The sequence below is a fragment of the Salinibacterium sp. NK8237 genome (genome assembly GCF_015864955.1).
Taxonomy (GTDB): Bacteria; Actinomycetota; Actinomycetes; order Actinomycetales; family Microbacteriaceae; genus Rhodoglobus.
The window spans coordinates 1-675,934 of the sequence record NZ_JADYWE010000002.1 but is presented as its reverse complement, the minus strand read 5'-3'; the positions used below and the strand labels follow the sequence as shown (position 1 = coordinate 675,934).

Genomic DNA, 675,934 nt, shown 5'->3' with positions numbered 1-675,934 from the left:
TCAGCGGCGCCGCCTACGACTTCACCACGCCAGTTACCGGGCCACTGACGCTAACCGCGACGTGGACAGAAGTTCCCGCGACCGGAGGTGCCCCCACCGCTGACGTCACGCTCGCCGCTACAGGTTTTGCGTTAACGCCCCAGCTCTCAGTGGGGGCAACATTGCTCGTGGCCGGCTTCGCCCTCCTCGTGCTTCGCCGACGCGTCACCGCCCGGCAGCGATAGCGCAATACGAGTCCCCCGCGAACCTGCCCTGCGCTCCCGCATAACGCAACTTGTGGAAAACCTGAGACATGATTCAGGTTTCACTGTACGGTGATTCCGACGGTGCGTCGCTCGACGGCGGCTGCCGTCAGCGTCGCGCTTGTGTCGCGGCGCGCAATGCGGCCGGGACATCCGCGCAATGACGCTCGGAGCGATGGCCGGATTGCGACGTGCGGAGGTATTCCGAATGTCCACTGTTAAACGCCGGCTCACTATTCCGGCAGTACTCGCCTCTCTCGCCCTCGTCAGCGCCACGCTGGCGGGAGCCCCACTCGCGGCCCAAGCGATCACGTGTCCACCCGGTTTCGAGATGCTGCCGGGGTGCAGCAATACGACGGATCCAGGCGGCTCCGACGCAGTTCCGGGAATGTGGTCCACGGAAACGGTTGCCGGGATGAGCACTCGTATCTACACGCCATCCACCGCAGCCGAACTGCCGGCCGGACGCGCCCTCATGATCAGCCTCCACGGCTGCGCGCAGAAAGCGAGCGACTTCCAAGCGAACGCCAATTGGGTGGCCGCCGCCGAAGACTACGGAATGATCGTCGCCCTCCCCGATGCACCCAACGGCGGCGTCGTGTTCGGCTGCTGGGATTACTACGACTCCAACCACTCCCGCAGCAACCCCGCACGGCACGACGACAATCTGTTAAACCTCGCCACAACGTTGACCGCGCGTGCTTCTCTCAGCATCGATGCCGACCAAGTCTATATTTCTGGTCTGTCATCCGGTGGTGGAGAAACCATGGTGATGGGATGCCTCGCCCCCGACGTTTTTGCGGGAATGGGCATCAATGCCGGCCCCACGGTGGGCACCACGTCGGGCCAGATCTCGAGTGTGGCAGTGTCGAAGGCGCAGGGCACGAACACGTGCACCACCTTCGGCAGCGGCAATACTGCGGCTTTCTCCACACAACTCACCTCGGTGATTTACGGCAGCAATGACAGCACCGTGTCGACCGGCTACAACACCTTGAACGGCCAGATCATGGCCGGCATTTATGGGGCATCCAGCACGTCAACGTTTAGTTTGAGCGGCTTGGCTGGCAATAACACTGCTGGCTCGGGCACGCTTTATTCGGATGCCGCGGGGCCACGGGTTTCGGTGATTCAGAACTCGAACGTCGGCCACAACTGGCCATCGGGCGCAGGCACGGGAGGAACCTACATCAACGCGAACAGCCTTGACTACCCGGCGTATGTGACCGAGTTCTTCTTCGACAACAACCGCCGCGTCGACCGGACTGGTACGCCAGGGCCGACGCCGACACCCACGCCGACTCCGACCTCTACGTCGACTCCGACCCCAACGCCCACGCCCACGCCCACGCCGGATCCTGCAACGTGCTTCACCGCCACCAACGCCCAGCATGCTGCGGCCGGGCGCGCGTTCTCCTACGGGTTCAATCCGTACAACCCGTATTACGCGAAGGGATCGCTGAGCTACCTCGGCCAGGGTGACTCGACAATCACGAGCCTCTCGCAGGTCTCGGCGAATAGCTGGACGAAAATGACTAGCTGCGGCTAGCGCTGAACCGCGCTGACGCTCAGGGAGAGTGTCTCCAGAACGACTTTCGTTCTGGAGACACTCGACCGCGGAACCTGTCTGTGCAGCAAAAGTTAGCAAACTAGCCCCGCACCCGGCATGCTTAAGCGGTGACCGACAAAAGTGCGCCCGCGATCCTCTCGCTTGAGCGCCTGCGGGCCTCCCTTGCCGATGCGGGCTTGACGCTGCCGCTTGAGGGCATTGTGGCGCAGCGTGAGCTGGCCGCCGCATCCGTGCGTCAAATTGACGACTACATTCGGCCGCGGCTAGCTGATTTGGATGCTCCGCTTGTGGCTGTCGTGGGCGGCTCGACGGGTTCGGGCAAGTCCACAATCGTAAACGCCCTGCTCGGTGTTGCCACAACTCGTGCCGGAGTCATCCGCCCCACGACGCGTCAGCCCATTCTTGTTCACGCGCCCGTTGATGCTGGCTGGTTCGCGAGCGACCGCATTTTGCCGGGGCTCGCGCGAGTGCGCGGGCGGGTTAGCGCGCCGGGTACGCCCGCATCGAATGCCGGAGATGTGCCCGAAGAGTCACGCATTGGCGAGCTCATGCTGCTCGAACACGAGAGCGTTCCGCGTTCGCTCGCGATTATTGACGCGCCCGACATCGACTCGGTTGCCGACGAGAATCGTGCTCTGGCATCCCAATTGCTCGCTGCCGCCGACCTGTGGCTGTTTGTCACGACCGCCAACCGCTACGCCGATGCCGTGCCCTGGCGACTCCTCGAAAGCGCTGCAGCGCGATCGATCACCGTGGGGATCGTGCTCAACCGCGTGCCCCCCGGCGCCGTTGACGAAGTGCTGCCCGACCTGCGCGAGATGCTCACCGCGCGCGGTCTGTCTGACGCTCCCGTGTTCACTATCGACGAGCAGCAACTCGACGAGCTCGGAATGCTCCCGGCCAGCGCCGTCGATGGCCCGCGCGCCTGGCTCGAAGGAATCGCCAGCGATCGCGAAGCCCGCACGCGCATCGCCGCCCGCACCCTGAGCGGTGCGATCAACGACCTTGACAGGCACGTGAGCCTCATTGCGGATGCTCGGCAGCAGCAACTCGACTGGCTCGACTCTGCGCACGCGGCCACCGCTGCGCACTACGAGACCGCGATCAAAGCCGTGGACGAAGCCACCCAGAACGGAGCACTGATGCGCGGTGAGGTGCTGGCACGGTGGCAAGACTTCGTGGGAACATCCGACTTCTTTCGCAAAGTGGATTCGTGGTTCTCGCGCACCCGCGACAAAGCGACCGCGTGGATAACAGGCAAACCGAGCCCCGTTGTTGACGTCGAAACCCAGATCGAGACCGGTTTGCAGGCTGTCATCGTTGACCAGGCTGGGCGGGCCGCTGCGGCTGTGTGGGCCGACCTCGAGCGCAGCGCTCCCGGACGCTCGATCGCGGAGCAGCATCCGACGTTGTCAGCGGAGAGCCCGGAGCTGCGTCAGGCCACGACTGCGATGATTCGTGAATGGCAGGGTGCGCTGATGCAGCTCATCCATGACAATGCGGGCAACAAGCGCATCCGGGCACGAGTGCTTTCGCTCGGATTGAATGTCGTGACGGTGGCGCTCATGATTGTCGTCTTTGCGTCAACCGGCGGCCTGACGGGCGGCGAAATTGCGATCGCCGGTGGCTCTGCTGTGCTCGGCCAAAAACTGTTGGAGACCGTCTTTGGCGAGGATGCCGTGCGCCACCTTGCGAGCCAAGCACGCCTCGATCTGCAGGAGCGCGTGCGCGCTCTCTTCGATACCGAGATCGCACGGGTGGATGCGGCGATGGAGTCGCTGCGTTTCGGTGCTGACCCTGAATCCTTGCGACGCGAATCGCAGGTGCTCATCGACGATGTGGCGCGCGCGGCGAGGAACGACTCGTGAGCGCGGCCAAGCCGAGCCTCGATGAGCGCATTGCAGCTCTGCGCACCGTGACCGAGGCGGGGGTCGGGCGCATCCCCTCCGAGCTTATGGATGACGCCCGCGCGCTCTTGCAGCAGGCGGAGGCACGTCGCTCGCGCTCCTCCGAACACACCGTGGTTGGCGTTTTCGGGGCGACCGGTTCAGGCAAATCAAGTCTCGTGAATGCGCTCGTTGGCGCTGAGGTGGCGGTCGCTCATGTGCGCCGCCCGACCACTTCGCAACCCCTTGCTGTGCTCTGGGATGCCGCCGGTTCTGCCGCCCTGCTCGACTGGCTAGAGATTCGCGAGCGTGTCGAGCGCCCCACTCCGATTGACCCGCGCGCCAGCAAGCTCGTGCTCGTCGATCTGCCCGACGTCGATTCTGTGGAGGCCAGCAATCGCGCTGTCGCCGAACGACTAGCCAGCCAAGTGGATGCCCTGATCTGGGTTGTTGACCCGCAGAAGTATGCCGACGACGTGTTGCACGCGCAGTTCATCGCGCCGCACGCTCGCCATGCTGCCGTGACCCTGGTCGTGCTCAACCAGATTGATCTTCTGAGCGCGGATGATCGCGCCGCCGTCGTGAACTCACTGCAAGCGATCGTCGAACGGGATGGCCTCCCCCGTGCCCGAGTCTTGCCGGTGAGCGCCCGCACGGGTGAAGGCGTGGATGCTTTACGCACGGCAATCGGTGATCTTGCTGCTTCGAAAGCGGTGAGGGATGCGCGGCTCAGCGCTGACGTGCAAACTCTTGCCGCCCGCATCGAGGACCCCGGTACTCCGCAGAAGGTCACCGCGAAGAGCACAGCCCGATTGCGTGACGAGGTCGGCACCGCTGCAGGGGTCGATATCGTGGCATCCGCTGTTGCACGTTCATACCGCAAGCGTTCCGGGCAGGCGACGGGCTGGCCGCTCGTGTCATGGATTGGTCGCTTGCGCGCTGACCCCCTCACTCGTCTAGGTCTTGGCCCGAAGCGTCGCGGCGATGACCCGGATGTTCACCGCACAAGCATGCCGCTACTGAGTGCCGGCGCCCAGGCTCGGATGTCGATGGCCGTGCGCACCTTCACTGACGAAACGGTTGCCAGCGTTTCGCCCCCGTGGCGGGCTGCCGCCCGCGCCACCGCGGAGCAGACTCTCGACACCCTGCCCTCGACTCTCGATCTCACGATCGCCCGCACGCCCTTGCCCGCGAAAGGTTCGTGGTGGTGGGTGCTGGTCGGCATCGTGCAGTGGATCGCCACGATCGCCGGATTGGGCGGAGCCCTCTGGTTGGTGGGCACCGCGCTTCTGCCGACATTCGGATTGCCCGCGTTCCCGCTCCCCGCTGTGGAGGAAGGTCCGCTCACCGGGTGGGCGATACCAACGCTGCTGCTCATTGCGGCGGTACTCGTCGGCATCGTGCTTGGCCTGTTGTCGGCAGCGCTCAGCGCGCTGACCGCGGTCGGTCGCCGCCGCCGTGCTCGCCGCCGTCTACTCGCTGCCGTCGACGAAGTCGTGCAGCGGGATGTCGTGGCTCCCGTGGTTGCGGCACTCGACCAGGCGCGCGCCGTGTCGGCCGCGCTGCAGATCGCTCGTCGCTAAAGCGCGAACGTCGGAGCGCTAGAACAGAACCCCAGCTGCAGCACGACAAGCGCGAACGACATCGCCTACGTCAGCAGCAACCTAGACGCTTAACTCGAGGGCCCACCAGGAAGCGTTTCGCAGGGGCGGCCGTCGTTGTCGTAGTCCAGTCGAGCTACGTCGCCGTACTGGGGGTAGTACTTGAGGTACCACGTTCGAGCTTGTGCGTACGTCGCAAAGTCGCTGCAGTTCTTAGTGTCCCCGGGATTCGAGGTAGTAGCCGTTGGCTTAGGTGTGCTTGAGCCGCATACTGTCAGCTTCCCAACTCCGCTAGTCAAGACGGCGCTGCCTCCTAGCAGGACGTGCTGGCTCAAACCAAGCGCGGTTATATCGTTCTTGACCGCTGACGAAACACAGGTTCGTTCGACGACATAGAGCGGCGAACCATTTCGACCCGCCAGCGCAGCACCCGCCAGCGCGTCAGCGAATCCGGTTCCCACTGTGAAGTAGGCCTCGCTTGACGAGGAAAACGCGTACTTGTTGATCGCTGCCGACGTGGCGTATCGATTCGAACCTGACAACCGCTTCACCGTTGTCGTTTTCTTCAGCGCAGACTCAATGCCCGACGAGACGACACCCGTACCCCCTGCGATATTTGTTTGCGTCACGCCGAGACTCTTAATCAACGCCGACGTTGACTTGTCGATGCTGCTTTTATTTCCGTCGACAAGAATGACGGGGGCTCCGATGCTGCCTGCCGCCGCAGAAGCGGAAAGTGCGTCTGGAAAGTTTCGGCCGGTCGCAAGGTATGCAGTCGGGGCAGAGTCGAAGGCGTAATCAATGATGAGACGGCTGGTTTCATAGCGATCGCTACCGCCCAAACGCTTCACCGAAGGAGCGAGTTTCTTGAGCGCAGAAAGCACACTTCCAGACACCACACTGGATCCGCCAGCGACCACGATCTTGGAGGGATTGAGTCGCTTGATCTCAGCAACCACCACCTTGGGAAGCTCATTCGCTGCCGTCAGAAGCAGCGGACCTCCCTGCACAGCCGCGGCAGGAGCCGCAGAAAGAGCATCGGCATACCCCGCACCGTTGGCGATGTACAGAACAGAGACTCCGGGATCAAACTGTTGTGAAATGGCGACTGCGGTCTCATACCTGTCAGAACCGGACAGTCGGGAGACCGACGGCGCCGCTGATTGGAATTTCACTGCCGAGCTAACGGCAACGCCTCGTGAATCTTGATAGTGCGAGGATGTCGCGGCTTCCGCAGGCACACTATTCGTTAAACAAAGCAGAAGCGTTGCTAGGGCGGCAGTTGCGGCAAGCGCTTTCATTGCATCCTCACAGTAAAAATACAGGCAAGGAAGAACCTATCCGCAATTGAGCCAGCTTCAGGATCCCCAGAACGGGGCGAACGCTTCGAGCGGCTCACGCGACCAGTGCGCGCTAGCAGCGCCAACAGATGGGCGACGCGACCACGATGGCGTCGAGGACTAAGCAGGGAGCCCGGGAAGGCCGTCGATGCTGCGAGTGTTTTTCTCGGCACGGTAGTCGGCCATGCCTTCGACGCCCTTTTTCTCAGCCTGCAATCTGAGAAGATCGCGTTCGTCGGTGACTTCCATGACAGGAACTCCCCAACCGCAGGAGTCACTGATCCTCGTCACCTCTACGGTGATCACGGCTCTGGTACTCGGATGCTCGGGGTGCAGTGCCACGACCTCATCAAACGCCGCCTCTCCAGGAAGGGAAACCGAACCGTGACCATAGAGACGCACGATTCGCGGACGGCTATCGAATGACACGAACATCAGGCAGATTCGCCCGTTCTCCCTCAAATGGGCAATTGTCTCGACACCACTACCGGTGTAGTCAACCCAGCCGACACGGCGATCGCCCAGCACTGAAAATGTGTCGTGACCACGGGGAGACATGTTGACGTGACCGTCACCGCTCAGCGGTGCGGTCGCGACGAACCAGAGCGGTTGAGCTTCGATCCAGGCCTTCATGGTGTCGTCGATTGAGTCAAAGAGTTTGCCCATGCTGACAGAGTAAATCATGGCTCTCGCTATTGGTGTTGTTCGCTAAAACCCCACCTGCAGCACGAAGATACCGGGGAAGATCGCGAACGCGATGGTGATGGGCAGGATGAGGAACACGAGCGGAAATAGCATCGCGACCTCTTTCTTGCCTGCAAGCTCGAGCAGTTCGCGCTTGGACTCTTCACGAGCATCCTGAGCTTGAGCTTGCAGCACCTCAGACAGCGGACTGCCGCGATCGAGGGCTCCCAAGATTTGGTCGACACAGCGCGAGAACGGGGCGAGTTCCAGTTCGCGGGCGAGCACTCCCAGAGTCTCGCCAAAAGGAAGGCCCGTGTTGACCGAGGAGACCACGCGAGAGAGTTCTCGCGACAGCTCACCGCCGCCTACGTGCGAAACGCGACGGACGGCATCCAAGATTCCCTCACCAGCCGACAGGCTGAGGGCCAGGAACTCGAGCACGACCGGTAGCTCTGCAGTGAGACGACGGATGCGGTTCTTGGCTGCGCGTTGCAGCAGATAATCACGCAGTGTTATGCCTGCAACCCCACCAACGACCACGAGTACCACTTGGGCAGCAAGCGGTACTTGCTGCCGATTCGCAACGGCAATGTCGAAGACGACGCCAGCGATCGCACCGCCGAGAACGGCCACGAGTTGCTGCGACCGGTAGGCCTCGAGGGTCAGTTCGGAGCCAGACTGGCGAAGCCGTCGCAGGATCTGATCGCTGCCACCCACCACCGACGCGAGAGTCTCACGCAACCAGCGCGCAACAGGAACGAGCAGTACGCCCAACACCGGCAGTGGCCCGACCGAGCGCGGGGCTAAGTGTTCCCGTGCGCCGGCGGAGACGTCAATGACGTAGGGCGCCACTCTTGTCGCCAAGGTGGGTCGGCTTAGCCGCGGGATGAGACTCAGAATCGACCACAGGCCGAGCCCGCCGGCAATTCCGGCGACAAGCGCCCAGGCCAGTGCGTCACTCATGCGAACCACCGCGGCTGATCGGGAAGGCGACCGATGCCCGCCATAATTCGATACGCAACAACAGACAGCACCAAACCGGCAACGATCAGGGCAGCACCGCCCGCTGAGTTGTATGCGAGTGCGGCTTCAGGCCGTGTGGTGAGCAAGAACAACACCACCCACGGTGCGGCCAGACCGAGCCGCGCCGCATTCATCACCCATGATTGGCGCGCTTCGATCTCCGAACGAATGGCTGCCTCCTGGCGCAAGTAGACGCTGAGGCTGCGAAGAACGTTCGTGAGTTCGCTTCCGCCCACTTCGCGCGACATCCGCAAGGTTTCAAGGATGCGGTCGGCAACCGGGTCGGCGAGCGCCACCTTGAGTTCGTCGACGGCTACCGAGAAGTTTCCTGTCGCCCGATAGCGGGCGGCGAAGGCTGCGAAGGCGCCGCGCGTTACTGCTGGCCCGGTCTGGGCGAGTGTCATGAGGCTGTCGGGAAGAGCAAGCCCTGACCGTACTGCCGATACCAACTGGTCAACAACATCGGGCCAGACCACGCGAGTGGCTCGGCGGCGCACGCGAGCACGCCAACTGATTGCGAGCGTCGGCAACACGAGGGCGGCAACGGCAGCACACAGCACGACGGCGATCACCGATGTCAGCACAAACGCGATGGCGGCTACAGCGAAGCTCAACGCGAGCGACACAATCACCACAACCACCGGACTAGTGGTCGGGAGTCCCGCCTGCACGAGTCGCTCGCTCAGCCGGAGCGAGAACGCCGAACGGCCACGCACCCGACGTTGCTCTGTGGCAGGCCACAGGAATGTTGCTGCGATCAGCACCACACCGACCGCGAGAACGATGCCCAGCATCAGGCTCATGCGACAGCCCTCAACAAGTGCGACACCGCGTCGATGCCGGCGGCCTGAAATTTGGAGAGCCGCGCGGGCACGGTACCCGTGTGGGCGAGTGTGCCGTCCACGATGCGGAAGAGCAAGCGGCTGTCGATAACCCCGTCGCTGACCTCACCGGTGAGCGACGAAATTTCGACCACGCGTCTTGTGCCGTCGGCGGTCAGTTCACAATGCACCACGACATCCACTGAACTGGCTACCGTCGGCACGACAAAGCTGGAGTCAATATTCCGGCCGGCGAGCAGCGGAAGCGTGCACAGCTTGACGAGAGCTTCGCGCGCACTATTAGCGTGGATGCTCGACATGCCAGGCAGGCCGCTATTGAGCGCAATAAGGAGGTCGAGCGATTCGGCATCGCGCACTTCGCCCACGACCAACCGTTCGGGGCGCATGCGCAACGCTTCTTTGATGAGGCGACGCAGGCTGATCTCGCCGGTGCCCTCGAGGCTGGGTTGGCGGCACTGCATGCCGACGTGGTCGTGGCTGGCAACGCTCAGCTCGAAAGTTTCCTCGACCGTGACGACTCGTTCGTTGGGTCGGGCCGCCGCTAGCAAGGCGTTGAGCATGGTGGTCTTGCCGCTCTGCGTTGCGCCCGAAACCACAATGTTTTGCCCCGAAAGCACGCACAGCCGTAAATAGTCGGCCGCGTGCTGCGTAAGGCTGCCGAGTTCGACAAGGCGATCAAGATCGCGGATGCTCCGGCTGAACTTGCGCACATTCACGGCCCAGTGGCGCCGGGTGACATCGGGAATCACGACGTGCAATCGCGAACCATCGGGCAGTGAAGCGTCAACGAACGGAGAACTCAAGTCGACGCGGCGGCCCGACGTTTGCAGCATCCGCTCCACCAGATCACGAACCTGACCATCACTGAGGCGGATGCCGGTGAACTCAGGGACCCCGTTGCGGGCCACGAATATCTGCTCGGGCCCGTTAATCCACAGCTCCTCAACGGTGTCATCGTCGAAGAATGGTTGGAGCGGACCGTACCCGGTGAGTGCTGCAACCACCTCGCGGGCGGCCTGGGCTTCATCCGCCAGCAACGGTACCGAGCCACCCAGCGCACGCTCGCTGTAGCGGCGGACCTCATCGCGCACATACCGCGACGCCAACTCGCTGTCGCGCGACAGATCAACCCCGTCACGGCGAACCCTCTGGCGCACCTGATCGGCGATGGTCGTCAGAGCGTTAGACATGCTCATATTGTGTCGAGCAGGTGCGCAAACGCCTTCCTGTTGTCCACAGGCGAACTCCTGATCCTGCCGGGGGCGCATTCCGACTAGGCCCGAATCGGCGCACCCAGATCCCTGATATGATGATTACATCAATTCAGCAAGTGGGAGATTGCTTGCTGTCACAGCCACAGCGCATCCGCATCGCACGCACCGATCAGGAGCACATGAATGGCCGTTCTCGATGAGCGCAGGCCGCTCTACGAAATCAAGGCGAACCTCTTCAAGGGGCTCGCGCATCCGTACCGCATTCGGGTGCTCGAAATCTTGTCAGCGGCCGAGGAAGCCTCTGTCGCCGAAATGCTGACCGCTACCGGGCTCGAAGCTTCCCACCTCTCGCAACACCTTGCCGTGCTGCGGCGCTACGGCCTCGTCGTCTCTGAGCGCCGCGCCAGCGTCGTCTACTACCGCCTCGCTCACCCCCAAATTTCTGAACTCCTCCGTGTCGCGCGCGTGCTGCTCGGCGAAATCCTTGCCGACACCGACGGCCAACGCGATCTCGTTGCCGGACTACCCACGATTCCGGATGCCCGATGAAACGTTCATGGAAAGAGCTCCTGCCGAGCGCGAAAGATTACCGCCTACTGCGCACCAGCTGGCGTGGCGATCTGATCGCGGGAATCACCGTCGGAATCGTCGCCCTCCCCCTCGCCCTCGCCTTTGGTGTGAGCTCAGGAGTTGGCGCTGAAGCCGGGCTCATCACCGCCATCGTCGCCGGCATCGTCGCGGCCGTCTTCGGCGGCTCCAACGTGCAGGTCTCTGGCCCCACCGGCGCCATGGTCGTGGTGCTTGCCCCCATCGTGGTTAGTTCTGGCGTTGAAGCGGTAGCGATCGTCACCCTGCTGGCGGGCATCATCGTCGTCATTGCCGGAGTGCTGCGCCTCGGCCGCACCGTCAGCTACATCCCGTGGCCCGTGATCGAAGGCTTCACGGTCGGCATCGGCATCATCATCTTCCTGCAGCAAGTGCCCTCCGCGCTCGGCACCGAAGGCACCGAACACCCCACCAACGCAGTGCTTGCCGCTATCGCCTTCATCACTGCCGCCCAGTGGCCCGCTGCCCTGCTGCCCCTCGCCGTCGTTGCCGCCGTGATCGCCATCATGTTGTTGCTCTCGCGCATCAGCGGGCGCCTTCCGGCCTCCTTCATCGCCATCGCGGTCGTCACCATCGTTGCTCAAGCACTGGATCTTCCACTGGCCACCATCGGCGAGCTTCCCGCATCTTTGCCGTCACCGACCGTGCCGTCATTCGACTTCGATCTGACCACGCTCATCGGTCCGGCCTTCGCCGTTGCCGCCCTCGCCGCCATCGAATCCCTGCTCTCCGCCCGCGTTGCCGCCGGCATGGCTGACACTGGCCCTTACAACGCCGACCGCGAACTTGTGGGCCAGGGGTTGGCATCCGTCGCCTCCAGCTTCTTTGGCGGGATGCCGGCCACCGGCGCCATCGCCCGTACCGCCGTGAACGTGCGGTCTGGCGGTCGCACTCGCCTCTCGGCGGTCGTGCATGCCCTCGCGCTACTGACCGTCGTGTATCTGGCTGCTCAGGTTGTCGCCGTCATCCCGCTGGCAGCGCTCTCGGGCGTCCTCATGGCCACCGCGGCCCGCATGATGTCGCCGACCCTGATCAAGACAATGCTGCGCACCGGAAAATCTGAAGCTGCCGTGTTCGTGATCACCGGCATCATCACCGTGAGCTTCGACCTCATCATTGCGGTCGGCATCGGCATCGCCGTCGCCGCCTTCTTCGCCCTCCGCACGATGAGTAAAGCCAGCGGCGTTCACCGCGAAGAGCTTCCGGGCTCCCCCGAACCCGGCGACGAACGCATCGCGCTGTTCCGCATCGACGGCTCCCTGTTCTTTGGAGCAGCGGAACGCCTCATCGACCGCATCAACGAACACGAAGGCCTCGAAGTCGTGATCGTGCGGCTGTCGCAATTGCACCTCGTTGATGCCACGGGCGCCCACACCCTCACCGAACTCATCACTGCCCTTGAAAAGCGCGGCGTGACGGTGATCATCAAGGGCATCCGCCCCGAACATCTGGATGTGCTGAAACGACTCGGAGTGATCAGCTCGCTGCGACACCCCAACCATTTGTTCGCCGACCTCGAGCCCGCGATTGAGCACGCACGTTCGCACATTCGTCGCGCACTGCGAGAACACGAAAGCGAAGACGCCGCACGCTAGCGCCCTGGCCCAGCTCGAAGGGCACGGGCCGCTGTTCAACCGTGGCACCGGTTGACGTTGACGCACGCGCACCGTATGTTGTTTGAACAAACTTATTGTCGATGACGCCAACAATTCTCGGGAGCCCCCACATGACCACACTCGTAGCGGGCGTTGATTCCTCGACCCAATCCAGCAAGGTTGTCATCGTGGATGCCGCCACCGGCGCCCTCGTGCGCACCGGGCGCGCTTCCCACCCGACCGGCACCGAGGTCGACCCCGAAGCTTGGTGGGTGGCCCTTACCGAAGCGATCGCCGACGCTGGCGGACTCGACGACGTCTCCGCCATCTCGGTCGGAGGCCAACAACACGGCATGGTGGTGTTGGATGCCGCCGGCCACGTCATCCGCCCCGCGCTGCTGTGGAATGACACACGCTCTGCGGCCGCAGCCGGCGCCCTCCTGCACGAATTTCCCGACCTCGCCGAGCGCACGGGCTCGGCCCCCGTTGCATCCTTCACCTCAACAAAACTGCGCTGGTTGCGCGATGCCGAGCCCGAAAATGCGGCCCGCGTCGCCGCGGTGTGCCTGCCGCACGACTGGTTGACCTGGCGTTTGCGCGGCTTCGGCCCCACCAACCCCGATCTCACTCAGCTCACGACCGACCGCTCTGACGCGAGCGGCACCGGCTACTTCAACTCCGTCACCAACACCTACGACGACGAGGTTTTCACGGCAGCACTCGGGCGCAGTTCCGTGACCGATGGTGTGGTGTTGCCCCGCATCGTCGCGCCAGGTGAATCCGCAGGCACTGTCGCGGGAACCGCCATCGAGATTGGCTGCGGCGCCGGCGACAACGCCGGAGCAGCACTCGGCTTGGGCGCACGAGCAGGCGATGTCGTCGTCTCGATCGGCACCAGCGGAACCGTCTTCGCCGTTACCGAAACCCAGATCCCCGACAGCACCGGCACCGTGGCGGGCTTCGCCGACGCAAGCGGCATTTTCCTGCCCCTCGTCGCCACCATGAACGCTGCCCGCGTGCTCGACAGCACCGCCGCGCTGCTGGGCGTCACCCACGATGAGCTCGGCATTCTCGCGCTCGAAGCGGCCCCCGGCGCTAGCGGACTCGTGCTGCAGCCCTACTTCGAAGGCGAACGAACCCCCAACCTTCCGGATGCCACAGCAACCCTCTTCGGAATGACACTGGCCTCCACGACCCGCCCGTCGCTCGCGCGCGCCGCCATCGAGGGACTGCTGTGCGGACTCGCGGATGGCCTCGACGCTCTCGGCCGCCAAGGAGTTTCCGCCGAGCGCATCCTCCTCATTGGCGGCGCCGCCCAAAACCCCGCAGTGTCGACCATCGCGTCCCAGGTGTTTGCAGTGCCGGTCGTGGTTCCCGAGCCCGCAGAGTATGTCGCGCTGGGTGCCGCAGCCCAAGCGGCGTGGGTGCTCGACGGCACACGCCCCGACTGGGCTATCACTACTGTGGCGGAGCCGGCATCCGACTTCCACCCGGTTATTCGGGAGCAGTACGCGCGCTACGCCGTGTAAGCGAGACTGCCTTCACGGCAGCGATACCGTTTCTATTCGCCGCTGATTTCGTGTGCGGTCAACAATCCGCGCAATCGTCGGCGGCATCGTCGCATACACACTCTGGTTTCGGGGAGTTCGAATCGTGCCGATTTCATCGCTCGCCGTGCTCGGTTTGCTCTCACCCCTCACCGCCGCAGCACTCGGCGCGCTCGTCCTCGGCGAGCATTTCAGCGCACTCCAATTACTCGGGTTTGGGCTCGCTCTTGCGGCAATCGTCGGGGCACAAATCCGCTCTCGCAAACCTGCCCAAATCCCCTCTCGATGACCCCCTGTGCGGTCGAGACCACTGCAGAATTGGTCTAGAAAATCGCCAGACTCCCCAGAAAACACGCCACGTCTTGAGGGGACAGACAGAACGTTCTGGTCAGCATTTATGGGGGCATTTGTTAACGACACCCAAACGGGGGTCTACTACCCTGCTTCGGGGGCTTGCATGCTTCAGTAAGAAAGAACCGTAGAACGAACTCCTGGGGGAGGGATCAGATGGCAGAGCACGTAATCCTGTTTGCCGGGCCAATGGGCGCCGGCAAGACCTCCGCTATCCGCGCCCTCAGCGAGATCGAAGTCGTTAGCACTGAGGCCGCAAATAGCGACCGCAGCGTTGCTGACAAGCCCACCACCACGGTGGCTCTCGACTACGGCGAAATCGGCATCAACGAGGCCGAGAAAGTTCGCCTGTATGGTGTTCCCGGCCAACGTCGATTCGACTTCATGTGGACGATTCTCGCCGAACGTGCCGAGGGCGTACTGCTGCTGGTGAATGCGGATGCCGACAACCCTGTCGAGACCGCCATCGAATACGTCAAAGAATTCTTCGCTCTCTACGAGCGCGGCGGAATCGTCATCGGCCTCACCCGGGCCGACCTCGTGCCCCGCGCGCTGATCGAGGAATACGCCAACGCTCTTGCCGATGAAATGCCTGACGTGATGATCCCGGTGCTTACCGTGGATGCTCGTTCCCAGGAAGAGATGATGACGCTCCTCATGACGCTCATCGCCAACATCGAGCTCAAACAAGCAGTCGCCGACAGCATCGGCGCCGGTTCCGGTGGACGGAGAACACGATGACTATCGCTCCCCACCTTGACTCTAAATACATCGTCCGAGGCGAACTCGCCTTGGGCGGACTTCGCGACCTAGCACCGTCGCTCCGCTACGCATCCCTTCTGACAGAGGATGGATTCAGCGTTGTGTCAGTAGCTGGCAAAGAATTTGACAGCGATCGATTCGCGAGCATGGCCAGTTCGACTCAGGCCCTCGCTGATGCTGTCGCTCGAGAATTGCAACTCGGAGACAACGAGTTTGTGATCGTCGCGGCTGAACAAGGCCACGTCGTGCAAGTGCGAGTCCAAGGCCACCCGCTGGTGCTCGCAGCCCTTTTCACCGATAAAGCAACCATTGGCAGGTCATTGACCGCCGCGCGCCGAACCGCGCGAAGGCTCACGACCCTCCTCATGGCCAAGTAACACCACCCGACAACCCGCACTAATTGAGCAAGCACCACCCGAATACCCGCACCATCTGAGCAAGCAGTTCCTGGGCAAGCACCACCTGAGCAAGCACCACCCGAAAACCCGCAGTAGGACCAGGAACTACGAACAGAATGTGATCACCCGCCCAACCCGCAGATCACATTCTGACTCGAGGATCTTTACCCGAAGCACAACCGCGATGCACCCTCGGCACCGCACACCAATTCACGCAGGAGGCGTGAAGATGACTACATACGCAACCAACATCCCCGCCGGCTGGTACCCCGACCCGCTTGGCCTCCCCCAGCTGCGCTGGTGGGATAACCACACCTGGACCGACCAAATCTCTGGCGCACGCGCACCGCTCGTGCACCAGCTTGTCGATGTCGACTTCGCCGATCCCGCCGACGACGAGCTCGACAACTTTATTGAGCCCGCCACCGCGACGACGCCCACTTCCCGCGAAACGACGCCCGAGCCGACTTTGGCCAGCACTCTTCGCGAACTGGAGGCGCCGTTGCCAGAGCACGCAGTTGCCTCGGCCGTCGCCGGAGACCCCACCGTGGGATTCGCAGGCGAATCGTCCACCGATGACTTCGACCAGTCGATTCTCGTTTCCGAATGGGCACAAGTTGCCGAAGCCATCAAGATCGCCTCGAGCAGTGCGCAGCCAACCGTGCTGGCAATCACCTCATCCAGTTTTCCGATGCTTGTGATCGATGTGAACGAGCGCGCCTACTGGTGGAAGGCTGAGATCACCGACTTCCCGACGCATCCAGTGAGCATCAATGTGCGTAGCCACGTTCGCGAAGAAGTCATTATGCCCACGGGAGCTGGCTTCGACCTCAATCCGTTGCTGTGGATGATCGGCACTACCGGTTACGCTCACACGCCCGCACCCTGGCTCACCGACAGCGCGCGCTACCGCCTGCGTCGCTGGCCGAATATCACCAACCTTCCGCACGATGCTGACCAGCTGCGCATGACCTCGATCCTGAGCCACGCACCGCTCTCGGCGAAGGAACTTTCGGCGATTGCCGAGACGTTGCCCACTGCAGCACACGCGCTCCTCGCAGCGCTGAGCCTCATGAACATCCTGCGCATCCTTCCCGGTGCCAGCGAAGACGAAACTGACACTCCGGCACCAGCGCCGGCGCCTCAGGGCCTCTTCGCACGACTCCGCGGACGCCACAAGCGCTAACGATCTCAGCCGAGAGGGTGGGCATATTGCCCGGCTCACCCCTCGGCTGAATAATCCTTGATTTCGGATGCCGCTGGCTTAGAGTGTCGGCATGACTCCGTTTTCGTCGCCCGCGTCCCATTTCGCGCGGTGGGCTACCGCCGCCTATCTCAGCGCTGGACTTCTGGGCGCTAATCAGCTTCTCTGGGGCTTTTATGGCCTCGGAGCTCCCGCCGTGCTCGATTTCCCGGTCGCGGTTACCGTGATCGGTGCAGCGGTCGGCGTATTCGCGATCGCGCTGCTCATCTTCGGGATCGTCATGACGTGGTTTTCTATTCGTGCGCGCACCGCCACTGCCCAGCCCGCTGAGCCACCACACGAAACGGGAGCTCACGTCGACGAGACAACCACTCATGACGTGCCCGAAAATACAACGCTGGAACGACGAACCCGACTATTGATCGGCGTAGCCACAGTTGTGGCGATGATTACCATCGTTGTGATCGGCATCATAAATATTTACGTGTGGAACCCGCTCGCGAAAGTTCCGGAACTTTCGCTCGATGAAATTTATGCAGCGATGGATGCCGCGGGGGAACTCCAAGCCGAAGTCTTTTCGTGGATTTGGGCCATCTTCTGGCCCCTCGCGGCAGTGGTGTTCGCCGCCATCACGACGTCACAAATATTTGCCAACATTATTTCTCTGCGCGGGATGCTCGTTGCGAGCCTCGCGCTCCTGAGCACCGCGATCTTCTTCCAGTGGTTCGCTGGCTTCTCCATGGGCATGGGGCTGGCCGACACCTTTGCGATCGGAGGTGGGGATGCGTCAAGCCCCGGCATGCTTCTGGGCATCTTCGGCCAGCTCTGCATCGTCGCCGCGCTCTTCCTCGCCATCACCCCGAAACGCACAAACGCGGGCCGCCTGCCGGAGCAGACGACCCGCGTCGTAACGAACTAGCTAGCTTTCGCTGAACGTCTTAGCTGTGGACCGCAGCGAGGGTGCGGCGGTCTTCGAGCAGCTGTGGCCAGAGCTTGCGACGGTCGCGCACGACGAAGCCACGCGCAATGAAGCGGTCTTTGCCATCGAAGCGCGGGGCATACATCGAACGACCGTGCATAGCGCGCAGGTTGTCGAGCATCAGCAGGTCGCCCGGCTGCAGCACGTGGGCGTCGCGGTGCTCAATGTAGGTCTCGACGACCTTGCCGAGCAGACGCTGAGCTTCAGCGGTGATGCCGTGCATGAGGTCCTGGTCAACGAGGATGTACGGGTCGTCCTCTGGACCGGTGATGATCGGGAACGGGCCACGAACGGCATCCGGGTGAGGAATGTACGGCTGGAACGACTCGTCGATCGTGGTTGCCCACAGCGGCTGGCGCAGCTTGGCAACCTCTTCTGGAGTCATCTGGGCAACCAGCTTGCGACCAGAGAAAGCGTAGGTCTTGGCGTTTTCATCGCCGCGAAGGGCACCGAGGATCACGTAGTCAGGCTTGAAGTCAGAGAAGCACTGCTCGGTGTGAGCTTCGAGCTCCACCTTCGAACCCTGCGACTGCTGGGTTACCGCGAGCTTCGGGTTGGGGACCATGTCTTGGATGAGGTGGCCGTTGCCCTCAGCCTCGTAGGCAACCATGCTGCCGAGGAGGTGAGCAAGCATGCCCATTTCTTTCGCGAAGATAGTGCCGGCGCCCAGGCCGCTCTTGTTGTCCAGAGGGGTGTCTGTGAGGTCTTCGTCGACATACAGACCGCGCACAACCATGATGCCGGCGTCAGAACCGACTTCAGCAAAATTCAAAACAGCCGCACGGACCTCTTCAGGCAAACTGAACGCTGCAGCGAGAGCCTGGCGACCGAAGTCATCCGGGTTCTCATTAGGGTGCGCAGTAATGCGCTCGGCAGCGGTACGGATCGCTTCGGCAGTGGCCGAGTCGAGGGTGAACAGGCTCGATTGGAGCTCGTGAACGGTAATGTCGCTCTCCTTGCTTCGTGCGATGCGCTAGCTGTGGCTCACAGGGCTCTTGGAAGGCGCAATCGCGGACGTCGTCTCCATAGGGAAGACACTTCATAAATTACACCCTCCACCTCCATTAACACGAGGATGGCGGGGCCGACGGGGCCGTGCACAGCAAAAACGAAGCTACGTCATAGGGGATTCGCGGCAGCCGAATCTCGGGATAAGATTGACCGGCCAGCGGGAGTGGTGAAATTGGTATACACGCAGGATTTAGGTTCCTGTGCTTTCGAGCGTGCGGGTTCAAGTCCCGCCTTCCGCACCAAATAGAGCACACTGCATAGTGCTCGCTCAGACAGCGACTACCGTCTTGCCGATGGCACCACCCCTTTCCACGAGCGCGTGAGCGGCCCGCAGTTGCTCGGCGTCGAGCGGGCTGAACGTGTGCGTGAGGGTGGTGCGGATGCGTCCGGCATCCACCAGGTCGGCCACTTCGCCCAGCAGTTCGTGCTGCAGCACCATGTCGGCGGTGTGTTGCGCCGAACGGGTGAACATGAGTTCCCAGTGCCAGCTGAGCGCCTTTGTCTTGAGCGACAGCAGGTCGAGCCCGGCCTCGTCGTCGATGGCCACGATCTCGCCGAAGGGCTTGAGTAGTTCCACAATCGCGGGCAGGTTCGTTCCTGTTTGCGACGTGAAGACCCAGTCCACGCCCTCTGGTGCAACGTCGGCGACGTTGGCCGCGAGGTCGCCACGGTGGTTGACCACAGCATCCGCCCCCATTTCGGTGACCCAGGCTCGGGTTTCGTCGCGCGACGCCGTGGCGATCACGCGCACGCCGGTCAGTTCCTTGGCGAGCTGGATGAGGATCGACCCCACTCCCCCAGCGGCTCCCAGAACGAGCAGAGTGCCCGTGCTGGCGCTCGTGAGCTTGAGCTTGTGAAAGAGCGCCTCGTAGGCGGTGATGGTCGTCAACGGCATTGCTGCCGCTTCAGCGTGGCTCAGGCTCGACGGCTTGCGGCCGACGATGCGCTCATCGACCAGGTGCATCCGCGAATAGGTTCCGGGGCGAGTGATGTCGCCGGCGTACCAAACCTCATCGCCCGGCTGGAACAGTGTCACGTCGGGGCCGACAGCGGCAACAACACCGGAGGCATCCCAGCCGAGAACACGATCGGCTACTTCTCCGCCAGCCCGCACTTTCACATCAACGGGGTTGACCGAAACTGCAGCAACTTCCACGAGGATGTCGCGGCCGGTCGGTGCGTCAACGGGCAGTTCTGCGTCGACCAGGCTTCCCTCGCTCTCAATCGATCCGCCAGTGCGAGTGACGACGGCGGGGGCTACTGAGCCGATGCTGAAGGGGGAGGGAGCTGACGTGTTCATGGGGTCCTTTGCGTGATCGCTGGCGTGTGCCACCACGCTGAACCGCTCATAGTGGTGACCCGCAAGGGACGCAAGTTACCCCGGGGTAAGTGTCTAGACGCGTGCGCGCGCCGCTTCGGTGCGCTGGGCGTGCGCGAGTTGTGACTCTGCCCAGACCCGCAATGACTCGAGAGGAACACCCGCTTCGTGGCCGAGTGGGGTCAGGGTGTATTCCACGCGAAGAGGAACCTCGGCGAAAACTTCGCGATCGACGATTCCGTAATCTTCGAGCTTGCGCAGCGTGCTCGTGAGCACCTTCGGCGAAATTCCATCGAGGTGACGCTGAAGCTCGCCAAAGCGCATCCGTCCGCCCTGGAGGGCACCGATCGCGAGGGCTGACCACTTGCTGGCGACGACATCCAGCAAATCGCGGCACGGACACGTGGCCGAGAAAACATTGCCCACGTGGAGATGATCGTGATCGGTGCTGTGTTCGAGACTCATGGCGACCCTCCGATAGTTGCTTTCCTAAAGATAGCAATAGCTCGCGCTTTTCCACTGAAGCGGGGGTATCCCCCACAGCGAAGCCCCTCCAGCACGCGTTACTCTGTGACGTACATCGCTAACGTCGCCGACTACGCGCACTAGCCGACGATTCTGGAGAAAACCCCTTGGTAGGCACCGCCATCATCCCTTGGCTCGATCCCCAAAACCTGATTACCGGGTTTGGGGCATTCGCGCTGCTGGGCGTGGCATTCATTGTCTTTGCCGAGACCGGGCTGCTCGTTGGATTCTTTCTTCCTGGCGACACGCTGCTTCTCATCACCGGTGTTCTCACCTTTGCTGGCGTCATCGAATACGACATCTGGTGGGTCTGTTTGGCGGTGAGCCTTGCCGCCTTCCTCGGCGGTGAGGTCGGTTATCTCATTGGGCACAAAGTGGGCCCCAAGATCTTTGAACGAAAAGAGACAGGTCTCTTTAGCGTCGAAAACGTCAAACGCACCAACGCTTTCTTCACCCGCTTCGGCGGCCTCGCCGTCATCATGGCTCGATTTGTTCCGATCGTGCGCACCTTCGCACCGGTCGCGGCGGGCGTCGGCCACATGGACTACCGCAAGTACTCGCTCTACAACGCGATCGGCGCTCTCATTTGGGGCTCCGGGCTCACCTTCGGCGGCTACTTGCTCGGCTACATTCCGTGGCTCAGCGATTTCATTGTCGAGTACATCGACCTGATCCTGCTCGCCGCTGTAACCCTCACGGTGCTACCGACGGCGTACCACTACTTCCGCTCGTCCTACAAGGCCAAAAAGGCGCGCGAAACTGGCCGCGCCGAGGCTCTCGACGACGCTGAAGCGGAAAAGCTAGCCCTGCACCCCAAAGACTTCAACCAAGACTTCGACGACTAGGCCAGAAGCCGCTATTGCTGAGGCGAACGCTTACGGATGGCGGTCACGGCCTGCTGAGCAGCGCGGCGAACCTCAATGTCTTCGTCTTTCACAAGCTCAGAGATCGCCTCAACGACATCGAGCGACCCGACCGTTCCGAGGGCGCGAGCTGCCGACGCGCGAACGCGAGCAGTGTCGTCCGTCAGGAGCGCCAGAAGCTGCTCGCGAGCGTCGAGTCGACGAGTGGCAACAACACGCGTTGCCATCTCGCGCACACGCCACGCTTGATTACTGAGAGCGGCGAGTACGGCATCCGCAGCGCTGTCATTCCAGGCGTGCAGTAGCGCGCGCGTTCCCCACAACTCGGGCCAGTAGAGCACCGGAGCTCCGTCGAGGATGCCCTGAGCATGCTCCCCGCCAACAATCAGCAGAAACTCTTTGCCCTCGTTGTTGCCCTCGATGAGAGAGACGGCACGTTCGACAATGACGGCTTCGCCATGGCGTTCGCTCGCGGCCGCAATGCGGGCTGCGATGGGGAGTTCAAGATCTACTGCGTGGGGATCATCATGTTCAGACACGCCTCAACCCTACGTTGTTGCGCCCGGCGCCGAGACCGCAGCGCAAATACTCGCCGCCGTTCGGCAGTCTGCGACTAGTCGCCCAGCAGTTGAGTGCGCACGATCGGCATGATCGCGGCGAATGCTTGGGCACGGTGGCTGAGCGCATCCTTCTGGTCAGAAGTGAGGTCAGCGGATGTTCCCGGCTGCCCATCCGGACAGAAAATCGGGTCGTAGCCGAAGCCCTCAGTTCCGCTCCGCTCGGTTGCCACGGTGCCCGGCCAGAGTGCGAGCTCCACGAACTCGTGAGCTTCGGCTTCGGCGGCACCAGCAGCACCAGCTGTGCCGTCTGTGCCAGCGACACCGGCGGGCACCACGAACGCTGCCGCACACGCGAACTGAGCAGCGCGGTCATCCCTGCCGACCATGTTTGCCAACAGCAGTTCCAGGTTGTCGACGTCGTTGCGCGTGCCCGCATACCGAGCCGAGTGGATGCCGGGGGCACCGCCAAGCGCGTCAACACAGATTCCGGAATCGTCGGCCAGCGCCGGCAGCCCGGTGTGGGCAGCGGCGGCCCGCGCTTTGATCAGCGCGTTGGCTTGGAAGGTCTCGCCGTCTTCAACCGGCTCAGGACCGTCGTAGGCGACGAGCTCGAGGCCGTCGAGTGCTGGGCCGAGGATGCGGCGCAACTCAGCGACTTTGTGGGCGTTGTGGGTGGCGAGAACGATGCGCATTGCTACGCGCCAGTGTGGGTAGTGGCGGTGGTGTGGCCGAGGGTTGCGGCTTGGATCGCCGTGAGCTGCGTGCCACCCGCGAGAGCAAGGTCGAGCAGCGAGTCGAGTTCGCGGCGGTCGAAGGGTGCGCCTTCGGCTGTGCCCTGAACCTCAACGAATAGACCACGGCCGGTGACGACGACGTTCATGTCGGTCTCGGCACGGACGTCTTCGACGTAGGCGAGGTCGAGCATTGGCTCACCGTCGATGATTCCGACGCTCACTGCGGCGAGCGAATCGAAGAGTGCCTTCGAGTTCTTGCCGATGAACTTCTTCTCACGGCCCCACTCGATGGCGTCAGCGAGCGCGATGTAGGCACCAGTGATCGCTGCCGTGCGGGTTCCGCCATCGGCCTGAAGAACGTCGCAGTCGATCACGATCGTGTTTTCGCCGAGCGCCTTCATGTCGACAACAGCGCGCAGGCTGCGACCGATGAGGCGCGAGATTTCGTGGGTGCGGCCGCCGACCTTGCCCTTGACGGCTTCGCGGTCCATGCGGCTGTTCGTGCTGCGCGGAAGCATCGAGTACTCGGCCGTAACCCAGCCCTTGCCCTTGCCGGCCATCCAGCGCGGAACACCATTAGTGAAGGATGCCGTGCACAGCACCTTCGTCTTGCCGAACGAGATTAGCGCTGAGCCCTCAGCCTGGTCGCTCCATCCGCGCTCGATTGTTACTTCGCGCAGTTCGTTGTTTTCGCGGCCATCGTGACGGGTCATGTCTCTACTCTCTATCGGTCTATCGGTGAAATCTGGTGTTCGTGAAGGGGGCTCGCTACGGGAGCGGCGGCAAGCTAATCGCGCCGGTTTCGAAGGTCTCGACGCGCACGATGTTCGGCCCCATGAAGCGGGAAGCCAGACTGGTGAAACCCTGCTTATCTGGGCCGGTCGCCTCGAAGGCGTGGCGAGCGGGTTCCGTGGAATCGCGCAGCAGATTGTGCGCAACCAGTGTGTTGTAGACGTCGTAGGCGGTTTCTTCCGCACTCGAGACGAGCGTGACATCCCGCCCCATCACATACTGAATCGCGGCAGAAATGTGCGGATAGTGGGTGCAGCCGAGCACGAGAGTGTCGACCTCGGCAGCCTTCAGCGGCGCCAAATACTCTTCGGCGACAGCAAGAACTTCTGGCCCGGTTGTGATGCCGGCTTCCACGAACTCCACAAAACGGGGGCAGGCCTGCGTGAACAATTCGATGCCGGATGCCGCAGCAAACGCATCTTCGTAAGCCCGCGACTTGATCGTGCCCTCGGTGCCAATCACTCCGACTCGACCATTGCGGGTCTGACGCACTGCCGCCCTCGTAGCGGGCTGGATCACTTCGACCACTTCAATGCCGCGCGCCTCGGTGTACCGCTCGCGGGCATCCCTCAGCATCGCAGCCGAGGCGGTGTTGCAGGCGATCACAAGTAACTTCACGCCGTCGTCGACGAGACGATCCATGATCTCAAGGGAGTAGCGACGCACATCGGCAATCGGCTTCGGGCCATAGGGCGAGTGCAGAGTGTCGCCCACATACAGAATCGATTCGTGCGGCAACTGGTCAATAATCGCTCGGGCTACGGTGAGGCCACCGACTCCGGAGTCGAAAACGCCAATAGGTGCATCAGTCACGTCTTCAATCGTAGTGGTGGATGCCCGAACACTCCCCGACAGCATTGAGGGACTGTCGCGTACTCTGGTCGGGTGAGTACCGCTCTACTAACTGACCAATACGAGCTCACCATGCTCGACGCCGCTATCGGCAGTGGCCGCCACGAACGCCAGTGCGTGTTCGAAGTGTTTGCCCGCCGCCTTCCCGACAGCCGTCGCTACGGCGTTGTTGCGGGAACCGGACGCCTTCTCGAACTCATCGAACAGTTCCGCTTTGGCGATGACGAACTCGCCTTCCTTTCGCGCAATGCCATTGTGAGCCCCACGACCGTCGATTGGCTCGCCAACTACCGGTTCACCGGCGATATCAGTGGGTACCGCGAGGGTGACGCGTACTTTCCCGGGTCCCCCGTGCTCACCGTTGAGGGCTCCTTCGCCGAAGCTGTGCTGCTGGAGACACTTGCGCTGAGCGTGCTGAATTACGACTCCGCTGTCGCGTCCGCTGCCGCGCGCATGGTGTCTGCCGCCGACGGGCGCCCCCTGGCGGAGATGGGGTCACGCCGCACCGGCGAACGCTCCGCCGTGGCATCCGCTCGCGCCGCCTATATTGCGGGATTCAGCGCCACGAGCAATCTGGAAGCAGGACGAAGCTGGGGCGTGCCCACGATGGGAACCGCAGCGCACTCGTTCACACTGCTGCACGACTCTGAAGAAGAAGCTTTTCAGGCACAGGTTGACGCGCTAGGCCCCTCGACCACGCTGCTTGTTGACACCTACGATGTCGAGAAGGCGGTCGAGCTGGCGGTGAAGGTCGCCGGGACCGAGTTGGGCGCTGTGCGCATCGACTCTGGTGACCTTGCCGTTCAAGTTGCGGCCGTTCGAGCCCAGTTGGATTCACTCGGGGCAACAAAAACACGCATCACTGTGACGAACGACCTCGACGAGCACGCGATTGCTGCACTGCGTGCCGCCCCCGTGGATTCATTCGGAGTCGGCACTTCCGTGGTGACCGGGTCCGGCTTCCCGGCCGCAGGCATGGTCTACAAGCTGGTGGCCCATCACAACGATGCGGGCGAGTGGGTCTCCGTTGCCAAGAAGTCGACCGCGAAGGCGACCATTGGCGGCCACAAGGCGGCAGTGCGCGCTCTCGACAATGGCGTCGCATCCATGGAATTGATCTATCAAGAGTCTGAAGGACGCCCGGATGTCGAGGGCCGAGATCTCAACGTTGCACTCATGACGGGCGGAACAGCCGATCAGCAATGGATCGGCGATAGCGGCACGCTTGCCGCGCGCGATCACTGCGAAACTGCCATGGCAGAACTGCCTCAGACTGCGTTCCGGTTGTCACGCGGAGAACCAGTGTTGCCCACGATCTACCGCTGAACGCAGCCGCCGACACACAGTTACCGCTTAGCGCAGCCGCTCAATCGCGCTGAAAAGCGGAAGCGCTAGCCCTTCATCTTTTCGTAGACTTCTTTGCACGTTGGGCAGACGGGGAACTTTTCGGGGTCACGGCCCGGAGTCCACAGCTTTCCGCACAGGGCACGAATCGGCTTGCCCGAGAGCGCCGATTCCATGATCTTGTTTTTGGGCGCGTAGTGCGAGAAGCGCTCGTGGTCGCCCTCTTCAACCTGCTCTTGGTTGAGCAGTTCTTCGAGTTCGCGGTCGAGCGTGTCGGTTCCGCCGCCAGTGATATCGGTGTCAGCCATAAATCGATTCTACTTCCGTCGCCACAAGCCGTGGTGGTTGCTTCCGCAAAGATGGCTTGAGATGTGCTGGGTCAGTTCTGTGAGGAGAGTGCGAGCAGTTCAGGGCCGCGGCGCACCATGATTCGTCCGCCCCAGTAGACACCGATGATGAGCACGACCAGACCGATGGCCAAGCCAACGATGAATGCAGCCCACTGTGGTTGCAGAGCGGTGAAGGGGTTGAAGAAGACGACTCCCAATACGGGCAGTCCGAATAGCACCGTGAATGCGAACGTGAACGATTGCACCGTGGCGGCGTTCGAGACGAGCGCTTGAGGTTGGATGAACGCCCCGTGCCCTGGCAGAGGTGCCGCATACGGGAATGCGGCCGAGCTGATGCTGGAAACGCCGAGACCCGCAAAGAGGAGGCAGAGGCTAAGCCCGATGAGGCCGGGTAGCGTTCCACCATTACCCACGATAAGAACCGTGAGGATGCTGCCGACGACAGCGAGCGGGATACCCACGAGCAGGTTGGGAACGATGCGCCCCCACCGGTCGTCGGAGCCACGAGTGTGGGCCGAGACGTGGGTCCAGAGTGCGGTGTTGTCGTGAGCTACGTCGTTGTGGGCACTCCAGCCGAGGAAGAGGCACATGACGGGCACGGGAATCCACGCGATTACGTCGGCTCCGATTCCGCCCACAAACAGAGCCGCAACCATTCCGATCGGGATGATCGGGATGGCAGCGAGCGCGACGAAGTAGCGTGCATCCCGAGCCCAGTAGCTGAGGCTTCGAGCAGCAATTGCACCCAATGGGGTTGACGGCATCAAGCGGAACCAGCCGAGGCCCGAACGATAGGTTTCGACGGCACTGCGCTCGGGACGAGAAAGAACATAGCCGACAAGGAAGTACCAGCAGACGGCAAGGAAAACGAGGAACGCAACCGCGATCGCAAGCTTGCCGACGACGTCGCTACTATCTCCCGCTGCTGCGGAGGCTGGCGCGCTGAAGGCAGCGCCGAGAGGCGTCCATTCCATTACGGCAGCAACCCGGCGAATTACCGGAAGCACTTGGGATTGGTAGTCGGCAAGGGCGAGCATTACGGCGATGGGCAGCGAGGCAATGACGAGGGTGATTGCGACAATGCCGAACCCTTCCCGCAAGCGTCGAGTGCTCAAGTATCGGGCGGCGATGAGGCTCGCCAACCGAGTCCCGACGACTGCTGTCACGAACACCACGATTCCCGAAACCACGGCGATGAGAGCCGATGCGGGATTTGCCGACCACGCAACGACTTGAGCGACAGCGAGCCCGGCGAGCATCACCGTGGGGATGCTGACGGCGCCAGCGAGCAGCAGGAGCAATGCGAGGCGGATGCGGCTGAGCGGCAGGTAAGAAAACCTGCGCGGGTCGATTGCGTCATCCGCGTTCCACCCGAGAGGCATCACGAGAAAGCCGAAGAGCACCGCGGAACCGAAAACCACGAGCGAAGCGCCCGCGACTTCCGGCGTGGTGTTGCGCAGGTCGGCAACAGCCGAAATCGCCATCACGAAGAGAACCGCGCTGTAGATCAGCACCAAACCCATTGCAGATGCTACGAGCGGGCCTCGACGAAAGGCATTCGCCAGGATGGTAAGTCTCAGTCGGAGAAACTGCTCAACCACTCGAGCCCTCCCCCGCTGGCGTTCTTGCCTGTCAGCTGCACGAAGCGGTCTTCGAGTGACATTCCGTTGCGGACTTCATCGATGGTTCCGTCGGCGAGCAGTCTGCCTTCGACGATGACGGCGACGTGGCTGCACACACGTTGTACGAGCTCCATGCGGTGGCTAGAAAGCAGCACAGTGCCTCCAGCATCGACGTACTGCTTAAGGATGCGGGTAACGGTTGCTGCAGAGACGGGGTCGACAGATTCGAATGGTTCGTCGAGCACGAGCAGGCGCGGTGAATGAATCATGGCGGCGGCAAGTGCCACCTTTTTGAGCATTCCTGAGGAGTAGTCGCTCACAAGTCGGCCCATGACATCGTCAAGCCCGAACGCTGTTGCGAGGTCTGCGGAACGCTTGCGTACTTCGGAGGCGTCGAGTCCGCGAAGCACGCCGGAGTAGTAGAGCAGTTGTGACCCAGTGAGGCGGTCAAAAATGCGTAGGCGGTCGGGCAGCACACCGATGGAGCGTTTTGCGATCTCCGGCGATTCCCAAATGTCGACCCCGTTGACGGTTGCGCTTCCGGAATCGGGGCGCAGTAGTCCGGTGATCATCGACAGCGTTGTGGTTTTGCCGGCGCCGTTGGGGCCCACAATTCCGTAGAAAACTCCGGCGCGCACGCTCAACCGAATGTCGTCTACGGCCACGGTGTCACCGAAGTCTTTTGACAATCCGCTGACTTCAAGAACAACGTCGCTGGATGTCGCGACAAGTCCGTGACCGAGGGTGGAGTCGACCGCAACCAGGGCGTCGCTCGCTGCCGCGGGTTCGGGTTCTGACTCCGTTGCGCTTTCGTCGGTGGGTTCCGCCTCGGCTGTTGCCACACGTTCTGGCGCGGGGGCCGTCGTTGCCGCCACCGCGGTGTCGAGCTCAGGTTCTGTGTCGTCGCTGGTGTTGCTCGTGGTCGCCGTAGCGGCAGCATCAGCATCAGCATCAGCATCAGCAGGCTCTGCCGCTGACTCTTCAGCGTTATCAGCCTCCGCTTTTTCAGTAGCGATCGGCTCAGGTTCATCACGCTCAGCCTCAGCTTTATCGGCTTCAGCGCGGTCCTTTGCAGCCTGCTCGGCTTCAGCGCGCTCCGCTTCAACAAGCACGGCTTCAGCACGTTCTGTCTCAGCACGCTCCGCTTCGGCAAATTCCGCTTCAGCACGTTCCGCTTCACGCTTGTCGTCTTCGGCTTTATCAGCGACAGCTTTCTCAGCCGCCGCTTTTTCAGCGGCTGCTTTCTCGGCTATCGCTTTTTTCTCGGCGGCCTCTGCCGCAGGCGCAGCGAACTGTGAGGCAAGCGCACGAAGGCGTGCGAGACCGGCGAGCACAGCATCCGGCTTCTCTTCAGCCACAACAGCTTCAGCAGGCTCAGCTTCAGCAGGCCCAGCAGGCTCAGCAGGCTCAGCAGGCTCAGCAGGCTCAGCTTCAGCATCGTCCACTGCCTCGTCGGCATCCTCTGCGATATCAGTGGAATCCGAAGCATCAACTACGTCAACGATGACGTCAGCAGTCACGGCATCCGTGGTGTCATCGGTGGTGTCATCGGTGCCAGCTGCGACGGCGGGAGCATCCATGGGAGCGTCCGCGTCGTGCGACTCAACGGCATTCGAGTCGAGCGCTGCAGGCTTCGTCAGCGTGGACGACGGCTCAACCGACGCAATCGACTCACCATTCTCACCATGCTCTGAACTCGTGGGCTCGGCGACAGCGGCCTTCGGCGCGACAGGCTTGGGCGCCGTCGGTTTCGGCGGTGTCGGCTTGGGAGATGTCGACTTGCGAGCGGCGGTGGTCCTCGCCGCAGAAGCATTAGCGGCACCGGACTTCGCAGTACCGGCTTTAGCGGCAGTCGGCTTCGCAGCACCAGCCTTGGCCGCACTGGGCTTAGCGTCGCTCGGCTTCGCAGCGGCGGCGCGTTTCGCCGCAGCCGGAGTTGGCTTAGCGCTGTCAGTCTTAGCTGCGGCACTCTTTACTGTCGCCGGCGACGGCTTCGGCGCAGTCGACGCCTCTGCACTAGGCGAATCACCGCTTGCGGCGGCAGTTTTCGTGCGGGCGGGGGTCGTGCGCGCGGCCGGTTTCTTGGCGGCGGGCTTACGAGTAGCAGAAGTTGCTGGCTTAGCGGTAGGCGATTTTGCTTGAGAACCACGGGCCGTAGCCGGCTTCCGGGTGCTGCTCGCGGGCTTCGTTACCGGCGTTTCAACAGACTTCGTGCCCTCGTCGGGTGTTTGGGCGTTTTCCACTGTCCAAACCTACCAATCAGATGCTCAGAGAATGAGCCTGCATCACAAATAGACAACAACCCTCCAAAATCGATGGAGTTCTCGGGCGACACAGCTAGCCTGACTATCGCACAAGGGTGTGTCGTTTTTTCCATTCTCGGGTTAACAGTAGGTAAATCATGAACCTTGAACCCGAGCCCCAGAACTACTGAGGAGACCACCATGACTACACAGGTCGTAATTTTAGCTGCCGGAATGGGCAGCCGTTTGGGCCGCTCGCTTCCGAAGCCCCTTACTGAGCTGAGCGATGGCCGCACCATCATGCAGCAGCAGTTTGACAACATCCGTCACGCTTTCGGCAACAACGCCAAGGTCACGATCGTTGTTGGCTACAAGCTCGAGCACATCATCGAAGCATTCCCTGAGGCATCGTTCGTCTACAACGAGCAGTACGACCAGACCAACACCTCGAAGAGCCTCATGCGTGCGCTGCAGGCATCCGCTCCTGGTGGAGTCCTCTGGATGAACGGAGACGTAGTCTTCGACCCCACCGCTCTTGAGCGTGCCGCGGCCATGGTTGCTCGCGACCAGTCGTTTGTCAGTGTCAACACCGCGAAGGTCTCTGACGAAGAAGTCAAGTACACGACCGACGCTGAGGGCTACATCAAGGAACTCTCGAAGACCGTCAAGGGCGGACTGGGCGAGGCCGTTGGAATCAACTACATTTCGCGCGACGCCAAGTCAACGCTCGTGCGCCACCTCAAGAGGGTTGGCGACCAGGACTACTTCGAGCGCGGCATCGAGCTCGCGATCGAAGAAGATCGTTTGCTTATCGAGCCCGTCGATATTTCTGACCTGTACGCCATCGAGGTGGACTTCGCTGAAGACCTCGAGCGCGCCAACCTCTTCGTCTAGCTAGCCGATTGGCTCGACTGAGCCTCATAGCCATCGCCCGCTTCGCACTCTGTGCGGAGCGGGCATTGCTGTGAAAAGAGAAGATTTTCTCACAGCGCAGCATGCGTGTGCCGCCGATTGGCAATTCGCCCGTTTACTATAGGGGCGTGGCGAACACAGCATTGGAGCGACCTACTTGGTCCCCCCTTACCCGATACCGCCGCACACTCTGGTTGCTCACCATGCGCGACCTTCGCGTGCGGTATTCCACCTCAGCTCTTGGCTACGTGTGGTCCGTTCTTGACCCCTTAGTCATGGCGGGCATCTATTGGTTCGTTTTCACCCAAGTCTTCGACAAAGCCGTAGGCGAACAGCCTTACATTGTGTTCCTCCTCGCTGCTCTGCTGCCGTGGATGTGGTTCAACGGCGCAGTGTCCGATGCCACGCGTGCCTATCTGCGCGAGGCCAAGCTCATCCGATCGACCAAAATTCCTCGCACCATCTGGGTTGCACGACTCGTGCTTTCCAAGGGAATCGAGTTCATCGCGAGCCTCCCCGTGCTCGCTTTCTTTGCCGTCGCTAGCGGTGCTGTTGTTCACTGGGAAGCCATCTATTTCATCCTCGGCATTCTGCTTCAGGCGATCCTCACGATGGGCGTCGGCCTGATTGTTGCGCCCCTCGTCGTGTTTTTCCGGGATCTTGAGCGCGCAACGAAGCTTGCTCTGCGCTTTCTGTTCTACGCCTCCCCCATCATTTATGGCATCCCTGATTTGGAAAAGCTTGGCATCGACGGCCTCGCCGCCTTCAATCCGCTCGCCGGCATTTTCTCGCTTTATCGTGCGGCGTTCTTCCCCGATCAACTTGACTGGTACGCGGTCGGCATTGGGGCGCTCATGAGCCTCATCCTGCTCGGCGTCGGGATCCTCGTCTTCACTCGTACCGAGCGTGCAGTGTTGAAGGAGATCTAATGAGCGACAATTACGTCATTCGGGTCGAAGACGCCGGCATCCGCTTTCGTCTCAACCGGCGCTCGCGCCGCAACTTCAAAGATCTCTTTGCCGGCCGTAAGCGCCGTGCCCGCGCCGACGAATTCTGGGCGCTGCGCAATGTCAGTTTCGATGTCACCGCCGGTGAGGCGATCGGTGTCGTTGGTCGAAACGGTCAAGGAAAATCCACACTGTTGAAGCTCGTGGCCGAAGTGATGCTTGCCGACGAAGGTGCTGTTCATGTAGGCGAGGGTGTTGCCCCGCTCATCGAAATCACGGGTGGATTCGTCGACGACTTGAGCGTGCGCGACAATGTGTACCTCACGGCGGGCCTGCACGGGATGACTAAGAGCGAGATCAACGAACGCTTCGATGAGATCATCGAGTTCGCCGAGATCAAACGCTTCATTGATACGCCCTATAAGCATCTTTCGAGCGGGATGCGCGTGCGCATCGCCTTTGCCGTAATCTCGCGCCTCGAAGAACCCATCATTTTGGTGGATGAGGTGCTCGCCGTTGGCGACAAGGCCTTCCGCGAAAAATGCTACCGCCGCATCGAAGAACTTTTGAAGGGCGGCCGCACGCTCTTCTTCGTCTCCCACAACGAGCGAGACCTGCGCCGCTTCTGCACTCGAGGCCTCTACCTCGACAAAGGCGAGCTCGTGCTCGACGGCCCCATCAACGATGTGCTCGCGCGCTACAACGAGGACTACGGCTCTTAACCGACCGACGATGCGCCAACGTCACGGTTGCTCAACAGCTGCCTAACTCCCGGGGTGCCGTCAGAGTCCTCCGGTACGCTTAAAACCATGGCTAAGAGCGAAGTGAGCACCTCCCATCCCATGGTCGTGCGCGGAATTGACCGGGTGCTCACCGTGCAGCGTCCTGTCGTGTTGGCTCACATCCGTAGCATCCGTCGCAGCAAGCCGCACGCGACTCCGGATGAGCTCATTGCCATTCTTGAGCGCCGCTACCTGGCCGCCGTCACCACCGGCGGCGCCCTCGTGGGGGCGAGTGCAGCCATCCCCGCCGTCGGCACAGGAACCTCGCTCGCGCTCTCGAGCGTTGAGACCGCCGGGTTCCTTGAGGCCAGCGCGCTCTTTGCTCAATCGATCACCGAAGTCCACGGCATTGTTGTGGACGACCCCGACCGTGCACGCGCCCTCGTCATGACGATGGTGCTCGGCACTGCTGGCAGCGATCTCGTGAAACAACTCGCCGCTCAAGCCAGCGGCGCGGGCGTCGCTCGCTCGGCGTACTGGGGCGAAACCCTCGCCAAAGGTTTGCCGACCACGCTCATGGGGCCGATTGCTGATCGCATCAAGCACACCTTCCTCAAGCGGTACGCCGCCGCTCAGGGCACGAACATCGTCGGGCGCCTCATGCCATTCGGCATTGGCGCCGTGATCGGTGGTGGCGGAAACAACATTTTGGGCCGGCAAATAATTCGCACAGCGCGCCACGGCTTCGGGCCAGCACCTGCAACCCTTCCATCGTGGCTTGAGCCGGTGATCGCGCTACCGAAAGCCCCCAAGACACCCAAAGTACGGGGTGAGCGCAAAAAAATTCCTGCGCTGCCCTCACTCCCCCACCTGCGCAAACGTCAAGGCTGGGTTGAGCTCGAGGACAACGATCAGCCCTAGGTCAGCTATTCGGGTGAGGGCGACTCGTCATCGTCATCTTCAAATGGATCCGCTTCGCTCGAACGCCGATCGCCAATGTGAATCTGGGCGTGACGGTGCCACAACGCGACCAACGACTCAACTGCCTCATGAAAACGTGCAGTCGCGGCGCCGGGACTCGTGTCACCGAAGTGACGCTCAGCCCAATAGCCGAGGCGCTCCTTCGCCTCAGTGTCGAACTGCACGCGCTCAGCGATCGAGAGGATGTCGCCAGCTTGATCGGCGCGCAACCACTCGCATGCTCCGAGGTAGCCGCCCTCATCGACGTCAGCGTGTTCCGAGAGGGGACGCGTGACGATGAGCGGCTTTCCGGTGGCGAGCCGGTCGTAGATCATTGCCGAAACGTCAGTGATCGCGACATCCGCCGCTACTAACTGCCAGCCCATTTCTTTGCCGTCGTCGTAGATATGCTGCAACGACGGGTCTGTTTCGTTTGCTTCCGCAATCGCGGCAATGATCGCAATGTTGGCACGTTTGTATTCGGGATCCACGACGCCGCTGCGCGGATGGGGGCGATAGATCAGTCTGTGCTTGTCGCTCGCCAGAATTGCTGTCGTTAGAGCAACGCCGTGACTGGCAATAGAGCCATAGGCAGCAGCCTCTCGGTCACCCTCCCACGTCGGGGCGTACAGCACGACGGTGCGGTTATCTGGAACGTACGGCAGTTCTCCAGCGAAGTGATCGGCTTGGGGACGGCCTATCGGAATTGCCTTCTTCTTGACGTCGAAATCCCACAGCTTGTAGCTCAGCCGATCCAGCGCAGCATCCCCGGCTACCAGGCTGAAATCGTAGGCCTTGAACTGGTTCGTGGTCATGTACATTTTGTCGCTCTCACCGTGGTTGATGAAAACGTGCCACATGTGGCCGTAGCGGAACATTTGAAAGTTTTTGGCGTTCTGGTTGACATAGAAGATGATCTTCAACGGCTGCTCGGCGACAAACTGCTCAAGCTCAGACACTCGACGCAAGTACACGGTCGGAACCGGCGCTTCATCCCACAGCGCCAGCACCGTACTCGGCGACCGCGCAATGATCGCTACCGGAAAGCTCTTCGAGAGCTCGGCCAGCGGGGCGTACCACTGCCGCATTTGGTAAAGATTGACCTTGGTATCAGCGAAGTAGACCGCGATGCTCACTGAACCAGGAACGGGCAACGGATGCGCGTCCACCAGACTCGCCACGCGACGCCGATTGCGGCGTGCGCGCAACATAGAGCGCACCACCTTGCGTGCGGTTGTGAAGTCTTTTAGTAGCGCCATGGTCACAATCAAATCATCGGAGGGTCGATTCAACGCCTCACCTGCTGCACCGTTATAGAGCCGATGCGGATCACACCGCAGGTGGTTGGACCGCGCTTTCGATAGTACCTGCCGTCTCATTGAAGGCTCCTACCCGGCGAGACCGCTGAGAACCGCATAGTTTTGGGGGTTATAGAGGTACGATTGATAGAATGACCGATTCTGATTCAACCGCACCGTCTGAAACCACCGAGACCGCGATTACTTTCTCCGACCTCGCTCTCAGCGATGCGGTATTGAAAGCGGTTCGCGACATTGGCTACGAGACGCCTTCGGCTATCCAAGCAGCCACTATTCCTACTCTTCTGGAAGGGCGCGACGTAGTCGGCCTGGCCCAGACCGGCACGGGAAAGACCGCAGCCTTCGCGCTGCCAATTCTCTCGCGCCTCGATGTTTCCCAGAGCAAGCCTCAAGCGCTCGTGCTCTCGCCCACCCGCGAACTCGCGTTGCAGGTGTGTGAGGCATTCGAGAAGTACGCCACCCACATGCGTGGCGTGCACGTGCTCCCCGTTTACGGTGGGCAGGCCTACGGCGTTCAGCTGTCGGCATTGCGCCGCGGCGTTCACGTTGTTGTCGGTACCCCCGGCCGCATCATGGACCACCTCGCCAAGGGCACGCTCGATCTTTCGGAGCTCAAGTACCTCGTTCTCGATGAGGCCGACGAAATGCTCAAAATGGGCTTCGCCGAAGACGTTGAGACGATCCTCGCCGACACCCCTGATGACAAACAGGTTGCCCTCTTCTCGGCCACGATGCCGGCACAGATCCGCCGCATCTCCAAGAAGTACCTGAACAACGCCGAAGAAATCACGGTCAAGTCGCAGACCACCACCTCGGCAAATACGACGCAGCGTTACCTCGTTGTCTCGTACCCCCAGAAGGTCGATGCGCTCACCCGCATCCTTGAGGTCGAAAACTTCGAGGGAATGATCGTCTTCGTTCGCACCAAGAGCGAGACCGAAAACTTGGCTGAGAAGCTGCGTGCGCGTGGCTACTCTGCCGCCGCCATCAGCGGTGACGTGGCTCAGGCTCAGCGCGAGCGCACCGTCAACCAGCTCAAGTCGGGCAAGCTCGACATCCTCGTAGCAACAGATGTTGCTGCTCGTGGACTCGACGTTGACCGCATCAGCCACGTCGTCAACTTCGACATTCCCGTTGACACCGAGTCGTACGTGCACCGCATTGGTCGCACGGGTCGCGCCGGTCGCAGTGGTTCGGCCATCAGCTTTGTCACTCCTCGCGAGCGTCGCCTGCTGACCGCCATCGAGAAGGCCACTCGCCAGCCGCTCACTCAGATGCAGCTTCCTTCGGTCGAAGACGTCAACTCCACGCGCCTCACTCGCTTCGATGACGCCATCACCGAGGCGCTCAACCAGCAGCCTCGCATTTCGGCATTCCGAGACATCATCGCGCACTACGTTGAGCACCACGACATTCCTGAGGCGGATGTTGCAGCCGCGCTTGCCGTTGTAGCCCAGGGCGAGACTCCCCTCTTGCTGTCGGCAGAAGAGGAACGCGCGCAGCGCTTCATCGAGCGCGATGACCGCAAGGCACGCAACGATCGTCCGGAACGTGGCGGAGAACGCGGTGGAGACCGTGGCGGAGACCGCCCCGAGCGTCGTCCCCGTTCCACCAAGCCGATGGCTGCCTACCGCATCGAGGTCGGCAAGCGTCACCGTGTTGAACCCCGTCAGATCGTTGGCGCTCTCGCCAACGAGGGTGGACTCAGCCGCGACGACTTCGGTCACATCCAGATTCGTCCCGACTTCTCGCTCGTCGAGCTGCCCGCCGACATGTCGAAAGACGTGTTGGAGCGCCTGCGCGACACTCGCATCAGCGGCAAGCTGATCGAGATCGCTCCCGACCGCAAGGCAAACGGCGGCGGAGCACGTGGCGGAGACGGCAAGTACCCCAGCCGTGATCGCTCATTCGAAGGTGGCGCTCGCGCTAACCGCGAACGTGAAGAATCGCGCGGCTACAACAACCGCGATTCTGCGCCGCGTGAGGATTCCGGTCGCGACAACTCATCACGCGAGAGTGGCAACCGTTACGAAGATCGTCCGACGCGCAAGCCTCGCACCAAGTACTAAATTCACACCAATGAACGGCGTTCTGCGAAAGCAGGGCGCCGTTCGTTCGTTAAGGTGAGCGAGGCGGACTAGATCACAGGCGGGCGACCGGCACGTGCCATCCGCACCACGGTTGCCCAACCGATGCTTCGGCGTCCACCGGGGTTCTCGCGCCAGCCAGCGAACCAGCCACTCCACCAGGCTCGCATGCCCACAGGGTTCTTTGCTGCGCGCAATACTTGAATTGCGGTCCAACTGGCCACATAGATGGGCACGAGCAGCACGGGCAGGTTTCGTTTGGCCAGCCACACCCGGTTTCGGGCGTTGAGCCTGTAGTAATAGCTGTGGCGAGCCGGATCGATTGCCGGATGATTCGCCACCAGATTTCCCGCGTACCACGCACGTTTTCCTGCGCCCCACACTCGCCACGCGAGCTCTATACCTTCGTGGGCATAGAAGTAGGGATCACCCCACCCACCGATCTCATCGAAGAGCGGACGCGGCATGAGAACCGCGCCTTCCCACGCTGAGAACACATCACTCGAATGCTGCGGATCACCCTTGCGAATACGCGGAATCCACCGGCGCGGATTCTCCTTGCCCTCAGCATCTTCGACCCGCGGCTGCAGCAACCCAATGCTCGGGTCGGCCTTCATGATCGCGATAGCGTCACTCAAGAAGGTCGGAGAGGGGATGCTGGCGTCGTCGTCGAGGAAGAAAATCCAGTCACCCTGCACGTGCTCGACGCCGCGATTGCGGCCAGCGGGGATGCCCAGGTTGGCGGGCAGATAAAGGCCGCGTACGGCATCCGGAAGCCCAGCAGGATTCCAGCCATTGCCCACGACGATGATGTCGAGTTCGACGCCCTGTTGCGCCTGCAGCGAGGCGAGTCCGCGCGCGAGGTCATCGGGGCGCTTTCCTTGACTGAGGGAAACAACGCCGATGCGGTGAATCATGAGCGAACGCGTTTAGACGCCATGATCGCTACGAAATGTCCGCCGAGGGCGAGTAGCGCCAGCGGCAACAGAATGAGCAGCACGGCGCGCTCTGCGGCCAACGCAGGCACGAAGAGCGCGATGATCGCGGTCACGAAGGCAACCATCGTAAGTTCTACCGAGTGGTACAGACGGTGGAATGGCACGAAACGAGCTAGGCGACGCAGTTTCGCGATAGCGCTATGGCTCGGCACCGCTTCCCCCTTGCGATCGCTGAGCTTCTCGAGCCCCGCATTAGCCCGGGCGACGTGCACCATGTCATTGAGCGCCTTGTTGAGCACAATGATGAGCGCAAGCGCAAAACCGGCAGTAGTCCAAGCAAAGTCAGCAGGGAAATCGAGCGGCCAGCCGGCGGCACGAATACCCAGGGCAATCGGGATGAGCGCCTCTGTGCTGTAGTGGCCGACCTTGTCGAGGAACACCCCGGCTGGAGAGCGTGTATTGCGCCAGCGAGCGACTTCGCCATCGCTGCAGTCGACGAGCATCTGCAGTTGACCCAGGATGAGGGCGAGAGCAGCACCGGTCATTCCGGGGATCAGCAGCGCGGCGGCGGTGAGCCAACCGGTAAGGATCATGAGTCCAGTGACACCGTTAGCGCTGATGGTCGTCTTGAGGAGCATCCAAGTCAGGTAGGGGGAAAGATCGCGCAGATACAGCGACGCCGTCCAATGTTCGGCATTTGCTCGCAATCGCACCTCGGGAGGTTGCGTAACTTCGCGCAACTGGGCAATGCTCTCAGGGCGCGCTGCGTGCTGCGGTGGTGTGTGAAGAGACACGATATTATCTTCCCGTTTGCGCAGTGATGTTTTTAGTGAGTTTCAGGAACCCGAGAATGAATCCACTGCCCCAGCCGAAATGAATACAGGGAAGCACAATCAGATACCAAAGACCTGATCTTAACCCGTCTTTGGCCCCGGCAACAGCGGCGGCGGCGATGACGAAGAGTGCGTAGACCGCTGGAGCAGCGTAAGAGACAGCCAACCAGCCTGTGCCGGTGATGCTCGCGATAATTCCGAGGATGAGACCGATGGCTGTTCCCAGCACAGCCAGCGGAGGCACAAAGTAGCGAGGCGAGTTCGCAGTGCCGAATCGACGAGCGAGTTCCCCGCGCCAAATACCGGTGGCGACGAACTGACGGACAAGGGTGCGCAGATTGGATCGTGGCCGGTAGAGGACTTCTAGCTGCGGCGTGAACCACACCGTGCCGCCGGTCGCGCGCAAACGACGGTTTAGCTCCCAGTCTTGACCACGCTTAATGTCTTCGTCGAAGAGGCCGACTTCGACAAGGCGTTCGCGCTGGAAGACGCCAAGGTAGGCGGTATCGGCAGGACCTTCTTTGCCGCCCGTGTGGTGCTGGGTGCCGCCGAGACCTTCCGGCGAGCCGTAGGCGTGGGCAACCGCCCGCTCGAATGGGGTGCGCCCCTGGGCTTTCATGATGCCGCCGACGTTATCGGCACCGGTGCGTTCGAGAGTGTCAACAGCAACGCGGGTGTAGTCCGTTGGCAGCACGGAGTGGGCATCTACCCGCACGACAATGGGGTAGGTCGACGCGCGGATGGCGGCGTTGAGGCCACCCGGAGTGGAACCAAGTTCATTGGGGATGTGACGTATGCGCGGATCGATCCGAGCCATTTCGTCAATGACGGCGTTTGTGCCATCGATACTCGGGCCCAACGCGAGCACAATCTCGAAGGGTCCCTCATAGTCCTGCGCGGTGAGACTGTCGACGGCCGCCTCGATATGTTCAACTTCGTTGAGCACAGGCATCACATACGACACACCAGTGAGGGCTTGAGCCTTCTTTGCCATGGGTTCCAATACGTCGGGCCGGTTTTGTCGGTCGAGCTTATCGCGTCCTGTGCACACTTCGGTGGTTACACACGTGTGCGGCGCCCCAGGCCGTTAGCCTGTGACGCCGCACACGGTAGTTGGCTCGTTTACTCGAGCGAACCAAGGGTTACATCAACGGAGTATCCCTTTCCGTCTCGCACATACGTCAGCGGCACTGTTTCGCCGGCGGCGTAGGCACGCACCTGAGCGGTGAGGTCCGTCTTGTTAGTGATGGGCAGACCATCGAAGCCGGTGACGATGTCACCAACCTCGAGTCCGGCTTCCTCGGCTGCACCGCCAGCGGAGACGTCAACGATGCTGGCACCAACAACTTCGGCGTCACTCTGGGCAGGGTCGTCGGTGACGTCGGCGACGGATGCTCCGAGGAGACCATGAGTTGCGGTTCCCGTTTCGAGAATCTCGTTCGCGACGCGGCTAGCGACATTCGACGGAATGGCGAAGCCGACACCGATGCTGCCTTCAGTGCCACCCGACGATGCGATCGCGACGTTGATTCCGATGAGTTCACCGTCAGAGTTCAGCAGTGCGCCACCGGAGTTTCCGGGGTTGATAGCGGCATCCGTCTGAATCACGGCAAGAGCTACCGAGGCCTGAGATGACGAGCTTTGCCCGCTACCCTGGCCGTCTTCACCGAAGAGGTCGAAGTTCCAGAGGTCTTGGTCGCCGCTGTCGTCAGGGGCTTCGGTGCTTGCCTCAGGATCTTCCGGCAGCGCCGAAGAAGCGATCGTGATGCTGCGGTTGAGGGCACTGACGATTCCGCTGGTGACCGTTCCTGAGAGGCCAAGAGGGGCGCCGATTGCGACGGTGCTGTCTCCCACGTTGAGTTCGCTGGAATCGGCGATCGTGATGTATGGCATGTCACTGACATCGTCGATGTGGATAACCGCGATGTCTGAGATCGCGTCGAAGCCGATGACAGTCGCAGAAAGGAGGCGTCCATCGTCAGTGGTCACGGTGACTGTTGGGTCAGAGACTTCGCCATCGAGAGTGACAACGTGGGCATTGGTGATGACGTTGCCGTCTTCGCTAATGATCACGCCGGATCCGCTTCCGCCAGCGTTTTCGCCGGTGACGTTGATCGTGACGATCGCGGGAGCTGCAGTAGCGACCACTGAGGTAACGAGTGTTGCGTTACCGGGATCGTTGACGGTGATGGAAGCCGGGCTTGCCGTGCCGCTCACGGCGGAGGTTGCTTGGTTTCCCAGAGCCCAGAGTGTGACGCCTGCTCCGGATGCACCGCCGAGGAGCGCGACGATGGCGAATCCGGCGACGAGGCCGAGTGTCATGCGAGGCCTCTTTTTGGAAGAGGTGGGCTCGGCAGCTGCCGCCGCCGGTACTGCTGCGGGACCGAAGCTTGCGCCGGGGTTCGACCCAAGAGCGGCTGGAGCTGCGTGTGCCTGCACCGTGGGCGCTGTTGTTGCCTGTGCCGTGGGCCCTGCGGTGGTTTCTGATGCTGCAGCGTTCGCGGCGATCGCTGTGCCTGCAACAGGCGGGGTTTCCACCGGAGCGACACCGGGTGCGGCTTCGGTGGAAGAAGTCTGGGTGGGCGTGCTGTCGACGCCAGCGGACATATCCGCGGTGTTCGCTGCTACTGCCGTTTCTGCAGCGTCGGCTGCGACGGGAGTCGCCTCAGCCTGAGCTGCTGTCTCGGGGGTGCTGGCTAGGGTGCTGCTCTCTTGGGGTGCTACATCTTCGGGTGTTGCACCTTCGGGTGTTACATCGGGGGTGGGTTCTTCGGGGACCTGAGTCATGGTGTGCTCCTTTCAGCGATGCAAGCTTCCATCGCTAACCTGTGCATTCTATTTAGGTCTGCTGTGGGTGGGCTGCGCGGTTGACACGAGTTGGGTTCGCTGCGGCCCAGATGCTCTCTTTTTGTGCGGGTTTTGTATTTATTCAGTTTCATGGGATCGCTTCCATGAAAACTCTTGACAGCGAATCCGAGCATATCTAGTCTTATGAAACGTTCATGGGAGCGCTTCCATGAAATTGGTTATGAAGCGCTCCCACCCCCTGATACACGTCCACAAAGGAGTGCCGTGAGTTCACGACGCGCAATAACAGCCACGATCGCAGGTGCCGCAATCTTCACGATGGCCGTTTCCGGATGCACCGCATCCGGTGGCGGTTCTGACGATGGAAAGATCACCCTCTCGATCACCACGTTCGGCACCATGGGTGTCGATGCGAATTACGACAAGTACATGGAAGAACACCCGAATATCGTTATCGAGGCGACGAACCTCGAGGGTGGCGGCGCCGCCCGCGACGACGCCTACGCCAAGATTGCCGCCGGCACCGGCCTCAGCGACGTCGTCGCGATCGAAGAAGGCTGGCTCAGCACGATTCAGGAAGTCAGCGGATCCTTTGTCGACCTGCGCGACTACGGCATCGAAGATGTCAAGAGCGATTGGCTCGACTGGAAATACGAGCAGGGAACGGATGCCGATGGCCGCGTCATCGGCGCCGGTCTCGACATCGGCCCGCAGGGCATCTGCTACCGCGGCGACCTCTTTGAGGCAGCAGGCCTGCCGAGCGAACGGAGCGAAGTTGCCGAGTACTTCGGTGGCGAAGACGCCAGCTGGGATCGCTTCTTCGAAGTCGGCAATGAATACGTTGAAGCCAGTGAAAAAGCGTTTTACCACAGCCCCCGATTCTTCTGGAATTCATTCGTGAACCAGCAGGCTGAGGGCTACTACAAGGCCGACGGCGAAACGTTGAACATCGAGGGCAACACCGCCCTGAAGAACCAACTCGCCAAGATCGTCGACGCAGAAAACGCCGGTCTCGGTGCTGGCCTGCCCGGCTGGGATGTTGGACCGCAGGCCAAGGCTGGCGACTTCGCTACCTATATGTGCCCGAGTTGGATGCTAGGAATTGTGCAGGGCTACTACGACGAAGGAACTACCGACAGTGGTTGGGACTTTGCCGACGTACTCCCCGGCGGTGCAGCTAACTGGGGCGGTGCCTTCCTGGGTGTCTCCGAATCATCCGAGCACAAAGAGGAGGCAGCAGCTCTCGCGCTCTGGCTCGCTGCACCCGAACAGCAGGCCGCAGCCTTTGAAGTTGCCGGACCGTTCCCGAGCACGATCGAGGGTCAAGCCCTCGTAGCCGACTCGACTAACGCGTTCTTCAACGACGCCCCCGTCGGTGAGATCTTCAGTGCTCGCTCCGAAGGTGTCATCGCTCAGGTAAAGGGACCGGAGGACTCCAACATCCAAGACAACGTCTTCGGTCCAGTCTTTGACCGCATCGGCCAGGGCGAAATCACCGACGGTGACGCCGCCTGGGATGAAGCGATGGTGTTGCTCAATCAGTTGGTCGGCTAGCACGCGCTCAACCTGAATTGTTGGTGGGTGGCCGAGGACTGCAAATTCCTCGACCGCCCACTATCCCCCACGCCCCTCGACGCGGATTGGCCGATCGATGTCCAGCACCAGCACGACCAGCAGAACGGTCACCCAGCGCATGAGCCCGAAGTCTCGCTCTGTGCTTACGTTTCGGCAGAAGTTGTCGAATTTCGACTACAAGGTGTCGCCGTTTCTCTACATCGCGCCTTTCTTCATCCTGTTTGCCCTCATCGGCATTTTTCCCATCGTTTACACGCTCAACGTGTCGCTCTACGACTGGCACCTCCTCAAAGGGCAGGGCGACTTCGTCGGGCTAGCGAACTACCAATCGGTGCTGTCTGACCCGTTCTTCTGGAACGCCTTCGGCAACACCGTCAGTATCTTCCTGTTGTCAGCGCTCCCCCAGCTGGTGTTCGCCACCGTCATCGCGGCGCTGCTCGACCAGACGCTGCGCGGCAAGACCTTCTGGCGCATGAGTATACTGCTGCCCTACATCGTGGCTCCCGTCGCCGTCGCCGTAATCTTCGCGCAAATCTTTAACCAGTACACGGGCCCCGTTGCTGGCCTCCTCGATCTCTTCGGACTCGACCCGATTCGCTGGGCATTTGATGTGCTTCCTTCGCACATTGCGATCGCGAGTATGGTCAACTGGCGCTGGACCGGCTACAACGCACTCATCCTGCTCGCCGCCATGCAAGCGATTCCGCGGGATGTCTATGAGTCGGCTGCCCTCGACGGCGCTAACAAGATCCGGCGCTTTTGGTCGATCACCATTCCGATGATTCGGCCAACGCTCATTTTCGTCGTGATCACCGCGACCATCGGTGGCCTCCAGATTTTCACCGAACCCAAATTGTTTGACGGACGTACCAACGGTGGCGGAAGCCGCCAGTTTCAAACGATCGTGCTCTACCTCTATGAGCTTGCGTTCCCTCGTCGTGACTTCGGGCGGGCCGCAGCGACCGCATGGATTCTGTTCATCATCATCATTCTCGCGGGGCTCATCAACTACGCGATTACCCGCGCTATTCGCACCAACGACGTCAGGCCGGTGAAAGTCGCCAAACCACGACCTCACGTCGCGACGACATACAACGGAGGCCGCAAATGAGCGCCCTGAGTGAAAGACTGCGCCCGGCAACTCCCGAACGGTTTGCCGAACGCCGCGCACGTCGCCGCTCCACCTACGAACGGCCCGGAGTGCTCACCTACGCACTACTCGCCGCATTCTTCGCAGGCTCGGCCTTCCCCCTCTGGTGGTCGTTCGTGATCGGCAGCCGCCAGTCGTCCGACACCAACCTCGTGCCCCCGGCCGTTGTTCCCGGCGGCAACTTTCTCGCGAACGCCTCCGAAGTGTTTGCGACCGTGCCGTTCTTCCAAGCGCTCATCAATAGCGTCATCATCTCCACCGCGATCGCGGCATCCGTCGTCTTCTTCTCGACGCTTGCCGGCTATTCATTCGCCAAACTTCGCTTCCGCGGGCGCAATGGACTACTGGTCGGAGTGATCGCGACGATGGCGATTCCGACCCAACTCGGCATCATCCCGCTCTTCATGCTGATGGCGCACTGGCACTGGATCGGCACCTTGCAGGCCGTTATCGTGCCCGGAATGGTCACCGCCTTTGGGGTGTTTTTCATGCGCCAATATCTCGTTGACGTGATTCCTGACGAGCTCATCGAAGCGGCCCGGATGGATGGGGCAAATATGTGGGGCACGTTCTGGAACGTGGCTATCCCGGCCGCAAAACCGGCGATGGCCGTGCTCGGGCTCTTCAGCTTCATGGCCGCCTGGACCGACTTCTTGTGGCCCTTGCTGGTGCTTGGCCCGACAAACCCCAGCGTGCAAACTGCTCTCGCGGCGCTCAGCGCGAGCGGCGGCCAAACGCCAGACAACTCGCTGGTTCTCACCGGCGCCGTTCTTTCGGTTGTGCCGCTGCTGATCTTGTTCGTCATCGCGGGCCGCCAGCTCATCGCCGGCATCATGCAGGGCGCCGTTAAGGGCTAACCCGGGCACCCACATCCCGCACTCACCCCGCTCGTTTATATTTCTTCCAACCACGTAACCAAAGGATCTCCTTGAACATCGGCACGTCCACTTACCGCGATTCCGGCCTCGAATTTGCGCCCAACTTTCTCATCGGGTCAGCGACCGCCTCCTATCAAATCGAAGGTGCCACCGAGGCCGACGGTCGCGGGGCATCAATTTGGGACACTTTCAGCGCCATCCCCGGGGCAATCGTGAACGGCGACACCGGCGCAATCGCGGATGACCACTACAACCGGCTCGAGAGCGATCTCGACCTTATGGCATCGCTCGGACTCGAGGCGTACCGTTTCTCGATCGCGTGGCCGCGCATCCAACCGCTGGGCTCCGGCGAGCCTGTGCAGGCCGGGCTCGAGTTCTATGGACGTTTGGTTGACGGCCTCATTGCCCGCGGCATCCGCCCCATTGCCACTCTTTACCACTGGGACCTGCCGCAAGCGCTGGAAGATGTCGGAGGGTGGACCTCGCGAGAGACTGCCTACCGTTTCGCCGAATACGCCGCAATTGTGGGCGCCTACCTCGGCGATCGAGTGGACTGCTGGACCACGCTCAACGAGCCGTGGTGCAGCGCCTACCTCGGCTATGGTTCAGGAGCACATGCTCCCGGCCGCATGGAACCGCTCGCCGCTTTGCAATCGGTTCACCACCTGCAGTTGGCCCACGGCTTGGCGTTGCAGTCGTTACGCAAAACGGTGACCACCGATGCTCAGTACTCGGTCACGCTGAACTTCCATGTTCTGCGGGGCGACGACGCGACCTCCCCCGAAGCTCAGCGCCGCATCGATGCTCTCGCCAACCGAGCATTCACCGGTCCCATGTTGCGGGGCGAATACCCGGCAGACTTACTCGAGGACACTGCGGAGATCACCGACTGGAGCTTCGTGCTGCCGGGAGATCTGGAGATCATCCACCAAGACATCGACTTTCTGGGCGTCAACTATTACTCCACGGCTACGGTGCGGATGTGGGATGGCGCGTCGCCGAAAGAGAACGCGGACGGCCACAAAGATGTTGGCGGTTCGCCTTGGCCGGGCAGCGGTCACGTTGAGTTTCTGAAACAAGCAGGCCCGTATACGTCGATGGGGTGGAATATTGCGCCGGATGGTCTGGAGGAGTTGCTGGTTTCCCTCAGCGAACAGTTCCCCGAAATGCCGCTGATCATCACTGAGAACGGAGCCGCATTTGAGGACACTGTGGTGGATGGGGCGGTGCACGACGCTGAGCGCGTCGATTATTTGCGTCGCCATTTCACCGCCGCTCATCGGGCTATCGAGCGTGGTGTGGACTTGCGTGGGTATCTGGTGTGGTCGTTGCTCGATAACTTTGAGTGGGGCTACGGGTACAGCAAACGGTTCGGCATTGTGTATGTCGACTACGACTCTCAAGAGCGCGTCGTGAAGGACAGCGGTCTGTGGGTGAAAACTCTGATTACTGAGCACCGTATTCCTGAGTAGTTAGCAGGGTGCGCCGCCACTGGGCTGCACGACTCTCGACGCTACGATTAACGTCACCGCCGCCCACGAAAGGCAATGATGACGAACGACACGGATGTTCCCGCCGTGGCACCGCCAACGTTGCTGGCGGTCGCGCAGCGCGCAAAGGTTTCGCGTTCGACTGCGTCGCGGGTGATCAATGGTTCTTCGCAGGTAACCGAGGAGGCAATCGCTGCTGTCACTAATGCGATTAGCGAGCTGAACTATGTGCCGAATCGCACAGCGCGCAATCTTGCCAAGCGCACGACTCAATCCATTGCGATGGTCATCCCCCAGCAGACATCAAAGTTCTTTGCTGACCCCTATTTTGCGGCGGTGATTCAGGGGGCGGCGCTGCACATGGCGACGACGGATTACACGCTGACGTTGCTGATTGAATCGGATGATGATCCGGCGAAGACGCGTCGGTTTCTTGAGGGCGGCAATGTTGATGGCGCCCTGATTTTGTCGCATTACACCCGTGATGCGGATTACGTGTCACTTTCCCGCGCTCTGCCAGTGGTATTCGGTGTTCGACCTTTGAGCTCCGATGACGGACCATTTTCTGTTGTCGATGTCGACAATGTGGATTCTGCAGTTCTTGCGACCCAGCACTTGGTGGATTGCGGGCGCGCTCGGATTGGGATGATCGGTGCACCGTTGGGCATGTCGGCTGGTCTTGATCGCACGGAGGGGTGGCGTTCGACACTTGCGCTCGCCGGGCTTGCCGAGGGCCCATTCGAGGAGGGCGATTTGACGCCCGCTGGCGGCGCTGCGGCTATGGTGCGAATTCTCGATCGGGGGGATTCGATCGATGGGTTGGTGGCGGCTACCGCACAAATGGCGCATGGTGCGGTGGGGGTTTTGAAAGAGCGTGGTGTCGCGATTCCTGGGGATATCGCGGTGGCGACGATCGACAACAATTTCTTTTCGACTAGCGCGCAGCCGCCGTTGACATCGGTCGACTTGAATACGGATGCCAAGGGTGCGGTGATGGCGGAGACGCTATTGCGGATGATCGCTGGCGAGACTGTAGAACGGTTTGTGCCAATTCCGATCGAGCTCATTGTGCGCGAATCGACGGTCGCAGGGGTCTGAGTTTGCTCGCAGCTGCGTGTACTGGCGCCTGCGGTTAGCTGAGACTGGCTGCTCTAGCAGCCGATGCCGGAGGGGTTGGCGATGCAGTCTTGGTCGACGAGCACGGTTGTTGCATGTCCGGCTGTTGCGGTGAGGGGCGGGGCGACGATGGTGAGGGTGCCGACGACGTTCTGCCAGCTGCTGCCGGCGACGCGGTATTCGGCCGCGTAGGTAACGGCGAGTGTGATCGTGTAGTTGCCGGGTTCTTCAAACACGTGGCTGGTGGGGGTTGGGTCGAATTCGGCGATCTTGTTCTTCGCCCAGGTCTTGCCGGGAGTGCCGAGGCTGGCGGTGGTGCCGTCGCCGTAGTCCCAGTTGTAAACGACCGGGGTGAATCGCACTTGGGCGGTGCCACCGAATAGGGTGCCGTCGACGACATGGGCGGAGGCGTTGGCGTAGAAGTTGGTGTCGAGACCGACGATCATCCACTGGTTGGGTTGCATGCCCGCAGTGGTCGTCTGTGGGCGGAAAGTGGCGATGTCGGAGATAGTGATCGGGCCGGTCTCACCATCGGCGTCCTCGGCCGGCGGGGTCCAGGGTAAGCATTCGAGGCGTTGGATATCGCACCAGGCTTCCTCGACACTGTCGAAAGCAGGATCCTCAACCGGGATGTAGGCGGCACCTTCGGTGTCGTATCCGGTGTCGGTTCCTGCGCCATATTCGTAGCCGCCGGAGGATCCCCCGGTTTCTCTGGTGCCTTCGATATCGACACCCCCGGCTCCAACTGAGGCAACAGCCTGACAATCTGGGCTGCCGTTGAGCTCGGCACCTGCTTGACAGGTACGCGACGCGGATAGGGCTATCTCGGTGGGCAAAGCCGGAATGGCCATCAGGACTGCGGCGGCCGCAAAGGAGAATATTTTCAACACTCGGCGTCGTCCCACACCTGCCGGTCAGACAGCAACAGACTTCCGGAATCAGGCGAAAAATCGAAAGTGAGTTGCATCGTTCGAGGGGGAATGTCATCTTCCCTCACACGCTCACCACCTTCATCCACAAGGAATGCATCCGAGAGGTCTTCGCATACGTAGATCGTTATTACCTCGCTCGGAGAAGCATCACGCGAGTAACGCTGCAGTACCGCCTGATCAAAGGTTATGTCTGCGGTCGAGCGCTTTCCCTCGGCCGCAATTTGTGAATAGACGTCGATAGCGTCAGACAACTCCGCCCCGGTCGCGACAGCCTCGAATGCGGGTGTATCGACATCACCCGTCCTCAGTGCTTTGTTGACCGCGGACACGTACTCCGCATACGCCGCCTCGGCCGCCGCGAGCGCTTCTTCGTCAGTCGCGTAGGGCGCGACGAAAGTGGCTGTGGGCTCGGGTAAGGGCGTCGTCGTATCGGCGGGCACGCATCCGCTCAGTAGCGCTAAGAGGAGCACGCCGCCCGATACACGTACGAGGTTCGGTAGCCGCATATACCGACGCTAGGCATCGCCGACGTTCTGGGCGCTCATCTTTCCACAGCCAAAAACAGAAACAGCCCCGGCAAGTGGTTAGGCTTGCGGAACAATGACAGTCACTGGATCTTGGGAACGCGCCGCCAATGGCGCCATGCTGCTCGGCGCCGACGGGCAACTGAGCCAAACAATTTTTGCCGAGATGTCGGCCCTCGCCGTTACCAGCGGCGCCATCAACCTAGGTCAGGGCTTTCCTGACGAAGACGGCCCCGCCGAAGTGTTGGATGCCGCCCGCAAAGCAATCAGCGACGGTGCTAACCAATACCCACCAGGCAACGGTTTTCCGGTGCTGCGCAATGCGATCGCCGAACACCAGGAACGCTTCTACGGAATCGAACTCGACCCTGACACTGAAGTTCTTGCGACAGCCGGCGCCACCGAAGCGCTAGCGGCAACTATCCTCGCGCTGACCAACGAGGGCGATGAGGTCATCACCCTCGAACCGTTCTACGACGCCTACGGCGCCATGATCAACTACGCGCGCGCCACCCATGTGACGGTGCCACTGCGCTCCCCCGACTTTCAGCCCAACCACGACGACATCCGCGCCGCCTTCAGCGGGCGCACTCGTCTCATCATCCTGAACAGCCCGCATAATCCGACCGGTGCTGTGCTTGATCGCGAAACACTCGAACTGATCGTCGAGCTCGCTCACAAATACGACGCACTCATCGTGACCGACGAAGTGTACGAACACATCACCTTCGGCTTCGAGCACATCCCCGTCGCAAGCCTGCCGGGTGCGTTCAACCGCACCATCAGCATTTCCAGCGGCGGCAAGACGTTCAACACCACCGGCTGGAAGATCGGCTGGATCACCGCGCCCCAGCCCATCCTGCAGGCCATCATGGCGGTGAAGCAATACCTCACCTACGTCAACGGTGCTCCACTGCAACACGGCATCGCCGCAGGCCTTGGGCTCCCCGACAGCTACTTCGACGAGCTCGCCAACGGCCTTGCCCGCAAGCGCGACACCCTCGGCGCCGGGCTGCGTAATGCCGGCTTCGACGTGAGCACGCCCCAAGCTGGCTACTTCATCATTGCGGATGCCGCACCCCTCGGAGTCACGGATGCCGCCGAATTCTGCCGCCAACTGCCCGAACTCACCGGAGTCGTCGGAATCCCCGTCACCGCGTTCGTGCACCCCGCCAACCACGGCGACTACAACACACTCATCCGCTTCGCCTATTGCAAACAGACCGATGTGCTCGACCGGGCTGCAGCTCAGCTCTCAGGGATGAAGCTGCGTCACTAGCGAACGACGGTCAAGATTTCTGCACCATCGTCGGTGATGGCGATCGTATGCTCGCTGTGAGCCGTGCGGCAACCGGTCGCACTGCGTAAGGTCCAGCCATCGGCATCCGTCACCAGCTCAGCAGTATCGGCCATCACCCACGGTTCCAACGCCAAGAGCATCCCAGCGCGAAGCGGATACCCTCGCCCTGGCCGTCCGTCGTTGGCAACGTGCGGATCTTGGTGCATTGTCGAACCGATGCCGTGACCGCCGAATTCCATGTTGATGGGATACCCGGCCTTGCTGAGCACGGTACCGATCGCATGTGAAATGTCGCCAATCCGGTTGCCGGGTCGCGCCGCCGCAATGCCCTCAGCGAGCGCCCACTGCGTGACGTCGATCAGCGCGAGGCTCTCTGCCGGCTGCGACTCCCCCACGACAAAACTGATCGCCGAGTCTGCCGCGACGCCATCGAGAATCACCGCGAGGTCGAGAGTAAGAAGGTCGCCCTCGGCGAGCGAGTAGTCGTGCGGCAGTCCATGAAGCACCGCGTCATTCACCGCTGTGCAGATGTAGTGCCCGAACGGACCACGCCCGAACGACGGTGCATAGTCGACGTAGCACGAGGTCGCGCCCGCCTCCAGGATCATCGACTGAGCCCAATGGTCGATCTCGAGCAGGTTAGTGCCGACCCGTGCTCTACCCTTCAAGGTCTGCAGAATGTGGGCGACCAGAGCCCCCGTCTCCCGCGCGCGAAGCAACTCTCCGGGGCTAAGAATTTCGATCATTGACGCCTCCACACCAGAACACTTCGAATAACTATACCGGCCATATTATCCCGGTATAGAATCGACGCATGGTCCGATTGCCGCTCTCCCCCTCTGAAGTCGAACGCGGAAAACGCCTCGGCATGGCGCTCCGGCGTGGGCGAGGTGCGCGGTCGATCCTCGACACCGCCCTCGCAGCTGGCATCTCCCCCGAGACTCTTCGCAAGATCGAAACAGGTCGCATCGCGACCCCAGCATTCCCCACCATCGCGGCCGTCGCCGATGCTATTGGGCTATCTCTCGATGACGTCTGGGCCGAAGTTCGCGAGCCTGAACAGCGGCGCTCGGCCTAACGCTCCTCGAGCGGGTGCACGCCGTAGCGGCGCAGCGACAGTGCCGGGTTCGTGGCCCGCACCTCGTCTAGGCGAGCGAGTTCGATGTGGGCGACAGCAACATCCGTGCGCTCCCCAATCGTGACAAGCTCGACGCCCATCGGGTCGACGACCATGCTGTGACCGACACCGATTGGCGGGGCATGATCGGCTGCCGCAAGAAAAACAGTGTTCTCAATCGCGCGGGCGGTAAGCAGCGTGCGCCAGTGGTATTCCTTGAGCGGGCCGCGCACCCACTCGGCAGGCACCACAATGAGGTTGGCTCCGGCATCCACCAAACGGCGTGACACCTCCGGAAAACGGATGTCGTAGCAGGTCTGCAAACCGACAGTGAAGCCCTCCCACGAGAACGTTGTCGGCTCGCTGATCGACCCGGGGATGACCCAGTCTGATTCACGCTGCCCGAACGCATCGTAGAGGTGTTGCTTGCTGTAGGTCGCGACGATTGCACCGGTGGGAGCAATAGCGACCAACGTGTTCCAGAAGCGGTTATCTTCATCGCTCGACTGCAACATGCCCGCAGCGAGATGAATGCGCAACCGTTGCGCCAGCGAGGTCAGCGCCTGCACGAAAGGGCCATCGAGCGGCTCGGCGGCGGTGACCCAGTCTTCGCCCATAGTGGCCGTGAAGTACGACGAGTACTCCGGGAAAACCACAAAGCTCGCGCCGCGCTCGACGGCGCGCTCAGCAAGCTCGGTGATCTGCGCGATGTTTTCATCACGGTCAGAGCCGGGCACGAACTGGGCAACAGCAACGGTCGAAGCGGGAGTCATGACACCAGCCTACGACCCCGCCGCAACAGCCAGCCGGGAACCGTCGGAGAAACGGCTACGCGCCGCCCTCCGCAATCTGCTTGCGATACGGCAGCAGCGCGGCCTTCATGCCAATTCCGAGCACGCCTACGAGACGGCCGTCGCGATAGTAACCGACGGCAGCCTGGTCGCTGAGGTCTCCCTCAAGGACGCGGATGTCGTCATCCGACACCAGCCCCAACAGACCGTAGGCCTGCAGCTTGATCTCGAACTGGTTAGACCAGAACGACGGCACCGGAGCGAACGGTTTCGCCACTACATCAGCGAATGATCCGTCGTCGGCAAGGTGTGCTGCCAGCACGGCACCAGCACGCTTGCCGGTGTCGGTCGGGATGTTCCAGTGCTCGACGCGACGCGGAACGTCATCGAACATGGGGTTCGGGAAGCGAGCAATATCGCCCACAACATAGACGTCATCGAGAGCGATTCCATCGGTCGTGACCGCGCGCATCGCGTTATCGGCGAGCACCCCATCCGAGACATCGAGGTTCGTTCCCTCAAGCCACTCGATGTTGCAGTGCGAACCAACAGACTCGATCACGACATCAGCCTCAAGAACGCGGCCATCGCTCAGCTCAACAGACTCGACCGAAGCCTCGCCGTTGATCGCCGCAACAGTCACGCCGGAGAAAATCTCTACGCCCTCTTCGGTAAGACGACGACGCATCTCCTTCGCGACGAGGTCACCCAACGGACGCATCATGGGCTCAGCACTCGGCGTGACAATCGTGACCGAGCAGCCCAGCTTGCGAGCGGTGGCGCTCAGTTCACAGCCTAAGAAGCCTGAGCCGACGACAACAACGCGCGCGCCCTCGGTGAGTTCGGCGCGCAGAGCCATCGCGTCATCCAGCGAACGGACAACGTGACGCCCAGCGATCGGGGCAAAATCCAACCGGCGAGCGCGCAAGCCCGTCGCGATAACCAGGGCACGCCACTCCTGCACAGAGCCATCGTCTGTGGTGAGAGTGTGCGCATCGAGATCGACCGCAGTTGCCCGCACCCCGAGCATCCACTCAACATCACCCATTTCGGCACGCGACGGGAACGCCACAGCCTCGTGAGTCACGTCCGTGGCCAGCACCTCTTTCGACAGAGGCGGACGGTTGTAGGGGGCGTGAAGTTCTTCACCAACCACGCGGATCGCACCGGTGTAGCCCGAACGACGAAGAGACTCCGCCGCGCGCAGCCCACCCATCGCCGCACCGACGATAACAACCGGTGCGGCGGGGTTAGCCTCAGCCACTATTCGACGATTCGAATGGCCTGCATCGGGCACACATCAACTGCGGCTTCAATGTTGTCGCGCTCCGAGTCGGGCGCTTCGGCCACATACTCAAGCTTGTCGTCGTCGTTGAGCTTGAAGTTGTCAGGTGCCTCAAACACGCACTGGCCGTAGTGCTGGCACTGGTTCATGTCGACTTCGATTTTGATCATCGTTTTTCCTCAACTTTCGACGGGTAGAGATCTTTCGACGGAGTTCGAATGCCTCGGAACTCCCAGTCGCCACCCATTGCTGTCGACATTACCTCTTCGCTCTCGGTGGGTTGTGCCCCCACGTCGGTTCGGATGGCAGTCGGGCCCGTAACGATACGGTTCGTGAGCTTGCCGAGGCCTTCAACTTCGACCTCAACAACGTCGCCAGGCTGAACCGGACGCGAGAACGCGGGAGTTCCCGAGAACAGCATGTCACCGGGGCTCAACGTGATGGTGCGTGCAATATCGGCCACGAGGTAGTTCATGTCCCACTCCATATTGTCGGTGTTGTCGTCTTGCTTGACCTCACCGTTCACGATGGTGCGCAACTGCTTGCCGCGGAAATCCCAATCCGTAACGAGACCGGGGCCAACCGGGGCGAGCGTGTCGCTGCCCTTGACGCGCAGCATGGAACCGGCATCCGTGTCCCGGAAATCGTGCAGACCGTAGTCATTGCCGATCGAATAGCCGGCGATGTAGTCGCTGGCCTGCTCGGGCGAAACGTTGCGGCACGTGCGGCCGATAACGATGACGATTTCACCCTCGAAGTTCAACCACTTGCAGCCTTCGGGCCGCACAACATCACCCTTGTGGGTGTTGAGAGCAGTGACCGGCTTCTGAAAGTAGGTCGGTGCCGCCGGCAGCTTGGTCATGAACTCTTCGGTGCGACTCGCGTAGTTCAAGTGCACGGCGATGATCTTGCTCGGCTCGGTCGGCGGCAAATGAATGGCGTCGTCGACGCCGACCTCGCGGCCGTCGCCCGCAACAAGAACGTCACCGTGGCGCGTTACCTGGGTCGGGTATCCATCAAGAAGTATTCTGCGGAGTTCAGTCACGAGAGAGAACCACATCCTTTGCTGCTGGGAAGCCACCTTCTGGCTTCGGGAACCACACGTGAACCTGACCGGTACCGATGGAGTTTTCGTAGTCGCTGTACATCACGCCGGGGGCGGTGCAGGCTTCTTCGCCGATGGCACCCGCCGTCATGAGCCAGTGACCAAACATGGCCTCGGGGCGAACCTTCTGGAACGCGGGCATCGTTTCCAACACCTGGGCGTGGTCTCCAGCCTTGAACCAATCGAGACGTTCGTAGTCTGCCTCGCGGGCAGCATCCGAGAAAATGTGGGCCGGGTCGGCCATCTCGTGCTTGCGTAGATCACGCAGCTTATAGAACGTGTGCGAAAGCGCACCGGAGGCGAGCAGGATGACGCGGCGGTCGCTCTTGGCAATCGCTTCGCCAATCGCGCGCCCCGCACGCAAGAAGTCTTCATCGGTGGCGGTCTGACAAATGGAGACGCTCACCCACTTCTTGTCGGGCAAGCCCTTGCCGAGGTACTCCCACAGGTTGATCGTGGCGTACATGATCGGCAAGTACTCGTCGTCGATCGGGGTGATCCAAGTGCCGTTCTTTTCGGCCTGTTCCCCCATGAGCTTCGCGAGCTCCGGGTCGCCGATGAAGTCGTACGGCACACCGCTCATCCCGCGAGGAAGTTCTTCTGACGTGAACTTGCCGTGGCGACGCTCGTGCGCCGTAACGACGAATTCAACCGTGGTCGCCCAGTGGCTATCGAGCACGACAACAGTGTCGTAATCGTCATTCTCGAAGTAGTCCTTGCGGAGTCGTTCGAGGCCTTCAACGAGCGTTGAGTCCTTGCCCTCATTGAGTTCCATGCGGATCTCTTTGGGCAACATGATCGTAGGTACGTGGGCGATCAGCCCAGCGCCAACTACTTCTCCCATGACTATTCCTTCCATCCGTTAGGTGCGAACACCGTGTTCTTAACATCTGCGTAGAAATCAAACGACCAAGTGCCGCCCTCACGGCCAACACCCGACTTCTTGGAGCCACCGAACGGTGCGCGCAAGTCGCGCACGAAGAAGCAGTTGACCCAAATTGTGCCGGCGACAAGCTGCTTGGTGATCACGTCGGCGTGCTCGCGGTTGCCTGCGACGAGGATGGCGGCGAGGCCGAATTCGGTTCCGTTGGCCATCGCGACGAGTTCTTCGTCGGTCGTGAAGGTTTGCATTGTCAGCACCGGCCCGAAGACCTCCTGAGTAACAATCTCGCTTCCAAGCGCAGGGTTCTTGACGAGCGTGGGCGTGAAGTAGAGGCCGCCGAGCTCAGCGTTCGGTCCACCGCCGAAGAGGATGTCTGCTCCGCCCTCCTTGGCACGATCGACGAATCCCTTGATCCGCTCGAAGTGCACACGGTGAACCTGCGGCCCGATGTCGGTCTCGAGGTCGCGAGGGTCACCCTGACGCAGGGTCTCGACCTTCGCTTGGAATGCTGCGGCAAAGGCATCCGCAATATTTTCGTGAACGAGGATGCGTGTGCCCGAGAGACAGACCTGACCGGCGTTGTCGTACTGCTCAACGGCGAGGGTTGCGGCGAGTTCGAGGTCGGCGTCTTCCATAACAATGCACGGGCTCTTGCCACCGAGCTCAAAGCTGCACGGGGTGAGGTTGTCGGCTGCGGCGCGAGCGATCGACTTTGCGGTCGGCACTGAACCGGTGAACGAGATGCGGCTGAGGTCGGGGTGCTCCACGAGCGAGGCACCCGCTTCTTTTCCGTAGCCCTGCACCACGTTGAAAACTCCAGCGGGAAGGCCAGCTTCAACGGTGATATCCGCGAGAAGGGATGCAGTGAGCGGCGTCCATTCGGCCGGCTTCAGTACGACTGTGTCGCCTGCCGCGAGCGCCGGAGCAATCTTCCAGGTGGCGAGCATGAGGGGTGCGTTCCACGGCGTGATAAGCGCAGCAACTCCCGAGGGATCCCACGAGACGTGGTTGTTGTGGCCACGAGTTTCGAAGTCGGGATGCCCGAGGTCGTTCACAAGGTAGTCAGCGAAGAACCTAAAGTTGTGGGCCACTCGCGGCATGACGCCGCGCAGGTGGCTGCGCAGGAGCGCACCGTTGTCCATCGTTTCGACGTTGGCGAGGTCGCTGACGCGCTCTTCGACGAGGTCGGCGATCTTATGAAGGATTGCTGCACGGTCTTTCGGGCTGGTGGCAGCCCATCCGGGGAATGCTGCACGGGCTGCGGCGACAGCCATGTCGACTTCGCGCTGGCCTCCGCGGGAGATTTCTCCGAGGGAGCTGGCATCGATGGGTGACACGTTGGTGAAGGTGTCGGCGGAGGCGACGCGCTCTCCGTTGATGAAGTGCCGCGTATCGACGGTCACTCCTGCTACTTGAACGTTGGTCATAGTGTTCCCGTCTCGAATCGCTCGCCGTTAAGTCATTCGGATGCTAATGACTTACCTTAGCGAGTGATTCGACCCCAAACAAGCGTTAGGGGGAACCGACCACCAAAAAATCTGGGTTGGCTAGTTTTTGGGCTCCACGCCCGCGGTGATCACGCGCAGCATCTCGGCCAGCTCTTCGCGCTTGCTGGGATCGACAGGGCCAGTGACGGCCTGCTCTTGGAGGTTGAAGGCAGGAAAGAGCTCAACCATGAGCTCGCGACCACGGTCGGTGAGGTTCACCACCACGAGGCGGCCGTCGGTGGCGCTCCGCTCCCGAACAAGCCAACCGCGACCCTCCAACGTGGTGAGCACTCCCGTGAGAGTGGCCTTGGAGAAGCCGCCCTCGAGTGCGATCTGGCGCGTCTCGATGGGCTCCCAAATCCAGGTGACCCACAGCACCACGAAGGCCGTCCACGACAGGTTGTGCTCAGAAAGCACGGTGCGCTCAAAGTGATTGCGCACGGCATTAGCGGCGCGAAAGAGGTTCGAGGCAACCGCCATAGCGGAGTAGTCGAGCGGCAAGCCGCCGACCTTCGCCTGCACTTGGCGTTCAGTCTCAGTCAGTGTGTGTGGTCCGGCCACGGAGGGTCCCCTCGCTCGCGTTTAGCTGCGGTTACTCTATCTAACCCCCGGCGTTCAGAAAGTTTTTATGCGCATCGTTCGCAGAATCGTGCCGGTGTGGCATATTGTTTGTATCCAAACAACCCACGGAGGATTGAGTTGACTTCAATGGCGAACGTCACCCTGGCAGACCTAGATCTGTTCGAGAACGGCACACCCTGGACCGTGTTCGACAAGCTTCGAGCAGAGGCACCCGTGCACTGGTCAGAAGAACCGGCACCCAACCACGGCTTCTGGTCACTCACGCGCTACCACGACATCGTTTCCGTGCTGCGAGACACCGAAACATTCTCCAGCGAACGCGGAACCGTCAACCTCGAAGAACTCGATGCCGACCAAATTGAGGCTCGCAAGTCGATGCTCGAGACCGATGGTGTTCGTCATCGCGCGCTTCGCCGTCTCATGCAGGGCGAATTCACGCCTCGGGCTGTCGCCGGCTACGAGACCTTCCTCCGCGGTCTCACCGCCAGCACTCTTGATGCGGCATTCGCGAACAAAGAATTCGAATTTGTCGACCAGGTCGCCGCTGACTTCCCCATCCGCGTGCTCGCCAAAATGCTTGACGTGCCCGATACAGACATCTACAAGCTCATCGACTGGGGCAACCGGATGATCGGCAACGACGATCCGGAGCACGCTGATGTGTTGGCCACCTCCGCCGAGAGCGAGCAGTACCGGCTCTTGCCGTTCCGCTCCCCTGCGGCACTCGAAGTCTTCGAATATGGCAACGCCCTAGCCAACGAGCGCCGCGGCAAAGATGGCACCGACCTCGTGTCGCGCCTCGTCAACCAGACGCCAATGGATGGCAAAGCACTCAGCGAGCGCGACTTCAACAGCTACTTCTTGCTGCTCGTGGTTGCCGGCAACGAGACAACCCGCCACACCATCACGCACTCCATGAACTACCTCATGGATAACCCCGACCAGCTGGAGCTATTGCAAGAAAAGCCCGAGCTAATCCCGTGGGCCGTCGAAGAGTTCCTGCGCATGGCTAGCCCCGTGTATCACTTCCGTCGCACCGCGACGAAGGACACCGAGATCAACGGTCAAGCCATCAAAGAGGGCCAGAAGGTCGTCACGTGGTTCGCTGCTGGCAACCGCGACCCCGAAGTGTTCGAGAACCCCTACACGATGGATGTCACCCGCAACCCCAACGAACACATGGCCTTCGGTCGCGGTGGCCCGCACATGTGCCTCGGAAACTCTCTGGCACGCCTAGAGATCCGTATTATGTTCGAGGACCTGCTGCCCCGAATCTCCGGAATGACGAAACTCGGCGAACCTGATCGACTGCGCAGCAATTTCATCAACGGAATCAAACGACTCCCGGTAAGCGTCGAACTAGCAAAGTAGGCACATGAGCGAGGTAGTTGCATGAGCGAAGTTCGGCCACAAGGCAGACCGCACGCAGTATGGGGCGACGAGACTGAAGTAGTACAACTCGCCCTCGACTGGACCGCCAAGAGAATGGTCCGCAAAACTGACCCCCTGTCCACCGCTCGGCCCGCGGCCGAGTTGGCGGCAGAGGTTGGCGAAGCGATCCGTCCCGAAGGCATTGGCGGCGCAGAAGCACTGCGTATTTTTGACGAGATTCTTGAGCCGGCAACTCGTGCTCAAGATGACCCGTTGAACCTCGCTTACATCGCGGCCGCGCCCACTCGCGCAGCAGTCGCGTTTGACCTCGTCACCAGTTCTGCCAATATTTTTGGCGGCCTCTGGGAATCGGGTGCTGGCGCGATCTTCGCCGAGAACCAGGCCCTGCAGTGGATCATCGGGCTGCTCGGCTGGCCGGAGACCGCTGGCGGCACGTTTGTTTCCGGCGGCACCTCAGGCAACCTCTCAGCGCTCATGACGGCGCGGGAAACCGCCAAGATGCGTCGCGGTGGTCGCCCCGCCGGCGGCTGGCAGCTGGCTTATACCTCCAACGCCCACTCGTCGATCAACTCAGCTGCGAAAGCACTCGACGTTGACAGGGTCGACGTACCCATCGATAACCGCGGCCACATGACCGGGGCAGCACTGCGGGCTGTTCTTGAACAGTCACCGAACGTGTTTGCTGTGGTGGCATCCGCTGGCACCACCAACGAAGGCCTCGTTGACGACCTCTCCGACATCGCTGACGTCTGCGAAGAGTTCGGGGTATGGATGCACGTCGATGGCGCCTATGGCGGTGCGGGGCTAGCCGCCCCGAGCATCCGCCACATCTTCGACGGTGTTGAACGGGCTGACAGCTTTATCGTCGACCCGCATAAGTGGCTCTTTGCCCCCTATGACTGCTGTGCACTTGTGTATCGCGAGCCCGAGTTGGCTCGCGCCGTGCACTCCCAGCACGCCAGCTATTTGGATGCCATCGACCGCAGCGAATGGAACCCCAGCGAGCTCGCCCTGCACCTTTCGCGACGCGTGCGCGGACTTCCACTGTGGTTCAGTCTCGCCACCCACGGCACCGACAAGTATCGGGACGCGATCGAAGCCTCCGTGACAACCGCCCGTGAAGTCGCTCGGGCGATTGAGGCGACCGACTATCTCGAACTCGTGCGCGAGCCCGAGCTTTCGGTACTGCTGTTCGTGCGCACCGGGTGGACCGCCGAACAGTATTCGGCGTGGTCAAAGCAAGCGGCGCACGACGGCGTCATCCTGTGCGTTCCGACCTCGTGGCGTGGCCAAAGCGTGCTGCGGCTCGCGTTTGTGAACCCCGACACGGAGACCAGCAAGGTGATGGCAGCGCTAGAAACGCTGCGATAACAGACGCCTGAGGTAGTTTTAGGCCACGGCGATGAAGCCGACCGGTGCACGAAAGGGGTGACGAGATGAACACAGCTGTTTCTTTGACCGAATTGGCGGCAACAGAATTAGCGAGTGCTGTCGCGTCGAATAACGGGCGAAGCGCGCTGACGATCTGCGGTGGCCGGGACGCGAAACTGCGACAGACGTTGATGGCACTGCGCGCCGGCGAGGGCCTCTCCGAGCATTCCAGCCCCGGTGAGGCGACCCTGCAGGTGATCGTCGGCCATATCGCTTTACGATCGTCCGACGAGTCATGGGAGGGCAAGCCAGGCGACCTGCTCCCCATCCCCACCGAGATTCATGCCGTGGATGCGCTCGAAGACTCCGTGATTTTGCTCACGGTCGTGAAAGCGCAGTAGGCCCGCTCGCTAGCCATGTTCGGCAAGCGAGTGCAGCCGGCGAGCGCTGGCTAGCCGAGCTTCGCTATGCGGTCGAGGAAAGCATCCACGAGTGCGGCCGTGCGCTGACCGGCGACGGCCTCTTCGGCGCGAGTTTGTTCGAGCATCACCGCGGCGTTTTGACCATCGGCGGTCACTTCATCGATGCCGCCCTGATCGAGCCACCCCTCAAGAATCGCGGCGTTGAGTTCTGGATGGAACTGCACGGCCAGACTGCGCCCATAGGTAAACGCTTGGGGCGCTACCGGATTGCGGGCGATCTCAACGGCGCCCTCGGGCATCGTCCACTGGTCGTAGTGAAACTGGAACCAGGGGCCATTCGACACCAGCGAGGTGTCGTCGCTGTAGATCGCTGTCCACCCGATTTCGGCTTTCTGACCGCGCGCTACCGTGCCACCGAGAGCGCGAGCAATCAGCTGGCCTCCGAAACAAATACCGAGCACCGGGATGTCCGCCTCGATGATAGTGCGGACCCACTCGAGCTCTGGGGCCAACCACCGGCCGATGCACGCGTCATCCCACGCACCCCACGGCGCTCCCATCGGAATCACGAGGTCGTACTGCGACGCATCCGGAAATTCAAATTCAACGTTCGGGTTATCGAAATTCTGCTCGGTGACGACCATGATCTCGTCGATCGCAAAGCCGCGTTCCCGCAGTCGATCACCGACTGGGCCGCTCGCGGTGACGTGATCGTGTTGCACCAGGAGAGCTCTCATCTGTGTACCTTTCGGGTTAATTTCTGGCGATGAGTAGACAGCCACACCGCTGTGTGCCTTAGTATCGCACTAATCGTTCAGTGCCGAACGATTTATTTTTCGGAGGAAGAATGACTCTCGACATAGCAGCACTTCAAGCGGACTTGCAGGCAAAAGGGATCGATGTTCTGCGACTGATTTTCCCGGATGTGCTGGGAATCACCCGCTCAAAAGATCTTCTCGTCAGCCAATTGCATCGCACGAAGTCTCCGCTATTTTGCCAAGGCGTGTGGGTAACAACCACGGGCGGCGGCGTGCTCGACGGAAACGACATCATGTCATCCGGCCTTCCCGACCTCCTCACCCAGATCGACCCCGACACGCTCACGATGATGCCGTGGGAGCCCGGCGTTGCCCTCGTTATTGGCGATGCGTTCAACCCCGACCACAGCACCAGCGACGTCGCACCGCGTTCGGTACTGCAGAACGTGATCGCAGAATATGCCGCCCTCGGTCTCACCCCGACCGTCGGCCCCGAGCTTGAGTTCTACATCGCCAACCACGACGACGAGAACGGGTGGAGCCGCAGCCTCAGCCGCACCGGCCGCGTCTACACGACCGGCGAGCACGTCGACCCCGGTGGGCAATTCCTGAACCTCATGCGCATGCTCGACGGCATGGACATCGGCGTCTTCGCCGGCAACCACGAATTCAGCCCCTCGCAGTACGAAATCAATCTCTGGCACAGCGAGGCACTGGATGCCGCCGACCGCACCTTCCTCTTCAAGACTGCCGTGCGCGACATCGTCGCCCGCACCGGCAAGCACGCCCTCTTCGTCGGCAAGCCCTGGGACGACGAAGGCGGCAGCGGCTTCCACCTGCACTTCTCCGTCGTCGACAGTGACGGCAACAACATCATGTCGGATGGCGGCGCTGGGCTCTCAGAGACCGCCAACCACATGATCGGTGGAATCCTCGCCCACGCCGGATCACTCGCAGCACTCTCGAACCCCACCGTCAACGCCTACAAGCGCCTCGGCCCGGACACTCTGGCCCCCTACCGCGCCAACTGGGGCCACGACAACCGCAGCGCAATGCTGCGGGTACCGCCCGAGCGCGGCGCGGGCACGCGACTAGAAGTCCGCCTCGGCGACCCGGCCGCGAACCCGTATCTGCTGATCGCATCCACTCTGGCTGCTGGCCTTGATGGCATCAAGCGCAAGCTCACGGCACCCGCAGCAGTCGCAGGTTGGGCCTACGAGGACGAGTCTGCACCGATCTTGCCGATGACCCTCAGCGCCGCCCTAGACGCTCTCGACGCCGACACGGTGATGCGCGAGACCCTGGGCAGCACTGTGATTGATGTCTTCAGCGTGCTGAAGCGCGATGAAGTGATGCGCTACGAAGACTCTGTCGCCGACAAGACGACGCGTGATATTAGCCAGTGGGAGATCGACGAGTACTTCGCCGACTACTAAGCCCCGCTCGAGTGGAGCCTCTGGCGCGGACTCGGTTGGTGGGTCGGCTCCGGCCTAACACCGGTCGCTCACTCTGCAGGTGCGATGTCACGCCCTCGAATGATGCGCTCAACAGCCTCGACGACTTCCACTAGCGGAGCCGACGCGTCAATCACGTGAGTTGCTCCAATGCGCAGCAGGGGTTCGACGTCACGAATTTCCTGCTCGACTTTCGAACGCTCGGCAGGAGATTTTCCATAGTCATTCGATGTTCGGGTTCGGAGCCGCTCGAGGATTACGGCCTGCGGTGCGGTGAGCAGAACAACGGCATCGAAGCGGTGATAGAGCTGGCCCTGATTTGCCACGGTGCCCTGCACAGCCAGGGGGCGATCGCGTGGCCGGTCGAGCAGCGCTGTCATCCGTGGGATGCTCCACAAGGGCTCACCGTCGACATCCTCGATCCAGTTTCCCTCGTCGGTATCGACAGTGTCGATCCCGCGCTGACGGAGCGCGGCCAACACGGTCGACTTACCCACGCCGGACATCCCCGTCACCAACATTGCCCGCAGGCGCTCAGCTGTCATGCGAACAGTTTCTCAGACGACGAAAGGCCTCGCTGGAATAATCCGCTCGGCGATGGGGTCGCGAAGCCGTCGGGGCGCAGAAGAGCCCCGCCGAAGTTCTCGGCGGGGCTCTTCTGTGCGGTGAAGGAACTTAGATCGCGTTCGAGCGGTCCTCTACGAGTTCGCCACCGTTGAAGGTGACACCGATCTCACGGTAGTAGCCGCCGAGGATTTCTTGCACGGGCAGGATCGAGTGAAGTTCATCCCACTGCGAGTCGCCCAGGTGCAGCTCAGCGTCACCCTTCCAGGTCTCGCCAATTTCAACGTCGGTGCCACCCATGGTGATGAGCTGGTCAAGCGACATGCCGGCATCCTTGCTGATGGAGGGCATGAAGCGGCTGTGCAGCATCTTGTGGCCGTTGACGAAGCCGTTGCTCTCGGCGGGTTCGCGAAGAGTGACGACGGCCGACGCGAGCCGGTGATCGTACGCCGCGATGGAGGCGCCGAATTGGCCACCGTTCTCGAGCTTGGGGGTTGCTTTGCCCGTGTTGAAGACTCGAGTAACGGCAATGTTGCCGAGCTTCTTGGGGTAGCCCTGGAACCAACCGCGGCCGATGGCGAAGTCTTTGTTGACCCAGATGGCGACGCAACGGCTGTACACGATGCCCTTGTGCGAGCAACGCACCACCATGAAGGCTTCGAGGTATTGAGCGCGAACAGGGTCGAGCAGTTCGAGGCCGCCTGTGCTGCAGGACTGCCAGTCTGCCCACACGATGGCAACAGCGCCAGGCTGCTCGGGGGCGAGGTCAATATCGTCGGGGAGGATCGCACGTACGTTGGCTGGATCGGTCAGATACTCGACAGTGAGCAGCGTTCCCGAGTAGTACCAGGGCATCTTCGGCACGAGCGAACTTGACCCTTGAGGGGTGAGTGGAGGAAGAAATCCGTTGAGTTCGGTCATGCGCCAGAGTGTAGCCCAAAACAGTTCGTATCCGAATGAATTTCCGGAAACCCTTGACTAAGTCACCCTGTCTTCGCCATTGTTGTACCCAACTCGTTCGGATACGGACGACATTGATTGAGAACTCAACGAGGAGTTTCACTATGGCGCTTGACCAAAAATCCCAGGAAAGCCCCGATCGGACCCTGCGCAAAGGGCGACTCGGCGTAATCGGAATCGTCTTCTTTGTTGTGGCAGCAGCCGCACCACTCGTCGGCATGACCGGCGCAGTACCCGTCGCTATCGTTCTCGGCAACGGCGCCGCCGCCCCCGGCGCGTACCTCTTCGCCGGCATCGTGCTTCTCCTGTTCAGCGTCGGCTACGCCGCGATGAGCCAACGCGTCACCAACACCGGTGCATTCTTTGCGTACGTCGGCCGCGGACTCGGGCGCAACGCCGGAATCGCATCCTCGTTCGTTTCCGTACTCGCGTACCTCACCATCCAGCTCGCCATTTACGGCTTCTTTGGTGGAGTCATGGCCGGACAGGTCGGACTCCTCCCCTGGTGGGCGTGGACATTACTCGCCTGGGTTGTCGTCACCGGGCTGTCGCTCGCTCGCGTTGACGTCGGCGCCAAGGTGCTCGGCGTATTGATGCTCGCCGAGCTCATTGTGCTCGTGATCGCCGCCGTTGCGATCCTCGCCGATGGCGGCCCCGAGGGCCTCAACTGGGCTGCATCGTTCTCGCCCGACCTCATCATGGCTGGCGGCCTCGCCGGCTCGGCCGGAATCGCCTTCGCTTTCGCGTTCGCTTCCTTCATCGGCTTCGAAGCCACCGCCATCTACGGCGAAGAAAGCAAAGACCCGAAGCGCGCAGTACCCCGTGCGACCTACCTCGCGGTCGGCCTCATCACCGTGCTCTTCGCCTTCACCGCTTTCGCCCTAGTCACCGGCATGGGTGCCTCGAACGTAATCGACCAGACGCTCGAACGTTCAGCCGGCCTCGAAGACCCCGCCGCCGTGCTCTTCACTCTCGCCAGCGAATACGTCGGACCGTGGCTTGCAACGCTCATGAGCATCCTCGTGCTCTCGAGTCTGTTCGCCGGACTGCTCGCCTTCCAGAACGCCGCAAGCCGCTACCTCTTCGCCCTCGGTCGCGGTGGCGTGATCTCGAGTTCGGTGGGAACCGTGAACGGTCGCGGAGCTCCTGGCCGCGCATCCATCATCGTGTCGATCATTAGCGGCGTCGTGATCGTGCTGTTCGCCGCCTTCCAGCTCGACCCCGTTGGCAACATGTTCTTCTGGTTCAGTGGCCTTGCCGTCGTGGCGATCGTGCTGATCGAAGCGCTCGTCTGCGTCGCGATCATCCGCTTCTTCCTGCAGAACAAGGGCACCGAAAACATCTTCGTCACCATGATTGCGCCGATCCTGGCGTTCATTGGTCTCGTTCTCGCCGAGTACCTGCTGATGTCACGCTTCGGCCTCCTCGCCGGTGACCTCACGCTCGCTGCTGGCGTCGACCCGACTGTCACCGCGTTCGGACTCAACGCCTTCGGCTGGTTCCTCGTGCTATCACCGTTTATCGCCTTCGTGATCGGCTACATCGTGTCGCTGGTTCGCAAGGACCTCAACGAAGAACTGCTGCAGGATGTGATTTCGTAACACCCCTGATCGAAGGGCCCCAATACCGTGGTGGTGTTGGGGCCCTTCGTATTTAAGAGGAGCGAAGCGAGATGCTCCGAGCGGATGCCCCAGCTACGGCGTCGCGCCGGTGGTGACCGGACGCTCAGGTTGATTAGCCCACGCCGACCATGAGCCGGGAAAGAGTGCCGGTCGGAAGCCTGCGACAGTCAGCGCGAGAGCGTCGTGAGCCGCTGTGACACCAGAGCCGCAATACACGCCTACTGCACGATCAACATCGACACCGAGCGCCACGTACCGCTCCCGCAACGTGTCGGAATCGAGGAAGTGGCCGGCATCATCCAGATTGCCGGAGGTCGGTGCGCTGATCGCCCCGGGGATGTGACCGGCGCGCGGATCGATCGGCTCAGTCTCGCCGCGATAGCGCTCCCCCGCGCGCGCATCGAGAAGCACGCCACTCTCGGGAAGCGAGGCGGCATCATCGGCGTTGAGTACAGGTTCGTGCCCGGCGCTGAGGCTAATCGAACCCGGGGTGGCATTCGTCATGTCGTCGGTTCCTTCAGTGAGCGGATGCCCGGCCGCAGTCCACGCCGGGAGCGCACCGTCGAGCACCCGCACATCTGCAGCCCCCATGTAACGCAGCAGCCACCACGCGCGGCAGGCGGCAAGACTGTTCCAGTTGTCGTAGATAACGACGGTGTCGCCAGCATTGAGGCCCCAGCGGCGGGCAGCAGCCTGAAAGTCCGCGGCAGTAGGCAACGGATGACGCCCCTCCTCAGGTTCACCGTGGCCGGCAAGCTCGGTATCGAGGTCGACATACACCGCGCCCGGAATATGACCCTTGCTATAGAGAGGTAGCCCGGCGGGGCCGCCGAGGCTCCACCGCACATCCAAAACTCTCACCGGCGTGCCACCCGTGGCCGCATTGTCGAGTAGCGCGGCAAGTTCGCTCGCGGTAACGAGGGGGTGTGGCATCCGAGGCTCCGATCATTGGGGTGGTTCCATGATCGCATTCACCGCCGTCGGCGCACACGCACTAGCTGAGCTTCCCGCCGACCGGATGTTTGCGGGCGACGGGAAGCTCAGAGCTAATCTGTTGCGGAACTCGTCCTAGCTGCGGGGCTCGTCCCGACCGTCAGTAGCGAGAAGCTCTTCCTCGACGGCACCGCCATACCCCTCTTTCTGCGGATCCCCGTGGAGCCCACCGGAGATTGCATATTCCTCTTCAGGCGAGAGCACGAGGCGCTTGCGACCGTAGAGCCCGAAAATCGCAAGCATCACGATGTAGACCACAGCGATGGCGCCGATCGCCGGACGAGCGGGCTCGTTGATGAAGAAGCCGAAGAAGATCGCCAACGAAAGAACGCCGCCGATAATAGCTCCGGGAACACCCCAGGGGCTGCGGTAGGGGCGATTTGCGTTCGGGTATTTCTTGCGCAGAATCAGGAACGACACCATCTGAAGTACGTAAGCGATAACAGCGCCCCACACCGCGATGTTCAAGACGATTGCACCCGCGACGCCATCGGCGCCGCCGAGGCTGTCAACGAGAACCAAGGCGACGTAGCCGATAATCGCACCCACCAGAAGTGCAACAGCGGGAGTCTGGCGCTTACCAGTGAGCGACAAGAATTTCGGGTAATAGCCTGCGCGAGACAGCGAGTACATGTTGCGTCCGTAAGCAAACATGATCCCCTGCAACGACGCGAATAGCCCGATGAGTGCAAACAGTGCGAGGGCCGCCGCTGCTTGGTCTCCGACGATCGCACGGAATCCATCGAGTAGGGGCTCTCCCGACGTAGAAATCTCGGAGGCACCAACGATTCCCGTGTTGAGGAAGAGCACCAAAAGACCCGTAATGATCAGCGTAGTGCGGGCGATCAAACCGGCCTTGGGGATGTCGCGGACAGGGTCGTGAGCCTCTTCTGCGGCAAGTGGCAGCTCTTCGATTCCCAAGAAGAACCACATCGCATAGGGAAGGGCAAAGAGGATCGGCACGATGCCATGAGGCAAGAAGGATGATTGCCCAGGGTCTGCCTCGATATTGAACAAGTTGTCCCAGCTGAAGAGACCAGAAAATGCTGCCATGACCGAGAAGACGAGCAGGATGGTGATCGAAACAATCGCCACGATGATCGCAAATTTAAAGGAAATCGCGGCGCCGGCCGAGTTGAGCCCGATGAAAACGATGTACAGAATCAGCCACCACACTGGCGCCGGCAGCGAGAAGCCCAAGAGCTCACTCGTAATGAAGTCGGCATAGCCAGCCGAGAAATATACGATGACGGCCGTAGTAGCCACATATTCAATCGTCTCAGCGAGCCCCGTGACGAAACCGCCCCACGGGCCCATCGCAGCGCGAGCAAAGGAATAGGCTCCACCGGTGTGGGGCATGGCGGATGCCATTTCTCCGATGCTAAAGATCATGCCGTAATACATGAAGATCAGCAGGGCGAAGGCAATCAGCATCCCGCCGAAGCCCGCGAAGCCGATTCCAAAGTTCCAGCCAGAGAAGTCACCGGAGATGACCGCGGCGACCGCGAGACCCCACAGTCCCCAGATTCCCGCCGTGCGTTTGAGTGTGCGTTTCTCGAAATACCCGGCCGCAGCCGTCGTGTATTTCACCCCGGAGACGTTCAGTGTGTCTTTGGACATCCTGTTTCCTTTGCAGTCTGGTTGCGTGCACCGACGGGTCGATCACACAATGCTGGGAGAATCCTTGCGATGACTATACGGTTATCAATGGTTGTTGACTAGACATAATCCACAGAAATTTCCCGCGGTAATGGGGAAGATTTTCGAGCAACACCGGCGTGGGTGTGTTCTAATGGTCGGAAAGCGCACCATTTGACTTGCTTAATGAGGAGAAGTTAATGTCCCCCAGCTCAGGCAACCTCACGCTCGACGAATTGACCGACGACGTCGCAAGCGGCGCAATCGACACGGTTCTCGTGGCTTTCACCGACATGCAGGGGCGCCTGGTGGGCAAGCGTCTCTCGGCGAGACTCTTCCTTGAGGATGCCGCGGCGCACGGCGCTGAGTGTTGCAACTATTTGCTCGCCGTTGATGTCGACATGAACACCGTCGAGGGCTACGCAATGTCGAGCTGGTCGCGCGGCTACGGCGACATGGTCATGGTGCCCGATTTGGGAACCCTGCGCCGCGCCCCGTGGCTCGTGGCCACTGCGCTCGTCACCGCTGACCTGAAGTGGCACGACGAAACCCCAGTCGCGCCATCCCCTCGCCAGATCCTGAAAGCTCAACTCGAGCGTCTCGCCGAGCGCGGGCTCGACACTTTTGTTGCCACTGAACTCGAATTCATCGTCTTTGACGACAGTTACCGCGAGGCCTGGAAGAAGGGCTACCGCGAACTTTCAGCAGCCACCGACTACAACATCGACTACAACGTGCTGGCGTCGACGCGCATGGAACCACTGCTTCGCGACATCCGTAACGGCATGGATGGCGCCGGCATGTACTGCGAAGGGGTGAAGGGCGAATGCAACCCTGGCCAGCAAGAGATCGGCTTCCGCTACGCCTCAGCCCTTGATACGTGCGACAACCACTCGATCTACAAGAATGGCGCGAAGGAAATCGCCGATGCGCACGGCAAGAGCCTCACCTTCATGGCAAAGTACAACGAGAAGGAAGGCAATAGCTGCCACATCCATATCAGCCTGCGAGGAACAGACGGAACCGCCGTCTTTGCCGATAAGGATGCCGAACACGGCATGTCAAAAATGTTCCGTCATTTTATTGCCGGCCAGCTCGCGGTCATGCGCGAACTCACGCTGTTCTCCGCTCCCAATATCAACTCCTACAAGCGCTACGTTCCGGGAAGCTTTGCCCCCACGGCTCTGGCATGGGGCCTCGACAACCGCACGTGTGCACTGCGAGTCGTTGGCCAAGGACACGGAATGCGGGTCGAGAACCGCGTTCCTGGCGGCGACGTGAACCAGTATTTGGCCGTTAGCGCCCTCATCGCCGCTGGGCTCTATGGAATCGACAACGAGCTTGAGCTCGACGATGCCTTCGAAGGCAACGCGTACACGAGCGATGTTCCTCGGGTGCCTGCATCACTGCGGGAAGCTACGGAACTCTTCGCAGCATCCACTTTCGCCCGCGAAGCTTTCGGCGATGAAGTAGTCGACCACTACCTCAACTACGCCGCTATCGAATTGGCTGCCTTTGACTCGGCAGTGACTGACTGGGAAAAGGTGCGCGGCTTTGAGCGACTCTGATCGGCCCCTTATCGGCCTGACCACCTACCTCGAACAAGCGCAAACGGGCGTGTGGGATGTTCCGGCAGCGTTTTTGCCGAAGGCCTACTTCGAGGCTGTCACTCGCGCTGGCGGTATCGCGGTGCTTCTTCCGCCGCAGCCGGTAAGCCCAGAAATCGCCCGCCGGGTGCTTCAGGGGCTCGACGGCCTCATCATCACCGGGGGCAAAGACTTCGACCCAGCGCGCTATGGCCAAGAACCCCACCCGACAACCGACGAACCTCGACTCGATCGTGATGCGTGGGAAGACGAGCTCATGCGCCAAGCACTCGACGCCGACCTGCCATTCCTCGGCATTTGTCGGGGTGCTCAAGTGCTCAATGTTGCTCTCGGTGGCACCCTTCACCAGCACCTTCCTGAAGTCGTCGGCCACGGAAACTATCAACTAGGTGGCGGCAACTTCAGCCACCTTCCCGTCGCCATCGAAGCCGATTCGCAGATCGATCAGGTGCTCGGCGGGCAAACCGACCCCCTCGTCGTGCCCCTCTACCACCACCAAGCAATCGATCGCCTCGCCGACGGACTCGTCGTCACGGCGCGCACGAGCGACGACGTTATTGAAGCTGTCGAACTGCCGTCGGCGACCTTCGTGGTTGCCGTGCAATGGCATCCCGAGGCAGCGCCAGAAGACATCCGACTGTTCGAGGGTCTCGTCGAAGCGGCCCGCCACTACCGAAAGGCTCTCGCGTGAGCACTTACACCGTCATCAACCCCGCAACTGAGGCCGAGATAGGTTCGGTCGAACTCCTCGATATCGAAGCGACGGATGCGGCAATCGCTAGCGCCGCCGTCGCCCAGAAGGCGTGGGCGCGCGTCTCCCCCGCCGACAAGGCCCTCATGCTGCGTCGCTTCGCCGCGACCGTCGACGGCGACCTCGAGAATCTTGCCGCGATGGAGGTCAGCAACTCCGGGCATCCGATCTCGCAGGCTCGGTGGGAAGCCGGCCACGTGCGCGACGTTCTCAACTATTACGCTGCGGCCCCCGAGCGGATGTTCGGCCAGCAGATTCCCGTAGCTGGCGGTATCAACCTCACCTTTCACGAGCCGCTCGGCGTTGTTGGCGTGATTACGCCATGGAACTTTCCGATGACGATCGCGGCGTGGGGATTCGCTCCGGCCCTCGCGGCCGGCAATGCCGTGGTGCTTAAGCCTGCCGAGTGGACGCCACTCACGAGCATCCGCCTCGGTGAACTCGCTCTTGAAGCTGGCCTGCCCGAAGGACTGTTCCAGGTACTCCCCGGCAAGGGTTCCGTCGTCGGCGAGCGCTTCGTGACCAACCCCACGGTGCGCAAAGTTGTCTTCACCGGGTCGACCGCCGTTGGCAAGCAGATCATGGCCGGCTGCGCTGACCAAGTGAAGCGCGTCACGCTCGAGCTCGGCGGCAAGAGTGCCAACATCGTGTTCGCGGATGCCGACCTAGAAAAGGCGGCCGCTGCGGCACCCTACGGAGTCTTCGAAAACGCGGGCCAGGATTGCTGCGCCCGCAGCCGCATCCTCGTCGAACGCAGCGCCTACGACCGCTTCATGGAACTTCTCGAGCCTGCCGTTGCTGGTGTGCGCGTTGGTGACCCCCATGACGAAGCGACCGAAATGGGCCCGCTGGTCTCCGCCAAGCACTTGGCTTCGGTGCAGTCTTACGTTCCAGCGGATGCGCCAGTCGCGTTCCGCGGCAGCGCGCCAGACGGCCCAGGCTTCTGGTTCGCGCCTACCGTGCTGACTCCAGAGTCACGCAGCGACCGTTGCGTGACCGACGAGATTTTCGGGCCGGTAGTAACGGTGCTTCCGTTCGATGACGAGTCCGATGCGATGCAGTTGGCCAACGATTCTGAGTACGGGCTCTCTGGCTCCATCTGGACGCGCGATGTCAGCCGCGCCATCCGCGTTTCTCGCGGCGTGGAAGCCGGCAACCTGTCAGTCAACTCGCACTCCTCCGTGCGGTACTCGACCCCTTTCGGCGGATTCAAGCAGTCCGGTCTCGGTCGCGAGCTCGGCCCCGATGCGCCACTGAACTTCACCGAAACCAAAAATGTTTTCATCGCCGTCGACTGACAAATTCACCCCTTCCTATTCAAGGAGCACCGAATGAGCATCACCCCTATTGACCTCACACAGCGCCTCGCTGGCAAGGTCGCCGTCATCACCGGCGGAGCGAGCGGTATCGGTCTTGCTACCGCACGTCGTTTCGCCGCCGAAGGTGCGACTGTCATCATCGGTGACATGGATGAGACAACGGGGCTCGCTGCCGCTGAGCTCGTGGGCGGCCATTTCATCAAGGTCAATGTGACGAATGAAGCCCAAGTCAATGAGCTCTTCGACACCACCGCGAGCACCTACGGGTCAGTCGACATCGCCTTCAACAACGCTGGAATCTCACCGCCCGAGGACGACTCGATCGTCACCACCGAATTGCCCGCGTGGGAGAAAGTGCAAGACGTCAACCTCAAGTCGGTTTACCTCTGCTGCCGCGCCGCGCTTCGCCACATGGTCGCCCAGGGCAAGGGCTCGATCATTAACACGGCATCCTTCGTCGCTATCATGGGATCGGCGACCAGCCAGATTTCATACACGGCATCTAAGGGTGGCGTGCTGGCGATGAGCCGTGAGTTGGGCGTGCAGTTCGCCCGGGAGGGAATTAGAGTCAATGCACTCTGCCCCGGCCCCACGAGCACTCCCCTCCTCCAAGAGCTATTTGCGAAGGATCCTGAACGTGCCGCTCGCCGCCTCGTCCACATCCCCATGGGACGCTTCGCTGAAGCTGACGAACTCGCTGCCGCCGTTGCATTCCTCGCCAGCGATGACTCGTCATTCATCACCGCGTCGACATTCATCGTCGATGGCGGAATCAGCTCCGCCTACACAACACCGCTGTAATGGATGAGCCGACCGGTCTCCACGGAGAGTTGCTGCTGCGCCCGGTGCGCGGCGGCAACTCCTTCGAGGAGACCGTTCAGCGCCTCCTCCAGACAGTGCGCCTCGGCTTAGTCGCTCCCGGAGAGCGATTGCCTGCCGAACGAGAGCTCGCCACGATGCTCTCCGTCAGTCGCGATACGGTTCGGGATGCTATCGCTTCGCTGAGTGACGCTGGCTATTTGGTGTCTCGTCGCGGTCGCTATGGTGGCACCTTCGTCAGCGAAACTCTCCCCACGCACACTCCTGGAACCGCCTCGGGCGACCCGGTTGCGGCTGCCCGCCAGCTCACTCCCGAAGTCATCGAAGACACTCTCACGCTGCGGGAGATCCTCGAGGTCGGTGGTGCGCGCGCTGCTGCAGGCCGCGCCCTTACTCCCTCCGAGCGAGAACTTCTCTGGGAGAGTCTCAGCAACGCCAACGCCGCGAGCGATGAAGAATACCGACGCCTAGATTCGCGCTTTCACCTCATGGTAGGCGAACTCGCGGGTTCGGCATCTCTCACTCCGCTCATCGCCGATGTGCGGATGCGCGTGAACGAGTTGCTCGACAGCATCCCCTCGCTCGGGCCCAACATCGCGCACTCGAATACTCAACACGAGCAGATTGCGATCGCCATCCTCACTGGGCGTCCGGATGCCGCGGCGCAGGCCATGAGCGAGCACCTGGCCGGAACGGCTCTGCTGCTGCGCGGGTTCCTCGAGTAGCAGTTTTCCGACCGGTTTCACTTCGCTGGCATGCCCGCTTCGCAGAAATCGGGCATACGCTGAAGGCATGTTCACCCCACCTGAAGCCGCAAAGGTTCCTACCGAACGCATCCAGCATGGCGACCACTACGTCGACAATTACGAGTGGATGCGCGACAAAGAGAGCCCCGACACCCTCGCGCATCTCCATGCCGAGAATGCTTTCACCGCGGCGCGCACGAGTCACCTCAGCGTGTTGCAAGAGCAGATCTTTGAAGAGATCAAGGCCCGCACGCAGGAGACCGATCTGAGTGTTCCGGTTCGTCGCGGCCAGTGGTGGTATTTCAGTCGCACCGAGGAGGGCAAGCAGTACGCGATCCACTGCCGCGCACCGATCGCAAGCGATGACGACTGGACTCCGCCGACGATTGGCGAGCCTGCGGCCGGTGACGCCGCCGCTCCCACCACGCTCCCCGGCGAGCAGATCCTTCTCGACGACAACGTCGAAGCTGAGGGTCACGAATTCTTCAGCCTGGGCTCGTTCTCGCTCAGCGACGACGGAACCCTGTTGCTTTATGGAGTCGACATCGAGGGCGACGAGCGGTACACGTTGCGCGTGCGCCAGCTCGGTGACGCCGCTGCGGAGGGCACCGACACGAGCGGTCCCGCCGACGCGACCGCCGTCATCCGCTTCAGCTCCGCCGATGACCTTCCTGACGAGATTCCGGGCACCGCGGGCGGCGCGCTTCTGGACGCCACAGGCAAGTACGTCTTCTACACGACGGTTGATGATGCGTGGCGCCCCGATACGGTCTGGCGCTACGAACTGGGCACTGCCGCGGCATCCGCGGTGCAGGTGTTTCATGAGCCCGACGAGAGTTTCTGGGTCGGCGTAGGTCGCTCACGCAGTGGCAAGTTTTTGGCGATCGAAGCGGGTTCGCGCCTGACGAGTGAGACGCGACTGCTCGACACGAGCGACCCGACCGGTGAGTTCGAGGTTGTCTGGCCGCGCGAAGTGGGTGTCGAATACGACGTTGAGCATGTGGTGGTTGGCACGCAGGATCGTCTACTGATTGTGCACAACAAGGATGCGATCAACTTCGAGCTCGTGAGCGTTGCGGCGGCGGATCCCCTCGGCGAGCGCCGCGTGATCCTCCCCCACAATGAAGCCGTGCGCCTCGAGGGCGTGGATGCCTTCAAGGATTTCGTGGCCATCGAGTACCGCCGCGAGGGTCTCACGCGCGTGGCGATTGCGATCGTTCCGAAGCATGGCGGGCGCTACGAAGATATTCCGCATGAACTGAAGTTCGACGACGAACTCTTCACCGTGGGCCTCAGCTCCAACCCCGAATGGAATCAGCCGAGCATCCGTCTCAGCTATGGCAGTTTCGTGACCCCGACGATCGTCTACGACTACCTCGTGGATGACAATGAGCTGGTCGTGCGCAAACAGCAGCCGGTGCTCGGCCGCTTTGATCCAGCGCTCTACACCCAGCGTCGCGAGTGGGCCACTGCCTCCGACGGAACGCGCGTGCCGATCTCGCTCGTGTACCGCAACGACCTCGTGGTGCCCGGAACCCCGGCACCGACCGTGCTCTACGGCTACGGCTCGTACGAGATCAGCATTGACCCGAGCTTCACCGCTGCCCGCCTGAGCCTGCTCGACCGCGGCATGGTGTTCGCTGTCGCCCACGTGCGCGGCGGTGGCGAACTGGGCCGCACTTGGTACGAGGGCGGCAAGAAGCTGCACAAGCGCAACACGTTCACCGACTTTGTCGCGTGCGCCCATCACCTCATCGACACCGATGTCACCTCAAGCGATCGCCTCGTTGCGGAGGGCGGAAGCGCCGGCGGCCTGCTCATGGGAGCCGTCGCGAACCTTGCCCCGCAACTGTTCTCGGGCATCCTCGCGGTCGTCCCGTTCGTTGACCCGCTCACGTCGATCCTTGACCCCTCGCTGCCGCTGACGGTCATCGAGTGGGATGAATGGGGCGACCCCCTGCACAACGAGGAGGTCTACTACTACATGAAGTCGTACTCCCCCATCGAGAACGTGCACGACACCCACTACCCGCGCATCCTCGCGGTGACCTCCCTCAACGACACCCGCGTGCTTTACGTCGAGCCCGCCAAATGGGTTGCCCGACTGCGTGAAGTGGGAGCGGATGCTCTACTCAAGACCGAGATGGCCGCGGGCCACGGCGGCGTCTCCGGTCGCTACGACGCCTGGCGCGAAAGAGCCTTCAACTACGCCTGGATGGTGGATGTGACGCGCCCGTCAGCGCGCTGATCGGGAAGTCTCCTCGTCAGCGAGCAGCAGCGATGTTTCGACTCGCCAGCCAGAGCACGATTGTGCTGGCAATCGGAAGCATTGCGAAGAGCAGCGGTGCGCTGAGCCAACTTGAGGCCAACACGATGCTCGCGACGCTGACGAGCAGCACCGCGTCAGCCTGCCAGAGCACGATCAGCACGCCAGAAAGGTCTCCTGCCGCGGTAGGGATAGGTGCGAGGAGTTCGATCGGCATCTGTCCCTTCGTGGCATGCATCATTCGAACGGTGATGACAAATAGCGCGAATACGACCGCCAGAGCAACGCTCAGGAGCGACGCACCGGTAGCGCTAGCGGCCAGAGCTCCCGAACCCACGAAAACGATGACCCCCACCGCCGGCAGCACCGCGTGCAGTGCGAACTCGTTCGCTACGCCGAACCCGTAAACCGGCACTGCGACAGCGGTATCGGAGGCGTGGCGAAAGCCATCGCTCCACACGCCGAGCGCGAGAAACGCAATGATTCCGCCGAGTAGGGCCGGTACCCACGCAACCGTTGCGGGCACGGCGCTTGTGCTCGCAAGCAAGACCCCTGCGGCGAGCAACGACAGTGCGGCCACGATCGCGCGTTCGGGTGAACGCAACGAGCCAACGAGGTCGCGGACGAACATCACGACCGGCACCGGTGCATTTCTCACTGCTCTCCAACGACGACCCACGGTCGGAAGACTCCGAAACTCTGCGAATGCTCCCGCAAGATCGGCTGTCGCACTGAACGTGGCGGCGCTGCTCCAGCGCTGCGCCTGAGCTCTCAATTCAGCACCGCGGATGCTGTCCAAGAGTCGCGGGATAGCGAACGCAGCGACGATCACCATCACCACCAACGCCACGAACGCTGGCCAGGCCGGAAGCGCGGAACTCGGATAGAGCAGTGCAAACCACCCCCACGGCGTTGCGGCCAGTCCACCCGGAATCGTTGCCATACCCAATGACGCCACTGCGAGCGCCGCCGCAACCCGTTGTGAGGTGCGCGTCGACAGACTCTGACCCAGCAGCCACGCAATTGAGGCGAGAATGCCGAGCAGCACTGTCGCCGCCACAAATACGATCACGGAGAGCGCTGTCGCTGCGCCCGCCATCGTCAACGCAGAAGCGAGAATCAGCGCGACAGCCGTGAGCGCCACCACGAGTTGTGAGGCAGAGATAAGAAACGGACGCCGCAGTGTGTGACGGCGAGGCAGATGATTGCTCGCGACGACGTTGCTGCGGAACGGATCCATGAGCGCTGGCCCGCGAGTGCGTCCGACCACGACAAGCCCGGCAAAGAGCAACCCGGTGATCGCGGAGAGCACCACCGGCGCAGTTGGGCTCGCCACTAGGGCCATCACGTCGGGAGAGGCAAGGCCAAGCACCGCCATCCGAATAATGGGTACGCCAACGATGAGCAGAAGCAACACGCTCACATAGATCACGTACGTGAGTTCGCTCTCACTCTGTGCCTGCCGGTCGCGGCGCAGTTGCTGCAGACGCCGCAGCGTCGGATCGGATGCCATTACGAGCGTGTCAACGCAACAGTGCTGTCGCTCACAGCGTCGATCAGTTTCGCGTTGTGCGAGGCAAAGAGCAATGTCGTGCCCTCAGCGACGAGACCTCTCAGGACGCGGGCGACCTGGCTTCGGCGTTCCTTGTCGAGTCGCTGCTCTGGCTCGTCGAGCAGCAGCACGTCGAAGGGCCGTGCGATCGCGAGCGCCAGCGAGAACATTTGTGTTTGACCCGATGAAAGCTCGTGGGCAAAACGCGTTCGCAGTCGGGTCAGGCCGAAGTCATCGAGCAGCACTGCGGCTCGCTCGCGAGCGGCAGGAACCTCCGCGCCCCACGAGACGCCGACCATGGTCAGTTGCTCGTCGAGGGTGAGATCGCGGGCGAACGAGGTGTGGCCGATATGACCCGCCACCATTCGCCGAAAAGCCGGGCTCCGCTCATCCGCTGGCAGCTCACCAACGTGCGCGCTTCCCGTTGTTGGCGCAATCAGGCCAGCGAGCACTCGCAGCAACGTGGTTTTCCCGGCCCCGTTGGCACCGGTGATAGCCGCTGCAGTGCCTGGCGGGATGTCGAACGAAACCGATTCTAAGAGCGGCACGTCATCGATGTGGACGGCAAGGGAGTCGACTCGGACGCCGAAGCTCGCGTCAGCCCCAGCGACCGTCACCGTGTCGTGAGATTTCCCCATGAAATCCAGTGTAGCTAGAGCGTGCGGAAAACGCTCCGGCTATTCAGTCCACCACTCGTCGTACATCGACACCGGCACCGCACGCTTGTGGCGAGTGTCGAGGAACTTCTGCTCGATATCGGCAGCCGCCTCGGCCGGCACCTCGAGGCCCTCGAGGTAGTCGTCAATGTGCTCGTAGGTGACACCGAGATTGGCTTCGTCGGCTTGCCCTGGTGTGTGGTCGAGCAGGTCTGCGGTCGGCACCTTTTCGTACAGACGCTCGGGAGCGTTGAGGTGCTTGAGCAGTTGCTTGCCCTGGCGCTTGGTGAGCCCCGTGAGGGGCAGCACGTCGGCACCACCGTCTCCGAACTTGGTGAAGAATCCTGTGACGGCTTCGGCCGCATGGTCGGTTCCGACCACGAGGTAGCCAAGCTGCCCGGCGATTGCATACTGCGCCACCATGCGCTCGCGTGCTTTCACGTTGCCCTTGTTGAAGTCAGTGATGGGCTCGCCCATCGCATCCGCGAACTCTGCGGCGATACCGTCAACGGCCCGCTGGATGTTGAAGGTGACTTCGCGGTCGGCTTCAATAAAGTCGAGCGCCAATTGCGCATCGTCTTCGTCGTGCTGCACCCCGTGCGGCAGCCGGACGGCCACAAACTGCGCCTCGGCGCCCTCCGCGCGCAGTTCCGTGACGGCAAGCTGACAGATTCGCCCGGCGAGCGACGAATCTTGCCCGCCGCTGATGCCCAACACGAGTCCCTTGGCGTGGGAGGCCGTCAGATATTCCTTAAGAAACTCGATACGCCTGCGGATCTGACCAGCAGGGTCGATCGAAGCTTGGGTGTTCAGTTCGGAGATGATGCGCGCCTGCAACGGAGTCATGCATTAAACCTAACCCCGCCCCACGTCATTAGGATTGTTCACTTCTGCTGCGCCGCAGACTCTCGGCGGGTTAGCCTGAAACTGTTACGCCCACGAAACACAGGAGCCACGGATGATCGATCAACTACTTCGCCCCAAGATTGCGTTCTGGACCGGGCTCGGCCTACTCATCGTGGGATTCGTTCTGGGCAACTTCGTGATCCCCAATCTTTATTGGGCAGCGCAGTCGATCGGTTTTCCGCTCGCCTCACAGTTCGCGAGCGGCCTTGCCAGTGGGGTCGAATTTCTCACTCAGATCGCCCGCCTCGTCGGCCCTGTGCTGATCGTCGGTGCACTCGTCATGCTGAAGATCGAGCGCACTTCTGGAGGAACGCGCGAGGGCTAACCCAGCTCCTGAGCGACCTCCCACGGCAACCCAGACGGGTCGAGAAACACTGCAGTGCGGCGACCCCAGGGCCGATCAATCGGACCATTGACGAGCTCGACGCCGTGTTTCTTCAGGGTGGCGCAGACAGCATCCACATCGGTCACATTCACCGTCAGCATTACGGATGCCGCTGCTCCCGCTTCTGCGATCGGCTCGGGCGCTATCAACGCTGGGGCTTCGCTTCGCGCTAAGACGTTGATCACGATCGCACCGATTCGCAGTGCGACCGACACCTCGTCTTCAAACAGGATGGGCGCTGCAAACACTTTCGTGTAAAACTCTCGGGATGCCGGAACATCATCCGAGAACACGGTGATGGCTTCAACATTGTCTAAGGAACTGGTCATCGGTCTTTCCTTCCATTTTTTCACCAACGAAGCGTCCTGAACGGCACACGATTGTTTTGATACCGGTGGGTTCTAAATATCCACGAATAGACGTAGAGTGGATGAATGAGCACCACATTAACACCCACCGCTGGCCGTCCCCGAGCCTTCGACGAAGAAGCTGTGCTCAACCAGCTCACCGCGCTGTTTTGGCAGCAGGGTTACGGCAATACCTCCATGACAGACATTGTTGAAGCCAGCGGGGTGCACAAACCCAGCCTGTACCGCACCTTCGGCAGCAAAGAGGAACTCTTCGCGACCGTGCTGCGGCGTTACCTCAGCGAGCGCATGGCGATGCTCACGCAGCTTCGCGCTGAATCCGGGACCGGCATTGCCGGCATCCACACTTTCTTCGACAAATTCGAAGAATTCGCGGGCACCGACGAGGGCAGTAGGGGCTGCCTCATGGTGATGAGCGCGAACGAATTGCGGGGCAGCATGCCAGGCTACGAAGACTTCTCCGTTGAGAACAACCAAGCTCTTCGCCTGCAGATGACCGCTCTTGCAGCCCTCGCACTCCCCGAGGCGACCGAGAACGATGCCCTAACCGCTCAACGAGCCGAAATGCTCTCGCTTCTGTTCTTCGGGCTTCAAGTCACCATCCGCTCGCAGGCTGGCGCCGAGCACATCCACTCAGCGTTTGCCGCTATCCATGGGCTAGTCGACACTTGGCGTTACGCCGCCCACTAAAGCTGCCAGATTCCAACGCCACCCCAACTGGGTAATGAACCGCGCGACCCTTTTCCCATAGGCTGGTGGTGTGTTGGTCGCACCCGAAGCGGCTTCACGCTAAAGGATTCACTGTGAAGTACCCGATTAAGACTGCTTTCGTTGCGGCCCTCGCGACCTCTCTCGTCGCGCTCGTGGCGACTCCGGCATCCGCTGCCACGTATTCGCACGTGTCGGCAGAAGCATCGGGAAACAACATCGCCGGTCGTGCCGCCACCACCACCCTTCGCGACGCGTGGGGCATCGCCGTTACCGCGCGTGGCGGCACAGTTCCCGCGCCTCTCGTCATCAACGGCACCCAGAACGATCCACTCTCGGGCGTGATTGCAACTACACCGGGCGGCACCACCGTGTCCGTTGAACGCACCATGTACACCCCCGGCGCCACGACCACCCTTGTCGGTGTGAGCCCTAACCCCGGAATCGCCCAGTGCACCGGCAGCGGCAACACCCTTCAAAGCAGCTCACCTCGGCCCTCGCTCCTCGATGGCAACAGTGGCTGCACCAACGGCGCCGGCTTCAGCTACGGAGCATCCGGCGGCAACTCCCAAGAAGCCAACACCCGCGACGCGTTTGAGTTCACCTTTTCCACTGACGTGCTTGCTTTCGGCGGGTGGTTCGGCGATCTCGAAACACGCAGCGATGGGTCAGGCGTCCCCGCGCTCGTGCGCCTCTACGACACCGGCGATCTGCTGATCTCTGAAGAAGAAGTCGTGCCGAGCGGCGACCAAAGTTTGTGCGGTACAGACCCCGATGGCTGCGGCAACCGCAGCACGCGCTGGATCGGCTTCACCGCCGATCTCGCCACCCCCGTCTCACGCATGGTGGTCATCGTGGGCGACGAACACGACACAGGAACTGCCGTCGCGGAGGGAATGAGCTTCATCGGCCCGTCCGTTGTCGACGGCACGGCAAACCTCACGATCGCGAAGACCGCGACAGCATTGCCCGCCACGGCGAGTCAGGTCGGCGACCTCATCGACTACAGCTTTCTCCTCACCAACACCGGCACACTCGCACTCAGCAACGTCACCGTGAACGACGCAGGCGCGCTGAACCTCGCGTGCCCCTCGAACACCCTCGCCGCAGGCGCCACCATGACCTGCACCGCCGAACATGCCGTGACGCAAGACGATATCGACGCTGGTAGCTACACCAACTCCGCCACCGCCTCCGGAGAGACGTGGGGCGAAACCGTCACCTCTGCCGCCGACACCGCGACTACCGCAACTAATCAGGCCCTTGCACTCGACGTCGCCCAGAGCGCCGACACGACCACGTACACCGCCGTGGGCGACACCGCGACCTTCACCGTTTCTGCGTACAACGCTGGAAACACCACTCTCGACAACGTTGTCGTCACCAGTACCCTGCCGACGTTGGCGTTCGACTGCTCGGCAATGCCCGCAGACCTCGCCCCCGGTGCTACCGGAACCTGCACAGCGACCCTCATCGTCACGGATGCCGGAGCCGACTTCTCGAGCATCGCCACGGTCGCGTCCGACCAACTCACGCTCGCCTCCGATTCCACCACCGTTCGTTTCGCCGGCGCATTGCTGCCCGCAACCGGCTCGGATGCGACAAACGCGGCTCTGGCTGCCACCTTCCTGCTCCTTGCCGGATCGGCTTTGCTCGCGGCCCGTCGCGGCTCAGCGCTGCGACCTCAACAACGCCAGCGCGCACCGCAGCCCCGTCACTAAGCTGCCTTTCTCGCTCACGCGAGCATGAGACCAGGCGATAAGCGCAACCACATTCGCTGTTGCCGACGATTCCGCGTACGTTGCATACACACCGGTTTGTCTACAACGGAGGACACTGGAGCATGAAAATCGCGCGGCGCCGACTGAGTCTTCGAGTGCTCGTCGTCGCTGCCTGCTCTGCCGCAGCACTCGCGTTATCCGCACCGGCGGCGGCCACACCCGCATTCCCCGTGTCCGCGTCCACGTCCACGTCCACGTTCACGTCCACAACAGCTGTCTCGCCGGCCCTCTCGATAAACGCCACACCGAGCGGCACCGCTGTGGCCGCTGTCGACGACCCCGACGCGCTTGACCCCGGCGTGCCAGAGACTCCCCCCGCGACGATCACCCCGAGCCCGACTTCTACGCTCGATCCAATCCCAACACCGACTTCCCTTTCCACTTCGATTCCCACCCCCACTCCGGTTCCCTCCGAGACCGCTACTCCGACGCCGAGCGCCACGCCCACGCCGGCCGAGACTCCGGTCGATGAGGTCGAGATTGTTCCGCTGCCGGCAACACCGCCAAGCGTTGCGACATCCACCGTTTCGCTCACGTCACTACTGATCGCGATCGCCGTGCTGGCCGCGAGCCTCTTTGTGCTCTGGCTTGCGCTACGCCGGCATTCCCACCCAGAGCACACCGCCGCCCCCGCAGCACCGTTGCGCGACAGAAACACGTCCGCTGGTGTGGTGCTCGATTCAATGGCGGATGTCGGCGAAGCGATGATCGACAGCGGCTACCCCGTCAGCATGGTGCGCTCTGCGGTGCAGGATGTGGCCACCGCAAACGGGTATCCCTCCGCTGAGGTCATCGTGTTTCCGACAGCGATATTGGTGTCGTTGGATGCGGATGGTTCTGCCCAGACGCGTGCAGTGTCTGCCGGGCGCCGGTCATATCTGCTTTACGCCATTGATGTGATTGACCGCGTCGTCAAAGTGGGGCGGGTGCGGGCCGGCTCTAGCGCGTGGGTAACCCGCCAGCTCACCAAGGTGCGAGAGCTTTCTGCACCGTTTTCTCCCGTTCAACGAGTCTTCGCGTATGCCCTCACGTCGGCGGCAATCTCTGTACTTTTGGGATCGTCGTGGCTGGGAGTGCTGTTGGCTGCGGTCCTCGGCCTCGGTGTCGGCACGCTGCTCTTGCTTGGCGAACGACTCCCCTCCGCCTACACGGCTCTCGTCATTGTGGGGGCAGCGCTTGGCTCGTCACTGATCGTGTTGCTCGTCACCCGAGTGTCCACTGACTCCGGAGTGCTGCCGTCGCTCGTGGCCCCTCTCGTCATCCTGTTGCCTGGTGGGCTGCTCACAACGGCCGTGATCGAGCTTGCGACCGGCCACATCATGTCGGGTTCTGCCCGCGCTGCCGCTGGTGCGATGCGACTGCTGTTGCTCGCCGTCGGCATTGTGTCCGCCGGCGCCCTTGTGGGGGTTCCCACCATCAACCTTGACGTATCAAACGACCCACTCGGCCCCATCGCGCCGTGGATCGCGGTCGCGGTATTCGGAATCGGAATATCCGTCTATCAGTGCGCACGGCCGGCATCCATTCCGTGGATCATGCTCGTGCTCTACGTTGCCTATGGCGCCCAAGTGATCGGTGATGTGTTGTTCGGCGGCGTACTGTCGGCTCTCGTCGGTGCCATCGCGATGACTCCCGTCGCGGTGCTCGTCGCGCGACACCGCAGCGGCCCTCCCGCGATCGTCAGCTTCCTCCCTGCGTTCTGGCTGCTCGTACCGGGAGCGTTGGGGCTCGTAGGCGTCACCGAGGTCTTAGGGGGCAACACAGGAGCGTTTAGCAGCCTCATCACCACGGTCGGCACAATGATCGCGATCGCCCTGGGAGTTCTCATCGGGCTCGCCGCCTCAAGTTCGCTGCGCGACCAACGGATTCCCCAACTCTTCGACTTCCTTGACCCGGCCCCTGCGACCGAGCCAATAGCAGTGCCTGCCTCTGGCGCTCAGCAGGAAACCGAAGCCTCCGCCGAAAAGTAGCGGGCAACTCGGAACGCTACTACTCGGCTGTCAGTCTCTCCAACACGTTCCAGAGGGCGCGCTGCCCGGCTGGGTTGGTGAAATGGCCCTGGGTCGAGGCGGTGAGCGGTCCCGTCATTTTCTTCGGCGGTGACGCGAAGAAGGTGCCGGTCACGTCATCCGACATTTCGATCGCACTGAGATACCGAGCAGCGGCCACCGGAATGCCGTGCGAGACGCCAGGAATCAACTTCATGAGCGGCATTAGAACCTTGCGCATGATCGCGGGCATGGCCCGTGATGCTTGCGTATCCGGAGTGTTGCCGGGCGACACCGCATTCACCGTCATGCCGGCGGGAAGTTGGGTGGCGAGCTCTTTCGCCCACCACACCGCAAAGGTCTTCGCCGTCGCATACTGACTGTTGTTGCTGTATTTCACGGGCGGCTCCGCGCGAAGAAGCGCCTCAATGGCACGCTCCAGATCACCGTCGAAGGATGCCGCAGCCAACTCAGCCACGTCAACAACAGTGAACGAGGGAACATCTCCGCGCGCGGCTTCCGACCCGGCGATGATGATGTGAGCGTGGGCGCTCAACAGCCCACCCCGGAGCAGGTGCTGGGTAAACGCGTGGTGCCCTGTCAGCGTCGCCGCCATGATCTGTTCAATGCCAGCCGAGGTGCGGCGCAACTGGGTGGTGGACGCAACCCCCGCGTTGAGGATGAGGGCGTCGATAGCAGTGCCGTCGGTGATGAGGGTGTCAGCAGCCCGGGAGATGGATCCGAAGTCGTCGAGGTCGAGAGTCACCGGCACGAACTGCGCGCCAGGAACTCGTGCGCTGAGCGAAGCCCCAGCCTCTGCGACTTTCTCAGCAGTGCGCGCCGTGATGATGATGCGGCCGTAGCCTGCCTCGGCAAGCTGCGCTGCGGCTTCCCAGCCCACCCCTGAGCTTGCGCCCGTGATGAGGGCGGTCCTGGTGGCGTGAGAATTCATAGGGGGTCTCTCTCTGCAAGAACACCGTTCAGGAGCTTCGCGGGTTCAACTACCCGGGCACGGTGCAGCTAAGAATCTCACACCCGGGGGCGGATCGCGCATCCGAAGGCACCGCACAAGCCCGTTGAGGCAGCCCCGTTAACGCAAGAATCCCGGTCTCAATGAGACCGGGATTCTTCACGTGGTTGCGGGGACAGGATTTGAACCTGCGACCTCTGGGTTATGAGCCCAGCGAGCTACCGAACTGCTCCACCCCGCGGCGTATATAAAGCGTAACACAGGGTGAACGGCACGAAAACCGAACTCAGCGGGCTCACAGTGTGCTGCGGCCCGCTGAGTCAGAATTTGTTATTCGGTGGCGGCGATTGCCCGCTCAATTGCGTCGACCATCGCCTGGTCAGCTTCAGCAGCAGCGACGAGGTCGTTGTCTGCATAGGCCGCGTTACGGTCGGCAAGTGCCGACTTGTAATCCGCAAGTGCGCTGTCAAGCTCCGCGTTGTCGCTCGGCACGTCGACTTCAGCATCGGGGTCAACCGGCGCGTCCGGGTCAACAGGAACATCCGGCGTTACCGGAACTTCCCCGTCGCCAGCCTCGGCACCAGAGTCTCCACCGAACAGCGTGTCGAGAGCTTCGTCGAGAGTGTCTTCGAAGGCAATCTCGTCACCGAATGACACCAGCACCTTGCGCAGCAGTGGGTACTGAGTTCCGCTGGTCGACTGCACGTAGACCGGCTGAACATAGAGCAGTCCACCACCGACAGGCAACGTCAGCAGGTTACCGAGATTCACTTCAGTGTCACCCTGCTGCAGAAGCGCGAGCTGGTTGGCCACTATGGGGTCGGTATTGAAGCTGTTCTGCACCTGTCCAGGACCCGGAATCGTGTCCTGTTTCGGCAACGTCAGCAGCGTGAGCTTTCCGTAGTCTGGTCCCGCATCAGAGTTCGCCGTCAAATAACCGGTAAGGACACTTCGACTCGCGTCAGCCGTTCCTCGCGGAATGAAGGTCGAGTAGAGCGTGAACGCGGGGTCGTCCGTTCCCGGAACCTGCATTGTCAGGTAGTAGGGCGGCTGGAGCGATCCAGTGTCCGAAACCGGGTCTTCGGGGCTGATCCACTGGTCATCGCTCGAGTAGAACGAGCCAGCATCGGTGACGTGGTACGAGCCAAGAATCTCGCGTTGCACCTTGAACAGGTCAGCGGGGTACCGCACGTGATCCAACAGATCGACGGTCATGTCGCTTTGCGGCAATAGAGTGTTCGGGAAGATCTTGTTCCACGTTTGCAGAACCGGGTCTTCGTCATCCCACGCGTACAGGTTCACCGAGCCGTCATAGGCATCAACAGTCGCCTTCACCGAGTTGCGGATGTAGTTGATGTCGTCGAGGGCGAACTGCGGCGCCGGCGTGTAGGTGTCGGCAATCGCGCTAGAAAGCTGCTCTACCTGCGAGTACGGGTAGTTAGCACCCGTCGTGTAGCCGTCGACGATCCACACGATTCGCTCGTCCACAATCGCCGGGTACACATCACTGTCAAGGGTGAGGTACGGCGCCACCTTAGCAACGCGGTCCAGAGGTTCGCGGTCGTAGAGAATCTGAGACTCGTCCGTCACATCGGATGCGAGGAAAATTTGCTCAGACTGGAACTTCACCGCGTAGACAAGCTTCTTGAAGATGTTGTCGAGTACAGGCCCGCCGTCACCGTCAAACGTCGTCGTCGCGTTCTGGTCGCTGTCTTCGCCACCCGATGGGTAGTCGAGTTCGATGTCATCGGAGCCTTCAGGGGCACCAACAATCGAATACTCCGGAGAGTCTTCGCCGAAGTAAACGCGAGGTTCGTATTCGCCAAGGTCTCCGGTGCTCGGAATCCCTGACTCGAGGAACACGGGCTGTCCGTCTGCGGCACGCTGGTTACCAAAAGCGGCAACGACGCCATAACCGTGGGTGTAGACGACCGCGTTGTTGTACCACGACTGTGACTCGCCAAGACCGGACTGGTTGAGCTCACGAACCGCAATCACGGTGTCTTGAGTCTCACCATCGATGTCATAGCGATCAACGTCGAGGTGGCTACCGAACTGGTAGTACTGCTTGAACTGCTCGAGCTGCGCAAACGCCGCTGGGGCGATCGCGGGGTCGAGAATTCGGATGTTGGCCGTCGTGGTCGCGTCGGCACGAAGCGCTCCGGGCTCGGCATCCGTTGTCGCACTGTAGGGAACTTCGTCAACATCAGAGACACCGTAGGCATCCCTGGTCGCCTGAATGCTGCGATCAATATATTCAGATTCGTAGCTACGGGCGTTGGGGTCCACCTGGAACCGCTGAACGATCCACGGGTAAAGGTTTCCGACGACAAGTCCGCTGATGAGCAGCAGCGCGGTGCCGATCATCGGCAAACGCCAGCGACCGATAATGGCCGTGACGATGAAGAGGATGGCCACGATCGCCGCGATGCCGGCGAGAATCGCACGACCCGGGATGGTGGCGTTTGCCTCGGTATAGCTTGCACCGGTCTGCAGGAAGCCCTGGCTAGCGGAGTACAACGTCGTGTACTGGTCAAGCCAAATGCTGAGGGCCTGCAGAGCGAAGAAGACACCGGCGGTGATCGCAAGCTGAACGCGAGCGGAACGCGAAATGCGCACTTCGCGGCCCTGAACGCTGAGAGCGCCGTAGAGGTAGCTCGTTGCGAGTGCTCCGATGAAGGAGATGATCAACACGGCGGAGGCAAAGCCAACGATGGAGTGATACATCGGAAGCTCGTAGAAGTAGAAGGAGATATCCAACCCGAACTGCGGATCGGTCTCGCCGAATGAGCTGCGGTTCAGCCACTGCAGGGCAACGGGCCAAGCGCTCGCTGAGGAGACACCGCCGAAGATGCCAAGGAGAACGGGGATGCCGACCATGGCGAGCTTGCGCAGGGGTTCGACTACCTGCTGGTAGCCCTCAAGCTGCGCATTGAGCTTGGCGTAGATCGGGCGTGCACGGAAAGCGATCAGCAGGCTGACACCGACCGGAACCGCCATCGCGACGAATCCGATCATGAACATCACGGCTGTAGCAATCCACTGGGTAGTAAGAACCTCCAAATACCCGGTCTGGCTATACCAGAGCACATCGGCGTAGAGGTTCGAGAACAAGAAGAACGCGATGACAATGACGGCGAGAATTATCGCCGTAATCGTAAACGCAGACCTCGTCTTGCTCGTCGGGGCTGATTGGGTTTGGCTCGACACAGTACTTTGCTCCTGAAATTGGGGGCCTAGAGCTATCTTAAAGGGCTTTCGCGGGCGCGGGGCTGGTTATCGCTCTCAGCGTTACACAAGCTCCCGGCAATGTTCTCCACAGGGACGTGCGCTTGGAAGGCACACACAAGGTTCATCGCAGAAATTGAGGGGTGACGCGGCACCCAATGGGCGCCTAGTTGGCGCTCAAGTGGGCACTCATTTAGCTAGCGCTGCACGTGGGCAGTCCGGCGCCGCTCAGGCCGCCACGGATGCTGGCGAGCGCCACGAGAGCGTCATTGAGGTCGTCGATCGCGTAGACGGTGAGGCCCTTCGGCGTGTTCTCTGCGACCTCGTCACAGTTCTCGACCGGGGCGAGGAAGAAGTCTGCGCCGGCGGCCTGGGCTCCGTACATCTTCTGTTGGATGCCGCCGATCGCCCCGACATCGCCGGTTGCAGTTATCGTTCCGGTGCCAGCAACCTCGTTGCCGCCGTTGATCGCGCCCGGCGTGAGCTTGTCGATGATTCCGAGAGCAAACATCATTCCCGCGCTCGGTCCGCCGACGTTTTCCAGTTGAATATTCACGTCGACCGGGAAGTTGTACGCGCTCCCCACCACAACACCGATAATCGCGATGGCATCGTCGCCTTCGCTCATGGTCGGAGTGATCTCAACGGTCAATTCTTCGTCTTCACGCTCGAAGACAACTTCAGCGGGGGTTGTGGTTCCATTTGCCGCAATTTCGTCGCGCAATCCGGCAACGTCAGCAAAAGTCTCGCCGTTGACGCTGCGGATGATGTCGCCAGCTTCGAGCACTCCTTCTGACGGTCCACCGGCGGAGGTTTCAGCAACAGTCAATGTGGCATCGAATTCGTAGCCAAGATCCGAGAGCGCTGCGGCAATCGCTTCCTGCTGCGACGTTTCCATCTGGATTGCACCCGCCTCGGTGGACTCCTCGACAGTCACCCCGACGGGATAAACAGATTCGACCGGCACGATTGCCTTGCTGCGATCGAAGTACGCTGCGCCGATCTCAAACCAGCTAAGCGGTGAGTCAGGGTTGCCAAGAACGTTGACGGTGAGCATGTCGAGCGCACCCTCAGTCGGGTACGTCGTCTCGACCGGAATCTGAATGAGAGGCACGAGCGCGCCTTCGATCTCAACGTCGCCCAACGTGTCATAAACCGGGCCAGGTTGCTCGATGATGTAGGGCGAGGGAACCAGAGTTGCCAGCAGAGTTCCTACGAGCGCGACGCTCAGAACCACCCATCCGAGCCAGCCAGTTCGGGCGCGGCGCGATGAAGGTTCGGGTCGATTATCAGTAAACAGGGCCACCTAGGTCCTTACGGGGTGGAAGCGGTGTTCGCCACAGGCGCACGGTAAGAGTCACTAGCCTAGGTCAAAACTCAGCCGCGCACGGCATCGAGCGGCTAGCGTTAAACCATGGCTGATGATGCTGAGAACAATTCCGAAGATGAATTCCGCGACATGATGCGCGATTTTCTTTCGGGCGACGGTGAAATCGATCCTGCGAAGTTGGCTGGTGCGGCGGGGCTACCGAATGACCCTGCGATGATTCAGCAGCTGCTAAACCAGCTCCAGAATGCGCTCGGCAAGAGCGGTGATGGCATCAACTGGGACATTGCTCTCGAGCAGGCCAAGAACCTCGCCTCGCAAAGCACCGTGGTGTCGTTGCCAGCCGAGCGTACGAAGCTTGAACAAGCACTGCACGTTGCGGCGCTGTGGCTCGATGAGGTCACCGACATCTCGGAGCTCACTGTGGAACCCAAGCTGCTCAGCCGCAGCGAATGGGTCACAATCACCATGCCCATCTGGACCCAACTTGCCGAGCCAGTTGCCAACTCGATCGCCAATTCCCTCACGGATGTTCTCAAGCAGAACGCTCCAGAAGAGATGGGTGAAATGCTCAGCGGCGCTAGCAAGGTCATGCGCAATATCGGAGGCACCCTCTTCGCGATGCAACTTGGCCAGGTCGTCGGCCAGCTATCGAGCGAAGTGGTGTCTGGTGGCGACATCGGAATCCCCCTCTTTGACGAACAGCAAGCAGTACTCGTTCCACAGAGCGTTTTCGCATTCGGCAACGGTCTCGACCTACCCGACAGCGAGATTCACCTTTACTTGGCGGTGCGCGAGCTCGCACACGCCCGACTCTTCCGCCACGCCAAGTGGCTGCGTCTGCAGTTCATGACGTCTGTTACTGCCTACGCCCACGACATCCACATTGATTCGGATGCCATTGCCGAGTTGGCGAGCGACTTTGACCCTAATAACCCTGAAGAGCTTCGCGACGCGATGACGAACGGTTCGCTCATTCCGCCGAAGAGCGAAGAGCAGCGTGAGGCCCTTGAGCGCCTCGAGACCGTGCTGGCGCTTGTAGAAGGCTGGGTGGATGTCGTTACGGCCGCCGCCACTTCGCGGCTTCCGGCGCGCGAGGCGATTGCCGAGACAGTGCGACGCCGTCGTGCCTCTGGTGGCCCCGCCGAGTCTGCTTTTGCCACGCTCGTGGGCCTCGAGTTGCGGCCGCGTCGTCTGCGCGAAGCAGCGGCAATGTGGCAGCACGTCACCGACGAGCTTGGTGCAGACCAGCGTGATGCGCTGTGGTCGCACCCTGATCTCATGCCGACCGCCGCCGATATCGACGACCCTGCCGCTCTCGTGGCGCGCCTGCGCGACGGTGGCAGCACATTGGATGACGTTGATCAGGCCATCAACGACCTCCTCAATGATGAATCGGGAGATCGCCCTCACGAAGGCGAGGGCGCTTAGCCTCTAGCTGTAAATGCTGCTGCTAGGAAACGGGCGCGGGTAGCAAGTTTCTGTTGCACACAGTTCATCTTCAGGCTGTGGAATCTTCACACTGACCAATCGGACAGGCGTGCACAATGGGCACATGATGCTGCGTGTAGACCCCCGACTACCGCTCGTGTGGCGATCCCCTACGAGTGCTCAGTTCGGCATTGACCCACCCGTCGTTGTGCTGCCCCGTGTTACTGAGACTCAGGAGAAGGTCCTCTCTGCGCTCGTGGCCGGCATCAGCCGTAGCGGTATCGGCATGCTCGCAAAATCACACCCCGACGAATGTAACGATCTCCTCGACGCGCTCTCCCGCGTGTTAGTCGCGACTCCCCCACAGCCGCCGAGCGCCCGAGTTGCGGTTCTCGGTTCTGGCGTTTTAGTTGAATCCATTGCGCGTATTCTTGCCGCCAGCGGAGTGAGCGTCGATGTCGCCACCACTCCAGACGAGCTCACCAATCCTGACCCCGATCTCGCTGTCATCGTTGGCCATTTCGTGATTCCGCCATCGGTGCACTCGCACTGGCTCCGTCGCGACATCCCCCACCTGCCCGTCGTGATCACTGACTCTGCCGCCGAGATTGGGCCGGTCGTGACCCCCGGAATCACCGGATGCTTGCTCTGCATTGACCTTCACCGCCGCGATGCTGACCCGTCGTGGCCAGCCATCGCGACTCAGCTCATGGGGCGCACTTCGCTTGCTCAGACTCCCACCCTCGTTGCCGAAGCCGCGGGGGAAGCCAGTCGCATGGCTCTGCACCGCCTGGGGCGCATCGGTTACACCGTATTTGACCAGACGCCGGCCGACGCCACATCATCGGTGCGCATCGATTATGCCACCGGTCGCCGCGATGAAAGCTTGCGTTTTCGGCATCCCGAGTGCGGGTGCCAACAAGTGGCGAACGCTACAAGCGTTGAGTCCGGTCGCGAACATCGTCAAGGAAACGGCTGGGGGCGCGACGCGCACCCCGGCCTGTTTGTGCGCTAGCCGACCACGACATCCCGAGTGAGCGACGCGCACGCGTAATGCCGACGTACAGCAGGCGGCGTTCTTCATCGATTGCTTCGGGAGTACGCGCGTAGCTGATGGGCAGCAGGCCTTCGTTGAGGCCGATGAGGTGCACGCATTCCCACTCCAGGCCCTTGGCCGAGTGCAGGGTCGCAAGGTTTACGGCAGAACGCAAAGGTTCGTTGTTGCTGCTCTGGCGGTCGACGAGGTCGGCCACAAATTCTCGCAGCGTCATCTCCGGCGCAGCATCTTCGGCAAGGCGCATGATGACGTTGAGCGATTCCCACCGCTCACGAACAGCACCGGCGGTCTCAGGCGGTTCTTGCGACCAACCGATGGAACGCAGGATGTCGCTGACTGACTTGAACAGCGGCTCAGTAGCGGTCGTGATGGACGCGCCACGCAGCAACATGATCGCCTCCTTGACTTCGCGCTGGTCGAAGAAACGGGTTGCTCCGCGCACCAAGAAAGGCACCCCTGCCGCCGTGAGCGCGGCCTCGATGGGCTGCGATTGGGCGTTGATGCGGTAGAGCACCGCGATATCTTCTGGGCTGGTTCCCGCGGCGATTTGCGCGGCAACTGTCGCTGCGATGGCCACGGCTTCAGCGTTGTCATCGTCATAGCCTGTGACTTGCGGCGTTGGAGAATGTTCAGTCGTGGCCGCCTGCAAAGTGAGCGCACCCTTCTGATTCGCCATCAACTTGTTCGCGGCGTGCACGATCTCGGGAGTGGACCGGTAGTTGCGCTCAAGCCGAAGTACGGCTGCGTTGGCGTGCTGCGACGCGAAGCGCAGCAAGAAATCGGGGCTCGCACCCGCGAAGGAGTAAATGGTCTGGCTGACATCTCCGACAACACAGAGATCGTCACGGTCGCCTACCCACAGCCGCAACAGTTCGTGTTGCAACGGAGAAACGTCCTGATACTCGTCAACGACAAAGAAGCGGTATTGCTCGCGAACCTGCTGCGCTATGCGGGGCTCGGCCTCGATCATGCCGGCGGCGGCCAGAAGCACGTCTTCAAAGTCAATCTGTCGCCGGGCATCCTTGATCGACTCGTAGGCGGACTGAAGCCCGACCATCTTGTCGATAGTGAGTGCCGCTGGCACCGTGCGGCCAGCGTTTCCGTACTGCTCGACCGACATCCGCGACGTCTTCCGCCACTCGATTTCGGCCGCGACATCCCGCAACGTTGCGGTATCGAGCTTGAGTTTGATGGAGTCGGCGGCGTGCGCAATCATGCGCGCCTTGCCCTCCAGTAGGCGTGGCATGGTGCCACCGATGGTCTGGGGCCAAAAGGCGTTCAGCTGCGAGAGAGCCGAGGCGTGGAAGGTGCGCGCGGCGACGCCCTCTGCTCCAAGACCGCGGAGGCGTCCGCGCAGTTCACCCGCGGCACGATTCGTGAAGGTAAGGGCCATCACTCGGCCGGGAGGGTAGACACCGGTTGCAACCCCATACGCAATTCGATGGGTGATGGCCCGAGTCTTTCCTGTACCGGCACCCGCAAGAAGGCATACCGGTCCGAGGAGAGTTTCGGCGGCCTGACGCTGGCCCTCGTCTAGCGCGTCGAGTAATTCGTTTGCGTCAAGCGTCACGGTTGTTCGTCAATCGGTTGGCCGTACCAGTGCTCGATGATGGCGCGAGCGATCGATGCATGGCCCGGCAGGCGGATGTCGTTGAGAGAGTTCGCGAGTTCGTCGCGGCTAAACCAGCGCAGGTCAAGAATCTCGGTGCCATCTGGGGTGCCCGGGCCGCTGAAACCGGGAGCGACGGATGCCATGAAACCGAGCATGAGCGACGCCGGAAATGGCCAGGGTTGGCTGCCCAAATAGACGGGGTCGACTACCGGAACACCCGACTCTTCGAAGATCTCGCGTTGCACGGCAGACTCTAGCGACTCCCCCGGCTCCACAAAGCCGGCAAGCAACGAGTACCGGTTTGACTCCCAGAGTGCGTTCGACCCGAGCAGCAAACGGTCGTCGTTGTCAGTGACGCCCACGATGATCGCCGGATCAGTGCGGGGGAAAACTTCAAGCTTCGACGCGACATCGCGACGCACCCATCCAGCCTTCTCCACAACAGTCGGCTCGCCCGTGCGGGGCGAGAACAAGTGTGAGGAGTGCCAGTTCAAGATCGCGAGAGCTTCGGTGAAAAGCCCCGCATCACGGTCGCTCAGCTGTGGAGCAATGCTGCGCAAGTTGCCCCACTCAGCCTCGGCAAAATGACCGGCATCCTCAAGCTCGACCGTCACGATCGGCGTGCCAACCGGTTCAGGACTCGTCGTCGACATCGAGCGCCCCAAATAGACGCTCGTGTGACCGCGCTCGATCGCATCCGGGTGCAAGAGTGCCAAAGAACCATCGGCAGCCAGCAGCGCCGAGCCATCAAAAATGGGCAGCACACGAGTGCCCGATTCGCGCCACAAGCGGTCGAGAAGACGCGGATCTTCCCGAGCTAAGTGGTCACGATCGATCTCATAACGCGACAATGGCAGTCGCGAAAGAAAAGCCTGTGACATGTATCGACCCCGTCCCAAGTGCGTGGCGTGCGGCAAATGCACGTCAGAGCAACCTACCCTGAGTGTTATGGCCAGATCACATCTCACTCTAGCCGCGCTGGCGACCTCTGCTGTCGAGGGACTCGAAGTTGCCGCAGCCGCCCCGTTCGGCACCGGCAACGGAAACGACTTCGATGCGGCACTCATCACCGACCGTGCCGGCAAACACTGGATTATTCGTGTGCCGCGAAACGCTGCGGCCGAGAACGTGCAGTCCGCCGACCTCGTCGCCCTGCGCGCTTTGAGCGCCGGTGTGCGCACGCGTCTCCCCTTCAATGTCACGAGCTATGCGGGCCAAGTTCCCGTCGGACAAACACGCGGCATCGTCTACGAATTTGTGTACGGCAGCAAAGTTCCGATGCGCTCGTACACGACCGGTCCTGGCTCTCTTGCGGCATCCATCGGCTCAGCCATCGCTGCCATTCACGCTCTCCCGACAAGCTTCGTTGCGGATGCCGGCCTCCCCGTGCAGACCGCTGGCGAGTGCCTGCGCTCCTGCATTTCAATCATCGATCGTGCCGCTGCCACCAAGTTGGTGCCCGCCGCTCTGCTCGAGCGCTGGCGCAAAGCGGCCGAAGACTCCAAGCTGTGGCAATTCCAGCCGAGCGTCGTCAACGGTTCCCTCGTCTCCGATTCCTTCTTGAGCGCCGACAACGCCGTGACCGGCGTGCTCGGGTGGCAAGACATCAAGGTCGGCGACCCTGCAACCGACCTGCAGTGGCTGCTCGGCCCCCGCGATAACGCGATTATCGACACCGCCTTCGGGGCGTATGCCGATGCTCGCGGAGCCGGCGACCGCCAGCTCAAACAACGCGCCACCTTCTACGCCGAGCTATCTGTCGCGAAGTGGTTGCTCCACGGCACCGAAGTGCGCAGTACTGAAATTGTGGATGACGCGAGCGAGATGCTTACGACGCTGCTCGATGACATCCGCGACGACGTGATGAACCCCATCAGCGCCAACACGATGCCAACAATGGCCGTGGACGAAGTTGAGGCAATGCTGCGCAAGGACAACCGGGCGGTCTAACTGCTCGCTCTCGCCGCGGCTCGCCCGTTTCGCCCTCAGACCGCGGCTCGCTATTTGCGTTCGCGGCGTCTCTTCGCTGAGGAGCGCAGCAGCGAAGAGCGGAGCTTTCGCAGTTTTATCTTGCGCGGTTCAGGCTGCATCGCTTCGGCATCCACGATGGTGATGGGCTCGGTAATCGCGCGCGACTGATGCTTCGGCACGATCGCGACCCAACGGCCGGTGCGGCGAGGTGCAACTGTCACGGTGAGCCGCCCGGAGCGGCTGAGCACAATGGCGATACCGATCGCGACCGCGGCCGGAACACCGCCCGCGATCACGAAGGCGAGCTTGGCGCCCCAGAGCTCGGCGATGGTTCCCATCAGCGGGCCGCCAATAGCTTGGCCGCCGAGAATCACCATGACCCAGAAGGCCATAACGCGGCCGCGGATGACGAGGTTCGACGACAGTTGCACCATCGTTTCGGCGGCGGTCATCAACAGCAGTCTGCTGAGCCCGACACCGATCAGAACGCCCAGGAACAAACCGTAGACGGGCACGATGCCGGCGAGCATCATCATGGCGCCGTAGAGCACTGCACCGAAGATGATTGTGCGCAGGCGGAGACTCGCTCGACGAGCAGAGGCGAGAGCACCAAGCAATGCACCGATCGCGGCGAGCGAGTTGTAGAGACCGTAGCCGCTGGCGCCGGTGTCGTAAACCGTGTTGGCCATGGCGGCAAGGAGCGTGGGCATGGGCATCCCAAACACCGCGACAACGAACACCATGATCATGGTCCAGAAGAGCGTCGGCTTCGCGCGGATGTAGCGCATTGCTTCGCGAATCTGGCCCTTCGATTCAGGAGCGCGAGGCGCGATGAGCAGTTCGTTCTTGCGCATCGACGCCAGAATGATCACGCCGATGACAACAGCAACAGCGTTGATGCCGATTGCCCAACCGGAGCCGGCCGCGACGATAAGCGCGCCGCTGATCGCTGGCCCCAGGAAAGCACCCGAGTGGAAAATCGAGGCGTTCAGGCTGATGGCGTTGCGCAAGTGACGCGGGCCAACGAGTTCGTTGACGAACACCGCACGAGCAGGGTTATCGAAGACCTGAATGATGCCCATGAGGAGCACGAGCAAGTAGACGAGCCACAGCTGGGCCACTCCCATAATGGTGATGATGGCCAGTGACAGGCTGAGGAGACCGATGATCGACTGCGCGAGCATGAGCGTCGCGCGTTTGTCGAAGCGATCCGCGATCACCCCGGCGTACGCACCGAGGATGATCGTGGGGGTGAACTGGATCGCAATCGTCAGGCCAACGAGCGCGACGTTGCCGGTGAGCTCGAGAACGAGCCAGTCGACGGCGATGCGCTGCACCCACGCCGCCGTGTAGGCGATGAACTGCGCGATGACATAGAGGCGGTAGTTGTGCAGTCGCAGTGAACTGAAAGTATCCCGCCACAGCGGCCGCTGCATGACCGCTGAAATCGGCACGGTCGCCGGCGACGCCTCAGATGGAATACTCACACGCTCAAGCGTATTGTCTTGTCACTCATTTCACGGCATAATCAACGCTATAAATTCGATTACGTTTCGTAATGGGGCATTGTGTTTGATCCTGTCTTGCTGAAATCTTTCGTCGCTGTCGCAGACACGCGCAGTTTCACGGATGCCGCCCGCACCCTTGAACTCAGCCAGCCCACGATCAGCCAACACATCCGCAAGCTCGAAACTGCTGCAGGCCGGATACTCGTGCTGCGCGACACTCGAACCGTCTCCCTCACCGACAACGGTGAAGCCATGCTCGGCTTCGCGCGCGCGATCCTTGCGGCCGAAGACCAGGCGGTGAAGTACTTCACCGGTTCCGCGATGCGCGGTCGGCTGCGGTTCGGATCAGCGGACGACCTCGCGCTCACCCAGTTGCCGCGCATCTTGCGAGATTTTCGCCAGCTCTACCCCCACATTAATCTCGAACTCACCGTGAGCCAGAGCGGCAATCTCGTGCGCCGTCTTCAGGCGGGCCAACTTGATCTGGTTTTCGTCAAACAAGACGCCGGTGCCGAAGGCGGACGCTTGGTGCGCCGAGACCGGATGGTGTGGCTGGGTCACAAAAGCATGACCGTGGAATCGGGCGCCCCGGTTCCACTCATCGCCTACCAAGCTCCGAGTCTGGGCCGCGCATACGCGATGCGTGCGCTTGAGGCTGTCGGACGAACGTGGCGCATCACGTGCAACGTGAAGGAAGTGAATGGCGCTCTTGCCGCGGTGCGGGCGGGGATCGGTATCGCGGTGTTTCCGCAGTCGCTCATCCCGCCCGATCTGGCCCAGGTGCCCGCATCATTCGATCTGCCGGAGCTCGGCGATGTCGACTTTGTGTTGCTCGACAACCCGATGGCAGCCCGCGAGCCAATCGAGGCACTCAGCACGGCGATCCTGAGCCAGCCGGTGCAGCGGCGGGCTTAGCCAGCGGCACGCTTAGCCGCCGGAAGACTGCGCCGCCGGGTGGCTCAGCCGGCCGCTGGCCTAGCCGCCGAAGCTCGCGGCGGCACCGACAGACTTGGCCCAGGCTTCACGCAGTTCGGCCTCGTCGAAGATGTGTTCAGGACGAATCACGGTGTCGTCGGCGACGAAGTAGAACGCCGCATCGATATTCTCGGGCGGCACGCCCTTCCACTGCGCATAGGCGAGTCGATACAGGGCGAGCTGCAGTTGCTTCGCTTCGAGGTCGGCCGCGTCCCGCGGGGCCCGACCGGTCTTCCAGTCGACAATCTCGAAGCGATCGCCATCGGCATATACGGCATCGATCTTGCAGATGACGACGCGGTCGCCGAACGGGACGTGAATCTCGATCTCCACGTCGACGGGTTTGCGCGTGGCCCACGCCGAGCGCTCGAAGGTTGCTTGCAGCTCGGCAAGTTTTTCGACATCCGCAGCACTATCGCCTTCGAAACCCTCGAAATCGTCGCCATCGATTTCGAGGGCAAAAGCGTCAAGCGTTTCGGTGGATGCCGAAGAGCCGAAGCGTGATTCGACCCACTCATGAAACTGGGTTCCGAGACGCGTCGCACGGTACGGCTTTTCGGGCATGGGGCGCCGGAGCGAGAGCGCGACGGCTTCAGGATCGGCAATGTAGTCCTTGAAGCGAGAGGCCGGGATGCGCTGAGGCAGCGAGGTGCGGCGAGCGTCGCTGGCGGCACGGCTGCGCTCGGCGAGCAGTAGGTCGATCTCGTGCGACCAGAGCCCGTCGGCCCCCGGGTCTGCGGTGGCAACAAGCTGGGCTGCGGTTTCAACGCTCGTGCGGCGGTTGCCGAGGGGATCGAAAGGCCACAGCGGGTCGACGACATCGTTGAGAGTGGGGTTCTCGTCGTTGACCGGGTCGGCGGGAAGCTCTTCGATCAGCCCGCGTTCTTCTAGCTCTTGCAAGAAAATACTCGGCGCTTGGGGCTTGCTTCGACTCGACCAGAATGAACCAGTCAGCAGGAGATTGTCGCGAGCGCGAGTGATGGCAACGTAGCCGAGGCGTCGCTCCTCGGCCTGATGCCGATCAGCGAGGGCTGTCTTGAATTCTTTGAGGGAGCCATCGAACTCGGATTGGTAGTGCGCGTTCTCCCACTCAAGTTCGGGGAGCTCTCCCGCATCTCCGCGGAACGCAAAGGGCAGCTTCGCAAAACTAACCCACCCTTTGCCCTCGCGTGAGGTCGCCGGCACTTCGCCATCCACCAGCCGGGGCACAGCTACCAGATCCCATTCCAAGCCCTTAGACGCGTGAATCGTGAGCAATTGCACCGTGCCAGCTTCAGCATCGTCACTACGCGGGCCCATCATGTCTTGCTGCGTGGCTCGTCGCAGCCACGACAAGAAACTGCCAAGGTTCGCTTGGTCATCACTGGCCAAGAACCCAGCAAGCTCATCGTGGAAGGCATAGAGGTTCGCCATACCGTGGGCTTGCGGACGACTTGCTACGACCTCGATATCGAGGAGCAACTCTTGCTCGAGCAGACGCACGAGGTCGCCGAGCTCAAGCCCGGCGCGCGAGCGGAAGAACGCCAACTGCTTCGCGGCATCCTTGAGCCGAGACAAGCCCTCTGCGCTGAACTCCTTCAGCTGCGAGTGGCTCGCGGGAGCCTCGCCCACAAAGTCGAGAGCATCCACAATGGATGCCGAATCATCGACGGCGACGGAGTCTCGCATCCGCTGGCGCACTTCGGCGCTCAGCTCCTGCTGCGTGACCGAGCGGCTGAGCAACCAGCGCGAGAGTGATGCGAGCTCTTGCAGATCGCGCGGGCCGATGGACCAGCGTGCCCCCGCAAGCAAGCGAATGAGTTCAGAACCGGCGCTGGGGTCGTGGATCACGGTGAGCGCGCTCACGAGGTCGACGATTTCGGGGGTCGAGAGCAAGCCACCGATTCCGAGCACGTGGTATGGCACTTCTTCGGCGCCGAGAGCGGTGGCGAAGCGATCCATGTCACTGCGGCGGCGGAACAAAATTGCTGCCGTTGGCGGAGTTGCTGCTTCAGCATCGGGGTCGGGGTTGTAGTGGTTCCAGGCTTGCGGTGCGAGAGCGCTGGCGAACCATTTCGCAACGCCGCGAGCTTCTTCATCAATGTGTTCGAAATAAGACGTGTCGACCGATCCAACAGGGGCGGCGGGCCGCGCCTCAAGTGATTCGACCCGCACGGGTGAGCGTGCGCTGAGCGGTTCGACGATCACGTTAGCGGCGTCGAGCACGGTCGTCGCATTGCGCCAGCTCGTGGAGAGCGCAAAGTACTGCGCATCAGCGTTGTCGGTGAAGTCGCGGCTGAAGCGCGCGAGGTTGGCGGCACTGGCTCCGCGCCAGCCATAAATTGACTGGTGCGGGTCACCGACGGCCATGACCGAATGGTTGCCAAAGAGGCGTGCGAGCAGTCGGGTTTGCACGACGCTGGTGTCTTGGTACTCGTCGAGCAGAACGACCCGGTAGCGGTCTTGATAGTGCTCGACGACATCGCTCGAACGCTCGGCCACTTCGAGGGCGAGGGCAACTTGGTCGCTGAATTCGAGGAGCCCCTGCGCCCGCTTCTGCTGGGCATACTGAACGGCCAGAGTGAGCAACGGCGCGAGCGAGCCCACTTCTTTCACGGCATCGATAACCGAGGCGTAGGGGGTTTTCTTGCGGGCAGTCTCGGCGTAGGGAAGCTCGGAAATCTGAGTGAAGCGTTCCGCGTAGACAGCAACATCTTCGGCGCTAGCCACGTTGTCACTGAGCGCATGGCTGAGGTCGAGAACGGCTTCGGTGAGCGCGCTGATCGACTTTTCGAGGCCGATGAGCCGTTCATCCGTGCTCGACACCACAAGTTTGCGCGCGAGTTGCCAGGAGGACGGATCGTTGAGGAGAGTCGATTCGGGTTCGCGACCGATCAGGAGCGCATTTTCGGTGAAGAGTGCGCTGGCAAAGGAGTTGTAGGTCGAGATGGTGGGCTGATCGAACTCGATCGATGCCGTCTCGGGGGTCGCCACAAATCGTTCGGGATGCGTGCGTTGCACCTCGCGCAGGATCGCGATGCGTTCGCTCACCCGTTTGCTCAGCGAACCCGCGGCTTTTCGGGTGAAGGTGAGGCCGAGAATTTGGTCGGGGCTCACGAGGTTGTTGGCGACAAGCCACACAACGCGACTGGCCATGGTGTCGGTCTTTCCGCTGCCCGCGCCAGCGACGACGAGGGCGGGGCTCAGCGGCGCCTCAATCACGACACGTTGCTGTTCGGTGGGAGCGTGGATGCCCAGAAGACCGGCGAGGTCGACAGAAGAGATCATCGGGCACTCACCGCCGGCACAACGTGGATGCGGCAGTTACCGAAGCTCCACGGATCGGTGCAGTGGCTGCTCACCCTGGCTACGAATACGCTGCCGGCCATTCCGCGGGCATCCTCGATCACGCGCTGTCGGAACAGTTCGAGCTCCTCATCGTTCATCGGTTGCTGCTTGGGGGCGTCATAGTCGCGAGTCTTGGCCGACGGCGAGAGCACCACGAGCTTCGCTCCCCCATTGACGAGACCTTCGGGCACGCCCTCAATGGCTCCGGAGGCGAAGGCAAGTTGGTAGGCGGCGAGCTGCGGATGATCGGCAACAGCCTTGTCGCTGGATGGCTCGTTCTTGCCGGTCTTGAGGTCAACGATCACGGCGGTGGTGCCGCCATACATTTCGACGCGGTCAATTTTTCCGCTCAGTCGGGCCTGCTCGAGGGGAAGCACGAAGCCCATCTCGTTGCTGATGAGTTCTCCCCCATCAGCGGCGAAGTCGCGCAAGTAGGCGGCTAAGTGTTGAGTTAGTTTGCGGGCGCGCAGCTTCTCAGCCTCCGATTGCCACGAGGCCTCGAAGGTCATCTCGCCCCAGCGTTCTTCCACCGCCTTGTAGAGAGCATCGGCGCTGAAATCAGTGGCCGTTTCAGCAACACCGTGGATGAGGGAGCCCAGGTTGGAGGCCACATTGGTCGTGGAGCCACCCAACTGATCGATCGCCCAGTGCAGGGGGCAGGTCTCGAACGATTCCATGCGAGAGGGAGACACCCGCACTTCGGCATCCGGTTCGGTCAGGTCGACAAGCGGAGCGGTGGTGCTCGGAGCGCGCAGCCCGTACCAGGAACGCGGATCGGCTCCGGGAATGTCCTGCGCCGCAAGCCGCGCCAACGACGCCGCGGCGGCCTCGGGCTGAGCGCCCGTGGTCAACTCGCGGCGCAGCACGCCCACGAGCCCGCGAAGGCTGAGCGGCGGGCGCGAACGCACGGGCTCATCCGGTTCGGGAATGAGCGTCAAGAATGGGGACGGCATGTTGTCGTCACCGGCCACGGCAGTGACGATCACCTCGCTCGTGGCCCGCGACACGGCCTGGACGAACATCCGTAACTCGTCGTGGAGCACTTCGCGACGGCGATCGGCGACCGCTAGTTTCTCCCCCGCCAGCACACGCGGCAGATCGTGGGCACCGAGCAACGATCCTCGCACGCGCAGGTTGGGCCACACGTTCTCTTGCATACCGGCAACCACGACAACATCGAACTCTTGGCCGATGACGGATGCCGGCGTTCCGACCGTGACCGAGTCAACAATGGAGCGGGCGGCGAGGGTGTCTTCCGCGACGTCGGCCGAGAGCCATTCGTTGAGAAAAACGTTGGCGGGAGCATCCGGTCGACGCTCCACAAAACGCTTGGCAGACGAAAACAGGGCAACAACCGCATCGAGGTGGCGGTTGGCTTCTTCGGCGACAACGCCGGCGCCGAGCGCTTGCTCGAACCAGCGATCAGCGAGCCCGCTGCGCTGCCATGCGCCCCACAGCAGTTCTTCGATGGTGTCGCCTGCGGCCCCTGCAGCGGCGGTTTCGCGAAGGTTCTTGGCGACCGCTGCAGCCTGCCGGGCGACGCGATTGTCGATCGTGACGAAACCAGCCGGAGCCGCAAGCGCCTGCGCTATCAGTTCGTCGGCCGAGTCGTAAATCTCGGCTCCGAGAGCTTCATGACGCAGCGCAGCCTTGAGGCGCCGCAGCGAGACAGTGTCGAAACCGCCAACGGAACTAGACAACAATTCGACGGCCGCCGCCGCATCCAGCGGACGACGTTTCAACGCCAGCTCTAGCAACACGATCAGGCCGTTGACACTAAATTCGTCGCGCACCGCACTGCGCGCGCTCGACACGCTGGTCACCACTTCGAGGGTGCGCAACTGGCGCGCCAGCGATGGAATCAGCGAACCGGTGCGCACGATCACGGCCATGCGTGACCACGGCACCGACTCGAGCACATGCTTCTCGCGCAAGTGGCGCGCAATGAACGCAACCTCTTCGGCCGGTGTCGACAGCTGGAAACTGTGGATGCTCGACGGCGCTGTGGCGACCGCCGGCGACTTGCGCTGCTCAATGAGCCCCGCAACACCGATGCGCTGGGTGAGGTTGGTCACCGTTTGACGCAGCTCAGCACTGTGCCGATGCACCGACGACAAAAACAACGATTCGCAGTTCTCCAGCCCGAGCCGCGTCGCCCACTGCGACAGCACGGCAGGCTGCGCGCCCCGGAACGACCCCGTGGTGAGGTCAGGGTCCCCAAAACCGATGATCGTAATGCCGCGACTGGCGAGTGCCCGCACGAGAGAGATGGTGGCCTCGGTGAGCTCGTGGGCGTCGTCGACTACGACCAGCCGCAACCGATCGATCGCCGCATAGTGCCCGCCCTCAATAAGCGCCGCGGCTTCAGCCAGCAACTCGCTCGCGTCGAAATGCCGATCGCGATAGCTGGCCTTCACCTGGTCGTACACCGAAATGAACGCGGATGCCGCCACCCATTCCGGCCGATCGGTGCGTTCGCCGAGCGCCGCTAACTGTTCGGGAGTGACCCCAAATTCGACACAGCGCATCATGAGGTCTCGCAACTCGGTGCGGAACCCCCGCAGGCGGCGAACCTCCGCATCAAGGTGGGCCGGCCACGGCGCTCCCGTGCCGTCAGCGATTTCACCCGCCAGCAGGTCAGAAATAATTTGGTCTTGCTCGGCGCCCGTCAACAGCGTTGGCGGGCCTTCCCCGGCAACAGCAGCGGCCTCGCGGATCACTTCGAACGCGAGAGAGTTCGCAGTTCGCGCCATCGGCCCCAGCGTGGGCGCATCAATGCGTGCCGCCAAACGATCACGCAGCGCCGTCGCACTCTGCCGCGTAGCCGAGAGCACCACAATCTGCTCGGGCGACCAGCCGCGGGCGTGCACACGCTCGGCCACCAGCTCAACAAGAGTCTCGGTTTTACCCGTGCCCGGCGCTCCAACGACAACCGCGCTCATACCGTCGGCGAGGTCGACAACAGCGCGCTGAGAATCGTCGAGGGTATGCGGTGCGTTAGCCGCGGCATCCGCACGCTCAGAGGGCAAGGTGACCATGCGTCAACGCTATCGGGATGCGCTGACAGTGAACGTGATATTCATCGCGCCCCGTTGTGTCGTAATCTTGGGTCGTGGACATTAGCATCGGTATCAACAACAGCCCCCGTGAGATCAACTTCGAGTCGGCACAGTCGTCGAGCGAGGTCGAGACCATCATCGCCGAGGCATTGAACTCGGATGCCAAGTACGTGAGCTTGCGTGACGCCAAGGGCAAGCTTTACATCGTTCCAACCGCGTCAGTCTCTTACGTCGAACTTGGCGAAGAAGAGTCGCGCCGCATCGGATTCGTGGCCTAACAGTGGAACTGCTCTTCGTCACCGTCATCGGAGCGTCGCTCGCGACCATCATCCGCTACCTGCTGCCGTCGCGCGGCATGTACGGTGCGGCGCTGCTGCCCGCGGTCGGTGCTGCGGTTACCGCAACCGTGTGGGTTGCACTCGTGTGGGTCGGTCTCACCTTTGACGGCACTTGGATCTGGGTGGCTAGCCTGCTTGCGGGCATTGCCGTGGCTCTGGTTGTCGCCATCCGTCTGCCGCGCCACCGCGAAGCGGCCGACGTGCGTGCCTTCGAAACGCTCTCGCGCAGCTAACTGAACGCAGTTCGCTACGCGGTCAGGCCGAGCGCATCCATGCGCCGCGTGTGCGCCGCAATCAGCTCGGTGAATACCGGCTCAACCTGCGCCTCGGTGGTGCGCGTGTGGTCAGGGAAGACGAGCGCCGATCGCGCCAACAGCATCATGTCGCCCATGAGACGACGGCCCCACATGGCGAGCCGTGAATCGAGGCGAGGGTTCTGGTCGATCGCTGCCTGCAAGTACTCCGCGAGAACTTTCTCGCCGGATTCTCCGCGGAAAATTGTGACCAAACGCGAGCGGGATTCTGACGGAAGTCCTGCAGCAAGCAGCGCATAGAAGTCGTCAAAGAATCCGGCGCTCAGGTAGGCCGTGATGAGCGCTTCATACCAGTCTGCGCCACGAGCAATGCGCTCGAAGCTGTCGACTGACTCCGTAAAGGGATCCATCACTTCCGCTGGCGAGCCACCGGCCTTGGTGATCTCGTCTACCAGCTGACGGTGCTTCGAGAGCGACAGCTCTGCAGCCTTGCCGATTGCAGTCTTGGCCGCAGTCGTCGGGGCGTTGGCGATGACGCGCGAGAGGTTCTCAAAGATCTTGAGTTGCACATATGCTGCGCGCCCCAAGAAGTCGAGAATGTCGGGAGTGAACTCCGCGAGGGCTACTTTTTCGGTCGCTGCAGTGTCAGATCGTGACCGAAGGCGAGGCACTTCGATGCGACCTGGCTTGCGCGAAAACCACTTAACCACGCAGCTAGCTTAGAGCGTGTGAGAGCCCTGCGCAGTTGCAACAACCCGCCTCGCCGCCTCAATTCACGGCCTCGACCCAGCGGAACCCGCTAAACTGCGGGCATCCCCCCGACTCAGGAGGGGGTCCCGCGCCCCAGGTCAAAAAGGGCGCATCGCACCTAGACGGGCTTCATACGTGACTTTTTCAGAACTCAATATCGATCAGGACATGGTCGATGCTCTTGCCACCAAGGGCATCATCGAACCGTTCCCGATCCAAACTCAAACCATTCCTATGGGCCTCGCAGGCCAGGACATCATCGGTCAAGCTAAGACCGGTACCGGCAAGACTCTCGGCTTCGGGCTTCCCGTGCTGCAGTCGCTCGGCAAGGACCCCGAGCCCGGAGTAAAGGCACTCATCGTGGTGCCGACTCGCGAACTGTGTGTTCAGGTAGCTGAAGACCTCGTGCTCGCAGCATCCAACCGCTCAACCAAGGTCGCCGCCATTTACGGTGGCAAGGCGTACGAAGGTCAGGTCGAACAGATCAAGGCCGGCGCCCAAGTGATCGTCGGCACGCCTGGTCGTTTGCTCGACCTCGCCAGCCAGCGCATGCTGTCACTCAAAGACATCAAGGTGATGGTCTTGGATGAGGCAGACAAGATGCTCGACCTCGGATTCCTCGCCGACATCGAGAAGCTGTTCGCTCAGACGCCTCCCACTCGTCACACGATGCTGTTCTCGGCAACGATGCCCGGCCCGATCGTGGCTCTCGCTCGTCGCTTCATGAACAAGCCCATCCACATCCGCGCCACCGACCCCGACGAGGGCTTGACGCAGAAGAACATCAAGCACGTCGTTTACCGCGCGCACAACCTCGACAAAGACGAGGTCATTGCGCGCATCCTGCAGGCTGAGGGTCGCGGCAAGACGGTTGTCTTCACGCGAACCAAGCGTGCCGCTGCCAAGCTTGTTGAAGAGCTGAACGACCGCGGCTTCAACGCTGCTGCCGTGCACGGTGACCTCAACCAAGAGCAGCGTGAGCGCGCCATGGCTGCGTTCAAGGCTGGCAAGAAAGACATTCTTATCGCGACGGATGTTGCGGCACGAGGCATCGACGTCAACGACGTTACCCACGTGATCAACCACACCATCCCCGACGACCACGACACGTACCTGCACCGCGCAGGTCGTACGGGCCGCGCCGGCAAGACCGGTGTTGCTGTCACGTTCGTAGACTGGGCTGACATGCTCAAGTGGACGCACATCAACAAGGCGCTCGAAATGGGCATCCCCGAGCCGACCGAGACTTACTCGTCGAGCCCCCACCTCTTCACCGACCTCGACATTCCTGAGGGAACCAAGGGCCGCCTTCCTGGCTCGCACGCTCCGTCGCTGCGCACCAGTGGCGCTGCTTCGGGCTCCGGATCAGGCGCAGGCGGTGGCCGTGGATCACAGCGTTCAACTGACTCTTCGCGCCCTCCTCGCAACCGCACGCGTTCAGGCTCAGGATCGAGTTCTGACTCCAACACCCGTTCGCGATCGACCGAGGGTAGCTCGGTAGCCAGCGCCCGTGCGACTGACGACAGCAACCGCCCCGAAGGCGGCGGCACGCACGATGGCGGAGCACCCGCTCGTCGCAAGCGCACGCGTCGTCGTCGTGGCGGAAACGAAGGCGCACCGACTGCGCCTCCGACCGCGTAGCGCACACCGCTCGTCCGATTCATTAGAAAGCCCCACCTCGCGTGGGGCTTTCTTCGTTGTGCGCGGCGCCGCCTGCCGCTGCCCATAAACGCTCTCAATGCGGTGCGCACCAGCTCTGGTTTTATCGCCAGAACAGGCGCACAATAGAAAAAATGTTCCTCAGCGCGCGGTAGCCAAGGAGGAGATCAATGCCGGTGCAACAGAAGAACTCATCACCAGATTTCATGCCCGTTCTCGCGGCTGGGCGCCATCGCACTCCCCGTCGGGGCGGCTGCTTCATGGAGTTCGCCTCCTACCTCGCGGGCGAAAAGTGGAGCGACCATCCCTCGTGCACTCATCCGGCACTCGCCCTCTTGGCCCGGCTCGTCAACGACTGCACTCCTGATCAGCATCGCTCAGAGCTGGTCGAGCTCATTCCGTCGGTGATCGGCGTGACAAGCGACGACCCGCAGCTCGAGTTGCGCATCGCGCTGCGGGCGGCGACGACAGCGCTGCCGATTGCCAGCGAGGGACGTCAGCGAGCGCTCGCGGTTGGCATCCTTGCAGCACAGTCGCAGTTGCTTAAGCTCGCACCCTTGCCCTCGACCCTGCCCGACGACGATCTACCTGATGCGGTTGCTTCGGCATTCGCCCAGGCACCAGCGGCTGAATCGTGGGCGCGCAAGTTCAGTGCAGACTGCCCCTGCAACGGTCAAGGTCGTCGACCTCGGGATGTGACGCGAATGACCCAGTCGATCATCCGAACCGCAGTGATCGGTATCGCCTGCGCGTGCTCGCCCGGCGCCGACCAACGACTGAAAGCGCTGCTTGAGAGCGCTATCGACGATTGCCGGATGCTCATCGAACGCGACACCACCGACATCCGCTCCATTTCGGCAGAAGTCGCGACGGTGGTTGCGCCAGCAAAGCCGAAGTCGCTTCTGGCAACGCTCCTACGCTCGTAGCGACTCCGCAACTCCACGGAGGGTGTTCGCCGACTCGGTGAGCAGGCGCAGCTCCGTCTCGCTAAAGGTAGTTTCTTTGATCGGCACTGCGCCGGACGCACTCACGATGCAGGGCACCGAAAGCGCAACACCGTCGAGGCCGTGGAAGTCCGTGAGCACGGGAGCAACCGGCATTACGGAATGCCTGTCACCGAGGATCGCCTCCACGATGTGAGCGGTCGACAAACCGATCGCGTAGTTCGTGGCGCCCTTGCCTTCGATCACCTTGTAGGCGGCGTTGCGGACGCCGTCAGCGATGTCGTCGAGCTCGGCTTCTGTCATGCGGGGGTGGCCGTCGCGTTGCCATTCAAGAATTGGCACGCCACCGATGGTGGCGCGTGACCACAGTGGAAACTCTGAGTCGCCGTGCTCGCCAATGATCGACGCGTGAACGCTAGAAGGTGAGACGCCAGCGCGCTCGGCAAGCTTCCAGCGCAGTCGCGAGGTATCGAGCACGGTGCCAGACGCAAAAATACGCTCCGGCGGCAGGCCCGACTGCTCTTGCGCGAGCACCGTGAGCACGTCACAGGGGTTGGTCACGATGACATAAATCGCGTCAGGCGCGACCTCCATCAACTGCGGCATCATCGAACCGATAATGCGCGCGTTGACATCAGCAAGTTCGATGCGAGATTGGCCGGGATTCTGCTTCGCGCCAGCGGTGATCACCACAACGTGCGAGCCCTTCACGACCGAGATGTCGCTCCCGCCCATGATCTGACTCGACCCCGTGAACTGGGTGCCGTGGGCAAGGTCAAGCACTTCGGCATCCACCTTTTTAGTGGCAATGTCGTACAGCGCAATCTGGCGGGCAGACCCTCTGATCAGCGCAGCGTAGGCGGCACTGGCCCCCACGCTTCCGGCTCCAACAATGGTCAGCTTTGAGTTCTCGACAAGGCTCATGCGATTAGTGTCCCACGACTGCCCTGCGCCGGTCGCGGCCTTGGCCGTGGCGCCAGCTAGGCGCGCGCGGCCGACGCGTACGCGAGGGCAGATTCGCTGCGGCATCCGACGATCGCAGGCGCTTGGCCGATGAGGGCGTCGTTGGTGATTGCCTCCACCATGAAAAGCGCAAAGTCGGTGCGGCGGGTGAGGTTGCTCTCCAACAACGGCGAACCGACCGCCGGGCTCCACGCGGGCAGCCCTTCGCTCTCACCCTCTTCGAGGTCGCTCCCTCGCACGAGCGTCCAACGAGTGTCGCTCGCGAAGATCTGTTCTGCGGCGCGGGTCTGGTCAGCGATGTCGACGGCGCGCACGGCCTTGGCTAGCCAGGATGCGATGGCTACCGTCGCGAGGAAGCGTCGCGAATAAACGTCGGCTGCACTCGCTCGCACATGCCAGCCGCACGAGAAGATTAGGCGCGCCCCGGCCGGAGCGAAATCCATGACGGCTTGAGCGGTGCGCGACGAATAATCTCGCACGCCCCACGGGGCAAGAACCGTCAATACGGCGGTGCAGCCCGCGACCGCTCGCTCAATGACGCTGCGGTCAGAGGTCTCCCCCGGTATTACCGTGATGCGATCGCCGAAGTGGTCGAGTTTCGCAACGCTCTGAGGGCGACACACGCCCACAACTTCGTAACCGCGCTCGAGCGCATGAGCTGTCAGATACTGGCCAAGCTTGCCGGAGATACCGACAATGCAGACGCGCTGGCGTGCTGCCTCGGTGGCAGGACGAGTGTTTTCGGGGCTGGTCATGGTTTCCTCTCAACTGAACCTTACGCCGTAAGATTACCTTACGAAGTAAGATAGTCAACACCCCGTCCGATAAGGAGCAGCCGAGTGGCAGACAAGAGCCGAACGCGCACCGCCAAGAAGCGCCCACCGATCACGCGCGAATCCGTGCTCGCTGCCGCCCTCGAGCTCGCCGATGCAGAGGGCTCCGCTGCTCTCACGATGCGCAAACTTGCCGATCGCATAGGCGTACAAGCGATGTCGATTTACTACCACGTGCCCAACAAGGATGCGATCCTCACGGGACTTGTCGATCTGGTCTTCGGAGAAATCGAACTCCCCACCACCGAACACGGATGGCGGCGGGCCATGCACGACCGCGCCGTCTCCACCCGCAACGTGCTCGTGCGCCATCGCTGGGCCATCGGGCTCATGGATTCACGCCGAGACCCCGGTCTTGCGACGCTTCGCCACCACGATGCCGTCATCGGCGCCCTGCGATCCGGCGGTTTTTCTATCGCCGGCGCTGCGCATGCCTTCTCCGCGCTCGACAGCTACATCTACGGTTTCGTGCTGCAAGAGCTCAGCCTGCCCTTCGAAACGGCTGAGGAGCTCGCCGAAGTCGCCGACGGAATCGTCACCGAGATGCCGGCCGGCGAGTTTCCGCATCTCACCGAAATGGCCGTTGGCCACGCGATGCTGCCCGGCTACAGCTATGCCAACGAATTTGAGGTCGGACTCGAGCTCATCCTCGATTCACTCGAACAGCGCCTACCTCTCCCGGGTTGGGGCGAGGCGGCCGCAAGCGACTAGGCCGTCATCGCCGCAGCGAGCTGCGCGATGATTCGCTCCAGAATGGGGCGCGACGTTGCGAGGTTCACCCGGATGTGACCGGCGCCCACCGCACCGTAGCCGACACCACCATTGACCCGGATGCCCGCCTTCTCCGCCAACATCTCGGAGAGCTCTGGCTCGCCCGAGTAGGCCCGCAAGTCGAGCCAGGCCAGATAGGTGCCTTGCATCGGAGCCATGCGTGCCTCCGGCAGCAGTTCTGCGAGCGCTGCCCGCGCATACTCGATGTTGCCTTCTATGTACTCGCGCACTTCGCCGAGCCACGGCTCGCCGCCGAGGTACGCGGCAGTGTTGAGGCGCATTCCGGGGGTGCTGGCACCGTGGGACGCCATCCAGCCGATCGTTTCCCACAGCGTGCGGTCGGCGTCGTTGCTCAGGATGATTTGCGCACACTTGAGCCCGGGCAGATTGAAGGCCTTGGACGTGCTGGTTGCGGTGATCGCCACGCGTGCTCCGGCATCCGAGACACTGGCCAACGGCACGTGCTTCGTGCCGAACAGCGTGAGCGGCGAGTGGATCTCGTCGCTGAAGACACGAGCCCCATGAGCATCGGCGACATCCGCGAGCGCCGACAACTCATCAGCCGTGAAAACCTTGCCGGTGGGATTGCCCGGGTTTGCGAGCACAAACACGTTGGCACCAGCAGCAAAGTGACGAGCAATGTCGTCGAGGTCGAGCGAGAAGCTGCCGTCGTCGCCGCGCAGCATGGGCGACTCAATGACCTCACGACCGAAGGTCTTCGGCAGCAGGAGGAACGGCATGTAGGCGGGGGTCGGCACGATCACCGGGGCGCCAGGCTTGCTGAACTCGAGGATGGCGAGCTCGAGCCCCTTAAGAACGTCAGGGAGCGGGTGAACGTCGGCGGCATCCACGTTCCAGCCGTACTGCTCTCGGTGCCATTTCGCGGTTGCCTCGTTCATCTCGAGAGCGACGGATTCTGCGGGGTACCCGAACTCGAGGCGCTCAGCGATCGACGCCCATTCGTCGAGCACGGCGGGGGCGGTGCCGTAGTCCATTTCGGCAACGCCAGCGCACAGCAGTTCACCTTCGGGTGCCGTCCATTTGTTGCTGCCGCGGCTGCGCAAGAGTTCGGGGGTGAGGGCGTTCCACTGTTCGGCGTTGCTGGTCATGCTGTCTCCTACTCGGCGGGGTGATGCGTGTGCGCTGGCCTGGTCGGGCCACGCAGTCGTTAGGGAGTGGTGCCCGCGATGAACGGCTTCGAACCGGTCGCACGGGCAATAAGTTTGTCGAGCACTTCGGGGTCAGTCGTGTTTTCGGCCAGCCGATTGGGCTTGCCTTCTCCGTGATAGTCACTCGAGCCGGTGATCTCCAGCCCAAATTTCTTGACGACAGTCAGCAGCCACTCTTTGCCTTCGTCGGTGTTGTCGCGATGGTAAACCTCAAGCCCGAAGAGACCGTTGTCGACGAGTTCACGGATCACCGCGTCATCCATTGACCGATATTTTCCGTGGGCGGCCGGATGCGCGAGCACGGGCACTCCCCCGGCAGCGACGATCATCTTCACACCCTCGAGCGGAGTCGGCGCGTAGTACTTCTCGTAGTAACCGCCTTGCCAATGCAGGATGCTCTCGAACGCAGCGCTGCGATTGGCGACGTGGCCTTTGCGCACGAGCGCGTCGGCGATGTGCGGGCGCCCGAGCGTCGTGCCGTCTGACGATTCGGCGAGCACGTCATTCCAACTCAGGTCGTAGTCCTGAGAGATCTTCTCGACGATACGTTCGGCGCGACGAAGTCGACCATCACGAATGCGTGCCGTTTCTGACACGATCGTGCGATCGAGCGGATCAAAGAGGTAGGCGAGCACGTGCACGCTGGCCGGCCCAAAATTGGTGCTCAACTCCATGCCGGGAATCACATTGATTCCCGATACGGATGCCGCAGAAATGGCCTCGTGCCAGCCGGCGGTGGAGTCGTGGTCGGTGAGCGCTACCGTACCGAGCCCAGCACGTGCGGCGGAGCGCACTAACTGGGTCGGGGTTTCGGTACCGTCTGACACGGCACTGTGAGTGTGCAGGTCGATCGGTGTGTTGAGCATTATGCAAGCCTATTGCTCTAGGCTCAGGTCGCTATGATTCAACGCTTTCTTGCGGCGATCTTTATACTCGCCACCGCAGCCGCCCTTATTGTCGCGGCGTGGCCTCAGTTGTTCTCTCTTGAGCAGACGGCCGTTATTGCCCAAGTAGTTTCGCTGCGGGGTCTGAGTGCTACTGCCGCGTTTGTGGCCGTGTTGGCGTTGACGCTGATCGCTCTGTTGTCGGTGCGGATGCACCGCTTCGCGGCATCCTTAGCGGTCATAGCTCTCGCCTTTAGTGCGCTCAGTCTGGTGGTGCTGGCGACGCGTGGTTTTGGCAGCCCCAGCTTTGAGACAAAAGCCGAGGGCGACATTACGGTGCTGTCCTGGAACACGCTCGGCGATGCGCCTGGAGCTCAAGCAATTGCTGACCTTGCGCTCGACAATGATGCCGACGTTGTGACGCTGCCGGAAACCACTCGAGAGTTGGGCTTCGAGATCGCACAGTTGATGGCCGAAGCAGACCGCCCGATGTGGGTGCACACACTTGCCTACGATCAAATTTCGAAGTCTCGTTCAACCACCGTGCTCATCAGCGTTGATCTCGGTGAGTACGACGTAGATCTGCAGACACGCACGACGTCGACGCTGCCGAGTGTCATCGCGATTCCTCACGACCCCGCGAACCCGACGATTATTGCCGTGCACGCTGTAGCCCCCGTGCAAGGCGAGATGGCGAACTGGCGCACCGACCTCGACTGGTTGGCCGAACAGTGCCGCGGCAGCAATGTCATCCTCGCCGGAGATTTCAATTCGACTCTCGACCACTATGCGTCTCTCACCGATGGTGCAGATTTCGCCATCGGCAGTTGCACGGATGCCGCTTCCGTCACCGATAACGCCGCAATCGGTACCTGGCCAACCCAGTTGCCCTCGCTGCTAGGCGCCCCCATCGACCATGTGATGTCGACGAGCGAGTGGACGACGACGGGAATGCGCGTAATCGAGTCGCACGATGGTTTCGGCAGCGACCACCGCCCGGTGCTGGCAACTCTCACTCCCACTCAGTAAGCACCCAGCCGCACCACCGCCGACCCCGTGGTCAGGCGGACTGCGAGCGATCCTCTGGATAGTGCGTTTTTCCACGCGAAGAGAGACACTAGAGGTATGGCAGATACTTCGGCTCCCAGCCCCCGCGCGACCTCTAACCGTTCTACGACCCCCCAGTCTTCTGGCTTCGCTGAGTACATCTCTACGGGATGGGCTGAGCGCGTTGACGCCGAGGTCACTCCCCGCGAGCAGGCAGCTTTTGCCGCCGCACGCCGCGAGCGCCTCTCACAACTTCACGTCGGCCAGCGCCTCATCATTCCGGCGGGTGCCGCCAAGGTGCGCTCCAATGACACCGACTACCCGTTCCGCGCCCACTCCACCTTTGCGCACGTCACCGGGTGGGGTTCGGATGTGGTTCCCGGCAGTGTTCTCGTGATGGAGCCAACCGCTATTGGCCACTCGGCCACTCTCTACTTCCGTCCGGCTGCAGGCCGCGACACGAATGAGTTCTATGCCAACCCGGATGTCGGAGAATTCTGGACCGGACCGCGCCCCTCGCTCGACAACGTCGCCACCGATCTCGGCCTCGAGACTCTCCCATTGGTGGAGTTTGCGGCAGTGCTCGACAGCATCGATGCGTCAACTCTGATCGTGCGCGATGCTGACCGTGATGTCACTGACCAGGTTGATGGCCGCCGCTTGCTCGCTGCCGATTCTGAAGCGCTCGAGCACGATGGTGACGACGAACTGAGCCGCGATCTCAGCGAACTGCGTCTCGTCAAAGACTCTTACGAGATCGTCGAGATGCGCGCCGCCGTTGACGCCACACAGATGGGCTTCAACGACGTCATCGCTGACCTGCCCAACATCGTGGAGCACACCCGCGGTGAGCGCCTCGTGGAGGGCACCTTCAACCGCCGCGCCCGCGCCGAGGGCAACACGGTCGGTTACGACACCATTGCTGCCTCTGGCCCGCACGCGTGCGTTTTGCACTGGACTCGCAACGATGGCCCCGTCAAGCCGGGCGACCTCATCCTGATCGACGCCGGCATCGAACTCGATAGCTACTACACGGCCGACATCACGCGCACCCTTCCCATCAGTGGCACCTTCACCGATGTTCAACGTCGCGTGTACAACGCGGTGCTCGAAGCCGCGGATGCCGCGTTTGCGATCGTGCGCCCCGGAATCAAGTTCCGCGACATCCACGCCGAAGCAATGCGTGTCATCGCTGAGAAGACCGCTGAGTGGGGTTTCCTGCCCGTCTCTGCCGAAGAGTCGTTGGAGGCTGACAAGCAGTTCCACCGTCGCTACATGGTGCACGGCACGAGCCACCACCTCGGCATTGACGTTCACGACTGCGCTGCAGCCCGTCGCGACATGTACCTTGATGGCGTGTTGGAGCCCGGCATGGTCTTCACGATCGAGCCCGGCCTCTACTTCCAGCCAGACGACCTCACCGTTCCCGAGGAATACCGCGGCATCGGCGTGCGCATCGAAGACGACATCGTCGTCACCGAAGACGGCGCCGAGAACCTGTCGGTGAACATCCCGAGAACAGCGGATGCCGTAGAAGCGTGGATCGCCCGCTCCTAGTTGTGCAGGCGCGCGTCAGCCCAGCGCGGCGCGCGCCACACCAGCACCGCGACTACGCGGCGCCCGTTGGTTACGGAGCCCGTTGCTTACTTCGCGGACTCGTCTGAGCGAGCGGTGTCGGAGCTGTCAGAATCCGCCTCAGCATCGTCACTGCTCTCGACGATGTCTGTGGGTGCCGGCGCTTCGGGTGCGGGCACGTGCGGTGCTGCGTGAACGCCCTGCATGCCGCCGGCAGTGCCGAGAATGGTGTGAGCCTTGGCGGTGAGGCCGGGCGCGATGATGATGTCGTAGTGATCAGCGAGCAGTTGTGAGGTTGCCGCGTAGTCGCGGCGTTTGCGCATGATCGAGTAGTTCACAACGCCAAAGATCATTCCGATGCCAGCACCGGCCACGATGGCGGCAAAGAAGATAGCAATCTGCTGCGTGGTGATGGGCGAAATGATGGTGGAGATCAGCCCGAAGAAGAGTCCGAGCCAGGCTCCGCTCGTGGCACCGGAGAGAGCTGCGCGGCCATAGCTGAGGCGAGCCGTGACCACCTCGACCGTCGTGAGCTCGCGACCGACGATCGCGACGCCCTTGACATCGAATTCCGCCTTGGCCAGTTTGTTCACTACGGCTTGGGCGTCGGTGTAGCTGGCATACCTGCCGAGTACGTCTCCGCGGGGCACACTCGATTGGAGGGGTGCGCGGCGGGAAAATCCACTGAAGTTACTCATCGGTTCATTCTCCCATGCGGGGGTAGGGTTTTAGTTGTGAGCACCTCAAGAGTATTCGTCGCCCGATTGGTGGGCTGCTCGATTTTCGACCCCAACGGCGACCGCGTAGGCAAGGTTCGCGACGTCCTGGTTGTTGAGCGCGGCGATGCGAGCCCTCGCGTGGTCGGAATGATCGCTGAAGTTCCCGGTAAACGCCATGTTTTCTTGTCGATTGGTCGTGTCACGAGCATTGGCTCGGGGCAGATCATCACCACGGGCCTTTTGAACTTGCGCCGCTTCGAACAGCGCGGTGGCGAGATTCGTGTCATGGCTGAGCTCTTGGGTCGGCGCGTGTCGATGCGCGATGGCTCTGGCGAAGCCCAAATCGAAGACGTGTCGATCGAAGAGGTCGACATTGGCGAGTGGGAAATCAGCCAGCTCTTCTTGCGTCGCCCGAAAGCTAGCGGTTCGCCGCTCTTCGCGAAGGGCCCCACCGACTTTGCCGAGTGGGATGAACTGAAGCACAACACGCACGAGGGCGAGGCCCAATCGGCGACTCAGCTCGTTGCGAGCTTCTCCGATCTTTTGCCAGCCGACCTCGCCAACGCGATGCTCGAACTCCCCATGCAGCGCATGATGGAAGTGGCTGAAGAGCTTTCCGACGATCGCCTCGCTGATGTGCTCGAGGAGATGCCCGAAAACGAGCAGGTCGCTCTGCTCAATAAGCTCGACGATGATCGTGCCGCCGACGTGCTCGACGAGATGCAGCCGGATGACGCTGCCGACCTCATCGCCCACCTCAGCGATGAGCGCGGCGAGATACTGCTCGACCTCATGGAGCCCGAAGAAGCCGAAGATGTGCGCTTCTTGCTCAGCTACGCTCCCGACACGGCAGGTGGACTCATGACCACCGAGCCCATCATTGTGTCTGCCGACGCCACTGTTGCGGAAGGTCTCGCCCTCATCCGTCGTCACGACCTTGCCCCGGCACTCGGTGCCGCCATTTGCGTCACGCTGCCGCCGTATGAGCCGCCGACCGGCCGCCTACTCGGTATGGTGCACTTCCAGCGGATGCTGCGCTACCCGCCCAATGAACGCTTGGGCGCCCTGATCGACCAATCGCTTGAACCGGTACGCTCGTCCACGACGGCCGCAGAGGTGTCGCGTATTCTCGCGAGTTATGACCTCGTGTCAGTGCCCGTGGTCGATGACAACCATCGCTTGCTCGGGGTGGTGACCATTGATGACGTGCTTGACCATCTACTGCCCGACGACTGGCGAAGTACCACTGACGAGTCGGCGAGCTTCGACGACACCTCTACGAGACCTCTAACCATCGTTCAGCAGAAAGAAATTCGCGCAGGGAGGGCAGCCCGTGGCACTAGCTAAGCGGTCACTTCGATCACAGCGCAATGAAGTGCGCCTCGACACCCCCAAGGGTTTGCGCAGCGGTTTCGGCATGTTCCAGAGTCGCGATCGCATGGGCCGCTACTCTGAGGCTTTTGCTCGCGGCATGGGAACCCCGTGGTTCCTCGTCGGTCTCTCCGCGTTCGTCGGCGTCTGGTTGATTTACAACACGAGCGCACCTTTGGATGCGCAGTTTGACCCGCGCTCCACCAACTTCACCCTGCTTACGCTCATCCTGTCGCTGCAGGCCTCCTACGCTGCGCCCATGATTCTGCTCGCCCAGAACCGTCAAGATGACCGCGACCGCGTGCAGATTGAACAAGACCGTCAGCGTGCAGAACGCAACCTCAACGACACCGAATACTTGGCACGCGAAGTTGTTGCGCTGCGCCTCGCCATGACCGACCTTGCCAGCAAGGACTTCATTCGCGCTGAACTTCGTGGCCTGCTCGAAGAACTCGAGAAAGACGACGACGCCGAAGCCGACACGGAGAACCGTGAACGCTGAGCTCGAAGCCGCGGTACTTGTCTCCCTCGCCTCGGTGATCGACCCCGAGATTCGGCGACCCGTGACAGAGCTCGACATGATCTCTGGGGTTTCTGTCGACGACGCTGGTGCGGCATCCGTGGGCCTGACTTTGACGATTGTCGGATGCCCGGCCGCAACCTCGATCGAACGTGACGTGCGCGAGGCTACCGAGCGTGTGCGCGGCATCACGGCGGTCACGGTTGACGTGTCGATCATGTCGCCGACGCAGCGCACTGCTCTCACCGAAAAGCTGCGCAAGGGCAAGCCCAAGACGATGCAGTTCGGGCCCGATTCACTCACCCAGATTGTGGCGGTGACAAGCGGCAAGGGTGGGGTCGGAAAGTCCACTCTCACTGCGAACCTTGCTGTCTCAATGGCCCAGAGCGGCCTGCGCGTTGGAGTGATCGACGCCGACGTGTTCGGCTTCTCGATCCCTGGGCTGCTCGGTCTGCACGGCGCCAAGCCCACTCAGGTCGGCGAGATGATTCTGCCGCCTGTTGCCTACGACGTGAAGGTGATCTCAATTGGCATGTTCGTCGAAGACAACACGGCCGTCTCGTGGCGTGGGCCGATGCTGCACCGCACGATTCAGCAGTTCTTGACCGACGTGTTCTTCGGCGATCTCGATGTGCTGCTGCTCGATCTGCCACCGGGCACGGGCGATGTCGCGATCTCGCTTGGGCAGTTGCTGCCGCACTCCGATGTCGTTGTCGTGACGACCCCGCAGTCTGCGGCGGCCGACGTCGCTGAGCGCAGCGGCCTCGTTGCTCGCCAAACCGGCCAGCGCGTGATCGGCGTCATCGAAAACATGGCCGGCCTCCCCCAGCCTGACGGCAGCGTGCTCGAACTCTTTGGTTCCGGTGGTGGGGCGGATGCCGCAGCCAAGCTCTCCACGCCAGACGAGCCCGTCACGGTGCTCGCCTCAATTCCGCTCAGTATCGCGCTGCGCGAGGGTGGTGATTCCGGGGTTCCCGTGGTGATCGCGGCTCCCGAGGATCCGGCGGCTCAGGCCATCGCTGCTCTTGCCACGACTCTCCGTTCGCTCAAGCGCAGCGTTGCCGGCCGCAAGCTCGGGCTCAGCCCGCGCTAACGCTGCTGTTCTGCACTGCTGCATCCGGACGCATCATCCGGACGCATTCGCAGCACGGCATCCCGAAAGCAGGCTATTGACTTTCGATAGATATACATCGATTATCGATGCATGGAACTTTCTCTACCCCGTCCGTCTCTTGGCGCAGCAATAGCGACGTGGATTGCACTCGGCCTGCTCGCGATCGCAGTATTAGCGAGTTGCATCGCCCTAGTGCCGCTATCGCAGCTGGCCGCAACCGAGTATCCAGAGTTTGACGACCTGCGGGTTCCGCTACTCACGTTGGCCCTCGCTTTTGGGCTCTGCGTTGAAGTGATTCTCGCGTCCACAGCCGTTCTGGTCGGCTTTATCCGGCAAGACGAGATCTTCAATCCTGATGCAGCACGACTAGTGAACCTGCTCGCCATCAGCGTTGTGGTTGCCACCGTTTTAGCAGGAGCAACGCTCGCTTTCATCCCAGGCCCACCGCTGCTGGGTTTCGCGGTTATCGCGAGCGTTCTGGTCGGCGTGACACTCTTCCTCGTTCTCCTTGTGCTGAGATCTCTGCTGCAGCGAGCTGTGCTGATGAGAACCGAACTTGATGAGGTTGTGTAATGGCAATACGCATCCTCATCGACCGCCTCCTCCTTGAGCGCGGCATGTCAGTGGGAGAGTTCGCCGAGGCCGTGGGAATAACCCCCGCCAACGTCGCCGTACTCAAGAACGGGCGAGCTCGGGCCGTGCGATTTTCAACTCTGGATTCGATCTGTCGCGTTCTGGATTGCCAGCCCGGCGACATCCTCGTGTGGGATGACGAACAGCAATAGTCGCCGCCAGTTCGTTCGCCCCGTTAACGCAAAAACACCACAGCAGTAATTGCTGTGGTGTTGCGTAAACCGACTGGCGGTTGGCTACGGCATGGTGTTGTAGCGACGGGTGGGCACGCGACGGTATCCGTCGGTTGCAACGGCACGCAGGGTTGCGGCGATACCGGTTGCGGCGAGTGCCACGATGATGATTAGTTCGAAGTTCATGTCTATAGTCTGGCCGTGGCCAACCTTTTAGAACAAGATGATCTTCCTTATCTAACCTTGTAGAGTAACTACATGGATATTCGGCGCTTGGAGTTGCTTCGCGAGCTAGCCGACCGCGGCAGTATTACGGCGGTCGCCAAGGCAACGATGCGCACGCCATCGGCCGTCTCTCAGCAGCTCAAAATTCTGGAACGCGAGGCCGGAATCCCTCTCACTGAGCGCGTAGGCCGGGGCATCGTCTTGACGTCGGCCGGCCGGGCGCTCGCCCACACCGCGGCCGATGTGGCTACCGCAATCGAGAAAGCCGAAGCACTGTGGAACGACTTTCGAGAGTCCCCGCGCGGAGACGTCACCATGACCATCTTTCCCACCGGTGGCGAGATGTTGCTGCCGGGGCTGTTTCACGCTGTCAATCGCCAGCAGGGGCTCACCCTGAGCTGCCACGACCAAGACTCTGTGCTCGAAGATGTCGCCAACCTCACCGCCGACTACGACGTCGTCGTCTCCGACTCACCGCACGTTCTCCCCGCCTGGACCGAGCGGGGGCTCGCCGTCGTTCCTCTCATGCGTGAGTCTCTGGATGTCGCACTCCCCGAAGATCATCCCCTCGGCCGCAAGGCGGCGCTCACCCCCGCTGACCTTCTCGACGAAACGTGGATCGGGGTACCCTCCGGTCTACCGTTCGACCGCATTCTCCGGCGAATCGAAGCGGCAAACGGTGCTCCAGCGAAGGTCGCCCAACGCCTGACCGACAACAGCATTGTGGAAGCCGTCGTGGCAGCCGGCCACGGCATCGCCATCCTGCCGCGCTTCACGACCCGAGACCGCGAGAACGGCCTCATCACCCGCCCCCTCAAAGGTGTGCCGTCGTCTCGCCTCATCTCGGCACTGCTGCGCCCCGACCGCGCCGAACGTCCCTCCGTGCGCGCGATCGTCAAGGCCCTCGTGGATGAGGCGACGCGCTTCGAACGGGAGCACACGGTCTAGCGCTGCCGCGCATCCGCCCGCTTAGAATCACGGAGTGGAATACTCGCTACGCCCCAGCACCGCGCACGATCTCGACTGGTTGCTTGACCTTCGCACAGTTGAACTTCGGGCCGACCTCGAACGCCACGGCATCTTCGACCCCGTGCGGGTGCGCACCTGGATGAGCGACGCCTTCGCGCCCGAGAACACTCAGATCATTCGGGTCGCCGGCGAGGATGTCGGCTCGATTAGCGTGCGCCACGAACCGGATGCACGCTGGATCGAACACTTCTATCTGCCCTCGCGCCTGCAGGGGCACGGCATCGGCAGCCAGGTTCTCGCCGAAGTGCTCTCCCGGCCAGACCACCGCCCCTTTCGCCTCATGGTGCTTCAGGGCAGCGCTGCGCTGCGGCTCTACGCACGACACGGTTTCACGCCCTACGACGAAGACGACCACGACGTGTGGATGACGCGACCCGCCTCCGTCTCGTAACGCTCGAAGCGACAGCGCCCTACTCGGTCGGCTCGATCAGTCGCGCGAGCAGTTCGATAAGCAGGCGTTCGGTGAGCGGTGCTGGCATCGCGGCGATGAGGGCCAACAGTGGCGCCATCCGGTCGGGAAGCCCGTGGTCGCCAGCACCGATGCCGAGCGCGCCGAGGAGGCCCGCTGCGGTCGCCGAATCGAGAGGTGCGGCATCCGGGTTCCCCAACGCTGCGAGCGCCTCAGCGGGTAATGTCGCCAGTACAGCTTCTGCGGAGACGGGCGGCACGCCGCGCACTTCGCCAGCTGCCGCTCGCAGCGCCGCGCTCAAATCGTCGAGCACGTTCGCGGTCACGGGAGTCACCGTGAGGTGGGTCGTGGCGGGCAGCATCGTTCCGTCACTCTGCACGAGTGACGGCTGCAGTTGCAGCAAGAAGCCATGCTCGCGCGTTTGGTCTGCCCAGTGGTGCGGGTCAACGCGGCGGTCAACAGCAACCGAGTCATCGGATGCGATAGCTAACAGCGGTCCGACCGGGTTGCCCACAACGCGGAGGCCCTCAATCTCGCCGATGACGTCGCGCAGGGCCTGAGTGGACCGCGCACACGATTCAGAGAGCTCGGCGAGCCCACTCGTGCCGAGTGCCTGAATAATCGCCCACGCAGCCGCGAGCGGCCCCGCAGATTTCGAGCCCAAAATGGTGGGGTTCACGATCGGGTAGCCCGGCCACTGCGTCGTCGCAAAGTACTGCGTGCGTTGGCGGTCACGACCGCGCTGCAGGATCACCGAGGCGCCCTTGGGCGAGTAGCCAAACTTGTGCAGGTCGGCGCTGATGCTCGTGACGCCCGGCACTTCAAAGTTCCAGGGGGCGACGCCCTCCCAGAACGGAAGCACCCAGCCCCCGATGCAGGCATCAACGTGACAGGCGATTCCGCGCTCGGCTGCTGCGGCCGCGACCTCCACAACGGGGTCCATCGCGGCGTGCGCATAGCTCGGAGCCGACACCACCACGAGAGCAACATCGTCGCCCATGCGTGCAATGAGATCACTAGCGGCAACGTCGCCGCCCGGCCCAACCGGCACGAGATCCAGTTCTAGCCCAAAGTAGTGGGCTGCTTTCTGGAACGCCGCATGCACGGTCACTGGGGCCAACAACCGGGGCATTCCAGTGCGCGCCGAAGCGCCCGTTCCCCGCCAGACGTCGCGCGCCGTCTTGACAGCCAGCAGGCAACTTTCGGTGCCGCCGGTCGTGACGGTGCCGACGACATCCTCATCGCCACCGAGCATGTCGCGGGCAAAGCCAAGCACTTCGCGTTCCATGACGGCAACCGAGGTGAAGGTCGTCGGGTCGAGGCCATTGACGGGCTGCACGGCACGAATGGCTTGAGCTGCCAGTTCGTCGAGCTCCGCGAGGCCGGAGTCGTAGACATACGACAGCACATGGCCACCGTGGGTGGGAGCATCCGCTTCGCGTAGCGCGTTGAGGCGCTCAAGAATATCGGCGGGCTGGTGGTCGAACTTCATCGGGTCTCCTGATCGTTCGAAGTGGTGGTTGGGCCACTTGTCGGGTGGGGGTCAGCATCGGCATGGTCAATGTCGCTGCGGCGCAACGGGTAGCGCCTAAAGGTCAGCAGCGAGAGGCCGATGATCACGGCGGGCACGATGCTGAAGCTGATGATGATTCCGGCGATGGCCGAATCGGGCTGGGCGACCGTCTGATTGGCGACCGATTCGAGATAACCGGATGCCGCGAGCACGGTCGTGAGCACCGTGGCCCCGAGTGCCATGCCGGTGGTTTCCCCCGCGGTCCAGACTCCTCCGAAGGTGCCGGCCGAGGCGATGCGGTGCCGGCGGGAGTCGTGGGAGATCACGTCGGGCAGCATCGACATCGGCAGTGCCTGCATTCCGGCGTAGCCGGCTCCGGCGAGCGCGACGGGCGCATAGATCCACGCGCCGGGGGCCCACAGTTGCGGCACGATCAGCAGGGCGCCGAGGCCATAGCAGGCGGAGGCCCACACGAAGGCGCGCTCTTTGCCGATGCGGCGGGAGATGGCAGCCCAGACCGGAGCGAAGAGCAGTGCTGGCCCGATGAGCGACACGAAGAGGATCGCCACTCCGGTGCCGAGCACCCAGGTCGCCACATACTGCGCGCCCGCGAGCATCACGCCCGTGGCAAGCGCTTGCAGCAGGAAGGTCAGCAGCAGGGCCCGGAATGGCTGGCTGCGCTTGAGCGCGGCGATTCCCGACTTATAGGTGTCGACGATCGACACCGTCGGCGTCAGCGAGACGGTGCCGGTGCGAGCCGAGAACGACGAAATGACGAGCGAGACGCCCATGAGCGCGGCGGCCGAAACGGCCATCACGAGATAGCCGAGTCGTTCATCCGCAAAGGCATCACGGATTTCGGGTGCACCAGCGCCGAACAGCAGAATCGCCACCGTGAGCACGACGACGCGCACCGCGAGCAACCGAGTGCGTTCGTCATAGCTGCGGGTGAGTTCGGCGGGCAAGGCGATATACGGCACTTGGAACATACTGAACGCGGTTGCCGTGGCGACGAAGGCGATGAACACCCAGATGCCCGACGCAAGCGGGCCGATACCGGCCGGCACCGCAAACGTGATGACAAACAAGATCGGCAACAGGATGGCACCAAGCAGCATCGCTGGCCGCCGAGTGCCATGGTGCGCCAGGCTGCGGTCGCTGCGCGCACCAATCACGGGATCGATGATTACGTCCCACACTTTCGCTGCGGTCACGAGGATGCCGGCGGCAAGCGCCGCAATCCCCAGCGTGTCGGTCAGGTAGTACACGAGCACGAGCCCGGGCAGGGCACCAAAACCACCGGTGCCGAGCGAACCGATGGCATAGGTGGCGATGGAGCTTCGGGAAAGAGCTCGCGGCGCTGCGGTCGTCATCTTCGTGAGCCTAGCGCTTTGCTCAGCCGAAATTGTGGCGCACGGTCGTAGTGTTGGGTTATGTCGCCTCACACAGTCACTTCGCTCATCGGGTCACGTCGCCGCGACACTCTCGTCGCCCAGCTGCGGTGCACCACCTCCGACACGGCCACCGTGATTGCCCCCTTCACGGGCAAGGCCCTGCATGAGTTGCCGCAGAGTTCGACCCGGGATGTTCGGGATGCCGCGACATCCGCCCGCCGAGCGCAGCGCGCCTGGCAGTCCGCTGGCTTTGCCTACCGTCGCCGCGTGCTGCTGCGCGCGCACGACCTGCTGCTCGAGCGCAAGGATGAGCTACTCGACCTGCTGCAGACGGAGTCAGGCAAGACGCGTGGTCAAGCGTTCGAAGAGATCTTTCAGGCCGCGACGATCACTCGTTACTACGCCGTTTCTGCCGAGCGTGTGTTGGCCACCAAGCGTCGCCGAGCGGGTATTCCGCTGCTGATGTCGACGCGCGTCAGCTACTCCCCCAAACAACTCATCGGCGTAGTCACTCCGTGGAACTATCCGATCGCACTCGGGGCAATGGATATCGTTCCCGCCCTCGCTGCCGGCAGTGCCGTCATCCAGAAGATCGACAATCAGGGCGCGCTGTCGATGCTCGCAACCCGCGAGGCCTACATTGATGCGGGCGTGCCTGCTGCCGTCTGGCCAATTCTGGCGGGCCCCGGCGACCAGGTCGGCAATGCCGTTGTCGATAACAGCGACTACATCTGTTTCACCGGCTCGACACCGACGGGCACCAAGGTCGGCAAGCGCGCCGCCGGGCGTCTGATCGGCGCCTCCCTTGAGTTGGGCGGCAAGAATCCGCTGCTCGTGCTCGGTGACGCCGACCCAGTGCAGGCCGCTGAGGATGCCGTCTACGCCTGCTTCGCCTCGATGGGCCAGCTGTGCGTCTCGATCGAACGTATCTACGTGCACAAGTCGATCGCTGCGGAGTTCTCTCGCGCCTTCGCCGAACGCGTGAACGCTCTCTCCCAGACCTCCGCCCTCGATTACTCGGGCGACGTGGGATCGCTCACGTCGAAGGCCCAACTCGAACGCGTGCAAGCGCATGTCGAGGATGCCGTGACCAAGGGTGCCACTGTTCTCGCTGGCGGAATCCCCCGCCCCGATCTCGGCCCCTACTTCTACGCTCCGACCGTGCTGACGGATGTCACCGCCGAGATGGAGTGCTTTGCCAACGAAACGTTTGGCCCGGTTGTCGCGATCACGAGTGTCGAGAGCGACACCGACGCGATCAACCGCGCTAACGACACCGAGTTCGGCCTCAATGCCTCCATCTTCAGCGGTTCGATCGCTCACGCGCGCCGCCTTGCCGATCGATTGGATGCGGGCAGCGTCAACATCAACGAGGGCTACCGCGGTAGCTTCTCGAGCGTCGATGCGCCGATGGGCGGCATGAAGCACTCAGGCCTAGGACGTCGAAACGGGCCAGAAGGCATCCTGCGTTTCGTGCAATCGCGCACCGTCTCGCAGTCGAATGGCATTCTGCAGTTGCCACGCTCGGGCGCCGAATTTGCGGCAATGGCTGGCCTCATGGTGACGCTGCTCGGCGTGCTGAAACTGCTGCGCCGCCGCTAAAGCTCAGCCGCGCCGTGGCGGCGTGCGGGGTTGCTGCGTTGCGGGGTTACTGCGTTACCGCGTTGCTACGTTGCTTCGTTATCGAAGGGCGCGATTTCGCCGGCCTTCAGTTCAGCTTTGAGTTGCGATTGGCGTTCAGCGAGCGCTGCTTGCCGTTCGGCGTAGGCGGCTGAGCGTGGAGGCCGCACCTTGACGGGCGGCGTCTCGTCTTCAAGAAGGGCATCGCGGATGATGCGACGGGGGTCGTACTGGCGCGGGTCGAGCTGCTTCCAGTCGATGTCGTCGAAGTCGGGGCCCATCTCTTCGCGCATGCGATCCTTGGCGCCGTTGGCCATGTCCCGCAGTGAGCGGACGAGGCGCGCGAGTTGCGACGCGTAATAGGGCAAACGGTCTGGGCCAAGCAAAAAGACAGCGATGATCCCGATGATCAGGAGTTTGTCGAATGTGAGACCGAAGGACACCCGCTTAGCTTACCGCTGCCTTTGCCCCCTGCGTCTACAGTTGACCACAGCGATAGGAGCAATGTGTCAGACAAGCAGTTGAGTTGGAAATACGCCGAGGAGTTCGTCGTTGAACCCCCAGAGATCGCTGCGGCGCGCGTACATTCCAGCGAGCTAGGAGTCGAAGCGGTGAGCCCCGCTGTCGGTGCTCAGTTGGCTCTACTCGCCGCCGCTACCAGCGCTAAGAGCATCATCGAAGTCGGCACCGGCGTCGGCATCAGCGGGCTCTGGATGCTCACCGGCAGCCCGAGCGCGCTGCTCACGACGATCGACTCCGAGATCGACCACCAGCAGGTTGCCCGTTCTGTCTTTACCGAGGCCGGCATCCAGGCCAACCGCGTGCGTCAGATCGGCGGCAAAGCAGCCGAAGTTCTACCTCGCATGAATGAGTCGAGCTACGACCTCGTTTTTATCGACGCGGACCCACAGTCGGTTATTGAGTATGTCGAACACGGCCTGCGCTTGGTGCGCCCCGGCGGAGTTGTGGCCGTCGCGCATGCTCTCTGGCGCGATCGTGTGCCGGATCCCGCCCAGCGCGATGCCACGGTGGCCAACTTCCGTTCACTGCTCAAAGAGATTTCCCAGTCGACCGCCGTGATTAGCTCGTTGATTCCCGTCGGCGATGGGCTTTTGCAACTCACCAAGCTCAGCGACTAACGCGCTCAGCGAACGCTCATCCGTCGTTCAGGCTCGCGTCCGTAGTGTGGAGTGAACCGCGACACCTCGACGAACACGACTGAGCGCGCGCTGCTGAGGAACTGGGGTCTCCGCACGCCGTGAGAACGGAGCATCCATGAACAGCATTGATCGTGACGGCTGGGTGCGCGTTCGAGGGGCCCGCGAAAACAATCTCGCCAATATCGACCTCGATGTGCCGCGGGATTGCATGGTCGCCTTTACCGGCATCTCCGGCTCGGGAAAGTCCTCTCTCGCGTTCGGCACCCTCTACGCCGAGGCACAGCGTCGTTACTTCGAATCGGTCGCCCCCTACGCTCGGCGTCTGCTCAACCAGGTGGGCGCGCCCGACGTGACAGACATCACCGGTCTCCCGCCCGCCGTCGCCCTCCAACAGCGTCGCGGAGCGCCAAGCTCGCGCTCGAGCGTCGGCACGATCACAACCCTCTCGAACCTGTTGCGCATGCTGTATTCCCGCGCCGGAACATACCCCGCTGGCGTCAGCCATTTGTCGGCCGAAGCCTTCTCGCCGAACACCGCGACCGGAGCGTGCCCACGCTGCCACGGCCTCGGCGTCGTGCACGACGTGACCGAAGACCTTCTCGTTCCCGACCCCACACTCTCGATTCGCGATGGCGCTATCGCCGCGTGGCCGGGAGCGTGGCAGGGCGCGAACCTCAAGAGCATCGTCAACGGTCTCGGCATCGACACCCGTGCGCCCTGGCACACCCTCAGTCGAAAAGATCGCGATTGGCTGCTGTATACCGAAGAGCAGCCCTCCGTCTTCATCCGGCCAGAAGAGGGCCGCGTCGACCACGGCTACAACGGCAAGTTCTGGAGTGCCCGCAAGCACATCATGAACGTGCTCTCTCAATCCCAGAGCGAGCGGATGCGCGAGCGCGCGCTCCGCTTCGTGCAGAGCATGACGTGCCCCGAGTGCGGCGGAAGCGGCCTGCAGGCAAACGCGCTGTCCGTCACGTTCGCGGGGCTCAGTATCGCCGAGATGAATGCCGTGCCGCTATCTGACCTCGCAGACCGTCTTCGCGAAGGCATGGGCGCTCGTGATAGCGACGCTCTGAACGACGCGACTGAGGGATACGAGGTCGCACGCCGCATCGGTGACGACGTCATTGCCCGCGTTGACGTGCTGCTTGACCTCGGGCTCGGTTATCTCAGCCTCGGCCGCAACTCCACCACGCTCTCCCCCGGTGAAGCGCAGCGCCTGCGCATCGCCACCCAGCTCCGCTCCGGCCTCTTCGGGGTCGTCTATGTGCTCGATGAGCCCTCGGCGGGATTGCACCCGGCAGATGCCGCACCGCTCCTAAAAGTGCTCGATCGTTTGACGGAATCCGGCAACTCCCTGTTCGTTGTAGAGCACGACCTTGACGTCATTCGGCGTGCCGACTGGATCGTCGACATCGGGCCCGGCGCTGGCGAAGGCGGCGGGCAGCTCGTGTACTCCGGCCCCGTCGACGGCCTCAAGGATGTGCCCGAATCTGTCACCGGCCGGTATCTCTTTCCGCAGCATGCTCGCCCGGCGCGCGAGGTGCGCACCCCAGAGTCGTGGGTGCGGCTCGACAGGGCATCGCTGCACAACATCCGGGATCTCACCGTCGACTTCCCGCTTGGCGTGATGACCGCGGTCACCGGCGTCTCGGGCTCAGGCAAGTCAACGCTCGTGACCCACGTTCTCGCGCAGGCCGTGCGCACTCATCTCGGCACCGCCCCGGATGACGCTGCTGAGTCGGATGACCAACTCCACGACCTCACACTCCACGACACCACCGGCCTCGACTCCTTCGACCGCCTGGTGCTCGTCGATCAGCGCCCGATCGGCCGCACCCCGCGCTCGAACCTTGCAACCTACACGGGCATGTTCGATGTCGTGCGCAAGCTCTTCGCGGCCACCGACGAAGCCCACAAACGCGGCTACACGGCCAGCCGGTTTTCATTCAATGTCGCCGGCGGACGCTGCGAAACCTGTCAGGGCGAGGGCTTTGTCTCGGTCGAGCTGCTGTTCCTGCCCGGAACCTACGCACCGTGCCACACGTGCCACGGGGCGCGCTACAACGACGAAACGCTCGAAGTCACCTACCTCGGCAAGAACATCGCCGAGGTGCTGGGCATGACCGTCAACACCGCCGCAGAATTCTTCGCCGAATCCACCTCGGCGCTGCGCAGCCTCGACACCCTGCGCGATGTTGGCCTCGGCTACCTGCGACTCGGTCAGCCGGCCACAGAACTCAGCGGCGGTGAAGCGCAGCGGATCAAGCTCGCCACCGAGCTGCAGCGTGCTCGGCGCGGTCACGCGCTCTACCTGCTCGACGAACCGACCGCAGGGCTTCATCCGGCAGACACCGAACTCTTGCTCGCACAGTTGCAACGACTCGTGGATGCCGGCAACACTGTCGTGCTTGTCGAGCACGACCTCGCCACCATTGCTGCCAGCGACTGGGTAATCGATTTGGGGCCCGGCGGCGGAGACAAGGGCGGCACGATCGTGGCAACAGGAACTCCGCACGACGTTGCGGCTGGTCCTGGTGCGACAGCGAAATACCTGAGCGAGTGGATCGGCAACGAACGTGTGCGCTAGCGTCCCTCGCGGAAAAAACGAAAAAGCACCGAGCACGAAATAATCGTGTTCGGTGCTTAGCGTCGACTACCACCGCACATAAGCGAAGCAGCCGAATAAGGCTATGAAGTGCTAGGCGGGTGTTACAACGCCCGCGAGTGCATCGTGTAGTTCTTTTGCTTCATCATCGTTAACAGAAACAACGAGACGACCGCCGCCTTCGAGAGGTACACGCACGACAATAAGTCGGCCCTCTTTGACAGCCTCCATCGGCCCGTCACCGGTCCTCGGCTTCATGGCTGCCATAGATAGTCCCCTTTCATCGGTACTAGTTTTCTATTATCCCGCAAAAACCGCCGATACTGAAACTCTGTCGAGTCATTCACCCGCGGGACACCTTTAGGGCGGGGTCCAGTCATAGCCATCCACCCACCACGCCACGTGGATCCACGCCCACTGTCCGGCAATACACGCCGCGAGGAGCAGCCCGCGATACACGCGGGACTGCGGCAAGGCGAGAGCTCCCGCCAGCGGAAACAATGGCATGAGGAGCCGGAACGTGCTCGATTGTGGAAAAAATACGGCCAGCAGATAGAGCGCGTAACTGGCAACCCACAGCCGTAGATCCACGCCAAGCCGTCGCGCAGGCTTGGTGAGGAGAAAAACGAAGAAAGCAAGAATGCCAGCGACCACCATCACCACCAGCAGCCACTGCGGCATCCGCCACCACTGCGCCCAAAATTCGGCCCCTTGGAACCACGCCGCAAACGGCACCAACTCGCCATAGCCGACATAGGATGCCCGCCACGCGAGCTCGGTATCGGTATACGCCGAGAGAGACCCTGTAACGGCAGCGGCAATCAGCAACCACGCAAACCCCATGATCAGACTGAACACCGTCGCCGAGACAGCAGCAACCCGCTCCCGCGGCGGAAACTCCTCGCTGCGACGAATCCACCAGCGATAAACAACGTGGAGCCCGAGCGCGAGCGCGAACGCCAAGCCGCTCGGGCGCGTCAGAGACATGATCGCGATCACGGGGAACAGCATCCAATACTGGCGCTTCATCAACCAATACAGCGCAAGGGTCAGCAAGAAGAGATACATCGACTCGGCGTAGGCGACCTGCAGGATGGCCGACAGTGGTGCGAAACAGAAGATCGCGACCGAAAAGAGGGCGGTCCGCGCAGGCAAGACGAGGTGCATCACGCGGTAGAAAAGCAGTGCCGCTCCGAGAGAGAACGCGACCGAAACCATGACTCCTGCCACAGCAAAATCAAGCGTCGTCAGCGTCATCACGAATCGCACTAGGAAGGGATACGCAGGCATGAACGCCCACGCATTCTCACCAACATGACCGTCATCGGTCAGCGGCAGCTCCGTCGGATACCCGGCCAACGCAATGATGTAGTACCAGTGGCCGTCCCAAATCTTCGCGAACGAGAAGTAGTCGGGAGCGGGGCCCGTCCACGGGTTCTGGCCTTGAATCGAGGCGAACCACAACAGCAGCGACGTCGTCACGACCCGCGAGGCAGCAAAGATCGCGATTACGGCGACCCACCAACGCTCGGGAGCAAGGATCGCGGTTGTTGCGCGGCGCACCGCGGAGGCGAGGGAGCCGGTTGACGCTAGCGAGCCGTCAGCCACGCCCGCAGTCCCTGCTCGCACGCCACGATCTCGCTGGTAGCGACGCGCTCATCGTCGGCGTGGGCGCGCAGCGGGTTGCCGGGGCCATAGTTCACGGCGGGAACGCCGAGTTCAGCGAAGCGTGCCACATCGGTCCAGCCATATTTGGGGGCTGCCGTGCCACCGACCGCGGCGAGGAAATCACGGGCGAGCGGAGCATCCAGTCCGGGGCGTGCGCCGCCAGCAAGGTCAGTGACTTCGAACTCGAAGCCAGCGAAGACCTCACGCAAGTGTTGGATCGCTTGCTCGGTACTGCGGTCGGGGGCGAACCTAAAGTTCACGGTCACTGTCGCGGCATCCGGAATCACATTGCCGGCAACACCACCGGTGATGCCCACGGCGTTGAGTCCCTCGCGGTAGACGAGGCCATCGACCTCGTGCTGCTCAGGCTCATAAGCGGCCAGGATGTCGAGCACCGGAGCCGCAGCGTGAATGGCGTTCTCGCCCATCCACGCACGCGCAGAGTGCGCGCGCAACCCGGTGAGATGGATGTCGATGCGGGCGGTGCCATTGCAGCCGCCCTCGACCGTGGCGTTCGACGGTTCACCAATGATTGCGAAGTCACCCGCCATCAGATCGGGACGGTTGCGTGCGATACGGCCGAGCCCGTTGAGGTCTGCTGCAACTTCTTCGTGGTCGTAGAAAATCCAGGTCACATCAACGGCGGGGTCAGTGAGTTCTGCGGCGAGCTTGAGCGCGATCGCCACGCCGCCCTTCATATCGACGGTGCCGCGGCCCACGAGGTGCTCTTCGCCGTCGATCATCTCCAGCGTCGTCGGCAGGTTCTCGTTCACCGGAACAGTGTCGAGATGCCCGGCAATCACCACGCGCTGCGCCTTTCCGCCGTTCGTGCGGGCGACAACGGCATCCGCATCCCGAATCACCTCAAGGTGGCTGAACGCCTTGAGGGCCACCTCTACGGCATCCGCAATGCGCTGCTCGTTGCCGGAGACCGACTCGATATCGCAGATCTGGCGGGTCAGGTCGGGGCTTGAGGCACCCAAATCGAGCACGGGAACAGTGAGATCGGTCGCAGGCATGCACCCAGTGTAAGTAACCTTGATGCATGACTTCGCGCACAGCATGGGGATACGGACTCGCAACAATCGCCAGCGATGGAACAACACTTGATGTGTGGTTCCCCGCTCCGCACCTGGGAGCTATCCCTGAGGGCACTGACCCGCACTACACTCCCGCCGACCTCGAAGAGCACTTGGGCGCCGACGAGCGTCGTCGCGTGCGCACCGAATTCGTGACTGTTGAGATCGATTTGGATGCCGCACCGCAGAACGTTGCCGATGCCTACTTGCGTCTGCACCTGCTCAGCCACTTGCTCGTGAAGCCCAACAGCATCAACCTCGACGGCCTCTTTGGCGCACTGCCGATCGTCGTCTGGACCAACGCCGGAGCGGTGCACCCCGACGACTTCCGCGAACTGCGCGTCTCGCTCAAGCGTCACGGCATCGTCGTGACCGGCATCGACAAGTTCCCGCGGATGCTCGACTACGTTCTGCCCGAACGCGTGCGTATCGCCGATGCTTCGCGCGTTCGCCTCGGCGCCTACCTCTCCCCCGGAACCACCGTCATGCACGAGGGCTTCGTCAACTTCAACGCCGGCACGCTCGGTAGCTCGATGGTCGAGGGCCGCATCTCGCAGGGTGTCGTCGTGGGTGACGGTGCCGATATCGGTGGTGGAGCATCCATCATGGGAACCCTCAGCGGTGGCGGCACCGAACGCGTCTCGATCGGCGAGCGCGCTCTACTCGGCGCCAACTCGGGAATCGGAATCGCCATTGGTGACGACACCGTCGTCGAAGCCGGGCTCTACGTCACGGCCGGCACGAAGGTCACCATCATTGATGGTTCGGCGACGCCGCGCCGAGTCAAGGCCGTCGAGCTCAGCGGAGTCAACGGACTGCTGTTCCGCCGCAACTCTGTCACGGGGGCCGTCGAGGTATTGCCTCGCAGCGGTAGCGGGGTCGAGCTGAACACCGCGCTGCACGCCTAACGCACCCATCCACCGGGGGAAACAAAGGAGTTCGGCATCACAACTTTCACTGCGTCCCGCCCCCGTACGACACTGCGGCTGCGCGGTTATCGCGCAGCCGCGATCGTCGCCGCAGCCACTATTGCGCTCACCGCGTGCACCAGTGCCGAGAACGCGCTTGCCCCTGAGCTCACCCCCGCCCCCGTTGCGGCGAGCAACAGCGACGCACTCACGTGGGGAATGGATGCCACGGCCCCCGACGAAACGTGGCAGAAGCCAGCCCTCGGCAGCGTCGAAACTGATCCCGTCTACGGCACTACAGTTCAGCGCGTGACTTCGGCCGAGGGCACCCGCTTCGATCGCAACAGCTACAGTCGTCGGCAGGCCGAGAACGCCGACGGCTCGCTATTCTTCACGTACCACGGTGACGCCGAATACCACGTGTACTCCACCGCTGACGCCTCTCTTCTAAGCGCCCTCCCCATCCACCCGGATGCCGAACCCCAGTGGCACCCCAGCGATCCGCACCTGATCCGCTATCTGGAGGGCCCCAACTCCTCCGAGGGCGACCTCACGCTTCATGAGCTCGACGTCACCACCGGAGAATCCGCCATCATCGCCGACCTCACCGAAGCCATCACGAACGTGTTCCCCGGCGCGGACTATATGAAGGATCGGAGTGAAGGATCTCCAAGCAGCGACGGCGCCATCTATGCCTGGATCGTCTACAACGCTGATGAACAGCCGCTCGGGATGGTCAGCTACGACCTTGCCTCCGATACAGTTCTTGGCACAAGCCAACTGCCCGCTGGCACGGACTGGGTCAGCGCCTCCCCTACTGGTAAATACGTGGTGGCCTCCGCTGAGTCTGGAACCTACGTCTACGACGCTGACCTCAGTAACCAACGCCTACTGACCGAGGCGAGCGAGCACAGTGACATCGCCCTCTCCGCCGACGGCCGGGATGCGTACGTCTATATCGATTTTGACTCCGCGAGCGAAACCGCGGGCTTTTTGACCTCGGTCGACATGGACTCGCTAGAGCGCACCACACTCTTCGATGCCTACGACGATGCCAATACCTCGATGCACATCTCTGGAAAAGGGTATGACAAGCCAGGGTGGGTCGTGGTGTCCACCTACAACTGCAACGCCGAGGGTGCCTGGACCTGCGAAAAGGTGATGGCGATTGAACTCGACGGCGGCCGCATCCTCAATCTCGCCCACACCTACAACTGCGGTGAGGACTACTGGACCGAGACCCACGCCGTGGTCAACCGATCATTCACCCACGTCTATTTCAATTCCGATGGCGGCTCCTGCGGCATGGATGCCGAGGTCTATCGCCTCGACGTTCCCGCTTTCGACTAGCCAGCGCTCGCACAGAACGCGAAACGGCCGACACCCCGAAGGGAGCCGGCCGTTTGACGTTAGGCTGCTGCAGTTCTAGCGCTGCGGCCAGTCGCGGGCTCCAGGGCCCGTGTAGAGCTGCTGCGGGCGACCAATTTTGGTCTTGGGGTCTTGGTTCATTTCACGCCAGTTGGCGATCCAGCCCGGCAGGCGGCCGATAGCGAAGAGCACCGTGAACATGCGCGGCGGGAAACCCATTGCCTTGTAAATAACACCGGTGTAGAAGTCGACGTTGGGATACAGTTTGCGCTCGATGAAGTAGTCATCGCCAAGGGCGACCTCTTCGAGTTCGCGAGCAATGTCGAGCAGCGGGTCACTGACGCCTAGATTGGCAAGTACCTCATCGGCACTCTCCTTGACCAGACGCGCTCGCGGGTCGAAGCTCTTGTACACGCGGTGGCCGAAGCCCATCAGGCGCACGCCATCTTCTTTGCGCTTCACGCGGTCGACGAACTTCTGAACGCCTTCGCCCGACTCTTGAATCTCGCCAAGCATCTTGAGAACAGCCTCGTTGGCGCCACCGTGAAGCGGACCGTAGAGAGCGTTGATACCGGCGGAAATCGAAGCGAAGATGTTGGCTTCGGTCGAGCCGACCAGGCGCACCGTTGAGGTGGACGCGTTCTGCTCGTGGTCTTCATGCAAAATCAGCAGGCGGTCGAGCGCCTTGCTCAGCACGGGGTTAACCTCGTACTTCTCGGCCATGTTGCCGAAGTTGAGCTGCAAGAAGTTGTCGACAAAGCTCATTGAGTTGTCGGGGTAGAGCAGTGCTTGACCGAGTGACTTTTTGTGAGCGTAGGCCGCAATGACGGGCAGCTTTGCCAGCAAACGGATGGTCGAGATCTCGACCTGCTCGGGGTCACGCACGTCGTGAGAGTCTTCGTAATATGTTGAGAGCGCCGAAACCGCACTGGAGAGCACGGACATCGGATGCGCGCTCGGCGGGAGAGCGTCAAAGAAGCGGCGAAGATCTTCGTGCAGCAGCGTGTGCCGACGGATTTTCTCGTCAAATTCTTCGAGCTGCGACTTCGACGGCAGTTCGCCGTAGATCAGCAGCCACGCTACTTCGAGGTAGGTGGAGTTGGCCGCGACATCTTCGATCGCATACCCGCGGTAACGCAGGATTCCACGGTCTCCATCGATGTACGTGATCTCACTGCGAGTTGACGCCGTGTTCACGAAACCTTGATCAAGCGCCGTGTAACCGGTCTGCTTCATAAAGGTGGAGATATCGATGCTGTTGTGACCATCGACCCCACGGATAATGGGAAATTCTGCAGCACCGCCCGGAAAATGGAGGGTGGCCTTCTCTGGGTCTTGAGGGGCTTCATTCACCGCTACAGCCTACAAGGGTTGAATGGCCACTGTCACACCAACCAACCAACCCCGACCAGTTTTAGAGGTCAACGACAAGGCCTTGGCCAGTTAGTGCACTTAAGCGAGCAAATCGAGCCGAGCGACCGCGTCGGCAATGGTCTCGTCGCTCGCTGTGAGGGCGATTCGAACGTGACGCGCAGGGCTTTCGCCGTAGAAAGCACCGGGAACCACGAGGATGCCGGACTGCGCCAAATCGCCAACCGTCTGCCACGAGTCTTCGTTCTTTGTTGCCCACACGTAGAGGCCAGCCACGCTGTCATCCACGAAGAATCCCGCACGCTTCAAAGCGGGCAGCAGCTTGGCGCGACGTGCACGATAAAGCTCACGCTGCACCGCAACGTGAGCGTCATCCTGCAGAGCAGTGACCATCGCAGCTTGCACAGGTCCGGGCACGAGGAGTCCGACGTGTTTGCGCACGGTGAGTAGCTCTGAGATGAGTCCCGAGCATCCGGCCACAAAAGCGGCACGGTACCCTGCCAAATTCGACTGCTTGCTGAGCGAATACACCGCAAGCACTGACGACCGATCGCTGCCAATAACCTCGGGATCAAGAATGGATGGTGTCGGGTCAGGGCCATTCCAGTTGAGTTCGGCGTAGCACTCGTCTGAGGCGATCACCGCGCCCAACTCGCGAGCGCGAGCAACCGCAGCCCGCAACTCGTCAACGTCAGCAACGCGACCGTCGGGGTTGCCCGGGCTATTCAGCCACACGAGAGCAGTGTTTTCGGGCCAGGACGCAGGATCGTCGGATGCCACAGCAGTAGCACCAACCATGGCTGCCCCAATGGCATAGGTCGGGTACGCGACCGAGGGGTGCACGACGACATCGTCTTTGCCGAGCCCCAACAGCAGCGGCAGAAGCGCCACCAACTCTTTAGACCCGACGGTCGGAAGAACATTGTTGACGGTGAGCCCTGGCACACCACGGCGCCGCTCGAACCACTCCACGATGGCCTCGCGAAGTTGAACCGTGCCCATGGCCGTGGGGTAAGCGTGAGCATCCGTGGCTGTCGCCAAACTTTCGCGGATAACCGCGGGGGTTGGGTCAACGGGCGACCCTACCGACAGGTCAACAAACCCGTCGGGGTGCGTGCGCGCAATAGTGCCGTACGGCACAAGAGAATCCCACGGAAAATCGGGGAGAGCCAACGGCGTACGCGTCATTAGTCTGAGGACCCGCCGCCCTCAGGCAGGGCTGCGATGAGGGCGTGATCCTTGGGGATCACACCAACCTTTGCTGCTCCACCGGGCGAGCTCACCTCGAGAAGATCAAAGAACTCAACGTTGGCCTTGTAGTAGTCGGCCCACTTATCGGGCAGGTCATCTTCGTAATAGATGGCCTCAACCGGACACACCGGCTCGCACGCACCACAGTCAACGCACTCATCCGGGTGGATGTAGAGCATGCGGTCGCCTTCATAAATGCAGTCGACTGGGCATTCATCTACACACGCGCGATCCTTCAGATCGACACAGGGCTGAGCGATGACGTAGGTCAAGAGATATCCGCACCTTTCACGGGAGAGTTCAACTCAATGTTAGCGCGGCTCGCCGACGAAACCTGACGGTTCACCCGAGGCCACCCCACCACAATGAGCACCACAAGCACCGGCGCAAAAGTCCACACGTACCCGGCGATGTTTGCCGGAATCAAAATGTTTCCGCCTGGCATCACTGCTGCGAGCAAAGCCGACATGACAAGGACTCCGAGCGACGCGAAACCCGCTGCAACCCGAGTGTCGTAGATCAACCGCAGCCCCAGAATGAGCGCTGTCACGAGGGTGACTGACACCACAATTCCCCACGGAATACGGACACTACCGATCGTAAACGCTGACTGGTGCACCGCCGTCAAGACGAGACCGACCAATCCACCGAGAGCGAGGGAGACCAGCGCCAAGACGATGCGCTCTAGACGACTGCGTTCACCAATCACCAGTTCGCGACGACGCAATCGACGCAAATACTCCGGCGGCGTCGAGATGCTCTCCCCCACTGGAACGTCGTTGCGATAAATCTCTGTCGCCCGACGCTTGAATGCGAGAGCCGTCGCCGACGACACGACAACCCCGCGATCAACAGGAACAGCGGATGCCGTATAGAAAGGCACCCCCGCAAGCTCTGTCGCTAGCGCCGTGGCCTCGTGCACGAGCAGGGCCTCAGCGCCGCGCGCCGTACCACTGGCTTCTTTGGCGTAGCTGACGACGACATCCGGCTTCAGCGAGGTGATTGCTGCGGCCAAGTCGGAGGCAAGGGCGCGGGCATCGAGGGTAACGAACTGGCGGCCGTTGTCTTCACGCAAGAAGTGGTGAGAAGTGATGCCAAGGATCTCGCGGACGACCTCGTCGACAGAAACTACTGGCCGTTCGCCGGTGTCAGCGTCTACGTGCGCAGCGCTCAACGGCGCAGTACTGCCGGTCGAAGCGCTTGCGGTTCCCACATTCGGCACTGCGGCGCCGTGCGAGACCGTCTCTGGCACGCTCCCTGTTGAGGGCGATGCTGAGATCGCGGCAGTCGCGTTGTTGCTGCAGCTGAGCACGATGAGCTCGGTGCCCCGCTGAACGAGGGTCGCAATGGTGGCGCCGAAAACGTACGCCTCATCTTCTGGGCGCGCGGCAACAACCAACACCCGCTGTGCGCGATCTTTCACGGCCGTTCCTCCCCCATTTATTCTGCAGTAAACAGAATAAGCACAGGTAGCCGAATTACGGTTGCTTAGGTTAGGCTTACCAACCTGTCCAGAACTCAATAGACAAGAGAGTCTCGTGCTCGCAAATTTCTTGATCGGCCTGCGAGAAGGCCTCGAAGCTGCGCTCGTTGTTGGCATTTTGATCGCCTATGTTCGCAAGATCGATCGTACCGATGTCCTCCCCCGCATTTGGCTCGGAGTGGCCATCGCCGTCGTGCTATCGCTCGGCCTCGGTGCGAGTCTCACCTTCGGCGCCTACGGCCTGTCGTTCCAAGCTCAAGAACTCATCGGCGGCATCCTCTCTATCGTTGCCACCGCCTTTGTCACCTGGATGATTTTCTGGATGCTGCGCGCAGCACGCGGCCTCGGTCGCGAACTCCGCAGCGAGGTTGACTCGCACCTCACGGGTGCCGGCTGGGGCCTCGTTCTCGTTGCGTTCCTCGCGGTTGGTCGCGAAGGTATCGAAACGGCCCTCTTCATTTGGGCAGCAGTACAGGCGAGTGGTTCGACTGCTCTCCCTCTGACGGGCGCAGCGCTCGGCATCGCTGCCTCGATTGTGCTCGGCTATCTCATTTATCGCGGTGTCGTCAGCATCAACCTCACTCGCTTCTTTACTTGGACGGGCGCAATCCTCATCATCGTGGCCGCCGGCGTGCTCTCGTATGGCGTGCATGACCTGCAGGAGGCCGGCGTACTGCCGGGCCTGCACGCTCTCGCCTTCGATGTGAGTGCGGTCATCCCGCCCGACAGCTGGTACGGCACGTTGCTCAAAGGCACTCTCAACTTCTCTCCAGCCACGACCTGGCTCGAAGCCGCTGTGTGGCTCGCCTACGTCGGCAGCATCATGACAATCTTCATCCGCACTGTTCGCGGCAACAAGCGTGCTGATAAGCCACTGCTGCCCGAAGCACAACTCAGCACTCAAGGAGCCTGATGACCACCCGCCCCACCCGCTACGGATTCGCTGCCGTGGCAACTGTCGCTGCTCTCACCCTCACTGGCTGCGTTCCTAACAACACTGACGCCACAGCCGGCGGCACCATCACCGTCGACAGCAGCGCCACGGACTGCGTAGTGAGCGCGACTGAAGCGCCAAGCGGCAACCTCGTATTCTCTGTCACGAACTCCGGCGACCAGGTCACCGAGTTCTACTTGCTGGCCGATGACGGCCTGCGCATCGTCGGCGAGGTCGAGAACATTGGGCCAGGCATCAGTCGCGATCTCGTCGTGCTCGCCCAACCCGGTGACTACTTCACGGTCTGCAAGCCGGGCATGATCGGCGAGGGAGTTGGCACGGCCGCGTTCACTGTGACCGATTCTGGCGCAGACCTGTCGTTCAGCGGTGACACCGCCGAACAGGTGGCCGCGGCGAACGCCAACTACAAGAGTTACGTCAAGGACCAGATCGAGAACCTCGTCGTGGGCACGGAAGACTTCGCTGCCGCGTATATCGCTGGCGACGACGACGCGGCCCGCGCTCTCTACGCCCCCACCCGCGTGTTCTGGGAGCGTGTCGAAACAGTCGCTGAGTCGTTCGGTGACCTCGACCCCCGCATGGATCTGCGCGAAGCCGACCTTGAAGACGGTCAAGAGTGGACCGGCTGGCACGCCATGGAGAAAGACCTCTGGCCTGCGGATGCCGAAGCTGGCTTCGAAGCCTACGATCAGGCGAAGCGTGAAGCCCTTGCCTCGCAACTCGTGGAAGACACCAACACTTTGTACAGCAACGTGCAGGATCTCGAATTTACTCTCGATCAGCAAACCAACGGCGCGATTGGCCTCCTCGATGAGGTGGCCAGCGGCAAGGTAACCGGAGAAGAAGAGTTCTGGTCGCACACTGATCTGTGGGATTTCCAAGCCAACATCGATGGCGCTCGCGTGCTCTACGACGGCGTTCGCGACATTCTCGTAGAGAAGGATGCCGATCTTGCGGCCACCCTCGACGACGAATTCGACGAGCTGCAGACGTTACTCGATGCTCAAAAGGAGGGCGATGGATTCCGTCTTTACACTGAACTCTCCACGAGCGAGATTCGCGCGTTCTCCGATCAGGTCAATGCACTCGCTGAGCCCCTCTCCCGCCTCACCGCGGTGCTGGTGCTCTAACTCCACTCCACACATCCTGGGCCGCTGCTGAGAGCAACCGCCGCCCACCGCCCCACAACGAAAGAACAGCAATGCCGACAGATGACACCAAGGGTCTCTCCCGGCGCGGCCTCCTCGGCCTCGCCGGAGCTGGCGTTGTCGGCGCCGGGCTTGGCGTCGGTGGCGCTTTCGCGTTCGGCGGTGGTGACGGCTCATCAACGACCGGCAACGATGTCGCCGCCACGTATCCCTTCTTCGGCGATCACCAATCTGGCATCATCACCCCGGCGCAAGATCGGTTGCACTTCGCCGCGTTTGATGTCAACGACATCTCTCGCGATGAACTCATCGAATTGCTCCAAGACTGGAGCTACGCCTCTGCGCGCATGACGACGGGCGAAGCTGCGGGCGACTACGGTCCCGCGAGTGGACCCTACGATGCACCGCCGGATGACACGGGCGAAGCTCTCGACCTACCGCCGGGTGGGCTCACGATTACGTTCGGCTTCGGCGCCACGCTATTCGACGATCGGTTCGGCCTCGCCAGCAAGCGACCATCGGCCCTGATCGACCTTCCTAAGTTCCCCAGCGACGCCCTCCTGCCCGAACTCGTCGGAGGCGACCTCTGCATCCAAGCGTGCAGTGACGACCCACAGGTCGCCGTGCACGCCATCCGCAACCTCTCTCGTATCGCGTTCGGCCGCGCCACACTGCGGTGGTCTCAGCTCGGCTTCGGCCGAACCTCCTCCACAACGCAAGCGCAGAAGACGCCCCGCAACCTGTTCGGCTTCAAAGATGGCACCGCGAATCTTCGCGCAGAAGAAACAGAAGGCGTCAACGACTATGTGTGGGCAGCATCCAGCGATGGAAGTTCATGGATGACCGGCGGCTCCTATCTCGTGAGCCGCAAGATTCGCATGACCATCGAAACCTGGGACCGCACCTCACTGCGTGAACAAGAGACGATCTTCGGGCGCACCAAGGGTGAAGGCGCACCGCTCAGCGGCGGCTCCGAATTCACCGACCCCGACTTCGATCAGGCTGGCCGAGACGATGCGCCGCTGATTGACGACAATTCACACATGAAGCTCGCCCACCCCGACACGCACGGTGGCGCGCAGCTTCTGCGACGCGGCTACAACTTCGTGGATGGCAACGACGAGCTCGGGCGGCTCAATGCCGGCCTGTTCTTCATCAGCTTCCAGCGTGATCCAGAAACCCAGTTCGTTCCCATTCAGCTCGCGCTCTCACGCAACGACCTCATGAATGAATACGTGCGCTACGTCGGCTCAGCGATCTTTGCTGTGCCGCCGGGAGCACAATCCGGGAGTTTCGTCGGTGCCGGGATGTTCGACCTCGCCTAGCAGGGCTGGCCTACTCCCCCATTGACGCGGGAGCGACGGTGTAGTTCGCGGTGAACCCGTCGTCTGTCGTGGCGACGAGCACAACGACGTTCCAAGAGTCGTTCGAAAAGAGAACCGAACCGACACCGTCCGCACCGCTCGCTTGCACTTGTGACTCGTAGCCGGCATCCGCAAATTGAGCCTCGATTGCCTCGAGGGGCGAATCTGCGCCCGTCAACATGGTGACGTTGTAGCCGCGGCTGTCTCCATCGCCAGCGGCGATACCAAACTGCACTTCGCCATCAGCCAGCGGCACAGCGCTGGGGAACCCTTCGGGAATCTCATCGCCGCCGAGACTCACTTTTCCGCCCGTAGCTTGTTCTACGATGCCGCCGATGGGGTTGTCACCGAAACATCCCGAGAGCGCAGGCGTAATGGCCAGCGCCAGAACGAGGGCGAAAGATGCGCTAACACTGCGGCGGGCGCTCAACATGACTACTCCAGAAGTGACGCGGCGGGGCGACTGAATTGGTGGTTAACCAACGATGCAGCCACGATCAGGATGACCGTAGCTGCATCGTACTCCGCGCAGATCGCGGACTCATGTGAGCCCGCTGCGAGAAGAAAGGTTAGGCGTTTTGCTTCTTCATGCGCGAGGTGCTGCGTGCGCGAGCGTTGGCGTCGAGCTCTACCTTGCGGATTCGCACGAACTCAGGTGTTACCTCAACACACTCATCTTCACGAGCAAACTCAAGGCACTCTTCCAACGTGAGTTTGCGCGACGGAGTCATACGCTCGAACGAGTCCGAGGTCGACTGGCGCATGTTGGTGAGCTGCTTTTCCTTGGTGATGTTGACGTCCATGTCGTCGGCACGTGAGTTCTCGCCGACAACCATTCCTTCGTAGACCTCCTGCGTGGGCTCCACGAAGAACGACATGCGCTCCTGCAGAGCAACCATCGCGAACGGAGTAGCTACACCGGCGCGGTCGGCAACGATCGAGCCATTGACGCGGGTGAGGATCTCGCCAGCCCAGGGCTCGTAACCGTGCGAGACAGCGTTGGCGATACCAGCACCACGGGTGATGGTCATGAATTCGGTGCGGAAACCGATGAGTCCACGCGACGGAACGATGAATTCCATGCGAACCCAGCCGGTGCCGTGGTTACTCATGCCTTCCATGCGGCCCTTGCGAGCAGCAAGGAGCTGAGTGATCGCACCGAGGTATTCCTCAGGAGCATCGATCGTGAGGTGTTCGAAAGGCTCGTGAACCTTGCCGTCTACCTTCTTGATAACAACCTGGGGCTTACCAACGGTGAGCTCAAAGCCTTCGCGACGCATCTGCTCAACGAGGATGGCGAGAGCAAGCTCTCCACGACCCTGAACTTCCCACGCGTCCGGACGACCGATGTCGACGAGCTTGAGAGAGACGTTACCGACGAGTTCGCGGTCAAGACGGTCCTTGACCATGCGAGCGGTGAGCTTGTGGCCCTTGACCTTGCCGATGACCGGCGAGGTGTTGGTTCCGATGGTCATCGAGATCGCGGGGTCGTCAACCGTGATGGTCGGCAACGGACGAACATCGTTGGGGTCACAGAGGGTTTCACCAATGAAGATGTCCTCGAAACCGGCGACAGCGACGATGTCGCCGGGGCCAGCGCTTTCGGCCGGGTAACGGTCGAGAGCCTTCGTGATCATGAGCTCGGTGACGCGCACGTTTGCGACGCTTCCATCGTGCTTGACCCAGGCAACAGTCTGGCCCTTCTTGATCGTGCCGTTGAAGACACGCAGAAGAGCAAGACGGCCGAGGAACGGCGAGGAGTCGAGGTTGGTGACCCACGCCTGCAGGGGGTGCTCGTCGTCGTAGGACGGAGCAGGAACGTGCTTGAGGATCGCGTCGAACAGCGGCTCGAGGTCTTCGTTATCTGGCAGCGTGCCATTCTCGGGCTTGTTCCAGCTTGCAGCGCCGGCGCGGCCCGAAGCGTAAACGATCGGGACGTCAAGAATGGCGTCCAAGTCGAGGTCGGGAACGTCATCTGCCATGTCGCTAGCAAGACCAAGCAGGAGGTCTTGGCTCTCGGCAACAACCTCGTCGATGCGCGCATCGGGGCGGTCAGTCTTGTTGACCAAGAGGATGACAGGAAGCTTGGCCTCGAGTGCCTTACGGAGCACGAAGCGGGTCTGCGGAAGCGGGCCCTCACTTGCGTCAACGAGCAGTACAACGCCGTCGACCATGCTGAGTCCACGCTCAACCTCGCCACCGAAGTCGGCGTGGCCTGGGGTGTCGATCACGTTGATCGTGATGGGACCTTCAGTGGCGTACTTGCCGTTGTAGGAGATCGCGGTGTTCTTCGCGAGAATCGTGATGCCCTTTTCGCGCTCGAGCTCGTTCGAGTCCATCGCGCGCTCTTCGAGGTGCGCGTGCGCCTCGAAAGAGTTCGTCTGGCGAAGCATCGCGTCAACGAGGGTTGTCTTTCCGTGGTCAACGTGGGCAACGATCGCTACGTTGCGCAAATCGCTGCGAGTGGCCATAGCCATAGCAATATTCCTTAATTCATTGGAGGCTGTGCGGTCTTTCACCGCAGACGCTGCGCAGAAATTCTCGGCAGCAGATCGGCGGCCTGATGCCACCGGGTAAAGATCTTGGGAGGGCGCAGAAGATCATTCAGAGTATCCTGCTCCACCAGTTTACCCTGTTTGACAAGATTTATCGCAGCCGCCCGCTGAGGAGGCCCAAAAAACTAGGGCTTCCACTCCCACACGTTCCACCATACGCCTGGATTCAGTGAGGATAGCGAGACGTTAGCGACCCTGTCTTGGTCGTACGCGATGGTTGCGGGGTACTGAAATAAGGGCAATCCATACGAGGCACTCCACAGCGCAGCATCCGCCTCGGTCAAAGCATCGCGTCGTTCTTCAGCATCGAGCACTGTATTGCTCGCATCGCCAATCAGCGAATCGACGCCGGGATCCGAGAAGTAGTTGAGGTTGGCATAACCGTCGGTGCCGTAGATGGCCGCAGAAAGACCGACGCCAGGGCGAGGATTCTGCCAGCTAAACAACGCCGCATCGTAAGCACCGGGAGTTCCGAGCTCTTCGCGCCATTCCTCGCTCGAGCAATCTGACATCACAAACCCCGCTGAGCCTGCCGAATCGGCAATTACCTCGTACTCAGCGGCACGCATGTCGTCGTCGGCGTCGTAGAGGACGCAGACTTCAGGCTTCTTGACGCCAGCTTCGGCAAGCAATTCTTTAGCACCTGAAATGTCAGGCTCTGTGAATTCAGAAGAGCCATTGGCAGCACGCGCACCGCGATAACCCTGATCGCCTGGGGCAAAGAGGAACGAATCACGGGGAGTCGCTCGGGGGTAGACCTCCCCCACCGCCGCCTGAACAACCGCGGTGCGGGGCACTGTTTTCACAAAGGCTTGACGAACGAGCGGATCGTCAAAGACGCCGCTCTTCGACTCCGCAAACTGCAAGTCAAGATGTTCAAAACTGTCAGTAGTGCCATCGACAATGGTGGCATTCATGGTGGCGAGAGCGTTCCGAACATCCTGATTCATCGTCGGTACCGCCACTTGTACAGCGCCCACGAGCAGAGCTTGTGCTTGCGCGAGCGGATCGCTCATAAACCGAACGCGGATCTCCTGAAAAGTCGGCTCCCGCATGCCGCTGTAATTCTCGTTGGCACGCAACGTCAAATATTGGTTCGCCACAAACTCGGTAATCACATAGGGACCACTCGACACGACGAGGCTCTCGTTGACGGGCATCCCGTCGAAATTGAACACCGTATTCCAGGTGCGCGCGACCGCGGCCAAGTCTTTGCCGCTGCCCTCGGTAATGGCCGAAAAGACGCGCTCTTTCGCGGCAATGGAGTCATCACTCGCAAACGCCATCGTGCCCACGACATGCGCAGGCTTCGCCGAAGATTCGGCGCCGAAGAACACAGATTGCCAGTTGGCGATCGGCTCATCGAATACCAGCGTGAGCGACATCCGATCCTCGCTCATCTGCGGCATCTCAGTGACGTGACTGATTCCGGAGTCTCCGGCAGCGCTCGCATCAAACAGCACGCGATTATCGGCCCGATCTACGGGGGCGCCCGTTTCCGGATCGACGCTCTCGGCGGCATCCGCATCAGGAGTGTTGAGCGCACCGGATGTCGCGGCCCACTCAAGGAGCAGATCGACGGCATCCACCGCTGACCCGTCCGACCAGCGCACTCCGTTCGCCACGGTATAGGTCACTGCGAGGGGGTCATCCGACACCTTCTCGAAGTGGCCGAAGGACTCGTCACGCACAAGCTGCGAATCATCGTCAAAGTAGGTGAAACCCGAGCCAGTCGCATACGCGATTGTCGCGTTAGTGTCGCTCGTCCCAAAGGACGTGGCTGGATTGCCAGAGGTGTACGGCTCGGTGACCGCGACGGTCAACGCGGAGCCCTCGATCGTGGGCGATTGCTGGGGCACGCACCCAGCGAGCACGAGAATTGCAGTGGCGGCAACAGCAAGGGTCGCCGTAATTCTTGTGGCGCTCACGAAACCTCCTGCACACAAACACCAGCGCGCGGTGGCACGCTAGAAACGAGTCTAAGTCAGAAGAGCCGCTCCCCGAGGGGAACGGCTCTTCTGCACGGAGAATCTACGCGCCGAGTGTGATGTTGGCGCCCGGAATAGCTTCCAGCAATTCCCGCGTGTAGGGGTTGCTGGAGTTCTCAAACACTTCGTCGGTTGACGCGGCTTCAACAATTTGGCCACCCTGCATGACGCACACGTTGTCTGCGACGAGGCGGACAACAGCAAGGTCGTGAGTGATGAACAAGTACGTCAGGTCTAGCTCGGTCTGCAATTCAGTCAGCAGGTTGAGCACTTGGCCCTGAACGAGCACGTCAAGCGCCGACACCGCTTCATCAAGCACAAGCACCTCGGGCTTCAGAGCCAAAGCCCGCGCGATTGCGACGCGCTGGCGCTGGCCGCCCGAAAGCTCACCGGGATAACGGTGGCGCACGGACTGAGGAAGAGAAACCTGATCGAGCAGCTCGCTCACACGCTTGAAGCGCTCTTTCACCGTGCCGAGCTTGTGGGCGAGTAGCGGCTCCGCAATGGTGTTGCCCACACTGTATTGCGGGTCAAGGGAACCATAGGGGTCTTGGAACACCGGCTGAACACGACGACGGAACTCGAGGAGTTCCTGCCCCTTGATGCCCGCGAGGTTTTTGCCGTCAAACTCGATGGTTCCACTCGTGAGCGACTCGAGCTGGAGAATCAGCTTGGCCACCGTCGACTTGCCAGAACCAGACTCTCCGACCAGTGCGGTCGTTGTGCCCTTCTTGACCCCAAATGAGATGTCGTTGACGGCAAGGAGCTTGTCTTTACGGAACCCCTGCTTGCGGATCTCGTAAACCTTCGTGATGTTACTCACCTTGATGAGGTCTTCATCCGCTGCCGCTTCTCGACTCGCAGCGCGAGCGATGAGGGCCTGATCAAGCGAACCTTCGCTGAAGATCTTCGCGCTTCCACCATCGGCGCTCGAGGTCTTAATCGACTGGATGCGACGCGACGCCAAGCTCGGCGCCGCAGAAACGAGGCGCTGAGTGTATGGATGTTGCGGATTCTCGAGGATCGCCCGCGACGGCCCCGACTCCACAACCTTGCCCTTGTACATCACCACGAGTTGCTCAGCACGCTCCGCAGCAAGCCCAAGGTCGTGAGTGATGAAGAGCACCGAAGTGCCGTAGTCACGCGTGAGTGTTTGCAGGTGATCAAGGATCTGGCGTTGAACCGTGACGTCGAGAGCCGAAGTCGGCTCGTCGGCAATCAGCAGCTTCGGCCGAGCCGAAAGGCCGATTCCGATGAGCACACGCTGGCGCATTCCGCCAGAGAATTGGTGCGGATACTGCTTGAGACGCTCGCCCGCATCGCTAAGACCCGCTTCCTGCAGCACCTCAATGGTTCGCGCGCGAGCTTCCTTGCCTTGGGCGACTCCGTTCGCCTTGATGGCCTCTTCGACTTGAAAGCCGATACTCCACACAGGGTTCAGGTTCGACATCGGGTCTTGAGGAACGTAACCGATCTGGCTACCGCGCACGTCAGCGAACTGAGCGTCGGTGAACGTTGAGAGGTCATTTCCTTCGAATTCAATCGACCCACCGACGACCTTTCCGGCGCCAGGCAGCAGGCCGATGATGGCCTGTGCCGTCGTAGATTTACCAGAGCCGGACTCTCCGACAATCGCCAGAGATTGTCCTTGGTAGAGCGTGAGATCCACGCCGCGCACGGCGGAGACGATTCCGCGCTGCGTTTCGAAGCCAACTTCAAGGCCACGGATTTTCAGCAGCGGAGTTTCTTCGGTGGAAGAGTCGGTAGTCACTGGAACTGTTTCTGGGTTGGTCATCGGCGTGCTCTCGCTTCCGGGTCAAGGGCATCGCGAACTACGTCGCCGAACATGAGGAAGGCGAGAACGGTGATCGACAGCGCAGCAGACGGCAGGAGCAAGGTCTGCGGATGCGTGCGAACCGTAACCTGCGCCTGATTAATCTCGTTTCCCCACGACATGACTGTCGGAGGCAAACCGATTCCGAGGAAACCCAACGTCGCTTCAGCGACGATGAAGATGCCCAAGGACACCGTGGCCACCACGATCACAGGAGCGATCGCATTGGGTACCACGTGGCGCACGAGGGTCTGGAATCGCGAGACGCCGAGCGCCGCCGAGGCCGTCACGTAGTCAGAGTTGCGAGCGGACAAAACCGCACCGCGCATGATTCTCGCGATTTGAGGCCAAGCGAAAAGCGAAAGCACGAGTGACACCGTCAATGCGTCACGAACCGGAATAACCGAGAACAAAACGATTGCTCCGAGAACCGTGGGAACGGCGAAGAAGACGTCGCCGATGCGCGATACGACTGAGTCAAGGAATCCGCCATAGAAGCCGGCAAGAGCTCCGATAACGCCGCCGAACACCGTCACGATAACGGTCGTCAATAGACCGATCGTCACCGAAGCCTGAGTACCGAAAATAATTCGTGAGTAGACGTCGCAGCCTTGACGGTTGAACCCAAGCGGGTGACCGGCCTGAGGATCGCCATTACTGAACTTCAAGTAGCAGTCGCGAGGATCCACGCTGGCGAACAATCCAGGGAACATGGCGACGACAAGGATGACGAAGATAAGACTTGCGGAAACCCAAAACATCGGGCGACGCCGCATGGACTCCCACGCATCCGTCCACGTGCTGCGGGCTTTGCCACTTTCATCAACCTGGTCGACTTCGGCTACCGGTGTTTCGGCTAGCGACGCGATGAAGTGTTCTTGGCCGGGCCGCTGACGGCCGGTGTTGTTACTTTGCATAACGAATCCTTGGGTCGAGCGCGGCGTAGAGCAAGTCAACGAGCAAGTTGGCGAGAACAAAGATGATAACCATCACTGCCACGAACGAGACGACCGTCGGGCCCTCTCCCAACGTAATTGCTCGGTAGACGGTTCCACCGACACCGTTGATATTGAAGATTCCTTCGGTCACGATCGCGCCAACCATGAGCGAGCCGACGTCGACTCCCAAATAGGTGACCACGGGAACGAGTGAGTTGCGTAGGACGTGCACGGTGACTACGCGGCGGCGGGAAAGCCCCTTTGCTGTTGCCGTGCGCACGAAGTCGGCGCCGAGGTTGTCGGCGACGCTCGCGCGAGTGAGCCGCACGATGTATGCGAATGACACGGAAGCCAAAACAATGGCAGGCAAGATCAGCTCGCTCCACGGCGCTGCGCCGCTGACGGTGGTTCTCGCCCATCCGAGTTGAATACCGAAAACGAATTGCAATATGAAACCGACAACGAAAGTCGGAACGGAGATGAGCAAAAGGCTGATGACGAGCGCAGAAGCGTCGAATATCTTTCCCTTGCGAAGTCCGGCAACAAGGCCAACGATGATTCCGAAGAAGGCCTCAATAGCGAGAGCAAGGATCGCTAGGCGTGCAGTGATCGGAAAAGCCTGAGCCATGACATCGACCACTGGGCGGCCGGAGAACGTGGTTCCGAGGTCACCCTGGAACAGTCCGCCGATGTAGAGGAGGTACTGAATGATGAACGGCTTGTCGAGGTTGTACTCGGCCCGGACCGCTTCAATAACGCCGGGAGCCGGTGGGTGGTCGCCGTAGAGCGCAGCAATCGGATCGCCGGGAACGGCAAAGACCATGAAATAGATCAGAAAAGTCGCGCCGAAAAATACGGGGATCATCTGGAGGAAACGCTTGCCTGCGTACCAAAGCATTAGATGGTTTCCTCAAAGGAACGGATAAGCATAAGAGTCACAATCACTGAATGAGGGTACTCAGTGTGATGCCCGGGGCCAAAAGCAGCCCCGGGCATCACACCTTGAGAGTGGAAACTGGGTAAACCGATGAACTACTTAGTTCTTGGTTACCTCGTTGTACAGCGGGACAGAGTCCCAACCAAATACAACGTTGTCAACGGTGTCAGAGTAGACACCGGTGACGTTTGAGTACCACAGCGGGATCGAAGGCAGGTCAACCAGGAGGACTTCCTGAGCTTCCTGGTACTTCGCCGTTGCCTCTTCTACCGAAGTTGCGCTAGCACCCTCAGCGAGGATGGCTTCGAACTCGGGGCTCGAGTAGCCTTCCTTGTTCGAGCCAGCGCCATCAACGTAGAGCGGGCCGAGGAAGTTGTACAGCGACGGGTAGTCAGCTTGCCATCCAGCGCGAGTTCCACCGGTGAGAGCGTTAGCGTCACGGTCGTTGAGCGCGTCAGCGAACGTGGGGTATGCCTTGCCCTGAGCTTCGATTCCGAGCGTGTTGCTGATGCTGTTTGCAACAGCGTCAACCCATGCCTGGTGTCCACCATCGGCGTTGTAGGCGAGGTCGAAGACAGTGTCACCGTACGGCGCAATGGCGTCAGCTTCTGCCCACAGCTTCTTGGCCTCATCCGGGTTGAAGTCAAGAACTTCAGCGCCAGCAAGGTTGTCGGAGTGACCAGCGATTACCGGCGAAGTGAAGTCGGTAGCGGGGGTGCGGGTGCCCTGGAAGATGACATCCGTGATCTCAGCGCGGTCGATCGACATCGAGATAGCTGCACGACGCAACTTGCCCTCATCGCCCGACCAGTGCTCGAGGTAGTAAGGCATGTTGAATGCCTGGAAGATCGCAGCAGGCTGGTTTACCGAGCGACCAGGGAAGTCCGACTCGTAGGTAGCAAATGCGGAGTCCGGAACAGCATCGAGAATGTCGAGGTTGCCACCGAGAGCGTCAGCGTATGCAGCATCCTGGCTCGTGTAGAAGACGATCGAAACGCCGCCGTTTGCGGGCGTGCGAACGCCGTCGTAGTCGGGGTTCGTGACGAGGTCGATCTGCACGTTGTGCTGCCAAGCGCCTTCTTCAGCGAGCATGTACGGACCGTTACCAATGGGGTTCTCGCCGAATGCGTCGAGGTCTTCCCATGCAGCTTCGGGCAGCGGCATGAATGCCGAGTAGCCGAGACGCAGCGGGAAGTCTGCTTCGGGGTTGATCAGTGCGACGGTGAACTCGGTGTCGCTTACAGCGTCGAGACCGGTGAGTTCAGATTCTTCGTCGTAACTGAAGCCCTCGATGTTGTCGAAGAAGTACGAAGAGCTCTGAGCGTTGCTGAGCAGTGCGCCGTACTGCCATGCCTTGATGAAGGACTCAGACGTAACGGGCTCGCCGTTCGTGAAGGTCCAGCCATCGTTGAGCGTGACGGTCCAGTTCTGGCCATCCTCAGACTCGATCGACTGGGCAACTTCGTTTTCTACATCGCCATCAGCGGTGTACGAAACGAGGCCAGCGAAGATCGAGGTAACAATCTTTCCACCGCCAGTTTCAGTGGTGTTTGTCGGAATGAGCGACTGCTGTGGCTCGCTACCGTTTGTGGTGATGATCGCGGCGCTGTCGCCATCGGCTGGCGCCTCGCTCGCCGAGCAGCCCGCAAGAGCGAGCGCTGAGGCTGACAGCAGTGCGACTGCACTGATGCCTATGCGTGATCTCTTCAATGTTTCCTCCTGTGCAGATTTGTGCAAACGGCACGGAATTTTTGACGCCGCACCGCGCTTGATAGTTCACACCCTAAAACGGGGGGATGCCCCAAGCAAAACTGTAAAGCCAAACGTTACACAGCGGTAACGCTCGTGAAGATTATGTGCATACTTTGCAGAATTCCCGCGCACAATGTGTGACATTCGCCACAAAGCTGCGCAAAGCTCTCCAGACCAGCGTTCAGCATCGTGAGTTAAGATCTCACCATGTCGCAATCGAGCCCGACTTCCCGCACACCACAGACCATATTGATCTTCGACGGTGACTGCGCATTTTGCACGTTATGGGTCAATCGTTTGAAAGCCATTCTCCCTGTGTTTCCCTCGAGCACTCCGTGGCAATGGATCGATCTTGACGACTACGCGCTCACTCAAGATGACGTCGATAAAGCGGCGTGGTTCGTGACTCCTACTCGACAGTTCGCTGGCCACATTGCCTTTTCAGCACTCTTGAGAATGCAGCCGACCTTCGGATGGCGCTTTCTCGGTCACCTCATCGCCACCGAACCCTTCAGCTTCGTTGCCTCGCTCGGCTATCGTTTCGTCTCGCGCTACCGACACCGCCTGCCCGGCGGAACGCCGGCCTGCGCCATGCGCCCATCCGCGTGAGCTCAGCACCGACGATTCCTCCCCGGCGGGGCCGGCTCTGGGCAGAAATATCGATTGTTCTAGCACTATCCCTTGGCGCATCCGCCATCTACTCGATCGTCTCGATCACCAACCGGCTGACGCGCACCGAGTCATTGTCACAGCAGACTGCGACCCTGAATTCGTCGCTCAGCTCGCGCCCCACTTTCGACTTGATCTATCAAATCCTCGGAATCACTTTTGATCTCGCTCCGGTCGCGCTCGTTGCTTTTCTGCTGTGGAACGCATCCAAACCTCGGCTGTCACGGCTCGGAATAGACTTCACCCGTCCAGCACGAGACGGCCTCTGGGGAATCGTGCTCGCCCTGGCGATCGGCATCCCCGGGATCGCTGTGTACCTCGGCGGTCGCGCTCTGGGCGTCACCGTCAACGTGGTTCCGGCAGCGCTCGACCAATACTGGTGGACGGTGCCCGTGCTGCTGCTCTCAGCCCTGCGTGCTGGCATCACGGAAGAAGTCATCGTCATTGGCTACTTGTATGCCCGACTCGGTGATCTCGGCTGGGGACGCTGGCAAATCATCATCTCGACAGCAGTTTTGCGCGGCACCTACCACCTCTATCAGGGCATCGGTGCGTTTATCGGCAACGTCGCCATGGGTCTGCTCTTCGGCTGGCTCTACACGCGCTATCGTCGCGTGCTGCCCCTCGTGATCGCTCACACTCTCATCGACGCCGCCATTTTCGTAGGCTACGGCTGGGCCCTTGGCGCCTTTCCGGCGCTCTTCGGTGCTACTGAATAGTTCTGCACAACCGGTACCGCTCATCGCGCGCGAGGCGTAGAGTTTTGCCCATGTCGCCGGAAATCGCTATTGAAACAGTGCCAAGCCAGATCGTTGCGGGCATCGAATTCTCGACAACGATGGAAAATCTCCCCGCCGATATGAGCGGTGCGATCAAGACTCTGCTCTCTGAATCTGCCGATCCCGCGATCACCGTGCTCGGGCCTGTGATGGCCGTGTACACCGAAGAGATGCGACACGATGGGCCCTGGAGCTGCGAAGTGTGCGTTCCTGTGGCCGACGGCCTGATCGATCATCCGGTCCTCACAACACATGAACTCGCCGGTGGCCGTGTCGCGACACTCACCCATGCGGGCTCGTACAGCGGCCTGAAGGCCGCTTACGAGGTCATTTTCGACTGGTTCACCGAACACGGTCACACTTATGCCGGAGCCCCGCGAGAGATCTATCTCAACTCGCCTCGAGACGTAAGCGAGGCCGAATTGCTCACACGCATCGAATTCCCCGTAGTACCTGCGACGAGCTAGCACAGGCTAGCGCCAGAGAGGACAGACAGATGAAAACCAACCCGTATCTCAGCTTCAGAGACAACGCTCGCGAAGCTCTTGCCTTCTACCAGTCCGTCTTTGGCGGCACCACAGAAATCCACACTTTCGCCGACTTTCACGCAAGCGAAGACCCTGAAGAACAAGACTGGATCATGCACGGGCAGCTAGAGTCGCCAGCCGGAATCACCCTGATGTTGGCCGACACCCCTAAAACGCAGGAGCACACCCCCGGCGGATCCATGTCAATTTCGATCGCAGGCTACCTCAGCGAGAAAGCCGCAATCGAAGCGTATTGGGAGAAACTCTGCGACGGCGGTCGAGTCGATATGCCACTCGAACCTGCCGAATGGGGCGGAATCTTTGGGATGGTGCTCGATCGCTACTCCGTGAACTGGATCGTCAGCATTAGCGACGACAACGAAACTCGTTAGCGGGCGGCTCTCCCCACTCATCCGCAACCAGCCGCCAAACGCGAGCCTGAACGAACTCCGGTTGCTAGGTGCAGTTCGGACGACACGACCGCTGAGTCAGGGCATCAACCAGAACGTTACCGAGATCCTCTGGCACGGCAGCGGAATAGGCTGCGCCCCCGGTTGATTGAGCAATCTCTGTCATCGCGTCAAGGTCGGTATCGGGACCGAAACCAATCAAGATAACAGGAACAGGCTCATTGGGATCGTCGAGCGCCTTGAGGTTTTTGAGGAGCGTCGACAAACTAATGCCGTCGTCATCTTCGTTGTAGCCGTCAGTGATGAGCAGAACCGAGTTGACCTTGGTCGGGTCGTAATCTTCCTTGACCTCTTTCACCGCGGCCAAGATCGTGTCGTAAAGCCCGGTGTACCCATAAATGCGGTCAGGCAACGACGCGACAACACCGTTGATCTGTGCCACGTGATCAGGGTCGGAGAGCGGCGCGATGGGAGACAGCGGCTCCCAGTCTTGAGTGCCGATGCGGTTTTGTGAGAACGCCCACACCCCAAGCTCTGCTTCTCCCGAGAATTTGGACAATGCCTCGCTTGCCGCAAGTTGGAACACATCGATTCGGCGCAAGCCATTACTGGCAGGATCGAGCATGGATCCGGAAACATCGATCACCACGAGAAGTCGCGATCGAAGAGTGAGAACACTCCATGCACGCAGAATCTCAATCTGTACTGCAGCATCCGCCGTCGGCTTCGCCTCGGTAGCGGTCTCAGGAACTCCCGTGACCCTGAGGTCACCGCCACCCTCTGCGTCCCGGAAACCTTGACTAGCAAGGACCTCGGCCGAAGTGCGAGTGGCCGCGGCAAGCGCCGTGAGGAGTCGCTCGGGGGCATCCGCAGCCGTGATTTGGGTCGCGACTGCTGCGGCAGCATCCGTGTCGTCTGTTTCGGCGCTTTCGGCGTCATCCTCGCCACTCACTACCTCCACGAACGGGTAGGTCAACTCGACCGTGCCATCGGTGGGATACAGGGCGATCATGGGAGACGCTGACGTGCTGTTGTACGTCGCGACTTCGCGCTCGGTGGTCATAACCACGGTAGGGAGAGTCGCATCCGTCGCGAGCTGGAAAGCATCTTCGGAGGACTGCGGAATTGTCTTTCCCATGGCAATCATGGCCCCGGCAAATTGACGGGGATCTTCAGCAGACGCAACCGACTGCAGCTGTGCAAGGCCGGCAAGACTCGCCGCGTTCGCCTCCGGGTCGGGCACCAAGGTAGTCACTGTGCCGCCGAGGAGAGCTTCCCAAGAAAGAGGGGTATCCCCCAGATTCGCAACTTGCGACGCAGACGTAGCAAGCACTACCGGTGTGCTGGCAACGTAGTCAGTGACCTGGAGCTCGGGAGCAGTGCGCCCGAGCGAACCCGCCATTGACGTAACGCGATCGAGCCAGGCAGCCGAGTCAGGAACCCACGCGTCGAGATCGCCGGAAACTCCAGAGGCGAAGAGAGCAGCGGTGTCTGCCGAAACAAGCGAACGGACTTCGGTTTCGGTGCAATTGCCGTCGGCCTCATCGAACTCCGCCGCGACAATTGTGAGGGCGGGAGCAATCGACGGGTCAGCGGCAATCACGACAGGGCGAGTCTCGGTGCAGCCGCCAGCCAACGGCGCTACAGCATTCGAAATCCATCCAATTGCGCCCAATTGGATTCCTGCGAGAGAGAGAGCCGCAATGGCAACCAGCGCAATAGGCGCCAGCCACCAACGCTTCTTCCACCGTTGCCAAAAAGTCTTACGGTGTCGATGCCGTCGGGTGGTCACGAAGCTCTCCAGTCGGTGAGAAAGCGATACGAGGTCGTCGGGTCGACCAATCGCTGTACACCAAACGCACATTACAACACCTGAAGAGAGAAAATCCAGCTAAAGTGAAGAATTTTCCCCGTGACAGATGCCGATGCCAGACGAATGCTGGTGTCCCACATTCGGGGGACACAATTATGGCGCGTGCAGAACCGAACTGGATCGACTCCGCACGCGCCATTTTCCGTCACCCAAGCGACTGGAATCAGTGCATTTCGCTACTGCGCAAACGCCTCAATCGGCGGGCACGAGCAGACCAAATTGCGGTCGCCATAGGCGTTGTCTACACGGCGTACCGGCGGCCAGTATTTGCCAGACACGAGGGAGCTCAACGGGTACACAGCCTTCTCACGCGAGTAGGAGTGCTGCCAGTCGCCTGCGATCACCGAATGCGCCGTGTGCGGAGCATTGATGAGGGGGTTATCGTCTGCTGGCCACGTTCCGGCCGCGACGGCATCCGCTTCTTCCTTGATGGCAATCATCGCGTCGATGAAGCGATCGAGCTCGGCGAGGTCTTCGCTCTCGGTCGGCTCGACCATGAGTGTGCCCGAGACCGGGAACGACATCGTGGGCGCGTGGAAACCGTAGTCAATGAGGCGCTTGGCGACATCGTTGTTGTCGATGCCGGTCGCCTCCTTGAGCGGACGCAGATCGAGGATGCACTCGTGCGCAACGAGGCCGTTGTCTCCCGCGTAGAGCACCGGGAAGTGCTCGCGTAGGCGCACCGCAATGTAGTTGGCTGAGAGCACAGCGGCACCGGTCGCGGCTTTGAGGCCAGCCGATCCCATCATGCGCACGTAGGCCCACGTGATCGGCAGGATGCTCGGGCTTCCGTAGGGAGCAGCGCTCACCGCTCCCCCAGCGTGAACATACGGACCCGCAGCACCGGTCTGCATGTCGAAAGCCGGATGATGCTGGCTCTGCGCCATGGGGTGGCCAGGCAAGAACTTAGCCAGATGCGCTTTTGCAACAACCGGACCAACACCGGGGCCGCCACCGCCGTGCGGGATGCAGAACGTCTTGTGCAGGTTGAGGTGGCTGACGTCTCCGCCAAAGTCACCGAACCGCGCGTAGCCGAGCAGGGCGTTGAGGTTGGCACCGTCAACGTACACCTGTCCGCCAGCGTCGTGCACGGCCTGCGTGATTTCACGCACTTCGTGCTCGTAGACACCGTGGGTCGAGGGGTAGGTGATCATGAGCGCAGCGATTTCACTCGCGTGCTCGGCGATCTTGGCGCGCAGGTCGTCGAGGTCGACGTTGCCGAGATCATCGCAGGCCACCACGACGACACGCATTCCGGCGAGCATGGCGCTGGCGGCGTTCGTGCCGTGAGCACTCGATGGAATGAGGCAGATCGTGCGTTCCGGATTGCCGTTCGCTCGGTGGTAGCCACGAATCGCGAGGAGCCCCGCGAGTTCGCCCTGGCTTCCGGCGTTCGGCTGCAACGACGCGGTGTCGTAACCGGTGACCTCAGTGAGCCACGACTCGAGGTGCGAAATCATGACGAGATAGCCCGACACATCTTCGGCAGGAGCGAAGGGGTGGATGCCTGCGAACTCCGGCCAGCTCACCGCTTCCATCTCGGTCGCTGCGTTGAGCTTCATCGTGCACGAGCCCAGCGGGATCATGCCGCGGTCGAGCGCGTAATCCTTGTCGGCGAGGTACTTGAGGTAGCGCATCATGCTCGTCTCCGAGCGGTGCGTGTTGAAGACCGGGTGCGTGAGGTACTCGCTCGTGCGGTTGAGCGCCCCCGGGATGGTGGTGTCGTCGGGCGAGTAGCTAAAGAATCCGCCCTCAAGCCCAAATGCATCCGCAAGGTCGTTCTCTTGCGCGGCGAGCATTCCGCCGTAAGGCTGCGTCGATACTTCGTCGAAGCTCAAACGAACAGTGTCAGCATCCACGACATAGAGCAGGATGTCGCTCTCGAGTGCCTTGGCGGCGATAGCTTGCGCCTGGCCCTTTTTCGTCACCGAGAGGGTGTCGAAGAAGGTCTCGTTCTCGACCGTGTAGCCGGCAGCGGTCAAGCGTGCTGCGAACTTGGCGGTGTCGTGGTGGATGCGCTGAGCGATCCGCTTGAGGCCCTGCGGTCCGTGATAAACGGCATACATGGATGCCATGACAGCCAACAAGACCTGAGCGGTACAGATATTCGAGGTCGCCTTCTCGCGGCGGATGTGCTGCTCGCGCGCCTGCAACGAAAGACGGTAGGCGGGGTCGCCAGCGGCATCCTGAGATACGCCGACGAGGCGGCCGGGCAACTGGCGTTCGAGGCCCTTGCGCACCGACATGTAGCCGGCGTGCGGTCCGCCGAAGCCCATCGGCACGCCGAAGCGTTGCGTGGTGCCGACGGCAACATCTGCGCCGAGTTCACCTGGCGACGTGAGAATCGTCAACGCAAGCAGATCAGCGGCAACAACGGCGAGTCCGCCGTGAGCTTTCACTGCAGCGATAACCTCGCTGGAATCCCACACGCGACCAGTTGCGCCCGGGTATTGGATGAGCGCGCCGAAGCACTCCGGCAGCTCAGGGTTCGCACCGAGCGTTGCCAGGTCGATCTCAACAAGCTCAATTCCGAGAGCCTCCGCGCGGTTCGCCAGCAGAGCCTTGGTCTGCGGAAAAGTATCGGCATCCACGATAAACACGGGCGACTCCACGCGAGCCGCACGGCGCGCAAGGAGCATCCCCTCAACAGCGGCGGTGCCCTCATCGAGCATCGACGCGTTCGTCGTGGTCATTCCAGCAAGGTCAGCAACCATCGTCTGGAAGTTGAGGAGAGCCTCAAGGCGACCCTGCGAAATCTCCGGCTGGTACGGCGTGTAGGCCGTGTACCAGCTCGGGTTTTCAAGCACGTTGCGCTTGATCACGGCGGGCGTGATTGTGTCGTAGTAACCGAGACCGATCATGCTGCGACGAATCTTGTTTGCGCCGGCGAGCGCACGCAGTTCGGCGAGCGCCTCACGCTCGGAAGCAGGAGCCGGGATCGTGGAGTTCACGATCGGAGTCTGGTGAATGGCGGGCGGAACCGCGGCATCCACAAGCGATTCGAGGCTGTCGTAGCCGACAGCGGCCAACATGCTGGCCTGGGCTGCGTCATCCGTGCCGATGTGGCGGTCAGCAAACGTGCCGCTGATGAAAGGGTTGGGCATTATTCGCCTGTCAATGCGGTGTATTCGTCGAGGCTGAGCATCGACGGGAGTTCAGTAAATTCGATCTTCACGAGCCAGCCTTCGCCGAAGGGGTCGCTGTTGACGAGTTCTGGGCTGTCGGTGACAGCATCGTTGGATTCGACTACGGTTCCCGCAACGGGAGCGAAGAGTTCGCCCACCGACTTGGTCGACTCGATCTCGCCAACGATCTTGCCCTCAGCGACAGTGGCGCCGACCTTGGGCAGATCAACGAAGACGATGTCGCCCAGCTTGCCTGCCGCGAAGTCGGTGATTCCGACCGTCGCGATGGTGCCGTCGACCAGCACCCATTCGTGCTCGGCGGTGTACTGCAATTCGCTCTTCTCAGCCATGATCAGGCCTCTCTTTTGTAGAAGGGTAGGGAAACAACGGATGCAGCAATGCGACTGCCCCGCACATCAATGTGAAGCTCGGTGCCGACCTCACTCACGTCGGGGTCGACATAAGCCATCGCGATGGGGTGGCCCAGAGTCGGCGACAGAGCGCCGGAGGTGATGACGCCGACCTCGGTGTCGCCGTCGAAGAGCAGGTAGTCAGCGCGACCGGCACGGCGACCCTCGGCAGCGAGACCGACGAGGACGCGAGCACCGGCATCCGGGCCCGCTTCGATCGCGCTGCGACCGACGAAGTCACCTTCTTTGCTGAGAGCAACAACGCGGCCGAGGCCAGCCTGCACGGGGAAGGTGCCGAGGTTGAGTTCGTGTCCATACAGCGGCATGCCCGCTTCGAGGCGGAGAGTGTCTCGGCACGCGAGACCGGCGGGCACGAGGCCGAGCGGTTCGCCGGCAACCGTGAGTGCAGCCCAGAGGGCGGCCGCGGCATCCACGTGAATGTACAGTTCGAAGCCGTCTTCGCCCGTGTAGCCGGTGCGACCGATGATGAGGTCGGTGCCGTTGAAGGTTGCTGCGGTTTCGCGGTAGTACTTGAGTTCGTCGAGGGGCGTTGCGAAGTCGCCGAGACCGGCGGTCGCTTCGAGGATGGCGCGCGAAACGGGGCCCTGAACGGCGATGAGCGCGTAGTCGTCGCTCTCGTCGGTGACCGTGACATCGAAGTCTGCGGCACGCTCGGTGAGAGCAGTTGCGGCAGCGAAACGGTTGCCAGCGTTGGCCACGACGAGGAAATGGTCGTCGGCGAGGCGATAGGTGACGAGGTCATCGATGATGCCACCCGCCTCATTGAGCAACAGGCTGTACTTGGCTTGAGCCAAGGCAATACCCGAGAGCTTGCCCGCGAGCGCGTAGTCGAGGTACGCGCCAGCGTCAGCGCCGCGCACGTGAATCTCGGCCATGTGCGAGATGTCGAAAATGCCGGCAGCGGTGCGCACGGCATGGTGCTCGGCGAGGTCGGAGCTGTACCGCACCGGCATCATCCAGCCAGCGAAATCGGTGAACGCAGCACCGAGTTGCTCATGGATGCTGTGCAGCGGCGAATACCTCACCGCGGTGGGCGAAGATTTAGCGTATGAAGCTTCAGAACTTGATACATCGGTCACGGAGTTCTCCTGGCGCATGGGCTAGTGAATAGAACTCCCCCTCTGTGATGAGCCTGAGAGCTTCACACGCTAAACGCTAGCGAGCTTTCACCGTCGGCGGAACCTCAGGGTGATGCGAGGTTCTCTTTCCAGAGTGGCCAGTGCGGTGCGGTACGTGAACCTGAGAGATTGGCGGGGAGGCTTGCTCCTTCGGTGCCGGCCTGGCGCTTGCCAATTTCAGTTGACTAGCGCTGGGTGCCCGGCTCTCCCGCATCGTGTTGCGGCCCGATGTTCAGTTGTGAGTTCAGCATAGCAATGCGGGGCGGATGCTCGCGCCGATGAGCACGCCGCGAGCGGGTGATTCGTGCCCTTTCAGCCGACTGGCGCTCCAGTGGTCTACAGCGGCGGCGCGGCTGGCCGTCGAAAGCAGGGTTACAGGAGCGCTGAGCTGAGCAACAAACTGGTCTCGCTGTTCACGACACCCTCCACATTGCGCATGCGGGCCAGCACCCGGTCAAAGTTGCTCAGGCTGTCCGTGCGAATGTCGGCCACGAGATCCCAGGCGCCGTTGGTGGTGTGAAGTTCGCGGATCTCGGGCAGGCCGCGGAGCTGGCTGATCACGGCATCCGTCGATCGCCCTTCTACCTCGATGAAGGCAACTGCCCGAATAAACGAGGGATCGCGATCTTCTCGAATACGGATAGAAAAACCGAGCACGGTGCCGTTGCTTACGAGGCGATCAATACGGCTCGTGACAGTCGCACGCGTGACGTTAAGGCGACGCGAGAGGCTCGCTACCGACTCTCGCGCATCGGCCCTCAGCGCGGCTAAAAGGCGGCGATCGAGATCATCTAAGTCAGACATGTACAAACTGTACATTTCGGCCCCGCATTATGCATAGTTATTGGCCGAAAATAGGGTTGACTGAGAGTTGTAGGTACATAGTGCATATTCGTAACGTAGGAAGCACTAATACCGCAACGAAAGGAGTGACCATGGTTCACTACGTAGACGTCAACAACATGCGCCGCTGGATTGCCGACACCGGCATCGAGCCAATCATTATGGGCATCGTGGGTTACCTCGAGCAGGATTATGCCAAGTGGCCTCAGTTCGACAAGTCACCTCGCGTTGCCGCTCATTCCCCTGAAGGCGTCATCGAATTGATGCCAACAAGTGATGGCGAAACGTATGGCTTCAAGTACGTCAACGGACACCCTTCGAACCCCGCACTGGGCTTTCAGACCGTCACCGCGCTCGGCATGCTTGCCCGCGTCGACAACGGCTACCCCACGTTCTTCTCGGAGATGACCCTCCTCACGGCACTGCGCACCTCTGCGACGTCTGTCATGGCAGCGCGTGCTCTGGCCCGCCCCGACTCCAGCGTTCTTGCCCTCATCGGCACCGGCACCCAGTCTGAGTTCCAGGCACTCGGCTTCCGCGCCGGTCTCGGCATCACGAGCCTGCGTGTGTGGGACACCGACCCTGCAGCGATGGACAAGTTCATTCGCAATGTGGAGCCGCTCGGTTTCGACATCGTGCGCGCAACCTCAGCAGCAGACGCTGTTGCTGGCGCCGACATCGTCACCACCTGCACCGCAGACAAGAAGAACGCGACGATCCTCACCGCCGACATGATCGAGCCCGGCATGCACCTCAACGCCATCGGCGGAGACTGCCCGGGCAAGACAGAACTCGAAGAGGCCATCGTGCGCAACTCGACCGTGTTCGTCGAGTTCCCCGAGCAAACCCGCATCGAGGGCGAAATTCAGCAGGTCGAAGCGGACTCCCCCATCACCGAGCTGTGGGAAGTTCTCGCCGGAACCGCCACTGGACGCAGCTCCGCTGAGGAAGTGACGCTCTTCGACTCCGTCGGCTTCGCGATCGAAGACTTCTCCGCGCTGCGTTACGTCTTCGACGCTGTTCGTGACACCGACTATGCGACAAACCTTGACCTGATTGCCGACCCGGCTGACCCCAAGGATTTGTTCTCGCTCGTGTCGCGCGTTCCTGCACTGACCGCGTAGACCGCCAATGAGCGTTCAGGCCCCAACGGCCGCTGTCCTCATCCGCCCGCACCGTTTCACACCGAACAGCCAAACGGCGGGCGATAACGCATTCCAATCGACTGACCCCAGCCGCACTCCGGATGAGATCGCTCGCGCCGCGTACGACGAATCCACCCAGGTGGCCGAGACGTTGCGCGACGCGGGCGTCAACATCCACGTGTTTGAGGATGAGGAGAGCACGCGCCCCGATAGCGTGTTCCCGAACAACTGGTTCTCGACGCACAGTGGTGGCCGGGTTGCGGTGTATCCGATGTTCGCTCCGAACCGGCGCACCGAGCGACGCACCGATGTCATTGAGATGCTGAAGCATGATTTTCGGGTGCAGGATGTCGTCGACTATTCCGGGCTAGAGCACGACGGAATCTACCTTGAGGGCACCGGAGCTATGGTCATCGACCACACCAACCGAGTGGCGTATGCGGCAGAATCGCACCGCGCCAACCCGCTTGCGTTGGAGCGGTTCTGCGCATCCTTCGGTTACGAGCCGATGATGTTCGAAGCTCGCGATAGCCACGGTGTGCCGATTTATCACACCAACGTCATGATGTGCATCGCTACCGATTTCGCGATGATCGGGCTCGACCTGATTGCGTCGGGAGATCGCCGCATGGAAATGGCCGAGCGCCTGACCGCCCCCGGTCGCACCCTGATCGACCTCACGGCTGAGCAGATTGCGAACTTTGCGGGAAACGCTCTCGAGCTGAGGACTCCGAACGGCCGCATCCTGGCGCTCTCAAGCCGCGCACTCGCGAGTCTCACCCGCGCTCAGCGCTCGGTGATCGAAGCCAGCTGCGAGATCGTGCCGCTCGACATTCCCACTATTGAGCTGGCCGGTGGTTCGGTGCGCTGCATGGTGGCCGGCATCCACTTGGATCGTCGTTCACGCATGGCTGCGGATGTTGCCGCAGGCGTTCCTGCTGCCGGGGCTGCCGAAGCAGCACCGACAGCAGGCGCCTAGCCAATCTGTGGTGGAAGCGGGTCCCTCCGCTTTCGCCGCAGACCGCAGCGACCCGCGACATCAGTGGCGCGGGTTGCTGGGCGTTCGCTAACTGCAGTTCGGGCGGCAGTCGCGCTGTGACAACGCCTCGAGCATCACGTTACTGAGCTCGGTGGGGTTGTTTGCTTGATAGGCCGTTCCACCGGTGACCTGAGCGATCTTTCTCATCGCTTCGACGTCGGTATCTGGGCCAATTCCGACGAGAACCACAGGAACAGGCTCGTCTGTGTTTTTGTCGATCATCGCATTCAGCTCGTCAACCAGCGTCTCCAAGGAAATGCCATTGTCGTCTTCGTTGCGACCATCGGTGATCAGAACCACTGAGTTAACTTTGTCGGGATCAAAGTCGTCTCGCACATGGGTGACCGCAGCAAGAACGGTGTCGTTGAGGCCGGTGTAACCGTTGATGCGCGACGGCAGAGTGTCGATGATTTCTTGCAGACTCTCAACATGATCCGGGTCATTCATCGATCGGATGCCCGCGACGTCTTCCCAATCTTCCTCGCCAACACGCTCCTTCGAGAAAAGCCACATACCCAGCTCGTCGTCCTCGGAAAGCGTGCTGAAGGCATCCTCAGCCGAGTTCTGGAACATCTCGATACGGCGCTGGCCATCCCACGCTCGTTCCAGCATGGAGCCAGACACATCAACAACCGTGAGAATGCGTGAGCGCAGGTTGAGAGAGTTCCAGTTGCGCAAAATGCTGACGAGTTCGTCGGTGTCGCCGACAGATTTGGTGGCGACGGGCGCGGAAATTACCCCGGAAGCGAGGATCTCACCTTCACCAGCGGTATCGCGGAAGCCCTCGGCGTTCAAGACCTGTGAAGAGCCGCGAACAAGATCAGCGAACTCCTCAAGCAGCTTTGTGCGCGCCGTTTCGATCTCAGCGAGCTCCGTTTGTTCTTCTTCGGTCAGGCGCGAGGCTTCAACTTCACTCACAGTGGAGTTTTCCACGACGACGAACGGATAGGTCAGCGCAACAGTTCCTTCGGACGGGTACAAAGCAACAAGCGGCTCGTCAGGGCTCGATGCGTTGTGCTCCACGATCTCGCGTTCCGTCGCGAGAGCAACCGTGCGTGAGTCAGAGATCTGAAGCTCAGTGAACGCTGCCTTTGTGGAATCGGGAATCGAGCGCCCCAGATTCATCAGCACTCGATCGAAGTCTTCAGCATCGCCATCCGCCGCAAGATCATTGAGAGTCGCGAGCGCGATCATGCTGGACGACGACGACTCGGGGTCGGGCAGAAGCGTGCGGTAACGACCGTCGAGGATCGCGCCCCAGCCCACCTCCGACGCTTCAAACTCCGCAACTTTTACCGCGGGAGTCGCCAGCACAAGCGGACTCGATGCGACCGAAGCCCACTCCTGAGTCTTGGGGATTTCGCGACCGAGTGCAGTCGCAGTGCTCTCAACTCGGTTGAGCCAGATCGGCGAATCAGGGATCCACGCGTCAGCTCCCGTGGAAGTGCCGGATGCCAGCAATGCAGCAGTGTCGGCAGAACGCTGCGTCGTGATGGTCGCGGAGAGGCACTGCCCAACGTGTTCGGCGTTGAAGGCATTCGCGACCGTTTGGACGGTTGACGAGATGGTGGGATCGGCGACGACGACAAGCTCAGTTGCATTGGGGCATCCGAATGTTTGAGCGACGAAATCGTCAAGCTTGTTTTGGGCGGCGAGCGCTACGAGAGCGCCACCACCGGCAAGGGACAGGGTGAGCAGGGTTGCGAGGGCGGGTGTACTAGCGCGGAGGAACCAGGATTTTATTGTTCTGGAACGGTGGCGAGGTCGGGACACAGGGGGACTCCATCGATCACGGGTGCACCTGATTTCGGGGGAACCAAGTGTTGACCCCCTTTCGGGGGCCTACACAATAGTGACACAATTTCGCGTCACAAAAACGACCTTGCACAGGTACTTCTCAGCATCGCTGGCAGAAAATCGCAAAAACCCCGACGAGGTGCGATGTTCTCGCTTCCTACGCACGATTGTTGCATGGGGATAACGTGCTGCCCGCAGCCGCTAGCGTCGCTCGTTGCCGTTAGCGTCAGACCGCAGGGTCCGGACGCAACTCCACGGCGACAGACTGATCCGCTGTTCCTCGAAGCTTCTGGGCGAGACGGATTGCCGAGTATTTGGCACCGTACTTTTTCTTCAAAGCGACATGCATGGCATCCAGAGTCTCAGCGTCGCTACGGACGCTCGCTGTAGCGGCCACCGTCTCGGCACCCTCGGTAATCGAGCCGCGCATGTCACACGGGGTCAGTTCGACACGCCCCGTGTGAGCAATGCGCTTCACCTTGCCCGAATGAGGGGCCGTCGTAACAAGCAACCGGTCGCCATCCCCTACGACCCACACCGGCGTCGCCACAGCATCTCCCGACTTGCGGAAAGTGATGAGCGAGATATAGGTCTCGGCGGCCAGCGCAGCAAAATCAGGGGAAGTCATCCCCCTATTATCGCCGCCGCGGTTATGCCTTGAAGTTGACGAGCTTGTGTGTGCCATCGCACAACGGCTTAATGTCCGAAACCCCGCAACGGCAAAGCGCGACAGTACGCCGCGATTGAGGGATGAGCTCACCGTCTGACGATCGCAAATCGATTGCGCCCCGGACCAAAAGCGGTCCGTTAGCGCAGGCGACCACTTCGACGTCGCTCGAGCTGCGCGAGTGAGGGGAATTTTCAGACTGCGTGTTCATCGTGCTGCCACCTCTCCGATGGGATTGGAATCATTGGCTGAATCGCCAGTCGCGAGCGCAGGGAGAGGCTTGCGAAGTGACGAACGCCCAGCTTCGAACGACTCCAGCATGTGCTGCGCCACCCACTCGTCGAGGAGGAGGCACGCACTGGCCCCGAAGAATATTTCGCTCAACAGCGCTGGCTCACTCTCGGCCAAGCCCCCAGCTAGGTCGCGGGCCGCAATCTGTTCATGGACTGCATCGGCTTCCACATGCTCATTGAAGTACTCCGTGACATCGTCTCCGTAACCGAGGCGGCGAAAGCCGCGCGCATACAGCTTGTTGGGGATCGATGACGTCATTTCGAATGCTGCCAAGTGGCCGACGATCGCCCCGCGAAGACGGCGGTGGAGCCCAAACATCGACATCATGTTGAACGACGCCAACGTGATCGCTGGCGCGTAATTGAGGTAGGCGCCGTACCGCGAATCGAGGCCTACGCCGCGCATGGTGCGCGCATAAATTTCGGAATGCATCCGATCTCTGCGTCCACCGCCATATTCATCGGATTGAATCTCGACCAGCGCCGCCTTAGCGCGCCCACGAAGACGCGGAATAGCCCACGAGTGCGGGTCAGCTTCTTTCAAGGTGTAGATCGAGCGCTGCACCAGGTACTCATTCGCCTGATCCGCCGTGAGTTTCTTGGCAACGTAGCGAGAGAGACTCGGGCCAGAATCGGCGCTCGTGAGCTCAAAAAGGGCGGCAGCGACATCCTCATCCGCAGCATTTGGCAGCTCGGGAATTGAGACCGCGGCCCGGAGTTGCGCCTCATAGGCCCGCTCAAGCTCGAGGCGCGCTGCAAGCGTGCCCAGATCCCACTCCCAGCGATCGCCATTTTCGACGACAGCGCCGTAGAAGAGGCCATAGAGCAAGAAGAGTGACAATTGCACATCTTCATCGCGGATGAGATCCCGTTCGCTGTCAACAGCGGAGGCGACGGCCTCAGGCAATCCCACAATCTCCCGCGGTTTGCTCTGCTGTGAAAACGCGTCAAGAAGCAGCTCACTAATCGGGCCGCGGGCCTCGATCTCTTCATCGCACCATTTGTCGTACTCTGCCGAATTTCCGGGAAGAGAGTTCTCGCTTGTGGCCATAATGACCTCTCCTTTTCATCTGAAAGTGGGGGTTGAATCGTTGTACGATCTCCGCCGATCGTTCAGCTTTACTCATGGAATCTTTGACGGTCTGGCTGGAAGCTTGCTGCGCGATTCTTGGGACTTTGCCGGTCTTTTTGAGCGCAGCGGAGTGTTAGGTTGGTGGCGTCCACACGGGAGCCCTAATGCAGGGGCTGAGAGGGAGCTGACGCAGCTTCGACCGTCGAACCTACCGGGTAATGCCGGCGAAGGAAGTACGGCTCATGCGCCCCACACATTCGATCCCCGCTGTCTCGTCTGCCTCCTCTGCCTCCGCTGCGGCTCCGTTGGCCACACGTCGCGCTGTGCGCGGCGGAATCTTCGGGAACTATGTCGACCAGTTCGACATCTTCTTGCCGGTCATTGCGCTCGCGCCGGCATCCGCCCAGCTATTCGGTTCGGATAATCTGGTTGGGAACGCAGGCCTGATCTTTGTCGCGACGCTGCTTGGCCGGCCGATCGGGGCGGCGATCTTCGGATCGATCTCTGACCGGATTGGGCGAACGGCGACCACGAAGGTCGCTCTGCTCGGTGTCGCGCTCACGACGCTGCTGATCGCGTTCGTGCCCGACCACACCGTGCTCGGCGGTGGAACTCTTGCTGCAATTCTGCTGCTGCGCTTTGTCGGCGGCATCTTCCTCGGCGGCGAATACACCTCCGCCATTCCGCTCGCGATGGAATGGTCGCGGCCCGAACGGCGCGGCCTCGTCAGCGGCCTCATCATGTGGATGTCGCCCTGGGCCAACGCCTCGATCGCGGGCATGGTGTTTGTGCTGCAGAGCGTGCTCGACGCCGCCGCCTATAACCAGTGGGGCTGGCGTGCGCTATTCGTTTTGGGCTCGCTGCTCGCCTTCACGATGCTGTTCTACTACCGTGCGCGGGTCGAAGAGTCGCCGCAGTGGCAACGTCCATTGCAGCGCACTAACCCGTTGAAAGAAATTCTCGTCGGCCGCCACCGCCGCGCGCTCTGGCAAGTGTTCATCATGATGAGCGGGCTCTGGCTACTCACCAACATGGCGATTCCGGTGCTGGCCGGTCAACTCGGTTCCGGCGCGGGGGCGCTGGGCGCGACAGGGACATTGGATGGTCGAACCCTGTCGTTCGCGATGATGATCGGCACCGCGGCATCCGCTCTCACCATGGCAGCCTGCGGTCATCTCTCGACCTTCACCGGACGGCGGCGCTTCTTTATAGGTTTTGGGGTGCTGACGGCGATGGGCGGGCCGCTGGCGTTTTTTGCAGCGTTCGCAGCGCCGACGCTCGGGCAGCTTGTGCTCGGAGTAGTCGCGCTTCAGGTCGTGACGGTTTCGGCGTACGGGCCGGTCGGGGCGTACCTCGTGGAGCGGTTCCCCACGTCGGTGCGCGCGAGCGGGTACGGGGTCGGCTACAGCCTGTCGATCGTGATTCCCGCGCTCTACCCGTACTACCTGCCGGCGCTGCAAGGCGTTTTGGGGCAGCAGGGTGCGGTGGCTGCGTTGCTCGCGCTCGGCGGGGTGCTGATTGCGGTGGGGGCATTCCTGGGGCCGGAGACGGCGCGCATCGACCTTGACGCTGGCGAGCGCGCTTAGGACATTTAGCTAGTCGGCTGGCCAGACAACTGCTCAGTCAGTCGCTAGCGAGAGGGCGACACCATCGAGGATGTCGTGCTCGCTGGTCGTCACCCACTCGAGAGGATGACCGGCTGCAGCCGCGGCATCCGCTACTCGATGCAGCACCGTGGCCCAGATGATGGCACCGGCGGCGATCGCGTCAACACGGCCGGGGTGCATATACGGCAGAGCGGCGCGTTCAGGGCGGGGCATGCGGGTGAGATCTTCGCAGGCGCGAAGCACGTCCGCGAGCGGGAGACGGCTGCCGCTAATCGCTACCGGGTCGTAGCTCGTGAGACCGAGGGCGTGCGCGGTGATCGTGGTGACGGTGCCCGCGACTCCGATGACCTCGGTGGCCTGCGAGAGATCGACGGTGACGGTCGCGGCGTCGAGCACTGCACTGACGTCGCTGCGAACGGCGGCGAGTTCCGCATCGGAGGGTGGGTCGTTGACGATGTTGCGTTCCGTCATGCGCACGCAACCGACATCCATTGAAAACGAAGCTTCGGGGGCATTTGCACCGAGCGCAAGTTCGGTGGAACCGCCACCAAGATCAACCACAAGGTACTGAGGCGTGAGGTTCGCAGGCTCCGAGGCGTCGGGCACGGCGAGTGCCGTGAGTGCGCCGCGAAACGACAGCGCGGCTTCTTCGGTTCCGGGAATCACTTCGACCGGCACACCCAGAATCGCGAAAACTGCGTCGGTGAACTCGGCACGGTTGGCGGCATCCCGGGTGGCAGAGGTAGCCACGAAACGGATGCGCTCGGCGCCGTGCTCGCGGCACAGATCGGCATAGCGGCGCACAGCCGCGAGGGTGCGAACGAGGGCGCCCTGGCTGAACTGGCCAGTGCGGTCGACGCCCTCCCCCAGGCGTACGACTTCGAGAGTACGCACGACGTCGGTAAGGCCACCGTGGCCGTCGAGGTCGGCGATGAGCAGGCGGATCGAGTTGGTTCCGCAATCGATGGCGGCGACGCGGGTCATGGCTTCTCCTGAAGTGCGGTGGGTGGTGCTAGCGGGTGGGGCTAGCGAACAACGACAAGGGCTTCGTTGCGTTTGAGGAAACCGGGCTTCCACGGAGGGTCATAGCGGGCGAAATAGACGGAGCCGAGTGGCGCACAACCATCGCGGGTGAGGGCGGCAAGCAGAGCATCCGCATTCTGTTGATATCGGCCTTCATTCGAGCCGCCGCTGAAACGCCGCGCAGCTACCCGCTGCTCGGGCACGTCAACGGTGCGCACGGTGGCATCACGAGGCGCCGGAACGCTCGTTGCTCCAGCGGGCATCACGAAACTAACCGTGTATCTCTTCGATTCGCCCGGTGATTGAATGACCGGCGCCGTCATAGAAATGTTGGAGGCACTGATGTAGCGGATGAGGGGACGAAACCCCTGATTACCCGCCTCAAAGAACGAGCCGTCGGCATCCACCTGCGCAAGAATGTGTGCCGGATAGAGCCGCACTTCGTATCCATCATGCTCAGAAATCACCCTGTAGGGCTGCTTTTCGGTCATGCCGTCACCCTACGCCTGCGGGCAGTGAGCGAACCTGATGATTCTCGAAGCTATCGCGGCGAAAACGTGGCCGCCCTAAACCTTCTTGACGACGCTTGACTTGAGTTGCATCTGGCCGAAACCGTCGACCTTGCAGTCGATGTCGTGGTCGCCAACGCCATCAACGAGGCGGATGTTGCGCACCTTCGTTCCGACCTTGATCGACGTGGGGCTGCCCTTAACTTTGAGGTCCTTGACGATACTCACCGTGTCGCCATCGGCGAGGGGCGTGCCGAACGCATCCTTGATGACGGAAGCGTTTTGCTCTGCTTCGGCAGCGGCATCCGCTTCACTCGGCGACCACTCGTGACCACACATCGGGCACACCAACAGCGCACCCATTTCGTAGGCGAGGTCGCTTGAACAGTTCGGGCAGAGGGGTAGAGCGTCAGACATAAGGCACTTTCGGCTGGGCGCCGATCGGGCTGGCGCAGCGCTGAACTAGTCGCTAATGATCAATTTTACCTGATCGATGTACGGCAGTGTGGTTCGCGGATGCGGAATACGTTCGGCGACGCCCCTGTTGCACCCATCAACATCGCAGATCGACTCTGTTCAGCTTCTGAAAGGCCCTCTTTATGACCATGCTTCACGACCGTCTCGCCGCGACCGACTCCCCCATCCTTGATGTGCTTGCCGAACGGTGGAGCCCCCGCCACTTCGATGCCACCGCACCTCTTGATGAGGCTGCGCTGCAGAATGCTCTCGAAGCCGCTCGCTGGGCACCCTCGGCCTACAACAGCCAGCCTTGGCGAGTCGTCGTCGCTCGTCGCGGAACCCCGCAGCACGACGCCATCGTTTCTTCGCTTATCGCGTTCAACCAAACGTGGGCCGGATCCGCGTCGGCACTACTCGTCTTCCTGACGGAACACCACAACCCCGAGGGCAAGCCGCAGCCGACCGCCCTCTACGACACCGGCCAGGCCGTTGCCTACTTCACGATCCAGGCTCAGAGCCATGGACTGTTCAGCCACCAGATGTCAGGGTTCGATCCGGATGCCGCAGCAGCGGCCCTCGACATCGACACCCATTTCACCCCCACCACGGTCATGGCTGTTGGCGCACTGGGCGATCCCGCTGAAATGACCGACGTTATCCGCGAGCGCGAAACTGCACCCCGCGCACGACGTGCAGCTGCAGAATCGGTGCTCGTCGACGCTTAAGGCTTGATGTCGCCCGCGATCAGTTCGCGCAGCGCGGTCACGATGCCATTCTTCACGTCGGCCGACAGATGCGAGACAAGCACGTGCGCGACGCCCGGCTCGGTAATGATGGCGGTCGCTTTGTCATCCAGCTTGATGGATGCCGGGTCGATTGCACTGCGGAGCGATACAACCGGTTCTTCCATTAGGTCACACGAGCGAACCGCGGTATCGGTTACGACAATGCCGTACACGCCGGCGAAGGTTTTATCGAGCGATGCGAACGCTATGGTCTCGCCACCGCCCAAGCCGATCTTGGGGCCAAATTTCTTGAGCATCTTGGCGAGGCGCGGGTCATCGGCCAGCAATACATCGCTACGGATGCCGAGCTCTGCCAGCCGCGGAACCAGCTCAGCAGCAGTCGAGTTCTCAGTCTCTTCCTCGCCCGGTTCGCCCGCGACGGCGAGCCCGAGCGCCTGCGAGAGCTGCACGACGCTCGTCACAGCGTCCTCAAGAAGCTGAGTGAGCCGGAACTCTGGAGAGTGGCCCTCAGCCGAGTCGGCTCCGATGAGCTTCACCATATCTGACCAGTCGAACGCACTGCCAACGGAACTGATCAGGGCATGACTGGAGGCGACCGGATCTACCGAGGTGACCGGCAGCATCCGATAATTGGGAAGCTCACGCCCAAACACTCCCGCGAACTTGTCTTGAATCACGATGCGCTGATCGGTCACGAGAAAACCCAGAGTCTGGCGCTTTCGTGTGAAGCGATTCATGGCGTGGTAGCCGACAAACAGCAGCGGCACCTCGTTCGGTCGCGGAGCATCCGCAAGCAACAGCTGCTCGACAGCGTCGTCGAAGACTCGAGCAGCGTCGTCAAAGACCGGGTGATCGTTCTGGCCGGGAAGGAACACCACCGGCTGCAGTTCAGACGCAAGGTCCTTGGCCCACAGCGAGAGCCGGGCAGCGATGGTGTTTGTCGCCGAGCGGTGGACCGCGGGAATGTCACGAAGGTACTCTTCCGCTGTGGTCATGAACTGATTCCTTTCGAAGGCCGGCAGGTTGTGCGACTAGTCGCGGAAGAGCGCACTATTCGCGGCCATCTTCGAGCGGGATGAGCATCGTGCGAAACTCGCCCTCTGAAGCGTGGATGTCCCAGATGCGAGAAGCGACGTCATCAATGCCGTTGGGCAGCTGAAGCTTGGGAATGCCACCCGGGATGACGAGCTGACGGATGCGGATCCCCTCCCCTTCGAGCGTCTCGTGCAACATCTCGCCGTAGGCACTCTCGGCGGGGAACGCGAGGGACGTTCCAGCGAAACCGGCACGGGCCTTCACCGAGGTGCCACCGTTGATCAGGATGATGCTGCCGTGGCCAGCCTCGCGCATCGCAGGCAGTACCGCACGCACCGTGTGGATGAGCCCAAGGGCAGAAAACTGGAGCGCTTCGAGCGCGAGTTCGGGAGTCAGATCGAGCACCGGCTTCAGGTAATCGCGCGACGGAAGCGGGCTGTACTGGACTGACGTGATCGGCCCCAGCTCGGCAGCGGCTCGAGCGAGCGCGCCTTCAAGCTGCGCCGGCTCGCGCACGTCTGCAGAAAAACCCCGTGCGGTCACGCCATCCGTTTCAAGCTCAGCAGCGAGTGTGTCGAGCTTCGACTGGTTGCGTGAAATCAGGGCGACAGCGAAGCCTTCGCGCCCGAACCTGCGGGCGACTGCAGCGCCGAGTCCCGGGGCCTGCTCCGATGATGGCGATAACGGGCATGAGATTCCTTCGCTGGACGTGTTCGGCGGGCCGTGCTGCTCGAAAAGCCTAGCGGCGTTTTATGCGAGCGATCCGAACCAGTCGAGGGTTTCGTTGAGAATCGGAGGCTGGACAAACTGTATCTAGCAGGAATGCCTCAGCGCTTAGCGTTGGTAGCTGCACCACTGCTCGTCGACCGTAAACCCCAGGGAACGAACTAAACCTAAACTCGCGTCGTTCGCACCAGCTCCGCCGGCTGTGAAAGTTCGTACTCCGTCATTCGCGAACGCGATGATTGAGGCAGCCGCTATCGCTGCCCCGACCCCGCTGCCGCGATAGTCCGCGAGCACCGACGCGAAGTCGTTGTCCCCGACTCCGTCATTGACTTTTCCAACGACGGCTCCGACCAACCGCCCATTATCAACGGCGCCGAACACCCGCTTGCCGTGCAACCACAGTCCTTCGACTTCGCTCATCACCGGTAGCGGCTGGTGCGTCGCTGGCGTGAACGGGTAGTCAGCATTGTTGGCTAGTTCCAACTCGAATAGAGCATTCGCAAAGCTGACGTCCAGTTCTTGAATCGCGATCCCGGTCGCTCGCACCTTGGTCACTACTTGCTCGAGTCTTGTCAGATCGGGCGACTCCGCGAAGTGCAGATGTGCGCCCCATGATCGACCCACGATGCGGTAGCCGTCCGCCTCAAGCGCGGAGCACCTCGGGTCGTCCTCCCGAACGATAACGACATCATCCATAAACGGAGTCTATGCGCGAGGACATTCGGACAGGAGGAGTCACGAGGTGAAGCGGCACCTCACCGCATTCCGGTACGTGCTGAATCCACGGCAAAAACCGGCGTGCCTAGAAGTGCCGCGTCAGGTCCATCCGCTGGTGGAGAATGCGGATCACATTCACGCTGTCGGATCCTTGGGTATAGAAAATCAGGTGACTACCGATGCTGTAGCGACGGTAGCCCTCGCGAATGTCAGAGCATGTACGTCCGCGCTGAGGGTCAGCGGCGATTCGTTCGATCACCGCCCTCATCTCGAAAATATAGATCTCCGCCTGAGTCGCATCCCAGCGCTCCTGCGTGTAGTCCCAGATCGCAGACAGATCTTGCTGGGCGGCCGGGGAGAGGCGATAGCCCGTCACTGCTTCTTCGACGCGACGAATGCGTCGAAGTCGAATTCTTGCGGCGCACCACTGTCTTCACCCACGATCAGCGCGGATCGCAGCGCTGCCATCTGGGTCTCTTGGTCTTCCAGCAACCGAAGAGCAGCACGAACGACTTCGCTGGCGGATCGGTACCGTCCGGTTTCGACCTCGCGAGAAAGAAAGTCCGCGAAGTGGTCATCCAAGCTGATCGAGGTGTTTTGAGCCATGCGCTCAGAGTACCAAGGATTGGTATTTTTGCGGGCAGCGAATCAAAAAGCTAGTTGTTGAAGCGGGACTCCACCACATTCCGTTGCCGATTAACCTCGGTGTGCAGTTCAGATGGCCAGCGATGTCTCACATGGCTGGCCGCCCGCTCACTCAGGCGATAGCGGCGCAACCTCCACCGGCACGGAATCGCCACCGCGACCAGCTCCGGCTCCGTGCACCGACGGTAAGATGACAGGAACCCAACGAAGGAGACTTATGTGCCGCGTGCTCGCTTACCTCGGTCCTGAGACACCACTGGAGAACCTCCTGCTCAAGCCAGAGAACAGCCTGATCAACCAGGCACTCGACCCCGAACGGCACCCGGAGCTCCAGTTGGCCGGATGGGGATTCGGGATCTGGGGCGAGCACCTGCTGAAGCCCGAAGAACCCTTCATCTACCGCCGCCCCATGGCGGCCTTTTACGACGACAACGCCAGCCGGATGATCCCCAGCCTCCAAGCCAGCACGATGTTGGCGCATGTGCGAGCCGCGGCGTACGACTCGAAGGTCGTGATGGTCGACGAGAACTGCCACCCGTTCTCCTTCGAGGAGACCCCGTGGATCGTCGCCCAAAATGGCTACCTGCCCAACTGGCAGCTCCTGCAGCGCGAGCTGCTGCAGCACTGCGAGGATCGGTATCTCAAGCAAATGCGCGGGAACACGGACACCGAGTTCATCTACGTGCTACTCCTCTCGCTGCTCGAGGGTGACAGCAACGAGGACGTCCAACGAGCGATCGAGAAGCTCATCGAGCTGATCGCCCAGGCGATGAAGGACCTCGACCTCGGCGCTCTGACCAAGCTGAAAATGGCCCTCGTGTCAGCCGACCGCATCATCGGTGTCAACGTCGGCCTCGGTCACCACGGTGAGACCAACCCCGCTGGTGACTGGAAGGAGCTACGGAAGTCAGCCCCCGACAGCGACGACTTCGCGCTCTCGATGCTCCTCGAACCGATGTACATACTGATGGGGCGCAACTTCGACGACGACGCCACGACCTACGACTTTGAGGAGAGCAGCGAGGATGACGCGACCGGTGTCATCTTCGCCTCCGAGCCCTTGACCGAGGGTGACGACTGGTCGCTTCTCGAGTTCGGCCAGATCGTCTTTCTCGAGAACGACGGTGAGCGCATCACCAAAACTACCAACACGCTGAAGGTCTCAGCGCGCTAGGTGTTCTTCTCACGGAGGTTGTGAGCAGCTTGGCGTGACGGAAGACGACAACCCCTAGTTGTTGAAGCGGAACTCCACGACGTTCCGATGCCTACCAACCTTGAGCACGCTCTCTTGGTGTTCCGGCTGGGCTGATACTAATGGGCTGATACTGCTGAGAAGGATCTCGCCCGATGTTCTCCGCCGATAGGATCGCGGGATGAGCACCACCTACCGCGTCGACACGTCACTCGACCGCAACGCAATCATCGATCTGTACGCCGCAGTACAGTGGACGGCCTATACCCGGGATCCCGAGCGGCTCGTGGCCGCCATCGCCGCGTCGCTGAGAGTCGTGACCGCTTGGGATGGCGTCCGGTTAGTCGGGCTCGCACGCATCGTCGGCGACGGGCTGACGATCGTCTATCTGCAAGACATCCTGGTTGCACCCGAGTATCACCGCGCCGGAATCGGTCGTGAACTATTTCTTCGCGCCTTCCAGCCGTACGAAGACGTGCGGCAGAAAGTTCTTCTCACCGATGACGAGCCGGGACAGATCTCTTTCTATCGCACGATGGGATTCACCGAGGTTCGAGACCTTGAGCAACGAACCTCGGTTTTCACGAAGTTTGCTTGACCCTACCGCGACCGAGAGATCACGACATCGAAGGCCGGGCCGCCCCTAGTTGTTGAAGCGGAACTCCACGACGTCGCCGTCGCTCATGACGTATTCCTTGCCCTCAACGCGAGCCTTGCCCTTGGCGCGAGCTTCCGCGATGGAGCCTGTCTCAACGAGGTCGTCGAAGCCGATGACCTCAGCCTTGATGAAGCCCTTTTCGAAGTCAGTGTGGATGACGCCGGCAGCCTGAGGCGCCTTGGCACCCTTCGGGATCGTCCAAGCGCGAGTCTCTTTCGGACCAGCCGTGAGATACGTCTGCAGGCCAAGAGTGTCGAAGCCGATACGGGCGAGCTGGTCGAGACCACTCTCTTCTTGACCGGTGCTCGCGAGAAGCTCTGCGGCATCCTCTTCGTCGAGGTCGATGAGTTCGGCCTCCAACTTAGCGTCGAGGAAGATGGCCTTCGCGGGGGCGACTAGGGCTGCCAATTCGGCGAGCTTCTCGGTGCTGCCCAGCACCGCTTCATCCACGTTGAAAACGTAAATGAATGGCTTGGAGGTGAGCAGACCGAGTTCGCTGATCAGCTCAAGTTCAATCTTGGTCGCCGCCGACAAGGGCTTGCCCTCATTGAGGAACGCCTGCGCAGCAAGCGCAGCCTCGAGAACGGCGGGCTCAACACGCTTGGTCTTGAGTTCCTTCTCGTACCGCGCAACAGCCTTTTCGAGCGTCTGTAGGTCAGCGAGAATCAGCTCGGTGTTGATGGTTTCCATGTCGGATGCCGCATCAACTTTGCCGTCGACGTGAATAACATCCGGGTCGCTAAAGCCGCGCACGACCTGAGCGATGGCGTCAGCCTCGCGGATGTTCGCCAAGAACTTGTTGCCCAGACCTTCGCCCTCGCTGGCGCCCTGCACAATGCCGGCGATGTCAACGAAGGAAACAGGAGCGGGCAGGATGCGCTCGCTCCCAAAGATTTCCGCCAGCACTTTGAGGCGCGGGTCGGGCAGGTTCACGATGCCCACGTTAGGTTCGATGGTCGCGAACGGATAGTTCGCGGCGAGCACCGAATTCTTGGTCAGGGCGTTAAAGAGGGTGGACTTGCCGACATTCGGGAGTCCAACGATTGCAATAGTGAGAGCCACAGAAGACAATCCTACCGGCGATAGCGGCCCCGAGGTACGGGACCGCTATCGCGACGGTAAAGCGGACTATGTGTTAGGCGTCGCTCTGCGGGAAGCCCAGGTTGATTCCACCGTGGCTGGGGTCGAGCCAGCGGCTGGTTACAGCCTTCTGACGGGTGAAGAAACGGATGGCGTCGGGGCCATAAGCCTTCGTGTCGCCGAACATCGAATCCTTCCAGCCGCCGAAGGAGAAGAAGGCAACCGGAACGGGGATCGGAACGTTGATGCCGACCATGCCGACCTCAACTTCGCGCTGGAAGCGACGAGCCGCTCCGCCATCGTTTGTGAAGATCGCGGTGCCGTTTCCGTACTGCGAGGAGTTGATCAGGGCGAGCCCTTCTTCGTAGCTCTGAACGCGAATCACGCCGAGAACCGGTCCGAAGATTTCGTGCTTGTAGACATCGGAATCAGTGGAGACGTTGTCGATAAGCGTCGGGCCGAGCCAGAAGCCGTTAGCGTCGCCATCGATCTCGATGCCGCGTCCATCAACGACAACAGTGGAACCGTCAGCCTCAGCAAGCTCGATGTAGCCAGCAACCTTGTCGCGGTGCTGCTGCGTGATGAGCGGACCCATGTCGCAGGAGCGAGTTCCATCGCCGACCTTGAGGGTCGACATCCGCTCGCTGACCTTGGCAATGAGCTCGTCAGCAACAGGCTCGACAGCAACGACGACCGAGATCGCCATGCAACGCTCGCCAGCGGAACCGAACCCAGCGTTGACAGCAGAGTCAGCAACGAGGTCAAGGTCAGCGTCCGGAAGAACCAGCATGTGGTTCTTGGCGCCGCCGAGGGCCTGAACGCGCTTGCCGTGATGAGCAGCGGTTTCGTAGATGTACTTGGCGATCGGGGTGGAACCAACGAAGGAGACGCTGGCAACATCGGGGTGCTCAAGAAGAGTGTCAACGGCGAGCTTGTCACCGTGAACGACGTTGAAGACGCCATCCGGAAGGCCAGCCTCGGAGAAGAGCTCTGCCATCCAGACCGACGACGACGGGTCCTTCTCGCTGGGCTTCAACACAACAGTGTTACCGGCGGCAACGGCCATCGGGAAGAACCACATCGGCACCATGGCCGGGAAGTTGAAGGGGCTAATGATCGAGACAACGCCGAGCGGCTGCTGCAACGAGTACACGTCAACACCGGTCGAAACGTTTTCGCTGTATTCGCCCTTGCTGAGCTGGGCGATGCCACAGGCGTAGTCGAGAACTTCGAGGCCACGAGCGATCTCGCCAGCAGCATCCGAAAGCACCTTGCCGTGCTCGGCGGTGATGATGGCAGCAAGCTCATCCTTGCGAGCGTTGAACAGCTCACGGAAAGCGAACATCACGGCGGTGCGCTTAGCGAGCGACGTGTTGCCCCAGGCGGGGAAGGCAGCCTTAGCCGCGGCAACACCAGCGTTGACGTCAGCGACGGATGCGAGAGGAACGGTGCGAGCGACAGCGCCCGTTGCGGGGTTGAAGACGTCGCCACGGTTGGGCGAATCGCCCTCGGTAGCGGAGCCGTTGATCCAGTGCGGAATCGTGGAGTACATGGGCCTACTTTCGTTCGGAGGTGTGCCCAGTCTGCAACCCATCCGATCTGCAATCAAGGCCTATTAGTGCACGGGCAATCTGCAGAAACGCACACGGTGGTGTGAGGCGCTAGTTGAAGGGCAATAGCTCTGAGCCGCGCCGCGCGACCTCGCGATGCAACGCCGCTCGCACCAGCTGAACGGCCTCGACATCCGCGGCCTCTTTGCGCACCGAAAGAGCGAACTCCAAGCGGAAACTGACCTCATCGGGCAGCACCGCAACGAGGCCAGGTTCGGGCTCAGCCATGAAGGCGTGCAGCAGCCCAATGCCCGCTCCCTGACGCGTGGCCTCGAGCTGCGCGAACACGCTTGTGGAACCGAATCCGACGCGCATGCCGCCGAGTACCGGGGCGAGGTCGAGCTCGCGAACCGTAAGCAGGGCATCCACATAGAAGACCAACGGATGGCTGTCGAGGTCAGCAACAGAACGAATCGGTGGGTGCGTCGCGACATAACCGGGCGAGGCATACAGGCGCAGAGCGTAGGCGGCGAGCGGCTCGGAGGCGAGGCGTGAAGTCGCCGTCGTGCCGATCGTGATCGCCAGGTCGAAGCCAGCACCACGCAAACTCAGCGGGCGGGTAGAGGTGACCAGCTCGACCGTGATGGCCGGATGCTCCGCCTGCACCGCCGCGAGCGCTGCCGTCACAAAGGTGGCCCCGAATCCATCGGGCGCGACGATTCGCACGGTGCCGCGCACTTCGTCGGCTCCCCCGCTGGTAGCCCCGACGACGTTTTCGACGATGTTCTCGAGCCCGGCGGCGCGGGTAGCGACTTCGCGGCCGATGGCGGTGAGCTCCCAGCCGTCAGCGCCACGGTCAAGGAGGCGCACCCCGAGGGCGGCTTCGAGCCGGTCAATGCGGCGACGGACGGTGGTGTGGTCGACGCCGAGCAGGGTTGCCGCAGACACCATTCGGCCGGCGCGGGCGACAGCAATGAGGTAGCGCAGATCGTCGGTGCTCACATCGAGCGGATGCACGGAGTCGCTGGCCATGCCTCAACCCTAGGGGCGCTTCGGGACAACTGCCGCAGGGCATCCCGCAATGTCGTCGCCGGCTGGCACACTGGCGGAATGGATCCCCTCGTCGCCCTCATCGTTGGCCTACTCGTGGGCGCCGTCCTCGGCGTCGTGATTGGCCTACTCGTTGCCCGTGTTCGCGCGACCGCGCCGACGGGCCGCGTTGATCCCGAAGTACTGGAGGCTCGCCATCAGGCGGCGATCGCGAATGTGACTGCCGCCGAGCGCGAACAGCAGGCTCGGCTGGCAGCAGAGCTGGCATCCATCACGGCACGGTCTGAAGCGCTGAGCGAGCAAGTGGCGTCACTGCAAGTGCAGTACCGCGAAACCCTCGATCGTCAGCGTGACGAGGCCGCGGCTCTCGTTGAGCGCGAACGTCGTGAATCTAAGGTGCTGCAGGCGCTCACCCCGGTGCAAGAGACACTGCGCACGATGCACAACAAAGTCACCGAGTTGGAATCGCAGCGCAGCTTGCAGCACGGCGAACTGAGCCAGCAGCTCAAGTCGGCCACCGAATCCGAAGAACGTTTGCGCAGCACAGCCGAATCGTTGGCATCGGCCCTGCGCAACAACTCCACGCGTGGCGTCTGGGGCGAGACCCAGCTGCGCAACGTCGTACAAGCCGCTGGCCTCATCGAACGGGTCGACTTCGACCTGCAATCGAGCATCAATTCGGATGCCGGTGCCGGCCGCCCCGACATGGTCGTGCACCTTCCCGGCGGCAAGAACATCGCGGTCGACGCCAAAGTTCCCTTCACCGCCTTCTTGGAGGCGAGCCAGATCTCAGTCACCGCGACGGGAGAAGAAGGTGCCCGCCGCGAGGCCCTCATCAAGCAGCACGTCAAGGTGATGCGCGGCCACATCGACACCCTCGCCAGCAAGGCCTACTGGGCCGGGCTCGAGGCCTCCCCCGAACTCGTGATTGCGTTCATCCCGAGTGAATCGCTCGTCTCGTCCGCGATGGAAGCTGACCCGTCAATCATGGATTACGCCTTCAGCAAGCGCGTCGCTCTTGCCTCCCCCGTGACCCTGTGGTCAGTGTTGAAGACGGTGGCGTTCTCCTGGCAGCAAGACGTGCTCACCGACCAGGCGAAGACCCTGTTTGATCTCAGCAAGGAGCTCTACCAACGGCTTGCGACTCTCGCCGAGCACGCCGACAAGCTGCGTCGCTCGATCGACACCACCGTGAACAGTTACAACCAGTTCGCGAACTCCCTCGAGAGCCGCGTGCTCGTGACCGCCCGCAAGCTCAATGCTCTCGACGAGTCGAAAGTCATCGGCGACACGCAGCTGGTCGAGGGCACGCCGAAACACATCACGGCGGCCGAATTAGAGCTCGAACTGCCCACCGACAGCGACGGCCGTTAACGAGAACTGGCGCGCTCTCCGCTAGGGAGAACGCGCCAGTTGAAGGCTGTCTTTAGTGGTCGAGCCACTTCTCCGCGAGGTGGTCAGCCGAAATGCGGCGGATCGTTCCCGAATGTGACCGCAACACAATCGACTCCGTGCGGATGATGGGGCCGTAGCGGCGCACACCCTTCACGAGTCCACCATCGGTGACACCCGTCGCAACGAAGAACGTGTTGTCGCTGGCGACCATTTCGTCAGCCGTATAGACGTGATCGAACTTGAGCCCGGCATCCATCCCGCGTTGACGTTCGTCATCAGACTGCGGATACAGGATCGTCTGGATCTCGCCGCCGAGTGCCTTGATGGCACACGCCGTAGCAACGCCCTCAGGGCTGCCGCCGATGCCGACACACATGTCGATGCGAGTGCCATACAGCGCGGCGTTGATGCCACCGGCAACGTCACCGTCAAGCATGAGACGCGTACCCGCACCAGCTTCGCGGATGTCGTCAATGAGTTGGGCGTGACGGGGACGGTCAAGCACAGCAACCACGATATCTTCGGGACGCTTGCCCTTGGCCTTCGCAAGGGCACGAATGTTGTCGCCAATGGGGCGGTGAATATCGATCACGCCGATGCCTTCAGCACCCGTCACGATCTTGTCCATGTAGAAAACGGTGGATGCGTCGAGCATCGTGCCGCGGTCAGAGACAGCAATCATCGAGATCGCGTTCTGTCGCCCGGCTGCCGTCAGCGACGTGCCGTCAATCGGGTCAACCGCGATGTCGCAGGCTGGCCCACGACCGGTGCCGACGTGCTCACCGTTGAAGAGCATGGGGGCGTTGTCTTTTTCGCCCTCACCTATGACGACGAGGCCGTCGAAGTCGACGGTGCCCAAGAACTTGCGCATGGCATCAACCGCGGCGCCATCAGCACCAAGCTTGTCGCCCTTACCAATAAAGGGAACGGCGCGAATCGCGGCCGCTTCGGTTGCCCGCACAAGCTCAAGAGCGAGGTTGCGATCGGGATGGAGGAATAGCGTGCCGGTTTCTGTACTCACCTAGAGGCATCCTTCGTTGAAAGTGGTCGACTGGGGACGCGCCGGTGGTGGACAGCGCGTACCCAGTCTAACGGAGCCGAGGGAGCTAGACCCCGATCGCGCTCACGATGAACCACAACAGACTCACCATCAGGAAGCCCGCGACACCCAGAACAGTAGTGAGCACGGTCCAACTGCGAAGCCCATCCGCAACGCTCAATCCGAGGTAACGCGTGACAACCCAGAAGCCTGAGTCATTGACGTGCGAAAGCCCGAGCGCACCGAAAGCGATCGCGAGAGTGATGAGCGCGATCTGAACCGGTGAGTAGTCAGTCGCAGCGACGGTAGCCGCGAGGAGTCCACCAGTGGTGAGGATGGCGACGGTTGCCGAACCCTGCGATGCGCGCAGCGTCAGCGAGATAAGGAATCCCAACAACAAAATGGGTAGTCCGGTTGCGGTCATTGTTTCCGCGAGCGCCGTGCCAACACCACTTTCAGTGAGAACTCGAGCAAAAGCACCACCGGCACCCGTGACCAGAATGACGATAGCTGCAGGAGGAAGGGCTGCTTCCATGACTTCACCGGTGTGGGCGAGAGACCAGCCACGGCGAACGGTGAGAAGGAAGAACGCAAGGATCAACGCGACAAGCAACGCGAACACCGGCGAGCCGATGAAGGCGAAGAAGGGGCGCATCGCGTCTTCGGCAGGAAGCACGGTTGCCGCGATCGTTCCCGACATGATGAGGGCGAGCGGCACAATAATGAGAAGCATGATCGTGCCCGCTGTTGGCGGAGCCTCGGTCTTGCTCAGCGTTTCTGTGCCACCGGTGCCACCAGCGCCACCTTCAGAATCCTCTTCGCCGTGCTTCCCGAACAGCGCGAACTGGCGCGCGGTCGCGGGCAGCATCGTGAATTCACGACGGTTGATGAGCTTCGCTACGAAATGGGCGAGCACGCCAAGCGGGAGTGCGACAGCGAGGCCCAAAATGGTGACCCAACCCAGGTCCGCCCCGAGCAGAGCTGAACCGCCGACGATACCGGGGTGCGGAGGAACGGCCACGTGCACGGCGAGCATGATGCCGGCAACAGGCAGGCCGAACTTCACCGGGTTAACCCCAGCAGCCTTGCAGAAGCCATAAATGATCGGAACGAGGATGATGAACCCGACATCAAAGAAAACCGGGATCGCCAATACGAGGGCGGCTGCGGTGAGCGCCGCCGATACTCGCTTAGGGCCGAGGAGACTCGTGAACCGGCCGGCGAGACTGGAGGCTCCGCCGGATACCTCAATGAGTCGTCCCAACATGGCGCCAAGCGCGACAAGAATTGCCACTGAACCGAGGGTGCCACCGAGCCCCGCCGTGATGGCCTGGATGATGCCGAGCTTCTCGGGCGCATCATCCGTCGCCGGAATCGTAGTGAGCGGAATACCCGCCGCAAGCCCAACAAGGATGCTGACCAGCAGTAGCGCGACGAACGCTTGAACCTTGAATTTGATAATCAGCACGAGCAGCAGGGCTATGCCCGCCGCCGCGATCGCTAGCAGTACCGGGGTTTCCATGAAGTGTCTCCTTTGACGTTAATGATGGGATGGTTGTGAGGAACTAGCTCGTGTGGGGCGCAAGAACAGTGATGATGGCGGAATCGTCGGATGCCGCTTTACCCTGGGCTGCACCCGTGAGGTAGAGCTGCTCGGCGGCTGCTGCGATTGGTGTGGGAAGACCGGTGCTGCGAGCCGCATCCGTAACGATTCCCATGTCTTTGACGAAGATGTCGAGCCGGCTGAGCACTTCGGCACCTTCCTCGGTGTAAGCCTCGAGCATCCGGGGTCCGCGGTTTGCGAGCATGAACGAACCTGCCGCACCCGCTGACAGAGTGGCAAGAGTGGTTTCGACATCGAGTCCGAGCTTGTCGGCTAGCGCGAGCGCTTCGGCTGCTGCCGCAATGTGGATGCCACACAGCAACTGATTGACCGTCTTGAAGGCTTGGCCGTCGCCGGCACTGTCGCCGATGACAGTGAGGGTGGATGCGAGCAAGCCGAGCACCGGTTGTGCGGTTTCGCGGGCGGCCGGTGATGCGCCAACCACGATGAGCAGGTCCCCCTCTCCGGCACGCACGGGCCCACCGCTGAGCGGTGCGTCCACGAGTTCAATGTTGTGAGGGGCAAGCTGCGCGGCCACATCTTTAACGTCGTTGATGCCGACCGTGCTGGTCATGATGACAACCGAACCCGCTGACAGCGCGCCAACGATCCCCTTCTCGCCGAACAGCACGTCGCGAAGTTGCTGACCGTTGCGCACCGCAAGCAATACGGCGTCGACTCCTTCTACTGCACCGGCAGCAGAATCGAAGGGGGTGATTCCAGCATCGGCGGCGAGCGCGAGTCGCTCATCCGCGATATCAAAACCGTGAACGGTGAGTTCGCTCGCGAGGCGAGTCGCCATGGGGAGGCCCATTGCGCCAAGTCCGAGTACGGCGACGGTGTAGTTGGTCTTCGTTGACATGAGATTCCTTAGTGCTGCTTGGTGAGTACGTTCGATGGCTGGTTAGGCGGCGATGCTGGAGAGCGTTGTCACGACCTGGGTGAGAGAGTCGTCGTCGCCGACATTGCCCGCAAAAACGATGTACGGGATGCCTTGGGCTGGCCCATCAACGGGTTCCCAGAGCGAGACGAGCCCCGGAAGCATCGGCCCACGCACGATGGCGTGACGGATGCCGAGGCCGTGAGAGGCGACATCGCTTGAGGTGATTCCCCCTTTCGCAATGACGAAGCGCGGCGGACGAGCAGCGAGAATCCGCTGCACAAGTTCAACGACAGCGGCGGAAACTCGACGGGAGATGTCGAGGCTTTCATCGGCGTCGTCGGTGCGGCGAAGCATCCGACTGGTATGCACGACCACGTCACCCTCTCCCAACCCGGCAACAGCCGAGTCGACGAGTTCTGACAAATGAGTCGCGGCGGTCTCGACGTTGAGGACCTGCTCGATGTCAATCTCGAGCACGCGCGCGAGGGGCCGACCGGCGGTGAGTGAACCGAGTTGACGCGTCGTGAGACCGACGTGCGAGCCAACGACGATGAGTCCGCCAACGGCGGACGAGCCTTCGGCCCCGAACACTTCGAGGGCGTCGAGCGGCGAGCGCTGAGCCTGTCCGATGCGAGCACGCACAAATGGTGGACCGACGCGGTAGAGCAGGCTCTTGCCCGCATCCTCGGCTGCAGCGAGGCCAAGCGCAAGCGCTCGGAGATCGTTTTCAGTAACGATGTCGACGACAACAGGAGTTGAAGCGGAGAGCCCGGCGAGGGCTTCGACGATTCCCGCTGTTCCTCCGCGAACGATATCGAGAGTGAGGGCAACAACGGCTTCAGCGCCCCACCGCCCGCCGGACTTTTCGGAGACGTAGTCGCGCAAGTTGGAGCTGGTGAAGCCGAAGGTGGCATCGCGGGCAAACTCTGTTTCTGCAACCGGAGTGAGCCCGTCGGCCGTGCGCATGTAGTGCACCGAATCGATCGTGACGCGACCGGCATCAGGGAACGCCGGGACAATGATGACGGCGTCTACGGCGCTGCCGGTGGTCTCAAGCACAGTGTCGGCGATGATGTCAGTTTCGAGCGGGAAGTGGCCCCGCAGCGTCGAGTCGCCCCTGCTGGCAAACGACACAGTGACCCCGCTGGAAACGGATGCTGCGAGCGCCGCCATCACAATCTCGCGATTGCGCTCAGCCGCGGTTTCGGGATCGAGGCTGCGGGTGTTGGTGAGCACATAAACCGCTGGAGAGTCTTGCGTGAAGGCCCACGCGAAGTCGGATGCTTCCCACGCGGTGAGCACGGGAAGGTCTGCTACGGACTGAGTGCCGGTGGGATCATCGTCAAGAACCACGAGAACCGTGGCGGGGCGAACCGCTTCCTGAGCGACGCGTCGAGGATCGATGGAAACTTCCGCCGGGAACTTGGCCAGTAGGGCGCTTTCGTCGATCATCGTTCACTCCTTTGTTGACAGATGTCTGACATCTTACATCGGAGCGAGACGAAGTCAAACAGCGGCCGCCAGGGGCTGCCTTGAGCACGGGCGAGTTTTAGCGCAAGGGTCTCAGCGCACGTGATTCAGCACGAAATGGCGCAGGTCGTCAGCGGTTTGCGTCATATGCGAGTCCATCGCCAACCGCGACTGCTCAGCATCGCCGCTGCGGATGGCAGCAAGAATTGACTCGTGCTCCACGATTGCATGCAGCTGGATTTCAGGCACCGCTGAGGTTTGCTGGCGCTTCTCGCGCATCACCCGCGCAAGCGGATCAAACAACACGCCCACAAAAACGTTGCCGGTCGCCCGCAAAATCACGTCATGAAACGCGATGTCCGCAGCAACAAACAAGTCCAGATCCCCGTCGACGTTCCCGCGCCGCATTTCGTTAAGATGCATCTCAAGCAGCGCAAGATCGGCATCGCTCCGCCGCGTCGCCGCCAGAGCTGCGGCACCGGTTTCGATCATTCGTCGCACTTCGACGAGTTGCAAGGATGCCTCACCCTGAGCAACGCCGTGCGAGGCCATACGCAACACCGGGGCAAGATCGGTCCAGTGCGAAATCGGAGTCACATACGTGCCACGACCAGCAACGACTCGCACCACGTTCTGAGCTTGCAAGGTCTTCAGCGCTTCACGCACCGTCATGCGGCTGACGTCATAGGTCTGCCCGATCTCTGCCTCAGTGGGGAGGGCGGCATCGACCGCGATCTCACCGCTGACGATCTGATCAAGAAGAGCATCCGCTACAACGCTCACAAGAGACTTACGTGCCATCGCTTGTGTCCTTTCTTTGACGGATGATCGTGGCCACTCTACCGGCGAGCGCCAGCATGGCCGTGGGTGACGCAACAGTTCGCGCCGCCCAGAAGGGGTGGCTAGAATCGAGGCGAGCCGGACCAGAGCGGTAATCGGTACCGTACGAGGAGAGACAACAATGCCAGTCGCAACCCCAGATCAGTACGCAGAAATGCTCGACAAGGCGAAGAAGAACTCCTTCGCCTACCCCGCCATCAATGCGTCATCGTCATCGACGATCAACGGAATCCTTCAAGGACTCAGCGATGCCGGTTCTGACGGCATCATCCAGGTCACCACCGGTGGCGCAGACTACTTCGCTGGCCAGTCGGTTAAGGCACGCGCCTCCGGAGCTCTTGCTTTCGCCGCGTTCGTCACCGAGGTTGCCAAGAACTACCCGGTGACCGTTGCACTGCACACGGACCACTGCCCCAAGAATGCTCTTGACGACTTCGTTCTCCCGCTCATCGCGGCATCCGAGACTGAGGTCAAGGCAGGCCGCAACCCGATCTTCCAGTCGCACATGTGGGATGGCTCGGCTGTTCCTCTTGCCGAGAACCTCGAGATCGCCAAAGACATCCTCCCACGCATGAAGGCCATCAACTCGATTCTCGAAGTTGAAATCGGTGTTGTTGGTGGAGAAGAAGACGGCGTAAGCCACGACATCAACGACAGCCTCTACACGACGCTGGATGACGTCATCGCTACCGTCGACGCGCTCGGCCTCGGCGAGCAGGGTCGTTACATCGCAGCCCTCACCTTCGGCAACGTGCACGGTGTCTACAAGCCAGGCAACGTGAAGCTTCGCCCGGAACTGCTCGGCGAAATTCAGGCTGGTATTGCCGCGAAGTACGGCACGGGCGCTAACCCCCTCGACCTCGTCTTCCACGGTGGATCAGGCTCGACGGATGAAGAAATCGCGACCGCTGTTGCCAACGGTGTCATCAAGATGAACATCGACACCGACACCCAGTACGCCTATAGCCGCTCGGTCGCTGACAGCGTGCTGCGCAACTACGACGGCTTCCTCAAGGTTGACGGCGAAGTCGGAAACAAGAAGGTTTACGACCCCCGCGCCTGGGGCAAGGCGGCAGAATCCGCTCTCGCGCTGCGCGTTGTTGAAGCAACGAAGCAGCTCGGTTCGGCTGGATTCTCTGGCAAGTAACGCTCTTCACGAATAGGGGTTGGCCTTCGGGTCAGCCCCTATTCGTCATTAACGGCAGCTGACGCGATTACTGCAGGCTCTCGACGTAAGCGATGAAACCGGGATCACTGAGCACGGCAACGAAGATCGCAACCATGAGTGCTATCCCTGCGATACTCGCACCGATGATCGGAATCCAGAAGGCGATTCGTTTGCGCTGAATTTGCAGCAACGCGAAGATGATCGTGAGCACGAGGGCGGCAACGCGAACGATGTTGGCAACGCCTCCGGCTTCGCTCGCGAGGGCGTCTGACGTGAAGTCGTCCATGCCCTGAGCGGCGAGGCCCTCCCGCAAGACCGGGCCAAGGTTAGCCACCGTGCCGAACGTGTTGATGATATCCACGACACCAAAGAGCAACAGCGTTGCGGTGAGAAAGACGTCCCAGAGGCGATGTTTGCGCGGGGGCGCCACAGGAGTCTCGCCTTGCGCAGTGAGGCCGGCTGCTGCATCTCGCTGGTACTGCGCATTTAGCGACGAATCAGGGATGATCGGCATGGCCGGCGGTGCCATCCCAGCGGGAGAAGCAGGAGTAGCGGGGTCAGCTGGTGACTTCTCTACCCCCGCCTCGCTCGTGCCTTCGGGGGCAGCAGGAGGCAAGGGTGCATACTCGCCAAATTTCGGGCGTGGGCGCGGGTCAGTCATGAACTCTATTGCCAATCAAGTTTGCGATTGCGGCCACCGAGGCCGCGCTCATCGGGGTTGCCTGCAGCGTCGGTGCGCAGTTCTTTGGGCAGCGAAAACATGAGGTCTTCTTCGGCGGTAACAACGGTGGAGACGTCGCCGTAGCCTGCTTCTGCGAGGTCGGCCAGCACTTCTTGAACCAAAACTTCGGGAACGGATGCTCCGCTCGTGACGCCAACCGTGGCGACACCGTCAAGCCACTCTTGTTTGATTTCGCTCGCGTAATCGACCCGGTACGCAGCTTTGGCGCCGTACTCAAGAGCGACATCCACAAGGCGGACCGTGTTGGAGCTGTTGGCGCTGCCGACCACAATCACGAGTTCAGCGTCTTCGGCCACCTTCTTGATAGCCACCTGACGGTTCTGAGTGGCGTAACAAATGTCGTCGCTCGGCGGATCTTGCAGAGTGGGGAAACGTTCGCGCAGCAGGCGAACCGTCTCCATCGTTTCATCGACACTCAATGTGGTCTGCGAAAGCCAGACGAGGTTGTCGGTGTTTTCCACCACGATGTTAGGTACATCGGCGGGGCTGTTGACGAGGATGGTGCGCTCGGGAGCGTGCCCCATCGTGCCTTCGACCTCTTCATGGCCATCGTGGCCGATGAGCAAGATTTGGTAGTTGTCGCGGGCGAAGCGAGTCGCTTCGCGGTGAACCTTGGTAACGAGAGGGCAAGTGGCGTCGATCGCATGCAGCTCGCGGTCGGAGGCTCCCTTGACGACAGCCGGCGAGACACCGTGGGCCGAAAAGACGACCGTTGATCCCTCGGGGATTTCGTCGACCTCATCCACAAAGATCGCGCCCTGTGCTTCGAGCGTTGTCACGACATGAATGTTGTGCACGATTTGCTTGCGCACATAGACAGGGGCGCCGTAGTTGGCGAGCGCTTTTTCGACAGCGATAACAGCGCGGTCAACTCCCGCACAGTAGCCACGCGGAGCCGCTAAGACGACGCGTTTTGCGCCTGCGACCGGCAAATTTTGCAATTGCTCTCGGCGTGCGGGCATCGGGGGCATCGCTAGCGCTTGGGCGCTTCCGTTAGAAATGGTGCTCACTCGGATGATTCTACCGAACACTGCTGCACGGAAGCCGAACGGAAGGCAGTATCAGCGGCATCCTCTACCCTGTATTTACAAGCTTGAGGAGGCTAGGTGACGATCACAGAGGGCCCGCCCACCGTCGATACTCCGTGGCCAGTGTCGGTGTTGTCCCAGAAGATCCGTGGCTGGATCGAGCGCTTGGGCACAGCGTGGGTCGAAGGTGAGATCACCCAGTGGGGCGGATCGGGCGGCAACATTTACGGCAAGCTCAAAGACCTTGAAGTGGATGCCACCATCTCTTTCACTATTTGGTCGTCGGTGCGCACGAAATTGCCGAAAGATCTCAAGCAGGGCGACCGCGTTGTTGCCCTCGTCAAACCCAACTATTGGGTCAAGGGTGGCACCCTCACCATGCAGGTGCTCGAGATGCGTCACGTCGGGCTCGGCGACTTACTCGAGAAACTTGAACTGCTGCGCCAGAAATTGCGCGCCGAGGGTCTCTTCGAGCACAAAAAGCCCCTCCCCTTCTTGCCGAACTGCATCGGGCTTGTCACGGCGAAAGATAGCGACGCTGAGAAGGACGTCATTCGCAACGCCCAGTTGCGCTGGCCCGCCGTAAAGTTCCGCACCGCTCACGCGGCAGTGCAGGGCGAGCGTGCGGTCTCTGAGGTTTCGCAGGGCATCCGAGAGTTGGATGCCGATCCCAAGGTCGATGTCATCATCGTCGCCCGCGGTGGCGGCGACTTTCAGAACCTGCTCGTGTTCAGCGATGAATCCTTAGTGCGAACCGCAGCGGCCTGCGTGACACCGCTGGTATCGGCGATTGGGCATGAGAACGATCGACCGCTGCTCGACGAGGTTGCTGATTTGCGGGCATCCACCCCCACTGATGCCGCGAAACGTGTCGTGCCGGACGTCGCTGAAGAGTTGAGCCGAGTGCAGCAGGCACGCTCCGGCATGCGGCTGCGCATCACTCAGCGTCTCAGTTATGAGGGTGATCGTCTGGAGTCGCTGCGCACCCGACCGGTGTTGGCGAATCCGGTTTCGCTTATCGATTCGCACGCCGACGAGCTTTCGCGGTATGTCTCGCGCAGCAACGAGCTGGTGGAGCGCGCAATCGAAAAAGCCCACGCCGGTGTCACCGAGCTGACAGGCCAATTGCGAGCCCTCTCCCCTCAACGCACCCTGCAGCGCGGCTATGCCATCGCGCAGCTGCCTGATGGCACCGCCGTGCGTTCCACTTCTGATGCCCCAGACGGCACTGAGCTGCTGCTCACCGTTGCCGACGGCAAGATTTCCACCACTGTCACCGGCCAGCCGGCTGACAACTAGAGAACAGTAGAATTACATCGTGGCTACCCCCAACGAAACTCCCGTCAGCGAGCTCAGTTATGAAGAAGCTCGGGATGAGCTCATTTCTGTTGTCAACGAGCTTGAGCAGGGTTCGGCAACGCTCGAACAATCGCTTGCCTTCTGGGAACGCGGTGAGGCTCTCGCTCAGCGCTGCGAAGAGTGGCTTATTGGTGCTCGCGCTCGCCTTGACGCTGCCCGCAGCACAAGCACGGCGGATAGCGCTGCTGACGCGAGCACCGACCAGTAATGGCTAAGAGCACCGAACCGCGCATCGTCGCTGGGCTGGGCCGCCCCGAAACTCCCGAAGAAACTTTTGCGCGCAAGGCCGAGAACTCGCGTAAGCACCGCGCCAACCAGACTCTTCTCAATTTGGTCGGCGCAACTGTGGCGTCTCTCGTAATCGTGCTGTTCTTGGTTCTTGTGGTTGTTCGCCCCAGCGAAGAAACGCCCGTCGTTGCCGACTACCAGACCGTCGCTGCCGATGCTCAAACTGATGCGAGCGAACCGCTCCTCGCTCCCTCACTTCCGGAGTCCTGGTACGCGAACTCTGCGCGACTGGGTACTACCTCCTCGGTGCAGACCTGGTACATCGGGTTCGTTACGCCATCCACCGAATCGTCGGGTGCACAGTTCATTGCGCTTGAACAGGGAATCGACGCGAACCCCACGTGGGTAGGAATCGTGACAGATGGCGCACTCGCCACCGGCACGATCGCGATCGACGGCATCGATTGGACTATCTACGATCGCCGCTCAGATTCCGACACCGGAAACTATGCCTACGCGCTCGCGGCGGAGCTCGCAGGCAGCACAGTTGTATTGCATGGAACCGCCGCCGATTCTGAGTTCGAACTACTTGCGGCATCCATCGCCGCCGATGTGGAGACACCATGACGAACCCCACCAAAACACCCGCCCAGGTATGGAACGAGATGTCGCGTGGCAACGAGCGATTCGTTTCCGGTGCGCCGGCGCATCCCCGTCAAGACGTTGAACGCCGCACTGAACTAGCCAACGAGCAAGCACCCCACGCCGCGCTCTTCGGCTGCAGCGACTCCCGCCTTGCAGCCGAAATCATTTTCGACAAAGGCCTCGGAGATCTCTTCGTCGTGCGTAACGCCGGTCAGGTCATCTCCAGCTCCGTCGTGGGCTCCCTCGAATATGCGGTGAGCGTGCTCAACGTTCCGCTGATTCTCGTTCTCGGCCACGACGAGTGCGGTGCTGTTGCTGCTGCCATCGAATCCCAGACAGCGGATGCTCCCGCGCTCCCCCCGCACATCCAATCGTTGATCTCAAAAATTGTGCCCGCCGTTCGTCGCGTTGCGGGCAGCGAATCAGGCGCGGTAACGATTGATGAGATCAACGCCTACGACGTCGGACGCATTCATTTGCGCGCCACCATTCTTGAGCTCATGAATGCGTCAGAACTCATCAGTGATGCGGTAGCCGCAGGTACTCTTGCAGTGGTAGGCGCGAACTACCGTTTGCTTGAGGGTCGGGCTGTCCCCGACCTCGTTATCGGCACGGTTTAGCGCCCTCCACCACGTCTCACCCAGTTCGCTCGCAAACAAAGGATTACAACGCTGTGACGAGTTCCACCGAATACCGCATCGAACACGACACCATGGGCGAGGTACGCGTGCCCAAGGATGCCCTCTATGGCGCTCAGACGCAGCGCGCAGTAGAGAACTTTCCTATCTCGGGCACGGGCCTTGAGCCGGCGCAGATCGTGGCTCTCGCGCGCGTCAAGCGTGCGGCCGCCATCGCCAACAGCGAACTCGGCAAGCTCGACCCGGCCATCGCCGATGCCATCGTGGGCGCCGCAGACCAGATCATCGACGGTCAGTTCCACAACCAGTTCCCGGTCGACACCTACCAGACCGGCAGTGGAACCTCCTCGAACATGAACATGAACGAAGTTCTTGCTCGCCTCGCGACAGACTCGCTTGGCAGCGCCGTTCACCCCAACGACCACGTCAATGCGTCACAGTCGTCCAACGACGTGTTCCCCACCTCGGTGCACCTCGCTGTCACTGGTGCTCTCATCGGTGACCTCATCCCCTCGCTCGAGCACCTCGCTGCAGCCCTCGACGTGAAAGCTGAACTGTGGAAGGGCGCTGTCAAGGCTGGCCGCACCCACCTCATGGACGCCACTCCCGTCACCCTCGGCCAAGAATTTGCCGGCTACGCGCGCCAGATTCGTCTCGGCATCGCCCGCATCCAGTCGGCGATCCCCCGCGTTGCAGAAGTTCCCCTCGGCGGCACCGCTGTCGGCACCGGAATCAACACCCCGCTCGGCTTCCCGCAGCGCGTGATTGAAATCCTCGCCGAAAACTCCGGTCTGCCGATCACTGAGGCCGAAGATCACTTCGAAGCTCAAGGTGCTCGCGACTCGCTCGTTGAAGCATCCGGCGCACTCCGCGTGATCGCGGTCTCCGTCACCAAGATCTGCAACGACCTCCGCTGGATGGGCTCAGGCCCCAACACCGGTCTTGGCGAGCTTCAGATCCCCGACCTTCAGCCCGGTTCCTCGATCATGCCCGGAAAGGTCAACCCGGTAATCCCCGAAGCTGTACTCATGGTGTGCGCTCGCGTTATCGGCAACGACGCGACCATCGCGTGGGGCGGAGCATCCGGAGCATTCGAACTCAACGTCGCGATCCCCGTCATGGGAACGTCGCTGCTCGAATCGAGCCGCCTGCTCTCGAACTCGTTGCGCGCCCTCGCCGACAAGACCGTTGATGGTCTCGAAGCGAACCTCGAGCGTGCCCTCGCTCTTGCAGAATCATCGCCGTCGATCGTGACGCCGCTGAACAAGATCATCGGGTACGAAGCAGCGTCCAAGATCGCTAAGCACGCTGTTGCCCAGTCAATCACCGTGCGTGAAGCCGTGATTGACCTCGGCTTTGTCGAGCGCGGCGAAGTCACGCTCGAACAGTTGGATGCCGCCCTCGACGTTCTGTCGATGACGACGCCTGGCTAACTAGTTGTATCAAGCAGTGTGAGCGGCGTTCCGTCGAGGCCCTCGACGGAACGCTCTCCAATTACATCGTTCAACGTGACGGGGATGAGCACCGAGGCAGTAAGGTCTTCGCCGATCAGGCACGCTTCTTCGTTATCAGATTTCGAAGGATCGCTCGATGTGGGCAAACCATACTGAACAGCGATTTGCACGCTTTGGGCGTCTTCGACAACCACAACCCGGCGCGGGATGCACAGCAACGGCCCCCGGACGTGAAGCAGCACATCAGCTCGACCAATAGTCGAATCCGTGTCATCTGGCTCGCTGCCGATATAGCCCGGAATATTGGTGGTGCCCAAACGAGAGAACCGTTCGAGGTCGAGCAAATACAGTGGCGCCGCCGCATTGTCATTCACGGGGAGGTAACTCTCGATCGGCACGTCGACGAGATCTGAATCGGGGGCTGCGGCAGGTTTGAACGCGCGATACGCCAACAACGGCGCCGGCGAGCCCCACATCAGCTCAATATCGGGAATGCGCGACGCCTCCTGGGGAGCACGTGACGCAGTAGCCGCCATGGCGAGCACCACCATGAGAAGAGAGAGCCCGAGCGCGATACCGGCGATGATTTGCCGATACGCATAGGCTGCACCACCCGGTTCTGACGAGTGTGCGTTGGCTACTGACCAGGAGAACAGGCTGCGCCACTGGTTTCGGGGTGCAAGAATCGCCCACACCGCGGCAACCCCAAGGGGAATTGCCAAAAACCACCACACCGAGCCCACGAGAAAACCTTACGTTGTCTGAGCACGCCCCGCTGACACTCACGCGGCGTGCTCAGACTTTGTCAGCCAATCGTTAGACGAGCTAGACCGTCAGACGACCGTGTTCGTTAGGCGATTTCGTTGCCTTCCAGCAGCTCAGTAACGAGAGCGGCGATCGCAGAACGTTCCGAACGCGTCAGGGTGATGTGGCCGAAGAGTGAATGCCCCTTGAGCGTTTCGATAACCGACGCGACGCCGTCATGGCGACCGACGCGGAGGTTATCGCGCTGCGCCACATCGTGGGTCAGCACGACGCGAGAGTTCTGACCGATACGACTGAGCACTGTCAACAGAACATTGCGTTCCAGCGACTGCGCCTCATCCACAATCACAAACGCATCATGAAGCGAACGGCCTCGGATGTGAGTAAGTGGAAGCACTTCGAGGAGCCCCCGCTCGAGCACTTCTTCAAGCACGTTCTCGGACACGACCGAACCGAGCGTGTCGAACACTGCCTGAGCCCAAGGATTCATCTTTTCGGCTGCATCACCGGGCAAGTAACCCAACTCTTGACCGCCCACCGCGTAGAGCGGACGGAAGACCATGATCTTGCGATGCTGCTGCTTCTCCAGAACCGCTTCGAGACCGGCGCAGAGCGCGAGGGCCGACTTTCCCGTTCCGGCACTTCCGCCAAGCGAGACAATGCCCAGCTCGGGGTCGAGAAGCATATCGATAGCCAGCCGCTGCTCGGCACTACGCCCGTGCAAGCCGAAAAGCTCCCGATCGCCACGAATGAGCGACATCGTGCCGCGGGCTGTCACTCGCGCCAAGGCCGAGCCACGTTCAGAGGTAACCACGAGCCCGGTATTAATGGGCAGGTCTCCCACCGCTCGCGACTGCAAACGTTCTTTGTCATAGAGCTCAGCGACTTGGTCGCCGCTCAGCTCGATCTCTGCTTGGCCGGTCCACCCGGAGTCCACAGCGAGCTCTGCGCGGTACTCCTCGGCCGCGAGACCGATGGATGCCGCCTTCACCCGCAGGGGAAGATCTTTTGAGACGACCGTGACATCCAGCCCCTCGTTGGCGAGGTTGAGCGCAACAGCAAGAATTCGCGAATCGTTATCGCCCAACTGCAGCCCGGAGGGAAGCACAGACATATTGGAGTGGTTGAGCTCGACACGCAGCGTGCCGCCGTCGTCGCCCACCGAGATGGGAAAGTCGAGGCGCTCATGCTTGACGCGCATCTCGTCGAGACTGCGCAGCGCTTGCCTGGCGAAGTACCCAATCTCGGGGTCGTTGCGCTTGGCTTCGAGTTCGGTGATCACTACAACGGGCAGAACAACATTGTGTTCGGCAAACCGCTTGATCGAGCTCGGGTCGGAGAGCAAAACAGACGTATCCAGAACGTATGTACGCTCGGCTTGTCGTTGGGCCCGCCCTCCCGCCTTCGACGTGGTGATCGTGGTCTTGGGGGTTGCTAGGTCGGCCAACGTGCACTCCATCCCCGAGTGCGAGCACTCGGATCCAGTCTGCGAAGACGGCCAGTACTTTACGAAAACGAACTTACGTGGCCGTCTCGATCAGGCGCCATACCTGATGGATTGAACGCTAAACCCGTCAGGCAATCTGGGCGTAACGACACGCCCTAAGACACCATCGCGTCATATTCGGTTTGCGGTTAGGCACCGAAGCGGCGGTTACGTCGCGAGAAATCACGAAGGGCGCGCAAGAAATCGACCTCGCGCAGGTCGGGCCCGAGCGCTTCCATGAAGTACAGCTCACTGTGGGCGGATTGCCACAGCATGAAGTCGCTAATGCGCTGCTCCCCCGAGGTGCGGATGACGAGGTCGGGGTCGGGCTGCCCCTTCGTGTAGAGGTGCTCGCCTATGAGTTCCGGAGTGAGCAGTTCAGCGAGGGCGTCAAGGCTGTGACCCTCATCACTGTGGTTGCGCACGATACGGCGCATGGCTTCAGCGATTTCGTGGCGTCCGCCGTAGCCGATGGCGAGGTTGACGTGCAGACCGGTGTTGTCTGCGGTGCGCTCGTGAGCGCCCTTGAGCTGGGCCTTGAGCTGCTCGGGGAGGCCAGCATCCGATCCCACATGTTGAACGCGCCAGTCGCGAAAGTGCGACAAATCTTCGGCAAGATCACCAATGATCGTGAACAGCTCTTTCAACTCTTCGGGTGATCGGCTGGTGAGATTGTCGGTCGAGAGCAGGTAGAGCGTCGCCACTGAAATGTCGAGGTCGTCGCACCAGACCAGAAACTCTCGATACTTGGCCGCGCCGGCACGATGACCGTGGGCTGCCGTCTCGAGATCTTTCAATTTGGCCCAACGCCGGTTGCCATCAATGATCATGGCTACGTGGCGCGGCAATTGCTGGCCCTCTAGCTGGCGACGCAGTTTTTTCTGGTAAAGACCGTAAAGAAAACCGCGACCGAATGGAGACTGTCGCTTACTCACGGAACTACGTTAGACCACTCCGGCGCTCAACAAGTGAAACTACGTCAGGCGTAAACTGTGAGCATGAACCAAGATGCCGCCGATATCGCTGCTGCAGCGGCCGTTGAGAAGGAAGACGCATCGCGCCTTCCCGAGCTTCCGTTCGTCGATGACGTGATGACGAGCGACCCGGCCGACGCAAAACCAACGTGGCGCGGTTGGATCCACGCCGGCACGTTTCCTCTGGCAATCGTGCTCGGCATCATCCTGCTGGTCATGGCCGATGGCACCGCGGCGAAGGTCAGTTCAGCAGTCTTCTTTGCCTCATCACTGATGCTGTTTGGCATCTCAGCGCTTTACCACCGCTTCAACTGGAGCGAGAAGACGCGGATGATGCTGAAGCGCTTCGATCACTCCAATATTTTCTTGCTCATTGCCGGTTCCTATACCCCGATCACTGTTCTGGCGCTTTCGCCCGAGAAGGCGACCATTTTGCTCTGGATCGTCTGGAGCGGCGCTGCTCTCGGCATCGGCTTCCGCATCTTCTGGGTGGGGGCCCCGCGCTGGCTCTACGTTCCGCTGTATGTGCTGCTCGGCTGGGGCGCGATGATGTTCATCGTCGACTTCTTCCAAGCCAACTGGATCATGATGACGCTCATCCTGGCCGGTGGACTCTTCTACACCGTTGGCGCTGTCATCTACGGTCTTAAGCGACCGAATCCCGTGCCCGGAGTGTTCGGGTTCCACGAGATCTTTCACACGCTGACGCTACTGGCGTTCCTCTGCCACTGGGTCGGTATCTTTCTCGTGGCGACTAATCCGCCCGTTGTGTAGGCGCAGCATCATCAGCATCGCCACCATCAGCGGCGCCCGCGGTGCGACCATCGGTCTCGCCGGCGGCAGCAGCCTGCTCGGCACGGATCGTTTCCTGAGCGAGCTCACGGTAACGAACGCGGCGCACGCGACGGTTCATGTCCATGACAATAAACAACGTGGCTACCGCGACGAACAAGATGCCGATGAAGCCAACTACGCCGGGAGTGACCAAGTTGGGGTCACCCTCATAGGCCGGATACAGGCTCGGCTCGGGGCTGGGAGTAGCCGTCCAGAGAATCGCACTGGTTGCGAGCGAAGTGAAAGAAATCAACTGTTGTCCTCTGGGATGTCCACTCCATGATTTCATCATGCGAGTTTGCGAATAACCTTGCAGTAACCAGAATACCGTCGCAAGAAGGAGCCCCGCGTGCCTGAAGCATCCAGTAGCCCCACTGGCACCGCCGACAGCACCGCGCCCGGCACGACAGCACCCACTAATTTGGATGCGCGCTATGGTCGCAGCCCGAAAGCCAAGCGCAACAATCGCGTGATTGTGATCGCTATGGCTGCAGCCTTCGTTGCGGTCTTCACGGCGTGGCTCGTGTGGGGTGGCCTGCTGGAATCACCCGCCCAGTTCGAGGCAAAAGATACCGGGTACGAAATTATCGACGACACCGCTGTCGAAGTACGCTGGCAATTCAACGTGGCCGAAAGCACGGATGCTCGCTGCGTTGTGCAAGCCCTGAACTCCACTTTTGCGATTATCGGGTGGAAAGTGGTCGACGTTCCGGCCAGCGACCAGCGCAATCGCGAGTTGACCACGACAGTTCGCACCACAGAACAAGCAGTGTCAGGCTTGATCTACCGGTGTTGGCTAACCTAGGCTGAAGCGAATCATCTCGAAACCGGTCGTACTCGGCCGGTTTCTCTTTTGTATAGGGAGAAGCACAGTGGCTGCACAAAACGACGTCACGTGGTTGACCCAGGAGGCGTTCGATCGTCGCACCGCCGAACTGGAACAACTTACGGGCGAAGCACGGTACGAAATTGCCAAGAAAATTGAGGCTGCCCGCGAAGAAGGCGACCTCAAAGAGAACGGTGGCTACCACGCCGCCAAGGAAGAGCAGGGCAAAATTGAAGCCCGCATCCGTGTTCTCACGCAACTTCTTCGCCATGCCGTAGTCGGCGATGTTCAAGATGATGACGGCGTCGTAGAACCCGGAATTCTTGTCACGGCCAAAATCATGGGCGACGAGAGCGTATTTCTACTCGGCAGCCGCGAAATTGTCGCCGACGACAGCGATCTCGATGTGTACAGCGAGAAGAGCCCACTCGGCATGGCAATCAACGGCCTCAAGGTCGGAGAGTCAACCACTTACACGGCACCCAACGGCAAGTCGATCACCGTTGAGGTCCTCAAGATCGCTACGTATTCTGGCTAAAAGTCGACCTGAGGGTCAAAGCCTTCGTCCCTGAGCCGCGTGAGAACTGCCTCCGCGTGCTCGGGGCCACGGGTTTCAATGTGCAGTTCGAGCTGAACCTGACTGAACTGCACTTTGCTGTTGTGCCTACTGTGCAGCACCTCAACAACGTTGGCGCTCGCCTCGGCCACAAGGGCAGAAATGCGCGCTAACTGGCCCGGGCGGTCGGGCAGCGGGATGCGCAGTCGCAAATAGCGTTCGGATGCCGAGAGGCCGTGGCTGATGATGCGTTCCATCATCATGGGGTCGATATTGCCACCGCTCAGCAGCACCACGGTGTTGCCGCTTGGTGAGATCTTGCCTGCCAGAATCGCGGCCACTCCGACGGCGCCGGCCGGCTCGACGACTTGCTTGGCTCGCTCGAGAAGAACAAGCACCGCATAGGCGATCTGGTCATCAGAAACGGTGATGACTTCATCCACCAAATCGCGGACCATGGTGAAGTTGAGCACGCCGGGGCGGCTGACGGCGATACCGTCGGCGATCGTAGGCGTCGTGCGCACTTCGACGATTTCGCCTTTTTCGAGCGACGGCGTGTAAGCGGAAGCGTTGGAGGCCTGCACACCAATAACGCGCACGTTGCGGCCTTCGAGGCGGGCCCTCTGCTTGATGGCCCCCGCAACACCGGAGATGAGTCCACCGCCACCGATCGGCACGATGATTGTGTCGACCTGAGGAACCTGATCGAACACTTCAAGAGCAAGTGTTCCTTGGCCCGCGACGACGTCTTCGTGATCGAAGGGGTGGATGAGCACAGCGCCGGTCTCTTCTGAGAAACGGGCGGCCGCACGCAGCGGCTCGTCAACGGTGTGACCGCGTAGTACAACCTCGGCGCCGTAATCGCGAGTGGCCTGCAGTTTCGGCAGAGGCACACCTACGGGCATGAAAATAGTCGACTTGATACCGAGCTCGCGAGCGGCAAAAGCGACGCCCTGAGCATGGTTTCCGGCCGACGCAGCAACAACTCCGCGCGCCTTCTCCTCCTCGGAGAGGCCCGCGAGACGGTTATAGGCACCGCGCAGCTTAAAGGAGCCCGTGCGCTGAAGGTTTTCACACTTGAGGAACACCGGCGATCCCAAGATCTCCGCGAGAAAACGCGAGGTCTGCATGGGGGTAACATCGGCAACTTCTGCGACCCGGACGCGTGCTGCTTCGTACTCAGCGAGCGTGGGGCCGGGCATCCGGTTATTTACCATTACCGAGCACGTCCGTGATCGTGGGTCGACCATTGAGACGCCAATCGCCGCTGGCTATGTATTTGGTCATGACATTGACGACCGCGACCAGCGGCACGGCAAACAGTGCGCCGGGGATACCGGCCACGAATGAGCCAGCGGCTACGGCAAACACGACCGCAAGCGGGTGGACCTTTACAGCGGTGCCCATGACGAGCGGCTGCAGGATATGACCTTCAAGCTGTTGAACAAGCAAAACAATTCCCAACATGATTACGGCGGGGATGGGGCCCAAGAAGACGAGGGCAATGAATACTGCAAGTGCCCCCGTGACGAGAGCACCGACGACAGGGATGAATGAACCGAGGAACACCGCGACGGCAATCGGGATCACTAGCGGGAATCCGCCGTAGAACAAACCGAGGATCCACGCACCGACGCCGATACCGATGGCATCGACCGCAGCCACGAAGATCTGCACCTTGACGAAAGTGGTGAGGGTGAGCCATCCGGCCACTCCCGCACCGTCAACCGCGTTGCGGGCTTTGCGCGGAAAGAGTCGAACAGTCCAGGCCCAGATGCCCTTGCCATCGATGAGCACGAAGATCGTGGCGAACAGGCTCAGCAGCGCACCGGTGAGGACGTGACCGGCGGTGGACCCTACCGAGAGGATTCCCGAAACGAGCGCTTGAGAGTCGCGCTGAATCACGTCAATAATTTCGGTGAGGTAGCCGTCGAGGTCTTGGTCGCTGAGCTGCAGCGGTGAGCTGCGCAAGAACTCGCGCAAGTTCTCGTAGGCAGTCGTTGACTGCGCTTGGAGAGCGGGAAGCCCAGAACGGACTTGGCCGACGACAACCACAACGAGGCCACTGACCACGGCGAAGAAGCCGATAAGAACCACGGTGACGGCAAGCCAGCGCGGCCATTTCACGCGCACGAGGAATCCGATGACGGGCACCAGCAGCGCCCCGATAAGAATCGCGATCAGGAACGGAATCACAATGTACTTGAGCGTGATCACTAAGTAAATAAGAACTGCAACTACGGCGAGCACGACGAGCATGCGCCACGAATAGGCAGCAGCTATCGAAAGCCCGGCGGGAACCTCAGCGGCGTCTGTTGTGCTGGCGCGTGACTGGACCCGACTGTCTGGTTTATTGCGTCGTCCGAATACCACGTGCCTATCTTAGTTGTGCTGGAGAGCGCGCTTGCTGCGCCCCAATATGGTCGCTCGTGGCCGCTACTTCTTCACCTTGGGAGGCAGCGCGCTCACTGGAGCGCCCTTGAGTCGCACCGTGACAGCTTCGCCGGGCAGCGGATGCCGCTCGACCTCATGCTGGATGGCAACGACCGTGTCGTCGAAGAGTCGCACCCGCGTGCGGCGCAGGGAGCCCAAGAAGCTCGACGAGATGACGGTGCCGGCGATTCCGGCGGTGGAGAGGGCGATGTCCTCCGGGCGAACGAGCGCGATGACAGGGCCATCGGGCATCGGGTCGCCGAGGAGGGCGAGGCTGCTGCCGTGGAGGGTGACCTGACCGTCGATGAGTTCGGCGGGCATCCGGTTGCTGAGGCCAACGAAGTCGGCGACGAAGGCGTTGGCTGGCGTCGCGTAGAGCTCCTCTGGCGTGCCAATTTGTTCGATGCGACCGTCACGCATGACGGCAACGCGGTCGGCGACGGCGAGCGCCTCTTCTTGGTCGTGGGTAACGAACACGGTCGTGATGCCGAGCTCGGTTTGCAGGCGACGGATCTCTTCACGCAGTTGCACGCGTACTTTTGCGTCGAGCGCACTCAGCGGTTCGTCGAGCAGGAGCACGCGGGGGCGCGTGACGAGGGCGCGGGCGAGCGCAACACGTTGCTGCTGGCCACCCGAGAGCTGATGGGCGAAGCGGTCGCGGTGCTTCGTGAGACCCACCATGTCCAAGGTTTCGAGAGCGCGTTCGCGGCGACGAGCAGCGGCGACCCTGCGCATCTTGAGGCCGAACTCCACGTTCTCGAGCACCGTCATGTGCGGGAACAGCGAGTAGGCCTGAAAGACCATCCCGATGTCTCGCTTATTCGTGGGAGTATCCGCGACATCCACACCGTCGATGAGGATGCGACCGCTGTCGATGCTCTCGAGCCCCGAAATGCTGCGCAATGCTGTGGTCTTCCCGCAGCCCGAAGGACCGAGCAGGGCAACGAGTTCGCCGGGGGCAACTTCGAGGTCGATGCTGTTGAGCGCAGTGTGGCCCGAGAAAGCCTTCACGACGGCGCTGAGCTGAACTGTTGCTCCCGCGGTCGGAGTGTGGGTGGCGGTGGGGCCCGTCATCGTAAACGTGGCGGTCATGATTTTCTCCTAGAGGGCGTTGCTGATCCGAGGCGGCCGATGATCAGCAGCAAGACGAAAGCGAGGGCAAGGGCTGCGAGCGCAAAGATCACAGCAACCCAGGGGTCAGATTGCGAGACCTGAAGCAGTGCGGTTTGCAGGTTGCGGCGGTTGAGCAGGCTCGCGATGGTGAACTCGCCAAGCACGACCGCAATCGAGATGAAGGATGCCGCGAGCACTCCCCGGCGCAGGTTCGGCAGCAGGATCGTCCACAGCACGGTCATCCAGCCGGCACCGAGCGTGCTGGCCGCTTCGCTGAGGGTCTTCACGGGGATCGCATCGAGGTTGCCCTGAATGGCGCGATAGGCATACGGCAACACCGTGATGCCGTAGGCGAAGGCGAGCGTCCAAGTCGAACCGCCGAGCACCTGCACGACGACCGAGTAGACCGGCGCGAGCCCGACAACCAGCACAATGGCGGGCACCGTGATGGGGATGATGCAGATGAATTCGAGGGTGCGCTTGAGGCGCGGGAACTGCATGTGCACGAGCACCATCGTCGGCAGTAGCAGCACCAGCACGATGCCGACGGTCACTGCGGCGAGTACGAGCGAGTTTCCGATTGCCTGATAGAGGCTGCGGTAGGTGCGGGCAGCGTCTTCGGTGAAGAGACCCGTCCAGTGGCTTGTCGTGTAGTCCCCCGCTAGGCCGTTGCGGAAGGAGAATTCGATCATCGCGATTATGGGGAGCAGGAAGACGGCGCCAATGATGCCGAGGATGAGGCGGCGAGCAAGCGCACTCGGTTCGGCCCCGATGCGCACGGCCTGGTTCGCGGTCTTCCGGCGCATCCCTGCGGGCGTTGACGCGGGTGCGGGCTCCACCGGGCTCAGCGGTGCGGCGATGTCGGCGCTCACTTTTGCCACCGTGAGGTGCGGGCCTGCAGCACGGAGTACGCCCACATGACAACGACCATGACCACGATCATCCCGAGCGCAAGAGCGCCCGCCATGTTTTCGCGGCCCAGCACGGTTTCGCTGACGAGCGCCGCACGGATCTGGAGGGGCACGATCTGCGAGCCCTGGCTGATGAGTGCGGCGGCCGTGGCGAACGACGAGAAGGCGTTAGCGAAGAGCAACAGCAGCGAGCCGAGAAAAGCCGGAGCGAGCACGGGGGCTGCGATGTAGCGCCAGTAGGCAAAGCGGGTGCCGCCGAGCGTTGCGCTGGCTTCTGCCCATTGTGGGCGCAGCGCGGTGAGGGCGGGCAGGAAGGTGATCACCATGAGGGGAACCTGAAAGTAGACGTAGGGAAGAATGAGCCCGGGCACCTGATAGAGCCAGACACCATCCGCAAAAATATCGATACCGAAAGTGTCACGCAGGATAACCGTGATCAGCCCCTGCACGCCGATCGTCGCGATGAACGCGAAGGCGAGCATCACGCCACCGAACTGGGCGAGCACGCTGGCTGCTGATTCGATGATCGTGCGCAGCAGACCACCGACTTTGGTGCCGAGCATCGCGTAGCAAATGAGGGCGCCAACAACGGCACCGATCACGGCAGTGACACCCGAGAGCCAAAACGAGCTCCCAAAGGTGGCGAGGATGGTCGGAGTAAACAGCCCAGTGATGTTGTCGAACGTCAGCGAACCGTCGTCCGAGAAGAAGCCCGTGACCACCGCAAGGATGGTGGGAAGGGCAAGGAAAATAAGAACGTAGGCCGCAAATGGCGTTAGCCCCGCATAAGCGAGGCGACGGCGCCGATTCGACGGCTTGACCAGGGCCACCCGAGGATGGTGCCGAGCGGTGAGCTCGACACCATCCTGTTCGGGCGCTGGCGCGGTGGCTAGCGACACGATGTATTAGCTAAAGGTGCGTGAGGGAATCAGCCTTAGCTGATTGCCGCAGCCCACTTCTCAGCAAGGATCGTTGCGTTTTCTTCAGCCTGCTCGGGGGTCGGGGTGACAAGTTCACCCTCGAGGGCTCCGAGAGCGTCGAGTGCTGCGGCGTCAACGGTTCCGGCATCCTGCAGAGCCTGAATCGTGACGGGGTACGCGCCACCGACGATGAAGAGGTTTTGGGCTTCGGGGCTGTAGAGGAATTCTTGCCAGAGGCGAGCGGCGGCCGGGTGTGGAGCATCCACGTTGATGGCCTGGTTGTAGAAGCTCGTGTAGACAGCGCCAGGAAGAGTCGTAACCTTCCAGCCGTCAACCGTTGCTGCTGCAGCGAGGTTGTTGTAGCTCCAGTCGAACGCAACCTTGGTCTCGCCGGCAGCAATGGTTGCCCCCGTGACGTTGACCGGGATGAAGTTGCCTGCGTCGTTGAGTTCTTCGAAGAACTCAATGCCGGGGGTGAAGTCATCGAGCGTTCCACCGCTGTGAACGGTGGCGAGTCCGACAGCAGCAAAGGCCGCTCCGGCCTGCGTGGGGTCACCGTTCAGCGCAACAGCGCCGCGGTAGTCAGCGCTAAGCAGGTCGTCGAGGCTCGTGGGCTCGGGGACCGAGTTGGAGTCATAACCGATCGACATGCTGCCGGTGTAGTCGTTGTACCAGAGGCCGGTAGCTTCCTTGTTGCCGTCAGGGATCTCATCCCAGTTGGCGACCATGTACGGAGCGAAGTAGTCGAGGCTGTCGAGAGCAACAGCAGTACCGAGGTCGAAGACGTCGGGGGCGGTGTCTTGGCCCTTGAGGTTGTCAGCAGCGGCGATTTCTTCGGCGCTCGAAACGTCGGGGTCAGCCGAGTTGACGATGATGTCGTACTTCTCTTCAAAGAGAGCCTTGATCTCGCCATAGTTTGCCCAGTTGTCTGGCAACGCGATGACGTTGAGTTCGCCCTCAGCCTGCGCGGCTGCAATAAGAGCGTCCATGCCGCCAAAGTCTTCGGCGGTGGTTGCGGTCGATGCGTCAACATCGCCAGCAGCTGCCTCGGTGGTGCTGCAACCACTGAGTGAAATCGCCGAAGCTGCAACGAGTGCAACTGCGGCGAGGGTGCGCTTAGTGAACAAGACTTCCTCCAACGACCGCCACGGCCGCCCGCGCTGTAAACGGGCAGAGGGTACCGAAACGATCTGGAGTTGACGGTACGGAGCCGGATGCGCCGCTCCCTGTCATCGGGGTAAACGAACGATGAACGATACAAACACAACTGTTCTACGGGGCCGTTCTCCGCACGAACGAGTGGATGTCGCCGCTGCTCGGTAGAGTCAGTTCCGTGGTCGATTCCCTCTTTGCAGCGCAAGCGCGCCGAGCGCTGCTCGCTGCCCAAGGCTTTGGGCGCGGCACCGCGACTGCGGCTAATCCTGCGGGAACGCGCCAGCTCAATCTGCTGTTTGATCGCATCCGGCTACTGCAGCTCGACTCGGTCAACGTGTTCGAGCGCAGCCACTATCAGCCGGTGTTTGCCCGCCTCGGCCACTACGACAAGGCCGCGCTCGATGCGCTGACGTTCCGCAAACCAACCGCGCGCACGCCCGGCCGGTACGTCGAATACTGGGCGCACGAAGCCGCCCTGATTCCGCTCGAGTCGTGGCCGCTATGGCGCTGGAAGATGGAGTCGCTGCGCGAACGCGACGCCGAGCGCTACGAATGGGTGCGCGAGAACCAGCCCATGCTGCAGTGGTTGCGCGAAGAACTCGCCACCACCGGCCCCGTCACCGCTCGCGAGATCGAGCACGACGCCAACCGCCGCACCGGGCCCTGGTGGGGCTGGTCTGACGTGAAGCAAGGCCTCGAAATGCTGTTCCGCTGGGGCGACGTCGTCACCGCCGGCCGCACCCGCTTCGAACGCACCTACGCGCTCACCGAGCACGTGGTTCCGACCGAGCTGCGCGAGCGTGAGGTGAGCCGCGCCGACGCGCATCGCGCCCTGGTTGCTGAATCGGCACGAGCGCTGGGCGTGGGCACGGCATCCGACCTCGCCGACTACTTTCGACTCAAAAATGCCGACGTTCGCCCGGCAATCGCTGAGCTAGCGGATGCCGGCGAGCTCGTTCCCGTAACCGTGCGCGGCTGGGATCAGCCCGCCTGGCTGCACCGGGAGGCGCGCATCCCCCGCCGCATCGAACACGTCGCCCTGCTCTCGCCCTTCGACCCTGTGGTGTGGGATCGCAAACGTGCCGAGCGCATGTTCGGGTTCCACTATCGCATCGAGATTTACACGCCCGAGCCACAGCGCCAGTTCGGCTACTACTCGCTGCCGGTGCTCGTGGATGACGCGCTCGTCGGCCGCATCGACCTCAAGACCGATCGCCAAGCGGGTGTACTGCGCGTGCAATCCGCCTGGCACGAAGACGGTCTCGACGCCGCACCCGGCGGCACTGGAGCCCTCGCCGAACGCATCGTGCCCACCCTGCGCGAAATTGCGCACTGGCAAGGTATGGGCGAGATCACCGTCACCGGGCGCGGCACCCTCTCCCCCGCTATCGAGGCAGAGCTGCAGCGCTAGCGGTCCCTCAGCGCACGCAACGTACGCAACCGATCAGCACCTCTAGAAGGTCGAACCGATTTCGCCAAGGCGCTTCACGCGATCCGCAATCGGCGGGTGCGTGCTGAACATGCGATCCATGATGCCCGGCTTCGTCGGATCTGAAATCCACATGTGGGCCATCGTCGAATTCTGCTTCACCATCGGCCGACTGTAGTCGCCCAATTTCTGCAATGCGCTCGCCAGAGCATCCGGATGACGCGTCGTGAGCGCACCCGTCGCATCGGCCAAGTATTCACGTTGACGGGAAATGGACGCCTGCACGGCGGCCGCCACAAGCGGCGAAATCACGAGCGCCGCAAGACCAACAATGATCATGATCGGGTTGCTGTTCTGGTTATTGCCGCGACCACCAAAGAGGGTGAAACGCAGTGCAATGTCCGAGATGAAACCGACCGCAACCACAAGGCCAAACACGATCATCGAAACGCGGATGTCGTAGTTGCGCACGTGACCGAGCTCGTGCGCCATGACGCCCTCAAGCTCAGCATCCGTCATCAGGTCAAGCAAACCGGTTGTCGCAGCCACAATCGCGTGCTCGGGGTCGCGCCCGGTAGCAAACGCGTTGGGTGCTGGATCGTTGACAATGTAGACCTTCGGCATCGGCGTGCCGGTAGTGATCGCAAGGTTTTCGACAATGCGGTAGAGGCGAGGGTTGTCGGCCTTCTGAATCTGCACCGCACCGCTCATTGCCACGGCTTGGCTGCTGGCAGCAAAGTACTGAATCAGCGTGAACGCACCGGCACCAATGATCGTGCCGATTGTGATCGTCATCGGGTCGCCCCCCATCAGGAAGCTCAGCGCGTAGCCGAGAAACCCAATGAGGACGACGAACAAGATGATGATCAGAACGGTGTTGCGCTTGTTTTTCGCTATGGCGCGATACATCTAGAACATCCTGGTCACGCGGTTAGAAAGACGAAGAATTAGAACTGCACGCGCGGCGGCTCAGCGATGGATGCGGCATCCGCAACCTCGAAGAACTCACGCTCGTGGAAACCAAGATTGCGCGCGAACAACGTGTTCGGGAAGATCTTGATCTTGGTGTTGAGCTCGCGCACACCACCGTTATAGAACCGACGGCTGGCCTGGATCTTGTCTTCAGTGTCAACAAGTTCACCCTGGAGCTGAAGGTAGTTCTGGCTGGCCTGCAGCTGCGGGTAGGCCTCAGCGACGGCGAAGATGCTCTTGAGGGCAGACTGCATGTGGTTCTCGGCAGCAGCCGCATCGACGGGACCCTGAGCGTTCAACGACTCGGCGCGGGCCTTAGTAACAGCCTCGAAGACGCCCTTCTCGTGCGCGGCATAACCCTTAACCGTCTCGATGAGGTTCGGCAGCAGGTCCGCACGACGCTTGAGCTGCACCGTGATGTCGCTCCACGCCTCGTCAACGCGCACGTTGAGCGTGACCAGCGAGTTATACGTCGACCACAGGTAGATGCCAACGATGACTGCGAGCAGGACGATTACGCCGATTACGATCAGGAATTCCATGCTTCAACTATAGAACGCGCTCCTGTGCCTCCACCGAGAAACTGGGCCACTGGCGACCCCCAATAAAGGGCCGACAAGCCGCTCTACTCCGGCTATTTATGCGCTTTTGTCCCGGTGACCGCCGAGGTCACGAACTTGCCGATCACCGGCGCTGTGAGCAGGGCGAGGCCTGCGCGGCGCTTCCAGAGCTGGAACGTGGTGTGCGGCAGAAAACCGTTCGCCGCCCGACGGCCAGCGGCCTGCTTATCGGCGACCACCGGCATCCACTCTTCTTCGTATTCGGCGAAGGCTGCACTGAGCTCGAGAGTGCTCGACACCTTCTCGGCCAAGAGCAATCCACCAGCGATCGCCAACGACGCCCCCTGCCCAGCAAGCAGCGAAACCGCTTGGCACGCATCGCCGGCGAAGACGACGCGGCCACGACTCCACACGGGCAGTTCGATTTGGGCAACCTGGTCGTAGTAAATCTTGTCCGGCTCCGGGCACTTCTCGAGCGCCTCAGCAACGTCATCGCCCATGCCCGCGTAGGCAGAACGAATGGCCTCGCGCGTATCGGCAGGAAGCACCGTGTCATTCACTCGGTGGGCAGCGAACAGCGCAACCTTGCCATCGCGCAAGCCGTAGAGGCCAACCATGCGATCTAGCTCATCGGTCGACACGAGTGCGTCGCCGAGCTTGGCGTGAAGCCGGGGAGAGTCGAAAGTGTAGGCGCACGTGTGCATGCCCAGCTGGCGATCGAACGCCGCCGAGTCACCAAAAAGATCATGGCGAACAGCCGAATGGATGCCATCCGCTGCCACCACAATATCTCCCGAAATACGCGACCCATCGGCGAGCACGGCGGTGACGTAATCGGTGCGGTCTTCGACCGACACCACGGCGCTGCCGAGCCGCAGCTCTACACTCTCGGGGAGAACGTCAAAAAGGGTCTGTTCGAGGTCTTGGCGCATCAGGCTCATCAATTTGCCGCCCTCGTTGGCCGCCACAAGCTCATAATCGATAGCTTGGCTGCGACCGTTGGGGCGCACAAAGCGGGCCTCGCTGATCGGGTACCGCAGTTCGCGCAAACGATCCAGAATGCCCATCTTCTCGGCGGCGTCATAGCCGGGCCCAAAGAAGTCGATCATGTAGCCCTGCGTGCGGCGCTCGGGAGCAGCCTCCAGAAGCACAACCTCCCACCCGCGTTCAGCCAGCTGACCGGCGACCGTGAGTCCAGCGATTCCTGCTCCACACACAATGGCTTTGATAATCGCGCCCTTTCTCGTACTACTCGACTCGTGCATTAAAACTCGAGCCGCTATCGCCCCAACACTTGGCGCAGATAGTCGTTCGCAAACACGCGACCAGGATCAAGCCGGTCGCGAATGCTCAAGAACTCATTGAAACCCGGATACGCCGCCGCGAGTGATTCGGCTTGCCGGTTATGCAATTTTCCCCAGTGAGGTCGCCCGTCGTGAGCCATCATGATCGCCTCCACCTCCCGAAAATACTCGGCCGGGTCTTCGCGCCAATACCGGTGCACCGCGACATAGCCGGTTGCCCGCCCCGACGCGGTCGACAGCAGCAATGAGTCCGCCGCCGCCGAACGCACCTCGATCGGGAAGGAGACTTGCCACCGGCGATCAGTGATCAGCTTCTGGATGGCGCGAACGGCATCCGGCACCGCCTCGATGGGCAGGGCATATTCCATTTCGCGAAAACGAACTGTGCGATCGGTGACGAAGACGCTGCTCGAGACGTCGGTGAACTCGCGATTGCCCGAGAGCTTCACGGCGAGACGGTTGATCGACGGGATGATCGCTGGCGCGGCTGTGCCCGCGGCGCAGATTGCGCGAAAGACCCCATTGGCCATGAACTCGTCATCGAACCAGCGCGAAAGCCGGGTGAGCGGATGCCGCGGCGCATCACCCGGTAAGCGCGTGTTGCTCTTGGTGAGCGCTGTGGTGGTGTGCGGCCAGACGTAGAACTCAAAGTGGTCAGTTTCGGCGCTGCGCTGCAGCCACTCATGTAGGACGGTGGCAGCGGGTTCTGGGCGCTCCACTGCGTGCAGCAAAAAGGTCGGCACGCACTCGATCGTGACATCGACGAGGATGCCGAGGGCGCCAAGGCCGAGGGCCGCGGCCGGGAGCAGTTCTGGGTTTTCGGTCGCGTTGATGCGCAGCACTTCGCCCGCCGCGGTCACGAGCGTGACGCCGCGCACCTGGGTGGCGATGCCGCCGAAGCGCGCTCCGGTGCCGTGGGTGCCGGTGGAGATCGCCCCGGCAATCGTCTGGCGATCGATGTCTCCCATGTTGGCGAGAGCGAGCCCGAGCGGTTCGAGCAGGGCCGGGAGCTCGTAGAGGTGTGTGCCGGCACCGAGCGTGACGTGCGTGCCGTCGACCGCGATGATGCCAGCGAGCACACCGACGTCGAGGTGCACCCCATCGGTTGCCGCAATCGACGTGAAGCTGTGGCCGGCACCCCAGGCCTTGACGGTCAGCCCGTTCTCGCGGGCGAAATTCACTGCCGCAGCGACCTCATCGATGCTCTCCGGGCGAGCCGCGAACTCAGGACGCGAACGCTCAGAACGGCCCCAATTGCGCCACACGGAACCGGGACTCAGGGATGCCGGGGTCGGGCTCGGCGCGCGGCGCTCGGCCGGCGGCATCCACTCGGGAGTCGTCACAGGAAGGCTTTGCCTTCGCCGCGGTAGGTCGGAACGATATCGACGATGCGGCCATCAGCGACGACGGCGAACTCGTTGAGGTGCTCAGATAGCTCGCCCGCTTTCGTGTGGCGGAACCAGACGCGGTCTCCGATCTGGAGGTGCTCCGCTGCGGGGCCCGTGAGCGGTGACTGTACTTCGCCGGCACCCTCACGCGGCACATACTTGAGACCTTCGGGCCAGGTGGGCTGGGGCATCCGGTCGACGCCCGCTTCACCCGAGGCGATCCAGCCACCGCCGTGCACCGTCGCGATATCGAGCGAGTACCTGCGGTCAACCGCGAGCGCAAATGCTGCGGCCGGCGCCGGAGTGAAGTGGCTGTAGTGGTCGAAAAGGTGTGGGCCAAAGAGTCCGCTGCCGGCTGCGATCTCGGTGACCGCCGTGTCTTCGGCTGTCGACTCAAGCGAGCCTGTGCCGCCACCGTTCACGAATTCGAGTTCGGCAATCTCGCTGATCGAGGCGACGATCTCGCCCCGACGTTCGCGCAATTCCTTGGCGGATGCCGACTGCATGACGTCGAGGAGGCGACCGAACGCGGCCTTGTTCGGCGGGCGGTTGCCCACCCCCGCGATCTGCGCTTCGTACGCCATGATCCCGACGAGAGTGAACCCCGCTCGATCGACAACCGCGCTGGCCAGGGTGCGCGCCTGCGCCGCCGAGCGAACAGGCGAGCGATGCGCTCCCACGTGACCGAGCAGCGGCGACTGGAACGACGCATCCACATCGACGCAGACGCGGATGGTCTCGCGGTGCTGCGGCGAGAGCACCGAGTCAACGAAATCGAGGTGTTCGACCGAGTCGATCATGAGCGTGACGCGTTCGGCGAGCGCCGGACTCGTGCCGAGGGCCGCAATCGCCGCACGATCCACCGAGGGGTAGCCGACGACGACATCGTCGATGGTCTCGGCCAGCCAGAGCGCCTCGGTGAGCGTATAGGCGAGAACGCCCCGAAACTCGTCGAGCTCGAGCACGGCATCCATCACCTCGCGAACCCGGATCGACTTGCTCGCTACCCGAATCGGCACCCCGGATGCCCGGCGAACCATATCGGCCGCATTGTGCGACAGCGCCTCGAGCGACAGCACCCCATACGGAGCGTCGAGAGAGTGTGTGGCATCCGCGAGGCTCTGCCAATAGCTCTCGGGGCTGTTCCAGAGAGGTGCGGGGGTGCTGAGCAGCTTCACGGGTTCCTTCGGGCAGGGCGTGGGCGGTCCTGCGCTGATGCAACCTGCTGCGGCACCAGCGCCTTAGTTGCTCAACTTTCCCAGAACCATGCGCGCAGCACAATTGCCACGAACCACTGCGGCGAGCATCCGGTGCGAAGTTACGCCCCCAATTGGCCCACGGCATGGGCGATCACGAGGGCGAGCATGATGAATGCGCCCAACGACTGCACCAGCAACAACAGCTTCACTCGCGGCGAGAGCGGCATCGCGGAACCGGGGCTGAACGCCATCGAACCGATCGCCGATTCGTAGAGGTAGTCGGTGAAGGAGGGTGTCCAACCGATGGCGGCGGATGATCGACCTTTGACTTCGTCGATCGCATCATGGTCTTCGTCCTGAGCGAACCGAAAGTCGGCAAGCGGAAGCTCAGAACGATCACTCGTGTGGCGCGTAACCGGACCGCCGCGATCGAGCTCCCAGTAGACCAGCGCGAAGGCAATCATGTTGGTGAGCCAGACCTGTGTGGCAGCCAAGAGCATCGAGGGGCCATCTTTCGCTCCGGTCGTGATGAGCACAATCACGACAAAGACAAGGGCGGCCACATTGGCGATGGCCAACAGCAACGCAAGCCCCACCGAGAGGGTGCGCGACCATGAGGTCTGTTTCACCAGCCGCACCGGGTTGAGGGCGATCACGGGAATCAGCATCACCAGGCCGAGCGCCACGACCACAATGCGCACGGGGACCGGCATGATCACGGTTGGTAAGAATGCATAACTGGCCAACACCACCAGCACACCGGCAGCGGCCGGCCACCGATGCTCACCGCGCGCATGGCGTTTGATGAGTTTGTCTTGCTGGGCATCGACGTCAGTTTCGTCGCGAGACTTCTTGGGCACAGCTCATTATTACTCCACCCTTGACGAATTGGCTGAGGTGATTTTAGGTAAGAGCATGACTTTCGCAAACGTAGGAACCATCGGAGTGCAAGCCGGCCGCCGCGACGAAGTTGTGGCCATCCTCACGCGCCGCAGCACCGACCTCGATAGTGCCGGATGCCTCAGCTACGAGGTGGGCGTGAGCGACGAGCATCCCGACACCGTATTCGTCTCGGAGCTGTGGGAGTCGGCCGAAGCCCACCAGCTTTCACTGCAGCTCGCCAGTGTTCAGGCCGCGATCAAGGAAGCGCTGCCGCTGCTCAGCGGCGAGATGGGCGGTCACCGTTTCAACGTGGCTGGGTCCCCGCTGCGTTCCTAAGCGATACGGCGTTCCGGGAACACCCAGCGCACGAGCCCGAAGCCGATCGCCGCACCGATGAGTTGAGCCGCGATGAAGCCGGGGGCCGAGCCAGGGGCGATTCCTGCGAACGTGTCGCTGAACATCCGGCCGATCGTGATCGCTGGATTGGCAAAGCTCGTGGAGCTCGTGAAGAAATAGGCACCGCCGATATAGACACCAACGGCGATAGGCGCCAGATTAGCGCGGCCCGTGCGCACGAGGGCGAAGATCACCATGATGAGTCCGGCAGTTGCCACGACCTCGCTGAGAAAGTGGCTCGGCGTGAGACGCACCGTCGTGCTGATCGTCACGGCAGCCTGCCCGAACATGAGATTCGCGAGGATCGCGCCGACGATGCATCCAACAATTTGGGTGGGAATGTAGAGAGCGGTGTCGCGCCACGAGCGCAGCCCGCTGAGCGAATCGACGATCGAGACGACGGGGTTGAAGTGAGCCCCGCTGACGGTCATGAACACGAGAATGAGCACGCCAAGCCCGAAGGCGGTCGCGAGAGCGTTCTCGAGAAGCTGCAGGCCGACGTCGCCCGGCGAAAGTTGTTGGGCGGCGATTCCGGAGCCAATAACGACGGCGGCGAGGCCAGCGCTTCCGAGAAATTCGGCGGTGAGGCGTCGGGCCACGGCAAAGGAATGGGTCGCAGTCATCCCGCGATCATACCCACACATTGACAACGATCTATGAACCGAATGTCGTCGCTTAGACTTCTACCCATGTCAGCGACCGAGTCACCCGCCTCCGCTCGCGAGAGTGAGCGCGCTATCGCCGAGCGCATCGCCCACAGCATGCGGGCCATCGCGGATCCCACCCGGGTGCAAATCTTGCGCTTGCTCATGGATGCCCCCGACGGCCGCCGCGGAGTCACCGATCTTGCCGCGCGCCTCGGCCTCACCCAGCCCACCGTGAGCCATCACGTGCGCATCATGGCCACCGACGGCATTCTGCGAAGCGTTCAAGAAGGGCGCCAAGTTTGGTATTCGCTCGTACAATCGCGCCTCGCCGACGTCTTCGACTTTGTGCAGCGCTCCCCCGCTGACGCCTCCGCCGTTGCCGTCGACCCTGCGATTCTGGCGCGCATCACCGACGACCTCGCCCTGCGCTTCGCAGGGGTCTTCTCTCGCGAAACCGTCGCCGAGTACGTGTCGAGCAGCTATGAACTGCTGCGCCAGGGCGCGCCGCGCGATCGCCATTTGTCGTCGCACACCTCACGCTTCGCCGCCGATCGCCTGGGATCGCTTGCGCTTGCTGACTCCGACGAGGTGACGGATGCCGCGGCATCCGGTGCGCCAACCGACGTGCTGTTTGTGTGCGTGCAGAATGCGGGTCGCTCGCAAATGGCATCCGCCATTTTGAGGTCACTTGCTGGCGATCGTGTGCGCGTGCTCACCGCCGGATCGCAACCCACCGAAACCATCAACCCGAAAATCGTGGCAGCGCTCGATGAGATCGGTGTCTCGATCGCGGGCGAATACCCCAAGCCGCTCACCGACGAGGTTGTGCGGGCCGCGGACGTTGTCATCACGATGGGCTGCGGCGATGCCTGCCCCATTTACCCCGGCCGTCGCTACCTCGACTGGGAACTGCCCGACCCCGCAGAGCTCGGCATGGATGGCGTGCGAGCCGTACGTGACGACATCGATGCGCGCGTGAGGGAGTTGCTTCAGTCGCTCCCTTCGGTGAACGCTGGGTGAACTAATTCACCAGCACCCCGCCAGAATTCGTTGAAGATATAGACATTCATCTATTCTTTGTGCATGACTACTGAGACCACCACCGCCAAGCCCGTTGTTCTTTTCGTGTGCATCCACAACGCTGGCCGCTCGCAAATGGCTGCCGGCTACATGAAAGAACTTTCCGGCGGCGCCGTCGAAGTTCGCTCGGGCGGCTCAGAGCCCGGCAACGAGATCAACCCCATCGCGATTCAGGCGATGGCCGAAGAGGGCATCGACATCTCGAAGGCAGTCCCCCAGCTCATGACCACCGACCAGGTGCAGGCCTCGGATGTAGTCATCACGATGGGCTGCGGCGACGTCTGCCCGATCTTCCCCGGCAAGCGCTACGAAGACTGGGAGCTCGTCGACCCTCGCGGCAAGGGCCTCGACGAGGTTCGCCCGATCCGCGACGACATCAAGGCGCGCATCCAGAAGCTGCTCGCGGAGATCCTCCCCGCCTAGACAACTGCTTAAACCATTGAAGGCGGCCGCTCTGCGACCGCCTTCAACTCGTTAATCATGCAGTGCCCCGACAGGGACTCGAACCCTGACTGTGATGATTTTAAGTCATCTGCCTCTGCCAATTGGGCTATCGGGGCACGCCCCACGCTTTCGCGTGGAGCATGCAGTCACGCTACTTGGGGCGTGAAGCGAATTCTTCGAATGCGCGGCGCGGTTCTACGCGAGCTTCGATCGAAACCGTGTCGCGACCCCAGAAGAAGTTCGTGATCCAGTTACTGAAGACGCGAGCCTTGCGCTCGAACATCGGCATCGCCATGCCGTGGTAACCACGGTGCATGAACCAGGCCGGGAAGCCCTTGATCGCGATCTTGCCGGACTGGAAGACACCGTGGTAAAGGCCGAGACCGGCAACAGCACCCTGGTTCTTGTGGAAGTAATCCTTGGTCTCTTCACCGCGAAGCGAGGCCACAATGTTCTTGGCCATGAGCTTGGCTTGGCGAACAGCGTGCTGAGCGTTTGGAACGCAGAAGCCGCCAACGCCACCACCAGTGAGGTCAGGAACGGCACACACATCGCCGGCGCCCCAAGCATCCGCGACAACACCGTCATCGTTGATGACACGAAGGTCTGCCTGCACGCGGACGCGTCCACGCTCTTCGATAGGAAGGTCGGTGGCGCGAACAACAGGGTTCGCCATAACGCCAGCAGTCCACACGATGGTGTCTGATTCGAAGCTTTCGCCGGTCGACAACTCAACCACGCCATCCACAGCCGACTTCAGCTGGGTGTCGAGGTGGATCTGTGCGCCACGGTCAGCGAGGTTCTTGATAACCCACTTGCTGGTCTCAAGCGAAACCTCGGGCATGATGCGGCCCATTGCTTCGATGAGGTGGAAGTGAGTGTCTTCGAAGTTGAGGCTCGGATAGAGCGGCAGTAGTGATGAAGCCAGGCTGCGCATTTCGCCGAAGGCTTCGATGCCGGCAAAGCCGCCACCGACAACAACGAACGTCAGCAGGCGGTCGCGCTCGGGACCAGCAGGCAGGTTCGCAGCCTTGTCGAAGTTGGTGAGGAGACGGTCGCGAACAGCAACAGCCTCTTCGATCGTCTTCATACCGATCGCTTCGTCAGCAACGCCCGGGATCGGGAAGGTGCGCGATACGGCACCAGCGGTGACGACGACGAGGTCGTAGTCAATCTCCCACGAGTCGCCCACCTCGGGCTGAATCGTTGCGGTCTTAGCCGCGTGGTTGATTCCGGTGACCTTCGCCGTGATGACCTTGGTGGTCTTCAGGTGGCGACGGTGCGGAACAACCGCGTGGCGAGGCTCGATAGAGCCTGCCGCGACCTCTGGCAAGAAAGGCTGATACGTCATGTAGGGAAGCGGGTCAACCATGGTGACCTCAGCTTCGCCGTGACGCAGCCACTTTTCGAGCTTACGAGCAGTGTAAAAACCGGCGTAACCGCCGCCGACAATCAAGATTTTTGGCACGAGTTAGAGTCTCCTAAAAGGGAAGTTCGCCACCAAACTTACTCTGTCTCGCGCAGACTCCTAAACCGGCGCCAAGCTATGACGCCGGAACCAGCCAAAATCATCAAGAAAATCGCGTAAATAGCAAGTGGTACGCCCACATTCCGAAGCATGCTCACTGTAGGGAGCACTGTTCCGAGCGGACTGACGGGGCCCGCTACCTCCGGAAGCACCTCAGGAATCGGCGTGGGCGTCGCGCTGTACGTCGGCACCGGAATCGGGGTCGACTCCGCGCGACGATAGATTGTGATCCACTCCGCAAGACTCCCCATGGGGTTTGCCTCGACGAGCGGGACATTTGCCGTCACCGCAGCCTCGGCGTCAACGAGACCGAATCCGTAAACCGCGTCAGCACCAGAAGCACCGGTGTCAACTGCCGTTGAGACGATGCGGTTTATCACGTTGTTCGCGTCCAGCTCAGGATGCGCGGCACGCACGAGCGCGACAATTCCCGCCACAATCGGGGTTGCCCCACTGGTGCCATTCCACAGCACGTGCGAACCGCCCGGGGCTACGCCGACGAGATCTTCACTCGGAGCGGCGACACCGATCGTGATGCCCTGAGTCGAGGCATTGAAACTTGCGACACCATTGACGTCGACACCCGCAACGGTCAGCACACCCGGCATTGTCGCGGGCGCCCCCACCGATGTCGTGCCGCTGCCGCGGTTACCCGCAGCCGCCACAACAACAACGTCGTTTTCCATCGCGTAAAGAAATGCGCTGTCCCAGCTGACTGGCCAATCCAAAGTCTCGCGGGTCAGCGAGAGATTGATGACATCGGCCCCCTGATCAACCGCGTAGCGAACCGCGAGAGCAATTTGGTCATCCGAACTGATCGCACCACCGGTGAAACCAATGGAGATCGCCAAAATGTTGGCCTCGGGAGCTGCTCCAATGACGCCATCTTCTGCGTCGGTGCCGCGACCTGCGGCTAGGGACGCGACAAGGGTGCCGTGGGCCGGGTTGTCATCGCCGACTGGCGTCTGCCCGTCTGTCGAGCCTTGACCTGAGAAATCTGTTCCGCCCGTGACCGCCCCGACAAGTTCTTCGACCGAGCCGTCAACACCGGTGTCGATCACGGCAATCGTGACGCCCGCACCCTTGGTGGTCTCCCACGCAGCCTCGATGCCGTATTCCTCAAGCCAATATTCTTGCTCTCGCACCGCATCCGCCTGAGCAGGGGTCGCCACCAACAGCGAAGCGAGGCTCGCCATCAAAATCGCGCCAGCTGCCCAGCGTTTCACTGCTGTGTCTCCGGTGTCACGCTCACTGGGGCAGCATTGGCTGCTGAAACAGAATCGTTCGCCGAAGCGCCGTCGCCAGTCGCTTCTGAGTAATCGGGGCACTGGCACACGGCCGGGCTCCACGAGGCGCGCTCGAGAGCGATGTCGCCGATCGGGTTCACCCCGGGGCCTGCCGCAAGGGAGTGTCCGACAAGAGCGTGCAGGCACTTCACACGCGTAGGCATGCCACCGGCAGAGACGCCGGCAAGCTCGGGAACGATCTCGAAGGTGTCGCGATCAGCAATATAAGCGTCGTGCGCAGCCTGATACTGCGCAGCAATATCACCCTCGAGCATCGCCGCGAGCTCGGGCATGTGGCCCTCAGCTTCAAGCGTCGACACGGATGCCGTAGCCGCCGGGTGGCATAGGTAATAGATAGTGGGAAACGGCGTTCCATCGCTCAGGCGAGGTTTGGTCGACACCACGGTCGGAGCACCACACACGCAGCGCGCCGCAATGCCGATCACATCGCGAGCGGGACGACCGAGTTGCAGCGTCACAATGCGCACATCTTCATCGCTGACGACGTCAAACGGTGGGGTGGTCATTGCGTAGGTCCTTCAATCACGGGGGAGGTCAACTGGTCTGGCGCGTCTTCAGTGAGACCAGCAGTGTAAATGGACGACACGAGAGTTTGCACCCAATCAATCTGGGTGGTTTGGATGGTGGCACTCACCGGCACGCCATCGCTCGTGGTGACACCAGTCGCGTCACCGGTGACCAAATAGCTCACCTCGCCCGGGTAGACGTAATACAGCCGGTCGCGAGCCTGAGACTCGATATACGCGCGGTCATCCCAACGCGCAACATTGTCGGTGAGGCTATCGACGGACTCTTGAGCTTCTTCAAGATCTGACTGCAGTTGCGCGATCGTTTGCTGCTGCTCGATCAATATGCGCAAGTTAGGCGCAAGAACGATGACGGCGAGTATGAGCAAACCAAGCATCAGCACGGTGAAGCCCGAGAAGCGGATCGTGCGCAACCAATGTTCGGGCGCGCTCTCCTCGGGCAGCGACACCGCTACCTTTTTTGCTCGTACTCGCCTAGCCATGCGTTCGATGCTAGACGACGCTGATGGGCGCTAGCCGTTGAACCGCGGGAAGGCGGTACGACCAGCGTAAACAGCGGCGTCGCCGAGCTCTTCTTCGATGCGCAGCAGCTGGTTGTACTTAGCTACGCGCTCGGAGCGAGCCGGTGCACCGGTCTTGATCTGGCCCGTGTTGAGCGCAACCGCGAGGTCAGCGATCGTGGTGTCTTCGGTCTCACCTGAACGGTGCGAGATGACGGCGGTGTAACCGGCGCGCTGAGCCATTGCCACAGCGTCAAGAGTCTCGGTGAGCGAACCAATTTGGTTGACCTTGACGAGAATCGAGTTAGCCGTTGCCAGGGTGATTCCCTTAGCCAGACGCTCCGGGTTGGTGACGAACAGGTCGTCTCCGACGATCTGGGTCTTCGACCCGATTTCGGCGGTGAGCTGAGCCCAGCCCTCCCAGTCGTCTTCGTCGAGCGGGTCTTCGATCGACACGAGGGGGTATGCGGCAACGAGCTCGGCGTAGTACGCGCTCATCTCGCCAGCCGACTTCGAAGTGCCCTCGAACGTGTAAACGCCGTCCTTGTAGAACTCAGTGGCGGCAACGTCAAGACCAACAGCGATGTCGGTGCCGGGCGTGAAGCCAGCCTTCTCGATCGCTTCCATGAGGAGGTCGAGCGCTGCACGGTTGCTGGAGAGGTCGGGGGCAAAGCCACCCTCGTCGCCGAGGCCAGTGCTGAGGCCCTTGCTCTTGAGCAGTCCCTTGAGCACGTGGTAGGTCTCAACGCCCCAACGGAGGCCTTCGCTGAAGGTCTCCGCGCCGTGCGGGAGGATCATGAACTCTTGGATGTCGACGTTGCTGTCGGCGTGCGATCCACCGTTGATGACGTTCATCATCGGCACGGGGAGCACGTGAGCGTTCGGTCCGCCGAGGTAGCGGAAGAGGGGCAGGTCTGCCGAGTCAGCCGCAGCCTTAGCCACAGCAAGCGACACACCGAGGATGGAGTTCGCACCGAGGTTCTTCTTGTTCTCGGAACCATCAACGGCGATGAGCTCAGCGTCGACGAGACGCTGGTCGGAGGCGTCGAGGCCTTCGATTGCGGGGCCGAGATCGTCGATGACCGCGTCAACGGCCTTTCGAACGCCCTTGCCGAGGTAACGGTCCTCGTCGCCATCGCGAAGCTCGTAAGCCTCGAATGCTCCGGTGGATGCTCCCGAAGGAACTGCGGCGCGAGAAACTACGCCGTCGTCGAGCAAGACCTCAACTTCAACCGTGGGGTTGCCACGGGAATCAAGAATTTCGCGGGCGCTGACTGCTTCGATCAAAGCCACAGTGTGTCTCCTTAAAGAAAGTTTGTTTGGACTGACAGTGGTGGATGTCCGTGTGAAAGCCTACTCCGAGCTAACGGCCGGTGCTGACTCGTTACGGCTAACAGTCAGTGACGGGGTTGGTGCACGAAACTGGCCGGTGGTCAGCAGCACGATCACCAGAACGAGCGGTACGAGCCATCCGGTCCAACCAAGAATGCTTGCCTGCAGCGGGTCAAAAGATTCGCCAGCCATGATGAAAATGATCGAGAAACCAGCCGCAGCGTTGAACGAACCGTGAGCTAGGGCGGCCGGCCAGACCGATGCCGAACGGATGCGCAGCCACGCGAACACGCCGCCGACGACGATCGTCATGCCGACCATGGCGGTGAGCCCGAGCCATCCGGGAGCACCAGGGTAGTTGTAGCCGAGAAGGATGAGCGGCGCATGCCACAGCCCCCAGACCACCCCCGAGATAAGGATCGCCGGCACGATACCGAGAGGCAGCAGTTTGGGCAGCAGCCAGCCGCGCCAGCCGAGTTCTTCTCCCAGAGCCGGAATCGTGTTGATGACCGCGCCGATGGCCACGTTCAGAAACTGGGCAGCAATAAGGAGCCCAATCGGGATGGGAAGCGGATCTTGCCCGAGCGCATCCATCTGGCTGTCGAGGATCTGCTGAAAACCCGAAAAATTGACGAAGTCAGCGGGATACACACCGACGAGCGCACCAACACCAAGCGCCGCCACGATCAGCGCCGGCGGAATCACCAGAGCAAGCGCCAGATAGCGCAGGAACCGACCGACGGGGCGCACCGAACCGAGCCCAAGAGCCTGACGTCGCGAGCGAGCATCCGGATGCTTCTCGACAAAGAAGACAACCACGAGCGCCGCGATTGCCGGCGTGAACATCATGGCGAGCGCAAAGACGATGAAGAACGGATTCTCGAGACCGCCCGAGAACCAGAGAGGAAGGGCAAAGAGCCACGCGAGCCCAAAACTTACGCCCACAAAAACAAGAATGGGTGTTGTTCTGACGTTCACGACTTCTCCCTCGAAGGCTATGTTCCGCTAGCCACCCAGCGGCTTGAACTCAAGGCTATCAAAACTCACGTTTTCGGCGCGGACCGTGGCGAAACTGGTGAAACCGGCAGCCTTCAACTGGTCGAGAAGCTGCGGCAACTTCTTCGGTCGAGCTTCGAGTCGCACGCGCTTGCCGTCACGAATCAACGCGGCTTGCAACCGCACGAGCGTCGCCGCATCGACATCGGCATCGTAGATCAACGCAAGCTGGTCGTCATTGTCTGCGTCGCCGAGTTCGACTAGATCAACAAGACGTTCGAAGCCGAGCGAGAATCCCACCGCGGGTACATCGCTGCCCAAGAAGCGACCGATCATTCCGTCGTAGCGGCCACCGCCACCGAGCGAATACCCGAGCGACGGATGCGCGACCTCGAAAATTGCGCCCGTGTAGTAGCCCATCCCGCGCACCAACCACGGGTCAAACTCAATGAGAGAGCCGGAGTCACCGCGGCCCGTTTCAACTGCCTGGCCGATCGCCGCGAGTTCGAGAATGACCTCCTCGGTGACGCCTTCCGGCAGAGCGGCACGGATGGCATCCGCGCTGAACTCAGCAGCAGTTTCGGGGGCCGCACGCGTCAGGAACTCGGCGAGCGCCGCCACTGGACCATCGGGGAAGGCACGTTCGCGCAATTCAGCGATAACGCCGTCGGCACCGAGTTTGTCGAGCTTGTCGACCGTGATGAGCACCGCTTCGTGCTCCTTGGCCGGGAACCCGAGAATGCTGAGAGAACTCATGAGCAAGCGACGATCGTTCACGCGAATGGTGCAGCCTTCAATGCCGAGAGCATCGAGCGTGGCAGCCGTGGCGGTGATCAGTTCAATCTCGGCGCTGGGCCCGGCCTCGCCCATGATGTCAATGTCGCACTGCACGAATTGGCGGTAACGCCCCTTCTGCGGGCGCTCGGCACGCCAGACGGGCGCCATCTGAATCGCGCGGAAGACCTTCGGCAGCTCAGCACGGTGGGTCGCATAGAAACGAGCGAGCGGCACCGTGAGGTCGAATCGCATGCCCAGGTCGGCAAGCTCTAGGGCATCGGATGCCGCCTGCAGCTTCTCACTCGTAAGCCCCCGCTTCATGACCGCAAACGCAAGCTTCTCGTTGTCGCCGCCCAAACCGGCATGCAAGCGTGAACTGTCTTCCATCACCGGAGTCTCGATCTCGTCGAAACCATGTGCACGGTAGCTTGCACGGATAACGCTGAGCACACGTTCGCGCTGAGCCTTTTCTGCGGGAAGGAAATCCCGCATGCCGCGGGGAGGGTTAACAGTGGACGCCATGATTCCTATTCTCTCGCACGCACGAGGCGTGTGCTGTTACTGAACTACTTCAGTGATGAGTTGTTCGACCCGCGAGCGATGGTGCGCAATAGCGGCTTCAAAGACGGCGGTAGACGCCTCGAGATTCTGGTTGAGCACGAGGTCAAACTGCACGCCGTGGAACATATTCACCAGTAGTCGTGCTTCTACTGCGGCGTCGTCGCGATCGACCCCTAAGCCCACCAACGCTGCGGTGCCCATCGCGATCCACCGCGCAAAGTAGTCACGCGTGATGGAGAGTTCGTCGCGTTCAACGGCTTCGAGCAGGCCAGCCTCAAGTTCGAGGCGTTGGCGGTGCAAGTTTTCCGGCAGCTGCGTCCACCGCCACGACTGGGAGAGACTCGAAAAGTAGTCCTCAAGAGTATCAAATGGAAGCATCGCAGTTTCTTCGGGGCTTGCTCCGCGCGCGTTCATCCGCACAATTTCACGGACGAGTTCTGCGCGCGTTCCGAAATGGTAAACGAGCGTGAAGGTGCTGACATCGAGCGCTTTCGCGAGCGAACGAAATGTGAGACTAGACAGCGGTTTATCAGCAAGATGGGCAATAATTTGCTGAAGAAGAGCTGGCTTGCGTGTCGGGTCAGGTCTACGGGCCATAAAATAAACATAACGGTTGTTTGCTTATGGGATCGACAATGGTTATGATTTCTCCTTGTGCCGGAAACCTGTTAACGGCACCACAACTACTTGAATCCCCCTCACCTGGGGCTTCTCCAACGCTGGATCGGTAGGCCGGGTAATCCCACCGATCCTTCAGCGCGCGATGCCATTCGGTAGACGATCGACGTGCGATCACATGTCTCGTTTGCTGGCGTTGCGCCGGTGCCCTCCTTATTCGGGTTAAGGGGGGCACCACCCATTTCAGCCTTGGCTCGCTGGATCGTCGGCGGCGGCCGCCGCGCCAGTACTCACAGGGGCATCGCCCGCAGCTTCATCGCCCGCTGCGTCAGCCTGCACGAGCGAGACTTCGTAATCCTTAATCTCTTGAGTCAGCTGGCGCAATGCCGTGCGCAGCGCCCGCTCCGAGTCCAAACCGTTGGCTTTCGCGGATGCCACAATTGCGAGAAGTAGCGGGCCAAGTTCGTCTTCTTCCGTGACATTGATCGCGCCCGGCGTAGTGGCATCCAATAGTCCGACCTTGTGGGCTCGCCCCAGCAGCTTGTCGGCGAGCGCCAGTGCCGGCATTTTTTGTGGGATTCCGTCGGTGACGCTGGTGCGTTCTGGCTTCTCGGTTTTCTTCAGCTCATCCCACGCCGCCACCACGTCATCCGCGGTCTCCGCTGTCGCATCGGCGAATACGTGAGGGTGACGGCTGACCATTTTGGCGTTCATGTTGGCGGCGACGTCTTCGAGAGTGAAACGTCCGGCTTCTGCGGCGATGTCAGCATGGAAGATCACTTGGTAGAGAACATCCCCAAGCTCTTCGAGCATGTCCGCGGTGCCACCGCCTTCGATTGCATCAACCAGTTCGTAGGTCTCCTCTACGAGGTGCTTCACGAGCGACTCATGAGTTTGATCGCGATCCCAGGCGCACCCTCCCGGCGCACGCAACCGTTCAAGGGTTGCGATGAGATTGTCGAGTTCCGGATGAGGCGCAGCAGGCTCAGTCATGCCCCCATTCTCCCACTTCTCAAATTAAGCTAAAATCACGTTTCTCGTTGCGGTATGTCCTCCGTCTCGACCGACGAACTCTCGACCACTATGTGTCGTGTGGACCCGAAGAACACGCCTCCTAAGCGCGCCACCGGTGTGCCTCCGGAAGGTCGACTCGCAAAGCGTGCGAGTGGCCGACTGATCCGATTGTTTCGCCCACTTCTCAAGGTGAGCTGGCTTGCCTACCGGGCCGAGATCGCGGGCTCACTTTTCCCTAGCGACGCGCCAGAGGGAGCAGTAGATGGCCCAAACGCCTACCGCATGCTGTTTATCGGCGATACTGCGGCTTCCGGATTGGGTGTGCTCAATCACGGGCTCGCCGTCGTCTCACAGACTGCACGCTTCGTCGCCCGCGAGCACAGTGCCGGATGCTCATGGACGACAATGACCAACACGGAACTCACGATGGCTCGTGCAGCGCGACAGCTTGCCGAGACACCAGTCGAGGTGGATGCAGTAATCGTCGTTCTAGGTATACCCGACGTGCTCCAAGGGACATCCGCCACCACCTGGCGCAACGAACTCGTTGCCCTCACGACGGCTGCACGCCGCAACATCCGCCCCGACTGCCTCATCGTGGTGGGCGCCGTTCCACCAATGCACCACTTTCGTCCACTACCTCGGACGGTAAAGCGCATACTTTGCCTGCAGATTTCTCGACTGAACGACGCATCATTGAGCGTCGTCGAGTCAATCCCGGGCATGGTCTATTCACCTTTTCCGCGCGTGGCCCCCGGTTCACCTTTCATCCGCGAAAGTCGGAACTGGAAAAGCGCCCATTCACTCTGGGGCAAGACTCTCGGCGCAAGCACTGCTCTCGCGCTCAGGGCGCAACGACACCCCGAGAGCTCTGGACCGAGCGACCACAACTAGGTAACATCCGCGAGCGGGAGCCGCTCGTTTGGTTGAGTGCGCGCCGCAGCATGCAAGAATCTTCCCGTGGCAGCCTCCCCTCAACGTCCCCGCACCCTTGGCACTCTTATCGTTGTCGTGCTCGTCGCGGTGATCGCCATTGCCACCTACTTCGGCAACGGCACGCTCGGCTTCACCCCCGACGATTCTGAGATCGCGGGCAGCTCGAATGACGCTCCCGAAAGCGCGCCCGAGACCGCAGACACTGACGCCAACAACGCCGACGCAGCGAGCGCCACCATCGGCATCCCGACTAACGCTTTTGCAGCGACCGTCAACTATGTGCATGACGGCGACACTCTTTATCTCGATGACGGCGGCACCGAATTGAAAGTGCGCCTCATCGGACTCGACACCCCCGAGCTTGCCAGCCAACAGAATCCGGATGCCGAAGAATGCTACGGAGTCGAAGCCCGTGAACTGCTGCGCGACTTTCTCCCTGAAGGCACCTCGGTGTGGGCATCCGAAGATCGCGAACCCGAGGACCGCTATGGCCGTTCACTGCTCTACGTGTATCTGCAGGACGGCACGTTTGTGAACTTGGCCATGGTCGAACTCGGCGCCGCGGAAGCGCTGAAAGTTGGGCTCAACGATCGCTACTGGACTGAGCTGCGCGAAGCCGAAGATGACGCCTACGCTGCCAACCTCGGCATGTGGGGATCCTGCTAGCTCGCGTCACGCACTGATCACGTCGTTCATATTCAGCCGACCCATGACACGATTGATGCATGCTCGACCCCGCTAACCCCGTCATGCTCGCACTGCTGTGGCTCACCCTCGGTGGGGTTCTCACCGTGCTTGCGGTGCGCACGTTCCGTCGGGATCAACGCGAATACCGCCGCTTCAAATGTTTTCGCACCACCAAGCGTCGCCAAAAGATGTTGCGCCGCTGGTTGCTGATCTCCTTCACGCTATTTGGAGGCATGGCTCTTGTCACGCTCGTAGCCAGCGGAGCATTCGCCGCTCCCCTGCTCACCGACGTTCAAACGTGGCCGTGGGTAGCGTGGCTGCTTACGCTGTTCGAAGACCACCCCTCGGTGACCGTTGGTGTACTCATCGGTGCTGCTGTCGGCATAGTGGCGCTCACCGTCGTGGGAGTGATCGCGGTGCGGGACCAGGATGACGAAGTCATGAGCCTCGGCGACGTGCAGGCAATTCTGCCGCGCAACCGCCAAGAACTCGTGATCGGCGGACTGCTCTCGATCAACGCTGGCGTAGTCGAAGAATTACTTTTTCGCCTTGCCCTTCCCGCCCTGCTGTATGCGACCACCGGCAACGCCATTATTGCTGTCGTCGTGAGCCTGCTGATTTTCGGGCTCATGCACTCCTACCAAGGGATAACCGGAATCGTAGTGACCACGATCATTGGCGCGATCTTCATGGCCGTCTACGTGCTCACGGGCAGCATCCTGATCGCCATCATCGCCCACGCCGTGCTCGACCTGCGCTCCCTCATGATCATCCCGATGGCCGTCAACAGGGTGCACCTCATCGACGGACGCATCAACCCGCTCGCGTTCACGCCCAAGCCGAAGCCTGCGGCCGCTCCTGCGCTCGAGCCCGCGGAGTCGGACTCCGCTGAGACCGACACGGTCGCCGCCACCGAAACAACGGCACCCGCGACCGAACCCGCGCCTTAGGCGCTAGCTCGCACCGGACGTGCCTGCGGCATCCTTCGCGTTCTTTATTTCCTTGGCTTCCTTCGCTTTGGCCGCAGCCTTATCGGCAGCAAGCTTCTCTGCAGCTTCGGCAGCGAGCGCAACCTCCGCGAGCTCAGCCGCGGTGTCTTGAGCGCCGAACACTGACACGAGCAGCTCTTTGGCCCAGTCGATGAGGTCGCCATCGCTTGCGCCCGTGGGCAGCGGAATGATCGCGGCGGAGGCGGCCGAGTGATACTTCGAGCCCGGATACATCCGCTGCAACCGGATCTGCTTCGAGTCGAGCAGATCGGCGGGCGCGATGCGTAGCTTGTCACCCATGACGACAACCTCGCTGAGCCCGAGTCGCTGCGACATCCGCCGCAAGCGAGACACCGCAATCAGGTGCTTCACTTCCTCGGGCGGTTCGCCGTAACGGTCGGTGAGTTCGTCGAGAACGCGATCGATGCTGTCGGCGGATGCCGATGGTGCGCTGGCCGTGGAAAGCTTTTGGTAGGCCTCAAGACGCAGGCGCTCGCTCTCGACGTAGTCCTCAGGGATGCTGGCATCCACGGGCAACTCAAGCCGCAGCTCGGTCTGGCCCTCGGCAACATCACCACGGAATGTGGAGACGGCTTCGCCGATCATCCGCAAATAAAGGTCAAAGCCGACACCGGCAATGTGGCCAGATTGTTCGCCACCGAGCAGGTTTCCGGCACCACGAATTTCGAGGTCCTTCATGGCGATCTGCATACCGGCACCCAGCTCGTTGTTGGCAGCGATGGTGTCGAGGCGCTCGTGTGCAGTTTCGCTCAGCGGCTTCTCTTCGTCGTACAGGAAGTACGCGTAGGCCCGTTCGCGACCACGACCGACTCGACCGCGCAGCTGGTGCAGCTGACTGAGGCCGTACTTGTCGGCCCGGTCGATGATGAGCGTGTTGGCGTTGGGGATATCGAGGCCTGTTTCCACAATCGTCGTCGAGACGAGCACATCAAACTTGCGATCCCAGAAGTCGACCATCACTTGCTCAAGTGCTGCCTCGGGCATCTGGCCGTGGGCGATCGCGATGCGAGCATCCGGAACCAGTTCGGCAATCTTGGCCGCCACCCGGTTGATGGAACTCACGCGATTGTGCACGTAGAACACTTGGCCCTCGCGCAGCAGTTCGCGACGAATAGCGGCGCCGACCTGACGTTCGGAGTACGGGCCAACGAAGCTGAGGATCGGATGCCGGTCTTCGGGCGGTGTCGCGAGGGTCGACATTTCGCGGATGCCCGTGACCGCCATCTCGAGCGTGCGGGGAATCGGGGTCGCGGTCATCGCGAGAATGTCGACGTTGGTCTTGAGCTTCTTGAGCGCGTCTTTGTGTTCGACACCGAAGCGCTGCTCTTCATCGATGATGACGAGGCCGAGGTCTTTGAAGGCGATGCTTTTGGAGAGCAAACGGTGGGTTCCGATGACGACATCCACAGTTCCGTCGGCAAGGCCGGCCATCGTTTCGCGAGACTCTTTCTCCGTCTGGAAACGACTGAGTGCCCGCAAGTGCACCGGGAACCCTGCGAAACGATCGGCGAACGTCTCCATGTGCTGACGCACGAGCAGCGTGGTCGGCACGATCATTGCGACCTGCTTGCCATCTTGCACAGCCTTGAACGCGGCGCGCACCGCAACCTCGGTCTTGCCGTAGCCGACGTCACCGCTCAGCAGGCGATCCATCGGCACGGGGCTCTGCATGTCGGCCTTCACCTCATCGATCGTGGTGAGCTGGTCGGGAGTCTCGGCAAAGGCAAAAGCCTCCTCGAGCTCACGCTGCCACGGGGTGTCCGGCCCGAAGGCATACCCCTTACTGGCCATGCGAGCGCTGTAGAGCTTGACCAGCTCGACAGCGATATCGCGAACGGCACGACGTGCTTTGGTCTTAGCGGCCGACCAGTCGCTGCCACCCATTTTGTTGAGGGCCGGCGATTCGCCACCAACATAGCGCGATAGCAAGTCGAGCTGATCGGTGGGCACATACAGCTTGTCGCCAGGGTAACCACGCTTATTCGGCGCATACTCGAGCACCAAGAACTCGCGCTGAGTCTTGACCGCATTGCGGCCGCCCGTGCTGACCTCGCGCGACACCAACTCGATGAACTTGCCGATGCCGTGCGTCTGGTGAACAACGTGGTCGCCGCTCGAGAGCTGCAGCGGGTCGACAACGTTCTTGCGTCTGGCCGCGAGCTTGCGTGCCGGGCGCGAAGCGTAGCCGACAGACCGACCAAAGAACTCGCCCTCGCTCAGCACCGCGAGCTTCGCCTCGGGCATCGCAAAACCATGATCGACCGAAGCGCGCAGCAGATACGCGACTCCCGGCTCGGTCTCGGCCGGGAAGGAATCAACGGCACGCCCCGCCAATTCGCGTTCGGCCAGCAGGCCCGCCGTGCGCTCCACGAGCCCGGCTCCCTCGGCAACGATCGCTACCGTCCAGCCCTCCGCGAGCAAGTGGCCGACGTGATCGAGAGCACCATCGAGAGTTCCCGCAAACGAGGGGGTTGCCGTGGCCGCGATTCGAACATATTCGGATGCCTCTTCCGCACCATCCAGCAGGCTAGCGGCATCCGCTTCCCCCGAGTCGAAGGTGCTGAGGGTCCACCAGGGGCGATCCCCCGCGGAGGCACGAAGCGCGTTGAGCGTGACAAAGTCACCGGCATCCAAGTCAATGGGTGCTTCGGCGCCGGCCGTCGCCGCGTTCCACGCCGCACTCAAAAACTCTTGGTTCGTCTCCGCGAGGTTGATCGCGCGCGACGACACCTTCTCCGGTGAGAGCACCGCGATGGCGGCATCCGCCGGAAGGTAGTGAGTAATCGGCACGAGCCTGTCGACCAGCGCGGGCGCCAACGACTCCATGCCATCGACCGGAATACCCTCGGCAATTTTTGCGAGCATCGTAGAGAGACTCGGGAACTCGTGTTGCATCTCGCGGGCACGCTGACGCACCGCATCGCTCAACAACAGTTCGCGACTCGGTACCAGCTCGACCGACTCAACATCGCCCTCGATAGAGCGCTGATCGGCGACCGAGAACTCACGCAACTGCTCAAGCTCGTCACCAAAGAATTCGAGACGAAGCGGATGCTCGTGGTTGGGAGCAAACACGTCAAGGATTCCACCGCGCACCGCAAACTCACCGCGCCTCGTCACCATGTCGACGCGGGAATATGCCAGTGCAACCAGTCGCTCAGACAGCGCCGAGAGGTCGTAGTTGCGGCCGCCCTTGGTGAGCTCGACCGGTTCGATCGTCGTGAGGTTGTCAGCGATGGGCTGCAGCGCTGCCCGAACGGATGCCACCAGCACAAACTGGCCAACCGGGTTCGCTTGCCACTTGGACAGGTCGCGCAGGGCCTGCATCCGCTTGCCGACCGTTTCTGCGCTCGGGCTCAGCCGTTCGTGCGGGAGGGTTTCCCACGCCGGAAATTCGACAATCTGAGCATCGGGCAGATAGCTCGTGAGCGCACGGCGCAATGATTCGGACTCGCGACCGGTCGCGGTGACAGCCAGCAGTGACCGCGGGGCGTTCGACTTTGTGAGTAACCCGCCAAGTAGCGGTGCACGCATGCCATCAACGAGCGAGAAGTCTGCGCTACGTTCAGAGAAACGAAGGGCGCTCTCTACGGTTTGGGCGCGCGAAAGTGCTGAGATAATTCCGTCGAGAGTCACCGGATTACTCTACTCGCGGCCACTGACGCTCCGGTGCGAGTTCACCCACAGCGCAGCAACGCTAAGGCAGGCAATGCAGCGCTGAGGCAGGCAGTGCAGCGCTGAGTCAACGGCGCTAACGGCGTCGCCGCGACTGCCGCACTCGCAAGAACTAGCGCGGGCTGTGGAAACGCTGCTGGGCAGCTTCGAGGCCTTCGCGCGCCACCATAGTGACGGCATCCGCGGCATCGCTCAAAAGATTGGGCAGAGCTTTGCGTTCTTCGCCCGAGAAGTCGCGCAACACAAAGTCGGCGGCAGGCTGGCGACCAGGCGGACGCCCGATACCCACGCGCACGCGGGTGAAATCGGGAGAGCCAACGGCGGCAGCAATATCGCGGATGCCGTTGTGGCCTCCGTGACCGCCGCCGGTCTTGAGCTTCACCGTGTCGAAATCGATATCCAGCTCATCGTGCACGACGATGAGGCGCTCGACAGGGATCTTGTAGAACCGCATCAGTGCTGCGGTTGGCCCGCCCGACAGATTCATAAAAGAATTGGGCTTCGCCAGAATCAGCTTGGGGCCATCCCCAAAGCTGCGCCCTTCAGCCACAGCAGCGTTGGCTTTGTGGCTCTTGAAAGTGGCCGACAGTTCGTCAGCCAAGTGGGCCAACACCATGTGGCCCACGTTGTGGCGATTACCGGCGTAGCCGGGCCCGGGGTTACCGAGCCCGACTACTAACCATTGGTCATCCACGATTTCTCGCTTACGAAAGAATCTGATTATTCAGCAGCCGCGGTGCTAGCAGCCTCGGCAGCAACTGCTGCAGCTTCTTCTTCAGCAGCTTCAGCTTCAACCGACGAACGCGGGGTGCTGACACCGATGACGAGAAGCTCGGGGTCGGAAAGAAGGTCCGAACCTTCGCTGAGCGTGATGTCCTTGGCGTAGATGTGAGCGCCTTCTTCGCGGCCCTCGATGTCAACGGTGAAGTACTCAGGAATGTGAGTTGCTTCAGCCTCAACCGAGATGGTCGGTGCGTCGAGGTTGGCGATGGTACCAGGTGCCGACTCGCCGGTGACGTGGATCGGCACGTCAACGATGACCTTTTCACCCTTGCGGATGATAACGAGGTCGATGTGCTCGATGATCTGGCGAACGGGGTCCTTCTGCACGTCCTTCACGAGGGCGAGCTGGCTCTTGCCGTTGATGTCGAGGTCCAAGATCTGGTTCGACTTGCGGAGAATGAGGCCGATCTCGTGACCCGGGAGGGCAACGTGGATGGGGTCGGTGCCGTGACCGTAGATGACGGCGGGGATCTTGCCGAGGGCACGGAGCTTGCGAGCAGCACCCTTGCCGAAGGATTCACGGGCATCCGTGACTACGTGGTTAACGCCTGGCTTAGCCATTGTTATCTCCTAATAAGACCGAAGTCTGTTGTGAGCGCAGTGCCTGCGCAAACGCGAAGTTTGCAGCGGGCTCAGTGCCCAGATCATTGTCTGTAGTTCAACTCGAACGCCGGCAGACCAAAGATCTGCCACGTGAGGAAAAGCCCTGTGACTTGCCCGCCGCGTCGATAACGGAACCAGATGGTTCCCTCGCCGAAGTTCAACCGCTAATGCTACACGTTCGCCGCCTGCAGCGTTACCCCAACGGCGAACCCCGTCACCAGTCGTGAACGGTACCGTCCGCCAGCCGATTGTAGGGCAAGTAAGCCTGCGCATAGGGGTAGCGGCCAGCCTCGTCGACATTGAGCGTGACACCGAGGCCGGGCTTGTTTCCCGGATGCAGCATGCCGTTCTCCCACGTAAACGACTGCTCGAATACCGAATCTGTCTTAGCGCCGTGTTTCATGTACTCCTGTATCCCGAAATTGTGGATCGCAAGCCCCAGATGCATTGCCGCCGCCATCCCGACAGGAGAGATATCGGTGGGGCCGTGCATCCCCGACTTGATCTGGTACTGACTGGCGTATTCCAGAATTTTTTTGAGGTGACTAATGCCACCGGTGTGCGTTACGGCACTACGCACATAATCGATGAGTTGTTCACGGATAATCTGCTGATAGTCCCAGACCGTATTGAAGATCTCGCCGATCGCAAGCGGAGTCGTCGTATGCTGGCGCACGAGTCGCAGCGCCTCCGGGTTTTCTGCTGGCGTGCAGTCCTCAAGCCAAAACAGGTCATAAGGCTCAAGTGATTTGCCCAATTGCGCTGCCTGAATCGGCGTCATTCTGTGGTGGCCGTCGTGCAAGAGGGGAAGCTCGGGCCCAAACTCATTGCGCACGGCTTCGAAGACGGAGGGTACGTGCCTCAGGTAACTGCGCGTGTCCCAATCTTCTTCAGCAGGAAACGCGCCCCGCTGGGCGGGTTCATGATCGTAGCGAACGCCACTGTTCGCATCAAAGGTTGCATTGGAAGCGATGCCATAAATCGAATTCAGACCGGGGACCCCCGTCTGAATTCGAATCGCTCGATACCCGGCTTCTTGATGTTCACGCACGCTGTCGAACAACTCTTCATTCGTTTTACCCGATGCGTGCCCGTATGCAAGCAGTCCCGTGCGCGAAGCGCCGCCCAGCAGTTGATAGAGAGGCATTCCTGCCGCCTGCGCTTTGATATCCCACAGTGCGACATCCACCGCCGCGATCGCAGCCATAGTCACCGGGCCACGCCGCCAATAGGCGCTCCGGTAGAGAAACTGCCAAGTGTCTTCAATCGTGTGAGCATCTCGCCCGATAAGTAGCGGTACGACGTGATCACGCAGATAAGACACCACCGCAAGCTCCCTACCGTTGAGGGTTGCATCGCCCAGTCCGATCAGACCGTCATCGGTCGTTAATCGGAGGGTGACAAAATTGCGATCCGGGCTAGTGACGATTACCTCGGCTGCGTCAATGATCATGAGGGGTCCTTTCGATGTGGCGCTAATTCGGCTAAGGCTTCAGAGACTGCCGTGCTGAGTCCGTGGCTCTTGTCGGGAGCGATGAGATCCAAAATCAACTCGACCTGGGCCCCGCCGTCACTATGGATCAGCTGGTCGTGAAGCCCACTCGCTCGGACATCAGAAACCCATTCCGGGTGATCACGAAGGTGTGTAAGCCACGCGGCGATGGCCAGAGCGCCGGCCGCACCAATAGGCAAGCCCGCTGCGAGCCGACGGCGCTGCACCTCGACTATGCGCGAGGGCAACTTTTGGGATCCATCTGCCGCAATCTGAAGAAGCAGGTGCCGGATGCTCGAATTGGCGAATCGTGCGCGCAGCGCCTCGACGGCAGCGTCGAGCTCTGACTCATTGAGCTCGATGACGTCCCGAGCTTCAGCCCACAGCTGTTCCACCCGTTCACGACACCACTCGTCGTTCATTGCTTCATCGACAGTGTCGTGCCCCCGCAACGTTCCGACATAGGCAAGTAAGGAGTGAGCTCCATTGAGCAACCACAGTTTTCGGTTTTCGAACGCTTCGATATTGTCGACGAATCGTGCGCCACCGCTCTCCCAGTGGGGACGGCCTGCAGGAAACTCTCCGCTAAGGATCCATTCAGAAAATGGTTCGGTGACGACAGGGATGGCATCGCTGTGACCTGCAAGGGCGAGCGCCGTCGACGAGTCATCCGGTGTCGCCCCCGGCGTGATTCTGTCCACCACACTCGACACAAAAGACACGTTTCGTTCGATCCACTCGGCGAGGCCCCGATCGACCTGTGCCGCGAGGCTGACCACGACGTCGTGGGTAACCACGCCGTTGCGGGGCAGGTTGTCGCAGCTGACGATGGCGAATGGTCCCGCGTGGGCTCGCGAACGCGCACGGAGCCCATCAACAATGCGGCCAGGCGCCGTCACCATTGCCGCACCATCGTCTGCAACGAGCGCGTTCTTGTCACATTCGACAGCGACGTCGAGCGCGTAACCAGCCTCGGTGATCGTCATAGTGAGTAACGCCACCGCGGGGTCGGCGATCACGTCTCGCCAGCGCGCGCCGTCGTCTCCATACGCAGCGGCCACGATGCTGTCGATCCGCGTTGCCGACTCGCCGTCTGAGTCGCGAACGATCAGTGTGTAACGAAAGTCCTGCTCGCGAAGGGCGTCAACGAGCTCTGTGCGACGTCCACTAAAAGCTTCGATCCCCCACTGCTCATCGGATGCTCCGTTGGCGACGTGGGTGTACCACGCCTGATGCGCTCGATGAAACGCCCCCAAACCCAGATGCGCAATTCGCACCGGAGCGCGAGTGGTAGTCGCAGTGTGATCGTTAGTCATCGCGGACCGCGCGTGCCGCGGCATCCTTTACGAAGTCGAGGTTTTCACGCGTGCGCTGTTCGAGCGGCAGTTCGGTGGAGAAGTCTTCGAGCGTGACCCACCCGTCGTACCCGACCGCCGCAAGCGCCCGGAAATACGCCCGCACATCGGCCTGCCCCGTGGCGAGAGGCGCCCAGTGTTCTTTCCAAGTCGTCACGCCGTCAACGGGCTCCTCGGGATACCACGCCACATTTTTGACGTGGATGTGTGCAAGATATTCGCCGAGCATCTGAAAAGCCGAAACATGATCCTCTTGCCCCTCAATCAGCAGATTGCCGAGGTCATGAATCACGCCGACATGGGACGGGTCGAGACCATCGACCATGCGAAGCGCGGCAGAAGCTGAGGCCGTAAGCGTCTGGTGGTGCAGTTCTACAAGAGCTTTGACGCCGTGGGCGGCCGCACGAGTGGCGATCCACTCAAAGTCAGCTCGCGTCGCGTCGAACACCTCCCGGTAATTGCCATCACCGCGCGGCGGCACTGTGACCCGAACTTGGCGAGCACCGAGCGCAGCCGTCGCCGCCAGCATCCGCTCAACGTCTTCGTGATTATTGCTGCGGGCGTAGCCGCCGATGCCTGAAAATTCGAGCCCTGCGGCTTTCGTTACTTCAGCAATGCGCGGAAGGGACTCTTCCAGCCCCGTCAGGGGCCAGGTGGCGCGGTTGCCCGCCCAAAAGCCAGGTTCGTCGGAGGCCGACTGATCAGTGACTCGCCACTCAATGCCGTCCCACCCTTGATTCGCCAGCATCTGAGCCGCTTCGGCTGGTTCCCACTCTGGGGTCGATGCTGTAAAAACTGAGAACTTCATGCTGTTCCTCCCGTGACGCGTTCTGTGTCGTCGTATTTGCCTGCCACCACATCGGCAAATGCGACAGGTTTCCCCTGCGAGGCGGAAATGTAAATGGCTTGTACGAGCACGAGGGAAAGTAACGCGTCGTCGACGGTCACTCCCGGCGCCGTGCCATTGTCGATCGCCTGAACGATGTCCTGATATTGGCGCAGGTGTCCGATCGCGAATGCCTCGGCGTCTTTCTCCGCCCCATAGAGTTCTTCCGGCGCAATGGCGGCCGCCGCTTGGTTGACCGCTTCTGGTTCACTCGGTTCGTCGGCCGCATAGAAGTACGCAAGCTGATCATCTTGGATGATCGCCGACCCCTGAGAGCCATGAACTTGCAGGCTCACCGTCATACCCGGAAAAGCAGCAGTGGTCGCGTGGACGACGGCGAGCGCCCCCGACTCGAAACGAATCGTCGCGACTGCTGTGTCTTCAACTTCTATACGGTCGTGAGCGAGCCTGGCAGTTTCTGCGCTCACCGATACCGGTGTCCCCAGCAACCACCGCAATAGGTCAACGGTATGAACTCCCTGATTCATCACGGCGCCCCCGCCATCGAGCTCCCACGTTCCACGCCAATTACCCGAGTCGTAGTACTCCTGAGATCGCCACCATGGAACCGAGGCCACCGCCGAGGTGATGCGCCCGAATCGTCCGCGCTCAATGGCGTCGAAGACGACGACACTTGCTGGATCGAAACGGTGCTGGCTAATCACTGAGACGACGAGGCCCTGAGCCTCTGCCTGGCGCGCGATAGCGGCAATTCTCCGGGCGCGCGGCAAATTGCTGTCGAGCGGCTTTTCGATCACAACGTTGCTGCCCGCCGCAATCGCTTCTTCAGCCAGCGACACGTGCAGGCCACTTGGTGTACAAATCACCACGATGTCCGCGGGAGCTGCACCGCTGAGAGATGTCGCCGTGACGGGACGAGGCCGCTTGAGGTCGTTCTCAACGAAGTCGGCGAGCGCGCTGCTTGCCTCTGGCACGGCATCGATCAGAGCCACGATCTCAAGCTCGCCGTGGGCCACGATGGCCTTCGCGTGGTTGTATCCGATGATGCCGTTGCCGACAATTGCGACGCTGAAGGTCATTGTGTCTTTACTCCAATAGTTGAGGTGAGCTGGGCAAATGCGCGCGCTGCACGTCCGAAGGCTTCCGGGCCGGAGAACCCGCCGAGCGCGTGATTCATACTCAAGTGGGGCTCCAACGATGTGAAGCCGGAGAAGCCGGAATCCCGCAGTGCGGTCACCGTTTCGAGAAGTTCGCCGTCGCCCTCGCCTGCCGGCACCACTTCACCGGTGGAAGCGATCGCGTCCTTAACTTGCAGATACTCCAAGTGAGGCCGCAACAGAGCGAAACCATCGGTAAAGGGCTTGACCCCGACCTGCACGAAATTGGCGTTATCCCAAGCGACTTTCAGCGCGTGTGAGCCAACGGACTCAATGATGTCGAGCACGCGTCCCGGCGTATCGCCATAAATGTCTTTCTCGTTTTCATGAAGCAATACGATGCTTTCGCGCTCGGCCAAGTCAGCCAACGCTTTCATCCGAAGGAGGACCTCGTCGCGAATGCTCTCGACCTCAATGTCGGCGTCTCGAAAGAAAGAAAAGATTCGAATGTAGGGGCTATCGAGCCGGTGCGCAGCAGTGATCGCGCGCGTCAACCTCTCAAGTTCGTGATCGACGGGAAGGGACACGTCGACTTTGCCAACCGGGCTGGCGATTGCCGACACTCCCATCTCACGCTCGGAGAAGACCGCGGCAAGCTGATCGAGCTGCGCCTCATCAAGATCGATGATGTTGGTGCCCCACGCGCTCCGCACTTCGATGAACTTCGCATCGAGAGCTTGAAGAACAGCCACCTGAACGTGAGGATCATCGCCGATCTCATCGCCGAATCCAGATAGCGTCCATGTGACGTCGGTCATTTGACTCCTCCTGCTGTGAGGCCACCTACGAGGTAGCGCTGGAATACGAGATACAGAACAACAACGGGAACCGCACAGACGAGCGATGCAGCCATCATCTGTCCATAGATCGGCACGGCCCCGCCCTCTGCTGTCGCCCCGAAGACTTGAAGCGCGACAGCCACCGTGCGCGTCTCGGGATTGGTGATGACGGATGCGAAAAGCACGTCGTTCCAACCGAGCAAGAAGGCGAAAATGCCCGAAACCACAATTCCCGGCCAGCTGAGCGGAACGATGATCCGGGTGAGGATCGTCCACGACGAGGCTCCGTCGATCCGCGCTGCTTCCTCCAGTTCGCGAGGTAGCCCTCTCAAATAGGTGACCATGACCCACGTCGAGAACGGGAGGGCGAACGTGAGGTAGGTCACGAAGAGCGCTCCGCGAGTACCAATGATTTGAATTCCGATGATCGTAGAGAGGCTCGAGAAGATCACGAAAACCGGCAGCAGGATGAGTGTTCCGGGAATTGACTGCAGCGCGAGTAGCCCTCGCAGAATCGTCAGTCGGCCGAAGAACTGGTAGCGCACGAGCACATAAGCCATTGCGACCGCGATAAACGCGCTGATTACCGCAACTGAACCCGCTACGACAACGCTATTGAAGAGGCCTTTGCCCAATTCAACAGTGCTCCAAATATCGACGTAATTCGTGAACGTGATGTCCCGTGGCCAGAAGTCCCCGCGGACGATGCTGACATCCGAATTGATCGAAGCGAGGAATATGTAGAGAACGGGCACGAGAACGACGAGGAGCAAGATAACCACGATCGAGACCAAGAGCGGTCGCGGCAAAAGCCGCATCACGAGATCCTCTCGACGTTGGCCGGTGCGCCGTGGAGTGGCCCGAATATCGACAGTCATTTTTTGTGTCCTTCGTCTCCGGTATCGAGCTTCACTGCACGGAGATAGATCGCCAGCGGAACAGCAATAAGCACGAGAGAGAACACTGCCATCGCTGCGCTGAGCCCAAAGCGGAAGCTCTGGAAGCTGGAAAGGTAGGTAAGAAGCGGCAAGACTTCAACGTCATAGGGAGTGGGGACCCCAAACAGCACGAACGGCAAAGTGAAGCTATTGATGTTGTGAAGAAAGGAAATGATGAGGGCTAGCGCGATAGGCCCGCGGAGGTACGGAAAAATGACATACCGCAGCTTGGTCCACCACTTGGCACCATCGAGCGCTGCTGCCTCGTGAACTTCCACATCGACCGCTTGCAATCCTGACAAGACCAGCAGGTAAAAGAACGGCCACGACGACCAGGCCTGAACAAGCACTAGTGCCCAGTAGCTCTGCGGCCCGTTGAGCCAGAGACCTCCATCGATTCCGACTCCGTCGAGCATGTTGTTGACGACTCCGGACGGCTGCAACATAGTGCGCCACACGGTGCCGACCACGAACGCGGGGAGCACATAAGGAATGAGAAAGACCGAGCGGACGAACCCGCGTCCGCGAAAGCTATTCTGTGCAGCGAGTGCCGCTGCAACCCCGACCGGCAGCGTGATCACAGCGACGATCAACGAGTACGAGACGCTGAGCCAAACGGCGTGAAACATCGAGGAGGATGCAGCAGCCTCGACATAGTTGTTGAAACCGATAAACGGGGCTTGTATCCATTCGCGCAGCGAGTACTGATCGAGATCGAGCAGTGAGATGAAGACCGCGACCAAAACCGGCACCACGATCACCAGCAGCATGAGGATACCGCCGGGGGCGAGCATCCAGAGTGGGCGATTGCGCTTCTCTACACTGCGCGAACGTGTGGGTCGTGGTTGCGGGCGGCTGCCCGCCACACCGTCCTTGTCGGGGTCGATGTGGCGGTCAGTCGTGGGCTTAGTCACGGTCATCGGTGAAGATCCCTATTACTGTGCGCGGTCGAGAGCCGACTGCGCAGCGGTTTGCGCGGCGTCGAGCTGCGCTTGAAGTGCGCTGTCAGATACCCCGCCGGATTGCATATCCGGGATGAGCTGCACCGCCACGTTTCCGAGGGCGAGTTGGACATCGCCCCACGCTCCGCTGAATGGTGTTCCGACTGCCAGAGAACCCGCTTCAAGCAGCGGCGCAAGCAGTTCATTTTCGCTCTCGATCGTCGCGGCTGCTTCAGCATTGGTCGGCATCTCACCGAAAGTGTTGAAGTAGATCTCTTGCTGTGCTGGATCGGTGAGCAACTTGATGAAGGCAAACGCCAAGTCTTGGTTCGGCGAATAGTTGGCCACAACGATGTTGTCGCCGGAGATGATGGTCGCTGCCGCAATCGAATCGCTGGGTGCCGAAGTTTCCCCTGGCGGAATGAGCGGCAAGGTGGCGAACGCGTACTTTCCGGCAACGTCAGAGGCGTCAAATGTCACCGACGACGTCGCGGTAGTCATCGGCAGGAAGGCTGCCTTGCCGTCAGCGAAGGCCGCAACGGCTTGCGCGTTTTGCCATCCCACTGACGCGGGGTCGACAACTTTGTCGACGGTCATCCACTCAAAATACGACGTGTACGCGTCGAAGGTGGCCTCGTCGTCGAGAGTTGCGGTGTCGCCGTCGATCAATGGGTTACCGGCCTGAAGCGACATGCTCCAAATGAACTTCCACGGGTTGTAGCTGTCGGCGTACGCGATTGCCATGCCGTACTGATCGTCGTGAGTCATTGCCTTGGCCTGCTCGACGAGGCCATCCCAGCTGTCGGCGGGAGCGTCGAAGCCTGCTGCTTCGAGGAGTTCAGTGTTGTACGCGAGGCCGAACGGACGGCTCGCGAGAGGCACGCCGATTTCGTTCTCCTCGTCGGGTCCGGAAATTCCAAGCGATGCTTCAACGAACTTGTCGCGGCCGCCGACTTGCTCCCATTGCTCATCGCCGAGCGTCACGAACGCCCCCGTGGAATAAGCGGTCGGCGTGAACGTCGTACCGAGCGAGTACACGTCAGGGCCTTGGCCGGAGAGCACTGAAGTTTGGATTTTCGTGAGTTCGTCGTTGGCCGAAGCGAATGTTTCGAACTCAACGGTGGCACCGGTTTCGGCTTCGAAGGTGGCCGAAACATCATCGAACCAGGCTTGCTGTTCTGTCGGGTACAGCGTGTTTGCGGCAATCAGCACGTTGAGTGTCTGGCCTGAGCCATCGACTGCTCCAGCCTCACCGGCTGAGTCAGTCGAGCATGCCTGAACGCTCAGTACCGCAACGGCGAGACCCGCCAGTGCTCCCAACATTTTCTTCTTGATCATCGGAACTCCTCTTTGAGTGGTGCGACGGAAAGCCAGAACAACTGGCCTCTCGACGAGGACGGTTCCGGCGTGTGCCTCGAACTCTAGGCAACGTGGCAAATTTTGCGCAATATCTTGCCAAATATTGCCAAAATTACTGTGGTCTGCTTACCTCGGGATATGCAAAACAGCCCCTCAGCGACTCCGGAACGCCCGGCGACCCTCAAGGATGTCGCTGACTTGAGCGGCGTAGCCACGTCGACAGTGTCGCGTGCATTGTCCACGCCAAGTCGCGTGAATGCTGCGACCCGAGAGCGGATCGAACGCGCTGCAGAAAAACTCGGCTATATCGGCACGTCTCAAGCGCGCAAGCTCAGCATGGGCGCGATCGCGAACGTGCAGGGAAAGTCGATAGCAGTCCTCGTCGCCGACGTGTCCAATCCGTTCTACTTCGACATCATCCGGGGAACCCAGCAACAGGCGAGAGCAGCCGGCTACTCACAATTACTGATCGACACGGAAGAGTCATCAGAGCTTGAGCAGTCGATGCTTCGCGGGCTGCGGGGCTCCTTCGACGGCGCGGTTATCGCAGCCTCCCGGCTCACGGATCGCGAACTCACTGAAATCTCCGCCGCGATCCCGATTGTTGCCATCAACCGACAGACCGCCGGTGTTCCCAGCGTGTTCATCGACTCGCCATTCGGAATCGATCAAGCCGTCGAACACCTCATCTCGCTCGGGCACCGAGAAGTCGTCTACGCGGCGGGCCCCGAAACCTCGTGGTCAAACGAAGGGCGTTGGAGATCCTTTGTGCGCGCCATGAAGCGCCACGGGCTCACCGCTCGTAGGTTGGGGCCCTTCTCACCGAAACTCGTCGGCGGTGCCGCAGCCGCAGATGCTGTCATCAATAGCGGAGCAACAGCGTGCGTAGCCTTCAACGATTTGCTCGCTATCGGAATGCTCTCCCGGCTTCGTGACCGAGGCGTCCGCGTTCCCGATGACGTCAGCATTGTCGGCTGCGATGACATCTTCGGAGCCGATTTCTGCAACCCTCCGCTCACTACGTTGACGGCACCCATCGAGCAGGCCGGCAGAGTTGCCGTCTCAATGTTGCTCGCAAATCTTTCCCAGGAGCCCCAACAGACTCCCCGCCACGCTGTAGTACTTCCGACCCATCTCACCGTGCGAGACTCCACCGGTCCCGCCCCCTCTCGCAAGAAGGCGCAATGACACAACTGTCCCTCCACCCCGATCGCCTTTTCTCCAGCAACCCCACAGAGCGAGACATAGCGCGCCGACTTTACAACGAAGTAAGTGCCGCACCGATCTACTCGCCACACGGCCATGTTGAAGCATCCATGCTGCTCGACAATGTTCCGTTTCCCGACCCCGCTGCCCTGCTCATCACGCCGGATCACTATGTGACTCGACTGCTGCACGCCAACGGCGTTGAACTCCATGAACTCGGTCTTGCGCGCAACGGCGTTCCCTCGCCAGCGAGCGGACGAGATATCTGGCGCCGCTTCAGCGAAAACTGGAACGTTTTTCTTGGCACTCCCGTCATGGAATGGTTCGAGATGGAGCTGAGCCACGTCTTCGGTGTCACTGATGTACCTTCGGCAGCGAATGCTGACAGCATCTATGACCAGCTTGCGGCCGCTATCGAGACCGACGCCATGCGACCACGTGCGCTCTTCGACAGCTTTGGGATCCGTGTGCTGGCGACGACAGATGATCCCGCCGACGATCTCGCCGCTCATGCCGCGCTTGCCGCAGACCCCACCTTTACCGGCCATGTGTTGCCCACTCTGCGGGCCGATGTCTACATGAATCCGCTTGCCGTCGGGTGGAAGTCGAAACTGGATGCACTTTCTGAGGCTTCAGGAATCGACTGCGGCACCTATCACGGGCTCCTCACGGCCCTGCGAGCACGGCGTGAGTACTTCATCGCCCATGGCGCAACAGCGACCGACACTGGAGTGCTCGATGCCGGGTCCGACCCCCTCACGCCGCACGACGCTGAGCGGCTTCACAGCGCTGGACTTGCTGGCACACTCACTGCCGACGAGGCAACTGCGTACCGCCGAAACATGCTCTACCGCTTTGCAGAAATGTCGGTCGACGACGGTCTTGTCATGCAGCTACATGCCGGAGTCATCCGCAACCATCACCAACCGACCTTCGACGCCTACGGCCCGGACACTGGTCACGACCTTCCTGATCGGGTTTCCTTCACCCGCCCGCTTGAGCCTATTTTGCGAGACTTCGGCACCGACAAAACGTTCCACTTGGTGTTGTTCACCGTGGATGAGTCCGCTTTCTCACGAGAGATCGCCCCGTTGGCCGGATTTTATCCCGCGGTGTACGCCGGGGCACCGTGGTGGTTTCTGGATAGCCCCGCCGCGATGCTCCGGTTCCGCGAATCGGTTACCGAAACCGCGGGTTTCGCGAAGACGTCAGGATTCATTGACGACACTCGTGCGTTTTGCTCGATCCCAGCACGGCACGACATGTCGCGACGCGTCGACGCGTCATACCTCGCCTCGTTAGTGGCAAAGCATCAACTCACAGAAGACTCGGCACGAGACATCGCTATAAGCCTGGTATCGACGCGCCCCATCACTACCTTCCGCTTGCCAGAGTGAGCGCGGTGCATTCTCGACAACGCCAACTGAGCGATCGATCGTCAACGAACGAAGCGAACATAACCGCGCGCCGCAAATCGCCCCGGACACGACCAACCGACGCACTAAAATAACGGCATGTCCGAAAGCCTTCACGCACGCGTGCTTAATGATCTCGGGCTCAGTATCGTTTCGGGTGAGATCTCCCCCGACTCCACGATTCTTGCCGAACAGCTGGAAGAGCGTTACGGCGTCTCGCGCTCGGTTGTTCGCGAAGCGGTCCGCGTGCTGCAGTCCCTGGGGATGGTTGCTTCCGTGAAGCGGGTCGGGATGCGCGTCAAGCCGATGTCGGAGTGGAGTCTGTATGACCCGCTCGTCATTCGGTGGCGACTCGAACAGACCGAGAACGGGCGCCAGTTGCGCTCGCTCACCGAATTGCGCAGCGCTATCGAACCTCAGGCCGCGCAGCTTGCCGCGCTGCACGCCTCCAACGAGGCTGCCGGCGAACTGCTCGCTCTGGCCGCGCGCATGCGGGCCGTTGGCCGCTCAGGCGACCTCGAGCTGTTTCTGGAGCTCGACATCCGCTTTCACTCGCTCGTTCTTGCCGCGAGCGGCAACGAAATGTTTGCCCGCCTCGACCGAGTGATCGCCGAAGTACTGACCGGCCGCACGAATCGTGGCCTCATGCCGTCAACACCCCACGAAGAAGCGCTGCAGTTGCACGTAGACGTTGCCGATGCCATTCAAGGCAAGCGCCCCGACGACGCCTTCGCCTCGATGGAGCGCATCATGAGCCGCACGATCGAAGAAGTCGAACCCATCTGGGCTGGCGAGCCCCGCATCTTCCTCGATTAGCGGCGAGCTGCGCGAGAAACGCGCCAGCGCTTAGAAGCGCAGCAGCACCTTGCCGCTGTGCTCAGAGTCCTTCGCCACCGCGAATGCTTCTTGGGCATCGGATGCCGCGAACTCGTGCGTGACAATGGGCTCGACGAAGAGAGAGCCGTCGGCGAGCGCCGCAATTACTTCGTCGATCTCGTCGTTGAAACGGAACGACCCGACGAGCTCCAGCTCGCGCGTGATGGCAAGCGAGATGAGTGCGGGCTGCTCCCCCGAGGGCAGCAGGCCAACCATGACAACGCGACCGCCACGGGTTGCTCCGCGCACCGCCGAGGCGAGACCGCGATAGCTGCCCGAGGACTCGAAGACGATGTCGGCATCAACGGCGGCAACGGCATCCACATCGGTGGCATGAAGAATGGATGTCGCACCAACCGCTTGCGCTGTGGCCAGCGGCCCGGCAAACATGTCGACGGCCACAATCTCGCTGGCACCGGCACGCTTGAGCACGGCGACGATGAGGGCTCCGATGGGTCCTGCGCCGATCACGAGAGCACGCTTTCCGCGCACATCTCCGGCACGCGAGACGGCGTGCCAAGCCACACTCGCCGGCTCAACAAGAGCGGCCTCGCGTAGCTCTAGCGAGCTGGGCAGTGCCCGCAGCATCCGACTCGGCAGAGTGACGAACTCGGCGAAAGCACCCTCGGTGTGAGGGAACCGCGCAGCACTACCGAGGTAGGTGCAGCCGGGAGAAAGATTAGGGCGGTCTTCGGGCCAGCGTGGCTCGGTGCCACCGGGAGTTGCCGGATGCACAGCCACGGCCGCCCCGACCGCTGGGCCCGTTCCATCCGCGGCCTGCTGCACGACGGTGCCCACGACTTCGTGACCCAAAATCATTGGGGCCTTGAGGATCGACTCCCCTGCGGCGCCGTGACTCCAGTAGTGCAGGTCAGACCCACACACGCCACCGAACGCAACCTGCACGACAGCCTCATCCGCTGCGGGCTGCGCAAGCGGAATCGTGTCGACCCGCAAATCGTCTTGCGCGTGAACGACAACGGCGAGGGTGTCAGCGGGGAGTTCGGGTGTCATGAGCTTCGTTTCTATTCGGGTGTTAACAAGAAAGCGGGAGCGTCGCACAGGTGCACGGCGCTCCCGCGTTTCGAAAGGTGGTTAGACGACGACCGTCATGCCGCCATCAATGAAGATGACTTGGCCGTTGACATAGTCGGAGCCACTCGAGGCCAGCCACACGGCCGGGCCACCGAGGTCGGCGGGAGTGCCCCAACGACCAGCGGGCGTGCGACCCAGAATCCAGTTGTTGAAGGTGTCGTCATCGACGAGCGCCTGCGTCATCTCGGTGTGAATGTAACCGGGAGCGATTGCATTTATCTGCAATCCGCCACTGGCCCACTCGGCCGTCATGGCACGAGTGAGGTTGCGGATGCCACCCTTCGACACCGTGTACGGCCCGATAGTGGGGCGCGCAAGGTCGGTCTGCACCGATGCAATGTTGATGATCTTGCCCTCGCCACGCTCCAGCATGTGGCGGGCAACTTCACGACCGACGAGGAAGGCGCTCGTGAGGTTGGTGGCGATGACGCGGTTCCAGTCCTCCACGTCGAGGTCGAGCATCGGTTCGCGATGCTGGATGCCCGCGTTGTTCACGAGCACCCCAATCGCACCGATGGATGCCTCGATCTCGGCAATTGCGGTGGCGACAGCTGCGGCATCCGCTACGTCAAACGCGCGAGCGTAAACGCGGTCGGCCCCAAACTCGGAGCTGAAGTCGGCGTGAGTGGCGGCGAGCCGCTCTTCGTCGCGACCGTTCAGCACGATCGTTGCTCCGGCCACGGCGAGGGCTTGAGCGATAACTCGCCCGATTCCTCGACTAGATCCGGTAACGAGCGCAATGCGCCCCGTGAGGTCAAACATGGTGGATGCCACAGCTATCTCCTAGAACATTCCGGCGATGATGAAGATGACGAACGCAATCGCGAAGCCCATGACACCAATCAGTGCTTGACCGACCGTCCAGGTGCGAAGCGTGGTCTGGGTGTCCATGCCAAAGAAGCGGCTGACCAACCAGAAGCCAGAGTCGTTCACGTGACCAGCAAACACCGAACCGGCGGCGAGCGCGAGCACGATGGCAGCAAGTTCGACCGGGTTGAGGCCAGCGTCAGCGAGTACGACGGGCTGAATGAGCGCGGCCGAAGTGGTGAGCGCGACCGTTGCTGAACCCTGGGCGACGCGGATGATCGCGGCGATCACGAAGCCGGCAACGATGAGCGGCATACCGATCGATTCGAGCGACGTTGCAATGCTGGCGCCGATTCCGCTGGCACGCAGTACGCCACCGAACATTCCACCGGCACCGGTGATGAGGATGATCGAGCTAACCGGGCCGAGCGCGCTGTCAACGATGGTCTCGATGAGCGTGCGCTCTTTGTTGCGCTTCCAACCGAGCAACCACATCGCGAAGACCACGGTGATTAGCAGAGCGATGGGAGTTTCACCAAGAAGGCGCAGCACCTGCACGAGCGGGTTCTCAAGGTCAACGACGCCAGCGGTTGCGAGCGCGTTGAGGCCGGTGTTCATGAAGATGAGCACGAGAGGGAGGAGAAGGAGGAAGAGAATCGTGCCGAGCTTGGGGTTTGACTTGAACTGTGATGCCTTTTCGTCATCCGCGCTTCCGAACAGGATGTCGGGGATCGCGATGTCGAAGCGCTTACCTGTCCAGGTACCGAACTTGTAACCGACGACATACCAAGTGGGGATGGCGACGATGAGGCCGAAGATCAGAACGAGTCCGACGTCAGCTCCGAGCAGACCGGTCGCGGCAACGGGGCCGGGGTGCGGCGGCACGAAGATGTGCATCACCGAGAAGGCAACGGCGGCGGGGAACGCGTAGAACAGGAGTGATCCGCCGAGGCGACGTGCAACGGTGAAGATGATCGGCAGCATCACGACAAGACCGGCGTCGAAGAAGATGGGGAAACCCATCATGAGCGACGCTACTGCGAGAGCAAGAGGCGCACGCTTTTCACCGAAGCGGCGAATGAGCGAATCGGCGAGCACTTGTGCTCCACCACTCATCTCAAGCATTCGGCCGAGCATCGCTCCCAAACCGACCAGCAGAGCAACGCTGGCGAGGGTGCCACCGAAGCCAGAGGTGAGGGTGGGGATTATCTGGTTCGTCGGGATACCCGCGGCAATCGCGGTCACCAGGCTGACGATGATCAGCGAGAGGAACGCATGAACGCGGCCCACGATGATCAGTACAAGCAGGAGCGCAATGGCACCCGCAGCGAGGAGCATCAAGCCCCATGTGGGCAGCTCCCACAGCAATTGGAGGTCGGTCATCATTGTCCTAACTTCTACAGTGCAGCTCAGCCGACGTAATTGTCGGTGAGGTCTTTTTTGATGGACCGGACGATGTCATCCGGAGTGTGAGTGAGGTCGACGAGCACAGCGCGCTCATCGTCCTGGAGCGGTTCGAGCGTGGCGAACTGCGAGTCGAGGAGGCTGTTGGGCATGTACTCGTGGTTGCGGTGCGACTGGCGCTCAGCGATGACTTCGCGGGCTCCCTGCAGGTGCACGAAGACCGTCGAGGGAGCATACGCGGTGAGGATGCGCCGATAGGAGCGCTTGAGCGAGGAGCACGCGACGATGATGGGGTTTCCGTCAGCGAGTTCTGCGCCGATGCGGTCGGCAATGATCTCGAGCCACGGAGCGCGGTCTTCGTCGTTCAGAGCGTGGCCAGCAGCCATCTTCTCTTTATTAGCACGGGGGTGAAGATCGTCACCGTCGATGAACTGCATGCCAAGCGCTTCGCCTAGGGCAGCGCCAACGGTGGATTTACCCGATCCTGAGACACCCATCACGATGAGGGGTGGAAATTGTGAAGTCACAGTGTTCCTAACAATTGACGCGTCGTTACGTCAGATATCAATTTGACCAGTGTGCCTTAAAGCAGACTTAATGCAAAGTTGTTGAGAATATATCTCCGAAGCTCGGTGAAGGGATGCTTTCAGCACCGCCCGCTAGCCGCGCGTTTCTCAGCTACTCAGGCTGGTAACTCGCGGGCCCGAGTGGGAGAATTGGGCCACGGAAGGATGACTCCATGAGCGAGAATCTGAATGACCCAGTTGAAGAACTAGCGCTGGAAACCTGTTGGGAATTGCTGCGCACTGCCGATCTAGGCAGGATCGCCGTCAGCTTTCAGGGGGAACCTGAGATCACCCCCGTCAATTTCATTGCGGTCGGCGAACGACTACTTTTACGTACGTCGCAGGGAACCAAACTGCTCAAGCTCACAATCAACGATCGTGTCGCCTTTGAGACAGACTTCGTGGGCCCGCACACAGCATGGAGTGTCGTCGCCAAAGGCACCGCGCGCGTCATCGAATCTCAGGATGAGATTTACGAAGCAGACCAGCTGCCGCTTCGGCCCCTCATCCCAACCCTTAAATACATTTGGGTCGAGATCACCCCCACAGAGATAAGCGGGCGACGTTTTCTCTTGGGCGCAGAGCCCGAGCGCTACTAGAGCGCGGCGCTACTGCGCCTGCACGCACAAACGCGTCGATCGGTTGCGCCAAGAAGACGCAGCCGATCGACGCGGAGAAGTGAGAAGAACGCTGCTGTTTAGAGCGCGCCCTTGCCCGTGGTCCCGATAGGGATGGGTGCCATTCGCGTCACGGCAACCTCAGCCGTGAGGTACTGACCGATCTCGCCAACAAGAGCGGCGACAGCCGCGCTTTGACCGTGAGCGTCGAGGAGCGCTTCCGACTCCCACTTCTCGATCATGACGAGCATGCCATCCGCAGCCTCGTGAATGGCGTAAAGCTCGCAACCGGGCTCCTCATGTACCAAAGGAAGTGCCGTGCGAAGTGCCTCGACAACCGCATCGCGGCTATCGGGTCGGATGTGAAAAATGGCGGTAACGATTACTGGCTGACTCATAGTCCCCACGCTACTCCTCCGCTCCCGACGTTGTCTGGGGTGACTGTTGCATCAGGCTCCCCCGCGGCCGCGAAGCCTGAACGGATGCCGCATGTCGGCTGCGCCGTGTGCCCTAGGCTTGATGATTGGGCTAACCAGTCACGACCGGCCAACTAGTTATAGCCACGGAGCCCGCCACTTTGTCCCAGAGTCAAGGAGTGAACGATATGACCGCTGCTGAGCAAGCATCCGCAAACATTGGCGTAGTAGGGCTCGCAGTTATGGGCTCCAACCTTGCCCGCAACCTCGCGAGCCGTGAGGGCAACACCGTTGCCATCTACAACCGCTCCTACTCGAAGACCGAGACCCTGCTCACCGAGCACCCCGAAGCTGGCTTCGTTCCGGCATCCACGTATGAAGAATTTGCGGCGTCGCTGTCGAAGCCACGCACCGCGATCATCATGGTGCAGGCAGGCAAGGGCACGGATGCCGTGATCGACGCTCTGACGGAAGCGTTCGAGCCAGGCGACATCATCGTCGACGGCGGCAACGCGCTCTTCACCGACACCATCCGTCGCGAGAAGGCAGTGCGCGAGACCGGCATCAACTTCGTCGGCGCTGGCATCTCTGGTGGCGAAGAGGGCGCACTGCTCGGCCCATCGATCATGCCCGGCGGTTCCGCTGAAGCCTGGGATACCCTCGGCCCGATCCTCAAGTCGATTGCCGCTGTTGCCGAAGGCGAGCCGTGCGTTACTCACGTCGGCACCGACGGCGCTGGTCACTTCGTCAAGATGATTCACAACGGCATCGAATACGCCGACATGCAGCTCATCGCTGAGGCTTACGACCTCATCCGCCAGGGCACCGGCGCAACCCCCGCCGAAATCGCTGACATCTTTGCCGAGTGGAACAAGGGCGAACTCGAGAGCTACCTCATCGAGATCACCGCCGAAGTTCTGCGTCAGGTTGATGCCAAGACCGACAAGCCGCTCGTGGACATCATCCTCGACCAGGCTGGTTCCAAGGGAACCGGCGTCTGGACAGTGCAAACCGCGCTCGACCTCGGAGTGCCCGTCTCCGGCATCGCCGAAGCAGTCTTCGCCCGCGCCGTCTCGTCGAAGCCCGCTCAGCGCGCGGCCGCCAGCGCCCTGCCCGGCCCGAGCTCGATTCCTGAGGTCGCAGACAAGGCCGCCTTCATCGAAGATGTTCGCCAAGCCCTTTACGCGTCGAAGATCATCGCGTACAGCCAAGGTTTCGACGCCATTGTCGCCGGCGCTGAAGAGTACAACTGGGACATCAAGAAGGGCGAGATCGCCAAGATCTGGCGCGGTGGTTGCATCATCCGTGCACGCTTCCTGAACCGCATCACCGAGGCCTACGCCGAGAACCCGGGCCTCGTGGCCCTCGTTACCGCGCCGTACTTCACCGAGGCGATGGCAGGCACGCAGGATTCCTGGCGTCGTGTTGTGGGTGGCGCTGCCGCTGCCGGCATCCCCACCCCGGCATTCTCCTCGTCGCTCGCCTACTACGACAGCCTTCGCGCACCGCGCCTTCCTGCCGCCCTTGTTCAGGGCCAGCGCGACTTCTTTGGTGCTCACACCTACAAGCGCGTTGACATGGATGGCACCTTCCACACCCTGTGGTCGGGCGATCGTACCGAGATTGAAGCGACCGACTCGCACTAATCGAGATGGCGGCGAACCTTGAGTTCGCCGCCATTCGTGTCTTAACTCGGCGACAGTAGCGTCGCCACCAGCTGCAAGTGACAGAATGGCCAACGATGAGCACCTCTGAAGAGCACCCCGAGCTCGATGGCTATGAGCCGCACAACGAACGGCCATTGCGCTCGCGCACGTTCGTGTGGGTGATGCGCGTTGTTGTCGTCTTAGGACTTATCGGGCTCGTGGTTCCCGGGATCGTGTCTGCTGCCGCCACTGCCGACAACACAGCCAATCGCACCTGCGCGACCTACGTGCAATATCTGGCACCCCAAGCAGTGTCGTACTCCGTGCGCTTCGAGCTCACAGGCGATGGCGATCCCGGCTGGAAATGCTACGCAATCGCGTTCAACGGCGGCGAAACCTTGCTTCGTTCGCTCGGCCTCATCCCCGGGCCTGCCGTTATTCCGACAAGCCCGGCCGATAACACCTAGCGGTCGGCGAGGAGCTCGTCGCGAACCTCGCGACGCAAGACCTTGCCAATGAGCGACCGCGGCAGATCGTCGACGCTCACAATGGTTTTGGGAACCTTGTAGGCCGAGAGATGCTCGCGCAGGAAGCTGCGCACGACCTCTTGGTCAAGGTTCGCGCCCTGAGCGAGAACGACGGCCGCAGCAACATCTTCGCCGCTGTGATCGCTGGGAAGTCCGACGACGGCCGCATCCGCGATTGACGGATGACGGCGCAGTGCTTCCTCAACCTCACTCGGAGCAACGTTGAATCCACCCGTGATGATGAGTTCCTTGATGCGGTCAACGATGGTGACGAAACCATCGGCATCCACCGTGACGATATCGCCGGTGCGGAACCATTCTTTGCCGTCGTCGATCGCAGGCGCGAAGACTTCAGCGGTCTCGTCAGGCTTGCCCCAGTAACCAGAGAACACCTGAGGGCCGCGAACGATTAGCTCGCCCTCCTCCCCCAGCGCGCGATCAACGGTGGGGTTGTCCGGATCGACGACACGGATTTCGGTGTTGGGCAAAGGCAATCCGACGGTGCCAGCGCGGCGCGTGGGACCGACGGGGTTGGCGATAAGGATCGGGCTGGTCTCCGAAAGACCGTAGCCCTCAACCAGCGTGCCGCCGGTGCGTTCTTCCCACGGCTCGACGACGGTGGCCGACAGCGGCATCGCACCAGAAATGGCGACCTCAATACCTTTGAGCGAGACACCAGCAGCGTCTGCTGCGGCAGTGAGTCGCGCGTAAATCGGCGGGACGGCGGGGAAGAACGTCGCGGGACGCTTTTTCACGACCGCAAGCACAAGGTCAGGATCAAATTTAGGGAACAGAACGAGCCGCGCGCCGATGCTCGTCGTAAACGTCAAGCAGAGCGTAAGTCCGTAGGCATGGAACATCGGCAACACCGCATAAACGACGGAGGTTCCCCGCGGCACCGCCGGCACCCAGGCACGGGCCTGCGCAGCGTTGGTGAGCAGGTTGAGGTGGGTGAGCATGGCGCCTTTAGGGAAGCCGGTCGTGCCGCTCGTGTACTGAATGAGGGCGAGGTCGTCGGACACGGGGCGCACGATGTGTGCGTCGATCGGGTCGGACTTGAGCAGATCGTGCCACGTGATCGTTCCACGCACGTTCGTGGTGAGCGCAGCGCGTGATTCTCGCGCTTTCGCGATCGGCAGCCGCAGCAGCGCGCGAGTCGTGAGGCGCATCGCACGGGGAACATCGACCGAAATGATGGTCTCGAGTGCGAGGTCATCCGGAAAATCTTGCAGAGTTTCTACCGCATTGTTCCAAGCGATAACGACGCGGGCACCGTGATCTTCGAACTGGTGACGAAGCTCACGCGCGGTGTAGAGCGGGTTGTGCTCGACGACGATCGCGCCGAGACGCAACACCGCATAGAAAGCGGCAACGTGTTGGGGGCAGTTGGGCAGCACGAGAGCAACCCGATCACCCTTCTGCACGCCGAGGAGGCGAAGCCCTTCCGCAGCACGGTCGATTTGTTGGCCGAGCTCGGCGTAGGTGGTCTCTTTGCCAAAAAATTCCAGCGCGACGCTGCGTGGGTACTCAGCGATAGATGCCTCGACCAGATCGTAAAGTGATCCGTCGGGGAGCGGAATTTCTTGGGGTACACCGTCGGCATAGCTCGCAAGCCACGGGCGGTCGGACAACGCAGTCATACGTTAACTGTATGCCTGTGAGACGCACTCAAAAAACATGTGCACAGGCCAAATGCCGTGATTGCTTAGGCAGCACCGTCGAACATCGAGGTAACCGATCCGTCATCGAAGACTTCGTGGATGGCGCGGGCCAGCAACGGAGCGATCGGCAGAATCGTGAGCGTGGGGAACCGCTTGTGTTCCGGCACCGGCAACGTGTCGGTGACAACCACGGAGTCGATGAACTCGCTCTGCAGAATGGTGGGAGCGGGGTCGGAGAAGATGGCATGAGTTGCGGCAACAACAACCTTGAGGGCACCAGCACGCTTGAGCGCTTCGGCTGCCTTCACGATGGTTCCACCGGTGTCGATCATGTCGTCAACGAGCAGGCACACGCGACCATCAACATCACCGACGATGTCGTGAACGGTGACCTTGTTGGGCACGAGAGGATCGCGGCGCTTGTGGATGATCGCCAGCGGTGCACCGAGCTTGTCGCTCCAGATATCGGCAACACGCACGCGGCCCATGTCGGGGCTCACCACGGTGAGGGTTGAAGGGTCGAGCAGTTTCTGAAAGTGCTCAAGCAGCACAGGCATAGCGAAAAGGTGGTCGACAGGGCCGTCGAAGAAGCCCTGAATTTGGGCGGCGTGAAGGTCAACGCTCATGATGCGGTCGGCACCGGCAGCCTTGTAGAGGTCCGCAATCAGTCGAGCGCTGATCGGCTCGCGACCGCGGCCCTTCTTGTCTTGACGGGCGTAGGGATAGAAGGGCGAGACGACTGTGATGCGCTTCGCAGAGGCGCGCTTGAGGGCATCCACCATGATCAGCTGTTCCATGAGCCACTCGTTGATGGGCTCAGTGTGCGACTGGATGACGAAGGCGTCACAGCCTCGAACGCTCTCGTCGTAGCGGGCGTAGATTTCACCGTTCGCAAAAGTGCGGGCATCAGTGGGGATGAGGTCGCTGCCGAGCTCTTCAGCAATATCGAGGGCAAGCTGGGGATGCGCTCGTCCGGAGACGAGTACGAGTCGCTTCTGACCGGAGATTTTGATGCTGGCCACGTGGGGACTCGCTCTCTGCCGCGGTTACGGCGTACTTCGGTCAGGCGTCGTTATCGTCGTTTGCTGCTGCAGCTGCCTGAGCCGCTGCAGTACCCGCCCGATTGGTTTCAACCCAGCCACTGATATTGCGCTGCGGAGCGACATTGATTGCCAGAGACCCCGCCGGTACATCTTTTCGGATGACCGAGCCGGCTCCGGTATACGCTCCGTTAGCAATTCTAACCGGAGCGACGAAGACGTTGTGCGACCCAGTTCGCACGTGGGAGCCAACTACTGTTCGACTCTTGTTCACTCCGTCGTAATTTGCGGTGATCGTTCCGGCACCGACATTGGACTCCACGCCCACTTCGGTGTCACCGATATAACTGAGGTGCGGCACCTTGCTTCCCTCGCCGATGGTCGAATTCTTGGTCTCTACGAACGTTCCGATCTTGCCGCCAACACCGAGTTTGGTGTTGGGGCGAAGGTAGGCAAACGGACCAACGGAGGCGTTTGCTCCGATCACGCTGAGGGTGGCATCCGTGCGCTTCACGACAGCATTCTCGCCAACCTCACAGTCAACGAGGGTCGTGTCCGGGCCAATGATGGCGCCAGACTGCACAAGCGTTGCGCCCTTGAGCTGGGTGCCAGGCAGAATTTCGACATCGGGATTGAGCGTGACATCCGCATCGATCCAGGTCGTGGCGGGGTCTTCGATCGTGACTCCGGCGCGCTGCCACTTCTGCACAATGAGTTCATTCATGCGACGAGCGGCCTCGGCGAGCTGTACGCGATCGTTGACGCCGGCGACCATCCATCCCGCGGTTACGGGCATCGCGGCAACCGTGGCTCCAACGCCACGAAGGAGTCCAACCACGTCGGTGATGTATTTCTCGGCCTGAGCGTTGTCTGTCGTCAATCGCACGAGTTGTTCGCGCAGCGGGCCAACCCGGAACACGTAGGTGCCCGAGTTGATTTCGGTGATCGCGATTTCGTCGGCGTTGGCATCTTTCTGCTCAACAATGCGGTCGAGACCGCCAGCAGCGTCGCGCACTACACGGCCGTAGCCGGTGGCGTCGTCGAGAATCGCGGAAAGTACGGTGGCGGCAGCGGACTGCGCCCGGTGCTGCTCGAGCAGCAAAGCCAGGGTGGCCGAATCCAGAAGCGGCACGTCGCCACTGACGACAACGACATCTCCGTCGAAGTCAGCCGGCAAAGAGTCGACAGCGACCTCTACCGCGCGGCCGGTGCCGGGGGTGTCATCTTGGTCGACGATGAGGATGTCGGGCATGAGCTCCGTCAAACTCGCCACAACTTCGTCGCGCTGGTGGCGCACAACAGCAATCACATGGTCAGGGTTCAGCTCACGGGCGACAGCCACGACGTGCCCGATAAGTTCGCGACCGGCAAGGCGGTGCAACACTTTGGGCTTCGCGGACTTCATGCGGGTGCCTTGGCCTGCAGCGAGAACAATGACGGCGAGTTTGTGTTCGGTCATAGAGCTATTCTGCCCTGAATGAGCGGCGCTCAAAACGCCGCGGCCGAAGTCGCGAAGATTGAATAAAAGCTCCGCCTCTAGGATTCGAACCTAGACTGGACAGCTCCAAAGGCTGCCGTGCTGCCATTACACCAAAGCGGAACGCACCCGAAGGCGCTAACCAATTCTGCCAGATCATTGGCACTCTGTCGTGCACCTAGCCCGATTCGGAGCGTTCGCACACCCTCACGGCGCCTATCCGCCCGGTTTAGCTGCACACATCCGTGTTCTGAAACTGAGATAATAACCGGATGCCCCAACGCGACGAAGTCGACCGAATTGTCGAAGCGTGGTCGCGCGAGCGCCCCGATCTCGACTTTGCGCCGTTGCATGTCCTGAGCCGCGTCGGCCGTCTCGCTAAGCATTTGGAGCGCGCACGAAGGTCAGCTTTTGCCGTTGCGGGCGTTGAGCCGTGGGAGTTCGACGTGTTGTCGGCGCTGCGCAAAGCCGGCGCCCCGTACCAGTTGAGCCCGACCGCTCTCGTGCAGCAGACGATGGTGTCGAGCGGAACCATGACAAATCGCATCGATCGTATGGTCTCGCGCGGTCTCGTTCAACGTCGCACCGACCCCAATGATGGGCGTGGTGTGATCGTGAGAATGACGGCGAGTGGTCGCGAAAGTGTCGATGGAGCCATTACTTCGTTGGTTCATGACGAAACAGCCTTGCTGGCACGCATGTCTCCAGCAGAACAAGAACGATTGAGCGGACTGCTCAGAAAGTTGAGCCTCGACGGTGAATAATGCCCCCGCGCAGACCACATTCCGACGCAACATTCCCGGACTGGGGTTGGCACTAGGGGCATTCGGGCTCGCACTACTGATCAGTTTTCTGGTGCCAGCGATTCCCACGCTTACTGCGTGCGTCGTGCTCGGCATCCTGTTCACCGCACTACCGTGGCGCGACTCCGTGCGCGCGCAGGTGAAACCCGGCCTCACCATTGCGGCCCGTCGCCTGCTTCGAATCGGTGTGGTGCTGTTGGGGTTCAAGCTGAGCCTCGTGAGCATTGCTGAGCTCGGCTGGTTGGTGCTCGGCATGATTGTGGCAATCGTTGTCATCACCTTCTTCTTCACGTGGGGTTTGGGACGGATGCTGCGCCTCCCCGGCCAGCAGCCTCTGATGATTGCGGCTGGATTCTCCATCTGTGGCGCGTCAGCCGTTGGCGCAATGGCCGGTATGACTCGCGCCAAAGAATCTGACACCGCTACTCCTGTAGCCCTTGTCACCCTGTGTGGAACCCTCGCCATCGCCCTGCTGCCTGCGCTACGCCCGCTGATTGGTCTGGATACCGCCGAGTTCGGGATGTGGGTGGGTGCGAGTGTGCACGACGTGGGCCAGGTTGTCGCCACAGCCCAAATCGCAGGAGCAACAGCCCTTGCCGTTGCTGTCGTCGTGAAGCTCACTCGCGTCGCGATGCTGGCGCCGATGGTTGCGCTTGCCGGGATTGTTGTTGCTCGCGGCGATCGCAAGGCTGCGGCCGCCGCCGATGCTGCCGGAACGCTGGAAGCAGACTCAGTCGACGTGAAGCCAGCGAAGCGCCCCGCGATCCTGCCCCTCTTCGTCGTCGGGTTCCTCGCTGCTGTGCTGGTGCGCACCTTCGTGCCGCTCTCAGACGGCTTCCTTGAGATTGCGTCCTACGGCCAAGAGCTCATGCTCGGCATGGCTCTCTTCGGGCTCGGTGCCGCTATCAGTATTGGCAACCTCATCCGCACCGGTGGCCGCTCGCTCGTTGTCGCCCTCGTCTCGTGGGCGTTCATCGCACTCATCTCCCTCGGCGCTGTCGAGATCGCCCGTGCCGCAGGAGTCGCGGCCCTCGGCTAGAGCCAGCGTCTTACGGGCGCTGCGAACAAGCGAGATTCTGGCTTCGTGCGCAGTACGAGCTTCTCGACAATGGTGGTGACCGAGATTCGCGATGCACTGACCACGAACGCCGCAACAACGACCGAGAGCGCCAGCATGATCGGGTACTCCTCGATCAGCTGATCGGCAGACCAGTACGACAAGAGCGTCACCGCACTCATAAGGACGGCGGGGAAGGTCAGCACGCCCAAGATCAGCGCGATTCCCAGCCCGACTTCGAGAGCGGGGATAGCCCACCCGAAAAAGCCGGGGGCGCCACCGAGGAAAGTAGCGGTAAAGGCCTCAAAGCCATCTGCCACCCGATTGTTGGATGCCGTGCTTTGAACGACCAAGCCGATATCGCCGCCGTCGAATCCTGCCTTGATCTTGAAGAGACCTTCGTTGAGCCACAGGATGCCGAGGCCCACCCTCGCCGCTCCCGTGATGACGGAAGCGACGAGGGAAAGCGCACGGTTCATCATGCGAGGGGCGCTGATCCGAAGATTGCCTTGACCTTGTCGCAGTAGATGACGACGGTGTCGTAGCCGGAGATATCCATGGCGTCGAAGGTGAAGGTCTGGCTGGCTTCATCGAACACGACGGAGTCGATCTGCATGCCTGCTGCTACGGCATCCTCGTCGTTGCCGTTCGTGAGATAGATGTTGAGGTCGGGACCCTCATCGGAGGAATAGCCCGAGAGCACGATTTCAGTGTCGCTCACGGTGACGGTGCCTTCGACGGCGTGTTCGCTCGTGCCCTCGAAAGTTCCGGTGAGTTCTTCGTGCATCATCTCCGTGTCGGTCTCAGTCTCCGATGATTCCGGGGCTGTGGATTCGCTGCTCGACGTGTCAGTGGCTGCACCGCTGCAGGCGCTGAGCATGAGGGAGAGAGCGAGAATTGCTGCGGCTGAAGTAGCTGTTTTTCTCATGAGGGAGTTCCTAAGTTCGTGGGTGTGAGGATTCATCTCCGAGCTGATGACTCGGTGACGGTTACGAACCTAAGTCGCGGCATCCACGAAAGTGACGAATGTTTCAAGAGCGTAAGAATTGACACCGGCGATTGCTCGGGTGCCCGCTCTAGGCTGAGGTTATGGAAAAACTGCCGAGCGTCACGATCGTCGAAGACGACGCCACAGTGCTCTCGGTCGTTACCGAATATTTGCGCGGTCGCGGATATGCCGTCACTGGCATGAGCGATGGAATCCAAGCGCGCGACGCCCTGCGCGGCCCACTCCCCGACGTGCTCATTCTCGATCGGATGCTGCCCGGCGTCGGCGGCGACGAACTGTGCCGCCAGGCGCGTGCGGCATCCCCGCAACTGCCGATCATCATGTTGACCGCTCTGGATGCCGTTGAAGAACGCATCGATGGTCTCGAACACGGTGCTGACGACTACATCGCGAAACCCTTCTCGCTGCGCGAATTACAACTGCGCGTGGATGCGATGGTGCGTCGCACTCGCAGCTCGCACGTGTCATCCGAACCCTTTGCTCTTGGCCAGTTTCGGGTTGATCCGGCGCATCGCAAGATCTTGCTCGACGGCCACGAAATGACGTTGACCACCCGCGAATACGAACTCTTTCTTTTTCTGCTGCAGAACCCTGAGCGCGTGTTGAGTCGCGATGATATTTTGCGCGAAGTGTGGGGCTGGAGCTTTGGCGAGGCATCCACTGTCACCGTGCATGTGCGACGCTTGCGCGAAAAGATTGAACCCGAACCGCGCTTTCCCCGCTACTTGCTCACCGAGTGGGGCAAGGGCTACCGCTTCACCGTGAAGGATGCCGCATGATCCTCAACCCGAGCGAGCTGCTGTACATTCTCGCCATCGCTGCCGCGTGCACGGCCGTTGTGATGCTGATGGCAATGCTCGTACTGCGCCTAGGCCGCCGTCGATCGATTGCGTTCCAGTTCACCATTGTGGTGAGCGCCGCGATCGTTTCGATCGCGCTCACGACCGTGGTGGTGACCGCCCAAATGTATCTCTCGGCTCACGACCTCCAAGTCGTGCTGTGGGTCGTCGGAATCTCCACCCTCATGAGTCTTGTCGCGGCGCTCGTGAGTGGGCGGGCCGTTCGCCGGGAGTTCACGAAACTGCGTCGCAGCATCGCTCAGGTCGGCGCCGGCGCTGTCGTCACCGCCAATGCCAATACGTGGAAAGAAGTTGCCGAAGTCTCGGTGCAGCTTTCGGATGCCTCCCAACGGCTCGCTGCTGCCCGTGACGAAATTGCCAGACTGGACGCCTCGCGCCGCCAGTTCTTCGCCTGGATCTCGCACGACCTCCGCACTCCCCTGACTGGCATCAGCGCCCTCGCCGAAGCCTTGGATGCGGGCGCGGTCGATGACCCGAGCGACTACCTGCGCCAAATTCGCGCCCAGGTCGGCACCATGAACCGCCTCGTCGACGACCTCTTCGAGCTCTCACTCATCCAGAGCGGCACCCTCACGCTGCGGCCTGAAAACGTTGAGCTGCTCGATATTGTGTCGGATGCTGTTGCCGACGTCAGCCAGCTGGCGGCGGCCCGCGGCATCCAAATCAGCCACGCTGGGGTCGAGGGACGGATGCTCTGGGCTGACCCCCACGAGCTCACTCGCGTTGTGGTGAATCTGCTCACCAACAGCATCCGCTATGCGCCCGCTGATTCCCAGATTCTGGTGAGTGCCGACGAGCGCGACGACACGAGCTTGGTGCTTTCCGTGCTCGATCAGGGCAGCGGCGTCGCGAGCGAAGACCTCAGCCATATGTTCGAGATCGGCTGGCGCGCCACCGAAGCACGCACTCCCGAACACGAAGCGAACGGTTCCGGCGGCGCAGGTCTCGGCCTTGCCATTGTTCGCGGCATCGTCGAAGCGCACGGTGGTGGCGTCAACGCCGAGAATGCCCCTGAAGGGTTCCGTCTCAGCGTCGCGTTGCCGACCAGCGCAGCGTAACCGCGCTGTCGCCCCGCCCACGCTGCAGCTGGGTAGCTACAGCGGCGGCAAGGTGGCGCGCTAAGCGAGCAGTTCGTCGAGTTCGAGCCAGCGTGTCTCAACGGTGTCGAGCGCCTCTTGCAGCGCCTGCTGCTCGCCGACGAGGGCACCCAACCCAGCAAAGTCTGACTGGTCGTGAGCGGCCATGCGCTGGTGAAGCTCAGCGATCTGCCCCTGCAGCTTGGCGATCTTGCGACCGGCAGCAGCGTGCTCCTTTTGCGAGGTGCGCAGTTCGGCACCACCCAGCTTGGGCTTCGCCTTGGCGGCCGTGGCATCCGGAGCACCGGCGGCAGCGCCGCTAGCACCAGTGGAGCCCTTGAGCTGCTGCGTGCGCAATTCGAGGTACTGGTCAACACCGCGCGGAAGGTGGCGGAAGCTGCCCTCCATGACGGCATACTGCTGGTCGGTGACGCGCTCGAGCAAGTACCGGTCGTGGCTCACGACGAGCAGCGTGCCGGGGTAGGTGTCGAGAAGGTCTTCGATCGCCGCAAGCATGTCGGTGTCGAGGTCGTTAGTGGGCTCATCGAGAATCAGCACGTTCGGCTCGGAGAGCAAAATGAGCAGCAACTGGAGGCGACGCTTCTGCCCACCAGACAAGTCTTTTACCGGGGTGGAGAGCTGCGTGCTTGTGAAACCAACGCGCTCCAGCATCTGGGTCGGCGTCATCTCCTTGCCGCCCGTGACATAGGTGCTCTTGTGGCGACCGATGACGGTACTGACGCGCTCGTTCCAAATGTCTTCTAGCTCAGCAAGCTGCTGCGTGAGCGTGGCGACCTTGATGGTCTTACCGCGCTTGACGCGACCCTTGGTGGGCAACAGGGTTCCCGAGACGAGCGACAGCAGCGTCGACTTTCCGGCGCCGTTGACGCCGAGGATGCCGGTGCGCTCACCAGGAGCGATGCGCCACGTGACGTCTTTCAGTACAGTCTTCTCGCCCGCGGCTCCGGAGGCGGGATCCGTGACCTGATAGGTGACGGTGACGTCTTCGAGGTCAACCACATCCTTGCCGAGACGCTGCATCGCCATCGACGACAGCGAAACGCTATCGCGGGCGGGCGGCTCGTTCTCGATGAGTTCGTTGGCTGCATCGATGCGGAACTTGGGCTTCGTTGAACGCGCGGGAGCACCGCGGCGCAACCACGCCAGCTCTTTGCGCATGAGGTTTTGACGCTTCGACTCGGATGCGGCCGCCATGCGGTCACGCTCAACACGCTGCAAAATGTAGGCCGCATAACCGCCCTCGAAAGGCTCGATCAGGCGATCGTGCACCTCCCACGTTGCGGTACAAATCTCATCGAGGAACCACCGGTCGTGAGTAACGACCAGCAGCCCACCGGCATTAGTGCCCCAGCGGCGCTTGAGATGGTTCGCAAGCCACGAAATACCTTCGACGTCGAGGTGGTTAGTGGGCTCATCCAAGAAGATGACATCCCAGTCACCAATCAGGAGAGCAGCAAGAGCAACCCGGCGACGCTGACCACCGGAAAGGTCGCCAACTTTGGCTTCCCACGGGATGTCGGCCGCGAGGCCCGCGATGACGTCGCGAACCTTGGGGTCGCCCGCCCACACGTGCTCATCAATGTCGCCAATAACGGTCTCGTGCACCGTCTTGGTGCCATCAAGCTCATCGGCCTGATCGAGCATGCCGAGAGTGACGCCGTTGCGTCTGGTTACTCGCCCCTCGTCGGGGTCGAGCTTGCCCGAGAGCATCCGCATAAGGGTGGTTTTGCCGTCACCGTTGCGACCGACGATGCCGATACGGTCGCCCTCGTCGAGGCCGATGGTGACATTGTCGAAGATTACGCGGGTCGGAAATTCAAGATGAAGGGACTCAGCGCCAAGAAGGTGTGCCATTCGGGCAAGCCTACTGCGGTTAGGCGTTAATGATTCGCGCCCCGTGAACTGGACCGGTTGCTCGCACCACATTCATTTGCGCTGCGCTGAGGGCAATCTGCAGTTCGAGAGCCGAATCAAGGTCAGCCGCGAGGAACGCCACCGTGGGCCCCGAACCTGAAACGACGCCCGCAAGGGCACCGTTCTTTTCGCCAAGTTCAATCACGCCAGCGAGCGACGGTTGCAACTTGAGCGCGGGAGCTTGGAGATCGTTGTGGAGGCACTCAGCGAGCATGTGCGGATCTCCGGCCCGCAAAGCCTGCAACACGTCAGCGTCGACCCACGGCGCAGCCTCGGCCGGAAAAATATCTTGAGAGTGACGCTGGCGGTGCAGATCGAGTTCGGTATAGACCTCCGGGGTGGAGAGCCCGAAGTCGGCGAGCGCCAACACCCACTGGAACTGGCCCTTGGCGAGAGCCGGGCTGAGCTGGTCGCCACGACCTGTTCCAATCGCTGTTCCGCCGGTGAGCGCAAACGGCACGTCGGCGCCGAGCTCTGCAGCCAGCCCCAACATTGCCTCGCGAGTGACTCCTGTGCCCCACAGCGCGTCACACGCCAAAAGTGTCGCTGCGGCATCCGCTGATCCGCCGCCCATGCCACCGGTGACCGGCACGTGCTTATCGATCTCGAGTCGCACCCCGCCGCGGTAACCCGTGCGACGAGCCAATAGTCGTGCCGCCTTAATCGCAATGTTCGATCCGTCAGTGGGAACACCGGAAAGATTGACTGTTCCGGTAATCGAAACGGAGAAGTCGTCGGCGTGGAATGCCCGCACATCTTCACAGAGAGACAGTGCCTGATAGGCAATCGCAACATCGTGATAGCCATCGTCGAGCAGTGAGCCCACTTTGAGAAACACGTTGACTTTGCCTGGGGCACGAGCGTGAACCATTGTGGAGGCTGCCGGAGCGGTAGTCATGAACCAAACTTACCTTGTGCGGCGGACAGGTCTGTGCGCCGGGTGGGGATAACCGACGACCGCGCACAATTGTGAGGGTCTCGTTACCGTGGCGAAATCACCGGGAAATAGTCAGCCCACGAATCGCCGCATAGCGTGCGGTGACCGACTCTGCCCACTCGGTGCTCACGTGAGCGGCATTAGCTTCGAACCAGCTCAGGAATTCGGCGTGCTGCCACTTCGTTGCGCCCGCCATGTCGAGAAAGGCAAACCATTCATCGGGATGCCGTCCCGTTCCTTCCAGAACGTCACGGTCACTGGGGGTGCTGTTCGTTGCTTCCGACATGAGGCAAACCTACCGTCGTTCGGCACCAAACGGAATGGCTAACGTGAGGATCGGGCGCGCTCACGCACCCGCAACAGCCACCACACCCCCAGCAGTTGACCTACCGCCCGAAGGCCTCGGCGACCAACTCCCCCGCCAGCTCCGCAGGATCGCACTCGACACCGTGCCGAAGAAACCACGAACACACGTTGTGGCAGTCGCGCTCGAGCAACTCGATGCCCTGCGGATTGCTGACAATGTCGACAATCTGCGGCACGTCAATCACCATCACTCGCCCCGCGTGAACCAGCAGGTTGTACGGAGACAGATCTCCATGCGCGAAGCCAGCGCGCGCGAACACCCGCATGAGTTCGACTACCTGTGCCCAGAGGTCTGTAATTGTCCTCGGATCCGCACGAACGGCAGCCAAGCGCGGAGCCGCAACGTGCCCATCGCCGATGAACTCCATGAGCACTTCGGTGTTGTCCACTTGCACCGGATACGGCACCGGAGCGCCCAGCTGGTAGAGCGTACTCAGCGCCGAAAACTCGGCACCAGCCCACAGCCCCGCCGAGAGCGCTCGACCATAGGTCGACTTCTTCTGCAGAGCACGCGCGTCTCGCGAACGACGAGTGCGTCGCCCCTCGGTGTATTGAGATGACCGCCGAAAGTCGCTCGTCTCTGAGCCGCGATAGCGCTTCGCTGCCAAAAGCACAGAACGACCACCAGGCTCAGCGCGCTCAATCAAAAAGACATCAGCCTCCTTGCCCGACTTGAGCACGCCCAACTCGGTATCAATTGCGCCCGCCGACGTGACAACCCACTGCGGCCACGGTTGCGGGCCGCGCAACGACGGGATAATCGACGGCCAGGTTGACCAGCGCTGGTCGTCGCCAGGCTCGATCGCTGAAAAAACTAAATCGGGTACAACAAAAAAATCGTCACCGTGTGACATAGATGAATCTCCAGAACGGAGGTCACCCCACAGAGTTAGGAGGCAACCTCAATGAGTGAGGGATGGATCGAAGACGCAACGAAGACAGTCATCAGTTCTCCCCCCTCTCTCGGGCCCAAGACCCGTTCTGGGCCTGTGGCCCACTCTGGAAATACCGCAGAGCGCGGTGAGAGGATTTTAGCTACGCAGCGCGGGCAATAGCAAGGAAATCGTGCACCGTGAGCTCCTCGCCGCGGGCTGTGGGCGCGACACCCGCCGCAATGAGACGGTCGGAGGCGGCAGTTGAGCTGCCCAACAGACTCGAGAGTGACTGACGCAACATTTTGCGACGCTGCTGGAAGGCGGCATCCACGAGCGCGAAGGTAGCTTTGCGTTCGTCGATCGTGCCGGGCTGTTCGCGGCGTTCGAAGCGCACGAGCACCGAGTCGACATTGGGCACGGGCCAGAACACTTGACGGCTCACGAGGCCAGCGGTGGAAAACTCGCCGTACCAGGCTGCCTTGATGCTCGGCGAACCATAAACCTTGCTGCCGGGGCCAGCGGCGACACGGTTGCCAACCTCCGCCTGCACCATTACGAGGCCACGGTCGAGCGAATCGAAGTGCTCCAAGAAGTGCAGCAACACCGGCACCGACACGTTGTAGGGCAGGTTCGCGACGAATACACGGGGGTCGTCGGGCAGCTCGGTGACGCGCAGTGCGTCTTCGGTGATGACCGTGAGCTGAGCATCCGGCTGCATCTGGCTGACTGTGATCGGCAACTGGGCGGCGAGGCGCTTATCGATTTCGACGGCGACGACGGATGCCCCGGTCTCGAGTAATCCGAGCGTGAGTGATCCCAGCCCGGGTCCGACCTCGACAACCGTTTCGCCAGAAACAACGTGCGCGGCCTTCACGATGCGGCGCACCGTGTTGGGATCGATGACAAAGTTTTGGCCCAGCTTCTTGGTGGGCTGGATGCCGAGCAGATCAGCAAGATCGCGGATCTCGGCGGGACCGAGCAAAGTGTTCATCGCGTGCCTGCGTTCTGTGTGGTCGAGACGGATGCAGCGGTCGTCTCACCGCGGGCGGGAGCCGCCTCGGTGCCGGCGGGGAGGTCAGCGTCCCACGAGCCATACACGGCCTCCGTGGTGGCGGACAGCTGAGCCGAAAGCTCGAGTTCGGTGATCTCGAGGTGAGCGGCCATCGCGCGCACCGTGTACGGCATCAGGTAGGGAGCGTTCGGCCGCCCGCGCAGCGGATGCGGCGTCAGGTAGGGAGCATCGGTCTCGACCATGATGCGGTCGAGATCGATCACCGAGAGCGCTTCGCGCAGGTTCGCCGCATTCTTGAACGTGACTGTGCCGGCGAACGACAAAAACCAGCCATTGTCGGCCGCAATGCGCGCCATCGCCGCATCGCCCGAGAAGCAGTGGAAGACCGTGCGCTCGGGAGCGCCCACCCGCAACAGCGTCTCAATGACCTCGTCGTGGGCGTCGCGATCGTGAATCTGCAGGGCAAGTCCGTGCCGCTTGGCAATCGCAATGTGCTCTTCGAAGGAACGGAACTGCGCGGGGCGACCCTCGTCATCCGTGCGGAAAAAGTCGAGACCCGTTTCGCCGACCGCGCGCACTCGTGGAAGCGCGGCGAGTTCGTCGATGGCGGCGAGCGCAGCATCCAACTCCCCCGCCGCAGCGAGTTCGGGAGCATCGTTCGGGTGAATAGCTACCGCCGCGAGAACGCGCGGGTTGGTGGCGGCGAGCTCAGCCGACCAACGACTCGTCGCGACATCCGTACCGACCTGCACGACACCGCGCACACCCACCGAGGCTGCGCGCGCGAGGTGCTCGCGAAAGTCGAGCGCTCCGTCGGGCCCGCCGTCAGCGATCTCGAGGTGCGTGTGATTGTCGTAGACCACGCCCTCAAGAGGTTCGGGCAGCGGCGGATACTGCAGCTTCTCGGAGGCTTTCTCGTCGGCGCTGCGGTGACGCTGCCTCATGAACGGTTCGGTCACGCCGTGCCGCTCTCGGCATCCACTTCAATGCGCGGGAACAGCGACGATTCGAGCGCGGTCACGCGACCGGTGTTCGACCAGTTGGTGGCATCGTCGATGCGCTGCTCGCGCAGTTCACCAACACCACCGATGGCCTGCCAAAGCTTTTCGGTTGCCTTCGGCAGCACGGGCGACAACAGAATCGCGAGAGTGCCCAGACCGTTGACGGTGGTGGCCAGCACGGTGCCGAGACGCTCGCGGTTGGCGGGGTCTTTCGACAGCGCCCACGGCTCTTGCTCGGTGATGTACCCGTTGAGTTCATCCACGAGTTCCCAGACCGAGGCCAGCGCTTCGTTGATCGCGAACGTGTCGATGAAGGCGTTCGACTGCTCGGTCGCACGCTTCTGCGTGGCAATAATCGCTTCGTCGGATGCCGTGAGCTCACCGAGCGTCGGAATTTCACCATCGAAGTACTTATTCACCATCGCAATAACGCGCGAGGCGAGGTTGCCGAAACCATTGGCCAGCTCTGACTGGTAGCGCGCGCTCAGGTCTTCCCAGCTGAAGGAACCGTCTTGGCCGAACGTGATGGCGCTCATGAAGTAGTAGCGGAACGCATCCGAACCGAACGTGTCGGTGATTTGGCTCGGAGCAATACCGGTGAGCTTCGACTTGGACATCTTTTCGCCACCGACGAGCAGCCAGCCGTGGCCGAAGACCGCGCGGGGCACGGGCAGGCCGGCAGCCATGAGCATGGCGGGCCAGATGACGGCGTGGAAGCGAGCAATATCTTTTCCGACGAGTTGCACGGCGGGCCAGCGCTTCGCGAACTGCTCGTCGTCGACGCCGTAACCGATGGCGCTCACGTAGTTGAGCAGTGCGTCGAACCAGACATACACAACGTGGGTTTCATCCCACGGAACCTTGACACCCCAGTCGAAGCTGGAACGCGAAATGGAGAGGTCGTCGAGACCCTGCTTGACGAACTGCACGATTTCGTTGCGCACGCTCGCGGGCTGCACGAAGTCGGGCTGGCTTTCGTAGAGGTCGAGCAGCTTCTGACCGAAGTCGCTCATGCGGAAGAAGTAGTTCTTCTCTTTGAGAATTTCAACGGGGCGCGAGTGGATCGCACACACGAGTTGGCCTTTGTATTCGCCATCGGCGGCGGTGACGAGGTCGTCGAGTTGCTTGTACTCTTCGCAGCCAACGCAGTAGTAGCCCTCATATTCGCCAGCATAAATGTGGCCGTCGTCATAGAGGCGCTGCAGGAAGGTCGAGACCGCCTTCTCATGGCGCTCGTCAGTCGTGCGGATGAAGTCATCGTTGGCGATGTCGATCGTCTCAAGCAGCGGCTGCCAGGAGTCGGCGACAAGACGGTCGGCCCACTCCTGCGGAGTCGTGTTGTTGGCCACGGCGGTGCGCAGAATCTTCTGGCCGTGCTCATCGGTGCCCGTGAGCAACCAGGCTTCTTCACCCCGCTGACGGTGCCAGCGCGCGAGAACATCGGCGGCCACCTCCGTGTACGCGTGCCCAATGTGGGGAACGTCGTTCACATAGAAAATGGGCGTCGCAATGTAGAAGGAATCGCCGGCAGACATGCCCCCATTCTATTCGCCTGCGTCAGTCCATTACGCCGACCCTGCCCGGCGTACCATGGAGCGCAGACGGGAGACTCAATGAAGATCACCGATAGCGTGCACATTGACGCGCCAACGGACCGGGTGTTCGAGGTATTTTGCGACCTCGACAAGACTCCAACTCGAGTCAGCGGCATCCTCTCGCTCGACGTGCTTGAGGGCTCCGCGCAACTTGCTCTCGGCACAAAGTGGCGCGAAACACGGGTCTTTGGCGGAAAAGAAGCCACCGAAGTGATGTGGGTAACCGCCTATGAGCAGGATGTGTCGTACACCGTGGATGCGCAGTCGCACGGCATGCACTACCAAAGCGTCTACCTGTTCATGCCGAGTCACGGCGGAACTCGGCTGGAATACCGGTTCACCATGACACCGCTCACCATCGGCGCGCGCCTGATGAGCGTCGTCGGGCTGCTGTTCCTCGGCACAACAAAGAAAGCCCTCACGAAAGACCACCACGAGTTGAAGGTTGCGTGCGAGGCACAGGACTAACTGGCCTAGGTTCAGGGGCTACTTTTTCTTAGCCTGCAGCGCCGCTTCGTACAGTTCGCGCTTGCTCAGCCCGGTCTGCTCGGCCACTTCGGTTGCCGCCTCTTTCAGGCGAGCGCCATCGGCAACAAGCGAGAGCACATAGGTGACCGCTGTGGGCAGGTCGGAGGTCGCGGGCGGCGCACCCTCGACAACGAGACAGATTTCGCCCCGAGCTCCGTCTTTGAACTTGGCCGCGAGTTCAGCAGCGGTGCCCCGAGCAACCTCTTCATACATTTTGGTGAGCTCGCGGCAGACTACGGCGCGACGATCATCGCCGAGAGCAGTGGCGAGGTCGGCGAGCGCCGCGGGCAGACGGTTGGGGCTCTCGAAGAACACCATCGTGCGCTCTTCGCGAGCGAGACCACGGAAGTAGGCGACGCGGCCCTTGCGCGGCAGGAAGCCTTCGAAGCTGAAGCGGTCAGTCGGCAGGCCCGAGACAGCGAGGGCGGTGAGGACTGCGCTCGGTCCGGGCAGGGCAGTGACGGTGACCCCAGCGGCTGCTGCTGCCGAAACGAGAGGGAATCCGGGATCGCTAATGGCGGGCATCCCCGCATCGCTGAGAACGAGAACATCGGCATCGCGAGCCAACTCGACGATCTCGGCGGCCTTCTCTGACTCGTTGTGTTCGTGCAGCGGGATGAGCCGCGGCCGGTTGTCGATGCCGAGAGCGCGCATGAGATGGATGGTCGTGCGGGTGTCTTCGCTCGCGATCACCTCAGCGTTCGTGAGGGCCTCGATGAGGCGCTGAGACGCGTCGCCAAGGTTGCCGATGGGAGTCGCCGCAAGAATGATCACTCAGCCATTCTCCCACCCGCACTGCGAGCGCCGAATTCGGCTATCTTTCGCGCACAGATCACCCCTTCTGAGGTCGTAGGGTTGCACTATGTCGACTCGTCCGCCCTTGAGGGGAACACCGCTGGGTGCTGTCATGCTCGTGGTGTTGGGCCTGATCTTTCAGGATGTCGGCGCTTCGGTAGCGGTGCTGCTGTTCCCCGAAGTCGGCCCCGCCGGAATGGTGTCGCTACGGCTCGTTTTCTCGGCCGCGATTCTGCTGGCAATTGCCCGCCCCAACCTGCGCGCTATCTCGAAGCGGGCCTGGCTGATGGCCCTCATCTTCGGTATTTCGCTCGGCGGCATGAACCTGCTGTTCTACGAAGCACTCTCGCGCGTTGACCTCGGGGCAACCGTCACGATCGAGGTCCTCGGCCCGCTCGTGCTCTCCGTCATCGTTGCCCGCCGGGCCAGCGCGTGGCTGTGGGCTGTACTCGCCTTCGCCGGGGTCGCCCTGCTCAGCCTCGGCAGCGTTGGCGCCCTCGACCCCGTCGGCGTTGCCTTCGCGCTCGCCGCCGCCGTGTCATGGGCGGGCTACATTTTGGCGTCACGCAAAACCGGCCAAGTCTTTGCGGGCTTGGATGGCCTCGCCATCGCCATGGCAATCGGCGCGATCATCAGCCTCCCCTTCGGCATCTCGCAAGCGGGTAGCACTCTGCTCGAGCCGTCAATTCTGGTGCGCGGCCTCGCGGTCGCCATCTGTTCGTCAGCGATCCCTTACGCCCTCGAACTGATCGCGTTGCGTCGCATCTCTGCCGCCGCGTTCTCGGTGCTCATGGCACTGGCTCCCGCTATCGCAACCGGCGCTGGCTTCTTCGTGCTTGGCCAAAGCATCACGCTCGTGCAGGGAGTGGGAATCGCCCTCGTGATCGCGGCCTCCATCGGGGCAGTGCGGGCGGCATCCCGTGTGCCGGGAGAACCCGGGGCTGGACCGAACGCACTACTGCCCGAAGAGACCCCGCTGTAGCGGAAGCCTCCCCGGGCAGCGGGAGCGATCGTGAGTTCTTAGCGCTCCGATGATTCGGGCGCTGCGGCAGCAGGCGCCGCACCGCCGCTGGCGTCATGCGGATCAGCAGCGTGCATCGGGTGGCTGCGCTCGAGGGCTGAGCCCTCGACGTCCACACTGGGCAGGATGCGGTCAAGCCAGCGAGGCAACCACCACACCGACTTGCCGAACAGGTGCATCAGGGCCGGAACCAACATCATCCGCACGACAAAAGCGTCAAAGAGCACCCCGACGGCGAGACCGAAGCCAAGCGGGCGAACGATCGCGAGGTGCGAGAAGACGAAGCCTCCGAAGACGGCAATCATGATGATCGCCGCGGCGGTGACGACGGCACGACCACTGCGGAGACCACTCATGACGGCAGCCTTCGCCGGCACACCGTGGATGTACGCTTCGCGCATTCCCGAGACAAGGAACAGTTGGTAGTCCATGGCGAGGCCGAACAACACACCCATGATGATGATCGGGGCAAAGTTCAGCAGCGGGCCAGGGTCGGTCACGCCGAAGAGCGCCCCCAGCCAACCCCACTGGTACACGGCGACCATTGCACCGAACGCCGCCAACAACGACAGCACGTAACCCGCGGTCGCGATCACAGGCACGAGCAGCGAACGGAACACCAGAATCAGGATGATCAGCGACAGCCCAATAACAACCGCGAGGTACAGCGGCAGCACATCAGCCAGCTTCTCGGAGATATCAATGTTTCCGCTGGCCGAGCCAGCCACACCGAGCTCGATGTTTCCCGCGAGTGGCGAGCTATCGCGCAGTTCGTGAACGAGTTCCCCCGTCGAGACGCTCGACGGACCGTCGACCGGGATGATCTGGAACGCGAAGTAGTCCGAGTCATCCGAGACGCCGATCGGGGCGACAGCCACAACACCGTCAACCGCCAACAACTGGTCGGCAAGATCCGCTTGAGTCTCAAGTTCGTCGTCTTCCGCTACAGCGGTGGGAAGGGTGGCGGTCACCAGGAGGGTACCGTTTTGGCCCGCTCCAAATTCTTCGGCGATCGTCGTGTAGGTGCGGTACTGCGTCGAATCGGCGGGCTCTGACGAACCATCCGGGAGCCCGAGGCGCATCGAAAGCGCCGGGATGGCCACGATCAACAGACCGAGCGTCGCCACGATCAGCATGACCACAGCGCGACTCGTGCGCATGGCGCGGGCGGGCGGGAGCGTATGCGACTCGTGACCAATATTGGCTCGGGCCTTGCGAGAAAGAACTCGCTTGCCTAGCAATGCCAGCAGGGCTGGCGTGAGGCTCACGGCAATCAGCACAGAGATGAAAACGCAGACCGCGCCCACGGTGCCCATAACGCCGAGGAATGGGATACCGCTCACATTGAGCGCGAGCAGAGCGACAAGAACTGTCGACCCGGCAAACAACACCGCGTTGCCGGAGGTGCCGTTGGCGAGACCGATCGACTCGTGCAGATCCATTCCTGCCGCCAGTTGACGACGGTGACGCTGCACAATGAACAGGGTGTAGTCGATGCCGACCGCAAGGCCAAGCATGACGCCCAGGATCGGCGTAACCGAGGTCATATCGACGACTCCCGAGAACGCAAGCGAACCCGCGACACCCACTCCGACACCGATTATCGAGGAGACGATCGGCAGCGTTGCGGGCAAGAACGAACGGAACAACACGAGCAAGACAATGCCGGCCAACAGAACACCGATAAGCTCACCGACACCCAACAGACCATCGGTCGACGTAGTGATGGACGACGAGTAATCGACCGTCACTCCGTCAATGTCGATCGCGTCGAGCTCATCCGCAATCGCGGTCTTCGTCTCTCCGGGAATGTCGAGGAGTTCGCTGTCGAAGGTGATGAGGCCGAGAGCCGTCGCACCGTCAGTGGAGACGAGGCTGATCTCGGATGCGGCATCCATGAGACGCTCGCCGAAGCCGAGTTGCTCCTCTTGTTCGGCCAGCAGCGCAGTGTTCTCGTCAATCGTGGCCTGCTGAGTCTCTAGCTCAGCCAGCCCGGCATCGATCTGTGCTTGCTGGGCATCGAATTGAGCAGCGGATGCCTCGTAGAAGCCCGCGGCTTGAGCCTGCTCAATCGCAGCATCGAGTTGAGTTTGTCCGGCTTCGAGTTCTGTGGCGGCGGCATCCAACTGAGCCTGACCGTCCACTAGCTGCTGCTTGCCGGCGTCGATCTGCTCGCGACCGTCCACGATTTCTTGCGCTTGATCGTCGCGCTGGGCATCGGTCTCGAAGGGGTCGATGACGTCGCTGACGTTGTTCTGCGAAGTGAGCTCGGCGAGGGCATCCGTGATGTCGCCCTGTTGTTCGGCGGAGAAGGCGCTGCCATCTTCTGAACCAAAGACGACCGTGGCGGAAATGCCACCAACGTCACCGAGTTGCTCAGTGAGTTCGTCGGCAACACGTTCAGTTTCCGTGCCGGGAATAGTCATGGTCGACGACAGAGTGCCGCCGAAAACCGCGAAGGCAGCGCCAGCGAGACCGAGAACGGCGAGCCAGCTGATGATGAAGAGCCAAGCGCGGCGAGCCGATAGGCGGCCAAGGCGGTACAGGAGTTCAGCCATGCTGAAGAAAACCTCTCGTCGGGAACACAAAAACGAGCACGTCTTCGGGCCAGACACCAGCCTAAGTCTCCTCGCCTGAGTTTTCCAACACTTGTCGGAAAACTCACCCCTTTGCGGGGTATCTCTGCAATGATCGATGGATGGATGCTCGCGTAGAACGAACCCGGCAAAGCCTGCAACACGCCCTATTTGCCCTCACTCAAGAGCACCCCTTTGACGAAGTTACCGTCAACCAGATCGTGGAACGTGCGGGCGTAAACCGCAGCAGCTTCTACCAGCACTACTCCGATAAAGAGACACTGCTCGCCTTCGCGATCGAAGCTGCCGCCGATGACGCCGGAGTTCAGCTGGCCGACCTCGACCCCCTCAGCCCCACTCCGCCGCCCGCACTGCTCAGCTACCTCTCTCACGTCGACGCCAACGCCGCCGTGTACACAAGCGCCCTCGGTCCCCGCGGTTCGGCCCTCGTCGCCTCGCGCTTGCGCGCCCGCCTCAACCTCTTTGTGCGCCAAGGAATCATCGACCACGACCCCGCAGCCCCGGAAGGACTCGGCCTCGACATCGCGAGCGCCAGCGTCACCGGCGCCACCTTCGGAATCATCGAGGTGTGGCTCGCCATGACTCCGCGCCCCTCCGCCAGCACCGCCGCCGACTGGATCTGGCAAACCTTCACTGCACCCCACGATCGCTCCGCGCTGAGTACGATTGCCGAGTGAGCCAGACGAACCCGCGCGACTTCGACGACATCCTGTCGAACGAGTCGTCGGCGAGCGCGCTGGAAAATACCGATGCTGCATCAGTTTCGGAGGCGTCGGGCCGTGGCTTTGCCGCCGACGAGGGCTCTGGGCTCGATCACTGGTGGGCGGCGAGACGTCCGCTAACCCGCCGCTGGCTCGGCTGGGCTGGGCCGGCGATTGTGGTGCTGATCGCGGCGTTCACCCGACTGGTGGGCCTCGGGCATCCGTCGTCGCTCGTGTTTGACGAGACCTTTTATGTGAAAGATTCGTGGACGCTCGTGAACCTCGGCTACGAGGCACAGTGGCCAGCCGAAGCGGATGCTCTGTTCAACAGCGGCAAGGTCAATATCTTTCTGAATGATCCGTCGTTTGTCGTGCATCCGCCGCTGGGCAAGTGGCTGATCGGTTTGGGCATGCTGCCGGGCGGAGGCGAAGACCCGTTCGGTTGGCGCATCGCAACCGCCATTGTCGGCATTCTCGCGGTCGTGGTGCTCATGCTGATCGCCAAGAAATTGTTTGGCTCCACCCTGTTGGCGACGCTCGCCGGGCTTTTGATGGCGATCGATGGCAACGCGATTGTCATGAGTCGGGTCGCGCTGCTCGACAACTTTGTGATGATTTTTGCCCTGCTCGGGGTTGGTGCGATGCTGCTCGATCGCGAGCATTCGGCCACCCGTCTGGCGCTGTGGATCAGTCGCCGGGGGCTCCGCGGTGCGAGCACCGAATGGGGTCCTGCGTTGTGGTGGCGCCCGTGGCTCATCCTCGCCGCCGTAGCCTTCGGGCTTGCCGCCGCAGTCAAATGGAACGGCCTCTACTTCTTGGCGGCCTTCGCCGTCTACAGCCTGGTGGTGGATGCCCTCGCTCGCCGCCAAGCCGGCATCACCTTCTGGGGCTCCGGCACCCTCTTCAAACAAGCCCCCGTCAGCTTCCTCCTGACCGTGCCGATTGCGCTGCTCGTGTACCTCAGCACGTGGACAGGCTGGTTCCTCAGCGACAACGGCTACGACCGCAACTGGGCCGAAAGCGACAGCAACGCCTGGACCGGCGCTCTCAGCTGGGTGCCTCTCGACCTGCAAAGCCTGTGGCATTTTCAATCGAGCGTCTACAGCTATCACGTGGGCGAAAGCCGACCACATCCGTATCAGGCAAATCCGCTGACCTGGCTGCTGCTGATCCGCCCCACGAGCATGTTCTACGAGAACATCGCCACGGGTGACGACGGCTGTCTCGCAGATACCTGCGGCGCCTCCATCTCCGGAATCGCCAACCCCATCATCTGGTGGGCTGCGACCGCGGCCATGCTGTACCTCGTGTACCGCCTGGTGCGCTACCGCCAGTGGCAGACCGGCTTCATTCTGATGGGCGTCGCCGCCGGCTACCTGCCCTGGTTGCTCTACCTCAACCGCACCGTGTTCCAGTTCTACACAATCGTGTTCGAGCCGTACCTGATTTTGGCGCTCGTGGCGGCGCTCGGGGTGATCATCGGCAGCCGCGACGACGATCGCTATCGACGCACGAGCGGGCTCGGCGTCGTGGCCGTCTTCGTCGTCGTTGCCATCGCGGTCAGCGTGTTCTTCTGGCCACTCTGGACCGGCCAAACCATCGACTACGACCTATTGCGGCTGCGCTGGTGGTTGCCGACGTGGGTGTAAGGCGACCACTTTCGTGGCGTTCTGTTACGTCGAAAGACCGCGGGTGGCATCCGTTTCTGTAGCCTGAAGCCATGGCTGATCGCGACTACGGTTTCCGCACGCGTGCAATTCACGCGGGCAACATCCCTGATGCGGCGACGGGCGCTCGCGCTCTGCCGATCTATCAGACCAGCGCCTACGTGTTTGATGACACCGCGGATGCCGCCGCCCGCTTCGCACTGCAGAAGTACGGCAACATCTATTCCCGGCTTGCCAACCCCACCGTCGCGAGCTTTGAGGAACGTGTCGCTTCGCTCGAGGGTGGCCTCGGCGCTGTCGCCACCGGCAGCGGGCTGAGCGCGCAATTCATCACCTTTGCGGCGCTCGCGGGTGCAGGCGATCACATTGTCTCGAGTGCCAACCTCTATGGCGGCTCGATTACGCAGTTGGATGTCACGCTGCGCCGTTTCGGGGTCGAGACCACGTTTGTGCGCTCCTCCGACCCTGCCGACTATGCGGCGGCGATCACGCCGAAGACGAAGCTGATCTTTGCGGAGACCATCGCGAACCCCTCCGGCGAGATCGCGGATATTGAGGGACTCGCTGAGGTCGCGCACGCCCACAACATTCCGCTCATCATCGACTCGACGGTCGCGACCCCGTATTTGAGCCGCCCGATCGAGTGGGGCGCCGATATTGTCACGCACTCGGCCACCAAGTTTCTTGGCGGAGCGGGCACCACTCTCGGCGGTGTCGTCGTAGAGAGCGGCCGCTTCGACTGGGCCAACGAGCACTTTCCCCTCTTCGATGAGCCTGTTCCCAGCTATGGCGGCCTCAACTGGAGCGGCAATTTTGGCGAATACGCCTTCCTCACCCGACTGCGCGCTGAGCAGTTGCGCGACATCGGGCCCGCCCTTGCTCCGCACTCGGCCTGGTTGCTCGCGACCGGTGTCGAGACCCTTCCTTTCCGGATGCAAGCCCACGTCGACAACGCGCGCATCGTCGCCGAGTGGCTCGAGGCCGACCCGCGCATCGAAACCGTGTACTGGGCAGGCCTGCCGGGGCATCCGCACTTCGAGCGCGCACAGAAGTATTTGCCCAAGGGCGCCGGTTCGGTGTTCTCCTTCGAGGTTCGCGGCACGGGAACGCAGAACAGTCGAGCCGTCGGCCAGAAGTTCATCGAGAGCGTCGAGCTGGCCAGCCACCTGGCCAACATTGGTGACGCAAAAACACTCGTGATTCATCCCGCGTCAACGACGCACGCGCAGCTCACCGAGCAGCAACTCATCGACGGCGGCGTATTGCCCGGCGTTGTGCGCATCAGCGTCGGAATCGAAGACCCAGAAGACATCATCGCCGATCTCGATCAGGCATTGACCACCGCAGTGAAGGGCTAAGGATGTCGACAGAAGAAGTGCAGACCACCCAGCTCAGCAATGGGCTCACGTGCGATCTGCCCGCCAGCTCGCCGCTCGCCAAGCTGCTGAAATCGCAGCGCACGTGGGTGGGGCCGGATGCCAAAAAACGTGCCGCGATCCTGCGCGGTGCGAAGTCAATCGCGATTGTGGGGGCCTCCCCCAATCCCTCACGGTCGAGCTACTTCGTGGGCACGTACCTGCTGCAGTCCACCGACTACCGGGTGTATTTCGTGAACCCCAACGCTGACACGATTCTGGGCCAGAAGGCTTACCCCGACCTTGCGTCACTGCCCGAAGTGCCCGACATCGTCGACGTGTTTCGCAAAGCCAGCGACATCCCCGCCGTCATCGAGGACGTACTCGCGATCGGCGCAACGACTGTGTGGGTGCAGCTCGGAATCTGGAATGAAGAAGCCGCCGTCTACGCCGAATCGCAGGGGCTCACCATCGTCATGGACCGCTGCCTCAAGGTGGAGCACGCCCGCTTCAACGGCGGACTCAACCTCATGGGTTTCGATACCGGGGTCATCTCGTCACGACGCGCGGGGCGCTAGGCCCACGGGGAATTACTCGCTCGGCACTCCCAGAAGGGCGAGGCCGTTGCGATCGCCGTGCTCGATCATTTCGCCGTAGTACTCGATGACGAAGGTGCGGGCGAGTTGCCCAGCCCGAGCGCCATCCTGGGCTTCGATCGCGTTGAAGATTTCGTAGTCGTGAGCGAGCGAGAGCTTCATTTGTGCTCCGGAGTCTGGCGCACTGTCGATACGGTCATTGACGAGATCAACGAGCGCGCCGCGAGCCGCATCACCGCAAATCTGCATGAGTTGGTTGTGGCTGGCCTCCCACACGGTCGCATGGAAATCGACATCCGCTTGGCTGAAGACCGCTGATCCGCCGGCAATGCTCGACGCCATTGCTTCAACGGCGGTGCGCATTTCTTCTAGCTGTTCCGGGGTTCGATGTTCGGCAGCAAGCGTGCAGGACGCCCCTTCGAGCATGACGCGAAACTCGACCAGTTCAGTGAGCTTGATAGTGCCACTGCGCACCAGACGGTTCATCGCTTTGTGCAGCGTCGCCGGAGATGCTTGGAGGATTTCGGGCCCGCGAGGATCACCGGGGCGTGAGCGCACCAGTCCACCACTTTCGAGCACGCGGAGTGCTTCGCGCACCGTGGCGCGGCTCACCGCAAAGGTGCCCATGAGGTCGCGTTCACTCGGCAAGCGATCTCCGGGATTGAGCTGACGCGTGGCGATTGCCTGCTCGATTTGTTCCACGATCGCTTCATACGCGCGCACAGGCTTGACGGCGACGAACCCAGTTTTGTCAGTCATCTGCTTTCCTTTTGCACATCATTGTTGCCGGTTTTCGATCATTTCGCGCCTCGTGTTGACGACCTTCGACGACCGTGCCACACTATCGGACACGCCCCAAGTGTACTGGTCAGACCAGTTGTTTCGGGCCGTTATCCATCACATTTCACCCCCGTTTCGCACCGCTCCATTCCCGCAATAATTCGGAAACAAACCAAGGAGATTGTCTAGACATGAGGTCCTTTACCCGGCGGAAATCCCTCGCCATCACCGCAACCGCAATGGTTGCTTCCCTCGCTCTCGTCGGATGTTCAGCCGCCGACGATTCCAGCGATGCTGCCGCAAGCACCGAGCTTGTTGTCGGCCTGCTCGCTTCCCCGGCAAGCCTCGACTACTCGACTACCGGTGGTGCCGCGATCCCGCAGGCGCTGCTTTACAACGTCTACGAAGGCCTCGTCAAAATCGACAACGCCGGCGACATCCAGCCACTGCTCGCTGAGTCTTACTCGGTCAGTGACGATGGACTCGTCTACACGTTCCTGCTCCACGAAGGCGTGACCTTCTCCAACGGTTCGCCCTTCACCGCCGAGAGCGTCAAGTTCAGCCTCGAACGCGTCGCCGACAACTGGACCGCTAACGGCCCTGGCTACCTCGACCCCATCGCATCCGTCGATGTTGTCTCCGACACCGAGGTCACGATCACGCTCAGCACTCCGAGCAACAGCTGGCTCTTCAACATGGCCGGCCCAGTCGGAACCATGTTCAGCCCCGACGGTATCGATGACCTCGCCACTGACCCGGTCGGCACCGGCCCCTACGACGTGAGCGAATTCACCTCGGGTACCAGCCTCGAGCTGACCGAACGTGACGACTACTGGGGCGACGCGCCCTTCATGACCGACGTCACGTTCAACTACTACGCCGACGCCACCGCACAGACCAACGCCCTGTTGGGTGGAGACATCGACCTCATCTCCGCGCTCACCGCGTACCAGCTCATCGGCCAGTTCGAATCGGATGACGACTTCGCCGTCTACGAAGGAACATCAACCGGCGAGACCACGATGACGCTGAACAACCAGAGCGACGCCTTCAGCGACGTTCGCGTTCGTCAAGCTGTCATGTATGCCGTCGACCGCCAGGCCGTTCTCGACACCGTGAACAGCGGCTACGGTTCGCTCATCGGCTCGATGGTTCCGCCGACTGACCCCTGGTTCGATGACTCGCTCGTTGACCTCTACCCCTACGACCCTGCCAAGGCTGAAGAACTTTTGGCTGAAGCAGGCGTCAGCGACCTCACCGTTTCGATGAAGCTCCCTAACCTGCCCTACGCAGTGGATGCCGGACAGGTCGTCAAGGATCAGCTCGCTCAGGTCGGCATCACCGCCGACGTCACCACACTGGAGTTCCCCGCAGTCTGGCTCGACGAGGTCTTCACCAACCACGATTACGACATCTCGATCATCGCCCACACTGAACCGCGCGACATCAGCGCGTTTGCGGCGCCGACCTACTACGCGGGTTACGACAACCCCGAAGTAATGGCCCTGTTCGCTGAAGCAGATGCAAGCGATGAAGCAACCTTCGTCGAGTTGATGAAGGAAGCTAGCGCGACCATGGCTGAAGAAGCCGCGGCCGACTGGCTCTTCCTCAACCCGAACGTGACGGCGGCAGACGCTGACCTCACCGGAGTTCCGCTGAACGCGCCGACGTTGTCATTCGACCTGACAACAATCGCACGCTAGAACTAGCCTCACCAGCACCACTCCCCTGACGGGTGGGGCCGGTACGTCACCATCCCTGACACTCCGGCTCCGCCCGCCAGGCCCCAGATCCATCACTGCGAAAAGGCCCTAACATGCTGTTGACCATCGCCCGCCGAATCGGCATCTTTGCTGCGACTCTGGTGGCGGCATCCATCATCACGTTCTTGATGCTGTCGATCCTCCCCGGCAATGCGGCGCGCGTCGCCCTCGGCATCGACGCCACCGAAGCTCAAGTCGCCGCTCAAGAGCAGCTGATGGGCCTCGACCGCCCCCTCTACGTTCAGTTCTTCGACTGGTTCGGACACCTCCTCATCGGCGACTTCGGCACCTCAACGGTGTCGGGTCAAGAGATCGGGCCCCAGATCGGCGACGCTCTTGCCATCACCGGAGTGCTCGTGATCTCCAGCGTGATCCTCGCTCTGCTCTTCGCAATCCCCATGGGCATCCTCTCGGCCGTTCGCCAGAACAAAGCCGACGGCGTGATCATTTCCGGCATCAGCCAGATCGGAATCTCGATCCCCGGCTTCCTCTTCGGAATCCTTCTTGTGGCGCTCTTCGCCGTGAAGCTCAAATGGCTGCCGGCTGGAGGCTGGGATGACCCGGGAGACGACTTCGTCGGGTTCCTTGAGCACCTCATCCTTCCGGCCATCGCGCTCGGCTCGGTGCAGGGCGCAGTGCTCAGCCGCTACGTCCGATCATCGGTACTCGAAGTCATGCGCGAAGACTTTCTCCGCACCGCCCGCGCCAAGGGCCTCACCCCCAACCGTGCGCTCATGCGACACGGCCTTCGTAACGCCGCCATCCCCGTGATGACCGTGCTCGGCCTTCAGATTGCATCGCTGCTGATTGGCGCCGTCGTCATCGAACGCGTCTTCGCGATCCCCGGCCTCGGCAGCCTCCTGCTCGACAAGGTAGCCCTGCGCGACCTGCCCAGCATCCAAGGAATCGTGATGGTTCTCGTGGCCCTGGTACTGCTGCTCAACCTTCTCATCGACATCGCCTACACCATCGTTGACCCCCGACTCCGGAGCGCATCATGACGACCCCCACTCCCGCTCCCGCAGCTCCGCGCCTGCGCAAAAACGCTATTCCTTCGGGAAAGCGCCGCAACGGCAACCTCGTCGTCGGCATCATCCTGATCGGTCTCATCGTCTTCGCCGCAGTGCTCTCCGCGTTCTGGACTCCGTTCGACCCCGAAGGTGTCTTTCCCGGAGAACTTCTGCTCCCGCCCGGCGCCGAGCACCTCCTCGGCACCGACAACTTCGGGCGTGACGTGCTCAGCTCGATCCTTCGTGGGGCTCAGATTTCGTTGATCGTCGGAATCGTCGCCGTCGGTATCGCGGCCGTGCTCGGAGTTCCCTTCGGAATCGTCGCCGGCATGAACCCCGGCCGACTCGACCAATTCATGATGCGCGGCAACGACATCCTGCTCGCCTTCCCCGCTCTGCTGCTCGCCATCATCTTCGGCGCCGTCTTCGGAGCAAACACCACCACCGCGATGGTCGCGCTCGGCATCGGTTCAGCGCCATCCTTCGCGTCAATCGCCCGCAGTGGCACCCAACAGGTGATGAGTCGCGAGTACGTGCAGGCGTCCAAAGCCTCCGGAAAAAACGGGTGGTTCGTGGGCATCAAGCACGTGCTGCCCAACATCTCCGGAATTCTTATCGTGCAAGCATCCGTCTCCTTTGGCATCGCCGTACTTGCCGAAGCAGCCCTCTCGTACCTCGGCCTCGGAACCACCCCGCCGACCCCCTCGTGGGGCCGCATGCTGCAAGACGCCCAGGGCTACCTCTACGTTCAACCGCTCTTGGTCGTTTGGCCCGGAATCGCGATCGCGATTGCGGTGCTCGGCTTCAACCTCCTCGGCGACGGATTACGCGACCGGCTCGACCCCAGAATGCAGGTAAAACGATGACCACGACAGACTCCCCCATCGAACCGACGCTCAGCGTTCGTAACCTCACCGTCAACTCCGCCTTCGCCGAGCTGCTGCACGGAATCAGCTTCGACATCGCTCCCGGCGAGCGCGTCGGGCTCATCGGAGAATCGGGTTCTGGCAAGTCGTTGACGGCAACATCCGTCATGGGCTTGCTGCCCGAGACGCTCGCAGCCAATGGCGAGATTCACCTTGCCGGCGGCCACGGAGATCTCGTACACGCCTCCGAATCGAAGCTGAGCCAGTTGCGCGGCAACACCATGGCCATGGTCTTTCAGGAGCCCATGACCGCACTGAACCCGCTCATGAAGGTTGGCGCGCAGGTTGCCGAGATCATGACCCAGCACCGCACGGTTCCTTCCGGCCAGACTGCCGCCGCCCGCGCCGTAGAACTGTTGGCGCAAGTGAAGCTGCCGAACCCCGCCGAAGCCGCGCTCGCGTTCCCCCACCAGCTCTCGGGTGGTCAACGCCAGCGCGTCATGCTCGCAATGGCGATGGCGAACGACCCCCAGCTGCTGCTGTGCGACGAACCAACCACCGCTCTGGATGTCACGGTGCAGGCAGAAGTGCTGCGCCTGATCGAGGGGCTCGTCACCGAACGCGGCACCTCGCTGCTCTTCATCACCCACGATATCGGCGTTGTCGCTGAGGTCTGCGAGCGGGTGCTCGTGATGTACAAGGGCGACATCGTGGAAGACGGCACGGTCGAGCAGGTCATCACCAACCCGCAGCATCCCTATACCAAGGCGCTCATCGCCGCGTCGAACCTTTCTGTCGTGGATGAGCGGGGTCGTCTGCACACGATTGCGACCAGTGCGATCACGCTTCCCACCGCTGCCGAGCTCGCCGCTGCGCTGGAGGAGCCTGCGGTTGGCTCGCCTGCTGCTGCTGGCGCCGGTGGTGAGGTTGCTGACGTTGCTTCTGCGGATGCCGCAGCGGCTGAGCCTGCCGTGGCGGCTCCCGCGATCGCCAGCACGCCAGGTTTCGTGATTCCGCACCAGCGCCGCACCGACCCGGATGAGCGGATCATCTTCAACGAGATTCCGGGCGAACCGCTGATTCGGGTTCGCGAGCTCACGCGCCAGTACAAGCGCCGCGGTGGTGGCAAACTCTTCGGCAAGCCGCCCGTCGTGCATGGTTTGCGTGGGCTCGATTTCGATGTCGCCAAGGGCCAACGCTTCGGTATTGTCGGCGAATCAGGGTCAGGAAAGTCGACGCTGATGCGTCTGATGTGTGCTCTCGATGAGCCCACCGGCGGCAGCATTACGGTCTCCGGGCAAGAGCTTGCGGGCGCGAAGGAACGCGAGTTGCGCGACTTCCGCAGCCAAGTGCAGATCGTGTTCCAAGACCCGATGGGGTCACTCGATCCGCGCATGAAGGTTGAGCAGATCGTGGCGGAGCCACTACGAGGTGTCAGCCGCGAGGAGTCCCGCGAGCGAGTGATTGCCCAGTTGGAATCCGTCGGTCTTGATGCGGATGTCATGCACCGTCATCCGCACCAGTTCTCGGGTGGTCAGCGCCAGCGCATTTCTATCGCGCGGGCCCTCATCACGCGCCCACGCGTGTTGGTGGCGGATGAGGCGGTGAGCGCTCTGGATGTTTCGGTGCGCGCGCAGGTGCTCAATCTGCTCTCGGACCTAGTCGATGAGTACGCACTCACGCTGCTGTTCGTCTCGCACGATCTCGGCGTCATCCGGCACGCGTGCGACACCGTTGCGGTGTTATCGGATGGTCGCATCGTCGAATGCGGACCGACCGATGACGTCTATGACAATCCTCTTCACCCGTACACCCAGAAGCTCGTGAGTGCGACGCCGTCGATCTCCGAGCTCGCCGGACGGGCCCGCTCGTGAGCGGCGCAGCAGCGACCGGTCGTCGCGACGTTGGGTCGATCACCGATGTCGACGGCATCCGTGTTGGACAGGTCAACAAGCAGGGCGATGGTTGGCTCAGCGGCGTGACCGTGGTGTTGCCCGACGCCAACACGATTGGGGGCGTAGATGTGCGCGGCGGTGGCCCCGGCACTCACGAAACTGATGCGCTGGATCCACGCACGCTGGTGCCCACGGTCGATGCAGTTGTACTCACGGGCGGGAGTGCTTTTGGGCTCGCGACAGCCCAGGGCGCTCAGCGCTGGTGCGCCGAGGATGAGCGCGGAATTCTAGTCGGCACTCTCCCCCACGAGGTGGTGCCGATTGTTCCCGCTGCCGCAATTTTTGATCTCGGGCGCGGTGGCGAATTCGGCAATCGCCCCACCGAGCAGATGGGCTACGACGCCACTGCTGCTGCGGCAGCAAGCCCTCCGTTTAGCCCCGTCGAGCGTGGCAACGTCGGTGCAGGTACCGGCGGTGCGCTAGGCGGTATCTATAAGGGTGGCGTGGGCACAGCCTCCGTCACGCTCACGGGAGACAACGCCGAAATCGTGGTCGGCGCCATCGTGGTCGTGAATGCGGTCGGGATGCCGTGGCTGCCTCAGACGGCTGCGTCCACTACCGCAGGCGGTAAGGCTGCAGCCGCGGCGGCTGGCCTCGAGCCGGTGCGTTCGGCATCGCCGCCGCAGGGACTCAACACGACCATCGCTGTAGTCGCGACGAATGCGATTCTCGATCCGGCCGAGGCCTCTCGCACCGCGACGACGGCTCACGACGGGTTCGCTCGGGTGCTTAACCCGGTGCATACCCTCACCGATGGCGACACCATTTTTGTGCTCGCTACGTCCAAAAAGGAACTGGCAGGCGATGACCGCAGCGGCCGCGTTGCCTCGCTCTTCGCTCTGCAGACGGCCTCAGCCGAGGCGATGCGTCTGGCCATTCTGGATGCCATCGATTCTGCTCGCACCGTGACGACCCCGGTTGTGACTCTGGAACGTTTCCCTCTCCCCACTGACCTCGACTGGAGCGTCCTCGCATGACCGCCACCCCCACCGGCAGCACCGCATCCTTGGCAACGCTGACTGCGACCGAACTCGGATCTCTCTTCGCGAGCCGAGCGATCTCCCCCGTCGAGGTCACCCGCGCTGTGCTCGAGCGAGCGGAAGCCAAGCAGGCTGAATTGAATTGTTTCTACGCCATCGACGCCGCGGGGGCTACCGCTGCGGCTGAGGCGAGCGAGAAGCGCTGGGCTGCTGGCGAACCGTTGGGCGCCATCGACGGCGTTCCGGCCACAATCAAAGAGAACGTCGCGCTGGCCGGTTTCAGCCAGCCTTCGGGCACGGCAGCCAAGTTCGACGCACCTCCGGCCACCGCTGACGGCCCGCTCGCGGCCCGCCTCAAAGAATCGGGTGGCGTCATTTTCGGCATCACTGTGATGCCCGACTACGGGATGCTCTCCTCGGGTGTCTCGTCGCTGCACGGCATCACCCGCAGCCCCTGGAACCCCGCGTGGACTGTCGGCGGATCCAGTGGCGGAGCCGGTGCTGCGGCGGCGGCTGGCGTTGGCCCGCTGCATTCCGGTTCTGACATCGGCGGATCACTGCGCCTTCCGGCAACGTGGCTCGGGCTCTTTACGCTCAAGCCCAGCTCGGGGCGTGTCGCCGTTGATCCGCCCTACATGGGCCGAGTCGCTGGACCTCTCACTCGCACCGTCGACGATGCCGCGCTCATGATGAGCGTCATCACGCGCCCCGATATTCGTGACTACACGAGCCTCGGCCAGCAAGATCTCGACTGGAGCAACATCCACTACCCCGACCTTGACACCGCCATGCGCGGCAAGAAGGTCGCCTTCCACTTGGAGGGTGGCGCTGGTTTGCCGACCGACCCCGAGGTTGCCGCTGCAATTCAGGATGCCGTCAGCCACTTTGCTGCCGCCGGCGCCGAGATCACCGAGATAGCTCCGCCCATGACCGAGGAGTATCTCGATGACCTCGACATGTTCTTGCGGGTGCGTTCGCTCGGAGACTTCGAGGCGCTGAGCCCGGAGCGTCAAGCAATGGTGCTGCCGTTCATCCAAGACTGGGTGCTCGCCGGTCAGGGCATCACCGGCGTTGAATCACTGCGTCATTACCAAACCATTCAGTCGATGCGTGACAGCACGGTGCGCTCCACCGCGCCCTACGATCTCGTGCTGTCGGCGGCATCGCCCGTCGCAGCGTTCCCTGCCGAGTGGCCGATGCCCAGCAATGATGCCGCAACCTCGCTGCACCACATTGCCTACACGGCGCCCTACAATTTCTCGGAACAGCCAGCATCGACTCTGAACTGTGGTTTCACAGCCGACGGTCGCCCGATCGGACTCCAGATTGCCGGACGTCGCTACGACGACCTCGAAGTCATGCGCGCCAGCCACTGGTACGAGCAGACCCGACCGTCCACCGCCGCACCGGCTTGGCCACTGTGAATCGACGCTGGGGCGGCCCCCTCGCCCTGGCCGGCATCCTGCTCGTCGCCCTGAACCTTCGCCCCGCAGTTGCCTCGCTGTCGCCGATCATTGTCGCGGTTCAGCGGGACATTTCGCTCGACAGCGTTGCTCTCGGCATCCTCGGTATGCTCGCGCCGGCATGTTTCGCTGTCGCCGGCCTCACGATGCATCTGATCAGTCGTCGCCTGCACGCCGAGTGGATTCTGCTTGGCGCTCTCGTAGCGATTGTGGGCGGTCAGCTTGTGCGCGCCACGAGCTTCTCATTCGCGGGTCTGCTCGTCGGCGGCATCTTTGCCTTCCTCGGCATGGGCATCGCGAACGTTCTCTTGCCGCCGCTGGTCAAGAAGTACTTTCCGCGACGCATCGGGCTCGTCACGTCGCTGTATGTGACGCTTATCTCCGTTGGTGCGCTCGTGCCACCGTTGCTGGCAGTGCCTCTCGCGCAGGCGACGGGGTGGCGTGAGTCGCTCGGCTCGTGGGCACTCATTGGCATGCTGGCGATCATCCCGTGGATCGCACTCGTTATCGGGCGCCGCAGTCGAGACACTGCCAATGCCGCCTCCACCATTCCGACGCCCCGCATCGGTGGCCTCTGGAAATCACGAATCGCGTGGGGCGTATCGCTCATCTTCGCCATCTCCAGCTTCAACGGCTACGCCATGTTCGCGTGGCTGCCACCCCTGCTGGTAGCGACCGCGGGAAGTACCGAAACCGAAGCGGGGCAACTTCTCTCGCTATTCGCGACCATCGGCATCCCCGCCGCCATCTTTGTGCCCATTATTGCGAATCGGATGCGCGAACCCCTGCACCTCGTCTACCCGGGCGTTGCCGCCTTCGTTGTCGGTTACCTCGGCCTCATTCTGGCGCCATCGGTCATGACCTGGCTCTGGGTATCCATCCTCGGAATCGGCACGCTGATTTTTCCGCTCAGCCTGCTGCTGGTCAACCTACGCACCCTCACCTTCGAAGGCTCGATCGCGCTCAGCGGTTTCGTGCAGGGAGTCGGCTACGTGCTCGGAGCCCTCGGACCGCTGTCGCTCGGTGTCGTTCACGCCATCTCGGGCAACTGGACGGCTCCCCTCATTGTGCTGCTCGTCGCCTCTGCCGTGGTTGGGGGCGTCGCACTGTTGCTGATGACGCCGGGAACCCTAGAGAACCCGGGTGGGGGTTCGCGGCGGTCGCAGGCCACTACCGCTGCTGCGACTACCGCGACTCGCTCATGAGCTCACGCAGAAAGTGCGCGTCGCGGTCGTACTCAACGGCTTCATCACGCAAGTGGGGTTTCGCGAGTTCCGCAGCCTTGTCGAGAGACATCTGCGCGAGGTCGTAGAGCCGAATAGCTGCCACGCGAAGGATGTCGCTCCACGTCGCATCCGAACCGTAAGCGGCCAAGAGAAGCTCTACTCGGCGACGGGCATCGTCCATACCCGGTGCGTTGTCGGGGGTCATCGAAGTCAGAGGGACGGCACGCGTCGCGAAGTAGGCGAGGTCCCACAGGCGTGGGCCCGGCGAACACATGTCGAAGTCGATCGCTCCCATGATCTCTCCGTTGACGAAAGCCAGATTGTGGGGTGAAAAGTCGTTGTGGCAAATGACTTCTGCCGGGACTTTCGCTGGCGACTGCCAGACAGCACCGTCTAGGCCAAACCCGATGCTGGCGTCGTGAAGTTGCCGAAGGCGGCGAGCGCCTTGCTCAAGCACGGCATCCGTCCACACCCAGTCGGGCAGCGGATACAGCGGCACTTCGCCCTCGATGAACGACAGTCGCTCCCGGCCGTTCTCGATGCCGAGCGGACGCGGCGCCCAGTCAATCCCCGCCACCGCAAGGTAGTCGAGGTAGCGGTGCACGGTCGGTGTCCACGGGCCAGCGTTGCGAAGCACAGTGTCGCCGCTGCGCTCAACCGCGTTCATGTTTCCACCGGGAAGAAGACCATCCATGGTTTCAGCCTAGGCGGTGGCCCGCGGTGCACTAACTTAGCCCTATGGCTGTGGCTCAAACTCGACGCGCGCGTGCTGCCCGACGCCGTAAACGTCGGGTCGATGCTGCCGACAATAACCTCACCGCTGAGCAGTGGGAAGAACTCAAGCGCGAGTGGGGCGGCTGCGCGTATTGCACCGCCACCGACTCTGCGCTGCAAAAGGATTGCGTGCAGCCGATCTCCCGGGGCGGCAGCTACACCGTCAGCAACGTCGTTCCCGCCTGCGGCTCCTGCAACGCCAGCAAAAGCAACAGCGAAGTGACGTCGTGGATGCGCCGCAAACGCCTCGACGAACGTGCCTTCCTCACGCAGTATGTACACGTGCGGCAGGCGCTCGGGATTCTGTAGCTCGTCTCCGCGGGCGCCCTCGCGACTGCGCAGAACACTGTTATGTACATTTCAGCATCGCAAACGTACAATTGACTCATGTCGACCACCAGCATCGCGGATGCCCGCAAAAACTTCTCCGAGGTCATCGCCACCTCAGAGCGCGAAGCTGTGTTCATCGAGCGTCGCGGACAGCGCGCTGCCGTTGTCGTGAGCCCAGAGCAGTATGAGCGCATGATGGATGCGCTAGAAGATGCTGAAGACGTTGCCGCCTTTGACGAGGCGATGGCCGACGAGGGGCCGAACATTCCCTGGGATCAGGTCAAGGCAGATCTGGGCTGGTAGTGGCTTATCGCATTGAGGTCACGCCCGCCGCGGCGCGCGCTCTCAAACGAGTAGATCACCAGCATCGCCACAGAATTCGTGGCGCCATCGCGCTGCTCGGCCAAGACCCGCGGCCTCCTGGTGCCAAGGCACTTCAGGGGCGACCCGGTTTTCGCGTGCGCATCGGCGACTACCGAATCGTCTACACAATTCAGGATGACGTGCTGCTCGTCGTTGTCGTCACGCTGGGGCATCGGCGCGACGTTTACGAACGCTAGTTCGCGCCCAGCAATGCTCGCAGCGCAGGCGCATCCGTGAGCGGCAAGCGGCACACAAACTCTTCACACAGGTACGCCGTCGGTGCGCCGCCGGTAGCAGTGCGCGCTGCAAACAGTTCGAAACCGGATGCCGCAAAAGCGTCCGCCTGAGCCTGCGAGACCGCAACACCAATGCCTCCAGCGCGGTGCAGCTTTCGCGCCAGACTCGTGAGCTCGTCGCCCGTCCCATCCGCCGTCACAACGACGAGTTGGCGCAAGGGTGCACCGAGCTCCGACATGAGAGTGAGGGCGGTTCCGAATGAGATTGGTTGCTGGGCTGCGAGTTGGCCGACCAGCTTCATGGAAGCTTCAGCGGCATCCCGATATTGGGCATCGCCGGTGAGAGCGAAAAGGGTGTGCGCGGCGGCGGCCATGGCGCTGAGGCCGCTGGGGTGGGCTCCGTCGCTGATGTCGGCTTCGGTCGAGAGACCTTGCGCGGCGAGCACGGAGTCGCTGCCGCCGGGGAGGCCGAAGGGTGAGCTTCCCGAACCTGCCGCGCCCGCGGCGAGCGCCCCGTCGATGAGGTCGCGGGCGGCGAGCGCGTAGCGAACCTCGCCGGTGGCAATGGAGAGTTCGAGCAGACCTTGGGCGAGCATTCCGCTGTCTTCGAGGGTTGCGGCCGCGTCGGAGAGGATGCCGTCGATCGAGGTGCGCACGAGCCGCTGCCTGGCAACCCCGGCATCCGCAGTCGTGCCAACCCTGTTGTCCGAGTCAGCACCTGCGTCGGGACCAGAGCCCGCACCAGCACCCGAGCCGTCGTCGGCAACAGCACCCGACCCCGCGCCGTCGCCAGCACCCGACCCCGGCACCCGCACATGCTCAGCGAGCAAGAAGTCGGCGGCACCGCGAGCCAGCGCAATCCACTCGGGGTTGCTGTGACGGGCGCCGGCCAAGGCAAGTGCTTCGATGGCGAGACCGTTCCAGCCGGTGAGGATCTTGTCGTCGCGGGGCGGAGCTTCGACGCGGGCGCGGCTCGCGGCATCCAGCGAATAGTAGAAGCCTTCGACGCGTTTGCCGTCGACGGTGCTCTCGGAGTCGAGGCCCGAGGCGAACGCTCCCGAGGCCAACAACAACCGGTCGCGCAAGAACTCGGCGACGCCCGTGGCTATCTCTGCCGAGTCAGCGAGCGCGTAGGCGGCAAGCAGTTGGGCGTTGTCGTAGAGCATGCGTTCGTAGTGCGGATCGGTCCAGTCGGCCTGGGTGGAGTAGCGGAAGAAGCCGCCATCAACCGGGTCGCGCAGAGCGGATGCTGCCATCGCCGTCAGGGTGCGGTCGGCGAGGCCGGCTGCCTCGGGCGAGTGTTCCGCCGAGCGGGCGCCGCGATCGAGAAGGAACCGCAGCACCGGCGTGACCGGAAATTTGGGGGCGTCGCCGAATCCGCCGTGCTCAAGATCTTCGGCGGCGGCGAGAGCGTCGATCACGTCAGCAAAGTCGGTGACGAGTTCGCTCTCTACACCGCGGCTTTGGGCGAGCGCCTGGGCAATCGCAGCACCGCTCGTCTCCACTTGCTCACGCCGCGCAGTCCACGCATCCGTCACCGATTCAAGCACTTGCCGGAAGGCCGGATGCTGCCCCACAGCGGTCGGCGGCCAGTAGGTGCCGGCAAAGAATGCTCGCCCCGCGGGCGTAACGAACACGTTGAGCGGCCAGCCCAAATTGGGAGTGAAGGCGGATGCCGCCGCCAGATAGGTGGAGTCCACTTCGGCGTGCTCTTCGCGGTCGACTTTGATCGCCACAAAGTTTTCGTTGAGGTAGGCGGCCAGCACGGGGTCGCTGAAGGATTCGCGCGCCATCACGTGACACCAGTGGCAGGTGGAGTAGCCGATGGAGACGAGCACGGGCACATCTCGGCGCTTGGCTTCGGCGAAAGCTTCGGCAGACCACTCCCACCAGTCCACCGGATTGGTGGCGTGTGATCTCAGGTACGGGCTCGCAGCAGATTCCAGACGATTAGGCATAGTCTCAGGGTATGTCGAAGTTGACCGTGACCTACATTGGCGGCCCCACCGCATTGCTCGAATATGCGGGATTGCGCATCGTGACTGATCCCACATTCGATGCCCCGCAGCTTTACCCCGACGAGGGCGGCGTGCCGCTCACCAAGACGGCGGGTCCAGCGCTGAGCCGAGCGGATGTTGGCGCTGTCGATCTCGTGTTGCTGTCACATCACGAACACCAAGACAATCTCGACTACGAGGGACTCGAACTTCTCGCCACGGGCGTGCTGACGATCAGCACCATGAAGGCGGGCTCTGACCTCTTCGGCGGCGGTGTTGTCGGCCTCGACTCGTGGGAATCCCGCGAAGTCGGCGCCGTAACCGTCACCGCAGTGCCTGCACTGCATGGCCCTCCCGGTTCAGAGGCCCGGCTCGGCCCCGTCACCGGCTTCGTGCTGCAGGCCGAGGGCGAGGGCGAGCCCACCATCTATGTCAGCGGCGACAACGCGTCCCTGCCGCTCGTGCAGCAGATCGCCGACCGCTTTCCTGACATCAGCATCGCCGTGCTGTTCGCGGGTGCTGCCCGCATTTCTGCGATCAACGGTCCTCTCACCTTGACGTCAGCGGATGCCGCTGAAGCCGCCCGCATTGTGGGCGCCAGCCACGTGGTCGGGCTCCACACCGAAGGGTGGGAACACTTCACCGAAACCCGTGCCGACCTCGAGGCTGCGTTCGCCGAGACAGGATTGCTCGTGGAGACTCCGCCTGGAGTTGCGGTGGAGGTTAGCCGCTAAGGACTAGAAATCTCGCGAGATTCGCGCAGCACCACGTCGCCGTTAGGCTCCGAAACTTCAAGCAGCACACGCCAATCGGCCCCGTAGCGGTCTACGACGGCGGGCCGCCCCTGGGACATGTCGACGACATCGTCAGCGGTGAGCGTGACGCCGTACTCTTCTATCGCCCACTCCTGCACGGCAATCGTGTAGTCCGCGAAAGCGGCGGTGTCGCGCTCCTCGAAGCTGGCTGCGGTCGCGATCAAGCCAAGCGCACTTGCTGTTCCGGCGGCAATCGCAAGAACGGTGAGAGCAACAGCCCTGAGCCGGAACTTTCGGCCCGGGCCGGCAAGCCAATAGAGGATTGCGATTACAGCAATTCCGAAAGTGGCGACGCCACCCAAGAACGGGATGAACGCCCAGCCTTCGGTAGGGCTCTGATAGAGACCGGGGTTTGTCATGACTCTGGTCCTCGCCGCTCAATTCGTTGTGTTGCGCGCTGAAAACCAGCCCGAGCAACACTCTGTGAAGGTCAAGCGTACCAGCGACCCCCACGACAGAGAGGCCGACATCCAGTCACCGAAATGAGTGTGGATGCCGGCCTCTGTGCGAAGCGCGAAGCTCCCTCTAGAAAGTGGCTTCGTCGGGGTTTGCGCCCACGCGCTGATCGCGATCGATGGCGTTAATCGATGCCATCTCATCCGCTGTCAGCTCGAAACCAAAGACATCGAAGTTCTCTGCCATGCGCGCACGCGAGTTCGACTTGGGGAACAGGATGATGCCGCTCTGCAGGTGCCAACGGATCACGACCTGAGCTGGGGTTACGCCGTGTGCTGCGGCAGCGTCCTTCAACGCAGCCTCGCTAAACAAGTCGTACTTGCCCTGGCCGAGCGGACCCCACGCCTCGATGCGCATCCCAAGTTCTGCACCGTAGGCGCGCAGATCGCGCTGGGCGAATGCAGGGTGCAACTCGATCTGGTTGACGGCAGGCACAGTGTTGCTTCCCGCAAGAATCTTCTCGAGGTGGGGGCGGTGGAAGTTGCTGACACCGATCGAACGCGCCTTGCCTGCCGCCTTGATCTCCTCAAGCACAAGCCAGCTTTCAAGATAGCGGTCGAGGTCAGGACGAGGCCAGTGGATGAGGTAGAGATCGACATAGTCGAGGCCCAACTTTTCGAGGCTGAGATCCATCGCATCGCGAGCAGAGTCGGTGCCCTGATCACTGTTCCACAGCTTTGTGGTGACGAAAAGCTCGTCGCGAGGAATGCCGGAGGCCTTGAGAGCCTTTCCCACTTGGGCTTCGTTGCCGTAGATCATGGCCGCGTCAAAGTGGCGGTAGCCAACTTCGAGCGCATCTGTAACGATTCGCTCAGTCTCTTCTTGCGCAACCTGGAACACACCAAACCCGAGCTGGGGAATGAAATTGCCGTCGTTAAGTTCAATTTTCGGAACAGTCATTCCCCCATCCTGTCACTACTTGTTATTAATACAATCCCTAACGGCAAAACTTCTAGCTGATGTGGCGCTCGTCAACACCCGAGTACGCCGCGAGGGGACGGATGAGGGCGTTCGAAGCAGCCTGCTCCATGATGTGAGCGGTCCAGCCGGTGATTCGCGCAGCGACGAACAGCGGTGTGAACATGTCGGTGTCGAAGCCGATGAGGTTATACGCGGGGCCGCTCGGGTAGTCGAGGTTCGGCTTGATGCTCTTGCGGCTCGTCATGGCCGTTTCGAGTGCCTCGTAGAGTTCCATCATGTCGGGGCGGTCGAATTCGGCGATCAAGGTTTCGAGCGCAGCCTTCATCGTGGGAACCCGCGAGTCACCGTTCTTGTAGACACGGTGGCCGAAGCCCATAATCTTGCGCTTCTCGGCGAGCGCGGTCTCGAGCCACGCTTCGGCGTTCGCTGCGGTCTCGATCTCGTCGAAGACGTGCATGACGGCTTCGTTTGCTCCGCCGTGCAACTGGCCCTTGAGAGCGCCAACCGCGGCCGTGACGGCGCTGTAGAGGTCGCTGAGCGTGCTCGTCACCACACGAGCGGTGAAGGTCGAGGCGTTGAAGGAGTGCTCGGCGTACAAAATCATCGACACATCAAACGCGTTCACGACAACGAGGTCAGGAACCTCGCCGAAGGTCATGTGCAAGAAGTTGGCCGAATAGCTGAGGTCATCGCGCGGCTCAACAAGTTCCTGGTCACGGCGACGACGCTGGTCGTACGCAATGATCGCGGGCAGCTTCGCAAAGAGAGTCAGCGAGCGCTGAAGGTTGAGGTCTGCGTCGATCATGCTGGCGGGGTCGGTGAGGGTGTCATCCATCGCGCCGATCACGCTAACGGCGGTGCGAACGACATCCATTGGATGCGCGGTGAGCGGCAACTCGTCAATCACACGCTTGGTGTGAGCGTCGAGGTGACGCTGCGCCCGCTCGACGCGCTGGAACTCTTCGAGCTGTTCGCCGATCGGCAGTTCGCCGTGCCACAGCAGATAAGCCACCTCTTCAAAGGTGCACTTCTCGGCAAGTTCTTGCACGGGGTAACCGCGATAGAGAAGGGAGTTGGTTTCCGGGTTCACTTTGGAGATCGCGGTGGTGTCGGCGACGACGCCGGCCAACCCCTTGCGAATCTCAGTGGCGGGGGTACCTGTTAGGTCAGTCATGGTGCTCCTCGGTGGTGTCGTTCGAGTTCAAGTGAGTAAGTGCGTCGTTTAGTGATGGTTGTCGAGCGTGAAGTTGAACACCGATGAATCGAAGGTGTTGTAGCTTTCGTAGTCGAGCAATTCATACAGGCGAGCCCTCGTCTGCATCTCTCCGACAACAGACTGCTGGGTGCCGTCGGCGTTGATTGCATCGAGAGTGCGCTCCGCAGCACCCATGGCACTACGCAACAGGGTTACGGGATAAATAACAATGTTTACGCCGATATTGCCCAATTGGGTTGTCGTGAAAAGTTCGCTCTTACCAAACTCTGTCATGTTTGCGAGGATCGGAACATCCACGGCCTTACGCATCGCCTCGAACTCGCTGAGATCTTTCATCGCCTCGGGGAAGATCGCGTCAGCTCCGGCATCAACAAGCTGCTTCGCGCGGTCCATCGCTACCTCTAGGCCATCAACGGCGCGGATGTCGGTGCGAGCCATAATGAGCAGGTTCGGGTCGCGACGGGCATCGACTGCGGCGCGGATGCGCTTGAGGGCGGTGTCAGTGTCGACGACAGCTTTGCCGTCGAGGTGTCCGCAGCGCTTCGGGTTGACCTGATCTTCGATGTGGAGCCCGGAGACTCCCGCATCTTCGAGAGTCTGCACGGTGCGAGCGACGTTCATAGGTTCGCCGAAACCGGTGTCGGCGTCAACGAGTGACGGCAGGTCGGTCATCCGCGATATCTGTTGCGAACGACCGGCGACCTCGGTGAGGGTCGTCAGGCCGATGTCGGGCAAACCCAGATCGGCGCTGATGACAGCACCCGAAATGTAGACGCCGTCGAAGCCCTTGTCTTGAATGAGGCGAGCGCTCAGCGGGTTGAAGGCGCCGGGCACGCGCAGCAGTTCCCCGCTGGCAAGACGCTCGCGGAACTGGGCACGCTTGGTGGCTGGATCTGTGGAGGCGTACAGCATTAGAAGATTCCTTTGGCGGTGATGGCGGGGAAGTTGCCGCGTACGGTCAGCCCACTTAGTTCGGATGGCGAGAGCTCGGGCAGGCGCTGAGCAACGTCCAAGAAGCGTTCGATTTCGTCGCTCGCGAGCACGCCATCCGCGAGGGTGCGGAACTTGGTGATGTACTGCTCGCGGGCGAAGGGTCGAGCACCGAGCGGGTGAGCATCCGCAACGGCGATCTCTTCAACGATGCGGCTGCCGTCGGCCATTTCGATCTCGACGCGACCGCCGAATGCCTTCTCGGCGGGGTCGATCGAGTGGTAGCGACGCGTCCATTCGGCATCTTCTTCGGTGGTCACGCGCTTCCACAATGCAATCGTGTCCGCGCGATTGGCACGCTCAGGCGCGTAGCTGTTGACGTGGTGCCATTCCTTGTCTTGCAAGGCAACCGTGAAGATGTACGGGATGGAGTGGTCGAGAGTTTCGCGGCTCGCGTTGGGGTCATACTTCTGCGGGTCGTTAGCGCCGGAGCCGATCACGTAGTGCGTGTGGTGGCTAGTGTGCAGCACAATGCGGTTGATGTTCTCTTCCACCAGCTCTGGATGCTCGCGCCCCAGTTTGCGAGCGAGGTCGATCCACGCCTGCGCCTGGTACTCGGCCGAGTGTTCCTTCGTGTACGAGTCGAGGATCGCGGTGCGCGCCTCCCCTAGCTCGGGCAGCGGAACCTCGTAGTGTGCGTCTGGACCGTCGAGCATCCACGCAATCACGCCGTCTTCACCTTCATAAATCGGGGTGGGGCTGGTCTGGCCGCGCATGGCACGGTCGACAGCTTCGACGGCCATCTTGCCGGCAAACGCGGGAGCGTATGCCTTCCACGTGGAGATCTCGCCCTTACGCGACTGGCGCGTAGCGGTCGTCGTGTGCAGTGCTTGACCGACGGCCTGGAAGATGGTTTCGGTGTCGAGGCCGAGAAGGGTTCCGATGCCGGCGGCCGCGCTCGGGCCGAGGTGGGCAACATGGTCAATCTTGTGCTTGTGCAAGCAGATCGCCTTCACGAGGTCGATCTGAATCTCGTAGCCCGTGACGATTCCGCGCAACAGGTCAGCGCCGGTGCGCCCCGTGTGCTGAGCAACGGCCAAGATCGGCGGGATGTTGTCGCCGGGGTGCGAGTAGTCGGCGGCCAAGAACGTGTCGTGGTAGTCGAGCTCGCGCACGGCAACACCATTAGCCCAGGCTGCCCACTCCGGACTGACGCGCTCGTCGGAGCCGAAGACCGTCGAGCCTGGCTCTGCGGGGTGACGTTCCGCTTGAGCCCGAGCCGAGACGACGGGCGCGCGGGTGAGGGATGCAGTGGCAACAGCGGCGTTGTCAATCACACGGTTGATGACCATGTCGGTCACGGCATCCGTTGGTTCAAGCTGCTCGGCAGCGATTTCGGCAATCTTGTGGGCGAGCTGGTCTTCGCGAGCGAGGTTTTCATCGCTGCGGTAGACGCGGAGGGCATGGTTTTTCACAGTGGAGCCTTTCAATTGACGGCGCGCAGCGGAGATTCTGCGGCCATGGCTAGTGCGCTCGTGAGCGCGTGATGGAGATGAACATGGGTGGCGTGGGCGGCTAATTCCGGGTCGCCAGCGACGATGGCCTGCACGATAAGCAGGTGCTCTTTGGCCGCCGCAGCCAAGCGCTCGGGGTTGTCTTTGGCGAGACGGCGCACCCGCACCAGATGCGTGCGCAACGAGTTGAGCGCACCCGTGAGGTAGTCATTCTCGACAGCATCATCGACGGCCGCGTCGAAACGGCGCACAAGATCGAAGTAGGCGCTGCGGTCACTGTCGTCACGTGCAAGCAATTCGGGCACGGTTTCGAACTCCCGCTCGAGGTCAGCGAAGGTACTTCCCGTGTGGTGTTGTGCTGCCAAACGCACCGCTTTCACTTCGAGCGCTTTGCGCACATCAAAGAGTTCGCGGATGTTGTCGACCGATACATCGGTAACGACAAGCCCGCGACCAGACTGGCTCGACACCAGCCCATCCGTCATCAGTCGAGACAGCGCTTCTCGCAGCGGGGTGCGGGACACCCCGAGCCGCGCAGCCTGCTCGACCTCGCCCAGAATCGTTCCGGGGGCCAGACGCCACTCGATGATGTCATCGCGCAGGGCTTGATAGGCGCGGTCACTGGCACGGATGGGTGTTGCCATGCGCACCTCCTGAGACCGTCAAACTGACGTAGGGACAAAAGTCCGCAAACGCAGTTTTGTATACAAGAACTCCAGTCTAAGCATGTTTGAAGAGAAATCAAGCCAAATTTAGGATGAACTGTATACAGACTCGAGGCGCGCGCTCTGCGGGCACGGAACAGCCGCCTGCAGCCTGCTACCGCAGCGACCGTGCCTCGACATAAGCGGCAAACGCCTCGCGGCTCGACTTGCGCGGCGTAAACCCGAACGTCGACTTGAGGGCGCCGTTGTCGAGCACCGGGCGGTACAACAAGAACTTCACCTGAGCTCGTTTATGCGGCGTGAGTTTCAGCGCATGCCCGACCGTCAGGACCACGCTGAAGAGCCACGGCGGGATGATTATCAATCTTTTGCCGAGCGCTGCTGCGATCTCGCGAACAGTCATCTTGCCATCGCCAGCCACGTTGAAGATGCCTGCCGGCCCGCCGCTTGCAGCGCGCACCATGACCTCTACAACGTCATCCACCCACACAAAGACGAACGGGCTTTCTGCGCCGGCGAGTTTCAGCACCCGCGGAGTCTCCCACAGCGCGGTGATCTGGTTCTCAACCGACGGGCCCAAAATGGTGCCGATCCGAAAAATGGTCTGGGTGAGTTGCGGAGTTGTCTCGCGCAGCTCGGCGAGCATCTCTTCGACCATGCGCTTGTGGCGGCTATAAGGAAAGTCGTCATTGCCACGAAGAGGAGCGGTCTCGTTGATCCACTCCGGATTGTCGGCGTGATAGCCATAGGTGGCACCGCTCGATGACACGACGATGCGCGATACTCCCGCTTCGACGCAAGCATCAAAGACAGCGCGGGAGCCCTCCACATCGACCGCAAATTCTTGGCTCACCGTCGTGCTCTTGCCAGGGTTCACGATAGAAGCGAGATGCACCACCGTGTCGATGTGGTGGCGACGAAGCAGAGCAGGAAGGCCCGCGGCATCCGTCACATCGAGACGTTCGTACAGCACCCCCGGCAGCCGCACCCCGGGACTAGGAGTGCGAATATCGGCGCTCACCACACACTCGATGGCGTCGGATGCAGCCAACCCGGCCACTACCGAGGTGCCCAAGAACCCCGTGCCACCCGTCACAAGAACTCGACTCATGCGTGTGCCTCCGTATTGTTTACCGTTCCGCCCGAAATCGGCCCCGAACCGCCATTGGCGCCTCGAGCCTTTCGTCGGCCCCACCATGTTGCCAGCGCGAGCCCAGCGATGATGTCCCAGATACCCCACCATCCCGCAACAACGGCCATTCCGCCTAGTCCCCCAAAGAAGGTGAACACCAGTCCCAACCCCAGCCCGGCGTTGCGTATTCCGACCTCAAACGTGACCGCTTTGGCTTCGTAGAGGGCGAGCCCGCCCAGTCGGGCACTGGCATAGCCGAGGCCGAGCGCCACCGCATCATGCAGAAAGACGGCGAGCAGCACAACGCCGACATAGGCGATAAAGAACTGAAAATTGCCGGCGAGCGCCGCGACGATGAAGCCCAGCAGCGCGAGCAGGCTGATCCATTTCACGGTGGGCTGTACTTTTTTAGCAAAGGCGGGCCAGCGGTTTTTGATGGCGAACCCCACCGCGAATGGCAACCCGATGATGAGCACGATTTCGAGCAGCATCTGCCCAGCGTTGAGGCTGACGCTCTCAAGAATGGTGGATGCGGTGGGGTGCCACCCGCCCCACAGAGACAGGTTCACGGGCAGCATGACGATGTAGATCACGTTCGTGACCGCTGTCATCGAGACGGAGAGCGCGACATTGCCGCGCGCACGATAGGTGAGCACTTGCGAAATGTTTCCCGGCGGACAACACGCGACCAGAATCAGCCCGAGGGCGATCGACGGGCCTACTTGCAACAGCAGGGTGAGTCCGAAGGTCACAGCGGGGAGCAGCACGAGTTGGGCAACGAGAGAGATGGCGAACGCGCGGGGTGCTTTCACAACTGCCTGAAAGTCTTCGAGGCGCGTATCGAGGGCGATTCCAAACATAATGAGGCCGAGCACGATGCTGAGCGCGATGAGCGAGCCGGGGCTGAAGTTGAGCTGCGCATCATCGATCGTCATGAGTTCGCCTTTCGGGTGAGCGTCTCTAGCAAGCGTCGAATCGTGCGTCGGTACGCATCCTTGTTGACGTAGTACGACATGCGTTCAAGTGCCAAGTATTTGTAGCCACCCGTGACGTCGGGCCACGGTTCTTCAGCGGTTGCACGAAAGTGTGCGGCGGCACGGGGTGCGGTGTCTTGAGCTGCCAAGTAGGCCGCAAGAAGTTCGGCTTGCTCGTATCGCCCCTGCCAGCCGATGCCGCTCGCCTCGATCATGCCCATCACGTAGAGCCCATTGAAGCTAGGCGGGAAAATGTTCAAATACAGCTCAGGCGCGTCGGAAGACCAATTCAGGTGCTCCGCCCCCACAAAGGGGTACGCGAGCGTGTAACCGGTGGCCAACACAATGAGGTCGTAGTCGGCCTCGCTGCCGTCGGTGAAATGCACGGTATTACCGTCGAAGCGCTCGGGTGCGGGCACGACGCGAAGGTCGCCCTGGCCGAGATGGCCGAGCACGAGAGTGTTCACGATGGGGTGAGATTCGTAGATGCGGTAGTCGGGCTTGGGGAAGCCGAACTTCACCGGGTCCCCCGTGAACGCGCGCAACACTCGCTTGTCGATGAATTGCTTGAGGTGGGCCGGCAGCGGGCGGCCCTGGTTGAGGGTGTCTGCCGGTTTGCCAAACAAGTAACGCGGAACAAAGTAGTAGCCCCGGCGCACACTCAGATCGATGCTGTCGGCATGGTGCACGGCATCCACGGCGATGTCACACCCGCTATTGCCGGCGCCCACCACGAGCACGCGTTTTCCGGCAAACATCGTTGCTCTCTTGTACTGACTCGAATGAATGATCTCACCAGAAAATGTGCCTTCGAACTGCGGGATGCTGGGGCGAGCAAGTGTGCCATTAGCTAATACAACACCGTCGAAGCGTTCCGTTCGCGGCTCGTGCCCCACGGTGATGCTCGTGACGTCCCAGCCGCCATCATCGGTCGGTTCGACGCTTTCGACGGTGGTGTTAAACAGGAACTTCTCGCCCAGATCGAAGCGATCGCTGTAGGCCCGAAAGTACTTCCTGAGTTCGCGATGGCTCGGATAATCGGCCGTGGACTGCATGGGCAGTTCTCGAAACTCCGTCGTAGTACGCGAAGAGATGAGGTGCGCGGATTCGTACATCGTGCTGCGCGGATTGTCGATATTCCAGAGGCCACCGACGTCGTTCGCAGACTCGAAACCGACGTAGTGAATGCCCGCCTTATCGAGAGCCCGGGCAGCGGCGAGTCCCGAAGGACCAGCGCCGATGATGGCGATGGTGCGAGGCATTCGTTCCTCCCGGGATGAACAACGATATTCAAGGCGTTTCCGCAGCTTACTAGACCGCTTTTGGCGGGTATACCAATTCGTCGACACGTAGCCTTTTGTTGCAACAACTAAACCCAGTACGAATACTGGGCGTGCAGGATACCCGCCGGCGTCTACCCGAAAGATGCCGATCTTGCACACAAGGGACCTAACCACTATGCCCAAAAATCCTACGGTTGCGCCTTCCCGGCGTCGCCAGTGGGGCGCTGAGTCGCGCCTCGAACCGCTACCCACTGTTCATCCCGCGCCGAGCGACCGCAAAATTGCGCTTGCTCGCCTCGCTATTGTCGCCACCATTGTGTTTTGGCTGACCTATGTCATCTACACAATCGCTCGTCAGTTCATCAATAACGGCACCGAGAGTTTCCGTTTCACCACAGAAGCCATCTCGTACGTCATTGTGGTGACCTTCCTCACCTTCTCGGCGCTCATGTACTTGATCGCCCGCCACGGTGCGTTCCAACGCTTTCGGGCTCATGCCCGGGTTCCCCGCGCTGAACTCGACCGCCACTTTGCCGACAACCAGGGCTCCATCACCGTGTTGGTGCCCAGCTACAGCGAAGAGCCCGACGTTGTTCGTGCGACCCTCTGGTCGGCATGCCTCCAGGAATACCCGAGCCTTAGCGTCGTACTCCTGCTTGATGACCCGCCCTTTCCCGATGACCCGGATGCCGCAGCCCAGCTGTCGAAGTCGCGCCAACTCACCGAAGAGATTCAGCGTGAGCTCGCCGCTCCCCGCGCACGTTTCGCTGATGCTCTGTCGGTCTTCGAATCACGACTGCGCCAACAACGGCCGATGGGCATCACCGAACTCGCGGATCTTGCCGGTCAGTACCAGTGGGCATCCGCGTGGCTCGAGAACAAGGCAGACAACGAACAGCGCATTGACCACGTTGACGAGTTTTTCGTCGCTCAGGTTCTTCAGGGCTTAGCTGGCGAACTTCAGCTGACAGCCGATGCGTTGGGCGCCGCTCTCGACGAGAACATGGTTCCGCCAGCAACACGCTTGCATGAGCTCTACCGTCGCCTCGCGCGCACCTTCGATGCCGAGCTGTCCACCTTCGAGCGCAAGCTCTACGCGTCTGTTTCTCACGAAGCAAACAAGGCGATGAACCTCAACGCCTACATCGGCCTGATGGGTGGCAACTACCGCCCCGAAGAAACTCCCGACGGCACGGTGCTGCGGCCCGTGAGCCACGCCGGAGCCGGCGACCTCTCTATTCCCGATTCGGAATACCTCCTCACCCTCGATGCCGACTCGCTCCTGCTGCGCGACTACTGCCTGCGCCTCGTCTACCTTCTTGAGCAAAAAGACAACGCTCGCGTTGCCGTGACGCAGACTCCGTACTCTTCGTTCCGCGGTGCTAGCACGCGCATCGAACGCCTCGCCGGGGCGACGACCGACCTGCAGCACATCCTGCACCAGGGCAAGTCGTACTACGGCGCCACCTTCTGGGTGGGCGCCAACGCCGTCATCCGCAAGGCTGCTCTGGATGACATTGTCGAGACCGAAACCGAGGGCGGCTTCACCGTCAAAAGGTATGTTCAAGACCGCACGGTTATCGAAGACACCGAATCGAGCATCGACCTCGGCACCCATGGGTGGACGCTCGTCAACTACCCCGAGCGCCTGAGCTACAGCGCCACCCCGCCCGACTTCGGATCACTGGTTGTTCAGCGTCGACGCTGGGCCAACGGTGGTCTCTTGATCATGCCGAAGCTCATGCGCCAGATGCGTGAACGTCGGGCCCGTGGCGAAACGGTGCCGTGGACCGAGTTCTTCCTGCGCGTGAACTACATGACGTCGATTACGTGGGCCAGCTTCGGCCTCGTATTCCTCCTCGCTTACCCGTACGACAGCCGACTGCTGAGCCCGGTGGTTCTGCTGGCGGCGGTTCCGTACTTCTTGGCAATGGGAAGCGACCTGCGCTACAGCGGCTACAAGTTCAGCGACATTTTCCGTATCTACGGCTTCAACCTGATCCTTCTTCCGGTGAACCTAGCCGGGGTGCTGAAGTCGCTCGAGCAAGCCATCACGAGCAAGAAGATTCCGTTCGCTCGCACCCCTAAGGTGCGCAACCGCACGGCAACCCCGTTGCTGTATGTGATTGCACCGCTGATCATTATTGGGTTCTCTGCCTTCACCTTCTGGCGCGACCTCAATGCCGGCAACTGGGGCAACGCCGCTTTTGCAGCGTTCAACACGATCCTCGCTGGGCTCGCACTCGTCTCCTACATCGGCATCTGGAATGCGATCGTCGACATCTGGATTGGTGTCACTAGTCCTCTGTTCGTCGAACGCAAACCTAGGAAGCAGAAGGCGGAACCCGAGCCGGACTCGACCACGCTCGACTGGCGTTCGATCCTCTACTACGGGGATGACAGCGGATCGCACCGCAAGGTGCGCGACTCGATTGTCTTCGCCGAGATGCTCCCCCCTATTGATGAAACCAGAGAGGTTCGATCATGAGTTCTGCAACCCATCGCCTTTCCTTCTGGCGACTCGTTATTGCAGTGGTTGTCGCTGTCGCCGTTGCTTCTGGTGGCCTGTTCGCCTACCAGGCGTGGGCATCTACTCAGGCCGCACCAGCCCCAGACCCGTGGTTCGCCGCCTATGTGGATGTCACGGCAACCCCTAGCTATGAGTTTGAGTCCGCCACATCAGACAGCGGCAACGAGGTAATGCTCTCGTTCATCGTCGCCGCAACCGATGACGCCTGCACTCCTACCTGGGGCACCGCCTACACAATGGATGAGGCAGCAGTATCGCTCGACCTCGACCGCCGCATCGCACGCTTGCAGCAGCAGGGTGGGGATGTCGGGGTATCGTTCGGCGGACTGCTGAACGACGAGCTCGCAACATCCTGCACCGATCACGACAGTCTCGTTGAGGCCTACAGCTCGGTGATTGACCGCTACGCCTCCACCACGATCGACCTCGACATTGAGGGCGAGAACCTCAGCGATACCGCTGCCGGTGAACGTCGCGCCGCCGCTATTGCTGACCTGCAGCAGTCGCGCCGCGCTGCTGGCGACGACCTCGCTGTGTGGCTCACGCTGCCCGCTGCCACCTTCGGCCTCACCGAGGACGGCACCACAGCAGTCACACAAATGTTGGATGCCGGAGTAGACGTCTCTGGCGTCAACATCATGACGATGAACTTTGGTCAGAGCATGACCGACGACGAAACCAGCGGGGATGCCTCCATTCGCGCTCTCGAGGAGACGCACCGCCAACTCGGCATTCTCTATGACCAAGCTGGAATCGAACTGACGGATGCCACCCTCTGGACGAAGCTCGGCGCGACCCCGATGATCGGCCAGAACGACAACGAAGACGAAGTCTTCACGATGGACGACGCCGCAACGCTGAACGAGTTTGCCGTCGAGCAGGGACTTGGGCGCATGTCGATGTGGTCGCTCAACCGCGACACGACCTGTGGCCCCAACTATGCCGATGTCACTCGCGTCTCCGATGCCTGCAGCGGTGTGGATCAGGGCGATCTGCTCTTCGCCGATGTGCTGGCCGAAGATTTCGACGGTCAGCTCGCCAGTTCGGCCAAGACCATCACGACTGAAGAGCCGTCTGACCCTGCCGACCTCATCGATGACCCGGCGACCAGCCCATATGAGATCTGGGACGAAGACTCCAGCTACCTCGCCGGCACCAAGGTCGTGTTGCACCGCAACGTGTATCAAGCCAAATGGTGGACTCGAGGAGATCTTCCCGATAACCCAGTGCTCAACTCGTGGGAGACACCATGGACGCTCGTCGGCCCGGTGCTTGAGGGCGAGACGCCAGTCGAGGTTCCGACCGTGGCCGACGGCACCTACCCCGACTGGGATGGCACGTCAGTGTACGAAGAAGAGGATCGCGTTCTCTTCGACGGTGTTCCTTACGAAGCCAAATGGTGGACTCAGGGCGACAGCCCCGCAGCGTTCTCGTCTGATCCGGATGGGTCACCGTGGATTCCGCTTACCTCTGAAGAAGTCACAGCAATCGCCGACAACACCACAATTGACGAGTCGACGACACTAGCTCCAGCCAGCACAGAACGCTAGATTTCCCGTTCTATGCCCGGTTGGTCACGGGAGGCAGGCGGCGGGAATCGGGTTCCCGCCGTCTGCTGAATACCCGCTGAGCTAAGAGACGAGCCCCTCGCGCTCGGCGCGACGACGACGCTGCTCCTCGGGATCGGGCAACGGCACCGCCGCAATGAGACGCTGCGTGTACGGGTCTTTCGGGCTGCGCAGCACTTGATCGCGCGTGCCCTGTTCCACGATCTTGCCGCGATGCATGACGGCGATGCGGTCAGCGAGGATATCGATCACGGCCAGGTCGTGAGTCACAAAGAGGCAGGCGAAGCCGAGTTCCTTTTGCAGCTCTTGAAACAGCTCAAGAACTTTTGCCTGCACCGACACGTCGAGGGCCGACGTCGGCTCATCGGCCACGAGCAGCTTGGGGCTCAGCGCTAGAGCACGAGCGATGCCAACGCGCTGGCGTTGTCCACCCGACAGTTCGTGCGGGTAGCGGTTACGCATGTGAGACGAGAGTTGCACCCGGTCGAGAAGCAGACTCACGCGAGCTTCTTCGTCTTTGCGGCTGAAACCGCCACCGAGGCGCAGCGGCTCCCCAATGCTTTCGCCGATCGGCATCCGCGGGTTCAGCGACGAACCGGGGTCTTGAAACACAATGCCGATATCGCGGCGAACTGCCCGCAGGTCGTTCTTGTTGATGCCGACCATGTTCGTGCCGACAATGTCGAGGGTGCCTTCGACCGCGGGGAGCAAACCGACAACGGCGCGACCAATCGTGGTCTTGCCCGAACCGGATTCTCCTACGAGACCGAGAACTTCGCCCTGACGAATGGTGAGGTTGATGTCGTCGGCGGCACGGAAGGCAGGCACTCGCCCACGCTTCGGATACTCAATCGCGACGCCCGTCATCGTGAGCACAACGTCGCGGTCGTCTTTCGAAGCAGACGCCTCCCCCGCTTCGCCGAGGTGAGGAACCGCGGCGAGCAACGCTTGGGTGTACGGATGCGTCGCCTTCTCGAACAGCGCTTCTGCTGTTCCCGTCTCCACGACTTCGCCATCTTTCATCACCATCACGCGGTCGGCGAGGTCTGCGACAACCCCCATGTCGTGAGTGATGAGGATGATCGCGCTGTCGAGCTTGGAGCGCAAGTGGTGCAGCAGTTCCAGAATTTCGGCCTGCACGGTCACATCGAGCGCCGTGGTTGGCTCGTCGGCTATGAGCACCCGCGGGTCGCACGAGATGGACTGGGCGATCATCGCTCGCTGGCGTTGGCCGCCAGACAACTGGTGTGGGTAGGAGTCGAACGCCTTTTGCGGGTCGGGCAGTTCAACCATCGCGAGAAGTTCGAGCGCGCGCTTCTTAGCATCCACCCGCAGCATGCCGGCGTTGTGCACTTGAAGCGCCTCAACGATCTGGAACCCGATCGTGTACACCGGGTTGAGCGCTGTCATGGGCTCTTGGAAAATCACCGCGATGCCGGCACCGCGCAACTGGCGCAGGCGGTGCAGCGATGCGCCGACCAACTCTTCTCCAGCCAACTTCACACTGCCCGAAATACGCCCGTTCTCGGGCAGCAGCCCGAGCAGCCCCATGGCGCTCGTGCTCTTGCCCGATCCGGATTCGCCCACGATGGCAAGAACTTCGCCACCCTGCAGCGAGTAACTCACGTTCTTGGCAGCGGTAACCCACTCGCCTTCAACCCAGAAGTCGACACCGAGGTTCGTGACCTCAATTGCGGGAGTCTTCGTTGTTGTCTCAGTCATAGCCGTCTCAGTCATCAGGAGTTTCGCCTTTCGCCCTGGATGCGGTGTGCTCGTGGGAACATAGTTCCGTGTCGCCAAACTTCACCCTGCACTCGCGATTCGGGCGCGTACTTTCGATCATCGTCATTGCTGCCTTCGCGGCGGGCCTTGTCATCACGGCTATTCAAGGTCGCTGGCTGGATGCCCTGCAAGTGGCGCCCATCTTTGGGCTCCTCTCGCTGCTCACGTGGGCGATGTTCTGGCGCCCCAACGTTTATGTGACTGCCGCCGGCGTCAGCGTGCGCAACGTTTTGCGCACTATCGAGGTCGCGTGGCCAGAAATCCGTCGCATCGACACCAAATATGCGCTCACTCTCGAGACTCCGCACGGCACCGTTACAGCGTGGGCTGCGCCCGCACCCGGTCGCCATTCGGTCTTCTCGGCCGTGCGTCAAGACGGTGCGAACCTGCCCGAGTCGAGCTACCTGGCCGGCACGGTGCGACCCGGCGACCTGATCACGTCTGACTCTGGCCAAGCGGCCCATGTCATCCGCACCCACTGGGAGCAACTGCGCGACGATGGGCATCTGGATGTCGCCACGAGCGAATTCACGAAGCTGCGAGTCACGTGGCACTGGCGCACCATCGCGGCTCTCGTTGCGCTCACGGCCTTGGTCTTCGTCTCGACGCTCGGCTAGCTCACTCGTTCTCACTTGTTTACGGTTCCGTCGCCGGGACGTGTGCCGGGAATGTAGGCCTTGAAGAAGTTGCCGACCTCGGAACCAAACCCGCGTTTACGGGGCACGCGCTTCTGGCGAGGGTCGAACGCATCGCGCAGACCGTCGCCGATGAAGTTGATGCACAGCGCAATCACCACGATGAAGAGACCTGGCCACCAGAACAGCCACGGTCGCGTCTTGAATGCTTCGTTGTATTGGCTAATGATCTGACCGAGCGAAATATCAGGATCAGTGATGCCGAACCCGAGGAAGCTCAGTGAGGTCTCGAGCAAAATCACGGCGCTCATGAGCAGCGTTGCGCTGACGACGATCACGCCGACGGTGTTGGGCAGGATGTGACGGAAAATGATGCGGAAGTCGCTGGCACCGGCAACCCGGGCTGCATCCACGAACTCGCGTTCGCGCAAGCTCAGGAACTCCGCACGCACGAGTCGCGCCATACCGGTCCAGGCGATGAGCCCGATCATGACAGCCAACAAGAACGCGTCACCACCGATCGTCTGGCCGAGAACGGCACCGAGGATGAGCAGCGGAACGATGATAATGACGTCGGTCAGTCGCATGATGAGCTGGTCAACCCAACCGCGGTAGTACCCAGCGAGAGCACCGAGAACGACGCCGATAACGGTCGAGATGATGCCGACGATGAAGACGACGTTGAGCGATTGCTGCATTCCGCGCATGACACGCGCGAACACATCCTTACCCGTGTTGTCTTGGCCAAAGGGATGCTCGCCAAAGCTAAACGGCCACCACGTGAAAGTAGGAGCGCCGCCGGGGAGCACGATGTCGTAGCGTTCCCACCACGTGGCACCCCACCAACCGGGGATGCGGAACCCATCGACAATGAGGCGTGTGCCGGTGGGATCCGGGGTGAGTTTTCCAGTGCCACCAAGAACGGTACCCACCGAAGTAAACGCGAGGAGCACGAGGAAGAGCAACACGAACACCGAGATCACGGCGCCGCGGTGCTGCAGGAAACGGCGGCGCACGATCGCGCCCTGGCTGAGCCCTACTGTTGCGCGCTGTTCAATGCTGAGTTCTTGGCCTACCGACTGTTCGTCGGCGACGGGCTTCTTATCGGTCATGATCAGCTCACCCGAATTCTGGGGTCAAGGGCCGAGTACAAGAGGTCGGCAATAACGTTGAAGATAACGGCGAGGATGCCCGTGACGAGGAAGAACCCCATCACCAGATTCACGTCGACGCGGTGGAGCCCCTCATTGAAGAGGGAGCCCATCGCCTGCCAGGCGAAGACTCTTTCGGTAATCACGGCACCACCGATCACCGCCCCGAAGTCGAGCGCGATGATGGTAGCGATCGGGATCATGGCGTTGCGGAACGCGTGACGCATGACGACGGTTCGTTCCCCGAGACCCTTGGCGCGAGCGGTGCGCACGTAGTCCTGATTCATGACATCCAACAGGCTGGCGCGAGCGTAGCGCGTGTAGGCCGCCAGCGAGATGATCATGAGCGCGATGGTGGGCAGGAGCATATGGGTGAGGGAGTCGAGCATGTTCAGCCACGTGTCATCCACCCGCCGAATCGCGGGGGTTGAGGCACCGATCGTGGCGATCACACCGTTGCTGAGCGGGATGCGCGCCACGTACTCATCCCAGCGGATAAACATCTGGTCGAGCACGAGCGGCAGCACACCGAGGCCACCGACGATGGCTGCGGTTCTGGCTACGACAGTTTTGCCATCGCCTCCCACGAAGAAGCCGACGAGCAGGCCGAGGCCCACCAGAATGGCGAGAACGAGCAGCACGGTCCACGGGCTGTTGACGTAGTAGAAGAGGAACTGGAACGGCCAGCTCAAGATGACAGTGAGAACAACGATGATTCCCACGGCGACCAAAGCACGACGGTTGTGGAAGCCGGTGGAAGTAAAGAGCACGACCGCGCCCGTCGCCACAGACATCAGCGCTATACCGACGAAGCCGATCGAGGGGCTTTCGAACCAGCGAGTGACATCGAGAAGGATAAGCAACGCGGCAATACCGCCGCCAACGCTGACGAAAGAAATGACCCGCGTTCGCAACTCTCCACCAACAATCGAAGAGCCGATGAAGCCCATCACCAGACCGATGATGAGAATCGACCACCACGGGATAACGGGGTCGCCGAGAAACGAGTTGAACTGAATAGCGCCGAACTCTTTGAGGAGCACCGCAACCCAGAAGATGGGGAGTGAGTAGAAGACGAAGGTGAGGAAAGTGACGACGTAGTCGTAACCGCTGTACTGACGAAGTGCGGTTGTCATTCCTATCGCGACGCCGATGACGATCGCGAGGATGGTTGCGGCAAGAACCAGTTGGAGAGTGGAACCGAGTGCTCCCCCGATGGCTTCGATCACGGGCTGTTCGCCTCGCGCGACCGAAATCCCAAGGTCACACTGGCCGATGAAACAGGCCCCCACTCCTCCTAGCCAGGTGAAGTAGCGAAGTACGGGTGGCTGGTCGAGATTGAGAAGGCCGCTCAAGTACGCAATTTGATCTTGAGCGCTGGGATCTCGGCTGCCCCGAAGTTCTTGAAGCGGATCACCGGAATTGGCGGTAAGTACATAGACGATAAATGAAGCCACTAGGAGAACTAAAAGAGTGGCTACAAGGCGCCTGGCGACAAAGGTCAGCACCGGAGATCCTCATTTCGGGGGCATGCATAACGGAACAAAAACAGCGCCGCTGAGCGGCATAACGACGTTCGCGCAAGTGGGCCGGGCACTAGGCCCGGCCCACTCGTGAGCGCTACCGAGAAGTTACTCGGAGTCTGTCGGTGCCCACTCCCAGAAGTTCCAGAAGTAGGTCGGCGACAGCGGACTCGGGTCCACGTTCGTTACTGAGTTGTTCCAGACGGTGATTCCGGGGAACTGGAAGATGGTGACGCCGTAAGCGTCATCCCACACCAGCTTCTCGACCTCAACCTGGATCTCGGTCTGAGCCGCAGGGTCCAGCTCGGTCTCGAGGTCTGAGAGAAGACCGTCTACCTCGGTGTTGGAGTATCCACCGAAGTTGCTGGGCTGGCCACTACCGAGGTACTGGTCAGAACCGGTGAGCGCGAGGCTCGTCGACTGCCATGCGAAGATAACCGCGTCGTGCGGGTTGATCGGCAGTGCTTCCTTGTCGGTGAATGCCCACGTGGGCTCTGAGTCGTCAACAACCGTGAAGCCGGCGAGAGCAGCCGACTGCTGGATGAATTCGAACTCGGATGCACGACGAACGTTGCCCTCGGGGTACCAGAACTTGACCTCAACAGGAGTAGTTACTCCGGCGTCAGCAAGCAGCGCCTTGGCGCCTTCGATGTCGACCTCGGCGTAGTCAGCCGAACCGTTACTCGAAGCGATTTCGTCGTAGCCGGGTGCTCCAGGAATCTGGAGAACCGAGTCACGCAGAGTGGCGTTTTCGTTCAGCGGGAGAATCAGCTTGTCGAGGATCTCCTGACGAGGAATGACCTTCAGGAATGCCTGACGAACAGCCTTCGCGGTGTCTTCGTCTCCGCCGTAGGTGGCGGGGTCGAAAGGACCACCGTTGTTGAACGTGAGGTCAACGTGCTCGTAGGTAGCCTCATCCGCGGTTACGTAGTCAGCGTTGTCGAGTCCCTTGACGAGCTCAAGCACGTCAGGAGTCGGCTGGCCGGCTGCGATCTGCACGTCACCATTCTCGATGGCCTGAACCTGTGCGGTCGAGTCCTCGATCTGGCGAACGATAATGCGCTCGTACTTGGGCGAAGGGCCCCACGTGTAGAGCGGGTTTGCTACGAGAGCGACGTACTCGTTTTCGACAAGTTCGTCGAGAACGTAGGCACCACTTGAGAGAGCAACGAGGTCGCTGTCGGGAGTGCTCGGCGCCTGGTAGGCGTCGTTCCATGCCTTAGCTACCGGGGTGAGCCAGTCAACGTCGTCGTTCTGAACTGCCTCGACGAACATTTCCTTTGCTTCCTCGGGATCGGTGATCTCGGGGTAAGCAAGCTCAACGACACCGTGAGCGGCAACACCGAGGTCGAACTGGATTTCCCAGTCGACGTAGGCCTTGTCGTACACAATCGTGATGCTCTTGTCGTCGATCTCGGGCAGCGCCGAAGCGAGGTCGCCACGCGGGTTGGCGTGGGTGAAGAGCGGAGCGTCGTCAGCATCCGTGACGCCGGCGAAGATCGTGGTCCACGCGAGCAACAGGTCAGCGGAGTCGATGGGGGTTCCATCGGACCAGGTGACGTTGTCATTGAGCGTGTACTTCACGGTCAGCGGGTCGTCACTGGTCTTCTCGAACGTACCGAAGTCGGTGTTACGCACGAGAGCCGGTTCGCTGTTGTAGTACAAGAACGACGAGTTCATCATGTACAACACAACGGCGTTAGCGGTGTTGTTGCCCGCTGCGCTGCTTCCGTTGAAGTTGTCAATCAGGTCATTCCACGCCACCGTGATCTCGGTATCGGCAATTACTTCTGACTCATACGGCGGAGTACACCCTGTTAGGGCGAGGGCTCCGGCCGCGAGCACAGCTATGGCAGCTGAGACGCGCTTCTTCTTCATCTTTCCTCCAGTAGAAAGGTGGTCGAAGGGACGGTGTAGACCAATCCCATGGCCGCCATTACACCGTATTGCTGAACGTCAGGGCAATAGAAACTGACGATTCGCACAATTCGCAACAAGAACGACACAATCCTGCGCGGATTCCTGTGTCTACCCCACAGTGGGGGTGATGCGCGGATGAGCGGAGGGTGAGAGGGCACAGCATTTGTGGCATCCGCGGGGTGCGGCTGAAAGCCCGCCAAACGCAGAAGCTCGAGAATTGGCCTACCGCGCGAGTAAACGCCGTGACACAAGAAATTTACATACCCGCACAGCACGAGCACACGGCATCCAACCTAGACTTGAACCCAGCTAAGCCCGCACCGGCTGTCACTGTTGCCGCTGGACAACAGAAAGGAGTGCGCTGATGCCTGTAGAAAACGCCCCGATCACCATCTCGATCGAACGCACCGTTGACCCCGCCCGCATCGCCCAAGCGACTGCCTGGATGCAAACCGGCATCAACCTCGCGACCACTTATCCCGGCTTTCTCGGCTCGGGCTGGGTGCGCGCCGGCACCGAGAGCACCACGTGGCACATGCTCTACCGATTCGCGGATGACGCAGCACTCTTGCACTGGGAGCAATCCCCCGAACGCGCGTGGTGGCTCCAGAGCGGCAGCGCGTTTATGAGCCAGCACCGCAGCGAGCGCCGCACCGGAATCGAGGGCTGGTTCGACGAGCCAACCGAGGTCACCGTCGAGCATGCGGGAGCGTCCTCTGCGGTTTCCGCCGCTCCACCGCGCTGGAAACAGGCCATCACGATTTGGCTCGGCTTCTTTCCGCTCAACCTCGCGTTCACCTATATTGTGACGCTGCTTGTTCCCGGCTGGGACACGCTGCCGATCATTACGCGCGTGCTGCTGACCACGCTCTGCCTCACCCCGGTCATGACCTACGTCTTGCTGCCCGGCGTGACCCGGATGCTGCGCCGCTGGCTCGTGCCGACGCGCGGATAGCGCGCTCTAGCCCAACAGTTTTTTGAGGCTAGCTGTGTAGGTCTCGAAAGCTCCGCGCCCTCGCGCAGTCAGGCTGAGATAGGTGACCGGGCTTCGCCCCTGATGGGCTTTGGTGACCTCGACATAGCCTGCATCCTCCAGTTTCCTGAGGTGAGTGGAGAGGTTGCCCGGCGTCATTTCGAGCAATTCCTGCAACCGCGGAAAGGCGAGGCGGTCACCGTCGGGAAGCGTCGCGAGAGCGGCCGTGATGCGCAGCCGGGCCGAGGCATGGATAACAGGATCGAGTTCATCCATTGTTCTAGGCCATCCGGTGCAGGCGAACAGCGAAGACGATCGCAGCAATGAGCATGCTGCCACCACCCAGCACTGCCATCACGATGTTGTTGGTTGGTGCCCCGAAAAACGGCGACGCTGAGCCCGCTAGCAACAAGATGCTCCCCAGCACCAACTGACTCTTCTCCTGCCAGAGGGCGGCACCGAGAAAGTACAGGATTCCAGCCATCAGCGCGAATGCGGAAGGAAAGTAGAGAGTGGCGAGCTCCTGAGACATACCGTTCTGGATGAGCGCAACACCGACGGTGGCGAACCCGCTGCTCGCTACCGACCACGAGATCCCGTACACCGCCCCGGAGAACGTCGAGTTGCCCTGAACCCCTCGGCTGATGCGAATTCCCAGCACCGTCGAGATCACGATGGCGCTGCCGATGAGCACGGCGAAGGCGATGCGGGCGGGAACCACAGGAACGGAAAACCACGGGTTACCACCCTCGGCCGACGACCAGAGCAATAAGAATCCCAGCGCCCAAGCGAACCCCCACACTCCCAGCATCCACGGAATGGGTGAGAGTTGCTGGCGCATCATCGTGTTCTGCTGATCATCCACCAGCCTCAACATGTGCTCTGGGCTCAGCACAGATTCGTCATCAAGCTCATCGGCGGTGCTCGTGTAGCGATCGTCGTTTGCCATGCTGGCTCCTTCATTGCGGCTGTCGCGCACCGACACCGTGTCGGTTTCGCTATCTACTTTGTAACACAAAGTACTTTGCAAGACAATGATCAATGCTCCGATTCTCACGGCATGGTCGACGGCCTTAAGCTGGACTGTTATGTCTGCCTCCGAAGTTCACTCCGCCAGCACCGCATCTGCCGCGAGCGCTGACATTGTGGTGACCTTCCCACCCGAGCTGCCCGTCAGCCAGCGCAAAGACGACATCGCGAAGGCCATTCGCGAGAACCAAGTCGTGATCATTGCGGGAGCCACCGGAAGTGGAAAAACCACCCAGCTGCCTAAGATTCTGTTGGAACTGGGCAAGACATCCATTGGGCACACGCAGCCACGAAGGATTGCCGCGCGCACCGTTGCGGAGCGCATTGCCGAAGAACTCGGTAGCGAACTCGGCGACCTCGTGGGTTACCAAGTGCGGTTCACCGATCGTGTGGGCAAGAACACGCGGGTGAAGCTCATGACTGACGGCATCCTGCTGAACGAGATTCACCGCGACCGCGATCTCAAGAAGTACGACGCGATCATCATCGACGAGGCCCACGAACGTAGCCTCACCGTCGACTTCTTGCTCGGCTATCTCAAGCAGCTGCGGGCCCGCCGCCCCGATCTCAGCATCATCATCACGAGTGCGACCATCGACCCCGAGAGCTTCTCGAAGCACTTCGATGGTGCCCCCATCATTGAGGTTTCTGGCCGCACTTTCCCCGTCGAGATTCGGTACCGTCCCCTCGTCGCCGAAGAAAGCACTGGCGACGATCTCGAAGCGGAGGATGCCGAAGAAGCTGCCGCGAACCGCACCGACCGCGACTATCTCGAAGGCATCAACGACGCCCTCGACGAGCTCTCTCGCGAGAGCGACGGCGACGTGCTCGTCTTCCTCTCCGGCGAAACCGAGATTCGGGATGCCGAAGAATCCATCCGCGGACGCATCAGCGCCGGCAAACTCTCCGAGGGCACCGAAGTGCTCCCCCTCTACGGCCGGCTGAGCTCCGCCGAACAGCACCGCGTGTTCGAGTCGCGCCGCACGCCAGGCACGCGACGCCGCATTGTGCTCGCCACCAACGTTGCCGAAACCAGCCTGACGGTGCCCGGCATCCGCTACGTCATCGATGCCGGAACCGCCCGCATCAGCCGCTACAGCACGCGCGCGAAGATTCAGCGTCTGCCGATCGAGGCCATCAGCCAGGCCAGCGCCAACCAGCGCTCGGGCCGTTCCGGACGAACGAGTGACGGAATCGCGATTCGCCTCTACTCCGAAGAAGACTTCAACTCGCGCCCCGAGTTCATGGAACCCGAGATTCTGCGCACCAACCTCGCGGCAGTCATTCTGCAGATGATCTCGCTTGGGCTCGGAAATATCGCCGAGTTCCCGTTTTTGCAGCCGCCAGATTCTCGCGGCATCAAAGACGGCCTTGAACTGCTGACCGAGCTCGGTGCTGTCGAAAATGCGATGGTCGGGCAGACAAAAGCCGGGCACAAGGCCACCGGCCCGAAAGATGCCGCCCCGCGAATCACTCGCATCGGCAAGCAGCTCAGCCAACTGCCGATTGACCCCCGGCTCGCGCGCATGGTGCTCGAATCGAAGCAGCACAGCACCACGCGCGAAGTCATGGCGATTGTTGCCGGCCTCAGCATTCAGGATCCCCGAGAGCGTCCGCTCGATAAGCGCCCGCAAGCCGACCAGCAGCACGCGCGCTTCATCGACCCCACGAGCGACTTTCTCACGATGCTCAACCTCTGGAACTACCTCGAAGAGAAACAGAAAGAGCTCTCGGGCAACCAGTTTCGACGTATGTGCAAAAACGAATATCTCAACTATTTGCGCGTGCGCGAATGGCACGATGTCTACCGCCAGCTGAGCCGGATGGCCAAACCGCTCGGTCTCGTGATCGGCGACGCGCACTCGAACCCCGACGGCATCCATCGCTCACTGCTGGCCGGCTTACTCAGCCACATTGGTCTCAAGGATGTCGCCAAGCGTGACTACATTGGCGCCCGTCAGACTCGGTTTGTCATCTTCCCCGGCTCAGCACTGGCTAAGAAACAGCCCAATGCGATCATGAGCGCTGAGCTCGTGGAAACGAGCAGGCTTTTCGCGCGGATGAATGCGTCGATCGACCCTGTCTGGGCCGAGAAACTTGCCGGCGATCTCGTGAAGCGCAGCTATTCGGAACCGCACTGGGAAAAGAAGCAGGGCGCCGCCGTCGCGTTCGAGCGCGTCACGCTCTATGGCGTCACGCTGGCCGCTCGCCGCCGCATCCAATTCTCGCGGGTTGATTTGCCAGCCGCCCGCGAACTCTTCATTCGCCATGCCCTTGTCGAGGGCGAAGACGACCTGACGAAACGGGACAAGCGCGTGTGGGGATTCGACGCGTCGAACCGAGCGCTCCGCCGCGACCTTGAGCAGCTCGAAGAGCGCAGCCGTCGCCGCGATATCTTGCACGACGACGAGACCATTTTCGAGTTCTACGACAAGCGATTGCCCGCCACCGTGGCCTCCGTGCGCGACTTCGAAGGCTGGTGGAAGAAAGCTCGTCACGACTCCCCTGACCTGCTCACCCTCTCCACCGACGATCTCCTTGAGAACGCGGATGATGCCGAAGTCGACAACACCGCGTTCCCCACCACGTGGGTGCGCGGCGATCAAACGCTGAGCCTGAGCTATCGCTTCGAGCCCGGCACCGACGATGACGGAGTGACCGTCGCCGTGCCACTGCCCTTGCTCGCGGGACTTCGGCCAGAAGGCTTCGATTGGCAAGTGCCCGGCCTGCGCGAAGAACTCGTGACAGCGTTGATCAAGGCTTTACCGAAGCCGATCCGCCGCAACGTGGTGCCCGCAGCCGACTGGGCTCGCCGCTTGCTCGAAAACGCTCCCGATGATCCGGCGACGGCCGCCCTCGACGAGGGCCCGGGCGTGACCGAATACCTGGCCAAAGAAATCGCGAGACTGACCTATGTGAAGGTCGCGGCATCCGACTTCGAACTCGACCGCGTGCCCGCCCACTTGAAGGTCACCTTCGCGGTGATCAACGAGCGCGGCGAAAAAGTCGGCGCTAACAAGTCACTCCGCAGCCTGCAAGCGAGCCTCAAGCCGGTCGCCCGGGAGAGTGTTGCCCGGGCTGTGGAAGGCGCCGCTCAGCGGTCCCCGGAACGCCCAGCAGACACCCTCGAACGCTCCGGAATCACAACGTGGGACTTCGGAGAGCTCGATCGATCGCGCGACACCAAGCACGGCGGCAACACCATCCGCGCTTACCCTGCACTCGTAGATGACGGCGACTCGGTGTCCATTCGCCTCATGTCGACTCCGTACGACCAGGCCATCGCGCACCACGGCGGTGTGCGTCGCCTGCTGCTGTTCGCGATTCCCTCGCCTCTCGGCTACATCAACGAACATCTCACCGGCACCGAAAAATTAGTGCTCGCCCAGAGCCCCTACCGCTCCACGAATGCTCTCTTCGACGATTGTTTGCGCGCCTGCGTTGACTCCGTGATGGGCGAGCGCGATGTCTTCTCGCAGAGCGAATTCGAGTCGCTGCGAAACGAGATTTCGGCAGGGCTGGTCGACTCGCTGTTTACGACCGTCTCGCTCGTGGCATCCATAGTGTCGGGGGTTCGACTGGCCGATAAAGCGATACGTGCCGCAACAAGCATGCATCTGATAGCACCGCTCGGGGATGCGCGCGAGCAGCTCGATGCGCTCGTCTTCCCCGGCTTCGTTTCGGCGACAGGGCTCACTCAATTGCGACGCCTCCCCGTCTACCTCAAGGGCATCGAGCATCGGGTGGCGAAACTCACCGAGAACCCCGGCCGCGACAGGGGCTGGATGTCCGAAGTGGAGTTGGCGACGCGTCGCTACAAGGATGCGGGCGGCACTCTGCCGCTAGAAAAGCATCCCGAACCGCAGATCGTGCGCGCCCGCTGGATGCTCGAAGAACTGCGCTTGAGCCTCTTCGCGCAGCACTTGGGAACCGCAGGATCGGTGAGCCTTCAGCGCATCGCCAAAGTGCTCGCTTCCTAAACGCGCTTTTTCAGCCGCCCGCCACCCCCGCAAGTTACGCTGGAGGCTGCGAGTGGCACGATAACCGGCCTCTCTTCTGAAAGAAAGCAGTTCACGCGTGTCCGAAAGCACCACCGATAACTCGACCACCCACGATGTTTCCGCCGAGATCGCGCGTTCGTGGCTTCTGGTGGCAGCAACTCGCCCCGACGATTTTGATGCCGCTGAGCATTCACGGGCCGACCAGATCATCCTCGACGTGGAGGATGCCGTTGACCCTCGCCTCAAGTCCATCGCTCGCGATTCCGTTGTCGAATGGTTGAGCAATGGTGGCAGCGGTTGGGTGCGCATCAACGACCGCACTTCTGATTTCTGGTCAGACGATGTGGATGCTCTCGCCGGCCTCCCCGGACTGCGCGGCGTCATGCTCGCCAAGGCCGAAGCAGCAGCTCATGTCTCTGAAACGTTTGACCGCCTCAAGGGAATCACGCCCGTGATTGCCCTCGTGGAGTCCGCTCTCGGCATCGAAGAAGCCGTGTCGATTGCCCGTGCCCGCGGCGCTTACCGTCTCGCGTTCGGCAGTGGCGATTATCGCCGGGACACCGGCACCAGCGCCGACGACCTCGCAATGGCCTACCCTCGCTCGCGCCTGGTTATCGCCAGCCGCGTCGGCAACCTTCCCGGCCCCATCGACGGCCCGACCGTCGGCACGAGCCACCCCGTTTTGCGCGAACAGGGCAGCATGGCCGTCTCCCTCGGCATGACAGGCAAGCTGTGTCTCGACATCGAGCAGTTGCCGATCATCAACGAAGTCATCAGCCCTACTCGTTCGGATGTCGCGTGGGCTCGCGAATTCTTGGAAGACTTCGAGGCTCGCGGCCGCGTCATCCGCGACGGCAGTGACCTGCCCCGCCTTGGCCGCGCACAGAAGATCGACAAGCTCGCTCGCGCGTTTGGTGTCGAACCGGCCTAGCCGTAGTACTTAAGCGGACTCGCCATTAGTCTTGAACCATGACAACGGCAGTCATTGTTGACGCAATTCGTACGCCTTCGGGCCGGGGAAAACCGGGCGGAGCGCTCTCTGGCGAGCATCCGGTCGATCTCCTCGCTGTTGTGTTGCGCAGCCTCGTCGACCGCCATGATCTAGACCCCACCACTATCGATGATGTGATGGCGGGCTGCGTCACGCAATCCGGCATGCAGGCGGTCAACATCGCCCGCAATGCAGTGCTCGCAGCGGGGCTTCCCGAGACGGTACCGGGCACGACAATTGATCGTCAGTGTGGTTCGAGCCAGCAGGCTGCTCACTTCGCTGCGCAGTCGATTATGGCGGGCGTAAATGACGTCGTGATCGCGTGCGGAATCGAACTAATGAGTTCCCACCCCATTGGCCAAGCAACGCTCGGCTACGACACCACGAGCTCGTTGCTCAACGACCGCTACCCCGCAGGTCTCGTGAACCAGGGCATCTCCGCCGAACTCATCGCGGCACGCTGGGGGCTCGACCGCGACGACCTCGATGTCTTCGCCGCGCTCTCCCACGCGCGTGCGTCCGCCGCCGATTTCAGCAACGAAATTTTGCCCATTGGCGAGTTTGACCACGATGAAACGATCCGCCCCGGCACGACGGCGGAAGGTCTTTCCGGCCTGGGTCCGGCCTTCTACGATGCCGAGATTGCCGCCCGTTTTCCCGAGATTCAGTGGAAGGTCACTGCGGGCAACTCTTCGCCCCTCACCGACGGCGCGTCGGCGGTGCTCATCATGAGCGAGGAGCGCGCTGCCGTTCTGGGGCTCCGGCCACTCGCACGGTTCCATTCCTTTGCGGTCGTCGGCTCCGACCCGATTGAAATGCTGACCGGGATTATCCCCGCAACGCACCGCGTGTTGGAGCGCAGCGGCATCCGTCTCGATCAGCTCGACAGCATCGAAGTTAACGAAGCGTTCGCCTCGGTCGCTCTCGCCTGGCTGCAAGAGTTCCCCGTCGACCCCACGATCGTGAACCCACGCGGCGGTGCCATTGCCCTCGGTCACGCGCTCGGCTCCTCGGGTACGCGCCTGCTCACCACCCTCGTCAACCAGCTCGACAGCACCGGCGGTCGCTATGGCCTGCAAGTCATGTGCGAAGGCGGCGGCATGGCCAACGCAACCCTCATCGAAAGGCTCTAATTGAAAATTCAGGATGCCGCAGCGCTCATCACCGGTGGAGCAAGCGGACTCGGTCTCGCCACCGCTCGCGCTCTCGCCGCGCAGGGTGCGAAGGTCACCATCGCCGACCTGCGCAGCTCCCGTGGAATCGAGATCGCCGCCGAATATGGGTTCCAGTTCGCGCCAACCGATGTGCGCTCAGAGGTGGATGTTCAGGCTGCCGTTGCCCTCGCCTCCTCAACCGGACCACTGCGCATCGTCGTGAACTGCGCCGGCGTCGCGACCCCGGGCAAGACGCTCGGACGCAAGGGAGTGCTGCCGCTCGAAACCTTTGAAACCGTGATCGGCATCAACCTCACGGGAACGTTCAACGTCATACGCCTCGCTGCGGCCGCGATGGTCGAAACTGAACCCATCGACGGCGAGCGCGGCGTGATCGTGAATACGGCATCCGTCGCCGCCTTTGATGGGCAGATTGGTCAGCCCGCCTACGCGGCGTCGAAGGCTGGCGTTGCCGGGATGACGCTGCCGCTAGCCCGCGAGTTCGCTTCGGCCCTGGTGCGTGTCATGACGATCGCTCCTGGCGTCTTCGAGACGCCGATGATGGCAGGCCTGCCGCAGGAGGCGCAGGACTCTCTCGGCGCTCAAGTGCCGCATCCGTCACGACTCGGACGGCCCGACGAGTATGCCGCGCTCGTGCAGCACATCGTGGAGAACCCCATGCTCAATGGGGAGGTCATTCGCCTTGACGGCGCAATCCGGATGCAGCCGCGCTAGCAGCAGCACCCGGATCGACCGAAGCCCGCAAGCGAGCCAAAGGAACCGAGCGAGTCGCGCTTAGAGCACCTTCGAGAGGAAGGCCCTCGTTCGTTCGTGCTGCGGGTTGCCGAGTACCTCATCGGGATCGCCCGACTCGACGACAACGCCGCCATCCATGAACACGAGCTGGTCGGCGACTTCGCGCGCGAACCCCATCTCGTGCGTGACCACAATCATGGTCATGCCGGATTCGGCGAGACCCTTCATGACGTCGAGCACTTCACCCACAAGTTCTGGGTCGAGCGCCGACGTCGGTTCGTCGAAGAGCATGAGCTTGGGCTCCATGGCGAGAGCGCGCGCAATGGCCACTCGCTGCTGCTGACCACCGGAAAGGTGAGCGGGATAGGCGTCCTCTTTCTCGGCCAGTCCAACCTGAGCGAGCAGTTCGCGGCCCTTCGCCATCGCGGCGTCTTTCTTCACCCTGTTGACGCGGATGGGCGCCTCAATAATGTTTTCCAGCGCTGTCATGTGCGGGAAGAGATTGAAGCGCTGGAACACCATGCCGATATCGCGACGCTGGCGGGCGGCTTCGCGTGGCTTGAGCTCATAAAGCTTGTCGCCGCGTTCTTCGTAACCGACCAGAACACCGTCGACACTGAGTCGACCGGCATCCACATTTTCTAGATGATTGATGCAGCGCAGGAACGTCGACTTGCCGGAGCCGCTTGGGCCAACTAGGCACATCACTTCGCCCTGGGGCACCGAGAGCGAAATGCTCTTCAACACCTCATTGGAACCGAAACTCTTCGAGACGCGATCGGCATGCACCATCGGTGCGCCGCTTGTCGTTGCGTTCGTCATCGGTGCTCCTTTCCTGACGGATCCGTACTGGAATCGGATGCCTCACCCGGAGTGTCAATAACACCGGTCTTCACCGAGATCGCTCCCGTCTCCGTGCCCGCCTTTTCGGGGCGTGCTTGACCGACACCGCGCGAGAAGCGCTTCTCGAGGAAGTACTGGCCGACCATCAGGATCGAGGTGAACAGCAGGTACCAGGCCGAGGCTACGAGCAGCAGCGGAATGGGGTCGAAGATCACGACAGAGATGTCGCGCGAGCGACCGTAGAGCTCCAAGCTGAACGGAATGGCGGTGACCAGCGAGGTGGTCTTGAGCATCGAAATGACTTCATTGCCGGTGGGCGGAATGATGATGCGCATGGCCTGCGGGATGACGACCCGCGTCATGGTTTGCATCCACGACATTCCGAGGGCGGTTGCTGCCTCGTCTTGCCCCTTGTCAACCGAGAGGATTCCGGCGCGCACAATCTCGGCCATGTAGGCAGATTCGTTAAGAGCCAAGCCGATCACGGCAAGCCAGAACACGCTGATGAGGTCGCTGGTCTCGAACGACAGCCACGGCTCAGTGAACGGGATGCCGACATCGATCGTGGAATAGATCGTGGCGAACAGTCCCCAGAACACGAGTTGCACATACACCGGAGTGCCGCGGAAAACCCAGAGGTACAGCCAGGCAATGCCCTTGACCACGGGGTTATCCGAGAGGCGCATGACGGCGAGGGTGACCCCGAGGATGATCGCAATGACCATCGAATACACCGTCAGCAGCAGCGTGTAGCCGGCGGCCTGCGAGATGCGCTGGTCGAAGATGTATTTGCCGAAGTTCGCCCAGCCATAAGCCTCACGCTGAGACGCGTCGACGAGAAAGAGCACGAGCATCGCCACGAGAATGACCGCGATGACATTGCGCCAGGGGTGGCGGAGACGAATCGCTTTGATCGCCTCTGCTTGATCAACGCCGTTCGGCGGCACCTGTGCAGGTGTCGCCGAACGGTCAGAGCGTGATGCAGCCATCTACTTAGCTGGAAGTTGCCGCGTTGATGGTGATGGACGAGACGGCGCCGCTGAAGACGCCCCAGTCCTCGAGGATTGACTTGTAGGTTCCGTCATCGACCATCGACTGCAGCGCCGCCTGGAGGGCATCCGACAGAGCTGAATCCTTTTCTACAGCGATGCCGTACGGTGCGGTGTCGAACGAGTCGCCTGCGAGTTCAATCTTGTCGCCGACCTGGCTCACCGCGTACTGGGTGATGGGCGAGTCAGCGCTCATGGCGTCGGCGCGGCCCAGAGCGAGAGCGTTGGTCGCCTCGTCTTGAGTGTCGAACTTGAGGATGTTGATGGGCTCGTTGCCCGCATCGGTGCACTCCTGCGACTTCGCCGGAAGCTCATCCGTCTCTTCGTAGGTCGCGGTCTGCACAGCAACCGTCAGGCCACACGCGTCAGCGGGATCAACGTCGACACCAATGAGCTGAGCCCACTGGATGCCCGCCTCGTAGTAATTGACGAAGTCGACGACCTTCTCGCGCTCTTCGTTGTCGGTGAAGGAGGAAAGCCCGATGTCGTAGCTACCGCCGGTGACGCTGGGGATGATCTTGTCGAAGCTGGAGGGCTGGTACTGGGTGTCGAGACCGAGCTTGGCTGCCATAGCGTTGCCAAGGTCAACTTCCCACCCGATGGGGTTACCCGCGTCATCCTTGTATTCGTTAGGGGCGTAGGTCGGGTCGATACCGATTACGAGAACGCCGGCTTCTTTGATGTCGTCGGGCAAGAGAGCAACTGCTGCTTCGTCAATGCCGACGTCGACAGTGCTTCCGCCGGTAGTACCGGTGTCGGTGTCGGCGCTGTTATCAACACATCCCGACAGTGCGAGAACGGTGACGACGGCCAATGCTGGCAGTGCGGAGGAGATTTTCATGGTGCAACCTTTTTCTTTATCCCGATTGATGCTGTCGTCGGCAACGCGGGCCCGCCCGAATGAGTGCACCTCGCTGCAATGTCGACGAAGGCAGCCTACCCCCGGCTGACGCAAAAGTGACATGGACGGGCGCTCTTTTCGCGCACGTTGTCTACCCCGCACTGATTCGGCGTTCGAGCCGACCGCGCTCCGAGCTCGGCGCAACACACGCCGAGATTAGTACTCGCCGTGCGCCGCCGCTTCGAGCTCGGCCAAGTTGATGGTGCGCAGTTCACGCAGTCGCGTGTCACGGTTCTTGAGGTACTGCGGATCAGCGGTCGGAATATACGAATCCCGCAGCTTCGCGATGATGGCGGTGCCAATCTCGCTCCACGCCAATTCACGTGCTTCGTCGATGATGGCCGAAATGAGTTCGCCATCCATCGATGCTTGGCGCAGACCCTCGGCGAGCCCCGCCTGCACGGCGCGGTTGCGATCAGAGTGCGAGCCGCGAAGGAGGCGCTCGGCTTGTTCGGCGAGGTGGTCGAATTCGACGTGCACGAGACCAGCCAGCGCGCCGTCGTCGTAGTCGAGGTGGTCGCGGGCGGCATCCACAATAATCCGGTTTTTCACGGCCATGCGCACGGCATTACGCGCGATGAGAACGCCCTCTTCAACGACTCGTTCGATGGGGGCCGCTTCGACAGGCTCGGGCGCCTGAAACTTGCCCAGGTTAAGGCGCGGGCGCCGCCGAAAAATACTCACAGTGCAATTGTTCCGGGTTAGGTCGATGAGGGGTATCCCCCATCCGGTGCAGCTTAGATGGCGAAGCTGAACGAACTACAAAGACTTCTCATAACAGACGCTGAAAGGGATCGCCGCGTAGGCACCGAAAACATCGATACGTTCGTAGCCAAGGCTCTCGTAGAGCGCCATTGCGGGCGTTTGCAGGTTTCCAGTCTGCAATATCAGGGAGTGGGCCTTCGCTTCGCGAGCAACAACTTCTAGCTCGAGCATTAGCCGACGCGCTGCGCCTTTGCCACGGTGACGAGAGTCGACGAATACCTTTTTCACTTCAAGCGATTGCTCGAAGGGGCGAAGAGCCGCATGCCCGATCACCGTGTCGCCGTCGAGCACCAACAGCGTGTGGCTGATGTCGTCGGGCGAGACTGTCAATGCAGCTCTCACTGCAGTGCGCCCGGCATCGTCAAGATCAGCCTGACGACCGGCATAAATCGCGCCAGTCTCTTCGTCCATCGCCGCTCGCTGCTCGACCGCTCGCGGGTCTAACCAACCGACCCGCGCAACGGTCAGGCTCACTCGACTTTAGCTTTGGTGGTTGCTGACGCGTTGGCCTCGTACGAGGTATTGGTTGACTCAAAGAAGTTGACGAGCTCGAGAGTGTCGTTGGCTGTCGCCATCCACTTGGCCGGGTTCGAGACCTTGTAGTGCGCCTCGAAGCCGAGTTCTTCCAAACGACGGTCAGCCAGATACTTGACGTACTGGTTGATGTAGTTGGCGTTGAGGCCGAGAATGCCGCCGGGGAGCAGGTCGTGGTTGTAGGCCTCTTCCATTTCCACCGCATCCAGAATCATCTGGCGAATTTCGTCAGCGAACTCTTCGGTCTGAATCTCGGGGTTCTCTTCGAGCACCGTGAGAATCAGGTTGATACCGAACTTGAGGTGCAGGCTCTCGTCGCGAACGACCCAGTCCATGAGCGAACCGAAATTGCGCAGCAGGTTGCGTTGGCGGAACGACAGGGCAACCATGAAGCCCGAGTAGAACCAGATGCCTTCGAGCACCACGTTGTAGGCCACGAGGTTGCGGATGAAGTCTTGCTTGCCCTCGATGGTGTTGATGTCGAGAGTTTGCTCCGTCATGCGACGGATGTACTTCATTTCGAACTCTTCCTTGCGCGCCATCGACGGCACATCAACGTGAGAGTTGTAAGCCGCTTCACGGTCGATGGGGAAGGTTTCGAGAACGTACTCGAAGCTCATGCAGTGGTTGGCTTCTTCCCACATCTGCTTGGCAAGATACAGCGAGCACTCTGCGGCGGAAACGTAGGGGTACACGCCGAAGGCAAGTGCCTTGTTGACGAGCAACTCGTTCGGGTTGAAGTAGCTCATGAGGAAGGTCACTGCGTGACGCTCTTCATCAGTCATCTTCTTGAAGTCGGCGATGTCTTCGCCCAACTGGATCTCGTTAGGGAACCACGTGTTGGCGACGGCCTGATCGTACAGGTCCATTGCCCACTGGTACTTGATCGGCTTCAGTAGTAGGCCGTCTTGCAGGCCTGTTCCTAGGATTCCCATTACTGGCAGCTATCGCACTGCAGGTCGTCCATGGGATCGACGGGAACGAAGTAGTCGTCTGGGGTGTTTTCGCGGTTCATTATGCTTCTGCCTTCTTTGCGAACCCGCCGAAGCCTCGGCGTGCGGGTGTTGATGATGCTGCGGTTGCGCCGGCCTCAGCGGAAGCAGCCTTAGTCGACGAGATCTCCTCGGACTTGTTGACCTTGACGGTCGACTGCTCTGCCTGGTGGCGCGGCTTCATGTGCAGGTAGTAGGTGGTCTTGACTCCGCGAGACCAGGCGTCAAAGTAGATGTCCATCATGTCGCCGAGGTCACGCGTCTCGAGGTACATGTTGCGGCTGATGGCCTGGTCGATCCACTTCTGGGCGCGAGCGGCAACCTCAAGGAACGCATACGGCGAGAGCTGGAAGCTCGTCTTGAATACAGCCTTGATGTCATCGGGGATGCCGGCAACGTTCTGGATGTCACCCTGGCTGCGCAGGATGGCTTCGCGGTTCTTTTCCCACAGTCCGTGCTCCTGAAGAGTCGCAACGAGGTTGCGGTTCACTTCGAGGAACTTGCCGTTCGAGGTTGAGCGGCTGAAGATTTGCGAGAACTGCGGGTCGAGACCGGGCGTGGTGCCGGCAACGAGGCCAATGGATGCGGTTGGCGCGATCGCCATGAGCGTTGCGTTACGCATACCGCCCTTGACCTTCTCGCGCATAGCGTCCCAGTCGAGGCGAGTCTTGCGGTTGACCTTGATCTCCATGCCACGGTCTTCTTCGGTGAGCGCGATGGAGTCGAGCGGCACGAGGCCCTTCGACCATCCGCTGCCTTCGAAGTTCGTGTACGCACCACGCTCTTTCGCGAGCTCGGTGCTGGCATCGATCGCAGCGTACGAGACGTGCTCCATGATTTCGTCGATGAGGTCGTAGGCCTCTTCGCTCTCGTAGCTGTAGCCGAGCTTCTCGATGATGTCGGTGAAGCCCATTACGCCGAGACCGACTGCGCGGTTCTGCTCGTTGGAGAAGTCTGCTTCTTTCACGCTCGAGCGTGTGATGTCGATGAGGTTGTCGAGCTGGCGTACGGCCAGTCGAGCGCTCTCAGCGATCTTCGCGAAGTCGACTCCGCCCTCGGGCAGAAGGTGACGCGACAGGTTGATCGACGCAAGGTTGCAGACGGAGACGTTGTCTTCATCCTGCGGGAGCGTGATCTCGGTGCAGAGGTTCGAGAGGTGGATTGTGCCCGTGTTGTTGTTGAGCGCACGGTTGTTGATCGTGTCTTTCCAAGTCAGCCACGGGTGGCTGGAGGTCTGCAACGAGATGAGGATCGACTTGAACTGCTCGCGAGCACCGATCTTCTTGAACATGTGCATTTCGCCGGCATCCGCCATCGCAACATATTCGTTGTAGCGCTTCGAGAATGCCTTGCCGTACAGCTCATTGAGGTCGGTGACTTCGAGCGGGTCAAAGAGGTACCACGAGTCGTCGTTCTGAACGCGCTTCATGAACTCGTCGCTGATCCACACGGCCGTGTTGGCGGTGCGGGTGCGGCGGTAGGGGTCACCAGAGTTGCTGCGGAGTTCGAGGAACTCCGGGAAGTCCATGTGCCAGTTCTCCATGTAGAAGCAGAGGGCGCCGAACTTCTTGCCACCGCGGCTGACCGCACGCAGGATCGAGTCGATCGTGTGCATGAACGGGATGGGACCGGTGGAGGTCGTGTTGTTCGAGCGGATGGGCGAACCCTGGGCGCGAAGTTTGGTGACCGAGAGGCCGATTCCGCCGGTGCCCTTGGTGAGCCACATGACATCGCGCGTCGTCTTGGCGATGTGCTCCATGTCATCTTGCATTTCCATGACGAAGCAGTTCGCGAGCTGCGGGTAGATCGTTCCCGCGTTCACGAGCGTGGAGCCGGCAGCCAAGTATTCGAGGCTGGACATTTTTTCGTAGAACTTGAGGGCAGCCTCGTTGGGGTTCGCTTCGTTGAGCGAGAGACCCATCGCGATGCGCATCCAGAAATACTGCGGAACCTCAAGGGCGTCGCCGTTGCGACCCTTGATGCCATAGCGGTTGTTGAGCGTAACAACACCGATGTACTTGAGCAGCTCATCGTGAGCGGGCTCAAGGTGCTCAGCGAGAGCATCCAGATCGAACATGGTCGTGAGGCGCGGGTCGAGGAGACCCTCTTCTACGCCGCGGATGACGTTGGGGCCAAAGTGCTCTTTGTGCAGGCGCTTAAGATCAGCGGCGTCGGAGTAGTCACCGAGAACGCGCTTGTAAATGGTCTTGAGAAGAAGACGGGCAGCGACGGTGTCGAAGGCCGGGTCGTCTTTCACGTTTTGGAGGGCGACCTGAATGACCGCTTCGTCGAGCTGCTGCGTGGTGATGCCGTCGAAGAGCGTCAGTTCGAGCTCGGATGCGATCTGGGTTACCCACGTGATGTTGTCGTCGAGGCCAGTGGCGGCATCTTCGATTGCGAGGTTGATCTTGTTGGCGTCATACGGCTCTCGCGTACCGTTGCGCTTGACGACTGTGATTGCCACAAATACTCCCTAAAATCCCCATAAAACCTCGAAAACCGCGACCCCCGGTCAAGCGGTTCCACCACTATATATCGTGGGTGCCGCCAGCCGCCAACCCTAGATGTAGTGGGCGTGTCCTCCACAGGTGTGGATAACTTCGCGGGGTTTTCCACAGCCTAGGGATAACCACTGACACCCTGAAATTCCTTATAAAACCAGCAATCGGCGGCACAGATTAGGCCCAATTCGACGGCTAAGCTGGAGTTCTTGTGAACGCATACATCGACCTGTTGAAAACTCCGGGCATCGCCAGAATCATCGCAGCGCAGCTCACCGCGCGACTGCCGGGCGGAATGCTTTCGTTGGCGATCCTTCTTCACGTCGAACAGATCCACAATTCTTACGGCGCTGCCGGCCTCGTGCTTGCCGCAACGAGCATTGGGCAGGGCATTGCCGGCCCGCTCACGAGCCGCTGGATGGGCATCTGGGGAATGCGCAAAGTGCTCATCCTCACCCTCATCGTTTCGGCCGCCGCCATCTTCACCATCGCGCTCGTTCCTCTCAGCGTCGGCATGTTCATGGTCGTTGGCCTCATTGCGGGCCTCAGCAACCCGCCAGTGCAACCCGCCGTACGCACGATCTACCCCAAGATGGTGAACTCCAAACAGCTCACTCCCCTGTTCTCACTCGATGCTTCAGCGCAAGAGATTATTTGGGTTGCCGGGCCGGTAGTTGCGACCTTCCTCGCTATTCAGATTTCGACAACCACAGCGATCGTTGTGGCTGGCGCATTCCTGCTCGGCGGAGGCGCTTGGTTCATCGCGAGTCCCGAAGTGGGTCAGGTGCGCATCCCGCGCAGCAAGCGCTCCTTCGGAACCGTGCTGCGACGTCCACCCGTCATGTTGGCAACCATTACCGGCTTCCTGCTCGTCGGAGCCGCAGCAGCAGTCGAAGCATCCGTAGTGTCAGTGTTTGGTCACGACGGGCCGCAAGCAGGTTTCGTGCTGGGCATCTGGGCGATTGGCTCACTCTTCGGAGGCCTCTTCCTCGGGCACTTACCCATCGGCCCTTGGGCACTCGCCCGCCGCATGTTCATTGTGTTCGTCGGCATGGCGCTTGCCATGTTCAGCCTCAACTTCTGGTGGCTCTCCATCACCCTGCTCATCGCGGGCATCGGCATCGCCCCCGCCTTCGCCGTCATCTTTGCGATCGTGTCTGCCAGCGTGAAATTCAGCGATACCGCTGAAGCGTACGGCTGGGTCGGCACCGGCCAATTGATCGGAGCAGCCCTCGGTTCCGCCGTCGCCGGCTTCCTCATCGACGCCTATGGCCCCATCGGTGGATTCTGGGCCGCCACCGTCATTGCCGCTCTCGGAGTGCTTGTTCCCACCGTCTTGCGCGGCTGGCACCCCGACCTGCGCGGCAAAGACGCGAGCCCTATCCCCGACACTGAGCCCATCAGCACTCTGCGCCAGTAGAAAACCGAGGCTGCGAGCGCTGCTAACCGCTAATCGACACGTCAGTACTCGCTGATGTCTTAGCGGTAACCGTTAGGGTCCACCATTGATTTCCGGCACCCAGAGGGCTATACAAGTATGAGGAATACCCGCAAACACCCGCATTTATGCGCACCAAACTGAACGCAGCACCCATCGACTCAGACAGGGAGTGTTCGTATGTTCCGTCTACCCAACGTGAACCGTACGGCAAACGGTACTACTTTCGAGAGCGGTCTTTCTGGACACGATCAATCCAGAGAGCATGCGTTCAACGAGCACGCTAACTAGCTGGTGTCGCCGTGGATATTATCGGCCGCAGAGCCGAACTCGATCGAATAGGCCGTTTGGCTTCCTCCCCTCATGAAGGCGCGTTGCTCGTCGTCGGCGGCGTCGGGCTCGGCAAGACCAAACTGTTAGAAGCAGCGCTCGAAGAGTCACATATCAAGGCCGTGATGGTGCGAATTAATCCAGCAGATGCTGCATGGCCCCTTTCCGGTTTCTTCACATTTCTTGCATCATTGAGCAGCCCCCACGCGATGGATATCGGTGCTGGCATGGCTCTGACTTCTACGGAACCGGCGCAGATGTTCGCGGCAGCACGCGACATCCTGTCGCTCGTGCAGGGGCTCGGTTTGCCCCCAATCTTGCTGCTGCTCGATGATGTGCATCTCATGGATCAAACAAGCCAGATTCTTGTGGGGTTTATGGCTGGGCGACTGAGAGGGACCGGCATCCGATTGGTCGCCACGTCTACCGGTGCGGACCCAGGCGGCCGCTTTGGCGGATTGCCACAATTGCATCTCGACCCGCTGAGTAGACCACTCGCGCTCGACTTTGCTCGGGCCGCACGCCCCGATAGTCGCCAGTCGGGCAGCCTGACGATAATCGTGGATCAGGCTGAGCGTAACCCCCGAGCCATCCTTGAGGCTCTGGGGCGAGTAACGGCCGAACAGCTCGACGGTCTTCAGCCGCTTTCCCTTCCCCTCGTCCCTGGCCCTACAGCGCACGCCCACGCGCGAACAATCGAAGCAACACTCACCCCTGCACAGCATCGCCTCCTCACCCGGCTTTCTGCAGCGCCAATGGTCGATACCGCTGCGGCCACTCGCGGGACTATTGACGATGAAGATGCACTGCAAGATCTCGTCTTTCTCGGAATCGCCGAAATTTTCGGACGTGAGGTGTTCATCAAGAAACCACTGCTGCGTTCTCACGTGTACTGGTCTCTGACGTCTCAGGCGAGACGTGAACTTCACCAGACGGAGGCTGACAACAGTTCTGGAAGAGATGCTCTCTGGCATCGCAGTTTTGGGACGGCTGAACAGAGCAACCCCGACGACCTACTTCGCGCTGCCGTGTCGCTCGCGCACGGAGGAGCAAGCCGAGTGGCGGTCGAATTTGCCGACCGCGCACTAGCCCTCACGAATGACCAACCCTCATCGTTGCGGAGAGTCGCACAACTCGCCCGAGTGCTATTTGAAAGCGGCGAACTAGACCTCGCCAGTCGGTACGTAATGTGTGGCCTTCATCTCACTACCAGCGCCAGTATCAGCCTAGAACTCACGGTGCTGCGGCTCATCATCGATTTCATGAGCGACCAGCGAGTTCCCGACATCGAACTCGAAGCGTGGGACGCCCTGTACGCCACCGACTTCCCAGAAGAAACCGCTGAGATGCTCGCACTCGCCGCCATCTGTCGCGGACTGAGGTGGGAGCTAGAGCCAGCGCGCTGTCTCCTGGCTCGCGCGGAAGCGATGATGCCGCCCGACGGCGGAACACGCAGAATCTTCAATCTCGCCACCAGGTTGCTCAGTGCCACCACCGGACAAGTGGGCAGCGCGATCGAACTCGACGATTCTGGGGAGTTCTCTGACTCTGAGGATGCCGCCAGCAGACCGATCGTTGATCTGCTCATTGATGCGCGCTCCTGCACCCTGCGAGAGGACTACGCCGAAGCGAGTCGTCTCTGTTCGATCATCTTGAACCGTCGACCTCAGGCTGAACCGGTGTGGGCAGACACCGCCCGATATCTGCTCGCCGATAACGACCTGCGTTCAGGCGAGCTCACGACCGCACGATTGAGTATCAGCGAGTGGAAATCTCGCTGGCTTCCTGGCTTGAGACCGGCTTTCCACTCCCATCTTGAAGCGTGGCTTGCCTACACAGAAGACAGACTCAACGATGCGGATGCGATTGTCTCGGCGGAACTCGCCCGCAATCGGTACGGCAGAAGCCCAGCACTCTCGGCACGACTCCACGCGCTTCGCGGCGAGATCGCCTTGATCGAAGGTGACGTCGAAAAGTCGACCCGGATGCTCCTGATGGCCGACCTTATCGATCACGACACCAGCAACCCATCCTTGGTGCGGCATATTCCTGATCTCGTTGAGGCACATGGCTTGGCCAACCGGTGGGCAGAGGCGCGAGCCGTTTTCGAAAGCTTCACTCGGCGGGTCCGTGACAACCCTTCGCGCTGGGCGCGCATAGCGCTTCTGCAGGCGAAACCCTCCGCCATCGAAGATGATGCCGGTGCGATCACATCCTGCGATGAGGCGCTCGATTCCATTCCCGCTGGCAGCTCGATGCTTCAGGTTGCCCGCATCCATGCCTCTAAAGCGACGCGGCTGCTGAGGCTCGATCGTGCGCTCGACGCGACCGAGTCTTTTCGCGCTGCCCTCGATGCGTTCGACATCGCCGGAGCTCGGTCGTGGGCTCGAAAGATGGAGGAGGCACTCAGTGCACTCGCCTCATTGCCAACACTCGTGAAGCTAAAACCGGCGCTCGTCGAGTTGGGCGTAGATGAACGGGCGGTGGCCGAGCTCGTACTCAAGGGCTACCGCAACAAGGAGATCGCTGCCGAACTGTTCGTCTCCGTGCGCACTGTCGAGGCCCGGCTTACGCACATTTACCGCAGTGTCGGCGCAAGTTCCCGGTCACAACTTGTCTCGCTTATGTCCTGACCGCGGCGACCTCGGTAGTCACCGCCCGGCGACTTGGACTCGCCCACGAGCCTGAGGTGGCATGACCCCACGCCCTTCTCAGCGCTCGAAGGCATAAGAAAGCATCAACGATCCGTAGGGCGATGAAAGCGAAACCCAGCACAAGCATCCACGGTTTTCGAGAGACGACGGCGGCGAAAATCGTCATGAGGTAGTCCGGAATGAGCACTCCGCACAGGAGCGCGAGCGGAGGAATGAGCAGGACAACCGCTGACGCAAAAGTGGGTTGCTCGCCATCCAGTGCATCGATAACGGTGAGGGCGAGCAGCGACACCGCCAAGGGCACGAGCAACAACATCATGACGCTCGACAGCACGAGTTCCGTGACAAAAAAGTAGAGAGCTGCCCAGAAATTTCCGCGATGGATGCCGTGCCGGCGAACTGTTTGCCAGAGACCAAGATTCCACCGGCTCACCTGTTTTGTGTAGTCGTTCATTGTCGCGGGGTCTTGAGTGAGCGCTATCGCTGCGGTCGGGTGAAACGCGATTCGCCCCAACTTTTTGGCGTGCACTTCGAAGGTCATGTTGTAGTCCTCGATCGTCAAGCCGGGGGCGTCGATATCAATCTCAGACAGGATGCGGCTGCGATACATACTGGCGAACCCCGGCACGATCGAGACCACGTTCGCGCCTCGCGCCGCCTGACCGAATTTGTGTAAGTACTGCATGGTCACATAGACCCTTTCGCGGTAGGCGACCAAGATTCGACCTATCAACGAGGTATCGGCAACCTCCGGCAGGCTCGTCGCCATTCCCGCCACCGCAACAACATTGTCGTCGCTGAACAAGGGCAAACCAGTGTCGAAATAATCTGGCGCAAGCTGGGTATCGGCGTCCAGCACCATGACGACCTCGAACTGCGATGCCAGATCAAATTCCCGAATGAGCATCGACAGGGCGCCGGCTTTTCCACGATTGGGTCGAAGGTCGAGCACAGTCGCTCCCGCATCCATCGCAATGTCACAGGTCGAGTCTGTCGAACCGTCAGAGACAACAAAAATGTGCGACGCGGGAATCAGGGATGCCGCCGAACTGATCGTGGTGCCAATCACAAGTTCTTCGTTATGGGCCGCAATGATGACGGCGACATCGTCGCGGGTGGGGAGGGAACCTCGCGGCCGCGGCCGCCAACGGTGCAACCATGACGTCGCAACGCGCGCGAGACCAGCCGTGGTCCAGACGAGGGTGTTCACGCCAACAATCAGCAGAACAGCGACGATAAAGGTGATCATCTCAAGTTGCTCCTCCGCTCCCACGTTAACGCCGAATCGTGCCGCAACGTGGAGGATTCCCGCAGGCGAACCACATCGAACATGCGGAAAACCGCAAGCTCCGCAGACAGCCACATGTCCAACCGCAGTTGAGCGCGTGACACCTTGACCGGCCACGATGCTCGGCAACACAGTGGAGTTCTCGATCCCCCGAACGGTCCGGCAGAGCGCACACAGTTGCCGCCCCTCATCCCCCTCAGGAGCTATTCGTGACGACTACCGAAGTGACACGCGCGCCGCGAGTCACCACCCCACTACACCCCGCCTTCAGCTCCGCACTTCCGAGCGCCGCAATCGGCACCCCTCCCCTGTCGATCGACACTGAGTTCGATTACGACGTTGCAATCGTCGGGCTCGGATATGTCGGGCTCCCCACGGCGCTCGCGTTCCACCACTCCGGCAACAGGGTGCTCGCGCTCGACAACTCACCCCAGAGGATTGCAACGATCGCTGAGCGCTCAGCCGACGTGTTGGATGACGACCAGCAGCGGCTCATTCGCGCTCTCGATGACCCCGGCTTCGTTCTCACCTCCGACCAATCGTTGCTGGCGCGAGCTGCCGCCGTGATCGTGTGCGTTCCGACTCCAGTCGATGAACATCTCGTACCGGATCTCGCCATTCTGCGCTCGGCGTGCGCCACGGTAGTTGACCACGCCACCACCGGACAACTCATCGTTCTCACCTCGACGACCTATGTCGGATGCACGCAAGACCTCATCATCGCTCCGCTGCTCGCCCGCGGTTTCGAGGCGGGCCGAGACCTCTACGTCGCGTTCAGCCCTGAGCGCATCGACCCTGGCAACGCATCCGTCAACCATGACGACGTTCCTCGTGTTGTTGGAGCATCCACCCCAGAATGCGAGCGCCGGGCTGAAGCTCTGCTGCGGCGCTACGCCAGCAGCGTGCACGTCGTTCACTCGCTAGCCGCAGCCGAAATGACCAAACTGCTTGAGAACACTTTTCGTGCCGTGAACATCGCACTCGCAAACGAGTTTGCTGACATCTGCCGTGCTCTTGATCTTCCGATCATCGAAGTTATTGATGCGGCATCCACGAAACCGTACGGATTCATGAGGTTCATGCCCGGGCCCGGAGTGGGCGGTCATTGCATTCCGTGCGATCCGCACTACCTGCTATGGCAGCTAAAAACCAAGCATGTGGAAGCGCCCATGATCCGTCAGGCGATGACGGAGATAGCCGCGAGGCCAAGCCGAGTCGTTGACCGCGCTCGGGACGTTCTCTCTGACGCCGGTCGCGGCATGGTCGGCGCCCGAGTGCTCGTTGTCGGTGTGGCATACAAGCCGAACGTGGCCGATCTTCGCGAGTCACCCGCAATCGAAATCTTGGCTGGCCTCAGAGATCGGGGTGCAACTGTCAGCTACGTCGACGACCTTATCCCCGCCATTCGGATGCCAGGCGGCGATTGGCTCAACGCACACAACGACCCCGGGTCGTTCGACGCAGAACTCGTCATCATCCACACCAAGCACGATTGGGTCGACCTCTCTTGGATCGGCGACAACGCGGCCGTGCTCGACACTACCTATCGCGAATCCACCATCACTAGAAGGGCAGTTCTCTAATGAGCAGTACACGCAGCCTTACCCGCACCCGCACCCGCACGACAGTGACCGGCGGTGCTGGTTTCATCGGCAGTCACCTGATCGAGCACCTCTTAGCTGAGGGTGATGACGTAATCGCGTTCGACGATATGTCGACGGGTAGTCGCGCCAACCTCGACGATGCCCTGCTCCTGAGCGAATCAGACTCGACAGGGTCCCTCACCATCGTCGAAGGCTCAATCCTCGACAAGCCGGCTCTCGATGCGGTAATCGCGGGAGCAGACCGCGTATTTCACCTCGCTGCAGCGGTAGGTGTTCGGCTCATTGTCGATGAACCCCTCGCGGGGCTGCGCACAAACATCCATGGCACAGAGAACGTACTCGACGCGTGCCTGGCGCATGACGTGGCGTTGCTGGTGACATCGACGAGTGAGGTCTACGGCAAGAACACGTCAGACAGCCTGAGCGAAGACGCCGACCGCATTCTTGGTTCATCCAGTATGTCGCGATGGACCTATGCTGCCGCGAAGAGCATCGATGAAGCTTTTGCTAATGGCTATGTGACCGAGTTTGGGTTGAGAGTAGCCATCGTGCGGCTATTCAATACCGTCGGCCCGCGTCAAACCGGCCGATACGGGATGGTGGTGCCTCAACTCGTTGGCCAAGCGCTGCGTGGCGAGCCCCTCACGGTGTTCGGTAGCGGCACGCAGACACGGTGCTTCTCCTCGGTGCGGGATATTGCACCGGCGATCGCGAGGATTCAAGAGCACCCGGGAACCGTCGGGCTTGCGGTGAACCTCGGCGGCGGCCACGAGATTTCTATACTGGATCTCGCACACCGCATCATCGAGCTCACCGGGAGCACAAGCGAAGTGCAGCTCGTTCCGTATTGCGAAGCGTATCCCGCTGGCTTCGAGGACATGGAACGACGCGTGCCGAACAACTCCCTCGCGGGATCGTTGATCGGATTCGAACCGCTGACCAGCATCGACGAAATCATCCTCAGTGTGATGGACCACCTTGGCGCTCGCGCCCCTGTCCCCAGCCTCTAATGTGTGGCATTATCGCGTGCCTCACCGAGGCTCCCGCCGCGCCATTCCTCGTGCGAGGCTTGCGGCTGCTTGAGTACCGCGGCTATGACTCCATCGGCGTCGCGGTGCTCACTGACATCGGGGCGACGGCCGTCATCAGATCGGTGAATAGAGTCGACGATCTCGAAACGATGGTCGAAGAGTGGGCAGGACAGCCTCTTGGTTCCATGGGGCTCGGCCACACACGCTGGGCAACCCATGGTGCCGTGACACCGTCGAACGCGCACCCTCATCAAGATTGCACCGGACGAATCTCGATTGTCCACAACGGCATTATCGATAACGCGGATGCGCTGAGACACGAGCTTTCCGCTGCCGGGCACGAATTCGCTTCCGCCGTCGATTCGGAGGTGATCTCTCACCTACTCGAAGACGCGATGGATGCCGGCCACGACCTGCTGTCGGCAATGAGGGCAATCCTTCCGCGGCTGTCAGGCTCGTGGGCCATCGTCGCGATGGATGCCGGCGAAGGACGCACTGTTGGCACAGCCCACGGCTCGCCCCTGCTGGTGGGCACGTCATCGCACGGCGCATTTCTGGCAAGCGATGTGTCGGCAATCAACGAATGGGTCGACCAGTTCCAGCCCCTGGAGGACGGGGACATTGTGGAACTTGCTACCGAGCCGGTATGGATGAGGGGCGGCCACGCGGTCGCTCCACCACGGCTGTGGAGTGCAGAGCGTTCCCTCCAGCATGAACAACTCGACGACCATCCCGACTTCATGCATCGAGAAATCGACGAGCAGCCAGAAGTTGCCGCACGCATTCTTGACGAACTTGTGGCGGGGATTCCCACTGGATCGTTGTGGCGAAATCTCGGACTTGGTTGGGTCGACAGGGTCGCGGTCGTCGGATGTGGAACTTCGCTGAATGCTGCATCCGTTGTGGCACGGACCTTTGGACGTCTCGGCGAGATGCCCCACCAAGCTCTGGTGGCTAGCGAAGCCGTCAGCGCGGTCATTGAACAGGGAACTCTCGTTATGGTGTTCAGCCAATCGGGCGAGACGGCCGACATCATGCGGGCCGTCGACCACATTCAAGGCTTCGATGCCTCGATGCTCGCCGTCACCAACAACCCACATTCGTCGCTTGCCCGACGATCCGATTCTGTCGTGACCTGCCGTGCCGGCACGGAAATCGGGGTTGCGGCCACCAAGACATTCACCGCGCAGGTAGTAACCGGAGTGTGCGTAGCGTTGTCAGGTCTCGTTGCGCAGCACAGGCTTGAACGATCTCGGGCGCGCGAATACGCCGACGACCTTCGTCATCTGCCCGACATGCTCGCGCAGGCGCTTGCCATCTCAAAAGATGTTATTCCGCCGATTGCACACGAACTTATCGATCCAAGTGGGTTCCTTTTTCTTGGTCGCGGACCCGGCGTCGCCTACGCAGAAGAGGGCGCACTGAAGCTCAAAGAACTCACCTACCGCTGGGCTGAGGCCTACCCCGCTGGCGAACTCAAACATGGGCCGCTCGCGCTCGTCGAGAGCGGCACTCCCGTCATCGTCGTCGATAACGACGACCGCCGCCTCCGCGGAAATATTGCCGAAGTTGAGGCTCGCGGCGGTCGAGTCATTCGAATCGGAACGTCGGGAAGCACTATTCCTGCTCTTGGCCGGAGCATGGATCGCCCACTGGCCGGCGGAATGGACCAGTGGGGGCCGCTGGAGTCAGTGATTCCGATGCAAGTGCTCGCCCGAGAACTCGCGCTTGCCCTGGGTCGAGACGTAGACAAACCCCGCAACCTCGCCAAATCAGTAACAGTCGACTAGAGAGAATCCCGAAATCATGAAACGTCACATTCTGCCCGTCGGAGTAATGGTGGCCGCGCTGGCCATCGTTGTCGCGACAACTCAAGGCAACCCCTTCACCGCGATTACCGCCGACGGATCCCTCACGGACACCACCGTCTCAGAGTCGACGCTGCCCATCGTTGAAAAACCAGCCGAAACCTCTGACGCGGCCACAACGAACCAGCCGCCCGCGAGTGAACCCCAGACACCCGCAGCCAATCAGAGCCCTGATGTGCCCACAACAACGGTGACTGCGCGCAAGCCGAAACCGACACCAGTGTCGACGCCGATTCCTGCACCGGTGGTCCCTGCACCGGCACCGGTTCCCGCACCGGCGCTGGATCCGGCTCCCGACCCGACACCGGTACCCGACCCAACACCAGACCCCGTTCCGGATCCGACCCCAGGCCCGACGCCGGCCCCCGTCCCGGACCCAACACCCGACCCGACGCCAGATCCAGACCCGACACCGGATCCGGATCCGACACCCGACCCAACACCGCGCCCGTACACCATCGTGAGCCTCACTTTCGATGACGCAAATTCCGACCAAATGGCAGCGGTAAACATTATGAACAGCCTTGGAATCCGCGGCACGTTCTACGTTCCGTCTGGCTATGTCGGCGCAAATGGACACTTCACGCAGGCTGATCTTTCCGCGCTAGCCTCGGCCGGCCAGGAGATCGGTGGTCACTCGGTGACACATGCTGACTTGACGGCGCTGCCCAACGACGAGGTGAAACGGCAGGTCTGCAACGACCGTGTCACTCTCTCGAACTGGGGCTTCGACATCCGCAGCTTTGCGTATCCTTTCGCCGAGACCAACGCTTCTGTCGAAACGGTAGTGGAAGAATGCGGGTACACCACCGCCCGCATGCTCGGTGATATCAAGTCGCGCTTCGGATGCTCGAGCTGCGATTATGCGGAATCACCGCAGCCGAGCAATCCCTATTACACACGCGCACTCGATCAGGTCGACAACACGTGGACCCTGCAGGACTTCAAGGATGCGGTGACCAACGCAGAAAGCACCGGCGGCTGGCTCCAATTTACCTTCCACAATGTGTGCACAACGTCGTGCGGTGAGCTCGCCGTTTCAGAATCACTATTCTCTGAATTTGCGACGTGGCTAGCAGCACGCTCCACCACCATGAACACTGTGACCATGCCAGTGGGCGATGCCGTTGGGGGTCCGGTGCGACCTCTCGTTGACGGCCCGGTCGGTTCCAGCGGCGGCGGCGTGACGAACCCGGGGCTTGAGAATCCGGGTTCACATGGTTCCCCCGAGTGCTGGTTCCAGGCACCCTACGGAACGAATACTGCCGTGTTCTCTACCGTGAGCCCTGGCCACTCCGGGGCAGTGGCGAGCAAGATCACCATGACCGGATATGTCTCCGGAGATGCAAAACTCTTGCCCACCTTCGATCTGGGGTCGTGTGCTCCGGGAGCGACCGAGGGACACACCTATTCACTCGAAAGCTGGTACACCTCAACCGTGGTGACTCAGTTTGCGGTCTATCTCAGAACCGCCTCGGGATCGTGGCAGTACTGGACATCGAGCCCGTGGTTCGCGGGAGAGTCGAGTTGGACGCTGGCAGAGTGGACGACCCCAGCGATTCCCGCCGGCTACACCGGAATCAGTTTTGGGTTGAACATTTTCTCGAATGGCGAGCTGGTTACCGATGACTACGCGATCTCGGATAACACTGCGGCTGCCCCGGCTGAAGAACCAGCGGCCGCGGCAGCTCTCACAGAGCCGGAATCTGCAATCGAGGCCGAGACCGTGGGCACCGAAGAGGCACCAGCGGAATCCGCAGAGGAACCGCCAGCCGAGCCGGCGAAAGAGACTCCACCTCCGGCGGTTGAGCCGACGACGACTGCTCCAGAAGTCGAGCCGATCGCGGAACCTGACCCGGCTCCGGCAGCGGATGTCACCCCCGAGCCCGCTGTAGCTGAACCTGTGGTCGAAGAACCCGCAGCCCTGCCGGTGGCAGAGGAGGGTGACGCAGCTACGCCGTGACAACCCAACCGCACATCCGAGGGGCAGCGCGCACCGGTCAACTGGTGAGCGTTGCCCTGGGGGTGTGCATTTTCGCGTCATTTACGGGGTGCGTTGACGGCCGGCAATCGAGCAGCCCAGCCTCATCGCAGTCGCCGTCGGCACCACGCACGCCGTCGTCAACAGCCGCGCCGTCGCCGACAAAAACAGCAACTCCAGCGCCGACTGAGTCGAAGCCCTCTGAGCCGGATGCGCCAGCCCCTCCTGCCGCATCGGAGTATCCGTGGCACACAAACATCGTCTCAACCACGTTTTGGGTTGGCGAAATTTTCGATGCTTCTGCGGCCGACGGCAGCCAAGAGATTTCAACCTATGACTCCGATTGGCTTGGCAGCTACGGCGGATGCGACGGTCTCGTGGTCGGCGCCGAGTGCAGAACCGAGGCCCGAGTGTCGAGCAACGGCTACTTTCCTTCGTCGATGAAGCCGCGCGAGAACCCTTTCTATCTCGACCTGCCGTACGACGACATCAACGACCGCACTGGTTTTGCGAATCGCGACGCCGTCATCCCGTGGGCGTCAGAATCTGCCTATGCTTCCCACCGCGGCGACCCATCCTTCAGCTATATGAAGAACCGATGGGTCGAGATAACCCGGGCTGGGGCTATCTGTTTCGGTCAAATTCAGGATGCGGGCCCCGGCGAGTACCACGATGCAGCCTATGTTTTCGGCACAGACGACGCTCGGCCAGCGAACTCCCGCTATGGCGGTGCCGGGCTTGATGTGTCGCCGGCGCTCACGAGCTGTTTGGGCTACCCGGAGATCAACGGCCAATCTGCTGTCGTCAATTGGAGGTTCGTCGACACTTCTGACGTGCCCCGCGGGCCTTGGCTGACCATCGTGACGACCAGCCAAGTGCGCTAACTATTACCAGCGCGGATGCACGGCCGCACGAAAGTGGCGGTCGTAGATGTCGCGCACGCCGGCCATGAAGCCCTCGCTCAGCTGAGGCACTTCGCCAGCACCAGCATTGGACTGGGCCTGCGCCACGTTGCGAGCGCCCGGAATAACCGAGCTAACGCCAGGCTGCTGAGCAACCCAGGCGAGGGCAATCTGCGGAGTGGAGAAATCGCTGACAGCGGGCTCAGCAGCAATCAGTGCCGCGAATTCCTGAGCCGCCGCAACACCGGTCTCGAAGTCGATACCCGAGAAGGTCTCGCCCACATCGAAGGCTTCGCCGTTGCGGTTGTACGTGCGGTGGTCATTCTCCGCAAACGTCGTGTCGACGCGGTACTTGCCACTGAGCAAGCCGGAGGCCAGCGGCACGCGAGCGATGATTCCGACGCCAGCGTCGAGCGCGGCTGGCAGGACCGCATCGAGCGGCTTGAGGCGGAAGGCGTTGAGGATGATCTGCACGGTCGCAACGTTCGGGCGGGCGATAGCGGCGAGCGCCTCATCCGCGGTCTCGACGCTCACACCGTAGGCCGCGATGGCGCCCTCGGCGACGAGAGTGTCGAGGTCGTCGAAGACGGCATCCATGCTGAAGACCGCGGTGGGTGGGCAGTGCAGTTGCACCAAGTCAAGAGTGTCGGTGCCGAGATTGCGGCGCGAGCGGTCGGTCCATTCGCGAAACTTGGCGAGTGTGAAGTTGCTCGGGTCTTGGGCTTCACGACGCCCCATCTTGGTGGCGACCGTGATGTCGAGCGCGGGACGATCGGCTAGATAGCCACCGATGAGGGTTTCGCTTCGGCCATCGCCATAGACATCGGCGGTGTCAAAGAAGGTGACTCCCCCGTTAACAGCGGCATCGAGCACGCCGCGGGCATCTGCCTCACTGACGTCTCCCCAGTCGGCGCCGAGCTGCCACGTGCCGAGACCGATTGCGGAAACAGAGCGGCCCGTGCGGCCGAGAGTGCGAATATCCATACGATAACGCTACGCCCTCCGCTGGAACGGCGGGTGCCTCGCGACCGTGTGCTTAGCCCTCGGTTCGACCCCCAGCATCAGTGCCGGACCGGTCGCTTCGGTCCGATCGAGAAACAGTGCCGGCAGGGTCGTCCCCTCCGATCGCGGTCGAGTCGAGAGTGGCCGCTGAATAATCGCCCGCATGTGCGAACCCCCCAAGGATCGTGTCCTCGAGCTCGCCGCCGGTGAAGGCGTTATAGCTGGCACCAGCCACAATCTCGTCAGAGCTGAAGACGATCGACTGCGTCGTCTTCAGGGTGGTAAAACCGGCGACCGCATTGCCGGCACTATCGACGAGAGTGACCACAGTGTCCGCGGGAATGTCAGTCTCAAAGAGAAAGGAGACAGTCGTCTGTTCGGATTCGGCATCCGGAGCTTCTGCCATCAACGAACTGCCGACTGCGAGCAGAGTTCCTCCTGAAATGAGGAAGGTGCTGTCGGTATCGAGCGCACCATTGCGACTGTCGGTCGTGCCGGTCACAACGATCGTTCCGCCCGAAATGCTGGCCACACCGTTGACATCAATGCCATCGCTATTGGAATCGATCACGATCTCGCCGCCGGTGATCAGTAAAGTGTTTGTGCTGTCGGAAGCGAGTTCAGTGTCTGCCTCCGCCGCACTTGCTCCCTCCTCGACCGGGCCATTCGCCGAAGACACGTTAATGCCATCGTCGCTGGCCGTGACATCGATCGAACCGCCAGAGATGGTGACGGCCTGGCCTTCGATACCCTCAACACTGTGCGTGATGAGGAGCGTTCCGTCGCTGATGTAGGCCGTGCCTTCCGCATGGAAGCCGTCGTCTCCGGTGGCGAGCGTGACCATTCCCGAACCCAGGTGGATGGCACCGTCGGAGTGCACGGCATCATCCGAAGAATCGACCGTGACGGTTGCCCCTTCGAGCACCGTGAAATCACCCGATTTGAGTCCCTTCGACGACACATCGTCATCGGCGAGAATCGCCGCCCCGCCACCCGAGATCACCGCAAGCGAGCCGCCTGAGACCACCAGATCGGTCTCGGCCTGCAGACCGTCACCGGCGGCATCCACCGCCACGATTCCTGCGGTGATCGCGATGAACCCCCGAGCCTCGTCGCTGTCGTTATCCGACTTGAGCCCGTCGCCGCCGGCAGCAATGTTGACATCGCCGCCCTGGATCACGAGGTAATCCTTGCCACGGATGCCGTCGTCAACGGCGTCGACCGTGATGCTTCCGGAGTCGATCGTGACCCCAGCGGAGCTCGCGATCGCATCGTTCGCATTGCCGTGGACCGTGAGCGATCCATCGCCCCACACCAGGAGGTCGGTGCTGCTATCGAGTGCAGCCCCCGCTTCAGAATCGTCAGCGTAGGCGCTGGTATCGCTGAGCGAGTTAACGCTGCCGTCCGCTAGAACGATTTGCGCTTCATCCGCCGCCGCAAAATAGATCGCGGCTGTGGTCGAACTGGAAATATTTGCGCCATCAAGCACGAGGCGCACAATGCCCTCGTCAGCGGTATCCACGACAATCTGGCCGTCAGAAAGTGTGCCACCGAGCACGTACGTTCCCGCTGTGGTGATGGTGATGGTACTGCCGTCAATGACAGCACCGGCACCACTGGCACTCGCTGTCGTGCTCTGCAAGGCGATAGACACTGCCTGCGTCACGCTGTAGTCGAAGTCAGCGGATGTCGTTGGCGAGGTGTCGTTGTCGGCCAAGATCTGTTCGGCATTCTGCGTCGCATCGATGCCGAGTGCACCGACCGCTGCTGCCTCAGCAGTCGCATCGCTGAGGGCTGCGGTCGAGCATCCGGCCACGATTGCGGTGAGGACAATCGTGGAGAAACCGGCGGCGAAAAGCGTCTTTTTTCCCACGATGTGTCCCTAGCAGAAATTGGTTAGGCGGCGAGAACCGAAGGCAGGTCTTGCGCCTCAAGTGCCGGAGCAAAGTGCTGGCGCAATACTCGTGCCCACCGGTTGTTCGGCAGTTCTGGCCGCAGCGCAGCAAGCCCTGTTGCGAACTTGGAGATGCGGTCGGGGCGGTGCCCCATTCGCCATAGGATGCGGTCAACCTCGCTGGCCTGACCTGCCGACTTTGTCTCCACGATCACGGTGTCGGCGAAAGACAATTCTGCGGTGCCAAATTCAGCTTCAGCGAACTCAGCGGTGTCGTCCGCGTTGGCGCCGTGCTGGTCGACAGCGTGCTCGTCGGCGACGGTGCGCTGCCAGGCGAGAGAACTGTCGATCGTGCACCGGCTACCGCTGGCGGGCAAGAACAGTGTCGTGCGGGTGTAACGAGTCGTGAGTACTGGCTCCATTACCTCCGTGTCGATTCCTTCGACCGAAGCATCATGGAGCAGCTCGTCGATATAGTCACGCCCAGCCTCGGTGAGGTGATCGCGCTCGTCGAAGCTATACGGCAGTCGCTGCTTCGCGGTGGTTCCGCGTGACCCCTTGGTCTTGACCTCGAGGTAGCAGTCTCCGGTGTCCATGTAGCTGCGAGTGCGAGCCTTGAAGCGGCGACGACGCGGGTGGGCTGCCAGCAGGTAGCTGGCGGCATCCGGAGTATCAAAGTAGACGGACTCGTAGTCAAAGTGCTGCTGATCGTTGATCTCCAGCACACGAGCCTGGTCTTCGAGCTCCGCGAGCAGGGCAACCAAATCGGATGCCGGAACCAGGTACTTGCGGTCAACGCGGGTCAGGAGAGAGGCACGTTCGGCCAGCTCTTCGAGCGAGATCGTGGCGAAGCGCTCGGTGTCGGGGGTAGTCATCGGTTCGCTCCTTCCAGAAGCTCTGACGCGGTGGTGGGTGTAGTGCTGCCGGTGACGTGGGCGCCGCCGGTGATCCGGTAGCGAACATCCACCACAGTGGTGTCGTTGACAAGGTCAAGCTTGTTGATCGTGACCGAGTGCACTCGAGCACCGAGAAGGTTTTCGAGACGAGCCCGCAGGATGGACTCGTCGGCGATTGCGGAGTCCAAAGTCACTGTCTGCTGGCGGTACGCACGGAAGAGTCCTGGGTGATCACCGAAGGTCATAACCAGCAGGAGCATGGCCATGAGTGCGGGTGCGACGAAACTCGCGAGCGTTGTTGTCGAGGCCGTGTCGGCCGAGAGATCGGCGGCGCCCAGGCCCGCGATGAGGCCGAGAGCGAGGGCTGCGAAGTAGTAAGCAACCTCGTGCTGCGCGATTTCAGACGAACGCAGACGGATGATGGAGAGCACTCCAAAGAGACCAAGACCGAGACCAACGCCCACCGCACTATCGGCGAGCATGACCGTGACGGCCATAACGCCAACGTTCACGATGAGGTACGCCACGAGCAAGTCGCGGCGGCGGTGACGCGGGAAGTACAGAGCGAAGGTGAGAAGGCCGATAGCGACAAGGTCGAGGGCGATCATGGTGAGTTGGCTCATTGTGGGACTCCAGGTTGGTGCGAGATGTAGTCGCGCTTTCACGCTGGTACCCATTGAGCCCGAGAACCCTATGGGGTTTCTATGAACAGACTTCGCGCGGCGTGGGAGTCTGAAGATGGCGTGCAATGCCCAGTGCAGGTGAGAGAATTCGACAATGGATGCCCTCCTCGACTCCCTCGCCCGCACAACGCCCGTCGACATTTCGCCGACCCTGCTGATTGTGATCGTGGCCGCCGCAGCCGTACTGAGCATCCCGCAGCCCATCTGGAAGTGGTTCGGACTCTTCACGACCCTTGTGCACGAACTCGGGCATGCCGTTGGCGCCATACTGACCGGTCGCTTCGTTCACGGAATGAAGATTCGCATGAACCATTCGGGCGAAGCCGTCAGCAGCGGTCGCGGCAAACTCGGCTCCGTGATCAGCGGATCGCTCGGTTATCCGGCACCCGCAATCGTCGGAGCCGTGCAACTCTGGTGCGTCACCCAGGGCTACACCGCGATGGCCCTGTTCGTGGGCGGCATCATTTTGGTGCTCACCCTGCTGGTTATCCGCAATCTCTTCGGCTTTCTTGTCGTGGCGGTATCCGCTGCCGCGAGCGCCGCCCTCTGGGTATGGGCAACTCCAGAACAGCAGAGCTACGTATTGCTGATCATCGCCATTGCGCTGCTCGTCGGAAGCGTGCGCGGCCTCGCCACCGTGATTGGCGTACACACCCGTCGCCGCGATCAACTGAGCACCTCAGACGCGTACCTGCTCTTCAAGCGCACCGGAGTGCCATCCGTTTTCTGGTTGCTCGTGTTTGCTGCTCTGATCGGTGCCAGCGTGGTCTGGGCCGTCACCATGGTGCTCGAAACGTACTAGCGCGGTTGGGCTCCCGCTGGCAAAGAACGGCCGGCGGTGCGGTTGTGCTGCACTGATCGCCGCTAGGCGCGCGGCCGCAGAATGCCGCGCGCGATACGTTCCGGGCGAAACCCATAGCCCACGATCCTCGCCAAGATGGGGCGAAGGCGCGGCAGAACCACTGCGATCACGAAGCGTTCGCGCAGTTGCGGTGGGTTGTGCAGAACAACTCCACGTGTCGCGCGATTGATGAGCCGGTGCGCAACCCGTTGCATGCGCTGCATGAGCGCGGTCGGAAGCGCCCGGCGACGCTGCAGCGCAGCACATGCCTCGTCGATCGCTGCGGCATCCGTTCCCTTGGTACGCAGTGCGGGAACCAGGATGTTCGCGAGAGCAACAGCATCCTGAATCGCGTAGTTGATACCCACGCCGAACGCGGGCGACATGGCGTGGGCGGCATCCCCGATGCACAGCGCGCCAGGAACCCACCATTTGTGCAGGCGGTTGATCTGCACCGACAACAGCTTCACATCGTCGAAGCTGCCGATCTCGGCCGTGACTTCGGTAAGACGCGGGGCGATGCTCGCGATCGTGTGGCGGAAGGCCTCGATGCCTGCCTTTTGAAATTCAGGAAAAGTGCCCTTGCGAATAAGGAGCCCGCACTGAAAATAGCCGGGCCGCGGAATCGTCACGAGAGCCGAACCACCACGAATGTTCGCCAACGTGTCCGGCATTGGTTTTGTCGGCCGTGGCACCCGAAACCACAGCACATCTATGGGAACACCGTAGTCATGAGGCACTAAACCGAGAGAGTCGCGCACTGCAGAATCGCGCCCATCAGCGGCTACCGTGAGCGCCGCCGTAACGCGTATCGGGCCATCGGACGTGCTCGCCTTAACACCCACGACTCGGCCGTTTTCCTGAATTTCCGACTGCGCGGTCGCCTCAAGCACCAACCGGAACGACGACTGCGCACGCGCTTCCTCAGCGAGCAACGTCAGCAGATCCCACTGTGGCATCAGCGTGACATAGGGGTGTGGGGCGGGCAGGGTGGTGAAATCAACCGCCTTCAGCCGGATGCCGTCAATGACCGCATCGAGGCTAGAAAGTTCACTGTGCTCAATTGCTTTCGCCTGAGCGCCCACGCCTAACTGATCGAGCAAATTCAGCGTGGATGGGTGAACGGTGTCACCACGAAAGTCCCGCAAAAAGTCGGCGTGCTTCTCCAGCACCACAACGTCGACCCCGGCTCGGGCGAGAATCAGGCCGGCCACAATTCCCGCTGGCCCACCGCCCGCAATGCACACGGTGGTTTCGAGTTGCTGGGTCATGAGACTTCCCTCCGTTGCCCTCCAACGGTACTCCCCCACTGCCCAGTGACTCGCGACTTCGCTGCTGTACTGAAGTGCTGCTGTCCTGAAGTGCTGCTGCGCTGGCTCGCTGCCGATCTAGCGCAGGCTAACGCTGCTTCTCTGCAAGCTCATGTCCCGCGTCAAGCACGGCGACCAACCGCTTGGCGAGACGTTTGCGCACGAGGTGATCATTCGCCTCGACCCGGTGCATGGTGACGTGCCTCATCTGTTCGATGATGCGCATGGTGCCCGGCGCTATGAATTGGTCGAGTGAACCGTAGACAACGTCGATGGGCACGCGCACTGCGGCGATGTCACTCACGGTGGTTTGTGTCTCGATACAGTTCTGAAGGCTCAGCCCGAATGCCCGCCAATTGTGCTCTGAGACATCGAGAATGTCATCGAGTTGAAAGAGTCGACGAAGAGTGTCGACAGTGTTCATGGTGAACTCTTTGTTTGTCCGCAAGAATTCGTACGCCCGCATGTAGGCGCCGACTCGGGCACGTATAAGAGGGTCGCCGATCTGATTCGGCGGAACGTAGATGGGTGGGCTCACCAGCACGAGCCTGCTCACTTTGCTCGGGTGGGCTGCGGCATAGCGGGCCGCGAGAAGACTTCCGAGAGAGTGCCCTACCAAGATGAAGGGGGCATCCAGTTTAAGAGAGTGGATCGTGGCACGGATTGAATCGACGTGATCTTCGATCGTGTAGTTCGAGTCAGCGGGGCTTGGTGATTCCCCAAAGCCCAACAGATCGAACGAGATGCAGCGGTAGTGGTCCGACAGCTGCGGGATGACGTGCGCGAACGTCGCCGCCGATGAGGCGATTCCGTGAAGGAAGATAATCACGGGACCATCGCCCTCATCCGCGGCGATGTTCAGGAGGGGTGCTCGCGACGGCAGGATTCTGCGTCGAAGTGCGCCCCATAAGTTCATGGCCCTAGTATCACAGCCCTAGAGGGGCGGATGCGGGACCAGAGCACACATTAGCGAAGGTCTTCTTTATATTCGTTTTTCGCTTTCGTGGCTTCGCTCTCGGCTTTCGCACGTTCAAGGTCTGCTTGTGCCTTCGAAACTTCAGCATCCGCCTGCGCCTGATCGGCGGCGTCGCTGACGCGTTCCTTGGTGTCATCGACGAATTCGCCTACCTTCTTGGCAGTGGCTTCGCCGGCATCTTTTGCGTTATCGATGAGACCCATGATTGCTCCTTGTGTTGGTAATCCGTGTCTTTCTGTTGCCCCTTGTCGAGGCACTATTTCACGATACCCACGCTGCGAGAGCGGATTCCCTTTTTCCATGGAACACCAAGATTGCTCCCAGATGACGTCAAGGTCACGATCAAGCGTTACTCACTCGCCGCACGATAACAATCCGGGTGTGACGCCCGAATCGTGACAAACGTTGGGTAGTTTTTCGCCATGGTTCAGCCCACCATGGAAACCATGAGGCGCACACTATTCATCACCACAGCATTGGCACTTTCCGCTCTGACCCTGTCGGGATGTTCGGCAGGGATGAGCGACACATCTACGAGTGAGTCGCAAGAGTTTCTTGTGGATCAAGTGGATGCCGGAAGCTCCGGCGACTCGACCGCGCAGGAGCAGGGCGCACCCGCCGCCGACGGCGCACTAGTAAGCGAATCGGACATCAGCCGCGAGGTCATCACGACGGGCTACATGTCTGTTGTCGTGGAGACTCCGGAGGACGCAACCGCGGAGGCAATCCGCATCACTGAAGCCGTCGGCGGGCGCGTCGATGGTCGTAACGAATACGCAGCGTCAGAGCACAACGGCGCAAGTTCGACGCTGACGTTGCGCATTCCGACATCCGATCTCACTGTCACTCTCGAGAAGTTCAAGGATCTCGGCGAATTGCAGGAGGTATCGACCAACGCGGTCGACGTCACGATGGAATCGCGCGACCTTGAGGCTCGCATCACCGCACTTGAGGCGTCCGTCGACCGCCTGCTCGCCCTGCTCACTACGGCAGAGAACACCGACACGCTCATTCAGTTGGAAACTGCAATCTCGAGTCGCCAGGGCGAGTTGGAGAGCCTGAAGTCGCAAAAACGATACCTCGACGATCAAGTCGCGATGTCCACGCTGACACTCAGTCTGGTTTCTGAACCCGAAGCGCCGAGTGTCGAGCCCGGCAACTTCTTTGACGGACTCAGTGCGGGTTGGACAGCGCTCGTCGCGTTCTTCTCCGGACTGCTGATGCTCGTGGGCGTCCTGCTCCCGTGGATCGTCTTCCTCGCCATCATCGCCGCGATCGTCGTGATGATCGTGCGATTCGCCCTCCGCACCCGTCGGGTCAGCCCGGAGGCTGCCACAACGCTCCCGGCCGCCCCGGATCCTGTCGAGGCGCCTGCTGAGGAGCCGAAGGTGGACTAGGCCTTCTCCGCCAGCAGTTCCCGCACCCGGGGAATGACCTCGGTGGCATACAACTCAATACTGCGCATCATGCGTTCGTGAGGCAGGGTTCCCGCGCTGTACTTCATGTCGAATCGCTGGATGCCGAGGGCAGAGATAGTGTTCGCTATCTTCTGCGCTACGGTTTCCGGCGATCCGGCGTACATGGAGCCGTGCCGCACTTCGCCGATGAATTCATCGACGCTCGACTCGGGCCAGCCGCGATCGCGACCGATGCGGTCGCGCATCGTCTTGTAGTGCGGCCACATCTCCTCAACGACCTTGTCGTCGGAGTCAGTGATGTAGCCGGGCGAGTGCACAGCGATCGGCAGGTCGGGTTGCCCCAACTCGGCCAGCGCGTTGTGGAAGAGCTGCGCGTAGGGCGCAAACCTTTCGGGCTGGCCGCCGATGATGGCCAGCACCAACGGCATCCCGTAGCGGGCTGCCCGCACGACGGACTCGGGGCTTCCGCCGACACCGATCCAAGTCTTGAGAGAGCCGGATTCGGTGCGCGGAAAGACTTCTTGGTTCTTCAGGCCAGCACGCAGGGTGCCTGACCACGTGACCGGCTCCTCCTTGATGAGCTCGGAGAAGAGATCAAGCTTTTCGGAGAACAGGGTTTCGTAGTCAGCGAGGTTGTAGCCGAAGAGCGGGAACGATTCGGTGAAAGAGCCGCGACCGAGGATGATTTCCGCGCGGCCATTCGACAGGGCATCCACGGTGGCAAAACGTTCATAGACGCGCACGGGGTCATCAGAGCTCAAGACTGTGACGGCCGAGCCCAGCTGGATGTTCGTGGTTGCGGCAGCAAGCGCGCCGAGCACGGTCTCGGGAGCGGTGATTGCGAAATCGTCGCGGTGATGCTCGCCAACGCCGAAATAATCAATGCCGAGCTTGTCAGCCAGCACTCCCTCAGCGACAACGTTGCGGATGACTTGCGCCTGGCTGAGCGGCGCGCCATTTTCATCTACTGTGACGTCGCCAAATGTGCCGAGTCCAAACTGAACCTGCTTATTCACGAGCTCCCTTTCGCTGAGACGCCGATCGCGTCCCTAGCCGAAACCGTAGTCGCGCATCCGCTATTCCGGCATCGCGACAGGTGAACCCGCCAGATGGCGGTTTAGGTCTCCACGTCCTCATCAACCCAGCCCATGGTCTTGGTTACCGCTTTTTTCCAGTTGCGATACAGCTGATCTCTTTCGAGACGAGCCATCTGCGGCTTCCATCGCTTGTCTTCGTTCCAGGTCGACAGCACATCCTGCTCACTGTCCCAAAAACCGACAGCGATCCCGGCGGCGAATGCAGCGCCGAGGGCGGTCGTTTCGGTGATGCGGGGGCGGATGACGTCCACGCCCAACTGATCAGCCTGAAACTGCATGAGAAGTTCGTTGGCCACCATGCCGCCGTCGACGCGGAGCTCGGCGAGGTCGACTCCGGCATCCGCGTTCATGGCGTCCATGACCTCACGCGTTTGGTACGCAGTGGCTTCGAGCGCGGCGCGAGCGATGTGATTCTTGGTGACATAGCGAGTGAGTCCGAGAAGTGCTCCCCGAGCATCCGGTCGCCAGTAGGGGGCGAAGAGTCCGGAGAAGGCCGGCACGAAGTAGGCGCCACCGTTGTCTTCGACTTCGAGAGCGAGACGTTCGATATCGGGGGCGTCGGAGAACATGCCGAGGTTGTCCCGCAACCACTGCACGAGCGATCCGGTGACGGCGATGGATCCTTCAAGCGCATAGACCGGTGCGGCGTCACCGATTTTGTAGCAGACGGTCGTGATGAGGCCGTTGTTGCTGTGCACGCGCTTGGTGCCGGTGTTGAGCAGCAAAAAACTTCCGGTGCCGTAGGTGTTCTTGGCCATTCCTTCGCTGAAGCAGGCCTGCCCAAAAGTCGCAGCTTGCTGGTCACCTAGGATGCCCGCGATGGGAACACCGGGAAGAGAACCGTGGTGGCGGCAGGGGCCGAAATTCTCGCTCGAGGAACGAATCTCGGGCAGCATTGACAGCGGGATGCCCATGTCAGCGGCGATATCCTCGCGCCACTGCAGGGTGTCGAGATCCATCAGCATGGTGCGGGAGGCATTGGTCACGTCCGTAGCGTGCACTCCCCCATCGATACCGCCGGTGAGGTTCCAGAGCAGCCACGTGTCGATGGTTCCGAAGAGCAATTCGCCACGGTCGGCCGCTTCCTGTGCGCCGTCAATGTAACGCAAAATCCACGTGACCTTCGGGCCAGCAAAGTACGTCGCGAGTGGGAGCCCGGTGATGGCTTTGTACTTCTCGAGACCCTCGGCGCCAGCGAGTTCGTTCACGATGTGCTGAGTTCGCGTGTCTTGCCACACAATGGCGTTCGTGACGGGCTTGCCCGTGAGCTTGTTCCACACAACAGTGGTTTCGCGCTGGTTAGTAATGCCGACCGCGGCAATATCTTGGTACGTGAGATTGGCGCGAGCCAGCGAGAGACCTACCGTCTCGCGAACATTGTTCCAGATCTCAATCGGGTCATGCTCGACCCAGCCAGCGCGCGGAAAAATCTGCTCGTGCTCAAGCTGCCCGCTCGAAACGATACGCGCGTCATGATCAAAGATAATCGAGCGCGAGCTCGTCGTTCCCTGGTCAATTGACAAAATGTACTGGGTCATTTTTGGCGTATCTCCATTGATCGTCGGTGCTTCGATGAGGCAGTTTCGTGCCCGATATGAGTAGTGCGGCTACTTCGATTCGAGTGCTGCAGGCGGGGTAACGAGCGGCACGATTTGCGGGGCTGCTTCGCGCACCATTGATGCACTCTCGTCGTTGCGAGTGAGCGCAGCGGCCGCAACGGCATCCGCCATCTGGTGGTAGACCGCTACCTCGTGGGCGGTGGTCTGTTCGTCCCAGCCAAGAAGTGCTGCGGCAATGCCTGCCACTTCAGGAACCGCGTCCATTGCCTCGTTGAGGTACTCGTAGTTCATGCGAGTGCGTCGCGTCATGAGGTCCTCGAGGTGCAGCGCTCCCTCGTGGGTGATCGCATAGGCGATCTCGGCACGAAGGTAGGCGGAGGCGTGCTCGAGTGGCTTGCCCATTGCCGGGTCGGCGTCTGCCATCGCCGCAATTTCGGAGATGTTTGCGCCGTAGCGGTGTAGCAGGTGGTCGATCATCTGATCGCTCCAGCCGAAGCGCTCACTGAGTTCGTGAGTGTTGGCGCGCGCCGCGTCGAGGCCGTCGGCACCGAGCAATGCCACAGTGGCGGTGCTCGAGGGGTTTGCCTTGGCTGCTTCCTTGCCGAGCGCGAAGTCAACAGCGTCTTTGGCCATCACGCGGTAGGTGGTGAACTTTCCGCCGGCGATCACGGTGAGACCAGGGATGGGCGACGCAACAGTGTGCTCGCGCGACACCTTGGCCGAGTTAGTGCCTTCCATCGTGCCAGGCTGCAGCAGAGGGCGAAGGCCCGCCCACGTGCCGATCACGTCGGTGCGGTCGATGGGGTTAGCGAGCACTGCATTGGCTTCTGCAATGACGTAGTCAATGTCGTCGGCGGTGGCCGTCGGGTTCAGCAGGTTCTCTTTCCACGGGGTGTCTGTGGTGCCAATCACCCAGTAGCGTGACCACGGGATCACGAAGAGCACGCTCTTGGACGTCTGCAAGATCAGTCCAGCTTCGCCCTTGATACGTTCACGGGGAACAACAATATGGATGCCCTTGGAGGCCAGCACAGTGAGGCCGCCTGTTTCGTGGGCGAGCTCTTGAGTCTCGCCGGTCCACACGCCCGTGGAGTTGATGACGGCTTTGGCGCGCACCGGGAAGGTCTTTCCGGTTTCGAGGTCGATCATGACGGCACCGTCGACGACGCCCTGATCATTCTGAGTGATTTCGATTACCTGGACGCGGCTGGCCGCTGCTGCGCCGTGGGCAGAGGCAGTGCGAATAACGCTCACAACATAGCGAGCGTCATCGACGTTGGCGTCCCAGTACTCAATCGCGCCAACCGCGGCGTCGTGGGCGAGACCGGGAAAACGCGCTGCGAGTTGCTTGCGCGAGAGGTGGCGGTGCCAGGGAACGCTTCGCTTACCCGTGGTGCTCTTGACAGTGACAGAAGCGAGCACGTCATAGAGGGCAATACCGGCACCGACGAAGGCGCGCTCCCACACGTGGTGACGCAGTGGGTAGAGGAAGGGCAGTGGGCGCACGAGGTGCGGTGCCACGTTGGTCAGCAGCAGATCGCGTTCGGTTAGCGCTTCGTGCACAAGCTTGAAGTCGAGCATCTGCAGGTAACGCAGTCCGCCGTGGATAAGTTTGCTGGCGCGGCTGGAGGATCCAGCGGCCCAGTCTTGAGCTTCGACAACGACGGTGTCGAGTCCGCGGGTTGCGGCATCCAAGGCGATTCCGGCGCCGGTGATTCCACCACCGATGACGAGCACATCGAGCTCGTGACCAGGCTGCACACTATCAACGAGCCGCTGGATAGCACTGTCGCGGGTTTCGCGGGTCAGGGACTGATCAACCATGAACAAAACTCTTTTCACGTGTGGTGGTGGTTCCGCCAGCGGCGGCTGCGAATCGTCGTTCACGAGTCACTTTCAGCAGCGTATTACTTTTCTCATAGCGAATGACAAACTGAGCATCACATCTGCACGAACGTGCAAGGATGGACAGCATGGAACGCGAAGAGGCAATGCTGTCGGCATCATCGATGTATTACTTGCAAGACATCAAGATGGACGCCATCGCCAACCACCTGCATATGTCACGCTCAAGCGTGTCTCGGCTGCTCCGCGATGCCCGCGACAGTGGTCTCGTCGAGATCACGCTGCGCCCCACTCCCACGCGCGGTCCAGGCCTCGCAAAAAAGATCGAGGGCTACTTCGACGTCGAGACCCACGTTGTGCCTGTTGCTGACCTCGCGGATGAGGCGGAACGGCTCGATCAGGTCGCCCGCTCCACCGCCAGAATAGTCACCAGTTGGTTCGACTCCGACATGATTATGGGGGTCGCCTGGGGCACAACTTTGGCCGCAATCTCCAAGTACCTGGGCAAGAAGCCCACTCGCGGAAGCGCGGTAGTGCAGCTCAACGGTGCCGCCAATGTTCGCACCTCAGGGGTCGAATATGCGGGCAACCTCATTGCCAGCTTCGGCGACGCTTTCGACGCCCAAGTGCACCTTTTCCCCGTGCCCGCCTTCTTCGATTATGCAGAAACTCGCAACGCCATGTGGTCGGAGAGGTCGATCGTGCGCGTGCTCGACTACCAGCGGCGTGCCGACATCGCGCTCTTCTCGATCGGTGCCATCGCCGGCGAGGTGCCCAGTCATGTCTACTCCGCGGGCTACCTCGAGCCCCAAGACATCGCCACGCTCGATCGTGAAGGCATCGTGGGCGACGTCTGCACCATCTTCTTGCGAGAAGACGGCACCTACCAAGACCTCTCGATGAACGCACGTGCAACCGGCCCAACCCCGGCGGAGCTGCGCTCTATCCCCCGTCGCATCTGCGGTGTCGCGGGCGATAACAAGGTCGTGCCGCTGCTTGCAGCGCTCCGGGCGGGCGTCATCACCGACCTCGTGCTCGACGAACAAACCGCGACGAAACTCGTCGAACACGTTCTTGAACTCAAAGAAGACGCAGCATCCGACAAAGAAATCGGCGTTTAGGGCGTCTTGTTACTGGTCGACGACGTGCATCGCGCGAGCGGCATCCGTAATGCTGCCCGTCAGTGACGGGTACACGGAGAACGCGCGAGCCATTTGGTCGACGGTGAGACGGTGCTCTACCGCGAGCGCGATCGAGACGATGAGCTCGGAAGCGTTGGGGGCAACGATCACGCCACCGATCACCGTGCCCGAGCCGGTGCGAGCAAAGAGCTTCACGAAGCCGTCTTTGATGCCCATCATTTTGGCGCGCGGGTTTGAGGCGAGCGGCAATTTGTAGATCGTGCCCTGAACGAGCCCATCTTCGATCTGTTTTTGCGACCAGCCGACGGTAGCGATCTCAGGCTGAGTGAAAATGTTGGATGCCACGTTGCGCAGTTCGATCGGAGTCACGCCGTCGCCCATCGCGTGGAATACAGCGGTGCGGCCCTGCATGGAAGCGACCGAGGCGAGCGGGAAGAAGTCTGAACAGTCACCGGCCGCATAAATCGACGGCATTGAGGTGCGGGCAACCCGGTTGACGCGGATGTGACCAGACTCGGTCAGTTGCACACCAGCTTCTTCGAGTCCAAGACCTTCAGTATTCGGCAGCGAACCAACGGCCATGAGGCAGTGACTGCCTTCGACCGTTCGTCCGTCGCTGAGCGTCGCAATCACGCCATCTTTGGTGGTGGTGACCGATTCGGCCCGCGACTTGGAGAGCACGGTCATACCGTTGCGCTTGAACACGTCTTCGATAACGCGGGCGGCATCTTCGTCTTCCCCGGGCAGCACGCGGTCTCGCGAGGAAATCAGGGTGACTTTGGCGCCGAGCGCGGTGTAGGCCGAGGCAAACTCGGCACCGGTGACACCAGAACCGACCACGATGAGGTGTTTGGGGGTTTCGGTAAGAGTGTAAAGCTGCGTCCAGGTGAGGATGCGCTTGCCATCGGGCATTGCGGAATCGAGCACGCGCGGGCGGGCACCGACCGAGACAATAACAGTGTCGGCATCCACTTCATCGAAGTCTGTTCCCGCTTTGCCCTTGCCGGTCGAGACGACAAGTCGCTGGGGGCCATCGAGGCGGCCTTCACCGTGGATGATGCGCACGCCGGCCTTGATGAGTTGCGACTTCATGTCGTCTGACTGTTGCTGGGCAAGGCGCATGAGACGCGCGTTGACGGCGGCAAGGTTCACGGTGATTTCGGGGCGAACGGCACGACCGGAATCGGAGCGAGAGTAGAACTGCACGCCCAGCTCTGCGGCATCCCGAATCGCGTTGGTTGCCTCAGCAGTGGCGATCAGCGTCTTCGACGGCACCACATCGGTGAGCACGGCAGAGCCGCCAACACCTTCGCGTTCAACGAGGGTCACCTCCGCGCCCAGTTGCGCTCCCGCAAGGGCTGCTTCGTAGCCGCCAGGGCCACCGCCGAGTATTGCAATTCGTTGGGTGCGCTCGAACTCATAGGCCATGCAGCAATTCTCTCGCGGTTCTGCCTCAGCGACAAACCACACCCTCCCACGTGGGAGTTAGTGCGCGGCGCGGACCGAATCGCCCGCGTCACGCGCAGTGCCCTGCTCACATTCGCGCTCGATGCACCGGTGAGTCGCAGTCCCCAGCGTTTAGAGTTGAACGCATGTCACAGTCGCCCCTCACAAACCCCCTCGACGACCCCACCGCAGACCCGTTCGCGGTCGCGAAAGACGCCGCTGCAGCAATCGCAGCCGCGACCGGAGTCGAGAAGCACGACATTGCCCTCACGCTCGGAAGCGGGTGGGGCAAAGCGGCCGACCTGATCGGCGAAACTACCGCCACGATTCCGGCCTCGGACATCCCCGGTTTCTCCAAGCCTGCCCTTGAAGGCCACGTCGGCACCCTGCGATCAATCCTGTTGCCAAGCGGCAAGCGCGCCCTCGTGATCGGTGCTCGCACCCACTACTACGAGAACCACGGCGTACGCCGCGTTGTTCACTCCGTGCGCACCGCTGCCGCCACTGGCGCGACAACCATGATCCTCACCAACGGTGCCGGTGGCATCAAAGAAACCTGGAAGCCCGGCACCCCGGTGCTCATCAGCGACCACCTCAACCTCACCGCCGACTCCCCCCTTGAGGGTGCGACGTTCATCGACCTCACCGATCTCTACAGCAAGCGCCTGCGCGAGATCGCGAAATCGATCGACCCGAGCCTCGACGAGGGTGTGTACACGCAGTTCCGCGGCCCGCACTATGAGACCCCGGCCGAAGTGCAGATGGCCAAGACCATCGGCGGTGACATCGTCGGAATGTCCACGGCTCTCGAAGCGATTGCCGCGCGCCAGGCTGGCATGGAAATCTTAGGAATGTCCCTCATCACCAACCTTGCTGCCGGCATCCAGTCCACTCCCCTCAGCCACGAAGAAGTGATTCAGGCGGGCAAGGATGCTGAAGTACAAATCAGCAGCCTTCTCGCCCAGATTGTGACCGCACTATGAGCACCGAAATTCTCAGCACCGACGAACTGATTGCCGCTGCCAACGCGTGGCTCGAGCAAGATCCCGACGCTGTCACCCACACCGAACTCGAAGCTCTGATTACGGATGCCGCCAACGGCGACGAGGCCGCTATCGCTGGCCTGCATGACCGCTTCGATTCGCGGCTCGCGTTCGGCACTGCTGGGTTACGCGGCGAGCTGGGTGCCGGCCCGAACCGCATGAACCGAGTGTTGGTCACTCAGGCGGCTGCGGGACTTGCCGCCTATTTGCTCACCCATGAGCTCAGCCCGAGCATTGTGATCGGCTATGACGGTCGCATCAATTCTGAAGTGTTCGCTCGCGACACTGCAACGATCATGGCGGGCGCCGGTGTGCGCGCGATCCTGTTGCCGCGACTGCTGCCCACGCCCGTGCTCGCCTTTGCGGTGCGTCACCTCAATGTGAGTGCTGGCGTGATGGTGACAGCCAGCCACAACCCGGCCATCGACAACGGCTACAAGGTGTATCTGGGCGGCGACAACCACGGTTCACAGATCGTGACGCCAGCCGACGCTGATATTGCCCACGCGATTGACCTCGTAGCCAAGGGCTCGATTGTTGACCTTCCCCGCTCTACCGATTTCGTCACCACCGACGATGGTGTTGTTGACGAATACATTGCCCGCACGGCAGCCCTCGCCGGCCCCGTCAAAGACGTCGTCTACACGTATACCGCCATGCACGGCGTTGGTTGGGAAACCAGCGAGGCCGTCTATGAGAAGGCCGGATTCACCGCCCCCGCCCTTGTCGAAGAACAAGCGCACCCCGACGCCGCGTTCCCCACCGTCGCCTTCCCCAACCCCGAAGAGCCAGGCGCCATGGATCTCAGCTTCGCGAAAGCACGCGAAGTCAGCGCCGATCTCGCTATCGCCCACGATCCTGACGCCGACCGCCTTGCGGTGGCTGTGCCCGGTCGCGATGGCGAATGGCGTCGGTTGAGCGGAAACGACGTGGGAATTCTGCTGGGATGGCGCGCGGCAGAACGCGCCAACGGCACTGGCGTTCTCGCGGCATCCATCGTCTCGTCTCCCGCACTGCGCGCGATCGCTGCGGGCTACGACCTGGATTACACAGATACCCTTACCGGCTTCAAGTGGATCTCCCGCGTTGACGGCCTGGTGTTTGGTTACGAAGAAGCACTCGGCTACCTGGTTGATCCCGACAAGGTGCGCGACAAAGACGGCATTTCGGCGTCGGTCGACTTTCTCTCAATGGCTGCTGAGCTCAAGGCCGAAGGCAAAACGGTGCTCGATCGTCTCGACGAGTTCGCGGCGCGGTTCGGCGCCTTCGCCTCCCGTCAGGTTTCGCTGCGCTTCGCCAAGATTTCAGAAATCGGCGAGACGATGACGCGCTTGCGTACCAATGCCCCCTCCACCGTCGGCGGCATCACGGTTACTTCCTTTGATGACTTCGAGAATGGTGTCGACGGCTTCGCGCCAAGCAACATCGTTCGCATGCAGTTCGAGGGCGGAGCACGAGTCATCGTGCGCCCCAGCGGCACCGAACCCAAACTCAAGTTCTATGTGGATGCCTCGAGTACGTCGGGCGAGGGAGCCGAGCGTCAGGCTGCGGCCGAAGCGGTCGCAAGCCAGCTTGAAGCGAGCATGCACGAGATTCTCGGCTAGAACCGCTGCGCGGTGCGCTGCGCAGCTGCCGAAGGGAAGTGCGCGGAGAAACGTGAAGAGGGCGTTCTCGGCTCAGCCGAGGGCGTCCTCTAGTTTTTGAGTGAGCTCCGATGTGTCAAAGAGATTCACAATCACAATGACATCGGCGTTGGTCTTGCCAATCGCTTCTACGAATTCTTGCGTCGTGAGAATGATCTGAGCATCCGCGGCAACCGTGCGAACGGTGCTCACTTCAGCAGCCACTACGGTGGCTTCGAGATCAAGCGCGCGCAACGCTCGTTCTGCGTTGACCTTGAGCACACCAGAACTGCCGATACCAGCACCACAGATGGTCACGATTTTCACGACGGGTTCACTCCCATGATGCGTTGCACCTCGGCGGCACTCGTTGCGGCCGCAAGCTCGTTTATCGCCGAGGAGTCATTGAAGATGTTAGCGACTGCGGCGACCGCTGCCAAGTGTGCGCCCGCTTCAGAAATAGCGAGACCGAGCACCACTCGAACGGGATCATTATGAGCGTGACCAAACCGCACGGGCTCTCTCAGGGTGACAACCGAGAGTCCGTTCGCGATCACTTGCGGGCCAGGGCGAGCATGAGCCAGCGCAAGGCCGGGCGCGATCACCACGTAGGGGCCGTGGTTGTCGATCATACGAATCATCTCGTCGGCATAGCCCGGCTTGGCCGCGCCAGAGCGCACGAGGGCTTCGCCAGACAGCCGAACGGCGGCACGCCAGTCGGCTGCGAAGGCGTCAATTTCTATCGCTGATTCGGGCAGCGGAGGAAGGGACATAACTACGCTCTCTCGAAACCGACGCTGATGGCCTCGGAAAGCTCTTCGCGTTCTTCAATGGGCAAGAATGCCGCAGCAGCAGCATTGAGTTGGAAGACCTCAAGGTCCGTGAGGTCATACCCGAACGCTTCAGTGAGCAACGAGAGTTCGCGACTGAGAGTCGTGGCGCTCATGAGGCGGTTGTCGGTGTTGACCGTGACGCGGAATCCGAGCTGATAAAGCAAGTCGAAGGGGTGATCGATAATTTCGTCGCCCCACTGCTCGATGGCACCGGTCTGGAGGTTGGATGACGGGCTCAGTTCGAGCGCAATCTCGCGATCCTTCACCCACTGTGCCAAGTCGCCGAGCGTCACATAGGTGTTCTCGTCGTCTTCGTTGGCGATCGTGATGTCTTCGGCCAGGCGAACGCCGTGCCCCAGACGAAGCGCGCGACCGTCAAAGAGGGCACTGCGGATGCTGTCGAGGCCATCCGCCTCCCCCGCGTGAACGGTGGCAGGAATGAAGTTGTGCGCGAGCAAGTCGAACGCACCACGGAGGCGACTCGGCGGGAACCCTGCTTCAGGGCCGGCGATGTCGAAACCGATAACTCCGCGGTCGCGGTGACGGATTGCCAGCTCGGCGATGTCGGTACCGCGATCGGTCTGGCGCATGGCAGATAGCAACTGCCCCACCCGGATGCTGCGGCCGCTCGAGCGCACGGCATCCACGCCCTGCTCCAAGCCTTCTTGCACGGCGGTGACAACCTGATCGAGGTCGAGCCCCTTCTGCAAGTGCTGTTCCGGTGCCCAACGGATTTCGCCATAAATGACACCATCATCGGCAAGGTCTTCCACGAACTCGCGGGCGACCCGCTGGAGGCCTTCCGTCGTCTGCATGACGGCGATAGTGGCGTCGAAAGTCGCAAGGTAGTTCACGAGCGAGCCGGAATCGGCCTGAGTCGCAAACCATGATTTCAGCGCCTCCGAGTCATTCTCGGGGAGCGCATAGCCGACCTCGTCGGCAAGTTCAACGATGGTCTGAGGCCGCAACCCTCCATCGAGGTGATCGTGGAGGGAAACCTTGGGAAGCGCGGTAATGCTCGCGCCACCTCCGGGCATCAAAAAGTGTTCAACAGCGGCGTTCATGCCTCTAAATCTACCGTGCATCACGCTGAAAGCGCGCTGTGCCTACGCTGGATGGCGTTACGATCCCGTGAAAGCTTCCCCACTGAGCAGCCCCGAGATTTCTTTTGCGGCGGCGGAGGCTAATTCTTGTACCCGATCCGCATCCACTTCGCTGAAAGCAATCGCCACATACGGCACGGTGAGGGCAGCCACCACAGTGCCCCTCGCGCCCAGGATTGGCGCCACAACATCCGTGATTCCCGGATGCATCGTGTCAGCCCGCACAACGGCGTCAGCGGCCTGTGGCGACGTTGCCGAAAGCACCGCACCCGTCGCCGTCGTTGCCAGATCGAATGCCGCCCCGACGCGCACTCGAAAGCCGAAGTCGGCTGGCGACTCCACTTGAGCGACTACGCGTACTTCGCTGCCATCCAACACCGCAAGGTTGCACGATTGTCGAGCCTGCTCCGCCAACACCTGCATGATGGGTTGCGCGATGCTGACCAGCCCCCGGAGCGGCGGATGCCGGTGCGCAAGCTCGAGCAGCTTCATAGCCAGCGTGTAGAGCCCCGATTGCTTGTCGCGGAACACGTAGCCGCGACGCTCGAGCGTCGACAGCACTCGAAAGATCTGACCGATACTGCGACCGGTGGCTTCGGCGATCTCCGACTGGCTGAGGGCGCCCGAGGTCTCAGCGAGCAGTTCGAGAATGTCGAGCCCCTTGTCAAGGGCGGGAGCGGTGTACTCGGGGGCGCTCGCCATTAGAGGTCCGCTTTCATTGCGGCGAGCATCCGGCGGGCCGCTTCGCGGTTAATGCTGTCGGGCACAGGTTGCGCACCCGGCTCGAGCGTGCCTGCCGCTGTCGCAATACGTTCAAGCGACAGCGCTTGAAGCAGAAATCCGAGATCCATCGATTCGATCGAGTTGCCCCGAGGCGCGCGCCCCGCCAGATTGATCATGCGGCCGTCTGCGAGCAGGGTGACGTGGCGGTTTCTCGGGAGGTCAATTCGCTCGATTACATCGTCGATCACTGTCGTGCTCGTCGCCATATCGCGCAGAGCCAGCACGTCGATTTCCCAGTCGAAGTGACCGCAGTTCACGAGCATCGCTCCGTCTGCGACAACCTCGAAGAAGTCGGTAGTCAGAACCTGCGGATGGCCGGTAGCCGTGATAAAAACCTCGCCCCAGCCTGCGAGGTCGAACACACTTGCCACTCGATAGCCATCAAGTGCTGCCTCAAGGGCCTTAATCTCATCAACTTCCACGACAGCGACCTTGCCGCCCAACGCACGAAGGTAATGCGCCACACCGCGACCGCACCACCCGTAGCCAACCACCACAAAGCGGCGTCCAGAGACCATGACGTTCGTGACGCGCATGAAGCTCTCAACGACTGACTGACCTGCCGCATGCTTGTTCTCGTTGATCACAGTCAGCGGGTTGTCGTCGATAACGATGATGGGAATATTGATGTGCTCAGCGAGTTCCTCGCGCAGCCGGTAACTTCCTGAGGTGGTTTCCTCTGTGCCGCCGACGATGCTCTCGGTCTCCCCGAGTTCAACGAGACGAGCAACCAGGCCGGCGCCGTTGTCGAGGATGATGTCTGGTTTCGACTCCACCACGTTCCGAATGTGCGCTTCGTATTCGCACTCAGAGTCATCGCGGGCACCAAAAATCGTCATTCCGTGCGACCGCAAATAGGCAACAACATCGTCCTGCGTCGACCCAAGATTGCCGGTCGCTACGATCTCCGCTCCCCCGGCCTTCAGGGTCTCAAGCAGCACTGCGGTCTTCGGCTCAAGGTGCATTGCCATGCCGATGCGGTGCCCAGCGAACGGTTTCGTTTGCTCGAACCACTCTCGTACTTCGGCGAGCAACGGCATGCGAGATCTCACCCAGAGCAACCGGGCAGCAGCACCCTCAATAAGATCATTTGTCATATCTTCACTCTACATATATGAACGGTGTTTTCATATATGCTTTTCGTTATGGCTGAAAAAATTATTCTCGACTGCGACCCCGGGCACGACGACGCGATCGCCCTCCTGCTCGCGCACGGCAACCCCGACATCGAACTCCTCGGTGTCACCACCGTCATGGGCAATCAGACCATCGAAAAAGTCACCCGCAACGCACTCGCCATCGCGCGAGTCGCCGGCATCACCGATGTGCCGTTCGCTCGCGGAGCGCACCGTCCCCTCGTGCGCCAGATCGAGGTTGCTGAATCGATCCACGGGGAGTCGGGCCTTGACGGCCCCGTTCTTCCCGATCCCACTATCGAGTTGGATGCCCGGCACGCTGTCGACTTCATCATTGACACCGTTATGGCCCACGAACCCGGCACCGTCACTCTCGTGCCTACCGGCGCCCTCACCAATATCGCTCTTGCCGTGCGCAAGGAGCCGCGCATCGCCGAGCGCGTCAAGCAGGTCGTCCTCATGGGTGGCGGCGTCAACGTCGGCAACTGGAGCGCAACCAGCGAATTCAACATCGTCATTGACCCCGAAGCCGCCCACATCGTCTTCAACGAGTGCTGGCCCCTCACGATGGTTGGTCTCGACCTCACTCACGAGGCTCTCGCTACCGATGAAGTTGCGGCCTCCATCGCGGCCGTGGGCACCGGCCCGGCTCGCTTCGTCGGCGAGCTGCTCGAATTCTTCGGCGAGACTTACCGCGACGCGCAAGGTTTCGACCACCCGCCCGTGCATGACCCCTGCGCCGTCGCCTTCGTCATCGACCCGACCGTGATGGAGGTCGTGAAGGTTCCGCTGGATGTCGAGCTCGCCGGCACGCTCACGCTCGGCATGACGGTGGCTGATTTCCGCGCTCCGGCTCCCGCTGACTGCACCACTCAGGTCGCGCGCAACCTCGATCACGCCAAGTTCTGGGGTCTTGTTGTCGACGCGCTTGAGCGCATCGGTGACCCGCAGCTCTAGCGAGCACGCGGCACCACGCAGAGCCCAGGTCTAAGCGCTTGCGAGCGCGCGGGCGCGACGTTTGCGCGCACCAAGATCAACAACGCCGATAAGCATCGCGATCGAGAAGAACAGCGTCGTGGCGAGCATCCCGGTGCCGTAAGCGTGGTGGTACAGCTCGACAGTGCTCTCGCCGCTGTTGCGCTCGTTATAGAGCGTGGAGTAGAACAACGAGAGCGCTACGGCGGTGCCGATTGCCGTGCCGATGCGTTGGCCAAGTTGACCCACGGATCCCGCCAGGCCGCCCTCCACAGGCGAGATGTCGTGCAGCGTGAGCGTCTGGTTCGGTGAAACAACGAGCCCACCGCCGGTGCCACCGACGATCAGTGCTGCCGCCATTACGTAAGGCGTTAGCTCGGGCGGAGTCAGAATCGCGGCCGCCATGAGAAGCCCGAGCCCGACGAGCAAGATAGCAAGCCCCACGACCACGAGCGAGCGGCCATAACGTTCGACAAGGATGCCGCCGCGCCACGACGACACCGCGCTCGTGAGCGCGAAACCGATCGTCACCATGCCGGCGAACACGGGCTCGAGGCCGAGCCCCAACTGCAAGTAGAGCGTCGTCATGAGGAACATCGCCGGCATTGCCGCGAAGTAGACGGTAGCGAGCATCGTCCCGTTGCGGAACGAGCTGACGCGGAACAGCTGAAGCGGCACCAGCGGCGCCCGTCCCGCTGCGGCGTAGCGCCGCTCCCAGGCAACGAACGCTGCGGCAGAAAGCACAAAGAGCACCAGCAACCACCAACGGTTCGGGTCATCCGTCGGAGCGCCCGTCGTGAAGAGGAACGGCCACATTAGCGCCAGCACCGTTACCCCGAAGATCGCGATACCGACCGGGTCGAGGCTGAGGCGTTCGTAGCCGGCTTTAGAGGTCGCCGGGAGAATGCGCCACGCCAGAACGAGAGCAATGATGCCGAGGGGCACGTTCATCCAGAAGATGTAACGCCAGCCGTCATCAGCACCGCCAATCGCGATCATCAACCCGCCGAGCGTCGGACCGAACGCTGTAGCGACACCGATCATCGCGCCGAAGAGACCGAAAGCACGGCCGCGCTCGGGCCCGCGAAACAACTGCTGAATAAGGCCAATGACCTGAGGCATCTGAATTCCAGCCGCCACTCCCTGCAGCAGGCGGAACACCAGCAGCAGGGTTGCATTCGGGGCAAGCGCACACGCGATGCTAGCGAGGGTGAAGAGTGTCAGCCCTACGAGAAACAACTTTTTGCGCGAACGCTGATCGCCGAGCCTGCCCGCAGGCACCAGCACAAGGCCAAAGGTCAGAACATAGCCCGACACGATGAGCTGCAGTTGAGTGGATGTTGCGCCGAGAGCATCCTCGATCGACGGAAGGGCCACGTTGACCTTCGAGAGATCAAGGATCGTGATTGCGGCGACCACAACACACACCCAGAAGGCACGCCACTTAGCCGAGTGTGCGGCTTCGGCTTCGGTACTTTGTGCGCCACTCAGTGCCGGATCAGCACTGGCGGCGGTCTCATCCGCGGTCGTCATTGAGACAACATTACGTCAGCGGATGAGACCCACCGTTCAGCTTACAAAGCCAGAATGCAGGGGCGTGCGCTAATCGATGCGCCCAGCAATAAGCGGGCCACCATCGTGGATGGTGTCCCCGGCATCGCCGATGCGGTACGCACCCTCGAGCGACTCAAGTGCACGCTCGAAGCGAGCAGGCTCATCCGCGTGCATCGTGAACAACGGCTCACCCTTACGCACAGCGTCGCCCGGCTTGGCATGCAAGTCGATGCCGGCGGCGTGCTGCACCGGATCCTGCTTGCGAGCACGACCGGCACCCAGACGCCACGCAGCAACACCGAACGGCAGAGCTTCTTGTTCCACGAGAACACCATCGCGATCCGCGACAACAACGTGGCTTTCCTTCGGCTGCGGCAAGGCAGCGTCGGGGTCTCCGCCCTGGGCAGAGATCATGCCGCGCCAGGCATCCATCGCCTGGCCGTTGTCGAGAGCAGCTTCAACATCCGCGTCTTCGTGACCGACCTGAGCCAGCATTTCGCGGGCAAGTGCCACCGTCAGCGCACGCACGTCGGAGGGGCCGCCGCCGGCAAGAACCTCAACAGATTCGCGCACCTCGTTGGCGTTACCAATGGTGAGACCGAGGGGAACATTCATGTTGGTGAGCAGCGCGACAGTCTTGACGCCCGCGTCTTTACCCAAGCGAACCATCGTTTCAGCGAGTTCGCGACTGCGGTCGGCATCCTTCATAAAAGCACCAGAGCCGAACTTCACATCGAGCACGAGGGCCGACGTTCCTTCAGCGATCTTCTTGCTCATGATCGAGGATGCGATCAGCGGAATAGCTTCGACAGTTCCGGTGATGTCGCGAAGGGCATACAACTTCTTGTCGGCTGGAGCAAGACCTGAACCGGCAGCACAGATAACTCCACCGACGCCGCGCAGCTGGGCGTAAAACTCTTCGTTGCTGAGGTCGGCACGCCACCCGGGGATGCTCTCAAGCTTGTCAAGGGTGCCACCCGTGTGGCCAAGACCGCGGCCCGAAAGCTGCGGAACGGCAACACCGAACGACGCCACGAGAGGGGCGAGCGGCAAGGTGATCTTGTCGCCAACACCACCGGTCGAGTGCTTGTCGGTCGTTGGCTTGCCCAGTCCCTCGAAGCTCAGCGTCTCGCCGCTAGCGATCATGGCCAGAGTGAGGTCGCGGATCTCTTCGCGCTCCATACCGTTGATGAAGATGGCCATGGTCATGGCAGCCATCTGCTCGTCGCCGACGTAACCGCGAGTGTAGGCATCCACGAGCCAGTTGATCTGGTCGGTACTGAGCACACCTTTGTCACGCTTGGTGTGGATGAGGTCTACTGCGTCGAAACGTTCGACCTGCTTGGCTTCTGCACTGTTATTCACCGCGGTACTCCTCAAGGGTGCGTGGCCCGAACGCGTCGGGAATTACTTCGTCAATCGTTTTGATACCAGACACTGTTTCGAGCAGCATGCCTTCGGCAGAGTGCTCGAACAGCAGTTGGCGGCAACGTCCGCACGGCATAAGGGCATTGCCTTTGCCGTCGACGCACGTGAAAGCAACAAGCTTGCCGCCCCCAGTCATGTGCAACGCAGAAACCATGGAACATTCGGCGCACAGCGTCAGACCATAGGAGGCGTTCTCAACATTCGCACCCGAAATTACCCGGCCGTCGTCGACAATTGCGGCGACGCCGACCGGGAACTTCGAATAGGGAACGTAGGCGTGGGTGAGTGCATCTTTGGCGACGAGCCTCAGCGCATCCCAGTCAATAGATTGCGGCTCGATCGTCATAGCGTTACCCCTTTATGTATGGTGTTCCGGATGCTGCTGGCGGCCTGGACTTTCCGACCAGACCGGCGACAGCGATGATTGTCACCACGTAGGGCAGCATGAGCATGAACTCGCTCGGTACCGGCGAACCAACAACGCTCAGGGCGTTCTGCAGGTTGCTGGCGAAGCCGAAGAGCAGCGCGGCGAGCGTTGCCTTGATCGGGTCCCAGCGGCCAAAGATCACGGCGGCGAGAGCGATAAAGCCGGCGCCCGCTGTGACGTCTTTGCCGAACTGGCCCGTCTGGCTCAGCGTGATAAACGCTCCACCGAGACCGGCGATCGCGCCAGCAAGGGCTACGTTCCAGAAGCGGGTACGCGTCACGTTGATACCGACGGTGTCAGCAGCCTTGGGGTGCTCGCCGACAGCACGCAGCCGCAGTCCCCAGCGAGTGCGGTACAGCGCGAACGCAACCACAGCCACGATGACGTACAACATGTAGACGATCAGTGTCTGCTTGAAGAGCACCGGTCCGATGATCGGGATGCCGCTCAGCAGCGGAATCGACAGGGTCGAGAATCCGGCGGGATTGTTCAGTTGCTCGGGGTTCTCTGTGAGCCACGTCGAGTACAGGAATCCGGTGAGTCCAGAAACCAGAACGTTGATGACGACACCGACAATGATCTGGTTCACGAGGTACTTGATCGCGAAGACCGAGAGCAAGAACGACACGAGCATTCCAGCGATAGCGGCAGCGAAAAGTCCCGCGAAAGCGGAGCCCGTGAGGGTTCCGACGACGGCGGAGACAAACGCACCTGCCAACAGTTGGGCTTCGATCGCGATGTTGACAACACCGACGCGCTCAGAGATGACGCCACCGAGAGCACCGAACACGAGCGGAACGGCGAGCACGAGAGAACCAGCCAGGAGTTCAGGAACGCGCAGCGTTTCATCCGCAGCAGCCCACGTGAGGAAGCCGGTGAGAGCGAGAATCGCACCCACGATCGGAATCCACTTCGGCACAGAACGATCCTGCGAAATCATGAACGCGGAGCCGACCGCAATGAGCGCGGTCAGGATCGTGACAACGACACCGGTCGCGAGAGCGGGCAAGTGCACGACTGGCAGCTGGAACAGGTCAGTACCCGTGGAGAGGTTGAACCCGGTGGGCGCATCCTCAGCGAATCCGATGAAGAGTACGCCGGAGATAAGCGACACAATCGCGAAGGCGATGGGAAGCTTCCAGCTGCGACGATCGATCTTCGATCCCGCGTGGCTTTTACCCTCAGAAGTTGTAGTGAAAGTCATTAGCTGAGCACCTTCTTTGCGCGAGCGCCGGGTTGCGGCAGTCGGAATACAGCTCGTACGAGTGGCGGAGCTGCGATAAACAGAACGATGAGCGACTGAACGACGAGAACGATGTCAATCGGGATGCCCTGCGAAGCCTGCATGGTGAATCCGCCGGCTTTGAAGGCGCCGAAGAGGAGGCCGGCAGCGAAGGTTCCCCAGGGGGTTGAACGCCCGAGGAGAGCAACGGTGATGGCGTCGAAGCCAATTCCCGCATCGACCCCAGAGGTGAACCCGCTCGTGGTCGTTCCGAGTACCTCGGTGCTCGCAGCGAGACCGGCGTAGCCACCTGCAATCAGCATGACGTAGATGTAGATGCGCTCAACCTTGACGCCGGCGACGCGAGCCGCGTGAGGGTTGAGCCCCACAGCGCGGAACTTGAAACCGAGGCTAGAGCGGTCGATGAGCCACCAGGCCACAACGGTCGCGGCAACCACGAGCACGAAGCCCCAGTGCAGCTTGAACCCGTCGCCGAAGATGGGCTGCAGAATCGCATTTTCTGCTGCCGGTGGTGTCTTCGGGTTGTTGGAACCAGGGTTCTTGAGCAGGTCGGTACGCAGCAAGAAGCTGATTAGGTAGTAGGCAACGTAGTTGAGCATGATCGTGACGATCACCTCGTGAGCGCCGGTGCGAGCTTTCAAGAGGCCAGCAATCGCACCCCAGAGGGCACCACCGATGATTCCCATGATCACAGCAACAGTGACGTGGATGACGATGGGAAGATCCCACGCGAAGCTCGCGTAACCCGCAAATGCGGCACCGACGATGATCTGACCGCGGCCACCAATGTTGAACAGACCGACACGGAATGCGATGGCGACACCGAGGCCGGCGGCGATCAGTGGCGTTGCGAAGACCAAGGTTTGTGTCAGCGGCTTGATGGCCGAGAGAAAGTCGTCACGACGGAAGTCGTAGATCGATCCTTGGAAGAGAGCTAGGTAGGCGCCACCGACGGCGGAACCAATGGCAGCGAAGAGGTCTCCCGGGCGAGCGAAGAAGTAACCGGCCGCCTCTTGAACGTCTGAGTCGGTGAACGCAATGAGCACTCCGCCGATCAGGATCGCCAAGACAACCGCGAGCAGCGACAGAAGTGCGTTACCCGAGGCGATTTCGCGGAACGCATTCGTCCAGCGGACAGTGTCTTGATTCGTCTCCGAGGTCGTAGCAGTCTCTGCTACGACTGCGTCGTCAGCGTTCTGATCTTCAGGTTTCTGGGGTGTTGGCTCGCTCATGCTGCCTCCTCCGTAATGCGTTCGCCAGCCATCATGAGGCCGAGTTTTTCGCGCGGGGTGTCCGCAGGCACAATTCCAACAATTTGCCCCTTGTACATGACCGCAATGCGGTCAGCGAGGGAAACAACTTCGTCAAGCTCAGTCGATACAACGATTACGGGAACGCCTCTGTCGCGCACTCGAACAATCTGCTCGTGAACAAACTCGATAGAACCAACGTCGAGGCCTCGTGTCGGTTGCGAAACAACCAACAGCGACAGTTCGCGGCTCAGCTCTCGAGCGAGAACAACCTTCTGCTGGTTTCCGCCCGAAAGCTTGGAGACGAGCTCGCCGATACTCTGCGCGCGGATGTCGTATTCCTCGAGCTTCTCGGTCGCGAACTCATTGAGCACGTCCGTTTGCAATGTGGCGTACTTGACGAACGGTTCCCCGTCGCTACGGTCAAGCATCAGGTTCTCGGCAACCGAGAAGGCTCCGACTAGGCCGTCGAGAGTGCGGTCTTCTGGCACGTAACCGACGCCAGCATCAAGAATCTGGCGCGCGTTGAGGCCGAGAAGTTCGGTGCCATTCAACGAGATCGAACCGGATGCCCGTTCTTGCATTCCGAGCAATGCTTCGGCCAGTTCAGTTTGACCATTGCCTTGCACACCCGCGATGCACAGGATCTCGCCGCCCTGAATCGTGACGCTGAGTTCTTTGACAGCACGGTGGCCGGTTTCATCGGCGATCGACAATTTGTCGATAACGAGGGAGTTTTCGGTGAGCTGAGCAGGAGCCTTGTCGATTGTGAGATCAACCGCGCGCCCGACCATGAGCGATGCGAGCTCTTCTTTGCCAGCGCTGGGATCGGCTTCGCCAACTACTTTGCCGAGACGGATAACGGTGATGCGGTCGGCAACTTCGCGAACCTCACGCAGCTTGTGCGTGATGAAGACGATCGAGGTACCTTCGGACTTGAGCTGGCGCATAATGGCCATGAACTCGTCGGTCTCTTGAGGTGTCAGTACTGCGGTCGGTTCATCGAAGACGAGAATCTTCGCTTCGCGAGAGAGAGCCTTGACGATCTCCACACGTTGCTGCACGCCAACGGGCAAGTCTTCGACGAGGGCATCGGGGTCGATGTCGAATCCGAAGCGAGCTGAAATATCGCGCACGAGTGTTCGTGCGGCTTCAAGGTTCAACAGCCCAGGACCGTAGACCTCTTCGTGTCCGAGGGCCACATTCTCTGCGACCGTGAACACGGGGATCAGCATGAAGTGTTGGTGCACCATGCCGATGCCGGAGCGCATGGCGTCTCCTGGCCCTGCGAAGTGACGCACCTCGTCATCGATGAGGATCTCGCCCTCCTCAGCCTGATACAGGCCGTAGAGCACGTTCATCAACGTTGACTTACCCGCGCCATTCTCGCCGAGAAGGCAATGGATTTCGCCCTCTTCGACCGTGAGATCAATATGGTCATTCGCGATTAGGTCACCGAAGCGCTTGGTTATACCTCGCAGCTCAAGCTTCACAATCTCTCCTCAGTACTGTGACGGGCGTCATCGCCGTCGTCGGGTTTCACAAGAATAGCCTCAGAGGACTAGTCCAAAACGAAGGGGGCTGACCCTCAGGCCAGCCCCCTCAGTTCTATCTAATTAGTTCAGGTACGACGTTACGGCGATGTCACCGGAAATGATGCCGTCCTTGACGGTGACGAGCTCAGCTTCGAGCCCTGCGTCAACCTTGGACTCGAACTCGTGGAACGGCGCGATACCAACTCCACCGTTTTCGAGGGTTCCGATGTAGGCAGTGGTGTCGAGCGTTCCCGTGGATGCCTCGGTCACAACTTCTTCAACGGCAACGCCGATCTGCTTGAGGATCGAGGTGAGGAACAAGTCCGCAGCCGCAGTCTCAGTCTCGGTCAGGTCAGCGTCTACACCGATCAAGGCGATGTCATCGCCCGAGTCGCGGATTGCCTCAACCGCGCTCTGGAAGATGGGTCCACCAACGGGAAGCAGAACGTCTGCACCCTGGTCGATCAGGTTCTGTGCTGCTGCACGAGAGTCGGTACCGGGCGCGAAGCTACCGATGAACGTTCCGTCCTGATCGTCAATGTCCCAACCGCGAACAGTGACGTCAGTGCCCTTTTCGGAGTTGTAGTACTCAACGCCCTGAGCTGCACCATCCATGAAGATCGAAACGGTGGGGAAGTTCATTCCACCGTACGTTCCGACAACACCGGTCGTGGAGTAGCTTGCTGCTGCGTAACCGGCGAGGAATGCTGCACCAGCGGTGTCGAAGAGAATCGGCTTGATGTTCGGTGCGTCGACCGTGCCATCGAAGTCGTTGTCTGCGGCGTCATCAACAATTGCGAAGTTGATGTCGGGGTTTGCGAGAGCAAACTCAACGGTGGCTGCGGAAAGGTTGAATCCAACCGTCACGATCAGGTCGCAACCTTCAGCAACGAGGCTCTCAATGTTGGGTGCGTAGTCTGCATCGCTGGTCGACTCAACAGCGTTGAATTCGACACCGAGCTCGTCTGCTGCCTTCTCGATACCTTCGTAACCGAGCTGGTTGAACGACTTGTCGTCGAATCCGCCCGAGTCGGAAACCATGCAAGGAAGGAAGTCGAGCGCTTCGCCCGAACCTGCCTCGGTCTCTTCCGGTGCTGATGCGCAACCGGCGAGTACGAGTGCGCTCGTCGCAATGAGCGCCATGCCGCTGAGTGCGCGGCCGTGAGTGCTGATTCTCAAGGTGTCCTCCAAGATGCTGTTCGACAGAAATTGTCGAAACATAGTGAACCTACGCTACCGAAGAATCAAGGAATCCATTGTGCGAATATGAGCGCCGAAGCCGAATGGTTACAAACGCGAAATGCCGCTGTCACAAGACATCATTGCGCCCGGAGATTTTTAGAGCATCCACTACAGATTTCACGCGCTGAGCGTTCGCAGTTGTAGTAACCAGCAAAGCGTCGGGAGTGTCGACTACGACAATGTCGTTTACCCCAATTAGGGAAATAAGCCGGTCAGTCTGGCTAATTACCACTCCGGTCGATTTGTCGGCCAAAACTCGAGCGTTTTCGCCGAGAATCGCGAGGTCTGATTTGCGGCCTCCCGAATGCAGCTTGGCAATAGAGGCAAAGTCTCCGACGTCATCCCAATCGAAGTCACCGGGGATAACGACGAGGCGACCTTCTTCTGCAGCCGGTTCGGCCACCGTGTAATCGATCGCGATCTTGGCGAGGTGCGGCCAGACGGCATCGACAACGGCGCCACGCTCAGGGGTATCCCACACCTCAGCGAGTTCGGTGAGGCCAGCCAACAATTCGGGCTGAGCTTTGCCGAGTTGTTCGAGCAACACATCGGCGCGCGAGATGAACATTCCACCGTTCCACAGATAGTTGCCGCTGGCCACGTAGGCCTGCGCCGTGTCAAAGTCGGGCTTCTCCACGAACGACTTCGCCATGACAGCGCTCGGTGCGCCGTCTATCTCAAGAGGCTCGCCACAGTAGATGTAGCCAAATCCGATGGCCGGCTCAGTGGGGGTGATACCGATCGCGGCGATGTAGCCAGCGTTGGCAACGGCGATCGATTCGCGAACACTGCGCCTAAAGCCTCGGATGTCGCGAATCACATGGTCAGCAGCAAACGATCCGATAATGACATTGGGGTCGCGCTTGAGCAGGATCGCGGCGGCAAGCCCGATCGCTGCGGAAGAATCTTTCGGCTCACTCTCCAGCACAACGTTGGGGTCGCTGAGTTCGGGAAGCTGCTTTTCGACAGCGGCGCGGTGCGCGCGCCCTGTGACGACCATGATGCGGTCTGCACCGGAGATCGGTGCGAGGCGATCCCAGGTGTCCCGCAGCAAGGTCTGGCCTGATCCGGTGAGGTCGTGCAAGAACTTGGGGGCGTCGGCCCGCGACAGCGGCCACAACCGTGACCCGATACCGCCGGCGGGGATCACACTGTAGAAGTTGTCGAACGGTGCCTGAATAGGGCTCATTCCTCCACCTTAGACTTCAGCGCCCGTTAACTCGCCGGTTATCCGCGCCTTCTACAGTCTGAGTCACGTCAACCGATTGAGGTGCTGATTGTGCGAGTCGCCATTGTGAGCGAAAGCTTCCTCCCCACTGTCAATGGCGTCACCAACAGCGTGCTCAAGGTGCTCGATTATTTGAGCGCCGAAGGCCATGAGGCCATTGTGATTTGCCCATCGGCTGGTGCGCCGAAGACCTATGCGGGATTCAAGGTTCATGCCGTACCCGCGTTGGCTTATCGCCAATTCCCTGTCGGCCTGCCGAACCCTCAGGTTCACAAACTGATCGCTGACTTTCGCCCCGACGTGGTGCATGCTGCCGCCCCGTTTCTCTTAGGCGCTCAGGCGATCTCGTCCGCCAATCGTCTTGGCATTCCTGCTGTTGCAATTTTCCAGACGGATGTCGCTGGCTACGCTCGTCGACACCGCCTCGGTCAGGCAACCAAACTTGCCTGGCGCATTGTGCGCTGGATTCACGATGGTGCTGAGCTCACTCTTGCCCCGTCGAGCACCGCTATGACAGATTTGCGCGCCATCGGCCTCACCAAACTTGAACGCTGGGGTCGCGGTGTTGACCTCACGATGTATCACCCCGCTAAGAAGCTGTCGCCAGCGACGGCCAAGCTGCGCAAGCGCCTCTCCCCCAACGGTGAAGTCGTCGTGGGGTATGTGGGACGCATCGCTCCCGAGAAACAGGTGGAACGGCTGCGATCGCTTCGGGGCCTCCCGGGGGTGCGCCTCGCGATCGTCGGAGATGGCTCCTCTGTGCCTCTTGTCAAGAAAGAGCTTGCCGGCATCCCCGTGACGTGGTTGGGCAAGCTGGGCGGCGAAGATTTGGCCACGGCCTACGCTGCCTTCGATATTTTTGCGCACACGGGGACCGAAGAGACGTTCGGCCAGACGTTGCAAGAAGCGCACTCGGCTGGTTTGCCCGTGGTGGCACCTCGCGCTGGGGGCCCTATCGATTTGATCGACCACGGCACCAACGGGTTCCTCTTCGAGGCAGATAACGAGGATCAGTTGCGCGCCTATATAGAGGCACTCGCCATCGATCCGGCACTGCGCGCTCGCATGGGTGAAGCAGGGCGGCGCACGGTGCTCGGCAAATCATGGAGCGGAATCTGCGCCGAGCTCGTACAGCACTACGAAGCAACAATTGCGGCAACACCTGCGCCGGTACCTCGCTAGGTCGTTGCACATCAGGCCCACAATGGCTTGACTTAGAGTGCGCTCTAGGACGAAACATAGGTGGCACGATGACAACGGCTAACGAACGAGTACTCACCATTGGCGAAGTTGCAGAAGCGACCGGAGTCACCGATCACACGCTGCGCTACTACGAAAAGGCGGGCCTGCTGGTCGTACCCCGCTTAGCTAATGGCCAGCGACGCTACCGCGAGATGGATGTCAAGGCCGTCGAGTTCATCGGCCATCTTCGCCGGACAGGAATGCCCGTCCGCACCATCCGGGAGTATGCCGACCTGGTGCGAAGCGGCAAAGACACCTCAGCGGAACGGATGCGCTTGCTCGAGCAGCACCGCGAAAACGTCGTGCGCGACCTAGCGGAACAGCAGAAGCACCTCGACGGGATCACTCTGAAAATCGAGTGGTATCGAGCAGCGATCGATCAGCGACAGGAATCTGGCGCTCAGTTTGCTGAGTCCTTGTCGTCAGCTGCGCTTCCGCAGTAGATTCAGCCCTGCATCACCAGTAGGGCTCGTTAAGTTTCACAATATTCTCGAAAACATTCCGGATATCTCGCTATTTAGGGTCGACTGGGAAGCGAGGGCCTCCGCGCGGGAATAGAATGAGAGAGTTCGCCTGTGCGGACACTCATCGGTCGCGGTGGACGCGACCCCACACCGCAAGGAGGGTCCTCGTGCCAGAGAAGTCGGCGAGTAACCTAGTGGCGGAGCCGCAGTCGCCGCCCAAGATTCGCTCACCCAAGAGACCTGCTGGCACCCTGTACCGGGGCAAAGAGGGCATGTGGTCGTGGGTGTTGCACCGTATTACCGGTGTTGCTATCTACTTCTTCCTCCTCGTGCATATTCTCGACACCGCGCTCGTTCGCGTGAGTCCTGAGGCCTACAACGCGGTGATCGAGACCTACAAGAGCCCCTTGATGGCAATCGGCGAATTAGCACTTGTTGCCGCAATCGCCTTCCACGCCTTCAACGGCCTGCGGATTATCCTGATCGACTTCTGGGCATTCGGTGCCAAGCACCAGCGCGTGATGTTCTGGGTTGTCATCGGACTCTGGCTGGTTCTCCTCGCCGGATTCATCCCCCGTCATCTAATGCACGCCTTCGGAGGTTGAGCATGAGTCTCATCGAAGCCCCCCGCACCCCAACCCGTGGCCACCGCACCGGTGGAATCAACTGGGAAAAATGGGGATGGATCTATATGCGCGCTTCCGGCGTTGTGTTGATCGTTCTCATCTTTGGCCACCTTTTCGTCAACCTTGTTGCCGGTGAGGGTGTCAAAGCCATCGACTTCGCATTCGTCGGCGGAAAGCTCTCCGACCCGTTCTGGCAAGTCTGGGACGGCCTCATGTTGTGGCTCGCCCTCATCCACGGCGGCAACGGAATGCGCACCCTCGTGAACGACTACGCGACCAACCCCAAGGTGCGCAAGGTTCTGTTGTTAGGTATTGCCGCTTCCACGGTAATTCTGATTCTGCTTGGAACCTTGGTCATCACCACCTTCGACCCCTGCCCAGCCGGAGCTGACCCAGCTCTACTCGCCAGCATCTGTGAGGCATCTTAATTGGCAACGATCAACACCGGCGACATCGCCGACGGAACCGTTATTGACGGAATCCATTACCACCAGTTCGACATCGTCATCGTCGGCGCCGGCGGCGCTGGAATGCGAGCCGCTATTGAAGCTGGCCCGCACGCCAAGACTGCCGTCATCTCCAAGCTCTACCCCACGCGCTCGCACACCGGTGCGGCGCAGGGCGGCATGGCTGCGGCGCTCGCCAACGTTGAAGAAGACAACTGGGAGTGGCACACCTACGACACCGTCAAGGGTGGCGACTACCTCGTCGACCAAGACGCGGCAGAGATTCTCGCCAAAGAGGCAATCGACGCCGTCGTAGACCTTGAGAACATGGGTCTACCGTTCAACCGCACCGAAGACGGCAAGATCGACCAGCGTCGCTTCGGTGGCCACACTCGCGAGCACGGCAAGGCTCCGGTTCGCCGCGCCTGCTACGCCGCTGACCGCACCGGCCACATGATTCTTCAGACGTTGTACCAAAACTGCGTCAAGCTCGGCATCAACTTCTTCAACGAGTTCTACGTTCTCGACCTGATCATGACCGAAGTTGATGGCGTCGACGAGCCGTCGGGTGTTGTTGCCTACGAGCTCGCCACCGGCGAGCTCCACGTATTCCAGTCGAAGGCGATCATCTTCGCTACCGGTGGATTCGGCAAGATCTTCAAGACGACATCCAACGCTCACACCCTCACCGGTGACGGCGTCGGAATCATCTGGCGCAAGGGCCTGCCATTGGAGGACATGGAGTTCTTCCAGTTCCACCCCACCGGGTTGGCTGGCCTCGGCATCCTGCTCTCGGAAGCTGCTCGTGGAGAGGGCGCTATTCTGCGCAACTCCGAGGGCGAACGCTTCATGGAGCGCTACACACCGACGCTCAAAGACCTCGCGCCGCGTGACATCGTTGCGCGTTCGATGGCTACCGAGATTCGTGAAGGCCGTGGAGCTGGTCCCGACAAGGACTACCTGTTCCTCGACATCACTCACCTCGAGCCCGCCGTCATCGACGAGAAGCTGCCAGACATCACCGAGTTCGCTCGCACCTACTTGGGTGTCGAGCCGTACACCGAGCCGGTTCCCGTGCTGCCGACCGCGCACTATGCAATGGGCGGCATCCCCACCAACGTTCAGGCCGAAGTGCTGCGCAACAACACGGATGTCGTCAAGGGCCTCTACGCCGCTGGCGAGTGCGCGTGTGTTTCCGTTCACGGTTCCAACCGTTTGGGAACTAACTCGCTGCTCGACATTAACGTCTTCGGAAAGCGTGCCGGAAAGGCAGCGGTCGAGTACGTCAAGACTGCTGAATTCGTTCCGCTGCCCGAGAACCCTGCCGGGGGTGTCAAGCACATCCTCGACATGGTTCGCGCGGGCGATGGCACCGAGCGTATTGCCGTCATCCGCAAAGAGCTGCAGGTCTCGATGGACCGTAACGCGCAGATCTTCCGCACCGATGAGAGCCTCGAAGAGGTAACCAATCTCATCCAGACGTTGCGCGCTCGCTACAAGAACATTCGCCTCGACGACAAGGGCAAGCGGTTCAACACCGACCTGCTCGAAGCCGTAGAGCTTGGCTTCCTGCTCGACCTCGCTGAAGTACTCGTGTTCTCGGCTCGGTCTCGCAAAGAGAGCCGTGGCGGCCACATGCGTGAGGACTACCCCAACCGTGACGACGAGAACTTCCTCGTGCACACCATGGCGTACCTCACGGGCGACCCAGAATCAGAAGAGGCGGGTGACCACATCCGTCTCGACTGGAAGCCGGTAGTGATCACTAACTACCCTCCAATGGAAAGAAAGTACTAATGAGCACTGCCGTCGCTGATAACAAGCCTGCCGCAGCAGAGGTCGTTCCGACCTTCACTGCGACGCTCATGATTCGTCGTTTCGATCCAGAGGTGGATGAAGAACCGCGCTGGGAAGACTTCGACGTTGAGCTGTACGAGACCGACCGTATTCTCGATGCTCTTCACAAGATCAAGTGGGAGATGGATGGGTCGCTGACCTTCCGTCGCTCCTGCGCGCACGGTGTTTGTGGTTCGGATGCGATGCGCATCAACGGCCGCAACCGCCTGGCCTGCAAGACCCTGATCAAGGACCTCGACATTTCGAAGCCGATCTACGTCGAAGCCATCAAGGGTCTCCCCTTGGAGAAGGACTTGATCGTCGACATGGAGCCGTTCTTCGACTCCTTCAAAGAGGTCAACCCGTTCCTCATGGCTGGCCCCGTCAAGGGCGGCAAAGAGCGCAAGCAAAGCCCTGTGGAGCGCGCCCGCTTCGACGACACCACCAAGTGCATCCTGTGCGCTGCGTGCACGTCGAGCTGCCCTGTGTTCTGGACCGACGGACAGTACTTTGGTCCTGCGGCCATCGTGAACGCGCACCGCTTCATCTTTGACTCGCGCGATGAGGGCGCCGGCGTTCGCCTCGACATCCTCAACGACAAAGAGGGCGTGTGGCGCTGCCGCACTACCTTCAACTGCACCGATGCATGCCCCCGTGGCATCCAGGTCACTCAGGCTATCGCTGAAGTGAAGCAGGCCATCATCAAGGGCAAGCCGTAACCGCACGCTCGCTTAAACAAGATCGCCCCTGGCGCTACCAAGGTAGTGCCAGGGGCGATTTGTTTGTGTGCGTCCGTCACCCACGGCGGACGCCCACAGTAGGCATTCGGGTTGCCTGCTAAAAGAGACTGGTCTTGGGGTGCGTTATGACGCCGAAAGGCTGCAAACACCCCCGAACTGGGGTTTAGTCGATGAGACGAACGTTGATGCCCTGATTGCTGCCCGACGAGAGCTGGAGGGGCTTAATGAGGTTGTTGATGAGACTGTCAACGGTACCGAAAAGTCCGCCGAGCAATCCTCCACCCCCCACTAGGCCACCCAAGTAGTCGCGATCGACCGTCTGCACGAGATCGAGGGATGAGAGCCCCCCGGGGATGCCTGTGACGTTCAGCGCGAAGGTTCCGTTGCTCGACACCGTCGTTGTCGCGTACACGAGCCCAGCGGCCTGAAGAGACAGGTGTGCGCCCGGGGTCGCCGTGCCGACGAGGTTGAGGTTAACATCAGCACCCACGACACCGCCTGGGGCCGTGTGGCCCTCCGGAGCGGTTCCGCCGGTGACCGTGCCGACTACAGAATCAACGAGGCCACCAACGACATCACCGACCGAGTCAACGAGACCGCCCGAATTGGCTCCCCCTGCATTGCCCGTTCCGGTGCCAACGCCGGTCCCGGCGCCAGCCGAAGTATCAACAACTCCGACATCCGCGGAAGGGACACTAGGGATCGTGGTGCTTCCCGGGTCAGTGCGAAATTCTGCAGTGCTCTCGCTTACGCCGGAGTTCGAGACACTGAAGCTTTCAAGAGCTGACGAGGACTCGCTAGTTGTTGTGGCATCCGCACTCGTGGCTTCTGGTGGTGTGGGAGCCAAGAACACGAGAGAACCGGTGAGCACCAGTGCAGCGGCAAGCGAGCCTGCGACCGCAACGGGCAATGCTCCGACGGTTGCTCCGCCAACGACAGCAGCACCTCCGGCACCCACGAGGTGAGTGCTCGCCAATACTGCTGCTGGCATGGCCGGCGCTGCTGCTGCAGTGAGCGACGCCGCGCCGCCCTGCCCGAAGGCAGTCAGGAAACCGCCACCAGCAACGCCGCCCAGCAGCATCGGGATCATCACGAGTGCTAGGCGTGAACCAACTTCATCTACTTCTTCACACACGATCGAACACCGAGCGCACCCGGCGAGATGGGCTTCGATGCGTGTGGTGTCGCGACCGCTGAGGCTCTTGCGAGCGTGCTCCCCAAACTTTGACATCGCCCACTGGCATTCGCCGGATGCCGTGGCGTCGTTGATGTGGGCCTGCAACCAGGCCTTACGAAGACCTTCACGCGCGCGATACGACAGCGCAGCGACGCTGTTAGCGCTCATACCCAGCAGCGGAGCCACTTCGTGAGGGTCCATGCCCTCCACTTCGGTGTACCAGAGCACTGATTGCCAGCGTTCCGGAAGTTCGCGGAATGCTTTGGCGGTCAGCGAGTGGTCGAGCGCGATTGCGAGGGGGTCTTCGAGAGTTGTGGGGTCTTCGAAGTCGGCGATCTCATCCACTTGCACTTCGCGGGAGGCAGCACCCCACGTTGAGGCGAGGTTGCGGATGGTCGTGTAAAGGTAAGGACGAAAAGCGCCTTGCGGGCCGCCACCCGCCAGCACACGCTGGTAAATACGCGCGAACGCCTCAGACACGAGATCGTCCGCGTCTATCGACGTGTACTGACGGGCAACACATACACCCGAGCGGTAGTGGCGACTCCAGAGCTCGGCAAAGGCGTTTTGTACCCCCGTACGCGCCTGTGCCAGCAGCTGCTCGTCCGAAGTGGTTAGCTCCGACGCCACGATTCCGCTCATTCCCCTGATCCATTTCCCGGGCCTCTCGTTGTCCCTTTGGGGTGAAAGCTGTTGAAAACAGCCTTCTTATCCAAAGAGACCACGCGCCCCGTTCCTTATGACGCAGAATACAGAATTTTCTCGAAAACTTGTGCCCCCACTAGGGGGGAACAGGTCGTTCTGACCCGAATGTACTGCGTTCTAGCAGATTTCAGAGTAGTGCCGGCGAGGCCTGCGGCGCCTGCGCAGGTAGACCACCTGGGCTCGATGAGAACGCTCTCACGCCTGCGAGTCAATCTGGCACAATTTCACTCCACGCACGACCACGTTGCAGCTCAGGGCCACCAATTATGTTCGTCTCCCCAACAAATGGCTCACCATTATGCCGCCACCAGCGCGCTTCTTTTGTACCCCGACCGCCGCTCGCGGCATACACGAGACATTTTTGCGTTCGAGTGTGCACGCTCCCATAAAACTCGAACCTCGCTCCACCGCTGGACCACTTTCGATCCCGTGCGAGCACGACGTCTTCTCGCTACCCCTCCATCGCCACTGGGCAGAAACGGGCGGCTGCTCAAAAAAACGTTAATGATCGACGCAGTGCGGCTGGCAACAGCACGTTAACGACGTAGCACCACGGTCCCCGGAAGGAACGTGGCGCTACGAGAGGGTGAGGTGTGAGCCGCTAGGCAGCGTTCGCGGCAGCCTCACGAGCGGTCGGTCCGGTGGTCGCGTTGATGGCGGCCGCGGCGCGAGCCTTGGCCTGCTCCAGCGTGACCGTCAAAAGCTCGGCGCGCACGTCGGCGAGCGCCGCGGGCGTCATCGAAAGGCTCGTGACCCCCAGACCGACAAGGACGATGGCGAGTTGCGGATCGGCGGCAGCTTCACCACAGACTCCGACGGGCTTGCCCGCTGCGGCTCCGGCGTCTCCGAGCATCTTCACCATGCGGAGCACGGCAGGGTGCCACGGGTCTTGGAACTTGGCGAGAGTGCCGAGCATCCGGTCCGCAGCCAGCGTGTACTGGGTGAGGTCGTTGGAGCCGATCGAGACGAAGTCGCTGCGTTCGGCAACCTGGTCAGCGAGAACGGCGAGCGAGGGAACCTCGGCCATGACGCCGACGGTGTTGAGGCCAAGCTCGCGACCAAGGGAGACGAAGTAGTCGGTCTCTTCGGCATCCGACACCATCGGGGCCATCACCCAGAGGTCGGCGTCGGTAGCGTTCTGAGCGTTGACGAGAGCGGTGAGCTGGTCGCGCAGGATGTTCTCGTTGACGCGCAGCGAGCGAAGACCCCGCTGGCCGAGGGCGGGGTTTACTTCCTCGCCCATGTCCATGAAGCTCAGCGGCTTGTCTGCACCGGCGTCGAGGGCACGAACGACAACCTTCTTGCCCGGGAAATGCTGCAGCATCTCGGTGTATTCCTTGGTCTGCTCCTCAACCGTGGGGGCCGACGTGGCATCGAGGAACATGAGCTCGGTGCGGAAGAGGCCGACACCTTCAGCGCCAAGTTCGACAGCCTGCGCGGCCTCAGAGGGAGTGCCGAGGTTGGCGAGGAGGGGAACGAGAGTTCCGTCAGCGAGAGCTCCATCAGTGATTGGGGCATTTGCTGCGGCAGCGAGCTCGGCAATGCGAGCCTCTGCTGCGGAGACTTGCTCAGCGGTGGGCTCTGTTGTGATGGTGCCGGCACCGGCATCCACAATCACGAGAGTCTCATCGGCGAGGTCAAGAGCTTCGGCGACGCCCATGATGGCGGGGATCGCCTTCGAGCGAGCGAGGATCGCGGTGTGGCTCGTCGGCCCACCCTGGCGGGTGACGAGAGCGAGAACCTTGTCGAGCTCAAGCAGCGCTGTGTCGGCCGGAGCGAGGTCATCGGCAACGAGCACGAACGGCTCATCGCGCTGCGGAACACCCGGGGCTTCAACGCCACGCAAGCGAGCGACCACACGCTGGCTCACGTCACTGAGGTCGGTGGCACGCTCGGCCATCATTCCGCCGAGCGAAATCAGCATCTCGCGGAACGAAGCAAAGGCCTCGAACACTGCGCGCTCGGCAGCTTTGCCGCCGTCGATCAGTTCGTTGACGCTGTCGAGAATCGAGGGGTCTTCAGCCATGAGGGCTGTAGCAGTGAGAACCTCATTGGCTTCGGCATCCGCTTTTTCTGCGCGGGCACGAAGGTCAGCAGCCACAAAAGTGAGTGCGGATGCTGCCGCTTCTTTCTCTGCTGCAGCATCGCCGGAATGGCGAGCATCTTTCGGTTCCGGAAGGGGGTCGGGCATCCGCACGACTTTTCCGACAGCAACCGATCGTCCGACTCCAACACCCTGAAGTTCCATGTGATCTGACCTCTCCTCTGAGTTACGCACAGACAGCCTAGCTATTCTTATTGGATGCAGCTTGCGCAACGACTGAAACCAGCCATTGAGTGGGTCCTCCAGCTACGCCCGGTGCGTGTCTTTATGCACTACGCCGACAAGTTGGGGCCGCTTCTTTCTTCTGGCCTGTCCTATCAGGCCATCTTCGCCGTCTTCGCCTCGATCTGGGTCGGCTTTGCGGTTGCCGGGTTCATCGTTCAAGGCGATCCTGTGCTGCTCGATGCCGTCTATGACTTCATCTCTACGAACATCCCAGGGCTGATTGGTGACGGCAGCGGCAATGGTGCGATCAGCCGCGACACCCTCGCCGACACGAGCATTCTGGGTATCACCGGTGCCATCGCTGCCTTCGGTTTGGCCTTTACTGCTCTGGGATGGATAGCCTCCGGTCGCGACGCCGTTCGTTCCATGTTTGGCCTTGAGAGTTCAGAAACGAACTTTCTCATTCTCAAGCTCAAGGATGCCGGGCTTGCGATCGGCTTCGGTCTTGCCGTTCTGTTATCGGCTGCAATGTCTGTCGCGAGTTCCGCCGCTCTGAACTGGATTCTCGGCCTCGTGTCGATCGATGAAGACTCTGATGTCGCGATCATTGCCACTCGAGGGGTGGCTCTGCTCATCGTGTTGCTTCTCGACACGGCCACTCTCGCCGTGTTCTATCGCGTAGTTTCCGGCATCAAGATCCCCTTCCGTGTGCTCGCTCAGGGAACGATCATTGCTGCCGTCGCTCTTGGCGCCCTGAAATTTGGGGGAACTTTCTTGCTGGAAGGTGCCACCCGCAACCCGCTGTTGGCATCCTTCGCCGTGATTATTGGTTTGCTGATCTGGTTCAACTTGATCTGCCAAATCATTCTCATCGGTTCGGCGTGGATTGCAGTCTCCGCCGATGACGCAGACCTCGACATCAGCGGCGAGAAGCGTGACGCCGAGGCGCCGCGGGCAGTGGCGGCGACCAAGGCCGCCGATGAGGCGAAAGCCAACAAGGCCGTCAAAGCCGATCGCAAAGCTCAACGTCAGGCCAGCCGCACACCGCAGGCAACACCCGAAGAGCAGAGCGAACTCGACAAGGCCAACGAAGTGAAGTTCAAGCGCACCTTCAAACGGATGATGAAGCGCAACAGCAAGAGGTAGCTGACGGTCACCACAGGGTCAGTGGCGCTCGGTAGTCTTGAGACATGGCAACACGTCTTCGCATCGCATCCGTCAACGTCAATGGTGTTCGCGCCGCTTACCGCAAGGGCATGGGCGACTGGCTAGATGCTCGTGACATCGACATTCTGGCGCTGCAAGAGGTTCGCGCCGCCGATGCCGACATCGAAGGTCTGCTCGGCGATGGCTGGAATATCCTGCACGATGCCGCGACGGCCAAGGGTCGCGCAGGAGTCGCGCTGGCCTCACGCAAGGGTTCTGCGGCATCCGCCCCTCTTGCTCATCGCGTAGCTCTCGGCGCCGACGACTTCGACAGCGCCGGGCGCTGGCTTGAAGCAGACTTCGACGTTGCCGGTAAGACCGTCACTGTCGTGAGCACCTACGTTCACTCGGGCGTTGTTGATACTCCGAAGCAAGTAGAGAAGTACAAGTTCCTCGAGGCCATGCTTGTGCGCCTGCCCGAGCTTGCCGCCCACAGCGACCACGCCCTCATCGTCGGCGACCTCAACGTTGGCCACCGCGAACTCGACATTAAGAACTGGCGCGGCAACCGCAAGAAGGCCGGCTTCTTGCTCGAAGAGCGCGCCTACTTCGACCGCTTCTTCGGTGCCGCCGGCGAGACCATCGAGTGCGTTGACGGCACGACCGGCCCCGGCCTGGGCTGGGTGGATGTCGGTCGCCAGTTCGCTGGTGAAGTCGACGGCCCCTACACCTGGTGGTCGCAGCGCGGCCAAGCTTTCGACACCGACACTGGTTGGCGTATCGACTACCACGTCGCCACCCCCGCGCTCGCGGCTACCGTTGCGGATTACCGCATCGACAAGGCCGGCGCCTGGGATGAGCGCTGGAGCGATCACGCTCCCGTCGTTGTTGACTATTCAATCTGAAAGAATTAGCCCATGAGCACCACACCTCGCCTGTTTTCAGGCATGCAGCCCTCTGCCGATTCGCTCCACGTAGGCAACTACATTGGGGCGCTCCTGCAGTGGCGCGAGATGCAAGAGAACTACGACGCAGTCTTCTGCGTAGTAGACATGCACGCCATCACCGTTCCGCAGGAGCCCGCGTTGCTGCGCGCCCAAACTCGTCGCACCGCCGCGCAATACATTGCCGGCGGCATCGACCCTGAACACTCTGTGTTATTTGTGCAGTCGCAGGTCCCGGCGCACGCCGAGCTCGCCTGGGTGCTCAACAGCATCACCGGATTCGGTGAAGCTTCGCGAATGACCCAGTTCAAAGACAAGTCAGCCAAGCAGGGATCGGATGCCGCCTCCGTTGGCCTCTTCACGTACCCGGTGCTGATGGCCGCCGACATCCTGCTCTACGACACCGCCATTGTGCCGGTGGGCGAAGATCAGCGTCAGCACATTGAGCTCACGCGCGACCTGGCCACCCGCTTCAATTCGCGATTCGGCGACACCTTTGTGATGCCGGAACCGCAGATTCAGAAGGCCACCGCCAAAATTTACGACCTGCAGAACCCTGAGTCGAAGATGAGCAAATCGGCGGCGACCGATTCCGGAGTGCTGTGGTTGCTCGACGAGCCCTCCAAGACGGCAAAGAAGATCAAATCTGCCGTCACGGATGCTGACCGCGAGATTCGTTTCGACCGCGGGGCAAAGCCCGGCGTCTCGAATCTGCTCACGCTGCACTCCACGTTTAGTGGGACATCCATTGCCGACCTTGAAGCGCAATTCGAGGGCAAAGGCTACGGCGATCTCAAGAAAGAAGTTGCCGAGGTTGTTACCGAAGAGTTTGCTCCCGTGCGCGCCCGCACGCTCGAACTGTTGGATGACCCTGCCGAACTCGACCGCATGCTCAGCAAGAACGCCGAGCGCGCCAACGAGATGGCTCAGAAGACGATCGACCGCGTCTATGACCGAATCGGTTTCTTGCCGCGGGTGCGCTAATGCAGGTCTTTAATCTCGCCAGCGAACGCCTCACCCTCGACGCCCTCACCGGTGACGATGTCGAGCTCATGACTGCGTACTGCCAAGACCCGATCTTCGAGCACACGCTCACGATCCCGTGGCCCTACGTTGCATCGGATGCCGAATTTTTCATCAACAACCTCGTAGCGCAGTGGTGGGAAGATGACGATGAATACACCTGGGCGATCCGCGAAACCGGCAAGCCCGAGCTGCTCGGCGTCATCAGCTTCCGCCTCTACAACGACACCATCGGCTACTGGATGGGCGAACCCCACCGCGGCAAAGGCCTCATGAAAGAAGCCGTCGCGGAGGTATGCCGCTGGGTCTTCTCCACTGGTCGCCCCGAAGTGCGCTGGGAGGCCCTCGTGGGCAACAAAGCCTCGGCCGCCATCGCGAAGAGCCTCGGCTTCATCTACACCGGCATCGAGCCCGCCTCGAGCGAATACCGTGGTGGCACGCATCCGCCATCGTGGTGGGCAACGCTCACCGCTCCCGATGAGAACCCCACGTACGAGGTCGAGTCCGGCCAGCCGTGGCCGGTCTAGCGAGCAACGCATGCAGCCCGTTGCCCTGACGACCGAACGGCTTACTCTCGACGCGCTCATTAACGCGGATGTCGATGTGATGACCTCGTACTGTCAGGACACCGTGCTCAAAGAGGCGGTTCCTATCCCGTGGCCCTACGAGCGGGAGCATGCGGACGGGTTCATTAATGAACTCGCACCCCAGTGGTGGGCAGAGAGCTCCGAATTCACGTGGGCTATTCACCGATCCGGCGATCCGCTGCTGCTTGGTGTCGTTGGATTCAACGTGAAGAGTTCTGCGCTCGGCTATTGGTTGGGGGCTCCCCACCGCGGCAACGGCTTCATGCCCGAAGCTGTGGCTGCTGTTGTGAGCTGGCTCCACTCAGTGGGGCACACCGACATCCGCTGGGAAGCGATTGTGGGCAACGTCGCTTCGGCGCGCGTTGCCGAGAAAGTCGGCTTCGAATACACCGGCACGGCGCCTGCGTTGGGTCAATTTCGTGACGAGACCCACCCGCTGTGTTGGCACGCTCGCCTCACTGCCGACAACGCTGAGACCGCTGAACCAGCCCACGCGGCGCTGCCGTGGCCGACATGACCCGAAATGGACGTGCATGACATTCACCGTCGCCCTCTTTGACCTTGACGACACCCTGTTTGCCCACCGGGCATCCGTCGACCTTGGCATTCGCAACCACCGGCGATCGCTCGGCGCTGCGTTCGCTGCGGGGCCGACCAGCGACGGCAGCACCGTGTGGCCCGACGACGCGGCGGAGAGTGTGCGCTGGACCGCGCTAGAAGAGCACCACTACCACCGCTACCTCGGCGGCGAACTGACCTTCGAAGGGCAACGGCAAGCTCGCGCCCGCGGCTTCGTCGAGCCCTACGGCGTGACCCTCACCGACGCCGAATCCAGCCTGTGGTTCGATACCTACTTCGAGGCCTACCGCGACGCCTGGCACCTGCATGACGACGCCCTGGCTTGTCTCGACGCGCTCGAGGCCCGCTCCCCCGCCACCCGCCTCGGCATCATCACCAACGGCGAACTCGACTTTCAGACGCGCAAGGTCGAGACAGTCGGCCTCACCCACCGAATCGAGCACCTCGTCGCGAGCGGCGAATTCGGACACACCAAACCCGACCCGCGCATCTTTCACCACACCTGCGAGCTCTTCGGCGTCGACCCCGCCACCGCGGTCTACATCGGCGACCGTTTAGCGACGGATGCGCTGGGAGCTGCGAATGCCGGGCTCACCGGGGTGTGGCTCGACCGCGAGCGCAGCGCAACCACCGACCAGCTTGACGAAGCTCGGGCGGCCGGCGTCAGCGTCATCCACTCGCTTGATGAATTGGCGCCGCTGCTCGACTGACGCAGTCTCATAGCTCCGTAACAAACTGTGAGGTTCGGGCGGGAATAGTTTGCGGCGAGACGCGTTGAGTAGACTAAGCAAAGCAAAACGTGCTCCGGGGCTCGGTGAGAATCCGAACCGGCGGTTATAGTCCGCGACCCGCGCCGAAGTGAAAACTTCGAAACGGTTGACCTGGTGAAACTCCGGGACCGACGGTAATGAAGTCGCAAGACTTCTCAGTCCGGATAAGAGGAAGCACGAGCTGAACCATCTGTGGTGTCCGAATTATGGGCGCCCACAATGGAGCGGCGGGTTTTTCGAACCCATTTTCCCGGAGCGCGTCCCACGAGACGAGAGCCGGATGATCACACCAGAACAGCAGGCACAGCTGGAGAAGCTGATGCGCCATGCGCTGTCGCTGGCGGGCCACGGCCCCATCACCGGCGGCAACCCTCAAGTGGGTTGCGTGCTCGTGGATGCCACCGGCCAGATTGTGGCCGAAGGCTGGCACCACGGCGCTGGCACTCCACACGCCGAAGTGGATGCCCTCGCCAAACTCGGTGCCGGCGACGTTGATGCCAGTGAACTTGGTGGCAGCGCTACGGGCACCGGCGTGCGCCACGTCGCTGCGGGCCTCACCGCCGTCGTCACCCTTGAGCCCTGCAACCACCACGGCCGCACCGGCCCGTGCGCTCAAGCCCTGCTCGATGCTGGCGTGAGCCGCGTTGTGTACGCGGTGCCTGATCCTGGGCCCGACTCCGGCGGCGGCGCTGAACGCCTCCGCGATGGTGGCGTCGAAGTGATCGCTGGCATCGCTCGGGCCGAGGCCGAAGAGTTTTTGCACTCGTGGCTCACGGCCACGCGACTGCAGCGTCCGCACGTCACCGTGAAGTGGGCATCCACCCTCGATGGTCGCGCTGCCGCCGCCGATGGCACGAGCCAGTGGATCACCGGCACCGCCGCCCGCCAGCACGTGCACGAGCAACGAGCGCGCGCCGATGCGATCGTCGTGGGCACGGGCACAGTGCTCGCCGATGACCCGAGCCTGACCGCGCGGGGCGACGCCGGTGAACTGCTCGAGTGGCAGCCGCAGCCGGTGGTGCTCGGTCGGCGCGAGATTCCGGCGGACGCGCAACTGCGCCAGCACCCCGAGAAACTGCGTCAGATTGACGGCAGCGACCTCGACGCGGCACTGAGCGAACTGTTTGAGGCGGGCATCCGTCGCGTCTTCGTTGAAGGTGGCCCGACTATCGCGAGCGCCTTCATCGCTGCGGGGCTTGCGGATGAACTACTCATCTACCTCGCCCCGAAACTGTTGGGCGGCCCCCAAGTGGCGCTCGGCGAGCTCGGGGTATCGACCATGGCTGAGGCGAAAGACCTCAGCATCACTGAACTTCGCCCGCTGGGCAACGACGTGCTGATTGTTGCCCGCCCGGCGACAGAAACGAGAGCGTAACCATGTTTACCGGAATCATTGAAGAGCTCGGCGACGTCGTCGAGTTTGCGGCGACCGACGATGGCGCGCGACTGACCGTTCGCGCCCCGAATGCGGTGTCGGATGCCGGCCACGGCGACTCGATCAGCGTCAGCGGCGTGTGTCTCACCGTTGTCGATCAGGGCCCGGACTGGTTCACGGCCGACGTCATGGGCGTCACTCTCGACATGAGCACGCTCGGTTCGCTTGCCGCTGGCGCCCGCGTGAATATCGAACGCGCCATGCAGGTCGGCGATCGCCTCGGCGGCCACATCGTGCAGGGCCACATCGATGGCACGAGCACCGTGCTGAGCGTCACCGATGAGGGCAGCTGGAACATCCTGCGCTTCAGCCTCACCGAAGAACTCGCCCCGCTCGTCGCCCGCAAGGGTTCGATTGCGGTGCACGGCGTCTCGCTCACGGTGAGTGCTGTGGGCCGCGACTGGTTTGAGGTCTCGCTGATTCCCGAAACCCTCACCGCTACAACGTTGGGAGCGCTCGCTGTGGGCGACTCCGTCAACATCGAAACCGACATTCTGGCGCGCCACGTGGCCCGGATGGCCGAGTTCACCGACGCACCCTCGCGTCACGAAAGGAGCGAGTCATGAGTCTCGCCAGTATCCCCGATGCCGTTGAGGCACTCCGCGCCGGTCGCCCCGTCATCGTTGCCGATGATGAGGGTCGCGAGAACGAGGGCGATGTCATCATCTCCGCCGAGCTCGCCAGCCAAGAATGGATCGCCTGGATGGTGCGCCACTCCTCCGGCTTCATCTGCGCTCCCATGACGAACGAGATCGCTGACGCCCTCGCTCTGCCGCCAATGGTCGCTCACAACGAAGACCCCCGCGGCACGGCGTACACCGTCTCAGTGGATGCCGCCAACCGTCTCAGCACCGGCATCAGCGCTTCCGACCGCGCTCACACTCTGCGCGTGCTGGCCGACCCGCTCTCGATGCCGGCGAGCCTGCACCGCCCCGGCCACATCCTGCCGCTACGCGCCGTCGATGGTGGAGTGCGTGAGCGTGACGGTCACACCGAGGCATCCGTCGACCTGATGAAGCTTGCGGGCCTGCGACCGGTCGCGGCGATCTCGGAGATCGTGCTCGACTCCGGCGAGATGATGCGACTGCCGGAGCTGATCGAGTTCGGTGCGCGCGAAGACGTGCTCGTCATCACGATTCTGGACCTCATGCACTGGCTCGAAGAGAACCGCTGCGACACCATCCCGGCTCCGATCGAACCGATCCCGGAGATGAGTCGGGTGACGTTCGAGGTCGAAACCACGATCCCGACCGTGCACGGCTCGTTCACGGTGCGGGCGTACCGCGACAACTCGACCGGTGCCGACCACGTCGCGTTCATCGCGCCGGGAACCCTGGATCGAATCGGCGATGAGCCCACTCTGGTGCGCGTTCACTCCGAGTGCCTCACCGGCGAAGCATTTGGGTCCCTCAAGTGCGAATGCGGCCCCCAGTTGGATGCCTCACTTGACACCGTGCAGCGTGAGGGCGGTGCCGTAATCTACCTTCGCGGTCACGAAGGACGCGGCATCGGACTCATCAACAAGCTGCGGGCGTACCGCCTGCAAGAAGACGGGCTCGACACCCTCGACGCGAATCTGGCTCTGGGTCTACCTGCCGACTCCCGCGACTATGGGGCCGCTGTCGGCATCCTCAAAGACCTCGGCATCTCGTCGGTGCGGTTGCTCAGCAACAACCCCGAGAAGAAGCGCCAGCTCGAAGAGCGTGGCGTCGAAGTGACCGAGCTGATGCCGCTCGTTGTTGGCGTTGGCGCCAGCAACGAGGGTTACCTCGAAACGAAGCGTGACCGCATGGGTCACCAACTCCCCACCACCGCCGTGCTCGACGAAGCACGACTTACCGCGAAAGGCCTCTGATGAGTGGCGCAGGATCCCCCGAAATCGTTACCGACGCAACCGGCCTCAAGGTCACGATCATCGCTGGTCAGTGGCATGAAGTCATCACCAATGGGCTTCTCGCCGGCGCCCACCGCGCCCTCGCCGCGGCGAATGCCGAGGTGACTGAGGTGCGGGTTCCCGGCAGCTTCGAGTTGCCCGTCGCGAGCAAGGCAGCGCTGGATGCTGGGGCGGATGCCGTTGTTGCTCTCGGCGTCATCATCCGTGGGGGTACACCCCACTTTGAATACGTGTCGGATGCCGCCACCAGCGGCCTCACGCAGGTATCGATCCTGACCGGCAAACCGGTGGGCTTTGGCGTGCTCACGCTCGACGACGAACAGCAGGGCCTCGACCGTGCTGGGCTTGAGGGCTCGAAAGAGGACAAGGGCGAAGAAGCTGCCAACGCTGCCATCGCGACCGCGGTGTTGTTGCGTCAGATTCGCGGCGAGTAGCTGGCGCAGAGTCGCCACGCTTAGCTCCCGCGATATGAGGGCTCGACCCTCAGCTTGAAATTGCAGAAGCTAGGAGTGTGGCGATCGTCTTTGGCTCGCTAATGAACGGCGAGTGGCTCGTGGCAAGCTCGACGGCATAGTCGCAGCGACGAGACATCTCCCGTTGGAGTTCCGGGTCAAGGGCGCGGTCTCGGGTGCAGACGACATAGGTCGAGCGAGTGGAATGCCAGCCAATGTGACCGGGCACTCCGCGACCGTGCCCCGGAGCCTGAGAACGCAGCAACGACGTCGCCCACAGACTGAGTTCTTCGGAGCAATCTTCATAGAGATACTCGCGTGCCTGCTCTGGATCGATTCTGGTCGAGCCATTGGTATCAGTGATGAGAGCGGGGGCGATCAGCGGCTCGGGGCCACCGAGCGAAGCGCTGCTCTCTCCCGCGTCTGGCACGAACGCCGCCACGAAGACGAGGTGATGAACGCCCCGCAACCCGGTGATCACCGACCCGCCGTAGGAGTGCCCAACGACCACGGGGGCACTCGCACAGGCATCGACGGCTTCTTGGACGGCAGCAGTGTCGGCAGCCAGCGAGCCTCGGTGCAACAGGGGTGAAGTGACCCGGATGCCGCGTTCCCGAAGTTCGTAGGTGAGGAGCGACAAGTGCGCCGGCTGGTGCCACAGGCCGTGCACAAGAATGACATCCCGAAGGTGTTCCATCCCGCGAGCGTAGAGGTTAGCGGGCAAAAATACGTAGTTTGTGGGCGCCTATGCCGGATAGTTTTCGGTCGAGTGACCTGATGAAACTTTTTCAGAAAACCTAGCCAGCCTGCGGAAGCCCACTCTAGGCTGGCGGCATGCGAAACTCACAACGAATGACGCACTCTGCTCGAACCCTCGGGGTTCTGGTGATTCTCGGCCTTGCGATTGCGGTCTCCGGATGCACGCCCGGAAGCCCCACCGAGGCGGATTCCACCGCGACGCCGACGTTCATCCCCGATGAGGCGAGCGCGTCAGCTTCGGCGGCTCCCACGAGCGATCCGATCGAAAGCACGGCTCCCGGCAGCGAAGTTGCCTTTCAGATGCACGACAAGTACACGCTGTATGCGGACGGTCCTGGGGTCGTCATTATCGTAGGTCAAGCGATGACGGGAGTATTCCGGCCCGGTGATGGACTAGAGCTAGTGGGCGGTGGACCCGACTCCGGCACCGTGATCCTTGAGATCCGGCAGGGCGCATCCGGCGACGTCGTTGATTCGCTCCCCGCCGGTGAATATGGCGAGTTTCTCGTAAATGGAACTCTCGGTGACTTTGACTTCCGTGAAGACTTCGTGAGGCCGACCGAATAGATCGAGCCGCCCCCTTTCGCGCGTCCCGCTAGGATCGGGGGCATGAAGGATCGCTCGTGACCGAACCAGTACAGCCGCCTCCTCGCCGCTTTCCGCGCCGTGTCTACGGCGTCGGCACTGAGCCGGATGCCCGTTTCAGTCTGGCGAACGAGCGCACGTTCTTGGCGTGGATCCGCACCGCCCTCGCGCTGATCGCCGCGGGTGTCGCGCTGGAGGCATTCGTGTTGCCGATCGCTCCCGGATTCCGACTGGGAGCATCCGTACTGCTGATTCTGCTGGGCGTGCTCGCCCCGATGCAGGCGTGGTTCGGCTGGATGAAGGCCGAGCAGTCGCTGCGTCTCGGTCGCCCGCTGCCCTCCCCTAACCTTGCAGGCCCCATCGGTGGCGGCGTTGTCGTCGCCGGGCTGCTGCTCGCGATCGGTATCCTGCTCCAGTGACGCGCGCCTTCGACCGCCCCTTCGATGCCGGCCTGCAAGCGGAACGCACCGCTCTCGCCTGGCAGCGCACCGTGCTGTCGTTTGCCATTGCCGCGCTGGTCTCTGCCCGGCTCCTGCTTAACACCGTCAGCATCGGCAGCTACGCCGTTGCCGCACTCGGACTCATCATGACCGCCGTGCTGTTCTGGGTCGGGCACCGCAGATACCGCGCCGTGCATACAACGTTGGTTCAAGCATCCACCGACCGCGTCCGCCTAACCAGCGCAGCCCCACTGTTCTTGTGGGCGCTTGCCGTATTTGTGCTCGCCGTCGTCGGTGCGGTGTTCGCTGCGCTCGGGATCGTCGCGACACTGCAGTCGTAACCGGCGAACCGCGCATTGCGCACCGCCCGCGCATCACGCCCCGCCCCGCACCCGCGCACAACGAACTCACCCTACGACGCGTGCCCTCACCACCCACCGGCGTAGCAACATCCGCACAGATACACCGGATGTTGTACGCAGCGCCCAGACAGAAGGCTTAGTGTTTTAGAGGCTGATTGCTGATGCCGATGTCGCTGAACACTCGCGGCACCTCCGCCCTACATTTTGGGACAACGAGAAACTTCATGAGCTCGACTTCACACACCTCTGCACCTCGTCGCGGACGTTCTGGATCCCGCGACAACCCCGACGACGGCCCTCGCGCCAAGTTCAGCGAGCTGCTCCCTTACCTCTTCGAGCACCGCAAGGTCATGATCTTCGTGATCATCCTGAGCATCCTCGGCGCTGGCGCTTCTCTCGCCCAGCCGCTGCTCGTCAGCCAAGTCATTACGATCGTTGAGGCCGACGAATCGCTCGGCACTCTCGTGTGGCTGCTCATCGGCCTCGTCGTCATCTCAGGACTCATCAGCGGCTACCAGCACTACCTTCTGCAGCGCACCGGTGAAGGCGTCGTGCTCTCCAGCCGTCGTCGCTTGGTGAGCCGGATGCTCAACCTCCCCATCTCGGAGTTCGATCGTCGCCGCACCGGCGACCTCGTCTCCCGCGTCGGCAGCGACACGACCTTGCTGCGCGCTGTGCTCACGCAGGGACTCGTCGAAGCCATCGGTGGCTCGATCACCTTCATCGGTGCACTCATCGCGATGCTCATCATCGACCCCGTGCTGCTCGGCCTCACCGTGCTCGTGATCGCCATCGCCGTCGTCACGGTTACCACGCTCTCGAAGCGCATCCGGGTGGCCAGCCAGCGCGCTCAGCGCAAGGTCGGCGACTTGGCCGCAGCCGTGGAGCGCGCGATCTCCGCCGTGCGTACCCTGCGAGCATCCAACGCCACGGAGCGTGAAATCGAGGCCGTGAACGAAGATGCTCTCGGCGCCTGGAAGATGGGCATCAGCGTCGCCAAGATCTCAGCACTCGTCGTTCCGATTGCCGGAATCGCGCTGCAGGTATCGTTCCTCGTCGTGCTCGGTGTGGGTGGTTACCGCGTCGCCAGTGGCGCCATCGAGATCGCCGACCTTGTCGCGTTCATCCTCTTCCTGTTCCTCATGATCATGCCGCTCGGGCAAGCCTTCGGCGCCGTCACCGCGGTCAACCAGGCACTCGGTGCGCTCGGCCGCATCCAAGAAATCATCAAACTGCCCAGCGAGCTCGAATCTGACGCTGACGTGGTTGCTGTCGCCAGCATCGAATCGGATGCCGCCATCACGTTCGACAACGTCGAATTCTCGTACCCCCGCGACTCCGTTCTCGTAAAGGTCGAAACTGAACTGGCCGAGCTCAAGCACGGCGGTGCAGAGGCTGCCGCCGACGAAATCGACCTCACCGTGCTGCGCGGCGTCAGCTTCACGGTGAAGCGCGGCGAACGCACCGCCATCGTGGGCCCCTCGGGCGCTGGTAAGAGCACCATCCTTGCCCTCATCGAACGCTTCTATGACCCGACGGCGGGCGTGCTGCGCTTGGGCGGCGATGACCTTCGCGCTCTCAATCGTGAAGCGCTCCGCGCCCAGATCGGTTACGTCGAGCAAGACGCTCCCGTGCTCGCCGGCACGCTGCGCCAGAACCTTCTCATCGGCGCCCCCAACGCAACCGACGAGGAATGCATCGCGGTGCTCGCGTCGGTAAACCTCACGGGTGTGCTCGACCGAAACCCTGCTGGTTTGGATGCCGCTGTCGGCGAAGACGGCGTGATGCTTTCCGGTGGAGAGCGTCAGCGTCTCGCAATCGCCCGCACGCTGCTCGCGGCTCCCCCGATTCTGCTGCTCGACGAATCGACCTCCAGCTTGGACGGCCTCAACGAGCAAATGCTCCGCGAAGCCATCGATGCTGTGGCCGAGAACCGCACGCTAATCGTGATCGCGCACCGTCTCTCGACCGTCGTCGACTCCGACCAGATCGTCGTGCTCGACAAGGGCAAGGTCGTGGGCGTCGGAACCCACTCTGAGCTCGTGAAGTCGACCCCGCTCTACAAGGACCTCGCCAAGCACCAGCTGCTCGTCTAGCGGCTCGCGGGTGCGCTGCCTCGGCAGCGCGCCCGTGCGCGCGCGGCCTGCTGAGCTGTGGAGGCACGCGACTGCTGCGGCTCCGTGCGGCCGGTGTTTCCCTTCTGCTGCGGCTCCGTGCGGCCGGTGTTTCCCTTCTGCTGCCGCTGCCGCTACTCGACCGCGAGCGCGAACATCGCGACCGCCGCGGTCGCCGCAACGTTGAGCGAGTCGATGCCGTGACGCATCGGAATCTGCACGATCGAATCGGCAGCGTCGATTGCCTCGCGGGTGAGACCGTGGCCCTCAGTGCCGAGCACGAGCGCAACCTTCTCGGGAGCATCCGCCGCATAATCGCGCAGCGACACCGCACCATCCTCGAGGGCTAGCGCCGCGATCTGAAAGCCGGATGCCGTGAGCAGTTCACGAGTGTCTGTCCAGTTGCCGATGCGAGTCCACGGCACTTGCAGCACGGTTCCCATCGATACTCGGATCGCGCGGCGGTAGAACGGGTCGGAGCACTGCTCGGTGACGAGCACGGCGTCCGCCCCGATGCCGGCGACCGAGCGGAAGATGGCGCCGACGTTGGTGGGGTCAACGACGTTTTCGAGGATGACGATACGACGGGCATCCGCCAACAGGGCTTCGGGCGTCGGCAGTGGCGGGCGGTGCATCGACGCGATGACGCCGCGGTGCAGCACGTAGCCGGTGAGGTCCGCGAGCAGAGACCCGTCGCCGGTGAAGATGGGAACGTCGTCGCCCACAAGCTCGACGATTTCGTCAACCGAGGTTCCAAGCGCGAGCACCGAGCGCACGCGATGACCCGAGCGCAGCGCCCGCTGCAACACGAGCGTCGATTCGGCGAGATAGAGGCCGTGTTCAGTGCCTTGAGCTTTGCGCAGCGCCACATCGGTCTGGTGAGAATAGTCTGCGAGGCGCGGATCGCTGAGCTCGGAGACAGGGATGACCGGCACGCTAGATAGCCCGGCTCACGCGAATGAGAATCACGGTTCGCCCATCGGCACGCTGCCCACTCGCTGCTTCAAAGCCAGATCCAGTGGTCGATTCACTGCCCTCATACAGCTGTACGTTGTCGAGCCCAAGTGCATCCACTTCGGATGCCCAGGCCAGTGTCGGGGCAGCGCGGTAGTTTCCGGTGCGCAGCGGATCCGCCGCACCCTCCGGCAGCACGACAGTGGCGTACAGCAGCCCGAACGCATCCTCGACCGTCGCGAACTGAACGCTCTCGACCTCGACCCCGTCGGGAAGATCGATGAGCGAGAACTCTGCGATCTGCTCTGCGGAAACATCGCTACAGGTGCCTGCCGAGGAATCGCACAGCGATTCGCTTGTTGGCCAGAGCGACGTAAACACGGCAGTGCCGCCCACGAAAGCGATGCCAAGCAGCAGTCCCAACCCCACCAACAGTGCCAGCAGTCGCCAGCCCAAACCTTTGCTCGGCGGCAACACTTCTGATTCCGCGATGAAGCCCGGGAGGTTCAGCTCTGGCTCATTCATGTCGGAAGCCACGCGTCAGCCTTCGCGAGAGACGAGAGAAATGCCCGACTCCGCCATTGTGGCGAGAGCCGCAGCGCTCGACTCGGGCGCGACACCGGCAACCAGCCCTGTCAGCACCGAGACGTCACGGCCACTGCCCGCAGCATCCAACGCTGAAGCAAGCACGCAGTAATCGGTCGCGATGCCGACCACATCGATCGTGTCGACGCTGAGACGTTCCAGCAAGGCTGGCACCGTTTCGTCGTCGTCGGTCGTGCCCTCAAAAATTGAGTACGCCGGAACACCCTGCCCCTTACGCACGTGAATCCCCACGAGAGACGTGTCGAGAGCGGGGTGGTACTCCGCGCCGGGAGTGCCAGCAACACAGTGAACCGGCCAAGTGTCCACAAAGTTTGGTTCGGCATCCGAAGCAAAGTGGCCACCGTTGTCGTTGTCAGCATCGTGCCAGTCACGGGAAGCGATCACGACGTCATAGCGGTCAGGATTCGCCCGCAGATAGTCGGTGATTCCGGCCGCAACCGCGGCACCGCCATCGACGCCTAAAGCGCCACCTTCGGTGAAATCGTTCTGGACATCGATGATGAAGAGTGCAGCAACCACGATGCCAGTCTAAGTCGCCACGGCATCACGCGACCCTCAGCCGCAGGCTTTAGTAGTCAGAAAGATTGCTTCCGCAGGCGTAGACGCCAGCGACAAGGTTATCGAGCGCCGTGCGCGCATCAGTGGAGATACCGTCGCCGATCGCATAGAACGCAAACGCCAACTCGGTGCCGTCCTTGGCATTCACAATTCCTGCTAGCGAGTGCTCTTGGTTTGTCCAGCCCGACTTGGCTACAACATGACCGGATGCCGCAGCGGCATCCCCCTCAAACCGGTTATAAAGGTCGCCGCTTTCGCCCCCGACCGGAAGCATCGAGAACGCTGTACCGATCGCGCCGTCACCCGCGGCGCCCAGCGCCATGAATTGCGCAACAGTTAGCGGTGAGATTTGGTTGACGGGGCTCAAGCCTGAACCATCGGTGATGGTGATGCCGCCAGTATCGGCAAGCCCGGCATCCGCCAACACGCTTTGAAAGGCCTGGTTCAGAGTGCTCGCAGCGCCGCTGAGCCCCTGCTCCTTGGAGACGAGCCGAGCCAGTGATTCCGCCAAGGAGTCATCGCCGCTGATCAGCATCTGTTCCACGAGCACGCTCACCGGTTGCGATTTCACTTCAGCAAGCACCGTGTCGCCAACGGCTGCACCGGCGGAGAACGTGACGCCGGGCAATCCAGCAGCCTGCGCAAAGGCTTCTCCGGCCGACTGCACCGGGGTAGTACCGCGAGGACTGATGGCGATAGTTGGATCAGCTCGGTCACCATTGATCATGAGCGCAGGGACATACGAATGGTAGCCACCCGTGCGCTCCCGCTCAGGCCAATTCGAATCCCACGCATCGCTCGTGTTCCACAGTGTGGAGTCGAGCACGATCTCAGTGATGGGCACACCGGGATGAAGTTCTTCATAGCGCGCCATCGCTTCTGAGGCCAGATCTGAGATCTGGGGCGCATCACGGTAGAACGACGCATTCGTCGTAGCGAGCGTCGGATCACCGCCGCCCACCAGCACAATCACACCAGGTGACGAACCGTCGACGACGGTCGTACTAATGCGGGTGTCTGCGCCAAGAGCCTGCAGGGCCGCCGCGCCGGTCAACGCTGTGACGATGTGCGCGGGGCTAGCGGCAGTATCTGCATCGCGATCCCAGAGAACCTCACCGCTGGACGCATCCGTCACCACACCAACGAGCGAGGGGAACGCCGAAACAGTGGCAAGCGAATCTACCGAACACGTGCGCACGGCAACCGCTTCGGGTGTAGCATCCGGTTGGCTCCGCTGCTCAACAGTGACTTCGTCTGGGGTGACATCAACTGCCGAGTTAGCGGAGCCAACCGAAATTCCGGCGAATACGGCTACTACTGCGAGTAGTACGAATACAACCACTGCAACCGTCACCGTGGATGCGGTGGGGTGCTCAGTTATAAACGCGCGTATTCCTCCCGGCGCTTTCGGCTCACTACTGGCTGAATCAGTCACTCGGTTATCGTACCCGGATGTCGTGACTCAGCGCTTCGAGTGGGCCTAGCAGTACGTCCATCGTGCTGCTGCGCGGGTAAAACTGTAAGGCTCATCGACTCCACCGTGAGTCATCGCGAAAGCGATGCAGACGCCGCTGGTGCTGGTGCCTGGGCGGTAGAGCGATGCTTGGTGTGCGGCCGAATACCACCACTTGGATGCCACGGTTGCGCCAGAGTTGCCGGTGCCTCCGGCGAGGTTTCCGTCGCAACCACGAGCGGCGACACCGTCAGAGCGAGTGGTGCCGTTGTGGCCCCACCCATCGAGCGGGTTCGAGCTCGGTGATTCTGCCATCCAGAACAGGCGCTCTTCCATGCAGGAGTCGTAGTAGAAGTTCGACAGTGCGATGGGCTGCAAGCAGTTAGCAACACGCATCGCGTTGTAGGCGTAGGCGAAGGATGAGAGATCGCCCGATGTGGTGCCCGCTACGCCCTGTGAAGAGGTGCGGCTTGGTGCACCAGAAACGCTACCGCCGACCGCGGTAGGGCATGCTTGGCCCGCCGAGGCAGAGGTTGAGCCGTTTTGGGCAAAGTACGTGCTGCCGCTGCTTGTGTACCCTGTGGCGTTCGTGCTCTGCGTTACGACCACAACTGGCTCCGGCACGACCTTCTGAGCAAGATGCTCAGAGTCTGTGGTCAACGACTTGGCTTCAGCCGTGATCGCTGCAGCCAACGAGTCTTCAGTAACGCGCTCGAGGCTGGCAATGGCAACAACGTCGACCGACTCTTCGATCGGAGCCGTAGCCGTCGATGCGAACAGCGGCGAACGAGCAGCAGCATTAGCTGTTGCGCTCTCGGTGAGCCCTGGTCCGCCTCCCCCGACGAACGGTACTACTCCAACAATCACAATTGTGACAAAGGCCGTTAAAAACGGAACTCTCCCCATGAAAATCGTCCCCCAGACGAATAAAAAGGATGCAGACCCCTCTGCTTCCTGTTCACTAAAACTAGGGGCGAAATCACTCTGAAACAAGGCAAAAACCCCGGAAACATGCGGAACTACCCGTTAAAGGGGGGTCTGGGTGACGGGTCTATCCTCTGTTTGGGGGACACCCCCGTGGCCCGAAACTGAGACACGCGAGCTCAGCAAAATGGCCTGAGTGTGCAGTGCTCGACAGCGTTGCACACACAATTCGCCTCAATTCCCCTGTCGGCCCAGCTGTGCGGTTACGCATATGTCAATGTGCCATCCCTGCCACATAGCATTAGCTTATGAAGCGAATATTTGAGGTCGTCGCACCTTATCTCCTCCTGTTTCTAGTCCTCGGCGCGCTAGTATTTGTGACAATTTGCGCGCTCACGACTTGGCCAAACAGAATTCTGGAGTTTAGCGATGTAGATTCTGATTCGCTCAGCGCGGTGGAGAGAGCGGATGCGCTTCAAACCGCTAGGACGTCAGTCCTGACTGCGTTGGGAGGAATCTCCGCCACTGCACTTGTATTTTCAGCGCTTTGGCAAGTTGTGGAGTTTCGTTCCTCACGCATCCTAGATCGGTCAGTGGCGTGGTCCGACACCTATGCGGCTGCTGCCGGCCAGCTAGGTTCTGAGAGCGCGACCCTACGTCTAGCTGGTGTGGTAACGCTGTCATCCATAGTCGATGCTGGGCCAGCGGGTGCCGATTCGACCATCCGCGCCACGTTGGCTTCCTTCATTCGGACCCGCTCAGCGAGCGATCAAAACGAGTTCGCGCTCAAGCTTGCCCTTGAACATGTATGCAATTCAACCGATAAAAGCGCGCAATCATTTCAAAGTGCGAATCTCGCCGACGTGGACTTATCAACGTTGGACTTCGATGGCATCGTGCTCGATGGAGTTTCATTTCGGTCCGCGACGCTTCACAGCAGACAGCGCGCATTCATCGATTCAGCGAAGAACGTGGATTTGGCTGGTGTTTCCTGGGTTGATGGCTAGGCTCGAATTGCTGCCAGCAACTGCGCGGCGACCTCCCGGACCTCACCGCTGGCCTGCTCCACTACGAAACTGCTATCCTCATCCCGCACCGCAGTGACAAGATAGATTGTGTCTCGCTCGGCAACACTAGCTTTAGAAGCGATCACGGCCTCTAGCCGTGTCTCTGATTTTTGAAACTCTCCCAACATCACATGGGCCACTGCAGCGTCAAAATCTGCCAACGGGCGCAGATACTCAGCTTCACGTTCTACTGGGTATTTCATACTCAAGTCCGACATTTCCACTGCTTCCGCCCAACGACCCAGCAGGAGAAGCTGAAATGCAGCCGCGATTGCCCTACCCGCCGACGCTCGCAAGGCTATCGCTTTTTTGAATTGGATTAGTGATTCTTCGAATTCACCTTCGCGGTAGGCGCTGAAGCCCTGTCGCTCGTGAAAGTAACCAGCGGAACGCGCAATATTCTCGTTGACGGGCAAGAGGGTTTCCAATGACCCAACGCCATCAAGCGAAATTCTTAGGTCGACAACCCTGAGCTCTCCACCGAAGTTCGATACTCGCGATTTGAATTGTTCCACCGAGTCGCTTACAACGTCTTCCTCGAGGCCGGCTTTCATGAGAGGGAAGTAGGCCGCAAGCGTCACGCCTTGGAGCTCTGCGATGTAGCTAGAAACTATGAAGTGATCCCGGCCTTCCCGCTGAGCCTGATATATCGCGGGATACAAGGAGATCCAATCCTGATAACCATGGTGTCCGGCACCATCCCCAGTCTCCTGCGACAGCATCCCCACAATACGTTTCTGCAGAGCGGTTACCGAGAGCTGCGACCACGAGTTGTGGGGCACATGGTCTTTGTCAAATCCGAGGACATCCCGCAATTCGCTTCCGAACACGACCTCCAACGGGACGGGGAAAGCCGAGATAAAGACGTTTCGGGATGCAGCCGAGTAGCGCAGGTAGACCTCGTCAAATTGGTCGCCGAGAAGCCGCAAATTCGAGTCTGACTCCTCGATCACACCAAGTCCCAGCAAGTGGTCTACTTCTGCGCAAAATTCAGCTTTACTTAGCTCCGCCGCCCCATTTGATACTTCGAGGACTGATCCGGTAAATGCAGAATCACGCGTAGCGTCGCGGACCCGCTGAATCATCTGAATCGCAACCAAACTTGAGGGCTTTAGACCAGCATAAAGATGCGACATCCTGCCGAGGTTATGAGCCTGGCTGTGCTCTAGGTCTAAACGAACTTGTTCGAGCGCTTCTAAGTTCACGATCAGGTATGGCTCGGAGCCCTCCTGGACCCGCCGGAACATTGTGTGACAGAGCAGCTGTATCTCATAAGGACGACCACCTGTCAGATCGTGGATCTCATTCACCAACGCCTGCCGATTCGCAATCAGGTCGTTAGGCTCAATTCCAATGATCTCAAGAGGTTGAAGTATGCAGGCTTCTGTTTCAGCCTCGTCTTCAAATGCAGAAATAGAAACTTTCTTGAACTGCCGCACTATGGGGGAAAACACATCGTCGATCACTGGGAACAGACGCGGTGTGCCCGCGATAACGAACATAAAACGGTCCAGAACCGTGAACAAATTTCGTAGAATTTGCAGAGTTTCGGGGCTTGAAGACAGGACATCGCATTCATCTAAAATTACGACAATTTTCTTTGTCGACTCTGCCTGAATGGCTAGTAGATCATCAGTGAGCACCGCAATCGAGAGAGGTCGGGTGCCGTCCATCACCGCGCAAACGTGCGAGGGGAACCGCAGCGGCAAATCACCAACATGGACTCCCGAGTCGACAAGATCCCGATAGCTGCACCACGTACGCCCCTCAATACCCCCGAAATGCCCCTCTTTCACAATTGCCAAAAGAATAGCGTCGTACAATCTCTGGAAGAACGGAGTCGGGGTCGCATCACCGATGTTTAGGTCAAATCTGACCACGCTGAAGTCGAGCATTTTTGCTTGCTGCGCAACCATGTTCAGCATGCTCGTTTTGCCAGCTGACCGCTCGCCCGTGAGAGCCAGATGCATCGGGCGTGTCCAACGAGCTTGATTTAGGTAATATTTGACGTCGTCGCGTTGGGCTTTACGACCGGCGAAGACGTCGCCGTCTTGTACTGGGTTAGCAAAGTCATATGGGTTGAAGTCAAGTGGCATATTCGCTCTTTCCAACGCGGTCGAAGCCTTCGGACGGCTCGACTCTATCTGCTGTCGCGAACGGCAATGCGATTAGAAGACGTTCCTGCGTGTCCCTGCACGGAAATATCGAATTCGGGCGCACGACCACAAGCAGCACTCGCGATCACGCAGAGACTCGTGATGATCAAATTGTTCACGCTCAACCGAATAGGGTCAGCCCGGTGAACGTTCCTCTACACCGAGTTGCAACCAGTTGAGATCTCAACGAGTATCTCGCTAGCCAGCGGCTGAACTGAGCAAGTGCGAACACCTCAATTCCATCGTCCTGTTCTCAAGACCTCAACCCGCTCCGCCCAGCTAAGGCGACGTGACTGTCGATTAACACATTCTTCTGTAGCAGATCGAAGCGTAGTAGTGGCGCCCGTCAACGCGGAAGCCAGCGTTTCGAAGTCTTCGAGTTCAACTCTCGCGCTCGAAGCATTTTCCAACGAATCCAGACGATGGGCGATCCTCGTCAGGAGAGTCTGAGCTTCCTGAGCTTCCTGAGCTTGATACGAAACGAATGCTACAGACATCAAAAATAAAGAAACGGCAAGAAGGATTGAGCCGAAACCATTCATGGGCCACAGCCCCCACGCTAGAACGCCGACGATGGAACAGAGTAGACCGAAGCCAGCCCCGATATAAGCGACTGGGTGATTTTTTTTGTCCTCTCTGATTTCCGCCCACGATCTCCGAATCACGTACCTCGCTTTGGCTCCGCTGTTCCCAATAGTTGTAGCGGAATCCGCTTCATTTTTAAGGAAATTCATAGTCCGAGGGTAGCTGCAGCTAAGCGCCCAGAGCCCATATGCGACGAACGCAACGCAAGAAAGTGCAACGGGGTTTTTCCTAAGGGCCGCCAGCGACGTTTGTCTATGCCGGAGTCTAGAAAAAGGGTTCACCGAGGCCAGAAACCAGATCTGCGTGTACCGAACTCCCTATTTCTGTTTGCGCGCCGCTTGTGCCCGGCGCGCATCCCGCTCAGCGTCAGCTATGGCTGCCAGTTCTGGCGTCGGCGCAGTTCCGCCTAAGTGGCGCGGCTGCCACCATTGACCTGTGCCGTCGAGCGGATATGCCTGCTGCGCTGTTTCGAGCAGACCCTCCATGGTCTTCTTGAGTCGCGCCGTTGCCGTGGTCGCATCGTCCGTCGCCGCAACCGCCATCGGATCCCCGACAGCCATCACGATCGGTATGCCTAAGCGCTCGCGCAGGGTGATCTTGTGGTTCTTCGTCATGAGCCGCTGGCCGCCCCACAGTGCGATGGGAATTACGGGCACCCCAGCTTCTGCCGCCAAACGCACGGCCCCCGTTTTGAAATCGCGAATCGTGAAAGATGCGCTCACTCCAGCTTCGGGAAAGACTCCGATGAGCTCGCCTGCCCGCAACGCTTTAACGGCAGACGCGTAGGCGCTGGCACCAGCCTTCATATCGACAGGGATGTGCTTCATGTTGCGCATGAACGAGCCAACAATGGGCTTCTCGAACACGCTCTTCTTTGCCATGAAACGGATGCGACGGTGATTGTGCAGCCAGAGCGCCCACTCGACAAGTGCGAATTCCAGATAACCGAAGTGGGTCATCGCGATCACAGCGCCTCCATCAGCGGGCAGGTTCTGCGATCCGATGACGGTGCGACGCACACGCAGAGCGCCGAACATGGCACGACCGGCACCGATGGCTGCTGTATAGATGGGTTCGTTGCGGTACTTCATACCTTCAGCTTAAGACTCCGAAATGGGAGTTCGCCGCCACCACAACGCACAACGAGGACCAGATTTCTCTGACCCTCGTGAGTGAACGGAGCCGCCTGTCAGAATCGAACTGACGACCTTCTCATTACGAGTGAGATGCTCTACCAACTGAGCTAAGGCGGCCGGCCACATTTTCATGAGGCACAGCAAGATAGCTTAGCCGAAGTTTTGGAGCCCGAAAGCCCACTCCGCCAAGTTGTCGTTAGGCAGCGCAATCTGGGTCGTCATTCGGGACGACACCGTTGATGAAATAGGCGTCTACCGCACCATCGATGCACCCAACACCACCGTTGTAGGCGGTGTGGCCTTCGCCGTTGTAGGTGATGAGCTGGGCACTCTCTAGCTGCTCACTGAGTGCTACGCCCCATTCGTAGGGTGTCGCCGGGTCACCGGTCGTGGAGATGATCAGCACGGGCGGTGCGCCCTCACCGGTCAGCTCGGTGATCTCGGGCCCGATGTACTGGTACGGCCAATTCAGGCATGTGAGGTCACCAGTTGGCGGAAAATCGCGGTAGGTCGTCGGCGAAGCCTCACGCATGAGCTCCTGCTGTTCAACCAGCACTGCAGGATCGGTCTCTACGGGGTAGTCGACGCAATAGATCGCGATGAAGGCCTCGAGCGAGTTATCGGTGTAGGTACCGTCAAGATCGCGGCTGTAATAGAAATCGGCCAGGAAGAAGGCGGTGTCTGTTTCGCCCCGAGCTGCCTCCGAATAAAGGTCGTTGAGGAACGGCCACGAGTCTTCGGAGTAGAGGGCAGTGCTCATCGCAATATCGAGCACTCCGGCATCCATCATGCGGCCGTCGGGGGCAGCAACAGGGTTCGCGTCATAGCGGTCGTACAGTTCGCGGATAGTCGCGAGCGCGGCATCCACCCCGCCAGTGAATGGGCAATCATCGAATGATGTGGGGCAAGCCGCCAGATAGTTTTCGAGTGCGCGCTGGAAACCAATCGTCTGAACGCGACCGACCTCGAATACTGAAATCGACGAGTCGGTGGCGCCGTCGAGCACGATGCGGCCGACGTTCTGCGGGAAGTTTTCGATGTAGTACGAGCCGATATCGCTGCCGTAGGAGTAACCCAGGTACTGCAGCTTCTCGTCGCCCACAATGGCGCGCAACATATCGAGGTCGTGCACCGTGCTTTGAGTATCAATGAACTGCAGGATCGGGCCCGTGTTCTCGAGGCACGCTTGACCGAAGTCGATGGCTGCCTGCTCGCTCTCGGCAAGCCACTCATCGCTGCCAACGTCTGAGTCTGGAATGCCGAAGATAAAGTCGTCGAGCCCCGCGTCGTCGAAGCACGTGACCGGGGTCGAGCGGCCAACTCCGCGAGGATCCCAGCCGATCACGTCATAGTTCTCGCGCAGGTTCGCACTCACCGCAAAATCGACATCGTCATGGATGAGGTCAAACCCTGATGCGCCCGGGCCGCCCGGGTTCACAAACAGCGAGCCCATGCTCTCACCGGTTGCTTGATGGCGGGCCATCACGATTTCGATGTCGGTTTCAGGGGAAGGGTTCGCCCAGTCCATGGGAGCGATCGCCGTCGCGCACTGAGCGTCGTTATCGCAATCAACCCACGTGAGAACTTGCTCGTAATACGGCGCAAGCTCCTCAGCTACCGCTTCGCCGGTTGGCTCCGAAGTTTCGCCAAAGAGTCCAGCGAAAATGTTCGAGCAACCGCTCAGAACCAAAGTGAGTGCGAGAGCGGGCACCACAAGGGCGAGCCTGCGAGCGCGAGATGCGGGGGCAGTGTCGATGAAGTTCACGGCCTGAGCCTAGCCGCTAGCAGTTCGGGTCGGAGGCCGGAACCTCTCCCCTGAGGAGAAAGTCTTCCACCGCTGAGTTCACGCACTCATTGGATTTGTTGTATGCCGTGTGGCCTTCGCCGTTGTACGTGATCAGGTGGCCTGAATCGAGATTATCGGCGACGGTTTCGGCCCAGTGGTACGGCGTCGCCGGGTCATTCGTGGTGCCAATCACGAGCATGTCGGCCGCACCGGGAGCAGCGATAGCTACACGCTCACGCTTCGCCTCCACTGGCCAATTTGCACAACCCGGGTCGCCATACGACATCTGTGGGCCAAAGACCGGAGCCGCGGCAGCAAGCTCGGCAGCCTGCGCGCGCATGCTTTCGTTATCGGCGGGCTCGCGGGCATCCAAACAGTTAATCGCGATAAAAGCTTCTGTCTGATTCTCGGCGTACGTGCCGTCAGCGCTGCGACCGTTGTAGTTGTCGGCCAAGTCGAATGCGATGCTGGGATCGCCCTTCAACACGGAAGTAAAGAGTTGACGCAGGTACGCCCAGTTGTCTTGGCTGTACAGCGGCAAGATTATTGCCGTAAACATCGTCGAGCTGCCCAGCTTGCGGCCATCAGCGTTAGTGAGCGGGCTCTGGTCGAGACGATCAAGTAACGTGCGGATGGTCGTACGTGACTCTTCGACCGACCCGGTAAACGGGCAATCGCTTGCGCCAGCACAGTCGGCCAAGAACGCATCCAGTGCGCCCTCGAACCCTTCCGCTTGAGCCTTGGTGGCTTCGAATTCGGATGCTGCGGGGTCGACCGCACCGTCGAGCACAAGCCGTCCGGTCTTCTCCGGGAACAACTCGGCATAGACCTGGCCGAGCAACGTTCCGTAGGAGTAGCCCAAATAGTTCAGCGTCTCATCGCCGAGAGCGGCACGCAGCATGTCGAGATCGCGGGCAGCGCTCGGGGTGTCAACGAAGCCCAACAGCTCACCCGTCTCTTCGCTACAGCGCTGGGCAAACTGGGCGGAGGCATCAGTGGCGGCAGCAATCCATTCGTCGCTGCCCTTCTCCCCCGGCGTGATCCCGTAGATATATTCATCCATCTCGGCAGGGTCGGAGTAACACGACACCGCCGTCGAACGGTTCACCCCACGAGGGTCAAAACCGACCACGTCAAACTGCGACTGAAGGGCCTCGCTGGTGGCGTAGTCCACACTGTCGGCGATGAAATCGAAACCAGAACCGCCAGGGCCACCCGGGTTGACGAGCAAAGATCCGATGCGGTCATTGCCTTGAGCAACTTGACGCACAAGGGCCAACTCGATCGTGTCACCCTCAGGGTTCTCCCAGTCCACCGGCGCAATCGCCATAGCGCACTGCAGATCGTCTCCACAGCTCGCCCACTCCAGCACCTGCTGATAAAACTTTGTCAGATTCGGCGCAACGGCTTCTTCAGTCGGTGTCGACGTTGTACTGGATTCCGACGGCACGAACCACGAAACGCAACCGCTCAGCGCAAGCGAGACAGCCAGCGCGACCGACGTGAGGCCAACGGCGCGCATTGAGCGGTGCCTCATGCCCCGCGCCCCGACACAGCGACCTTCACGAGCATCGCCTCAAGGGCGAGTGCCGGAGCAACGTTGCTTTCGATGCGACGGCGCGCTTCAGCGATACCGTCCATGATGGCGAGCGTCGCTGGCGCTGTTGTGCGGTTCGCCACCGCCGTGAGGTTATTGACAATGCTGAGATTAATGAGTTCTCCCGGGGCACCAATTTGGGTCAACAAAATGTCGCGGTAGAGCGACAACAGGTCAACCATGATGCGGTCAATACCGTCACGCAAACTTCGAGTCGCGCGACGCTTCTGATCTTCTTCGAGGTTCTTGAGCTGCACTCGCAGCGCCGGCGGAATAGTGCCGCCGGGGGCAACACCGAGCGAGCGAAGCGCGGACTCGCGTTCGTGAGCGTCCTTCTCCTCGGTGAGGGCTGTGGCATCCGCTTTCGACAACTCGAGCAAAAGAGTGGCGGCGATCACAGCGTCCGACACCGTGCGGATGTTGAGCACCGTGGTCAGCGCCCGTTCGCGTCGTTCGCGGGCCTCCGCATTGGTCGCAAGACGGTGTGCCATGCCGATGTGGCTTTGTGCTTCTCGTGCCGCACGCAACGCAATATCGGGTGCGACGCCATCGCGGTCTTGCAGCAGCTGGGCGACGTCTTCGATCGCGGGGGTGCGGAGACGAACGCTGCGCACGCGGGAACGGATCGTGGGAATAAGGTCGGCTTCGCTGGGCGCGCACAGAATCCAGACCGTGCGTGGCGGCGGCTCTTCAAGGGCTTTGAGCAGAACGTTTGAGGTGCGCTCGACCATACGGTCGGCATCCTCAATAATCATGACGCGGTAGTGGCCGACCGACGGCGAGAACTGCGACGAGGCCACCAGCTTGCGCACCTCGTCGATGGAGATGATGACGCGTTCCGTGCTGAGCACGCCAAGGTCGGGATGGGTGCGGGCAACAACCTGCTTATAGACCGACTCTTCGGTTTCGTCGCCGCGGGTACCGAGCAGGGCGGCAGCGAAAGCGTAGGCGATATTGGAGCGGCCAGATCCGGGCGGGCCCGTGATTAGCCACGAGTGCGTCATCGACGACTGTTCTGAGCTGCCCAACGCCGACGACGAGGCCGCAGCCTCAAGAACAGCGATCGCTTCAGCTTGGCCCGTCAGGCCCTCCCACAACGACATGCGCTCAGTCTAGGCGGGTTGCGGGAGGTGGTTCTGAATGCGCTCACGGATCGTGCCGGCGATCTCGTCAATGCTGCGCGCGGCATCCACCACAAGGATGCGCTCGGGTTCTTTCGCCGCACGTTCCAGAAAGGCGTCGCGAACCCGGGTGTGGAATTCTTGCTTCTCAGCTTCGAGCCTGTCGTAGCGAGTGCGGGCGTTGTCGAGGCGTTTGCGGCTATCGCCAGAATCGAGATCGAGCAGCACCGTCACATCGGGAAGCAGGTTCTGCGTCGCCCACAGCGAGAGCTCGCGCACTTCGTCGGAACCGAGCACTCGACCGGCGCCCTGATAGGCCTCGGAGGAGTCGATGTAGCGATCCTGAACAACAATCTCACCGCGCTCAAGCGCTGGGCGCACGAGTGTGGCGATGTGGTGGGCACGGTCAGCGGCATAGATAAGTGCTTCGGCACGAGGATCCATTTCGCCCCGGCGGTGCAGCACGATTTCACGCAGCTCTAAGCCCAAATCGGTACCACCGGGTTCGCGGGTCACCACAACCGTGTGACCGGCGTCTTCAAGCCACTTCACCAGAAGCTGCGACTGCGTGGTTTTACCGACGCCGTCGCCGCCCTCAAGGGTGATAAACAAACCGGGCACGCTACTCTGCTTCGGTAGCGGCGGTGGTGGTGGTGGTGGCCTTGGCTGCAGCTTTGGGCGCAGCAGGCTTTTTCGCCGCTGGCTTCTTAGCTGCCGTGGCTTTTGCGGCCGTGGTCTTAGCTGCTGTTGTTTTAGCCGCCGTCGTCTTAGCTGCAGGCTTCTTAGCTGCTGGTTTCTTCGCTGTCGGCTTTTTGGCGGCTGGCTTCTTGGCCGCTGGTTTCTTCGCAGCTGGCTTCTTCGCAGCGGGCTTCTTCGCGGCCGTCTTGCGCTTGACCGGCCCCTTCGCTCGCTTGTCGGCCAGCAGTTGCACGGCACGCTCGAAGTCGACGTCTTCGACGGTTTCGCCGCGCGGGATAGTGGCGTTAGTGGTGCCGTCGGTTACATACGCACCGAAGCGGCCATCCTTGATCTTGATCGGCTTTTCGCTCACCGGGTCAGCATCGAACTCTTTGAGAGCACTGGATGCTGCGCGGTTGCCGTACTTGGGCTGCGCGTAGAGCTCTACGGCACCGGCGACGTCGATGTCGAAGATGAGGTCTTCGCTCGTGAGCGAACGCGTTTCGACACCCTTCTTGAGGTAGGGGCCGTAGCGTCCGTTTTGCGCGGTGATCTCGACGCCGGTTTCGGGGTCGAGGCCGACGACGCGAGGCAGGCTGAGCAGCTTGAGCGCGGTGTCGAGGTCGATCGCGTCGAGCTCCATGGTCTTGAAGATGGATGCCGTGCGCGGCTTCACAACAGCAGCCTTTTTAGGCTTCTTGGCCTTCTTCACTTCGCCGGTCTTGGGATCGATCTCTTCGACGGGCTCAGGAACAGGCTCAGGTTCTGGCTCGAGCTCGGTGACGTAGGGGCCGAACCGGCCATCTTTCGCCACGATCTCTTTGCCATTCTCCGGGTTGACGCCGATAACACGGTCACCGACGACGGGAGCTTCGATCAGTTCGATCGCCTTGGCAAGGGTGAGCTCGTCGGGCGCGAGCGCTTCGGGGATGTTGACCCGGCGCGGCTTCTCGGGGTCGTCACTGGGGGTCTCCAGGTAGGGGCCGTACTTTCCGATGCGCAGCGTCACGTCATCCGAGAGCTTCATCGAGTTGATTTCCTTGGCATCGATTTCGCCAAGGTTGTCGATGACAGTGCGAAGGCCACGGTACTTCTCGTCACCGAAGTAGAACGACTGCAACCATTCAACGCGGTTCTGAGTTCCGCCAGCGATGCGGTCGAGGTCGTCTTCCATGCCCGCGGTGAAGTCGTACTGCACGAGGTCGCCGAAGTACTCTTCGAGCAAACGGATCACGGAGAACGCAATCCAGTTGGGCACGAGTGCCTGGCCGCGCGGCGTAATGTAGCCGCGGTCGATGATCGTGGAGATGATCGACGCGTAGGTCGACGGGCGACCGATGCCGAGTTCTTCAAGCTTCTTGACGAGGCTTGCTTCGGTGTAACGCGGGGGCGGGCTGGTCTCGTGACCCTTCGCTTCGATGTCGAGAAGCGTGAGGGTTTGGCCTTCCTTGAGCGGAGGCAGTTTCGCTTCCTTGGGCTCAGCGGTGGCGTTACGCTCTTCGTCTTGGCCTTCTTCGTAGGCCTGCATGAAGCCGCGGAAGGTGATGATGGTTCCGCTGGCCGAGAATTCGGCAACGGGAGCTTCGCCGGCAGCGATCGTGATGGATGCCGTGGAACCCTTGGCGTCAGCCATCTGCGAGGCGACGGTGCGCTTCCAGATCAGTTCGTAGAGCTTGAAGTCGTTTCCGCGCAGCGTCGACTGAAGTTCGCTTGGCGTGCGGAAGGTGTCTCCCGAGGGGCGAATAGCTTCGTGGGCCTCTTGAGCGTTCTTGCTCTTGCTGGCGTAGACGCGGGGCTTGTCGGGCACAGCGTCTGCACCGTAGAGCGCAACGGCTTGGGTGCGGGCTGCGGTGATGGCCTGCTGCGAGAGCGACGAGGAGTCGGTTCGCATATAGGTGATGTAACCGTTTTCGTACAGCGACTGGGCGACGCTCATGGTCTGGCGAGCGGAGTAGCGCAGCTTGCGGCCGGCCTCCTGCTGCAGCGTTGAGGTGGTGAAGGGCGCTGCGGGGCGGCGCGTGTATGGCTTAGTCTCGACCGTTTTTACGGTGATGGTGGTGCTCGGCATCCGCAGTGCGTCTGCGAGAGTTTGCGCAGCCTTCTCGTCGAGCGCTACTGCTTCGCCCTTGAGGTTTCCGCGGTCATCGAAGTCGCGGCCGGCAGCAACGCGCTTGCCGTCGAGGCGCACGAGCTTGGATTCGAAGCCGTTGGTTTCGCTGTCGGGCGAGAGCTGGGCGATGAGATCCCAGTAGTTGGCGGTGATGAAGGCGAGGCGTTCGCGTTCACGCTCGACAACAAGGCGGGTCGCGGCGGACTGCACGCGGCCAGCGGAAAGGCCGGGGCCGACTTTGCGCCAGAGCACAGGCGAGATTTCGTAGCCGTAGAGGCGGTCGAGGATGCGGCGGGTTTCTTGAGCGTCAACGAGGGCGGTGTCGACGTCGCGGGTGTTGTTGATGGCCGCTTCGATGGCGTCTTCGGTGATTTCGTGGAACACCATGCGCTTCACAGGAACTTTGGGCTTCAGCACCTGCAGGAGGTGCCACGCGATGGCCTCACCCTCGCGGTCCTCATCAGTTGCGAGGAAGAGTTCGTTCGCTCCGCTGAGCGCCTTCTTGAGTTCGGCGACGGTTTTCTTCTTGGCGTCGGAGACCACGTAGTAGGGCTCGAAGCCGTTGTCGACGTCGACAGAGAACTTGCCGAGGGAGCCCTTTTTGAGTTCGGGTGGCAGGTTGCGGGGTTCGACAAGGTCACGAATGTGACCGACGGACGAGAGCACGTCATAGTCGTCACCGAGATACTTGGCTATCGTCTTGGCCTTGGTGGGCGACTCGACAATGACAAGCTTTTTGGTGCCAGACACGGGACTCCTTGGGTGATGACGCACTTGACCGGTGGCAGCGCCACTATCAGCGACACAATACACACACCGACCGCTCAGTTGCCTAATCCGCCCTGGTTGGGGGTGGCCCTGCTGTGGCGCTCGTTGTGACCAGTATGCCGAGGATGCGGCGACTAGCGGTAACTGTCACGATACGCCCATCAACCACACAGTCCTCTATAAGGGAGTCATTAGCACTCGCGAGCCGCGTCGCATTGTCGCAGGGGTAGCCAGCGATGAGCCCGCTCGCGGTGTCGGCTGCGGCGAGCGCGGCAGCGTCGGTCGCCCCGGCAAGCGCGTGCCTCACACTGAGCGCCCAATAGAGAGGGATGACGAGGGCAGTGACGGCGATAACGGTGGCGATGAGACCGACCATGAGGATGGTGCCCGAACCGTGTTCGTCGTTCAGCCGGAGACGCGCAGCGCACACCGTCGCCCCAGCGCCTGCCTGCAATGTGGCCATCATTGGCCTCCCGCGAGAGCGCAGCTGGTGGCACTGAGCGTGATCGGAAGCAGCCCGAGCAGTGCGTTGCGCGCGGGGGCGCTCACCGTGGCGCACACGAGGCCGTCGCGCTGATGGGAACCGAGCCGTGCTGACGTGACCAGAGCGGATGCGGTAGCCGCGACAGTGCCGGAGCTTTCGTCGCGAGCGAGGCTGCGTGCTGACCCAGCTGCCGCATCCTGCAACCGGATTTGCAGCCCGGCGAGTTGCACCCCGCTGAGACAGCACACGAGGACGAGGGCGACAGCGGGCAACGCCAACGCAAACTCTGCGGTGACGCTGCCACGCTCGTTCATCGCTGCTCGTGCTCGATCACGCCGGGATCGAGAGCGCATTGCGCACAAGGTCAGTGAGCATGCCGCGCACCTCTCCGGAACGGAGAATCACGACGAGCAGTCCGGCGAAACCGACGGCGGCCAGAGTGGTGATGGCGTACTCGGCGGTGGCGGCACCGCGCTCAGAGCGCAGGCGGGTGCGCACGCGGGCACGGAATTGGCGCGCACGTAGCGACATCCCCGCGACGCCGAACCGGAGGCGGCGGGCACGGCCCGGTTCGAGAGTGGGCAAGGGAACAAGGTGCGGATCATTCATGAGGTACTCCTTCGTGCGCTGTCGCGCAGTCTGCGGCCGAGTGATTCCAGCCTGCCGAGCGTGGGAGTCTCGCGACCCAGCGCGGCCCGATATGTGGAACATCGCTAGAACCCGGCAACGGTGGATGAGATGACAGCAACCATGAGCGGCAGCACTCCGAGCACCATGAAGGCCGGGAGCACGCACAGCCCGAGCGGGAGCATGAGCCGCACCGAGAGCGCTGCGGCAACGGCACGAGCAGCCGCGTCGGCCGTCAGCCGCACCTCGTCGGCTTCGGCCCGCAAGAGTTCAGCAGCGGGCACTCCTGCCTCCTGAGAGAGTTGCAGCACCTCGTCGAGGTGGGTGCCGTCCCCGGGCAGGCCGAAGCGTTCCAGGGCCTGCGTAACAACAACTCGCGCCTGCACGAGTGAGCCACCACCTGAGACCGCAACGGCCATCAGTTCGCACTCGAGACCGGGCGCTGCGTGCGTGGGCGTCGCCGACCGCACAAGCCGGTTGTTCCAGTGCACAGCGATCACGATGAGCCCGCCGCCGACCACGAGACACCCCCACCCGATCGGCGTTGTGAAGAGCACTCCTAGGGTGTCAAAACCCAGCAGTGCCCCAAAGATGAGTCCGACGGCGGGCAACGCCAAGACCATGCGCGCTGTGGCGACGGGGGCAGCGAGGGCGGTGGCCACTTCGCGCTGGATGTGCACGAGCATCCGCAACGCTCGTGCATGAGTGCGGAGCGCACCGGCCAGCGGCGCACCAACCTGCCCAGCAACAAACCAGGCGGCGGCAAGCGAGTTCCATGCTTGCCGATCCAATGCTGGCAGGCTGGCGGATGCCCGTGAAATGCGTTCCGGTGCCCCTCCTGGTTCGCCGCCTGCCACCGCTACCGCCGCCGCAACACTTGACTCGGCTCGGCCGCGCGCGACGTGCTGCCAGGCCGAAGTGGGAGTCAGCCCGGCGTGCAGCAGTACGGCCAGCCGTTGGGTGATGCTGGCGACGTCGGGCAGTTGCGATGGCGGGCGTTTCATTCGATTTCGGCGATCGCGAGGCGGTCGTTGTCGTCGAGCACGAGCCGGCCAAGGTGGGTAAGGCGTCGGCGGCCGTCGACTCGATCGACGTGCAGCACGGCACCAATGGCGCTGACGGCTTGGCGGGCGATGGCGGTCGCGTCTAATCCAGCGAGCGCCCCGAGCGCTTCGAGCCTGCTTGGTACGTCTTTGAGGGAGTTGGCGTGCAGGGTTCCTGCGCCTCCATCGTGGCCGGTGTTGAGCGCGCTCAAAAGTTCACGGATCTCTGCACCTCGACACTCGCCGACGACGAGCCGGTCGGGCCGCATCCGCAGCGCTTCTCGCACGAGTGCGGGCAGCCCGTAGCCGCCGGCACCTTCGAGGTTCGCTTGCCGTGCCTCGAGCGATACAAAGTGCGGGTGTTCGACGCGCAGCTCCGCAACATCCTCAATGGCGACGATGCGTTCGGTGTCGGATGCCGCCGCCAGCAGTGCGCCGAGAAACGTGGTTTTTCCGGCTCCCGATGCACCCGAGATGAGCACGTTTTCCCGCCCGTCGATGAGGGCTTTCACTCGCTGCAGCGGCACCTCGTTGAAGAAGCCTGCGAAGTCGAGCTCTGCCAGCCCGAATGGTTCTCGGCTGGGCACGCGGATCGAGAGCAGTGTGCCGGTGGCGGAGATGGGAGGGAGAACAGCGTGCACTCGCACCCCACCGGCGAGCCGAACATCCACGCAGGGTGTCGCTTCGTCGACGTGGCGTCCGCCGAGGTTGATGAGGCGAATGGCTAGGGCGCGCAGGTCAGCTTCGGTCATGCCAACATCGCCGACGAGTTCAAGCCCTCCGCCGCGGTCGATCCAGACATTGTGGGCACCGTTGACGAACACGTCGGTGGTGTTCGGGCGCCCAACGTATGGCGCTAATGGGCCGAACTCGTGGAGTGCCCGGCTCAGCGCATCCCCGTTCGCCGTCCCAGAGTCGAGGCCAGCGCCGCCACCGGCTACGGGCACGCCCCGAGCATGCGCGTTGGTTGTGAGGGTGGGCTCAGCTGTGAACCGTCGACGAGCGACGAAAGGAACAATGTCGGGGTGCGAAGGAGTCGTAGTCACAGAGCAACGCTAAGGAGACTCCAGCCGTACTTTTGGCGGCACTATCGCACTCGTGCCGAACGGCGACTCTTTGACTTTGTTGGGGAGAAGTGCGCAAGAAATCTGGTCAGCGATAGGCCGAAACGAGCTCAGCCCGGTTCGAAACTCCGGCCTTGCGCAGCAGGTTCGCCACATGAAACTTCACCGTGTTCTCGCTGATCGATAACGACAGGGCTATGGCCTTATTGCGGGCACCGGAGGCGAGCAACTCCAACACGTCAGTCTCTCGCTCCGTCACCTGCCACTGGGCACTCGGGGAACGGTCAAGCCCTTCAGCGCTCAGAGGCAAGACAACCGAAATTTCGGAACCCCACCCCGTAGTACCGTTCACGCTCAACCGACCACGAAGGGCAGCTGCCCTCTCAACAAGTTGCCGCACCGCGGGGTCTTCCACCGCTAGCTCGCCGGGGCCGTCATCGCGAATCCCAATCAGCAGATTCTCACCGTCACAATCCCACTCCACCCGCAATCGAGCGACTCCCGGTTGGTCAACGAGTGCAAGCACAGCACCACGAACGATCGCTCGACCCGCGTGAGCGACTTCGCCGGGCAGTGCGCGACCGTTAGCGGGTGGTTCTACAAATTGCACGTCGAGGCCACCGAACCGAGCCAAAGGGCGCAAGTCCGCTTTGAGACGTTCGAAAGCGCGAGCTACTGGTTCCTCGGCCAGACTGCGATCCCGATCAGACACCGCCCGCAGATTGACCATCGCCGTGGCGGCCAGCTCGATGGCTTCTTGGCGCGCAGTCTCATCCGACGCACTACGAGAGCGCAACGTCGCAAGAATTTGTTCCAGCGTCGTGGAGTGCGCATCGGTGAGATCAGCAATGACCTGGGCACGATCCTGCGACGCCATCCGCGAATCTCGAAGATAATCGGGGCTCGCAACGGCCACCTGCTGCTGGATGCTCACCGCCACCAATCGCCACAGCGACGCGATCGTCGCCAACGCCTCTTCCTGCGATTGCCCACCAGTCACGATCACCGGATCGGTGAGGACGAGCAGCGAACCGGTCGGCGCAATCCACACCGCTGCGGGACGCTCGTGGCGGGCAACTACCGCAGTGATTCCCCACACCGGATGCCCGATGCTTGACACTGTCTCGCGCACGGCGTCGAGTTCGGCGATGCTCACGTGATTGGTGATCGAAGGATCGCCCGCTTTCTTCTGCGGGCGCCCGGTGCAGTCTTCCGTGAATATCAACAGTGAGGTGTGCGCCACCATGGGCGCGAGCACGGCAGAAAATGCGCTCGCAATCTGAAGCAGAGAACGTGACACCACCGTATGCGCAGCATCGAGGAGGTCAAGGGAACTGGCGTTGCTGAGATCAGTCACTCCCCCATTTTAGGCATGACCTACCCGTTCGAATAGGTAAAACCGGCCAAAAGACGGGCTGTCTGCTGCCTAAACGGGTGGCACAGTGAAGTAATGGCCAGCAACGACACCACTACGGTTTCTTCCGCAATCGAACTTGTTCTCGCGGAAAATACCCGCATCAGCACCGCAATCGCTCGCGACGACTCCGAGGCAATGCGAACAGCAATAGACCTCCTCAGCGCCGCACCCCGAGTATTCGTGCTCGGCTCTGGCCGGTCAGGACTAGCACTTCGGATGCTCGCGATGCGCCTCATGCACTTAGGACTCACGGTGCACGTGGTTGGCGAGGTAACCACTCCCGCGATTGCTGCTGGGGACGTTCTTTTGGCAGCAAGCGGCTCGGGAACGACCGCCGGCATCATTCGCTCAGCAACGACTGCTGTTGGTGCCGGTGCCAGCGTGATCGCCGTCACCACGGCAGCGGACTCGCCTCTGGCGCAGCTCGCACAGGTCACCGTGATCATCCCCGCCGCACAGAAACAAGACCACGGGCACACTCGTTCGGCGCAATACTCCGGCGGGTTGTTCGAACAATCCTTGCTGCTGCTTGGCGACGCACTTTTCCACGTGATGTGGCAAGAGTCCGGCGCGACCGCCGAAGAGCTGTGGCCGCGGCACGCCAACCTCGAGTAGTAGCAGCAGCAGCAGCAGCAGCAGCAGGCTGCACCTTCTCCCCGGCTACACCTTCTCCCCGACTCCCCTGTCGGCACATTCCCCTCGTCCAACTCCCCCATCAAGAAAGAGAACTCAATGAAACTTCAAGTAGCAATGGATGTACTCACCACCGAAGCCGCCCTCACGCTGGCTGGTCAGGTTGCCGAGTATGTTGACATCATCGAATTGGGCACACCGCTCATCAAGCACGAAGGCCTCAGTGCCGTGCGCGCCATCAAGGATGCTCACCCCGACAAGATGGTCTTCGCCGATCTGAAGACGATGGATGCCGGAGAGCTCGAAGCCGACATCGCATTTTCTGCCGGCGCCGACTACGTCACCGTCTTGGGCACCGCCGGAGACAGCACCATCATCGGTGCCGTGAAGGCGGCGAAAGCCCACAAGAAGGGCATAGTCGTTGACCTCATCGGTGTTGCCGACAAGGTCACTCGCGCGAAGGAGGTCACCGCTCTCGGTGCCGTTTTCGTCGAGATGCATGCAGGACTCGATGAGCAGGCGGAACCCGGATTCACCTTCGAGACGCTGCTCAATGACGGTGAAACCGCGAAGGTTCCGTTCTCGGTCGCTGGAGGCATCAACGCCTCCACGATCGCAGCAGTGCAGCGTGCGGGCGCGACCGTTGCCGTTGCCGGGAGCTCGATCTATAGCGCAGCTGACCCAGCATCAGCCGCAGCAGCTTTGAAGGCCGCAATCCTCTAATGAGCAAAGCTGCCTAAAGAGCAGAAACGAGGGGGCGCCTACCGGCACCCCCTCGTTTTTTAAGCACACGAACGCGTCACGACGCGCCCGCTGGCGATTAGTCCTGCGTGACAGTGATGGTGACGTCGATGTTGCCGCGAGTGGCGTTGGAGTAGGGGCAGATCTGGTGGGCGGCATCCGCCAGAGCCTGAGCCTGGTCGTGGTCGAGATCCGGGATGACGACCTCAAGGTCAACAGCGAGTTTGAATCCTCCGCCGTCGATCGGGAGAAGGTGCACAGCACTGCCCACAGAGGAGTGGTCGATGGCGACCTTCTGGTTGCGAGCGACAAGCTGCAGCGCGGAGTGGAAGCACGCCGCGTAACCGGCGGCGAACAGCTCTTCGGGGTTGCCGCCGTTGCCCGATCCACCCATCGACTGCGGCACAGCCAAGTCGAGGTCAACGGTGCCGGATGTCGTAGCTACGTGGCCGTTGCGGCCAGCGCCCGTCGAGAGAGCCTGTGCGGTGTAGAGAGCTTCCATTAGTTCTGCCTTTCAATGACATGAGCTCCGGCAGCGGGTGCTGTGGAGAGGTTGGTGGTGATGTTGTGAAGCGTTGTCAGCGTCGAGGTGAATTCGGGGAGAGTAATTCCAGTGGCTTCGGCGATGCAGCCGGGAATGTGGGCTAGTTCTTCGCGGAGCGCGAGCCCGGTGACCGTGAGCGACACCATTACGCGCCGTTCGTCAGAAGCCGATCGTTCGCGCGTGACAAAGCCGTGGCCTTCTAACCGCCGCACTAGTGGAGAGGTGGTTCCGAGGTCGAGCATCATGCTTTCCGCGAGCCCGCTCACGGTCGATTCCCGGCGCTCCCACAGCAGGATGAGCACCAAATATTGTGGGTAGGTCAGCCCCCATGGCTCCAGGAGCGTCGTGTACCGACGGTTCATCGCCCTCGCCGCAGCGTAAAGACCGAAGCACAGCATGCTGTCGAGGGCGGATACGGCTGCCTCGATTTCGCTTTGTTCGTCATCCATACAGAAAGCTTTGCACACAAATAACTTGTGCGCAAAGCAATGCAACGAACGGGGCCGTTAAAGAGAGAGGGGCGGCGTCCATTGGGGGGAAAGGACGCCGCCACAGCGACCGACGATTGGGGGGAATCGTATTGGTCACTTGCTGAGCTCGCGCCCAGCGACTTTCAGTGTAACGCAACGGTATGGGGGTGCAACGGAGGTTCTAGAATCGGTGGAATACTTTCAGAAAGCACGTGGTCAATAAATGCAATCACACGATCGAAGAGGATCAAATGCCTAGTAATTCCATTGACAGTCTTTTGCACGAATCACGCCGTTTTGCCCCGTCAGAGGCCTTTTCTGCGGCTTCTGAGGCAAGCGCCGACCTCTATACCTCAGCCAAAGAAGACCGGGTTGAGTTCTGGGCCGACAAGGCACGCGAATACGTGCACTGGCACAAGCCATTCACAGAAACACTCGATTGGTCTACCCCGCCGTTCGCGAAATGGTTTGCCGACGGTAAACTCAACGTGGCCTACAACTGCCTCGACCGCCACGTGCTCGCCGGAAACGGTGACCGCATCGCGATCCATTGGGAGGGTGAGCCCGGCGACAGCCGCAGCATCACGTACGCCGAGCTGACTGACGAGGTCAAGCGCGCAGCCAACGCGATGGCAGCGCTCGGCGTCGGCCAAGGCGACATCGTTGCCATCTATATGCCTCTCGTTCCCGAAGCAGTGATCGCGATGCTCGCGACTGTGCGCCTCGGCGCCGCCCACTCCGTCGTGTTCGGTGGCTTCAGCGCCGAAAGCCTTCGCAGCCGCATCGACGACGCGAGCGCGAAGCTTGTCGTCACCGCCGACGGTGGCTGGCGCAAGGGCAAGGTCTTCCCGCTCAAGGCTGCAGTGGATGCCGCACTCGCCAACGGGGAATCCAGCGTCACCAATGTGTTGGTCGTCAAGCGCGGCGACAACGATGTCGAGTGGACCGAGGGTCGCGACCTGTGGTGGCACGAGCAGATTGAGGCAGCGGAGCCCGAGCACGAGGCGCAGGGCTTCCCTGCCGAGAACCCGCTCTTTGTGCTTTACACCTCGGGAACAACGGGCAAGCCGAAGGGAATCCTTCACACCAGTGGTGGCTACCTCACGCAGGCTGCATTCACCCATAAGAACGTGTTCGATCTGAAGCCAGAGACCGATGTCTACTGGTGCACGGCCGACGTGGGCTGGATCACTGGTCACACGTATGTGACCTATGGTCCGCTCGCGAACGGTGCGACCCAGGTGCTCTACGAGGGCACGCCCGATAGCCCGAACCCGGGCCGCTGGTGGGAGATCATCGAGAAGTTCAAGGTCAGCATCTTCTACACGGCGCCCACCGCCATCCGTTCCTGCATGAAAGCGGGCCGCCAGATTCCTGAGAAGTACGATCTCAGCTCAATTCGCGTGCTCGGTTCGGTGGGTGAGCCCATCAACCCTGAGGCCTGGATTTGGTACCGCGATGTGATCGGTGCGGGCACGGCGCCCATCGTTGACACTTGGTGGCAGACCGAAACCGGCGCGATCATGATCTCGGCACTGCCGGGGCTCACCACGTTGAAGCCGGGCTCGGCACAGGTTCCCATCCCGGGCATCAAGATCGACATCCTCGGCGAAGACGGCACCCGCGTTGATCCGCCGAACGGTGGACTGTTGGTTGTTTCGGAGCCATGGCCGGCGATGCTTCGTGGCATTTGGGGCGACCCCGAGCGCTTCAAGGAAACTTACTGGTCGAAGTTCCCGCAGCTCGAAGGCGAACAGTACTTCGCCGGTGATGGTGCCCACGTTGACGAAGATGGCGACATTTGGCTGCTCGGCCGCGTGGATGACGTCATGAACGTCTCCGGCCACCGCCTGTCGACCACCGAAATCGAGTCCGCTCTCGTCTCCAACCCGATCGTGGCGGAAGCCGCTGTGGTCGGAGCCGCTGACGAGGCGACCGGTCAGGCTGTTGTCGCGTTCGTGATTCTCAAGTCGAATCAAGAGCACGCCCAGACCGCAGCCGAAGCAAGCGCCCTCTTGCGTCAGCACGTCGCAAAAGAAATCGGGGCGATTGCGCGTCCCCGCGAAATCTTCATCGTCGCCGAGCTACCCAAAACGCGGTCGGGCAAGATCATGCGACGGCTGCTTCAGGATGTTGCGGAGGGTCGCGAAATCGGTGATACCACCACCCTCGCCGACACCACCGTGATGCAGATCATCTCCGACAAGCTCAACTAGCTTTCGCAGCAACGACTAAGGCCGGGCCCCAACGGGACCCGGCCTTCAGTGCGTGACAGCGGCAGTGTGCTACTGCTGCGGCACGCAAGACGTTGCTACTTTGCGCGCTCCTTGAGCAGGCGAATAGCGGTGTCGATGTCGCTGAACGGCACGCGCTCGTTGCCGATGATTTGGTACGGTTCGTGACCCTTGCCCTGCAAGAGCACCACGTCATCCGGATTCGCGGCATCAATCGCGTAGGCGATGGCTGTCGCACGGTCACGAATCTCCACCACCCGCTCCGGGTGCTCGAAGCCGGCACGAATGTGGTCCACAATCTGGTCGCCATCTTCGTTGTGCACATCGTCGTCGGTAACCACGATTACGTCCGAGGCGTCTTCAACGATGCGAGCCATCACCGGGCGCTTGCCCGGATCACGGTCGCCCGTTGCACCAAAGACGGTCACGATGCGGGTGTGGCCCGAATCACGCAGAGCCGTGACTGCCTGACGCACTGCATCAGGAGTGTGGCCAGCATCCACCACCACCAACGGAAGTTGGTCGTTTTCGCGGATGCGGGTCATGCGCCCCAGCACCGGCTCGAGCGGTGCCATTACCTCGGCGATCGCCCGCGGCTCGATGCCCTGGGCCCACAGCACTGTCGCGCACGTGAGCAAGTTGTCCACGTTAAAGCGCCCGATGAGGCCGCTAGAGACGTGATGGCTTTCGCCCTCGATCACGAGATCGAACTCGAGACCCTCGGTCGTCAGCTGCACGTTTTCGGCGCGAACGCTCGCTTCGGCGTGGCCGTGGGAGGTCATGCCGATCGCACGCACTCCGGCCGGAACCGTGTGGTGGAAGTGATTCTCAGCGGCGGCGTCATCCAGATTCAGCAGAGCCGTCTGAATGCCGGGCAGTGTGAAGATCTTTGCCTTCTGCACCGCGTACTCCTCCATCGACCCGTGATAGTCGAGGTGATCGCGAGTGAAGTTCGTGAACGCCACAATGTCGAAGGTCACGCCATCAACCCGGCGCTGCTCGAGCGCGTGAGAGCTGACCTCCATAGCTACGTTCGTCACTCCGGCACGGTAGAAGTCATCCAGGAAATGGTGCACCGACGTCACTTGCGGAGTCGTCATGCCCATGTTGATGCGGGGCTCGCCTGTAATTCCCGCGCCCAGCGTGCCAATCGTTGCCGAGGTCATCCCCAGGCGCTGCCACGCTTGCGTCAATAGGTGGGCCGTTGACGTTTTACCGTTCGTGCCCGTAATGCCGATCATTGCCATTGAGGCAGACGGATGCTCGACGAACGCATCCGCTCGGGTGCCGATCACGTCGCGAAGGTTTGCAATCGCGAACACCCGCTCGTCACCGTGGGCGCTCTCGGCTGCATTCGCGTCTACGAGCACAGCGACAGCTCCCTGTGCGAGAGCTGCATCGATATAGGGCAATGCCGATGATGCATTCGTGCCAATAGCGACAAACACGTCATCCGCGCCAGCCTCTCGACTGTCTTGCACGAGCCGACGCGCTTGAAGCGTCACCCCCGCAAGCGTCGAATCCCACGCCCCCAGATCTAGGGAACGAAGTGGCGCATTCTCTCCGGCTTGGCCGGACTGCCAGACTTCGATCACGCGAACTCGAACACGAACTCGACCTCTATAGGAGAATCGAGCGGCAAAACGGCAACACCGACAGCACTACGAGCGTGCTTGCCGATCTCACCAAAAATCTCGACCAAGAGCTCGGACGCTCCGTTGATCACACCGGGCTGGCCGGTAAAGCTGGGGTCGGATGCCACAAAACCGACAACCTTCACCACCCGCGTAATGCGGTCGAGCGACCCGATCGCGCCCCTCGCAGCAGCGAGGCCATTGAGAACACACGTTTTGGCGTACTCCTGCGCTGCAGCAGCATCCACTTCGGCACCGACTTTGCCGGTTGCCGGAAGTGCGCCATCAACCATCGGCAACTGGCCGGAGGTGTACACAAGGTTTCCCGACACCATTGCTGGCAAGTAGGAGGCAAGTGGCTTTGAACTTTCTGGGACTGTCAGGCCCAGTTCTGCGAGCCGCTGATCAAGCTGTGACATTACTTATTCTCTTCCTTGATGCGTTTGAAATAAGCGACCGGGCCCCCTTCAGGGCCGGTACCGACCTGCACAAGCTCCCACCCCTCGGATCCCCAATTATTGAGAATCGCGGTGGAATTGTGCACCATCAGTGGTGTTGTCAAGTACTCCCATTTAGGCATATTTGCGGCTCCCGTTCAGCATGGCGTTATCAATGATCCCCTACTCTTGATCATATGTCTGCCCAAAAAACTCCGCGTCGCGGCATCGTCTCGGCTATTGCCGGATTGATCGGCTTCAGCGTCCTCTCTGGCGTGCTCGTCACCGCCATGGTTGCCCCCGCGCTCGCGGTGACCGGCATCACAGCCACAAGCACCATCGGTATCTTCGATGGCCTCCCCGATTACCTCGAAATCGATCAACAGCCTGAACGCAATGCGATCTACGCCCAGTACACGGGTGGCGGCAACGTCGACGGTTATCTCCAAATCGCCACCATCTACGATCAGAACCGTCAAGAGGTCGCGTACGACGAAATTTCCCCGTACGTCGTAGACGCAGTCGTCGCCGGTGAAGACCGCCGATTCTTCGACCACGGCGGTGTTGACCTCACCTCGCTCATGCGTGCCGCAGTCGGCAACTTCGTTTCGTCGGGAATCGAAAGTGGTGCATCCACTCTGACGATGCAACTCGTCAAGAACACCTATATTTCAGAAGCAGAGTCTCTAGAATCCGAAGATGAGCGCTCGGCGGCGTATCTCGCCGCGACCAGCCAATCGTTCGACCGCAAGCTCAAAGAAATGAAGCTCGCGATTGGCCTTGAGAAGCGATATACGAAAAAAGAGATCCTCACCGCATATCTCAATATCGCGAACTTCGGCAATGCGACTTACGGCATCCAAGCCGCAGCTCAGCGCTATTACAGCGTGGACGCGAAAGACCTGAACCTTGAGCAATCAGCGAGCCTCATCGCGATTGTGCAGGAGCCCAGCGTTCGAAACCTCGCGGACGCGGAGAACTACGCAGCGAACCAAGAACGCCGCGACGTGATTCTTTTCGCGATGCTCGACGTAGGTTCGATTGATCGCGAACAGTATGACGAAGCTCTTGCGATTCAAGTTGACGACGAGTCTGTAGACCGCTCGGCCCCCAACAACGGTTGCACCTCGGCCTACCAGTACGCCAAATGGTTCTGCGACTACGTCGTCAAGAGTGTTCCTGACTTCGAATTCCTCGGCGACACGGTCGAAGAACGCAATGAGAACTGGAAGAAGGGTGGCTACAGCCTCTATACGACGCTAGACCTCGACGCTCAAATCCCCGCACAGCAGGCCACCTGGAAGTACGCGCCGAACGATGAGACCGCATTCCAGCTCGGAAGCGCAACCTCCACCGTGGAGAGCGGCACTGGCCGGGTGCTGGTGATGGCCGAAAACAAGCTCTTCAACGACACGGCCGATGGTGGTGGAGCTGAAAGCACCGCTGTGAACTACAACACGAGTTACGACTACGGCGGCTCTAGCGGGTTCCAACCCGGATCGACGTACAAGGTGTTCACGCTCATCGAGTGGCTTATCCAAGGCAATGGCATCTACGACCGCCTTGAAGGTACAGCCCGCACCATGCAGGGATCGCAGTTCTACAACTCCTGTTACGGGTCATCGTCTGAACCAGTCAACTTCAAGAACAACGCTGGGGAATCAGGTATCTATACGGTTGCCGAAGGCACCGCAGAGTCCATCAACGGAATCTTCTTCTCGATGGCAAGCCAACTTGATCAGTGCAACATCATGAACGTTGCGACTGACCTCGGCGTTGAGCGCGCCGACGGTGAAGAGTTGGAAAGCTACCCCTCATCAATCATCGGTACCAACGATGTAACGCCGCTCAGCATGGCATCTGCCTACGCCGCAATCGGCGCTGAGGGCCTGTGGTGCGAACCCATCATCATCGACAAGGCCGTAGACGCCAGCAATAAAGACCTCGGCGGCCAAGAATCAAACTGCCGTCAAGCCATCTCAGCTTCGGTCGCAGCGACAACAGCATTCGTTCTTACTGAAGTCCTGAACCGCGGTAACGCTGCCTATTCAGACCCGAACGACGGAATTCCGATCTTCGGTAAGACGGGAACGACTGACGGCGCGGTTCACACGTGGATGGCCAGCGGAACAACGCGCTACGGAACAGCAACCTGGGTGGGCAACATCTCCGGGTTCCAAAACATCAGCCAGCTCTACTACGAAGGTGTCGATGGGTACAAATTGCGCCATTACATCACCAAAGCAACAGACACTGCGCTGAATATCCGATACCCCGGTAGCGCGCTTCCTGAGCCAGATTCGAGCCTACTTACCGGTTCTGGCACAGAGGTGCCAGACCTCTCCCTGCAGACTCTTGAGCAGGCGAAATCAGTGCTCGAAAGCCTCGGTTTCGAGTTCAACGATGGCGGGGAGGTTGACTCCGAATTGCCCGAGGGTCAGGTCGTCAAAACCAACCCCGTTGCCGGAACCCAGTCTGCAGCGGGTGCGACCGTCACGGTCTACACCAGCAAGGGCAACAAGGTGGAGATCCCGGATGCGGTAGGAGACGGCAAGTCAAACGACTTCGGGACCGCCCAAGGCATCCTCAGCAGCTCAGGATTCTCGAATGTGAATCAGTCGTGTGAGGAAGTCGATCCGGGCGACCCGAGTGTCGGAATGGTTACGGCCTCTAGTCCGTCTGCTGGATCGCTCGAGAAGACAAGCACTACTGTGACGCTCACTGTGGCGCAAGACAGCCCTTGCCCATGAGTAAGCGACATTCCACCGCAGCTGCCGCACTCGGTGCGGTAGCTGCGGCAGGGGTCGCCGCATTCGCTTGGGGCTCGTTGGTGGAACGCAATGCGTTCACCGTTCGACACGAAACCCTTCCCATCCTCGATCCGAGTGCTCGTGATATCACCGTGTTGCACATTTCGGATCTGCACATGGCTCCGTGGCAGACCCGCAAGCAAGACTGGGTTCGCGAGCTAGCCCTCTATGAGCCCGACCTTGTCATCAACACCGGCGACAATCTGGGGCACCGCGACGGCATCACGGGAATCAAACGTGCCTTCGAACCATTCGAAGGCGTCCCCGGTGTCTTTGTGCATGGCTCGAACGACTACTACGGTCCCCAGTTCAAGAATCCGTTGACCTATTTCACCGGCCCGTCATCAGGTCATCGCCCGGTTGAACACCTCGATACGGATGCGCTGAATGCGTATTTCGAGGATCGGCTCGGCTGGCTCTCACTGAACAATCACGCGCGCGCTCTCGAGCTGCGCGGATCGCGCCTAGAACTTTTTGGCACCGCAGATGCGCACCGGGGCTGGGAACGTCTCGATCGGCTGCCAGCCAATGTCGAAGAGATGCGCGAAAATGTGGGGTGGGCGGATGACCCGCACGGGCCTGAAACGGTGGCGCTCGGTGTCACTCACGCGCCCTACCGTCGCGTGCTTGATGCCCTCGTCACTAACGGTGCCGACGCGATCTTTGCTGGGCATACCCACGGAGGTCAGGTTCGGGTTCCTGGCGTGCCTGCACTCGTCACTAACTGCGACATCCCTCGTGAACAAGCGAGCGGTCTCAGCATCTGGCATCACTTGCGTCGAGCGGCCTTCTTGAACGTCAGCGCAGGCCTTGGAACATCGATTTATGCGCCCGTGCGCTTCGCGTGCAAGCCAGAAGCGGTCGTAGTGACTCTCACTGCCGGAGATATCGGCTATTCTTGATCTGTTGGTCATGCAAGTGACCGATGATCGGGGTGTGGCGCAGCTTGGTAGCGCGCTTCGTTCGGGACGAAGAGGTCGTGGGTTCAAATCCCGCTACCCCGACAAACCACTGGCTCTGAGCCGCAGAAATGCGAGTCTCAGACGGTTCACTAATCGCTCTCCTTCGGGAGGGCGATTTGTGTTTGGTCACTGTGCACGGCCGGGTGGCGCCGCAGCGCTCCGGCAGCGTTCGATTGACCCCCGAGCGGTGCCCTACTCTTGACAAGTGGCCGACGTAACACTTATAGCCGAACGAATCATTCGCCGCTTCGCCCGCGACACCAACCTTTTGGTCGCCGGCCGCAGCGTGCGCATCAGCGCAGCTCAGCCCGAAACTGCTCAGCTCATCGCCACGTCTCGCGAACTGGCGCGAATGCTCCGCGCGCTTGGTGCTCACGTTGTCACCGCTAGTCGCCGCGATGCCACCGCCACCGCTCATCTCCTCGACATCCAGTTGGGTGCCGCTGGCCCCGATTCAGAGATCACCGCCACGTTCCTTCTGGGTGGCGCTCCCCTGCCGTCGCGCGGAGACGCCGACGGACGCATCGACTTCGCGGGCGAACACATGCCCGTTTCGCGCATGGTGGCGAAGGGCCTCGGCGAGCGCGGTTCGGTGAAGGGCTTGCGCATTGGCATTGCGATGGTACTTGAGCCTAAGACTGCCCAGTTAGCGCTGCTGCTGGCGGCCGCGGGTGCCGACGTCGCGGTGTACGCGCACCCGGATGAAATCGATGCTTCCGTTGCGGAAGCACTACGGGCGCGCGGTATCGCTGTGGACGGCTCCGAGATGCTGAGCGGCCAGGCCGAGCGCGCCGCTGCGCTGGCGTTCCTCGAACGCGGTTTCGACATCCTTCTCGACGATGGTTCGCACCTCATCCGCCTCGCTCATGAAGATGCTCCGCATCTCGTGAAGCAGTGGATCGGCGCCAACGAGGAGACGACGAGTGGCTTGACGCCGCTTCGTCAGATGAGCGCTCAGGGCATCCTCGACACGGCGGTGTTCGCGGTCAATGACGCTCAGATGAAAACGCGTTTCGATAACCGCTATGGCACAGGCCAATCGTGTGTCTTTGCCATCGCGGATGCTCTCGACCGGGTTGGCGTGTCGGTGCGTGATCAGCCAGCTCTCGTAATCGGTTACGGTCCCGTTGGCGAGGGAGTGGCAGCACATCTAGCGGCACTCGGCGCCGAGGTTCGCGTGGCCGAGGTCGACCCCGTGTTAGCTCTTCGCGCGGCTCATGATGGCTACGAGATTGGTGAGGCTTCAGCCCTCGGCGCTGGTGCACTCCTCGTATCGAGCACGGGCGTTGCTCACACGATTGGCGCAGAACTCGCACGCACCGCACGGGCGGTTGCTGTCGCCGGTGGTGTCCCCGGAGAACTCGATCTCGACGGCTTGCTCTCGGGCCCTCCTGCCGAACAGCTCACTGCTCTGGCTGACCATGTAGATCGTGCCGACCCGGCCGGCACTCTCGTGCTCGACCGCGGTGGCTGCATCAACATCACCGCGGCAGAAGGCAACCCGATCGAGATCATGGATCTCTCGTTCGCCGTTCAGCTCGCCGCCGTCGAAGAACTTGTCGTCACACGACCGGGTATCGGTGTGCACGTGCTGCCTGCCAGCATTGACGACACCGTCGCCCGCGCTGCACTCGCCGCCCGCGGCGAACACATCGATACTCCCGCCGATGCGCAAGTGGCCGCCGCTCACGACTGGCGCTCCCGCCGCTACCTCACCTCTTCACCGAATCAGGAAACCCGATGAGTAACCTCCATCCCGCGGCATCCACCCGAACCACCGCGGATGCCGGCCACGAAGTGGTGCTGTACACCGCCGACCTCGTGATCCCGATCACCGCTCCCCCGCTGCTCAACGGCGCCATTGCAGTGCGCGATGGTCGCATTCTGCACGTCGGCGAGCGCGAATGGGTTCGCCGTTCTCTGGCTGATCGCGGCATTGGTGCTCGCGAAATTCACTGGCCCGGCGTTCTCATGCCCGGACTTGTCAACGCCCATTCGCACCTGCAATACACCGGCATGGCCGAAGTGGGTCGTGGGCAGTACGCGGGCTTCGACGACTGGTCCACCGCGTTCAATCCCGTGTATGACCAGCCCCATGACTGGGCTGCGGATGCCGCGGCGGGCGCACAGCTCATGATCGAAGCGGGCACCACCGCCGTCGCAGACATTGTGACGGATGGTGAGGCATCCGCTGCGCTGCATGATGCTGGGCTACACGGCATCACGTATTGGGAAGTAATGAGCTGGACCAATGACGACTGGGCTCGCACGGGCCGTCAGCAGGTCGAAGCGGCACTGGATGCTCTGCCCTCGCCTCCTGGGACCGGGCTCTCCCCGCACGCGCCGTATTCGCTCGAGGTCGTGCCGCTGCTCGAAATCCCCGACATCGTTCGCGAGCGCGGAAGCCGACTGCACCTTCACCTCGGTGAAGCGGCCTTCGAACGTGAGTTTCATCACGAGCAGGGCGACCCGTGGCACGGTCGCGAGTTAGGTAGTTTTCGCGAGCTGCGGGCCGCGGGCTTCGGCACCGGTGCCACAGAGTACGTTGACCAACTTGGCGTGCTCGGGCCGGACTGCCACATTGCGCACGGCATCTACATGACTGCGCGTGACCGTGCCCTGCTGCGGGCTCGCGGCACGAGTGTTGCACTGTGCCCGCGCTCGAATGCCGTAATTGGCCTAGACGAGCCTCCCGTGGCCGCATACCTGGCCGAGGGCAATGCGCTCGCTATCGGCACTGACTCTCTCTCGTCGAGCCCCTCGCTAGACCTGATGGCGGATGTCGCCGAGCTTTCGCGCATCGCCCACTCTCAAGGGCACACGATGCGTGATCTGCCTGAGCGCCTGCTGCGGGCAGCCACCCTCGGCGGCGCTCACGCCATGGGCATCGACGTCGGCCCCGACCGCACCGGCCATCTCGCTGTCGGGGCGCTCGCCGACCTCGCCTTCTTCGAGTTCCCGGTCACGGGAATCGAAGACACCATCGCCGCCTTCGTAGAGTCGGGTACCGGCCGTGCCGCTGCCACGCTCGTCTCGGGGCGCGTGCGTTTTGCTAGCACTACCTTCACGACCCAGACCGGAGTGACCGCTCATGACTGATTCCACCGATCCCGCTGTTGGCGACGGCACCGACACTCGGCCAGTAACCGCTCAGCTACTTGACCTCGAATCGCATCCCGAGGGCGGCTGGTTCCGCCGCACGTGGGCCGGCACCAGTCCCGTGGAGACCCCCAACGGCGCACGGCCCTCGGCCACGTGCATCCACTACTTGCTGATTCCCGGCGAACATAGTGATTGGCACGTTGTGGCCAACGATGAAATTTGGATGTGGCATGGCCCCGGAACGCTCGAGCTCTCGCTTGGCGGCAGTGGTGACCTTCCCGACGAAGAGAACGCTCAGTGCTTCGTCTTGGGCCCGGATCTCGCCAACGGACACGTCGCTCAAGTCGTTGTTCCGGCGGGAGTGTGGCAAGCCGGTCGCCTCACCGCTGACACCGAAGTTCTTGTGAGTTGCTTTGTGTCGCCCGGTTTCGACTTCGCAGACTGGCGACTTGTAAACTAGCAAGTCTGCAACCCGTTTCTCCGCCCGAGTTCAGCACCTCTCGGGTGACGTTTGTTCAACCACCTCACGCACAGCAACTGGAGATTTCCATGACCTCATCACGGCATTTTCGCCGGGCCCTCATCGCCACCGCAGCAGCAGCTGTTTTGGCTTTGACCGCCTGCACCGCAGACACCACCGCTGACACCAGCGCCACCGTCGACGACGGTTCGCTGCCCACCATCACGGCAGGCAAGCTCACCATCGCGACGGGTGAGCCAGCCTACGAGCCTTGGATGGTCGACAACGACCCCTCCAACGGTGAGGGCTTCGAAGCTGCCGTGGCCTACGCTCTGGCCGACGAACTCGGCTACACGGCCGACGACGTAGTGTGGGTTCGCTCAAGCTTCGACAGCGCCATCGCGCCTGGCCCCAAGGACTGGGACCTCAACCTGCAGCAGTTCTCGGTGACCGAAGACCGCAAGCAGGCTGTGGACTTCTCCAGCCCGTACTACACGACCACTCAGGCGATCATCGCCACCGAGAGCTCGGCTGCAGCAGACGCCACGTCGCTCGCTGACCTCAAGGACGTCATCGTCGGTGTCGCCAGCGGCAGCACCAGCTACACGATCGCCGCTGAAGCGCTCGGGGACGACCTCTCGGTCTTCAACTCCAACGAAGACGGCGTTCTCGCGCTGACCAGCGGTCAGATCGACGCCTTCGTGATCGACCTCCCGAGCGCGTTCTACCTCGCCAACGTTGAAATCGATGGCGGCGTCATCCTCGGCCAGTTCGAGTCCTCCGCCGGCGGCGACGAGTTCGCCTTCGTTCTTCCCAAGGATTCCGAACTGACCTCTCCCGTGAGCGAGGCGCTCGACGCGCTCGCTGCTGACGGCACCCTTCAGGCCATCCAAGACGAGTGGCTCAGCGCCGCTGTCGACGTTCCAGTCTTGAAGTAAGCACACGTCGATGGGTACTGAAACGAGCTCGCCGTCGTGGCAGCTCAGTGATCTTGAGTTGTCCCGTCGGAGCGCGCGTCGGCGCGCAACGGGTCGTTCGGTACTCATCGGCGTTGTGAGCACCATTGCTTTCGCGGTGATCGTTGGTTTGCTCATAGTGAACACCCCCGGCTGGGAGAGCGTCAAAACGTCGTTCTTCAATGTCGAGGTGGGCATCGAAAGCGTGCCCTCGATCCTCGTGGGGCTCTGGCTCAACATCCAGGTTCTGTTTATCTCAGCAATCGGCGTCGCTATTTTCGGCACGCTGCTTGCTGTGACGCGGTCGTTGCGCGGACCTGTCTTCTTCCCGCTCCGCGCAGCGGCAACGATCTATACCGACCTCTTTCGCGGGATGCCGCTACTCATCGTTCTCTATCTGGTCGGTTTCGGACTCCCGGCGCTCGACATTTTCCCGCGCATGCCCGCCATGTTTTGGGGAACAATCGCCCTCATCCTCACCTATTCGGCGTACGTCGCCGAGGTGCTGCGCGCTGGCATGGAAGCCGTGCATCCGTCGCAGCGCATGGCGGCGCGTTCGCTCGGACTCACCCATGCCAAAACTTTGCGGATCGTGGTGATCCCTCAAGGTGTGCGCAAGGTTGTTCCCGCTCTCATGAATGACTTCGTCTCGATGCAAAAAGACGTGGGACTCATCTCGATTTTGGGTGCCGTAGATGCCGTTCGTGCCGCCCAAATTCAAGTCGCCCAGAGCTACAACTTCACGCCCTACGTGATTGCAGCCCTGCTCTTCGTTGTCATGAGTTGGCCGATGATCAGGCTCACCGATTGGCTCACCGCACGACTCGCTAAGCGCGAGCAGATCGGAGGCGTCGTATGAGTGTTCTCGACGTGCGCGGAGTGCGCAAACAGTTTGACGACCACGAGGTTCTGCGCGGCGTCGATCTCTCGATCAACAAGCACGAAGTCGTCGTGCTCATCGGAGCCTCGGGATCAGGTAAGTCAACGCTGCTGAGAACCATCAACCTCATCGAGCGTGTGGATGACGGCCAAATTGTGCTCAATGGTGACGACATCACCGACCCCGGCATGAACGCTGACTCGGCCCGCAGCCGAATTGGCGTGGTCTTTCAACACTTCAACCTCTTTCCGCACTTGCGCGTGATCGACAACATCACATTGGCCGCGCGCGAAGTGCACGGAATGTCGAAGGCGGATGCCACTGCTCGCGCAATGGACTTGCTTGTCTCACTGGGCCTCGGCGACAAAGCGCGGGACTACCCGGATCGTCTCTCTGGCGGTCAGCAACAGCGTGTGGCCATCATCCGTGCGGTGTTGACTGATCCAGAATTGCTGCTTCTCGACGAGATCACGAGTGCGCTAGACCCGCAGCTCGTTGGCGAAGTGCTCGACCTGGTTCGACGCTTGAAGACCGACGGTTCAACCATTCTCATGGCAACCCACGAAATGTCGTTCGCGCGCGAAGTAGCCGACCGCATCGTCTTCATGCAGGGCGGGCGCATCGTTGAACAAGGCACGCCAGCACAGATCTTCGACTCACCGCAGGAGCCCGAAACCGTGCAGTTCCTCTCCCGCGTTCGCCACTAGAGCGCGATCAGCGGCACCAACGCGGACACGCGCGGTGGCGGTGGCGGTGCCGCCGACACCAACGAACAGCGTCTAGGAGAAGTCGGCGTCTGGCGCGCTTCCGTAGCTGAACTCGATCTTGGGGCGCCATCCGCTATTGAGAACGCCACCGCTTTCTTCGAGGTAGCACGCTCCGCACAGCGACTGGTAGCCGACATCCACACCATCAATGGCAACCTGGTCACCGTCGAAAATGAAGTCGTCGCCGACTGTGCGCGCATTGAAGACAGCCTTGCGACCGCAGCGACAGATGGTCTTGAGCTCTTCCAAGGAATGGGCGATCTCAAGTAGCCGCCGACTGCCAGGAAATGCGACCGTCTGAAAGTCGGTGCGGATGCCGTAGGCCAGCACCGGAACCTTCTCGACGATCGCGATACGAAGCAAGTCATCGACTTGAGCTTCGGTAAAGAACTGGGCCTCGTCGACGAGTAAGCAGCTCACCGGCAGCCCGGTCTTCTCGAACACACGGGCGCGTTCACGAGCGAACACCTCGTACACATCGTCGGTGGGCGAAATAGTGAAGTCGACCTGGCGAGTCACACCCAAACGCGAAATGATCGCGTTGTCACCCTTGGTATCGATGTGAGGCTTAGCCAGCAATACCTGCTGGTCACGCTCTTCGTAGTTGAAAGCGGCCTGCAACAACGCGGTGCTCTTGCCACTGTTCATGGCTCCGTAGCGGAAATACAGTTTGCTCATCAGCGTAGAAATCCATCCTCAGCGGCCCGACGAATCAGGTCAGCCTTTTTGCTAGCCGGCCGGTTGGCCTTTGCGTACTTTTCACGCACTCGCCGCAGGTATGTCTTCGCGGTCTCATACTGAACATTCATGCGCTCAGCGACCTGCGGTGTGCTTAGTCCAGAAGCGTACAGGGTGAGGGCGTCAGCCTCACCTGCGCTCAACTTCGGCTTCGACTGATCTGCCGACCCTGAAGGCAACGGGCGCCAGTCGTGCTGCTGCGCACCTTCGGCGTCGACACCCATGATCTGACGGGCCGAATCCATCACTTCATGCATCGGTAGCGACTTCGAAAGAAACGTTGCCGCACCGGCTGCCAGGGCCCGGTCACGGGCCTCCCTGCTATCGAGGCTAGACAACACGATCACTTTGGCTCCCGCTGCCCGACACGTGCGAACACGAGCCTCGATTGAGACAGGCTCTTTCAATTGAAAATCAAGAAAGACCAACTCGGTGGGAAAACGGTCACTGTGCACGAGCTCAAGCCAGGTGCTGGCGGTAAGCACCACATCGAAGTCCGGCGCGTTGTTGGTGATCCAACTGTTGAGGCTGTCAAGCAGCACCTCGTGGTCGTCGAGGATCGCCAACCTAATCGGCGGTCGGTCACCGAGATGGGCGCTGAGGCGGGTCTCAGGAGATGTCATAAGTGAACCTAACGGTGAGAGTGGGTGATCGATATGAAATACGAAGTCCGGTAAAAACAACGCGCAGAACTGCCAGATATGGCGACAGCGTCGAGCGCCAGGGCGACTCGGCTGACCGGATAGCTCCGGTAACGGTAATTTCCGCTCCGACGTCGGTCTTCTCAATGACGAGTCGCACGCTTCTGCGATCAATCTCACCGCCGGTTGCGACAGCCAGCACGGCTGCGCGTAACGCTGTGCGCTGATGGGCAGTCATCGCTCCAGCAAGGCGATTGGGGTCAGACACACGCTTGCCGTCGTCAAACGAACCGAAAGAGTTCGCAACGACCGATTCGAGCCAACTGCGGTTGACCTCAGTGACCATGAGTTCACGAATGGATTCCGCATACTCAGCCGCGCGCATCCGATCCTCAGGCGAAATAATTCCGCGCTGAGCAAGTTCAGCAAACAACGGCACGATATCGCGGTTGAGGATAGTGACACGGTCCTGTTGCACTGAGCGTGCGACCCCAGCATGCTGGCGTCTCAACTGACGCGACGTAGCTCTCTGCGCACGTGACGCCCACTCTTCGTGGGTGTGAATGAGGGACCGCGCGAACGCAGCACCGCCGATCGACATCGTGAGCACGGGCGTAATGGCGAAGAGCGCGACGATTATCGCCGGAGCGTGAAACGCTGAAACCGACGACTGTACGAGGGCGATAAACCCCGTGAAAATCGAGGCAACCACTCCCATCGTGACCAGCTCTGCAATGGGCCGATATGGTGCGAGTGCCATGCATGCGGTGCCGATGAGCAGCGGCCCCCAAAAATCAGTGAGGAGTGCAGAATTGGCTCCCAGCGACGCCGAGCTGAGCGCAAATGCGATGATCAGAAAGCCGACGACAGAAGCATGCATTCCACCGCTAAAGGGGGCTCGCAGCGGGCTGGTGCCTACTACCAGTGTCACCGCAGACAGCGCAATAAAGATCAAAGCAATACCGGCGAGCACTGGATGCGCAATATCCGGCACACTAATCCATGTCATTACAGCGCCGAAAACTAAGAGGCCACCTCCCGCAGCAACGCTGACGGGCCGCCCATCAAGGGTGCCTAGGGGGTCAAGCTGCTGAATTGACTCTGTCTCGGCAAGTACGGTCATTGGACCGCGCTCCGCACCAAAGCCGGCGCATTCGATGCCGTGGGCACTCGAATCATCACTGACGTGCCGAGGCCCGGACTCGACCAGACCTGAACGGTGCCCGAAACAGTCTCGATACGCCGGCGAACAGACTGCCGCAGACCGAGCCGATCAGCACCCGTCTCTGCTTCGTTAAAGCCCTTGCCTGCATCCACGACGAGCACGCTCACTTCGCTCTCAGAACCGAAGATAGCGACCTCAGCCCGCATCGTGCCCGAGTGATTGATGACGTTCACGAGGCACTGTTTGACCGCGGGGGCGAGCGCGGCATCACCTCGAGCATCCAGTCGAGACAGTGCCGTCAAATCACCGGTCACCTCGACGGTGAGCTCAAGCGCTCGTACGTCAGTAATCACCGCCAGGAGTGCGCTGTTTTGCCAATCGTGCCGCGTGTTATCAGAAGTATCGAGTGCTGCTTCGGAAAGCCACTCCTCGCCGACGAGCACCTCGAGGTCACGGCTAATGTCGCGCTGCAGGTTCGTGTTCATGGCGCCAAAGGGAGCATTCGCGATAGCGGCAAGATGCCCGAGAACGGTGTCGTGCATCACCGCAGCGGAGGTGGCTTCGATGCCGTAGCGAAGGTTCGCGAATTCATCGTCACGCGCCGCCCGGTGAAGATGTGACTGCACGCTGCGCACGCCACGCTGGCTAAAACGCAAAACGAGGAGCACGGCAACAACAACGAAATAAATCACGAGGGAGACTGGGTGGGGGTGAACGAAACCCTGAATCTGAAGTGACGCCAAGGCCACTGAGGCTTGCGAGACGCTGAGGCCAATAGTGCACCACAGGATGCTCCATGCCACACTGCGACCAGCGCCTCCCACGAGCATTAACGCGATCATGGCAAGGTCGAGCAGGTAGTGTCCGACCACTCCCACCGGCTGCATTTGCGAAATGATTGTGAGCGCGAGCCAGAAGAGAGCCGGTGCCCCGATGAGAAGGTGCGCAACTGTAAAGAACACTGTGCGGTAGCGATCAACAAGCCGCACGGTCACGATCATGGGGATGAGAGCGATCGCAGCAGGCATCAAGTTTCGGCTGGTGTCGCTGGCGTACAAGCTCACAACCCCGATGAAGGCGAGCGACAAGCAGACGAACGCGACAGCGTTAATAGCTCGCGCAAAAGCCCGCGTCACACTCTCTTTGCGCAGGTGGGCAGGCAAGCCAATTGACATGCATGCTCCCGTTCCTCGTGCCGCAGATACCCCGGCTCCAAGTATGGCAGCATTCGGGGTACGAGCTGTACCCCGCGTGCGGGGTACATTTCAGCCGGAAGCCCCTGAAATGGGGTACAACTGGCTCGTTGTGCGCCGCTTACGGGTTGATATGAAGCGCCTTTGCCGTGCGGGCAAGCGTCTCGTGCGCAAGTTCAGGCGAGTCAGCAAGCTGCTGGCCGAACGTCGGAATCATTTTCTCGATCTTGGGACGCCACTCATCCATGCGCTCGGGGAAGCACTTCTCCACCAGACCGAGCATGATCGGAACAGCCGTGGAGGCTCCCGGCGATGCGCCGAGAAGGCCAGCAATGCTGCCATCCGCGGAGGACACGACCTCGGTGCCAAACTGCAAGACACCGATCTTCTTCGGGTCTTTCTTCATCACCTGCACGCGCTGACCAGCCGTGATGCTGTACCAATCTTCTGGCTTGGCATTGGGCACGAACGCCTTGAGCTCTTCGAACTTGGTCTCAGGGCTCGCCATGAGCTGACCAACCAAATACTTGACAAGCGACAGGTTGCTGAGCCCGGCAGCGACCATCGGCAACACGTTGTGCCAGCGGATGGAAGCAAAGAGGTCGAGAACTGAACCGGTCTTCAAGAACTTGGGGCTGAATCCGGCATACGGGCCGAACATGAGGCTGCCCTCCCCCTCAACGACACGAAGGTCGAGGTGAGGAACCGACATGGGAGGCGAACCAACAGCCGCCTTGCCGTAGACCTTGGCGCTGTGGGCAGCCACGATCTCAGGGTTGTCGGTGCGCAGGAACTCGCCGCTGACGGGGAACCCGCCGAACCCACGAATCTCTTTGATGCCCGACTTCTGTAGAAGGTTGAGGGCGTAACCGCCAGCACCCACGAAGACGAAACGTGCGGTCACGGGCTCGACAGGAGTGCCGCCGATGTCGTGACGCAGCTTGAGCTTCCACAGACCGTCGCGCTGTTTCGTGAGGTTCGTGACCAGGATGCCCGTGCTGAGCTCAGTGCCCGACTCCACGAGGTTATTGACGAGGTAGTGCGAGAGCGCGCCAAAGTCGACGTCTGTGCCTGAAGCGATATGGGTTGCGGCAACGGGCTCTGACTTGAGGCGACCTGGCATCATGAGCGGCGCCCAGCCGTGAATGACGGCAGGGTCTTCGCTGTATTCCATCCCCGCGAATAGCGGGTGATCCTTGAGCGCTTCGAAACGCTTGCGCAAGTATTCGACGTTTGTTTCGCCCCACACGAAGCTCATGTGCGGGGTCGCGTTGATGAACGACTCCGGCTCAGGCAGTGCACCCTCGTCGACGAGGTACGACCAGAACTGGCGTGACACCTGGAACTGCTCGTTAACCTTCACCGCACTCGAAATCTCGATAGAGCCATCGCTCTTTTGCGGGGTGTAATTAAGCTCGCACAGCGCGGAATGTCCGGTGCCAGCGTTGTTCCACGGATTCGAACTCTCCAGGGCCAAGTCGCCCAAGCGTTCGAAAATCTGGATCTCCCAGTCCGGCTGCAATTGCTTCAGCAGCGTTCCGAGGGTGGCACTCATGATTCCGCCGCCGATAAGCGCGACGTCGACGGTTTTCTTCACAACACCACTTTAGCCTTCTGTTAGAGGCCCAAAGTGCGAAGAGCCTGATCCATCTCGATAGCCATCGCCGCGTAACCGTCATCGTTGGGATGCAAGCCGTCGCTGGCCATCAACTCGGGGTGCCCCTCGATCCAGTGCGAGGCACCCGGAATGTAGTCAGCACCGATGTCGGATGCCGCAGCCTCAACCCACGCGATGATGGTCTCAACTGACTCTGGCCGCTCATCCGTGTACCAGAATGGCTCGACAACAATGAAGCGGGCATCTGGAAGCGCGGTGGTCAGCCGGTCGAAATCTGCTGAGATTTGAGCGCGGATGTCGTCGGCTCGGGCATCGAAGCTGAAGTTGTCGTTGAGGCCCATCGTCACGATCACAATGTCGGGGTCATCCGCGATGATCATGCTCGGAAGGTCGCCGTCGCCGAACGTGCTGCGGTTATTGACAAAGCCAAGCCCGTTCACGCTCGGATTGAACTCGCTCCACCCCCGCTGCTCGCTGATCACCGTCGACCACCGGTTCTCGGAAGCCGACGCTCCGGTGCCGAGAGTGTAGGAATCGCCGTAGAAAGCGACGCGCACATCGTTGGGGTCGCGTTCAACGACTGGCTCCCCTGCGCTGCATGACGCCAGGCCAAGGGCTGCCGCGACCGCCACAGTTGCAGCGATGATGCGAGCTACTGAATCGAACTTCATGAAGGGAGTTCGGCGCGGGTGGCCCGAACGGTTGCTTTCGCCTGCAGCCCCAGAGACGGTCACGGAGCTCCGCGAGCTAGAGCCCGAGGTCGCGAAGTGCGAGATCCATCTGACTCGCGATGGCGGCGTGACCCGCATCGTTGGGATGCAGGTTGTCTTCGGACATCCACTCCGGATGCCCCGTAAGCCAATAGGACGCACCAGAAATGTAATCGGCTCCGACCGCTGCAGCCGCGTCACTCACCCACGAGATAATCACGTCAACCGAATCAGGGCGTTGCGTCTTGTACCAGAACGGCTCGACAACAATCAGCTGGGCATCCGGAAGCTCTGTGGCCAGTCGCTCGAAATCGCTCAGTATCTGGCCAGGGAGCTCATCAGCGTATTCGTCAAAAGTGAAGTTGTCGTTGAGCCCCATCGTGACGATTACGACGTCGGGGTCGTCGGCAATGATCAGACTGGGAAGATCGTCATCGCCGAGCTCCGCGCGGTTGCGCATGAATCCCAGGCCACTCACGCTCGGGTTGAACTCACTCCAGCCATGCTGGCTACTGAGAAGCGTCGACCAGCGCAATTGCTCCGCTGATGCTCCTGTTCCTCGCGTGTAGGAGTCGCCATAGAAAGCGACCCGGAGAGCATCGGAATCAGCTGCCGCGACGACGAGAGGCTCCGTCGAGGCAGCACTCGTCGCGCACCCCGCAAGACCCACCGTGACGGAGACCGCAATCATTGCAATGATCGTGCGGGCTGCGGAACCGAAGGTCATACGGGAAGTTCGGAGCGGCGGGCAGTGAAGCGTGCCCGCTAAGCCGAAACCTTTGCGAGAATCTTTGCTGCAACAAGCTCCGCGATTTGCACCGCGTTGAGAGCGGCACCCTTGCGCAGGTTGTCGTTGCTAATGAACAACGCGAGGCCGCGACCGTTCGGTACGCCCTCATCCGTGCGGATGCGACCCACAAAGCTGGGGTCGGCGCCGGCAGCATCAAGCGGCGTCGGGATGTCGCTGAGGCTCACTCCCGGAGCATCCGCCAGCAATTCCTTCGCCCGCTCGGGGCTCAAGGGCTTGGCGAATTCGGCGTTGATCGACAACGAATGACCGGTGAAGACTGGAACGCGCACGCACGTGCCACTGACCAACAGGCCGGGCAGTTCGAGAATCTTGCGGCTTTCGTTGCGCAGCTTCTTCTCTTCGTCGGTCTCGTTGAGGCCGTCATCGACCAGGTTGCCGGCAAACGGCACGACGTTGAACGCAATGTTCTTGGGGAACTTGTTCGGGGCCGGCATGGTGACAGCCGCGCCATCCTCCACGAGTCCCATCGTGTTTTGGGCGACCGCAGCAGCAGCCTGCTCGAGTAACTCTTCGCCACCGGCAAGGCCTGCGCCAGACACAGCCTGGTAGGTGCTCACGATCAAGCGCTCAAGACCGGCTTCGGCATCCAGAACCTTCAGCACGGGCATCGCTGCCATCGTCGTGCAGTTCGGGTTCGCAATGATGCCCTTAACGGCCTGATCAATCGCGTGAGGGTTGACCTCGCTGACGACCAGCGGAACCTCAGGGTCCATGCGCCAGCCCGACGAGTTATCAATCACCGTGACACCGGCCGCCGCAAAGCGCGGAGCCTGCGCCAACGACGTCGTGGCACCGGCCGAGAAAATGGCAACGTCGAGGCCCGTGGGATCAGCAACAGACGCATCTTCAACGGTGATCTGCTCGCCCTTGAAAGGCAACGTCGTGCCCGCACTGCGAGCAGACGCGAAGTAACGAATCTCTGCTACCGGGAAATCGCGCTCTTCCAACAGACGACGCACAACAGCGCCAACCTGACCCGTTGCACCAACAACACCAATACGGATGCCTGCGTTACCCATGAGTACCTCTACCTACCTTTTGTATTCGCCACACTAGCGCCGAATAATAAGAAAATTTGGCCGCGAAGCGCGGTTAGCGGCCCGTTCCCGCATGAACGACAGCCTCTTCGTCACCATCGAGACCGAAGGCCGTGTGCACAACGCGAACCGCCTCAGCTACCGTGTCCGCACGCGTGACGACAGAAATACGGATCTCACTCGTGGAGATCATTTCCATATTGATGCCAGCCTCGAACAGAGCCGTGAACAGTCGAGCCGACACTCCAGCGTTGGTGCGCATGCCGCCACCGACCACGGAGAGCTTTCCGATCTGGTCATCGTGCTGCAGCGACTCGAAGCCAACCTCTTCTTGATTGAAGGTCAACGCGCGAAGCACATCTTCGGCATCCGACTTCTTCAGAGTGAAGGAGATGTCGGTGCGACCGGTGGCCGCCTCAGAAACGTTCTGAACGATCATGTCGATGTTGGCATTAGCGGTGGCCACGATCGTAAAGATCTGAGCAGCCTTTCCTGGAACGTCAGGAACTCCTACCACCGTGATCTTCGCTTCGCTCAGATCGGAGGCAACACCTGTGATGATTGCTTCTTCCACGCTCTCTCCATCCTTCGGATTGACTACCAACGTGCCTGTCTTGTTATTGAACGACGACCGCACGTGAATCGTTACCCCGTGCCGGCGCGCATATTCCACCGCGCGCACATCGAGCACCTTGGCGCCTGCCGCAGCAAGCTCCAACATTTCTTCGCTCGTGACGACTTCGACCTTGCCCGCTGACTTCACGATGCGGGGATCGGCCGTAAAAATGCCATCGACGTCGGTATAGATTTCGCACGTCTCGGCGCCGAGCGCGGCGGCGAGGGCTACCGCGGTGGTGTCAGAGCCACCGCGACCGAGAGTCGTGATGTCTCCGGTTCCGCGGTTGAAGCCTTGGAATCCCGCAACGATCGCAATCGCGCCATCATCGAGGGCTTCTCTGACGCGGCGAGGAGACACCTCCACGATGCGCGCGGCACCGTGCTGAGCATCCGTGACCATTCCGGCCTGGCTACCGGTGTAGCTTCGGGCGTCGACGCCTAAACCCTTGATCGCCATGGCGAGCAAGGCCATCGAAATTCGTTCGCCAGAGGTGAGCAGCATGTCGAGCTCACGACCGGTCGGTACGGGCACGACTTGCGCGGCGAGGTCAAACAGTTCGTCGGTGGTGTCTCCCATGGCTGAAACGACAACAACAACGTCGTTTCCGGCCTTTCGGGTTTCTACGATGCGCTTAGCGACGCGCTTAATACTCTCAGCGTCGGCAACGGACGAGCCACCGAACTTCTGAACGATGAGGCTCATTGTTCTCCTGAAGCGTGGTTGAACGGGCAGCTGGTGCCCAAAATGCGAGTCTAACGGTGCAGGCAGCACCCGACGTATTTCGTTACGGGGGCTAGTGGCCGATCGTTCGACGACCCTCGAATGCACGACCGAGGGTTACCTCGTCGGCATATTCCAAATCTCCGCCGACCGGGAGCCCGGACGCGAGACGAGAAATGCGAAGGTTAGGTTGAACGAGAAGTCGCGTGAGGTAGGTCGCGGTTGCTTCACCTTCGAGATTGGGGTCGGTCGCGATGATGACTTCTGTGACGACGCCGTCAGCTAACCGGCCCAACAATTGCTTGATACGCAACTGGTCGGGTCCAATTCCATCGATGGGGCTGATGGCTCCACCGAGTACATGATACAGCCCGTGGAATTCGCGAGTGCGCTCGATAGCGACGACGTCTTTCGCCTCCTCGACCACACAAATCGTTGCGGGTGAACGGCGAGCGTCACGACAAATCGAACACGTATCGTGCTCGGTTACGTTGCCGCAAATGGCGCAAAAATGCACTTTGTCGCGGATGTCGTTGAGCAGTTCTGCAAGCCGACGAACATCGAAACTTTCGGTCTGCAAAATGTGGAAAGCGATGCGCTGAGCAGACTTGGGCCCGATGCCGGGAAGCCGACCGAGTTCGTCGATCAGTTCTTGAACAATTCCGTCGTACACGGGTTACTCGTCTCTCGGCTGCGGCACCACACGGGGCGCCACTTGCTCTTCTTCGATAAAGGTTGCGTTCAGCAGTTCGCGCACCACAGATTCGCCATAACGCGAACGATCCATTTGCGCGGCCGTTGCGGTCATTGCTGCTTTTGCCATTGATTCTGGCGGGGCAGGGGGCGCAGCTGCGGCCGCGGCTGCCAAGCGATCGGCTGTCGGCTTCTTCGCAGCTTGCTGGGCCTGCTGCGCCTGTGCTGTGACAGTGCGTTGTGCTGCAGCGCCACCACGGGCCGCCGCAGGATCACCCTCGGGCTCTGGATCAGACTCGGGAATGGCCGCTACAGCCCATCCCCCGGGTTCACGATCTTCGGCCGGCGCAGGTTCCTCAGGCTCGGGGCCGTCGTCCACTGCGGACGCTGTGCGCTGCGGCGAGCGCGGCTGAGCTGTGGGTTCCGGTGAAACCTCAGGGGCGGGCATCCGCGATTCTTGCTGAGGCGCCGCGGGCGCTGTGGCTGTGGGACGGCCAGCGGGCGGCGCTGACGGCGCACCCTCAACCTTCGCGATGAATGCGGGCTCGAAACCGAGCACGTGCACGACGGCCTTCTTGAGATAGTCGCCGACTCCTTCGCCTGGCGCACTGCGCTGCTTGAGAGCATCAACGTCGCGTTGGCTGGGGAAGGAGAGCACCAAAATCTTGTCGTCGCGAAGCTCGAGAGGCTTCGCCGTGAACACGACCATCCATGCGGTGCGCTTGAGATTCTCGACGACGTCAAGAATTTCGGGCCAGGCATCTCTGACTTGCTGAAACGACACCGGCGTCGTGCGTGGCGAAGCGGGGGCAGAGAGCCCAGTATCGGATGCCGCTGGCGTCTGTGGGGCGGCAGCGGGCGCAGTTGAGGCAGCCGCTGGTGCCGCCGCCTGTGGCGCCGGTGGTGTTGCTGCTGCCGAGACGCTCGGAGCGGGCTCAGCGGGACGCTCAGCCGGTGCCGCTGATGGCGCAGCTGACGGTGCCAGAGTGCGCGCCGGTGCCGCGGTGGCAGCCGGAGCTGCCGCGAGCGGTGCGTCACCCTCGATGCCGATACGGCGTTCGAGGCGCTCGACCCGGGCGAGTGCACCACGTTGGGTGTTATCGCTTGCTGGCACCAGAATGCGAGCCAGCATGAGTTCGAGATGCAGGCGCGGCGATGTCGCACCGGTCATCTCGGAGAGCGCTGCGTTAATGACATCCGCGGCGCGCGAAAGCTCAGCAGCGCCGAGCGTGTGGGCCTGCTGCGCCATGCGCTCAAGCTGATCTTGCGGGATGCCGCGCAGCACGGAGGCTGCATTGTCTGCGGTGGCTGCGACAACGATGAGGTCGCGCATCCGCTCAAGAAGATCTTCGACGAAACGACGCGGATCTTGACCGGTCTGGATGACGCGGTCGACCGACGAGAACGCAGCGGCAGCGTCGCCGGTGCCGAGGGCGTCAATTACTTCGTCGAGCAGCTCGGCGTGCGTGTAACCCAGCAGCGCAACGGCGCGCTCGTAACCGACCGTTGCAGTGTCGGAGCCAGCGATGAGTTGGTCGAGCAGCGAGAGAGTGTCGCGCACCGAACCGCCGCCGGCACGAACAACGAGGGGAAGCACTCCTGGCTCAACCTCGACGTTCTCGCTTTCGCACAGCTGCTGAACGTAGTCGAGCATCTGAGCAGGCGGCACCAAACGGAACGGGTAGTGATGGGTGCGCGAACGAATCGTGCCAATCACCTTGTCTGGCTCCGTAGTCGCGAAGATGAACTTCACGTGCTCCGGCGGCTCTTCAACAATCTTGAGCATCGCGTTGAATCCCTGAGGCGTCACCATGTGCGCCTCGTCGAGAATGAAGATCTTGAAACGGTCGCGGGCCGGAGCAAACACGGCACGCTCACGCAGATCACGCGCATCCTCAACACCGTTGTGGCTTGCCGCGTCGATCTCGACAACATCGAGCGAACCGCCACCATCACGCGACAGCTCAACACACGACGCACACACGCCGCAGGGGGTGTCGGTCGGGCCCTCGGCACAGTTCAAGCAGCGAGCCAAAATACGGGCGGATGTCGTCTTGCCACAGCCACGCGGACCGCTAAAGAGATAGGCGTGATTGACCCGATCGGTGCGCAACGCTGTGCGCAGCGGATCGGTCACTTGAGATTGGCCGATGAGTTCAGCAAAAGTCTCGGGCCGGTATCGGCGATATAGGGCAGCAACCACGCCCCTAGCGTAGTCGTGCCCGCTGACGATCCCAACGCGCTGAGGGCGAACAAGCGCAGGCGCCGGTGAGTCCCCAACTTTTTTTCACCGTTGACCAAACCGCTCTGCGGTGCGCTCCGAATCTTTCCTTGGTCGGCTGGTTACCGACCACCGCCACACCTGATCCGTGGCATGCATTACCCGAATAGACGTGCAGGGCTCCCCGGGGGGATGGAAAGCCCTGCACGCACTTAGCTCTCGAGGCGAGTGATGGGGTGGCAGCGCTCCAGTGCGCGGCCACCCCAATTTCACGCGCGGTGGCGCCCGGTGGGGCGTCGAGAAATCAGAAGCGCCGCGCCCATGCCGAGAAGCATGAGGGCGAGGAGCGCTCCGTTAGTGGGAGAGGATCCGGTGAAGGCCAGACCATCGTCTTCGCCCAACGCAAGAGTCGTGAGCTCGAACGTGAATCCAGGCGTGCTGACCTCCAAAGCACCAGAGGCGACCATCGCAGGAACCCACATGGCCTCGTGCTCCGGGGTGACCACGGTTGCCACCGTGTCGCTGATGACAGTGAAATCAGTTCCCCAGAGAGCACCGAAGCGTGCACCAGTCGCACCAAAGAAGCCGCTGCCACGCAACGTCACAAGCGTTCCGCCTGTGTCTGGTCCACTGAGTGGGAACATCGAATTGACGATCGCAATGCCGGCCGCAGCGTACGTGAAGTCACCGGCATCGGTGTCCTTGATCGGATGCTGGATCACGATTGCCGCAGTCCCTGCAGCATGCGGTGGGCTCGTCACGGTGATCTCGGTGTCACTCACTACGGTGAACGACGTTCCATCCTCGCCATCGAATGTCACTCCCGTTGCTCCGGTGAAGCCGGTGCCCGTGATGGTGACCTCGGTGCCGCCTTCGAGCGGACCCGCGTTGGGCGACACGAGGGTCACCGTGGGGTCAGCAAGATACGTAAACGGCTCCGGCGTTGAATCACCCGCAGCGTGGGTCACGATCACGTCGACGGCTCCTGCAGCGTGCGCGGGGCTCGTCACTGTGATCTCGGCGTCACTCACGACGTCGAACGATGCTCCGACATCCCCGTCGAATGTCACGCCCGTTGCATTAGTGAAACCGGTGCCTGTGATGGTGACGACAGTGCCGCCGGCTACCGGTCCGACAGGAGGAACCATTGACGCAATCGCCGGGCCTGCGGTGTAGGTGAAGTCGCCAGCATCCGCGTTGACAATCGGATGCTGAACTACAACGGCTGCGTAGCCAGCGGCGTGAGCCGGGCTCGTCACTGTGATCTCGGTGTCACTCACGACCTCGAACAGCGTTCCGGCATCTCCGTCGAAGGTCACGCCCGTTGCACCGGTGAAGCCGGTGCCCGTGATGGTGACGACAGTGCCGCCAGCCAGGGGACCAGAACTCGGGGTCAGGCCACTAACGCTCGGGCTTGCCAAGTACGTGAAGTCTCCCGCAGCAACGTCTCCGCCAGTGTGCTCCACGACGACGGCAACAGGGCCGGCCGAGTGAGCGGGAGTTTCTACTTCGATCGTAGTCTCGCTCAGGATGTCGAACGAGGTGGCGGGGATTCCGCCGAACGTGACGCCCGTTGTGCCGGTGAAACCAGTGCCCGTAATCGTGACGGTGGTGCCGCCAGCGATCGGCCCTAGAACAGGAACCATTGCCGAGACGGTCGGAGCGGCAACGTAGGTGAAGTCTCCCGCATCCGCATTGCCGGCGGGATGGAGGACCACAACCGCAGCTGCGCCCTCTACTCCTGCAGGTGTCGTGACGATGATTTCAGTGTCACTCACGACCTCGAAAGACGTTCCATCTTCGCCTTCAAAGCTCACGCCCGTCGCGTTGGTGAAGCCGGTTCCCGTGATGGTAACTTCAGTTCCCCCCACGAGCGGTCCCTCATCCGGAGCGATCGACGTCACGGTGGGAGCTTCCTGATACGTGAAGGTCCCCGGCGCCGAATCGGCTGGCGTACTCAACACCACGACATCAACGGTCGCTGCATCATGAGGCGGGGAAGAGAGGGTGATGGTGTTGTCGTCGACAATGGCGAACGGAGTGACCGGATCCCCATCAAATGTGACCCCCGTTGCGGCATCGAAACCCGAGCCCGTGATGGTCACGTCGGTGCCACCCTCGACCGGACCGATGTTCGGCGACAGCGAGGAGATGATCGGCGCAGCGGTGTAGGTGAAGTCACCCGCATCCACGTTGCCGATCGGATGCTGCACCACCACTGCGATGGTGTCGGCGTCATGCGCCGGACTCTCGACAGTGATTTCGGTGTCGCTCACGATCGTGAACGAAGTTCCGAGGTCACCATCAAAGGTAACTCCCGTGGAACCGGTGAAGCCGGTGCCCGTAATCGTCACTTCGGTTCCACCGGCAAGCGGTCCGAGCACAGGGCTGAGGTCTGAGACGGTTGGAGCTCCCCGGTAGGTGAAGTCGGTCGGAACCGAGTTGCCCGTTGTTCGCTCGATGACGAGGTCGACGACGCCAAGATCGTGGGCGGGGCTCGTCACCGTAATCTGCGTCTCACTGTCGACGGTAAATTCTGTGCCGTCAGTTCCATCAAACGTGACGCCCGTGGCATCGGTGAAGTCAGTTCCTTCAATTGTGACTACCGTGCCGCCCGCGATCGGGCCGAAGTCTGGGGTGAGGGACGAGATGACAGGCACCGGAGTGAAAGTGAACTCGCCAGCATCCGAAGCACCGGCGGGATGTTGGATGATGACCTCAACGCCACCGGCGGCGTGAGCCGGGCTCGTGACCGTAATTTCCGTGTCGCTCACGACAGTGAAATCTGTGCCTGCGGAGCCGTCGAAGGTGACGCCGGTGGAACCGCCGAAGTCAGTGCCCGTCAGAGTCACCGGGGTGCCACCCGATGCGGGACCACTTGTGGGGTCGACATCGGTGATTACGGGGCGCACTCCCGCATTGTTGGGTCCGACGACTGAGCGTGCGACGTCCAGCTCTAGAAGACTCTCGACCAACCCCACTCTTAGCGCTGTTTCGACGAACTGCTGATTCGGGGACTCCCCCAGAAGTTCTTGGTTATTGACCGTGAGGCCCACAATCGCGTCGAGAGTGAGCAGCAGCGGGTTCAACACGTTTGCGACCGGCGTGATGACGCCTGTCTGGATCCCGTCAATGAATGCTTTGAGAGCGCCCACCTCCGGATCGATCAGCGGAGCGACGATCGGGCTAACGACCAATCCCAGAGGCGCGACCAGCGCCGAAGCGAGTCCGTCAACGACGGACTTCACTCCGATCACGTTGACCAAGCCGTCTGCCGTGATCGCACCGGTGCCATCAGCAAGTTCTGCGAGCGTGCCTGACACCGAGATCTGAGCGAGGGGAATGGTAACGCTCGTCAGCGGCAGCTTGACTCGAAGGTTGACGTCAATCTGAACAAAAGCTTCTTCAAGCGCTGCAGTAACGACTTCTTCCAGTTCATCGGCGAAATCGCCCAGGATTGCAGTCACGGCGAGTGAGATTGCGCTGAGCTCGTCGGCGGTGAGCACAGGCGTATTTGCCGGGAGGTCATCGAGGGTGCCGCCGTGCAGTGCCGCAAGATCGATCACAACCTCACCCGTGCCGAGGTTTACCGTGACCGGTCCCGGGTCCGCAGCCGGACCAGTTCGAATCTCGGTCAGTAATGGCGCTATGACACCAGGGAGGTCCAGGGACACGCTCGCAGAGGTATCTCCGATGCTGACCACACCGACAGTGTCGAATGCCGCGGATGCCGTCGAAGTCACCGTCCCTAACAGGGTCCCGCCGGGACCGACGACTGCGTCGACTGCACCCGTCAACGTGCCGGCGAGCGAGTCCACGGTCGCCGAAATACCGGCGATGGTGTCACTCGTGAGCAAGAGTTGCGAGCCGACAATCTCGTAGTCCCCCGTTGCGGGAGCCGCTTCGACGGACTCAGCGCGTGAGCTGACTGCCCCGACGTCAAGTTTCAATTGTGTGAGTTCCGTCGCAAATCCGTCGACGAGAATTTCGGTCAAGTCGAGGGACAGCGCTGACGGAACGCCGGAGGGATCAACAACAGCAACCCCGACGTCACCGCTCGCGTTCACTAGACCGGAGGCCGCGACGGAACTGCCATCGTTAGCCGCTTTGGCATAAGTCCCGAGAAGACCGACATCCGCGAGAACAATCGGAACCTCGACAGGACCGACGCCGGCCGCAGCACCGACAAGCGCGTCAATACTTGACGTATCGGTCTGGAGTGACTGAGTGCCGTCGTTGCTTGCGCTCGAGTAACCAAGGTTGAGGCCTACCGGTAGGAGATTCTCAAGCAGCGTTCCGGAGAGAAAAGTCGACTCTGCAATGGAGTCGTCGCCGGCTAAGGCCTGCGCCGGAGCGCCAGCAGAGAAAACGGACAAGGCCACAAGGCCAGCCGTTGCCAACGTCGTTATGCCGACTCGAAGTGCGGGAGCGAGTCCCTGCGACTGCTTGTGCGTACTAAAAATTTGTTCCCCGAAGACCACAATTTCCCCCTGATCACGAGGCCGACGCGCACGTTGCACACGTCGTTAACTCGAGTAGTGGTTGGCTACTCGCGGGGTGGTGAGCCCCTAGTTAAGTCCGCCCGAATTCGGCCTCACGCACATAATACGAGGAAACGACAATCAGTCACAATAGACCAAAAAGGGGGACAAATAATTGGTCTATCGGGTTACAGCCTCGAGAGACTCTCGTGCTATCTGCAGTTCCTCGTTCGTAGGGATAACGAGCACCGTGACGGGCGAATCGGACGTTGAGATGACGCGCTCGCCATGATTGGCTGCGGCGTTGGCGGCAACATCCATTTCGATGCCGAACGATTCGAGACCTTCGACGGTCGCCAAGCGCGTGTTCGCGTTGTTCTCCCCCACGCCCGCGGTGAACACGATGGCGTCCGCGCCGCTCAGGGCCACGAGGTACGCACCAAGGTAGTGACGGAGCCGGTGGTAGTAAACACCGAGCGCCGCCTGCGCCTGCTCATCGCCAGCATCCGCCTTCGATTGCACATCGCGCATGTCTCCGGTGCCGGTCATACCAAGCAAGCCGCTCTCACGGTTGAGCAAGTGGTCTAATCCGGGGAGGTCCATTCCTGCTCTGCCGAGATGGAAGAGTGCCCCAGGATCGATGTTGCCGGAGCGGGTGCCCATCACGAGCCCCTCGAGCGGTGTCATCCCCATCGAGGTGTCGACGCTGCGACCGCCGTCGATCGCGCACACGGATGCCCCATTGCCGAGGTGAAACACGATCAGTTTGAGGTCGGCAAGATCTTTGCCCAGGACTGCGGCCGTGCGCCCCGCGACGTAGCGGTACGAGGTGCCGTGAAAACCGTAGCGACGGATGCCGTGCACTCGGGCCAGTTCCGTATTGATCGCGTACGTGTAGGCGTGGGGCGGCAGCGTTCCGTGGAATGCGGTATCGAAAATTGCGACGTGTGGCACGGTCGAGAATGTCGCCCTCGCCGCCCGGATCCCCTTGAGGTTGGCGGGGTTGTGCAACGGCGCCAGCACCGAAATCTCTTCGAGCCGATCTTCAACCGCATCCGTAATCACGGTGGCTTGAGTGAACTCCGCCCCGCCGTGCACCACACGATGGCCGACGACTGCCGGATGCTCGTCCCCGAGCTCGGCCAAGATCTGCCGCATTCCGTCGTCGTGGTCCGCGGCTCCTCCGCCGTGTTCTCCGATGCGTTCTACGATGCCGCCACAATAGACAGAACCGGACTCGGCATCGAGCAGTTCCCACTTAATCGACGAGGAACCGGAGTTCACTACGAAGACGGTTGTCATTCTTACTCCTTGGCAGAGGCATCGTCGGCGATGCCACGTTGTGCGGTGGCCTCAGCGGCGACCGATTGAGCCTGAATTGCGGTGATCGCCACAGTGTTCACGATGTCTTGCACGAGGGCGCCACGCGAAAGGTCGTTGATGGGTTTGCGCAGGCCCTGAAGCACGGGCCCAATGGCTACCGCTCCAGCACTTCGTTGCACGGCCTTATAGGTGTTGTTGCCGGTATTCAGATCGGGGAATATGAATACGGTGGCACGGCCGGCGACCTCTGAGTCTGGCATTTTTGATTTGCCCACGGCGGCATCCACGGCAGCGTCATATTGGATGGGGCCATCGACGGCAAGATCAGGGCGGCGTTCGACGACTAGCGTGGTAGCGGCCCGCACCTTGTCAACGTCGGCGCCGGTGCCCGATGCGCCGGTGGAATACGACAGCATGGCGATGCGCTGTTCGATGCCGAACTGGGCTGCAGTCGCGGCAGACGAGATCGCGATGTCCGCCAGCTGAGCGGCATCCGGGTCGGGGTTGACGGCACAGTCGCCGTAGACGAGCACGCGATCTTCGAGACACATCAAGAAGACGCTGGACACGATCGATACGTCTGGCTTGGTCTTGATGATTTCGAAACTGGGGCGGATGGTGTGAGCCGTAGTGTGCGCTGCACCCGAGACCATTCCGTCAGCCAGGCCCAAGTGCACCATCATGGTGCCGAAGTACGAGACGTCGGTCACGGTGTCTCGCGCAACCTCCATGGTCATTCCCTTGTGGGCACGCAGCTTCACATATTCCGTCGCGAATCGGGTGCGCAGTTCTTCATCAAACGGGCTCAGGATGCTCGCGCCCGAGATATCGAGACCGAGTTCAGCCGCACGACCACGCACCTCGCCCTCGTCACCCAGGATCGTGAGCTTGGCAACGCCCCGACGCAACAGCGTGCTCGATGCGCGCAAAATGCGGTCATCACTGCCCTCCGGCAACACAATGTGCTGCGGGATGCTGCGAGCGCGATCAAGCAGACCGTACTCGAACATGAGCGGCGTGACGACGGTGGGCGGATGCAGGTCGAGTCGACGCAGCAGCTCTGCGGCATCCACATGCTGTTCAAACAGGGCAAGCGCCGTGTCGAACTTTCGGGGAGACTCGGCAGCCAAGCGACCGCGCGTCTTGGTAATAATGCGCGCCGTGTCATAGGTGCCGAACGACGTGCGAATCACCGGCAACGACACATCGAGACCATCCATGAGGCGCTCGATCTGCGGCAACAGATCAAAGCCACCGTTCAGGATGATGCCCGCGAGCGAAGGGAACGTCTCCGACGCGTGCGCCATCAGCGTCGCCAACAACACATCCGATCGGTCCCCAGCAACCACCACGACCGAGCCCTCGATGAGACGCAGCAGCACGTTCTCCATCGTCATACCGGCCACAACTACGCCGAGCGCTTCGCGCTGCAGCAGATCATCGTCGCCGCGCAGCAATTCACCATCAACGGCAGTGAGTAGGGAGGCAAGGCTGGGCGCAATAAGGAAGGGGTCTTCGGGGATAGCCCACACCGGAGTATCGTCGCCGACCGCTGAGCTCACTCCGGCGATGATGTCGGTCATGAAGTCGGGGTCAGACCGATTGACGATCACGCCGACCAGACGCGCGTGAGCGGCATCCAATTCTTGATGCGCAATCGAATACACCTGAGCCATGTCGGCGGGGCTACGGCTCTCGCCGTCCTCAGACTGACCACCCAATACCAGGAGCACCGGAGCACCGAGGTTCGCGGCGACGCGTGCGTTGTAAGAAAGCTCGGTGGGGCTGCCGACATCCGTGTAGTCAGAACCCACAATCACGACAACGTCGCACTGGGCCTCGACAGCCTTGAAGCGTTCGATGATGCGGCTGAGCGCCAGCTCGGGGTCAGCGTGCACGTCGTCGTACCCCACGCCGACAGCTTCGTCGTAGCTGAGATTGACAGCCTCGTGACCGAGCAACATCTCTAAGACATAATCTCGCTCATCGCTGGTGCGCGCGACCGGCCGAAACACCCCCAGACTCTTAGCTTCACGACTGAGCGTGTCGAGCAGACCGAGGGCGATGGTGGACTTGCCAGCGTGGCCTTCGATGGAGGTGATGTAGATATTCCGCGTCACCTCTCCAGCCTACGCCGGAAGATGCACCCCAGAAGGTGATGCCGGGCGCTTAACAGAAAAGACCCCTCGCGCACCCGCCAGAGCCCGGTTACCCTTGCTACGTTTCCGTCCTGGGGGAATTGGCCTGGATGGCGCCACGCGAGGAGCCGCCCCCAGTCTACCCAAAATTCTTGGCCCTCGCGCGCCCAAGCCACGGCCCCAACTCACCGTGTTTACGACGCCGATTACCACTGGGCCGCCCACCCCGTTATGATCACTTGAGGCTGTTTGCGCTAACCCGCTTTCAACCTGTCAGGAGAATTCGCCTAGTGGCCTATGGCGCACGCTTGGAAAGCGTGTTGGGTGCAAGCCCTCGGGGGTTCGAATCCCCCATTCTCCGCACTTACCCCATTGTGATCGCCCACGCGAAAAAACGAAGGGAACGCCGTTGTCGCAGAACAGCAATCCTTATGATTTGTCGCCACGCGATCCGCGTCACCGGGTCCGTCCGCCCCGCAGCTTGTATCACCGCGGCGTCATCGCTGGCCTAGCTTTTCTTGGCCCGGTTTTCGGCGTTCTCTACCTCATCGTGCTTCCCGATGGCCCCTGGCTTGCCGTAGTCATCACGCAGATTGTTGCCATTCTGGTCGCGGTGGGCGCCATCATCGCCTACTTCCGTATCGGGATCTGGTTCTCTGCTGACGCCCCCGTCGTGAGCGAACGCGGCTTTTTCGGTCGCAACGTCCACTTCGATAAAGCCGATGCCCAATACATTCTTCTTGCCAAGGTCTATACGAGCGATGGCTTAGAGACGCGCACGCAGCTCGCTGTGATGGGCGCCAACAAACGCCGTCTGCTTCGGATGCGTGGCCAGTATTGGGCCCCCGAACACTTTGACCAGATCGTGGCCGCGTTCTCTGTTCCCGTTACTGAGCTTCACGGCCCAGTATCGACCGCCGAAATTCGCGAAGACTATCCCGAAGCTCTCTACTTTTTTGAACGGCATCCGACCGCCTTCATTGCGGTTGCGATTGGTGCCACCGCGGCCACTGCGGCGATCCTGATGGTGGCGCTGGCGTACTTGCGCACGCTCGGCGCCTAACGCGCTCAGCGCGCACCCCTCAGCGCCGGCCTACCGCCGCCCTACGCCTGCGCTCATGACAAAAGCCGCGCCATCCACCCCGCCGAAGCGGAACAGGATGACGCGGCTCACTGCCGTACGGGGTACTTAGCTCTTGACCGAGCCACTCATCAGACCGCCGATGAAGTACTTGCCGAGCACGATGTACACGACCAGTGTGGGCAGCGATGCAAGCAGCGCTCCCGCCATCGCGGCACCATAATTCGCCAGTTGAGCTCCCTGTGCCAGGTTGTTGAGCGCGAGCGATACAGGCCCCTCATTCTGGTTCGACAGGAATAGCGCGAACAGAAAGTCGTTCCACGCTGAGGTGAACTGCCAGATGATCGTGACAACGAAGCCGGGGAGCGACAGCGGCAAGACGATGCTGCGGAACGTGCGCAGCATCCCCGAACCATCCATGCGGGCAGCTTCCATGAGCTCGTGAGGGATGCCGGCGTAGTAGTTGCGGAAGATCAACGTACAGATCGGCAAACCGTAAATCACGTGCACCACGAGCAGGGTGGAGACATCGCTCGGCAATCCGAGGCTGGTCTTCATCTGCACGAGCGGCGTCATGATCGCCTGGTACGGAATGAACATTCCGAACAGGATGAACGTGAAGACGACGTCGGCGTACGGGAAGCGCCAGCGGGCGAGAACGAAGCCGTTCATTGCTCCGAGGAACGACGCGATCAGTGCGGCAGGGATCGCCAGCAAGAACGTGCGACCGATGGATGCCGACAGCGCGTTCCAGGCGAGAGCCCAGTTGTCGAAGCCGGTTGGTCCGCCCTCGAACGCGGGTTCCCACGGCCAGCGAACGGGCAAGCCCCAGGAGGTGGCGGGGTTGACGTCCTGCGGCGGCTTGAGGCTCGTGACGATCAGCACGTACACGGGCATCAGCACAATGACCAGGAAGAACACCAGCAGCACGTACTTCGCGGTGCGGCTCAGACCAGCCCGCGCACGGATCGCCGAACTCTGCGGCATGTGCGACTCAGTGGTGGGTTCGCTTGGCTTCTTGTCGAGTCCAGTTGCGACACTCATCCTTGCCTCTTCTCTGCGCGAGCGGTGTAGATCAGGTACGGGACGATTACGACGGCAACGAAGAGCAACAGGATCGTCGCGATAGTGGCCGACTTGGCGTAGTCGTTAGAGGTCAAAGCAACCCACAGGTAGGTTGCGGGAACCTCGGTCTGGTAGATCGACTTGGTGATCGCCATGATGAGGTCGAAGACCTTCAGCGACATGTGGCCGACGATGATGAGAGCCGACAGCGCGACGGGGCTGAGCTGGGGGAAGATCACGTAGCGGTAGAGCTTCCACTCGGTCGCGCCATCCATGCGGGCTGCTTCGCGCAGCTCTTCAGGGATGCCACGAAAGCCCGAAAGGAAGAGCGCCATGACGTAGCCGGCGAGCTGCCAGATGGCGGGCAACGCAATGGCCGCCATGCCCCAGGTTGGATCGTTCCACCACGAGTTCTGGAGAAAGTCGAGCCCGAGGTTCTCGAAGACCCGGTTGAGTCCGGATGCACGGTCACCCTCAGCGCTGTTGAGCAACCAGCGCCAGACGACACCGGATGCCACGAACGAGATCGCCATGGGGAACAGGAACACCGAGCGGAAAACGCCCTCTGCGGTGACGCCCTTGTCGAGCATCCACGCCCACAAGAATCCGAAGATCATGGTGCCACCGATGAAGAAGAGGGTGAAGATACCAAGGTTCTGAAGCGAGTGGATGAAGCGCTCTTCGCCAAACAGAGCGATGTAGTTATCGAGTCCAACGAACTCAGTAGCGGGAACAAGACTGTTCCGGTTGCTGAGCGACACCGAGATGTTGGCGCCGATCAAGCCATAAACAAATATCCCGAGGACGATAATCGTCGGGGATATCAAGAGGAGCGGTGGGCCCCAGTTTTTGTATCCTTTTTTCACGCGCGAGCTCCTCGGTTTGCACGGTAGTGGGTGGGAGCATTACTGCCCCCACCCACTATTTCTCGTGGTGCTAGTTAGCCCTGAGCCTTGTCAGCAGCGGCAACGAGTCCGGAAAGCAGCGATGCTGCGTCGCGGTCGGCGCCGAACTTACCGATGGCCGAAGAGATGTCTCCTGACCAGGCGATGCTTGCTGCTGCACCGTGGGCGAGCGAGCTAACAACGGTGTCTTCGCCGAACGACTTGATAGCCGTCTGCTGGTACGCGGGGTAGTCAGCAGCGACCGTGTCGGTACGTGCCGGGATCGAACCCTTAGCAAGGTTGAATGCCTTCTGGCCCTCAGCCGAGCTGATGGTCGTCAGCCAGTCAATGGCAGCTGCTTCGTGAGGAGCACCTACCGAGAGGGTGAACGAGTCAGCGAGGAAGTCGAAGACTCCATCGGTGCCGGGGGTTGCCCAGGTGGTGTACTCGTCGTCGTAGGTCCAACCAGCCTGCTGGAATGCAGACTCGGCCCAGTCACCCATGACGTTGTAGGCGGCGTTGCCATCGAGAACGATCTGCGTTGCAGCATCCCAGTCGAGGCCAGCGAAGTCGCTGTTGGTGTACTCGAGCAGGTCGCCGTAGTGACCGATTGCGGTTTCTACTCCAGCGTCATCCCAGGCGGTGTCGCCGGTCCAGAGTCCCGAGTAGCCCTCAGCGCCAAGGTCAGCGATGAGCACGTTTTCGAAGAGCTGCATCTGAGTCCACTCGGTTCCGAGAGCGAGAGGAGTCTCGACTCCGGCGTCCTTGAGCTTCTTCAGGTCAACAAGCCACGCGTCGATGTCGGCAGGAGCGGCCATCGGGTCGATGCCGGCATCCTCGAGCACTTGGGTGTTGGCCCAGACGACGTTGGCACGGTGGATGTTGCTAGGTACCGAGTAGATGGCGCCGTCAACGGTGATGCGCTCGATCAGGCTCTCGGGGAAGACATCGGTGAGTCCGTTCTCTTGGTAGAACGAGCTGAGGTCCTGAAGCTGACCGGCGTTGATGTAGTCCGTGAGCTCTGCTCCGGCGTGAGCCTGGAACGTGTCCGGCGGGTCATTCGACTCAAGACGTGACGCAAGAGCTGCCTTGGCGTTGGAGCCGGCGCCGCCAGCTACAGACGCATTGATGAACTCAATGTCAGGGTTCTGCTCGGCGAATACCGTGACGAGAGCGTCAAGGCCGACCTTTTCTGATCCTGAGGCCCACCAGGTGAATACCTCAACCTGGTCAGCGTTTTCGGGGTCTGAGCTAGGGGTGCTCGAGCAGCCCGCAAGAACGAGGCCTAAGGCCACCGCCCCGGCGATAATGGAAAGTGGCTTACGCATTCTGTGTTCCTCCATTGGAATATGAGTGCTGTTCCGTTCAAGAAGTGAATCGGACGTTCACCAGTAAACTGTCTAACCGTTGGGTTTGACAAGTGAACGCAGCAACTTTTTCCACATTGGTATGGTCACAATTTGGCAACAGCGAGCTTGTTTCGGTTCGTCGCCACCACTAATCGGAGTCGACTTCGTGCTCAAGTTCCACTAAAACGCTGGGTTATGGGCACGGAAGACCGCCCAGGCGTCCGCCACGGCGCGCTCCGGATGTCGGCCAAAATTAGCGACGTTTAAGTGTCGAAAAAATCCCGCGAAGCACCTCGCGCACGACCGTCTGTCCAGTTCGTGAACCCAAGGCGTCACCCAAAACGTTGGGTTGCTTGCGCGTTGTCGTGCGCGTTGTGGTGCGCGACGTCGTCTTTTTATTCATATCCTTGAGCGCTCGTTCGTAGTCGGCTTGCACCTTCGCCTGCTCTTTGGCCTGCGCCTTCGCGAGCTTCTCCGCGTCTTTGGCGGCAACTTTCGCGGCCGCTTCAGCCGCTTCTGCTGCCTCCGCCTTGGCATCCGCTTCCGCCGCTGCATTCATCTTCACAGCCAAGATTTCCCGCGCAGATTCACGATCGATCGCGGTGCCGTAGGTCACCATCAACGGGGATGCCGCGACCGCAGCCTCCATCGTGGCGGCATCCGTTGGCGACATTGAGCCTTGTGGGGCACGCAACCGAGTCCACGCCACCGGGGTCGGAGCTCCCTTTTCGTTCATGACAGTGATGATCGCCTCACCGGTGGCGAGGGAGGTCAACACCTCGCCCAAGTCATAACCCGACGTCGGGTAAGTCGACACTGTCGCTTTGAGCGCTTTTGCCGAGTCAGGCGTGTGGGCGCGCAGCTGGTGCTGGAAGCGGGATCCAATCTGCGCGAGCACATCGCTCGGCACATCCTTGGGCGTCTGCGTCACAAACACCACGCCGACCCCCTTGGAACGGATCAGCCGAACCGTTTGCGTGATCGATTCGATGAAGTCCTTCGACGCATCGTTGAACAACAAATGAGCTTCATCGAAGAAGAAGACCAGTTTTGGCTTATCGATGTCACCCACTTCAGGCAGGTCGTTGAAGAGATCGGCAAGAAGCCACATCAAGAACGTCGAGAAGAGCGCCGGTTTGTTGCTCACGCCCGGCAGCTCGAGCAGGCTTACGATGCCCTTGCCCTCGGCGTTGGTGCGCAGAAAGATCGAGGTATCGATCTCGGGCTCGCCAAAGAACTCATCGGCACCCTCGTTCGCAAAGCCAATGAGTTCACGCAGGATGACGCCGGCCGTCGCAGAGGACAACCCGCCCAGGTTCTTCAACTCAGCCTTGCCATCATCGCTCAACAGGTATTGCACAACAGCGCGCAGATCGCTGAGATCGACCAGAGGCAGACCCGTCTGGTCGGCATAGTGGAAAATCAGGCCCAGGCTCGATTCTTGGGTGTCGTTGAGGCCGAGCACCTTCGAGAGCAACAGTGGCCCAAAGCTCGAAACTGTCGCACGAATGGGAACGCCGATGCCCTTACCGCCGAGCGTGAAATACTCCGTCGGGGATGCCGCGGGCTGCCAGTCTTGCCCGATCGACTCGGTGCGCTCCAGCAACTTCTCGCTCGAACTGCCTGCCGTAGCGATCCCCGAAAGGTCACCCTTGATATCGGCGGCAAAAACCGGAACCCCGGCGGCCGACAACTGCTCGGCAAGCACCTGCAGAGTCTTCGTTTTACCGGTTCCCGTAGCACCAGCCACCAAGCCGTGACGGTTAAGCATCGCAATCGGAATGCGCACGGGAACATCAGCGAGCGCATCCCCATTGACGAGAGCGCCCATCTCAAGCACCTCACCCTCGAAGGCATAGCCCTCGCGGATTTCGGTAACCTCGGCCACGGCGAGAGGCCCGTCACCAGAGTCGGTGCTCTTGGAAGGTTGTGCTGCGGCCGGGTTTGCGCTGGCCGGTTTTGCGGTGGCCGGCTGCTCCGGAGCAGCTTCGGCGGGAGTCGCTTCGGCGGGGGTCGCTTCGGCAGCGGCTTCGGCGGTTGCCGCCTCCGACGGTTCGGCAGCCGCTTGCTCGGCGGCAAGCGCGGCCTCCGCCGATGCCAGTTCGGCAGCCGCGAGCGCAGCCTGTGCCTCCGCTAGGGCTTTCTTGGCTGCTTCTACTTGGGCTGCGGCATCCGTCATTCTTCTAGCCTACGGAGTGGGGTCGCCTAGCGCGCTTTTTGATGCCGAATTGTGTGCCTTCAGTCGCCAAGGCCTGCGCGAAGGGCGCCCACACAATGACTGCGACACCGATGCCAACGAGTGCGCCACCAATGGTGTCGCTGAGCCAGTGAGCTCCCAAATACGTTCGACTCAGAATCATCAAGATTGTGTACACGATGCCGGCCACCAGAACCCACCGCCGCTGCAACAGGATGATCAACACGACCGCGAGCGTTGCCGCGTTCGCCACATGCCCCGAGGGGAATGAACCGACGTCGGCGGTCACCAAAATCTCGTCGGGCCGCGCACGGCCATAGAGTGACTTGAGCAATTGAACGACGCCAGCGCTGAGCGCGGAGGCTAGTAGAAAGTAGAGAGCAGCCCAGCGACGTTTCACCAGAAAGAAAGCAAGAGCTCCTCCGAGCGGTACGACGAACACCCCAAACCAGCCGCCACCCAAGAAATTCATGGCCAAGGCCGGCACAGTGAAAACATCGGCACGGATATTCAACAGATCGTCGAGCACCAACTGGTCGAGGCTCAGCACGCCGTCTCGTGTCGCGATCAGTGCGCCGAGCAGCACTGCAAGCACCACCGCGCTCACGCCGCTAATAAGGGGCCACCGCCGGGTGATCTGACGGGCTTCTGCGGGCGAGATTTCAGAGTTCACTGGTTTACGCTATCGGATGAATCTTCGTGACTACCGAGACATTCCGCGGCTGTCAGCCTTTCGTGAGCCTCAGTAGTTTTCGCGATTCTTAGCGCGATAGCGCGGGCACGGTGCGCGGACGGATGACCGTCCACATGACGATGATCGACACGATTGCCGTGCTCCCCATCACAATGCCCATCGGGATGGCGTTGGTGATTCCGAAGGCACCGACGATGGGTGAGGTGAGTCCGGCAAGGCCAAAGTTCACGGCGCCCAACACTGACGCCGCCGTCGCTGCTTCTCCCCCGTGGTTGGCGAGCGCCAACACTTGAGTGCAGGGGAACGAGAAGCCACAGGACATCACGAAGAAGAACAGGGGAATCAGCACCGTGATGAGATCGCCGTTCACAATGTCGAGGAACACAATTGTGGATGCCGAGAGCAGCAGCATGACTCCGGAGCCTGCAAGAATCCACTGCGGCCCGATGAATCGCATCAGGAATGCTGCGGACTGGACTCCGATCACGACCCCCACCGAGTTCACGGCGAAGACAAGACCGAACGCTTGAGGATCAAGACCGTAGACGTTCTGTAAGAGGAACGGCGATGAGGCGAGGTAGGCGAAGAGCCCTGAGAAGGTCATTCCCGCGATGATCGCCGTGCCCACGAATACCCGGTCAGTGAAGAGTGCCTTGTAGCGTTGCCCTGCCGTCGCATGGCCGAGATCTCGGCGCCGGGCTGGCGGCAAGGTTTCGATAATAAGAAACCACGCCGCTATCAGTACCAAACCGGCGTAGATCGCCAGGAAGACAAACATTCCACGCCACGGGGTGATCAGCAAAAGCTGAGACCCGATGAGCGGAGCCAAGATGGGCGCAAGTCCCTGCACGAGGGCAAGGCGTGACAGCATCCGCACCAGAGGAAGCCCGCCGAAGAGGTCGCGCACGATTGCCATAGTGACGACAGCACCCGCCGCCGCTCCCATTCCTTGGATAAGGCGAAAGACAAAGAGCAGTTCGATGTTGGCCGCGAGGGCAACTCCGATACTCGCCATGAGGTGCACGCTCGTGGCAACGAGTAGCGGAAGGCGTCGACCGATTCGGTCGCTCAGCGGGCCAACGATCAGTTGACCAAGCGCAAAGCCAAGGGTCGTCGCTGTCAACGTGAGCTGCACTATGGCGGCGGTCGTGTCGAGGTCCGCTTCAATGAGCGGGAACGCCGGCAAGTACAGGTCGACGGTAAACGGCCCGAGCGCAGTGAGCGCACCAAGCACGAGAACATACACAAGCCGTTGACGTGCAGAGAGTGAGTCACCGGGATGAACGACGGTAGTCAAGCGATTCCTAGCTAAGAGAAGGCCCAATTGTGGGCGCGGCAAAATTGTGATGCCCGCAACCCCGAGGGCTCCCCCAGCCTACGCCCAGCGCACACCACACCGGCACCCGCGCCGGCAGTGGTCTCCGAGAGGATGTGTGCGACCCGTCAGTCGGTACGGTTCTGCTCCGCATACAACCGCGAGTACTCGCCGCCGCGCGTGATCAACTCGGCGTGCGTTCCCCGCTCCACAATCGCGCCAGCGACGACAACGAAGATCACGTCAGCTGAACGTACTGTCGACAGCCGGTGCGCTACCGCGATGGTGGTTCGACCCCGCGAAGCAGTGTCGAGAGCGGCTTGCACGATGCGCTCGGAGATCGAGTCCAACGCACTCGTTGCTTCGTCGAGAATCAGCACCCCAGGATCTTTGAGCAGCACACGCGCAATAGCGATGCGCTGCTTCTCGCCGCCCGAAAGCCGGTACCCGCGCTCCCCCACCGTGGTGGCGTAACCGTCGGGGAACGACATGATCGTCTCGTGGATGTTAGCGGCACGGGCCGCAGCTTCAATCTGCTCGGTAGTGGCATCCGGTCGCGCGTAGGAAAGGTTCTCGGCGATGCTCGCGTGAAAGAGATAAGTCTCTTGGCTCACTATGCCGATGTTGCGAATGAGGGAATCTTGAGTGAGATTCTTGACGTCATCCCCGGCAAAGAGCACGCGCCCGTCGCTCGCTTCGTGCAGGCGCGGGATCAAATACGACACCGTGGTTTTGCCGGCACCGGACGGGCCGACAAACGCCGCGTACTGTCCGGGCTCGATCGAGAAGCTCACCGAGTCGAGCGTCGGTTTCGTGGATGCGTCAGCATCCGGATAGCGGAATGTCACGTTGTCGAAAGCGATCGCTCCGAGCTTGTCTGTGTTTACCAGATGAGCATCAGCCTCGTCGGTAATCGCGGGCTTGAGGTCGAGGTATTCGAAAATGCGCGCGAAGAGTGCTGACGAGGTTTGAAGGTCGAGTGCCACACGCATGAGACCAAGAAGAGGGAACATGAGGCGTGCCTGCACGGTGGTGAAGGCGACGATTGTTCCGGCGGTCACGTCAACGCCACCAGTAATAAGGTAGGCGGCGACCATATAGACGATCGCCGGTATGACCGAGAGGAAGATGTTGACGGTGGCAAAGAACCACTGCCCACTCATCTGCTGACGCACCTGCAGATCGACCTGCTGTTCGTTCTCGTCGGAGTACCGCTGGGTCTCGACGTCTTGCTGATTGAAGGTCTTGGAGAGCAGGATGCCCGAAACGCTCAGTGACTCTTGAGTGATCGCCGTCATGTTACTGAGCGACTCTTGAGTCTTCGTAGCAATGCGCGCACGTATTTGTCCGACACGTCGTTGAGCAATCACAATGCCCGGAAGCACGATGATTGCGACCACGGTGAGCTGCCAGCTCAGCACAAGCATGCTGATGAACGCGGCAATCACCGTGACGGTGTTACCGATCACGCTCGACACGGTGTTGTTGAGCACACCGGCGACTCCACCGACATCGTTTTGGAGTCGGGATTGGATGACGCCCGTCTTTGTGCGGGTGAAGAATGCGAGCTCCATACGCTGCAGCTGGTCGAAGAGGCGCACTCGGAGAGCACCCATGACCTTATTGCCGACTGTCGCGGTGAGGTAGGTCTGCCAGACGCCCAGCGCGGCAGAGGCGACCCAGAGCACGATCATGATGCTGACGAGTTGTGTCAGTACAGGAATGTCTGGTGTTCCCGTTGTGGGGAAAAGGCCCTCGTCAAAGGCTTGCTTGGTCAGTAGTGGCGGCAGCACGCTGATGGCTGCGCCGATCAGCACCAGCGTGATGGTGAGAGTGAGAGCCGGCTTGTGGGGATCGAAAAGTCGAGCGATGCGGTGGAGGAGATTCGGAATTTTGGGAGCTGCCGCGTTCTCCGCTTTCTGGGCGGAATAATCTCCACCGCTGACCCTGCCACCACGCCGGGGGCCACCTACTGTGCTCATTATTTGAGCCTAGTTTGCTGTTGCCGTTTTTAACGGCCAATCGCACAGCGCGTGAGTGCGCTGTGCGAGAAACCTTAGGAGGGAGTTCGGCGGGCAACTAGGGTTGCCCGCCGAACAGTCAGGATCAGCTGCCGCGAACTACCGAACGTCGTCGCGCAACACTGAACCCTACGAGCACCAATCCGAGCTGCAGGAACCCGAGTCCAGCGAGTGTCGGAGCGATTGTGCTCGAGCCTGTGTATGCCAGGGTCGGCAACTCAACTGAAGAAGGAGTCGTTGTGGTCGGCTCCTCGGGAGGAAGCGGGAGCGTCGGAAGGTCGCACACTTCGAGCGTCAGCTCGCTCGTGCTCACGAGTTCCATGCTGTCGCTTTCGACGGTGACGGTGTAAGTCTCGGCGGTAGGCAAGTTCTCGATGGTTACAGTGCGGGTCGGCATGTCAGCGACGAACACTACTGGTTCGACACCGGGGACCGATTCACCAGTCGACTTGACGACGACGGTGACCGTGTAGGTTTCACCAGCGAAGAGGTTTCCTGCTACAACTTCGATGCCCGATTCACCATCAACGCTGCACTCAACCTGTGAGCCGAGAACTGCCGGGGCTTCTGGGCACGCAGCCAAGAACATGTCAGCAGCTGCCGTAACCGTGGGGTTCGATGCAGTGTCCGTCACGATTACGCGGTAGGTGTGTCCAGCTTCGAGTCCATCAAACGTGAACTGCTGCGCGGTTCCGGTGCTGGAGTCAAGTGCACGAGGCTCACCGACAACTACGTTGTCGAGCATTACTGCAACGGTGTAGTCGCGGCCGACAGCGTAGTCAGAGACCGTTGCGGTGAGCGAGGTGTCGCCACCAGGAATGGTGCACTCATCGGCGGTCAACGCGACAGTGGTGTCATTCGTCGCACAGGGCAGCAGCGTCACGACTGCGCTGTTGGTGTACTCCGAAACAGCCGCATCCGTAACCGACGCCGTGTACTCGCCTGCAGGGAGGTCGGTCAGCGTGATCTCGAAGCGGTCGCTCGTGGCGACGTAGTCGTTCTCAGAAAGAACCGGGGTGCCTGACGGGCTCGACACAACGATGTTGTAGGTGCGGCCGGGTACCAACGATTCGACTGCGACGGCGATTTCGCCTTCGCCCTCTGACGAGACAACATCACACTGAGTTGCGGTCAGAACTGGCTTCGCGATCTCCTCAGGGCAAGGAAGGAAGGTGTGCGTGCTGCTCTTCAACGGAGTGGCGTTCGCTTGCTTCATGTCGACGATCGTCGCGTAGTAGGAACCGGAGGTCATCACTTCAGTCGCGTTGTATGAACCGACAGAAGCGCTCGCTTGGAATTCGTGGCTCTCGGCGATCTTGCCTGACGTGGCGTTGACGATTTCAATGAGGTACGTGCGACCAGCAACAAGATTGCTTACGTTGACCTTGAGCGATGCTTCTTCGCCTGTCACCGTGCACTCCGTCGGGACAATGGCGATGCCAGCTACCGCGGGACACTCGAGCGTCTTGACGCTCTTGCATGCGCTCAACTTGTGGTTAGTCGTATCAGTGAGCGTTACCTTGTATGAGGCTCCAGGGTCTACACCGGTCCAGGTGTAGCTTCCCGTGGTTTGGGTCGGTACATACTCAACGGTGCGCGGACCGTCTGTGCCGCCTTCTAGCGTGAGCTCGTACTTACGATCTGCGACCAATCCCTTGAACGTTGCGGAAATGTCGGTGGATCCTCCCGGAACTTCACAGCTGGTCGCTTTCAAACTTGCGATAACCGGAGTCGCACAAGGAGTGGATTCGCCTGCGAGTTCTTTTTTGTAACCGTCCCACCCTTGGATGGTCGCTTTGAACGTGTGCGAAACCGTCGGGTCGGAGAACGTGAAGAGCTTCGCGTACATGGCGTTACTCGAGTCAAAGCTCTTCTCGAAGGTGATCTTCTCGGTCTTACCACCGTCGATCTGGATGGTGACGTAGTTCTCGCCCTTGGTGTTGTACGAGCTGCCCGTAACGTGAACCGCCTCGCAAGAAACCGTGATGTCGCGGTAGTGCGCCTCAGCAGCAGACGACACAGAGACGACAGCTAGTCCTGATCCGACGACAAGAGCAAGAGCTACTGCGGCGGCGATGCCGCGAGTGTCTTTCAACGACCACAGTTTTCGCTTCTGGCCAGTGGACTTATCGAATCGGGGGCTTCGATTTGTTGCGCGCAAACGCGCCAAAATGTTTTTCACTTCGGGTTTCGCTCTCGGGTAACGAGCGGCCTGGAACAATTCGAACTAATACGCTGGGGGCGCGTTAGACCGGCGGGGAATTCCGGGTAGCTCTTTCGGGATTTGTCACACGTTCGGGGGTCAAGAATGCGACGTGCCCATTATGGGGGGTTGCTGGGAAAGAATGCAAGCGAGACGCGCAGAAGAGGTAGTCTTTAACCGCTCGCGTCACCCACCCGACTAGGCGAGATCTTCGAACTCATCGAGACAATTGTTTCGAAGGGGGGAACACACCAATGGCGACAGCCGACGTTAGCGCGCTCCAACGCGCTTTCGATGCTGCCCGCTCCACTGGAGATTTCACCTCCGCCCTCAATGAGCTGCGAGAGTCTTGGCCTCAGATGGTGAGCACAGCGGGTGCGTCACTTCGCGGGATGCTCGATTGCACCCCAGACGAGTTGTGGCATAACGACCCCTGGTTGGTCACGGGCTATGCGACAAGTTTCCGCTCTGTTGATTCGACCAGCCGCACTACAGCTCTCCCCTACTTCGAGGCAGCATTCGCGCTACTCACGCCCGAAACTCCCGCATTCGTGCGTGCCACGTTATTTGTGCGGTACGCGGCGGCCCTGCGCTCGCTTGGTCGCTTGAACGATGCGCTTGCCGCAATTGCCAGTGCGAGCGCCATCGCAGATAGCCGCGACGTCATCCCGCTTGCACGGCGCGTTCCCCTCACCGCGGAGATCGCCCTTCATCGCGGTGCAATTGCCTTCCACGGAGGCGATTTCGATCGGGCGAAGGCAGACTTCCGCCTAGCCGGCTCGCTTGCCGAGACAAATCTCAGTCTGGCCAACCAGCTTGAAGTCTTTGGATGTCTCGCTCTCATCCAGCTATTGATGGGTGACTTCGAGCACGCCCTCAGCTATATCGCCAGAGCAGAGTCGGCTGGGGCCAGCCCTTCGCTGCGAAACAGCAAATTCAACGCCCCCGCTCTGATCAGTGAATTGTTGATCGGGGTCATGCAAAACGGCACAGATTCGAGCGGCCCGCTCGTCGCGCGGGTTCACGAGGCCACTCAGGAGAGTGATTGGGAACCGCTCGGGCTCTACGCGGAAGCCTTCACTGAGCTCTTCGTGGGGAACGCACACGAAGGTCTTGAAAAGTTGCGGCAAGCGCTTCTTTCGCTCGACGAATGGCAACCTGCTGGCTTCGCCGACTCTGCGATCCGGGGGCTGCGGGCAGCAGCGTTACTGCAGCTCGGCGACAGCGGCTCAGCTTGGGAATTGCTCGCGAATCTGGCTCCCACCCAGCACCACGTCGTATGCCCTAACCGCCTTATTGCTCACCTACGCTTCGTTACGGGCGATGCTCGAGGTGCGTTGGATGCGCTGCGCGAATGCGAGTCATTGGGAGACAACCACTCGAGCCGCACTCTCACGGACGTCTTCCTCGTTAAAGCCGCAGCACACCTCACCCTCGGCGGTGAAGAGCAATCGAGCGTTGCATTCGACCGCGCACTGCGCCTGGCAGCGCGCAACCGCATGCATAGCCCCTTCAGGCTCATTCCGAGCGAAGTAGTTCAGGAGATGCTTACTCGCGCGGCAACGCGAAGCCAGCCTCTCGAAGTGGGAGCGCTCATCAAGCGGCTTGACGGCCTCACCGTCATATTGGCTCCACGGGATTCACTCGCGCTGAGCGATCGCGAACGATCGATCGCCCGCGAACTCGTGCGCGGGAGCAGCTCCTCAGAAATCGCGGAGACACTGTTCATTTCAGTCAACACCGTGAAGTCCCACCTCAAGAGCATCTACCGCAAACTAGGAGTGACATCGCGGGTGGAAGCGATCCACAAATCTCGCGAATTAGGTCTCCAGGTGGATATCACCCGTGACTAACCCTCTAATCACCCTCGCTGTAGTTGCTGGGTTCGACTCACCTCGATAGGTTAGTGACACCACTTCCGCTAGCCCCGTATTCTTTACGCGCCTAGCGGTTCCGTGTCGAAATATCCGCCTCCGGAACCTGATCCCTGGTGTCAACGGATTCGGCACGTTGGTGGGGCGCTCGGCTGGTTACCAGGCGCCCCACCCCCTCTCTCACCGGCTCCTCCCCCGAGGAACTTCTTCCGGCGCTGTTCTGGGCTGCCCGCGCGCGGCTTAACGCAGAAAGGCGCCACCCCGAAGGGTGACGCCTTTCTGACGAAGTAAGTCTCTAACGAGACTCGAACCTAGTTAAAGGATTCGACTACTTAAGGGTTACGGTTGCGCCGGCTTCTTCAAGAGCAGCCTTTGCCTTCTCAGCGGTCTCCTTGTTTGCACCCTCGAGTACAGCCTTGGGAGCGCCGTCAACGACTGCCTTCGCCTCTCCGAGACCGAGGCTCGTGAGTGCGCGCACCTCCTTGATAACCTGGATCTTCTTCTCGCCAGCAGCTTCGAGGATGACGTCGAAGGAATCCTTCTCTTCAACCTCTTCAGCAGCAGCAGCAGGTGCGGCAGCAGCAGCAACCGGAGCAGCAGCGGTAACTTCGAAGACCTCTTCGAACTTCTTAACGAAGTCGCTGAGCTCGATGAGGGTCAGTTCCTTGAAGGCCTCGATGAGGTCGTCGCTTGACATTTTCGCCATGATTTTCTCCTATATTTCTTAAGCTAATTAACCCGCGCGTTACTGCGCGGAATCCTGCTTCTCGCGCAGCGCGTCGACCGTGCGAACGGCCTGAGCGAGCGGTGCGTTGAACAGATAAGCGGCGCCGAACAGTGAAGCCTTGGCTGCTCCAGCAAACTTCGCAAGGAGCACCTCCCGACTTTCCAGTGCGGCCAGCTTGGTGACCTCTTCAGCGGTGAGCGCGTTACCGTCAAAGTAACCACCCTTCACCACGAGAAGAGGGTTTGCCTTGGCAAAGTCACGCATAGCCTTCGCAACGGCGACAGGGTCTCCGTGTACGAATGCGATTGCAGACGGACCAACGAGCTCTTCGTCGAACGACGAAATGCCTGCTGCGTTAGCTGCAATCTTTGTCAGCGTGTTCTTCACCACGGCGTATGTTGCGTGCTCACTGATTGACTTGCGCAGCTCCTTGAGCTGGGCAACAGTGAGTCCGCGATACTCGGTTAGCAGAACGGCGGTCGAGTTGCGGAAAAGATCCGTAAGCTCGGCGACCGATGCTTCCTTGTTCGCCATGGTGCTCCCTACTGGTTGATGTGTGTCTGCCTCAGAGCCGCACGGAAGTGTAAAGAGTGGCTGGAGAAAAGAAAAAGCTCCGGCACTACTGCGCTAACGCAGAGGCACGGAGCTGAGTTGCGGCCAGAACTGGCCGGAAAACTACTTCACACACCTGCGCTGGCCTTCGTTTTCACGAACTTCGATCACACACACTTTCGTGCGCGCAAACGACCGGCGGTCTTTGGCTTCGATAAGAATACGTGATGGGGAGCACCTGCGCAAGCCGGAGTTAGAGAACGACACCCGCAGGCAGCTCAATACGGAACACGGTATTGCCCGGCTCGCTAGTTACGGAGCTCGCGCCTCCGTGCGCATCAACGACGGCAGCAACAATGGCGAGACCCAAACCAGTGCTTCCCGCAGCACGCGATCGGGAGCTGTCACCGCGCACGAAACGTTCAAAGACAGTTGCTTGCAGGTCATCCCGGATACCCGGCCCCGTGTCGCTGATCTCAATGACGGCACGGTCTCCCTCGCGAGATAAGCGGGCGGTGACAGTGGTGCCTGCGGGAGTATGCACGCGCGCATTCGTGAGCAAGTTGGCGACGACCTGATGAAGTCGAGCGTTATCGCCGCTGATCACGACCGAGTCATCCGGAAGCTCAAGCTCCCAAACGTGATCGGAGCCCGCCACGTGGGCGTCGCCCACGGCATCGATAAGCAGCCGCGAAAGATCGACGGACGAATGCTCAACCGGCGCGGCCTCATCGAGACGAGCCAACAGCAGCAGGCTCTCAACGAGACCCGTCATGCGCACAGACTCTGATTCGATTCGGCCAATCGCATGAGCGACGTCATCGGGAATGTCGTGGCCACCACGGCGAGTGAGTTCGGCATAACCGCGGATCGACGCCAGCGGCGTACGCAACTCGTGGCTAGCATCCGCCACAAACGATCGCACTTTCTTCTCGCTCGCTTCACGAGCAGACAGAGCGGATGCCACGTGCTCCAGCAATCGGTTGAGCGCGGATCCCACTTGCCCGACTTCAGTGCGCGGGTCGGCGTCAGTGGCCGAAACACGTTCTGCGAGCGCGACATCTCCGCGATCAAGTTGGAGCTCAGACACACGGGTCGCCGTTTCCGCGACGCGCTCGAGCGGGCGGAGTGCAAAGCGCACAGCAATTGCCCCGGCGATGGCCGCGATGATGATGGCGAGAAGGCCAATTCCAACAACAAGGGTGGTGAGTTGAAGAACCGTCGCGTTCACGTCAGAGAGCGGCAGCGCGACGATCAGGGACTCACCTCGAGCCTGATTCTGGGACACGATAACGCGATAGTACCCCAGATCACCACCAAGCGAGATAGTGGTTGGCTCGCCGATTTTTTCAACCGCGGCGAGAGACTCAAGCTGCTCTTCCGTGAGCGGCGCCGAGGATCCTTCATTGCCGAGAACGCCAGCAGTGATCTGACCGTTGGAGCTCACTAGTCCCGCGATAGTTCCCTCGCTCTGCCCGGGCAGTGCGAGAAAGTCACCCGCAGGCGGCACTCGACCGGGCTCCTCGCTCTGACGCCCCTCGAGGGCTCCCTGAGAACGATTCGACGCAGCCTCGAGCTGAGCATCGAGGCGATTGACCAGAAAACCCTGAAGCGCTAGGACACTCACCACACCGATGAGAATTGCCGCTAGCGCTATGAGAGCGGCACTTCCCAGCACCAAACGATTGCGGAGGCTCAGCGGTGGACGACGAGTGCCTGGGGCTCGAACTTCTCGAGGCCTGGTCATTCTGGAGCCCGCAACATGTAACCAACACCGCGTACGGTTTGGATCATGGGCGGGCCAAGAACATCGACCTTCTTGCGAAGGTAAGAAATATAGATTTCAACCACGCTTGCTTTGCCCCCAAAGTCGTAACTCCACACCCGGTCGAGGATTTGTGCTCGGCTCAAAACACGGCGTGGGTTACGCATAAGGTAGCGCAAGAGTTCGAATTCGGTCGCAGTGAGCTCGATCGGGGTGCCCGCGCGGCTCACTTCGTAGGTGCTTTCATCGAGGCTCAAGTCGCCGACTTCGATGATGGGGTTGGCCTCCCCCGAGATCGTGAGCGCTGAACGACGCAGCAACGCCCGCAATCGCGCAACAAGCTCTTCGAGGCTGAACGGCTTCGTGACGTAGTCGTCGCCGCCCACTGTGAGACCGGCGATGCGATCGTCTACTGAGTCTTTGGCGGTGAGAAAAAGAATCGGGGTCTGGATGCCGTCCGCCCGCAAGCGAGAAAGCACCGAGAGTCCGTCGAGGCCAGGCAGCATGATGTCGAGAACGACGACGTCAGGTTTGAACTCGCGGATGGTCGACAGCGCTTGCGGGCCATCTGACGCGAGCCGCACATCCCACCCCTCATAGCGCAATGCCATGGAGAGAAGGTCGGTGAGCGAATCTTCGTCGTCGACCACCACCGCACGAATGGCGGTTCCATCGGCGCGGCTAAGTCGCGGTTGAGCCTGGACGGCGGGGAGGTGGTGTGACTGGGTCATGTCCTCTAGTTATTCGGAGTTTCCTATGAAATTTCTGTGCGGCGCTTATCAATCTGGTGAGCGTGCCGCACGTTAGTGACTTTCTCGGTGCACTCTCAGCCTTGCCATAGACCCCTGATAGACGTCGTTCCTAGGTTTGGCTCCACTACCGCACCGTTCGCATCACCCGAGGAGACCCATGTTCGGAACGTACCTGTATCGAGAGCTCAGCAATCGACGCAAACAAACAGCCATCATCGCGGCCGGAATGGCACTCGCCATCGCGCTCGTCATGATCGTCAACGGCGTCGCAGCCGGTGTTAAGGATGCCCAAGCCACTGTGTTGGCCTCCGTCTACGGTGTCGGAACTGACATCACGATCACGCAAGACCCCGAAACCCCTGTCGAAGGCGAAGAGGGAACCGCTCAGCAACAACAGCCCCGGTTCGAGTTCGGCGCCGATGACGGCGAAACCGCCGACGGCACCACAGCAATCAGCCAGTCAACTCTCACCAGCGGCATCGCCAGCACCACCTTCGATGCCGAGGCTCTCACCACTGCCCTCGGCCTAGACACCGTCGCCGCAGCCACCGCCACCCTCGCCCTCACCAATGTGAGCTTCAGCGGCGAAGTAGCAGCACCCGACGTCACCACCGACCAAGGTACCGAGCAAGGCGCAGCACCCGGCGAGGGCGAAGCGCAGGGCGGCCGTGGCGGCCCAGACGGAGCAGGCGGAAGCGCCTTCGAAGTAGACACCTTCACGGTTACCGGAATCGACGTAGCCGGCGAAAGCGTCGGCCCACTCACTTCCGTTGAACTCGTCGACGGCCGCGCGTTCGAGACGACCGACAGTGACTCCAACGTCGTAATCCTCGACACGAGCTACGCCACCACGAGCTCACTCGCCGTCGACGACACCCTTGAGATTGGTGGCGAAGAATTCACCATCATCGGAACCGTCACCTCAACGTCGTCTGACGCTACTACGGCATCCAACACCTACATTCCGCTCGATACCGCTCAGCGTGTAGCTGACCTTGAGGGTCAAATCTCTACCGTGTACGTGCAAGCGGCAAGCTCAAACGACATAGCAGCCGTTCAGTCAGCACTGCAGACGGCGCTCCCGGATGCTTCGGTTAAGACTCAAGAAGACCTCGCATCGAGCGTTTCCGGTTCGCTTTCTACCGCCTCCGACCTCGTCGGAAAGCTCGGAACGTGGCTCTCGATCATCGTGCTCGCCGCTGCCTTCCTCATCTCCGTGCTGCTCACGACGTCGGGCGTCGCTCGTCGCACCCGTGAGTTCGGAACCCTGAAGGCAATTGGTTGGAGCAACGGCGCCGTAGTGCGTCAGGTTGCCGGCGAATCGCTCGTGCAGGGTGCCATCGGTGGCGTGATCGGAGTCGTAATCGGCTTGCTCGGAATTCTCTCGATCAACCTCATTGCTCCCGTGCTCAGCGCAAGCGCGGTTGCCACAACCACGGTTGCCGGCCAGGGCGCTGCCCAGGGTGGCGGCGGCAACCGATTCGGTGATGCCGCAACCACGGCAGCGGCAGCCACAACCGATGTTGCTCTCCAGATCCCCATCACGTTCGGAATCATCGGCATCGCCGTTGCCCTCGCAATCGTCGGAGGCCTCCTCGCTGGAGCATTCGGTGGATGGCGTGCAGCGCGGCTTCGCCCCGCCGAAGCTCTCCGCAGCGTCGCCTGATCCCCCGCACCTGTAGACCTCAAGGAGACTTTCAATGTATGAACTCAAAGAACTAACCAAAACGTACGAATCCAAACGCGGCACTGTCACAGCCCTCAACAAGGTGAGCCTGACCATCCCTACCGGGCAGATGGTGGCCATTCAAGGCCCCACCGGCGGCGGAAAATCTACTCTCCTACAGATGCTGGGAGCGCTCGAACGGCCGACGAGTGGCAGCGTCACTCTCGGCGACGACGAGCTTTCGAAGATGCCGGATTCGCGGCTCGCTGAAATTCGCGCCCACACAATTGGGTTCGTGTTCCAGGGCTTCAACCTCATCCCCACTCTCACCGCTCAGGAAAATGTGGAGACGGCATTGGCCCCTCTCGGGCTCCCCAGCGCGGATCGCAAGAGCCGCGCTACGGCCGCACTGCAGAAGGTGGGGTTGGGCGAGCGCCTCACCCATCACCCCTCTGAGCTATCGGGCGGCCAGCAACAGCGTGTTGCGATCGCTCGAGCCCTCGTCAAGGAACCCACCGTGCTGCTAGCCGACGAGCCGACCGGAAACCTTGATGAGCAAACGCGTGACGAAATCATGGAACTACTCGAGGGACTCTGGCGCGATCAGGGGCTCACGCTCATCATCGTTACTCACGATTCTGCCGTGGCGAAGCGTGCCGAGCGTCGGCTGATGCTCAAGCACGGTGCGGTCACCGAGAAGAAGTAAGGCAATATCTAGCATCTGTCGGGCGGCGCGCTCTGATCAGCGCGTCGCCCCAGGGATAAGCCAACGATCGCCCTTGGCCCGAATGCCGAGAGTGACAGCACGGGCACCAATGTAGCCGAGACCGAAAGCGAACCACAGGGCCACGATGGCAGCCACCGAGCTAAGACCCGCGGTGTCGACCCACCACAGCAACGGCACATACACGGCGAGGTTGATAAGCCCGCTCAACGCCAAGTAACGGGCATCCCCCGCCCCGATCAGCACGCCGTCAAGCACAAATACGAAACCAGCAACCGGGATGCCGAGAGCAAGCACTGGCAGCAGTGCAGCCAGCCCAGTGCGCACCTCTGGGTCGGAACTGAACGCGAACCCAACCCAGGGCGACGACACCAGCACGATGATGCCAAGAATGATTCCACTGCCGATGCCCAGCTCGATGAGCCTGCGGGTGATCGCGCGAGCGCGGGGAAGGTCACTAGCCCCCAATTCTTTACCGATCATCGCTTGGCCAGCGATAGCCAGAGCATCAAGTACAAAGGCAAGCGTCGCGAAGATCGTAAGCGCGATCTGGACAGTTGCAAGCTCAGGCACCCCGAAGCTCGTGGCCACCGCGATCGTGGCAAGCATCGCAGCGCGCAACGATGCAGTGCGAAGCAAAAGCCACGCTCCAGCATGACCGGCCAACAACATCCCGGTCGCGTGCGGTCTCAGCCGGGCACCCTCGCGGCGAGCGAGCGTCACCACCATCACAAGATAAGCGACAGCCATGCCCCAGCTCGCCACGACGGTGCCGATCGCAGAGCCAGCGACGCCCCACCCAAAGCCGTAAATGAATAACGTGTTGAGCAGAGCGTTAGAAACGAAACCGGCAACAGCAACGACCAGCGGCGTGCGAGTGTCTTGCAATCCCCGCAGCAGCCCTGAAGCGGCAAAAGTGATGAGCATTGCGGGCAACCCGATGATAGAAATCGACAGGTACTCGGTGGCGTAGCCCACAACGCTGGCATCCGGATTGAAGAGGCTAATCAGCCACGGACTGCTCGGGATGCCGACCGCTACAAGGATGACGCCGAGAGCGATGGCGAGCCACACCCCGTCAACGCCCGCTGTGACCGCGCGCGCCCGATTGCCCACACCAAGCCAACGCGCAACCGCCGGAGTCGTGGAGTATGCAAGAAATATGAGCAGACCAACCGCCGTCTGCAGCACGGCGCTGGCGACACTCAGTCCGCCCAACTGGGCACTGCCGAGATGGCCGACAAGGGCGGTGTCGGTGAGCAGAAAAATCGGTTCAGCGACGAGCGCACCCAACGCCGGAACAGCGAGGCGTCGGATGTCGCGGTCGAGCGGTGAGCGCAGCAATCCCACAGTTATCTAGTCTGCCGAGCTATCAGTCACGTCTGTTGTTGTGGACTGCGCGCGTTTCTTTGACGTTGTCGAGGGCGTCGCCTTCTTGGCAACCGGTTGTAAGGCTGTTGGCGACGTGGCTGGCGTTTTCTTGGCTGGAGCCTTCTTGGCTGGAGCCTTCTTCGCTGGCGTGGTCTTGGCTGGCGCAGTCTTGGCTGGAGCCTTCTTGGCCGGCGTGGTCTTGGCCGGCACCTTTTTTGCAGCAGTCGACGATGCCGAGGCAGCAGTTGATTGTGCCGTGCGCTTGACGGTGGTCTTCGCTGTGGATTCTTGCGGTGCCTTGATTGTTGTTTTCGTCGTGGTCTTCGGCGTTGCCTTCGTTGCCGGTTTCTTCGCAGCCGGCTTTCTCGCAACGGGAGCCTTTGCAGCCGGAGCCTTCTTCACGGCAGCTTTCGTCGCGACGGGTTTCTTCGTCGCGGGTTTCTTCGCCGCAGGTTTCTTCGCCGCAGGAGTCTTCGCCGCAGGAGTCTTCGCTTCCGCGACCTTCGCAGGTGCGAAGCCAGACTGGGCTCCCACGGTTGCCGCCTCTTTAGTAACAGGCAGGCCAGCATCATCCGAGCCGAGAGGTACGCTGTCAGCCACCATGTCAACGTCCGAGTCAGCCGCGGCGGCTTCTTCGGTCGCCTCTTTTTCGGCCTGCTCTTCCTCGGTCGATCCTTCTTCGGCAGCGCGACGCTCTCGGCGCTCGCGCACCTGTCCGAGGATGGTCGGGATGAGCAGGGCGAGTAGCACGACAATCACCGTCGTCACAATGAGCACCACGGACTGCACAGCTCCCTGATCAGGCTGCGGCGACTCCTCCACAACCTCGACAGGGCGAGTCGACACGATGGGTTGATACGCCTCAAGGGTCACCTCTCCGGCCACCTCGCTTGTGCCACGCACGAGCGGGGTAATGGTTTCGTCGATGAGGCTAAACCATGCGCCAGTTTCTGGCTCTTGCACGAGCGTGGCGTCATCATCGACGTCGTCAAGCGCCAGCGCAACGCCGGGGCTGCGAATAAAGTCGATCATTTCGGGGTCTACAGTGGCGGGGTCGATCCCGATCAATGCGACACCAACGGGCTCTTCCCCGATCGTGACCGGAACCATCCACCGGTTCACATACTGCACCGCTGTCTCTGTCACCTGACCCGAGTGGTAGTCGTTCGACCATAGGAAGACACGATCAACTTCACCGATCTCGATGCCGTCAGAAAAATCGAGGCCGGTGCCACGCTGATCCACACCAAAAAACTCTTCGAGCTCGACGAGCAATCCGTCATCGTCAGTGGCAAAGGACGTAACATCAGGCGGAGTTGATCCCACGGATGCCACAGCAGCTGTCGCTGGCACCAGAGTCATCATCGCCATGACCGCCAGCGCCGCCGCACCAACCAGACGACGTCGAAAACTCACAGTTGACGCAATGTAGGGGTGCACGGCTCGCATGGGCCTAGTCTGCCAGTTCCTGTCGGCAATGAACGCGCGAACCCGGCACTCCCGGCCACTGTGGGGCCGGGAAGTGCCCCTTTCTCCGCGATGGGCGCACCCAGCGCTTCGGGAAGAGAGACAATGGGGTGTGACTATGCAACCGGAACTCGATCTTTGGGAGCCGGTTGCGCCCAATCATCGCGACCGCATCGTCGCCCATTCTGAGGATCGCGTCGCGTGGCTTCGTGCCCGCAGCCGCGGCGTAACAGCAACGGATGCCGCCCGCCTAGCCACAGAACAATCGTTGCGTGCCCTTGTGGAGAGCAAGCTACTCGGCTCGGGGTTCAGCGGTAACGCGTTTACCGATCATGGTCGCGCTCGGGAACCTGAAATTGCGCGCTGGGTGCTCGGTGAGCACGGCATCCAATCCAGTTCAGCTTTGTATCACGCCCACGATCAGCCTCTCCATTTGGCGACGCCAGACGGAGTTTCCGTACTTGACGGTTCTCTCGTGCTTTCGGAGATCAAGACGACGGCGAAACCGTGGCGCACGATCCCCCGCTCTTACCTTCGGCAGGTGTGGTGGCAACAGTATGTGCTTGGTGCCGACCGCACGCTCGTGGTGTGGGAGCAGCACACTGACTTCGTGCCGGTGCATGCCGAGCCGAAGTGCCAGTGGGTTGAGCGCGACGAAGACCAGATCCACACACTCGTAGGTTTGGCAGATCGGCTTCTCGATCTCATGCGGGCGTCCTAACCGCTCACCCGCACGTGGTGTCTACTCGCGAGTGCGGCATGACAGTGCCCTGGCGGCAATGACGGTGCCGAGAACCATGAGCCACGCAATCGCAATCGTCGTGGCGACGAATTCGAGCCGGCTACCGAGCACAACCTGAAAACGGAAAAGCGAAAAGAGCCCACCCGTTCCAGCGATGACGGCGACCGCAACAGCAGTGATCAGTGACAGCCGGGCGAGCACACGATGTTCCCGAGCAAACGACGTTTGGATCATGGCCCAACACGCTGCCGCAAAGGCGATTACCGCGGCAAGGGTGTGAGCGAAGTCCTGCCACGTGAAGCTCGGACCGTAGGGCAGCGGGCATCCCGAAGTACACGTCACCTGCGAGGCGATCAGGAAGAACCCACAACCGACCCACAGAGACAATGCCGGTGAGCCAATTGACAAGAGGGGCGGCCAGGCACGAACGCGTCGAGCACTCCAGGCGACGGCAGTTCCGCCACCGACGATCAGCAACAGCGCAATCTCAAAAGCGGCCGCAGTGGGTTCGCCCTCGGCCCCCAACTCGCTGACATACAACTCGCGAGGCACCATCAGTCGCGAAGCCCAGATCACAACGAGCGCGATGCCGACAGCGACGCTGCCGACAACAGCGGTTACTCCCTCAACAGCGGCAGCAGAAACGCGCTGTGGCGCAATAGTCGTCATCGCGTTAGCGAGCGGAAAGTGATTCGCTGAGCGAAAGTTGACGCACAAAGTCGTCTTCCCAGCGCTCCCCGACGAGGAACTTCTTGGTGCCCATAAGTTCGAAGCCCATCTTTTCGTAGAAACGATTGGCACGGGCGTTCTCCTGATTGACTCCCAACCACATCCCGACAAAGCCTTGACCGCGAGCCCACGCGATTCCCGAACCAATCAAAGCGGGTGCGACGCCGGCGCCATGAAAGAGGCCGAGAACATAGCATTTGCTGAGTTCGACTGTGGGGTGAAGAGTGAGCGCCTGTGCAACATCCGGATCACCGGGCTCGAGAGCAGAAAACATCGCGTAGCCGGCAGGCTGGCCATCTACCTCAGCGAGAAGAACCTCGCGGGCAGGGTCAGTGAGGTAATGGCGGAACGCCGACACCGAAAGGTTCTGTTCGATGTAGGACGCGATCGCGTCGAGGGTTGTGGTGGCAGGACAGGCTAAAGGAAAGGTCTGGCGAGCGATCTCGTGGAGCAACTCGGCGTCACTCTCGATAGCGCGGCGAACAGTGGTGGTCACAACAAGGCTCCCTACGGCAGATACTGACCAGCATATTCCTCCCAGCACCGGGCCCGGGGAATGCAAAAAACGGGGGCCGGCAATTGCCGACCCCCGTTCATTTAAGCAGTATTAGATCGAGTTGATGTCGACCGGAATGCCAGGACCGAAGGTGGTCGAAACCGTTGCCTTCGTGATGTAGCGACCCTTGGAAGAGCTGGGCTTTGCGCGCAGAACCTCGTCGAGTGCTGCCTTGATGTTCTCGTCAAGCTGCTCAGCGGTGAAGCCGGCCTTGCCCACGATGAAGTGAACGTTGGAGTGCTTGTCGACGCGGAACTCAATCTTTCCGCCCTTGATCTCCGAGACAGCCTTTGCGGTGTCAGGAGTAACCGTTCCGGTCTTGGGGTTTGGCATGAGGCCACGCGGACCAAGAACCTTACCCAAACGACCAACCTGGCCCATGAGCTCGGGGGTCGAAACTGCTGCGTCGAAAGCGGTGTAGCCAGCGGCTACCTTCTCGATGAGCTCCGAGCCACCAACCTCGTCAGCGCCAGCAGCGATTGCTGCTTCTGCTGCGGGACCGGTTGCGAAAACGATAACGCGAGCAGTCTTACCCGTACCGTGAGGCAGGATAACGGTGCCACGAACCATCTGGTCAGCCTTGCGAGGGTCTACACCCAAGCGAAGAGCAACCTCAACGGTGGAGTCGAACTTCTTCGAGCTCATTTCGCGAGCAACTGAGACAGCCTCGGTTGGCGTGTAGAACTTGCCCTCTTCGAGCTTCTCAGCGGCGGACTTGTATGCCTTGGAATTCTTGGACATTATGCCTCCACCGTGATTCCCATCGAGCGAGCGGTGCCCGCGATGATCTTCATTGCACCGTCGATGTCGTTGGCGTTGAGGTCAGCCATCTTCTGCTCGGCGATCGTACGTACCTGGTCTTTGGTGAGCTTCGCAACCTTGACGGTGTGCGGCGTGCCCGAACCCTTAGCAACTCCAGCAGCCTTCTTGATGAGCTCTGCTGCCGGCGGGGTCTTGAGGATGAACGTAAACGAACGGTCCTCGTACACGGTGATCTCTACCGGGATAACGTTTCCACGCTGAGCCTCGGTAGCGGCGTTGTACGCCTTGCAGAACTCCATGATGTTAACGCCGTGCTGTCCCAGCGCAGGCCCGATGGGCGGTGCGGGGTTAGCGGCGCCGGCTTGGATCTGAAGCTTAATCAGACCTGTAACCTTCTTTTTCGGTGCCATTGTGTTTCCTTTTCAGTACGAACTGACCCGTGTGGCCAGCTCTCCCGCACCCGAAGGGCGCGGTGGTTTTTTAGGGGCGAAAGCCCTTAAAGCTTGGTGACCTGATCGAAGCTGAGCTCGACCGGGGTCTCGCGCTCGAAGAGGGAAACCAGAACGATGAGCTTTCCGCTCTCCGCCTTGATCTCGCTGATCGAACCGGGAAGGCCCGCGAAGGAACCCTCCTTGATGGTGATGGTCTCGCCGATTTCAAAGTCGATCTCTGCGGGGATGGCGCGTGCAGCGGTCTTGCTCTTCTGCGATGCACCCTTAGCAACAGGAGCTTCAACGATCTCAACAAGGCTCTTCAGCATGTTGAACGCTTCTTCGAAACGCAGCGGTACGGGGTTGTGAGCGTTGCCCACGAAGCCAGTAACACCGGGAGTGTGACGAACAACCGACCAGCTGTCTTCGTTGAGGTCCATGCGAACCAAAACGTAGCCGGGGATGCGAACACGGTTAACGAGCTTGCGCTGACCGTTCTTGATCTCGACAACATCTTCCATCGGAACCTCGACTTGGAAGACGAAATCTTCCATCGCCATGGAAACCTTGCGGTTCTCGATGTTGTGCTTGACGCGCTTTTCGAAGCCGGCATAGGAGTGGATGACGTACCACTTGCCTGGCTGCAGGCGGAGGTCCATGCGGAACTCGGCGTACGGGTCGACCTCTACCTCTTCGCCCTCGGCTACCTCAGCAGCGTCGGTGCCTTCGGCTTCAGCTTCGTCCGCTGCTTCGTCATCGGTTGCGGCAACAGAAGCGTCGGCTTCAGCAGCGTTGTCGATGTCGAGCGCGTCGTTTACTTCAGCATCTGCTGCAGGGTCGACTGCGGCATCCAGAGCCTCAAGGAGACCAGCAAGATCGGCGTCGACATCAGCCGAATCGCCTTCAACGTGCATTGCCTGGTGCTCGGCGGAGTCTTCTGAACGCTCTGCCGCAGCCAAGGTGTTACCCGTCTGCGCCTCATCCTCCTCGGAGGACTGCTCTGCTGCCGTAGCGAGCTCGGAGTCTTCGCGGTGGTTCTCGGACACTAAATCTCTTTTCGTTACTCTGCAGTTCGGCCGTAACCGCTGCGGTTTATGAAGGGCTTAGACGACCAGGTCTGGGTCGCCGAACAAGAAGTTCACCAACGCGCTAAACCCAAAGTCGAGGGCCGAAACGATACCCATCATGATGATGACGAATACAAGAACAACGAGAGTAAAGCTGACCAGCTCGCGCCGAGTCGGAGTTACTACCTTCTTGAGTTCGTTAATAACTTGGCGGATGAAGAGTGTCATGCGGCCGAAGGGTCCACGACGTTGCGCGCTCTCCTTCTTCGCCTTGGCGACGACGTCCTCGCTGGGCTCGTCTACGTCTTTCTTGGCCACTCTTACTACCTTCCGATACTTCGGCTTACTCGACCCACTCCGTGTCTCACAGAGAGGGACTTGCAGGGCGGACAGGACTCGAACCTGCAACCTGCGGTTTTGGAGACCGCTGCTCTACCAATTGAGCCACCACCCTTTGCAAGAGAGGTAAATCTCTTACCCACACTTTCGCACAAACACGACGACACATCCACATTGAGAAGTGAGGAGCAGGCGCGCGAAAGTATGGCAGTTATCAACAACCTGAACAAGTGTACGTCATCCTGAGCCGTCTCGCAGTGCCCGCTCCCCCACTAGAGAGATCAATAGAGAGAAGCGGCAGAAATGGTCGCGATTTCACCCGCAATTTCGGCCTGCCAAAAAAGTTTTCAAAAAAGTTTGAAAACCCGCGTCATAACCGAGGGGGGTCTCAGTCTCTCTATGCAAGCGGGGCAAACCACCCTTCTTATTCGGGCAGTACCAGCAACACCATTCGGGCAACACAATTCGGGCAACACCACACGAGACCTAACCATCTCGTTGCACAACTCCATAACAGCACCACCACATGGGCAAGCGAAGCTGAGATCAGGCAGTAGTTCGTGGGACAACCCTCAAGTTGGCCTCATCGTCGAATCAGCTTCCTTATCCACACAGGATCAGGAAGGTACCAGTCGTGTTTACACAACACATCCCGCGCACTGGGAAATCAGTCGGGAAAACCAATCACACCCCAGCAGTCCGCTTCGGAGCGGCTCTCGGGGCCATCGCCCTCGTATCGGGTTTCACTCTCATCGCCCCCGCTGCAGCAAGCGCAGAAGAGACCACCGGCGCCTCCTACGCTTACGCCGAGGTCCTCTCAGGGGACGTACTCGGTACTGACCTAAACAACGTCGCCGGTCTCGGCCAAGTTGTTGCCTCCAACGACGGAACGCAGTCACTTCAAGTCAGCCGCGATCCCCTCACCGTTAGTGCCCTCGGCGCATCCGTGATCAACCTGCCTGGTGGTCTTCAGCTGCCTCTCCTCGACGCGGTCGATGTCGGTGTCATCAACCAGCACGCCGAAGCCGACAAGAATGGCGAGTCATTCGCGGCAACCGGCGCCATTCAGGATGACGGTGGCATCGGCATCGGTAATGTCGAAGCTGGCCCTGCAGGCGACCTCACCATTGACCTTGACAGCCTGCTCGACACGGAGTTTGCCTCCGTGCTTACAGACCTCAAGGTCGACTTGGACGCTGTTTCTGCTCGTGCAGATGGCAGCATGACTTCCGCATCCGGCGACTACACACTCGCTGATGCAACATTGACGTTCTCCAGCCCGGCGATCAGCAAGCTGACTAGCAAGGTCACCTCCGCACTCAGCGGTGTTGACAGCACGCTGCTGAGCTTGGGCGGCGACAACGGTGCTCTCGGCAACTCCATCGATGGCGTCCTAGACCCCGTACTTGGCGTGATCGGCTCCTCCGCCGACGTCAAGGTTGTTGTTGATGTTGACCTCGACGCAGCAGTCAGCTCGCTCCTCAAGGGCAGCTACGGCAGCGGCGGAATTAGCTTCAACCTCGAAACCGGTGCGGTTTCTGTTGACCTCGAGACTCTCCTCGGAAGCGACCTCAACGATCTCCCGCCAAACACGGAGTTGCTGACGGATGCTGTCGTCAACAAGATCCTCAACGGCATCACCGAAACCGTCGCTACTCTCGCTGACGATATCGTCGATCGTGTCGAGCTTGCCCTGCGCGACGCTCACGTAGAAGTTTCTGCATCGCTCAACCTCCTCACCGCACAGGACTCAATACAGAAGTCCGTATGCAGCGACGTTCAGGTACCGATCATCGGCGACATCCTCCCCGACAACTCGGGTGGCGGCCTCGGCGGCCTGCTCGGTGGCCTCACTGGCGGCCTGACAGACGGCATCACCCAGGGCATTATCGGCTACACAACGGAAACCGTGTGCAACCTCGTCGAAACCGCTCTTCCTGACCTGCGCAGCACAGTAGATGTCAGCATCATCGGAAACGTTGACGATCTCATCAACGGCACCGCCGTCTCCGCCAAAGCGAACATCTCGCTGCTCGGCGGAACAGTGAATGCCAACCTCAACGTGAACACGCTGATTGCTAGCCTCGGAAAGAGCCTCAACACCTCGCTCTTCTCCAACGGCGGAGTTGTAACCTCGCTCGTCAACAGCCTCAACGCCGGACTCGTCAACCCCGCCGTTACCGGACTACTCGGTGACAGCGGCGTGGGAACGGTGCTTCACGACGTGATCTCGATCAAGGTCAACGTGCAAGAACAGTTGACCTCATCCGGTTCCGTCAAGGGAGACATGTTCAGCGAGACCGCAGTGCGGGTCTCGGTTGGCAACGGCAGCGTTGCGACTCTCAATGTGGCTCGCGCCATAGTCGGACCGAACGTGCAGTCCGTAGTTGACCCTGACTGCACCGAAAACTGTGGATCGGTCGATCCCGAGACTGACCCTGACTGCACCGAAAACTGTGGATCGGTCGATCCCGAGACTGACCCCAACTGCACCGAAAACTGTGGAACTTCCACGGAAGCCTGTGTCGGAATCTGCGCCCTTGAGCTTCCGACCTATGCCCTCGATGGGCAGCTCGCCTACACCGGTTCTGGTGTTGCGACTCTCATCGCCCTAATCGTCGCGTTGTTGGCAGCGGGTGCCTTCTTCGCGCGTCAAGGATATCTACGTACACACCCCACGTCCGAGCTCTAGGACGGCGTAGATAACCTATAGCGGCCGGAGCTTATCGTCCCCCCAGGATCACAGCTCCGGCCGCTTCTCTTTGCCCTCACCGCGTTCGGCGGTGAGGGCAAAGTTCTGTCTGCCGTGGGCCGCATCCTCTGGCCGCGCGGCAGCGTGAAGCCGTAGACTTGAAGGGTGACCTCACCTCGCCTCTCTGCCAGAATTTCCGCCATCGCCGAGTCAGCCACCCTCAAGGTGGATGCCAAAGCCAAGTCGCTTCTCGCGGCTGGCCGCCCCATCATCAGCTATGCGGCTGGCGAGCCCGACTTCGCGACTCCTGCGAACATTGTGGCTGCGGCATCCGCAGCAGTGCTCGACCCGAAGAACCACCGCTACACGCCAGCAGCTGGCCTTCCCGAACTGCGTGAAGCTATCGCCGCCAAGACGTTGCGCGACAGCGGCCTCGAGGTCGGCATCAACCAAGTGGTTGTCACCAATGGCGGCAAGCAGGCCGTGTACCAAGCATTCGCGACCCTCGTTGATCAGGGCGATGAAGTCATCGTTCCTACCCCGTACTGGACCACCTACCCCGAAGCGATCAAACTCGCCGGTGGCACCATGGTCGAAGTTTTCGCTGGCGCAGACCAGGGCTACCTTGTGACCGTTGAGCAGCTCGAAGCAGCACGCACCGAGAACACCAAGGTGCTGCTATTCGTTTCGCCATCGAACCCCACCGGTGCGGTCTACTCGCCCGAGCAAACTAAGGCCATCGGCGAATGGGCGCTCGAACACGGCATCTGGGTGATCAGCGATGACATCTACCAAAACTTGGTCTACGACGGAGTGCGTGCTGTTTCTATCGTTGAGGTCGTTCCGGCCCTTGCCGACACCACCATCCTCGTGAACGGTGTAGCCAAGAGCTACTCGATGACCGGCTGGCGCCTCGGCTGGATGGTCGGCCCCGTCGACGCCATGAAGGGCGCAGCAAACCTGCAATCGCACCTCACCAGCAACGTCTCCAACATCTCGCAGCGCGCCGCCATCGAAGCCCTCACCGGCCCGCAGGATGCCGTGGAAGAGATGCGGGTGGCCTTCGACCGCCGCCGCAAGCTCATGGTCTCCGAGCTCAACAAGATCGACGGCATCAACTGTCCGACACCTCAGGGCGCGTTCTACGTGTACCCGGATGTCTCCGGCCTGCTGAACCGCGAATGGGACGGCGTCACTCCGACCACAAGCCTCGAACTCGCCGACCTCATCCTCGAAAAAGCAGAAGTCGCAGTGATCCCAGGAGAAGCGTTTGGACCAAGCGGTTACCTGCGCCTCTCCTACGCCCTCGGCGACGACGCACTCCTCGAAGGTGTTCAGCGCCTGCAGAAACTTTTTAGCTAACCCAACCGCCTCGACGCGGTGGAGGAATTATGGATGCGACACCACCGCCCGATGCCGCTGCGGAAGATGCTGCAAGCGCGGCTAGGGGTGCTGTCGACCGCTTGAGCGCGGCCCTCACCGCCGCGCTGCCCTCCCAACGGCTTCAGGCTGCCCTCTCCGCCGGAACGCATCCGCGCGACGAGTTCGTGCGCGTGCTGCTCGAGCGGTGCGCGATCGAACCCGACCTCAACGTTCGCGAGACGCTCACGTGGGCGCTGATGCGGCATCCGTCATCGATTACGGTGCCGTTGCTGGTTGCCGAAACACGATCGGCGACCGCCCAATCGCGCAGCCAAGCGCTGCACACTCTCTCGAAGATCGGCGACCCCGCCGGGTGGGAAGCGATCACGCCCGACATTCTTGACGATGCGGACGAGACAGTAGCCCGCACGGCCTGGCGCGTTGCGACCGTGCTGGTCCCCGAAGGCGGCGAAGGCGAGCTCGCTTCGCAGCTGGTTGCCCATCTTGGCCGCGGCGAGCGCGACGCCCACATGAGCCTCAGCCGATCACTCGTCGCGCTCGGCGAACACGCGTCGCCGCTGCTCGACGAAATTGCCGAGAACGAGGATGGGGCTGTGCGGCTGCACGCTCTGACCACGCTGCTAATGCGGGAATCCCCCGACGACGGTTACGAAGCAGCGCTCTTTGATGCTGAGTTGCGAATGTTGCTCGCGGATGCCGGTACAGCAGATGAGCCCGAGAGCGGAAGCGAAAGCGACGACGACGACGACGACCGCGAATAGTCTGCGGTCGTGATCAGCGAGCCCTGAGGTGCTTGCGTCTAGCGACCCGGCAGTTCGACCGTGACAGTGGTTCCGCCGTAGCCGTTTGCTTGGTCGCGGCCCTCGATGGTGACCTCGGCGATGCCTTCAGCGATTTCAACGCCCGATTGGGTGCGGGTGAATGGCTGCTCGGCGGCGTGATCGTGCGTGAGTGTGTGCTCACCGAGCACCGTGCCATCGGGGGCGAGCACGCGCCATCCGTCGGCATACTGCTCAGGAGTGTCATATGGCGAGCTCACGGTGACGGCGAAATCGAACAGATTCGTTCCCGTCGGCGAGACGCTTACGTCCTCGATATCGGGGAAGAACATGGCCGCATCAGGGCTTGAGCTGGCTGGCGGTGTTGTGCTGAGTTCGGAGGTACTGCTCGAGGTGCTTGTGGCCGAGCATCCCGTGACCGCAAAGCTGACAGCGAGCGTGAGCGCGGCGATAACAGCAGTTCGAGAACGAGTCGTCGTGATCATGGTTCGACGGTAGCGCGGCTGGCTGAAGATCCGCGCCACACCGGCGTCACACCTGCGTCACGTCAACGCCACATCAAGCATCAACCGATCGGTTGATAGACCTCTAACCGACTGCACCTGTCGCGCGGGCCCCAGACAAGCGACGATAGAAGCATGAACACCACCGCTCCCGTCGTGCAGGTCGAAAATCTGCGCAAAACCTATGGCTCCTTTGCCGCTGTTGACTCGGTCAGTTTTGAGATTCAACGCGGCGAAACCTTCGCGCTGCTCGGCCCGAACGGTGCAGGCAAGTCGACCACGATCGAGATTCTGGAAGGCTACCGGGATCGCACCGGTGGCTCCGTGAGTGTGCTCGGCGTCGACCCCGGCAAGGGTGGCCTCGACTGGAAGGCGCGCCTCGGCATCGTGTTGCAGTCCAGCGGCGAGAGCGGCAACGTCTCGGTGCGCGAACAGCTCACCCACTTTGCTGGTTACTATCCACACCCGCGCGACGTCGAAGAAGTTATCGCGTCGGTCGGGCTTGAGGAGAAGGCCGGAACACTGATCCGCAAGCTTTCTGGCGGGCAACGCCGGCGAGTGGATGTCGCGCTCGGCATCATCGGCAGCCCCGAGCTGCTCTTTCTCGACGAACCCACCACAGGCTTTGACCCCGAGGCTCGTCAGCAGTTCTGGCAACTGATTCGCTCGCTCAAGGCGGACGGAACGACCATCCTCCTCACTACCCACTACCTCGACGAAGCGGCCCAGCTGGGCGACCGTGCCGGGGTAATCGCGGGCGGAAAGATGATCGACATTGGCGCGATCGACGAGATCGGTGGGCAAGAAGCCCGCACCCCACGCGTGCGGTGGCGCGATGCCAACGGCAAGCATGAAGAACGCACCCACACTCCTGGCGCTGTCGTGGCATCCCTCATGGCCGCCGGCGCAGAACCGACCGGGCTCGAGATTGTTCGCCCCAGTTTGGAAGACATCTACCTGCAGTTGGTCTCCGACCACGCACACGCACGCGAAGTGGAGAACGCACGATGAGCACCCCAACCACGACCAGCTCGGCGGCGACTGCGGCCAGCACGCCAAGCTTTGGCCTCGGAATCGGCCGCAGCCTCAAGCTCGGATTCAGCCGCATCACGCTCGAAGTGCGGAGCTACTTTCGCCAGGGCGATTCGGTGTTCTTCACCTTCTTGTTCCCCGTCGTCATGCTCACGATCTTTGCGGTCGCCTTCAGCGAACAGAACTTCGGGACCGAAGAAGAACCACTCACGGCAGCCGCTTTCTACCTGCCAGGGATGATCGCCGCCGGCCTACTCCTCAGCGGACTGCAGAACATGGCGATCGACATCGCTATGGAACGAAGCGACGGCACCCTCAAACGCCTCGCCGGCACACCCCTGCCGGTGATGAGCTACTTCATCGGCAAGATCGGGCAAGTCTTCGTGACCGGCGTGCTGCAAGCTGCCCTCGTGATTCTGGTCGCGAGTGTCGCGTTCGACGTCGAACTGCCGAGCGAACCAAGCAAATGGGTGACCTTCGCCTGGGTCTTTGTGCTCGGAGTGACGACATCCGCCGTGCTCGGTATTGCCCTGAGCGGGCTCCCTCGCAGCGGTAAGAGTGCGACCGCCGTCGTGATCCCGGTGGCTCTCGTGCTGCAGTTCATCTCCGGCGTGTACCTCGGATTCTCGATGTTGCCCGAGTGGTTGCAGAACTTCGCCAGCATCTTCCCCCTGAAGTGGATGGCGCAGGGAATGCGCGAAGTGTTCCTGCCCGCAAGCTTCGAAGTGATGGAGCAATCCGAAAGTTGGAACCTTCCCGGCGTTGCCATTGCAACCGGTCTCTGGCTCGTGATCGGCCTCATCGTGACGCGCATCACCTTCCGTTGGATCCGCAAGGATAGCTAAATGGGTTTCGTTCGCTGGATGAGCATTGCTGTGATCGCCACTACGGCGGTCATGGCAGTGCTCATCGTCGGCTCGGGCGGCTACGGCTCCGGTAGTCGGCTCGGTGCCGGGGCTGCTCTAGCCGCCTTTACGCTCGCCTGGTTCACCCTCGGCATCCGTGCCAGAGACAATTCCACTATCGCCGCCGTGTATGTCGGAGTGCTCGTCGTCACCGTCGGAGCCGCCGTCGCGTTCATGCCTGTCATGGCCACCCTGCAATCGCTTGCCTACCCGCTCGTCTGGGTTCTCGCCGAACGCACCCGCAACGCCATCATCGGCAACGTCGCCCTCGCCCTCTCTGTCGGCGTCGGGTTTCTCATCACCATGGGTCTCAGCGCGGATGCACTGCTCTACACCACCACGATCGTCACCCTCTCCCTCCTTTTCAGCCTCGCCCTCGGACTCTGGATCACTCAGATCTCCACGCTCAGCGACCAACGCCACGACCTCGTGCTCGAACTGCAATCGACCCGAGACGAGCTCGCCGCCATCAGCAGGGATGCCGGAGTCTCCAGCGAACGAGAGCGGCTTGCCCGCGAAATCCACGACACCATCGCGCAAGACCTCACCGGGCTAGTGCTCGTAGCCCAAAGGGCACGGCGCGAACTCGACAACCACCACCCTGCTGCCGCGGCCGAACAACTCGAGCTGATCGAAGACAGTGCCCGCGCAGCGCTCGCGGAAGCGCGGGCACTGGTGACGGCATCCGCCCCGGTTGGCCTCACGGGTGACGGGATTTCGAGCGCGCTGCACCGACTGGCCGAACGGTACACACGGGAAACCCAACTGACCGTGACCGTGGATGCCGAACACCTGCCCGCGATCGAACGCGAGACCGAGGTGGTGGTGTTGCGCTGCGCCCAAGAGGCTCTGGCGAATGTGCGCAAGCACGCGTCGGCCACGCGCGCGACGATCTCGGTGTCTGTCGATGATTCTGGGCTCACCGTCTCGGTCACCGATGACGGAGTCGGCTTCGACCCCGCAACCAGCCGCACCGGGTTTGGGCTTGAGGGCATGAGCGAACGCTTGGCGCTCGTCAATGGCCGCCTCGACGTCGACAGTTCGGGCGCCGGCACCACCGTGCGCGCCACCATCCCGAAGGAAGTTCTTGCATGATCCGTGTCGTTGTTGCCGACGATCATCCGATCGTCCGCAGTGGAATTGTCGGTCTGCTGGGCTCGGCGGATGACATCGAAGTCGTCGGCGAAGCCAGCGACGGTGTCGAGGCGGTCGCGCTAGCCACGCAGCTCTTCCCCGACGTTGTGCTCATGGATTTGCGCATGCCCGGCCTCGGAGGCGCAGAAGCAACGGCACAACTCGTGGCCGCTCGCCCCGACGTTCGCGTGCTCATTCTCACCACGTATGAATCCGACGAAAACATTCTGACCGCCATCGAGGCGGGCGCGAGCGGCTACCTGTTGAAGGCGGCACCGCAAGAGGAGATTCTGGCCGGCCTTCGTTCGGTGGCGCGCGGCGAAGTCGCTCTGGCTCCGTCGATTGCGGCGCTGCTCGTGAACCGCATGCGCGAGCCCGCGAAGGTGACGCTGAGCGATCGTGAGACTCAAGTATTGGCGCTCGTGGCAGAGGGCAACAGCAACCGAAAGATTGCGGCCGCCCTGTTCGTGAGCGAGGCAACGGTGAAGACGCACCTCATCCACATCTTCGGAAAGCTTGACGTGAAGGACCGTACGCGGGCCGTCACGAAAGCGATGGAGTTGGGGTTGCTGCCCCGCTCTCGCTAGCGCCGCCTGAGCTAGGCGAGGCTCGCGGATGAGCGCGCGTTGTTAGACGGGTTAGGCGAACTAGGCGAGTTCGACGCCAACGGCGACGGGTTCTGGCTGCAGGTGGATGCCGTATCGGCTGAGCACACATGCACCGATGTAGCGTGAAAGTTCTGCAATCTCGGTGGCGTCCGCGCCAGTGCGGTTGACGATCGCCAGGCTGTGCTTGGTCGACACTGCGGCTCGCGAGCCCGGCAGCCTGAAGCCCTTGTTCACGCCCGAATGTTCGATGAGCCAGGCGGCGCTGAGCTTCACCAGGCGCGGCTTGGGCGCGGGTGGCGGGGCAGGTTCTTCGCCGAGCGGAACCGCAACGTCGGTGACGGGATCGTCGTCGATAACCCAGCGTGGGGCATCCGCGGGAAGGCCTCTCGCGATGTGTTCTGGCACGATCGGGTTCGTAAAGAATGACCCGCAGCTGGCAGAGTCTGGTTCGTTGGGGTCGAGCACCATCGCCTTGGAGGCGCGCAGGGCGAGCACCGTGTCGCGCACTTGCTGCAGGGGCACAGCGTCGCCGACGTTAACCCCGAGGGCGGTAGCGAGTTGTGGATACTGCACTGTGCTGGCGGGTGAGGCGGTGACGGTGAGGTACACGGCAACGACGACTCCGGCAAGGCCACTTTTGATGACGGAGCTGCGGTAGCCGAGTTCGAGTTCGGCTGTTGTGAGGTGCACGAGTTCGCCGCTGTCGTAGTCGAGAAAGTCAATGCCGGTGAGGGCGCTGGCGACTTCTTGGCCGTAGGCTCCAATGTTTTGAATGGGGGCTGCGCCGACGGATCCGGGGATGCCGCTGAGGGCTTCGATGCCGCCCCAGCCGCGGGCGACAAGGCGCGCAACGAGGGCGTCCCATGATTCGCCCGCTTGCACGCGGAGGCTGAGGGTCGTGTCCGTTTGATTGGTGACTTGGATGCCGTGAGTGGCGATGTGGATGACCGTGCCGTCATATCCTTCGTCACTGATCACCATGTTGGAGCCGCCGCCGATGAGCAGCCAGTCGTCGCCGCGTTCCCAGACGGCACGCACACTCTCGAGGAGCTCAACTTCAGTGGTGGGGCTCACTAGCGTGCGTGCGGGCCCGCCGACTCGAATGGTGGTGAGGTCGGCGAGCACGGTGGGCTCAGCAGGTGCTGTGCTGTCGGGGGAAACGGTGTCGGTCATTGGTGAAGCTTGACCCTCACTTGTGCTTTGCCGAGCACGGTTTGGTTGTTGGCGCTGACGGTGAGGTCGATGCGCGTTACGTCGTCTTCGATCGCGCCAACCTTGGCGGTGACGGTCACCACAACGCCGCCATTGCCGTCGACGACGACAGGGCGAGTGAAGCGCACACCGTATTCGACGAGTTCGCCGCGGTCGCCCATCCAGTCGATGACGGGTTGCACGGCGAGGCCCATGGTGAGCATGCCGTGGGCGAGCACACCGGGGAGGCCTACGGAGGCGGCAACATCATCCCGGTAATGGATGGGGTTGAAGTCTCCGGATGCTCCCGCGTAGCGCACGAGCGAGAAGCGGGTGAGGGTGACTTTGCCGGTGATGAGTTCCTGGCCGACGACGAGGTCGCTCATTCTGTGCCTCTCATGACGAGTACGGAGGTTGCGGTGACGACGTGGTCGCCTGCGGCATCACTGATGGCGGTTTCGGCGGTGATCATGTCGTTGCCGCCGAGGGATTTGATGCTCGTGACGGTGAGGATGGCGGTGAGTTCGTCGCCAGCGACGATGGGTCGCGTGGAGGTGAACTTTTGTTCGCCGTGCACGATGCGAGAAAAATCGATGCCAGTGTCGGGGGCGGCCAAGAGAAGGGCGAGGCCTGCTTCTTGGATGACCACGGCGAAAGTGGGCGGTGCTACGACATCGGCGAAGCCTGCTGCTCTGGCGGCTTCCGGGTCGTGGTTGAGCGGACTTTGAGCGAAGACCGCTCGCGCAAATTCGCGTACTTTTTCTCGCCCGACGAGGTAGGGGGTCGTTGGCGGGAAAACCCGGCCTTCTAGTTCTTTATTCACTGGCACGGTGTCCAGCTTAGGCAATCTTGGCGATGCGTGCGTGGGTGAGATTGGGGTTGTGTTTGTCGGCCAGTTGATTACGGCCGGATTGTGTTGCGGCCCTTAAATGGGTGAAGCCCCGGTGACCGTGAGGTCTGCCGGGGCTTCAGAAATTCTGAGAGGCGTTAGCTCAGTAAGTTTTTACTGGCAGCTGTCGCACTGCAGAAGATCCATTGGGTCGACGGGAATTGCATATCCGCCAACGGTGTCGTTTTCGTTATCCATTCGATCCTCCTTAAAAGTCTTCTAGAAGTTTTCCGGCGGTTTGTCGGAGATTTCACTATATATGGGTAATGACACCCATGTCATTACCCCAGATGTAGTGTCTCGGCGTGTCGGCCAACTTTCTTTAAATCTACCCTCGGCCACTGACATTTCACCCACAACCGGGCCTCACACAGCGCCCCCACCGCGTAGGTTTGTCCAGCCCCCGTTGAGGTTACGGCGGGCCCAATTTCGCACCGATGTCGCTGGTACTACCAGATTCGTGCATAATGGTTCGCAGCGCACCGGAAACCATCGAACTGGTGAATAGCGGGCGCCCCACCACGGGCCCTCCTCAAAAACGAGGTTGGCCAGGTTGGCTTCAACACTCAAGGAGGAGAAATGAAGTTTGTCAAAATCGCCGCTTCGACACTGGGGCTAGCCCTGGTTCTTACCGGCTGCAGCACCGGGTCTTCTGACTCAGGCAGCGACTCAGGTTTGCCGTCGTACGACTGGGACTTCACCATCACGGTCAGCGACAAGTCCAGCTGGAACGCCGGGGCAGAGCGTTTCGCTGAAGTCCTCGACGAGGAGAGCGACGGACGCATCAAGGTCAACATCTTCACGAACGAACAGCTTTCGGGTGGAGATTCTGCGGCCGGCGTCGAACAGCTCATGAACGGCGACAAGGCTTTCTCCTATAACTCGACGATCATCTACTCGGGAATCGACCCCCGCTTCGGCACGATCAACGCTCCCTTCTTGTACGACAGCTACGAGACCGCGGATGCCGCAATCGAAGGCGGCGCACTCGACGCGTACAAGGAACTCTCCGCAGAGTTCGACGTGCAGCTGCTCGGCTTTGGAGAGTCCGGCTTCCGCCAGATCACCAACAGCAAGCATGAGATCCTCGAACCCGCCGACCTCGACGGTCTGAAGTTCCGCGTTCCAGGATCAAGCCTCTTCCTCAGCATCTTCAAGGAACTCGGCGCTGACCCCGTCTCGATGAACTTCAGCGAAGTATTCACCTCGCTGCAGACCGGAACGATCGACGGTCAAGAAAACCCGTACGACGTCATCTACTCCAACGGCCTCACCGAGGTTCAGGACTACATGTCGGTCTGGAACTACATCTACGACCCGCTCATCTTGGGCATGAACAAGGACATGTACGACGCTCTGAGCGACGACGACAAGGCACTGGTCGAGATGGCTGCTGCTGAGGCAAACGAAGTTCAGAAGAGCGAAAACCGTGCCCGTGAAGCCGAGCAGCTCGCAGAAATGTCAGAAATCATGACAGTTTCGGAACTCTCCGCCTCGCAGCTTGCCGTCTTCAGCGAAGCAATGGCTCCGGTCTACGACGAGTTCACCGACGCGTGGACCCCCGAACTGCTAGCTGCGGTCCGCCCGGAATAGTCCACTCTTCCCATGTTCGACAAGATTCTTACGGGGGCTGAGAACACGATCATTGCGGTCGCGTTCTCAGCCATCACCCTCCTCGCGTTTTTCAATGTAGTCAGCCGCTATTTGCTGCACGCATCGATCGCGTACACAGCAGAGCTGGTCGTTAACCTGGCCGTTCTGCTCACCCTGGTGGGGGCCGCCGCAGCAGTGCGTCTCGGCACCCACCCGGGTTTTACACTCCTCAAGGACTCGACCCACGGCATCCCGCGCAAGGTAGTCATTGTGATCATCGCGCTCGCAATGCTGGCGTTCTATCTGCTGTTGCTCTGGTTGGGCTTTGACATGGCGATGAAGCAGCTGGAGTCCGGTCGACTCACCTTCGCGCTCGGAGTCCCCCAGTGGATCTTCTCCATGTCGCTTCCATTCGGCGCTGCCCTCGGCGCGCTGCGGACCGTTCAGGTCGTCGTGCGCGAGCTGCTCAACAAGCAGACCGAAGCGCCACTAGAACTCAAGGGAGTCTGATCCCATGGTTGAACTCGTACTCTTCGGCTCATTTTTGGGCCTGTTGCTCGTCGGTGTTCCTGTTGCATTCGCGATGGGAGTCTCAGCTTTTCTCACGATCGTCGTCGCAGACGGAGTCAATGCCTTGTTCCCGACTGCGGGAATCATGTATGCCTCGCTGTCGTCAGAAACGCTTCTCGCGATCCCCTTCTTTATCCTCGCCGGCGTGATCATGGAAATCACCGGCATCTCGGGCAGGCTTATCGAACTTGCCGATGCCATGGTGGGGCACCAGAAGGGTGGGCTCGCGCTCACCACGATCCTCGCCGCGCTTCTGTTCTCAGCGATCTCCGGATCGGGACCCGCCACGGTCGCAGCTCTCGGCGCGATCCTGATTCCTGCCCTCGCAAAACACGGTTACAAGAAGCGTCACGCCGCAGCCCTGGTTGCCAGCGCTGGCGAAATGGGAATCGTTATTCCTCCCAGCATCGCCTTCATCGTGTTCGCTGTTGTGGCGAGCGACTATGAGCGCATCTCGATCGGTCGTCTCTTCTTGGCCGGTATCGTTCCCGGACTCCTCATGGCCATTGCGTTCTACATCGTGGCTCGCCTTCTGCCGGTCGAAACAGAGATGGCAAAAACGAACGCGAAGAACCACATCGACAAGGCTCTCGGACGCAGAAACAAGAAACTGCTGCTGACGGCGACCGGCGACACGACCTACACCACGGCCAATCCGACGGTTCTTATGACCGCCGACGTTGACCCAGATGACGTGCAGGTCGGACAACGCCGAACTCGAGCATCGGGGCCGGTCATCGCCCGCGCGTTTGTGCGAGCCATTCCTGGCCTGCTCGTTCCCGTGATCATTCTCGGCGGAATCTACGGCGGAATCTTCACCCCGACCGAGTCCGCCGCCGTTGCTTCCGTCTACGCGCTGCTCGTCGGCGTGTTTGTAACTCGCAAGCTCAACTTCTCTGGGCTGTTCCGAGTATTCACCACCGCCGGCATCCAAGCGGGCCGCATCATGTTGATCATCTCGGCAGCCACGATCTTCGCCTACGTCATTACTCGAAACCAGATCGCCAGCCAGGTGACAGATGCCTTGCTCGCACTGACGGACAACGTGGTGGTCATCATCCTGTTGATCAACATCATGTTGCTCATCGCAGGAATGTTCCTCGATGCTGTTTCGGCGTTCTACCTCTTTATCCCGCTCTTTGTTCCGGTCATGCTGGAACTGGGAATGGACATCACCACAATCGGTGTCGTTATGACGATCAACTTGGCGATCGGGCTCGTAACTCCCCCGGTCGGTATCGACCTCTTCGTGGCGGCCGGAATAGCGCAAGTTCCCTTCGGCGAAGCAGTGAAGGGCATTTGGCCCTTCCTCGTAGCCAGCCTCACGGTCTTGATGTTGCTGACCTTCATACCGGTGCTCAGCACGGGACTACCAGACCTTATGGGAATGTAGGGGAGGCTGAATTGTGATGGACAAGGATCTAGAAGGTCGAGTCAGCCTGGTCACTGGCGCCGCACGCGGCATCGGCCGCGCTATCGCGCGGACTCTGGCAGAACGCGGCTCGCACGTGATGCTGGTCGACGTGACTGATGGTGCTGAAGCGGTCGAGGAGATCTCGGCCGCCACCAACGGCGACGTTCGCGTCGCCAGCGCGATCGTGGATGTGAGAGATCGCGCACAGGTTCGCGCTTGCGTTGACTCTGTTGTGGAGCAGTTCGGATCACTCGACATCCTGGTCAACAATGCCGGAACGTGCGGACGTGTCGATCTCGAAACGATGGATGACGAAACCTGGGAACGCGATATTGAAACGAACCTTCGCGGCACGTTTCTTTTCACGCAGGCAGCGATCTACCCGTACATGAAGGAACAGGCGTTCGGTCGGATCATCAACATCAGCTCCATCTCGGGAATCATGGGTGGCCCGTTTGCGAGCGGGGATGGCTCCAACCGGTCGGGCCCCGCGTATGCAGCTTCCAAGGGCGGCATCATCGCGTTCACCAAGTGGGTAGCTAAAGAGGTCGGGGTCTTGGGCATCACAAGCAACACCGTGGCGCCTGGCCCGATTTCGACTCCCATGACCGAGAGCACCAACTATTCGCTCGACACTCATGCGATCAAACGCATGGGTACACCGGAGGACATCGCGACAGCGGTGGCCTACCTTGCATCACCCAGTTCTGGCTTCGTCACAGGGGACACCCTGAAGGTCGATGGCGGAACAGCTATCGGCTGATAGAACAACTAAATATCTAGGAAATCAGCACAACAACTGCTGGTATTACCAAAGGTCGTCTCCCCTCCTTACCAAGGAAAGGAGACACCGAAGCCACAAGCTGACAAGGCGGCACCAATGGAAGTATTGAAGCACCACGGCGAGACCCTCAGTCCCCGCATCATCTCCGTACCCACGCGCTCGCGCGGACGGCTCACCACTCTCACCCCCGGTCGAAACGTTCTCGAAGAACTCACCGAGCTGCTGCGTGAAATGGGCACCGATAGCGGCTACGTAGAACTGTTCTCCGGAAGCTACACCCCCGTGAGCTACTGCGTTCCTGCTGGCGCCGACAGTGAGCGAGCAGTCAGCTTCTCGGAGGCGCGAAGCGTAGAGCACGCCGAACTCGTTTATGGCGCCGTGACCGTCGGGCTGCGCGACAACGAGCCGTTCATCCACAGCCACTGCATGTGGATCGATGAAAACCAGCAGCAACTCGGGGGCCACCTGTGGCCAGAGACCGCATCCGGAAGCCCCGCTCCCCACGCTGCCATCTATGGAATCTACGGCGCACGGTGGACAAGCGCCGACGATCCCGAAACGCGAATGCCCGTGTTCACCCCATCCATCGACGAGAGGAACCCCATGCCCAACCAACTCGCTGAAACCGGCTATCTCGAGACGGTGGTAGCTCGGGTGCGCCCGAACGAAGACCTCACGACAGCGATCGTCTTCCTCTGCGAGGAGAACGGATTCACCTCAGCTGTCGTCCGCGGCGGTCTTGGCAGCCTCGTCGGCGCCACCTTCTTCGACCGGAGCACCGGCGGAGTCACCCACGTCGACGGTCCAGGCACCGAAGTCATCTCAATCATGGGAGACGTCGCGCTCGTTAACGGCGTCTACGAAACGACGATCAGCTGCACCCTCGTCGACCTCCACGGCGTTGTTCACGCCGGAGAACTCGTGCCGGGCGAGAACGCTGTCGCTGTGACCTTCGAACTCGTCATCCAAAAAATCTCGTAACCAATAACCGCAACACTCACCTGTTTAACCACACACACAAGGAGCACTCATGGACGTAACACTCGGAAAAGACTTTCTCGGCGACGAAGACGAAGCCGACCTCGTGGAATGGCTAGTCGCTGACGGCGCCACCATCGCGAAGGGCGACGCCATCGCTCAGGTCGAGACCTCGAAGCTCGTCAATGACTTCGTAGCGCCCGGCGCAGGCGTCATCACTTTCAAGGTTGCCGTTGGCGACGTTGTCTCTGTTGACGACGTCATCGCCACTATCGAATAGGAGCGGCTCATGCCTGACTTTGATAACGAAAAACAAGGAATCACCGGATTGCGCCTGATGGCAAAGATCCGCGAGTTCGAACGTCGGATGCCGCTACTCTCTGAAGAGGGACTCATCCGCGGTTCGACGCACCCCTCGGTGGGAATGGAAGCCGTCGCCGTCGGAGTCTCACTGGCTCTCGAAACCGGAGACGCTGTCGCCAGCAACCACCGCGGTCACGCCCACACCCTCGCCAAAGGTGCCGACTTCGGTCGCACCATGGCAGAGATCCTCGGTCGCTCAGACGGATACTGCGGCGGCAAAGGCGGCTCGATGCACATTGGCGTCAAGGAGATTGGCGTGCTCGGCACCAACGGCATCGTTGGCGCCGGAATCGGCATCGCGACCGGTTCGGCATTGGCCGCGAAGGTCAGCGGCGACGGAAGCGTGGCTGTGGCCTACTTCGGCGATGGCGCCTCGAACCAGGGTGTGCTTGCCGAGGCGTTCAACCTCGCCGCCATCTGGAACCTTCCGGTCATTTTCGTACTGGAGAACAACCACTACGCCCAGTCGGCATCCATTGAAGAAATGGTCGCTCAGCCCGACTTCACCCAGCGCGGCATTGCGTATGGCGTGAAATCGGTCGCGGTCAACGGAATGGACATGCGCGACGTCTACCTTGCGGCCCGCGAGGCTGTCGACAAGGCACGAGCAGGAGACGGCCCCACGTTGATCGTCGCGGACACCTACCGCTACCTCGGCCACATGGCCGGCGATACCGAGATCTATCGGAATGCCGACGAGGTCAAGCAGTGGCACGACAAGGATCCGATTGCCTTCTTGGCATCCGTCCTGATCGATGCTGGCGTGCTCGATAACGAACGCTGGACCAGCATGCAGGCCGAGCTCGCCACCGAGGTGCAGGCCGCGGAGGACTTCGCTCGAAACTCCCCGTTCCCCGATGTATCAACAGCATTCACCGATGTATACGACAAGGAAGAAGAGGTCTCGCGATGAGTAAAGCACCCAAGAGCATGAGCACGTGGCGTGCCCTCAACGCCGCGCTGCACGACATTCTCGAAGACACTCCCGAGGCATTCGTTCTCGGTGAAGACATCACCACGTGGGGCACCGGTGGCGGCATCTACGGCGTTACTCGCAAGCTCGCGGATGTCTATGGCAAGAACCGTGTCATGGATACCCCGATCAGTGAAGAAGTACTGATCTCCGCGGCAACGGCAGCGGCATCGCGTGGAACTCGACCGATCCTGGAAATCATGTATTCCGACTTCGCCTTCTTGGGCTTTGACGGCATCATCAACCAGGCTGCAAAGTCGCGCTACATGTTCGGCGGACAGTTCGACGTTCCGCTGGTGATTCGCACCAACGGTGGTTCCGGAATCGGTAAGGCTGCTCAGCATTCGCAGTCACTCGAGACCCTCTTTGCGCACATCCCCGGCCTTGAGGTCGCTGTGCCCGGAACACCCGGAGATGCTTACGGGCTGCTCCGCCATGCGGTCACGACCAACAACCCGACGATCTTCCTCGAACACAAGAACCTCTACTACGACAAGGGTCTTGTCGACTTTGAGCCGCTCCCCTTCGGGCAGGCTCGCATTGCCCGAGTCGGCACTGATGTCACGATCGTCGCTACGCAGCAGATCTTGGCGCGGTCGCTGGTGGCGGCGGAGATTCTTGAAGCCGATGGGATCAGCGCCGAGGTCATTGACCCCCGCACACTGTTCCCGTTCGACATGGACACCGTCTACGCGTCCGTAGCGAAAACTGGACACCTCGTCGTTGGTCACGAAGCAGTTCGGGACTACGGCTGGGGCGCAGAGTTCGTGGCAGAAGTCGTTGAGAACTCGTGGGACAAGCTCGATGCCGCACCGGTTCGCCTCGGCGCTGCACGAACGCCTATCCCCTACAGCGAAGAACTCGAAGCGGCGGTCATCCCCACCGTCGACAAGATCGTTGCCGCCGTGCGACGCACCCTCGCGTAAAGCATCAACGAATTGGGTGGGGGCATTCACACGGATGCCCCCACCTGCACAAGCAAGAAAGTATGAATGACATGCAACGACTCAGCAACAAAGTAGCCCTCGTTTTCGGTGGAGGATCAGCTGGAGGCGAGATCAACAATGGCCTCGCGACGAGCATTGTGTACGCGCAAGCGGGGGCTCACGTGGTGATCGTCGATGTGAACGAAGAAGCCGTGAAGAGTGGTGTTGCTCGCCTCACGGCCGAGTGCGACACTCTCGGAATCCCGTTCGAGGGAACCGGCCTCGTGGGTGATGTCACCTCAGAAGAGTCAGTGTCTGGCGTCGTCGACCAGGTGATCGCCCGCTACGGTCGCATCGACATCCTGCACAACAACGTCGGAATCGCCCGCATGGGAGGTCCCATCGAGATGAGTCTCGATGAGTGGGAATTCGTGATGCGGATCAACCTCACCAGCGCCTTCCTCACCTGCAAGTTCGTGCTCCCCCACATGCTGGAGCAGGGCTCCGGATCGATCGTGAACGTCTCCTCCATTGGTGGCATGCGCTACATCGGGTACAACTACCCGAGCTACTCCGCCACGAAGGGCGGAATGATCCAGTTCACGACCAACATCGCGCTGCAGTACGCGCGCCAGGGCATCCGCGCGAATTGCGTTGCCCCCGGCTACATTGAGTCGCCATTGATGTATCGCCAGATCAGCGGAAACTACGATTCCGTCGAAGAGATGGTTGCTGCTCGAAACGAGCTCTCCCCCACGGGAAAAATGGGGGACTGCTTCGACGTCGCCTATGCGTCACTCTTCCTCGCCTCCGATGAGGCAAAGTACGTGAACGGCGTGTGCCTGCCCGTGGATGGTGGCCTCACCCAGCAGTCGGCCGCCGCCGTCTAATCCCGCGAATCGATCGCTTTCGGCAACCAGCTGTCGGAGGGGCCACTGGTGTCGTTAGCCCTCAGGGTTTCTAGCCAGGCGAAGTGCTCATCAACTGCGGCGCCGGCGGCGTCACGGTCTTGTCGGAGCACGGCATCCAGCACGTCTCCGTGAACTTTGCGGAGCGTCTCACGGTCGTGTTCAAGAGCGATGTAGCGCACGGTACCGCGCAAGACTGAGTGCAACATCTGGGAGAAGAAGATCAGCCCCGACTGACCAGAGGCACGGAAGAGCGCGTGGTGAAAAGCGTTGTCTGCCTCGAAAAGCTCGCGCCCGTCGTCGGAGTCGCGCATGCGCTGCACGGCTTTTGCCAGATCGTCGAGCGCTTGCTCATCGCGGGTATCGCACGCCGCCATGGCAGCGTGACGTTCCAACGCGTAGCGCACGGAGATCAGAGAGTCGATCGTGAGCTGAGACGACATCAGGCTAAGAATCAGGGTGTCGCTGATGCTGTCGGGCTGGATGCCGGTGAGAAAGGTACCTTCGCGTTCGCGGCGCTGAAGGATGCCGAGCGACACTAGGCGGCTGATGCGGTCACGCAACGCCGTTCGACTGATGCTCAGAGTTTCTGCGAGTTCGCGTTCACTCGGGATCTGCTGGCCAGGCTCTTTAGCGAGAAGCAGCGTAACGAGTTCGCCGAGCGCTTTATCTTCGAGAAGATTGGTCAAGAACCGGTGTTGTGAGAAATCTGACGGCTCGATGTCGGCAGACTGACCACTCATACGGTTCTTCCTCCCTGCCCAACACTGGACCGCTACTAGGCCAGAAAAGACTAGCCTCCTGCGATCATACGCCGATACTCCGCATCGCGGAGGGGTTCTCATGTCCCGATCGCTCAGTCATTCCTCGTCGAAGAATCCGCGCACGGTCGCCGATTCTTGGAATCGTTTCCCTTCGTCCCGACGCTCTGGCGAGGTGAGCATCGTCGGCTTCGTGAGGGCGAAGTGAGTCGACTGTTCGAAGGCGAATGCAACCTGCAGAAGATCGAAATCTTTACCGTGCGGCATAGAGAGTTGCAGCCCAACCGGAAGACCAGCCTCACTGAAGCCTGCCGGAACAGAAATGGCAGGAACGTCGGCAGCGGAGATCATCGTGACAGACCTGAGCCACCCCAGATAGTTGTCGAAACGAACATCATTGATCGAAGTGGGGAACCGCTGCGTCGCATCGAACGGCAGGAGCTGCGCCACAGGTGAAGCGAAGACATCGAACCGCTCATGAAACGTCGCCATCGCGCGTTCCAGACGGGTGCGGGCCAAGGCGGCCGAGGTGAGATCGGCAGCGGTGAGCGCCTCACCCAGTTCGACATTCTGCTGCAGTTCGGGCTTCACAAAGTCTCGGTGTTGCGTCACGAAGTCGCTCAGCAGCATCGAGAAATCGAACGCCCGTGTTGTGCTGAAAACCTCATCCGCATCGCTCAGATCGGGCGCAGCCTCTTCGACAATCGCGCCGAGTTCTTCGAATACGGCCATGGCCCGTTCCAGTACGGCGATAACCTCAGGGGCGACAGGAATACCGAGCCCGAAGTCTTTCGACCAGCCGATTCGCAACCCGCGAATGTCCCGCTCCAAAGGCTGAGTGAACTGCTCGCCTCCCTCCGAAATCGAGAGCGGAGAACGGGAGTCGGGACCGGCGAGCACCGACATCGCCAACGCAATATCGGAGACCTCACGCGCCATCGGCCCGGTGCGACCAAGCCAGGCCCACGAGTTGCGGCCAACCATCGGAATACGCCCGCGTGACGGACGAAGCCCCACCACGTTGCAGAACGACGCCGGGATGCGCAACGAACCCCCGATGTCTGAACCGTCTCCGAGATTCTGGATGCGGGCCGCGAGCGCCGCAGCGACTCCCCCGCTACTGCCGCCCGCACTCAGCGACGGATCGAACGGGTTCGTGGTGATGCCAAAAAGGTCATTGAACGTGTGCGCGCCCGCCGCAAACTCGGGAACGTTCGACTTTCCGGTGCTGATAACCCCGGCCTCCCTGAACCGCGCGATAACGACATCATCCTCGTCAGGAACAAAGTCTTTCAACACCACCGAGCCCTGAGTAGTGCGCATGCCCTTCGTGTTGTTCGTGTCCTTGTGAGTCATGGGCACACCATGCAGCGGGGGCAACTCTCCGCCCGATGCAGTCATCTCGTCTGCACGCGCAGCGGCCTCGAAAGCACCCTCGCGGTCCTGCATAATGATTGCGTTGATCGCAGGGTTAATCAGGTCGATCTGATCGAAGTGCGACTGCACTGCTTCGCGGGCCGAAAGCTCGCCCGTGCGAATGAGTCTCGCCATCTCCGCCGCCGAGAGGTCAGGGATCGTCGAAGGCGAGCGTTCAGTCATGAATGAATCTTTCCACAGGCACGCCTAAAGTTGCCTCATGTTGTCGTGCGAAGATGCCCTGCCTCAGCGCCCACGCCGTGTTCTCGTGGCCGGTGTCTCTGGCGCAGGAAAGACGACTCTCGCTTTGAGGATTAGCGACATCATCGCGATTCCGCACACCGAAATTGATGCCCTGTTCCACGGCCCGCAGTGGACCCCGCGCCCAGAATTTCTCGACGACGTACGAGCTCTCGTCGCGACCGACGCGTGGGTCACCGAATGGCAATACGATTCCGCTCGGCCGCTACTGGCCGAACACGCCGACCTGCTGGTCTGGCTCGACCTACCGTTTTTGCGCGTCACACTCCCACGAGTGATCCGCCGCACCCTGCGTCGCGCGATACGCCGGGAGCAATTGTGGAACGGCAACATCGAAGCGCCATTGCGAACCTTCTTCACCGACCGCGAGCACGTCGTGAAATGGGCAATCTCAACCCGCAAAAAGTATCACACCGAGATTCCCGCTCTCGTGCAGAAGCATCCCGAGCTAGTGATCGTGCGGCTGCGTTCCACCCGTCAAGTCGAACGCTGGCTTAAGGGCGCCCTGAGCAACAGCATCCGTTTAGTGCAGAATGGGTCAACCGATAGCGAGAGGAACTCCATGAATTCAGAATCGAACCTTCCCCCCATCGAGCGCTGGTGGCCTGAATTGAGCATCTCAGCGAAGCATGCGCTTCAAGAGGATCTTCACGGCGAGATCAGCGCGACAGTACTCGAAGAGATTGGCACGCTTGCGGGAAGCACTGTCCCGGCGGCACCGCAGCACCTCAACGACGACGAGCGTGCTTATATAGCCACTCAAACCGAGATCGTCGACTAAGCCCGGGCACCAAAGCGGCGATTATTGGAGGGATGACTTCGAATTTGCCACTGATGCATTAGCAGCGAATGATCGTCGCCTAGCTCTACGACAAGTGCGCTGTGCCCGAGATATGGGCAACGGGAGGCGACATCGGATGCGGGGAGAAACCGAACCGGTCGACGGCATCGACTTCGAAACCGGCGGTCTCAATCGCGGCAAGGGTGTCGCGGTTGGGGCGGCATCCGCCTGCTATTGCAGCCCAGGCAGGAGTAAGGGCATCCTCAATCACCGCGACGAAAGGATTGCTCGAACGCACGTGCTCGTAAAACGCGAGGTGCCCGCCCGGTTTGAGCACGCGCGTGAATTCTGCGAGCGCGGCCCGCTGATCGGGGACCGTGCACAGCACAAGGCTGCACACGACCCAATCGCAGCTGTTGGAAGCGAGGGGTAACTCTTCTGCGGTGCCGTCGCTGACGGTGATGGGGACACCAGCCTTCAGTGCCGCAGCCTCGGCGATTGACCGCAGTTCGGCATCCGGCTCGACGGCGTGAACAGAATCCACCGCCGAACCGTAGTGCTGAAAAGTGGTGCCGGTTCCCGCACCGACCTCGACCACCGTGCCGGAGACGGCGCGAAACAGTTCAGCACGGTGGGTGTCGCCACCCCGGGCATCCATCGTTGGAGACAGCTTGATGAATCCCTGACGAAAGAACCGTTCGCGCCAGCCGCCCTCACCCACGGGGGCGACCCGCGAGTGAGGGCGTGTGGACAGTCAGCACGGTGTTAGATGAACAGCGTCGTCGTAGATTCAGCGGCCTCGCCCAAGAACGTAGCGACCCCGCCGAGCTCAACATCCTCGATGAGGTCAGATTCGGCGATGCCGAGCAGATCCATCGTCATGGTGCAACCGATGATGCGAGCGCCGCCCGCCATTGCCGATTCCATGAGTTCGGGTAGCGAGTGCACGCCGTTCTTCTTCATGGTCTTCTTGATCATCGCGGTGCCCGCGCCCATCATGTGCATCTGCGAGAGCGTGAGCTTGTCGGCACCAGCGGGCATCATGCCGGCGAAGAGTTTGTCCATCGCCTTACGCTGACGCTTCGGTGGCTTTTGCTGGCGAAGCGCGTTGAGGCCCCAGAAGGTGAAGAACATCGACACCTCTTCGCCCATCGAGACAGCACCGTTGGCGATGATGAACGCGGCGATCACCTTGTCGAGGTCGCCCGAGAACACCACAAATGACACCTTGGGTTTCGCAGGGGCGGCAACTACTCCTCCCCCACCGGCGAGCAAGAGCGCCTCGGGACCAGCCTTGCGGATGGTGGCCACGTAGCCGGGCCCCTCCGGTTCGATGGCCAACAGTTCGTGACCGTTGCGGCGCACCCACGCGGGGGCATCGCTCGCGAAGCCGGGGTCAGACACATGAACGACGATCTCGTCGCCGAGGTTGAGCCCCTTCATTTCGGTCGCAAGCTTCATGATCGGCCCTGGGCACGCGAGGCCCGTACAGTCCAGGTTCACCGAAACCCCTGTGCCGTTGGCGACGTGCGCCGCGACACGAGCCGAGTTGAGCGCTTCGGCTGCTTCAGCGTACGAGGTTTCTGGCTCGATCGGTCCGTAGGTGTCGGGCTCGACCTCATGCCACGCTCGGAACGTTTCGGATCCGCCCGACAGCGTGGCGACATCCGTAAATCCCAGCTGCACAAGGATGCGGTAAGCAAGGTAACTGCGGAAACCGACGGAACAGTAGAGGCGCAGGCCTACTGACCGATCCCAGTCGCCGGTGTCGGTGCGGAGGGTCGCGAGCGGCACGTTCTCGGCGCCGGGCAGGTGGAAGATGGAGAACTCTTCTGGCGTGCGCACGTCAATAATGCGCGCACCGTCAGTGGCGTGCGGGTAGTCCTGCGCGTACCAGAGGTTCAGATCGCCGAGCAGTACGTTGCTGGCGACGAAGCCGGCCATGTTCACCGGGTCCTTAGCCGAACCAAACGGCGGGGCGTAGGCGAGCTCGAGTTCTTCAATATCCCAGACAGTGAGGCCGGCACGAAGCGCAGTGGCGAAAACATCGAGGCGCTTATCGACGCCATCAAAACCGGTGACCTGAGCGCCGAGCACCTTTCCAGAGTCCGGCGTGAAGAGCAGCTTGATGTGCATCATCGCGGTGCCCGGGTAGTAACCAGCGTGGCCGGATGGATGCACGTGCACGGCCCGATAGGTGACCCCCGCTGCCAGCAACTGGCGTTCCGTCGCGCCGGTTCCGCCCGCGACCATCTCGAAGATCTTCACAATCGAGGTGCCCTGAGTGGACTTGTACTCGGTGTCACGCCCGCAGATGTTTTCGGCAGCAACGCGCGCTTCGCGGTTAGCGGGCCCGGCAAGCGGTGCAAGCCAGGAACCCGGCAGCACCGTGTTCGGGGTTTCGACCGAGTCGCCGGCAGCCCAGATGTTTGGGTCAGAGGTGCGCATGTGGGTGTCGACGGCGAGACCGCCGTGCTCACCCAGGTCGAGACCGGCATCCTTTGCAAGGCCAACACTCGGGCGGACTCCGACCGAGAGAATGACGACATCCGCTTCGAGAGTCGTCGAGTTGGTGAGCTCCACCGTCACCCCTCCGCCGGTGCGCGGCGCGAAGGCGGCAGCCCCCGTCGAGAGGTGAAGAGTGATTCCCCGGCTGCGGAGGTGGTGTTCAACCGGAACCGACATCTCGTGGTCGAGAGGCGGAAGAATCTGGTCGCTCAGTTCCACGACATCCACGAGCGCACCACGGTGCGTCAGGTTTTCGGCCATCTCAAGGCCGATGTAGCCCGCACCGATCACGACGCAACGCACGGGCCCGCGAGCGCCACTGGCCGCCTTCTCCAAGTCAGCATCGAGTTCGGCTTTGATGGCATCCATGTCACCGATGCGACGCAGGACATGCACCTCGGGAAGGTCGATACCCGGCAGCGGTGGGCGGATGGCTTCCGCCCCCGTGCATAGGGCGAGGTTGTCGTAGCTTTCGACATACTCACGCCCGGTGTCGACCTCGCGCACCGAGACTGTCTTGGCCTGGCGGTCAATCGCAGTGACCTCGTGCGCGATACGCACTTCGATGTTGAGAGACTCGCGCAGGCTCTCGGGCGTCTGCAGAAGCAGTCTGTCTCTCTCGGTGATGACTTCACCAATGTGGTACGGCAATCCACAGTTCGCGAATGACACGTGATGGCCGCGCTCCAGCACGACAATTTCTGCACTTTCGTCTAGCCTGCGCGCGCGGGCTGCAACCGACGCGCCTCCAGCAACTCCTCCAACAACGACCAACTTCATGGGATGCCATGCCTTCTGCGGCGACCTCTGGGCTATGCCTTTCACAGTCCATCAATGCACCGCTATATATCTCACGCTACTCCTGTGCAGCGCGTCGTGTGGGAGTACTTGGGGCTTGTCGCGATGCACCATTGGGGCGTATCTCCTGACTTGTTTTCCACAGCTCGGCGGCAGCATCCATAGGCCTGTTTGCTAGTCTGCGAACCTGCCACTGTGCCAGCGCTCCGGAGCCCTGCAGCACCGCCGCGGCATCCGAGAGGGTTCGAATGTATTCACCGATCGTCTTTGACTACTGGTTGCCAACGTACGAACGCGAGCCCGCCTTCGACGCGCTGTATGTAGTGCGGGTCGCCGAATCGCTGCCCACGAACACCGGCGTCACGCTGCTGGATGTCGCCGCCGGACCCAGCATCGTCAGCCTCGTGACGTCGTTCGCCGAGCGTCTTGATTTCACCGATGGACAACGTATTAGCGCCGAGCAATTGCGCTCCGAACTCGATGCCGCCGGGGTTGCCCTCAACGGTGCCGATCAACTCTTCTAACTCCCGCGGCACGCTCAAGACACCCTTCGCGCCGAAGCGATTCCTGAGACAACGCGCCAACTAACTGAAGCGGATGCTGCCGAGTTCGAGAAGTTCACCGCAGCCATTCCCGAACGAGAACTCGACGAAGCATTCGTGGAACTCGATCACTGGCTCGTCTACGGAACCTTTGCCGATGATCAACTCGTTGCGGCGTCCAGCATGTACCCGTGGCGCGGCTCGCAGCTTGCCGATCTCGGCATCATCACCCTGCCGAATTACCGAGGTCGCGGGCTCGCCACCCGCACCGTTCGCGCCATCAGTGCACGCGCTCTTGCCGACGGCTACGAACCGCAGTACCGCTGCCAGCCCGACAACGCTGGCTCTGTCGCTGTTGCCCTCGCCGCAGGTTTCACCCTCTTTGGGCAGTGGGATGTCGTGCCCCTGAACGACTGACCTGCAGTGGTCGTCTCTCAGTCGGAGATGGCGGCAAGGATTGTGTCGCAGAGTGCCATCGTGCGCACGTTATCCGCTGCCGACGGGCTGAGTTCTTCGGTGCCCTGCAGCACTCCGACGAAGTGTTTCATCTCGCCGACGTAGCCGCGCAGATAGAGATCTTTGAGGCTCCCGGAGCCGGGAGAGTTCGACACGTCGAAGGTGACGGACCGCTCGGCAAGGGTTTCGCCTGGCCCGGCGGTGGTACCGGCAACTTCGCCCGTGAGCACCTGGATGCGGCTCAGGTCGGAGACCCGCACGACGCCGTTAGTGCACGTCACGCTGAATTCTTCTGTTTCGCGCGACCACGCTTTCGCTGACACGAAGTTCAACGATCCGACTACTCCGCTTTCGTGGCGGACGAGAACAATGATCGACAGCGCGTCGCCCGACGCGTTCTGCACCGCGGAAACGTCCACAACGTCGCCGAAGACATCGCGCACAAGATCGATGAGATGAATGGCAGCTTGAGTGATGAATTCGACCGGGGTGAAATCGGGTTTCCACGCCGCGAAGCCAAACTCGCACGCATAGGAAACGACGGGGCCCTGCTCTGTCCCCTCGCCGATGAGGGACTTGAGCTGGGTATAGACCGGGGCAAATCGCTTCATGAATCCGAGCATCACGGGCACACCGGCATCCGCTGCGATTTCGGCAATCTCGTCAGCTTCGGCCGCGGTCGACCCGAGCGGCTTCTCGACAAACACGGCGACTCCCGCGCGAACACAGTCGGCAACGACGTCAGCCTGCAGGTGAGGCGCAAGCGACACCACAATGCCATCGAGGTTCGAGGCTTCGATGAGTGCGAGGTGGTTCGGGAAGATGGGGTGGATGCCACGGGCTTCAGCCTCAGCAACGCGAGCAGGATTGCGCTCCGCAACGCCAACCAGCGGAACACCCGTCGCGGCAAACGCGGGATACAAGTTGAGCGAGGAGTGGAGGCCTGCGCCGACAAATCCGATTCGGGGCTGCGCAACGGTCGGCATAGTTCCTCACATCCTCTGTGCCCGAGCAGCACTGTCCCATTGTCTCCCACTCTCGCAGTGGCGCGGCCGCGTTAGGAGCTGTGGTGTGCGGGTTTGCGCTGGCTGGGCGTGCATCTGGAATTGTCCGGCTCAATGTCAGGAGCAAGTGTTTCACTACCTCCATGGATGCCACATCGCTCAGTTCTGACGGGTACGACGCTGATTTCTTAGGTGTTGCCGTGCCGTTTCCTTCCCCTGCCGCGCGGACACCAATCCGTGAGTTGCCGTATACGCATTTCTCGGTAAATCTGGATCCGGTGAGGGGTCTCGCGAGCGCGACCGGTGTGAATATCGATGGCGATCAACTCGTTGATGTGGGTCGCGGCAACGACTGGCATCTGGATTCGCGCATCCCGGAGCAGGAGCAAACCGGCGAAGCCGTGTACGCCCGCAATGACCTCGACCGGGGGCATCTTGTGCGCAGGCGCGACCCGGTCTGGGGCGACGGGGCGACCGCAAGCCAAGCCAACTACGACACCTTTGCGTTCACGAATGCCGCACCTCAAGCTGCGGGATTCAACCAATCGAAAGAGTTGTGGCTCGGGCTCGAAGATCATGTGTTGGAGTACGCGCGCACGAACCGAAACCGCATCAGTGTGTTTACGGCGCCCGTGCTCGGCGACGACGATCCGGTGTACCGGGGTGTGGGCATCCCGCAACTGTTCTGGAAGATCGCCGCGTGGGCAACAACGGTCGATGGTGCCGTCGAACTTCGCGCCGCCGGGTTCGTACTTGACCAGCGCCCACAACTCGACGATGTTGATCTCGAAGAGGCTCGTGCCCGCGCCAACGCCGATGGTGCGCCCCCGCCGCTGGGGCCGTTTCGCACCTTCCAAGTGCCCATAGTGGATATTGCTGATCTCACGAGACTCGATCTCCGTGTGCTTTCCGACGCGGATGCTCTTGCTCCTGCCGACACAGCGGCTCCGGACGCAGGGCTGCACGAACGATGGGTCGAATTGCTCAATACAGTCGCGGTTCGCCTTTAGTCTGCTAGTCCGCCCCATTCGCTCGAGGCGCGATGGTCGGCTGGCGACATTCCCGGCGATCGCACCCTCATTCTTTATACCTCGCGACCCAGGCAAGAGCATCCTGTGAACCCGCGATCACCGAAATATGGCCAGCTCCCGGGTCCAACCTCAGTTCGACGTTCGGGATGACCTCCGCCAGTCGTTGGGAGTGCGCAGCTGGCACGACCCTGTCGACACGGCCATGAAGGAGCAGCGTGGGAGTCTGGATCGAAGCGGGGTCGAAACCCCAGTCCCGAACGTAGGCGAGGTCGTCGTCGATCGCAGGGGCGGGGCCTGAGGCAGCCCCCGCCTGAACGACATCGATGAACCAAGACCATTCACCATCGAACATCGCAATGTCTCCGGGGGAAAACTCGGGGTCGTAGTCAGCTCCGTATTCGTTTTCGTAGGCCTCTTTGACATTGCGGCCCATGACAGCCGCGCTAAGAGCCGCGACTCCCGAGGCGGCCATCTCGCTCATATACGCTTCGGGCTCGAGCCCAGCGGGGCCGAATGGTGCCAAGCTCGCAACAGCGACTGCCGCGACAACTCGATCGGGTAGCAACGCGGCCGCAGCCAACGCGTGTGGCCCACCACCGGAATGCCCCATCACCGCAAAATGGTCGATTTCGAGTTCGTCCGTAATAGCCTCGGCGTACACCGCGGCACAAGAAACGCGTCGATCAGGTGCAGGCGTTGAGCCGCCATAGCCCGGCCGGTCATAGCCGATCCAACGCAGACCAAGCGTCTCAGCTGCAGCGAGCAGCGGGATCGGCGGATGACCGGTGTTGGGCGTACCGTGATGCCAGAGCAGGGGCAGCGCAGTGCTGTCGCGACCTCCAGCGTCGTAGACATGCAGCGTGCCACCGTCGCGGAGGGAAAGGTCGAACTCGCGGATCCGACTGTGTGGCGAAACGCTGTGTACCGTCATCGGTTCGCCTCTAGCTCACGCGCGCGGCGCGACAGCGCACGCCGTTCGTGATCGGTCTTCGCCAGGCTGGCAGCTTCTCTCAATGCCACAACGGCCTCGTTAACCAGTCCAGCGCGCGCAAGTAAATCGCCGCGTACCGCCGGGATTAAGTGTTGGCCGACCAGCCGAGGGTGACTCGCGATGTCCTCTAACGCTGCGAGACCCGCCGTCGGTCCATTGCAGAGGCCCACGGCGACTGCCCGATTGAGCTGCACTATTGGCGACGCGCTAATCCCCAACAGCTCGTCGTAGAGCGCAACGATAGTCGACCAGTCGGTCGCGTCCGCAGTCGAAGCGGTGGCATGTGCTGCAGCGAGTTCTGCCTGGAGCCGGTATGGACCGCGAGCGTGCTCTGGCCGTTGTAAAAGGAGCTTGCACGCCTCCGTCACCATGTCAGCATCCCATCGCGATCGATCTTGCAGTTCGAGCGTCACTGGTTCTCCGTTGACAAGACGCGAGAAGCGTCGCGAATGCTGAAGGAGGAGCAATGCCACAAGGCAACGGACCTCGTCTGATCTCGGCATCAGTTCTGCGAGCAACCTCGCCAAACGCAGCGCCTCCTCCGCGAGCATTGACGCGTGAGAGCCATAGCCATCGGTGAAGATCAGGTACACGACGCTCAACACCGCGTCGAGACGATCGGCTAAATTCTCGGGGCCGGGTTCTCGATACGGGATGCCAGCGTTGGCGATCTTTTGCTTGGCGCGAAGAAGGCGCTGAGACATCGTGGGCTCACTTACGAGAAACGCGCGGGCGATAGCCTCGGTCGGCAGACCTGCAACAACTTTGAGGGTAAGAGCGACTCTTGATTCCAAGGCGAGCGCGGGGTGGCAGCAAACGAAGATCAAGCGCAATCTGTCGTCGTCCAGCGAATCCGCGTCGCTCGCCGAGTTATCGGCGTGAACTTCGGCAATTTTGCGGCGCTCTAACGAGCTTCGACGAAGCAGGTCGACCGCGCGCCGGGTAGCGACCGTGGTCAACCAAGCGCCCGGATTGGCCGGGACTCCATCGTCTGGCCACTTGTGCAATGCTCGCTCCGCAGCGTCCGCGAGGGTATCCTCCGCTAGGTCGAAGTCACGAGTGGTGCGCATCAAGGACGCAATAATCCGTAATCGCTCGTTCGCTATCACTTCGGCTAGCGCAACGGCTGGGCCGTTCACTCGCCTAGAGGCCAAAATGGTCGAAGCTCAATTCGTCCGTGGCGGGCCATTTCGTGATCGGCCGCAACCGCAATCGCCTCATCAAGATCAGCACATTCGAGAACATCGAAACCCGCGATCCACTCATGAGTTTCCGCGAAGGGCCCGTCGGTCACCAAGACTTTGCCTCCACGCTTGCGAACGACGGTTGCGTCCTGAGGCGGCCGAAGGCGGTCTCCCGTCAGCCGAACACCGGCAGCATCATTCTTCGCGGCCCATTCGTCGATAGGTGTTTCGCCATCTCCCGTGGCGGTATCTGGCTCGGAATCCGTGCAGACAAACATCATGAACTTCATCACAACTCCCTAATCAGTAGACAACCGTTTAATAGATCAACGAATGGCCACCATCAGAATCCGACAATTCACCCCAATGTAGAAGAGGAACGCCGTATTCCGATGAAGAAAGTGTCGGCTTCGTTCTATGAGGCCGCGGAGCCGCTACAAGTTATCCGTCGCACCCCAGCCCCTCACCGACGAACAACGCGCAACCTACCGAGCGGTGATCTTGCCAATGGCAGCCTCGAGGTCAGGATGCTCGAACGTGAAGCCCGCCTCGGTGAGCGTGCCGGGGATGACCCAGCGGCTTTTGAGGATGAGTTCGGGTTCGGTTCTGAGCACCCCCATGGCGGGTTCGAGCATCCATCGCCAAGAAGGTAGTCCGAATGGCATTCCGGCCGCGCGACGCAGGATGCTCATGAGCGTGCGGTTATCCGAGGGGTTCGGGCTCGCGAGATTAACGGGCCCCGAGATGGTGTCGGTGTCGCGCAGAAAGCGGATCGCCTCCACCACATCGTCGAGGTGAATCCAGCTGAACTTCTGGCGCCCGCCGGTCTTGTGGCCTTCGGCGCGACCGCTGCCGGTTGGTGTCGGGCCGATGCGTGCAAGCCGCAGCAGCAGGTTGGTGGCCGGGCCATCACCCAGCACGATCGCCATACGGAGGGCAACGCGGCGCGTGTGCGGCAGGTCGCCCTCGAAGAGTTCGTTCTCCCAGTTGCGGGCAACATCCACCGAGAAACCCTTGCCGAGTTCGCCGTTGTCGTCGCTATTGGGGCGGTCGGTTGAGTGGCGGTAAATCGTGGCGGTTGAGGCGTTGATCCAGATGGCGGGCGGGGTGGATGCCGCAGCGATCACCTCGCGCAATACCCGAGTTGTTTCCACTCGCGAGCGCAGAATCTCGTTGCGGTTCGCGTCCGTGTAGCGGCAGTTCACGGATTTGCCGGCGAGGTTCACGACGATCGCCGAGCCGTCGATGAGCCGGGCGATAGCGGCGGGGTCGTCCCACGTGACGGCGGCGCTGCGGCCGATAAACCGCACGTCGTAGCCGTCTTCGCGAAAGGCCTTGGCGATTGCTGGCCCGACGAAACCGCTGGCCCCGGCGATTACCGCGATGGACTGTACTGCCGGTGGGGGTGCTGCTGATTGTGCCGCTACCGGTTCCGCTGCCATGACGCCCCCATCACACTGAAGTTTTCTCAGACGAGTCTATCGAGATGGTGCGGCGCAACCGTCGCGACTCTTGACCGACATTCCCACAGTGGGTATATTGCCAATATGACTGAAACTTCGTTTTGGATTCTCACCGCCCTCTCCGCTGGAGCACGCCACGGCTACGCCATCCTGAACGAAGTGGCCGAGCTCAGCAACGGCGCGATGAAGCTGCGAGTGACGACCCTCTATGCCTCGCTTGAACGACTCGAACGCCAGTCTCACGTTCGAGTTACCGGCGACGAGATCGTCGAGGGCCGCGCCCGCCGCTACTACGAAATCACGGACGATGGTCGAGCCCAGCTGGAGGCTGAAGCCAAGCGCCTCGCTCAACGCGCGGCCGTTGCCCAAGCGCGGATCTCAGCACAAGCCACCCCCGCGCGCCCCACAGCAGCGCGCCCCGCCTCCACACCAGGGGCGGCGTTCTCGCCGATCGCGAGTACGGCGGTTCCGGCGTGAGTTCGCGTCGCCGCAGCCGCTACGAACGACTACTGCGGTGGTACCCCACAGCGTGGCAGCGCGCCAATGGCCAACTGATGCTCGACACTCTCGAGCAGGCGGCGGATGCCCACGAACGCGCCTTGCCATCGATCAGCGAAGCGTGGTCGATCCGCGCTCACGGTCTCGTTGAACGCGCGACTCCCGCCACCATCGCAGTGATCGCCGGACTCGCCCTCGCCCTCAGCGCGGTCCCCATGGTGGCATTGTGGGCCGGCGGTTTCAATTCATCACCTTGGTTGCTCGCGCTCACGTTAGGCGCCCAGTACAGTGGCGCTCTTGTCGCCTCACTCGCCGCCGGCGCCCTGCTGCTGCGTACCAGCCTCATCCCGGCCGAGCATGCTCTGTGTGCGGCAACCGCCGCCGTTCCCGCCTGGACCTTCGGCGCGCTCATGGCCGCATCCTGGAGCGTGGGTTTCGACGAAGCGGATGCCGGCACAGGCATGTCATGGTTCGGCAGCGCCACCTTACTGTTCGCATGCCTCGCGTGGCTCTTCGGAATCCTCGCGCTCCTGCCCCTCACGTTGGCAGCCTTCCGTCACTTGTCACTGCATTCCGTTCGGTGGGCGCTGGGCGTAGCGCTCGGAGCCATCGGCGCTCTCGCTGTGGGCATCATGTGCTTGCTACCCGCGGGCTCAATTCTGATTTCCGCCGCGGCGCTCCTCGTAGCAGGCCGTCTCATCCCGTCGACTCCTCGCGCCCCGCGAAGGCACCCGAGCCGCCCGGAGATGCGCAGACCTCTCTCGCCACGCAACCGCCGGCAGCTTTCGGTCGCGGCTGCGGCATCCGCGATCATCGGGCTCGGCTGCGTCGCCTTCGCGCTCACCGGCAGCCTGTGGGGCATCGCCACCCTCGACGCGACAGACACCATGCGCATCGGGATCCTCGCTGGCTCGCTGGCAGCAACAATCACGGTTGCCGCGAGCGCGGTCGCGCTCTTCGCTCGCGTCGGCCCACCGGTTGCCGCGGCAGCAGCCGCCTTGACCGCCGCGCTCGTGATGGTTGCGCTCAGCTATTCGCTCCGCGATGGTGACCCCAACGGTTGGATGCTGTTAGTACTCGCCGGAATTGCGACAGGGCTTGCCGGTGGGCTTCTTGTCACACCCCTGCTGCCAGCGCGATGGTGGTTGCGAGCGCTACTCGTTGCAGGAATCGCTGCGGCAATCGCCGCGACAGTCGGCATCCTGGGAATCATCATGGCGACGTTCATTTCACCAGTCGTGGCCATCGTGCTTGCCGTGACGATGGCTCGCCGTCCACGTTCAGCCCGCGCGACGCCAAAACTCGCGCCAGCCAACGCTGGCTAGGGCAGGTCGACGCCGACTAGGACTCAGTCGATGTCGCTGCGTCCCGCACGAGCGTGCGTGCCAACTCGAGGCTCACCGAGAGGGTGTCGAGCGGAAGTTGCTGGGTGACGAGGGCGCCCTCGTGCAGCACCAAGAGTTGGGTGGCAAGCGCGGCGGGAGCCGTGCATCCAGCGGCCGTCGCTAGCTCGGTAAACACGTCGAGCAGCCACTGCTTCTGCTGCGTGGCGATGAGGTGCGCGGGATGCGCGGGGTCGGGCAGTTCGGCGAGAGCGTTGATGAAGGCGCAGCCGCGAGGGTTGCTCTGGTTCCAGGTGCGCAGGGCTTCGAGTGGGGCGAGCACTGCCTCGACCGGTGCGGTCGCAGCGGCGATAGTTTCGCGAACCAGCAACTGCCAGCGCTGTTCGCGCTCCTCGAGGTACGCGACAACGAGCTGGTCTTTTGAGCCGAACTGGTTGTAGAGGGTGCGCTTGGTCACGCCCGAGTGTTCGGCGATGAGATCGACACCGACCGCAGTGATGCCGCGACTATAAAACAGGTCTTCGGCGGCGTCCAAGATGCGGTGCCCGGCGGCCGTCATCGGTTTTGTCTGCGACATTCGACACTCCTTTACCGATCGGTGTACTGTGGTACAAATTCACCGATCAGTATACCTACGAGGAGACTTCCATGGACGTTCCCACCACCATGCGCGCCGTACAGCTTACTCAGCACGGCGGCCCCGAGGTTCTGAAGCTGACCGAGGTAGCGACACCGACGCCCGGAGCCGGCGAAGTTCTCGTGAAGGTGAGCGCCGCCGCTCTGAACAACACCGACCTGTGGACTCGCGAAGGCGAATACGGCAAGCCCGGCCCTCGCGCCGGATGGCGTGGGCCGCTCGACTTTCCGCTCATCCAGGGCGCTGACGTTGCTGGCTATGTTGCGTCAGTCGGCGACGGCGTCGACGAGAGCGTCATCGGCTCGCGCGTCGTGATCGACCCCGCCGTCTACGATGCCGACGAGCCGGATGCCAACATCACGGGGCTCATGGGCAGCGAACGTGATGGCGGGTACGCCGAGTACGTGATCGCGCCAGCCAACCGCATCCACGACGTGACGGAGTCGAAGCTCAGCGACGATCAGCTCGCCGCCCTCCCCATTTCTTACGGCACTGCCCTCGGCATGATCGAACGCGGCCGACTGCAGTCGGGCGAAACCGCGCTGGTCTCCGGAGCATCCGGCGGCGTCGGCGTCGCTCTCGTGCAGCTTGCGCGGGCTCGCGGTGCTCGCGTGATCGCGATCAGTAGTGGCTCCAAGATTCAAGCGGTTCTGGATGCCGGTGCTCACGTTGTTGTTGACCGCGCGAACAACATCATCGAACAGGTGCGCGCAGCCGCCCCCAACGGGATTGATGTTGCCCTCGATGTTGTCGCCGGAGATCTCGTTCACGACGGACTACCCCTGTTGCGCAAGGCCGGCCGCTGGGTCGTTGCTGGAGCACTCGGAGGCCACACGGTCAGCTTCGACGTGCGCGACCTCTACCTGCACAACCGACAACTCATCGGCTCCACGATGCACACGCCCGAGCACTTCGAACTGCTCATGGGAATGGCTCGGCGCTCAGACATCGTGCCTGTCGTTGCCGCGACCTTCCCGCTCGAGCAAGCAGCTCAGGCGCAAGAGGTACTCGCTCGCCGGGCGCACGTGGGCAAGATCGTGCTGCACCCGTAGCTGACTCTAAGTCTTGCGACCGCTGAGCAGCGCACTAACGACAAGCAGTAGCAGCGCACCCAGCGCTATCCCGCCCATCGCGGCTGGTACACCGCTCGCCTGAATGAGCACTCCTGCGAGCGCACTGCCGGCGGCACCGCCAACGTTGTGACTGGTGTTCACCCACGTCATGGCTGAGTTCTGCTGGTGCTCGCCGCCCGAAGCGTGCGCGGCAACATAGGTGACGATCATCACAGGAGAGAAGAACAGTCCGGCTACGACGAGCACCAGGCTGACCGCTACCGCACCAGTGGCGACGGCAACGAGCGAGGTGGTGGCGAGGAGCACGACAGAAAGAACAACGAGCTGCCTGGCCGGCGAGCCAGGCACCGTGAGCGCACCATAGAGGAGCCCGCCGAGCGCGCTACCTCCGGCGAAGAGACCGAGCGCGATGCCCGCGGCTGCCGATCCACCATAGGTTGCTAGAGCAACTGGCACGGCAACGCTGAGTGATCCCGCGACGCTTCCCGCGATGAGAGCCGGCAAGAGAAGACCCACGAAGCGAGCATCCAGAATCAACGGTCTGAGCTGTGGCTGCTCGCGGCCGCCGGCCACCAAGTGCGCATCGCGCGACCTCATCGCCCCGACTGCAGGAGTAGCAACAAAGAGCAGGCCACCTGCGAGCACCAACACCGCGGGAATGATGAGCGCCACCCCTGGAGCGATGAACGCTAATGCCACTCCGGCAATGGCTGGGCCTACGAGGTAGAGCAGCTCTTCCACGACGGCGTCGAAACTCAAGCCCTTCTTGAGCAACTCGGGGTTCGGGGTCAACGATCCCCACGCCACCCGCATCGTCGGCCCAATCGGTGGGGCAACAACCCCCGCGACCGCCGCGAGAATCACGAGCTGCAGTCCCGGCCCGCCAAGCAGTGACGTGGCGGCGAGCACACCGAGCGTGGCGCTGAAAAGCACCACCAAAATGGTAAGCACTCGACGAGCACCGAAGCGATCGATTAGTGACGCACGAACGGGCGCGAGCACGCTTGCCGTCGCTCCGTACAGCGCAAGGGCAGTGCCGGCGAGCGCAACAGAACCAGTCGCCTCCACCACCGCATAAAACAGTGGAAGCAAAACCAACGCGTACGCAGAACGACCGATCAGGGCGGCACCAAAAGTGAGCAGCACCTGAGGCAGGGAAAGCGCGTCGCGGTAGCGAGTAGTCACAGGCTGGGGCATCCGTTTAATCGCATGACGCCCTAAGAAGCGTCGTGCCACTCGTCAGTAAACTCTTCGACCGTCTTCTGCTCAAGATCGCGGCGCACCACTCGAAGCAACTGGTCTGCCTCGTCAACGGAATCGACAGCTGTGCGAATGACCTCTGCGCCCGTGTCGCGGCGCACCACTACGAGATCGGCACCTGGCCCTCTCGGACTGGTATCTCCCATCAGCAGACTTCCGACGAGGTCGGCCGCGAACCGGACAGCATGACGCACGGGATGGTCGCGGCGCTTCTCGATGCGAACCTCGAGGTATTCAGCCGCGCGATCCTGCTCCGACATGCTGCGCTCCTTGGGTGCTCAGTGAAACTGAATAACTGAGCCTAGATCATTTCACGCACAGCACAGCACAGTCCCAAATGGGCAAGCGAGGCGAAGAACGCGGCTGCGCACTGCCATCGTGACTCTATGTTTTAGGAAACGTAGCCGGTCGGCCTACCGTCAAGTAGATTCCGGGTAAATCGCGAAATGTCATCGTGGAGTCCCTCGTAGGCATTCGCAACAGGGTTCTCTGCGCGAACAAAATCCTCGACACTTTCGAGCGTTGCCGTGACGATCGCGCGCGCTGAACGCACTTTCCACGTCTCAGCTTCCGCGACGAGGTCGTCGATAGTGATCGCACTGTGCGCGTACTTTCGATTCACCGCCAACGCCATCTTGCCGTCGCTGTCGAGGTGGGTTTGCGGCACCACATCGTAGGCCGGAGTGATTCTCGTGGTTCCGTCGTGCAGGTGGAGCATGCTGATGTTCTTGCCGTGCATGTCGAGGTTTCCCACTGCTTGTGAGACCGTGAGGAGTCTCAGCAGTTGTTCGACAGACTCCCGATCGCCGTCGCGACCTAGAACTTCCGCTATTCGTTTGAGTGTTACTTTGCCGCCGAATTCTTGGTACTTCTCGTTCTTCGATGCGCCGAGCGCCTGGTTCATATCTTCTTGGTGGATGCGCCCCTGCGGTGCGTTCGGCGAGCGATCGTAGCGCTCGATCACGAGCCCCTGGATGCCATCGAAGTCCTCGATCTGCGCCTCAAGCGACGTCAGGCCCGCGGCCTTCGCTGCTCGATAGCCATACTCCTCGTCGAATGTGATGGTGGGATAACGGGATGACGGTGGCTTGATGATGTGGGTAGATGGATACCCCTCCAACGCCTGAAACCATTGTCCCTCGCTACGTGCGAGAACAATCTTGTCTTGAACGCCAGCCAACGAAGTTCGGCCCGATTGGGGGCGATTTCCGAGCGGAGCCGCTTGGGTGTTGGTGAGCATCCGGCCAATTTCGGCCGAGCTAACCGCCGCACGGGCGGGCGTGCGGGGCTCCCCCGGAGCCTCCGGGTCGTAGATCTGCACCGCGCCGGCTACGTCTCTTCCGAATCTGGCGAGCAGCGGAATAACGTCATCGGCAGAGACCCTGATTTCCGCGGCCAAGTTTTCGAGAGCCCGGCCCTCAGGAAGGATCTCCGCAAAGAAATTGCGGCGGCGTGCTGCACGGCTGCGGTTCGCTACCAGGTCGAGCGGCACCGACTCTGAGAGGATCGTGCTCCCCAGCCCCCACGTGGCGATGGCCTCTGGGGTCGCGATGAAGTCGAAAGTGCGACGGTCACTACCGACGAGGTATCCGACTAGTTCACCGTAGAGCTCAACGCGCAGGTCAGCCATTGCTGGCACCCCCAGTGTTTTCCGCTGATCCTGCGTGCGGCTCCTCGACTTCCAGGTACATCCGGATGCCCGTCTCTCTCATGATCTCGAAAATGCGTTCGAGCACGATCTGCTTCTTTCCCGATTCCAAGGCCCAAATGTACTTCTGATCGGCGTCAAGTCGCTCGGCGAGTTCGCGCTGAGAGAGACCGCTGACCAATCGGCCCTGTTGCAGCATCCGGCCGAGCGCCTCCGCACTCTTCACTTCTCCTCGCGCTGCCATGACTAGCCTCCTTTGACGGTCTTATTACCTTCAGCGTATCCGACGGTCTTATTGCCGTCAACACGCTTGACGGCAATAAGACCGTCAAGGGGTGCGACGGCAATATTGCCGTCGGTGATTCCGTCGGCGGCTCGTAGCATCCGGCGCTGCAGCCCAAACAACTCCTCCTCGCTTAGGCTGATCTCAGCGGTCTCAGCGACCGAACGCTGGCAAGAGGATTCCGCGCATGACCACCACCCCTGAGTACGTTCCCACCATCGTGTTGTCGAAAGCTTCGGCAGGTGGTGCTCACGAGAAGCCCGAGCTGACTGCGCTGATTCATGGGCTCGAAGCATCCATGAAATCAGCGATCGAGGCCACCGGTGCGCGCGTAATTAGCGTCGACGGCTTTACTGAAGCAGACGTGGATGCTGCGCTCAGCCAGGCAGACGGCGTCGTGCTGCTCGGCGGTGGCGATGTTGACCCCGACGAGTACGGGGCGACCGAGCGTCATCCGAAGCTCTACAACATCGACCGCACCACCGATCGCGTCGACATTGAGCTCGTGAACCAGGCCACCGAACGTCGCCTGCCGCTGCTCGCCATCTGCCGCGGGATGCACATCGTGAACGTCGCGCGCGGGGGCACGCTGATTCAGCACCTCGAGCCGAGCGCCGTTGTTCACAGCGGCGGCGGAGTCGACGCGATGGTCGACCACGACGTGACGATCGACCCCGCTTCGCAACTTTCTGAACTGTATGGCGATGGCACGATGACGATTCGTTCCGGTCATCACCAAGCGGTGGATGTCGTGGGCGCCGGGCTCACCGCCACCGGCCGCGCGGCGGACGGCGTGGTCGAAGCGGTGGAAAGCACCGACCCGACCTCTCCCTTGATCGCCGTGCAGTGGCATCCCGAAGACAGCGTGGCGCGCGAACGCGACCGCGAACTGCTCTTCGGTTGGCTCACCACGCAGGCCCGCGAGTTTCATGCACGTCAAAGCGAAGTAGCCGCTTAGCTCAAGCCCAGCAACAGACGTCGCCGACAAAACTGAAGCATCCTTGCGAATGGATGCTCGAGTTGAGACGCTAGACAAATGCCCAAACTAGCCCTCACCGCTCTGACAGCGTGTGCCGCACTCGTTCTCACCGGGTGCGTTGCCGCGCCCGATGTCACCCCCACGCCCACCAACGAGTTGCTGGCTGAACTACCGGACTGGGCGGGTGGCTCTTTCGAGAAAGGCTTCACCGACTACGTGCTCGTCAGCGCGGGCGTCACAGAGCTGGGTGAGAAGCTCGTCTATTCGGCACAAACCGATGAGGGAGAGCAGTGCATCATCGCGCTCGCTCCTCCGCCGCGCGATGACGCCGATAGCGACGCGTTCTCGCTTGCAGTCTGCAGCCCCGCTGAGCAATTTGCTGAAGATGGCATTGTCGGCGGTTTCGGCAGCATCAACAGCGCCAGCGTGCACTTGATGCCGCCGGATTACACAAAACCGCTCAAACCCGGCTGGACGCGCGTGAACGCAGAACTTGCAATTAAGTTCTAGCCAAACGGAACTAGCCAACCGGAGCTAGCGAACAGCGACTAGCGAACCGCCATTGCGGCGCGAACGCCCTCGTTGACGATTTCGCCATTGGCGACGTTGAGTCCGCGAGCAAGCGCCGGCGATGCGGCAGCGGCAGCATCCCAACCGTGGTTCGCGATGGCGACAACGAACGGCAGCGTGGCATTGCTCAGTGCGCGGGTCGAGGTGCGCGGAACGGCGCCGGGCATGTTGGCAACACAGTAGTAGAGCGAGTTGTGAACCGTGAAGGTTGGATCGTCGTAGGTCGTCGCGTGGGAGCCTTCGAAGCATCCGCCCTGGTCGATCGCAATGTCAACGAGCACAGAACCGGGCTTCATGGAGGCAACCATTTCGTCGGTGACGAGCTTGGGGGCTGCTGCACCGGGAATCAGCACCGAACCGATGACGAGGTCGGCTTCGAGAAGTTGCTCGGCGATTTCGTATCGCGTCGAAACGCGGGTCTGAATCTGGCCGTTGAAGCGCTCTTCGAGAACCCGAAGGCGCGGAAGCGAGATGTCGATGATCGTAACAGCTGCACCCAAACCGAGCGCGTTAGCCGCAGCGTGCTCGCCAGCAACACCGCCACCAATCACGACAACCTTGGCCTTGGGGGTTCCGGCGACTCCACCAAGAAGCTGACCACTGCCGCCCTCAGCCTTGAGCAGAGCGTGCGCGCCAGCAACGATAGAGAGTCGACCGGCGACCTCACTCATCGGGGCCAGAAGTGGGAGCGAACGGTCATCGCCCTGAACGGTCTCATAGGCGACCGCAGTCGTCCCCGAGGTCACGAGGGCTTCGGTCAGCGCGCGGTCCGCCGCGAGGTGCAAGTAGGTGAAGAGAACGAGGTCTTCACGAAAGTAGCCGTACTCCGAAGCGATCGGCTCTTTGACCTTCACAACGAGATCGGCGGATGCCCACACCTCGGCTGCATCGGCAACAATCTGTGCGCCCGCTGCCGCGTAGAGCTCATCGGTGAAGCCACTACCGAGGCCAGCGCCGGCTTGAATGATGACGGTGTGCCCGCCAGCCGCCAAGGTATCAACGCCCGCAGGCGTGATGGCGACACGATTCTCGTTGTTCTTGATTTCAGCAGGCACGGAAATGCGCATCGACTTACCTTTCGCAGCGGGGTGGAGTTGCTCAACCCTGTCAGAAATTCTGCCTTTCGTGGAAAAGTCAGAATTTTGATCGGCGTTTTTTCGAAAGTCATGTGGATTCGTGCGAAAATGGCACCTCAGCGACATTTCAACCGAAGGATCTTCGCATGGCCGACGAGCTTGATCCGATCGATACGAAGATCCTCGCGCTTCTCTCGCGGGATGCCCGGATCAGCAACGCGGCTGTCGCCAGCACCGTGGGTATCGCAGCATCCACTGCCCACACTCGCATCAAGTCGCTCTTCGACCGCGGCCTCATCACGGGATTCCACGCTGCGCTGAACCACGAGAAGCTCGGCCGGGGCCTTCAAGCCATCATCGGAGTCTCCCTGCGCCCGGGCGCGCGCCAAGAGAGCATCCAAGCCTTTACCGAAGAAATCCGTCGACTGCCCGAAGTGATTCAGCTGTTCTTCGTGGGCGGCGGCGATGACTTTCTCGTGCACATCGCGGTCGAGAACTCGTCAAAGGTACGGCTCTTTGTCGTTGATCACTTGTCGGCCCGCCACAGCGTTGCCTCCACGAACACGAGCATGATCTTTGAGTACCACCGCAACGCGGTTGCAACGGATTTCTCCTAGCCCTAGCCAGCAATCTCTTGAATTCGACGCCTCGTGCTGGCAGTCTGATCGAAGGCGGAAAACACATCCTTCCCCACCCCCTTGGAGCAGCACCGTGACCACGATTCCTGACGCGAACAATCACACGAGTGCGGTTCGGTCCGCGAACAACACCGCCGGTCGCACCTCGCTGATCAGCGGCATTGTCGCCATCATCCTCGGCACTGTGTTCTTCGTGGCGCAAACGAATCTCACTTTCACCGCCGGCTACGAACTAATGAACGCATGGGGACTAGCCAGCAACGTCGTTCTCGTTATCGTCAGCCTCACCGGCCTCGGTTTCGGAATCGCCGGCGCCGTGCAGCGCAGCAAACCACAGCTGGCCGCCGGGATTGGCATCGGCATCGCAGCCGTCATGCTCACCGATGTACTTGTGTCAACTGTGGTGTTTGCCGTCGTCGCGGCAATCTTTTAGCGCGGAACGGCGCGCGCGAAGCGCTGTGGGCGCACCACAATCTGCATCTGCGGCTTTCCCCTAAAACTGGTCGAAGCGTGGGTTCGTGAGCGGCCAATCGCGTTCGATCCATGCCGGCACGAACGTATCGAGTGCGGCTTCGAGCTCGGTGCCGACGTACTCGTCCCGCACCCACCAGGAAACGTCGGCATCCGCTGTCTCGTCGTCGCTGGGGTCGATATAAACACAGCCGATGAGTTCCGTCTCGTTCTCGTCAAAGAGCGCGAAGTTAAACGACTCGTGGGTCTGCATCTCGTCGGCATGCCGCTGCAGATCGGCGCGATCCTGCTCGGCCGTCATCGTCGCCGGCGGCCAGCCCCAGGCCTCGCCATAGATCGACCACAGCCGTTCCCGCGACCCCATCACGGCATCCATATCGAGTTCGGTATCGGAGGCACGGATCGGGCGGAGGTGGTGGCCAGTCGGCAGGGAGACGTGGGTCGGATGCTGCCAGCCCGCGGGCAACCACGGCTCGGACGTCGTGACCGATTCAGGACCACTGCCCCACGCGGCGAGCGCCGTCACGACGCTTCCCACGAGAGCGCTGAAGCTGCGTTCGCGGTCGACGGGCAACTCAAAGGCTCCGCCCGTTTCGAGCGACACGAAGCCGTGGAGTGCTGAGCGGAGAAAACGAGTGGCATCCACTGCGTCATCGTCGCGCAGGCTGTAACCCGCAAGCACCGCGAAGATCACCGCAACGCTCGCGGCTGACACCGCTTCGTCATCCGCGTCATCGGGCATTGGTGCACGCACCGTCAGCGGATACTGCCCCGGATGCCGCAGCGCCCACTCGCGGTACGCCACCGCAATACCGCGAATGGCATCGTCGCGCGAGCGCCCCACCGCGGCCTGCTCCATCGCCGCCGTGAGCTCTGCCTTGGCGGCGAGCATGATGCCACGCCGCAGCCCTTGCACGCCATCGACGTGCTTATAGAGGGAGGGAATTTTCACGCCAAAGCTGGTCGCCACGGCTGCCAGATTGAGGCTTTCGGAGCCGTGCTCGTCGAGGAGCTGTGCGGCTCGTTCGATGACGGCGGCGGTGCTGAGCCCGGCTCTAGGCACGGTGTCCTTCTGCGCCGCGTCCCGAACCGCGGTGTCCCGAAGCGCTGAGGAAGTCGAGAATCGCGGTAGCCGTCTGTTCAGGCTGTTGCGACTGCGGGTAGTGCCCGGCATCCTCGATCATCACGGTTGCGCCGCCGAGGGTTGCGCTGATCCAGCCAGCCTCCGCCTTGGGATCAGGAAAATCGGGATCGTTATCGCCCATAACCACCAGCGTAGGGGTCGTGATGGCAGCCAGACTCTCCTCCGCTTTTACGTGATCGGTGCGCGTCGTGAGACTGAAGGCACGCGCGTAACCGGGGCGTTTCATCGCCGCGATCACGGCATCCTGATACTCCGCGAAGTCGCTGGGCTTGGCACCCGCGTAAAGCTTCGGGAGGTACGCCTCCCAAACCCCGGCAGCCCAGGGGCGCGCCATCAGGATGCGCATGACGAGCTTCATGAGCGGATTCGCGGATGCTGGCTCCCGCACGAAGGGGCCAACCAGCACAAGACCGGCGACGAGTTCGGGCATTTCTGCCGCGGCGATAACCGCAGCGCCAGCACCCATGGAGTTGCCGACAACGACAGCCGGGGCATCCAACTGCCGTAGCAGCGCAGCGATGTCGGATGCCGTTGCCTCATCACCATAGGAAGGGAAGCTCGCGTCACTGTCGCCATGGCCGCGGAGTTCGGTCGAGACGACGCGGTAGCCTGCGGCCGCGAGCGCGGGAGCGAGAAAGCGGTACGTCGAGCGGAGGTCGCCCATTCCGGGCACTAGAAGGATAAGGGGGCCGCTGCCGCGCTCATCGAAGGCGACGTTGCCACCGGGCACCGCGAGGTGCTGAGTGACTGCGCCGGCTGAATCTCGATTTGTCATGTGGCTAACTTAGTTAGCTATGTGGCTAGAGTCAATAGCTTGCTACGACTATGCGCGCACGAAAGCAGCGCCCCTCTCCCTTCGGCCTATCCGGCCGTGAGAATCGTCCAGGTATGTCCACCGTCGAACGACTCGACAAGACCGCGCTCATCGATCAGAGCGATGCGGTCGCCCTCGGCCCCGACGGTGAGCGCGAACGCGGTCCCCTGCACCGAGCCTCGGGCAGACCATCCCTCGTCCTCAGACGAACGCACCCAGACGGCGCCCTCAACATCCACTCCCACGAGCATTCCGGGTGCATTTGCTGCGGCCGCAAGCAAATACAGCAGCGGTGCATCCGCAGTCAGAGCGAACGACTGCCCGGAATTCTCGCTCACCGCCAGACCGTCGGGCGTAGTGGCATATAGTCTCTCAGCGCTGCTCGGGTCGGCGACGAGTGAATAGGCTTCGATGCTCGCACCGGCGCTCCAGGTCACCCCGCCATCTGTGCTCGCCGACAGCGGCGCGCCGTCGGATGACAATCCGTACAGCTGGGTGGGGTCATTCTGGTTGACAGTGAGCGAGTGGAAATCTGTGGCCCCGGCTAGCGAGACGCTCGCCCATGACTCCCCCGCATCCGCACTCGAGAGCAGCCCTAGGTTCGGCCCCTCAAAGGTGCTGGAGCTAGAACTCGGATGCCCTGAAACGAAATACTGATCGCCCGCCGCCGCAAAGCCCATCGCATCAAACGGCTCTCCGCCAAGAGGGCCGCTCAACTCGCCGGCAGCATCCACGCGGTAAATACCCGAATGGCTCGCGACAAGTACGTTGTCGTTCGAGTCGATTCCTAAGCCATGCACGTGCTCGAAAACGTTTAGCGCTGACGGCGCAGTGTCGGCACCGGCGATCGGCGCTGGAGAAGCGCACCCGGCCAAGGCAATCGCGACAATGGATGCGCTGGCCGCGAGGGGGATGGCATTCTTCTTGATTCTGTTCTTCACTGTGTTCCTTCTCATTCGTACTCAAATCGGCGGCACCCCGAAAGGAGCCGTAAAGATCTCGGCTAAGCCGACATCCCGCCGATTAGGTGCGATTGATAGAAAGCGCGTGAAGCGAAGGTGCGGGAGCGCCCAGGATGGCGCCGGTGTTCAGCGGGTGAGAGGCCGGATGCGGACCCGCAAGTGCACACTGCGAGCGCAATGACGCCGGGGCGACGACGCCCGTCAAAGCCGCAATCGGCGTGCACTCCGCCATCGACATCGACGAATCGGAGTCGCTGGGGCAGGGGCAATGCTCGACGCTCGAGGGTTCCGAGTCGTGCGATGCTGCGGCGGATTGGGCGATAGTGTGGCCGGTCATGGCCGGAGCCGCATCCGCTGCGACCGAGTGCATGGCGACAAGCGCCACTATCGCCAGCAGCGCCGCGATCACCAGAAGGGCAGCACGAAGCGATTGAACAACGTTCGTCGCCTGCTGCGTCACGGTCACCCTCCCTGCCTTACGTCCCACTGATCGTAATCGACGGCGCACTCTCGCTAGCTGGGCGATAGCCGATAACGAAGACGGGCTGCGCTTCTCAGCGCCGAGCTTCTGAACCGAGATGATAGGTCAGCGCCTGCCGCACGCACTCACGCAACTCATCGACCGGGATTCTGTCGCCAACATTGAAGAGCACCGCGCGGTCGCCCTCATACGCGAAGGTATCGCCGAACTGGGCCCGAAAGTCGCTGACCAGGTTGGTGCTGCAGATAAAGAACATCGCATAGTCGTGTGCCGATTTCGCGTTCGTCGGCGCGATGCGAATCGTGCTGCCGCTGCGCGTCTCCTTTGTGAGGTACGCCGGCTCGCCCCACTTCAGGGTTTCGGTGATCGCGCCAACACCGTCAGCCTCGGATGCCGTGGCCAGGATCAGCTCACGAAGCATGAGCAGTTCGGCGCGAATCGGTTCCGGATAGTCGTCGAAAGTTGCCGTTACCTCCGCCGGCATGGCCGTGCTGCTGGCGGCCCTGCTGCTGGCGGCCGCGCTGCCGTGGGCCGCCCCAGCACCGGCACTCGCATCCGTACTCGTGTTCGTCTTCGCCGACTCACTCATGCTTCGACGCTACCGCTTCTCTTGGCGGCGCACCATCTCCGCAATCCACAACGGCGCATAGGGAGAAGTGCACCCTCGCGGGGTGGGATAGTCCTTCAGCACCTCGAGCCGTTCGCCAATCTCGAGCGCTCGCTCGCGCAGGTCGGCATGCTCGATTCCGATGTAGGCGAGGGTGTTGTTCATCTCCCACTGCAGTCGATCCGGCGCATCCTTCATCTCGGCATCAACAACGTCGAGCAGGCTGGGGAGATCGAGCCCGTCAGCCTTCTTGCGCACTCGCTCGGCGGTGAGCGCCCAGCCAGCGCTGCGCACTCCGGCATCCGGGTCATCCGTCCACGCCACCCGCAACTCTTCGAAGTGGGGGCTCTTCTTGACGACATAGTTGATCAACCAGTCGCGCACCTTCGATGCCCTCGCCTGGCGCACCATGGCATCCAGTTCGTCGCGGGTGAATTCTTTGGGCTTGCAGATCAGCAGCGCCACCAGTTGCGCGGGGGTGTCATCCGTTTCCCATAATTCAACGGCGAGCGGATGCTGCGTCTTGAGCCGTTTGGCGATCGCCCGCAGCTTGCTCAGGTTCACTCCGTGGTCGTCGCCGTGACGTTCGTTGATGGCGCGAGCTTGGGGATCCTCGAGCGCCGCCAATTCAGCCATGACCTCAGCGGCTGCAATGGTTTTCATGCCCCGACGCTACTCCCCCTGCGCCTGCCGTGCGCGAGCACAGAGCACGGTCAGATCGAGGCCAGAAAACTCCATCAAAGATTTAGTTGCTTAAGGTAAGCAATATGATTAGTCTCGCTAAGTGCTTAAGGAGATGAGACATGATTGACGAGACGGATGCCGCACGGCTACTTACCGGCATGGTCACGATCAGCCGCACCTTCCGCAAGGCCGGCCAACGCAGTCGCGAACGCAGTCTCGCCGGCACGAAGTACGGATTCTTGCGGTGCCTGATCGACTCTGATGCTCGACTCGGTGAACTCGCCACCCAGCTCGTTGTCTCAGCCCCCGTCGCTTCCCGCGCTGTCGAGGCGCTCGAAGCAGAAGAGCTCGTCGAACGCCGCCCTGACCCGAGCGATGCACGCGCGATCCTCATCTCCATCACCGAGCAGGGGCGCACGGCGGTGGCCGAAGGCAACAGCCACATCATCCGTAATTTTGCTACTGCTCTCGACGACTGGACTCCCCAAGAAGCCGAGCGGGCCATCAGCCTGCTCAGCGCGCTCAACGAGCGTTTGGCTGACGTGCTTGAGCCCTCCGAAACTCCGGCTGACGCTGAAACCAGCGCCATGCCCGACTCCGCTAGACCGACCGACACACTCACCACTCACGACGAAGACGAGAACAACGAATGACAGCACCCGCACGCGCCGCAGCGCCATCCCCCGATCAGCCGGGCGCTCCCGTGACCTACACCCACCGCGAAATCCTGCAGGTGATGACCGGCCTCCTCGCCGCTCTCTTCACTGCCATGATCTCCACCACGATCGTCTCTACTGCACTGCCGACCATCATCGCCGAGCTCGACGGAACCCAGCGTCAGTACACCTGGGTCATCACCTCCAGCCTGCTAGCCATGACGATCACCACCCCGATCTGGGGAAAGCTGTCTGACCTTTACAACAAGAAGATGCTGACCCAGCTCTCCATCGTCTTCTTCCTCGTCGGATCGATTGCCGCCGGATTCGCTGGCTCTATCGGCGTGCTGATGATCGCTCGCGCACTCCAAGGCATCGCGATGGGTGGCCTCACCGCGCTCGTGCAGTCGATCATGGGCTCGATCATCGCGCCACGCGAGCGCGGCCGCTACGCCGGCTACATGGGTGCCGTCATGGCCGTCGCCACTGTCTCCGGACCACTCCTGGGCGGCATCATTACCGACTCGCTCGGATGGCGCTGGTGCTTCTTCGTCAGCCTGCCGCTGGCCATTATCGCCCTCATTGTGCTGCAGATGAAGCTTCACCTGCCCACCAACCCGCACGCCAAGACCCGGCTTGACTACCTCGGAGCCGTTCTGGTCTCCATCACCGCAGCTCTCCCGATGCTCTGGGTCACCTTCGCGGGCAACGACTACGACTGGATCTCGTGGCAGTCGGGCGTCTTCCTCGCCGCCTTCCTCGTCGTCGGCTTCTTCGCCGTTGTCGTTGAACTGCGCGCGCCCACCCCGATGATTCCGTTGCGCCTACTCGGCAACTCGACCACCATCTGGATGATCGTCGCCAGCGTCGGCATCGGTGTCGGAATGTTCGGCTCGGGCATCTTCTTGACTCAGTACTTCCAGCTCGGCACGGGAGCCACTCCCACGCAGGCCGGCCTGATGACGATCCCAATGATCATTTCGCAACTGCTCTCAGCAACCATCGGTGGGCTCATCGTCAGCCGCATCGGTCGCTGGAAGCCCGTCATGCTGGTGGGCAGCATCCTGCTCTTCGCCGGCCTCACAGGCCTCGGCACGATCACCCACGACACCGCCTACTGGACAGTCGTGATCTACATGGTGCTCATGGGCGTCGGTATCGGCGCACTCGTGCAGAACGTCGTGCTTGCGGTTCAGAACACCGTCGACGTGAAGGATGTCGGATCTGCCTCGGCTGCAATCGCGTTCTTCCGCTCGCTCGGCGGCGCCGTTGGCGTCACCGTGTTGGGTGCGGTGCTCACCAACCACGTGAGCACCAACATCGTGGACGACCTCGCCGAAATCGGGGTCGACCCCAGCGCACTTTCGAACAGCTCGGGAGAAACCAGCCTCAACATCACCGACCTCCCCGAGGTCATTCAGACAGCATTCCACCACGCCTACGCGGACGCGTTTGGTTCCATCTTCATGATCGCCGCCCTCGTCAGCGCTACCGCCGTGATCGCGATTGCCGTGGCCCGCGGCTCGGTGCTTCGCACCACGATCGGCATGGCTCCGCCCGCCGGAGTGACGGTTACTGAGGCCAGCGCCGAGACCCCCGCTGCCGACGCAGCGACGGACAGCGACCCAGCCGGTGATGCATCCGGTGAGACAGCCGCAGGTTCGCCTGAACAAACGGATCGCCCCAGCACGGACTAATTGGCGCTGGCTCGCCTATGAAACTGGCCCGACGAACACTTCGCCATCACGGCGCGTGTGCGTCGGGCCAGTTCCGTTTAAGACGTTAGCGCTAGGCGTGCGCGCTACGGATGCGCGCTAGGCGTGCGCGCTACGGATGCGCGCTAGGCGTGCGCGCTACGCGAGCTCGCGGATGGCAGCGACGAACTCGTCGATGTCGGCGGCTTGGTGCGCGAACGACACCACGATGCGCACGACACCGGGCTCCCAACGGTTGGCGTAGAAACCGAAGCCGCGATCGTGGAGGGCTTCAGTAAGTTCGTCAGAGAAGACAGCGAAGAGGATGTTGCTGCCGGGCTCGCTCGTGACAGTGACGCCCGCGACATCCGCGATTCCCGCGCGAAGGCGCGCGGCCATCGCATTGGCTTGGCGCGCGTTGTCGAGCCAGAGGTCATCGGTCAAATACGCGTCGAGCTGGGCGGCCTGGAACCGCATCTTGGAGGTGAGCTGGCCGCCGCGCTTGTGACGGAACGACAGTTCAGTCGCCAGAGTCGGGTCAAAGCAGACAATGGCATCCGCCGTCAGCGCGCCATTCTTGGTCGCCCCGAACGAGAGCATGTCGACGCCAAGCTTCCACGTCATCTCGGCGGGGCTCACATCGAGGGCGACGAGAGCGTTTGCAAAGCGAGCGCCATCCATGTGGATGCGCAGTCCAGCCTCGCGCGCAATGTCTGTCAGTACGCGCAATTCGTCGATCGTGTACACGCTGCCCGTCTCGGTGACCTGCGTGATGCTGAGCACGGAGGCCTGAACGCTGTGCACGTCGCCGCGACCAGCTTTCACAGCGACCCGCAACTCGTCGGGGTCTATCTTGGAGTGCTCGCCTCCGAGCAACACAATCTTTGAGCCATCGGTAAAGAACTCGGGAGCACCGGCCTCGTCGTTCTGGATGTGGCTGTCGGCGTGCGCGAGAATGCTGCCCCACGGCCGCGTGAGCGAAGCAAGGCCGATTCCGTTAGCCGCTGATCCGGTGCCGACCGCAAATACCTCAAGGTCGCACTCGAACGCTGCCGCCATCTTGGCGCGCATCTGAGCCGTGAGCGCATCGTTTCCATAAGGCGCAGCAGGGCCCGCGGATGCCGCGACAACGGCATCCAGAATCTGCGGCGAAGCGCCGGCAGCATTGTCGCTCAGGTAGCCACGCAGGATGGAATCGGTCGGAGTCATGGCGGCTTTCTGAAACGAGAAATAAGGAATGCCAATCGGATGCGACTCGGGCCTTGAGCCTCAAGCGCTACTAGACCGAGCCGCCACCGCAGAAAGCGAATCAGTCGAGTGTTCGGCAACGATCAGCACTGCTCCGAGCCACTCTTAGTCGATGATATCTCCCGGCGGGTAGTGCCGGATAGCCGCCTCGTCTCGCGGTCGACTTCGTGCAGCTTTATTGCGCCGAACGCAATGACACGACGCCCCTTTGAGGGCTATGGTGCGCCGCTCACGCACGGTACCCTTAAAACATGAGCATTTTTGCAGCAGTGAGCAATGGTGGACCCGACGGATCGGCAGCAGTCGCGATCATCTTCATGATGATCTTCTGGTTCGCCTACATCGGATTTTTCGTCGTGCTGGGCCTCACCTCAGCTATCGTCTCCGTGCTCGCGCTCGTGTCGATCTATCGCAATCGCGCCACCCTGCGGGGTATCGAGCTCGCCGCGTGGGTAGCAATATCGCTTGTCATTACGATCGCGGGCCCGCTCTGCTGGTTCCTCATCGGACGCCGCAAGATGCTGGATGATGTACGCGCAGAAGAGCAACCGACGCCCGCTTGAGCCGCAAATGTTACGAACAAAGAAATTGCTCGAATGAAGGCTCGACAGACGCGCTTGCGAGGAGTTGAATCTTAGTTAGCAAAACCCGAACAGCAACGGGATGCACCACTGAAGTGTCTGAGGTCTTCAATAGTGTGAACTCGAAGGAGTAAAAAACTATGACGATTGCCGCGCCCCGGCCGACCGAAAGTTCGACAGACCGAGCACGCCCCACCGTCGTGTGGACGACCATCCAGACGGGTCTCTGGGTTGGCAATGCCGCCGGAGAATTTGCTGGAATGATCGAGCGAAGTGCTTCCGGTGAATTCTTCATCACCGATCACCTCGCTAGGCCATTAGGCACCTGCGCCACGCTCGATGAGGCTCAAGCCCGCCACGCCCGGCAGTTCCGGCCCGCAAGCACAGAAGCGCGCGGGTAGAACCAGCCCGCTGCCTTCACCGCACCCTCGGCCGCATAGTCGCTGCGTGGCAGCCGTGAACTGTGCGGAGCTATTGATATTCGAACCTGCGCATGTGATTATATTCGTGTGAGCGCAGATATTTCTGACTGGTCAGACCCCAGCGACGACTATGTTTCAGTCGCTGTCGAAATCTTCTCCCTGCTCGCCGATGCCACCCGCTTTCGTATCGTTCTCTCCCTTCGCGAAGGCGAACTAGCCGTCGGCGAGATCGCGGAACGTGTCTCCAAGCCGCAGGCCACGGTGTCTCAACACCTCGCGAAACTGCGCATGAGCCGAGTCGTCACCACGCGCCACGAAGGCGCCCGTGTCTATTACCGACTCAGCAACGAGCACGCGCTCGAACTCATCCGCGTTGCCGTGTTCCAAGCGGAGCATGCTGTCGATGGCACCGTGCGTCACAGCCATCACGCGCCCGACGTTGCTGCCACCAACGCCCAACCCAGCAGAGCACACTGATGGGTGCCGGGCACGACCACGGCGCGGGCACCAGCAACCGCACTCGGCTACTGATCGCGTTCATCATCACCGTTGGCGTTGTCATCGCCCAGGCCATCGGGGCGATCGTCACCGGCAGCCTTGCGCTGCTCGTCGACACCGCCCACATGCTCACCGACTCTGCCGGCCTGCTCATGGCTCTGCTCGCTGCTGGTCTCATGCAGCGCCCCGCTACCAGCAAACACTCGTGGGGTCTCAAGCGCACCGAAGTATTGAGTGCCATGGCGCAATCGAGCCTGCTCTTCGCCGTCGGAATCTACGCCCTCGTTGAAGGCGTGCGCCGCCTCTTCGACCCACCAGAGATTCAGCCAACCGGCTTGCTGATCTTCGGAATCATCGGTCTCCTCGCCAACCTCGCCGCCATGGTCGTGCTGACCGGCGGCCGCAACTCCAACCTCAACATGAAAGCCGCGTTCCTCGAAGTCGTCAACGACGCGCTCGGTTCCGTCGGCGTCATCATCAGCGCAATCGTGATCGCCCTCTTCGGCTGGTATCAGGCGGATGCCGTGGTCGGCATCCTGATCGCCCTGCTGATCGTGCCCCGCACCATCATCCTGCTGAAAGCCAGCCTCGGAGTGCTGCTGGAATCCACCCCGAAGGGTATCGACCCCGAAGCGGTGCGCGCCCACATCATGGCCATGGAACACGTCACTGCCGTGCACGACCTGCACATCACGCGCATCTCGTCTGACCTGCCCGTGCTCACCGCACACGTCATTGTTGGCGACGCGTGCTTCCGCGACGGTCACGCCGCCGAGATGCTGCCCGCGCTGCAAAAATGCGTCGCCGAACACTTTGAACTGAGCATCGAACACTCAACGTTCCAGATCGAGCCCGAAAGTAACATCGACGAAGAGCACGTGCACCACCACTAGCCAGCCTGGGTGAAGTCGAATGTGGCTAGGCGGCCCCGTCAGTCACAATCTTCGCGATGAGATCTGCCTGCGCAAGAGAGCGCCGGCGAACCGTGGGCAAGTGCCTCTGCAGCGATGCAGCCACCTCGGTGCGCGCTTCTGAGAGTTCTTCGAAACGCTTCACGAGCGCCCCCAGCTCGGCTTCGCTGTGCGGCATCGCCCATTCCTCGGCGTCAAACATCTCGAGTACTTCTTGATACTTATGGCTCCACCCAATGACGAGGGTGGGCACCGCCATGGCCAGAGCCGACACCATGGCGTGAAAGCGACTGGCGACGAAGAGATCGCATTCACCGATAATGAATCGCAGCTGCTGTGACGGCAGCTCCTTGTCGATGAAGAGCAGGTTCTTATGCGCACCTACGCGTTCAGAGATTTCGCGGCAGAGAGGCAAGTCGTTGTTGTGGGTCTTTGTGGAGCCATCCCGAGCACTGTGCGGAAGAAGCACGACCTTGCGACCCGACTGGAGAAGGTGCGTGACGAAGTCAGCCGTCTGACCGATGTAGTCACCATCCCGAGCATCGACCTTCTTCTGCAAGACGACACTCGGCGACAAGCCAACAACCGTGCCGGCCTCGAAGAACGACAGATCGAATTGCTTCGCCACCTCGTCATGCTCGGTGCCATCGAGTTCCAACGAGAAGGCATAGTCGGCACCCGCGACGAGGTTCTTCAGCCCTAGGCCCTCAGCGAACTCGTGCGTCTTAGCACCACGGGTCACGATGGTGTGCACCTTGGGCAAGAAGAAGCGTGCGGCTCGGCGGTTCACCGGATTCGTGAAAGGCCCAATTGCTTGAGCGCACTTAAAGACAGGAGTTTTCACGAACATCGCCGGAAGAATGGATGCCACGTTGTAGAGAAGAAACTTCTCCCGGCCATCGGTGAACGTAATGCCGCCCTGGTCGAGAAGAACCTGCGATTTGGCCAAGGCCCCGATCGCCTTCGAGCGTTGGCGCAGCAGTGGGCGAAGCGGCGGGAGGATGCGGTAGAGCAATGCCAGCGAGTTGATAGTGACGCCGAGCTGGCGAGGCTGAGCCGCCACAATCTCGAGGTTGTCGTAAGAGTTCTGCGCGCGATCTTCCTCGGGGTACATGCTGAGAAGCGTGAAGCTAACGCCAGGAACGCGCGGGCTCAACGTTTGAATCGCGCTTTCCAGCATCGCTGAAGCGCCCTTATTGCCCGCTAACGCGGAACCAATGATGGTGATGTGGGGAGCGGTCATTCGTGCGACTGGCCCTTCAGTTTCGTTGCGGTGTAGCCCGGACCAAACTCAATTCGTTTGGTTCGCTCCATCGAGTCTTCGAGCAGGATGCGGTTGATCCGCATAAGGTCAGCGAGCAGTCCGAGCGCGAAGCTCAGCAGCCCGCCGACGAGAAGTGCCGCGCCCAAAATAAGCGACTGAATGTGATCGCCTGCCGTGCCCGACAGCCACAGGATCAAGTAGCGAACGAACGGAACGAGTGACGCGATTGTCAGCCCCGTGCCGAGCGGCAAGAAGAACGCCAGCGGGCGGAACATGAGATAGCTGCGGATGATCGCCCGAGCGGACTCCCCCACGTGCTGCCACATCGACGAGAACAAGCGCGACTCGCGAGTCTTGGCATTCGTCTCGATCGGAACGCTGGCCAGACGCATGCGCTTGTGACCGGCCTGAATGATCGTTTCCATGCAATAGCTGAACTCAGTCACAACGTTGAGGCGCAACAGCGACTCACGCGAGTAGGCGCGAAAACCGCTCGCGGCATCCGGAACATCTGTGCCTGCAGCCATGTTTACCACGCGGCTACCGAATCGCTGGAGCAAGCGCTTGAACGGCGAGAAGTGCGCGATGGTCGCCGTTTGACGGTCACCGATGGCAATGTCTGCAGAGCCATTCATCAACGGGGCGATGAGGTCGGGGATGCGGTTCTGAGGGTACTGATTGTCGCCATCGGTGTTGACGACAATGTCAGCACCCTGCGCGAGGGCATAGCTCACGCCGTCAGAGAAGGAACGGGCGAGCCCACGGTTACCCGGATGGCGCACGAAGTGAGTGACGCCGTGCGCTTTCGCGACCTCGATGGTGCGGTCGGTCGAGCCGTCGTCGATAACAAGAATGTGCAGTTCGTCGACGCCCGCAATTTCGCGCGGAATCGACTCCAACACCGAAGGAAGAGTCGTCTCCTCATTCAGGCACGGGATCTGAACAAAAACCTTCACGAAAAAATCAGCTCCAGAAGTAAAAAGGGTGTGGTGCGAACTTTAGACCGCTGAGGTAAACGAACGCAGTCTCCTGGCGTCCGTCATCCACTCGGAGTGAGCTGAGGGGGGCGACGCTTGAGCCACAGAGTCAGCATTCCATAAAACAACGCAACCACGGCATCCGCAACGGTGCTGAGCAGTCGAGCCAGGAGCGAGAGGATGACAGCTTGCGCTGGCGTCATGTACTGCAGAGCGAAAACAAAAATGACTGCTTCGCGCACGCCAAGTCCGCTCGGCACGAATACCGCCAAGATGCCGATCGCGCCCGCGAGCACATAGGTAGCTGCTAGCGGAAGCCATGCTGATGGCTCGAGGTCAAGAAACGACGACGCGACGAAGACGAAGCCGACACCGTTGATGACGCGCGGCACTACAAACCCGAGGAGGTACCTACCGACCGCTGCCGGGGGCAAGAAGTATTCGCGCGGGAGCTCTTGCTTGAGGATGCGCTTGGCGCCGAAATTGAGCACGGGGTGAAAAAGCCGACGATCGAGAACCATCAGCAGCGGTATGAGCGCCAGAATCGGCAGCAATACCGTGACAGGGTTGTCTTGGAAGATGACGAGGCCAACGCTCACCAGCAGAATTGCTGCGCTCGGCACGATTGACGACACCTGTAGGAACACGTTCTCGTAGATAAACGAGATAACCATGATGCTGCGGCTGATGCCGCGCTTCTTGCCCCAGATCACTTTGTTGAGCAACGAGCCGACCTGGCCAGGGACGTACTTGAGAAGCCACGATGCCGAATGAACCGCCATCGCCTCGCGCGGAGTCACCGTGGTCGTCGGGCTCAGCCTGTTGACGATCGCGCCCCACAACAATCCTGAGACCGGAACCGCCACCGCGAAGAGCACCACTGCCACGACCATGAGCCAATTGAACTGCAGGTGTTGCGCCTGAACCTCGACCCAGTTGTCGGCGAGAGCTCGCCAGAACAACACTGCGACTAGCGAAAGAACAACGACGGTGAGGCCCCAGCGCAGCAGTCGCTTGCGCGCTCCCGAGGATGATGGCGTCGTCATCGCAACTGGTTGTACGAGCGGAATGTGTCGAGTTCCTTCTTCTGCGAGTACGGCACGAGGCCGTCGGGGTTGGCGTATCCGACGGCAATCAGCATGATCACGCGATCGGTCACGTCAAGACCCAGAGTCTTCTGCATCTTCGCTTCGAGGGGCTCAAAGTCTGGCCAGTTGATCACGCTTGAACTCAGGCCCAGAGTCTCGAGGCCGTACATGAACGACATCGCTGCCAGCGACGAGTCGATGTAGATCGCGTGACGATCGCGCGGGCTGAAGTAGCTCTCGAGCTTGCCGACAACCACGATGATGGTCGGGATGTTCTGCGCATACCCGGCCGCACCGAACGGCAATCCGGCGACAGTCTTGACCATTTCCGGATCATCAAAAACACGGAATTCATAAGGAAGCCGGTTGCACGCTGTTGGCGCTTGGCGGCCGATGATCAGAGCCTTGTCGACCAACTCTCGCGGCACAGGCTTCTGTTCGAACCAGCGCACCGAGCGGCGTTGCATCGCGAGCTCGTGCAGCTGTTCGTAGCTGATGTCGGAGAGGTTCTTCTTGGCGTACGGAACTTTGCTGGTGTCAGCGGGGCTGTAGCTGAGTTCGGAGAAACGTGTGCGCGCAGCATCCACGACAGGGTCCGAGCCGGTGCTGACTCGGAAGTACTCGGTGAGCACGTTATGAGCCCACTCGACCTCGCTCGTCTCGAGTGAGTTGGGGTCGGTGGAGCACTGGCGCGCAGCCAGTTCGTAGAACTCCACCGTCTCGGTGATGTAATCGCGCGCAAAGACATCGCGCCGCGGCATCATGATGATGCCCTTCTCGAGGCGGTGGATATTGCGGCGAAGCTCTACCCGCGAAGTGCGGTCTTGGTTCTTGTTGCGGTAGTAATTGCGGCGGCCGCGCAGCACTGCCGCCTGCTCGCGGTTGAACGCCAAGAACGAGAACATGTAGAAAAAGTGCGCCAGAATTCGACTCGAGCCGAACGTCTCGAGAAATACGCGATTGACAAGTTCGTAGGTTTTTCGAATCCACGTGATCGCCAACAGATGTGTCGCGATAGCTTTCAGTTTCTTCAGCAAGTTCTCTCCGCACTCCAGAACGCAAAAAGGCGCCGCACCCGCTCAACTAAATCCGGGCACAAGCACGCCACAGCAACTATATCGACTGCGTGTCTGAGGTCACCGACGCGGGAGCCTGCCCCGCAGCGGTAGATCGACGGCGCCACTCACCGATGCCCAAGGCAATCAGCACGTAGAACAGTGCAACCGGGATGAGTTGGATCCACATGCGATTGAGCGAGTCACCGTCACCAACGCGATACGCCGCGTCTCGCAAGTACGCCAGCAGGAACCCTAATGGGATGAAGCTCGTCAGCGGAAAACGCAAGTGGACGCTGTGGGGAACGGCAATAAAGGATGCCAGAACGAGGAGCGCCCCGATAAAGAGGAGCGACAGCCCCCACGAGCCCGCGCCTTCGACAACGTTCGCAAAAGTGGCCGTGAGGCTGTCTTTGAGAATCTGGGGAGTGCGAACCGCGAGCACGACGAGGGCCAGCCACAGCATGCCTTCGGCGAGCAGCAAGAAAATGCGACTGCGCTTCATAAGCGCGCTCCATCCGAGCAGGGGAATGACGGCAAGAATTGCGACACCCAAGCCCAAGATGCCCCAGATCTCGAAGCCCACTGACTGTTGCTGCGCGAGGTAGATCGCCACCATGAACGACTGCCATCCGATCGTCGCGACCCCTAAAACAGCCAACAGAATCGTTTTGTGCAGCCTGCTCACCGAGTCATCGAAGATGATCGGCAAGAGCATCAGGATGACAAGGATTGATGACTCTGCTCGAATGAAAATGAGAGCACCGACGGCGAGACTCATCGCGGTGATGAGCGCAGTTTTGCTCACGGAGTCGCAGGAGACGAGCATCCAACCGCCACCGACAACGACGAGCATGAACAGAGCGAACAGCAGGTGCCCGTTGAGATAGAAAGCATGGAATACGAAACGGTTCATCGACACGAGAAACAGCAGTCCGGCACCGATCAGCAGCACGAGCGCGCGCTTGCTCAGTCGCGTCGAGAGCGACTGCCACACCATCCACCCGAGCACAGCAAGCACGAGCGCCGAAATCAGCGGCGTAATCGACTGCACGTAAAGCTCACCGCCGAGGTTTGCCACAGCGTGAAGTCCAGGCACTCCGATGAGCCGCTTGGGCAACAGCGCCGTCGAAGCAACCGTGATGTTGTTGCTCGCGATCAGAGAACCGTTGAGCAGGTAGTTGAGGCTGTCGTTCGACCACGCCACCTGAGGTATCGCACGGAAGAACGCAACAGCACCAACCACACCGGCCACGATGATACCTGCCCAGAGCGGACGAAGCGGAAGGTTGGCACCGTGGAAGCGGCGCCAGCCCCACAGCGCGATCGGGAGAGCAACCGTAAGAATCAGCGTGAGAAGCGGCGAGCTCGTGATGGGCGTCAGAACTTGGAAAGCCGTGATGCAGAGGTAGAGCGCGAGGCCGGTAGCCGCTCCGAGGATAGGAACGCCGAGTCCGCGGGCACCGGCAACCTGGACAAGAGCGGCACCACCGAGAATCAGCGCCAGCACAAAGACGACTTCAAGAATCATTCGCTGAGCCCGCCGTTCGGTAGCAGGCAGTTGTCGACAACGACGAGCGCCAAACCGGAGTCGCTTTGCGTATCTGCAGCAGTCTCAGCGTCGAGGGGCACATGGCCGACGGCGAGCACGGGTGCGAAATCGTCGGAGCAGTCGCCGCGAATGTAGAACGAATCTTCGAGACGGTGGCCGTGGCCGTCACTCACGATTCGTTCCACCGAGACGTTGTGGGGGTTGGCCCGAAGCTCCTCGAGCGACGTCACGTCGTGCACAGAATCAGAGGCAAGTGTTACGGAGCGGGCTTCGCCAAACCCCAAGATGAAGGCTCTCAAGCTCACTAGCGCGCTCTCGTCATCGGCAGAGACAAGAACGGTGGCGCCGGGCTGTGCAGCGGCGATTGCCCACGACAGACCGTAAGCGCGGTTGACGGGAGCGCTCCGGGACGAGATATCGACAATGTCCGAGCTCGGCTTTCGATTAATCGCCTCGTAGTTTTCGGGTGCGACCTCGTCGATCCCCGCAAATTGAACGACGTTGGCGACAATGGCGATCGCGAGCACGCCGATCATCGTTAGTCGTGCGGTACCCATCACGGGTTCAGTATATAGAGCGCAGATTTCGGGATTAGACCGCGCGCTGCTCTGCCACTCTCCCCGCAGTGCTCGACGGGTACCCTCAGAGATTTCGGTCACAAATGGGTGGTTCAACTTATGATTTGAATGACGCAAGCAGAAGAGTCCCCGTTGTACCCACATTGCGGTGCTCTGATACACAGCAGCGGACACGTCGATGATGGGCGCCACAAGCGCACGCCATCCGTCATGTTGCGCCGCCTGAGAGGAATCGACGATGAAAGCCCTCTATAAGGACAAGGCCGGACCCGGCCTCATATTGGCCGAACGCCCCGAGCCAACCCCTGGTCGCGGGGAGGTAAAAATCAGGGTCGCTCGCACCGGCATTTGCGGCACTGACCTGCATATTGAGTCGTGGGATGCCTGGGCCGCGGGCGCCATCAATGCTCCCCTTATTCCCGGCCACGAATTTTCTGGCCACGTTGTAGAGCTCGGCGAGGGAGTCACTTCGGTCGAGATCGGCGCGCTCGTCTCGGGCGAAGGCCACGTCGTTTGCGGCCACTGTCGCAACTGTCGAGCAGGCCGTCGACACCTCTGCAAATTCACTTCAAGCATTGGTGTAAACCGCGACGGTGCTTTTGCCGAATTCGTCGTTATTCCCGAACAGAACGTCTGGGCGCATCCCACCGATATCGACCCCGAGCTTGCTGCCATCTTTGACCCCCTGGGCAACGCCGTGCACACCGCCCTGTCGTTCCCGATGGTTGGCGAAGACGTACTCATCACCGGCGCTGGCCCCATCGGACTCATGGCCGCCAAGGTGGCGCGCCACATCGGCGCCCGCAACATTGTGATGACCGACGTGAACGAACAACGATTGCAACTCGCGCGCGAGATGGGCGTCAGCCTCGCGATCAACGTATCGACAACGCGCATCGCTGAAGCCCAAGAGCTGCTCGGCATGAAAGAGGGCTTCGATATCGGGCTCGAAATGAGCGGACACCCCACCGCACTGCCCGAAATGATCAGCAACATGAACCAGGGCGGCCGCATCGCCATGCTCGGCCTCCCCGCCGAACCGATCGGCATCGACTGGGCCACCGTAGTGACCCACATGATCACCATCAAGGGCATCTACGGTCGTGAAATGTTCGAGACCTGGTACGCCATGAACGCCATGGTGCACACCGGTTTGGATGTCTCCGCCGTCGTCACCGACCGCTTCCCCGCCGAACAGTGGGAAGAAGCATTCGCCACCGCCCGGCGCGGCAACAGCGGCAAGGTCATCATCGACTGGTCGTAGCGCCTGTCTCTTTCGCCAGCGATCTCGACCCCAGCGACCCCGCCAACTCACAATTTTTAGGAGAACACCATGTACGGAACAGTTCGCGAACAACTCACCACGACCCTGAGCGACATCCGCTCTGCTGGTCTCTACAAGACGGAACGCCAGCTCGACACTGCGCAAGCCGCCCATGTTGAGTCGGGCGGCAAGCCGGTGCTCAACTTCTGCGCCAACAACTATCTCGGTCTCGCCAACCACCCGCGTCTCGTTGCGGCCGCCAAGAACGCCCTCGACGACTGGGGCTTCGGGATGGCGAGTGTGCGCTTCATCTGCGGCACCCAGACCCAGCACGTTGAGCTCGAGAACCGACTCTCGGCGCTGTTGAGCATGGAGGCGACCATCCTGTTCCCCTCGTGCTTCGACGCGAACGGCGGCATCTTTGAGGTGCTGCTCGGTGCCGAGGATGCCGTGATTTCTGATGAGCTCAACCACGCGTCGATCATTGACGGCATCCGTCTCTCGAAGGCCGCCCGCTACCGTTACAAGAACCGCGACATGGCCGACCTCGAAGCGCAATTGATTGCCGCGAAGGATGCCCGCCGCCGCCTCATCGTCACCGACGGTGTCTTCTCGATGGACGGCTACCTTGCCCCGCTCGAAGCGATCTGCGACCTCGCCGAGCAGTACGACGCCATGGTCATGGTGGATGATTCGCACGCTGTCGGCTTCGTCGGGGAGACCGGAGCGGGAACGCCCGAGCACTGCGGCGTCTCCGACCGCGTCAACATCATCTCGGGCACGCTCGGCAAGGCGCTGGGCGGAGCATCCGGTGGCTACATCAGCGCTCACGCCGAAATCGTGGAACTGCTGCGCCAGCGCGCTCGCCCGTATCTCTTCTCGAACGCTGTCGCGCCCTCGGTGGTTGCCGGCTCAATCGAAGCGCTCAACCTCGTGGCCGAAGGGGCCGAGAGCCGCGCCAAGCTCAAGGCGAACGCCGAGCAGTTTCGCGCCGGAATGGCCGAGGCCGGGTTCACTCTGCTGCCGGGCGAGCATCCGATCATTCCGGTCATGTTTGCCGACGAGCACGAAGCGGTAGCGATGGCGGATGCTCTGCTCACGCTCGGCGTCTACGTGATCGCGTTCTCGTTCCCCGTCGTGCCGCTCGGTAAGGCCCGTATTCGCGTACAGGTGTCTGCCGCGCACTCCGCCGAGGACATCTCGCGCTGCGTTGCCGCGTTTGTCGCCGCGCGCGAGTCGATCGCGGCTTAGTGAAAAAAGGCGTGAGCGTGGTGAAGGAAATATCGTCAGCAGTGATCGCGTTGTTCCGAGCATGAAAGCGATCATGTACACCGAGACCGGCGACCCCTCCGTACTTCAGCTCGTCGAGCGGCCAGTGCTCGAACCCGGGCCCGACGAAGTGCGCGTGCGGATCGTCGTCAGCGGCGTGAACCCGACCGATTGGAAGTCGCGCCGCGGGGCGGCATCCGGTCAGGCCTTGCCGTTTGACGAGGTTGTTCCCGGCCAAGATGGTGCCGGCATCGTTGAAGCGGTCGGCGCTGACGTGCAGCATGTCAGCGTCGGCGACCGGGTGTGGCTTGCCATCGCCGCGTTCCAACGCTCGAACAGCGGCTCCAGCCAAGAGCTGGCCGTGCTGCCCGCCGAACGTGTTTTCGCGCTGCCCGCGAGCGCGAGCTTCGATCAGGGCGCCAGCCTTGGCGTTCCCGCGGTCACCGCCTACCGCGCACTGACCGTTGCCGAAGATGGCCCAGACACACTGCACCCGGATGCTCTCACCGGCAAGATCGTGCTCGTTGCCGGTGGAGCCGGCGCTGTCGGTCATGCCGCGATTCAGCTTGCCCGCTGGGCCGGAGCCACCGTCATCACGACCGTGAGCGGACCGTCGAAGGCAGCCCTCGCCACCGCCGCGGGTGCTCACCACGTGCTCACCTACACCGACTCCGATATTGTCGACCAGATTCGCGCGATTGCTCCGGAGGGGGTCGACCAAATTGTTGAAGTCGCGCCCGCTCAGAATGCAGAGCTTGATCTCGCGGTCATCCGCAATCGTGGTTCGATTTCGGTCTACGCCAACAACGGCGGTGACGAAGTGACACTCGACGTGCGCCGTCATTTCGCCCTCAACGTGCGCTACCAATTCGTGTTGCTCTACACCGTGGGCATTGATGCGATTCGCGCTGCAGCTGACGCCATCAACAGCGCCATCGACGACGGTGCGCTCGGCATCGGCGAAGAAACCGGGCTACCGCTGCACCGCTTCGATCTTGCTCACACGGCGGATGCTCACGCTCTCGTCGAGAGTGGAGCCGTCGGCAAGGTGCTGATCGACGTTACGGTCGCGTAATGCTCGCCGGGCTGTAATCGAGAATCTGAAAACGGCCGCAGTCGATCGTGGTCGAGCGCAGGTTTTCGGCTGCGGCGGGAAACGTGAATGGTGCGCTCTGCTCGTCAACGATCAGAAATGAGATCTCTCGCTCGGCAAAATCCGCCCGATCGATGAGCCACGCGTAGTCGGCCAGAGCAAAATCGGTTTGGATGAGCTGAGCCGGGTCATCCACATGAGTCTTGACGGCGCGAACACTCCAGAACTGACCAGCACCTACCGCGCCTGATGCGTTCACCCAGTCCACCGCACAGTCGAGCGAGGTGTCGTGCTCGGTTGCTCGTTGGGCAGCCGCCGGTAGCACCGCGATAAACGTGACACCACCGAGCAACGCGGGGATGGCAGCGAACGCGACGAGCCGCCGCCACGGAGTCTCGGCGGGTGTCGCGCGCCGCGCATCCGCAATCAGGACGACAAGGGCGAGTACCGGGGCGAACGCCCACAACTGCAGGTAACGCGAGGCTTCGGTGCCCAGCAGGATGAAGCCAACCGTGGTCGCCACTGGCGCAAACCACGAATAGGCCGCGACCACTGCGGAGCCGATTGCTCCGTGCCGCAGAGAGCGCAGCGTGAGCCACACGCCGAGCAGCGTGAGCGCGACTACGATAGCGACCGCGAGAATGCCGCCGGGGCTCGACAGCCTTTCGAGGAGCAGGTCCCAGTAGTAACCGAGGGATGCCCGGGAGCGGTTTGGCTGAACGTAGTTGTCTGGGTTCGCAACGATCCACGGCGCAAGCGGAATCCGCAACAGATACCCGAGCGCGGAGCCGCCCACGAGCGCGACAATTGCCCACAGCGCTGAACGCCCCCACGCCGAGCCAGCGCAGACAACGATCACGATGATGACAAGGGGCGCGGTGGCCCAGGCAAGGTAGAGCGGGTTGGTGAATACCGATAGTGCCGCGATCACGAAGAGGGCGATCACGAGGATGCGTCGAGGCGTCGGGCTAGCAACGATGCGGCGCATGATTCCCACGGCGAGCAGCGCACCGAGAACCGTTGCGGCGTAGTAGGTGGTCATCGCCAGGAGAGAGGCGAGTTCTGGGCTGTCTCCATTACCGCTACCTTCGGTGACAGCGAGAATGCAGACGGCTGCGAAACCTGCGGTCGCTGCGAGCGCCGCCCGGTTGCCCTTCGCTACGGTGACGGCGGCAACTCGAAACACGAGATAGAGCCCAGCGAAATTAGCGACGGCCGAAAGAAATTGTGCTTCCTGGATGCCCCCGCCGAGTACTGAAAGCACGAGGAACGCAGCGATCTCCGGCACGAACAGCACGGCCGACATCGCCCAGTTGCTCGCGGTGCCTTCGAGGATTGACCGCGAGAACAGTGGGACGATCATCGAGTCGCCGTCGAGGAACATCAACTCGCCGCGACCTGATGTTCCGGCCAGATAGGTGACGACAAGCAGCGCGAGGCCGAGCGCGCCGAGCAGCCACAGAAGCTCAATCGCCAGCGGGCGCAGAGCGCGCAGGCGAGAACGAGCTGCAGTCGCGACGATGCGCATTCGACCCCCTCTCTGCAACGGTCTCATCGGCGCGCGGGTGCACGACGGGACGGCACACAGTGCCACGCAGAATCTAACACCGGTGCGGCTCTGAACCCTGTAACCAACGGTTGGCCGAGTTCGTGCATCTGCCGGCGGCGAACACTGTAGAAATACTCGCGCCAGTGCTGTTGCATAGGCCCATGCGACGAGTATTGATCCTTGGCGGAACCGGATGGCTGGGTCGAGCAATTGCGCAGGCCGCGATGCAGGGCGGGGCCGACGTCACGTGCCTGGCGCGCGGAGAATCTGGCTCTGCAGTTGAGGGTGCTCACCTCATCCGCGCCGATCGCACCCAACCCGGCGCTTACGACGAGCTGACGGGCGACTGGGATGCCGTCATCGAGGTCTCGCGGGATCCCGGGCAGGTCGAGTCAGCGTTACAGGCGCTGAGCTCGCGCGCTGAGCATTGGACCTTTGTATCGACGGTATCCGTCTACGAACGCAACGATGTGCCGGGTGCTGACGAGAGCACAGAGACTGTGGACCCGGTCGACATGGACGACTACGCGCAGGCGAAGGTGTCCGCCGAGAGAGCGAGCGCCCGCCATCGCGGCGAAGGACTCCTCGTCGCACGGCCCGGGCTGATCGTGGGTCCCGGTGATCCCACCGACCGCTTCGGCTATTGGCCGGCACGGCTCCACCGCGGAGGCCGCGTTCTCGCCCCCACCTTCGCCGACCGCTCCGTGCAAGTGATCGACGTTGACGACCTTGCCGCGTGGATCGTGCAGGCTGGGCTCGCAAGAACTGCAGGAGTAATCAACGCCGTTGGTAACGCGCTGCCGTTCGAAGAATTCCTCGAGCTCACTGCCGACGTTGCCGCATTTGCCGGAAGTTTCGAACAACGCGACGATGCGTGGCTCGCCGAGCACGACATCCGGTACTGGGCCGGGCCCCGATCACTTCCGCTCTGGATCCCCGCGATCGATGCAGGCTTCGCCCAACGAAACAACGCACGCTACCGAGCATCTGGCGGAAAGCTTCGCCCCCTTCGCGAAACCATCACGCGAACCCTCGACGATGAGCTTTCACGCGGCAGAGACCGACCTCGCGCATCCGGGCTTGGTGCTGACGAAGAGGCGCGCGCCCTAGCATCTGGCGCGTAAATTCCGCCGGGAGTGCTTATCGTGCTGCCGAAGTGGCGGGCTGCTCGACGCCGGGCAGAGTCCAGATCGCGCAGGTGCGGGCGGCCGCCGAGAGTGTGAGCCCAGCGGCGGCGGATGTCAGAGTCGCGTTTCCGGTGAGGAACGCGGGTGCTGCGACATCCGCCTCGCTTTCAGTAGACCCGGAGGCACCCGCAGCTGTAGCGCCAGTCGCCTCCAGCTCGACACCGAACGCATTCGTCGGCAGCGTCACGGTCAGCGGCGAGCGCGCGACGACCACCAACACCGTGGCGGCGGCATCCTCGCGCACGAAGACGAGCGCGTCATCAGCAACGTGCAGCCAGCGCAGACCGCCGTGTGAGAGTGTGGGCAGCTCGCGCCGCAGGGCGATCAGCTGGCGATAGACGACGAGGGTCGGCGCCACGGGCGGGTCGGTTTCGGTTCCCCACGGGATGGGCGTGCGTGACATTTCGCCGTCGTCACCGCTGAGGCCGAACTCGTCGCCAGCGAAGACGACGGGCACTCCGGGCAGCGTCACCGAGAGGGCGAGCGCGAGCGGCACGTTCTCGGCAGGCGCATGCGTGCGGAATCGCGCGGTGTCGTGAGTGTCGAGGGCGTTCATGTTGCCGAGCCGGATGCGCCACGGAATGCTGGCCGTGAATCGCACCGTCATCTCCGAGAAGTCCCGCGCGCTGTAGTTCGGGATGCCGCCGATGGGCTGCCCGAAGAACCACGCCTCGGGGTCGATCGAGCCATCCGCGGTGACGTGGGAGGTATCACCGGGCTCGGTGAGCCAGCCCCACACCGGCCGTGTGAACGAGGGATAGGTCATCGCGCCGTGCCACGCATCGCCCTGCAGATCGCTCGCGGCGTCGTTCGTCGACTCCGCCAACAGCACCGTGTCAGGGTTCACGTCTTCCATGGTGCGACGGATGATCTGCCGCACCTCCTCGTTGAGATCCTCGGCCCCCATCCGCCCGGTCATGTTCGCGACATCCACGCGCCAGCCGTCGAAGTTGTAGGGCTCCTTCAGCCAGTGCGCGACCACCGAATCGTCGCCCTCGATAAACCGGCGACGCAGCTCGGTCGAGTTCCAGTTGAACTTCGGCAGGCTCGGGGTGCCCAACCAGCCGACGTACTCGGTGTGCTCGTCGTTCGTGAAGTAGTAGAAGTCGCCCTCGGGCGCATCGGGTTTTCCGAGCGCCGCCTGGAACCACTCGTGCGCGTCACCGGAGTGGTTCGTCGTGAGGTCGCCGATGACCTTGAGTCCGCGAGCGTGGGCCTCGCCCACCAAACGGATCAGCGCTTCGCGCCCGCCCAACAGCTCATCGACATCCACGAAACTCGACGCGTCGTAGCGATGATTCGAACGGGCCGGAAAAATCGGCGTCAAGTACAGCATCGTCACACCGAGCGCGGTCAGGTGATCGAGGTGCTCGGTGATGCCATCGAGGTCTCCCCCATAGAACTGCTTCGAGCGGCCGGGCAGCACCGGGTCAACCGGTTCGTCCCAGCGCGCAGCAATAGCCCACTCGGGCGTGGCGTGAGAATCGGCGCCGGATGAGCGGGCAAAGCGATCGGGGAACACCTGGTACATCACCGTCTCCGCCAACCACTCGGGGGCAGCGGGAGTCGCGAGAAGCGCGAAGTCTTCGGAGTCCAGCGTTTCGATCGGGTGAAGCCCGCTCTGGTTGAGCCACTCGGTGCGACCGGCATTGCCGCGTCCTGCGTTAGCCCGACCAGAGGTGGCGTGACGAGGTTTCATCTCGACCGTATAGGCTGGAGCCGCAGCATCGTGCACAAGCAACCATCGGTAGCCATGCCGCGGATTCTCGACCACGATGTCGGCCTGCCACCAGTCCCAACCGGCAGCAGTTCCGGTGAGGCGAGCATCCGTCCAGCGTGGTTCATGGTCGGGATTCTCGCGCACCCGCACTGCCTTCAGCGGGCCGTAGCCCACCGGCACCCGAAGGCGCAGAGTGACGGTATCGCCGAGCGCGGGGGTCTGGGTGGAGACGTGTAGCGCCGAGCCATCGTGGTGCGGGAGCAGGGCATCCATTACTTCACGCTTCCTGCCGTGAGGCCGCCGACGATGTATTTCTGCAGGAACAAGAACAGGGTCATCACGGGGATGGCGGCGAGCACGGCGCCGGCGGCGAAGATGCTCCAGTTGCGCGAGAACTCCTGAGAGACGAACTGGTAGAGGCCAACCGCGAGAGTCTGCTTGTCTGGATCAATCAGCACGATGCTCGCGATCACGAACTCGCTCGTGGTGCCCACAAACGAGAGCAAACCCACGACCGCCAAGATGGGAGCAACAAGACGCAGGATGATCGTGAAGAAGATGCGCGCGTGACCGGCGCCATCGATCTTCGCTGCCTCGTCGATGGATGACGGCACCGTGTTGAAGAACCCGTACATCAGGTAGGTGTTCACTCCGAGCGCGCCGCCGAGGTAGACCATGATGAGCCCGATCTGACTGTTGAGCCCGATTGCCGGGAAGATTTCGGAGATTCCGGAGAGCAACAAGAAGATCGCGACGACCGCGAGCAACTGCGGAAACATCTGCACGAGCAGCAGTGTGAGCAGCCCCACCCGTCGACCGATGAACCGCATGCGCGAAAAGGCATATGCCGCGAGGGCTCCAAGGAAGACGGTGCCGAGCGACGAGATGCCGCCGATCAACAGGGTATTGCCGAACCACGCTGCGTACGGCTGCTGGGGTCGGTTGAAGAGATCGACGTAGCTTTCGAAGCTGAAGTTCGAGAAGAGCGAGTTGGCGGTCACGAGGGTGCCGCCGGGGTTCAGTGACGCACTAAACACGTAGAGCAGCGGGAACGCCGCGAAGATCGACATGGCGATCCCGACGAGGTGACGCCAGCCGGTCTCACGGAAATAGCGCTTGAAGGGCCGCTTCGGGTGACCGACGACAACGTCCGAGCGCACTGCGGCATCCGGGTTCTGCTTCTGAGTTGTTGCAGTCATCTCAGTTCAACTCCTCAAGCGACTTCGTGCGACGGAAACTGATGATGGCGATGCCCGCCACCAAGATGAAAATGATGATCGCGAACGCGCTCGCGAGGCCGTAATCGCGGTTGGCTCCCACGAAGGCGACCTTGTAGACCATCGAAATCAGGATGTCCGTGGCACCAACATTCACCCCAGCGGAGACATCGCGCGGCCCACCATTGGTGAGCATGTAGATGAGGTTGAAATTGTTGAAGTTGAAGGCAAACGACGAGATCAACAGCGGCGCAACCGAGACCAACAACAGGGGCAGTTTGACGAACCTAAAGATGGCCCACGGCTTCGCGCCATCCACTGTCGCAGCTTCGGTGAGCTCTTCAGGGATGGCTTGCAGCGCCCCCGTCGTCACCAAGAACATGTACGGAAAACCGAGCCAGAGGTTCACGAACAGTATCGAGCCTTTGGCCAGCCACTCGTTCGTGAGCCACGGCACTTCGGCTCCGCCGAGCAGCACCACATTGATGAAGCCGAACTCCTGGTTCATCATTCCGGCCCACACCAGCGCCGACAAGAAGCCAGGGAACGCGTACGGCAGGATCATGATGATCCGGTAATACTTGCGACTCTTCATCCGCTTGTCATTGAACACGATCGCCAAGAAGAGCCCGAGCGCGAAGGTCGTGAACACCGAAAGGAACGCGAACGCGAAGGTCCACACGGTCACGCTAATCAGCGGACCACGGATGGAGTCCTCACTGAATGCGCGAACGAAGTTGTCGAGCCCGACCTCAATTTTCCATCCCGGCAGCAGCTCTTGGCCGGCATCCGACGTGAAGGCACCGGTGCCGATATCGGAGTACACGGTGCCGGAGTTCGTGTCGCGCATGGTGCCGGCGGCTTCGTCGTACTCGAGCGACGACGTGTAGAGGAAGGCGCTCGACCCGTCGGGGGTGCGCAGCATGCCGTCGTTGGGATCGTCGGTCAGAGGGACGCTGATGGCGGCGATCTCGGTCTGCTTGCCGAGGATGTCTTGGAAGCCAAGACTCGTATACCCGTCGAGGCCAACCGCGACGCCTCCCTCAAGCTGGGCGTTCTGAACTTCTTTGAGTGGCCGTTCGTTGCCGCCGATGCTCACGCTGCCATCGGGCTCGGTGACGAGGAAGGAGAGTTCGCCCAATTGCTCGAGCACCGTCAGACGGTAGTTTGGCGAATCGGCGACGCGGTTCTGCGATGACAGCAGTAGCGAATTGACGGCATCCGCTTTTGTGGAATTGTGGCCGGTTCCGTAGTTGGTGAACGCGATGTAGCCCGAGTAGAGCAGCACAAAGATTTGGAAGATGGCGAGAAAGATCAGGCCCGGCGCGAGGTACTTGGCGGGCAGCTTGCCGCGGGAGAAGTAGATCCAGTTGACGAGCAGCGTGACCGCAACGACGAGTCCAGCCACGAGCCACGATTCGCTGCGCACGAGCACAAACAGCGCGTAGATCGCGATCGCATCAACGACGCCGAGACCCAAGATCTTGGCGGCCACGACTTTCCAGCCACCGGAGGCGGCATCCGCAATTCTGGTCGCACGTCTCGCGCGGGCCGACTGCCGGATGGGGCCGGAATCAGTCTCGGGGGGTGTCGTCACGGGGATTCTCCATTGAAGGCGTGCAGGTCAGTCGAGTGGTGCGAACCGGGGCTGCGTTGTGAGAACGCAGAGCCCGGCTCGGTGGTGCAGCGGAAGTGGCCGCCCGCGTGCAGACGGGCGGCCACCGTGAACTATCCGGCGATAGCGGTTTCGATGTCGCCTGACATCTTCTGCCAGAGCGACGTTGCGTCGCCACCGTTGATGATGGCGGCTTCGGTCACACCCCAGAACTCCCACACGGCTCCCATGGCGGGAATCGAGGGCATGGGTACTGCGTTCTCACCGACGGTGCCGAAGCCGGCAACGATCGGGTCGGCGCTTGCTGCTTCGAAGGATGCCGTGAGCGCTGGTGCGCGTCCGCCAACTTCGAACAGTGCGGTCTGCACTTCTTCGCTGCCCATGTAGTTCACGATGAACTCGTTTGCGGCGAGCGCATTCTCGCTCTTAGAACTGACGAAGAAGCCCTGCACGCCGACGAACGGTTGTGCGGTTTCGCCACCGGCGGAGGGGATCGGGTCGATCGCCACGTCGATGCCTGCTTCGACGGCGGCGGGCACGTTCCACGGTCCGGTCAGGTAGAAGGGCGATTCTCCGGCGATGAACTTTTCCTTGGCGAGGTCACCGGTGATGTTGGTGTTGAGTACGCCTGCAGCGCCCTGTTCACCGAGCCAGGCCGCGAACTTGTCGCCACCGTCGTTGCCGATTTCGAGTGCGTCGGCGTCGTAGCTTCCGTCAGCGGCGGTGCCGAAGACGGGTGCACCGAACGAGGTCTGGAAGGGGTACAGGTGGTACGGGTCGGCCGCTTCAGGGTCGAGACCTACCAAGAACGGGTATTCGGTTCCGGCAGCTTCGCCCATCGTGACCATCTCGTCGAAGGTCGCTGGGGTGCTCGGCGCGAGGGCCGTGTTGCGCACGAGAGCGATGTTTTCGATCGAGTAGGGAACGCCGTAGACCTGGCCTTCGTAGCTCATCGCGGTGATTCCGACGTCTTGGAAGGCATCCGCTTTGTCGCCGAGTTCGACGGGAGCAACGACACCGTTGGTCACGAAGGTTCCAAGCCAGTCGTGGGCGCCGATGACAACGTCGGGGCCTTTTCCGGTGGGTACTTGGGCGATGAACTGGTCGCGAATGTCACCGAATTCTTTTTGTACAAGCTTGACCTCGACACCAGTCTCGGCAGTGAAGTCAGCCGCGGCGTCTTTGAGCACTGCTGCGCGGTCGGCGTCGACCCACACGGTGAGTGCTTCGCCAGTTCCGGCGCTGTTATCTGCTGTGTCGGATGCTGCTGTGCATCCGGTCAGTACTAGCGATGCAGTAACTGTGAGTGCGCCTACGGCCCACAGTCCTTTGTTGTTCACCCTCATTGGTGCTGCCTTTCGTCAGTGAAAGCATTGCAAACTGCAAGCGCTTCCATGTATACCTCCTATAGGCGGGGTTCGGCAACAGCCTGTTCCACAATTCCCAGCATTTACAGCATTAGAAACGAGAACAACAATGTGGAAGCGCTTAGCTTTTGGGCCCAATGGCGATAGTGTGGCGGCTATGACTTCCGTGCTTCAGGACACCGAATGGTGGCGCTCCGCCGTTATTTACCAGATCTATCCGCGGTCATTTGCCGACGCAAACGGCGATGGAATGGGCGATCTGCTCGGCATCCGCGACCGACTTCCCGAATTAGCTGAGCTCGGCGTCGACGCCGTGTGGCTTTCGCCGTTTTACACCTCACCGCAGCGCGATGCCGGCTACGACGTTGCTGACTACTGCGACGTGGATCCCCTGTTCGGCACGCTCGACGACTTCGACTCCATGACGAGTCGCGCTCACGAGCTGGGACTGCGGGTCATCGTCGACCTCGTGCCCAATCACTCCTCAAGCGACCACCGCTGGTTCCAGGCCGCGCTTGCCGCGGAGCCCGGCAGCCCCGAGCGCGATCGCTACATGTTCCGCGACGGTCTCGGCGAGAACGGTGAGATGCCGCCCAACAACTGGCAGTCGGTGTTCGGCGGCGACGCGTGGACGCGTACAACGAGCCCCGATGGCACGCCCGGTCAGTGGTACCTGCACCTCTTCGACACCACCCAGCCCGATTTCAACTGGGAGAACCGCTGGGTTCGCGACCAATTTGCCGACATCCTTCGGTTCTGGCTCGACCGCGACGTTGACGGCTTCCGCGTGGATGTCGCCCACGGCATGATCAAAGCCGACGGCCTGCCCGACTGGACTCCCCCGGACGCTGGCGGAAGCATGGGCGGGGCTGGCACGACCGACGCCGAGCTTGCTGCATCCCGCGCACCGTTTTGGGCTCAAGATGGCGTGCACGAGATTTACCGCGAGTGGCGCGAGATTCTGAACAGCTACGACGGCGAGCGCATTTTGGCTGCCGAAGCGTGGGTCGATCCGCTCACCGACATGGCCAAGTGGGTGCGTCCGGATGAAATGCACCAGGCCTTCAACTTCCCTTATCTCGAGACACCGTGGGCTGCTGGCCCGCTGCGCTCCGTGATCGACGCCTCGATCAGCGCGTTTTCTGCTGTAGAAGCACCCAGCACGTGGGTGCTCTCGAACCACGATGTTGTGCGTCACGCGTCGCGCCTCGCGCTGACCGCCGAGAACCCGCAGGGTCACGGCATCGGACCGAAGTCAGCCGGCCTCCCGATTCCCGAGCTGGGTCTTCGTCGCGCCCGCGCCGCGACCGCCCTCATGCTCGCCCTGCCGGGCAGTGCCTACATCTATCAGGGCGAAGAACTCGGCCTGCCCGAAGTAATCGACCTTCCCGATGAGGCTCGCCAAGACCCGACCTGGTTCCGCACCAATGGTGAACGCTACGGTCGCGACGGCTGCCGCGTTCCGATCCCCTGGGAGGCGAACTCGCCCTCCTACGGTTTCGGCCCCACGGATGCCTCGTGGTTGCCGCAACCCGCAGAATGGGCAACTCTCGCCCGCGACGCCCAACGCGACGACAGCACCTCGACACTCTCGCTGTACCGAAACGCTCTCGCCCTGCGTCGCGCTCACGAGTTGGCAACCAACGAACTCGAATGGCTCGATACCGGCGCCGAAACGGTGCTCGGTTTCCGCACCGGCGACGTACGTGTCTTTGCCAACACCGGGGACGCCGCCGTGGCTCTCCCGGCCGGCGAAGTGCTGCTGTCGAGCGGCCCTCTCGGCGACGATCAACTGCCGGCAGACACGACAGTGTGGCTGAGGGCATAGACCAACGCGGCTCCGAATTCTCGCGAATGGATGCCGGTCGATAGAATCAGCAGCGGCGCGACCGCTGTAGGGCGGCATCCATTCTCGTCAGAATCCAACGGAGGGCAACTGATGGCTAGCATCGAAGATGTTGCTCAGCGCGCTGGTGTGTCCACTGCGACCGTGTCTCGGGCGCTCAGCGGCAATGGCCCCGTCTCGGAGGCGGCGCGTCTCAAAGTGGCAGAGGCTGCGGCAGCTCTCGACTATGTCGTCTCGTCGAGCGCGTCGAGTTTGGCATCGGGCCGCACCAAAAACGTCGGCCTGATGGTGCCCTATTTGACCCGCTGGTTCTTTACGTCCGTGGTGGAAGGCGCCCAGCAAGCGTTGATGCGCCACGGCTATGACGTCACTCTGTACAACCTTTCGGGCAGCGTCGCTGAACGCGAGAAGGTCTTCGACGTCTTCTTGCAACGCAAGCGCATCGACGGCATCATCACCGTTTCCCTCAAGCTCTCCCCCACTGAAGTGGAGCGGCTTCACGCCCTCGATCGCCCAGCGGTCGGAGTCGGTGGGCCGATCGACGGAGTGCGCACTCTGACCTTGGATGACGACGCCGTGTCGAGCCTCGCCACCGGCCACCTGTTGGCGCTGGGCCACACCAAGATTGCTCACATCGGTGGCTCTGAAGACTACGATCTCGAGTTTCACATCCCCACCAATCGGCGCCACGGCTACGAAGCTGCACTGCGCGAGGCGGGAATTGAGCCACGACCCGAGTTCTTTGCGACCGCCGACTTCACCATTCAGGGCGGCTATCACGCAGCCAAGCAGCTGCTCGGCAACCCGCTGCTACGCCCGACAGCAATCTTTGCCTCGTCGGATGAGATGGCCATCGGCTGCATATTGGCGGCCAGAGACCTCGGCCTCGTAGTGCCGCGCGATATTTCCATCATGGGAATCGACGGCCACGAACTCTCCGAGTTCTTCGGGCTCACCACGGTGTCGCAGTCCCCGCAGGCGCAGGGTGAGCACGCCGTCGAGATTCTGATGAACCTGCTCGTGCCCGGCAAACATCCCGAGATCCCCGAAAACTCACCGATCGATTACGAGCTCATCGTGCGGTCGAGCACAAGCCGTCCACCCGAGTAGCCCCACCCAGTTCGGGTTACCTCGGGCTGTTCTCTCGTTTCGCTGTGGCACAATCGGAATCGATTGGGCCTATTGCAGGCGTCGAGAGTCTGGGGGCAGACGTGAGCACTGGGAGAGATCACTCGTCTATGCCTGCCGACTCTCTCGATCAGATAGCGGATGACCTGCAACGACTGCGGATCGCCGCCGGAGAAGTGTCGTACTCCGAGCTTGCATCGCGCATCGCTCATCGCCGTGAGGAGAATGGCGTTAGTCCTGCTGCTGCGCGGGTTGCTCGTTCGACGGTCTTCGACATCTTCCGCACCGGACGAAGCCGCATCAATGCCGAGCTTGTGGCCGAAATTGTCGTCGCTCTGGGCCGCGACGACCTCGAAGCGGAAGCCTGGCGAGCTCGCTGTCTCGCGGTTCGAGCAACGGCGAAAGCGCAGCCGCCGCACGCCCCACTGAACCCCACCTCGAACTCCGATTCGCGGCTCGCCTTTGTCGTCGTTTTGATGGTCGCGGCTGTCGGCCTCAATCTTTTCGGCGGCAGCGTTGTCTCAAAGTTTGAGTTGCCCATCTTTCTCGACATGATCGGAACCGCGGTCGTCGCGATCGTGCTTGGGCCTTGGCAGGGAGCCCTCGTCGGGCTCTCGACCAATGTCGTCGGCGTTTTTTCTACGGTGCCCGCGACCCTCGCCTACGCGATCGTCAATGTCGTGGGGGCGCTCGTCTGGGGTTACGGGGTGAGACTCTGGCACCTCGATAAGACCCGGTTACGTTTTTTGCTGCTCAACGTCTTAGTGGCGCTCGCCTGCACGATCACCGCTGTCCCCATTACCGTGCTGGTGTTTGGCGGCGTTGCCGGTCACGCCGGTGACGACTTTATTGCGACGCTGCGGGCGATCGGCGACGGTCTGTGGGCGTCGGTCTTTACCGTCAACATCTCGATCTCACTCGCCGACAAGCTCATCACCGGTTACACGGCTCTCGCCATCATTCACCTGCTCGGCAGGCTTGGCCTTTCCGAAATCGGCCGCCGCAACGGCCCGCCGCTCAACACGCGACGCTGAGCCCCGGAGAAGTCGTCGACCGTTCGTCGTGCGATTGCTCGCTCCCGAACTGCCGCGCGAATCGACGATCGGCCCAGCGCTGTGCATCCTGATGGCGCGTCGCGAGTTCTGACGCTCGCTGCGCTGGTTCGAGCGACTCGAGATAGAGAGCGTCGGCACGCGCGCAGAGGCCCGTCGCGCTCGACCACATCGTCTGTCGTGCCTGCGCGGGGGTCGTGCCTAGCTTCTCCCGCAGCTCTGCCTCGGGACCTTCGAAGGCGTGGGATAGCGTTTCGGCGCGTTCCCCGAGGCGAGCGATCCACACCGATCGCATGACGAACATTCCGACAAGAACGACGAGCGAGAAGACAATCGCGAACGGAACGACGAAGAATCCGCCCACCGCAAGGGCCACAAGCAGGCTCTGGGCGAGCATCCGTCCACGATCGTGGTTCTTCAGGTGTCGCGCTTTCTCAGCTACTTCGAGCGCGATCGTCTGGTGGTCCGCGTTATAGGCGGTGAGCGCTCGGCGCAGCTCAGAGGTGACGGCAGCGAACTCTAGTTTGCCGATTCCCTTGAGGCGAGTGACATCAGTGCGTTGGATGATAGCGACTAGGTCGGGCGCAACGCATGATGCGGTAACGAGCCGGCTATCCGCCTGCATCATCGCCTCGCCAAGGATGGCGGAAATAGCTCGTTTATCGTCGCTGGTGTGTACTGTCATGCCGCCCCTGTCGGTACTCACGGGTCTAATCGTCAGCGTCCAGTACACCCCCTGCGAGCAGGACACCCGTGCGATTTCGACTTTCCCGAACGAACCCGGACACCCCATGGATGCCGTCGCCGGGCTGCTAAGAGCGGGGAGCTACTAGCCGGCGGGCGGCTTCGCGCACGGAGTCGCAGCGGGCTTTCTCGCTGCCCGCGAACTCGGGGCAGCCGATCGAGCGCAGCTCTGCTGGTGCGCGCTCCCAGTTGCTGGCAACGGCCAGCAGTAGAGCTAGCAGCTCTTCGGGCTTCCATGAGGAGTCAACAATGCCGCGTTCTTGTGCGTCAGCAATCACTTCGAGCTTGTGCTTGTAGCCCTCGACGCGCCCTTCAGAGAATGATCCGAGCGTTTCGGCATCGTGCAGCCAGGCCCACATGGTGACGCGTTGCGCACTCTGGTCGTTGACGAAGTAGTTGTGCAGTCGCACGGTATATTCCACGAGGTCAGCATCGATCGGCACGGCATGAGCGAGACGGTCGAGCCCGGTCTGCATGACGTGATCGAAGAGAGCGTCTTTGTCGCCAAACCAGGCGTAAATACGTTCTTTGCTTGCTTTTGCTGTTTCTGCGATGCGATTGATGCGGGCGCCAGCGACGCCATACTCCGCAAATTCGGCTGCTGCAGCCTCAATTACGCGCTGTTTTGTTTCGCGGCCGCGGAGTTGATCACGCGGCATTTCTGTCGAAACCACCAAACACCTCCAAATCGAACCGGTTGGTTTGACTTAGCCTACACGCCGACGTACTGTCGAACCAATTGGTTTGATAAGAAATCAACCTGCTCGGTAACGAGCAACACAGTTGTGTAAGGAGTCAGCATGACAAACGTATTGATGGTCCTCTCGGCAGCGTCCTACTTGACGCTCGCAGACGAAACACAGCACCCCACTGGCGTCTGGGCAGAAGAGTTCCTTGAGCCGTACCGCATCTTCACCGAAGCCGGCTGGAAGGTTCAGATAGCCAGCCCCGCAGGAGTTGCCCCCACTTTTGATGCGATCAGCCTCAGCGAAGGTGGCGTCGGTTCCGCCGAGCGCCTCGCTGACTTTGAGGCTCGCATCGTCGACCTCCAGTCTGTGCTGCAGCATCCGCTCCGCTTGGATGCCGTCAACGCCAGTGACTTTGACGTGATCTTCTACCCCGGAGGCCACGGCCCCATGGAAGACCTCGCCGTCGACGATAACTCCGGCCAGCTCATTGTTGAAGCCGTGAAATCGAACACGACACTCGGCGTGCTCTGCCACGCTCCGGCAGCACTGCTCGCCGCGAACGACAAGGTAACCGGCGAATGGGTTCTCAAGGGTCGCAAGATGACCGGCTTCGCGAATACCGAAGAAGAGCTTGGCGGCCTCGCCGACAAGGTCAAGTGGCTGGTCGAAACCCGCCTCGTTGAACTAGGTGCCGACTACTCGAAGGCAGCAGAGCCTTTCGCCCCGTACGTCGTCGTTGATGGCGCGCTGTACACCGGTCAGAACCCCGCATCTTCCGTCGCCGTTGCTGAGCGCATCGTCGCCGAAAAGTCATAACCACACACACTTCACACTTTTCACACTTCATCAATTTCAAGGAGAATTTCATGACAACTGTTACAAGCACCCAATGGCAGCTCGCCTCACGCCCCACCGGCGTTCCGACCACCGACAACGTGGTGAAGGTTCAGATCGAGCTCCCCGAGCTCGCTGATGGCGACGTTCGTGTACGCAACACCTTCCTCTCGGTTGACCCCTACATGCGTGGTCGCATGAATGAGGGCCGCTCGTACGTTGCTCCTTTCAACCTCGGCGAGACCATGGGCGGCGCAGCCGTTGGTGAAGTCATCGAGTCGAACGACGCATCACTGCCTGTTGGCACTCTTGTTCAGCACCAGCTCGGATGGCGCGACATCGCGCAGGCTCCTGCTGGCCAGTTCAAGGCGCTCCCCAACGTTCCCGGCATCTCGCCTTCGCTGTTCCTCAGCGTTCTCGGCATCACCGGAATCACCGCCTGGACCGGACTCACCCAGATCGCGCACATCAAGGAAGGCGACACCGTCTTCGTATCTGGTGCAGCGGGTGGAGTCGGCACCATGGTTGGCCAGATCGCCCGCCTCCTCGGCGCAGCACGCGTCGTCGGTTCCGCTGGCACCGACGAGAAGGTTGCACTGCTCACGAGCAAGTACGGCTACGACGCCGCCTTCAACTACAAGAATGGCGACATTGCTGGCCAGCTGGATGCTGCAGCACCCGACGGCATCGACGTCTACTTCGACAACGTGGGTGGCGAGCACCTCTCGGCAGCACTCGGCGCGTTCAAGGACGGCGGCCGCGTGGCAGTCTGCGGTGTCATGTCCTTGATCAACGGCAAGGATGAGGGCATCAAGAACAGTGCAAACATCGTGACCCGCGGTTTGACCATCAAGGGCTTCACCATGGGCAGCTACTTCCACCTCGCCCCCGAGTTTGGTGCAGCAATGCAGGGATGGCTCGCCGAAGGCAAGATCGCCTACGACGAAACCATCACCGATGGCATCGACAACGCGCTCGACGCCTTCAACGGCATGATGAACGGTGCAAACACCGGCAAGGCGATCGTTCGCCTCTAGACCCCGCAACTGCCGACCCGAACGGCACACACCGGCCGCACCCAGTGCGGAAAAGAAATGCCCCGCAGCATCAGCTGCGGGGCATTTCCGTTGCCGCAGTTGCGCCCATCATTGTGTCAGCGCCGATTTCCTTCGGCCGGTGTGAGCTGCCAGCCACAACGTTGCAGAGGCGCACTCGGTCGCCTTCGCCCCCCTCACGGCAGCGCGGCGAGGGGCCCATTTCTGCCGACGAACACCGTGCGATCCGCAGTGCCCGGCAGAGGGTGAAGGTGCAGTTTGTGAGCGAGCGCGACCGAAGCGGCGTTGTCCGGATGCACGACAGCCACGAGCAGTAACGCCTCAATAGTGGTTCTCATATAGGCGAGCAGGGGACGCATCGCTTCGTACGCGATCCCTTGGCCCTGATACGCGGGATGAACAATCCAACTCACCTCAAGACACCGCGCAGCGGCCGTGAGCGACCGCAGTTGCAAGGTGATCTCACCCACCAGCTCGCCGTCGTGTTCAATGGCCAACGCCAGCACGTCATCCACGCGGCGCATCTGCGTTTGCCGTGTTCTCAATTTCAGCTGCCGCAAGGACGATCGCGCGGTGCGCTGCGGCCACGTTGTGTACTGGCGCACGTGCGGGCTCGACTGGATTTCGTGCCACCGTTCGGCGTCTGCCAACCGATGCGGCCGCAGCAGCAAGCGATCGGTATGGATGATCGGCACGCGCAGAGGCGATCCGAGCGTGGGCCGAGCATCACTTCTGGGCATGAACCTACCGAACCGATGTATCCGTCGAGCGTGCCAATCATGGTGTTCGCAGAAGTCTGACACAACGACTGACACTATTCAGTCGCTCGGATTCCGGTCCTGTAAACAGGAGGTAAATTACGCCGGATGCCCCTCAGCGTTGGGCACAGAGCGTTCGCCCGCTGGCCGCATCGTCGCCGCCGGGTCCGCAATGAGATGCGAGAAGACGAGTTCCGCGGCACCGAGCGTGAGAATCTCATCACCGAAGGTCGCCTGAGCGAAGCGAACAGCGAGCCCCGGTTCCTCGAGCGCTGACCGTCGCATCTGCCGCGTCAAAGATTCTTCGGCCACCGCAAGCAACGACGCTAAAAACCCGCCGAGCACGATGATCTCGGGATTGAAAATATTCACGACATTGGCGAGTGCCCGGGCGAGGAAACTGATTTGGTAGTCGACAACAGCGACAACCGCTGCGTCTCCCGCTGCATACCGTTCCTTCAGCAGAGCATCCAGCTGGTCCGGCTGCGAGAGGTCGAGGCCGACCGCTTCAAGAAGCGGCTCTTGGCGCACCTCGGTTTCGAGGCATCCGATGGCCCCACAGTGACAATCGAGACCGTTGGTGTTCACGAGAGTGTGGCCGATTTCGCCGGCGTATCCGGTGGTGCCGGTCATGAGCGCGCCGCCCGTGATGACGCCTCCACCGATACCGCTCGCGCCACCGTTGAGGTAGATCAGTTCTTGACCATCAACGCCGGCACCGCGCACCGATTCGGCAACTGCACCGAGGCTGGCGTCGTTGGCGACATACACGGGGTAGCCGGTGGCTTCGCGCATCATCTCGGTGATGGGCTCGTCGATCCAGCCCAAGTGCGGCGCAAGCGCAAGCACGCCATCGCTCTCGCGCACAAGGGCGGGGGCCGCAATACCGATACCAATCGTGCGGTAGTTGGAATCGAGATCGCCCTTCATTCCTGCGATGACGGCGGCAGAGATGTTCACCGCTTCACGCGCGCTGAGCAGTCGACCGGTGTCGTAGCGGACTTGGCGGATGACGCGACCGCCGAGCCCCACGAGGCCGATGGTTACCGCATCCACCTCCGGGTTCACGGTGATGGCGACGATGTTTTCGCTCGGAACGACCACAGAGCTGGGGCGCCCGACCAGGCTGGTTTGGTCGGGACCGGCCTCAACGACGAGCCCCAGTTGCACAAGTTCGGCAACGAGGTCGGCGATCGTTGAGCGGTTGAGCCCTGTCTCGTGGGTCATCTTGGCGCGGGATATTCCTCCGAGCGCATGCACACGGCCGAGAAGGATAGAGAGGTTGCGGCGACGAACAACATCAAAGTTGTTCCCTCGGAGCTCAGCTCGTACGTCCGCGTTCACTCACGTTCCTTTCGACAGTTCAGCATAGTTACTTCGAGCTGAAGGCTGCGTCAAACGCCGCTGCTGGCGGGTCGAAGGCGAGACGGCGCACGAACTCGAGCGCTTCGGGTGCGCCGATGAGGCGGTCCATTCCGGCGTCTTCCCACTCCACCGAGATAGGGCCTTCGTAACCAATCTGGTTGAGCATACGGAAGCTGCTCTCCCACGGCACGTCTCCGTGTCCGGTGGAGATGAAGTCCCAACCGCGACGGCCATCAGCCCACGCCAAAAGCGAGCCGAGTCGACCATTCTTGCCGTTGTTCATCCGCTTCTTCGTGTCTTTGCAGTCCACGTGGTAGATGCGGTCTTTGAAGTCCCAGAGAAAGCTCACGGGGTCGAGGTCTTGCCACACGAAGTGGCTGGGGTCCCAGTTGAGACCGAACGCTTCGCGGTGGCCAATGGCTTCGAGGGTGCGCACGGTTGTCCAGTAATCGAACGCGATTTCGGAGGGGTGCACTTCGTGAGCGAATCGCACACCGACCTCATCGAAGACGTCGAGGATGGGGTTCCAGCGGTCGGCAAAGTCTTGGTAGCCGGCATCGATCGCTTCTTGGCTCACGGGAGGGAACATCGCGACGTACTTCCAGATGCTCGAGCCGGTGAAGCCAATCACGGTCTTCACGCCGAGTTTCGCAGCGAGGCGTGCCGTGTTCTTCATGGCTTCGGCAGCACGCTGGCGCACACCTTCGGCATCCCCGTCGCCCCAGATGGCTGGCGGCAGGATGTCTTCGTGGCGCTGGTCGATGGGGTCGTCGCAGACGGCCTGTCCCTGCAGGTGGTTGGAGATTGCCCAGACCTTGAGGCCGTGCTTTTCGAGCAGGTCGAGCTTGCCCTGAACGTACGCCGCATCATCCCAGCGGCTCGGGTCAAGGTGGTCACCCCAGCAGGCGATTTCTAGTCCGTCGTAGCCCCACCCTGCGGCAAGCTCAACAACTTCTTCGAAAGGGAGGTCAGCCCACTGGCCGGTAAAGAGGGTAATTGGTCGAGTCATGGTTTTCTCCAGTTCTGCTAGATGGTTGTCCACGCGCTGCGGGCGTTGGAGCTTTCTTCAACGGCGGCGAGCACGCGTTGAACGTGCACTCCGTCATCGAAGGAGGGGGATGCGGGGGTGCCACTGGTCACGGCGTCAACGAAGTCTTTGGCTTGGTGGCTGAACCCGTGTTCGTAGCCGAGCATGTGGCCCGCTGGCCACCAGGCTGCGATGTACGGATGCTCGGGCTCGGTCACCAGAATGGTCGTGAAGCCTTGCGTCTCTGCGGGCGCTGTCGCGTCGAAGAACTGCAATTCGTTGAGCCGTTCGAGGTCGAAGCTGATGGCGCCGAGCGAGCCGGAGATCTCGATGCGCAGGCCGTTCTTTCGACCGGTGGCGAAGCGGGTGGCTTCGAAGGAGCCGAGCACTCCGCTGTCGTAGCGGCCGGTGAAGAGCGCGACGTCGTCGACGGTGACGTCGCCCATTTCGGCTCCGCCGGTGCCGCCGAGCCCGGCCGTGCTTTCCAGCACCGGGCGCTGCTTGATGATCGTTTCCATCGTTCCGGAGACCTCAACAAGGTGGCTTCCGGTGATGTATTCCGAGAGGTCGATGATGTGAGCGCCGATATCACCGAGCGCTCCTGATCCGGCGAGGTCCTTCTGCAGGCGCCAGACGAGCGGAGTTTCAGGATCGGTTAGCCAGTCCTGCAGATAGCAAGCGCGCACCTGATGAATCTCGCCGATCTTGCCCGCGGCCACGAGATCCCGGGCCAGCGTTGTTGCCGGAAGGCGACGGTAGGTGTGCCCCAGCATGGAGATCACACCATTCTTGGCCGCGGCGTTCGCAGCCACCGCCATCAACTCGGCTTCTTCTACCGAGTTAGCGAGCGGCTTTTCGCACAGCACGTGCTTGCCCGCGTTGAGGGCGGCAATCGCGATCTCGGCGTGCGATCCGCCCGGGGTCACGATGTCTACGATGTCGATGTCGTCGCGAGCGATGACCTCGCGCCAGTCGGTGGCCGTCTCTGCCCAGCCCCACTTGGTTGCGGCATCCGCCACTGCTTCGGCATTGCGGCCGACCAGCACCTGCATGTCTGGTTGAGCATCCAGCTCAAAGAATCGGGGGGCAACCCTCCAGCCTTGCGAATGAGCGGCTCCCATGAAGCCGTAACCGATCATCGCGACCTTCAGGTGGCGCTTTTCTGACATCGTGCGTGACCCTTTCACTTCGTTGTGTGGTTCTGTGGTGAGCAATCGCGAGCGAAATACCGACCAGAGTGCCCGCCCAGAGTATCCGGGCGGGCACCCCATTCATGCGGTTTAGGACTCGAACGCGGTCGGAAGGTATTCCTCCACGTTCTCGCTCGTGACTACCGGTGCGTTGAGAACGATGCGCTTGGGCACCTCAACCTCAACGATGTCGCTCAGCGACTTGCCCTGTGCAATCAGGCGAGCCAGACGGATGCCGTCAGCTGCCTGAGTAGACGGGTAAATTACGGTCGCCTGCAGCACGCCTTCGCCCGACTGGATCTCGCGCATCGCGTTGGCTGATCCTGCGCCACCGACCATGAAGAACTCGTCGCGGTCTGCGGCAGCAATTGCAGCGAGGACGCCGATTCCCTGGTCGTCATCGTGGTTCCAGATCGCGTCGATCTGAGGAGCTGCGGAGAGCAACTGCGAGGTCACTGCTTCGCCACCTTGAATGGTGAAGTCGGCAGCAACGCGGTTGGAGACCTCGAGGCCACAGGTCTCAAGTGCGGTCGCGAAACCTTCACTGCGGGCCTGCGTGAGCGGAAGCGAGTCGATGCCGGCGATTTCTGCCACTACGGCGTCGGGGTTGTCTCCGAGCTGCTCACAAATGTAGGTTCCGGCGCTGACGCCCATGCCGTAGTTGTCACCGAGGATGGTGACGCGAGCGGCGAAGGTGCTGGAGAATTCGCGGTCAACGTTGATCACGGGGATTCCGGCTTCCATCGCCTTGATGGCTACCTCGGTCAGTGCTGCACCATCGGTGGGCAGCAGAACGATTGCATCAACACCGTCGTTGATGAAGGTCTCGACCTGGCTGATCTGCAGGTTGGCGTCGTTGGTGCCTTCAGCGACAACGAGGTTGATGTCTTCGTACTTTTCCGCTTCTGAGATAGCGGCTGAGTTGATGGCTCCGAGCCAGCCGTGGTCGGCGGCAGGGCCAGAGAAGCCGATGGTGATGGTGTCACCGGTTGCTTCGTTTTCTTCGCTGCTGGTTCCACCGGTTGTGGTGTTGTTTTCTGCGGTGCCAGCCGTGCAGCCTGCGAGTAGGCCAGCGACGGCGAGCGATGCCCCCGCGGTGATGAGCAGCTTGCGGCTCATGCGAGTTGCCAACATGTACGTCCTCCTAGGTAAGTGAAATGCAGTGGTGTTCGCCAACGGGAGGTGCGTTAGCTAAACCGGATCTCACGGGGAGGAGGTTTGGCTGTGTCCACATTGACGTTTCGAACAACATAACAGAGATACAGGCCGCGTCAACAGGTATTTTCAGCAAGTGGGCCCCCGGAACACGAAGCAGTTCGGTGCAGAAATGCCGCCCAAAGATCACATGTATTAACAGTGTCTTCCTGCGGTTTGGGGGATTCAGTCTATGAAATACCCATTCCCTGCGACGCTAACGTCTGATATGTTGCCACCATGATCAAAGTCGACCATGGGCCCGCATTGCTCGAAGTGCGCGGCGCCACCAAACGGTTCGGGGCGGTGCGCGCCCTCAAAGGTGTAGACATTTCCATTGCACCGGGCGAAGTCCACGTCATCCTGGGCCAAAACGGCGCGGGCAAGTCCACGCTCATCAAAATGCTCGCCGGCGTGCACACTCCCGACGAAGGCACTCTGCGCTGGCACGGTGAGCTCGTTACCATCAGCAACCCGGTCGCTGCCCTCGAACTCGGCATCGCCACGATGTACCAAGAGTTGGATGTCGTCGACGGCCTCACCATCGCCGAGAACATCTACCTCGGCCACGAGATGGCCACCGGAGGGTTCTCCCAGCGCTCCCGCGCCAACAAGAGCGCCACCGAGCTCCTCAACCGGCTCGGTCACGGAAACCTCTCCCCCAGCCGCGAAGTGGGTTCACTCTCCCCCGCGAACAAACAGATCGTGAGCATGGCCCGCGCTCTGTCGCGCAACGCCCAACTCATCGTCATGGATGAGCCATCGGCGGTGCTCGACTCTGAGGAAGTCAAGAACCTGTTCCGGGTAGTGAATGAGCTCACGGCAGCCGGTGTTGCCGTGGTCTACATCTCCCACCGTCTCGAAGAGATCCGCGAGATTGGTGACCGCATCACCGTCATCAAGGATGGCCGCAGCACCGCCAACGGCCTCCCCGTCGCCGATACGTCGACGAGCGAACTCATCCGCCTTATGACCGGTCGCGACATCGACAACGTTTTCCCGCCGCGAGTACCCGTGCCTGCTGACTCCCCTGAAGTACTCACGGTCGAGAACCTCACGCTGAAAGGCGTCTTCGATCGCGTCGACCTGAGCGTGCGCGCGGGAGAAATTCTCGGCATTGCTGGCCTGGTTGGATCGGGTCGCTCTGAGATCCTCGAAACCATCTATGGTGCCCGCAAAGCCAGCACCGGCACCGTGCATGTCAGCGGTTCACAGCTCTCCCCCGGCTCCGTTACCGATGCCGTCGAGCATGGCGTTGGGCTGTCGCCCGAAGAACGCAAGAGCCAAGGCCTACTCCTCGACCAGCCCATCTTCACTAACGTGACTCTCTCCTCGTTTGCCCGCTTTGCCCGCTTCGGGTTCCTCAAGGAGAACGCCGAACGCGCTGCTGCTGTCGAACAAATGGAGGCACTCGAACTGCGCCCCGCCGACCCCGACAATCCCGCAGGCAGTCTCTCTGGCGGCAACCAGCAAAAGATTCTGCTGGCCCGCTGGCTCGTTCACGGAACCTCCGTACTGCTCCTCGACGAACCAACCCGAGGAGTGGATGCCGGAGCCCGCGCCGAAATCTACGCCCTCATTCGTCGCCTGGCCGCCGCCGGCACCGCCATCATCGTCGTCTCGAGCGAGATCGAAGAAGTTCTCGGCCTCGCCGACCGCGTGCTCGTCATTGCCGACGGTCGCGTACTCACCACAACAGAAGCCACCCAGATCGACGAGCACGGAGTGCTCGATCTCGTGATGAAAGGAAGTGCCGCGTGAGCGAGCAGCCCACCGTTCCCTCAGCCGAGCACCCCAACCCGGCCACGGAATCCACCGACATCGTGACCCCGAGCAGCCGCAGTTGGTTCTCGCGTGTCATGTCCAGCAGCGCCGGCCGCAACCTCGGGCTCGTCATCGCCCTTCTCGTGCTGTTCGCGATTGGAGCCCTCACCGCCGGCGAACGGTTCACCAACTTTGAGAACATTCTCACCATCATCCGGTTCGCGTCGATTATCGGCGTGCTCAGCATCGGCATGACGTTCGTGATCATCGGTGGCGGCATCGACCTTTCGGTTGGTTCCGTCATGGGTCTCGCGAGCGTGATTTCGACGCTCTCAGTGATCCAGACCTTCGCCGAGCAGACGTCGTGGATTGTAATGGTGGTCGTCGCCATTCTGGTCGGCACCCTCGCCGGCATCGTCAACGGAATCGTGATCTCCTATGGCAACGTTGTCGCGTTCATGGCCACTCTGGCGATGCTCGTAGCGGCCCGTGGATTCGCAGAGATCTTCTCCAACCGGTCAACTCAAATCGTGAAATCGCAGGAATTCATTGAAGTCTTCCGCGCTGATTTTCTGGGCATCCCCATCCTGATTTGGATCTTCATCGTGGTTGCGGCACTCGGCTGGATCCTGCTCAACCGCACCACGTTCGGTCGCCGCACGATCGCGATTGGCGGCAACCGTGAGGCTGCGCGTCTCGCTGGCCTCAAGGTCAAGCGCCACACCGTCTACCTCTACGCGATTGCCGGCATGACAGCGGGCATCGCTGCCGTCATGATCCTCGGACGCACCACCGCCGGCACCTCAACGCACGGCACGCTGTATGAACTCGACGCTATTGCCGCCGTCGTGGTTGGAGGCACCCTGCTGATTGGTGGCCGCGGCACGATCGTCGGCACCGTCTTCGGCGTGCTGATCTTCGCAACGCTCACGAACGTCTTCACCCAGAACAACCTCAACACCTCGGTGCAAGCCGTCGCCAAGGGCGTCATCATCGTGCTCGCCGTGCTACTGCAGCAACGCTTCGCCGCGCGAAACAAACGCTAGCCGCATCCCCGTTCTTCCCACTCGTCACCACTATTCAAGGAGTAATCATGTCCGTACCTACCCCCACTCGCGACGACAAGTTCTCGTTCGGTCTGTGGACCTTCGGATGGACCGCAGCTGACCCATTCGGTGGGCCGACTCGCGCCCCGGTCGACACCGTCTTCGCCGTCAACAAGCTCTCGGAGCTCGGCGCCTGGGGCATGACGTTCCACGACGACGACCTCTTCCCCTTCGAGGCGACGGATGCCGAACGCCAGCACGAAATCGACCGCCTTCAGAAGGCGATGGCCGACACCGGCATCGTGATTCCCATGGTGACGACTAACCTCTTTAGCCACCCCGTCTTCAAGGATGGCGGCTTCACCTCTAACGACCGTGGCGTTCGCCGCTTCGCGCTGCGCAAGGTCATGCGCAACCTTGACCTCGCCGCCGAGCTTGGAGCAAAAACTTTCGTCATGTGGGGTGGCCGCGAAGGCAGCGAGTACGACTCCGCTAAAGACATCGGTGCCGCTCTCGACCGCTACCGCGAGGCCGTGAACCTGCTCGGCGACTATGTCACCGACAAGGGATACGACATCAAGTTCGCGATCGAGCCCAAGCCGAACGAGCCTCGCGGCGACATCCTGTTGCCGACTCTTGGTCACGCGATGGCCTTCATCGCCACCCTCGAGCGCCCCGAGCTGGTCGGCGTGAACCCCGAGACGGGGCACGAGCAGATGGCTGGCCTCAACTTCACCCACGGTATCGCTCAGGCTCTGCACGCCAACAAGCTGTTCCACATCGACCTCAACGGGCAGCGTGGCATCAAGTACGACCAAGACCTCGTCTTCGGTCACGGTGACCTGCAGAATGCGTTCTCGCTCGTCGACCTTCTCGAAAATGGTGGCCCCGGCGGCATCCCGTCGTACAACGGTCCGCGCCACTTCGACTTCAAGCCGTCGCGCACCGAAGACAGCACCGGCGTCTGGGAATCGGTTCAGGCCAACATGAGCATGTACCTGATGCTCAAAGAGCGCGCTGCGGCTTTCCGCGCCGATCCCGAGGTGCAGCAAGCTCTCGCTGCCGCCAAGGTTGCAGAGCTCAGTGTTCCCACACTCGGCGAAGGTGAGTCGTACGACGAGTTCCTCGCCGACCGCGCCTCGTTCGAAGACTTCAAGCCTGAGCGCTTCTTCGACGGCGAAGGCTTCGGCTTCGTGCGTCTCCAGCAGCTCGCCATGGAACACCTCATGGGTGCCCGCGGCTAGCGTGCTTGGCGTCTGCGGCCAGGGGTCGACTTACCTTTAGCTGCCGGCGCTCGACCTCTGCCCTTGGATGCCTTCGCCTTGCCACCCGGTTTTGCGACGGACTGCGCAGCGGATTTCGCGGACTTCTCTAACTGCCTCTCGGCGTCAAGAAGATACGCTTCGCCTTTCGGCGTGAGTTGGGTCGTGCTCGCGGTGTTATCAAACAACTCATAGCCGAGCTGTGCTTCCAGAGATCTGACGGCCGCAATGAGGCTCGAGCGTGGCACACCACACTCTCGGGCCGCGTGGGCAAAGTGAAGGAGTCGCCCAGCGGCGACGAACTGTCTGAGCAGGGAAGGATCCATTACCTTCAGAGTAGGCGATCACGCTGGCCGCAGCCTCATCGCCTCCGCGCGCTATTGTGCGGGCAGCCCTGTGGAGACGAAGATAATTTCGCCATCGCTGCCATCGAATGGCGTAAAGCCGAGCTTCTGTGCCAGAGCCACTGATGCAGTGTTCGTGGGGTGCACGAGCGCGAAAATGACTCGGGCTTCGAGGCGCGTAAATGCCAGCTCCAGCATCGCGTGGGCAGCCTCAAACGCGTAGCCGTGCCCTTGAGCGTCTGGGTGCAGAATCCAACTAATCTCAGCAGAGCGAGTGACTGTTTCGACAGACCTGAGGTGCAGCGAGACATCACCGATCAGGATGCCATCGTGTTCGACCGCAAGCGCCAGAAAGTCGTCTGCCTGCTTCAGCAACACATGGTGGGTGCGGTTCTTCAGGTGGCGGCGAGATTCTTCACGATTCCGCTCCGGCCACGAGGTGAATGCCCGCACTTGAGGGTCAGATTGGATCTCAAACCAGCGGTCGCTGTCGGCCATCGAAAAGGGCCGCAGCGTGAGACGTTCTGTGTGGATGATCGGGGCTTCCACAGGAGCAGGAAGAGAAGCCCCACGCATCAATCGTGGGCGTGTGATGCCGAACATAGTCATCGACCTCGGTTGGCGTTTCGCGGTCGCGAGACCACGCGTCCGAATGAATTGTGCATTGACGTTTAACCTAACAGGAGCGGTTTCCACGGCATCCAATAAAACGCCGTTGAGATGCCCCGTTTGTGATTAAGTGGAGCAATGACAAACATGAAGAAGACTAGACATTTGCTTGTCGCGTCCAGCATCGCCACATTGCTTCTGGCGTCAAACACGGGCTGCACCGCCGGCGACGTCTCAGATCTGGCCTCGTCTTCTCCAACAGCGCCTTCCCCTGCCACGTCTTCTCCGACACCGTCTTCATCATCCACGTCCGAGGCGATGTCTGCGGTGGAGCCCGGGCAGCCCCATGACGCGGTCGATATGGACAACTGGGTGGCCGACATCACCGCAAGCCTGGGTTCCGAGCCCATCCTCTCGGGAGTGGTCACTCACCTCGGCCCCGACTCAAGTAGCAGCCTTACAACTACTGATTCCCGACTGGATCCCGGATCCTATTCGTATTACTTCGCCTGCCGCGGTGATGGCGATGTGACTTTCACTATCGAGAACGCGGGCGTGGAGCAAGTCATGCTTGAGGGCCCCTGTGCCGATCAGCTCATGGGTGGAGATTTCTCCACCACCGAATTAGGCACAGACTTCGCCATCACGTCACTAGACGCACCTGTGGATGTTGTCGTGCGAGTGTCAGACCAGCTTCCGCGCTAGATCCCAAAAGCACCGCCGCTTCGGGCTCTGCGCAGAGGCCCAGGGTCTGCCCCTTAACTGCAAAACCCCCGGAATTCCGGGGGCCTCGGTGGTAGCTGAGGCGGGATTCGAACCCGCGACCTCACGATTATGAGTCGTGCGCTCTCACCAACTGAGCTACTCAGCCGCATCATCCAATTATTGGATAAGCGAGCCCCCTGTGGGAATCGGACCCACTACCTCTTCCTTACCAAGGAAGTGCTCTACCAATGAGCTAAGGGGGCACACAAAAGCGCGTTTCGCGCGATTGGCACCGTAAGAGACTAGCACCCGTTTAAGGCCTCTAAGTACGTTTTTGGCCCAAAAACGGCCGGAGAATACATTTAGTCAAGAGCATTTGCGGTGAGCCAGGCGTACGGGTCTACGGGAACGCCATCGAGGTGCACTTCGAAGTGCAAATGTGCCCCGTAGGCAATTCCAGTTTCACCAACGAGGCCAATGAAGTCACCGGCTTTAATCTCTTGGCCGACGACCAAAGCGCTGGAGTCGGTGATCATGTGGGCATACAAGCTTTGCACTTGTTGCCCGTTGATGACGTGGCTGATGACGGCGTGATAGCCATACCCCGACCAGTCAGACTGAATGAGGTCTACCGTGCCGTCGGCGATCGCGTAGATGGGGGTTCCGGAGGCAGCTGCGAAGTCTGTTCCCTTGTGGAATCCACTCGCGCGGTATCCGAATCCGTCTGTGATCGGAACCTCGTACGGGAACGGCCACCGCACTGAACCAGTGGTCGCAATGTATTCGTAGTCGGCGCCGGCATACTTCAATGCGAGTACTTCAGCCGACGATACGACTTTGAGGTCATCGTGCGCAGTGACCCCGCTGCTCACATCGTCAGAGACGGCAAGAGACTGGGCGGTGCGGGCAGAACCGACGGCGGCAAGATCTCCCTCAGGAGCGATCGCCGCAATGGCCACCGAATTCTCATTGACGAATGCGTTTGAGGGCACTGAGACGCCCACGAGAATCGCACCGGCAAAGAGCATGGCGACGAGCGACAGGGCTTTGGATGCCGCAGCCTTCGTGCGGCGGCGGGGTGAACCATTGGGCGCAAACGCCGCCGATGAAACCCACACGCGCTTCGACTTCACGGCGGAGCCACGTGGCGCACGTGAGGCAGGAGCGGTTGCAGCCTTCGTCGACTTGGGTGCGCGAGCACTCGTGGCGGCGCTGCCTGACTTCGCACGCTTCCTCTTCGGCTGGCCTTCCGCGAGATGTACGACAGCGCCAGCTGAGGCGGATGGTGCAGCCGTTGCTGTTTCAGGGGTGAGCCCGAAGAAGCCGAGTGGTTCGTCGTCTGCCGTGTGCTGAGTCGCAACATCCGAAGCCAACGAAGCGGTGGATGCGGGCACGGTCGCGATCGGCGCAGTGAAGAGCCGCTCAGAAACCGTCGGCGCTCCGGCTGCTGGCGTGATAGCTCCGACCAGTGATGTCGATACGGTAGTGGGCGCTAGCGGGATCGCCGGCACCGTGTCTGTCTTCGCTTGCTGTGCACGCATTGAGCGCCGACTCGGAAGTGCCTCGTTGACCGCTGGCACTGCGGCAGCGGCAACGGAAGCGGTGGGGGCGACAGCCACGACAGCGGCGGCTTCGACGACGACAGCGGCCACTTCTACAGTTGGCGCTTGCACGACGGCGGGAGCTTGCGCGACTGCTGGTGCCTGTACGACTACTGGCGCTTGCGCGACAACTGGCGACTCTACGACAGCCGGCGCCTGCACGACAGCGGGAGCTTGTGTGGCTGGTGTTTTTGTCGCCGAGGGTGGAGTAAACAAGTCCGCGAGTACGGAATCAGTCGGCGCCTCCACCGGCTGATTCGAAGCGGACTGCTTCACGCTGCGCTGTTTCGCTGCCTTTCTAGGCTTGGAGTTGCTCTTCTGCTTCGACTCGAGCTGAGTGGTGCGTTCGAGTTCGCGTAATTGCTTGCGCGTGAGAGGAGCGTTGCCCGTGGTTCCCGGTTGCTGTGGGATCAGGTGATCGCGGCTCATAGAGCGAGACCGGCGTGACGGGAGGAGAAAGTCGCTGCGGCGCTGGCGCACTTCAGTGACATATTTCTCCTCCACGTTATTCACCTGCTAGGTGTGAATGCGTAATTCGGGTTTTCCCCACGTGCGTACGGGTTGCACGCGGGTAACAGATCGGTAAAGTTTAGCGCGCAAGTGGTCTAGTCGCCACACCTTTTAAAAGTGGTCTAATTCACGCGTCTAGCTGCGTTAATACTGCCTCAAGTTTCTGGGCAACGGCTGGTGCCGCCGCCAAGATGAAGTCCTTTCCTTCAGCCTGAGTCCCCCGGCCTTTCACCGTGGCGCCGGCCTCACGAGCAATGAGCGCACCGGCCGCGTGGTCCCACGGGTTCAGGCTTTCTTCGTAGTACGCGTTCACGCGCCCCGCCGCCACCATGCACAGGTCGAGGGATGCGGTGCCCATTCTGCGAATGTCGCGAACCTGTGGCAGCAGCCCGGCAACTACTCGCCCCTGCTTGACGCGCAATTCCTGCAAATAGGAGAACCCGGTCGCTACCAGCGCCTGCGAGAGGTCTACCGATTCGGCCACTTGGAGTCGTTGCCCGTTGAGGAATGACCCTCCGCCGGCGGTGGCGGCATACGTCTCGCGCGCGCCAAGATTCACAACAGCTCCGGCGAGCGCCCGCCACGTTGAAGGATCGGGGTCACCTTCGACGACGGCAACGCTGATGGCGTAGTGCGGGATGCCGTAGAGGTAGTTCACGGTCCCGTCGATGGGATCGACGACCCAGGTCAGTCCACTCGTGCCGGTGTTTGCTTCGCCCTCTTCGCCCAAGAATCCGTCATGGGGGCGTGCAGCGGCAATCAGGCTGCGGATGAGTTCTTCGCTTTCCCGGTCGGCGTAGGTGACGACATCCACTGACGAAGTTTTGCGATCTGCGACGGTTACGCCTTCGATGCGGCGGCGAGCGGCGAGCTCGGCCGCCTGCGTCGCAACAGAACGAGCAAGGTCTAGGAGTTCGCCGTGAGCCATGCGTTAAGCCTAGGGTGCGGCAGGCGAGGACCTTTCCGATGCCGGTTGGCCGCAGTCCGGCGAGCTCTCCGACACCATCAGGCAGCCGCAGGAGTACCGCCTCGATTACATCAGGGCGTACGAGCTCTCAGCCTGACGCTTTCACAGTGTGCTCGGTCACACCGCGGCGTTGACGGCCGAGTTCACGACCGGCGCTGACGTCGCATGTTCATCGAACCGTGCTCGAAGAGAGCGCGAAAGCGCCAGAGCCTTGTTGGCCTGGGCGTCCCGTTCGGCGGAAGTAGAGCCAAGCGACGGGCCCCTCACCAGTGCGAGATCAGTGGCGAACAGCATCCGCGCCCAATCGGCGGGCGAATGCTCGTGATTAGCGGCGAGTGCGAGCTGAAGCCGCTGAATATCCTCGTGCAACGCGTCGGGGGTCTCGACGCCCCACATCCGCAACAATTCTGGCTGCGCCACCGAGGGCACCAGCATCCGATTGAGGCCGTTCGACACCAGCGTGTGTTCCTCTTCGCTCAGTTGCAGCTGCACCGCGGGAGCGAGACGTTCTTGTTCGGCATGATCTGCCTCTTCGCGCTCAACACGCAGCGATGACATCGTGTCGACGATGACGGCAATAAACAAGTTCAGGGTGATGAACGCGGCGATCAGGATGAACGGCACGAAGAACAGCCACGCCAACGGCATCACTTCCATGATCGGGCGCACGATCCCCATCGACCAGCTTTCGAGGGTCATGATCTGAAAGAGCGAATACGTCGACTTTCCGATACTGCCGAACCACTCCGGGAACTGATCGCCGAACAGTTCCGTCGACATCACCGAAGCTACAAAGAAGACGAGAGACATCAGCAGGGCGATTGCGCCGATGCCCGGAAATGAACGGATGAGGGCTTCAACGACCATCCGCACCTGCGGCATGAACTTGATCACTCGCAAAATACGGAGCACTCGGAGCGCACGAAGAACCGAAAGTGGTCCAGCACTGGGCACAAGGGCAATGCCCACAACAATGAAATCGAAGACAGACCAGCCGTCGGTGAAGAAACGCTTCGGTCCGTAGGCAACAAGCTTGAGAACCAACTCAATGACAAAGACTACGAGAGCAATCGAGTCGAGAGCGTGCAAGACGTCGAAGGCCGCTGTTCCCTGTTCTGCTGCGGTCATCAACGCGATAATGACGGCGTTGATCACGATGACCGCGAGCACGAAATTTTGAACGAGGGCTGAGTCAACAAACTGAGCGAGCCGGCGACGAAACGATGGACTCTCGGGCGGAGTAGATAGATTCACGCGCCCATTATTCACGAAAGGCCCCACACTGTGCGCGCGGGGCCTTTCGGTATCTCGGTGGCGAGTGGGGGATTCGAACCCTCGAATGCGATGCAGTCTGATTTACAGTCAGATCCCTTTGGCCACTTGGGTAACTCGCCGAGACGCCTCCGGCCACATGTATTCATCTGACCGAACGCGCTGAACCAGAATACAAGGAATCTGGGGTTCACGTGACCACTTCCCCAAAACTGGTCGGTGGGAGTTCTCGGCCGACCGCGGGTAGCATGGGCGCATGGCTGATTCTTCGTTTGACATTGTGAGCAAAGTTGACCAAATGGAGGCGGAAAACGCCGTCAACCAGGCGCAAAAAGAGCTTGCTCAGCGCTACGACTTCAAGGGCGTAGGCGCTTCAGTGGAGTGGACCGGCGAAAGCCTCCTCCTCAAGGCGAGCGCTGAAGAGCGCGTGAAGGCGGTTCTCGAGGTGCTCGAGGCTAAGTTCATCAAGCGCGGCATTTCACTGCGCAGCCTCGACGCTGGCGAGCCGTTCCCCAGCGGCAAGGAGTACCGCATCGAGATCAGCCTGAAGAACGGCATCTCGTCTGAGGACGCCAAGAAGATTTCGAAGATCATCCGCGACGAGGCTCCTAAGAGCGTGAAGTCGCAGATTCAGGGCGAGGAACTGCGCGTGCAGTCGAAGAGCCGCGACGACCTTCAGGCCACGATGGCACTGCTGAAGGGCAAAGACATCGAAGTCGCTCTCCAGTTTGTGAACTTCCGCTAAGACTCCCCCAGCATGGATGTCTTCCTGCTGATTTTTGCTGCGACCCTGCTGGTTGCTGTGCTGTTCTCTGCGCTCGCAGGGCGAACGGTGTTGTCGGCGGCTGTGCTGTTTTTGGCTGTCGGCTTTGCGATCGGCTCGGAGACGACGGGCATCCTCGATCTCGATTCGTCGTCGACCGAGGTCTCAACGATTGCCGAGATCGCCCTCTTTGTGGTGCTCTTCACGGATGGCATGAAGATGGGCTGGGCAGACCTGCGCAAGGCGTGGCGCCTTCCCGGTCGCGCTCTCGGGTGGGGTTTGCCCCTCACGCTCGCCATCACTGCGGTGTTGGCGCATTTCATGCTCGGGCTGGATTGGCCTGAAGCGTTACTGATCGGCGCCATCCTGGCTCCCACTGACCCGGTATTCGCGGCCGCCCTTGTCGGAAACAAACAGGTGCCGGAACGGTTGCGTCAGCTGCTGAATGTGGAGTCGGGCGTCAACGACGGTTTGGCGTTGCCTTTCGTAGTGGTGTTCTTAGCTGTCAGTTCTGGTTCAGATGACTTGCACTTAGGCGAGCTGGGCTTGGAGCTTCTCGCGGGCACCGCCATCGGCGTCGCTGTGCCGTGGATCGTTATCAAGGCGCTCCACACCCGCCTCTTTGCCGCTGCCGGCGTCTTTGAGCCGATCGTGCCAATCGCTATTGGGTTGCTCGTGTTCGCGTTGGCGAGCTACACCAACGCCAACCTTTTCTTGGCGGCGTTTGCTGCTGGCGTGATGGTGGCAACCATCGGTCAGAAGGAACGCGAAGCCTTCGAGGAGTTCGGCGAGATCATTTCCGAGTTGCTCAAGCTACTCGCGCTCATGGTGTTCGGCGCCCTGTTGTCGTTCAAATTCTTGGGCGAAATCGCGTGGACGGGTTGGCTCTTCGCCGTGCTCGCGCTCATCGCTGCTCGCCCGATCGCGCTGTACTTCTCGTTCCTCGGCTCCGGCTTGTCGATGCGCGAACAGGTTGCGGCGATGTGGTTCGGGCCCAAGGGATTCGCATCGGTCGTGTACGTGCTTGTCGTGGTCTCGGCCGACATCCCTGCTGGCGACCTAATTTTCCACATCGTGGCGCTCACGATTGCGATGTCGATCGTCGCCCATTCGTCGACGGATGTCGTTGTGGCTCGATCGTTCGTCAAGCCCGATGAGACCCCCGCTTGGCAGGGCCCTCCCCCGCGTTGGTAGCCGCCGTGTCACCGCGACCAGGCAGTCGGCTACTGGCGAGAACTCGGTAGACTTCGCCCATGGACTTGAGCAGTATCGACTTCAGCTTTACAGCGATGCTTGCTGCGTTATTGGTGCTGCTCGACTTCGTGATTCGCGTGCTGTCTCTGATCTATGTTCCGCGCAATCGGCGCCCGCAAACCGCCATGGCCTGGCTGCTGGCGATCTTCTTCATTCCGTATGTCGGGATCCTGTTGTTCTTGATTTTTGGCAGCCGCAAGCTCCCGAAGCGGCGGCGCGATAAGCAGTCCGAGATCAATCAGTTCATCCTCGAATCCACGGAGGGCATGGATCAGGTCAAACAGGATCAACCGTGGCCGCCATGGCTTGCTCCCGTGGTGGAGCTCAATCGCACTCTTGGCGCGATGCCTCTCGTGGGTGGCAACTCCGCAACGCTCTATTCTGATTATCAAGAATCGCTCGATGCGATGACGGCAGCGGTCAACGAGGCCGAGAACTACGTACACGTTGAGTTCTACATTCTGAGTCTGGACCCCACCTCTGCCCCGTTCTTTGACGCGCTGGAAGCTGCCCACAAACGCGGTGTTCGGGTGCGCGTTCTGCTCGATCATCTGGCGTCGCTTCGTGCTCCCGGATACCTCACCACCATCCGTCGCCTCAAAAGAATCGGTTTGCAGTGGGAGGTCATGCTCCCTCTCCAGCCGCTTAAGTGGAAGTTTCAGCGCCCTGATCTGCGCAATCACCGCAAGCTGCTCGTCATCGACAACAAGCTCGCGTTCACGGGTTCGCAGAACATGGTCGATTCCACTTACAACAAGCGCATAAACAGAAAGCGCGGGTTGCATTGGAAGGACCTCATGGTGCGTTTTGAGGGACCGATCGTTGCCGGAATCCACGCACTCTTCATCACCGATTGGTACAGCGAAACGAACGAACTCTTAGTGCGTGAGGCATCGCTGGCACCTCCCATCGCAACAACAGCGAGCCTCGACGCTCAGGTTGTGCCGAGCGGCCCTGGCTTCGAGGGAGAGAACAACCTGCGGCTGTTCAACTCGTTGCTCTATGCCGCTCAAGAGCGTGTAATTATCACGAGCCCGTACTTTGTGCCCGACGATTCGATGCTCTATGCCATCACTACCGCCGCGCAGAGCGGGCTCGATGTGCAGCTCTTCGTCTCGGAGGTGGGCGACCAGGCTTTGGTCTATCACGCGCAGCGCAGCTACTACGAGACCCTGCTTCGTGCCGGGGTAAGAATCTGGCTATACCCGACTCCGACGGTGCTGCACGCCAAGCACTTCACCATCGACGATCAAGTCGCGGTGATTGGCTCGAGCAACATGGACATGCGCTCGTTCAGCCTCAACCTTGAAATCTCGGTGATGGTTCGCGGGCCGGAGTTCATCGCTGAGATGCGCGAGCTCGAGTCCGAGTACCGCGGTGTCAGCCGCGAACTCACTCTTGAGGAGTGGATGGAGCGTCCTCGACGGTCAAAGGTGCTCGACAACCTTGCGCGGCTCACCGCGGCTGTTCAGTAACCAGCCGTCCGCGGAGCACAGCACGCAACCCCCGAGCACAGCACGCAGCTCGAGGCTCGCTGCTAGCTAGCGTCTGTGTTCTTGGATGCCGCAATCATTTCGTCGCGATCGACCAGCTTGATGCGCGCGCGGCCTTCAGGCTCGCCAAGAGCAATCTCGTGGGCGTCGAGTGACTGCCAGCCGGCCAGATTCGTGTAGTCAACGTTGCGGCTCTTCAGCAGGTCGATGACGGACTGCTCGTCGGGATGCTCGGGAGCCCACCAGTTGGCTTGGTCATTCATGACGTGGCTGATGGTTTCCATCGCGTCTGACTTGGTGTGGCCGATGAGACCAACGGGTCCGCGCTTGATCCAGCCGGTCGCGTACACGCCATTGACCTGTTCGTCGTTGTCGTCAATGACTTGACCCTCGCGGTTGGGGATCACGCCTCGGCGGTCATCGAACGGGATGCCGTCAAGCGGCGACCCGAAGTAGCCAACTGCGCGATACAGACTTTGCACCGCAACCTCGCGGAACTCGCCGGTGCCGACCACTCCACCTTCGCCGTCGGGCTTGGTGCGCTCGTACCGGAACCCTTCAACGCGGTCAGTGCCGAGCACTTCAACCGGGCCAGCGTAGAAGTGCAAGTGCAGTCGACGGGATGCCGTGCCCTTTTCTTCGCCGCGCCACTTCGTGAAGATGCGGTCGAGCACCATGATCTGTTTGTTGGATTCGATGGCCGCTTTCGAGGCAGCGTCATAGTCGAAATCTTCGTCATAGACGATGAGGTCGACGTCGTTGAGTTCGCCGAGTTCCCGCAGTTCGAGCGGGGTGAACTTCACCTGCATCGGTCCACGGCGACCGAAGACGTGCACGTCGGTCACGGGGCTCGATTTAAGGCCCTCGTAGACGTTGGCAGGGATCTCGGTCGGCAGCAGGTCATCCGCGTGCTTAGCGAGCATTCTGGCGACGTCGAGAGCGACGTTTCCGTTGCCGATGACGGCGGTCTCTTTCGCGTCGAGGGTCCACTCGCGCGGCACGTCGGGGTGGCCGTCGTACCAGCTGACGAAGTCCGCGGCACCGTGGCTGCCTGGCAGGTCGATTCCGGGGATCGGCAGCGGGGCATCCCGTACAGCACCGGTCGAGAAGATCACGGCGTTGTAGTGCTTCTTGAGGTCGTCGAGCGTGATGTCGCGACCATACGTGACGTTACCGAAGAGACGGATGTTGCCCGTGTCGAGCACATCGCGCAGTGCATTCACGATGCCCTTGATGCGCGGATGATCGGGCGCAACGCCGTAGCGAACAAGACCGTACGGTGCCGGCAGTTGCTCAAAGAGGTCAATCGACACTTCGAACTGTCGCTCTGCCTTCAGCAGGATGTCGGCGGCATAGATTCCGGCGGGGCCTGCACCAACAATGGCGAGTCGCAGTTTGCTCATCAGTTGTCGTTTCCGTTCATCTCGGGGCGCCCGGGGCGCGGGCGAGTATGGAGTAGTTAGTTCGAGCGTTCGACGACGTTGTCGGCGAAACGCGTGAGTGCCTTCTTGACAGGACCATCGGGAAGAGGGGCAAGGGCATCGACAGCTTCGCGGCCCCAACGGCGGGCTTCGTCGAGCGTCTTCTTGGTAACTGGATGCTCGCGGAGCTCGGTAATGGCGGCATCGAGAGCGTCGTCGTCGCCTTCGCCATAGAAGCTGGCGTTGACGTCGCGTTCGATGCGAGTCAGCAGCTCGGCTGCATCACTGTTCGTCACGGCAAGCTCGCGCAAGAACAACAGCGGTAGCGTCGCAACGCCACTGCGCAAATCGGTTCCTGCCTGCTTGCCTGTCTTGCCGGTCTCGGCCGACAGGTCGATCACATCGTCGATGAGCTGGAAAGCGACGCCGACCTTCTCACCAAATTCGCGCACCGGCTTCGTGTATTCCGCGGGGGCATTCGAGAACATGACGCCAACCTCGGCAGCGGTCGCGATGAGCGAGCCCGTCTTGTCGGCCAACACCTGCAAGTAGTGCTCAACAGGGTTTTCGCCCGGCTTCGGGCCGAGAGTCTCGTGAAGTTGGCCGAGGCACAAACGTTCAAAAGTGTTGGCCTGCAACATCAGCGCCTCTTCGCCGAGGCCCGCGACAAGCTTGCTTGCCCGCGCGAACAAGAGATCGCCCGTGAGGATAGCAACCGAGTTGCCCCACACGTTTTGGGCACTCGGAACACCGCGGCGCAACTGCGCTTCATCCATGACGTCGTCGTGGTACAGCGATGCGAGGTGAGTGATCTCTACAGCCTGAGCCGCCGTGACGACGTCAGCGTTATTGCCGTCACCCAACTGAGCCGTGAGCAGCGCCAGCACCGGGCGCACGCGCTTGCCGCCAGCTTCGAGCAAGTAGCGACTCGTGGCATCCGCAATTTCGTCGGCAAAAGCCATGTGGGCCAACAGGCCAGCCTCAACCTGATCAAGACCTTCCTCAATCGCGGCAGCAAAACGACGCTCATCACTCGAGGCAAAGAGCTTCTCGCCCAAGCCCAGTGAGGAGCTCAGGGTGTTGCTGCGGCGAGCAGACGGAACACTCGGGTTCACTATCAACCGGTTTCTTTTGCGAAGCGCTACGGCTTCGGTGTGCTGTCAGAAGAGGTCTTGGGCGGCTTAGGCGACTTGGGCGTCGTGATCGTTCTGATCGGACGAGTGGCATTGCCCTTGCGCTTAGCAACCGAGGCCAGCACTGTTTCATCAACAGGCTTATGGCCACGGTGCATCGCAACGATGCCTGCGGTGAGATTGCGGTACGCGACGCGAGTGAACCCGGCAGCCCGAATCCACTGGCTGAGTTCGCCCTGGTCGGGCCACTCGCGAATCGACTCGGCGAGGTAGGTGTATGCCTCAGGGTTCGAACTTGAACGATCAGCAATGATCGGCATGACGCGGTTCAGGTACGTGAAATAGCCCGCACGAACAATCGCGACGGGAGGCTTCGAGAATTCGGTGATCACGAGTCGGCCACCCGGCTTGAGCACGCGGTACATTTCTGACAGTGCGGCACGGGGATCGTTGATGTTGCGAAGCCCGAAGCTGATCGTGACCGCATCGAACTCGTTGTCACCGAAGGGGAGCTTCTCAGCGTCGCCCTGAATGAACTCGATCTTCTTGTGACGCTTGCGAGCCTGCTCGACCATGCCGGTCGAGAAATCGAGACCAATAACGCGAGCACCATTGCGGTGCAGAGCCGCCGAGCTTGTGCCCGTTCCGGCCGCAATATCGAGGATGCGTTCGCCGGCTTCTGGGGCCACGGCACGCACCGTGGCAGCGCGCCAGAGCACCGCATTTCCGGCAGAAAGGACGTTATTGGTGCGGTCGTAGTGTTTTGCGACACCATCGAACATTCCGGCTACGTCTTCCGGTCGCTTGTTCATGTCAGCCTTACCCACATCACTAGTCTAGGGCGCTCAGAGCGGATGCTCACTTTCCTGCCCGCAACTGACAGGTACTCTGATACTTGGGAGACATTGTTGGGGCAAAAGCCGTCCGGTCACGGGCAGAATCGGAGAAGGTGCCATGGCTAGCACCCATGCCGTCCTGAGCAGTGTTACGCGCCCAACCGCAGCCGTCGATCGGCTACTCGACTGGATCACCCCGCAGCATCCTCTCGGCTTCGTTCGCGACGGCGACGGCCTCGTCGGCATAGGCGAGTTGCTGCGACTCGAGTTCCGTGGCGCTAACCGGTTCGCTGAGGCAGCGGCCGCCTGGAGCGAGCTCTCGCGCACCGCGATCATCCACGACAGCGTGAAGCGAGCCGGCACCGGATTGATCGCCCTCGGCAGCTTTGCGTTCGCCGATTCTTCGAATGCCGTGAGTGTGCTGATCGTTCCCCGCATTGTTGTTGGGAGCCGCGATGGAATCCAGTGGGTCACCACCATCACCGCCGGAGAAACCAGCGGCCTGCCCGTAACCTCCGATGGTCTGCCCTCAGACCCCCACCAGCCCGCCGGCGATCCCGTGCACATTTCCTTCGCCCCCGGCGAGATGAGCACGAAAGCATTCACCAAGACCGTCAAAGCAGCACTGCGCGAAATCTCCCACGGCGCCGCAGCCAAGATCGTCATCGCGCGCGACCAACACGCTGACCTGCCGCAGCACGCCGACCTGCGCATCCCGCTCAGCGCCCTCGCCGCCCGCTACCCCGACACCTTCACCTTCGCCGTCGATGGCCTCATCGGCTCCAGCCCCGAAACTCTCGTGCGAGTGCAGAACGGCGCCGTGAGCGCCCGGGTACTCGCGGGCAGTGCCGCGCGCGGCGCCGACCGCATCTCCGATGGGCGAGCCGCCGGAACCCTCATGAACTCCCCCAAAGATCAGAAAGAACATGCGCTCGCGCTCGCCAGCGTCATGGATGCCCTCACACCGCTCAGCAGCGAACTGCACGCGGCATCCGCACCATTCACTCTGCAGCTGCCCAACCTGTGGCATCTCGCGACCGACATCGAAGGCCAACTCCGCGAGCAATCGAGCGCACTCGATCTCATCGACATCCTGCATCCGACCGCGGCCGTCGCGGGAACCCCGACACCCGACGCCATTCGGATCATCGACGAACTCGAAGGTTTCGATCGCGGTCGCTACGCCGGCCCCGTTGGCTGGGTGGATGCCCACGGCAATGGCGAATGGGCCGTCGCGTTGCGGTGCGCCCAAGTCAGCGGCTCCGGAATCACGGCCTATGCCGGAGCAGGGATCGTTGCGGGCTCCGACGCCAAGAAGGAGCTTGCGGAGACCGAGCTCAAGTTCCGGCCCATTGTCGAGGCCTTCGGCTAACAGACACCCGGCCGGAACTCACAGCCGATGGCTCGCCACCTCGGTGCCGCTGCGCCCTGATGAGCGCTGCAGCTGAGCGGTGGTGCTGGTGCTACGGCGCGATCTCGCGCAGCAACCCTTCAACGCGCTCTCGGATCTCATCGCGCACTCGGCGAACTCCGTCGATATCGAGGTCGGCGGGGTCGGTGAGCTGCCAGTCAAGGTAGCGCTTGCCGGGGTAGATCGGGCAGGCATCGCCGCAGCCCATCGTGATCACAGCATCCGCGGCACGCACGACGTCGTCAGTGAGCGGCTTGGGAAAGTCGTCGGTGAGGGCGATGCCTTCTTCTGCCATCACGTCGACAACGAGAGACAGGATGCTGGCGCCGGGCTCAGACCCGGCGGAGCGCACGTGAACCCGGCCTTTGCCGAGCTCGCGCAGCCACGCGGCCGCCATCTGCGAGCGCCCCGAGTTTTGCACGCACACGAACAGCACTTCGGGCACTGTCTTGGCAATAACGCCCTTCGCCTGAGCAAGCGCAGCGAGGCGTTCATGCGCGAAGCGTGAGGCGAGGCTCGAGAGGTGAGTCGACACTTTTGCGGTGCGCGCCAGGGCGGCATATGACTCGAAAAGAACGCGCTCGATCGTCTCCTCGCTGACGAGGCCGTCGTATTGCAGCGCAAGTCGTTCGGCGCTGCGACGAAGAACGTTATTGGGATCGTTAAGGGGCAGTTGGCCAGCTGAGTGGGTGCGCATGATTCCTCGTTTCGCTCGGACACTCAAAGCATAGATGAATATCTATGTATTTTCGAGCGCGCGCACAAAGATTCATTTCGGGCCGACGAACAGCCCATCGAAGCAGTGCCGGGTGGCAGTGCCCCTAGCTGTTCGCGAGTCGCACTTTCTCTGCCTCAACGTCGTAGTCGGCGCTCGGCCACTGCAGGTCAAGATTCTCTAATGCCTCCAGCAAAAGCTGCTGAACGGCCCACCGTGCGTACCACTTGTGGTTCGCCGGAACCACATACCACGGTGCGTTCTCTGTCGTCGTGCGACGCAACGCAATCTCGTACGCCTCCTGGTAGTCACCCCACAGCAGTCGCTCGTCCACATCGCCTGGGTTGTACTTCCAGTGCTTTTCGGGGCGGTCAAGACGCTCTTGCAGGCGATCTTTCTGCTCGTCGGCGCCGATGTGCAGCATGACTTTGATAATCGTCGTGCCCTGAGCGACGAGCTCGTTTTCGAATGCCTGAATGATGCCGTATCGCTCTTCCACCGTCTCGGGCGTTGAGAAGCCACGCACGCGGTGAATGAGCACGTCTTCGTAGTGCGAACGGTCAAAGACGCCGATAAAGCCGGCCTCGGGAAGCTCCTTGCGAATGCGCCACAAGAAGTCGTGCGACTTCTCTTCATCGGTGGGCGCTTTGAACGCGTGGATCTGCACTCCCTGCGGGTCGACCCCGCCAATAACGTGGCGCAGGATGCCGCCCTTGCCCGCGGTGTCCATCGCCTGCAGCACGAGCAGAATGCGCCGCTTGCCACCGAACTTGCTCTCAGCGAAGAGCCGCTCTTGCAGGGCAGCAAGCTTCTCCCCGTTTTTCTCGAGAGCCTTCTCGGCATCCTTCTTGCTGCCATCAAACTCAGGAGTGGATGACGGATCGATGCTGGCAAGCTCGAAATCGGCGGTGACGGGAGTGAGTGTGCTCATGTCCCAAGGCTACTCCGGGCGCTTCTGCGGTCACCTATCCACGCGAGCGAAACCGTGGCCGACGAGAGGCAGCGCAACAGAGCATCGGGCATTAGCGCCCGAGCGGAACCTCAATTATGGTCGGCTCAGGGTGGGCCGAAAGAGCCTGGTCGAGGTCTCCCCGCGTTGCCGCAAAAATATAGCGCCAGCCGTACGCGACAGCGAGTGCCTCGATGGAGGCACTCTGCTGCGTCAGCAACACCCGGTCAAAACTGTCGCCAGCCTGACTCGCGACCTCAAGGCCGTCGAAGATGGTGCCGCCGTTGTCGTTGCCGACAATGACTTGGATACGCGGTCGAGATTCGCCAACACCAAACATGAGCGCTCCCACATCGTGGAAGATCGCAAGATCACCGAGGAGCACACGGGTGACACCCTCGTTACCTGCTTCCGCTTGGCTCGCGAGCGCGATTCCGAGAGCAGTCGAGATCGTGCCGTCAATGCCGGCGAGGCCCCGATTGGCGTGCACCGAAATCTTCTTGCCCGGCACCACGCGATCGACTTCGCGAATCAAGCGTGACGCGCCCAAGACGAGGCGGTCGTGCGGCCACGTGGAACGCCACACGGCTTCGGCGAGCATCCGGCGGTCGACCGGGGTGCGCACAATGGCGAGTTCTGACTTGGCGTGGGTTCCGGCATCCGCCTCGATATCGGGAGCGATGCTCTCCGTTTCGAGAAGCTGGCGGCTCGACATCACCCAGCGCCCCAACCACGCACGGTCAATGACTTCACCCGAGACCGAGACGTCATCGACAAAGAGCCGAACGCAGCGGCCAGGGTTGTAGTCATCAGCGGAGGGATGCCGCACCACGATGGTTTGCACCCCGCGACGCTGAATGAGCGCCGGAATCTCTCGACTCAACGTCGGATGCCCAAACACGATCACGCGCGCCACCCGGTCACCAAAGTTGGCGGCGTTCAACAGCTCGCGGTAAGCGACAACCAGGTTGGGCCCAAAGTGGGCTCCACTCGCGACCTCCGCGAGCAGCGGTGCACCGAGTTCGCGGGCGACCTGCTCGGCGCGCGGGCCTGCACCGGTTCCGGCGATCACGACCGTGGCTGGGGAGGGCGACAGAGCGAGAGTCGTGGGAGCACCCGGCGACTGGTGGGTGGTGTTCTCCACTACCGGATCGAGGTCACTGAACAGATCAGGGAACACGGGTTCGCGAGTGCCAGCCGGTTCAGGAGCGACATCTGCGGCGGTGGGCTCCCACACAAACGGCGCAGACAGCGGATCGTCAAAAGAGAGGTTGAGGTGAACGGGGCCGTCGACCGCGGCAACGGCGTCGCGAGCGAGTTGCGCTGCGGCATCCATCTCTCCATCAGCACCGGTTGGCGCCTCGACATCCCACGTTCGGTGCACGGCGGTGCCGAAGATACCCGGCTGCTGCGTTGTCTGATTGGAGCCAATGCCACGCAATGAGTCGGGACGATCGGCGCTAATAATGATCAGCGGAACAGCTGAGTGGTGCGCTTCAAGAACCGCAGGGTGCAGGTTCGCAACGGCAGTGCCCGAGGTGGTGACCACAAGCACGGGCAACCCGGTTTCGACCGCAAGGCCAAGCGCAAGGAAGGCGCCAACGCGCTCATCGATGCGCACCCGCAACCGCAACAGCCCCTGCTTCTCGAATTCAGCAGCCGCCAGCGCGAGAGCCTGTGAGCGCGAGCCCGGGCTCAGCACAACATCCCGAACGCCGAGACGAACAAACTCTTCGAGAAGGGCTACCGAGAAGTTGGTGGCTGGAGAGTTAGTTGGTCTTATCGTCATCGTCGAGATCTGCAAGTTCCTGTTCGAGGCGGCGAATGCGCTCATCTTGTTCTTCCTGACGGCGCATCTTGCGCAAGAAGTCAGGGTCGTCATCGGGGGCAACGGTGCGTGTGCCGCCAGAACGGGCACTACGTGCCTTGCCGAGCATGAACCAGAGCACCACTCCGATAACCGGCAAAAGCAGGATCACTATGATCCACAATGCCTTAGGCATCGCGCGAACTCGACTGCGTTCGGTAAGGATCACATCCACAATGGAGAACACGTCTACCGCGACGAGCGCGAAAGCGAGAACAACCAGTAGGCGAGGCATGCCCCCAGTCTACGCTCGCAGACTGCACGCGGGTTGCGAGCCTAGACTGATGCCGTGAAACCTTGGATCGCCTACTCTCTTCTCCGCGTCGGAGTCTTCGCCGCAGCCTTCACCGTGCTGATGGTTGCCAACGTCGAGACGTGGATCGCCGCCGTAATCGCAGCGATCTTGGGATTCGCCGTGTCCTACGTGTTTTTCGGAAAGCTGCGGGATGCCGTAGCTCTTGACCTTGCTTCCCGTCGCGGTCGTCCAAGCCACGATCCTGATCGTGACGCCGAGGATGCCGCCGTCGAGCACGACGCTGAGACCGCGACCACTACCGAGGGTGCCGCGGAGTCTTCAGCAGAGGCGCCCACAGACGCGACATCCGCTGAGCAGAGCACTCAGCACGACGCCCGCTAGCTAGTCGCATAACCGCCGTGAAGAGACGCTCGCTGCGACCTCCGACGTTAGAACGCGATCGCTGCCGCGAGCCCTAGGCCGAACAGCAGCGCGGTGATCCCGGTGAGACGCAGCGCCAAGATCAGCTCGGCTGGCGTTTTGGCGGTGAGCACAATCACGCACGCGGGCAGCGCTACCAGCAACACAAAGTTCACAAGATACGCGTTGAAGTAAAGCAGCGAAAACACGCCCAAGATGCCGAACGGCACGAGCATCGCGACGACGTAGAAGATGCGCGAGGGCAGGTTGCCCATCCGCACGGCCAGAGTTCGCTTTCCGGCGATCTTGTCTTGAGCAATGTCGCGGATGTTGTTGACCATGAGGGTTGCTACGGCGAACAATCCGACAGCAACGGCTGCCAGCCACGACTCGAGATTCACGGTGCCGGCGAGCACGAACGTCGTGCCGGCGGTGGCGACGAGACCGAAGAAGATGAAGACGAATATTTCGCCGAGGCCAAGGTAGCCGTAGGGGCGCTTGCCTCCCGTGTAGAAATAGGCGGCGATGATGGCCGCGGCACCGACGGCAAGCATCCACCAGTGTTCGGTTCGCACGACGATGATGAGTCCGGCGATAGCCGCAATACCGAACCAGGCGAAGGCGACAGTGATGACGGTGCGCGGGCGAGCGGCACCCGAAGCGGTGAGACGACGAGGACCGACGCGGTGGTCATCCGTTCCCCGCACTCCGTCGGAGTAGTCGTTGGCGAAGTTCACACCAATTTGCAGCGAGACCGCAACGACGAGGCAGAGCAGCGCGCGGACCCAGTGCCAGCCGGCCCCATCAACGTCATGCGGAAGCACGTAGGCCGCCGCTGTGCCGAGCGCAACGGGAGCAAAAGCTAACGGCAAAGTTTGGATGCGGGCGCCACTGATCCAGTCACGCGCGGTGGCTTTCGCGATCTTCGGCGCCTTGGGCGGTCGCCCACCCGGGCGTCCGCTCTTTTTCTTCGCCGCAGCGGTCGAGACGGTTGCGGGGTCGATGCGTTGTTTTTTAGGAGAGGCCACGGAGGGATTCTACTTAAGCACGACTGTGGCTAAGGCGAGTCGATCGGGTTTTCCTGTCGAAAGCAGAGGAATCTCATCGATCAGCATGACCCGTGCCGGGGCTGCGGCGGCCGAAGACAACTGGGTTGCCACCGATTGACGCACCACGTCCAAATCGATCGCGTGCGTCGTGATCACCACGGGGGCTTCGCCCCACTCGGGGTGGGGAGCGGCGACGACGACAGCATCAGCTTGGCCGGGCAGAGAGCGCACAGCGGTCTCCACTTCAGCAATCGAGACCTTCACTCCTCCGGAGATGATCATGTCGTCGGCTCGGCCACGCACCCGCAGCACGCCATCGACCAACTCGCCGACATCGTCGGTGCGATACCAGCGCACTCCGTCTTGCAGACGGAACGAGAATGCGCTGCGTCGCGGGTCGTCGAGGTAGCCCTCTGCCAGCATGGGGCCAGCGATTTCGATGCGGTCATCTACGAGGCGCACCTGCGCGGTGGGCAGCGGCGTACCGTCCCAGACAGCGCCGCCGCTCGTTTCGCTCGACCCATACGTGGTCGATACGGCGAGACCGCGAGCGCGGGCTGCCGCCAACAACACTGCCGGGATCGATTGGCCGCCGACGAGAATCCGCTGGAAGGTGGAGAGCGCCGCAACGGCCTCCTCCGACTCGAGCAGCCGCGCCAGTTGCACGGGAACGAGCGACACGAAGCGCCGCTCCCCCGTGAGCTGCGCAGCCGCCTCCACAAAAGTGGCCGCGGTGAAGTCACGCGTCGACATCATGACCGGCTCGGTGCCCGCAAAATACGAGCGAGCCAGCACATTGATTCCGGCAATGTAGTGCGCAGGCACGGCGAGAAGCCACTGCCCCGGGCCGCCCAGAAGCTCATCGGATGCCGCAGCACTCGCCTTCAGGGCTTCAGCACTCAGCATCACGCGCTTGGGTCGGCCGGTCGATCCGCTCGTTTCTACGATCACCGCAACGTTCGCGGGCACGGTTTCTGGCAGGCCAGAGGGGGAGGCCGGGTGCGGCAAAATCGCGGCTCCCGTTCCGTCGAGTGCCGGCTTCAGCGCCGCCCAGACTTTGCGAGGATCGCGCGCGTCAATAGACCAGAGTTCTCGGGTAGAAGTGGTGTCAGCGGTCACGGGTAAACCTCTCTGGGTTTGAACTGCGGGAGCGTTACAGCTGTCTGAATGTTAGGGCTGTCCGAGCGTTAGGGCTGTCCGGGCGTTAGAGCCGTCCGGGCGTTAGTACTGCCAGGGGAAGGGCGACCAGTCGGGTTCGCGCTTCTGCAGGAACGAATCGCGGCCTTCGACGGCTTCGTCGGTGCCGTAGGCGAGGCGGGTCGCTTCTCCCGCAAAAACTTGCTGGCCGACAAGACCGTCGTCGACAGCGTTGAGGGCGAACTTGACCATGCGAATAGCGGTCGGTGATTTCGTCATGATGGTTTGCGCCCAGTCGTAGGCGGTGGCTTCGAGCTCAGCATGCGGCACGGCGGCGTTGATCGCTCCCGCGTCGAGGGCGCGTTGCGCGTCGTACTCGCGGGCCAGGAAGAACACTTCACGGGCAAACTTTTGGCCAACTTGGCGAGCGAAGTAGGCGCTGCCGTAGCCGGCGTCGAAGGAGCCGACGTCGACATCCGTCTGCTTGAAGCGGGCGTGCTCGGCACTGGCAATCGTGAGGTCGCACACGACGTGCAAAGAGTGCCCTCCCCCGGCAGCCCAGCCAGGCACAACAGCGATAACGACCTTGGGCATAAACCGGATGAGGCGCTGCACTTCAAGAATGTGCAGGCGTCCGGCTGCGGCACGACGCTTTCCCGCAGCGGCAGCAGCGTCGGCCTCGGCCTCAGCCGCGGAGAGCCCGGCGGCAGCAGTCGGATTAGTCGCGCCCTCTTGACCTTCGTACTCGTAGCCAGCACGACCGCGGATGCGCTGGTCGCCGCCAGAGCAGAACGCCCAGCCGCCATCTTTCTCGCTCGGGCCGTTGCCCGTGAGAAGCACAACGCCGATGCGAGGATTCTGGCGCACGTCATCCAGTGTTTGATACAACTCGTCGACGGTGTGTGGCCGGAAGGCGTTGCGCACTTCGGGGCGATCGAACGCGATGCGCGCAATCGTTCCGCTCACATCGTGGTGGTACGTGATGTCGGTGAGGTCATCAAACCCGGCGACCGATCGCCACAACTTCTCGTCAAATATTTCAGAAACAGGCGCCATGGCTCCACCCTAACCATCGGGCTGCGCCGCGGGCTGATGCCGAACCGTGGATGCTCGGCTTTCGTGCGTCGCGAGCGACTCGTTAGCCGCCGAAGAGCCGGAACACGTACAGGACAAGCAGCGGATTCGCGAGGATGCCGAGCGCAAGCCCAAAGGCCGCCCAACGGCGTTGCAGCCCGAAAATGAGACACAGCGCGGCAGTGATGACGGCTGAGATCGACACCACGATCGTCGCATAGGCCAAGTCTGTACCGGTCGGGTAGTCCCCGCCAGCAGACACGATCATGGCAATGATGAAGAGCACGAGGGTGGCGACACCGAGCGCTGCGGCGACGAACCCTAGCCAGCGTGGGCGCGGGCGGCGAACGACCGGAGCAGCCTCGGGCTCAGGGGAAACTCCGTGCTCATCGTCGGCGGGCAGCTCAGTTTCTTCGTCATCGACGACGCCGACAACGTAATACGGCACGACTTTGGTAGCAATGCGCTCGATATCCCCCGGATTAGTCACGCAATTACCCTAACTGACAGTGGAACTTGTCAGACTGGGAACATGTTCCCTTCAGTGAACGACATTCTCGACACCGCGCACGTGGTGTCCCTGCCCATGACCTCCCGCTTTCGCGGCATCGATCAACGCGAAGCACTCCTGTTTCGCGGCCCGCAGGGGTGGAGCGAGTTCTCGCCATTCGTGGAGTACGACGATGTCGAAGCAACCCCGTGGCTCTTGGCCGCGATCGATTACGCCTACAACGAGATGCCGCCCCTCGTCCGCGATCGCATTTGGGTCAACGCCACCGTGCCTGCTGTTCCCGCCGACCTGGTCGAAGCGGTTCTCGAACGCTTCCATGGCTGCCGTACAGCCAAGGTGAAGGTAGCCGAGCCCGATCAGACCCTCGAGGATGACATTGCCCGCGTCGCCGAAGTGCGTCGCGTCATGGGGCCGACTGGCCGCATCCGCGTTGATGCGAATGGCGCGTGGACGGTCGATGAAGCCGAACGTGCCGTGCATGCTCTGGCTGGATTCGACCTTGAGTATGTCGAGCAACCGTGCGCGACAGTAGAAGAGCTGGGCGAACTGCGCACGCGCATTGCCTACATGGGCATCCCCATCGCGGCTGACGAAAGTGTGCGCAAAGCTGCCGACCCGCTCGCGGTCGCCCGTGCAGGTGCCGCTGATCTCCTCGTCATCAAGGCACAGCCCCTGGGCGGCGTCTCTCGCGCCCTTGAGATCGTGAAAGATGCCGGGCTGCCCGTTGTGGTCTCCAGCGCCCTCGAGACCTCGGTGGGTCTCGCGATGGGCGCGCATTTGGCTGCCGCCATCGATGATCTCGACTATGACTGTGGACTCGCCACGGCATCCCTGCTCGCCGCCGACGTCACCGCCGCTCCCCTGCGCGCTCGCGACGGTCACCTTGACGTGCGTCGCATCGAGGCCGACGAAGCGTTGCTCACTCGCTGGGCCGCTAATCCTGAACGCACCCAGTGGTGGCGAGACCGCCTCGTCCGTTGTCATGAACTAGGTAAAAACTACTCACCGCAGTAACGCGTCCGCTCACTAAGGTGGAACAACTGGTCGTTGCCGTTGGCCAGCACTTTCGAGGAGTAACAATGAGTATTGAGTCGCGCCGTCTCGGTGCCGTCGCCGCCGTGAGCCTGCTCAGCCTCGCCGCGCTTACCGGCTGCACCCCGCCCGCCGACGAACCGAGTGCTCCTGCTGTGGAGACGGATGCCGCAGCCCCCGTGGAAGTCGAAGAAGAGGCCGCCACCGGCCCCGAGTGCCTGATCGGTGATTGGTATATCGCCGAGGATCAGATGCAGGGCTTCTACTCCGCTGTCAGTGGCTCTAACGACGGACTCGACATCTCAGTCGAGGGTGGAACCGGGCTCGCTTTCACCGACGCGACCTACACCTACACTCCCGACTTCGAGATCCTCTTGCAGGTTGCCGGCACTGAGGGCACTGGAGCTATCACCGGCGGTATCAGCGGTGAGTACACCGCCACTGACACCGTGATTACGACGTCACAAGAGGTGAGCGACATCGCCGTCAGCGTGACGGTCTCGGGGATCACCATGGATGGCGCCGACCTCACAAACAGCTTCTTGGCCGATGCCCCGATCAACTCGGCACCGTATGAGTGCGCGGATGATGGCCCCGTCATCCACTTCTCTACGGGAGAGGGAAACCCCACTGTGGCGATGCAACTCACGCCCGCCAGCTAGGCACTAACACCTTGAGCCCGAAGGGGCTCTCCCCAATCAAACGCTGGGGTTCAGCTCGGTGCGGCCCCAGCGTTTTTCTTCCTCGCCGGCGTTCGTCGCGAGCCAGCCAGCCAGCGAGCCAGCTTTTACAGGCCGGAGTAAGAGTGAAGCCCCTTGAAGAAGAGGTTCACGATGGTGAAGTTAAAGATGATGGCGGCAAAGCCAACGATGGCGAGCCACGCTGAACGAGAGCCGCGCCAGCCGCGAGTTGCGCGAGCGTGAATGTAACCGGCATAGATGGTCCAGATGATGAAGGTCCAGACTTCCTTGGTGTCCCAGCCCCAGTAACGACCCCAGGCACGCTCGGCCCAGACAGCACCGGCAATAAGGGTGAAGGTCCACATCACGAAACCAACGACCGTCAGACGGTAAGCGAGAGTCTCGAGACGGTCTGCTGGAGGCAGAGTGTCAAGAAAGCGCAACTTGAGTGCTTTGCCGGCTTCGCGGCGCGACTGCATGAGCTGCACAACCGAGAGCCCGGCGGCGAGGGCAAAGAACCCGGTGCTGAGGCTCGCGACGAAGACGTGGATGACCAACCATGCCGACTGCAGCGCTGGAGGAAGGGGCACGACATCCACATAGAAGCTTGAGGTGCCGATGCCGAGGGCGATAAGCGCGAAGCCAGTGATGAACGAACCGAGGAAGCGCAGGTCTTGCCAGAACTGCACGATCAGGAAGACGCCGACGATGAGCGCCGTGGCGGTGAGGGTGAACTCGAACATGTTGGCCCAGGGCACGCGGCCCGCGGCAACGCCACGGAACACCACAGCGCTCACGTGCAGCACCCACGCGATAACGGTGAGGGCCATGGCCAGTCGTAGCGACTGAGGTGCCCGTGCCGGAGCGGCATCACCGTTCACTGCGGTGCTGGCCGTCAGCGTGGCTGTGCCACCTGAGCCGGCTGCCGCTTGCATCACGGTGGCGCGCTGAGCGGATGCCGTAGCCAAGCCGGTTGCACTCGCTGCAGAAGCATCGCTCGACTCCGCCGAACGGCGTGCCAAATCGACGGCGAACATTACGAACGCAAAGGTATAGATTGCCATCGCTGAATAGACCGCAATCAGCGAATACGACACGAAGGTCTCAGTCACGAATCCACTCTAACTCTCAGTTGCTGGGAATGTTTTTCGGCAAACTCCGAGACTGCGGCTTCGAGCGTGGGGTCATCTCCGCGCGCTAGCGCCGCGTACTCGATCGTCGTCGTGCCCGATGCATCCGTTTTCGCTGCTACCCACATGCGACGACGCGGAATGAACAAGCTCGTCACGAGGCCTCCGACCACCAAGATGGCGAATATGAGCACGGGAAGCTGCGAGGGGTCGTGGTGCACATCGAACGACACAAAGCGCGGGATGCTCGTGAGTTCGACACTGCCGAGACCGTTCGGCAGCTCGAGCTTGTCGCCCGGAGTCAGCTCCAAGGTGTCAGCGTCTGACGTGCGGCCAGCGATCTGCTGAAGCGAATCAGTGTTGAGCGCATAAGCATTTGTGCCCAAGCCGTTGTCGAGGCCGAGATCTCCCTCGTACACCTCCAAGGTCAACACCGGGGAAATGAGGTCGGGATACACCGAAGCGAGAGCACCGGAACTGAGCGCTCCAGCGGTGGGGTAGAGGAAACCGAGCATGCCGATCTGCTGATCGAGCCCATCCGGAATTTTGATGATGCACGTGCTGCCCAAGTTGGCGTCAAAAGGCAAGCACGCGGTCGGCTGTGACCACACCACGTTCTCGTCGGCGTCGCGCACGGTGAGCACGGGGGCATACCCGTTTCCGAGAAGGTACACGTTGGTGCCACCCAAGGCGAGCGGCTCGTTCACCTTCACCTGCGACGACTGGGATTCTTCGCCACGCATGGTCGTAGTGACGTTGGCGGTGTAGTCAATTGCTTGACCGATGGCGTCACGGTTGGACTGTTCGTAGACCGCGTCGAAGGAGTCGAGCGCGATCGTGTAGGCCTCAAGCGCATCATCTGTGAAGAAGCGCCCCGGATTGAACGAGTCGTAGCTGGCGAGAGAGTTGCTGAACGCGTAGCCCTCAACGACAACGCGCTGGCCGGTGTAGCCAAAGCCACCGCCGAGGCCGACGGTAACCAGAACACCCACGAGTGCGGCGTGAAAGACGAGGTTTCCCGTTTCGCGCATGTAGCCGCGCTCGGCGCTGACCGAATTTCCATACAGCTCGGTGCGGTACCGCTGCGAGCGCAGCAGGCCACGGGCCGAATCGATTGTTGTCTCGACATCTGCCTCGGTGGTTCGGGTCGTGAAACCCTGCAACCGCGAGAGTCGCGCTGGAGTCTTGGGCGGGCGTGCACGAAGCGCATCGAAATGATGTTTCGTGCGTGGAAGCACACAACCGATGAGCGAAATGAAGAGCAGGAGATAGATCGACGAGAACCACACCGAGGAGTAGGTGTTGAACACTTGGAAGAAGTCGAGCACCGCTGCAGTGTCTGGGTAGTTGGCGCGATAGGCGATGACACCGTTGGGGTCAGACGTGATTTGCGGCACGAGCGAGCCCGGAATGGCCGCGACCGCAAGAAGAAGAAGCAGGAACAGCGCGGTGCGCATGCTCGTGAGTTGGCGCCAGAAGAAGCGTGCGTAGCCGACAAAGCCGAGCGTCGGCTGCGTGATCTTGCTTTCCGGCGCAGGCGCAGGCGCGTCCATGTGGTCGCTGGGACGCGTGGCATCCCCGCCGGTTACCGAGTCGCCAGTTACCGAGTCGCCAGCTTCTGAATCAGAGGAGTGTGTCGAAACCACCGATCACCGCCCCCAAACTTGTCACGATTGCACGCCACACACCGGTGACCATGAGTAGACCGATCAGCACCAGCAGTGCTCCGCCGATCAGGTTGATAAGACGGATGTGGCGGCGCATCCACGCCACCGAACCGGTTGCCCAGTTCAATCCGAGAGCCACCAGCAGGAACGGGATGCCGAGACCGAGACTGTAGGCGATGCCGACGATAGCGGCACGGCCGGGGTCTCCGCCATCCAGCACCATGCTGCCAACAGCGATGAGGGTTGGGCCAACGCACGGGGTCCAGCCGAGGGCGAAGACGACGCCCAGCAGCGGTGCGCCAGCGAGGCCGGTTGCGACCTTGAACTTCGGTTTGATCGTGCGCTGGGCGAAGGTGACTTGCCCAATGAAGACGACACCCATCACAATCACGAGCGCCCCAGCAATGCGGGTGATCAGATCGAGCCACGGACGCAGCAGCAGCCCTGCGGTGCCGAAGAGCACCGTGAAGGCCACGAAGACCACGGTGAAGCCCAAGATAAACAGACTCACGCCCAGCACAAGGCGCTTCGTGCTGCCCTTCTCCTCAGCGCTCGTGAAACCGCCGATATAGCCAAGGTAGCCAGGCACGAGAGGCAGCACACAGGGCGAGGCAAACGAGACGAGGCCCGCAAGGAGCGCAATCGGAATCGCGAGAAGGAGGTTGCCGCCGAGAATAAGCTCCCCGACCGGACTCGACACTACTGTTCCTCAGCGATGACGGAGTCCATCATCGCTGCGAGGATGCTGGGGTCGCGCACCAGACCGCTGATGCGTGCAGCAACGCGCCCTTCGCGGTCGACCACGAGAGTCGTGGGCACCGCGTTGGGAGGCACGGAACCGGCGAACGCCAGCTGCACGCCCGCGGTCGTGGCATCCACGACGGAGGCGTAGGGAATCCCGAACTCGGCAGCAAACGTGAGCGACGTCTCCGCGGTGTCAGAGACGTTGACGCCCAAGAACGGAACCTCGGTGTACTCCTCGCTCAAATCGGCAAGATCGGGCGCTTCGAGACGGCACGGTGGGCAGCTTGAGTACCAAAAGTTCACGACGTAAACGGAGCCGGCAAAGTCGTCGCTCGACACGGTTTCGCCGGTGTCGAGGGTTGCTTCGTAGCTGACGGCGTCATCGCGGCTGTCAGCCGGAATCTCGACCGTAGACCCGTCGCCGGAAATATAGCCCTCTTCTGATCCGTTCTCGTACTGCTGCGCGAGACTTTCGGTGGTGCCGGAGCACGACACAGTAAACAGGGCGAGGCTCGCCACAACAGCGGCGATGAGACGGCGATTCACACGGCTCCTAAATCGATGGATGCTGCCAGCAAGTCTCCCGCAGGTTCCTGATAGTCAACCTCCACGAAATGGTCTCCCTCGCGGGCGAGAGTCGTGATGCTCGACAGGGTGCAGCGGCGGTGGCGAGGGTCATGGGCGAGCCGCATTTTCTTCACGGAGCGAGCTACAACAACGATCGGCAGTTGATGACTGACCATGACAATTTCGCCGCCATCGGCCGCGGACCACGCCTCGTCAATGGCAGCGAGCATCCGGGCTTCGATACTCACGTAGGCCTCGCCCCAACTGGGCTTGAACGGATTGATCAGGTGCGGCCACGCGCGCGGCTGGCCGAGAACCTGCGGAAACCGCAGGCGACCGCCCTCGAACCAATTGGATGGTTCGATGATGCGCTCTTCGGTCGTGATGGGCAGCCCGTAGCGTTCCGACCAGGGCTGCGCTGACTCTTGAGCGCGCTGCAGAGGGCTCGCGTAGAGCGCCGTAAGGGGCCGCTCCGCGAAGCTTGCGGCGGCGACATCCGCCATTTTGTGACCGAGTTCACTGAGGTGATACCCGGGGAGACGGCCATAGAGAATGCGGTCGGGATTGTGCACTTCACCATGGCGAACGAGATGGATGAGGTCTGCTGGCACGGTATTCAGTCTACGTCTGCTGCCCTGCCGCACTTTCTCTTGCGTGATCCCTTGTAAACTCGGCGCTGTGACTACACGCACCCTCACTAAGAACCTGGCCGCCGCAAGCGATGGAGCAACCTCCGTTTCGGGTTGGGTCGACACTGTTCGAGATCAAAAGAAGGTGCAGTTCGTCGTACTGCGCGACGAGTCGGGTGCGGTGCAGCTTGTTCACCCCCGCTCGTTCAACGACGACGGCACTCCGGCAGAGGATCCCCTCGCCGAGATCATCTCGGGCCTCGCTCAGGGCACCTTCCTCACCGCAACCGGTGAGTTGAAGCACGACGAGCGCGTGAAGCTCGGCGGCGTTGAGATCAAGCTCGACGGCATCGAGCTTGCTGGCGAGGCAATCGCTGAAACCCCGATCGCTGAAGACACCAGCGTCGACAAGCGCATGGACTGGCGCTTCCTCGACCTTCGCGTGCCGCGCAACAACCTGATCTTCCGCATCCAGACCACGCTCGAGCACGCTTGGCGCACCTACTGGGTCGAGAACGACTTCATCGAGGTTCACACCCCCAAGCTCATGGCCAGCGCCAGCGAGTCGAAGGCCGAACTGTTCGAGGTCGACTACTTCGATACCAAGGCCTACCTCGCGCAGAGCCCCCAGTTCTTCAAGCAGATGGCGCAGTCCGCTGGCTTCGGCAAGATCTTCGAGATCGCCCCGAGCTTCCGTGCCGACCCCAGCTTCACCTCGCGTCACGCCACCGAGTTCACGATGGTCGACAGTGAGATCAGCTGGATCTCCAGCCACGAAGACGTCATGAACCTGCACGAAGAGCTCATGGTTGCCGGCTTCCAGGCTGTCAAAGACAAGCACGGCGAAGAGATCGAGAAGCTGTTCGGCATCGAAATGACGGTGCCGACTCGCCCCTTCCCCCGCATCCCGCTTGCCGAGGCTAAGCAGATCGTCAGCGACCGCGGCTACACGGTGCCGCGCGCCGACGCCGACATGGACCCTGAGGGCGAGCGCCAGATCGCCGCCTACGTGAAAGAAACGTACGACCACGATTTCGTGTTCTTGACCGACTACGCCGCCAGCATCCGCCCGTTTTATCACATGCGTCACGCGGATGACGCGGGCCTCACGAACAGCTATGACCTCGTGTTCAACGGCGTCGAGATCTCCACTGGCGCTCAGCGCGAGCACCGCGTTGACGTGTTGGAGGCGCAGATTCGCGACAAGGGCATGGACCCGGCCGAGCTCGACTTCTACCTCGACTTCTTCCGCTACGGCGTACCGCCGCACGGAGGCTTCGGCATGGGCCTCGGTCGCGTGCTGATGCTGTTGCTCGGCCTTCCGAACTTGCGGGAAGCCACCTATCTCTTCCGCGGACCAACCCGCCTCACTCCGTAGCCGCCCTGTGGGGCTCGCGAGGGCCTCTCAGTTCGACACACCGAACCCATAGCCAGCGCATAGCCAATTAAGACAGGATGACCCCATGTCAAAGAAAATTGATTCGGCACTCAAAGATTTGAAGAAAGCACTCAACAAGCATGCTGAGGTCGTGGGCAGCAGCGCTGTGTCACTGAAGAAGGCCCAGCGTGCGAGCGCCAAAGTAGCGGCAGCAGCAACGGCTTACGCCGAAGTAGTGCACGCTAAGAGTGGGATGGGCAACCCCTTCGACGACATGCTGCAACCAGGACTCGACAGCGGAACGCTGGCGTCACTGGCAGCCGAACGTGACTCGATCAAGAACCACATGACTGGCCCGATCGAAGTCAGCAAGTAACGAGCCAGAGCGTCGTGCTCGCGAGGATCCCCCGCGAGCACCTACACACTGTCTTACGTACGGTCTTCGATGCTGGCCCCGATGCGCCAAAAGAATGGCTGCGATTCACTTTTCGGAACCACGCCTCGGCGTGGCTAGTGCCCCACAGCCTCACGGCGGCAGATTTCTAAAACTCGAAGTCGACGCACACCCGATCGCGGGTATGAGCGCCGACGATGGCAGCAGGCCCATCGTGGAGCGGGTGGGTTCCATAAGCCACAAGCGCTTCAGGCGAGGTGTGCTCCGAGATAAGAACGACGTCCCAGTTGTTCTCAACATTCCCGGCATCCGAACGCACAATCAGGCTCTCTAGACCTTCAATGTGGCCAGCGAGCGGCTCCAGCGCAGTGGCCATGGCCTCCACGGCAGCCTTCTGGCCTTCAGTATCTTCGGCGATGAGCTTCCACATGACAACGTGACGGATCATTCTGTTTCCTCCAATAGTGCGGCGCGCAGGCGCTGCGGTTCGACCCGCCACATGGTGTGGACTCGGTCATTGATGAGCACGACAGGAATCTCATCCCAGTGTGTGGCGTGCAGCTGCTCGTCATCGAGAATCGACTGCTCAGCGAGCTCAACAGTGACATCAGCGGGCAGTGCGGCGAGCACCTGGTTGATCGTTTCGCGGGCATCATCACAAAGATGACATCCCGGTTTTCCGATTAAAGTGAGACGTTGCGTGGACACGACCCTAGAATAATGCGAATGCACGAGGTAACGTCGCCCCCACCCAGCCAGAACGCCGTTGTGGCGTTCTTCGACGTGGACAACACCCTCATGCGCGGGGCCAGCGCGTTCTACCTCAGCAAAGAAGCCTGGCGTCGCGGAATTGTGGGCTGGCGAGACATTGCGCGCTTTGGGTGGCACCAGTTTCGGTTCGTCGCTGTGGGAGAAAACCACAAACACATGACCTCCGCTCGAGAGCGTGCTCTCGAAATCGTTGGCGGGCATTCTGTAGAAACACTCATCGATTTGGCCGAGACCATTTACGAACGGGATATTCTCCCCAACCTCTGGCCCGAAACCGTCGACCTCGCCAAAGAGCACCTCGCGAAAGGGCACGAAGTCTGGCTCATCACCGCGACGCCACAGTTTGTGGCGCAAGTGATCGCTGAGCGACTCGGCCTCACCGGCGCACTCGGAACCCGCGTGCGCGCCCAAGACGGCGTTCTCACAGGAGAACTCGACGGCCACGTGCTTCACGGCCCCGAAAAGGCTGCCGTCGCCACAGAGCTTGCGGGGCGGCTCGGGGCCGACCTGGCAGACTGCTGGGCGTACTCCGATTCCAGCAACGACATCCCGTTGCTGAGCGCCGTGGGCAATCGTGTTGCTGTGAACGCGGATGTGAAACTTGCGCACTATGCCCAAAAAATGGGCTGGCCAGTATTGCCGCTGAGCCGCGCCGGCCTCAAAGAAGCCCGGCGCCGCGTGAAGCGGCAAGCCAAGACCGTTCGCAAAAACGCTCGTTAACCTCGAACACCCGATCGTTCAGATGAACGTTCGGGTGTTCGTGTTATGACCGACTCGAAAGACGGCCACTAGTCATTGGGACTAGTTACTTCTTGTTGCGACGCTGGTGGCGTGTCTTACGAAGCAGCTTGCGGTGCTTCTTCTTTGCCATACGCTTGCGACGCTTTTTGATGACTGAACCCATAGGAACCTCACTGATTTCTGAACGAACCGACCCGGTCCGATTCAGAACCGCGGAAAGACATACCCGAAGAGTTTACCGCACGGGGCGGGTTAAAAAGTCTCGATGAACTGGGAATGAACCCGAAGCAACGATTCGCTGCTATCCAACCCCAGAGATTGGGGGCGCAACAGCACTCGCCACAGCCGATTCCGGAATGCGGAATGAACGACCAAAGCGAACAGCCGGCAGTTCACCGGAGTGCACGAGACGATACACGGTCATGTTTGAGACGCGCATCATGTCCGCCACCTCGGCGACGGTAAGAAAGCGCATCTCAGATAGATCCCGTGACATCGGACCAGCCCCTTTTAGTTTCACCAACTGCAGAACGCACAAAGCGACTGCACAAAGCACCCAGCATGTGACTGAAGTGCTAATCGGTAACAATAGGGGCTGGTGTGACTCGCTGTCCACCCCTAAACACGCTCGTCCGGCGCGCCTCGCGCTTATTCCTTGCGGAAAATGCGAGAGCGCACGGTGCCAGGGAAGTGCTTCGCGGCCTCAGCAACATCGTGGAGCGCGGTGCGAGCCTGATAAGCGCGATCCGCAACCTGGCGGCCCAAGTTGTCTCCGACATCCGCCCCAGACCACGCCGAGAAAGCGCCGGTCGATTCCAGCAGTTCCTCGTCAAAATCTTCTTGGAAGTCTGCGCTCAAGAACGGAATCAGCCAGTCTTCGACCTCTTCAAGAGGAGAAGAATCAAGGCGGTAATAACGGTGCTGTCCATCTTCACGCACCGAAACCAGCCCATGATCACGCAACACCTTGAGGTGTTTAGAGACTGTCGGCTGACTCAAATCGAGCTTCTCGACAATCTCACTTACGCTCAGCTCGCCACTCGGAGAATCGGAGGCGATGTACTGCTCAAGCAGCACGGTCAAAAGGCTACGCCGGGTCGAATCGGCTACTACGTCAAAGATGTCGGCCATTGCAATAGGGTACCGGGGGTTGCTGAGTAGTACCATGGCCTCCTGTGCGTGGGGAGATAATTTTATGAGTTCTTGGGCACCCATGCGTGCACACCCTCGTGAACGCAGCATCCTCGCCCGCGTTCGCGACGTGATTGATCGTTTTGCCGCGGCAACACCTGCCCGGTTCGCCATCGCGATCTTCTCGGCGCTCGTTGTCGTACTCACGACACTTCTCGTCTTGCCCATCTCGGCCAGGGACGGCCAAGCCACTCCCCTCGTCGACGCACTCTTCACCGCCGTCTCCGCGATCTGCGTTACCGGCCTCACCACCGTCGATATGTCGACGCACTGGTCAGCCTTCGGCAACACGGCCATTCTTGTTGGCCTCCAAGTCGGCGGAATTGGCGTGCTCACTCTCGCGAGCATGCTCGGGCTCGTCGTATCGCGCCGCCTCGGGCTGCGCCAACGACTCATCGCTGCCAGCGACACCAACCCCTCGCGCATCCACGTCGGCCCTGTCTCCGAATCACAGGCCATTCGGCTTGGCGAGATCGGTGGTCTTCTCGCGACAGTCGCGATCAGCGCGCTGGCCATTGAAATCGTGCTTTCGCTTGTGATCATCCCGCGATTGCTCGTGGAGGGTTACGACGTGTGGCCCGCCATTTGGCAAGGCTTCTACTTCGCGGCATCCGCCTTCACTAACACTGGTTTCGTGCCTGCAGTGAGCGGCATGGAAGCCTTCGCTCAAGACCCATGGATGCTCGGAGCGATCGGCGTCGGTGTGTTCCTCGGAAGCCTCGGCTTCCCGGTGATCTTTGCGGTAGTGCGCAACCTCAAAGACGGCGCCCGCCTCTCGGTTCACGCACGCCTCACCCTCTTTACAACGGTTCTGCTGATCTTCCTCGGTGCTCTAGCGGTGCTCATTTTGGAGTGGAACAACACCAACACCATCGGTGGGCAGAGCCTGATTTCGAGACCCCTGACATCCACTTTCTTATCGACCATGACGCGCTCGGGTGGGTTCTCCACCATCGATATCAATGAGCTCAATGGATCGACGCTGCTCGTCTTCGACATGCTGATGTTTGTGGGCGGCGGCTCTGCCTCCACCGCGGGCGGAATCAAAGTCACCACTCTGGCCGTGCTGTTCTTGGCAGCCCTCGCCGAAGCTCGCGGTGACAACGACATGCACGCCTTCGAGCGTCGCATCCCCACCGACGTCCTTCGCCTCGCCGTTAGCGTCACGCTATGGGGCGCAACGATCGTCGCCATCTCGACCATCGCTATCTTGCAGATAACCAAGGAGCCCCTCGACAGGGTGCTCTTTGACGTGATTTCGGCCTTTGCCACGTGTGGGCTCTCGACCGGACTCACCGAAACGCTGCCCGATGGCGGCAAGTACATCCTCGCCGCCACAATGTGGGCTGGACGAGTGGGAACGGTTACGCTGGCGGCAGCCCTTGCGGCCAGTCAGCGCCGTCAATTGTTCACGAGAGCAGAAGAGAGGCCCATCGTTGGTTGACAAGATCGCACACAATGCCCCGGTGCTAGTAATCGGGCTCGGTCGCTTCGGTGCGGCCACTGCCGGTCAACTTCAGCGCCTCGACCGCGAAGTTCTAGCGATCGATGCTGACCTCAGCCTCGTACAAAAATGGTCGGAGCGCGTCACTCACGCCGTGCAGACGGATGCTCGCAGCCTCGACGCTCTGCAGCAGATCGGCGCGCAAGACTTCTCGATCGCCGTCGTGGCTGTCGGCTCATCGATCGAAGCCAGCGTGCTCATTACGGCCAACCTCGTTGACCTCAAGATTCCGCAAATCTGGGCGAAAGCGATCAGCCGCTCCCACGGCAAGATCCTCAACCGCATCGGCGCCAACCACGTGATCTACCCTGAGGCAGAAGCCGGCGAGCGCGTCGCTCACCTGGTTTCGGGCCGGATGATCGACTTCATCGAGTTCGATGACGACTTCGCCATCGTGAAGATGTACCCGCCGAAGCCCATCCGCGGTTTGCCGCTGAGCGAGTCGCAAGTGCGCCGCAAGTATGGAATCACGGTGGTCGGAGTGAAGTCGCCCGGTAAGGAATTTACCTACGCAACGCCCGAGACGGTGATCTCGAATCACGACCTCGTGATCGTCAGCGGCAACTCTGTCGACATCGAAAAGTTCGCGACACTCGCAACGTAGCCCCGTTCGTGGACTGATCTGCGCGCACCCGCTACCTGTATCTTGATTCCGTGAGCAAAAAACGGGCGACCCCGGGGTCGCAAACTTCGCTCCGCGAAGCTAACCGCGCTCGCATAGTCGACGCGGTGAAGCACCATGGTGGCCTCACGCAGATCGAGTTGGCCGGGGTAACGGGGCTTTCGCCCGCCACGGTCTCCAACATTGTCAAAGAGCTCGTCACCGCCGGAGTGCTCGCGACCACGATGAGCACGCGCAGTGGCCGTCGCGCTCATCAGATCACTCTTGCTCGCGCCCTTGGCCTCGTCGCCGGCGTGCACTTCTCCGAACGCCACATGCGCGTTGCACTTTCCGATGTCGCGCACACTGTCGTCGCTGAGCACCACATGCCGCTCGCGAAAGACCATCGCGCCGACAACGAACTCAATCGCGCTGCCCAACTCATCACAGACATGCTCGAGTCAGTCGATGCCACTCACGACGAGATCCTTGCGGTTGGCCTCGCGATGCCCGCGCCCATGGATCAGTCAACCGGCATCATTTCGCGCACGGGGATCATGCGCGGCTGGGACGGTGTTCCCGTTGCAGAGTCTCTCGGCATCCGGCTCAATAGCCCGGTGTACGTCGACAACAACGCCAACATGGGCGCGCTGGCCGAGTACCGCACAGGCGCATTACGCGGCAAGCCCAACTCTCTCTATGTCAGCATCGACGACGGTATTGGTGCTGGCCTCATCCTGAACGGGGCGGTGTTCCGCGGCCACCACGGCACAGCCGGTGAATTCGGTCACATGGTTCTCGACGAAGATGGCGCGCTCTGCCGCTGCGGAAACCGTGGATGCCTCGAAACTCTCGCCGGTGGTCAGGCCATCGTTGAGTCGGTGCGCACTGGCCGTCGCGGTCTCAAGCTTCACGATGTGGTTGTTCGCGCAATCGCTGGGGATAACGCGTGCATCCGGGCTATTGCCGACGCTGGACGCCATCTCGGCATCGCAGCGGGCAACCTCAGCAACGTGTTTGACCCGGAGCGCATTGCGGTGGGCGGCGAGCTCTCGCAGGCTGGCGAGCTATTATTGGGCCCGATGCGGCACGCGATGGAGCGTTCGGTCATCGTGGGTTCGGGGCAAGCTGCCGATCTGGTGCAGAGCCAACTGGGGCCGCGCAGCGAACTCTTGGGGTCGATCGCTTTTGCGATTGATCAACTCACGATTGGTGCTGATGCCACGTTGAGTGCTGAACCTGCCGAGGCGGAGGCTTCGTGACATCCGTCCGTGCACGAATGATGCGACTGATCGCTCTTGCGCTTGTGGCGGTGCTCGCTCTGGGTGGCTGCGCCTTGATGACGTCCGGCGCTTCGAGCGATGGTTCGCGCACGATTGCGCTGCTGCTGCCGGAGTCGAAGACGGCGCGGTACGAGGCTTACGATCGCCCGTTCTTCGAGGCCAAAGTTGCTGAGCTGTGCCCCGAGTGCGACGTGATTTATGCGAATGCCGATCAGGACCCGGCGAAGCAGCAACAGCAGGCGGAGTCGGCTTTTGCTCAGGGCATTAGCGTGCTCGTGCTCGACCCCGTTGATTCTTCGGCGGCGGTGACAATCGTGGCGACGGCCCAGTCCTACAAGGTTCCCGTGATTTCGTACGACCGCCTGATTGGCAGCCCCGAGTTGGCTTTCTGGGTGTCGTTCGATAACGAAGAGGTCGGAGCGCTGCAGGGCAAAGCTCTCGTCGAGCGCCTCGCCGAGGAGGGTTACTCCGAGGGCAACATTGTGATGATCAACGGCTCCCCCACCGACAACAATTCGCGCCTGTTCAAGAAGGGCGCGCACAGCGTGATCGACGGCAGCGCCTATACCGTCGTCGCCGAATTCGACACTCCCGACTGGAGCCCAGACAAGGCCCAGGAGTGGATGGCGAGCCAAGTCACCCAGTTCGGCGACAGCCTCATCGGTGTCTATGCCGCCAACGACGCAACGGCTGGCGGAGCGATCGCTGCGCTCAAGGCTGGCGGGGTGGCCCCGCTGCCACCCGTCACCGGTCAGGATGCCGAACTCACCGCCATTCAACGCATTGTGAGCGGCGACCAGTACATGACCGTCTACAAGGATCTGAAGCGCGAGGCTGAGATCGCGGCGACGCACGCGGTGGCGCTGCTCGACGGCAAGCAACTTGTGGGGCAAAGCGAAGAAACCAACGGCGTTCCGACAACGCTGCTGACTCCCGTGATCGTGACGATCGACAACATCATGGAGACCGTCGTCGCGGATGGTTTTTATAGCGTTGAGCAGATTTGCACGGCCGAATACGCCCAAGCCTGTGCGGCGGCGGGGATTCAGTAATGCCCCACGACACCAGCACGGTCAACGAACTCAAGGAAGAGAGCCACAATGACTGATGTCACTCCGGCCACCTCAGACGATGAGCCGATCCTTTCACTGCGTGGAATCAGCAAGCAGTTCGGTGCGATCGAGGCGCTGAGCGATGTGTCGCTCGACATTTATCCCGGCGAGGTCGTGGCGATCGTCGGCGACAACGGTGCGGGAAAGTCGACGCTCGTGAAGGTGCTCGCGGGCGTGCATCCGGCCACTTCGGGCACTATTTCGTATCGCGGCGACGAAGTGTCGTTGGCGAACCCGACGGATGCCCGCGACCTCGGTATCGCAACGGTCTTTCAAGATTTGGCGCTGTGCGACAACCTCGATGTGGTGTCGAACCTGTTCTTGGGCCGCGAGCTGGGCTCCGGGGCGCTCGACGAGGTCGAGATGGAGCAGCAGACCTGGGCGCTCTTGCGGCAGCTGTCGGCCAAGATCCCTTCCGTGCGCACTCCCGTAGCTGGACTTTCGGGCGGGCAACGCCAGACCGTTGCCATTGCGCGTTCGCTCATCGGCAATCCGTCGATTGTGGTGTTGGATGAGCCCACCGCCGCCCTCGGCGTCGCTCAAACTGCCGAGGTGTTGAATCTTATTGAGCACCTCCGCGAGCGCGGCCACGGCATTGTCTTAGTTAGCCACAACATGGCCGATGTGCAGGCTGTCGCGGATCGCGTTGTCGTGCTGCGTCTTGGACGCAATAACGGTGACTTCGCGGTGGCCGACGTGACGTACGAAGACATTATCGCGGCGATTACGGGCGCAACGGATAACGCGGTGAGCCGGCGCGCTGGCCTGACCGGCGCGACCTTCACCCGCAGCAAGGAAGGACTCAGCTCATGAGCGCCTCCGACACGCAACCGCCCACGAACAACACCCCCGCGGTCGAACTTCCGCCAGCCTCAGGAATCGCAGAATCTTGGGCCGCGTTCCGGTCACGCGTGCGAGGAGGCGACCTCGGTGCGATTCCCGTTGTCGTGGGTCTTGCCCTCATCTGGACCATCTTCCAGATCCTGAACCCCACCTTCTTGTCGAGCGCCAACCTCGTGAACTTGGCGATGCAATCCGCCGCGCTCGGCACGATCGCGCTCGGTGTAGTGCTCGTGTTGCTGCTCGCCCAAATCGACCTCTCGGTCGGTTCGCTCTCCGGACTCGCGGCCGCGATTCTGGCGGTCACGTTCACCCAGCTGAACTGGCCGCTGCCATTCGCGATTCTTGGCGCGCTCGCCGCTGGTGCACTCTTCGGATGGTTCTACGGGTTCTTGCTGACCCGCTTCGGGGTTCCCAGCTTCGTCATCACCCTCGCGGGCCTGCTCGGCGTGCTCGGGCTGCAACTGTGGGTGCTCGGCAAGCTCGGCTCGATCAATATCCCCTTCGATTCGTGGATCGTGCAGTTCGCGCAACTGATGTTCCTGCCTGCGTGGCTCTCCTACGTGCTCGTCGGGCTGGCAACCCTCGCCTATGTTGGTGGCCATCTGTCGTTGGCCAACCGCCGCATCCGCGCTGGCCTGCTGCCCGAATCGCGCACCGCGATCCTGCTTCGCGGCGGGCTCATGCTCGTCGCGCTCCTGTTGGGAACCTGGTATCTCAACACCGACCGCGGCATCGGCCTCATGTTCCTGCTCTTTGTCGTGCTCGTGACGGCCGTCAACTTTGCGCTCAAGCGCACGCGCTGGGGGCGCTCAATTTATGCCATCGGCGGCAACGTTGAAGCAGCCCGGCGTGCCGGCATCCGCGTTGATCGCGTCTACATTTCGGTGTTTATGGTGAGCGCAATGCTCGCCACTCTTGGTGGTGTCTTGGCCGCATCACGGCTTGCCGCCGCCAACCAGAGCAGCGGCGGGGGCGATACCAACCTCACTGCCATTGCAGCAGCCGTGATCGGCGGGGCAAGCCTCTTCGGCGGTCGCGGAAGCGCCTGGTCTGCACTGCTCGGCATTGTCGTCATTCAGTCGATCTCAAGCGGCCTCACGCTGCTGAGTCTCGACTCCTCGGTTCGCTACATGGTTACGGGAGCGGTGTTGCTGCTCGCCGTGATCATTGACTCGATGTCTCGTCGTTCGCGCGCGCTGCACGGCCGCTTCTAAAAGCGGTCGCGCAGCCGCATGCGCAAGGCGGCACGAATGGGGCCGCGCGAATGGGCCGGCGCGAACAGGTAAGAGCGATTAGCCGGCAGCGAGCTCCGTGGCCCGGGCGAGCGCCGCAGCGGTCGCCTTGTCGAAAATCGTCTTCAGATCGGCAGCTTGCAGCTGTTCAACCGCACGCTCGGTCGTGCCCTTGGGACTCGTAACCTGCTTACGCAGTTGCGCCGGAGAACTGTCGGATGACGCCAGCAACGCCAGCGATCCTTCAAACGTTCCGGCTACCAAGGTAAGTGCCTGCTCGGGGGTGAAGCCCATGTCGACAGCGGTGCGAGCAAACTCTTCGAGAATCAAGAACACGTAGGCCGGGCCGGAACCCGAGATGGTGCTGAGCGCATCAATCTGCGATTCGGGCGTCTCGACGACGGTGCCGACGGTTTCGAACACGGCGCGGCCGAGAGCGAGGTCATCCGCGGTGGCGCGCGACCCAGCGCTGAGTCCGGTCACGGCCTTGCCGACGATAGCGGGAGTGTTGGGCATGGCACGCAACACGACGTTGTCGACGATGCCTTCCATCCGAGCTGTTGTGACACCGGCAGCAACGCTGATGATGATCGCATCGGGTTCCAAGAATGGGGCGAGGGCGGTAAGGGTGTCGGGGATCATGGCGGGCTTTACCCCCAGCATCACGACCTTTGCCCCCTTCACAGCGCGCGCATTGCCATCAGGAGTATTCTCCAGCGCAAAGGACTCCACGCCCTCAGAACGCACCACAGCAGCCTTAGCTTCGGTGCGATTTGTTACGCGGATGCCCCCGCTTACAGTCACCGAGGGGTCAAGCAAACCCTGCAGGATGGCACCCCCCATTGATCCGGCGCCGACAATTGCAATGCTAGGAAGAGAAGTAGTCACGTGAACATCCTAGGATTGATGCCATGAGCGCGTCAGGCGGAAATAAAGCAATCGTTGCGGCACTGTTGGCAAACGCAGGAATTGCGGTTACCAAATTCGTTGCCTTCCTCGTTTCGGGATCCAGTTCGATGCTTGCCGAGAGCGTTCACTCACTCGCCGATTCCGGCAACCAGGGTCTTCTGCTGCTGGGCGGCAAGCAAGCCAAGAAGCACGCGGATGCCGAGCATCCGTTCGGCTACGGTCGCGAGCGCTACGTCTATGCCTTTGTTGTTTCGATCATTCTGTTCTCGGTCGGTGGCGTGTTCTCGCTCTACGAGGGCATCAACAAAGTGCAAGACCCGCACCAGCTTGAGCAAGCGTGGTTGCCGATCACGGTGCTGTTGATTGCCATCGGGCTGGAAGGCTTCTCGCTGCGCACCGCCGTGAAGGAGTCGAACCTCGTTCGAGGCAAGCAAAGCTGGATTTCGTTTATCCGTCACGCGAAGGCCCCCGAGCTGCCCGTCGTGCTGCTCGAAGACGTTGCCGCCCTTCTCGGTCTCGTTCTCGCCCTCTTCGGCGTTGGCCTCACGATTGTCACCGGCGATTCCCTCTGGGATGCCATCGGCACGATCGCCATCGGCATCTTGCTGATTCTCGTTGCGATCGTCCTCGGCATCGAAACGAAGAGCCTGCTCGTCGGCGAAGGTGCAACCACGAAGCAGCGCAACCTCATCCGCGACACCATCAACGCCCACCCCGACGTGCGCTCGCTCATCCACATGAAGACGCTCTACCTCGGGCCAGAAGAACTCATGGTTGCGGCCAAGATCGACTTCGGAGCGCAGACGCGGGTGAGCGACGTGGCTGCCAGCATCGATAGTGTCGAACGAGACATTCGTGAGGCCGAGCCCATGGCGCGCGTCATCTACATCGAGCCCGACGTCTACCGTCGTCCGCCCGAAGCCGCACCACCCACAGACGCAATCGTCATCGTGGGAAATGATTAGCAGAAAGAACCCGACACCATGAACTTCGAACCAATCATTCACACCGTGCTCGCGCTGCACATTCTGGGGCTCGCTCTGATCATTGGATCATTCGCACTTCAGCTGCGCCGCAAAGAAGGTTTTGAACTGGGCACGATGCTGATTGGTGCCATCACGCAGCTCGTCACCGGACTCATCCTTGTTGGCCTCGTGCAAATGAACGACGAAGACGTCAACAACGCCAAGATCGCCGTGAAGCTGATCTTCGCGATCGTTGTGCTCGTCGCCGTCATGATTGCGCGCTCACGCCAGGCCAAGGCCCTCAGCGCGGGCACCAGCGAAAAGAAAGCCACCCTGCCTTTCCTGCACCTTGCGGGCATGGGCGCGCTCATCAACGTGTTCGTTGCGGTGCTCTGGCACTAAGCCGGGCCTAGCGGGCTAGCGGGCTAGCGGGCTAGCGGGCTAGCGGCGAGCTTCGAAAAAATCCGTCAGCAGTGCGGCGCATTCAGCCTCTTGGATGCCCGCAATAACCTCGACCTTGTGCGGAAGCCGGCGGTCACGCAGCAAATCATTAACGCTGCCTGATGCGCCGGCTTTTTCGTCCCACGCCCCAAACACCACACGCGGGATGCGGGCCTGCAGAATCGCGCCAGCACACATCGTGCACGGCTCAAGGGTGACAACGAGAGTCATCTCGTCGAGGCGCCACGAACCGGTGGCCGCGGCCGCTGCTCGGATTGCCACAACCTCGGCGTGCGCCGTGGGGTCGCCCGTGAGCTCCCGCTCATTGCGCCCAACGGAGACGAGATTGTCGTTCTGATCAAAGACAAGAGCGGCGACAGGAACGTCGGCAGAATCGGCTGTGAGCTTCGCCTCAGCGATGGCCCGCGTCATCCATTGATCGAACTTTGTCACGATCGGTTCTCCAACTGGTCTGCACCTCAAGTAGATTTAGCCTATGCGAGTTCACGTTGCCGACCACCCGCTCATCACGCACAAGCTCACCGTGCTGCGCGACAAGAACACCGCGGCCCCCACTTTTCGGGCGCTGACGGAAGAACTTGTGACCCTTCTGGCCTATGAGGCCACCCGCTCGGTGCGGGTCGAAGCGGTCGACATCGAAACCCCGGTCACGAAGACCACGGGTGTCGCGATCAGCTCGCCCAAGCCTCTTGTTGTGCCCATCTTGCGTGCCGGGCTCGGAATGCTCGAGGGCATGGTCAAGCTCGTTCCCACCGCTGAGGTCGGATTCTTGGGCATGGTGCGCAACGAAGAAACCCTGCAACCAGACACCTACGCGGAGCGCCTGCCCGACGATCTGTCGAACCGCCAGTGCTTCGTGCTCGATCCCATGCTTGCCACCGGCGGTTCGCTCATCGCTGCGATTCAGTACCTTCTCGACCGTGGAGCTACGGATGTCACGGCCGTCTGCATCCTCGGAGCCCCCGAAGGCCTCGCTGCCCTCGAGAAGGCCATGGAAGGCCAAGACGTCACGATCGTGCTCGGTGCGCTTGACGAACGCCTCAACGAGAACGGCTACATCGTGCCCGGCCTCGGCGATGCTGGCGACCGACTATACGGTCTCGTCTAGCAGCACAATTTTCGCGCGCAACTTGACAGAGGCGCGCTGCATGAAACATCATTGCAACCATGACTGTACAAACTCGCGACCTGACCGCCCTCGTGGCTTCCAGGACCGCTAGCGCGATGCTTACGAGCACCGCGGTGGCTAGCGACGTTTCGTGTTGTCGAATGTGTGCCTAGTCGGCCAACCTTGCGCCGGACATTCTCACCAGAATGAATGTCCCCAGATCTTCGTCCTCATAACGGCGTCTATCTAGCTCGTCACACTTGTTTTATTCCGAAGGATCACACCCTCATCATCAGAGGCCCTTCACCCCTTCTCCAAGGATTTCTGGACCCATGTCACTTGCAACAATCGAACGCACCACTCGCACCTCTTTCGCTTCCGCGGCTCCCGCGTTGGCACCGACCTACACTCCGCCGGCCCGCGACCTGTCGATTGCCGTGCAGCCCGCTCGCACCGTGCGCCCGGCAACACCGGCACCGGCACAGGCCGCCCCTACCGCTGACGCACCGCACTTGCGGGCTGTTCCGCAGGGAACCGAAGCTCGTGGCTTCGTGCTCTACGTCGGCATCGACGAGCTCAAGGCTGCCGCCGCTGGCACCGACCTCAGCGCAATCGTCGAACAGCTCAAGCTCCTCACGCAGCAGCTCGTACCGAACGCCGAAACTCACGCCGCCGTCGCCTTGGCACCCGTTGGTGCTGGTGGACGCGACGTTGATGTTGTGCGCCTCGCCCTGCAAGACCCTTCCGCTCTCGCCAAGCACCGCCAGGTGGAAGAGCCCGAAGAGAAGCCCGCGAGCGGTGTGGTCGTTGACCTCTCCCGCAAGCGCGTGCTCATCGACGACGCGCCCGCAGCCCTCACCTACAAAGAGTTCGAGTTGCTGCAGTTCCTCATCCTGCGCGAATCACAGACCATCGACCGCGCCCAGCTCATCTCTACGCTGTGGTCAGCGGAAGACGACGAAGCTCCCAACGAGCGCACCATCGACGTGCACATTCGTCGCCTGCGCTCCAAGCTCGGCGCGTACGAAGATGTTGTTCGTACGGTTCGTGGCATCGGCTACCGCTACGACCGTCATCCGGATGTCTCGGTGCGCTTCGCGTCGACGCCCAGCCCCGACTTCATCTAGGGCAGCTCGCGCGGCCCTCGCGTGCGCGGAGAACCACTCTCGCTCGACGTGGAGGTTCAGTGCTGGCGCGTGTCACACTGACCGGATGACAACGACTGATGCCACCCGGATGCCCGAGAAGATGTCGCGCGATCGAGAAGCCCTCGACGCCCTCCTCCACTCGGAGATCGTCGGGAACGTCGCCTACGTTCATGACGACGGAACCCCCGGAGTGCTGCCGACCGCGGTCGCCCGCCTCGGCGATGAGCTGATCGTGCACGGCTCCAGTGGCTCTCGCTGGATGCGGCTCGTTTCGGGAGCCCCCGTCGCGATCTCGGTCACGGCAGTCGGCGGCATCGTGGTGGCACGCTCCGCCTTCGAGTCGTCGTTGGTCTACAGCAGCGCAGTATTGTTCGGATCGTTCCGCGTGCTGGAGGGCGAGGAGAAGGCTGCCGCCGTCAACGCCATCACCGAGAAGATGATCCCCGGCCGCCTGGCCGAAGTGCGCCCCAACAGCAAGAAAGAACTCGCAGCCACCCTCGTGCTTGCGTTGCCGATCGCGGAATGGTCGTTGCGCACCTCCGACGACTGGCCCGATGACACCGATGCCGATATCGCGGGCGACGCGTGGGGCGGGCAGGTGCGGTTCGGGGCTCGAGCCGTGGAGGTTGTTGCCACGCCTGACCTGCGCTCCGGCATCCGCGTGCCTGAGTCTGTTCGGGCGTTCGAATAGCGGATGTCCGCTAGCGGCAAACACCGCCGCTCTGCCAATTCACCCCCGCTTTGATACTCTAAACGGGTAGCCGCAACGACGGCTCCCGACGACGGATCAGTACCGGGTACGCGAAAAGACTGGCCAAGGAGACTCTTGTGTATTGGCTTGTTTTGATTCTTTCTGGCGTGCTCGAAGCCGTCTGGGCTACCGCTCTGGGCAAATCGGAGGGCTTCACAAAGCTCTGGCCAACCGTGATTTTCGGCGTCGCGATTCTCGCGAGCATGGTCGGCCTCGGCTACGCGATGCGCGAGATTCCGATCGGCACCGCCTACGCCATCTGGGTAGGCATCGGCGCTGCGCTCACCGTGACCTACGCGATGATCTTCGGCGGGGAACCCGTCTCGTGGGTCAAGGTGCTGCTCCTCATGGGCCTCGTCGGCTGCATCGTCGGGCTCAAGCTCGTCGATACGGCGCACTAGCTTTTCGACGGCCGCGGCTCTGGCACAGGGCAAAGGGCTATCGCGAGGCGTGCACGACCGCGGCGATTAACCCCAGCATCGCAGCCAAGTCGAGCGCTCCCCACGAGAAGATTCGCCGCTGTTGCCCTACGCGTACCCTCCACCACAAGAGACCCACTACCGCGATAAGCAAGCCTGGCCACCACGTTACCGAAGCGACAAACTTCACTTCGTCAGCACGATCCGCAAGATTTGACGCGACAACGCCATAATCAGCGGTTGCTGCCGCATAGCCTGCGACGATGGAGAGCACGATGAACGCGCCGCCCGCCAGCACAAAGAGAGTGCCTCCATAGAGTCGGTCCCAGCCAGGCTGAAAGTGTCCGGGAGCGAGGGCATCGGGTTCGATGAGCCGTCTGGCCCTCCATTGGCGGGTGCTAACGACATTGACGAATGCGACGCCAAGTGAAACGACAGCGGCGAGACCAATAACCGCCCATTCCGGAACCCCTGTCACAAAAAGTGCGATCGAGCTGGCCACGATAAAGATGGCGAGTCCGAGCGGCCCCAAGCAGACGACAACGAGAAGAACGAGCATCCAACCGTGAAGGATCCCGGTGATGCCGAGGGATGAAGCAACCACCGCGATGACAACCACGCCGACGATATAGCCGATCTGCGCGGGCCGACGACCAACGACATCCAGTAGAGCCATATTTGAGAATAAGCCAAATATTTCTGCGGTGCTACTTCTCACCGAAAGAGGCGTCCGCGCCATTCACAATCCGGATCACAAGTCCGGAGACCGCAGCGAAAAACGCGAGATCTTCGCGCTCAATACCGCACTCGGAGGGGAGGCTGGTCGGCGGTGAAAGCACGCCTCAAGGCGGTCACACTGCCCTTTACAACTTGACGCGCAAGGCTATGTGGCTACAGTAGACAATAGAGTTCCCCCCATTCGGGCCGAACCTTACTTGCACCCAACCGCATCGTGCAACGCAACGTAGCTAACGTTTATTTGGGGTGTTTATGGGCGATTTTATTGCTGATTCCTTTCCGAGGATCCTATTCTCGAGCTGGCAGCATTTCTCGTTAGTCGTGCAATGTTTGATCATCGCGACCATCCTTGCGGTGCTCCTTGCCGTGCTGGTTTACCGCACCGATTGGTTGCGAGGCATCGCCGACGGCGTGACCGCAATCGGGCTTACGATTCCGTCATTTGCGCTGATCGGCATCCTGATCGTGCCCTTCGGTTTTGGGGTCACCCCGGCCGTGATCGTGATTACGTTCTTCGCCACTCTCCCGATCCTGCGCAATGCTGTCGTCGGGTTGGCGAGCGTCGATGCATCGCTGATCGAGTCCGCTAAAGGCCTCGGCATGAGTCGGCTCGGGATCCTTACCAAGGTAGAACTACCGCTTGCCTGGCCGGTGATCCTCACTGGTGTGCGCATCTCGGCGCAAATGGTGATGGGCATCGCCGCCATTACCGCCTACGCGCTCGGCCCGGGCCTCGGAGGATTCATCTTCTCCGGACTCTCCCGCCTCGGCGGCGCTAACTCTCTCAACTCTGTCGTCACGGGCGTAGTCGCCGTGGTGATCTTGGCCATAATTTTGGACCAACTGCTCAGCGGCCTCGGCCGCCTCACCATTTCGCGAGGTATCCGTGTCTAACATCCTGCAAACATCCAACGAATCCTCCGCCACTGGCGGCTCCTACGGGGTTCGGCTTCTCCTCGACGCTGTCGGCAAGACCTACCGCGGTCAAGCAGCCCCGGCCGTCAACGGGCTCACCCTTGAGATTCCCGCCGGCAAAATGGTTGCCCTCGTCGGGCCATCCGGTTGTGGAAAAACGACCACCCTCAAGATGATCAACCGCCTGATCGAACCGACATCCGGTCGCATCATGATCGGTGATGAAGACGTCACCGACATCGATGGCGACCAGCTGCGACGACGTATCGGCTATGTCATCCAAGCCGGTGGCCTCTTTCCCCACATGACCGTTGAAGCGAACATTGCGATGGTTCCCAAAATGCTCGGCTGGGACAAAGCGCGCATCTCTCAGCGAGTAGAGGAACTGCTCGAACTGGTGTCGCTTGACCCCGCGCTCTACCGTGGTCGCTACCCGAAGCAACTTTCGGGCGGCCAGCAACAGCGCGTCGGTGTCGCTCGCGCTCTCGCCGCGGACCCACCCGTGTTGCTGATGGATGAGCCTTTTGGTGCAGTCGACCCGATCACTCGCCAGCGGCTGCAAGACGAACTGCTGCACATTCAAGAAGATGTGCAAAAAACCATTGTGTTCGTCACCCACGATTTCGATGAAGCCGTGAAATTGGGCGACTACATCGCGATCTTCTCTGAGGGCGCGCACCTGGTGCAATACGACACCCCTGAGCGCATCCTGGCTGACCCCGCTAACGAATTCGTTGAAGACTTCATTGGCGCTGGTGCCGGCCTCAAACAGCTCACGCTCACCAGGGTTGGCGAAGTCACGCTGGGCGAAGTCACGACTGGCCACCCCGGTGAACGATCTGCGGATGTTCTGGCCCGCCTCGAAGGCGCCGGCCACGACAACGTCGTCATCGTTGACGAGCGGGAGCGGCCACTGCAATGGCTTAGCCGCCGCCAGCTGAAACGCATCGACGTCATCGGCACGCAGAAGAACGAAAACCTGCCCACGGTTGGGTTGAAGGCAACGCTGCATGACGCGCTCGACTCGATGCTGGAATCGGATGTCGGCGCCGCCATTGTGGTCGGAAGCCGGCAAAACCTGATCGGCATCGTCGACGTATCCGTCGTTACCGACGCGATCAGCGCCGCACGCAACGCCGCAACTCAAGCCCCCGCAGAGGACGCTCCCCTCGGCACCAACACCGACACTTTCGACATCGTGCAGGCGGCCACCGAAGACAGCGATGCCGAACCGATCGGCGATGGCGGGCGCTGATGACTGCCGAGATTCTCGCCCCGAGCGTCGCCGATGTGGTGGCGACTCCCCTCGCCAAGGACCCCCGCTGGCGTGCCTGGCGACAAATAATTTTTCAGCTGGTGGGCATCACAGTGGTGACCGCTGGGCTCATCATCTGGCTTGCGACCGCCGATCTCTCTGAGACCGAGCGCACCACGCTTGCCCCCGAACGCCTCTTCGGTTACATCGGTGAACACCTTCTGTTGACCTTCGTGTCTGCAGTGATCGTGCTGGCCATCGGTCTTCCTCTCGGAATCCTGCTGACGAGAAAGCCGTTGCGTTTTCTCACGAGGCCCGTGCTGGTCGTCGCCAATATCGGACAATCGGCCCCCTCCATCGGACTGGTCGTGCTTCTCGCGTTCTGGCTCGGATTCGGATTCACGGCCGCCGTCGTCGCGCTCGTGCTCTATGCAATGCTCCCGGTACTGCGCAACACCATGATCGGAATCGACCAGGTTGACGAACGGCTCATCGAAGCCGGACGCGGCATGGGAATGAGCTCCACGGCGGTGCTCTTCAAAGTAGAGCTGCCGCTTGCTGTGCCGATCATGCTCTCCGGCATCCGCACCGCCCTAGTGCTGCTCGTCGGCACCGCTGCTCTGGCAACGTTCATCGATGGTGGAGGGCTCGGGCTTCTCATTACGACCGGAGTGAACCTCGACCTCAGCAGTGTGCTCATCACCGGTTCGCTGATCGTCGCGCTTCTCGCTCTTCTCATTGACCTGCTTGGCCGGGTCGTCGAGCAGCTCGCGCAACCGAAAGGCCTCGCATGATTTCGACAACTCAGCGTCGCGGGCAGCGTCGGCGCACACGCCTCGCCGTCACTGCTGCTCTATTCGCAACAGTCGCCGTAGCGCTAACCGGGTGCGGGCTGAAACCAGCAACCGCCTTTGTTCCCGCCGCGGGGCCGGGTTCGATCCAAGAGATCCCGGATGCCGTCGGGCAACCGATCACCGTCATCGGCAAGAACTACACCGAAGCACTCGTGCTGGAGAAGATCGCCGTCTTGGCGATGCAGGCCGCCGGGTTCGACGTCACTGACCTCGCGAATGTGCCCGGCAGCCAACCTGTGCGCAACCTCATGCTCTCCGGCGAAGCAGACCTCTCCTGGGACTACACCGGAACCGCCTGGTTGGTCTACATGGCTCAAGAGGAGAGCCTCGACGACCCTCAAGAGCAGTGGCAGGCTGTTTACGACGCTGACCTCGCGAACGGCATTACGTGGCTGCAGCGGGCAGAGATGAATAACACCTACGCAATCGCGGTGCGCAGCGAAGCAGTCCCCGAGCTGGAGAACATTTCCACACTCTCTGAACTTGCCAACCTTGACGCCGACGACCGCACGTTCTGCGTCGAACCAGAGTTCAACTCCCGCCAAGATGGCTTGGATGGGATGCTCTCCGCCTACGGAGTCGAACGCGGTGCCGCTGACGGCGTGGCCGACGACAACATTGGCATCTACGACACGGGAGCCGTCTATGCGGCAACCGATCGCGGCGCCTGCAACTTCGGTGAAGTCTTTGCAACAGACGGACGCATCGAAGCCCTCGACTTGACCGTGCTCGAAGACGACAAGAACTACTTCCCGTCCTACAGCGCAGCCGTCAACGTACGTACCGAAATCGTCGAGCAGTACCCCGAAATTGCGGATGTGTTCGCCCCGATCACTGCCGCCATCAGCGATGACGTGATGCGCCGCCTCAACGGCCTCGTCGATGTTGACGGGGAACAGCCAGCGGATGTTGCCTTCGAGTGGATGGTCGAAGAAGGCTTCATTTCGCGCCCGTAGCGGCTCTTTTCAAGTTCCAGAGAACGTAGCTGACAGTACCCCGCAAGATCGTCGTTGATGACCCACCAACGAGTGCCGATCATGCGGTCTTGCGCTTGCAAAAAAGCTTTTAGTCGCTCTCAGGAACAGCTGTGAGCGACCAGATGATCGATGTCACGAGAGATCGTGCTGCTTCTTCGTCGATTGGGTCATAGAGAAGCTGCGAGGCTAGCCCCGACGCGAACGCAAGCACCGCTCGGGCGAGTTGATCGCCGTCAATGCGTCGATCGAGCTCGCCTTCCGCGTGGGCACGGCCAGCAAGCATGCCCAGCTTGTGTCGCAGCTCCTGATCCCACGCTCGGATCGATTCGGCAATATCGCTATCGAACGGCGCCCGATCAGAGAAAGCGACGCCAATAAGACACGCGCTGCGGCGATCGTCGTCGAGGGGCAGCGTTGCGATGACAAGATTCACCAACCAGTCACGCAAACTCGGACGGCCCGGCTCAACGCTGACAGCATCTGAAACTCTGGACTGGGCGTAAGTCAGCGTCGCACCGATCAACTCACTCTTGGATCGGAAGGTCTTCTGGACGGCCCCGAGAGACCAACCCGACTCCGAAGCAACCGCGCGGAACGTTACCGCCGCAAGCCCATCACGAGTGACGATCCGCAATGCCGCAGCAGCGAGTTCATCCGTGCGCTTCATGAAACTCCTTCGTCAATAACTATCCACCAAAGGAATACAGGCGTATTCTCTGTGAATACACTCGTATTCTAAATCCGGAAGCTGGATCATGGCCGAATCACCACGCCCCATCACAGTGCGTCATCCCCTCGCGTTCATTGTCGGGACCACTATCACCCTTATCGTTCTGCTGGGAATAGCCGGCACTGCGATCTATCTCACCGGGATTCCGCTGTCGTCACCAGTTCCCGTTATCTTTCTTCCCATCGCCATCGGGATAGCGAGTTGGGCAACCCTGACGAAGCGATGGCAGCTGCTGGGCTTCCGGGGTATCAACACCCCCGGGCCCACGTCGATAATCGCACTCATGCCACTCATCATTGTCGCCGCATTGACGGCAGCGACGACTGGCGGACCAGCGGCCCTCACGCCTGTCGCGTGGCTCGGCATCACCGGCCTGGTCTTGCTGGTCGCGTTCGTCGAAGAAACAGTGTTTCGATCCATCTTCATCGCAATATTGCGTTCACGCGGAACAAGCAAGGCGATCGTTGTGTCCACCATCGCGTTCAGCCTCGCCCATTCTGTAAATGTGCTCACCGGACAGGACTTGGATTCCACGATCCGCCAAATTGTCTTCGCCCTCGCCTTCGGTCTCGCTGCGTCGTGTGTTTACCTTCACACTGGAAGCATCTGGCCGACGCTCATTTTTCATGTCATCTTCAACTTCATCCAGCTCACGAGCGTGAACCAGACCCCAGCCATCGTGGATTGGATCATGACAGCGATCATGTTTCTGGGAGCGGGCTGGCTCTGGTCGGGGATCACAAGGGCAGAAAAGCATCCGCGCGGACGGCGGCCCGTGGCACAATCCCACAGTCGGTGAAGAAACATTGAATGGTCGAAGAGGGCTTCATTTCGCGCCCTCAATGCTCCCAGAACGCGGGGTAGACGAAGTTTTCTAGGAAATTACTGAAAATAACAGAATGATAACTAGACAGCGTTATGTTTCCGTTATACATTCATAGAGCAGAAGTTGTTTGCTGTGGCAGCTACTGCGGAATGTGATTGCAGGACACTCTTGGTGCAAAGGGAGAGGGTCGGTTTCATGCCTCTGAAACCGGCCCTCGAACTATTTAACGGGTACCCCAGCAAACGCCCATATTAGGCAATAGGCAGTCGGCCGAGAATCTGGCGGCGCCTGCGGTTAGTGCCCGTCCTCGTTGCGGGGCTCCCGCGGATCAATCATGATCTTCTGGATGGGGAACGGCATCTCAATCTCGGCCGCTGTTAGTGCCCGCTTGATCGCCTCGAGAACCTGATCTTGTGCCTCAACCGCTTCGCGACGGTCCGGTGGGCTAATCCAAAAGCGAACCTCAAGAATCACGCTGAAGTCGCCGAGCAGATTCACGAGAACCTCCGGCGTCGGGTCTGTGACGATGCCCGGCAAGGTCGCAATCGCCTCAAGGATGGCGGCACGAGCATCCGCAATGCTTTCGTCATAGCCAATCCCCACCTCCACACTGAGCCGGCGGTTCTCATACGCCGTGTTCACGACAACCCGCTTCGTATAGAGCTCGCTGTTGGGAATCACCACCACCCGGTTGTCATAGGTGCGCAGCAGCGTTGCCCGCACCAAAATGTCCACAACTTCGCCCTCATGATTCTCCGACACGATCTGGTCACCGATGCGAAATGGTCGAGTAAACAGAATCAGGATGCCGGCAAGCAGATTCTGAAAAATGTCGCGGAAGGCGAAGCCAATTACGACACCGCCAACGCCCAGAGCTCCGAACAATGACGCCGGGGTGATGGTCGGAAAGATCACGGTGAGCGCGACAAGCAGCCCAAACGTGAGAATGCTCCAAGCAGTAAGGCGGCTCAGCACCATCTGGAGCCCGCGCGGCCGGCCGGCCCGCCGCATAGCCAGCCCCACGAGCTTGGCTACGACCCACGACAGGGCCCAAAAAATGAGGAAGACCACAATGCCGATGATCACATTGGGGAGGGAAAGAAATAGGGAGGAGAAAATGTTCTCCACACGCTCAATCACATCGCCGAAATCGACCGACTCCTGCCGAAAACCAGATCCTGTCATCGCACGGTAACCCCTCAGTCGAAACGCCGCCATCGACACCGACGACTGTTTTGCGCGAGTCTACGCCCCCAGCAACACCACCCCGCAGGCGTCAACCACCTAACTTAACGGGCACCGCTACAGGGCAAAAAGCCACACCACCACGATAAGAACGGCCATCAGGGCACAGTCAACAATCGCCCACGGCAACAGTGTCCTTTTTGCCTTGGCTCGGATAATCCAGATCGCCAGCCCCGCCAGAGCGGCCGCCAACCCCATCCACCACGCGGCACCAGCAACAGCCAACGCCTGACCGTTCCAGGCCACAGGGACCACAGCGGGCAACCCACTCGCCATGATGGTCGCAGTGCCCGCCAGAGCGCTCAGCACCACAAATCCACACCCCGCGAAGACGAATAGCAGAATGCCCAGCACCTCATGTCGTTCATTCAGCGGGCCTGCCGTGCGTGCGGTCATTCCCTGAGTATTACCCAAAAAGCGTTGCTCCACCAGCCCACACGTGCGGCGATCGCGCGCGCTTCGGCCTAGGCTGACACGACCGCCGAATCGAACGGATGACCGTGACCACTGCCCCGCTGCATCCGGATGTAGCCCGCGCCATCCATGCTCTCGGTGGCGTACTGCCCCAACACGCTCAACTCGTGGTCGAGCCCGACAACGCCGAGTACGAGGCCGTCACCACCCTCCCCGCTGCAACCCGGTTTCGGGTCGCAAAACTCACCCCCACTAAGCCGGGTTTTTTCGTCACCGTTTGGCGGCGAGACATTGACGGCACCACGCAACCATTCCCCAGCGACGATGGCACCCAGCACCTCGTCGTCGTCACCCGCGACAGCAACGGCTTTGGTGCGTTCGTCTTTCCGCTCAGCGTCCTGATCGTCCGCGGCATCGTTTCGGATGGCGGCCGCGGCGGCAAGCGCGGTTTTCGCGTGTACCCGCCCTGGGCCGACACCCGCAATCGCCAAGCCCAGAACACCCAGCAGTGGCAATGTGAGCACTTTCACCTGCTCAGCTAAATAGTCAGCCGCCGACCCTAGAGTTGAGGGGTGAGCGGAAACCAGAATCAGCCCTCCATCGTGTGGCTGCGCAACGACCTGCGACTAGCCGACAACCCTGCGCTAACGGCGGCCGCGAGCGAAGGCCGACCGCTTGTTGTCGTCTATATTCATGATGAAACCGGCGACGGCATCCGCCCGCTGGGTGCGGCAAGCACGTGGTGGCTGCATCACAGCCTCACGGCTCTGGATGTCGCCCTGCAGAATCTAGGCGGCCAGCTGACCCTGCGTCGCGGCCCTGCCGCGCAGGTGCTGCCGGCGCTCGTGGACGAGCTCGGCGCCGCCTCGGTGCACTGGAACCGCCGCTACACGGCCGCCCGCGATATCGACGCGAGCCTCAAAACGAGTCTGCGTGAGCAGGGGCTCACGGTCGAAAGCCACCAGGGCAATCTGCTGAACGAGCCGTGGCATATCCGCAATGGGCAGGGCGAGCCGTACAAGGTTTTCACCCCGTATTGGCGTGCGGCGCAAGATCGTCCGGTGCGGGATGCACTGCCCGCACTCACGACGAACGAGCTGAGTTGGCCCGCCGACTCCCCCGCGAGCGACGACCTCGCCGAGTGGGATCTGCTGCCCACCCGCCCCGACTGGGCCGAGGGACTGCGCGAGACCTGGACTCCTGGCGAAGATGGCGCCCACGATCGCCTCGAGAGTTTCGTCACCGAACGTCTCGCCGACTATCACCGCCGCGATGAACCTGCCGTGGATGCCACGAGCGGCCTCAGCCCGCACCTGCGGTTCGGCGAGATCAGCCCCACCCAGATCTGGCAGCGGCTGCGTGGCGACGGTAGCGGTACCGGCAACGACAGCGACTCCGGGAACGGCAAGGGCTCCGCCGACGTGCCGACAGCCGCTCGCAAGAACGTCGCCAAGTTCTTGAGTGAAATCGGCTGGCGCGAATTCTCGACCGCCCTACTCTTCGACAACCCGCGCCTCGCGACCGACAGCTACCGCCCCGCCTACAACGCGTTCCCCTGGGGCTACACCGTCGACCAGCTCGGCGCCGTGGACGAACCCGCGGGAGTCAGCGAAGTCGACGCGTGGCGCCGCGGCCGCACCGGCATCCCCCTCGTCGATGCCGGCATGCGCGAGCTCTGGCACACCGGCACGATGCACAACCGCGTACGCATGGTCGTCGCGAGCTTCCTCATCAAGAACTTGCTCATCGACTGGCGGGCCGGAGAACAGTGGTTTTGGGACACCCTCGTTGACGCCGACGAAGCCAGCAACCCCGCCAACTGGCAGTGGGTTGCCGGATCCGGTGCGGATGCCGCCCCCTACTTCCGTGTGTTCAACCCGGTGTTGCAGCAGAAAAAGTTTGACCCCGCGGGCCACTACGTCTCGTACTGGATTCCCGAACTCGGCACCGACGCGTATCCCGAACCCATCGTGGATCTTGCCGAAACCCGCCGCGAAGCCCTCGAAGCGTACACGGCAGTGAAAGCCGCAGCGGCAGAATAAGGACTCCCCAGGGGTCGGCGTAGCAGGCTCACCGCAGCCACGCGGCGGCCGTTCTTGGCGCGCCCGGCGAACCCGAATCGACCGTTGGATGCAGCACTGGGCACTTCACCAGACTCCACTCAGTTGACTGCCAGCTTGCGCCAGTAACCCCAGAAACATGCGGATCCGAGGCCCCCGACAGCCCTCATCCGCACCCCCGATTGCTCGAATTTCAACTTTTTTGACATGACCCCCAAACCGGTTACGGCCGCACTCCGGAGTACTCATTGCGCCTCGGGAAAGCCTCGAGACGCAGAGCCTCTACGGAGGCCGACCACGTAAGAAGGAGTTCAGTCATGAACGCATTTACGAAGAAGACAACGCTCGGCGCAACCGCTACCGCAGTAGCCCTCATCGCAGTCGGAGCAGCAGCTCCCGCCATGGCAGCAACCGGTGACAGCTACACCTCGACGAAGTCATACTCCTACTCCTCCCCCAAGCAGACCGACATCCCCGTTGTTGTAGCACCCGAGGTCGGCGACGTTGACCTTCTCGGCGGCGACGTTCTCGGCGGCGGCATCCTCAACGGTGACCTCCTGAACGGCAACGCTGTTGCTTCCGGCAACGAGGTCAACGCTCCCGTGGCTTCGGGCAACGACACCGCAGTCGGCAACGTGAGCGACTCCGCGAACGTTTCTGACGTAGCGAACGACGCTAACGTCTCTGACGTCGTCGACAACGCAACTCAGGTAACCGACGTTGTAGACAACGCGACTGACGTAGTGACCGACGTCACTGACATTGTTGATGTCGACGACATCCTCGACGATGTTGTTGACGCAGACGACATCGTCGGTGACATCACCGGTGACCTCGGCCTGAACGGAATCTTCAACTAACTTTCTTCACCCGCTTGCCCCCGCCTGATGTTCTCCGGGCGGGGGCAAGTTTCGTTAACTACGTCTGCCCGTACTTCAATCTTCGGCTTTAGACTGGGCGCATGTCGGTCACAGAGCTCTCGGTCAGCACCCAGAACTACCTGAAGACCGTGTGGAGCCTTTCCGAATGGTCCGATGCCCCCGTCACCGCCACCGTGATCGCCGAACGCACCGGCTACACGCTGTCGAGCGTCTCGGATGCCGTGCGTCGCCTCACCGATCAGGGCTTCCTCGATCATGCCCGCTACGGTTCCATCGCTCTCACCGCGGTCGGTAGTGCTCACGCCGTCGCGATGGTTCGCCGCCACCGCCTCATCGAATCGTTTCTCGTGAGCGTGCTCGGTTACACCTGGGACCAGGTGCACGACGAAGCAGAAAACCTCGAGCACGCCGTCTCTGACTTCATGGTCGAACGCATCGATGAGTTTCTCGAACACCCCACCCGTGACCCGCACGGCGACCCCATCCCCAGCGCCGACGGCGCGATTACGATTCCGGATGCCGTGCAACTCAGCCGCGTCGCCCCCGGCAGCACCGTGGTCGTCGAACGCATCTCCGACGACGACCCCGAGCTGCTCAAGTTCTTCGAAGAGCGCGGCATCGTGTTCGAAGCGACCCTCAGCGTGAATGCCGGGGCACCGTATTCGGATGCGCTCGAGGTGGTGGTGGCGGGCCAATCCGCTGTGCCGATTAGCCTTGGCCGGAGCGCGACCGACGCACTCTACGTTTCGGGCGGCACCCTCAGCGCCTAAGGAACGAACGGGGCACCTGAGGCGCACCGCGCGGGTTCGGTGCGCAGGCTGTGTCTTCCGAACTACTGGGCGGCGAGCATCCGCTGCCGCTTCATCGAACCGAGGCGCTTGCCGATCACGCCCTGCGTGGGGCTGAACAGGTAGACGAGCGCAAAGATGCAGCCTTCGACAAGCACGATCATGCCGCCGGATGCCGTGTCGAGGTAGTAGCTGAGGTACAGCCCGGTGACGGCCGCGAGCGCCGACATCACCGGGGCGATCACGAGCATGCGTGAGAAGCGATCGGTGAGCAGGTACGCGGTGGCGCCGGGGATGATGAGCAGTGCCACGACGAGAACGACGCCGACGGCTTGAAGCGCGACGACGGCGGTGAGGGCGAGGAGCCCGAGAAGCGTAGCGCCGAGCACCTTGGGGTTGAGGCCGATCGCGTGGGCGTGGGTGGCGTCGAAGGCGTAGAGGGTGAAGTCGCGGCGCTTCACGAGCAGGATCGTGAGCGTGATTGCGCCGAGGATGAGCACTTGGGTGAGGTCGGCCCAGGAGACTCCGAGGAGGTTGCCGAAGATGATGTGGTTGAGGTCGGTCTGCGAGGGCGTGACGGAGATGAGCACGATTCCGAGCGCGAACAGGCTCGTGAAGACGATGCCGATGGCGGCATCCTCTTTGATGCGGCTCGTGTTTCTCACGATGCCGATGAGGGCGACGGCAAGAAAGCCGAAGATGACCGCGCCGAGAGCGAAGGGCGCGCCGACGACGTAGGCGAGCACGACTCCGGGGAGCACGGCGTGCGAGACAGCGTCGCCCATGAGCGACCAGCCGATGAGGACGAGCCAGCACGAGAGCACCGCGCACACGATCGCAGCGGTGACGCTCGTGGCGAGGGCGCGCACCATGAAGTCGTAGCTCAGGGGTTCGAGAAGGAAGTCGAGAGGGTTCACGCGGCGTCTCCCGCCGTGACATCGAGGCCAAAGGCCCGTGCGAGGTTTTCGGGCTTCAGCACCTCGGCGGGAGTGGATTGCAGCAGCACCGTGCGCATCAGCAAGATTGCCTCGTCGGCGAGTTTCGGCAGCGCATTGAGGTCGTGGGTCGAGACGAGCACCGTGGCACCCTCGGCGGCGAGCTCGCGCAAGAGTTTCGTGATCGTTCCCTCGGAGCGCTTGTCGACGCCGGCAAAGGGCTCGTCGAGAAGCAGGATCGTCGCGCCCTGAGCGATGCCACGCGCCACAAACGCCCGCTTCTTTTGGCCGCCCGAGAGCTGGCCAATCTGGCGGTCAGCGAGGTCAGTGAGTTCTACGCGGGCGAGGGCCTCGGCGACGGCAGCCTTATCGGCAGGCTTGGGGCGGCGGGAGAAACCCATGTGCCCGTAGCGGCCCATCATCACCACATCGCGCACGGAGAGCGGGAACGCCCAGTCGACGTCTTCGCTCTGCGGAACATAGCCGACCGCTCCGGCCTTGCGCGCGAGTGTAGGCTGCTGACCGGCCAACGTGACTGTTCCGTGGTCGGGGCGCAGCATCCCGGTAATCGTCTTGAAGAGGGTCGACTTGCCCGAGCCATTCATGCCGATGAGGCCATAGATGCGGCCGGGCGCGAGGCTGAGGCTCACGTTGTCGAGCGCGAGCACATCGCCGTAATGAACGGTGACGTTGCGCACGTCGATGGCGGGCGTGCTCATTGGGATGCCCCGGTCAGCCCGGCGATGATGATGTCGGCGTCGTGGCGCAGCAACTCGAGGTAGGTCGGCACCGGGCCACCGTCCTCCGACAGCGAGTCGACGTAGAGGGTTCCGCCGAAGGTCGTGTCAGTGGCCTCGACCACTTGCTGCATCGCGCGATCGGAGACGGTGGATTCGCAGAACACTGCGGGCACGTCGTTGTCCCGCACGAACTCGATCACCGACGCGATCTGGCGGGGCGTCGACTGCTGCTCAGCGTTGACCGCCCACAGGTAATGCTCGCTCAGCCCAGCGTCGCGTGCCATGTACGAGAACGCTCCTTCACACGAGACGAGAGCGCGCTGTGACGCCGGCAACTCGGCGAGTTCGGCCGTGAGCTCGTCGTTCACAAGCTGCAACTCCGCCTTGTACGCCTCAGCATTGGCGGCGTAGTCGGCAGCGTTTTCGGGGTCGAGTTCAGCGAACGCGGCCTCCATATTGTCGACGTAAATCTGTGCGTTGAGGGGGCTCATCCACGCGTGCGGGTTGGGCAGCCCTTCATAGGCATCTTCGGCAATGTTGATGGTGTCGACGCCGTCAGAGACCACCACGTGCGGCACGTCGAGACCGTCGACGAACTGCGCGAACCAGGCTTCAAGGTTGAGCCCGTTGTCGAGAATCAGGTCGGCTTCGGCCGCCTTGGCAATGTCGCCGGGCGTGGGCTCGTAGCCGTGGATCTCGGCCCCCACCTTGGTGATGGATTCCACCCGCAGGTTGTCGCCGGCCACGTTCTCGGCGATATCGGCGAGCACCGTAAAGGTCGTGAGCACGACAGGGCGGTCGTCGTTCGGGTCAGTCGTGGCGCCCGCATCCGACACCGCAGTGCAGCCAGCGAGACCGAGCAGAAGGGCGGATGCCGCAGCAGAAATCATCGTCATGCGTGCGGTGTGCTGGCGGCCCGTTACTGCTCTCATTCCCATGTTCTGATCCTATGTTGGGAGAGCCTCTTTAGGAAACTACGTCTAGACGTAGTTTGCCTGAAACCTTAACGATCGGTAAAAGTCGCGGATCTTTCTCCTGCGCATGATTGGCGCAGGAGAACGCCACAAAACCCTCTACAGCGCAGGCTGCTCAACCACTAATGCGAGCGATCGCTGAGCTTCCTGGACTATCACCGGATTGGTACTTCCCGCGACGAGTCGTTCGAGGAGGAGCTTGGCATTGGGATGATTGAAACTCTCGAGCGCACGCACAATCTTCCACTGCATGAGCTCGTCATCAGGGTTGCCCCGAAGCTTCTCGGTGAGCGCGTTGAGCGCTGCCAGCCGATCCGTCGTTGTCACCGCTGAGTAGAAACATAGGAAGCCGACGGCATCGATCGCCTCGACTGCCCGCGTCCGTGGTCCGTCGACAACGGCCGCGATCAACGGCGGCAACACCACAGAATCCATACGCGCAAGAATCCTCGCCACGATGTCTCGCGGAAGCGGGTAGCTAGTCTTCTTGAACGCTTCAGTGGATGGCTGTTCGTGCTGATTCCGCCCGATAGCACCGAGCAGCGGAATGAGCAGCTGGGCGGTTTCTTGGCCGCCCGCTTGGAGCGCTTCGCACAGTTCGAGCTTGGTATAGAGCTTGGTCTCTCGTGTGAGTCGCTCCACGAAAAGCTGATCCAACGAAGCATCCGGTCCCGCAGCACGCGAGAGCAACCGGACTGCGGCTGATCGCTCGACAGCGTCAGTGGAGTCCAACTGTCGCGTCAGTTCGGCCGCCGACAGATGACGGGACGCATCGAGGTCTTCGTCGCGCAAGAATCCACGACCGCGCAACTGACTCACTGAGCTCTTCATGTGATCGCCACTTTATCGCGAGCGGGTCAGCCGAATGCGGGGGCGCATTACTACTGTGACCTCACACCTGGCATCGGCATCGTCATCGGCATCGAGAGGGCGACTCGCCTGTGGCTACTGGTAAAAGCTCAAAGGTGCGCCGACTGCATCGCATTCGACAGCGAGCGCCGTCGTCGCTTCTCCCAACGCTGACGCGTCCCCTACGGCCGGTTCGGCACCGTCGGCGCCTAGCTCCGTGATTGCCGAACGTAGGTCGTCGACTTGGCTGCTCAAAAGCGCGTCCTTGTGCAAGATTCCAAGGATCGGGAAGCCGTCGGCAATAGTGGCAATCATGTAATCGAACGATTCCCTATTCAACTCGCCGGCCTCATACCCCGAGACCACGCCGTTCACCGTCATGAGTTCGATCGAGAGCGAATGGCACAGCCCAACGTTGCCCTCCTCCAACGAAGTCGCGGCTGCGCTTGACGAAGGTTCGGTGGGCGGTGGCGGCTCGACTTGGGTGCATGCAGAAACAGAGATCAGCATTCCGGCGCATACGGCCGCGGTTAGCAAACGTCTCATTAGGCTCCTTAGCAGGTTGCGGTTCCAGCGAACCGCGCAAGTGGGGCTGTGTGCGACGCGTCTTCGCACACACCAATTTTCCGGTCTCAACTATGTGAAATCAATAATGTCTCACATTTGCCGACCTGTCTACCTGCTCGACATTTCGACCGTGAAGCGCAGCAGAGCGAGCGTCTGGCGGCCGCACAGCAGGCCTTCGCGAACGCGGCTGCGCTATTGCCCAGGGAGTAATACAAGCGATAGCATCGCCCTAAATCGAAAAATGTTCGTATTTCGACAGTGAGGGTCATACTTGCTTTGCTCTGCTGACGGTGCGCCCCAAAAACTCATTGCGGGCGTTGCGGCTGTTGGATCGTTCGCTGAGCTCAGCGGTGCGATCACCAACGATGAGGTAATTCATCTCGAAAAGCTAGGCCAGGAGTGGCTTAGCGTTATCAGCAATCCCCGAAGCGGGGCTTATATCTGGACTCCCGCTGCATCCATCCCGGCCTTCGCAGTAGACACGAACTTGCATTTTGACGCCCTGGAGGCAGAACTTGCGCCCCTCTAGGCCTGTGAAATCAGTAATCGTCTTGTTAGCCAGCACAAGTCTGCTTGGAAGCTGCGTAGGGGTCCCTGCCAATGAGATCGGTGCCGACCTCGAAGTAAAGGCGCTAGAGCGCACCGCCTTCCTATTCGCTGACGCCTCGGCCTGCATTCAGATCCAAGCCGAGGAGGAAGCACCTATCGAGGACGTTGAGCTATTCGAATCGAAACTCGACCAATGTGGATTCAGCTTGCAGATACTTGACCTCACCGATGAAGAGATCTTGTCGGAGTTTCGCCCTGCAGGGGACGGTACTTGGCTCGTCTCTGGCCACACGGCTGAACAGCGTCTGACGCTTACTGCATATACAACCGGGCTAGCACGATTCGATTCAGGGCTAGTAGCTGCACGACACATTAGGAGCTTGTGCTGGTCGTTATCACTCGACATCCAGACTGGCAGCGATGTAAACATCACTGACGAGACATGCAGCCCAGCAATCTTTCTCGTGGACTCGGAGTACATCCTGACCAATATCGCCGAGCTCGAAGCAGCGACTTAACCAACTGGCTGCCTAATTGGGGTTCATCCCAAACCAACGCTAGCGTCTGCCACATGACGATCTCACGCCGAAACATGGTGCGCGGATTCGGCACTCCGCCAGTGGCGCCGTTCGAACTCCGGGATGCGGAGGCGAGCATTGCAGTCGAACTGCGATGCTGAATATAGTTGTTCTAACCGAGAAGGGACCAACGATGTTCACACGGTTTCTCAGTTTGATGGGTCGGGCCGCTAAGCGCCTGGCATTCGTGTTTACCCAGTTAGGCGGGGCGGCCAACGGTGGCCGAAGCGCAGATCCCAGCGCTCGCTCACTCTACGAAGACCGCGAAGACTACCGCCCGTAATAGGTTCCCGTTACGGACGTTCGCGGTCGCGAGCCGTCCACGTGGGGTTCGCCCTAAACCGACGTCAAGGTCAGCCGAACCCAGCACCACGTTGCTACTGTGACCTCATGACCGACATCGCTAGCGCGCCTACCGCAGACCCGGCCGCGACAGCCTTCGACACGATCGTCGTCGGCGCCGGAGTCTCCGGGCTCACCGCGGCACGCTTTCTCGCCCAGTCCGGCCAACGAGTGCTCGTGCTCGAAGCCCGCGACCGCACGGGTGGCCGCACGCACACCGAACGCTCCGGCGACGTTGCCACCGACCGCGGAGCATCCTGGATCCACGGCGTCGACGACAACCCCCTCACCGATATCGTCAACGCCTTCGGCATGCGCACGGTCGAGTTCACGGTTGGCAGCTACCAGCCCACCGGCCGCCCCATCGCCTATTACAGCCCCACCGGCGAGCGCCTCAGCGACGACGCTGTCGCCCAGTTCGCGGATGACGTCCGCACCTTCGACGCGCATCTTGCGACGGCGGTGCAGGCTTCCACTCTCGGCACAAGCTATGAGCAGACGATGGGCGTCGCGCTTTCCACGCTCGGCTGGAACCCCGATCGGGCGGAGCGCGTGCGCGAGTTCGTGCTGCACCGCTCCGAGGAGCAGTACGGCGTGCACGCCGGGCTGCTCGATGCGCACGGTCTCGACGATGACACGGTCGAGGGCGACGAGGTGGTGTTCCCCGACGGCTATGACGAGCTGGCAACGAATCTCGCACAGGGACTCGACGTTCGCCTCGAGCATGTGGTCACCGGCATCCGTTGGTCAAAGCAGGGCGCAACGGTCGCCACCGCGCAGGGCGATTTCACCGCGGATCGCGTGGTCGTAACGGTGCCGATTGGGGTGCTCAAGAGCGGCGATCTCGCGTTCGAGCCGGCGCTGCCCGAATGGCTCACCCACGCCATTGACGGCTTCGAGATGAACAACTTCGAGAAGGTCTTTCTGCGCTTCCCCACTCGCTTCTGGGATGAGAGCGTCTACGCGATTCGCCAGCAGGGCGAGGCGGGCAAGTGGTGGCATTCCTGGTACGACCTCACCGATCTGCACGGCGTTCCCACCCTGCTCACGTTCGCTGCCGGCCCCAGCGCCATCGAGGCGCGCGACTGGAGCGACGAACAGATCAGCTCGTCCGTTCTCGATGCTCTGCGCGGGCTCTACGGCGAGCGCGTCGAGCACCCCGACGAAGTGCTCGTGACGCGCTGGCAAGACGATCCATACTCGTACGGGTCGTACGCGTACATGCGCCCGGGATCCACGCCCGACGACCACGACCTGCTGGCCACCCCGGTCGAGAACGTGCTGCACTTTGCGGGCGAAGCAACGTGGACGGATGATCCAGCCACCGTCACCGCGGCACTACGCTCCGGTCATCGCGCCGCCGAGAACATTCTCGGGGTCGCACTGTCATTCAGCGCATTGAGCGAGTCGACGCGCGATCTCTGATCCGGTACTCGACCTCCGGAGGAACCGGATCGCCAGCGCCGTCGCCGTCAGGGTCGGCATCCGGATCGGCATCGGGCACGCCATCGAGCAATTCGACCAAGAACGTGACCGCAGCTTTCGCCGTTGCCTCGGGTGCCAAATCGATCGAAGTTATGGGCGGAGCGCTGTTTCTGGTCTGCTCCGAGTCAGACCCTGAGGCGATCATGATGTCGTCGGGAATCAGATAGCCGGCCGCTTGCAGCCCAGCTTGCATGCCCGCAGCGTGCCGCCCGGTCAGGCAATAGATGGCATCCGGAAGCGGCTCGCCTGAGGCCAGCATCTGTTCGGCCAGTGCGCGACCACCCGCCTCGCCCAAGCCCTCATCTTGGTGGTACACGAGCGGGGATTGCCCGCGTTCCGCAGCCCAGGCCCGGTACGTCAATTCGCTATCGGCGTTCCACGAGTTGTTGTCTTCTCCGGTGACAATCGCGATGCGCGTGGCGCCGCGTTCGAGAAAGTGCTGGATAACTGCATCCGTGTTGGTGTGAGTGCCGGCGCCAAGCCAGGCGGTGAATTCCGGTCGCTCGATATCGCGCCCCACTGCCACGACAGCGATGCCGTTTCGCGTGAGCAATTCGATGACCGGATCGCTGGCCACCGGGTCAGAAATGATGAAGCCATCGGCGGCCAGAGCGATGCCGGGGGCATTGCCGACGGTGGGGTCCCGCATTAACGCAAGCCCGTAACCGCGATCCAACGCTTCGACTGCGGCGGCTCCCGCAAACCGTAAAAAGTAGTCAACACCCTCCGGTTGGTAGGAGCCGAGAGTGTCGAGGGGGCGGATGACGAGTCCCAGGATTCCGAGGCGACGGCTGCGGAGTCCGCGAGCGATCGCATCTGGGCTATATCCCAGATCAGCGGCGGTTTCGACGACTCGCTTCCTGGTGGCATCCGCAATGACTCCCTTGCCATTGAGGGCGTGAGAAACGGTGGTGATCGAGACCCCGGCCCGCTTGGCGACGTCGTGAATTGTCGCTCGTCTACGTGGCTGGTTAGTGGTCACTCTGGCAGGCTACCCGAGTTTCCGGCATGTAAAACGTTTTGGGTATTTTTCCCCCAAAACGTTTTGGTCAACTAGGTTTTCACACACATCAAGCGTCTTAGCGTTCAGGTTCGATCTACCTAGGAGCAATTCAATGAAGAAAAAAGCAATAGCGATCGGCAGCATTCTTGCCCTCGCACTGACCGGGTGCGCAGCAGGCACCAGCAGCGACACCTCATCCAGCGTTGACAACAACGACCTCCTCACCCTCACTCCTGCCGCCACCGGCGAGCTCGATTTGGTGACGTGGAACCTTCCCTTCGGCGAGCCAGCATCGCTCGACCCGATCAAGTCGTTCAACTACGCCGAGAACACCGTTGTGGCCAACCTGTGTGAAGGACTCATGCAGTTGCAGCCCGACTTCACGATCGAACCCGGGTTGGCCGAAAAGGTCGAAACCCCCGACGATCTCACCTACATCTACACAATTCGCGAGGGCGTCGAATTCTGGGATGGCCAGGAAATGACCGCCGATGACGTCGTGTACAGCCTCGGCCGTCATCAGGATGCCGACGAAGGAAGCTACTGGGCCGGCGGGCTCGTCGGCAACATCGCTTCCATTGAGAAGACCGCGGACTGGGAAGTCACCGTTACCCTCACGAAGCCGGATGCCGCCTTCAACTCCTACATGGTGACCCCCGTCGGCACGATCGTGGAGCAAGACTTCCGCGAAGCAGCTGGCGACACCTTCGGCAACCCGACCGGCAAGGTCATGTGCACCGGCCCCTTCTCCGTTGGGGACTGGGATCAGGGCCAGTCGATCTCACTGATCAAGAACGACAACTACTGGAACAGTGACAAGCAGGCTCAGACGGCTCAGGTCGACATCAACTTCATCGTTGACGCAGCCGCTATCGCCACCGCACTCGACACGGGCGCGATCGATGGTTCGTACGACGTGCCGCTCGGTGCGCTCAAGTCGCTGCAAAGCTCGACCGAGGGATCCCTTTACCTCGGCAACTCGTTGCAGATCGTCGGCATCATCGGCACCGGAAACGGCATCTTCGCCGACCCCGCCGTTCGCCAGGCGCTCATGATGGCGACCGACCGGGATGCCATTGCCGCGACGGTCTTTGAAGGCACGGCGAGCGCGTCACAGTCTCTCGTTCCCGACAACGGCTGGTCATACGGCGACGCTGAATTCACGGCAGGTCGCGACGAACTCGCCTCGGCAGAAATCGACATCGAAGGTGCCAAGGAAGTTCTGAAGGACGCCGAGGTCGACCTCACCGAGCCGATCAAGATCGTGTACCCGTCGGAGCGCACCTACTACGCCGACATCATCTCGGAGATCTCTAACGGCGCCCGCGCCATTGGCCTGACTGTTGAGCCGGAAGGTGTGCCCAGCGCCCAGTTCGGTGCATTCTTCTCTGACCCCGCAGCGCGCGAAGGCCACGACGCGTTCGTGACCTACAACTACATGGACGTTCCTGACCCGCTCGCGTTCCTCCGCGCAATCGCCGGAACCGGTGGATCGCAGAACTACAACGACTACAGCAACTCCTCCATCGACGCGTTGCTGGACGAGGCCGCTGCAACCGCCGATGACAGTGCGCGCGCTGAACTCGTAAACGAAGCGCAAGTGCTCGTGATGGAGGATCTGACCTGGATCCCGATCGTCGACCCTGCCGTTCGACTGTTCATGAATGACCGCGTCACGGGTGCTCCCGCATCCTTCGTTTACCTGTACTACCCCTGGGCTGCCGACCTCGGCGCTTCGGGCGAATAGTTCACACGCCCGGGGGTCGCGTGGCTAACGCGCGCGGCCCCCGGGGTTCGGCTCCAATGAAAAGGCTCGTTCCGTGACCTTCATACTTCGACGACTGGCGGCGCTCATCGGCGTCCTCATCGCATCCAGCTTCCTCGTGTTCGCCGCCATGTATGCGGCACCGGGAAGCCCAGAAAACTTTCTCGTTCAAGGACGAACGGTAAGCCCAGAGGTGCTCGAAGCTATTCGAGCGCAGTACTCCCTCGATGACCCGTTCCTGGTGCGATTCTGGAACTGGCTCACCAACGTGCTGCACGGCGACTTCGGTCGATCGCTCGCCAACCAGCAGGATGTCGGTGACCTGTTGGCCGCTCGCCTCCCCACCACACTGTTGCTGGTCACGATGGCCGCCCTCATCATCATCGTGCTCGGCGTCGGCTTCGGCATTCTGGCGGGAACCCGCGGTGGCGTCGTCGACAAGATCATCCTCCTCGGCTCCAACTTGGGCTTCGCCGTTCCGACCTTCTTCGCCGCTCTCATCCTCATGAGCATCTTCAGCGTCGGCCTCGGCTGGTTCCCAGTCTTCGGGTCGGGCGACGGCTTCATCGACCGCGTCTGGCATCTCACTTTGCCCGCGCTCGCACTCGCACTCCCCTCGTCTGCCGTCGTGGCGCGCATCACTCGCACGTCCATTCGTGAAGAGCGTGACTCCGAGCACTCGGTGATGGCGCGGGCCCGCGGAGTAGCCGAACGTCTCGTCATGAGACGCCACGTCATCCGCAACTCGATGCTTCCCGTGAGCACCATCGTCGGTGTTCACATCGCCGGGTTGATTGCCGGGTCATTCGTTGTCGAGTACGCCTTCACCCTCGACGGAATCGGCACGCTGCTGGTTCACGCCGTGCAGCGAAAAGACTTCGCCGTCGTGCAGGCCATCGCGATCGTGCTGGTCGCTGCGTTCGGCATCATCAACCTTCTCGTTGACCTCTTCTATGCCTCCATCGACCCGCGAGTGAAAGTGGAGACAAACCGATGAAACAATTCGCTGAACGGATGGGCACGCTAGGCCTTATTGCGTGTGGAATCATCGCCGTTGTCGTTCTCGGCGCGCTCTTTGCTCCGCTGATCGCTCCTTACGACCCGACCATCGGATCTGTCACCCAGCGCTACCAGGGAATGTCTTTCGAGCACCTGTTCGGAACAGACCAGGCCGGCCGCGACATCTTCTCGCGCCTGCTCTGGGGAGCACGATCAAGCCTCACCGGGCCGCTCATCGTCGTAGCGATTACGGCCGTGTTCGGAACCCTGATTGCTCTCACCGCCGTCTGGTGGGGTGGCATCGTCGACTCGTTCCTCAGCCGCGTTCTCGACCTTCTCTTCGCTTTCCCCAACCTGTTGCTCGCCATGCTCGCCATCGCGGTCTTCGGTCCCAGCCTCACCACCGCGGCACTGGCTCTCTCGGTGGCGTACATTCCGTATTCCGCTCGTGTGGTTCGCAGCATGGCGATGCGGGAACGCAACCTGCCCTACATCCGCTCTCCTGAATTGCAGGGCATCCCCGGAATTGTGATCACGGCACGGCACCTGCTGCCGAACGTCGCCCCGCTCATCGTGACCGGTGCCACCATCAACTTCGGGTTCGCGATGATCGAGCTCGCGGCACTCTCGTTCCTTGGCCTCGGCGTGCAACCGCCGGCAGCCGACTGGGGACTCATGGTGTCGAGCGGGCAGCAGTCACTCTTGAACGGCTACCCCGCAGAAAGTGTTCTTGCGGGACTCAGCATCGTCATCACCGTGGCCGCCTTCGGTTACGTCGGAGAACGACTCGGTGGCCGTGCCGCCGCAGGGAGGAAAGCCTGATGCTCACCATTGACAACCTCTCGCTCACAATTGGCCCCGATCTGCAGATTCTGCGCGAAGTGTCGCTCGCTGTCGCTGCGGGCGAAGCAGTCGGCCTTGTTGGCGAATCAGGCAGTGGCAAGTCCATGACCCTGCGATCAATCCTGCACATTGAACCGGAAGGATCGCAGGTCACCGGCACGATCACTTTCGATGGTGTCGACGTTCGCGGTCTCACCGGAGAAGCTCTCCGCCAGATGCGGGCCAACGATGTCTCGATGATCGCCCAGAACCCGCACGCCGTGCTCAACCCCGTGCTTCCTGTCGAGCGCTACCTCATTGAGGGAATGCATGACGCTCAAGGGCAACCCACGAAAACCGCCAAGCTTCGCGCTGGCGAACTGCTCGAACAGGTCGGTATCGATGCCGTTGACCGCGTGCTGCGTTCCTACCCGCACCAACTCTCCGGCGGAATGCTTCAACGCGTTGTCATCGCCGGCGCAATCGCGGGCAAGCCGCGCTTGATGCTCGCCGATGAACCAACCACCGCTTTGGATGTCACCACCCAAGCAGAAGTGATGGCCATCCTCGATGAGTGCCGCCACGAACTCGGCATGGCGATGCTGTTCGTTACGCACGACCTCGACCTTGCCGCAGCAGTCTGCGACAGGATCGCCGTGATGAAAGAGGGAGAAATCGTGGAAATCGGCCTTCCCGAACAGCTTCGCGACAACCCGAAGCATCCGTACACCCGAGCCCTCATGGAATCGCGCCCCGCCGGACTCACCTGGACCCCGGAAGGCGGACCGACCTCATGACTACCCCAGCTATCACCGTCGAAGCACTGAACAAGACCTTCCACACCGGAGCGAAACAGAAAGTAAAGGCGCTCGACGAGGTCACACTCAGCGTCGATAAAGGTTCGTGCCTAGCCGTCGTCGGAGAATCCGGCTCGGGAAAGACGACTCTCGCGCGCATTATCGTCGGCCTCGAAACGCCAGACTCGGGCAGCGTTACTGTCAGCGGCAAGCCCGTCGCCGCGCACGCCAACCGACGCGAACTGCGTCGTCGGGCGCGTGACATCCAAATGGTATTTCAAGACCCGCAAAGCTCTCTCAACCGTCGGCTCCCCGTTCGGGTTGCGGTCGACGAAGTGTTGAGAGCCCATTCGCGTCTCAGCCGTGCCGAACGAGAGGCGCGCTGCAGCGAGCTCTTCACGCTCGTCGGCTTAGAAACGCGTTACCTTGACGCTCTGCCGAGCGAGCTTTCGGGCGGCCAGAAACAGCGGGTTGCGATCGCCCGCGCCTTGGCAGCGGACCCTGCCGTCATCGTGCTCGACGAATCTGTCGCGGCACTCGACGTCACTGTCCAAGCCCAGATTCTCGAGCTTCTTGCGAGTCTCCGCGCCACATACGGCCTCACCTACCTCTTCATCACGCACGACCTCTCTGTTGTGCAGATGATCGCCGACCAGGTTGTGGTGATGCGCCAGGGCCGCATCGTGGAGCGGGGAACGACCGCCGAAGTACTCACCAACCCGCAGCATCCGTACACTCAACTTCTCCTCGCCTGCGCGCCCCGCCCCGGCTGGAAGCCCGAGCGAGGAATGATCCGCAAGCTTCGGGAAGAGATCGCATCATGAGCACCACCCCTCCCTTTATTCAGATCAATTCAGCGGATGCCTTCCACCGCGGTCTGAGCCGCGGCGTCGCGATTGCTGAGACTCTGAAACGCGGCGTTGCCATCTATCTCGACCTCTTCGAGACATCCGGAATCAGCCTCGGCGATGTACAGAAGTATGCCGACAACGCCGTGCTCGTCACCGAACGCTGGAGCGCCGACCTCGCCGCCGAAATGCGCGGGGTAGCCGAAGGAAGCGACCTGCCGCTCTGGAAGATCGCCGCCGTGAACGCTCGCACCGAGATTCTCTCTCAAGCGATCGGCACCAAACCGGGCGAATGCTCCACCATCGTCAACGCCCGCGAGAGCCCGGTCGGAGCCCAAACGTGGGACTGGCACGACGACCTCGCCGACTGCTGGCACCTGCACGAAGTCAGCGGCACTCCCCGCACCTTTGTCGGCCTGACGGAGCACGGCATCCTCGGCAAAATCGGAATCAATGACGCCGGAGTGGGCATCATGCTCAACATCCTCGGCCACCAAGCAGACCGGCCAGACGGCGTGCCCGTGCACCTTGTTGCCGCCCGCGTTCTCGCCGAAGCGTCGACCCTGGCCGAAGCGGTCGAAATTCTGCGCACTGCACCCGTGAGCACGTCCAGCGCCATCACCGTCGTGAGCCCCGAAGGTTCCGTCACAGTCGAGCTGAACCCCGACGGCGCCGCCGTGCTTGAGCCAACCGATGGCGTGCTCATCCACACCAACCACTTTGTTGACCCCGAACTGAGCAAGGGCGAAAAACTGGGGCTCTACGATCCAGACACCCAAGCACGCTACGACGTTCTTACCGAACGAGCCGCCGCCGCACCGCTGCCCACCGCGGCGAGCGCCCTCATCCCCTACCTCTTCTCCGAACCGGGTGACGCCGCCCAACTCTGCTGCGTTCCCGCAATCGGCGCAGTGTTCGGCGACCGCTGGGCAACATTAGCCACCATTACGTTGGATGCCGCGGCACGAGCAATCACTGTCTCCCCCGGTTCGCCCAAAGACGCCACTGCCGAAACAACCATCCGATTGGTCGCTACACGCTGATCGCCGCACGCTGACCGCTGACCGCTGACCGCTTCGCACCGTCACATGTCGCAACGCAGCACCCCCGAGTGTTAACGTGAGAACACCCCTTCGGGGGTAGCGGGCCGCAATTTCGGGGTGGCCCCAGCGACGGCCATTCGGGTGGCCATTACGCAGAGGAGCAACTGTGTCGGTGCAGCAACAATCGGGCGAACACGGATCCGTCGCCTCGCGACCACGTGAGCAGTGGTCGGGCCAGTGGGGTTTCATCCTGTCGGCCATCGGCTCCGCCGTGGGTCTCGGCAACATTTGGCGCTTCCCCGGTGTCGCCTACGAGAATGGTGGCGGGGCATTCCTGATTCCGTACCTGATCGCATTGGTCACGGCCGGCATCCCCATCCTCTTTCTTGACTATGCGATCGGGCACCGCTTTCGTGGATCATCGCCGACCGCATTCCGTCGTCTCGGCGGCAAGGCCGGCAAGTGGCTCGAGTCGCTTGGCTGGTTCCAGGTCTGGATTTGCATCATCATCGCCGTCTACTACGCCGCCGTTGTTGCGTGGGCAGCCAGCTACTTCACGTTTAGCTTCGACCTTCGCTGGGGTGACGACACTGCCGGGTTCTTCCAGAACGAGTTCCTCCAGACCTCGGCCCCCGGCTTTAGTGCGCAGTTTGTCCCCGCGGTTCTTATCCCACTGGTGCTCGTGTGGATTGCGGTTCTTGCCGTGCTCGGCTCGGGTATTGCCAAGGGCGTGCAACGCGCGAACGTGATCTTCTTGCCGCTTCTCGTTGTCGCTTTTCTGATCTTGGTCGTTCGCGCCCTCTTCCTCGACGGCGCAATGACCGGGTTGGATGCTCTCTTCACCCCCGATTTCTCAGCCCTGAGCGACCCGAGCGTGTGGATTGCGGCGTACAGCCAAATTTTCTTCTCGCTGTCGATCGCGTTCGGCATCATGATCACGTATTCGTCGTACCGCAACCGCAAAGCCAACGTCACGGCGCCGGCACTGGTCGTAGCTTTCGCCAACTCCTCCTTCGAGATCATTGCCGGCATCGGAGTCTTCGCCACCCTCGGATTCTTCGCGTTCCAGCAGGGCGTCGCTATCGACGAACTCGAAGGCATCACCGGAGTTGGGCTCTCGTTTGTTACCTTCCCGGCGATCGTGTCGCAAATGCCCGGTGGTCCCCTCTTCGGCGCACTGTTCTTCGGTTCGCTCGTCATGGCCGGATTCACCTCGCTGTTGTCAGTGCTTCAGGTCGTGTCATCCGCATTCCAAGACAAGTTCGGGATCACCGCCCGCCAAGCATCAGTGCGCGTCGGGGCCGCCCTGGCCGTTGTTTCGGTGCTGCTCTTCTCAACGACCACCGGGCTCATCACGCTCGACACCGTTGACCAGTGGGCGAACAACATCGGTATCGTCGTCGCCGCGATCGCCTCGACGATCCTCGTGATCTGGGTGTTCCGTAAGGGCCCCGAGCTCGCAGCACACCTCAACGCCGTCTCGACCTTCAAGGTGGGGCGCCTGTGGCAACTGCTAGTCGGGGTTCTCGCGCCGGCCGTTCTGCTCTACATGCTCATCCAGCGCATCATCGTGCTCGTCACGGAAGGATACGAGGGCTACCCGCTCTGGTACCTAGCGGTTGCGGGTTGGGGCACCATCGCGGTGATCCTGATCGGCGCCATCACCATGACCTCCCTGCGCTGGAAGCACGATCCGGATGACTTCACCCCGTGGCCCAGCGCCCAAGCATTGAAGGAGCTCAGCAAATGAGCGGCATCGCCATCACGTTCTTCATCGTCGCCGCCGTGCTCGTGTGGGGCGGCCTTATCGCGAGCATCATCTTCCTCGCGCGCAAACCCCAGCTCGACGTGTATCCCGAAGGCTCAGAACTCGTGAGCGACGACGACTAGCTTTCGCTGCGTTACATGCGAAAGGGCGGGCATCCGATGATCTGGATGCCCGCCCTTCGCCGTTATGCAATTATTCCGAGCTGTCGTTGCCCTCGGTAGCGCCGGCGGAAGTCTCGCTGAGTGCTACTTCGGCAAGCTTTGCTGCGAGCGAGTCATCAACCGAGTTGATGCTTGAGCTGCTCTTAGCGCTGCCACGAGCACCCTCACCAACAGCCTGACCAACGGCGCGGCCCTGGATGATCGAGGCGAGGTCGAGACCCGTTGCAGCCTTGATCGATTCGAAGGAGCTACGCAAAGCGATTGAGCTTTCGTTGCCGATGGTGTCTGCTGCGCTCGATCCGCTGCCACCGATAACGGTGACGGAACCGATCTGGCCATAACCCTTTGCCCACTGCTCCATGACGAGTGGCAGTGATTCGAGGGCACGCTGGGCGAGGAGTGCATCTTGGTGCTTGGCGAGAGCCGCAGCTTCTGCCTCGATGCTTGCTGCGCGTGCTTCACCGGAAAGGCGAACGGCATCCGCGTCGGCGGCGGCGCGAACGCGCACTGCTTCTGCTTCAACTGCTGCAATCTGGGCCTGAGCTTCGGCGCCCTTGACCAGACGGTAGGCGTCGGAGTCGGCATCCTTCTGAGCCTTGTACAGGTTGGCGTCAGCGACGCGCTTCACGTCGGCGTCGAGCTCGGCCTGACGGTTCTCGGCACGCTGCTGCAGAACGCCCTGCTCGGCCGTGGCGCGAGCGAGCGCTTCAGCCTGCTCGGCCTCAGCATTGGCCTTACCGACCTCAGCCTTGGAGTCTGCGGTGTTCTTGTCGAGCGCGGTCTGCTCGATCAGGTTCGCCTCGGCAACAGTGATGTTGCGCTTCGAGATCTCGCGGTTCGCGTCGGCCGTGGCGAGTTCAGCTTCGCGACGCTTCGACTCAATCTGCGGCGTTCCGAGCGACTGGATGTAACCAACCTTGTCGCCGATGCCCTTGATCTGGAAGGAGTCGAGAATCAGTCCCTGCTCCGACAGTTCGGTGGAGACATCCGTCGCGATCTGGTCAGAGAACTTCTTGCGCTCACGCATGAGCTCAACAACCGAGAGGGTTGCGACAACACCACGAAGGGCACCCTCAAGCTGCTCAGTCGTGAACTGCTCGATGGCGGCATCCTGCGAAGCGAAACGCTCGGCAGCACGACGGACCAGGGCAGGGTCAGAACCGATCTTCACGATCGCAACCGCTTCGACCTGAAGCGTCACGTTGTCAGCTGACTGCGCCTCTGCAGTCATTGACACCTGGCGCGAACGAAGCGAAATCGTCTCGTGGCGTTGCGTGATCGGGTTGACCAGCGCCTTGCCATTAACGATGACCGTGACGGCAGAATCATTGCCCGCGCCGTCCTTTTGCGAACGTCCCGAAACGACGAGAGCCTCGTCGGCGCGAGCGACCTTGAACCAGGCGCGAGCGATCAGCAACATGACCAGGAAAAGTACAACAAGAACGACCACCCCGATTCCGATGAGGAGGACGAGTCCGCCAGTGGCGAAGAATTCCATGTATGCACCTTTCAAAAAATGAGCGATCTGCACCCATTGTCCTTGGTTACAGCGCGCGCATCCACCCTTCGATGCCATCCGCTGTAATTGGCAGCGCATCGGAGAGAACTTCGTGGCCGGTTGGGGTGACCATCACGTTGTCTTCGATGCGCACGCCGAGTCCGCGCAGCTCGGGTGGCACGGTGTTATCCCACTCGTGAAAGTACAGTCCAGGCTCGACCGCCATGACCATTCCGGGCACGAGTTCGCCGCTCTGGTAGGCGGAGTAACTCGACTGAGCGCAGTCGTGCACGTCAAGCCCGAGATGATGACCGATGCCGCACACAATGTACCGACGGTGGTGCTGGCCTTGCGGGCTCAGTGCCTCATCGACCGAGACAGGAAGCATTCCCCAGTCGTGCAGACCGGTCGCAATCACTTCGAGCGCAGCGAGATGAAAGTCGCTAAAGATCTTGCCGGGACCAACCGCCGCAAGTCCCGCACGGTGTGCCTTCTCTACGAGGTCGTGCGCTTGACGCTGAGCCGCCGAGAACGTTCCGGATGCCGGAAGCGTGCGCGTGACATCCGCCGTATATAAGGAGCGGGCTTCCACTCCCATGTCGAGCAGCACGGCGGCGTCGGGATTCACAGGGCCGTCGCAGCGCACCCAGTGCAGCACGGGTGCGTTCTTTCCGCTGCCGACGATCGTGGTGTAGCCGGTGCCATTGCCGACGGTGCGCGCGTAGCGGTCGAAGGTGCCCTGCAACCAGCGTTCGCCGCCGAACTCGATGGCGTGCGGAATCTCACGGGCGACCGCTTTGAAACCTTCGATCGTGTGATTCACGGCTCCGCGCAGTTCGGCGATTTCCCACTCGTCTTTGATCATGCGGATCTCCGAGAGCACTCGACCAAGGTCTTGCGAGACCGGGATGTCGCGCAACAGCCGGTGGGCTCCCTGCAACGACCCGGTCAGCGCGATATCGCTCGCACGCGCCAAAGCTGCATCGAGCTCCGAGAGTGGACGCGTCTCGATCTGCAGCGCGGCGGTCCACTCGGGCATGCCTGGTGCGGAACCGACCCAGAGTTCACCCTGGGCAGCATTCGCAAAGAAGTCCGCTTCTCCGGGATATGCCGGTGCCGGAATAAACAGTGTTGCATCGTGGCTACCCGCGGCGGGGCTCATCACGAGCACGGCGTCTTCGGCCGAGCATCCGCTCAACCAGAAGAAATTGCTGTCTGGACGAAACCCGTAGTAGTTGTCGTTCACGCGCACCGGGGCAACACCGCCGGCGACGACGATCGTGCGCCCCGCGAACGCCGGGCTCAGTCGGGCTCGGTGCGCAGCCGTTGCCGCTGCGATGCCGGGCACGGTGTCTGGGGTGCGGTCGGGGGTCGCCCAGCCGGTTTTCATGTAGTCGACGAAGCCGGTGGCGTTGCGCAGGTGCGGCAGTCGCGGGTCGCCGCGGTCGGGATGCGGCACTGACGTTGCGGGAGCGGCGTGCTGGTGGGCGTCGGGAGTGGGAATGGATTCCACAGTCATGGTTTCCCTTTCGCTAAGTGGGGGGGGGCACCAGACGGGGGAGAACTGGCGGCAACGCCACGGTATCAGCGCTCAAGAACCTCACATTGCCACTCGGCTGAACCGTGCATCGCCCTTCACGGCGATCGACACAACCCCTCGATGCTCAAAATTGACGGGGACTTTGGTAGGGTCGGTGAGCTCGAGGTCGTTGTTCCTCGGCACTCCCCTTTCACGCTTGAGGTTCCTCGGAGGAACGTCGCGGATTGAAGCTGAGCGCCGAGCTGGCTGACCTACGGCGGAGGCGTAAGGCCTCAGCAGCGCCTGAGAAACACCCGGCATTCGGCTAATACTCACGGACCTACGGAAATTCCTCACGGTTGGCGCGCCAAGAAACTCGGGACGATCCCTGCTGTCGAGGCCGTCCCGACCATTGAGAGGAACTAGATGGAATTGCAACAGTTGGGGGCGCCACTAGTAGTCGTGCTCCTCGTCGTCTTCTTCGGCGGCACCATGATCATGTCGATCATGATTGGCAAGAAGAAAGAAAACGCAGACGGCTACATGAACGCCGGCCACAAGATCGGGTTCGGAATCTCCGCGGCATCCATGACAGCCACCTGGATCTGGGCATCATCGATGTACGCCTCCGCGACCTCCGGCTACACCTACGGCATTTCCGGGCCTATTCACTACGGGCTCTGGGGCGCCCTCATGATCCTCTTCATTTACCCCTTCGGTAAACGTATTCGCGCAGTAGCCCCTCGAGCTCACACCCTCGCCGAAGTAATGCGGGCGCGGCATGGGCGTTCAAGCCAGCTCATGCTTGCCGGCTCGAACGTGCTCGGCAGCGTCATCAGCCTCACCTCGAACTTCATTGCCGGTGGCGCGCTCATCTCGATGCTGTCGCCATTCAGCTTCAATCAGGGCATCCTGTTCGTCGCTGCCGGAGTGCTGCTGTACACACTCTGGTCAGGATTTCGGGCATCCGTTCTCACTGACTTTGCGCAGGTCGTCGCGATGCTCGGCGCGGTCATCATTATCGTGCCCGCTGTGTTCTACGGCGCTGGCGGCACCGACATGCTTGTCGCTGGGGCATCAAACCTCACGCCGCAGCAGTCAAACTTCTTCTCGTCGGATGCCTTCCTCAACCAGGGTGCGCCGTACATTGCCGCCGTGCTCGCCTATGCGATCGGCAACCAGACAATCGCGCAGCGACTCTTCGCTGTGCGAGAAGACCTGATCAAGCCAACTTTCATCACCGCAACCATCGGTTATGGCGCGACCATCATCGGTATCGGCATGCTCGGCGTGATGGCCCTCTACCTCGGCATCGAACCAATCGATGGAGACACCAACAACCTCATCCCGCAGCTGGCGAGCACCTTCCTCGGACCGGTACTTCTCGGTGTGCTGTTCATCATGATCATCGGATCACTGGCCTCAACGGCTGACTCCGACCTTTCGGCTCTGTCGTCAATCATGATGGCTGACGTGTACGGCCAGAACATCGCCAAGAGGGGTAAGGCTAAGCCCAAGACGATGCTGCTCGTTGGCCGCATCTCGATGGTGCTGGCGACCGGAGCAGGGTTGTACTTTGCGAGCGGGGCGCTGAATATCCTCGACCTCTTGGTCTTTGTGGGTGCGCTCTGGGGCGCACTCGTTTTCCCTGTCATCGCCAGCTTCTACTGGAAAAAAGTCACCAACGCAGCATTCTCGGTGTCGGTTCTCGTTGCGCTCATCGTGTTCATCGTGGTGCGCTTCGAATGGATCGAACTCAGCGGTGCCTACGGCATCGTCATCGACGTGCTCTCCGTTATCGGCATCGGCGTAGTGCTCGGCATCATGGCGTTCGGATTCTTCGGCAAGAAGGTGGGGATGATCGTCGGAACGATCGCTGTGATCGCCTCCGCCCCCTTCGCCATCGGATTCCTGCACGACTATGCGGTGCTCAGTGGATCGCTCGTCGCCTACTCCGTGAGCACGATCATCTGCTACTTCATGTCGTTCCGCAGTTCACAGGACTTCGATTTCGACGTCATCAAGGATCGCACCGGCGACTTCGACCCCGAAGCAACACCGGAGCCCACCGCAACTATCGACACTGACTCGGCACCGGCCGCGCGCTAGGAGACCACAATGGAAATCATCATCACCATCTACATTCTCATCTGGCCCGTTATCGTCGCCGGAGTACTCTTCGTTCTCGTTCGCGGCTTCCTCAAGGACTGGCGCGAAGCTCGGGCGGAAGGCCGCAGCATCATTTAGATCAGATTCCGCTGCCTCCAATCGCAGCGACAGCGGGTCGTAACGGCAGTGAGAGTGCGCTTGTCCACAGGCGCGCGCTCTCTGCCGTTGCCCGCGAGCCAGCTCGCGTAGTCTGACCGCCATGACCAAGATCCTTGTTGTGGAGGACGACGCCGCCATGGGCGCCCTCGTTCAGCATGGCTTGGAGAATGACGGCCACGAGGTCACGCTCGTCACCAACGGTATCGATGCCCTGATCGCCACCGCCCACGACACCTACTCGGCCGCCGCGATCGACGTCATGTTGCCCGAAATGACCGGATTTGAAATCTGCCGTCACCTGCGCGAGCAAGGCAACTTGCTTCCCGTGCTCCTACTGACCGCCAGGGATGCTGTCGAAGACCGCGTGGTCGGCCTCGATTCGGGGGCGGATGATTACCTCACGAAACCGTTCGCTTTCGTCGAATTCTCGGCCCGCATCCGCGCTCTCGTTCGTCGAGATCTGGCGATCAGCAGAGCGACCCTCATCATCGGCAACCTCACGCTCGATGCCGCTACCGTGCGTGCGACCGTGAGCGGCACTCCCCTGCCCATGAGTTCAAAAGAGTTTGCGTTGCTCTGGATGCTCGCCTCGCACGAAGGCGAAGCGCTCACCCGTTCGGTGATCTTGGAAGAAGTGTGGGGCACTACCGCGCACATTGATGCCAACGTGGTGGATCAGTACGTGAGCTATCTGCGCCGCAAGCTGCAGCCCACTCAATCGGCGCTCGCCATCCGTACCGTGCGCGGTGTTGGCTACGCGCTGTCAGTAAAGGCGTGATGTTTTCGGCCCTCTCTATCCGTGCCCGCATCACGTTGGGCAGCGTTGCCGCGGTGGCGGTCCTGTTGACGATCGCCCTGCTGGTTGTCCGTGCCTCAGTCGATCAGATGCTGATTGAGGCCGATTACAGCCTTGCCTCGAGCGACCTAGTCCCGCTTATCGCCGCCATCACTGAAAACCCCGACGGCACGATTGAGAGTCCCGGCACCGGCGTTCTCGTGTACGTGTGTGATCCCTCCGGGGCGGTGCAGGTCAACTCGGTGCCGTTCACGGTGAGAGAAGTCATCGATAGCCACGAACAGGTCACCGGAACCTTCGATTTTCGTGACGATGAGAAACACGCCTTCGTCATCTCCGGTGCTGTTGTTCCGACCACCTCCGGGGACTGGGTGGTCTGGGCAGCACGCTCCACTGCCGCCAGTGAACTAGCCCTGCGACGCCTCAGCGAAATTCTCGTGATCGCCGCCATCGTTCTGCTAGTCGGCTTCGCTCTCGCCTCGTGGATCCTTGCGACTGTCGCCCTTCAGCCGGTGAACGCGATGCGTCGCAAGGCCGAAGAACTCAGCGCCGACTCCGAAGCTACCCTTCCGGTTGGCCCTGCTCGAGACGAGCTCTCGGCCCTCGCTGAAACCCTCAATACCTTCCTTGCCGGCAGCCGCGCCTCTACCGAACGCGAAAAACAGATGGTGTCGGATGCGGCCCATGAGTTGCGCACCCCTCTGGCGGCACTCAAAACACAGCTCGAGCTCGCACACTCTGACCTGGGGGATGCGGCTGCCCTCGCCGCCCACGTGTCATTGGCCAAGGCATCCGTCAATCGCCTGACCTCGTTGGCGTCGAATCTGTTGGAACTCAATCGACTAGATACAGACTCCGGCACGATGCAGACCGCAGCCAACGGCCTCCTCGATGAGTTCATGGGCAGCATCGACCGGGCGCGGCTCGTGGGCATGGCCAAGTCGGCGCGGGTGGAGTTCACGGTCGATGTGGCTGATGAGAGCGCACGCTATGCCGTGGGCGTTCACACTTTTGGTCGACTCGTCGACAATCTGTTGTCGAATGCGGTGGCCGCGATCGCCGCGAAGGGTGAGGTCGTTGCCACGCTGCATCAGGATGCGACCCTACTGCGGTTGGAGGTGCACGACACCGGCCCCGGCATGTCTGAGGAGTTCATCCCGATCGCCTTCAATCGCTTCTCTCGTCCCGACAATTCCCGCACTGCGACAACGGGAGGGAGCGGTCTCGGACTCGCTCTGGTGCACGCGATCGCTGTGGCTGCCAGCGGCACGGCGACGTTGGAGAATACGGACACGGGATTACGCGTGATCGTCACTCTGCCAAACATGTGAGTTCACTCATGTTAGAGCGGCCCATTTCTTAGCGTTCCCTTAGTTTGCAGGAACAGAGTGGGAGGATGCCCGCTACCCAGGCCAATACCCAGGCCACTTCCCGTCGCGCTGCCTCAAAACCGCGCAATTCCGCCGCCAAATACCGACGCAAGTATGCCCGCCGCAACCGTCGTTCCGACATCCTTGTTATCGCATTCTGGGCCTCCGGGCCTGCCGCTGCCGCCCTCTACCTAGCCTCGCAAACCGCAAGCCAATTCACTGTCGGCGAAACCATCACGAGCATGGGTATCGTTGCGGGCCTGATTGGCACTGACTTCATTCTCGTGATGTTGGTGCTCGCCTCCCGCATCCCCTTCATCGACGCGACCATCGGCCACGACCGCGCTATCGCCACGCACCGTTCACTCGGCAAACCTGCGCTCTATCTGCTGCTCGGCCATGCCGTCCTCTTGATCATCGGTTATGGCATGTGCACAGGAGTTAACCCGATTGCCGAGATCGGCCCGATGCTTGCCCTCCCCGATATGCCGCTCGCCTTCATTGCCCTCGGGCTCATGATTGCTGTCGTGGTGTCGTCGCTCGTCGCCGTGCGGCGCCGTTTCAGCTATGAGGGCTGGCATCTCATTCACTTGCTCAGTTACGCGTCTGTGGTGTTTGCGCTTCCACACCAGCTCAGCGTTGGAGGGGTGCTCGCTGAAGGAACGTTTCAGCGTATCTACTGGATCGCCCTCTACGTTGCGGCAATCGGGGGCATCGTGATGTTTCGTTTTGTCGAGCCGATCGTGTCGAGCGTTCGTCACCGCCTTCGCATTTCGGCGGTCAACGTGATCGCTCCCGGGGTAACCGCAATTCAGTTCAGCGGTCATGCACTGCGCGAACTTGACGCATCCGGTGGCCAGTTCTTCATTTGGCGTTTCTGGACGAGACGCACGTGGTGGCACTCGCACCCTTTTTCACTCTCCGCGATGCCGACGAACAGGTCAGCGCGCATTACCGTTCGAGCCCTCGGCGAAGGCAGCACTCAACTAGGAACTTTGCCGGTCGGCACCCGCGTGAGCTTCGAAGGTCCCTACGGGCTGTTCTCGAATGTCGCACGCACCAGCCCGAAAGTGGCGATCATTGCCGCCGGGATCGGTGTGACACCGGTGCGTGCCCTTCTCGAGCAAGCCAGCTTTGACCCCGGCGATGCGACTGTACTCTTGCGCGCCAGCACCCCAGACGAGGCCTACCACTGGGATGAGGTTCGGGCGATCGCCGCCGCAAAAGGTGCCGCTTTTTACACCATGATCGGAAATCGGTCTCGCACCACCTCGAGCTGGATCTCTGCCGCCGATGTCGATCGTGGCGTTACCCTCGCCACCATCTTCCCTGACCTGGCCGACTCCGATGTGTACCTCTGCGGGCCGACCCCGTGGCTCGATCTCGTTGAAGCAGAAGTGCGAGCCGCCGGACTGCGCTCTCATCAGATTCACTCGGAAAGGTTCGACTGGTGAGAACCCGAACAATGCTGGCGGGCATCCTGGCGGCAGGAAGCGTGCTGATCGTCAGTCACCAAGCAGGCATGAGAGTTGTCACGAGCGACGGCACGTCGTTGACGGCTCCAATCGATCCAACACCAGCTATCACTCCGAGCGTGGTGATCACGCCAGAAGAGGCCGTGTTAGATCTCGTTGACGGGACATATACCGGATCACGCATCAACACTCGTTTCGGCGACGTTCAAGTCGCCGTGACAGTCTCAGCCGGCATCATCACCGAGGTTGCGGCTCTCACCCTGGCCGACAAATACAGTCGCTCTGACCAGACCAGCAACAAAACGGCACCGATTCTGCGTGCAGAAGTTATCGAGTCGCAGTCTGCTCAGGTCTCCCACGTGAGCGGTGCGACCTACACGAGTCAGGCCTACCTTGAGTCGGTGCAATCGGCACTCGACCAAGCTGCTTCCTGAGGCGGCTCGCGACGATCGTACTCAGCGGCCGAAATTCCCCCACCCGATAGCCGGATATTTCATAGCATCCCCATAGCATCAACCAGCACAGTAGGCAGATGACCACCCACGCCGCGACCCGACGCGTCGTCGCCCGATCCCCCATCGCCGACGGCGACTACCGGCGTGCGTTCGCGCGTCGCGGCCGTCGTTCCGATGCGCTCGTGATCGCGCTGTGGGCTTCCGGAGCCGCTGCCGCTGCGCTCTTCTTGGCATCCGGAGGGCTCAGCCAGTTCTCTTCGATCACCGAGATCCTCACCAGCATCGGAATCGTCGCGGGGCTGATCGGCACCGACTTCATTCTGGTGATGCTGGTGCTCGCCGCCCGTATCCCCCTCATCGATGCGACGATCGGCCACGATCGCGCCATCGCCCTCCACCGTTCGCTGGGCAAGCCAGCGCTCTACCTGCTGCTCGCGCACGCGGCACTGCTGCTCACCGGCTACGGGCTTTCGTCGGGCATCAATCCGATTGCCGAAATCGGTTCGATGCTGACCTTGCCCGATATGCCCCTCGCATTCATCGCCCTAGGGTTGCTCATCGCTGTCGTCGTGACCTCACTGATCGCGGTGCGCAAGCACTTCAGCTACGAGGCCTGGCACCTCATCCACCTCCTCAGCTACGCCTCTGTGCTCTTTGCGCTTCCGCACCAACTCAGTGTCGGTGGCGTGCTCGCCGAAGGCAGCTTTCAACGGGCTTACTGGATCTCGCTCTACGTTGTCGCACTCGGCAGCATCGTGACTTTTCGATTCGCCCAGCCGATTGTCTCGAGCCTGCGCCACCGCCTCCGCGTGTCATCCGTTACGCAGATCGCCCCGGGCGTGACAACCATCGAGTTTTCTGGACGCAGGCTTCGAGCCCTGGGCGCCTCCGGCGGACAGTTCTTTATCTGGCGCTTCTGGACGGGGCGAACATGGTGGCACTCCCACCCGATTTCACTTTCCTCAATGCCCAACAACCTTTCCGCGCGCATCACCGTTCGCGCCCTCGGCGAGGGCAGCGCTCAACTCGCCACCCTGCCAGTGGGCACGCGAGTAAGCATCGAGGGGCCCTATGGGTTGTTCTCCACCGTGGCACGCACGTCACCGAAACTGACCATTATTGCCGCGGGAATCGGTGTGACCCCCGTGCGCGCTTTGCTGGAAAGTGCTGCGCTTGCCCCCGGAGAAGCGACCGTTCTGCTGCGAGCTAGTACGCCAGAAGAGACCTATCACTGGGACGAGATCCGAGCGATTGCCGCCGCGCAGGGCGCAATCTGCTACTCGATGATCGGCCACCGACCGCAACACACGCCCAGTTGGATGGCTGCAGCGGATGCCGAGCGCGGCGTCACCCTCGCGACCACCTTCCCCGACCTGACCGACTCCGACGTGTACCTGTGCGGGCCCACGCCGTGGCTCGACCTCGTCGAAGCGGATGTTCGCGCCACCGGAATCCACCCCCATCAGATTCACGCAGAAAGGTTTGACTGGTGAGAACCCGAGCAGTTTTAGGCAGCATTCTGGCGTCACTGAGTGTTCTTGTTCTTGGCTACCAGGCAGGCGCCACCGTTATTGCCGGTGATGCGACCTCACTCGTTCTGTCTACGGACACCGGCGCCGAAACCGACGCGTCCGAGTCGGACGCCGCTGACGACACCGTCCCCAACGTGACAGATGACGATGCTGCGGCCGACGAGACGGCAACCGACGAGGTGCCGTCCGAAGACGCAGAACCGACCGGTCCGGCCGATGGCACCTACTCCGGCGCGACGGTTACGACCCGCTACGGCGACGTGCAGGTCGCTGTGACCATTAGTGCGGGAACCATCGCCGACGTTGCGACCTTGCAGCTAACCGCGACGGGCCGGTCGGCTCAGATCAGCAACGAGGCGATCCCCATTCTGCGCGCCGCAGTGATCGAATCGCAGACTGCCGACGTGGCGAATGTAAGCGGCGCGACGTACACGGCTGACGCGTACTTGGCGTCGCTGCAGTCTGCTCTAGATGCGGCGGGTGCCTGATGCGCCACACGTTTCAGACGATGGGCACGGTCGCGTCCATCGAGCTACCGCAGGACTGGGCGTCAGAAGTTGCAGCGCTCGAACGCATCTTTTCCCTGATCGACGAGCGTTTCAGCCTGTACCGCCCCGAGTCAGAACTCAGCAAGCTCGCGACCGGTCAACTGGTCTTGCCCAGCGCCAGCGCTGAGCTTCTCGCCAGTTACGCTCGAGCGCTCACCTGGCGCAACGAGACGGCGGGGCTGTTTAGTCCACACCGTCCCGACGGCACAATTGACCTCAACGGGATCGTCAAGGCCGAAGCGATTGAGCAGGCTGGCGAATACCTCACGTCGGTCGGATGCCCGCAATGGAGCATCAACGTGGGTGGCGACATCCTCGTCTCTCCCACCGGCGCAGCCACCGCGGTCACCTCTTCGGCCGGGCAACTCGCGCCCGCGCTTCTGCGTGCCGGGATCGCCGACCCTGCCGCCCCAACGCAGCTCTTGTGTTCGCTGGAGTTGCGGCATCCGCGGCGCGCGATCGCGACCTCGGGCAGCGCTCAACGCGGCGATCACATTTGGCGCGGCGGTAGTTCTGAGCCTGCCGAGTTCGTGCAGGTCAGTGTCGTCGCGAATGACATTGTGACCGCCGATGTTCTGGCGACAACGATCGTGGCGGGTGGCCAGGCTGCTCTCGACGATGTTACTGATCGTTGGGATGTCGACGTCATCACGGTAGATCGTGCGGGAGACTTGCGGGCGACACCAGGGCTCGTGAGTGCCTTAGCTTCAGCCTCTTAGAACGGCCACACCCGCGTGACGGTCCAATAGAGTCCGATGAGCCCGATCGCAATGCTCGCGCTGACCCGAATGATTTCGAAGCGTTTGGGCACCAGTCGAGTCAGCACTGCCGCAACGGCGAGCACGAGCAGCACGACGATGGTCTGTGCAATGTCGATTCCGAGGTTGAAGCAGATGAGCGCAATGACGTGGTCAGAGGTGACGAGCCCGAGTTCGGAGAGGCTGGATGCAAAGCCGAGACCGTGCACCAAACCGACGACGCCTGCGATCCACCAGCGGTATTCGCCGGCTTTTCGTCGGAGTGCGAGAACCGCGGCGGCAACGATGGAGAGGGCGATGAGCGGTTCAACGATGCCCGCAGGAATCGACACAATGCTGAAGTAGGCAAGGCAGAGGCTGATCGCGTGCCCGACGGTGAACGCGGTCACGAGTTTGATGGCGGGCCACCACACGGCGCGACCCTTCTTGACGCCGACTACGCCCAGCGCGAGCACGATAAGAAAGAGGAGGTGGTCAGGGCCGAACTGAATGTGCTCGAAGCCCTGCAGCAGAAAGGAGCTGGCGGTCGCCCAGGCGCCGAGGGTGAAGGTCACTGCGCCGTCGTCGCTGAGGTGTCCGAGAACGGCGCCGTCGGCATCGGAGAGCAGGATGGCGTTGCTGGGTGACGGGAACGTCCACGTCACGGCCAGTTCATCCAGCTCGCCCTCGAACTCTGCCGTGGCGAAAGCTACGCCCACATATTCGGATGCTTCGAGCTCGGCATCAGCGGTTGCTCCTTGGAACGAGAGCCCCGCTCCGATAATCTCGAGCGCTTCGCCGTTGATCGTCAGAGTGATGTTGTCGCGAACGGTACCGACGAGCGTTCCTGCAACGGTCGCTTCTTGCTCACTCAGTTCGGTGGCATCGATCAGGCCGTCGCCGCTGGTGTCTTCGAGTCCCAGTTCGGCGAATTCGACGAGTCCGGTCCCGACAACTCGCCCCTGATCGACGGTAAGAATGAGGGCTTCACTCGTACCGTCGTGAGCGTATGCCGCAGTCGGCATGACGAAGGCTAGCGTTGCAACGATAAGCCCGGCCAGCACGGTGAGCCTCGCCAGAGGCGAGAACCCACCGCGCCGTGCGGATCGTGCTGTGGTGCTGTGGTGCACTACCTAGTTTCCTTGGTCAGGAGCTTCGCCGTCGGGCGGGCCACCGTCACCGGGTGCGCCGCCTCCGCCACCAGCGGTGCCGTTCGGCAACGCGACGTTGTCGCCGTCGGGACTAGAGAGTGTTACCTCTGCCGTTGCCCCCACTCGGCACAGCGGCAGGTTGGATGCGTCGGTGCTGAGGTGGTAGTGGTACACCTCACCGAACTCTTCGGTGTCAGAAACGTGGCCGCCGCACTCATCGAGGTCGGTAGGTACTGCGCCATCCTCTTCTGAGCCGTAGATCACGTAGCCGTCGTAGGCGAGCGCGACGGGAGCTTCGTTATCTTGCTCGATCGCACAGGTTACGTTCGCACCCGCGGCATCCAAGATCGACTGAATCGACTCGGCACCAAAATGCCAGTGGTAGTAACCCGAGGGGTCGATGTGTCCACCACAGGCATCAAGCGCCGGGAGTCCGCCAGTGTCGAGCACCGAGGGAGCGTCGCCGAAGATAGTTACACCGTCAAAGGCGAGACCGATCTGCGAGATCACCGAGAGGTCCGTTACTTCGTCAAGAAGCTCGGGCGTCGTGGGGATCAGCACTTGCAGGTGATAGCTATCATCCGGCGTGGCCTGCAGGCAGGAATTCTCTGTCGTCGATGACGACGGAGTTCCGCCAGCAGGGTCCACGATCGTGATGTCGCCATCCGCGTCAGCGAACTCGAAGCCTTGCGACTCCATGAGGGCCCAGAAGTCTTCATCGAGCGCGTAGAGACCAGGTTCGTCCCCATCCCAGACCCAAATTCCACCCTCATCTGTGGTGGTTTCGGGGCAGAACGGACCCTCAGTATCGACCGCTGATGAGAGACTCGCGACCTCGAATTGGTAGCACGTTGACTCGCTGCCGTTGGAGAGCGTGCAGTCAACGGTGATCGCGTCTGACGTCAACGCTTCGTCGGCGAACAGGCCGGCCATCTCTGTGGCTGCCGTTGACGACGTTGAGTCAGTGCTGCTCTCGGTCGTGTCGTCGACTGCCGCGCACGCGCTCAGCAGTAGCGCGAGACAGGCCAACGGCACCACCACTCGGGGGATGGATGTTTTCATAGCGATTCTCCAGAGGGCTTCTTTAGAAACAATTCAGTTGCTGGCGCGGCTCGGGTTATCCGTTGGCGCCGTCAGGAGCATCCTCGGGCGGAGCACCACCGTCTGGAGCGCCCCCGGCGGGCGGACCGCCAGCGCCTTCTTCGTCACCGGCAACGGTCTGGCCCATGAAGCACTCGATTACCATATTGTCTGCCGCAGAATTGGCGTGGTAGTGGTAACCGAGTTCGTCGGTGGTGTGTCCGTTGCACTCGTCGAGTTCGACATCGGCGAGTTCGTCGTCGGTGTAGGCGCTGTGCACGGCAAAGCCGTCCATCGCGTAACCGAAGATGGCGGTTTCACCGTCTGCGGCGTCACCAACCTCGGAGCAGCCAGTCGCACCGTGCATGTGGTAGCCCTCGAAGGGGTTGAAGTGTGCACCACAGTCATCGAAAGCTGCGATCGTGTACGCACCAAGAATGGCGTCGACCGGAGCGGATGCCGCAATGATGACGCCGTCGAGAGTGACACCCAGGTTGCCCTGAGTTGTGTACGACTCGTCAGCGAGTACTGGCGTGGTCGGAATCAAGACTGTTGTTTGAATAGCCTCACCGTTTTCGAGGAAGTCGAAGCTGCCCTCGATGCAGTAATTCTGGTAGGCCGGGTCGACGTCGGGGCGAGCGGCAGCCTCGAAGGCTTCGATCGTGTCGGTGACGTAGACGTTGCCGTCTTCGTCATACATGTGCCAGCCGTCATCCCCGTAGGTTTCGGCGAGGTTGGCGATGAACTCACCGTCGAGGTCGTATACCTCGTCGCCGTCGAACCAAATGCCCGCGTCATCCGCTGATGTCGATGTCGTGTCGGGGCAGAAGGGCCCAATGTCGTGGTCGGTGGGGTCGCCCGAGATTGTGATCTCGTAGCAGGTGGTTTCGGTGCCACCGGTGAGGGTGCAGTCCACGGTGGTGGCTTCGTCGACGATCGCACCATCGACGAATAGGTCAAGATCGAGGCCCGCCGTAACGGCAGTGGTCGCGTCGTCAGTCGAGGTGGTGGTGTCAGCTGAAGCGCACGCAGCCAGCGCGAGGGCTGACAAGACGAGCACGCCCGCGAACAGCGGGGGACGTTTGAGGCGGATGTCGCGCCGTACAGTTGTGTTCATGATCACAGACTCGGTTGTCTACCTGTGGTGACACTGTGGAAATGGCCACAGCACGGCCACAGTTTTTCTTGCTAGATTCGGGCGGTGGAGCTCACCCCGAATTTGCCCTCTCATCGCATTCTCGTAGCCGAGGACAGCGCGGCAATCAGCGATGTCATTGTCACGGCTATGGAGTTTCAGAACTACTCGGTAGCTCATGTTGCCGACGGGCATGATGCTCTCACAGCAGCTCTCGCTAAGCCAGCCGACCTCATCGTCCTCGATGTCATGCTGCCCGGCATTGACGGCCTCGAAGTCTGTCGGCGTTTACGAGCCACGGGCTCGACAACACCCATTTTGTTCCTCACCGCGCTTGCAGAACCAGAGGATCGCATCCGAGGCTTCGCTACGGGCGGCGACGATTACCTCACGAAGCCGTTCACCGTGGATGAGCTGGTGTTTCGGGTTGCCGCCATTTTGCGTCGCACCAAACCGAGCACGGCTACAACCATGCTGCAGGTTGGCTCGCTTACCCTTGATCTCGCCGGCCACCAAGCCCGTCGCGCCGGCAACCCCGTCGACCTCTCGGCCACCGAGTTTCGCCTCCTCCACTACCTAATGTGCAATCGCGGCGTCGTTCTGTCGAAGGCGCAGATTCTTGTCGAGGTCTGGAACGAAGACTTCACGGGCAGTGAGAACGTGGTCGAGCTCTACATCGGCTACCTGCGACGCAAGCTCGATGACGGCCATTCGCCTCTCATCCACACGCGACGCGGCGTCGGATATGTTCTCCGCGAGGAATCATGATGAGGCGACTTCCACTGCGGTGGATGTTGCTGCTTCCGATTCTTGCAACGATCATCGTGGGCTTTCTCGCGTTCGCGTTCGCTGTCGATATCAGCGAGCGCTCCCACCGCTTAGCGGAGCTGGATGCGGAACTCACCCGCGCCGAACTGATCGTGGCACGCCCTCCAGCAACAACGCCCGATGGTGTGGATGCCCCGGCAGCGCCCGATGGCACAGAGGCCCCGCCGATACCTCCGGTCGATGAAGCACCCGCCACCAATAACGACGCCGACCCAGCGGATGCTCTGGAGTCGACCGACGCCGCTCTCCCGGTGCAGTTCGCTGTCAGCGCCGACGGTGTGATGCACGACAGTGATGGTGGCGAGAACCCGTTTTCGGATGCTGCTACCAGTTCTTTTGCGGGCACCCAGGCGCGAACAATCATCAACGTCGAGAGCTACCGTGTGCTGCTCGCCCCCGATTCTGACGGTCTCGTGCATGTGACTGCTCTGTCACTCGATTCGTACAACGCAGCGATTGCCAGCCTGCGCAGCACTCTCGTGCTCGGCGGGATCATCATTGCTCTGCTCGAAGCGGCAGTCGCATGGTTCTTAGCCCGTCAACTCACCCGTCCGCTGGCTACCGTGACCGAAGGCGTCACTCGCATCGCGAATGGGGCACTCGACACTCCCATCACCGCCGCCGGCGGCTCGCGCGAGATCTCCGAGCTCTCCGCCGACCTCGATCGCATGGTGAATCGGTTGCGTGAAGCTCTGGCCGAGCGCGAACAGTCGACCACCGATGCCACCCGGGCCCGCAACGATATGCGGCGTCTGTTGGCGGATGTCGCCCACGAATTCCGCACCCCGCTCACGGCGCTCAAGGGCTACAGCGACCTGTACGCCCAGCAGATGTTGACGGCGCCGGGCGCGCTCGACCGGGCAATGTCCCGCGTGGGGGATGAGAGCATCCGGCTGAACACGCTCGTGAGTTCGATGATTCAGCTCGCCCGAGATGGCAAACCTGTTGAGGCTGTGCGCGTCGAGGTTGACCTCGCCGAGGTAGCCCTCAATGTTGTCGACGATGTGCGCGTCGCTTTTCCCGAACGTGAGATTGCCGCGGAGCTGGCCGCAGCCACTGCGTTGGGGGTTGCGGGTTCAGCTCGCCTCGTGGGCAACCCAGCCCAGTTGCATCAGGCGTTGCTGAACCTTGTCGCGAATGCGTGCCGGCATACACCCGCGAACACTCCTATCGAAGTCGTCGCGAGCGCTACCGACACCGAGGCCATCATCAGTGTCGTGGATCATGGACCCGGTGTTGCCGAAGAGGAGCGAGACAAAATCTTCCAGCCCTTCTATCGCTCCGATCCTTCGCGGGTGCGACACAGTCATGACGGTGCCGGTCTCGGTCTGGCCGTCACGCTGGAAATCGCAGTCCAGCATGGCGGCGCTGTCTCGCTGAAGGAGACTCCCGGCGGCGGTGCCACGTTCGAGCTGTGGTTACCACTGGTTTCGGGAGTCTCCGCCTCAACGCCAACTAGCTAGGCAGCGTCCACTGCTGGTTTGCCGTTGCTGCGCACTGCCAAATTTGTAGTCGAGTGCTGTTGGCAGAGTTGTTGCCCGTAACGTCGAGACACTTGTCGGAATTGGGGTTGCGGAGTTCTCGCGTGCTGGAGTTGTACGACCACTGTTGCGCGCCCGTTCCGTTGCAGTCCCACAGTTGCACGACGGTTCCGTTTGCGGTGCCGCTCGCCGAGACGTCTAAACATTTGCCGGAGTTGGGGTTGCTAATAGTTCCATCAGTGCCGACGATCCACGTTTGAGCGACCCCGGTTGCGCAGGTGTAGAGCTGCACGGCGGTTCCGTTGGCTGTGCCTGATGCGGCAACATCCACACACTTTCCGGCGAGTCCAACGATCGCTCCTCGCGATTCGGCCGGAAGCGGCGTTCCGCCGGTGCCGGGGTCGGGATCTGTGCCGGTGCCGGTGCCGGTGCCGAGCGAGAACTCTCCCTGAGTGAGCACGCGCAGGTTCGAATAGGTGGCCCTAATTTCGGCATCGGTATTGGAGCCGAGCAGCTGTTCGGACCAGAGCATGAAGTAGGTCCAGTCAGGTTGGCTGTTGAGCATGGACTCGGTTGGCATCTTGCCTAGTTCGCCCAGCGCGATGGGCTTCGAGCCGGCGATGGATTTGATTTGCTGGTAGTCGCTGGTGCTCGGCAAACCTTTGTACCAGGCATCCAGGGTGACAACATCCACGTAGTCATCGCCCGGGTAGTAGTTGGCCCAGCCACCGGCAGGATTATCTTGAACGTTCCAGACCCACAGCAGATTATCGAGACCCTTGGTGTCCTCTAGATAGTCGCGGGTGATTTGGTAGAGGCGTGCGGTGCCGTCGCTGCCCGGCCGTGCACCCCACCAGTTCCAGCTTTCGTTCATTTCGTGGAGGGGGCGGAACAAGATGGGAACGCCAGCATCTTTGAGCTGCTGGAGATAGGGAACGGCTTCATCAAGACGCTGCTTCCACGCAGCGTTGAGCGCCGTGCCCTCAGTGATGATCTGTGAGAACTGGTAGTCGCTGATATTTGACTTAACTCCGCCCTCAAACTGGCACGAGCTGGGTCCAGTTGGCGGGCAGACATGCCACGACAGCGTGACAAGAGAGCCATTCGCCCACTCAGTTTTTGCCTGATTGACGATGACTTGACGGTTAGCGATATCTTCACTGCGGAATTGAAGATCGCCACCCCACAACCCCGGATACACGCCAGTGATGTCGTGAACCTGCTTCGTATAGGCGGATGCCCCTGTCGCCGGTTCCTTATTGTGTTGGCCAGAAACTATCGACTGGCCTTCCACCTCCGACAGCAGATCGAGCACAGCCTGCTTATTGCTTGCCGGAAATGCTTCGGCGGGTGCACTCCCCGAGAGTGCACCCGCCAGAAGTGCTGTTGCGGCCACTAGTGTGGCCGCGGTTTTTAGTAGGGACGTGCGCATAGGGGGTCTCCGCATCGAAGTGTTCAGGGGGGTGTCTTCGACGGTAGACGGTGTTGTCCACCACGGCGGTAAGTTTCCACANGGGGGGGGGGGGGGGGGGGGGGGGGGGGGGGGGGGGGGGGGGCAGTCCCCCGCTATCGGCTCACGACCCTCCCCTCTAAACGATGGAAAACGATTGCCCGATAACGTGCGCCGGCTGCCGGAAGCCTCGAAGCTCCCTAGTTCTCTTCGGCCGCCCAGTTCGTGCGAACGTGTCCTATGTGATCCCGCATGATCTGTTCCATCGCAGCGCGATCGTGTTCAAGCGCCGCGTCGATCATGGCGTAGTGCTCGTTTGTGTTCTCGACAAGGTGGCCGGCATCCGCAACCCCTTTGAGCCCGTGGAGGCGGGTGCGATCGCGCAGCTCCCGCACTGTTGCCACGAGGATGTCGTTGCCGTGCAGGGCAAGAAAGCGTGTGTGAAAAGTGGCGTCGGCGCTCAGATAGCTCGTGAGGTCTTTTCGGCGGGCGGCATCCACCATCTCGTCGACGATGGGTCGCAGCGCGTTCACCTGCGTATCCCGTTCTGCACCGGACGCCGCGGCAACTTCTCCCATGATCGGCACTTCGAGCAGCAACCGCACTTCGGTGATCTGGTCGAGGTCTCGCGGGGTGACCTGAGTGATGCGAAAGCCGGTGTTCGGCACAACATCGACCATGCCGTCGCGGGCAAGGTCGAGCATCGCCTCGCGCACCGGGGTTGCCGAAACGTCGAGCTGCTTGGCGAGTGCCGGAGCTGAGTAGACCTGACCTGGCGCCAGCTCCCCCGCGATCAATGCCGCCCGCAGCGTGTCAGCCACATACTGGCGGATGCTCGCCCTCGGCGGTCGCGGCGCTGACGTCTGCTCAGTCATCAGTATCCGTAACAGCATCGCCGCCGCGATTGTCGTCGCCAGCAGCGACACCACCATGATCGGTTACAGCGTCCGCGCTATCGCTACCGCGCTCATCGGCCCGCGTCATCGTACGACTGATCGCTGACGCAACGGCAAGGTCTTCCCAACTCATCCCCGAGCTCTTGAACACCACCGGACGGTCGGCCTCCAGTTCGATCCGGCCGCAAATCACGTCAGAGATCGCAAGTAGACGTTTGGCCGAAAGCACCCCCTCCTCAATCGCGAGGATCACGTCGCCACTTTCCCGCAACGCAGTCGGCACGTCTTCGACAATCACTTGCGCTCGCGCCATGAGGGCCGAGTCGAGTTCCCGAGCATCCGGTTCATGCGAGCCAACGGCGATCACGACGGCGTCATCTCGAACGGCCGCGGAGTCAAAGAGCGGAGTGCGGGCTGTCGTCGCGCAAATTATGAGCCCCGCCTCGGCAACGGCGGCTTCGGCATCGGCGCTCCCCGCCGCCACGACCGCGGCTTCAGCGACGCCAATGGGCCGCGGAGTGCGCACGACGAAGGTGACGGATGAGATGTGTCGCCGCGAACCCACCACGGCTTTCAGCGTTGCAAGATGATCGATTCCCTGCGGGCCCGCCCCAAAAACCACAACGTTGAGTGGTTCCGTGCTTCGAAGCAGCGCGCCTTCGGTGGCCGCCAACGAGACTGCTGGCGTGCGGATGTTCGAGAGCGCTGCGCCTTCCATCAACAGTTGCGGCGTCAAAGTTTCGCTATCGAACAATACGTAGAGCCCCTGGATGCGGGGAAGCCCTCGCCCCGGATTCTCCGGACTGATCGTGATGATCTTGATGCCGGCGTAGGGGCCAACCTCCGAGGGCATCAGCAGGAAGTCTCCCTGCGTGAGCTTCTCTGTCGACCGCACGTGATCGGCTTGGGTGTCGAAGCCGGCGAGCAGCGCATCCTGAATCGCGGCGACTGCTTCGGCCGGGCTAATCGCGGCATACAGAGCCGCGGTGTCGAGGTAGCGTGGCGCGGCGCTCATCGCAGCACGAACCCGGGGGTGAGCGTATCGCGAGCATCGACGGTAAACACATGCTCGCCCGTCTTGAACGCCATCCCTGTCACTTGCGGCATCACCGCATCGTGGCCATCCGCCTCAACGCGCTCGAGCACTCGCGCCGTAAATTGCGATCCCACGATCGAGTCGTGCACTAGCGTTGCGCCATTCACGAGGGTGCCATTTGCCGTGAGGGTTGCAAGGCGCGCGCAGGTGCCCGAACCGCACGGCGACCTGTCGAGCTCGCCGTCCGCGAAGATCGTGGCGTTGCGCTGATGAACTGCGCCACCCGGATGCGGTGGCAACGTTTCATAGACAATGGTCCCGTAGATGCCGCTCAGGCGCTCGTCCGACGGATGCACGGCACACTCCGACTCGTTGAGAGCCCACTTGATCTCCCGCCCGATTGCGATCACGGCTGCCGCATCCTCGGGCGTAACAGTGAGCCCGACGGATGCTGCATCCAGTTGAGCGTAGATGGCGCCGCCAAAAGTCACATCGACAACGACCTCGCCCAGCGACGTCGAGACGGGAACGCCTTCGGCGAGCAGGTAGCTCGCGACGTTAATGAAGTCGACGGCGACAACGATTTCGCCGTCGGTGTGCACGCGCGCGGTGACACGGCCGGAGGGAACATCGATGACTACGTCGGTAATCTCACTCGGGTCTATGGCGACGAGTCCGCTCTCGATTGCCCAGACGCCGAGCGCAATCGTGCCGTGCCCGCACGCGGTAGAGAACCCGTCTTTGTGCCAGAACAACACCCCGAAGTGCGCGCCGGCATCGTTCGGCTCGACGATGAAACCGCCATACATGTCAGCATGCCCGCGGGGCTCAAAGCAGAGAATCTGCCGGATGCGCTCAATCCCCGGTGACTGCATCGCGTACACGCGCTTCGCGGGAACCCCAACGCCCTCGATGCTCACCGGCAGCGATGACACGATCCGGAACGGCTCACCGCCCGTGTGGTAGTCCACTGTCGAGTACTGCTCCACCACGATCGGCCAGCCTTCCGGTGCACGTAAGTACAATTGCAATCGCACTTATACTGGCACGCTCAACGGGGTTTGTCCACGCGTCTCCCGCGCGACGGTGCATGCCCCACTAGGCCGCCACACGGCCACACAGCAACACAGCAAGCTCCACGCTGCGTCGCACCGCGACGAAGAGCCGACCTTCACAGCTGAACGGCCGACTCTCCAGAGTCCGCGGCACCGAGTTCACGACGACTCTCGGACCCCAGCACAATTAGCTACAGCGATTGAACACTCGTCGCAGAAGCCACGGTTTCAATATTGAGCTCGCCTTTCAGCCCAGCCACACGATGCACGGCGGCCGCTTTCCACTCGTCGGTGCGGACCATATCCACGAGATCGGATCGCTGCCCGTAGCGCGCGATCATAATCTCGTCCCATAAATCCTCAACCTCGCCCGTGTTCAGGAATGTGACGTCTCCGTCAAAGGTCACTGCTCCACCGACGCCCCGGATCAGCTCTTCGGCGACCTTTGCGTAGAGGTGATAAGCCTCGCGACTCGTAAGGTCGGTCTCGCGTCCATCCTGATACTCGGCCTGATCCTTGAACTTGAGCATGTTGACCATAAAGATCGGGCCTTCTGGACCGGGTTGCCCGATTTATTCAAGCCTCGCCTTGCTGGTGGGCAGAATTTCGTTCTGAACGTCCATTGTTGACCCTTCGGGTGTTGTCGGCCGAGCATCGGCCAACGGCAACACGCTACGCCCCACCGTTGTGCGAACTGGGGCATTCACTGCGATCCGCAACTAGTAGCAGCCAGCTGCCAGCCACACCAGGAATCCCCACGGATCTACCGAGTACGACTGGCGCTAGGCGCTAGGTTAGCGAGGTTCGACGCCACCCATCGAGCTGGCACCTTTGTGCTGATCCGCGCGACCGAAGGTCGTCTCGAGCACATGCTGCATCTTGCGAGTCGCACCGTTGATTGCAGTTTCAACGGTTGACGCATTGTCGGTGACGAGCTCGGGAGTACGGTTTTCGGGACGCGCTTCAAGCTGGCACCGGATGTCGTCACCTGTGCTGCGGCCGGCGCTCTCGTCGCTCAGGTGAACTTCGAGTCGCGTGAGGTGGGAGCTGAAGTGAGCAAGCTTGGACTCAAGCTCTGACGTGATCGACGCAATCTTGTCTTCGCTGAGAGTGATGTTGTTATCGGTGTTCACGATGACCTGCATGGTCGCCTCCTGGCGGTTGCGGATGCTGGTGCGTGCCCTGAGATGAGAGGTTCGCAGGAGGGCCGCGAGTGCATCCGCTTCTCACGCTACTCCGCGAAGCTGTATCCCGCAGCAGTACCTCCCGCGGGCCATCGGTGGTTAAAGCAAAATAGCCACACCCCGAAGGGTGTGGCTATTTTACAATTGAAGTCCGGCGGTGTCCTACTCTCCCACAAGGTCCCCCTTGCAGTACCATCGGCGCAGAGAGTCTTAGCTT

The 675,934-nt window shown here is 61.4% G+C and carries 636 protein-coding genes, 11 tRNA genes, 1 other RNA gene and 4 riboswitches; of the genes, 282 read left to right on the top strand and 366 right to left on the bottom strand.

What is annotated here, in order from left to right:
- From I6E56_RS13540 to I6E56_RS13525, 4 genes are all read left to right on the top strand, one after another.
- Positions 1–224, top strand: a 224-nt coding sequence (locus tag I6E56_RS13540; RefSeq protein ID WP_197139007.1) for a hypothetical protein, incomplete at its 5' end; no start/stop codon positions are given.
- 226 nt (positions 225–450) lie between these two features.
- Positions 451–1,791, top strand: a complete 1,341-nt coding sequence (locus I6E56_RS13535) for a PHB depolymerase family esterase (protein ID WP_231606637.1) — start codon at positions 451–453, stop codon at positions 1,789–1,791.
- 128 nt (positions 1,792–1,919) lie between these two features.
- Entirely contained in the window at positions 1,920–3,680 is a 1,761-nt protein-coding gene (locus I6E56_RS13530) for a dynamin family protein (protein ID WP_197139006.1), read from the top strand.
- Positions 3,677–5,281 (top strand): GTPase, encoded by a 1,605-nt coding sequence (locus tag I6E56_RS13525; protein ID WP_197139005.1) that lies wholly within the window; start codon positions 3,677–3,679, stop codon positions 5,279–5,281. Before I6E56_RS13530 ends, I6E56_RS13525 begins: the two co-directional genes overlap by 4 nt.
- Positions 5,282–5,370: 89 nt before the next feature.
- Here I6E56_RS13525 and I6E56_RS13520 read toward each other — a convergent pair whose 3' ends face one another.
- The 5 genes from I6E56_RS13520 to I6E56_RS13500 form a co-directional block, all read right to left on the bottom strand.
- On the bottom strand, positions 5,371–6,474 hold the full coding sequence (locus I6E56_RS13520) for a cell wall-binding repeat-containing protein (protein WP_197139004.1): 1,104 nt from the start codon (positions 6,472–6,474) through the stop codon (positions 5,371–5,373).
- Positions 6,475–6,759: 285 nt separating this feature from the next.
- Positions 6,760–7,323, bottom strand: a complete 564-nt coding sequence (locus I6E56_RS13515; protein WP_231606635.1) for a pyridoxamine 5'-phosphate oxidase family protein — start codon at positions 7,321–7,323, stop codon at positions 6,760–6,762.
- A 24-nt stretch (positions 7,324–7,347) separates the two neighbouring features.
- Entirely contained in the window at positions 7,348–8,286 is a 939-nt protein-coding gene (locus tag I6E56_RS13510) for a type II secretion system F family protein (RefSeq protein ID WP_197139003.1), read from the bottom strand.
- Positions 8,283–9,149, bottom strand: coding sequence for a type II secretion system F family protein (locus I6E56_RS13505; RefSeq protein WP_197139002.1), 867 nt, complete (start codon positions 9,147–9,149; stop codon positions 8,283–8,285). The genes I6E56_RS13510 and I6E56_RS13505 overlap by 4 nt, the downstream gene beginning before the upstream one ends.
- Complete coding sequence (locus I6E56_RS13500) at positions 9,146–10,378, bottom strand: CpaF family protein (RefSeq protein WP_374062121.1); 1,233 nt, start codon at positions 10,376–10,378, stop codon at positions 9,146–9,148. Before I6E56_RS13500 ends, I6E56_RS13505 begins: the two co-directional genes overlap by 4 nt.
- 207 nt (positions 10,379–10,585) lie before the next feature.
- Between I6E56_RS13500 and I6E56_RS13495 the strand changes: the two genes are divergently transcribed.
- The 8 genes from I6E56_RS13495 to I6E56_RS13460 all read left to right on the top strand — a co-directional run bounded on the left by I6E56_RS13495 (position 10,586) and on the right by I6E56_RS13460 (position 17,784).
- Complete coding sequence (locus tag I6E56_RS13495; protein WP_197139000.1) at positions 10,586–10,951, top strand: metalloregulator ArsR/SmtB family transcription factor; 366 nt, start codon at positions 10,586–10,588, stop codon at positions 10,949–10,951.
- Positions 10,948–12,603: a SulP family inorganic anion transporter gene (locus tag I6E56_RS13490; RefSeq protein ID WP_197138999.1), complete on the top strand. Its 1,656-nt coding sequence runs from the start codon at positions 10,948–10,950 to the stop codon at positions 12,601–12,603. Before I6E56_RS13495 ends, I6E56_RS13490 begins: the two co-directional genes overlap by 4 nt.
- A gap of 131 nt (positions 12,604–12,734) precedes the next feature.
- Positions 12,735–14,132, top strand: coding sequence for a xylulokinase (xylB, locus tag I6E56_RS13485; RefSeq protein ID WP_197138998.1), 1,398 nt, complete (start codon positions 12,735–12,737; stop codon positions 14,130–14,132).
- A gap of 52 nt (positions 14,133–14,184) precedes the next feature.
- On the top strand, positions 14,185–14,439 hold the full coding sequence (locus I6E56_RS13480) for an EamA family transporter (protein WP_197138997.1): 255 nt from the start codon (positions 14,185–14,187) through the stop codon (positions 14,437–14,439).
- Between the two features lie 218 nt (positions 14,440–14,657).
- Positions 14,658–15,242: an ATP/GTP-binding protein gene (locus tag I6E56_RS13475; protein ID WP_197138996.1), complete on the top strand. Its 585-nt coding sequence runs from the start codon at positions 14,658–14,660 to the stop codon at positions 15,240–15,242.
- Complete coding sequence (locus I6E56_RS13470; protein ID WP_197138995.1) at positions 15,239–15,640, top strand: roadblock/LC7 domain-containing protein; 402 nt, start codon at positions 15,239–15,241, stop codon at positions 15,638–15,640. The genes I6E56_RS13475 and I6E56_RS13470 overlap by 4 nt, the downstream gene beginning before the upstream one ends.
- 250 nt (positions 15,641–15,890) lie before the next feature.
- On the top strand, positions 15,891–16,847 hold the full coding sequence (locus I6E56_RS13465; protein WP_197138994.1) for a DUF2510 domain-containing protein: 957 nt from the start codon (positions 15,891–15,893) through the stop codon (positions 16,845–16,847).
- A gap of 91 nt (positions 16,848–16,938) precedes the next feature.
- Entirely contained in the window at positions 16,939–17,784 is an 846-nt protein-coding gene (locus tag I6E56_RS13460) for a hypothetical protein (protein WP_197138993.1), read from the top strand.
- Between the two features lie 19 nt (positions 17,785–17,803).
- On the opposite strand, the gene I6E56_RS13455 is transcribed toward I6E56_RS13460, so the two are convergent.
- Positions 17,804–18,616, bottom strand: coding sequence for a TauD/TfdA family dioxygenase (locus tag I6E56_RS13455; protein ID WP_197138992.1), 813 nt, complete (start codon positions 18,614–18,616; stop codon positions 17,804–17,806).
- Positions 18,617–19,012: 396 nt separating this feature from the next.
- On the opposite strand from I6E56_RS13455, the gene I6E56_RS13450 reads away from it, so the two are divergent.
- Positions 19,013–19,097, top strand: a tRNA-Leu gene (locus I6E56_RS13450).
- 26 nt (positions 19,098–19,123) lie between these two features.
- Here the strand turns inward: I6E56_RS13450 and I6E56_RS13445 are convergent.
- Positions 19,124–20,155 (bottom strand): zinc-binding alcohol dehydrogenase family protein, encoded by a 1,032-nt coding sequence (locus tag I6E56_RS13445; RefSeq protein ID WP_197138991.1) that lies wholly within the window; start codon positions 20,153–20,155, stop codon positions 19,124–19,126.
- Between the two features lie 93 nt (positions 20,156–20,248).
- Positions 20,249–20,638, bottom strand: coding sequence for a helix-turn-helix domain-containing protein (locus tag I6E56_RS13440; protein WP_197138990.1), 390 nt, complete (start codon positions 20,636–20,638; stop codon positions 20,249–20,251).
- A 167-nt stretch (positions 20,639–20,805) separates the two neighbouring features.
- Here I6E56_RS13440 and I6E56_RS13435 point away from each other — a divergent pair, with 167 nt between their 5' ends.
- Positions 20,806–21,543 carry a DedA family protein gene (locus I6E56_RS13435; protein WP_197126341.1) on the top strand — a complete coding sequence of 246 codons (738 nt, stop codon included), beginning with the start codon at positions 20,806–20,808 and terminating at the stop codon, positions 21,541–21,543.
- Positions 21,544–21,554: 11 nt separating this feature from the next.
- Here the strand turns inward: I6E56_RS13435 and I6E56_RS15375 are convergent, their stop codons facing one another.
- The 4 genes from I6E56_RS15375 to murI form a co-directional block, all read right to left on the bottom strand.
- On the bottom strand, positions 21,555–22,100 hold the full coding sequence (locus I6E56_RS15375; protein WP_197138989.1) for a HEAT repeat domain-containing protein: 546 nt from the start codon (positions 22,098–22,100) through the stop codon (positions 21,555–21,557).
- 74 nt (positions 22,101–22,174) lie between these two features.
- Positions 22,175–22,813: an RdgB/HAM1 family non-canonical purine NTP pyrophosphatase gene (gene rdgB / locus I6E56_RS13425; protein WP_197138988.1), complete on the bottom strand. Its 639-nt coding sequence runs from the start codon at positions 22,811–22,813 to the stop codon at positions 22,175–22,177.
- Between the two features lie 2 nt (positions 22,814–22,815).
- The gene (gene rph / locus I6E56_RS13420) at positions 22,816–23,568 is read right to left on the bottom strand and encodes a ribonuclease PH (protein WP_197138987.1); all 753 of its coding nucleotides are present in this window, start codon (positions 23,566–23,568) and stop codon (positions 22,816–22,818) included.
- Between the two features lie 55 nt (positions 23,569–23,623).
- On the bottom strand, positions 23,624–24,460 hold the full coding sequence (gene murI, locus I6E56_RS13415; RefSeq protein ID WP_197138986.1) for a glutamate racemase: 837 nt from the start codon (positions 24,458–24,460) through the stop codon (positions 23,624–23,626).
- 111 nt (positions 24,461–24,571) lie between these two features.
- Between murI and I6E56_RS13410 the strand changes: the two genes are divergently transcribed.
- The gene (locus I6E56_RS13410) at positions 24,572–25,825 is read left to right on the top strand and encodes a nicotinate phosphoribosyltransferase (RefSeq protein ID WP_197139061.1); all 1,254 of its coding nucleotides are present in this window, start codon (positions 24,572–24,574) and stop codon (positions 25,823–25,825) included.
- Positions 25,826–25,890: 65 nt separating this feature from the next.
- Here the strand turns inward: I6E56_RS13410 and I6E56_RS13405 are convergent, their stop codons facing one another.
- From I6E56_RS13405 to I6E56_RS13395, 3 genes are all read right to left on the bottom strand, one after another.
- On the bottom strand, positions 25,891–26,151 hold the full coding sequence (locus tag I6E56_RS13405) for a DUF3039 domain-containing protein (RefSeq protein ID WP_197138985.1): 261 nt from the start codon (positions 26,149–26,151) through the stop codon (positions 25,891–25,893).
- A gap of 71 nt (positions 26,152–26,222) precedes the next feature.
- On the bottom strand, positions 26,223–27,716 hold the full coding sequence (locus I6E56_RS13400; protein ID WP_197138984.1) for a hypothetical protein: 1,494 nt from the start codon (positions 27,714–27,716) through the stop codon (positions 26,223–26,225).
- A 53-nt stretch (positions 27,717–27,769) separates the two neighbouring features.
- On the bottom strand, positions 27,770–30,058 hold the full coding sequence (locus I6E56_RS13395) for an ATP-binding cassette domain-containing protein (protein ID WP_307842864.1): 2,289 nt from the start codon (positions 30,056–30,058) through the stop codon (positions 27,770–27,772).
- A 201-nt stretch (positions 30,059–30,259) separates the two neighbouring features.
- Here I6E56_RS13395 and I6E56_RS13390 point away from each other — a divergent pair, with 201 nt between their 5' ends.
- From I6E56_RS13390 to I6E56_RS13375, 4 genes are all read left to right on the top strand, one after another.
- Positions 30,260–30,952: an NTP transferase domain-containing protein gene (locus I6E56_RS13390; RefSeq protein ID WP_197138983.1), complete on the top strand. Its 693-nt coding sequence runs from the start codon at positions 30,260–30,262 to the stop codon at positions 30,950–30,952.
- A 146-nt stretch (positions 30,953–31,098) separates the two neighbouring features.
- The gene (locus I6E56_RS13385; RefSeq protein WP_307842862.1) at positions 31,099–31,899 is read left to right on the top strand and encodes an ABC transporter permease; all 801 of its coding nucleotides are present in this window, start codon (positions 31,099–31,101) and stop codon (positions 31,897–31,899) included.
- Entirely contained in the window at positions 31,899–32,639 is a 741-nt protein-coding gene (locus I6E56_RS13380) for an ABC transporter ATP-binding protein (protein ID WP_197138982.1), read from the top strand. Before I6E56_RS13385 ends, I6E56_RS13380 begins: the two co-directional genes overlap by 1 nt.
- 87 nt (positions 32,640–32,726) lie before the next feature.
- Entirely contained in the window at positions 32,727–33,560 is an 834-nt protein-coding gene (locus I6E56_RS13375) for a hypothetical protein (protein ID WP_231606633.1), read from the top strand.
- 5 nt (positions 33,561–33,565) lie between these two features.
- Here I6E56_RS13375 and I6E56_RS13370 read toward each other — a convergent pair whose 3' ends face one another.
- Positions 33,566–34,978 (bottom strand): CDP-glycerol glycerophosphotransferase family protein, encoded by a 1,413-nt coding sequence (locus I6E56_RS13370; protein ID WP_231606632.1) that lies wholly within the window; start codon positions 34,976–34,978, stop codon positions 33,566–33,568.
- Between the two features lie 71 nt (positions 34,979–35,049).
- Here I6E56_RS13370 and I6E56_RS13365 point away from each other — a divergent pair, with 71 nt between their 5' ends.
- Positions 35,050–36,987, top strand: coding sequence for a DEAD/DEAH box helicase (locus I6E56_RS13365; RefSeq protein ID WP_197138981.1), 1,938 nt, complete (start codon positions 35,050–35,052; stop codon positions 36,985–36,987).
- Positions 36,988–37,055: 68 nt separating this feature from the next.
- Here I6E56_RS13365 and I6E56_RS13360 read toward each other — a convergent pair whose 3' ends face one another.
- From I6E56_RS13360 to I6E56_RS13345, 4 genes are all read right to left on the bottom strand, one after another.
- Positions 37,056–37,922 (bottom strand): glycosyltransferase family 2 protein, encoded by an 867-nt coding sequence (locus I6E56_RS13360; protein WP_197138980.1) that lies wholly within the window; start codon positions 37,920–37,922, stop codon positions 37,056–37,058.
- Complete coding sequence (locus tag I6E56_RS13355) at positions 37,919–38,737, bottom strand: CDP-alcohol phosphatidyltransferase family protein (protein WP_197138979.1); 819 nt, start codon at positions 38,735–38,737, stop codon at positions 37,919–37,921. Before I6E56_RS13355 ends, I6E56_RS13360 begins: the two co-directional genes overlap by 4 nt.
- A gap of 4 nt (positions 38,738–38,741) precedes the next feature.
- Entirely contained in the window at positions 38,742–39,770 is a 1,029-nt protein-coding gene (locus I6E56_RS13350; protein WP_197138978.1) for a glycosyltransferase family 2 protein, read from the bottom strand.
- A gap of 128 nt (positions 39,771–39,898) precedes the next feature.
- Positions 39,899–41,563, bottom strand: coding sequence for a trypsin-like peptidase domain-containing protein (locus I6E56_RS13345; RefSeq protein WP_231606631.1), 1,665 nt, complete (start codon positions 41,561–41,563; stop codon positions 39,899–39,901).
- Between the two features lie 285 nt (positions 41,564–41,848).
- Between I6E56_RS13345 and I6E56_RS13340 the strand changes: the two genes are divergently transcribed.
- The 5 genes from I6E56_RS13340 (at position 41,849) to I6E56_RS13320 (ending at position 47,775) form a co-directional block, all read left to right on the top strand.
- A complete protein-coding gene (locus I6E56_RS13340) occupies positions 41,849–43,138 on the top strand; it encodes an extracellular solute-binding protein (RefSeq protein WP_307842861.1) in 1,290 nt (429 codons plus the stop codon).
- A 97-nt stretch (positions 43,139–43,235) separates the two neighbouring features.
- Positions 43,236–44,270 carry a carbohydrate ABC transporter permease gene (locus tag I6E56_RS13335; RefSeq protein ID WP_197138977.1) on the top strand — a complete coding sequence of 345 codons (1,035 nt, stop codon included), beginning with the start codon at positions 43,236–43,238 and terminating at the stop codon, positions 44,268–44,270.
- Positions 44,267–45,166, top strand: coding sequence for a carbohydrate ABC transporter permease (locus I6E56_RS13330; RefSeq protein WP_197138976.1), 900 nt, complete (start codon positions 44,267–44,269; stop codon positions 45,164–45,166). Before I6E56_RS13335 ends, I6E56_RS13330 begins: the two co-directional genes overlap by 4 nt.
- 77 nt (positions 45,167–45,243) lie before the next feature.
- The gene (locus I6E56_RS13325) at positions 45,244–46,659 is read left to right on the top strand and encodes a GH1 family beta-glucosidase (RefSeq protein WP_197139054.1); all 1,416 of its coding nucleotides are present in this window, start codon (positions 45,244–45,246) and stop codon (positions 46,657–46,659) included.
- Between the two features lie 78 nt (positions 46,660–46,737).
- Positions 46,738–47,775: a LacI family DNA-binding transcriptional regulator gene (locus I6E56_RS13320; RefSeq protein WP_197138975.1), complete on the top strand. Its 1,038-nt coding sequence runs from the start codon at positions 46,738–46,740 to the stop codon at positions 47,773–47,775.
- Positions 47,776–47,828: 53 nt separating this feature from the next.
- Here I6E56_RS13320 and I6E56_RS13315 read toward each other — a convergent pair whose 3' ends face one another.
- Positions 47,829–48,683 carry a PKD domain-containing protein gene (locus I6E56_RS13315; RefSeq protein ID WP_307842860.1) on the bottom strand — a complete coding sequence of 285 codons (855 nt, stop codon included), beginning with the start codon at positions 48,681–48,683 and terminating at the stop codon, positions 47,829–47,831.
- Entirely contained in the window at positions 48,677–49,231 is a 555-nt protein-coding gene (locus I6E56_RS13310) for a hypothetical protein (protein ID WP_197138974.1), read from the bottom strand. The genes I6E56_RS13315 and I6E56_RS13310 overlap by 7 nt, the downstream gene beginning before the upstream one ends.
- 94 nt (positions 49,232–49,325) lie before the next feature.
- On the opposite strand from I6E56_RS13310, the gene I6E56_RS13305 reads away from it, so the two are divergent.
- Entirely contained in the window at positions 49,326–50,528 is a 1,203-nt protein-coding gene (locus I6E56_RS13305; RefSeq protein WP_197138973.1) for an aminotransferase class I/II-fold pyridoxal phosphate-dependent enzyme, read from the top strand.
- Here the strand turns inward: I6E56_RS13305 and map are convergent.
- Positions 50,525–51,295: a type I methionyl aminopeptidase gene (gene map, locus I6E56_RS13300; protein WP_197138972.1), complete on the bottom strand. Its 771-nt coding sequence runs from the start codon at positions 51,293–51,295 to the stop codon at positions 50,525–50,527. The genes I6E56_RS13305 and map overlap by 4 nt on opposite strands.
- 68 nt (positions 51,296–51,363) lie before the next feature.
- Here map and I6E56_RS13295 point away from each other — a divergent pair, with 68 nt between their 5' ends.
- Positions 51,364–51,627 (top strand): helix-turn-helix domain-containing protein, encoded by a 264-nt coding sequence (locus tag I6E56_RS13295; RefSeq protein ID WP_197138971.1) that lies wholly within the window; start codon positions 51,364–51,366, stop codon positions 51,625–51,627.
- Here the strand turns inward: I6E56_RS13295 and I6E56_RS13290 are convergent.
- From I6E56_RS13290 to I6E56_RS13260, 7 genes are all read right to left on the bottom strand, one after another.
- Entirely contained in the window at positions 51,624–52,439 is an 816-nt protein-coding gene (locus I6E56_RS13290; protein ID WP_197138970.1) for a carbon-nitrogen hydrolase family protein, read from the bottom strand. The genes I6E56_RS13295 and I6E56_RS13290 overlap by 4 nt on opposite strands.
- A gap of 55 nt (positions 52,440–52,494) precedes the next feature.
- The gene (locus I6E56_RS15370) at positions 52,495–53,721 is read right to left on the bottom strand and encodes an NAD(P)/FAD-dependent oxidoreductase (protein ID WP_197138969.1); all 1,227 of its coding nucleotides are present in this window, start codon (positions 53,719–53,721) and stop codon (positions 52,495–52,497) included.
- Entirely contained in the window at positions 53,721–53,912 is a 192-nt protein-coding gene (locus I6E56_RS13280) for a ferredoxin (protein ID WP_009774276.1), read from the bottom strand. Before I6E56_RS13280 ends, I6E56_RS15370 begins: the two co-directional genes overlap by 1 nt.
- On the bottom strand, positions 53,909–54,787 hold the full coding sequence (locus tag I6E56_RS13275) for a fumarylacetoacetate hydrolase family protein (RefSeq protein WP_197138968.1): 879 nt from the start codon (positions 54,785–54,787) through the stop codon (positions 53,909–53,911). Before I6E56_RS13275 ends, I6E56_RS13280 begins: the two co-directional genes overlap by 4 nt.
- Positions 54,780–55,691 (bottom strand): catechol 1,2-dioxygenase, encoded by a 912-nt coding sequence (locus I6E56_RS13270; RefSeq protein WP_197138967.1) that lies wholly within the window; start codon positions 55,689–55,691, stop codon positions 54,780–54,782. The genes I6E56_RS13275 and I6E56_RS13270 overlap by 8 nt, the downstream gene beginning before the upstream one ends.
- A 2-nt stretch (positions 55,692–55,693) precedes the next feature.
- Entirely contained in the window at positions 55,694–57,157 is a 1,464-nt protein-coding gene (locus tag I6E56_RS13265) for an aldehyde dehydrogenase (RefSeq protein ID WP_197138966.1), read from the bottom strand.
- Positions 57,158–57,277: 120 nt separating this feature from the next.
- Entirely contained in the window at positions 57,278–57,778 is a 501-nt protein-coding gene (locus tag I6E56_RS13260; protein WP_197138965.1) for a MarR family winged helix-turn-helix transcriptional regulator, read from the bottom strand.
- 147 nt (positions 57,779–57,925) lie between these two features.
- Here I6E56_RS13260 and I6E56_RS13255 point away from each other — a divergent pair, with 147 nt between their 5' ends.
- The 3 genes from I6E56_RS13255 to I6E56_RS13245 all read left to right on the top strand — a co-directional run bounded on the left by I6E56_RS13255 (position 57,926) and on the right by I6E56_RS13245 (position 60,963).
- A complete protein-coding gene (locus tag I6E56_RS13255; RefSeq protein WP_197138964.1) occupies positions 57,926–59,170 on the top strand; it encodes a cytochrome P450 in 1,245 nt (414 codons plus the stop codon).
- 21 nt (positions 59,171–59,191) lie between these two features.
- A complete protein-coding gene (locus I6E56_RS13250; protein ID WP_231606628.1) occupies positions 59,192–60,562 on the top strand; it encodes an aminotransferase class V-fold PLP-dependent enzyme in 1,371 nt (456 codons plus the stop codon).
- Positions 60,563–60,627: 65 nt separating this feature from the next.
- Complete coding sequence (locus I6E56_RS13245; protein ID WP_197138963.1) at positions 60,628–60,963, top strand: cupin domain-containing protein; 336 nt, start codon at positions 60,628–60,630, stop codon at positions 60,961–60,963.
- 50 nt (positions 60,964–61,013) lie between these two features.
- On the opposite strand, the gene I6E56_RS13240 is transcribed toward I6E56_RS13245, so the two are convergent.
- Positions 61,014–61,721, bottom strand: coding sequence for a type 1 glutamine amidotransferase (locus I6E56_RS13240; protein ID WP_197138962.1), 708 nt, complete (start codon positions 61,719–61,721; stop codon positions 61,014–61,016).
- Between the two features lie 110 nt (positions 61,722–61,831).
- Here I6E56_RS13240 and I6E56_RS13235 point away from each other — a divergent pair, with 110 nt between their 5' ends.
- Complete coding sequence (locus tag I6E56_RS13235) at positions 61,832–63,178, top strand: glutamine synthetase family protein (protein WP_197138961.1); 1,347 nt, start codon at positions 61,832–61,834, stop codon at positions 63,176–63,178.
- 68 nt (positions 63,179–63,246) lie between these two features.
- Here the strand turns inward: I6E56_RS13235 and I6E56_RS13230 are convergent, their stop codons facing one another.
- Together I6E56_RS13230 and I6E56_RS13225 are read right to left on the bottom strand one after the other, a co-directional pair.
- Positions 63,247–63,741: an AAA family ATPase gene (locus I6E56_RS13230; protein ID WP_197138960.1), complete on the bottom strand. Its 495-nt coding sequence runs from the start codon at positions 63,739–63,741 to the stop codon at positions 63,247–63,249.
- 130 nt (positions 63,742–63,871) lie between these two features.
- Entirely contained in the window at positions 63,872–64,681 is an 810-nt protein-coding gene (locus I6E56_RS13225; protein WP_197125366.1) for an acetoacetate decarboxylase family protein, read from the bottom strand.
- A 143-nt stretch (positions 64,682–64,824) separates the two neighbouring features.
- Here I6E56_RS13225 and I6E56_RS13220 point away from each other — a divergent pair, with 143 nt between their 5' ends.
- Positions 64,825–66,321, top strand: a complete 1,497-nt coding sequence (locus I6E56_RS13220; RefSeq protein ID WP_197138959.1) for an APC family permease — start codon at positions 64,825–64,827, stop codon at positions 66,319–66,321.
- 93 nt (positions 66,322–66,414) lie between these two features.
- On the opposite strand, the gene I6E56_RS13215 is transcribed toward I6E56_RS13220, so the two are convergent.
- Together I6E56_RS13215 and I6E56_RS13210 are read right to left on the bottom strand one after the other, a co-directional pair.
- Entirely contained in the window at positions 66,415–67,275 is an 861-nt protein-coding gene (locus I6E56_RS13215; RefSeq protein ID WP_197138958.1) for a sulfurtransferase, read from the bottom strand.
- 135 nt (positions 67,276–67,410) lie between these two features.
- Positions 67,411–68,955, bottom strand: coding sequence for an amino acid permease (locus tag I6E56_RS13210; RefSeq protein WP_197138957.1), 1,545 nt, complete (start codon positions 68,953–68,955; stop codon positions 67,411–67,413).
- Between the two features lie 218 nt (positions 68,956–69,173).
- Here I6E56_RS13210 and I6E56_RS13205 point away from each other — a divergent pair, with 218 nt between their 5' ends.
- The 6 genes from I6E56_RS13205 to I6E56_RS13180 all read left to right on the top strand — a co-directional run bounded on the left by I6E56_RS13205 (position 69,174) and on the right by I6E56_RS13180 (position 76,463).
- A complete protein-coding gene (locus I6E56_RS13205) occupies positions 69,174–70,541 on the top strand; it encodes a glutamine synthetase family protein (RefSeq protein ID WP_197125443.1) in 1,368 nt (455 codons plus the stop codon).
- Complete coding sequence (locus I6E56_RS13200) at positions 70,528–71,271, top strand: gamma-glutamyl-gamma-aminobutyrate hydrolase family protein (RefSeq protein WP_197138956.1); 744 nt, start codon at positions 70,528–70,530, stop codon at positions 71,269–71,271. Before I6E56_RS13205 ends, I6E56_RS13200 begins: the two co-directional genes overlap by 14 nt.
- Positions 71,268–72,629, top strand: a complete 1,362-nt coding sequence (locus tag I6E56_RS13195; protein WP_197138955.1) for an aldehyde dehydrogenase — start codon at positions 71,268–71,270, stop codon at positions 72,627–72,629. The genes I6E56_RS13200 and I6E56_RS13195 overlap by 4 nt, the downstream gene beginning before the upstream one ends.
- A gap of 33 nt (positions 72,630–72,662) precedes the next feature.
- Positions 72,663–73,451, top strand: coding sequence for a 3-oxoacyl-ACP reductase (locus I6E56_RS13190; RefSeq protein ID WP_197138954.1), 789 nt, complete (start codon positions 72,663–72,665; stop codon positions 73,449–73,451).
- Positions 73,451–74,194 carry a FadR/GntR family transcriptional regulator gene (locus I6E56_RS13185; protein WP_197138953.1) on the top strand — a complete coding sequence of 248 codons (744 nt, stop codon included), beginning with the start codon at positions 73,451–73,453 and terminating at the stop codon, positions 74,192–74,194. The genes I6E56_RS13190 and I6E56_RS13185 overlap by 1 nt, the downstream gene beginning before the upstream one ends.
- 67 nt (positions 74,195–74,261) lie before the next feature.
- On the top strand, positions 74,262–76,463 hold the full coding sequence (locus I6E56_RS13180) for a S9 family peptidase (RefSeq protein WP_197138952.1): 2,202 nt from the start codon (positions 74,262–74,264) through the stop codon (positions 76,461–76,463).
- A gap of 16 nt (positions 76,464–76,479) precedes the next feature.
- On the opposite strand, the gene I6E56_RS13175 is transcribed toward I6E56_RS13180, so the two are convergent.
- The 3 genes from I6E56_RS13175 to nadE are packed head-to-tail and all read right to left on the bottom strand — an operon-like array spanning position 76,480 to position 79,535.
- Positions 76,480–77,994: a hypothetical protein gene (locus I6E56_RS13175; RefSeq protein ID WP_197138951.1), complete on the bottom strand. Its 1,515-nt coding sequence runs from the start codon at positions 77,992–77,994 to the stop codon at positions 76,480–76,482.
- The gene (locus I6E56_RS13170) at positions 77,994–78,671 is read right to left on the bottom strand and encodes an ABC transporter ATP-binding protein (RefSeq protein WP_197138950.1); all 678 of its coding nucleotides are present in this window, start codon (positions 78,669–78,671) and stop codon (positions 77,994–77,996) included. The genes I6E56_RS13175 and I6E56_RS13170 overlap by 1 nt, the downstream gene beginning before the upstream one ends.
- A 39-nt stretch (positions 78,672–78,710) precedes the next feature.
- The gene (gene nadE, locus I6E56_RS13165; RefSeq protein WP_197138949.1) at positions 78,711–79,535 is read right to left on the bottom strand and encodes an ammonia-dependent NAD(+) synthetase; all 825 of its coding nucleotides are present in this window, start codon (positions 79,533–79,535) and stop codon (positions 78,711–78,713) included.
- Between the two features lie 112 nt (positions 79,536–79,647).
- On the opposite strand from nadE, the gene I6E56_RS13160 reads away from it, so the two are divergent.
- Positions 79,648–79,920, top strand: coding sequence for a hypothetical protein (locus tag I6E56_RS13160; protein ID WP_197138948.1), 273 nt, complete (start codon positions 79,648–79,650; stop codon positions 79,918–79,920).
- Here I6E56_RS13160 and I6E56_RS13155 read toward each other — a convergent pair.
- Positions 79,917–80,309 carry a VOC family protein gene (locus tag I6E56_RS13155; protein WP_197138947.1) on the bottom strand — a complete coding sequence of 131 codons (393 nt, stop codon included), beginning with the start codon at positions 80,307–80,309 and terminating at the stop codon, positions 79,917–79,919. The two genes, I6E56_RS13160 and I6E56_RS13155, sit on opposite strands and share 4 nt — an antisense overlap.
- Before the next feature lie 105 nt (positions 80,310–80,414).
- Here I6E56_RS13155 and I6E56_RS13150 point away from each other — a divergent pair, with 105 nt between their 5' ends.
- The 3 genes from I6E56_RS13150 to I6E56_RS13140 all read left to right on the top strand — a co-directional run bounded on the left by I6E56_RS13150 (position 80,415) and on the right by I6E56_RS13140 (position 84,807).
- Positions 80,415–81,038 carry a TetR/AcrR family transcriptional regulator gene (locus I6E56_RS13150; RefSeq protein WP_197138946.1) on the top strand — a complete coding sequence of 208 codons (624 nt, stop codon included), beginning with the start codon at positions 80,415–80,417 and terminating at the stop codon, positions 81,036–81,038.
- A gap of 113 nt (positions 81,039–81,151) precedes the next feature.
- The gene (locus I6E56_RS15365; protein ID WP_197138945.1) at positions 81,152–82,777 is read left to right on the top strand and encodes an LPXTG cell wall anchor domain-containing protein; all 1,626 of its coding nucleotides are present in this window, start codon (positions 81,152–81,154) and stop codon (positions 82,775–82,777) included.
- A 122-nt stretch (positions 82,778–82,899) separates the two neighbouring features.
- Positions 82,900–84,807, top strand: a complete 1,908-nt coding sequence (locus tag I6E56_RS13140; RefSeq protein WP_197138944.1) for a threonine/serine exporter ThrE family protein — start codon at positions 82,900–82,902, stop codon at positions 84,805–84,807.
- 19 nt (positions 84,808–84,826) lie between these two features.
- Here the strand turns inward: I6E56_RS13140 and I6E56_RS13135 are convergent, their stop codons facing one another.
- The 4 genes from I6E56_RS13135 to I6E56_RS13120 form a co-directional block, all read right to left on the bottom strand.
- Entirely contained in the window at positions 84,827–85,777 is a 951-nt protein-coding gene (locus I6E56_RS13135) for an SDR family NAD(P)-dependent oxidoreductase (RefSeq protein ID WP_197138943.1), read from the bottom strand.
- Positions 85,778–85,959: 182 nt separating this feature from the next.
- A tRNA-Met gene (locus tag I6E56_RS13130) sits at positions 85,960–86,036 on the bottom strand.
- 89 nt (positions 86,037–86,125) lie between these two features.
- Positions 86,126–89,005, bottom strand: a complete 2,880-nt coding sequence (locus tag I6E56_RS13125; RefSeq protein WP_197138942.1) for a UPF0182 family protein — start codon at positions 89,003–89,005, stop codon at positions 86,126–86,128.
- A gap of 211 nt (positions 89,006–89,216) precedes the next feature.
- Entirely contained in the window at positions 89,217–90,260 is a 1,044-nt protein-coding gene (locus I6E56_RS13120; RefSeq protein ID WP_307842858.1) for a S16 family serine protease, read from the bottom strand.
- Between the two features lie 177 nt (positions 90,261–90,437).
- Between I6E56_RS13120 and I6E56_RS13115 the strand changes: the two genes are divergently transcribed.
- Both I6E56_RS13115 and I6E56_RS13110 read left to right on the top strand, forming a co-directional pair.
- Positions 90,438–91,781, top strand: coding sequence for a zinc-dependent metalloprotease (locus I6E56_RS13115; RefSeq protein WP_197138940.1), 1,344 nt, complete (start codon positions 90,438–90,440; stop codon positions 91,779–91,781).
- A gap of 127 nt (positions 91,782–91,908) precedes the next feature.
- A complete protein-coding gene (locus I6E56_RS13110; RefSeq protein WP_231606627.1) occupies positions 91,909–92,796 on the top strand; it encodes a hypothetical protein in 888 nt (295 codons plus the stop codon).
- Here the strand turns inward: I6E56_RS13110 and I6E56_RS15360 are convergent.
- Positions 92,714–94,408: an ATP-dependent helicase gene (locus I6E56_RS15360; protein ID WP_197138938.1), complete on the bottom strand. Its 1,695-nt coding sequence runs from the start codon at positions 94,406–94,408 to the stop codon at positions 92,714–92,716. The genes I6E56_RS13110 and I6E56_RS15360 overlap by 83 nt on opposite strands.
- Positions 94,405–95,331 carry an NAD(+) diphosphatase gene (gene nudC, locus I6E56_RS13100; protein WP_197138937.1) on the bottom strand — a complete coding sequence of 309 codons (927 nt, stop codon included), beginning with the start codon at positions 95,329–95,331 and terminating at the stop codon, positions 94,405–94,407. The genes I6E56_RS15360 and nudC overlap by 4 nt, the downstream gene beginning before the upstream one ends.
- A gap of 67 nt (positions 95,332–95,398) precedes the next feature.
- Between nudC and I6E56_RS13095 the strand changes: the two genes are divergently transcribed.
- The gene (locus tag I6E56_RS13095) at positions 95,399–96,400 is read left to right on the top strand and encodes a phosphotransferase (protein ID WP_197138936.1); all 1,002 of its coding nucleotides are present in this window, start codon (positions 95,399–95,401) and stop codon (positions 96,398–96,400) included.
- Between the two features lie 50 nt (positions 96,401–96,450).
- Here the strand turns inward: I6E56_RS13095 and I6E56_RS13090 are convergent, their stop codons facing one another.
- Positions 96,451–97,908: an MFS transporter gene (locus tag I6E56_RS13090; RefSeq protein WP_197138935.1), complete on the bottom strand. Its 1,458-nt coding sequence runs from the start codon at positions 97,906–97,908 to the stop codon at positions 96,451–96,453.
- 81 nt (positions 97,909–97,989) lie between these two features.
- On the opposite strand from I6E56_RS13090, the gene I6E56_RS13085 reads away from it, so the two are divergent.
- A complete protein-coding gene (locus I6E56_RS13085; protein ID WP_197138934.1) occupies positions 97,990–98,844 on the top strand; it encodes a LysR family transcriptional regulator in 855 nt (284 codons plus the stop codon).
- 60 nt (positions 98,845–98,904) lie between these two features.
- Here I6E56_RS13085 and I6E56_RS13080 read toward each other — a convergent pair whose 3' ends face one another.
- Together I6E56_RS13080 and I6E56_RS13075 are read right to left on the bottom strand one after the other, a co-directional pair.
- Positions 98,905–102,171: an ATP-dependent DNA helicase gene (locus tag I6E56_RS13080; protein ID WP_197138933.1), complete on the bottom strand. Its 3,267-nt coding sequence runs from the start codon at positions 102,169–102,171 to the stop codon at positions 98,905–98,907.
- The gene (locus tag I6E56_RS13075; protein WP_197138932.1) at positions 102,168–105,269 is read right to left on the bottom strand and encodes an ATP-dependent DNA helicase; all 3,102 of its coding nucleotides are present in this window, start codon (positions 105,267–105,269) and stop codon (positions 102,168–102,170) included. Before I6E56_RS13075 ends, I6E56_RS13080 begins: the two co-directional genes overlap by 4 nt.
- A gap of 74 nt (positions 105,270–105,343) precedes the next feature.
- Between I6E56_RS13075 and I6E56_RS13070 the strand changes: the two genes are divergently transcribed.
- Both I6E56_RS13070 and I6E56_RS13065 read left to right on the top strand, forming a co-directional pair.
- Positions 105,344–105,568, top strand: coding sequence for a DUF3107 domain-containing protein (locus I6E56_RS13070; RefSeq protein WP_129073342.1), 225 nt, complete (start codon positions 105,344–105,346; stop codon positions 105,566–105,568).
- Between the two features lie 2 nt (positions 105,569–105,570).
- The gene (locus I6E56_RS13065; protein ID WP_197138931.1) at positions 105,571–105,861 is read left to right on the top strand and encodes a hypothetical protein; all 291 of its coding nucleotides are present in this window, start codon (positions 105,571–105,573) and stop codon (positions 105,859–105,861) included.
- A gap of 14 nt (positions 105,862–105,875) precedes the next feature.
- Here the strand turns inward: I6E56_RS13065 and I6E56_RS13060 are convergent, their stop codons facing one another.
- A complete protein-coding gene (locus tag I6E56_RS13060; protein ID WP_197138930.1) occupies positions 105,876–106,592 on the bottom strand; it encodes a ferritin-like fold-containing protein in 717 nt (238 codons plus the stop codon).
- Between the two features lie 175 nt (positions 106,593–106,767).
- Here I6E56_RS13060 and I6E56_RS13055 point away from each other — a divergent pair, with 175 nt between their 5' ends.
- Complete coding sequence (locus tag I6E56_RS13055) at positions 106,768–108,273, top strand: DEAD/DEAH box helicase (RefSeq protein WP_197138929.1); 1,506 nt, start codon at positions 106,768–106,770, stop codon at positions 108,271–108,273.
- A gap of 188 nt (positions 108,274–108,461) precedes the next feature.
- On the top strand, positions 108,462–109,217 hold the full coding sequence (locus I6E56_RS13050; RefSeq protein WP_231606626.1) for a hypothetical protein: 756 nt from the start codon (positions 108,462–108,464) through the stop codon (positions 109,215–109,217).
- On the opposite strand, the gene I6E56_RS13045 is transcribed toward I6E56_RS13050, so the two are convergent.
- The gene (locus tag I6E56_RS13045; protein ID WP_197138928.1) at positions 109,206–110,159 is read right to left on the bottom strand and encodes an L-lactate dehydrogenase; all 954 of its coding nucleotides are present in this window, start codon (positions 110,157–110,159) and stop codon (positions 109,206–109,208) included. The genes I6E56_RS13050 and I6E56_RS13045 overlap by 12 nt on opposite strands.
- 56 nt (positions 110,160–110,215) lie before the next feature.
- Positions 110,216–110,953: an NAD(P)-dependent oxidoreductase gene (locus I6E56_RS13040; protein ID WP_197138927.1), complete on the bottom strand. Its 738-nt coding sequence runs from the start codon at positions 110,951–110,953 to the stop codon at positions 110,216–110,218.
- Between the two features lie 84 nt (positions 110,954–111,037).
- On the opposite strand from I6E56_RS13040, the gene I6E56_RS13035 reads away from it, so the two are divergent.
- On the top strand, positions 111,038–111,742 hold the full coding sequence (locus I6E56_RS13035; RefSeq protein WP_307842857.1) for a TetR/AcrR family transcriptional regulator C-terminal domain-containing protein: 705 nt from the start codon (positions 111,038–111,040) through the stop codon (positions 111,740–111,742).
- Here I6E56_RS13035 and I6E56_RS13030 read toward each other — a convergent pair.
- On the bottom strand, positions 111,739–112,911 hold the full coding sequence (locus tag I6E56_RS13030; RefSeq protein ID WP_197138926.1) for a MalY/PatB family protein: 1,173 nt from the start codon (positions 112,909–112,911) through the stop codon (positions 111,739–111,741). The genes I6E56_RS13035 and I6E56_RS13030 overlap by 4 nt on opposite strands.
- A gap of 59 nt (positions 112,912–112,970) precedes the next feature.
- Positions 112,971–113,837: a PHP domain-containing protein gene (locus tag I6E56_RS13025; RefSeq protein WP_197138925.1), complete on the bottom strand. Its 867-nt coding sequence runs from the start codon at positions 113,835–113,837 to the stop codon at positions 112,971–112,973.
- Positions 113,838–113,870: 33 nt separating this feature from the next.
- Between I6E56_RS13025 and I6E56_RS13020 the strand changes: the two genes are divergently transcribed.
- Both I6E56_RS13020 and I6E56_RS13015 read left to right on the top strand, forming a co-directional pair.
- Entirely contained in the window at positions 113,871–114,884 is a 1,014-nt protein-coding gene (locus tag I6E56_RS13020) for an endonuclease/exonuclease/phosphatase family protein (RefSeq protein WP_197138924.1), read from the top strand.
- A gap of 96 nt (positions 114,885–114,980) precedes the next feature.
- On the top strand, positions 114,981–116,459 hold the full coding sequence (locus I6E56_RS13015; RefSeq protein ID WP_197138923.1) for an aminopeptidase P family protein: 1,479 nt from the start codon (positions 114,981–114,983) through the stop codon (positions 116,457–116,459).
- A gap of 86 nt (positions 116,460–116,545) precedes the next feature.
- Here the strand turns inward: I6E56_RS13015 and I6E56_RS13010 are convergent, their stop codons facing one another.
- On the bottom strand, positions 116,546–117,175 hold the full coding sequence (locus I6E56_RS13010) for a general stress protein (protein ID WP_197138922.1): 630 nt from the start codon (positions 117,173–117,175) through the stop codon (positions 116,546–116,548).
- A gap of 36 nt (positions 117,176–117,211) precedes the next feature.
- Between I6E56_RS13010 and I6E56_RS13005 the strand changes: the two genes are divergently transcribed.
- The 5 genes from I6E56_RS13005 (at position 117,212) to I6E56_RS12985 (ending at position 120,986) form a co-directional block, all read left to right on the top strand.
- On the top strand, positions 117,212–118,543 hold the full coding sequence (locus I6E56_RS13005; protein ID WP_197138921.1) for a magnesium transporter MgtE N-terminal domain-containing protein: 1,332 nt from the start codon (positions 117,212–117,214) through the stop codon (positions 118,541–118,543).
- On the top strand, positions 118,530–119,069 hold the full coding sequence (locus I6E56_RS13000) for a DUF1003 domain-containing protein (RefSeq protein ID WP_197138920.1): 540 nt from the start codon (positions 118,530–118,532) through the stop codon (positions 119,067–119,069). Before I6E56_RS13005 ends, I6E56_RS13000 begins: the two co-directional genes overlap by 14 nt.
- Positions 119,059–120,180 (top strand): P-loop NTPase, encoded by a 1,122-nt coding sequence (locus I6E56_RS12995; protein WP_197138919.1) that lies wholly within the window; start codon positions 119,059–119,061, stop codon positions 120,178–120,180. The genes I6E56_RS13000 and I6E56_RS12995 overlap by 11 nt, the downstream gene beginning before the upstream one ends.
- 111 nt (positions 120,181–120,291) lie before the next feature.
- Positions 120,292–120,774: a DUF2975 domain-containing protein gene (locus tag I6E56_RS12990; protein ID WP_197138918.1), complete on the top strand. Its 483-nt coding sequence runs from the start codon at positions 120,292–120,294 to the stop codon at positions 120,772–120,774.
- The gene (locus I6E56_RS12985; protein ID WP_197138917.1) at positions 120,774–120,986 is read left to right on the top strand and encodes a helix-turn-helix transcriptional regulator; all 213 of its coding nucleotides are present in this window, start codon (positions 120,774–120,776) and stop codon (positions 120,984–120,986) included. Before I6E56_RS12990 ends, I6E56_RS12985 begins: the two co-directional genes overlap by 1 nt.
- A gap of 84 nt (positions 120,987–121,070) precedes the next feature.
- Here I6E56_RS12985 and I6E56_RS15225 read toward each other — a convergent pair whose 3' ends face one another.
- Positions 121,071–121,193 (bottom strand): hypothetical protein, encoded by a 123-nt coding sequence (locus tag I6E56_RS15225; protein ID WP_255529328.1) that lies wholly within the window; start codon positions 121,191–121,193, stop codon positions 121,071–121,073.
- Between the two features lie 72 nt (positions 121,194–121,265).
- On the opposite strand from I6E56_RS15225, the gene I6E56_RS12980 reads away from it, so the two are divergent.
- Positions 121,266–122,180 (top strand): LysR family transcriptional regulator, encoded by a 915-nt coding sequence (locus I6E56_RS12980; RefSeq protein WP_197138916.1) that lies wholly within the window; start codon positions 121,266–121,268, stop codon positions 122,178–122,180.
- Positions 122,181–122,214: 34 nt separating this feature from the next.
- The gene (locus I6E56_RS12975; RefSeq protein WP_197138915.1) at positions 122,215–122,652 is read left to right on the top strand and encodes a GNAT family N-acetyltransferase; all 438 of its coding nucleotides are present in this window, start codon (positions 122,215–122,217) and stop codon (positions 122,650–122,652) included.
- A gap of 19 nt (positions 122,653–122,671) precedes the next feature.
- Here I6E56_RS12975 and I6E56_RS12970 read toward each other — a convergent pair whose 3' ends face one another.
- Both I6E56_RS12970 and I6E56_RS12965 read right to left on the bottom strand, forming a co-directional pair.
- Positions 122,672–124,162, bottom strand: coding sequence for a pyridoxal-dependent decarboxylase (locus I6E56_RS12970; protein ID WP_197138914.1), 1,491 nt, complete (start codon positions 124,160–124,162; stop codon positions 122,672–122,674).
- On the bottom strand, positions 124,159–125,556 hold the full coding sequence (locus tag I6E56_RS12965) for an MFS transporter (protein ID WP_197138913.1): 1,398 nt from the start codon (positions 125,554–125,556) through the stop codon (positions 124,159–124,161). Before I6E56_RS12965 ends, I6E56_RS12970 begins: the two co-directional genes overlap by 4 nt.
- A 60-nt stretch (positions 125,557–125,616) precedes the next feature.
- On the opposite strand from I6E56_RS12965, the gene I6E56_RS12960 reads away from it, so the two are divergent.
- Positions 125,617–127,179 (top strand): succinic semialdehyde dehydrogenase, encoded by a 1,563-nt coding sequence (locus tag I6E56_RS12960; protein ID WP_197138912.1) that lies wholly within the window; start codon positions 125,617–125,619, stop codon positions 127,177–127,179.
- 65 nt (positions 127,180–127,244) lie between these two features.
- Here I6E56_RS12960 and I6E56_RS12955 read toward each other — a convergent pair whose 3' ends face one another.
- Entirely contained in the window at positions 127,245–127,640 is a 396-nt protein-coding gene (locus tag I6E56_RS12955) for a sec-independent translocase (protein WP_197138911.1), read from the bottom strand.
- A 63-nt stretch (positions 127,641–127,703) separates the two neighbouring features.
- Here I6E56_RS12955 and I6E56_RS12950 point away from each other — a divergent pair, with 63 nt between their 5' ends.
- Positions 127,704–128,336: an O-methyltransferase gene (locus tag I6E56_RS12950; protein ID WP_197138910.1), complete on the top strand. Its 633-nt coding sequence runs from the start codon at positions 127,704–127,706 to the stop codon at positions 128,334–128,336.
- A 136-nt stretch (positions 128,337–128,472) separates the two neighbouring features.
- Complete coding sequence (gene uvrA / locus I6E56_RS12945) at positions 128,473–130,947, top strand: excinuclease ABC subunit UvrA (protein WP_197138909.1); 2,475 nt, start codon at positions 128,473–128,475, stop codon at positions 130,945–130,947.
- A 111-nt stretch (positions 130,948–131,058) separates the two neighbouring features.
- Here the strand turns inward: uvrA and I6E56_RS12940 are convergent, their stop codons facing one another.
- From I6E56_RS12940 to dapE, 3 genes are all read right to left on the bottom strand, one after another.
- On the bottom strand, positions 131,059–131,232 hold the full coding sequence (locus I6E56_RS12940) for a DUF3117 domain-containing protein (protein ID WP_197107374.1): 174 nt from the start codon (positions 131,230–131,232) through the stop codon (positions 131,059–131,061).
- A 93-nt stretch (positions 131,233–131,325) separates the two neighbouring features.
- Positions 131,326–132,573, bottom strand: a complete 1,248-nt coding sequence (locus I6E56_RS12935; protein WP_197138908.1) for a mannosyltransferase family protein — start codon at positions 132,571–132,573, stop codon at positions 131,326–131,328.
- Positions 132,555–133,652, bottom strand: coding sequence for a succinyl-diaminopimelate desuccinylase (gene dapE, locus I6E56_RS12930; RefSeq protein ID WP_197138907.1), 1,098 nt, complete (start codon positions 133,650–133,652; stop codon positions 132,555–132,557). Before dapE ends, I6E56_RS12935 begins: the two co-directional genes overlap by 19 nt.
- 26 nt (positions 133,653–133,678) lie before the next feature.
- On the opposite strand from dapE, the gene dapD reads away from it, so the two are divergent.
- Both dapD and I6E56_RS12920 read left to right on the top strand, forming a co-directional pair.
- Positions 133,679–134,620: a 2,3,4,5-tetrahydropyridine-2,6-dicarboxylate N-succinyltransferase gene (dapD, locus tag I6E56_RS12925; RefSeq protein ID WP_197138906.1), complete on the top strand. Its 942-nt coding sequence runs from the start codon at positions 133,679–133,681 to the stop codon at positions 134,618–134,620.
- Between the two features lie 219 nt (positions 134,621–134,839).
- On the top strand, positions 134,840–135,970 hold the full coding sequence (locus I6E56_RS12920) for a hypothetical protein (protein WP_197138905.1): 1,131 nt from the start codon (positions 134,840–134,842) through the stop codon (positions 135,968–135,970).
- A 75-nt stretch (positions 135,971–136,045) separates the two neighbouring features.
- Here the strand turns inward: I6E56_RS12920 and I6E56_RS12915 are convergent, their stop codons facing one another.
- The 4 genes from I6E56_RS12915 to I6E56_RS12900 form a co-directional block, all read right to left on the bottom strand.
- Positions 136,046–137,341, bottom strand: coding sequence for a citrate synthase (locus I6E56_RS12915; RefSeq protein WP_197138904.1), 1,296 nt, complete (start codon positions 137,339–137,341; stop codon positions 136,046–136,048).
- Positions 137,342–137,440: 99 nt separating this feature from the next.
- A complete protein-coding gene (dapC, locus tag I6E56_RS12910) occupies positions 137,441–138,547 on the bottom strand; it encodes a succinyldiaminopimelate transaminase (protein WP_197138903.1) in 1,107 nt (368 codons plus the stop codon).
- Positions 138,547–138,882: a ferredoxin gene (fdxA, locus tag I6E56_RS12905; RefSeq protein ID WP_197107380.1), complete on the bottom strand. Its 336-nt coding sequence runs from the start codon at positions 138,880–138,882 to the stop codon at positions 138,547–138,549. Before fdxA ends, dapC begins: the two co-directional genes overlap by 1 nt.
- The gene (locus tag I6E56_RS12900; RefSeq protein WP_197138902.1) at positions 138,879–140,033 is read right to left on the bottom strand and encodes a PIG-L family deacetylase; all 1,155 of its coding nucleotides are present in this window, start codon (positions 140,031–140,033) and stop codon (positions 138,879–138,881) included. Before I6E56_RS12900 ends, fdxA begins: the two co-directional genes overlap by 4 nt.
- A 115-nt stretch (positions 140,034–140,148) precedes the next feature.
- On the opposite strand from I6E56_RS12900, the gene efeU reads away from it, so the two are divergent.
- The 3 genes from efeU to efeB all read left to right on the top strand — a co-directional run bounded on the left by efeU (position 140,149) and on the right by efeB (position 143,521).
- Positions 140,149–141,006: an iron uptake transporter permease EfeU gene (gene efeU / locus I6E56_RS12895; RefSeq protein WP_197138901.1), complete on the top strand. Its 858-nt coding sequence runs from the start codon at positions 140,149–140,151 to the stop codon at positions 141,004–141,006.
- Positions 141,006–142,178, top strand: coding sequence for an iron uptake system protein EfeO (gene efeO, locus I6E56_RS12890; protein ID WP_197138900.1), 1,173 nt, complete (start codon positions 141,006–141,008; stop codon positions 142,176–142,178). Before efeU ends, efeO begins: the two co-directional genes overlap by 1 nt.
- Before the next feature lie 71 nt (positions 142,179–142,249).
- Positions 142,250–143,521 carry an iron uptake transporter deferrochelatase/peroxidase subunit gene (efeB, locus tag I6E56_RS12885; RefSeq protein ID WP_197138899.1) on the top strand — a complete coding sequence of 424 codons (1,272 nt, stop codon included), beginning with the start codon at positions 142,250–142,252 and terminating at the stop codon, positions 143,519–143,521.
- 10 nt (positions 143,522–143,531) lie between these two features.
- Here efeB and I6E56_RS12880 read toward each other — a convergent pair whose 3' ends face one another.
- The 7 genes from I6E56_RS12880 to I6E56_RS12850 form a co-directional block, all read right to left on the bottom strand.
- Positions 143,532–143,993: a hypothetical protein gene (locus I6E56_RS12880; protein ID WP_197138898.1), complete on the bottom strand. Its 462-nt coding sequence runs from the start codon at positions 143,991–143,993 to the stop codon at positions 143,532–143,534.
- Between the two features lie 136 nt (positions 143,994–144,129).
- A complete protein-coding gene (typA, locus tag I6E56_RS12875) occupies positions 144,130–146,037 on the bottom strand; it encodes a translational GTPase TypA (protein WP_197138897.1) in 1,908 nt (635 codons plus the stop codon).
- A gap of 203 nt (positions 146,038–146,240) precedes the next feature.
- Positions 146,241–148,043, bottom strand: coding sequence for an ABC transporter family substrate-binding protein (locus tag I6E56_RS12870; protein WP_307842856.1), 1,803 nt, complete (start codon positions 148,041–148,043; stop codon positions 146,241–146,243).
- A gap of 103 nt (positions 148,044–148,146) precedes the next feature.
- Positions 148,147–149,898 carry an ABC transporter ATP-binding protein gene (locus I6E56_RS12865; protein WP_197138896.1) on the bottom strand — a complete coding sequence of 584 codons (1,752 nt, stop codon included), beginning with the start codon at positions 149,896–149,898 and terminating at the stop codon, positions 148,147–148,149.
- On the bottom strand, positions 149,895–150,854 hold the full coding sequence (locus I6E56_RS12860) for an ABC transporter permease (RefSeq protein WP_197138895.1): 960 nt from the start codon (positions 150,852–150,854) through the stop codon (positions 149,895–149,897). Before I6E56_RS12860 ends, I6E56_RS12865 begins: the two co-directional genes overlap by 4 nt.
- On the bottom strand, positions 150,844–151,773 hold the full coding sequence (locus tag I6E56_RS12855) for an ABC transporter permease (RefSeq protein WP_197138894.1): 930 nt from the start codon (positions 151,771–151,773) through the stop codon (positions 150,844–150,846). The genes I6E56_RS12860 and I6E56_RS12855 overlap by 11 nt, the downstream gene beginning before the upstream one ends.
- Positions 151,774–151,911: 138 nt before the next feature.
- A complete protein-coding gene (locus I6E56_RS12850) occupies positions 151,912–153,522 on the bottom strand; it encodes an ABC transporter substrate-binding protein (protein WP_197138893.1) in 1,611 nt (536 codons plus the stop codon).
- 339 nt (positions 153,523–153,861) lie between these two features.
- On the opposite strand from I6E56_RS12850, the gene I6E56_RS12845 reads away from it, so the two are divergent.
- From I6E56_RS12845 to I6E56_RS12830, 4 genes are read left to right on the top strand one after another with little or no spacing between them, the layout of a single operon-like run.
- On the top strand, positions 153,862–154,173 hold the full coding sequence (locus tag I6E56_RS12845) for a DUF393 domain-containing protein (RefSeq protein ID WP_231606624.1): 312 nt from the start codon (positions 153,862–153,864) through the stop codon (positions 154,171–154,173).
- Positions 154,170–154,952 (top strand): CPBP family intramembrane glutamic endopeptidase, encoded by a 783-nt coding sequence (locus I6E56_RS12840; RefSeq protein ID WP_197138891.1) that lies wholly within the window; start codon positions 154,170–154,172, stop codon positions 154,950–154,952. The genes I6E56_RS12845 and I6E56_RS12840 overlap by 4 nt, the downstream gene beginning before the upstream one ends.
- 50 nt (positions 154,953–155,002) lie before the next feature.
- Positions 155,003–155,479, top strand: a complete 477-nt coding sequence (locus I6E56_RS12835; RefSeq protein WP_197138890.1) for a GyrI-like domain-containing protein — start codon at positions 155,003–155,005, stop codon at positions 155,477–155,479.
- 29 nt (positions 155,480–155,508) lie between these two features.
- Positions 155,509–155,931 (top strand): VOC family protein, encoded by a 423-nt coding sequence (locus I6E56_RS12830; protein ID WP_197138889.1) that lies wholly within the window; start codon positions 155,509–155,511, stop codon positions 155,929–155,931.
- 64 nt (positions 155,932–155,995) lie between these two features.
- Here I6E56_RS12830 and I6E56_RS12825 read toward each other — a convergent pair whose 3' ends face one another.
- From I6E56_RS12825 to I6E56_RS12805, 5 genes are all read right to left on the bottom strand, one after another.
- On the bottom strand, positions 155,996–157,741 hold the full coding sequence (locus I6E56_RS12825) for a VWA domain-containing protein (protein ID WP_197138888.1): 1,746 nt from the start codon (positions 157,739–157,741) through the stop codon (positions 155,996–155,998).
- A 257-nt stretch (positions 157,742–157,998) separates the two neighbouring features.
- Positions 157,999–160,926, bottom strand: coding sequence for an aminomethyl-transferring glycine dehydrogenase (gene gcvP / locus I6E56_RS12820; protein ID WP_197138887.1), 2,928 nt, complete (start codon positions 160,924–160,926; stop codon positions 157,999–158,001).
- Entirely contained in the window at positions 160,926–161,297 is a 372-nt protein-coding gene (gene gcvH / locus I6E56_RS12815; protein ID WP_197138886.1) for a glycine cleavage system protein GcvH, read from the bottom strand. The genes gcvP and gcvH overlap by 1 nt, the downstream gene beginning before the upstream one ends.
- Before the next feature lie 2 nt (positions 161,298–161,299).
- Positions 161,300–162,457 (bottom strand): glycine cleavage system aminomethyltransferase GcvT, encoded by a 1,158-nt coding sequence (gcvT, locus tag I6E56_RS12810; RefSeq protein ID WP_197138885.1) that lies wholly within the window; start codon positions 162,455–162,457, stop codon positions 161,300–161,302.
- A 138-nt stretch (positions 162,458–162,595) separates the two neighbouring features.
- Positions 162,596–162,717, bottom strand: a riboswitch (glycine riboswitch).
- Between the two features lie 151 nt (positions 162,718–162,868).
- Positions 162,869–163,300, bottom strand: coding sequence for an Lrp/AsnC family transcriptional regulator (locus tag I6E56_RS12805; RefSeq protein WP_197138884.1), 432 nt, complete (start codon positions 163,298–163,300; stop codon positions 162,869–162,871).
- 131 nt (positions 163,301–163,431) lie between these two features.
- On the opposite strand from I6E56_RS12805, the gene I6E56_RS12800 reads away from it, so the two are divergent.
- Together I6E56_RS12800 and ctlX are read left to right on the top strand one after the other, a co-directional pair.
- Entirely contained in the window at positions 163,432–164,463 is a 1,032-nt protein-coding gene (locus I6E56_RS12800) for an ornithine cyclodeaminase (protein ID WP_197138883.1), read from the top strand.
- 7 nt (positions 164,464–164,470) lie between these two features.
- Positions 164,471–165,463, top strand: a complete 993-nt coding sequence (gene ctlX / locus I6E56_RS12795; protein WP_197138882.1) for a citrulline utilization hydrolase CtlX — start codon at positions 164,471–164,473, stop codon at positions 165,461–165,463.
- Positions 165,464–165,550: 87 nt separating this feature from the next.
- On the opposite strand, the gene I6E56_RS12790 is transcribed toward ctlX, so the two are convergent.
- From I6E56_RS12790 to I6E56_RS12775, 4 genes are all read right to left on the bottom strand, one after another.
- Positions 165,551–167,296, bottom strand: coding sequence for a substrate-binding domain-containing protein (locus I6E56_RS12790; RefSeq protein ID WP_197138881.1), 1,746 nt, complete (start codon positions 167,294–167,296; stop codon positions 165,551–165,553).
- A 250-nt stretch (positions 167,297–167,546) separates the two neighbouring features.
- Positions 167,547–167,948, bottom strand: coding sequence for a PPOX class F420-dependent oxidoreductase (locus I6E56_RS12785; protein ID WP_197138880.1), 402 nt, complete (start codon positions 167,946–167,948; stop codon positions 167,547–167,549).
- 22 nt (positions 167,949–167,970) lie between these two features.
- Positions 167,971–168,198: a CDGSH iron-sulfur domain-containing protein gene (locus tag I6E56_RS12780; RefSeq protein ID WP_197138879.1), complete on the bottom strand. Its 228-nt coding sequence runs from the start codon at positions 168,196–168,198 to the stop codon at positions 167,971–167,973.
- Positions 168,195–169,331 carry an iron-containing redox enzyme family protein gene (locus tag I6E56_RS12775; RefSeq protein ID WP_197138878.1) on the bottom strand — a complete coding sequence of 379 codons (1,137 nt, stop codon included), beginning with the start codon at positions 169,329–169,331 and terminating at the stop codon, positions 168,195–168,197. Before I6E56_RS12775 ends, I6E56_RS12780 begins: the two co-directional genes overlap by 4 nt.
- 163 nt (positions 169,332–169,494) lie before the next feature.
- Positions 169,495–169,602: riboswitch (TPP riboswitch) on the top strand.
- On the opposite strand from I6E56_RS12775, the gene I6E56_RS12770 reads away from it, so the two are divergent.
- On the top strand, positions 169,595–170,938 hold the full coding sequence (locus I6E56_RS12770) for an MFS transporter (RefSeq protein WP_197138877.1): 1,344 nt from the start codon (positions 169,595–169,597) through the stop codon (positions 170,936–170,938). Its footprint overlaps the riboswitch before it by 8 nt.
- 33 nt (positions 170,939–170,971) lie before the next feature.
- Here the strand turns inward: I6E56_RS12770 and I6E56_RS12765 are convergent, their stop codons facing one another.
- From I6E56_RS12765 to I6E56_RS12755, 3 genes are all read right to left on the bottom strand, one after another.
- On the bottom strand, positions 170,972–171,943 hold the full coding sequence (locus I6E56_RS12765; protein WP_197138876.1) for a Ppx/GppA phosphatase family protein: 972 nt from the start codon (positions 171,941–171,943) through the stop codon (positions 170,972–170,974).
- A gap of 41 nt (positions 171,944–171,984) precedes the next feature.
- Positions 171,985–172,473, bottom strand: a complete 489-nt coding sequence (locus I6E56_RS12760; RefSeq protein ID WP_197138875.1) for a heme-binding protein — start codon at positions 172,471–172,473, stop codon at positions 171,985–171,987.
- A gap of 75 nt (positions 172,474–172,548) precedes the next feature.
- Entirely contained in the window at positions 172,549–172,908 is a 360-nt protein-coding gene (locus I6E56_RS12755) for a zinc ribbon domain-containing protein YjdM (protein ID WP_197138874.1), read from the bottom strand.
- 182 nt (positions 172,909–173,090) lie between these two features.
- On the opposite strand from I6E56_RS12755, the gene I6E56_RS12750 reads away from it, so the two are divergent.
- Positions 173,091–173,675, top strand: coding sequence for a nitroreductase family protein (locus tag I6E56_RS12750; protein WP_197138873.1), 585 nt, complete (start codon positions 173,091–173,093; stop codon positions 173,673–173,675).
- On the opposite strand, the gene I6E56_RS12745 is transcribed toward I6E56_RS12750, so the two are convergent.
- The 5 genes from I6E56_RS12745 to I6E56_RS12725 all read right to left on the bottom strand — a co-directional run bounded on the left by I6E56_RS12745 (position 173,672) and on the right by I6E56_RS12725 (position 176,780).
- Entirely contained in the window at positions 173,672–174,691 is a 1,020-nt protein-coding gene (locus tag I6E56_RS12745) for a hypothetical protein (RefSeq protein ID WP_197138872.1), read from the bottom strand. The two genes, I6E56_RS12750 and I6E56_RS12745, sit on opposite strands and share 4 nt — an antisense overlap.
- 55 nt (positions 174,692–174,746) lie before the next feature.
- A complete protein-coding gene (locus tag I6E56_RS12740) occupies positions 174,747–175,331 on the bottom strand; it encodes an SDR family NAD(P)-dependent oxidoreductase (RefSeq protein WP_307842868.1) in 585 nt (194 codons plus the stop codon).
- 234 nt (positions 175,332–175,565) lie between these two features.
- Positions 175,566–176,153 (bottom strand): GNAT family N-acetyltransferase, encoded by a 588-nt coding sequence (locus tag I6E56_RS12735; RefSeq protein ID WP_197138871.1) that lies wholly within the window; start codon positions 176,151–176,153, stop codon positions 175,566–175,568.
- Positions 176,154–176,259: 106 nt separating this feature from the next.
- On the bottom strand, positions 176,260–176,550 hold the full coding sequence (locus I6E56_RS12730; RefSeq protein WP_197138870.1) for a type II toxin-antitoxin system RelE/ParE family toxin: 291 nt from the start codon (positions 176,548–176,550) through the stop codon (positions 176,260–176,262).
- The gene (locus I6E56_RS12725; protein WP_197138869.1) at positions 176,547–176,780 is read right to left on the bottom strand and encodes a type II toxin-antitoxin system ParD family antitoxin; all 234 of its coding nucleotides are present in this window, start codon (positions 176,778–176,780) and stop codon (positions 176,547–176,549) included. Before I6E56_RS12725 ends, I6E56_RS12730 begins: the two co-directional genes overlap by 4 nt.
- A gap of 256 nt (positions 176,781–177,036) precedes the next feature.
- Between I6E56_RS12725 and I6E56_RS12720 the strand changes: the two genes are divergently transcribed.
- Both I6E56_RS12720 and I6E56_RS12715 read left to right on the top strand, forming a co-directional pair.
- Positions 177,037–177,993 carry a class II glutamine amidotransferase gene (locus tag I6E56_RS12720; protein WP_197138868.1) on the top strand — a complete coding sequence of 319 codons (957 nt, stop codon included), beginning with the start codon at positions 177,037–177,039 and terminating at the stop codon, positions 177,991–177,993.
- A gap of 199 nt (positions 177,994–178,192) precedes the next feature.
- Positions 178,193–178,609, top strand: a complete 417-nt coding sequence (locus I6E56_RS12715; RefSeq protein WP_197138867.1) for a GNAT family N-acetyltransferase — start codon at positions 178,193–178,195, stop codon at positions 178,607–178,609.
- Between the two features lie 45 nt (positions 178,610–178,654).
- Here I6E56_RS12715 and ychF read toward each other — a convergent pair whose 3' ends face one another.
- From ychF to I6E56_RS12700, 3 genes are all read right to left on the bottom strand, one after another.
- Complete coding sequence (gene ychF / locus I6E56_RS12710; RefSeq protein WP_197138866.1) at positions 178,655–179,731, bottom strand: redox-regulated ATPase YchF; 1,077 nt, start codon at positions 179,729–179,731, stop codon at positions 178,655–178,657.
- A gap of 73 nt (positions 179,732–179,804) precedes the next feature.
- Positions 179,805–181,301 (bottom strand): CoA-acylating methylmalonate-semialdehyde dehydrogenase, encoded by a 1,497-nt coding sequence (locus I6E56_RS12705; protein WP_197138865.1) that lies wholly within the window; start codon positions 181,299–181,301, stop codon positions 179,805–179,807.
- Positions 181,302–181,410: 109 nt separating this feature from the next.
- Positions 181,411–182,331: a LysR family transcriptional regulator gene (locus I6E56_RS12700; RefSeq protein WP_197138864.1), complete on the bottom strand. Its 921-nt coding sequence runs from the start codon at positions 182,329–182,331 to the stop codon at positions 181,411–181,413.
- A 78-nt stretch (positions 182,332–182,409) separates the two neighbouring features.
- Here I6E56_RS12700 and rmuC point away from each other — a divergent pair, with 78 nt between their 5' ends.
- Positions 182,410–183,723, top strand: a complete 1,314-nt coding sequence (gene rmuC, locus I6E56_RS12695; RefSeq protein WP_197138863.1) for a DNA recombination protein RmuC — start codon at positions 182,410–182,412, stop codon at positions 183,721–183,723.
- Between the two features lie 52 nt (positions 183,724–183,775).
- Here rmuC and glpX read toward each other — a convergent pair whose 3' ends face one another.
- From glpX to I6E56_RS12670, 5 genes are all read right to left on the bottom strand, one after another.
- Positions 183,776–184,765 carry a class II fructose-bisphosphatase gene (gene glpX / locus I6E56_RS12690; protein WP_197138862.1) on the bottom strand — a complete coding sequence of 330 codons (990 nt, stop codon included), beginning with the start codon at positions 184,763–184,765 and terminating at the stop codon, positions 183,776–183,778.
- 85 nt (positions 184,766–184,850) lie between these two features.
- Entirely contained in the window at positions 184,851–186,305 is a 1,455-nt protein-coding gene (locus I6E56_RS12685) for a GntP family transporter (protein ID WP_197138861.1), read from the bottom strand.
- Positions 186,306–186,348: 43 nt separating this feature from the next.
- A complete protein-coding gene (locus I6E56_RS12680; RefSeq protein WP_197138860.1) occupies positions 186,349–187,248 on the bottom strand; it encodes an NAD(P)-dependent oxidoreductase in 900 nt (299 codons plus the stop codon).
- Between the two features lie 42 nt (positions 187,249–187,290).
- Positions 187,291–188,721, bottom strand: coding sequence for a four-carbon acid sugar kinase family protein (locus I6E56_RS12675; RefSeq protein ID WP_197138859.1), 1,431 nt, complete (start codon positions 188,719–188,721; stop codon positions 187,291–187,293).
- Between the two features lie 111 nt (positions 188,722–188,832).
- Positions 188,833–189,540 carry a FadR/GntR family transcriptional regulator gene (locus tag I6E56_RS12670; RefSeq protein WP_197138858.1) on the bottom strand — a complete coding sequence of 236 codons (708 nt, stop codon included), beginning with the start codon at positions 189,538–189,540 and terminating at the stop codon, positions 188,833–188,835.
- 160 nt (positions 189,541–189,700) lie between these two features.
- On the opposite strand from I6E56_RS12670, the gene fbaA reads away from it, so the two are divergent.
- Entirely contained in the window at positions 189,701–190,726 is a 1,026-nt protein-coding gene (fbaA, locus tag I6E56_RS12665) for a class II fructose-bisphosphate aldolase (protein ID WP_197138857.1), read from the top strand.
- 67 nt (positions 190,727–190,793) lie between these two features.
- Here the strand turns inward: fbaA and I6E56_RS12660 are convergent, their stop codons facing one another.
- Together I6E56_RS12660 and I6E56_RS12655 are read right to left on the bottom strand one after the other, a co-directional pair.
- Positions 190,794–191,408, bottom strand: a complete 615-nt coding sequence (locus I6E56_RS12660; protein WP_197138856.1) for a DUF6264 family protein — start codon at positions 191,406–191,408, stop codon at positions 190,794–190,796.
- 5 nt (positions 191,409–191,413) lie between these two features.
- Positions 191,414–192,460 carry a 4-hydroxy-3-methylbut-2-enyl diphosphate reductase gene (locus I6E56_RS12655; protein WP_197139049.1) on the bottom strand — a complete coding sequence of 349 codons (1,047 nt, stop codon included), beginning with the start codon at positions 192,458–192,460 and terminating at the stop codon, positions 191,414–191,416.
- A 135-nt stretch (positions 192,461–192,595) separates the two neighbouring features.
- Between I6E56_RS12655 and xseA the strand changes: the two genes are divergently transcribed.
- Genes xseA through I6E56_RS12630 form a run of 5 tightly spaced genes read left to right on the top strand, consistent with a single transcriptional unit; the run spans position 192,596 to position 196,820 of the window.
- Positions 192,596–193,816: an exodeoxyribonuclease VII large subunit gene (gene xseA / locus I6E56_RS12650; protein WP_197138855.1), complete on the top strand. Its 1,221-nt coding sequence runs from the start codon at positions 192,596–192,598 to the stop codon at positions 193,814–193,816.
- A gap of 19 nt (positions 193,817–193,835) precedes the next feature.
- On the top strand, positions 193,836–194,084 hold the full coding sequence (locus tag I6E56_RS12645; protein ID WP_197138854.1) for an exodeoxyribonuclease VII small subunit: 249 nt from the start codon (positions 193,836–193,838) through the stop codon (positions 194,082–194,084).
- Positions 194,084–194,731, top strand: a complete 648-nt coding sequence (locus I6E56_RS12640) for a DUF4245 domain-containing protein (protein WP_197138853.1) — start codon at positions 194,084–194,086, stop codon at positions 194,729–194,731. Before I6E56_RS12645 ends, I6E56_RS12640 begins: the two co-directional genes overlap by 1 nt.
- Positions 194,728–195,369 (top strand): carbonic anhydrase, encoded by a 642-nt coding sequence (locus tag I6E56_RS12635; protein WP_197138852.1) that lies wholly within the window; start codon positions 194,728–194,730, stop codon positions 195,367–195,369. The genes I6E56_RS12640 and I6E56_RS12635 overlap by 4 nt, the downstream gene beginning before the upstream one ends.
- Before the next feature lie 53 nt (positions 195,370–195,422).
- A complete protein-coding gene (locus I6E56_RS12630; RefSeq protein ID WP_197107433.1) occupies positions 195,423–196,820 on the top strand; it encodes a class II fumarate hydratase in 1,398 nt (465 codons plus the stop codon).
- Here I6E56_RS12630 and I6E56_RS12625 read toward each other — a convergent pair.
- From I6E56_RS12625 to I6E56_RS12615, 3 genes are all read right to left on the bottom strand, one after another.
- Positions 196,817–197,584 (bottom strand): fumarate hydratase, encoded by a 768-nt coding sequence (locus tag I6E56_RS12625; protein ID WP_197138851.1) that lies wholly within the window; start codon positions 197,582–197,584, stop codon positions 196,817–196,819. The genes I6E56_RS12630 and I6E56_RS12625 overlap by 4 nt on opposite strands.
- Before the next feature lie 107 nt (positions 197,585–197,691).
- Positions 197,692–199,065 carry a PhoH family protein gene (locus I6E56_RS12620; RefSeq protein ID WP_374062040.1) on the bottom strand — a complete coding sequence of 458 codons (1,374 nt, stop codon included), beginning with the start codon at positions 199,063–199,065 and terminating at the stop codon, positions 197,692–197,694.
- Positions 199,066–199,241: 176 nt separating this feature from the next.
- Positions 199,242–200,027, bottom strand: coding sequence for an isoprenyl transferase (locus tag I6E56_RS12615; RefSeq protein ID WP_197138849.1), 786 nt, complete (start codon positions 200,025–200,027; stop codon positions 199,242–199,244).
- 63 nt (positions 200,028–200,090) lie between these two features.
- Between I6E56_RS12615 and I6E56_RS12610 the strand changes: the two genes are divergently transcribed.
- The gene (locus tag I6E56_RS12610) at positions 200,091–200,840 is read left to right on the top strand and encodes a hemolysin III family protein (protein ID WP_197139048.1); all 750 of its coding nucleotides are present in this window, start codon (positions 200,091–200,093) and stop codon (positions 200,838–200,840) included.
- Here the strand turns inward: I6E56_RS12610 and I6E56_RS12605 are convergent.
- Positions 200,821–201,153, bottom strand: a complete 333-nt coding sequence (locus tag I6E56_RS12605; RefSeq protein WP_231606620.1) for a hypothetical protein — start codon at positions 201,151–201,153, stop codon at positions 200,821–200,823. The two genes, I6E56_RS12610 and I6E56_RS12605, sit on opposite strands and share 20 nt — an antisense overlap.
- A gap of 96 nt (positions 201,154–201,249) precedes the next feature.
- Here I6E56_RS12605 and I6E56_RS12600 point away from each other — a divergent pair, with 96 nt between their 5' ends.
- Both I6E56_RS12600 and greA read left to right on the top strand, forming a co-directional pair.
- Positions 201,250–201,705, top strand: coding sequence for a DUF4307 domain-containing protein (locus tag I6E56_RS12600; RefSeq protein ID WP_197138847.1), 456 nt, complete (start codon positions 201,250–201,252; stop codon positions 201,703–201,705).
- Between the two features lie 67 nt (positions 201,706–201,772).
- The gene (greA, locus tag I6E56_RS12595) at positions 201,773–202,264 is read left to right on the top strand and encodes a transcription elongation factor GreA (RefSeq protein WP_197138846.1); all 492 of its coding nucleotides are present in this window, start codon (positions 201,773–201,775) and stop codon (positions 202,262–202,264) included.
- On the opposite strand, the gene ilvA is transcribed toward greA, so the two are convergent.
- The 6 genes from ilvA to I6E56_RS12565 all read right to left on the bottom strand — a co-directional run bounded on the left by ilvA (position 202,261) and on the right by I6E56_RS12565 (position 208,786).
- The gene (gene ilvA / locus I6E56_RS12590; RefSeq protein ID WP_374062037.1) at positions 202,261–203,499 is read right to left on the bottom strand and encodes a threonine ammonia-lyase; all 1,239 of its coding nucleotides are present in this window, start codon (positions 203,497–203,499) and stop codon (positions 202,261–202,263) included. The two genes, greA and ilvA, sit on opposite strands and share 4 nt — an antisense overlap.
- Complete coding sequence (locus I6E56_RS12585; RefSeq protein ID WP_307842855.1) at positions 203,489–204,655, bottom strand: AI-2E family transporter; 1,167 nt, start codon at positions 204,653–204,655, stop codon at positions 203,489–203,491. The genes ilvA and I6E56_RS12585 overlap by 11 nt, the downstream gene beginning before the upstream one ends.
- A 63-nt stretch (positions 204,656–204,718) precedes the next feature.
- On the bottom strand, positions 204,719–205,807 hold the full coding sequence (locus I6E56_RS12580; RefSeq protein ID WP_197138844.1) for an ABC transporter ATP-binding protein: 1,089 nt from the start codon (positions 205,805–205,807) through the stop codon (positions 204,719–204,721).
- Complete coding sequence (locus tag I6E56_RS12575) at positions 205,804–206,700, bottom strand: ABC transporter permease (RefSeq protein WP_197138843.1); 897 nt, start codon at positions 206,698–206,700, stop codon at positions 205,804–205,806. The genes I6E56_RS12580 and I6E56_RS12575 overlap by 4 nt, the downstream gene beginning before the upstream one ends.
- Positions 206,697–207,638 carry an ABC transporter permease subunit gene (locus I6E56_RS12570; protein WP_197138842.1) on the bottom strand — a complete coding sequence of 314 codons (942 nt, stop codon included), beginning with the start codon at positions 207,636–207,638 and terminating at the stop codon, positions 206,697–206,699. The genes I6E56_RS12575 and I6E56_RS12570 overlap by 4 nt, the downstream gene beginning before the upstream one ends.
- Before the next feature lie 35 nt (positions 207,639–207,673).
- The gene (locus I6E56_RS12565; RefSeq protein WP_197138841.1) at positions 207,674–208,786 is read right to left on the bottom strand and encodes an ABC transporter substrate-binding protein; all 1,113 of its coding nucleotides are present in this window, start codon (positions 208,784–208,786) and stop codon (positions 207,674–207,676) included.
- Between the two features lie 206 nt (positions 208,787–208,992).
- Between I6E56_RS12565 and I6E56_RS12560 the strand changes: the two genes are divergently transcribed.
- Entirely contained in the window at positions 208,993–210,225 is a 1,233-nt protein-coding gene (locus tag I6E56_RS12560) for a winged helix-turn-helix domain-containing protein (RefSeq protein ID WP_197138840.1), read from the top strand.
- A 42-nt stretch (positions 210,226–210,267) separates the two neighbouring features.
- On the opposite strand, the gene I6E56_RS12555 is transcribed toward I6E56_RS12560, so the two are convergent.
- The 6 genes from I6E56_RS12555 to I6E56_RS12530 all read right to left on the bottom strand — a co-directional run bounded on the left by I6E56_RS12555 (position 210,268) and on the right by I6E56_RS12530 (position 216,526).
- On the bottom strand, positions 210,268–211,152 hold the full coding sequence (locus tag I6E56_RS12555) for a M48 family metalloprotease (protein ID WP_197138839.1): 885 nt from the start codon (positions 211,150–211,152) through the stop codon (positions 210,268–210,270).
- 38 nt (positions 211,153–211,190) lie between these two features.
- Complete coding sequence (locus I6E56_RS12550) at positions 211,191–211,757, bottom strand: LemA family protein (protein WP_197107474.1); 567 nt, start codon at positions 211,755–211,757, stop codon at positions 211,191–211,193.
- Between the two features lie 92 nt (positions 211,758–211,849).
- Positions 211,850–213,040 carry an FAD-dependent oxidoreductase gene (locus tag I6E56_RS12545; RefSeq protein WP_231606619.1) on the bottom strand — a complete coding sequence of 397 codons (1,191 nt, stop codon included), beginning with the start codon at positions 213,038–213,040 and terminating at the stop codon, positions 211,850–211,852.
- A 14-nt stretch (positions 213,041–213,054) separates the two neighbouring features.
- A complete protein-coding gene (locus I6E56_RS12540; RefSeq protein WP_307842853.1) occupies positions 213,055–214,422 on the bottom strand; it encodes a D-arabinono-1,4-lactone oxidase in 1,368 nt (455 codons plus the stop codon).
- Entirely contained in the window at positions 214,419–215,645 is a 1,227-nt protein-coding gene (locus I6E56_RS12535; RefSeq protein ID WP_197138838.1) for an amino acid deaminase/aldolase, read from the bottom strand. Before I6E56_RS12535 ends, I6E56_RS12540 begins: the two co-directional genes overlap by 4 nt.
- A 140-nt stretch (positions 215,646–215,785) precedes the next feature.
- Positions 215,786–216,526 (bottom strand): hypothetical protein, encoded by a 741-nt coding sequence (locus tag I6E56_RS12530; protein ID WP_231606618.1) that lies wholly within the window; start codon positions 216,524–216,526, stop codon positions 215,786–215,788.
- Between the two features lie 55 nt (positions 216,527–216,581).
- Between I6E56_RS12530 and I6E56_RS12525 the strand changes: the two genes are divergently transcribed.
- Entirely contained in the window at positions 216,582–216,884 is a 303-nt protein-coding gene (locus I6E56_RS12525) for a putative quinol monooxygenase (protein WP_197138837.1), read from the top strand.
- Here I6E56_RS12525 and I6E56_RS12520 read toward each other — a convergent pair.
- Positions 216,881–217,567, bottom strand: a complete 687-nt coding sequence (locus I6E56_RS12520; RefSeq protein ID WP_231606617.1) for an MIP/aquaporin family protein — start codon at positions 217,565–217,567, stop codon at positions 216,881–216,883. The genes I6E56_RS12525 and I6E56_RS12520 overlap by 4 nt on opposite strands.
- 66 nt (positions 217,568–217,633) lie before the next feature.
- Here I6E56_RS12520 and I6E56_RS12515 point away from each other — a divergent pair, with 66 nt between their 5' ends.
- Positions 217,634–218,611: a metalloregulator ArsR/SmtB family transcription factor gene (locus tag I6E56_RS12515; RefSeq protein ID WP_197138835.1), complete on the top strand. Its 978-nt coding sequence runs from the start codon at positions 217,634–217,636 to the stop codon at positions 218,609–218,611.
- A gap of 63 nt (positions 218,612–218,674) precedes the next feature.
- The gene (locus tag I6E56_RS12510) at positions 218,675–219,094 is read left to right on the top strand and encodes an arsenate reductase ArsC (protein WP_197138834.1); all 420 of its coding nucleotides are present in this window, start codon (positions 218,675–218,677) and stop codon (positions 219,092–219,094) included.
- Positions 219,095–219,157: 63 nt separating this feature from the next.
- Here I6E56_RS12510 and I6E56_RS12505 read toward each other — a convergent pair.
- From I6E56_RS12505 to I6E56_RS12460, 10 genes are all read right to left on the bottom strand, one after another.
- Positions 219,158–219,231: transfer RNA gene (locus I6E56_RS12505), tRNA-Leu, on the bottom strand.
- Positions 219,232–219,266: 35 nt separating this feature from the next.
- Positions 219,267–220,583: an NAD(P)/FAD-dependent oxidoreductase gene (locus I6E56_RS12500; protein ID WP_197138833.1), complete on the bottom strand. Its 1,317-nt coding sequence runs from the start codon at positions 220,581–220,583 to the stop codon at positions 219,267–219,269.
- A 38-nt stretch (positions 220,584–220,621) separates the two neighbouring features.
- A complete protein-coding gene (locus I6E56_RS12495) occupies positions 220,622–221,869 on the bottom strand; it encodes a S8 family serine peptidase (RefSeq protein ID WP_307842852.1) in 1,248 nt (415 codons plus the stop codon).
- Positions 221,866–222,456: a DUF501 domain-containing protein gene (locus tag I6E56_RS12490; protein WP_231606616.1), complete on the bottom strand. Its 591-nt coding sequence runs from the start codon at positions 222,454–222,456 to the stop codon at positions 221,866–221,868. The genes I6E56_RS12495 and I6E56_RS12490 overlap by 4 nt, the downstream gene beginning before the upstream one ends.
- A complete protein-coding gene (locus I6E56_RS12485) occupies positions 222,453–222,959 on the bottom strand; it encodes a septum formation initiator family protein (protein WP_231606615.1) in 507 nt (168 codons plus the stop codon). The genes I6E56_RS12490 and I6E56_RS12485 overlap by 4 nt, the downstream gene beginning before the upstream one ends.
- 30 nt (positions 222,960–222,989) lie before the next feature.
- Complete coding sequence (eno, locus tag I6E56_RS12480; RefSeq protein WP_197138832.1) at positions 222,990–224,270, bottom strand: phosphopyruvate hydratase; 1,281 nt, start codon at positions 224,268–224,270, stop codon at positions 222,990–222,992.
- A 60-nt stretch (positions 224,271–224,330) separates the two neighbouring features.
- Positions 224,331–225,287 carry a CPBP family intramembrane glutamic endopeptidase gene (locus I6E56_RS15355; RefSeq protein WP_307842851.1) on the bottom strand — a complete coding sequence of 319 codons (957 nt, stop codon included), beginning with the start codon at positions 225,285–225,287 and terminating at the stop codon, positions 224,331–224,333.
- A gap of 27 nt (positions 225,288–225,314) precedes the next feature.
- Positions 225,315–226,604 (bottom strand): histidine--tRNA ligase, encoded by a 1,290-nt coding sequence (gene hisS / locus I6E56_RS12470; RefSeq protein WP_197138831.1) that lies wholly within the window; start codon positions 226,602–226,604, stop codon positions 225,315–225,317.
- A 36-nt stretch (positions 226,605–226,640) separates the two neighbouring features.
- Positions 226,641–227,240: a TetR/AcrR family transcriptional regulator gene (locus I6E56_RS12465; RefSeq protein WP_197138830.1), complete on the bottom strand. Its 600-nt coding sequence runs from the start codon at positions 227,238–227,240 to the stop codon at positions 226,641–226,643.
- Between the two features lie 264 nt (positions 227,241–227,504).
- Complete coding sequence (locus tag I6E56_RS12460) at positions 227,505–228,254, bottom strand: YabN family protein (protein WP_197138829.1); 750 nt, start codon at positions 228,252–228,254, stop codon at positions 227,505–227,507.
- Positions 228,255–228,308: 54 nt separating this feature from the next.
- Here I6E56_RS12460 and I6E56_RS12455 point away from each other — a divergent pair, with 54 nt between their 5' ends.
- The 3 genes from I6E56_RS12455 (at position 228,309) to I6E56_RS12445 (ending at position 230,848) form a co-directional block, all read left to right on the top strand.
- Positions 228,309–229,169: an SGNH/GDSL hydrolase family protein gene (locus I6E56_RS12455; protein WP_231606614.1), complete on the top strand. Its 861-nt coding sequence runs from the start codon at positions 228,309–228,311 to the stop codon at positions 229,167–229,169.
- A 66-nt stretch (positions 229,170–229,235) separates the two neighbouring features.
- Positions 229,236–229,877, top strand: a complete 642-nt coding sequence (locus I6E56_RS15350) for a thermonuclease family protein (RefSeq protein WP_197138828.1) — start codon at positions 229,236–229,238, stop codon at positions 229,875–229,877.
- A 59-nt stretch (positions 229,878–229,936) separates the two neighbouring features.
- Positions 229,937–230,848 (top strand): CPBP family intramembrane glutamic endopeptidase, encoded by a 912-nt coding sequence (locus tag I6E56_RS12445; protein WP_197138827.1) that lies wholly within the window; start codon positions 229,937–229,939, stop codon positions 230,846–230,848.
- A gap of 3 nt (positions 230,849–230,851) precedes the next feature.
- On the opposite strand, the gene mfd is transcribed toward I6E56_RS12445, so the two are convergent.
- From mfd to I6E56_RS12390, 11 genes are all read right to left on the bottom strand, one after another.
- Complete coding sequence (mfd, locus tag I6E56_RS12440) at positions 230,852–234,544, bottom strand: transcription-repair coupling factor (RefSeq protein WP_307842850.1); 3,693 nt, start codon at positions 234,542–234,544, stop codon at positions 230,852–230,854.
- Between the two features lie 151 nt (positions 234,545–234,695).
- Positions 234,696–235,277, bottom strand: coding sequence for an aminoacyl-tRNA hydrolase (gene pth / locus I6E56_RS12435; RefSeq protein WP_197138826.1), 582 nt, complete (start codon positions 235,275–235,277; stop codon positions 234,696–234,698).
- Positions 235,278–235,303: 26 nt separating this feature from the next.
- Positions 235,304–235,927: a 50S ribosomal protein L25/general stress protein Ctc gene (locus tag I6E56_RS12430; RefSeq protein WP_197138825.1), complete on the bottom strand. Its 624-nt coding sequence runs from the start codon at positions 235,925–235,927 to the stop codon at positions 235,304–235,306.
- Positions 235,928–236,183: 256 nt separating this feature from the next.
- The gene (gene manD / locus I6E56_RS12425; protein ID WP_197138824.1) at positions 236,184–237,422 is read right to left on the bottom strand and encodes a D-mannonate dehydratase ManD; all 1,239 of its coding nucleotides are present in this window, start codon (positions 237,420–237,422) and stop codon (positions 236,184–236,186) included.
- Positions 237,419–238,777 (bottom strand): mannitol dehydrogenase family protein, encoded by a 1,359-nt coding sequence (locus tag I6E56_RS12420; protein ID WP_197138823.1) that lies wholly within the window; start codon positions 238,775–238,777, stop codon positions 237,419–237,421. Before I6E56_RS12420 ends, manD begins: the two co-directional genes overlap by 4 nt.
- A complete protein-coding gene (locus I6E56_RS12415; protein ID WP_197138822.1) occupies positions 238,770–239,624 on the bottom strand; it encodes a sugar phosphate isomerase/epimerase in 855 nt (284 codons plus the stop codon). The genes I6E56_RS12420 and I6E56_RS12415 overlap by 8 nt, the downstream gene beginning before the upstream one ends.
- A complete protein-coding gene (locus I6E56_RS12410) occupies positions 239,621–240,742 on the bottom strand; it encodes a Gfo/Idh/MocA family protein (protein WP_197138821.1) in 1,122 nt (373 codons plus the stop codon). The genes I6E56_RS12415 and I6E56_RS12410 overlap by 4 nt, the downstream gene beginning before the upstream one ends.
- Positions 240,739–241,578, bottom strand: a complete 840-nt coding sequence (locus I6E56_RS12405; RefSeq protein ID WP_197138820.1) for a sugar phosphate isomerase/epimerase — start codon at positions 241,576–241,578, stop codon at positions 240,739–240,741. The genes I6E56_RS12410 and I6E56_RS12405 overlap by 4 nt, the downstream gene beginning before the upstream one ends.
- Positions 241,575–242,477, bottom strand: a complete 903-nt coding sequence (locus I6E56_RS12400) for a carbohydrate ABC transporter permease (RefSeq protein ID WP_231606613.1) — start codon at positions 242,475–242,477, stop codon at positions 241,575–241,577. The genes I6E56_RS12405 and I6E56_RS12400 overlap by 4 nt, the downstream gene beginning before the upstream one ends.
- Entirely contained in the window at positions 242,474–243,457 is a 984-nt protein-coding gene (locus I6E56_RS12395) for a carbohydrate ABC transporter permease (protein ID WP_197138819.1), read from the bottom strand. Before I6E56_RS12395 ends, I6E56_RS12400 begins: the two co-directional genes overlap by 4 nt.
- A 15-nt stretch (positions 243,458–243,472) precedes the next feature.
- A complete protein-coding gene (locus I6E56_RS12390) occupies positions 243,473–244,816 on the bottom strand; it encodes an extracellular solute-binding protein (RefSeq protein WP_197138818.1) in 1,344 nt (447 codons plus the stop codon).
- Positions 244,817–244,975: 159 nt separating this feature from the next.
- Between I6E56_RS12390 and I6E56_RS12385 the strand changes: the two genes are divergently transcribed.
- The 3 genes from I6E56_RS12385 to I6E56_RS12375 all read left to right on the top strand — a co-directional run bounded on the left by I6E56_RS12385 (position 244,976) and on the right by I6E56_RS12375 (position 248,274).
- Complete coding sequence (locus I6E56_RS12385) at positions 244,976–246,025, top strand: LacI family DNA-binding transcriptional regulator (RefSeq protein ID WP_197138817.1); 1,050 nt, start codon at positions 244,976–244,978, stop codon at positions 246,023–246,025.
- The gene (gene uxaC, locus I6E56_RS12380; RefSeq protein WP_197138816.1) at positions 246,022–247,440 is read left to right on the top strand and encodes a glucuronate isomerase; all 1,419 of its coding nucleotides are present in this window, start codon (positions 246,022–246,024) and stop codon (positions 247,438–247,440) included. The genes I6E56_RS12385 and uxaC overlap by 4 nt, the downstream gene beginning before the upstream one ends.
- 117 nt (positions 247,441–247,557) lie before the next feature.
- Positions 247,558–248,274, top strand: coding sequence for a FadR/GntR family transcriptional regulator (locus tag I6E56_RS12375; RefSeq protein ID WP_197138815.1), 717 nt, complete (start codon positions 247,558–247,560; stop codon positions 248,272–248,274).
- A 30-nt stretch (positions 248,275–248,304) separates the two neighbouring features.
- Here the strand turns inward: I6E56_RS12375 and I6E56_RS12370 are convergent, their stop codons facing one another.
- The 4 genes from I6E56_RS12370 to I6E56_RS12355 form a co-directional block, all read right to left on the bottom strand.
- The gene (locus I6E56_RS12370; protein ID WP_197138814.1) at positions 248,305–249,348 is read right to left on the bottom strand and encodes an L-idonate 5-dehydrogenase; all 1,044 of its coding nucleotides are present in this window, start codon (positions 249,346–249,348) and stop codon (positions 248,305–248,307) included.
- 81 nt (positions 249,349–249,429) lie between these two features.
- Entirely contained in the window at positions 249,430–250,203 is a 774-nt protein-coding gene (locus I6E56_RS12365; RefSeq protein ID WP_197138813.1) for an SDR family oxidoreductase, read from the bottom strand.
- A 9-nt stretch (positions 250,204–250,212) separates the two neighbouring features.
- Positions 250,213–251,622 carry a GntP family permease gene (locus I6E56_RS12360; protein ID WP_197138812.1) on the bottom strand — a complete coding sequence of 470 codons (1,410 nt, stop codon included), beginning with the start codon at positions 251,620–251,622 and terminating at the stop codon, positions 250,213–250,215.
- 23 nt (positions 251,623–251,645) lie between these two features.
- Complete coding sequence (locus I6E56_RS12355; RefSeq protein ID WP_197138811.1) at positions 251,646–252,167, bottom strand: gluconokinase; 522 nt, start codon at positions 252,165–252,167, stop codon at positions 251,646–251,648.
- Between the two features lie 212 nt (positions 252,168–252,379).
- Between I6E56_RS12355 and I6E56_RS12350 the strand changes: the two genes are divergently transcribed.
- Positions 252,380–252,805: a pyridoxamine 5'-phosphate oxidase family protein gene (locus I6E56_RS12350; RefSeq protein ID WP_197138810.1), complete on the top strand. Its 426-nt coding sequence runs from the start codon at positions 252,380–252,382 to the stop codon at positions 252,803–252,805.
- A 98-nt stretch (positions 252,806–252,903) separates the two neighbouring features.
- Here I6E56_RS12350 and I6E56_RS12345 read toward each other — a convergent pair whose 3' ends face one another.
- Positions 252,904–253,221 carry a putative quinol monooxygenase gene (locus I6E56_RS12345; protein ID WP_197138809.1) on the bottom strand — a complete coding sequence of 106 codons (318 nt, stop codon included), beginning with the start codon at positions 253,219–253,221 and terminating at the stop codon, positions 252,904–252,906.
- A 206-nt stretch (positions 253,222–253,427) separates the two neighbouring features.
- On the opposite strand from I6E56_RS12345, the gene gndA reads away from it, so the two are divergent.
- Positions 253,428–254,885 (top strand): NADP-dependent phosphogluconate dehydrogenase, encoded by a 1,458-nt coding sequence (gene gndA / locus I6E56_RS12340; protein WP_197139038.1) that lies wholly within the window; start codon positions 253,428–253,430, stop codon positions 254,883–254,885.
- Between the two features lie 95 nt (positions 254,886–254,980).
- Positions 254,981–255,352: a hypothetical protein gene (locus tag I6E56_RS12335; RefSeq protein WP_197138808.1), complete on the top strand. Its 372-nt coding sequence runs from the start codon at positions 254,981–254,983 to the stop codon at positions 255,350–255,352.
- Here the strand turns inward: I6E56_RS12335 and I6E56_RS12330 are convergent.
- The 4 genes from I6E56_RS12330 to I6E56_RS12315 all read right to left on the bottom strand — a co-directional run bounded on the left by I6E56_RS12330 (position 255,349) and on the right by I6E56_RS12315 (position 259,713).
- A complete protein-coding gene (locus tag I6E56_RS12330; protein WP_197138807.1) occupies positions 255,349–257,052 on the bottom strand; it encodes a long-chain-fatty-acid--CoA ligase in 1,704 nt (567 codons plus the stop codon). The two genes, I6E56_RS12335 and I6E56_RS12330, sit on opposite strands and share 4 nt — an antisense overlap.
- Before the next feature lie 65 nt (positions 257,053–257,117).
- On the bottom strand, positions 257,118–258,095 hold the full coding sequence (locus tag I6E56_RS12325) for a ribose-phosphate diphosphokinase (protein ID WP_197138806.1): 978 nt from the start codon (positions 258,093–258,095) through the stop codon (positions 257,118–257,120).
- Positions 258,096–258,135: 40 nt separating this feature from the next.
- The gene (glmU, locus tag I6E56_RS12320; RefSeq protein ID WP_197138805.1) at positions 258,136–259,572 is read right to left on the bottom strand and encodes a bifunctional UDP-N-acetylglucosamine diphosphorylase/glucosamine-1-phosphate N-acetyltransferase GlmU; all 1,437 of its coding nucleotides are present in this window, start codon (positions 259,570–259,572) and stop codon (positions 258,136–258,138) included.
- A gap of 69 nt (positions 259,573–259,641) precedes the next feature.
- Positions 259,642–259,713 (bottom strand) — tRNA-Gln (locus tag I6E56_RS12315).
- A gap of 149 nt (positions 259,714–259,862) precedes the next feature.
- On the opposite strand from I6E56_RS12315, the gene I6E56_RS12310 reads away from it, so the two are divergent.
- Entirely contained in the window at positions 259,863–260,354 is a 492-nt protein-coding gene (locus tag I6E56_RS12310) for a MarR family winged helix-turn-helix transcriptional regulator (protein WP_197107535.1), read from the top strand.
- On the top strand, positions 260,347–261,432 hold the full coding sequence (locus I6E56_RS12305; RefSeq protein WP_197138804.1) for a YeiH family protein: 1,086 nt from the start codon (positions 260,347–260,349) through the stop codon (positions 261,430–261,432). Before I6E56_RS12310 ends, I6E56_RS12305 begins: the two co-directional genes overlap by 8 nt.
- On the opposite strand, the gene I6E56_RS12300 is transcribed toward I6E56_RS12305, so the two are convergent.
- Complete coding sequence (locus I6E56_RS12300) at positions 261,429–261,929, bottom strand: DoxX family membrane protein (RefSeq protein ID WP_231606612.1); 501 nt, start codon at positions 261,927–261,929, stop codon at positions 261,429–261,431. The two genes, I6E56_RS12305 and I6E56_RS12300, sit on opposite strands and share 4 nt — an antisense overlap.
- Positions 261,929–262,378 carry a DM13 domain-containing protein gene (locus I6E56_RS12295; RefSeq protein WP_197138802.1) on the bottom strand — a complete coding sequence of 150 codons (450 nt, stop codon included), beginning with the start codon at positions 262,376–262,378 and terminating at the stop codon, positions 261,929–261,931. The genes I6E56_RS12300 and I6E56_RS12295 overlap by 1 nt, the downstream gene beginning before the upstream one ends.
- 161 nt (positions 262,379–262,539) lie before the next feature.
- Here I6E56_RS12295 and I6E56_RS12290 point away from each other — a divergent pair, with 161 nt between their 5' ends.
- Positions 262,540–263,238 carry a response regulator transcription factor gene (locus I6E56_RS12290; protein ID WP_197138801.1) on the top strand — a complete coding sequence of 233 codons (699 nt, stop codon included), beginning with the start codon at positions 262,540–262,542 and terminating at the stop codon, positions 263,236–263,238.
- The gene (locus tag I6E56_RS12285; RefSeq protein ID WP_197138800.1) at positions 263,235–264,377 is read left to right on the top strand and encodes a cell wall metabolism sensor histidine kinase WalK; all 1,143 of its coding nucleotides are present in this window, start codon (positions 263,235–263,237) and stop codon (positions 264,375–264,377) included. The genes I6E56_RS12290 and I6E56_RS12285 overlap by 4 nt, the downstream gene beginning before the upstream one ends.
- Positions 264,378–264,437: 60 nt before the next feature.
- Here I6E56_RS12285 and I6E56_RS12280 read toward each other — a convergent pair whose 3' ends face one another.
- The 7 genes from I6E56_RS12280 to metG all read right to left on the bottom strand — a co-directional run bounded on the left by I6E56_RS12280 (position 264,438) and on the right by metG (position 272,056).
- Complete coding sequence (locus I6E56_RS12280; protein ID WP_197138799.1) at positions 264,438–266,270, bottom strand: ABC-F family ATP-binding cassette domain-containing protein; 1,833 nt, start codon at positions 266,268–266,270, stop codon at positions 264,438–264,440.
- A 19-nt stretch (positions 266,271–266,289) separates the two neighbouring features.
- A complete protein-coding gene (locus tag I6E56_RS12275) occupies positions 266,290–267,228 on the bottom strand; it encodes a 4-(cytidine 5'-diphospho)-2-C-methyl-D-erythritol kinase (RefSeq protein WP_197138798.1) in 939 nt (312 codons plus the stop codon).
- Between the two features lie 97 nt (positions 267,229–267,325).
- Positions 267,326–267,553 (bottom strand): 4-diphosphocytidyl-2C-methyl-D-erythritol kinase, encoded by a 228-nt coding sequence (locus tag I6E56_RS12270; protein WP_197138797.1) that lies wholly within the window; start codon positions 267,551–267,553, stop codon positions 267,326–267,328.
- 100 nt (positions 267,554–267,653) lie between these two features.
- Entirely contained in the window at positions 267,654–268,487 is an 834-nt protein-coding gene (locus I6E56_RS12265) for a serine protein kinase RIO (protein WP_197138796.1), read from the bottom strand.
- A 181-nt stretch (positions 268,488–268,668) separates the two neighbouring features.
- A complete protein-coding gene (rsmA, locus tag I6E56_RS12260) occupies positions 268,669–269,499 on the bottom strand; it encodes a 16S rRNA (adenine(1518)-N(6)/adenine(1519)-N(6))-dimethyltransferase RsmA (RefSeq protein ID WP_197138795.1) in 831 nt (276 codons plus the stop codon).
- Positions 269,496–270,479 carry a TatD family hydrolase gene (locus I6E56_RS12255; RefSeq protein ID WP_197138794.1) on the bottom strand — a complete coding sequence of 328 codons (984 nt, stop codon included), beginning with the start codon at positions 270,477–270,479 and terminating at the stop codon, positions 269,496–269,498. The genes rsmA and I6E56_RS12255 overlap by 4 nt, the downstream gene beginning before the upstream one ends.
- Entirely contained in the window at positions 270,476–272,056 is a 1,581-nt protein-coding gene (metG, locus tag I6E56_RS12250) for a methionine--tRNA ligase (protein WP_197138793.1), read from the bottom strand. Before metG ends, I6E56_RS12255 begins: the two co-directional genes overlap by 4 nt.
- A gap of 78 nt (positions 272,057–272,134) precedes the next feature.
- Between metG and I6E56_RS12245 the strand changes: the two genes are divergently transcribed.
- Positions 272,135–272,584: an SRPBCC family protein gene (locus I6E56_RS12245; RefSeq protein ID WP_197138792.1), complete on the top strand. Its 450-nt coding sequence runs from the start codon at positions 272,135–272,137 to the stop codon at positions 272,582–272,584.
- 18 nt (positions 272,585–272,602) lie between these two features.
- On the opposite strand, the gene rsmI is transcribed toward I6E56_RS12245, so the two are convergent.
- Complete coding sequence (gene rsmI / locus I6E56_RS12240) at positions 272,603–273,418, bottom strand: 16S rRNA (cytidine(1402)-2'-O)-methyltransferase (RefSeq protein ID WP_197138791.1); 816 nt, start codon at positions 273,416–273,418, stop codon at positions 272,603–272,605.
- A gap of 133 nt (positions 273,419–273,551) precedes the next feature.
- Here rsmI and I6E56_RS12235 point away from each other — a divergent pair, with 133 nt between their 5' ends.
- Positions 273,552–274,421, top strand: a complete 870-nt coding sequence (locus I6E56_RS12235; RefSeq protein ID WP_197139037.1) for a DMT family transporter — start codon at positions 273,552–273,554, stop codon at positions 274,419–274,421.
- A 38-nt stretch (positions 274,422–274,459) separates the two neighbouring features.
- Here I6E56_RS12235 and I6E56_RS12230 read toward each other — a convergent pair whose 3' ends face one another.
- Positions 274,460–277,018 carry an MMPL family transporter gene (locus tag I6E56_RS12230; protein ID WP_197138790.1) on the bottom strand — a complete coding sequence of 853 codons (2,559 nt, stop codon included), beginning with the start codon at positions 277,016–277,018 and terminating at the stop codon, positions 274,460–274,462.
- 140 nt (positions 277,019–277,158) lie between these two features.
- Here I6E56_RS12230 and I6E56_RS12225 point away from each other — a divergent pair, with 140 nt between their 5' ends.
- The 4 genes from I6E56_RS12225 to I6E56_RS12210 all read left to right on the top strand — a co-directional run bounded on the left by I6E56_RS12225 (position 277,159) and on the right by I6E56_RS12210 (position 281,358).
- Positions 277,159–277,734 carry a TetR/AcrR family transcriptional regulator gene (locus I6E56_RS12225; RefSeq protein ID WP_197138789.1) on the top strand — a complete coding sequence of 192 codons (576 nt, stop codon included), beginning with the start codon at positions 277,159–277,161 and terminating at the stop codon, positions 277,732–277,734.
- Positions 277,731–279,407: a dolichyl-phosphate-mannose--protein mannosyltransferase gene (locus I6E56_RS12220; protein ID WP_197138788.1), complete on the top strand. Its 1,677-nt coding sequence runs from the start codon at positions 277,731–277,733 to the stop codon at positions 279,405–279,407. Before I6E56_RS12225 ends, I6E56_RS12220 begins: the two co-directional genes overlap by 4 nt.
- 71 nt (positions 279,408–279,478) lie before the next feature.
- The gene (locus I6E56_RS12215) at positions 279,479–280,783 is read left to right on the top strand and encodes an O-acetylhomoserine aminocarboxypropyltransferase/cysteine synthase family protein (RefSeq protein WP_197138787.1); all 1,305 of its coding nucleotides are present in this window, start codon (positions 279,479–279,481) and stop codon (positions 280,781–280,783) included.
- A gap of 2 nt (positions 280,784–280,785) precedes the next feature.
- Positions 280,786–281,358 (top strand): CoA-binding protein, encoded by a 573-nt coding sequence (locus I6E56_RS12210; protein WP_197138786.1) that lies wholly within the window; start codon positions 280,786–280,788, stop codon positions 281,356–281,358.
- Between the two features lie 12 nt (positions 281,359–281,370).
- Here I6E56_RS12210 and I6E56_RS12205 read toward each other — a convergent pair whose 3' ends face one another.
- Positions 281,371–282,135 carry a FadR/GntR family transcriptional regulator gene (locus I6E56_RS12205; protein ID WP_197138785.1) on the bottom strand — a complete coding sequence of 255 codons (765 nt, stop codon included), beginning with the start codon at positions 282,133–282,135 and terminating at the stop codon, positions 281,371–281,373.
- 212 nt (positions 282,136–282,347) lie between these two features.
- Between I6E56_RS12205 and I6E56_RS12200 the strand changes: the two genes are divergently transcribed.
- From I6E56_RS12200 to I6E56_RS12170, 7 genes are all read left to right on the top strand, one after another.
- Positions 282,348–283,859, top strand: coding sequence for an ABC transporter substrate-binding protein (locus I6E56_RS12200; RefSeq protein WP_197138784.1), 1,512 nt, complete (start codon positions 282,348–282,350; stop codon positions 283,857–283,859).
- A 113-nt stretch (positions 283,860–283,972) separates the two neighbouring features.
- Positions 283,973–284,920 carry an ABC transporter permease gene (locus I6E56_RS12195; RefSeq protein ID WP_197138783.1) on the top strand — a complete coding sequence of 316 codons (948 nt, stop codon included), beginning with the start codon at positions 283,973–283,975 and terminating at the stop codon, positions 284,918–284,920.
- Positions 284,917–285,795, top strand: coding sequence for an ABC transporter permease (locus I6E56_RS12190; protein WP_197138782.1), 879 nt, complete (start codon positions 284,917–284,919; stop codon positions 285,793–285,795). The genes I6E56_RS12195 and I6E56_RS12190 overlap by 4 nt, the downstream gene beginning before the upstream one ends.
- Positions 285,792–287,669 carry an ABC transporter ATP-binding protein gene (locus I6E56_RS12185; protein ID WP_197138781.1) on the top strand — a complete coding sequence of 626 codons (1,878 nt, stop codon included), beginning with the start codon at positions 285,792–285,794 and terminating at the stop codon, positions 287,667–287,669. Before I6E56_RS12190 ends, I6E56_RS12185 begins: the two co-directional genes overlap by 4 nt.
- Entirely contained in the window at positions 287,666–288,727 is a 1,062-nt protein-coding gene (locus I6E56_RS12180; RefSeq protein ID WP_197138780.1) for a P1 family peptidase, read from the top strand. The genes I6E56_RS12185 and I6E56_RS12180 overlap by 4 nt, the downstream gene beginning before the upstream one ends.
- On the top strand, positions 288,724–290,154 hold the full coding sequence (locus tag I6E56_RS12175; RefSeq protein ID WP_197138779.1) for an amidase: 1,431 nt from the start codon (positions 288,724–288,726) through the stop codon (positions 290,152–290,154). Before I6E56_RS12180 ends, I6E56_RS12175 begins: the two co-directional genes overlap by 4 nt.
- Complete coding sequence (locus I6E56_RS12170) at positions 290,151–291,398, top strand: CynX/NimT family MFS transporter (protein ID WP_197138778.1); 1,248 nt, start codon at positions 290,151–290,153, stop codon at positions 291,396–291,398. The genes I6E56_RS12175 and I6E56_RS12170 overlap by 4 nt, the downstream gene beginning before the upstream one ends.
- Here the strand turns inward: I6E56_RS12170 and I6E56_RS12165 are convergent.
- Positions 291,379–292,113, bottom strand: coding sequence for a phosphotransferase (locus tag I6E56_RS12165; RefSeq protein WP_197138777.1), 735 nt, complete (start codon positions 292,111–292,113; stop codon positions 291,379–291,381). The two genes, I6E56_RS12170 and I6E56_RS12165, sit on opposite strands and share 20 nt — an antisense overlap.
- Before the next feature lie 44 nt (positions 292,114–292,157).
- Between I6E56_RS12165 and I6E56_RS12160 the strand changes: the two genes are divergently transcribed.
- The 3 genes from I6E56_RS12160 (at position 292,158) to I6E56_RS12150 (ending at position 293,083) form a co-directional block, all read left to right on the top strand.
- The gene (locus tag I6E56_RS12160; protein WP_197138776.1) at positions 292,158–292,502 is read left to right on the top strand and encodes an HNH endonuclease; all 345 of its coding nucleotides are present in this window, start codon (positions 292,158–292,160) and stop codon (positions 292,500–292,502) included.
- A 78-nt stretch (positions 292,503–292,580) separates the two neighbouring features.
- Positions 292,581–292,826 carry a type II toxin-antitoxin system Phd/YefM family antitoxin gene (locus tag I6E56_RS12155; protein ID WP_197134372.1) on the top strand — a complete coding sequence of 82 codons (246 nt, stop codon included), beginning with the start codon at positions 292,581–292,583 and terminating at the stop codon, positions 292,824–292,826.
- Positions 292,826–293,083 carry a type II toxin-antitoxin system RelE/ParE family toxin gene (locus I6E56_RS12150; RefSeq protein ID WP_197138775.1) on the top strand — a complete coding sequence of 86 codons (258 nt, stop codon included), beginning with the start codon at positions 292,826–292,828 and terminating at the stop codon, positions 293,081–293,083. The genes I6E56_RS12155 and I6E56_RS12150 overlap by 1 nt, the downstream gene beginning before the upstream one ends.
- On the opposite strand, the gene I6E56_RS12145 is transcribed toward I6E56_RS12150, so the two are convergent.
- The gene (locus I6E56_RS12145; protein WP_197138774.1) at positions 293,080–295,080 is read right to left on the bottom strand and encodes a thioredoxin domain-containing protein; all 2,001 of its coding nucleotides are present in this window, start codon (positions 295,078–295,080) and stop codon (positions 293,080–293,082) included. The two genes, I6E56_RS12150 and I6E56_RS12145, sit on opposite strands and share 4 nt — an antisense overlap.
- Positions 295,081–295,091: 11 nt before the next feature.
- Between I6E56_RS12145 and I6E56_RS12140 the strand changes: the two genes are divergently transcribed.
- Entirely contained in the window at positions 295,092–295,853 is a 762-nt protein-coding gene (locus I6E56_RS12140; protein WP_197138773.1) for an MBL fold metallo-hydrolase, read from the top strand.
- On the opposite strand, the gene I6E56_RS12135 is transcribed toward I6E56_RS12140, so the two are convergent.
- The 9 genes from I6E56_RS12135 to I6E56_RS12095 all read right to left on the bottom strand — a co-directional run bounded on the left by I6E56_RS12135 (position 295,850) and on the right by I6E56_RS12095 (position 305,004).
- Positions 295,850–296,293, bottom strand: a complete 444-nt coding sequence (locus I6E56_RS12135; protein WP_197138772.1) for a hypothetical protein — start codon at positions 296,291–296,293, stop codon at positions 295,850–295,852. The two genes, I6E56_RS12140 and I6E56_RS12135, sit on opposite strands and share 4 nt — an antisense overlap.
- 166 nt (positions 296,294–296,459) lie before the next feature.
- Positions 296,460–297,290 carry an aldo/keto reductase gene (locus I6E56_RS12130; RefSeq protein ID WP_197138771.1) on the bottom strand — a complete coding sequence of 277 codons (831 nt, stop codon included), beginning with the start codon at positions 297,288–297,290 and terminating at the stop codon, positions 296,460–296,462.
- A 52-nt stretch (positions 297,291–297,342) separates the two neighbouring features.
- Positions 297,343–298,485, bottom strand: coding sequence for a bifunctional 2-methylcitrate synthase/citrate synthase (locus I6E56_RS12125; protein ID WP_197138770.1), 1,143 nt, complete (start codon positions 298,483–298,485; stop codon positions 297,343–297,345).
- Between the two features lie 48 nt (positions 298,486–298,533).
- Complete coding sequence (prpB, locus tag I6E56_RS12120; protein WP_197138769.1) at positions 298,534–299,439, bottom strand: methylisocitrate lyase; 906 nt, start codon at positions 299,437–299,439, stop codon at positions 298,534–298,536.
- Entirely contained in the window at positions 299,439–300,932 is a 1,494-nt protein-coding gene (locus I6E56_RS12115; protein ID WP_197138768.1) for an MmgE/PrpD family protein, read from the bottom strand. Before I6E56_RS12115 ends, prpB begins: the two co-directional genes overlap by 1 nt.
- Before the next feature lie 11 nt (positions 300,933–300,943).
- Positions 300,944–301,615, bottom strand: a complete 672-nt coding sequence (locus tag I6E56_RS12110) for a GntR family transcriptional regulator (RefSeq protein ID WP_231606609.1) — start codon at positions 301,613–301,615, stop codon at positions 300,944–300,946.
- 175 nt (positions 301,616–301,790) lie between these two features.
- Complete coding sequence (locus I6E56_RS12105) at positions 301,791–302,747, bottom strand: NAD-dependent epimerase/dehydratase family protein (protein ID WP_197138767.1); 957 nt, start codon at positions 302,745–302,747, stop codon at positions 301,791–301,793.
- Positions 302,744–303,703 (bottom strand): bile acid:sodium symporter family protein, encoded by a 960-nt coding sequence (locus tag I6E56_RS12100; protein WP_197138766.1) that lies wholly within the window; start codon positions 303,701–303,703, stop codon positions 302,744–302,746. Before I6E56_RS12100 ends, I6E56_RS12105 begins: the two co-directional genes overlap by 4 nt.
- Positions 303,700–305,004 (bottom strand): NAD(P)/FAD-dependent oxidoreductase, encoded by a 1,305-nt coding sequence (locus tag I6E56_RS12095; protein WP_197138765.1) that lies wholly within the window; start codon positions 305,002–305,004, stop codon positions 303,700–303,702. Before I6E56_RS12095 ends, I6E56_RS12100 begins: the two co-directional genes overlap by 4 nt.
- Before the next feature lie 196 nt (positions 305,005–305,200).
- Between I6E56_RS12095 and I6E56_RS12090 the strand changes: the two genes are divergently transcribed.
- Positions 305,201–307,513 carry a glycosyltransferase family 2 protein gene (locus I6E56_RS12090; protein WP_197138764.1) on the top strand — a complete coding sequence of 771 codons (2,313 nt, stop codon included), beginning with the start codon at positions 305,201–305,203 and terminating at the stop codon, positions 307,511–307,513.
- Complete coding sequence (locus I6E56_RS12085) at positions 307,510–309,105, top strand: chitinase (protein ID WP_197138763.1); 1,596 nt, start codon at positions 307,510–307,512, stop codon at positions 309,103–309,105. Before I6E56_RS12090 ends, I6E56_RS12085 begins: the two co-directional genes overlap by 4 nt.
- A gap of 81 nt (positions 309,106–309,186) precedes the next feature.
- Here I6E56_RS12085 and I6E56_RS12080 read toward each other — a convergent pair whose 3' ends face one another.
- Complete coding sequence (locus I6E56_RS12080) at positions 309,187–310,845, bottom strand: ABC transporter ATP-binding protein (RefSeq protein ID WP_231606608.1); 1,659 nt, start codon at positions 310,843–310,845, stop codon at positions 309,187–309,189.
- Between the two features lie 68 nt (positions 310,846–310,913).
- Here I6E56_RS12080 and I6E56_RS12075 point away from each other — a divergent pair, with 68 nt between their 5' ends.
- Positions 310,914–311,522: a PH domain-containing protein gene (locus tag I6E56_RS12075; protein ID WP_197138761.1), complete on the top strand. Its 609-nt coding sequence runs from the start codon at positions 310,914–310,916 to the stop codon at positions 311,520–311,522.
- A gap of 11 nt (positions 311,523–311,533) precedes the next feature.
- On the opposite strand, the gene I6E56_RS12070 is transcribed toward I6E56_RS12075, so the two are convergent.
- The 3 genes from I6E56_RS12070 to I6E56_RS12060 all read right to left on the bottom strand — a co-directional run bounded on the left by I6E56_RS12070 (position 311,534) and on the right by I6E56_RS12060 (position 316,092).
- Positions 311,534–312,652 carry an ABC transporter permease gene (locus I6E56_RS12070; protein ID WP_197138760.1) on the bottom strand — a complete coding sequence of 373 codons (1,119 nt, stop codon included), beginning with the start codon at positions 312,650–312,652 and terminating at the stop codon, positions 311,534–311,536.
- Positions 312,653–312,654: 2 nt separating this feature from the next.
- The gene (locus I6E56_RS12065; protein ID WP_374061977.1) at positions 312,655–314,148 is read right to left on the bottom strand and encodes an ABC transporter permease; all 1,494 of its coding nucleotides are present in this window, start codon (positions 314,146–314,148) and stop codon (positions 312,655–312,657) included.
- Between the two features lie 174 nt (positions 314,149–314,322).
- Positions 314,323–316,092 carry an ABC transporter family substrate-binding protein gene (locus I6E56_RS12060; RefSeq protein ID WP_197138758.1) on the bottom strand — a complete coding sequence of 590 codons (1,770 nt, stop codon included), beginning with the start codon at positions 316,090–316,092 and terminating at the stop codon, positions 314,323–314,325.
- A gap of 406 nt (positions 316,093–316,498) precedes the next feature.
- Between I6E56_RS12060 and I6E56_RS12055 the strand changes: the two genes are divergently transcribed.
- On the top strand, positions 316,499–317,089 hold the full coding sequence (locus tag I6E56_RS12055; protein ID WP_197138757.1) for an antibiotic biosynthesis monooxygenase: 591 nt from the start codon (positions 316,499–316,501) through the stop codon (positions 317,087–317,089).
- A gap of 6 nt (positions 317,090–317,095) precedes the next feature.
- Here I6E56_RS12055 and I6E56_RS12050 read toward each other — a convergent pair whose 3' ends face one another.
- Both I6E56_RS12050 and I6E56_RS12045 read right to left on the bottom strand, forming a co-directional pair.
- Positions 317,096–317,383: a transcriptional regulator gene (locus I6E56_RS12050; RefSeq protein WP_197138756.1), complete on the bottom strand. Its 288-nt coding sequence runs from the start codon at positions 317,381–317,383 to the stop codon at positions 317,096–317,098.
- Between the two features lie 4 nt (positions 317,384–317,387).
- Positions 317,388–318,056, bottom strand: coding sequence for a hypothetical protein (locus tag I6E56_RS12045; RefSeq protein WP_197138755.1), 669 nt, complete (start codon positions 318,054–318,056; stop codon positions 317,388–317,390).
- A gap of 139 nt (positions 318,057–318,195) precedes the next feature.
- On the opposite strand from I6E56_RS12045, the gene hrpA reads away from it, so the two are divergent.
- The 4 genes from hrpA (at position 318,196) to I6E56_RS12025 (ending at position 325,017) form a co-directional block, all read left to right on the top strand.
- The gene (hrpA, locus tag I6E56_RS12040; RefSeq protein ID WP_197138754.1) at positions 318,196–322,116 is read left to right on the top strand and encodes an ATP-dependent RNA helicase HrpA; all 3,921 of its coding nucleotides are present in this window, start codon (positions 318,196–318,198) and stop codon (positions 322,114–322,116) included.
- A gap of 97 nt (positions 322,117–322,213) precedes the next feature.
- Positions 322,214–323,068, top strand: a complete 855-nt coding sequence (locus I6E56_RS12035) for a CoA ester lyase (protein ID WP_197138753.1) — start codon at positions 322,214–322,216, stop codon at positions 323,066–323,068.
- Positions 323,069–323,106: 38 nt separating this feature from the next.
- Positions 323,107–324,261: a thiolase family protein gene (locus I6E56_RS12030; protein WP_197138752.1), complete on the top strand. Its 1,155-nt coding sequence runs from the start codon at positions 323,107–323,109 to the stop codon at positions 324,259–324,261.
- Complete coding sequence (locus I6E56_RS12025; RefSeq protein ID WP_197138751.1) at positions 324,262–325,017, top strand: 3-hydroxyacyl-CoA dehydrogenase; 756 nt, start codon at positions 324,262–324,264, stop codon at positions 325,015–325,017.
- 60 nt (positions 325,018–325,077) lie between these two features.
- On the opposite strand, the gene I6E56_RS12020 is transcribed toward I6E56_RS12025, so the two are convergent.
- From I6E56_RS12020 to I6E56_RS11990, 7 genes are all read right to left on the bottom strand, one after another.
- The gene (locus tag I6E56_RS12020; RefSeq protein WP_197126313.1) at positions 325,078–325,830 is read right to left on the bottom strand and encodes an amino acid ABC transporter ATP-binding protein; all 753 of its coding nucleotides are present in this window, start codon (positions 325,828–325,830) and stop codon (positions 325,078–325,080) included.
- Between the two features lie 26 nt (positions 325,831–325,856).
- Positions 325,857–326,870, bottom strand: a complete 1,014-nt coding sequence (locus tag I6E56_RS12015) for an amino acid ABC transporter permease (protein WP_197138750.1) — start codon at positions 326,868–326,870, stop codon at positions 325,857–325,859.
- A 4-nt stretch (positions 326,871–326,874) separates the two neighbouring features.
- Entirely contained in the window at positions 326,875–327,771 is an 897-nt protein-coding gene (locus I6E56_RS12010) for an ABC transporter substrate-binding protein (protein ID WP_197138749.1), read from the bottom strand.
- Positions 327,772–327,987: 216 nt separating this feature from the next.
- Positions 327,988–328,515 (bottom strand): hypothetical protein, encoded by a 528-nt coding sequence (locus I6E56_RS12005; protein WP_307842845.1) that lies wholly within the window; start codon positions 328,513–328,515, stop codon positions 327,988–327,990.
- 75 nt (positions 328,516–328,590) lie between these two features.
- Entirely contained in the window at positions 328,591–329,070 is a 480-nt protein-coding gene (locus I6E56_RS12000) for a GNAT family N-acetyltransferase (RefSeq protein WP_197138748.1), read from the bottom strand.
- A complete protein-coding gene (locus tag I6E56_RS11995) occupies positions 329,067–330,065 on the bottom strand; it encodes a ribonucleotide-diphosphate reductase subunit beta (RefSeq protein ID WP_197107705.1) in 999 nt (332 codons plus the stop codon). Before I6E56_RS11995 ends, I6E56_RS12000 begins: the two co-directional genes overlap by 4 nt.
- Before the next feature lie 79 nt (positions 330,066–330,144).
- Positions 330,145–332,586: a ribonucleoside-diphosphate reductase subunit alpha gene (locus tag I6E56_RS11990; protein WP_197138747.1), complete on the bottom strand. Its 2,442-nt coding sequence runs from the start codon at positions 332,584–332,586 to the stop codon at positions 330,145–330,147.
- A 248-nt stretch (positions 332,587–332,834) separates the two neighbouring features.
- Here I6E56_RS11990 and I6E56_RS11985 point away from each other — a divergent pair, with 248 nt between their 5' ends.
- Together I6E56_RS11985 and I6E56_RS11980 are read left to right on the top strand one after the other, a co-directional pair.
- Positions 332,835–334,043: an MFS transporter gene (locus I6E56_RS11985; RefSeq protein ID WP_197125837.1), complete on the top strand. Its 1,209-nt coding sequence runs from the start codon at positions 332,835–332,837 to the stop codon at positions 334,041–334,043.
- 320 nt (positions 334,044–334,363) lie between these two features.
- Positions 334,364–337,024: a LuxR C-terminal-related transcriptional regulator gene (locus I6E56_RS11980; RefSeq protein WP_374061964.1), complete on the top strand. Its 2,661-nt coding sequence runs from the start codon at positions 334,364–334,366 to the stop codon at positions 337,022–337,024.
- On the opposite strand, the gene I6E56_RS11975 is transcribed toward I6E56_RS11980, so the two are convergent.
- Entirely contained in the window at positions 337,014–338,294 is a 1,281-nt protein-coding gene (locus I6E56_RS11975; RefSeq protein WP_197138745.1) for a glycosyltransferase, read from the bottom strand. The genes I6E56_RS11980 and I6E56_RS11975 overlap by 11 nt on opposite strands.
- 248 nt (positions 338,295–338,542) lie before the next feature.
- Here I6E56_RS11975 and I6E56_RS11970 point away from each other — a divergent pair, with 248 nt between their 5' ends.
- From I6E56_RS11970 to I6E56_RS11950, 5 genes are read left to right on the top strand one after another with little or no spacing between them, the layout of a single operon-like run.
- Entirely contained in the window at positions 338,543–339,916 is a 1,374-nt protein-coding gene (locus I6E56_RS11970) for a nucleotide sugar dehydrogenase (protein ID WP_197138744.1), read from the top strand.
- Positions 339,916–340,947, top strand: a complete 1,032-nt coding sequence (locus I6E56_RS11965; protein WP_197138743.1) for an NAD(P)-dependent oxidoreductase — start codon at positions 339,916–339,918, stop codon at positions 340,945–340,947. Before I6E56_RS11970 ends, I6E56_RS11965 begins: the two co-directional genes overlap by 1 nt.
- Entirely contained in the window at positions 340,947–342,758 is a 1,812-nt protein-coding gene (gene glmS / locus I6E56_RS11960) for a glutamine--fructose-6-phosphate transaminase (isomerizing) (RefSeq protein ID WP_197138742.1), read from the top strand. The genes I6E56_RS11965 and glmS overlap by 1 nt, the downstream gene beginning before the upstream one ends.
- A gap of 16 nt (positions 342,759–342,774) precedes the next feature.
- Positions 342,775–344,799, top strand: coding sequence for a polysaccharide deacetylase family protein (locus I6E56_RS11955; protein WP_197138741.1), 2,025 nt, complete (start codon positions 342,775–342,777; stop codon positions 344,797–344,799).
- Positions 344,796–345,701 (top strand): hypothetical protein, encoded by a 906-nt coding sequence (locus I6E56_RS11950; protein WP_307842844.1) that lies wholly within the window; start codon positions 344,796–344,798, stop codon positions 345,699–345,701. Before I6E56_RS11955 ends, I6E56_RS11950 begins: the two co-directional genes overlap by 4 nt.
- 3 nt (positions 345,702–345,704) lie before the next feature.
- On the opposite strand, the gene I6E56_RS11945 is transcribed toward I6E56_RS11950, so the two are convergent.
- Genes I6E56_RS11945 through I6E56_RS11930 form a run of 4 tightly spaced genes read right to left on the bottom strand, consistent with a single transcriptional unit; the run spans position 345,705 to position 350,134 of the window.
- Positions 345,705–346,703, bottom strand: coding sequence for an aldo/keto reductase (locus I6E56_RS11945; protein ID WP_197138740.1), 999 nt, complete (start codon positions 346,701–346,703; stop codon positions 345,705–345,707).
- Between the two features lie 52 nt (positions 346,704–346,755).
- Positions 346,756–348,594 (bottom strand): carbohydrate-binding domain-containing protein, encoded by a 1,839-nt coding sequence (locus I6E56_RS11940; protein WP_197138739.1) that lies wholly within the window; start codon positions 348,592–348,594, stop codon positions 346,756–346,758.
- 23 nt (positions 348,595–348,617) lie between these two features.
- Positions 348,618–349,490 carry a VTC domain-containing protein gene (locus I6E56_RS11935; protein WP_197138738.1) on the bottom strand — a complete coding sequence of 291 codons (873 nt, stop codon included), beginning with the start codon at positions 349,488–349,490 and terminating at the stop codon, positions 348,618–348,620.
- A complete protein-coding gene (locus I6E56_RS11930; protein WP_197138737.1) occupies positions 349,487–350,134 on the bottom strand; it encodes a DUF4956 domain-containing protein in 648 nt (215 codons plus the stop codon). Before I6E56_RS11930 ends, I6E56_RS11935 begins: the two co-directional genes overlap by 4 nt.
- Before the next feature lie 154 nt (positions 350,135–350,288).
- Between I6E56_RS11930 and I6E56_RS11925 the strand changes: the two genes are divergently transcribed.
- Entirely contained in the window at positions 350,289–350,996 is a 708-nt protein-coding gene (locus tag I6E56_RS11925) for a M50 family metallopeptidase (protein ID WP_197138736.1), read from the top strand.
- Positions 350,997–351,058: 62 nt separating this feature from the next.
- On the opposite strand, the gene I6E56_RS11920 is transcribed toward I6E56_RS11925, so the two are convergent.
- The 3 genes from I6E56_RS11920 to I6E56_RS11910 form a co-directional block, all read right to left on the bottom strand.
- Positions 351,059–352,306 carry an FAD-dependent oxidoreductase gene (locus tag I6E56_RS11920; protein ID WP_197138735.1) on the bottom strand — a complete coding sequence of 416 codons (1,248 nt, stop codon included), beginning with the start codon at positions 352,304–352,306 and terminating at the stop codon, positions 351,059–351,061.
- 127 nt (positions 352,307–352,433) lie between these two features.
- Entirely contained in the window at positions 352,434–353,261 is an 828-nt protein-coding gene (locus I6E56_RS11915; RefSeq protein ID WP_197138734.1) for an alpha/beta fold hydrolase, read from the bottom strand.
- A 50-nt stretch (positions 353,262–353,311) separates the two neighbouring features.
- Positions 353,312–353,524, bottom strand: a complete 213-nt coding sequence (locus I6E56_RS11910) for a hypothetical protein (protein WP_197138733.1) — start codon at positions 353,522–353,524, stop codon at positions 353,312–353,314.
- Positions 353,525–353,767: 243 nt separating this feature from the next.
- Here I6E56_RS11910 and I6E56_RS11905 point away from each other — a divergent pair, with 243 nt between their 5' ends.
- Positions 353,768–354,718: a DUF4349 domain-containing protein gene (locus I6E56_RS11905; RefSeq protein ID WP_231606607.1), complete on the top strand. Its 951-nt coding sequence runs from the start codon at positions 353,768–353,770 to the stop codon at positions 354,716–354,718.
- Here I6E56_RS11905 and I6E56_RS11900 read toward each other — a convergent pair.
- The 3 genes from I6E56_RS11900 to I6E56_RS11890 all read right to left on the bottom strand — a co-directional run bounded on the left by I6E56_RS11900 (position 354,715) and on the right by I6E56_RS11890 (position 359,219).
- Positions 354,715–355,755 (bottom strand): LLM class flavin-dependent oxidoreductase, encoded by a 1,041-nt coding sequence (locus I6E56_RS11900; RefSeq protein WP_197138732.1) that lies wholly within the window; start codon positions 355,753–355,755, stop codon positions 354,715–354,717. The genes I6E56_RS11905 and I6E56_RS11900 overlap by 4 nt on opposite strands.
- A 101-nt stretch (positions 355,756–355,856) precedes the next feature.
- The gene (glpK, locus tag I6E56_RS11895) at positions 355,857–357,374 is read right to left on the bottom strand and encodes a glycerol kinase GlpK (RefSeq protein ID WP_197138731.1); all 1,518 of its coding nucleotides are present in this window, start codon (positions 357,372–357,374) and stop codon (positions 355,857–355,859) included.
- A 69-nt stretch (positions 357,375–357,443) separates the two neighbouring features.
- On the bottom strand, positions 357,444–359,219 hold the full coding sequence (locus I6E56_RS11890) for a glycerol-3-phosphate dehydrogenase/oxidase (RefSeq protein WP_197138730.1): 1,776 nt from the start codon (positions 359,217–359,219) through the stop codon (positions 357,444–357,446).
- Positions 359,220–359,368: 149 nt separating this feature from the next.
- Here I6E56_RS11890 and I6E56_RS11885 point away from each other — a divergent pair, with 149 nt between their 5' ends.
- On the top strand, positions 359,369–360,361 hold the full coding sequence (locus I6E56_RS11885; RefSeq protein ID WP_374061954.1) for a sugar-binding transcriptional regulator: 993 nt from the start codon (positions 359,369–359,371) through the stop codon (positions 360,359–360,361).
- Between the two features lie 9 nt (positions 360,362–360,370).
- Here I6E56_RS11885 and I6E56_RS11880 read toward each other — a convergent pair whose 3' ends face one another.
- The gene (locus tag I6E56_RS11880; RefSeq protein ID WP_197138728.1) at positions 360,371–361,810 is read right to left on the bottom strand and encodes an NAD(P)H-quinone dehydrogenase; all 1,440 of its coding nucleotides are present in this window, start codon (positions 361,808–361,810) and stop codon (positions 360,371–360,373) included.
- A 164-nt stretch (positions 361,811–361,974) separates the two neighbouring features.
- On the opposite strand from I6E56_RS11880, the gene I6E56_RS11875 reads away from it, so the two are divergent.
- Together I6E56_RS11875 and I6E56_RS11870 are read left to right on the top strand one after the other, a co-directional pair.
- Positions 361,975–362,811 carry a purine-nucleoside phosphorylase gene (locus tag I6E56_RS11875; RefSeq protein ID WP_197138727.1) on the top strand — a complete coding sequence of 279 codons (837 nt, stop codon included), beginning with the start codon at positions 361,975–361,977 and terminating at the stop codon, positions 362,809–362,811.
- Entirely contained in the window at positions 362,808–364,475 is a 1,668-nt protein-coding gene (locus I6E56_RS11870) for a phospho-sugar mutase (RefSeq protein WP_197138726.1), read from the top strand. Before I6E56_RS11875 ends, I6E56_RS11870 begins: the two co-directional genes overlap by 4 nt.
- Before the next feature lie 72 nt (positions 364,476–364,547).
- Here the strand turns inward: I6E56_RS11870 and I6E56_RS11865 are convergent, their stop codons facing one another.
- From I6E56_RS11865 to I6E56_RS11845, 5 genes are read right to left on the bottom strand one after another with little or no spacing between them, the layout of a single operon-like run.
- Positions 364,548–364,820: a PTS sugar transporter subunit IIB gene (locus I6E56_RS11865; protein WP_197138725.1), complete on the bottom strand. Its 273-nt coding sequence runs from the start codon at positions 364,818–364,820 to the stop codon at positions 364,548–364,550.
- The gene (locus I6E56_RS11860; protein ID WP_197138724.1) at positions 364,817–365,266 is read right to left on the bottom strand and encodes a PTS sugar transporter subunit IIA; all 450 of its coding nucleotides are present in this window, start codon (positions 365,264–365,266) and stop codon (positions 364,817–364,819) included. Before I6E56_RS11860 ends, I6E56_RS11865 begins: the two co-directional genes overlap by 4 nt.
- A gap of 2 nt (positions 365,267–365,268) precedes the next feature.
- Positions 365,269–366,390, bottom strand: a complete 1,122-nt coding sequence (locus I6E56_RS11855) for an adenosine deaminase (protein WP_197138723.1) — start codon at positions 366,388–366,390, stop codon at positions 365,269–365,271.
- A 57-nt stretch (positions 366,391–366,447) separates the two neighbouring features.
- Positions 366,448–367,131: an IclR family transcriptional regulator gene (locus I6E56_RS11850; RefSeq protein WP_197138722.1), complete on the bottom strand. Its 684-nt coding sequence runs from the start codon at positions 367,129–367,131 to the stop codon at positions 366,448–366,450.
- Entirely contained in the window at positions 367,131–368,309 is a 1,179-nt protein-coding gene (locus tag I6E56_RS11845; RefSeq protein WP_197138721.1) for an adenosylhomocysteinase, read from the bottom strand. The genes I6E56_RS11850 and I6E56_RS11845 overlap by 1 nt, the downstream gene beginning before the upstream one ends.
- A 48-nt stretch (positions 368,310–368,357) precedes the next feature.
- Between I6E56_RS11845 and I6E56_RS11840 the strand changes: the two genes are divergently transcribed.
- On the top strand, positions 368,358–369,305 hold the full coding sequence (locus I6E56_RS11840; RefSeq protein ID WP_197138720.1) for a nucleoside hydrolase: 948 nt from the start codon (positions 368,358–368,360) through the stop codon (positions 369,303–369,305).
- Between the two features lie 30 nt (positions 369,306–369,335).
- Here the strand turns inward: I6E56_RS11840 and I6E56_RS11835 are convergent, their stop codons facing one another.
- The 8 genes from I6E56_RS11835 to I6E56_RS11800 form a co-directional block, all read right to left on the bottom strand.
- On the bottom strand, positions 369,336–370,856 hold the full coding sequence (locus I6E56_RS11835; RefSeq protein WP_197138719.1) for an MFS transporter: 1,521 nt from the start codon (positions 370,854–370,856) through the stop codon (positions 369,336–369,338).
- Between the two features lie 69 nt (positions 370,857–370,925).
- Complete coding sequence (locus I6E56_RS11830) at positions 370,926–372,242, bottom strand: thymidine phosphorylase (RefSeq protein WP_197138718.1); 1,317 nt, start codon at positions 372,240–372,242, stop codon at positions 370,926–370,928.
- Positions 372,235–372,651 (bottom strand): cytidine deaminase, encoded by a 417-nt coding sequence (locus I6E56_RS11825; RefSeq protein ID WP_197138717.1) that lies wholly within the window; start codon positions 372,649–372,651, stop codon positions 372,235–372,237. Before I6E56_RS11825 ends, I6E56_RS11830 begins: the two co-directional genes overlap by 8 nt.
- 4 nt (positions 372,652–372,655) lie before the next feature.
- Positions 372,656–373,936 (bottom strand): ABC transporter permease, encoded by a 1,281-nt coding sequence (locus tag I6E56_RS11820; RefSeq protein WP_197138716.1) that lies wholly within the window; start codon positions 373,934–373,936, stop codon positions 372,656–372,658.
- Entirely contained in the window at positions 373,936–375,207 is a 1,272-nt protein-coding gene (locus I6E56_RS11815) for an ABC transporter permease (protein ID WP_197138715.1), read from the bottom strand. The genes I6E56_RS11820 and I6E56_RS11815 overlap by 1 nt, the downstream gene beginning before the upstream one ends.
- The gene (locus I6E56_RS11810) at positions 375,204–376,718 is read right to left on the bottom strand and encodes an ABC transporter ATP-binding protein (protein WP_197138714.1); all 1,515 of its coding nucleotides are present in this window, start codon (positions 376,716–376,718) and stop codon (positions 375,204–375,206) included. Before I6E56_RS11810 ends, I6E56_RS11815 begins: the two co-directional genes overlap by 4 nt.
- Before the next feature lie 123 nt (positions 376,719–376,841).
- A complete protein-coding gene (locus tag I6E56_RS11805; RefSeq protein WP_197138713.1) occupies positions 376,842–377,981 on the bottom strand; it encodes a BMP family protein in 1,140 nt (379 codons plus the stop codon).
- Positions 377,982–378,069: 88 nt separating this feature from the next.
- Positions 378,070–379,191 carry a mannose-1-phosphate guanylyltransferase gene (locus I6E56_RS11800; RefSeq protein WP_197138712.1) on the bottom strand — a complete coding sequence of 374 codons (1,122 nt, stop codon included), beginning with the start codon at positions 379,189–379,191 and terminating at the stop codon, positions 378,070–378,072.
- Positions 379,192–379,281: 90 nt separating this feature from the next.
- Between I6E56_RS11800 and I6E56_RS11795 the strand changes: the two genes are divergently transcribed.
- The 6 genes from I6E56_RS11795 to I6E56_RS11770 all read left to right on the top strand — a co-directional run bounded on the left by I6E56_RS11795 (position 379,282) and on the right by I6E56_RS11770 (position 384,563).
- On the top strand, positions 379,282–380,412 hold the full coding sequence (locus I6E56_RS11795; RefSeq protein ID WP_197138711.1) for a glycosyltransferase family 1 protein: 1,131 nt from the start codon (positions 379,282–379,284) through the stop codon (positions 380,410–380,412).
- Positions 380,413–380,480: 68 nt separating this feature from the next.
- Positions 380,481–380,915 (top strand): MerR family transcriptional regulator, encoded by a 435-nt coding sequence (locus I6E56_RS11790; RefSeq protein WP_197138710.1) that lies wholly within the window; start codon positions 380,481–380,483, stop codon positions 380,913–380,915.
- A gap of 188 nt (positions 380,916–381,103) precedes the next feature.
- Positions 381,104–381,541: a succinate dehydrogenase, cytochrome b556 subunit gene (gene sdhC / locus I6E56_RS11785; protein WP_197138709.1), complete on the top strand. Its 438-nt coding sequence runs from the start codon at positions 381,104–381,106 to the stop codon at positions 381,539–381,541.
- Between the two features lie 2 nt (positions 381,542–381,543).
- A complete protein-coding gene (locus tag I6E56_RS11780; RefSeq protein WP_197138708.1) occupies positions 381,544–381,990 on the top strand; it encodes a succinate dehydrogenase hydrophobic membrane anchor subunit in 447 nt (148 codons plus the stop codon).
- Complete coding sequence (gene sdhA, locus I6E56_RS11775; RefSeq protein ID WP_197138707.1) at positions 381,991–383,805, top strand: succinate dehydrogenase flavoprotein subunit; 1,815 nt, start codon at positions 381,991–381,993, stop codon at positions 383,803–383,805.
- Positions 383,805–384,563: a succinate dehydrogenase iron-sulfur subunit gene (locus I6E56_RS11770; protein ID WP_197107799.1), complete on the top strand. Its 759-nt coding sequence runs from the start codon at positions 383,805–383,807 to the stop codon at positions 384,561–384,563. Before sdhA ends, I6E56_RS11770 begins: the two co-directional genes overlap by 1 nt.
- Positions 384,564–384,747: 184 nt before the next feature.
- Here I6E56_RS11770 and I6E56_RS11765 read toward each other — a convergent pair whose 3' ends face one another.
- Positions 384,748–386,403 (bottom strand): sigma-70 family RNA polymerase sigma factor, encoded by a 1,656-nt coding sequence (locus tag I6E56_RS11765; RefSeq protein ID WP_197138706.1) that lies wholly within the window; start codon positions 386,401–386,403, stop codon positions 384,748–384,750.
- Positions 386,404–387,067: 664 nt separating this feature from the next.
- On the bottom strand, positions 387,068–388,714 hold the full coding sequence (gene ptsP, locus I6E56_RS11760) for a phosphoenolpyruvate--protein phosphotransferase (protein ID WP_197138705.1): 1,647 nt from the start codon (positions 388,712–388,714) through the stop codon (positions 387,068–387,070).
- Between the two features lie 54 nt (positions 388,715–388,768).
- On the opposite strand from ptsP, the gene I6E56_RS11755 reads away from it, so the two are divergent.
- From I6E56_RS11755 to ribH, 10 genes are all read left to right on the top strand, one after another.
- Positions 388,769–389,881, top strand: a complete 1,113-nt coding sequence (locus I6E56_RS11755) for a YihY/virulence factor BrkB family protein (RefSeq protein ID WP_197138704.1) — start codon at positions 388,769–388,771, stop codon at positions 389,879–389,881.
- A gap of 44 nt (positions 389,882–389,925) precedes the next feature.
- The gene (locus I6E56_RS11750) at positions 389,926–390,786 is read left to right on the top strand and encodes an exodeoxyribonuclease III (RefSeq protein ID WP_197138703.1); all 861 of its coding nucleotides are present in this window, start codon (positions 389,926–389,928) and stop codon (positions 390,784–390,786) included.
- A gap of 12 nt (positions 390,787–390,798) precedes the next feature.
- Positions 390,799–391,809 carry a tryptophan--tRNA ligase gene (trpS, locus tag I6E56_RS11745; RefSeq protein WP_197138702.1) on the top strand — a complete coding sequence of 337 codons (1,011 nt, stop codon included), beginning with the start codon at positions 390,799–390,801 and terminating at the stop codon, positions 391,807–391,809.
- Complete coding sequence (locus I6E56_RS11740; RefSeq protein WP_197138701.1) at positions 391,809–392,375, top strand: GNAT family N-acetyltransferase; 567 nt, start codon at positions 391,809–391,811, stop codon at positions 392,373–392,375. Before trpS ends, I6E56_RS11740 begins: the two co-directional genes overlap by 1 nt.
- A 10-nt stretch (positions 392,376–392,385) precedes the next feature.
- Positions 392,386–392,952, top strand: coding sequence for a GNAT family N-acetyltransferase (locus tag I6E56_RS11735; protein WP_197138700.1), 567 nt, complete (start codon positions 392,386–392,388; stop codon positions 392,950–392,952).
- A gap of 16 nt (positions 392,953–392,968) precedes the next feature.
- Positions 392,969–393,724 (top strand): HAD family hydrolase, encoded by a 756-nt coding sequence (locus I6E56_RS11730; RefSeq protein WP_197138699.1) that lies wholly within the window; start codon positions 392,969–392,971, stop codon positions 393,722–393,724.
- 86 nt (positions 393,725–393,810) lie between these two features.
- Positions 393,811–393,965, top strand: a riboswitch (FMN riboswitch).
- A 99-nt stretch (positions 393,966–394,064) separates the two neighbouring features.
- On the top strand, positions 394,065–395,159 hold the full coding sequence (ribD, locus tag I6E56_RS11725) for a bifunctional diaminohydroxyphosphoribosylaminopyrimidine deaminase/5-amino-6-(5-phosphoribosylamino)uracil reductase RibD (protein ID WP_197138698.1): 1,095 nt from the start codon (positions 394,065–394,067) through the stop codon (positions 395,157–395,159).
- Between the two features lie 2 nt (positions 395,160–395,161).
- Positions 395,162–395,785 carry a riboflavin synthase gene (locus I6E56_RS11720; protein ID WP_197138697.1) on the top strand — a complete coding sequence of 208 codons (624 nt, stop codon included), beginning with the start codon at positions 395,162–395,164 and terminating at the stop codon, positions 395,783–395,785.
- Entirely contained in the window at positions 395,782–397,074 is a 1,293-nt protein-coding gene (gene ribB, locus I6E56_RS11715; RefSeq protein ID WP_197138696.1) for a 3,4-dihydroxy-2-butanone-4-phosphate synthase, read from the top strand. Before I6E56_RS11720 ends, ribB begins: the two co-directional genes overlap by 4 nt.
- Positions 397,074–397,547, top strand: coding sequence for a 6,7-dimethyl-8-ribityllumazine synthase (ribH, locus tag I6E56_RS11710; RefSeq protein ID WP_197138695.1), 474 nt, complete (start codon positions 397,074–397,076; stop codon positions 397,545–397,547). Before ribB ends, ribH begins: the two co-directional genes overlap by 1 nt.
- A gap of 49 nt (positions 397,548–397,596) precedes the next feature.
- On the opposite strand, the gene I6E56_RS11705 is transcribed toward ribH, so the two are convergent.
- Positions 397,597–398,262, bottom strand: a complete 666-nt coding sequence (locus I6E56_RS11705) for an alpha/beta hydrolase (RefSeq protein WP_197138694.1) — start codon at positions 398,260–398,262, stop codon at positions 397,597–397,599.
- Between the two features lie 137 nt (positions 398,263–398,399).
- On the opposite strand from I6E56_RS11705, the gene I6E56_RS11700 reads away from it, so the two are divergent.
- The 4 genes from I6E56_RS11700 (at position 398,400) to I6E56_RS11685 (ending at position 401,807) form a co-directional block, all read left to right on the top strand.
- Positions 398,400–398,891 (top strand): hypothetical protein, encoded by a 492-nt coding sequence (locus I6E56_RS11700; RefSeq protein ID WP_197138693.1) that lies wholly within the window; start codon positions 398,400–398,402, stop codon positions 398,889–398,891.
- A 56-nt stretch (positions 398,892–398,947) separates the two neighbouring features.
- A complete protein-coding gene (locus I6E56_RS11695) occupies positions 398,948–399,328 on the top strand; it encodes a YidH family protein (protein ID WP_197107834.1) in 381 nt (126 codons plus the stop codon).
- Positions 399,325–399,690: a DUF202 domain-containing protein gene (locus I6E56_RS11690; protein ID WP_197138692.1), complete on the top strand. Its 366-nt coding sequence runs from the start codon at positions 399,325–399,327 to the stop codon at positions 399,688–399,690. The genes I6E56_RS11695 and I6E56_RS11690 overlap by 4 nt, the downstream gene beginning before the upstream one ends.
- A gap of 245 nt (positions 399,691–399,935) precedes the next feature.
- Positions 399,936–401,807, top strand: coding sequence for an ABC transporter ATP-binding protein (locus I6E56_RS11685; protein ID WP_197138691.1), 1,872 nt, complete (start codon positions 399,936–399,938; stop codon positions 401,805–401,807).
- Positions 401,808–401,959: 152 nt separating this feature from the next.
- Here I6E56_RS11685 and I6E56_RS11680 read toward each other — a convergent pair whose 3' ends face one another.
- The 5 genes from I6E56_RS11680 to I6E56_RS11660 are packed head-to-tail and all read right to left on the bottom strand — an operon-like array spanning position 401,960 to position 406,263.
- Positions 401,960–402,760, bottom strand: coding sequence for an RNA methyltransferase (locus I6E56_RS11680; RefSeq protein ID WP_197138690.1), 801 nt, complete (start codon positions 402,758–402,760; stop codon positions 401,960–401,962).
- A 1-nt stretch (position 402,761) separates the two neighbouring features.
- Complete coding sequence (locus tag I6E56_RS11675) at positions 402,762–403,316, bottom strand: hypothetical protein (RefSeq protein ID WP_307842843.1); 555 nt, start codon at positions 403,314–403,316, stop codon at positions 402,762–402,764.
- A gap of 3 nt (positions 403,317–403,319) precedes the next feature.
- Positions 403,320–403,904, bottom strand: coding sequence for an isochorismatase family protein (locus I6E56_RS11670; RefSeq protein WP_197138689.1), 585 nt, complete (start codon positions 403,902–403,904; stop codon positions 403,320–403,322).
- A 49-nt stretch (positions 403,905–403,953) separates the two neighbouring features.
- Entirely contained in the window at positions 403,954–405,378 is a 1,425-nt protein-coding gene (locus I6E56_RS15220; protein WP_197138688.1) for a D-alanyl-D-alanine carboxypeptidase, read from the bottom strand.
- Positions 405,379–405,423: 45 nt separating this feature from the next.
- A complete protein-coding gene (locus tag I6E56_RS11660; RefSeq protein ID WP_307842842.1) occupies positions 405,424–406,263 on the bottom strand; it encodes a hypothetical protein in 840 nt (279 codons plus the stop codon).
- 365 nt (positions 406,264–406,628) lie between these two features.
- Between I6E56_RS11660 and I6E56_RS11655 the strand changes: the two genes are divergently transcribed.
- Positions 406,629–407,327 (top strand): hypothetical protein, encoded by a 699-nt coding sequence (locus I6E56_RS11655; RefSeq protein WP_197138686.1) that lies wholly within the window; start codon positions 406,629–406,631, stop codon positions 407,325–407,327.
- Here I6E56_RS11655 and I6E56_RS11650 read toward each other — a convergent pair.
- The 14 genes from I6E56_RS11650 to I6E56_RS15345 all read right to left on the bottom strand — a co-directional run bounded on the left by I6E56_RS11650 (position 407,324) and on the right by I6E56_RS15345 (position 423,899).
- The gene (locus I6E56_RS11650) at positions 407,324–409,483 is read right to left on the bottom strand and encodes an ATP-binding protein (RefSeq protein ID WP_197138685.1); all 2,160 of its coding nucleotides are present in this window, start codon (positions 409,481–409,483) and stop codon (positions 407,324–407,326) included. The two genes, I6E56_RS11655 and I6E56_RS11650, sit on opposite strands and share 4 nt — an antisense overlap.
- Positions 409,484–410,445: 962 nt before the next feature.
- Positions 410,446–411,219 (bottom strand): 1-acyl-sn-glycerol-3-phosphate acyltransferase, encoded by a 774-nt coding sequence (locus I6E56_RS11645; protein WP_197138684.1) that lies wholly within the window; start codon positions 411,217–411,219, stop codon positions 410,446–410,448.
- 89 nt (positions 411,220–411,308) lie between these two features.
- A tRNA-Thr gene (locus I6E56_RS11640) sits at positions 411,309–411,381 on the bottom strand.
- 79 nt (positions 411,382–411,460) lie between these two features.
- A complete protein-coding gene (locus I6E56_RS11635) occupies positions 411,461–413,029 on the bottom strand; it encodes an alpha/beta hydrolase (protein ID WP_197138683.1) in 1,569 nt (522 codons plus the stop codon).
- Positions 413,030–413,045: 16 nt separating this feature from the next.
- Complete coding sequence (locus tag I6E56_RS11630; RefSeq protein ID WP_197138682.1) at positions 413,046–414,587, bottom strand: alpha/beta hydrolase; 1,542 nt, start codon at positions 414,585–414,587, stop codon at positions 413,046–413,048.
- On the bottom strand, positions 414,584–415,750 hold the full coding sequence (locus tag I6E56_RS11625; RefSeq protein ID WP_197138681.1) for a DNA polymerase III subunit delta': 1,167 nt from the start codon (positions 415,748–415,750) through the stop codon (positions 414,584–414,586). The genes I6E56_RS11630 and I6E56_RS11625 overlap by 4 nt, the downstream gene beginning before the upstream one ends.
- Before the next feature lie 9 nt (positions 415,751–415,759).
- Positions 415,760–416,389 carry a dTMP kinase gene (gene tmk, locus I6E56_RS11620; protein WP_197138680.1) on the bottom strand — a complete coding sequence of 210 codons (630 nt, stop codon included), beginning with the start codon at positions 416,387–416,389 and terminating at the stop codon, positions 415,760–415,762.
- A gap of 1 nt (position 416,390) precedes the next feature.
- Positions 416,391–419,306 (bottom strand): type I DNA topoisomerase, encoded by a 2,916-nt coding sequence (topA, locus tag I6E56_RS11615; protein ID WP_197138679.1) that lies wholly within the window; start codon positions 419,304–419,306, stop codon positions 416,391–416,393.
- Positions 419,307–419,388: 82 nt separating this feature from the next.
- The gene (locus I6E56_RS11610; protein WP_197138678.1) at positions 419,389–419,787 is read right to left on the bottom strand and encodes an Rv3654c family TadE-like protein; all 399 of its coding nucleotides are present in this window, start codon (positions 419,785–419,787) and stop codon (positions 419,389–419,391) included.
- Positions 419,787–420,122: a TadE family type IV pilus minor pilin gene (locus I6E56_RS11605; protein WP_197138677.1), complete on the bottom strand. Its 336-nt coding sequence runs from the start codon at positions 420,120–420,122 to the stop codon at positions 419,787–419,789. Before I6E56_RS11605 ends, I6E56_RS11610 begins: the two co-directional genes overlap by 1 nt.
- A gap of 16 nt (positions 420,123–420,138) precedes the next feature.
- Positions 420,139–420,417, bottom strand: coding sequence for a DUF4244 domain-containing protein (locus tag I6E56_RS11600; protein WP_197138676.1), 279 nt, complete (start codon positions 420,415–420,417; stop codon positions 420,139–420,141).
- Positions 420,418–420,521: 104 nt separating this feature from the next.
- Positions 420,522–421,439 carry a type II secretion system F family protein gene (locus I6E56_RS11595; protein ID WP_197138675.1) on the bottom strand — a complete coding sequence of 306 codons (918 nt, stop codon included), beginning with the start codon at positions 421,437–421,439 and terminating at the stop codon, positions 420,522–420,524.
- Positions 421,436–422,524 (bottom strand): TadA family conjugal transfer-associated ATPase, encoded by a 1,089-nt coding sequence (locus tag I6E56_RS11590; RefSeq protein ID WP_197138674.1) that lies wholly within the window; start codon positions 422,522–422,524, stop codon positions 421,436–421,438. The genes I6E56_RS11595 and I6E56_RS11590 overlap by 4 nt, the downstream gene beginning before the upstream one ends.
- Before the next feature lie 106 nt (positions 422,525–422,630).
- A complete protein-coding gene (locus I6E56_RS15345) occupies positions 422,631–423,899 on the bottom strand; it encodes a LuxR C-terminal-related transcriptional regulator (protein ID WP_197138673.1) in 1,269 nt (422 codons plus the stop codon).
- Between the two features lie 93 nt (positions 423,900–423,992).
- Here I6E56_RS15345 and hxlB point away from each other — a divergent pair, with 93 nt between their 5' ends.
- Complete coding sequence (gene hxlB / locus I6E56_RS11580; RefSeq protein ID WP_197138672.1) at positions 423,993–424,574, top strand: 6-phospho-3-hexuloisomerase; 582 nt, start codon at positions 423,993–423,995, stop codon at positions 424,572–424,574.
- A 117-nt stretch (positions 424,575–424,691) separates the two neighbouring features.
- Positions 424,692–425,315 (top strand): 3-hexulose-6-phosphate synthase, encoded by a 624-nt coding sequence (hxlA, locus tag I6E56_RS11575; RefSeq protein WP_197138671.1) that lies wholly within the window; start codon positions 424,692–424,694, stop codon positions 425,313–425,315.
- A 97-nt stretch (positions 425,316–425,412) separates the two neighbouring features.
- Here the strand turns inward: hxlA and I6E56_RS11570 are convergent, their stop codons facing one another.
- Both I6E56_RS11570 and I6E56_RS11565 read right to left on the bottom strand, forming a co-directional pair.
- On the bottom strand, positions 425,413–425,835 hold the full coding sequence (locus tag I6E56_RS11570; RefSeq protein WP_197138670.1) for an Ohr family peroxiredoxin: 423 nt from the start codon (positions 425,833–425,835) through the stop codon (positions 425,413–425,415).
- Positions 425,835–426,326: a MarR family winged helix-turn-helix transcriptional regulator gene (locus tag I6E56_RS11565; protein ID WP_197138669.1), complete on the bottom strand. Its 492-nt coding sequence runs from the start codon at positions 426,324–426,326 to the stop codon at positions 425,835–425,837. The genes I6E56_RS11570 and I6E56_RS11565 overlap by 1 nt, the downstream gene beginning before the upstream one ends.
- Positions 426,327–426,598: 272 nt before the next feature.
- On the opposite strand from I6E56_RS11565, the gene acs reads away from it, so the two are divergent.
- The gene (gene acs / locus I6E56_RS11560) at positions 426,599–428,563 is read left to right on the top strand and encodes an acetate--CoA ligase (protein WP_197138668.1); all 1,965 of its coding nucleotides are present in this window, start codon (positions 426,599–426,601) and stop codon (positions 428,561–428,563) included.
- Positions 428,564–428,658: 95 nt separating this feature from the next.
- Here acs and I6E56_RS11555 read toward each other — a convergent pair whose 3' ends face one another.
- Both I6E56_RS11555 and I6E56_RS11550 read right to left on the bottom strand, forming a co-directional pair.
- Positions 428,659–430,176: a UDP-N-acetylmuramoyl-L-alanyl-D-glutamate--2,6-diaminopimelate ligase gene (locus I6E56_RS11555; protein WP_197138667.1), complete on the bottom strand. Its 1,518-nt coding sequence runs from the start codon at positions 430,174–430,176 to the stop codon at positions 428,659–428,661.
- Positions 430,173–430,634: a RidA family protein gene (locus tag I6E56_RS11550; protein ID WP_197138666.1), complete on the bottom strand. Its 462-nt coding sequence runs from the start codon at positions 430,632–430,634 to the stop codon at positions 430,173–430,175. The genes I6E56_RS11555 and I6E56_RS11550 overlap by 4 nt, the downstream gene beginning before the upstream one ends.
- Positions 430,635–430,849: 215 nt before the next feature.
- Here I6E56_RS11550 and I6E56_RS11545 point away from each other — a divergent pair, with 215 nt between their 5' ends.
- From I6E56_RS11545 to I6E56_RS11505, 9 genes are all read left to right on the top strand, one after another.
- Positions 430,850–433,402, top strand: a complete 2,553-nt coding sequence (locus I6E56_RS11545) for a transglycosylase domain-containing protein (protein ID WP_197138665.1) — start codon at positions 430,850–430,852, stop codon at positions 433,400–433,402.
- The gene (locus tag I6E56_RS11540; protein WP_197138664.1) at positions 433,399–434,364 is read left to right on the top strand and encodes a metallophosphoesterase; all 966 of its coding nucleotides are present in this window, start codon (positions 433,399–433,401) and stop codon (positions 434,362–434,364) included. The genes I6E56_RS11545 and I6E56_RS11540 overlap by 4 nt, the downstream gene beginning before the upstream one ends.
- A gap of 28 nt (positions 434,365–434,392) precedes the next feature.
- Positions 434,393–434,466, top strand: a tRNA-Pro gene (locus I6E56_RS11535).
- Between the two features lie 163 nt (positions 434,467–434,629).
- A complete protein-coding gene (locus tag I6E56_RS15340; RefSeq protein ID WP_197138663.1) occupies positions 434,630–436,168 on the top strand; it encodes an adenosylhomocysteinase in 1,539 nt (512 codons plus the stop codon).
- Entirely contained in the window at positions 436,165–437,523 is a 1,359-nt protein-coding gene (locus I6E56_RS11525; RefSeq protein WP_197138662.1) for an amidohydrolase family protein, read from the top strand. Before I6E56_RS15340 ends, I6E56_RS11525 begins: the two co-directional genes overlap by 4 nt.
- On the top strand, positions 437,516–437,986 hold the full coding sequence (locus I6E56_RS11520; RefSeq protein ID WP_197138661.1) for a cupin domain-containing protein: 471 nt from the start codon (positions 437,516–437,518) through the stop codon (positions 437,984–437,986). The genes I6E56_RS11525 and I6E56_RS11520 overlap by 8 nt, the downstream gene beginning before the upstream one ends.
- A gap of 89 nt (positions 437,987–438,075) precedes the next feature.
- Entirely contained in the window at positions 438,076–438,924 is an 849-nt protein-coding gene (locus tag I6E56_RS11515) for a transporter substrate-binding domain-containing protein (protein WP_197138660.1), read from the top strand.
- Between the two features lie 10 nt (positions 438,925–438,934).
- Complete coding sequence (locus tag I6E56_RS11510) at positions 438,935–439,801, top strand: amino acid ABC transporter permease (protein ID WP_197138659.1); 867 nt, start codon at positions 438,935–438,937, stop codon at positions 439,799–439,801.
- Entirely contained in the window at positions 439,798–440,529 is a 732-nt protein-coding gene (locus I6E56_RS11505; RefSeq protein WP_197138658.1) for an amino acid ABC transporter ATP-binding protein, read from the top strand. The genes I6E56_RS11510 and I6E56_RS11505 overlap by 4 nt, the downstream gene beginning before the upstream one ends.
- 72 nt (positions 440,530–440,601) lie before the next feature.
- Here I6E56_RS11505 and I6E56_RS11500 read toward each other — a convergent pair whose 3' ends face one another.
- The 15 genes from I6E56_RS11500 to ffs form a co-directional block, all read right to left on the bottom strand.
- On the bottom strand, positions 440,602–441,267 hold the full coding sequence (locus tag I6E56_RS11500; RefSeq protein ID WP_197138657.1) for a thymidine kinase: 666 nt from the start codon (positions 441,265–441,267) through the stop codon (positions 440,602–440,604).
- The gene (locus tag I6E56_RS11495) at positions 441,267–441,950 is read right to left on the bottom strand and encodes a response regulator (RefSeq protein WP_197138656.1); all 684 of its coding nucleotides are present in this window, start codon (positions 441,948–441,950) and stop codon (positions 441,267–441,269) included. Before I6E56_RS11495 ends, I6E56_RS11500 begins: the two co-directional genes overlap by 1 nt.
- Positions 441,937–443,091: a hypothetical protein gene (locus tag I6E56_RS11490; RefSeq protein WP_197138655.1), complete on the bottom strand. Its 1,155-nt coding sequence runs from the start codon at positions 443,089–443,091 to the stop codon at positions 441,937–441,939. Before I6E56_RS11490 ends, I6E56_RS11495 begins: the two co-directional genes overlap by 14 nt.
- Positions 443,088–444,308 (bottom strand): sensor histidine kinase, encoded by a 1,221-nt coding sequence (locus I6E56_RS11485; protein ID WP_197138654.1) that lies wholly within the window; start codon positions 444,306–444,308, stop codon positions 443,088–443,090. Before I6E56_RS11485 ends, I6E56_RS11490 begins: the two co-directional genes overlap by 4 nt.
- A 139-nt stretch (positions 444,309–444,447) precedes the next feature.
- Positions 444,448–445,923 carry a malate:quinone oxidoreductase gene (locus tag I6E56_RS11480; RefSeq protein WP_197138653.1) on the bottom strand — a complete coding sequence of 492 codons (1,476 nt, stop codon included), beginning with the start codon at positions 445,921–445,923 and terminating at the stop codon, positions 444,448–444,450.
- A 20-nt stretch (positions 445,924–445,943) separates the two neighbouring features.
- Positions 445,944–446,615, bottom strand: coding sequence for an SGNH/GDSL hydrolase family protein (locus I6E56_RS11475; protein WP_197138652.1), 672 nt, complete (start codon positions 446,613–446,615; stop codon positions 445,944–445,946).
- Positions 446,616–446,691: 76 nt separating this feature from the next.
- Positions 446,692–447,381 (bottom strand): SGNH/GDSL hydrolase family protein, encoded by a 690-nt coding sequence (locus I6E56_RS11470; RefSeq protein WP_197138651.1) that lies wholly within the window; start codon positions 447,379–447,381, stop codon positions 446,692–446,694.
- 38 nt (positions 447,382–447,419) lie between these two features.
- Positions 447,420–448,484 (bottom strand): aspartate-semialdehyde dehydrogenase, encoded by a 1,065-nt coding sequence (locus tag I6E56_RS11465; protein ID WP_197138650.1) that lies wholly within the window; start codon positions 448,482–448,484, stop codon positions 447,420–447,422.
- Positions 448,485–448,557: 73 nt separating this feature from the next.
- On the bottom strand, positions 448,558–449,823 hold the full coding sequence (locus I6E56_RS11460) for an aspartate kinase (RefSeq protein ID WP_197138649.1): 1,266 nt from the start codon (positions 449,821–449,823) through the stop codon (positions 448,558–448,560).
- A gap of 91 nt (positions 449,824–449,914) precedes the next feature.
- Positions 449,915–450,514 carry a recombination mediator RecR gene (gene recR, locus I6E56_RS11455; RefSeq protein ID WP_197138648.1) on the bottom strand — a complete coding sequence of 200 codons (600 nt, stop codon included), beginning with the start codon at positions 450,512–450,514 and terminating at the stop codon, positions 449,915–449,917.
- A gap of 3 nt (positions 450,515–450,517) precedes the next feature.
- Complete coding sequence (locus I6E56_RS11450) at positions 450,518–452,737, bottom strand: DNA polymerase III subunit gamma and tau (RefSeq protein ID WP_197138647.1); 2,220 nt, start codon at positions 452,735–452,737, stop codon at positions 450,518–450,520.
- 287 nt (positions 452,738–453,024) lie between these two features.
- Positions 453,025–457,137, bottom strand: coding sequence for an IPT/TIG domain-containing protein (locus tag I6E56_RS11445; protein WP_197138646.1), 4,113 nt, complete (start codon positions 457,135–457,137; stop codon positions 453,025–453,027).
- A gap of 279 nt (positions 457,138–457,416) precedes the next feature.
- Entirely contained in the window at positions 457,417–458,538 is a 1,122-nt protein-coding gene (locus I6E56_RS11440) for an acetate/propionate family kinase (RefSeq protein WP_197138645.1), read from the bottom strand.
- A gap of 2 nt (positions 458,539–458,540) precedes the next feature.
- Entirely contained in the window at positions 458,541–460,679 is a 2,139-nt protein-coding gene (gene pta / locus I6E56_RS11435; RefSeq protein WP_197138644.1) for a phosphate acetyltransferase, read from the bottom strand.
- 54 nt (positions 460,680–460,733) lie between these two features.
- An RNA gene (ffs, locus tag I6E56_RS11430) (signal recognition particle sRNA small type) lies at positions 460,734–460,830 on the bottom strand.
- A 143-nt stretch (positions 460,831–460,973) separates the two neighbouring features.
- Here ffs and I6E56_RS11425 point away from each other — a divergent pair.
- Positions 460,974–461,058: transfer RNA gene (locus I6E56_RS11425), tRNA-Ser, on the top strand.
- A 48-nt stretch (positions 461,059–461,106) separates the two neighbouring features.
- On the top strand, positions 461,107–461,760 hold the full coding sequence (locus tag I6E56_RS11420) for a hypothetical protein (RefSeq protein ID WP_197138643.1): 654 nt from the start codon (positions 461,107–461,109) through the stop codon (positions 461,758–461,760).
- A gap of 126 nt (positions 461,761–461,886) precedes the next feature.
- Here the strand turns inward: I6E56_RS11420 and I6E56_RS11415 are convergent, their stop codons facing one another.
- From I6E56_RS11415 to I6E56_RS11380, 8 genes are all read right to left on the bottom strand, one after another.
- A complete protein-coding gene (locus I6E56_RS11415; RefSeq protein WP_129073070.1) occupies positions 461,887–462,822 on the bottom strand; it encodes a carbohydrate ABC transporter permease in 936 nt (311 codons plus the stop codon).
- On the bottom strand, positions 462,819–463,709 hold the full coding sequence (locus I6E56_RS11410; protein ID WP_129073069.1) for a carbohydrate ABC transporter permease: 891 nt from the start codon (positions 463,707–463,709) through the stop codon (positions 462,819–462,821). Before I6E56_RS11410 ends, I6E56_RS11415 begins: the two co-directional genes overlap by 4 nt.
- Positions 463,710–463,783: 74 nt before the next feature.
- On the bottom strand, positions 463,784–465,055 hold the full coding sequence (locus tag I6E56_RS11405; protein WP_197138642.1) for an ABC transporter substrate-binding protein: 1,272 nt from the start codon (positions 465,053–465,055) through the stop codon (positions 463,784–463,786).
- A 274-nt stretch (positions 465,056–465,329) separates the two neighbouring features.
- Positions 465,330–467,255: a helicase HerA-like domain-containing protein gene (locus tag I6E56_RS11400; RefSeq protein ID WP_197138641.1), complete on the bottom strand. Its 1,926-nt coding sequence runs from the start codon at positions 467,253–467,255 to the stop codon at positions 465,330–465,332.
- Positions 467,256–467,259: 4 nt separating this feature from the next.
- On the bottom strand, positions 467,260–467,946 hold the full coding sequence (locus tag I6E56_RS11395) for a phosphatase PAP2 family protein (protein WP_307842841.1): 687 nt from the start codon (positions 467,944–467,946) through the stop codon (positions 467,260–467,262).
- A gap of 88 nt (positions 467,947–468,034) precedes the next feature.
- Positions 468,035–469,264: a multidrug effflux MFS transporter gene (locus I6E56_RS11390; RefSeq protein WP_197108003.1), complete on the bottom strand. Its 1,230-nt coding sequence runs from the start codon at positions 469,262–469,264 to the stop codon at positions 468,035–468,037.
- Between the two features lie 146 nt (positions 469,265–469,410).
- Positions 469,411–471,264 carry an ABC transporter ATP-binding protein gene (locus I6E56_RS11385; protein WP_197138640.1) on the bottom strand — a complete coding sequence of 618 codons (1,854 nt, stop codon included), beginning with the start codon at positions 471,262–471,264 and terminating at the stop codon, positions 469,411–469,413.
- A gap of 124 nt (positions 471,265–471,388) precedes the next feature.
- Entirely contained in the window at positions 471,389–473,398 is a 2,010-nt protein-coding gene (locus I6E56_RS11380) for an RTX toxin (RefSeq protein ID WP_231606605.1), read from the bottom strand.
- 362 nt (positions 473,399–473,760) lie between these two features.
- Here I6E56_RS11380 and I6E56_RS11375 point away from each other — a divergent pair, with 362 nt between their 5' ends.
- On the top strand, positions 473,761–475,359 hold the full coding sequence (locus tag I6E56_RS11375) for a helix-turn-helix transcriptional regulator (protein ID WP_197138638.1): 1,599 nt from the start codon (positions 473,761–473,763) through the stop codon (positions 475,357–475,359).
- A gap of 349 nt (positions 475,360–475,708) precedes the next feature.
- Here the strand turns inward: I6E56_RS11375 and rplL are convergent, their stop codons facing one another.
- From rplL to I6E56_RS11355, 4 genes are all read right to left on the bottom strand, one after another.
- Positions 475,709–476,086 (bottom strand): 50S ribosomal protein L7/L12, encoded by a 378-nt coding sequence (gene rplL, locus I6E56_RS11370; protein ID WP_197108011.1) that lies wholly within the window; start codon positions 476,084–476,086, stop codon positions 475,709–475,711.
- 39 nt (positions 476,087–476,125) lie between these two features.
- On the bottom strand, positions 476,126–476,641 hold the full coding sequence (rplJ, locus tag I6E56_RS11365; protein ID WP_197138637.1) for a 50S ribosomal protein L10: 516 nt from the start codon (positions 476,639–476,641) through the stop codon (positions 476,126–476,128).
- A gap of 271 nt (positions 476,642–476,912) precedes the next feature.
- Positions 476,913–478,406: a cell wall metabolism sensor histidine kinase WalK gene (locus tag I6E56_RS11360; RefSeq protein WP_197138636.1), complete on the bottom strand. Its 1,494-nt coding sequence runs from the start codon at positions 478,404–478,406 to the stop codon at positions 476,913–476,915.
- Positions 478,403–479,155, bottom strand: a complete 753-nt coding sequence (locus I6E56_RS11355) for a response regulator transcription factor (RefSeq protein WP_197138635.1) — start codon at positions 479,153–479,155, stop codon at positions 478,403–478,405. The genes I6E56_RS11360 and I6E56_RS11355 overlap by 4 nt, the downstream gene beginning before the upstream one ends.
- Before the next feature lie 178 nt (positions 479,156–479,333).
- Between I6E56_RS11355 and I6E56_RS11350 the strand changes: the two genes are divergently transcribed.
- Positions 479,334–480,842 carry an ABC transporter permease gene (locus tag I6E56_RS11350; RefSeq protein WP_197138634.1) on the top strand — a complete coding sequence of 503 codons (1,509 nt, stop codon included), beginning with the start codon at positions 479,334–479,336 and terminating at the stop codon, positions 480,840–480,842.
- A gap of 34 nt (positions 480,843–480,876) precedes the next feature.
- Entirely contained in the window at positions 480,877–481,548 is a 672-nt protein-coding gene (locus tag I6E56_RS11345; protein ID WP_197138633.1) for an ABC transporter ATP-binding protein, read from the top strand.
- Positions 481,549–481,584: 36 nt separating this feature from the next.
- Here the strand turns inward: I6E56_RS11345 and I6E56_RS11340 are convergent, their stop codons facing one another.
- Both I6E56_RS11340 and I6E56_RS11335 read right to left on the bottom strand, forming a co-directional pair.
- Positions 481,585–482,916 (bottom strand): MATE family efflux transporter, encoded by a 1,332-nt coding sequence (locus I6E56_RS11340; protein WP_197138632.1) that lies wholly within the window; start codon positions 482,914–482,916, stop codon positions 481,585–481,587.
- A gap of 6 nt (positions 482,917–482,922) precedes the next feature.
- Positions 482,923–484,386 carry a hypothetical protein gene (locus tag I6E56_RS11335; protein WP_197138631.1) on the bottom strand — a complete coding sequence of 488 codons (1,464 nt, stop codon included), beginning with the start codon at positions 484,384–484,386 and terminating at the stop codon, positions 482,923–482,925.
- Between the two features lie 136 nt (positions 484,387–484,522).
- Between I6E56_RS11335 and I6E56_RS11330 the strand changes: the two genes are divergently transcribed.
- The gene (locus tag I6E56_RS11330) at positions 484,523–485,125 is read left to right on the top strand and encodes a YqaJ viral recombinase family protein (RefSeq protein ID WP_197139030.1); all 603 of its coding nucleotides are present in this window, start codon (positions 484,523–484,525) and stop codon (positions 485,123–485,125) included.
- Positions 485,126–485,146: 21 nt separating this feature from the next.
- Here I6E56_RS11330 and I6E56_RS11325 read toward each other — a convergent pair whose 3' ends face one another.
- The 7 genes from I6E56_RS11325 to I6E56_RS11295 all read right to left on the bottom strand — a co-directional run bounded on the left by I6E56_RS11325 (position 485,147) and on the right by I6E56_RS11295 (position 489,145).
- Entirely contained in the window at positions 485,147–485,815 is a 669-nt protein-coding gene (locus tag I6E56_RS11325; RefSeq protein WP_197138630.1) for a DUF998 domain-containing protein, read from the bottom strand.
- Between the two features lie 4 nt (positions 485,816–485,819).
- Positions 485,820–486,371 carry a GNAT family N-acetyltransferase gene (locus tag I6E56_RS11320; RefSeq protein ID WP_197138629.1) on the bottom strand — a complete coding sequence of 184 codons (552 nt, stop codon included), beginning with the start codon at positions 486,369–486,371 and terminating at the stop codon, positions 485,820–485,822.
- A gap of 111 nt (positions 486,372–486,482) precedes the next feature.
- Entirely contained in the window at positions 486,483–487,172 is a 690-nt protein-coding gene (gene rplA, locus I6E56_RS11315) for a 50S ribosomal protein L1 (protein WP_197138628.1), read from the bottom strand.
- Positions 487,172–487,603 carry a 50S ribosomal protein L11 gene (gene rplK / locus I6E56_RS11310; protein ID WP_197138627.1) on the bottom strand — a complete coding sequence of 144 codons (432 nt, stop codon included), beginning with the start codon at positions 487,601–487,603 and terminating at the stop codon, positions 487,172–487,174. The genes rplA and rplK overlap by 1 nt, the downstream gene beginning before the upstream one ends.
- Before the next feature lie 86 nt (positions 487,604–487,689).
- Entirely contained in the window at positions 487,690–488,670 is a 981-nt protein-coding gene (gene nusG / locus I6E56_RS11305; RefSeq protein WP_197138626.1) for a transcription termination/antitermination protein NusG, read from the bottom strand.
- A 57-nt stretch (positions 488,671–488,727) separates the two neighbouring features.
- On the bottom strand, positions 488,728–489,009 hold the full coding sequence (gene secE, locus I6E56_RS11300; RefSeq protein WP_197138625.1) for a preprotein translocase subunit SecE: 282 nt from the start codon (positions 489,007–489,009) through the stop codon (positions 488,728–488,730).
- A 63-nt stretch (positions 489,010–489,072) separates the two neighbouring features.
- Positions 489,073–489,145 (bottom strand) — tRNA-Trp (locus I6E56_RS11295).
- Positions 489,146–489,664: 519 nt separating this feature from the next.
- Between I6E56_RS11295 and I6E56_RS11290 the strand changes: the two genes are divergently transcribed.
- The 3 genes from I6E56_RS11290 to I6E56_RS11280 all read left to right on the top strand — a co-directional run bounded on the left by I6E56_RS11290 (position 489,665) and on the right by I6E56_RS11280 (position 493,866).
- Entirely contained in the window at positions 489,665–491,722 is a 2,058-nt protein-coding gene (locus I6E56_RS11290; protein WP_197138624.1) for a choice-of-anchor G family protein, read from the top strand.
- Between the two features lie 165 nt (positions 491,723–491,887).
- Positions 491,888–493,084 carry a pyridoxal phosphate-dependent aminotransferase gene (locus I6E56_RS11285; protein ID WP_197138623.1) on the top strand — a complete coding sequence of 399 codons (1,197 nt, stop codon included), beginning with the start codon at positions 491,888–491,890 and terminating at the stop codon, positions 493,082–493,084.
- A 29-nt stretch (positions 493,085–493,113) separates the two neighbouring features.
- Complete coding sequence (locus I6E56_RS11280; protein ID WP_197138622.1) at positions 493,114–493,866, top strand: HEAT repeat domain-containing protein; 753 nt, start codon at positions 493,114–493,116, stop codon at positions 493,864–493,866.
- A gap of 38 nt (positions 493,867–493,904) precedes the next feature.
- Here I6E56_RS11280 and I6E56_RS11275 read toward each other — a convergent pair whose 3' ends face one another.
- Positions 493,905–494,369: a hypothetical protein gene (locus I6E56_RS11275; RefSeq protein ID WP_197138621.1), complete on the bottom strand. Its 465-nt coding sequence runs from the start codon at positions 494,367–494,369 to the stop codon at positions 493,905–493,907.
- Between the two features lie 153 nt (positions 494,370–494,522).
- On the opposite strand from I6E56_RS11275, the gene I6E56_RS11270 reads away from it, so the two are divergent.
- Genes I6E56_RS11270 through I6E56_RS11255 form a run of 4 tightly spaced genes read left to right on the top strand, consistent with a single transcriptional unit; the run spans position 494,523 to position 498,045 of the window.
- On the top strand, positions 494,523–495,398 hold the full coding sequence (locus I6E56_RS11270; RefSeq protein WP_197138620.1) for an ABC transporter ATP-binding protein: 876 nt from the start codon (positions 494,523–494,525) through the stop codon (positions 495,396–495,398).
- On the top strand, positions 495,395–496,264 hold the full coding sequence (locus I6E56_RS11265) for an ABC transporter permease (protein ID WP_231606603.1): 870 nt from the start codon (positions 495,395–495,397) through the stop codon (positions 496,262–496,264). Before I6E56_RS11270 ends, I6E56_RS11265 begins: the two co-directional genes overlap by 4 nt.
- Positions 496,265–497,419: a sensor histidine kinase gene (locus tag I6E56_RS11260; protein ID WP_197138619.1), complete on the top strand. Its 1,155-nt coding sequence runs from the start codon at positions 496,265–496,267 to the stop codon at positions 497,417–497,419. It begins immediately after the preceding gene.
- Positions 497,416–498,045 (top strand): response regulator transcription factor, encoded by a 630-nt coding sequence (locus I6E56_RS11255; protein ID WP_197138618.1) that lies wholly within the window; start codon positions 497,416–497,418, stop codon positions 498,043–498,045. The genes I6E56_RS11260 and I6E56_RS11255 overlap by 4 nt, the downstream gene beginning before the upstream one ends.
- 60 nt (positions 498,046–498,105) lie before the next feature.
- Here the strand turns inward: I6E56_RS11255 and I6E56_RS11250 are convergent, their stop codons facing one another.
- Genes I6E56_RS11250 through I6E56_RS11240 form a run of 3 tightly spaced genes read right to left on the bottom strand, consistent with a single transcriptional unit; the run spans position 498,106 to position 500,086 of the window.
- On the bottom strand, positions 498,106–499,239 hold the full coding sequence (locus I6E56_RS11250) for a UDP-N-acetylmuramate dehydrogenase (RefSeq protein ID WP_197138617.1): 1,134 nt from the start codon (positions 499,237–499,239) through the stop codon (positions 498,106–498,108).
- On the bottom strand, positions 499,236–499,643 hold the full coding sequence (locus I6E56_RS11245; RefSeq protein WP_197126098.1) for a MaoC/PaaZ C-terminal domain-containing protein: 408 nt from the start codon (positions 499,641–499,643) through the stop codon (positions 499,236–499,238). The genes I6E56_RS11250 and I6E56_RS11245 overlap by 4 nt, the downstream gene beginning before the upstream one ends.
- A complete protein-coding gene (locus I6E56_RS11240; RefSeq protein WP_197126099.1) occupies positions 499,640–500,086 on the bottom strand; it encodes a MaoC family dehydratase N-terminal domain-containing protein in 447 nt (148 codons plus the stop codon). Before I6E56_RS11240 ends, I6E56_RS11245 begins: the two co-directional genes overlap by 4 nt.
- A 639-nt stretch (positions 500,087–500,725) precedes the next feature.
- Between I6E56_RS11240 and I6E56_RS11235 the strand changes: the two genes are divergently transcribed.
- From I6E56_RS11235 to I6E56_RS11195, 9 genes are all read left to right on the top strand, one after another.
- Positions 500,726–501,739 carry a DctP family TRAP transporter solute-binding subunit gene (locus tag I6E56_RS11235; protein ID WP_197138616.1) on the top strand — a complete coding sequence of 338 codons (1,014 nt, stop codon included), beginning with the start codon at positions 500,726–500,728 and terminating at the stop codon, positions 501,737–501,739.
- 12 nt (positions 501,740–501,751) lie between these two features.
- On the top strand, positions 501,752–502,249 hold the full coding sequence (locus I6E56_RS11230; RefSeq protein ID WP_197138615.1) for a TRAP transporter small permease: 498 nt from the start codon (positions 501,752–501,754) through the stop codon (positions 502,247–502,249).
- Positions 502,250–502,253: 4 nt separating this feature from the next.
- Positions 502,254–503,702 carry a TRAP transporter large permease gene (locus I6E56_RS11225; protein ID WP_197138614.1) on the top strand — a complete coding sequence of 483 codons (1,449 nt, stop codon included), beginning with the start codon at positions 502,254–502,256 and terminating at the stop codon, positions 503,700–503,702.
- A 16-nt stretch (positions 503,703–503,718) separates the two neighbouring features.
- Complete coding sequence (locus tag I6E56_RS11220; RefSeq protein ID WP_197138613.1) at positions 503,719–504,486, top strand: SDR family NAD(P)-dependent oxidoreductase; 768 nt, start codon at positions 503,719–503,721, stop codon at positions 504,484–504,486.
- Between the two features lie 117 nt (positions 504,487–504,603).
- Positions 504,604–505,488, top strand: coding sequence for a PPC domain-containing DNA-binding protein (locus I6E56_RS11215; protein WP_197138612.1), 885 nt, complete (start codon positions 504,604–504,606; stop codon positions 505,486–505,488).
- A 49-nt stretch (positions 505,489–505,537) separates the two neighbouring features.
- A complete protein-coding gene (locus I6E56_RS11210) occupies positions 505,538–505,765 on the top strand; it encodes a lipoyl domain-containing protein (RefSeq protein ID WP_197138611.1) in 228 nt (75 codons plus the stop codon).
- 9 nt (positions 505,766–505,774) lie between these two features.
- Complete coding sequence (locus I6E56_RS11205; RefSeq protein WP_197138610.1) at positions 505,775–506,761, top strand: thiamine pyrophosphate-dependent dehydrogenase E1 component subunit alpha; 987 nt, start codon at positions 505,775–505,777, stop codon at positions 506,759–506,761.
- Positions 506,758–507,747, top strand: a complete 990-nt coding sequence (locus I6E56_RS11200; RefSeq protein WP_197138609.1) for an alpha-ketoacid dehydrogenase subunit beta — start codon at positions 506,758–506,760, stop codon at positions 507,745–507,747. The genes I6E56_RS11205 and I6E56_RS11200 overlap by 4 nt, the downstream gene beginning before the upstream one ends.
- 62 nt (positions 507,748–507,809) lie before the next feature.
- Positions 507,810–508,637, top strand: a complete 828-nt coding sequence (locus I6E56_RS11195) for an SDR family NAD(P)-dependent oxidoreductase (protein ID WP_197138608.1) — start codon at positions 507,810–507,812, stop codon at positions 508,635–508,637.
- On the opposite strand, the gene I6E56_RS11190 is transcribed toward I6E56_RS11195, so the two are convergent.
- Positions 508,634–509,398, bottom strand: a complete 765-nt coding sequence (locus tag I6E56_RS11190; protein WP_197138607.1) for a FadR/GntR family transcriptional regulator — start codon at positions 509,396–509,398, stop codon at positions 508,634–508,636. The two genes, I6E56_RS11195 and I6E56_RS11190, sit on opposite strands and share 4 nt — an antisense overlap.
- Before the next feature lie 117 nt (positions 509,399–509,515).
- On the bottom strand, positions 509,516–511,015 hold the full coding sequence (locus I6E56_RS11185) for an amidase (protein WP_197138606.1): 1,500 nt from the start codon (positions 511,013–511,015) through the stop codon (positions 509,516–509,518).
- A 37-nt stretch (positions 511,016–511,052) separates the two neighbouring features.
- On the opposite strand from I6E56_RS11185, the gene I6E56_RS11180 reads away from it, so the two are divergent.
- Positions 511,053–511,874, top strand: coding sequence for a hypothetical protein (locus tag I6E56_RS11180; protein WP_307842840.1), 822 nt, complete (start codon positions 511,053–511,055; stop codon positions 511,872–511,874).
- A gap of 85 nt (positions 511,875–511,959) precedes the next feature.
- Here the strand turns inward: I6E56_RS11180 and I6E56_RS11175 are convergent, their stop codons facing one another.
- Entirely contained in the window at positions 511,960–512,595 is a 636-nt protein-coding gene (locus I6E56_RS11175; protein ID WP_307842839.1) for a class I SAM-dependent methyltransferase, read from the bottom strand.
- Between the two features lie 44 nt (positions 512,596–512,639).
- The gene (locus I6E56_RS11170; RefSeq protein ID WP_197138605.1) at positions 512,640–515,162 is read right to left on the bottom strand and encodes an FAD-dependent oxidoreductase; all 2,523 of its coding nucleotides are present in this window, start codon (positions 515,160–515,162) and stop codon (positions 512,640–512,642) included.
- A 266-nt stretch (positions 515,163–515,428) separates the two neighbouring features.
- On the opposite strand from I6E56_RS11170, the gene I6E56_RS11165 reads away from it, so the two are divergent.
- Both I6E56_RS11165 and I6E56_RS11160 read left to right on the top strand, forming a co-directional pair.
- Entirely contained in the window at positions 515,429–515,704 is a 276-nt protein-coding gene (locus tag I6E56_RS11165; protein ID WP_197138604.1) for a hypothetical protein, read from the top strand.
- Positions 515,705–515,743: 39 nt separating this feature from the next.
- Positions 515,744–516,139: a GNAT family N-acetyltransferase gene (locus tag I6E56_RS11160; protein WP_197139027.1), complete on the top strand. Its 396-nt coding sequence runs from the start codon at positions 515,744–515,746 to the stop codon at positions 516,137–516,139.
- Between the two features lie 17 nt (positions 516,140–516,156).
- Here I6E56_RS11160 and I6E56_RS11155 read toward each other — a convergent pair whose 3' ends face one another.
- A complete protein-coding gene (locus tag I6E56_RS11155; protein ID WP_197138603.1) occupies positions 516,157–517,164 on the bottom strand; it encodes a Gfo/Idh/MocA family protein in 1,008 nt (335 codons plus the stop codon).
- A gap of 161 nt (positions 517,165–517,325) precedes the next feature.
- On the opposite strand from I6E56_RS11155, the gene I6E56_RS11150 reads away from it, so the two are divergent.
- The gene (locus I6E56_RS11150; protein WP_197138602.1) at positions 517,326–518,192 is read left to right on the top strand and encodes a DNA/RNA non-specific endonuclease; all 867 of its coding nucleotides are present in this window, start codon (positions 517,326–517,328) and stop codon (positions 518,190–518,192) included.
- A gap of 67 nt (positions 518,193–518,259) precedes the next feature.
- Here I6E56_RS11150 and I6E56_RS11145 read toward each other — a convergent pair whose 3' ends face one another.
- The 4 genes from I6E56_RS11145 to I6E56_RS11130 form a co-directional block, all read right to left on the bottom strand.
- On the bottom strand, positions 518,260–519,144 hold the full coding sequence (locus I6E56_RS11145; protein WP_197138601.1) for an alpha/beta fold hydrolase: 885 nt from the start codon (positions 519,142–519,144) through the stop codon (positions 518,260–518,262).
- Positions 519,141–520,313 (bottom strand): DUF6596 domain-containing protein, encoded by a 1,173-nt coding sequence (locus I6E56_RS11140; protein WP_307842867.1) that lies wholly within the window; start codon positions 520,311–520,313, stop codon positions 519,141–519,143. The genes I6E56_RS11145 and I6E56_RS11140 overlap by 4 nt, the downstream gene beginning before the upstream one ends.
- Positions 520,314–520,339: 26 nt before the next feature.
- On the bottom strand, positions 520,340–520,678 hold the full coding sequence (locus I6E56_RS11135) for a YciI family protein (protein WP_197138599.1): 339 nt from the start codon (positions 520,676–520,678) through the stop codon (positions 520,340–520,342).
- Positions 520,679–520,873: 195 nt separating this feature from the next.
- Positions 520,874–521,830, bottom strand: coding sequence for a TIGR01777 family oxidoreductase (locus I6E56_RS11130; RefSeq protein ID WP_197138598.1), 957 nt, complete (start codon positions 521,828–521,830; stop codon positions 520,874–520,876).
- Positions 521,831–521,935: 105 nt separating this feature from the next.
- Between I6E56_RS11130 and I6E56_RS11125 the strand changes: the two genes are divergently transcribed.
- Both I6E56_RS11125 and I6E56_RS11120 read left to right on the top strand, forming a co-directional pair.
- Complete coding sequence (locus I6E56_RS11125; RefSeq protein ID WP_197138597.1) at positions 521,936–522,328, top strand: PadR family transcriptional regulator; 393 nt, start codon at positions 521,936–521,938, stop codon at positions 522,326–522,328.
- Positions 522,325–523,674: a hypothetical protein gene (locus I6E56_RS11120; protein ID WP_197138596.1), complete on the top strand. Its 1,350-nt coding sequence runs from the start codon at positions 522,325–522,327 to the stop codon at positions 523,672–523,674. The genes I6E56_RS11125 and I6E56_RS11120 overlap by 4 nt, the downstream gene beginning before the upstream one ends.
- Positions 523,675–523,690: 16 nt before the next feature.
- On the opposite strand, the gene I6E56_RS11115 is transcribed toward I6E56_RS11120, so the two are convergent.
- A complete protein-coding gene (locus I6E56_RS11115; protein WP_197138595.1) occupies positions 523,691–524,269 on the bottom strand; it encodes a TetR/AcrR family transcriptional regulator in 579 nt (192 codons plus the stop codon).
- 71 nt (positions 524,270–524,340) lie between these two features.
- On the opposite strand from I6E56_RS11115, the gene I6E56_RS11110 reads away from it, so the two are divergent.
- Complete coding sequence (locus tag I6E56_RS11110; protein WP_197138594.1) at positions 524,341–525,381, top strand: zinc-binding dehydrogenase; 1,041 nt, start codon at positions 524,341–524,343, stop codon at positions 525,379–525,381.
- A 6-nt stretch (positions 525,382–525,387) separates the two neighbouring features.
- Here the strand turns inward: I6E56_RS11110 and I6E56_RS11105 are convergent, their stop codons facing one another.
- From I6E56_RS11105 to I6E56_RS11085, 5 genes are all read right to left on the bottom strand, one after another.
- Positions 525,388–526,599, bottom strand: coding sequence for an MFS transporter (locus I6E56_RS11105; protein ID WP_197138593.1), 1,212 nt, complete (start codon positions 526,597–526,599; stop codon positions 525,388–525,390).
- A gap of 20 nt (positions 526,600–526,619) precedes the next feature.
- Positions 526,620–526,922: a hypothetical protein gene (locus tag I6E56_RS11100; RefSeq protein ID WP_197138592.1), complete on the bottom strand. Its 303-nt coding sequence runs from the start codon at positions 526,920–526,922 to the stop codon at positions 526,620–526,622.
- Between the two features lie 131 nt (positions 526,923–527,053).
- Entirely contained in the window at positions 527,054–528,292 is a 1,239-nt protein-coding gene (locus I6E56_RS11095; RefSeq protein ID WP_197138591.1) for a type II toxin-antitoxin system HipA family toxin, read from the bottom strand.
- A complete protein-coding gene (locus I6E56_RS11090; protein ID WP_197138590.1) occupies positions 528,285–528,554 on the bottom strand; it encodes a helix-turn-helix domain-containing protein in 270 nt (89 codons plus the stop codon). Before I6E56_RS11090 ends, I6E56_RS11095 begins: the two co-directional genes overlap by 8 nt.
- Before the next feature lie 2 nt (positions 528,555–528,556).
- Positions 528,557–528,694 (bottom strand): hypothetical protein, encoded by a 138-nt coding sequence (locus I6E56_RS11085; RefSeq protein ID WP_197138589.1) that lies wholly within the window; start codon positions 528,692–528,694, stop codon positions 528,557–528,559.
- An 86-nt stretch (positions 528,695–528,780) separates the two neighbouring features.
- Between I6E56_RS11085 and I6E56_RS11080 the strand changes: the two genes are divergently transcribed.
- Positions 528,781–529,551: a gamma-glutamyl-gamma-aminobutyrate hydrolase family protein gene (locus I6E56_RS11080; protein ID WP_197138588.1), complete on the top strand. Its 771-nt coding sequence runs from the start codon at positions 528,781–528,783 to the stop codon at positions 529,549–529,551.
- A gap of 78 nt (positions 529,552–529,629) precedes the next feature.
- Positions 529,630–530,082 carry a hypothetical protein gene (locus I6E56_RS11075; protein WP_197138587.1) on the top strand — a complete coding sequence of 151 codons (453 nt, stop codon included), beginning with the start codon at positions 529,630–529,632 and terminating at the stop codon, positions 530,080–530,082.
- A gap of 38 nt (positions 530,083–530,120) precedes the next feature.
- Here I6E56_RS11075 and ald read toward each other — a convergent pair whose 3' ends face one another.
- Positions 530,121–531,209 (bottom strand): alanine dehydrogenase, encoded by a 1,089-nt coding sequence (gene ald / locus I6E56_RS11070; RefSeq protein WP_197138586.1) that lies wholly within the window; start codon positions 531,207–531,209, stop codon positions 530,121–530,123.
- A gap of 155 nt (positions 531,210–531,364) precedes the next feature.
- Between ald and I6E56_RS11065 the strand changes: the two genes are divergently transcribed.
- Both I6E56_RS11065 and I6E56_RS11060 read left to right on the top strand, forming a co-directional pair.
- A complete protein-coding gene (locus tag I6E56_RS11065) occupies positions 531,365–531,835 on the top strand; it encodes an Lrp/AsnC family transcriptional regulator (RefSeq protein WP_197138583.1) in 471 nt (156 codons plus the stop codon).
- Positions 531,836–531,929: 94 nt separating this feature from the next.
- Complete coding sequence (locus tag I6E56_RS11060; RefSeq protein WP_197138581.1) at positions 531,930–532,289, top strand: hypothetical protein; 360 nt, start codon at positions 531,930–531,932, stop codon at positions 532,287–532,289.
- Between the two features lie 60 nt (positions 532,290–532,349).
- Here the strand turns inward: I6E56_RS11060 and I6E56_RS11055 are convergent, their stop codons facing one another.
- From I6E56_RS11055 to I6E56_RS11030, 6 genes are all read right to left on the bottom strand, one after another.
- A complete protein-coding gene (locus I6E56_RS11055; RefSeq protein ID WP_197138579.1) occupies positions 532,350–533,390 on the bottom strand; it encodes a GNAT family N-acetyltransferase in 1,041 nt (346 codons plus the stop codon).
- Positions 533,383–534,246, bottom strand: a complete 864-nt coding sequence (locus tag I6E56_RS11050) for an alpha/beta fold hydrolase (RefSeq protein WP_197138578.1) — start codon at positions 534,244–534,246, stop codon at positions 533,383–533,385. The genes I6E56_RS11055 and I6E56_RS11050 overlap by 8 nt, the downstream gene beginning before the upstream one ends.
- Before the next feature lie 86 nt (positions 534,247–534,332).
- Positions 534,333–535,226: a F510_1955 family glycosylhydrolase gene (locus I6E56_RS11045; protein WP_307842838.1), complete on the bottom strand. Its 894-nt coding sequence runs from the start codon at positions 535,224–535,226 to the stop codon at positions 534,333–534,335.
- Positions 535,227–535,308: 82 nt separating this feature from the next.
- Entirely contained in the window at positions 535,309–535,707 is a 399-nt protein-coding gene (locus tag I6E56_RS11040; RefSeq protein WP_307842837.1) for a hypothetical protein, read from the bottom strand.
- 94 nt (positions 535,708–535,801) lie between these two features.
- On the bottom strand, positions 535,802–536,317 hold the full coding sequence (locus tag I6E56_RS11035; protein ID WP_197138568.1) for a DUF1801 domain-containing protein: 516 nt from the start codon (positions 536,315–536,317) through the stop codon (positions 535,802–535,804).
- 9 nt (positions 536,318–536,326) lie between these two features.
- Complete coding sequence (locus tag I6E56_RS11030) at positions 536,327–536,998, bottom strand: DNA alkylation repair protein (RefSeq protein WP_197138566.1); 672 nt, start codon at positions 536,996–536,998, stop codon at positions 536,327–536,329.
- A 140-nt stretch (positions 536,999–537,138) separates the two neighbouring features.
- Here I6E56_RS11030 and I6E56_RS11025 point away from each other — a divergent pair, with 140 nt between their 5' ends.
- Positions 537,139–537,672 (top strand): MarR family winged helix-turn-helix transcriptional regulator, encoded by a 534-nt coding sequence (locus tag I6E56_RS11025; RefSeq protein ID WP_197138564.1) that lies wholly within the window; start codon positions 537,139–537,141, stop codon positions 537,670–537,672.
- Positions 537,669–539,372, top strand: a complete 1,704-nt coding sequence (locus I6E56_RS11020) for an MDR family MFS transporter (RefSeq protein ID WP_231606602.1) — start codon at positions 537,669–537,671, stop codon at positions 539,370–539,372. Before I6E56_RS11025 ends, I6E56_RS11020 begins: the two co-directional genes overlap by 4 nt.
- A 156-nt stretch (positions 539,373–539,528) precedes the next feature.
- Here the strand turns inward: I6E56_RS11020 and I6E56_RS11015 are convergent, their stop codons facing one another.
- The gene (locus I6E56_RS11015; protein ID WP_231606601.1) at positions 539,529–540,578 is read right to left on the bottom strand and encodes a low specificity L-threonine aldolase; all 1,050 of its coding nucleotides are present in this window, start codon (positions 540,576–540,578) and stop codon (positions 539,529–539,531) included.
- 290 nt (positions 540,579–540,868) lie between these two features.
- Here I6E56_RS11015 and I6E56_RS11010 point away from each other — a divergent pair, with 290 nt between their 5' ends.
- The 4 genes from I6E56_RS11010 to I6E56_RS10995 all read left to right on the top strand — a co-directional run bounded on the left by I6E56_RS11010 (position 540,869) and on the right by I6E56_RS10995 (position 543,011).
- Positions 540,869–541,180, top strand: a complete 312-nt coding sequence (locus I6E56_RS11010; RefSeq protein ID WP_197138562.1) for a PLDc N-terminal domain-containing protein — start codon at positions 540,869–540,871, stop codon at positions 541,178–541,180.
- Positions 541,181–541,338: 158 nt separating this feature from the next.
- Positions 541,339–541,599, top strand: coding sequence for a hypothetical protein (locus tag I6E56_RS11005; RefSeq protein WP_197138560.1), 261 nt, complete (start codon positions 541,339–541,341; stop codon positions 541,597–541,599).
- 108 nt (positions 541,600–541,707) lie between these two features.
- Positions 541,708–542,097: a metalloregulator ArsR/SmtB family transcription factor gene (locus I6E56_RS11000; RefSeq protein WP_197138558.1), complete on the top strand. Its 390-nt coding sequence runs from the start codon at positions 541,708–541,710 to the stop codon at positions 542,095–542,097.
- A complete protein-coding gene (locus I6E56_RS10995) occupies positions 542,097–543,011 on the top strand; it encodes a cation diffusion facilitator family transporter (protein WP_197138556.1) in 915 nt (304 codons plus the stop codon). Before I6E56_RS11000 ends, I6E56_RS10995 begins: the two co-directional genes overlap by 1 nt.
- A gap of 25 nt (positions 543,012–543,036) precedes the next feature.
- Here the strand turns inward: I6E56_RS10995 and I6E56_RS10990 are convergent, their stop codons facing one another.
- The 6 genes from I6E56_RS10990 to I6E56_RS10965 form a co-directional block, all read right to left on the bottom strand.
- Positions 543,037–544,272 (bottom strand): polysaccharide pyruvyl transferase family protein, encoded by a 1,236-nt coding sequence (locus I6E56_RS10990; protein ID WP_197138554.1) that lies wholly within the window; start codon positions 544,270–544,272, stop codon positions 543,037–543,039.
- Positions 544,269–545,249, bottom strand: coding sequence for a glycosyltransferase family 2 protein (locus I6E56_RS10985; RefSeq protein ID WP_197138552.1), 981 nt, complete (start codon positions 545,247–545,249; stop codon positions 544,269–544,271). Before I6E56_RS10985 ends, I6E56_RS10990 begins: the two co-directional genes overlap by 4 nt.
- 83 nt (positions 545,250–545,332) lie before the next feature.
- A complete protein-coding gene (locus I6E56_RS10980) occupies positions 545,333–546,316 on the bottom strand; it encodes a lysylphosphatidylglycerol synthase domain-containing protein (RefSeq protein ID WP_197138549.1) in 984 nt (327 codons plus the stop codon).
- Entirely contained in the window at positions 546,313–547,395 is a 1,083-nt protein-coding gene (locus I6E56_RS10975; RefSeq protein WP_197138540.1) for a nitroreductase family protein, read from the bottom strand. The genes I6E56_RS10980 and I6E56_RS10975 overlap by 4 nt, the downstream gene beginning before the upstream one ends.
- A gap of 76 nt (positions 547,396–547,471) precedes the next feature.
- Positions 547,472–548,944 carry a hypothetical protein gene (locus I6E56_RS10970; RefSeq protein ID WP_197138538.1) on the bottom strand — a complete coding sequence of 491 codons (1,473 nt, stop codon included), beginning with the start codon at positions 548,942–548,944 and terminating at the stop codon, positions 547,472–547,474.
- On the bottom strand, positions 548,941–549,525 hold the full coding sequence (locus tag I6E56_RS10965) for a hypothetical protein (protein WP_197138536.1): 585 nt from the start codon (positions 549,523–549,525) through the stop codon (positions 548,941–548,943). The genes I6E56_RS10970 and I6E56_RS10965 overlap by 4 nt, the downstream gene beginning before the upstream one ends.
- Before the next feature lie 256 nt (positions 549,526–549,781).
- Here I6E56_RS10965 and tdh point away from each other — a divergent pair, with 256 nt between their 5' ends.
- From tdh to I6E56_RS10950, 3 genes are all read left to right on the top strand, one after another.
- The gene (tdh, locus tag I6E56_RS10960) at positions 549,782–550,807 is read left to right on the top strand and encodes an L-threonine 3-dehydrogenase (RefSeq protein ID WP_197138529.1); all 1,026 of its coding nucleotides are present in this window, start codon (positions 549,782–549,784) and stop codon (positions 550,805–550,807) included.
- Positions 550,808–550,876: 69 nt separating this feature from the next.
- Positions 550,877–552,058, top strand: a complete 1,182-nt coding sequence (locus I6E56_RS10955) for a glycine C-acetyltransferase (protein ID WP_197138527.1) — start codon at positions 550,877–550,879, stop codon at positions 552,056–552,058.
- A 61-nt stretch (positions 552,059–552,119) separates the two neighbouring features.
- Complete coding sequence (locus tag I6E56_RS10950) at positions 552,120–553,151, top strand: NADPH:quinone reductase (protein ID WP_197138525.1); 1,032 nt, start codon at positions 552,120–552,122, stop codon at positions 553,149–553,151.
- Here the strand turns inward: I6E56_RS10950 and I6E56_RS10945 are convergent.
- Positions 553,138–554,697: a hypothetical protein gene (locus I6E56_RS10945; protein ID WP_197138523.1), complete on the bottom strand. Its 1,560-nt coding sequence runs from the start codon at positions 554,695–554,697 to the stop codon at positions 553,138–553,140. The genes I6E56_RS10950 and I6E56_RS10945 overlap by 14 nt on opposite strands.
- A gap of 182 nt (positions 554,698–554,879) precedes the next feature.
- Here I6E56_RS10945 and I6E56_RS10940 point away from each other — a divergent pair, with 182 nt between their 5' ends.
- Positions 554,880–555,842, top strand: coding sequence for an NAD-dependent epimerase/dehydratase family protein (locus I6E56_RS10940; RefSeq protein ID WP_197138521.1), 963 nt, complete (start codon positions 554,880–554,882; stop codon positions 555,840–555,842).
- Positions 555,843–555,858: 16 nt separating this feature from the next.
- On the opposite strand, the gene I6E56_RS10935 is transcribed toward I6E56_RS10940, so the two are convergent.
- The 4 genes from I6E56_RS10935 to I6E56_RS10920 form a co-directional block, all read right to left on the bottom strand.
- Positions 555,859–557,898: a glycoside hydrolase family 13 protein gene (locus I6E56_RS10935; protein WP_197138519.1), complete on the bottom strand. Its 2,040-nt coding sequence runs from the start codon at positions 557,896–557,898 to the stop codon at positions 555,859–555,861.
- Entirely contained in the window at positions 557,898–558,824 is a 927-nt protein-coding gene (locus I6E56_RS10930) for a sugar ABC transporter permease (protein ID WP_197138517.1), read from the bottom strand. Before I6E56_RS10930 ends, I6E56_RS10935 begins: the two co-directional genes overlap by 1 nt.
- A 1-nt stretch (position 558,825) precedes the next feature.
- Positions 558,826–560,439 (bottom strand): ABC transporter permease subunit, encoded by a 1,614-nt coding sequence (locus I6E56_RS10925; protein WP_197138515.1) that lies wholly within the window; start codon positions 560,437–560,439, stop codon positions 558,826–558,828.
- Positions 560,440–560,570: 131 nt separating this feature from the next.
- The gene (locus I6E56_RS10920) at positions 560,571–561,803 is read right to left on the bottom strand and encodes a maltose ABC transporter substrate-binding protein (RefSeq protein ID WP_197138513.1); all 1,233 of its coding nucleotides are present in this window, start codon (positions 561,801–561,803) and stop codon (positions 560,571–560,573) included.
- Positions 561,804–561,981: 178 nt separating this feature from the next.
- Here I6E56_RS10920 and I6E56_RS10915 point away from each other — a divergent pair, with 178 nt between their 5' ends.
- The 3 genes from I6E56_RS10915 (at position 561,982) to I6E56_RS10905 (ending at position 565,832) form a co-directional block, all read left to right on the top strand.
- On the top strand, positions 561,982–563,652 hold the full coding sequence (locus I6E56_RS10915) for a glycoside hydrolase family 13 protein (protein WP_231606600.1): 1,671 nt from the start codon (positions 561,982–561,984) through the stop codon (positions 563,650–563,652).
- Between the two features lie 111 nt (positions 563,653–563,763).
- Positions 563,764–564,780: a LacI family DNA-binding transcriptional regulator gene (locus I6E56_RS10910; RefSeq protein ID WP_197138509.1), complete on the top strand. Its 1,017-nt coding sequence runs from the start codon at positions 563,764–563,766 to the stop codon at positions 564,778–564,780.
- A 128-nt stretch (positions 564,781–564,908) separates the two neighbouring features.
- Positions 564,909–565,832, top strand: a complete 924-nt coding sequence (locus I6E56_RS10905; protein WP_197138508.1) for an ECF transporter S component — start codon at positions 564,909–564,911, stop codon at positions 565,830–565,832.
- On the opposite strand, the gene I6E56_RS10900 is transcribed toward I6E56_RS10905, so the two are convergent.
- Positions 565,816–566,535: a hypothetical protein gene (locus I6E56_RS10900; RefSeq protein ID WP_197138506.1), complete on the bottom strand. Its 720-nt coding sequence runs from the start codon at positions 566,533–566,535 to the stop codon at positions 565,816–565,818. The genes I6E56_RS10905 and I6E56_RS10900 overlap by 17 nt on opposite strands.
- 127 nt (positions 566,536–566,662) lie before the next feature.
- Positions 566,663–567,268: a TetR/AcrR family transcriptional regulator gene (locus I6E56_RS10895; protein WP_197138504.1), complete on the bottom strand. Its 606-nt coding sequence runs from the start codon at positions 567,266–567,268 to the stop codon at positions 566,663–566,665.
- 126 nt (positions 567,269–567,394) lie between these two features.
- On the opposite strand from I6E56_RS10895, the gene I6E56_RS10890 reads away from it, so the two are divergent.
- Positions 567,395–568,099 (top strand): type 1 glutamine amidotransferase domain-containing protein, encoded by a 705-nt coding sequence (locus I6E56_RS10890; RefSeq protein WP_197138502.1) that lies wholly within the window; start codon positions 567,395–567,397, stop codon positions 568,097–568,099.
- A gap of 50 nt (positions 568,100–568,149) precedes the next feature.
- Positions 568,150–569,154: an NADP-dependent oxidoreductase gene (locus I6E56_RS10885; protein WP_197138501.1), complete on the top strand. Its 1,005-nt coding sequence runs from the start codon at positions 568,150–568,152 to the stop codon at positions 569,152–569,154.
- Positions 569,155–569,348: 194 nt separating this feature from the next.
- On the opposite strand, the gene I6E56_RS10880 is transcribed toward I6E56_RS10885, so the two are convergent.
- From I6E56_RS10880 to I6E56_RS10860, 5 genes are all read right to left on the bottom strand, one after another.
- Positions 569,349–569,912 carry a GNAT family N-acetyltransferase gene (locus tag I6E56_RS10880; RefSeq protein WP_197138499.1) on the bottom strand — a complete coding sequence of 188 codons (564 nt, stop codon included), beginning with the start codon at positions 569,910–569,912 and terminating at the stop codon, positions 569,349–569,351.
- 117 nt (positions 569,913–570,029) lie between these two features.
- Positions 570,030–571,274, bottom strand: a complete 1,245-nt coding sequence (locus I6E56_RS10875) for an ROK family protein (protein ID WP_307842836.1) — start codon at positions 571,272–571,274, stop codon at positions 570,030–570,032.
- A gap of 28 nt (positions 571,275–571,302) precedes the next feature.
- The gene (locus I6E56_RS10870; RefSeq protein ID WP_197138497.1) at positions 571,303–572,304 is read right to left on the bottom strand and encodes a sugar phosphate isomerase/epimerase; all 1,002 of its coding nucleotides are present in this window, start codon (positions 572,302–572,304) and stop codon (positions 571,303–571,305) included.
- A 17-nt stretch (positions 572,305–572,321) separates the two neighbouring features.
- Positions 572,322–573,491, bottom strand: a complete 1,170-nt coding sequence (locus tag I6E56_RS10865; RefSeq protein WP_374061850.1) for a Gfo/Idh/MocA family protein — start codon at positions 573,489–573,491, stop codon at positions 572,322–572,324.
- Positions 573,492–573,602: 111 nt separating this feature from the next.
- Positions 573,603–574,646 (bottom strand): substrate-binding domain-containing protein, encoded by a 1,044-nt coding sequence (locus tag I6E56_RS10860; protein WP_197138495.1) that lies wholly within the window; start codon positions 574,644–574,646, stop codon positions 573,603–573,605.
- Positions 574,647–574,946: 300 nt separating this feature from the next.
- Between I6E56_RS10860 and I6E56_RS10855 the strand changes: the two genes are divergently transcribed.
- From I6E56_RS10855 to xylA, 3 genes are read left to right on the top strand one after another with little or no spacing between them, the layout of a single operon-like run.
- Positions 574,947–576,467 (top strand): sugar ABC transporter ATP-binding protein, encoded by a 1,521-nt coding sequence (locus tag I6E56_RS10855; RefSeq protein ID WP_197138492.1) that lies wholly within the window; start codon positions 574,947–574,949, stop codon positions 576,465–576,467.
- A complete protein-coding gene (locus tag I6E56_RS10850) occupies positions 576,464–577,516 on the top strand; it encodes an ABC transporter permease (RefSeq protein ID WP_307842835.1) in 1,053 nt (350 codons plus the stop codon). The genes I6E56_RS10855 and I6E56_RS10850 overlap by 4 nt, the downstream gene beginning before the upstream one ends.
- 47 nt (positions 577,517–577,563) lie before the next feature.
- A complete protein-coding gene (xylA, locus tag I6E56_RS10845) occupies positions 577,564–578,760 on the top strand; it encodes a xylose isomerase (RefSeq protein ID WP_197138490.1) in 1,197 nt (398 codons plus the stop codon).
- Here the strand turns inward: xylA and I6E56_RS10840 are convergent.
- Together I6E56_RS10840 and I6E56_RS10835 are read right to left on the bottom strand one after the other, a co-directional pair.
- Positions 578,757–579,104, bottom strand: a complete 348-nt coding sequence (locus I6E56_RS10840) for a LysR family transcriptional regulator (protein WP_197126183.1) — start codon at positions 579,102–579,104, stop codon at positions 578,757–578,759. The genes xylA and I6E56_RS10840 overlap by 4 nt on opposite strands.
- A gap of 51 nt (positions 579,105–579,155) precedes the next feature.
- Entirely contained in the window at positions 579,156–579,725 is a 570-nt protein-coding gene (locus tag I6E56_RS10835) for a GNAT family N-acetyltransferase (RefSeq protein WP_197138488.1), read from the bottom strand.
- A 153-nt stretch (positions 579,726–579,878) separates the two neighbouring features.
- On the opposite strand from I6E56_RS10835, the gene I6E56_RS10830 reads away from it, so the two are divergent.
- Positions 579,879–580,436 (top strand): hypothetical protein, encoded by a 558-nt coding sequence (locus I6E56_RS10830; RefSeq protein WP_197138486.1) that lies wholly within the window; start codon positions 579,879–579,881, stop codon positions 580,434–580,436.
- A gap of 89 nt (positions 580,437–580,525) precedes the next feature.
- On the opposite strand, the gene I6E56_RS10825 is transcribed toward I6E56_RS10830, so the two are convergent.
- From I6E56_RS10825 to I6E56_RS10800, 6 genes are all read right to left on the bottom strand, one after another.
- A tRNA-Met gene (locus I6E56_RS10825) sits at positions 580,526–580,602 on the bottom strand.
- 25 nt (positions 580,603–580,627) lie between these two features.
- Positions 580,628–580,699: transfer RNA gene (locus I6E56_RS10820), tRNA-Thr, on the bottom strand.
- 99 nt (positions 580,700–580,798) lie between these two features.
- Positions 580,799–582,466, bottom strand: coding sequence for a M23 family metallopeptidase (locus I6E56_RS10815; RefSeq protein WP_231606599.1), 1,668 nt, complete (start codon positions 582,464–582,466; stop codon positions 580,799–580,801).
- Positions 582,467–582,674: 208 nt separating this feature from the next.
- Positions 582,675–583,475: an inositol monophosphatase family protein gene (locus I6E56_RS10810; protein ID WP_197138484.1), complete on the bottom strand. Its 801-nt coding sequence runs from the start codon at positions 583,473–583,475 to the stop codon at positions 582,675–582,677.
- Between the two features lie 156 nt (positions 583,476–583,631).
- Positions 583,632–584,768 (bottom strand): ion transporter, encoded by a 1,137-nt coding sequence (locus I6E56_RS10805; protein ID WP_197138482.1) that lies wholly within the window; start codon positions 584,766–584,768, stop codon positions 583,632–583,634.
- Between the two features lie 58 nt (positions 584,769–584,826).
- A tRNA-Tyr gene (locus I6E56_RS10800) sits at positions 584,827–584,908 on the bottom strand.
- A gap of 134 nt (positions 584,909–585,042) precedes the next feature.
- Between I6E56_RS10800 and I6E56_RS10795 the strand changes: the two genes are divergently transcribed.
- From I6E56_RS10795 to cls, 3 genes are read left to right on the top strand one after another with little or no spacing between them, the layout of a single operon-like run.
- Positions 585,043–585,531, top strand: coding sequence for a YajQ family cyclic di-GMP-binding protein (locus I6E56_RS10795; protein ID WP_197138480.1), 489 nt, complete (start codon positions 585,043–585,045; stop codon positions 585,529–585,531).
- 12 nt (positions 585,532–585,543) lie between these two features.
- Positions 585,544–586,743: a sodium:proton antiporter gene (locus I6E56_RS10790; protein WP_197138478.1), complete on the top strand. Its 1,200-nt coding sequence runs from the start codon at positions 585,544–585,546 to the stop codon at positions 586,741–586,743.
- A 59-nt stretch (positions 586,744–586,802) separates the two neighbouring features.
- Positions 586,803–588,278 carry a cardiolipin synthase gene (gene cls / locus I6E56_RS10785; protein WP_197138470.1) on the top strand — a complete coding sequence of 492 codons (1,476 nt, stop codon included), beginning with the start codon at positions 586,803–586,805 and terminating at the stop codon, positions 588,276–588,278.
- A gap of 62 nt (positions 588,279–588,340) precedes the next feature.
- Here cls and I6E56_RS10780 read toward each other — a convergent pair whose 3' ends face one another.
- From I6E56_RS10780 to ubiE, 3 genes are read right to left on the bottom strand one after another with little or no spacing between them, the layout of a single operon-like run.
- On the bottom strand, positions 588,341–589,699 hold the full coding sequence (locus tag I6E56_RS10780; RefSeq protein WP_197138468.1) for an FAD-dependent oxidoreductase: 1,359 nt from the start codon (positions 589,697–589,699) through the stop codon (positions 588,341–588,343).
- A 56-nt stretch (positions 589,700–589,755) separates the two neighbouring features.
- Positions 589,756–590,832 carry a polyprenyl synthetase family protein gene (locus I6E56_RS10775; protein WP_197138466.1) on the bottom strand — a complete coding sequence of 359 codons (1,077 nt, stop codon included), beginning with the start codon at positions 590,830–590,832 and terminating at the stop codon, positions 589,756–589,758.
- Between the two features lie 26 nt (positions 590,833–590,858).
- A complete protein-coding gene (gene ubiE / locus I6E56_RS10770; RefSeq protein ID WP_197139021.1) occupies positions 590,859–591,662 on the bottom strand; it encodes a bifunctional demethylmenaquinone methyltransferase/2-methoxy-6-polyprenyl-1,4-benzoquinol methylase UbiE in 804 nt (267 codons plus the stop codon).
- 142 nt (positions 591,663–591,804) lie between these two features.
- On the opposite strand from ubiE, the gene I6E56_RS10765 reads away from it, so the two are divergent.
- Positions 591,805–593,058: an isochorismate synthase MenF gene (locus I6E56_RS10765; protein WP_197138464.1), complete on the top strand. Its 1,254-nt coding sequence runs from the start codon at positions 591,805–591,807 to the stop codon at positions 593,056–593,058.
- 91 nt (positions 593,059–593,149) lie between these two features.
- Here the strand turns inward: I6E56_RS10765 and I6E56_RS10760 are convergent, their stop codons facing one another.
- From I6E56_RS10760 to I6E56_RS10745, 4 genes are all read right to left on the bottom strand, one after another.
- Complete coding sequence (locus tag I6E56_RS10760) at positions 593,150–593,794, bottom strand: arsenate reductase ArsC (protein ID WP_197138462.1); 645 nt, start codon at positions 593,792–593,794, stop codon at positions 593,150–593,152.
- Between the two features lie 124 nt (positions 593,795–593,918).
- Entirely contained in the window at positions 593,919–594,743 is an 825-nt protein-coding gene (locus I6E56_RS10755) for a polyphosphate kinase 2 family protein (RefSeq protein WP_197138461.1), read from the bottom strand.
- A 91-nt stretch (positions 594,744–594,834) separates the two neighbouring features.
- Entirely contained in the window at positions 594,835–596,550 is a 1,716-nt protein-coding gene (gene menD, locus I6E56_RS10750) for a 2-succinyl-5-enolpyruvyl-6-hydroxy-3-cyclohexene-1-carboxylic-acid synthase (RefSeq protein WP_197138459.1), read from the bottom strand.
- Positions 596,531–596,863, bottom strand: coding sequence for a PLD nuclease N-terminal domain-containing protein (locus I6E56_RS10745; protein ID WP_197138452.1), 333 nt, complete (start codon positions 596,861–596,863; stop codon positions 596,531–596,533). Before I6E56_RS10745 ends, menD begins: the two co-directional genes overlap by 20 nt.
- Positions 596,864–596,917: 54 nt before the next feature.
- Here I6E56_RS10745 and I6E56_RS10740 point away from each other — a divergent pair, with 54 nt between their 5' ends.
- A complete protein-coding gene (locus I6E56_RS10740) occupies positions 596,918–597,265 on the top strand; it encodes a DUF4229 domain-containing protein (RefSeq protein ID WP_197138449.1) in 348 nt (115 codons plus the stop codon).
- A gap of 47 nt (positions 597,266–597,312) precedes the next feature.
- Here I6E56_RS10740 and I6E56_RS10735 read toward each other — a convergent pair whose 3' ends face one another.
- From I6E56_RS10735 to I6E56_RS10720, 4 genes are all read right to left on the bottom strand, one after another.
- On the bottom strand, positions 597,313–598,311 hold the full coding sequence (locus tag I6E56_RS10735) for a 1,4-dihydroxy-2-naphthoate polyprenyltransferase (protein ID WP_197138448.1): 999 nt from the start codon (positions 598,309–598,311) through the stop codon (positions 597,313–597,315).
- A gap of 9 nt (positions 598,312–598,320) precedes the next feature.
- Entirely contained in the window at positions 598,321–599,451 is a 1,131-nt protein-coding gene (locus tag I6E56_RS10730) for an AMP-binding protein (protein WP_197138440.1), read from the bottom strand.
- 102 nt (positions 599,452–599,553) lie between these two features.
- Positions 599,554–600,525 (bottom strand): 1,4-dihydroxy-2-naphthoyl-CoA synthase, encoded by a 972-nt coding sequence (locus tag I6E56_RS10725; RefSeq protein ID WP_197138439.1) that lies wholly within the window; start codon positions 600,523–600,525, stop codon positions 599,554–599,556.
- A gap of 82 nt (positions 600,526–600,607) precedes the next feature.
- Positions 600,608–601,033 (bottom strand): 1,4-dihydroxy-6-naphthoate synthase, encoded by a 426-nt coding sequence (locus I6E56_RS10720; protein WP_197138437.1) that lies wholly within the window; start codon positions 601,031–601,033, stop codon positions 600,608–600,610.
- 42 nt (positions 601,034–601,075) lie between these two features.
- Between I6E56_RS10720 and I6E56_RS10715 the strand changes: the two genes are divergently transcribed.
- Positions 601,076–602,068, top strand: a complete 993-nt coding sequence (locus I6E56_RS10715; protein WP_197138435.1) for an o-succinylbenzoate synthase — start codon at positions 601,076–601,078, stop codon at positions 602,066–602,068.
- Between the two features lie 65 nt (positions 602,069–602,133).
- Positions 602,134–602,748 (top strand): hypothetical protein, encoded by a 615-nt coding sequence (locus tag I6E56_RS10710; RefSeq protein ID WP_197138433.1) that lies wholly within the window; start codon positions 602,134–602,136, stop codon positions 602,746–602,748.
- 125 nt (positions 602,749–602,873) lie between these two features.
- Here the strand turns inward: I6E56_RS10710 and ccsB are convergent, their stop codons facing one another.
- The 5 genes from ccsB to I6E56_RS10685 form a co-directional block, all read right to left on the bottom strand.
- Complete coding sequence (gene ccsB / locus I6E56_RS10705) at positions 602,874–603,878, bottom strand: c-type cytochrome biogenesis protein CcsB (protein ID WP_307842833.1); 1,005 nt, start codon at positions 603,876–603,878, stop codon at positions 602,874–602,876.
- A complete protein-coding gene (locus I6E56_RS10700) occupies positions 603,875–605,449 on the bottom strand; it encodes a cytochrome c biogenesis protein ResB (RefSeq protein WP_197139019.1) in 1,575 nt (524 codons plus the stop codon). The genes ccsB and I6E56_RS10700 overlap by 4 nt, the downstream gene beginning before the upstream one ends.
- 70 nt (positions 605,450–605,519) lie before the next feature.
- The gene (locus I6E56_RS10695) at positions 605,520–606,263 is read right to left on the bottom strand and encodes a cytochrome c biogenesis protein CcdA (RefSeq protein ID WP_197126235.1); all 744 of its coding nucleotides are present in this window, start codon (positions 606,261–606,263) and stop codon (positions 605,520–605,522) included.
- On the bottom strand, positions 606,263–606,853 hold the full coding sequence (locus I6E56_RS10690) for a TlpA disulfide reductase family protein (RefSeq protein ID WP_197138432.1): 591 nt from the start codon (positions 606,851–606,853) through the stop codon (positions 606,263–606,265). The genes I6E56_RS10695 and I6E56_RS10690 overlap by 1 nt, the downstream gene beginning before the upstream one ends.
- Positions 606,850–607,485 (bottom strand): histidine phosphatase family protein, encoded by a 636-nt coding sequence (locus I6E56_RS10685; protein WP_197138431.1) that lies wholly within the window; start codon positions 607,483–607,485, stop codon positions 606,850–606,852. The genes I6E56_RS10690 and I6E56_RS10685 overlap by 4 nt, the downstream gene beginning before the upstream one ends.
- Before the next feature lie 67 nt (positions 607,486–607,552).
- Here I6E56_RS10685 and aspS point away from each other — a divergent pair, with 67 nt between their 5' ends.
- Positions 607,553–608,881: an aspartate--tRNA(Asn) ligase gene (gene aspS, locus I6E56_RS10680; RefSeq protein ID WP_197138430.1), complete on the top strand. Its 1,329-nt coding sequence runs from the start codon at positions 607,553–607,555 to the stop codon at positions 608,879–608,881.
- Positions 608,882–608,966: 85 nt separating this feature from the next.
- Positions 608,967–609,257 (top strand): hypothetical protein, encoded by a 291-nt coding sequence (locus I6E56_RS10675; protein ID WP_197138429.1) that lies wholly within the window; start codon positions 608,967–608,969, stop codon positions 609,255–609,257.
- A gap of 166 nt (positions 609,258–609,423) precedes the next feature.
- On the opposite strand, the gene I6E56_RS10670 is transcribed toward I6E56_RS10675, so the two are convergent.
- Both I6E56_RS10670 and I6E56_RS10665 read right to left on the bottom strand, forming a co-directional pair.
- Positions 609,424–609,723, bottom strand: coding sequence for a Dabb family protein (locus I6E56_RS10670; protein ID WP_197138428.1), 300 nt, complete (start codon positions 609,721–609,723; stop codon positions 609,424–609,426).
- Complete coding sequence (locus I6E56_RS10665; protein WP_197138427.1) at positions 609,720–609,983, bottom strand: glutaredoxin family protein; 264 nt, start codon at positions 609,981–609,983, stop codon at positions 609,720–609,722. Before I6E56_RS10665 ends, I6E56_RS10670 begins: the two co-directional genes overlap by 4 nt.
- A gap of 18 nt (positions 609,984–610,001) precedes the next feature.
- On the opposite strand from I6E56_RS10665, the gene I6E56_RS10660 reads away from it, so the two are divergent.
- A complete protein-coding gene (locus I6E56_RS10660; RefSeq protein ID WP_197138426.1) occupies positions 610,002–610,766 on the top strand; it encodes an HAD family phosphatase in 765 nt (254 codons plus the stop codon).
- An 85-nt stretch (positions 610,767–610,851) separates the two neighbouring features.
- On the opposite strand, the gene I6E56_RS10655 is transcribed toward I6E56_RS10660, so the two are convergent.
- From I6E56_RS10655 to I6E56_RS10645, 3 genes are all read right to left on the bottom strand, one after another.
- Positions 610,852–610,950: a 30S ribosomal protein bS22 gene (locus I6E56_RS10655; protein WP_003792170.1), complete on the bottom strand. Its 99-nt coding sequence runs from the start codon at positions 610,948–610,950 to the stop codon at positions 610,852–610,854.
- A gap of 138 nt (positions 610,951–611,088) precedes the next feature.
- The gene (locus I6E56_RS10650; protein WP_197138424.1) at positions 611,089–611,283 is read right to left on the bottom strand and encodes a helix-turn-helix domain-containing protein; all 195 of its coding nucleotides are present in this window, start codon (positions 611,281–611,283) and stop codon (positions 611,089–611,091) included.
- Positions 611,284–611,435: 152 nt separating this feature from the next.
- Positions 611,436–611,918 carry a helix-turn-helix transcriptional regulator gene (locus I6E56_RS10645; RefSeq protein ID WP_197138422.1) on the bottom strand — a complete coding sequence of 161 codons (483 nt, stop codon included), beginning with the start codon at positions 611,916–611,918 and terminating at the stop codon, positions 611,436–611,438.
- Positions 611,919–611,982: 64 nt separating this feature from the next.
- Here I6E56_RS10645 and I6E56_RS10640 point away from each other — a divergent pair, with 64 nt between their 5' ends.
- The 6 genes from I6E56_RS10640 to I6E56_RS10615 are packed head-to-tail and all read left to right on the top strand — an operon-like array spanning position 611,983 to position 618,535.
- The gene (locus I6E56_RS10640) at positions 611,983–613,422 is read left to right on the top strand and encodes a TrkH family potassium uptake protein (protein WP_231606597.1); all 1,440 of its coding nucleotides are present in this window, start codon (positions 611,983–611,985) and stop codon (positions 613,420–613,422) included.
- Entirely contained in the window at positions 613,415–614,086 is a 672-nt protein-coding gene (locus I6E56_RS10635) for a TrkA family potassium uptake protein (RefSeq protein WP_197108335.1), read from the top strand. Before I6E56_RS10640 ends, I6E56_RS10635 begins: the two co-directional genes overlap by 8 nt.
- Before the next feature lie 50 nt (positions 614,087–614,136).
- Complete coding sequence (locus tag I6E56_RS10630; protein ID WP_197138420.1) at positions 614,137–615,345, top strand: ROK family transcriptional regulator; 1,209 nt, start codon at positions 614,137–614,139, stop codon at positions 615,343–615,345.
- Positions 615,342–616,418 carry a sugar ABC transporter substrate-binding protein gene (locus tag I6E56_RS10625; RefSeq protein ID WP_307842831.1) on the top strand — a complete coding sequence of 359 codons (1,077 nt, stop codon included), beginning with the start codon at positions 615,342–615,344 and terminating at the stop codon, positions 616,416–616,418. Before I6E56_RS10630 ends, I6E56_RS10625 begins: the two co-directional genes overlap by 4 nt.
- A 48-nt stretch (positions 616,419–616,466) precedes the next feature.
- The gene (locus I6E56_RS10620; protein WP_197138418.1) at positions 616,467–617,291 is read left to right on the top strand and encodes an ATP-binding cassette domain-containing protein; all 825 of its coding nucleotides are present in this window, start codon (positions 616,467–616,469) and stop codon (positions 617,289–617,291) included.
- Positions 617,288–618,535, top strand: coding sequence for a sugar ABC transporter permease (locus tag I6E56_RS10615; RefSeq protein ID WP_197138416.1), 1,248 nt, complete (start codon positions 617,288–617,290; stop codon positions 618,533–618,535). Before I6E56_RS10620 ends, I6E56_RS10615 begins: the two co-directional genes overlap by 4 nt.
- 78 nt (positions 618,536–618,613) lie before the next feature.
- On the opposite strand, the gene proC is transcribed toward I6E56_RS10615, so the two are convergent.
- On the bottom strand, positions 618,614–619,441 hold the full coding sequence (gene proC, locus I6E56_RS10610; protein WP_197138414.1) for a pyrroline-5-carboxylate reductase: 828 nt from the start codon (positions 619,439–619,441) through the stop codon (positions 618,614–618,616).
- A gap of 23 nt (positions 619,442–619,464) precedes the next feature.
- Between proC and I6E56_RS10605 the strand changes: the two genes are divergently transcribed.
- Complete coding sequence (locus tag I6E56_RS10605) at positions 619,465–620,427, top strand: cation diffusion facilitator family transporter (protein WP_197138405.1); 963 nt, start codon at positions 619,465–619,467, stop codon at positions 620,425–620,427.
- Between the two features lie 18 nt (positions 620,428–620,445).
- Positions 620,446–620,829, top strand: a complete 384-nt coding sequence (locus I6E56_RS10600; protein WP_197108368.1) for a hypothetical protein — start codon at positions 620,446–620,448, stop codon at positions 620,827–620,829.
- 39 nt (positions 620,830–620,868) lie between these two features.
- Here I6E56_RS10600 and I6E56_RS10595 read toward each other — a convergent pair whose 3' ends face one another.
- Positions 620,869–621,321, bottom strand: a complete 453-nt coding sequence (locus tag I6E56_RS10595; RefSeq protein ID WP_307842830.1) for a nucleoside deaminase — start codon at positions 621,319–621,321, stop codon at positions 620,869–620,871.
- A 43-nt stretch (positions 621,322–621,364) separates the two neighbouring features.
- Here I6E56_RS10595 and upp point away from each other — a divergent pair, with 43 nt between their 5' ends.
- The 4 genes from upp to I6E56_RS10575 all read left to right on the top strand — a co-directional run bounded on the left by upp (position 621,365) and on the right by I6E56_RS10575 (position 624,297).
- The gene (gene upp, locus I6E56_RS10590; RefSeq protein ID WP_197138397.1) at positions 621,365–621,997 is read left to right on the top strand and encodes a uracil phosphoribosyltransferase; all 633 of its coding nucleotides are present in this window, start codon (positions 621,365–621,367) and stop codon (positions 621,995–621,997) included.
- 332 nt (positions 621,998–622,329) lie between these two features.
- Positions 622,330–623,124 (top strand): winged helix-turn-helix domain-containing protein, encoded by a 795-nt coding sequence (locus I6E56_RS10585; protein WP_197138395.1) that lies wholly within the window; start codon positions 622,330–622,332, stop codon positions 623,122–623,124.
- An 85-nt stretch (positions 623,125–623,209) separates the two neighbouring features.
- On the top strand, positions 623,210–623,836 hold the full coding sequence (locus I6E56_RS10580; protein ID WP_231606596.1) for a pyridoxamine 5'-phosphate oxidase family protein: 627 nt from the start codon (positions 623,210–623,212) through the stop codon (positions 623,834–623,836).
- 64 nt (positions 623,837–623,900) lie between these two features.
- Positions 623,901–623,964, top strand: a riboswitch (guanidine-III (ykkC-III) riboswitch).
- A gap of 9 nt (positions 623,965–623,973) precedes the next feature.
- Positions 623,974–624,297 carry a multidrug efflux SMR transporter gene (locus tag I6E56_RS10575; RefSeq protein WP_197138393.1) on the top strand — a complete coding sequence of 108 codons (324 nt, stop codon included), beginning with the start codon at positions 623,974–623,976 and terminating at the stop codon, positions 624,295–624,297.
- Positions 624,298–624,334: 37 nt separating this feature from the next.
- Here the strand turns inward: I6E56_RS10575 and I6E56_RS10570 are convergent, their stop codons facing one another.
- Complete coding sequence (locus I6E56_RS10570) at positions 624,335–624,991, bottom strand: hypothetical protein (protein WP_197138391.1); 657 nt, start codon at positions 624,989–624,991, stop codon at positions 624,335–624,337.
- Positions 624,992–625,305: 314 nt separating this feature from the next.
- On the opposite strand from I6E56_RS10570, the gene I6E56_RS10565 reads away from it, so the two are divergent.
- The 4 genes from I6E56_RS10565 to I6E56_RS10550 are packed head-to-tail and all read left to right on the top strand — an operon-like array spanning position 625,306 to position 629,033.
- Positions 625,306–625,947, top strand: coding sequence for an ABC transporter permease (locus tag I6E56_RS10565; protein ID WP_197138389.1), 642 nt, complete (start codon positions 625,306–625,308; stop codon positions 625,945–625,947).
- Positions 625,940–627,223, top strand: coding sequence for a betaine/proline/choline family ABC transporter ATP-binding protein (locus I6E56_RS10560; RefSeq protein ID WP_374061825.1), 1,284 nt, complete (start codon positions 625,940–625,942; stop codon positions 627,221–627,223). Before I6E56_RS10565 ends, I6E56_RS10560 begins: the two co-directional genes overlap by 8 nt.
- Positions 627,223–628,017, top strand: a complete 795-nt coding sequence (locus I6E56_RS10555; protein ID WP_197138388.1) for an ABC transporter permease — start codon at positions 627,223–627,225, stop codon at positions 628,015–628,017. Before I6E56_RS10560 ends, I6E56_RS10555 begins: the two co-directional genes overlap by 1 nt.
- Complete coding sequence (locus I6E56_RS10550) at positions 628,014–629,033, top strand: glycine betaine ABC transporter substrate-binding protein (RefSeq protein WP_197138386.1); 1,020 nt, start codon at positions 628,014–628,016, stop codon at positions 629,031–629,033. The genes I6E56_RS10555 and I6E56_RS10550 overlap by 4 nt, the downstream gene beginning before the upstream one ends.
- A gap of 109 nt (positions 629,034–629,142) precedes the next feature.
- Here the strand turns inward: I6E56_RS10550 and I6E56_RS10545 are convergent, their stop codons facing one another.
- Positions 629,143–629,721, bottom strand: coding sequence for a TetR/AcrR family transcriptional regulator (locus I6E56_RS10545; RefSeq protein ID WP_197138384.1), 579 nt, complete (start codon positions 629,719–629,721; stop codon positions 629,143–629,145).
- 88 nt (positions 629,722–629,809) lie between these two features.
- Here I6E56_RS10545 and I6E56_RS10540 point away from each other — a divergent pair, with 88 nt between their 5' ends.
- The gene (locus I6E56_RS10540; protein WP_197138382.1) at positions 629,810–630,583 is read left to right on the top strand and encodes a CPBP family intramembrane glutamic endopeptidase; all 774 of its coding nucleotides are present in this window, start codon (positions 629,810–629,812) and stop codon (positions 630,581–630,583) included.
- 321 nt (positions 630,584–630,904) lie between these two features.
- On the opposite strand, the gene I6E56_RS10535 is transcribed toward I6E56_RS10540, so the two are convergent.
- Together I6E56_RS10535 and I6E56_RS10530 are read right to left on the bottom strand one after the other, a co-directional pair.
- Positions 630,905–631,795: a mechanosensitive ion channel family protein gene (locus I6E56_RS10535; RefSeq protein WP_197138380.1), complete on the bottom strand. Its 891-nt coding sequence runs from the start codon at positions 631,793–631,795 to the stop codon at positions 630,905–630,907.
- 117 nt (positions 631,796–631,912) lie between these two features.
- A complete protein-coding gene (locus I6E56_RS10530; RefSeq protein WP_197138378.1) occupies positions 631,913–632,251 on the bottom strand; it encodes a hypothetical protein in 339 nt (112 codons plus the stop codon).
- 98 nt (positions 632,252–632,349) lie between these two features.
- On the opposite strand from I6E56_RS10530, the gene I6E56_RS10525 reads away from it, so the two are divergent.
- From I6E56_RS10525 to I6E56_RS10510, 4 genes are all read left to right on the top strand, one after another.
- The gene (locus tag I6E56_RS10525) at positions 632,350–632,811 is read left to right on the top strand and encodes a MepB family protein (protein ID WP_231606595.1); all 462 of its coding nucleotides are present in this window, start codon (positions 632,350–632,352) and stop codon (positions 632,809–632,811) included.
- 30 nt (positions 632,812–632,841) lie between these two features.
- Positions 632,842–634,311: a deoxyribodipyrimidine photo-lyase gene (locus I6E56_RS10520; RefSeq protein WP_197138377.1), complete on the top strand. Its 1,470-nt coding sequence runs from the start codon at positions 632,842–632,844 to the stop codon at positions 634,309–634,311.
- 335 nt (positions 634,312–634,646) lie between these two features.
- Positions 634,647–635,189, top strand: a complete 543-nt coding sequence (locus I6E56_RS10515) for a hypothetical protein (protein WP_197110516.1) — start codon at positions 634,647–634,649, stop codon at positions 635,187–635,189.
- Positions 635,190–635,290: 101 nt separating this feature from the next.
- Positions 635,291–635,980, top strand: a complete 690-nt coding sequence (locus I6E56_RS10510) for a metal-dependent transcriptional regulator (RefSeq protein WP_197138375.1) — start codon at positions 635,291–635,293, stop codon at positions 635,978–635,980.
- A 62-nt stretch (positions 635,981–636,042) separates the two neighbouring features.
- Here the strand turns inward: I6E56_RS10510 and I6E56_RS10505 are convergent, their stop codons facing one another.
- The 5 genes from I6E56_RS10505 to I6E56_RS10485 all read right to left on the bottom strand — a co-directional run bounded on the left by I6E56_RS10505 (position 636,043) and on the right by I6E56_RS10485 (position 640,042).
- Positions 636,043–636,915 carry a metal ABC transporter permease gene (locus I6E56_RS10505; RefSeq protein WP_197138374.1) on the bottom strand — a complete coding sequence of 291 codons (873 nt, stop codon included), beginning with the start codon at positions 636,913–636,915 and terminating at the stop codon, positions 636,043–636,045.
- Entirely contained in the window at positions 636,912–637,652 is a 741-nt protein-coding gene (locus I6E56_RS10500; RefSeq protein ID WP_197138367.1) for a metal ABC transporter ATP-binding protein, read from the bottom strand. The genes I6E56_RS10505 and I6E56_RS10500 overlap by 4 nt, the downstream gene beginning before the upstream one ends.
- Entirely contained in the window at positions 637,649–638,605 is a 957-nt protein-coding gene (locus tag I6E56_RS10495) for a metal ABC transporter substrate-binding protein (protein ID WP_374062126.1), read from the bottom strand. Before I6E56_RS10495 ends, I6E56_RS10500 begins: the two co-directional genes overlap by 4 nt.
- Positions 638,606–638,746: 141 nt before the next feature.
- Positions 638,747–639,478, bottom strand: a complete 732-nt coding sequence (locus I6E56_RS10490; protein ID WP_197138359.1) for a hypothetical protein — start codon at positions 639,476–639,478, stop codon at positions 638,747–638,749.
- Positions 639,479–639,592: 114 nt separating this feature from the next.
- Positions 639,593–640,042, bottom strand: a complete 450-nt coding sequence (locus tag I6E56_RS10485; RefSeq protein ID WP_197110521.1) for a hypothetical protein — start codon at positions 640,040–640,042, stop codon at positions 639,593–639,595.
- Positions 640,043–640,334: 292 nt separating this feature from the next.
- Here I6E56_RS10485 and I6E56_RS10480 point away from each other — a divergent pair, with 292 nt between their 5' ends.
- The 4 genes from I6E56_RS10480 (at position 640,335) to I6E56_RS10465 (ending at position 642,957) form a co-directional block, all read left to right on the top strand.
- Positions 640,335–640,592, top strand: a complete 258-nt coding sequence (locus I6E56_RS10480; protein WP_197110522.1) for a hypothetical protein — start codon at positions 640,335–640,337, stop codon at positions 640,590–640,592.
- A 4-nt stretch (positions 640,593–640,596) separates the two neighbouring features.
- Complete coding sequence (locus tag I6E56_RS10475; protein WP_197110523.1) at positions 640,597–641,130, top strand: hypothetical protein; 534 nt, start codon at positions 640,597–640,599, stop codon at positions 641,128–641,130.
- Between the two features lie 193 nt (positions 641,131–641,323).
- Complete coding sequence (locus tag I6E56_RS10470; RefSeq protein WP_197138357.1) at positions 641,324–641,473, top strand: hypothetical protein; 150 nt, start codon at positions 641,324–641,326, stop codon at positions 641,471–641,473.
- A 107-nt stretch (positions 641,474–641,580) separates the two neighbouring features.
- The gene (locus I6E56_RS10465; protein ID WP_197138355.1) at positions 641,581–642,957 is read left to right on the top strand and encodes an NAD(P)/FAD-dependent oxidoreductase; all 1,377 of its coding nucleotides are present in this window, start codon (positions 641,581–641,583) and stop codon (positions 642,955–642,957) included.
- Here the strand turns inward: I6E56_RS10465 and I6E56_RS10460 are convergent.
- A complete protein-coding gene (locus tag I6E56_RS10460) occupies positions 642,923–643,999 on the bottom strand; it encodes a LacI family DNA-binding transcriptional regulator (protein ID WP_197138353.1) in 1,077 nt (358 codons plus the stop codon). The two genes, I6E56_RS10465 and I6E56_RS10460, sit on opposite strands and share 35 nt — an antisense overlap.
- A 133-nt stretch (positions 644,000–644,132) precedes the next feature.
- On the opposite strand from I6E56_RS10460, the gene I6E56_RS10455 reads away from it, so the two are divergent.
- From I6E56_RS10455 to I6E56_RS10420, 8 genes are all read left to right on the top strand, one after another.
- Positions 644,133–645,767 (top strand): ABC transporter substrate-binding protein, encoded by a 1,635-nt coding sequence (locus I6E56_RS10455; protein ID WP_197138351.1) that lies wholly within the window; start codon positions 644,133–644,135, stop codon positions 645,765–645,767.
- A gap of 73 nt (positions 645,768–645,840) precedes the next feature.
- A complete protein-coding gene (locus tag I6E56_RS10450) occupies positions 645,841–646,782 on the top strand; it encodes an ABC transporter permease (RefSeq protein ID WP_197138349.1) in 942 nt (313 codons plus the stop codon).
- Positions 646,779–647,606, top strand: a complete 828-nt coding sequence (locus I6E56_RS10445) for an ABC transporter permease (protein ID WP_197138347.1) — start codon at positions 646,779–646,781, stop codon at positions 647,604–647,606. The genes I6E56_RS10450 and I6E56_RS10445 overlap by 4 nt, the downstream gene beginning before the upstream one ends.
- A complete protein-coding gene (locus I6E56_RS10440; protein ID WP_197138345.1) occupies positions 647,606–648,403 on the top strand; it encodes an ABC transporter ATP-binding protein in 798 nt (265 codons plus the stop codon). Before I6E56_RS10445 ends, I6E56_RS10440 begins: the two co-directional genes overlap by 1 nt.
- Positions 648,400–649,227 (top strand): ABC transporter ATP-binding protein, encoded by an 828-nt coding sequence (locus I6E56_RS10435; protein WP_197138343.1) that lies wholly within the window; start codon positions 648,400–648,402, stop codon positions 649,225–649,227. The genes I6E56_RS10440 and I6E56_RS10435 overlap by 4 nt, the downstream gene beginning before the upstream one ends.
- On the top strand, positions 649,224–650,294 hold the full coding sequence (locus I6E56_RS10430) for a C45 family peptidase (protein WP_197138341.1): 1,071 nt from the start codon (positions 649,224–649,226) through the stop codon (positions 650,292–650,294). Before I6E56_RS10435 ends, I6E56_RS10430 begins: the two co-directional genes overlap by 4 nt.
- A 166-nt stretch (positions 650,295–650,460) precedes the next feature.
- Positions 650,461–652,044, top strand: a complete 1,584-nt coding sequence (locus I6E56_RS10425; protein WP_197138339.1) for a sodium-dependent transporter — start codon at positions 650,461–650,463, stop codon at positions 652,042–652,044.
- Positions 652,041–652,184: a MetS family NSS transporter small subunit gene (locus tag I6E56_RS10420; protein WP_197108430.1), complete on the top strand. Its 144-nt coding sequence runs from the start codon at positions 652,041–652,043 to the stop codon at positions 652,182–652,184. Before I6E56_RS10425 ends, I6E56_RS10420 begins: the two co-directional genes overlap by 4 nt.
- Positions 652,185–652,254: 70 nt before the next feature.
- On the opposite strand, the gene I6E56_RS10415 is transcribed toward I6E56_RS10420, so the two are convergent.
- Positions 652,255–653,721, bottom strand: a complete 1,467-nt coding sequence (locus I6E56_RS10415; protein WP_197138337.1) for a flotillin family protein — start codon at positions 653,719–653,721, stop codon at positions 652,255–652,257.
- Positions 653,722–653,767: 46 nt separating this feature from the next.
- Positions 653,768–655,240 carry an aminopeptidase P family protein gene (locus tag I6E56_RS10410; protein WP_197138335.1) on the bottom strand — a complete coding sequence of 491 codons (1,473 nt, stop codon included), beginning with the start codon at positions 655,238–655,240 and terminating at the stop codon, positions 653,768–653,770.
- A 426-nt stretch (positions 655,241–655,666) separates the two neighbouring features.
- Here I6E56_RS10410 and I6E56_RS10405 point away from each other — a divergent pair, with 426 nt between their 5' ends.
- From I6E56_RS10405 to I6E56_RS10370, 9 genes are all read left to right on the top strand, one after another.
- Positions 655,667–657,349 (top strand): sodium:solute symporter family protein, encoded by a 1,683-nt coding sequence (locus tag I6E56_RS10405; protein WP_197138333.1) that lies wholly within the window; start codon positions 655,667–655,669, stop codon positions 657,347–657,349.
- 9 nt (positions 657,350–657,358) lie between these two features.
- A complete protein-coding gene (locus tag I6E56_RS15060) occupies positions 657,359–657,487 on the top strand; it encodes a putative transporter small subunit (protein ID WP_231606594.1) in 129 nt (42 codons plus the stop codon).
- A gap of 121 nt (positions 657,488–657,608) precedes the next feature.
- On the top strand, positions 657,609–658,286 hold the full coding sequence (locus I6E56_RS10400) for a response regulator transcription factor (protein WP_197138331.1): 678 nt from the start codon (positions 657,609–657,611) through the stop codon (positions 658,284–658,286).
- The gene (locus I6E56_RS10395) at positions 658,286–659,635 is read left to right on the top strand and encodes a cell wall metabolism sensor histidine kinase WalK (protein ID WP_197138329.1); all 1,350 of its coding nucleotides are present in this window, start codon (positions 658,286–658,288) and stop codon (positions 659,633–659,635) included. Before I6E56_RS10400 ends, I6E56_RS10395 begins: the two co-directional genes overlap by 1 nt.
- Positions 659,636–659,700: 65 nt before the next feature.
- Positions 659,701–661,128, top strand: a complete 1,428-nt coding sequence (locus I6E56_RS10390; protein ID WP_197138327.1) for a ferredoxin reductase family protein — start codon at positions 659,701–659,703, stop codon at positions 661,126–661,128.
- Entirely contained in the window at positions 661,125–661,583 is a 459-nt protein-coding gene (locus I6E56_RS10385) for an FMN-binding protein (protein WP_307842829.1), read from the top strand. Before I6E56_RS10390 ends, I6E56_RS10385 begins: the two co-directional genes overlap by 4 nt.
- 98 nt (positions 661,584–661,681) lie before the next feature.
- The gene (locus I6E56_RS10380) at positions 661,682–663,097 is read left to right on the top strand and encodes a ferric reductase-like transmembrane domain-containing protein (RefSeq protein ID WP_197138318.1); all 1,416 of its coding nucleotides are present in this window, start codon (positions 661,682–661,684) and stop codon (positions 663,095–663,097) included.
- Positions 663,094–663,624, top strand: a complete 531-nt coding sequence (locus tag I6E56_RS10375; protein WP_307842828.1) for an FMN-binding protein — start codon at positions 663,094–663,096, stop codon at positions 663,622–663,624. Before I6E56_RS10380 ends, I6E56_RS10375 begins: the two co-directional genes overlap by 4 nt.
- Positions 663,624–664,403 carry an FAD:protein FMN transferase gene (locus I6E56_RS10370; RefSeq protein ID WP_231606593.1) on the top strand — a complete coding sequence of 260 codons (780 nt, stop codon included), beginning with the start codon at positions 663,624–663,626 and terminating at the stop codon, positions 664,401–664,403. Before I6E56_RS10375 ends, I6E56_RS10370 begins: the two co-directional genes overlap by 1 nt.
- Here I6E56_RS10370 and I6E56_RS10365 read toward each other — a convergent pair.
- From I6E56_RS10365 to I6E56_RS10355, 3 genes are read right to left on the bottom strand one after another with little or no spacing between them, the layout of a single operon-like run.
- Positions 664,400–665,551 (bottom strand): HupE/UreJ family protein, encoded by a 1,152-nt coding sequence (locus tag I6E56_RS10365; RefSeq protein WP_197138316.1) that lies wholly within the window; start codon positions 665,549–665,551, stop codon positions 664,400–664,402. The two genes, I6E56_RS10370 and I6E56_RS10365, sit on opposite strands and share 4 nt — an antisense overlap.
- A gap of 3 nt (positions 665,552–665,554) precedes the next feature.
- Positions 665,555–666,634 (bottom strand): YHYH protein, encoded by a 1,080-nt coding sequence (locus I6E56_RS10360; protein ID WP_197138314.1) that lies wholly within the window; start codon positions 666,632–666,634, stop codon positions 665,555–665,557.
- A 55-nt stretch (positions 666,635–666,689) separates the two neighbouring features.
- Positions 666,690–667,769 (bottom strand): YHYH protein, encoded by a 1,080-nt coding sequence (locus tag I6E56_RS10355; RefSeq protein WP_197138312.1) that lies wholly within the window; start codon positions 667,767–667,769, stop codon positions 666,690–666,692.
- Positions 667,770–667,853: 84 nt separating this feature from the next.
- Between I6E56_RS10355 and I6E56_RS10350 the strand changes: the two genes are divergently transcribed.
- Positions 667,854–668,555 (top strand): response regulator transcription factor, encoded by a 702-nt coding sequence (locus I6E56_RS10350; protein WP_307842827.1) that lies wholly within the window; start codon positions 667,854–667,856, stop codon positions 668,553–668,555.
- Positions 668,555–670,078, top strand: a complete 1,524-nt coding sequence (locus I6E56_RS10345) for a cell wall metabolism sensor histidine kinase WalK (RefSeq protein ID WP_197138310.1) — start codon at positions 668,555–668,557, stop codon at positions 670,076–670,078. The genes I6E56_RS10350 and I6E56_RS10345 overlap by 1 nt, the downstream gene beginning before the upstream one ends.
- Here I6E56_RS10345 and I6E56_RS15055 read toward each other — a convergent pair.
- The 6 genes from I6E56_RS15055 to I6E56_RS10315 form a co-directional block, all read right to left on the bottom strand.
- Positions 670,071–671,528: a glycosyl hydrolase gene (locus tag I6E56_RS15055; protein ID WP_231606592.1), complete on the bottom strand. Its 1,458-nt coding sequence runs from the start codon at positions 671,526–671,528 to the stop codon at positions 670,071–670,073. The genes I6E56_RS10345 and I6E56_RS15055 overlap by 8 nt on opposite strands.
- A gap of 218 nt (positions 671,529–671,746) precedes the next feature.
- Positions 671,747–672,421 (bottom strand): GntR family transcriptional regulator, encoded by a 675-nt coding sequence (locus I6E56_RS10335; RefSeq protein ID WP_197138308.1) that lies wholly within the window; start codon positions 672,419–672,421, stop codon positions 671,747–671,749.
- Complete coding sequence (locus tag I6E56_RS10330; protein ID WP_197138306.1) at positions 672,414–673,457, bottom strand: ornithine cyclodeaminase family protein; 1,044 nt, start codon at positions 673,455–673,457, stop codon at positions 672,414–672,416. The genes I6E56_RS10335 and I6E56_RS10330 overlap by 8 nt, the downstream gene beginning before the upstream one ends.
- Positions 673,454–674,515 carry a proline racemase family protein gene (locus I6E56_RS10325; protein ID WP_307842826.1) on the bottom strand — a complete coding sequence of 354 codons (1,062 nt, stop codon included), beginning with the start codon at positions 674,513–674,515 and terminating at the stop codon, positions 673,454–673,456. The genes I6E56_RS10330 and I6E56_RS10325 overlap by 4 nt, the downstream gene beginning before the upstream one ends.
- Before the next feature lie 209 nt (positions 674,516–674,724).
- Positions 674,725–675,072: a hypothetical protein gene (locus I6E56_RS10320; RefSeq protein ID WP_197138304.1), complete on the bottom strand. Its 348-nt coding sequence runs from the start codon at positions 675,070–675,072 to the stop codon at positions 674,725–674,727.
- Positions 675,073–675,327: 255 nt separating this feature from the next.
- Positions 675,328–675,678 carry an HPF/RaiA family ribosome-associated protein gene (locus tag I6E56_RS10315; protein ID WP_197138303.1) on the bottom strand — a complete coding sequence of 117 codons (351 nt, stop codon included), beginning with the start codon at positions 675,676–675,678 and terminating at the stop codon, positions 675,328–675,330.
- Positions 675,679–675,934 lie beyond the last annotated feature (256 nt).

Coding starts and splice junctions, on each gene's coding strand:
- I6E56_RS10535 (WP_197138380.1), bottom strand. CDS start 631,795: ATGACAGGATCTGGTTTTCGGCAGGAGTCGGTCGATTTCGGCGATGTG.
- I6E56_RS11075 (WP_197138587.1), top strand. CDS start 529,630: ATGCCCAAACTAGCCCTCACCGCTCTGACAGCGTGTGCCGCACTCGTT.
- I6E56_RS11755 (WP_197138704.1), top strand. CDS start 388,769: ATGCAGCTTGCGCAACGACTGAAACCAGCCATTGAGTGGGTCCTCCAG.
- I6E56_RS11270 (WP_197138620.1), top strand. CDS start 494,523: ATGAACACCACCGCTCCCGTCGTGCAGGTCGAAAATCTGCGCAAAACC.
- I6E56_RS12225 (WP_197138789.1), top strand. CDS start 277,159: ATGGATGCTCGCGTAGAACGAACCCGGCAAAGCCTGCAACACGCCCTA.
- I6E56_RS11475 (WP_197138652.1), bottom strand. CDS start 446,615: ATGAAGTTCGATTCAGTAGCTCGCATCATCGCTGCAACTGTGGCGGTC.
- I6E56_RS11020 (WP_231606602.1), top strand. CDS start 537,669: ATGACAGCACCCGCACGCGCCGCAGCGCCATCCCCCGATCAGCCGGGC.
- I6E56_RS10495 (WP_374062126.1), bottom strand. CDS start 638,605: ATGAGAGCAGTAACGGGCCGCCAGCACACCGCACGCATGACGATGATT.
- I6E56_RS12350 (WP_197138810.1), top strand. CDS start 252,380: ATGAGCGAGAATCTGAATGACCCAGTTGAAGAACTAGCGCTGGAAACC.
- I6E56_RS11405 (WP_197138642.1), bottom strand. CDS start 465,055: ATGCGTAAGCCACTTTCCATTATCGCCGGGGCGGTGGCCTTAGGCCTC.
- I6E56_RS13405 (WP_197138985.1), bottom strand. CDS start 26,151: ATGGCTGACACCGATATCACTGGCGGCGGAACCGACACGCTCGACCGC.
- I6E56_RS11915 (WP_197138734.1), bottom strand. CDS start 353,261: ATGAACTTATGGGGCGCACTTCGACGCAGAATCCTGCCGTCGCGAGCA.
- I6E56_RS12200 (WP_197138784.1), top strand. CDS start 282,348: ATGAGGTCCTTTACCCGGCGGAAATCCCTCGCCATCACCGCAACCGCA.
- I6E56_RS11850 (WP_197138722.1), bottom strand. CDS start 367,131: ATGGCGAGCGCCCCCGAGTACACCGCTCCCGCCCTTGACAAGGGGCTC.
- I6E56_RS12330 (WP_197138807.1), bottom strand. CDS start 257,052: ATGACTGCGTTGTCCGACCGCCCGTGGCTTGCGAGCTATGCCGACGGT.
- ribH (WP_197138695.1), top strand. CDS start 397,074: ATGAGTGGCGCAGGATCCCCCGAAATCGTTACCGACGCAACCGGCCTC.
- I6E56_RS11485 (WP_197138654.1), bottom strand. CDS start 444,308: ATGTCAATTGGCTTGCCTGCCCACCTGCGCAAAGAGAGTGTGACGCGG.
- I6E56_RS11090 (WP_197138590.1), bottom strand. CDS start 528,554: ATGGCAGCGCGAGGAGAAGTGAAGAGTGCGGAGGCGCTCGGCCGGATG.
- I6E56_RS12165 (WP_197138777.1), bottom strand. CDS start 292,113: ATGGATGGTCTTCTTCCCGGTGGAAACATGAACGCGGTTGAGCGCAGC.
- I6E56_RS12135 (WP_197138772.1), bottom strand. CDS start 296,293: ATGACAAACCCCGGTCTCTATCAGAGCCCTACCGAAGGCTGGGCGTTC.
- I6E56_RS11180 (WP_307842840.1), top strand. CDS start 511,053: ATGTTGTCGTGCGAAGATGCCCTGCCTCAGCGCCCACGCCGTGTTCTC.
- I6E56_RS13155 (WP_197138947.1), bottom strand. CDS start 80,309: ATGACCAGTTCCTTAGACAATGTTGAAGCCATCACCGTGTTCTCGGAT.
- I6E56_RS10565 (WP_197138389.1), top strand. CDS start 625,306: ATGGGCGATTTTATTGCTGATTCCTTTCCGAGGATCCTATTCTCGAGC.
- I6E56_RS11260 (WP_197138619.1), top strand. CDS start 496,265: ATGGGTTTCGTTCGCTGGATGAGCATTGCTGTGATCGCCACTACGGCG.
- I6E56_RS10840 (WP_197126183.1), bottom strand. CDS start 579,104: ATGGATCCTTCCCTGCTCAGACAGTTCGTCGCCGCTGGGCGACTCCTT.
- I6E56_RS10755 (WP_197138461.1), bottom strand. CDS start 594,743: ATGAGCACACTCACTCCCGTCACCGCCGATTTCGAGCTTGCCAGCATC.
- I6E56_RS12755 (WP_197138874.1), bottom strand. CDS start 172,908: ATGTCTGACGCTCTACCCCTCTGCCCGAACTGTTCAAGCGACCTCGCC.
- I6E56_RS10465 (WP_197138355.1), top strand. CDS start 641,581: ATGACCGACATCGCTAGCGCGCCTACCGCAGACCCGGCCGCGACAGCC.
- I6E56_RS11545 (WP_197138665.1), top strand. CDS start 430,850: ATGTCTGCCCAAAAAACTCCGCGTCGCGGCATCGTCTCGGCTATTGCC.
- I6E56_RS11700 (WP_197138693.1), top strand. CDS start 398,400: ATGCGAAACTCACAACGAATGACGCACTCTGCTCGAACCCTCGGGGTT.
- I6E56_RS10880 (WP_197138499.1), bottom strand. CDS start 569,912: ATGCCCAGAAGTGATGCTCGGCCCACGCTCGGATCGCCTCTGCGCGTG.
- I6E56_RS12785 (WP_197138880.1), bottom strand. CDS start 167,948: ATGACTTCCCCTGATTTTGCTGCGCTGGCCGCCGAGACCTATATCTCG.
- I6E56_RS12085 (WP_197138763.1), top strand. CDS start 307,510: ATGAGTTCTGCAACCCATCGCCTTTCCTTCTGGCGACTCGTTATTGCA.
- I6E56_RS11385 (WP_197138640.1), bottom strand. CDS start 471,264: ATGAGCACAGTAGGTGGCCCCCGGCGTGGTGGCAGGGTCAGCGGTGGA.
- I6E56_RS10620 (WP_197138418.1), top strand. CDS start 616,467: ATGACTGATGTCACTCCGGCCACCTCAGACGATGAGCCGATCCTTTCA.
- I6E56_RS12210 (WP_197138786.1), top strand. CDS start 280,786: ATGTCGACAGAAGAAGTGCAGACCACCCAGCTCAGCAATGGGCTCACG.
- I6E56_RS13515 (WP_231606635.1), bottom strand. CDS start 7,323: ATGATTTACTCTGTCAGCATGGGCAAACTCTTTGACTCAATCGACGAC.
- I6E56_RS11605 (WP_197138677.1), bottom strand. CDS start 420,122: ATGAACGAGCGTGGCAGCGTCACCGCAGAGTTTGCGTTGGCGTTGCCC.
- I6E56_RS11030 (WP_197138566.1), bottom strand. CDS start 536,998: ATGAAAACCATTGCAGCCGCTGAGGTCATGGCTGAATTGGCGGCGCTC.
- I6E56_RS13470 (WP_197138995.1), top strand. CDS start 15,239: ATGACTATCGCTCCCCACCTTGACTCTAAATACATCGTCCGAGGCGAA.
- I6E56_RS12130 (WP_197138771.1), bottom strand. CDS start 297,290: ATGACTGTTCCGAAAATTGAACTTAACGACGGCAATTTCATTCCCCAG.
- I6E56_RS12660 (WP_197138856.1), bottom strand. CDS start 191,408: ATGACTGACCCGCGCCCACGCCCGAAATTTGGCGAGTATGCACCCTTG.
- I6E56_RS12960 (WP_197138912.1), top strand. CDS start 125,617: ATGTCGCCTCACACAGTCACTTCGCTCATCGGGTCACGTCGCCGCGAC.
- map (WP_197138972.1), bottom strand. CDS start 51,295: ATGATCGAAATTCTTAGCCCCGGAGAGTTGCTTCGCGCGCGGGAGACG.
- rplJ (WP_197138637.1), bottom strand. CDS start 476,641: ATGGCGAACAAGGAAGCATCGGTCGCCGAGCTTACGGATCTTTTCCGC.
- I6E56_RS12985 (WP_197138917.1), top strand. CDS start 120,774: ATGGCAATACGCATCCTCATCGACCGCCTCCTCCTTGAGCGCGGCATG.
- I6E56_RS10355 (WP_197138312.1), bottom strand. CDS start 667,769: ATGAACACAACTGTACGGCGCGACATCCGCCTCAAACGTCCCCCGCTG.
- I6E56_RS13400 (WP_197138984.1), bottom strand. CDS start 27,716: ATGGGTTTGGTGCTGATCTACAGCGCGGTTCTCTTCGTGATGGCGATT.
- I6E56_RS11805 (WP_197138713.1), bottom strand. CDS start 377,981: ATGTTTCGACAATTTCTGTCGAACAGCATCTTGGAGGACACCTTGAGA.
- I6E56_RS11190 (WP_197138607.1), bottom strand. CDS start 509,398: ATGAGTGGTCAGTCTGCCGACATCGAGCCGTCAGATTTCTCACAACAC.
- I6E56_RS12720 (WP_197138868.1), top strand. CDS start 177,037: ATGTGCCGCGTGCTCGCTTACCTCGGTCCTGAGACACCACTGGAGAAC.
- menD (WP_197138459.1), bottom strand. CDS start 596,550: ATGACGATAAGACCAACTAACTCTCCAGCCACCAACTTCTCGGTAGCC.
- I6E56_RS12835 (WP_197138890.1), top strand. CDS start 155,003: ATGTCGCCGGAAATCGCTATTGAAACAGTGCCAAGCCAGATCGTTGCG.
- I6E56_RS10860 (WP_197138495.1), bottom strand. CDS start 574,646: ATGTTGGCAACTCGCATGAGCCGCAAGCTGCTCATCACCGCGGGGGCA.
- I6E56_RS13225 (WP_197125366.1), bottom strand. CDS start 64,681: ATGACCGAACTCAACGGATTTCTTCCTCCACTCACCCCTCAAGGGTCA.
- ribB (WP_197138696.1), top strand. CDS start 395,782: ATGAGTCTCGCCAGTATCCCCGATGCCGTTGAGGCACTCCGCGCCGGT.
- dapE (WP_197138907.1), bottom strand. CDS start 133,652: ATGCCTGCGACCGATCTCACTGTTCCCGTGCTCGATTTGGGTGCCTCA.
- I6E56_RS15060 (WP_231606594.1), top strand. CDS start 657,359: ATGGAAATCATCATCACCATCTACATTCTCATCTGGCCCGTTATCGTC.
- I6E56_RS11525 (WP_197138662.1), top strand. CDS start 436,165: ATGAGTAACCTCCATCCCGCGGCATCCACCCGAACCACCGCGGATGCC.
- I6E56_RS11520 (WP_197138661.1), top strand. CDS start 437,516: ATGACTGATTCCACCGATCCCGCTGTTGGCGACGGCACCGACACTCGG.
- I6E56_RS12735 (WP_197138871.1), bottom strand. CDS start 176,153: ATGGATGATGTCGTTATCGTTCGGGAGGACGACCCGAGGTGCTCCGCG.
- nudC (WP_197138937.1), bottom strand. CDS start 95,331: ATGTCACAGGCTTTTCTTTCGCGACTGCCATTGTCGCGTTATGAGATC.
- I6E56_RS13440 (WP_197138990.1), bottom strand. CDS start 20,638: ATGAGTCTCGAACACAGCACCGATCACGATCATCTCCACGTGGGCAAT.
- I6E56_RS12640 (WP_197138853.1), top strand. CDS start 194,084: ATGGCTAAGAGCACCGAACCGCGCATCGTCGCTGGGCTGGGCCGCCCC.
- I6E56_RS11225 (WP_197138614.1), top strand. CDS start 502,254: ATGGTTGAACTCGTACTCTTCGGCTCATTTTTGGGCCTGTTGCTCGTC.
- I6E56_RS10990 (WP_197138554.1), bottom strand. CDS start 544,272: ATGACCGCTCCCCACATCACCATCATTGGTTCCGCGTTAGCGGGCAAT.
- I6E56_RS10935 (WP_197138519.1), bottom strand. CDS start 557,898: ATGGATGCCCTGCTCCCGCACCACGATGGCTCGGCGCTACACGTCTCC.
- I6E56_RS12335 (WP_197138808.1), top strand. CDS start 254,981: ATGAGCACCTCTGAAGAGCACCCCGAGCTCGATGGCTATGAGCCGCAC.
- I6E56_RS11195 (WP_197138608.1), top strand. CDS start 507,810: ATGAATGACATGCAACGACTCAGCAACAAAGTAGCCCTCGTTTTCGGT.
- I6E56_RS11010 (WP_197138562.1), top strand. CDS start 540,869: ATGAGCATTTTTGCAGCAGTGAGCAATGGTGGACCCGACGGATCGGCA.
- I6E56_RS10765 (WP_197138464.1), top strand. CDS start 591,805: ATGGCTAGCACCCATGCCGTCCTGAGCAGTGTTACGCGCCCAACCGCA.
- I6E56_RS13390 (WP_197138983.1), top strand. CDS start 30,260: ATGACTACACAGGTCGTAATTTTAGCTGCCGGAATGGGCAGCCGTTTG.
- I6E56_RS12050 (WP_197138756.1), bottom strand. CDS start 317,383: ATGGATGAACTCGATCCTGTTATCCATGCCTCGGCCCGGCTGCGCATC.
- fbaA (WP_197138857.1), top strand. CDS start 189,701: ATGCCAGTCGCAACCCCAGATCAGTACGCAGAAATGCTCGACAAGGCG.
- I6E56_RS13410 (WP_197139061.1), top strand. CDS start 24,572: ATGCTCGACGCCGCTATCGGCAGTGGCCGCCACGAACGCCAGTGCGTG.
- I6E56_RS13505 (WP_197139002.1), bottom strand. CDS start 9,149: ATGAGCCTGATGCTGGGCATCGTTCTCGCGGTCGGTGTGGTGCTGATC.
- I6E56_RS12100 (WP_197138766.1), bottom strand. CDS start 303,703: ATGACGATCGATGATGCGCAGCTCAACTTCAGCCCCGGCTCGCTCATC.
- rmuC (WP_197138863.1), top strand. CDS start 182,410: ATGGATCCCCTCGTCGCCCTCATCGTTGGCCTACTCGTGGGCGCCGTC.
- I6E56_RS10515 (WP_197110516.1), top strand. CDS start 634,647: ATGAACGCATTTACGAAGAAGACAACGCTCGGCGCAACCGCTACCGCA.
- I6E56_RS12265 (WP_197138796.1), bottom strand. CDS start 268,487: ATGTCACACGGTGACGATTTTTTTGTTGTACCCGATTTAGTTTTTTCA.
- uvrA (WP_197138909.1), top strand. CDS start 128,473: ATGAACAGCATTGATCGTGACGGCTGGGTGCGCGTTCGAGGGGCCCGC.
- I6E56_RS12090 (WP_197138764.1), top strand. CDS start 305,201: ATGCCCAAAAATCCTACGGTTGCGCCTTCCCGGCGTCGCCAGTGGGGC.
- I6E56_RS12490 (WP_231606616.1), bottom strand. CDS start 222,456: ATGACCACCCCACCGTTTGACGTCGTCAGCGATGAAGATGTGCGCATT.
- I6E56_RS11815 (WP_197138715.1), bottom strand. CDS start 375,207: ATGAGCGAGCCAACACCCCAGAAACCTGAAGATCAGAACGCTGACGAC.
- I6E56_RS12145 (WP_197138774.1), bottom strand. CDS start 295,080: ATGCCTAATCGTCTGGAATCTGCTGCGAGCCCGTACCTGAGATCACAC.
- I6E56_RS10400 (WP_197138331.1), top strand. CDS start 657,609: ATGACCAAGATCCTTGTTGTGGAGGACGACGCCGCCATGGGCGCCCTC.
- rplA (WP_197138628.1), bottom strand. CDS start 487,172: ATGTCCAAGAATTCCAAGGCATACAAGTCCGCCGCTGAGAAGCTCGAA.
- I6E56_RS11170 (WP_197138605.1), bottom strand. CDS start 515,162: ATGAAGTTGGTCGTTGTTGGAGGAGTTGCTGGAGGCGCGTCGGTTGCA.
- I6E56_RS10570 (WP_197138391.1), bottom strand. CDS start 624,991: ATGGCTCTACTGGATGTCGTTGGTCGTCGGCCCGCGCAGATCGGCTAT.
- I6E56_RS12970 (WP_197138914.1), bottom strand. CDS start 124,162: ATGAAGTTCGACCACCAGCCCGCCGATATTCTTGAGCGCCTCAACGCG.
- I6E56_RS10700 (WP_197139019.1), bottom strand. CDS start 605,449: ATGGACGCGCCTGCGCCTGCGCCGGAAAGCAAGATCACGCAGCCGACG.
- I6E56_RS13025 (WP_197138925.1), bottom strand. CDS start 113,837: ATGCTCAACACACCGATCGACCTGCACACTCACAGTGCCGTGTCAGAC.
- I6E56_RS10555 (WP_197138388.1), top strand. CDS start 627,223: ATGACTGCCGAGATTCTCGCCCCGAGCGTCGCCGATGTGGTGGCGACT.
- I6E56_RS11415 (WP_129073070.1), bottom strand. CDS start 462,822: ATGAGTGTCGCAACTGGACTCGACAAGAAGCCAAGCGAACCCACCACT.
- I6E56_RS11650 (WP_197138685.1), bottom strand. CDS start 409,483: ATGCCACTTGACTTCAACCCATATGACTTTGCTAACCCAGTACAAGAC.
- ptsP (WP_197138705.1), bottom strand. CDS start 388,714: ATGGAACTTCAGGGTGTTGGAGTCGGACGATCGGTTGCTGTCGGAAAA.
- I6E56_RS13240 (WP_197138962.1), bottom strand. CDS start 61,721: ATGAGAGCTCTCCTGGTGCAACACGATCACGTCACCGCGAGCGGCCCA.
- I6E56_RS12015 (WP_197138750.1), bottom strand. CDS start 326,870: ATGGCTGCATCACGCTCTGACCGTTCGGCGACACCTGCACAGGTGCCG.
- prpB (WP_197138769.1), bottom strand. CDS start 299,439: ATGCTGTACGCCTCCACAGATCCAGCCACCAAGCGTGCCCAGTTCCGC.
- I6E56_RS12485 (WP_231606615.1), bottom strand. CDS start 222,959: ATGGCTAGGCGAGTACGAGCAAAAAAGGTAGCGGTGTCGCTGCCCGAG.
- hxlA (WP_197138671.1), top strand. CDS start 424,692: ATGAAACTTCAAGTAGCAATGGATGTACTCACCACCGAAGCCGCCCTC.
- I6E56_RS11185 (WP_197138606.1), bottom strand. CDS start 511,015: ATGACTGAACGCTCGCCTTCGACGATCCCTGACCTCTCGGCGGCGGAG.
- I6E56_RS12460 (WP_197138829.1), bottom strand. CDS start 228,254: ATGACTGAGCCTGCTGCGCCTCATCCGGAACTCGACAATCTCATCGCA.
- I6E56_RS13190 (WP_197138954.1), top strand. CDS start 72,663: ATGAGCATCACCCCTATTGACCTCACACAGCGCCTCGCTGGCAAGGTC.
- I6E56_RS12030 (WP_197138752.1), top strand. CDS start 323,107: ATGACAACGGCAGTCATTGTTGACGCAATTCGTACGCCTTCGGGCCGG.
- I6E56_RS11125 (WP_197138597.1), top strand. CDS start 521,936: ATGACTGAAACTTCGTTTTGGATTCTCACCGCCCTCTCCGCTGGAGCA.
- I6E56_RS11685 (WP_197138691.1), top strand. CDS start 399,936: ATGAGCTCGACTTCACACACCTCTGCACCTCGTCGCGGACGTTCTGGA.
- I6E56_RS11875 (WP_197138727.1), top strand. CDS start 361,975: ATGTCACAGTCGCCCCTCACAAACCCCCTCGACGACCCCACCGCAGAC.
- I6E56_RS13030 (WP_197138926.1), bottom strand. CDS start 112,911: ATGACCAGCAACGCCGAACAGTGGAACGCCCTCACCCCCGAACTCTTG.
- I6E56_RS11510 (WP_197138659.1), top strand. CDS start 438,935: ATGGGTACTGAAACGAGCTCGCCGTCGTGGCAGCTCAGTGATCTTGAG.
- I6E56_RS12300 (WP_231606612.1), bottom strand. CDS start 261,929: ATGAACCGTGCGCTTTCCCTCGTCGCTTCCGTCATCACGGGAGCGGCG.
- I6E56_RS10915 (WP_231606600.1), top strand. CDS start 561,982: ATGACTTCCGTGCTTCAGGACACCGAATGGTGGCGCTCCGCCGTTATT.
- I6E56_RS11975 (WP_197138745.1), bottom strand. CDS start 338,294: ATGATCACCTTTATCGTCGCTGTTCTGCTGATTGTTGGCGTGAACACC.
- dapD (WP_197138906.1), top strand. CDS start 133,679: ATGACTTCGCGCACAGCATGGGGATACGGACTCGCAACAATCGCCAGC.
- I6E56_RS13015 (WP_197138923.1), top strand. CDS start 114,981: ATGGCAGATACTTCGGCTCCCAGCCCCCGCGCGACCTCTAACCGTTCT.
- I6E56_RS11930 (WP_197138737.1), bottom strand. CDS start 350,134: ATGAGCCAACTCACCATGATCGCCCTCGACCTTGTCGCTATCGGCCTT.
- I6E56_RS13170 (WP_197138950.1), bottom strand. CDS start 78,671: ATGGGGAAATCTCACGACACGGTGACGGTCGCTGGGGCTGACGCGAGC.
- I6E56_RS11995 (WP_197107705.1), bottom strand. CDS start 330,065: ATGGGAATCCTAGGAACAGGCCTGCAAGACGGCCTACTACTGAAGCCG.
- I6E56_RS13080 (WP_197138933.1), bottom strand. CDS start 102,171: ATGATCTCTTCTGTCGACCTCGCCGGTCTTCTGGGCATCCACGCTCCC.
- I6E56_RS11205 (WP_197138610.1), top strand. CDS start 505,775: ATGCCTGACTTTGATAACGAAAAACAAGGAATCACCGGATTGCGCCTG.
- I6E56_RS11550 (WP_197138666.1), bottom strand. CDS start 430,634: ATGTCACAGCTTGATCAGCGGCTCGCAGAACTGGGCCTGACAGTCCCA.
- I6E56_RS10600 (WP_197108368.1), top strand. CDS start 620,446: ATGAACTTCGAACCAATCATTCACACCGTGCTCGCGCTGCACATTCTG.
- I6E56_RS10470 (WP_197138357.1), top strand. CDS start 641,324: ATGTTCACACGGTTTCTCAGTTTGATGGGTCGGGCCGCTAAGCGCCTG.
- I6E56_RS10970 (WP_197138538.1), bottom strand. CDS start 548,944: ATGATTCTTGAAGTCGTCTTTGTGCTGGCGCTGATTCTCGGTGGTGCC.
- ribD (WP_197138698.1), top strand. CDS start 394,065: ATGATCACACCAGAACAGCAGGCACAGCTGGAGAAGCTGATGCGCCAT.
- I6E56_RS10320 (WP_197138304.1), bottom strand. CDS start 675,072: ATGGTCAACATGCTCAAGTTCAAGGATCAGGCCGAGTATCAGGATGGA.
- I6E56_RS11500 (WP_197138657.1), bottom strand. CDS start 441,267: ATGAGCAAACTGTATTTCCGCTACGGAGCCATGAACAGTGGCAAGAGC.
- I6E56_RS15055 (WP_231606592.1), bottom strand. CDS start 671,528: ATGCGCACGTCCCTACTAAAAACCGCGGCCACACTAGTGGCCGCAACA.
- I6E56_RS11890 (WP_197138730.1), bottom strand. CDS start 359,219: ATGGTTGATCAGTCCCTGACCCGCGAAACCCGCGACAGTGCTATCCAG.
- I6E56_RS11765 (WP_197138706.1), bottom strand. CDS start 386,403: ATGAGCGGAATCGTGGCGTCGGAGCTAACCACTTCGGACGAGCAGCTG.
- glmS (WP_197138742.1), top strand. CDS start 340,947: ATGTGTGGCATTATCGCGTGCCTCACCGAGGCTCCCGCCGCGCCATTC.
- rplL (WP_197108011.1), bottom strand. CDS start 476,086: ATGGCGAAAATGTCAAGCGACGACCTCATCGAGGCCTTCAAGGAACTG.
- I6E56_RS10645 (WP_197138422.1), bottom strand. CDS start 611,918: ATGGCCGACATCTTTGACGTAGTAGCCGATTCGACCCGGCGTAGCCTT.
- I6E56_RS11130 (WP_197138598.1), bottom strand. CDS start 521,830: ATGGCAGCGGAACCGGTAGCGGCACAATCAGCAGCACCCCCACCGGCA.
- I6E56_RS12770 (WP_197138877.1), top strand. CDS start 169,595: ATGCGCCCCACACATTCGATCCCCGCTGTCTCGTCTGCCTCCTCTGCC.
- I6E56_RS10715 (WP_197138435.1), top strand. CDS start 601,076: ATGTTCCCTTCAGTGAACGACATTCTCGACACCGCGCACGTGGTGTCC.
- I6E56_RS10725 (WP_197138439.1), bottom strand. CDS start 600,525: ATGGCGCCTGTTTCTGAAATATTTGACGAGAAGTTGTGGCGATCGGTC.
- I6E56_RS13175 (WP_197138951.1), bottom strand. CDS start 77,994: ATGGCATCCGATCCGACGCTGCGGCGTCTGCAGCAACTGCGCCGCGAC.
- manD (WP_197138824.1), bottom strand. CDS start 237,422: ATGATCATTGACGCAGCCGAGGTAATCGTCACTAGCCCGGATCGCAAT.
- I6E56_RS12405 (WP_197138820.1), bottom strand. CDS start 241,578: ATGACCGACGTCACATGGACGCTATCTGGATTCGGCGATGAGATCGGC.
- I6E56_RS11460 (WP_197138649.1), bottom strand. CDS start 449,823: ATGAGCCTCATCGTTCAGAAGTTCGGTGGCTCGTCCGTTGCCGACGCT.
- I6E56_RS12745 (WP_197138872.1), bottom strand. CDS start 174,691: ATGACCACAGCGGAAGAGTACCTTCGTGACATTCCCGCGGTCCACCGC.
- I6E56_RS11600 (WP_197138676.1), bottom strand. CDS start 420,417: ATGAATGATCCGCACCTTGTTCCCTTGCCCACTCTCGAACCGGGCCGT.
- I6E56_RS10445 (WP_197138347.1), top strand. CDS start 646,779: ATGAAACAATTCGCTGAACGGATGGGCACGCTAGGCCTTATTGCGTGT.
- I6E56_RS11610 (WP_197138678.1), bottom strand. CDS start 419,787: ATGGCCACATTGCAGGCAGGCGCTGGGGCGACGGTGTGCGCTGCGCGT.
- ubiE (WP_197139021.1), bottom strand. CDS start 591,662: ATGAACAAGCGACCGGAAGACGTAGCCGGAATGTTCGATGGTGTCGCA.
- I6E56_RS12800 (WP_197138883.1), top strand. CDS start 163,432: ATGGTTCACTACGTAGACGTCAACAACATGCGCCGCTGGATTGCCGAC.
- I6E56_RS10335 (WP_197138308.1), bottom strand. CDS start 672,421: ATGACTGAGCAGACGTCAGCGCCGCGACCGCCGAGGGCGAGCATCCGC.
- I6E56_RS12865 (WP_197138896.1), bottom strand. CDS start 149,898: ATGACCAACCCAGAAACAGTTCCAGTGACTACCGACTCTTCCACCGAA.
- I6E56_RS10585 (WP_197138395.1), top strand. CDS start 622,330: ATGTCACTTGCAACAATCGAACGCACCACTCGCACCTCTTTCGCTTCC.
- I6E56_RS13185 (WP_197138953.1), top strand. CDS start 73,451: ATGGATGAGCCGACCGGTCTCCACGGAGAGTTGCTGCTGCGCCCGGTG.
- rsmA (WP_197138795.1), bottom strand. CDS start 269,499: ATGAACACTTTGCTCGGTCCCGCCGAGATCCGCGATCTTGCTGATCTG.
- I6E56_RS12140 (WP_197138773.1), top strand. CDS start 295,092: ATGTCGAAGTTGACCGTGACCTACATTGGCGGCCCCACCGCATTGCTC.
- I6E56_RS13295 (WP_197138971.1), top strand. CDS start 51,364: ATGGTCCGATTGCCGCTCTCCCCCTCTGAAGTCGAACGCGGAAAACGC.
- I6E56_RS13375 (WP_231606633.1), top strand. CDS start 32,727: ATGGCTAAGAGCGAAGTGAGCACCTCCCATCCCATGGTCGTGCGCGGA.
- I6E56_RS12095 (WP_197138765.1), bottom strand. CDS start 305,004: ATGCCTCGCACCATCGCCATCATCGGCGCTGGTCCTTCGGGACTCGCC.
- I6E56_RS13050 (WP_231606626.1), top strand. CDS start 108,462: ATGCCGGTGCAACAGAAGAACTCATCACCAGATTTCATGCCCGTTCTC.
- I6E56_RS11705 (WP_197138694.1), bottom strand. CDS start 398,262: ATGGAACACCTTCGGGATGTCATTCTTGTGCACGGCCTGTGGCACCAG.
- I6E56_RS11025 (WP_197138564.1), top strand. CDS start 537,139: ATGATTGACGAGACGGATGCCGCACGGCTACTTACCGGCATGGTCACG.
- I6E56_RS13535 (WP_231606637.1), top strand. CDS start 451: ATGTCCACTGTTAAACGCCGGCTCACTATTCCGGCAGTACTCGCCTCT.
- ilvA (WP_374062037.1), bottom strand. CDS start 203,499: ATGGTAAATAACCGGATGCCCGGCCCCACGCTCGCTGAGTACGAAGCA.
- I6E56_RS10885 (WP_197138501.1), top strand. CDS start 568,150: ATGACAACTGTTACAAGCACCCAATGGCAGCTCGCCTCACGCCCCACC.
- I6E56_RS11790 (WP_197138710.1), top strand. CDS start 380,481: ATGACAACGGCTAACGAACGAGTACTCACCATTGGCGAAGTTGCAGAA.
- I6E56_RS13045 (WP_197138928.1), bottom strand. CDS start 110,159: ATGAGCCTTGTCGAGAACTCAAAGCTGACCATTGTTGGAGCCGGAAGC.
- upp (WP_197138397.1), top strand. CDS start 621,365: ATGCGAGTTCACGTTGCCGACCACCCGCTCATCACGCACAAGCTCACC.
- I6E56_RS10420 (WP_197108430.1), top strand. CDS start 652,041: ATGAGCGGCATCGCCATCACGTTCTTCATCGTCGCCGCCGTGCTCGTG.
- I6E56_RS12375 (WP_197138815.1), top strand. CDS start 247,558: ATGTCCGAAAGCCTTCACGCACGCGTGCTTAATGATCTCGGGCTCAGT.
- I6E56_RS13020 (WP_197138924.1), top strand. CDS start 113,871: ATGATTCAACGCTTTCTTGCGGCGATCTTTATACTCGCCACCGCAGCC.
- I6E56_RS10920 (WP_197138513.1), bottom strand. CDS start 561,803: ATGAGGGTGAACAACAAAGGACTGTGGGCCGTAGGCGCACTCACAGTT.
- I6E56_RS13205 (WP_197125443.1), top strand. CDS start 69,174: ATGTCCCCCAGCTCAGGCAACCTCACGCTCGACGAATTGACCGACGAC.
- I6E56_RS12285 (WP_197138800.1), top strand. CDS start 263,235: ATGATCCTCAACCCGAGCGAGCTGCTGTACATTCTCGCCATCGCTGCC.
- I6E56_RS10890 (WP_197138502.1), top strand. CDS start 567,395: ATGACAAACGTATTGATGGTCCTCTCGGCAGCGTCCTACTTGACGCTC.
- I6E56_RS12290 (WP_197138801.1), top strand. CDS start 262,540: ATGGAAAAACTGCCGAGCGTCACGATCGTCGAAGACGACGCCACAGTG.
- I6E56_RS12185 (WP_197138781.1), top strand. CDS start 285,792: ATGACCACGACAGACTCCCCCATCGAACCGACGCTCAGCGTTCGTAAC.
- I6E56_RS13305 (WP_197138973.1), top strand. CDS start 49,326: ATGACAGTCACTGGATCTTGGGAACGCGCCGCCAATGGCGCCATGCTG.
- I6E56_RS12410 (WP_197138821.1), bottom strand. CDS start 240,742: ATGACCTTCAGCGTCGCAATTGTCGGCAACGGCATCATCGGATACAAC.
- I6E56_RS13280 (WP_009774276.1), bottom strand. CDS start 53,912: ATGATCAAAATCGAAGTCGACATGAACCAGTGCCAGCACTACGGCCAG.
- I6E56_RS11770 (WP_197107799.1), top strand. CDS start 383,805: ATGAGCACTGCCGTCGCTGATAACAAGCCTGCCGCAGCAGAGGTCGTT.
- I6E56_RS10865 (WP_374061850.1), bottom strand. CDS start 573,491: ATGTCAGAAAAGCGCCACCTGAAGGTCGCGATGATCGGTTACGGCTTC.
- I6E56_RS11355 (WP_197138635.1), bottom strand. CDS start 479,155: ATGACCCAGTCACACCACCTCCCCGCCGTCCAGGCTCAACCGCGACTT.
- I6E56_RS11165 (WP_197138604.1), top strand. CDS start 515,429: ATGTATTCACCGATCGTCTTTGACTACTGGTTGCCAACGTACGAACGC.
- I6E56_RS12855 (WP_197138894.1), bottom strand. CDS start 151,773: ATGCTTTGGTACGCAGGCAAGCGTTTCCTCCAGATGATCCCCGTATTT.
- I6E56_RS11400 (WP_197138641.1), bottom strand. CDS start 467,255: ATGACGGATGCCGCAGCCCAAGTAGAAGCAGCCAAGAAAGCCCTAGCG.
- I6E56_RS12155 (WP_197134372.1), top strand. CDS start 292,581: ATGTCGACCACCAGCATCGCGGATGCCCGCAAAAACTTCTCCGAGGTC.
- I6E56_RS11360 (WP_197138636.1), bottom strand. CDS start 478,406: ATGACCAGGCCTCGAGAAGTTCGAGCCCCAGGCACTCGTCGTCCACCG.
- ald (WP_197138586.1), bottom strand. CDS start 531,209: ATGCGCATTTCCGTGCCTGCTGAAATCAAGAACAACGAGAATCGTGTC.
- I6E56_RS12160 (WP_197138776.1), top strand. CDS start 292,158: ATGGCTGTGGCTCAAACTCGACGCGCGCGTGCTGCCCGACGCCGTAAA.
- I6E56_RS12430 (WP_197138825.1), bottom strand. CDS start 235,927: ATGGCTAAGCCAGGCGTTAACCACGTAGTCACGGATGCCCGTGAATCC.
- I6E56_RS11630 (WP_197138682.1), bottom strand. CDS start 414,587: ATGAGGCACCGCTCAATGCGCGCCGTTGGCCTCACGTCGGTCGCGCTG.
- I6E56_RS10660 (WP_197138426.1), top strand. CDS start 610,002: ATGCACGAGGTAACGTCGCCCCCACCCAGCCAGAACGCCGTTGTGGCG.
- I6E56_RS11200 (WP_197138609.1), top strand. CDS start 506,758: ATGAGTAAAGCACCCAAGAGCATGAGCACGTGGCGTGCCCTCAACGCC.
- xylB (WP_197138998.1), top strand. CDS start 12,735: ATGACCACACTCGTAGCGGGCGTTGATTCCTCGACCCAATCCAGCAAG.
- I6E56_RS10430 (WP_197138341.1), top strand. CDS start 649,224: ATGAGCACCACCCCTCCCTTTATTCAGATCAATTCAGCGGATGCCTTC.
- nadE (WP_197138949.1), bottom strand. CDS start 79,535: ATGACTCCGTTGCAGGCGCGCATCATCTCCGAACTGAACACCCAAGCT.
- I6E56_RS12750 (WP_197138873.1), top strand. CDS start 173,091: ATGACCATGCTTCACGACCGTCTCGCCGCGACCGACTCCCCCATCCTT.
- I6E56_RS13310 (WP_197138974.1), bottom strand. CDS start 49,231: ATGCGGCTACCGAACCTCGTACGTGTATCGGGCGGCGTGCTCCTCTTA.
- trpS (WP_197138702.1), top strand. CDS start 390,799: ATGAGCACCACACCTCGCCTGTTTTCAGGCATGCAGCCCTCTGCCGAT.
- I6E56_RS11275 (WP_197138621.1), bottom strand. CDS start 494,369: ATGATCACGACGACTCGTTCTCGAACTGCTGTTATCGCCGCGCTCACG.
- I6E56_RS11780 (WP_197138708.1), top strand. CDS start 381,544: ATGAGTCTCATCGAAGCCCCCCGCACCCCAACCCGTGGCCACCGCACC.
- I6E56_RS10615 (WP_197138416.1), top strand. CDS start 617,288: ATGAGCGCCTCCGACACGCAACCGCCCACGAACAACACCCCCGCGGTC.
- I6E56_RS12370 (WP_197138814.1), bottom strand. CDS start 249,348: ATGACACCCGAACTCCCCGCTGACACCCTCGCCGTTGTCGTTCACGCG.
- I6E56_RS10440 (WP_197138345.1), top strand. CDS start 647,606: ATGCTCACCATTGACAACCTCTCGCTCACAATTGGCCCCGATCTGCAG.
- I6E56_RS11245 (WP_197126098.1), bottom strand. CDS start 499,643: ATGAGCGACCTCGTCGTCGGCCAGGAACTCATCACCGGCAAAGTCACC.
- glmU (WP_197138805.1), bottom strand. CDS start 259,572: ATGACCGAACACAAACTCGCCGTCATTGTTCTCGCTGCAGGCCAAGGC.
- I6E56_RS11860 (WP_197138724.1), bottom strand. CDS start 365,266: ATGTCCCTTCCTCCGCTGCCCGAATCAGCGATAGAAATTGACGCCTTC.
- I6E56_RS12195 (WP_197138783.1), top strand. CDS start 283,973: ATGCTGTTGACCATCGCCCGCCGAATCGGCATCTTTGCTGCGACTCTG.
- I6E56_RS12685 (WP_197138861.1), bottom strand. CDS start 186,305: ATGGAAACCCCGGTACTGCTAGCGATCGCGGCGGCGGGCATAGCCCTG.
- I6E56_RS10910 (WP_197138509.1), top strand. CDS start 563,764: ATGGCTAGCATCGAAGATGTTGCTCAGCGCGCTGGTGTGTCCACTGCG.
- I6E56_RS11255 (WP_197138618.1), top strand. CDS start 497,416: ATGATCCGTGTCGTTGTTGCCGACGATCATCCGATCGTCCGCAGTGGA.
- I6E56_RS12715 (WP_197138867.1), top strand. CDS start 178,193: ATGAGCACCACCTACCGCGTCGACACGTCACTCGACCGCAACGCAATC.
- I6E56_RS10510 (WP_197138375.1), top strand. CDS start 635,291: ATGTCGGTCACAGAGCTCTCGGTCAGCACCCAGAACTACCTGAAGACC.
- I6E56_RS13445 (WP_197138991.1), bottom strand. CDS start 20,155: ATGAACACGTCAGCTCCCTCCCCCTTCAGCATCGGCTCAGTAGCCCCC.
- I6E56_RS10390 (WP_197138327.1), top strand. CDS start 659,701: ATGCCCGCTACCCAGGCCAATACCCAGGCCACTTCCCGTCGCGCTGCC.
- I6E56_RS11110 (WP_197138594.1), top strand. CDS start 524,341: ATGGACGTTCCCACCACCATGCGCGCCGTACAGCTTACTCAGCACGGC.
- I6E56_RS15225 (WP_255529328.1), bottom strand. CDS start 121,193: ATGAACTTCGAACTAATCATCATCGTGGCACTCGCCGCAACCGGTATC.
- I6E56_RS11250 (WP_197138617.1), bottom strand. CDS start 499,239: ATGACCGACACCGTTTCCCCCGACAGCACAGCACCTGCTGAGCCCACC.
- I6E56_RS10790 (WP_197138478.1), top strand. CDS start 585,544: ATGGATGTCTTCCTGCTGATTTTTGCTGCGACCCTGCTGGTTGCTGTG.
- I6E56_RS11495 (WP_197138656.1), bottom strand. CDS start 441,950: ATGACATCTCCTGAGACCCGCCTCAGCGCCCATCTCGGTGACCGACCG.
- I6E56_RS10815 (WP_231606599.1), bottom strand. CDS start 582,466: ATGAGCCGCGATCACCTGATCCCACAGCAACCGGGAACCACGGGCAAC.
- I6E56_RS12270 (WP_197138797.1), bottom strand. CDS start 267,553: ATGTCGGAAGCAACGAACAGCACCCCCAGTGACCGTGACGTTCTGGAA.
- I6E56_RS10810 (WP_197138484.1), bottom strand. CDS start 583,475: ATGGCTCACGGCGAACTCCTAGACCTTGCTCGTTCTGTTGCGACGCAG.
- I6E56_RS13495 (WP_197139000.1), top strand. CDS start 10,586: ATGGCCGTTCTCGATGAGCGCAGGCCGCTCTACGAAATCAAGGCGAAC.
- glpK (WP_197138731.1), bottom strand. CDS start 357,374: ATGACCCAGTACATTTTGTCAATTGACCAGGGAACGACGAGCTCGCGC.
- I6E56_RS10710 (WP_197138433.1), top strand. CDS start 602,134: ATGAGTATTGAGTCGCGCCGTCTCGGTGCCGTCGCCGCCGTGAGCCTG.
- I6E56_RS10395 (WP_197138329.1), top strand. CDS start 658,286: ATGTTTTCGGCCCTCTCTATCCGTGCCCGCATCACGTTGGGCAGCGTT.
- I6E56_RS10675 (WP_197138429.1), top strand. CDS start 608,967: ATGTCAAAGAAAATTGATTCGGCACTCAAAGATTTGAAGAAAGCACTC.
- gndA (WP_197139038.1), top strand. CDS start 253,428: ATGACCGCTGCTGAGCAAGCATCCGCAAACATTGGCGTAGTAGGGCTC.
- I6E56_RS11935 (WP_197138738.1), bottom strand. CDS start 349,490: ATGACTACCCCCGACACCGAGCGCTTCGCCACGATCTCGCTCGAAGAG.
- I6E56_RS11910 (WP_197138733.1), bottom strand. CDS start 353,524: ATGGGTCTCATCGATAACGCAAAAGATGCCGGCGAAGCCACTGCCAAG.
- rplK (WP_197138627.1), bottom strand. CDS start 487,603: ATGGCACCGAAAAAGAAGGTTACAGGTCTGATTAAGCTTCAGATCCAA.
- I6E56_RS12655 (WP_197139049.1), bottom strand. CDS start 192,460: ATGCCCCCGATGCCCGCACGCCGAGAGCAATTGCAAAATTTGCCGGTC.
- I6E56_RS11210 (WP_197138611.1), top strand. CDS start 505,538: ATGGACGTAACACTCGGAAAAGACTTTCTCGGCGACGAAGACGAAGCC.
- I6E56_RS10950 (WP_197138525.1), top strand. CDS start 552,120: ATGAAAGCGATCATGTACACCGAGACCGGCGACCCCTCCGTACTTCAG.
- I6E56_RS11100 (WP_197138592.1), bottom strand. CDS start 526,922: ATGTCGGAGCAGGATCGCGCGGCTGAATACCTCGAGGTTCGCATCGAG.
- I6E56_RS13460 (WP_197138993.1), top strand. CDS start 16,939: ATGACTCCGTTTTCGTCGCCCGCGTCCCATTTCGCGCGGTGGGCTACC.
- I6E56_RS12215 (WP_197138787.1), top strand. CDS start 279,479: ATGGCTGATCGCGACTACGGTTTCCGCACGCGTGCAATTCACGCGGGC.
- dapC (WP_197138903.1), bottom strand. CDS start 138,547: ATGACGCGTACGCCGTTGGCTCTCCCCGATTTTCCGTGGGATTCTCTT.
- I6E56_RS11145 (WP_197138601.1), bottom strand. CDS start 519,144: ATGACGGTACACAGCGTTTCGCCACACAGTCGGATCCGCGAGTTCGAC.
- I6E56_RS13135 (WP_197138943.1), bottom strand. CDS start 85,777: ATGAATTCTCACGCCACCAGGACCGCCCTCATCACGGGCGCAAGCTCA.
- I6E56_RS10795 (WP_197138480.1), top strand. CDS start 585,043: ATGGCTGATTCTTCGTTTGACATTGTGAGCAAAGTTGACCAAATGGAG.
- I6E56_RS10945 (WP_197138523.1), bottom strand. CDS start 554,697: ATGCGCATCGTCGCGACTGCAGCTCGTTCTCGCCTGCGCGCTCTGCGC.
- I6E56_RS12400 (WP_231606613.1), bottom strand. CDS start 242,477: ATGACTGTCGATATTCGGGCCACTCCACGGCGCACCGGCCAACGTCGA.
- I6E56_RS12020 (WP_197126313.1), bottom strand. CDS start 325,830: ATGGTGCATGCCGATCGCGTCTCGAAGAGTTTCGGTTCCAATGAGGTG.
- I6E56_RS11925 (WP_197138736.1), top strand. CDS start 350,289: ATGGATGCCCTCCTCGACTCCCTCGCCCGCACAACGCCCGTCGACATT.
- I6E56_RS11085 (WP_197138589.1), bottom strand. CDS start 528,694: ATGCTACGAGCCGCCGACGGAATCACCGACGGCAATATTGCCGTCGCA.
- I6E56_RS13255 (WP_197138964.1), top strand. CDS start 57,926: ATGGCGAACGTCACCCTGGCAGACCTAGATCTGTTCGAGAACGGCACA.
- efeO (WP_197138900.1), top strand. CDS start 141,006: ATGACCACCCGCCCCACCCGCTACGGATTCGCTGCCGTGGCAACTGTC.
- I6E56_RS10360 (WP_197138314.1), bottom strand. CDS start 666,634: ATGAAAACATCCATCCCCCGAGTGGTGGTGCCGTTGGCCTGTCTCGCG.
- I6E56_RS11880 (WP_197138728.1), bottom strand. CDS start 361,810: ATGGCCTATGAGTTCGAGCGCACCCAACGAATTGCAATACTCGGCGGT.
- I6E56_RS11155 (WP_197138603.1), bottom strand. CDS start 517,164: ATGCCGACCGTTGCGCAGCCCCGAATCGGATTTGTCGGCGCAGGCCTC.
- I6E56_RS12295 (WP_197138802.1), bottom strand. CDS start 262,378: ATGAGAAAAACAGCTACTTCAGCCGCAGCAATTCTCGCTCTCTCCCTC.
- I6E56_RS10545 (WP_197138384.1), bottom strand. CDS start 629,721: ATGAAGCGCACGGATGAACTCGCTGCTGCGGCATTGCGGATCGTCACT.
- I6E56_RS10745 (WP_197138452.1), bottom strand. CDS start 596,863: ATGCCTCGCCTACTGGTTGTTCTCGCTTTCGCGCTCGTCGCGGTAGAC.
- I6E56_RS12010 (WP_197138749.1), bottom strand. CDS start 327,771: ATGAAAATCTCCTCCGCACTGCCAGCATTGGCCGTCGTCACCGTTCTC.
- I6E56_RS13215 (WP_197138958.1), bottom strand. CDS start 67,275: ATGCCACACCCCCTCGTTACCGCGAGCGAACTTGCCGCGCTACTCGAC.
- I6E56_RS10900 (WP_197138506.1), bottom strand. CDS start 566,535: ATGACAGTACACACCAGCGACGATAAACGAGCTATTTCCGCCATCCTT.
- I6E56_RS11350 (WP_197138634.1), top strand. CDS start 479,334: ATGTTCGGAACGTACCTGTATCGAGAGCTCAGCAATCGACGCAAACAA.
- I6E56_RS13040 (WP_197138927.1), bottom strand. CDS start 110,953: ATGACCAGCCCCGAAAACACTCGTCCTGCCACCGAGGCAGCACGCCAG.
- I6E56_RS11595 (WP_197138675.1), bottom strand. CDS start 421,439: ATGAAACGCCCGCCATCGCAACTGCCCGACGTCGCCAGCATCACCCAA.
- I6E56_RS11885 (WP_374061954.1), top strand. CDS start 359,369: ATGGAACGCGAAGAGGCAATGCTGTCGGCATCATCGATGTATTACTTG.
- I6E56_RS12980 (WP_197138916.1), top strand. CDS start 121,266: ATGGATATTCGGCGCTTGGAGTTGCTTCGCGAGCTAGCCGACCGCGGC.
- I6E56_RS10485 (WP_197110521.1), bottom strand. CDS start 640,042: ATGAGACGTTTGCTAACCGCGGCCGTATGCGCCGGAATGCTGATCTCT.
- I6E56_RS13095 (WP_197138936.1), top strand. CDS start 95,399: ATGGCCAGATCACATCTCACTCTAGCCGCGCTGGCGACCTCTGCTGTC.
- I6E56_RS10760 (WP_197138462.1), bottom strand. CDS start 593,794: ATGCGCACCCACTCAGCTGGCCAACTGCCCCTTAACGATCCCAATAAC.
- rph (WP_197138987.1), bottom strand. CDS start 23,568: ATGACCCGTCACGATGGCCGCGAAAACAACGAACTGCGCGAAGTAACA.
- I6E56_RS13475 (WP_197138996.1), top strand. CDS start 14,658: ATGGCAGAGCACGTAATCCTGTTTGCCGGGCCAATGGGCGCCGGCAAG.
- I6E56_RS10330 (WP_197138306.1), bottom strand. CDS start 673,457: ATGAGCGCCGCGCCACGCTACCTCGACACCGCGGCTCTGTATGCCGCG.
- I6E56_RS12765 (WP_197138876.1), bottom strand. CDS start 171,943: ATGACCCGCGTCGCCGCCATCGATTGCGGAACCAACTCGATCCGCCTG.
- I6E56_RS12880 (WP_197138898.1), bottom strand. CDS start 143,993: ATGTTGAGCGCCCGCCGCAGTGTTAGCGCATCTTTCGCCCTCGTTCTG.
- hisS (WP_197138831.1), bottom strand. CDS start 226,604: ATGGCGTCCACTGTTAACCCTCCCCGCGGCATGCGGGATTTCCTTCCC.
- I6E56_RS12415 (WP_197138822.1), bottom strand. CDS start 239,624: ATGAAGTTCTCAGTTTTTACAGCATCGACCCCAGAGTGGGAACCAGCC.
- I6E56_RS13180 (WP_197138952.1), top strand. CDS start 74,262: ATGTTCACCCCACCTGAAGCCGCAAAGGTTCCTACCGAACGCATCCAG.
- I6E56_RS12780 (WP_197138879.1), bottom strand. CDS start 168,198: ATGAACACGCAGTCTGAAAATTCCCCTCACTCGCGCAGCTCGAGCGAC.
- I6E56_RS11730 (WP_197138699.1), top strand. CDS start 392,969: ATGACATTCACCGTCGCCCTCTTTGACCTTGACGACACCCTGTTTGCC.
- I6E56_RS11965 (WP_197138743.1), top strand. CDS start 339,916: ATGAGCAGTACACGCAGCCTTACCCGCACCCGCACCCGCACGACAGTG.
- I6E56_RS12465 (WP_197138830.1), bottom strand. CDS start 227,240: ATGGCCCGTAGACCTGACCCGACACGCAAGCCAGCTCTTCTTCAGCAA.
- I6E56_RS13365 (WP_197138981.1), top strand. CDS start 35,050: ATGACCGATTCTGATTCAACCGCACCGTCTGAAACCACCGAGACCGCG.
- I6E56_RS11235 (WP_197138616.1), top strand. CDS start 500,726: ATGAAGTTTGTCAAAATCGCCGCTTCGACACTGGGGCTAGCCCTGGTT.
- I6E56_RS13290 (WP_197138970.1), bottom strand. CDS start 52,439: ATGACTCCCGCTTCGACCGTTGCTGTTGCCCAGTTCGTGCCCGGCTCT.
- I6E56_RS11220 (WP_197138613.1), top strand. CDS start 503,719: ATGGACAAGGATCTAGAAGGTCGAGTCAGCCTGGTCACTGGCGCCGCA.
- I6E56_RS10930 (WP_197138517.1), bottom strand. CDS start 558,824: ATGACTGCAACAACTCAGAAGCAGAACCCGGATGCCGCAGTGCGCTCG.
- I6E56_RS10650 (WP_197138424.1), bottom strand. CDS start 611,283: ATGTCACGGGATCTATCTGAGATGCGCTTTCTTACCGTCGCCGAGGTG.
- I6E56_RS11015 (WP_231606601.1), bottom strand. CDS start 540,578: ATGACTCCGACCGATTCCATCCTGCGTGGCTACCTGAGCGACAATGCT.
- I6E56_RS12555 (WP_197138839.1), bottom strand. CDS start 211,152: ATGTATCGCGCCATAGCGAAAAACAAGCGCAACACCGTTCTGATCATC.
- I6E56_RS12705 (WP_197138865.1), bottom strand. CDS start 181,301: ATGTACTCCACGATTCCGCACTGGATCAACGGCTCCGCTACCGAGGGC.
- I6E56_RS13370 (WP_231606632.1), bottom strand. CDS start 34,978: ATGAGACGGCAGGTACTATCGAAAGCGCGGTCCAACCACCTGCGGTGT.
- I6E56_RS12110 (WP_231606609.1), bottom strand. CDS start 301,615: ATGGCAACACCCATCCGTGCCAGTGACCGCGCCTATCAAGCCCTGCGC.
- I6E56_RS12700 (WP_197138864.1), bottom strand. CDS start 182,331: ATGGCCAGCGACTCCGTGCATCCGCTCGATGTGAGCACCGACGATCTG.
- I6E56_RS13490 (WP_197138999.1), top strand. CDS start 10,948: ATGAAACGTTCATGGAAAGAGCTCCTGCCGAGCGCGAAAGATTACCGC.
- I6E56_RS13380 (WP_197138982.1), top strand. CDS start 31,899: ATGAGCGACAATTACGTCATTCGGGTCGAAGACGCCGGCATCCGCTTT.
- I6E56_RS11800 (WP_197138712.1), bottom strand. CDS start 379,191: ATGAGCCCTATTCAGGCACCGTTCGACAACTTCTACAGTGTGATCCCC.
- I6E56_RS12675 (WP_197138859.1), bottom strand. CDS start 188,721: ATGATCGACGAAAGCGCCCTACTGGCCAAGTTCCCGGCGGAAGTTTCC.
- I6E56_RS12635 (WP_197138852.1), top strand. CDS start 194,728: ATGACGAACCCCACCAAAACACCCGCCCAGGTATGGAACGAGATGTCG.
- I6E56_RS13230 (WP_197138960.1), bottom strand. CDS start 63,741: ATGACAGCTGAGCGCCTGCGGGCAATGTTGGTGACGGGGATGTCCGGC.
- I6E56_RS12455 (WP_231606614.1), top strand. CDS start 228,309: ATGTCCTCCGTCTCGACCGACGAACTCTCGACCACTATGTGTCGTGTG.
- I6E56_RS12275 (WP_197138798.1), bottom strand. CDS start 267,228: ATGACTACCGCTCCGGCAGCCTCCACAATGGTTCACGCTCGTGCCCCA.
- I6E56_RS12420 (WP_197138823.1), bottom strand. CDS start 238,777: ATGACTAACGATCACACTGCGACTACCACTCGCGCTCCGGTGCGAATT.
- gcvP (WP_197138887.1), bottom strand. CDS start 160,926: ATGCCCAACCCTTTCATCAGCGGCACGTTTGCTGACCGCCACATCGGC.
- I6E56_RS11115 (WP_197138595.1), bottom strand. CDS start 524,269: ATGTCGCAGACAAAACCGATGACGGCCGCCGGGCACCGCATCTTGGAC.
- I6E56_RS12045 (WP_197138755.1), bottom strand. CDS start 318,056: ATGGCAAACGACGATCGCTACACGAGCACCGCCGATGAGCTTGATGAC.
- I6E56_RS11845 (WP_197138721.1), bottom strand. CDS start 368,309: ATGACAAATGATCTTATTGAGGGTGCTGCTGCCCGGTTGCTCTGGGTG.
- I6E56_RS11740 (WP_197138701.1), top strand. CDS start 391,809: ATGCAGGTCTTTAATCTCGCCAGCGAACGCCTCACCCTCGACGCCCTC.
- I6E56_RS13115 (WP_197138940.1), top strand. CDS start 90,438: ATGGCTGATGATGCTGAGAACAATTCCGAAGATGAATTCCGCGACATG.
- I6E56_RS10455 (WP_197138351.1), top strand. CDS start 644,133: ATGAAGAAAAAAGCAATAGCGATCGGCAGCATTCTTGCCCTCGCACTG.
- hxlB (WP_197138672.1), top strand. CDS start 423,993: ATGGCCAGCAACGACACCACTACGGTTTCTTCCGCAATCGAACTTGTT.
- I6E56_RS12940 (WP_197107374.1), bottom strand. CDS start 131,232: ATGGCAGCCATGAAGCCGAGGACCGGTGACGGGCCGATGGAGGCTGTC.
- I6E56_RS13320 (WP_197138975.1), top strand. CDS start 46,738: ATGACGAACGACACGGATGTTCCCGCCGTGGCACCGCCAACGTTGCTG.
- I6E56_RS11280 (WP_197138622.1), top strand. CDS start 493,114: ATGGATGCGACACCACCGCCCGATGCCGCTGCGGAAGATGCTGCAAGC.
- I6E56_RS12390 (WP_197138818.1), bottom strand. CDS start 244,816: ATGATCAAGAAGAAAATGTTGGGAGCACTGGCGGGTCTCGCCGTTGCG.
- I6E56_RS12760 (WP_197138875.1), bottom strand. CDS start 172,473: ATGACCGAAAAGCAGCCCTACAGGGTGATTTCTGAGCATGATGGATAC.
- I6E56_RS12080 (WP_231606608.1), bottom strand. CDS start 310,845: ATGACTGAGACAACAACGAAGACTCCCGCAATTGAGGTCACGAACCTC.
- I6E56_RS12620 (WP_374062040.1), bottom strand. CDS start 199,065: ATGGAGTGCACGTTGGCCGACCTAGCAACCCCCAAGACCACGATCACC.
- I6E56_RS13210 (WP_197138957.1), bottom strand. CDS start 68,955: ATGTCCAAAGACACACTGAACGTCTCCGGGGTGAAATACACGACGGCT.
- I6E56_RS13465 (WP_197138994.1), top strand. CDS start 15,891: ATGACTACATACGCAACCAACATCCCCGCCGGCTGGTACCCCGACCCG.
- I6E56_RS12205 (WP_197138785.1), bottom strand. CDS start 282,135: ATGACTGACAAAACTGGGTTCGTCGCCGTCAAGCCTGTGCGCGCGTAT.
- I6E56_RS10380 (WP_197138318.1), top strand. CDS start 661,682: ATGACCACCCACGCCGCGACCCGACGCGTCGTCGCCCGATCCCCCATC.
- I6E56_RS13350 (WP_197138978.1), bottom strand. CDS start 39,770: ATGGCAAAGAAGGCTCAAGCCCTCACTGGTGTGTCGTATGTGATGCCT.
- I6E56_RS10940 (WP_197138521.1), top strand. CDS start 554,880: ATGCGACGAGTATTGATCCTTGGCGGAACCGGATGGCTGGGTCGAGCA.
- I6E56_RS11870 (WP_197138726.1), top strand. CDS start 362,808: ATGAGCACCGAAATTCTCAGCACCGACGAACTGATTGCCGCTGCCAAC.
- I6E56_RS10530 (WP_197138378.1), bottom strand. CDS start 632,251: ATGACCGCACGCACGGCAGGCCCGCTGAATGAACGACATGAGGTGCTG.
- I6E56_RS11470 (WP_197138651.1), bottom strand. CDS start 447,381: ATGACCTTCGGTTCCGCAGCCCGCACGATCATTGCAATGATTGCGGTC.
- I6E56_RS11065 (WP_197138583.1), top strand. CDS start 531,365: ATGGCCGACGAGCTTGATCCGATCGATACGAAGATCCTCGCGCTTCTC.
- I6E56_RS12105 (WP_197138767.1), bottom strand. CDS start 302,747: ATGAGTCGAGTTCTTGTGACGGGTGGCACGGGGTTCTTGGGCACCTCG.
- I6E56_RS10540 (WP_197138382.1), top strand. CDS start 629,810: ATGGCCGAATCACCACGCCCCATCACAGTGCGTCATCCCCTCGCGTTC.
- I6E56_RS11505 (WP_197138658.1), top strand. CDS start 439,798: ATGAGTGTTCTCGACGTGCGCGGAGTGCGCAAACAGTTTGACGACCAC.
- I6E56_RS11820 (WP_197138716.1), bottom strand. CDS start 373,936: ATGACTTTCACTACAACTTCTGAGGGTAAAAGCCACGCGGGATCGAAG.
- I6E56_RS10955 (WP_197138527.1), top strand. CDS start 550,877: ATGTACGGAACAGTTCGCGAACAACTCACCACGACCCTGAGCGACATC.
- I6E56_RS11565 (WP_197138669.1), bottom strand. CDS start 426,326: ATGGATGACGAACAAAGCGAAATCGAGGCAGCCGTATCCGCCCTCGAC.
- rdgB (WP_197138988.1), bottom strand. CDS start 22,813: ATGCGCATCGTTCTCGCCACCCACAACGCCCACAAAGTCGCTGAGTTG.
- I6E56_RS10435 (WP_197138343.1), top strand. CDS start 648,400: ATGACTACCCCAGCTATCACCGTCGAAGCACTGAACAAGACCTTCCAC.
- I6E56_RS12990 (WP_197138918.1), top strand. CDS start 120,292: ATGGAACTTTCTCTACCCCGTCCGTCTCTTGGCGCAGCAATAGCGACG.
- I6E56_RS11905 (WP_231606607.1), top strand. CDS start 353,768: ATGAGGCGCACACTATTCATCACCACAGCATTGGCACTTTCCGCTCTG.
- gcvH (WP_197138886.1), bottom strand. CDS start 161,297: ATGGCTGAGAAGAGCGAATTGCAGTACACCGCCGAGCACGAATGGGTG.
- xylA (WP_197138490.1), top strand. CDS start 577,564: ATGTCCGTACCTACCCCCACTCGCGACGACAAGTTCTCGTTCGGTCTG.
- I6E56_RS13010 (WP_197138922.1), bottom strand. CDS start 117,175: ATGAGTAACTTCAGTGGATTTTCCCGCCGCGCACCCCTCCAATCGAGT.
- efeB (WP_197138899.1), top strand. CDS start 142,250: ATGCCGACAGATGACACCAAGGGTCTCTCCCGGCGCGGCCTCCTCGGC.
- I6E56_RS12280 (WP_197138799.1), bottom strand. CDS start 266,270: ATGGCACACCTTCTTGGCGCTGAGTCCCTTCATCTTGAATTTCCGACC.
- I6E56_RS10905 (WP_197138508.1), top strand. CDS start 564,909: ATGCCTGCCGACTCTCTCGATCAGATAGCGGATGACCTGCAACGACTG.
- I6E56_RS11540 (WP_197138664.1), top strand. CDS start 433,399: ATGAGTAAGCGACATTCCACCGCAGCTGCCGCACTCGGTGCGGTAGCT.
- I6E56_RS12510 (WP_197138834.1), top strand. CDS start 218,675: ATGACTACTGAGACCACCACCGCCAAGCCCGTTGTTCTTTTCGTGTGC.
- I6E56_RS12525 (WP_197138837.1), top strand. CDS start 216,582: ATGACTTTCGCAAACGTAGGAACCATCGGAGTGCAAGCCGGCCGCCGC.
- I6E56_RS12235 (WP_197139037.1), top strand. CDS start 273,552: ATGCTCGTGGTGTTGGGCCTGATCTTTCAGGATGTCGGCGCTTCGGTA.
- ctlX (WP_197138882.1), top strand. CDS start 164,471: ATGAGCGTTCAGGCCCCAACGGCCGCTGTCCTCATCCGCCCGCACCGT.
- I6E56_RS11215 (WP_197138612.1), top strand. CDS start 504,604: ATGGAAGTATTGAAGCACCACGGCGAGACCCTCAGTCCCCGCATCATC.
- I6E56_RS11335 (WP_197138631.1), bottom strand. CDS start 484,386: ATGCGAGCCGTGCACCCCTACATTGCGTCAACTGTGAGTTTTCGACGT.
- I6E56_RS10835 (WP_197138488.1), bottom strand. CDS start 579,725: ATGTTCGGCATCACACGCCCACGATTGATGCGTGGGGCTTCTCTTCCT.
- I6E56_RS11645 (WP_197138684.1), bottom strand. CDS start 411,219: ATGAAGTACCGCAACGAACCCATCTATACAGCAGCCATCGGTGCCGGT.
- I6E56_RS12545 (WP_231606619.1), bottom strand. CDS start 213,040: ATGCACGAGTCGAGTAGTACGAGAAAGGGCGCGATTATCAAAGCCATT.
- I6E56_RS12550 (WP_197107474.1), bottom strand. CDS start 211,757: ATGGAATTCCTGATCGTAATCGGCGTAATCGTCCTGCTCGCAGTCATC.
- I6E56_RS11920 (WP_197138735.1), bottom strand. CDS start 352,306: ATGACCCAGCAACTCGAAACCACCGTGTGCATTGCGGGCGGTGGGCCA.
- I6E56_RS12385 (WP_197138817.1), top strand. CDS start 244,976: ATGCAAAACAGCCCCTCAGCGACTCCGGAACGCCCGGCGACCCTCAAG.
- I6E56_RS10655 (WP_003792170.1), bottom strand. CDS start 610,950: ATGGGTTCAGTCATCAAAAAGCGTCGCAAGCGTATGGCAAAGAAGAAG.
- I6E56_RS12965 (WP_197138913.1), bottom strand. CDS start 125,556: ATGACGACCGCAGCGCCGCGAGCTCTTTCCCGAAGCTCCATCGCCACC.
- I6E56_RS11265 (WP_231606603.1), top strand. CDS start 495,395: ATGAGCACCCCAACCACGACCAGCTCGGCGGCGACTGCGGCCAGCACG.
- I6E56_RS12190 (WP_197138782.1), top strand. CDS start 284,917: ATGACGACCCCCACTCCCGCTCCCGCAGCTCCGCGCCTGCGCAAAAAC.
- I6E56_RS10780 (WP_197138468.1), bottom strand. CDS start 589,699: ATGAGCAAACTGCGACTCGCCATTGTTGGTGCAGGCCCCGCCGGAATC.
- I6E56_RS11945 (WP_197138740.1), bottom strand. CDS start 346,703: ATGGATATTCGCACTCTCGGCCGCACGGGCCGCTCTGTTTCCGCAATC.
- I6E56_RS13150 (WP_197138946.1), top strand. CDS start 80,415: ATGAGCACCACATTAACACCCACCGCTGGCCGTCCCCGAGCCTTCGAC.
- I6E56_RS13265 (WP_197138966.1), bottom strand. CDS start 57,157: ATGACCAACGTTCAAGTAGCAGGAGTGACCGTCGATACGCGGCACTTC.
- I6E56_RS12515 (WP_197138835.1), top strand. CDS start 217,634: ATGTCAGCGACCGAGTCACCCGCCTCCGCTCGCGAGAGTGAGCGCGCT.
- I6E56_RS11375 (WP_197138638.1), top strand. CDS start 473,761: ATGGCGACAGCCGACGTTAGCGCGCTCCAACGCGCTTTCGATGCTGCC.
- I6E56_RS13220 (WP_197138959.1), top strand. CDS start 64,825: ATGGCGCTTGACCAAAAATCCCAGGAAAGCCCCGATCGGACCCTGCGC.
- I6E56_RS13235 (WP_197138961.1), top strand. CDS start 61,832: ATGACTCTCGACATAGCAGCACTTCAAGCGGACTTGCAGGCAAAAGGG.
- I6E56_RS11035 (WP_197138568.1), bottom strand. CDS start 536,317: ATGAGTGAGTCGGCGAAGACGAACACGAGTACGGATGCGAGTGCCGGT.
- I6E56_RS11325 (WP_197138630.1), bottom strand. CDS start 485,815: ATGACGACTATTGCGCCACAGCGCGTTTCTGCTGCCGCTGTTGAGGGA.
- tdh (WP_197138529.1), top strand. CDS start 549,782: ATGAAAGCCCTCTATAAGGACAAGGCCGGACCCGGCCTCATATTGGCC.
- I6E56_RS12610 (WP_197139048.1), top strand. CDS start 200,091: ATGAACCAAGATGCCGCCGATATCGCTGCTGCAGCGGCCGTTGAGAAG.
- I6E56_RS10640 (WP_231606597.1), top strand. CDS start 611,983: ATGAGTTCTTGGGCACCCATGCGTGCACACCCTCGTGAACGCAGCATC.
- I6E56_RS11720 (WP_197138697.1), top strand. CDS start 395,162: ATGTTTACCGGAATCATTGAAGAGCTCGGCGACGTCGTCGAGTTTGCG.
- I6E56_RS10550 (WP_197138386.1), top strand. CDS start 628,014: ATGATTTCGACAACTCAGCGTCGCGGGCAGCGTCGGCGCACACGCCTC.
- I6E56_RS11095 (WP_197138591.1), bottom strand. CDS start 528,292: ATGGCTGACCTGCGCGTTGAGCTCTACGGTGAACTAGTCGGATACCTC.
- I6E56_RS13140 (WP_197138944.1), top strand. CDS start 82,900: ATGAAAATCGCGCGGCGCCGACTGAGTCTTCGAGTGCTCGTCGTCGCT.
- I6E56_RS11050 (WP_197138578.1), bottom strand. CDS start 534,246: ATGACAAATCGAGATTCAGCCGGCGCAGTCACTCAGCACCTCGCGGTG.
- uxaC (WP_197138816.1), top strand. CDS start 246,022: ATGACACAACTGTCCCTCCACCCCGATCGCCTTTTCTCCAGCAACCCC.
- I6E56_RS12725 (WP_197138869.1), bottom strand. CDS start 176,780: ATGGCTCAAAACACCTCGATCAGCTTGGATGACCACTTCGCGGACTTT.
- I6E56_RS13160 (WP_197138948.1), top strand. CDS start 79,648: ATGATCGATCAACTACTTCGCCCCAAGATTGCGTTCTGGACCGGGCTC.
- I6E56_RS13510 (WP_197139003.1), bottom strand. CDS start 8,286: ATGAGTGACGCACTGGCCTGGGCGCTTGTCGCCGGAATTGCCGGCGGG.
- I6E56_RS11005 (WP_197138560.1), top strand. CDS start 541,339: ATGACGATTGCCGCGCCCCGGCCGACCGAAAGTTCGACAGACCGAGCA.
- I6E56_RS10605 (WP_197138405.1), top strand. CDS start 619,465: ATGAGCGCGTCAGGCGGAAATAAAGCAATCGTTGCGGCACTGTTGGCA.
- I6E56_RS12920 (WP_197138905.1), top strand. CDS start 134,840: ATGGATGCCACGGCCCCCGACGAAACGTGGCAGAAGCCAGCCCTCGGC.
- I6E56_RS13345 (WP_231606631.1), bottom strand. CDS start 41,563: ATGACTCAGGTCCCCGAAGAACCCACCCCCGATGTAACACCCGAAGGT.
- I6E56_RS11080 (WP_197138588.1), top strand. CDS start 528,781: ATGACCACCACCCCTGAGTACGTTCCCACCATCGTGTTGTCGAAAGCT.
- I6E56_RS12395 (WP_197138819.1), bottom strand. CDS start 243,457: ATGACCGTGACTAAGCCCACGACTGACCGCCACATCGACCCCGACAAG.
- I6E56_RS10370 (WP_231606593.1), top strand. CDS start 663,624: ATGCGCCACACGTTTCAGACGATGGGCACGGTCGCGTCCATCGAGCTA.
- I6E56_RS11750 (WP_197138703.1), top strand. CDS start 389,926: ATGGCAACACGTCTTCGCATCGCATCCGTCAACGTCAATGGTGTTCGC.
- I6E56_RS11105 (WP_197138593.1), bottom strand. CDS start 526,599: ATGCCCCAGCCTGTGACTACTCGCTACCGCGACGCGCTTTCCCTGCCT.
- I6E56_RS12055 (WP_197138757.1), top strand. CDS start 316,499: ATGCCTGTAGAAAACGCCCCGATCACCATCTCGATCGAACGCACCGTT.
- I6E56_RS12310 (WP_197107535.1), top strand. CDS start 259,863: ATGCCCCAACGCGACGAAGTCGACCGAATTGTCGAAGCGTGGTCGCGC.
- I6E56_RS10410 (WP_197138335.1), bottom strand. CDS start 655,240: ATGACTGTGGAATCCATTCCCACTCCCGACGCCCACCAGCACGCCGCT.
- I6E56_RS11570 (WP_197138670.1), bottom strand. CDS start 425,835: ATGGAAGCTCTCTACACCGCACAGGCTCTCTCGACGGGCGCTGGCCGC.
- I6E56_RS12345 (WP_197138809.1), bottom strand. CDS start 253,221: ATGAGTCAGCCAGTAATCGTTACCGCCATTTTTCACATCCGACCCGAT.
- I6E56_RS11855 (WP_197138723.1), bottom strand. CDS start 366,390: ATGAACGCCGCTGTTGAACACTTTTTGATGCCCGGAGGTGGCGCGAGC.
- I6E56_RS10315 (WP_197138303.1), bottom strand. CDS start 675,678: ATGCAGGTCATCGTGAACACCGATAACAACATCACTCTCAGCGAAGAC.
- I6E56_RS10415 (WP_197138337.1), bottom strand. CDS start 653,721: ATGGAATTCTTCGCCACTGGCGGACTCGTCCTCCTCATCGGAATCGGG.
- typA (WP_197138897.1), bottom strand. CDS start 146,037: ATGGCTATGGCCACTCGCAGCGATTTGCGCAACGTAGCGATCGTTGCC.
- I6E56_RS10345 (WP_197138310.1), top strand. CDS start 668,555: ATGAGGCGACTTCCACTGCGGTGGATGTTGCTGCTTCCGATTCTTGCA.
- I6E56_RS10490 (WP_197138359.1), bottom strand. CDS start 639,478: ATGAAGAGCTCAGTGAGTCAGTTGCGCGGTCGTGGATTCTTGCGCGAC.
- I6E56_RS12775 (WP_197138878.1), bottom strand. CDS start 169,331: ATGGCCACAAGCGAGAACTCTCTTCCCGGAAATTCGGCAGAGTACGAC.
- I6E56_RS11330 (WP_197139030.1), top strand. CDS start 484,523: ATGCAACCGGAACTCGATCTTTGGGAGCCGGTTGCGCCCAATCATCGC.
- I6E56_RS11515 (WP_197138660.1), top strand. CDS start 438,076: ATGACCTCATCACGGCATTTTCGCCGGGCCCTCATCGCCACCGCAGCA.
- I6E56_RS10980 (WP_197138549.1), bottom strand. CDS start 546,316: ATGACGACGCCATCATCCTCGGGAGCGCGCAAGCGACTGCTGCGCTGG.
- I6E56_RS13245 (WP_197138963.1), top strand. CDS start 60,628: ATGAACACAGCTGTTTCTTTGACCGAATTGGCGGCAACAGAATTAGCG.
- I6E56_RS12680 (WP_197138860.1), bottom strand. CDS start 187,248: ATGTCAACGAAGACCAACTACACCGTCGCCGTACTCGGACTTGGCGCA.
- I6E56_RS11840 (WP_197138720.1), top strand. CDS start 368,358: ATGGCTGAAAAAATTATTCTCGACTGCGACCCCGGGCACGACGACGCG.
- I6E56_RS11825 (WP_197138717.1), bottom strand. CDS start 372,651: ATGACGATCGAGCCGCAATCTATTGACTGGGATGCGCTGAGGCTCGTC.
- I6E56_RS13075 (WP_197138932.1), bottom strand. CDS start 105,269: ATGGTCACCTTGCCCTCTGAGCGTGCGGATGCCGCGGCTAACGCACCG.
- I6E56_RS11345 (WP_197138633.1), top strand. CDS start 480,877: ATGTATGAACTCAAAGAACTAACCAAAACGTACGAATCCAAACGCGGC.
- I6E56_RS12070 (WP_197138760.1), bottom strand. CDS start 312,652: ATGACCGATAAGAAGCCCGTCGCCGACGAACAGTCGGTAGGCCAAGAA.
- I6E56_RS11490 (WP_197138655.1), bottom strand. CDS start 443,091: ATGACCGTACTTGCCGAGACAGAGTCAATTCAGCAGCTTGACCCCCTA.
- I6E56_RS12445 (WP_197138827.1), top strand. CDS start 229,937: ATGCTCGACCCCGCTAACCCCGTCATGCTCGCACTGCTGTGGCTCACC.
- I6E56_RS12670 (WP_197138858.1), bottom strand. CDS start 189,540: ATGGCACGTAAGTCTCTTGTGAGCGTTGTAGCGGATGCTCTTCTTGAT.
- I6E56_RS12580 (WP_197138844.1), bottom strand. CDS start 205,807: ATGACCGCCACGTTTACGATGACGGGCCCCACCGCCACCCACACTCCG.
- I6E56_RS12125 (WP_197138770.1), bottom strand. CDS start 298,485: ATGACTGACCTAACAGGTACCCCCGCCACTGAGATTCGCAAGGGGTTG.
- metG (WP_197138793.1), bottom strand. CDS start 272,056: ATGTCTGCCGGCGATTCCTTCTACATTGCGACGCCCATTTTCTATGTG.
- I6E56_RS10830 (WP_197138486.1), top strand. CDS start 579,879: ATGAAGAAGACTAGACATTTGCTTGTCGCGTCCAGCATCGCCACATTG.
- I6E56_RS13330 (WP_197138976.1), top strand. CDS start 44,267: ATGAGCGCCCTGAGTGAAAGACTGCGCCCGGCAACTCCCGAACGGTTT.
- I6E56_RS10855 (WP_197138492.1), top strand. CDS start 574,947: ATGATCAAAGTCGACCATGGGCCCGCATTGCTCGAAGTGCGCGGCGCC.
- I6E56_RS12230 (WP_197138790.1), bottom strand. CDS start 277,018: ATGGCTGAACTCCTGTACCGCCTTGGCCGCCTATCGGCTCGCCGCGCT.
- I6E56_RS11835 (WP_197138719.1), bottom strand. CDS start 370,856: ATGACGACCGCGGATGAGACCGCCGCCAGTGCTGATCCGGCACTGAGT.
- I6E56_RS11230 (WP_197138615.1), top strand. CDS start 501,752: ATGTTCGACAAGATTCTTACGGGGGCTGAGAACACGATCATTGCGGTC.
- I6E56_RS10870 (WP_197138497.1), bottom strand. CDS start 572,304: ATGACTCGACCAATTACCCTCTTTACCGGCCAGTGGGCTGACCTCCCT.
- I6E56_RS10525 (WP_231606595.1), top strand. CDS start 632,350: ATGACCGTGACCACTGCCCCGCTGCATCCGGATGTAGCCCGCGCCATC.
- I6E56_RS11955 (WP_197138741.1), top strand. CDS start 342,775: ATGAAACGTCACATTCTGCCCGTCGGAGTAATGGTGGCCGCGCTGGCC.
- I6E56_RS10405 (WP_197138333.1), top strand. CDS start 655,667: ATGGAATTGCAACAGTTGGGGGCGCCACTAGTAGTCGTGCTCCTCGTC.
- I6E56_RS13360 (WP_197138980.1), bottom strand. CDS start 37,922: ATGATTCACCGCATCGGCGTTGTTTCCCTCAGTCAAGGAAAGCGCCCC.
- I6E56_RS11440 (WP_197138645.1), bottom strand. CDS start 458,538: ATGACAACCGTCTTCGTAGTGAACTCCGGTTCCTCGTCGATTAAGTGG.
- I6E56_RS10670 (WP_197138428.1), bottom strand. CDS start 609,723: ATGATCCGTCACGTTGTCATGTGGAAGCTCATCGCCGAAGATACTGAA.
- I6E56_RS12805 (WP_197138884.1), bottom strand. CDS start 163,300: ATGTCTGACTTAGATGATCTCGATCGCCGCCTTTTAGCCGCGCTGAGG.
- acs (WP_197138668.1), top strand. CDS start 426,599: ATGCCTAGTAATTCCATTGACAGTCTTTTGCACGAATCACGCCGTTTT.
- hrpA (WP_197138754.1), top strand. CDS start 318,196: ATGTCTGCCTCCGAAGTTCACTCCGCCAGCACCGCATCTGCCGCGAGC.
- I6E56_RS12175 (WP_197138779.1), top strand. CDS start 288,724: ATGACCGCCACCCCCACCGGCAGCACCGCATCCTTGGCAACGCTGACT.
- I6E56_RS12830 (WP_197138889.1), top strand. CDS start 155,509: ATGAAAACCAACCCGTATCTCAGCTTCAGAGACAACGCTCGCGAAGCT.
- I6E56_RS12060 (WP_197138758.1), bottom strand. CDS start 316,092: ATGAAGAAGAAGCGCGTCTCAGCTGCCATAGCTGTGCTCGCGGCCGGA.
- I6E56_RS13110 (WP_231606627.1), top strand. CDS start 91,909: ATGCTGCGTGTAGACCCCCGACTACCGCTCGTGTGGCGATCCCCTACG.
- I6E56_RS10500 (WP_197138367.1), bottom strand. CDS start 637,652: ATGAGCACGCCCGCCATCGACGTGCGCAACGTCACCGTTCATTACGGC.
- I6E56_RS13500 (WP_374062121.1), bottom strand. CDS start 10,378: ATGTCTAACGCTCTGACGACCATCGCCGATCAGGTGCGCCAGAGGGTT.
- I6E56_RS12360 (WP_197138812.1), bottom strand. CDS start 251,622: ATGATGACCGACCTCCAATTGCTGTGGGAGCTGCCCACATGGGGCTTG.
- cls (WP_197138470.1), top strand. CDS start 586,803: ATGGACTTGAGCAGTATCGACTTCAGCTTTACAGCGATGCTTGCTGCG.
- I6E56_RS11135 (WP_197138599.1), bottom strand. CDS start 520,678: ATGAAGTTCATGATGTTTGTCTGCACGGATTCCGAGCCAGATACCGCC.
- I6E56_RS12520 (WP_231606617.1), bottom strand. CDS start 217,567: ATGACTGCGACCCATTCCTTTGCCGTGGCCCGACGCCTCACCGCCGAA.
- I6E56_RS13335 (WP_197138977.1), top strand. CDS start 43,236: ATGTCCAGCACCAGCACGACCAGCAGAACGGTCACCCAGCGCATGAGC.
- I6E56_RS11465 (WP_197138650.1), bottom strand. CDS start 448,484: ATGGGTAACGCAGGCATCCGTATTGGTGTTGTTGGTGCAACGGGTCAG.
- I6E56_RS12860 (WP_197138895.1), bottom strand. CDS start 150,854: ATGCAAAGTAACAACACCGGCCGTCAGCGGCCCGGCCAAGAACACTTC.
- I6E56_RS11625 (WP_197138681.1), bottom strand. CDS start 415,750: ATGTCGTTGTGGGAGGGCCTGACGGGCCAAGCTGAAGCGATCGCTGTT.
- I6E56_RS11735 (WP_197138700.1), top strand. CDS start 392,386: ATGCAGCCCGTTGCCCTGACGACCGAACGGCTTACTCTCGACGCGCTC.
- I6E56_RS11150 (WP_197138602.1), top strand. CDS start 517,326: ATGGATGCCACATCGCTCAGTTCTGACGGGTACGACGCTGATTTCTTA.
- I6E56_RS10580 (WP_231606596.1), top strand. CDS start 623,210: ATGACAACGACTGATGCCACCCGGATGCCCGAGAAGATGTCGCGCGAT.
- I6E56_RS12245 (WP_197138792.1), top strand. CDS start 272,135: ATGAAGATCACCGATAGCGTGCACATTGACGCGCCAACGGACCGGGTG.
- I6E56_RS13250 (WP_231606628.1), top strand. CDS start 59,192: ATGAGCGAAGTTCGGCCACAAGGCAGACCGCACGCAGTATGGGGCGAC.
- I6E56_RS10995 (WP_197138556.1), top strand. CDS start 542,097: ATGGGTGCCGGGCACGACCACGGCGCGGGCACCAGCAACCGCACTCGG.
- I6E56_RS13270 (WP_197138967.1), bottom strand. CDS start 55,691: ATGGGAGAAGTAGTTGGCGCTGGGCTGATCGCCCACGTACCTACGATC.
- I6E56_RS11655 (WP_197138686.1), top strand. CDS start 406,629: ATGAAGCGAATATTTGAGGTCGTCGCACCTTATCTCCTCCTGTTTCTA.